The 922,746-nt window shown below is 65.8% G+C and carries 802 protein-coding genes, 12 tRNA genes, 2 other RNA genes, 16 pseudogenes and 3 riboswitches (2 of these 835 only partly in view); of the genes and pseudogenes, 373 read left to right on the forward strand and 459 right to left on the reverse strand.

The features are described from left to right. The 7 genes from D3877_RS05005 to D3877_RS05035 all read left to right on the forward strand — a co-directional run. On the forward strand, window positions 1-989 hold the 3' portion of the coding sequence (locus tag D3877_RS05005; RefSeq protein ID WP_119829618.1) for a S1C family serine protease. 55 nt of this gene lie to the left of the window's left edge; only the last 989 of its 1,044 coding nucleotides appear in the window; its start codon lies off the left edge, out of view; the stop codon is at window positions 987-989. Window positions 990-1,076: 87 nt separating this feature from the next. After that, on the forward strand, window positions 1,077-1,697 hold the full coding sequence (locus D3877_RS05010) for an NUDIX domain-containing protein (protein ID WP_119829619.1): 621 nt from the start codon (window positions 1,077-1,079) through the stop codon (window positions 1,695-1,697). A gap of 108 nt (window positions 1,698-1,805) precedes the next feature. Then, on the forward strand, window positions 1,806-2,807 hold the full coding sequence (locus D3877_RS05015) for a cysteine synthase A (protein ID WP_119829620.1): 1,002 nt from the start codon (window positions 1,806-1,808) through the stop codon (window positions 2,805-2,807). A 19-nt stretch (window positions 2,808-2,826) separates the two neighbouring features. Then, window positions 2,827-3,534 carry an alanyl-tRNA editing protein gene (locus D3877_RS05020; protein WP_119829621.1) on the forward strand — a complete coding sequence of 236 codons (708 nt, stop codon included), beginning with the start codon at window positions 2,827-2,829 and terminating at the stop codon, window positions 3,532-3,534. A gap of 59 nt (window positions 3,535-3,593) precedes the next feature. Further along, window positions 3,594-4,493: a sulfurtransferase gene (locus D3877_RS05025; protein WP_119829622.1), complete on the forward strand. Its 900-nt coding sequence runs from the start codon at window positions 3,594-3,596 to the stop codon at window positions 4,491-4,493. Between the two features lie 4 nt (window positions 4,494-4,497). Further along, window positions 4,498-4,947 carry a GNAT family acetyltransferase gene (locus D3877_RS05030; protein ID WP_119829623.1) on the forward strand — a complete coding sequence of 150 codons (450 nt, stop codon included), beginning with the start codon at window positions 4,498-4,500 and terminating at the stop codon, window positions 4,945-4,947. Next, the gene (locus D3877_RS05035) at window positions 4,923-5,540 is read left to right on the forward strand and encodes a GNAT family N-acetyltransferase (RefSeq protein WP_119829624.1); all 618 of its coding nucleotides are present in this window, start codon (window positions 4,923-4,925) and stop codon (window positions 5,538-5,540) included. The genes D3877_RS05030 and D3877_RS05035 overlap by 25 nt, the downstream gene beginning before the upstream one ends. A gap of 428 nt (window positions 5,541-5,968) precedes the next feature. Here D3877_RS05035 and D3877_RS05040 read toward each other — a convergent pair whose 3' ends face one another. The 5 genes from D3877_RS05040 to D3877_RS05060 form a co-directional block, all read right to left on the reverse strand. Beyond that, window positions 5,969-7,054, reverse strand: a complete 1,086-nt coding sequence (locus tag D3877_RS05040) for a pyridoxal phosphate-dependent aminotransferase (protein WP_119829625.1) — start codon at window positions 7,052-7,054, stop codon at window positions 5,969-5,971. 126 nt (window positions 7,055-7,180) lie between these two features. Continuing rightward, window positions 7,181-7,957: an amino acid ABC transporter ATP-binding protein gene (locus D3877_RS05045; protein WP_119829626.1), complete on the reverse strand. Its 777-nt coding sequence runs from the start codon at window positions 7,955-7,957 to the stop codon at window positions 7,181-7,183. A 14-nt stretch (window positions 7,958-7,971) separates the two neighbouring features. Next, window positions 7,972-9,078 (reverse strand): amino acid ABC transporter permease, encoded by a 1,107-nt coding sequence (locus D3877_RS05050; RefSeq protein WP_119829627.1) that lies wholly within the window; start codon window positions 9,076-9,078, stop codon window positions 7,972-7,974. Window positions 9,079-9,083: 5 nt separating this feature from the next. Continuing rightward, a complete protein-coding gene (locus D3877_RS05055; RefSeq protein WP_119829628.1) occupies window positions 9,084-10,283 on the reverse strand; it encodes an amino acid ABC transporter permease in 1,200 nt (399 codons plus the stop codon). 209 nt (window positions 10,284-10,492) lie between these two features. Beyond that, entirely contained in the window at window positions 10,493-11,512 is a 1,020-nt protein-coding gene (locus D3877_RS05060) for a transporter substrate-binding domain-containing protein (RefSeq protein WP_119829629.1), read from the reverse strand. Between the two features lie 292 nt (window positions 11,513-11,804). On the opposite strand from D3877_RS05060, the gene metC reads away from it, so the two are divergent. The 3 genes from metC to D3877_RS05075 all read left to right on the forward strand — a co-directional run bounded on the left by metC (window position 11,805) and on the right by D3877_RS05075 (window position 14,629). Then, window positions 11,805-12,983, forward strand: a complete 1,179-nt coding sequence (gene metC, locus D3877_RS05065; protein ID WP_119829630.1) for a cystathionine beta-lyase — start codon at window positions 11,805-11,807, stop codon at window positions 12,981-12,983. Window positions 12,984-13,009: 26 nt separating this feature from the next. Further along, window positions 13,010-13,429 carry a phosphoribosyl-AMP cyclohydrolase gene (gene hisI, locus D3877_RS05070; RefSeq protein WP_119829631.1) on the forward strand — a complete coding sequence of 140 codons (420 nt, stop codon included), beginning with the start codon at window positions 13,010-13,012 and terminating at the stop codon, window positions 13,427-13,429. A 393-nt stretch (window positions 13,430-13,822) separates the two neighbouring features. Further along, complete coding sequence (locus tag D3877_RS05075; RefSeq protein WP_119829632.1) at window positions 13,823-14,629, forward strand: DUF2268 domain-containing putative Zn-dependent protease; 807 nt, start codon at window positions 13,823-13,825, stop codon at window positions 14,627-14,629. Here D3877_RS05075 and D3877_RS05080 read toward each other — a convergent pair. Beyond that, a complete protein-coding gene (locus D3877_RS05080) occupies window positions 14,607-15,281 on the reverse strand; it encodes a TetR/AcrR family transcriptional regulator (RefSeq protein ID WP_119829633.1) in 675 nt (224 codons plus the stop codon). The two genes, D3877_RS05075 and D3877_RS05080, sit on opposite strands and share 23 nt — an antisense overlap. Before the next feature lie 97 nt (window positions 15,282-15,378). On the opposite strand from D3877_RS05080, the gene D3877_RS05085 reads away from it, so the two are divergent. Continuing rightward, window positions 15,379-16,365 (forward strand): aldo/keto reductase, encoded by a 987-nt coding sequence (locus D3877_RS05085; RefSeq protein ID WP_119829634.1) that lies wholly within the window; start codon window positions 15,379-15,381, stop codon window positions 16,363-16,365. Between the two features lie 33 nt (window positions 16,366-16,398). Here D3877_RS05085 and D3877_RS05090 read toward each other — a convergent pair whose 3' ends face one another. From D3877_RS05090 to dapA, 3 genes are all read right to left on the reverse strand, one after another. Beyond that, window positions 16,399-17,427, reverse strand: a complete 1,029-nt coding sequence (locus D3877_RS05090) for a class I SAM-dependent methyltransferase (protein ID WP_119829635.1) — start codon at window positions 17,425-17,427, stop codon at window positions 16,399-16,401. Window positions 17,428-17,678: 251 nt separating this feature from the next. Then, complete coding sequence (gene smpB / locus D3877_RS05095; RefSeq protein ID WP_119829636.1) at window positions 17,679-18,152, reverse strand: SsrA-binding protein SmpB; 474 nt, start codon at window positions 18,150-18,152, stop codon at window positions 17,679-17,681. Window positions 18,153-18,181: 29 nt separating this feature from the next. Next, window positions 18,182-19,057 (reverse strand): 4-hydroxy-tetrahydrodipicolinate synthase, encoded by an 876-nt coding sequence (dapA, locus tag D3877_RS05100; protein WP_119830794.1) that lies wholly within the window; start codon window positions 19,055-19,057, stop codon window positions 18,182-18,184. Window positions 19,058-19,093: 36 nt separating this feature from the next. Between dapA and D3877_RS05105 the strand changes: the two genes are divergently transcribed. After that, the gene (locus D3877_RS05105; RefSeq protein ID WP_238474734.1) at window positions 19,094-21,079 is read left to right on the forward strand and encodes a lytic transglycosylase domain-containing protein; all 1,986 of its coding nucleotides are present in this window, start codon (window positions 19,094-19,096) and stop codon (window positions 21,077-21,079) included. Window positions 21,080-21,125: 46 nt separating this feature from the next. Here D3877_RS05105 and D3877_RS05110 read toward each other — a convergent pair whose 3' ends face one another. From D3877_RS05110 to ndk, 6 genes are all read right to left on the reverse strand, one after another. Further along, window positions 21,126-21,683, reverse strand: coding sequence for a hypothetical protein (locus D3877_RS05110; RefSeq protein ID WP_119829638.1), 558 nt, complete (start codon window positions 21,681-21,683; stop codon window positions 21,126-21,128). 275 nt (window positions 21,684-21,958) lie between these two features. Beyond that, window positions 21,959-22,129, reverse strand: a complete 171-nt coding sequence (locus tag D3877_RS05115; RefSeq protein WP_119829639.1) for a DUF1289 domain-containing protein — start codon at window positions 22,127-22,129, stop codon at window positions 21,959-21,961. Window positions 22,130-22,176: 47 nt separating this feature from the next. Continuing rightward, the gene (locus D3877_RS05120; protein WP_119829640.1) at window positions 22,177-24,069 is read right to left on the reverse strand and encodes a response regulator; all 1,893 of its coding nucleotides are present in this window, start codon (window positions 24,067-24,069) and stop codon (window positions 22,177-22,179) included. A gap of 38 nt (window positions 24,070-24,107) precedes the next feature. Then, on the reverse strand, window positions 24,108-26,672 hold the full coding sequence (locus tag D3877_RS05125) for a hybrid sensor histidine kinase/response regulator (RefSeq protein WP_238474735.1): 2,565 nt from the start codon (window positions 26,670-26,672) through the stop codon (window positions 24,108-24,110). A 185-nt stretch (window positions 26,673-26,857) separates the two neighbouring features. Further along, complete coding sequence (locus tag D3877_RS05130; RefSeq protein ID WP_119829641.1) at window positions 26,858-27,364, reverse strand: hypothetical protein; 507 nt, start codon at window positions 27,362-27,364, stop codon at window positions 26,858-26,860. 153 nt (window positions 27,365-27,517) lie between these two features. Then, window positions 27,518-27,940: a nucleoside-diphosphate kinase gene (gene ndk, locus D3877_RS05135; protein ID WP_119829642.1), complete on the reverse strand. Its 423-nt coding sequence runs from the start codon at window positions 27,938-27,940 to the stop codon at window positions 27,518-27,520. Window positions 27,941-28,154: 214 nt separating this feature from the next. Here ndk and D3877_RS05140 point away from each other — a divergent pair, with 214 nt between their 5' ends. From D3877_RS05140 to D3877_RS05150, 3 genes are all read left to right on the forward strand, one after another. Continuing rightward, window positions 28,155-30,056 (forward strand): ABC-F family ATP-binding cassette domain-containing protein, encoded by a 1,902-nt coding sequence (locus tag D3877_RS05140; protein ID WP_119829643.1) that lies wholly within the window; start codon window positions 28,155-28,157, stop codon window positions 30,054-30,056. Beyond that, complete coding sequence (locus D3877_RS05145) at window positions 30,053-30,709, forward strand: exopolysaccharide biosynthesis protein (protein WP_119829644.1); 657 nt, start codon at window positions 30,053-30,055, stop codon at window positions 30,707-30,709. The genes D3877_RS05140 and D3877_RS05145 overlap by 4 nt, the downstream gene beginning before the upstream one ends. Window positions 30,710-30,786: 77 nt before the next feature. Continuing rightward, window positions 30,787-31,404 (forward strand): class I SAM-dependent methyltransferase, encoded by a 618-nt coding sequence (locus D3877_RS05150; RefSeq protein ID WP_238474736.1) that lies wholly within the window; start codon window positions 30,787-30,789, stop codon window positions 31,402-31,404. A gap of 48 nt (window positions 31,405-31,452) precedes the next feature. Here D3877_RS05150 and D3877_RS05155 read toward each other — a convergent pair whose 3' ends face one another. The 4 genes from D3877_RS05155 to D3877_RS05170 form a co-directional block, all read right to left on the reverse strand. Beyond that, entirely contained in the window at window positions 31,453-31,896 is a 444-nt protein-coding gene (locus D3877_RS05155; RefSeq protein WP_119829645.1) for a lysozyme inhibitor LprI family protein, read from the reverse strand. A 59-nt stretch (window positions 31,897-31,955) separates the two neighbouring features. Beyond that, complete coding sequence (locus tag D3877_RS05160; RefSeq protein WP_119829646.1) at window positions 31,956-32,186, reverse strand: FmdB family zinc ribbon protein; 231 nt, start codon at window positions 32,184-32,186, stop codon at window positions 31,956-31,958. 131 nt (window positions 32,187-32,317) lie between these two features. Continuing rightward, window positions 32,318-32,521 (reverse strand): heavy-metal-associated domain-containing protein, encoded by a 204-nt coding sequence (locus D3877_RS05165; RefSeq protein ID WP_119829647.1) that lies wholly within the window; start codon window positions 32,519-32,521, stop codon window positions 32,318-32,320. Window positions 32,522-32,557: 36 nt separating this feature from the next. Beyond that, the gene (locus D3877_RS05170; RefSeq protein ID WP_119829648.1) at window positions 32,558-33,697 is read right to left on the reverse strand and encodes a divergent polysaccharide deacetylase family protein; all 1,140 of its coding nucleotides are present in this window, start codon (window positions 33,695-33,697) and stop codon (window positions 32,558-32,560) included. 108 nt (window positions 33,698-33,805) lie between these two features. Between D3877_RS05170 and D3877_RS05175 the strand changes: the two genes are divergently transcribed. The 8 genes from D3877_RS05175 (at window position 33,806) to lexA (ending at window position 40,017) form a co-directional block, all read left to right on the forward strand. Continuing rightward, on the forward strand, window positions 33,806-34,261 hold the full coding sequence (locus tag D3877_RS05175; RefSeq protein WP_119829649.1) for an STY0301 family protein: 456 nt from the start codon (window positions 33,806-33,808) through the stop codon (window positions 34,259-34,261). 252 nt (window positions 34,262-34,513) lie between these two features. Then, entirely contained in the window at window positions 34,514-35,107 is a 594-nt protein-coding gene (locus tag D3877_RS05180) for an anthranilate synthase component II (RefSeq protein ID WP_119829650.1), read from the forward strand. Beyond that, a complete protein-coding gene (gene trpD / locus D3877_RS05185; protein WP_119829651.1) occupies window positions 35,104-36,159 on the forward strand; it encodes an anthranilate phosphoribosyltransferase in 1,056 nt (351 codons plus the stop codon). Before D3877_RS05180 ends, trpD begins: the two co-directional genes overlap by 4 nt. Continuing rightward, window positions 36,156-36,950, forward strand: coding sequence for an indole-3-glycerol phosphate synthase TrpC (trpC, locus tag D3877_RS05190; protein ID WP_119829652.1), 795 nt, complete (start codon window positions 36,156-36,158; stop codon window positions 36,948-36,950). The genes trpD and trpC overlap by 4 nt, the downstream gene beginning before the upstream one ends. Before the next feature lie 4 nt (window positions 36,951-36,954). Further along, window positions 36,955-37,458 (forward strand): GNAT family N-acetyltransferase, encoded by a 504-nt coding sequence (locus D3877_RS05195; RefSeq protein WP_119829653.1) that lies wholly within the window; start codon window positions 36,955-36,957, stop codon window positions 37,456-37,458. Beyond that, entirely contained in the window at window positions 37,455-37,964 is a 510-nt protein-coding gene (gene moaC, locus D3877_RS05200) for a cyclic pyranopterin monophosphate synthase MoaC (protein ID WP_119829654.1), read from the forward strand. The genes D3877_RS05195 and moaC overlap by 4 nt, the downstream gene beginning before the upstream one ends. Next, on the forward strand, window positions 37,948-39,177 hold the full coding sequence (locus D3877_RS05205; protein ID WP_119830797.1) for a molybdopterin molybdotransferase MoeA: 1,230 nt from the start codon (window positions 37,948-37,950) through the stop codon (window positions 39,175-39,177). Before moaC ends, D3877_RS05205 begins: the two co-directional genes overlap by 17 nt. 132 nt (window positions 39,178-39,309) lie before the next feature. Then, on the forward strand, window positions 39,310-40,017 hold the full coding sequence (lexA, locus tag D3877_RS05210) for a transcriptional repressor LexA (protein ID WP_119830798.1): 708 nt from the start codon (window positions 39,310-39,312) through the stop codon (window positions 40,015-40,017). A gap of 4 nt (window positions 40,018-40,021) precedes the next feature. Here the strand turns inward: lexA and D3877_RS05215 are convergent, their stop codons facing one another. Then, the gene (locus tag D3877_RS05215) at window positions 40,022-42,241 is read right to left on the reverse strand and encodes a ComEC/Rec2 family competence protein (RefSeq protein ID WP_238474737.1); all 2,220 of its coding nucleotides are present in this window, start codon (window positions 42,239-42,241) and stop codon (window positions 40,022-40,024) included. A 136-nt stretch (window positions 42,242-42,377) separates the two neighbouring features. Between D3877_RS05215 and gltX the strand changes: the two genes are divergently transcribed. The 3 genes from gltX (at window position 42,378) to D3877_RS29295 (ending at window position 45,391) form a co-directional block, all read left to right on the forward strand. After that, window positions 42,378-43,784: a glutamate--tRNA ligase gene (gltX, locus tag D3877_RS05220; protein WP_119829656.1), complete on the forward strand. Its 1,407-nt coding sequence runs from the start codon at window positions 42,378-42,380 to the stop codon at window positions 43,782-43,784. Between the two features lie 100 nt (window positions 43,785-43,884). Continuing rightward, a complete protein-coding gene (gene gltA, locus D3877_RS05225) occupies window positions 43,885-45,198 on the forward strand; it encodes a citrate synthase (RefSeq protein WP_119829657.1) in 1,314 nt (437 codons plus the stop codon). Beyond that, on the forward strand, window positions 45,191-45,391 hold the full coding sequence (locus D3877_RS29295; RefSeq protein WP_147395085.1) for a hypothetical protein: 201 nt from the start codon (window positions 45,191-45,193) through the stop codon (window positions 45,389-45,391). The genes gltA and D3877_RS29295 overlap by 8 nt, the downstream gene beginning before the upstream one ends. Window positions 45,392-45,433: 42 nt before the next feature. Here D3877_RS29295 and D3877_RS05230 read toward each other — a convergent pair whose 3' ends face one another. Next, window positions 45,434-46,060: a glutathione S-transferase family protein gene (locus D3877_RS05230; protein WP_238474738.1), complete on the reverse strand. Its 627-nt coding sequence runs from the start codon at window positions 46,058-46,060 to the stop codon at window positions 45,434-45,436. 91 nt (window positions 46,061-46,151) lie between these two features. Here D3877_RS05230 and ftrA point away from each other — a divergent pair, with 91 nt between their 5' ends. Beyond that, the gene (gene ftrA, locus D3877_RS05235; protein ID WP_119829658.1) at window positions 46,152-47,126 is read left to right on the forward strand and encodes a transcriptional regulator FtrA; all 975 of its coding nucleotides are present in this window, start codon (window positions 46,152-46,154) and stop codon (window positions 47,124-47,126) included. Window positions 47,127-47,187: 61 nt separating this feature from the next. On the opposite strand, the gene D3877_RS05240 is transcribed toward ftrA, so the two are convergent. After that, a complete protein-coding gene (locus D3877_RS05240; RefSeq protein WP_119829659.1) occupies window positions 47,188-47,577 on the reverse strand; it encodes an alpha/beta fold hydrolase in 390 nt (129 codons plus the stop codon). A gap of 250 nt (window positions 47,578-47,827) precedes the next feature. Continuing rightward, window positions 47,828-48,745, reverse strand: coding sequence for a LysR family transcriptional regulator (locus D3877_RS05245; RefSeq protein WP_119829660.1), 918 nt, complete (start codon window positions 48,743-48,745; stop codon window positions 47,828-47,830). Between the two features lie 94 nt (window positions 48,746-48,839). Between D3877_RS05245 and D3877_RS05250 the strand changes: the two genes are divergently transcribed. Then, complete coding sequence (locus D3877_RS05250; RefSeq protein ID WP_158599784.1) at window positions 48,840-49,379, forward strand: GNAT family N-acetyltransferase; 540 nt, start codon at window positions 48,840-48,842, stop codon at window positions 49,377-49,379. A gap of 6 nt (window positions 49,380-49,385) precedes the next feature. On the opposite strand, the gene gloA is transcribed toward D3877_RS05250, so the two are convergent. The 17 genes from gloA to aspS all read right to left on the reverse strand — a co-directional run bounded on the left by gloA (window position 49,386) and on the right by aspS (window position 66,223). Beyond that, the gene (gloA, locus tag D3877_RS05255; protein ID WP_119829662.1) at window positions 49,386-49,781 is read right to left on the reverse strand and encodes a lactoylglutathione lyase; all 396 of its coding nucleotides are present in this window, start codon (window positions 49,779-49,781) and stop codon (window positions 49,386-49,388) included. Next, window positions 49,778-50,962, reverse strand: a complete 1,185-nt coding sequence (gene lpxB / locus D3877_RS05260; RefSeq protein ID WP_274379605.1) for a lipid-A-disaccharide synthase — start codon at window positions 50,960-50,962, stop codon at window positions 49,778-49,780. Before lpxB ends, gloA begins: the two co-directional genes overlap by 4 nt. After that, window positions 50,959-51,795: an LpxI family protein gene (locus D3877_RS05265; RefSeq protein ID WP_119829663.1), complete on the reverse strand. Its 837-nt coding sequence runs from the start codon at window positions 51,793-51,795 to the stop codon at window positions 50,959-50,961. The genes lpxB and D3877_RS05265 overlap by 4 nt, the downstream gene beginning before the upstream one ends. 19 nt (window positions 51,796-51,814) lie before the next feature. Next, the gene (gene lpxA, locus D3877_RS05270) at window positions 51,815-52,609 is read right to left on the reverse strand and encodes an acyl-ACP--UDP-N-acetylglucosamine O-acyltransferase (RefSeq protein WP_119829664.1); all 795 of its coding nucleotides are present in this window, start codon (window positions 52,607-52,609) and stop codon (window positions 51,815-51,817) included. After that, window positions 52,606-53,088 carry a 3-hydroxyacyl-ACP dehydratase FabZ gene (fabZ, locus tag D3877_RS05275; protein ID WP_119829665.1) on the reverse strand — a complete coding sequence of 161 codons (483 nt, stop codon included), beginning with the start codon at window positions 53,086-53,088 and terminating at the stop codon, window positions 52,606-52,608. Before fabZ ends, lpxA begins: the two co-directional genes overlap by 4 nt. A gap of 197 nt (window positions 53,089-53,285) precedes the next feature. Beyond that, complete coding sequence (locus D3877_RS05280; RefSeq protein WP_119829666.1) at window positions 53,286-53,936, reverse strand: OmpH/Skp family outer membrane protein; 651 nt, start codon at window positions 53,934-53,936, stop codon at window positions 53,286-53,288. A gap of 1 nt (window position 53,937) precedes the next feature. Then, window positions 53,938-56,229, reverse strand: a complete 2,292-nt coding sequence (bamA, locus tag D3877_RS05285) for an outer membrane protein assembly factor BamA (protein WP_420796890.1) — start codon at window positions 56,227-56,229, stop codon at window positions 53,938-53,940. A 62-nt stretch (window positions 56,230-56,291) separates the two neighbouring features. Beyond that, on the reverse strand, window positions 56,292-57,425 hold the full coding sequence (gene rseP, locus D3877_RS05290; protein ID WP_119829668.1) for an RIP metalloprotease RseP: 1,134 nt from the start codon (window positions 57,423-57,425) through the stop codon (window positions 56,292-56,294). A 36-nt stretch (window positions 57,426-57,461) separates the two neighbouring features. Then, window positions 57,462-58,679, reverse strand: a complete 1,218-nt coding sequence (locus tag D3877_RS05295; RefSeq protein ID WP_119829669.1) for a 1-deoxy-D-xylulose-5-phosphate reductoisomerase — start codon at window positions 58,677-58,679, stop codon at window positions 57,462-57,464. Then, window positions 58,670-59,539 carry a phosphatidate cytidylyltransferase gene (locus D3877_RS05300; protein ID WP_119829670.1) on the reverse strand — a complete coding sequence of 290 codons (870 nt, stop codon included), beginning with the start codon at window positions 59,537-59,539 and terminating at the stop codon, window positions 58,670-58,672. Before D3877_RS05300 ends, D3877_RS05295 begins: the two co-directional genes overlap by 10 nt. Further along, a complete protein-coding gene (locus D3877_RS05305; protein ID WP_119829671.1) occupies window positions 59,481-60,248 on the reverse strand; it encodes an isoprenyl transferase in 768 nt (255 codons plus the stop codon). Before D3877_RS05305 ends, D3877_RS05300 begins: the two co-directional genes overlap by 59 nt. Before the next feature lie 6 nt (window positions 60,249-60,254). Beyond that, complete coding sequence (gene frr / locus D3877_RS05310; protein WP_211100285.1) at window positions 60,255-60,776, reverse strand: ribosome recycling factor; 522 nt, start codon at window positions 60,774-60,776, stop codon at window positions 60,255-60,257. A gap of 40 nt (window positions 60,777-60,816) precedes the next feature. Further along, a complete protein-coding gene (gene pyrH, locus D3877_RS05315; RefSeq protein WP_119829673.1) occupies window positions 60,817-61,572 on the reverse strand; it encodes a UMP kinase in 756 nt (251 codons plus the stop codon). A 48-nt stretch (window positions 61,573-61,620) separates the two neighbouring features. Then, window positions 61,621-62,553: a translation elongation factor Ts gene (gene tsf, locus D3877_RS05320; protein ID WP_119829674.1), complete on the reverse strand. Its 933-nt coding sequence runs from the start codon at window positions 62,551-62,553 to the stop codon at window positions 61,621-61,623. 136 nt (window positions 62,554-62,689) lie between these two features. Next, complete coding sequence (gene rpsB, locus D3877_RS05325; protein WP_119829675.1) at window positions 62,690-63,472, reverse strand: 30S ribosomal protein S2; 783 nt, start codon at window positions 63,470-63,472, stop codon at window positions 62,690-62,692. Between the two features lie 404 nt (window positions 63,473-63,876). Continuing rightward, on the reverse strand, window positions 63,877-64,392 hold the full coding sequence (locus D3877_RS29300) for a hypothetical protein (RefSeq protein ID WP_147395086.1): 516 nt from the start codon (window positions 64,390-64,392) through the stop codon (window positions 63,877-63,879). Between the two features lie 13 nt (window positions 64,393-64,405). Further along, complete coding sequence (gene aspS / locus D3877_RS05330; protein ID WP_119829676.1) at window positions 64,406-66,223, reverse strand: aspartate--tRNA ligase; 1,818 nt, start codon at window positions 66,221-66,223, stop codon at window positions 64,406-64,408. A 219-nt stretch (window positions 66,224-66,442) separates the two neighbouring features. On the opposite strand from aspS, the gene rnd reads away from it, so the two are divergent. After that, entirely contained in the window at window positions 66,443-67,633 is a 1,191-nt protein-coding gene (gene rnd, locus D3877_RS05335) for a ribonuclease D (RefSeq protein WP_119829677.1), read from the forward strand. Between the two features lie 262 nt (window positions 67,634-67,895). Then, window positions 67,896-69,185 (forward strand): EAL domain-containing protein, encoded by a 1,290-nt coding sequence (locus tag D3877_RS05340; RefSeq protein ID WP_119829678.1) that lies wholly within the window; start codon window positions 67,896-67,898, stop codon window positions 69,183-69,185. A gap of 21 nt (window positions 69,186-69,206) precedes the next feature. On the opposite strand, the gene D3877_RS05345 is transcribed toward D3877_RS05340, so the two are convergent. Continuing rightward, window positions 69,207-69,968, reverse strand: coding sequence for an SDR family NAD(P)-dependent oxidoreductase (locus D3877_RS05345; protein ID WP_119829679.1), 762 nt, complete (start codon window positions 69,966-69,968; stop codon window positions 69,207-69,209). A gap of 124 nt (window positions 69,969-70,092) precedes the next feature. Here D3877_RS05345 and D3877_RS05350 point away from each other — a divergent pair, with 124 nt between their 5' ends. Further along, window positions 70,093-70,959: a YicC/YloC family endoribonuclease gene (locus D3877_RS05350; protein WP_119829680.1), complete on the forward strand. Its 867-nt coding sequence runs from the start codon at window positions 70,093-70,095 to the stop codon at window positions 70,957-70,959. A 6-nt stretch (window positions 70,960-70,965) separates the two neighbouring features. Then, window positions 70,966-71,643 carry a guanylate kinase gene (gene gmk / locus D3877_RS05355; protein WP_119829681.1) on the forward strand — a complete coding sequence of 226 codons (678 nt, stop codon included), beginning with the start codon at window positions 70,966-70,968 and terminating at the stop codon, window positions 71,641-71,643. A gap of 73 nt (window positions 71,644-71,716) precedes the next feature. Here the strand turns inward: gmk and kdsA are convergent, their stop codons facing one another. From kdsA to D3877_RS05430, 15 genes are all read right to left on the reverse strand, one after another. Continuing rightward, window positions 71,717-72,544, reverse strand: coding sequence for a 3-deoxy-8-phosphooctulonate synthase (kdsA, locus tag D3877_RS05360; RefSeq protein ID WP_119829682.1), 828 nt, complete (start codon window positions 72,542-72,544; stop codon window positions 71,717-71,719). A gap of 290 nt (window positions 72,545-72,834) precedes the next feature. Then, window positions 72,835-74,661, reverse strand: a complete 1,827-nt coding sequence (locus tag D3877_RS05365; protein ID WP_119829683.1) for an autotransporter domain-containing protein — start codon at window positions 74,659-74,661, stop codon at window positions 72,835-72,837. Window positions 74,662-74,852: 191 nt separating this feature from the next. Continuing rightward, window positions 74,853-76,484, reverse strand: coding sequence for a CTP synthase (locus D3877_RS05370; RefSeq protein WP_119829684.1), 1,632 nt, complete (start codon window positions 76,482-76,484; stop codon window positions 74,853-74,855). Window positions 76,485-76,630: 146 nt separating this feature from the next. Then, window positions 76,631-76,948: a preprotein translocase subunit SecG gene (gene secG, locus D3877_RS05375; protein WP_119829685.1), complete on the reverse strand. Its 318-nt coding sequence runs from the start codon at window positions 76,946-76,948 to the stop codon at window positions 76,631-76,633. A gap of 107 nt (window positions 76,949-77,055) precedes the next feature. After that, entirely contained in the window at window positions 77,056-77,811 is a 756-nt protein-coding gene (gene tpiA, locus D3877_RS05380) for a triose-phosphate isomerase (protein WP_119829686.1), read from the reverse strand. A 148-nt stretch (window positions 77,812-77,959) separates the two neighbouring features. Next, window positions 77,960-78,034: transfer RNA gene (locus D3877_RS05385), tRNA-Val, on the reverse strand. Between the two features lie 68 nt (window positions 78,035-78,102). Further along, on the reverse strand, window positions 78,103-78,393 hold the full coding sequence (locus D3877_RS05390; protein ID WP_158599878.1) for an HU family DNA-binding protein: 291 nt from the start codon (window positions 78,391-78,393) through the stop codon (window positions 78,103-78,105). A 143-nt stretch (window positions 78,394-78,536) separates the two neighbouring features. Continuing rightward, window positions 78,537-80,963, reverse strand: coding sequence for an endopeptidase La (lon, locus tag D3877_RS05395; protein WP_119829688.1), 2,427 nt, complete (start codon window positions 80,961-80,963; stop codon window positions 78,537-78,539). Between the two features lie 472 nt (window positions 80,964-81,435). Next, complete coding sequence (locus tag D3877_RS05400) at window positions 81,436-83,451, reverse strand: methyl-accepting chemotaxis protein (RefSeq protein WP_158599785.1); 2,016 nt, start codon at window positions 83,449-83,451, stop codon at window positions 81,436-81,438. Between the two features lie 351 nt (window positions 83,452-83,802). Continuing rightward, the gene (gene clpX / locus D3877_RS05405) at window positions 83,803-85,065 is read right to left on the reverse strand and encodes an ATP-dependent Clp protease ATP-binding subunit ClpX (RefSeq protein WP_119829690.1); all 1,263 of its coding nucleotides are present in this window, start codon (window positions 85,063-85,065) and stop codon (window positions 83,803-83,805) included. Between the two features lie 216 nt (window positions 85,066-85,281). After that, complete coding sequence (clpP, locus tag D3877_RS05410) at window positions 85,282-85,911, reverse strand: ATP-dependent Clp endopeptidase proteolytic subunit ClpP (RefSeq protein WP_119829691.1); 630 nt, start codon at window positions 85,909-85,911, stop codon at window positions 85,282-85,284. Between the two features lie 111 nt (window positions 85,912-86,022). Beyond that, window positions 86,023-87,357, reverse strand: coding sequence for a trigger factor (tig, locus tag D3877_RS05415; protein WP_119829692.1), 1,335 nt, complete (start codon window positions 87,355-87,357; stop codon window positions 86,023-86,025). Between the two features lie 91 nt (window positions 87,358-87,448). Continuing rightward, window positions 87,449-87,533 (reverse strand) — tRNA-Leu (locus D3877_RS05420). Window positions 87,534-87,862: 329 nt separating this feature from the next. Continuing rightward, complete coding sequence (locus D3877_RS05425; protein WP_119829693.1) at window positions 87,863-89,320, reverse strand: NAD(P)H-hydrate dehydratase; 1,458 nt, start codon at window positions 89,318-89,320, stop codon at window positions 87,863-87,865. Between the two features lie 128 nt (window positions 89,321-89,448). Beyond that, window positions 89,449-89,524: transfer RNA gene (locus tag D3877_RS05430), tRNA-His, on the reverse strand. Between the two features lie 341 nt (window positions 89,525-89,865). Here D3877_RS05430 and D3877_RS05435 point away from each other — a divergent pair. Together D3877_RS05435 and glnA are read left to right on the forward strand one after the other, a co-directional pair. Continuing rightward, window positions 89,866-90,204, forward strand: a complete 339-nt coding sequence (locus D3877_RS05435) for a P-II family nitrogen regulator (RefSeq protein ID WP_119829694.1) — start codon at window positions 89,866-89,868, stop codon at window positions 90,202-90,204. Between the two features lie 263 nt (window positions 90,205-90,467). After that, a complete protein-coding gene (glnA, locus tag D3877_RS05440; protein ID WP_119829695.1) occupies window positions 90,468-91,877 on the forward strand; it encodes a type I glutamate--ammonia ligase in 1,410 nt (469 codons plus the stop codon). Between the two features lie 252 nt (window positions 91,878-92,129). Here the strand turns inward: glnA and D3877_RS05445 are convergent, their stop codons facing one another. Continuing rightward, entirely contained in the window at window positions 92,130-93,239 is a 1,110-nt protein-coding gene (locus D3877_RS05445) for a response regulator transcription factor (protein WP_119829696.1), read from the reverse strand. A 398-nt stretch (window positions 93,240-93,637) separates the two neighbouring features. Between D3877_RS05445 and D3877_RS05450 the strand changes: the two genes are divergently transcribed. From D3877_RS05450 to D3877_RS05480, 7 genes are all read left to right on the forward strand, one after another. Beyond that, the gene (locus tag D3877_RS05450; RefSeq protein ID WP_119830801.1) at window positions 93,638-98,323 is read left to right on the forward strand and encodes a chemotaxis protein CheB; all 4,686 of its coding nucleotides are present in this window, start codon (window positions 93,638-93,640) and stop codon (window positions 98,321-98,323) included. Window positions 98,324-98,486: 163 nt separating this feature from the next. Next, complete coding sequence (locus D3877_RS05455; protein ID WP_119829697.1) at window positions 98,487-99,044, forward strand: general stress protein; 558 nt, start codon at window positions 98,487-98,489, stop codon at window positions 99,042-99,044. 56 nt (window positions 99,045-99,100) lie between these two features. Further along, entirely contained in the window at window positions 99,101-99,580 is a 480-nt protein-coding gene (gene dps, locus D3877_RS05460; RefSeq protein ID WP_119830802.1) for a DNA starvation/stationary phase protection protein Dps, read from the forward strand. Beyond that, complete coding sequence (locus tag D3877_RS05465; RefSeq protein ID WP_119829698.1) at window positions 99,577-99,768, forward strand: hypothetical protein; 192 nt, start codon at window positions 99,577-99,579, stop codon at window positions 99,766-99,768. The genes dps and D3877_RS05465 overlap by 4 nt, the downstream gene beginning before the upstream one ends. 35 nt (window positions 99,769-99,803) lie before the next feature. Continuing rightward, window positions 99,804-100,775, forward strand: coding sequence for a DnaJ C-terminal domain-containing protein (locus D3877_RS05470; protein ID WP_119829699.1), 972 nt, complete (start codon window positions 99,804-99,806; stop codon window positions 100,773-100,775). Further along, window positions 100,772-101,065: a chaperone modulator CbpM gene (locus tag D3877_RS05475; RefSeq protein WP_119829700.1), complete on the forward strand. Its 294-nt coding sequence runs from the start codon at window positions 100,772-100,774 to the stop codon at window positions 101,063-101,065. Before D3877_RS05470 ends, D3877_RS05475 begins: the two co-directional genes overlap by 4 nt. Window positions 101,066-101,321: 256 nt before the next feature. Further along, window positions 101,322-102,236, forward strand: a complete 915-nt coding sequence (locus D3877_RS05480; RefSeq protein ID WP_119829701.1) for a glycosyltransferase — start codon at window positions 101,322-101,324, stop codon at window positions 102,234-102,236. A 10-nt stretch (window positions 102,237-102,246) separates the two neighbouring features. On the opposite strand, the gene pdxR is transcribed toward D3877_RS05480, so the two are convergent. Continuing rightward, a complete protein-coding gene (gene pdxR, locus D3877_RS05485) occupies window positions 102,247-103,728 on the reverse strand; it encodes a MocR-like pyridoxine biosynthesis transcription factor PdxR (protein ID WP_119829702.1) in 1,482 nt (493 codons plus the stop codon). 127 nt (window positions 103,729-103,855) lie between these two features. On the opposite strand from pdxR, the gene D3877_RS05490 reads away from it, so the two are divergent. Next, the gene (locus tag D3877_RS05490; RefSeq protein ID WP_119829703.1) at window positions 103,856-104,518 is read left to right on the forward strand and encodes a pyridoxamine 5'-phosphate oxidase family protein; all 663 of its coding nucleotides are present in this window, start codon (window positions 103,856-103,858) and stop codon (window positions 104,516-104,518) included. A gap of 116 nt (window positions 104,519-104,634) precedes the next feature. Here D3877_RS05490 and D3877_RS05495 read toward each other — a convergent pair whose 3' ends face one another. The 9 genes from D3877_RS05495 to D3877_RS05535 all read right to left on the reverse strand — a co-directional run bounded on the left by D3877_RS05495 (window position 104,635) and on the right by D3877_RS05535 (window position 111,525). Continuing rightward, complete coding sequence (locus tag D3877_RS05495; RefSeq protein ID WP_119829704.1) at window positions 104,635-105,225, reverse strand: OmpA family protein; 591 nt, start codon at window positions 105,223-105,225, stop codon at window positions 104,635-104,637. Between the two features lie 186 nt (window positions 105,226-105,411). Continuing rightward, the gene (locus D3877_RS05500; RefSeq protein ID WP_119829705.1) at window positions 105,412-105,930 is read right to left on the reverse strand and encodes a gamma carbonic anhydrase family protein; all 519 of its coding nucleotides are present in this window, start codon (window positions 105,928-105,930) and stop codon (window positions 105,412-105,414) included. Window positions 105,931-106,099: 169 nt separating this feature from the next. Further along, window positions 106,100-107,164: an N-acetyl-gamma-glutamyl-phosphate reductase gene (gene argC, locus D3877_RS05505; protein WP_119829706.1), complete on the reverse strand. Its 1,065-nt coding sequence runs from the start codon at window positions 107,162-107,164 to the stop codon at window positions 106,100-106,102. Between the two features lie 113 nt (window positions 107,165-107,277). Then, window positions 107,278-107,766, reverse strand: coding sequence for a 30S ribosomal protein S9 (gene rpsI / locus D3877_RS05510; protein WP_119829707.1), 489 nt, complete (start codon window positions 107,764-107,766; stop codon window positions 107,278-107,280). A 5-nt stretch (window positions 107,767-107,771) separates the two neighbouring features. Next, window positions 107,772-108,236, reverse strand: coding sequence for a 50S ribosomal protein L13 (gene rplM, locus D3877_RS05515; RefSeq protein WP_119829708.1), 465 nt, complete (start codon window positions 108,234-108,236; stop codon window positions 107,772-107,774). 183 nt (window positions 108,237-108,419) lie between these two features. Then, window positions 108,420-108,920: a PaaI family thioesterase gene (locus tag D3877_RS05520; RefSeq protein WP_119829709.1), complete on the reverse strand. Its 501-nt coding sequence runs from the start codon at window positions 108,918-108,920 to the stop codon at window positions 108,420-108,422. An 82-nt stretch (window positions 108,921-109,002) separates the two neighbouring features. After that, window positions 109,003-109,788, reverse strand: a complete 786-nt coding sequence (locus D3877_RS05525) for an outer membrane lipoprotein (RefSeq protein WP_238474740.1) — start codon at window positions 109,786-109,788, stop codon at window positions 109,003-109,005. A gap of 146 nt (window positions 109,789-109,934) precedes the next feature. After that, window positions 109,935-110,849, reverse strand: a complete 915-nt coding sequence (locus D3877_RS05530; RefSeq protein ID WP_238474741.1) for an MBL fold metallo-hydrolase — start codon at window positions 110,847-110,849, stop codon at window positions 109,935-109,937. A 13-nt stretch (window positions 110,850-110,862) separates the two neighbouring features. Next, window positions 110,863-111,525: a DsbA family protein gene (locus D3877_RS05535; protein ID WP_119829710.1), complete on the reverse strand. Its 663-nt coding sequence runs from the start codon at window positions 111,523-111,525 to the stop codon at window positions 110,863-110,865. Between the two features lie 140 nt (window positions 111,526-111,665). Between D3877_RS05535 and D3877_RS05540 the strand changes: the two genes are divergently transcribed. Further along, window positions 111,666-112,586, forward strand: a complete 921-nt coding sequence (locus D3877_RS05540) for a LysR family transcriptional regulator (RefSeq protein ID WP_119829711.1) — start codon at window positions 111,666-111,668, stop codon at window positions 112,584-112,586. A gap of 18 nt (window positions 112,587-112,604) precedes the next feature. On the opposite strand, the gene D3877_RS05545 is transcribed toward D3877_RS05540, so the two are convergent. Both D3877_RS05545 and D3877_RS05550 read right to left on the reverse strand, forming a co-directional pair. Then, window positions 112,605-113,057 carry a DUF2000 family protein gene (locus D3877_RS05545; protein ID WP_238474742.1) on the reverse strand — a complete coding sequence of 151 codons (453 nt, stop codon included), beginning with the start codon at window positions 113,055-113,057 and terminating at the stop codon, window positions 112,605-112,607. A gap of 45 nt (window positions 113,058-113,102) precedes the next feature. Further along, a complete protein-coding gene (locus D3877_RS05550; RefSeq protein WP_119829712.1) occupies window positions 113,103-113,969 on the reverse strand; it encodes an AraC family transcriptional regulator in 867 nt (288 codons plus the stop codon). A gap of 124 nt (window positions 113,970-114,093) precedes the next feature. Here D3877_RS05550 and serB point away from each other — a divergent pair, with 124 nt between their 5' ends. Together serB and D3877_RS05560 are read left to right on the forward strand one after the other, a co-directional pair. Continuing rightward, window positions 114,094-114,996, forward strand: coding sequence for a phosphoserine phosphatase SerB (gene serB, locus D3877_RS05555; RefSeq protein ID WP_119829713.1), 903 nt, complete (start codon window positions 114,094-114,096; stop codon window positions 114,994-114,996). Between the two features lie 22 nt (window positions 114,997-115,018). Beyond that, complete coding sequence (locus D3877_RS05560; RefSeq protein WP_119829714.1) at window positions 115,019-116,215, forward strand: low temperature requirement protein A; 1,197 nt, start codon at window positions 115,019-115,021, stop codon at window positions 116,213-116,215. 101 nt (window positions 116,216-116,316) lie between these two features. Here the strand turns inward: D3877_RS05560 and D3877_RS05565 are convergent, their stop codons facing one another. From D3877_RS05565 to D3877_RS05625, 13 genes are all read right to left on the reverse strand, one after another. Beyond that, window positions 116,317-116,727, reverse strand: coding sequence for a bacteriohemerythrin (locus tag D3877_RS05565; RefSeq protein WP_119829715.1), 411 nt, complete (start codon window positions 116,725-116,727; stop codon window positions 116,317-116,319). A 224-nt stretch (window positions 116,728-116,951) separates the two neighbouring features. Beyond that, complete coding sequence (gene fabI, locus D3877_RS05570) at window positions 116,952-117,737, reverse strand: enoyl-ACP reductase FabI (protein ID WP_119829716.1); 786 nt, start codon at window positions 117,735-117,737, stop codon at window positions 116,952-116,954. Between the two features lie 350 nt (window positions 117,738-118,087). Beyond that, window positions 118,088-118,846 carry a PRC-barrel domain-containing protein gene (locus tag D3877_RS05575; RefSeq protein WP_119829717.1) on the reverse strand — a complete coding sequence of 253 codons (759 nt, stop codon included), beginning with the start codon at window positions 118,844-118,846 and terminating at the stop codon, window positions 118,088-118,090. A 107-nt stretch (window positions 118,847-118,953) separates the two neighbouring features. Continuing rightward, on the reverse strand, window positions 118,954-119,598 hold the full coding sequence (gene ureG, locus D3877_RS05580) for an urease accessory protein UreG (RefSeq protein WP_119829718.1): 645 nt from the start codon (window positions 119,596-119,598) through the stop codon (window positions 118,954-118,956). Then, window positions 119,595-120,311, reverse strand: coding sequence for an urease accessory protein UreF (locus tag D3877_RS05585; protein ID WP_119829719.1), 717 nt, complete (start codon window positions 120,309-120,311; stop codon window positions 119,595-119,597). The genes ureG and D3877_RS05585 overlap by 4 nt, the downstream gene beginning before the upstream one ends. Window positions 120,312-120,450: 139 nt before the next feature. Beyond that, entirely contained in the window at window positions 120,451-120,915 is a 465-nt protein-coding gene (locus D3877_RS05590; RefSeq protein WP_119829720.1) for an urease accessory protein UreE, read from the reverse strand. After that, window positions 120,912-121,757 carry a glutamate racemase gene (gene murI, locus D3877_RS05595; RefSeq protein ID WP_119829721.1) on the reverse strand — a complete coding sequence of 282 codons (846 nt, stop codon included), beginning with the start codon at window positions 121,755-121,757 and terminating at the stop codon, window positions 120,912-120,914. Before murI ends, D3877_RS05590 begins: the two co-directional genes overlap by 4 nt. 146 nt (window positions 121,758-121,903) lie before the next feature. Beyond that, a complete protein-coding gene (ureC, locus tag D3877_RS05600; protein WP_119829722.1) occupies window positions 121,904-123,613 on the reverse strand; it encodes an urease subunit alpha in 1,710 nt (569 codons plus the stop codon). Between the two features lie 30 nt (window positions 123,614-123,643). Continuing rightward, the gene (locus tag D3877_RS05605; protein ID WP_119829723.1) at window positions 123,644-123,949 is read right to left on the reverse strand and encodes an urease subunit beta; all 306 of its coding nucleotides are present in this window, start codon (window positions 123,947-123,949) and stop codon (window positions 123,644-123,646) included. Window positions 123,950-123,963: 14 nt separating this feature from the next. Continuing rightward, window positions 123,964-124,266, reverse strand: coding sequence for an urease subunit gamma (locus D3877_RS05610; protein WP_119829724.1), 303 nt, complete (start codon window positions 124,264-124,266; stop codon window positions 123,964-123,966). Between the two features lie 160 nt (window positions 124,267-124,426). After that, entirely contained in the window at window positions 124,427-125,722 is a 1,296-nt protein-coding gene (locus tag D3877_RS05615; RefSeq protein ID WP_119829725.1) for an O-acetylhomoserine aminocarboxypropyltransferase, read from the reverse strand. A gap of 10 nt (window positions 125,723-125,732) precedes the next feature. After that, window positions 125,733-126,254 carry a CoA-binding protein gene (locus D3877_RS05620; RefSeq protein WP_119829726.1) on the reverse strand — a complete coding sequence of 174 codons (522 nt, stop codon included), beginning with the start codon at window positions 126,252-126,254 and terminating at the stop codon, window positions 125,733-125,735. Next, window positions 126,251-127,057, reverse strand: coding sequence for an enoyl-CoA hydratase (locus D3877_RS05625; RefSeq protein WP_119830805.1), 807 nt, complete (start codon window positions 127,055-127,057; stop codon window positions 126,251-126,253). Before D3877_RS05625 ends, D3877_RS05620 begins: the two co-directional genes overlap by 4 nt. A 289-nt stretch (window positions 127,058-127,346) precedes the next feature. Between D3877_RS05625 and D3877_RS05630 the strand changes: the two genes are divergently transcribed. Continuing rightward, window positions 127,347-129,590 (forward strand): PAS domain-containing protein, encoded by a 2,244-nt coding sequence (locus D3877_RS05630; RefSeq protein ID WP_119829727.1) that lies wholly within the window; start codon window positions 127,347-127,349, stop codon window positions 129,588-129,590. Window positions 129,591-129,669: 79 nt separating this feature from the next. Here the strand turns inward: D3877_RS05630 and D3877_RS05635 are convergent. Next, a tRNA-Ser gene (locus tag D3877_RS05635) sits at window positions 129,670-129,761 on the reverse strand. A 231-nt stretch (window positions 129,762-129,992) separates the two neighbouring features. Between D3877_RS05635 and D3877_RS05640 the strand changes: the two genes are divergently transcribed. Further along, window positions 129,993-130,229 carry a hypothetical protein gene (locus D3877_RS05640; protein ID WP_119829728.1) on the forward strand — a complete coding sequence of 79 codons (237 nt, stop codon included), beginning with the start codon at window positions 129,993-129,995 and terminating at the stop codon, window positions 130,227-130,229. A gap of 41 nt (window positions 130,230-130,270) precedes the next feature. On the opposite strand, the gene D3877_RS05645 is transcribed toward D3877_RS05640, so the two are convergent. The 4 genes from D3877_RS05645 to fliN form a co-directional block, all read right to left on the reverse strand. Beyond that, a complete protein-coding gene (locus D3877_RS05645; RefSeq protein WP_119829729.1) occupies window positions 130,271-132,004 on the reverse strand; it encodes a PAS domain-containing sensor histidine kinase in 1,734 nt (577 codons plus the stop codon). 153 nt (window positions 132,005-132,157) lie between these two features. Beyond that, entirely contained in the window at window positions 132,158-133,609 is a 1,452-nt protein-coding gene (gene gatB, locus D3877_RS05650; protein WP_119829730.1) for an Asp-tRNA(Asn)/Glu-tRNA(Gln) amidotransferase subunit GatB, read from the reverse strand. Window positions 133,610-133,731: 122 nt separating this feature from the next. Then, window positions 133,732-134,961 carry a diaminopropionate ammonia-lyase gene (locus D3877_RS05655; RefSeq protein ID WP_119830806.1) on the reverse strand — a complete coding sequence of 410 codons (1,230 nt, stop codon included), beginning with the start codon at window positions 134,959-134,961 and terminating at the stop codon, window positions 133,732-133,734. Window positions 134,962-135,111: 150 nt separating this feature from the next. Then, window positions 135,112-135,414, reverse strand: coding sequence for a flagellar motor switch protein FliN (gene fliN, locus D3877_RS05660; RefSeq protein ID WP_119829731.1), 303 nt, complete (start codon window positions 135,412-135,414; stop codon window positions 135,112-135,114). 272 nt (window positions 135,415-135,686) lie between these two features. Here fliN and D3877_RS05665 point away from each other — a divergent pair, with 272 nt between their 5' ends. Beyond that, complete coding sequence (locus D3877_RS05665) at window positions 135,687-136,529, forward strand: sulfurtransferase (RefSeq protein WP_119829732.1); 843 nt, start codon at window positions 135,687-135,689, stop codon at window positions 136,527-136,529. A 3-nt stretch (window positions 136,530-136,532) separates the two neighbouring features. Here D3877_RS05665 and murJ (D3877_RS05670) read toward each other — a convergent pair whose 3' ends face one another. Continuing rightward, complete coding sequence (murJ, locus tag D3877_RS05670; protein WP_199720700.1) at window positions 136,533-138,080, reverse strand: murein biosynthesis integral membrane protein MurJ; 1,548 nt, start codon at window positions 138,078-138,080, stop codon at window positions 136,533-136,535. A 121-nt stretch (window positions 138,081-138,201) separates the two neighbouring features. Between murJ (D3877_RS05670) and D3877_RS05675 the strand changes: the two genes are divergently transcribed. Together D3877_RS05675 and eno are read left to right on the forward strand one after the other, a co-directional pair. Then, a complete protein-coding gene (locus D3877_RS05675; RefSeq protein ID WP_119829734.1) occupies window positions 138,202-138,981 on the forward strand; it encodes an alpha/beta fold hydrolase in 780 nt (259 codons plus the stop codon). A gap of 135 nt (window positions 138,982-139,116) precedes the next feature. Next, complete coding sequence (gene eno, locus D3877_RS05680) at window positions 139,117-140,394, forward strand: phosphopyruvate hydratase (protein WP_119829735.1); 1,278 nt, start codon at window positions 139,117-139,119, stop codon at window positions 140,392-140,394. A gap of 84 nt (window positions 140,395-140,478) precedes the next feature. Here the strand turns inward: eno and D3877_RS05685 are convergent, their stop codons facing one another. From D3877_RS05685 to D3877_RS05705, 5 genes are all read right to left on the reverse strand, one after another. Continuing rightward, the gene (locus tag D3877_RS05685; protein WP_119829736.1) at window positions 140,479-142,170 is read right to left on the reverse strand and encodes a methyl-accepting chemotaxis protein; all 1,692 of its coding nucleotides are present in this window, start codon (window positions 142,168-142,170) and stop codon (window positions 140,479-140,481) included. Window positions 142,171-142,211: 41 nt separating this feature from the next. Next, window positions 142,212-142,595, reverse strand: coding sequence for a rhodanese-like domain-containing protein (locus D3877_RS05690; RefSeq protein WP_158599786.1), 384 nt, complete (start codon window positions 142,593-142,595; stop codon window positions 142,212-142,214). Between the two features lie 381 nt (window positions 142,596-142,976). Further along, window positions 142,977-144,026: an extracellular catalytic domain type 2 short-chain-length polyhydroxyalkanoate depolymerase gene (locus tag D3877_RS05695; protein ID WP_119829738.1), complete on the reverse strand. Its 1,050-nt coding sequence runs from the start codon at window positions 144,024-144,026 to the stop codon at window positions 142,977-142,979. A 258-nt stretch (window positions 144,027-144,284) separates the two neighbouring features. Further along, entirely contained in the window at window positions 144,285-144,812 is a 528-nt protein-coding gene (locus tag D3877_RS05700; RefSeq protein ID WP_119829739.1) for a peroxiredoxin, read from the reverse strand. Between the two features lie 146 nt (window positions 144,813-144,958). Continuing rightward, a complete protein-coding gene (locus tag D3877_RS05705) occupies window positions 144,959-145,282 on the reverse strand; it encodes a hypothetical protein (protein WP_119829740.1) in 324 nt (107 codons plus the stop codon). Between the two features lie 299 nt (window positions 145,283-145,581). Between D3877_RS05705 and D3877_RS05710 the strand changes: the two genes are divergently transcribed. Both D3877_RS05710 and D3877_RS05715 read left to right on the forward strand, forming a co-directional pair. Continuing rightward, complete coding sequence (locus tag D3877_RS05710) at window positions 145,582-147,381, forward strand: PHA/PHB synthase family protein (RefSeq protein ID WP_119829741.1); 1,800 nt, start codon at window positions 145,582-145,584, stop codon at window positions 147,379-147,381. Between the two features lie 189 nt (window positions 147,382-147,570). Continuing rightward, window positions 147,571-148,398: a polyphosphate kinase 2 family protein gene (locus tag D3877_RS05715; protein ID WP_119829742.1), complete on the forward strand. Its 828-nt coding sequence runs from the start codon at window positions 147,571-147,573 to the stop codon at window positions 148,396-148,398. Between the two features lie 49 nt (window positions 148,399-148,447). Here D3877_RS05715 and D3877_RS05720 read toward each other — a convergent pair whose 3' ends face one another. The 14 genes from D3877_RS05720 to gcvA form a co-directional block, all read right to left on the reverse strand. Next, on the reverse strand, window positions 148,448-149,860 hold the full coding sequence (locus D3877_RS05720; RefSeq protein ID WP_119829743.1) for a hypothetical protein: 1,413 nt from the start codon (window positions 149,858-149,860) through the stop codon (window positions 148,448-148,450). An 88-nt stretch (window positions 149,861-149,948) separates the two neighbouring features. Further along, on the reverse strand, window positions 149,949-150,650 hold the full coding sequence (locus tag D3877_RS05725) for an ABC transporter ATP-binding protein (RefSeq protein WP_119829744.1): 702 nt from the start codon (window positions 150,648-150,650) through the stop codon (window positions 149,949-149,951). Next, window positions 150,647-152,377 (reverse strand): branched-chain amino acid ABC transporter ATP-binding protein/permease, encoded by a 1,731-nt coding sequence (locus D3877_RS05730; RefSeq protein ID WP_119829745.1) that lies wholly within the window; start codon window positions 152,375-152,377, stop codon window positions 150,647-150,649. Before D3877_RS05730 ends, D3877_RS05725 begins: the two co-directional genes overlap by 4 nt. Continuing rightward, window positions 152,370-153,245, reverse strand: a complete 876-nt coding sequence (locus D3877_RS05735) for a branched-chain amino acid ABC transporter permease (RefSeq protein ID WP_119829746.1) — start codon at window positions 153,243-153,245, stop codon at window positions 152,370-152,372. The genes D3877_RS05730 and D3877_RS05735 overlap by 8 nt, the downstream gene beginning before the upstream one ends. 1 nt (window position 153,246) lies before the next feature. Then, window positions 153,247-154,368 carry an ABC transporter substrate-binding protein gene (locus D3877_RS05740; RefSeq protein WP_119829747.1) on the reverse strand — a complete coding sequence of 374 codons (1,122 nt, stop codon included), beginning with the start codon at window positions 154,366-154,368 and terminating at the stop codon, window positions 153,247-153,249. A 64-nt stretch (window positions 154,369-154,432) separates the two neighbouring features. Beyond that, a riboswitch (TPP riboswitch) is annotated at window positions 154,433-154,529 on the reverse strand. 45 nt (window positions 154,530-154,574) lie between these two features. Beyond that, window positions 154,575-155,507 carry a DMT family transporter gene (locus D3877_RS05745; RefSeq protein WP_119829748.1) on the reverse strand — a complete coding sequence of 311 codons (933 nt, stop codon included), beginning with the start codon at window positions 155,505-155,507 and terminating at the stop codon, window positions 154,575-154,577. Window positions 155,508-155,637: 130 nt separating this feature from the next. Further along, complete coding sequence (locus tag D3877_RS05750) at window positions 155,638-156,528, reverse strand: DMT family transporter (RefSeq protein ID WP_119829749.1); 891 nt, start codon at window positions 156,526-156,528, stop codon at window positions 155,638-155,640. A gap of 5 nt (window positions 156,529-156,533) precedes the next feature. Next, complete coding sequence (deoA, locus tag D3877_RS05755; protein ID WP_119829750.1) at window positions 156,534-157,850, reverse strand: thymidine phosphorylase; 1,317 nt, start codon at window positions 157,848-157,850, stop codon at window positions 156,534-156,536. Between the two features lie 20 nt (window positions 157,851-157,870). Then, complete coding sequence (gene deoC / locus D3877_RS05760) at window positions 157,871-158,686, reverse strand: deoxyribose-phosphate aldolase (RefSeq protein ID WP_119829751.1); 816 nt, start codon at window positions 158,684-158,686, stop codon at window positions 157,871-157,873. Next, window positions 158,683-159,516, reverse strand: coding sequence for a purine-nucleoside phosphorylase (locus tag D3877_RS05765; protein ID WP_119829752.1), 834 nt, complete (start codon window positions 159,514-159,516; stop codon window positions 158,683-158,685). The genes deoC and D3877_RS05765 overlap by 4 nt, the downstream gene beginning before the upstream one ends. A 17-nt stretch (window positions 159,517-159,533) precedes the next feature. After that, entirely contained in the window at window positions 159,534-159,953 is a 420-nt protein-coding gene (gene cdd, locus D3877_RS05770) for a cytidine deaminase (protein ID WP_238474743.1), read from the reverse strand. 4 nt (window positions 159,954-159,957) lie between these two features. Then, window positions 159,958-160,932 (reverse strand): ABC transporter permease, encoded by a 975-nt coding sequence (locus D3877_RS05775; protein WP_199720701.1) that lies wholly within the window; start codon window positions 160,930-160,932, stop codon window positions 159,958-159,960. Between the two features lie 4 nt (window positions 160,933-160,936). Beyond that, window positions 160,937-162,097: an ABC transporter permease gene (locus tag D3877_RS05780; RefSeq protein ID WP_119829754.1), complete on the reverse strand. Its 1,161-nt coding sequence runs from the start codon at window positions 162,095-162,097 to the stop codon at window positions 160,937-160,939. An 81-nt stretch (window positions 162,098-162,178) separates the two neighbouring features. Then, window positions 162,179-163,063 carry a transcriptional regulator GcvA gene (gene gcvA, locus D3877_RS05785; RefSeq protein ID WP_119829755.1) on the reverse strand — a complete coding sequence of 295 codons (885 nt, stop codon included), beginning with the start codon at window positions 163,061-163,063 and terminating at the stop codon, window positions 162,179-162,181. 122 nt (window positions 163,064-163,185) lie between these two features. On the opposite strand from gcvA, the gene D3877_RS05790 reads away from it, so the two are divergent. Beyond that, window positions 163,186-163,614: a VOC family protein gene (locus D3877_RS05790; protein WP_119829756.1), complete on the forward strand. Its 429-nt coding sequence runs from the start codon at window positions 163,186-163,188 to the stop codon at window positions 163,612-163,614. A 140-nt stretch (window positions 163,615-163,754) separates the two neighbouring features. On the opposite strand, the gene D3877_RS05795 is transcribed toward D3877_RS05790, so the two are convergent. Further along, a complete protein-coding gene (locus tag D3877_RS05795) occupies window positions 163,755-165,296 on the reverse strand; it encodes an ABC transporter ATP-binding protein (protein WP_119829757.1) in 1,542 nt (513 codons plus the stop codon). Between the two features lie 13 nt (window positions 165,297-165,309). Then, entirely contained in the window at window positions 165,310-166,308 is a 999-nt protein-coding gene (locus tag D3877_RS05800) for a BMP family lipoprotein (protein ID WP_119829758.1), read from the reverse strand. A gap of 224 nt (window positions 166,309-166,532) precedes the next feature. Between D3877_RS05800 and D3877_RS05805 the strand changes: the two genes are divergently transcribed. Then, the gene (locus D3877_RS05805; RefSeq protein ID WP_238474744.1) at window positions 166,533-167,159 is read left to right on the forward strand and encodes a LysE family translocator; all 627 of its coding nucleotides are present in this window, start codon (window positions 166,533-166,535) and stop codon (window positions 167,157-167,159) included. 18 nt (window positions 167,160-167,177) lie between these two features. On the opposite strand, the gene D3877_RS05810 is transcribed toward D3877_RS05805, so the two are convergent. Beyond that, window positions 167,178-168,530, reverse strand: coding sequence for an exonuclease domain-containing protein (locus tag D3877_RS05810; RefSeq protein WP_119829760.1), 1,353 nt, complete (start codon window positions 168,528-168,530; stop codon window positions 167,178-167,180). A 365-nt stretch (window positions 168,531-168,895) separates the two neighbouring features. Between D3877_RS05810 and D3877_RS05815 the strand changes: the two genes are divergently transcribed. Further along, window positions 168,896-169,345 carry a Tad domain-containing protein gene (locus D3877_RS05815; protein WP_119829761.1) on the forward strand — a complete coding sequence of 150 codons (450 nt, stop codon included), beginning with the start codon at window positions 168,896-168,898 and terminating at the stop codon, window positions 169,343-169,345. A 117-nt stretch (window positions 169,346-169,462) separates the two neighbouring features. On the opposite strand, the gene D3877_RS05820 is transcribed toward D3877_RS05815, so the two are convergent. From D3877_RS05820 to D3877_RS29735, 6 genes are all read right to left on the reverse strand, one after another. Beyond that, window positions 169,463-170,497 carry an SH3 domain-containing protein gene (locus D3877_RS05820; RefSeq protein WP_119829762.1) on the reverse strand — a complete coding sequence of 345 codons (1,035 nt, stop codon included), beginning with the start codon at window positions 170,495-170,497 and terminating at the stop codon, window positions 169,463-169,465. Continuing rightward, the gene (locus D3877_RS05825; protein WP_119829763.1) at window positions 170,494-170,730 is read right to left on the reverse strand and encodes a hypothetical protein; all 237 of its coding nucleotides are present in this window, start codon (window positions 170,728-170,730) and stop codon (window positions 170,494-170,496) included. Before D3877_RS05825 ends, D3877_RS05820 begins: the two co-directional genes overlap by 4 nt. A 26-nt stretch (window positions 170,731-170,756) precedes the next feature. Further along, window positions 170,757-173,867, reverse strand: coding sequence for an efflux RND transporter permease subunit (locus tag D3877_RS05830; protein ID WP_119829764.1), 3,111 nt, complete (start codon window positions 173,865-173,867; stop codon window positions 170,757-170,759). Window positions 173,868-173,879: 12 nt separating this feature from the next. Beyond that, on the reverse strand, window positions 173,880-174,440 hold the full coding sequence (locus tag D3877_RS05835; protein ID WP_119829765.1) for a hypothetical protein: 561 nt from the start codon (window positions 174,438-174,440) through the stop codon (window positions 173,880-173,882). A 28-nt stretch (window positions 174,441-174,468) separates the two neighbouring features. Beyond that, entirely contained in the window at window positions 174,469-176,196 is a 1,728-nt protein-coding gene (locus D3877_RS05840; RefSeq protein WP_199720702.1) for an efflux RND transporter periplasmic adaptor subunit, read from the reverse strand. Window positions 176,197-176,403: 207 nt separating this feature from the next. Then, the gene (locus tag D3877_RS29735) at window positions 176,404-177,123 is read right to left on the reverse strand and encodes an MlaA family lipoprotein (protein ID WP_158599787.1); all 720 of its coding nucleotides are present in this window, start codon (window positions 177,121-177,123) and stop codon (window positions 176,404-176,406) included. A gap of 189 nt (window positions 177,124-177,312) precedes the next feature. Between D3877_RS29735 and D3877_RS29740 the strand changes: the two genes are divergently transcribed. Together D3877_RS29740 and D3877_RS05850 are read left to right on the forward strand one after the other, a co-directional pair. After that, a complete protein-coding gene (locus D3877_RS29740; protein ID WP_158599788.1) occupies window positions 177,313-177,717 on the forward strand; it encodes a DUF6524 family protein in 405 nt (134 codons plus the stop codon). Between the two features lie 61 nt (window positions 177,718-177,778). Beyond that, window positions 177,779-178,183, forward strand: coding sequence for a DUF6524 family protein (locus D3877_RS05850; RefSeq protein ID WP_119829767.1), 405 nt, complete (start codon window positions 177,779-177,781; stop codon window positions 178,181-178,183). Window positions 178,184-178,221: 38 nt separating this feature from the next. Here D3877_RS05850 and D3877_RS05855 read toward each other — a convergent pair whose 3' ends face one another. The 17 genes from D3877_RS05855 to D3877_RS05935 form a co-directional block, all read right to left on the reverse strand. Then, the gene (locus tag D3877_RS05855; RefSeq protein WP_158599789.1) at window positions 178,222-179,268 is read right to left on the reverse strand and encodes a tetratricopeptide repeat protein; all 1,047 of its coding nucleotides are present in this window, start codon (window positions 179,266-179,268) and stop codon (window positions 178,222-178,224) included. 191 nt (window positions 179,269-179,459) lie between these two features. Next, window positions 179,460-180,131 (reverse strand): hypothetical protein, encoded by a 672-nt coding sequence (locus tag D3877_RS05860; protein WP_119829769.1) that lies wholly within the window; start codon window positions 180,129-180,131, stop codon window positions 179,460-179,462. Window positions 180,132-180,210: 79 nt separating this feature from the next. Beyond that, window positions 180,211-180,639 carry a hypothetical protein gene (locus D3877_RS05865; RefSeq protein ID WP_119829770.1) on the reverse strand — a complete coding sequence of 143 codons (429 nt, stop codon included), beginning with the start codon at window positions 180,637-180,639 and terminating at the stop codon, window positions 180,211-180,213. A gap of 200 nt (window positions 180,640-180,839) precedes the next feature. Continuing rightward, window positions 180,840-181,205 carry a hypothetical protein gene (locus D3877_RS05870; RefSeq protein WP_119829771.1) on the reverse strand — a complete coding sequence of 122 codons (366 nt, stop codon included), beginning with the start codon at window positions 181,203-181,205 and terminating at the stop codon, window positions 180,840-180,842. A 47-nt stretch (window positions 181,206-181,252) separates the two neighbouring features. Further along, the gene (locus D3877_RS05875) at window positions 181,253-182,431 is read right to left on the reverse strand and encodes a type II secretion system F family protein (protein WP_119829772.1); all 1,179 of its coding nucleotides are present in this window, start codon (window positions 182,429-182,431) and stop codon (window positions 181,253-181,255) included. 31 nt (window positions 182,432-182,462) lie between these two features. Beyond that, window positions 182,463-183,998: a hypothetical protein gene (locus D3877_RS05880; protein WP_119829773.1), complete on the reverse strand. Its 1,536-nt coding sequence runs from the start codon at window positions 183,996-183,998 to the stop codon at window positions 182,463-182,465. Continuing rightward, a complete protein-coding gene (locus D3877_RS05885) occupies window positions 183,995-184,537 on the reverse strand; it encodes a hypothetical protein (RefSeq protein ID WP_238474745.1) in 543 nt (180 codons plus the stop codon). Before D3877_RS05885 ends, D3877_RS05880 begins: the two co-directional genes overlap by 4 nt. Window positions 184,538-184,730: 193 nt before the next feature. Next, on the reverse strand, window positions 184,731-185,246 hold the full coding sequence (locus tag D3877_RS05890; protein WP_119829775.1) for a phasin family protein: 516 nt from the start codon (window positions 185,244-185,246) through the stop codon (window positions 184,731-184,733). A 73-nt stretch (window positions 185,247-185,319) separates the two neighbouring features. Next, window positions 185,320-186,528: an O-succinylhomoserine sulfhydrylase gene (gene metZ / locus D3877_RS05895; RefSeq protein ID WP_119829776.1), complete on the reverse strand. Its 1,209-nt coding sequence runs from the start codon at window positions 186,526-186,528 to the stop codon at window positions 185,320-185,322. An 80-nt stretch (window positions 186,529-186,608) separates the two neighbouring features. Further along, window positions 186,609-186,688: riboswitch (SAM riboswitch) on the reverse strand. Window positions 186,689-186,737: 49 nt separating this feature from the next. After that, window positions 186,738-188,306 carry a murein biosynthesis integral membrane protein MurJ gene (gene murJ / locus D3877_RS05900; RefSeq protein ID WP_119829777.1) on the reverse strand — a complete coding sequence of 523 codons (1,569 nt, stop codon included), beginning with the start codon at window positions 188,304-188,306 and terminating at the stop codon, window positions 186,738-186,740. A gap of 53 nt (window positions 188,307-188,359) precedes the next feature. Then, window positions 188,360-190,255, reverse strand: coding sequence for a PAS domain-containing sensor histidine kinase (locus tag D3877_RS05905; RefSeq protein WP_238474746.1), 1,896 nt, complete (start codon window positions 190,253-190,255; stop codon window positions 188,360-188,362). Between the two features lie 135 nt (window positions 190,256-190,390). Then, the gene (locus D3877_RS05910; protein ID WP_119829778.1) at window positions 190,391-191,275 is read right to left on the reverse strand and encodes a VOC family protein; all 885 of its coding nucleotides are present in this window, start codon (window positions 191,273-191,275) and stop codon (window positions 190,391-190,393) included. Between the two features lie 182 nt (window positions 191,276-191,457). Then, a complete protein-coding gene (locus tag D3877_RS05915) occupies window positions 191,458-192,396 on the reverse strand; it encodes an electron transfer flavoprotein subunit alpha/FixB family protein (protein ID WP_119829779.1) in 939 nt (312 codons plus the stop codon). 2 nt (window positions 192,397-192,398) lie between these two features. Continuing rightward, window positions 192,399-193,148, reverse strand: a complete 750-nt coding sequence (locus D3877_RS05920; RefSeq protein WP_119830810.1) for an electron transfer flavoprotein subunit beta/FixA family protein — start codon at window positions 193,146-193,148, stop codon at window positions 192,399-192,401. A 68-nt stretch (window positions 193,149-193,216) separates the two neighbouring features. Next, window positions 193,217-193,750: a thioesterase family protein gene (locus D3877_RS05925; RefSeq protein WP_119829780.1), complete on the reverse strand. Its 534-nt coding sequence runs from the start codon at window positions 193,748-193,750 to the stop codon at window positions 193,217-193,219. A 122-nt stretch (window positions 193,751-193,872) separates the two neighbouring features. Further along, window positions 193,873-194,262 carry a MerR family transcriptional regulator gene (locus D3877_RS05930; protein ID WP_119829781.1) on the reverse strand — a complete coding sequence of 130 codons (390 nt, stop codon included), beginning with the start codon at window positions 194,260-194,262 and terminating at the stop codon, window positions 193,873-193,875. A 126-nt stretch (window positions 194,263-194,388) separates the two neighbouring features. Next, window positions 194,389-196,128, reverse strand: coding sequence for a long-chain-fatty-acid--CoA ligase (locus D3877_RS05935; RefSeq protein ID WP_119829782.1), 1,740 nt, complete (start codon window positions 196,126-196,128; stop codon window positions 194,389-194,391). A gap of 160 nt (window positions 196,129-196,288) precedes the next feature. Between D3877_RS05935 and D3877_RS05940 the strand changes: the two genes are divergently transcribed. From D3877_RS05940 to D3877_RS05950, 3 genes are all read left to right on the forward strand, one after another. After that, window positions 196,289-196,591 carry an SCP2 sterol-binding domain-containing protein gene (locus D3877_RS05940; RefSeq protein WP_119829783.1) on the forward strand — a complete coding sequence of 101 codons (303 nt, stop codon included), beginning with the start codon at window positions 196,289-196,291 and terminating at the stop codon, window positions 196,589-196,591. A 97-nt stretch (window positions 196,592-196,688) separates the two neighbouring features. Beyond that, window positions 196,689-197,336 carry a DUF6134 family protein gene (locus D3877_RS05945; protein ID WP_119829784.1) on the forward strand — a complete coding sequence of 216 codons (648 nt, stop codon included), beginning with the start codon at window positions 196,689-196,691 and terminating at the stop codon, window positions 197,334-197,336. A 19-nt stretch (window positions 197,337-197,355) separates the two neighbouring features. Continuing rightward, entirely contained in the window at window positions 197,356-197,640 is a 285-nt protein-coding gene (locus D3877_RS05950) for a DUF1488 family protein (RefSeq protein WP_119829785.1), read from the forward strand. Here D3877_RS05950 and D3877_RS05955 read toward each other — a convergent pair. Beyond that, complete coding sequence (locus tag D3877_RS05955; RefSeq protein ID WP_158599790.1) at window positions 197,621-198,010, reverse strand: GerW family sporulation protein; 390 nt, start codon at window positions 198,008-198,010, stop codon at window positions 197,621-197,623. The two genes, D3877_RS05950 and D3877_RS05955, sit on opposite strands and share 20 nt — an antisense overlap. 87 nt (window positions 198,011-198,097) lie before the next feature. Then, on the reverse strand, window positions 198,098-198,589 hold the full coding sequence (locus D3877_RS05960) for a flavin reductase family protein (protein ID WP_119829787.1): 492 nt from the start codon (window positions 198,587-198,589) through the stop codon (window positions 198,098-198,100). 227 nt (window positions 198,590-198,816) lie between these two features. Between D3877_RS05960 and D3877_RS05965 the strand changes: the two genes are divergently transcribed. The 4 genes from D3877_RS05965 (at window position 198,817) to D3877_RS05980 (ending at window position 203,406) form a co-directional block, all read left to right on the forward strand. Next, window positions 198,817-199,974: a flagellar motor protein MotB gene (locus D3877_RS05965; protein WP_119830811.1), complete on the forward strand. Its 1,158-nt coding sequence runs from the start codon at window positions 198,817-198,819 to the stop codon at window positions 199,972-199,974. A gap of 259 nt (window positions 199,975-200,233) precedes the next feature. Continuing rightward, entirely contained in the window at window positions 200,234-201,622 is a 1,389-nt protein-coding gene (locus D3877_RS05970) for a circularly permuted type 2 ATP-grasp protein (RefSeq protein WP_238474747.1), read from the forward strand. After that, on the forward strand, window positions 201,619-202,596 hold the full coding sequence (locus tag D3877_RS05975) for an alpha-E domain-containing protein (protein ID WP_119829789.1): 978 nt from the start codon (window positions 201,619-201,621) through the stop codon (window positions 202,594-202,596). Before D3877_RS05970 ends, D3877_RS05975 begins: the two co-directional genes overlap by 4 nt. Before the next feature lie 60 nt (window positions 202,597-202,656). Further along, entirely contained in the window at window positions 202,657-203,406 is a 750-nt protein-coding gene (locus D3877_RS05980) for an arginyltransferase (protein ID WP_119829790.1), read from the forward strand. Here D3877_RS05980 and D3877_RS05985 read toward each other — a convergent pair. Continuing rightward, the gene (locus D3877_RS05985) at window positions 203,403-205,154 is read right to left on the reverse strand and encodes a methyl-accepting chemotaxis protein (RefSeq protein ID WP_338014572.1); all 1,752 of its coding nucleotides are present in this window, start codon (window positions 205,152-205,154) and stop codon (window positions 203,403-203,405) included. The two genes, D3877_RS05980 and D3877_RS05985, sit on opposite strands and share 4 nt — an antisense overlap. Window positions 205,155-205,322: 168 nt before the next feature. After that, a complete protein-coding gene (locus D3877_RS29745) occupies window positions 205,323-205,475 on the reverse strand; it encodes a hypothetical protein (protein ID WP_158599791.1) in 153 nt (50 codons plus the stop codon). A 533-nt stretch (window positions 205,476-206,008) separates the two neighbouring features. Between D3877_RS29745 and D3877_RS05990 the strand changes: the two genes are divergently transcribed. Together D3877_RS05990 and D3877_RS05995 are read left to right on the forward strand one after the other, a co-directional pair. Further along, on the forward strand, window positions 206,009-206,539 hold the full coding sequence (locus D3877_RS05990; RefSeq protein WP_420796880.1) for a TRAP transporter small permease subunit: 531 nt from the start codon (window positions 206,009-206,011) through the stop codon (window positions 206,537-206,539). A 19-nt stretch (window positions 206,540-206,558) separates the two neighbouring features. Beyond that, entirely contained in the window at window positions 206,559-208,058 is a 1,500-nt protein-coding gene (locus tag D3877_RS05995) for a TRAP transporter large permease (RefSeq protein WP_119830813.1), read from the forward strand. 138 nt (window positions 208,059-208,196) lie between these two features. Here D3877_RS05995 and D3877_RS06000 read toward each other — a convergent pair whose 3' ends face one another. From D3877_RS06000 to recO, 3 genes are all read right to left on the reverse strand, one after another. Further along, window positions 208,197-209,294 (reverse strand): TRAP transporter substrate-binding protein, encoded by a 1,098-nt coding sequence (locus D3877_RS06000; RefSeq protein WP_119829792.1) that lies wholly within the window; start codon window positions 209,292-209,294, stop codon window positions 208,197-208,199. 412 nt (window positions 209,295-209,706) lie between these two features. Continuing rightward, the gene (gene parC / locus D3877_RS06005; RefSeq protein WP_119829793.1) at window positions 209,707-211,932 is read right to left on the reverse strand and encodes a DNA topoisomerase IV subunit A; all 2,226 of its coding nucleotides are present in this window, start codon (window positions 211,930-211,932) and stop codon (window positions 209,707-209,709) included. Window positions 211,933-211,942: 10 nt separating this feature from the next. After that, window positions 211,943-212,674, reverse strand: a complete 732-nt coding sequence (recO, locus tag D3877_RS06010; protein ID WP_119829794.1) for a DNA repair protein RecO — start codon at window positions 212,672-212,674, stop codon at window positions 211,943-211,945. Between the two features lie 215 nt (window positions 212,675-212,889). Between recO and D3877_RS06015 the strand changes: the two genes are divergently transcribed. Both D3877_RS06015 and D3877_RS06020 read left to right on the forward strand, forming a co-directional pair. Beyond that, complete coding sequence (locus tag D3877_RS06015) at window positions 212,890-215,397, forward strand: sensor domain-containing protein (protein WP_119829795.1); 2,508 nt, start codon at window positions 212,890-212,892, stop codon at window positions 215,395-215,397. A gap of 34 nt (window positions 215,398-215,431) precedes the next feature. Then, entirely contained in the window at window positions 215,432-215,815 is a 384-nt protein-coding gene (locus D3877_RS06020) for a hypothetical protein (protein WP_119829796.1), read from the forward strand. 38 nt (window positions 215,816-215,853) lie between these two features. On the opposite strand, the gene D3877_RS06025 is transcribed toward D3877_RS06020, so the two are convergent. From D3877_RS06025 to D3877_RS06050, 6 genes are all read right to left on the reverse strand, one after another. Further along, a complete protein-coding gene (locus tag D3877_RS06025; RefSeq protein WP_238474748.1) occupies window positions 215,854-217,500 on the reverse strand; it encodes a cyclic peptide export ABC transporter in 1,647 nt (548 codons plus the stop codon). Further along, on the reverse strand, window positions 217,497-219,002 hold the full coding sequence (locus D3877_RS06030) for a PepSY-associated TM helix domain-containing protein (RefSeq protein ID WP_119829798.1): 1,506 nt from the start codon (window positions 219,000-219,002) through the stop codon (window positions 217,497-217,499). The genes D3877_RS06025 and D3877_RS06030 overlap by 4 nt, the downstream gene beginning before the upstream one ends. 22 nt (window positions 219,003-219,024) lie before the next feature. Beyond that, window positions 219,025-219,252 (reverse strand): hypothetical protein, encoded by a 228-nt coding sequence (locus D3877_RS06035; protein WP_119829799.1) that lies wholly within the window; start codon window positions 219,250-219,252, stop codon window positions 219,025-219,027. Then, window positions 219,249-219,458, reverse strand: a complete 210-nt coding sequence (locus D3877_RS06040) for a hypothetical protein (RefSeq protein ID WP_147395088.1) — start codon at window positions 219,456-219,458, stop codon at window positions 219,249-219,251. The genes D3877_RS06035 and D3877_RS06040 overlap by 4 nt, the downstream gene beginning before the upstream one ends. Beyond that, entirely contained in the window at window positions 219,448-221,631 is a 2,184-nt protein-coding gene (locus D3877_RS06045) for a TonB-dependent receptor (protein ID WP_119829801.1), read from the reverse strand. Before D3877_RS06045 ends, D3877_RS06040 begins: the two co-directional genes overlap by 11 nt. 156 nt (window positions 221,632-221,787) lie before the next feature. Further along, window positions 221,788-221,997 carry an MbtH family protein gene (locus D3877_RS06050; protein ID WP_119829802.1) on the reverse strand — a complete coding sequence of 70 codons (210 nt, stop codon included), beginning with the start codon at window positions 221,995-221,997 and terminating at the stop codon, window positions 221,788-221,790. A gap of 202 nt (window positions 221,998-222,199) precedes the next feature. Between D3877_RS06050 and D3877_RS06055 the strand changes: the two genes are divergently transcribed. The 4 genes from D3877_RS06055 to D3877_RS06070 are packed head-to-tail and all read left to right on the forward strand — an operon-like array spanning window position 222,200 to window position 252,560. After that, entirely contained in the window at window positions 222,200-223,198 is a 999-nt protein-coding gene (locus D3877_RS06055) for a TauD/TfdA family dioxygenase (protein ID WP_238474749.1), read from the forward strand. Further along, window positions 223,195-231,075: a non-ribosomal peptide synthetase gene (locus D3877_RS06060; protein WP_238474750.1), complete on the forward strand. Its 7,881-nt coding sequence runs from the start codon at window positions 223,195-223,197 to the stop codon at window positions 231,073-231,075. The genes D3877_RS06055 and D3877_RS06060 overlap by 4 nt, the downstream gene beginning before the upstream one ends. Window positions 231,076-231,078: 3 nt before the next feature. Next, window positions 231,079-239,133 carry a non-ribosomal peptide synthetase gene (locus tag D3877_RS06065; protein WP_119829803.1) on the forward strand — a complete coding sequence of 2,685 codons (8,055 nt, stop codon included), beginning with the start codon at window positions 231,079-231,081 and terminating at the stop codon, window positions 239,131-239,133. Continuing rightward, entirely contained in the window at window positions 239,130-252,560 is a 13,431-nt protein-coding gene (locus D3877_RS06070; RefSeq protein WP_119829804.1) for a non-ribosomal peptide synthetase, read from the forward strand. The genes D3877_RS06065 and D3877_RS06070 overlap by 4 nt, the downstream gene beginning before the upstream one ends. Window positions 252,561-252,599: 39 nt before the next feature. Here D3877_RS06070 and D3877_RS06075 read toward each other — a convergent pair whose 3' ends face one another. The 6 genes from D3877_RS06075 to D3877_RS06100 form a co-directional block, all read right to left on the reverse strand. Next, complete coding sequence (locus D3877_RS06075; protein ID WP_119829805.1) at window positions 252,600-257,105, reverse strand: CHASE domain-containing hybrid sensor histidine kinase/response regulator; 4,506 nt, start codon at window positions 257,103-257,105, stop codon at window positions 252,600-252,602. A 606-nt stretch (window positions 257,106-257,711) separates the two neighbouring features. Further along, window positions 257,712-258,617 carry a GTPase Era gene (gene era / locus D3877_RS06080; RefSeq protein ID WP_119830816.1) on the reverse strand — a complete coding sequence of 302 codons (906 nt, stop codon included), beginning with the start codon at window positions 258,615-258,617 and terminating at the stop codon, window positions 257,712-257,714. A gap of 145 nt (window positions 258,618-258,762) precedes the next feature. Next, window positions 258,763-259,506, reverse strand: coding sequence for a ribonuclease III (rnc, locus tag D3877_RS06085; protein WP_119830817.1), 744 nt, complete (start codon window positions 259,504-259,506; stop codon window positions 258,763-258,765). A gap of 15 nt (window positions 259,507-259,521) precedes the next feature. After that, window positions 259,522-260,289 carry a signal peptidase I gene (gene lepB, locus D3877_RS06090; protein WP_119829806.1) on the reverse strand — a complete coding sequence of 256 codons (768 nt, stop codon included), beginning with the start codon at window positions 260,287-260,289 and terminating at the stop codon, window positions 259,522-259,524. Further along, window positions 260,286-260,771, reverse strand: coding sequence for a holo-ACP synthase (gene acpS, locus D3877_RS06095; RefSeq protein ID WP_119829807.1), 486 nt, complete (start codon window positions 260,769-260,771; stop codon window positions 260,286-260,288). The genes lepB and acpS overlap by 4 nt, the downstream gene beginning before the upstream one ends. After that, window positions 260,768-261,502, reverse strand: a complete 735-nt coding sequence (locus tag D3877_RS06100) for a pyridoxine 5'-phosphate synthase (RefSeq protein WP_119829808.1) — start codon at window positions 261,500-261,502, stop codon at window positions 260,768-260,770. The genes acpS and D3877_RS06100 overlap by 4 nt, the downstream gene beginning before the upstream one ends. Window positions 261,503-261,755: 253 nt before the next feature. On the opposite strand from D3877_RS06100, the gene D3877_RS29305 reads away from it, so the two are divergent. Continuing rightward, on the forward strand, window positions 261,756-262,229 hold the full coding sequence (locus D3877_RS29305; RefSeq protein WP_147395089.1) for a hypothetical protein: 474 nt from the start codon (window positions 261,756-261,758) through the stop codon (window positions 262,227-262,229). 343 nt (window positions 262,230-262,572) lie between these two features. Here D3877_RS29305 and D3877_RS06105 read toward each other — a convergent pair whose 3' ends face one another. Continuing rightward, window positions 262,573-264,747, reverse strand: a complete 2,175-nt coding sequence (locus D3877_RS06105; protein ID WP_119829809.1) for a RelA/SpoT family protein — start codon at window positions 264,745-264,747, stop codon at window positions 262,573-262,575. Between the two features lie 100 nt (window positions 264,748-264,847). Next, on the reverse strand, window positions 264,848-265,267 hold the full coding sequence (gene rpoZ, locus D3877_RS06110) for a DNA-directed RNA polymerase subunit omega (RefSeq protein ID WP_119829810.1): 420 nt from the start codon (window positions 265,265-265,267) through the stop codon (window positions 264,848-264,850). Between the two features lie 271 nt (window positions 265,268-265,538). Between rpoZ and D3877_RS06115 the strand changes: the two genes are divergently transcribed. Next, entirely contained in the window at window positions 265,539-266,150 is a 612-nt protein-coding gene (locus tag D3877_RS06115; RefSeq protein ID WP_119830818.1) for a LabA-like NYN domain-containing protein, read from the forward strand. A gap of 83 nt (window positions 266,151-266,233) precedes the next feature. On the opposite strand, the gene pdxA is transcribed toward D3877_RS06115, so the two are convergent. The 3 genes from pdxA to lptG all read right to left on the reverse strand — a co-directional run bounded on the left by pdxA (window position 266,234) and on the right by lptG (window position 270,037). Next, window positions 266,234-267,253 carry a 4-hydroxythreonine-4-phosphate dehydrogenase PdxA gene (gene pdxA, locus D3877_RS06120; protein WP_119829811.1) on the reverse strand — a complete coding sequence of 340 codons (1,020 nt, stop codon included), beginning with the start codon at window positions 267,251-267,253 and terminating at the stop codon, window positions 266,234-266,236. Continuing rightward, window positions 267,253-268,716, reverse strand: a complete 1,464-nt coding sequence (locus tag D3877_RS06125; protein WP_119829812.1) for a peptidylprolyl isomerase — start codon at window positions 268,714-268,716, stop codon at window positions 267,253-267,255. The genes pdxA and D3877_RS06125 overlap by 1 nt, the downstream gene beginning before the upstream one ends. 103 nt (window positions 268,717-268,819) lie before the next feature. Next, a complete protein-coding gene (gene lptG / locus D3877_RS06130; RefSeq protein ID WP_238474751.1) occupies window positions 268,820-270,037 on the reverse strand; it encodes an LPS export ABC transporter permease LptG in 1,218 nt (405 codons plus the stop codon). Window positions 270,038-270,140: 103 nt separating this feature from the next. On the opposite strand from lptG, the gene D3877_RS06135 reads away from it, so the two are divergent. The 3 genes from D3877_RS06135 (at window position 270,141) to D3877_RS06145 (ending at window position 273,194) form a co-directional block, all read left to right on the forward strand. After that, a complete protein-coding gene (locus D3877_RS06135; protein ID WP_119829814.1) occupies window positions 270,141-270,728 on the forward strand; it encodes a GNAT family N-acetyltransferase in 588 nt (195 codons plus the stop codon). Between the two features lie 36 nt (window positions 270,729-270,764). Further along, complete coding sequence (gene guaA, locus D3877_RS06140; protein WP_119829815.1) at window positions 270,765-272,351, forward strand: glutamine-hydrolyzing GMP synthase; 1,587 nt, start codon at window positions 270,765-270,767, stop codon at window positions 272,349-272,351. Window positions 272,352-272,699: 348 nt separating this feature from the next. Continuing rightward, the gene (locus D3877_RS06145; RefSeq protein WP_238474752.1) at window positions 272,700-273,194 is read left to right on the forward strand and encodes an Arm DNA-binding domain-containing protein; all 495 of its coding nucleotides are present in this window, start codon (window positions 272,700-272,702) and stop codon (window positions 273,192-273,194) included. Window positions 273,195-273,311: 117 nt separating this feature from the next. Here D3877_RS06145 and D3877_RS30965 read toward each other — a convergent pair whose 3' ends face one another. Beyond that, entirely contained in the window at window positions 273,312-273,572 is a 261-nt protein-coding gene (locus tag D3877_RS30965) for an ATP-binding protein (RefSeq protein ID WP_476561131.1), read from the reverse strand. Window positions 273,573-273,647: 75 nt separating this feature from the next. Continuing rightward, window positions 273,648-273,857: pseudogene (locus tag D3877_RS30970) on the reverse strand (helix-turn-helix domain-containing protein); the annotation flags it as partial. Between the two features lie 163 nt (window positions 273,858-274,020). Here D3877_RS30970 and D3877_RS06155 point away from each other — a divergent pair. After that, window positions 274,021-275,176: pseudogene (locus tag D3877_RS06155) on the forward strand (ISAs1 family transposase). On the opposite strand, the gene D3877_RS06160 reads toward D3877_RS06155, so the two are convergent. Continuing rightward, window positions 275,151-275,738 (reverse strand): transposase, encoded by a 588-nt coding sequence (locus D3877_RS06160; RefSeq protein ID WP_119829816.1) that lies wholly within the window; start codon window positions 275,736-275,738, stop codon window positions 275,151-275,153. The pseudogene D3877_RS06155 and the gene D3877_RS06160 overlap by 26 nt on opposite strands. 216 nt (window positions 275,739-275,954) lie before the next feature. Here D3877_RS06160 and D3877_RS06165 point away from each other — a divergent pair, with 216 nt between their 5' ends. The 3 genes from D3877_RS06165 to pglX (D3877_RS30795) are packed head-to-tail and all read left to right on the forward strand — an operon-like array spanning window position 275,955 to window position 281,330. Further along, complete coding sequence (locus D3877_RS06165; protein WP_147395090.1) at window positions 275,955-276,743, forward strand: hypothetical protein; 789 nt, start codon at window positions 275,955-275,957, stop codon at window positions 276,741-276,743. Continuing rightward, window positions 276,733-278,889, forward strand: a complete 2,157-nt coding sequence (gene pglX / locus D3877_RS30790) for a BREX-2 system adenine-specific DNA-methyltransferase PglX (RefSeq protein ID WP_147395091.1) — start codon at window positions 276,733-276,735, stop codon at window positions 278,887-278,889. Before D3877_RS06165 ends, pglX (D3877_RS30790) begins: the two co-directional genes overlap by 11 nt. Next, window positions 278,772-281,330 (forward strand): BREX-2 system adenine-specific DNA-methyltransferase PglX, encoded by a 2,559-nt coding sequence (pglX, locus tag D3877_RS30795; protein ID WP_119829819.1) that lies wholly within the window; start codon window positions 278,772-278,774, stop codon window positions 281,328-281,330. Before pglX (D3877_RS30790) ends, pglX (D3877_RS30795) begins: the two co-directional genes overlap by 118 nt. Before the next feature lie 16 nt (window positions 281,331-281,346). Here pglX (D3877_RS30795) and D3877_RS06180 read toward each other — a convergent pair whose 3' ends face one another. The 3 genes from D3877_RS06180 to D3877_RS06190 form a co-directional block, all read right to left on the reverse strand. Further along, complete coding sequence (locus D3877_RS06180) at window positions 281,347-281,526, reverse strand: hypothetical protein (RefSeq protein WP_119829820.1); 180 nt, start codon at window positions 281,524-281,526, stop codon at window positions 281,347-281,349. Between the two features lie 48 nt (window positions 281,527-281,574). Further along, window positions 281,575-282,093 (reverse strand): DUF2442 domain-containing protein, encoded by a 519-nt coding sequence (locus D3877_RS06185; protein ID WP_119829821.1) that lies wholly within the window; start codon window positions 282,091-282,093, stop codon window positions 281,575-281,577. A 260-nt stretch (window positions 282,094-282,353) separates the two neighbouring features. After that, entirely contained in the window at window positions 282,354-283,265 is a 912-nt protein-coding gene (locus tag D3877_RS06190; RefSeq protein WP_119829822.1) for a LysR family transcriptional regulator, read from the reverse strand. A 437-nt stretch (window positions 283,266-283,702) separates the two neighbouring features. On the opposite strand from D3877_RS06190, the gene D3877_RS06195 reads away from it, so the two are divergent. From D3877_RS06195 to D3877_RS06270, 16 genes are all read left to right on the forward strand, one after another. Next, window positions 283,703-285,364, forward strand: coding sequence for a DUF1302 domain-containing protein (locus D3877_RS06195; protein ID WP_199720706.1), 1,662 nt, complete (start codon window positions 283,703-283,705; stop codon window positions 285,362-285,364). 12 nt (window positions 285,365-285,376) lie between these two features. Next, window positions 285,377-286,735 carry a DUF1329 domain-containing protein gene (locus D3877_RS06200; protein WP_119829824.1) on the forward strand — a complete coding sequence of 453 codons (1,359 nt, stop codon included), beginning with the start codon at window positions 285,377-285,379 and terminating at the stop codon, window positions 286,733-286,735. A 68-nt stretch (window positions 286,736-286,803) separates the two neighbouring features. Then, window positions 286,804-287,964: an alpha/beta hydrolase family protein gene (locus D3877_RS06205; protein WP_119829825.1), complete on the forward strand. Its 1,161-nt coding sequence runs from the start codon at window positions 286,804-286,806 to the stop codon at window positions 287,962-287,964. 16 nt (window positions 287,965-287,980) lie between these two features. Continuing rightward, window positions 287,981-288,928, forward strand: coding sequence for a VOC family protein (locus D3877_RS06210; protein ID WP_119829826.1), 948 nt, complete (start codon window positions 287,981-287,983; stop codon window positions 288,926-288,928). An 8-nt stretch (window positions 288,929-288,936) separates the two neighbouring features. Next, window positions 288,937-289,302 (forward strand): Rieske (2Fe-2S) protein, encoded by a 366-nt coding sequence (locus D3877_RS06215; RefSeq protein ID WP_119829827.1) that lies wholly within the window; start codon window positions 288,937-288,939, stop codon window positions 289,300-289,302. Then, entirely contained in the window at window positions 289,299-290,429 is a 1,131-nt protein-coding gene (locus D3877_RS06220) for an FAD-dependent oxidoreductase (RefSeq protein ID WP_119829828.1), read from the forward strand. Before D3877_RS06215 ends, D3877_RS06220 begins: the two co-directional genes overlap by 4 nt. 90 nt (window positions 290,430-290,519) lie before the next feature. Beyond that, window positions 290,520-291,560 (forward strand): SMP-30/gluconolactonase/LRE family protein, encoded by a 1,041-nt coding sequence (locus tag D3877_RS06225; protein WP_119829829.1) that lies wholly within the window; start codon window positions 290,520-290,522, stop codon window positions 291,558-291,560. Between the two features lie 12 nt (window positions 291,561-291,572). Beyond that, a complete protein-coding gene (locus D3877_RS06230; RefSeq protein ID WP_119829830.1) occupies window positions 291,573-292,376 on the forward strand; it encodes a cyclase family protein in 804 nt (267 codons plus the stop codon). A gap of 4 nt (window positions 292,377-292,380) precedes the next feature. After that, window positions 292,381-293,382, forward strand: coding sequence for a fumarylacetoacetate hydrolase family protein (locus tag D3877_RS06235; protein ID WP_119829831.1), 1,002 nt, complete (start codon window positions 292,381-292,383; stop codon window positions 293,380-293,382). A gap of 79 nt (window positions 293,383-293,461) precedes the next feature. Beyond that, on the forward strand, window positions 293,462-294,487 hold the full coding sequence (locus D3877_RS06240) for a WD40/YVTN/BNR-like repeat-containing protein (protein WP_238474753.1): 1,026 nt from the start codon (window positions 293,462-293,464) through the stop codon (window positions 294,485-294,487). Between the two features lie 73 nt (window positions 294,488-294,560). Further along, window positions 294,561-297,017, forward strand: coding sequence for an efflux RND transporter permease subunit (locus D3877_RS06245; RefSeq protein ID WP_119829833.1), 2,457 nt, complete (start codon window positions 294,561-294,563; stop codon window positions 297,015-297,017). A gap of 47 nt (window positions 297,018-297,064) precedes the next feature. After that, window positions 297,065-298,141 carry an aromatic ring-hydroxylating dioxygenase subunit alpha gene (locus tag D3877_RS06250; RefSeq protein WP_119829834.1) on the forward strand — a complete coding sequence of 359 codons (1,077 nt, stop codon included), beginning with the start codon at window positions 297,065-297,067 and terminating at the stop codon, window positions 298,139-298,141. Then, the gene (locus D3877_RS06255; RefSeq protein WP_119829835.1) at window positions 298,138-299,094 is read left to right on the forward strand and encodes a PDR/VanB family oxidoreductase; all 957 of its coding nucleotides are present in this window, start codon (window positions 298,138-298,140) and stop codon (window positions 299,092-299,094) included. Before D3877_RS06250 ends, D3877_RS06255 begins: the two co-directional genes overlap by 4 nt. A 90-nt stretch (window positions 299,095-299,184) precedes the next feature. Then, window positions 299,185-300,135: an NAD-dependent epimerase/dehydratase family protein gene (locus D3877_RS06260; protein WP_119830820.1), complete on the forward strand. Its 951-nt coding sequence runs from the start codon at window positions 299,185-299,187 to the stop codon at window positions 300,133-300,135. A gap of 32 nt (window positions 300,136-300,167) precedes the next feature. After that, window positions 300,168-301,919, forward strand: a complete 1,752-nt coding sequence (locus D3877_RS06265) for a methyl-accepting chemotaxis protein (protein ID WP_119829836.1) — start codon at window positions 300,168-300,170, stop codon at window positions 301,917-301,919. A gap of 48 nt (window positions 301,920-301,967) precedes the next feature. Beyond that, a complete protein-coding gene (locus tag D3877_RS06270) occupies window positions 301,968-302,480 on the forward strand; it encodes a hypothetical protein (RefSeq protein WP_147395092.1) in 513 nt (170 codons plus the stop codon). 728 nt (window positions 302,481-303,208) lie between these two features. Here the strand turns inward: D3877_RS06270 and D3877_RS06275 are convergent. From D3877_RS06275 to D3877_RS06300, 5 genes are all read right to left on the reverse strand, one after another. After that, window positions 303,209-303,284, reverse strand: a tRNA-Glu gene (locus tag D3877_RS06275). A gap of 79 nt (window positions 303,285-303,363) precedes the next feature. Continuing rightward, a tRNA-Glu gene (locus tag D3877_RS06280) sits at window positions 303,364-303,439 on the reverse strand. A 78-nt stretch (window positions 303,440-303,517) separates the two neighbouring features. Then, window positions 303,518-305,317 (reverse strand): single-stranded-DNA-specific exonuclease RecJ, encoded by a 1,800-nt coding sequence (gene recJ / locus D3877_RS06285; RefSeq protein WP_119829838.1) that lies wholly within the window; start codon window positions 305,315-305,317, stop codon window positions 303,518-303,520. Between the two features lie 84 nt (window positions 305,318-305,401). After that, window positions 305,402-306,694 carry a DUF5666 domain-containing protein gene (locus tag D3877_RS29750; RefSeq protein WP_158599792.1) on the reverse strand — a complete coding sequence of 431 codons (1,293 nt, stop codon included), beginning with the start codon at window positions 306,692-306,694 and terminating at the stop codon, window positions 305,402-305,404. After that, complete coding sequence (locus D3877_RS06300; protein WP_199720707.1) at window positions 306,691-307,611, reverse strand: DUF6502 family protein; 921 nt, start codon at window positions 307,609-307,611, stop codon at window positions 306,691-306,693. The genes D3877_RS29750 and D3877_RS06300 overlap by 4 nt, the downstream gene beginning before the upstream one ends. A 213-nt stretch (window positions 307,612-307,824) precedes the next feature. Between D3877_RS06300 and D3877_RS06305 the strand changes: the two genes are divergently transcribed. Further along, window positions 307,825-308,715: a 6TM ABC transporter family protein gene (locus D3877_RS06305; protein WP_119829840.1), complete on the forward strand. Its 891-nt coding sequence runs from the start codon at window positions 307,825-307,827 to the stop codon at window positions 308,713-308,715. A gap of 27 nt (window positions 308,716-308,742) precedes the next feature. Here the strand turns inward: D3877_RS06305 and D3877_RS06310 are convergent, their stop codons facing one another. The 9 genes from D3877_RS06310 to D3877_RS06350 all read right to left on the reverse strand — a co-directional run bounded on the left by D3877_RS06310 (window position 308,743) and on the right by D3877_RS06350 (window position 317,448). Then, on the reverse strand, window positions 308,743-309,456 hold the full coding sequence (locus D3877_RS06310) for an invasion associated locus B family protein (RefSeq protein WP_199720708.1): 714 nt from the start codon (window positions 309,454-309,456) through the stop codon (window positions 308,743-308,745). A 322-nt stretch (window positions 309,457-309,778) separates the two neighbouring features. After that, the gene (gene aroC, locus D3877_RS06315; protein WP_119830821.1) at window positions 309,779-310,855 is read right to left on the reverse strand and encodes a chorismate synthase; all 1,077 of its coding nucleotides are present in this window, start codon (window positions 310,853-310,855) and stop codon (window positions 309,779-309,781) included. Window positions 310,856-310,979: 124 nt separating this feature from the next. Then, a tRNA-Thr gene (locus D3877_RS06320) sits at window positions 310,980-311,054 on the reverse strand. A 32-nt stretch (window positions 311,055-311,086) separates the two neighbouring features. Next, window positions 311,087-311,161 (reverse strand) — tRNA-Thr (locus D3877_RS06325). 133 nt (window positions 311,162-311,294) lie between these two features. Further along, a complete protein-coding gene (locus D3877_RS06330; protein ID WP_119829841.1) occupies window positions 311,295-313,256 on the reverse strand; it encodes a polysaccharide biosynthesis protein in 1,962 nt (653 codons plus the stop codon). A gap of 50 nt (window positions 313,257-313,306) precedes the next feature. Then, complete coding sequence (locus tag D3877_RS06335) at window positions 313,307-314,260, reverse strand: NAD-dependent epimerase/dehydratase family protein (RefSeq protein WP_119829842.1); 954 nt, start codon at window positions 314,258-314,260, stop codon at window positions 313,307-313,309. Then, entirely contained in the window at window positions 314,260-315,264 is a 1,005-nt protein-coding gene (locus tag D3877_RS06340) for an MraY family glycosyltransferase (RefSeq protein WP_119829843.1), read from the reverse strand. Before D3877_RS06340 ends, D3877_RS06335 begins: the two co-directional genes overlap by 1 nt. After that, window positions 315,261-316,451, reverse strand: a complete 1,191-nt coding sequence (locus D3877_RS06345; protein WP_119829844.1) for a glycosyltransferase family 4 protein — start codon at window positions 316,449-316,451, stop codon at window positions 315,261-315,263. Before D3877_RS06345 ends, D3877_RS06340 begins: the two co-directional genes overlap by 4 nt. Before the next feature lie 10 nt (window positions 316,452-316,461). Next, entirely contained in the window at window positions 316,462-317,448 is a 987-nt protein-coding gene (locus D3877_RS06350; RefSeq protein ID WP_119829845.1) for an NAD-dependent epimerase/dehydratase family protein, read from the reverse strand. 171 nt (window positions 317,449-317,619) lie between these two features. Between D3877_RS06350 and D3877_RS06355 the strand changes: the two genes are divergently transcribed. The 4 genes from D3877_RS06355 (at window position 317,620) to D3877_RS06365 (ending at window position 319,552) form a co-directional block, all read left to right on the forward strand. After that, window positions 317,620-317,955: a hypothetical protein gene (locus D3877_RS06355; RefSeq protein ID WP_119830822.1), complete on the forward strand. Its 336-nt coding sequence runs from the start codon at window positions 317,620-317,622 to the stop codon at window positions 317,953-317,955. Between the two features lie 36 nt (window positions 317,956-317,991). After that, a complete protein-coding gene (locus D3877_RS30120; RefSeq protein WP_199720709.1) occupies window positions 317,992-318,159 on the forward strand; it encodes a hypothetical protein in 168 nt (55 codons plus the stop codon). A gap of 40 nt (window positions 318,160-318,199) precedes the next feature. After that, on the forward strand, window positions 318,200-318,505 hold the full coding sequence (locus D3877_RS30125; RefSeq protein WP_199720710.1) for a cupin domain-containing protein: 306 nt from the start codon (window positions 318,200-318,202) through the stop codon (window positions 318,503-318,505). Between the two features lie 279 nt (window positions 318,506-318,784). Further along, window positions 318,785-319,552, forward strand: a complete 768-nt coding sequence (locus D3877_RS06365; RefSeq protein WP_147395093.1) for an FkbM family methyltransferase — start codon at window positions 318,785-318,787, stop codon at window positions 319,550-319,552. A gap of 117 nt (window positions 319,553-319,669) precedes the next feature. Here the strand turns inward: D3877_RS06365 and D3877_RS06370 are convergent, their stop codons facing one another. Further along, entirely contained in the window at window positions 319,670-320,104 is a 435-nt protein-coding gene (locus tag D3877_RS06370; protein WP_238474754.1) for a GNAT family N-acetyltransferase, read from the reverse strand. Between the two features lie 158 nt (window positions 320,105-320,262). On the opposite strand from D3877_RS06370, the gene dcd reads away from it, so the two are divergent. From dcd to D3877_RS06395, 5 genes are all read left to right on the forward strand, one after another. Further along, on the forward strand, window positions 320,263-320,817 hold the full coding sequence (gene dcd / locus D3877_RS06375) for a dCTP deaminase (RefSeq protein ID WP_119829848.1): 555 nt from the start codon (window positions 320,263-320,265) through the stop codon (window positions 320,815-320,817). A 42-nt stretch (window positions 320,818-320,859) separates the two neighbouring features. After that, a complete protein-coding gene (gene murA, locus D3877_RS06380) occupies window positions 320,860-322,152 on the forward strand; it encodes a UDP-N-acetylglucosamine 1-carboxyvinyltransferase (RefSeq protein WP_119829849.1) in 1,293 nt (430 codons plus the stop codon). A 31-nt stretch (window positions 322,153-322,183) separates the two neighbouring features. Continuing rightward, on the forward strand, window positions 322,184-322,645 hold the full coding sequence (locus D3877_RS06385) for a DUF2948 family protein (protein ID WP_119829850.1): 462 nt from the start codon (window positions 322,184-322,186) through the stop codon (window positions 322,643-322,645). Between the two features lie 224 nt (window positions 322,646-322,869). Then, a complete protein-coding gene (locus tag D3877_RS06390) occupies window positions 322,870-323,304 on the forward strand; it encodes a CBS domain-containing protein (RefSeq protein WP_119829851.1) in 435 nt (144 codons plus the stop codon). An 86-nt stretch (window positions 323,305-323,390) separates the two neighbouring features. Beyond that, complete coding sequence (locus D3877_RS06395) at window positions 323,391-324,272, forward strand: urease accessory protein UreD (RefSeq protein WP_119830824.1); 882 nt, start codon at window positions 323,391-323,393, stop codon at window positions 324,270-324,272. A gap of 12 nt (window positions 324,273-324,284) precedes the next feature. Here D3877_RS06395 and D3877_RS06400 read toward each other — a convergent pair whose 3' ends face one another. Further along, the gene (locus D3877_RS06400) at window positions 324,285-325,508 is read right to left on the reverse strand and encodes an MFS transporter (protein WP_119829852.1); all 1,224 of its coding nucleotides are present in this window, start codon (window positions 325,506-325,508) and stop codon (window positions 324,285-324,287) included. A gap of 240 nt (window positions 325,509-325,748) precedes the next feature. Here D3877_RS06400 and D3877_RS06405 point away from each other — a divergent pair, with 240 nt between their 5' ends. Then, a complete protein-coding gene (locus tag D3877_RS06405) occupies window positions 325,749-326,054 on the forward strand; it encodes a hypothetical protein (RefSeq protein WP_119829853.1) in 306 nt (101 codons plus the stop codon). Window positions 326,055-326,227: 173 nt separating this feature from the next. On the opposite strand, the gene D3877_RS06410 is transcribed toward D3877_RS06405, so the two are convergent. From D3877_RS06410 to D3877_RS06425, 4 genes are all read right to left on the reverse strand, one after another. Continuing rightward, window positions 326,228-326,446 carry a DUF1127 domain-containing protein gene (locus tag D3877_RS06410; RefSeq protein ID WP_158599793.1) on the reverse strand — a complete coding sequence of 73 codons (219 nt, stop codon included), beginning with the start codon at window positions 326,444-326,446 and terminating at the stop codon, window positions 326,228-326,230. A gap of 234 nt (window positions 326,447-326,680) precedes the next feature. After that, the gene (gene glpX, locus D3877_RS06415; RefSeq protein ID WP_119829855.1) at window positions 326,681-327,646 is read right to left on the reverse strand and encodes a class II fructose-bisphosphatase; all 966 of its coding nucleotides are present in this window, start codon (window positions 327,644-327,646) and stop codon (window positions 326,681-326,683) included. Between the two features lie 76 nt (window positions 327,647-327,722). After that, a complete protein-coding gene (locus D3877_RS06420; RefSeq protein ID WP_119829856.1) occupies window positions 327,723-329,030 on the reverse strand; it encodes a homoserine dehydrogenase in 1,308 nt (435 codons plus the stop codon). Next, on the reverse strand, window positions 329,030-330,301 hold the full coding sequence (locus tag D3877_RS06425) for an LL-diaminopimelate aminotransferase (RefSeq protein ID WP_119829857.1): 1,272 nt from the start codon (window positions 330,299-330,301) through the stop codon (window positions 329,030-329,032). The genes D3877_RS06420 and D3877_RS06425 overlap by 1 nt, the downstream gene beginning before the upstream one ends. Window positions 330,302-330,565: 264 nt before the next feature. On the opposite strand from D3877_RS06425, the gene D3877_RS06430 reads away from it, so the two are divergent. Together D3877_RS06430 and D3877_RS29310 are read left to right on the forward strand one after the other, a co-directional pair. Beyond that, a complete protein-coding gene (locus D3877_RS06430) occupies window positions 330,566-332,671 on the forward strand; it encodes a methyl-accepting chemotaxis protein (RefSeq protein WP_119830825.1) in 2,106 nt (701 codons plus the stop codon). A 401-nt stretch (window positions 332,672-333,072) separates the two neighbouring features. Continuing rightward, complete coding sequence (locus D3877_RS29310) at window positions 333,073-333,393, forward strand: hypothetical protein (protein WP_147395094.1); 321 nt, start codon at window positions 333,073-333,075, stop codon at window positions 333,391-333,393. A gap of 128 nt (window positions 333,394-333,521) precedes the next feature. Here D3877_RS29310 and D3877_RS06435 read toward each other — a convergent pair. Together D3877_RS06435 and D3877_RS06440 are read right to left on the reverse strand one after the other, a co-directional pair. Then, window positions 333,522-333,682 (reverse strand): annotated as a pseudogene (locus D3877_RS06435) (IS5/IS1182 family transposase); the annotation flags it as partial. Between the two features lie 560 nt (window positions 333,683-334,242). Then, window positions 334,243-335,922, reverse strand: a complete 1,680-nt coding sequence (locus D3877_RS06440; RefSeq protein ID WP_119829858.1) for a hypothetical protein — start codon at window positions 335,920-335,922, stop codon at window positions 334,243-334,245. A gap of 127 nt (window positions 335,923-336,049) precedes the next feature. On the opposite strand from D3877_RS06440, the gene D3877_RS06445 reads away from it, so the two are divergent. From D3877_RS06445 to D3877_RS06470, 7 genes are all read left to right on the forward strand, one after another. Next, window positions 336,050-336,622, forward strand: coding sequence for a peroxidase-related enzyme (locus tag D3877_RS06445; RefSeq protein WP_119829859.1), 573 nt, complete (start codon window positions 336,050-336,052; stop codon window positions 336,620-336,622). Window positions 336,623-336,673: 51 nt separating this feature from the next. Then, window positions 336,674-338,341 carry a signal peptide peptidase SppA gene (gene sppA / locus D3877_RS06450; protein WP_238474755.1) on the forward strand — a complete coding sequence of 556 codons (1,668 nt, stop codon included), beginning with the start codon at window positions 336,674-336,676 and terminating at the stop codon, window positions 338,339-338,341. Window positions 338,342-338,571: 230 nt separating this feature from the next. Continuing rightward, window positions 338,572-338,973 (forward strand): hypothetical protein, encoded by a 402-nt coding sequence (locus D3877_RS29755; protein WP_158599794.1) that lies wholly within the window; start codon window positions 338,572-338,574, stop codon window positions 338,971-338,973. Window positions 338,974-339,110: 137 nt separating this feature from the next. After that, complete coding sequence (locus D3877_RS06455; RefSeq protein ID WP_158599795.1) at window positions 339,111-341,099, forward strand: tetratricopeptide repeat protein; 1,989 nt, start codon at window positions 339,111-339,113, stop codon at window positions 341,097-341,099. A gap of 427 nt (window positions 341,100-341,526) precedes the next feature. After that, complete coding sequence (locus tag D3877_RS06460; protein ID WP_119828928.1) at window positions 341,527-341,955, forward strand: helix-turn-helix domain-containing protein; 429 nt, start codon at window positions 341,527-341,529, stop codon at window positions 341,953-341,955. Next, window positions 341,952-342,818 carry an IS3 family transposase gene (locus D3877_RS06465; RefSeq protein ID WP_119829861.1) on the forward strand — a complete coding sequence of 289 codons (867 nt, stop codon included), beginning with the start codon at window positions 341,952-341,954 and terminating at the stop codon, window positions 342,816-342,818. The genes D3877_RS06460 and D3877_RS06465 overlap by 4 nt, the downstream gene beginning before the upstream one ends. A gap of 322 nt (window positions 342,819-343,140) precedes the next feature. Further along, window positions 343,141-344,685 carry an MDR family MFS transporter gene (locus D3877_RS06470; protein ID WP_119830826.1) on the forward strand — a complete coding sequence of 515 codons (1,545 nt, stop codon included), beginning with the start codon at window positions 343,141-343,143 and terminating at the stop codon, window positions 344,683-344,685. A gap of 149 nt (window positions 344,686-344,834) precedes the next feature. Here D3877_RS06470 and D3877_RS06475 read toward each other — a convergent pair whose 3' ends face one another. The 4 genes from D3877_RS06475 to D3877_RS06490 form a co-directional block, all read right to left on the reverse strand. After that, window positions 344,835-346,298 (reverse strand): HAMP domain-containing sensor histidine kinase, encoded by a 1,464-nt coding sequence (locus tag D3877_RS06475; RefSeq protein ID WP_238474756.1) that lies wholly within the window; start codon window positions 346,296-346,298, stop codon window positions 344,835-344,837. After that, window positions 346,295-346,972 carry a winged helix-turn-helix domain-containing protein gene (locus D3877_RS06480; protein ID WP_119830828.1) on the reverse strand — a complete coding sequence of 226 codons (678 nt, stop codon included), beginning with the start codon at window positions 346,970-346,972 and terminating at the stop codon, window positions 346,295-346,297. The genes D3877_RS06475 and D3877_RS06480 overlap by 4 nt, the downstream gene beginning before the upstream one ends. Before the next feature lie 55 nt (window positions 346,973-347,027). After that, window positions 347,028-348,608, reverse strand: a complete 1,581-nt coding sequence (locus D3877_RS06485; protein ID WP_119830829.1) for a DegQ family serine endoprotease — start codon at window positions 348,606-348,608, stop codon at window positions 347,028-347,030. A 163-nt stretch (window positions 348,609-348,771) separates the two neighbouring features. Then, complete coding sequence (locus D3877_RS06490; RefSeq protein WP_119829862.1) at window positions 348,772-349,653, reverse strand: MORN repeat-containing protein; 882 nt, start codon at window positions 349,651-349,653, stop codon at window positions 348,772-348,774. A 309-nt stretch (window positions 349,654-349,962) separates the two neighbouring features. Here D3877_RS06490 and D3877_RS06495 point away from each other — a divergent pair, with 309 nt between their 5' ends. Continuing rightward, window positions 349,963-350,553, forward strand: coding sequence for a nitrogen fixation protein NifQ (locus tag D3877_RS06495; protein WP_119830830.1), 591 nt, complete (start codon window positions 349,963-349,965; stop codon window positions 350,551-350,553). Window positions 350,554-350,566: 13 nt separating this feature from the next. Here the strand turns inward: D3877_RS06495 and D3877_RS06500 are convergent, their stop codons facing one another. The 12 genes from D3877_RS06500 to D3877_RS06555 all read right to left on the reverse strand — a co-directional run bounded on the left by D3877_RS06500 (window position 350,567) and on the right by D3877_RS06555 (window position 365,023). Next, window positions 350,567-350,896, reverse strand: coding sequence for a hypothetical protein (locus D3877_RS06500; RefSeq protein WP_119830831.1), 330 nt, complete (start codon window positions 350,894-350,896; stop codon window positions 350,567-350,569). A 32-nt stretch (window positions 350,897-350,928) separates the two neighbouring features. Continuing rightward, window positions 350,929-351,333 carry a response regulator gene (locus tag D3877_RS06505; RefSeq protein ID WP_119829863.1) on the reverse strand — a complete coding sequence of 135 codons (405 nt, stop codon included), beginning with the start codon at window positions 351,331-351,333 and terminating at the stop codon, window positions 350,929-350,931. 201 nt (window positions 351,334-351,534) lie between these two features. Further along, the gene (locus D3877_RS06510) at window positions 351,535-352,905 is read right to left on the reverse strand and encodes a diguanylate cyclase (RefSeq protein WP_119829864.1); all 1,371 of its coding nucleotides are present in this window, start codon (window positions 352,903-352,905) and stop codon (window positions 351,535-351,537) included. A 12-nt stretch (window positions 352,906-352,917) separates the two neighbouring features. Then, entirely contained in the window at window positions 352,918-353,358 is a 441-nt protein-coding gene (locus D3877_RS06515) for a response regulator (protein ID WP_119829865.1), read from the reverse strand. After that, window positions 353,355-355,013, reverse strand: a complete 1,659-nt coding sequence (locus tag D3877_RS06520; RefSeq protein ID WP_119829866.1) for a sensor histidine kinase — start codon at window positions 355,011-355,013, stop codon at window positions 353,355-353,357. Before D3877_RS06520 ends, D3877_RS06515 begins: the two co-directional genes overlap by 4 nt. Continuing rightward, the gene (locus D3877_RS06525) at window positions 355,010-357,355 is read right to left on the reverse strand and encodes a PAS domain-containing sensor histidine kinase (RefSeq protein ID WP_119829867.1); all 2,346 of its coding nucleotides are present in this window, start codon (window positions 357,353-357,355) and stop codon (window positions 355,010-355,012) included. Before D3877_RS06525 ends, D3877_RS06520 begins: the two co-directional genes overlap by 4 nt. A 194-nt stretch (window positions 357,356-357,549) precedes the next feature. Further along, entirely contained in the window at window positions 357,550-360,030 is a 2,481-nt protein-coding gene (locus tag D3877_RS06530; protein WP_119829868.1) for a methyl-accepting chemotaxis protein, read from the reverse strand. 246 nt (window positions 360,031-360,276) lie between these two features. Next, complete coding sequence (accC, locus tag D3877_RS06535; RefSeq protein WP_119829869.1) at window positions 360,277-361,620, reverse strand: acetyl-CoA carboxylase biotin carboxylase subunit; 1,344 nt, start codon at window positions 361,618-361,620, stop codon at window positions 360,277-360,279. Window positions 361,621-361,639: 19 nt separating this feature from the next. After that, window positions 361,640-362,086, reverse strand: coding sequence for an acetyl-CoA carboxylase biotin carboxyl carrier protein (accB, locus tag D3877_RS06540; RefSeq protein ID WP_119829870.1), 447 nt, complete (start codon window positions 362,084-362,086; stop codon window positions 361,640-361,642). Window positions 362,087-362,108: 22 nt separating this feature from the next. Beyond that, the gene (gene aroQ / locus D3877_RS06545) at window positions 362,109-362,558 is read right to left on the reverse strand and encodes a type II 3-dehydroquinate dehydratase (protein ID WP_119829871.1); all 450 of its coding nucleotides are present in this window, start codon (window positions 362,556-362,558) and stop codon (window positions 362,109-362,111) included. A gap of 94 nt (window positions 362,559-362,652) precedes the next feature. Continuing rightward, the gene (locus D3877_RS06550; RefSeq protein WP_119829872.1) at window positions 362,653-363,438 is read right to left on the reverse strand and encodes a substrate-binding periplasmic protein; all 786 of its coding nucleotides are present in this window, start codon (window positions 363,436-363,438) and stop codon (window positions 362,653-362,655) included. Between the two features lie 121 nt (window positions 363,439-363,559). Continuing rightward, window positions 363,560-365,023, reverse strand: coding sequence for a dynamin family protein (locus D3877_RS06555; protein WP_119829873.1), 1,464 nt, complete (start codon window positions 365,021-365,023; stop codon window positions 363,560-363,562). Window positions 365,024-365,582: 559 nt separating this feature from the next. On the opposite strand from D3877_RS06555, the gene D3877_RS30975 reads away from it, so the two are divergent. Beyond that, window positions 365,583-366,425 carry a helix-turn-helix domain-containing protein gene (locus tag D3877_RS30975; RefSeq protein WP_420796881.1) on the forward strand — a complete coding sequence of 281 codons (843 nt, stop codon included), beginning with the start codon at window positions 365,583-365,585 and terminating at the stop codon, window positions 366,423-366,425. 164 nt (window positions 366,426-366,589) lie between these two features. On the opposite strand, the gene mepK is transcribed toward D3877_RS30975, so the two are convergent. Continuing rightward, a complete protein-coding gene (gene mepK, locus D3877_RS06565; protein WP_119829874.1) occupies window positions 366,590-367,201 on the reverse strand; it encodes a peptidoglycan L,D-endopeptidase MepK in 612 nt (203 codons plus the stop codon). A gap of 360 nt (window positions 367,202-367,561) precedes the next feature. On the opposite strand from mepK, the gene D3877_RS06570 reads away from it, so the two are divergent. Both D3877_RS06570 and D3877_RS30800 read left to right on the forward strand, forming a co-directional pair. After that, the gene (locus tag D3877_RS06570) at window positions 367,562-368,755 is read left to right on the forward strand and encodes a L,D-transpeptidase family protein (protein ID WP_119829875.1); all 1,194 of its coding nucleotides are present in this window, start codon (window positions 367,562-367,564) and stop codon (window positions 368,753-368,755) included. 204 nt (window positions 368,756-368,959) lie between these two features. Continuing rightward, on the forward strand, window positions 368,960-370,711 hold the full coding sequence (locus tag D3877_RS30800) for a polysaccharide deacetylase family protein (RefSeq protein WP_274379608.1): 1,752 nt from the start codon (window positions 368,960-368,962) through the stop codon (window positions 370,709-370,711). A 74-nt stretch (window positions 370,712-370,785) separates the two neighbouring features. Here D3877_RS30800 and D3877_RS06580 read toward each other — a convergent pair whose 3' ends face one another. Then, complete coding sequence (locus D3877_RS06580) at window positions 370,786-371,139, reverse strand: hypothetical protein (RefSeq protein WP_119829876.1); 354 nt, start codon at window positions 371,137-371,139, stop codon at window positions 370,786-370,788. Between the two features lie 540 nt (window positions 371,140-371,679). On the opposite strand from D3877_RS06580, the gene D3877_RS06585 reads away from it, so the two are divergent. The 3 genes from D3877_RS06585 (at window position 371,680) to leuA (ending at window position 374,881) form a co-directional block, all read left to right on the forward strand. Continuing rightward, window positions 371,680-372,060 (forward strand): CidA/LrgA family protein, encoded by a 381-nt coding sequence (locus tag D3877_RS06585; protein ID WP_119829877.1) that lies wholly within the window; start codon window positions 371,680-371,682, stop codon window positions 372,058-372,060. Continuing rightward, entirely contained in the window at window positions 372,057-372,788 is a 732-nt protein-coding gene (locus tag D3877_RS06590) for an LrgB family protein (RefSeq protein WP_420796882.1), read from the forward strand. Before D3877_RS06585 ends, D3877_RS06590 begins: the two co-directional genes overlap by 4 nt. 377 nt (window positions 372,789-373,165) lie before the next feature. Next, window positions 373,166-374,881 carry a 2-isopropylmalate synthase gene (gene leuA / locus D3877_RS06595; protein WP_119829878.1) on the forward strand — a complete coding sequence of 572 codons (1,716 nt, stop codon included), beginning with the start codon at window positions 373,166-373,168 and terminating at the stop codon, window positions 374,879-374,881. A gap of 119 nt (window positions 374,882-375,000) precedes the next feature. Here the strand turns inward: leuA and D3877_RS06600 are convergent, their stop codons facing one another. After that, on the reverse strand, window positions 375,001-376,707 hold the full coding sequence (locus D3877_RS06600; protein WP_119829879.1) for a methyl-accepting chemotaxis protein: 1,707 nt from the start codon (window positions 376,705-376,707) through the stop codon (window positions 375,001-375,003). After that, on the reverse strand, window positions 376,707-377,147 hold the full coding sequence (locus tag D3877_RS06605) for a cache domain-containing protein (RefSeq protein WP_199720712.1): 441 nt from the start codon (window positions 377,145-377,147) through the stop codon (window positions 376,707-376,709). The genes D3877_RS06600 and D3877_RS06605 overlap by 1 nt, the downstream gene beginning before the upstream one ends. Window positions 377,148-377,368: 221 nt before the next feature. Between D3877_RS06605 and rfaD the strand changes: the two genes are divergently transcribed. The 25 genes from rfaD (at window position 377,369) to lpxC (ending at window position 405,161) form a co-directional block, all read left to right on the forward strand. Continuing rightward, entirely contained in the window at window positions 377,369-378,355 is a 987-nt protein-coding gene (gene rfaD, locus D3877_RS06610; protein ID WP_119829881.1) for an ADP-glyceromanno-heptose 6-epimerase, read from the forward strand. 15 nt (window positions 378,356-378,370) lie between these two features. Further along, complete coding sequence (gene lgt, locus D3877_RS06615) at window positions 378,371-379,177, forward strand: prolipoprotein diacylglyceryl transferase (RefSeq protein WP_119829882.1); 807 nt, start codon at window positions 378,371-378,373, stop codon at window positions 379,175-379,177. A gap of 16 nt (window positions 379,178-379,193) precedes the next feature. Next, window positions 379,194-380,345 carry a class I SAM-dependent methyltransferase gene (locus D3877_RS06620; RefSeq protein WP_119829883.1) on the forward strand — a complete coding sequence of 384 codons (1,152 nt, stop codon included), beginning with the start codon at window positions 379,194-379,196 and terminating at the stop codon, window positions 380,343-380,345. Between the two features lie 91 nt (window positions 380,346-380,436). Further along, window positions 380,437-381,204 (forward strand): peptidoglycan editing factor PgeF, encoded by a 768-nt coding sequence (gene pgeF, locus D3877_RS06625; RefSeq protein WP_119830834.1) that lies wholly within the window; start codon window positions 380,437-380,439, stop codon window positions 381,202-381,204. 181 nt (window positions 381,205-381,385) lie between these two features. Continuing rightward, complete coding sequence (locus D3877_RS06630) at window positions 381,386-381,820, forward strand: bacteriohemerythrin (protein WP_119829884.1); 435 nt, start codon at window positions 381,386-381,388, stop codon at window positions 381,818-381,820. Window positions 381,821-382,013: 193 nt separating this feature from the next. Next, window positions 382,014-382,949 (forward strand): ribose-phosphate pyrophosphokinase, encoded by a 936-nt coding sequence (locus tag D3877_RS06635; RefSeq protein ID WP_119829885.1) that lies wholly within the window; start codon window positions 382,014-382,016, stop codon window positions 382,947-382,949. A gap of 125 nt (window positions 382,950-383,074) precedes the next feature. Next, window positions 383,075-383,478, forward strand: an RNA gene (gene rnpB, locus D3877_RS06640) — RNase P RNA component class A. A 750-nt stretch (window positions 383,479-384,228) separates the two neighbouring features. Beyond that, a complete protein-coding gene (locus D3877_RS06645; protein WP_338014575.1) occupies window positions 384,229-384,675 on the forward strand; it encodes a division/cell wall cluster transcriptional repressor MraZ in 447 nt (148 codons plus the stop codon). Further along, window positions 384,672-385,670: a 16S rRNA (cytosine(1402)-N(4))-methyltransferase RsmH gene (gene rsmH / locus D3877_RS06650; RefSeq protein ID WP_119829887.1), complete on the forward strand. Its 999-nt coding sequence runs from the start codon at window positions 384,672-384,674 to the stop codon at window positions 385,668-385,670. Before D3877_RS06645 ends, rsmH begins: the two co-directional genes overlap by 4 nt. Further along, window positions 385,667-386,437, forward strand: a complete 771-nt coding sequence (ftsL, locus tag D3877_RS06655; protein ID WP_119829888.1) for a cell division protein FtsL — start codon at window positions 385,667-385,669, stop codon at window positions 386,435-386,437. The genes rsmH and ftsL overlap by 4 nt, the downstream gene beginning before the upstream one ends. Next, complete coding sequence (locus D3877_RS06660; RefSeq protein ID WP_119829889.1) at window positions 386,434-388,248, forward strand: peptidoglycan D,D-transpeptidase FtsI family protein; 1,815 nt, start codon at window positions 386,434-386,436, stop codon at window positions 388,246-388,248. The genes ftsL and D3877_RS06660 overlap by 4 nt, the downstream gene beginning before the upstream one ends. Next, window positions 388,214-389,689 carry a UDP-N-acetylmuramoyl-L-alanyl-D-glutamate--2,6-diaminopimelate ligase gene (locus D3877_RS06665; RefSeq protein WP_119829890.1) on the forward strand — a complete coding sequence of 492 codons (1,476 nt, stop codon included), beginning with the start codon at window positions 388,214-388,216 and terminating at the stop codon, window positions 389,687-389,689. The genes D3877_RS06660 and D3877_RS06665 overlap by 35 nt, the downstream gene beginning before the upstream one ends. Further along, window positions 389,686-391,170 (forward strand): UDP-N-acetylmuramoylalanyl-D-glutamyl-2,6-diaminopimelate--D-alanyl-D-alanine ligase, encoded by a 1,485-nt coding sequence (locus D3877_RS06670; RefSeq protein WP_119829891.1) that lies wholly within the window; start codon window positions 389,686-389,688, stop codon window positions 391,168-391,170. Before D3877_RS06665 ends, D3877_RS06670 begins: the two co-directional genes overlap by 4 nt. A gap of 9 nt (window positions 391,171-391,179) precedes the next feature. Further along, entirely contained in the window at window positions 391,180-392,265 is a 1,086-nt protein-coding gene (gene mraY / locus D3877_RS06675) for a phospho-N-acetylmuramoyl-pentapeptide-transferase (protein ID WP_119829892.1), read from the forward strand. A 7-nt stretch (window positions 392,266-392,272) separates the two neighbouring features. Continuing rightward, a complete protein-coding gene (gene murD / locus D3877_RS06680; protein ID WP_119829893.1) occupies window positions 392,273-393,682 on the forward strand; it encodes a UDP-N-acetylmuramoyl-L-alanine--D-glutamate ligase in 1,410 nt (469 codons plus the stop codon). Next, window positions 393,679-394,800 (forward strand): FtsW/RodA/SpoVE family cell cycle protein, encoded by a 1,122-nt coding sequence (locus D3877_RS06685; RefSeq protein ID WP_119829894.1) that lies wholly within the window; start codon window positions 393,679-393,681, stop codon window positions 394,798-394,800. Before murD ends, D3877_RS06685 begins: the two co-directional genes overlap by 4 nt. An 8-nt stretch (window positions 394,801-394,808) precedes the next feature. Beyond that, complete coding sequence (murG, locus tag D3877_RS06690) at window positions 394,809-395,951, forward strand: undecaprenyldiphospho-muramoylpentapeptide beta-N-acetylglucosaminyltransferase (protein ID WP_119829895.1); 1,143 nt, start codon at window positions 394,809-394,811, stop codon at window positions 395,949-395,951. Between the two features lie 68 nt (window positions 395,952-396,019). Beyond that, window positions 396,020-396,205: a hypothetical protein gene (locus D3877_RS06695; protein WP_238474758.1), complete on the forward strand. Its 186-nt coding sequence runs from the start codon at window positions 396,020-396,022 to the stop codon at window positions 396,203-396,205. A gap of 6 nt (window positions 396,206-396,211) precedes the next feature. Beyond that, window positions 396,212-397,630, forward strand: a complete 1,419-nt coding sequence (murC, locus tag D3877_RS06700) for a UDP-N-acetylmuramate--L-alanine ligase (protein ID WP_119829897.1) — start codon at window positions 396,212-396,214, stop codon at window positions 397,628-397,630. Beyond that, window positions 397,627-398,565: a UDP-N-acetylmuramate dehydrogenase gene (gene murB / locus D3877_RS06705; protein ID WP_119829898.1), complete on the forward strand. Its 939-nt coding sequence runs from the start codon at window positions 397,627-397,629 to the stop codon at window positions 398,563-398,565. Before murC ends, murB begins: the two co-directional genes overlap by 4 nt. Continuing rightward, complete coding sequence (locus D3877_RS06710; RefSeq protein ID WP_119829899.1) at window positions 398,562-399,509, forward strand: D-alanine--D-alanine ligase; 948 nt, start codon at window positions 398,562-398,564, stop codon at window positions 399,507-399,509. Before murB ends, D3877_RS06710 begins: the two co-directional genes overlap by 4 nt. Further along, window positions 399,494-400,453 carry a cell division protein FtsQ/DivIB gene (locus tag D3877_RS06715; RefSeq protein ID WP_119829900.1) on the forward strand — a complete coding sequence of 320 codons (960 nt, stop codon included), beginning with the start codon at window positions 399,494-399,496 and terminating at the stop codon, window positions 400,451-400,453. The genes D3877_RS06710 and D3877_RS06715 overlap by 16 nt, the downstream gene beginning before the upstream one ends. Before the next feature lie 52 nt (window positions 400,454-400,505). Further along, window positions 400,506-401,783, forward strand: a complete 1,278-nt coding sequence (gene ftsA / locus D3877_RS06720; protein ID WP_119829901.1) for a cell division protein FtsA — start codon at window positions 400,506-400,508, stop codon at window positions 401,781-401,783. A 124-nt stretch (window positions 401,784-401,907) separates the two neighbouring features. Next, window positions 401,908-403,899, forward strand: coding sequence for a cell division protein FtsZ (gene ftsZ, locus D3877_RS06725; protein ID WP_199720713.1), 1,992 nt, complete (start codon window positions 401,908-401,910; stop codon window positions 403,897-403,899). 353 nt (window positions 403,900-404,252) lie between these two features. Further along, the gene (gene lpxC / locus D3877_RS06730) at window positions 404,253-405,161 is read left to right on the forward strand and encodes a UDP-3-O-acyl-N-acetylglucosamine deacetylase (protein ID WP_238474759.1); all 909 of its coding nucleotides are present in this window, start codon (window positions 404,253-404,255) and stop codon (window positions 405,159-405,161) included. 259 nt (window positions 405,162-405,420) lie between these two features. Here the strand turns inward: lpxC and D3877_RS06735 are convergent, their stop codons facing one another. Together D3877_RS06735 and ligA are read right to left on the reverse strand one after the other, a co-directional pair. Then, a complete protein-coding gene (locus D3877_RS06735; protein ID WP_119829902.1) occupies window positions 405,421-405,849 on the reverse strand; it encodes a bacteriohemerythrin in 429 nt (142 codons plus the stop codon). A 187-nt stretch (window positions 405,850-406,036) separates the two neighbouring features. After that, window positions 406,037-408,403, reverse strand: a complete 2,367-nt coding sequence (ligA, locus tag D3877_RS06740; RefSeq protein WP_119829903.1) for an NAD-dependent DNA ligase LigA — start codon at window positions 408,401-408,403, stop codon at window positions 406,037-406,039. A 151-nt stretch (window positions 408,404-408,554) separates the two neighbouring features. Between ligA and D3877_RS06745 the strand changes: the two genes are divergently transcribed. The 3 genes from D3877_RS06745 (at window position 408,555) to D3877_RS06755 (ending at window position 409,763) form a co-directional block, all read left to right on the forward strand. After that, entirely contained in the window at window positions 408,555-409,079 is a 525-nt protein-coding gene (locus tag D3877_RS06745; protein ID WP_119829904.1) for a hypothetical protein, read from the forward strand. Window positions 409,080-409,194: 115 nt separating this feature from the next. Next, window positions 409,195-409,461 carry a hypothetical protein gene (locus tag D3877_RS06750; RefSeq protein ID WP_119829905.1) on the forward strand — a complete coding sequence of 89 codons (267 nt, stop codon included), beginning with the start codon at window positions 409,195-409,197 and terminating at the stop codon, window positions 409,459-409,461. Continuing rightward, complete coding sequence (locus D3877_RS06755; RefSeq protein ID WP_119829906.1) at window positions 409,458-409,763, forward strand: type II toxin-antitoxin system RelE/ParE family toxin; 306 nt, start codon at window positions 409,458-409,460, stop codon at window positions 409,761-409,763. Before D3877_RS06750 ends, D3877_RS06755 begins: the two co-directional genes overlap by 4 nt. An 11-nt stretch (window positions 409,764-409,774) precedes the next feature. On the opposite strand, the gene recN is transcribed toward D3877_RS06755, so the two are convergent. The 10 genes from recN to D3877_RS06805 all read right to left on the reverse strand — a co-directional run bounded on the left by recN (window position 409,775) and on the right by D3877_RS06805 (window position 423,093). Then, window positions 409,775-411,442, reverse strand: a complete 1,668-nt coding sequence (gene recN / locus D3877_RS06760; protein ID WP_119829907.1) for a DNA repair protein RecN — start codon at window positions 411,440-411,442, stop codon at window positions 409,775-409,777. An 8-nt stretch (window positions 411,443-411,450) separates the two neighbouring features. Then, window positions 411,451-412,266, reverse strand: coding sequence for an outer membrane protein assembly factor BamD (locus D3877_RS06765; protein WP_119830836.1), 816 nt, complete (start codon window positions 412,264-412,266; stop codon window positions 411,451-411,453). Between the two features lie 113 nt (window positions 412,267-412,379). Beyond that, a complete protein-coding gene (locus tag D3877_RS06770) occupies window positions 412,380-413,123 on the reverse strand; it encodes a hypothetical protein (RefSeq protein WP_119829908.1) in 744 nt (247 codons plus the stop codon). 188 nt (window positions 413,124-413,311) lie between these two features. After that, window positions 413,312-414,226, reverse strand: coding sequence for a protein phosphatase CheZ (locus D3877_RS06775; RefSeq protein WP_238474760.1), 915 nt, complete (start codon window positions 414,224-414,226; stop codon window positions 413,312-413,314). 164 nt (window positions 414,227-414,390) lie between these two features. Then, complete coding sequence (locus tag D3877_RS06780) at window positions 414,391-414,756, reverse strand: chemotaxis response regulator CheY (RefSeq protein WP_119829909.1); 366 nt, start codon at window positions 414,754-414,756, stop codon at window positions 414,391-414,393. 272 nt (window positions 414,757-415,028) lie between these two features. Then, complete coding sequence (locus D3877_RS06785) at window positions 415,029-417,047, reverse strand: M24 family metallopeptidase (protein WP_119829910.1); 2,019 nt, start codon at window positions 417,045-417,047, stop codon at window positions 415,029-415,031. A 268-nt stretch (window positions 417,048-417,315) separates the two neighbouring features. After that, the gene (locus D3877_RS06790; protein WP_119829911.1) at window positions 417,316-418,206 is read right to left on the reverse strand and encodes a 50S ribosomal protein L11 methyltransferase; all 891 of its coding nucleotides are present in this window, start codon (window positions 418,204-418,206) and stop codon (window positions 417,316-417,318) included. Between the two features lie 108 nt (window positions 418,207-418,314). Beyond that, window positions 418,315-419,352: a hypothetical protein gene (locus tag D3877_RS06795; protein WP_119829912.1), complete on the reverse strand. Its 1,038-nt coding sequence runs from the start codon at window positions 419,350-419,352 to the stop codon at window positions 418,315-418,317. Window positions 419,353-419,486: 134 nt separating this feature from the next. Further along, the gene (locus D3877_RS06800) at window positions 419,487-420,683 is read right to left on the reverse strand and encodes a hypothetical protein (protein WP_119829913.1); all 1,197 of its coding nucleotides are present in this window, start codon (window positions 420,681-420,683) and stop codon (window positions 419,487-419,489) included. Between the two features lie 100 nt (window positions 420,684-420,783). After that, window positions 420,784-423,093, reverse strand: a complete 2,310-nt coding sequence (locus D3877_RS06805) for an ATP-dependent helicase (RefSeq protein WP_119829914.1) — start codon at window positions 423,091-423,093, stop codon at window positions 420,784-420,786. Between the two features lie 185 nt (window positions 423,094-423,278). Between D3877_RS06805 and D3877_RS06810 the strand changes: the two genes are divergently transcribed. Both D3877_RS06810 and D3877_RS29760 read left to right on the forward strand, forming a co-directional pair. Then, window positions 423,279-423,719, forward strand: coding sequence for a YccF domain-containing protein (locus tag D3877_RS06810; protein ID WP_119829915.1), 441 nt, complete (start codon window positions 423,279-423,281; stop codon window positions 423,717-423,719). Between the two features lie 108 nt (window positions 423,720-423,827). After that, window positions 423,828-424,601 carry a hypothetical protein gene (locus D3877_RS29760; protein ID WP_158599797.1) on the forward strand — a complete coding sequence of 258 codons (774 nt, stop codon included), beginning with the start codon at window positions 423,828-423,830 and terminating at the stop codon, window positions 424,599-424,601. Window positions 424,602-424,795: 194 nt separating this feature from the next. On the opposite strand, the gene D3877_RS06820 is transcribed toward D3877_RS29760, so the two are convergent. The 3 genes from D3877_RS06820 to D3877_RS06830 form a co-directional block, all read right to left on the reverse strand. After that, entirely contained in the window at window positions 424,796-425,974 is a 1,179-nt protein-coding gene (locus tag D3877_RS06820) for a DUF3095 family protein (RefSeq protein WP_119829917.1), read from the reverse strand. Window positions 425,975-426,134: 160 nt separating this feature from the next. Continuing rightward, the gene (locus tag D3877_RS06825; RefSeq protein ID WP_119829918.1) at window positions 426,135-427,298 is read right to left on the reverse strand and encodes a DUF3095 family protein; all 1,164 of its coding nucleotides are present in this window, start codon (window positions 427,296-427,298) and stop codon (window positions 426,135-426,137) included. Window positions 427,299-427,401: 103 nt separating this feature from the next. Then, entirely contained in the window at window positions 427,402-427,836 is a 435-nt protein-coding gene (locus D3877_RS06830) for a CBS domain-containing protein (protein ID WP_158599798.1), read from the reverse strand. A 388-nt stretch (window positions 427,837-428,224) separates the two neighbouring features. On the opposite strand from D3877_RS06830, the gene D3877_RS06835 reads away from it, so the two are divergent. Further along, the gene (locus D3877_RS06835; RefSeq protein ID WP_119829920.1) at window positions 428,225-428,581 is read left to right on the forward strand and encodes a hypothetical protein; all 357 of its coding nucleotides are present in this window, start codon (window positions 428,225-428,227) and stop codon (window positions 428,579-428,581) included. Between the two features lie 72 nt (window positions 428,582-428,653). Then, on the forward strand, window positions 428,654-430,576 hold the full coding sequence (mutL, locus tag D3877_RS06840; RefSeq protein ID WP_119829921.1) for a DNA mismatch repair endonuclease MutL: 1,923 nt from the start codon (window positions 428,654-428,656) through the stop codon (window positions 430,574-430,576). A 110-nt stretch (window positions 430,577-430,686) separates the two neighbouring features. Here the strand turns inward: mutL and ilvC are convergent, their stop codons facing one another. From ilvC to miaA, 5 genes are all read right to left on the reverse strand, one after another. Beyond that, window positions 430,687-431,706: a ketol-acid reductoisomerase gene (gene ilvC, locus D3877_RS06845; RefSeq protein WP_119829922.1), complete on the reverse strand. Its 1,020-nt coding sequence runs from the start codon at window positions 431,704-431,706 to the stop codon at window positions 430,687-430,689. Window positions 431,707-431,878: 172 nt separating this feature from the next. After that, window positions 431,879-432,388, reverse strand: coding sequence for an acetolactate synthase small subunit (gene ilvN, locus D3877_RS06850; protein ID WP_119829923.1), 510 nt, complete (start codon window positions 432,386-432,388; stop codon window positions 431,879-431,881). Window positions 432,389-432,429: 41 nt separating this feature from the next. Next, entirely contained in the window at window positions 432,430-434,193 is a 1,764-nt protein-coding gene (locus D3877_RS06855; RefSeq protein WP_119829924.1) for an acetolactate synthase 3 large subunit, read from the reverse strand. 344 nt (window positions 434,194-434,537) lie between these two features. Continuing rightward, window positions 434,538-435,749: an aminotransferase-like domain-containing protein gene (locus tag D3877_RS06860; protein ID WP_119829925.1), complete on the reverse strand. Its 1,212-nt coding sequence runs from the start codon at window positions 435,747-435,749 to the stop codon at window positions 434,538-434,540. A gap of 33 nt (window positions 435,750-435,782) precedes the next feature. Further along, window positions 435,783-436,760, reverse strand: a complete 978-nt coding sequence (gene miaA / locus D3877_RS06865) for a tRNA (adenosine(37)-N6)-dimethylallyltransferase MiaA (RefSeq protein ID WP_119829926.1) — start codon at window positions 436,758-436,760, stop codon at window positions 435,783-435,785. Between the two features lie 527 nt (window positions 436,761-437,287). Between miaA and queA the strand changes: the two genes are divergently transcribed. The 6 genes from queA to D3877_RS06895 all read left to right on the forward strand — a co-directional run bounded on the left by queA (window position 437,288) and on the right by D3877_RS06895 (window position 444,915). Continuing rightward, window positions 437,288-438,316, forward strand: a complete 1,029-nt coding sequence (queA, locus tag D3877_RS06870; protein ID WP_119829927.1) for a tRNA preQ1(34) S-adenosylmethionine ribosyltransferase-isomerase QueA — start codon at window positions 437,288-437,290, stop codon at window positions 438,314-438,316. Further along, on the forward strand, window positions 438,313-439,545 hold the full coding sequence (gene tgt, locus D3877_RS06875) for a tRNA guanosine(34) transglycosylase Tgt (protein ID WP_119829928.1): 1,233 nt from the start codon (window positions 438,313-438,315) through the stop codon (window positions 439,543-439,545). The genes queA and tgt overlap by 4 nt, the downstream gene beginning before the upstream one ends. Continuing rightward, complete coding sequence (gene queF, locus D3877_RS06880) at window positions 439,538-440,002, forward strand: preQ(1) synthase (protein ID WP_119829929.1); 465 nt, start codon at window positions 439,538-439,540, stop codon at window positions 440,000-440,002. Before tgt ends, queF begins: the two co-directional genes overlap by 8 nt. Then, window positions 439,989-441,050 carry a tRNA epoxyqueuosine(34) reductase QueG gene (gene queG / locus D3877_RS06885; protein WP_119829930.1) on the forward strand — a complete coding sequence of 354 codons (1,062 nt, stop codon included), beginning with the start codon at window positions 439,989-439,991 and terminating at the stop codon, window positions 441,048-441,050. The genes queF and queG overlap by 14 nt, the downstream gene beginning before the upstream one ends. A 121-nt stretch (window positions 441,051-441,171) precedes the next feature. Then, on the forward strand, window positions 441,172-442,407 hold the full coding sequence (locus tag D3877_RS06890) for a GNAT family N-acetyltransferase (RefSeq protein ID WP_274379622.1): 1,236 nt from the start codon (window positions 441,172-441,174) through the stop codon (window positions 442,405-442,407). 108 nt (window positions 442,408-442,515) lie between these two features. Next, entirely contained in the window at window positions 442,516-444,915 is a 2,400-nt protein-coding gene (locus tag D3877_RS06895) for a methyl-accepting chemotaxis protein (protein ID WP_119829931.1), read from the forward strand. A gap of 81 nt (window positions 444,916-444,996) precedes the next feature. Here D3877_RS06895 and D3877_RS06900 read toward each other — a convergent pair whose 3' ends face one another. Then, complete coding sequence (locus D3877_RS06900) at window positions 444,997-445,473, reverse strand: CYTH domain-containing protein (RefSeq protein WP_119829932.1); 477 nt, start codon at window positions 445,471-445,473, stop codon at window positions 444,997-444,999. A 162-nt stretch (window positions 445,474-445,635) separates the two neighbouring features. On the opposite strand from D3877_RS06900, the gene D3877_RS06905 reads away from it, so the two are divergent. Beyond that, a complete protein-coding gene (locus D3877_RS06905) occupies window positions 445,636-445,875 on the forward strand; it encodes a hypothetical protein (protein WP_119829933.1) in 240 nt (79 codons plus the stop codon). Here D3877_RS06905 and D3877_RS06910 read toward each other — a convergent pair. Next, window positions 445,872-446,027 carry a DUF3309 family protein gene (locus D3877_RS06910; RefSeq protein WP_119829934.1) on the reverse strand — a complete coding sequence of 52 codons (156 nt, stop codon included), beginning with the start codon at window positions 446,025-446,027 and terminating at the stop codon, window positions 445,872-445,874. The two genes, D3877_RS06905 and D3877_RS06910, sit on opposite strands and share 4 nt — an antisense overlap. Before the next feature lie 195 nt (window positions 446,028-446,222). Between D3877_RS06910 and D3877_RS06915 the strand changes: the two genes are divergently transcribed. Together D3877_RS06915 and D3877_RS06920 are read left to right on the forward strand one after the other, a co-directional pair. Then, window positions 446,223-448,169, forward strand: coding sequence for an acetoacetate--CoA ligase (locus D3877_RS06915; RefSeq protein ID WP_119829935.1), 1,947 nt, complete (start codon window positions 446,223-446,225; stop codon window positions 448,167-448,169). Between the two features lie 13 nt (window positions 448,170-448,182). Next, window positions 448,183-448,644: an HAD family hydrolase gene (locus D3877_RS06920; RefSeq protein WP_119829936.1), complete on the forward strand. Its 462-nt coding sequence runs from the start codon at window positions 448,183-448,185 to the stop codon at window positions 448,642-448,644. A 37-nt stretch (window positions 448,645-448,681) separates the two neighbouring features. Here D3877_RS06920 and D3877_RS06925 read toward each other — a convergent pair whose 3' ends face one another. After that, a complete protein-coding gene (locus tag D3877_RS06925; RefSeq protein WP_119829937.1) occupies window positions 448,682-449,677 on the reverse strand; it encodes a TerC family protein in 996 nt (331 codons plus the stop codon). A gap of 366 nt (window positions 449,678-450,043) precedes the next feature. On the opposite strand from D3877_RS06925, the gene D3877_RS06930 reads away from it, so the two are divergent. The 4 genes from D3877_RS06930 (at window position 450,044) to D3877_RS06945 (ending at window position 453,822) form a co-directional block, all read left to right on the forward strand. Further along, window positions 450,044-450,319: an HU family DNA-binding protein gene (locus D3877_RS06930; protein ID WP_085556605.1), complete on the forward strand. Its 276-nt coding sequence runs from the start codon at window positions 450,044-450,046 to the stop codon at window positions 450,317-450,319. A gap of 32 nt (window positions 450,320-450,351) precedes the next feature. After that, window positions 450,352-450,762 carry a Ros/MucR family transcriptional regulator gene (locus D3877_RS06935; protein WP_119829938.1) on the forward strand — a complete coding sequence of 137 codons (411 nt, stop codon included), beginning with the start codon at window positions 450,352-450,354 and terminating at the stop codon, window positions 450,760-450,762. Window positions 450,763-451,311: 549 nt separating this feature from the next. After that, window positions 451,312-452,205 (forward strand): RNA polymerase sigma factor RpoH, encoded by an 894-nt coding sequence (gene rpoH, locus D3877_RS06940; protein WP_119829939.1) that lies wholly within the window; start codon window positions 451,312-451,314, stop codon window positions 452,203-452,205. A gap of 270 nt (window positions 452,206-452,475) precedes the next feature. After that, complete coding sequence (locus D3877_RS06945; protein WP_119829940.1) at window positions 452,476-453,822, forward strand: globin-coupled sensor protein; 1,347 nt, start codon at window positions 452,476-452,478, stop codon at window positions 453,820-453,822. Window positions 453,823-453,934: 112 nt separating this feature from the next. Here D3877_RS06945 and D3877_RS30130 read toward each other — a convergent pair whose 3' ends face one another. The 6 genes from D3877_RS30130 to gcvT form a co-directional block, all read right to left on the reverse strand. Beyond that, entirely contained in the window at window positions 453,935-454,105 is a 171-nt protein-coding gene (locus D3877_RS30130; RefSeq protein ID WP_199720714.1) for a hypothetical protein, read from the reverse strand. Window positions 454,106-454,389: 284 nt separating this feature from the next. Then, window positions 454,390-454,866 carry a hypothetical protein gene (locus tag D3877_RS06950; protein WP_119829941.1) on the reverse strand — a complete coding sequence of 159 codons (477 nt, stop codon included), beginning with the start codon at window positions 454,864-454,866 and terminating at the stop codon, window positions 454,390-454,392. Between the two features lie 148 nt (window positions 454,867-455,014). Continuing rightward, window positions 455,015-456,583, reverse strand: a complete 1,569-nt coding sequence (gene gcvPB / locus D3877_RS06955) for an aminomethyl-transferring glycine dehydrogenase subunit GcvPB (protein WP_119829942.1) — start codon at window positions 456,581-456,583, stop codon at window positions 455,015-455,017. Beyond that, complete coding sequence (gene gcvPA / locus D3877_RS06960) at window positions 456,580-457,923, reverse strand: aminomethyl-transferring glycine dehydrogenase subunit GcvPA (protein ID WP_119829943.1); 1,344 nt, start codon at window positions 457,921-457,923, stop codon at window positions 456,580-456,582. Before gcvPA ends, gcvPB begins: the two co-directional genes overlap by 4 nt. 1 nt (window position 457,924) lies before the next feature. After that, entirely contained in the window at window positions 457,925-458,299 is a 375-nt protein-coding gene (gcvH, locus tag D3877_RS06965; RefSeq protein WP_119829944.1) for a glycine cleavage system protein GcvH, read from the reverse strand. A 62-nt stretch (window positions 458,300-458,361) separates the two neighbouring features. Beyond that, window positions 458,362-459,489 (reverse strand): glycine cleavage system aminomethyltransferase GcvT, encoded by a 1,128-nt coding sequence (gene gcvT, locus D3877_RS06970; RefSeq protein WP_119830838.1) that lies wholly within the window; start codon window positions 459,487-459,489, stop codon window positions 458,362-458,364. A gap of 187 nt (window positions 459,490-459,676) precedes the next feature. Beyond that, window positions 459,677-459,793: riboswitch (glycine riboswitch) on the reverse strand. A gap of 215 nt (window positions 459,794-460,008) precedes the next feature. On the opposite strand from gcvT, the gene D3877_RS06975 reads away from it, so the two are divergent. Continuing rightward, window positions 460,009-460,842: a hypothetical protein gene (locus D3877_RS06975; RefSeq protein WP_119829945.1), complete on the forward strand. Its 834-nt coding sequence runs from the start codon at window positions 460,009-460,011 to the stop codon at window positions 460,840-460,842. Window positions 460,843-460,958: 116 nt separating this feature from the next. Here the strand turns inward: D3877_RS06975 and D3877_RS29315 are convergent, their stop codons facing one another. The 3 genes from D3877_RS29315 to D3877_RS06985 form a co-directional block, all read right to left on the reverse strand. Then, complete coding sequence (locus D3877_RS29315; RefSeq protein ID WP_147395096.1) at window positions 460,959-461,501, reverse strand: SHOCT domain-containing protein; 543 nt, start codon at window positions 461,499-461,501, stop codon at window positions 460,959-460,961. A 197-nt stretch (window positions 461,502-461,698) separates the two neighbouring features. Further along, window positions 461,699-461,941: a CDGSH iron-sulfur domain-containing protein gene (locus tag D3877_RS06980; protein ID WP_119829946.1), complete on the reverse strand. Its 243-nt coding sequence runs from the start codon at window positions 461,939-461,941 to the stop codon at window positions 461,699-461,701. A gap of 56 nt (window positions 461,942-461,997) precedes the next feature. Continuing rightward, window positions 461,998-462,609 carry a hypothetical protein gene (locus D3877_RS06985; protein ID WP_238474761.1) on the reverse strand — a complete coding sequence of 204 codons (612 nt, stop codon included), beginning with the start codon at window positions 462,607-462,609 and terminating at the stop codon, window positions 461,998-462,000. Between the two features lie 129 nt (window positions 462,610-462,738). On the opposite strand from D3877_RS06985, the gene ispH reads away from it, so the two are divergent. Next, entirely contained in the window at window positions 462,739-463,704 is a 966-nt protein-coding gene (gene ispH / locus D3877_RS06990) for a 4-hydroxy-3-methylbut-2-enyl diphosphate reductase (protein ID WP_119829947.1), read from the forward strand. A 149-nt stretch (window positions 463,705-463,853) separates the two neighbouring features. Here the strand turns inward: ispH and uvrB are convergent, their stop codons facing one another. Next, window positions 463,854-465,995, reverse strand: coding sequence for an excinuclease ABC subunit UvrB (gene uvrB, locus D3877_RS06995; protein WP_119829948.1), 2,142 nt, complete (start codon window positions 465,993-465,995; stop codon window positions 463,854-463,856). A 323-nt stretch (window positions 465,996-466,318) separates the two neighbouring features. On the opposite strand from uvrB, the gene D3877_RS07000 reads away from it, so the two are divergent. Beyond that, window positions 466,319-469,312 (forward strand): ATP-binding protein, encoded by a 2,994-nt coding sequence (locus tag D3877_RS07000; RefSeq protein WP_274379623.1) that lies wholly within the window; start codon window positions 466,319-466,321, stop codon window positions 469,310-469,312. Window positions 469,313-469,328: 16 nt separating this feature from the next. Beyond that, entirely contained in the window at window positions 469,329-469,757 is a 429-nt protein-coding gene (locus D3877_RS07005; RefSeq protein ID WP_119829950.1) for a response regulator, read from the forward strand. 125 nt (window positions 469,758-469,882) lie between these two features. On the opposite strand, the gene D3877_RS07010 is transcribed toward D3877_RS07005, so the two are convergent. The 6 genes from D3877_RS07010 to D3877_RS30805 all read right to left on the reverse strand — a co-directional run bounded on the left by D3877_RS07010 (window position 469,883) and on the right by D3877_RS30805 (window position 477,201). Further along, complete coding sequence (locus D3877_RS07010; RefSeq protein ID WP_158599799.1) at window positions 469,883-471,598, reverse strand: uracil-xanthine permease family protein; 1,716 nt, start codon at window positions 471,596-471,598, stop codon at window positions 469,883-469,885. Between the two features lie 221 nt (window positions 471,599-471,819). After that, on the reverse strand, window positions 471,820-474,465 hold the full coding sequence (locus D3877_RS07015) for a glycosyltransferase (RefSeq protein WP_119829952.1): 2,646 nt from the start codon (window positions 474,463-474,465) through the stop codon (window positions 471,820-471,822). Between the two features lie 124 nt (window positions 474,466-474,589). Then, window positions 474,590-474,895, reverse strand: coding sequence for an AzlD domain-containing protein (locus tag D3877_RS07020; protein WP_238474763.1), 306 nt, complete (start codon window positions 474,893-474,895; stop codon window positions 474,590-474,592). Then, the gene (locus D3877_RS07025) at window positions 474,895-475,602 is read right to left on the reverse strand and encodes an AzlC family ABC transporter permease (protein WP_119829954.1); all 708 of its coding nucleotides are present in this window, start codon (window positions 475,600-475,602) and stop codon (window positions 474,895-474,897) included. Before D3877_RS07025 ends, D3877_RS07020 begins: the two co-directional genes overlap by 1 nt. Before the next feature lie 10 nt (window positions 475,603-475,612). After that, window positions 475,613-476,497 (reverse strand): AraC family transcriptional regulator, encoded by an 885-nt coding sequence (locus D3877_RS07030; RefSeq protein ID WP_119829955.1) that lies wholly within the window; start codon window positions 476,495-476,497, stop codon window positions 475,613-475,615. Between the two features lie 326 nt (window positions 476,498-476,823). Next, entirely contained in the window at window positions 476,824-477,201 is a 378-nt protein-coding gene (locus D3877_RS30805) for a tyrosine-type recombinase/integrase (protein WP_199720715.1), read from the reverse strand. Between the two features lie 117 nt (window positions 477,202-477,318). On the opposite strand from D3877_RS30805, the pseudogene D3877_RS31120 reads away from it, so the two are divergent. The 5 genes and pseudogenes from D3877_RS31120 to D3877_RS07055 form a co-directional block, all read left to right on the forward strand. After that, window positions 477,319-477,429, forward strand: a pseudogene (locus D3877_RS31120) (DUF2493 domain-containing protein); the annotation flags it as partial. 7 nt (window positions 477,430-477,436) lie between these two features. Further along, entirely contained in the window at window positions 477,437-477,937 is a 501-nt protein-coding gene (locus D3877_RS30470; RefSeq protein WP_476561129.1) for a replication initiator protein A, read from the forward strand. A gap of 252 nt (window positions 477,938-478,189) precedes the next feature. Then, window positions 478,190-479,614, forward strand: a complete 1,425-nt coding sequence (locus D3877_RS07045; protein WP_119829956.1) for a glycosyltransferase — start codon at window positions 478,190-478,192, stop codon at window positions 479,612-479,614. 85 nt (window positions 479,615-479,699) lie between these two features. Next, on the forward strand, window positions 479,700-481,115 hold the full coding sequence (locus D3877_RS07050) for an oligosaccharide flippase family protein (protein WP_158599800.1): 1,416 nt from the start codon (window positions 479,700-479,702) through the stop codon (window positions 481,113-481,115). A gap of 161 nt (window positions 481,116-481,276) precedes the next feature. Then, entirely contained in the window at window positions 481,277-485,965 is a 4,689-nt protein-coding gene (locus tag D3877_RS07055) for a chemotaxis protein CheB (RefSeq protein WP_119830840.1), read from the forward strand. A gap of 100 nt (window positions 485,966-486,065) precedes the next feature. On the opposite strand, the gene D3877_RS07060 is transcribed toward D3877_RS07055, so the two are convergent. Together D3877_RS07060 and xrtA are read right to left on the reverse strand one after the other, a co-directional pair. Beyond that, the gene (locus D3877_RS07060; RefSeq protein ID WP_119829958.1) at window positions 486,066-487,967 is read right to left on the reverse strand and encodes an XrtA/PEP-CTERM system amidotransferase; all 1,902 of its coding nucleotides are present in this window, start codon (window positions 487,965-487,967) and stop codon (window positions 486,066-486,068) included. A 6-nt stretch (window positions 487,968-487,973) separates the two neighbouring features. Further along, window positions 487,974-489,527 (reverse strand): exosortase A, encoded by a 1,554-nt coding sequence (xrtA, locus tag D3877_RS07065; RefSeq protein WP_119829959.1) that lies wholly within the window; start codon window positions 489,525-489,527, stop codon window positions 487,974-487,976. Window positions 489,528-489,660: 133 nt separating this feature from the next. Here xrtA and D3877_RS07070 point away from each other — a divergent pair, with 133 nt between their 5' ends. Further along, complete coding sequence (locus D3877_RS07070) at window positions 489,661-490,884, forward strand: TIGR03087 family PEP-CTERM/XrtA system glycosyltransferase (protein WP_119829960.1); 1,224 nt, start codon at window positions 489,661-489,663, stop codon at window positions 490,882-490,884. A 19-nt stretch (window positions 490,885-490,903) separates the two neighbouring features. Here D3877_RS07070 and D3877_RS07075 read toward each other — a convergent pair whose 3' ends face one another. The 11 genes from D3877_RS07075 to prsK are packed head-to-tail and all read right to left on the reverse strand — an operon-like array spanning window position 490,904 to window position 506,400. Continuing rightward, window positions 490,904-491,947 carry a FemAB family XrtA/PEP-CTERM system-associated protein gene (locus D3877_RS07075; protein ID WP_199720716.1) on the reverse strand — a complete coding sequence of 348 codons (1,044 nt, stop codon included), beginning with the start codon at window positions 491,945-491,947 and terminating at the stop codon, window positions 490,904-490,906. 13 nt (window positions 491,948-491,960) lie between these two features. Continuing rightward, the gene (locus tag D3877_RS07080; protein WP_199720717.1) at window positions 491,961-492,857 is read right to left on the reverse strand and encodes an XrtA system polysaccharide deacetylase; all 897 of its coding nucleotides are present in this window, start codon (window positions 492,855-492,857) and stop codon (window positions 491,961-491,963) included. After that, entirely contained in the window at window positions 492,854-493,894 is a 1,041-nt protein-coding gene (locus tag D3877_RS07085) for an XrtA/PEP-CTERM system-associated ATPase (RefSeq protein ID WP_119829962.1), read from the reverse strand. Before D3877_RS07085 ends, D3877_RS07080 begins: the two co-directional genes overlap by 4 nt. A 55-nt stretch (window positions 493,895-493,949) precedes the next feature. Further along, entirely contained in the window at window positions 493,950-495,617 is a 1,668-nt protein-coding gene (locus tag D3877_RS07090) for a TIGR03016 family PEP-CTERM system-associated outer membrane protein (RefSeq protein WP_158599801.1), read from the reverse strand. Window positions 495,618-495,655: 38 nt separating this feature from the next. Then, window positions 495,656-496,585 carry an AAA family ATPase gene (locus tag D3877_RS07095; protein ID WP_119829964.1) on the reverse strand — a complete coding sequence of 310 codons (930 nt, stop codon included), beginning with the start codon at window positions 496,583-496,585 and terminating at the stop codon, window positions 495,656-495,658. Continuing rightward, entirely contained in the window at window positions 496,575-498,203 is a 1,629-nt protein-coding gene (locus D3877_RS07100; protein WP_119829965.1) for an XrtA system polysaccharide chain length determinant, read from the reverse strand. Before D3877_RS07100 ends, D3877_RS07095 begins: the two co-directional genes overlap by 11 nt. A 43-nt stretch (window positions 498,204-498,246) precedes the next feature. Beyond that, a complete protein-coding gene (locus tag D3877_RS07105; RefSeq protein WP_119829966.1) occupies window positions 498,247-498,897 on the reverse strand; it encodes an XrtA/PEP-CTERM system exopolysaccharide export protein in 651 nt (216 codons plus the stop codon). Further along, window positions 498,894-500,093, reverse strand: a complete 1,200-nt coding sequence (locus D3877_RS07110) for a glycosyltransferase family 4 protein (RefSeq protein WP_119829967.1) — start codon at window positions 500,091-500,093, stop codon at window positions 498,894-498,896. The genes D3877_RS07105 and D3877_RS07110 overlap by 4 nt, the downstream gene beginning before the upstream one ends. 3 nt (window positions 500,094-500,096) lie before the next feature. After that, window positions 500,097-502,883, reverse strand: a complete 2,787-nt coding sequence (gene prsT, locus D3877_RS07115) for an XrtA/PEP-CTERM system TPR-repeat protein PrsT (RefSeq protein WP_119829968.1) — start codon at window positions 502,881-502,883, stop codon at window positions 500,097-500,099. Further along, window positions 502,880-504,244, reverse strand: a complete 1,365-nt coding sequence (gene prsR / locus D3877_RS07120; RefSeq protein WP_119829969.1) for a PEP-CTERM-box response regulator transcription factor — start codon at window positions 504,242-504,244, stop codon at window positions 502,880-502,882. The genes prsT and prsR overlap by 4 nt, the downstream gene beginning before the upstream one ends. Continuing rightward, complete coding sequence (gene prsK, locus D3877_RS07125; RefSeq protein ID WP_119829970.1) at window positions 504,241-506,400, reverse strand: XrtA/PEP-CTERM system histidine kinase PrsK; 2,160 nt, start codon at window positions 506,398-506,400, stop codon at window positions 504,241-504,243. The genes prsR and prsK overlap by 4 nt, the downstream gene beginning before the upstream one ends. Window positions 506,401-506,651: 251 nt before the next feature. Here prsK and D3877_RS07130 point away from each other — a divergent pair, with 251 nt between their 5' ends. Beyond that, the gene (locus D3877_RS07130; RefSeq protein ID WP_119829971.1) at window positions 506,652-508,754 is read left to right on the forward strand and encodes a Gfo/Idh/MocA family oxidoreductase; all 2,103 of its coding nucleotides are present in this window, start codon (window positions 506,652-506,654) and stop codon (window positions 508,752-508,754) included. A 7-nt stretch (window positions 508,755-508,761) separates the two neighbouring features. Further along, window positions 508,762-509,940, forward strand: a complete 1,179-nt coding sequence (locus D3877_RS07135; protein WP_119829972.1) for a glycosyltransferase family 4 protein — start codon at window positions 508,762-508,764, stop codon at window positions 509,938-509,940. On the opposite strand, the gene D3877_RS07140 is transcribed toward D3877_RS07135, so the two are convergent. Then, window positions 509,891-510,946, reverse strand: a complete 1,056-nt coding sequence (locus D3877_RS07140) for a polysaccharide deacetylase family protein (RefSeq protein ID WP_119829973.1) — start codon at window positions 510,944-510,946, stop codon at window positions 509,891-509,893. The genes D3877_RS07135 and D3877_RS07140 overlap by 50 nt on opposite strands. Before the next feature lie 154 nt (window positions 510,947-511,100). On the opposite strand from D3877_RS07140, the gene D3877_RS07145 reads away from it, so the two are divergent. Beyond that, on the forward strand, window positions 511,101-513,299 hold the full coding sequence (locus D3877_RS07145) for a hypothetical protein (protein WP_119829974.1): 2,199 nt from the start codon (window positions 511,101-511,103) through the stop codon (window positions 513,297-513,299). Next, entirely contained in the window at window positions 513,296-514,381 is a 1,086-nt protein-coding gene (locus D3877_RS07150; protein ID WP_119829975.1) for a GNAT family N-acetyltransferase, read from the forward strand. The genes D3877_RS07145 and D3877_RS07150 overlap by 4 nt, the downstream gene beginning before the upstream one ends. Before the next feature lie 36 nt (window positions 514,382-514,417). On the opposite strand, the gene D3877_RS07155 is transcribed toward D3877_RS07150, so the two are convergent. The 9 genes from D3877_RS07155 to D3877_RS29765 all read right to left on the reverse strand — a co-directional run bounded on the left by D3877_RS07155 (window position 514,418) and on the right by D3877_RS29765 (window position 528,775). Further along, window positions 514,418-515,809, reverse strand: coding sequence for a TIGR03013 family XrtA/PEP-CTERM system glycosyltransferase (locus tag D3877_RS07155; RefSeq protein ID WP_158599802.1), 1,392 nt, complete (start codon window positions 515,807-515,809; stop codon window positions 514,418-514,420). A gap of 380 nt (window positions 515,810-516,189) precedes the next feature. Then, entirely contained in the window at window positions 516,190-517,350 is a 1,161-nt protein-coding gene (locus D3877_RS07160) for a right-handed parallel beta-helix repeat-containing protein (protein WP_119829977.1), read from the reverse strand. 212 nt (window positions 517,351-517,562) lie between these two features. Beyond that, the gene (locus D3877_RS07165) at window positions 517,563-520,499 is read right to left on the reverse strand and encodes an NHLP bacteriocin export ABC transporter permease/ATPase subunit (RefSeq protein WP_147395098.1); all 2,937 of its coding nucleotides are present in this window, start codon (window positions 520,497-520,499) and stop codon (window positions 517,563-517,565) included. A gap of 11 nt (window positions 520,500-520,510) precedes the next feature. Beyond that, window positions 520,511-522,718: an NHLP family bacteriocin export ABC transporter peptidase/permease/ATPase subunit gene (locus D3877_RS07170; protein ID WP_119829979.1), complete on the reverse strand. Its 2,208-nt coding sequence runs from the start codon at window positions 522,716-522,718 to the stop codon at window positions 520,511-520,513. 9 nt (window positions 522,719-522,727) lie between these two features. Further along, entirely contained in the window at window positions 522,728-524,053 is a 1,326-nt protein-coding gene (locus D3877_RS07175) for an NHLP bacteriocin system secretion protein (RefSeq protein ID WP_158599803.1), read from the reverse strand. A 16-nt stretch (window positions 524,054-524,069) separates the two neighbouring features. Beyond that, window positions 524,070-524,729, reverse strand: coding sequence for a class I SAM-dependent methyltransferase (locus D3877_RS07180; RefSeq protein ID WP_119829981.1), 660 nt, complete (start codon window positions 524,727-524,729; stop codon window positions 524,070-524,072). A gap of 1 nt (window position 524,730) precedes the next feature. Beyond that, window positions 524,731-525,708, reverse strand: coding sequence for a diguanylate cyclase (locus tag D3877_RS07185; protein ID WP_238474764.1), 978 nt, complete (start codon window positions 525,706-525,708; stop codon window positions 524,731-524,733). After that, a complete protein-coding gene (locus D3877_RS07190) occupies window positions 525,705-528,380 on the reverse strand; it encodes a response regulator (protein WP_158599804.1) in 2,676 nt (891 codons plus the stop codon). Before D3877_RS07190 ends, D3877_RS07185 begins: the two co-directional genes overlap by 4 nt. A gap of 230 nt (window positions 528,381-528,610) precedes the next feature. Further along, window positions 528,611-528,775 (reverse strand): hypothetical protein, encoded by a 165-nt coding sequence (locus tag D3877_RS29765; protein WP_158599805.1) that lies wholly within the window; start codon window positions 528,773-528,775, stop codon window positions 528,611-528,613. 112 nt (window positions 528,776-528,887) lie between these two features. Between D3877_RS29765 and D3877_RS07195 the strand changes: the two genes are divergently transcribed. From D3877_RS07195 to D3877_RS07215, 5 genes are all read left to right on the forward strand, one after another. Next, window positions 528,888-530,228, forward strand: a complete 1,341-nt coding sequence (locus D3877_RS07195) for a putative O-glycosylation ligase, exosortase A system-associated (protein ID WP_119829984.1) — start codon at window positions 528,888-528,890, stop codon at window positions 530,226-530,228. Then, window positions 530,225-531,364, forward strand: a complete 1,140-nt coding sequence (locus tag D3877_RS07200; RefSeq protein WP_119829985.1) for a glycosyltransferase family 4 protein — start codon at window positions 530,225-530,227, stop codon at window positions 531,362-531,364. Before D3877_RS07195 ends, D3877_RS07200 begins: the two co-directional genes overlap by 4 nt. A gap of 179 nt (window positions 531,365-531,543) precedes the next feature. Further along, entirely contained in the window at window positions 531,544-532,326 is a 783-nt protein-coding gene (locus D3877_RS07205; RefSeq protein ID WP_158599806.1) for a PEP-CTERM sorting domain-containing protein, read from the forward strand. A gap of 125 nt (window positions 532,327-532,451) precedes the next feature. After that, window positions 532,452-532,625, forward strand: a complete 174-nt coding sequence (locus tag D3877_RS29770) for a hypothetical protein (RefSeq protein WP_158599807.1) — start codon at window positions 532,452-532,454, stop codon at window positions 532,623-532,625. Between the two features lie 194 nt (window positions 532,626-532,819). Continuing rightward, complete coding sequence (locus tag D3877_RS07215) at window positions 532,820-533,230, forward strand: hypothetical protein (protein ID WP_147395099.1); 411 nt, start codon at window positions 532,820-532,822, stop codon at window positions 533,228-533,230. Between the two features lie 184 nt (window positions 533,231-533,414). On the opposite strand, the gene D3877_RS31125 is transcribed toward D3877_RS07215, so the two are convergent. Then, window positions 533,415-533,780 carry an MT-A70 family methyltransferase gene (locus D3877_RS31125; RefSeq protein WP_158599808.1) on the reverse strand — a complete coding sequence of 122 codons (366 nt, stop codon included), beginning with the start codon at window positions 533,778-533,780 and terminating at the stop codon, window positions 533,415-533,417. Window positions 533,781-534,234: 454 nt separating this feature from the next. Between D3877_RS31125 and dusA the strand changes: the two genes are divergently transcribed. Further along, a complete protein-coding gene (gene dusA / locus D3877_RS07230; RefSeq protein WP_119829989.1) occupies window positions 534,235-535,239 on the forward strand; it encodes a tRNA dihydrouridine(20/20a) synthase DusA in 1,005 nt (334 codons plus the stop codon). A 74-nt stretch (window positions 535,240-535,313) separates the two neighbouring features. Beyond that, window positions 535,314-536,108, forward strand: a complete 795-nt coding sequence (locus D3877_RS07235; protein WP_119829990.1) for an AbiJ-NTD4 domain-containing protein — start codon at window positions 535,314-535,316, stop codon at window positions 536,106-536,108. Window positions 536,109-536,210: 102 nt separating this feature from the next. Here D3877_RS07235 and D3877_RS07240 read toward each other — a convergent pair whose 3' ends face one another. The 5 genes from D3877_RS07240 to D3877_RS07260 form a co-directional block, all read right to left on the reverse strand. Beyond that, window positions 536,211-539,687 carry a DEAD/DEAH box helicase gene (locus tag D3877_RS07240; RefSeq protein ID WP_119829991.1) on the reverse strand — a complete coding sequence of 1,159 codons (3,477 nt, stop codon included), beginning with the start codon at window positions 539,685-539,687 and terminating at the stop codon, window positions 536,211-536,213. Between the two features lie 207 nt (window positions 539,688-539,894). Continuing rightward, on the reverse strand, window positions 539,895-541,289 hold the full coding sequence (locus tag D3877_RS07245) for a PleD family two-component system response regulator (RefSeq protein WP_119829992.1): 1,395 nt from the start codon (window positions 541,287-541,289) through the stop codon (window positions 539,895-539,897). Between the two features lie 39 nt (window positions 541,290-541,328). Further along, window positions 541,329-541,736, reverse strand: coding sequence for a response regulator (locus D3877_RS07250; RefSeq protein WP_274379610.1), 408 nt, complete (start codon window positions 541,734-541,736; stop codon window positions 541,329-541,331). A 287-nt stretch (window positions 541,737-542,023) separates the two neighbouring features. Beyond that, window positions 542,024-542,758: a GGDEF domain-containing protein gene (locus D3877_RS07255; protein ID WP_119829994.1), complete on the reverse strand. Its 735-nt coding sequence runs from the start codon at window positions 542,756-542,758 to the stop codon at window positions 542,024-542,026. A 184-nt stretch (window positions 542,759-542,942) separates the two neighbouring features. Then, window positions 542,943-543,980, reverse strand: a complete 1,038-nt coding sequence (locus tag D3877_RS07260) for a 2-hydroxyacid dehydrogenase (protein WP_119829995.1) — start codon at window positions 543,978-543,980, stop codon at window positions 542,943-542,945. Window positions 543,981-544,088: 108 nt separating this feature from the next. Between D3877_RS07260 and D3877_RS07265 the strand changes: the two genes are divergently transcribed. The 3 genes from D3877_RS07265 (at window position 544,089) to D3877_RS07275 (ending at window position 546,786) form a co-directional block, all read left to right on the forward strand. Next, window positions 544,089-544,985, forward strand: coding sequence for a cell envelope integrity EipB family protein (locus D3877_RS07265; protein ID WP_238474765.1), 897 nt, complete (start codon window positions 544,089-544,091; stop codon window positions 544,983-544,985). A 149-nt stretch (window positions 544,986-545,134) separates the two neighbouring features. Continuing rightward, window positions 545,135-545,362, forward strand: a complete 228-nt coding sequence (locus tag D3877_RS07270; RefSeq protein ID WP_119829997.1) for a hypothetical protein — start codon at window positions 545,135-545,137, stop codon at window positions 545,360-545,362. 134 nt (window positions 545,363-545,496) lie between these two features. Continuing rightward, window positions 545,497-546,786 carry a replication-associated recombination protein A gene (locus tag D3877_RS07275; RefSeq protein ID WP_119829998.1) on the forward strand — a complete coding sequence of 430 codons (1,290 nt, stop codon included), beginning with the start codon at window positions 545,497-545,499 and terminating at the stop codon, window positions 546,784-546,786. A 44-nt stretch (window positions 546,787-546,830) separates the two neighbouring features. Here the strand turns inward: D3877_RS07275 and D3877_RS30150 are convergent, their stop codons facing one another. Continuing rightward, entirely contained in the window at window positions 546,831-547,229 is a 399-nt protein-coding gene (locus tag D3877_RS30150; RefSeq protein WP_199720718.1) for a hypothetical protein, read from the reverse strand. 127 nt (window positions 547,230-547,356) lie between these two features. On the opposite strand from D3877_RS30150, the gene D3877_RS07285 reads away from it, so the two are divergent. Continuing rightward, a complete protein-coding gene (locus tag D3877_RS07285; RefSeq protein ID WP_147395100.1) occupies window positions 547,357-547,617 on the forward strand; it encodes a hypothetical protein in 261 nt (86 codons plus the stop codon). Window positions 547,618-547,672: 55 nt separating this feature from the next. Here the strand turns inward: D3877_RS07285 and D3877_RS07290 are convergent, their stop codons facing one another. The 5 genes from D3877_RS07290 to rpsM form a co-directional block, all read right to left on the reverse strand. Then, window positions 547,673-548,188 (reverse strand): YqaA family protein, encoded by a 516-nt coding sequence (locus tag D3877_RS07290; RefSeq protein WP_238474766.1) that lies wholly within the window; start codon window positions 548,186-548,188, stop codon window positions 547,673-547,675. A gap of 175 nt (window positions 548,189-548,363) precedes the next feature. After that, window positions 548,364-548,795 carry a 50S ribosomal protein L17 gene (gene rplQ, locus D3877_RS07295; RefSeq protein WP_119830001.1) on the reverse strand — a complete coding sequence of 144 codons (432 nt, stop codon included), beginning with the start codon at window positions 548,793-548,795 and terminating at the stop codon, window positions 548,364-548,366. Between the two features lie 213 nt (window positions 548,796-549,008). After that, window positions 549,009-550,025, reverse strand: coding sequence for a DNA-directed RNA polymerase subunit alpha (locus D3877_RS07300; RefSeq protein ID WP_119830002.1), 1,017 nt, complete (start codon window positions 550,023-550,025; stop codon window positions 549,009-549,011). 131 nt (window positions 550,026-550,156) lie between these two features. Then, a complete protein-coding gene (rpsK, locus tag D3877_RS07305) occupies window positions 550,157-550,555 on the reverse strand; it encodes a 30S ribosomal protein S11 (protein ID WP_119830003.1) in 399 nt (132 codons plus the stop codon). Between the two features lie 18 nt (window positions 550,556-550,573). Further along, a complete protein-coding gene (gene rpsM, locus D3877_RS07310; RefSeq protein WP_119830004.1) occupies window positions 550,574-550,942 on the reverse strand; it encodes a 30S ribosomal protein S13 in 369 nt (122 codons plus the stop codon). 393 nt (window positions 550,943-551,335) lie between these two features. Here rpsM and pyk point away from each other — a divergent pair, with 393 nt between their 5' ends. Next, a complete protein-coding gene (pyk, locus tag D3877_RS07315) occupies window positions 551,336-552,838 on the forward strand; it encodes a pyruvate kinase (protein ID WP_119830005.1) in 1,503 nt (500 codons plus the stop codon). A 75-nt stretch (window positions 552,839-552,913) separates the two neighbouring features. On the opposite strand, the gene D3877_RS07320 is transcribed toward pyk, so the two are convergent. The 6 genes from D3877_RS07320 to D3877_RS07340 form a co-directional block, all read right to left on the reverse strand. After that, window positions 552,914-554,296 carry a hypothetical protein gene (locus D3877_RS07320; RefSeq protein WP_119830006.1) on the reverse strand — a complete coding sequence of 461 codons (1,383 nt, stop codon included), beginning with the start codon at window positions 554,294-554,296 and terminating at the stop codon, window positions 552,914-552,916. A gap of 151 nt (window positions 554,297-554,447) precedes the next feature. After that, entirely contained in the window at window positions 554,448-555,005 is a 558-nt protein-coding gene (locus tag D3877_RS07325) for a tetratricopeptide repeat protein (protein ID WP_119830007.1), read from the reverse strand. 220 nt (window positions 555,006-555,225) lie between these two features. After that, window positions 555,226-557,367, reverse strand: coding sequence for an elongation factor G (gene fusA, locus D3877_RS07330; RefSeq protein WP_119830008.1), 2,142 nt, complete (start codon window positions 557,365-557,367; stop codon window positions 555,226-555,228). A 233-nt stretch (window positions 557,368-557,600) separates the two neighbouring features. Further along, entirely contained in the window at window positions 557,601-557,948 is a 348-nt protein-coding gene (locus tag D3877_RS07335) for a RidA family protein (RefSeq protein ID WP_119830009.1), read from the reverse strand. Between the two features lie 91 nt (window positions 557,949-558,039). Next, complete coding sequence (locus tag D3877_RS30480; protein WP_238474767.1) at window positions 558,040-558,234, reverse strand: trypsin-like serine peptidase; 195 nt, start codon at window positions 558,232-558,234, stop codon at window positions 558,040-558,042. Beyond that, window positions 558,231-558,785 (reverse strand): trypsin-like serine peptidase, encoded by a 555-nt coding sequence (locus D3877_RS07340; RefSeq protein ID WP_238474768.1) that lies wholly within the window; start codon window positions 558,783-558,785, stop codon window positions 558,231-558,233. Before D3877_RS07340 ends, D3877_RS30480 begins: the two co-directional genes overlap by 4 nt. Before the next feature lie 58 nt (window positions 558,786-558,843). Between D3877_RS07340 and D3877_RS07345 the strand changes: the two genes are divergently transcribed. After that, the gene (locus D3877_RS07345; protein ID WP_119830010.1) at window positions 558,844-561,084 is read left to right on the forward strand and encodes a DNA topoisomerase; all 2,241 of its coding nucleotides are present in this window, start codon (window positions 558,844-558,846) and stop codon (window positions 561,082-561,084) included. A gap of 27 nt (window positions 561,085-561,111) precedes the next feature. On the opposite strand, the gene zapE is transcribed toward D3877_RS07345, so the two are convergent. After that, window positions 561,112-562,281, reverse strand: a complete 1,170-nt coding sequence (gene zapE / locus D3877_RS07350) for a cell division protein ZapE (RefSeq protein WP_119830011.1) — start codon at window positions 562,279-562,281, stop codon at window positions 561,112-561,114. Window positions 562,282-562,487: 206 nt separating this feature from the next. Between zapE and D3877_RS07355 the strand changes: the two genes are divergently transcribed. Then, window positions 562,488-564,668, forward strand: coding sequence for an ATP-binding protein (locus tag D3877_RS07355; RefSeq protein ID WP_119830012.1), 2,181 nt, complete (start codon window positions 562,488-562,490; stop codon window positions 564,666-564,668). A 16-nt stretch (window positions 564,669-564,684) separates the two neighbouring features. On the opposite strand, the gene pdxY is transcribed toward D3877_RS07355, so the two are convergent. Further along, on the reverse strand, window positions 564,685-565,545 hold the full coding sequence (gene pdxY / locus D3877_RS07360) for a pyridoxal kinase PdxY (protein WP_119830013.1): 861 nt from the start codon (window positions 565,543-565,545) through the stop codon (window positions 564,685-564,687). A 296-nt stretch (window positions 565,546-565,841) separates the two neighbouring features. Between pdxY and D3877_RS07365 the strand changes: the two genes are divergently transcribed. Further along, window positions 565,842-566,300, forward strand: a complete 459-nt coding sequence (locus tag D3877_RS07365) for a hypothetical protein (protein WP_119830014.1) — start codon at window positions 565,842-565,844, stop codon at window positions 566,298-566,300. A gap of 101 nt (window positions 566,301-566,401) precedes the next feature. After that, window positions 566,402-567,280, forward strand: coding sequence for an HpcH/HpaI aldolase/citrate lyase family protein (locus D3877_RS07370; RefSeq protein WP_119830015.1), 879 nt, complete (start codon window positions 566,402-566,404; stop codon window positions 567,278-567,280). 31 nt (window positions 567,281-567,311) lie between these two features. Here the strand turns inward: D3877_RS07370 and ftsY are convergent, their stop codons facing one another. Genes ftsY through dapF form a run of 4 tightly spaced genes read right to left on the reverse strand, consistent with a single transcriptional unit; the run spans window position 567,312 to window position 570,850 of the window. Further along, on the reverse strand, window positions 567,312-568,466 hold the full coding sequence (gene ftsY, locus D3877_RS07375) for a signal recognition particle-docking protein FtsY (RefSeq protein ID WP_119830016.1): 1,155 nt from the start codon (window positions 568,464-568,466) through the stop codon (window positions 567,312-567,314). Between the two features lie 12 nt (window positions 568,467-568,478). Continuing rightward, the gene (gene mtaB, locus D3877_RS07380) at window positions 568,479-569,747 is read right to left on the reverse strand and encodes a tRNA (N(6)-L-threonylcarbamoyladenosine(37)-C(2))-methylthiotransferase MtaB (protein WP_119830017.1); all 1,269 of its coding nucleotides are present in this window, start codon (window positions 569,745-569,747) and stop codon (window positions 568,479-568,481) included. After that, window positions 569,737-570,018 carry a DUF2442 domain-containing protein gene (locus tag D3877_RS07385; RefSeq protein WP_119830018.1) on the reverse strand — a complete coding sequence of 94 codons (282 nt, stop codon included), beginning with the start codon at window positions 570,016-570,018 and terminating at the stop codon, window positions 569,737-569,739. The genes mtaB and D3877_RS07385 overlap by 11 nt, the downstream gene beginning before the upstream one ends. A 4-nt stretch (window positions 570,019-570,022) precedes the next feature. Further along, complete coding sequence (dapF, locus tag D3877_RS07390) at window positions 570,023-570,850, reverse strand: diaminopimelate epimerase (protein ID WP_119830019.1); 828 nt, start codon at window positions 570,848-570,850, stop codon at window positions 570,023-570,025. A gap of 205 nt (window positions 570,851-571,055) precedes the next feature. Here dapF and D3877_RS07395 point away from each other — a divergent pair, with 205 nt between their 5' ends. The 3 genes from D3877_RS07395 (at window position 571,056) to D3877_RS07405 (ending at window position 573,039) form a co-directional block, all read left to right on the forward strand. Continuing rightward, the gene (locus D3877_RS07395) at window positions 571,056-572,045 is read left to right on the forward strand and encodes a CorA family divalent cation transporter (RefSeq protein ID WP_119830020.1); all 990 of its coding nucleotides are present in this window, start codon (window positions 571,056-571,058) and stop codon (window positions 572,043-572,045) included. Window positions 572,046-572,144: 99 nt separating this feature from the next. After that, a complete protein-coding gene (locus D3877_RS07400) occupies window positions 572,145-572,747 on the forward strand; it encodes a hypothetical protein (protein WP_147395101.1) in 603 nt (200 codons plus the stop codon). 4 nt (window positions 572,748-572,751) lie between these two features. Continuing rightward, a complete protein-coding gene (locus D3877_RS07405) occupies window positions 572,752-573,039 on the forward strand; it encodes a hypothetical protein (RefSeq protein ID WP_119830022.1) in 288 nt (95 codons plus the stop codon). Between the two features lie 39 nt (window positions 573,040-573,078). On the opposite strand, the gene D3877_RS07410 is transcribed toward D3877_RS07405, so the two are convergent. The 6 genes from D3877_RS07410 to D3877_RS07435 form a co-directional block, all read right to left on the reverse strand. Beyond that, window positions 573,079-573,501: a GtrA family protein gene (locus tag D3877_RS07410; protein ID WP_119830023.1), complete on the reverse strand. Its 423-nt coding sequence runs from the start codon at window positions 573,499-573,501 to the stop codon at window positions 573,079-573,081. Then, window positions 573,498-574,499 carry a glycosyltransferase family 2 protein gene (locus D3877_RS07415; RefSeq protein ID WP_119830024.1) on the reverse strand — a complete coding sequence of 334 codons (1,002 nt, stop codon included), beginning with the start codon at window positions 574,497-574,499 and terminating at the stop codon, window positions 573,498-573,500. The genes D3877_RS07410 and D3877_RS07415 overlap by 4 nt, the downstream gene beginning before the upstream one ends. Before the next feature lie 56 nt (window positions 574,500-574,555). Beyond that, window positions 574,556-576,196 (reverse strand): hypothetical protein, encoded by a 1,641-nt coding sequence (locus D3877_RS07420; RefSeq protein WP_238474769.1) that lies wholly within the window; start codon window positions 576,194-576,196, stop codon window positions 574,556-574,558. Window positions 576,197-576,305: 109 nt separating this feature from the next. Next, complete coding sequence (locus tag D3877_RS07425) at window positions 576,306-577,991, reverse strand: methyl-accepting chemotaxis protein (RefSeq protein ID WP_119830025.1); 1,686 nt, start codon at window positions 577,989-577,991, stop codon at window positions 576,306-576,308. 168 nt (window positions 577,992-578,159) lie between these two features. Continuing rightward, window positions 578,160-578,375, reverse strand: coding sequence for a hypothetical protein (locus D3877_RS07430; protein ID WP_119830026.1), 216 nt, complete (start codon window positions 578,373-578,375; stop codon window positions 578,160-578,162). Window positions 578,376-578,416: 41 nt separating this feature from the next. Next, entirely contained in the window at window positions 578,417-579,316 is a 900-nt protein-coding gene (locus tag D3877_RS07435; RefSeq protein ID WP_119830027.1) for a LysR substrate-binding domain-containing protein, read from the reverse strand. A gap of 109 nt (window positions 579,317-579,425) precedes the next feature. Between D3877_RS07435 and D3877_RS07440 the strand changes: the two genes are divergently transcribed. The 4 genes from D3877_RS07440 (at window position 579,426) to D3877_RS07455 (ending at window position 584,326) form a co-directional block, all read left to right on the forward strand. Next, window positions 579,426-580,598 (forward strand): MFS transporter, encoded by a 1,173-nt coding sequence (locus D3877_RS07440; protein ID WP_119830028.1) that lies wholly within the window; start codon window positions 579,426-579,428, stop codon window positions 580,596-580,598. Between the two features lie 177 nt (window positions 580,599-580,775). Then, window positions 580,776-581,387, forward strand: coding sequence for a 3-isopropylmalate dehydratase small subunit (leuD, locus tag D3877_RS07445; protein WP_119830029.1), 612 nt, complete (start codon window positions 580,776-580,778; stop codon window positions 581,385-581,387). Between the two features lie 86 nt (window positions 581,388-581,473). Continuing rightward, window positions 581,474-582,589, forward strand: coding sequence for a 3-isopropylmalate dehydrogenase (leuB, locus tag D3877_RS07450; RefSeq protein WP_119830030.1), 1,116 nt, complete (start codon window positions 581,474-581,476; stop codon window positions 582,587-582,589). Between the two features lie 216 nt (window positions 582,590-582,805). After that, window positions 582,806-584,326 (forward strand): AMP nucleosidase, encoded by a 1,521-nt coding sequence (locus D3877_RS07455; RefSeq protein ID WP_119830844.1) that lies wholly within the window; start codon window positions 582,806-582,808, stop codon window positions 584,324-584,326. 123 nt (window positions 584,327-584,449) lie between these two features. Here D3877_RS07455 and D3877_RS07460 read toward each other — a convergent pair whose 3' ends face one another. Next, complete coding sequence (locus D3877_RS07460) at window positions 584,450-585,067, reverse strand: DUF4337 domain-containing protein (protein WP_119830031.1); 618 nt, start codon at window positions 585,065-585,067, stop codon at window positions 584,450-584,452. Window positions 585,068-585,217: 150 nt separating this feature from the next. Here D3877_RS07460 and D3877_RS07465 point away from each other — a divergent pair, with 150 nt between their 5' ends. The 10 genes from D3877_RS07465 (at window position 585,218) to D3877_RS07510 (ending at window position 597,625) form a co-directional block, all read left to right on the forward strand. Further along, window positions 585,218-585,781 (forward strand): septation protein A, encoded by a 564-nt coding sequence (locus D3877_RS07465; RefSeq protein WP_119830032.1) that lies wholly within the window; start codon window positions 585,218-585,220, stop codon window positions 585,779-585,781. A 102-nt stretch (window positions 585,782-585,883) separates the two neighbouring features. After that, a complete protein-coding gene (locus tag D3877_RS07470; RefSeq protein WP_119830033.1) occupies window positions 585,884-586,180 on the forward strand; it encodes a twin-arginine translocase TatA/TatE family subunit in 297 nt (98 codons plus the stop codon). A gap of 142 nt (window positions 586,181-586,322) precedes the next feature. Then, window positions 586,323-587,516, forward strand: a complete 1,194-nt coding sequence (locus tag D3877_RS07475) for an SPOR domain-containing protein (protein WP_147395102.1) — start codon at window positions 586,323-586,325, stop codon at window positions 587,514-587,516. A 258-nt stretch (window positions 587,517-587,774) separates the two neighbouring features. Next, window positions 587,775-588,185, forward strand: a complete 411-nt coding sequence (locus tag D3877_RS07480; protein ID WP_119830035.1) for a response regulator transcription factor — start codon at window positions 587,775-587,777, stop codon at window positions 588,183-588,185. Then, the gene (locus D3877_RS07485) at window positions 588,182-590,386 is read left to right on the forward strand and encodes a 3'-5' exonuclease (RefSeq protein WP_119830036.1); all 2,205 of its coding nucleotides are present in this window, start codon (window positions 588,182-588,184) and stop codon (window positions 590,384-590,386) included. Before D3877_RS07480 ends, D3877_RS07485 begins: the two co-directional genes overlap by 4 nt. After that, entirely contained in the window at window positions 590,383-590,592 is a 210-nt protein-coding gene (locus D3877_RS07490; protein WP_119830037.1) for a hypothetical protein, read from the forward strand. The genes D3877_RS07485 and D3877_RS07490 overlap by 4 nt, the downstream gene beginning before the upstream one ends. A gap of 29 nt (window positions 590,593-590,621) precedes the next feature. Beyond that, window positions 590,622-593,315, forward strand: a complete 2,694-nt coding sequence (locus D3877_RS07495; protein WP_119830038.1) for a sensor histidine kinase — start codon at window positions 590,622-590,624, stop codon at window positions 593,313-593,315. Between the two features lie 331 nt (window positions 593,316-593,646). Next, entirely contained in the window at window positions 593,647-595,263 is a 1,617-nt protein-coding gene (locus D3877_RS07500; protein WP_119830039.1) for a hybrid sensor histidine kinase/response regulator, read from the forward strand. A 47-nt stretch (window positions 595,264-595,310) separates the two neighbouring features. Next, complete coding sequence (locus D3877_RS07505; protein WP_238474770.1) at window positions 595,311-597,233, forward strand: PAS-domain containing protein; 1,923 nt, start codon at window positions 595,311-595,313, stop codon at window positions 597,231-597,233. Continuing rightward, window positions 597,230-597,625 carry a response regulator gene (locus D3877_RS07510; RefSeq protein ID WP_119830041.1) on the forward strand — a complete coding sequence of 132 codons (396 nt, stop codon included), beginning with the start codon at window positions 597,230-597,232 and terminating at the stop codon, window positions 597,623-597,625. Before D3877_RS07505 ends, D3877_RS07510 begins: the two co-directional genes overlap by 4 nt. Before the next feature lie 41 nt (window positions 597,626-597,666). Here the strand turns inward: D3877_RS07510 and moeB are convergent, their stop codons facing one another. Genes moeB through D3877_RS07530 form a run of 4 tightly spaced genes read right to left on the reverse strand, consistent with a single transcriptional unit; the run spans window position 597,667 to window position 601,884 of the window. Continuing rightward, a complete protein-coding gene (gene moeB / locus D3877_RS07515) occupies window positions 597,667-598,824 on the reverse strand; it encodes a molybdopterin-synthase adenylyltransferase MoeB (RefSeq protein ID WP_119830042.1) in 1,158 nt (385 codons plus the stop codon). Between the two features lie 44 nt (window positions 598,825-598,868). After that, window positions 598,869-599,147 carry a MoaD/ThiS family protein gene (locus D3877_RS07520; protein ID WP_119830043.1) on the reverse strand — a complete coding sequence of 93 codons (279 nt, stop codon included), beginning with the start codon at window positions 599,145-599,147 and terminating at the stop codon, window positions 598,869-598,871. Beyond that, window positions 599,144-600,526, reverse strand: coding sequence for a TfuA-like protein (locus tag D3877_RS07525; RefSeq protein WP_119830044.1), 1,383 nt, complete (start codon window positions 600,524-600,526; stop codon window positions 599,144-599,146). The genes D3877_RS07520 and D3877_RS07525 overlap by 4 nt, the downstream gene beginning before the upstream one ends. Beyond that, window positions 600,523-601,884, reverse strand: coding sequence for a YcaO-like family protein (locus D3877_RS07530; RefSeq protein ID WP_238474771.1), 1,362 nt, complete (start codon window positions 601,882-601,884; stop codon window positions 600,523-600,525). Before D3877_RS07530 ends, D3877_RS07525 begins: the two co-directional genes overlap by 4 nt. Before the next feature lie 377 nt (window positions 601,885-602,261). Between D3877_RS07530 and D3877_RS07535 the strand changes: the two genes are divergently transcribed. Both D3877_RS07535 and D3877_RS29320 read left to right on the forward strand, forming a co-directional pair. After that, window positions 602,262-603,812 (forward strand): hypothetical protein, encoded by a 1,551-nt coding sequence (locus D3877_RS07535; RefSeq protein ID WP_119830046.1) that lies wholly within the window; start codon window positions 602,262-602,264, stop codon window positions 603,810-603,812. Window positions 603,813-605,276: 1,464 nt separating this feature from the next. Beyond that, window positions 605,277-605,834 carry a hypothetical protein gene (locus tag D3877_RS29320; protein WP_147395103.1) on the forward strand — a complete coding sequence of 186 codons (558 nt, stop codon included), beginning with the start codon at window positions 605,277-605,279 and terminating at the stop codon, window positions 605,832-605,834. Window positions 605,835-606,042: 208 nt separating this feature from the next. Here the strand turns inward: D3877_RS29320 and D3877_RS07545 are convergent, their stop codons facing one another. Continuing rightward, on the reverse strand, window positions 606,043-606,597 hold the full coding sequence (locus D3877_RS07545) for a GNAT family N-acetyltransferase (RefSeq protein ID WP_119830048.1): 555 nt from the start codon (window positions 606,595-606,597) through the stop codon (window positions 606,043-606,045). Window positions 606,598-606,875: 278 nt separating this feature from the next. Here D3877_RS07545 and D3877_RS07550 point away from each other — a divergent pair, with 278 nt between their 5' ends. From D3877_RS07550 to glyS, 4 genes are all read left to right on the forward strand, one after another. Continuing rightward, complete coding sequence (locus tag D3877_RS07550; RefSeq protein ID WP_238474772.1) at window positions 606,876-607,325, forward strand: hypothetical protein; 450 nt, start codon at window positions 606,876-606,878, stop codon at window positions 607,323-607,325. 116 nt (window positions 607,326-607,441) lie between these two features. Beyond that, window positions 607,442-607,714: a hypothetical protein gene (locus D3877_RS07555; protein ID WP_119830049.1), complete on the forward strand. Its 273-nt coding sequence runs from the start codon at window positions 607,442-607,444 to the stop codon at window positions 607,712-607,714. A 98-nt stretch (window positions 607,715-607,812) separates the two neighbouring features. Further along, window positions 607,813-608,694, forward strand: coding sequence for a glycine--tRNA ligase subunit alpha (locus D3877_RS07560; RefSeq protein ID WP_119830050.1), 882 nt, complete (start codon window positions 607,813-607,815; stop codon window positions 608,692-608,694). Next, window positions 608,695-610,782, forward strand: coding sequence for a glycine--tRNA ligase subunit beta (gene glyS, locus D3877_RS07565; protein WP_119830051.1), 2,088 nt, complete (start codon window positions 608,695-608,697; stop codon window positions 610,780-610,782). A gap of 71 nt (window positions 610,783-610,853) precedes the next feature. Here glyS and D3877_RS07570 read toward each other — a convergent pair whose 3' ends face one another. Together D3877_RS07570 and D3877_RS07575 are read right to left on the reverse strand one after the other, a co-directional pair. Further along, window positions 610,854-612,896, reverse strand: a complete 2,043-nt coding sequence (locus D3877_RS07570; protein WP_119830052.1) for a sulfatase-like hydrolase/transferase — start codon at window positions 612,894-612,896, stop codon at window positions 610,854-610,856. Between the two features lie 504 nt (window positions 612,897-613,400). Further along, window positions 613,401-614,018 (reverse strand): uracil-DNA glycosylase, encoded by a 618-nt coding sequence (locus D3877_RS07575; protein ID WP_119830053.1) that lies wholly within the window; start codon window positions 614,016-614,018, stop codon window positions 613,401-613,403. A gap of 135 nt (window positions 614,019-614,153) precedes the next feature. On the opposite strand from D3877_RS07575, the gene D3877_RS07580 reads away from it, so the two are divergent. Then, on the forward strand, window positions 614,154-614,525 hold the full coding sequence (locus tag D3877_RS07580) for a 4a-hydroxytetrahydrobiopterin dehydratase (protein WP_119830054.1): 372 nt from the start codon (window positions 614,154-614,156) through the stop codon (window positions 614,523-614,525). 122 nt (window positions 614,526-614,647) lie between these two features. Here the strand turns inward: D3877_RS07580 and dgcA are convergent, their stop codons facing one another. The 8 genes from dgcA to minC form a co-directional block, all read right to left on the reverse strand. After that, the gene (dgcA, locus tag D3877_RS07585; protein WP_119830055.1) at window positions 614,648-615,655 is read right to left on the reverse strand and encodes an N-acetyl-D-Glu racemase DgcA; all 1,008 of its coding nucleotides are present in this window, start codon (window positions 615,653-615,655) and stop codon (window positions 614,648-614,650) included. Window positions 615,656-615,746: 91 nt separating this feature from the next. After that, a complete protein-coding gene (locus D3877_RS07590) occupies window positions 615,747-616,790 on the reverse strand; it encodes a methyl-accepting chemotaxis protein (RefSeq protein ID WP_238474773.1) in 1,044 nt (347 codons plus the stop codon). Window positions 616,791-617,136: 346 nt separating this feature from the next. Next, window positions 617,137-618,447: a methyl-accepting chemotaxis protein gene (locus D3877_RS30810; protein ID WP_119830056.1), complete on the reverse strand. Its 1,311-nt coding sequence runs from the start codon at window positions 618,445-618,447 to the stop codon at window positions 617,137-617,139. Continuing rightward, a complete protein-coding gene (locus D3877_RS07600; protein ID WP_119830057.1) occupies window positions 618,422-618,946 on the reverse strand; it encodes a PAS domain-containing protein in 525 nt (174 codons plus the stop codon). The genes D3877_RS30810 and D3877_RS07600 overlap by 26 nt, the downstream gene beginning before the upstream one ends. Window positions 618,947-619,190: 244 nt before the next feature. Further along, window positions 619,191-620,558 (reverse strand): CRTAC1 family protein, encoded by a 1,368-nt coding sequence (locus tag D3877_RS07605; RefSeq protein ID WP_119830058.1) that lies wholly within the window; start codon window positions 620,556-620,558, stop codon window positions 619,191-619,193. A 279-nt stretch (window positions 620,559-620,837) separates the two neighbouring features. Further along, window positions 620,838-621,224 carry a cell division topological specificity factor MinE gene (gene minE, locus D3877_RS31130; RefSeq protein WP_119830059.1) on the reverse strand — a complete coding sequence of 129 codons (387 nt, stop codon included), beginning with the start codon at window positions 621,222-621,224 and terminating at the stop codon, window positions 620,838-620,840. Next, on the reverse strand, window positions 621,221-622,036 hold the full coding sequence (gene minD / locus D3877_RS07615) for a septum site-determining protein MinD (protein WP_119830847.1): 816 nt from the start codon (window positions 622,034-622,036) through the stop codon (window positions 621,221-621,223). The genes minE and minD overlap by 4 nt, the downstream gene beginning before the upstream one ends. A 49-nt stretch (window positions 622,037-622,085) precedes the next feature. Next, window positions 622,086-622,835 (reverse strand): septum site-determining protein MinC, encoded by a 750-nt coding sequence (gene minC / locus D3877_RS07620; RefSeq protein ID WP_119830060.1) that lies wholly within the window; start codon window positions 622,833-622,835, stop codon window positions 622,086-622,088. A 648-nt stretch (window positions 622,836-623,483) separates the two neighbouring features. Here minC and D3877_RS07625 point away from each other — a divergent pair. Continuing rightward, window positions 623,484-624,236, forward strand: a complete 753-nt coding sequence (locus tag D3877_RS07625) for a PhoH family protein (protein ID WP_119830061.1) — start codon at window positions 623,484-623,486, stop codon at window positions 624,234-624,236. A gap of 200 nt (window positions 624,237-624,436) precedes the next feature. Next, on the forward strand, window positions 624,437-626,581 hold the full coding sequence (locus D3877_RS07630) for a bacteriohemerythrin (RefSeq protein ID WP_119830848.1): 2,145 nt from the start codon (window positions 624,437-624,439) through the stop codon (window positions 626,579-626,581). A 31-nt stretch (window positions 626,582-626,612) separates the two neighbouring features. Here D3877_RS07630 and D3877_RS07635 read toward each other — a convergent pair whose 3' ends face one another. Next, window positions 626,613-627,659 carry an alpha/beta hydrolase family protein gene (locus tag D3877_RS07635; RefSeq protein ID WP_119830062.1) on the reverse strand — a complete coding sequence of 349 codons (1,047 nt, stop codon included), beginning with the start codon at window positions 627,657-627,659 and terminating at the stop codon, window positions 626,613-626,615. A 174-nt stretch (window positions 627,660-627,833) separates the two neighbouring features. Between D3877_RS07635 and D3877_RS07640 the strand changes: the two genes are divergently transcribed. From D3877_RS07640 to D3877_RS07675, 8 genes are all read left to right on the forward strand, one after another. Further along, entirely contained in the window at window positions 627,834-628,448 is a 615-nt protein-coding gene (locus D3877_RS07640) for an SCO family protein (RefSeq protein ID WP_119830849.1), read from the forward strand. A 251-nt stretch (window positions 628,449-628,699) separates the two neighbouring features. Further along, entirely contained in the window at window positions 628,700-629,068 is a 369-nt protein-coding gene (locus D3877_RS07645) for an AtpZ/AtpI family protein (protein WP_119830063.1), read from the forward strand. A gap of 12 nt (window positions 629,069-629,080) precedes the next feature. After that, entirely contained in the window at window positions 629,081-629,824 is a 744-nt protein-coding gene (locus D3877_RS07650; protein WP_119830064.1) for a F0F1 ATP synthase subunit A, read from the forward strand. A gap of 69 nt (window positions 629,825-629,893) precedes the next feature. Continuing rightward, window positions 629,894-630,118 (forward strand): ATP synthase subunit C family protein, encoded by a 225-nt coding sequence (locus tag D3877_RS07655; RefSeq protein ID WP_119830065.1) that lies wholly within the window; start codon window positions 629,894-629,896, stop codon window positions 630,116-630,118. 95 nt (window positions 630,119-630,213) lie between these two features. After that, the gene (locus tag D3877_RS07660) at window positions 630,214-630,861 is read left to right on the forward strand and encodes a F0F1 ATP synthase subunit B family protein (RefSeq protein ID WP_119830066.1); all 648 of its coding nucleotides are present in this window, start codon (window positions 630,214-630,216) and stop codon (window positions 630,859-630,861) included. Continuing rightward, window positions 630,861-631,343, forward strand: a complete 483-nt coding sequence (locus D3877_RS07665; protein WP_199720720.1) for a F0F1 ATP synthase subunit B family protein — start codon at window positions 630,861-630,863, stop codon at window positions 631,341-631,343. The genes D3877_RS07660 and D3877_RS07665 overlap by 1 nt, the downstream gene beginning before the upstream one ends. A gap of 170 nt (window positions 631,344-631,513) precedes the next feature. Next, window positions 631,514-632,293, forward strand: coding sequence for a DODA-type extradiol aromatic ring-opening family dioxygenase (locus D3877_RS07670; RefSeq protein ID WP_119830067.1), 780 nt, complete (start codon window positions 631,514-631,516; stop codon window positions 632,291-632,293). Window positions 632,294-632,455: 162 nt separating this feature from the next. After that, window positions 632,456-634,417 (forward strand): sensor histidine kinase, encoded by a 1,962-nt coding sequence (locus D3877_RS07675; protein ID WP_119830851.1) that lies wholly within the window; start codon window positions 632,456-632,458, stop codon window positions 634,415-634,417. 6 nt (window positions 634,418-634,423) lie between these two features. Here the strand turns inward: D3877_RS07675 and D3877_RS07680 are convergent, their stop codons facing one another. The 11 genes from D3877_RS07680 to fdhD all read right to left on the reverse strand — a co-directional run bounded on the left by D3877_RS07680 (window position 634,424) and on the right by fdhD (window position 643,878). After that, the gene (locus D3877_RS07680) at window positions 634,424-635,119 is read right to left on the reverse strand and encodes a class II aldolase/adducin family protein (protein WP_119830068.1); all 696 of its coding nucleotides are present in this window, start codon (window positions 635,117-635,119) and stop codon (window positions 634,424-634,426) included. Between the two features lie 154 nt (window positions 635,120-635,273). After that, window positions 635,274-636,284, reverse strand: coding sequence for a formate dehydrogenase subunit gamma (locus D3877_RS07685; RefSeq protein WP_119830069.1), 1,011 nt, complete (start codon window positions 636,282-636,284; stop codon window positions 635,274-635,276). Between the two features lie 14 nt (window positions 636,285-636,298). Continuing rightward, on the reverse strand, window positions 636,299-636,478 hold the full coding sequence (locus D3877_RS07690) for a hypothetical protein (protein WP_147395104.1): 180 nt from the start codon (window positions 636,476-636,478) through the stop codon (window positions 636,299-636,301). Window positions 636,479-636,480: 2 nt separating this feature from the next. Then, window positions 636,481-637,113 (reverse strand): formate dehydrogenase FDH3 subunit beta, encoded by a 633-nt coding sequence (gene fdh3B / locus D3877_RS07695; RefSeq protein WP_119830071.1) that lies wholly within the window; start codon window positions 637,111-637,113, stop codon window positions 636,481-636,483. 18 nt (window positions 637,114-637,131) lie between these two features. Continuing rightward, window positions 637,132-640,035: a formate dehydrogenase subunit alpha gene (locus D3877_RS07700; protein WP_119830072.1), complete on the reverse strand. Its 2,904-nt coding sequence runs from the start codon at window positions 640,033-640,035 to the stop codon at window positions 637,132-637,134. Window positions 640,036-640,048: 13 nt separating this feature from the next. After that, the gene (locus D3877_RS07705) at window positions 640,049-640,267 is read right to left on the reverse strand and encodes a formate dehydrogenase (protein WP_119830852.1); all 219 of its coding nucleotides are present in this window, start codon (window positions 640,265-640,267) and stop codon (window positions 640,049-640,051) included. Between the two features lie 25 nt (window positions 640,268-640,292). Next, on the reverse strand, window positions 640,293-641,021 hold the full coding sequence (locus D3877_RS07710; RefSeq protein WP_119830073.1) for a TorD/DmsD family molecular chaperone: 729 nt from the start codon (window positions 641,019-641,021) through the stop codon (window positions 640,293-640,295). A 56-nt stretch (window positions 641,022-641,077) separates the two neighbouring features. After that, window positions 641,078-641,869, reverse strand: a complete 792-nt coding sequence (locus D3877_RS07715) for a DUF3306 domain-containing protein (RefSeq protein WP_119830074.1) — start codon at window positions 641,867-641,869, stop codon at window positions 641,078-641,080. Beyond that, the gene (locus D3877_RS07720) at window positions 641,866-642,387 is read right to left on the reverse strand and encodes a DUF3305 domain-containing protein (protein ID WP_119830853.1); all 522 of its coding nucleotides are present in this window, start codon (window positions 642,385-642,387) and stop codon (window positions 641,866-641,868) included. Before D3877_RS07720 ends, D3877_RS07715 begins: the two co-directional genes overlap by 4 nt. Continuing rightward, a complete protein-coding gene (mobA, locus tag D3877_RS07725; protein ID WP_119830075.1) occupies window positions 642,384-643,004 on the reverse strand; it encodes a molybdenum cofactor guanylyltransferase MobA in 621 nt (206 codons plus the stop codon). Before mobA ends, D3877_RS07720 begins: the two co-directional genes overlap by 4 nt. Continuing rightward, a complete protein-coding gene (gene fdhD / locus D3877_RS07730) occupies window positions 642,997-643,878 on the reverse strand; it encodes a formate dehydrogenase accessory sulfurtransferase FdhD (protein ID WP_119830854.1) in 882 nt (293 codons plus the stop codon). Before fdhD ends, mobA begins: the two co-directional genes overlap by 8 nt. Before the next feature lie 82 nt (window positions 643,879-643,960). Between fdhD and D3877_RS07735 the strand changes: the two genes are divergently transcribed. Continuing rightward, window positions 643,961-644,656 (forward strand): ABC transporter permease, encoded by a 696-nt coding sequence (locus D3877_RS07735; RefSeq protein ID WP_119830076.1) that lies wholly within the window; start codon window positions 643,961-643,963, stop codon window positions 644,654-644,656. An 82-nt stretch (window positions 644,657-644,738) separates the two neighbouring features. Further along, on the forward strand, window positions 644,739-645,593 hold the full coding sequence (locus D3877_RS07740) for an ABC transporter substrate-binding protein (protein WP_119830077.1): 855 nt from the start codon (window positions 644,739-644,741) through the stop codon (window positions 645,591-645,593). Between the two features lie 10 nt (window positions 645,594-645,603). Here the strand turns inward: D3877_RS07740 and D3877_RS07745 are convergent, their stop codons facing one another. Then, entirely contained in the window at window positions 645,604-647,142 is a 1,539-nt protein-coding gene (locus D3877_RS07745) for a prolipoprotein diacylglyceryl transferase (RefSeq protein WP_147395105.1), read from the reverse strand. 384 nt (window positions 647,143-647,526) lie between these two features. Here D3877_RS07745 and D3877_RS07750 point away from each other — a divergent pair, with 384 nt between their 5' ends. The 4 genes from D3877_RS07750 to D3877_RS07765 all read left to right on the forward strand — a co-directional run bounded on the left by D3877_RS07750 (window position 647,527) and on the right by D3877_RS07765 (window position 653,886). Next, window positions 647,527-649,299, forward strand: a complete 1,773-nt coding sequence (locus D3877_RS07750; RefSeq protein WP_119830079.1) for a hypothetical protein — start codon at window positions 647,527-647,529, stop codon at window positions 649,297-649,299. A gap of 81 nt (window positions 649,300-649,380) precedes the next feature. After that, the gene (locus D3877_RS07755; protein ID WP_119830080.1) at window positions 649,381-651,432 is read left to right on the forward strand and encodes a 4Fe-4S dicluster domain-containing protein; all 2,052 of its coding nucleotides are present in this window, start codon (window positions 649,381-649,383) and stop codon (window positions 651,430-651,432) included. 136 nt (window positions 651,433-651,568) lie between these two features. After that, window positions 651,569-652,585: a GTP 3',8-cyclase MoaA gene (gene moaA, locus D3877_RS07760; RefSeq protein WP_119830081.1), complete on the forward strand. Its 1,017-nt coding sequence runs from the start codon at window positions 651,569-651,571 to the stop codon at window positions 652,583-652,585. A gap of 173 nt (window positions 652,586-652,758) precedes the next feature. After that, window positions 652,759-653,886, forward strand: a complete 1,128-nt coding sequence (locus D3877_RS07765; RefSeq protein WP_119830082.1) for a CaiB/BaiF CoA transferase family protein — start codon at window positions 652,759-652,761, stop codon at window positions 653,884-653,886. On the opposite strand, the gene D3877_RS07770 is transcribed toward D3877_RS07765, so the two are convergent. From D3877_RS07770 to D3877_RS07780, 3 genes are all read right to left on the reverse strand, one after another. Continuing rightward, window positions 653,883-655,184: a pentapeptide repeat-containing protein gene (locus tag D3877_RS07770; RefSeq protein WP_119830083.1), complete on the reverse strand. Its 1,302-nt coding sequence runs from the start codon at window positions 655,182-655,184 to the stop codon at window positions 653,883-653,885. The genes D3877_RS07765 and D3877_RS07770 overlap by 4 nt on opposite strands. A 145-nt stretch (window positions 655,185-655,329) precedes the next feature. Next, window positions 655,330-656,487, reverse strand: coding sequence for a GNAT family N-acetyltransferase (locus D3877_RS07775; RefSeq protein ID WP_119830084.1), 1,158 nt, complete (start codon window positions 656,485-656,487; stop codon window positions 655,330-655,332). A gap of 78 nt (window positions 656,488-656,565) precedes the next feature. Further along, the gene (locus D3877_RS07780) at window positions 656,566-657,033 is read right to left on the reverse strand and encodes a RidA family protein (protein ID WP_119830085.1); all 468 of its coding nucleotides are present in this window, start codon (window positions 657,031-657,033) and stop codon (window positions 656,566-656,568) included. 378 nt (window positions 657,034-657,411) lie between these two features. On the opposite strand from D3877_RS07780, the pseudogene D3877_RS30980 reads away from it, so the two are divergent. Both D3877_RS30980 and D3877_RS30985 read left to right on the forward strand, forming a co-directional pair. Then, window positions 657,412-657,801, forward strand: a pseudogene (locus D3877_RS30980) (flagellin); the annotation flags it as partial. A gap of 948 nt (window positions 657,802-658,749) precedes the next feature. Then, window positions 658,750-659,244: a flagellin gene (locus tag D3877_RS30985; RefSeq protein WP_420796891.1), complete on the forward strand. Its 495-nt coding sequence runs from the start codon at window positions 658,750-658,752 to the stop codon at window positions 659,242-659,244. Window positions 659,245-659,343: 99 nt separating this feature from the next. Here the strand turns inward: D3877_RS30985 and D3877_RS07790 are convergent, their stop codons facing one another. After that, complete coding sequence (locus D3877_RS07790; RefSeq protein ID WP_119830087.1) at window positions 659,344-660,918, reverse strand: S10 family peptidase; 1,575 nt, start codon at window positions 660,916-660,918, stop codon at window positions 659,344-659,346. A gap of 181 nt (window positions 660,919-661,099) precedes the next feature. Here D3877_RS07790 and D3877_RS07795 point away from each other — a divergent pair, with 181 nt between their 5' ends. Further along, window positions 661,100-662,806 carry a methyl-accepting chemotaxis protein gene (locus tag D3877_RS07795; RefSeq protein ID WP_119830088.1) on the forward strand — a complete coding sequence of 569 codons (1,707 nt, stop codon included), beginning with the start codon at window positions 661,100-661,102 and terminating at the stop codon, window positions 662,804-662,806. Window positions 662,807-662,968: 162 nt separating this feature from the next. After that, window positions 662,969-663,478 (forward strand): bacteriohemerythrin, encoded by a 510-nt coding sequence (locus tag D3877_RS07800; protein ID WP_119830089.1) that lies wholly within the window; start codon window positions 662,969-662,971, stop codon window positions 663,476-663,478. Between the two features lie 64 nt (window positions 663,479-663,542). On the opposite strand, the gene pgi is transcribed toward D3877_RS07800, so the two are convergent. The 6 genes from pgi to ileS all read right to left on the reverse strand — a co-directional run bounded on the left by pgi (window position 663,543) and on the right by ileS (window position 672,496). Beyond that, window positions 663,543-665,195, reverse strand: a complete 1,653-nt coding sequence (gene pgi, locus D3877_RS07805; RefSeq protein ID WP_119830090.1) for a glucose-6-phosphate isomerase — start codon at window positions 665,193-665,195, stop codon at window positions 663,543-663,545. A 147-nt stretch (window positions 665,196-665,342) separates the two neighbouring features. Next, complete coding sequence (locus tag D3877_RS07810; protein ID WP_238474774.1) at window positions 665,343-666,806, reverse strand: M16 family metallopeptidase; 1,464 nt, start codon at window positions 666,804-666,806, stop codon at window positions 665,343-665,345. A gap of 11 nt (window positions 666,807-666,817) precedes the next feature. Further along, complete coding sequence (locus tag D3877_RS07815) at window positions 666,818-668,224, reverse strand: M16 family metallopeptidase (protein WP_119830091.1); 1,407 nt, start codon at window positions 668,222-668,224, stop codon at window positions 666,818-666,820. A 92-nt stretch (window positions 668,225-668,316) separates the two neighbouring features. Then, complete coding sequence (locus D3877_RS07820) at window positions 668,317-668,904, reverse strand: DUF3035 domain-containing protein (RefSeq protein WP_119830092.1); 588 nt, start codon at window positions 668,902-668,904, stop codon at window positions 668,317-668,319. A gap of 76 nt (window positions 668,905-668,980) precedes the next feature. Beyond that, complete coding sequence (gene lspA / locus D3877_RS07825; RefSeq protein WP_119830093.1) at window positions 668,981-669,484, reverse strand: signal peptidase II; 504 nt, start codon at window positions 669,482-669,484, stop codon at window positions 668,981-668,983. 168 nt (window positions 669,485-669,652) lie between these two features. Further along, window positions 669,653-672,496, reverse strand: coding sequence for an isoleucine--tRNA ligase (gene ileS / locus D3877_RS07830; RefSeq protein ID WP_119830094.1), 2,844 nt, complete (start codon window positions 672,494-672,496; stop codon window positions 669,653-669,655). Between the two features lie 557 nt (window positions 672,497-673,053). Here ileS and D3877_RS07835 point away from each other — a divergent pair. Beyond that, a complete protein-coding gene (locus D3877_RS07835) occupies window positions 673,054-673,842 on the forward strand; it encodes a hypothetical protein (protein ID WP_147395106.1) in 789 nt (262 codons plus the stop codon). Between the two features lie 89 nt (window positions 673,843-673,931). On the opposite strand, the gene D3877_RS07840 is transcribed toward D3877_RS07835, so the two are convergent. Both D3877_RS07840 and D3877_RS07845 read right to left on the reverse strand, forming a co-directional pair. Continuing rightward, complete coding sequence (locus D3877_RS07840; RefSeq protein ID WP_119830096.1) at window positions 673,932-674,111, reverse strand: antitoxin; 180 nt, start codon at window positions 674,109-674,111, stop codon at window positions 673,932-673,934. A 249-nt stretch (window positions 674,112-674,360) separates the two neighbouring features. Beyond that, window positions 674,361-674,789 carry a winged helix-turn-helix transcriptional regulator gene (locus D3877_RS07845; RefSeq protein ID WP_238474775.1) on the reverse strand — a complete coding sequence of 143 codons (429 nt, stop codon included), beginning with the start codon at window positions 674,787-674,789 and terminating at the stop codon, window positions 674,361-674,363. Window positions 674,790-674,871: 82 nt separating this feature from the next. On the opposite strand from D3877_RS07845, the gene D3877_RS07850 reads away from it, so the two are divergent. Continuing rightward, window positions 674,872-675,744 carry an SDR family oxidoreductase gene (locus tag D3877_RS07850; RefSeq protein WP_119830097.1) on the forward strand — a complete coding sequence of 291 codons (873 nt, stop codon included), beginning with the start codon at window positions 674,872-674,874 and terminating at the stop codon, window positions 675,742-675,744. Between the two features lie 81 nt (window positions 675,745-675,825). Here D3877_RS07850 and D3877_RS07855 read toward each other — a convergent pair whose 3' ends face one another. From D3877_RS07855 to D3877_RS07875, 5 genes are all read right to left on the reverse strand, one after another. Beyond that, on the reverse strand, window positions 675,826-676,512 hold the full coding sequence (locus D3877_RS07855) for an orotate phosphoribosyltransferase (protein ID WP_119830098.1): 687 nt from the start codon (window positions 676,510-676,512) through the stop codon (window positions 675,826-675,828). Window positions 676,513-676,620: 108 nt separating this feature from the next. Further along, a complete protein-coding gene (locus D3877_RS07860) occupies window positions 676,621-678,297 on the reverse strand; it encodes a methyl-accepting chemotaxis protein (protein WP_119830099.1) in 1,677 nt (558 codons plus the stop codon). Between the two features lie 193 nt (window positions 678,298-678,490). Continuing rightward, window positions 678,491-679,543: an ABC transporter ATP-binding protein gene (locus D3877_RS07865; RefSeq protein ID WP_119830100.1), complete on the reverse strand. Its 1,053-nt coding sequence runs from the start codon at window positions 679,541-679,543 to the stop codon at window positions 678,491-678,493. Then, window positions 679,536-681,203, reverse strand: a complete 1,668-nt coding sequence (locus D3877_RS07870; RefSeq protein WP_119830101.1) for an ABC transporter permease — start codon at window positions 681,201-681,203, stop codon at window positions 679,536-679,538. The genes D3877_RS07865 and D3877_RS07870 overlap by 8 nt, the downstream gene beginning before the upstream one ends. A 199-nt stretch (window positions 681,204-681,402) precedes the next feature. Beyond that, window positions 681,403-682,506 carry an ABC transporter substrate-binding protein gene (locus tag D3877_RS07875; RefSeq protein WP_119830102.1) on the reverse strand — a complete coding sequence of 368 codons (1,104 nt, stop codon included), beginning with the start codon at window positions 682,504-682,506 and terminating at the stop codon, window positions 681,403-681,405. Between the two features lie 230 nt (window positions 682,507-682,736). Here D3877_RS07875 and D3877_RS07880 point away from each other — a divergent pair, with 230 nt between their 5' ends. Together D3877_RS07880 and D3877_RS07885 are read left to right on the forward strand one after the other, a co-directional pair. Further along, complete coding sequence (locus D3877_RS07880; RefSeq protein ID WP_119830103.1) at window positions 682,737-683,405, forward strand: response regulator; 669 nt, start codon at window positions 682,737-682,739, stop codon at window positions 683,403-683,405. Next, window positions 683,402-684,838, forward strand: coding sequence for a sensor histidine kinase (locus D3877_RS07885; protein WP_119830104.1), 1,437 nt, complete (start codon window positions 683,402-683,404; stop codon window positions 684,836-684,838). Before D3877_RS07880 ends, D3877_RS07885 begins: the two co-directional genes overlap by 4 nt. 136 nt (window positions 684,839-684,974) lie before the next feature. Here D3877_RS07885 and D3877_RS07890 read toward each other — a convergent pair whose 3' ends face one another. The 3 genes from D3877_RS07890 to D3877_RS07900 form a co-directional block, all read right to left on the reverse strand. Further along, complete coding sequence (locus D3877_RS07890; protein WP_119830105.1) at window positions 684,975-686,177, reverse strand: acetate/propionate family kinase; 1,203 nt, start codon at window positions 686,175-686,177, stop codon at window positions 684,975-684,977. A gap of 12 nt (window positions 686,178-686,189) precedes the next feature. Next, window positions 686,190-687,578 carry a bifunctional enoyl-CoA hydratase/phosphate acetyltransferase gene (locus D3877_RS07895; RefSeq protein ID WP_119830857.1) on the reverse strand — a complete coding sequence of 463 codons (1,389 nt, stop codon included), beginning with the start codon at window positions 687,576-687,578 and terminating at the stop codon, window positions 686,190-686,192. Between the two features lie 312 nt (window positions 687,579-687,890). Next, the gene (locus D3877_RS07900) at window positions 687,891-689,912 is read right to left on the reverse strand and encodes a glycosyltransferase family 61 protein (RefSeq protein WP_158599809.1); all 2,022 of its coding nucleotides are present in this window, start codon (window positions 689,910-689,912) and stop codon (window positions 687,891-687,893) included. Window positions 689,913-690,274: 362 nt separating this feature from the next. On the opposite strand from D3877_RS07900, the gene D3877_RS07905 reads away from it, so the two are divergent. The 3 genes from D3877_RS07905 to D3877_RS07915 all read left to right on the forward strand — a co-directional run bounded on the left by D3877_RS07905 (window position 690,275) and on the right by D3877_RS07915 (window position 693,469). Then, complete coding sequence (locus D3877_RS07905) at window positions 690,275-691,915, forward strand: sensor histidine kinase (RefSeq protein WP_238474776.1); 1,641 nt, start codon at window positions 690,275-690,277, stop codon at window positions 691,913-691,915. Between the two features lie 85 nt (window positions 691,916-692,000). After that, entirely contained in the window at window positions 692,001-692,516 is a 516-nt protein-coding gene (locus D3877_RS07910; RefSeq protein ID WP_119830107.1) for an MmcB family DNA repair protein, read from the forward strand. 152 nt (window positions 692,517-692,668) lie between these two features. Beyond that, complete coding sequence (locus tag D3877_RS07915) at window positions 692,669-693,469, forward strand: response regulator (RefSeq protein ID WP_238474777.1); 801 nt, start codon at window positions 692,669-692,671, stop codon at window positions 693,467-693,469. A gap of 29 nt (window positions 693,470-693,498) precedes the next feature. Here D3877_RS07915 and D3877_RS07920 read toward each other — a convergent pair whose 3' ends face one another. Then, complete coding sequence (locus tag D3877_RS07920; protein ID WP_238474778.1) at window positions 693,499-694,770, reverse strand: D-alanyl-D-alanine carboxypeptidase; 1,272 nt, start codon at window positions 694,768-694,770, stop codon at window positions 693,499-693,501. A gap of 347 nt (window positions 694,771-695,117) precedes the next feature. Between D3877_RS07920 and D3877_RS07925 the strand changes: the two genes are divergently transcribed. Beyond that, on the forward strand, window positions 695,118-695,894 hold the full coding sequence (locus D3877_RS07925) for a hypothetical protein (protein ID WP_238474779.1): 777 nt from the start codon (window positions 695,118-695,120) through the stop codon (window positions 695,892-695,894). 36 nt (window positions 695,895-695,930) lie between these two features. Here the strand turns inward: D3877_RS07925 and D3877_RS07930 are convergent, their stop codons facing one another. Continuing rightward, window positions 695,931-696,686 carry a proteasome-type protease gene (locus D3877_RS07930; RefSeq protein ID WP_119830109.1) on the reverse strand — a complete coding sequence of 252 codons (756 nt, stop codon included), beginning with the start codon at window positions 696,684-696,686 and terminating at the stop codon, window positions 695,931-695,933. 457 nt (window positions 696,687-697,143) lie between these two features. Here D3877_RS07930 and D3877_RS07935 point away from each other — a divergent pair, with 457 nt between their 5' ends. Together D3877_RS07935 and D3877_RS07940 are read left to right on the forward strand one after the other, a co-directional pair. Then, window positions 697,144-697,656, forward strand: a complete 513-nt coding sequence (locus D3877_RS07935; RefSeq protein ID WP_119830110.1) for a phasin family protein — start codon at window positions 697,144-697,146, stop codon at window positions 697,654-697,656. Window positions 697,657-697,975: 319 nt separating this feature from the next. Continuing rightward, on the forward strand, window positions 697,976-698,452 hold the full coding sequence (locus D3877_RS07940; protein WP_119830111.1) for a phasin family protein: 477 nt from the start codon (window positions 697,976-697,978) through the stop codon (window positions 698,450-698,452). 91 nt (window positions 698,453-698,543) lie between these two features. On the opposite strand, the gene D3877_RS07945 is transcribed toward D3877_RS07940, so the two are convergent. The 6 genes from D3877_RS07945 to D3877_RS07970 all read right to left on the reverse strand — a co-directional run bounded on the left by D3877_RS07945 (window position 698,544) and on the right by D3877_RS07970 (window position 703,748). After that, a complete protein-coding gene (locus D3877_RS07945; RefSeq protein ID WP_119830112.1) occupies window positions 698,544-699,710 on the reverse strand; it encodes a glutathionylspermidine synthase family protein in 1,167 nt (388 codons plus the stop codon). 382 nt (window positions 699,711-700,092) lie between these two features. After that, window positions 700,093-700,168 (reverse strand) — tRNA-Ala (locus tag D3877_RS07950). 3 nt (window positions 700,169-700,171) lie between these two features. Beyond that, window positions 700,172-700,258 (reverse strand) — tRNA-Leu (locus tag D3877_RS07955). A 148-nt stretch (window positions 700,259-700,406) separates the two neighbouring features. Next, a complete protein-coding gene (locus D3877_RS07960) occupies window positions 700,407-701,339 on the reverse strand; it encodes an SAM-dependent methyltransferase (protein ID WP_119830113.1) in 933 nt (310 codons plus the stop codon). A gap of 195 nt (window positions 701,340-701,534) precedes the next feature. Then, window positions 701,535-702,497: a penicillin-insensitive murein endopeptidase gene (mepA, locus tag D3877_RS07965; protein WP_119830114.1), complete on the reverse strand. Its 963-nt coding sequence runs from the start codon at window positions 702,495-702,497 to the stop codon at window positions 701,535-701,537. A 117-nt stretch (window positions 702,498-702,614) separates the two neighbouring features. Continuing rightward, entirely contained in the window at window positions 702,615-703,748 is a 1,134-nt protein-coding gene (locus tag D3877_RS07970) for an ABC transporter permease (protein ID WP_119830115.1), read from the reverse strand. Between the two features lie 158 nt (window positions 703,749-703,906). Between D3877_RS07970 and D3877_RS07975 the strand changes: the two genes are divergently transcribed. Further along, on the forward strand, window positions 703,907-704,275 hold the full coding sequence (locus tag D3877_RS07975; protein WP_238474780.1) for a hypothetical protein: 369 nt from the start codon (window positions 703,907-703,909) through the stop codon (window positions 704,273-704,275). A gap of 71 nt (window positions 704,276-704,346) precedes the next feature. On the opposite strand, the gene D3877_RS07980 is transcribed toward D3877_RS07975, so the two are convergent. From D3877_RS07980 to D3877_RS07990, 3 genes are read right to left on the reverse strand one after another with little or no spacing between them, the layout of a single operon-like run. Next, window positions 704,347-705,291 (reverse strand): ABC transporter ATP-binding protein, encoded by a 945-nt coding sequence (locus tag D3877_RS07980; protein ID WP_119830117.1) that lies wholly within the window; start codon window positions 705,289-705,291, stop codon window positions 704,347-704,349. Continuing rightward, window positions 705,288-706,262, reverse strand: a complete 975-nt coding sequence (locus D3877_RS07985) for an HlyD family secretion protein (RefSeq protein WP_119830118.1) — start codon at window positions 706,260-706,262, stop codon at window positions 705,288-705,290. The genes D3877_RS07980 and D3877_RS07985 overlap by 4 nt, the downstream gene beginning before the upstream one ends. Then, on the reverse strand, window positions 706,259-706,918 hold the full coding sequence (locus D3877_RS07990) for a TetR/AcrR family transcriptional regulator (RefSeq protein ID WP_119830119.1): 660 nt from the start codon (window positions 706,916-706,918) through the stop codon (window positions 706,259-706,261). Before D3877_RS07990 ends, D3877_RS07985 begins: the two co-directional genes overlap by 4 nt. Window positions 706,919-707,263: 345 nt before the next feature. Here D3877_RS07990 and nifA point away from each other — a divergent pair, with 345 nt between their 5' ends. From nifA to D3877_RS08055, 14 genes are all read left to right on the forward strand, one after another. Further along, entirely contained in the window at window positions 707,264-709,132 is a 1,869-nt protein-coding gene (gene nifA / locus D3877_RS07995) for a nif-specific transcriptional activator NifA (RefSeq protein ID WP_238474781.1), read from the forward strand. Beyond that, window positions 709,081-709,191, forward strand: coding sequence for a helix-turn-helix domain-containing protein (locus tag D3877_RS30490; protein ID WP_238474782.1), 111 nt, complete (start codon window positions 709,081-709,083; stop codon window positions 709,189-709,191). The genes nifA and D3877_RS30490 overlap by 52 nt, the downstream gene beginning before the upstream one ends. A gap of 127 nt (window positions 709,192-709,318) precedes the next feature. After that, complete coding sequence (locus D3877_RS08000; protein ID WP_238474783.1) at window positions 709,319-710,215, forward strand: adenylate/guanylate cyclase domain-containing protein; 897 nt, start codon at window positions 709,319-709,321, stop codon at window positions 710,213-710,215. A 218-nt stretch (window positions 710,216-710,433) separates the two neighbouring features. Further along, window positions 710,434-711,993 (forward strand): nitrogenase cofactor biosynthesis protein NifB, encoded by a 1,560-nt coding sequence (nifB, locus tag D3877_RS08005; protein WP_420796884.1) that lies wholly within the window; start codon window positions 710,434-710,436, stop codon window positions 711,991-711,993. Window positions 711,994-712,060: 67 nt separating this feature from the next. Next, on the forward strand, window positions 712,061-712,252 hold the full coding sequence (locus D3877_RS08010) for a 4Fe-4S dicluster domain-containing protein (protein ID WP_119830120.1): 192 nt from the start codon (window positions 712,061-712,063) through the stop codon (window positions 712,250-712,252). Window positions 712,253-712,321: 69 nt separating this feature from the next. Further along, window positions 712,322-712,849: a hypothetical protein gene (locus D3877_RS08015; protein ID WP_119830121.1), complete on the forward strand. Its 528-nt coding sequence runs from the start codon at window positions 712,322-712,324 to the stop codon at window positions 712,847-712,849. Continuing rightward, window positions 712,846-713,697 carry a 4Fe4S-binding leucine-rich repeat protein gene (locus D3877_RS08020; protein ID WP_119830122.1) on the forward strand — a complete coding sequence of 284 codons (852 nt, stop codon included), beginning with the start codon at window positions 712,846-712,848 and terminating at the stop codon, window positions 713,695-713,697. The genes D3877_RS08015 and D3877_RS08020 overlap by 4 nt, the downstream gene beginning before the upstream one ends. A 26-nt stretch (window positions 713,698-713,723) precedes the next feature. Next, entirely contained in the window at window positions 713,724-714,035 is a 312-nt protein-coding gene (locus D3877_RS08025; RefSeq protein WP_119830863.1) for a nitrogen fixation protein NifZ, read from the forward strand. A gap of 42 nt (window positions 714,036-714,077) precedes the next feature. Then, entirely contained in the window at window positions 714,078-714,386 is a 309-nt protein-coding gene (locus D3877_RS08030) for a nitrogen fixation protein NifZ (protein ID WP_119830123.1), read from the forward strand. Continuing rightward, window positions 714,383-715,549, forward strand: coding sequence for a cysteine desulfurase family protein (locus D3877_RS08035; RefSeq protein WP_119830124.1), 1,167 nt, complete (start codon window positions 714,383-714,385; stop codon window positions 715,547-715,549). The genes D3877_RS08030 and D3877_RS08035 overlap by 4 nt, the downstream gene beginning before the upstream one ends. A 49-nt stretch (window positions 715,550-715,598) precedes the next feature. After that, window positions 715,599-715,808 carry a putative nitrogen fixation protein NifT gene (nifT, locus tag D3877_RS08040; protein WP_119830125.1) on the forward strand — a complete coding sequence of 70 codons (210 nt, stop codon included), beginning with the start codon at window positions 715,599-715,601 and terminating at the stop codon, window positions 715,806-715,808. Between the two features lie 5 nt (window positions 715,809-715,813). Beyond that, window positions 715,814-716,098 (forward strand): hypothetical protein, encoded by a 285-nt coding sequence (locus D3877_RS08045; RefSeq protein ID WP_119830864.1) that lies wholly within the window; start codon window positions 715,814-715,816, stop codon window positions 716,096-716,098. Then, a complete protein-coding gene (locus tag D3877_RS08050) occupies window positions 716,099-717,310 on the forward strand; it encodes a DegT/DnrJ/EryC1/StrS family aminotransferase (RefSeq protein WP_119830126.1) in 1,212 nt (403 codons plus the stop codon). A gap of 12 nt (window positions 717,311-717,322) precedes the next feature. After that, window positions 717,323-718,213 carry an SIR2 family protein gene (locus tag D3877_RS08055; protein ID WP_119830127.1) on the forward strand — a complete coding sequence of 297 codons (891 nt, stop codon included), beginning with the start codon at window positions 717,323-717,325 and terminating at the stop codon, window positions 718,211-718,213. A 136-nt stretch (window positions 718,214-718,349) separates the two neighbouring features. Here D3877_RS08055 and D3877_RS08060 read toward each other — a convergent pair whose 3' ends face one another. The 6 genes from D3877_RS08060 to D3877_RS08085 all read right to left on the reverse strand — a co-directional run bounded on the left by D3877_RS08060 (window position 718,350) and on the right by D3877_RS08085 (window position 722,996). Next, a complete protein-coding gene (locus tag D3877_RS08060; RefSeq protein ID WP_119830128.1) occupies window positions 718,350-719,030 on the reverse strand; it encodes a glutathione S-transferase family protein in 681 nt (226 codons plus the stop codon). An 86-nt stretch (window positions 719,031-719,116) separates the two neighbouring features. After that, window positions 719,117-719,740 carry an FMN-dependent NADH-azoreductase gene (locus D3877_RS08065; RefSeq protein WP_119830129.1) on the reverse strand — a complete coding sequence of 208 codons (624 nt, stop codon included), beginning with the start codon at window positions 719,738-719,740 and terminating at the stop codon, window positions 719,117-719,119. Window positions 719,741-719,874: 134 nt separating this feature from the next. After that, window positions 719,875-720,645 carry a class II glutamine amidotransferase gene (locus D3877_RS08070; RefSeq protein WP_119830130.1) on the reverse strand — a complete coding sequence of 257 codons (771 nt, stop codon included), beginning with the start codon at window positions 720,643-720,645 and terminating at the stop codon, window positions 719,875-719,877. A gap of 74 nt (window positions 720,646-720,719) precedes the next feature. Beyond that, on the reverse strand, window positions 720,720-721,148 hold the full coding sequence (locus D3877_RS08075) for an ArsC/Spx/MgsR family protein (RefSeq protein ID WP_119830131.1): 429 nt from the start codon (window positions 721,146-721,148) through the stop codon (window positions 720,720-720,722). A 4-nt stretch (window positions 721,149-721,152) separates the two neighbouring features. Further along, window positions 721,153-722,046: an ADP-ribosyl-[dinitrogen reductase] hydrolase gene (draG, locus tag D3877_RS08080; RefSeq protein ID WP_119830132.1), complete on the reverse strand. Its 894-nt coding sequence runs from the start codon at window positions 722,044-722,046 to the stop codon at window positions 721,153-721,155. A gap of 71 nt (window positions 722,047-722,117) precedes the next feature. Next, window positions 722,118-722,996, reverse strand: a complete 879-nt coding sequence (locus D3877_RS08085) for an NAD(+)--dinitrogen-reductase ADP-D-ribosyltransferase (RefSeq protein WP_119830865.1) — start codon at window positions 722,994-722,996, stop codon at window positions 722,118-722,120. Between the two features lie 236 nt (window positions 722,997-723,232). Here D3877_RS08085 and D3877_RS30385 point away from each other — a divergent pair, with 236 nt between their 5' ends. From D3877_RS30385 to nifK, 7 genes are all read left to right on the forward strand, one after another. Next, window positions 723,233-724,135, forward strand: a complete 903-nt coding sequence (locus tag D3877_RS30385) for a peptidoglycan-binding protein (protein ID WP_119830133.1) — start codon at window positions 723,233-723,235, stop codon at window positions 724,133-724,135. A 153-nt stretch (window positions 724,136-724,288) separates the two neighbouring features. After that, the gene (locus tag D3877_RS08095) at window positions 724,289-724,567 is read left to right on the forward strand and encodes a type II toxin-antitoxin system RelE/ParE family toxin (RefSeq protein ID WP_119830134.1); all 279 of its coding nucleotides are present in this window, start codon (window positions 724,289-724,291) and stop codon (window positions 724,565-724,567) included. After that, the gene (locus D3877_RS08100) at window positions 724,567-724,905 is read left to right on the forward strand and encodes a HigA family addiction module antitoxin (protein WP_119830135.1); all 339 of its coding nucleotides are present in this window, start codon (window positions 724,567-724,569) and stop codon (window positions 724,903-724,905) included. The genes D3877_RS08095 and D3877_RS08100 overlap by 1 nt, the downstream gene beginning before the upstream one ends. A gap of 139 nt (window positions 724,906-725,044) precedes the next feature. Beyond that, window positions 725,045-726,430 carry a hypothetical protein gene (locus tag D3877_RS08105; protein WP_238474784.1) on the forward strand — a complete coding sequence of 462 codons (1,386 nt, stop codon included), beginning with the start codon at window positions 725,045-725,047 and terminating at the stop codon, window positions 726,428-726,430. 135 nt (window positions 726,431-726,565) lie between these two features. After that, window positions 726,566-727,465, forward strand: coding sequence for a nitrogenase iron protein (nifH, locus tag D3877_RS08110; RefSeq protein ID WP_119830136.1), 900 nt, complete (start codon window positions 726,566-726,568; stop codon window positions 727,463-727,465). 191 nt (window positions 727,466-727,656) lie between these two features. Continuing rightward, the gene (nifD, locus tag D3877_RS08115; RefSeq protein WP_119830137.1) at window positions 727,657-729,096 is read left to right on the forward strand and encodes a nitrogenase molybdenum-iron protein alpha chain; all 1,440 of its coding nucleotides are present in this window, start codon (window positions 727,657-727,659) and stop codon (window positions 729,094-729,096) included. 31 nt (window positions 729,097-729,127) lie between these two features. Further along, window positions 729,128-730,687 carry a nitrogenase molybdenum-iron protein subunit beta gene (gene nifK, locus D3877_RS08120; RefSeq protein ID WP_119830138.1) on the forward strand — a complete coding sequence of 520 codons (1,560 nt, stop codon included), beginning with the start codon at window positions 729,128-729,130 and terminating at the stop codon, window positions 730,685-730,687. A 130-nt stretch (window positions 730,688-730,817) separates the two neighbouring features. Here nifK and D3877_RS08125 read toward each other — a convergent pair whose 3' ends face one another. After that, the gene (locus tag D3877_RS08125) at window positions 730,818-731,309 is read right to left on the reverse strand and encodes a hypothetical protein (protein ID WP_119830139.1); all 492 of its coding nucleotides are present in this window, start codon (window positions 731,307-731,309) and stop codon (window positions 730,818-730,820) included. Window positions 731,310-731,676: 367 nt separating this feature from the next. On the opposite strand from D3877_RS08125, the gene D3877_RS08130 reads away from it, so the two are divergent. Beyond that, window positions 731,677-733,167 carry a methyl-accepting chemotaxis protein gene (locus D3877_RS08130; protein ID WP_119830866.1) on the forward strand — a complete coding sequence of 497 codons (1,491 nt, stop codon included), beginning with the start codon at window positions 731,677-731,679 and terminating at the stop codon, window positions 733,165-733,167. A 19-nt stretch (window positions 733,168-733,186) separates the two neighbouring features. Here the strand turns inward: D3877_RS08130 and D3877_RS08135 are convergent, their stop codons facing one another. The 5 genes from D3877_RS08135 to D3877_RS08155 form a co-directional block, all read right to left on the reverse strand. Beyond that, the gene (locus tag D3877_RS08135; protein WP_158599810.1) at window positions 733,187-733,906 is read right to left on the reverse strand and encodes a trimeric intracellular cation channel family protein; all 720 of its coding nucleotides are present in this window, start codon (window positions 733,904-733,906) and stop codon (window positions 733,187-733,189) included. 96 nt (window positions 733,907-734,002) lie between these two features. After that, a complete protein-coding gene (locus tag D3877_RS08140) occupies window positions 734,003-735,556 on the reverse strand; it encodes a SpoVR family protein (RefSeq protein ID WP_119830141.1) in 1,554 nt (517 codons plus the stop codon). An 89-nt stretch (window positions 735,557-735,645) separates the two neighbouring features. After that, window positions 735,646-736,938 (reverse strand): YeaH/YhbH family protein, encoded by a 1,293-nt coding sequence (locus tag D3877_RS08145; protein WP_119830142.1) that lies wholly within the window; start codon window positions 736,936-736,938, stop codon window positions 735,646-735,648. A 100-nt stretch (window positions 736,939-737,038) separates the two neighbouring features. After that, complete coding sequence (locus D3877_RS08150) at window positions 737,039-738,985, reverse strand: PrkA family serine protein kinase (RefSeq protein ID WP_119830143.1); 1,947 nt, start codon at window positions 738,983-738,985, stop codon at window positions 737,039-737,041. Between the two features lie 781 nt (window positions 738,986-739,766). Further along, window positions 739,767-740,171, reverse strand: coding sequence for a response regulator (locus D3877_RS08155; protein WP_119830144.1), 405 nt, complete (start codon window positions 740,169-740,171; stop codon window positions 739,767-739,769). Between the two features lie 150 nt (window positions 740,172-740,321). Here D3877_RS08155 and D3877_RS08160 point away from each other — a divergent pair, with 150 nt between their 5' ends. Beyond that, window positions 740,322-741,185: an NUDIX hydrolase gene (locus D3877_RS08160; protein ID WP_119830145.1), complete on the forward strand. Its 864-nt coding sequence runs from the start codon at window positions 740,322-740,324 to the stop codon at window positions 741,183-741,185. A gap of 15 nt (window positions 741,186-741,200) precedes the next feature. Here D3877_RS08160 and gluQRS read toward each other — a convergent pair whose 3' ends face one another. Next, window positions 741,201-742,046, reverse strand: a complete 846-nt coding sequence (gluQRS, locus tag D3877_RS08165) for a tRNA glutamyl-Q(34) synthetase GluQRS (RefSeq protein ID WP_119830146.1) — start codon at window positions 742,044-742,046, stop codon at window positions 741,201-741,203. A 213-nt stretch (window positions 742,047-742,259) separates the two neighbouring features. On the opposite strand from gluQRS, the gene D3877_RS08170 reads away from it, so the two are divergent. Further along, entirely contained in the window at window positions 742,260-742,823 is a 564-nt protein-coding gene (locus tag D3877_RS08170) for an HNH endonuclease (RefSeq protein ID WP_119830147.1), read from the forward strand. Between the two features lie 27 nt (window positions 742,824-742,850). Here D3877_RS08170 and D3877_RS08175 read toward each other — a convergent pair whose 3' ends face one another. Both D3877_RS08175 and D3877_RS08180 read right to left on the reverse strand, forming a co-directional pair. Next, entirely contained in the window at window positions 742,851-743,390 is a 540-nt protein-coding gene (locus D3877_RS08175; RefSeq protein ID WP_119830148.1) for a demethoxyubiquinone hydroxylase family protein, read from the reverse strand. 35 nt (window positions 743,391-743,425) lie between these two features. After that, window positions 743,426-743,956 (reverse strand): disulfide bond formation protein B, encoded by a 531-nt coding sequence (locus D3877_RS08180; RefSeq protein ID WP_119830149.1) that lies wholly within the window; start codon window positions 743,954-743,956, stop codon window positions 743,426-743,428. A 194-nt stretch (window positions 743,957-744,150) separates the two neighbouring features. Between D3877_RS08180 and D3877_RS08185 the strand changes: the two genes are divergently transcribed. Together D3877_RS08185 and D3877_RS08190 are read left to right on the forward strand one after the other, a co-directional pair. Further along, a tRNA-Leu gene (locus D3877_RS08185) sits at window positions 744,151-744,235 on the forward strand. A 249-nt stretch (window positions 744,236-744,484) separates the two neighbouring features. Beyond that, window positions 744,485-744,844 (forward strand): carboxymuconolactone decarboxylase family protein, encoded by a 360-nt coding sequence (locus D3877_RS08190; RefSeq protein ID WP_119830150.1) that lies wholly within the window; start codon window positions 744,485-744,487, stop codon window positions 744,842-744,844. 16 nt (window positions 744,845-744,860) lie between these two features. On the opposite strand, the gene D3877_RS08195 is transcribed toward D3877_RS08190, so the two are convergent. Beyond that, window positions 744,861-744,945, reverse strand: a tRNA-Leu gene (locus D3877_RS08195). A gap of 174 nt (window positions 744,946-745,119) precedes the next feature. Here D3877_RS08195 and D3877_RS30160 point away from each other — a divergent pair. Further along, a complete protein-coding gene (locus D3877_RS30160) occupies window positions 745,120-745,293 on the forward strand; it encodes a hypothetical protein (protein ID WP_199720721.1) in 174 nt (57 codons plus the stop codon). A 17-nt stretch (window positions 745,294-745,310) separates the two neighbouring features. Here D3877_RS30160 and D3877_RS08200 read toward each other — a convergent pair whose 3' ends face one another. Both D3877_RS08200 and D3877_RS08205 read right to left on the reverse strand, forming a co-directional pair. After that, window positions 745,311-745,556: a hypothetical protein gene (locus D3877_RS08200; RefSeq protein WP_119830151.1), complete on the reverse strand. Its 246-nt coding sequence runs from the start codon at window positions 745,554-745,556 to the stop codon at window positions 745,311-745,313. Between the two features lie 82 nt (window positions 745,557-745,638). Further along, complete coding sequence (locus D3877_RS08205; protein WP_119830152.1) at window positions 745,639-746,391, reverse strand: competence/damage-inducible protein A; 753 nt, start codon at window positions 746,389-746,391, stop codon at window positions 745,639-745,641. Window positions 746,392-746,522: 131 nt separating this feature from the next. On the opposite strand from D3877_RS08205, the gene sfsA reads away from it, so the two are divergent. The 11 genes from sfsA (at window position 746,523) to D3877_RS08260 (ending at window position 757,127) form a co-directional block, all read left to right on the forward strand. Next, the gene (sfsA, locus tag D3877_RS08210) at window positions 746,523-747,245 is read left to right on the forward strand and encodes a DNA/RNA nuclease SfsA (protein ID WP_119830153.1); all 723 of its coding nucleotides are present in this window, start codon (window positions 746,523-746,525) and stop codon (window positions 747,243-747,245) included. A gap of 56 nt (window positions 747,246-747,301) precedes the next feature. After that, entirely contained in the window at window positions 747,302-748,117 is an 816-nt protein-coding gene (gene map / locus D3877_RS08215) for a type I methionyl aminopeptidase (protein WP_119830154.1), read from the forward strand. Window positions 748,118-748,303: 186 nt separating this feature from the next. Next, window positions 748,304-748,975: a JAB domain-containing protein gene (locus tag D3877_RS08220; protein WP_119830867.1), complete on the forward strand. Its 672-nt coding sequence runs from the start codon at window positions 748,304-748,306 to the stop codon at window positions 748,973-748,975. Between the two features lie 119 nt (window positions 748,976-749,094). Then, a complete protein-coding gene (locus D3877_RS08225; RefSeq protein ID WP_119830155.1) occupies window positions 749,095-750,336 on the forward strand; it encodes a tyrosine-type recombinase/integrase in 1,242 nt (413 codons plus the stop codon). Between the two features lie 59 nt (window positions 750,337-750,395). After that, entirely contained in the window at window positions 750,396-750,536 is a 141-nt protein-coding gene (locus tag D3877_RS08230) for a hypothetical protein (protein WP_199720722.1), read from the forward strand. 123 nt (window positions 750,537-750,659) lie between these two features. Further along, window positions 750,660-751,604 (forward strand): ArdC family protein, encoded by a 945-nt coding sequence (locus D3877_RS08235; RefSeq protein WP_119830156.1) that lies wholly within the window; start codon window positions 750,660-750,662, stop codon window positions 751,602-751,604. Beyond that, entirely contained in the window at window positions 751,601-751,978 is a 378-nt protein-coding gene (locus tag D3877_RS08240) for a DUF2958 domain-containing protein (RefSeq protein ID WP_119830157.1), read from the forward strand. The genes D3877_RS08235 and D3877_RS08240 overlap by 4 nt, the downstream gene beginning before the upstream one ends. 109 nt (window positions 751,979-752,087) lie before the next feature. Continuing rightward, complete coding sequence (locus tag D3877_RS08245; RefSeq protein WP_119830158.1) at window positions 752,088-752,624, forward strand: hypothetical protein; 537 nt, start codon at window positions 752,088-752,090, stop codon at window positions 752,622-752,624. 240 nt (window positions 752,625-752,864) lie between these two features. Continuing rightward, window positions 752,865-754,979 carry a ParB/RepB/Spo0J family partition protein gene (locus tag D3877_RS08250; RefSeq protein WP_119830159.1) on the forward strand — a complete coding sequence of 705 codons (2,115 nt, stop codon included), beginning with the start codon at window positions 752,865-752,867 and terminating at the stop codon, window positions 754,977-754,979. A gap of 67 nt (window positions 754,980-755,046) precedes the next feature. Beyond that, on the forward strand, window positions 755,047-755,475 hold the full coding sequence (locus tag D3877_RS08255) for a hypothetical protein (protein WP_147395107.1): 429 nt from the start codon (window positions 755,047-755,049) through the stop codon (window positions 755,473-755,475). A gap of 41 nt (window positions 755,476-755,516) precedes the next feature. Then, window positions 755,517-757,127: an ISL3 family transposase gene (locus D3877_RS08260; protein WP_119830161.1), complete on the forward strand. Its 1,611-nt coding sequence runs from the start codon at window positions 755,517-755,519 to the stop codon at window positions 757,125-757,127. 593 nt (window positions 757,128-757,720) lie between these two features. On the opposite strand, the gene D3877_RS29325 is transcribed toward D3877_RS08260, so the two are convergent. The 8 genes and pseudogenes from D3877_RS29325 to D3877_RS08290 form a co-directional block, all read right to left on the reverse strand. Next, a complete protein-coding gene (locus D3877_RS29325; protein ID WP_147395108.1) occupies window positions 757,721-758,968 on the reverse strand; it encodes a glycosyltransferase in 1,248 nt (415 codons plus the stop codon). Window positions 758,969-758,980: 12 nt separating this feature from the next. Continuing rightward, entirely contained in the window at window positions 758,981-760,123 is a 1,143-nt protein-coding gene (locus tag D3877_RS08265; RefSeq protein ID WP_119830162.1) for a pyridoxal phosphate-dependent aminotransferase, read from the reverse strand. Between the two features lie 15 nt (window positions 760,124-760,138). Continuing rightward, window positions 760,139-761,314: a hypothetical protein gene (locus D3877_RS29330; RefSeq protein ID WP_147395109.1), complete on the reverse strand. Its 1,176-nt coding sequence runs from the start codon at window positions 761,312-761,314 to the stop codon at window positions 760,139-760,141. Window positions 761,315-761,317: 3 nt separating this feature from the next. Further along, window positions 761,318-761,926 carry a hypothetical protein gene (locus D3877_RS08270; protein ID WP_158599811.1) on the reverse strand — a complete coding sequence of 203 codons (609 nt, stop codon included), beginning with the start codon at window positions 761,924-761,926 and terminating at the stop codon, window positions 761,318-761,320. 15 nt (window positions 761,927-761,941) lie between these two features. Next, window positions 761,942-762,763: an alpha/beta hydrolase gene (locus tag D3877_RS08275; RefSeq protein WP_119830164.1), complete on the reverse strand. Its 822-nt coding sequence runs from the start codon at window positions 762,761-762,763 to the stop codon at window positions 761,942-761,944. Further along, window positions 762,750-763,004, reverse strand: a complete 255-nt coding sequence (locus tag D3877_RS30990; protein WP_119830165.1) for an acyl carrier protein — start codon at window positions 763,002-763,004, stop codon at window positions 762,750-762,752. Before D3877_RS30990 ends, D3877_RS08275 begins: the two co-directional genes overlap by 14 nt. Next, window positions 763,001-764,422, reverse strand: coding sequence for an AMP-binding protein (locus D3877_RS08285; RefSeq protein ID WP_158599812.1), 1,422 nt, complete (start codon window positions 764,420-764,422; stop codon window positions 763,001-763,003). Before D3877_RS08285 ends, D3877_RS30990 begins: the two co-directional genes overlap by 4 nt. Window positions 764,423-765,172: 750 nt before the next feature. Then, window positions 765,173-766,103 (reverse strand): annotated as a pseudogene (locus D3877_RS08290) (IS110 family RNA-guided transposase); the annotation flags it as partial. A 191-nt stretch (window positions 766,104-766,294) separates the two neighbouring features. Here D3877_RS08290 and D3877_RS08295 point away from each other — a divergent pair. Together D3877_RS08295 and D3877_RS08300 are read left to right on the forward strand one after the other, a co-directional pair. Then, window positions 766,295-767,503 (forward strand): annotated as a pseudogene (locus D3877_RS08295) (IS256 family transposase). A 54-nt stretch (window positions 767,504-767,557) separates the two neighbouring features. Further along, window positions 767,558-768,070, forward strand: a pseudogene (locus tag D3877_RS08300) (ISAs1 family transposase); the annotation flags it as partial. A 314-nt stretch (window positions 768,071-768,384) separates the two neighbouring features. On the opposite strand, the gene D3877_RS08305 reads toward D3877_RS08300, so the two are convergent. Both D3877_RS08305 and D3877_RS30495 read right to left on the reverse strand, forming a co-directional pair. Then, complete coding sequence (locus tag D3877_RS08305) at window positions 768,385-768,771, reverse strand: type II toxin-antitoxin system VapC family toxin (RefSeq protein WP_119830167.1); 387 nt, start codon at window positions 768,769-768,771, stop codon at window positions 768,385-768,387. Further along, window positions 768,758-769,201 (reverse strand): AbrB/MazE/SpoVT family DNA-binding domain-containing protein, encoded by a 444-nt coding sequence (locus D3877_RS30495; RefSeq protein ID WP_238474785.1) that lies wholly within the window; start codon window positions 769,199-769,201, stop codon window positions 768,758-768,760. Before D3877_RS30495 ends, D3877_RS08305 begins: the two co-directional genes overlap by 14 nt. A gap of 114 nt (window positions 769,202-769,315) precedes the next feature. Between D3877_RS30495 and D3877_RS08315 the strand changes: the two genes are divergently transcribed. From D3877_RS08315 to D3877_RS30165, 7 genes are all read left to right on the forward strand, one after another. After that, window positions 769,316-773,644 carry a strawberry notch-like NTP hydrolase domain-containing protein gene (locus D3877_RS08315; protein ID WP_119830168.1) on the forward strand — a complete coding sequence of 1,443 codons (4,329 nt, stop codon included), beginning with the start codon at window positions 769,316-769,318 and terminating at the stop codon, window positions 773,642-773,644. After that, complete coding sequence (locus D3877_RS08320; RefSeq protein ID WP_119830169.1) at window positions 773,641-774,702, forward strand: DUF7146 domain-containing protein; 1,062 nt, start codon at window positions 773,641-773,643, stop codon at window positions 774,700-774,702. Before D3877_RS08315 ends, D3877_RS08320 begins: the two co-directional genes overlap by 4 nt. A 308-nt stretch (window positions 774,703-775,010) precedes the next feature. Beyond that, complete coding sequence (locus D3877_RS08325; RefSeq protein ID WP_119830869.1) at window positions 775,011-775,940, forward strand: DUF2493 domain-containing protein; 930 nt, start codon at window positions 775,011-775,013, stop codon at window positions 775,938-775,940. 164 nt (window positions 775,941-776,104) lie between these two features. Continuing rightward, window positions 776,105-776,533: a hypothetical protein gene (locus D3877_RS08330; RefSeq protein WP_119830870.1), complete on the forward strand. Its 429-nt coding sequence runs from the start codon at window positions 776,105-776,107 to the stop codon at window positions 776,531-776,533. A 604-nt stretch (window positions 776,534-777,137) separates the two neighbouring features. Next, entirely contained in the window at window positions 777,138-777,467 is a 330-nt protein-coding gene (locus D3877_RS08335) for a DUF736 domain-containing protein (RefSeq protein WP_119830170.1), read from the forward strand. A gap of 67 nt (window positions 777,468-777,534) precedes the next feature. Continuing rightward, on the forward strand, window positions 777,535-777,807 hold the full coding sequence (locus tag D3877_RS08340; RefSeq protein ID WP_119830171.1) for a hypothetical protein: 273 nt from the start codon (window positions 777,535-777,537) through the stop codon (window positions 777,805-777,807). Window positions 777,808-778,115: 308 nt separating this feature from the next. Further along, window positions 778,116-778,253 (forward strand): hypothetical protein, encoded by a 138-nt coding sequence (locus D3877_RS30165; protein ID WP_199720777.1) that lies wholly within the window; start codon window positions 778,116-778,118, stop codon window positions 778,251-778,253. Between the two features lie 53 nt (window positions 778,254-778,306). Here the strand turns inward: D3877_RS30165 and D3877_RS08345 are convergent, their stop codons facing one another. Together D3877_RS08345 and D3877_RS08350 are read right to left on the reverse strand one after the other, a co-directional pair. Further along, entirely contained in the window at window positions 778,307-778,741 is a 435-nt protein-coding gene (locus D3877_RS08345; RefSeq protein WP_119830172.1) for a type II toxin-antitoxin system VapC family toxin, read from the reverse strand. Window positions 778,742-778,751: 10 nt separating this feature from the next. Further along, entirely contained in the window at window positions 778,752-778,994 is a 243-nt protein-coding gene (locus D3877_RS08350) for a type II toxin-antitoxin system Phd/YefM family antitoxin (protein ID WP_119830173.1), read from the reverse strand. Window positions 778,995-779,318: 324 nt separating this feature from the next. Here D3877_RS08350 and D3877_RS08355 point away from each other — a divergent pair, with 324 nt between their 5' ends. The 10 genes from D3877_RS08355 to D3877_RS08395 all read left to right on the forward strand — a co-directional run bounded on the left by D3877_RS08355 (window position 779,319) and on the right by D3877_RS08395 (window position 786,461). Next, window positions 779,319-779,567: a DNA -binding domain-containing protein gene (locus D3877_RS08355; RefSeq protein WP_119830174.1), complete on the forward strand. Its 249-nt coding sequence runs from the start codon at window positions 779,319-779,321 to the stop codon at window positions 779,565-779,567. Window positions 779,568-779,698: 131 nt separating this feature from the next. After that, window positions 779,699-780,007: a transcriptional regulator domain-containing protein gene (locus D3877_RS30995; protein ID WP_420796885.1), complete on the forward strand. Its 309-nt coding sequence runs from the start codon at window positions 779,699-779,701 to the stop codon at window positions 780,005-780,007. A gap of 28 nt (window positions 780,008-780,035) precedes the next feature. Further along, on the forward strand, window positions 780,036-780,485 hold the full coding sequence (locus D3877_RS30170) for a DUF2285 domain-containing protein (protein WP_238474786.1): 450 nt from the start codon (window positions 780,036-780,038) through the stop codon (window positions 780,483-780,485). Between the two features lie 138 nt (window positions 780,486-780,623). Then, window positions 780,624-780,935, forward strand: coding sequence for a helix-turn-helix transcriptional regulator (locus D3877_RS08365; protein WP_119830176.1), 312 nt, complete (start codon window positions 780,624-780,626; stop codon window positions 780,933-780,935). An 11-nt stretch (window positions 780,936-780,946) separates the two neighbouring features. Continuing rightward, complete coding sequence (locus D3877_RS08370) at window positions 780,947-782,062, forward strand: replication initiator protein A (RefSeq protein WP_119830177.1); 1,116 nt, start codon at window positions 780,947-780,949, stop codon at window positions 782,060-782,062. 106 nt (window positions 782,063-782,168) lie between these two features. Next, window positions 782,169-782,678 (forward strand): DUF2840 domain-containing protein, encoded by a 510-nt coding sequence (locus D3877_RS08375; protein WP_119830178.1) that lies wholly within the window; start codon window positions 782,169-782,171, stop codon window positions 782,676-782,678. Further along, a complete protein-coding gene (locus D3877_RS08380; RefSeq protein WP_119830179.1) occupies window positions 782,675-783,217 on the forward strand; it encodes a S26 family signal peptidase in 543 nt (180 codons plus the stop codon). Before D3877_RS08375 ends, D3877_RS08380 begins: the two co-directional genes overlap by 4 nt. Before the next feature lie 70 nt (window positions 783,218-783,287). Continuing rightward, window positions 783,288-783,623 carry a DUF736 domain-containing protein gene (locus tag D3877_RS08385; protein ID WP_119830180.1) on the forward strand — a complete coding sequence of 112 codons (336 nt, stop codon included), beginning with the start codon at window positions 783,288-783,290 and terminating at the stop codon, window positions 783,621-783,623. A 4-nt stretch (window positions 783,624-783,627) separates the two neighbouring features. Next, window positions 783,628-784,551, forward strand: coding sequence for a lytic transglycosylase domain-containing protein (locus tag D3877_RS08390; RefSeq protein WP_119830181.1), 924 nt, complete (start codon window positions 783,628-783,630; stop codon window positions 784,549-784,551). Between the two features lie 152 nt (window positions 784,552-784,703). Further along, a complete protein-coding gene (locus tag D3877_RS08395) occupies window positions 784,704-786,461 on the forward strand; it encodes a relaxase/mobilization nuclease domain-containing protein (RefSeq protein ID WP_119830182.1) in 1,758 nt (585 codons plus the stop codon). Between the two features lie 3 nt (window positions 786,462-786,464). Here the strand turns inward: D3877_RS08395 and D3877_RS08400 are convergent, their stop codons facing one another. After that, window positions 786,465-787,064, reverse strand: a complete 600-nt coding sequence (locus tag D3877_RS08400; protein WP_119830183.1) for an RES family NAD+ phosphorylase — start codon at window positions 787,062-787,064, stop codon at window positions 786,465-786,467. 4 nt (window positions 787,065-787,068) lie between these two features. Beyond that, on the reverse strand, window positions 787,069-787,752 hold the full coding sequence (locus D3877_RS08405) for a hypothetical protein (RefSeq protein WP_238474787.1): 684 nt from the start codon (window positions 787,750-787,752) through the stop codon (window positions 787,069-787,071). 254 nt (window positions 787,753-788,006) lie between these two features. On the opposite strand from D3877_RS08405, the gene D3877_RS08410 reads away from it, so the two are divergent. The 12 genes from D3877_RS08410 (at window position 788,007) to D3877_RS08465 (ending at window position 799,865) form a co-directional block, all read left to right on the forward strand. Further along, complete coding sequence (locus D3877_RS08410) at window positions 788,007-790,004, forward strand: conjugal transfer protein TraG (protein WP_119830872.1); 1,998 nt, start codon at window positions 788,007-788,009, stop codon at window positions 790,002-790,004. A 14-nt stretch (window positions 790,005-790,018) separates the two neighbouring features. Beyond that, the gene (locus D3877_RS08415; RefSeq protein ID WP_119830184.1) at window positions 790,019-790,465 is read left to right on the forward strand and encodes a ribbon-helix-helix protein, CopG family; all 447 of its coding nucleotides are present in this window, start codon (window positions 790,019-790,021) and stop codon (window positions 790,463-790,465) included. A gap of 193 nt (window positions 790,466-790,658) precedes the next feature. After that, window positions 790,659-791,639, forward strand: coding sequence for a P-type conjugative transfer ATPase TrbB (gene trbB / locus D3877_RS08420; protein WP_119830873.1), 981 nt, complete (start codon window positions 790,659-790,661; stop codon window positions 791,637-791,639). Next, window positions 791,636-791,971: a TrbC/VirB2 family type IV secretion system protein gene (locus tag D3877_RS08425; protein WP_119830185.1), complete on the forward strand. Its 336-nt coding sequence runs from the start codon at window positions 791,636-791,638 to the stop codon at window positions 791,969-791,971. Before trbB ends, D3877_RS08425 begins: the two co-directional genes overlap by 4 nt. Then, window positions 791,968-792,237: a VirB3 family type IV secretion system protein gene (locus D3877_RS08430; RefSeq protein WP_119830186.1), complete on the forward strand. Its 270-nt coding sequence runs from the start codon at window positions 791,968-791,970 to the stop codon at window positions 792,235-792,237. The genes D3877_RS08425 and D3877_RS08430 overlap by 4 nt, the downstream gene beginning before the upstream one ends. A gap of 3 nt (window positions 792,238-792,240) precedes the next feature. Then, window positions 792,241-794,661 (forward strand): conjugal transfer protein TrbE, encoded by a 2,421-nt coding sequence (trbE, locus tag D3877_RS08435; RefSeq protein WP_119830187.1) that lies wholly within the window; start codon window positions 792,241-792,243, stop codon window positions 794,659-794,661. Further along, window positions 794,658-795,383 (forward strand): P-type conjugative transfer protein TrbJ, encoded by a 726-nt coding sequence (gene trbJ, locus D3877_RS08440; protein ID WP_119830188.1) that lies wholly within the window; start codon window positions 794,658-794,660, stop codon window positions 795,381-795,383. Before trbE ends, trbJ begins: the two co-directional genes overlap by 4 nt. Window positions 795,384-795,389: 6 nt before the next feature. Beyond that, window positions 795,390-796,748 carry a P-type conjugative transfer protein TrbL gene (gene trbL, locus D3877_RS08445; protein WP_119830189.1) on the forward strand — a complete coding sequence of 453 codons (1,359 nt, stop codon included), beginning with the start codon at window positions 795,390-795,392 and terminating at the stop codon, window positions 796,746-796,748. Then, window positions 796,748-797,437: a conjugal transfer protein TrbF gene (trbF, locus tag D3877_RS08450; protein WP_119830190.1), complete on the forward strand. Its 690-nt coding sequence runs from the start codon at window positions 796,748-796,750 to the stop codon at window positions 797,435-797,437. The genes trbL and trbF overlap by 1 nt, the downstream gene beginning before the upstream one ends. Next, complete coding sequence (gene trbG, locus D3877_RS08455) at window positions 797,434-798,426, forward strand: P-type conjugative transfer protein TrbG (RefSeq protein ID WP_119830191.1); 993 nt, start codon at window positions 797,434-797,436, stop codon at window positions 798,424-798,426. The genes trbF and trbG overlap by 4 nt, the downstream gene beginning before the upstream one ends. Continuing rightward, a complete protein-coding gene (locus tag D3877_RS08460; protein ID WP_119830192.1) occupies window positions 798,423-799,610 on the forward strand; it encodes a TraB/TrbI/VirB10 family type IV secretion system protein in 1,188 nt (395 codons plus the stop codon). The genes trbG and D3877_RS08460 overlap by 4 nt, the downstream gene beginning before the upstream one ends. A 3-nt stretch (window positions 799,611-799,613) precedes the next feature. After that, entirely contained in the window at window positions 799,614-799,865 is a 252-nt protein-coding gene (locus tag D3877_RS08465; protein ID WP_119830193.1) for a DUF2274 domain-containing protein, read from the forward strand. Window positions 799,866-799,874: 9 nt separating this feature from the next. Here the strand turns inward: D3877_RS08465 and D3877_RS08470 are convergent, their stop codons facing one another. Further along, a complete protein-coding gene (locus tag D3877_RS08470; protein ID WP_119830194.1) occupies window positions 799,875-800,930 on the reverse strand; it encodes a LysR family transcriptional regulator in 1,056 nt (351 codons plus the stop codon). Between the two features lie 651 nt (window positions 800,931-801,581). Between D3877_RS08470 and D3877_RS08475 the strand changes: the two genes are divergently transcribed. Together D3877_RS08475 and D3877_RS08480 are read left to right on the forward strand one after the other, a co-directional pair. Further along, window positions 801,582-801,953 carry a hypothetical protein gene (locus D3877_RS08475; RefSeq protein ID WP_199720723.1) on the forward strand — a complete coding sequence of 124 codons (372 nt, stop codon included), beginning with the start codon at window positions 801,582-801,584 and terminating at the stop codon, window positions 801,951-801,953. A gap of 47 nt (window positions 801,954-802,000) precedes the next feature. Continuing rightward, entirely contained in the window at window positions 802,001-802,438 is a 438-nt protein-coding gene (locus tag D3877_RS08480) for a hypothetical protein (RefSeq protein WP_147395111.1), read from the forward strand. Window positions 802,439-802,573: 135 nt separating this feature from the next. On the opposite strand, the gene D3877_RS08485 is transcribed toward D3877_RS08480, so the two are convergent. The 4 genes from D3877_RS08485 to D3877_RS08500 all read right to left on the reverse strand — a co-directional run bounded on the left by D3877_RS08485 (window position 802,574) and on the right by D3877_RS08500 (window position 806,077). Continuing rightward, window positions 802,574-802,954, reverse strand: a complete 381-nt coding sequence (locus D3877_RS08485; protein ID WP_158599813.1) for a ribbon-helix-helix domain-containing protein — start codon at window positions 802,952-802,954, stop codon at window positions 802,574-802,576. Window positions 802,955-803,038: 84 nt separating this feature from the next. Beyond that, window positions 803,039-804,346 (reverse strand): APC family permease, encoded by a 1,308-nt coding sequence (locus D3877_RS08490; protein WP_119830197.1) that lies wholly within the window; start codon window positions 804,344-804,346, stop codon window positions 803,039-803,041. Further along, on the reverse strand, window positions 804,333-804,668 hold the full coding sequence (locus tag D3877_RS08495) for a Rieske 2Fe-2S domain-containing protein (RefSeq protein WP_119830198.1): 336 nt from the start codon (window positions 804,666-804,668) through the stop codon (window positions 804,333-804,335). The genes D3877_RS08490 and D3877_RS08495 overlap by 14 nt, the downstream gene beginning before the upstream one ends. After that, on the reverse strand, window positions 804,665-806,077 hold the full coding sequence (locus D3877_RS08500; protein WP_119830199.1) for an iron-containing redox enzyme family protein: 1,413 nt from the start codon (window positions 806,075-806,077) through the stop codon (window positions 804,665-804,667). Before D3877_RS08500 ends, D3877_RS08495 begins: the two co-directional genes overlap by 4 nt. A gap of 158 nt (window positions 806,078-806,235) precedes the next feature. Here D3877_RS08500 and D3877_RS08505 point away from each other — a divergent pair, with 158 nt between their 5' ends. Beyond that, window positions 806,236-806,661 (forward strand): Lrp/AsnC family transcriptional regulator, encoded by a 426-nt coding sequence (locus tag D3877_RS08505; RefSeq protein WP_158599814.1) that lies wholly within the window; start codon window positions 806,236-806,238, stop codon window positions 806,659-806,661. Window positions 806,662-806,671: 10 nt separating this feature from the next. Here the strand turns inward: D3877_RS08505 and D3877_RS08510 are convergent, their stop codons facing one another. The 17 genes from D3877_RS08510 to D3877_RS08595 all read right to left on the reverse strand — a co-directional run bounded on the left by D3877_RS08510 (window position 806,672) and on the right by D3877_RS08595 (window position 823,153). Continuing rightward, window positions 806,672-807,091 (reverse strand): hypothetical protein, encoded by a 420-nt coding sequence (locus D3877_RS08510; RefSeq protein WP_147395112.1) that lies wholly within the window; start codon window positions 807,089-807,091, stop codon window positions 806,672-806,674. Between the two features lie 177 nt (window positions 807,092-807,268). Beyond that, entirely contained in the window at window positions 807,269-807,415 is a 147-nt protein-coding gene (locus D3877_RS31000; protein WP_199720724.1) for a hypothetical protein, read from the reverse strand. 65 nt (window positions 807,416-807,480) lie between these two features. Next, window positions 807,481-807,735, reverse strand: a complete 255-nt coding sequence (locus D3877_RS08520; RefSeq protein ID WP_119830202.1) for a hypothetical protein — start codon at window positions 807,733-807,735, stop codon at window positions 807,481-807,483. Between the two features lie 12 nt (window positions 807,736-807,747). Further along, on the reverse strand, window positions 807,748-808,596 hold the full coding sequence (locus D3877_RS08525; protein ID WP_119830203.1) for a DNA/RNA non-specific endonuclease: 849 nt from the start codon (window positions 808,594-808,596) through the stop codon (window positions 807,748-807,750). Window positions 808,597-808,766: 170 nt separating this feature from the next. Beyond that, a complete protein-coding gene (locus D3877_RS08530) occupies window positions 808,767-809,132 on the reverse strand; it encodes a hypothetical protein (RefSeq protein WP_119830204.1) in 366 nt (121 codons plus the stop codon). Window positions 809,133-809,141: 9 nt separating this feature from the next. Further along, a complete protein-coding gene (locus D3877_RS08535; protein ID WP_119830205.1) occupies window positions 809,142-809,387 on the reverse strand; it encodes a DUF4167 domain-containing protein in 246 nt (81 codons plus the stop codon). A 52-nt stretch (window positions 809,388-809,439) separates the two neighbouring features. Beyond that, window positions 809,440-809,733: an XRE family transcriptional regulator gene (locus tag D3877_RS08540; RefSeq protein WP_119830206.1), complete on the reverse strand. Its 294-nt coding sequence runs from the start codon at window positions 809,731-809,733 to the stop codon at window positions 809,440-809,442. Further along, on the reverse strand, window positions 809,720-810,091 hold the full coding sequence (locus tag D3877_RS08545; protein ID WP_147395114.1) for a hypothetical protein: 372 nt from the start codon (window positions 810,089-810,091) through the stop codon (window positions 809,720-809,722). The genes D3877_RS08540 and D3877_RS08545 overlap by 14 nt, the downstream gene beginning before the upstream one ends. A gap of 337 nt (window positions 810,092-810,428) precedes the next feature. Then, window positions 810,429-812,363 (reverse strand): UvrD-helicase domain-containing protein, encoded by a 1,935-nt coding sequence (locus D3877_RS08550; protein ID WP_238474788.1) that lies wholly within the window; start codon window positions 812,361-812,363, stop codon window positions 810,429-810,431. Beyond that, window positions 812,356-814,263 carry an ATP-dependent nuclease gene (locus tag D3877_RS08555; protein ID WP_199720725.1) on the reverse strand — a complete coding sequence of 636 codons (1,908 nt, stop codon included), beginning with the start codon at window positions 814,261-814,263 and terminating at the stop codon, window positions 812,356-812,358. The genes D3877_RS08550 and D3877_RS08555 overlap by 8 nt, the downstream gene beginning before the upstream one ends. A 26-nt stretch (window positions 814,264-814,289) precedes the next feature. Beyond that, a complete protein-coding gene (locus tag D3877_RS31005; protein WP_119830208.1) occupies window positions 814,290-814,652 on the reverse strand; it encodes an AAA family ATPase in 363 nt (120 codons plus the stop codon). 489 nt (window positions 814,653-815,141) lie between these two features. After that, the gene (locus D3877_RS08565; protein WP_119830209.1) at window positions 815,142-815,993 is read right to left on the reverse strand and encodes an FRG domain-containing protein; all 852 of its coding nucleotides are present in this window, start codon (window positions 815,991-815,993) and stop codon (window positions 815,142-815,144) included. 38 nt (window positions 815,994-816,031) lie between these two features. Next, entirely contained in the window at window positions 816,032-816,613 is a 582-nt protein-coding gene (locus D3877_RS08570; RefSeq protein ID WP_119830210.1) for a recombinase family protein, read from the reverse strand. A 366-nt stretch (window positions 816,614-816,979) separates the two neighbouring features. After that, complete coding sequence (locus D3877_RS30175) at window positions 816,980-820,432, reverse strand: formylglycine-generating enzyme family protein (RefSeq protein WP_199720726.1); 3,453 nt, start codon at window positions 820,430-820,432, stop codon at window positions 816,980-816,982. A 3-nt stretch (window positions 820,433-820,435) separates the two neighbouring features. After that, window positions 820,436-821,398, reverse strand: a complete 963-nt coding sequence (locus D3877_RS08585; protein ID WP_119830211.1) for an AAA family ATPase — start codon at window positions 821,396-821,398, stop codon at window positions 820,436-820,438. After that, on the reverse strand, window positions 821,395-822,825 hold the full coding sequence (locus D3877_RS29340) for a trypsin-like serine peptidase (RefSeq protein WP_147395115.1): 1,431 nt from the start codon (window positions 822,823-822,825) through the stop codon (window positions 821,395-821,397). The genes D3877_RS08585 and D3877_RS29340 overlap by 4 nt, the downstream gene beginning before the upstream one ends. Before the next feature lie 19 nt (window positions 822,826-822,844). Beyond that, the gene (locus tag D3877_RS08595; protein WP_119830213.1) at window positions 822,845-823,153 is read right to left on the reverse strand and encodes a trypco2 family protein; all 309 of its coding nucleotides are present in this window, start codon (window positions 823,151-823,153) and stop codon (window positions 822,845-822,847) included. A gap of 550 nt (window positions 823,154-823,703) precedes the next feature. Between D3877_RS08595 and D3877_RS08600 the strand changes: the two genes are divergently transcribed. From D3877_RS08600 to D3877_RS08610, 3 genes are all read left to right on the forward strand, one after another. After that, window positions 823,704-827,081, forward strand: a complete 3,378-nt coding sequence (locus D3877_RS08600; RefSeq protein ID WP_158599816.1) for a CHAT domain-containing protein — start codon at window positions 823,704-823,706, stop codon at window positions 827,079-827,081. Between the two features lie 41 nt (window positions 827,082-827,122). Next, window positions 827,123-828,034, forward strand: coding sequence for a hypothetical protein (locus D3877_RS08605; RefSeq protein ID WP_147395117.1), 912 nt, complete (start codon window positions 827,123-827,125; stop codon window positions 828,032-828,034). A gap of 116 nt (window positions 828,035-828,150) precedes the next feature. Then, complete coding sequence (locus tag D3877_RS08610) at window positions 828,151-828,333, forward strand: hypothetical protein (protein ID WP_147395119.1); 183 nt, start codon at window positions 828,151-828,153, stop codon at window positions 828,331-828,333. Window positions 828,334-828,662: 329 nt separating this feature from the next. Here the strand turns inward: D3877_RS08610 and D3877_RS08615 are convergent, their stop codons facing one another. The 10 genes and pseudogenes from D3877_RS08615 to D3877_RS08655 all read right to left on the reverse strand — a co-directional run. Beyond that, the gene (locus D3877_RS08615) at window positions 828,663-829,550 is read right to left on the reverse strand and encodes a formylglycine-generating enzyme family protein (RefSeq protein ID WP_119830217.1); all 888 of its coding nucleotides are present in this window, start codon (window positions 829,548-829,550) and stop codon (window positions 828,663-828,665) included. Then, window positions 829,547-829,708, reverse strand: coding sequence for a hypothetical protein (locus tag D3877_RS29780; protein ID WP_158599818.1), 162 nt, complete (start codon window positions 829,706-829,708; stop codon window positions 829,547-829,549). The genes D3877_RS08615 and D3877_RS29780 overlap by 4 nt, the downstream gene beginning before the upstream one ends. Window positions 829,709-829,810: 102 nt before the next feature. Continuing rightward, on the reverse strand, window positions 829,811-833,257 hold the full coding sequence (locus tag D3877_RS30180; protein WP_199720727.1) for a formylglycine-generating enzyme family protein: 3,447 nt from the start codon (window positions 833,255-833,257) through the stop codon (window positions 829,811-829,813). Between the two features lie 33 nt (window positions 833,258-833,290). Next, entirely contained in the window at window positions 833,291-834,274 is a 984-nt protein-coding gene (locus D3877_RS08630) for an AAA family ATPase (RefSeq protein WP_199720728.1), read from the reverse strand. Next, window positions 834,271-836,265: a metallophosphoesterase family protein gene (locus tag D3877_RS08635; protein ID WP_119830218.1), complete on the reverse strand. Its 1,995-nt coding sequence runs from the start codon at window positions 836,263-836,265 to the stop codon at window positions 834,271-834,273. The genes D3877_RS08630 and D3877_RS08635 overlap by 4 nt, the downstream gene beginning before the upstream one ends. A 428-nt stretch (window positions 836,266-836,693) precedes the next feature. Continuing rightward, entirely contained in the window at window positions 836,694-837,581 is an 888-nt protein-coding gene (locus D3877_RS08640; RefSeq protein WP_119830219.1) for a formylglycine-generating enzyme family protein, read from the reverse strand. Next, the gene (locus D3877_RS29785) at window positions 837,578-837,739 is read right to left on the reverse strand and encodes a hypothetical protein (RefSeq protein ID WP_158599820.1); all 162 of its coding nucleotides are present in this window, start codon (window positions 837,737-837,739) and stop codon (window positions 837,578-837,580) included. The genes D3877_RS08640 and D3877_RS29785 overlap by 4 nt, the downstream gene beginning before the upstream one ends. Window positions 837,740-837,908: 169 nt before the next feature. Beyond that, entirely contained in the window at window positions 837,909-838,142 is a 234-nt protein-coding gene (locus D3877_RS31010; RefSeq protein WP_420796892.1) for a formylglycine-generating enzyme family protein, read from the reverse strand. 46 nt (window positions 838,143-838,188) lie between these two features. Further along, a pseudogene (locus D3877_RS08650) lies at window positions 838,189-838,380 on the reverse strand (IS3 family transposase); the annotation flags it as partial. Window positions 838,381-838,419: 39 nt separating this feature from the next. Beyond that, window positions 838,420-838,725: pseudogene (locus D3877_RS08655) on the reverse strand (integrase core domain-containing protein); the annotation flags it as partial. A 100-nt stretch (window positions 838,726-838,825) separates the two neighbouring features. Here D3877_RS08655 and D3877_RS08660 point away from each other — a divergent pair. Beyond that, a complete protein-coding gene (locus D3877_RS08660; RefSeq protein ID WP_119830221.1) occupies window positions 838,826-839,152 on the forward strand; it encodes a hypothetical protein in 327 nt (108 codons plus the stop codon). On the opposite strand, the gene D3877_RS08665 is transcribed toward D3877_RS08660, so the two are convergent. The 4 genes from D3877_RS08665 to tnpA all read right to left on the reverse strand — a co-directional run bounded on the left by D3877_RS08665 (window position 839,147) and on the right by tnpA (window position 842,053). Then, a complete protein-coding gene (locus D3877_RS08665) occupies window positions 839,147-839,530 on the reverse strand; it encodes a DUF3024 domain-containing protein (protein WP_119830222.1) in 384 nt (127 codons plus the stop codon). The two genes, D3877_RS08660 and D3877_RS08665, sit on opposite strands and share 6 nt — an antisense overlap. Then, a complete protein-coding gene (tnpC, locus tag D3877_RS08670; protein WP_420796886.1) occupies window positions 839,527-841,155 on the reverse strand; it encodes an IS66 family transposase in 1,629 nt (542 codons plus the stop codon). The genes D3877_RS08665 and tnpC overlap by 4 nt, the downstream gene beginning before the upstream one ends. Before the next feature lie 80 nt (window positions 841,156-841,235). Beyond that, window positions 841,236-841,583: an IS66 family insertion sequence element accessory protein TnpB gene (gene tnpB, locus D3877_RS08675; RefSeq protein ID WP_119830224.1), complete on the reverse strand. Its 348-nt coding sequence runs from the start codon at window positions 841,581-841,583 to the stop codon at window positions 841,236-841,238. Then, window positions 841,583-842,053: an IS66-like element accessory protein TnpA gene (gene tnpA / locus D3877_RS08680; RefSeq protein WP_119830225.1), complete on the reverse strand. Its 471-nt coding sequence runs from the start codon at window positions 842,051-842,053 to the stop codon at window positions 841,583-841,585. The genes tnpB and tnpA overlap by 1 nt, the downstream gene beginning before the upstream one ends. A gap of 97 nt (window positions 842,054-842,150) precedes the next feature. On the opposite strand from tnpA, the gene D3877_RS08685 reads away from it, so the two are divergent. Continuing rightward, a complete protein-coding gene (locus D3877_RS08685) occupies window positions 842,151-842,594 on the forward strand; it encodes a transposase (RefSeq protein WP_338014597.1) in 444 nt (147 codons plus the stop codon). A 131-nt stretch (window positions 842,595-842,725) separates the two neighbouring features. Here the strand turns inward: D3877_RS08685 and D3877_RS30500 are convergent. From D3877_RS30500 to D3877_RS31015, 4 genes and pseudogenes are all read right to left on the reverse strand, one after another. Continuing rightward, a pseudogene (locus tag D3877_RS30500) lies at window positions 842,726-843,564 on the reverse strand (IS3 family transposase); the annotation flags it as partial. A gap of 159 nt (window positions 843,565-843,723) precedes the next feature. Beyond that, entirely contained in the window at window positions 843,724-844,212 is a 489-nt protein-coding gene (locus D3877_RS08700) for a toll/interleukin-1 receptor domain-containing protein (protein ID WP_119830229.1), read from the reverse strand. A gap of 18 nt (window positions 844,213-844,230) precedes the next feature. Continuing rightward, a complete protein-coding gene (locus D3877_RS08705) occupies window positions 844,231-845,184 on the reverse strand; it encodes a caspase family protein (protein WP_119830230.1) in 954 nt (317 codons plus the stop codon). Between the two features lie 3 nt (window positions 845,185-845,187). Continuing rightward, the gene (locus D3877_RS31015) at window positions 845,188-845,622 is read right to left on the reverse strand and encodes a TIR domain-containing protein (protein WP_119830231.1); all 435 of its coding nucleotides are present in this window, start codon (window positions 845,620-845,622) and stop codon (window positions 845,188-845,190) included. Window positions 845,623-845,909: 287 nt separating this feature from the next. On the opposite strand from D3877_RS31015, the gene D3877_RS08715 reads away from it, so the two are divergent. Together D3877_RS08715 and D3877_RS08720 are read left to right on the forward strand one after the other, a co-directional pair. Further along, window positions 845,910-847,133, forward strand: a complete 1,224-nt coding sequence (locus D3877_RS08715) for an ISAzo13 family transposase (protein ID WP_119830232.1) — start codon at window positions 845,910-845,912, stop codon at window positions 847,131-847,133. 19 nt (window positions 847,134-847,152) lie between these two features. Further along, a pseudogene (locus D3877_RS08720) lies at window positions 847,153-847,326 on the forward strand (IS630 family transposase); the annotation flags it as partial. Here D3877_RS08720 and D3877_RS08725 read toward each other — a convergent pair. From D3877_RS08725 to D3877_RS08735, 3 genes and pseudogenes are all read right to left on the reverse strand, one after another. Then, a pseudogene (locus D3877_RS08725) lies at window positions 847,307-847,780 on the reverse strand (IS3 family transposase); the annotation flags it as partial. The pseudogenes D3877_RS08720 and D3877_RS08725 sit on opposite strands and share 20 nt — an antisense overlap. Before the next feature lie 11 nt (window positions 847,781-847,791). Next, window positions 847,792-849,168: an IS110 family RNA-guided transposase gene (locus tag D3877_RS08730; RefSeq protein ID WP_119830233.1), complete on the reverse strand. Its 1,377-nt coding sequence runs from the start codon at window positions 849,166-849,168 to the stop codon at window positions 847,792-847,794. A 232-nt stretch (window positions 849,169-849,400) separates the two neighbouring features. Beyond that, window positions 849,401-849,820: pseudogene (locus D3877_RS08735) on the reverse strand (helix-turn-helix domain-containing protein); the annotation flags it as partial. A 152-nt stretch (window positions 849,821-849,972) separates the two neighbouring features. On the opposite strand from D3877_RS08735, the gene D3877_RS08740 reads away from it, so the two are divergent. Continuing rightward, on the forward strand, window positions 849,973-851,583 hold the full coding sequence (locus tag D3877_RS08740) for an ISL3 family transposase (RefSeq protein ID WP_119830161.1): 1,611 nt from the start codon (window positions 849,973-849,975) through the stop codon (window positions 851,581-851,583). A 423-nt stretch (window positions 851,584-852,006) separates the two neighbouring features. Here D3877_RS08740 and D3877_RS08745 read toward each other — a convergent pair. Continuing rightward, window positions 852,007-852,249, reverse strand: a pseudogene (locus D3877_RS08745) (IS110 family transposase); the annotation flags it as partial. Between the two features lie 714 nt (window positions 852,250-852,963). Here D3877_RS08745 and D3877_RS08755 point away from each other — a divergent pair. Then, a pseudogene (locus D3877_RS08755) lies at window positions 852,964-853,131 on the forward strand (JAB domain-containing protein); the annotation flags it as partial. A gap of 250 nt (window positions 853,132-853,381) precedes the next feature. Here the strand turns inward: D3877_RS08755 and D3877_RS08760 are convergent. Further along, on the reverse strand, window positions 853,382-855,223 hold the full coding sequence (locus tag D3877_RS08760; RefSeq protein ID WP_147395120.1) for a hypothetical protein: 1,842 nt from the start codon (window positions 855,221-855,223) through the stop codon (window positions 853,382-853,384). A gap of 643 nt (window positions 855,224-855,866) precedes the next feature. Further along, a complete protein-coding gene (locus D3877_RS08765) occupies window positions 855,867-859,109 on the reverse strand; it encodes a bifunctional diguanylate cyclase/phosphodiesterase (protein ID WP_119830237.1) in 3,243 nt (1,080 codons plus the stop codon). Window positions 859,110-859,562: 453 nt separating this feature from the next. Here D3877_RS08765 and purB point away from each other — a divergent pair, with 453 nt between their 5' ends. Further along, window positions 859,563-860,858 carry an adenylosuccinate lyase gene (purB, locus tag D3877_RS08770; protein WP_119830238.1) on the forward strand — a complete coding sequence of 432 codons (1,296 nt, stop codon included), beginning with the start codon at window positions 859,563-859,565 and terminating at the stop codon, window positions 860,856-860,858. Between the two features lie 54 nt (window positions 860,859-860,912). Here the strand turns inward: purB and D3877_RS08775 are convergent, their stop codons facing one another. Next, window positions 860,913-861,410 (reverse strand): hypothetical protein, encoded by a 498-nt coding sequence (locus D3877_RS08775; RefSeq protein ID WP_119830239.1) that lies wholly within the window; start codon window positions 861,408-861,410, stop codon window positions 860,913-860,915. A 293-nt stretch (window positions 861,411-861,703) separates the two neighbouring features. On the opposite strand from D3877_RS08775, the gene D3877_RS08780 reads away from it, so the two are divergent. From D3877_RS08780 to nifW, 6 genes are all read left to right on the forward strand, one after another. Continuing rightward, on the forward strand, window positions 861,704-862,105 hold the full coding sequence (locus D3877_RS08780) for a HesB/IscA family protein (RefSeq protein ID WP_119830240.1): 402 nt from the start codon (window positions 861,704-861,706) through the stop codon (window positions 862,103-862,105). Window positions 862,106-862,146: 41 nt separating this feature from the next. Beyond that, window positions 862,147-863,070 carry a Fe-S cluster assembly protein NifU gene (gene nifU, locus D3877_RS08785; RefSeq protein ID WP_119830241.1) on the forward strand — a complete coding sequence of 308 codons (924 nt, stop codon included), beginning with the start codon at window positions 862,147-862,149 and terminating at the stop codon, window positions 863,068-863,070. A gap of 4 nt (window positions 863,071-863,074) precedes the next feature. Continuing rightward, window positions 863,075-864,289 (forward strand): cysteine desulfurase NifS, encoded by a 1,215-nt coding sequence (gene nifS, locus D3877_RS08790; protein WP_119830242.1) that lies wholly within the window; start codon window positions 863,075-863,077, stop codon window positions 864,287-864,289. Between the two features lie 275 nt (window positions 864,290-864,564). Beyond that, the gene (nifV, locus tag D3877_RS08795; protein ID WP_119830243.1) at window positions 864,565-865,683 is read left to right on the forward strand and encodes a homocitrate synthase; all 1,119 of its coding nucleotides are present in this window, start codon (window positions 864,565-864,567) and stop codon (window positions 865,681-865,683) included. A 29-nt stretch (window positions 865,684-865,712) separates the two neighbouring features. Further along, window positions 865,713-866,543, forward strand: a complete 831-nt coding sequence (gene cysE / locus D3877_RS08800; RefSeq protein WP_119830244.1) for a serine O-acetyltransferase — start codon at window positions 865,713-865,715, stop codon at window positions 866,541-866,543. A gap of 14 nt (window positions 866,544-866,557) precedes the next feature. Next, window positions 866,558-866,890: a nitrogenase-stabilizing/protective protein NifW gene (gene nifW, locus D3877_RS08805; RefSeq protein ID WP_119830245.1), complete on the forward strand. Its 333-nt coding sequence runs from the start codon at window positions 866,558-866,560 to the stop codon at window positions 866,888-866,890. A 57-nt stretch (window positions 866,891-866,947) separates the two neighbouring features. Here nifW and D3877_RS08810 read toward each other — a convergent pair whose 3' ends face one another. Then, window positions 866,948-867,595, reverse strand: coding sequence for a TetR/AcrR family transcriptional regulator (locus tag D3877_RS08810; protein WP_238474789.1), 648 nt, complete (start codon window positions 867,593-867,595; stop codon window positions 866,948-866,950). Between the two features lie 139 nt (window positions 867,596-867,734). Here D3877_RS08810 and D3877_RS08815 point away from each other — a divergent pair, with 139 nt between their 5' ends. After that, window positions 867,735-868,856, forward strand: a complete 1,122-nt coding sequence (locus D3877_RS08815) for an alkene reductase (RefSeq protein WP_119830247.1) — start codon at window positions 867,735-867,737, stop codon at window positions 868,854-868,856. Window positions 868,857-869,005: 149 nt separating this feature from the next. Here the strand turns inward: D3877_RS08815 and D3877_RS08820 are convergent, their stop codons facing one another. Both D3877_RS08820 and D3877_RS08825 read right to left on the reverse strand, forming a co-directional pair. Next, complete coding sequence (locus D3877_RS08820; RefSeq protein WP_119830880.1) at window positions 869,006-869,617, reverse strand: chemotaxis protein CheX; 612 nt, start codon at window positions 869,615-869,617, stop codon at window positions 869,006-869,008. Between the two features lie 5 nt (window positions 869,618-869,622). Then, on the reverse strand, window positions 869,623-869,982 hold the full coding sequence (locus D3877_RS08825; protein WP_119830248.1) for a response regulator transcription factor: 360 nt from the start codon (window positions 869,980-869,982) through the stop codon (window positions 869,623-869,625). 153 nt (window positions 869,983-870,135) lie between these two features. Here D3877_RS08825 and D3877_RS08830 point away from each other — a divergent pair, with 153 nt between their 5' ends. The 3 genes from D3877_RS08830 (at window position 870,136) to D3877_RS08840 (ending at window position 871,878) form a co-directional block, all read left to right on the forward strand. Further along, the gene (locus tag D3877_RS08830; RefSeq protein WP_119830249.1) at window positions 870,136-870,573 is read left to right on the forward strand and encodes a putative toxin-antitoxin system toxin component, PIN family; all 438 of its coding nucleotides are present in this window, start codon (window positions 870,136-870,138) and stop codon (window positions 870,571-870,573) included. A gap of 108 nt (window positions 870,574-870,681) precedes the next feature. Next, window positions 870,682-871,107 (forward strand): hypothetical protein, encoded by a 426-nt coding sequence (locus tag D3877_RS08835; protein WP_119830250.1) that lies wholly within the window; start codon window positions 870,682-870,684, stop codon window positions 871,105-871,107. Between the two features lie 183 nt (window positions 871,108-871,290). After that, window positions 871,291-871,878 (forward strand): DedA family protein, encoded by a 588-nt coding sequence (locus D3877_RS08840; protein ID WP_238474790.1) that lies wholly within the window; start codon window positions 871,291-871,293, stop codon window positions 871,876-871,878. 41 nt (window positions 871,879-871,919) lie between these two features. Here D3877_RS08840 and D3877_RS08845 read toward each other — a convergent pair whose 3' ends face one another. From D3877_RS08845 to D3877_RS08855, 3 genes are read right to left on the reverse strand one after another with little or no spacing between them, the layout of a single operon-like run. After that, window positions 871,920-873,077 (reverse strand): PP2C family protein-serine/threonine phosphatase, encoded by a 1,158-nt coding sequence (locus D3877_RS08845; RefSeq protein WP_119830252.1) that lies wholly within the window; start codon window positions 873,075-873,077, stop codon window positions 871,920-871,922. Window positions 873,078-873,089: 12 nt separating this feature from the next. Then, entirely contained in the window at window positions 873,090-873,845 is a 756-nt protein-coding gene (locus D3877_RS08850; RefSeq protein WP_119830253.1) for an ATP-binding protein, read from the reverse strand. Between the two features lie 10 nt (window positions 873,846-873,855). After that, on the reverse strand, window positions 873,856-874,164 hold the full coding sequence (locus tag D3877_RS08855) for an STAS domain-containing protein (protein WP_238474791.1): 309 nt from the start codon (window positions 874,162-874,164) through the stop codon (window positions 873,856-873,858). A 280-nt stretch (window positions 874,165-874,444) separates the two neighbouring features. On the opposite strand from D3877_RS08855, the gene D3877_RS08860 reads away from it, so the two are divergent. The 5 genes from D3877_RS08860 to D3877_RS08880 all read left to right on the forward strand — a co-directional run bounded on the left by D3877_RS08860 (window position 874,445) and on the right by D3877_RS08880 (window position 882,195). After that, a complete protein-coding gene (locus D3877_RS08860; RefSeq protein ID WP_119830254.1) occupies window positions 874,445-876,802 on the forward strand; it encodes an ATP-binding protein in 2,358 nt (785 codons plus the stop codon). Then, window positions 876,799-879,828 (forward strand): hybrid sensor histidine kinase/response regulator, encoded by a 3,030-nt coding sequence (locus D3877_RS08865; RefSeq protein WP_119830255.1) that lies wholly within the window; start codon window positions 876,799-876,801, stop codon window positions 879,826-879,828. The genes D3877_RS08860 and D3877_RS08865 overlap by 4 nt, the downstream gene beginning before the upstream one ends. Then, window positions 879,825-881,195 carry a DUF1329 domain-containing protein gene (locus D3877_RS08870; RefSeq protein ID WP_119830256.1) on the forward strand — a complete coding sequence of 457 codons (1,371 nt, stop codon included), beginning with the start codon at window positions 879,825-879,827 and terminating at the stop codon, window positions 881,193-881,195. The genes D3877_RS08865 and D3877_RS08870 overlap by 4 nt, the downstream gene beginning before the upstream one ends. A gap of 125 nt (window positions 881,196-881,320) precedes the next feature. Then, window positions 881,321-881,650 carry a metalloregulator ArsR/SmtB family transcription factor gene (locus tag D3877_RS08875; protein WP_238474849.1) on the forward strand — a complete coding sequence of 110 codons (330 nt, stop codon included), beginning with the start codon at window positions 881,321-881,323 and terminating at the stop codon, window positions 881,648-881,650. Next, entirely contained in the window at window positions 881,647-882,195 is a 549-nt protein-coding gene (locus D3877_RS08880; RefSeq protein ID WP_119830258.1) for an SRPBCC family protein, read from the forward strand. Before D3877_RS08875 ends, D3877_RS08880 begins: the two co-directional genes overlap by 4 nt. Window positions 882,196-882,211: 16 nt before the next feature. On the opposite strand, the gene D3877_RS08885 is transcribed toward D3877_RS08880, so the two are convergent. The 8 genes from D3877_RS08885 to D3877_RS08920 all read right to left on the reverse strand — a co-directional run bounded on the left by D3877_RS08885 (window position 882,212) and on the right by D3877_RS08920 (window position 891,667). Then, a complete protein-coding gene (locus tag D3877_RS08885; protein WP_119830882.1) occupies window positions 882,212-883,036 on the reverse strand; it encodes an acyl-ACP desaturase in 825 nt (274 codons plus the stop codon). Between the two features lie 187 nt (window positions 883,037-883,223). Further along, window positions 883,224-883,643 (reverse strand): F0F1 ATP synthase subunit epsilon, encoded by a 420-nt coding sequence (locus D3877_RS08890; RefSeq protein WP_119830259.1) that lies wholly within the window; start codon window positions 883,641-883,643, stop codon window positions 883,224-883,226. Window positions 883,644-883,754: 111 nt separating this feature from the next. Next, window positions 883,755-885,173, reverse strand: a complete 1,419-nt coding sequence (atpD, locus tag D3877_RS08895; RefSeq protein ID WP_119830260.1) for a F0F1 ATP synthase subunit beta — start codon at window positions 885,171-885,173, stop codon at window positions 883,755-883,757. Window positions 885,174-885,258: 85 nt separating this feature from the next. After that, window positions 885,259-886,146, reverse strand: coding sequence for a F0F1 ATP synthase subunit gamma (locus D3877_RS08900; protein WP_119830261.1), 888 nt, complete (start codon window positions 886,144-886,146; stop codon window positions 885,259-885,261). A gap of 83 nt (window positions 886,147-886,229) precedes the next feature. Further along, window positions 886,230-887,759 carry a F0F1 ATP synthase subunit alpha gene (atpA, locus tag D3877_RS08905; RefSeq protein WP_119830262.1) on the reverse strand — a complete coding sequence of 510 codons (1,530 nt, stop codon included), beginning with the start codon at window positions 887,757-887,759 and terminating at the stop codon, window positions 886,230-886,232. Further along, the gene (locus tag D3877_RS08910) at window positions 887,759-888,328 is read right to left on the reverse strand and encodes a F0F1 ATP synthase subunit delta (RefSeq protein WP_119830263.1); all 570 of its coding nucleotides are present in this window, start codon (window positions 888,326-888,328) and stop codon (window positions 887,759-887,761) included. Before D3877_RS08910 ends, atpA begins: the two co-directional genes overlap by 1 nt. A 444-nt stretch (window positions 888,329-888,772) precedes the next feature. Continuing rightward, entirely contained in the window at window positions 888,773-889,276 is a 504-nt protein-coding gene (locus tag D3877_RS08915; protein ID WP_119830883.1) for a cache domain-containing protein, read from the reverse strand. Window positions 889,277-889,426: 150 nt separating this feature from the next. Continuing rightward, window positions 889,427-891,667: a primosomal protein N' gene (locus D3877_RS08920; protein WP_238474792.1), complete on the reverse strand. Its 2,241-nt coding sequence runs from the start codon at window positions 891,665-891,667 to the stop codon at window positions 889,427-889,429. Window positions 891,668-891,770: 103 nt separating this feature from the next. Here D3877_RS08920 and fsa point away from each other — a divergent pair, with 103 nt between their 5' ends. The 4 genes from fsa (at window position 891,771) to D3877_RS08940 (ending at window position 895,392) form a co-directional block, all read left to right on the forward strand. Continuing rightward, window positions 891,771-892,427 carry a fructose-6-phosphate aldolase gene (gene fsa / locus D3877_RS08925; RefSeq protein WP_119830264.1) on the forward strand — a complete coding sequence of 219 codons (657 nt, stop codon included), beginning with the start codon at window positions 891,771-891,773 and terminating at the stop codon, window positions 892,425-892,427. Between the two features lie 25 nt (window positions 892,428-892,452). Then, window positions 892,453-893,166 (forward strand): DUF484 family protein, encoded by a 714-nt coding sequence (locus D3877_RS08930; RefSeq protein WP_119830265.1) that lies wholly within the window; start codon window positions 892,453-892,455, stop codon window positions 893,164-893,166. After that, window positions 893,163-894,143 (forward strand): tyrosine recombinase XerC, encoded by a 981-nt coding sequence (locus D3877_RS08935; RefSeq protein ID WP_119830266.1) that lies wholly within the window; start codon window positions 893,163-893,165, stop codon window positions 894,141-894,143. The genes D3877_RS08930 and D3877_RS08935 overlap by 4 nt, the downstream gene beginning before the upstream one ends. A gap of 184 nt (window positions 894,144-894,327) precedes the next feature. After that, entirely contained in the window at window positions 894,328-895,392 is a 1,065-nt protein-coding gene (locus D3877_RS08940; RefSeq protein WP_119830267.1) for a type II asparaginase, read from the forward strand. A gap of 378 nt (window positions 895,393-895,770) precedes the next feature. Here D3877_RS08940 and lpdA read toward each other — a convergent pair whose 3' ends face one another. Further along, complete coding sequence (lpdA, locus tag D3877_RS08945; protein ID WP_119830268.1) at window positions 895,771-897,171, reverse strand: dihydrolipoyl dehydrogenase; 1,401 nt, start codon at window positions 897,169-897,171, stop codon at window positions 895,771-895,773. Window positions 897,172-897,478: 307 nt separating this feature from the next. On the opposite strand from lpdA, the gene D3877_RS08950 reads away from it, so the two are divergent. Continuing rightward, on the forward strand, window positions 897,479-899,083 hold the full coding sequence (locus D3877_RS08950) for a CYTH and CHAD domain-containing protein (RefSeq protein ID WP_119830269.1): 1,605 nt from the start codon (window positions 897,479-897,481) through the stop codon (window positions 899,081-899,083). A gap of 9 nt (window positions 899,084-899,092) precedes the next feature. Then, complete coding sequence (locus D3877_RS08955) at window positions 899,093-899,716, forward strand: ParA family protein (protein ID WP_119830270.1); 624 nt, start codon at window positions 899,093-899,095, stop codon at window positions 899,714-899,716. A 27-nt stretch (window positions 899,717-899,743) separates the two neighbouring features. Here D3877_RS08955 and D3877_RS08960 read toward each other — a convergent pair whose 3' ends face one another. The 3 genes from D3877_RS08960 to D3877_RS08970 all read right to left on the reverse strand — a co-directional run bounded on the left by D3877_RS08960 (window position 899,744) and on the right by D3877_RS08970 (window position 902,375). Further along, complete coding sequence (locus tag D3877_RS08960; RefSeq protein WP_119830271.1) at window positions 899,744-900,514, reverse strand: methyltransferase domain-containing protein; 771 nt, start codon at window positions 900,512-900,514, stop codon at window positions 899,744-899,746. Between the two features lie 96 nt (window positions 900,515-900,610). Continuing rightward, the gene (locus D3877_RS08965) at window positions 900,611-900,799 is read right to left on the reverse strand and encodes a hypothetical protein (RefSeq protein ID WP_119830272.1); all 189 of its coding nucleotides are present in this window, start codon (window positions 900,797-900,799) and stop codon (window positions 900,611-900,613) included. 127 nt (window positions 900,800-900,926) lie between these two features. Next, on the reverse strand, window positions 900,927-902,375 hold the full coding sequence (locus D3877_RS08970) for a sensor histidine kinase (RefSeq protein WP_119830273.1): 1,449 nt from the start codon (window positions 902,373-902,375) through the stop codon (window positions 900,927-900,929). 98 nt (window positions 902,376-902,473) lie between these two features. Here D3877_RS08970 and D3877_RS08975 point away from each other — a divergent pair, with 98 nt between their 5' ends. Both D3877_RS08975 and rfaE1 read left to right on the forward strand, forming a co-directional pair. Beyond that, on the forward strand, window positions 902,474-902,791 hold the full coding sequence (locus D3877_RS08975; protein ID WP_119830274.1) for a hypothetical protein: 318 nt from the start codon (window positions 902,474-902,476) through the stop codon (window positions 902,789-902,791). A 67-nt stretch (window positions 902,792-902,858) separates the two neighbouring features. Continuing rightward, on the forward strand, window positions 902,859-904,307 hold the full coding sequence (gene rfaE1, locus D3877_RS08980; protein WP_119830275.1) for a D-glycero-beta-D-manno-heptose-7-phosphate kinase: 1,449 nt from the start codon (window positions 902,859-902,861) through the stop codon (window positions 904,305-904,307). Here rfaE1 and D3877_RS08985 read toward each other — a convergent pair. After that, window positions 904,304-904,489, reverse strand: coding sequence for an entericidin A/B family lipoprotein (locus D3877_RS08985; protein WP_119830276.1), 186 nt, complete (start codon window positions 904,487-904,489; stop codon window positions 904,304-904,306). The genes rfaE1 and D3877_RS08985 overlap by 4 nt on opposite strands. Before the next feature lie 209 nt (window positions 904,490-904,698). Here D3877_RS08985 and D3877_RS08990 point away from each other — a divergent pair, with 209 nt between their 5' ends. Continuing rightward, a complete protein-coding gene (locus tag D3877_RS08990) occupies window positions 904,699-905,892 on the forward strand; it encodes a phosphoglycerate kinase (protein ID WP_119830277.1) in 1,194 nt (397 codons plus the stop codon). A 56-nt stretch (window positions 905,893-905,948) separates the two neighbouring features. Here the strand turns inward: D3877_RS08990 and D3877_RS08995 are convergent, their stop codons facing one another. Further along, window positions 905,949-906,764: an SDR family NAD(P)-dependent oxidoreductase gene (locus D3877_RS08995; RefSeq protein WP_199720729.1), complete on the reverse strand. Its 816-nt coding sequence runs from the start codon at window positions 906,762-906,764 to the stop codon at window positions 905,949-905,951. A 107-nt stretch (window positions 906,765-906,871) separates the two neighbouring features. Here D3877_RS08995 and D3877_RS09000 point away from each other — a divergent pair, with 107 nt between their 5' ends. Further along, window positions 906,872-907,753, forward strand: coding sequence for a LysR family transcriptional regulator (locus tag D3877_RS09000; RefSeq protein WP_119830279.1), 882 nt, complete (start codon window positions 906,872-906,874; stop codon window positions 907,751-907,753). An 18-nt stretch (window positions 907,754-907,771) separates the two neighbouring features. On the opposite strand, the gene D3877_RS09005 is transcribed toward D3877_RS09000, so the two are convergent. After that, window positions 907,772-909,031, reverse strand: coding sequence for an MFS transporter (locus D3877_RS09005; protein WP_119830280.1), 1,260 nt, complete (start codon window positions 909,029-909,031; stop codon window positions 907,772-907,774). Between the two features lie 111 nt (window positions 909,032-909,142). Between D3877_RS09005 and D3877_RS09010 the strand changes: the two genes are divergently transcribed. The 6 genes from D3877_RS09010 (at window position 909,143) to D3877_RS09035 (ending at window position 915,785) form a co-directional block, all read left to right on the forward strand. Beyond that, entirely contained in the window at window positions 909,143-909,982 is an 840-nt protein-coding gene (locus tag D3877_RS09010; RefSeq protein ID WP_119830885.1) for an AraC family transcriptional regulator, read from the forward strand. Between the two features lie 8 nt (window positions 909,983-909,990). Then, window positions 909,991-910,088, forward strand: an RNA gene (ffs, locus tag D3877_RS09015) — signal recognition particle sRNA small type. Between the two features lie 135 nt (window positions 910,089-910,223). Further along, complete coding sequence (locus D3877_RS09020) at window positions 910,224-912,116, forward strand: DNA polymerase III subunit gamma/tau (RefSeq protein WP_119830281.1); 1,893 nt, start codon at window positions 910,224-910,226, stop codon at window positions 912,114-912,116. Further along, window positions 912,113-912,436 carry a YbaB/EbfC family nucleoid-associated protein gene (locus tag D3877_RS09025; protein ID WP_119830282.1) on the forward strand — a complete coding sequence of 108 codons (324 nt, stop codon included), beginning with the start codon at window positions 912,113-912,115 and terminating at the stop codon, window positions 912,434-912,436. The genes D3877_RS09020 and D3877_RS09025 overlap by 4 nt, the downstream gene beginning before the upstream one ends. Window positions 912,437-912,641: 205 nt before the next feature. Continuing rightward, window positions 912,642-913,235, forward strand: coding sequence for a recombination mediator RecR (gene recR, locus D3877_RS09030; protein ID WP_119830886.1), 594 nt, complete (start codon window positions 912,642-912,644; stop codon window positions 913,233-913,235). A gap of 312 nt (window positions 913,236-913,547) precedes the next feature. Beyond that, entirely contained in the window at window positions 913,548-915,785 is a 2,238-nt protein-coding gene (locus D3877_RS09035) for a phytoene desaturase family protein (protein ID WP_119830283.1), read from the forward strand. 79 nt (window positions 915,786-915,864) lie between these two features. On the opposite strand, the gene D3877_RS09040 is transcribed toward D3877_RS09035, so the two are convergent. Continuing rightward, on the reverse strand, window positions 915,865-916,404 hold the full coding sequence (locus D3877_RS09040; protein WP_119830284.1) for a c-type cytochrome: 540 nt from the start codon (window positions 916,402-916,404) through the stop codon (window positions 915,865-915,867). A gap of 269 nt (window positions 916,405-916,673) precedes the next feature. Between D3877_RS09040 and D3877_RS09045 the strand changes: the two genes are divergently transcribed. From D3877_RS09045 to D3877_RS09055, 3 genes are all read left to right on the forward strand, one after another. After that, the gene (locus tag D3877_RS09045) at window positions 916,674-917,444 is read left to right on the forward strand and encodes a 3-deoxy-manno-octulosonate cytidylyltransferase (RefSeq protein WP_119830285.1); all 771 of its coding nucleotides are present in this window, start codon (window positions 916,674-916,676) and stop codon (window positions 917,442-917,444) included. A 22-nt stretch (window positions 917,445-917,466) separates the two neighbouring features. After that, on the forward strand, window positions 917,467-918,333 hold the full coding sequence (locus D3877_RS09050; protein ID WP_119830286.1) for a prephenate dehydratase: 867 nt from the start codon (window positions 917,467-917,469) through the stop codon (window positions 918,331-918,333). A gap of 233 nt (window positions 918,334-918,566) precedes the next feature. Then, window positions 918,567-918,872 (forward strand): hypothetical protein, encoded by a 306-nt coding sequence (locus tag D3877_RS09055; protein ID WP_119830887.1) that lies wholly within the window; start codon window positions 918,567-918,569, stop codon window positions 918,870-918,872. 147 nt (window positions 918,873-919,019) lie between these two features. On the opposite strand, the gene nudC is transcribed toward D3877_RS09055, so the two are convergent. Then, window positions 919,020-919,943 (reverse strand): NAD(+) diphosphatase, encoded by a 924-nt coding sequence (gene nudC / locus D3877_RS09060; RefSeq protein WP_119830888.1) that lies wholly within the window; start codon window positions 919,941-919,943, stop codon window positions 919,020-919,022. A gap of 126 nt (window positions 919,944-920,069) precedes the next feature. On the opposite strand from nudC, the gene hisN reads away from it, so the two are divergent. From hisN to D3877_RS09075, 3 genes are all read left to right on the forward strand, one after another. After that, window positions 920,070-920,852, forward strand: coding sequence for a histidinol-phosphatase (gene hisN, locus D3877_RS09065; RefSeq protein ID WP_119830287.1), 783 nt, complete (start codon window positions 920,070-920,072; stop codon window positions 920,850-920,852). A gap of 33 nt (window positions 920,853-920,885) precedes the next feature. Further along, window positions 920,886-921,392 carry a hypothetical protein gene (locus D3877_RS09070; RefSeq protein ID WP_119830288.1) on the forward strand — a complete coding sequence of 169 codons (507 nt, stop codon included), beginning with the start codon at window positions 920,886-920,888 and terminating at the stop codon, window positions 921,390-921,392. 98 nt (window positions 921,393-921,490) lie between these two features. Further along, window positions 921,491-922,746: the 5' portion of an extracellular solute-binding protein gene (locus D3877_RS09075; protein WP_119830289.1), read on the forward strand. Its footprint extends 574 nt past the window's final position; 1,256 of the gene's 1,830 nt are visible here — the first part of the coding sequence; its start codon is at window positions 921,491-921,493; its stop codon lies beyond the right edge, outside the window.

Genomic DNA, 922,746 nt, shown 5'->3' on the forward strand with positions numbered 1-922,746 from the left:
GCGCCGCGCGCCCGCTCCTGCCGCTGTTGGCGGCGCTGGCGCTGTGGCTCGCCCCGCCAGCGGCCCGCGCCGAGGGGTTGGACGCGGAACGGCTGGTTCAGGCCATCGTCGGCGTGTCCGCCGTCGCCCCGCCCGACGTGCAAAGCTCCCGCAATCTGGGGGCCAAACGCGAAGGCAGCGGAATCGTCATCGACGGGTCCGGGCTGATCCTGACCATTGGCTACACGGTGATGGAGGCCTCCGACATCCAGGTGACGACGGCGGATGGAAAACGCTATCCGGCGACTCTGGTGGCTTATGACACGGTCAGCGGTTTCGGGCTGTTGCGCGGGGAACAGGGGTTTGCGGCGCCGTGGCTGCGGCTGGGCGGCTCCGCCACGCTGACCGAGGGCGACACGCTGCTCGCCCTGACCGGCGGCGAGCGGCGCGGCGCGACGGCGGTGCAACTGGTCAGCAAGCGCGAGTTCGCGGGCTATTGGGAGTATCTGCTGGACGACGCGCTGTTCACCTTCCCGCCGATCCGCGCCTTCAACGGGGCGGCTTTGGTCAACCGCGACGGGGCGCTGGTCGGCGTCGGCTCCCTGCTGGTCGCCCAGGCGTTGGAGGGGCGCGGCCTGCCCGGCAACATGTTCGTTCCGGTGTCGGCGCTGGAACCGATCCTGGGCGATCTGCTGGCCTATGGACAAAGGCAGGAACCCGCCCGCCCCTGGCTGGGCGTGACCCTGCGCGAGGACAACGGGCGCCTGCTGGTCGAACGGGTGTCGCCACGCGGACCCGCCGAAACGGCCGGGCTGCGGGCGGGGGACTGGATCGTCGGAGTCGCGGGCGGTCGTTTCGCCGGGCTGGCCGATTTCTACCGCAAGCTCTGGGGCGTCGGCCCGGCGGGGGTGGTCATCCCGCTGGAGATCATGCGCGGCGCGACGCTGGAGCCGGTGGCCGTGCCGTCCGCCGACCGCGCGCGCTTCCTGCGCCTGAACCCGACCTTGTGAGGGCGGAACGCGTCCAAGCCTGTGACGCGGGGCGGCGGATGGGGTAGAGATCCGCCATTCCCGCCCCACCGCGACCGGACCCGCCCGATGAACCACCCCGACATCGAGATCCTCGACAAGAAGACCGTGTATCAGGGCTTCCTGCGGATCGATTCCTACCGCCTGCGCCACAAGAAGTTTGACGGGACTTGGACCGACGTCCTGCCGCCACGCGAGGTGTGTGATCGGGGACCGGCGGTCGGCGTCATGCTGTATGACCCCGAGCGGGACGCGCTGGTGATGATCGAACAGTTCCGCGTCGCCGCCGCCACCGTTCCCGGCGGCCCGGCCTGGATGACCGAAATCGTCGCCGGGATGGTCGACCCCGGCGAATCGCTGGAGGAGGTCGCCCGGCGCGAGGCGATGGAGGAGGCCGGTTGCGCCATCCAGGAGATCGAGCTGATCGGCGATTATTTCGTCAGCCCCGGCGCCTTCACCGAACAGGTCTTCGTCTATTGCGGGCGGGTGGACAGCCGGGGCCTCGCCGCCACCGGCGGGCTGGCGGAGGAGCATGAGGACATCCGCATCATGGTCATGCCGGTGGACGAGGTCATCGCCCTGATGGACGCCAACCGTCTGCGCAACTCGCTCGCCATCATCGCCGTCGGTTGGCTGGCCCGCCATCGCGAGGCGCTGCGTCGGCGCTGGTTGGGCGAGGCGCATAAATAACGATTATTTTTCGTTCAATGCAGGGTTTCACAGCGCGGCCTTGAATCACGCATTCCAAACACCGATAGTGAATCGATCAAACACCACATTGTCTCAGGAGAGTTTGCCGTGGATATTCGCAACGGCTTTATCGGCGCCATCGGCAACACCCCGCTGATCCGCCTGGAAGGCCCGTCGCAGGCGACGGGGTGCGAGATTCTCGGCAAGGCGGAATTCCTCAACCCCGGCGGGTCAGTGAAGGACCGCGCGGCGCTGGCCATCGTGCAGGACGCGGTCGCGCGCGGGGCGCTGCGCCCCGGCGGCACCATCGTCGAAGGCACGGCGGGCAACACCGGCATCGGTCTGGCGCTGGTCGGCAACGCGCTGGGCTATCGCACCGTCATCGTCATGCCGGAAACCCAGAGCCAGGAGAAAAAGGACATGCTGCGCCTCGTCGGCGCTGATCTCCGTCTGGTTCCGGCGGTTCCCTATTCCAACCCGGACAATTACGTCCGCTTCTCCGGCCGTCTGGCCGAGGAGTTGGCGAAGACCGAGCCGAACGGCGTCGTCTGGGCCAACCAGTTCGACAACACCGCCAACCGCGAGGGCCATCGCCTGACCACCGGCCCGGAGATTTGGGAACAGACCGGCGGGCGGATCGACGCCTTCACCTGCGCCGTCGGCAGCGGCGGCACGCTGGCCGGAATCGGGCTGGCCTTGAAAGAGCGCAACCCCAACATCCGCATCGCGCTGGCCGACCCGATGGGCGCGTCGCTGTTCCATTACTACGCCTTCGGTGAATTGAAGGCCGAGGGCAGCTCGATCACCGAGGGCATCGGCCAGGGCCGCATCACCGCCAATCTGGAAGGCGCGCCCATCGACCAGGCCCTGCAAATCACCGACGACGAAGCGCTGCCGATCATCTTCGACCTCATCAAGACGCAAGGTCTGGTGCTGGGCGGCTCGTCGGGGATCAACATCGCCGCCGCCATGCGGGTGGCCCGCGATCTTGGCCCCGGCCACACCGTCGTGACGATTTTGTGCGATGGCGGGCAGCGTTACCAATCGAAACTCTTCAATCCGGCCTTCCTCCGTGAGAAGAATCTCCCTGTGCCGGATTGGCTCGACTGATTCATTGTCGCGAGGGTTCATGGACGCGCTGTTTCGCGAGGACGCCTACACCCAACGCTGCGCCGCCACCGTGCTTTCGGTGGACGAGCGCGGCGTCCGGCTCGACCGCACGGTCTTCTACCCGACCGGCGGCGGCCAGCCCGGCGACACCGGCTTTCTGCGCTTTGACGGCGGCGAAATCCGCGTCGCCGACACGGTGAAGGGCGAGGGCGGCGCCGACGACGTCATCCATGTTCTCGACCCCGCCGCCACGCCGCCCGCCGTCGGCGCTGTCGTGGAAGCGGTGATCGATTGGGACCGCCGCCACCGCCACATGCGGATGCACACCGCCCTGCACCTGCTGTGCGCGGTGGTGCCGGGGTCCGTCACCGGCGGGCAGATCGGCGCGGACAAGAGCCGCCTGGATTTCAACGTCCCCGCCGAAAGCCTGGACAAGGACGCCATCGCCGCCGCCGTCAACGCGCGGATCGCGGCGGACACCCCCGTCACCACCCGCTGGATCACCGACGCGGAGATGGCGGCGGCGCCGGAGCTGGTGCGCACCATGTCGGTGAAGCCGCCGACCGGATCGGGCCGCGTCCGCCTGCTGAACATCGAGGCCGTCGATCTGCAACCCTGCGGCGGCACCCACGTCGCCCGCACCGGGGAAATCGGCGCCATCGAGGTGGTGAAAATCGAAAACAAGGGCAAGCAGAACCGCCGCGTCGTCATAGCGCTGGTGGACTGACCAGTTTGGACTGACCGCTGCGGACTGACCGCGCCCACTCACAGCAAGGAACCGCCGCCATGACCGATTCGGTCGACACCCTGCCCGTCGACACCCTGCCCGGCCCCGTCGTTTCCACCGACTGGCTGGCCCGCAATCTGGGCCGCCCCGGCCTGCGCGTCCTTGATTGCTCCTGGTATTTCCCGTCGCAGAACCGCGACACCCACGGCGAATTCACCGCCACCCGGATTCCCGGCGCGCAATTCTGCGACGTGGACGACGTGTCCGCCCCCGACACCCACCCCCTGCCCCACATGGTCCCCGACGCCGCGACCTTCGCCGCCAAGATCGGCGCGTTGGGCGTTGGCGACGGCGACACCATCGTCACCTACGACAGCGCCGGAATCGCCACGGCGGCGGCGCGGGTGTGGTGGATGGTCCGGCTGTTCGGTTCTGACCGGGTGGCCGTGCTGGACGGCGGTTTGCCGAAATGGCTGGCGGAGGGTCGCCCGACCGAGTCCGGCCCGGCCCCGGCCCCGGAGGCGCGGGTCTTCACCGCCACCCTGCGCCCGGCTTTGGTCCGCAGCGTGGACGACGTGTTGGCCAACATCGACCGCTCCGCCGATCAAGTGACCGACGCCCGCGCCCAAGCCCGTTTCGAAGGGGCCGCCGCCGAACCCTGGCCGGGCCGCCGCAGCGGGCGCATTCCGGGAAGCTTCAACCTGCCCCACACCGACCTGATCGACGGCGACAGCAAAACCCTGCTGCCGCCGGACGTCATCGCGGCCAGGGCCAAGGCCGCCGGGTTGGATCTCGACCGTCCGGTGGTGGCCTCCTGCGGCAGCGGCATCACCGCCTGCGTCATCGCGCTGGCCTTGGCGACGGCGGGCAAGACCGACGTGGCGATTTATGACGGGTCCTGGGCGGAATGGGGCTTGCGCGCCGATCTGCCGATGGATGTCGGTCCCCGGGTCGGATGAGCGGATGAGCGGCGGCAAACCCACGCCCCTGCTGGCCATCCGCGTCTGCGATCCGCGTGATCGCGACGCGGTGGCGGCGCTGTGGGCGGCCTGCGGGCTGGTGGTTCCCTGGAACGACCCGCTGGCCGACATTGCGCTGGCCCTGTCCAAGCCGAACGCCACCATTTTGCTCGGCACGCTCGACGGTTTGATCCTGTCGAGCGTCATGGTTGGCCATGACGGTCATCGCGGCTGGATTTACTATCTGGCGGTCGATCCGGCCTTTCAGGGCCAGGGACATGGCCGCCGGATGGTCGAAGCCGCCGAGGCGTGGCTGATCGAGGCCGGAATGCCCAAGCTTCAGCTTTTGGTGCGCGAATCCAACCTAGGGGCGCTGGCCTTCTACGAGCGGTTGGGCTATGCCAAATCACCGGCAACGATGATGCAAAAATGGCTGACGAAACCTTCTCGCTGATGCGCCCCGCTTTGCCGACCGCCGTGAAACCCGGTCATCTGTCCGTCATCGTCACCTATCTGGAGATGACGGCCCCGCCCGCTCACGCGCCGCTGGAGCGCCCCAAGGGCGATCTGGCTCTGGTCCGCGCCAACCCGCCGAGCTGGTCCTTCTACCGCTATCTCTACGACACGGTGGGCGAGCCGTGGCTGTGGCACGAGCGTCGCCGCATGGCCCGCAAGGAGCTGGAGCGCAGCCTGAACGATCCGCTGGTCGAGGTCTGGGTGCTGTATGTGAACGGAACCCCGGCGGGCTACGCCGAAATCGACCGGCGCGAGGCGGCGACCGATCTGGCCTATTTCGGCATGCTGCCCGACTTCATCGGCTACAAGCTTGGCCCCTGGCTGCTCGACACGGCGATCCGGCTGGCGTGGCAGGGCGGCGCCAAGAAGCTGGTGGTCAACACATGCAGCTTCGACCACCCGCGCGCCTTGCCGCTGTACCAACGCATGGGCTTCGTCCCGGTGCGCCATGTGGTGCGGGAGATCAAGGATCCACGGATCGGCGGACCGCTGCCAAAAAGCGCGGGGCCGCACATTCCGATTGTGGAGTGAGAATGAGGGATTTTTTGACACCGATGAACACAGATAAACACAGATGGACTAAGAATTAGGCGAATCCGCTTTCTGCTGGAGACAATCAAATCTTTGACGATCCAGCAATGCACCGACGCGGATCGCCCAATAAAATCATCATTCTTATCTGTGTTTATCTGTGTTCATCGGTGTCAAAAATCCTGCCCACGATTGACGCCGCCCAAGAACCTCCGAGTGTGGAGTGAAGAACGGAAAATTTTTTTGACACCGATGAACACAGATAAACATAGATGGACTAAGAATTAGGCCAATCCGCTTTCTGCGGAAGGCAATCAAATCTTTGACGATCCAGCAATGCACCGGCGCGGATCACCCAACAAATCACATCATTTTTATCTGTGTTCATCTGTGTTCATCGGTGTCAAAAATCCTGCCCACGATTGGCGCTACCCCAACACCTCCGCAAGCGCCACGACCAGCGCCTTGTTTTCTTCTTCGCGCCCCACCGTGATGCGCAGGCAGTCGAGCAGGCCATAGTCGCTGACCGGCTTCACCAGAATCCCGCGATGGGCGAGGTGATCGACCACGGCCTGGACGCCGAGAGACGGGTCGGTCGGCACGCGGGCCAGGACGAAGTTGCAGACGCTGGGATAGACCCGCAGGCCCACCCGCTCCAACTCACGCGACAGCCAGGGCAGCCATTCGGCGTTGTGGGCGTAGGTCGCTTCCTCATGCTCGGCGTCGGTCAGGGCGGCGGCGGCGGCGGCCTGGGCTGGGCTGGAGACGTTGAAGGCGCCGCGAATGGCGTTCACCGCCTCGATCACCGGCTGCGGCCCATAGCCCCAACCGACCCGCAAACCGGCCAAGCCGTGCATCTTGGAAAAGGTGCGAATCATCAGGACGTTGTCGGAATTCTCGACGATCTCCGTCCCGTCGCTGTAGTTCGAGCGGCGGCAATAATCGGCGTAGGCCGAATCGAGCACCAACAGCGTGTGCGGCGGCAGGCCGGAGCGCAGGCGCTGCACCAGATCAACCGGAATGTAGGTGCCGGTCGGGTTGTTCGGGTTGGCGAGGAAACAAATCTTGGTGCGGTCGTTGGCGCGGTCGATCATCGCCTGGACATCGACCACCAGATCCCGTTCCGCCGCGATCGTCGCCGTGGCCCCCGCCGCGCGGATCGCCTTCAGGAAGCCGCGATAGCCATGCTCGTGGCACAGCACCTCATCCCCCGGCCCGGCGAAGGCCTGGGTCACGAGATGGATCAGCTCTTCCGATCCGCTGGTGCAAACAATGTGATCGACGTCGATGGAATGGCGGCGCGCGATGGCGTGGCGCAGCGCGTCCTGGCTCCAATCGGGGTAGCGGTGAATCTGCCCGGCGGCCTCGCGGTAGGCGGCCAGGGCCAAGCGGCTGGGTCCCAACGGGTTTTGCGTCAGCGACAAATCAATCCAGCGCCGCCCATCCTTGGGCGGGCGCTGCGACCGATAGGGCTTGATCTGGCCGACACCGGGGCGCGGGCTGAGCAAATCCATGGAACCATCTCCGTTTGCGTTGCAACGAACAGCGCGTCACGGGCAATGATTGAACCCCAATCCGGTGTGCGACGCCATTGGTTATTGCGTCGCACACCGAAAAAAAATTGGGTTTGTTACAAGTTGTCAGTGATTCAGGATCTGGCTGAGGAACAAACGCGTCCGTTCCGACTTCGGGTTGGTGAAGAAGGAATCGGGCGTGTCCTGCTCGACGATCTCGCCACGGTCCATGAAGATCACCCGGTCGGCGACCGACTTGGCGAAGCCCATTTCGTGGGTGACGCACAGCATGGTCATGCCGTCTTCGGCCAACCCGATCATGACGTCCAACACCTCCTTGACCATTTCCGGGTCAAGGGCGGAGGTCGGCTCGTCGAACAGCATCACCTTCGGATTCATGCAGAGCGAGCGGGCGATGGCGACGCGCTGCTGCTGACCGCCCGACAATTGGCCGGGGTATTTGTTGGCCTGTTCGGCGATGCGCACGCGCTTGAGATAGCGCATGGCCATCTCCTCGGCCTCGGCCTTGGGCTTTTTGCGGACCCAGATCGGGGCGAGCGTGCAGTTTTCCAGCACGGTCAGATGCGGGAACAGGTTGAAATGCTGGAACACCATGCCGACCTCGCGGCGCACCAGCTCGATGTTCTTCAGATTGTTGGTCAGCTCGATGCCGTCAACGACGATGGTCCCCTTCTGGTGCTCTTCCAGCCGGTTCAGGCAGCGGATCATCGTCGATTTGCCCGACCCGGACGGGCCGCAGACGACGATGCGCTCGCCCTTTTGGACGCTCAGCTCGATGTTCTTCAGAACGTGGAACTCGCCGTACCACTTGTTGACGCCCGTGCAGCGGATGATCTCTTCGCCGCTCGGGATGTGACGGGCCTGTTGGGCGGCCTGGGACATGATGGTGCGCTCCCTTAGCGACGATGGCTGCGATTCAGGTCACGTTCCAGCTTTTGGCTGTACTTGGACATGCTGAAACAGAAAATCCAATAGATCACGCCGACGAACAGATAGGCTTCGCGGTAAAAACCGCGCCAGGACGGGTCGGACAGCGCCGCCTTGCCCGCGCCAAGCAGATCATACAGGCCGATGATGATGACCAGCGAGGTGTCCTTGAAAAAGCTGATGAAGGTGTTCACCAGCGGCGGAATGGCGATGGCCAGCGCCTGCGGCAGAATGATCTTCAGCATCTTCTGCCAATAGCTGAGGCCCAAGCCGTCGGCGGCCTCATACTGCCCCTTGGGAATCGCCTGCAACCCACCACGGATCGCTTCGGCCATGTAGGCGGCGGCGAACATGATGAAGGCGATCTGGGCGCGCAGCAGCTTGTCGATCGACACGCCGTTCGGCAGGAACAGCGGCAGCATGACCGAGGCCATGAACAGCAGGCTGATGAGCGGCACGCCGCGAATAAGCTCGATGTAGGTGACGCACAGAACCTTGACGGCGGGCATGTTCGACCGCCGCCCCAACGCCAGCAGAATGGCGGCGGGAAAGGCCACGGCCAAACCGATCACCGACAGGATGAGGGTCAGCGGCAGACCACCCCACAGGGTGTTTTCCACCGGCGTCAGACCCAGCACGCCGCCCCACATCAGAACCGCGACGGACAGGAAACCCGCGATCCAGACCAGACCCAGCCAGGGCTTCCAGAAACGACGGTCGCAACTGGCCACCAGCAAGGTGATGAAAATGACAATGGTCAGCAGAGGGCGCCATTGCTGCTCATAGGGGAAGGTGCCGAACAGGATGAAGCGCAGCTTTTCGCCGATGAACCCCCAGCAAGCCCCGCTGTTGTCCTTGCGGCACACCGCCGAAGAGGCGTCCAACCCGTGGGCGTTGATGAACAGCCAATCGACGAAGGGCGGGATCGCCGACCCCAACAGGGCCAGAACCAGCACCGTCAAGATGGCGTTGTACCAGGTGTTGAACAGATTGTTCCGCAGCCACGCGATGGGGCCGACGGTGTTGGCCGGCGGACGTTCGTCCGGCAGGCCGACGCTTTGCACGTTGTCGGTCATGGCCGTTACCGCTCCACCAGCGCGATGCGCTTGTTGTACCAGTTCATGAAGATCGAGATGCTGAGGCTGATCGACAGGTAGGTGCCCATAATCATCGTCACGCCCTCGATCGCCTGCCCGGTCTGATTCAAGGTGGTGTTGGCGATCGACACCAGATCGGGATAGCCGATGGCCAAGGCCAGCGAGCTGTTCTTGGTCAGGTTCAGATACTGGCTGGTCAGCGGCGGCACGATCACCCGCAGCGCCTGGGGCAGAATCACCAGCCGCAGGGTCGGGCCGCTGGGGATGCCGAGCGCGCGCGCCGCCTCGGTCTGGCCCCAATTGACGGCGATGATGCCGCTGCGCACCACCTCGGCGATGAAGGCGGCGGTGTAGATGGTCAAGCCCATCAGGATCGCGAAGAACTCGGGCGACAGAACCATGCCGCCGACAAAGTTGAAGCCCTTCAGCGTCGGCATGTCGAGCGCCGTCGGCGCGCCGCCCGCGACATAGGCGATCAGCGGCAGACCGATCATCAGCCCCAGCGCCGTCCAGCCGACCGGAAAGATCTGGCCGGTGCGCGCCTGCCGGGCCTTGGCCCAGCGCCGCAGGACATAGGCCGCGACGACCGCGACCAGAAAGGCGATCCCCATCATCGTCCAGACGGGATCGGCCGAGGGCGCCGGCACGAACAGGCCGCGCTGCGACAGGAACACGCCGGGAATCGGGTTGAGCGCCGAGCGGACCGGCGGCAAGCCGTCCGACACCAGCGCGTACCAGAAGAAGAGTTGCAGCAGCGGCGGGATGTTGCGGACGATCTCGACATAGGTTGAGGCCAGCTTGGCGATCAGCCAATTGCTGGACAGACGCGCCACGCCGATCAGCGTGCCGATGATCGTCGCCAGAATGACGCCGATGATCGACACCTTCAGCGTGTTCAAGACGCCGACCAGGAAGGCCCGCCCATAGCTGTCCTTGGGCGAGTAATCGATCACATGCTCGCCGATGCCAAAGGCCGCTTCACGCTCCAGGAAACTGTATCCGGTGGCGATGGACCGCCGCGCGAGATTGTCGAGCGTGTTGGAAATCAAAAACCAGCCGACCAAAACAACCGCGCCGACCACCAAGACCTGGTAGACGACGGCGCGGACTGTCGGGTCGCTGAGGGAAAACGATGAGCCACCGGGCGCCGGGGCGCCGCCAGTGGTCCGGGTCTGTGTCGCCACGGATACTCTCCCCCAAACCATCGCGATCCGTTCGGTGTCCTCGCGATCCCGGATTTTTTTCCGGGCCAAATTCCCACACCGACGGATGCGACCATGTCTCCCAATGCGGTCTGTTGCGCGGGCGCTTCACTGGCGCCCTTCGCGACCGCTCTCGTCATCGGCGGGCCGCCCAGCCCCTGTTTGCGGAAGGCGGCCCACAAGCGACTGGCTTACCGGAACGGCGCGGAATATTGCAGGCCGCCCTTGGTCCACAGCGCGTTCAGACCGCGTTCCAGCTTCAGCGGGGTGCCGGGGCCGACGTTGCGGTCAAAAACCTCGCCGTAGTTGCCGACCTTCTTGACGACGTTGTAGGCGTATTTCTCGTCCAGGCCCAACGCCTTGCCCATGCCCGGCGTGGTGCCGAGGAAGCGCAGGATGTCCGGGTTCTTGGAGTTCACGAACTCGTCGACGTTCTTCGAGGTGATGCCGAACTCTTCGGCCTGGATCGCCACGTTGATCGTCCACTTGACGATGTCGAACCATTGGTCGTCGCCATGACGGACGGCGGGGGCCAGCGGCTCCTTGGAGATGACTTCCGGCAGAATGACATGGTCATCCGGCACCGGGGCCACACCGGCGCGGGTTCCGGCCAGACCGGAGACGTCGGTGGTCAGCACGTCGCAACGGCCCGCGAAGTAGGCGGCGTTGACCTCGTCGTTCGACTCGATGACGACGGGGTTGTAGCTCATGTTGTTGGAACGGAAGAAGTCGGCGAGGTTCAGTTCGGTGGTGGTGCCGGACTGGACGCAGACCGTGGCGCCGTTCAGCTCCTTGGCGCTTTTGACGCCGAGCTTCTTGTTCACCATGAAGCCCTGGCCGTCGTAATAGGTGACGGGCGCAAAGTTCAAGCCGACCGAGGTGTCGCGGGTCAGCGTGACGGTGGTGTTGCGCGACAGCAGATCAACTTCGCCCGACTGGATGGCCGGGAAGCGTTGCTGGGCCGACAGCGGGGTGAATTTGACCTTGTTGGGGTCGTTGAAGATCGCCACGGCGACGGCGCGGCAATAATCGACGTCCAACCCGGTCCAGTTGCCCGCGCTGTCCGGGCTGCCGAAGCCCGGCAGGCCGGCGTTGACGCCGCACTGCACGAAGCCGCGCGATTTGACGGTGTCAAGCGTCGCCGCCTGAGCACCGGCGGTAGCGGTAACAACCACGGCCGCAGCGGCGGCGGCCAGGATTCCCGATTTCATAATCTGTAACTCCACCCTGTTCTTGCGTTATCCGCGTTGGAGCGGTCTGACGACGGGCGTGGCCACGGGCGCTTTCATCAGGAATCCCTCAGCAAGCGCGACGCAGCCATGCACGCAGGACAAGAGTGCATCAACTTGATCCGCCTTGTCGAATCCTCTGTGCGTCGCTGGTGTTACCAGAAGAAGCCAATGGCCTCAGACCCTTCCCGCAGAATCGCCTATGGCCGTTCCCGCCGGGGAGTGCGAAGATGTTCGCCCGATCACGAACAGTATCCAGCGAAACGGACAGTCGATGAAGGACGTTGCCAAGGACACCACTCTGGTCCATGCCGGACGCGACCCGCGCGCCAACCACGGCATCGTGAATCCGCCGGTCTATCATTGCTCGACCGTGCTGTTTCCGACTCTGGACGCGCTGGAGGACAGCGACCGCCGGTCGTTTGAGATCATCAATTACGGGCGCGTCGGCACCCCGACCACCTTCGCCTTTGAACAGGCGGCGGCGGAGTTGGAGGGCGGTTTCCGCGCGGTCAACACCGGATCGGGCCTGTCCGCCATCGCCACCGCGCTGTCCGCCTTCACCAAGGCGGGCGACCATGTGCTGATCACCGACACCGCTTATGGGCCGACCCGCCGATTCGCCAATGAGACGCTGATTCCCTATGGCGTCGAGGTCGAATTCTTCGATCCCTGCGTCGGGGCCGGGATTTCGGCGCTGCTGCGCCCCAACACCCGCGTCGTCTTCCTCGAATCGCCCGGCTCGCTGACCTTCGAGATTCAGGATGTTCCGGCCATCGCCAAAGCGGCCAAGGCGGTTGGCGCCGTCGTGATGATCGACAACACTTGGGCGACGCCGCTGTTCTTCCGCCCGTTCGAGCATGGGGTGGACGTGTCGATCCACGCGGCGACCAAATACATGGTGGGCCATGCCGACGCGATGCTGGGAATCATCGTCTGCCGCGACGAAGCGACGTGGACCACAGTGAAAAAGACCGCCACCCGCTTTGGCGTCTGCGCTGGGCCGGACGATCTGTTCCTGGGCCTGCGCGGCCTGCGCACCCTGTCGGTTCGCCTGAAGCAGCATCAGGAAAGCGCGCTGATTCTGGCCGATTGGCTGGCCGCCCGCCCGGAAGTCAGCCGCGTTCTGCACCCGGCCCGCGCCGATTTCCCCGGCCACGCCCTGTGGAAGCGGGATTTCACCGGCTCCAGCGGCCTGTTCTCCGCCCTTCTCAACCCGGTGCCGCGCGCGGCGCTGGCGGCGATGCTGGATGGTTTGGAGCTGTTCGGGCTTGGCTATTCCTGGGGCGGCTTTGAAAGCCTGATCCTGCCCGCCCGCCCGGCGGGGGTGCGCACCGCCACGCGCTGGACGGAGCCGGGGCCGTTGCTGCGCCTGCACGCCGGGTTGGAGCATCCCGACGATTTGATCCGCGATCTGGACAACGCGTTCCGCCGTCTCAACGCCGCGCTTTGACCGGCTGTGTTTGAAAGGATTTTGTCATGACGGACGCCACCGCGTTCGCGGACGTGTTGGACGCCATCCTGTTCAACGCCGACGGGCTGGTTCCGGCCATCGCCCAGGCCGAGGGCGGCGGCGAGATTCTGATGATGGCCTGGATGAACCGGGACTCGGTCATCGAAACGCTGACCACGGGCCGCGTCTGCTATTGGTCGCGCTCGCGCGGCGGGCTGTGGCGCAAGGGCGAGACCTCCGGGCAGGTCCAGCGGTTGAAGGATTTCCGGGTCGATTGCGACGGCGACACCCTGCTGTTGATCGTCGAACAGGACGGCGTCGCCTGCCACACCGGGCGGCGCAGTTGCTTCTACCGCGCCTGGCGCGACGGCAAACTGGAGATCATCCAAGAGGTCCAGACCGATCCGAGCGAGTTGTACGGCCATCACGGCCACAGCCACGGCTGAACCTGCTTTTTGGGGAATCCCGAGGATCGGTCAGTTTGCCGCAGCGCGGCGGCCCGACAATCCCAAGCTTGCTTGATCCATGTCAAAGGATGGTTCGGCCAAAAGGGATAGAGATTGTCTTGTCTCAAAACCCTCCCTGTATTCGACTGCGCCGGGCATTCCTATGGATGCCCGGCTCATTTTTTGTCCGCTCCGTTTCACGCGAAAAACTTGAATACAAATTCGTCTTATTTGATGTGGATCAACGCCGCCTTTATGACCTTCGGATAGGGTCTGTTCGTCTCTAAACCTCCCTGTATTCCCTTAAGCCGGACATCCTTTCAGGATGATCCGGCTTTTTTCTGTCCTGGTTCTGCGCTCCCCCTCCCCCTTCGGAAGGCGTCCGGCGGGCCAATGGGGCGTTGTGAAAATCCGGTTGCATACCGCCCGAAGGTTGGTGGACCCTCACGGTCATTCCACGCTGTGGGCGGAGGAGACAGGCGGCGGAGCCTGCTGTTTCAACGTCGCCCCGTGAAGGAACAGGAGGGAGATCGGATGTCACGCTGGGCGGTTCATTTTCTCGAATCTCAAGGCGACCTGTCGCCATGGAAAGAAGGGATTCTGGAGCAGACCAGTCAGGCCATGGAGCGGATCGAACGGGCTTTGTCCGCCCCGCCCGTCGATGTTCTGTATCAACGCCTGTCGGGCTATGTGATTCCAGAATTCGGTCATGCTGGTTATGTGCACGGAATTGGCTTGATTTTCATCACCTTGGATCCCGAAAATCCGAATTTTTCACAGCATCTGGGCCAGACCTTGCAAGAAACCCTTGCTCACGAAGTTCATCACTGCACCCGTTCCGCCAGCTTCGGCTACAACACGGTGTTTGCCGACGCCCTCATTTCCGAAGGGCTTGCCGACCATTTCACCGATGAGATCTTTGACGGCAAGGGCCAATATTGGGATCACGCGCTGTCGGAAGACCAGCTTCAGGTTTTCCTGCGTCGGGTCAAACCGATCCTCGATCATCAACGCTATGATTACGACGCTTGGTTTTTTGGGAAGGAGGAGGACGGCATCCCCCGTTGGACGGGCTACAGCCTTGGCTACCGAATCGTCCAGGAATATCTGAGGCGAAACCCGGACGCCCGCGCCAGCGCTTTGCACGGCGCGCCAACCGCCGACATCCTTGGTCCCGTCATGGATTTGTTTGACGCGTAACGCCATAGGCCCGCATCAACTGGCCCACCGCGTCGGCGATCACCGTTTCGTCGTCCGCCGTCACCGGCAGGCCGAGCATGGTCGGCCAGAACATCACCTCTTTGACGCCGCCGAGATACTGGCTGGCGACCGTCGCTGGGTTGGGCGCGTTCAGGCGTCCGCGCGCGTGTTGGCTGGCGATGTAGGTTTCCAGCAGGGCGACGGCACGGCTCTTGCCTTCCTTCAGATAATCCTCGGCCAGATCGGGGAAGCGCTGGTGTTCGGCGATGACCAGACGCAGCAGCCCTTTCACCTCTGGGCGGCGCATGTGGGTCAGCAATTCGCGGGTGAAGGCGGGCAGCACGGTTTCCGGCGGTTGATCGGGCGCCAATCGGTCGGATTCGGCGACGTTCAAGCCCTCATACAGACCGGCGACCACGGCGCGGAACAGGTCGCGCTTGCCGGGAAAATGGTTGTAGACGGTGCGTTTGGACACCCCGGCGTCGGCGGCGATGGCGTCCATCGAAGTCGCCTCGTAGCCCTGGGTGACGAAGGCGCGGGTGGCCGCCTGGACCACGGCGCGGCGTTTGGCGTCGCCGCGCGCCTTGCTCGGAACCCCTGTGGCTGGAACTCCTGCTGTCGGAATCCCTGTTGTGTCGCGCCCGGTTGACATGGCTCTCCCTTTGAAAGTACACTGCACAGTGTAGTGTACTTATCTGACATCCCGCATCACTGTAATCCGCCCTGGATCGGGGCGGGAGAGGAAAACCATGGACACGCGCACCCTGGGTGGTTCTTCGCTGACCGTTTCGGCCCTTGGTCTGGGCTGCATGGGCATGTCGGAATTTTACGGCCCAACCGACGAAACCCAATCGCTCTCCACGCTGGAACGGGCCTTGGAACTGGGCGTCACCCATTTCGACACGGCGGACATGTATGGCTCCGGCCACAACGAGACGCTGCTGGGCCGCTTTCTGGCGGGCAAGCGCGACCGCGTGGTGGTGGCGACCAAATTCGGCATCGTCCGCCAGCCCGGCGTCTATGACCGCAGCATCGACAGCAGCCCGGCCTATCTGCGCCAAGCCTGCGAGGAGTCGCTGAAGCGTTTGGGCGTCGAGGTCATCGACCTCTATTACGCCCACCGCCTGAACCCCGATGTGCCGGTGGAGGACACCGTCGGCGCCATGGCCGATCTGGCGCGGGCGGGCAAGATTCGGGCGCTGGGCCTGTGCGAGGTGTCCGCCGCCACCCTGCGCCGCGCCCACGCCATCCACCCCATCGCCGCCGTGCAAAGCGAATATTCGCTGTGGACCCGCGACATGGAGGCGGACGTGCTGCCGACCTGCCGGGATCTCGGCGTGTCGTTGGTGGCCTACGCGCCGTTGGGGCGCGGCCTGCTGACGGCGACGATCAGCGATCAAAAGCAGTTGGCGGACAATGATTTCCGCCGTCTGTCGCCGCGTTTTCAGGACGGCAATCTGGACGCCAACCTGCGCTTGGTCGATGCGGTGACGGCGCTGGCCGAGGCCAAGGGCTGCAAGCCGGGACAGGTGGCCTTGGCCTGGCTGCTGGCCCAGGGGCCGGACATCCTGCCGATCCCCGGCACCAAGCGGATCCCCTATCTGGAGGAGAATGTCGGCGCGGCCTCCGTCGTCCTGTCGCCCGAAGAGGTCGCGGCCTTGTCGGCGGCGATCCCGCCGGGGGCGGCCAGCGGCGACCGTTACCCGGCGGCGGGAATGCGCGGCCTGAACGCCTGACGGGTTTTCGGGCTTCCGGGCGGGAGGCGCCGGTTACTTCGGCGTCCCCGACCAGACCTGAAATTGCGGGGTTTCCAGCAGCATCTCGGCGTGGCCGAAGGCGGTCTTGAACAGCTTGCCGACGCCCGCCGTGCGCTGCGTCACCGCGATCAGCGTGCCGCGCAGCTTGAGATACTGCTTGGTCCCGGCGACCAGGGCCTCCAGCATGCTGAAATCCTCGTCCTTGCCGCGATGGAGCGGCGGGTTCGACAGGATCAGGCCAAAACGCTCGCGGGTTCCCAGACCGGCCAGACCGTCGCTCAACACCATTTCGGCGTCGGGCACATTCTGGCGGGCGGCGTGCAGGGCCACCGCGTCGATGTCCAGCAGGGTCAACAGCGCCTCGGGCTGGCGTTCGCGCACCGCCCGCGCGATGACGCCCGCGCCACAACCGAAATCCAGCACCCGCACGCCCGCCGCGATCTCTGGCAGCACGCGCAACAGGCATTCGGTCCCGGCGTCGAGATGACCATGGGCGAACAGGCCGGGGTAGGAGGTCAGTTCCAAGGCCGCCGCCGGTTCCGGCAAGGGCAGGCTGACCGTTTGCCGCCAATCCTCCAGCGCGCCATGGGCGGGTTCGGCGGTGCGGTGGGTTTCCAGAACCCGCGCGCGGCGCTTGATGATGAGGGTTTCCACCCCCTCGACCAGCCCGTCAAAATGCTTGACCGCCGAGGTCACGCCCTCGTCGTTGCTGCCGACGATCCACAGCGGCGCGCCGACCGGCAGGCGGGCGGCCAGCGCGTGCAAGGCCATCTCGAACGAGGCCCAACCGCGCGGCAGGCGCAGAACCGCGCCGTCAAAGCCCCCGTCGGGCGGCCACGCCGTCGCCGTCTTGCCGTCCTGCGCCAAACGCAGCCAGGGAACGACCTGCGCCCCGCCCTCCGTCAACGCCTGGGCGATGCCGCCGTCGGAATCGAAGGCGACGAGAATCCGGCCCTGCGGCTTGCGCTCGCTCAACGCCTCCGCCGCGACGGCGGCGATGGTGGAATCGCGATCCGTCGCGCGGTTGTCCAATCGGCTCACAGGCTTCAACTCTTCTCTGGCTTGGGAAAATCTGGTCCGACGCCAAGGGCGTCAGCCGCAAAGGCGTCAGGAGACGCTAAACGCGCAATTGGCGAACACCGTCAACACGGCGAAAAGCCCCTCTCCCTTGACGGGAGAGGGGTTGGGGTGAGGGTGGAAAAGCGACCTTCCCGGCCCTTGGCCGGGCACCCCTCATCCCAACCCTTCTCCCGCAAGGGGAGAAGGGCTTCTCGCCGCATTCGGCTTTTGCTTCAATTCTTGTCCCGCATCAGCCGCGCCTTGTCGCGCTGCCAACTGCGTTCTTTTTCGGTTTCGCGCTTGTCGTGCTTCTTCTTGCCGGTGGCGACGCCGATCTCGACCTTGGCCATGCCACGGTCGTTGAAATAGATCGACATCGGAATCAGCGTCATGCCCTTTTGCTTGACGCCAGCGGCGAGCTTGTCCAGCTCGCGGCGGCGGATCAGCAGCTTGCGCGGGCGTTTCGGCTCGTGCTGAAGCCAGCGCCCGGCCTGAAGATATTCGGGGATGTAGGCGTTGAACAGAAACAGCTCCCCACCCTTCAGACCGGCGTAAGACTCGTTCACGCTGGCGCGGCCGCCGCGCAACGACTTCACCTCGGTGCCGGTCAGCATGATGCCGGCCTCCAAGGTGTCGTCGATGAAGAAGTCGAAGCGCGCACGGCGGTTTTGCGCCGCGTATTTTTTTACTTCTGTGTCGCGCGACAAAGGCTTTCTCCTTGCGGCCTACCGTCCGATCAGGACAGCAGACCGGCTTTGGTCATGGCCGCGCGCACGGCGGCGCGGGCGCTTTCAGTCGCCGGAACCAGCGGCAGGCGCACCTCGTCGGTGGCGAGACCCAGCAGGCTGGCGGCGAACTTCACCGGGGCCGGGCTGGTTTCCACGAACATGGCGTCGTGCAGCGGCGACAGCACGTCGCGCAGGCGGAAGGCTTCCTTCAGATCGCCCTTGGCCCACGCCGTCTGCATGGCCGAGCACAGCGCCGGAGCGATGTTCGCCGTGACCGAGATGCAGCCGACGCCGCCCTGGGCGTTGAAGGCCATCGCGGTGGCGTCCTCGCCCGACAGTTGGATGAAGTCGGGGCCGACCTCCGTCAACAGGCGGGACGGGCGGGACAGATCGGCGGTGGCGTCCTTCACGCCGACGATGTTGGGCAGCTTGGCCAGCCGCGCCATCGTCGTCACCGACATATCCACGACACTGCGGCCCGGAATGTTGTAAATGAAGATCGGAAAATCCGCCGCGTCATGGATCGCCTTGAAATGCTGGTACAGACCCTCTTGAGACGGCTTGTTGTAATAGGGCGTGACCACGAGCGCCGCCTGCGCGCCCGCCTTCTTGGCGTGACGGGTCAGCGCGATGGCCTCGTCGGTCGCGTTGGAGCCGCTGCCCGCCATGACGGGAACCTTGCCGCCCGCCGCCTCGATGCACAGCTCGACGACGCGGTTGTGTTCCTCATGGCTGAGCGTGGGCGATTCGCCGGTGGTGCCGCAGGGGACGAGGCCGTGGGTGCCTTGCGCGACATGCCATTCCACGAAGGACTGGAACGCAGCCTCATCCACTTTCCCGCCCTTGAACGGAGTCAAGAGAGCGACGATGGAACCGTGGAACATGGCTGCCTCCTCAGACGGACTGCTGGAAAAAAAGAGTTGCGCACATTAGACCTCCCCGCCGCTGTGGGCAAGAGCGCCCGGATTGCTCTGGCCGCCGCCCTGCTCTGCCTTCCGCTCAGCCTTCCCGCCAACGCCGCCGCGCTCAGCGCGTCCGACGCGGCGCTCTACCGGCAAGCCTTCAAGGCCGCCGACAATGAGCGACTCGACGAGGCGCAACGGCTCGCCGCCCAGGCGTCCGAACGGCTGCCCGCCAAGGTCATCCGCTGGCTGGCCCTGACCGCGCCGACCGGCGGGGCCAGCTTCGCCGAGATCGCCGCCTTCGTCCGCGACAACCCGTCCTGGCCCAATCTGGCGCAATTGCGCCGTCAGGCGGAAAAGACGCTGCCGATCGACAGCGACCCCGCGATGGTTCTGGAGTGGTTCCGGCAATACCCGCCGCTGTCCAACGACGGCTTCCTGCTCTACGCCGACAGCCTGATCGGCACGGGCAGCGCCGAGCGCGCCACGCCGCTCATTCGCACGCGCTGGACCGACGCGACCTTCACCGCCGAGGAGGAGGCCGCCTTCCTCGCCCGCTACCGCTCCTATCTGCGTCCGCAGGATCACAAGACGCGCATCGACCGGCTGCTGTGGGACCGGCAGGGAGCGGCGGCCCGCCGGATGCTGCCGCTGTTCGACGACGCGTATGACACGTTGATCGAGGCGCGCGTCGCGCTGGACAGCGACACCAGTGGGGCCGACGCGGCGGTGGCGCGGGTGGCCCCCAACCTCGCCAACGACCCCGGCCTGCTGTTCGACCGCGCCCGCTACAGCCGCCGCAAGGGCGACGACGCGACGGCGCTGGCGATCATCGCCCAGGCCCCGACCGACATGGGCCGCCCGCAAGCCTGGTGGAGCGAGCGCCAATTGCTGGCCCGCCGCGCCATCGAACGCGGCGATTTCAATCTGGCCTATCGGTTGGTCAAGGCCCACGGGCAAAAGGACGGGGCGGGTTTGGCCGAGGCCGAATTCCTCGCCGGGTTCGTGGCCTTGCGCTTTCTGGACCAGCCGTCGGACGCCTTTGGTCATTTCCACAAGCTCTACCGCTCCGTCACCGCGCCCATCAGCAAGGCGCGCGGGGCCTATTGGTGCGGGCGGGCGGCGGAAGCGTTGGGCCAGACCACCCAAGCCAACGAGTGGTACGCCAAGGCCGCGCCCTACGGCACCACCTTTTACGGGCAATTGTCCGCCCGCCATCTGGCCAACGGAACCGTCACCCTGCCCGCCCCGCCATCGGTGTCCAACGCCGACGCCACCGCGTTCGAGCGGCGGGAGTTGGTGCAGGTCGCCCGGATGCTGTCCGACATTCTGGGGCGCGACGATGACCGGCTGGCGGCCTTCCTGCGGCGGATCAGCCTGGAATCCAAAACGCCCGCCGATTACACGCTGGCCGCCCGGTTGGCGAGCGAGATCGGACGGCGCGATCTGGCGGTCGCCGCCGCCAAGGACGCGGCGCAGAACGAGGTGTTCCTGGTCGACGCCGGTTATCCGGTCATCAACGAGCGGCCCAGCGCCCCGGAACCGGCGCTGATTCATGGCGTCATCCGCCAGGAAAGCACCTTCAACACGCAAATCGTCTCGTCGGCGGGGGCGCGCGGATTGATGCAGTTGATGCCCAGCACGGCGCAGTTGGTGGCGGGAAAGCTGGGGCTGAAGCACACGACGCCCCGGCTGACCGCCGATCCGGCCTACAACATGACGCTGGGATCGGCCTATCTCAGCGAGTTGATCGACCGTTTCAACGGGTCCTACATTCTGGCCATCGCCGGGTACAACGCCGGGCCGGGCCGGGTGCGGCAATGGATCCAGGCCTATGGCGACCCGCGCAGCGGCAACATCGACCCGGTCGATTGGATCGAGCTGATTCCGATCTATGAGACGCGCAACTATGTCCAGCGGGTGATGGAGGCGGTTTTGGTCTACCGCGCCCGCTTGCAGGGGCCGAACGCCGACCTGAACCTCGACCGCGATTTGCGGCGCTGAGCGTTGGCGGACGCCGAGGGGACGGTTCCCATCGGCGTCCGCGTCGTCAGAACGCGCATTCCGGCGGGATCGTCGTGTCGTTCCAGTCGGCCAACGGCAGCGGCGTGGTCGGCACGGTGAAGGGCTTGCCGTTGCGTTGGCCCTTGCCCGACAACAGATTGACGTCGCAGGTGAAGCCGTTCTTGGGGTCGAGCGTGTCGCGCGCCGTGTAGGTGTAGCCCGCGACCACCAAAGCGTTGTTGCGGACGGCGACGGTCAATTGCTGACGCCAGCGGTCCCGACCGACGGAATCATTCTGGAACACCAGAATCAGCGACCCACGCGGCGTCGCCGACATGCTGGGTTCGGTTCCCGCCATCGCGCCCTTCCAACCAACCGCCTGTTTGTGGAGCGTCGGTTTGTCCGGCAAGCGGCCGCCCTCGCTCAGATAGACGGTCACATCAACCTCGTCGTCTTCGCCGGACATGACCACGCGGTCGGGCACTCCGTCGCCGTTCAGATCCGCCGACAGTTCGGCGACCGGCGGACGCGTGCGGGTGGCGGCCTCCGCCGTCGGAGCCGCGATAAGTCCGGCCAGCGCGGCGGCGAGGCACACGCGGTTCATCCTGTTGGTTCGCATTCGCGTTCCCACCATCAAAGACTGATTCAACGCTGCGCTACCAGCGACGCCGGGGCAATCGCATATGGATTTCGTTCGCAAACAAAGCCCCTCTCCCCTTGCGGGAGAGGGGTTGGGGTGAGGGGGCGCAAGTCTGGTTTCCAACGGTCCACGGTTGCCGCCCCCCTCATCCCAACCCTTCTCCCGCAAGGGGAGAAGGGCATTCGTAGCGGAAAATCGTCGATCAAATCCCAAATGCGATCACCCTGCGGGCTGGGCCATCAGCGCCCGCCAGCCGCCTGACCGCCAGCCGTCTGTCCATCCTCTTGGCCGTCAGAATCCTCGTCATCGCCGCCCAGCGCGGCGTTGATCTGGTCCAGCGTTCGCCCGCAACCCGTGCAGACGTCGCCGTCCATCGCGCACATGCCCAGGCAATCCGGATCGACGCTCATTCGCAAGGTCCAACTCGTTTGACCGTCGCCAGACGCGACGGCTTCCCTTACTCCACCATGCCGCTCTGCGCCAGAACCAGGAAGATCTTTTCCTCCAACTGGTCGGGGGTGAAGGGCTTGGCGATGTAGCCGCTGACATGGTGGGCCAGCGCGTGCTTGACCGCCTCCAGCGTCGCCAGCGCCGTCACCATCAGAAACGGCACGTCGGCGCGAATGGCGCGGACGCGCTTCAGCACGTCCAGGCCGCTCCGCTTGGGCATCATCCAATCGCAGATGATGAGGTTGTAATCGCCGCCGCCCGGCCCGGTCAGACGGTCCAGCGCCTCCTGCCCGTCGCACGCCGTGTCGATGTGGCCGACGCCGAGATCGCGCAGGACGGAGGTGACGAAGTTGCGCGGCCCCTCTTCATCATCCACCGCCAGCACCCGTTGGTTGGCCAGATCGAGGAAGGGAACGCCGACGACCGCCAGCGATTTGCGCAGCCACTCCGCCCGCGCCAACCGCTCTTTGGAACTGGACGCGTTCAACAAAAAGCCACGGACGAAGCGCACCCGGTGGGTTTGCCGGTACAGGACGCGGGCGACCGCCATCCGGCTCTTTCCCTTGCAAAAGGCCCCCTCGCCCGCCAGCCGGACGATCTCCAGAACCGCGTCGGGGTGCGGATCCTCCTTGGCCTGGACCAGCGGGGCGAGAACGCGCTGGGTGCGCAGATAGGCGTTTTGGATGTCGTCCACCTGCCCGGCGATCCACTCGCGATCCTCGGCGGAAAAGGCGCTGGTCAAAACCATGCCCTGCACCTCGGCCAGCCCCTTCAGCTTCTCCGCCCGTTCTTTCCAGCAATCCAGGATGCGGCCAGGGAAATCGCGGCTGTCGAAGAAGCTTTTCAGATAATCGTTCACCGCCCGCGCGGCGCTGGGCGACAGCGGCATCTTTTGCAGAATGAACAGGATCCGCAGCTTCTGCGCCAGATTGCGGCCCTTGGTGATTTCCGGGACGGTGTCCTCGTTCACCAGAATGGCGGTGCGCCGTTGCAGCGCGTTTTCCGTTTTGGCCCCGCCGTGATAGGCGCCGTTGGCCCCGGGTTCGGACAGGCGCAGACGAGCGGACAGGTCGCTCAACGCCAGGATCTCGCGTTGAACGGCGTCGATGCCGTGCATGTCCCCGGCGCTGGCGATGGTGAAGAAGGACGGCTTGCTCATCTCCCGCCGGAAGGCCGCCGTCAACGCGTCGCGCAGGCCCGGCATAGCGCTGCGCCCCATCAACGCGGCCAGACGGCGGAAGATCGGCGGCGCGGTGTCCGGCATCGGACGGTCAACGGCCACCAGCGTGACGATCAAGTCGATCAAGACGGCAAAAGCCGAATCCTGGGCGCAGGACGCGGTTCCGGCGTCGCTGGCGAAAATTTCCCCCAACAGCCGCTCGATGGGGGCCAGCGCCTCGGAATCCTCGGTCGCTTCGGCCAGAGCCAGCAGGGCCTTGGCCTTGTCGGCGAAGCCGCGCTCCGCGATCACATGCTGGGCGAGCGCCGCGTCGAGCAGGAAGCGGCCAAGAAAGCCGCCCTTGGTCAGCAGCGTCGCCGCCGTCGCCGCGTAGCTGTTCGGCGTCAGTTCGGGCGGCGGGGTGTCCTTGGCCCGTTCGCGCGTCAGCCGGGCCAGTTCGTTGACCAGCGGGGTCAGCGCGCCTTTGCGCTCCAACGCCCGTTCGGCCTGGGCCAGAATCGCGACGAAGGTGGCGGTGTTCGACAACGCGTTCTGATGACGGTTGTTGTGCAGCAGCTCCGTCGCCGTCAGCGCGTTTTCATCCAGAAAACGCCGACAGAATCGCCCGACGCTGTCGCGCGCCGCCGGGGCGTAGAAATCCGCCGGCTCGCGGCACTCCACCGTCTCCGTCGCGCCGTCAAGGTCAAGATCGTCAAGGGGTTTGCTGGTGTCCGACGCCATGGGCGCCCGCTCCTCACATCAAACAGAAATGGCGCCGGTCAATCGGCCAGAAGATCGCTCAAGGCTTGGAGCAACCGTTCCGGCGGCACCGGCTTCATGACGATCCGCCGCCCGGCCTGCGCGGTCAGCCCGGCGGCGGTTTCCTTCGAGGCGTAGCCGGTCAGGAAGAGAATGCGCAGGCCGGGGTTGCGCTCTTCCAGGGCGCGGGCCAGATCGGGGCCGTTCATGCGCGGCATCGACACGTCCGACACCACGGCGTCGAACAGGCCGCCCGCCTCGTCGTAACGCTCCAAAGCCTCCACCCCGTCGGCGGCCTCCGTCACCACGCAGCCCGCCTCTTCCAGGGCCAGCCGCAGATAGGTGCGGACCGACGCCTCATCGTCCACCAACAGGATGGACGCGCTGTCGCCGTCGGCGATCAGGCGGGTTTCGGGACCGCTGGCGACGGCGGGCGGCGCGACGATGGGCAGATAGACGGCAAAGCACGTCCCCTGCCCCGGCGCGCTTTCCAACTCCACGACCCCGCCCGCCTGTTGGGCCGCGCCATAGACCATCCACAGGCCAAGGCCGGTGCCTTTGCCCGGCTCCTTGGTGGTGAAGAAGGGTTCCCAAATCCGATCACGGATGGCGTCTGGCACGCCGGTTCCCTGGTCGGCGACGCGCACCACCGCGTAACGCCCGTGCGCCAGACCGCCGTGACGGGCGAAAAAGGCGCGGTCGGGGGTTTCCACCGACACGGCGATGGTCAGGGCGCCGCCGGTCGGCATGGCGTCGCGCGCGTTCAAGGCCAGATTCAGCAAAGCCTGATTGAGCGTGACCGGGTTGATGAGCGTGTGGGCGGGTTCGTCCGTCAGGTTTATGACCACCTCGATCCCGGCGCTGATGAGCGGCTTCAGGAACACGCGCAGATCGCGGACCAGCGGGGCGATGGCGACGATTTCCCGCTCCTCCGACACCCGGCGGTGGGAGAAATCCAACAATTGGCTGGTCAACGCCGCCGCCCGCTCCGACGCCTTGGCGATCTCCTGCACGCAGGTCAGCACGCGCGGCGCGTCGCCGGGGTTGCGTTCGGCCAGACGGGCGAAGCCGCCGATGGCGGTCAGCATGTTGTTGAACTCATGCGCGATGCCGCCCGCCATGCGGCCGACCGCCTCCATCTTCTGGGCGCGCTGCAACTCGCCTTCGACCCGGCGATGGTCGGTGACGTCGTTCAGCACCAGCAGCACCGCCGGCTTGCCACGGTAGGCGGCGGGCGAGGCGCGGACCTCCAGAAAGCGGCTTTCGCCCGATGGCCGGACGGCTTCGCACTCCACCCGCAAACCGGCGCCCTCGGCGGCGGCGGCGAGTCGCGCCTCCAGCGCCGGGCCGTCGTCGAGGAAACGGGCCAGCGGCGCGCCCTCCAACCCATCGGCGCCGACGCCCAGAATCGACGCGGCGGCGGTGTTGGCGAAGCGGATGGCCGCGCGGTCCCAGATGACGATGCCATAGGGGGCCAGCTCGACCAGTTGGCGGTAACGCCGCTCGCTCTCGCGCAGGGCCGACACGGTGACTTCCAGGCGGTTGGTCTGCCCGGCCAGCTCCTCTTCGCGCCTCTTCAGTTCGGTGATGTCCATCAACAGCTTGACCACGCCGCCCGCCCCGGTCGCGTGCTCGCTGATGCGATACCAACGGCCATCGGACAGCAGGCCATCGACCGGGGCGGAATGGCGCAAATGGCGCTTCAAGCGCTGCTCCACCCAGGCGCCGACGTCGCCCTCCCCCTCATAACCGCCGCGCTCCGCCGCCGTGCGGAGGATGTCGGCGAAGCTGGCGCCCGGCGTCAACAGATCGGCGATGTTGGGGTAGGCCTGCCGGTAACGCTCGTTGCAGATCAACAATTGCCCATCGGCGTTGAACAGCACGAAGCCTTCGGAAATGCTGTCGAGCGCGTCATGGACCACCGTCTGCATGAAGCGCGCCTCGACCAGCGCCAGCGTTTCCGCCGTGCAATCGATGCCGCAGCCGCGATAGCCCAGAAAGCGCCCCTGCGGGTCGCGCACCGCCGTGGCGTTGAGCCGCAGAATCAGCGCGCGCCCGTCGGCGTCGGCGACGGAAATCTCCAAATCCTGAAAGGGCCGACCGGCGACGATGTCGGCGCGGTATTCCATCCAGGTGTGGGCGTCTTCGACCAGAGGCTCAAGATCCAGCAGAGTGTCGCCGAACAGCGCGCGCGGATCGGCGTTCAGGATCTCGCCCAGCCGGTCCGAGATGAAGAGATAGCGATGGTTGGCGTCGGTTTCCCAAAACCAATCGGTGGACGCCTCGGTGAAATCGCGGGCGCGGCGGCGGCTGTCGCGCAGATCCTCGGCAGCGTTCAGCAGAGCGTCGTTGGCGCGGCGCAGTGTCGCCGACGCGCTCAAGGACTGGCGCAGCCCCCAGCCCGCCAGCGCGGTCATCGCCGTCAAGGCGCCGAGGGCAAGCCCGGACGTTTCGCCCGACGCCGTCAGCCCGGCGATGGCGCCAAGCCCCGCCAACCCTGCCAAAAGCGAGGGAAGCGCCGCCGTCAGCCCAGACGGAGCGCCAATCCGATTGCGCGTGGAACTTGAATCGTCGGCAACGTCCACGGAACCTCCGTCGAGCAAAGAGGGCGTTTGTCGGCGTTCATCCGCCAAACGTCCTCTGTCTTAAGAGATAAGCCGTTAACGCGACGTTTCGTGATGGTGATTAAATCTTTCAACCATCGGGAAATTTCAATCAACTTGACGCGAAAAAGATGACGCTCGTTCGCGCCAAGTCGATAAATGTTATCTTACATGCTGATATCAATGTCGATTTCGTCATCGTCCTGCGGCGCGCGGCCCAACAGCAGGTCGGCGGCGTCCAGCGTCAGCGCCTCGACCTCCTCGTTTCGGTCCTCGTCGGGCAGGCGCAGGGCGTGCATGAGCTGGGTCGCCAGATGAATCAGCATGGCGCGGACGCAATCATCCTCGGGAAAATCCAGCGCGACGGTGTCCTTCAGAAAGGCGCCAAGCTGTTCCGGGCTGTTCCACGGATGGGTGACGACGTTGCTGATGCCGCTGGTTCCGAAGAACACGGAATTCAGCGCCGTGGCCTGCCGGTTGATGCCGTCGATGGCGTCATCCTCCGCCAGCCCCTTGTGCAGCACCTCCTGAAAGGCGGCGAGGCTGAGGTCGATGAAGCCGCGCACCAGCAGACGGACGACGCCCTCGTCGGCCAAATCATTCTGGCCCTGGGTGAGGACGGGCAACGGCTCCAGAAGCGCCGCGATGATGGGTTTCGAGGGTTTGCTGTCCATCGCGTCGCTGCTCCTGAAAACTCCACCAAGGATGGCGGATAAGGGAATTTCCGAATACGCGACTTTGCCCATTCTGTCCACCAACGCAAAAGGCCGCCCCCTTTCGGGAGCGGCCTTCCGCAAAACGCCGGGCCGAAGCCCGAGCCGTTTTTATCAGCCGACGATCTCGGAACCCGCGAAGAAATAGGCGATTTCCTGAGCGGCGGTTTCCGGGGCGTCCGAACCATGGACCGAGTTCGCTTCGATGGACTCGGCGAACTCCTTGCGGATGGTGCCCTCGGCGGCGTTCGCCGGGTTGGTGGCGCCCATGATCTCGCGGTTGCGGGCGATGGCGTTCTCGCCTTCCAGAACCTGCAAGACCACCGGGCCGGAGATCATGAAGGAGACCAGATCGTTGAAGAAGCCACGCTCGCGATGGACGCCGTAGAAGGACTCGGCCTGAGCCTGCGAGAGCTGAACGCGCTTCTGGGCGACGATGCGCAGACCGCCGTCTTCAAACTTGGCGTTGATCTTGCCGGTCAGGTTGCGGCGGGTGGCGTCGGGCTTGATGATCGAGAGGGTGCGTTCAACGGCCATGGCGGTGGACTCCTACGGATGCAGAGCTTGGATGAAAAACATTTGGGCGCCGCCGTTGTCCGGGGCGCCGATTGCGCGGCTTTATAGAGGCGACGGCGCGGCGCGGCAACCCTGTTCCGCGCGGCGAACCGCCCGGCGGCGACAATGTCAAGAAACCGCCATGCGGTTGCGCCGCTTCTCTTCGCGGGGGCCGCGTGCTACATCCACCGGCGTCATGCTGCACATCAATGATCTGACCTTTCGCTTCGGCGGGCGCGTGTTGTTCGATCACGCCACGGCGGTTGTCTCCAAGGGGCACCGGGTGGCGCTGGTTGGGCGCAACGGCACCGGAAAATCCACTCTGTTGAAGCTGATTTCCGGTCAGCTCCAGACCGACGACGGCGCGGTGACGCTGCCCAGCGGCATGCGGATGGGCATGGTGGCGCAGGAGGCGCCCGCCGGGCCGACCACCCTGATCGACGCCGTGCTGGCCGCCGACAAGGAGCGCACCGCCCTGTTGGCGGAGGCCGAAACGGCGACCGACCCGATGCGCATCGGCGAGGTTCACAACCGGCTGGCCGACATCGAGGCGCATTCCGCCCCGGCCCGCGCCGCGCAGGTGCTGTCCGGTCTGGGCTTCGACGCCGAATCGCAGCAACGGCCCTGTTCGGATTTCTCCGGCGGCTGGCGGATGCGCGTGGCGCTGGCGGGCGTGCTGTTCTCCCGCCCCGACCTGCTGCTGCTGGACGAGCCGACCAACCATCTGGATTTGGAAGCGACGATCTGGCTGGAAGGCTATCTGAAGAATTACCCGCACACGATCCTGCTGGTCAGCCATGACCGCGAATTGTTGAACGCGGTGCCGACGACGACGATCCACATCGACAATGGAAAGCTCGTCACCTACAGCGGCAATTACGATTCCTTCCTGCGCCAGCGCCGGGCCAACCAGGAACGCTTGCAGTCGATGGCGACCAAGCAGGACGCCCGGCGCAAGCACATGATGGCCTATGTCGATCGGTTCCGTTTCAAGGCCAGCAAGGCCCGTCAGGCGCAAAGCCGCCTGAAGCTGCTGGAAAAGATGGAAACCATCACGCTGATGGAGGACGACGCCGAGGTCGTCTTCAACTTCCCGGCGCCCGACGAGATGGCCCCGCCGCTGATCGCGTTGGAAGGCGTGACCATCGGCTATGGCGACAAGCCGATCCTGCGCCGGGTCGATCTGCGCATCGACATGGAAGACCGCATCGCCCTGCTGGGCGCCAACGGCAACGGCAAATCGACTCTGGTCAAGCTGCTGGCCGGGCGCTTGCAGCCGATGGCGGGCGAAATGCGCCGCCCGTCGAAGCTGCGCATCGGCTATTTCGCCCAGCACCAATCCGAAGAGCTGGATTTGTCGCTAACCCCGATCCAGCAAACCCAGCGCATCATGCCGCTGGCGCTGGAGGAAAAGGTCCGCGCCCATCTCGGGCGTTTCGGCTTCCAGCAGAGCAAGGCGGAAACCAAGATCGCCGACCTGTCGGGCGGTGAAAAGGCGCGCCTGCTGCTGGCCCTGATGAGCCGCGAAGTCCCGCACATCCTGATGCTGGACGAACCGACCAACCATCTGGACATCGACAGCCGCGAGGCCTTGATCGAGGCGATCAATGATTTCCCCGGCGCGGTCATCCTCATCAGCCACGATCCCCATTTGATCGAGCTGACCGCCGACCGGCTGCTGTTGGTCGCCAACGGCACGGTTCAGCCCTATGACGGCGATCTTGAGGATTACCGGCGCTTCCTGCTCGACCGCGCCAAGGCCGAGCGGGCGGTGGCGAAGGCCGCCAGCCAGGGCGACCGCGACGTCGGCCCCAACAAGAAGGACCAGCGCCGCGCCGCCGCCGAATCGCGCGCCGCACTGGCCCCGCTGAAACGCAAGGCGACCGACGCCGAGGCGCTGGTCAACAAGCTGACCGAGGAAAAGCGCAAGATCGAAGGCAAGATGGCCGATCCGGCGCTCTACACCGGCCCGGCGGACAAGCTGACCAAGCTGCAAATCGACCTGGGCGTTGTCGACAAGAAGCTCGCCAGCGCTGAGGAAACGTGGCTGGACGCGCTGGAGGCTTACGAAACGGCGGCGGCGGAGGTCGGCGCGTGACCCGCCCCGCGCCCAACGACTCAACCGATCTGACGGTTCAGGAGAACGCGGAGGAGGAACGGACCTCCGACGTTCTGGCCCATTTCCGCGCCAATCTTCCGCCGGACCGCGTGTCGCTGGGCGATTTGATCCAGGCGCTGGGCGACCGTTCGCTCGGCACCATCCTGTTGGCGGTGGCCCTGCCGACCATCGCCCCGGTGCCGCTGGGCGTGTCCTGCCTGTTCGATCTGCCGATCCTGCTCTACACCGCGCAGCTCGCCTTTGGGACGCGCGGCGCGCGGCTGCCCGAATGGCTGCTGCGCCGCTCGGTCAGCCGGTCGATGGCGGCCAAGACGCTCGACGTCGCCATGCCGCGTCTCGTCGGCATTGAGAAGATGCTGAAACCCCGTCATCACCGGCTGGCCTCCATCGACCGCGAACGCTGGTTCGGGTTGCTGCTGTTCATCCTGACTCTCACTTGCATCGTGCCGCTGCCGCTGACCGGCTGGCTGCCCGGCTTCGCCCTGGTGTTGATCGCGCTGGGGCTGATTGAGCGCGACGGCGCGGCGATTGGCGTTGGTTTGGGCCTGACCGTGGCGGCGTTGGTGTTTTTCGCCCTGGTGGCGAGCGGGCTGTCATACGCAGGTCATCAACTTCTGGCAGCTACTGGGTAAGGGCGCGCCGCCGGTTGTCCGCGATTGGGCGGGGCGGCCCGCCCCCGCGACCCAACCGCCGGAACGGAGCACCCGCCTTGACCGTCTCGCCATCCTCCGCCGCCCGCCCCTCCCGCTCTGCGCAATCCGGTGACTCGCCCGCCGCCGCTTGGCTGTTCTTCAAGCGCTGGCTGGCCGATCCCTGGGCGATGGGGTCGATCGCCCCGTCTTCGGCGTCGCTGCGCCGGGTCATCGGCAAAAACATCATCCGCAACCCTGACCAACTGGTCGTCGAGTTCGGCGGCGGCACCGGCGCCGTCACCCGCGCCATTCTGGAAGCGGGCGTGCCCGCCGACAAGCTGGTCAGCTTTGAGATCGACGGCGAACTCGCTGGCTATCTGGGCGAACGCTATCCCGACATCACGGTTTACAAAGAGGATTGCCGCAAGGCGGCGGCACTGCTGGGGGCCGAACAGACCGGCAAGGTCGGCACCGTGGTGATCGGCATCCCGATGATCACCTTCCCGCTGGATTTCCAGCGCGAGGTGATCGAGGCCACCTTCAGCATCCTGCAACCGGGCGGCCGTTTCCTGCTCTACACCTTCATGCCGCATTCGCCGCTGAACCGCGCGGCGCTGGGCCTGCAAGGCAAGCGTTTGGGCTTCACCCCGCTGAATCTGCCGCCCGCCTCCGTCTGGGGCTATTGGCGCGGCTGACAAACCGGGGGACGGGCTGGCGGGACGCCCTCGCCAGCCCGTTTTCCATCAGGGTTTGATCGCCTCGTCCAACGCTTTGGCTTGATCGGTGGTGACGCGGGTCAAGCAGTTCAGGATGACCAGCCCGCTCATGCTGCCGCCCCGGTAATTGCCGTCGCCTTCCCACTCGCACATCGTGTCACGGTATTTCAGCCACGCCCGTTGCCCGTCCAGCAGCAGCGCGCGGGCCTTGTCGTCGGGGGCCTCCTTGCGCGCCGCCTGATAGGCGGCGTTGAGCGCCTTGTCGGCGGCCCGAAACTCGGCGGCGGCGCAGATCTTCAGGCCGATCATGTCGGCGTTCGAGCAATCCCTCGGGCGCGGCTCCACCGGCTGGGCCAGAACCCGTTGAGCCAACCCCGGCGGATCGGCGGCCAGCGCCGAACCGGCAAAACCGCCCGCCAACACGACCAGCACGCCGCACAGGACGCGGCGCGCTCCCTTCCCCGCCATCATGCGATGCCCCCTCCCAGAATGTTTGAACCGGGAAAGGGTAGCACGCCCACCCTGCTTTTTCAGCGTTTCGGGCGTTCGGAGCGGCTGTAATTGCTGAAATGCCCCTCGCGCGCCGCCATCTGGCGGGCGCCCTGCACCAGAGACGCGGATTTGCCCGCCGCGACCGTGCCCGACAATTGCCGGGTCAAGGCGACGGAGCCGCAGGACGGGCACACCGGCGTGTCCGATCCCCGGACCAGAGTTTCAAACAGAGTCTGGCAAGCGTCGCAACGGTAGGAATAGAACGGCATGGCGGGGCCTCCTGAACGGGCGCGGTGTGATCCGAACCCGCCGAGGATGCCCCGATATCCGTAAAAATAAAATGGTTTTGTTGCGGCGCAGCGTCAGCAAAAGGGCGTCGGCGGGCGCCCGCCGCTGACGCTCAGGCCGCGCCGCCGAAATCGAAGCCCGCCGCCTCGACCGCCTGACGGACCGTGTCCGCCGGAACGTCGCCCTCGACCATCACCCGGCCCGCCGCCAGATCGACGGTGACGGCGGCGTTCGGGGCCGCCTTGACGATGGCGTTCGACACCGACCGGGCGCAGCCGCCGCAGGTCATTCCATCCACCTTGTATGAATCCGCCATGCCCTGCTCTCCTGTTGAGGTTCCAAACGACCGCCGTCACCCGCCCGCGTGATGGGCGCGAACCACGGCGCTGACCGGAACCAGAATGAAGCCACGCTTTTGCACGTCCGGCAGCCAGGACGCCAGCGCTTCAAACGTCGCATCATGGGGATGGCCGATGGCGATGGCGAAGCCCTGCTTCTTGGCGACCTGCTCCAGCTTGGACAATTGCGCGCGGATCGCGCCGACCGCCGGGAAATTGTCGAGGAAGATGTCGCGCCCGGCGAAGGGCATTTTCAGCTCCTCCGCGATGCCAAGCCCGGCGCTGTGCGGCGTCGTCCTGCTGTCCAGCCACAGCAGGCCCCGGCGGTGCAACTCGGCCAGCACGGGGGCCAGCGCCGCCCGGTCGGCGGTGAAGCGGCTGCCCATGTGGTTGTTGACGCCGACATAGCCGTCGAAGCTGTCCAGCGCGGCGCGGAAACGCCGGATGATTTCGCCCTTGTCGAGCCGGACCAGCAGCGCGTCGGGTCCGGGGTCGGCGTCCACGCTCGGCTCCATCGGCATGTGGAGCATCAGCTCATGCCCGTTGGCGCGGGCGGCGTGGGTCTGGCCGGGCAGATCGCGGGCGTAGGGCAGCCAGGACAGGGTGAGCGGCCCCGGCAAACCCGCCATTTTGGTGGAGCGTTTGCGGTCCAGCCCCATGTCGTCGATGACCACGGCGATCACCGGCTTGCCCGGCGGCGTCGCCTTGCTGGGCAGCGCGTTGCGGCGCCACAGCGCGGCGTTGCCCGCCGGGGGCTGCACCGGCGGCAAGGGCGCGACGACGCCGGGCGGCATCGGCGGCGGCAGCAGGGCGACGGCGCCCTTGCCCGGTTCCTCCATCGCCTCCGTCGCCATGCCGGGTTCCGGTTCGGTCGTGGGGTATGGCGGCTCCTCGGGCGACGCGGCGGCTGCTTGGACCGGAACCGGCGGTTTGACGGATGGCGCCACCGACGGCGGCGTCGGGTTGGGCGACGCGGCGGCGGTTGTCGGCTTGGCGGCCGGAACCGGCCTTGGCTCCGGCTGGCCCATCAGCCAGGACACGCCAAGGCCGATGGCGAACACCACCGCGACGGCGGCCAACGCCAGCAGAACCGGATTGGCGGTGGACAACGACCATCCGGTCTTGGCAGTTTTGCGCGGCGCCTTGCGGGCCATGAGGGCGGAGTCCATCGCTGGTCGGAACGTCGCGGCAGAGTGGCGCCCGGTTGGCTTCGCCGCAATCGCCCATTCGCCGGAAACCCACGCTTCCCGGAGTCCATAGGAATGCGCCTGCTTTTTGTCACCGCCGCGCTGGCTCTTGCGCTTGCCAGCCAGACCGCGACGGCGGCCACGGAAATCCACTGCCCGCCCAGCCTGCTGGTCCAGTCGCAGCCCGACGCGCCGACGGGCTGGTCGCCCTACCCCGGCAAGGACAGCCATGTCCTGAGCGGAATCACCCTGACCGAAGGCGACCGCGCCACCCAAATGGCCGCCGCCGCGCCCGCCACCCTGGCCCCGGATCGCGAGGTGCGGCGGGGCCGCTCGCTGATTCAGGTTTGGGAGTTTTCCGGGCCGCGCCGCGAGAACGTCTTCCTGCTCTGCCGCTACCGAAACACCCAGGCGACTCTGGCCGTCGATCTGCCGCGCAGCGTGCGCCGCTGCACCGTGACCCTGGAGTTGGACGCGCGCGGCGAACGGGTGGAGGAGCCGAAAGCCCCGCTGCAAACCGACTGCCGTTGATCGAAGAGGCATTTTTCAACACGGATGAACACGGATCATATCGGATGAACACGGATCAAAATTTCTCTTCATCCGTGTTCATCCGTGGGCCGACGCCGTCGGCATCCGTGTTCATCCGTGTCAAAATCCTGTCTGCGAAACGCGGCCAACCGGATCGCAGCGCCCGCCAAGGCTGGAAATCCGTTTGTTCAGCCGTTAGGGTGGCGCAAGGTTGGAACGGGGCCGGAACGGCGAAGGCATAAGGCGACGCGCATGCTGCTGCTCATCGACAATTACGACAGCTTTACCTACAACCTCGTCCATTATCTGGGCGAGTTGGGCGCCGACGTGCAGGTTCGCCGCAACGACGCGCTGAGCGTGGACGACGCGCTGGCCCTGCGCCCGTCCGGCATCGTGCTGTCGCCCGGCCCCTGCGACCCCGATCAGGCTGGCATCTGCCTGCCCTTGATCGACGCGGCGGCCAAGGCCCGCATTCCGCTGATGGGCGTGTGTCTGGGCCATCAATCCATCGGGCAGGCCTTTGGCGGGCGGGTGATCCGCGCGCCGGTTCCGATGCATGGCAAGGTGGACAACATCCTTCACCAGGGGCGCGGCGTTCTGGCCGGTCTGCCCAGCCCGTTCCGCGCCACCCGGTATCACTCGTTGATCGTCGAGCGGTCAAGCCTGCCCGATTGCCTGGAGGTGACGGGGGAAACGGCGGACGGCCTCATCATGGCGCTGGCCCACCGCGATTTGCCGATCCACGGCGTGCAGTTCCACCCGGAAAGCATCGAGAGCGAGCACGGCCATAAGATCCTCGGCAATTTCCTGGATCTGACCCGCCCCCGTCTGGAGAACGCGGCATGAGCGCGCCCAGCGGCCACGGCGGCGACATCGCCGACATGAAATCTATCCTGGCCCGCGTCGCCTCCGGCGCGACGCTGACCGAGGAGCAGGCGGGGTTGGCCTTCGACATCATCATGTCGGGCAACGCCACGCCGTCGCAGATGGGCGGTTTCCTGATGGCGCTGCGCGTGCGCGGCGAAACGGTGGACGAGATCACCGGCGCCGCCCGCGTCATGCGCGGCAAGGCCATCGCGGTGGACGCGCCGCCCGGCGCCATCGACACCTGCGGCACCGGCGGCGACGGGGCCAGCACCTACAACATCTCCACCGCCGCCGCCATCGTGGTGTCGGCCTGCGGAATCCCGGTGGCCAAGCACGGCAACCGCGCCATCTCCTCCAAATCCGGCGCGGCGGACGTGCTGAGCGCGCTGGGCGTCAATCTGGATTGCGACCTGTCGCTGGTCCGCAAGGCGCTGTGGGAGGCGGGGATCGCCTTTCTGATGGCCCCGCGCCATCATCTGGCGATGCGCAACGTCGGGCCGACGCGGGTCGAGCTTGGCACCCGCACCATCTTCAACCTGATGGGTCCGCTGTCCAACCCGGCGACCGCCAAGCGCCAGTTGCTCGGCGTCTTCGCCAAGCAATGGGTGGAGCCGCTGGCCCAGGTGCTCAAGCGTTTGGGGTCGGACGCCGCCTGGGTCGTCCATGGCTCCGACGGGTTGGACGAGATCACCACCACCGGCCCCAGCACGGTCGCCCAGTTGATGGACGGGATCGTCACCGTGTTCGAGGTCACGCCGGAGGACGCCGGGCTTCCCCGCGCCAGCCTGGACGATCTGCGCGGCGGCGACGCCCAGACCAACGCGGCGGCGATCCACGCTTTGTTCGACGGCGTGCGCAGCCCCTACCGCGACATCGTTCTGCTGAACGCCGCCGCCTCCCTGCTGGTGGCGGGCAAGGCGGCGACGCTGACGGACGGCGTCGCGCTGGCCGCCGAGGCCATCGACAGCGGCGGCGCGCGCGACCGGCTGCGCCGCCTGATCGCCATCACCAACGAGGCTGTTTCGGCATGAGCGACGTTCTCGACCGCATCAACGCTGACAAGCGCGCCCTGGTCGCCGCCCGCAAGGCCGCCCGCCCGCTGGCGCAGGTGGAAGAGGCGGCGCGCGCCGCCGATCCGACGCGCGGCTTCATCAACGCCCTGCGCGGCGCGGTGGCGAGCGGGCGGTACGGCCTGATCGCCGAAATCAAGAAGGCCAGCCCGTCCAAGGGCTTGATCCGCGCCGATTTCGATCCGCCCGCGCTGGCGCAAGCCTACCGCGACGGCGGGGCGACCTGCCTGTCGGTGCTGACCGACGAACCCTATTTCCAGGGCAAGGACGATTATCTCGTCGCCGCCCGCGCCGCCGTCGATCTGCCGGTGCTGCGCAAGGATTTCATGGTCGATCCCTATCAGATCGTCGAGGCCCGCGCGCTGGGCGCCGACGCCATCCTCATCATCATGGCCTCGCTGTCCGACGCGCAGGCCGCCGAGATCGAGGATTCCGCCATAGGCCAAGGGTTGGACGTGCTGGTCGAGGTTCACAACCGCGCGGAGCTGGACCGCGCGCTGGCGCTGAAAACCCCGCTGCTGGGCGTCAACAACCGGAATCTGAAGACGTTGGCGGTGGACATCGCGACGACGGAGGAGTTGGCCGCCAACGTCCCCGCCGACCGCATTCTGGTGGCGGAAAGCGGCCTCTACAGCCCGGCGGATCTGGCGCGGATGGCGGCGGTCGGCGCGCGCTGTTTCCTGGTCGGCGAATCGCTGATGCGGCAGGCCGACGTCGCCGCCGCGACCCGCGCCCTGCTGGCCCAGGAGTAAGCCGATGCCGGACCGCGCCGCCACCCTCAGCGCCGCCCCATCCGCCGCCGCCCCCGTCCTCGTCATCGAACGGGAAAGCCCCCGGCAGCTTGAGGCGGTGGCTCTTGTCGCGGCGCTGGACGCCTATCTCAAGGAACGCTACGCCGACGAGGCGTGCCATCTGCTCGACATTGAGTCGCTGGCGGCGGACGACGTTCGCTTTTTCCTGGCCCGCCGGGATGGGGCGGCGGTCGGCTGCGCCGCCCTGCGCGTCGATCCGTCGGGCTATGGCGAGGTCAAGCGCATGTTCGTGACGCCGCAGGCGCGCGGCGGGCGGATCGGCAAAGCTTTGCTCGACCGTGTGGCCGAACAGGCCCGCGCCGAGGGGGTGAGCGCGCTTCTTCTGGAAACCGGCGTCCATCAGCCCGAAGCCGTGGCGCTCTACCGCAAGGCCGGTTTCGTCACGCGCGGCCCCTACGCCAATTACCCCGACCTCCCCGAAAGCCTGTTCATGGAGCGCCCGCTGTGAGCGGCTTCACCCATTTCGACGCCGAGGGGCGGGCCGTGATGGTCGACGTCTCCGACAAGGCGGACACCGAACGGACGGCGACCGCCGCCGCTGTCGTGCGGATGCGGCCGGAGACGCTGCGGCTGATACTGGACGGCGGCGTCAAGAAGGGCGACGTCCTGTCGGTCGCCCGGCTGGCGGGCATCATGGGGGCGAAGCGCACGCCGGACCTGATCCCGCTGTGCCACCCGCTGGCCCTGACCTCCGTCAAGGTCGATCTGCGTTGCGACCCCGAGCGCGACGCGGTGGACGTCACCGCGACCTGCAAGCTGAAGGGGCAAACCGGCGTGGAGATGGAGGCGTTGACCGCCGTCACCATCGCCGCCCTGACCGTCTATGACATGTGCAAGGCGGTGGATCGCGGCATGACCATCACGGACGTCCGTCTGCTCCACAAGGCGGGCGGCAAGAGCGGCGTCTGGAGCGCCCACAATGACGCTGTCGGTCGCGATGCTGTCGGTCGCTGAGGCGCGCGCCCGCATCCTGTCCGCCTTTTCCGCCCTTCCGGCGGAAACCATCGCTCTGCCCGACGCGCTGGGCCGCGTGCTGGCCGAACCCGTCGTCGCCCGGCTGACCCAACCACCCTTCGACGCCGCCGCGATGGATGGCTGGGCGGTGCGCGCCGCCGACGTCGCCAAGGCCGATCCCGCCCACCCGGTGCCCTTGCGCCGCATCGGCGAATCCGCTGCCGGACACGCCTTTTCCGGCATTGTCCGCGCGGGGGAGGCCGTGCGCATCTTCACCGGCGCGCCGCTGCCCGGCGGGGCCAACGCCGTGGTGATGCAGGAGGATTGCGAGGCCGACGAGACGATTGTCCGGGTTGGCCGGGCCGTCGCCGCCGGGCGCCACATCCGTCCGGCTGGATTCGATTTCGCCGAACGGCAGGAGCTGCTGCCCGCCGGGCGGCGGCTGACCGCGCGCGACGTCGCGCTCGCCGCCGGGGCCAACGTGCCGTGGCTCAGCGTGCGGCGGCGTCCGCGCGTCGCCGTGCTGGCGACCGGCGATGAAATCGCCCTGCCCGGCGATCCCTTGGGGCCGAGCCAGATCGTCAGCACCAACGCGCTGGGCCTCTGCGCCCTGGTCGCCACGCAGGGCGGCGTCGCCCACAATCTGGGCATCGCCCGCGACACCGCCGACAGCGTCGCCGCCATGGCCGCCGGAGCGGTCGGCTGCGATCTTCTGGTGACGACCGGCGGCGCGGCGCAGGGCGATTATGACCTTGTGCGCGACGTGCTGACCGACAATGGCGTGGCGCTGGACGTCCACACCATCGCCATGCGGCCCGGCAAGGCGCTGATGTTCGGGCGGGCCGGAGCCGTGCCGCTGCTGGGCTTGCCCGGCAACCCGGTCTCCACCGGCGTGACCGCCGTGCTGTTCCTGCGGCCCATTTTGCGGGTTCTGCAAGGGCTGCCGCCGGACGAGACGCAGGGACCGCAGCGCGCCCGCCTCGCCACCGCCTTGAAGGCCAACGACCGGCGCGAGGATTATCTGCGCGCCGCCCTGTCCACCGACGCCGACGGCGCGCTGGTCGCCACGCCCTTTTCCCGGCAGGACAGCGCCATCACCTCGCTCTACGCCCAGGCCGATTGCCTGATCGTCCGCCCGGCCCACGCCCCGGCGGCGGCGGCGGGGGAGATGGTGGGGATCGTTCCGCTGTCGGGCGGCGCGCTCAACCTGTAGCCGGTAAAACTCTCCCAACGTTCGGTTATACGGCGTTGAGACCTCTTGACGTTCTGCGGGAACCAAACTAGAACATAAGCTAACGTTTTGCTTTTGTTCTATCAATGGTTTGGCGACCGCCGGGAGGCACCAATGCTCACGCGCAAGCAGCATGAATTGCTGCTGTTCATCCACGAGCGTCTCGGCCAGGGCGGGGTGTCGCCCTCTTTCGATGAAATGAAGGACGCGCTTGGGCTGAAATCGAAATCAGGCATCCACCGTCTGATCACCGGCCTGGAAGAACGCGGATTCATCCGCCGCCTGCCCCACCGCGCCCGCGCGCTGGAAGTTCTGCGGATGCCCGAAGGGGCGGAAGCCGCGCGGGCCAAACAGGCGGCGCGCGCCAAGTTCCAACCCAACGTCATCCGGGCCGATTTCGCCTTCAGCGGGCGCGAGGTCGCCTCGGCTCCGGCGGCGGAAACCGTTCAGTTGCCGCTCTATGGCCGGATCGCCGCCGGAACGCCGATCGAGGCGTTGCACGGCCATTCCGCCTTCGTCGACATTCCGGCGACCATGCTCAGCCCCGGCGATCATTACGCGCTGGAAGTCTCCGGCGATTCGATGGTCGAGGCGGGCATTCTCGACCATGACACCGTGGTCATCCAACGCTGCGACACGGCGGAAAACGGAACCATCGTCGTCGCGCTGGTCGATGACGGCGAGGTGACGTTGAAGCGCCTGCGCCGCAAGGGCAACACCATCGCCCTGGAACCCGCCAACGCCGCCTATGAAACCCGCATCTTCGGCGCGGATCGCGTGCGCGTTCAGGGCAAGCTGGTCGGTCTGGTCCGCAAATACTGAACGGTCAGTCGCGCGGCGCCCCAGACGGCAAAACTGGACGGGGAGGAACGCTTCCCGTCCAGGGACGATCCCCGCGCCGGTCGCGCACGCTGTCCACCCGAACGCCGCCCGCCTCCAGATAGAGCGCGTGGGCGCCCTCCCGCCGCAAGCGCCAACGGTCAATGACCAAGGGCGCCCGGCAGGCCCGCGCCGACACCGGACCAATCAGCGCGTCAACCGCCCCGCAATCCTCGTCCAGCGCGTCGGGCAGGCGGATGAAGGAGACGGTGCGACCATGGGCGCGGTAGAGGCAGCCCAGCGCGTCGCAGGCCAGCCGGTCATCCACCCCGCGCCCGCTGAGCGGCCAGGGCGCCGCCGCTTGCGGCTCGCCATCGCGCTGCAACCAGCTTTCGCCGGTGCGCCCCTCCGCCTTCGCCGACAGGCTAAGACGGCCCGACGCCGCGCGCACGCCCATCAGCTTGCCATCGCCCGACACCAGAATGTCGGGGCGTTGGACCAAGGCCGGAGTCGCCAAGCCGCCGATCACGGCGATCAACCCCACCCAGCGCCAGGGCCGCGTCCAGGCGCACAGCCAAATCCCCCCCAACACCACCGCCATGAAGCCGCCCGCCGACATCGCCGGAACGGTGATGGACGACCAGGGCAAGCCCGCGAAAAACACGGCGGTCGCGATCACCGCGCGGTCGCCCCAATTCATCGCGATCAACGCCGGGGCTTCCAGCCCAAAGGGCAACAGCGCGTAGGCGATCAGGCTCCACGGCATCACCCAGAAGGAGGTGATGGGGATGGCGATCATGTTGGACAGCACGCCGTAAAAAGCGATCTGCTGAAAATGGAACAGCGAAAAGGGCAAGGTCGCCAGCGTGGCGATGACGCTGGTCAGCACGATGCCGCCAACGTAGAGAACCGATCTGCCGAACCAGCCGAAGCCGCGCCGCCAGACCGCCAGCGGCTCGCTGATTCGCTCGAACGCCGCGATCAACGCGACGACCGCCGCGAAGGACATCTGAAAGCTGGGGCCGAGCATCCCTTCGGGATCCATCGCCGTGGTGGCGATTCCGGCGAAGGCGACCAGACGCATGCTCAACGGGTCGCGGTCCAGCATCACCGCGCCCATAATCATGCCGGTCATCAGAACCGAGCGCACCGTCGGCAGCGGCGCGCCGACCAACAGGGTGTAGGCCAGCGCCGACAGGATGCCGAACAGCGCGGCGATCTTCTTGATCGGCCAGCGCAGCGCGATCCAGGGCGACAGCGCCAGCAGGGCGCGCACCACGTAAAAGAGAATCCCCGCCGCGATGCCGACATGCAGGCCGGAAATCGACAGCAGATGGGCCAGACCGCTGAAGCGGAAAGCGTCCATCGTCGCGTCGGGAATGGCGAACTCCTCGCCGTTCAGCAGGGCGGCGGTGACGCTGGCCTCGACCGGATCGGCGATGGTCGCCGCCACCCGCTGCGCGATGTAGCCGCGCGCCTGCTCGAACCAGATCGATGTTTGCGACCAGCCGGTGACGGGCGGCGCGTCGAGAATCTCCGGCGAGCCGACCGAAAAGCCGGTGGCCCCCAGCCCCATGAAATAGGCGCGGCGCTGGAAGTCGAAGGCTCCCGGCTCGGCAGGCGGCGGCGGCGGCGACAGGGTGGCGCGCAGCCGGACCATCGCGCCGGGCGCAGGCGGCGCGTGTTTGTCCGAAATGCGGATGCGGACGGCCTTCGGCGTTTCCTCCGGCTTCAGCTTGCTGACCACCGGATCGCGCAGGGTCAGGCGCAAGGCGCCGGGCCGCCGCTCCACCGCCATCACCCGGCCCGTGACCACCGCCGATCCCAATTCCCGCGACAGGATCGGCGCGGCGACCCGCGCCGCTTCGCCCTGCGCCACCAGAAAACCGGCGGCGACGACCAACAGCCCAAGCCCGACCAGCAGCCCGGCCAACCAGCGGCGCAGCCCCAGCATCAGAAGCGCCGCCGCGCCGACCGCCGCCAGCCCAACCCACCAGGGCGGCTCAAATCGCAGACCGAAATACAGCGCCGCGCCGCCGCCAAAGCCGACCGGGATCCACAAGACCCAGCGTTCCCGCTCCGCCGCCAACTCGCCGACCAGCCACGCCCAGCCCCACAGGACGGGCGACAGCCAGCGCCACCAGCCCGACGACCCAAAGGCCGCCGCCGCCCCCTCCTCCCAATCCTCGTTGAACGCGCCGTCGCGTTCCGCCGGGCGCTCCGTCACCGCCGCCACAATCCTTTTGACGCCCATGCGCTCATGGCATTGCCCCGGAACCGGATGGCTGTGTTACACAACGCGGACGCGCCCCGCGCGCTTCCCGTTGCATTGTAGCAGCGCCGAACCCGGAATTGAGACACCGATGACCGTCGTCACCCGTTTCGCCCCCTCGCCCACCGGCTTTCTTCACATCGGCGGTGGCCGCACCGCTCTGTTCAACTGGCTGTACGCTCGTCGGATGGGTGGCACATTCCTGCTACGGATCGAGGACACCGACCGGCAACGCTCGACCGACGCGGCGGTGGACGCCATCCTCGACGGTCTGAAATGGCTTGGTCTGGATTGGGACGGCGAGGCGGTCAGCCAGTTCGGCCGCAAGGACCGGCACGCCGAGGTGGCGCACCAGATGCTGGCCGCCGGCAAGGCCTACCGCTGTTATTGCAGCCCGGAGGAATTGACGGCGATGCGCGACGCGCAGAAGGCCAGCGGGCAGCCGATGCGCTATGATGGCCGCTGGCGCGACCGCCCCGACTCCGACGCTCCCGAGGGCGTGGCCCCCGTCATCCGCCTGAAGGCCCCGCAGGAGGGCGAGACGGTTCTGAAGGATCTCGTCCAGGGCGAGGTGACGGTGCAGAACGCCCAGCTCGACGATTTGATCCTGCTGCGCGCCGACGGCACGCCGACCTATCTGCTGGCCGTCGTCGTGGACGATCATGACATGGGCGTGACCCATGTGGTGCGCGGCGACGATCATCTGACCAACACCTTCCGCCAGATCCAGATCTTCAACGCCATGGGCTGGGATCTGCCGCAGTTCGGCCACATCCCGCTGATCCACGGGGCCGACGGGGCCAAGCTGTCCAAGCGGCACGGCGCGCTGGGCGTCGACGCCTACCGCGATCTGGGATATCTGCCTGAAGCGGTGCGCAACTACCTGCTGCGTCTGGGCTGGTCGCACGGCGACGACGAGATCATTTCGACCGAGCAAGCCATCGAATGGTTCAATCTGGAGGGCATCGGCCGCTCCGCCTCGCGATTCGATTTCGCCAAGCTCGACAGCCTGAACGCCCATTACATGCGCCAAGCCGACGATTCCCGTCTGGTCGGGCTGATCGCCCCGCGTTTGGAAGCCGATCTGGGCCGCAGCCTGACCGACGCCGACCGCGACCTTCTGACGCGGGCGATGAACGGGCTGAAGCAGCGCGCCCGCACGGTGGTCGATTTGGCGCAAAGCGCGCGCTTCTATTTGGCCCCTCGACCTTTGGCCTATGACGACAAGGCCGCCGCGCTGCTGGACGACAAGGGCCGCGCCACGCTGGCGGAATTGGCCGTTCGCTTCGCCAACGAGGTGGATTTCACCGCTGCGGCCCTGGAAGCGCAGGTCCGCGCCTTCGCCGAAGAACGTGGGGAAAAGCTGGGCAAGCTGGCGCAGCCGCTGCGCGCCGCGCTGACCGGATCGACCGTGTCGCCGCCCATTTTCGAAGTCGCGGAATTGCTGGGCCGCGACGAGACCCTTGCTCGCATCCGCGACACAGCAGTTGCAGCATAAAGGTCATTTCCGTGCGTTGCCATCGGTGCGGCATGGAACTATGCTGCGCCGACGAAAAAAGGGCGCCAAGCCCGAAGCTCAACGATAAGGACGTGCCGAGATGACCCAGACTAAGGATGGTACGAATACGGTTACACTGACGGACAATCGCACTGGCAAGCAAGTGACCATGCCGATCCTCGACGGCAAGGTCGGGCCGAGCGTGATCGACATCCGCAAGCTCTACGCCGAAACCGGCTGTTTCACCTATGACCCGGGCTTCACCTCGACGGGAAGCTGCGAGTCGCAGATCACCTACATCGACGGCGACGAAGGCGTGCTGCTGCATCGCGGCTATTCCATCGACGAATTGGCCGCGCAATCGACCTTCCCGGAAGTCTGCTTCCTGCTGCTGAACGGCCATCTGCCGACCGCCGCCGAAAGCACCGAATTCGACAGCATCCTGCGCCGCCATTCGATGGTGCACGAGCAGTTGACGAAGTTCTACACCGGCTTCCGCCGCGACGCCCACCCGATGGCGATCATGTGCGGCGTCGTCGGCGCCCTGTCGGCCTTCTACCATGACTCGACCGACATCAACGATCCGGTGGAGCGCAAGATCGCCGCTCACCGCCTGATCGCCAAGATGCCGACGATCGCGGCGATGGCCTACAAATACTCGGTCGGCCAGCCCTTCATGTACCCGCGCAACGATTTGTCGTACGCGGAAAACTTCCTGTACATGACCTTCGGCACGCCGTGCGAGCCGTACAAGGTCAACCCGGTCCTGGCCAAGGCCATGGACAAGATCTTCATCCTGCACGCCGATCACGAGCAAAACGCTTCGACCTCGACCGTCCGTCTGGCCGGTTCGTCGGGCGCCAACCCGTTCGCCTGCATCGCCGCCGGCATCGCCTCGCTGTGGGGTCCGGCCCATGGCGGCGCGAACGAGGCCGTGCTGAAGATGCTGGAAGAGATCGGCTCCGTCGACCGCATTCCCGAATGCGTCCGCCGCGCCAAGGACAAGAACGACAACTTCCGTCTGATGGGCTTCGGCCACCGGGTCTACAAGAATTACGACCCGCGCGCCCAGGTGATGCGTCAGGCCTGCCACGAAGTGTTGGGCGAGCTGGGCATCAAGGACGAGCCGCTGCTCGACATCGCGATGGAGTTGGAGCGCATCGCGCTCACCGATGAGTATTTCATCGAGAAGAAGCTGTACCCGAACGTCGATTTCTACTCGGGCATCATCCTGAAGGCGATGGGCTTCCCGACCAGCATGTTCACCGTGCTGTTCGCGCTGGCCCGCACCGTCGGCTGGATCAGCCAGTGGAAGGAAATGATCGAGGATCCGGTCCAGAAGATCGGTCGTCCGCGTCAGCTCTACACCGGCGAAACCAAGCGGACCTTCGTTCCGCTGGCCGAGCGTGGCTAAGCCGACAACCAGCAAGGGAATGGGCGGCTCCAACGGGGCCGCCCAAGACCCCACGGACTACATCGTTCCGGCGCGGCGCGTGCGCCTGCACGCGCCCGCCAACGACAACAAGGCCCCGCTGGGCTGGCGCGTTCGCCGCCTGCTCGTCTATGTCGTCATCCTGGCCTTGATCGCCGGGATCATACTGGTCTGAGCGTCCTTCGCGCTCTCGCCCGTCACGCCCCCGTTACGCCCATCACGCTTGGGTGATCGGAATGTGCGGATCCTGCGCCGCGACCCGATCCAACCACGCCAGAACCGCCGGATAGCCGCTCAGATCAAACCCGCCCTCATCGGCCACATGGCTGTAGGCGTAGAGCGCGATGTCGGCGATGGAAAGGCGATCCCCCACGAAAAAGCGCCGCTCGCGAAGATGGCCGTCCATGACAGCGAGCGCGTCGTAACCAAGCGCGCGCTTGGCGACGATGCTCGGCTCCTGCGTTGTTGCCCCGTGATGCAGCGCCCAATGCCGCACAACGGCGATGTTCGGTTCGTGGCTGTACTGCTCGAAAAACATCCATTGCAGCGCCTGCGCGCGCTCCAGCCGATCCTCCGGCAGATAAGGCGTGCCTTCGGCCAGATACCACAGAATGGCGTTTGATTCGGGCAGGACGACGCCGTTCTCCAACTCCAGAGCGGGAACGCGGCCGTTTGGATTCTTGGCGAGGAAGTCCGGCGTCCGGGTCTCTTTCCGGTCGATGTCCAACTCCACACGCTCGCACGGAACGCCCAGCTTGTGCAGAATCAGGCGGCATTTGTAGGCGTTGCCGGAAATCAGGCTGTCATAGAGGCGAACCGGCGCCAACACAGGGGACGGCATCATCACAACTCCCACATCAAGCGATTGCAGGACGCAGGATGTCGGACCCTGTGCGGTCTTGAAAGTGGCGCGGACGCCAGTTAGCGTTCAGATCATGCCAAACGAAGCCTCCTCCGCCCCCTTGGTCGTCGCGCTGGCCTATGACGGTCTGTGCATCTTTGAATTCGGCGTCGCCGTCGAGGTGTTCGGCCTGCCGCGCCCGGAGTTGGGGCCGGGCTGGTATCGTTTCGCCGTCGCCGCCCTGGATCCCGGACCACTGCGCGCCACCGGCGGCGTGCGCCTGATGGTCGATGGCGGGTTGGAGCTTTTGGACGCCGCGCAGACCATCATCATTCCGGGCTGGCGCGGCGCTCGCACCCCGGTTCCCGCCGCGCTGACCGACGCGCTGAAACGCGCCGACGCGCGCGGCGCCCGCATCCTGTCGATCTGTTCGGGCGCCTTCGTGCTGGCCGCCGCCGGGCTGCTGAACGGGCGACGCGCCACCACCCATTGGCGCCACGCCGGGGCGCTGGCCGATCTTCACCCCAACATCCGCATCGTTCCCGACGTGCTGTATGTGGACGAGGGCAACATCCTGACCTCGGCGGGCAGCGCCGCCGGGATTGATCTGTGCCTGCATCTGGTCCGCCGCGATTTCGGCCATGAGGCCGCCAACAGCGTCGCCCGCCGTCTGGTCGTCCAACCCCACCGCGAGGGCGGGCAAGCGCAATTCATCGAAAGCCCGGTGCCGACGGCGCGCGAAGGGGCGCGGCTTGGCCCGCTGCTCGACCATCTGCGCGAACGGTTGGAGGAGGAGCACAGCCTCGCCGCCATGGCCGACCGGGCGGGGATGAGCCTGCGCACCTTCCTGCGCCGTTTTTCCGCGCTGACCGGCAAGACGCCCGGCGAATGGTTGCTGACCGAACGGCTGGCCCGCGCCCGCGCCCTGCTGGAAGACGGCGACCAGCCCATGGAGGATGTGGCGACGCGCGCCGGTTTCGGCTCCGCCGCCACCCTGCGCCACCATTTCCGCCAGCGGATCGGCCTCAGCCCAGCGACCTACCGGGCGCGCTTCCGGCGCTCTCCTTAACCGTCTCCTTAACCGGATTGTTCGGCAACATTTGCCCGGTAAAATTGTCCCATCGGCACAATCACGCCATTTGTTGGGCCAGGAACAGAAGGCGGGCTTTTTTGGTTTCTTGAAGGCTCTGATACATCGGATCCTGCCGCATCGCCTCATAATCCACCGTTGGCGTCAGCGTCGGCAAGGAGTCGTAGCGGGCTTGCGTGATCGCTGTTTTCGCCATCACCACGGAACCGCCAAGCGCGCGGGCGATGGTCTCGGCGCGCGTCTTCGCCAAGGCCGGACCGTTGCCGCCATATTGTGATTCGTTGGGAAGAATCCCGTCCAGCTTGGCGGCAAGACTGTTGGACATTTCCACCATGCCGCTGTTGCCCAACCGGGCGACCTCTTTGCCGTTGACCATCACCCGCGCGTAATCCTGAAAGGCCGGGCTGCTGGTCGTGTCCGGCATTTTCATGTGGCTGCTCCTCAACATTCCCTCGGTTGCCTTTACGAAGTCCTGAAATATCGCCTCCGGCGCTTCGGAGAGCTTGATCGCTTTGACCTTCGACATGTCAATCGGTCGTAAGTTGGCGACGGAGTAGCGCGTGGACAGAGTTTGATCGGACATCATGGCCCCCCAATGAACGCGGACGGCCCCCGCCGTCGCAGCGTTTCATTGCAAAGACCGCGCCATAAAATTACGTCCTGTGAGGAACAGCAGGCGTTCAACGCCGCGCGTCGCTGTGGAACGGCATGGCGCTCGGACGGCGGCGGTCCTCCTCCGCCTCCGCCAACAGCCAGGAACGAAAGGCCAAGGGCAAACGGCGCGCCTGCCCCGCCCCCGGCGCGGACAGCACATAGCGGTCGCCGCAGGGTGCCGCCGGGCCAAAGGGGCAAACCAGCCGCCCAGCGTTCAACGCGCTCAACACCAGGGATGGCCGCGCCAAGGCCACCCCCAACCCGGCTTCGGCGGCCTGCATCGCCATCACCGAATCGGAAAAGCTGACTCCGCCGGAGACGTCCAGAGCGTCCAGCCCCGCCGCCGCCTTCCACACGCTCCAATCCGGCCATTCATGGACGTGCAGCAGGGTGACGCCGTCCAACAGATCGCTTGGCTGACGCAAACGCTCGGCCATGTCGGGGGCGCACACGGGCAGGAGCGGTTCTTCCGACAGGGTGATTCCATCGGGGGTATGATCGCCGCCCCGGACGTAGCGGACCACCACCCAACCGGCTTCCGCCTCCGCCGGGCGGTCGTGGTTGCTTCCATCCAGATCGACGCGCAGCCCCGGCCAATCCGCCAGAAAGCGCGGCAGACGCGGGACCAGCCACAAGGCGGCCCAGGCGCGCGGCGCGGCGACGCGCAGGCGTTGCGGGCCGCCGCTGGCCACCCGGTCCCAAGCCTCGGTCATTCGGCCCAAGCCGCTGGTGCAGGCCCGCGCCAACTCCCGCCCGGCGTCGGTCAACAGCAGGCCGCGCGGCGTCCGATCGAACAGCCGCACCCCCAGCCGCTTTTCCAGATCGCCGACCTGTCGGCTGACCGCGCCATGGGTCAAGCCCAGATCATCGGCGGCGCGCGTCATGCCGCCATGGCGGGCGGCGGCTTCAAAGGCGGCAAGCGCGGTCAACGGCAGGCGGGGCATGGCGGGAGTCTTTCCGTTCACTGTGAGAAAAACTCACACCCCTGCCCTGCGAAGTCAATGGACCCGACGGGCCGCTGGCGGCAGCATTCCGGGCATGGACACACAATCCCCACCCCATTTTTCCATCACCACCGTGAACCGATTGGACGATCCGTCGCTGCGCGCTGGTCTGGAACATCTGTTGACGGACGCCGTCGCCAGCGGCGCATCGGTCGGCTTTCACGCCCCGCTCGATCCCGCCCGCAATGCAGCCTTTTGGGATGATGTCGCCTCGGCCATCGCCAGCGGCGGGCTGCGCCTGCTGGTCGCCCGCGACGGCGCGGGCCGGGTGATTGGCGCGGTGCAATTGGCCCTCAGCCCGAAACAAAACAGCCCGCACCGGGCCGACGTGCAAAAGCTGCTGGTCTTGACCGACCAGCGCGGGCGCGGCGTCGCCACCGCCCTGATGAACGCTCTCTATGATCTCGCCCGGTCGCTGGGCCGCAACCTGCTGGAATTGGACACCCGCGCCGGTGATTTCGGCGAACCCTTTTACAGCCGCGCCGGCTGGGAACGCGCCGGGGTGCTGCCCGGTCACACGCTGGAGGCCGACGGCAGCTTTCACGACGCCGTGATGTTCTGCCGTCGGCTGTGACCGCGTTTACTTCTTTTCGATCAACTCGATCTTGTAGCCGTCCGGATCCTCGATGAAGGCGATCACGGTGGTCCCGTGCTTCATCGGGCCGGGCGGGCGGGGGATCGACACGCCTTCCGCCGCCAGACCTTCGCAGGTCGCGTAAATGTCCGGCACGCCCAGCGCAATGTGGCCAAAGGCGTTGCCGAGGTTGTACGGCTCGGTCTGGTCCCAATTGTGGGTCAGCTCGATCACCGCCGTGTCGGATTCCTCGCCATAGCCGACGAAGGCCAGGGTGAAGCGCCCGCTTTCAAAATCGGTGCGGCGCAGCAGCTTCATGCCCAGAAGGCGGGTGTAGAAGTCGATGGACTTGTCCAGATCCAGGACGCGCAGCATCGTGTGCAGCAGACGAAACTTGCTCATGCTTTCACCTTTCCCGTTGTCGGGTGTTGGCTGACGATGTCGAGAACGACGCGGGCGGCCCGTTCGCTGGGCGGCACATCCCCCTGCCCCAACCAGCGCGCCACCTCGGCCACCCCGTCGATCTGCGCCTGACGCGCCTGCGGATCGTCCAGCAGCCGCCCAAGCTCGCGCGCCAGATGGTCCGGTCGGCAATCCTCTTGCAGCAGTTCCGGCACCAGCATGCGATCCAGCATCAGATTGACGAGGTTGACGTATTTCACCCGGATCAGACGCCGGTACAGCGCCACCGTGATCGGATTCAGGCGATAGGCGATGACCGAGGGCAGCCGGGCCAACGCCAATTCCAACGCCACGGTGCCCGAGGCGGCGAGCGCCGCCTCCGCCGCCGCGAAGGCGTCGTGTTTGGCCGCCTCGCCCTCCACCAAAATGGTGCGCAGCGGCCAATCGGCAAGCGCCGCCGCCACCCGGTCGCGCACGGTGGCGACAGTCGGCACCACCGCCACCAGCGTCTGGTGGCTGGGCAACAACCGTTCCAGGGTCGCGCGGAAATCCGGCAACAGGCGCGACACCTCGCCCTTGCGGCTACCCGGCAGAACCGCCACCAGCCGGTCGGTCGCGCTCAGGCCATGCTGCGCCCGAAAACGGGCGGCGTCGCCCTGCCCGGCCCCGCTTTCGACCACCGAATGGCCGACGAAGCTGCACGGCAGCCCTTCACGCTCAAAATAGGGCGGCTCGAAGGGCAGGATCGCCAGCAGGTGATCGTAAAGCGCCGCGTATTTGGCGGCGCGCTTGGGCTTCCACGCCCACACCGTCGGGGCGACGTAATGGATCAGCGGGATGCCCGGCTCCGCCGCCCGCACCTTCTTGGCGACCCGCAGGGTGAAGCCCGGCGAATCAACGCCGATCACGGCGTCGGGGCGCTGGCGGACGATCTCCGCCGCCGTCTGATTGATGCGGCGGATCAGGTTCGGCAGATGCGGCAGCAGCTCGAACACGCCGAACAGCGTCAGCTCCCCCATGGGGAACAGGCTGACCAGCCCCTCGGCGATCATTTTTTCGCCGCCGACGCCGATGAAGCGAACCTGACCGCCGGTCAAGCGCTTGGCCGCCGCCATCAACCGGGCGCCGAGCGCGTCGCCCGACGGCTCCCCGGCCATCAGGAACAGCGTCGGGCCGCTCACGCCCCGCCCTCGACGGGCAGCTCGATACCGATGACGAACAGGCCCAGCCGATCCGCCGCGTCGGCCACCGCCTCGCGGTCGATCAGCAGGCTGCCGCCCGCTTCCAGCGCCACGCCGCGCAGGCCCGCCGCCGCCGCCTTTTCAATCGTGGTGACGCCCATGGTCGGCAGGTCGATCCGGCGGTCCTGGTTGGGTTTTTTTACTTTGACCAGCACGCCGCCCGGTCCCGGTCGAGCCAGACCGGCGCAGCGCGCCAGCATGGCGTCGGTGCCCTCGATGGCCTCGACCGCCAGGACCAGCCCCTGCTGCACCACGGCCCCTTGCCCAACGTCCAGCGCGCCCAGCGCGCGGGCGACCTGCGCGGCGCGGGCGATGTCGCGTTCAGCCTCGGCGTCGGGAACAAGCGACCCCACCGGCCCGGCGACGGTCAGCAAATTCTTCAGCAACTCGTGCAGGCCGACAACGCGAAAGCCCTCCTCCTCCAACTCGCGCACCACGGCGCGCAACAGCCCATCGTCGCCCAGCGCCCGCGTGCCGACCCGCGCCAGAAAGCGCGTGGTCCACCAATCGGGAAGCAGTTCGGTGAAGGATGGCCGTTTGACCGGCCCGGCGAAGACCACCTCGTCAACGCCCTCGTCGTGCAGGCGACGGATGATCGTTCCGGCGGCGCCGAAGCGGCTCCACAGATGGGGCAGCCCGGCGACCGTCGCCGGATCGGTGTGGCCGTCAAAGGCGACGACGAACACGTCGCGCCCTTGACCGCGCACCGCCGCCGCGATGCGGGCCGGCAGCGTGCCGCCACCGGCGAGGATGGCGAGTTTGCGCGCGGTCATGCGACGGCGCCCGCCGTCGTCAGGATTCGCGCGGTTGGCAGAGCGAGCGCGCTTCCTTGGCGCGGATGAACGCCAACACATCGGCGATCAAGGCGCGCTCGCCGAAATCACGCTCCACCTCGTCCACCCGTTCGGCGAAGGTGCCTTCCGGGCCGAACAGCATGCGATAGGCGGCGCGCAGCGCGTGGATGTCGTCCTTCTTGAAGCCGCGACGCTCCAGACCGACGAGGTTCAAACCGGCCAGCCGGGCGCGGTCGCCCATCACCGTGCCAAAGGGGATGACGTCGTTCTCCACGCCTGACATGCCGCCGATCATCGCGTGGGCGCCGATGCGCACGAACTGCCGCACCGCCGACAGGCCGCCGATGATGACGTAATCGCCCAAGGTGACATGGCCGCCCAAGGTGGCGTTGTTCGCCATGATGACGTTGCTGCCGACGATGCAATCATGGGCGACGTGCGACCCCATCATGAACAGCCCGTCGTCGCCGACCTTGGTCAGCATACCGCCGCCCTCGGTGCCGGGATTCATCGTCACATGCTCGCGGATCTGGTTGCGGGCGCCGATGACGAGTTCCGACGGCTCGCCATGGAACTTCAGATCCTGCGGGCGATGGCCGATGGAGGCGAAGGGGTAGATCACCGTGTCGGCGCCGATGCGGGTGCGCCCGTCCACCGCGACATGGGACACCAGCCGCACGCCATCGCCCAATTCGACGTTGGGGCCGACCACGCAGAAGGGGCCGATCGAAACGCCCTCGCCCAGCGAGGCCGCAGGATCGATGATGGCGGACGGATGGATGGTGGTGGTCATTTCTCGTCCAGGATCATGGCGGAATAGACGGCTTCAGCGACGAGGACGCCGTTGACCTTGGCCTCGCCCTTGAACTTCCACACGTTGGCGCGCTTGCGCTGTTTGCTGACATGAATGTGGATGGTGTCGCCGGGCGTCACCGGACGGCGGAAGCGCGCCTCGTCCACGGTCATGAAATAGACCAGCTTGCCTTCAGCCTCTTTCCCCAAGGTGCCAACCACCAGCACGGCGGAGGTCTGCGCCATCGCCTCGATGATGAGCACGCCGGGCATGACCGGGCGCGAGGGAAAATGGCCCTGAAAGTAAGGCTCGTTGATCGAGACGTTCTTGACGCCGACCGCGCTTTCGCCCAGCACGATGTCGATGACCCGCTCGATCATCAAAATCGGATAACGATGCGGGATCATTTCCATGATCCGCATGACGTCAATGTCCGCCATCCGGTTGTCTTGCGTGTTGCTCTCTGCCGTTACGTCCATAGTCCGGCCGCCCGCCTTTCCAAACACCGCCAATAATTGCCAAAGAATCCGACCGCGAACAGGACGCGGCGTCGGACATCGTCGCCCGTCTTCTTGCCGTATTTTTGCGGCTGTCGCAATCGCCGCCATCCCTTATGGAAAAAGCCGCCACCATCCCAAACGGACGGTGACGGCTTTCACCCGACGTGAAAAACCGCTTACGGTTTCGGGATGTTCAGGGCGACCTGCGGCAGCTTCTTGTTCACCCGCTCCATGACGGCGTCGGTGACGTCGAGTTGGGTGTCCACCAGAACGAATTGCTGACGGGCCAGCACCAGATTGGCGCCGCGCTCGCGCGAAATGTCGGCGACCACCTCGACCATGGTCTTGTGAACCACGGCCATCGCCTCGTTCAGCGTGGTTTCCAGAACGCGCTTGCGCGTCTGCACCGTCTTCTGAACCTCGGCGACCTGCTTCTCAAAATCGCGGCGCTTGTTGGCCAAAGCCTCGGGAGCCAGAACGGTCTGCTGCTTGCGCAACTCGTCCTCGCCCTTGCGCAGCTTGTCTTCCAGCGTCGAGATTTCTTTCTGGTAGCTGTCGCGCAGGGTCTCAAACGCCTTGGAAACGCTCTTCGAGGCGTTGGATTCCTGCATGATCTTCTGAACGTCGATCACCGCGATGATCGGAGTCTTCAACTCCGACCCTTTCGCAGCCTCCGCCGCCTTGGCCGCGTCAGCCTTGGGGGCCGCGTCAGCCTTGGGAGCGGAATCCTGGGCGAAGACCGCCGGAGCGGCGACCGAAAGACCGGCGGTCACGGCGACCGACAGGGCGGCGGCGCGAAGCGCCGTCTGGAACGTGCTGGATTGCATGTTAGAACCTGGTTCCGAAGCTGAAGCGGATGAGTTCTTTTTTGTCGTAGCTTTCCTTGCGCAGCGGCAGCGCCACATCAAGCCGGATCGGCCCGAACGGCGACTTCCACGACACGCCGGTGCCAACCGACACGCGAATCGACTCGCTTTCCTGAACCACAGGATCGCTGATCCCCGACTTGCTCAGGGTGCCGACGTCGGTGAAGGCGTGGCCAAGCAGACCAAACTCTTCCGGCAAACCAAAGGGGAAGCTCATTTCAACCGACGCGCGGGCGTAGCGGGTGCCGCCCAGCGAGTCGCCCGTGATCTTGTCGCGCGCGCCGATGCCAGCGGTGTTGAAGCCGCGCAGCGTGTCGCCGCCGATGAAGAAGCGGTCGGCCAGCGCCACCTTCTGGCCAATGCCTTTGATGTAACCGATTTCGCCGGTGGTGCTGATCACCCAGTTCTCAGCCCCCAACGGCACGTAATAGCCGCCGCTCAAGCGGTTGCGCAGGAAGCGCACCGACCCGCCCAGACCAGCGACGTCGTTGGTCATGCGGATGAAATAGCCCTCGGTCGGGGTCAGCTTGCTGTTGCGCCGGTCATAGGTCAGTTCCTGACCAATCAACGACGTCAACCGCTCGCCCTTCTGCTCCTGCACCCATTTCGAGGCGGTGGACGGCACCTCTTCGACCAGGGTGTCCTGAAGCTGGTAATAGACGCGCTGGCGCAAATGCTCGCTCAAGGGGAAGCCCAGACGCAGCGCGAAGCCGGTGTTCTTCTCGTTGAAGGAGCTTTCGTTCTGATAGTTGCGGCGCACCCGGAAGATGTCGACGCCCGCCGACATGTCGCGGTCCATGAAATACGGCTCGGTGAACGAGATGTCGTATTCCTGGCGCTTGCCGGAAATCGTCGCGCCCAGCCGCAGATCCTGCCCCCGGCCCAACAGATTGCGCTCGCGGATCGAGAAGTCGCCGAGAGGGCCGTCGGAGGTCGAGAAACCGGCGCCGATCGAGATTTCGCCGGTGGATTGCTCCGCCACCTCGACGTTGATCGCCGAGCGATCCGGCACGCTGGTTTCGACCGTGGTGATGTTCACCCGCTCGAAATAGCCCAGATCCTTGATGCGCTGTTCGGAGCGCTTCAGCTTCGACGCGTTGAAGGGGTCGCCTTCCGACAGCAGCATCTCGCGACGGATGACCTTGTCGAGCGTGCGGACGTTGCCGTTGATGTCGATGCGGTCCACGAAGACGCGCGGTCCCTCGGCCACCTCATAGGTGATGTCGACCGTCTGGGTCTCGCGGTTGCGGGTGATGCGCGGGCGGATGTCGACAAAGGCGTATTGCAGGTCGCCGACCGCGTTGGTCAGCTTGGTGATGGTGTTCTCCACCTCCTGCGCGTTGTACCAGTCACCCTCTTTGGTCGAGAGGATTTCGGCCAACAACGCCGGATCGACCTGCTTCAACTGCGTCTTGACGTCAACCTTGCCAAATTTGTAGCGCTCGCCTTCCTCAACCGTGAAGGTGATGAAGAACGCCTCGCGATCCGGGGTCAGTTCGGCAACCGCCGACGCCACGCGGAAATCGGCGTAGCCTTCCTTCAGATAGAAGCGGCGCAGCAGGTCGCGATCATAGGCCAGACGGTCGGGGTCGTAATTGTCGTCCGAGGTCAGGAAACGCCACCAGGCGGTTTCCTTGGTCTGGATCGACTCGCGCAACGACCCGTCGGAGAATTTTTCGTTGCCGACGAAGGTGATGCCGCGCACGCCGGTGCGCGCGCCCTCGTTGACCTCGAACACCAGATCGACGCGGTTCTGGTCGAGCTGAATGATCTTCGGCTCCACCGTCGCGGCGAATCGGCCCTGGCGGCGGTAGATGTCCTGGATGCGCTGCACATCATTCTGCACGCGGGTGCGCGTGTAGACGACGCGCGGACGAAGCTGGATTTCCTTTTCCAGATTCTCCTTTTCGATCCGCTTGTTGCCCTCGAACGCGATGCGATTGATGATCGGATTCTCGGACACCGACACGACCAGCACGTCGCCCTGGCGCTTCAGATTCACATCGGCGAACAGGCCGGTGTTGAACAGCGCCTTCAAGGATCGGTCGATGCGGTCGGGGTCGAACGGGTCGCCCGGCTGGATCGTCAGATAGGAGCGGACCGTAGAGGCCTCGATTCGCTGGATTCCCTCGACACGGATGTCCCGCACCGTGCCGCCGGAGAACACCTGCGCGACCAGCGTGCCGGGCGCCGTAAGCGGCGCGCCGCTCTGGGCAAGGGCAACAGACACCGTCGTCATGGCGCAGCCGGCCATCAGGCCCGCCACCAGAACTTTGCTCGACACCGGCAAATCACGCTCCCTGGCATAAGGGCTGGTTAAGACACCAGTCCCCGAAAGAAATCGACCACGCGCAGTTGGACCAGATCGTTCCACGTGGCGAAGACCATGAGCGTTAATACCAAAGCCAACCCAATGCGGAAACCGTATTCTTGCGCCCGCGCGCCAAGAGGTCGGCCAAGAGCGCCTTCAATCGCATAAAAAAGCAGATGGCCGCCGTCGAGCATCGGCACCGGGAACAGATTGATGAGGCCGAGATTGACCGACAGGAAGGCCATGAACCACACCAGCGGGTACCAGCCCGATTGCGCCACCTCGCCCGACATCTGGGCGATGCGCAGCGGCCCGCCCAGCTCTTCGGTGCCGCGCGAGCCTTCAATCATCTGCCCCAGCGCGGTGAAGGTGCCGGAAATCATTCCGTAAATCTCACGGGCGGCCTGCCAGACGGCGGTCGCCGGATCGTGGCGTTTCATGTCCGCGCCGCCGCGCGTGATGCCCAGTTGACCGACGCGGTGGCTGTTGCCCATCCGATCCACGATGTCCCGCGCGTCCGGCGTGGCGTCCAGCGCGATCATTTTTCCATCGCGTTCGACGTCCATCCGCAAGGATTCGCCCGGCTTGATCGAGACAATCGAGCGGATTTCCTCGAATCGCTGGATCTCCGTGCCGTCGATGGCGCGAATCAGGTCGCCCGGCTTCAGCCCGGCGCGTTCCGCCGCGCTGCCCGGCTGCACGCCGCCGACGTCGGCGGGCGTGAAGGATTGCCCGGCGGTGGCGAACAGAACCGACAAGACGGTGATGGAAAAGATGAAATTGGCGATGGGTCCGGCGGCGACCACCGCCGCGCGCTGGCCCAACGGCTTGTGATGGAAGGAAACCGCGCGCTCCTCCTCCGTCATGGCGGTCAGATGCGCGCCCGGCGTGCTGGCCGGGTCGGCGTCGCCGAACATCTTGACGTAGCCGCCCAAGGGCAAGGCGCTGATTTTCCAGCGCGTTCCCACCCGGTCGGTGTAACCGAACAGCTCCGGGCCGAAGCCGATGGAAAACACCTCGATCCGCACGCCGTTGCGTCGGGCGACGAGATAGTGACCCAGCTCATGCACGAACACGAGCACGGTGAGAACCAGCAAAAACGCCAGCACCGAGGTCCAGAAACCGCCGAGAACGTCCATGCTACCCTTTGCGCCCCCTGGGGGCTTGATCGCGGATCACCGGCTGCCAACCGCCGTCGCACCGCAGGCCGGAACGCGGGCGGCGGCGTCGCGGCGCGCCTCTGCGTCGGCCTCGCGCACTGCGTCAAGATCACGCAGCGGGCGGTGGGGCAACGCCGTCAATGTGCCCTCGACGATCCGTTCGATGTCGAGGAAGCCGATCTTGCGGTCAAGAAACGCCTGAACGGCCACTTCATTGGCGGCACTGAGAATAGTAGGCGCCCCTCCCCCGCTTTGCAAGGCGGCGCGGGTCAGACGCAAAGCGGGAAAACGGTCGGGATCGGGCGGCTCGAAGGTCAAGGTCGCCGTCTTGGTCAGATCGAGTCGCTCCGCCGGAGTCGCGAGTCGCGCGGGCCAGCCCAGCGCGTAGGCGATGGGCGTGCGCATGTCGGGCGTGCCCAACTGCGCCAAAACCGAACCATCGACATACTCGACCAGCGAATGGATGACCGATTGGGGATGGACCAGAACGTCGATCCGCTCCTCCGGCACGTCGAACAGGAAATGCGCCTCGATCAGCTCCAGGCCCTTGTTCATCAGGGTGGCGCTGTCCACCGAGATTTTCGCGCCCATGTCCCAGGTCGGGTGCGCCACCGCCTGCTCCCGCGTCGCCGTCGCCATGAAGGCGCGGTCCTTGCTGCGGAACGGCCCGCCCGACGCGGTGAGAATCAGTTTGGCGACGCTTTCGGGGCGCGCGAAATCAAAGACCTGATAGATCGCCGAATGCTCGCTGTCGACCGGCAGCAGCGTCGCGCCGTGGGCGCGCACCTCCTCCATCATGAAGGCCCCGGCGCAGACCAGAACCTCCTTGTTGGCGAAGGCGACGATGGCCCCCCGGCGGATGGCGGCGAGCGTCGGCTCCAGACCGGCGAAGCCGACGATGGCGGCCATCACCCAATCGGCGGGGCGCGCCGCCGCCTCGACCACCGCCTGCGGCCCGGCGGCGGTTTCAATGCCGGTTCCGGCCAGACGTTCCTTCAATTCGGCGTGACCAGAGGGATCGGCGACCACCGCCAGACGGGCGTGCAAACGCTTGGCTTGGTCGGCCAACAGGGCGACGTTGCGGTTTGCGGTCAACGCCTCCACCGGAAAGCGCTCCGGGTCGCGGGCGACCAGATCGACGGTCTGGGCGCCGACCGAGCCGGTGGACCCCAAAATCGTCACACGCCGCCGTCCGACGCCGGACGCGGGCGCGCTGTTCGTCGTCACCACCATGAGAGAGCCGTTCCGAGGGTCGCGTGGAACACAGCCAACACCGGGGCGGCGACCAGAAGCCCGTCGATGCGGTCGAGAATGCCGCCATGCCCAGGAATGAGCTGGCCGCTGTCCTTGACGTTGTAGCGGCGCTTGACCGCCGACTCGAAGAGATCGCCGATCTGCCCGACCACCGCCGACAGGGCGCCGACCAGCAGCGCCAGCCCCGGCATCGCCGCGCCAGCGACCAGCGCGACCAGCCAACCGACCAGCGCCGCCGAAACCATGCCGCCGATCAAACCGGCCCAGGTCTTTTTCGGGCTGACGCGCGGGGCCAGCTTCGGCCCGCCAATCGTCCGGCCCGCCGCATAGGCCCCGATGTCGGTCGCCCACACAGCCAGCATGGCGAACAGGAACAGGGCGAGGCCATCGCCCGGCAGATCGCGCAGCCACATCAAACCGGCGATCCCCGCCGCGACATAGACGACGCCAAAGCCAAGCAATTTGCGGTCGGTGCCGCCGCCGCCAAGCGCGGTCAGCCCGGCGAACAGGACGGCCACCCCAAGCCCGGCCAGCGGCCCGACGAGAAGCTGCGCCGACAGCGCGCCCAGCACGCCGCACAGGGAAATGACCCGCGCGGGCAGACGCCGCGCGCTGGGCACCAGATTGATCCATTCGGAAATGGCGATCACCGCGCCCAGCACGATGAGGGCGCGGAACACCCAGCCGCCAAGCCAGACCGCGCCGAGAACCACCGGCGCCAAGACCAGGGCGGAGAGAACCCGCGCCTTCAGGTCACTGGGTTTAGCCGGTGCTGGGGGTTTAGCGGGTGCTGGCGGTGGTGGCGCCGAAGCGGCGTTCCCGTCGGTGGAACTCGTCAATCGCCGCCTCCAGATCGCGCTTGGTGAAATCAGGCCACAGCGTGTCGACGAAGACCAGCTCGGCATAGGCCGCCTGCCACAGCAGGAAATTGCTGATCCGCTTTTCGCCGCTGGTGCGGATGATGAGATCGGGATCGGGAAGGTCGGCGGTGAACAGCCGACCGGACAGGGCCTGTTCGTCAATGGCGTCGGCGCTCAAGCGGCCCGCCGCGACATCCTCCGCCAGCCGTTTGGCCGCCGCGACGATCTCCTGGCGCGAGCCGTAGCTGAGCGCGACCACCAGAGTCATCGTCCGGTTGGCGCCGGTCAGCGTCTCAGCGTCGTCGATCAGCCGGTTGATGTCGTCCGACAGCCGGGCGCGTTCGCCGATCACCCGCAGGCGGATGCCCGCCTTGTGCAGTTCGGCGACCTCGCTGCGCAGATAGAAGCGCAGCAATCCCATCAGATCCGACACCTCCTCTTCCGGGCGGCGCCAGTTTTCCGAGGAAAAGCTGAAAATGGTCAGGGTGCCGACGCCCAACTCGCGCGCCGCTTCCACGGTGCGGCGGACGGCGTCCACGCCCTTCTTGTGACCGGCGGTGCGCGGCAAGCCGCGCGCCTTCGCCCACCGCCCATTGCCATCCATAATGATGGCGACGTGGGCGGGAGCCTGGGCGGACGCCCCCAAGGGCGGCGTCCGGCTGGTCTGGTTGTCGTCTGCGTCGCGCATTCCGAATCAGACCTGCATGATGTCCTTTTCTTTGGACGCTAGCGCTTCATCCACCAGCTTGATCTGCTGGTCGGTCAGCGTCTGCACCTTTTCGGATTGAGCCTTGTGCTCGTCCTGGGTGATTTCGCTGGCCTTCTCGGCCTTCTTCAAGGCGTCCATGCCGTCGCGGCGGATGTTGCGGATCGCGATGCGCGCCTGCTCGGCGTATTTGTGCGCGACCTTCGCCAACTCGGCGCGGCGCTCCTGCGTCAGATCGGGCAAGGGCACGCGGATGACCTGCCCTTCCGTCTGCGGGTTCAGCCCCAGACCGGAATCGCGGATGGCCTTTTCCACGGCCTTGGTCATGCTGCGGTCCCACACCTGCACCGTGATGAGGCGCGGCTCGGGAACCGAGACGGTCGCGACCTCTTTCAGATGCATGCGGTTGCCGTAGGCTTCCACCGAAACCGGCTCCAGCAGGCTGGACGAGGCGCGGCCCGTGCGCAGGCCGGTCAATTCTTTGCGAAACGACTCGAGAGCGCCTTCCATGCGGCGCTTCAGATCCGATATGTCGGGCGCAGCCACGGGCTTACTCCCTTTCTTCCGTTATGATGGTGTATCGGCCACGGCCCTGCATGACTTCGGCGAAGGCGCCGGGCGTGTGGATCGAGAAGACCAAGATGGGGATGTGGTTCTCGCGCGCCAAGGCGATGGCCGACGCGTCCATCACCTGGAGATCCTGGGTCAGGACATCCATGTAAGACAGCCGCTCGTACCGGGTGGCGTCGGGAACTTTCTTGGGGTCGGCGGTGTAGACGCCATCGACCTGCGTCCCCTTCAACAACCCGTCACAGCCCATTTCGGACGCGCGCAGCGCGGCGGCGGTGTCGGTGGTGAAGAAGGGGTTGCCGGTGCCGGCGGCGAAAATCACCACCCGGCCCTTTTCCATGTGACGAATCGCGCGGCGCCGGATGTACGGCTCGCACACCGACGACATGGGAATGGCCGACTGCACGCGGGTGGGCACGCCCATCCGTTCAAGCGCGCTCTGCATCGAGAGCGCGTTCATCACGGTGGCGAGCATCCCGATGTAGTCGGCCGACGCGCGTTCCATGCCGCCCGCCGCGCCCTTGACGCCACGGAAGATGTTTCCCCCGCCGATGACCAGAGAGACCTGGACGCCCAGCGCGATCACCGCCTTCACCTCGTTGGCGATGCGGTTGACCATGTCGGGATCGAGGCCGTAGTCGCGTTGACCCATCAACGCCTCGCCCGACACCTTCAGCAGCACCCGCTTGTAACGGATGCCGTCTTCCGGCGCGGTGGTCCCAGTGGTCTCGACCATGGGGAAAACGCTCCCTTGCTGTTGCGGAATGCGGCTGACGACGCGGAGTTAGGCCTGACCGGCGGCGGTCGCGGCGACTTCGGCGGCGAAGTCGGTCTGGGCCTTTTCGATGCCTTCGCCCAGCGCGAAGCGGGCGAAGGAGGTCACGGCGACCGGAGCGCCAATGTCCTTGGCGGCGTTCTCGACCACCTTGCGGACCTTGGTCTCGCCGTCGATCACGTAGACCTGCTCCAGCAAGCAGACTTCTTCGTAATATTTGCGAATGCGGCCTTCGACCATCTTCTCAATGATGGCTTCCGGCTTGCCCGAGGCGCGGGCCTGGTCGGCCAGCACGCTGCGCTCGCGATCCAGCGCCGAGGTGTCGACGTTGGCGATGTCCAGGGCTTCCGGACGGGCGGCGGCGATGTGCATCGCGACCTGCTTGCCGAGATCGGCCAGCTTGGCGGCGTCGCCCGTCGACTCGAGCGCGACCAGCACGCCGATCTTGCCGAGGCCCGGCGCGATGGCCGAGTGGACGTAGCTGACGACGACGCCCGAATTCACCGACAGGGTGGTCGAACGGCGCAGATTCATGTTCTCGCCGACCGTCGCGATCAGCGTGGTCAGCTCGTCCTGGGCGGTGTGCGCGGAGCCGGGATAGGCGGCGGCCTTCAAGGCCTCCACGTCGCCGTCGCTGCTCAGCGCCAGGGTGGCGCAGGTGGCGGCGAAGCCCTGGAACTTGTCGTTGCGGGCGACGAAATCGGTCTCGGCGTTCACCTCGACGACGGCGCCCTTGGTCCCGGCGGTGGCGACGGCGACCAGACCCTCGGCGGCGATGCGGCCGGACTTCTTGGCGGCGGCGGCGAGGCCCTTCTTGCGCAGCCAATCCACGGCGCCCTCAAGGTCGCCCTGCGTCTCGTTCAGCGCCTTTTTGCAGTCCATCATGCCCGCGCCGGTCTTCTCGCGCAGTTCCTTGACGAGCGAGGCGGTAATCTCGGCCATGTTGCGCCCTCTTCCTTGCTAGCGATCCCTGGCGGACCGCATGTCAGTCATGAATACAAAACGGGTGGCAAGCCACACAAAAAAGGCAGCCAGGCCATGATTGTCTCCGGCCCGGCTGCCCCTTCAACACTCAAGCTCAGGCCTGGGCGGTCTCGGCGGGGGCCTCTTCCTCGGGAAGCTGCTCAGCCGGGGCGTCCTCACGGGCGCCGACGTCGATGCCGGCGGCGCTCATCTCGGCCTGGAGGCCGTCGAGAACCGAGCCGACCACCAGGTCGCAATACATGTCGATGGCGCGCAGCGCGTCGTCGTTGCCCGGAATCGGGAAGGCCACGCCGTCGGGATCGGAGTTGCTGTCGAGCACCGCGATGACCGGAATGCCCAGCTTGTTGGCTTCCTTGACCGCGATCGACTCCTTGTTGGTGTCGATGATGAAGATGACGTCCGGCAGGCCGCCCATCTCCTTGATGCCGCCCAGCGCGCGTTCCAGCTTGTCGCGCTCGCGGGTCAGCTCCAGCACTTCGCGCTTGGTCAGGCCCGAGGTGTCGACGCCCAGACGCTCTTCCATCTCGCGCAGACGCTTGATCGACAGCGAAATCGTCTTCCAGTTGGTCAGCATGCCGCCGAGCCAACGATGGTTCACGTAATACTGGCCGCACTTGGAGGCGGCTTCGGCGACGCGCTCCTGCGCCTGACGCTTCGTGCCGACGAACAGAACGCGGCCGCCACCGGCGACGACGTCACGAACGGCCTGAAGGGCGCGGTGCAGCATCGGAACGGTCTGTTCCAGATCGATGATGTGAACGCCGTTGCGCACACCGAAGATGTACTGGTTCATCTTCGGGTTCCAACGGCGGGTGTGGTGGCCGAAGTGAACACCGGCTTCGAGGAGCTGGCGCATGGTGAACGTGGGCATAGGCATGGAAAAATCCCTTTTTCCGGTTGATCCGCCGCGAGCGTCTGTCCACAGGTGTGGACACCGGATCGGGCCATCGGCGTAAAGCCAAGGGTCCGCCAGCTCGCGTGAGGTTTTGACGACGGCGCTTACATAGCCCGCCGCTCCGGCTTTGGCAACAGCGATGGCAGGGAAAAGCAGTGGGCAAGGTTCCGGTTTTAACGACCCTTGCCTCCCCCTATCCCCCCTCGCTTGCGCCAGGGAGAGGACCGACGCCGCACACCAACAACGCTCCAGTCCCTACCCCCGCCAAGCGGGCAATAGGCTGGAATGAAGGCAGTTAACCGAAACAGCATCCACCAAAACGGAAAAGGTCACACAGAAATCCATCCAATGCGGAGATGATTGTTTATATATGAACAGTAATTATTTTAATTTTTGCAATTTATATTTGTTGTTTTATATCTCATGATGCTTACATCTATTTCTCCTATATTATTTTTAAATTCATCGCATCGGTATTTCGATACTTCTTGGCTATTTTTTAGAAAAATCTTATTCATCTCTTTTTTTACATTCTCATGCAGAATTAGAAGGCGATTTCGTTCCTCCGAGTCTGTTACACACGCTTCAACAATGGATTTAATATTCTGGCGCGAGGCTTCACCCTCTTCAACGTTTCCGCAAAAATCAAAAGCAAAGCTCCAGGCAGTACCATGACCGACGCTGAATTCTTTTAAAAAACCTTTTGATGCTGGCATCGATTCGCTCAGCCGACTCGTAGAATTAAATTCTGCTTCGTTAGAGCATCCGAATAAAGCAACCAAACCAACGATTGCCGCGCATCTTTGAAAGCAGGAGAGCATTTTCCATCCAGACATCACGAGCAAAGCCCCGGAAACGACAAGGGCCGCACCGGATCGACTCCGGCGCGGCCCTTCACTCAACGACTTCCTGCCCTCACGCCTGCGGTGTTGCGACCTTCGGCTTGGGCAGGTCGAGCTTGAGGTGAAGTTCCTTCAGGCGGGCCTGATCGACCTGGGCCGGGGCCTGCATCAGCAGATCTTCCGCCCGCTGGTTCAGCGGGAAGGCGATGACCTCGCGGATGTTCGGCTCGTCGGCTAGCAGCATGACGATGCGGTCGATGCCGGGAGCCGAACCGCCGTGCGGCGGGGCGCCCAGCTTGAACGCGCTCAGCATGCCGCCGAAGCGGGCTTCCAGCTCCTCGGGCGGATAACCGGCGATGTCGAACGCCTTGTACATCACCTCGGGCAGATGGTTGCGGATGGCGCCCGAGGACAGTTCGACGCCGTTGCAGACGATGTCATACTGGTAGGCGTTGATTTCCAACGGGTTCTTTTCCTGCAACGCTTTCAACCCGCCCTGCGGCATGGAGAAGGGGTTGTGGCTGAAGATGATCTTGTTGGTCTCTTCGTCCAGCTCATACATCGGGAAATCGACGATCCAGCAGAAGCGGAACGCGTTCTTCTCGATGAGGTCCAGTTCTTCGCCGATGCGGGTGCGGGCAAAACCGGCCAGCTTGGCCGCCGGACCCGCCTGATCGCAGACGAAGAACACGGCGTCGCCGTCTTCCAGGCCCACCAACTCGCGCAGCGCCGCTTGCGCGGCCTCCGGCACGAACTTGGCGATCGGCCCCTTGCCGCCCGCCGCTTCCATGACGATGTAGCCGAGGCCGGGAGCGCCCAGACCGCGCGCCCAATCATTGAGCTTGTCGAAGAAGCTGCGCGGCTTGTCCGACACCTTCGGCGCGCGGATGGCGCGGACGACGCCGCCCTTTTCGATGGTCTGCTTGAAGGCGCGGAATTCCACGTCGTCGCGCTTGAACACCTCGGTCACGTCGGTGATGACCAGCGGGTTGCGCAGGTCGGGCTTGTCGTTGCCGTATTTCAGCATCGATTCGGCGTAGCTGATCCGACGGAACGGGGCCTGGTCGATGGTCGGCTTGGTCTCGCGACGGAAGCCGCCGAACTCGTCGAAGAGGCCGTGCAGAACCGGCTCGACGGCGGCGAAGACGTCTTCCTGGGTGACGAAGGACATCTCGAAATCAAGCTGGTAAAACTCACCCGGGCTGCGGTCGGCGCGGGCGTCTTCGTCGCGGAAGCAGGGGGCGATCTGGAAGTAACGATCAAACCCGGCGACCATCAGCAACTGCTTAAACTGCTGCGGGGCCTGCGGCAGGGCGTAGAACTTGCCGGGATGGTTGCGGCTGGGCACCAGATAGTCGCGCGCGCCTTCCGGCGAGGACGCCGTGAGAATCGGCGTCTGGAATTCGGTGAAGCCCTGGTCGATCATCCGGCGGCGGGCCGACGCGATGACGCGCGAGCGCAGCAGGATGTTTTCGTGAATGCGCTCGCGGCGCAGATCCAGGAAGCGATAGCGCAGACGCATGTCTTCGCCGGTGTCGGCTTCCTGATTGACCTGGAGCGGGATCTGCTCGGCCTCGCCCTGGATGGTCAGCTCGGCGATCTGCAATTCGATCCGGCCCGTCGGCAGCCGGTCGTTGATCGTCTCCGCCGTGCGCTTGACGATCTTGCCGGTCACGGTGATGACCGACTCCAGCTTCAGCCGGTTGGCGATCTCGAACGCCGGGTTGGAGGTGTCGACCACGCACTGCGTCAGGCCGTAATGGTCGCGCAAATCAATGAACAGCAACTGTCCATGGTCGCGCTTGCGGTTGATCCAGCCCGACAGGCGGACGATCTCACCGGCGTTTTCTTCACGAAGCTGGCCGCAAGTGTGCGTGCGGTAGGGGTGCATGGGTCGAAACACCTTGAAAAGGTCGGATTCCGGCAAGGAAATAGGGTCCGACACACCACACCGGAAGGCCGCGAATGTCAAGCCGCCATCCTGCCGTCGCCATATCGCCCCGGCGGACCATTGGTCGCAAGCCTCGTCCCGTCGGTCCGCCGCCCCTTCGGCGCCCCTGTCAAATTCACCGGACTTTCAAGGGCGGTCCGGGTCGTGTATGAAGCAACCATGACGCTGATTACGACAACCGACGCCCTGGAAGCCTTCTGCCAGTCGCTGGCCGGGGCTGAATACATCACGGTCGACACCGAGTTTCTGCGGGAGAAGACCTATTGGCCGCAACTTTGCCTTGTGCAAATCGCTGGACCCGACGGCGCGGTCGCCATTGACCCGCTGGCCGAAGGCATGGACCTGACCGCGCTCTACGCGGTGATGGACGATCCGGCCATCCTCAAGGTGTTCCACGCCGCCCGCCAGGACGTCGAAATCTTCTGGCATTTGTCAGGCCGCATCCCGACCCCGCTGTTCGACACCCAGGTCGCGGCGATGGTCTGCGGTTTTGGCGAAAGCGTTGGCTATGAAACGCTCGTCACCAAGCTGGCGGGCGCGCGCATCGACAAATCCAGCCGCTTCACCGACTGGTCGCACCGGCCTTTGACCGAACGGCAACTGACCTACGCCTTGTCGGACGTCATCCATCTCCGCCCCGCTTACGAAAAGCTGAAGCGCCGTCTGGCGCGCTCCGACCGTTCGCATTGGCTGGAGGAGGAGATGGCGATCCTCACCGACCCGCGCACCTATCAGGTCGATCCCGAAACCTCGTGGCTGCGCCTGAAGGTCCGCACCAACAAGCCGCGCTTCATGGCCGTGCTGAAGGAGTTGGCGGCGTGGCGGGAGCGCGAGGCGCAACGCCGCGATTTGCCGCGTTCCCGTGTTCTGCGCGACGAGGCCTTGCTGGAAATCGCCGCCCACGCCCCGACCAACATCGACGACCTTGCCCGCACCCGTGGCATGGGCCGAGGCTTCGCCGAGGGGCGCCAGGGCGCCGACGTGATGGCCGCCGTGCAGCTCGGCCTCGACATCCCCGATGGCGACTTGCCGAAGGTGGAGCCGCGCGACGAGCCGCCGCCCGGTCTGCAACCCATCGTGGAGTTGTTGCGCGTGCTGCTGAAGATGAAGTGTGACGAACACAACGTCGCGGCAAAGTTGGTTGCGTCTTCGTCCGATCTGGAAGCGATGGCGGCGGATGATTCCGCTGATGTTCCCGCCCTGCATGGCTGGCGCCGCGAGCTTTTTGGAGACGACGCGCTGGCTTTGAAGCATGGACGCATTGCGCTCGCGGTGATTGAACGTCGCGTTCGTATTGTCCCTGTTGGCGGGACACCCAAAGAATCAGCGTCGGAAGAAACGGAAACTTGACCTTTCAGGATGGCGTCGGTTGGATGAGCCGGTGATTGTCGTAAGAATGCTTCACAGAGTTTTTCCGTTAACCACGCTTTAAGGGCTTCTTAAAGAAAGTTCCATTTACAATAAGGACGGACCGGGCGCGTCACAGAGGGCTGGGGGGCCTGTCCATTGGCGGCCAGCCCAACCGTTCGATCCGTCGCCGTGTTTGTTGTGGTCAGTCAAAAGGGCCGTCCCGCACGGTCTTGCAAAGGGTTTGTTTGGGGGAAAGCAGGTAATGAGCAGGTTCGGCGGCAAACCACCGATGGGACGGGACCGGGTCCGCCTTTCCACGACGGAAAAGCAGGCGGCGGTCGCCGCCGCGAAAGATCAACGTCCCGAGTTCGACAACGACAAGCTTCTGAACCTGCTGCGCTCCGCCAAAAGCGAATTGCAAGGCATGCGGTTGATGCACATGCATCTGTCGCTGTTGAAAGACAAGGATCCGTCTGGTCAGATGATGGTTCGCACCATCATTCAGGAACTGGCGAGCAAGGCGTCCTATCTGCAATCCTTCAACATTTCCAACGGCGACGTCATCGTTCTGTACAAGGGGCTGAAGCTGACCGGCGTCACCGACGTCTGCCAGAAGCTTGAGCAGGTCTTCCTGTCAAAAACCACGCTGACCGGGGCCAACCCCTACAAGGAATATTCGCTCTATTCGATCATGGAACTGGCGTTGAACTTCATCAACGTCATCCGTTTCATTGAAGAATTGCAGGCCAACGAAACCGGCAACGTCGTCACCGAAACCAAGCCGCCGATCACGCTGGAAGAGTTGGGCAAGCTCGAACGCTCGATGCAGATGTTCGATCTCTCGCCCTTCCTGTTCAATCAGGCCATCGCCAACATCGGCAAAGGCTCTGATGAGGATATGGAGTATTTTGAACTCTACATCTCCATCAAGCTTTTGCAGGAACGGCTCTGCCCGGATTACGACATCACGGCCAACAAATGGCTGTTCAATTATTTCACGGCCAACCTCGACCAATCGGTTCTGCGGGCGCTGAATCACGGCCTCAGCTTCATGCGCGGGCGGCGGATCGGCATCAACATCAACCTGTCCACGGTGATCTCGACCGGCTTCGTCAAGTTCGACGAACGCCTGCCGATCGACTTCCGGGGGCAGGTGGTGCTGGAGGTGTCCAAGGGCGATTTGATCGAGAATTTGTCCCTGTTCAACGAAGTCGTCGAGTTCGCGCAAGACCGCCGTTACCAGATCGCCGTCGATGGCCTGAACCCGTTTTGGGTGACGAATTTCGATCTGGAGTATCTGAACGCCGATTACGCCAAGATCTTCTGGTCGAACGACATGCTGGAAATGGAGCCAGCCTTCGAGAAGTTCTTCCGCGAGCGCATCGCCGAACAGGACCGCTGCAAGTTCATCCTGGCCCGCTGCGACAGCGTGTCGAGCCTTGTCTACGCCCACAAGATGGGCATCAATCTGGTCCAGGGCCGCGCGGTGGACAACATCCTGCGCAAGGGCGTCAGCGTCCGCGAGGCCATCGCCCACGCCAAGGTGGACTGAAGCCCCCACGTCGGGGGCATCTCAGCCCTTCTTCGGCGCCCGCGCCAGCAACCCATCGGTCCAGCCGGGCGGCAGCAAGGCCAACAGCCAGACCGCCGCCGCCACCGGCCAGGGAAAGCTGACGCGCGCCGCGTTGCGCGCCAGCCCCCGGCGAATGACCCGCGCCGCCGCGTCGGCTTCCATCAAAAAGGGCATGGAAAAGCCGTTGGCGTCGGTGATTCGGCTTTTGACGAATCCGGGGCAAATCACCGACACGCCGATCCCCTCCCCGGCCAGATCGCCGCGCAACGCCTCGCCAAAGACCCGCACCGCCGCCTTGCTGGCGCAATAGGCTGGCGCGCCGGGAAAGCCGCGAAAACTCGCCTGCGAAGCCATCAGCGCGATCTGCCCGCGCCGCCGGTCCTGCATGCGGGGCAACAGCGGATAAACGCTGTTCAGCACCCCGTCGATGTTGACCGACAGAATCCGCCGGGCCTGTTCCTCGCTTTCCACCCCACCGCCGGTTCCAGCGGAGATTCCGGCGTTGGCGATGAGGAGATCGACCGGCGCGCGGTCGTCCACCCCCCGCAACCACGCCGCCATGCCGTCCCGGTCGGTGGCGTCGATGACGTCCGCCGTCACCTCCGCCCCCGCCGCGCGGCAGCGTTCGGCCACCGCCGCCAACCGCGCGGCGTCGCGCCCGGTCAACGCCAAGCACACGCCGGGTTCGGCGTAACGCAGGGCCAACGCCGCGCCGATGCCGCTCGACGCCCCGGTGATGACCAAAGATCGCGGTCGCCGCATGCTGCCGTCTCCGTTGCGCGCTTGTTTGCGGGATCATCCCATGGGTATAACCGGCCCACACCATCCCGCACAGCCATCATCGGAGGCCACCGCCGTGTCCGCACATCGCCCTGTTGTCGCCAGCATGACCGGATTCGCGCGCGTCGATGGGCATGGTGACGGCTATTCCTGGACCTTCGAGGCGAAAAGCGTGAATGGCCGCAGCCTGGACGTCCGTTGCCGCATGCCGACCGGCTTCGACAGCGTCGAGGCGCTGGCGCGGGCCGAGGCGCCGAAGCGGCTGGCGCGCGGCAACGTCAACCTGACGCTGACCATCACCCGCAGCCAAGCCGTCTCCCAACTCCGCATCAACCGCGCGTTGCTCGCCCAAGTGCTGGAGCTGGCGCGCGAGATCGAAGGCGCCGGGGCCGCCCCGCCGCGTCTGGATTCGCTGCTGGCCGTGCGCGGCATCATCGAGCCGGTGGAAGAGGATGAAACCGACGCCCGCGAGCGGGTCGAGTCGGCGCTCAAAGGCGATCTGGCCAAGCTGTTCGACCAGCTCGTGGTCAACCGGCTGGGCGAAGGCGCTCGTCTGGCCGCGATTCTCAACGGCCATCTCGACGAAATCGCCCGTCTGGTGGGGGGGGCGAGCGCCTGCGCCTCGGCCCAGCCCGAGGCCCTGCGCGAAAAGCTGCGGCTTCAGGTCGCCACCATCCTCGGCTCTTTCCCGGCGCTGTCGGAGGACCGTTTGGCGCAAGAGGCCGCCATCCTGATCGGCAAGGCCGACATCCGCGAAGAGCTGGACCGGCTGCGCGCCCACATCCACGCCGCCCGCGAGATGATGGCGGAAGGCGGGGCCATCGGCCGCCGCTTCGATTTCCTCTGTCAGGAATTCAACCGCGAAGCCAACACCCTGTGCTCCAAGTCCGCCGACGTGGAGCTGACCCGCATCGGCCTGTCGCTGAAAGCCACCATCGAGCAGCTTCGCGAACAGGTTCAAAACATCGAGTAATCCGTCATGGCCCTGCCCTCCCCCCAATCTTCCGCCCCGTCTTCCGCCCCGTCCAAGGACATCTCCCGCCGTGGCCTGATGCTGGTGCTGTCGTCGCCGTCCGGCGCCGGCAAGACCACCATCTCGCGCCGCTTGTTGGAGCGCGATTCCGGCATCACCATGTCGGTGTCGGCGACCACCCGCGCCATGCGCCCCGGCGAAGTCCCCGGCGTCGATTACCATTTCATCGATCTGCCCCGCTTCGACCAGATGGTCGAGGATGGGGAGTTCCTGGAATACGCCCGCGTCTTCGGCAATTGCTACGGCACGCCGCGCGGCGCGGTGGAGGAGGCGTTGGGCGCGGGCCGCGACGTGCTGTTCGACATTGATTGGCAAGGCACCCAGCAGTTGGGGCAGAACGCGCGGGACGATCTGGTCAGCATCTTCGTTCTTCCCCCGTCGGGCGAAGAGCTGGAACGCCGCCTGCACAGCCGCGCCCAGGATTCGGCGGAGGTCATCGCTGGCCGCATGGCCAAGGCGTCCGACGAAATCAGCCATTGGGCGGAATACGACTACGTCATCATCAACCGGGACGTCGAGCAGAGCGTCGCGGCGGTGACGGCCATCCTGCACGCCGAACGTCTGCGCCGCCGCCGCCAGGTCGGCTTGCCGCAATTCGTCAAAACGGTCCAAGCGGCGCTTTGATGATGGGCGGGAGCGAGGCTCCCGCCACAATCACGGAACGCGGTTGGAAAAGGCGAGCCTGCCGGTCGTCCTTTTACGCCTTGGCCAGACGGTCGAACGCCTGAAGGCGGGCCAGCAAAGCGGGCATGTCGGACAGCGGCACCATGTTCGGCCCGTCGCTGGGCGCGCAATCCGGGTTCTCGTGGGTTTCCATGAACACCGCCGCCACGCCAACCGCGATGGCCGCCCGCGCCAGAACCGGCACGAATTCCCGCTGGCCGCCCGATGTGGCGCCCTGCCCGCCTGGCTGCTGCACCGAATGGGTGGCGTCGAACACCACCGGGAAGCCGGTTTCCGCCATGATCGGCAGCGCCCGCATGTCCGACACCAGCGTGTTGTAGCCAAAGCTGGCGCCGCGCTCGCACAGCATCACCCGCTCGTTGCCCGACGCCACCAGCTTGGCCACGACGTTCTTCATGTCCCACGGGGCCAAAAACTGGCCCTTCTTCACATTCACCGCCCGCCCGGTGTTGGCGGCGGCGATCAGAAGATCGGTCTGGCGGCAGAGGAAGGCCGGGATTTGCAGGACGTCGACGGCCTCGGCGACCACCGCGCATTGATCGGCGGCGTGGACGTCGGTGATGACCGGGCAACCGAAACGCTCGCGGATTTCGGCGAAGATCGGCAACGCCTTGTCCATCCCAAGCCCGCGCGCCGTGGTGATCGAGGTGCGGTTGGCCTTGTCAAAGCTCGATTTGTAAATCAGCCCAATACCCAACGCCGAGGTCATCGCGACCAGAGCCGACGCGGTTTCCAGCGCATGATCGCGGCTTTCCATCTGGCAAGGACCGGCGATCAAAACAAAAGGCCGGTCGTTGGCGATGGTCAGGTTGCCGATCTGAACGGCGCGCGGCGTGGTCATGGGACGGAAAACTCCAAGAGGATCGGAACAGAGGGGATCGGAACAGAGGGGATCGGAACAGAGGGGATCGGAACAGATTGGCGTTGGCCCTGTCAGGCACAGATGGGACGCTTGGCGGACTTTGGAAGGTCCGGCCTGCGGCGAATCCGCCCTTTGAATCCCACCAATGGCCCGCTTGGTCAACTCGGATGGCGCCGCGCCGGGCAAAAACGACGGCGGGTCCGCGTCCCCCTTGGAACACGGACCCTCCGCAAGATCGCCCGCAAGATCGGCGGCATTCAGGCGAACCGTCAGAACCCGACGCTGACCCCGGCGAAGGCGCCGAAATCACGGACGCGCTGTTCCCCCAAACGGGCGTCCAGCCCCAGAGTCCCCGTGACCGACTCCGCCAGTTTGACGGACGCCCCCGCCGACGCGTTGATCCAGGTCCGATCGCTCTTCGCCACCGGCATGGAATAGGCCAGCGTGGAGATGCTCTTGCTCTCCACCGTGATGCTGCGGTTGCCGTCGGTGAATTCCCGATTCAGCGTCACCTTGGCGTAGGGGCGAAGCGATCCGGCGTCGTACGCCGCCTGATAGCCGACGCTGCCGACCAGGGCGTTGCGGTTCTGCTCCCGGTAAGAGAAGCCGAACAGGCTGCTGTCCTCGGTGAAGCCTTCCACCGAAACATGCTGATAGCGCAGCCCCAACAACGGCCCGTGAGTCAGACCGCCGGAGGCAAACTCATAGCCGGTTTCCGCCGCGAACGAGGCGTTGACGCCCTCCGTCCCGCCGCCGGTCGAATGGTCGGTGCCGTTGATGGTCACGCCGCGCCGCAGATCGTAATCGGCGAAGCCGAACGACCCGACACCGCTGACATACGCGCCGCCCACCCGATAAACGCCATAGGCGCTGGCGACATACTCACGCTGTTTGTAGTCGCCGCCGGTGGAAAAGCTGCCCTTGTAATTGGAGATCGTTCCCGCCACGCCAACCAGAAGATTCTCGGTGAAGCGCTTGTCGATGCCGACGCTGACGTTCAACGGCGTGCCGCGCGTCCCCGCCTGATCGCCGCGTTGATCGGAACTCAGCCGCCCGACGCCGCCGACGATCCAGGCCCCCGATTCCCCGGTCTTGCGCGTCCACAGATTGGCCGCCGCCTGCGCCTGGATGAGCGAAATCACCCGATCACGGGTGTGCAACGGCGATTCGGCCAGCCGCGCCACATTGCCTGGCGCCGACAACACGTTCAGCACGAAATCGGAAATCGCCCGATGCCCGGCGGTGGTCGGATGGACGCCGTCGGCGAACAGATAGCTTTGCGCCGCCGTCGGCGTCACCAGACTGGCCGAGGTGCAAAGCAGAGAACTCGACGTCGTGCAGGCCGTGCCGACCACGTTGGTCAAGCCGTACGAGGCCGGATTCGCCACCGCGTCGCGCAACAACGCATAGGTGTCGACCGGAATGATCGACACGCCCGCGTTGCCGAGTCCCAAGGTGACGAGTTGGTTGTAGCCGCTGACCAGTTGGGTGATCTGCGCCGCCGCCGTCGCGCCCTGCGACCGACCGAACGGGGTGACGCCGATGTCCGGCAGGGTCGGCACCAGAATGGTTTGCGCCCCCGCCGCCCGCAGCCGCGCCACCTCGCCCACCAGATCGGTGGCCGCCTGGGTGATCGCCGCCTGCGCCGTCGTCGGGCTGGCGAGCGCGGCGAAGATGTCGTTCGCCCCGCCCCAGACCGTGTAGAGCGCGTTCGGATCGGCCCGCCCGCCCGTCGAGGCCAGATAGTTGGTGATCTGGTTGCGCACCGGGGTGGCCGTCGCCGTCGGCGCCGTGGCCGGAACGCCCGGCAATTGCGACACCCGCGCGCCGCCGACCGCGTAGTCGGTCCCCCCCGACACCGCCGGAGTCGCCGTCTTGCCATAGGCCGAGGCGACGTTTTCCGCCCAGACCGGCCCCGGATTGGTGGTGAATTTCCCGCCAACCGGCACGACCGAACGGAAGGTTCCGCTGTCGGTCAGGCTGTCGCCGAAGAAAATGGTGTTGGAATAGTCCCCAGCCGACGCGCCCGCCGCGCTCAAAGCGAGGACGGCGGCAACCGCCGTGGCGGCGGACGCCCTTTTGCAAAACGAACCCATGCGAAAACCTCCCCAAGCCAAATTGTTTGGTTCCCAAGCCAATGGGATGCTCGCACAGGGGTGACGTATACTCAATAGTACTGACGTTTAGGTTATATCTATGACCAACGCGCCGCCTTGGGGAATCGCGCCAACAAAAAGCCCCGCTTCCAGGGGAAGCGGGGCTTTTTGAGCGATCAAAACCGATCCGTTCAGACCAAACGACTTTGCTCCATCGCCGCCTTGATGAAGGCGGTGAACAGCGGATGCGGCTCAAACGGCTTGGACTTCAGTTCCGGGTGGAACTGCACGCCAATGAACCAGGGGTGCCCCGGGATCTCGACGATTTCCGGCAACTCGCCATCGGGGGACAGGCCCGAGAACAGCATGCCGCAATTCTCCAACCGTTCCTTGTAATAGACGTTCACCTCGTAACGGTGACGGTGACGCTCCGAAATCTGCGTCGTGCCATACACCTCGGCCACCTTGCTGCCCTCAAGCAGACGGGCCGGGTAAGCGCCCAGACGCATGGTGCCGCCCAGATCACCGACTTCCGCCCGGCGTTCCAGCGTGTTGCCGCGCATCCATTCGGTCATCAGGCCGACGACCGGGTTGCCCGGCTTGCCGAGTTCGGTCGATCCGGCGTCTTCGATCTTGGCGAGGTTGCGCGCCGCCTCGATCACCGCCATCTGCATGCCAAAGCAAATGCCGAAATAGGGCACATTGCGTTCGCGCGCGAACTGGGCCGCCCGGATCTTGCCTTCGGTCCCGCGTGAACCGAAGCCGCCGGGAACCAGAATGCCGTGAACGTTTTCCAGACGCTTCACCGCCGCGTCGTCGTCCTCGAAGATCTCCGAATCGATCCAGTCGAGGTTGACCTTGACGTTGTTGGCGATGCCGCCATGGGTCAGCGCCTCGGCCAGCGATTTGTAGCTGTCGAGCAGGCTGATGTATTTGCCGACCACCGCGATGGTCACTTCGCCCTGCGGCTTGCGCACGCGCTCAACAATGCGGGTCCAGCGCGACAGATCCGGAGCCTTGTCGGTCGGCAGACCGAAATAAGACAGGACCTGCGTGTCGAAGCCTTCCTCGTGGTAGCTGATCGGCACCTGATAGATCGAATCGACGTCCAGCGCCGCGATCACCCGCTCCGGGCGGATGTTGCAGAACAGCGCGATCTTCTTGCGCTCGTTCTCCGGAATCGCCCGGTCGGCGCGGCACAGCAGGATGTTGGCCTGGATGCCGACGCTGAGCAGTTCCTTCACCGAATGCTGGGTCGGCTTGGTCTTCAGCTCGCCCGCCGTCGGGATGTAGGGCAGCAGGGTCAGGTGGATGAACAGCGCGTTCTCCGGCCCAACCTCGTTGCCGAACTGACGGATCGCTTCCAGGAAGGGCAGCGATTCGATGTCGCCGACCGTGCCGCCGATTTCGATCAGGACGAAATCCTCATCGTCGGAATCGGTACGGATGAAGTCCTTGATTTCGTCGGTGATGTGCGGAATCACCTGGACGGTTCCGCCCAGATAATCGCCGCGCCGTTCCTTGGCGATCACCGTCGAATAGATGCGGCCCGTGGTGATGTTGTCGCCACGCCGCGCCGAAACGCCGGTGAAGCGTTCGTAATGCCCGAGATCGAGATCCGTTTCCGCCCCGTCGTCGGTCACGAAGACCTCGCCGTGCTGGTAGGGACTCATCGTGCCGGGATCGACGTTCAGGTAGGGATCCAGTTTGCGGAGCCGAACCTTATAACCACGCGTCTGGAGGAGTGCCCCGAGCGCCGCTGACGCCAAGCCTTTGCCCAGCGAAGAAACGACGCCACCAGTGATGAAGATGTAGCGAGTCATGTCCGTCCGAAGAGCTTGAGAGCTGTTTCCTGTCCCCAAAGAACCCCGCGCCGAACGATCACGTCCGACCAAGGATCCTCAAAAGAAAGAGGCGGCTTCGGGGAGGCCGCCTCGTCTGTCGCACCCGTGCCTGAAGCGCAGCGTTGTTACTGGCTGACCGGCGGAGCGGGTTGAGCCGGAGCCGCCGGCAGAGCCGGAATGGCGGTCGGCAAGGTGTCGATGATCGAGGTCGGCTTTGAATGCGCGCCAGCCAAGATCGCCAGAACAATGCTGGTGGCGAAGAAGCTGCCCGCCAGGATGCCGGTGGTGCGGGTCAGCAGGTTCGCGGTGCCACGGGTGCTCATCATGCCGCCCATGGTGCCGCCGCCAATGCCAAGGCCGCCACCTTCCGACCGCTGAATCAGGATCACGCCAACCAGCGCGACCGCGATCAGCAGGTGAACAACGAGAATCACCGATTCCATGCGATCCGTTTCCCCACGCCCGTCCTAAAATCGAATAGCGCGCCACAGGCCGTATCAGAGGCCCGTGGCGCGCGCCCACTGTTTCTACCGCGCCATCGCGCGATATGCTAGCGGCAACTGGTCGCGATGGCCCAGAAATCATCCGCCTTCAGCGCCGCGCCGCCGACCAGCGCGCCATCGACGTTCTCGACCGCCATCAATTCAACCGCGTTGCCCGGCTTGACCGAACCGCCATAGAGGATCTTCGCCTTGGCCGGGTCGGCGATCTTGCCGTCCAGTTCGGCGCGGATGTGGGCGTGCATCGCCGCCACATCGTCGGGCGTCGCCGTTTTGCCGGTGCCGATGGCCCAAACGGGTTCATAGGCGATGACCGTGTTGGCCGCGGTGGCCCCCGCCGGAATCGACCCGGCCAACTGGCCCGACACCACGGCGTCGGCCTGGCCCGCGTCGCGTTGGGCTTCCGTCTCGCCAACGCAGACGATGGCGATCAAGCCTTGAGCGTGCGCGGCGGCGGCCTTGGCGGCGATCAACGCGTCGCTCTCGCCATGATCGGCCCGACGCTCCGAATGACCAAGAATGACGTAGCGGCAGCCCGCGTCCACCAGCATGGTCGGGGCGACGTCGCCGGTGTGCGCGCCGGAGTTCTTGGCCGCGCAATCCTGACCGCCCAGCGCCAACGCGCTGCCCGCGATGGCGTCGCCAACCGGAAACAGCAGCGGAAAGGGCGGACAGACCAGCAGATCGAACGAAACCTCCCCCGCGCCGTTCAAGCGCCCGGCGAGATCCGAGGCCAGGGCCAGCCCGTCGGCCTTCAGCCCGTTCATCTTCCAATTTCCAGCGATCAGTTTCCGACGCGCGGTCATGGTGTGTCCTTTTTATGAAGCGTTTGGGGCGCGCCTCTGTCTAGCAAGACCCACCAGGGATTTCCACCGGCCCGACCCGATTGCGCCCCACCAACGACAAAAGGCCCCACCTGGGGGCCTTGCGACAGCATTCATGTCGTGTCTGGGGTGGTGGGCGATGAGGGGATCGAACCCCCGACCCTCTCGGTGTAAACGAGACGCTCTACCGCTGAGCTAATCGCCCGACTGAACCCTAAAACGAAACCGGCCGGGAAAGGCCCGGCCGGCGGCACTATGCCCCGACGGGACCAATCAGTTCAAGGCATCCTTCAGCGTCTTGCCCGCCTTGAACTTCGGCTGCTTGGACGCGGGGATGTCGATCTTTTCGCCCGTGCGCGGGTTGCGGCCCTCGCTGGCGGCGCGTTCGGCGACCGCGAAGGTGCCAAAGCCGACCAGACGAACCTCGTCACCCTTTTTCAGCGAGTCGGCGATGCCATCAAAAACCGCGTCAACCGCCTTGGTCGCATCAGTTTTAGACAATCCCGACGCATCAGCAACGTGCGCCACCAGATCATTCTTGTTCACGCAATCCCCCTTCCGAATTCGGCAAATACTCAATGTCAAAAAGCCGCCCCACGACTTTTCAGGGGCAAAGGATAATCACAGCGTTGCCCGCCCGTCAATTGGCGACGAGCGGGCAAGCCAGTCATTCTCAGCCGTTCAAACCATGATTGTCCATGGTTCGATCAATGGCGCAGCAGATCGCCCGACGCGTCGCCGGTCGCCTTTTCGGTCTGCGCCTTGGCGGCGACGGCGTCCACCTCCGGTTCGGTCCATTCGATCGGCGTCACCGGGCGGGTCAAGGCGTTGCGCAGAACCTCGTCCACCGTGCCGACCGGGATGATCTCCAACCCGCGCTTCACGTTGTCCGGGATGTCCGCCAAGTCCTTTTCGTTGTCCTTGGGGATCAGCACATGCTTGATGCCGCCCCGCAAGGCCGCCAGCAGCTTTTCCTTCAGGCCGCCGATGGGCAGGACCCGGCCGCGCAGGGTGATTTCGCCGGTCATCGCCACGTCCTTGCGCACCGGAATGCCGGTCAGCACCGAGACGATGGAGGTGGCCATGGCGACGCCAGCCGACGGGCCGTCCTTGGGCGTGGCGCCTTCGGGAACATGGACGTGGATGTCCTTCTTCTCGAACAGCGTCGGCTTGATGCCGAACGCCACGGCGCGCGACTTGACGTAGCTCTCGGCCGCCTGGACCGATTCCTTCATCACGTCGCCCAGCTTGCCGGTGGTGGTGACGCGGCCCTTGCCGGGCAGGCCGACGGCCTCGATGGACAGCAACTCGCCGCCCACCTCGGTCCAGGCCAGGCCGGTGGTCACGCCCACCAGATCCTCAAGCTCCGCCTCGCCATAATGGAAGCGGCGGACGCCCGCGTATTTGTCGAGATTCCGACGGGTCACGGCCACCTTGCCGGTGCCGCCCGTCTTCATCATGATTTCCTTGACCGCCTTGCGGCAAAGATTGGCGATCTCACGCTCCAGGCTGCGCACGCCGGCTTCCCGCGTGTAGTAGCGGACCAGATCGCGCACCGCGTCGTCGGAAATCGAGAATTCGCCCTTCTTCAGGCCATTCGCCTCGATCTGCTTTTCGGTCAGATGGCGCTTGGAGATTTCGATCTTTTCGTCTTCGGTGTAACCGGCGACGCGGATGATTTCCATACGGTCCAACAACGGCTGCGGCATGCGCATCGTGTTGGCCGTGCAGACGAACATCACGTCCGACAGATCGTAATCGACCTCCAGATAATGGTCGTTGAAGGTGGCGTTCTGCTCGGGATCCAGAACCTCCAGCAGAGCCGACGACGGATCGCCGCGCCAATCGGCGCCCAGCTTGTCGATTTCGTCGAGCAGGAACAGCGGGTTCGACGATTTAGCCTTCTTCATGCCCTGGATGACCTTGCCGGGCATCGAGCCGATGTAGGTCCGGCGGTGGCCGCGCACCTCGGCCTCGTCGCGCACGCCGCCCAGCGACATGCGGACGAAGTTGCGCCCGGTGGATTTGGCGATCGACTTGCCGAGCGAGGTCTTGCCGACGCCGGGCGGACCGACGAGGCAGAGGATCGGACCCTTGACCTTGTTCATGCGGTTCTGCACGGCAAGATACTCAAGGATGCGCTCCTTGACCTTGTCCAGACCATAATGGTCGGCGTCGAGAACCTTCTGCGCCAGCTTCAGGTCGCGCTTGACCTTGGTGCGCTTCTTCCAGGGAATGGACAGCATCCAATCCAGATAGTTGCGCACCACCGTGGCTTCCGCCGACATCGGACTCATCGAGCGCAGCTTCTTCAGCTCCGCCAGGGCCTTGTCGCGGGCTTCCTTGGGGAAACGGGTCTTGTTGATCTTCTCTTCCAGCTCCGCCGATTCGTCGCGGCCATCCTCGGTCTCGCCGAGTTCCTTCTGAATCGCCTTGAGCTGTTCGTTCAGATAATACTCGCGCTGGGTCTTCTCCATCTGCCGCTTGACGCGGTTGCGGATGCGCTTTTCAACCTGGAGAACGCCGATCTCGCCTTCCATGAAGGCGTAGACCCGCTCCAAGCGCTCCGACACGGTGGCGCATTCCAAAAGCTGCTGCTTTTCGGGAATCTTCAGCGCCAGATGCGAGGCGACGGTGTCGGCCAGCTTGCTGGAATCCTCGATCTGGTTGATCGAGACCAGCACCTCCGGCGGGATCTTCTTGTTCAGCTTGATGTATTGCTCGAACTGCGACACGACGGCGCGGCTCAGAGCTTCAAGCTCCTGATTCTCGCCGATCTTTTCCTCGACCAGCTCGGCTTGCGCCTGGAAGAACTCTTCATTGTCGGAGAATTTGGTGATGGCGGCGCGCTGGCCGCCCTCGACCAACACCTTGACGGTCCCGTCCGGCAGTTTCAGCAACTGCAACACGGTGCCGACGGTGCCGACGCTGTAGATGTCGGCGGGAGTCGGATCATCCTGCGCGGCGTTCTTCTGGGTGACGAGAAGGATCTGTTTGTCGTCCTTCATGACGTCTTCCAGCGCGCGCACGGACTTCTCACGCCCGACGAACAGCGGCACGATCATGTGGGGAAACACCACGATGTCGCGCAGCGGCAGGACCGGGTAGAGGGCACCACGGGAGAGTTCGATCATGGATCAGGCCTCGTGAAAAAGAACGCCGTCCAGCCCGGAATGGGCCTGAGGAACGTCCCGCCTTGGGATAAGCGCGGGGCGCGAGACACCGGCACGGGAACTAACGTGGCATAGCCCCCAGCCCCCTTCAAGGGGTTGAAACCCGCCAAACGGGGGAAAGCTGCCGCGACGCGGCGAATTTCCGCCGCTCACGCCGCCTTCGCGCCCGTCATTGGGCGCGAATCCGCTCCAAGTCGGCTTGAACGGAGCGGTCGAGAGGGGCAGATTGCGCGTGAGCCATGCCAAGCGTCGGCTTCAACGCGTCATGAACCCGTGCTGACCCGGCTCTCCCGGTCGATTCCCCGGGGATCAGCCCCGCCGCCGTCGCCCGGTCTGCGGCGCTGATTCGCCTCACGGCTCCCCACACAAAAAAGGCTGCGCCCCACCCCAACCTGGTGGCGACGCAGCCCTGAACATGGACGGCGGAGGATCGTTACAGCGCGCCCAGCCGCCGCACATACCCATCGACCGTGGTCCGCAAACTCCCCGCCTCTTCCGTCAAGCCGCGCGACGCGGTCAGCAACTCGCCCGACGCCACCCGTGTGCTTTCAGCGGTCGCGGCGACCAACTGGATGTTGCCGGACACCTCGATGGTGCCTTGGGCGGCGGCCTGAATGTTGCGGGTGATTTCCCGAGTCGCCACGTTTTGTTGCTCCACGGCGGCGGCGACGGCGGCGGCGGCCTCGCTGATGGCGGCGACGGTGCGGCTGATCGCGCCGATGGCGATCACCGCGTTGCCGCTGACGTCCCGAATCTCGCCAACCCGCAACTGGATGTCGTCGGTGGCCTTGGCGGTTTGACCAGCCAGACTCTTGACCTCGCTGGCGACGACGGCGAAGCCCTTGCCCGCCTCGCCCGCGCGGGCCGCCTCGATGGTGGCGTTCAGAGCCAACAGGTTGGTTTGGCTGGCGATCGAGTTGATCATGTCGACGACGGAGCCGATTCCCGCCGCGCGGTCGGCCAAAGTCGCCACGATGTCGGCCGTGGTTCCGGCCTCGCGCACGGCCTCCCGCGCGATGCGCGCCGCATCGTCGATCCGCCGCCCGATCTCGCCAATGGAGGATTGAAGCTGGTCCGACGCCGCCGCCACCGTCTGAATGCTCTGATTGGCCTGACTCGACGCCGAGGCGACCGAGGTTGAGCGCCCGGACGCGTCCTCCGCCGACGACGACAACCGTTCGGAATTGCTGCGCACCGTTTGAGCCGTGTTGGACAGGTGATGAACCACCGACTCAAGCTGGGACACGAAGTCTTGCGTCGCCCGCTCCATCTCCAGCCGCCGCGTTTCCCGATTGTCCTGATCGACGCGGCGCTGGGTTTCCGCTTGGTCGGCGTCGCGCGCCCCCGCTTGCAGAATGTCGATGGCCGCCGCCATGGCGCCGATCTCGTCCTGACGCCCGCGATGGGGAACGTCCAGGTCACGGCGGCCAGCGGCGATGGCGGACACGACGTCCGCCAGTTGAACGATGGGCTGAGAGGCCCGGCGCGTCACGGCGACCGCCACGGACACCAGGGCGACCACCCCAACGATGAGAACGCCAATCGCGGCGAACAGTCGGCGCAGCGCCAGCGTGTGGTGCTCTTCCGCCAAGCCGCCGCCCGTTTGAAACCCGGCGTCGCGCAAGGCCAGGAGATTTTGCAGCAGCGGCGACGCCGACCGGCGCCACTCCGCGCCATCAAGGTCATAGGGGCGCCCAGCGCGCGACGCGTCCAGAACACGAAGCTTGAAGGCGCCAAACCCCTCCATGTAGCCCTTGCGCGCGGTTTCCAATCCCTTGCGCATCTCCGGCCCCATGCCGCCGCCGACCACGTCACTTTCAACCGACGCCCAACTTTCCTGAATGCGCCCTTCCAACGTCAGCATGTCGCGTTCGGCCTCAGGCGCGAAAGGCTTCCCCGTGCCAAGCGTGCGCAGATACAGAACCGATTGCTGCCCGGCGCTCTCGCGCAGTTTGGACGCCCGAATGGCGATGTCGGCGTGATCGCCCACCTCGGAATCCAGGTCATTCAGGCGATGGCTGAGACGAGTCATCGTCGTCACGACCCCCGACGTCACCTGAACGACGCTCTCAAAAAAGCGCGCCGAGGAGTCGGCGGGCCGTCCGGAACGATCCACAGCCAGCCAGCCATCGGCCAAGCGACGGGACTCGTCCAACTTGCGGTCGATCTCGCCAACCTCGCGAACGGTCGGCGCGTCGCCCAAGGCGTTGGCCGCCACCTGATACTTCACGCGCGCGGCGTCTGTTTGAGCGCGCGCCTTGGCCAAGGCGTCCCGTGTGGCCGGATCCGCAGGGACCCCGGCGGTCAGCGGCAGATTGACGACGCCACGCTCAAGCGCCAGCGTCTCATTGACCGCCGCCGCTCCGGCCAGAACATCGACCATGGCGCGCGCGCTGGAGGCGCGCTGAGCAGATCCGGTTTCCTGAACCGCCAGCCAGGTTGCGGGCACAGCCGCCACAGCGCCAACGCAGGCCAGGCAAATGTAAAGAAAACTGCGTATCTTCATTGCTCAATCACCAAAATATTGTGACAAGCAAAGGGTCGCAGCGCTGAATCCAGAGAAACAGATCACCGCCCGTCACTCATCATTGTCAGTTCTGCCAGACTAGCACACCGGGATATGCGATAACCACACGGTGCTTTGTGGAATCATGCGTCAAATTGAAACATTGCTCTGTTTGTTTGGATTTTATGCAATTGGCTCTTCAAACAGACCATGCCCGCCCCACAAACCCCAAAAACGGGACACAAAAAAGGGCGCCGAAGCGCCCTTTTCCTCAATCACAGGACAGCGGACGGCTTACGCCCCCGGCGCCTCGCTCCGGCGTTCGGCGTGGACGTAGAGCGGCTTGGCGCGCCCTTCGACCACTTCCTTGTTCACCAGAATGCTCTCGACCCCGGTCAAGCCGGGAAGGTCGAACATCGGGTCGAGGAGGATGGCCTCCATGATCGACCGCAAGCCGCGCGCGCCGGTCTTGCGCGCGATGGCCTTGTGCGAAATCGCCTTCAGCGCGTCCTCGGAGAATTCCAGATGGACGTCCTCCATCTCGAACAGGCGTTGGTACTGCTTGACCAAGGCGTTCTTCGGCTTGCTGAGGATCTCAACCAACGCCGGTTCGTCCAGATCCGACAGGGTGGCGAGCACCGGCAGACGACCGATAAATTCCGGGATCAAGCCGAACTTCAGCAGATCTTCCGGCTCGACGCTGTGCAGGATGTCGCCCGTCGACCGCTCGTCCGGGCCACGAACGTCGGCGCCAAAGCCGATGCTGGTGCCCTTGCCGCGCTGGGCGATGATCTTGTCCAACCCGGCGAACGCGCCGCCGCAGATGAACAGGATGTTGCTGGTGTCGACCTGAAGGAATTCCTGCTGGGGATGCTTGCGCCCGCCCTGCGGCGGCACGGAAGCCACGGTGCCTTCCATGATCTTCAGCAAGGCCTGCTGCACGCCCTCGCCCGACACGTCGCGGGTGATCGACGGGTTGTCGGACTTGCGGCTGATCTTGTCGACCTCGTCGATGTAGACGATGCCGCGCTGCGCCCGCTCGACGTTGTAGTCGGCGGCCTGCAACAGCTTGAGAATGATGTTCTCGACATCCTCGCCGACGTAACCGGCTTCGGTCAGCGTCGTGGCGTCGGCCATCGTGAAGGGTACGTCGATGATCCGCGCCAGAGTCTGGGCCAGCAGCGTCTTGCCGCAGCCGGTCGGACCGATCAGCAGGATGTTCGACTTGGCGAGTTCGACGTCGTTGTGCTTCGTTCCGTGCGCCAGCCGCTTGTAATGATTATGGACCGCCACCGACAACACGCGCTTGGCGTAGATCTGGCCGATCACATAATCATCGAGAACCGCCTGGATGTCGCGCGGGGTCGGAACCCCATCGCGGGACTTCACCAGCGTGGTCTTGTTTTCCTCGCGAATGATGTCCATGCACAGCTCGACGCATTCATCACAGATGAACACCGTCGGACCGGCAATCAGCTTGCGGACCTCGTGCTGGCTCTTGCCGCAGAAGGAGCAGTAGAGCGTATTCTTCGAATCGCCGCTGCTGGACTTGCTCATCGGTACTCCGTCATCTCGCGGGGGACGTGGTCCAAGGACCATGCCCGTTCGTGGCGCCCCCCGACGCCGGTCCATTCCGTGGGCGCCAGGAGGGGACCCCTGACGCGGTATCTTGCGGCCTTTCACCAGCCGCAATCAGATCAGCCCGTGATCGGGACCGCTTCCCAGCCATTCAACAACAGGCAAACGGCCCGATCAACCCTTTGTTGGGCAGGCTCAAGACGCCTGACCGTCCACACCCGGACGCTTCTCCACCACTTCGTCGATCAGACCGAAGGATTTCGCCTCGTCCGGCGACATGAACTTGTCGCGTTCCATGGCGTTTTCGATGGTGTCGAGCGTCTGGCCGGTGTGCTTGACGTAGATGTCGTTCAGACGCGAGCGCAGCTTCAGGATTTCCTGGGCCTGGATCTCGATGTCCGAGGCCTGGCCCTGGGCGCCGCCCGACGGCTGATGGATCATGATGCGGCTGTTGGGCAGCGAGAAACGCTTGCCCGGCGCGCCAGCGGCCAGCAGCAGCGACCCCATCGACGCGGCTTGCCCCATGCACACGGTGGACACCTGCGGACGGATGTACTGCATGGTGTCGTAGATGGCGAGGCCCGCCGAGACGTAGCCGCCCGGCGAATTGATGTAGAGCGCGATGTCCTTCGTCGGGTTTTCCGATTCAAGGAACAAGAGCTGGGAGCAGATCAGGCTGGCGACGGTGTCGTTCACGCCGCCGACCAGGAAGATGATCCGCTCCTTCAGCAAGCGCGAATAGATGTCATACGCGCGTTCGCCCCGGTTGGTCTGTTCGATGACCATCGGGACCAGAGCATTCATCTTCGGCTCGAAGTCGTACATATGTTCTTCCCTGCCCCGGCGGTTGACTGGACCGGCTTTGCATCCGGCACGAAACCACATATAGGTGCGGTTGGGGGCGGTGGGTAGTCCGCCCCCAATCCTTTTGGCAGTTTACGCCGCCTCGGCGTCCTCGTCCTCATCCTTGGTCAGCTCGTCGACCGACACGGTCTTCTCGCTCACCTTGGCCAGTTCGAGGATGTGGTCGACGACCTTGTCCTCGAAAATCGGCGCGCGGAGATTTTCCAGCGCCTGCTGGTTCTGCTTGAAGAACTCGAACACCTGACGCTCTTGACCGGGGAAGCGGCGGGCTTCGTTGATCAGGGCGCGGTTCACTTCGTCCTGCGTGACCTGGATGTTGTTGCGGCGGCCCACTTCGGACAGCAGCAGACCCAGACGCACGCGGCGCTCGGCGATGGCGCGGTATTCGCTCTTCAGATCGTCTTCCGATTTGGCGGCGTCTTCGCCGGCCGTGCCGTTCTTCAGCTCTTCCTGAAGACGCGCCCAGATGCCCTCGAACTCGATGTCGACCATGCCGGCCGGCACCTCGAACGAGTAGGCGTCGGCCAGCTTGTCGAGCAGCTGGCGCTTCACGCGCAGACGCGACAGGTTGGCGTATTCGCCCTTGATGCGGTCGCGCACGGCGTCGCGCATCTTCTCCAGGCTCTCCATGCCGAACTCCTTGGCGAGGTCGTCGTTGACCTCGGCCGGGACGTTCTTGCGGAGTTCCTTGACGTCCACCTCGAACACCGTGGCGGCGCCCTTCAGGCGCTCGTGCGGGTAATCCTCGGGGAAGGTCACGTTGACGGTGCGATGCTCACCGGCCTTGACGCCGACCAACTGCTCCTCAAAGCCCGGCACGAAGCGACCGGCGCCGAGTTCCAGCGGGTAGTCCTTGCCGTCCATGCCCGGCAGAGCCTCGCCGTCCACCGAACCGGCGAAGTCGATGAGGGCGATGTCGCCGTTCTCGGCGCCGCGCTCTTCCGTCACCGGAACCTGGGTCGAATGGGCGCCGGCCAGCTTGGCCAGGGCCTCTTCCACCGACTCGTCGCTCACTTCGGCGACCGGCTTGTCCAGCTCGATGGCGCCGAAATCGCCCGGCTCGACGTCGGGAAGCAGTTCGACGGCCATCTTGTAGGTCAGATCGCCGTTCTCTTCATACTTCTCGACTTCGATCTTCGGCTGCAAGGCGACGCGCAGGCCGCGCTCGCTCAGCGCCTGACGCGAGCTGTCGGAGATGGCCTCTTCCAGCACCTCGGACAGCACGCCGCCGTGGTAACGCTGCTTGATGACGGTGACGGGCACCTTGCCGGGACGGAAGCCCGGCAGTTGGACCGTGCGGCGCAGCTCTTCGAGCTTGCGGTTCACCTTCTCTTCGATGTCCTTGGCGGAGATGACGACCTGAAAGTCGCGCTTGAGGCCGTCGGTGCTGGTCTCGGTGATGTTCATCGGAACGAAAGCCTATCTCGTTGTTCCGGCCCGGCGGCGCCCGTCCGGGCGGCCCGAAACCGTGTTTTCCATGCGGTCCGTGTCTTTGCCATGGTGCGGGCGAAGGGACTTGAACCCATACGACCGAAGTCACTGGAACCTAAATCCAGCGCGTCTACCAATTCCGCCACGCCCGCGTTTTCATGGCAAAAGGCAGCCGCGACGGGTGCCGCACACCCGCCGGACCACCGGCGAAGTTGGGTCTATAGCACAGCGTGTCCGTTGCAAACAGGCAAAATGGGGCATCCGTCATCGGGGCAAACCCACGCGCGCCGGAAGGCGGCCTTCGTCCCTTGGTTTGCCCCGCAAACGGACCACAGACGCGGCGTGGCCCCCGCCCCGCCAGCGCATGATTCGCGCGTGCTGTCGGCCAAACCCAACCAGCGTCAGGACGGGAGCCGCCGCAAACCGCCTTTGTCGTCGCGCGCGAGCATTCATTGGGGCGCCGTCACCACCCCCCTCGTCCTCACCCCTTCAAGGCGCGCAGGACGCCGCACAGCGCGCCCGGCAAATCCTCGGAGATCAGGCCCGGCCCCACCAGCTTGGCCGCTTCGCCATGCATCCAGACGGCGGCGCAGGCCGCCTCGAACGAGTCCATCCCCTGGGCGATCAGCCCGAGAACCACGCCCGCCAACACGTCGCCCGATCCGGCGGTCGCCAAATCCGGCGGGGCGTTGATGTTGACGACGGCCCTGCCATCGGGCGCGGCCACCACCGTGTCGGCTCCTTTCAACAGGACCACCGCGCCGGAGCGCGACGCCGCCGCGCGGGTCCGTGACAGCTTGTCGCTGTCCAGGCCAACCGACGCGCCGAACAGCCGGGTGAACTCCCCCTCATGCGGGGTCAGCACGCAACGGCTGTTCAAGCGATCCAGCAGATCGTCGGGCGAATCGGCGAAGCTGGTCAGCGCGTCGGCGTCGAGCACGCAGGCCTTGCCCGCCGCCAGAGCCGCCAACACCTGCGCGCGGGTCTCCGCCCCCACTCCGGCGCCCGGCCCCAGCAACACGGCGTTTTTGCGCGCGTCGCCTAAAATTTGGGCAAACTCATCGGCGCTTCGCAGCGGCTCGACGATCACGCTGGGCGATCCAGCGGCGTAAATCGGAAAGACATCCGCCGGGCACGCCACCGTGACCAACCCGGCGCCAGCCCGCAGCGCGGCGACCGAGGCCAACCGCGCCGCGCCGGTCATCCGCCCGCCGCCCAAAACCACCGCATGACCGCGCGCGTATTTGTGCCCATCCAAACGCGGCCAAGGAAAATGGCGACGCCACAAGGCCGGACTGTTGACCAGCGTTTGCGGAGCAAGGCCGTCGAGCACACGGTCGGGAATGCCGATGTCGGCCACCACCACCTCGCCGCACAGGCTGCGGCCCGGCAACAGCACATGCCCCGGCTTGCGGCGGAAAAAGGTGACGGTCAGCGCCGCCTGCGGGGCCACGCCCAGCACGCGGCCACTGTCGCCGTGCAGACCGCTGGGCATGTCCACCGCCACCACGGTGCGGCCCGCCATCGCCTCGACGATGGTTTTGGCGACTCCGTCGAGCGGGCGCGACAGCCCCGCGCCGAACAGCGCGTCGATCACCAGCGGGTTGCCTTTGAGAATGTAGGGGTCGGCGGCCTCGATCGGTCCCGGCCAGCGATCCGCCGCAAGCGCCGCGTCGCCGCGCAAGGCCGACCGCGTGCCCAACAGCGCCAGCCGCACCGGCCAACCCGCCTCCAACAGCAAGCGGGCGATGACGAATCCGTCGCCGCCATTGTTGCCCGGCCCGCACAAAACGGCGGTCGGGTGCGGCGCCCAGCGAGCGCACACGGCGCGGACCACGGCGGCCCCCGCCGCCTCCATCAACACCACCCCCGGCACGCCGGACGCGATGGTCTGGGCGTCGGCCCGGTGCATCTCCGCGACGGACAGAAGCTCGTCCATCACCCCTCCTTAGGTTCACGGCGGTTGCGCGCTGGGGATTAGGCGCTCTGACAACACCAGAAAACACAAAAGCCCGCAAACGGCATGACTGCCGTGCGGGCGCTGTGTCAACATTCCACGAGGGAATTTGGGGCGATGGACGGGACTCGAACCCGCGACCACTCGGACCACAACCGAGAGCTCTACCAACTGAGCTACCACCGCCGTCGTTGGGAGCGCTTATTTGCCTCAACGAAATCGTCGGGTCAAGCGGATTCTTGGGCGTGGCGAAAAAACTTCGCCAACCACCGCCAACACCCTCCTTCCGCAAGGCTCCGTGCCCCTGCCCTGCGGATTGCTTGCGCTGTTTGCACAATTAATGTTCACTAAGCCGCATTATTCGGCAGAATGCTGCCCGAACCGATGGCACAAGGCCGTCACAGAGCCAAGCTTGACGCCATTTGAACGGAGGACGTGTTTCTGGCACGCTCCATGCTTATCGACGTTGTGTCGGCAGTGCCGTGGACGGTGCCTGCCGACGTTGGCACCTCGTACACGAGAGACCCATGAAGAAGATCGAAGCCATCATCAAGCCGTTCAAACTCGACGAGGTGAAGGAAGCCCTTCACGAAGTCGGGATCAAGGGCATCACCGTCACCGAAGCCAAGGGCTTTGGCCGCCAAAAGGGACACACCGAGCTGTACCGTGGCGCGGAGTATGTCGTTGACTTCCTGCCCAAGGTGAAGATCGAAGTGGTGATGGAAGACACTCTGGTCGAACGGGCGATCGAGGCGATTCAGCAGGCCGCGCACACCGGCCGGATCGGCGACGGCAAGATCTTCGTCACGCCCGTGGAAGAAGTGGTCCGCATCCGGACCGGCGAAAAGGGAGCCGACGCGATCTGATCGCGTCCGTCCCCGTCCAACCCCAATCAACAGCCGTCGCCAACATGCGCCTTTCCTCCATGCACGCCTCATCCGAACGCGCCACTCTCTCCGCCGAACCGCCGATGGCGTTCGTCGTGGGGCTGCGACTTTTTCGGCTGACGCGTTGTGCGGGCGGGAAAGGCGTGACATAACGTCCGCCGCGAGCCTCGTCGCCCGCCGTCGCGACCCGATGGTGGTTTGACGCAGCGGGATCCAAACCTCTTAAGCGTGGAAAAAGAGATATGTCCGACATCAGCAAGGTCTTCGACCTGATCAAGGAACACGACGTCAAGTACGTGGACCTCCGCTTCACCGACCCGCGCGGCAAGCTGCACCACACCGCCCAGCACGTCTCGACGATCGACGAGGACGTGTTCGAGGACGGCATCATGTTCGACGGTTCGTCGATCGCCGGTTGGAAGGGCATCGAAGAGTCGGACATGATCCTTCAGCTCGACCCGACGACGGCCGTCATGGATCCGTTCGCCGCTCAGCCGACGCTGAACATCCTCTGCGACGTGTTCGACCCGGCCACCGGCCAGGCTTACGAGCGTTGCCCGCGCGGCATCGCCAAGGCCGCCGAGCGCTACACCGCCTCGGCCGGCATCGGCGACACCGTGTTCTTCGGCCCGGAAGCCGAGTTCTTCGTGTTCGACGACGTCAAATACTCCGTCGAGATGAACAAGGTGTCCTACGAGTTCGCCTCGGACGAAGGCTCCTACGCTTCGGGCAAGGATTACGAGGACGGCAACCTGGGCCACCGCCCGGGCACCAAGGGCGGTTATTTCCCGGTCGCCCCGGTGGACAGCGCCAACGACCTGCGCGCCGAGATGCTGAGCGTCTTGGCCGAAATGGGCGTTCCGGTCGAAAAGCACCACCACGAAGTGGCCGCCGCGCAGCATGAGTTGGGCATCAAGTTCGACACGCTGGTCCGCACCGGCGACAACATGCAGTACTACAAGTACGTCGTGCACAACGTCGCCCACGCCTATGGCAAGTCGGCGACCTTCATGCCGAAGCCGGTGTTCGGCGACAATGGTTCGGGCATGCACTGCCACCAGTCGATCTGGAAGGACGGCCAGCCGCTGTTCGCCGGCAACCAGTACGCCGACCTGTCGGAACTGGCGCTGTACTACATCGGCGGCATCATCAAGCACGCCAAGTCGCTGAACGCCTTCACCAACCCGTCGACCAACAGCTACAAGCGTCTGGTCCCGGGCTATGAAGCCCCCGTGCTGCTGGCCTATTCGGCCCGCAACCGTTCGGCCTCTTGCCGCATCCCGTATGTCGCTTCGCCGAAGGGCAAGCGCGTCGAGGTTCGCTTCCCGGATCCGTCGGCCAACCCGTATCTGGCCTTCGCCGCGATGCTGATGGCCGGTCTGGACGGCATCCAGAACAAGATCCACCCCGGCGACGCGATGGACAAGAACCTGTACGATCTTCCCAAGGAAGAGCTGGCCAAGGTTCCGACCGTCTGCGGCTCGCTCCGTGAAGCGCTCACCGCGCTGCGCGAAGACAACGAGTATCTGCGCAAGGGCGACGTCTTCTCGGCCGACATGATCGACGGCTACATCGACCTCCGCACGGAAGAGATGATGGCGTTCGAGACCATGCCGCACCCGATCGAGTACAAGATGTACTACTCGGTCTGATGCACACTGTTGATCCCCTTGAGAGTCGTTAGATTTTTGCTCCGAATTCGGCGCAAAGACACTCAAGGACGATCAACAGCCGCATTTTGGGATGTCCGCATTTTGGGATGTCCAACGTGGAAACGGGTCGGCTTGCCGACCCGTTTTTCGTTTGTTTGCAGACTGACGCCTTCTGCGCGTCCGTGGATCGGGGACGGATTCCGGCGCGCTGGTCGTGACGCCATCATCAGCCGGTTCCGCCGCCCGCGCGCGTCACCGTTGGCTGTCGGCCTCGGCGGCGGCCAAGACCAAGCGGGTCAAGGCGGGCAAGGATTTCGATCCGGTTTTTCGCATGATCGCGGCCCGGTGATTCTCCACGGTGCGTTGGCTGATGCCCAAATCGGCCGCGATGTTTTTGCTGGGATGACCGGCCAGAACCAGGTCCATGATCTGGCGTTGGCGTTGGGTGAGGCCGGTCAGGTGGGTGGCGGCGCTTTCCCGCCAGGCGTGGAGCGTGTTGGATTCGCACGCCTGGTCGACCGCGCGCTGGACGATGACGAGCAGTTGCGCGCCATCGATCGGCTTTTCAATGAAGTCCCAGGCCCCCGCCTTCATCGCGTCCACGGCCATCGTCACATCGCCGTTGCCGGTTATCATGATGACCGGCAAACGGTCGCCGTCCTCGTGCAAACGGCGCAGCAGGGCAAGGCCGCTCATCCCCGGCAGACAGGCGTCGATCAGCAGACAGGCCCCCTGCCCCGGACTGTGGACGGCGAGAAACTCTTCGCCGGAGGGATAGGCTTCGACGATCCGGCCCCAATCCTCCAGCAGACCGCGCAGCGCGTCGCGCACCAGATGGTCGTCGTCGATGACAATGATGGCGGCGGACGCGTCGCCAACACGGAGAAGCTCCATCGGGCTTGGATCAACCGGAGGTAGAGACTGAGGCGACACCGCCACCACCGCCACACAGACAGCGTCGCCATCCAAGCGCCCGCCATCCAAGCGCCCATCGCCCGTCGCCGGGTCGCCTGCGAACAGCGCGTGCAGCCGGGCGGACAGCGCGCTCACCGATTGATCCAACAGGATCATCAGCGTCGCCGCGTCCGTCCCCGCAACGGCCTTGACCAACAGGGGTTGGAGCAGCGCCAAACTCTGCAACGGTTGCCGAAGGTCGTGGTCGGCGACGGCGAGCCGCCGCGCCGTGTCCCGATTGACCTGCTCCCCCCGCTCCAGAATTTGGGTCGCGGCGGTCAAGTCCCGGCGCGCCTCCGCCAGTTCCTGTTCCAGAACAGCGACCCGCGCGCTGTCTTGGGGAATGACCGTGACGTCCGCCGCCGTCGGCGATCCTGTCCGCAATCGGGTCCGCGCCGTGCCGATCATCGTCGTCTTCTTTTCTGGAGCGCGTCATCAGAGGTTATCGGGGATGACGATATCACGCCCATCCCGCGCGCCCCCCTCAGACAAGGGGCCGATGGCCTATGACCGCCGGTTCAACGCGCGGGACGGTGGAACAAAGCGGATCGACCGCCGTTTCGACCGCCACCGTCTGGGGAATCGGCCCTCCCTTGTGGCCGGAACTGCGCCGCCTGGCGCCAAACCACCGCGCGCGAGGCGTGATCCGGCGCACGGCTATGGCTTATTGCCGAGCCTCCTCAATCCGATAGGGATAGGAATCCCCCCATGCCGCGCCCATAATGATTTTTAAAGTCTTGCAAACGAAACGCTTTTGGAATCAAACGCCTGACCTGCGAGCGTTGCGGGATGACGAGGAGCGCGCCATGGTCAAGCCCGGTGAATTCCAGCCCGACAAGCAACCGGCGGCGACGCCGGTCGCCTCCGCCAAGCCTTTGGCGGTGGTCGGCGTCGGCGCGTCGGCGGGCGGGCTGAAGGCGCTCACCAGCCTGTTGAGCGCGGCGGAGGAGGCCAGCGGCCTCGCCTTCGTCGTGATTCAGCACCGGACGCCGAACAACGAGAAGCTGCTGGTCGATCTGCTCGCCAAATCCACCCGCCTGCCGGTTCGCACGGCGGACGACGCTGTCCTGTTGGAGCCGGATCATGTCTACATCGCCCCGGCTGGCCTGCTCTCGACCCTGGAGACTGGTCGGTTGCGCATCGAAAAGCCCGCCATGCCGAGCGAGGCCGCGCTGCCCATCGACCTGTTTTTCCGAAGTCTGGCGACCGATCAACAGGAAAAGGCCATCGGCGTCGTGCTGTCGGGAACCGGGGCCGACGGAACCAACGGCCTGCGCTCGATCAAGGAAAGCGGCGGTCTGGTGGTGGTCCAGGACCCCGCGACCGCCGAGTTCGACGGCATGCCGACCAGCGCCATCGCCACCGGCATGGCCGATTACGTCCTGGCGCCAGAGCGGATTCCCGGCGCCCTGATCGCCTTCGCCCGCCAACCCTATCTTCGCGGCGTGGTGGAGACGGAGGAGAACGGCGACGACGGCGAAACCAACGATCCCGCCCTGGACGGCATCCTCAGCCTGCTGGGCGCCCACACCAACCGCGATCACCACGCCTACAAAACTCGGACGCTGGTTCGCCGCATCGAACGGCGGATGGGGATCCGCCAGATCGCCGACATGGCGGCCTACCGCGCCTTCCTGGACAGCAACCCCGCCGAAATCGAGAATCTGTCCCGCGACATCCTCATCAGCGTCACCCGCTTTTTCCGCGACCCCCCGGCGTTCGAGCTTCTCGCGCAGGAGGTTCTCGCCCCGCTGGTCCGCGACCGGCAGGGCGCGCAGCCAATCCGCGCCTGGGTTCCCGCCTGCGCCACGGGGGAGGAGGCCTATTCCATCGCCATGCTGCTGATGGAGGCCTGCGCCCAGGCTGGCAAGCCCAGCGACATCCGGGTGTTCGGCAGCGACGTGGACAGCCGGGCGTTGACCGCCGCCCGCAACGGCCTGTACCCCGACAGCATTTCCGCCGACGTTTCCGCCGCGCGGCTGGATCGCTTTTTCACCAAGACGGACACCGGCTATCGGGTCGCCAAGCCCTTGCGGGACGCCGTGACCTTCGCCCAGCATGACCTGCTCAAGGATCCGCCCTTCTCCAATCTGGATCTGGTCAGTTGCCGCAACGTGCTGATCTACATCGAGCCGGACGCGCAGAAACGGATCTTCGGCCTGTTCCATTTTGGCCTTGCCCCGGACGGCTGCCTGTTTCTCGGCACCGCCGAGGCGGTGGACCCCCGATCCGATCAATTCGCCCCGCTGTCCAAGAAATGGCGGCTTTACCGCAAGATCGGCGCGGAACGCGGCGGCGGGCGCGCGCAAGCGCCGTCGGCGTCCACCACCATGGCCTCGGCCACGACCGCCGCCACGACCGAGGCGGGGGTGGCGACGCGGGTCAACCGCCCGTCAGAAATCCTGCGGCAGGCCCTGCTGCTGGAATACGCCCCGGCGGCGGTCCTGATCGACCAGCGGAGCCGCATTCAATATCTCTTTGGCCCGACCAGCGATTTTCTCGACCTGCCGACCGGCGAACCGCCGTGGGATCTGACGGCGATGACCCGTGGCGATCTGCGCGCGAAGCTGCGCGGCGGCGTCGCCCAAGCCGTCGCCTCCCACAGCCGGGTGCGGATCGCCGGGGTGCGCCACAAGCGGCACGGCGCGTCCGTGTTCGTGACGATCACCGTCATCCCCGTCCGCTTTCTCAAGGCCGGAAGTGATCTTTTGCTGGTGACGTTCACCAACGACGAAGCGGCCGGCGCCGTTCCGGCCGTTGTCCCGGCGGCCATTGACAGCGCCACCGCCGAACAGATCGACTATGAGCTGCGCGTCACCCGCCAGGAACTGCACGACACGCTGGAAGAGCTTGGAACCGCCAACGAAGCCTTGCGCGTCGCCCAGGAAGAAAACCTGTCGATCAGCGAAGAGTATCAATCCACCAACGAGGAGCTGGAAACCTCGAAGGAAGAGCTGCAATCGCTGAACGAGGAGCTGAACACGCTGAACAGCCAGCTCCACGAAAAGGTCGATGAGCTGGAGGTGTCGACCAACGATCTGACCAACCTGTTGAGCAGCACCAACATCGCCACCGTTTTCCTGTCGCCCGACCTGCGGATCAAACGCTTCACGCCGACGGCGACCCGGCTGTTCACCGTTTTGCCGCAATACATCGGGCGGCCCATCACCGACCTGTCCCGCCGCTTCACCGATCCGGGTCTGGTGGTGGACATCCAATCGGTCCTCGCCTCCCTGACCGCCTCGGAACGGGAGGTGACGGTTGACGGAATTGACCTGGACGTCACCTTCCTGCGCCGCATCCAACCCTACCGAACCCAGGATGGCCGGGTGGAGGGGGTCGTCATCACCTTCAGCGACGTCACCCCGCTGAAGCGCACCAGCACCGCCATGGCCTTGCAAGCCCGGCAAAACAAGCTGATCGCCGATCTTGGCCGCAAGGCCTTGGCCGGAGACGGCGGGCCGGACGCGCTGGCGGAGGCGGCGCGGCTGATCGCCGAGGGGCTGAACGCCGACAGCGTCCTCATCCTTGGCGCGGCGAACGGCGCCACGCGCGGCCCACGCCGCGACGCGCCGGATCAAAATGGACCGGATCAGGATCGCCCGGATCGCGATGCTCAAAGCCGAGCGGCGGACGGCTTGACGCCGCTCGGCGGTTTCCGCTCGCCCGCCTTTTCCAACGACGCCCGAACCTTGGCGGAGCGGGTCTTGCTGACCGCCCAGCCGGTCATCGTCGGCGACATCGCCGCCGACCCAGAGATGGGCGCGCCCTCGCCGGGACGCCGCGCGGTCAGCGGCCTTGGCGTCGCCTTTGGCGGCGACGGCGCGCCCCCCTCCATCCTGCTGGCCTTCAGCCAAACCGCCGATCATTTCGCCGCCAGCGACCTCGCCTTCGTTCAGGCCATCACCGGCGTGCTGGGCCTCGCCATGGAGCGGGCCGACACGCTGGCGCTGTTGCGCGCGGATCGTGATTTCGCCAAGGCCATCGTCAACACCGTGCGCGAACCGTTGCTGGTGCTGGACGAAAGCCTGCGCGTGGTCGAGGCCAGCGCCGCCTTCTACCAAGCCTTCGCCACCACCCCGGCGACCACCCTGGGCCATGCGCTGGACGAGGCCGCCGACGGCCTGTTCGCCGTCCCCGCCCTGCGCGGCGCGCTGCACAGCGTCATCCCCAACGACGCGGCCATCGACGCGTTGGAAATCACCGTCGGCCAGGACGTCGGCGCGCCCCGCCGGTTGTTGCTGAACGCCCGCCAGATGAATCAGGCGGGCCGCCTGATCCTGCTGGCCATGGAGGACATCACCCAGAAAACCCGCGTCCGTGAGAAACTGGCCGCCGCCAAGCTGGTGGTCGAACAGGCCAGCGCCAGCAAAACCCGCTTTCTGGCCGCCGCCAGCCATGATTTGCGCCAGCCGGTCCAGGCCCTGGTCATGTTCCAGTATCTGCTTGGCCTGCAACCGCTTGACGCCGCGTCGGGCAAACTCCTGTCCAACATGGGCAACGCGCTGGGCGCGCTGACCGCCATGCTGGACGACATTCTGGACGTGTCGCGCCTGGACGCGGGAATCATCGAGGTGACGCCCCAGCCCTTCCTGATCGACGGCATGATCGCCGCCCTGTGCGCCGAAATCGCGCCGCTGGCGACGGCGGCGGGGTTGGCGCTGCGGTGGGTTCCGACACGGTTGGCGGCGCGCAGCGACCCGAAACTGCTGGTGCGCATTTTGCGGAACTTCATCGTCAACGCGGTCAAGCACACCGACCAGGGCCGCATTCTGGTCGGCTGTCGGCGGAGGGGGCGGACCGTTCGCATTCAGGTGTGGGACACCGGCCCCGGCATCGCCAAGGATCAATTGACCGCCATCTTCGAAGAGTTTCATCAGGTCGGCAATCTGGAGCGCGACCGTCGCCAGGGGCTGGGGCTGGGGTTGGCCATCGTCGATCGGCTCGCCAAGCTGCTCGGTCATCCGATTCATGTCCGCTCGACCCTGGGCAAAGGCTCCCTCTTCGAGATTCTCGTTCCCTTGGCCCCCGACGGCGCCGCCATTCCAACCGACGAGGAACCGCCGCCGCTCGTCGGGGGCGAGGGGGAACGCGTGCTGGTCATCGACGACGACCCGACCGTTCTGGACGGCGTCACCGGGCTTCTCACCGAACAAGGCTATGAGGTCGTCACCGCGACCGACGGCGACGCCGCGCTGAACAAGCTGGACGACCGTCCGCCGCGCCTGGTCCTGGCCGATTTCCGCCTGAAAGGGGAGGAAACCGGATCGGAAGCCATCCGCCGCTTGGGGCAACGCTTCGGCGTCGCGCTGCCCGGCATTCTCCTGACCGGCGACACCTCCCCCACCCGCATCCGGGAGGCGAGCGACAGCGGGTTCCGGCTGCTCCACAAACCGCTCGGCCCCCAGGCCCTGCTGTCCGCCATGCGCGACGTCCTGACCGCAAGCCGGATCGACGCCGACAACGAACCCGGATACCGCCAAGAACCGTGACAGACACGGCGGCGCATGGTTTGAGTAGTTTCCGGTCCTGCCCGGCTCCCTGGAACCGCGATTACTGTTCTGGCAGGCTCCGGGCGACAGGACCGCGCGTCTCCGCGCGCGCGACGTCCTGCGATCCCGAGCGATCTCCTTGTTTCGACACAGGAATGACGCCATGGACACCACAAGCACCGCCATCGCCGTGTTCGCCAACCACGAGGACGCGGAAAAGGCCGTGAAGAAACTGGCCGAGGCCGGTTTCGACATGAAGCAGTTGAGCGTCGTCGGCCAGGGCTACCACACCGAGGAAAAAGTTGTCGGATTCTACAACATCGGCGACCGGATCAAATTCTGGGGATCGCGCGGCCTGTTCTGGGGCGCCCTGTGGGGGCTGTTTTTTGCCGGCGTGTTCGTCACCACCCCGGTGGTCGGCCCGGTCGTCGTGCTGGGCTATCTGACCGCGTCGGTGATTTCCATGATCGAAAGCGCGGCGTTGGTCGGCGGCGTCAGCGCGCTGGGCGCGGCGCTCTACAGCCTGGGCGTGCCCAAGGACAGCGTCATCGACTATGACACGGCTTTGAAGGCCGATGGCTTTCTGGTGATGGCGCATGGCGAGGCGGACGAGATCACGCGCGCCAAAATTGTGCTTGAAACGGTCAACCCGACCCGGCTCGACCTGCACACGATGGGAACGCCGACGGTCACGGCGCCGATGGCCGAAGCCACCTCGTGACGGCGGACAGGCTGATCGCGCCGCCGACCCCGTCCGATTTTTGGGAGACGTCCATCATGCGCCCGACTCACAACACCTTGTCCGAAAACATTCGGACGCAATCCGTCGCGCTTTTGAACAAGCATCTGGCCGCAGCGGTCGATCTGCACGGGCAGGTCAAACAGGCCCATTGGAACGTGCGGGGGCCGGGCTTCATCGCCCTCCATCAACTGTTCGACAGCGTGGCGGAACAGGTGGAGGCCTATTCCGATCTGATCGCCGAGCGGGCGGGCGGGTTGGGCGGAACCGCCCACGGCACGGTCCAGGTCGCGGCGAGCGATTCCTTTCTGGCGCCCTACACGCTGGGCCTCGCCGACGAGCGTGAGCATGTGTTCGCGGTGTCGGCGACGCTGGCGGCGTTCGGCCAATCGGCGCGCGGCGCGATCACGGAATCGTCGGCCTTTGGCGACGCCGACACGGCGGATCTCTTCACGCAAATCTCACGCGGAATCGACCAGCAACTGTGGTTCGTCGAATCCCATGCGGTGCATTCATGATCGGCTTCCTGCCGTCGCGGGGGCGGATGCCGCGCATCGCCGGACGCTTCAACACCCTGTCGGGAAGCTCGCCGTCCAGCGAGCGCGCGGCGGCGCGGGTCAAGGCGCTGCGGCGTTCGCCGACGGAGCAAACCGCCCCGCTTGACGATGGGGTCAGTGACGGCGGCGGCGACGACGAGCCGCGCTGAACCGCTCACCACCGGAGCCAAGAAGGGAGCGGCGGATGGAGGATCCCTACGTGATCCTGGGCGTGGCGCGCGACGCCAGCCAGGACGACATCCGGCGCGCCTATCTTGCGCTCGCCAAGGCCCACCACCCGGATCTCAACCCCGGCGACGCGAAGGCCGAAGAACGTTTCAAAGCGGTGGCGGCGGCCAACGGCCTGCTGTCCGACGCCGAAAAGCGCGGACGGTTCGACCGGGGCGAGATCGACCCCTCCGGGCAAGAACGGCCCACCCGCCCCTCCTACCGCGACCACGCCGAAACGGCCCGAGGACGCCGCTACAGCCACGCTGGCGACCCGGCGGGCTTCGACGATGGCGAGGGAATGGGCGGGGGCTGGAGCGCCGAGGATTTCAGCGGGCTGTTCGGATCGATCTTCAACACAGACCGCCAAAAGGCCGGACGATCCGGCCAACGGCGCGGGCGCGACGAGCGTTACGCGCTGGAGATCGCCTTTCTTGAGGCGGTGAACGGCGCCACCCGGCGGCTGACCCTGCCCGACGGTCGCACATTGGACGTTCGGATCGCGCCGGGAACCGACGATGGAGCCGTGCTGCGGCTGCGCGGCCAGGGCGGCGAAGGACGCGACGGCGGCGGGGCGGGCGACGCGTTGATCGCCGTCACCGTCGCCCCTCATCCTTTTTTCACCCGCGACGGTCAGACCATCCGGCTGGATGTGCCGGTGACGCTGCGCGAAGCGGCGCTCGGCGCGTCGATTTCAGTTCCGACGCCGGGCGGCCCCGTGCGCATGCGGGTTCCGCCCCATTCCGACAACGGCGCCGAATTCCGCCTGCGCGGGCGCGGCGTGCCCGCCACCGGCGGCGACGGCGCGGAGGGCGTGGCGGGGGATCTCTTCGCGACCCTGCGCCTGACGCTGGGGACGGAGCCGGACGCGGCGCTCGACGCCTTTCTGCGCGACTGGACCCCGGAGCGTCCCGCCAACCCACGGCGCATGATGGAGGAACCGGCATGATCGCCATCGACCTGCTGATCGCGGAGAGTCCAGGGCTGCGCCGCCAGGATCTCGAATCCTGGCTGTCCAACCGCTGGGTGCGCGCCGACGGCCCACCCAGCCGACCGATGTTCCAGGACATCGACGTCGCCCGCATCCGCCTGATCCGCGAGTTGCGCGACGACATGGCGGTCAATGACGAGGCCTTGCCCATCATCCTGTCCCTGCTGGACCAGCTCTATGATTTGCGCCGCCTGCTGCGCGAGCATGACCGTGATCGCAGCCAGAACCAGGGCCAGGGCGCGCGCTGACGCGCCCCGCTGACCATCCCGCTCCGACTCATTGGCGAGGAAGGCGTCGAACATCAGCAGCAGCCACAGCGCCGCCGCATGGTCGTTGCGCCCGGACACAGGCTGCCGCACCAGTTCACGCAGCGTGTCCGGGTTGAACAGGCCGCTGTCGAGCAGCCGGTCGCCCTGCGCCGCGCGTTCGTTGCCCGCTTGACTTGACCGGACGTCCCCCTCAGGCTGCGGTCCCATTCGACACAGGAACGGCGACGCGCGAATCATGGCCCCTCTCGGCTCCTTCATCATCGTCACCGGGGGCGATTCCCGCTATTGCCCGCTGATCCGCGAGCTGGTCGCTTCGCTGCGCGCCCTGAAACCGGCGGCGGAATGCCCGATTGGGATCATCGACGCCGGTCTGACCGAGGAGCAGAAAGAGGAGCTGTCCGCGCAGGGTTTGGCCGTGGTCACGCCGCCCTGGCCGGTGGAAGTTCCGGCGCATCGGCTGCGCAACCGCATCCATCTGAAAGCCAATCTGGCCAAGCTGCATCTGCCGACCTATTTCCCCGGCTATGAGACGGTGATCTGGATCGACGCCGACGCCTGGGTGCAGGATTGGGCGGCGGTCGATCTGCTGCGGCGAGGCGCGGCGCTCGACCGTTTCGCCATCGTCGCCCAGTTCGGGCGTTTCTCGGAAACCGAATTGCGGCTGGATTGGCTGTTCGGGCGCTTCGCCCGAGTCCGCTCCATCCTGTTCAAAAACGCCTCCCGCGCCGGGCTGAGCACGGCGGAGAGCCGGACGCTCGCCACCCGCCCGACCCTGAACGCCGGGGCCTACGCGCTGAAGGCCAACGCCCCGCATTGGGAGGCGTTTCAGCGCTGGCAGGTGCGGGTTCTGAAAAAGGGGCGTCTCTTCACCTCCGACCAGCTCGCCATGGCGGGGGCGATCTATTTGGACGGGCTGCCGGTCGAGCTGTTGCCGGAATGGTGCAACTACATCGGCCCCTGGCGCTTCGATCCCGAAAAGCGCGAGTTGGTCGAATATTACCTGCCCAACCGTCGTTTGGGCATCGTCCACATGGCGGGGGAGGACGCGATGCGCGCCGATCCGTCGGTGCTGCGCCCGGTGCTGGACATGGCCGACCGCCCCCATCAACTCAGCCTGCGCTATCCGGCTTGGGCGGACGCCGCGCCGTAACGGCGCTTCGTCACGCCATGTCCGTCGCCAGATGGGCGAGGTCGCGCACCGCGCGCTCCAACGCCTCCCCGTCATGGGCGGCGAAGCCCAGCATCAGGCCGTTGCCGCCGCGACCATCCTCGTAATAGTCCGACAAAGCGGGAACGGTCAGCCCGATGGCCCTGGCCCGCGCCGACAGGACGCGGTCGGGCAGGTTTTCCGGCAGATGCAGGATGACGTGCAACCCGGCCTCGCCCGCCTCCGCCCGGCCCAACCCGGCGAATTCCCGCTCCAGCGCGTCGAGCATTCCCGCCCGTTTGCCGCCATACAGCGCCCGCATCGCCCGCAGATGCGAGGCGAAATGCCCGTCGGCCAGGAAATGATGCAGGGCGGCTTGCGGCACGACGCTGGTTCCTCCGTCGAAATGGCGGCGAACCGCCCGCACCGCGCCGACCAGATCGGGCGGGACGACGACATAACCAAGCCGCAGCGCCGGAAACATCACCTTGCTGAAGCTGCCGACATAAAGCACCCGCCCGGCCCCATCCAACCCCTGAAGCGCCGCCAGCGGCGGCCCGACATAGCGGAACTCGCTGTCGTAATCATCCTCGATGATCCAGGCGTCGCGCGCCGCCGCCCAGTCGAGCAATTGCAAGCGCCGCCGCAAACTCATGGTGACGCCCAAGGGAAACTGGTGGGACGGCGTGACCAGGGCGACGCGGGCGTCGGCCCCGCGCCGCATCCCTTCGGCGACGTCAATGCCCTCCTGATCGACCGGCACCGAAACCAGCCGGGCGCCCGCCCCCAGCAGCGCCGCCCGATTGCCCGGCCAGCCGGGATTCTCCACCCACGCCACATCGCCGGGATCGAGCAGCAGTTGCGCCACCAGCGACAGACCCTGTTGCGCGCCCGAGACGATGACCACCTGCTCCGCTTCGCAGCGCACCGCGCGCACCGCCCGCAGATAGCTGGCGACCGAGGCCCGCAAGGGAAGATGCCCCAACGGATCGGGTTCGACCGCCAAGGCGCGTCCGCCCACCCGCCAGCTTCGCCCCAACAATTGCGCCCACAGCGCGAAGGGAAAGGCCGCCAGATCGGGGCTTCCCAAGGAAAAGGGCCGTCCCTGAGGATCGCGCGTGTCCTGGCCGACGGCGGCCAAACTCAGCCCCCGGCGTGACAGCCCAACGCCGCGCCGGGTTTCCAAGCGCCCCGGCGCGCCTTGCGGCGGCGCGTCCGGCAGGGCGCTGGCGACAAAGCTGCCCGCCCCAACCTTGCCGGTGATGTAGCCCTCCGCCAACAACGTGTCATAGGCCGTCACCACCGTGTTGCGCGACAGGCCCCACTCCGTCGCCAAGGCGCGGGTTGGCGGCAGCCGTTCCCCCGGTCGTAGGCGCCCATCGACCACCGCTTGCCGCAAAGCGCGGTAAAGCTGGCGGTGCAACGGCTCCTCCCCAGCGCGGTCCAGCGCGACCGGGCCAAGGCTGGCGAGAACCGGGCGGGCGCGACGCCCCATGATGATCCTTCCCTCTGCCGATCCAATTCAAATTGGACCCAACAGAATTCTCAATATGGCTCTTTTTGCTGGACCAATTTGACGGCAAAGCTTGAGTCATCGCAACAACCGGACGCATCGCACGGCCATGAGCAGCAATTCCGATTCGCTTTCCACCCCACCCGCTTCCACCCTGCCCCAAACCCGCCGGACCCGCGCCGTGCGGTTGGGGGATCGCGGCACCCACGAGGTCGCCACCATCAACGCCATCATCGACGAGGCCCCGGTCTGCCACATCGGCTTCCTCGACGCCAACGCCGAGAGCGCCGATGGTCAAGCCGTGCCGGTGGTCATCCCGACCATTCCGTGGCGGGTCGGCGATGAGTTGCTGATTCACGGGGCGTCGTCCAGCCGGATGATTCGCCGTCTGCAAAGCGGCGGCGACGCCTGCATCACCGTGTCGTTGATCGACGGCTGGGTTCTGGCGCGTTCGGCCTTCCACCATTCGGTCAATTACCGCTCGGTGGTGCTGTTCGGGCGCCCGCGTCTGGTCGATGACGAGACGGAAAAGCGCGCCGCGCTCGACGCCTTGGTCGAGAAAATTGAACCGGGTCGAGCCGCCAAAGTGCGCGCGCCCAACGTCCAAGAGCTGAAGGCGACCAGCGTGCTGGCCTTCCCCATCAGCGAAGCGTCGGCCAAGGTTCGGTCCGGCCCGCCAAAGGATGACCCGGAGGATATGGCGCACCCGGTTTGGGCGGGCGTCGTGCCGCTGGAGATCGTCGCCGGAGCGCCCATTGAGGATCGCGGCTGACCCCAGTCATCTCCAATGAGGCAAAACAAGAAAGGCCGCGCTGGGAAAACCCAACGCGGCCTTTCTTGCAGAAAGACGGACCGTTCCGAAACCCCCGGAACGGTCCAAATCCATCCTTACTTCGCGAGCTTCGGCAGAATCTGCGCGCGACGGTTCGACGGCTCACGCACGTTGGCGCCCGTCTGAACCAGCAGCTGGCTCTCGCCCTTGCCTTCGGTCGTGATGTTGGCGGCGACGATGCCCTTGGCGATCAGCGCGTTCTTCACGGCGGTGGCGCGAGCAACCGAGAGCTTCTGGTTGTAGGCCGGCGAACCCGAGCTGTCGGTGTGGCCGACAACGTGGATCTTGGCGCCGCCCGACTTCAGGATCGCGGCGACGGCGTCGCCGACGACGCGGTCAGCGGCCGGGGTGATCGTCGACTTGTTGAAGTCGAAGAACACCAGATATTCGCTCTGCACCGTAGCCGGAGCCACCGGAGCAGCCGCGACCTGGCAGGGAACGCTGCCCTGATGGATGACGTAACCGCCGCTCGCCGTACGGGCGTCAATGCCCGCCGGAACCTGGCTGTTCCAGCCATGGACAGGGTTGCACCAGACGGTGCCCTTACCGACCAGGCTCGCGTCCTGGGCGTTGGCGGCGGCCGACAGACCGAAAGCAACAACAACGGCCGGCACGAACGCCAGACCAGCGCGAACAAGAGTCTTCATGTCTTCACTCCCTTCCAGAACCCTTCCCCATCAGAGTGCCTGCGGGGGATGAACCTTTCAATGCAAGCATCAGACCCTACGCAAGCAAGGCAGCCGTCTTCAAGTCACAGAATGCGCTGTTGGTCACAGACACCCCAGACTTTCGACCATCCGCCCCGCCAACCGGGCCTATGCTCCTCTTCCATATCAGCTTTTCCGGTAGGTTTCCGCCAAATCCGCATAGCGGCGGGCGGATACCGGAAAATAGCTGAGATCGCGTTCGGTAAGCTCACGAACCGGCTTCGCCGGGCTTCCGGCCCACAAAAACCCCTGTTTCACCCGTTTCCCGGGTGTCACAAGCGCCCCTGCGGCGACCATCGCCCCCGACTCGACATAGGCGCCATCCATGATGCAAGCCTTCATGCCGATGAAACAGCCGTCCTCCAGCGTGCAAGCGTGCAGCAGCGCCATATGGCCGACCGTGATGTCATCGCCGATGTAGGTGCCCTGCCCATCCTGGGCGACATGGATGACCGTGCCGTCCTGAATGTTCGTGCGCGTGCCGATTCGGATCTTGTTGACATCTCCGCGCACGGTGCAGCCATACCAAATTCCGCTTTCCGGGCCGATGACGACATCCCCGATCACCACAGCCGTTTCCGCGAGGAAGACGGTTGGGTCGATGGTCGGGATTACGCCGTTGAAGGCACGGATGATCGCGGACATAAGGCTGTTCCTGAGCCATGCGTGACGGGCGGGATTGAACCACCACAAGACGAGAGGCACCACCGGAATCCGCCATTCGCCAACAAAGCGGCGACAGCTGCGGCCCCTTTGCAACAGTGCGCGCCCAGCGACACAGTGATGAACGCCGGGCGCGCGCTGTCTTTGGCGGTTACGGGAACAGCGGCGCCTGGTCGATGCCGGTGGTTTCGCCGAAGCCCATCATGACGTTCATGTTCTGGATGGCCTGCCCCGACGCGCCCTTCACCAGATTGTCGATCACCGACACCAGGATGGCGCAGCCCGGCGCGCGATCCGCCACCACGCCGATCAAGGCGTGATTCGACGCGCGGACATGGCGGGTCGACGGAACCACCCCGGCGGGGGTGACGCCGACGAACGGCTCGTCCGCGTAACGCGCCGCCAACGCCGCGCGCAGATCGTCCACCGTGACGCCGTCGGTCATGCGGACATAGATCGTCGCCATCATGCCGCGATTCATCGGCGCCAGATGCGGGGTGAAGGACACCGTCACCGGACGCCCGGCGGCCCCGCGCAATTCCTGCTCGATCTCCGGCATGTGGCGGTGATGGCCGACGCCGTAGGCGGCGAATCCCTCCGACACCTCGCAGAACAGATTGGCCTGCTTGGCGTCACGCCCCGCGCCCGACACGCCCGACACGGCGTCGATGACGATGCGGTCCGATTCGATCAAGCCCTTGGACAGCAGCGGCAGCAACGGCAGCAGCGACGAGGTCGGGTAGCAGCCGGGGTTGGCCACGACTCGCGCCTGGGCGACGCCCGCGCGGTTGAACTCGGTCAGGCCGTAAACGACCTCTTTCTGAAGATCGGTCGCGCGATGCTCATGCCCATACCAAGTGGCGTATTCCGCCGGATCGGTCAGGCGGAAATCGGCGGACAGATCGACCAGTTTCAAATGGCTGGGCAGCCCGGCGATGACCTCCTGCGTGGTGCCGTGCGGCAAGGCGCAGAAAATGAAGTCCAGGGAATTCCAATCGAGCGCGTCGATCTTCACCAGATCGGGCAGGCCATAGCCGCCCAGATGCGGGAACACCTCGGCCATCGCCTTTCCGGCCTGTCGCTCGGCGGTCAGGGCGGCAATCGTGACGTTCGGGTGGCGCAGCAGCATGCGCACCAGTTCGGCGCCGGTGTAACCGGAAGCGCCCAGGATGCCGACACGAATCGGCGTGCCGCTGGATGTGCTGGTCGGGGCCATGGAACCGATGTCCTTCGCTGGGGAGTCGGATGGAAAATGAGGGCAATAAGAAAGGGGCGCCCCTTTCGGGACGCCCCTGCCTTGTACCGTAACGGCGCGGGTCCGTGTAGGGCTTAACGCTTCGAGAACTGGAAGCTGCGGCGAGCCTTGGCGCGACCGTACTTCTTACGCTCGACCGTGCGGGCGTCGCGGGTCAGGAAGCCAGCGGCCTTCAACGGCGGACGCAGGGTCGGCTCGAAGTAGGTCAGGGCCTTGGAGATGCCATGACGAACCGCGCCGGCCTGACCGGACAGACCGCCACCGGCGACCGTCGCGACCACGTCGAACTGCTGGGCGCGCTCGGTGATGCCGAACGGCTGTTCGATCATCATGCGGAGCACGGGGCGAGCGAAATAGACGCTCTGATCGCGACCGTTGACCGTGACCTTGCCGGAACCCGGCTTGATCCAGACGCGGGCGACCGCGTCCTTGCGCTTGCCGGTGGCGTAGGCGCGGCCCTGGGCGTCGAGCTTCGGCGCGGCCAGTTCTTCGGCGACGGTCGCGGTCGTGGCGGCGCCCGTCAGATCCTTCAGGCCGGAAAGGGTGGTTGTAACCTGAGCCATTTGGATTACGCGCTCCGCTTGTTCTTCGAGTTCATCGAGCCGACGTCGAGGACGACGGGCTGTTGCGCCTCATGCGGATGGGTGGCGCCCTTGTAGACCTTGAGGTGGGTCATCTGCTTACGGCCCAGCGGACCGCGCGGAACCATGCGCTCAACGGCCTTCTCAACGACACGCTCCGGATACTTGCCGTCCAGGATCTGGCCCTTGGAACGGCCCTTGATCCCACCCGGATAGCCGGTGTGCCAATAGAAGATGTCGGCGTCGCGCTTGTTGCCGGTCAGCTTCACCTTTTCCGCATTGATGACGACGATGTGATCGCCGCAATCCATGTGGGGGGTGTAGGTCGGCTTGTTCTTGCCGCGCAGGATATTCGCCAGGATGCTGGCAAGCCGTCCGAGAACGAGGCCGTCGGCGTCAACGACGTACCACTTCTTCTCGATTTCGGTCGGCTTCAGATTGAAGGTCTTCATCGCCACACTCGTTGGGTCTAACACAGATCGGCGGGCCGCCGAATCCGGGGCGCCGAAGCGGACGGTTTCTACGGTTTCGTGACGTCGGTGTCAACATAAAAATTAACCGGGAAAATCAATGATTTGCACATGCGGTATAATAATACCTCAGCGGCAACCCCATTGATTTTCCACGTCTTTTTCTCAGGGCACAGGGGATCGGTATCCCGATACCGCAATCGTCACCGGATCATGCGGCGGAATCGAATAGGTGCCGGTGGCGTGGGCGACCGGGGCCGGATCGCCTTCGGAAAAGATCAAGATCTCGCCATAGGCCAGCCGCTTGCCCAGCTTCAGGATACGCGCCTCGGCGATGATGGCGACGGGCGGCGGACGACGCAGAAAATTGATGGTCATGCTGGTGGTGACGGCCAACTCCACCCGCCCGATCAGGCTGAGCACCGCGCCATACAGCGCCACATCGGCCAGCCCGAACATCGCCGGGCCGGTGACGGTGCCGCCGGGTCGGACGAAATCATCCTTGTAGGGAAGACGCAGCCGGATCGTTCCGGCCCCCAGACTGTCGATGACGATGCCGAAGCTTCCGACCAAGGGAACCCCCTCGCGGATCAGCCGGTCGAGTTCGTCCAGTCCAATGGCGGGCAGTCCAATGGCGGGGACGGCGGGCGTGGTGGTGGCGGTCATGATCCCTCGGCTGACGGTTCGTTTGGTTGACAAACCAAAGAGTGCGTCAGAACCAAGGGGTTGGGCAAGCCGGGATGACCCGTTATTCCGCCAGCTTGGGCGTGTCGCCCGTCGTCGGGGTTGGCGCAACCGGCGGCGAGGCCGCGCCGATGGGCGCGGGCGCGGCGGGCGGCGGCTCCGAAGACGACGCCGGGGCGGACGACGACAATGGCGCCGGGGCGAGACGCACCGGCTCCTCGCTGTTGGCGGACGGGGCGGCGGGCGCCGTCGCCGGGGGCGTGACGGGTGTGGTCGCGGCGGGCGCTTCCAACGGTTCGGTCTTGATCTCGGCCTTCGCCTCGACCTTGGCCTTTTCCGGCGCGGGAACGGGAGTCGGGGCGGCTGACGGCGCAGCCGCCCCGTCGCCAAGCGCCGAATGATCGGGGATGATGCGGGCCTGACCGCCGGTGATGACCAACACCTTCTGGCCGATGGGAATCGGCGTCGGTTCGCGCTGGCTCAAGGACAGCAACTCGCCGTTCGGCTTGCGGACGATGTATTCCCAGCCGGTGGTGTCCCCGGCGATGTGCTCCAGCGTCGTGCCGAGGATCGTGCCGATGGCGCTGCCGCCCACGGTGCCCAGCGCGGAGTTGAAGCCGCCGGTCCCGACCTGCGCGCCAAGAATCCCGCCCGCCGCCCCGCCGGTCACGGCGCCGACCGTGCCGTTGGCGCTGATGGCGATCTGGCGATAGCCGACGACGACGCCCGGCTCGACCTTGTTGGCCTGCTGAACCGCCGAGCTGGAGTAGGTGTTGGGGGAGTAATCGGACGCGCAACCGGCGAGGCCACCGGCCACGACGATGAGGCAGAGCATAAATGAACGCGACAAGGGGATACCATCCGCTTGAGAGGCTTAACCTCCGTCATACGGGATGCCGGCCCGCAAGTCATCCCGCATTTTTTCGAGACCAGCCCCGATTCGCCCTGCCTTGAATCATGGGAATCCAGGCAGGGCGCGGGGATTGAACCGGGCGATCAGCCCCAGCGCATTTCGCCCTTGGCGACCTTGGCCCCGATGTCGAGCGCGATCTCCAGCCCCGCCGTCGGGTAACGGCCCTTCATGGCGGCGATCAGCGCCGCCCCGTTGGCGGCCTTGGGCAGTTCCTCATCGAACGCCCGCAGATAGTCGCGGGTGTGCCGGATCGCTCCGCCGTCGGTTGGCGAGCCGGGGGCCATGTGGGCGGCGACCACCAGGGAGGGGTTGCGCGCGGCGATGGCGTCCAGCGCCCGCAACCACGCCTGCCGCTGCTCCGGCTGCGCCGTGTCGGCGGTCCAAACATGCAGCCCGGCGAACAGCAGAACCCCGCCGAACACGCCGTTGACCGACGGCGCCCAGACGAAGGCGCGGCCCGGCAACCCCGCTTCGGGGGTGACGATCTCCAGCCGCTCGCCATCCAACTCCAGGACGGGGGCGGTCAGGACGACCGGAAGGACGATGGTGGTCGGCGCGTCGGCCCCCATCTTCGGCCCCCAGAATTCGCGCTTTTTCTCCACGGTGCGTTGGATGTGGGCGACCGTCTCCGCCGTGGCGACGATTCGCGCCTCGGGGAAGGCGGCGCGGATCTCTTCCAGGCCAAAATAATAGTCCGGGTCGCCGTGGCTGACGAACACGGTGGTCAGCCGCTTGCCGCTGGCCTTGATCGCCGCGACCTGGGCGCGCCCTTCGGAGCGAGTGAAGGCGCCGTCGATCAAAACGGCCTCCGTCGCCCCGGTCAGCAGGACCGACGCCTTGAAGAAGGAGGTGGCGGCGCCCGGAAGCACGGTCCAGGCCAGCGGCGCGGCGGCGCGCGCCGTCCCGCTCAACGGCAGGCTGGCGACGGAGCCAAGGGCCAGAGTCGCGCCAGCGACGGCGAGCAGACGGCGACGGGAAACGGGAGCGGTCATCATCATGATCTTAAAATCCTCACAGGCTTGACAGAACTGCGCCGTCGGCGATCCGCCGCAGCGTGGAAAACAGGGATTCGGGATTGCGGTAGAGCGGCTCGCTGGACAGCGCCGTCAGACCTTCGGCGGTGCGCAGGGCCAGGGTGGGCACGCCATTGCCGCGCGCCTCGGCCAGCAGCGCCCGCCCTTCGGCGGCGCGGCGCTCCACCAGCGCGTCGAGCGTCGGGTCGGCGGCGAAGCCCGCCGCCTCGCCCAGCCCCAGCGCCGACAGGATGTCGGCCAACACGGCGGGGTCGGTGACGTCGCGGCCATCGACGAAACGGGCGCTCTGGATGGCGGCCAGCGCCTCGGCCTCGCGGGCCGGGGCGACGCGGTGAACGGCGGTCAGGGCGCGGGTGGCGGCGGTCGAATCAAAGGGGCGGTCGAAGGACGCCAGCGGGCCAGACCGATACGCCTCGCTGAAGATCTGGCCGGTCAGGGCGGCGATGCGCTGGTCGTTGCTCCAGGCGTAGGCGGCGAAATGGCGGTCCATCGGACGCGCGCCGCGACCGGCGAACAGGCCGGTCGGGTGCAGCGTCAGCGGCGGCAGCCCTTCGGCCTTGGTCAGCGCGCGCAACCCCGGCGCCGCGCCATAGCACCAGCCGCACAGGGGATCATAGAGATAGTGAAGGGAAGCGGTCATGGCTGTCAGAGCGCCTTGCGTGTCGTGATGGCCGCACTGTGCGCCATCCGAATCGTTTGGCAAAGCCACCCTGTTTTTGACAAACCATCTGTCAAAACCATACAATCATCAACCGCCCCGCCCCCGCCGCCGAGCCGCCAATGTCCAGCAGTCTGAATCTGAACCGGATCGCCCATTTCGTCGCCGTGGTGGACACCGGGTCTTTCACGGCGGCGGCGGAAAAATTGGGAGTCACCAAGGCTGTGGTCAGCCAGCATGTCGCCCGGTTGGAGCAGGAGGTGCAGGCCACCCTGCTGGTCCGCACCACCCGCCGCCTGACCCCGACCGAGGCCGGGATCGCCTTTCACCGCTCCTGCGCCGCCATTTTGGAACAGGCTGAGGCGGCGGTCGCCAAGCTGTCGGAAAGCACCGACACCCCGTTCGGCACGGTGCGGGTGACGGCCCCCTTCGATTACGGAACGGCGATTCTGGCCCCGGCGGCGGCGGAGTTGTGCCGACGTCACCCCGGCTGCCGCGCCGATCTGGTTCTGACCGACCGCAGTTTGGATTTGGTGGCGGAAAAGCTGGATCTGGCCATCCGCGTCGGCTGGTTGGCCGACAGCAGCCATCAGACTCGGCGGATCGGCGGCTTTCGGCAATTGCTGGTCGGCGCGCCGGATTTGGTCGATCACGCACCCTTGCGCCATCCGGGCGAGCTGACGGCCCTGCCCTGGGTCGCGCAATCCACCCTGCGCACCCCGCTGCGTTGGAGTTTCAGCCACGCCGGCGGCGACGCCGCGACCATCGAGGCCAGCGCCGCCGTCACCGTCAACGCCACCCCGGCGGTGCGCGCCTGCGTGCTGGCCGGGGCGGGCGTCGCGGTCATTCCCGATTATCTGGTGACGGCGGACATCGCGGCGGGACGGCTGCGCCATCTCCTGCCCGACTGGAGTTTGCCGGAGGGCGGCATCCATGCGGTCTTTCCATCGGCCCGCTACCGCTCCGGCATCGTCCGCGCCCTGGTCGATCTGCTGATCCGCGCGCCGCACATGGGCCTCAGCGGCGAGGGTGACGCCCCATGATTCCACGCCGCCGCGCGATCAGGCGTGCAGGGCAAGCCCCTTGATCGCCTTGTCCACCGATTTTTTCGGGCCGTGCAAGGCAAGCCCAACGAAATCGAGCGCGTCGGGATCGCCCTCGGCGAAGACCGCCCGGTTGGCCGAGTCATGGCCGGTGGCGAACATCGCCGCGACGTAGGGGACGATGGTCAATCCACGTTCCACCGCCACCCGATGGGCGGACCGCAAGTCTGCGACGTCGGCGGCGAAAACCAGAATGGGCTGTCCCAGCATGGGGCTGTAACGCCGCCCCGCCCCATCGACATAGGGTTCGCCAATGGCGTCAGGGGCGGAGGCGGCGACGCCGGTGGCCAGAAAGGCCGCGACATTCAGCTTTTGCCAGACCGCGAGATCAGACCGGACAATGAGCGCGACTTTGTCGTCGAACACAGGGCGTTCGGACACAAGGCGTTCTGACATGGGAAGATTGGACATGGACGGTGAACTCCTTTCGCCGCCATTCTTCCCGCCCCGCGCGCCTCAGTCTGGAACGTCCGTGCAGATTCGGCGATAAGCGGCGGGCGTCATCCCATAGGCGCGACGGAACCAGCGGCCCAGATGGCTTTGATCGGCGAAGCCAACCTCCGCCGCCGTCGGGGCCGGAGCCAGCCCCGTCGCCAACAGCCGCCGCGCCGCTTTCAACCGCAGCCGCACGAGATAGGCGTGGGGCGATTGTCCGAACGCCTCGCGAAACAGCCGGTTCAGGCGAAAACGGTCCACACCGGCCATCATGGCCAACGCGTCGAGACCGACATCCTCCACCATCCGGGCGTGCAGCGCGTCGCGCGCCCGCAAGGCGGCGGACGCGGGCCGGGTTCGGCACGGCGCGGCGTCGGGCGCCACATGGCTGGTCAGGCGCCGGACCAGATGATCCAGCCCAAGATCGCGGGCCAACCGCCCTTCCCCATCGTGAAAGGACGAAAAGGCGGCGCTGATCGCCCGCGCCAGACCCGGATCATCGCTCAAGGTCGCCCGAAAACTCAAAGACGCGGCGGCGCCCGACTCCCGAACGCCCTCGGCGCGCGCCGCGAGAATGTGGATCGGCAGATAGAGCATGGCGTAGGTGAAGCCCTCGTCCACCGGGCTGCGCCCATCATGCACCTCGCCCGGCTCGATCAAAATCGCCCGACCGGGTGTGCTGATGTTGGTTTGGCGGCGGCATTGGAACTGCTGCACGCCCCGTTCGGTCACGCCAACCAGACATTCGTCGTGATCGTGCGGATCATAGGCGTGCCCGGTGAAGTGGGCGCGGATGGTCTCGATTCCGGTGTCGGCGTCACGCCGAACCGACAGCCAATTCTCCATCCCGTCCCACCCTCGCCCAAGCGCCTGAACGCGCGACGCCATTGTCGCTCCATACGCGCGCAGGCTCCAGCGCTGGCTTCGTTTCCCTGAACCTTCGTTGGACCCTGCCCACCGGCTGTGGTAGGCAGCGGCGAAAGGCCCCTTCGCTTGCCGGGACACCCACGCCATGAACGCCGTCGCCACGCTGATCGCCCCCCGCTCCGTCACGCTTGACGAGAGCGTCGTTCTGTCCGCCCGCGCGGCGCTGGTCGCGCTGGGCGCCGACGCGGGCGCGCCCGACTGGCTGGCGCCGGGAACCGCCTGCGACCTGCCCTTTGGCAATCTGGCGCCCGAACAGGCCGAGGCGGCGATCCGCCACGCGTTGAGCGGCCCGACGTTGGACATTTTCGCCCAGCCCTTCGCCACCCGGCGCAAGCGGCTGCTGATCGCCGACATGGAATCGACCATCATCGAACAGGAGATGCTGGACGAGTTGGGCGATTATGTCGGGCTGAAGGACCACATCGCCGCGATCACCGCCCGCGCCATGAACGGCGAAATCGACTTCAAGGAGGCGGTGCGCGAGCGGGTCGCCCTGTTGAAGGGGCTGAAGGAATCGGTGATCGACGAGGTTTGGCAGCGCGCCACCCTGATGCCGGGCGCGGCGCAACTGATCGCGACGATGCGGGCCAACGGCGCCGCCTGCGTTCTGGTGTCGGGCGGTTTCCGCTGCTTCACCCGCAAGGTGCGCGACTGGGTCGGCTTCAACGACGACCGGGGCAATGGGCTGGAGATCGTCGACGGCGTGATGACCGGGCTGGTCGAGGAGCCGATCCTCGACAAGGACAGCAAGCTTGAGGCTCTGCTCGCCTACGCCGGGGAACATCGGGTGCCGATGGTGGAGACGATGGCGGTCGGCGACGGGGCGAACGATTTGCCGATGCTGCTGGCCGCCGGTCTGGGCGTCGCCTATCATGCCAAACCGTCGGTGGCGGCGGAGGCGCGCGCGCGGGTGGATCACGGCGATCTGACGGCGCTGCTCTACGCCCAAGGCTACCGGATCGACGAGTTCAAGGATCGCGTTTCCTAACCCACCACCCGCGAGGCGAGGCATGACAGGCGAACACCGGCGGCGCGGGCTGTTGCGCCCGCGCGGCGGTCACGAGGCGGGCCGCGTCACCTTTGTCGAGCTGTTCTTCGATCTGGTCTTCGTCTTCGCCGTCACCCAACTGTCCCACACGCTGGCCGCTCATCCGACGGTCGGCGGGGCGCTGGAAACCGGGATGCTGTTCCTGGCGGTCTGGTGGGTGTGGATCTTCACCTCCTGGGTCACGAACTGGCTGGACCCGGAACGCACGCCGGTGCGGCTGTTGTTGCTTGGCCTGATGTTCGCCGGGTTGATCCTGTCCTCCTCCCTGCCCAGCGCGTTCGCCGGAGGGGCGTTGGTCTTCGCGGCGGCCTACAGCGTCATGCAGGTTGGCCGTTGCCTGTTCATGCTGTGGGCGCTGAAGGGCCACGCGCCGGGCAACCACCGCAATTTCCAACGAATCACCGCGTGGCTGTCCACCAGCGCCCTGCTGTGGATCGGCGGGGCGCTGCTCGGCGGGACCGGGCAATTCGCCCTGTGGGGCGCGGCGTTGGTCATTGAATATCTGTCGCCGATCGCCGGTTTCTGGACTCCCGGCCTTGGCCGCTCGACCACCGCCGATTGGGACGTCGAGGGCAGCCACATGGCCGAGCGCTGCGCCCTGTTCATCATCATCGCGCTGGGCGAATCGATCCTCGTCACCGGGGCGACCTTCGCCGAGCACGCCCGCTCATTGGAGGCTTTGTCGGCCTTCGCCGTCGCCTTCGTCGGCAGCGTCGCCCTGTGGTGGATCTATTTCGACAAGGGGGCGGAGCACGCCACCCACCGCATCGCCAGCTCCGCCGATCCCGGACGGTTGGCCCGCATCGCCTACACCTATCTCCATCTGCCCATCGTCGCCGGAATCATCGTCGGCGCGGTGGGGGACGAACGGATGCTCGCCCACCCGCAGGACGCCGCCAACGCGGCCAGCGTCGCCGTGATCGTCGGCGGCCCGGCCTTGTCGGTGCTGGGCATCACCCTGTTCAAATGGATCAATTACGACCGCTGGGCGCCGCCGCTGTCGCATCTGGTCGGGTTGGCGCTGTTCGCCCTGCTGGCCGTGGTCGGCGGCGGCCTGTCGGTTCTGACGCTCGGCGCGGCGGCCACGGCGGTTCTGCTGCTGGTGGCGCTGTGGGAGACCCGCGCGCTGGGGAGTCATACCGGAACGTCAAGGACTTGACGTTCCGTATTGCGTTCAAACGCCACGCAGGCTTTTCCGCGCCCATGGGGGCGCGCCGCCGCCGTCGCGGCGGGCCAGCGGGCGCCAAACGCCCGCTGGCGTCAGCCCCAAACGCCGCGCACGTAGGGCGTCAACTGCGTGTCTTGCAGGATGATGTGGCGGACCAGCCAGTCGGCGGTGAATTTGTAGAGCTTTTCGGCGTTCTCGTGCGTCGGATCCACGGAAAAGCGGTTTGACAGCTCGCTGACCAACCGAACCGCTTCGCGGTGCTGGTGCACATGCTCCTCGTATTTCGGGTAATGCGCCAGTTGCATGATCCGCTCTTCGCGCGCGAAATGCTCCTTGGTGTATTCCAGCAGCTTGACCAGAATCTTGGCGACGCGGATCGGCTGGAACCGCTCGCTGGTCAGCGCCGCGTCGAGTTCGTTGAGATACCCGATCAAGTGCTTGTGATCGTCGTCGATGGCTGGCTGACCAACGCTCAACTGCCGTCGCCACGTGATGACGCCCATGCCCCCCCGGCCTCCTCCATCGCCGGTCCACCCGATGGAAGGGGCGGTTCCCGGCATCATGCCTGCCGGGGATTATGGTGGTGTTACCAGTCCGGCCAAACGGTCAGCGGCGTCACACGGCAATTTGACGCACCCAAAGCGCGAGTTCCCGCCCGCCACGCAAAACGGGCGGAAGCGTCGCCGCTCCCGCCCGTTCATCAGAAGACGCTGTTGCTCGGAAACGATCAGCCGATGATCGAATAACCGCAATCGACGTAGGTGGTGTCGCCGGTGATGCCCTTGGCCCCGTCGGTGGCGAGGAAGGCGGTGGTGTAGCCGACCTCTTCAATCGTCACCAGACGGTGTTCCGGGGTGCGTTCCGCCGCCTTGTTCATCAGATCGTCGAAATGAGCGATGCCCGACGCCGCGCGGGTCTTGATCGGACCCGGCGAGATGGCGTGAACGCGGATGCCCTTCGGCCCCAATTCAGCGGCCAGATAGCGCACGCTGGCTTCCAGCGCCGCCTTGACCGGCCCCATGACGCCGTAATTGTCGATGACGCGGTTGGCGCCGAAATAGGACATGGTGAACAGCGAACCGCCGTTGGTCATCAGCGGCTCGGCGTAGCGGGCCATGCGGATGAAGGAGTGGCAGGAGACGTCCATCGCCTGCTGGAAGCCTTCGCGCGAGCAATCGACGACGCGGCCATGCAGGTCTTCCTTCGGCGCGAAGGCGATGCTGTGCAGGGCGAAATCCAGACGGCCCCACTTTTCGCCGATCTTGTCGAAGATCGCCTTCAACTCGCCCTCGCCGGTGACGTCCACCGGCTCGAAAATTTCGGCCTCAAGCTGCTGGGCCAGCGGCTCGACGTGCTTCTTGGCCTTTTCGTTCAGATAGCTGATCGCCAGATCGGCGCCCATCGCGCGGAAGGCGCGGGCGCAGCCCCAGGCGATCGACTGGTCGTTGGCGATGCCAAGGATGAGACCCTTTTTGCCTTCGAGCGTGGCGATGGCGGGAATGATCGTGGTCATGGGACTATCCTGATGTCAGGGTGACGGATTGGGACACCGAAGGCGGTTCCATCTCTGGGCCGACCAAAGCCGTTGCCCGAAATGCGCGTCGATTTCCTTTTGTGCGTTGCACCATAAACCAAGAAGAACACACAATCAACTTGTTCGTACTGCAACAAAATCGACATGAGCATTGCAAAAGTCGATCACTTCGCCGTCGCAGTATAAAGGTCAGATACTATATGGCGCTTTCTTTCATTGATCCACGTCAAGAACCATCTCTTTTTGAGACGGTTCACAGACGATCTCTTTGCCGCGCCCGCGATCTGGACGTTTGACGGGGCGGAATGGGACGGCCCCATCCCACCCCATCAATGGTCCGCCGCCGGAGCCACGGTCTCCTTCACCCCGCCGCCCGCGCTCGTCACCGCGTCGGGCGCCGGGCACAGGGCGGCCATGGCGGAGGCGTCCTGCAACCAATAGGGCGGCACGCCGTAATAGGTGTGGATGGCCAGCGCCCATTGCCGGTCGCCCATGTCCGGGCGCTGGCTCCCGCTGAAGCGCGGCGCTCCGCTCAAACGCTCCTTCGACAGCGGCAGGCTGTAGGCGCCGTCGGGGCCGGGTTTGATCAGCGCCCACGGCACCGGGGCCTGGCTGTCGCCGACGCCGAGAAAGCCGCCGCCCAACGTCACCACCGCGTAAGCGACGCGTCCCGCCTGCGGGTCGATGACAAGATCGGTGATGCTTCCCACGACCGTCCCATCCTCCCCGCGCAACTCGGCCTTGGCCAGTTGCACGGCGTCGATCACCTGGGGCTTGGCGATGACTTGGCGCAGCCGGTCGGCCTGCCCCAACACCTCAAGACAGGCCGGAACGTCGGTGGGCAGGCCAAGCCGCAGCGCGCTGAACAGAAGGGCGCGGAGCTGCGCGATCTCCTTGGGCGAAATGGAGGTTGGGGCGGCCTTCACCCCCGCCTCCAACCCGGCGATTTGCTCTTTCAGAACAACGATGCCGTCGGCGCAGGCGTCGGCGGCCTGCGCCGCCGTCGCTCCGGTCATCAAACTTCCCAGCGCGCCCAACACAAGAGCGGCGGCGCGCACGCGGCGCGTCGTGATCGGGAACAGAATCATGGTCGGGGAGTCTCCGGCGTTGGAATTTGGACGTCTCACACCAACGCCCCACCCCGCCGAAGGTTCCCGACCCGCCGCCTCAGTCCGCCGCCGTCAGCCCGGCCCCATCAACCCGGCAATGGCAAGCCGCCGCGCTGGACGATGAAGGATTGGATGGCGTCCAGCCCCTCGCCCGCCTTGATGTTGGTGAAGACGAAGGGGCGGTCGCCGCGCATCTTGCGGCTGTCGCGGTCCATCACCTCCAGGCTGGCGCCGACCAGCGGGGCCAGATCGGTCTTGTTGATGACCAGCAGATCCGAGCGGGTGATGCCCGGCCCGCCCTTGCGCGGGATCTTGTCGCCCGCCGACACGTCGATGACGTAGATGGTGATGTCGGCCAGTTCCGGCGAAAAGGTCGCCGCGAGGTTGTCGCCGCCGGATTCGATGAAGATCAAATCCAGATTCGGAAACTTCGCGTTCATCGTCTCGACGGCGGCGAGGTTGATCGAGGCGTCCTCGCGAATCGCCGTGTGCGGGCAACCGCCGGTCTCCACCCCCATGATCCGCTCCGGCTTCAACGCGCCGGATCGGGTGAGGAACTCCGCGTCCTCCTTGGTGTAGATGTCGTTGGTGATCGCCGCGACCTCCCAATCGTCGCGCATGCGCTTGCACAGCGCGTCGGTCAGCGCCGTCTTGCCCGACCCGACGGGGCCGCCGATGCCAACGCGCAACGGGCCGGTGTGGCTCTTTTCGATGGCGGAATGTGCGGTCATGAGCGGAACAGCCTCGTGTATTGGGTTTCGTGAATCATCGACGTCCAATCGACGGCCAGCGCCCGGCCGCCGAGATCCTCCAGCGGGGTGGACAGCGCCGCCACCGCCGCCGCGTGGGTGATGGGGTCGAGCGCGGCCAGCGCCCGTTGCCCGTCGGTCTGCCCCAACGGCACCAGCCGCACCCCCGCCGAAACGAGGTTGGCGGCGAAGGCGTGCAGACAGGCGGTCAAGGCCGGTCCCTCCGCCACGCCGATCAGGGCCGATACCAGGGCGACGGCGACGGAATAGGCGGGCGGGCGTCCGGTCGCGGTCAAAACCTTGTCCCAGCGCGCCAAGCCGTCGAGCGGCCACGCGGCGCGGATCGCCAGCAGAAAGGCGGTTCCCTGCGCGCGGGATTCCAGCGCGGTTTCGCTCGACGCCCGCATCGCGTCGGCCCGCTCCACCGCCCAGGCGAAGGCGGCCTCGTCCCCCGCCCGCACCGCGCGGTGGATGGCGAGGAACAGCGCGCCGTCCGTCCGCCCGGCCCCGTGGCGCAGGATCCCGTCCAGCCAGACGATCAACGTGGCGCGGTCGCGGACCAACCCGCGCTCCACCGCCGCCTCGATGCCATGGCTGTAGGAAAAGCCGCCGACGGGAAAGGATGGCGACAGCCACGCCAACAGCCGGGTCATTGCGTGGGTGGAGAGGCCCGCCGCCTCAAGTCCCTCTCCCATTTTGGGAGAGGGAAGGGACCCATGCGTCGCATGGGAAGGGTGAGGGGTTGGTCGAGGATCGGAAGGCTCCCTGTCTGGACAGCCCCTCACCCTCCCCGCCTCTGGCGGGTCCCCTCCCTCTCCCGAGGCGGGAGAGGGCTTATCCATGCGAATGCCCGCCATAGGCGCCGCCTTCCGGCATGAAGGCGGCGACCACGTCGCGGACCTCCGCGCCCAGCCCGGTCAGCATGTCGGCGATCACATGGTCGCGGCGCAGGCGGATGACGTCGCCGGTGATCTGCACCGGCAAATGCCGGTTGCCGAGATGCCAGGCGACGCGGGCGAAGGATTCCACCGGACCGGACACCCGGACCTCCATCAACTCCTCCGCAGCCGCGATCACGCGCAGAAAGCCGCCATCGGTCATTTCCAGCCCGTCGCCCTCGTCCAGCGCCACGGCGCGCGGCAGGTCGAGCAGAAAGGCGGCGCCGCCATCGTCGGTCATCGCCATGCGGCGGCGGTGGCGGTCGTCGAAGGCCAGCGTCACGGCGCCGACGGCGCGGTCCAACGGCCAATGGCCTCGGGCGTGGACGCGGGTGGCGCGGCGGGTGGGGTCGGTGGTCATGGGGACAGCCGTTCAAAGGGGGTCGGATGGCCGAAAAAGCGCCCGGCCAAGTCGCTGACCAGCGGCGCCGATCCGGTGGTGAAGAAACGCACGCCGCTCTCTCCCGCCGCCGGGCGGTATTCGGGGTGGCGGTCGAGATACTGCTCCAGCGAGCGGGCGCTGAGCAGCGGTTGCGACAGGATGTCGACGCCGGGCGGCAAGGCGGCGCTGAACAGATGCGCGACCAGCGGGTAATGGGTGCAGCCCAACACCACGGCGTCGAGCGGCTCCCCTCCCAGCCGATCCAGCAGCGCGGCGACGTAGCCCGCAACGGCGGGGGCAAGCTCCGCGTCCGACGCGCCGCGTTCGATCAACGGCACCAGATCGGGGCAGGCCTGCTGCACGACGCGGACGGACGGCGCGCGCTTGCCGATTTCGCGCGGGAAGGAGCCGGAGTTGACCGTCGCCAGGGTGGCGAAGACGCCGACCGTGCGCGGTTCGGCCAAATGGTCGGGCGGCACGGTGTCGATCATCCACGGCACCCGCGTGATCGCCTCCACCATCGGCACCAGCACGCCCAGCACGTTGCGCCCCGGATGGGCCGTGGGCAGCCATTCCTGTTGCAAACGGCGCAGCGACACGGCGGCGGCGGTGTTGCAGGCGATGACCACCAGCGTGCAACCCTGATCGAACAGCCGTTCCATCCCCCGCAGGGTCAGGCGGTGGATGTCCTCCTCGTCGCGCGGCCCATAGGGGGCGGCGGCGTGGTCGCCGAGATAAACGAACGGGCGGTCCGGGGCCGCGTCCACCAACGCCCGCAACACCGTCAACCCGCCATGGCCCGAATCAAAAACACCGATCACGAATGGAAACCCTGTTTGTTGCCCCTTCTCCCCCTCAGGCGAGAAGGTTGGGATGAGGGGGTTCGGCACAGCCGAAGAAAGCCACCCTCCGCATCCCCCTCACCCTAAACCCTCTCCCCAGGGGGGAGAGGGAAAAGCGCCGCGTCTTAGAACAGAAAATACCGCTGCGCCATCGGCAGGACCGAAGCCGGTTCGCAGGTCAGCAGCACGCCGTCGGCCCGCACCTCGTAGGTTTCGGGATCGACCTCGATGTGCGGCATGGCGTCGTTGTGGATCATGTCCTTTTTGCCGACGGTCCGGGTTCCTTTCACCGCGATCAATTCCCGGTGCAGGCCCAGATGCCGCCCAACCTCCATCTCCAGCGATTTGGCGCTGACGAAGGTGACGTTGCTGGCTTGGAGCGAGCGGCCGTAGGAGCCGAACATGCGGCGGTAATGCACCGGCTGCGGCGTCGGGATGGAGGCGTTGGGGTCGCCCATCAGCGCCGCCGCGATGGTGCCGCATTTGATGACCATGTCGGGCTTCACGCCAAAGAAGGCGGGCGACCACACCACCAGATCGGCCAGCTTGCCGACGGCGATGGAGCCGACGGCGTGGGCGATGCCGTGCGACAGCGCCGGGTTGATGGTGTATTTGGCGATGTAGCGCTTCACCCGCGCGTTGTCGTTGTCGCCGGTTTCCTGCGGCAAACGCCCACGCTGGGCCTTCATCTTGTGCGCCGTCTGCCAGGTGCGGATGATGACCTCGCCCAGACGGCCCATCGCCTGGCTGTCCGAGCTGATCATCGAGAAAACGCCCAGATCATGCAGGATGTCTTCCGCCGCGATGGTTTCGCGCCGGATGCGGCTTTCGGCGAAGGCGACGTCTTCGGGGATGCGCGGGCTGAGATGATGGCAGACCATCAGCATGTCGAGATGCTCGTCCACCGTGTTGACGGTGAAGGGCCGCGTCGGGTTGGTCGAGCTGGGCAGCACGTTCGGCAGGCCCGCCACCTTGATGATGTCCGGGGCGTGGCCGCCGCCCGCCCCTTCGGTGTGGAAGGCGTGGATGGTGCGCCCGGCGAAGGCCGCGACGGTGTCCTCGACGAAGCCCGATTCGTTCAGCGTGTCGGTGTGGATCGCCACCTGCACGTCGAACTGGTCGGCCACCGACAGACAGGTGTCGATGGCGTCCGGCGTGGTCCCCCAATCCTCGTGCAGCTTCAACCCGCAGGCCCCGGCGGCGATCTGTTCGATCAGCGCGTCGGGGCGGCTGGCGTTGCCCTTGCCGAAGAAACCGAGGTTGATCGGCAGCCCTTCCGCCGCCTGGAGCATCCGCTCCATGTGCCACGGCCCCGGCGTGCAGGTGGTGGCCGAGGTTCCCGCCGCCGGGCCGGTGCCGCCGCCCAGCATGGTGGTGACGCCGCTGTTCAGCGCCTCGTCCACCTGTTGGGGGCAGATGAAATGAATGTGGGCGTCGATGCCGCCCGCCGTGACGATCTTGCCCTCGCCCGCGATCACCTCGGTGCCGGGGCCGATGACGATGGTCACGCCGGGCTGAACGTCGGGGTTGCCCGCCTTGCCGATGGCGGCGATGCGCCCGCCGGTGATGCCGATGTCGGCCTTGACGACGCCCCAATGGTCGATGATGAGGGCGTTGGTGATGACGGTGTCCACCGCGCCCTGGTGGCGCGAGCGTTGCGACTGGCCCATGCCGTCGCGAATCACCTTGCCGCCGCCGAACTTCACCTCGTCGCCGTAAACGGTGTGGTCGTGTTCGACCTCGACGATCAGGTCGGTGTCGGCCAACCGGATGCGGTCGCCGGTGGTCGGGCCGTAGAGGGCCGCGTATTCGGCCCGGTCGATGCGATGCGCCATGCTGGGTTCGCCCTTATGCTGTCCGGCCCGTCACAGGGCGCCGTTGACCTTGCGGTTGAAGCCGATGACCACCCGGTCCCCGGCATAGGCGACCAGCGCCACCCGCCGGGTCTGCCCCGGTTCGAAGCGCACCGCCGTTCCCGCCGGAATGTCGAGCCGGAACCCGCGCGTCGCCTCCCGGTCAAAGGACAGGGCGGCGTTGGTTTCGTAGAAGTGATAGTGCGAGCCGACCTGAATCGGCCGGTCGCCCGCGTTGGCGACGTCCAGTTCCACCGTCGGGCGGCCTTCGTTCAGCACGATTTCGCCGGACGCGGGGAAAATCTCACCGGGTTTCATGACGGGCGCCCCCTTCAACGGATCGGCTGGTGAACGGTGACGAGCTTGGTCCCGTCGGGGAAGGTCGCCTCGACCTGGATGTCGTGGATCATCTCGGCGATGCCGTCCATCACTTGGTCGCGGGTAATCACCGTCGCCCCGTCGCGCATCAGTTCGGCAACCGTGCGGCCATCGCGCGCGCCCTCGACGACGAAATCGGTGATGAGCGCCACCGCTTCGGGATGGTTCAGCTTGACGCCCCGCTCCAGCCGCCGCCGCGCCACCATGGCGGCCATCGCGACGAGCAGCTTGTCCTTCTCGCGCCCTGTCAGATTCATGGAGATGTCGCCCTTCGCGCCCTGTTCGTTGGAACGATTATGCCACGTTGCCGCAGCGCGCCAAGTGCGTCGTATGACGTAGCGGGGCGTCAGGAAACGAAAAGAAAAAGGGGAGCGCCCGCATGGCGGACGCTCCCCTCGTTTCTCAAACGCCGTTGGATTACCCCAGCGTCTTGTTCAGCGCCTGATCCAGGTCGGCGATGATGTCGGCCACGCTTTCCAGGCCGATGGACAGGCGGATGACGTCCGGCCCGGCCCCGGCGATGGCCTGCCCCTCTTCCGACAATTGCCGGTGGGTGGTCGAGGACGGGTGGATGATGAGCGACCGGCTGTCGCCGATGTTGGCCAGATGGCTGAACAACTCCACGCCTTCCACCAGCGCGACGCCCGCCGCGTAACCGCCCTTGACGCCGAAGGTCAGCACGGCGCCCGCGCCCTTGGGCAGGTATTTCTGCGCCAGCCCGTGATACTTCGACGACGGCAACCCGGCGTAGCTGACCCAGCCGACCGCCGGATGGCTTTCCAGGAATTCCGCCACCTTTTGGGCGTTCTCGACATGGCGCTGCATGCGCAGCGGCAGGGTTTCGATGCCGTTCAGGGTGAGGAAGGCGTTCATCGGCGCCTGGCTCGGCCCCAGATCGCGCAGGCCCACGGCGTGGCCGTGGATGGTGAAGGCCAGATGGCCGAAGGTCTCGTGGAAGCGCAGGCCGTGATAACCCGCGTCCGGCTCGCTCAGCGCCGGGTATTTGCCCGATTTCGACCAGTCGAAAGTGCCGCTGTCGATCACGACGCCGCCGACCGAGGTGCCGTTGCCCGACAGGAATTTCGTGGTGGAATGGACGACCAAGGTCGCCCCCCACTGGATCGGGTTGATGAGGTAGGGCGTCGCCAGCGTGTTGTCGACGATCAGCGGGATGCCCGCCGCGTCGGCGATTGTGGCGATGGCCTCGATGTCCGTCACCACGCCGCCGGGGTTGGCGAGGCTTTCCACGAAGATCGCCTTGGTCTTCTCGGTGATGGCGGCGCGGACATTGTCGGGCGTGTCGGTGTCGACGAAGCTCGGCTGCCAGCCGAAGGCGCGCGGGAAGCTGGTGCCGATCTGGTTGATCGACCCGCCATAGAGCTTTTGCGAGGCGATGACGTGATCGCCCGGCGCCATCAGCGGGAACAGCGCCAGCAACTGCGCGGCGTGGCCCGAGGAGGTCGCGGTCGCCCCGGCGCCGCCTTCCAGATTGGCCAGCCGCTCTTCCAGCACCGCGACCGTCGGGTTGGTCAGGCGGGAATAGATGAAGCCGACCTTTTGCAGGTTGAACAGCGACGCCGCGTCGTCCACGTCGTCGAAGACGAAGCTGGTGGTCTGGTAAATCGGCGTCTGCCGCGCGCCGGTCGCCGGGTCGGGGGCGGCCCCGGCGTGGATGGCGCGGGTTTCAAACCCAAAGCTCTTGTTTGCGCTCATGACGGTTCCCTCAGATCAGTTTTTTGAAGAACTTCTTCAACGGTTGCTTCTTGGTGACGATGATGTTGGAGTTCACGCCGATCCGGCCGATCTCTCCATACAGGCGTTGAATTTCCATTTTCGGGCAACGGTTCATCACCACCGTCAACCCGGCGGCCTCGGCCCGCGCGGCGGCCTCGTCGTTCCGCACGGTCAATTGCATCCACACCACCTTGGCGCCGACGGCGACAGCCTCGTCGGTGACGCCCCCGGCGGCGGCGGAGTTGCGGAAAATGTCCACCATGTCCGGCGGTTCGGGCAGATCGGCCAAGCTGCCATAAACCGTTTCGCCGAGGATGGTTTGACCGGCCAGCTTCGGGTTGATCGGGAACACGCGATAGCCGTTGTCCCGCAGATACTTCAACACATAGAAGCTGGCCTTCACCGGGTCGGCGCTGGCCCCGACGATGGCGATGGTTTTGACGCTGTCCAGCACCCCGCGCAGAAAGGCGTCGCTGTAATCGTCATGATTGATCGCGTTGGGCTGGGTCATTGGCCGCACCACACCGGCTCGCGTTTGCCGATGAAGGCGTCGATGCCCTCGGCGGCGTCCTTGGCCATCATGTTTTGCGCCATCACCTGGGCGGCGTAGGCGTAGGCCGCCTCCACATCCAAATCGATCTGGCGGTAGAAGGCTTCCTTGCCGACGGCCAAAGTCAGCGGCGATTTCGCGGCGATCTTGTCGGCGATTCCGGCCACCACCTCGTCCAACTGGTCGGCGGGCATGGTTCGGTTGACCAGACCGATGCTTTCGGCGTCCTCGGCGTCGATCATGTCGCCCAGCAGCAGCATTTCCATCGCCGCCTTGCGCCCCACCGCGCGGGTCAACGCCACCATCGGGGTGGAGCAAAACAGCCCGATGTTCACCCCCGGCGTGGCGAATCGCGCCAGATCGGAGCAATAGGCCAGATCGCAACTCGCCACCAACTGGCAACCGGCGGCGGTGGCGATTCCATGCACCTTGGCGATCACCGGCGGGCGGATCCGCGTGATCGTCAGCATCAATTTCGCGCATTGGGCGAACAGCGCGTCGTAGGCGTCTTTGGTCGGAGTCGCCCGTATTTCCTTCAGATCATGCCCGGCGCAAAAGGCCGGCCCCGCCCCGGTCAGGATCACGACGCGCACGGAGCGATCCTCGTTGATCGCGTCGAGTTCCTGTTGCAGCGCGGTCATCAGCCCGACCGACAGTGCGTTGCGCGCCTTGGGACGGTTCAGCGTCAGCGTGGCGACGCCGTCGCGATCCTCGCGCAGGACCAGCGGCGCGTCGGCGTCATGGCTTGGCGGAGCGGCGCTCATGGTCGTCATCCTCCCGAATTCATTGATTGTGCGACCGGCAAAGCTTAGCGCGCCCACCCCCGTGGCGAATACGGCAACCTGCGGGGGCCAGCCATGAGAGCGTGATTGCCACGTTGTTTTCAACAGAAAAATCCGTTCAAAATTCCATAAACACTACTTTTTTGATAGTGTTATAGCCTGACCAATCGCCATCGGCTTTTCGGTGGAGTCCCTTGGCGATTCGGACCATCATCGCAAGCGTGACGGCCTGTCACTCCGCAGCGGATGACCGCGCATTCAGGGGGTGGGGATGGGGCGTGCCGAAGCGATTGATTGGCGCGCGGTGTTCGCCGCCAGCCCGGCGCCGACCTGCGTGATTGACGTCCACGGCGGAGTGATCGTGGCGAACAACGCCTTCGCCGCTCTGGTCGGCGCAACGGCGGACGCCCTGCTCGACCAGCGGATCGACGCGCTTTTGACCCTCGACGGCGGGCCATGGATCCAGACGGAGGCCCCAGCGGCGGCGATGACCGCGCGCAGCGGCGTCGCCTTTCTCAGCGCGGTCGGTGACGGGCGCGGCCTGCCCTACACCCTGTCGCCCTTGTCGGACGGCGTCGGCATCCTGTCGCTGAGCGACGTCGCCGACGAGCATTGCTTCATCTGCAAGGTCTTCTCCAGCCGTGACAAGTTCCGCACCGCCATCGACGATCAGTCCGAGGTGATCGTCCGCGTCGCCGCCGATCTGACGGTGACGTTGGTCAATCGAGAGTTCGCGGCCCTGTTCGCCGTGCCGCCGCGCGTCTTGATCGACCGCCATCTGCGCGACCTTATGCCGCCCCTGTCCGCCGCCGCCGTCGCCGCCTTCATCGCCCAAGCCACCCCCGACAACCCGGCCTCCTCGGCGGAAGAGCCGTGGCCCTGCCGCGATGGTCACGAGCGCTGGTTCAGTTGGCGACGTTACGCGGTGTTCGACGTCACGGGCCGTCTGATGGCCGTGCAAGCCGTCGGCCGCGACACCACCCAGCGCCGCATGGCCGAACAGGAACGGCGGCGCTTGGCCGCGATGATCGCGCGCAGCCCCGTCCTCGGCCTTGGCTGGCGGGTGGATGGCCGGATGCCCATCGACTACGCGGCGGGCAACCTCGCCCGCCTGGAGTTGGATCGCGAAAGGCTGGCGCAACGCGGCCTGGGCTTGCTCGACCTTGTTCATCCCGACGACGCCCCGGCCTTGCGCGCCTGGGTCATCACCTGCCCGGAAACCGACGACCCCGACGCCAACCCCTCCCAACCGCTCAGCTTCCGTTTGCCAACCGCCGACGGAGAGCGCTGGCTGACGTTGAACGGCTGGCGCAGCGGCGCCGGCCGGATGGAAGGCGTGCTGACCGACGTGACCGAACAGCACGACAACGCGCGGGCCTTGCGCGAGCGTGAACGGCGTTTCCACGCCATCATCAACAGCGCCAGCGACTTCATGGGTCTGCTGACCCCCGACGGCGCGCTGATCGAAGCCAACGACGCGGCGCTCCGCTTCGCCAATGTTGACGCGACGGCGGTGTTCGGTCGGCCCTTTTGGGAGACCCCTTGGTGGACCAACTCCTCCGATCTGGACACGCTGCGCGCGGGCATTCAAAGGGCGGCGGCGGGCGAAGGAGTGCGCTTTGAAACCATTCACCGACCGTCTGGACGACCGTCGATCCACGTCGATTTCAGCCTGCGCCCAATGCGCGACGCCAGCGGCGCCGTCAGCTTCCTGATCGCCGAGGGGCGGGAAATCACCCGCTACAAAAAGACCGAGGCCGAGCTGTTGAGCGCCAAGCAACAGGCCGAGGCCGCCAACCGCTCCAAAACCCAGTTCCTGGCGGTGATGAGCCACGAGCTGCGCACCCCGCTGAACGCCGTTCTTGGCTATTCGGAGGTGATCCAGCGCGGCCTGTTCGGCCCCATCGGCAACGAGCGCTACGCCGGGTACATCGACGCGATCCACAGCTCCGGCCAGCATCTGCTGGACATCACCGACGACATTCTGGAAATTTCCCGCATCGAGCTTGGCGTGGTCGAGCTGTTCGAGGAGGTGGTCGCGGTCGCCGACCTGCTGACCCGCTCCGCCCAAATGCTGGCGACGCGCGCGGAAGAGGCCAGGGTCGATCTGCGGCTCGACGCCGATGACGGACTGCCGCGCCTGCTGTGCGACGCCCGGCGGGTGGTTCAAATTCTGGTCAATGTTGGCGTCAACGCCATCAAATTCACCCCAGCGGGCGGTTGTGTCCGCCTGGAGGCGCGCCGCGCGCCCGACAGCCACCCCTCTGGGCTGCTGTTCGCCATCCACGACACCGGGTCCGGGATTCCCCCGTCCGATCTCACCAAAGTCTGGGAACCCTTCGGTCAAGCGGGCAACGCCCACATCAGCGGCGCGGGCGGCGTCGGCCTTGGTCTGGCCATCACCAAGGCCCTGGTCGAAGCCCATGGCGGCAAAGCGGAGCTGGACAGCGCGCCGGGACGGGGAACGACCGTCACCTTGCGGTTCCCGTCCAATCGCTGTTTGGACGGCGACTGACAGGATCAAAGCATGTTGGAGCTAGGATAAGAGGCTAGAGCGGATTTAACTTTTAAATCAACGCTCTAGCTTGAATTTTTGGCGGAGGGGATGAGATTCGAACTCACGATACGGTTTAACCCGTATGACGGTTTAGCAAACCGTTGCCTTCAGCCACTCGGCCACCCCTCCGTCCAGCGCGGCATTTTGCGGTGCCGCTGGCGTGGGGATGCTTCTAACGATCCACTTCCCCCTTGTCAACGCCTAGAGCGCAAAAAACTTACAAGGCCGCATCAGAGAAAAAAGAGCGCTAAATCTGTATAAAATTTTAGGTACTTTTTAATGGTTTCGCCGTAGGATCACTCCATGAGCATCACACCATCCGGGTGACGTCCTCACCCGCCCCCTGCGGAGGAAGCCATCATGTCCCTGTCACGCCGTTGCGCGGAAACGCTGATCGATCTGGTCGAAATCAAGCTGAGCTGCCTGGAGATCACCGACCGCGAGGACATGCGGGAAAAAGAGCTGTTGATGCGCTGCGTGCAGGAATTGGCGGCGGAATTGCGCGGTGAGAATGGCAGCATGGCCGAATTCGCCACGCCCAAGCGCCGGGGCCGTCGCCCCAAGCATCTGCAATTGCACGAATTGCACGTGGCCTGACCCGCCAATCATCCATCCCAGGGCCATCCACCGCAGGGGCTTTACGACGACGCCGTTTCGGTTTCGACAACCGGAGCGGCAGCGGGGGCCACGCACGGGAGTTTCAGCGTAAAGCGCGTGCCCTGACCCGGCCAGGATTGCACCGAAACGGCGCCCCCCAACGGGCCAGTCACCGTGTTGAACACGATGTGCAAGCCAAGCCCGGAACCGCCCTGCCCGCGCTTGGTGGTGAAAAACGGCTCAAACACCTTGGGCAGATGCTCCGGCGCGATTCCCGCCCCGTCATCCATGAAATCGATTCGCACGCGATCCGCCCCTTCGGGCTGCGCGGTGATTCGGATCACGCCCACCGCGCCGTCGCCATAGGCGTGAACAAGCGCGTTGATGACCAGATTGGTCAGAACCTGCCCAAACGCGCCCGGATAGCTGTCCAGCATCAACCCTTCGGCGCAATCGACGTACACCGTCAGCCGCGTCCGCTTCAGACGCGGGCGCAGGGAAAACAGCACCTCCGCGATGTAGCCCCCAAGCTCAAACACCCGTCGGTCGCCCGAAGACTGATCGACCGCCACCTGTTTGAAGCTCTGCACCAGCGACGCCGCGCGGTCGATGTTGGCCATCAACAGACGCGCGCTTTCCGCCAACTCGCTGAGAAACTCGACAAAATCGGATTTGCGCAATTGGCCGTCGGCGAAACGCGCGCGCAGCCGGTCAGCCTGTTCGCCAATGTGGCTGGCGGCGGTCAGGCCGATGCCGATGGGGGTGTTGATCTCATGCGCGACTCCGGCGACCAACTGCCCCAGCGACGCCATGGTTTCGGCCTGGATCAGGCTTTCCTGCGCCTCGCGCAGTTCGGCCAACGCCTGTTCGGCTTCTTCCCGCGCGCGAATCAGCTCGGATTCGGCGGCTTTGCGGTCGGTGATGTCGTAAAGCCACGTCAACAGCGCGGATTCACCGTCAAAATCAATCATGCTCCAGGATGACAGCGCCCAGACGATGGAGCCGTCCGGCTTGCGGAAGCGGATTTCGGCGTCGCGAAAGGCGCCCTCCCGGTCGTACCGCGCGATCAAGGCCAGACGATCCGCCGGATCGGCGTAGAGGTCCGGCACCCAGGTCTTCATCAGGTCGGTGCGCGGGCGGCCCATCAGGCGGACGGACTGGGCGTTGCAGAACAGCCAGCGGCCATCGCGGGTCGTGACGTTCAACGCGATGGGCGCGGTCTCCATAATCTTGAGCAAACGCTCTTCGCTGGCGCGCAGGCGTTCTTCCTGGCGGCGGGCCTCGGTGATGTCGGTCATGATTCCGGCGTAGCGGACCGGACGCCCATCGGCGTCATGCATCGCCCGTCCCTTGGCCGAGATCCACAGCCAGCCGCCATTCTCATGGCGCATCCGGTATTCATAGACGTAGCTGGTGGTTTCCCCGGACAGATGCGAGGCGATGTGGGCCAGCACCCGCTCCCGATCCTCCGGGTGCAGCCGAACCTCCCAGAAATCCGGCGGCATTTCCGGAATGTCCTGGTAGCCCAGCATGCGGGGGAAGGTGTCGGACCACCAGCAGGCGCCCGCGACCAAATCAGCGTCCCAGACCGCCGCCCCGGTGGCGTCCAGCGCCATTTCCAGCCGTTCGCCAACGTCGTGATGCACGGCGGCGGCCTGCCGCTCCACCACGTCGCTGTCGGGGCACCGCCGCCCCACGCGCAGACCCACCAGCGCGCCCGCCAAACCGGCGACCAGCAAGACCAACAGCGCGACAATCACCAGTTCGACCGACATGGCCCCTCCACAACACAGAGTGTGGCCGCAGTTTCCCTGAAATTCCAAGCGCGCCGTCGCCTCAAACGGGCGAAATTGGCAAGAAAAAAGCCTCTCTCGCGAAGAGAGAGGCTTTCGTTCGTCTCAGCCGTCGATCATTGCTCGACCGATGGTTCAGCCTTTCAACTTGGCGGTCAGAATCTCATTGACCAGAGCCGGATTGGCCTTGCCTTGGGTCGCCTTCATCACCTGCCCGACGAAGAAGCCGAACAGCTTGTCCTTGCCGCTGCGGAACTCCGTCACCTTGTCGCCGTTGGCGGCGATGACGGCGTCGATGGCCGACTCAATGGCGCCGGTGTCGGTGACTTGGCGCAGCCCCTTCTTCTCGACGATGTCGGCGGCCTTTTCGCCGGTCTCGAACATCGCCTCGAACACTTCCTTGGCGATGCGGCCCGAGATGGTGTTGTCGGCGATCAGGTCGATCAAGCCGCCGAGATTTTCGGCGCTGACCGGGCTGTCCTCGATCTCCTTGCCCGCCTTGTTCAGATAGCCGAACAGCTCGCCCGTCACCCAGTTGGAGGCCAGCTTGGGATCGCGGCCCTTGGCGACCGTCTCGAAATAATTGGCCTTGGCCCGTTCCGACACCAGAACGCCCGCGTCATAGACCGACAGCTTGTAGTCGTCGATGAAGCGCGCCTTCTTGTCGTCGGGCAGTTCCGGCAGGGTCTGCTTGATCGCTTCGACCCAATCGGCGTCCAGTTCCAACGGCAACAGGTCGGGATCGGGGAAATAACGGTAGTCGTGCGCCTCTTCCTTCGACCGCATGGAGCGGGTGACGAATTTCGTCGTGTCCCACAGGCGGGTTTCCTGCTTGATCGTGCCGCCCTCCTCGATCACCTCGATCTGGCGGCGCGCCTCATACTCGATGGCGGCCATGACGAAGCGGATGGAGTTGACGTTCTTGATCTCGCAACGGGTGCCGAACGGGTCGCCCGGCTTGCGCACCGACACGTTGACGTCGCAGCGCATGGAGCCTTCCTCCATGTTGCCGTCGCAGGTCTCCAGATAGCGCAGGATGGAGCGCAGCTTGCGCAGGTAGGCGCCCGCCTCTTCCGAGGTCCGCATGTCGGGTTCCGACACGATTTCCATCAGCGCCACGCCCGACCGATTGAGGTCGATGTAGGTCTTGGCCGGGTGCTGGTCGTGCAGCGACTTGCCCGCGTCCTGCTCCAGATGCAGGCGCGTGATGCCGACCGTGCGGCTGGAGCCGTCCGGCAGATCGAGCACGATTTCGCCGACGCCGACGATCGGCTGGAGGAACTGGCTGATCTGATAGCCCTGCGGCAGATCGGCGTAAAAATAGTTTTTCCGGTCGAACACCGAATGCAGGTTGATCTGCGCCTTCAGCCCCAACCCGGTGCGGACGGCCTGTTCGACGCAGCGTTCGTTGATGACCGGCAGCATGCCGGGGAACGCGGCGTCAACGAAGCTGACTTGGCTGTTCGGGGCCGAACCAAAATCGGTGGCCGAACCGGAAAACAGCTTCGCGTTTGAAATCACTTGGGCATGAACCTCAAGCCCGATCACGATTTCCCATTCGCCCGTTTCGCCCTGGATGTACGACATCGTTCCGCTCTTCGACGTTCACGCGACAGACCCGCCGGACGGCCCGGCAGATCCTTGGAATCCCGCTTTCTTCTAACGCCCTTTGGCCGGGCGCGCACGCTTTATCGCGCGAGCGGGGCGCGTCAACCGGCCAAAACGGCCTCGGGCGAGCGCCCGACCAGCTCGGCGTAGACCAGCGGATCCGTCGCCCCTTCGGTGCCGAACACCAACACGCGCGCGTCGGGGGCCAGGCCCAGCGCCTGCCGGGTGTCCTCATGCGCCGCCGCGCAGAGCAGACCGGCCAGCCCGGCGACCCCGGATTCGCCCGCCACGATGGGCCGTCCGCCCTGCCCGCCTTCGGCCAGCTTGCGCATGGTGCGGATCGCCCCCTCGTCGGGGATGGTCAGGAAATCATCGGCCCCGCGTTCCAGAATCGCCCAGGCGAGCAAGGAGACCTCGCCGCAGGCCAGACCGGCCATCACGGTGTCCAGATCGCCCGCCGATTTGGTCGGGCGACCGGCGACGGCGCTTTGATACAGGCAATCGGCCCTGTGCGGTTCGACCACCACCAGACGCGGGCGCTGGCGCCCCCAGCTTTCCCACAAATGGCCGCAGACCACGGCGGGCAACGCGCCGACGCCGCCTTGAATGAAGACGTGGGTTGGCCGCTCGCTGGAGGGAAGCTGGGTGATCGCCTCCTCGACCATCACGCTGTAGCCCTGCATGACGTCGCGCGGGATGTCCATATAACCGCTGTAGGAGGTGTCGGAGACGATGAACCAGCCCCCCGCCGCCGCGTCCGCCGCCGCCCGGCGCACCGCGTCGTCATACAGGCCATCGACCACCACCACCGTCGCGCCATAGGATTCGATGGCGGCCCGGCGGCCCGGCGAACAGGCGGCGGGCACATAGATCACGCAATTGCAGCCGAAGACCTGAGCGCCCCAGGCGACGGAGCGGCCATGGTTGCCGTCGGTCGCCGTCGCCACGGTCAACGTCCGCGTCACCTTGGCGTGGCGCCCGACCACCAGATCCAGCGCCGTCACCGGCACGCCGGGCACCCGCGCCGTCACCTCGCGCGCCAGAAGGCGCAGCACGGCGTAAGCGCCGCCCAGCGCCTTGAAACTGCCCAGAGCGAAACGGGCGCTTTCGTCCTTGTACCAAATCCGGTCGATCCCAGCCTCGCGCGCCAGACCGGGCAGCGAGCGCAGGGGCGTCGGCGCGTAGCCGGGCCACGCGCCGATTTCGGCCATCGCCTCCTCAAAGGCGGCGCGGCTGACGATGGCGCGCTCCGACGGGCCGTAAACGCGGTCCTGGTCGGCGCGCGGGTTGGAGAACAGACGCGGGATGCAGGACGAGTCGGCTTCGGGCATCGGTGTGTTCTCCTGGTCAAAGGGACGCAGACCGATCATCACGAGACCAGAAGCCACCCCATGCCGTCAAGCCGGGTCGCTGCGGATAGCCCCATCTTTCCTGCGGATAAATCGTCGCGCGCACGCGCCGTCAGCGGCGTGAAAAGCCGCTCAGCGCTTCCATTCACGGCTCGACTTGATGAAGTCGGTCAGGGTCACGCCGATTTTGTCGTCGATGATCGCCACCTCGCCACGGGCGACCAGAACGCCTTCGACGTAGATGTCGGTCGGATCCTTCAACTCGCGGTCCAGTTCCACCACGGCGCCGCGACCAAGCTTCAACAGATCGCGGACGCGCAGCATGGCCGTGCCGATGACCACCTTGATCTCCACCGGCGCGTCGCCGATGGCGAAGGTCGAGGGGTCCCCCTCGCTGGGATCCGGCGCGCCGAGCAGATCGTCGATGTTGGCCATGGGTGCTCCTTCGCCGCGCAAAATCAGGCGCGCGGCTGGCGTGAACGCCGGATGAAACGACAGGTTTGAATCTACACCCGTTGCCTGCGGCGGAGCAACGCGTTCCCCAGCCCGACGCGCCGATGATCTTGCGGCGGTCGAACGCTTCGCCCACACTGTCGCCCCCGGCATGACGGACGGACGGCCCCACCCGCCTGGCGCCAGCGCCATTCTCTTTCTGTTTCGTTTTCGGAACGATTGCGACGCCGCAAACGAAAATCAGGTTCACGCCAATGACCAGCACCCCCACCAGCCCGCTTGTCACCCCCGCATGGCTGAGCGAACGGCTTGACCACCCCAACCTCGTCATCCTGGACGTGCGAACCCCGCCCAGCGGCGGCTTCGTTCCGGGAGCGGTTCATTCCGATTACGCAACAAGTGGCTGGCGCGCCACCATCGGCGCCGCCCCCGGCCTGCTGCCGGAACCGGCGGTTCTGGAACGGCTGATCGGCGGCTTGGGCGTCGGCGCCGACGATCACGTCGTGCTGGTCGCCGCCGGGGCCACCGCCGCCGACATGGGCAACGCCACGCGGGTCTATTGGACCTTCAAGAGTTTGGGGCATGACGCCGTGTCGGTGCTCGACGGCGGGTTCGCCGCGTGGGTCGCCGAGGGTCGTCCGGTGACGCCCGCCGCCGCCGTCCGCCCGCCCGTCGCCTTCACAGCCTCGCCGCGCGCCGACCTGCGCGCCACGCTGGCCGAGGTGGAGGCCGCCGTCGCCGCCGGGACCACGCCGCTGCACGACGCCCGGTCCGCCGAACACTTCGCCGGACAGGGCAAAAGCCCGCAGGCCCGCGCCGCCGGAACCCTGCCCGGCGCGCTCCACATCGACAACGGGGCGTTCTACTCCGGTACGCCCAAGCGCTTCGTCGGCGCCGACGCGGTGAAGGCGCTGGCCGACAAGGCTGGATTGCCTCTCGATCCCGCGCCGATCACCTTCTGCAACACCGGCCATCTGGCCAGCGTGTCCTGGTTCGCGTTGAGCGAGATCGCTGGCGTGCCGGGGGTGCGGCTCTATGACGGCTCCATGTCCGAATGGACCGCCGACCCGGCCCGCCCGCTCAAGAACGCGGGCTGATCCTTATCCGGCGCGGCGGCGGCGCAGGCGGGACAGGTCCGACGGACGGACCAGCCCCAGCGCCGCCGCCGCCACGCCATAGACCAGCAGCCCGACCAGACACAGCAGGATCAGCGCGGCCATCCGCTCGAACAGCCCGTTCGCGGTCAGCCAGGGCGACAGCCGTTCCTGCGCCAGCCACAGCGCGCCGCCCATCGCCCCGGCGGCCAGCGCCATGCGCGGCAGGTTGCGCCGCAGCCGGGCGTCGGCGCGGAACAGCCCGCGCCGGGTCAGCAGCCACGCCAGCAGCCCGGCGTTGACCCAGGCCGACACCGACGTCGCCACCGCCAGCCCGACCTGGGCCAGCGGCCCCATCAGCGCCAGCTTCAGCGCGACGTTCACCGCCACCGCCGCCAGCGCCACCCGCACCGGGGTCGCCGTGTCCTGCCGGGCGTAGAAACCATTGACCAGACTGCGGATCACCACGAAGGCGGGCAGCCCCAGCGCGTAGGCCTGCAAGGTCGCCGCCGAGGCCGCCGCGTCGCTTGGCCCGAAGGCCCCGCGTTGGAACAGCACTGCGACGATGGACAGCCCGGCGACCAGAAAGGCGACGGCGGCGGGCAAGGTCAGCACCAGCGAGAATTCGACCGCGCGATTCTGGCTGTCCACCGCCCCGGCCTCGTCACCGCCCTTGATGCGCCTAGACATTTCCGGCAGCAGAACGGTTCCCACGGCGATGCCGATCACCCCCAGCGGCAACTGATTCAGCCGGTCGGCGTAATAAAGGTAGGACACCGCCCCGGTCGGCAGGGCCGAGGCGATCAGCGTGTCGGCGAACAGGCTGATTTGCGTCAGCCCGGCCCCCAGCGCCGCCGGTCCCAGCACGGCGAGAAAACGCTTCACGTCGGCGGTCAGGCGCGGGCGGACCAGCCGCAGCCCCATGCCGATTTTGTTCGCGTCCCAGGCCAGATAGACAAATTGGACCACCCCGGACAGCAGAACGCCCCAAGACAGCGCGTGCCCAGCGGTCGGCATCAGCGGCGTCGCCAGCACCAGCGCGGCGATCAGGCACAGATTCAGCAGGATCGGCGCCGCCGCCGCCGCGCCAAAGCGGCTCATGCTGTTCAGCACGCCGCCATAAAGCGAGACCAGGGCGATGAACAGCAGATAGGGAAAGGTGATGCTGGTGAACAGAACGGCCAGCCGAAACTTCTCCGGCTCGTCGGAAAAGCCCGGCGCGAAGACCGTCATGAATTGCGGCATGATCGCCAGAATGCCCAGCACGAAGACCAGTTGCACCGCCAACAGCAGCGCCATCACCTCTTCGGCGAAGCGCTTGGCGGCGGCCTGCCCGTCCTCCACCAGCTTGCCCGAGAACAGCGGCACGAAGGCGGAGTTGAAGGCCCCCTCGGCGAACAGCGCGCGGAAATGGTTGGGCAGCCGGAAGGCGACGAAAAAGGCGTCGGCCACCGGCCCCGCCCCCAACAGCGCGGCGGTCAGCACGTCGCGGACAAAGCCCAAAACCCGGCTGGCCAGCGTCAGACCGCCGACGGACAGAATGTGACGAAACACGATGCGGTGTGACCCTTCGCAAAAATCCCGCGAAAAAACCTTTGCCCGACATCCTAGCGACGCGGGCGCAATCGTCATAGGATCGCGGCCCTGTCCCGTCCAGCGCCACGGAAACGAAGCGATGCCGAATCCTCTGCCCTTGACCTATCTGGAAGCTGGCGAAGCCAACGGCGGCACGCCGCTGTTGGTGCTGCACGGCCTGTTCGGCTCGGCCCGAAACTGGCAGACGCTGGCCCGCCGCTTCGCCGAAACCCGCCGAGTCTACGCGCTGGATCTGCGCAACCATGGCGGCGCGCCCTGGGCCGACGGCATGAGCTACCCGCAGATGGCCGACGACGTTCTGCGCTTCCTCGATGACCGGGGATTCGCGCGGGCCAACGTGGTCGGCCATTCGATGGGCGGCAAAACGGCGATGACGCTGGCCCTGCGCCACCCCGACCGGGTCGCCCGGCTGGTGGTGGTGGACATCGCCCCGGTCGCCTACACCCACACCCACGCCCCCTACGTCGCCGCCATGAAGGCCGCCGATCTGACCACCTGCACGCGGCGCCAGGAGGTGGAGGCGCAGTTGGTCGCCGCCGTGCCGGAAGCGCCCTTGCGCTCCTTCCTGATGCAGAATCTGGTTCTGGAGAATGGCGTGTTCTCGTGGCGGGTCAATCTCGACGCCATCGGCGCGGCCATGGCTGATTTGATCGGCTTTCCCGATCTGGGCGACGCCCGCTACGACGGCCCGGCCCTGTTCATCGGCGGCACGGCCTCCGACTACATCCGCCCGGAGAACCACGCGGCGATCCGCCAGCGCTTCCCCAAGGCGGAGATCACCATGATGGAGGGGGCCGGGCATTGGCTGCACGCCGAACGGCCCGATGACTTCGCCGCGATGATCGAAAACTTCGCGTAAAGAGTGGTTCCAACCACCAATCATCGCCGAACCAGACCTTGCATCGTCATGACGCCGGGGCTATCAAGCCTCCGCGCCCCAAAACGCGGCCTGCGGGATCAAACGCGGCCGCCTTCTGCGAAGGATCGACCGACCATGAGCGCCATCACCGAGATTCACGCCCGCGAGATTTTGGACAGCCGGGGCAACCCGACCGTCGAAGTCGATGTGTCCCTGGAAAGCGGCGCCTTTGGCCGCGCTGCGGTTCCCTCGGGCGCGTCCACCGGCGCCCATGAGGCGGTCGAGCTGCGCGACGGCGACAAGAGCCGTTACGGCGGCAAGGGCGTTCTGAAGGCCGTCGAGGCGGTCAACGGCGATCTGTACGACGCGCTCGCCGGTCTGGAGGCCTCCGACCAGCGCGCCATCGACCTCGCCATGCTGGAGGTTGACGGCACCGCCAACAAGAGCCGTCTGGGCGCCAACGCCATTCTGGGCGTGTCGCTGGCCGTCGCCAAGGCGTCGGCGGAAGAGGCTGGCCTGCCGCTGTACCGCTACGTCGGCGGCGCCTTCGCCTCGCTGCTGCCGGTGCCGATGATGAACATCATCAACGGCGGCGCGCACGCCGACAACCCCATCGACATCCAAGAATTCATGATTATGCCGGTGGGCGCGGAGAGCTGCGCCGACGCCATCCGCATGGGCGCCGAAATCTTCCAGTCGCTGAAGAAGAAGCTGAAGGACGCCGGCCACAACACCAACGTCGGCGACGAGGGCGGCTTCGCCCCCAACCTCGGCTCGACCGACGACGCGCTGGGCTTCGTCATGAAGGCCATTGAGGCCGCCGGTTACAAGCCGGGCGACGACGTCATGCTGGCGCTCGACGCCGCCTCGACCGAGTTCTTCAAGAACGGCAAGTATGAGCTGGCCGGTGAAGGCAAGTCGCTGACCCCCGACCAGATGGTGTCCTACTGGACCGATCTGGTGGGCCGCTACCCGATCATCTCCATCGAAGACGGCATGTCGGAAGATGATTGGGACGGCTGGAAGGCGCTGACCGAAGCCATCGGCAAGAAGATCCAGTTGGTCGGCGACGATCTGTTCGTCACCAACCCGCTGCGTCTGGCCGACGGCATCAAGAAGGGCACCGCCAACTCCATCCTGGTGAAGGTCAACCAGATCGGCACCCTGTCGGAAACGCTGGAAGCCGTCGACATGGCGCACAAGGCCGGTTACACCGCCGTCCTGTCGCACCGTTCGGGCGAGACCGAAGACAGCACCATCGCCGATCTGGCGGTCGCCACCAACTGCGGCCAGATCAAGACCGGCTCGCTCAGCCGTTCGGATCGTCTGGCCAAATACAACCAGCTCATCCGCATCGAAGAGCAGTTGGGCGTCGCCGCCCGCTTCGCTGGCCGCAGCATCCTGAAGGCGTAATCACCCTACGCCTGCCGGTCATGAAAAAGCCCCGCTCCGGCATCCCGGAGCGGGGCTTTTTCTTTGGCCGATGGGCGCGTCCGATCAAGCCGCGCGAATGCCCTGGAAGAAGGACACCACCTCGTGACGCAGGCGTTCGGCGTGATGGGACAATTCACCCGCCGCGCCAAGAACCTGGGTCGCCGCCGCGCCGGTTTGCCCCGCCGCCGCGCTGACGCCGCCAACCGTGTCGCTGACATTGCCCATGCCCATGGCGGCCGCCTGGACGTTCCGGGAAATCTCGTTGGTCGCCGCCGTCTGCTGATCGACCGACTCGGTCATGTCGCGGGCGATTCCGTGCAGTTCGGTGATGATTCCGGTGATCTCCTGAATCGCGCGCACCGCGTTTCCCGTCACCTTCTGCATCTCGTCGATCTGGCTTGAGATGTCCTCGGTCGCCCGCGCCGTTTGGGTGGCCAACCCCTTCACCTCGCTGGCGACGACGGCGAAACCCTTGCCCGCCTCGCCCGCGCGCGCCGCCTCGATGGTGGCGTTCAGCGCCAGCAGGTTGGTCTGGCTGGCGATCTCGCCGATCAACTGAACCACCTCGCCAATGCGGGTCGCCGCCTCGGTCAGGCTGCGCACCGTCTCGTTGGTGCGACCGGCCTCGGCGACCGCCCGGTCGGCGATGGCGCTCGATTCGACCGCCCGGCGTCCGATTTCCTGAATCGACGACGACAATTGTTCGGTCGCCGCCGCCACCGCCTGAACGTTGTTGGTGGCGCCGGTGACGATCCCCGTCGCGCTGGCCGCCTGCCCCGACGTGCTTTGGGCCGTGATCGTCATGTCGCGGGCCGTGGCGTCCAACTGCGACGCCGCCGAGGCGACCGTGTGGAGCGTTTCGGTGGCGCTGCGGTCAAACCGGGCGATCAACTCCTCAATCCGGGCGGCGCGCTCGATTTGCTGGCGCTGTTCCGCGTCACGGGCGGCCTCCAACCGTTGGCGCTCCATCCCATTGTCGCGGAAAACCTGTAGGGCGCGGGCCATGCCGCTGATTTCGTCACGACGGTCGGCGTAAGGAATTGGCGTGTGCAAATCCCCTTGAGCCAACTCCCCCATCACCGCCGTCATGCGGGTGATTGGCCGCGACACCCCGACAACAAGACTGCGAGTGACGGCGCCCAGCACCAAAAGCCCAACGACGATGGCCGCCAACGACGCCTCGCTTATGAGCGTTCCAAGCGCCAAATCTTCCGAAGCCCGCACATTGACGCGTTGGTCAAGCTGCTTGGAGACTTCCAGAATGGCCTTGCGCAGCGGTGGCGACAGGTCAAGCCAGAGGTCATAATGCCCGCCAAGCGGGGCTGATCCCTTCAGCGCTTGGCTGAGCTTGCTGGTGAAGGCGGGAAACTCCGCCATCGCCTGGGCGGCGGCCTTGGTCGCCGCGCCGCGCTCCGCCTCGGGAATCAGCGCCAGCAGGTCGCTCCAGTTGCGTTGCACGCCGTCGAGCGCCTGAGCGACCCGATCCGCTGATCCAGGCGATGAGTAGATCGTCGCCATCACGCCAAGAACCCGCGAATTCACCGTGTCCATGTCGTTGTAGAGCGCCGTCATCGACGCGCGAACCTTCAGGTCGCGACCGCTCAAATCGTTGAGAAAACCAACGCTGTGCTGGTTCCAAAAGACCGACAGCGCCGTCACCCCGATGAAGAGGAGCGCGACGACCGCCATCAGGGCCGGAACCCGAAAACCAATCTGTCCGATTTTGTCCCGCAACCGTCCCGTCACCACAGTCATGTCACTCCCCCCGTCCTAAAGCGCTGGCTGCAAGGCGCGCGTCACTGTTCGCTCGGCAGCCCGGCCTTGCTCCACTCGCTCCAACCACCGCGCAGCCACTTGACGTTCTTGTAACCGGCTTCCGCCGCCGCCTTGGCCGCGTCAACCGCCGACCAACCATCCGTGCCATGACCGTAAATGAGGATCACGGCGTCCTTGTTGGCGCCGAAGGCAGAGGGATCGATCGCCTTGGTCTGCTCGTTGATGGCCGAGCGGATGGACTTCGCGCCAGGCAAATGGCCTTCGACGTAAGCTGCCTTTTTGCGCACATCCAGCGCGACGCCGCCCTTCTCAATCAGGGTTTTGGCGTCAACCGCCGTCACCGTCGCGACCCCCGGCAACGTCGGGGGCGTTTCCCCGGTCTGCGCGAAGGCGCTGGAAGCCATGAGAAAAACCGCCGCTGCCGCAAGGGAAATCAAAGACTTCATGAGAGCGCCACCCTTTCAAGAATCAGAACGATCAAGTTATTGTGTCGAGAATATAATATTTGATCCATATCATTTCAACTGAAGAAATCCTGTTCTTTTTGTGAAATTTTATAATCAGTTAAAAGTTATAAAACTTCGACAAAGCGAAGAAAAAACAGCGATTCCATTGTTTATTATTAACTTCTAATCTTATATTTCAGCAGAATTATGAATTTTTGCTCAAATCCATAATTTTAATATTGGTAATCAACAAGGCGTGAGAATCCGTGCGGAAGCGCATCGCCCGCTCTGATGTTTGTTTGACTCGAGGCCGAACGCCGGAGACCGAACGCGGACGCGCTATTCCGCCAGCGTCGCGATCATCTTGCGCACGGCCTGCATCTGGAAACCGCCCTTGCGGGCGAAATCATAGCCGGTGTAGCCGAACCAGTCCCAGCAGGCCTTTGGGTTGGAGGTCGGTTTGGCCTTGGCGTCGATCTGCGGGTAAAGCACAATGATGTTGTTCACGTCGGCCCAGCGGTTGTAACCGGCGTGGACGGCGTAATGGTCGCCAATCAGGTTCGACGCCATCCGGCAGCCGTGAAAGGCGACGTGCAGGCGGCAGGTCTGGCCGCCGCTGGAGCAGGAGTCCGGCACATAAATGTAGCCGCTGGTCGCCATGCCGGTGCGGCTGGGGTCGCCCATGTAGGGCGTCTGATCGAACAACACGGGATGCTTGGAGGCCGTCGGCGCGTTCGGCTTGCGGCTGTCGGGATACAGGTGGGACAGGATGTCGCCCGCTTGATCGTACTGGCAGTTGTTGATGAACTCCGCCGGTTGCTCCCCCTTGGGGATGAAGTCGCAGGGCGCGCCGTAACCGTCGGTGATCTGCGCGTGCGCGGCCTCGGGCAGCTTGACGTATTTGACGTTGGCGTCCGGCACGCCCAACGCCTTGTAAAGCAGCGCCGCCGCGTCGGCGACCGGGCGCTTCACGGTCACGTCGTTCCCGCCGTTGAACAGATAGACCCGCGCGACCGCCAGATTGGTCAGCGGGTCGATGTCCTTGGCCTTTTCCCGCGTCCGGGCGTTGGTGGCCAGCGCGGCCACGTCCGGCGCGCCGATCAACACGTCCATGCAGCGCTTCAGCGCCACCATCGCCATCGCCTGCCCGCTCGACACCTCGGCGCAGGCGTAGGGACCACCGGCGACGACGCCAACCCCCTTCACCAGACCGGAGAAGGCGATCTGGAATTGCCCGGCCATGTAGGCGCCCGAGGAAATGCCGGACACCGTCGTTTGCGCCGGATCAATCTTCAAGCTCAGCTTCGCCAGCGACAATTCGGCGCTGATCGCCGGGCCAGCCGCCAAGGACAGAAGAGCGGCGCTCAGAAACAGGCTGCGAAAGCGCATGCGCGTCACCTTATGTCGAAGAAGAGCCTTGACCATCGCCTCGGCGGCGGCGCTCCGCGATCCACGTCCGCCGAGAAAATCTAAGTCCTGTGTAACCTCCCTCGCTTCAGCAACCAAGAGGGTTTTCCCGGCAAGCTTTCTCCACCTGGGGACATGCCGGGCGGACCAACCCGCGCGCGCCGATCTTCCGCCCATGAAAAAGGGCCGCCCCGGATGCTTCCCCGAGGTCGGCCCCATTCCTTCACCCAACTCGGTCAATCAGGCGCGCAGATAGCCCAGAATATTTTCCGGCGAGGATTCGCCGTAGGGATCGCCGTTTTCACCGTCGTCGTTGATGCCCGGCTCCTCGAACCATTTCTCGATCACGCCGTCCTTGACGACCATGGCGTAACGCCAGGAGCGATAGCCGAAACCGACATGATCCTTGTCGATCAGCATACCCATGCGGCGGGTGAAATGGCCCGACCCGTCGGGGATCAGCTTGACCTTGCTCAGGTTCAGGCTCTTGCCCCATTGGAACATCACGAAGGCGTCGTTGACGCTCAGGCAATAGACGTCGTCAACGCCCAGCGCCTTGAACTCGTCGTGCAGCCGCTCGAAGGCGGGGCACTGCTCGTTCGAGCAGGTCGGGGTGAAGGCGCCGGGCAGCGAGAACACCACCACGCGCTTGCCCGCGAACAGGTCGTCGCTCGTCACATCCTGCCAACGGAACGGGTTCGGACCGCCGACGCTTTCATCACGCACGCGGGTCTTGAACACAACCGAGGGGACTTTGCGCCCTTCCATAGACCGTCTCCGAAATTCAAAATTGGACCGGAACGACCGCCCCACAAAGGGGGACGGTCGCGGGGAAAGCGTGCTGCGTGCGAATCATAGCGCGTTCGTCTCAAGGTTCAACCCCAGCCCAGCGAGCCGCGTCGAATCGGCTCAGCTCAGCTCTTGCCGGGCTTGAGGTTGGGCTTGGCCGGAACCTCCAACGGAGTCGGCATCGGAATGGCCTCCGTCTCGGCTTTGCGGCGGCGCGACGTCGCCCGGTCGCCCGCCAGCTTGTCCATTTTGACCTGCCGTTGGGCTTCCGTGCTCAGCCCCGTGGGGCGCGGCGGCACCAAACCGAGGGTTGGGTAGTCGCTGCGATCCTCTTTCATCGCGCGGATGGGCGACGGATTGTCGCTGACCGACCCGGAATTGCCGACCACAGCCCCCAGAAGACCATCGTCAAAACTCCCGACGGCGCAGGCGGAAAGACCAAAAATCATAGGCGTTGCAACGCACAACAGACCAAGTCCCCGCAAGACCGCCCCCGCCCTCTGTCCACCCTTGACCATCGGTCGCCCCTTGTCGCTTGCCGCATCGTCGCTCTTGTGCGGCGCTGCGTGAAATGAAATGTTCACATCTACGGTGTATGAGGAACCCCGGATTTATACCGCACCGCGTCACAAAAGGACTTGCCGTCAGACGCCTTCCACGGCGACCATAGGCCGCCTGCCTGTGTATAGCTGCCCGCAAGCCCCTCCTGAAGCGCAAAACTCGCTTAAGACAAGAAGGACCGCAACTCATGGCCGAGAACCAGGCCCCCGACGTCAAGCTTCCCGATCCGGTCGAAATGTCGCGCGCGATGACCCGCATCGCCGAACAGAGCCAGCGGCTTGTCTCCGAGTTTCTGTCGCGTCAGGCCGCCGACGGCATGGGCGCGAAAAGCCCCGACCCGATGGGCGTCGGCCACGCCTTCCTTGAGATGACCACCCGCATGATGGCCGACCCGGCCAAGCTCATGCAGGCGCAGATGACCTTGTGGCAGGATTACCTGACCCTGTGGCAGCGTACGACCCAGCGGATGTTCGGCCAGGATTCACAGCCGGTGATCGCCCCCAACAAGGACGATCGCCGCTTCAAGGATTCGGCCTGGGACGAGAACACCCTGTTCGACTTCATCAAGCAGTCCTACCTGCTGAGCGCCCGGTGGATGCAATCCACGGTCAATCAGGTCGATGGCCTGGACGACCACACCGCCAAGAAGGTGGATTTCTACACCCGCCAGTTCGTCGACGCGATGGCGCCGTCGAACTTCGTCATGACCAACCCCGAGGTTCTGCGCAAGACCATCGAGAGCGGCGGCGAGAATCTGGTGAAGGGTCTGGAGCATCTGCTGACGGATCTGGAGCGCGGCAAGGGCGAGCTGCGCATCTCGATGACCGACTACGACGCTTTCCAGTTGGGCAAGAACATCGCGGTGACGCCCGGCAAGGTGGTCTTCGAGACCCCGCTGATGCAGTTGCTGCAATACACCCCGACCACGCCGGACGTGAACAAGCGTCCGCTGATGATCGTGCCGCCCTGGATCAACAAATACTACATCCTGGATCTGCGCGAGAAGAACAGCTTCATCAAGTGGGCGGTCGATCAGGGCCACACGGTGTTCGTCCTGTCCTGGGTCAACCCGGACGAGACGCTGGCCGCCAAGGGCTTTGAAGATTACATGTTCGAAGGCCCACTGGCCGCGTTGGACGCCATCGAAAAGGCGACCGGCGAGAAGGACGTGAACGCCATCGGCTATTGCCTGGGCGGCACGCTGCTGGCCTCGACCCTGGCCTATATGGCGGTAAAGAAAGACACCCGCATCAAGTCGGCGACCTTCTTCACCACCATGCTGGACTTCACCGAAGCCGGTGAACTGTCGATCTTCATCGACGAGGAGCAACTGACCTTCATCGAAGGGCAGATGGCCGAACAGGGCTTCCTCGACGGCGCGAAGATGGCGACGACCTTCAACATGCTGCGCGCCAACGATCTGATCTGGTCGTTCGTGGTGAACAACTATCTGCTGGGCAAGGATCCGTTCCCGTTCGATCTGCTCTATTGGAACGGCGACAGCACCCGCATGCCCGCCGCGATGCACAGCTTCTACCTGCGCAGCATGTACCAGAAGAATCTGCTGGTGCAGCCGGGCGCCGTGACGCTGGGCGGCGTGCCGATCGACCTGACCAAGGTGAAGACCCCCACCCTGTTCCTGTCGGCCCGCGAGGATCACATCGCCCCGTGGAAGAGCACCTACATGGGCGCTCAGCAGTTCAGCGGCCCGGTCAAGTTCGTGCTTGGCGCCTCGGGCCACATCGCTGGCGTGGTGAACCCGCCCGCCGCGAACAAATACTGCTACTGGACCAGCGACAAGCTGCCGAAAACGAGCGACGCGTGGCTGGAAGGCGCGACGCAGACCGAAGGCTCCTGGTGGCCGGAATGGAACAAGTGGGTGTCTGAGTTCGCCGACGGCAAGGTTCCGGCCCGCCAGCCCGGCGACCACGCCCTGAAGGTTCTGGACGACGCCCCCGGCTCCTACGCCAAGGTGAAGAACAGCTAACCTTGGCTTGCCTCGGTTGGTGACGAAAGGCGCGCCCTTGTGGCGCGCCTTTTCTTTTTGCCGCAGGCGAAGACCCGGCCATGGCCCGCCCGCGACGGTTTCACCCGTTGACAGTTCGTCCACCCCCGTGTGGGATTCACCGAAGCGTCATTTCCTCCTCATTCACACGTCATCACCAAGGACCAGCGCATGGCCGACAAGACCCAAAAGATCGCGAAAATCCGCCTCAGCAAGCTGGACCATGAGGAATACCGGGTCGATTCGGCGGAGGAGTACGACCGCCGCCTGAGCAAGCTGCAAAAGGAACTGCTGCGAATCCAGCAAACCTATTGGCACGAAAAGCGCCGCGCCATCATCCTGTTTGAAGGCTGGGACGCCAGCGGCAAGGGCGGGGCGATCCGCCGCATGACCGAGCCGCTCGACCCGCGCGGCTTTCACGTTTGGCCGATCTCCGCCCCGACGGCGGAGGAGCAAAGCAAGCATTACCTCTACCGCTTCTGGACCAAACTGCCCGCTGGCGGCACCTTCGCCATTTTCGACCGTTCCTGGTATGGCCGCGTCCTGGTCGAGCGGGTGGAGAAATACACCAGCAAGGACAATTGGAAGCGTTCCTATGACGAAATCGTCGAGTTCGAGCGGCTGTTGACCGACGACGGCGTGCGCATCGTCAAGATCTTCATGCACATCACCCCGGACGAGCAGTTGGAGCGCTTCCGCGAGCGGTTGAACAATCCCTACAAGCGCTGGAAACTGACCGAAGAGGATCTGCGCAACCGCGCCCGCTGGAACGATTACGTCAAGGCGACGGAAGAGATGTTCGACAAGACGTCGACCCCGACCACGCCCTGGCACGCCATCCCATCCAACTCGAAATGGTCCGCCCGCTTGAACGTGCTGGAAACCGTGACCAAGGCGTTGAAGGCTGGCGTCAACATCAGCCCGCCGCCGATCAACGGCAACGTCGCCAAGATGGCCGCCGAAATTCTGGGCGTCATCCCGGAACCCGCTGGCGAATGACGCTTAATCCCGCTGACGGAGCGTCCGTCAGCGGGGCTTGGCCCTATCCTCAGGGCTTCCGACCGGGCAGCGGCGGCGTGGGCTTCGCCGGAGTGGCAGGCGCGGGCGTCGGAGCCGGAACAGGCGTCGGGGCGGCGGGAGCCGGAGCCGGAGCCGGAGCCGGAGCCGGAGTTTGGGCCGGGGCGGTTGGGGCCGCAACCGGATTGGCGGCGCCATCCGTCGGCGTCGCGTTGGCCGCCGGGGCGGCGGCGGGACCGTTCGTAGCGGGACCGTTCGTCGCCGGGGCGGGCGCGGTTCCGGCCTTGCGCAGCACCTGAGTCAGGTTGTCGCGCACCTTGTCGGCCAGCCCGGCGTCGCGTTCCGCCGATTCGTGGAACAGCACGGTGAACAGCCGACCCTGCGACAGCATGAAGGTCAGGCCGACATGCAGCGTCTGCTGCTTCAGCGCGCAATCGACGGCGCCGGTGCGCAGGGTGATCGACCCGGCTTGTTCGCTGTTGTTCAGGGTGATCGTGCCGGTGCCTTCGCAGCGCGCCTTCATCGATTCGGCGAAGCTGTTCGACAGATCGTCCAGCTTGGCCCCTTCCCCGGCCACCCGCTCGCGGATGCCGCCGACCAGCGGGCCGAATCGCCACGCCACATCCGCCGGGCGCTGGTCCGCCGGGATCTTGTCCAGCGGCACCATTTCGGCGTCGCGCACGCCAGCGGCGGCGAGCAGGCTGGCCAACCCCTCCGGCAGGCGGGCGGCGGGCGGCGTTCCCGCCGGGGGCTTGCCGGTGGAGGTCTTGATCGGCGGCACGTTGCCGCCCTTGTCCACGCAGTTCTTCAGATCGTTCAGCACCTTCTTGGTGCCTTTGAGCAGGAAGGTGATGCGGTCGGACGAGGACGTGACCACCAGTTCCTTGCCGGTCATCAGGGCGTTGACGAATTCCTCGTCCTTGCCGCTGGGAATCACCAGCATGTCGGTTTGCGAGGCGACGGCGACCCGCTCGCGCTTGATCTTGCCGTCGATTTCAACCTTGACCGGCCAGCGGTCGCCCTGCGGCAACTCCGCGCCGGGAATGCCGATGCCGAGATTGGTTTCGCCCTTTTGGCTGCGCGCGATCATCAGCACATGGCCGGAGGTGAAATTCCCCTCCACCACGCAATAGGCGAATTTTCCGTCCTTGTCCTTGGCCGCGCCGCCTTCCCAGCCATCGACCAACTCCGCCGGGCCGGTTTTTTCCGGCGCGGCGTCCTTGGCGTCCGGCGCCCCAGCCGGAGCGGCGGGCGTCACGATTTCCGTTCCCGAGGACGGCACGCCATAATAGACGGACGGCGGCAGCTCTGGATCGACCGGCACCAGTTCGGCCACCTGCGCGCCGCCCCACGGCGCCTCCCCCCACTGCGCGGCCAACGCCATGGACGACGCCGTCCCCAACAGAAACAAGGCGGACAACGGGGCGGCGAAGCGGGCGGTCATCGGGCGGAATCCATGGGCAGGTTGTGGCCGCGAAGCTAACGGCGAGCGTCTTTATCCGCAAGAGCAACCGCCGCGCCGGGACCGAAAGTCAAAGCCCAAAGAACGCATCGTGCAACACCGTTGCCGAAAGATCACCAACCGGCCCATCCCGCACCACCCGGCCCAACCGCAACAGCAGCGCGCGCGGCGCGATGGACAGCGCGCGGGCGGCGCTCTGCTCGGCCACCAGCACGGCGGTTCCGGTGTTCGCCACCGCCTGGATCGCCGCGAACAGCTCCGCCGCCAGCTTGGGCGACAGACCAAGCGACGGCTCGTCCAGCAGCAGAAGACGCGGACGGCCCATCAGGGCGCGGCCAAAGCTGAGCATCTGTTGCTGCCCACCCGACAGCCGCCATGCCGCCTCGCCGCTTTTGCGCGCCAGATCAGGAAACAGAGCGAAGATTCGGGCGACGTCCTGGGCGCGGGCGCGGCGGTCGGACAGCCCGGCGACCTCCAGATTGTCGCGCACGCTCATACCGGCGAACACCCGCCGCCCTTCCGGCACATAGCCAAGACCGCGCCCGACCCGCCGTTCGGTCGGCAGGGCGGCGACGTCCTCCCCGGCAAAGCGCACAACGCCGCTGGCCGGGACCAAGCCAAGGATCGCTTTCAGCAGGCTGGATTTGCCGGCGCCGTTGGCCCCCAGCACGGCCATCGTCTCCCCCGCCGCCAGGGTCAACGACACGCCGTCCAACGCCAGCGCCCCGCCATAGACGACGCTCAGCCCCTCCACCGACAGCAACGCGGTCATGCCCCATCCTCGTCGTCGGAATCGTCCCGAACGGCTGGCCCGCCGAGATAGGCGGCGATCACGGCGGCGTCACGGCGCGCGCCGTCGGGCGGCCCGGCGTAGAGCGTCCGCCCACGGTCCAGGCACAACACCCAGCCGACCAGGGGCAGCAGGAAATCCATGTCATGCTCGACCACCAGCAGCGCCATCCCCTCCCACGCCAAGCGGCGCAGATGGGCGGCCAGATCGGCCTTTTCCGCGTCGGTCAGCCCCGCCGCCGGTTCGTCCAGCAGCAGAACCGACGGACGGCGCGCCAGCGCGCGGGCCAACTCCACCCGCCGCCGCAAGGCCGCTGGCAAACCATGGCAGGGCCGCAACGCCAAATCGCCCGCGCCCAGACGGTCCAGCGCCCAACGGGCGTGCGCCTCGGCTTCCGCCACGCTGCGGTCGAACGGCAGCCGGGCGGCGGCCACCGCCTCCAGCACGCTGGCGTGGTTCGGCAGGGTCGCCGCCTGAAAGCTGCGGGCCAGACCGGCGCGCGCGATCTGGTCGGGCGGCGCGCCGGTTCGGTCGCGCCCGCCGATCCACACCGCCCCATCGTCCGGGCGCTCCAGCCCCGACAGCACGTTGATGAGCGTCGTCTTGCCCGACCCGTTCGGGCCGATCAGCCCGACGATGGCGCCCGCTTGCACGCTCAGCGACACGCCGTCGAGCGCGCGCACGCCACCGAAGGATTTGCTGAGATCTTCGACGCGCAAAATTTCCCCCGTCGCGCGCGGTCCGGCGGGCGGCTCCACCGCGTCGGGCAAGGCACGCGGCGGCGGCGGGAACAGCCGCTCCAGCAGGCCCGTCAAACCGTTGGGCGCGACCAGAATCGCCAGCAGCAGCGCCGCGCCATAGACGATCAGATAGCTGCGCTCCAGCCCCCGGAACCATTCCGGCAAATGAATCAGCAGCAGCGCTCCCAGCACCGCGCCGACCATCCGACCACGCCCGCCGACCACGGCGATGGTCAGGATCGTCACCATGACCGGGAATTCCAGCACCTCCGGCGACACCACCCGCTGGGTGTGAACCGCCAGCGCCCCCGCCGCCCCGGCGTAAACCGCCGACAGCGCGAAGGCGGTCAGCCGCAGCCGCCCGACGTCCAGCCCCAGACAGCCCGCCGCCAGCGGATCGTCCCGCACCAACTCCAGGGAGCGGCCCAGCCGCCCGCGCGCCAGCCGCCAGCCGATCAGCCCGCCAACCGCCGCCACCCCCCAGACCAGCGCCGCCATCGGCAGACCGCGCGGCGCGACCCAGCCGAACAACGCGAAGGCGGGAACGCCCGGCAAGCCGTTCGCCCCGCCGGTGAGGTCCGGCAGATTGACCGCCAGAAGATGCAAGACCTGCGCGACGCCCAAGGTCGCCAAGGCGAAGTAATGGGACTCCAGCCGCAACACCGCCAGACCGACCGGCAGCGCCACCAGCAACGGCGCCAGCAAGGACAGCGGAAAGGTGACGGAGGCGTCCAGCCCGTAGCGGCTTCCCAAAATCCCGGTCACATAGGCGCCCAGCCCGAAAAACGCGCCCTGCGCCATGGACAGCGCCCCGCCCAGCCCGAACAGGATCTGAAAACCGAAGGCGGCCAGCGCGTAGACCCCGGCCACCGTCAGCACCCGCAGGCCATAGGGCGAGGCGAAAAACAGCGCGTAGGCCAACCCGGCCAGCGCCGCCGCCAGCAACAGCGCGTTCCGTCGATCACGCACGGCGGCGCACCGCTTCGCCGAACAGCCCTTGCGGTCGGACCATCAGAATCAGCAGCAAGACGCCGTACAGCGCCCCCAGCGCCACCGGATACGAGAAAACCGACGACACCCCCACCTCGAACAGCGCGATCAACAGCGCGCCGACCACCGCGCCGGGAACCGACCCCCAACCGCCAACCGTCACCGCGATGTAGGCCTTGAGGATCAAATCGCCGCCCGCCGTCGGCGTCACGAAATAGCGGTTGGCCAGCAACAGCCCCGCCGCCCCGGCGCAGGCCGTTCCGATGGCGAACGTCACCAGAATCATCCGCGTCACCGGCACGCCGCAGGCCCGCGCCATCTCGGGATCCTGCGCCGTCGCCCGCAAGCGGCGGCCAAGCTGGGTGTGGGCGAAGATCATGTGCTGCGCCCCGATCAACAGCCCCGCCACCAGGATGATGGCGACCGACTGCTCCGGCACGGCCACCCCGCCCAGCCGCAACACGCCGTCGCCCAACAGCGGCGGGGCGACGCGCGGTTCCGGGCCGAACAGAACCGCTGCGCCGTTCTGCAAAATGATGCCGACGGCGATGGTGCTGATGAAGACGGAGACCGGCGGGCGGTTGCGCAGCGGCAAATAAGCGACCAGCGCCAGCAGCAGCCCCAGCCCGGCCATCACCAACAAAATCACAGGCAGCAGAACCAGCCCCGGCAGCGGGATGAGCGGGGCCAGCGCCACCGCCAGCATCCCGCCCGCCATCACCAGATCGCCCTGGGCGAAATTCACCGCCGAGGTGGCGTTCAACACCAGCACAAAGCCCAGCGCCACCAGGGCGTAGGCCGCCCCCAGCGCCAGACCATTCACCAGAAGCTGAAACGCCGTTTCCACCTCACTTCACCACGCCGGTCACGTTGTCGTAGCGTTTGACCAGGGCCGGAATCCGCGTCTTGCCGTCGTAACAGACGATCACGGCGGAATGGGCCATGTTGCCCTTGCCGTCGGAGGCGTAGCTCATCGCCAGCCCGTCGTGACGCCCGGCGGCCAGCGCCTTGCGGACGTCGTCGGCGCTCTTGGCCCCGGCCTGAACCGCCGCCAGAACCATTCGCATGCCGTCATATTGGCCAAGGGCGAAGGCGTCCGGCTCCTTGCCGAAGGCGGCGCGGTAGGATTCGGTGAAGGCCGCCACCGCCGGGCTGCCGCCCGACACCGGCGACGCGGCGGTTTCCGCGCAAACGCCCTTCAACTCGGCGGGATCGAGCAGCGCCGCCGTGCTTGGCTGATGCATCGCCGATCCGGCCACCACCGGGATTTTCAGGCCGCTGGTCGCCGCCTGCCGCAGCAACAGCGCGGTCGGCCCGGCGTGCAGATGCAGAACCAAAACGTCGGGGTTGGCCGACAGCGCCTTGGTCAGCACCGGCAGCAAATCCTTGGCCGCCGGGTCCACCCCCTCCTGAAACACCGGGTTGACGCCCAGCGCGCGGAAGGCGGCCTCCAGATGGGTTTTGCCGCTCTGGCCATAGGCCGTGGTCTGATAGATCACCGCCGGGCGGGTCTTCTTCAACTCCTCCACCACATAGCGGGCGTGGGCGGTTTTGGTCACGGCGTCGCCGGGGAAAAAGCGGAAGACCCAGGGGTTGCCCTGTTCGGTGATCGACGCGGTGCCCGACACCGTGACCAGCGGCAGTTTCAGCTCAGCGGCCAAGGGCAGCATCGCCAACATCTGGGTGCCCAACATGCTGGCGGCCACCGCGCCGACCGGGCCGCCGCCCGCCGCCCGCTCCAGCCCAGTCACGGCGGCCTCCGGCGAGGTGCCGGTGTCGATCACCTCCGACGCCGCGACCAGCCCGGCGGGGGCCTCCTTCAGCGCCAGCAGCGCGCCGTTGCGCTGGCTGGTGCCTTCCAACGACAAAAAGCCGGTCAACGGCACGAGGACGGGAAAGGACAAGCCGTCCGCCCGCGCCGGCCCCGCCGCCGCCAACAGACCAACCAAAAGAGGAATCAAGCGCCGCATCCGAAAAGCCTCCTCCCAACCGGCGGAGAGAGGCCGCGCCGCGCGTCCGCGTCACGGCGGAGGATGGTCGGCGCGGTCGGCTCCCTTCGCTGGCATGACCCAGATCAGGTTCGATGGGTGTGTCTCAGCCCGCGACCCCGCAGGCACCCCAGCCGTAAACGACGGGCGACAATGTGGCCGCCCGCTTGGGCCTGTCAAGCGCGCCGTCAAACGGCGGAGGATCGTTTGGCCGCCGCCGTTTCGCGGTGCAGGATGTACAGGCCGCTGCCGATGATGACCATCGCCCCGGCGATCACCGGCGGCGTCGGCAGATCGCCGAACACCAGATAGCCGAACAGGCTGGCCCAGACCATGCCGGTGTATTCGAACGGCGCGACCACGGCGGGCGGGGCGCGGCGGAACGCCTGGGTAATCAACACCTGCGCCACCGCCCCCAGCGCGCCGACCGCCGCCATCAGGGCGAATTCGGTCGCCGTCGGGGCCAGCCACACCGGAATCGACAGAGCGCCGCTGACCACCGTCGTCGTCAGCAGCAGATAGACGACGATGGAGGTCGCCGTTTCGGTCTTCGACAGCCCGCGCACCGTCAGCAGCGACAGGGCGTAGAACAGCGCCGCGCACAGCCCGACCAGCACCGGAAAGGTCGGCGCGCCGCTGCTGGGCTGCGCCATCACCACCACGCCGCCAAAGCCGATCACCACGGCGCCCCAGCGGCGCCAGCCGACCTTTTCCCCCAACAGCGGGGCCGACAGCGCGGTGATGAACAGCGGCCCGGCAAAATTCAGCACATAGACGTCGGCCAGCGGCAGATGCTTGAAGGCATAAAAGAAACAGCCCATGGAGATCAACCCGGCGAAGGCCCGCCAGACATGGGCCAAGGGTCGCTGGGTCCGCATCGACGCCACCCCGCCGCCCCGCGTCAGGGCGTAGCCGCCGATCAACAGCAACGCCACCGCCGAGCGGACGAACATCAATTGCGGCACCGGAAAGCTCGCCGCCAAAAACTTGATCAGCGTGTCCATCGCCGCGAACAGCACGATGGAGGCGAGGAAGCAACCGACCGCGTAGGGAACCGAATCCGCCTGGATCGGCAGAGCGGCGGCGGATGGACCATCGGCGCATTTGACGGCGTCGGACATGAAACGGCTCGCAGACCTGAACGGGATGTGGCTGCACAGATTATGGGCAAACCAAACCGTTTCCCAATGCCGCCACCGCAGGTCTGCCCGGCGCGCCGTTTGCTCGCCGATCCGTCAACCCGCCAATCCGTCAACCCGTGGCGTCGCGCGCCTCCCGGCGCAGCAGATACAGGCCGCTGCCGATCACCAACGCCAAGCCGACCGCCAGCTTTGGTTCCGGCCAATCGCCGAACAGCAGCGCGCCGAACAGCACGCCCCACAGGATTTGCGAGTATTGGAAGGGCGCGATCACCGGCGACGGGGCGTTGCGGAAGGCGGTCAACAGGCAGGTCAGCGCCACCCCGGACAGCACCCCGCCCACCGCCGTCCAGGCGAAATCCTCAAAAGACGGCGCGACATAAACCGACGGCAGAAAGCCGCCCAGCACCGGCAAGGCCAACAGATTGGCGTAAAAGGGAAAGGTCAGCGCGTGCTCGGTCTGGCCCTTGTGCCGAATGATGAGGGCCGAGGCGGCGTAGCACAGCGCGCACAGCGCCGCGCCGACCGCCCCGACATTGATGATTCCGGCGGCGCTGGGCCGGTTCATCACCAGCACCCCGGCGAAACCCGCCAACACCGCCAACCAACGCCGAAAATCCACCCGCTCGCCGAACAGCAGGGCCGACAGCAGGGTGATGACCAGCGGCGCGGTGAACAAAATCGCGTATACGTCGGCCATCGGCATGCGGGCGAAGGCGAAATACCCGGCGTAGCCGGTGACAAGCCCCAGGGTGGCGCGCAACAGATGCAGCCCGGGCCGCCGCGTCCCCAACTGACGCAGCCCGCCGCTCCACAACGCCATACCGATGATGGGAATCAGGGAGAACAACGCGTTGAAAAACACCGCCTGCGGCAGCGGATAGCCCCCGGCCATGATTTTCATCACGGCGTCGCCCGCCGAAAACAGGCCAAAGCCCAAACTCGCCAAGCCGATGGCCCGCAGATGGCCGCGCCGATGGACGCCCAGGGCGATGTCGGCCATCGCCGTCAGATCCGCTTGGCGATCAACGGCCCGCGCGGCGGCGCCGCGTCCGCCACCGTGAAGGCGGCGCGCAGGCGGCGCTCCGCCTCGTCGGCCATCGCCTCCGTGCGGGCGTGGACGATGGCGAGCGGCTGACGGCCCGGCCCAACCTCCGCCCCCAACCCTGCCACCGTGTCGAAGCCGACGGCGAAGTCGATGGGATCGCTCGTCTTGGTCCGCCCGCCGCCCAGCGCCACGACGGCCATGCCGACGGCGCGGGTGTCGATGGCGGCGACCCGCCCGACCCGCTCGGCCACAACCGGGCGCACCACGGGCGCGACGTCCAGATAACGGTCGGGATTCTCCAACAGGTCCGACGGCCCGCCCAGCGCGTGGACCATGCGGGCGAAACGCTCCGCCGCCTGCCCGCTGGTCATCGCCCGGTCGGCCATCGCCCGGCCCGTCGCCACGTCCGGGGCCAGCTTGCACAGGGCCAGCAACTCCGCCGCCAGCCGCGCCGTGACCTCATACAGCCGTGGCTCGGCGGGTTCCCCGCGCAGGATGGCGAGGCATTCGCGCATTTCCAGCGCGTTGCCCGCGCTGTGGCCCAACACCTCGTTCATGTCGGTCAGCAGGGCGACGGCGGGCAACTCCGCGCCGACCGCGACGGTGACGATGCTCTCAGCCAGCGCCTCCGCGTCCTCAAAACGCTGCATGAAGGCGCCGGAGCCGAACTTGACGTCCATCACCAGCGCGTCCAGCCCGGCGGCCAGCTTCTTCGACAGGATCGACGCGGTGATGAGGTCCAGCGATTCCACCGTCGCCGTCACGTCGCGGATGGCGTAGAGCCGCTTGTCCGCCGGGGCGATGTCGTCGGTGGCGCCGATCACCGCGCAGCCAACCTCCTTCACCACCTTGCGCAACAGGTCATTGTCGGGCTTGGCCTGATAGCCGGGGATCGCCTCGAACTTGTCGAGCGTGCCGCCGGTGTGGCCCAGCCCCCGCCCCGACACCATCGGCACGAAGCCGCCGCAGGCCGCCAGCATCGGCGCCAGCATCAGGCTGACCTTGTCGCCGACGCCGCCGGTGGAATGCTTGTCGATCACCGGGCCGGGTAGGTTCAGGCCGCGCCAATCCATCACCGTGCCGGAATCGCGCATGGCGCGGGTCAGCGCCACCCGTTCGCCCAGATCCATGCCCCGAAAAAACACCGCCATGGCGAAGGCCGACGCCTGGCTTTCCGTCACCGACCCGTCGGTGATGCCGCGCACGAAGGCCTGAATGGTCTCGGCGTCGAGCGCCACACCGTCGCGTTTGGCCCGAACGATTTCTTGAGGAAGCATCCGCCCCGCCCTTTTCTCTCTCAATAGCCCGCAGCGGGCGCCGCCGCCGCGCCGCCAAAACCCGCCGTGTCGAGCAGCGCGTCCAGCAGGCTCGACGCGCCAAAGCGGAAAGTCTGCGGCGTCGCCCAGCCCTCGCCCAGCAGATGGTCGGCCAGCGCCAGAAAAACCGCCGCCTCGGCGGCGTCGCGGATGCCGCCCGCCGCCTTAAAGCCGACCGACTTGCCGGATTCATAAATGCTGTCCAGCATCACCGCCGCCGCGTCCAAGGTCGCCGCCGGTTGCGTCTTGCCGGTGGAGGTCTTCAGGAAATCAGCCCCCGCCGCGATGGCGTCGCGCGACGCCCAGCCCAGCAGATCGGCGTCGGGAAACTGGCCCGATTCCAGGATGACCTTCATCAGCGCCTGGTCGCCGCAGGCCTCGCGGCAGGCTTTCAGCAGCGCCACCGGCTGGGTGCGCGCGCCGTCGATGTAAGCGCGGTAGGGCAACACCACGTCGATCTCATGCGCGCCGTCGGCGATGGCCGCGCGCGTTTCCGCCACGACGCTGGCCGCGTCGGCCTCCCCGGTCGGGAAATTCACCACGGTGGCGACGCGGATCGGCCCGCCGTCCAGCGCCTTGCGCGCGGTGGCGACGAAGCGCGGCCAGACGCAGACCGCCGCGACCGGCCCGGCGGGCGTGTCGGCGCGGGCGCACAACGCCTCAACCGCCGCGTCGGTGTCGTCGTCGTTCAGGCTGGTCAGGTCGAGCATTCCGATGGCCCGGCGCGCGCCAGCGGCGTCGGACGGCGCGTCCGCCACGGCGTCGAGCGCCTGTTGCAACTCGGCGGACAGTTTCATGACCGGGGTCCATCCTGTTCGTGAAGCCGTTCCAGGAAACCGACCAGCAGCCGTTCCAGATCGGCGGCGGCGGCGGACGCGGCGCTGAGCGTCTGGTGGTGATCGACCGGCCCGTCGCTGAGGCCGACCCCGAGGTTGGTGACGACGGCGCAACCGACCACGCGCAACCCGCAATGGCGGGCGATGACGCATTCGGGAACCGTGGACATGCCGACCGCGTCGGCCCCCAGCCGTTGCATCATCCGCACCTCGGCGGGAGTCTCAAAGGACGGCCCGGCGTAGGCGGCGTAAACCCCCTCCGCCAGATCCAGCCCCTGCCCCGCCGCGACGTCCTTCAACAGGGCGCGCAAGGCGGGATCCCAAGCGTCGGTCATGCTGGGGAAACGGTCGCCAAAGGACTCGTCGTTCGGGCCGGTCAGCGGGTTCGCGCCCAGCAGATTGAGATGGTCGGTGATCGCCATCAGACGGCCCGGCCCCACCTCCAAACGCAGGGAGCCGACGGCGGCGGTCAGGATCAGCGTGTCGCAGCCAGCCCGCTTCAGCGCCCGGATCGCCGTGCGCAGCGCGTCGAAGCCGTTGCCCTCATAGGCGTGAACCCGGCCCTGCATGCAGGCGACGTCCACCCCGCCCAGGCCGCCGACCACCAGCCGCCCGGCGTGGCCCGACACGCTGGGAACCGGAAAGCCCGGCAGATCGCCGTAAGGAATGGCGACGGAATCGGCGATGCGGTCGGCGATCCCGCCCAGGCCGGACCCGAGCACAATTCCCACCCGTGGCCGACGGCCCGGAGCGCGGTGGAGAAGTTCCGCAGCGGCGCGGTCAGCGGTCATGGTTCAAGCCTCCGGGGTCAAAACGTCAAGTTGTCAGGGCCGAACGACTGCGGCAACAGAACCTCCAACACAAAACTTTGCCGCAGCCCCGCCGCGTCGCAGACATGGATCGGCGTGTCGGGCGCGGCGAATTCGCGGATGCGCTGGCGGCAACCGCCGCAGGGCGTGCACAGCGGGTCGGCCGGCTCGCCGCCCATCACCACGATCATGCGGATGCGCCGGTCCCCCGCCGCGACCATCGCGCCGATGGCCGAGCTTTCGGCGCATTGCCCCTGCGGGTAGGCGGCGTTTTCAACATTGGCGCCGACGAAAACCCGCCCGGACTCGCCCAGAATCGCCGCCCCGACCTTGAAGCGCGAATAGGGCGCGTGGGCGTTCAGCCGCGCCGCGCGAGCGGCGTCAATCAGGGAGTCCATCAGGGGGGCCAACTCGGCCATCGTCTCACCGCTCCTTGACATAGGGGACGCCGCTCGCCTTCGGGGCGATGGCCTTGCCGACGAAACCGGCCAGCAGCAGCACGGTCAGCAGATAGGGCAGCATCTGGATGAACTGCACCGGGATGACGCCGATTCCGGGCAGCGGCACGCCCTGCAAGCGCACCTGCACCGCGTCGGTGAAGGCGAAGAGCAGGCAGGCGAACAGGGTCGGCCCCGGTCGCCATTTGCCGAAGATCAACGCCGCCAGCGCCAGATAGCCCTTGCCCGCCGTCATGTCCCGCACGAACCCCGCCCCATGGCCGGTGGACAGATAGGCCCCGGCCATGCCGGTCAGCGCCCCCGTCACGATCAAAGCCTGATAGCGCAGCCGTGTGACGGAAATGCCAGCGGTTTCCACCGCCGCCGGATTTTCCCCCACCGCGCGCAGCCGCAGGCCAAAGCGCGAGCGGTACAGCACCCATTGCGTGGCCAGCACGATCAGCAGCGTCACCCAAATCAACACATTGGTGTCGTCGATCAGCTCGCGGTAAATCGACCCCAGCACCGGCACGCCGTTGATCGCCTCGACGCCCGGCATCTGGACGGACGGCAGCCGGGCCGAGGCCGGGAGCAACGGCGTTTGCCCGCCCTGCTTGAACCAGGCGTAGGCCAGCGTCGGGGCCAGACCGGCGACCAAAATATTGATCGCCATGCCCGACACCACCTGATTGCCGTTGTGGGTGACGCAGGCGAAGCCGTGGATCAGCGCCAGCGCGATCCCCGCCGCCATCGCCGCCAGCAGGCCAAGCCACGGGCTGCCCGTGGACGCGGCGGCGGCGGCGGCGAAAAAGGCCCCGGCCAGCATCTTGCCCTCCAGCCCGATGTCGACCACGCCTGCCCGCTCGCAATACATCCCGGCGAAGGCGGCCAGAACCAGCGGCGTCGCCACCCGAATGGTCGCGCCCAGCAATTGCAGGATCAGGAGAAACAGATCCTCCATGGCCTCAGCCCCTCCCCGCTTCCGCCGCCGGTTCGGCGGACGCCGCTCGGCGGCGGAACAGCGCCTCCACCTGCGGCTTGAACAGATTCTCCATGGCGCCGGCGAACAGGATCACCAGCCCCTGGATGACCATCACCAGCTCGCGGTTGATCGTGGGGTATTCAAAGGACACCTGTCCGCCGCCCTGCGCCAGAACGCCGAACAGCAGCGCCGCCAGGATGATGCCAATCGGGTGGTTGCGGCCCATCAGGGCGACGGCGATGCCGACGAAGCCGACGCCGCCAGTAAAGTTCAAAATCACGCGGTGCTGCACGCCGAGAATCTCGTTCACCCCGACGAAGCCGGCCAACGCGCCGGAAATCAGCATGGCGATGATGATGTTGCGCGACGGCGAAATCCCGGCATAGACCGCCGCCCGCTCGTTCCGCCCGACCGTCCGCAGCTCATACCCCCAACGGGTGTGGCGCAGGAAAATCTGGAACAGCGCGCAGCAGGCCAGCGCCCACAAAAAGGACAGGTTGAGCGGGGAGGCCGGGACCGTCACGCCGATCCAGCCCAGGGCGCGCTCCATCGACGGCAACCAGACGCCGGGATCGAACTCGCGGGTTTCCGGCGATTGGCTGCCCGGACGGATCAGCACGTCCACCAGCAGATAGGTCATCACCGACGCGGCGATGAAGTTGAACATGATCGTCGTGATGACGATGTGGCTGCCGCGCTTGGCCTGAAGCCACGCCGGGATGAAGGCCCAGGCCGCGCCCAACAGCGCCGACGCGGCGATGGCCAACACCGCCACAATCGGCCAAGGCCAGCCAGTCAGCGCCAACGCCACCAGACCGGCGCCCAAGCCGCCCAGATAGGCCTGCCCCTCGCCGCCGATGTTGAACAGGCCGCAGTGAAAGGCTATGGCGACCGCCAAGCCGGTGAAGATGTAATCGGTCGTGTAATAGAGCGTGTAGCCGATGGCCTCGGGATAGCCGACGGCCTCCGTCAGCATCAGCGACAGGACGTTGATCGGATTCTCGCCGATGACCAGAATCACCAGCCCCGACAGCGCGAAGGCGGCGACGAGGTTCAACAGCGGCAACAGCGCGTACCCAACCCAGCCCGGCACGGCGCCCGGCTGACCCCCCAGTTGCCTATGCCCTGACCCGCTTTGCACCATGCGCCCCCGACGAAGAATGACCGTCGTGGAGTCTTAACCGTCGATCCGTCAGCGCGCCAACGATTTTACAAGACGCCGCCGTCAGTCGATCTGCGACAGCAGCCACCCCTTGAACTGGCGGATCCGCCGCGCCCGCTCCGCGCCCGGGGCGTGCGCGATGAAGTAGCTGCCGCGCTGGCGCAGCGTTTCGGAAAAGGGTTGGACCAACCGCCCCGACGCCAAATCATCCTGCACCAGAAAGATCGGCAGCAGCGCCACCCCCATCCCCGCCGAGGCCGCCTCGATAATCATGAAAAAATGCTCGAAGCCCAGCGACAGCGCTGAATCCGGCAGCGTCAGGCCGAAGGCCCCCAGATAGCCGCGCCAGGAATCGGGCCGCGTCGTGTGCTGCAACAGCCGGTGCTTGGCCAAGTCCGACGGGTGGCGCAGCGGCGGCCCCTGCTCCAGCAAGGATGGCGCGCAGAACACGCCGATGGTTTCCGCCATCAGCGGCGTCGAAACGGCTCCAGCCCAGCCATCGACGCCGAATCGGATGGCGACGTCCAACGGCTCCTTGGAGAAATCGACGTTGTGCTCGCTGACGCTGACATCGACCAGAATGTCGGGATTTTCGGCCTGAAAGCCCTTCAGGCGCGGCACCAGCCAGCGTTGCGCCAGCGTCGGCAGCGCGCTGACCCGCAGCACCCCGCCATCCTGCTGGCGCACCGCCCGCGCCGCCGCCGCGATGCGGTCGAGCGCCTGCGAGGCTTCGGCGTAAAAGGCCTCGCCCGACGGGGTCAGCTCGATCCCCCGCCCGACGCGGCGGAACAGCTCCACCCCCAAATCGGCGTGCAGGGTCTGCATCATCCGGCTCACCGCGCCCTGCGTGACCGACAGGTCAACGGCGGCCTTGGTGAAGCTGAGATGACGGGCGACCGCGACGAAGCTGCGGACGGCGTTCAGGGACGGCAGGGAGCGGTCGGCCATGGCTGTGGGCAATTCATGAGTTCAACTCATAGACAGCCGCCCAAGAACTCGTTTGTCAACCCCGAACGGATGGGTTTTGCTGACGACCTCAGCCATTCACCAGCCAGAGCGAGACCCCACCCATGAGCAACGTGACGCCCTTTCACATCGCGTTCCCGGTCGATGATCTGGCCGTCGCCCGCCAGTTCTACGGCACCGTTCTGGGTTGCCCGGAAGGGCGCAGCAGCGATCAATGGATCGACTTCAACCTGTACGGCCACCAGATCGTCGCCCATCTGAAGCCGCGCGACGACAACGCGCCGGGCGCGCACCACAACCCGGTGGACGGCCACGATGTGCCGGTGCCGCATTTCGGCGTCGTCCTGTCCCCGGCGGATTGGGACGCGCTGGCCGAACGGCTGCGCGCGGCGGGCGTCACATTCGTCATCGAACCCTACACCCGCTTCAAGGGTCAGGTCGGCGAGCAATCGACGATGTTCTTCCTGGACCCGGCGGGCAACGCCCTGGAGTTCAAGGCCTTCGCCGATCTGGGGCAGTTGTTCGCGAAGTGATTTTGGAAGGGGCGCGCGTTGCCCCCTCCCCAACCCTCCCCCGCTGACGCGGGAGAGGGAGCTTGATTGAAGCGCCTATCAGTCCCCTCTCCCGCGCCCGCGCGGGGGAGGGTTAGGGAGGGGGCCAGGGCGTCCGCCCCCTACCCGCAACCCGCCATCATCATGCCCAACCGCGTCTCGTCCGCTTGGTCGGGCGCGACCTCGCCCACCAGATTTCCGTCGAACATCACCAGGATGCGGTCCGACAGCGCGCGGATTTCGTCCAGTTCGACCGACACCAGCAAAATCGCCTTGCCCTGGTCGCGCAGGGCGACGAGCCGCCGGTGGATGAACTCGATGGCGCCGATGTCCACGCCGCGCGTCGGTTGGCCGACCAGCAGCAGATCGGGGTTCCGCTCGATCTCGCGGGCCAGGACGATCTTTTGCTGGTTGCCGCCGGAGAAGTTGGCGGCGTTCAAAGCGCCGTTGCGCGGGCGGGTGTCGTAGGCCTCCATCTGCGCCGCGCAGTTGGCGGTGACGGCGGAACGGTCCAACAGAACCCGACCGTTCCAGGCCGGATCGTCATGGAAACCGAGGATTGAGCATTCCTCCGCCGAAAAGCTGGTGACAAGCCCGACCTTCTGGCGGTCCTCCGGGATGTGGCCGACGCCCAGACGGCGCAGGGCGTGGGCGTTGAAGCGGTCGGAACGCCCGGCCAACTCCTCCCCCCGCAGCCGCACCGACCCGGCCAGGATCGGGCGCATGCCCGCCAGCGCCTCCAGCAACTCCGACTGGCCGTTGCCCGAAACGCCAGCGATGCCGACGATTTCGCCCGCCCGCACGGTCAGCCCGACGCCCTTGACCCGCTCGACGCCCGACGGATCGCGGACCCGCAAGCCCTCAACGCGCAGAACTTCGGCGCCGGGCCGCGCCGGGGTCTTGTCCACCCGCAGCAGAACCTTGCGCCCGACCATCAGCTCGGCCAGTTGCTCCCGGCTGGTGTCGCGGGTGGCGACGTTGGCGACCACCTGCCCGCGCCGCATCACCGTGACATGGTCGGTCAGGGCCATGATCTCGCGCAGCTTGTGCGTGATGATGATGACCGTCTTGCCCTGCTGGCGCAGCGCTCGCAGGATGGTGAACAGGTGATCGACCTCCTGCGGGGTCAAGACGCCGGTGGGTTCGTCAAGAATCAGGATCTCGGCGCCGCGATAGAGCGCCTTGAGGATCTCGACGCGCTGCTGCGCCCCGACCGGCAGATCGCCGACCGGGCAATCAAGATCGACCTCCAGCCCGTAATCCTTGGCCAGCCGAGTCAGCTCAACCCGCGCCCGCTCCAGCCCGGCGGACAGGGTGACGCCCCCCTCCGCCCCCAGCAGGACGTTTTCCAGCACGCTGAACGGGTCCACCAGCATGAAGTGCTGATGGACCATGCCGATGCCGACGCCCAGCGCGTCGCGCGGGCTGCGGATGGCGACGGATCGTCCGTTCACCCGGATGTCGCCGCCATCGGCGCGGAGATAGCCGTAGACGATGCTCATGATCGTCGACTTGCCAGCCCCGTTCTCGCCGATCACGCCGTGGATGCTGCCCTTGGGAACCGACAGCGACACGTCGCGGTTGGCGTGATTGGCGCCGAACCACTTGTTGACCGCGACCGTCTCCAGCGCGGGCGGCGGCGCCGCCTTATGGGAATCCGACATGGAGCGCCGCGCCTCAGGGCTGGTACGGCTTCACCGCCAGCGTGCCGCCGATGATCTGCGCCTTGGCCTCCTCCAGCTTCTTTTCGATGTCGGCGGAAATCAGCGGGCGGTTGCTGGCGTCGAGCGCGTAGCCGACCCCATCCTCCTTCAGGCCAACCACGCGGTGGCCGGGCTTCCACGAGCCATCCTTGGCCGTCTTCATGCAGTCATAAACGACGACGTCCACCCGCTTGACCATCGAGGTCAGCACCTTGCCGGGGTGGACGTGGTTCTGGTTGCTGTCCACGCCGATGCCGAGCTTGCCCGAATCCGCCGCCGCCTGAAGCACGCCAAGGCCGGTGGCCCCCGCCGCCGCGAACACCACGTCGGCCCCGCGCCCGAACTGGCTCTTGGCCAGCTCCGCGCCGCGAGTCGGATCGTTCCAGGCCGCCGGGGTGGTGCCGGTCATGTTGGTGAACACCTCGTCCGACGCGGCGACATGCTTCACGCCCTGCTCGTAGCCGGTCAGGAAGTTGCGAATCAGCGGAATGTCCATGCCGCCGATGAAGCCGACCTTGCCGCTTTTGGAGACGAGCGCCGCCGCCATGCCGACCAGGAAGGAACCCTCATGCTCCTTGAACGTCACCGACTGGACGTTCGGGGCGTCGAGCTTGTCGTCGATCAGGCAGAATTTCGTGTTGGGCGATTCCTTGGCGACCTTTTCCACGGCGGCGGTCTGCGAGAAGCCGACGGCGACGATCACCGACGCGCCACGGCGCACCAGCGTGCGCATCGCCTGCTCGCGCTGGCCTTCGTTGGTGATCTCGAACTCGCGGTAGGCGGTCCCGGTTTCTTTCTTGAACCGTTCGGCCCCATTGTAGGCGGCCTCGTTGAACGACTTGTCGAACTTGCCGCCCTGATCGAAGACCACCGCCGGAGCGAAATCATCGGCCTGGACCGGCAGCGCCGTCAACGCCGCCGACGCGCCCAAAGCCGAACCGGCCAGCAGCGCCGCAAGAACACGAGTCGTCATGGTTCATTCACTCCGGGATGTCGAAACCTGACCGAAAGGATAACCGCCCCATCAATTCGCACAACAAAGAAACGCGCGGTCATTCCTGTTGAATCGGGACCGCCCCCGGTTGACGGATGAGGCCGGGGCGTTTATGACCGCGCCGAAGGCCGACGCGTCCAATCGTCGCCGCGACGCAAATCTTGGAATGGGGGCGACGCTCGGTGCAAGGCTTGTGGGTGCTGATGCAAGGGATCGTCCTTGGGTTCGCCATCGCCGCGCCCGTCGGGCCGATTGGTCTTCTGTGCATCCGCCGCACGCTTCAGCACGGGCCGCTGATGGGGTTTTTCACCGGGTTTGGCGCGGCCATCGCCGACACCTTTTACGGCGCCATCGCCGCCTTTGGCGTGTCCAACGCGCTCAGCTTTCTGCGCGGGCATGAAATCGCCTTCCAACTGGTCGGCGGCGTTTTTCTGCTGATCGTCGCCGTCCGCACCTTCCACCAGAAGCCCGACGCCGAAGAGCGCGAGGCCGCCGCCGCCCCGGACAGCAAGACCTGGATCGGCGGCTTCATGACCGGCCTGTCGCTGACTCTGACCAACCCGGCCACCATCATGGCCTTCATCGCCATTTTCGCCGGTTTCGGCCTGGGCGGCACGCTGGATCACGTGGAGGCGTCCACCCTGGTGCTGGGCGTGTTCCTGGGATCGTCGCTGTGGTGGTTCACCCTGTCCACCGGGGTGGCGGCGGTGCGGCACCGCATTTCCGACCGGGGCTTGGTGATGCTCAACCATTGCACCGGCGTGGCCCTGGCCGCCTTCGGCCTGTGGGCCTTGGGCATGGCCGCGACGGGCATCGCCGCGAACGTTTGAGCGACGCGTTCCGGCCGCTCACGCGTCCGGCGCTTTCTCCCCTCCCGCAATCAGCTCCCGCGCCTGTCGGTGGGTCAGGACGCCGCGCTCGTCCAGACGGGTCAGCAGCGCGGCGGCCAGCTCGGCCTGAACGCGAACCTGGGCAAAGGGGTCAACGGCCATCGACGCGGCGGGCGGAGCGCCCTTGATCCCGAACCGCGCCGCCATCTGGTCGAGCGACGCGCCCGCCAACGACGGTTCCAGCCCAACCGCCAAGGCCGCCAGATCCAGCGTCGGCGCGGTCACGGGCGGCAAACCCGCTTGGGCGCAGGCCCGCGACAAAGCCGCCAAGGCCGTATCGACGCCAACGCCGACCACCACGCAATGGTGCAACGCTTCCGCAACCGCTGGCCAGACGGCGGCGAAGGGCCGCTCGCCCGCCACCCGCTCCGTGTCGATCCCATGGCGACGGGTGGCTTCTGAGGTGATTGGTTCCACCGGATCGACCAGCAGCGACAGCGACACCGTGCGGAAGACACGAGCGCCAACCAACCGCATCGTGCCAACCGCCACCACCGCGCCGTCCCCCGGTTCGGGACCGGCGGTCGCCACCCACAGGACGACAAAGGGCAAGGCCGCCAGCGGATCATCGTCGCCCAACGGCATCGGATGGCCCGCCGACCGGAAGGTCAGCGTCCGCTTTCCACTGATTCCCGCCGGAACGCCGTGACCACGGAGGGGAAACGCCAAGGCCATACCGGCGTTCAGGCCCAAATCGGCGACTCGTGCCGACAATTCCACGCCATCCAGGCGACGCAGCACCGCCGTGACCGCCTCCCCCGCCCCCCGCGCCCGTTCGATGGCGCGGGTCAGGTCGGCGCGAGTCAGGAACTGGCCGATGTCGCCGCCCGGTTCCGCGCCGCCCGGTTCCGCACCACCGTCAAGCAACCGGGCGGCGGCGGCGTTCAGACGCTCGATGCGCCCGCCCTCGTCCAGCAGCACAAGCGGTTCCTCGGCCAACGCCAAAACCGCCGACAGGCTTTTGTCCGAACGCCCCGGCACGGCCCGATCCGCGCGCGTCCCCGCCCCGCTGACCAGATGGGCCAGACGCCCCACCTCGTCATGCCGCCCGGCAAGCCAAACCTCGTCACTGGACCGCAGCCGCCCGGACGACAAGGCGTCGCGCAGCCGACCCAAATCGCGAAAATGCCGGGACATCTTTGAAAACGTCACCCACAGCGCCAGAAGCCCCAACCCCGCCGCCGTCATGTCCAGCGCATAGGCCGCCCGATCGTCGCCGACCTGCGAAACCCGTTCGACCGCCAGAACGGTCAGCACCGCTGTGGCGACCGCCAGCCCCAGCATCGCAACCCGCCACGCACCGCCCAGCATCGGGCCGTCTCCCCCGCTCCCGTGATCCCGCCCAACCTTAGCCGGGGAAACCGGCGAAGGCACAGCGCAAAGGTCAAATCCCGCATGAACCTGCTTGGACGACCAATCAACCCAGCATGCAGCGGCAAGGGGGAACAAAGACGAACGCGACCCATCCGCCACGATCCGGCGCCCGCCGTCCTCGCCTTGGTTCCATAGGCTGAAAGAGCTATGGGTAAAGCCTAAAATACGACACAATTGGCTGCGAAGCCTGGACCGTCATTTTGTCAAATTTCCGTGTTCCCGCGCTCGAAATCCCATGTTAAGAACATGACACATCACGCGATCATTCCACTCTTCACCCCTGATTCATTTGGGAGGTCGGCATGACCTTGGTCTATCGTCCCCTGCCCTATGGTGGGCACGAGGGTCGGCGGACGGGGCGGCGCGTCGCACTGATTTTGTTTCTGGCGCTGATCGCGCCGATCATTGTCGGGGTTGGCTGCACGGTCGACACACTGCGCGGTTACGCCGTGCAGGCGCGCTTGTCGCAGGCGGTCGACGCGGCGGCGCTGGCCGGTGGGCGCGTCATGTTCGACACCCAACGCGATGGCCACATCCGCAGCTTCTTCGACAAGGCCTTTCCAAACGGCTTTCTGGGCGCGCAGGCGGCGCCCCTGACCATCGCCGACGACGTGGACGCCGGCACCTTGACCGTCAGCGGCAGCGCCTCACTCAACGCCTTGTTTCTTCGGATGTTCGGCAACGGCAACGTGAAAGTTGAGGCGCGCTCCATCGTGCGCCGAACCAGCCTGCACGCCCGCAAGGCTTTGTAAGGCGCCAAAATTCAGAGCGTGCCGGAAGCGAAGGGGACGCGTGCCTTACGGCGCTCGCGCCCCTGTCCAAACTGTCGGCATATCTGCCGCAGAGCCAAACCCGAAAACCCGCCCCACTCACCCCATGATGGTTGAGCGGGCGGGCGGGGGTGAGTCGGGAAGGCGCAGGGGCGAAACCGGCGCCACCGACGTCCCAGTCGCCGCAGGGGCGGCGGGCGGTTGCCACCACCAGCCATTGCTCAGCCACGACCAGGCGGCGGTCGGCCCCGACATCAGCCATTCCATCCAGCCAACAGGCGGACGCATGTCGCTGATTGTCTTGTCGGTCCATTCCTTGACCGGCTTCAGCCATTCCTCGGCCTCGTCCAGACGTTTGGCGAGGCTTTTCAAATCGGCCTTTTGCTCGGCGATTTGCGCTGAAATCTGGTCCTGAAGCCCCATCAGGCGATCCAGGAAACCGCCGGGCTTGTCGCCCTCGCTCGCCGCGCCGCGCAACCCAGTCACATCATTACGCAGCGCGGCGATGGCGCTTTCCAACGCTTGCTGGCGCTCCTCCAGCCCCTTCACCGCCGGGCCAGCGCCGATCTGCTTGCGGATGTCGGCCAGCGCCGAATCCATGCTGTTCAGCCGCTCGTTCAACGCCGCCGCGACCGGATCCGGTTGCGGGGCGACGGCGGGCGCTGGTGGCGGCGTCGGAGCGGCCTCCGGCACGGGAGGAGGCACGGGCGCCATCGGAGCGACCTCCGCGACAGGCGTGGGAGCCGCTGGGGCGGATGGCGCCGGAACCGCTGGCGGATCCACCGGGCGCAACAGGTCAGCGAAGACATAACCGCGCCGACCGTCCTCGCGAGTCACCGCGTACCAGGGCGAATCGACCACCTTGCCGGTGACGACAACCTTGGCGCCGGAATCGATCTGGCCAATCCGCGCGCCCTGTTGGCTCGGCTGCTGGCGCAGATTGATCCGCCCGACCGCGACGTAATCGCCCGTCAACGGCTCCAGCCGGACGGCTTCAGCCGCCGCCGGGGCCGGAGCGGCGGGACGCGTGGTTTGCGCGGCAGCCTGGTTGCAGACGGCGACGCCCAACAGGCCAACCGTTAGGGCGATGACCGCGACGCTGCTGGCGCGGGACAATGACGACGGTCGGCTCATCGGGCGTCCGGTTCCTCGCTGACAAAATTTTCTTCGCGCATCAGCTTGTCGATCTCGGCCTCTTCCTTCTTCAACTGACGGTCAAGCTCGCCATTGACCGGGCGGCTGCTCCACAAGGCGTCAGCGTAGAAGGTGTCGTACCAGTTCTGAAGCGTGTTCATGCCAACGTCAATCACCACTGTGCCCAGCAATGACGCGGCGACCACCGCCGTGGTGAGAGAAAACGGCCCCATGATGCGTAAGCTCCCTCCCGGTTGGGTCAGTAGGTTTGTACGGCGAGATCGCCGGTCTGGTTGAGCAGCCGTTCCAGCGCCGGATGACCGAAGCGATGGAAGAGCACCGGCGTCGTCAGCGTGTCCAGCATGGTCGAGCTGATAAGACCGCCGAAGATGACCAGAGCCACCGGATGGAGAATTTCGCCACCCGGCGCGTCCGACACGATCAACAGCGGGATCAGCGCCAAACCCGCCGACAGCGCCGTCATCATAACCGGCATCAGCCGTTCGTCACAGCCCCGCACCACCAACTCGCGCCCGACAGGCACCTCGTCGTGCAGAGCAAGGTTGATGAAATGGCTGATCTTCAGCACGCCGTTGCGCACCGCGATGCCCGCCACGGCGATGAAGCCGATCATGGCGGCAAGGCTCAGATCTTCACCAAACAGCCACAGGGCGGCGACGCTGCCGATCAAGGCCAACGGGATGTTGCCCATGATGATGATGGTCAACACCGCCGACCGATAACGCTGGTAGAGCACCAGGAACACCATCGCGGCGGAGAGCGCCGCCAGAGCGGCCATCACGCCACGGCTGTCTTCCTCCTGGCGGAAGTTGCCCTCCAGATTGGTGCTGTAGCCCTGGGGCAGCGGCGTCGCGGCGATGGCGGCGCGCATCTTGGCGACGATGGCCGACAGATCGGACCCATCCGTGTTGGCCGTCACCGCGATGCGGCGCATGCCGTTTTCGCGCATGATCTGGTTGGGACCGTCGGTGTTGACCACGGCGGCGATGGAGGACAGCGGCACATAACCCGCCGGTGTTTCCATGCGCAATTGCGCCAGCGCCTCCATCGAACGGTCGGCGTCCGACAGCTTCATCAGCACGTCGAACCGCTTGCCGTCGTCGATCACCTGCGACACCACCCGCCCGTTCGACAGGCTTTCCAACGCCTGCGTCATCGCCGCCGGCGTCACGCCGAACAGCTTGGCGCGGGCGTAATCCATGGTGATGCGAATCTGCGGCACCCGGACCTGCTGTTCGACCAGCAGATCGAGCAGGCCCGGAACCTCCGAGAAACGTTGCTGGAAGTTTTCCGCCAGCACCCGCAGCGTGCCGAGATCGTCGCCGTAAATCTTCAGCACGATGGCGCCGCGCACGCCGTTCTGCGCCACCTGCATGCGCGAGGTCAGGAACTGCGTCACCGTCAGATCGACCGGCAGGATGGACAGGCGATGGCGCAAATCCTCGATCACCTCGGCCCGGCTGCGCTTGCCCAGCGCGATGCGGATCGGGAATTCGCTGGCGCTGACCGGATCGGCGTCCTCGTCATTTTCGTTGCGGCCGGTGCGGCGCGACACGCTGATGACTTCGGGCACCTGAAGGATCAACTGCTCGGCCATCTGGCCGATCCGCACGGAATCCGTCAGCGAAATGCCCGGCTTGTTGAGCACCTGAACATACAGCGTCCCTTCGTTGAAGGGCGGCAGGAAGGAGCGCGGCAGGAAGGGCAGCGTCAGCGCCGCCAGCGTCACCAGCCCGACGGCGGCCAGCAGCAGGCTTTTCTGATGATCCAGCGCCCAATTGAGCGCGCGAAGGTTGGCGGCCTTCATCATCATGACCGGCTTGCTGTGATAGGACGCGCCCAACTCCTTCATCCCCGGCAGGAAGTAGGAGCACAAGACCGGCGTCAGCGTCATCGACACCACAAGACTGGCGAAGATCGAGACGATGTAGGCCAAGCCCAGCGGCCCGAACAACCGCCCCTGCTCGCCCGGCATGAAGAACAGCGGCATGAAGACGAGAAGAATAATCATCGTCGCGTAGACGATGCCCGACCGCACTTCGCCCGAGGCGTCGGCGATCACCGTCAACACCGGGCGCGGCAGGCGCCGCTCGCGATTTTCGGTCAGGCGACGCAGGATGTTTTCGACATTCACCACCGAATCATCGACCAACTGGCCAATGCCGATGGCGATGCCGCCCAGCGTCATCGTGTTGATCGTCGCGCCCATCAGATGGAAGGTGATGATCGTCACCAACAGCGAAATCGGGATCGACAGCATCGCGATCAGCGTCGTCTGCACGTTCATCAGGAAGGCCAGCAGCACGATGACCACGATGATGATCGCGTCGCGCAGCACATGCTTGACCGTGTCGATGGAGTCGCTGATGAGTTCGGCTTGACTGTAAGAGATGTGTTCGGCGTGAACCCCGCGCGGCAGGCTGGGAGCCAACCCTTTCATCATCTCCTCGACCGCCGCCGCCGTGTTGACGGTGTTGGCGTTGGGATGCTTCAGGACCGACAGCAGAACCGCCGGACGCCCGTTGAAGCTGCCGTCGCCGCGCTTGACCTTCGACGCGAAGCCGACCTCGCCAAGTTGGCTCAAGACGACCGGCTTGTCCTCGCGGTAGGTCACGACGAGGTTGCGGATGTCTTCCAGGCTGCGGCTGCGGCTGACGTTGCGGATGATGAATTCGGAATTGTGCAGGTCGTTGAAGCCGCCGCTGCTGTTGGCGCCAAAGGCGCTCAGCGCTTGTTCAACCTTGGCGATGCTGATGTCGAGCGTGCGCAGACGGCCCAGATCCGGGGTGAAGCGGAACTGACGCACGTCGCCGCCGACCGTGTAGACCTGCGACACGCCTTCCACCGCCATCAGGCGCGGGCGGATGGTCCAATCGGCCAGCTCGCGCAGCGCCATCATGTCCGGGCCGTCGGTGGTCAGCGCGATCTGCAAGATGAGGCCCGCCACCGACGACATCGGCGCCAATTGCGGCGTCACCGAATCCGGCATGCGGTCGCGCACCATGCCGATGCGTTCGGTCACGATCTGGCGGTTGCGATAGGGATCGGTGCCCCACTGGAATTCCGCGTAGATCAGCGAGAAGCCGGGGCTGGACACGCTGCGCACCCGCGACACGCCGGGCATGCCGTTCAGCACGGTTTCCAGCGGGAAGGTGACGAGCTGTTCAACCTCTTCCGGGGCCAGACCACCAGCCTCCGTCACCACGGTGACGACCGGCTGGTGCAGCTCCGGCAACAGGGCGATCGGCATGTCGCGACCGATCATCACCCCCCAAATGGTCAGAAGGAGGGTCAGGATCAGAACCGGGATGCGCTGATGCAGGCAGATCCCAACGAGCGCTTGAAACATTCTTTTGTCCCGTCAGGCGGTTCCGGCGCCGGCCAAAGGCGGCAAATGGCGGCGGCGGCTGCGCCACGCCAGGAAGCCCAGCCCGGCGAAGGCGGCCAGACCAAGGCTGTACCACATGGGGCGCAGGCGACGTTCGACGGTCTGGGGCGGCGCGCTCGGCGCGACCACCAAATCGGCGACCATCTGGCCGTTGGCCAGCGTGGTGTTGACCGACACGGTCAGCGCGGTGTGGCCGACCACCGGCTCGAACGGCCCGGCCCGGTAGACGCCCGGCGCCGTTTCCTTCAGAATCAGTTCGGCTTTCGACGTCTTGATCCGCACGCTTCCGCCCGGAACCGGAGCGTTGTCGCTCAGCCGATCAAGAAACGCGTAGATGTTGTTGTTCGCGGCGATGACGACGATCCCAACCGGGCCGACCGCCGCCGCCACGCGCGGCGACTCCCGGTCTTCGTTGGGTTCGGCGAAGGCGCTGGTCGCAAACACGCCGACGCTCAAAACCATCATCACGGCAGCCAGCCCAAGCGCGCGCGGCGCGAAGAAGGCGCTGCCTGAAACGGTACGGATGCAAGCCATGGCGTTCGTCCTCCCTGGTTCTTGGGCGTTATTGCAACTGAATCAACAGCCGCGTTCCTTGCGTGACGATCTGCGCGCCCGGCGTCAGCCCGGCGGTTATCAGCACGCTGCGACCGTCGATCGGTTCGGTTTTGACCGTGCGCGGCACGAAGACCTCTGGGGCCACATGCTCCCACACCTGATCCAACCCGCTGGAGCCGGTGACGACCGCGTCGCGCGGCACCGCGATGCCGCTGCGCGAGGTTTGCTTGCTGCGGATGGCGACCGTCACCGGGCGCCCGACCCGCAAGCCGGGGATCGGCTTGTCGATGCGGAACATCAGCGGCACCGCCTGCTGCTGCAAGGCAAGCCCGCTGCCGACGAAACCGATGTCGAGCGTCTGGCCTTCCGGCGTCATCGCCACGGCGGCGTCCACGGCGGCGGCGGTCTTGGCGACGTCGGGATCGGCGGCGATGGCCTCGACCCACAAGCGGTTCGGGTTGACGATCTCGAAAATCTTCTCGCCCGGATGAACGATCCGGCCATTGATCGCGTTGGAGACCGAAATCACGCCATCGGTGGACGCGCGCAGAACCTCTTGCGTCTGGAGCATCGGCAGCAGGGACGAGCGCTCGCGCCGCAAACCTTCCAGCCGCATTTCAGACTGGATGATTTTGCCGTCGCGGAACGGGACGAACCAGAACTGCTTCATCAGTTCCAGGCTTTCCGCCGTGATGCGGATTTCATTGGTCAGCCGAGCCACCTCGCGCCGCACCTGGGTGCGGTCAACCACGCCGACCGACGGCGTGACGTAACCAAGCACCTGCCCTTCCTTGACCGTGTCGCCCAACACCGGCAAGCCGGTTTTCGGCGCCTCGATCCGGCCGATCAGGCTGGTTTCGACGTCGCCATGGGCGTTGGGATCGGGAATGATCCGGCCCGGAAGCTGAACCGACAGCGCGGTCTTCGCCGTTTCGACCTTTTGCGTGCGCATGTCGAACAGGCGCTGCAACGGCTTGGGCACAAAGAACGACCCGTCGGAGCGGCGGCGCGCCTTGTCGAACACGAAATCGGTGAACAGCTTGGGATCCAGCGGCTCGTTCGCCGTTTCCACCCCGGCGACGGTCGGCGTCGGCTTGAGCACCGGCGTCGTCGATTCCGCCACCGCAGGCGCGGCGACTGCAGGTTCAGCGACCGCAGGCTCAGCGACTGGGGCGACCGGCGGCGCGTCCGTTGCTGGAGCCGCCACGCTCACAGGGGCCGACGGCGCGGCAGGGGCAGCCTCGGTCGTCTTGGCTGGCGCCGCACTCGCTGGCGCAGGCGCAGGCGGGGCGCCCGGCGCCCGGCCATCGGTGATCTGATCGTTCAGGCCGTTGAGTTCCGGTTCGCCGGTGCGGAAGCTGTTGAGCGGGGTGCCGTTGGCGCCGAAGACGTAGGCGACTTCCCAGGCGAATTGCCCAACCATCTGGCTGGCCGATTGCATCGAGGCGCCAACCGCCTTGAAGGGCGTCGCCAGCATGCCGCCCACGCTCATCAACGCCGAAGCGCCCGACGAGGCGATCCCGACGCCGCCATCGACGACGCGGGTGGCGGCCTTTTGCGCGGTGTCCATCACGCCCGGTTCCGGCGGAGGCGGCACGGTGCGGCCACCGGACATGACGGTGAGGTCCGCGTCGTCCGCCGCCGACCGCGACCACCAGGAGGCGCCCGCCGACTGGCCAAAGGTCAGAGCCGTCAAAGCCACGGAGCCAAACAAGACCGCACGATTAAGCCGCATCACGCGGAACCTCCCCCTGACGTCCGCCACAACGGCGCAGCAATCATCGATTGCATTATTTTTCCTGGAGAACACACCTCTTCAGGACTTCATCATGCCCCAATTTTGCACCGCAAGAAAGGCTATTGTCACTGCATGAAAACCCTGAAACCAAGATGTTGCAAATGGTTACAAGCCTGAGACAACAGTCAGACGAAGATGTGGATGTTATTGTTGATCGCCACCATAAGGGGCGCCAGCGGTTGACGCGCCTGCGCATTGGGCGTCGCGAATCCGGGTGTACAAACCACGCTCGAGCGCATAGGCGTCAACCTGCGGTTCACGGACAAAGCTCTCGATGAAGCCATCCTCCAGGTAACGCACCATGCCGTCGCTGGTCCGATAGGTCATATACCCTTGCAACCCCAGAGCGGAATAGGTTCCCACCATCGTCGCCGTCCGACCCAGCAAATCCCGCCCGTTGGTCGGCCCCAGAAACGGCAGAACCATATAAGGACCAGACCCAACCCCCCATTGGCACAACACAAGCCCCAAATCATCCTGCTGGCTCTTCAGGGCGTACTGCGTGGCGGCCACATCGTACCAGCCGCCGACGCCCGCCGTGGTGTTGATGAGAAAACGCCCAAGCGAGGCGCCCGCGTTGGGGAAGTCCGCGCGCAGGCTGCTGCTGACAGCGGTCCAGGGTTCGCGCAAATTGGCGAAGACGTTGGAGATTCCGGCCCGCGTGCTGTTCGACAAACGGCTTCCATAGGCTTGGCGCAGCGGCTCCAAGGCGCTGGAATTGACGCTGTTGTTGAAGGCGAACATCGCCCGGTTGTAGGATTCCCACGGATCAAAAGCCGTCAGATCAAGCGCCTGGGCCGAACGCCCGGCGGTCAGAGACGCCAGCAGCGAAAGCGAGAGCGCCAACACACGGATGCTCTTCATAACTGTGGTTCCTCTGTTCAATCCGAAATCGACGGCGCCAAGACTTTGGCCCGCGCCGTCACTGTACCGAGAACCCAGGACCGGCGAAAGCGGGTCGCGCCCCAAACACGCAGGCTTCATTGGACGCGCGGACCACCGCAGGGGTATCATGGGCCGCTCATCCATCACCACAGCGCTTGAATCCCGGCCATGCTGTCGATCCTCGGATATTCCGTTCGCCTTTTGATTGCGATGCTGGTCATCTTCGGCAGCTTCAACCCGTCCGGCTATTCCTATTATCACTGGTTGCAACTTGATTCGGGCGACTGGGCGGTCAAGCTGTTTGCCGGACTGACGCTGACCGTGGTCCTGTATCTTCAGCTCAACGCGATGTGGCGGTCGATGCGTCTGGTCGGCACATCCATGCTGACGACGATCAATCTGGCCGGGATCTGGTTGGCGTCCGATCTTGGTCTGGTCGATCTGCACGACCGCACCCAACTGACGCTGACCATCCAGGTCGCCCTGACCGTCCTTCTTGGCACCGGATTTTGCTGGTCGCACATCCGCTACCGACTGAGCGGTCAGATGGATTCGGAGAACATCGCGCGATGATCCGCCATCCATCGCCCTCCCCTCTCCATAAACGCCACGCCCGCGCGGGAGCCACGTCGGCATGAAGTTTCCCGGCCTTTTCTCGCGCATCTTGAGCTGCTTTTTTTTGGTGTTCGCCACCTGGAACCCGCTTGGCTATTCCTACCTGGACTGGCTGTTCACCAGCGATGGGTCCTACGCCTCGGCCAAGTTTTTTGTCGGGGCGATTCTGGTCGGCGCCTACATCGTCTATCTGCGGGTGACGTGGCTGGCCTTGCAGGTTTTTCGCAGCGCGATCATGGCCACGCTGGCGATCTCCGGTTATTTCGCCCTGCGGCATGTCGGGTTGCTCGACGCAAACGCGCCCTTTTGGTCGAGCTATTTCCTGCTGTTTCTGGTTTCCACGCTGCTCAGCATCGGCATTTGCTGGGCGCATGTGAAACGGCGCCTGACCGGCCAGTCCCAGGTGCTCAGCCCGCCGCCGTAACGGGCTTGAGCCTCATGGACGCACAGCAAGGATAAAGTTCAGCGCACCGGAGCGGACAGCGCCACCTTCAGGTTTTCACGGAATTCGGCGCGTTCCGGAGCGCGGTCGATCGCCTTCTGGAACATCTCGCGCGCCTCGACAATCTTGTTCTGGTCGCGCAGGAACTTGCCCCAGGCGTTGTAGAGATCGGCGTAATTGGAGTCCGCCTGTTCAGCCCGTTGGAACATCGTCAACGCCTCTTCCGGGCGGCCGGTGGCGGCCAGCGACACCCCCCACTGGGTGTAAGCGTGCGGGTAGCGCGAGCGCTTTTCCGCGTCGATGGTCAACACCTCTTTGTATTTGGCGATGGCGTCCTCATGCTTGCCTTTCGCGGCCATCGCCACGCCGATGTTGTAAACCGGCAGAACAAAATCCGGGCGCATCGTCCGCGCCTCGTTGAACTTCATGATCGCGTCGTCCGGCTTGCCCTGTTGCAAAAACACCAGACCTTGCAGATTGACCGCCCAATAACGCTCGTCCTTGGGCATGACGATCATGCAATTGCGCAACTCACGCAGCGTGTTGCTGTAGTCCTTGCTGCCGGAATCGCGCGTCGTTTCATAATAATAGGACGCCACGATGTAGGGATCGATGAAACGAACCAGATCAATCGCCACCGGACGAATCAACTCCTCCGGACGGGCGCCCCGCGCCGAGATGCTGATTGTGCGGCCAGCTTTGCGATCCTCGCCGCGCACGGCGAACTCATAGTCCTTTTCCAGCTTCACCATCTCGCCGCTGAAGATAAAGGTGACGAGGCCCATGACCTCCTGCGTCGCCTTGATCGGCTTGAGGAACTCGAACTGGTCGGCCACGACCTTGACCGCCGTTTCATCGTCGGTCAGTCCAACCTTTTGTTGCTCTTTGGCGGTGCGGGCGGCGCGGCTGATTCCCCGCACCTCGCTGGCCAAACGCGAGGCCATCACATGCGGGGTAAAGCCGTCTTCCGCCACAACATCGGGAACAGTGATGTCACGGAACAAAACAGAGCTTGAGTCAAAAAAAACCGAATAGCCAAGCAGCGCCGAAAGGGCGAGCGCCGGCACCGTCAAAATCCCAAAATCCATCGCGGTTCCCCCAACCCATCAGCCGTTTCGCGCGGGCATGGGCGGAGCGCGGGCAGGCCTGTCGCGCGCTCGCTCAACCCCCGCATCCTATTGAAAAAACAATACGGTCTTACCAGCCAACTGTCGATACGCCTGCGCCCGGACCAACCCCAGCTTGACCAATCACCCGATCACGAGCTTTTGACGCTCGTGTTGATCCCGTGCTGGATGTTGCCAGCCACACGCACGGGTTTCGGCCGACGCCGGAACAGCCCGAACACATGGTAGCGGTACTCTTGCAACAAGAGCAGAGCAACCGCGATGGACCAGAAATTCAGACGGTTCAGCAGCCAGAGGGCCGAAAGGACCACATGGATCAGCAAACCGGCGGCCAGCAGCGCCATCAAGACGTCCAGCAGAAACGACAACAGCATCGGCCCGCGCACGCCGGACGCCAGCGTCACGCCGACATCGACCGCGAACAGCGTGGCGACCACCATGACGACAACGCCGAAGTTCAAATGGGGATCGTCGTTCAGCAGAACCGCGACCAGATCATGCGGCGCGTCGCCCAACCGCTGCATCAACAACTCCGCGAATTCGGTCAAGGACAGATCCCAGGGACCGCCCGCATCGAAAATGGCCTCAAAGGTGAAGCTTCCCGGCTCCCAAGAGGCGGCGACCATGCAGGCGCCCAGGGCCAAACCGCTGTAGGTGGCCAGCGCCGGACGCCAGGAGCCATAGGGATGATGCAGATGCGCCGCGTCGCTGACCCGATACCAAAGGGCAAAGGGCAGCGCCAGCAGGAGCGGGATCTCCAGCGCGATCAAAAAGCTGGAATGCAAAAAATTCAGGATGTCCATGCGCCCCGGCCCCCGTGTTTCCTGGGCATTGCGACATCAAGGCCGAAACGCCGCCCCGTCCAACGGGGCGGCGACCTCATCAAACCTCGACGTTCTTGTACCAGCGCTTGGAACGCAGAAGACCGGCGCGGCGGGGTTCCCAACCATTGTCGATCATGATCGACTTGATTTGGCGCTTGGCCTCATGCTCGCCAATGGCGTCGTTGGAGAAGTCGCGCAGAATGGCGGAGGTCTGCAAGAACTGGTCCTTGCTGATCTTGCCCTTCTTGCCGGCGTGACGTTCCAGAACCTGACGAATGCGGTGGTTGGTTTCGCTTTCGAACACGAACTCCTCGTCCGCCGCCACCGTGCGCAGCAGACCGCGCGCGTCATCCAGCGACAGCTCGAAGCGAGTCACGCCCTCTTCGAGGATCCGACGCTCCGTCTCCCGGCTGATGAAGGCGCTGGTCAGGCCGTTGAGCTTCACAAGATCGGCAAAACGCTTGCGAGCGTCGTCGTTGGCGGACATGGAGCTTCCTTATCGAAACGGAACAGGATTCAGTGCGGGACGACATGATTTGGAATCCCAAACCATTGGATTCAGACCTGCTACAGCCTTGACCAGCCCCGACGCGGCTCATTTAGGGTCGGCACACATTGCGATGTCAAGGTAGGAGACGCCCGGAACTTGTTAAAATCGATGTCATAATTCGCGGCAATTCACAGTCTTCACCTCGGACGGGCCAAGTCCACAACCATGGCGACGCCTCCGTCGGCGGCGCATCGCTCGCCCATGCAAAAATACGCCATCGACCAGCCCGGACAGGCCCCCAACAGGGATGACGCGTCGCTCAATCGGCCTCGCGGATCATCGATGGTTGGGACAATCAACCGCACCCCGGCGTCGTTGCGGGCCACCTGCCCCAGCCCACGCAGCCGTTCGACACAGGCCAATTCGGCGCGTTGCCGCTCCTCTTCCCCCGACTCGGCCAGACGGGCGGCGCGGACATACAGGCCAACGCCCATGCCCGCGAACACCGCGCCAAGCACAGTCAACAGGATGGTCAGGAAGCGGGCGGTTTTGGTGTCAAACATGAGATTGGGGCGTCAAACCTGAAATCAGAACATTGTCGCAACACGGGTCACAGCGCCTGCCGGGCCAACTGGTCAGCCATTTGCAGCATCGGCAAGATGGTCAAGCCGAACAGCACCATGCCGGACAGGCCAAGAAACACAATGCCGACGCCGCGCATCGCTGGCTGGGCCAGCCCGACGTTCAACAGGTACAGGTCGCGCTGCTGAAGCGCCAGCGCTTGCAGCGTGCGCGCCACCTCGGCCCGGCTGTCCGCCGCCGCCAGCGACGCCCGATCAGTCGGGTGGATCGAGCGCAGGGCGTCGGTCCAGGGTCGTCCGACGACGACCGCCCTTGCCGCTTGCCGCAACTCGCCGCCCAAGGCGCCGCTCCCCGCCGACTCGGCGGTCAGCGTCAGCGCCTTGTCCATGCCCACCCCGGACCCGATCAGCAGGGCCAGCTTGTGAAAGGTGACATACTGCTCCAGCCCCATCGCGATGTGGCGGTAGACCGGCAGCAGCCGGAACAGACGATCCACCGCCACCGGGGCGATCCGCCGCCCGACAATGTTCAAAAAGGCGACGCTGGCCAAGCCGCCGAGAAACAGCAAAACCACCAACGTGCTGAGATTGGACGACAACACGATCCATTCGACGTCCACCTTCGTGCGGGCGTCGCGAAACAAATCGGTGCCCAACAGCCAAGGGGTCAGGACATGGGTGGTCAAAATCATCGTCACCGCCCCCAGCAGGGCGTGGGCCACCGCCACCCACAAACCGCTGCGGAACTCGCGCGTCGGCTTCAGCAAATCGGCCTCGAACCCGGCGGCGTTGCGCAGCGCCTCCGACGTGCCGACGCCATGGCCGCCCGCCCGCACCAGGGCGATCACGGTGAGGGGGAAATCGGCGGGTTGCCGCTCCATCGCCGTCGGCAGATCGTCGCCAATCTCCACCGCGTCGGCCATCCGCTCCGCCACCCGCCGGATGCGCCCGTCGAAGGAGGCGGCGAGACGGCGCAGCCCCTCGGCCAGACCGACGCGGGAATCAAGCATCGACGCCAGCCGGATGAACAGGATGTGCCGTTCGTTGTGGCTCAAGGTGCGCCCAAGGCTCCAGGCCGGGCGGCGGCGCACGGCCAACACCCGCCCGCGCCCGCTGACCTGCGCCCGCGCCGCGTCGGCGTCGCTGGCGTCCACCAGCAGCGTGCGCGCCTTTCCGGCGGCGATCAGGCGGACCTCAAAGCGCGGCATGCGGGGCCTCTCCCTCTCGGTTCCGGCGGAATCAGCCGCCCTGCTCGACAAAGACGGTGACGGTCGGACGGACGACGACGAACAGCGCCTCTTTCGTGATCGTCTGCGCCCGGTGGCCGATCACCGAGGTGGCCCCGCCCGGCGCGAGGCTGGCCGAAGACTCCTCCTCGGGCCGAGCCGCCACCGGGTCGGCGTTGTCGTAGCTGGCGTTGTCCACCTGAAGCCCGCCCAGCACCACCGTGTTTCCGGCCAACACGCGCACGATGTCGTTCAACGCCTGTTCCTGCGTTTGCGGCTGGGTGATGGTGCCGACCTGGTTGCCCGCCGACAATTGGACGAAGCGCACCAGACTGTTGACCAGAATGTTCAGGTCCGCCGTGACGATGCGGGTGTCGGCGTCGTAGAAGGGCGTCAGCTTGATGGTCAGGCCGGTCTTGACCGTGGTGGTCTGCGCCGACCCCAGCAGGGCGCTGGAACCGCTGCTGGAGCTTCCGCCCAGCGTGTTGACGCCAACGCCGCTGACATAGGGGATTTCCTGGCCGCTGCGCAGCGTCACCTGCGCGCCCGACAAGGTGTGGACCTCGACATTCTGTTTGGTGTCGGCGGTGCCGAATTTCGACAGATAATCGATGGCCCCCGCCACGGTGAACGCCCCGCTCACCCCCAACAGCTTCCCCGTGGGCGAGGTCGCCCAAGACAACGGCCCGCCCGCCGTGACGGTGGAGGTGTTGCCGCTGGTCGTCGTGCTGGTGGTGGAGGTGCTGGTGGTGGAGGTCGTCGTCCCGTCGGTGGATGAGCTGCTGTTGAAGCCAAGCGCCAGCTTGCTCCAGTCGAACCCGGTGGCGGAGCTGTCGTTCAGCGTCAGCGACACCACCGCCATTTGCACCTTGACCATCGCCATGTTGCGGTGGATGCGGTCGATGTAGGGGCGGACCACCTCGGCGTAGAGGCTGGGCGGAGCGGAAAACAGGATCTGTCCGCCGCGCAGCGAGGGCGTCAGGTCCGACACCCCCATGCTTTTCAAATCCTCGGTGATCGAGCGGATGACGTCGGGAATCTGCGGCACCGTGAAGGCGTAGCGGTCGCGGTCGGTCAGAAACAGCGTGCCGTCCTGCCACCAGGACACGATGCCCATGCCGCCCTGCAACACGCTGGTCAGTTCCGCCACCGTCCCAGAAAAGGCGCGGAAGGGCAGCGCCCGGCGCAGCATGTCGGCGTCGCTCGCCTGCTCAAACCGGGTGGCGACGCGGACGCCGCTGTAGCTGAGCATCGACACCAGCCGGTCCAGCGTGTTTTCCCCCGACGGGTAGCTGACGGAAATCATCCGCTGCGCCATGACGGCGGGCAGCCGTTCGCGCACCGAATGGACCACCAGCATGCCCCGGTTGACCGGCACCACCGACACGGCGGGCGCGCCGTCGCTTTCCAACCGCTCGGTCTGGGCGCGCAGTATCTCGGTGCGCGGCGGCAGAGCGCCGACGGACGGCAGCGTGCAGGCGGCCAAAGACCAAGCCGCCAGAGCCGCGCCGGTCAGCCGGAAAACGCCGCGAGGAGAAAGGCGCATCATCGTCCGCAAGCTCCGGCCCCGCCCGACGACGGGGGAAAGGCGCGCGGATCGACCAGAAAGGGCGACCCGGCGCGGTCCTGAAAGAAGGCCTGCCCGTCCAGGCAACCGATGAACACGGCCCCCGGCGGCACCGGCTCCGGTCCGGACGACGCCAGACCAACGGACCCGCCGCCGGGCGGCGGCGGCGGCGAGGCAGAAGGGCCGCCCATAAAACTCGGCAAGGCCGGAAGCCCCGGCAGACCGGGCGGCAGGCTGGTGTTGGTCGAGGTCGATGGCGGGGCGGCGGGCGGCGGCGGGCGGCGGGCTACGGCGTCCTGCAACGGTTTGGGCGCGCCGGAAATGTCGCGCCCGCTCAGCGCGTCCACCACGGTCTTGACCAGCCGTTCTTCAGCGGCGGCCACGGCGCGATCAATGCGCTTTTGCAGCCGCGCTTCCATGTCGTCGCCGCGTTCGGTCGGCGGAAGAAAGGGGTTGGCTTCAATGGCCAGAACGGGTTGCGACCCCATCACGGCGGCGGCGACCGCCAGCGCGCGCGACATCCGCCACAGCCTTGCCCTGTCTGTTGCGTTCATCCCCGCCCGACCATGCCCGTGACCGTTCCACCCCACCATCAGCTATACGCCGTCCGGCGTTTCCGGCGCAACCGGCGCGGTGGAGACAGGAACACCCGCCCCCGCCCGCGCTTGACGCGAAGGAGGGTTCGGGTGGCGGCAAGAGCGATCGTTCCGCCGCTTACGCCTGTTCAGCGGCCAGACGGCGGGCGTTCGCGCGGACTTTGCGGTAGGCGGGCTTCACGCTGGCGGCGGTGATCGAGGCCGCCGCTTCGGCGAAGCGCAGGCTGGCGTTGACGCTGGCGTCCACCACCTGGGCGAAGGCTTTGCGCTGGATCTCCGCGAGATCCGTCGGCGACTGGCAACGGGCCAGACCACTGAACACCAGCGCCGCCGCTTGGCTCTGTTTGGTCAGCATGGTCATCCAGGCCGCGCCGAATTCGCCCAACCCATGGGCGACCGCCTGGAAGGCCTCGACCGACGCCTCGACCTTTTCCGATCCCATGCGGAGGAATTCGGGGTTGGCGAAACCCGTGGGCGTCCCCATCGCCGCCGCCATCATCGCCGTGCGGTAGCCAATGGTCTGCGCGGCGGCAATTCCCATCTCGCCACTGCGCATCCCGGTCTTCGCGAACGTGTCGGCCACGGCGCTCAGACGCTCCGCAGGATGTCCGTCGCCGCGCATGTTGTCAGCCATTAGGTTCGCCTCGTTTGTGTGCATCACCCAGAGTATCATGCTGCACTGCAACATGATACTCTGTTACGAAGCATTACGCTTCGGCGAGCGCGCGGTCCAGGTCTTCGATGATGTCCTGGGGATCCTCCAACCCAACCGACAGGCGCAACAGGCCGGGTTGGATCTTGGCCGCGACCTTTTCCTCGTCCGTCAGCTTGGAATGGGTGGTGGTCGCCGGGTGGGTGATGAGGCTCTTGGAATCGCCAAGATTGTTGGAAATCATCACCATGCGCAGGCCGTTCAGCGTGTTGAACGCCTCGGTCTTGCCGCCCTTCAGGAAGACCGACAGCATGTTGCCGCCGCCGGTCATCTGCTGGCGCACCAGATCATGCTGGGGATGGCTGGCGAGCAGCGGGTAGAGCACCCGCTCCACCTTCGCGTGGCTTTCCAGGAATTGCGCGACCTGGAAGGCCGCCGCCGACTGGGCGTGCACCCGCAGTTCCAGCGTCTCCATGCCCTTCAGCAGCAGCCAGGAATTGAAGGGCGCCAGCGTCGGGCCGATGTTGCGCAGGAAGGGGTGAATGACCTCGGTGGCGTATTTCACATCCTTGGCCAGGATGACGCCGCCCAGACAACGGCCCTGCCCGTCGATGTGCTTGGTCGCCGAATAGATGATGATGTCGGCGCCGAATTCGAACGGGCGTTGCAGGACCGGCGTGGCGAAGGCGTTGTCGACGACGACGAAGGCGCCCGCCTTGTGGGCCAGATCGCAAACCGCGCGCAGATCGACGACCTCCAGCCCCGGATTGGACGGGGTTTCCAGGAAGACCGCCTTGGTCGGCTTGGACAGCGCCTCTTCCCACGCCGTCAGGTCGGTGCCATCGACGAACTCAACCTCGATGCCGTAGCGCGGGCAGAGTTCCTTGACGATCCAATAGCAGGAGATGAACAGCGCGCGCGGCGCGACCACCCGGTCGCCCGACCGCAGGCCGCTCATCAACGCGCCATGCACCGCCGCCATGCCGCTGGCCGTGGCGTAGGCCCAGGCCGCGCCCTCATACTCGGCCAGACGGTCTTCAAACATCGCGTTGGTCGGGTTGCGGAAGCGCGAATAGACGTGGCGCGTCCCGTCGTTGGCGAAGGCGTTCTCCGCCTCCTCCGCCGAGCCGTAGACGAAGCCGGAGGTCTGGTACAGCGCCTCGCAGGTCTCGTCAAAGGACGAGCGGCGGATGCCGCCATGGACCAGCTTGGACCGGGGCCGCAGGCCCGTGACGTTCGGAGTGCGATGATCGGTGCGGGACATAAGCCGCGTCTCCCCTCGATGCTGCCGGTGGGGCGAGGCCGGCCACAAACGAAAAACGCCCCGACCGATCGGGTCGAGGCGCGGACGCGGCTCGGACCTTTTTAGCGGATTGTTTTACGTGGCCCGCAAGCCGGTCGACCAAATCACCACGTTGAATCCGCTTGTACGACCGGCGCGGCGGAGCGTCAAGAGCGGTCGCCGCATTTCTGTCACGACTCCGTCGCATCCGCTGGCGGGCGCTTCAGAAAGCCGGTCAGGTCGGCCAGCCGCGCGCCGCCCAACAGATGGGCCAACCCGCCGAACACCGCCATGCCGCCCAGCACCAGAACGCCCAGCGCGGCGAAACGAACCATGGTCGCCGGATGCCCCAGCCACGGCGCCAGCGCCGCGCCGCCAAGCGCCAGCGCCGCGCCCATGCCCACCGCCGCCGCCGCGATGCGCGGCCCGCGCCGCATCAACCGCGCGTCGAGCGACAACAGCCCGCGCTTGCGCAAGGCGACCACCAGCAGGCCGACGTCCAGCCACGCCGCCAGCCCGGTGGCGAGCGCGATCCCGACATGCCCCAGCACCGGCAGCAAGGCCAAAGCCAACGCGACGGTGGAGACCGTGACGATGATGGCGACGCGCACCGGGGTGGCCGTGTCCTGCCGGGCGAAAAAGGCGACGTTCAGCGATTTGGCGATGACATAGGCCGGAACCCCGACGGCGTAGGCCGCCAAGGCCATGGCGGTCGCCTGGGTTTCGGCTGGACCGAAGGCCCCCCGCTCAAACAGCACCGCCACCATCGGCCCGCCCGACACGCCCAACGCCACAGCGGCGGGCAGCCCCAGCAACAGGCTGAACTCCAGCGCCCGGCTCAGATAATGGCGGACCTTCTCCTCGTCCCCCGCCGCCGCGTGGCGGGCCAGCACCGGCAACAGCGCCGTGCCGATGGCGATGCCGATCACACCCAAGGGCATCTGGTTCAAGCGGTCGGCGTAATAGAGGAACGACACCGATCCCGACGGCAACAGTGACGCCAGAACGATGTTGAGGAACAGGTTGATCTGCATGACTCCCGCCCCCAACGCCCCCGGCCCGACCAGCCGGAAGAGCCGCCGCATCCCGTCGGTGACGCGTGGCCGCCGCAGCCGCAGGACAATTCCGGCGCTTCGGCAGGCCCAGGCCAGCCACAGCAGTTGCACGACGCCCGACAGAGTCACCGCCGCCGCCATCGCCCGCCCCGGCTCCCACCCCAGACGCGGCGCGGTCAGCAGCGCCGCCACCAAAGTCAGGTTGAAGGCGATGGGCGCAGCGGCGAACGGGCCGAAGCGGTCCAGCGCGTTGAGGATGCCGCCCAACAGCGCGACCAACGAGACCAGCGTCAGATAGGGAAAGGTCAGGCGGGCCAACTCCACCGCCATGGCGAATTTGGCCGGTTCATCGCTGAAGCCGGGGGCCAGCCCCAACATCAGCCAGGGCATCGCCGCCAGCGCCGCCAGGGTGAAGGGCAGAAGAACGGCCAGCAGCACGGCCAACGCCTCTTCGGCGAAGCGCGCCGCCGCCGCCCGCCCCTTGAGCTGAAGCTCAGCGGCGAACAGCGGCACGAAGGCGACGCCGAAAGCCCCCTCGGCGAACAGCCGCCGAAACAAATTCGGCAGCTTCAGCGCGATGAAAAAGGCGTCGGCCACCGGCCCCGCCCCCAACACGGACGCGGTCAGAATGTCGCGGGCGAAGCCAGCCAACCGGCTGACCAGGGTCAGGCCACCGACCGTGGCGATGGCGCGGGAAAAGCTCATGCCCGGCGGTATAGCCCGAGGATGGCCGCAGGCAAAGCCTTCTGCGCCCGACCCTACTCCCCAAGCGTCCGGGGCAGCCGCAGGGTGAACACCGCGCCGCCATCGGGCGCGTTGCGCGCCGTCAATTGCCCGCCCAAGGTCTGCGTCGCCAGATTGTAGGCGATGTGCAGCCCCAGCCCGACGCAGTTCTCATGCCGGGCTGTGGTGAAAAAGGGGTCGAAGATCTTCGGCAGCACGCTGTCCAAGATCCCCTGCCCGTCGTCGCTGTGCGTCACCTCGATCCACGCGTCATCCACCGCCTGAATGTCGATGGTGATGCGCCCGCTCTGTTCGGGGCGGAAGGCGTGGGTCAGGGCGTTGCGCACCAGATGAGTCAGCACGCGGGCGAAGGCGCCGGGGTAGCTTTCGATCTGCAACGCCTCCGGGCACACCAACATCACCCGATGACCCGACGAGCCGATTTGAGTGTGCAGGCTCAACAGCACGTCTTCGGTGTATTCGCGCAAATAGAAGACGCGCTGTTCGTCGCCCGTCTGGTCCGCCGAGACCTGTTTGAACATATGGACCAGGGCGGCGATGCGTTCGGTGTTGCCGACCAGCAATTGACCAGCCTCTTGCGCCACCTCCAAAAAGCCCGACAGGGCGGAGCGGGTGAGCGCGTTGGCCCCGAACTGGCGCTTCACATCCTCCGTCCGGCTCAACATGTGGGAGGCAGTGGTCAGCACCACGCCGACCGGCCCGTTCACCTCATGCGCCACCCCGGCGACCAACTGGCCGAGCGAGGCCATTTTTTCAGTCTGCACCAGACTGTCCTGCGCCGCCTGCAAGTCGGTGTAGGCCTGTTCGACCCGCTCCTTGGCGGCGCGCAGCGCCTCGGCGGCCTGCGCCCGTTCGGTGGTGTCGAGCATCACCCCGAAGACATGGGTCAACCGCCCGTCAAGATCGAAGCGCGGCGCGCAGGAGGAGGAGACGTAACGGACGTCCCCCGCCCGGTCGATGGCCCGGTATTCGACATAGACTCGCTTGGAATTGCCGATGACGCTTTCCAGCATGTTGCCGAAGGACAGCCGGTCGTCCGGGTGCAGAATGCCCAGCAGATTGTCGAAGGTCGGGGTGAAGTCGCGCGGATCCTGGCCGTAGACCTCGAACGCCTCGTCGTTCCACAGCAAATCGCCGCTGTGGATGCCATATTCCCAATAGCCGAGATGGCCGGTGCGGTAGGCGTCCTCCAACCGCTGCTTGGCCGATTCGAGCTGGGCCGCCGCCTGCGCCCGTTCGGTCGTGTCCATCATCACGCCGAAGACATGGGTCAACCGCCCCTCCCCGTCCAGGCGCGGCGCGCAGGAGGAGGAGACGTAGCGGGTGTGGCCGTCCTCGTCGCGGACGCGGTATTCGACATAGAGCCGGGTCGGGTTGCCGATGACGCTTTCCAGCATGTTGCCCAGCGACAGCCGGTCATCGGGGTGCAGAATGGCGAGCAGATTGTCGAAACTCGGCTCGAACCGCGCCCGGCTGTGGCCATACACGGCGAAAGCGGCGTCGTTCAGCGTCAGAACGCCCGATTGGATGCCATATTCCCAATAACCAAGCTTGGCGGTCTGGCAGGCCTCCTCCAGCTTGGCGGTGACGATCTCCAAACCGCGTTCCGCCCGGCGATGGTCGGTGATGTCCTGAAGCTGCGCGATCCAGGGCGGCCCGCCAACCCGCGCGGTGACGTCGCGCGCGACGCCCGCGCGGTCGGTCAGCCGGAGGTCGAACGACGCCCCCGCCTCGGCCCCGGCCAGTCCGGCGCTCAGGCGGTCGTCCACCGCCGCGCCGAAGGTTTCGACATAGGCGCGGTTGCCGCGCAACGCTCCGGCGGAATCGCGAATCAAGGCGGGCAACGGCAAGGCGTCGAACAGCGGCGCGGCCGCCGCCCCCGTCTCCATCGCTTCCATCGTCGCCGCCATCAGGGTCTCCGCACGCGCCGTCACACTCAATCGGTCATCGCCCCAACCTGTGGGAGATTAAACGAGCGCTGAGCGCCCGCCTATGTCGAAATGATCGGGCTTGAGTCAGGACATAAAGGATCAGGACATAAAGGATCAGGGGATCAAACGGTTCAGATCGAAATCCTGGGCGAAGGCCAGCATCGCCCCCCCGGCGCTGGGGGAGTTCACCCGCAGCACGCCGTTGCCGACCACGGTCGGGAATTTGCTTTTCTGCAAGGCCTGCTGCGTCCGGTCCAGATCGCTGACGCGCATCACCGCGCCAGCGAAAAACGGGCGCGGCGCGGCGAAGGCCGGGTCGCTGGTCCAGGCCCAATGCAGCCGGTCCGGCGTGGCCACCACAATCGGCGTGTCGCCGGTCTCGACCAACCGCGCGGCCCCCCGCTCCGTCACCGAACCGCCGAAGAGGCGGGCGTAGACGGCGGCGGTCGCGGCGGGATCGTCCGAGGCGATGACGAAGGCGGCCAGCCCGGTGGCGCCGTTGGCGTGCGCCAGGCAATCGGGCCGCCACACCACGTCGCGGGTGTGGTGCTGGCACAGGAAGACGCGGCCCCCCGGCGTGGTCGCCGGGTCGATCTGGGTGATGGAGAAACGCGCCTCGCGCGTTCCTTCCGGCAACTCAACCGGGCGACCGAAATCCAGCGTCTCGGCGGCGGTGAAGCCTGCGGCGGTCAGCGGGTCGCGGGCGGCGCGCGCGTCGGCGGTCTTCAGGGCGATGGCGGCCACCCCCTCGCGCTGGCGCAGGAAGGCGGCGTAGTGGGCGTTGATCGGGCGTTGTTCCTCAATGCCCAGCAATTCGATGTAATCGCCGCCCTGGAACATGACCGTGTGGTTGGCCGATTTCAGTTCGGTGTGGCGACCGCGCGGGGTGACGGTGAAGCCAAGCCGGGTGTAGGCGTCCTTCGCGGCGTCCAGATCGCGGACGGCGACAACCAGATGATCCAGTCCGAGGCGTTCCCCGGTGATGTCCTGCGTGCTCATGACGGCCCTGCTGGTTGCCGGTTGAAATGCTCCACGCAGCGATAGAACAGCCGTCGGCGGCGAGCAAGCGCGTCGAACCGTTCCCCCGTCAACAAACCGTCCCAAAACAGAAAGCGGGCCGGGCGCCCCGGACAGGCGGCCCCCGGCCCGTAAAGTTCACCACACCACCTGCGAGGGGCGGGTCACAGAGCCTGCTGGAGTTCCGGCAGGGCTTTGAACAGGTCCGCCACCAGACCGTAATCGGCGACCTGGAAGATCGGCGCCTCTTCGTCCTTGTTGATGGCGACGATGATTTTGCTGTCCTTCATCCCGGCCAGATGCTGGATGGCGCCGGAGATGCCGACGGCGATGTAGAGATCCGGGGCGACGATCTTGCCGGTTTGACCAACCTGATAGTCGTTGGGCACGAAACCGGCGTCCACGGCGGCGCGGCTGGCCCCGACGGCGGCGCCCAGCTTGTCGGCGATGCCCTCCAGCAGCGGGAAATTCTCGCCCGACTGCATGCCGCGACCGCCGGAAATGACGATGCGGGCGGCGGTCAGCTCGGGACGCTCCGACTTTGACAATTCCGCCGACAGGAAGCTGGACAGGCCGGGATCGCCCGCCGAAGCGACGGTTTCGACCGGGGCGGAGCCGCCAGTCGCCGCCGCCTCGAACGCCGTGCCGCGCACGGTGATGATCTTCACCGAATCCTTGCTCTGAACGGTGGCGATGGCGTTGCCCGCGTAGATCGGGCGTTCAAAGCTGTCCGTCGAGACCACGCCGGTGATGTCGGAAATCGCGGCGACGTCGAGCAGAGCGGCGACACGCGGCAGCACATTTTTGCCAACCGAGGTGGCCGGGGCCAAAATGTGGCTGTAACCGCCCGCAAGCCGCACCAGCAGCGCCGCCACCGGCTCGGCCAGCGCGTGCTCATAGGCCGCGTCATCGGCCAACAGCACCTTGGCGACCCCGGCGACCGAGGCGGCGGCGGCGGCGACGCCCTGCGCGCCCTTGCCCGCGACCAGAAGGTGAAGGTCCCCGCCACCCGCCGCAGCGATCTTGGCGGCGGCGGTGACGGCGTTCAGGGTGGCCGACTTCAGCGAGACATTGTCGTGTTCGGCCAGAATCAGGATCGTCATGGTCAGATCACCCGCGCTTCGTTCTTCAACTTGTCAACCAGGGCGGCGACGTCAGCCACCTTCACGCCGGCGCTGCGCTTGGCCGGTTCCACCACCTTCAGCGTGGTCAGTCGCGGCGCCACATCCACGCCCAAGGCGTCCGGCGTGACGGTTTCCAGCGGCTTCTTCTTCGCCTTCATGATGTTGGGCAGCGAGGCGTAACGCGGCTCGTTCAGGCGCAGATCGGCGGTGACGATGGCCGGGAGCTTCAGCTCGACCGTTTCCAGACCCCCGTCGATCTCGCGGGTGACGGCGAGACTGCCCTCGCCGGGAACGATTTTGGAGGCGAAGGTTCCCTGGCCCCAGCCCAGCAGCGCGGCCAGCATCTGGCCGGTCTGGTTGCAATCATCGTCGATGGCCTGCTTGCCCAGGATGACCAGCGTCGGGCCTTCCCGATCCACCAGCGCCTTCAGCACCTTGGCGACGCCCAACGGCTGGGTTTCCGCGTCGGTTTGCACCAGGATGGCGCGGTCGGCGCCCATGGCCAGCGCGGTGCGCAGGGTTTCCTGGGCGGTGGCGGGGCCGACCGACACGGCGATGATTTCGGTCGCCTTGCCCGCTTCCTTCAGACGAACGGCCTCTTCGACGGCGATTTCGTCGAAGGGGTTCATGCTCATCTTCACATTCGCGGTCTCGACGCCGCTGCCGTCCGCCTTGACGCGGATCTTGACGTTGTAATCGACAACCCGCTTCACGGGCACCAGAACCTTCATGGTGACGGCCTCCTTGGCGTTCAGAACTTTGGCGTTCAGGACTTTTTGTTTGCGACAATCGGCGGAATTCAGACGGCGGCGGCGGACAGCGGTTGCCCGCGCCACGCGGCGACCGCGTCGGGCATCGGCGGCGACGGGCAATCGACGCCCAACGCGGCCAGCACCTCCAGCGGCGGCACGACGGCGCCGCGCGTGACGAAGGCCCCCTGCACCACCGCCAGCGCGGCGGTGCCGCTGGCGGTTTCCAGCCGGTGTTCCATGAAAATATATTTCTCGTCCCAGCACAGCACGCGGCTGACCAGGGTGAAAGGCTGGAACGGTTTCAGCGAACGGCGAAAGCGGATGTTCGCCGCGCCCAGCACCGGCTGCCAGCGGTTTTTCAGGATGGCGTTGCCCAACCCCACCCGGATCATCAGATCCGTCCGGCCCAAATCCATCAGGCTGAAATAGCGGGCGTTGGTCATGTGCATGTTCAGGTCGAGATCGGTCGGCCAGACGCGAAAGCGCAGAACCGAATTCTCAAGAAAGCCAATGCCCCGCCCCCGCCACACGGCGGTGAGGGCGCACAGGATCACGCCGAACAGGCGGAAGATCAGGTTCATCCCCGTCCCCCGCCGCTGTTCCGGCGCGCCGCGTGGCGTCGCGCCGTTGTCGTCTGCACCGTCATGCTCTCAATCCTCCCCGGTGTCGGCTGGCGCCGGGGCGGCGTCGGAAGCCGTCCGGCTCAGGCGTCCTTGCCGGGGCTGCGCTCCGACAGGGTGTTGGACACCTGCAACTCGATCTCTTTCAACTCGTAAACCGTCGCTTCCAGATCCTCGCGCTGCTGCTCAAGGTCCTTCAGGCGCTTTTGCACCCGTTTCAACAGGTTGCGCTGCTGCTCCACCCCGCCATCGACGTTGTAGAGGTCGAGATATTCGCGGATTTCCGCCAAGGAAAAGCCCAGACGCTTGCCGCGCAGGATCAGCTTCAGCCGGGCGCGGTCGCGCTTGGTGTAGACCCGGTTGTTGCCGACGCGGTTCGGCGCCAGCAGCCCCTTGACCTCGTAAAAGCGCAGAGCGCGCGGCGTGATGTTCAGCTCTTCCGCAAGCTGATTGACCGTGTAGAGCTGTTCCATCCCTGGGATAACCTTCATTCGCATCCGTCATGCCGGACGCGCCATGCCCGACGGGCGGGACATAGCACAGGGACGGCGCCATGATAAGGCTTCCCTTTACGTCTCCGTCAACGAACTGACTTCGGGTCATCCCGCCGCCTTCTGCGCGGCCACCGCCAACGCCTCCGCGATCAGCTCCTTTTTCGACAGCTTGCCCACGGCGGTTTTCGGCAGTTCGGCGCGGAACTCGATGGCCGAGGGCATTTCGATGCGCGAAATCTTGTCCCGCAGGAAATCCTTCAACCCCTCCGCCGTCAGGGTCGCGCCCGGCGTCAGTTGGACGAAGGCCTTCGGCGTCTGGCCGCGATACTCGTCGGGCAGGCCGATCACGCAGGCGGCGACGACGTCGGGATGCTGGTAGATCGCCTCCTCGATCATGCGCGGATACACGTTGTAACCGCTGCAAATGATGAGATCCTTCAGGCGGTCGAGCAGGAAGACGTAACCATCCTCGTCCATCGTGCCGACGTCGCCGGTGAACAGGAAGCCGTCGACGATGGTCCGCGCGCTTTCCTCTTCCCGGCCCCAATAGCCCGCCATGACGTTGGGTCCAGCGATGGCGACCTGCCCCTTTTCGCCAACGCCCAAGAGCTGCGACGGGTCGTCCAGGCCACGAATCTGGATGGTGATTCCGGGCAGCGGCAAGCCGATGGAGCCTTCCTTGTTCACCCCAACCAGCGGGTTGGCGGCGCAGACCGGGGAGGCTTCCGACAGGCCGTAGCCCTCCACCAGAACGCAGCCGGTCGCCTGTTCCCACTGGCGCTTCAGCTCCATCGGCAGCGGCGCGCCGCCGGAGATGCAATAGCGGATGGAGTTCAGCGGGTAGCGCCCGACCTGCGGGTGCGACAGCAGCGCCTTGTACATGGTCGGCACGCCGGGAACGAGCGTCGGCTTGCGCTTGGCGATGGTCTTCAAGACCTGTTCGGCCTCAAAACGCGGCAACATAATCAGCTCAGCGCCCGAGGCCAAGCCGAGGTTCAACACCACCGTCATGGCGAACACATGGAAGAAGGGCAGCACCGCCAACACCCGTTCCTGGCCCAACGCCATGCCGGGGAACCAAGCCATCACCTGCCGGGCGTTGGCCAGCAGATTGTGATGGGTCAGCATCGCCCCCTTTGGCACGCCGGTGGTGCCGCCGGTGTATTGCAGCACCGCCACGTCGCGCATCGGGTCGATCGTCACCGGGCGCAGCGTGCCGTCGTTGATGAGCAGCGTGTCGAAATCAATGTGCTTGGCGTCCTGCGGGATGGCCGACACCTCGCTGCGCTTGAGCACGCGGAACAGCACGCCCTTCACCTTGGGCAGGATGGTCGGCATCCGGCAGACGACGACGCGCTTCAACCGGGTCCGCTCCAGCATCAGGGCGACGCGCGGGTAAATCTGCTTCAGGTCGAGCGTGACCATGATGTCGGTCAGCGAATCCTCGATCTGGTGCTCCAACTCCCGCTCGACATAGAGCGGGTTGTAGTTCACCACCGTGCCGCCCGCCTTCAGGACGCCGAAATAGGAGATGACGTAGGTCGGCGAGTTGGGCAGGCACAGGCCAACGCGAATCCCCGGCCCCACCCCCATGTCCTGAAAGCCGCGCGCCGCCCGGTTCACCAGAGCCAGCACCTCGGCGTAGCTGTAGCGGAGTCCCATGAAGTCCAGGCACGGCCGGTCGGCGTAGCGCGTCGCCGCGTCCTCGAACAATTGATGCATGGGCATCGGCGCGAAGCTCTGATCCCACGCGATGTTTTCGGGATAATGCGCCAGCCAGGGCCGCTGTTCGGACGGCGACGGAACGCCGGTCAACCGGCCTGTGTGCGCAAGCGTGTCGGACATTCGGTTTCGCTCCCCTTGGCGATTGGCGCGTTCCTGGATCGTCGCCGCGCCGGGTGTTCCCGTGGGCCGCCTGGAACCTATTCGTTATGACGTTGACGTAAACGTAACTCAGGCTTACTGTCAAGAGCCGTTGCACGAACAATCTTTGGAGACTGCATTCATGGTCGAGGACATCTTGAGCGAAATGCGCGCCCGCTCCGCGACGCTGCGCAGCCTGAACGCCTCGGTTCGCTTCGTTCTGGGCAAGGACGGGGAGATCATTCACCTCGACGCCCGCAGCAACCCGATCGCCATCACCCAGGACGATCAAGACGCCGACTGCACCATCCGCATTTCGCCGGAAAATCTGGCCAAGCTCATCAACGGCAAACTCAACCCGATGCTGGCCTTCACCATGGGCAAGCTGAAGGTCGAAGGGTCGATGGGCATCGCCATGAAGCTGGCCCAACTGCTCGACGAATAAGCCAGACCGACCGCAAGACCAAACCGACCGCCCAATCAAACCGACCGCCAGAGTCGAGTCGCTCCGTCATTCATCACATTGGGGAGGAAACCGAATCATGTCCAACACGCTCCGCGCCACGCTGGCGGCCACGCTCCTGCTGTCGCCGCTGGCGGGCCTGCCGTCCGCCGCCAACGCCGCCAGCGCGCCGCGCACCCTGACCTACAACATCCTGATGGGCGACGATCCCATCGGCAGCGAAGAGGTGAAGCTGGAGCCGCAGGGCGACCGCACCAAGGTGACGGTCACGGCCACCACGCGGGTGAAAGTGCTGTTCATCAACTTCCGCTACGACCACAAGCGGGAAGAGCTGTGGAAAGGCTCCACGCTGGAATCGATGAAGGCGACGACCGACGACGACGGCACGCCGCACGCGCTGGAACTGACCAGCAAAAGCGGCGGCTACACCCTGACCGCCGACGGCAAGCCGTCCGACCTGCCCGCCACCGCCCTGCCGCTGACGCTGTGGACCTCGGAAGTGGTCAAGCGCGCGCCGCTGTTCTCGCTGATCGACGGCGCCCGTTACACGGTGACGTCAAAGGCGCTGGGCGCCGAAACCATCGAGGCCGGGGGCCGCAAAATCGAGGCGCAGCATCACCGGATCGAGGGCGATGTGGAGCGCGACCTGTGGTACGCCGCCGACGGCACCTTGTTGAAAACCCGCTTCAAGCGCAGCGGCTATGATATCACCTATGTCCTGAAGTGAGTTTTGCCTTGAGGGTGTGATGCCGATCTTCGTGTTCCCCGACGATCCGATCTGGAACGAGGAGGCCGACGCCGTCGAGTTCGCGGTTGAGGTCGGGGAGTATCAGGGCCGCGTCTTTCTCACCCGCCGCGTCCTGCAAAGCTTTGCCGGCCATCGCCCGCAGCCCGACGAGGCGGTTCAGCAGGTTTGCATGAACCGCCAAGTCTTCGACCGCGCGGCGGAGTTGCGGATTCTCGACCGCGCGCTCGACCCCGACGCCAACATCCACCTGACCGCCCGCGACGTCACGCGGGCTGCGAGCTGACCTCGGTCCCGCTGGTGGGCGCCGTCCGCTTGTAGGTGTTGGTGGCGTCGGACACCATTTGCGCGATGGATTGATGCGCCGGGCCGGTGGTTTCGTGCGGCAGGACTTTCATCTCCACCCCGTCCGGGCCGATGATCAGCACCGCGCAGGGGATCACCCCGCCGCCGCCGCCGCCGCCCAACGATTCGCCGAGAAAGCTGCCGCCGCCGGTTCCGATGCCGAAGCTGGTGATGATCAGGGGAACGATGGTGTAATCGCCGATGGTCAGCGGCTTGCCGACCGCGCCCTTCGACAAAATCTTTTCAAACTCTTCCGAGGTGGCCTTCATCAGATCCACCGTCGGGTCGGTCATGCACAAAAACGGGTTCATCGGCCCCTCCATGCTGCGCTGCAAAATCTTAGCATGGAGGAGCAAACACGGGCAATCCGGCAACCGGAAGCCGAAAGAGCGCGCCGATCAAGCGATTTGCGCGTAGCCGCCCCGGAAATACAGCAACGGCGCGCCATCCTCGCGCGAGGCCAGACGACGGACGCGGCCCAGAACGATGACATGGTCGCCGCCGTCCAACAAATGCTCGCGGTCGCATTCCAGCCTGGCCAGACAGCCGCTCAAGACGGGCACGCCGCTGGCGGACGGCTCCACTGCGACGCCGCTCCAGCGGTCGTCCAAATCCCGGCGCGAGAAACGGCCCGACAACTCTTCCTGATCGGCGGCCAAAATATTGACCACGAAGGACGGCGCGGCGGAAAAAGCGGCGAAGGACGCCGCCGTGCGGCCCAAACAGAACTGCACCAGCGGCGGGTCGAGCGACACCGAGGAGAAGGAGTTCACCGTCACGCCGACCGGCGCGCCATCCGGCGCCAGAGTCGTGATGACGGCGATGCCGGTGGCGAAACAGCCCAGCGCGCTGCGGAAGGCGCGGGGATCAAGCGGCGGTGTGGAGGTCATGACGGCCTGTGAGTGACAGCGAAACGGCGATCCGTTGCCATTAACCCACCGTTGCGGTGGGCGCAAGGGCTTCTCCCCCGGATCGAAAAGCGTTAAAAGGATTTTAAGGAAGCTGGGGCAGCTTTCACCAGCGGCCTTAACACCAGCGGCAAGTGGCCGCGCGCTGGCGCGACGCCGGGCGACCCGCATCGCGCCGCCCCGCGCCACGCCGCCTTGACATGGACAGCATGAGCGCGAACCCAGCCGACGGCGAACGCCCGATCATCATCAAAAAGAAGAAGGCCGGACACGCGGGCGCCCATGGCGGCGCGTGGAAGGTGGCCTACGCCGATTTCGTGACGGCGATGATGGCGTTCTTTTTGTTGCTGTGGCTGCTGAACGTCACCACGTCCGACCAGCGCAAGGGCATCGCCGATTATTTCTCGCCGGTGTCGGTCAGCCGGGAACAATCGGGTTCCGGCGGCATGCTGGGCGGCAAAACCATCACCGTTCCGGGCGCGCAGGTGTCCCCCTCCTCGCCGATGTCCGCCGACGTGCCGGTGTCCGGCCCACCCGGCTACTCCTCGCAAGAAAATGAGGACGCCGCCGACCCGACCGAGGCTGCCGCCGGTCCTGGCGCGGGAACCGGCCCCGGCCGCCCCGGCGCGGACGCCAACGCAAGCCCGAACGCCAGCGCCAGCGCCGCCGATCAAAAGAGCAACGAGTCGCGCGCCGACTATCAACGGCGGATGGAGGAGATGGCCAAGCAATTGGGCGTTCCCGGCCAGAAACCCGGCGAGCGGCTGTCCGATTTCGGCGAGCGGGTGAAGGAAGCCGGAGAAAAGCTTCAGGACGCCCAGAAGGAAGCGCGCCAGTTCCAACAGGCCGCCACCGAAATCCGCCAAGCCATCCAATCGGTGCCGGAACTGGAGCCGCTGGCGCAAAATCTGATGATCGACCAGACGCCCGAAGGGTTGCGCATCCAGATCGTCGATCAGGACCGCGTGTCGATGTTCCCCGGCGGCTCCGGCCAAATGTACCCGCAGACCCGCCAACTGGTGCAGCAGGTGGCCAAGGCGCTGGCGAAGCTGCCCAACAAGCTGTCGATCAGCGGCCACACCGACGGCACGCCGTTCGCCGCCGGATCGGGCCGCGACAATTGGGATCTGTCCAGCGAACGGGCCAACTCCACCCGCCGCGCGTTGATCGCGGGCGGCATCGACGAGAAGCGGATCCAGGACGTCGTCGGCAAGGCCGACCGCGACCCGCTGGCCCCCGACCAGCCGGGCAGCCCGCGCAACCGCCGGGTCAGCATGGTGTTGCTGCGCGAAACCCAAGCGGCGCCTCCTCCTCCCGGCGCCCCACCCGCGACCAAAGCAGCGCCCGCACCGGCGCCAAAGCGCTGAAACACTCCCAACAGCCAATCAAAAATCGCATCCCTGCACCGCGTCACGCCCGGATTTCGCGCGTTTGCCCCTGTTCAAAGCGCGCGACGATGGGTCATACTTCCCAGACAACGTGATGCCGCCGGAACGATGCCGTCCGGTCGGCGATGATCGGTCCGAGATAAGCGCGGGGGAGTCTGTGAGCGTACCCGAGGGCAAACCATCTGACCTTTTGTCATCCTATAATCCTGGCCTGTATTTCGACGAACTGTTCGGAAGCATGGACTTGCCGGCCGAACACACGGCGCTGATACGGCAGAGATTGTCGGGTCTTGATTTCGATGAACTGCGCCGCCGCGCGCAGGATGTGGAAAGGGAGCTTTACAACCTCGGCATCACCTTCATCGTGTATTCCGAAAAGGACGCGGTTGACCGGATTCTTCCGTTCGACATCATCCCGCGCGTGATCTCCGCGAAGGAATGGACGCATCTGGAAGCGGGCGTTACCCAGCGCGTGACGGCGCTGAACCTGTTCCTGCACGACATCTACCACGATCAGAAGATCCTGAAGGACGGAATCATTCCGCGCGATCTGGTGGAGGGGAACCACAATTTCCGCCCCCAGATGATCGGGCTGGACGTTCCGTTCAACACCTACATTCACATCATGGGCACCGATCTGGTGCGCGACCGCTTCGGCACCTTCCGGGTGCTGGAGGACAATGGCCGCGTTCCCTCCGGCGTGTCCTATGTGGTGGAAAACCGCCACATGATGCAGCGGGTGTTCCCCGATCTGGTGCAGGACATCGGCATCCGCCCGGTGGACAATTACGGCCACAAGCTGCTCGACGCGATGATGGAAATCGCGCCGACCGGGGTGGACGATCCGCAGGTCGTGCTGCTGTCGCCCGGGACCTACAACTCCGCCTATTTCGAGCACATCTTCCTGGCGCGCGAAATGGGCGTGCCGCTGGTCGAAGGCCGTGATTTGGTGGTGGAAAACGACCGCGTCTATATGAAGACGACCAACGGTCTGGCCCCGGTCCATTCGATCTACCGCCGTCTCGACGACGCGTTCCTCGACCCGCGCGCCTTCAACCCGGACAGCCTGCTCGGCGTTCCCGGCATCCTCGACGCCTACCGCAAGGGCAACGTCGCGTTGGCCAACGCGATCGGCACCGGCGTGGCCGACGACAAGGCGGTCTATTGCTACGTTCCCCGGATGATTAAGTATTATCTGGATCAGGAAGCGATCATCCCCAACGTCGACACCCGCATCTGCCGCGAACCGGACGCCCTGCAATACACGCTGGACCATCTGGCTGAACTGGTGGTCAAGCCGGTGGGCGAAGCGGGCGGTTACGGCATCACCATCGGCCCGCGCGCGAGCAAGGCCGAACTGGATGATTGCCGGGCCAAGCTGCTGGCCGATCCGTCCAACTACATCAGCCAGCCCGTGGTCGATCTGTCGGTCTGCCCGACCGTGACCGACGACGGCATCGAACCGCGCCACGTCGATTTGCGGCCCTTCGCCATCACCGGCAAAAACACCTGGGTTCTCCCCGGCGGCTTGTCGCGCGTGGCGCTGAAGAAAGGCACGCTGATCGTCAACTCGTCCCAGGGCGGTGGCTCGAAGGACACGTGGGTTCTGGAAGGTGGTGCGGCATGAACCTGCTCGCCCGATACGCCGAGTGTATTTTCTGGATGGCCCGCTACATGGAGCGGGCCGAGAATCTCGCTCGCATCCTGGATGTGCACGAAACCTTCTCGCGCGACACGCGGGGGGCGACCAACTGGTTCTCCATCGTTCAGCTCAACGCGGACGAGAAGGACTTTTTCAGCCGCTACGACCGTCCGACGGCCGAATCGGTGATCCATTACTACATGTTCGACGCCCAAAACTCGAACTCGCTGCTCTCGATGCTGCGGATCGCGCGGGAAAACGCGCGCGCCCTGCGGCCCTGGATCTCGACCGAGATGTGGACGCAGATCAACGTGTTCCACAACAAGCTGTTGGACATGTCGACCAAGGATGTGGCCTCGCAAAACCTGTCCAAGGTCTGCACCTGGATCAAGGAAGAGTGCCAGACCCACACCGGCATCACCGAGGGCACCTTCTACCGCGATCAGGGCTGGTATTTTTACCAGATGGGCAAATACATCGAGCGGGCGGACCAAACCACCCGCCTGCTCGACATCAAGTATCACACCCTGCTGCCCTCCCCGGTGGAGGTCGGTTCGACGCTGGACGTCAGCCAATGGACGACGGTGTTGCGCTCGACCGCTGGCTATCACGCCTTCCGCCGGGTCTACCCGCGCGGCATGTCGCCGACCACGGTGGCCGGTTTCATGCTGTACAACGAAGGCTTCCCGCGTTCGGTGGTCATGTGCGTCCGTCAGATCGACGGCGTGCTGACCCGGCTGCGCTCCCGCTACGAGTTGCGCGGCGGGGCGCAGGCGATGGAACGGGTGGACGAGTTGCTGTCCGCCCTGCTCTCCCGCCCGATCGAGGCGGTGTTGCGCCAAGGGTTGCATGAGTATCTGGACTGGACCCAGCTTCAGCTCAATCTTCTGACCACGGAAATCGCGCAAGCCTTCTTTGGGAAGGAAGCACCTGTGGCTGTTGAAGCCCAGTCGCAGTAAGCTGGATGGCGGGGGCTTCGGCCTCCGCCCACCCTGTCGCTTCCCGGTCCCACGGTTCGCATGTCGGTCATCCAGCCGCAACGCCCTTTGCAGCAGTTCTTTCGGTCGGGGCCAATGCCCTGCCCCTATTTGCCGGGCCGTGTCGAGCGCAAGCTGTTCACCCGTCTGATCGGTCCCTACGCCAGCGAGGTGAACTCCACCCTGTCGCGCGCCGGGTTCCGCCGCAGCCACGACATTGTGTACCGCCCGGTTTGCCCGAATTGTCAGGCTTGCACGCCCGTTCGCGTGCCGGTCAACCAATTCACCCCCAGCCGGTCGCAACGGCGGGTGGTGGCGCTGAATCAGGACGTGACGATGGCCGAGCGCCCGGCCTACGCCACCTCCGAACAATTCCGTCTGTTCAGCCAATATCAAAACTCGCGCCACGGCGAATCCGACATGGCGCGCATGGCGATGGGCGATTTCGTCGCCATGGTGGACGAGGGGCGGGCCGACACCGGCCTGTTGGAGGCGCGCGACGCCGACGGGCGTCTGGTCGGCTGCATGCTGACCGACCAGCTGGCCGACGGCTATTCCGCCGTCTACAGCTTTTACGACGCCGCCCAGGACCGCCGCAGCCTTGGCACCCACATGATTTTGGGCCTGATCGAACGGGCGCGGCAGGTTGGCCTGCCCTATGTCTATCTTGGCTACTACATCGCCGACAGCCGCAAGATGGCCTACAAGGCGCGCTTCCACCCGCTGGAAGCGCTGGGGCCGACCGGGTGGCGCCGCCTGACCGAGACGATGCCCGCCCCTGCCCCGCCTTAAGCCGCCTTGATGCGGTCGAGGAACTGCTCGACGTCCATCCGCAGGGTTTCCGCCTGCCGCGACAACTCGCCCGCCGCGCCCAGCACTTGAGCGGCGGCGGCGCCCGCTTCGCCAGCGGCCTGAGTCACCTGCCCGATGCTGCCCGACACCTCTTGCGTGCCGCCAGCGGCCTGCTGGACGTTGCGGGAAATCTCGCTGGTGGCCGCGCCCTGCTCCTCGATGGCGGCGGCGATGCCGGTGGTGATGTCGTTGATGGCGCCGATGGTGCCACCAATCCCGGTGATGGCCTGAACCACGCCCTGCGTGGTCTGTTGGATCGCGCTGATCTGAGCGGCGATCTCTTCTGTCGCCTTCGCGGTCTGCCCGGCCAGCCCCTTCACCTCGCTGGCGACGACGGCGAATCCCTTGCCCGCCTCGCCCGCGCGCGCCGCCTCGATGGTGGCGTTCAGCGCCAGAAGGTTGGTTTGCGACGCGATGTCGGTGATGAGGCTGACCACGTCGCCGATCTTCTGCGCCGCGTCGGCCAAACTGCGCACGGCGTCGCTGGTCTGCGCCGCCTCACTCACCGCCTGCCCGGCGATGTCGGCGGAGCGTGTGACCTGCCCGCCGATCTCGCGGATCGAGCTGGTCATTTCCTCCGTCGCGCTGGCGACGGTCTGGACGTTGGCGCTGGTCTGTTCGATGGCGGTCGCGACGATGACGGCCTGGGCGTTGGTCTGCTGGGCCATCGCCGACATGCTGCGCGCGGTGGCGTTCAATTCCGTCGCCGAGGAGGACACGGTGCGCAGGGCCGCCATCGCCGACGCCTCGAAATCCGCGACCAGCCGGTCAATGGCCTCGACCCGCCGCTGTTTGGCGGCTTGATCGGCGGCTTGCAGCCCGGCCAGCCGATCCGCCTCGACCAACCCATCCTTGAAGATCTGGACCGCGCGGGCCATCGAGCCGATTTCGTCGCCGCGCTCGCCGCCGTCAATCTCGACCGACAATTCACGGTTGGCCAGACGCCCCATGACCGAGGTCATGCCTTGCAGCGGACGAACCACGCTGACGATGATGATCCAGGCGGCGGCGGTCCCGATGGCGACGGCCACCGCGATCATCGCCGCGATCCACAGCTTGCTCGACGCGTAGATCGCTTCGCCATGGTTGGCCGAGGCCACGCCCTGGCGGACGTTGAAGTCGATCAACTCCTGCAAAATTCCCCGCGCCTTGCGCAGTTCCTTGCGGGATTCACCCAGGAAAATGGCGGTCGCCGCCGCTTTGTCGCCCTTGCGCGACAGCGGCAAGAGCCGATCCACGCTGATCGCCATATAAGCGTCCAACGACGTTGAAAAACGGCGGTAGGCGTCCGCCTCCCAGCCCGGCGTCAGCATTGATTCATAGGTTTTCCGGCTGCCCGCCAGAGCGCGCGTGGTCTCGGTCAACAAACGGTCTTCCTCGGCGATGTCCGCCGCCGTGGCGACCATCAGATGCGCGCCTTCGATGATCCGGTAATATTCCAGCTTTTCGATGATCGCGCCCGCCGCCGCCGTGGCGGGCAACCAATTGTCGCGAACCTCAGCCGCCTCCCCATTCACCACCGACAGGCGCGTGATGGAAAAGAGGCCGAGTCCAGCCGCGCAGGCAAGAATGATGCAGAACGCAGAAATGGTTTTGAATCGAATTGAAAATTGCGCGAGCCAGGACATCCGTTCCCCCCGATAGAATGATCGCCCCGTTTGATCCGAGACTCTGGCCCCAGATAACATGAGTTTAGCGTCAATTTGTATTTATTTTTCGCGTCAAGATGGATCATTAAAATAGTATTACGCGCTTTGTGAGAAATTTATTCACAGCGCCCCGTTATTAAATGTTAATTTTGCACAAAAAACAGGCGCTCGCGTTCCCGCAAGCGCCTGTTTTCAACAACCAACCGTTCAGGCGGCCTTGATGCTCACCAGGAAACTCTCGACATCGTGGCGCAGGGTTTCCGCTTGGCGCGACAACTCCCCGGCGGCGCCCAGAACTTGAGTCGCCGCCTCTCCGGCTTCGCCCGCCGCCTGGGTCACTTGGCCGATGCTGCCCGACACGTCTTGTGTGCCACGAGCGGCTTCCTGAACGCTGCGGGAAATGCGCGGTCGCGTCCAATTCCGACGCCGAAGACGCCACGGTGCGCAGGGGCGACGCCGCCGACGCCTCGAACCCAGCGATCAGGTGATCCACCGTCTCCGCCCGTTTTTGCTTGGCGGCCTGATCGGCGGCCTGCAATTCAGCCAAACGCACCGCCTCGATCAAGCCGTCTTTGAAACTCTGGACCGAGCGCGCCTTGGCGCCGATTTCGTCCTGACGCTCGCCACCGTCGATGTTGACCGACAATTTGCAACGCAGGATGCGAGCCGCAGGAGACGGCGCCCGCGCAAACTACGTGATTCTACGTAGCTCCTTCGTAGCCCTTGCAAGAGGCGGGTTCCGAAGGGAATAGTCCTGCGAAATCAAATGATTTTGTGTATTCTCGGGACGTGGTGGATCGCTGTTCGACGCGTTCCTATGGCATGAACAAAAGCAAAAGGGGCCGGTGAACGCCGCGCCTCTGCAAACAGGGGAGGTTGATCCGTTGAGAGCCATGCTCAAACTCAGCGGGCTGATCGACGCCATGAACGACGGCGTCGGCAAGCTTGTGTATTGGTTGGTGCTGGTCGCTGTTGTCGTCAGTTCCGGCAACGCGGTGGTGCGCTACACCTTCAACAACAGCTCCAACGCTTGGCTGGAATTGCAATGGTACCTGTTCGCGGCGATCTTCATGCTGTGTTCAGGCTACACGTTCCTGCGGAATGAGCACATCCGCATCGACATCGTTCTGGGTCGCTTTTCCAAGCGGGTGCAGGCGATGGTCGATATTTTCGGGATCGTCGCGTTCCTGTTCCCGATGGCGCTCATCATCATGGTGTTGTCCTGGCCGATGGCGAAGGACAGCTTTCTGACGAACGAAATGTCCAGCGACGCCGGTGGTTTGGTCCGCTGGCCCGCCAAGCTCCTGATCCCGGTCGGCTTCTTTCTGCTGACCGCCCAAGGGGTGTCCGAACTCATCAAGCGCATCGCTTTCCTGGCCGGTCTGATCGACGAGCCGGGCGAGAAGATGCACGGCCACTCGTAAGGGAGCGCGATCCATCATGATGGCAGAGTTTGTAGCCGCCAATATGGCGCCGCTGATGTTCGCCGCCTTGGTCGGCTTTCTTCTGATGGGCTTTCCGGTCGCCTTCGCGCTGGCCGCCAACGGGCTGTTCTTTGGCTTCATCGGCATCGAGCTGGGGCTGCTGACCCCGGCGCTGGCGCAGGCCTTGCCTGAACGCGTGTTCGGCATCATGCGCAACGACACGCTGCTGGCCATTCCCTTCTTCACCTTCATGGGCCTGATTCTGGAGCGATCCGGCATGGCCGAGGATCTGCTCGACACCATCGGGCAGTTGTTCGGCCCGCTGCGCGGCGGTCTGGCTTATGCGGTGATTTTCGTCGGCGCGCTGCTGGCGGCGACCACCGGCGTGGTGGCGGCGTCGGTCATCTCCATGGGCCTGATTTCGCTGCCGATCATGCTGCGCTACGGCTATGATCGTCGGGTCGCCACCGGCGTCATCGCCGCATCCGGCACCTTGGCCCAGATCATTCCGCCGTCGCTGGTCCTCATCATTCTTGCCGACCAGTTGGGCAAGTCGGTGGGCGACATGTACGCCGGCGCGATGATCCCCGGCTTGGTGCTGACCGCCCTGTACGCTGGTTACATTCTGCTCATCAGCATCATCCGTCCAGAAACGGTCCCCGCCCTGCCGCTGGAAGCCCGCAGCCTGCGCGGCGCCAAGCTGATAATCCGCGTCGTCACCACTCTGGTGCCGCCGCTGTTCCTGATCTTTTTGGTGCTCGGCACCATCTTTCTGGGCATCGCCACCCCAACCGAAGGCGGCGCCATGGGCGCCATGGGCGCGCTGATTCTGGCTCTGCTCAAGCGGCAATTGAGCTGGTCGCTGATGCGGCAGGCCATGGACACGACGGCCAAGCTGTCCACCTTCGTCGTCTTCATCCTGATCGGCTCCACCGTCTTTGGTCTGGTGTTCCGCGCGGTGAACGGCGATTTGTGGGTCGAGCATCTGTTGACCGGCCTGCCGGGCGGCCAGTTGGGTTTTCTGATCGTCGTCAACATCCTGGTGTTCGTGCTGGCCTTCTTTCTCGATTTCTTCGAGTTGGCCTTCATCATCGTGCCGCTGCTGGGGCCGGTGGCCGACAAGCTGGGCATTGATTTGATCTGGTTTGGCGTGCTGCTGGGCGTCAACATGCAAACCAGCTTCATGCACCCGCCTTTCGGCTTCGCCCTGTTCTATCTGCGCAGCGTGGCGCCACGATCCGATTATCTGGACAAGATCACAGGGAAGCTCATCCCCAAGGTGACGACCGGACAGATCTATTGGGGCGCGGTTCCCTTCGTCATCATCCAGGTCATCATGGTCGGTCTGGTCATCACCTTCCCCAGCCTGATCGAAGCTGGTTTGGACCGTGGGCAGAAATTTGATCTCGACAAGGTGAAGATCGAAATTCCCGCCCTGGAGAACAGCGATGTGGCCCCGCCCTTCGGACAGTCTGATGATTCGGCGAACGACATCATGAAACAGCTTCAGCAGAAGTAACCGCTTCAATCATACAGCAAAAACAAGGGGCCGGATTTTCCGGCCCCTTTTCTTTTCTGTGACATTTTCACGGATGACACGGGCAACAAAAAAGGCCCCGCTTGCGCGGAGCCTTCTTCGTGTCGTGAATTGACGCGCTTACTTCTTGGAGGCCAAGGGCGGTGCGGCGTAGACGAAGCGGTCGAAGCTGTATTCCGCGACGCGGAACCACAGATATTCGTCCTCGCGGAACTTCCGCCACTGGTCATAGACCTTCTTGAACTTCTCGTTCTTCGCGGCTTCCGCCTCGTAGGTCTCGATGGCGGCCTGGTAGCAAGCCTGCATGACTTCGTTCGGGTAGGGGCGCAGTTGCGTGCCCGACGCGACGAGGCTCTTCAGCGCGTTCATGTTCTGAACGTCATACCTGGCGATCATGTCCAGGGTCGCTTCGGCGCAGGCCGTTTCCAGGGCGATCTTGTACTGCTTGGGCAGCGCCTCATACTGAGCCTTGTTGGTCAGGAAGGAGACCTGCGGTCCGCCTTCCCACCAGCCCGGGTAATAGTAATATTTGGCGACCTTGTTGAAGCCCAGCTTTTCATCGTCGTAGGGGCCAACCCACTCGGCGCCGTCGATGGTGCCCTTTTCCAGGGCCGGGTAAATGTCGCCGCCGCCGATCTGCTGCGGAACGACGCCCAGCTTGGCCATGATCGTGCCAGCGTAGCCGCCGATGCGGAACTTCAGGCCCTTCAGATCCTCGACCGTCTTGATTTCCTTGCGGAACCAGCCGCCCATCTGGGTGCCGGTGTTGCCCGCCGAGAATTGGACGATGTTGTAACCGGCGAAGAACTCGCGCATCAGCTCCAAACCGCCGCCATGACGCATCCACGCGTTCTGTTGACGGGCGTTCAGGCCGAAGGGCATCGCCGAATCAAAGGCGAAGGTCGGATCCTTGCCGACGTAATAGTAGGAAACGGTGTGGCCGCACTCGATGGTGTTGTCCTTCACCGCGTCCAGAACCTGGAGCGCCGGAACGATTTCACCACCGGCGAACACGCGAATCTGGAACTTGCCGTCGGTCAATTCGGCGACGCGCTTGGCGACGAACTCGGCGCCCCCATAGATGGTGTCCAGGCTCTTGGGAAAGCTGGACGCGCAGCGCCATTTGATTTCGGGGTTGGTCTGCGCGATGGCCGGGGCCGCCAGCGTGCTGGCGGCGACGCCCACACCGGCGGAGGTCAGAAAAGCGCGGCGTTTCATGAAGAAGCTCCCTTGTTCATTCTCTGTTTCGGGTTCTTGAAGCCTGTCTGAACCCCGTCGCGCCCGCTCCGAAAGCCGGAACGGCGCGTCAGGACGAGCAAGGAAAGCGGGAAAATTTGTGATGCACGCTCGGCAGTCACGGACAGCGCAAGGCCGACAGCCGCAGTTGGCGCGCGCCCAGACACGGCGCTCCACCCTCCACACGGACCATCGGCGGTCATGCGTTCCTCCCTCCGTCCGGGCCTGCCGCCGACCTTGCGGCCGATCCGTCCCAGCTTCCTTTTGCTGAACGGATTATGCAGGAAGCCAACGGTTCGGATCAAGGCCGAAGCGCAATTGCGTGTATTATTTCAGAGGTTTATCGGCGCAGAGCGAAGCTCGCGCCGCTACGTGGAATCACGTAGAAAACCGCTCAGGTGAAGCGGTTCTGTTTGGGGAAGCCGTTGGGCGGCATCTTCCCCACCCCGGCGCGGTCGTCCAACCAGCCGGTCAGATCGGTGACGGTGAAGACCCGCTCGCCATGCTTCCAGGTCAGGCCGTCGGCCAGCGCGAAGCTCTTCACGTCGGCGACGCTGGCGTCCTTGTATTTCTGCAACTGGACGCCCTTGCCGCGCGTCATCAGCGGCACCTGGATCAACGGGAAAATCACCAACTTCCGATTGTTGCCGATCACCGCCAGATGGTCGCCGGTCAGCGGGTGGCAGATGCGGGCGCTGCGACCGTCTTCCAGATTGAGAACCTGCTTGCCGCTGCGGGTCTGGGCCAGAACCTCGACCTCCTCCACCTGGAAGCCGCGCCCGTCGTCGGACGCGACCAGCAGCTTGCGGCCCGGCTGGTGGCGGAACAGATCGACGATGTCGACGTCGTTGCCGAGATCAATCATCAGCCGGATCGGCTCGCCAAAGCCCCGGCCACGCGGCAGCTTGTCCACCCCCAGCGTGAAGAATTTCCCGTTGCTGGCGAAGACCAAAAGCTTGTCGGTGGTTTCGCAGGGAATGACGAAGCCCCGCGAATCGCCGTCCTTGTACTTCACATCCTCTTGATCGGCGTCGGTCAGATGGCCGCGCACGCTGCGGATCCAGCCCATTTTGGAGCAAATCACCGTCACCGGCTCGCGCTCCACCATCGCTTCCAGCGGAACGTCGATCAGGGCGGGGGCGTCGGCAATGTCGGTCCGCCGCTTGCCCAGCGCGCCGCCGCCGAACTTCTTCTTGATCTCGGCCACGCCGTCGGTGATGCGCTTCCAGCGCAGGGCCTCGTCGCCCAACAGCTCGGTCAGGCCGTTCTTTTCCGTGGTCAGCGCGTCATGCTCGCGCCGGATCTCCATCTCCTCCAGCTTGCGCAAATTGCGCAACCGCATGTTGAGGATGGCGTCAGCCTGAACGTCGGTCAGGGCGAAGACCCGCATCAGATCCTGTTTCGGCTCATCCTCTTCGCGGATGATGCGAATCACCTCGTCAAGGTTGAGGTAGGCGATCAGATAGCCGCTGAGGATCTCCAGCCGGTGCTCGATCTGCGCCAAGCGGTAGCGCGAGCGGCGGACCAGAACCTCGTGCCGGTGATCGAGGAAGGCCTGCAACACCTCGCGCAGATTCATCACGCGCGGGACATGATCGGCGCCCAGCACATTCATGTTCAGCGAGAAGCGAATCTCCAGATCCGTGGCCTGGAACAGCGAGGCCATCAAGACCTCGGGATCGACGTTCCGGCTTTTCGGCACCAGGACCAGCCGCACGTCCTCCGCCGATTCGTCGCGGATGTCTTCCAGCAGAATCAGCTTCTTGGCGGTCAGCAGCTCGGCGACCTTTTCGACCAGCCGGGCCTTGGGCACCTGATAGGGCATCTCGGTGACGACGATCTGCCAGGTCCCTTGCGGCAGCTTTTCAACCGTCCACCGGGCGCGCAGCCGGAAGGATCCGCGCCCGGTGCGGTAGGATTCCACCACGCTCTCGCGCGATTCGACCATCACGCCGCCGGTGGGAAAATCCGGGCCGGGCATGAAGCCGACCAACGTGTCGATGGGGGCGTCGCGGTGCTTGATGAGGTGTTTCAGCGCGTCGCAGATTTCGCCGACATTGTGCGGCGGAATGTTGGTGGCCATGCCGACGGCGATGCCGCTCGATCCGTTGGCCAACAGATTGGGAAAATTGGCGGGCAGAACCGTCGGTTCGTCGCCGTCGCCGTCGTAGGTGGCGCGGAAATCGACCGCGTCCTCGTCGATGCCGTCGAGCAGCGCCTTGGCGACCTCGGTCAGGCGGGCCTCGGTGTACCGCATGGCCGCCGCGTTGTCGCCGTCGATGTTGCCGAAATTGCCCTGCCCGTCGATCAACGGGTAACGCACGGCGAAATCCTGCGCCAAGCGGACCAGCGCGTCATAGACCGACGTGTCGCCGTGCGGGTGGAATTTGCCGATCACGTCGCCAACGACGCGGGCGCATTTTTTGGGCGGAGTCGTCGGCTCCAGCCGAAGCTGGCTCATGGCGAACATGAGACGGCGGTGCACCGGCTTCAGCCCGTCGCGCACATCGGGCAGCGAGCGGGACATGATGGTGGACAGCGCGTAGCTGAGATACCGCTCGCCGAGAGCGTCGGCCAGCGGCTTTTCGAGGATGTCGAGAGCAGGGTCTTGCGGCTTCATGGCGCCTTGTCTAACCGATCTGATCGCCGCGCGCCACCGCGTTCGCGTAACGTTCCTGCAAGCGAACGCGAGCGGGCGGCAAGGAGCCGTTCAACAGGCCGCGTTGCAGGAAATGGCCGGTCAGTTTCAGGCCGCTCATCACCTCCGCCGGGCCGCCGCCGCCCCGCCCGGCCAGGAAATCGGGCAAGGGCAACAGCCGGTCGCGGTAGGGTTCGCCGACCGACGCGGTGACGGCCCGCCCGGTGCGCGGGCTGACATAGGCCAGATAGTCGTTCGCCCCCGACACGGCGCAGCGGTCGAGATCCAGGCCGAATCCAAGCTCCGCCAGCAGCCCGACCTCCCACCGCACATAGGCTTCGGCCCAGGCCGGGCCGTCGAGCAGGTCGAACAGCGCCAGCAGCCCATCGAACAGCGCCGGGTGCGGTTCGTGATCGGCCAGCGCCGAATCCACCAAAGCGCAGGCGCTGGACAAGGCGGCCAAGCGCGCCGCCGCGTCAAAGAACAGCGCCGCGTAGCCCTTCACCGGCTCCAATGTGAAATGGCCGAGATGCTCGGCCAGCCGCCCGCGCCAGCGCGCCGCCAGCAGGCTTCCCGGCTCCAGCGCGCCGCGCAGTCGGGGCGACCGCCCCCCCGCGACCAGACCGGAATGCCGCCCATGGTTGCGGGTCAACAGTGTCGCCACCACCGCCCCTTCCCCATGCGGGCGCGTCGCCAAAAGGATTCCTTGGTCATCCCATTCCATGGCTTTAAGCTCTATCAGGACAAAGGCGTTGTCGCCAGACCGCCTTTGTCGGCAGGAACTTGACTTTTCTCGGCGTCGGGTCTACCCGAACCCCCTCTTGATTGCTCGTTCACGACACAAACATTAGACTGACGCGATCGCACCGACGTTGTGTTGATCGCTCGGATCGGGGGAGTTTCCCCCAAACACCAGCACGGAGGTCGAAACAGGGGGTCTTGGGCAGCAACATCGACCGATATCTTCTGGCCGAAAAGGCCGGATCCGAAGGTGTGTGGGATTGGGATCTGCGGACGGACACGCTGTATCTCTCCCCCCGCTTCAAGGGATTTCTTGGCCTCCCCCCCGGCGACGCCAACCGGCCGCGCGATTGGCTGTCGCTGGTGCATGCCGACGACGTCGAGTGGCTGAACGCGTCCTTCGAGGCGCAAATGGTCGGGCTGGCGATCCCCTTCCAGATCGAACACCGCGTCCGCCACGCCGACGCCGCCATCAGCGGTGACGCCATCGAGTGGCGCTGGCTGGTCTGTCGCGGCATGGCCGTGATGGACAGCCTGGGCGAGCCGATCCGGCTGGTCGGCTCCGTCGCCGACATCACCGACCGCAAGATTGCCGAACAGGCCCTGCGCAAAAGCGAGGAGCGTTACGCGCTCGCGGCGGCGGCCAGCAATGACGGGCTGTATGATTGGGATCTGATCGCCAACCGGGTCTATTACGCCCCGCGCTGGGCCTCGCTGCTCGGCCTGTCCGCCAGCGATCTGAGCGACAGCCCGGAGGAATGGCTGGGCCGCGTCCACCCCGCCGACCGCCCGGCTTTGACGACGGCGCTCGCCGCGCTGAACGGCAGCGAGGACGGCGCGTTCCAGGCGGAATACCGGATGCGCGGCGCCGACGGTCAAACCCGCTGGTTCGCCTGCCGGGGCATCGCCGCGCTCGACCCGATGGGGGAGCCGGTTCGGCTGGTCGGCAGCCAATCCGACATCACCGACCGCAAAACCGCCGAACAGCGCCTGCGCCAGAGCGAGGAGCGTTACGCCCTGGCCGCCGCCGGGGCCGCCGATGGGCTGTGGGATTGGAACATCGACAATGGCGAGGTCTATTATTCGCCGCGCTGGAAAGCGATGCTGGGGTTGGACGAGCCGGAGGTCGCCAGCACCATCACCGAATGGTTCAGCCGCGTCGTTCCCGACGATTTGGACGGGCTGCGCACCGCCGTCAACCTGCATCTGACCGGCGAACGCAACCATCTTCAGCATGAATTCCGCATCCGGCGCTCCGACGGCGGCGAGTCCTGGATGCTGGTGCGCGGTCTGGCGGTGCGCGACGACAAGGGGTGCGCCGTCCGCATGGCCGGGTCGATGACCGACATCACCGCCCGCAAAAAGGCCGAACAGCAATTGCTGTTCGACGCCTTCCACGACGCCATGACCGGCCTGCCCAACCGCACCCTGCTGCTCGACCGCATCGGCCAAGCCCTGGACCGCAACCGGCGGGCGGGCGCCCGGCAATTCGCCGCCATCCTGATTGATCTGGACCGTTTCAAGGCGATCAACGACGCGCTGGGCAGCGCCACCGGCGACCGGCTGCTGAAGATCATCGCCAAGCGTCTGGACAACAGCCGCCGCGTCGGCGACACGCTGGCCCGCCTGTCCGCCGACGAGTTCGCCGTCCTGCTCGACGAGATCGACGACGTCGGCGACGCGCTGGGCGCCGCCGAGCGCATGGCACAGGCGATTTCCCGCCCGGTGACTCTGGAAGGGCATGACGTGGTGCTGACCTCCTCCATCGGCGTCGCCTTGAGCGCCACCGGCTATGACCGGGCCGAAGACATGCTGCGCGACGCCAGCCTCGCCATGTACCGGGCCAAGACCGGCGGGCGGGCGCGGATCGACGTGTTCGACAGCCATCTGCGCCGTCAAGCCATGGCGATGATGCGCACCGAGGCCGATTTGCGGACAGCGTTGGAGCAGGACCAGCTTTGTCTTTACTATCAGCCCATCGTCTCGCTGCGCACCGGCCAGATCGCCGGGTTCGAGGCGCTGATGCGCTGGAACCACCCCGACCGTGGCTTGGTGCCGCCCAACGATTTCATCCCGCTGGCCGAGGAAACCGGCCTGATCGTGCCGATGGGCCGTTGGGCCTTGCAGGTGGCGACGCGGCAATTGCAGGTCTGGCAGGAGCGGTTCCCCCGCCCAACCCCGCTGTTCATGAGCGTCAACGTCTCCTCCCGCCAATTCCGCGACGATGATCTGGTTCAGGTGGTCGGCGATCTTCTGGCGGCGATTCCGATTCCGCCCTCCAGCCTGAAGCTGGAGCTGACGGAAAGCCTGCTGATGGCGGATCCCGAAAAATACGAGGCCGTGATGCGGCGAATCCGCGACATGGACGTGCGGCTGTCGATTGACGATTTCGGCACCGGCTATTCGTCGCTGGCCTATCTGCACCGCTTTCCGGTGGACACGCTGAAGATCGACCGCAGCTTCGTCCAGGCCATCGCGTCCGGCCAGGGCAACGCCGCCATCGTCCATGTCATTTCCACGCTGGCCACCATCCTCAACATGGACGCCATCGCCGAAGGGGTGGAAACCGCCGAGGAAGCCGGGTATCTCAGCGACATCATGTGCAAATACGCCCAAGGCTACCATTTCGCCCGCCCCGCCCCGCCCGACGTCGCCGAACGGTTGCTGGCCGCCGAAGCGGCGCCGGGCGTCGCGCTTATTCCTTAAACACGATCCACCATCATCGACCGGAGACTCCGCCATGTCCGACCGCAGTTGCGGCGAATGCACCCTGTGCTGCAAATTGATGGGGGTGCCGGAGCTGAAAAAGCCGTCCGCCAAATGGTGCGCGTCCTGCGACCAGGGCAAGGGCTGCACCGTGTATGAGGAGCGCCCGCCCTCCTGCCGGAATTTTCAGTGTTTCTGGCTGATGGACGAGAATTTCCCCGACGAATTCCGCCCCGACCGCATCCACGCGCTGGCCGCCTTCAACGACGTGAAGAACAGTTGCGTGCTCCACGTCGATCCGGCCAAGCCGCGCGCCATGGGCAGCCCCCAGGTTCAGGCGCTGACCGACGCCTTGCTCAAGACCTACGAGAAGGTGTTTTTCCTGTGCGGCAAGGAAAGCGCCATGATGCAGCGGTGAGGCCGTCGTCTGTTTGAGGCGTGAGTCGCGCCGATGCGTCAAGACAGAAGCGGGCTTTCGACCTTCGGCGCTTTCCTGCGATTTTCGCAGGCGATCAACCCTCCATTCTCCATTTTGTAAAGAGAATCAGCCAAGCTGAAATAATGATCGTCGTGCGTGATCGCGATGATTGTTTTTCCTTGTTTCTTTAGGAGCGGAATGATTTCCGTGTAAAAGATGCGGCGGAACTCCGGGTCTTGATCGGCGGCCCACTCGTCGAGGATTAGGATCGACTTGTCTTCCAAGATGGCCGAAATCAGGGCCAGACGCTTCCGCTGCCCCTGAGACAGCGCGGTGGTGCTCCACGCCCCTTCGCGCAGCGCAACCTTGCCATCCAGCGCCAACAACCGCAGCAGCGGGTTTGCGACAGCCAAGGTCGGCGGCAAGCCTTCGGCGGTCAGCGCCTCGGCGAACAGATGAAAGTCGCTGAGGATCACCGCGACATGCTGGCGATACCACGCCGTTTGATCGGCGGTGATGGCCCGGTCAGCGAAACGGATGGCCCCCGCTTGGGGCGGGTAAAGCCCCGCGACCAGCCGGGCGAAGGTCGATTTTCCCGATCCGTTGCCGCCAATGATGAAGACGATTTCGCCACGTTCGACGGTCAAATCGACCGGCCCGAAGGCGAAACCGGCATCCTCGCCGCGCGGCGGATAATGATAGGACAGCCCGCGCAACTCCAGCCGCGACCAGTCGGCGGCGGGGCGCGGCGGGGCGATGTCCTCCCCCGCTTCGGCCAGGGCCAGCGACCCCACCGTCTGGACGGCGATGTTTCCGGCGATCCAATGCGGCAGGGAGCCAATCAGCCCGGCCAGCGGCGCGCGGATGAACAGCACCATGGTGGTGGCGGCGGTCGCCTGCTCGACCGTGCCGATCCCCAGCCCCTGTTTGAGGATGAGAACCGCAAGGATGGTCAGAAGGACGGCGCTGTTGACGAGGTTGGCGGTCAACACCCCGAACAGGTCGGCGGTCGCTTCTTGCTTGCGGGCCTCGGCGGCGGCGGGGCGCAGACCGTCGCGCAGGAAGGCCAGCCGCCGCGCCCGGCTCAGCCGCAGCTCGTTTCGCCCCCGGATCAAGGCGTCGAACGCCTCATGGATCCGGTCATCGGCCATGCGGGCCAGCCGCTTGTGCCGCTTGGCGCGCCCACCCAGCGCGCGCGCCACGACGACGACCAGCCCCGTCACCAACGCCAGCGCCAGCGCGTAGACCGGCGACAGCCAGACCAGATAGCCATAGCCGCTGACCAGCACGCTGCCGCCGAACATCACGAACGGCAGGCTGTTGAAGGCTTGGCTGATCGCCGCCACATCCTTGGTCAGCGTCGCCAGAATGCGCGGGCCGCCGATCCGGTCGATGGTCTCGACGTCGGTGGCCATCAACCGCTCGACCAAATTGAGACGGAGGTCCCGCACGATGTCGTGGCCTGCGCCAATAATCAGCGATTGCGACGCCAACCCCAGCCCGAACAGCGCGGCGATCAACGCCAGCCCGGCCCCCGCCGTCATCCACAAATGGACCGAAGGCGCGGCAAGGGCGTGGTTGAACAGGGCCACCGCGCTGATTCCGGCGATGGCCGCGCCCAGATTCAAAACGCCGCCCAGCGCCACGCGCCGCCAGCGGCCTTTCAGAATGGACAACAGCGTCACGCGGTTTCTCCCGCCAAGGCCCCGACGACCACCCGGCGCTGGCGCCAAGCGACGGCGAACAGCCAGCCTGCGAACAGCCAGGCGGTGGCGTCCACCACCATCACCGGCGCGCATCCCAACCATGGCGCCGACGGAAACAGCGCCAGACGCAGCAGCGGCAACCCGGCGTAGGCGACCGCCAGCACCGGCAGCGCGACCCGCGACAGGGCGGGCCGCAGCCGGTCCAGCGCGGGCAAAAGATGAAGCAGGATGGCCGCCGCCGCGACCGACCACACCAACCACGGCCGCGTCGCGCCGCTCACCAGATTGTCGGTCAGCAGGACCAGCGGCAGCAGGATGTACAGCGCGTTGTTGGCGGCGAACAGCCGCATCGACCAGGGAATCCGCCCATCCCGCCCCTTCTCGCCGCGCAACCACAGCAGCTTCATCCCGGAATCGACGATCCACAGACACAGAACGCCAAGCAGGCAATAGACCAGCGCCGTCGTGGTGCCGCCAAAGCGGGCGTAGTGCAACGGGCGCAGGGCGCTTTCCACCACCCCGGCCCAACCGCCGTCGCGGGCGTCGCGCGCCGGGCCAAGCGCGCCGTCGGACAGGGAACAATCGGCGCGCAGGCTGCCAGCCCCCTCCCCCGCCCAGGTCAGGCGGCCATGGGGGATGCCCTCGACCATCAGCCGGTCGCCCTGGCGTTGGATGCGCCCGACGCGCGCGTCGGGAAAGCGCTCGGCGAAACGATCCAGGCAGCGGGCGAAACCAGCGGGAACGCCGCCCGCCGCGTCCACCGAGGCTTTGCCCGGTTCGTCGTCGCTCATCAGGGCGCGCAGGGCGGCGGGGTTTCCCCCCGTCTGCAACACGGCGTCCAGCGGCAGGCTGGCCACCTTCAACCCCAGAATTCCGCCGGTCAGCCCCATGACGAACAGATAGGGGATCAACCAGAAGCCAAAACGCTTGTGCGCGTCGCTCAAATCAAGCAGCCGGGACCGGCGGCGCCAGCTCCAGGCCTCGCGGATCAGCTTGCCATGGATGAACAGGCCGGTGCCGACCAGCAGAACGATCAAAATCCCGGCCAACCCCATCAGGAACCGGCCATAGGGTTTGGGCAGCAACAGATCGGTGTGCAGCCGCCGGAACAGCGTGTCGGTCAGCACGCCGTTCCACGGAACCATCACGTCGGCGCCCGGATTGACCACCAGATTGGTCAGCGGCGCCGTCTCGCCAAAACGACCGGAAAAGATGAAGAAGGGGCGCAGCGGGTTGGGCGCCATCATCGTCCATTGCGCGCCCACCGCGTGGCGGGCGGCGACGTGACGCAGGCTGTCCACCGCGTCGGGCGGCGGTTGAATAACCGCCGCCGCCAGCGCGGGCGTCATCCAGGGCCGGACGAAATCGGCGTAGAAGGCGAGGATTCCCGTCCACAGCGACCAGGAAATCAACAGGCAAAACACCAGGCTGATGACCCGATGGATCGACAGCAAACGGTTGGACGCGGCCTGACTCAGCATGGGATTCTCCGCATCGAACCGCTCACCGGCTCGGTTGCTTGGCGCTGGACGGCGCGGCTTTGGCCGGGGTGGCGATCCACAAGGCGACGAACCATTGGACCGTCCACAGGACCGGCCCGGCGACCATGACGCTGTGCAAACGCTCGGTCCCCGTCATGCCCGCCAGAGCGCACAAGCCGGACACCACCGCCAGCGACAGCGGCAGCCCCAGCAGCAGGCTGGCGATGGACACCAGAATCGCGCGCCTCATCGCCGCCCCCGCGCGTCGGGGGATTCCCGCAGCAAAGCGGTCAGCAGGCTGCCGGACAACCCAATCTCCATCAGCGCCAGCGCGATCCCGGCCTCGGTCCCAACGCTGGGCAGCGCGACGGCCAATCCGCCAATCTGAAGCGCCCAAAAGGCGCCCCAGACCAGCAGACGGGTCCGGCGGTCTTGCGGATGCCGTTTAGAAATCAAGGCTGAGGCCGCCATAGACGGTGCGCGGCGCCCCGACCGACACACGGTAGGTGCCGCCCGACGCTGTCAGATACGCCTTGTCGGTCAGATTCTTGACGCCGAAATCGACGCGGACCTGCCGCTTGTCGCCAATCGGGATGTAGTACCAAGCCCCGGCGTCAACCAAGGTGTAGCTGCCCAGCTCGAACGTGTGCTGCGCGTCGCCGTAACGGTTGCCGACCAGCGTCACGCCAGCGCCCAGCCCCAGCCCCTTCAACGGGCTTTGCGGGTCCTTGAACTCATAGCTCGACCACAGGCTGGCGTTGTGCGTCGGCACGTTGGTCGGGCGGTTGCCATCGACGGTTCGGTCGCCGCTGACCAGCTTGGCGTGGACCAGACCCACCGCCGCGCGGATGTTCCAGCCCTCCGTCGGGTTGCCGACCACCGACAACTCGCCGCCGCGCGACCGCTGGCCGCCGGTCAGAACGGCCACGCCGTTGACGGTTTCCACCACATTGTTCTGCTTGATGTCGAACAGCGCGCCGGTCATGAACAGCCGCTCGCCCATCAGGTTGATCTTGGTTCCAACCTCATACTGGCGGCCCTTTTCCGCCGGGAAAACCTGGGTGTCGCCGTTGTAGAAATTGTGCGGCTGGAAAGTGTCGGCGTAGTTGGCGAAGAAGGACACATCCTCCAGCGCCTTCCACATCAGGCCGGCGGTCTTGGTCAGGTTGCGGTCCACCGGGTAAGAGCCGGTGGTGACGCCCGCCCCCAACAGATTTTGCACCGAGGCGCTGCCCTTGGAATATTCATAGCGCGCGCCCAACGTCAGGGTCAGCGCCCTGGTCAGGCTGATGTCGGCCTGGGCGAAGGGGCCGAAATCGGTCTGATCGACCTTGCGGGCGGTCCGCGCCGTCGGTCGGGCGCTGTCATCGACCAAGCGCCAGCTCAACGGGTTGGACGCCGTGCCGCCGGTCTGGTTGGCCCCGACATAGTTGATCCAGCTTTCCCGCTGGTTGCGGTATTCGACGCCGGTGGCGAACTTCACCGGCAGCAGCGCCTCGAACTCGCCCTTCACCTGCACGCGGCTGAAGAAGGTCCGCAGGTCGCGGTCGTCGTTGCCTTCCACGCGCCGAACCAAACTTCCGTTCGTCAGAACGCTGCGGACCTCGGTGTGAATTTCGTCGGTTTTTTCGCGGGCGTAATACAGCTTGCCTTCCAGCTTCCAGGCCTCCGACCCCAGCGGAACCGACACGTCCAGTTCGCCCTGATGCGAGGTGGAATCGCGGTTGGCGAAGGTCGCGTCGTAACGGGTGTTGCGGCCCGGCTCGGTCACGCTGCGCAGGCTTCCGGTGGTCGGCACGGTGATGAAGCCGCGATCCAGCGGGCGGCTGTCCTTGCCATACTCGTAGCCGACCGTCACCGTGGCCCCGTTGGCCCCCGCCCAGCTCAGGGTCGGGGCGAAGAACTGACGTTGCACCAGGGTGGAATCGCGGAAGCTGTTGCTCGCCTCGGCGCTGCCGACGACGCGGTAGGCGAACTCCTCCGACAGCGCGCCGGTGCTGTCGAACATCGTTTGGCGTTCGCCATAGGAGTCGACGTTCACCTCAATGTGGTTGCGCGGGGTCCAACTCGGCTTTTTGGTGGTGATGTTGACCAGACCGCCGGGGGTCATCTGGCCGATGTCGGACACCGGACCCTTGATGATCTGGATGTTTTCCACCGTGCTGGGGTCGATGCGGCTGTTGCTCTTCAACCGAACGCCGTTGCGGTAAACATCGTCGCGGCGGCGGAAGCCCCGGATGATGTAATCCTCACGCGTGCCGCCGTAACCGTCGTTGTTCACCACGTTGGGGAAGTAGCGATAAACCTCCTCCATCTCGCGGGCGTGCTGGTCTTGCAGCAATTGTTCGGGGATGACGTCGATGGTGCGCGGGATGTCGGTGATGTCGTTGGACAGACGCCCGCCGACCTCGGTGACGCGGCTGTCGTAACGCGATTGCGGGGTGCCGCCGACCATCACGGAATCGAGCACAATCGGTTCAGCGCTCGCTTTGTCGCCGGTGGTCTGCGACACGACCGGCGTGGCCATCGCCACCGTCCCGCCCATCGCCACGGCCCCCAACAGAGCCAGACGCGACACCCCCGTCTTCGCCCAACGCCGTCCAACCGCCCCCATCACACCTGTCGTCATCAATCATCCCCCAAGACGTAAAGCCCGTGGCGCGCCGCGCCATTCATTAGCGAATAAGAGTTAATCGCATTTTTGGCGGGCGTTCCGACCCACGCCCCGCTCAAAACACGCCCATGACCGCGCCGTCTTCCCCCGGACGGTCAGCCCGCCCGTCCCTTAGGACGCGGCGTCCAACGCCCGGCGCAAGCTGAGCGGGCGCATGTCGGTCCACACCCGATCAATGTGGGCCATGCATTCGTCCTTCGTGCCTTCAACGCCATCGCGGCGCCATCCCTCTGGGATTGGCTTGTAGCTTGGCCACAGGGAGTATTGCTCCTCATCGTTGACCACGACGAGCAAGCGCTGATCCGCGTCGTCCCACGCCATACTCACACCTCTTATGCGGGATGCGCGCACTGCCGCGCGCTGTTTGCGATGCCCTGGACCATACAGGGGCACGCTCGAATTTCAAGATTGAAAATGATTCGCAGTCGCGCTAATGGTTTTTCCGCAACTGCGAATCATTTGCAAGTTTCTTAAAATTCTACTCATTCGCGCGTTCTGGAATTCCAGAAGGCTGGAGGTTGGCGTGGAAACTCTGGAAAAACTGCCCCTGTCCATCGAAATCCGCAAACTGGGGCCGGGTCCCGGCGACGTGGTGGTGGTCGCCCCGCAGGACGACGCCCCGCAGCCGCTGACGCGGTCCGACGCGATCGCCGCCATCGTCGACCGCCATTTGCTGCGCGAGGGAGCCATCCTGTTTCGGGGGTTCGACATCCTTGGGGAACAGCCGTTCCAGGCCTTCGCGTCGGCGTTCGGCGATCCGCTGCTGGATTACCGCTTCGGCTCCACCCCACGCACCGACCTTGGCGACGGGGTTTACACCAGCACCGAATACCCGGCCCATCAGGTCATCCCCCTGCACAACGAGCAGTCCTACACGCGGTCCTGGCCGCTGCGCTTGTGGTTCCATTGCGTGATCCCAGCGGAGGAGGGCGGCGAGACGCCCATCGCCGACAGCCGCATCGTGTATGACCGGCTGGAACCGGCCCTGCGGCGGCGCTTCGCCGAAAAGCGCCTGTGCTACAGCCGCAATTACGGCGGCGGGTTGGATGTTCCCTGGCAAAAGGTCTTCGGCACGGACGACCGCGCCACCGTCGAGGGCTATTGCCGGGACAACGGCATCACTTGCGAGTGGAAGCCGGACGGCGATTTGCGGACCCGTCAGATCGTGCAGGCGGTGGCCGACCACCCGATCACCGGCGAGACCGTCTGGTTCAACCAGGCCCACCTGTTCCACGTCTCCAACCTCGACCCGGCGGTGCAAGAGGCGCTGCTGAGCATCGCGGGCGATTCCTGGAATTTGCCGCGCAACGTCTTTTACGGCGACGGCTCCCCGCTGGAGGACAGCGCGCTTCAGGAAATTCGCGGCGTTCTCGACGCCTGCACCATCCGCTTTCCGTGGCGGGCGGGGGACGTGCTGATGCTGGACAACATGCTGTTCGCCCACGCCCGTTCGACCTTCCGGGGCAAGCGCAAGGTGCTGGTGGCGATGGCCCAACCCTGCTCGGAAGGAGCGGCCTCGTGACCCCGCCCAACCTGCGGCCCACGGCGCCGCTGGTGTCCGCCAACCAGCGGGCGCTGTGGTTCCTGCACCAGTTGGCCCCCGATGGCGTCGCCTACAACATGGCCTTCACCGGCCCGCTGCGCCCCGACGTTGACCCGCAGCGTCTGGAGCTGGCTTACCGGCGCGTCGTCACCCGTCATCGGGCGCTGCGCACCGGCTATCGTCAAAACGGCGGCGCTGTCGAAGCCCACCTGTTTCCGGCGGAGCATGCCGAATTCCGCCTTGCCGTCAGCGCCCCGGCTTCGACGGAGGCGGCGGAGCGGGAGGCTGAAACCTGGTTCGCCGAATTGGCCGACCAGCCTTTCGCCCTGGACGACGGGCGGGTCTGCCGTCTGGGTCTGCTGCGCCAGACGGGGGCCGCGCCCGGCGCCCATCTGGCGGTGGTGGCGCACCACATCGCGGGTGATCATTACGCCATCGAACGCTTCGTCGAAGCCCTCGCCACCGCCTATGAGCGCGGGGAGACGGACGCCGCCGCCGACGACGACGACGATGGCGGCTATGATTACGCCGATTGGTGCGCGGAGCAGGCCCGGCATCTGGAATCGCCGCGTGGCCGCGAGTCCCTGGCGGTCTGGACCAGCCTGCTGTCGCCGCTGCCGCCGCCGCTTGACCTGCCGACCGACCACCCCCGCCCCGACGCCCCTTCTTTCACCGGGGCGGAGCGGGTGTTTGTCTGGGACGCCGACCGCTCCGACCGGATCGCCACCACCGCCGCCGCGCTGAAAACCACGCCTTACGTCGTTCTGCTCAGCGCCTTCCAACTGTTCCTGGAGCGTTTGAGCGGGCAGAGCCGTTTCGTGGTCGGGTCGCCGGTCATGGGCCGCAGTTCGGCCCAGCACCGCCGCGTCATCGGCTATTGCGCCAACCCGCTGCTGCTGCTCATCGACATGGCGGCGCAGAGTGATTTCGCCGGTCATGTCGCGCACAACCACGCGCTGCGCCGCCGTTTGATCCGGCACGAGCGCGTTCCCGTCGCCGCCGTGCTCGACCGGCTGGATCTGCCGCGCGACCGGGGGCGGATCGCCGTCGCGCCCTGCATGTTCACCTTCACCCGCCACCACGACCGCAAGTTCGCCCAGTCCCTTGGGCTGGGATACCGCGCCGCTGGACAGCGCGGGGCCGCGCACGACCTGAATCTCGTGGTCAACGACCGCGACGGCGCTTACGTCGCCCATTGGCGCTACAGCGACGCGCTGTTCCGACCCGAGACGGTGGACGCTGTCGCCGCCGATTTCGACAGCCTTGTCGACGCGCTGTGCGCGGCGCCCAGCGCGCCCTACACCACCTTGACCGTTCCCGGCTGGACCGCCCGTCTGGTCGCCGGACACGACGGCACGTCCACCACCGCCCCTCCCGACACCGCGTTGGCCCGGCTGTTCCGCCAACCCGACGACGCCCCTGCGATTCTGGACGGCGACGGCGCCCTCACGCACGGCGCCGTGCGCCGCCAAGCGGCGGCGCTCGCCGACCGGATCGGCCCCGCCCAAAACGAAACGGACCGCGCCGAGCGGTGCGTCGGCTTGCTGCTGCCGCGCGACGCGCGGCAGATCGTCGGCATGGTCGCCTGCTGGCTGGCCAAGGCGGCCTTCTTGCCGCTCGACCGTTCGCACCCCGCCGACCGCCTCGCCCGCGCGACCGCCGCCTGCGAGGCCGTCGTCGGGATGGGCGCGCGCCCGGATTGGCTGCCGTCCGGCTGCCGCTGGATCGACGGCGCGGCGCCTGAGGAGTCCGGCGTGCCGGAGACGCCGACCATTCCAACGATCCCGATTCTCCATCCCCATCACACCGCGTATCGGCTCCAAACCTCCGGCTCCACCGGCGCGGCGAAGACCGTGGCGGTTGGTCATGGCGCGCTGGCCGCCTACGCCCGCGCGGTGTGGGACCGGCTGGCCTTGCCGCCGGGGGCGGTCTGCGCCAGCCTCGCCGCGCCATCGACCGACCTTGGATACACCAGCCTGTTCGGCGCGCTGTTGAACGGGGGACGGCTGCGCGTGCTGGACGAGGCGCTGGCCCTCGACGGCGTGGCGCTGGCCGAGCATCTGGCCCGCCATCCGGTGGACGTGTTGAAGATCGTGCCGTCGCATCTGGCCGCCCTGCTGGCCATCGGCGGAGCGGGGTTGCTGCCCCGCCACACGCTGGTTCTGGGCGGTGAAAGCCCATCGCCCGCGCTGCTCGACCGGCTGCGCGACCTCCGCCCCGATCTGCGGATCGTCAACCATTACGGCCCGACCGAAACCACGGTCGGCGTCACCGCCGACGCTCTGCGCCCCGGCGGTCCGGTCGCTCTGGGCCGCGCCCTGAACGGCAACCGGCTGCATGTTCTGGACGAGGCGCTGCGGCCCTGCCCGTCGGGCGCGGTCGGCGTCCTGCATGTGGCGGGCGCGCAGGTCGCCTTGGGCTATCACGCCCGCCCCGCCGACACGGCGGCGTCCTTCCTGCCCGATCCCTTTTCCCCAACGCCGGGCGGGCGGCTCTACCGCACCGGCGACCGGGTGCGGCGGATTGGCGACCAGTTCCAATTTCTGGGACGCGCCGACGGTCAGGTGAAAATTCGCGGCCACCGGGTCGAGCTGGCCGAGGTGGAAAGCCATCTCCAGGCCGCCCCCGGCGTGGTCGAGGCCGCCGCCATCCTGGTCGAGCGCGACGGGCACCGGCAAATCGCCGCCTTCCTGACCGGCGGGGCCGACATGGACGCGGCGCGCGGTTTCCTGCGCGACCGGCTGCCCGCCGCCATGACGCCGGACCATTGGCGGGTGATCGACCGTCTGCCCCGCGCCGCCAACGGCAAGATCGACCGGCAAGCGCTGGCCCGCCGCTTCGCCGAGGCGACCGCCCCGCATCCCGCCTCAGAACCGGCGACCAACCCCGCGCCCGCCCCCGCCGCCTCCCCCGCCGCCGTGATCGAGCCGCTGCGCCGGATCTGGCAAGCCACCCTGCGCCGCGCCGAAATCGGCGATGACCAGGGGTTTTTCACGCTGGGCGGCGATTCCATCCTGGCGTTGCAAACCGTGGCCGCCGCCCGCCGCGCGGGCATTGTTTTCACGGTCCAGGATCTGTTCCGCGCCCCGACCCTGTCGGGCCTCGCCGCGCTGATCGCTGAGGCCGCGCCCGCCCAACCGCCTGAAAACCCGCTGTTGGAAACCCTGCGCGTGGTTTGGTGCGCGGTGCTGCGGCGCGACCGGGTGGCCGACGCCGATCATTTCTTCGCGCTGGGCGGCGATTCCATCCTCGCCCTGCAAATGGTGGCGGAATGCCGCCGTCGCGGCGTGACGGTGACGCCGCAGGATCTGTTCGCGCATCCCCGTCTGGACGCGCTGGCCCGCCTCCTCGCCGAACGGGCGCCGCAGGCCGTGGCGCCGCCAAGCGCGCCGGTCGCGCCGGAGGAGCCGCTCTCCACCCTGCTCGGCCCGATGCAGCGTTGGTTCTTCGCCACCCAACCCGATCATCCCAATCATTGGAACCAGTCGCTGCGGCTGCGCGCCGACCGTTGGCCGCCCCCCGCCGATCTGGAACGCGCGCTGGCCTGGGCGCTGGCCCGCCACCCGATGCTGACCAGCTTGTATCGGCGCGAGGATTCCGGCTGGCGTCTCGCCCCGCCCGCCCCATCCGCCCCGACAGCGCTCCCGATCCTCGACCGTCGCCGTTGCGCCGACGAGGCCGAGGAGATCGCCCTCTGCCGCGCCGCCGAGCGCAGCCTGTCGATCACCCATGGCCCGATCCTGCGCGCGCTGCTCCTGGAGCGCGCCGACGCCCCGGACGGCGGCGCCCTGTTCCTCACCGCCCATCATCTGGCGGTGGATGGCGTGTCGTGGCGCGTCCTGTTGGGCGACGTCCAGCACGCCTGCGCGCGGCTGGCGCGCGGCGAGCCGTTGACCGCCGCCATCCCCGATTCGCGCTACCGGCGCTGGGCGGCGGAGCAGGCCCACGCGTTGGCGCGGGTGGAGGTGTCCAGCGCGCGCGCCCACGCCGACGCCATCCGCGCCCGCCGCCCCGAAGCGATGGAGCGGCGGCCCGACGTCAACAGTCCCGCCCTGATGGAACGACGCGCCGTCGCCCTGGACCCCATCGCCACGGCGGCGTTGCTGCGCGCCTCGACCGACGAACCGCGCGCGACCGTTCATCACCGCGTGCTCGCAGCGTGGCTGGCGGCGTGGCGGGACGTCACCGGGCGCGATTGGGCGCTGGTCGATGTCGAGGAGCATGGGCGCGACGAGCGCGTGGGCGATTGCGTCGGCTGGTTCACCGCCCGTTTCCCGGTTCTGTTCGACCGGCTGCCGCGTGACCCCGGAGGCATCGCCGACGCCGTGCGGCGGACGCTGGACGCCGTCCCCGCCCCGTTGCGCAGCCAGGGCGCGGCGCTGGCCGCCGACGGCGTGCTGCCGACCGCCGAATGCTGCGTCAATTATCTGGGCGTGCTTGATGGTGGTTTGTCGGGGGGCGGTTTGTCCGATGGCGACGACGAGGGGGGCATCGCTGGCCTGCGCCTGGATTCCTGGCCGCTCGAGTCCCTGCGCGCGCCCGGCGGCCGCAGCGTCAACGGCGTGACCGTTGACGCCTGGGTGACGGAGGGGCGGTTGACAGCCTCCCTCGCCTTTCAGGGCGGACGGTATGACGAATCCTTTCAAGAGCGGCTGACCGCAGCCTTCCGCGACGCCCTGCGCCGCCACGACGACGCCGACGGCGCCCGCATCGCCGCCCGGATTCCCGCCGACGAAATCGAGGCCGTCTGGCCGCTGACCGCCGCGCAGCGCGGCATCCTCTTCCAATGCCTGTTGGAAGGACGGCGCGACCTTTACCTCAACGCCACCGTGCTGGAGATCGGCGGGCCGCTGGACGCCGACCGCCTGCGCGCCGCCTGGGACGCCGTCCGCCGCCGCCACGCCATCACCCGCGCCCACGCGGTGTGGGATGGTCTGGATCAACCCCGTCTCGTCATTCGCGCCGAGGCCGCCGACGCCCTGCGCGTGATCGACGTGACGGACGGCGACGCGGCGCTCGACGCGCTGATCGCCGGAGAGAAATCCGCCGGGTTCGATCTGGCCGCCGCGCCGCTGATGCGCTTCACGCTGGCGCGGCGCCCGAACGGACGCGGCTGGTTGATCTGGACGCGGCATCATCTGGTGGTCGATGGCTGGACCTCCGCCCTGCTGCTGGAAGAGCTTCTGGCGACCTACGCCGGGCAAGCGCCGACGCGCGCGGTTCCACCGATGACCCGCTATTTCGAGTGGCTGGAGCGCCGTCCAAGGGACGCGGCGCTGGCGATCTGGCGCGATCATCTCGCCGGTCTGGCCCTGCCGGACGCGCCGCCGCCCGCCCCCTCCGGGGATGGCGAGGCCGTCGCGCTGGAGTGGCGGGCGGGTCCGACCCTGCTCCACGGGCTGCGCGAACGCGCCGGACGCGCCGGGGTGACGCTGGGGACGCTGCTGCAATTCGCCTGGGCCGCAGCGATCGGCGCCCAGCGCGGACGGGACGACGTGGTGATCGGCGTGACCGTCGCCGGTCGTCCGGCGGATCTGCCGGACGCCGAGCGCATGACCGGCGTCTTCATCAACAGCGTGCCGCTGCGCGCCCGCCTGAGAGCGGCCGAACCGATTGAGGATGGGCTGCGGCGGCTTCAGGACGACGCCGCGCCGCTGCGCGCCGCCCCCTTCACCCCGCTGGCCGACATCCAACGGGCGGCGGGCTTCGACGCCACGCGCCCGCTGTTCGACACGCTGCTGGTTCTGGAAAATTACCCGCTGCCCGCCATCGCCGGAACGGCGCTTCCCACCATCGCCCTGCGCCGCGCCGAGGAGCGCAGCCATTTCCCGGTGACGCTGCAACTGACGCCCGGGGATGATTTGATCGCCCTGTGCCGGATCAACCCCGACCGCTGCGACCAACGCGACGCCGCCGCCCTGTTTGAGCGGTTCCAGGCGATGCTGCCCCTGCTGGCCGCTGCGTCGGCGGAGGCCCCGTCAACGCTCGACGCGCTGGCGCGGCGCAGCGCTCCCCGCGCCCTGTGGCGCGGCGCGTCCGGCCCGTCCGTCCCAGCCGATCCCGGTTGGTGGGTTGGCCGGGCGATCCTCGACCAGTCCGCCCACGCGCCCGACGCGCTGGCGTTGGAAACCAGCGTCGGCCCGATGAGCTACGGCGCGCTGACCCGCAGCGCCCTGGCCCTGGCGCGCGGTTTGCGCAAGCGCGGCGTCGGCCCTGAGGACCGCGTCGCCCTGCGTCTGGAGCGCGGCCCCGCCCTTGTCGTCGCCCTGCTTGGCGTTCTGTTCAGCGGGGCCGCCTATGTCCCCCTCGACCCCGCCCAACCCGAAAGCCGACTGGCCGACATTCTCGACCAAGCCAAACCCCGCCTGATCCTCGCGCACGCCAACAGCCCGCAGAGCGGCGGCACTGAAACCGTCTCCCCCGACGCCCTCATTCACGATGGGCGCGAAACCGAGGGCGACGGCTGGTGCCCAGCCGTTCCCCACCCCGAACAGACCGCCTACGTCATCTTCACCTCCGGCTCCACCGGGCGGCCCAAGGGCGTCGCCGTCCGTCACGCCGGTCTGTCCAACCTGCTGCGCGCCATGGCCGGGGTCACGCCGCTGACCCCCGCCGACCGCTGGCTGGCCGTCACCACCATCGGCTTCGACATCGCCGCCCTGGAAATCTTCGCCCCGCTCATCGCCGGCGCCGCCGTGGTGCTGGCCGACGAGACCGCCCAGCGCGACCCCGCCGCCCTGCTCCGGCTGCTCGACCGCCACCGCGTCACCGTTTTGCAAGCCACCCCCGCCAGTTGGGCCATGCTCGCCGAACTCGACAGCCCGGCCTGGACCGGCCTGCGCGCGCTGACCGGCGGCGAGGCTCTGCCCGCCGCCCTCGCCGAGCGCCTGTTGCGGCGCGGCGCGCGGCTGACCAACGTCTATGGCCCCACCGAAACCACCATCTGGTCCAGCGCCACCCCGGTCGAAACCGTGGCGGGCGGGCACAGCGCCGTCCCCATCGGCGGGCCGCTCGACAACACCAGCCTTTATGTCCTCGACGCCGCGCTCAACCCGCTGCCGCCGGGGGCGGAGGGCGAGTTGTGGATCGGCGGCGACGGGCTGGCGCGCGGCTACCACGCCCGACCCGGCCTGACCGCCTCGGCCTTCCTGCCCGATCCCTTCGTCAACGCCAAGCCCGGCGCCCGCATGTACCGCACCGGCGATCTGGTCCGCCGGGGGTGGGACGGGGCGCTGCGCTTCGTCGGGCGCCGGGACTTCCAGGTCAAGCTGCGCGGCCATCGCATCGAGTTGGGCGAGATCGAAGCCGCCCTGCTCGCCCAGCCCGGCGTCGCCGCCGCCGCCGTCCGCCTGTGGGACGCCGGAACCGACGCCGCGTTCCTCGCCGCCTACGCCGCCGGAAGCGGTCTCGACCCCGAGGCGCTGCGCCGTGGGCTGGCCGACCGGCTGCCCGCCGCCATGATCCCCGCCAGCCTGCTGACGTTGGACGCCCTGCCGCTCAACCCCAACGGCAAGATCGACCGCGACGCCCTGCCCCGCCCCGGACGCCCCGCCGCCGCCAACCGGCGGCCGCCCCAGGGCGACGCCGAACACTGGCTCGCCGCGCTCTGGCAAGACCTTCTCGGCGTTCAGGACGTCGCCCGCGACGATGATTTCTTCGCGCTTGGCGGAAACTCCCTCACCGCCACGCGACTCGTCGCCGCCGTGCGGCGGGAGTTCGGCGACGAGCTTCCGCTGGCCGCCTTGTTTGGCAATCCGACCATCGCCGCCCTGGCCGCGCGCCTGCCGTCCGCCGGACGGCGCCAGCGCGGCGACGCTCTGGCCCTGATGGCCGACCTTTTGACGGATCTGGAATAAATCATGACGACGACGGTCGATTCCCACGCCATCGCCGCGCGCCTGCACCGGCTGCCCGCCGAGACGCGCGCCCGCTTCCGCGCCCAGTTGGAGGAGCGCGGCGTTGACAGTTGGTCGCTCCCGCTCGTGCCGTTCTCCGGCGACGCCGTCGCCGACGGCGGCGAAACCGTCGGTCCCTTGTCCTGCGGGCAGGCCCGGCTGTGGGTGATAGACCGGGTCGAGAGCGGCGGCGGTCAACCGGGCACGGCGCTGTACAACCTCGCCACCCAGGTGGAGATCACCGGGGCGTTGGACGTCGCGGCCCTGCGGCGCGCGCTGGATGGGCTGCTCGAACGCCACGACATTCTGCGCACGGTGTATGAGCCGGGCGACGGCGACGGCGCGCCGCCGCGTCAACGGGTTCTGCCCCGCTGGCCCGACGTCTTGGATGTCTTGACGCTGGACGACCCTGCCCCCGCCGCCCGCGACGCCCATCTTCAGGCCCGGTGCGACCGCCCGTTCGATCTGGCGCGCGACCCGCCCCTGCGCGCCCATCTTTTGCCGATGGGCGAGGGGGTTTGGCGTCTGCTTCTGGTGATCCACCACATCGCCTGTGACGCGTGGTCGGAAGCCATCCTGATTCGCGACCTCGCCCAGCTTTACGAGCGTCACGCGCAAGGCGCGCCGCCGCCGGTGACAGCCGCGCCAATCCGCCTGAGCCATCGCGACGTCGCCCGTTGGCAACGCGATTGGCTGGAGGGCGGCGACTGCGCCCGCCAAACCGCCTTCTGGCGCCGCCATCTCGACGGCGCGCCGGAAGAGTTGGCTTTGCCGCTCGACCGCCCGCGCCCGTCCCCCTCGCGGCGCACCCATGAGGGGGCGGAGATCGAGGCGGCGATCCCCGCCGCCCAACTGGCCGGTTTGACCGCGCTGGCGGCCCGGCACGGCGCGACGCTCTACGCCGTCGCCCGCGCCGCCTTCACGCTGCTGCTGGGGCGTTACGGCGACACCGACGATCTGGTGTTGGGAACCACGGTGGCCAACCGCCAGCGGCCCGAATTGGCCGATCAGATCGGCTTCTTCGCCAACACCCTGCCGATCCGCCACCGCTTCGATTGGAACGACCGCTTTTCCGACTTCCTCGATCAAGCGACCGCCGTGCAGATCGAGGCGTTCGACCATCAGGATCTGCCCTTTGACCGGCTGCTCGACGCGCTGGAGATCCGACGCGGCGGCCCGGCGTCGCCCCTGTTTCAGGTCCTGTTCGTCCATCAGAACGTGCCGCGCGAGACTCTCGCGCTCGCCAACGCCGCCTTGCGGCCGCTGCCACTGCCCAAAAGCCGGGCGCGTTTCGACCTGACCTTGCGTCTGCACACCGGCGATCAAGCCCCGCGCGTGGCGCTGGAATACAGCCGCGAGCTGTTCGACGACGCCACGGCGGCCCGGCTGCTCGACGATTACGCCGCGCTGCTGGAGCAGATCGCCGAGGACGCCGATCAACCGCTGTCCACCTATCGTCTGCGCCATGAATCCACGCCGCTGCGCGGCCCGGCGGCGCTTGCGGCCCCCGACGACGCGCTGAGCGCCTTCCTGCGACAAGACGGCGCGCGCGCGGCGTTGCGCTGGACCGACGGGGCGATGAGCTACGCCGCGTTGAACGCGCGCGCCGACCATGTGGCGCGCGCGCTTGGCCGACAAGAGGGGCGGCGGATCGGCGTTTTGCTGCCGCGCGGCCCGGCCCAACCGGCGGCGATGCTCGCCGTGTGGAAGGCCGGAGCCTGCTGGACGCCGCTGGACGGCGCCCTGCCCGCCGAGCGGCTGCGCTGGATCGCCGAAGACGCCGCGCTCGCCGCCGTCATCGGCCAAGGCCCCGCGCCGCATTGGCTCCCGCCCGCCGCCGTCTGGCTTGACCTTGACCCGTCCGCCGAACCGGGTGACGCCGCGACGGCCCAAGCAACGGCCAGCCCCGCTCAACCGGCCCCGAACCGCCCGGCTTATGTGATCTACACCTCCGGCTCCACCGGGCGGCCCAAGGGGGTGGAGGTCAGCCACGGCGCGCTGGTCGCCTACGCGCGCGGCGTCGCCGACGCGCTGAACTGGCCGACGGACGCGGCCTTGGCGGCGCTCTCCTCCGTCGCCGCCGATCTGGGCTTCACCAGCCTGTGGGGGGCGCTGCTGACCGGGCGGACGCTGCGCCTGCTCGACGACGCCGAATGCGCCGACCCGGAAACGCTGGCCCGCGCGCTTGACCACGTCCCCGCCGATGTTTTGAAAATCGTGCCGTCGCATCTCGACGCGCTGCTGGCCCTGCCGTCGCCCCAGCGCTTGCTGCCGCGCCGCGCCCTGATTCTGGGCGGCGAGGCGGCCCCGGCGGGGTTGCTCGACCGGCTGGCCAGCCTCGCCCCCGCCATGGAGATCTGGAACCATTACGGGCCGACCGAGACCACCGTCGGCGTCGCCATCCACCGCCTGACGCCCGGCCAGGAAACCCACCTGAGCCGCGCCTTGGGCGACAGCGTCCTCCACACGCTGGACAGCCGGATGCGCCCGACGCCCGTCGGGGCGGCGGGCGATCTGTGGATCGGCGGCGACCAATTGGCCCTTGGCTATGTCGGCGCGCCGGGCCTGACCGCCGAGCGCTTCGTCGCCACCGCCGAAGGCGGGCGGCTCTACCGCACCGGCGACCGGGCGCGCCGCCTGCCCGCCAACGCGGCGAACCCCCAAGGCGGCGTCGCCTTCCTCGGGCGCGCCGACGGGCAGGTGAAGATCAACGGCTTCCGGGTGGAGCTGGGCGAAATCGAAACCCAGGCGCGCCGCGCGGGCGTCGCCCAGGCGGTCGCGCTGGCCGTCCCCGGCCCGAACGGCGCGCGTCTGGCGCTGGTCGCGACCGACGGCGGCCCGGACGTCGCCACGCTGCGCGCCCGGTTGGCCGAAACCCTGCCCGGCTACATGACGCCGCGCGACATTCGGCTGGTGGAATCGCTGCCGCTGCTGCCCAACGGCAAGATCGACCGCCGCCGCCTGCTCGACGAGGCCGCCGCCCACGCCGCCAATCCACAAGGCGCCGCAGCGCCGGACCGCGCGATCAACGCGCTGACCGTCCGAATTCAGGCGCTGTTCGCGCGGGTGCTGACTCGCGCGGTCGGGCCGGACGACAATTTCTTCGCCGCTGGCGGCGATTCCATCCTTGGGCTGCGGTTGGCGGCTCTGGCCCGCGCCGACGGCCTGCCGCTGACGCCCAAAATGCTGTTCGAGCAGGAAACCCCGGCGGCGGTCGGCGCGGCGCTGGCCCAAATCCTGCCGCCCGAGGACGCGCCCGCCCTCACCCCCACCACCCAAGCGGTGCTGGACCTGTTCCGCGAGGCCCTGCGCCGTCCCGATCTGGGCGCGGACGAGGATTTCTTCGCGGCGGGCGGCGATTCCATCCTGTGCCTTCAGGTCGCCGCCAAGGCGCGACGCGGCGCGCTGGCCTTGACGCCGAAGCTGGTCTTCGACCACCCCACCGCGCGCGCCGCCGCCGACGCCCTGGACCGCACGGCGCCGCCATCCACCGCGAGCGCCATTCTGGACTCCGCCGCGCCCGTGCCGCTGCGGCCGATCCAGCGCTGGTTCCTCGCCCAGCGCCAGCCACGGCCCGGCCATTGGAACCAGTCGATCCTGCTGGAGCTTCACCAGCCGGTCGCGCCCGACACTTTGCAAGCCGCGCTTGACGCGCTGGTCCGCCGTCACCCGGCGCTGTCGATGGCGTTCGCCGCCGACCCGGATGGCGGTTGGACGCAAGTGTGGCGCCCGGCGGCGGGAGCCGTTCCGCTGTCCCGCCACCGCGTCGCCTCGGCGGACGCGCTGGACGCTTTGCTGCCAACGCTGCAACCGGAATTCGACCTCGCCCAGCCGCCCTTGATCCGCGCCGCCTTGATCGACAGCGACGCGGCGCCCCACGCCCATCTGCTGCTCTCCATCCATCATTTGGCGGTGGACGGCGTGTCGTGGCGCGTCCTGCTCGACGATTTGTTCAGCGCGTCGGGTCGGCTTTCCGATCCGGGCGACGGCCCGGTCATGGCGCTCGCCGCGTTCCACGCCGCCGCGACGCCCGACGACGCCCTGCTGGAGCGCGCCCGCGCCCATTGGCGCGACGAAGCTCCGGGGCTGCGCGCCGCGACCGACGCCATCCTCGCCCGCGCCTTCAACGGCGCCTTCAACGGCGACGCCCCGAAAGGCCCGTGGCGAAACCACGAGAGCGTCGAGCGTCGGGACACGCTGGACGCCGCCGGGCTTGGCCCCGCCCCGCGCGACGCGCTGCTCGCCGCGCTCTGCGAGGCTCTGGCGCTCTGGAACGGGCATGACGAGCTGGCGATCGAGATGGAGGCCCATGGGCGCGACGGGCTGGACGGCGCCCAGGCGACGGCGGTGGGTTGGTTCACCAGCCGCTACCCGCTGCGCCTGCGCTGGCGGGCCGACGCCAGCCCCGCCGCCAACCGCGCGGCCATCGCCGCGCAGGTGAACGCTGTGCCGGACGGCGGGCGCGGCTTCGGCCTGCTGCGCCACGGCCCGAACGGGGCGGCGGCGGAGGTCGCCAACCTCCCGGTTCCTCCGGTCGTGTTCAACCATCATGGCCAGATCAACAGGGGCGGTGACGGGGACGGATCGGTCCGCCGGTCGCCGCGCGCCGTGCCGAACCAGCGCCACCCCGACAACCACCGCCTGCACGCGCTGGAACTGGACACGGTCATCGAAGACGGAACCCTGCGCCTGCGTTGGGCGTGGCCCCGCGACGCCGCGTCGATGGCGGCGCTGCCTGATTTGTTCCTTGAGCGGCTGGCCGCTCATCTGTCCCTTGAGCGGCTCGCCGCCGCGTCGGACCCGGCGACCGAAGAACGCTACCCCCTGTCGCCGGTGCAGACCGGCCTGTTGTTCCACGCGCTGACCGACGCCGGGCGTGGCCAGTATCTCAATCAAGTGATCGTCCGGCTGGACGGCGCGCTGGACGCGGAGCGGTTCCGCGCCTGCTGGCAGGCGCTGGTCGATCATCACCCCGCCCTGCGCACCGGCTTCCACTGGCCGCAGGATGGCGACCCGCAGCAAAGCGTCGCCGCCCGCGCTGCCCTGCCCTGGCGTTCGCTGGACTGGAGCGCGACCGATTCCGGGCCGGAGGCGCTGCGCCGGGAGGCCGACCGCGATCTGGCCGCCGGGCTGGATCTGACCCGACCGCCGTTGATGCGGGTCACGCTGTTGCGCTTGGCCGCCGACCGCCACGCGCTGATCTGGACCCGTCACCACCTGATCGCCGACGGCTGGTGCACCGCCCGCCTGATGGGCGAGGTGGCGGAGCGCTACCGCGCGGCGCTCAATGGACAGGCCCCCGTCATCGACAGCCCGCCGCCCTACCGTGACTTCATCGCGTGGCTGAGCCGCCGCGATCCCGCCGCCGGGCGCGCCTATTGGGCCGAACAGGTCGGCGACGTGACCGAACCGGCCCGTTTGCCGCGCGGCGGCGCCCCCGACGGCGGCGCCCATCACCGCGAAACCGCCTTGTCCCCCGCCCGCTTCGCCGCGCTCAAGGCGCGGGCCGCCCGCGCCCGCGTGACCGTCAACACCCTGTGCCAGACGGCGGCGGCGTTGGCCCTGGCCCGCCACACCGGGCGCGACGACGTCATTCTGGGGGTCGTCGGGGCCGGTCGTCCGGTCGATCTGCCCGGCGCCGACCGCATGATCGGTCTGTTCATCACCACCATCCCCTTGCGGGTCCGCATCGACCCGCACCAGCCGCTGGACGCGCTGCTGCGCGCCGTGCAGCGGCGGATGAGCGACGCCCGCGACCACGAACACACGCCGCTGACCGAGATTCAGGCGGCGGCCCCCGTCCGCGACGCGCTGTTCGACACGCTGCTGGTGTTCGAGAATTACCCGCTGCCCGCCGGATCGGGCGAGGGGCCGTTGCGCGCCACGCTGGAACGCGCCATCGAGCGCACCAACTACCCGCTCTCCCTGGTGCTGATCCCGCGCGAGGGGCTGACGCTGCGGACCACCGCCGACCGCGCGGTGATTGACGACGCCATCGCCGACAGCGTGGCCGACACGCTGATGACCATCCTCACCCACATGGCCGACGCGCCAGAGCAAACGGTGGAGTCGCTGCTTTCCCTCCTCCCGCCGGGCGAGCTTGAGCGCCAGCGCGTTTGGAACGCGACGGCGTCGGACCTTGGCGGCTTCGCGCCGCTGGGGACGTTGTTGAGCGAGCAGGCGGCGCGGACCCCCGACGCCGTCGCGCTGGAATGGGAAGCCGATGGCCGGACCGAGCGGCTGAGCTACGCCGCGCTCGACCGCCGGTCCAACCGGCTGGCCCATTGGCTGATCGCCCAGGGCTGCCGCCCCGACGACCGCGTCGCGCTCTGCTTCGACCGCTCGCCCGAGCTGGTCATCGCCATCCACGCCGCCGTCAAGGCGGGGTGCGCCTATCTGCCGCTCGACCCCGAACACCCCGCCGCCCGCCTCGCGACCATGCTGGAGGATGGCGGCGCGGCGTTGGCGCTGACACAAAGCCACCACCGCGACCGGCTGCCCACCCCCCAGATTCCAGACGATCCCGGCCTGACCGTGGCGATCCTCGACGCCGACGCCACGCTCGCCGACGGCCAGCCCGACCACCTCCCCAACCGGCCCGTCGCCCCCGGTCAGTTGGCCTACGCCCTCTTCACCTCCGGCTCGACCGGGCGGCCCAAGGCGGTCGGCGTGCCGCAGGCCGGCCTGCTCAACCGGCTGCGCTGGATGCAGGACCGCTATCGCCTGTCCCCCGCCGACGCCGTGCTGCAAAAGACCCCCTACGGCTTCGACGTGTCGGTTTGGGAGTTCTTCTGGCCGCTGATGACCGGCGCCCGGCTGGTGCTGGCCGGACCCGGCGAGCATCGCGACGCCGCCCGCCTGACCGCCTTGATCGAGACGCACGGCGTCACCACCCTGCATTTCGTCCCGGCGATGCTCCAGGTCTTCCTCGACGCGCTGGAGCCGGGCCGTTGCGCCGGGCTGACCCGCCTGCTGTGCAGCGGCGAGGCGCTGCCCGCCGCCCTGCGCGACCGCTGCCTCGCCGCCCTGCCCGCCGAACTGCACAACCTCTACGGCCCGACCGAGGCCTCCATCGACGTCACCGCCTGGGATTGCCGGGCCGAGCCGCAAGGCTCCGTGCCGATTGGCCGCCCCATCGCCAACATCCAAACCTGGATCCTCGACGGCGCGCTGAACCCGGTTCCGGTCGGCGTCGCGGGCGAACTTTATCTGTCCGGGATCGGGCTGGCGCGCGGCTATCTCGGGCGACCCGGCCTGACGGCGGCGGCCTTTTTGCCGAACCCGCTGGCCGACAGTCCAGACCACCGCCTCCTCTACCGCACCGGCGACCTCGCCCGCCACCGCCCCGACGGCGCCATCGAGTATCTCGGGCGCGCCGACTTCCAGGTGAAGATCCGGGGCCAGCGCGTCGAATTGGGCGAGATCGAAGCCGCCCTGGCCGCCCTGCCCAGCGTGGCCGAGGCCGTCGTCGCCGCCTCCACCAGCGCCAACGGCGAGGCGACTTGGCTCACCGCCTGGATCGTCCCCCCGGCGGGCATTCCCGCCCCCACCCCGGACGAGGCCCGCGCCGCCCTGGCCCACAGCCTGCCCGACCACATGATCCCCGCCGTCCTCCTCACCCTCGACCGCATGCCGGTCAATCAGAACGGCAAGATCGACCGCAAGGCCCTGCCCCAGCCGCAACCGCCCGACAGCGGCGGAGCCGCGCCGCAGGGCGAGACCGAAGCCGCCCTGGCGACCCTGTGGAGCGAGCTTCTCGGCCACCCGATTGACAGCCGGGACGCGCATTTCTTCCTGGCGGGCGGGCATTCGCTGCTGGCCCCGCGTCTGGCGGCGCGCATCCGCGACCGCCTCCACCGCCCGGTCGAGCTGATCGCGGTGATGGCGCACCCCGTCCTGCGCGATCTCGCCGCCCACATCGACGCGCTTCCGGTCGTTTCAAACACGATCGTTTCAAACACGGCCTCCCACGACACCGCGCCCGCCGACGGCGCCAGCTATGAACGGTTTGAGCTATGAGCCTCGAAGAGCTTCTCTCCTCCCTCGACCGGCAGGGAATCCGTCTGTCCGCCCGCGACGGGCGGTTGGTGGTGGACGCGCCGACCGGGACGCTGAGCGCCGATCTGCGGGACCGGCTGGCGGCGCGCAAGGCCGACATCCTGACATGGCTTGAACGCGGCGGCGGGGATGAGGAGCCAATCATTCCCCGCCTGCCGCGCCAGCCCAGCATGGCCGCGTCCCCGGCGCAACGGCGGCTGTGGCTGCTGCAACGGCTCGACCCAGCGGATTCGCGCTACAACGTCAATCTGTTGCTGGAGCTGTCGGGAGTCATCGATTCCGAACGGATCGCCCGCAGCCTCAGCGCCCTGATGAACCGGCACGAGATTCTGCGCAGCCACGCCCGCGAGGAAAACGGCGACCTCGTCATCGACCATCTCGACGAGGCCACGGCGCCGCTTGAGATCCAGGACGCGGCCATGGCCGACGCCGCGCCGCTGATCGAGGCGGCCATGACCCGGCCCTTCGCCATGGACGCGCGGGCGCCGCTGTTCCGCGCCCTGCTGGTCCGCGCGGCCCCAGATCGGGCGGACCCAGATCGGGCGCGGCTGCTGCTGACCTTCCATCACATGATCGTGGACGAGGAATCCCTGAAGATCCTCGCGCAGGATTGGGCGGCGCTCTACGCCGACCACAGCCTTGCCGACCGCCCGCCCGCCGTCCAGCATGTGGACGCCACGGCGTGGCGGCGGCGGCGGTTGGACGCGCGCGGGCAGGACAATCTGCTGGCCTATTGGACCGAAGCGCTGGGAACCGACCAGCCGACGCTGACCCTGCCGCAAGACCCGACCGCGAACGGCGCCAGCGCGGAGAATGACGGCGCGCGCGTCGAACGCCCGCTGCCCCGCGCGACGGTCGAGCGGATCGCGCGCTTCTGTTCGGAACGGCGGATCACCCCCTACATCCTGTTGCTGACCGCCTATCACTGGACGCTGTCGCGCTGGAGCGGGCAGGACGATGTTCGCGTCGCCACGCCGGTGTCCGAACGCCTGCACCCGGCGTTGGAAAGCGTGGTCGGGCCGATGATGAACACGCTGGTGATGCGGGCGCGGATCGCGCCCGGCGTGACCGGGTTGGCGTTGTTGGAGCAGACCCGGCAGACCGTGCTGGACGGCCAGCGCCACAGCGCCTTGCCGTTCGAGATTCTGGTCGAGCGTCTGCGCCCCGCCCGCGACAGCCAGGGCGAGCCGCTGGCCCAGACCATGTTCAATTATCTGCGCGGCGGCGACCGCGCGACGTTGGATCTCGGCGACGTGACGGCGACCGTCCTGCCGATCCCCGAGCACAGCGCGAAATTCGATCTTTCGCTGTTCGTCAGCGCCCCCGCCGGGGCCTTCACCCTGTCCTTTCAGCACCGCACCGCCCGTTTCGGCGCGGCGACCATCGAGCGTTTCGCCGACCATTGCCTGCGCAGCCTGGACGCCCTGCTGACGGCGCCGGAGCGCGCGCTCGACGGGCTGGCGGCTCTCCCGCCGGGTGACCTTGAGCGTCAGCGCGTTTGGAACGCCACGGCGTCGGATCTCGGCGGTTTCGCCCCGCTGGGACGGTTGCTGAGCGAACAGGCGGCGCGGACCCCCGACGCCGTCGCGCTGGAATGGGAGGCCGATGGCCGGACCGAGCGGCTGAGCTACGCCGCGCTCGACCGCCGGTCCAACCGGCTGGCCCATTGGCTGATCGCCCAGGGCTGCCGCCCCGATGACCGCGTCGCGCTCTGCTTCGACCGTTCGCCCGAGCTGGTCATCGCCATCCACGCCGCCGTCAAGGCGGGTTGCGCCTATCTGCCGCTCGACCCCGAACACCCCGCCGCCCGCCTCGCGACCATGCTGGAGGATGGCGGCGCGGCGTTGGCGCTGACTCAAGGCCGCCACCGCGCCCAACTGCCCGATCATCCCGGCCTGACCGTGGCCATCCTCGACGCCAACGCGACGCTCGCCGACGGCCGGCCCGACCACCTCCCCAACCGGCCCGTCGCCCCTGGTCAGTTGGCCTACGCCCTCTTCACCTCCGGTTCGACCGGGCGGCCCAAGGCGGTCGGCGTGCCGCAGGCCGGCCTGCTCAACCGGCTGCGCTGGATGCAGGACCGCTACCGCCTGTCCCCCGCCGACGCCGTGCTGCAAAAGACCCCCTACGGCTTCGACGTGTCGGTTTGGGAGTTCTTCTGGCCGCTGATGACCGGCGCCCGGCTGGTGCTGGCCGGACCCGGCGAGCATCGCGACGCCGCCCGTCTGACCGCCTTGATCGAGACGCACGGCGTCACCACCCTGCATTTCGTCCCGGCGATGCTCCAGGTCTTCCTCGACGCGCTGGAGCCGGGCCGCTGCGCCGGGTTGACCCGCCTGCTGTGCAGCGGCGAGGCGCTGCCCGCCGCCCTGCGCGACCGCTGCCTCGCCGCCCTGCCCGCCGAACTGCACAACCTCTATGGCCCGACCGAGGCGTCCATCGACGTCACCGTCTGGGATTGCCGGGCCGAGCCGCAAGGCCCCGTGCCGATTGGCCGACCCATCGCCAACATCCAAACCTGGATCCTCGACGGCGCGCTGAACCCGGTTCCGGTCGGCGTCGCGGGCGAACTTTATTTGTCCGGGATCGGGCTGGCGCGCGGTTATCTCGGGCGGCCCGGCCTGACGGCGGCGGCCTTTTTGCCGAACCCGCTGGCTGATGGTCCCGACCACCGCCGCCTCTACCGCACCGGCGACCTCGCCCGCCACCGCCCCGACGGCGCCATCGAGTATCTCGGGCGCGCCGACTTCCAGGTGAAGATCCGGGGCCAGCGCGTCGAACTCGGCGAAATCGAAGCCGCCCTGGCCGCCCTGCCCGGCGTCGCCGAGGCCGTCGTCGTCGCCTCCACCAGCGCGAACGGGGAGGCGACTTGGCTCACCGCCTGGATCGTCCCCCCGGCGGGCGTTCCCGCCCCGACGCCGGACGAGGCCCGCGCCGCCCTGGCCCACAGCCTGCCCGACCACATGATCCCCGCCGTCCTCCTCACCCTCGACCGCATGCCGATCAACCAGAACGGCAAGATCGACCGCAAGGCCCTGCCGCAACCACAGCCGCCCGACAGCGGCGGCGACGCGCGCAACGCGGCGGAACAGACCTTGGCGACGCTCTGGCGCGCGCTGCTGCGGGTGGAGCGCGTCGGCGTCAACGACAATTTCTTCATGCTGGGCGGCGATTCCATCATCAGCCTGCAACTGTCGACCCAGGCGCGCGCCCATGGCCTGCTGTTCGAGCCGCGCGCCGTGTTCCGCCATCAGACCATCGCCACGCTGGCCGCCCACGCGACGATTCTCGACACGGCCCTGCCCGAGGCCGCCGACGTCGTCCCCAGCGACGGGCCAACACCGCTGACCGGCATCCAACGCTGGTGGCTGGACAGCCAACCGGCGGTTCCCGACCACAACAACCAGGCGGTTCTGCTGACCGCCGACGCGCGGGTGAACGAAGCCGCCCTGCGCGCCGCGTTGACCGCCCTTCTGGCCCGTCACCCCACGCTGTCGGCCCAATTCCAGCGCGTTGAAGGACGCTGGACGCAAAACATTCCCGCCACGCCGCGCCCGCTGTCGCTGCGCGTCGTCGCCGTGACCGGGGACTCGCAGCCCCGGATCCAGGAGGCCATCGACGCGGAGGTCGCCGACACGCAAACCAGCCTGTCGCTGGCCGAGGGGCGCCTGTTCGCCGCCGCCCTGCTGCGGCTGCCCGACGGCGGCGACCGGCTGCTGCTGGTCGCCCATCACCTCGCCGTGGACGGGGTGTCGTGGCGGATCCTGCTCGACGATCTCGCCAACGCTTACGCCGAGGCCAGCGCCGGGCGCGATCCCGCCGCGCTTGCCCGTCATCCGACCACCTCCTTCCGTCGTTGGGCCTTGGCCGAAGGGGAACGGCGCGCGGCGCTGCCCAACGCCCCGGCGCCGCTGTGGGCCAGCCTGTCGCAGCGCCCGCCCGACGCCCTCCCGCTCGACCATCCGCTTCCCCCCGACGGCTGCAAGGTTGGCCGCCAGATCCGCCACAGCATCACCCTGCCCGCCGAGGCCGCGCGCCGTCTGACCCACGACGCCCCCACCGCCTTCCGCACCGGCCCGGAAGCGCTGTGCCTGACCGCCCTGGCCCGCGCCCTGACCGCGTGGCGCGCGCGCGCGGGGCAGACCTCCACCGGCGTCACCCTGTTCATGGAAGGTCATGGCCGCGACCTGCTGCCGCTCGACAGCGGGCGCACGGTCGGCTGGTTCACCCGCCTGCATCCGGCGCGGCTGGAAACAGGGGGGCAGGACAGCCTAAGCGCCGCCCTGCTGTCCACCCGCGCGGCGCTCGCCGCCTTGCCGGAAAGCGAGGATCCGTACCTGCTGCGCTGGGATCGCGACGGCCTCGCCATCCAATCGCCGATCCTGTTCAACTATCTGGGCCGCTTCGACGAGCAGGCCGGAGCCTTCCGCCGCGCGCCCGAACCGCTGGGCCATTTCCGCGCGCCCGACAACGCCCTGCCCTGGTTGATCGAGGTCAACGCGTCCGTTGGTCCGCGCGGCCTGACCATGAGTTGGCAAGCCGCCGGGGAGGTCCTCGACCCGGCGACGGTGGAGCGTCTGGCCGCCGACACGCTGGCCGAGCTGTCGGCGCTGGCCGCGCTGTGCGCCGAACCCGGCCCCGGCGGGGCCATCGCCGCCGACTTCCCGCTGGCCGATCTCGCCCCCGGCGATTTGGACGCCATCGCCGCCCGCCACCCGCTGGCGCGGGTCGAGGACGTCTATCGCCTGTCGCCGATGCAGCGCGGCATGCTGCTGCACAGCCTGGGCGGCGAGGAGGGCCAGTACGTCAGCCAAACCACCCTGCGCTGCGACGGCGCGCTCGACCCCGATCTGTTGCAGCAGGCCTGCCAGCGGGTGGTTGACCGCCACCCCAGCCTGCGCACCGCCTTCCTCGCCGATGGGCTGTCGGCGCCCTGCCAGATCGTGCTGCGGCGGGCGCGCTTCGCCCTGCGCTGGGAAAGCCTGCTCGACGCCGACGCGACGGAACGGGCCGAAGCGCTCGACCGCATCGCGCGGGAGGACCGCGCCGCCATCGCGCTGGACCGCCCGCCGCTGCTGCGCTGCTCCGTCCTGCGCACCGCCGCCCGCCGCTTCCAACTGGTCTGGACCATCCACCATCTGGTGATGGACGGCTGGAGCCTGCCGCTGCTGACCGCCGACGTTTTGCGTCACTACGCCGCCCTGCGCGCGGGCGCGGACGGCGCGGACGCGCCGCCGCCGGTTCCCTACCGCGACTTCATCGCGTGGCTGGACCAGCGCGACGGCGCGGCCGACGCCCGTTTCTGGCAAGAGGAGTTGGCGGATTTCCCCGGCGCCGCGCCGCTTCCCGGCGCCCGCCTCGCCAGCGGCTTGGGCCACCACACCGAAGAGCATGCCGTGAGCGTGGCGACCAGCGCCGCCCTGCGCGCCCTGTGCCGTGATCGGCGGCTGACGTTGAACAGCGTCATTCAAGGCCTGTGGGCGCTGGTCATGGCCCGCCACGCCGGGGTGGAGGATCTGACGGTCGGCGTCACGCTGGCCGGACGCCCCGCCGATCTGCCCGGCGCCGAGCGTTGCCTGGGAACCTTCATCAACACGGTTCCGCTGCGGATCCGTCCGGCGGCGGCGCAGCCGATGGCCGCCTTCCTCGACGGGGTGCAGCGACGGGCGGCGCGCATCCGCGATCATGGGCACGCGCCGTTGGCCCGAATCCGCGATTGGGCGGGCGCGCCCGACGCGCTGTTCCACAGCATCATCGTGTCCGAAGCCCTGCCCCCCGGCGAGGCGACCGACGCCACCGGCCTGACCTTGACCCGCGAGACGACCGAGGTCCGCAACAGCTACCCGCTGACTCTGCGAATCGTGCCGTCGGAGGCGCTGCGCTTTGACCTGCTGCTCGACCATGACCGCGTCGATCCGTTGACGGCCCGGCGGATGATGGCCGACCTGATCGGCGCCCTGGATGATCTGGCCGGGTTGATCGACCGGCCCTTGTCCGCCCTGTTCCAGCGTCTGGCCCCGCCGCCGTCCGCCGCCGCGCCCACGGCGCCGAACGGCTGCGCCCTGACCCGGCTGTTGGCGCAACCCGCCGACGCCGTGGCGCTGGAGGAGTCCGGCGTCACCACGTCTTACGCCGCGCTGCGCGCGCGGGCGGGCGGGTTGGCCGCAAGATTGAGCGCCAAAAGCTGCGGGGCGGGTGGCATGGTCGCCGTCGTCCTGCCGCGCGTTGGCGCGCACATCGACAGCGTGATCGCCGCCTGGTGGCTGGGCGCGGCCTGGGTCGCGCTGGATCCGGCGCTGCCCGCCGCCCGTTTGGCCTGGATGGCGGCGGACAGCGGGGCGACGGTGGCGGTGGGCGCGGGCGAACGCCCGCTCTGGCTGCCCGAAACGCTGGGCTGGCTCGATTGGACGCACGCCGAAGAGCCATGCGAACCGCCGCCGCCCGTTCTGGGGTCGCCGGACCGGGTCGCCTATCTGCTCTACACCTCCGGCTCGACTGGAACGCCCAAGGGGGTCGCGGTCACGCATGGCAACCTGCTGTCCTACGTCGACGCGGTCATGCCCCATCTGGACCTGCCGCCGGACGCCCGGCTGTCCACCATCGCCACGGTGTCCGCCGATCTCGGCCTGACCAGCGTTTTCGGCGCCCTGCTGACCGGGCGTCGCCTGAGCCTGATTCCGCCGGAGTTGTCCACTGACCCGCCGGGCTTGGCCGACCATCTCGCCCGACACCCGGTTGACGCGCTGAAGATCGTCCCTGGCCATTTGCTGGCCCTGCTGTCGGTCGGCGAACCGGCCCGGCTGCTGCCGCGCCGTTGCTTGATCCTGGGCGGCGAGAGCCTGCCTCCGGCGGGGTTGGCCCGCTTGCGTCGTCTGGCCCCCGGCTTGCGGATCGTCAACCATTACGGACCGACGGAAACCACGATCGGCGCCGCCGCTCAATGGCTGGATCCGGCGCAAGACGGCGCGGAGGCTCTTCCCATCGGCCCCGCCCTGGCGAACGCCCGCGCCTATGTCCTCGATTCGGATCTGGAGCCGGTCGCCGGGGCCGCCGTGGGCGAACTCTTCATTGGCGGGTTGGGGGTGTCGCGCGGCTATCACCGCCGCCCCGGCCAAACGGCGGAACGCTTTTTGCCCGACCCGTGGCTGTCGGGGCGGCGCATGTACCGCACCGGCGACCGGGTCCGGCGCACCCCCGACGGATCGCTGACCCTTCTGGGACGCGCCGACGATCAAGTGAAGATCCGGGGTTTCCGGGTCGAGCCGGGCGAGTTGCGCCACATTCTGGCCGGTCTCGCCGGGGTCGAGGATTCCGCCATCCTGGTTGACCAGGGACCGAACGGCGCGCGCCTTGGCGCGCTGGTGGCCGCGCCCGCGCGGGACGCGGACTCGATCCGCGCCGAATTGGCTGGTCTGGTTCCCGATCCGCTGATGCCGAGCGCGCTGCGCCGGGTTGACCGTCTGCCTTTGACCGCCAACGGCAAGCTGGACAAGGCGGAGGCCGCGCGCCTGCTGGCCGCGCCCGTCAGCGACAGGCCGGAACCGACCGCCACGCCGTCGCCCAAGCCAACGGCCCCCAATCCAACGGACCCCACGCTGGAGCGTCTGCAACGGCTGTGGGCGGAGATCTTGGGACAACCGACCTGCGGACCCGACGATCATTTCTTCCGCATGGGCGGCGATTCCATCCTGTGCCTGCGGTTGATGGCCCGCGCCGCCGCCGACGGGCTGCGCCTGACGACGCGGCTGGTGTTCGAACACCCAACCCCCGCCCTGCTCGCCGCCGCCTTGCGCCCGCCGGCGCCCGAACCGCAAGCCGCCAACGCTCCGGCCAGCGCTCCGGTAAACGGAGACGGCGACAGCGGAGCCGCCGCCGTCCTGCGCCCGCTCTGGGCCACGCTGCTGGGCCGCCCGGTCATCGCCGACGACGATCATTTCTTCCGGTTGGGCGGCGATTCCATCATGGCGCTGCGGCTGATCGCTCTGGCCGCGCGCCAGGGCGTGCGGCTGACCGCCCGCGATCTTTTTGAACAACCGCTGTTCCGCGACCTTGTCCGCGCCGTCGATCCCGCCGCGACCACAGCCGCCCCGCCGCCGCGCGCCGACGACGGCGCGCCCTTCGCCCTGGCGCCGATCCAGCGCTGGTTCCTTGAACAGCCGCAACCTCATCCCGACCACTGGAATCAGGCGGTGATGCTGGCCCTGCCGGAGGGGGTGGACGCGACCGCCCTGCGCGTCGCGGTTCACGCCCTGGTGGCGAGTCAGCCCATGCTGCGCGCCCGGTTGGTTCAAGCCGACGCGGACGAGGAGCCTCGGCTGACCCTTGCGGCGGAGGCGACCGACGCCCGGCTTTTCGCCATCGTCCCCTGTTCCGACGAGGCGGCGGTGGACGCCGCCGTCGCCGCCGCCCACAGCGGTCTGTCCCTGCGCGACGGCCCGCTGTTCCGCGCCGTTTTGATCCCGGCTCTGGAAGCAGCCTTGGAAACGCCCGCGCGCGACGCCCGGCTGTTGCTGGTCGCCCATCACATGGTGGTGGACGGCGTGTCCTGGCGGATCATCGCGGCGGATCTGCGCGCGGCCTATGAGGACGCCCGCCAAGGCCGAACGCCGGTTCCGCCGCCGCCCGCCGATGGTTTCGCCGCCTGGACCGCCGCCCTGTCCGCCATTCCCGACGACCGTCTGGACGCCGCCCGCCGCTATTGGGGCGCGTTGGCCGATCATCCCGGTTGGGGCGAGTTGGCGCGCGGCGCCGATCCCGGCACGCTGTCGGGCCTGCGTCGGGTCGAACTGGCGCTGGACGACCAGCAAACCGCCGTCTTGCTGCGCCAGCCCGACGGGGTGGAGGCGACGTTGCTCGCCGCCCTCGCCCGCGCCTTGGGCGAATGGCAGAATCGCGCCGATCTGGTCATCGAACTGGAAGGCCATGGCCGTGAGCCGGACGCCTTCGGCGACAGCGCGCTGTCCGCCCTGGACCCCAGCCGCAGCGTCGGTTGGTTCACCAGCCGCTACCCGGTGCGTCTGACCAACGATCCGGCGCAACCCGGCGCCATCCGACGGCAACGCGACGCCGCGCCGGGGCGCGGCTTGGGCTATGGCCTGCTGCGTTACTTGCGCGTCGGGGAACGGCTGCCGCCGCACCCGCAATTGGCCTTCAACTATCTGGGACAGGTTCCCGGCGAGGCGGGCGGTTGGCGTCTGATCCCCGACGGGGCCGGGCAGGCCCGCCATCCCGACAGCCGCCGCCGTCAATTGATCGACGTCACCGCGCAATTGCGCGAGGGCCGCTTGTCCGTGGTCTGGGCCTTTCCGAAAAATCTGCCGCAAGGGCCGTTTGTGGACGCGACCGCCCGCCGCTTCCTCGACCATCTGGGCGATCTGCTGGACAGCGCCCCCTCCGAGGACTCCTCCGGCCCGTCCGCCCGGCTGTCGCCATCGCCCGTGCCGCCATCCTCCTTTCCGTTGACCCCGTTGCAACAGGGGATGCTGTGGCACACGCTGGCCGCCCCTGATGAACGGCTGTACGTGAATCAGACCGCCGTTCAGCTTGATGGCGCGCTGGACCCGGCGGCCTTCGCGGCGGCGTGGCAGGAGACGGTGGACGCCGAACCCATCCTGCGCACCGGCTTCACGACGCCAGCGGATGGCCCGCCGGTTCAGACCGTCGCGCCAACCGCCCGCTTCCCCTGGGCGCTGGAGGATTGGTCAGACCGGCCTGCCGACGGACGGAACGCGGATCTGCGCCGCCTGATGGCCGACGACCGCGCGGCGGGCTTCGCCCTGGACGAGCCGCCGTTGATGCGGCTGCGGATCCTGCGGTTGGCCGATGACCGCCATTGGCTGTTGTGGAGCCGCCATCACCTGATCGTGGACGCGTGGTCAACCGCCATGCTGATCGCCGACGTCTTCCACCGCTACCGCAACCGGCTGGGAGCCGGGTTGCCGCCCCCCGTCCCCCGCCCGCCCTTCGCCGCCTATCTCGCGTGGCTGGCGCGACGGGACGCCGCCGCCGATCACGCCTTTTGGGCGGCGGAGCTGGCGGGCGCGTCACCGTTGCCGGACTTTCCGACCGGCCCGCAAGGGGCTGAGTTCCGCTTGACCGACCACGCCTTGCCCGAGAGCGTCGCCGTCGGCGCGCGGGCGCTGGCCCGGCGGGTCGGGGTGACGCTGAACAGCGTCATTCAGGCCGCCTGGGCCATCACGCTGGGCCGCCACACCGGCGCCGACGATGTCCTGTTCGGCATGACCACCGCCGGACGTCCGCCCGGATTGGCCGGGGCCGACCGCATGTTGGGGGCCTTCATCAACACGGTGCCGGTGCGGGTTCGGCTGAATCCCGCCGAAACCGTCGCGGCCCTGCTGGACAGCGCGCAACGTCGGGCGCTGTCGGCGCGCGAGCATGAACACACGCCGCTGGCCGACATCCAGCGCTGCGCTGGTCTGGCGCGCGGGCAAGCCCTGTTCCAATCTCTGCTCGTCTTTGAAAATGAAGGCATGGGCGATGGCGGGGAGATCGGCGCCGGGGTTCGCCTCACGCCGCTGTCCGCCTATGAGCGGACCAACTACCCGCTGACCCTGACCATCATGCCGCGTGGCGGCTTGACCCTGCGGGTTGGCCGCGACGAACGGCGGATCGCGCCCGCCCTGGTGACGGCTCTGCTGGACCGCTTCACCCAGACTCTGACGGCGCTGGCCGAGAACGACGCGCGCCCGGTCGGCGCCCTTCCGGTTCCCGCAGACGGGGTGGAGAAAGGCCCCTCCGTCCCAGCCCACCCCGGTTGGTGGGTCGGCCGGGCGATCCTCGACCAGTCGGCCCGCGCGCGCGACGCGCTGGCCCTGGAAACCAGCGTCGGCCCGATGAGCTACGGCGCGCTGACCCGCAGCGCCCTGGCCCTGGCGCGCGGGTTGCGCAAGCGCGGCGTCGGGCCTGAGGACCGCGTCGCCCTGCGTCTGGAGCGCGGCCCCGCCCTGGTCGTCGCCCTGCTGGGCGTGCTGTTCAGCGGGGCCGCCTATGTCCCCCTCGACCCCGCCCAGCCCGAAAGCCGACTGGCCGACATTCTCGACCAAGCCAAACCCCGTCTGATCCTCGCGCCAGCCAACAGCGGGCAGAGCGGCGGCGTCGAAACCGTCTCCCCCGACGCCCTCATCCGCGACGGGCAGGAAACCGAAGGCGACGGCTGGCTCCCCGCCGTTCCCCACCCCGAACAGACCGCCTACGTCATCTTCACCTCCGGCTCCACCGGGCGGCCCAAGGGCGTCGCCGTCCGTCACGCCGGTCTGTCCAACCTGCTGCGCGCCATGGCCGACGTCACGCCGCTGACCCCCGCCGACCGCTGGCTGGCCGTCACCACCATCGGCTTCGACATCGCCGCCCTGGAGATCTTCGCCCCGCTCATCGCCGGCGCCGCCGTGGTGCTGGCCGACGAGACCGCCCAGCGCGACCCCGCCGCCCTGCTCCGACTGCTCGACCGTCACCGCGTCACCGTCCTGCAAGCCACCCCCGCCAGTTGGGCCATGCTCGCCGAACTCGACAGCCCGGCCTGGGTCGGCCTGCGCGCGCTGACCGGCGGCGAGGCTCTGCCCGCCGCCCTCGCCGAGCGCCTGTTGCGGCGCGGCGCGCGGCTGACCAACGTCTATGGCCCCACCGAAACCACCATCTGGTCCAGCGCCACCCCGGTCGAAAGCGTGGCGGACGGGCAAAGCGCCGTCCCCATCGGCGGGCCGCTCGACAACACCAGCCTTTATGTCCTCGACGCTGCGCTCAACCCGCTGCCGCCGGGGGCGGAGGGCGAGTTGTGGATCGGCGGCGACGGGCTGGCGCGCGGCTACCACGCCCGACCCGGCCTGACCGCCTCGGCCTTCCTGCCCGATCCCTTCGCCGCCGCGCAGCCTGGCGCCCGGCCCGGCGCCCGCATGTACCGCACCGGCGATCTGGTCCGCCGGGGGTGGGACGGCGCGTTGCGCTTCGTCGGGCGCCGGGACTTCCAGGTCAAGCTGCGCGGCCACCGCATCGAGTTGGGCGAGATCGAAGCCGCCCTGCTCGCCCAACCCGGCGTCGCCGCCGCCGCCGTCCGCCTGTGGGACGCCGGAACCGACGCCGCCTTCCTCGCCGCCTACGCCGCCGGAAGCGGTCTCGACCCCGAGGCGCTGCGCCGGGGGCTGGTCGACCGGCTGCCCGCCGCCATGATCCCCGCCAGCCTCCTGACGCTGGACGCCCTGCCGCTCAACCCCAACGGCAAGATCGACCGCGACGCGCTCCCCCGCCCCGGACGCCCCGCCGCCGCCAACCGGCGACCGCCCCAGGGCGACGCCGAACACTGGCTCGCCGCGCTCTGGCAAGACCTTCTCGGCGTTCAGGACGTCGCCCGCGACGATGATTTCTTCGCGCTCGGCGGAAACTCCCTCACCGCCACGCGCCTCGTCGCCGCCGTGCGCGAGCGGTTGGAACTGCCAATTCCCTTCACCTTGCCCTTCCAGCACCCAACCCTGGCGGCGTTGGCGGCGGAACTGCGCGCGGCGGAGCGGCGGGACAGCGCCACGCTGGTCACGCTGCGCGCCGCGCGCGCCGACGCCGATTCGTCGATCCCGCCCCTGTTCCTGTTCCATCCGGCGGGCGGCCATGCCCGCGCCTACACGTCTCTCGCCCAGTCGCTGCCCCCGGAAATCGCCATTCTCGCCCTGCAATCGCCCCAACTGTCCGACCCAAACGCCGAACCGGAGTCCATCGACACGCTGGCCACGCTGTACGCCCGCCTGATCCGCGAGCGGCAGCCCAACGGTCCCTATCGGTTGCTCGGCTGGTCCCTCGGCGCTTGGTTGGCCATGGCGGTGGCGGCCCGACTGGAGGCGGCGGGCGCAACCGTGTCATGGGTTGGCTTGGTTGATTCCCGAACCAATGTTCAGGCGGGCGCGCTGGATTTGCCGGATCTGCCGCTGTCCACCCCCTACATCGCCTGCCTCGACGGCTCGATTCAACGCGTCTTGCTCGACCAACATCGGGAGACCTGCCGAGGGCTGGAGCGTGAGCTGGCGAGCCTGCCCGCCGAAAGCCGCGCCAACCATGCGCTCGACTGGTTCCGCGCCACGCTGCCGGAAGCGCGCGATCGACCCCGCGACCTTCAGGCCTTGCAGATGCGGTTCTTTATGAGCGGCCATCGCCTGATGCGGAATTTCAGCCTGCCGCGCGTGATGGCCCCCTTGCATGTCTGGTGGGCGCGCGACACGCTGAAGGACACCCCCCATCGTCGCGGCGCCGATCCGCAGGATTGGCGCGCTTACGGCGCCGCCAGCATCCGCCTTCTGGACGGGGACCACCAATCCATCCCACGATCCCCCCAACTCGCACGGGATGTTCGGGCGCTTCTGGCGTGCCCGAACATCACGCCGGAATAAGTCGCGGCGCCCGCCCATGGTTATGGGGAGGCGCCTGGATCAATGGCCGACGCGGCGCAGACCACCCGATTGCGCCGCGCCGCCTTCGCTTGTCAGCGCGCTCAACAATCTCTGCGCGGCGTCGGCGAAGTTCAAACCATCGATCTCGTCGCAAAGCTCCGCAAAGGACGGCTTTCCCAAGGATCCCGCCAGGGATGGGCGCATTCGCTCGAACAGGGTCATCGCGTTCATGCTCCGCGCGTTCAGGGTCTCGATCAACTCCATAACCTCGGCAATCACCAAGGGGGGTGCGTCCGCCGCGTCCGGCTCTTCAACAACGACGGACAAGCCGCTTCGCTGAACAGACTGGTCAAGCGCGGAAAGCGCCGCGTCCAACCGCTCCAGCAAAGGCGGGATTTCCGCCGATGGCCCATGGCGAACGGCGTTCTCGGCCCTGTGCGCGCGCTCCATGACGTCAACGGCGGCGATGTTGCCCGCCGCCCCGCGAAGGGTGTGCAGCGTGCGCGCGGCTCCGTCTGGATTTTCCGCCGCAAGATCGCGGCGGATTTGTGGGACGGCGTCGGTGAACTCGCGAACAAAACGGATCAGCAACGACGTGAACAAGGTCCGGTCTCCGCCCAAACGCCGAGAGACTTGGCCCATGTCGATTCCCGGCACGTCGACGTCCAACAGCTCGCCACGGTCGGGCGGGGGGACGAACAATTTTGACGCCGCCCCTTTCGACAGGGGGACCTGACGGCGGATGGACCGCACCATCTGATCGACATCAAAGGGTTTGGCGATGAAATCATTCATGCCGACCTGCTCCGCGCGAAGACGTTCGGACGCAAGCGCGCCCGCCGTCAAGGCGATGATCGGCAGATTGGCAAGCCCCAGATCCTGGCGGATGCTCCGGGTCGCCTCATAGCCGCCCATCACCGGCATGTGCACGTCCATCAGCACAGCGTCGAACGCCGCGTCGTCGGCGATCAATCGGTCCAGCGCCTCCTGGCCGTTGGCGGCGACCGTCACCGCCGCTCCGTTCAGCTCCAGGATGCGCCTTGCCACCTCCTGGTTCACGACATTGTCCTCCACCACCAACAGCCGCAGGCCATCCAACCCAGCGCCGTCGCCCCCACCACAGGGTCCATCCAATCGGGGCAGGTCGTCCGGCGTCGGCTGGGGCACGCTGGACACGCCCAGGGGAACGGTGAACCAGAAACGGCTGCCACGGCCAAGTTGGCTCTCGACGCCGATCTGCCCGCCCATCAGCTCAACCAACCGCTTGGAGATGCTCAACCCCAGACCGGAGCCGCCGAAATGCCGGGTGATGGAGTTGTCCGCCTGACTGAAGGCGTCGAACAGGGTTGGCAAGATGGTCTCGGCAATGCCGATTCCGGTGTCCTGAACGGTGAAACGCAGCATGACCGCCCGACCCTCGACGTCAACCCGCTCCACCCGAAGGGTGACGGCGCCCTTGGTCGTGAACTTGATGGCGTTGCCGGTCAGATTGATGAGCACCTGCTGCAAACGCAGGGCGTCGCCGATCAGCGCGTCCGGCAGGTCGGACGCCGCGTCGATCACCAATTCCAAATCCTTGGCGCTGGCGTTGGCCGACATGATGACGGAGATGGCGTCCAGCAAATCAGAAAGCCGAAAATCCGCTGTTTCCAGTTCCAAACGTCCCGCTTCGATCTTCGAGAAATCAAGGACGTCGTTGATGATGGCCAGCAAACCGCGCCCCGCGACCTGGATCTTGCGCACCAGATCGCTCTGTTCCGACGACAGGGCCGTCCGTTCCAGCAGATATGAGAGGCCAAGCACGGCGTTCATCGGCGTTCGGATCTCGTGGCTCATGTTGGCCAGGAATTGCCCCTTCGCCAGACTGGCCTCTTCCGCCCCCTGTTTGGCCAACCGCAACTGACGTTCAAACGCCTGACGCTTCCCGATGTCTTGAACGACGCCCAGATAGCCGATGATGCCGCCATCGCCATGCCGGATGGCGGTGACGATGAGAGAAACCGGAAATTCGGAGCCGTCCTTGCGGACATAGGTCCACTCGCGGCTTTCGGCTCCGTCGATCTCCGCCTTGTGGACAAAGACGCGGAAGCCGTCGATGGCGACGCCAAACTCGGTCTGCAAGTCCTGGGCGCGTGCGACGACCTCGTCCATCCGGTGAAGCACGGCTGGTGTCTGGACGCCCACCATCTCGCCCGCGCTGTAACCGAGCATGCGTTCGGCGCCCCTGTTGAAAATGGTGATCGTCCCTTGCGGATCGGTGGCGATGATCGCGATTTCCGACGCCGCATCAAGGACGCCGCTGAGCAACCGATTGCTGCGGTTGCGCTCCTCCTCGGCAAGCTTGCGGGCGGTGATGTCGATCCGCAGGGCGACATAACGCTCGATGCGCCCGTCATCGCCCCGAAAGGGCGCGAACACGCTGTCCATCCACAGCGGGCGGCCATCCTTGGCGTGGTTGCAGATCTCGCCGCGCCAGGTGCGGCCCGCCATGATGGTCGACCACATCTCCCGCCAAAACTCCGGCGGATGGACCCTCGAACTGATCGTCCTGTGGGTCCGCCCAACCAACTCCTCCGCGCTATACCCCATGGTCCGGCAGAGATTGTCGTTGATCTCAAGAATCCGGCCTGCGGTGTCCGTGACCGAACACAGCAACTGTTCATTGATCGTCCGCAGCAGCACCTCGTTTTCCCGCAAGGCGGCGGCGAGTTTCAGGCGATGCTCGACGATGTCCGACACGTCATGAACCAGGACGAAAAAGCCTTGCACCGCGCCATCCGCCTGATCGGGCAGAAAATGCACGAGGGAGTGGCGCACCCCGGAACCGTCTGGTTTGGGAACAGTCCGCTCGAACGTCTGCGATTCGCCGCGCAAAGCCGCTTCCGTATGGGGACGATTGCTCTCGAACAGCGCGTCGCCCAAAAGCTCTCTCATCGATCGTCCCGGCAGGGCCGTCGTCTCGATCCCGAACCGACGGGAATAGGCCCGGTTGGCGAAGCGGCAGGTCAAGTTCCGGTCCCAATAGCCGATCATCGATGGAACCGCGTCCAGAACGGTTCGGAGGGTATGACGCGCCGCATCCAATTCAGCCGTCCGTTCCACCACCTGCCGTTCCAAATCGACGTTGAATTGCGCAAGGCGGCGCTCTGCCGCCTTGCGCTCTCCGATGTCGCGCATCAGCTTGGCCACGCCGACGACGCGCCCACGCTCGTCCTGAATGGCGCTGACCGTGACAGACACCTCGACCACGCTTCCGTCACGATGCAGGCGCAAGGTGTCAAACGAGGTCACGTCCGACGCGCCGCTGTTGACACGTTGCAGCAGCGTCAGGTCCTCGTCCCAACGATCCTGGGGCAACAGAAGCGGGGCCAGCGGTTGCCCGACAACCTCGTCCTGTTGATAGCCAAACAGACGCTCCGCCGCCCGGTTCCAGCTTATGACGGTTCCGTCCATCCCCTCGCCGACGATGGCGTCGCCGGAATTTTCAACGATGGCGCCCAAACGGCGCCACGCCAGATCGGTCATGCGTTTGCGGGCGCGGTTCAGCCCCAACGCCGCCGCCAGCCCAGCCGCCAGCAAACTGGCGCCGCCGCCGATGAGCAGAACCAGAGACGGCGTCGCCGGATTCAGGGAAGGACCGAAGGCCGGGCGGGCGGCGACGTCGATCCGCCACCGACGACCGAACACGTCGCGCTCAAGGGCCTGCGTGGCCAAGGGCCGACGATCCGGCGTGTCCTTGACGGACGAAAAGATAACGTCGGCGACGCCCGCATCGGTGATGTCGCTCAATTGAAGATCAAACAGCGCGCCGTCGATGTGAAGCGTGCTGAGCACCTCCAACATGCTCAGTGGCGCGTACGTCCAGCCGACCGCCTCAGCCCGCCGGGCCTCCACCGTCGTCGGCGCGCCCGTTCCTCGATAAACGGGCATCAGGATCAAAAACGACTGCTGCGGCCCGCCCACAGCTTGAACCAGAGTGATCGGGCCGGTCAGCCGGGTTTCTCCGCTGTCCATCGCCGCAACGGCGGCCTTGCGCCGGTTTGTTTCGGACGCGATGTCAAGCCCGACCGCCGGACGGTTGCGCTCGACCGGCTCAATGTAACGGATGACGTAGCGCTCCCCATCATGCGGCGCAAATTGCCGGATGGCGAAATCGGGCCAATCATCCTGTCGCGCCGTTTCAAGAAAGGCGGCCTCGCCCTCCTGGGTCACGCGCTCGATAAAGCCGAAACCGCGCGCCCCGGGAAACTCGGAATCGACGTCGCGCGTCAGGCTGTAACGATGAAACCGCTTCCGACTCAGCCCTACGTCGCTGACCGCGACCACCGCGCCGCGCGCGCCGCGCAGCCCGTACTGGTACAGTGTCACCCGATCCACGATGTCGGAGGCCATCCTTTCGGCGGCGGTGGACAGCGCGTCACGGACGCGCTGATCGTTGAGCCGCTCAATCTCCCAGGCCGCGCCGCCCGTGAGGGCCAGCCCGACCATCAGCGTGATGAGAAACCAGAGGAACGACACCCGACCGGGCTGAAGGCTGGTCAACATTGTCCTCTCCGCCAGGCGGCGACATCCCCGCGATCCAACGTCACCCGCGACCTGCGTCGCCGGTCAACCAATCTCCGGCCCGTCGGCAAAGGGTTGGCTCCCCAAGTTGGACCTTCTCATGGTCCCCCATGGCTGAATCGTCAGCGCGAACGTCAACCAGACCGGATGATGCGGCTGCTGTGACATGGCGACGCCCTCCGCTCGCGACCAACCCACAACACACGCGGGCATCCTCTCCAACCTTTGGAAAGGCGAGGGCTGTCCAGCAAGAATTCAGCCAAAGCGGATTTTCAGGAAAACGCTGTGTTTCAAAGCAGTTCCGCAACGCAGGCTCACGCCGAGGCTCGTTTGCGTCGCAAGAAAACTCTCATATTGAAAATGCGTTTTGCAAAATGGGAGGAGAATCGAATTTTATTGATAAAATTCCATCAACAGCGGCCTCTTCGGCATGTTCGTTGCCGCGCGGCGCCGTCGCCACCTCAAGTTTGCCCGAAGACGCATGACCTTGAATGTGTCTGGGAGCGCCCGAAACGCGCGTCGTCGGGCGACCGTCACAGACACGCCGCAGCGCGTCGGGGGGCGCTCTCAGCCCCCCGAAAACACCCGTTACGACGCCCCGAAATCCAGCCCCCAGGCCGAATAGCGTTCGGGATCGTCCACCCAACCTTCACGCACCTTGACGAACAGGATCAGGTGCACCCGGCGTTCCAGCATCTTCTGCAATTCGCTGCGGGCCGCCTGCCCCAGCGACTTGATGCGCTGACCGCCCTTGCCCAGCACGATGGCCTTCTGGCTTTCACGCTGCACGAAGATGACCTGCGAGATCTTCACCGATCCGTCGTCAAACTCCTCCCACACCTCGGTTTCGACCGTGGCGGAATAGGGAAGCTCCTGGTGAAGCTGAAGGAACAGCTTTTCCCGCGTGATCTCCGCCGCCAGCAGACGCATCGGCATGTCGGAGATTTGATCCTCCGGGAAATGCCACGGACCATCCGGCAGGCCAGCGGACAGAAACGCCTTCAAATGGGCGACGCCGTCCTCGGTCGAGGCCGAAATCATGAAGGTGTCGGTGAAAACGCCCGATTTCTGGAACTCATCGGCGATGCCCAGCAGGACGTCGCGCTTGACCAGATCAATCTTGTTCAGGATCAAGATCGCCTTGCGGCCTTGATCCTTCAGGCGGGCGACGATGCCCAGCGTGTCGTCGTCCACGCCCCGGCGCGAGACGTCATAGAGCACGCCGATCACGTCGGCGTCCTCCGCCCCCTGCCACGCCGCCGCGACCATGGCGCGGTCCAACCGGCGCTTGGGCTTGAAGATGCCCGGCGTGTCGACGAAAATCAGTTGGCTGTCGCCGACGATGGTGATGCCCAGAACGCGGGTGCGGGTGGTCTGCACCTTCGGGCTGACGATCGACACCTTGCTGCCGATCATCGCGTTCAGCAGCGTGGATTTCCCAGCGTTGGGCGCGCCGACCAGCGCGACGAAACCGCAACGCGGATGTTCCGGCATGGCGCCCAGCGGCGGCAGCGCGATCGGCACGCCCGGACGGGCGTCCTCCTCGTCGTCGTCACCCTCTTCGCCGTCCTCGCCTTCGCCCTCGAACGCGTCGTCCTCGAACTCATCATCGAAATCATTGTCGATGTCGTCGCGACCGTCAGTCATCGACCTGCACTCCCACCTGGCTCAGCAACGCGCTGGCCGCCTTCTTTTCCGCGACACGCTTGGAGGAGCCGGATCCGGTGACGGTCTCCATCCCCTCGACGTGGACCGCAACGACGAACACCGGCTCATGCGCCAGGCCGCTTTGTTCAATCAATTCATAGTGCGGCAACGGCTTGCCGCGCCCCTGCGCCCATTCCTGCAACGCCGTCTTGGAATCGAGCGGCGGCGGAGTCGGCTTTTCAATCTGTTCGGCCAGCGACTCGCGCACGAAGCGCGTCACGACGTCCAGCCCGGCGTCGAGATAGAGCGCGCCGATCACCGCCTCGCACGCGTCGCCCAGGATGGTCCGGTTGTTCCGGCCACCACTGTGCACCTCAGCGGGGGACATGCGCAAGTAGCCGCCCAACCCGATGCGGTCGGCGACCCGGCCCAGCGATTCCCGGCGGACCAGCGCGGCGTGCCGCTTGGCCAGCGCCCCTTCCCGCTCGTCCGGGTAGCGTTCCAGCAGCCATTCCGCGACGATCAGGCCGACCACGCGGTCGCCCAAAAACTCCAGCCGTTCATAGGCGATGCCCGGCCCCTTGCCCGGACGGCGCCCGGCGCGCAAGGTCCGTTCCAACCCCATCAGGCTGGGGTGGGTCACGGCGTCCTGCAACAGACTGAAATCATTGAACTCATGCCCCAGCGAACGGGCCAGCGCCGCAACGTCCAAAGCGCCGTTGTGCTCGTCCACCATGTTCGAATCGCTCAATTACCGGACTCCGCTGAACAGGCGGCTGAAGCGCAGATCGACCGGCCAGCGCCAGACCTCGAAGAAGCGGGTGCCTTCGTCGAGCGAGAAGAACAGGAATTCGGCGCGGCCCACCAGATTTTCCACCGGCACGTAACCGACCTGCCCCGGCACCCGGCTGTCCAGCGAGTTGTCGCGGTTGTCGCCCATCATGAACAGATGGCCGTCCGGCACCTTGAAGACCGGGGTGTTGTCGAGCGGGCCGTTGTCCGATTCCTCGATGATGCGGTGAACCCGGCCATTCGGCAGAGTCTCAAGGAATTGGGCCGTCCGGACAGTCCGCCCCAATGCGTCCTGCGAGACGTAATCTTCAATCCGCTCTCGCTTTACCGACTTTCCATTGATGTGCAGAACGCCGCCGATCATCTGGATGGTCTCGCCGGGCAACCCGATGACGCGCTTGATGTAATCGGTCTTGTTGTCGCGCGGCAGCTTGAACACCGCCACGTCGCCGCGCTCCGGCAGGCCGCCCAGCACGCGCCCCTCGAACAGCGGCATGCCGAAGGCCACGGTGTGCTTGCTGTAGCCGTAGGAGAATTTCGAGACGAACAGATAGTCGCCGACCAGCAAGGTCGGGATCATCGACCCCGACGGGATGTTGAACGGCTCGAAGGCGAAGGTGCGGACGCCGAAGGCGATCAGCACGGCGAAGACCACCGTTTTCACCGTTTCGACGAGGCCGGAGTCCTTGGGCTTGGCGTCGGACGCCGTCTGCTTCTGGAAGGTCATGCTGGGGTCGCCGTTTCGGTGGGTGCGGAGGGGGGCAGGCTTTCGGCGCTGATGATGACGAAGGCTTCGGCCATCGGGTATTCGTCGGTCAGCGTGACGTGGATGCGGGGGCGCATGCCGGGCGGGGTCATCGACTCCAACCGGGCCAGAGCGCCGCCGGTCAAGCGCATCGTCGGCTGGCCGGAGGGCAGATTGACCACCCCCAGGTCGCGCCAGAACACGCCGTCGCGAAAGCCGGTGCCAAGCGCCTTGGAGCAGGCTTCCTTCGCGGCGAAACGCTTGGCGTAGCTCGACGCCCGCGCGCTGTGGCGCCCGGCGGAACTGGCGCGGCGTTCGGATTTCGCCTGCTCGATGTCGGTGAACACCCGGTCGATGAAACGCGCGCCGAAACGCTCCAACGATTTTTCAATGCGCCGAATGTCGATCAGATCGTTCCCGATGCCCAAAATCACACCGGACAGGGAGGCGCCAAACGCCGTCATGGGCACGCCGCGTCCATCGCCGCGCGCATGCGGCGGATCGCGTCGGCCAACCCGCCGAAAATCGCCTCGCCCACCAGGAAATGCCCGATGTTCAGCTCAACAATGGTCCCAATGGCGGCGACCGACCCGACCGTCTCGTAGGTCAGCCCATGCCCGGCGTGGCATTCCAGCCCGATCTCTTCGGCGTGCGCGGCGGCGCGGACGATGCGCGACAGCTCGCGCGCGCGCTCCGTCGGATCCTCGGCGTCGCAATAGGCCCCCGTGTGGAGTTCGACCACTGGCGCGCCCAGCGCCTTGGCGGCGTCGAGTTGCGCCGGTTCGGGGTCGATGAACAAGGACACGCGAATCCCGGCGTCGTTCAAGGCGCCAATCGGACGGGTCAAGAAGTCGAACGCGCCAACCGCGTTCAGCCCACCCTCGGTCGTCACTTCGGTGCGTTTTTCCGGGACCAGACAGGCGGCGTGCGGCGTGTGGCGCAGGGCGATGGCGAGCATCTCGTCGGTCGCCGCCATTTCAAAATTCAGCGGACGGTCGATCTCGGCCATCAAGCGTTCAATGTCGCGGTCAATGATGTGGCGCCGGTCTTCGCGCAGATGGGCGGTGATGCCGTCGGCCCCGGCCTGGATGGCGAGCAACGCCGCGCGCACGGGATCGGGATGCGCCCCGCCGCGCGCGTTGCGGACGGTGGCCACATGGTCGATGTTCACGCCAAGGCGCAGAAAACGAGACATCACGGGACTCCAAAGGCTCGCCCGACCGCGCGAAAACGGCGGCGATTCCGTCTATATAGCGATGACGGAGCGTCGCGTCACCCTTCGCGTAAGCGTCACAAATTAATTGAACATTGAACGGAAAAAACGCATTATGACGCGAGAGTATCGAGGCGATGGCGCAAAAAGGGGATACGCTTGATATGATACAATCATAAGGAATAATTTTAAAACTCCAACATTAGATTGGCTTGCGAAATAGGATTTAATGCGCATGGCGAGATTTGCTCAAATCATAATTTTTATTATCGGTCTAGCTATTTGGGGAAATTACATAGGTAATAACTCCAATGGTCCATTTGTACCACCGCCAATGCTTCCTGGAAGCGGCGTCGTTGTCGATTTATTTAAAAGATTTATTGAACTCCTTGCGATTAGCTCAAAAATTCGCGAAGCAAATGCTGCGGAAAAAAGCGTTACGTTTCCAGCAAATACAATTGTACCATTCGACAGCAAGTTTTATCCAGAATCATTTATAAACAAATACAAAATATCAACAAGCTACGATGTTGAGTTTTTTGACAGAAAAGCTGTCGAAAACATAGAGTTATGCACGATAAAAGCGAACAGGATATCAAGTTCAAACATAAATTCCATGAGAGACTATAGATACTCATGCTTAAAAAATGTAGGCTACGACGAAAATGATCTTTCTTATGTCGGAGGAAAACATGGATCGCCAAAGTAATACTTATGAGAATTCGCATAAAATTGGAAGACTTTTAAAGACGCTCATCATCTTTCTACCCCTAGGATTAGCGTCTTGCTCCGGCAACTCAAAATATCCCCAATACCCTCAATACACGCCGCCACAAGTAAGTGGATACTCTCGAGGGCTTGAGTGCCAAAACTGCTTAAGCAAATACACAATCGATTCGAATGAGTGCGCTGATTTCGTAAAGGAAATCAGAAGCATCATGACGAGAGACAAAGAGCAAGCTTACTGCATGCGAAAAAGAAACTGGCCCGACTCTGGGACAGTCTGCCAAAAGACCTGTGGATAACCAAACCTAGAAACGCGCGCGTGCTTCTCACCGCCCGCGCGCGCGTTCCACCGAATGAATCGCCGGAGTCGCCCGCAGGGCCGCCATAATGTTGGTCAGATGCTTGGCGTCCTTGACGTCGATGTCGATCAGCAGATCGAAATAATCGGCGGTGCGGTTGGTGATCTTCTGGTGAATCACGTTGCCCTGATTCTTGCCGATCACGGTGAACAGCGTGCCGAGCGCGCCTTGCTCGTTGCTGATGGACACCATCAGGCGCCCGACATGCTCCTCGGGCGAATCCGGGCCGGTTTCCCACGACACGTCGATCCAGCGTTCCGGTGATTCGTGGAAGCTTTCCAACGTTTCGCAATCGATGGTGTGGATCGTCACGCCCTTGCCGGTGGTGACGATGCCGACGATGCGGTCGCCGGGCAGCGGGTGGCAGCAACGGGCGTAATGCACCGCCATGCCGGGAATCAGCCCCCGGATCGGCATCGGCGGTTGTTTGCCGCTGGGCTTCGGCTTGAGCTTGACGACGTTTGTGGTCTTGTCGTCCAACTCGCGCAACGTCGCCGGGGCGGTTTGCGCCTTGTGGCCGGGGAAAACCGCGTGGAAGACCTCGCGCACCGAATGCAGGCCGGATCCGACTCCGGCCATCAGATCCTCCGCCGTCGGCTGCTGGAAGATCTTGATGACGTTGTCGAGCGCCTTTTCGCTGAACTCGTAGCCTTCCGCCTTGAACTGCCGCATCAGCATGCCGCGCCCAAGCTCGATGTACTGGGACCGCTGCTGGGTGCGCAGGAATTTGCGAATGCGGGCGCGGGCCTTGCCGGTGACGACGAAACGCTCCCAACCGGGAACCGGCGTCTGCGCCTTCGAGGTGACGATGTCGACCTGATCGCCGTTTTGCAGGACGCTGCGCAGCGGCAGCATCCGCCCGTTGATCTTGGCCCCGACGCAATGATCGCCAACCTGGGAATGGACGGCGTAGGCGAAATCGACCGGAGTCGCCCCGCGCGGCAAGGCGATCAAATCGCCCTTCGGCGTGAAGCAGAAGACCTGCTCCTGGAACAGTTCGAGCTTGGTGTGTTCCAGGAACTCTTCGGGTTTTTGCGCATGCTCCAGGATCTCCAGCAGCTCGCGCAGCCAGCGATATTCGCCGCCGGTGGTGCTCGGCTGGTGATCCTGCTTGTAGGCCCAATGGGCGGCGACGCCCAATTCGGCGATCTCGTGCATGTCGCGGGTGCGGATCTGCACCTCGATCCGGTTGCGGCCCGGCCCGATCACCCCGGTGTGCAGGCTGCGGTAGCCGTTGGGCTTCGGCGTCGAGATGTAATCCTTGAAGCGGCCCGGCATCAGCGGGTAATGGGCGTGGACGATGCCCAGCGCCTGATAGCATTCCTGCAAGGTTCCGACGGTGATGCGGAACGCCATGATGTCGGAAAGCTGCTCGAAGCTGACATTCTTGCGTTGCAGCTTGCGCCAGATCGAGTAGGCGGATTTCTCGCGCCCCGTCACCGTCGCCGTGGGAATGCCCTCGCCAACCAGCCGTTCTTGCAACTCGGTGATGATGGTCTGGACGCGGCTTTGCCCCTCGTCCCGCAGACGGGCGAGCTGGGCGAGAATGCTGTCGCGGGCGTCGGGGTTGAGTTCGGCGAAAGCCAGATCGTCCAACTCATCCTTGATCTTGTGCATGCCGATGCGTTCGGCCAAGGGCGAGTAGATTTCGATGGTTTCGCGCGCGATGCGTTTGCGCTTTTCCGGCTTTTTCAGGTGGAACAGCGTGCGCATGTTGTGCAGCCGGTCGGCCAGCTTGACCAGCAGCACGCGGATGTCTTCCGACATCGCCAGCACCAGCTTGCGGAAATTCTCCGCCTGCTTGGCCTGTTCGCTGTGCAATTCCAGGCGGGACAGCTTGGTGACGCCATCGACCAGCCGGGCGATTTCCTTGCCGAAGACCCGTTCGATGTCTTCCAGCGTGGCGACCGTGTCCTCGACCGTGTCGTGAAGAAGCGCGGTGGCGATGGTGCCCGCGTCCAGCTTCATTTGGGTCAGGATGCCCGCGACTTCCAACGGGTGCAGAAAGTAAGGATCGCCGGAGGCGCGAGTCTGCGACCCGTGCGCCTTCATTGAATAGACATAGGCGCGGTTGAGAAGATCCTCGTCCGCCGAGGGATCATACGCCTTGACGCGCTCAACAAGTTCATACTGCCGGATCATGACGCCCGACCCGGCGCGTGTGGCGCCTCGGTGTGGAGTGAACCGAAGGGGGGCAGACCGCCCCCCGCCCTAACGCAAGCCCAATCGTCGTTGGTCAGGATCAGAGATCTCCGTCGCCATCCTCGGCCAGGGACAAACCGGCGTCCGGCTCGGCGTCGAGGTCGGCCGCGCCGTCCTCCTCCTCGCCATCCGTCTCGCTCATGCCGTCTTCGTCGCCCATGTTGGCGCCGCGCGCGGCCCAGTCATTTTCACCGGCCATCAACTCGACGATTTCCTCTTCCGGCTCGTCGGGTTCGACATGCTTCTGGTGGCCCTTGATGAGCGCGTTCTTGAGATACTCAAGCGACACCGTTTCATCGGCGATCTCGCGCAGCGCCACGACCGGATTCTTGTCGTTGTCGCGCTCAATCGACAGAGGGGCGCCGGACGCCACCTCACGGGCGCGTTGAGCGGCCATCATGACCAGCTCAAAACGGTTGGAAACCTTCAGGACGCAATCTTCAACGGTAACGCGGGCCATGCCAAACGAACTCCGGCTCTAAAGGAGGTTCTTGACTATATTGATGCGATCCGGGTGACGCAAGCGCGATCCGAAATTATCCAAAAAACGCGCCGGTCTTTGCCGCTGACTGCCGTATCAGGGTCTCTGCCCCTTGTTTGGCGGCCCCACATACACTAATTTGGAAGTCGGAATACCGAAATTGTCGATATCCGTATCATATACTCGATGCTATCCCGAAAGGATTAAGACATTGGATCGTAGCACGACTTTGCCGCGCGACGTCAGCAAGTTGTTTTATAAAGAGGAGCGTCTCGCTCTTTTCATTGATGGAGCCAATCTGTACGCCGCCGCACGCTCTTTGGGATTCGATATTGACTACAAGAGGTTGCGTGACGGCTTCGCCGGAGAAGGGCGCTTGATGCGCGCTTTCTACTACACGGCGTTGGTGGAAGATCAGGAATACTCGCCGATTCGCCCCTTGGTTGATTGGTTGGACTACAACGGCTACACCATGGTCACGAAGCCGACCAAGGAGTTCACCGACGCGTCCGGTCGCCGAAAGATCAAGGGAAACATGGACATCGAGCTGGCCATCGACGTCATGGAGATGGCCGAACACCTCGATCACATCCTGCTGTTCTCCGGCGATGGCGATTTCCGCCGTCTGGTCGAAGCGGTTCAGCGCAAGGGCGTGCGCGTCAGCGTCATCAGCACCGTGCGCTCGCAGCCGCCCATGGTCGCCGACGAGTTGCGCCGCCAAGCCGACAACTTCATTGAGTTGCAGGATTTGGCCCCCTTCATCGCCCGCGCGCACCATCACCGCGAAACACCCGCCAACTATCACGAGTCTCAAAGCCCGCAGAGCGGCCCGACCCTGTACGACCCGGACGAACGCGGCTAAAAATACGGCGGCGGAGACGTTCAACGCCTCCGCCGCCCTTTTCCTTTGAGATGTTTCTGCGGCTCGCTGTCAGCCCAGCCGAGTCAGCCCAGCCGACGACGATTGCGCGCCATGGCGTCAGCGGTTTTCAGCGCCGCCAACAGGCTGACCGCGCTGGCTTTGCCCGTGCCCGCAATGTCCAGGGCCGTGCCGTGATCGGGCGAGGTCCGCACAAAGGGCAGCCCCAGCGTGATGTTGACGCCGCTGTCGAAATCAATGGTCTTCAACGGAATCAGCGCCTGATCGTGATACATGCACAGCGCGGCGTCGAAGCCCGACCGCGCCGCCGCGTGGAACAGCGTGTCGGACGGGCGCGGCCCGAACGCCGCGATCCCCTCCGCCCGCAGCGCCTCGATGGCGGGGGTGATGATCTCGATCTCCTCCCGCCCCATCGCCCCGCCCTCGCCCGCGTGCGGATTAAGCCCGGCCACCGCCAGACGCGGTTGAGCGATGCCGAAATCACGGGTCAACGCCGCCGCCGCAACCCGCCCGGCGTGGACAATGGCGGCGGTTGACAGTTGATTGACCGCGTCGCGCAACGAAACATGGATGGTGACGGGAATCACCCGCAGGTCCGCCGAGGCCAGCATCATGATCGGCTCGTCCGTCAGACCGGCGAGATGGGCCAGATATTCGGTGTGGCCGGGATGGCGGAATCCAGCGGCGTAGAGCGCGGATTTCTGAATGGGGTTGGTGACGATGGCGGCCGCCTCCCCCGCCTGAACCAGCGCCACCGCCCGGTCGATGCTGGCGATCACCGCCGCCCCATTGGCCGGATCGGGGCGCCCGGCAACCACCGGAGTCGGCAGTTCCAGCGCAAGCACCGGCAAGGCGTCGTCAAAGCAGCCGACCGCGTCCGCCGCTGACGACAGCGCGCGCAGCGGAACGTCCAGCCCCAACCGCGCGGCCAAGGCCGACAGCCGATCCGGTGAATCGATCAGAAAAAAGGGTGGAACCCCGGATGCCCGGCGTTCCACCCAAATTTTCAACGCGATGTCCCCGCCGACCCCCGCCGGCTCGCCCATGGTGACGGCCAGCGGCAGACGATTCGACGGGACCGTCATCAGTTCCGCGCCTCGCCGCGCATCTCGACAAAGGCCGAGCGACGCAGATCGCGCAGGTAGCGGCGGGCCAGAAGATCGGCGCGTTCGCCAACCAGCTCCCGCTCGATCTCGTCCCGACTCGGCATCTTGACCTCCTTGGACGAAGGCGGCGGCGGCGGCGGGGGAGCCGCCACCGGCTTGGGCTGAGCCTCCGCTGGCGGCTGGATCATCGGAACGTCACGTTTGCAGACGATCAGAATCACGGCGGCGGCTTGGCTCATCAAAACCGGGCTGGGTTGCCCCAGCGGAATGCCGACGGCCAATTGTTGCAGTCCTTGCGGCAGATCCCTGACCTTCAAGGTTCCCATGTCGCCCGATTCCGGAACGCCGCCCGCCTTGGCCTTGGCCTCGAAATCGCCGCAGCTCTTGATGGATTTGCGCAGGGCCTCGGCCTGATCCTTGACTCCCTTCGCCGCCTCCTTGGATTCGATGGGAATCACGATCTGCTTCATGTTGACCGTGGCCTTGGCGATGTCCGGGCGCGGCTGCGGGCGCGGAGCCTGCGGCGGCGGCGGCGCGGGCATCTCTTCGCCGCCACTGCTGCCGAAGGCCCGTTGGCCACGCACCAACAGGATGTGATAGCCGGTCGCCGTGCGAATCGGCGCGGAAAGCTGTCCCGTCCGCATGCCCGTCAGCGCCTTGTCCACCTCAGCCGACGATTCGCCGGTGCGGACCCACCCCAGATCGCCGCCGGACGCCGCCCCGGCGGATTGCGAAAATTGCCGGGCCAACGCCGGGAAATTGCCGCCGCGCCGAACCTCATCGACCAGACGATCGGCGGTGCGGCGCACCTCGTCCTCCTGGTCCGGGCTGTCCACAGCCAGGAAGATTTCCGCCACCAGATATTCCGGCTTGCCGATGTTGGCCTTGATCCGCGCCGTCGCCGCGTCGATCTCGTCGTCGCTGATGGTGATTTCCTGACGGATGCGGCGCTGCATCACACGTTGCCACGCCAGCAGGGCGCGCACCTGCTCGACGAGCGCCGATTGCGGAATTCCACGGCTTTTCAGCAACCCGTCAAGTTGGGAGCGCCCCATCCGGTTCTGGTCCGCGATGCGCTTGATCGCGTCGTCGATCTCCGACTGAGGGATGGTGACGCCGTTCCTCTTGGCCTCTTGAAGCTGCAAGCGCTCATCAATGAGCTGGCGCACGACCTGTGGAGCCAGACGCTGCCTGATCTCCTGGCTTTCCTGACTGCCCGAGTTGAGCAAAGCCAGACGAATGCGGGCGTTGACGTCGGACATGGAAATCGCGTCTTCGTTCACGACGGCGGCGATTCGTTCGCTGCCCCCCGCTGCGGGACCGCTCTGGGCCTTGCCAGCAGGACTCGCGCCCTTCGACGTCTGCGCCGTGGCGGGAAGGGCCAAGGCGACACAGGCGGTCGCCACCGCGAAGGCCGACCGGACGGAACGCAAACTCGGCATGGTGCTCCAGCTCCCAAAACAGGTTGCCCGTTCATACGGCGGGCTTAGGTGTCGTGTAAACGGAATCCTACAGCCGTCCGGCGCGGCGAACGGCCCGGCATCATCAGCCATCCTCAAGATGCAACAGCAGCGCCGTGCCAAGCAGCAGACTGATTCCCGCCGGACTCCAGGCCGCCATCAGAACCGGGATGGTTTCCGACATGCCAAAGGTGCGGATGACGTCGGTCATGACGAACAGCACAAACCCCGTCAGAACACCGCCCGTCACCATCGTCATGGTGCCGCCGCGACGCGGCATCCGCAGCGAAAAGACGGCGGCGAACAAGACCATGGCCAGAAACAGGAAGGGTTGCGACAGCAGGGATTGGTAATGCAGGCGATGGCGCACCGCCGGAAATCCGGTGGTTTCCAGCGTGTGGATGAAGCGCGGCAAATCCCAAAAGGAAATGGTTTCCGGCGGCGCGAAGCTTTCCTCGATCGTCGCCATGTCCAGTTCGGTCGGAATGGTGTAGGTCGCGTGTTTCTCTGGATCCTTTTTGGGACGGCTCAACACGGCGTCCTGCAACACCCACTTGCGATCTTTCAAATTTGCGTTCAATGAATCCAGGCGACCCAAATAAGTTTGATCGGAGTCAAAAAAGAAAACAATCACGTTTGTCAGATCGAACGTAATCGGGTTGACCAAATCCGCATGAATGAAAAATTGCTCGCCGTCATTGTTCTGACGCAACCACAGCCCATTGCGCGATATGTTCAGTGAACTTGATTTCATCTTCAGATAGCGATCTTGAAGTTGATCGTATTTGGCGATGAACACGGCGCCAACCGGGTTGATGATCGTCACCTTGACCACACCAATGGCCGCCGCCGCGATCAACACCGGCATCAGAAACTGCCAAGCCGACACCCCGACGGCCCGCGCCACCACCAGCTCGGCGCTGCGGGTCAGCCGCCAGAAGGTGAACATTCCGGCGAAAAGAATGACGAACGGAAAGATTTGCTGCCCAATCTCCGGCAGCTTCAGAAACGCCATCTGCACGACCAGGCCAAAGGTGACGTGCGGCTTGGTTCCGGCGCGCCGCAACAGCTCGACAACGTCGAGCAGCAGCACGATGGACAGCAGAATCACCATCAGCAGGCAAAACCAGATGACGAACTGGCGGCCGATGTAACGGGACAGCGTGGGCGAGGAGTACATGAAAATCCGGCCTCCGGGGCCACCCGGCGCACAGGGCCAGGCAGAACACGAACAGACAGGACGGGCTGGTTGGCCCGCAACGGTCCGTCTGCGCTGTGTACCCGTGTTGCGCCGCCAAAACAACCTTGGTCGATGTCCCACCAGCCCAAGCCTCTTTTCCGGCTGGACTTCCCCGGCCCATGGTTCAGACTGACCAACACCGAAGACACGGTTCGGAGGACGGTCGATGACGGAAACGACGGTCGCGGTCCGGGAGGCTCACGCCACCGACGCGGCGGGCATCGCCCGCGTTCATGTCCAAAGCTGGCGCTCCACCTACCCCGGCCTGATCCCCGATTCCTTTCTGGTCGGCCTGTCGGAACCGGCGGCGGCGGCCCGCTGGCGGGCGTTGGCCGAAGCGCGCGGCCCGGGCCATGGCGCGATGGTCGCCGTGGACGCCACCGGCCATCTCACCCCAGACCGGACGCCGGGAACCATCGTCGGCATCGCCTCCTTCGGCGCGTGGCGGACGGCGATGGAGGATTACGCGGGCGAGTTCCACGCGCTCTATCTGTTGGACGAGGCCAAGGGGCTGGGCATCGGGCGGCGGTTGATGGCGGCGATGGCCGAACGGATGCTGGCCGCCAACGTCGGCTCCGCCGCCGTCTGGTGCCTGAGCGACAACCCGTCGCGCTGGTTCTACGAACGGTTGGGCGGCGTCCGCATCGCCGAGCGGCCAATCCGCTTCGCCGGGGCGTCTTTGCTGGAGGTCGCCTATGGCTGGCGCGACCTTGCCCCGCTTGCGCGCTTGTCCGCAGGGCCGGAGTTGCGGTAGACACAGGCCTTGAGTCCCCCGCATCAGGATTCGTCGATGTCGACCGCCGCAGCTTCTCTTTCCAACGCCCCGCTTTCCAACGAGCGCGTTCTTATTCTCGATTTCGGATCGCAAGTGACCCAGTTGATCGCGCGCCGCGTGCGTGAGACTGGCGTCTATTGCGAGATCCACCCCTTCAGCATGAGCGCGGAGAACATCCACGCCTATGGCCCGAAGGCGGTGATCCTGTCCGGCAGCCCGGCCTCCGTCACCGAGGAGAACGGGCCGCGCGCTCCTCAAGCTGTGTTTGACCTTGGCGTGCCGGTGCTCGGCATTTGCTATGGCCAGCAGACGATGTGCCAGCAGTTGGGCGGCAACGTCTCCGGCTCCGACCATCGCGAGTTTGGGCGCGCCTTCATCGAGATCACCGAAAACTGCGCCCTGTTCGATGGGCTGTGGGCCGTCGGCGCGCGCGAGCAGGTGTGGATGAGCCATGGCGACCGCGTCACCGCGATCCCGCCCGGCTTCCGCGTGGTCGCGGTCAGCGACGGCGCGCCCTACGCCGTCATCGCCGACGACGACCGCCGCCTCTACGGCGTGCAGTTCCACCCGGAGGTCGTCCACACCCCGCACGGCGCGCAGCTTCTGGCGAATTTCGTCCATGGCGTCGCCGGGCTGAAGGGCGATTGGACGATGGCCGCCTTCAAACAGCAGGCCATCGCCAAGATCCGCGCCCAGGTCGGCGACGGCAAGGTGATCTGCGGCCTGTCGGGCGGCGTCGATTCGTCGGTCGCGGCGGTTCTGATTCACGAGGCCATCGGCGCTCAGTTGACCTGCATTTTCGTCGACACCGGCCTGATGCGGGCGGGTGAGGCCGACGAGGTCGTGACCCTGTTCCGCGACCATTACAACATCCCGCTGATCCACCGGAACGCGTCCGAGATGTTCCTGGGCAAGCTGGCGGGCGTCACCGACCCGGAGCAAAAGCGCAAGATCATCGGCGGCCTGTTCATCGACGTGTTCGACGAGGAAAGCCACAAGATCGGCGGGGCGCAGTTCCTGGCCCAGGGCACCCTGTACCCCGACGTGATCGAAAGCGTGTCCTTCACCGGCGGCCCGTCCGTCACCATCAAGTCGCACCACAATGTCGGCGGCCTGCCCGACCGCATGAAGCTGAAGCTGGTCGAGCCGCTGCGCGAGCTGTTCAAGGATGAGGTCAGGGCGCTGGGCCGCGAGCTTGGCCTGCCGCAATCCTTCATCGGCCGCCACCCCTTCCCCGGCCCCGGTCTGGCGATCCGCATCCCCGGCGAGATCACCCCGGAAAAGCTGGAGATCCTGCGCAAGGCCGACACGGTCTATCTGGAGGAAATCCGCAACGCCGGTCTGTACGACGCGATCTGGCAAGCCTTCGCCGTGTTGCTGCCGGTGCGCACAGTCGGCGTGATGGGCGATGGCCGCACCTACGACCATGTGCTGGCGCTGCGCGCGGTGACGTCCACCGACGGCATGACCGCCGATTGGTATCATTTCCCGCACGAGTTCCTGGCCCGCGTGTCCAACCGCATCGTCAACGAGGTGCGCGGCGTCAACCGGGTGGTCTACGACATCACGTCCAAGCCGCCGGGGACGATTGAGTGGGAATGATTCACGCCGGTCCGAGGGTATCTGAAACCACGCCAAAATACACCGTAACCAACTGATAAAGAAAAAAATTTCTGCCATCACCTATCGGTGATTATCGGTGGGCTGCGATCACGTCTGACGGCCCTTGCCCATATTGACGATCGCAAGAATCAAAAGCACCGTCAGGAGCAACACGGCTCCTGACGGTGCTTTTTTTGGCGTAAACTTCTGATTGTGCGCCGCTTTTCCCGATGAGATCCCCCAAAAACCGCCTGACGGCACTTTTTGAGAGGTGACACGGGATGCTGACCGATGCGGCGATCAAGGCACTGAAAACCAAAGAGAAGATCCGACAGGGACGGCATGTATGTGCGCGTGGACCCGTCGGGCACGGTGTCGTTCAGGCTCGACTACCGGCTGAACGGCCGACGCGAAACGGTCTATCTCGGCAAGTATGGTCGGGACGGGATCTCGCTCGCTCGGTCTCGCGAGCTCTGCCTTGACGCGCGGCGGGCGGTCAACGACGGCCGCTCACCCGCCATCGAAAAGCAGAGGGAGAAGCGCCGCCTCAAAGAGGCCAAAAGCTTCGGCGAGTTCGGGGAGAAGTGGCTCACCAGCGCGCCGATGGCCGACAGCACCCGGGCCATGCGCCGCTCCATTTTCGAGCGCGAACTTCTGCCTGTGTGGCGGAACCAACTGCTGACCGAGATCGTCGAACGCGGAGCCCCGGCAACGGCGATCCATGTGCGCGATATTCTGAAGCAGATCTACGGCTTCGCGATCCTCCACGGCGAGAAGGTGGACAATCGGCTTGAGATAGGGACCCTGGATCGGCGTGGAAAAGGGACCCCGCTGAGCTGGTGAGGACTTGTCGCCCAGGTCGTCCATGGAGGAGGGGACCCGCGCGTGCCGCGCAGTGCCCTCATCTGCGACGGAGCGGCACGCGCGGGGAGGCGCTGTGGGCGACCTGGGTGACCCAGGTCAGGCTCGGTTCTTGAAGCGCCAGCTTTCGTTGCCGGTCTCGAGGATCTCGCCGTGGTGGGTGAGCCGGTCAAGCAGGGCGGTGGTCATCTTGGCGTCGCCGAAGACCGACGGCCATTCACCGAACGCCAGGTTGGTGGTGACAATCACGGAGCTGCGCTCGTAAAGTCGGCTGATCAGATGGAACAGCAGCTGACCGCCGGACTGGGCGAATGGCAGGTAAGCGAGTTCGTCGAGGACGATGAAATCCATCCGCAACACCTCCTCGGCGACGGCAACCGCCCATTCGCCCTTGGCCGGAGTGCGCCCCGGCGGCGGTGAGGCCCGCAAGCCATCGACGCCGTCCTTGCTGAACCAGACCCGCCACCGTCGGACGCTGTCCGCGCCCACCCCGAAAACCAGGCTCAGCCGCTCGCTGGTCCAACCGTCCAATGACAACAGGATCGCTCGCGCTCGATCCGCTTCGCCGCGCCGATCCGACCGTGCCAGAACCCGCAGCCCCACAATCTGCTCCGCAGTCACTACCACCTGAGGCCCTGCCACCATGCCAGTATCTCAGCCGATGATGAGTTCTGACGCTGTCTATCATGCGTGGCATGGCCATGGGGATCCTGCTAGATGGAGCTTCAGGGCGCGGAACTCCGGTTAATGCGGTTTACGGCTTGCGTTTGGCGTGATTCTCTGAGTCTTCCCAGCCCGGAGCCGCCCGATGCCGTTTGGAGAGAGAACCCGCCTACGTGCGTTGCTTGAGCATTTTTCGGAGATCGAAGACCCTCGCGAAGCGTGGAAGGTGGCGCATCCATTGCCGGAGGTGTTGTTGCTGGTGGTGTGCGGCACGATCGCCAATTGCGACGACTACGAGCACATCGCGGCCTGGGGCGACGGGCATCTTGGGTTCCTGCGCGAGATTCTGCCCTATCACCACGGCGTTCCCGGCGGTCGTTGGAGTTGCCCTGCTGATGAACCGGATCGATCCCGGCCTGTTTTCGGCCTGCTTCACCGCCTGGGTGCGGGAGACGTGGCCGGATCGACCGGATTTCGTCGCCATCGACGGCAAGACCTCCCGCCGCAGCCATGATCGCAGCGACGGCAAGCCACCGCTTCATCTGGTTTCGGCCTTCGCCACCACCGCCCGTCTGGTTCTGGGGCAAGAGGCGGTTTCCGACAAATCCGACGAAACCAGCGCCATTCCGCTGCTTCTGCAACGCCTTGCCGCCGATGGCGGCATAAAAGGACCGACCGTCTCGATCGACGCCATCGCCTGCAACGCCACCATCGCCACCGCCATCAAGGAGGCGGGGGCCGACTATCTGCTGGCGGTGAAAGCCAACCAACCGACCCTGCGGACCGAAATCGAGGCCTATTTCACCTCCGCCCCAGCCGGGATCGTCGATACCGTCACAGAGTGGGACAAAGGGCACGGCCGCATCGAGGGGCGCGCCGTGACCGTCAGCCACGAGGCCGATTGGCTCGATGGCGACCGCCGCTTTCCCGGTGAACTCCGTCTCCCCGGCGTGGCGACGATCATTGAAGTGCGCTCGAAAACCGAACTCAAGGACCGATGCCGCGCCGACACCCGCTACTACATCTCTTCCGCCAACCTCACCGCTGAAGCCGCAGCCACAGCCGTCCGAGGCCATTGGGGCATCGAAAACCGCCTGCATTGGGTTCTCGACGTCGTCTTCCGCGAGGACCAAGCCCGCCTGCGCACCGGACATGGAGCCAAAAACATGGCCGTCGTCAGGCACTTCGCCATCAACCTCGTCCGCACCGTCGCCGACAAAAAATCTCTCAAACTCAGGCGCAAGGCCGCAGGATGGGACGTCCGATACATGAAGATCATCCTCGGCCTACCTCCCCGTTAACCTGGATTCGTTGCCCTGCATGGAGCTTGCGCCAGGTCTGCAGGCCGCGCACGCTGTGTTTGTCGCGGTGCCACTCGCCAGCGCCAAACACCTTGAGCCCGGTGCTGTCGATCACCAACGTGACCGGCCCGTTCTGCAGGGCCGTGGCCAACACCGGGGTTCGATGCGCCGCCCGCCGGCTGATCGTGGTGTGATCGGGAACCGGTAGGTCCACGCCCAGGATTGCCCGCAACGAGCTGAGCAGCCCTTCGGTCTGGCGCAGCGGTTGACGGAAGACGAGACGGACCATGACGACCGTTTCAATCGCAGTATCCGAAGAGCGCGCCTGACCGCCCGGAGGCGTGCGCGGCGCCGCCCGCCAGGCGGCGATAGCCGCGTCGCTGACCCACAACGTCAGACTACCACGCCTCTCACGCAAGCAAAGCTTGCGCTGACGGCGCCAAGCGAAGAAAGGCTTCACCGAGAGCCGCCGCAGGCTGGCCTCATACGCCGCCCAGTTCGTCACCTGGAACCGCATCTTCGGGATGTGGCGCCGCCGGTCGGCGTTGTGTTTGTTCGGCATACCGGGGGATGACCAATTCAAGGGATGATGCGGAGACGTCCTTCTACAGGACAGCTCCAGACCAGCAAACCCGCTCCTCGCCGCCTCCGTGCACCAACGCCAATGGGCGCGCGTGCCGGAGGCCTGGATGGAAAACCGTCACCGCGTCTGAGAACACCCCCTGGACGAAAAGCGTAGCCCTGATGCACAATTTTACGCATGCAAAGGCAAAGGGGATTGCTCGTGAACGGTTGTTTGGACAAGGCCTTGTTGACGCGCCCGGCGCCGTCGGTTCCCCTCCTGCCCTTGACACACGCCACGCCCGCACGCTGGCTGCCGGGCATTCTGGATCAGGATGGCGGCACGCTGGCGGTTCATCACTGCACGACGCTGGGGGCCGATCTGGTGTATTTCTTCTACGGGCGGCCTGACTATTCCCCCAAGGACGCCGACGAATCCCATGACCGAAACGATCCCGCGCATGCCCCGGTCTACATGGTGCTCAGCCGCGACCTGATCGCCCAGGCCGCCAACATCTACCCCTTTGACACCGGCGGGCACAAACTTTACGAGGACCATGTCGGCGGCGATCCGGCGTGGCGAAACTACACGCTCGACCTCGGTTCCGACAGTGCCCGCCGCGTTGTCGAGTGCTTTTACGAGTCCAACTTCGATTATTTCGATTACAATCCGAAGGACTCCGTCGCCCTGGCGGGTGACCCGCCCGAGATGACCGCTTATCACGCCTTGATCACCAATCATGTCGAGCATGACGACGACGGTCGCCGTTCCGCCATCGAGGTGTCGCTCGCCGCGCCGGTGCGGCTGATGGGAACGTTGCAGGCGATCATCGTCCCGAATACGGTCCTGGCGAATCCGGCGATGAGGGATGCGATCAACGCGCTGAGCTGCAACCAGCTCGTCTACTCTCTGCCGGGGCGCTATTCCTGGCGGGGGTTCCGGGAAAAGATGCGAGACCAGATCCGTGGCTTCCTCGACAGCAAAGGTTGTTTCGATGCTCTATAAGTTGACTGGATTCTTCAATCCAACCGTCACGCATCCAACCTTCCTGACACCCATCTTCCTGTCGGGCAACCAATGGTACGTCCAGGAACTGGACGATGACGGCCGCACCCTGGCCTTTCACCCCACCGAGATCGTGTCGGCCGACCTGATCGGCCTGCCGCAGTCCCCTGCCCCGGACATCATCCAGACCGAAGGGGAGGACGGCTATTGGGCCTTCCAGGCATCCGCGACCGGGACGGTCCTCCACGGTCGTGGCAAGGACATGACGCGGTCGCTGAAAGGTTGCTTGGACGATCCCGCCGTCCTCGCCAGCCCGTTCGTCCATCTGGACATCGTGCGTTTCGTCGGCGACCGCGACCGGGAGGAGGCCGCGTTGCGCCGCGTGTTCGAAGATTTGGCTCTGCACTCGCGAGAGGATGCGGAGTTCTGGCGCGACCTGTCCATTCTGCTGCCCGCCGTGAAGGATGGCTTGCGCGGCATGAAGGACGAGGCGGTTTCCGAGGAACTGTACGAGCGCTTCGTGCGGATCGCATCGGTGCGGGTGGAGGGCAAGACGCCGTTCCTTCTGACGGGACAGGCGCTGTATGATTTCATCCACAATCGGCGCCCAACGTTTCGCACGGCGATGCGTGAGCCCAATCGCCTCGCCCGTATTTTCGATCTGAATGACGTGACGCCCAAGGCGCGCCCCGGCGGTCCCAAGGGCGTGTCACTGGAACCCCAATCTGGTCAGACGCCCGACACCGCCGACACCGCCGACGACGCCTCCGCCCCGGCGCGCCGGGGCACCGGCAAATCGCGGCTGTCTCTGCTGCGCGATCTGGTGAAGACGTTGGAGGTTAACATTCGGGAGCGGCTGGACGACGATCCGACGTTGAACGCGCCGCTGGACCGGGAATGGACCGACGCGCGTGAAGTCGGGCGGACGGCGATCAGCTTCCAGGAGTGGCGCAAGGGGGAGATCACCCAAGCAGCCGTGCATTGGGTGCTGTCGGCGGTGTTCGTCCGCTTCCTGGAGGACAACCGGCTGATCGACGACATCTGGCTGTCCGGCCCCACAGCGGAGCGGCGGGAGGCGGCGCGCGATCACCACCAGGAATTCGTCCGCCGCAACCCGTCCCTGTCGGACCGCGACTATCTGCTGGACGCCTTCCAGACTGTGGCGGGCCTGCCCGGCATGGGGCCGCTGTTCGACCCGCGGCACAACCCGGTCTGGCGGCTCCAGCCCACGGGCGACGGGGCAGAGGCGCTGATCGACTTCTTCCAGAAGCCGGACCCGGCCAGCGCCGCGTTGCTGTTCGACCTGACCCGGCCCGATCTTAACACCCGCTTCCTGGGCGATCTGTATCAGGATCTGTCGGAGGCGACGCGGGCGCGCTACGCGCTGTTGCAGACGCCGGAATTCGTCGAGGAATTCATCCTCGACCGCACGCTGGAACCGGCGGTGCGCGAGTATGGGCTGACGGATTTCCGCATCATCGACCCGACCTGCGGATCCGGGCATTTCCTGCTGGGGGCGTTCCACCGGCTGCTGGATCATTGGCGGACCGAAGATCCCAACGCTCCCCCCCGTGCGTGGGTGCAGCGGGCGTTGGGCAGCGTGCATGGCGTGGATTTGAACCCCTTCGCGGTCGCCATTGCCCGCTTCCGCCTGCTGATCGCGGCGCTGGCCGCCAGCGGCATCCACCGTCTGGAAGACGCGCCAGACTTCCCCCTGAACCTCGCCATCGGGGACAGCTTGCTGCATGGCCGCCATTTCGGGCAGATGGATTTGAGCCTGCAACGGGACAACACCAACCACGCCAAAACCCTGCGCCACGTCTACCACGCCGAGGATCCCGAGGCGCTGGCCCGCATCCTGGGCCAGCAATACCACGCCGTGGTCGGCAACCCGCCCTTCATCACGGTCAAGGACAAGGCGCTCAACCAAGCCTACCGCGAGCGTTTTTCCTCCTGCCACCGCGCCTACGCGCTGTCGGCGCCGTTCATCGAACGGTTCTTCGATCTGGCGATGGACGGGCGGCTTCAATGGATGCGGCTGACCAAGGCGGATGGGACGGAAAGCTTGGTCCGGCCAGGGGATCACTTGAAAAGGGCGACAGTGTGGGGCTGTCTTACCTCTCCTTCACTGGTCACGTCGGCCTGATCGTGTCAAATTCCTTCATGAAGCGGGAGTTCGGCAAGAAGCTGATCGAATCGGTGTTGCCGCAGTTCGACCTGACCGACATCGTGGACACCTCGGGCGCCTACATTCCCGGTCGCACGCCGACCTGCATCCTGTTCGGTCGGAACCGCGCGCCGCAGGGCGAGACCGTCAAGGCCCTGCTCGGCAAGAAGGGCGAACCCGGCAAACCCGCCGACCCCGCCCATGGTCAGGTGTGGACCGCCATCCTCGATCAAATCGACACGATTCCATCGGAATCCGACTTCATCACCGCTGCGGTCTTTCCGCGCGCCGCCTACGCCCGTCATCCGTGGAGCATTGGGGGTGGTGGGGCGATTGAGTTGAAGGAGCATATGGAGCGGGTGGCGAAGATGCGGCTGAAGGATGTTGTTGAGGACATCGGCTTTGGTGCTGTGACCCGCGAAGATGATGCCTATTTTATTGGAAAATCTGCGGCAAGAAGGAAAAAAATAAGCAAAAAATATACGCTTCCAGTAATAAACGGGAGCAACGTGCGTGACTATGCGATCTCGGATTCTGATCTTGGGATTTTCCCATATGACTCTGAGACATTGGATCCATATCTTGAAGATCCCATCTTGAAACATCTCTGGCCTTATAGAAATCATCTATCCAGTCGTTTAGCATATGGAAAAACACAAATTGATCGCGGTTTGTTATGGTACGAATACTCAATATTATTTAAGAAAAGATTTACAGCTATAGAGCCTATTTGTTTTGCACTTGAAACGTCTGGAAATCATTTCTCCACTCAATGGGACAGGGCTGTCTTCAACAGGACGGCCCCAATGATTGTTGTGCGTGAAACCCCTGGAAGTGGAATCAGAAGGGAACTTCTGAGTTTTTTGAACAGTTCTCTTGCATGCTTTTGGCTGAAGCAATCATTTCAGAATCGCGGAAGTGCCATTGATGACCTTGGGGCCAGACAAAGAACAGATCTCTTCGAGGTTTTCTATAATTATACCATAACGGGAATCGGGTCAATTCCTATACCTGACAAACTAGAAAAACACATATCCGGCCTTATTGACTCAAAGATGAAGAATTTTTCGAGATTTATGGAGAAAATTTTAGAATCAGAAAACGCCCCAAGCAGGCTTGATATCGATATTTTGATGCAAGATGCGATGCAAAGCCTAAAAACATCGATATCAATGCAGGAAGAACTTGATTGGTTGATTTACATGTCGTTCGGCATGGCAGATACCCCTGGCCTTATTGAAGTGAAGCGTCCCATCATCAACCTAGGCGAACGCGCCTTTGAAATCGTCCTTGCGCGCAAGATGAAGGCTGGCGACGTGGAAACGACATGGTTTGAACGCCACGGCTCCACGCCCATCACCGAACTGCCGGAGGATTGGCCCGAGGACTACAAGCGCATCGTCGAACGCCGGATCGAACTGATCGAGACCGATCGCTTCATCAACCTCGTCGAACGGCCCGAATACAAGCGGCGCTGGGCGATGGAGCCGTGGAAGGAGATGGAGAAGAAGGCGCTGAAATCCTGGCTGCTCGACCGGCTGGAGGACGCCCGCTATTGGTCGCACGGCGCCATCATCACCCTTGCCCAACTGGCCGACATGGCGATGGCCGACCCGGAGTTCCTGCAAGTCGCGACACTCTATGAACGCCGCGACGACCTCGACATCCCCGCCCTGATCGCCACCCTCGCCACGCCAGAAGCCGTTCCCTACCTCCCCGCTCTGCGCTACACCGACACCGGCCTGTACAAGCGCGAGGAGTGGGAGAAGACGTGGGAAAAGCAACGCCTTGAGGACGAGATTGATGAGGAGTTGGCTGCCAAGGTGAGGCAAATACGCGGAGCGGGCAAGAAGGGTCTCCCGAGCCTCGCCTTGAACCGAGGCCGTCTTTCTGGAGTTTCTGGGCGCTGGGGAAGTGCGGATGAACCCAGAATTCGGAAGGCTTACGACAATATAAAAGCAGAGAAAGTTGGCGACATCCTGCCGCCGCCCAAATACCGCTCCGCCGACTTCCAGCGCGCCGATTACTGGCGGTTGCGCGGCGGACTGGACGTGGCGAAGGAGCGCTTCATCAGCTACCCCGGCGCCGCCAAGGACAGCGACGGCACGCTCGCCATCGCCTGGGCCGGCTGGGACCATCTCCAGCAGGCCCGCGCGCTGTCGGCCCATTACCTGACCCTGAAGGAACAGGAGGGCTGGCCCGCCGACCGCCTCGCCCCGCTGCTGCTCGGCCTGCTCGACCTCGTCCCCTGGCTGCGCCAGTGGCACAACGACGTCGATCCCACCTATGACGCCCGCATGGGCGATCACTTCGACGACTTCGTCACCACCGAAGCCCGCGACCTTAGCCTGACTCTGGAGACTTTGCGCGGATGGACCCCGTCGGCGGCGACGAAGGGACGCGGACGCAAGAAGGGGTGAGCGGGGGGTTGGTGCATCAGGCCCGCGCGAACGCATCCATGCGGCGTTGGTGCACGGAGGCGGCGAGGAGCGGGGTGAGTTGCGCTTCAATCCGGTCGATCCACTCCGTCCGGCTTGCATGCCAATCGATCTTGATCGTCGCGGGGTTGATGTCAGCCTTCTGAGCGTTGCCATCCTCATCGTCGGCCATGGGCATCAGAGAATCCTCCGTGGAAGGGGCTTGTGTTGGCTTTCTGTTCCGCCGCTACTCGGCGGCGACCGGCGGACGGCCGTTGCGGCGGGGGCGGTAGCGGGCGGCGAACAGCACCGGGTCCTTCAGCACCGCGCGGCAGGCGATGCCGAGCATGGGCGGCACGGCGGTGGCGCCGGTGCGGTAGTTCGACCAGGTGTTCACATGCACACCCACCAGGTCGGCGGCTTCCTGGTTGGACAGGTCGAGGCGGTCCTGCCAGTCCACCAGCTCGGGCTGGCCGAAGACGCGCTGCTGCTCGGCGAGCAGGGCGAGGTTGAGGCTGTCAATCGCCAGATCCTCGTCGCCGCCCCACTCCACCGTGCTGTCGTCGGCCAGGGCGGCGGTGGCGAACAGGGCGGGGTCGCGCAGGCGTTGGAAATAGGGGTGCCCGGCCTCGAGCCAGCCGGACAGGTCGACGCGGTCGCTGCGGCCGTCGTCCCAGGTCACCACCAGGACGGCGCCGGGCGCGGGGGCCACCGCGCTCATGTGGGGGATCGGTCGGGGGCCTTGCGGCAGGGTGGGCGGGATCATGGGGCGCCTCCTTTCAGGCGAAGGGGATGGTGGGGTTCCAGGTGTTCCACTCGGTCACCAGGGCGGCGCGGTTGGCGGCGGCCCAGGCGAAGACCTCCTTGCGCAGCGCGGCGGGCAGGTCGCGGCGTCACCATCCTGAATCGCATGATCGATCAAGCACGCCCGAACTCCGTCCGCGCCGCCTGATCGAAGGGCGGGTCGGGCTTCGGTGCGTCCGCACACACCTCGCCGCACCAACACCTCCCGGCGCGGTTCACTTCTTATTGGGCTTGGATCACGCGCGCGGCCTCCTGCAAACGGTTGCGCAGCCATTTCAGGCCGGGATCCTGCGAGCGGTATTTGTGCCACTGCACCGTCTGCACCAGCGTGGGAATCTCCATCGGCGCGGGGAACAGGCGGATCGGCAACGCGCGCGCCGCCTGACGGGCGATGCGGGAATGCACCGTCGCGACGCAGTCGGTTCCAACCACCAGCGGGCAGAGGGTGAGAAAGCTGGGCGTGATCGCCGCAATCCGTCGCTCCATCCCGTACCGTTTGATGAACCAGCCTTCGTAGGAAATGCGGGCCGTGGAAAATTCGGCGATGATGTGCGGAGCCGCCAGAAACGCGTCAACGGTCAGCGTGTCGCCGAACGCCGGACTGTCGCGCCACACCACGCAGGAAAAATCATCCTCGTACAGCGGTTCGGACGGATGGCCGGGCGGGATGAACGCTTCCGGCATGATGAGCAGATCGGCGTCGCCGCTGGTCAGCATCGCTTCGGGCGAGCCGGTCTGGGGCAGGAAGCGGAAGGCGATGTGCTCGGCCTCCCGACGCACCAGCGACAGCAGGGCGGGAATCAACACTGTCGTGGTGTATTCCGACACCAGCAGCGTGAAGGTTCGTTTGGACTCCGCCGGGACAAAATCCGGCTGCACGGCGATGGCGGTGTCGATCCGCAACAGGATGTCGCGCACGGATTCCGCCAGGCTTTCGGCCTGCGGCGTCAATTCCATCTTGCGCCCGACCTGCACCAGCAGATCGTCGTTGAAGTAATCCCGCAGGCGGGCCAGGGCGTTGCTCATCGCCGATTGCGACAGGTTCAGACCGTCGGCGGCCCGGCTGACGTTCCGCTCCCGCAACAGGGCGTCGAGCGCGACGAGAAGATTCAAATCCAGACGCTTGAACCGCATGGCGTTCCTGAACCGCGAAACCGCTGGGTGTCGCGGATTGCTGGGGTTGCCCATCCTCGTTTGAGATGGCTGCCCCATGAGGTATTCACCGCATCAATATGTCAAATGGAAAATAATCATTAGTCTAAGCAATTTTTTGCCCCTATGGTTTTTGAAACAACAATCGAACCCGCAAGTTGCTCCCGGCCTTCCATCCGGTCAAGGCAGCGGCGTCGCAATCAAAACCCACAGGGAAGAGACAAACCATGACAATCCATCAAAGATCGTCACGCCAGACACTCTAAAGAAACCGGACATTCCCAGATCATCCTTGCGGTTTTCCTGCGAGAGTCTGGGGGGCTGATGGTTCCAGAAGCGTAGCGCCGCCAATCACACGGTCGTGATTGATCGATGGCGCGCGGCCGCTGCCTGGACACAATCATTCAATGGGGGGTCTCGTGAAGACTGTTGCAAAGCGGCGCGCGCGATGGGCGCGCCGGTCCATCGCCTGCGCCTTGGCGCTGTGCGCGGGGAGCGTTCTGGCATTGCCTGCGGCGCAGGCTTTTGAAATCGACAGCGGCAACCCCGAGGTCAAAATCCGCTGGGACACGACGGCCAAATACAGCGCCGCCGCCCGCGTCAAGGACGCGTCGTCCACGCTGAAGGGATCGGCGAATTTCGACGACGGCGACCGCAATTTTGATCGCGGGTTGATTTCCAACCGCGTCGATCTGCTGTCGGAACTGGACGTCATTTATCGCGGGTTCGGCGTGCGCGTCAGCGGCGCGGGCTGGTACGACACCGTTTACAACCGCTCCAACGACAACGATTCCCCCCTGACCGCGAACCAGCGGTCGGTGTCGTCGAGCAGCTTCACCAAGGACACGCAGCGCCTGCACGGCCGCAACGCCGAATTGCTGGACGCCTTCGCCTTCGGCAAGGTCAACATCGAGGACACGACCGCCTCCTTCCGCGTCGGGCGCTACGCCCTGCAATGGGGTGAAAGCCTGTTCTTCGGGGCGAACGGCGTGGCCGCCGCCATGGCCCCCATCGACATCGTCAAGGCGCAGTCGGTGCCGAACACCCAGTTCAAGGAGTTGATCCGTCCGGTCGAACAGGTGTCCGGCCAGTGGCAGATCTCCCCGGATCTGTCGATCGGGGCCTATTATCAGTTCCGGTGGGAGGAAAACCGCTTTGCCGGGTCCGGCAGCTATTTTTCCGCGTCGGACAATTTCGGGTCGGGCGCGGAACGGATGAATTTCGGCCCCTTCTGGGCCACCCGCGCCGCCGACATCCGCGCCAAAAACTCCGGCCAGGGCGGCGTTCAGGCGCGGTTCCAGATCGGCGAGACCGATGTCGGCCTCTACGCCATGCAGTATCACGACAAGTCGCCGCAGCCCTACCTGCGCGGCTTGATGACCGGGACCAGTCTGCCCAGCCAATTCCTGTGGGTCTATCCTGAAAACATCCGCACGGTCGGGGCCAGCTTCAGCCACACCATCGGCATTTTCAACATCGCGGGCGAAGCCTCGATGCGGACCAACATGCCGTTGGCCAGCAACGCGCAACTCGATCTGTTCGGCATCGTGCCCAGCCGGTTCGGCGGGCCAACGGCGGCGGGCGACAACGACGCGAACCCGCTCTACGCCGTGGGCCGCACCGCCCACGCGCAACTGTCCTGGCTGGCCAGCCTGCCGCCAAGCTTTGTCGCGGAGGAGGCCTCGTTCCTGGGTGAGTTCGCCTGCAACCGCGTGCTGAAGGTGACGAAGAACGCCGCCGCGCTGAATCCCAACGCCAACCGCGACGCCTGCAACCTGCGCATGGTCTATGAACCGTCCTACCGGCAGGCGCTGCCCGGTTTGGATCTGTCCGTGCCGGTCGGCTTCGGCTTTGGCATGGGCAATTCCGCCGCCCTGGGCACGGCGGTCAACGGCAACCGCGTCGGCGACCTCAGCATCGGCCTGAAGGGCGTCTATGAGAACACCTGGCAGATGGGCCTCAGCTACACCCACTATTTCGGCCCGGAAGGCGCCTTCGTCGACTCGCAGAACCACGTCTCCTTCAAGCAATCGCTGAAGGACCGCGATTTCGTCGCCCTGACGGTCAGCCGGACTTTTTAAGGAACCCCCAGAATGCAGACGCGTTATCCCCTGTGCGCCGCCATGGTCGCGGCGCTCTGCCTGGCTGGTCCGGCCGTCGCGCAGGTTTCGGCGGATCAGGTGGCCAAGCTGAAAACCAGCCTGACCCCGTTCGGCGCGGAAAAGGCGGGCAACAAGGACGGGACCATCCCCGCCTGGACCGGCGGCCACACCACCCCGATCGCGGGCGATGTTCCTGGCGGACGGCGCGGCGACCCGTTCAAGGACGAAAAGCCGCTGTTCTCGATCAGCCAGAAGAACGTCGGCCAATATGCCGACAAGCTGACCGACGGGGTCAAGGGCATGCTGGCCAAATACCCCGACAGCTTTCGGATCGACGTCTACAAGACCCACCGCACCGCCGCCGCGCCGCAATGGGTGTATGACAACACCGCCAAGAACGCCACCCGCGCCCGCCTGAACGGCGATCTGGTCGAAGGGGCCTATGGCGGCGTGCCCTTCCCCATCCCGTCCTCGGGCGCGGAGGTGATGTGGAACCACACCCTGCGGTGGCGCGGGACCGCCGCCCAGTGGCAGGTCACGCAATACCAGTTGACCAGCGCCGGCAACGCCGTGCTGACCACGGTCGGGGCCGCTGACCAGCAGATGCCCTATTACCTGCCCGACGGTTCGCCGGAGGAGTTCGCCAAGCGCGGCGAATATTGGATGGTCCGGTTGGTCAACAACGGCCCGCCGATCCGCGCGGGCGAGGCCATCGTCGGGCGCGAGCAGATCGACGGGTCCAAATCGCAAAGCTGGGTCTATCTGACCGGCCAGCGCCGCGTGCGCAAGCTGCCCAACCCGTGCTGCGACACCCCAACCCCGGCGACGGCGGGGGTGATGACCTTCGACGAGATCGAAAGCTTCACCGGGCGTCTCGACCGCTTCGATTGGAAGCTGTTGGGCAAGCAGGAGATGTACATCCCCTACAACGGCAACCGCCTGCTTCAACCGCAAAAGGACGAAGCGGTGCTGAGCGCGCACCATCTCAACCCCGATCATGTGCGGTGGGAGCTGCACCGGATGTGGGTGGTCGAGGCGACGCTGCGGGCCGGCGCCCGTCACCAGGCGACGCGCAGCCGCTACTACTGCGACGAGGACACCTGGGCCTGCGTGCTGGCCGACCGCTGGGACGCGAACGGCCAGTTGTGGCGCACCTTGTGGACGCAAACCTTCGTCGCCCCCGATCTGCCGGGAACCATCACCGGCGCGTTCGGGATGAACGATCTGCTGGGCGGGTCGGCCTATGTCGCCAACCTCTACAACGCCCAGCCGGTCCATTACGCGGTGAAGCCGCCCTTCCCGGATCGGGTGTTCACGCCGGACGCCATGGCGGGCGAAGGCGTGCGCTGACCCGGTCCAGCGGCCGGGCGGCGTCCAGCCCCCGGCCGCGTCCACCGAAATGACCTTCCGAGGATCCCATGTTTCGATACTTCCCCACCAACTACGGCTGGGACCTGTCCGTCAACCTCGCCTTGGAAATGGGCGCGCGCATCGGCGAGATCGCGGCGATGTGCGGGCCGTTGCAGGACGCCGCCAAACAGCCCGACGCCACCGGAACCCAGGCGTTCCGCGATGTCTGGGAAGCCATGGCGGACAAGCTCTGCGGGTTGGCGGAGGAGGACGAGCAGCAAGGCCGCCTGCTGTCGGCGGGCGAGAAATACAGCCGCGCGGCCACCTACCTCATCACTTGCGAACGGTTGCAGGCCCACGGCACGCCGGGACGGGTGGCGCTGTACCGCCGTCATCTGGAGCTGTTCCAGAAGGGGGTGGCGCTGTCGGGTGAAAACTGCGAGCGCGTCGAGATCCCCTATGGCGACACTCATCTGTCGGCCCTGTATGTGCGGGCGCCGGGTGTTGCCGGTCCGGCCCCGCTGCTGGTCCAGGTGAACGGGCTGGATTCGACCAAGGAGATGAAACACCGGGTCGGGCTGCCCGCTTGGTTGGCCAAGCGCGGCGTCTCCTCCCTCATCGTCGATCAGCCGGGCACGGGCGAAGCGCTGCGCCTCCAGGGGCTGACCGCGCGGTACGACAGCGAGCATTGGGCCAGCCGCGTCGTCGATTGGCTGGAAACCCGGCCCGAGGTCGATCCCACGCGCATCGGCATGGAAGGGGTGTCGCTGGGCGGCTACTACTGCCCGCGCGCCGTCGCCTTCGAGCCGCGCTTCGCCTGCGGCGTGGTGTGGGGGGCCAACCATGACTGGCGCGACGTGCAAAAGCGCCGTCTGGAGCGCGAGGGCAATTTCCCGGTTCCCCATTATTGGGCGCATGTCCAATGGGTGTGGGGGGCCACGGACATCGACGATTTCATGCGCATCGCCGAAAACGTCCATCTTGACGGCGTGCTCGACCGGATCACGGTTCCGTTCCTGGTGACGCACGGCGAAAAGGATTCGCAAATCCCGCTGAAATGGGCGCACCGCACCTACGAGCAGTTGGTCAACAGCCCCAAGCGCGAGCTGAAGATCTTCACCGACCGCGAAGGCGGCGTTCAGCATTCCAGCTTCGACAACAGCATCAACGCTGGCCATTACATCGCCGATTGGGTCGCCGAGACGCTCGGCGGTCGCACGGCACTTTGACGGCAGGGGACACCCGATGAACATTGTGGGACTTGACGCGCTGGTCTTCGGCGTCGACGACGTGGCCGATTGCGCGCGCTACCTGATTGATTACGGCCTGACGCCGGTCGACGTTGGCCCGGAGGGCGGGCGGTTCGAGGGGCTGGACGGAACCGCCATCCTGCTGGCCCGCCGGGACGATCCGTCCCTGCCGCCGCCGCTGCCGACCGCCAGCACCCTGCGCAAAACCATCTATGGCGTCGCCGACGCCGCCACGCTGGACGCCATCGCGGCGGAGCTGGGCCGGGACCGCGCGGTGCGCTGGTTGGCGGACGGATCGCTGGAGACGGTGGACGATCTGGGCTTCGCGCTGGGGTTCCGCGTCACCACGCCCCGCCCGCTGTCCTTCACGGCGGAGGCCGCCAACGCGCCGGGCGTGTCGGCGCAACGGCCGGTCAACGCGCTGGGCGTGGACACGAACGCCCCGCCGCCAAAGCCGCGCTCCCTCTCGCACGTCGTCTATTTTGTGCCCGACGTGGCGAAGGCGGAGGCGTTCTACGCCGACCGTCTGGGCTTCGTCACCACCGACCGTTTCACCAAGGTCGGCCCCTTCATGCGCCCGGCGGGGTGCCGCGACCACCACACGCTGTTCATGATCCAGACCCCGCCCTTCCTTCAGGGGTGCGAGCATTTCACCTTCCACATGGGCGGCCCGACCGAGGTTCTGGCGGCGGGGCGGCGCATGGTGGAGCTGGGCTATCAATCCTTCTGGGGACCGGGCCGCCACATCTTCGGGTCGAACTGGTTCTGGTATTTCAACAGCCCGTTCGGCTGCCACGTCGAATACGACGCCGACATGGACCACCACGACGCCGAGTGGGTGGCGCGCGAGGCGGAGGCCGGGGCCGACAGCTCGCAAGTCTTCCTGTTCCAGGCCCGCGAGCTGTGGTTCCCCAGCGGCCCGCCCCCGGCCAAGACGGCGTGAGGCGGACGATGGACGACGTGCCGCTGTGCCGGATGGACGAACTGCCGCCCAACGGCGCGCGCGGGTTCGATCCGCTGGGCGAGGGGCGCGACGCGCTGTTCATCGTGCGGCGCGGCGACACGCTGCGGGCCTACCGCAACCGTTGCCCGCATTGGCCGGGCGCGCCGATGGCGTGGCGCAAGGACGGGTATCTCAGCCCCGACGGCGGCCACATCGTCTGTTACGCCCACGGCGCGCGGTTTGACATCGACACCGGCGACTGCGTTCAGGGACCCTGTCCGGGCCAGTCGCTGCAATCCCTCCCTCTCATCCGTCGCGCGGACGGTCTGCTGCTGGTCCCGCGCGACGCCCTGGATTTAAGGACAGCATCATGACGTCGGTCGTTCAGAAGGCGCTTGTCACCGGTGGCGGGTTTTCCGGCATGTCGGCGGTCATCGAACTGCGCAAGCGGGGCGTGTCGGTCGATCTGGTCGAGATCGACGCGGGATGGCGCTCCTACGGCGCTGGCATCAGCGTCGGCGGGGCCACCCTGCGCGCCTTCCGCCAGCTTGGCGTTCTCGACCGCTTCCTGGAGGAAGGGGCCGCCAGCGACGGGGTGGACGCCTGCGCCCCCGACGGCGCCCATCTGGCCACCCTTCCCACCCCGCGCGTGGCCGGTCCCGAGGTTCCGGGCGGCGGCGCCATCATGCGCCCGGTCCTGGCCCGCATCCTGGCCGACGCCACCCGCGCGTCGGGCGCGTCGGTGCGGCTGGGGTGCAGCTTCGCGTCGATCAACCAGGACGCCGACGGCGTGACGGTCGCCTTCACCGATGGAACGACGGGCCGCTACGATCTGGTGATCGGGGCCGATGGCCTGTATTCCAAGGTCCGCGCAACGGTGTTCCCCGACGCCCCGGCCCCCGCCTACAGCGGCCAAGGGGTGTGGCGCGCCGTTCTGCCGCGCCCGGCGGAGGTGGAGCGCTGCGTCATGTGGGTTGGCCCGCAGATCAAGGTCGGCGTCAACCCGGTGTCGCGCGAGGCGATGTATCTGTTCGTCACCGAAAACCGCGCCGACAACAGCTTCATCGAACCGGACCGCTTCCTGCCGCTGCTCGACGGGCTGCTGGCCCCGTTTCCGGCCCCGCTGGTGCAGTGGATGCGCGGCCAACTGACGGCGGACTCCCACATCGTCTACCGCCCGTTGGAAGGCCTGCTGGTGTCGCAGCCCTGGCACCGTGGGCGGGTGGCGCTGATCGGCGACGCCGTGCACGCCACCACGCCGCATCTCGCCTCCGGGGCCTGCATCGGCATCGAGGACGCCCTGGTGCTGGCCGAGGAGTTGGAACGCGCCGACGCCCTCGCGGGCGGGCTGGAGGCGTTCCAGGCCCGCCGTTGGGAACGCTGCCGCATGGTGGTCGAAAACTCCCGCCGCCTGGGCGAGATCGAGATCGCCGGGGGCGACAAGGCCGAGCACGCCGCCATCATGCGCGCGTCGATGATGGCGCTGGCGCAGCCGATCTGATCCGAACCACGCCTATCCCCGCCCAATCCCCGCCAGCCTGATCCCCACAGGTCTGATCCAGCGGGGGCCAACCCAGCGGACACCCCCCTGATGACGACGACCCGTTCGTCCGCCGCCAACCCCTTGTCGGGATGGCGGGTGGATCCTGACGCCCTGAGTTACGTCGGTGTCGGCCTGCGCCGCCCGGAATGCATCCTCGCCGAACCCGACGGGTCGCTGTGGACGGCGGACGCGCGCGGCGTCGTCCATCTGCGGCCCGACGGGACCCAGCGCCTGATCGAAGGCCGCCCGGCGACCGCCGACGCCAGCACGGGCGCGGCGGACTCGCTGATCCTGGGCGGCTCCCTGCCGAACGGGCTGGCCTTCGACCGCAACGGCGATCTGCTGATCGCCAATTTCGGCACCGACCTGATCGAACGGATGACGCGCGACGGCGCGCTGTCCACCCTGTGCGACCGCATCGACGGCCAGCCGCTGGGCAAGACGAACTTCGTGCTGACCGACCGCCGTGGCCGGATCTGGTTCACCGTGACGACCCGGCAAATCCCCTGGACCCGCTCGATCAACGAGCGCACGGCGGACGGCTACATCGGCCTGATCGACGAGCGGGGCGCGCGCATCGTCGCCGACGGTTTTTGCGGCACCAACGAAATCCATTTCGACGCCGAAGAAGAGTGGCTCTACGTCGCCGAAACCAACGCCCGCCGCATCTCGCGCCTGCGCGTCGGGGCCGACGGCACGCTGACCGACCGCGAGGTGTACGGCCCCAGCGATCTGGGCGGCTTCCCCGACGGCTTCGCGCTCGACGCCGTCGGCAACCTGTGGATCACCCTGATCCTGACCGAACGGCTGATCGCCCTGACCCCGACGGGCGAGGTTCTGACCCTGCTCGACGATGGCAAGCCGGACGCGCTGGCCGCCTATGAGGCCGCCTATGACCAAGGAACGGTCACGCCCGCCCTGCTGGGGGCCTGCGCCGGAACCATCGCCCCGCTGATGGCCAGCGTCACCTTTGCCGGGCCGGATCTGCGCACCGTCTGCCTGGGCAGCCTGGGCGGCGACCGCCTGCCGGTCTTCCGCTCCCCCGTTCCTGGCCTGCCGCCCACCCATTGGCCCACCCGCGCGCCCTAGGAGTTCCCGTTCATGCTGCTCACCGCGAAACGTCGGCTGGTCGATCTGTCGATCTATCTGGAAAACGACGTGCTGTCGGATCCGCCGCCGCTGGCCCCGAAAATCACCTATCAACAACACGCCGACACGGTGCCGGAGTTTCTCCAGATGCTGCCCGGCGTGAAGGCGGAGGATTTCCCCGACGGCGAGGCGGCGGCGGCGGAATGGGTGACGCTGACCACCCACAACGGCACCCATCTGGACGCGCCCTGGCATTTCCATTCGACCATGGACGCCAAGCTGGGCGAGCGGAAAAAGTCGATCACCATCGACGAGGTGCCGCTGGATTGGTGTTTCCAACCCGGCGTGAAGCTGGATTTCCGGCATTTCCCCGACGGCTACGTCGCCACCGCCGCCGATGTGGAGCAGGAGTTGGACCGGATCGGCCACACGCTGCAACCGCTCGACATCGTGCTGGTCAACACCCGCGCCGGATCCCGCTACGGGAACAACGATTATGTGGGGGCTGGCTGCGGCATGGGGTACGAGGCGACGATGTTCCTGCTGGAGCGCGGCGTTCGCCTGACCGGAACCGACGCCTGGAGCTGGGACGCCCCCTTCTCCTACACCGCGAAGAAGATCGCGGAGACCGGCGACACCGCGCTGATCTGGGAAGGGCACAAGGCCGGGCGCGACATCGGCTATTGCCACCTGGAAAAGCTGCACAACCTCGAAGCGCTGCCGGGCGACGGCTTCCTGGTCAGTTGCTTCCCCCACAAGATTCGCGGCGCGTCCGCCGGTTGGACCCGCGCCGTCGCGATTTTCGAAGAGGTCTGATCCCATGAAGCTCGCCACGCTGAAAAACGGCGCGCCCGATGGCCGTCTGGTCGTCGTGTCGCGCGATCTCAGCCGCGCCGTGGACGCGGCGGTCATCGCGCCGACCCTGCGCGCCGCGCTCGACCATTGGGAGCGCTGCGAACAGGATCTGCGCGCCCTAGCCCACCGGCTGGAGGAGGGAACCGCCCCTGGCGCCTTTCCCTTCGATCCGGCGCAGGCGATGGCCCCCTTGCCGCGCTCCGGCCAGTTCGTGGACGCGTCGGCCTTCCTCAACCACGGCGCCATCATGGAGCGGGCCTACAACCTGACGGTCAAGAAGCAGGAGGGCGTTCCGATCCTGATCCAGCGCCAGAGCGACGATTTTCGCGGCCCCTGCGACGATTACCCGATGCTGAACGAGGAGGAGCAGGGCGATTTCGAAGGGGAGTTCGCCGTCATCGTCGGCGATCTGCCGATGGGCAGTTCCCCAGCGGCGGCGGAGCGGGCCATCCGGCTCGTCACGCTGTTCAACGACATGAGCATGCGCCGCCACCTGTTCGCCGAATTGCAGCTTGGCTTCGGCTTCATCAAGGCCAAACCGGCCACAGTCTTCGCGCCGGTGGCGGTGACGCCGGACGAGTTGGGCGACGCCTGGGTCGATGGCCGCCTCGCGCTGGATCTGCGCATCCACCGCAACGGCGACTGGTTCGGCAACCCCAACGGTCGCGAGATGGATTGGAGTTTTGGCGAGCTTCTGGCCCACCTCGCCCACAACCGCGATCTGCGCAGTGGCGCGATCCTGGGGTCGGGAACCGTGTCCAACCGCGACGCCGCGACGGTGGGGTCCGCCTGTCTGGCCGAACGGCGGGCGCTGGAGGTCATCGCCACGGGCGCGGCGACCACCCCGCCGCTGCGCTTCGGCGACCGGCTGCGGTTCGAGGTGTTGGACGCGGCGGGCCACTCGCTGTTCGGGGCCATCGACCACGCCATCGTCCCGGCGGCCACCCCGTCCACCGATCCCGCCTGACGCCCCCCGCGACGTGACGTCCGATGCCTCAAACCATGGTGAAATGATGCGACGGTGCAATGGAGCGGCGAGGATCGCCTTGGCGGGCGCGCTCGCCCTGGGTGGTTTCGCCTTCGCGGACGCGGCGCGCGCCGCGCCGGTGGCCGAACCGCTGGACCGCCCCGCCACGCTGGTCCGCCAACCCGAACGCGCCGCCTTCCAGGCCGTCGCCGCTGCGGGCGGGCGTCTGGTCGCGGTGGGCGAACGGGGCGTGATCGCCCTGTCCGACGACAAGGGCGCGAGTTGGCGTCAGGCCAAGGTTCCCGTCAGCGTCGCCCTGACCGCCGTGGCCTTCCCCACCCCGACACTGGGCTGGGCGGTTGGGCATTACGGCGTCGTGCTGCACAGCCGCGACGGCGGGGAAAGCTGGGTCAAACAGCTCGACGGCGTTGCGGCGGCCCGCATCGTCGCCGACAGCCTTCCGAAAGACGGTTCCTCCCACCGCATCGGACAACTGGTCGAGGAGGGGCCGGACAAGCCCTTCCTCGACCTCTTCTTCCCGACGGCGGAGACCGGCTTCATCGTCGGGGCGTTCGGCTTGGCGCTGCGCACCGACGACGGCGGCAAAAGCTGGTCGTCCCTGACGCTCGACCTGCCCAACCCGGACGGGCTGCACCTTTACGCCATCCGCGCCGGGGCCGACGCGCTCTACATCGCCGGGGAACAGGGGTTGTTGCTTCGGTCGGACGATGGTGGGCGCGGCTTCAACCGCCTGTCCACCCCCTATCGCGGCAGTTGGTTCACGGCGGTGGTGGACGTGTCCGGCGCCCTCGTGCTGGGCGGGCTGCGCGGCAACGCCTTCCGCTCCACCGACCGGGGGGAAAGCTGGCAACCGATCGACCTGCCCGCCCCGGTGTCGGTGACGGCGGCGAGCGGCGCGTCCGGTCGCCTGCTGCTGGCCAACCAGGCCGGGCAGATTCTGACGGCGCGCCCGGACGGCGGATCCATCGCTCCCCTGCCCACGCCGCCGCTGCCGACGCCGACGGGTCTGCTGGACAGCGGCGACGGCGGGCTGGTCGTCGCCACCCTGCGCGGTCTGTGGCGCGTGCCCCAGCCTAACCGCTGAGTCTGGCCGCTGAGACCGACCGCTGACCGGCGCGCCCGCCACCCCCTGAATCCTCCGACAGTCTGGAACCATCATGGCCGTTTCCCCCACCGTCGACCCAGCCGAGACACCGGACCTTGCGGCCTTCGATCCGCAATCCGGGTCTCGCGTCGAACGGGTCCTGTTCAACAACCGCCTGATCGTCGTGTGCCTGTGCGTGGTGATGACGCTGATTCTGGGGTGGCAGGCGTCCGCCTTGCGCTTGAACGCCAGCTTTGAAAAGACGATCCCCCGGCAGCACCCCTTCATCGCCGCCTACATGGAGCACCAGCAGGATTTGCGCGGGTTGGGCAACGCCGTGCGCATCGTCGTGTCCAACGGCGGGCGGTCGATCTACGAGGCGGCCTATCTCGACACGCTGCGCCAGATCAACGACGCCGTGTTCCTGACCCCCGGCGTGGACCGCAGCTCCATGAAATCGCTGTGGACGCCCAACACCCGCTGGATCGGGGTGACGGAAGACGGCATGGACGGCGGGCCGGTCATCCCCGACGGCTATGACGGTTCTCCCGCCAGCCTGGGGCAGTTGCGGGTCAATGTGGCGCGGTCGGGCGAGATCGGCCAGATCGTGGCGTTGGACGGCACGTCGAGCGCCCTTTATGTGCCGTTGTTGAGCGCGCTGCCCGACGGCGCGCCCTTTGACTACGCCGCCTTTTCCCAAAAGCTGGAGGAGATCCGCCAGCGCTTCGAACGGCCGGGGCTGACGCTGCACGTCACCGGCTTCGCCAAGATCGTCGGCGACCTGATCGACGGCCTGCGCGAGGTGCTGCTGTTCCTGGCCGTCGCCATCGTCATCACCACGGTCTGCGTGCTGTGGTTCACCCGCTGCGTCCGCTCCACCGCGCTGGTGGTGGTCAGCTCGATGACGGCGGTGGTGTGGCAGCTTGGCCTGCTGCCGACGCTGGGCATGGCGCTGGATCCCTATTCGATCCTGGTTCCGTTCCTGGTCTTCGCCATCGGCATGAGCCACGGCGCGCAGAAGATGAACGGCATCATGCAGGACATCGGGCGGGGCGCGCACAAATACATCGCCGCCCGCCTGACCTTCCGCCGCCTGTTCCTGGCCGGTCTGACCGCGCTGCTGGCCGACGCGGTCGGCTTCGCCGTGCTGCTGGTGATCGACATCCAGGTGATCCGCGAGCTGGCCATCGCCGCCAGCCTGGGTGTGGCGGTGCTGATCTTCACCAACCTCATCCTGCTGCCGATCCTGCTGTCCTACACCGGGGTCAGCGCGGCGGCGGCGGCGCGCAGCCTGAAGACCGACAACGCCCGCCAGACCACCGGCGTCAAGCATCCGGTCTGGGCCTTCCTCGACCGTTTCACCCGGCGCGATGGCGCCGTGGCGGCGGTGCTGGGCGGGGCGGCGCTGGCCGTCGTCGGGCTGTGGGGGGCTGAAGGGTTGAAGATCGGCGATCTCGACCCCGGCGCGCCGGAACTGCGCCCGGACTCCCGCTACAACCGCGACGTCGCCTACATCAACGCCCATTACGGGGCCAGCAGCGACGTGTTCGCGGTGATGGTGGAAACCAAGGGAGAGGGAAGCTGCGCCCGTTACGAGGCGCTGCGCCGCCTGGACGCCCTGGAATGGGAGTTGCGGCAACTGGAGGGGGTGGAGACCACCAACTCCCTGGCGCAGTTGAACCGCGACGTGCTGTCGGGCCTGAACGAAGCCAACCCAAAATGGGTGGAGTTGATCAAGAACCAGGCGATGCTGAATTTCGTGACGGCGGGCGCGCCGCGCGGCCTGTACAACGAAGCTTGCACGCTGCTGACCCTGTTCGTCTATCTCAAGGATCACAAGGCTGACACGCTGGACCGCGTCGTCGCCCGCGTCGAACGCTTCGCCGCCGACAACGACACGGCGGACATCCGTTTCCGTCTGGCGGCGGGCAGCGCCGGGATCGAGGCCGCCACCAACATCGTGGTCAAGCAGGCGTGGCGGCAGATGCTGTACCTCGTCTATGGCGCGGTGATGCTGCTGAGCTTCGTCACCTTCCGCTCCTGGCGGGCGGTGCTGGTGGCGGTGCTGCCGCTGATGCTGACCTCCGTCCTGGCCGAAGCGCTGATGGTGTGGCTGGGCATGGGGGTGAAGGTCGCCACGCTGCCGGTCATCGCGTTGGGCGTGGGCATCGGCGTCGATTACGCGCTGTACATCCTGTCGGTGACGCTGGCGATGATGCGGGCCGGGATGGGGCTGTCCGAAGCCTATTACCGGGCGCTGATCTTCACCGGCAAGGTGGTGATCCTGACCGGCGTCACCCTGGCCGCCGCCGTCGCCACCTGGGCCTTTTCCGACATCAAGTTCCAGGCCGACATGGGGATCCTGCTGGCCTTCATGTTCCTGTGGAACATGGTCGGCGCGCTCGTCCTGCTGCCCGCCCTGGCCTATCTGCTGCTGCCCGGCGGCAAGCCAGTGCGCCACGCCGAGGGTCACGCGCCATCGTCGCCTCCCTCGTCGCCGCCCGCCGCCTCCGCCCTGTCGACGCCGTAAGCGGATCAGAAGCCAAAAAACACGCCACCACAGAAGGAAGCCGTTCCATGGCCTATCTGATGAATTGCTGGTACGTCGCCGCCTGGAATCACGAGGTGACAAACGAACGCCCGCTGGCGCGCACCCTGTTGGATCGTCCGGTCGTTCTGTTCCGCGACGCCACCGGAACCGCACAGGCGCTGTTCGACCGCTGCCCGCACCGCTTCGCGCCGCTGTCGCTGGGCACGCTGGATGGCGACACCCTGCGCTGCGCCTATCACGGGCTTGAGTTCAACGGCGCCGGGGCCTGCACCCGCAACCCCCACGGCAACGGAACGATCCCCAAGGCGGCCAAGGTCGCGGCCTTTCCGGTGGTGGAACGGCACAGCCTGATCTGGATTTGGATGGGCGATCCGGCCAAGGCCGACCCGGCGGCGATCCCCGATTTCGCCTGCCTGGACCCGGACAGCCAGCATGTCGGCAAGCGGTATCTGCGGGTGAAGGCCAACTACCTGTTGGAAACCGACAACATCATGGATCTGTCTCACATCCAGTTCCTGCACGCCAGCACGCTGGGGTCCAACGCGGTGGCGCAGGCCACCACCGAGGTGAAGGAGGACGGGAACACGGTGTGGTCGCTGCGCATGACCCACGGTGAAATCATGCCCGCCTTTCTCTATCAGGCGATGGGCATCGAGTCCGGCATCCCGGTGGACCGCTGGATTGATGTGCGGTGGAACGCCCCGGCCAACATGCTCCTTCTCGCCGGGGCGGTGCCGGGCGGCCGCCCACGCGGCGAGGGGCGCGACACCCCGACCTGCCACCTGTTCACCCCGGAAACCGCCCGCACGACCCATTACTGGTTCAGCATCTCCTTCCCCAAGGCGATGGGTCCCTTTGGCGCGCAATTGGCCGAGGAGCAGATCGAGGGCCTGAGCGTGCCCTTCCGCACCGAGGATCTGCCAATGCTGGAAGCCCAGCAAAACGCCATCGGCGACGCCGATTTCTGGTCGCTGAAGCCGATCCTGCTGGCGGGCGACGCGGCGGGGGTCCGCGCGCGCCGTGTTCTGGAACGCCTGATCGCCGCCGAACAGACGGCCCAAGACGCCATCGCCAAGGCCGTGCCGGAGGCCGCCGGAGCATGATGGAGCTTACCGTCACCCGCACACGGATGATCGCCGAGGGAGTCCGCCTGTTCGAGCTGCGGCGCCCCGCCGGGGATCCCCTGCCTCCCTTCACGGCGGGCGCGCATGTGGAGGTGCGCGTGGCCGATGGAATCGTCCGTCATTACTCGCTGTGCAACACCCCGGAGGAGCGGCGCCGCTACGTCATCGCCGTTCTGCGCGAAGCCGCCTCGCGCGGCGGCTCCGCCGCCCTGCACGAACGGGTGCAGGAGGGCGACCGGCTGGCGGTTGGCGCGCCGCGCAACCTGTTTCCGCTGGACGAGACGGCGGGCCGGACGCTGCTGTTCGCGGGCGGCATCGGCATCACCCCGATCCTGTGCATGGCCGAACGGCTGCTGACCTTGGGACGGCCCTTCGCCCTGCATTACGCCGCGCGCAGCCAAAACCGCATGGCGTTCCGCGAACGGTTGACCGCGCCGCCCTTCGCCGGACGGGCGTGGCTGTGGTGCGACGACGCGCCGCCGGAGGAACGGCTGGACGCCCGGCGGATCCTGGCCGATCCGGCGGCGGACGCCCACCTGTATGTCTGCGGCCCGGCCCCCTTCATCGCCCACATCCTGGACACGGCCACCGCCCAGGGCTGGGCGGCGGACCGGCTGCACCGCGAGTATTTCGCCGCCCCGCCGCAGGCCGCCCCCGCGCAGGATGGCTCGTTCGAGGTGGAAATCGCCAGCAGCGGCCTTGTCTGCCGGGTTGGTCCCGAACAACGGGTGATCGACGCGCTGGCGGCCCATGGCGTCGAGGTGCCGGTGTCGTGCGAACAGGGGGTGTGCGGCACTTGCGTGACCCCGATCCGCTCGGGCATCCCCGACCACCGCGACCTGTTCCTGACCGACGCCGAACGGGCGGCGAACGACCGCTTCACCCCCTGCTGTTCGCGGGCGTTGAGCGGGCGTCTCGTGCTCGATCTCTGATCTTTTCCTTTTTTGCCCTTTGACCTGAACACGCCGCGCCGCGCGGTGGGCCGGACCATGGCCTGCGCGCGGGCGGCGGGGGTGGACCGCATGAAACACATCCTTGTCACCGGCGCGAACGGCTTCGTCGGCCAAGCGCTGACCCGTCGACTGCTCGCCGATGGCGCGTGCGAACGCCTGACCCTGGTGGATCTGACGCTCGATGACGCGCCGGACGACCCGCGCGTGCGCCGGGTGGCCGGATCCATCGCCGAGGACGGCGTTCTCGCCGCCGCGCTGGAGCCGGGCTGCGACGGCGTGTTTCATCTGGCCAGCCTTCCCGGCGGGGCGGCGGAACGCCAGCACGCGCTGGGGTTGGACGTCAATCTGCGGGCGACGCTGACGCTGTTGGAGCTGCTGCGCCAGCGCGCCGTCGAAAACCCTGGTCAACCAGCGACGCGGCTGGTCTTCACCAGCACCATCGCCGTCTATGGCTCCCCCCTGCCCGACCGGGTGGACGACGCCACGCCGACGCGCCCGACGCTGAGCTACGGCGCGCAGAAGCTGGCCGCCGAAATCCTGTTGAGCGATTACGGGCGGCGCGGTTGGGTCGATGGCTGCGCCCTGCGCCTGCCCGGCATCGTCGCCCGCCCCCCGGCCCCGAACGGCCTGTTGTCGGCCTTCATGAGCGAGATTTTCTGGGCGCTGGCGGCGGGGCGGCCCTTCGTCTGCCCGGTGTCGGCGCAGGCGGTCGCCTGGTGGATGTCGGTCGGGACGTGCGTGGACAATCTTCTGCACGCCGCCGGGCTGCCGCCCGCCACGCTGGCGGAGCGGCGCGTCTTCACCCTGCCGGTGCTGCGCCTGACCATCGCCGATCTGGTGGACGGGTTGGCCGCGCGGTTCGGCGAGGACCGCCGCCGCCTCGTCACCCACGCGCCCGATCCGGCGCTGGAGGCCGGGTTCGGGGCCTTCCCGCCCCTCGACGCGACGGCGGCGGCGGCGGTCGGCTTTCGCCATGACGGGGATGTCGGCGCGTTGATCCGCCGCGCCCTGGCCGCATGACCCCACAGGCTTGGAACAGGGAGGACCGCATCATGCGCGCGCTGCTCTCCGGTGGTCGGCGGTTGGCCGGTGCGGCGGCGGTGGCCGCCCGCCGTCTGGTCGCCCCGTGGAACCATCTGCCGATCGTGGTGAAGATCGTGGTTCCGCTGGTGGTGATGATGGGGGTGTCGCTGGCGATGTCGTGGTACGGCATCGCGCAAACCGGCCTCATCAAGGACGATTACCAGCGGGTGGTCGATCTGTCGGAACGCGGCAAGGCGGCGTATGTCGCCTCCGGGGCCGTCCGCTCGATCAGCGGGCTGGTGCGCGAGATGGTCGTCGAAGAGGATCCCGAGAATCTCGATTTCCTCGCACGCGATTTGGACGCGCTGAAGGCGACCTTCGCCAGCAGCGCCGACAGCCTCAAACGCATCCTGCCCCAGCGCGACCAGGACATCGAGTCCGGCGTCAGCCAATTCACCAACCTGATGGCGATCGTGGAGGAGGTGCGGCGGGAGGTGGCGGCGGGCAACCGCAGCGCCGCCGCCGACATTCTCAGCAGCGGGCGTCTCGACCTCACCGTCGCCATCTCCCAGTTCGAAGGCTTGAGCGCGGACGTGCACAAGGCCATCGACGCCGCCGATCAGGCCGCCCAGGCCCGCTACGACGACACGGTGCGCGTGACCGTCGCCAGCGGCGCCGCCGGGGCGCTGCTGACGCTGGGGGTGGCCCTGCTGCTGGCGCTGCATTCGGTGTCGCGGCCGTTGGAACGCACGGTGCGGGCGATGACGCGGTTGGCCGATGGCGAACTGGGCATCCCCATCCATGGGGTGGAACGCCGGGACGAGATCGGCGCGACCGCCCGCGCCGTGATGGTGTTCCAACGGGCGATGCGGGACGCCGAACGGTTGCGCGACGAACAGGAGCGTTTGCAGGCCCAGGCCGAAACCGACAAGCGCCGGACGCTGGAGCGGCTGGCCGACAGCCTGAAGGCCGAGGTGGCCGAGGTGGTCCAGTCCGTCGGCGCGGCGGCCTCGCGGATGCGTCAGACGGCGGACGAGCTGGCGGCGGTGGCGGGCAACGCCAACCGCTGCTCGACCTCCGCCGCCGGCAGCGCCGGGCAGGCGGCCAAAAGCGTGGATGTGGTGGCCGAGGTGGCCGAACAGCTTTCGGCCAGCATCCGCGACATCGGCGAACGGGTGGTGGCCTCCGAACGGATCGCCGAACACGCCGTGGCCGGGGCGCGCCGCTGCGAGGCGGCGATGGACGAGCTGTTGACGGCGGCGGAACGGGTTGGCGAGGTGGTCCGCCTGATCGACGCCATCGCCGGACGCACCAACCTGCTGGCGCTCAACGCCACCATCGAGGCCGCCCGCGCGGGCGAGGCCGGGCGCGGTTTCGCCATCGTCGCGCAGGAGGTGAAGGCGCTGGCGCGCCAGACCTCCGACGCGATCCTGGGGGTGGAGCGGCAGATCGACGGCATCCGCGCCGCCGCCGCCAAGGCCGCCGAGGCCATTCACGGCGTCGGCGGCGTCATCACCCGCATGTCGGAAATCTCCGGGGCGATCAGCGCGGCGGTGACGGAACAAAGCCAAGCCACCCAGGACATCGCCCACAGCGCCAGCCGGGCGGCCAACGGCGCGGACGACGTCCGCGTCATCATCGACGAGGTGATGCAGGGGGCCAGCGACACCGGCGCCATCGCGGATCGGGTGCTGGCGGCGGCGGACGGGCTGGTCGGTGAATCCACCCGGCTGGGCGTGGCGGTGGACTCCTTCGCCGTGAAGGTCCGCTCCGCCCACTGAGGGTCCCTGGTCGCGTCCATCATTGGTTTGAACAGAAAGGACAGTGGAATGCTCACCTCTATGGCGGCGCGGCGCGCCGACCTGCGTCGGTTCCTGCGCGTGGAAATGGCCGTCGGCGCGACGATCAACGGCGCGATCACGGCGGGCATCGCTTGGTTGGTGTTCTCCGGGGTTGACCCGGTTCCGGTCTGGGGGCTGGGCGGCCTGGTCTTTGATTTGCTGCCCAGCACGGTCTTGCCGGTGCTGGCCATGGGCCTGCTTCTGCCCGTTGTCCTGCGCAAACGGCGGGCCAGCGGCAGGCTGCCCGCGTGTGGTTGGAGCGATCTGACGGGGTGGAGCCACCTTGTCCCGCGCGGAGTGGTCACGCGCGCGGTTGCTCTGGCCCTTGTCTGGTTCACGCTGTTGGCGCCGGTGGCCGCCGCCCTGCTGTGGGGCGGCGGCTGGAACGACGCCCCGTTGAGCGTCGTCCTGCTGGGCAAGGCACTTTATGGCGCGCTGGTCGGCGCCAGCGTCACCCCGGCCATCCTGCTGCCCGCCTTGTGCGGCATAAACGAGCGTTAGCAGGACGCGGAAAAACGGGCCGATGCAGTGCCCTTGGGTGTTGGTGCAGCGAGGCGATGACCGGGTTGCTGAGAACAGCGCTCAGGGGGCTGGTCGTCATCGATAGATGCCGAAACCCACAAAAATATTTTCAAGGGAATTTTCCTTTAAAATCAACACCGTAACTTTTTGACGACCTAACAGTCGGCTCCCCGTTCGTCAGACAAGAAAAAACGCATATAGATCAACAGCCTAGCTTGGTTTAGAGCAATCGAGTGGGAGTGATTTTGCCCATCCAAGCGGATCCAAAACCACGCTAGGAGTTTGGCTCTGGCGGCCTGCCTGACGAACCTCCGGCATGCCGCTTGGGCACAGTTTTTAAAAGCACCGTCACGGTCAATGAGACTCGTGACGGTGCTTTTTCTTTGCGTCATTGAAGAGAAAACAAACGAGACCATCTGCTCGATAAATCAAAACTCAGAGCGCGGTGTTGTTTCATATTTAAGGCACGGTGCCCTTGATGAGGTCGTCACCATTCGCTGGGCAAAGCGCACGCTCACGCCGAACCGGCGGGCCGCAGCCCGACGAGAAAAGACTTGCTTGATGTGTTGGCGATTCCGCACGCGAAGGTCCGGCGAACAAACGTGATTCCAATTTCACGCACGGCGCTACGCTGCGTAACTCTCGAAATGGCTTGGAAAGTCGTGGCAGCGCAACGGCTGCAAATCTTCAACCCTCTGCTGTGAGGGTGGCGTCCCCGACGGGATTCGAACCCGTGTCGCCGCCGTGAAAGGGCGGTGTCCTAGGCCTCTAGACGACGGGGACCTCTATGTTTTCGCAGGCGTGGACACGCTTGCTCACCCAAACGCTGCTTCCACCAGACAACCCTCAATCTGTGAGGGGGTGGCGTCCCCGACGGGATTCGAACCCGTGTCGCCGCCGTGAAAGGGCGGTGTCCTAGGCCTCTAGACGACGGGGACGTCGTTCGCGGTGACGCGCTTTCTAATGATCGCGCCCGAAACGCGCAAGCGTTTTTTTCGCCCCCTGCCCGCTTTCTTTCAGGCCGAACGCGCGGGCGCGGCGTCGTCGATCAAAAGCTGCACGCCTTCCGCGCCGTTCCAGCGGTCGATGCGCAGGATGCCCGCCAGATGGAAGGGCGTCCCCTTTCCCGTCAGCAGGGCTTGGCCCAGATCGCTGTCCAGCGCCCGGAAGGCGATGGCCTTCAGCCGCCCGCCGTCATTGCCTTGCAGGATGCAGCGGACGTGATTGGCCCCCACCACGTCGGCGCGGACCACCCGCGCGTCGGTGATGGCGAAGCGCGGCTCGGCGTTGCCGGTGCCGTAGGGGCCAAGCGTGTTCAGCGTGTTGACCAGGGCGGTCGTCGCCGCCCCCACCGACAGCGCCCCGTCCAGCTCCAGCGTCGGCACCAGCGGCATCGCCGCCATCTGTTCGGCCACCCGCGAGGCCAGGAAGGCGCGCAGCGCGTCCAGCTTGTCGCCCGCCACGGTGAAGCCCGCCGCCATGCGGTGGCCGCCGCCGCCGATCAGCAAGCCGTCCTGCCGGGCGGCGATCACCGCCGCGCCCAGATCGACCCCGCGCACCGACCGGCCCGAGGCCTTGCCGATCACCGTGCCGTCGGGCTGCTCCTCCAGCGCCACGACGCAGGCCGGGCGGCTGTAGCGCTCCTTCAGGCGGGCGGCGACGATGCCGATGACGCCGGGGTGCCAGCCCTCGCCCGCGACGAAGACCAGATCGGTCTCCCGCCCGGCTTCGGCGGCCACCCGCTCCAGCGCGTCCTCCAGCACCGCCGCTTCGACGGCGCGGCGTTCGGCGTTGTGCAGCTCCAGCTTTTGCGCCAGCTCCATGGCTTCGATGGGATCGTCGGTGGACAGCAGGCGCGCGCCCAGATCGGACGCGCCGACCCGCCCGCCCGCGTTGACGCGCGGTCCCAGCACGAAACCGGCGTGGTAGGCGTCGGGAGTCTCCTTCACCCCGGCCACGTCGGCCAGCGCCGCCAGCCCCGGATTGCCGCGCCGGGCCATCACCTTCAGCCCCTGGGCGACCAGCGCGCGGTTCAGGCCGGTCAGCGGCACCACGTCGCACACGGTGCCCAGCGCGACCAGATCGAGCCATTCCATCAGATTGGGTTCGGGACGGTCCTTATAGTGTCCGCCCTGCCGCAGCAGCCGGTTCACCGCCACCACGGTGATGAAGGTGACGCCCGCCGCGCACAGGGTGCGATAGGCGCCATCCTCGTCCAGCCGGTTGGGGTTGACCAGCGCCACCGCCGGGGGCAGGCGCGGTTCCGCCGCGTGATGGTCCAGCACCACCACGTCCAACCCAACGTCCGCCGCCGCCTCCAGCGCGGCGAAGGCGGAGACGCCGCAATCGACCGTCACCACCAGCCCCACCCCCTCGGCCTTCAGCCGCAGCAGGGCGGGGGCGTTGGGGCCGTAGCCCTCCTTCACCCGATCCGGGACATAGACGCGCAGCTCCGCCCCGACGGCGTGGAAAAAGCGGCGCAGAACGGCGGCGGAGGTCGCGCCGTCCACGTCGTAATCACCGAAGACCGTCACGCTTTCGCCGTCGCGGATGGCGCGCGCGATGCGCTCCGCCGCCACGTCCATGTCGCGGAAGCGCGACGGCTCCGGCAGCAGGGTTTTCAAACGGGGGCTGAGGAAGCTGTCGCACGCCTCTTCGGTCACGCCACGGGCGGCCAGCACGCGGCCAATGATTTCCGGCAGGCCGCGCGCCTGCGACAGGGCCAGCGCCTGCCGCTCCTCACAGGGGCGCGCCTGCCATCGCTTGCCCGACAGGGAGTGCGCAACGTTCAGGAAAGCGGCGGCGGCGTCGGTCATGATCGGCAACGGCGTTGTGATGGGGCGAGAGGGGCCAAGCCATAGCAGAGAAACGCCCCCCGCGCACGGCGAGACCCAGAAACGTCAACGGACGCCGCGCCCCTCAAGGCCAGCGCCACCCACTGACGTTCCACCCGGCGAACGCCCACCCCTTGGATCACCGCCGAATCCAGGGGGGCCGCGCCCCGGCCCGCCCCGCCCCGGCGGTCCGCCGCCGGGTGGCCCTGCTCCGGGTGGCCCTGCTCCGGGAGGTCCCGCTCCGGGGGGGCTTCCCGCGCCGGGGGGCGCGCCGTTCGGCGCCTCCCGCTCTCCATAGGCGCCGCCCACCCCGACGGCCCCGCTCGGCCCCAGCCCGACGCCCGGATCACCGGCGCCCGGCGGCCCTGAATCGCGGCCTCGGCCCAGACCAGCGGCGCGGGCCGCCGGGTCGCCGTCCGGCGCCTCCCGTCCGCCAAGCCCCGGAGCGCCAAAGGCGCGGGCGTCGCCGCCTCCGGAGCCGCCCCGGCGCACGACGCTGTCGATGACGATGCGGCTGCTGGGCGCGAACGGCCCCAGGCTGGTCGAATCCTCCAGCAGCCCGTCAGCCACCGCGCCGGTCGCGTCGGTGAAGGTTTCGACCGACAGCGCGCCAACGGCCGCGCCAAAGGGGTTGATCGGGTCGGCGGTCACGCTCGACGCCTGCCCCAAACGCGCGCCCGCGATTCGCACCGTGCCGCCATCCGCCGCCAGCAGCGCGTCAACGTCGGCCCCGGTCAGCGCCGCCCGGCCCACGGCAAGGCCGGACACCCGGATCATCTCGGGCGTCACCGCTTCCAAACGACCACGCAACAGCCAACCGCGCGCCGACGACCAAGGATCAATTCGCCCGGCGACGATCACCCCGTCAGGGCGCCGCAAACCGGACACCGCGACCCAGGCCCCCGGCGCCAGCGCGTCGCGGCCCAACGCGGACCCGATCTCGATTTTTTGTCCAAGGATGATGGCGGCCTCACCCGCGACCCGTTCGACCGGCCCGGCGACGGCGTAACGCACGTCGAGCACGCGGGCCGTCAAGCCGGTCGGCCCGCCCGCCGCCGCCGTCACGGCGATGACCTGACCGATGCGGACGTCGTCCACGGTCGCCGGTTGGCCTTCGATCCGCAACTGGGCGCTGGTCGGCAACTCGACGCGCAGGCCGTTGACCCAAACACTGCCGAAGGCCGTGACCGTGCCGACGATGCCGGTGCCACCGATGCCTCGATCCGCGACGCCGATCCCGGTGCCGCCGATGCCTCGGTCGGCTTGACCGGGCGCGAAAACCCCGCCCCCGCAGGCCGCGATCAGCAGGACCAGCGACAGAACCAGGGGCGTGAAGAAAGCGGAGCGGCGGCGGCTCACGAGCCACCCCCCTCGCCACCAGAGGCGGACTCGTCCGGCTGGGCTGGCCGCTGCCCGTCCGGCGCGCTGTACGAATAGAGTCCGGCGGTGAAACGGTGGGTCGCCTCGGCCTTGCCCTCGTCGCGGGCGGCCAGATCGGTGGCGAGACGGTTCAGGTGAACCAGCATCGCCATGCCGGTCTCCTCCATCTCCCGCCGCAGAGCCGCCACCGATTCGGCGGTCAACCCATCGTGAAACATCGCCCGCTCCAAAAAGGGCGGCGCGCCCCCCGCCAAATTGTGTCCAGCCGCCGCCAGATGGTCGGCCAGATTGCGCCCGTAATAATACGCCAATTTGTCGATGTCGCCACGCGGCACATGGGCGGCGACCACCAGATCAAGCAGCCCGTCGGCCCGCTCGCGCACCAAACCGGCGTGCAGCAGCTCGTCCAACAGGGCGCGGGGGCGGATGTCCTTGCTGATTCCCGTGACCAGGGACTCGAACGACGCCTCCCCCGCCGCGCGGCTGGCGCGGGGAAGCGGGCGCGGCCCGCCGTCGGCGTCCCGGTAATCGTCATGCCCCAGCCACAGGCCAAGCGCCTGCGCTCCCCGCGACGGGGCCGCCGCCGCGACCGCCTCCACCGACGGCGCGCCCGCCCGCAACTGGCTGACGTCCTTGCGGTGAACCCCGGTCAGCAGGGTGACGCGGCTGTCGGTCATCACCTTGCCGGGCAACGCGAAATCGCGCTCCGCCACCTCGACATACACCGCCTTCACCAGACCGGACAGCATCGGCCAGGGCATGCCGAAGCCGATCAGCACCCGCACCAGAGGCGCCAAAACCCGACGCACCGCCGCCACCACCGCCGAGGGCGGGGCGGCGTGCGGGGCCGCTCCTGCGCCGGGCGGCGAACGATGATCGGGGGGCGAGGTCGACAAGGATTCAGCGCTCGGGCGTTGGCGTCGCGTCCAGCGCGACCGTGGGAGATTTACCCACAATAGCGCGGCGCGCCGGAAAGGGAATGGTGATTTCGCTTGCTGTGGGATTTTTTCCCACGCATGATGACGGCGGCTGGTGGGAAAAACGCCCACGCTCATTCCCGCCACGCCGCCGTCTCTTCATCGCCCCCCTTTCGACGACGAGCACCGCCCATGGCGCCGCATCATCCGACCGAACCCGCCACCGTGTGGCAGGCCTTCCGCAAGCCGCTGACGACCGCCGCGCTGTTCGGCGTCGCCGCCAACCTCGTGGCGTTGGCGTCGCCTCTTGGGGGTGTTCTGGCTTATGACCGCCTGATGACGAGTGACGGAGCGGCCATCGCCTTTCTGGTCGCGCTGATCGCGCTGGCGCTGTTCGCCGCCCACACGCTGCTGACCTTCACCCGCGCCCGCTTGCTGGCCCGGGTGGGTCGGCGGGTTGGCGCGGCGCTGACGGATCGCTTCGGCGATTCCGAACTCATCGGACGGCCGCTCACGCGTGATCCAGCGACCGGCGCCCTGCAAAACCGCTATCGGGATTTGGCGTCGGTCCGTGAATTTCTGGCCGGTCCGATGACGGGCCCCATGCTCGATCTGCCTTGGTTGCCGGTCTATGCGCTGAGTCTGGCGCTGGTGCATCCGGGGCTGGGCGCCATGGCGCTGGTCGGCCTGTCGGCGCTGCTCGCCCTTGGCGCGGCGGAGGCGATTTCCAGCGAGGACGACGACGCGGCGCCCGCCACCCTGCCCGACTCCTCGCTTTGGGGAATCGCCGATGATGTCAGCGATCTGGCGGCGGTTGGCCTGCAATTCTGCTGCATCGTCTATCAGGCGCTGTTGCTGGGCGTCGCCCTTGTGCTGGTTCAGCGTGGCGAACTGTCGCCGGGGATCCTGCCCGGCGTGTTCATCATCGGCGGCGTCACCATGCGCACCGCCCATCGAACCCTCGCCCTGCGCGCGGAAAGCTTGGCCGCCTGGGCGGCTTACCGGCGGCTGACCGGACGGGCGTCGAACCGATCGGATTTGGCGGGGGGGAGCGTGATTTCCCTCAACCACACCGTCGGTTGAGGCTGGAACGCTTCCACCCCTGCCGGATCACCCGCCGCCCGGCCCCGGCTGAGTCACCCCCTGCGTCATCCCCTGCATCATCCAAGGCGCGCCGAGCGTGGCGCGAAGCTGGTCGGTGCGCTCCACCGCCGCCTTGAAACCGGCCAGGGCAAAACGAACCTCCGCCTTGGCCCCCGCCGCCGTCTGGCCAACCGCCGACACCTCCTGCGCGGTGAACAGCTTTTCAACCAGCTTGCGGTTGATCTCCGGGTCGGTGACGGCGCAGGTGTTGCTTTCAAACGCGAAGGGCTTGCAGGGGAATTCCGGGCGGAACACCGTCTTGTCGGTCCAGATCCGCACCGGCTTGTCGATCTCCAGCGTGCCAACCTCAAACCGGAAACGCAGGCCGTCCAACCAGCGTTCGGTGGAGCGCAGCCAGACCAGACGGGCGTTGCGGTCGTTCACGCCGCGCGTCGAAAGCTCGCATTCCGTCCGGCGGGTGGCGGGCCAGAGCTGGCAGTAAAGCTTCCAGCCCTTGATCGTCTCGTCATACTCGACGAACGGACGCCCGTCCGATGGCGTGGGCGAAGCGGCGGCGGGCGGCGGCGGGGCGCTGGGTTCAGCCGTCTGTGCCTGCGCCGGATGCGTTCCTAAGGTCAAGGCGCCCGCCAAGCCGCCAACCAAGACGCTCGCCATCATCCGCCGTCGCGCCGCACCCGTCATCGCCGCCAAGCCCCGCAATTGTCTCCGCAACAGGCTCACGCTACGGGAATCCCCCAAAACGGGCAATCACGCGCAGCGTCGCACAAGGCAACAAAGTCAGGTTAACGAAACGTTACCAACTTGGGAGATGAATTTTAAACACGGATGAACACGGATATCCACGGATGAACACGGATATCCACGGATGAACACGGATAAAAATTTTTACTTGATCCGTGTTCATCCGTGGGCCGACGCAGTCGGCATCCGTGTTTATCCGTGTTCCATGTCATTTTCCGGTCTTGCAAGACGGCCACGTCAACCTGACTTCGTTGCCCTGCGGCGTCGCAGACGCTCCATCACGCCCCTTGGCGTTGTCAGCTCAATCCCGCCGTTCGGCTCGGCGGCGCAGCAGATGGTCGGCCAGCACGCAGGCCATCATCGCCTCGCCGACCGGAACCGCGCGGATGCCGACGCAGGGGTCGTGACGGCCCTTGGTGAGGATGTCGGTTTCCTGGCCGTGGATGTCCACCGTCTGGCGCGGCGTCAGAATGGAGCTGGTCGGCTTGACGGCGAAGCGCACCACCACGTCCTGCCCGGTGGAAATGCCGCCCAGGATGCCGCCCGCGTTGTTGGATTGGAAAACCGGCTTGCCGTCATGGCCGACGCGCATTTCGTCGGCGTTGGTCTCGCCGGTCAGTTCCGCCGCCTCAAAGCCGTTGCCGATCTCCACGGCCTTGACGGCGTTGATGGTCATCATGGCGCGGGCCAGATCGCTGTCGAGCTTGTCATAGAGCGGGTCGCCCAGCCCCACCGGCACGCCGGACGCCACCACCTCGACCACCGCGCCGACCGACGAGCCGCTTTTGCGGATTCCGTCGAGATAATCGGCCCAGTGAAGCGCCGCCACCGGGTCGGGGCAGAAAAACGGGTTGTTGTCGATCTCAGCCCAATCCCAGCGGCTGCGGTCGACCCTGTGCGGGCCGATCTGCACCAGCGCGCCGCGCACGGTGATTCCGGCCCCCAGCACCTTGCGCGCCACCGCGCCCGCCGCCACCCGGCAGGCGGTTTCCCGCGCCGACGAGCGTCCGCCGCCGCGATAATCGCGGATGCCGTATTTTTCCCAATAGGTGAAGTCGGCGTGGCCGGGGCGGAACTTCGCCGCGATCTCGCTGTAATCCTTGGAGCGCTGGTCGGTGTTCTCGATCACCAGCGAAATCGGCGTGCCGGTGGTCTTGCCCTCGAACACGCCGGACTGGATTTTGACCAGATCGGGTTCCTGGCGCTGGGTGGTGTAGCGCGATTGGCCGGGGCGGCGCTTCTCCATCCAGGGCTGGATGTCGGCCTCGCTCAGGTCGAGCAGCGACGGGCAGCCGTCCACGACGACGCCGATGGCCGGGCCGTGGCTCTCGCCCCAGGTGGTGAAGCGGAAAAGCGTGCCAAAGCTGTTGCCGGCCATGATGAAATCCTCCCCGAAGCGACCGCCGCGTTTTGCGGCCTTTCGCACCCGCCGTCAAGCCGACGATGCGGGCCGCAGCCATTCGGCTGTTGGTTCCGAGAGAGATTTTAAGAAGGAGGAAGGATGGTGCTGCCAGAGAGGATTGAACTCTCGACCTCTCCCTTACCAAGGGAGTGCTCTACCACTGAGCTACGGCAGCGCCGGGCGACATGCGCGGTTCGGATCGGAGAATGGTGCTGCCAGAGAGGATTGAACTCTCGACCTCTCCCTTACCAAGGGAGTGCTCTACCACTGAGCTACGGCAGCGCCGGAAACCGAAGAAAACTGAACCGACACACTCGCGAGGGGCGTCCAGGCTGGCCGCCCCCTGAAGTGGCGCGGGTTATGCCACAGGCTTTTCGGGGATGCAAGCGGGGAAAACGCATCTTCCGATCTTTTCTCAGCCCTCCCGCGATCCGTTCAGCGGGGCGGCCATGGCGTCGGCGGGCGGCAGCACCGCTTCGGCGCGGAAATCGGGCACGATGTTGGCCAGAATGGTCAAAACCCGCTCGTCATCCCCCGCCCGCGCCGCCGTTTCCAGCTCGCCCAGCGCGCGATTGACCAGCGCGTAGTCGATCAACCGGGGCGAGGCGAGGAACACGCCGTCCGCCGCCGTGTGGGTCGGCGTCTCGGTGGCGGTTAGAATCTCCTCGAACAGCTTTTCTCCAGGGCGCAGGCCGGTGAAGGCGATCTGGATGTCCACGCCGGGGCGGTAGCCCGCCAGCCGGATCATCTGGCGGGCCAGATCGGCGATCTTCACCGGGTCGCCCATGTCCAACACCAGAACCTTGCCGCGATCCTCGCCCCGCGTCACCCCATGGGCCGACGCCTGGAGCACCAGCTCCACCGCCTCGCGCACCGTCATGAAGTAGCGGCGCATGTCGGGGTGGGTGACGGTCAGCGGCCCGCCCTTGGCCAGTTGCCGGGTGAACAGCGGCACCACCGACCCCGACGACCCCAGCACATTGCCGAAGCGCACGGTCATGTAGCGGGTCGCCGCATCCGTCCCCTCGCGCGGCGGCAGCACGTCCAGCGCCTGGCAATAGGTTTCGGCGAAGCGCTTGGCCGCGCCCATGATGCTGGTCGGGCGGATCGCCTTGTCGGTGGAGATCAGCACCATCGCCAGACAGCCCGCCGCCCGCGCCGCGTCGGCGACGTTGCGGGTGCCGATGACGTTGGTCAGCGCGCCCTCGCACGGGTTGGCCTCGACCAGCGGCACATGCTTCAGCGCGGCGGCGTGGAAGACCAGGGCCGGTTTGACCTCGTGGAAAAAACGGAACACCCGGTCGCGGTCGCGCACGTCGGCGATCACCGCGCGGGTGTCGAGGGTGGGGAAACGCTCCCGCACCTCCATCTCGATGCTGTAGAGGTTGAACTCCCCGGCATCGACCAGAGTCAGGCTTTCCGGGGTCAGCGCGGCGATCTGGCGGACCAGCTCGCTGCCGATGGTGCCGCCCGCCCCCGTCACCACCACACGCCGCCCGGCGATCAACCCGGCGATGGCGGTGCGGTCCAGCACGGCCTGCGGACGGCCCAGCAGATCCTCCAGCGCGATGGGCCGCACCTCGATGCCCTTGCCCTCGCCCAGCGCCGATTTGAACTCGGTCAGGCTGGGCAGGCGCGAGAGAATCAGGCCCAGCGCTTCGGCTTGATCGAGCAGAGCGCGCAGGGTCGCGCCGGCGATCTCGTTCGATCCCTTGGTGACGATCAACCGCTGCGGACGGTCGCCCTTGCGGTCCAGCGTCGCGACCACCGACTCCAGATCGTCGGGACCGCCCAGCACCGGCACGCCGCGCACGGCGTGGCCGACGCGACGGCCCTTGTCGTCGAGGATGCCGACCACGCGGTAGACCGCCTGCCCCGACTGGTCGAGCGAGCGGATGAACAGCTCCGCCGCGTCGCCAACGCCCAGCAGCAGCACCGGAATGCGCGGCGCGGCCCCGCCATCCTCGCGCAGATTGAGGCGACGGTCCTTGAACAAGCGGTAGGCGAAGCGCGGCCCGCCCAGCAGGACGATCTGCACCAGCCACAATATCAGCGGCAGCGAGCGCGGCAGCGATTCCAGCCGGTTCAGCAGGAACATCGCCAACACGAAACACAGCACCGCCACCGTGACGGCGCGGATCAACTGCACCAGATCGGGAACCGAGGCGTAGCGCCAGATGCCGCGATACAGGCCGAACAGCACGAAGACGGCGGCGGAAATCCCGACCATCATCGGCAACGCCGTCGTCAGCGCGTCGGTGTAGAAGCCGAAAGCCGTGGCCCCGACCCGAAGATACAGCGCCGCCGCGACGGCCACGCCGGTCATGGTCAGATCGTGGAGATAGACGAGAAACGCCCGTGGAGACGGGATTCGCATGCCGCTTGCCCTGCTGTCGTTCAGCCGCCGGAGGTTGGTCGCCCCAGGATTCAGCCGCGTGAAGCTTTGAACCATTCCGCCGTGCGGCGCAACCCGAACGCAAAGTCATGCGGCGGGCGCCAATCCAGCGCTTGGCGGATCGCTTGGTCGTCCACCGTCAGCGACCCGGCGACGCGGTCGAACACCGCCTGTTTGCCGGTCAGCCGCGCGCCCAAGGCCAGCAGCCCGAGCGGCAGCGGAATCAGCCGCGCCGGTTTGCCCAGCGCCGCGCCGATGGCGCGGATCAGCGCGCTGGTGGAGACCGGCGCGCCGTCCTGCACCAGAAAGCATCCGCCGGGCGCGTTGGGGTGGGTCAATCCCGTGACAATGGCGTCGGCCAGATTGCCGACGAAGATCAAACTGCGCTGGTTGTCCAGCCCGCCCAGCGGCAAGGGCAGGCCCATCGCCGCCAGTTTCAGCAGGCTGCGAAAATTCCCGGCGACGCCGGGGCCATAGACCAGCGGCGGGCGGATGACCACCACCTCCAACCCGGCGCGGGCGGCGATCTCGGCCAAGGCGCGTTCGGCCTCCAGCTTTGACACGCCATAGGGCGAATGCGGGTTCGGCGTGGTGGCGGCGCTGAGCGGCTCCGGCTGGCTTTCATCGACCAGCGCCTTGACGCTGCTGAGAAACAGCAGGCGCGTGACGCCCAGCCGGGCCGCCTCTTCGCCCAAGCGCCGGGTTCCGGCGCTGTTGACCTCCCGGAAGGCGGCGAGCGGGTCGGACGCCGTGTCCTTCATCACATGAACGCGGGCGGCGAGATGGGCCACCGCGTCGATTCCCTCAAGCGCTTGGCGCCAATCGGTGTCCGGCCCGATTTCGCCGACGGCGACCGTCTCGGCGGCGTCGGGCACGTTCGTTCCGGCGTTGCGCACGGCGGCGCGCACCCAATGGCCGCGCGCGACCAGCAGCGGGACCAGCGCGCGACCAACGAAGCCGTTGGCTCCTGTGACCAGAACCCGCATCAGACCGCCACCCGCGCCGGACGGGCCAACGCCGCCAACAGCAACGCCACCGCCGCCGCGCCCGGCAGCAACACCGGCCAACCCAACCACAGCGACAAGGCCGCCAGCGCCACCAGCACGGCGTTCAGACCCAGAACCAGCCGGACCACCTGCGCGTGGTTGCGCCCACGTTGGGTGGCCTTTTGATAGAAATGCTCGCGGTGGGCCTGCCAGACCTTCTTGCCCTCGATCAACCGGCGCAACAGCGTAAAGGTCGCGTCGGTCAGAAAATAGGCGGGGATCAGCAGCGCGGCGGGCCAATGCCCCAACGCCGCCAGACTCAGCAACAGCCAGCCCAAGGCGAAGCCCAACGGCACGCTGCCGACGTCGCCCATGAACAGCTTGGCCGGATGCCAGTTCCAGACCAGAAAGCCCAGCGCCGCCCCCGCCGCCGCCAGCCCATAGAGGCCCAGCGCCGGATCCAGACCGGCCAGCGCGCCGACCAGGGCGAGGCCGCCGCCGATGGTCGCGGCCTCCGACCCGGCCAGACCGTCGATGCCGTCCATGAAGTTGAAGAGGTTGACGAACCACAGCCAGCCGACCGCCGCGACCAGCCGGTCCGCCCAGAAGGGCAGCAGCCCCTGGAACACCAGCCCGTCGGCGGGCAAGGCGCTGAGGCCAAGGGCGACCACGGCGATTTGCGACAGGAAGCGGGGAGCCGGGGGCAAGGTCCGGCGGTCGTCGATCCAGGACACCGCCATCAAGGCCGCCGCCCCGCCCAGAATCATCCACACGCCCATGTCGGCCTTGAGCAGCAGGGCGATGGCGGCCCAGCCCGGCAGGAGAGTCAGCATGATCCCCCAGCCGCCGCCGCGCGGGGTCGGCGCCGAATGACTCGACCGCTCGTTCGGGTGGTCGAGGATGGCCTTGCGCCGCAGCCACGCGCCGACCCAGCCGGTCAGCCCGGCGGCCACCGCCGTGGCGACCACCAGCGTCGCCAGAGAAAGAAGAAGCGTCGGCGTCATGACGTCACCGGACTTGCGGAACGGGAGGGAGCGGATCGGGCGATCAAGGCGCGGTAATGCCCCACCACGATGGCGCCGACCCGGTCAGACGCCAGATCGGACAGCACCATGGCGCGGCTGCGGGCGCCGCAACGATGGCGGAAATCAGCGTCGGTCGCCATACGCTCCAACGCGTCGGCCAGCGCCGCCGGATCGTCGGGCGGGACCAACAGCCCGTTGTCGCCATCGGCCACGATCTCCCGGCAGCCCGGCACGTCGGTGGCGATCAAGGGCCGCCCGCAGGCCGCCGCCTCCATCAGGCTGACCGGCAAGCCTTCGCGGCGGGAGGCCAGCGCCGCGACGTGGCAGCGCGCCCAGACCGTGCGCACGTCCGCGACCTTGCCCAGCCATTCGACCATCGGCAGGGCCGCCCAACGCTCAAGCTGCTCCACCGACAGGCTGGTCTGGTTGCCCGGATCGGGCGCGCCCGCCAGCAGCAGACGCAGCGGCGCCCCGCGCGCGACCACCCGTTGATGCGCCTCGACCAGCGTGGCCACCCCCTTGTTGGCGGTCATGCGTCCGGCGAAGGCCACCGTCACCGGGCCGTCGGCGGGTTCCGGCAGCGGCGCGTAATGATCGACGTCCACCCCCGACCCGCGCACCACCACCACCCCGTCGCGCGGGGCAAGGCCGCTGTCGGTCAGAAACCGGCAATCATCACCATTCTCGACCGTCAGCAGGGAGTTGGCGCGGCGGGTGACGAGGCGCAACGCCAACCCGACCACCGCCCGCAACAGCTTGCGGTCGCCGTCGATGAACAGGTCGCCCAGCCCGGTCAGCGTGTTCAAGACGCAGGGAACCCCGGCGACCCGCGCCGCCAGACCGCCGAAAACCACCGGCTTCAAGGCGACGTGATGGACCAGATCGGGCTTTTCGCGCCGGTACAGCCGGACCAGCGCGGCGATGGCGGCCACGGCGGCGAAGGGGTTGGCGCTGCGCCGATCCCAAGCGAGCGGCAGCAGCGTGAAGCCTTCGGCCTGGATGCGCGCGCCATGCTGATCGACGCGGGTGGCGACGCTGACCTCAAAGCCCGCGTCGCGCGCGGCGCGCGCCATCGGCAAACGGTGCGCCCAGAAAAACCAGTCCTCGGTGACGAGGAACAGGATGCGGCGGCGCGGGGCGGCGATGGGCGTTTCAGACAGGGGCATGGCGGTCGCGTCAGGCAATCTTGTGATAATCCCGATACCAGGCGGCGAAGCGGGGCAAGCCAACCTCAATGGGTGTGGTCGGCTCGAATCCCAAATCGCGGCGGCTGATCTCGATGTCGGCGGCGGTTTCCGGGATGTCCCCGGCCTGGAGCGGCTCCATCCGCATGACCGCTTTCCGCCCCAACGCCTCTTCCAGCACCGCGATGAACCGCATCAGATCTTCGGATCGGTTGTTGCCCAGATTGTAGACCCGGTGCGGCGCGCCGGTCTCATCGTCCGGCGGCGCCGGGTGATCCAGGCTCGCCAGCACGCCAGCGGTGATGTCGTCGATGTAGGTGAAGTCGCGCTTCATCTTGCCGCCGTTGAACACCCGGATCGGACGCCCCGCCATGATCGCGTCGGTGAACTGGTAGGTGGCCATGTCCGGGCGGCACCAGGGGCCGTAAACGGTGAAGAAGCGCAGGCCCGTCGCCGAGATTTTGTAAAGATGGCTGTAGGAGAACGTCATCATCTCCGCCGCCTTCTTGGTCGCGGCGTAGATCGACACCGGGCTGTCCACCCGGTCCTCGACCGAAAAGGGCGTCTTCCGGTTGCCGCCATAGACGGACGAGGAGGAGGCGTAGACGAAATGCGCCAGCTTCGGCATCCGCCGCGCCGCCTCCAGCATCGCCACTTGGCCCGTCACATTGGCGTCGACATAGGCGTAGGGGTTTTCCAGCGAATAGCGCACCCCCGGCTGCGCGGCCAGATGAACCACGCCGGTGACGTCCTGAAACTCCGGCCACAGCCCTTCCACCGTCGCCCGGTCGGCGATGTCGGCCTTGACGAAGCGGAAGCCGGGCCGCCCCAGCAGCCGGGCCAAGCGCGCCTCTTTCAAGGCGACCGAATAATAATCGTTCAGATTGTCGAGGCCAAGAACCTCCTGCCCGCGATTCAGCAAGGCGTCGGCGACGTGTGAACCGATGAAACCGGCGACGCCGGTGACGAGAACAGTCATGGTCGGTGGCCCTTGTGCGAAACAGCCGCGCGCGTGATCCGGCGCCCGTCTTATGCCCGAGCGGTCGGCGCCGCGCCAGCCTTCAAAGCGGGTTTGCGCGGCTTGACAGGCGCGCCGTCCTGCCGGTCTACTGCGCCGACGCGCGATATTTTACCAATGATGGTCTGCACGATGCCCCCCAAGAAGAACCCGTTGAACCTGAACCCGCTGCAACTCCGCACCCTGACCCTGCTTCAGGAAGTGGCGCGGTTGGAAAACAAACCGGCGGAAGAGGTCGGCGCTTTTCTCGTCACCGGCCTGCCCAACGCGCACGGCAACCATTTCCACCTCGGCCACGCCGTCGTCGCGTCCAAGGACGCCACAGGCCTGCGCAACCCGGCGGTCTGGACCATCCTGGAGCGCAAGGGCCTGCTGAAGCAGGAACCCGATCAAGCCACCGTCACCGCGCTTGGCATGGGCTATGACACGGGCCTGCGCGACGAAATCCTCCACCATTCCGATCATTGATCGGCGCGGCCTGATCCTGCGCGGCGACCGCCCCCGATGACGGACACCCCCAAGCCAACAGCCCCAACGGCGAAACCCAAAGCTGGCAACAGCCGCGACGACCGTTTGGCCGCACGCCTGCGTGAAAATTTGCGCAAACGCAAGGATCAGGCCCGCCAGCGCGAGCAAAACGACCCGGCGGACGGGGGGCCGGACAAGACCTGACCGACTCCGCCCGCCCTTTTTGCCTTATGGACGCCGCCCCGTGACCAACCGCGTCATCAACCTGCCCATCGACGCCGCCGCTTTGCCCGACGCGTGGCGCTCCCGCGTCGTCGGCCGGGTCGGTCCCTGCGCCATCAAGATCATCCGCATGGACGAGGCCGGGATCGATTGGGAAGATCACCCGGAGTACGAGGAAGCTCTTTACGTCCTTGATGGCCGGATGGAGCTGGAAATTCCGGGCGAACGCATCGTCTGCGGCCCCGGCGACCTCTATGTCGTGCCCGCCGGGGTGCCGCACCGCGTTTTGCCCGGCAGTCACGGGCTGTTGCTGCTGATCGACCGCTGAGACGGTCGTTCCAACTCAGAGGCTGACCGGAAATAAAGTTGCGCGATTTCAGGAGGCCGTGCTTTGGTTGAGTTGCGACACAAAACCGGAAGCCACTGATGACCTGGACTGAAATCACGCGCCCGAAGCATCGCCGGGACGGGCTGCGCTAAGCAGGTTCGCAGCCAGAACGATTCCGCGTCAGACCCTCAGGATAACGGTGGGGCTGCTAGAAACGCACAGTCTCTTGATGCAGACCGCGACATAACAATCTATGTCCCAAGCAAATGAGGCCATCACGTGAACACCACGCCGTCGTTCAGCATTGTCGTTCCAACAGCCTATGGCCAGATGATAGTAAATCGAAATGACATTAATCAAACAAATGCATTGGTGAAGACGGGAAGAGCAATCGATCACCACGAAATAGGTATGTTACAAATAATTGCAAGGGCGATGGGAGACAATATCGAATTTCTGGATATTGGAGCAAATTTCGGCGTGTATGCCCTTGGCTTGGCTGCGCATGTCGGCCCGAAAGGGAAAGTGCATGCCTTTGAGGCGCAAAGAATCATTTTTAATATGCTGGCTGGTAGCGTGGCGCTGAACGCCATCACCAATGTGCATTGCCATAATGTGGCTGTTGGCAAAGGCGATGGGAAAATTGAAGTTCCTCAGTACGACTATTCAAAGCCGTTGAATTTTGGAAGCATCGAGTTCAGTGCGCAACAAAATGAAGCGCTCACTCAAAAACGCTCATATGACATGGATAAGGTGGAATTTGTCAAGTTGGTGAATATTGACAGTTATGGCTTTGAAATGGCCTCATTGATTAAAATAGATGCGGAAGGCATGGAGATAGATATATTGGATGGGGCAGCAGAAACAATAAAGCGATGCCGTCCCGTTATGTTCATTGAGTTTCTAAAAGTTGATCGATATAGGCTTCGCCATCAGATCGAAAATTTCGGCTATGCTGTTCATGAGAGCGGAGTTAACTATCTGTGCATTCCTCATGAACTTGGGGCACGGATTAAGGTGAGCACGGCTCTTCGTCCTCCCACTTAGAGTCCGTCCGTCGCATCGCTTTGTTGGTCCAGACCATCACAGGGTTCCTTCCTGTGTCGCAACGCGACGGAATCACGGGTCGCCAAAATGACGCAACTTTGTTTCAAGCTCAGCCTCTCAGGCCAGCGCCTTGCGGAACCAGATTTGCGTGTGGCCCTCGGGGTAGCCTTCCATCCGGCTCCACTCCTCATAGCCGCATTTCGGGTAGAAGCCCGGCGCCTGGAAGTCATAGGTGTAAAGCCGCGACCACCGGCAGCCGCGCGCCCGCGCCTCAGCCTCCGCCGCGTCAAGCAGGCGCCCGCCCAAACCGCCGCTGCGCCCGCCATCGGCCACCCACAGCAGATCGACATACAGCCAATCCCAATTGGTGTAACCGACCAGCCCGCCGCGCAGTTCTCCGGCGGCGTCGCGGGCGACCACCACAAGGTCGCGGCGGTCATAGGCGCGACCGGAGGCCGCTTCGTTGTAAGCCTTCAGCCCGGCGAACACCCGTTCGGCGTCGGGAAGATCGGCGGCGTCCGCAACGGACAGGATCAGGGAATCGTCAGTCATGCCGACGATCATGCCAAAGCGGCGGGGGAATGACCGCAAGAAACGCCCTTCCGTCAGGGCATGGCACGTTTGCTGTCCTTGAGCCTGCGGGCCGGGTCCGCTACAAACCGAACGCACACGCAATCCCCCAGATCGTCACGCCAAGGAGTACCCCGCCGATGGGCATCATGCCGGACACATGGATCCGCGAGATGGCCGAGACCAAGGGCATGATCGAGCCTTTCGTCGAGACCCAAAAGCGCGAGGGGGTGATCTCCTACGGCGTGTCGTCCTATGGCTACGACGCGCGGGTGGCCGACGAGTTCAAGATCTTCACCAACGTCAACAACGCCATCGTCGATCCCAAACAGTTCGACGGCAGCAGCTTCGTCGACCGCAAGACCGACGTCTGCATCATCCCGCCCAACAGCTTCGCGCTGGCCCGCACGGTGGAGTATTTCCGCATCCCGCGCGACGTGCTGGTGATCTGCCTGGGCAAAAGCACCTACGCGCGCTGCGGCCTGATCGTCAACGTGACGCCGCTGGAACCGGAATGGGAAGGCCATGTGACGTTGGAGATCTCCAACACCACGCCGCTGCCCGCCAAGGTCTACGCCAACGAAGGACTCTGCCAGTTCCTGTTCTTGAAGGGCGACAGCGTCTGTGAAGTCTCCTACGCCGACAAGGCGGGCAAATATATGGGGCAAAAGGGCGTCACCCTGCCCCGCCTCTAACGCCGTCCCGTCTTCACCCTCATCGCAGAGATCACCGATCCCATGGACAAGATCCGCATTCGCGGCGGCCGCCCGCTGAACGGCTCCATCACCGTTGGCGGCGCCAAGAACGCCGCGCTGCCGCTGATGACGGCGGCGCTGCTCTGCGACGAGACGCTGACGTTGACCAACCTGCCGATTCTGGCGGACATCAACACCCTGTGCAATCTGCTGCTGCAACATGGCGTGGCGATCCACATGGAGGGGGCGGGCGGCGATTGCGCCGGGCGGGCGGTGTCCTTCACCGCGCGCGACATCACCAACACCACCGCCCCCTATGATCTGGTCCGCAAGATGCGCGCCAGCGTGCTGGTGCTGGGTCCGCTGCTCGCCCGTTGCGGCGAGGCCAAGGTGTCGCTGCCCGGCGGTTGCGCCATCGGCGCGCGGCCCGTGGACCTGCACATCAAGGGTCTGGAGGCGATGGGCGCCGACATCCGCATCGAAGGCGGCTACATCGTCGCCAAGGCCCCCAAGGGCGGCCTGCGCGGGGCGGAGTATGTCTTCCCCAAGGTGTCGGTCGGGGCCACCGAAAATCTGCTGATGGCGGCGACTCTGGCCAAGGGCGTGACCATCCTGGTCAACGCCGCGCGGGAGCCGGAGGTCAGCGATCTGGCCGAATGCCTGGTGAAGATGGGCGCCAAAATCACCGGCATCGGCAGCGACCGTCTGGTGATCGAAGGGGTGGACCGCCTGCACGGCGCCCGTCACATGGTGGTGGCCGACCGCATCGAAACCGGCACCTACGCCATGGCGGCGGCGATGACCGGCGGCCGTCTTGACATCCTGAACACCCGTCTCGATTTGATAAAGGCGGCGGTCAAGGCCCTGGCCCCCGCCGGCGTCGCTTTTGAGGAGATCGAGAACGGAATCCGCGTGTCGCGCGCCAACGGCGAACTGCACGGCGTCGATGTGATGACCGAGCCGTACCCCGGTTTTCCCACCGACCTTCAGGCCCAGATGATGGCCCTGATGTGCACGGCGTCGGGCGCGGCGATGATTACGGAAACCATTTTCGAGAACCGCTTCATGCACGCGCCGGAACTGACCCGGATGGGCGCGCGGATCACCGTGCACGGCTCTTCGGCGCTGGTGCGCGGGGTCGGGCGGCTGACCGGCGCGCCGGTGATGGCGACGGATTTGCGCGCGTCGGTGTCGCTGATCCTCGCCGGGCTGGCGGCGGAGGGGGAGACGATGGTCAACCGCGTCTACCACCTCGACCGTGGCTATGAGCGGGTGGAAGAGAAGCTGGCCGCTTGCGGGGCCGACATCGAACGCATTCACGGCGGCGAGGACTGATCCCAGCCTCCCGCCCCCAACGAGAGGCGCCATGACTGTGACCCCGATTCGCCTGCGCGCGGAAGACGCCGAGGATCTCAAGATCGTTTCGGCCTGTCTTCAGGACGCCATTCTGCCAATCGGCGACATGGATTTCCTGCCGGACGACCGGCGTTTCGTCATGGTGGTCAGCCGTTTCCGCTGGGAGGCGGCGGACCGTCCCCGCCCCGGCCCGGCGGCGGACGACGACGACCTCGCCCCTTACGAGCGGGTCCAGTGCGGGTTGCGGGTCGAGGGAGTCACCAGCGTCAAGCGGCGCGGCTTCGACGTGAAAAACCGCGCGCAAATCCTGGAGTTGCTGGCCATCGCCCCCGACGGGACGGACGGCTTGTTGCTGACCTTCGCCGGGGGCGGTTGCCTGCGCCTGGAGTCGCCCTCCTGGCGCGTGTTGGTGGAGGATTTGGGCGAACCCTGGCCGACCGGCAACCGGCCCAGCCATCCGTTGGATTCGTAACGTTCCTTGAAATGTTGGTCGCCACGAATTGCGGCCAACCCTGATGTTGCGCATCCAGGGTCTATCGCGTAACTTTTGCAAGGAATGGCGGGGTTTGCGGCAACAAGCAAACCGCCCGGTCGCCAGCCGCCGGACGCAACCGCCCAGCGCCGACGCCAGCCCCCAGGGGAGAGCGGCGGCGCAATCCTTGCCAACGCGCAAAAACCCAAGGGAGAGCGACGTCCATGCCCAACCGGCCCATCCGCGCCGTCGTGCGCAACCAACAAATCTACAGCGTCCCCACCAGCGCCACCGTGCGCACCGCCGCCCACATGATGAAGGAATACCGGATCGGCGCCTTGATGGTGGTGGAGGACGACCGGCTGATCGGCATCTTCACCGAACGCGACGCGCTGTTCCGGGTTCTCGCGGGCAACCTCGACCCCGACCGCACGACGGTTGGCGAGGTCATGACCGCCGATCCCACCACCATCGCGCCCGACCGCCCGATGGTCCACGCCCTGCATCTGATGCATGAGGGCGGCTTCCGTCATCTGCCGGTGGCCGATGGAAGCAAAGCCGTCGGCATGCTGTCGATCCGCGACGCACTGGGCGTCGAACTCGCCCGCTTCGAAGAAGAGGTGGATGAACGCGAAGCCATCGCGGAGATCCTTGGGTAAAGCCTGGGGGTAAAGTCTCCCGCGTTGCGCCGCGCCCTCTCCTTCCGGCACAGTGGTTTGGTGACGGAACGCAAACGGGGGGCGTGGTGCTGGACTTGACGGTGGCCGAGCGGCAAAAGGCCGAACGCGGCGTTGAGGAGAAAAAGGTCGCGGTGCATGGCGCCGCGACCGTCCGCTTTGAGCATCGCCACGGCGAAACCCGGCTCGCCACCCTGTACCACCATGACCCGTTGCGGGTGCTGCTGCCGACGCCGCGCCGCGACGATCTGCCCATCGCCGTTCTGGCGACGACCTCCGGCGGCATGGTCGGCGGCGACCGCATGGACATTGATCTGTCGGTCGGGCCTGGCGCGCGGGCGCTGGTGACGACGCAGGCGGCGGAAAAGGTCTACCGCTCCACCGGGGCGGATTGCCGGATCGACACGCGGGTCGCCGTCGAACCCGGCGGCTGGTTGGAATGGCTGCCGCAAGAGGCCATCGTCTTTGAAGGCTCCCGCCTGCGCCGCCTGACCCGGTTGGAGCTGTCCGGCGACGCCCGCTTGATCGCCGGGGAAATGCTGGTGTTCGGGCGCGCCGCCTTCGGCGAAACCGTCACGCGCGGCCTGATCCGCGACGCCTGGGAGGTCACGCGCGACGGGCGGCTGGTCTGGGCCGACGCCCTCCATCTCGACGAGGACGTCGGCGAGGCGCTGAACCACCCCGCCGGTTTCGCGGGCGCGGGCGCCTGCGCCACCCTGCTGCACGCCGCCCCCGACGCCGCCGCCCGGTTGGACGCCGTGCGCGCTCTGGCGGACAGCCTGGATCAACAGGCCCGCGTCGGGGCCACCGCCTTCGACGGCTTGCTGGTCATCCGCATTCTGGGCGGCGACGCCCGCGCCGTGCGCCGCGCCTACGCCGCCCTGTGGTCGGGCCTGCGCGCCGAGGCGGCGGAGCTGCCGACCCGCCTGCCGCGCCTGTGGGAGGTGTAAACCCCTCCCCGCTCACTCCGCCGCCGGAACCGGCGCGGCGGCCAGCGGGCGGCTCTTGCGGTCGTCGGGCAGCAGCAGCCCGGCGGCGAAGGCGACGGCGGCCAGCGCCGACAGCATCAGATACAGATCGGTGAAGTCGTTGGTCCGCTCATAGACATAGGCGACCAACTGCACCGCCAGCGGCCCGGCGCCAAAGGACAGGATGTATTTCGCGCCGAAGGCCAGCCCGCGATGCTTGTCCGGGGTGTATTGGGCCAGCAGCATGTTTTCCGCCGGGATCTGGGTTTGCGAGGCGATGACCGTCAAGGCGGCGGCTGCCACCAGCGGCAGGCCGCTCAACGCCGCCACCGCCGCCATCATCGGCACCTGGACCAGTTGGCACAGGATGTAGACGCGCTTCAGCGAATGACGGTCGGCCAACGCCCCGCCGATCATCTGCGGCAAGGCCGCCACCAGATAGACCAACGTCACCAGACCGCCGACCCCCAGCGTGCCGTCGCCCAGCAGATGGTTCAGCCGCGCCTCGAACAGTTTGGGCAGCACCACCTGCATGGCGTTGAAGATCAACCCGGCGCACACCATGGTCAGCGACAGCACGAAAAAGGCGCGCACCACGTCGCCGCGCGTCGGCTTGGGCTGCGGCTTCACGTCGGCGTGGCGGTCCTCGACGACGCCAAGGGCGATCAAGGCCGCCAGGGCGACGCCCAGAACCACGCAGATCGTTCCCGGCACCAGGAAGGCGTAACGCCAGCCGAACCACTGCGTCAGGCTGCCCGCCACCACGGCGGCGGTGGCGACGCCGAAGGTGCCGAACAGGCCGAGATAGCCCATGGATTTGCCGCGATTGGCCGCGTTGGCCATCATCCAGGCCATGCCGACCGGGTGGTAGATCGACGCCCCCAGCCCCAGCAGCGCCAGCGACCACATCAGCGACGTCGGCCCGTCCGACAGGCCGCAGGCCACCGCCCCGCCGCCGGTCATCAGGAAAAAGACCGCCATCATCCCCGCCGAACTCCAGCGGTCGCCCAGCCATCCGGCCAATGGCGCGCCCAACCCGATCAACAAGGCCCCGAAGGTCCACAGCCGGATCAGATCGTCGTAGGAAATCTTCCACTCCCCTTCCAACGCCAGCACGATGGTGAGGTACAGGGCGGCGGTGATGTGCATCAGCGAATGGCCGACCCAAGCGAAGCCGATGGACAGCCGCGCCGACGTCGGGCTGGGTGGTGCGCTCATCAAACGTCTCCGACCTGGGAAGTGTTGCGGGTGTCAGCAATTCCGCCAAACGCTCGCACGGGTCGAAGGGTCGGTCCAATGCCCGGCGAACATGGCCGACATGCGGGAGAAACTCCCTGGATCGTCGCCTTCCCTTTTCGATGCGCGGGGACCCTGTTTCGCGTAGGATGCCCCCGATTTCGTCACCGGCAAGCCCGCGCGGCGCGATCCTGCCCCTTTTCCCTTCTGCTTGAGGCGATCATGGCCGTGTCGCGCCGTTCCGGTTCCCGCCGCACCCCCAGCGATGTTCAGGCGGCGTGGCTGCGTCGCGGTTTGGATCAAGCGGGCGGCAAGCTGCCCCTGTTCGACGAGCGCGGCCAGCGCGTGAAAAAGCCGACCGTGGACGCCTGCCTGAAGGCCGGGTGGGCGGAGCGCTGGTTCCACAACCCGCTGAAACCCGATTGGCTGGTCTGCCGCCTGACCGACGCCGGGCGCGACGCCCTGACCACGCCGGAGCCGGACAACGCCGAGGTCGATGACGACGCCCGCCAAGGCGCCTTGATCTAACCGACCCCCAACAAATCTGAGACCAGACACACGAAAGCCCCGGCGATCCGTCGCCGGGGCTTTCGTGTGTCCGCGTGAAAACGCAGGCGATCCTATAAAACGGCGTCGCTGGCGTCATCCGGTCGGGGCGCGGAGGCGCCCGAACCGGATGACGGCGCGGTCACAGCCCCGCATCAGACAATGCGGCCATGACGGACGGCGTTGTGGATCTCGCCACGGGACAGGCCAACGTCGGCCAGCTCGACATCCGACATGTGATTCAGTTCGTATTCCGCACGATAAAGATCAGCGCGCTCCTTGAACCAAACAACGATCCGCTGAACGAGCGAATTACGGTTTGTTTCCGCGCCGAACAATGCGCTGGACGTCGGCTGAAGGGAAGAATAGCTCATCGTCATCTCCTAAGGCTTGGCCTTGTTGCTGACGAATACTTTATATGCTGCACATGCGAAATCAATGGCACGGGTGATGCGCTCTTGCGGCGGCTGACCTGCGCCGATTCGATGGAAGGATCGTGAACGAACGAATCCACTCCGCCACGCCCGAATTTTGGACACAAAAAAAGGCGCGCGGTCGAAACCGCGCGCCTCTTGTCGTTCCGTCCCGGCGAAGAGCCGGAAAACGGCTTACTTCACCGTCGATTTGCGGTGCAGATTGTGGTGCGCCTCAATGTACCGGACGGTGCCGGACTTGGAGCGCATGATGACCGAGTGGGTGTAGGCCCCGCCGGGGAAGCGACGGACGCCCTTCAGCATGGCGCCATCGGTCACGCCGGTGGCGGCGAACATGACGTTGCCGCGCGCCAGTTCGGTCAGGCTGTATTTCTTGTTCAAGTCAGTGACGCCCCACTTGGCGGCGCGGGCCTTTTCATCGTCGTTGCGGAACAACAGACGGCCCTGGAACTGACCGCCGATGCAACGCAGCGCGGCGGCGGCCAGCACGCCTTCCGGCGCGCCGCCGGAGCCGACATACATGTCCACGCCGGTGCCGGCCTGGCTGGTGGCGATGACGCCCGAGACGTCGCCGTCGTTGATCAGCATGATGCGGGCGCCGGCCTCGCGCACGCGGGCGATCAGCTCGGCGTGGCGCGGACGGTTCAGGATGCAGACCAGCAGCTCTTCAACCTCGGCGCCCTTGGCCTTGGCCAGAGCCTTCAGGTTGTTGGCGGGCGTCTCGTCCAGATCGACGACGTTGTCCGGCAGACCGGCGCCGACGGCGATCTTGTCCATGTAGACGTCGGGGGCGTTCAGGAAGCCGCCCTCTTCGGCCATGGCGATGACGGCCAGCGAGTTCGGGCCGCCGGTGGCGCAAATGGTCGTGCCTTCCAGCGGATCGAGCGCGATGTCCACCTTCGGGCCGCGACCGATGCCGGCGCCGACCTTTTCACCGATGTAGAGCATCGGGGCTTCGTCGCGCTCGCCTTCGCCGATCACCACGGTGCCGTCGATGTAGAGCGTGTTCAGCGCCTGACGCATCGCGTCGACGGCGGCCTGATCGGCGAGCTTCTCGTCGCCACGGCCCATCAGCAGCGAGGCGGACAGCGCCGCCGCCTCGGTGACGCGGACGGCCTCAAGCGCCAGGTTCCGGTCCATGTTGGACAGGTCGACTTGCGTAGACATGGTGTGCTCCCCCCGACTCTGCGGTCGTATTAGGCGGTCATAAAGAAGGTCAGAACTGCTCGATGCGGATCATGCGCGGCGGTTCGACCACGCTGTCCTGCGCCGCGATGGTCGCCAGCGCCTTCTGCATCGCCGCTTCGTCGGTGTCGTGGGTGGTCAGCACCACCGGCACGGCCTCGCCGGGCGAACGGCCCCGCTGAAGGAACTGTTCCATCGACACATTTTGGTCGCGCATCGCCGCCGCGATGTCGGCGATGACGCCGGGGCGGTCCACGACCATCAGGCGGACATAATAGGATCCGCGCCGCGTTTCCATCGGCGACGGTGTCGCAGCCCCCAATTGATCGGCGGGAACGCCGAAGGTCGGGGTGGAGCGGCCTCGCGCGATGTCGATCAGATCGGCCACCACCGCCGAGGCGGTCGGCCCGGCCCCGGCCCCGCGCCCGACGAACAGCACGCGGTCGGCGAAATCGGCCTGCGCCACCACGGCGTTGAACACCCCGTCCACCGCCGCGATGGGGGCCGTCTTCGGCACCATGCAGGGATGGACGCGCTGCTCGACGCCCGCCTCGGTGCGGCGCGCGATGCCCAACAGCTTGATGCGGAAGCCCAACTGGTCGGCGTAGTCGAAATCGACCGCGCCCACCTGACGGATGCCCTCGATGTGGACCGAGGCGAAATCGACCGGCGTGCCGAAGGCGACGGAGGCCAGCACCGCCAGCTTGTGCGCCGCGTCGATGCCGTCCACGTCAAAGGTCGGATCGGCCTCGGCGTAGCCCAACGCCTGGGCGTCGGCCAGCACGTCGGCGAAATCACGGCCCGTCGTCCGCATTTCGGTCAGGATGTAGTTGCAGGTGCCGTTGAGGATGCCGTGGATTTCCGACACGCGGTTGCCCGCCAGCCCTTCGCGCAGCCCCTTGATGATCGGGATGCCGCCCGCCACCGCCGCCTCGAACGCCACGGTCAGGCCCTTGGCTTCGGCCTTCAGGGCGATCTCGGTCCCGTGAATGGCCAACAGCGCCTTGTTGGCGGTGACGACATGCTTGCCGGTTTCAATCGCGGTGGCGACGGTGTCGCGCGCCGGGCCTTCCGACCCGCCGATCAGCTCGACCACCAGATCGACGTCGGGATCGGCGGCCAGAGCTGCCGGATCATCGTACCAGCGCATCGCCGACAGATCGACGCCGCGATCCTTGCCCTTCGAGCGGGCGCTGACCGCGACCACCTCGATCCGGCGGCCGCAGCGCTGCTCGATCAAGTCGGCTTGCGTTTCCAACAGTTTCAGAACCCCGGCGCCGACCGTTCCCAGACCGGCGACCGCGATTTTCAGAGGGGCGGCTTTGTGGTCTTTGGACATCAGACTTTCGCTTTCTCGGCTTCCAGAAGGGCGGCGCGCGCCGCCGGGTCTTTGCTGGCGGCGATGGCCCCCGCGTTGGAGCGGAAAAACTCCTTGATGTTGCGGGTGGCCTGCCGGATGCGGTGGACGTTCTCGACCATCGCCAAGCGCACATGGCCGTCGCCATACTCGCCAAAGCCGATGCCGGGCGCGACCGCGACCTCGGCCTCCTGCAACAGCAGCTTGGAGAATTCCAGCGAGCCGAGATGGGCGAATTGCGGCGGAATCGGCGCCCAGGCGAACATCGAGGCGGCGGGAACCGGCACCTCCCACCCAGCGGCGGCCAGCCCTTCGATCATCACGTCGCGGCGCTGCTTGTACATCTCGCGGACCTGCTGCACGCAATCCTGCGGCCCGTTCAGCGCGGCGGTCGCCGCCACCTGAATCGGCGTGAAGGCGCCGTAATCCAGATAGGACTTGATGCGGGCCAGCGCGGTGATGAGCTTTTTGTTGCCCGACGCGAAACCGATGCGCCAGCCCGCCATCGAATAGGTCTTCGACATCGAGGTGAATTCCACCGCGATTTCCCGCGCCTCCGGGATTTCCAGAATCGAGGGCGGCGGGTTGCCGTCAAAGAAGATCTCGGCGTAGGCCAGATCGGACAGGATGTAGATGCCGTGCTTGCGGCAGAACTCGACGATTGGGCGGTAGAAATCCAGCCCCACCACCTCCGCCGTCGGGTTCGACGGGTAGTTCAGCACCAGCGCCAACGGCTTGGGCACGCTGTGGCGCACCGCGCGCTCCAGCGTGTTCATGAAGCTGTCGATGTCGGTCAGCGCGCCATTCTGCCCAACCGGCAGATGGCAGACCGAGGCGCCGGCCAGGATGAAGCCGAAGGGGTGGATCGGGTAGCTGGGGTTCGGCACCAGAATGATGTCGCCCGGGCTGGTGATCGCCTGCGCCAGATTGGCCAAGCCCTCTTTCGACCCGATGGTGACGATGGTCTCCGTCTCGGGGTCGATGTCCACATTGAAGCGGCGCTTGTAATAGGCGGCGTGCGCCTTGCGCAGACCGGGGATGCCGCGCGAGTTCGAATAGCGGTGCGTCTTAGGGTCGCGCACGGCTTCGATCAGCTTGTCGACGATGTGCTGCGGGGTCGCCTGGTCGGGGTTGCCCATGCCGAGGTCGATGATGTCGGCGCCATTGGCTCGGGCGCGTGCCTTCATTGCGTTCACTTCGGCGAACACGTAAGGGGGCAGGCGCTTGATGCGATGGAATTCAGTGTTGGACATGGGACGCTCCGGAAAACCAGGCCGGTCACGCCACGAACCCTATGAATCCTGCGGACCGGGACCCATCTTCTACCGCCCCATCGCGACGGATGCGAGGCAAATTTCGCCCGTCCGGATTTGGCATCCCGAAACAGGACGCGCCTTTCGGATGATGAAGAAGGCCCCTTAGGCTGGAATGCAGGATGATCCTTATTGCCAAAGAACTAGTTCCAGGTTCCAATCCCGCCCGGCCATCGTTCAAAAAATGCTGGGGGAGTGAAAAAAATGACCGCGTTGGCGTCCTGGATGGAAGGGCTTCTTGGCAACATTCGCGTCACCCGCAAGCTGGCGCTGGCGCTGTCCATCCCGTTGATCGGCGTGATCCTTTTGTCGTCCTTCGCCATCTGGCAGCAGGGGGCGATCAGCCGCGACGCCCAGAATCTGGAAAGCGTGGCCCGCCTCTCCATCGCCATGACCGACCTTGTGCATGAGTTGCAAAAGGAACGCGGCTCCTCCTCCATTTTCCTGGGCGGCGCGAAGACCGACCAGGACCGCGCCCGGATGGACGCCATCCGCACCGGGTCGGACGCCAAACTCGAAAGCTTGCGCCCGCAATTCGCCAGCGTCTCGATCGACAACCCGCGCCTGCGCGCGGCGATGGACGGGGCCAAGGCCGCCCTGCCCCGCCTGACCGAGTTGCGGACGGCGGTCAACGCCCAATCGCTGACCTCGCTGGAGGTGGTGCGCGGTTACACCGGCCTGATCCGCGCGCTGCTCGACGCCGCCGCGCTCGCCCCGATCATCGCCAGCCACCCCGACCAAATCCTGACCGCCAACGCGCTCTTTGCCGTGTCGGAGGCCAAGGAGCGTTTGGGCCAGCAACGCGCCGTCGGCGGCGGCGCCTTCCGCAAGGACCGCTTCCCCGCCGACGCGCACGAACGCTTCGTCGAGTTGACCGGCGAATACCGGGCGCTGCTCAGCGGCCTGAAAACCAAGCTGACGCCCGAACAGGCCCGCTTCTTCGACGACACCGTGACCGGCAAGGCGGTGGAGGAGGTGGAGCGGATGCGCAAGATCGGCACCGCGTCGGCCTATGGCGCCGGAAACCAGGGTGTGGGAAGCCAGGGGGTGGGAAACCAGGGCGTGGATGCCGGAATCTGGTTCGACACCATCACCGTCAACATCGACCTGCTGAAAACCGTGGAAAACCGGCTGGCCGGGGATCTGCTGCGTCTGGCCCGGCAGGACGCCGACGCCGCCGCCAGCCGTCTCGCCGCCGTCGGGGCTGGCTTGGCGCTGCTGGTCGCCATCATGCTGACGGTCGCCTTGATCGTCGCCCGCAACATCACCGCGCCGATCCACCGCTTGAGCGACGCCATGGCCCGAATGCAGGCCGGGGAGCGCGACTTCGCCATCGTCGGCGCCCAGCGCCGCGACGAGTTGGGGATCATGGCCGCCAGCCTGGATTCCTTCCGCCTCAGCCTGGCCGAAGGCGACCGGCTGGCCGCCGAACAGGCCCGCGTCAACGCGGAACGGCTGCGCCACGCCGAACGGGTCGAGGCTCTCGTCACCCGCTTCGACACGACCATCGACAGCGTCACCGCGCAGTTGGCGACGGCGGCGGGCGGCATGCGCGGCAACGCCGACCGCATGAACCGGATCGCCCAGGACACCGAACAGCATGTGCTCTCGGTCGCCCAGGCGTCGGAACATGCGTCCAGCAACGTCCAGGCGGTGGCGGCGGCGTCGGAGGAGTTGACCGCCTCCATCTCCGAAATCGGGCGGCAGATGACCGGATCGACCGCCATGGCCGAACAGGCGGTGGCCGACGTGCGCAAGGCGTCGGGCATCATCGCCCATCTGAACGACGCCGCCCGTCAGGTCGGCGAGATCGTCGGCCTGATCCAATCCATCGCCGGGCAAACCAATCTGCTGGCCCTGAACGCCACCATCGAAGCCGCCCGCGCGGGCGAGGCCGGCAAGGGATTCGCCGTGGTGGCGAGCGAGGTCAAGGCGCTGGCCAACCAGACCGCCAAAGCGACGGAGGAGATCACCGGCAAGGTCGCCGAAATCCAAACCGCCACCAACGACACCGTGGCGGCGATCACCGACATCGGTCAGGTGGTGGGCCGGATCGAGGAAAACATCGCCGCCGTCGCCGCCGCCGTGGAGGAACAAAACGCCGCCACCGCCGAAATCGGCCGCAACGCCCAACAGGCGGCCCAAGGCACCGACGCCGTGTCCCACAGCTCCAGCGCCGTCGGCGCCCAAGCCATCCAAACCGGCGACATGGCCCGCGAGGTCCTGACCATGGCCGACGGGCTGAAGCAACACGCGGATGGGCTGCGGCAGGACGTGACGCGGTTCATTGCGGATATTCGGGGGGCGTGAAGCTAGGGGGGCTGGGCAATCGGGTAAGGGATTATAGACATAATTAGAGCAGATCGCGTTAAATCGGGATCAATGTGACGCGCGAATCGGCTCGATCAATCAAAGCTTAGAAGAGCGCCGTGCTGTTTCACATTTTAGGCACGGCGCTCTAATGGTATTTTCCATCATCCTCGCGAAGGCTGAAATCCAGGGTTCTCTAATATTCTGAGCCGAAAAGAATTTAGGAGCCGTATCATAACCCCCACTTATCAGACCATAAGGAATCCCGAATCGAAGAGGTGAAGTCCCTGAAATAACAGAACGACATACAATAGTATGCGCAGCACCAAGCAAACAAAAAGATTTGTGGACTCTTGAGTTGATTTTCTGGAAACTATATTTTCAAATTATGGAGCAGTCTTATGACAAACAATGAAGGCGGTACATATGATGCCAACCCAAGAACAAAATCTCTGCGTCCAGAAATAGATCTCACCGACCCTCAAATAGATTTGGTCAGAAGAATGAGGAGAGAGGGGACTAGCCCAGATCAAATTGCGGCTCTTACCGGATTTCCAATCGATGAAATAACTAAAGCCCTTTATAACTTAAGAACAAGCGTTAACAATCCTACAAGAATGACGATTAATGCGGATATAGAGACATACAATTTCGTCATATCTCACCAAAGGAATGACGAGACGATTGGCGAAACTTTAAGGAGATTGCTTATTGGTGAATAAATAACGATCGAAAATGATGGTATATTGCCCAATTCATCTATCTGCAAGAGTCAAACCCAGAATCGGTATGGCTGTAATTACGCCTGATCCACCAGCCTTGAGGGTATTTTGATACTGGCCACGAAAATCTAAGCGCCGGCATTTTCGATGGTTGCCTCAAAGCCCTTGTCGAGGCGGCGATTGCGGTTGAGCCAAGCAATGGTGCGCTCGATCTGCATGAGCCACGTCCCGATCTGCGCCAAGGCGGTTTCCAGCTTGGGTCAAGTGTAGTCCCGTCCGCAAAGACGTGGCCCCAACAACCGGGTCAGGAAAAAGGCGTCCAGGCGGCGGTACAGCGGTTCCCGCGCCTCCTCGCTGGGGACAAAGCGTTGGATCGCCGCGCGGTAGAATCCCACGTCGCGCGCCAGCACGGTGATTTTGCGCACCAGATACAGGTGAAACACCAAAAACAGCGGCGGCCCGGACCAGAAAAACGCCTGCAAACCCAACTCCACCCCGATCAACGGCAGCTTGATCGGGGTCAGCAGGATCAGGGCGCGGTCGGTGATCGACAGGGTGGTGAAGAACAGATAGGCCCACAGCGACAGATAGGCCAACCACTGCGTCACCGCCCGCTGGCTGGTGGAGTTGACCGACGCCTCCAGCTTCGCCAGATCCCACACGTCCGGCAGCGCCGGTTTCAGAGTCTTCAACTCAGGCGGCGATGGCTTGGCGATGTCGGCCATAAGAACGCTCGAACGGCTGGAGGATGACGCGCGGGGTTGATCTGCGCCGCTTGCCCCCCCGATCATAGAACAACGAACGCGCCGCACAACCCAATCACGCGCCCATCCGCCCCCACATCACCCCCTACGGAATCGGCGCAAAGGCCAGACAACGGCTTTCTTTCATCCGCCAGGAAATCCGAAAAACAACCCCCTCCCCGATCCGTTCAAAGGTCTGGGGCGGTTCGGCAGGGCAAGGCGTCAGCGCCATATGATAGGCTTTGATTCGCCGTGACGGCGATTGCGAACAAATACGATAAGGGGTGACGTAAAAATCCATCACCGGGTTTCGATAGCAACTGGACATGGAGAAATGATCGAGGCCCAGCAGAATGCCGGAAAGAAGCGACGCAATCCTGCCACTCTCGTCCCCAGCCCGCCATAGCGTTGGATCTGGCGGCTCCGCATCCAATTGCACCTGCGTTTCAGGTGGGGTTTCGGCGGCGATGGCCTGGGTGAGCAACCAACTCACAACCTGCATTTCGCTGCGCATCCTGTAGGGGTTGTGCAGACTTGCTGTTCCGGCCAGAATCAACAGCCCCAAACCGGCGGCGACCCAATCCAACCCCCGACGGCGACGTCCCAGTTCAACGGTCAGCAAAAGCCCGCCAACGCTGATCGGCAGGAGGGCTGCCGCGATGAAATACTTCGCCGTGTAATCGGAAGGCGGCCCCACCGTCGCCAAAAACGTCAGCGCCGAGGTGGCGCTGGCAAAAAACACAGTCAAAAAAACCGCCGCCCAAATCGACCGGCCACGCCCCGCCGCCAGACTGCCGAGCAACCCGACGAGCATCACCAACCACAGCCAGGAATTGACTCGCGCCCACTGCGCCTTCAACAGTCTGACGACCTCGAACACAGACAACAGCGGCGCCTCTTCGCGGCTTTTGGCGGCGGCGGCGAGAATCCGAAACAGATTCCCCGGCGGATAAAGCCAGAGATCCAGGACCGGCGGCAGCGCGAACACCAGCCCGACGACGCCAACGCCGATCCACACCGGGCGGGGAAAGCCCCCCACACCCTGCCGACGCCGATTCCACGCGCCCAGCAGAACCGCCAAAAGCCAGATTGGCCCGGCGATCATCGGCATCGGAATGTAACCATGAACCAACGCCGCCAAACAAAAGCTCGCCACCATCAAACCGGCGCCGGAGCCAAGAAGCGTCATCGCCACGGCGATGAGAAAGGCTAGAAACGGCGCCACCAGAACGTGAGGCATCCAAAAGACGGCAAGCAGAGATTCACCACCGCCCGACTGGACGGAAAGCTGCGCGAGAATCAGCAAAAGACTGACGCTCACCGCCGCCGCCGCCCGCCAATTGTCCGCCCCGACCCGCCGGGCCAAACCATGCGCAAGCCCGACAAACAGGCCAAGGAACAGCGCGTTGCCCGCCATCACGCCGATCAACTGCGCGCCGAACACGGATCCGGTCCACCCACCAACCAGCCACTGGCCCAGCAGGCGCACATACAAAAAGAATGGCCCCGGGTGATTGCACCAATAGGTGTTGTAATGCCCAACCAACAGCCACCCATGTTCGGCGCGCTGGGTTTGCAAAAGGTCGGAGGCGTAATCGCCAACCAGCACAACCTCGCCAACCAACGTCGCCCGATTGGCCAACACAAGCGCCACGAACAGGGCGAGCGCCGCGATGATTCCGGTCAGCGCGGCGGACGGGCCGGAGTTCCGCAATCGACGGAACAGTCCAAGCGCGGCCCAGCCGCCGCTGCGGGGTTCAGCAATCAAACGGGATGGCGCGATCATCGGCGACGATTAACACGGCGGAACGACCGGCGCCATGATCCTGGCCCCCCGCGCCAACCACGCTTTGCCTTCCCCGCCCGTCGGCGCTACCGTCCTCCGCAACCAACCAAACCAAAGGAAACGCCCGATGCCGCAGCCCGATCACGTCATGGCCCTGCCCGTTCCCGATCCCGCCACGCTGGACGAGGACCTGCGCGCGCTGTTCGACAAATGCACGGAAAAGCTGGGATTCGTGCCGAACGTCCTGCAAGCCTACAGCCTGCGCCAAAAGAAACTGCGGACCTTCGCCCAGTTCTACAACGAGCTGATGCTGGGCGAGAGCGGCCTGTCGAAGCTGGAACGCGAGATGATCGCCGTCGTCGTCTCGTCGGCCAACCATTGCTATTACTGTCTGGTCGCCCATGGGCAGGCGGTGCGCAAGCTGTCGGGCGATCCCGAATTGGGCGAGATGCTGGCGGCCAATTACCGCGTCGCCCCGCTGCCGCCGCGCCAGCGCGCCATGCTGGATTTCGCCTGGACAATGACGAAGGAGCCGTGGAGCGTCGGGGAGGATGACCGCGCCGCGCTCCGCGCCGTCGGCCTCACGGCGGAGGAGATCTTCGACGTCGCCGACACGGCGGCCTTTTACAACATGTCCAACCGGATGGCGACGGCGGTGGACATGCTGCCCAACCACGAGTACCACAAGCTGGACCGTTGACGCCACGCCACCCGCGCGACCGATCCCGCGCAACCGACCGGAGCCGCCTGGATGTTGAGGTTCTTCACCCGCCTGTTCGCCACCATCGGCCTGCTGGTTGTGGCCGCCCTGGTCGGCGGCGCGTTTCTGGCGATTCGCCACCAACCCAGCCTGCCGCGCGGCGTCGTGCTGGATCTGGACCTCACCCACAGCCTGGGCGAGGGCGGCGAGGATCGGTTGGGCGGGCTGCTGGGCCACGACGCCAGCTTGCGCGACGTGCTCGACGCGCTGGAGCGCGGGCGCAAGGATCCTCGGGTCAAGGGGGTGCTGGCCCGTCTGGGCGGCGACCAGATCGGCTTCGCCCAAACCCAAGAGCTGCGGGCCGCCATCGACCGTTTCCGCGCGTCGGGCCGCTTCGCCGTCGCCTACGCCGAAAGCTACGGCGACGGCGGGTCGGGCAACCGCGCCTTTCTGCTGGCCAGCGCCTTTGACGACGTCTGGCTGCAACCGCTGGGCATGGTCGGGCTGACCGGCCTGTCGGCGGAGGTTCCCTTCGCGCGCGGCGCGCTCGACCTGCTGGGCGTCCAGCCGCAGTTGATGCACCGGGAGGAGTACAAAAGCTTCTCCGAAACCTTCACCCAGACCAGCATGACTCCGGCCAACCGCGAGATGCTGCAAGGGTTGATCGGCGACCTGACCAACCAATTGGTGGACGGCGTCGCCAAGGGCCGCCGCCTGCCCCCCGCCGGGGTCCGCGCGGCGATGGAGCGCGCGCCGCTGCTCGACCGCGAGGCGCTGGACCTCAAGCTGATCGACCGCATCGGCTACGCCGACGAGGCGCGCGACGCCGCCCTGCAACGCGCCGGGCAAGACGCCGAACTGGTGGATCTCGCCGATTACCTGACCGTGGCGGGCGGCCCGCACGACAACGGCCCCACCGTGGCGCTGATCCACGTCGTCGGCACCATCACCGGCGGCAAGAGCGAGCGCCCGACCCTCGGCGAGATGAACGCCGGGTCCGACACCGTGGTGCGCGCCATCGAGGACGCCGCCGACGATCCCGACGTGCGCGCCATCCTGTTCCGCATCGACAGCGGCGGCGGATCGGTGTCGGCGTCGGAGGCGATTCGCCGCGCCCTGCTGAAGGCGCGCCAGCGCGGCAAGCCGGTGATCGCCAGCATGGGCGACGCCGCCGCGTCGGGCGGCTATTGGATCGCGCTGGCCGCCGACCGCATCGTCGCCTCCCCCGCCAGCCTCACCGGCTCCATCGGCGTGGTGGCGGGCAAGATGAGCTTCGGCGGCCTGTCGGAAAAGCTGGGCGTCCGCTGGGACCGGGTTCCGGCGGCGCGCAACGCCGGCATGTGGTCCACCATGCACCCCTTCTCGCCCAGCGAAGAAGACCGGATGACCGCCATCATCGACTCCACCTACGCCAGCTTCCTGGAACGGGTGGCCGAGGCCCGGCGCCTGACCCCCGACCAGACCCGCGCCGCCGCCAAGGGCCGCGTGTGGACCGGCGCGCAAGCCCGCGAGCTTGGCCTGATCGACGATCTCGGCGGCCAGGAAGAGGCGCTGACCCTGGCCCGCGCCGCCGCCGGTCTGGAAGCCGACGCCGAGGTGACGCTCGCCCCCTACCCGCCGCCGAAATCCGTCGCCGACGAGCTGCTGGATCTGCTGTCCGGCGGCAAGGGCGAACTGATCGGCGCCCTGTCCGCCGCCGCCCCCTCCGCCCGCTGCTGAGCGCGCTGTTCCCCTTGCGCGACCAAACCGGCGTCCGCGCGGCGATGCCGCCGGTCGGGCTGCGCTAGTCGGCGCGCGGCAGAAATCCACAGGCCCCCTCCCCATCTCTCCCGCGTCAGCGGGGGAGGGTTAGGGAGGGGGAACCGCGCGACGCCCTTTCCTCTCCAATCCGCAGCCTCCCCCTGCTACGATGCCACCCACACGGGAACATCGCGCCAGGGGAAAACCGCATGGACGTCATCCAAGCCGCCGCCGAAGCCGCCGCGCTGCTCCCCCCGCTGTTGCCCGCCATTCTGGATGGCGGAGCGAAGGACATCGGCAAAACCGCCGTCGCCGCCACCCTTGCCAAGGGCAAAACAATCTGGGGCCTGTTGAGCGGCGCGCCCGCCAGCGGCCCGATGATCGCCGCCGCCCAAGCCGTGGCGACCAACCCCGACGACGCGGCCCTGCACGACGCGCTGAAGGGCCAAATCATCGCCCTGCTCGCCACCAACGCCACCCTGCTGCAACAGGTCGCCCACACGCTGAACGACGGCAAAGCGGGGAACACAGTCACAGCGTCGGGGGCCGGATCGGTGGCGGTTGGCGGGAGCCTGTCCGGCTCGACCATCACCACCAACGTCGGGCGCTGACCATGACGGGGGAAACGACGGCGTCGGGTCATGGCTCGGTCGCGGCCCAAACCGTCCGTGATTCAACCATCACCACCAACGTCAACCTCCCTCCCCCACCCGCCCCGCCCAGCGCGCTCCGCCAATTGCCGGGAGACTTGCCGGAATTCACCGGACGGGCGGCGGAGTTGCTGGCGTTGACGACGGCGTTGGACCGCGACAGCGGCGCGACCGTGGCCATCACGGCGTTGCGCGGCATGGGCGGCGTGGGCAAGACCACGCTGGCCCAGCACGCCGCCCGGCGCTTGACCCACCGTTACCCCGATGGGCAGATCGTCGTCGATCTCAACGGCCACGGCGTCGGCGCGCCCACAACGCCAATTGACGCGATGCAGCGGGTGATCCGCGCCTTCACCCCCACCTTGCCGCCACTGGACGACGTGGCGCAGGCCCGCGCCATCTACCGCGACACGCTGACCGGCAAACGGGTGTTGATCTTGCTGGACAACGCCGCCGACACCGACCAGATCCGCGACCTGATTCCGCCGCCCCACTGCGGCGCGCTCATCACCGCGCGGGAGCTGGTAAAACCTGAGGGTTGCACAGAACTGCGGCTCGACCTGTTGCCGTTGGACGAGTCGGTGGAACTGCTGCGCGCCCTGGCCCCGACGGCGGCGGGGAAGGACGCCGACTGGCGCCGCTTGGCGGACCGCTGCGGACTCCTGCCGCTGGCCCTGCGCGTCGCCGGGTCGGTGCTGGCCACCGCCGAGGATCTGACCCTGCCCGGCTACCTCGCCGAATTGGCGGACGAGGCCACCCGCCCCCACCGTCTGACCCTGGACGGCGACGCCAGCGCCAACGTCGCCGCCGTGTTGAGCCACAGCCTGCGCCGTCTGGTCGCCCAAGACCCCGTCCTAGCCGCCCGCTGGCAAATCTTGAGCGTCTTCCCCGCCGATTTCGACCGCGCGGCGGCGGCGGCGCTGTGGGAGGAGTCCGCCGACAGCGCCGCGCGAGTCCTGCGCGGCCTGCTCGCCCGCTCCCTGCTGCTGTTCGATGAGACGACGCGCCGCTACCGCCTGCACGATTTGATGCGCCCGCTGGCCCGCAGCCTGTTCGAGCGCGATCCCGCCACCGACCCGTCACCGGGAGCCACCAACCGCCTCACGGCGGCGGAGGGGCGGTTTGCGATGCATTTCATGGGGGTGTTGGCGAAAGCCGACGACCTGTATCGGCGTGGCCATGACGGGGTTTCCGCCGGGTTGGCCCGTTACGACGCTGAGGCCCGCAACATCGCCACCGCCGCCGCCTGGGCCATCAACCGTGCGGAAAGCAACTCAACGGCGCAACAGGTCGCCGCGCAGCTCCCCAGCGTCGGCAATTTCATCCTTGATATTCGCCTTCATCCACGAGTGAGGATCGTTTGGTTTACCGCCGCCAATGCTGCTGCTCACCAGATGGGCAACCTACGCCTTGCTGCCAGAAATATCGAAAGTCTTGGTGACGCCTACGCCGATGTGGGCAAGACGCAGCGTGCCATTGAACTCCACCGATGCGCACTGGATATGTTCCATAGAATTGGTGATCCGCATGGTGAAGCAATTTGCCTTGGCAGCCTCGGAAAACGCTACGCAAGCTTGGGCGATTCACAAAGCGCCATCAAGCACTATCAACAAGCTCTCAAGCTATATCAGCAGATCACGGATACCACACACAATATTAGCTGCCAGCTTGGAAAGGCAATCCAACTGGCCAATATTGGCCGATCCTTTGCAGATATCGGCGACACGTTTCTTGCACTCAATTATTACAGAGAATCTCAAGATATCGCGCGGGAGATCGGCTACAGGCGTGGCGAAAGCATCCTGCTTAGCAATTTCGGCGACACCCACTCCGCTTTGGGTGAGACAGAGCACGCCACCAAACTTTATCAGCAGGCGCTCGAAATTGCGCGCGAGATCGGGGAGCAGCGCGTGGAGGGAGGCATCCTCCTCAGACTCGCAAACGCTCACGCCCAAATCGGCGATGTTGCCACCGCCATCACCTTGACCGAACAGGCGTTGGCGATCTTCGTCGCCATCGAAAGCCCACACGCCGATACCGCGCGTCAGCAACTCGCCCGACTGCGCGAAGAAGCGCCGCAAAGCTGACCGTCGGCGCGTCTCCCTCTCCCCCCGGGAGAGGGAAGGGGCCTATGCGGAGCATGGGAAGGGTGAGGGGGTTGGCGAGGAGCCATGCGGTTCGGGACGCTTGAGCGACCCCTCACCCTCCCCGCCTGCGGCGGGTCCCCTCCCTCTCCCGCGTGGCGGGCGAGGGCGATGGCGATGGCGATGGCGATGGCGGCGCGGGGATGTTCCGCGCGTCGTTGTCGAGGGCTTCGGGGCGCGTTAGGAATGATGACCTGTTTCCACGCGGAGTTCCCGCCATGCCCGCCGCTCCCAACCCGCCATCCGATCCTGTCCGCGCCCCGGTCGCCCCGTCGATGGCCGGGCCAATGGAACAAGTTGAACAGGGTTGGAATGCCCCCCAATTTTGAGACTCTGCTAAAGTGTTCCGGCTCTCTTTGGGAGAGGACGGATGGGAGAGAAGCGAAGTGTTGAGTTCAAGGTTTCTCTGGTTCGTCGGCTTGAGGCTGGCGAGCGGGTGACGGACCTCGAACGAGAAAGTGGTGTGTTCCGTTCGCAAATTTACCGCTGGCGGGCGTCTTTTGCTCGCGATGGGGAGGCTGGGTTGGAGCGCGCTCCCGGTCGTCAGCGTGGCTATCGGCGGTCAGGGGCGGTTGAGGGAACGGCGCCGGAGGTTCCTGCTCCCGGCGCGCCGTCGGAAGCTGCTTTGGCTCAGCTTGGGCCGGAGGCGCGCGCCTGGGTGTCGGCGCTTGAGCGGACGGTCGCGCGTCAACAACTGGAATTGGATTTTTTCAGCGAAGCCTTGCAGCGGGTCGAGGAGTCGCGCCGGTCGATGAACGCGGCTGGCGAGAGGGCGTCTACGCCGCCATCCAGGCGATGACGCAGCGGCAAGGCAGGCTTTCGGTGGAGCGGATGTGCGGCTTGGCCCAGGTGAGCCGGGCCGGTTTCTACCGGCATTGGCGGGAGCGCGCTCCGAGGGCGGAGGAGACGGACCTGCGCGACGCGATCCAGCGCTTGGCGTTGGCGCATCGGCATTACGGTTATCGGCGGATCACGGCGCTGCTGCGCCGTGAGGGGCGGCTGGCGAACCACAAGCGGGTGCTGAGGCTGATGCGGGAGGACAATCTGCTGAGCCTGCGGCGGGCGGCGTTCGCGCCGACGACGACGGACAGCCGTCATGACTTTCCGGTTTGGCCCAACCTGGCGCGCCGCCTGGCGTTGAGCGGGCCGAACCAGCTGTGGGTGGCCGACATCACCTATGTCCGGCTGGGCGGGGAGTTCGCCTATCTGGCGGTGGTGCTGGACGCTTGGTCCCGCCGGGTGATCGGTTGGGCGTTGGCCGACCATCTGCGCGCGGAACTGGCGCTGGAGGCGCTGGACGGCGCCTTGGCCGCGCGGGGAACGGGACCGATGGTTCACCACTCCGATCGTGGCGTCCAGTACGCCTGCCGGGCCTACATCGAGCGTCTGGAGGCCCACGGCGTCCAGCCAAGCATGAGCCGCGTGGGCTGCCCTTACGACAACGCCATGGCTGAAAGCTTCATGAAGACGCTCAAGACCGAAGAAGTCGATGGCCGCAGCTACGCCGACATCGCCCAAGCGCGCGCTTGCATCGACCGTTTCATCGACGAGGCGTACAATCGACAACGTCTCCACTCGGCCCTCGCTTACAGCCCGCCGGTCGAGTTCGAGGAAAAATCGCCGCCACCAGGGCCGGGCGGCCGCCCGGCCCTGGTGGCATGACCATGCCGGAACATTTTATCGACGTCTCAAAGATGGGGGGCGGTCCAGGGTTGGGAAAACTGTTGCACGGTGTTTCAAACGTTCCATTCGCCCGCCCCAAAGCCTCGGTCGCCCCAGCAAACCGGCCGTCGCGCGTTCCACGACGCCCCCCGTTTGGAACAGGACCGGCCCGGCGGCGGCGGACTCCGAGCGTTCCGGCGGGAGGACGTCCCCCTCCCCCATCGGCCTTTCCGGCGCGGCGGGCGCGATCGGCTGTTGCGTGGAATCGTTCCAGGCGTATGGTGTGGCCGCCTGCGGATTGCCAGAGCTTGAGACGCCGATCATGCCCGCCACCCCGACCACCACGCCAGCCGACGCCGCCCCGCCGGTTTTCTCCCACAAGGAGATCGTCAACGTCTTCAGCGGCGTGGCCTTGGCCATGCTGATGGCGGCGATGGATCAGACCATCGTGGCGACGGCCTTGCCGACCATGGCCGGCCAGTTGGGCGGGTTGGACATGCTGCCCTGGGTGGTCACGGCCTATCTGCTGGCCTCGACGACGACCACGCCGATTTATGGCAAGCTGTCGGACCTTTATGGCCGCAAGCGGGTGCTGGACGTCGCGATTTTGCTGTTTCTCGCCGGGTCGGTGCTGTGCGCGGCGGCGCAGAGCATGACTCAGCTCATCCTGTTCCGCGCGGTGCAGGGGTTGGGCGGCGGCGGCTTGATGTCGTTGGCCTTCACCATCATCGGCGACGTCGTCGCCCCGCGCGAACGCGGGCGTTATCAGGGGATGATCGGCGGCGTCTTCGCGCTGGCCAGCGTCGCCGGGCCGCTGTTGGGCGGGATCTTCACCGAAACCATCGGCTGGCATTGGATCTTCCTCATCAACCTGCCCATCGGGGCGGCGGCGCTGGTGATGACGCGGCGGGCGCTGGGCCGTCTGGCGGTTGGCCGGTCGAAGCCGACCATCGACCTGGTGGGGGCGCTGCTGCTGACCGGCGCGGTCACGGGCCTGCTGGTGGTGGCGACGCGCGGCGGCTCGCCCGGTTTGGAATGGACCTCGCCGCTGTGTCTGGGGCTGGCCGGGTTGGGCGTCGTCCTGCTCGCCGCCTTCCTGTGGCACGAGGGGCGGACGGCGGAGCCGATTTTGCCGCTGCATCTGTTCCGCCTGCCGGTGGTCGCCGTCGCCAACCCGGTGGTGGCGGTGTCGGCGATGGTGCTGTTCGCCGGGATCGTCTTTCTGCCGCTGCATCTGCAACTGGTGCAGGGGACCAGCGCCACGGCGTCGGGCCTGCTGCTGCTGCCGATGGTGCTGGGCATGACCTTTGGCGCGGTCGGCGGCGGGCGGTTGATCGCCAAGACCGGGCGTTACAAGATTTACCCGCTGGTCGGGCTGGCCCTGTCCGCCGCCATGTATCTGGCGCTGGGGCTGCTGCCGCAGGTGGCGGGCGATGGGCTGTGGTCCACCGTGATCCTGGTGCCGCTGGGCTTTGGGCTGGGGCTGGTCATGCCGGTGATGACGGTGGCCGTGCAGAACGCGGTTCCGCACCGCGATCTGGGGGCGGCGACCGCCTCGGTCGGGTTTTTCCGCTCGCTGGGCGGGTCGGTCGGCGTCGCGGTGTTCGGCGCGGTCTTCAACGCCGCCGTGTCGGATCGGCTGAGCGGGGCCGGACTGTCGGGCCGCGCGGTGCTGGAGCATGGCGCCTCGGCCCTGGTCGGGCTGCCCGACGCGGTGAAAGCCGGGGTGCTGGCGACGCTGGAGCATGGCTTCGCCACGCTGTTCCTGCTGGCCGCCGGGTTGGCGGCCCTGTCCTTTGTGATGACGCTGTTCCTGGTCGAGCTGCCCTTGCGCTCCGCCACTTCGCCAAAGGTCAAGACGGCGTAAAGGCGCATAGGCGAAGCGGCCAGTTGGCGCGGACGGGATTCATCCCCATATGGGTTTCGAGTGACGCAAGGATTTGCGGTCATCTCGCTGATGACTTGACGGCCCGCCGGAAACGGCGGGCCTTCTTTCTGTCATCAGTTTTTGGCCCCTCAGCTTTTGGCGTCGGCGGGAAAGACCAGGGCGACGCGCAAGCCCGGCTGATTGTCCGACAGCTCCAGCCGCGCCCCGTGCAGCGAGGCCACCGCGTCCACCAGACTGAGGCCCAGACCGTTGCCGGGCGACGCGCGCGCCGCGTCCAGCCGCACGAAGCGTTGCAGCACCTTGGGCCGCTCCTCCGCCGGAACGCCGGGGCCGTTGTCGGCGACCGTCACCCGCGCCGCCTGCCCGGCGGCGGCCCCGTCCAGCCGCAGGGTGATGGTTCCCCCCTCCGGCGTGTATTTGATGGCGTTGTCGAGCAGGTTGGACACCGCCTGCGCCAGCAACTGGCCATTGCCGCGCACGACGACCGTCTGGGGCGCCACCCCCTCGGCGATCTCCATCGCCAGACGCTGGCCGCGCTCCTCGGCCACCGGCTCATACAAATCGGCGGCGAGTTGGACCACATCGACCAGATCGATCGCCGTAAAGTCGCTGCGCTTGGCCCCGGATTCCGCCTCGGCGATGGACAGCAGGGCGGTGAAGGTGGCGATCAGCCGGTCGGCCTCGCCAATGCTGTCCTGCAAGACGCCGCGATAGACCTCGGCGTCGTCGGTGTCGTGGATCAGCGCCAGTTCGATGCGGGAGCGCAGGCGGGTCAAGGGCGTGCGCAGGTCATGGGCGACGCTGTCCGTCACCTGCCGCATGCCGGTCATCAGCCGTTCGAGGCGGTCCAGCATGGCGTTGAGGTTGCCCGCCAGACGGTCGATCTCGTCGCCGCCGCCAAAGCGCGGCACCCGGTCGCTGAGGTCGCCCGCCATGATCTGGCGGGTGGTGCGGTTGATCGCCTCGATCCGCCGCATGGCCCCCCGGCTGACCAACAGCCCGCCGCCCAAGCCCAGCATCGCCGTGGCGGCGATGATCCAGCCCAGCGAACGCACCATGCGGTCGCTCAACTGGTCCAACTCGCTCATGTCGCGCCCGACCAGCAAACGGAAATGCCCCGGCAGGGTGAAGGTCATCGCCTGCGCGGTGGACGGGCGGTTGCTGACGCCGCTGGTGTCGGCCACCTTGAAATGGATCCAGCCGGTGTCGCTCAGCGCCACGTCGGGCCAGCGCGACAGGTTGCCCGCCAGAACCGCGCCGGTCGGCGTGGTCAGCAGATAAATCGCGTTGTTGTTGACCACCGCGCTGCGCCCGCGCACCAGATCGACCAGACCGGGCAAGCCGTATTTGGTGTAATGGTCCTGGAACGCCCCGACCTCCAGCGCCACCGTTTCGCCGATCTCCTCGGTGAGGAAACCGGCGGTGGTGCGGTAGACGACGACCAGGATCAGCACGACCGAGCCGACGAACAGCGCAAGATACAGGGCCGACAGGCGGACGGCGGTCGTGCGCAGCATCCGCGCCGCCGCCGCCACGCATTGCTTGATCCGCCCCGGCTTGACCGCGCAATCCCCCGGGGCCGCCGCCGTCACGAAGCCGCCCGCAGGCTGTACCCCGCCCCGCGCACGGTGTGGATCAAGGGCGTCGGAAAGTCCTTGTCGATCTTCTGACGCAGCCGGGCGATGTGGACGTCGATGACGTTGGTTTGCGGGTCGAAATGATAATCCCAGACATTTTCCAGCATCATGGTGCGCGTCACCACGCTGCCCGCGTTGCGCATCATGTATTCCAACAGGGCGAACTCGCGCGGCAACAGCTCGATGGGTTTGCCCGCGCGCTTGACCCCGCGCGCCAGCAAATCCAGCTCCAGATCGGCGACGGCCAGCTTGGTTTGCGGTTGCGCCGCGCCGCGACGGCGGACCAGAACCTCGATCCGCGCCAGCAGTTCGGAAAAGGCGAAGGGCTTGGTCAGGTAATCGTCGCCCCCCGCCTTCAGCCCCTTCACCCGATCCTCGACGCTGCCCAGCGCCGACAGGAACAGCACCGGCGTGTCGTTGCCCGCCGCCCGCAGCACCTGGACCAGCGACAGCCCGTCGCGCCCCGGCAGCATGCGGTCGACGACCATCACGTCGTAATGCTCGCCCCCGGCCAGATAGAGACCCTCTTTGCCGTCGTTGGCGACGTCGACCACATGCCCGGCCTCCTTCAACCCCTTGGCGAGGTAGCTGGCGGCCTGCTGGTCGTCTTCAATGACAAGGACTTTCATGTCCATCAGTGTAGCCTCCCCAAACCGCCGGGCCAAGCGCGGGCGCGTCGGTTGGTCACGCCTTCAGCTTCAAAGCGACGAAGGTTTCGTTGCCCTGGCGGTTGATGAGGACCAGCACGGCCTTTTGCCCGGCCTTTTCCGCCTCCGCCACCTTGCGGGAGACGTCGGCGGGAGTCTTCACCGCCTCGTCGCCAACGCGAACGATGACGTCGCCGGTGCGGATCGGGGTTTCCGTCTTGGGGGCCAGCCCGGTGACGATCACGCCCTTGACCGCCTCATCAACGCCCAGCTTCTTGCGGGTGGCCGCGTCGAGCGTCGCCAGCTTCAGCCCCTGCACCGCCTCGCTCGCGGGGGCGGAGCGGTCGCCCTTGCCCTCCTCGGCGGAGGCGACTTGGGTGTCGGCCAAACGGTCGATGTGGACAGCCACGGTCTTTTCCCGGCCCTGGCGAATGATCTTGAGGTCAACCGTTCCACCGGCCTTGGTTTCCGCCACCCGGCGGGTCAGATCGCGCAGCGCGTCCACCGGCTTGCCGTCGTAGGACAGGATCACGTCGCCCTGGTGCAGACCGGCGCGGGCGGCGGGGCTGTCCGCCGTCACCTCGGCCACCAGCGCGCCCTTGGCGCTGGGCAGGCCGACGCTGTCGGCGATTTCCGGCGTCACCTCTTGGATCTTCACGCCCAGCCAGCCGCGTTCGACCTTGCCGTTTTCCTTCAACTGGGCGACCACGTCCTTGGCCAGATTGGACGGGATGGCGAAGCCGATGCCGACCGAGCCGCCGTTGGGCGAGTAGATCGCCGTGTTGATGCCGATCACCCGGCCCGACAGGTCAAAGGTCGGCCCGCCGGAATTGCCCCGGTTGATCGCGGCGTCGAGCTGGAAATAATCGTCATAGGGGCCGCTGTGGATGTCGCGGCCACGGGCCGAGACAATGCCCTTGGTCACGGTGCCGCCCAAACCGAACGGGTTGCCGACCGCCATCACCCAATCGCCAACGCGGGTTTTGGCGCTGTCGGCCCAATCGACCGACGGCAAGGGCTTGTCGGATTTGACCTTCAACAAGGCGAGGTCGGTCTTGGCGTCGCGGCCCACCAGCGTCGCGGGCAGCGCCGTGCCGTCCTGAAGCGTCACGGTGATCTCGCTGGCCCCGTCGATGACGTGGTTGTTCGTCACCACATAGCCCGCCGGGTCGATGATGAAGCCGGAACCGAGCGCGCCGGTCTTGCCGCGCGGGCCGCCGCCGGGGGGAGTCGCCGGACCGCCATCCTCCTCCTCGTCCGGGGCGTTTTGGCTCTGCTGGTCCTGGAAGCGACGGAAAAACTCCTCGAACGGCGAACCGGGCGGGAAGGCGGGCATGCGCGGCTGGGCGCGGGCGGCGGGCTTGGCCTCTTGCGTGGCGGCGATGTTGACGACGGCGGGGCTAACCGCCGCCGCCAGATCGGCGAAGCTTTTGGGCGCGACATCCATTTGCACAGCGGCGGGCGGCGAGACCTGGGCGTGGGACGCGGCCCATCCGGCCAGCGCCGGGCCGGTCAACACCGTCGTGCCGAGCAGCAAAGCGACAACCGCCCGGCGCAAGCGCTGCGGGCGCGACGGGGTGGCGGCGGCAAAGCGGGCGGTGGAAACGGTGGTCGTCATGCGACTGCACTCCATAGCGGGCGTCTGGGGGCCGAAAGACCGAAGCCTTTCGGCGATGGAAGCCACACTACAGCGCGCCCGCTCACCAGCGCCTTGCCGGTGGATGAAATGTTTTTCAGGCAGCGTGTCGGAATTAAGGCGCCGCCGCCTTGGCCCTGCGCGACTATGGCTTCAACGACAGCGGTTTGCCGACCGGCTCCAACACCGGCTCGGGCAAGGGCGGCGGCAGAGTGCGGGGATCGACCGAGGCGGAAACTGGCGCCGCCGTTGACGGAGCCGCCGGGACAGCGGGCGGAGCAACGGTTGCAGTGGGCAGTGGCGCGACGACCGGAGCCGGGGCCAGCGCCGTTGGCCGCTGAACCGGAGCCTTGGGCGCGGCCATTGGTTTGGAAACCACAGGCGCGGCGGACGGAGGGGCCGGAACAGGCGGCTGAGGCAGCGGAGCCAAAGCCGCCGCGCCGTCCAACGGCGCGCCCGCCGTGATCCGCCAATCCTTGTCCACCAGCGGCGCGTAACGTTTGCCATCGGCGGCGCTGAGATACGCGCCATCGCCCGTGGGACGGTTGCGCTCGAACCGACCGACGTAGCGGTCGCCGTTCGGCAAGGTCAGCGTGCCTTCTCCGGTGCGGTGGTCAGCCTTCCAATCGCCGTCATAGCGGCGGCCATCGGTCCAGACGAAGCGGCCCGGCCCATCGGCCAGACCATCTTTGAAGGTTCCGGTGAAGCGGCGGCCATTCTCCCACAGGATTTCACCCGCCCCCTGGGCGCGTCCGGCGACGAAGGTGGCCGTTTGCCGCCCCTCCAGGCGGGCGCCGCTGTACCAGGACAAAACCCCCACCCCATCGGCGTAACCGTCCTTGCACGGGCCTTCCCACGCCACCGTCTTGCGCGCGTCGGCGTAGGAATCCCAGACTTGGCAGCCCTGGCGGGTGTCCGCGACCAAACGCTCCGCCGCTACGGCGTCCGCCGTCACCCCTGCCGACATCAGCCCGGCGACAAAAACCACGACCAACGTCGAAATGCCCCGCCCCGTCACGCGCGCCATGCGCCGTACTCCCTTCCGCCTGCAATCCTGTGATGTTGGGCGGTCAGGATAGGAACCCCCACGCGTCGCACCAACCGTCGATGCTGCATTGCAGCGATGTTGCGTCGCCCCATCCTAGCCTCAGCCTCCGACCGTCAAGCCTTAAATGGTGATGATCCTTTGTTCAAACAGCCCAGAAATTCAGCACTCTCCCGCCATCGCCCCAGAGATGAGGCGAAATGCCGCAGATCGTGGATGTTGGGGAGATCTTCGCACACGCAGCATTGTGCGCCACCATGCCTCCACCGACCATCTCCGGTGGAGCGCGCCATGCCCAAATCAGCCACGGCCAGCCCCCTCGACAACGCGACCGGGACCGACCGGATGATCTTCGGGCGCGTCCTCGATCTGGCGATCAGCGATCCGCTGCGCAGCTTGCCCGCAGCCCTGGCCCTGAGCCGAGAGGATTTGCGCGCGCTGGCCGCCCGCCACGCCCCCCAGCATGAAACAACCATCGCCGCCCTGCCCGACACCGGCCTCGACGCCAGCGACGACGCCATTGAAGAGGCTGATTTGCGCGCCTTCCTGGTCGACCATGGCGCGCGCGGAGCCGAGGAGGAGCGCTGGCTCGCCGCCATCCTCGCCCGCCGCTCGCTGGAGCCGAACCATCTCTGGCAGGACATGGGGTTTCATGACCGGGGAGAGCTGAACGCCATGTTCCAGCGTCATTTCCCGGCCTTGGTCGCGGCGAACGCCAACGACATGAAATGGAAAAAATTCTTCTACCGGCAGCTTTGCGAACGCGAAGGGCTGCTGCTGTGCAAATCCCCCAACTGCGAGGTTTGCGAGGATGTCGATGTCTGTTTCGGCGAGGAATCCGGCGATCCGTTGACCAGTCTGGCCCGCTTGGCGCGCGGCTGACGCGTTTGGATCGTCAGCGCGGCTGCGCGCCCAGATCCTCGAACACCAGGCCCTTGGCGCCCGTGTAAAAGCGCCCCTTGCCGTTCACCGTCATTTGCGGTTGGCCGGGTTGCGGCGAAAAGCTGGCGGCGTAATAGCAATCAAGCTGATCGGGCTTGTCCTTGGCCGCGACGCACCCCTGCTTGCGAAAGACGTCGAACGCCCGGAAGACCACACCCTGGCGTTCCAGAGCGCGGCGGGTGTGTCCCTCCACCAGAGCGCGCATCTCGGCTTCGGACGGTTCACCCGAACATCCGGACAAGGCGGGCAGGCACAGCGCCAGCGCGGCCAACGCGCGTTTCATCGCCGAACTCAGCACCCGTCCCTCGCGGACCGTCACCGACCGCCGAGCAGGCGGTCCACCCGCTCCTTCAGCGCGGCGAAGGAAGGTGGCTTGACGACAAAGCCGTTCACCCCCAGCGCCATCGCCTGCTTCACGATTTCGGATTCGGTGTGGTTGGTCAGGAACACCACCGGGGCGTTCGGGTTGGCGACCTGGCCGCTGGCGCGGAGTTGCGCCAAAAATTGCAAACCCGACACCGGCCTCATGTCGATGTCGCACACGATCAAATCAGGGTTGGTGCGGATGCATTCCTGCATGCCGGTTTCGCCATTGTCGGCTTCCGTCATGCCCTGGAAACCAATCTGCGTCAGGATCTGCACGATGGTCCGGCGGACGAAGGGCTGGTCTTCGATCACGAGGATGCGGAACTGTTCGTAACTGACCGGCTGCTTGTCCATACACCGCTTCTCCGCCAAGCCCACCCGCGCGAATATTTTCCTGCGGGTTGAGCGCGTTGTCTCTTTCGTAACCACTCGCAGCATCACTGATACTGTCTGACGCGGCAATCGGCAACCGCTGTACGGTTACAAACCTTGCAATATGGTTTTTCGCTTGAAAGCGTCCTTCCATGAAAAGCACGGTCGCTCACCCCGATGCGGTCAGCCCGCCAGAGAGGGTGACGCGCTGGTCTCGTCAAAGATCTCCACCCGATTGCGTCCATGGGATTTGGCGACGTAGAGCGCCCGATCCGCCCGGCTCAACACCCGCTCAATGGACATGTCGTCCTCGCCGCACACGGCGATGCCGATGCTCACGGTCATGTGCAGCACGCCGTTCAGACAGGGAATGTCGGTGGCCGCCAGTTGTTCGCGCAGGCGTTCGGCCACATCCCGCGCGGCGGCCAGCCCGGTTTCGGGCAGGAGCACAGCGAACTCCTCGCCACCCAACCGCCCGATATGGTCCGTGTCACGCAATTCCGCCCGGCAAACGGACGCCAGTCGGACCAGAGCCTGATCGCCAACCGCATGCCCATACTGATCGTTGATCGATTTGAAACGGTCGATGTCCAGCATCAGCACCGACACGGGATGACCATAGCGCCGCAAGCGCGCGATCTCGACATCCGCCAACTCCCAAAAGCGGCGGCGGTTGCACAGGCCGGTCAACGGATCGGTGGTGGCCATGCGGCGCAACTCCGTTTCCACCCGCTTGCGCTCCGACACATCGCGGATGACGGCGGTGTAAAGCAGCCCTCGGGCATGGTGCAGTTTGGCGATCGACACCTCGGCGGGAAACTCCCGCCCGTCACGAGTCAGCCCGACAACCTCGCGACGCGTGGCCATCAAGCGGGACTGCACCGGCCCGGCGCCGAACTCGGCGATGCTGGCCTCATGCGCGGCGCGCAGATGTTCCGGAATCAATAGGGACAGCGGGCGTCCGACAATGTCGATGGCCTCATAACCGAACAGCCGCTCCGCCGCCTGATTGAACAGGGTGATGGTCAGCGCTTCATCAGCGGTCAAAATCGCGTCCTGGGCCATCCCGATGATGCCCTGCAACCGCTCTTCCGACAGGCGCAGCTCTTCCTCAAGCCGTTTGCGGGCGATGGCGTGTTGGATGGCCCGCCACATCAGCGGTCCGTCCGTCTGCCCCTTGACCAGATAATCCTGGGCGCCGGTCTCCAGGATTTGCAGGGCGAAATCCTCGTCGTCAAAGCCGGTCAACACCACCAAGGGCAACGACGGAACATCCGCGTGCAGACGACTGACGGTTTCCAGACCAAAACTGTCGGGCAGCGACAGATCGAGCAACACCACATCGCCAACGTTGCGGTGCAACCATGCCTGCGCCTCGCGCAAGGACGTGACCCGCGTCACCGTGGAGCGCCGCGCGTAGGGGCGCAACGCCCGCACGACCAGCGTCGCGTCGGCGTCGTCATCCTCAACCAGCAAAATGGCGGTCAGTCGGTCAACCGCTGTATGCGCGTTCGCGCCACCCGGATGAGAGGGCGGATTCTCGGGTTTGGTCATGGACGCTCCCCGTCAGCGCGGCAACCGAACAACGCGGAACCAATATTCCTCCACGCTTTTGATTGCATCGAAGAAAGCGTCCATGTCCATTGGTTTGGTGATGAAACTGTTGGCGCCAAGCAAATAACTGGCGTTCACGTCGCGGTCAACATCCGAGGTGGTGAGGATCACCACGGGAATCGTTTTCAGATCGGAATCGGCCTTCAACTCCTGCAACACCGCCCGCCCATCCATGCGGGGCATGTTGAGATCCAGCAGGATCAAGTCGGGCCGGGGCGCGCCGGCAAACTGGTCCTTGCGGCGCAGAAAATCCATCGCCTCCACCCCGTCGCGGACATGGCTGACGCGGCACAGGATGCGCCCTTCGCGCAGCGCCCGCTTCGCCAAGCCCGCGTCGGCGGGGTCATCCTCGACCAGAAGAATATCAAACGGCGCGCTGTCGTCCTGAGTCACGAAAGACCTCGAAAGGGGTGATGCGGTAAGTACACGGAAAACACACTGCCGACGCCAGGGGTCGAATCCACGGTGATGCGCCCTCCCAGCCGTTCGACCATCTTGCGCGCGATGGCCAGCCCCATGCCGGTGCCGGGATGCTCATCGCGCCCGTGCAAGCGGCGGAACACTTCAAAAATCTGATCGCGAAACCGTGGGTCGATGCCGATGCCGTTGTCCCGCACGTCAATCACATCATACGCCTCTTTGCGACGATGGCTTATGCGGATTTCAGCCGCCCGATAGCTGTGCCGATACTCCACGGCGTTGCCAATCAGCACAACGAAGATCTCCCGCAAGCGCCGTTCGTCGGCCAGCACCATCGGCAGGTCGCTGGCGATCACCGTCGCCCCGGCTTCCGCGATGCGTTTTTTCAGCAACGCCAAGGCGTTGTGCAACGCTTCCTCCGCCAGGACTGGCGTGTTGGACAGCGGAACCCGGTCTTCGGCGAGGAAAAGCTGCACATCCCGCAACAGCATTTTCAACCGGCCAGCGCCATCGACGATTTCGCGGATGAAGCCTTCGCTTTCCTCATCCAACCGACCTTTTTGCTGCTTGTCCAACAGTTGAGCGTAGCTGGCGATGATGCGCAGCGGTTCTTGCAAATCATGGGCGGCGGCGTAGGCGAACTGCTCCATCTCGTTCTTCGCCCGACCAAGCTCGGCGGTGCGGCGTTCCACCAAGCTTTCCAGCGTTTGCCGACGGCTGAAGGCGAGAAAGGCCACCGTCTCGATCAGCAACGCCAAAACCAGATAGGCGGCCTGGAACGCCTGATAGGATTGGTCGCCGTGCGCCAACGTCAACCAACCCGCGCGCGCCGCGATGGCCAACTCCCAATGGCTGTCCGGCAAGATGATCCGCTCAGCCAGCGGATCACGCTGAAGCACGGCGGCGTCGCCCGCCACCTGTTGCCCGGCGTCGGTGCGAAGCACAAAGCCCAGATGGGACGGCACACGGTCAAAACGCACCTCGTCCAACACGGCGCGCAGATCAAAGACGATGCCCACCGCCCCCCAATGCCGCCCGCCCACGCCACCGTTCGCCACCACCTGCCGGGCGATCAACCCCTGCCCGCCCTGAATCAGCGTCACCGGGCCATGCATGGTGACGTCCAAGCTGACAATGGCCCGCTGCACCGTTTCGGCGAAGCCTGGGCGCGGATCCTGAAGCAGGTTGTTGCCCAGAACCTTTTCGTTCCCTTCCAACGGATGCACATAGCGGACAATGAAATCCGGCGCGGCGGAAATGTTGCGGACGCCGGGAACCGCCCGCCGCAACCCCTCCGCGAAACGGGGAAACTCCCTGGGCAATTGCCCGGATTCAGAGCCAACCTCGACAAAGGTGGTCAGACCACGGACCAAAGCCAGCCGTTCGTTCAGCGCGCTGGTCAAGGAACTCGCCAACGAGGCCGCCGTCAGCGCCGCCGCCGTCCGGTGCTCCGCCACCAGAAAGCGGGCGTAAACATTGGACACCCACAGATAAGCCACCAGCAGAAGCGCCGTCACCGCCGCCTGCGCCGCGATCACGGCGCCGACCCGCCGCACGCCCGATCCCATGACCCGAAATTTGCGCGCCGCCGCCGTTTCCAAAAACCAGCGCACCGCCACCGCAATCATGCCCCGTCCGCCGGTTGAGCATCCACCACCAGGGTTGGAAGCGTCAGGCGGAACAGGCTGCCGCCCGGCAGGTCATCCCTTGGCGGCTCCTCCACCCAGATATGCCCGCCATGATGCTCGACGATCTTCTTGCACACCGCCAGACCAACCCCGGTGCCTTCATACTCGTCGCGCCGATGCAGCCGTTGGAAAATGCCGAACACGCGCTCCCGATCATCGAAACTGATGCCGATGCCGTTGTCACGGACGTCGATCCGCCACCCGTCGGCGTGAGGAATCGCCGTCACCCGCACCACGGGCGCGCGATCCGGCGCACGGTATTTGACCGCGTTGCCAATCAGATTCTGGAACAACCGCATCAACTCGTTGTCGTCGCCGGACACGGTCGGCAGATCCTTCGCCACCACCACCACCGCGCCTGCGTCCTGGATCGCCACCTCCAGATTGAACAAGGCAAGATCGACAACCTCGTTCAGCGGCACCGGGCGGAAGGGTTTGGCTTTGCGGCCAACCCGCGAATATTCAAGGAGATCGACGATCAACCGATCCATGCGCTGGGCGCCGTCGCGGGCGAAATCGACGCACTCCCGCGCCTCCGCGTCCAGATCGTCGCCCATCGACCGTTCCAACAGCGTCAAATAGCTGTTGATGACGCGCAAGGGCTGCCGCAAATCATGCGACGCGACGTAGGCGAAGGCTTCCAACTCGGCGTTCGAGCGCTCCAACTCGCGGGTTTTCCGCTGCAATTTCTGCTCAGCCAGACACCGCTCCGTGATGTCGTGAACCAGAGACAGCAGCAGAAGGCGGCCATGCACCATGACCTTGCTGCTGTAGACCTCGACGTCGCGCACAGCGCCGGACGCCAAACGGTGGCGGAACTGAAAATGCTTGCGCCGTTCGGTCTTGGCGTTGCGCATTTCCTCGGCGATCTCTTGCTCACTCAGCGTGTTGATGTCGCAGATCCGCAGATCGCGCAACCGATCCAACGGATAGCCATAGAAGGCCGCCGCCGCCGGATTGGCGTCCACGATCCGCCCGCTTTCCGGATCCACAAGCAGCTTGATCGCGCAACTCGCCACAAAGATTTGCTCAAAAAGCTGTTGCCGTTCCAACAGGGCTTGCTCGGCGTGTTTGCGTTCGCTGATGTCCATCAACGCGCCGACGATTCCCGCCGGTTTGCCGCCAACCCGGCAATAGACCGCCTTGGAGAACAGCACGTCGCGCAGGGTTCCATCGGCGCAGCGCAATTGCGTTTCGTAGCTTTGCGGCTGTTGATCGGCCAACAGGGCGCGGTCGGCGGCCTCGTCGATTTCCGCCAGATCGGGCGGAGCGAGATCGAACACCGTCTTGCCGAACAGCGATTGCCGGTCGATCCCCATCCAGCGCTCAAACGCGCTGTTGGCGTCCACGTAATGGCCCAGCACGTCCTGCACGAAGATCGGCACCGGCACCGTGTCCAGCAGCACCCGCTGAAAGCCCGCGCGGTCGCTCAGCGCCTGTTCGGCCCGGCGGCGCACCGTCACATCCTCGATCACCCAGATGAAGCCCAGGGCCGGATCCCCGCCGCGCACCGAACGGCCAATCAGCCGACACCGGATGTTGGCGCCGTCGCTGCGCCGCATCATCGATTCCTCGTCGAAAATTCCCCCGGCCTCCAGAATCGGATAGGCCCGTCGCCCGACATCCTCATAAATCGCGTCATCGCCGTAGATCAGCCGGGAACTGGCGCCAATCAGCCCGTCCAACGGACGCAGAAAGATTTTGGCGATCGCGTCGTTGGCCCGCAGGATCCGCCGTTGAGCGTCCACCAGCACGACGCCAACCGGCGCGTTGTCGAGAATCGCGTTCAGTTGCAGACGGCTTTCCCGCAACTCCGCCTCAGCCTGCTTGCGGGCGGTGGTGTCGGTGTGGGTTCCGATCATCCGCAGCGGTTTGCCCGCCGCGTCCCATTCGACCACCCGGCCACGATCAAGCATCCACAGCCAATCGCCGTTCTTCGCCCGCACCCGGTGTTCGCATTGATAGGCCGGGGTCAACCCGTCGAGATGCGCCTGCACCACCGCCTGGACCATCGCCTGATCGTCGGGGTGAACACGGGTTTCCCAAAAACGGACATGCGGCTCGACCTCGCCAGGGGCGAAACCCAGCATGCTCTGCCAACGCGGACTGAACCAGACCGCCCCGGTCTGGATGTTCCAGTCCCACAGGCCATCGCCAACGGCGTCGATCACCAATTGCAGATGCGGCGTCGGTGGACGGCGCCGCGACGCCCCACTCTTAAAACGCAACGGACGAGTCTTGGGGAGGTTGGGCCGGAATCGAACCGGACAGGAGATCGCCATGATCCGAGCCTAGCTGTGCACCATCATCACGAACGGAAAGAAGCACGCGAACCGTGCCTCCTTCCGCTCTCGCAACCGCCACTGTAATCACCGCCGATCACCACCGCAGTCTGCAAAATGTCACAGGCATTATGGTAGTCGGTTGTTCAAGCCACGAGCAAGGGTTCACCGCAGTCAGCCGTGACGGGAAAGCGTCATGCGGCGACATCAATCGGGGCAAGCCCCTTCGTCGCCGTCGCCACCGCTTGAGCGAAATCCTGCGCGCACTCCTGGTCGAACGCAAGATGGACGCGGTTCCGCTCCACCGCCTTGACGAACACGGCGGTTTCCGCACCAAAACGGTCCAACCGCAGAATCCCACGCATCCCCACCGTCAACCCACCTTCAACCCCAGTCACGGGATCGATCATGGCGCCGCCCGACGACAGATTGTGAATGGCGACAGGGTGACGCCCGCCGCCGATCAGCAGCGCGCCCGCCTCGTCCACCCGGAAACGCGGTTTGCGGCGGCGATCCGCGTCGCCGGTCGAGGTGCGGACCACGCGGACCAGGACCTGACGCAGATCTTCGATGGCGCGGGCGACGTCGCTGGAGCCATGCTTCACTTGGCTGGCCTGTTCGCCGGTGTGGTCCGCCTCCTCCGACACTGAGGCGATGCGGCGTGACACCTCCTGCGCGGCGGTCGAGGTTTCCACTACGTTGCGGCTGATTTCCTGCGTCGCCGCCGTCTGCTCCTCCATCGCGGCGGCGATGGAACCGGCGATGTGGTCGATTTCGGCGATGGTCGCGCCGATTTCCTCAACCGCCCGGACCGCCTCCGACGTCACCGTTTGAATCGCGGCGATCTGCCGGGTGATCTCTTCGGTCGAGGCCGCCGTCTGATTGGCGAGATTCTTGACCTCGCTGGCGACCACGGCGAAGCCCTTGCCCGCCTCGCCCGCCCGCGCCGCTTCGATGGTGGCGTTCAAAGCCAACAGATTGGTCTGCCCCGCGATGGATTGAATCAGATTGACCACGTCGCCAACCTTGGCCACCGTTTCCGACAGCGAACGGATGGTGATCTGGGTCGCGTGCCCGTTTTCCACCGCCCGCCGGGTCACGGCGCTGGAATGGGCGACCTGGGCGGAAATCTCCCGGATCGAAGCCGCGAGCTGCTCGCTGGCCGCCGCCACCGTTTGCGCGTTGGCCAACGCCTGCCCGGCGGCGGACGCCACCGTCTGGGCGTTCAGGCTGACCCGCTCCGCCGAACCGGACATCCCCTCCGCGTCGGTCGCCATCGCGCCCGTGCGCGCCGCGACCTCCTCCACCGCCCGCCCGGCTTCGCGCTCAACGGTCGAGGCCATGGTTTCCAACGCGCGGCGGCGGTCCTCATCCGCCTGCCGGGCGCGCTCGACCCTCTCCTGCACCGAATAGCCGAGCCGGGCTTTCAAACCACGCAACTGGCCGGTCAATGGGTGGAATTCAACGGCGGTCGGCAAGTCGATGATGTGCGCCTGATCGTTGCGGGCGATGGCGTCGAAATCAGCGGTGAAGCGCTCCAGCGGCTTGCGCACCGAACGCAGCAACAACAGGCCGCACAGGATCGCCGCCAGCAGCACGCCAATTCCGGCCACCACGCTGAAGCTCAGATGCCAGCGGAAATCCGCCGCCGCCGCCTCGTAATCGGCCTTGGCCACCCGGATTTGCAGATCCAGCAGCGCGCGGTTGGTGGCATGCGCCGCGTCAAACAGCGTCGCCGCCTTGTCGCGCACCAGCACTTCCAACCGCAGCGAATCGCCGCCCTTGGCCAACTCCAGCGCCGGGGTCAGAAGATCGCGCTGGAAGGCGGCGCGCTGCGCGGCGAAGCGCTCAGCCAAAACTCGGCCTTCCGCCGTCAGGTCGCTTTTCAGGCACTCCGCCCACAGGCTGTCGATGGTCGCGGTGTTGCTGGCGATTCGCGCCGCGCGGCTCTCCAGCACCTTGGCGTCGGCCCCGTCACGGGTGTCGATCACCAATTGCTGAAGCGTCTGAATCTGGTCGCGCATGTGGTCAAGGATGTCGCCGATCCGCACCGCCGGAACCGTGCGGTCCTCGTAAACCGCCTTCAAGGATCCGTTGGAATCGGCCATGCCGGTCAAGGTCACGCCGCCAACCGCCAGCATCGCCAGGATCATGAAAGCGAAAATGATGGTCAGCCGCCCGGCGACACTGCCCGCCCAGCGCCCCAACGCGGCGACCGGACCACGGTGGATCGCCTGCCCGTCACGCACCAACAGATGGGGCGCCCGCCCCTGGCGGATGTCGGCGTAGAGCGCTTCCGCCGCTGCGATCTGCTCACGCGACGGTTTGGTGCGGATGGAGATGTAGCCTGTGACTTGCCCCGCCTCGACCACCGGAGTCACATTCGCCCGCACCCAATAGAAATCGCCGGTCTTGGTTCGGTTCTTGACCAGCCCCTCCCACGGACGCCCGTCCTTCACCGTCGCCCACAAATCGGCGAAGGCCGCCGACGGCATGTGCGGGTGACGGATCAGATTGTGCGGCGCGCCGATCAACTCGCCTTCCGCATAGCCGCTGATTTCGACAAACGCCTTGTTCACGAAGGTGATCCGCCCGGCGGTGTCGGTGCGGGACACCAGCAGCACGCCGTCCGCCATCTCGACTTCACGGGTGGTGATCGGTTCGTTCAGGCGCATGGTCGTGAACTCGCTGAGTTGAGAGTGCAAGGGTGGCGCAAGCCGGGCGTGTGGACGAATGGTTGGCTGTCTAAGTTTCCCCCTCTCCCCCCGCACTGACGCAGATCAAATCCGCGCAACATGCATATCAAATTAGATATTTCATATGAATGCATTGACATATTAGATTAGAGACCAAACAAAAAGCCCTCCGTCCGGGTTGGACGAAGGGCTTTTTACTTTGAAGCCGAACTGTTTAGGCTGAGGTCATTGCCCCTTGGCCATCAACTGTTCCAGCCAATGGATGTCGTAATTGCCGTCCTTGAACGCCTGTTCGGCGATGATCCGGCTGTGCAGCGGCAAGGTGGTCTGGATGCCGCCGATCACATACTCTTCAATCGAGCGGCGCAGACGCATCAGGCACTCGTTGCGCGTCGTGCCATGGACGACCAGCTTGGCGATCAAGCTGTCGTAATGGGACGGCACGCGGTAGCCGTCATAAAGCGCCGAATCGACGCGCACGCCCAAACCGCCGGGCGCGTGGTAGCCGTCGATCTTGCCCGGCGACGGGAGGAAGGTTTCCGGATTTTCCGCGTTCACCCGGCATTCGATGGCGTGGCCTTCAAAGCGGATGTCGGATTGCCCATAGCCCAGCGGTTCCCCGGCGGCGACGCGGATCTGCTCGCGCACCAGATCGACGCCGGTGATCATCTCGCTGATTGTGTGTTCGACCTGAAGGCGGGTGTTCATTTCGATGAAATAGAACTGTCCGTCTTCGTAGAGAAACTCCATCGTGCCGACGCCGCGATAGCCGATGGCCGCCGTGGTCTTGGACGCCAGCGCGCCGATGAAGGCCCGCTGCTCAACCGTCAAGGCCGGGCTGGGCGCCTCTTCGATCACCTTCTGGTGACGGCGCTGCACCGAACAGTCGCGCTCGCCGAAATGCACGCAATGGCCGTGCATGTCGGCCAGAAGCTGAATTTCGATGTGGCGGGGCCGACCCAGGTATTTTTCCAGATAGACTTCGTCGTTGCCGAAGGCGGCGCGCGCCTCGCCACGGGCCAACTGGTAGGCTTCCTTGATCTGGTCGGGGTTGCGGGCGACCTTCATGCCCTTGCCGCCGCCGCCCGCCGCCGCCTTGATGAGCACCGGATAGCCGACGCTGTGGGCGACCGCCTCGGCCTCCTCCAGCGTCGTGACCGGGCCATCGGAGCCGGGCACCACGGGAAGCCCCTGCTCCATCACCGTCTTCTTGGCCGTCACCTTGTCGCCCATGATCCGGATATGCTCCGGGGTGGGGCCGATGAAGGTGAAGCCATGCTCCTCCACCATTTCGGCGAAGGTGGCGTTTTCCGACAGGAAACCGATGCCGGGATGGATGGCGTCGGCGTTGGTGATCGACGCCGCCGACAGGATCGCCGGAATGTTCAGGTAGCTTTCCCGCGCCGAGGCCGGGCCGATGCACACGCTTTCATCCGCAAGCCGGACATGCATGGCGTCGGCGTCGGCGGTGGAGTGCACCGCGACGGTCTGGATACCCATTTCGCGGCAAGCGCGGTGAATGCGCAGAGCAATTTCACCACGGTTCGCGATCAGAACCTTTTCAAACATCGCCAAGGGATGGCTCCGCTTATTCGATGATGAGGAGGACTTCGCCGAACTCGACCGGCTGGGCGTCGCCGACCAGAACCTCGACCACCGTGCCGCCGCGCGGCGCCTTGATCGGGTTCATGACCTTCATCGCCTCGATGATGAGAACCGTTTGACCGGCCTTCACCACGTCGCCGGGACGAACGAAGGGGGTCGCGCCCGGTTCCGCCGCCGTGTAGGCGGTGCCGACCATCGGCGAGGTGACGGCGCCCGGATGGTTGCCCGGCTTGACCGCAGCCACAACCGGCGCCGCAGCGACCGGAGCCGCCGCGACCGGCGCGTGGGCGACCGTAACCTGGGGGGCCGTCGGGCGGGTGACGCGGATGCGCTTTTCGCCTTCGGCGAACTCGATCTCGCTCAAGCCCGTCTCACGCAAGAGTTCCGCCAGCTTGCGGACCAGATCGCCGTCGATGTCGAAGCTCGCCATGATGTCAGTCGTTCCCGTTTCCTTAATCGCGGTCGATGATGTTCGCGATGGCGTCGAGCGCCAGAAGATAGCCATGCGGCCCAAACCCGCAGATCATGCCCTTCGCCACCGGCGAAATATAGGAATGATGACGGATCGGTTCACGCTTGAAGATGTTGGACAGATGCACCTCGATCACCGGCAGCTCTGACAGGATCAGCGCGTCCATGATGGCGACCGAGGTGTGGGTGTAGGCGCCGGCGTTGATGACGATGCCGTCATGTTCCGTGCGGGCCTGCTGGATCCATGTGACCAGCTCGCCCTCATGGTTCGACTGCCGGAAGTCGATGGTCAATCCGGCCTGCTCCGCCCGCTCATGGCAGGCGGCCTCCAGGTCGTCAAGCGTCATCGAGCCGTAGATTTGCGGCTCGCGAACTCCCAGCATGTTCAGATTGGGTCCGTTGAGGACCAGAACCGACGCGTCGATGGCCACGGCCCGCGCCCCCTTCCAAGATCGAAACCGCGCGTTTATAGCACGCCGCGCCGCGCTGTCCATGGCGACCGCGCGCTTTGCCCCCGGAAATCGTTCAGCGTGGGGCGACGGCGGTGTGTCGGGCCAGCATTTCCTGGTAAACGTCGCTGCTTTTCAGCGCCCGCAGCCCCTCATTGAAACCCGCCAGGATCGCCGGAGCGTCCGGCGTCACCCGCCCGACGATCAGATGCAGCGACACCGTGGCGTACGGTCGTTCCGCCACCCGAATGTCGTTGATGACTCCGGCGTGAATCACCGCCGTGCTGCCGGTGTATTCGTCCAGCACAAAGGCGTCGGCCCGCCCGGTGGCCACCATCCGCACACAGGCCGTCAGGTCCGACGGCGATTCCCGAGTCAGTTCGCCTTGACGAACCATGGCGTCCAGTTCAATCGGCAGGGCGAAGCCGATGGGCGCGCAGACCACCCGCCCCCGGAAATCCTCCGGCCCGCTGAAGCTCATCCGCGTGTGGGTGGACATATAGACAAACTGCCGCACCTCGATCAGCGGATCGGAGAACAGGGCGTCGCGTTCACGCTCCGGAGTCCGGACGAAGGGAAAGCTGGCCAGAAAGCGCCCGGAGACCACCCCGTCATAGCCCCGTTTCCAGGGCACAAAACGCACCCCATAGCTCCGGCCCGCCGCCTTGAAGGCCCGCTGAACCAATTCGGTCATCAGCCCGCCTTGCGGCAGGTCGTCGCCGGTGAAGGGGGCGAAGTTGGGTCCGGTGACAAGCTCCGGCATCACGGTGGAAAGCTCAGCCCTGACCGGCCCAGCCACCACCGTCAACAGCCCGACCGCGACCAGCGCGCCGCGCAGGGCGCTGGTCCAATGATGGCTCATCCCCCTCGCTCCCCAACACAGGCGCCGAGCGCTGATCCGAAAAAGAATACCCGAGTATCGTTAGGTGTAGGCGGTTCGTGGCGGCCCTGTAAAGTCTCTTCTCTGGCCCGCCAACTCCCCTTTAGGCTGTCGGGCCGGGCTTGTCGCGTCGTCCGGCGGGATCGGTGTAGAGATCGTTGATGCGTTGAACATGCACCGCCGTCGCCTCGCCGATGGCGAAAATCCGCTTCTTGGCCCTGGCGTTCCACCCCGCCGGGCGCTTGGCGAAAATCGAACGGAAAAAGCGCGTGTTCTTCAAAAAAGCCTGCCGCAAATTGAGATCCACATCGCCAAACCGCTCGGGCAAGGACAGGGCCACCCGGCGGCCCAGGAGGGAACGCAGCCAGAAATGACCGGACAGGAACAGCGCGCCGCACAGCGCCGCCGCTCCGGCCAGTCGGACCGGCAACTCCCAGAACCACAACGGGTTGATCTCCATCAGCCAATCGGCAAAGCCGGACACGCCGCCGCCAACCAGTTGCGCCACGCCAATGAGCAGACCGGCCAACAGCGCGAGCCACACGGCGTCCGCCACCAGCACCCGACGACGCCAGCGGGCGATGGCGTCGCTCAGCGTCGGCGCCACCTCCCCTTCCAGCTCTTTGACGAGGCTGTCGATCGAGCCGACGATGCGGTAGGCGCGCGCCACCTCCACCTCGGCGATGCGCGCGTGTATATCCGCCAGATCGGCGTCGCGCCGGGCCTCGTACCGCAAGCGCCGGGCCTCGTCCTCGATCACCACCGCCGATTGGGAATCATAAATGGCGTAGAAGCGACCCGACACCAGACCCGCCTGAGCGATGGCCCGCTGCCAGGCGCCGAACACCGCCTCCAGATTGTCTTCCTTCGCGGTCGTGTCCACCTGATTTAGGATGTAGCAAACCTTTCGCGCGTCGGCCCGGTTGACCGTCTTGGCCACCAGATGACGCAGCGTGTCCTGCATGGCCCCGGGTTCAGGGTGGCGAGCGTCAAAGAAGACCAGCACGAGATCGGACAGATCGACGATGTGATCGACCAGACGCAACACCGAGCGTCGCTGGTCGTCGGCGTCAAAGCCCGGCGAATCGACGAAGATCTTGCCCTTGGTCCGCGCGCCGCTGACGGCTTTCAGTTGCAGGTAATTGTCGATGCGTTTGCCTTCGCCCGAAGCCACCTTCTCGATCTCGTCGGAGATGCGGTAGAAGGGAAAGCGTGGGTCGGCGTTCAACGCGGTGCCGGGCAACGCCTCCTTCCGGGTTTGCTGGCCATGGCAAATCACCGTGAACTTGTCGTCCACCGCCTGATTGCCGGTGCTTTGCAGCGCCTCGCCCAAATAGCCGTTGATGAAGGTCGATTTGCCCGCTGAAAAGGTGCCGAGCACCGCCACCATCGGCCACCAGGGGATCCGCGTGGTCAGCGATTCATACGGACCGATCAGCCCCAACCCGGCGAGCAGCCGATCAAAGGCGCGGAAGGTTGGAAGAACCGGCAGCAGGTTCGGATTTTCCGCGCGCAGATGAGCGTCCAACGCGGCGAGTCGCTGTTGAAGGGCTTGCCTGGGAGTCATGGCCGAGGGTCGTCCCACATGGTTTGGGCCAAAATCTATTGGCGCACTGTCTAGCACGAGGCAGGCATGCGCCGGGCAGGAAAACGCGCGAACCCATCTGGGCATCTCCGCCCCCCGCGCGCCCTCTTCGATGTCATGGGCCTGGGCAAACGCGGTTGATGTTGGTTATCAATATATTAACGACTGCGAACCAAATGTTTGCGTTGCGCGGACGGATGGACGGCTTTCATTGCGATGCGCGAATTTCCGACCAAAGAAAATTTGGTTGAAAAACAGAATTTTCTCTTCAATTATTTAAAACAAATTCACCGCGAACAGATTTTCTGTATTTTTTTCTTGTAACAGGACAATTTTCGCCGGGAACCATTCGCCCCCAAACAAAATGAGGAGCAACAATAGGCTCCAAGCCAACCGCAGACACAACACAAAACGGGCGTCGTTCATTTGCGCCACTCACATATCGGCATATTGCTCGTGACATCGCAGAATAATTCAATTTTGCAACAGACTTTCGACCACCGAATGTTGCCGTCCCGCCGCAGCCCTATCGGAATATGACATGGAGAATCGAATATTAAAAAGTTTCCTCTTGAAACAGGACAAAGGACGTGCAAACAATCTCTTCGTTCTCGCAAAGAGCAAGCTTCGTTTCAAAGCCATTTTAAAGCATTGGAGACCATTGGAAATGACGGGACCGACGGCGCGCAAGAGAGGGCGACGCGGATCGCCAGAATCCTGGTCTGTTGACGCCCATGTTGGTCAACGGGTGCGGATGCGCCGAACCTTATTGGGCATGAGCCAGGAAAAATTGGGTGAGGCCATTGGCCTGACATTTCAACAGGTTCAAAAATACGAACGCGGATCAAACCGCATTTCTGCCGGAACGTTGTATCGGCTGGGCCAAGTCCTTGACGTTCCCGTCAGTTTCTTTTTTGATTGCTACGACGATCCCGACCACCCCAGAGCCTCCTCCGGTAGGGAAGACGCGTCGTCGATCAACGACAGCCAGATCAGCCGTCGGGAAGCCCGCCTGTTGCGTCTGTGGCGCGCCGCGCCCAGTCACGTGTCGGACGAGTTGCTGTCCCTCTTGTCATCTCTGTCGCCCGGGATTCGTGAACAGCAGGACAGCGGCGATTCCGTCACCAGTCGCCCCGACCTGAGCGCGCCGTCGAATGACGCGACCTTCAAATCCGTGAATTCCTCAGAAGATGGCCGTTCAACCGGCAAGGACGCGACCGCTCGCGCGACGTCTCGGCACGCACGCATCGACACGCCGCCCCGTCTGAAACCAGCGGCGGACGGCGCCAACGGAAAAGATGGAGCCAAACCTCGGCGGCGCCATGGCGCAGTCTGGGATCCGACAGACATCATGCGCGCCAGCAAAATTCCGCCGCGAGAATAGAGCAGCGGGGTCAGCCTCCGCCCGCGCGGCGCCCAACTCACCAAACGCCCAAAAAGAAAAACCCGGCGAACCATGCGGTCGCCGGGTTTTCTTTTGAAACATCGAAGGCGCCCTTTATGGCCCCAAAGAGTCCATAAACGGGCGCAAAGTCGTCTCGACCGCGCTCACCAGGTGCGAACCGGCCCCACATCCAGATGAACGAAGCCACTGCGCGGGTAGTAACCGACACCACCAACCTGCATGGACTTCGCCACCTCCGAAATGCCGCGCAACTGGGCGTCGGGCAGACGGATGTCGATGGCCATGCCACGGGTGTGGTAGCTTTCCTTGGCCACGCCACGCGACCGGCGCCGGGCCATCGCGTTGGTGCGACGCGAGCGGAAGCCGCAAATCACCTCGAACGGCGCGTCGGAATCGACGGTGGCGTGAACACGCGCCAACAGATCGAACAGGCGCGGATCGTAATGGCACACCTGCTTGGCGCGATGGTCGCGCAGCAAGACGTCCAGCTTTTTCAGCGCATCGGGCTTGTAATTGCCGTCGGCCCAATAGACGCCCTCGAAACTCTCGCGGGTGTTCACATTGTGCAGAGCGATGCGGCGAACCGATCCGACCAAGGGAGCCGCTTCAACCGGCGACGCCCCAAGAACAACCGGGGCGACCGTGGCCGTGACGACCGAAGGAACCGCCGCCGCCGAAAGAGCCGCTGCGGCAAAGCTCAGGAAACCGCGCCGCCCCATGATTGGAGCTGCACGCTCATCATCCCCCAAAAGCATCCCGAAACCTCTTTGGCTGTGCGTGACTGGCGAGTCGCATGGCGCCCGCAACCGGCCCACGACCGACCACCAGCGCCGATCCGGGACGTTCCAATTTCTGGTAATCTTCCCCGGACGGTTATCCGTATAGGGAACCCCTGAGGCCCACGCAATCGAAAAATTCCGCAACTGTGTTTAAAATGCACGGGTGTTTTCGACCCACTTTGGCACGGAGTTGGCAGGAAGGTCACAGTTCGAAACCATATCGTGCCTTTGCCGCCCCACGCCTCGCCTTCTGCGCTTCCCATGCATAGATTGCTTCTGCACCGTCAGAACAGGGTTCCACGCACAGGACGCCCGCCTGGATAAAGGATCGTTCGCATGTCCGCAGTCACCGCAGCCCGCAAATCCTGGACGTTGTCTAACGCCCGGCCACTTGCCGTCTTCGCTGGGATTGCCGGGATCGTCTTTGGGCTGCTGATGATTGCTCCCACCGTCAAGGCCGCTCCGTATCGGGACACCTTGACCCAATGGGCCGACCGGCTGGACGCGGTCGCCCTGGAGACGGACAGCAAGCCGGATCTGAAAAGCGCGCGCATCGGCGACGGCGCTCTGTTGAAAAAAGGCAGTTCGGGGGAACGAGTCGCCCGCCTCTCCTTGCGCCTGATCGAACTGGGCCATCTGCCCGCCGACCAAGCGACCGACCAGTTCACCCGCGTGATCGACGACGCCGTTCGCGCCTTCCAGCTTGCCCAGAATATGCGCCCCGATGGGCTGGTCGGCGGCGGCACCCGCGCCGCGCTCGACCGCAGCCCGGCGGAGGCCGCCGCGCAAATGCGCCAAAGCGCCACGGCGATGCGCGCTTTCCGTGACACGGCCCCCGACACGATTCTGCTGGTCAATCTGCCCGACCAGACCACGACGCTGGTCCGTGGTGGTGAAACGACGCTGACCATGCGCGCCATTGTTGGCCGCCCATCGCGCTCCACCCCGCTTCTCCAGGACCAAATCACCCATGTGATCGTCAACCCGACTTGGACCGTTCCGCCCACCCTGCTGAAGGAAGACAAGCTTCCCATGCTGCGGTCCAAGGGCACGCCGGGGATCCAGCACGCCACCATTTACCTGGATGGGGTCGAAGTCGCGCCGGAAACCGTCGATTGGAACACGGTGACGCCGGGCCGTGTCCGCATCGTCCAGCAGCCGGGCAATCACAACGCGCTGGGCCGTTTTCGCTTCAACCTGACCAATCCGTACAGCATCTATCTGCACGGCACCAACGAACCACATCTGTTCGACCGTGAGGTGCGGACGATCAGTTCCGGCTGCGTCCGGCTGGAAGACGCCCGCAAAATGGCGGAAATCCTGCTGGCCGACGTCAACGTGACCCCCGACCGCATCAACCGCATGCTGGACAAGCCTGAACCGCAATGGGTCAAGCTGGCGCAGCCGATTCCGGTGCAGTTCGTCTATTGGACAGCCACGGTGGATGAGAGTGGGGCCGTGCATCTTCACCCCGATGTCTATGATCGGGCTGACGAAACTGCGTCCACGTCTCCCGCCTCGCGCGCGTGAGCAACCAATCCGGACCGGGACACCCTCCCGGTCCGCAACCTTTCATAGCTTACGGCGTTTCACAATGGCAACGCCTGCCCGGAAATTGCCACAAATCCACTTCTTTTCCTGCTTGTCATTTGAAATAAGACCTTCGTGATGTTATTCACCCGGACCTATGAGCGGTCCTGCGGCTAGTGGCTGGGCCAACAGACGGAACACGACATGTTGAGCTTGCCCGGACCAGCCGCCTTCCAGCCCAACCGCCGCTCCCGGCGGCGCTCCATGGGGCAAGTGGTTGCGTTGACTTTGCTGGGGTCGTTGCTTGCCCTGCCCGCCTTTGGCCAGACTCGCGGCGACAGCAAGCCCCCGTCGGCCAGCAGCGCGTCGTCCGCAAAATCCGGAAAATCCACCGTCGCGAAGGCGTCGGCATCCAAAACCTCCACCGCCGACCGCAAAGCCGTCACCAAGGTCGGCGACGGCAAAGCCACGCTCGCCAAGGGCGCGGCCTCCGTCGCCCTGCCCGCCGCCGCCACCGCGCCCGCGACAACCGCTCCCATCGGCAAGACGTCGTCTGGCCGTTCGCTGCAACTTGGCTTGTTCTCCCGCGAAAGCGACGCTTGGTACGCCTGGGAAAGCTTGCAACGCCGACAGCCCGAACTGACACGGGATTTGAAGGCTGGCGTTTCCTTTCTCGACGGCAAGACCGAAGCCAGCGGCGCCGTTCTGCGCGCGGCGACGGTTGGCGACGTTGACGCGCAACGGCTGTGCCGCCGCATCGTCGGCGCTGGGTTTGGTTGCCTGATCGTCGACGCGCCCGCCGTGTCCACCGTCGCCACGACCGGCATGGAACCGGCCAAAGCCGCCACGCCGCAGCCGCCCGCCGCGACGGCTCCGGTCACGGCGACAGCTCCGGTCAGCACCATCACCGTCCCCGTGGCGAAGATTCCCCCCTCCGTTCCGGTTCCGGCCTCGGCCCCAGCCGTCTCCCTCCCCCCGGCGGCGGTCCCGGCGACCGCAACCCCACCCGCCGCGCCGCCATCGCCTGCAACGCCGATCCCGCCAAGCGCCATCGCCCAAGCCCCAGCGACCGGCTCGCTCACCCCGTCGGCGCTCGCCCCGATCAGCGCGGCGCAGGCCGCGCCGCTGGCGCCGCCGCCCGGCATGATCGCCGCCACGCCGCCCCCCGAAGGCACGGTGATTTACACCGAAGAAGACGCTCGGACGATGGCCGACATTGAGCAGCACAGCCGCAGCAAAGGCCGCTTGCGCTCGGTGATGCCGGATTCGCGTCTGGATGTCATGCCCGCGACCTTGAAGCGGGAGGGCTGGAATCTCTGCGCTCTGACTTTCGACGACGGCCCCCACCGCACCGTCACCCGGCAGGTTCTCGACGTTCTCAACCGCGAGAAGGTCCCCGCCACCTATTTCCCGGTGGGGCGCGTCGCCCAGCACCAGGGCGACCTGATCCGCGACTTCATCGCCAGCGGTCACGAGATCGGCAACCATAGCCTGACCCACTCTGATCTGCGCCCAATGGGGGTTGAGGCCCAACGCTACGAGATCGCCGAAACCAACCGCATTCTACGCAGCTTTGGCGCCAACCCAGTGCTGTTCCGCCCGCCCTATGGCCGTTATTCCAACGAGTTGTTGGGCGTCGCCCGCGCCGAACAGATGAGTTCGGTGCTGTGGACGGTGGACACCCGCGATTGGAAGGTGCGCAACGCGGACAAGATCGTCGAGCACATCAGGACCGCCGCCGGAATCGGCAGCGTTTTCCTGATGCACTCCACCTACGCCAGCACGGCGGAGGCCCTGCCGCGCGTCATCGCCGAATTGCGCAACAAGGGCTGCGAGTTCGTCACCCTGTCGGAATGGCTGGAGCGCATGCGCACGCTGGCCCTGCCAAAGATCGTCAACGCCGGAATGCCGTCACCGGCCCCAACCGCCAGCACGCCGCCCGCCGCGCGCAACTGAGCGCGGGCGCGCCTCGCCGGACAATGCTGACTGAACAAAGGCCCCGACGCCTTCCAAGCGTCGGGGCCTTTGTGTTACTTCCCGCCCTGCTGCTTGCTGCGGATCTGCGCGTATTTGCGGATGACGTCCTCGACCTCGGTCGGCAGCATGGTCCAGACGCCGACCAGCTTGCCACCCTGGGTGTCGGTCACGGCGATGGTCGCCGCGAAGCTGAATTTGCCGGCAGGATCATCGACCCTGACCGTCACGCGGGCGTTCTGCCCCTGGATCAGCGATCCGTCGAAGGCCTTGGTGGCGAAGCCCTTGGTGGTTAGGGCGGCGATCGGAAAGCTGCGGCCATCAAACTCGATGACGCTGACCGCCATACGGGCAGGTTTGGCCGGTTTCTTGTCCTTCACCGCAACTTTCAAAAAATCAAACAAGCCCATGGCTGTCCGCTCCACCCGTCAAGCTCTCTGGCGGGGTCCGCCAAACGCCGGATCATTAAACGCAGAGCGGCCAGAACGGGCAACCGTTTCGTCGTGCGACCATCCGCAGCGTCCCGCCCACTCTCTCCACAGAGTCTGTGGATAAGTGTGTTGAGAAGTCCAGGGCATCCCCGATTCGGCGCAGCGCTTTCAAGGGTTGCGGTAGGTTTGCCTAAAAAATAGGCATTTTTGGTAAGCCGTTGATATTGCTTTAAAATTACATTTTCCTGCTGCACCGCCCCGCTCAGGCGTGTCAAATGGAATCTGCACATCATCGGCGCTTGCGACAAAAACACTGCCCCATGTGCCCTGTTGACAACTGAACGGGGCATTGACCGTCCATCCCATTGTTCAAACCTGCGCGCTATGACCTTCGGATAGGTTCCACCCCCACACCGCCATTCCCGCACAGCCGACCGGCGAAGCTGCGGCGTGTCGGGCGCGCCGCGCTGCGGTATTGTTTTCCCCGCCGCCATCACCCTTTTCGCCGGAGATCGCCCGATGCTTGGAACCCTCACCATCCTGCTGCTCTGCCAGTTGGCGGGGGAGTTGATCGCCCGGTTGCTGCATCTGCCGATACCGGGGCCGGTGCTGGGGATGCTGTTCCTCTTCGCCGGGCTGCTGCTGCGCGGCGGCGTCCCGCGTGCGATTCAGGACACGGCGGGCGGCATCCTGCGGCATCTGTCGCTGCTGTTCATTCCAGCGGGCGTCGGGGTGATGACCCACGCCGGCCGGCTGAGCGCCGAGGCGCTGCCCATCATTCTGGCGCTGTTCGGCAGCACGCTGTTCGGCGTCGCCGTCACCGCCAAGGTGATGGCCGCCTTGCTGCGCCCCACCAGCGCCAGCGCCGACGAGGCCGCCAATCCGGGAGCCAAGCCATGAACGGCGCGCTGAACAATGATCTGCGGGAAATCTGGGTCTATCTGTCGGCCAGCCCGCTCGCCGGTTTGACCATGACGCTGGTCGCCTACCAGATCGGCTTGTGGGTGTTCGAGCGATTCGGGCGCCGCCCGGTGTTGAACCCGGTGTTGATCGCCGTTCTGCTGCTGGCGGGGGTTCTCACCGCCTCAGGCATCGAATACCGCACCTATTTCGCGGGCGCGCAGTTCGTTCATTTCCTGTTGGGTCCGGCGACGGTCGCCTTGGCGGTGCCGCTCTACAACCAGTTCCGGCAAGTCCGCCAATCGGCCTTGGCCATGCTGGTGGCGCTGCTGGTCGGCTCCGCCGCGTCCTCTTTGAGCGCGGTGGCGCTCGCCTGGATCTTCGGCGGGTCGTCGGCGACCCTGCGGTCGATGGCGCCGAAATCCGTCACCTCCCCCATCGCCATGGGCGTGTCGGAGCAGATCGGCGGCCTGCCCTCGCTGACCGCCGTTTTCGTCATCCTGACCGGCATCATCGCCGCCACCTTTGGAACCTGGGCGCTCAATCTGGTTCGGGTCACGGATTGGCGGGCGCGCGGCTTTGGCATGGGGGTCGCCGCCCACGGCATCGGCACCGCCCGCGCCTTGCAGGTCAACGAGGTGGCGGGGGCCTTCGCCGGGTTGGGGATGGGGCTGAACGGGCTGGCCACGGCGCTGCTGCTGCCGACGCTCTATCACCTCTTCTGGTGATTGTTGAGCAAGACCGCAATCGGGCGCTTGACAGCGGCGCCGCGCCTGCGCACAGTGCGCGCCATGACTATCATCGACCGTCCGAACGCCCTTCTTCGACTTGCCAGCCCGGCGCTCTAAAGCGTCCGGGTCGCCGCGTTCGCCTTGCCTTCTCCATCGGTCGAAGTGTCTGTTCCAATGAGTGATGTTTGCATCGGCGCCGCCCGCGCCGTCTCCCGGCTGAGGCCGGGGCTGCGACTTAGCAGCGGTCGTTGAGCCACATCCGGCGGCTCTGCGACCGTAGCATCGCCGGTCCCAACCTTTTCCCCGTTTGAGAGACCAAGCCCCCCGTTCGATCCGCCAAGACGCGATCCGGGGCGCCACAGGAGCCAGCACCGATGACCGCCACCGCCGCCACGAAGCAAGCCGCCACGAAAACCGCCGCCGTCACCAACCCCGCCGACAAATACACACCCTTCCCGCCGGTCAAGCTGACCGACCGTCAATGGCCGTCGCGCGTGCTGGACAAGGCCCCGATCTGGTGTTCGGTCGATCTGCGCGACGGCAACCAGGCCTTGATCGAGCCGATGGGTCCGGACCGCAAGCGCGCCATGTTCGATCTGCTGCTGCGCATGGGCTTTCAGGAAATCGAGGTCGGCTTCCCCGCCGCCTCGCAGACCGATTTCGATTTCTGCCGCGAGATCATCGACGGCGGCAAGATCCCCGACGGCGTGACCATCCAGGTGCTGACCCAGGCGCGCGAGGAGCTGATCCGCCGCACTTTTGAGGGCATCAAGGGGTCCAAGCGCGCCATCGTCCATCTGTACAACTCGACCTCGGAGTTGCAGCGCCGCGTCGTCTTCGGCATGGACCGCCAGGGCATCATCGACATCGCCGTCGCCGGGACCAAGCTGATCAAACAGTTGGCCGACGAGACGCCGGACACCGAGATCGTCCTGCAATACTCCCCGGAAAGCTTCACCGGCACCGAGTTGGATTTCGCGGTCGAGATTTGCGAAGCGGTGATGGAAATCTGGCAGCCGACGCCGGAGCGCAAGATCATCCTGAACCTGCCCTCCACCGTCGAAATGTCGATGCCGAACGTCCACGCCGACCAGATCGAGTGGTTCTGCAAGACGATGAAGAACCGCGAAAGCGCCATCATCTCCCTGCACCCGCACAACGACCGTGGCACCGGCGTCGCGGCGGCGGAGTTGGGCTTGCTGGCCGGGGCCGACCGCGTCGAAGGCACCCTGTTCGGCAACGGCGAGCGCACCGGCAATGTGGACGTCGTGACGCTGGCGTTGAACATGTTCACCCAGGGCGTCGATCCCGGCCTGTCCGTCAACGACATCGCCGAAATCGTCCGCGTGTCCGAATATTGCACCCAATTGCCGGTCCACCCGCGCCACCCCTACGCTGGAGAGTTGGTCTTCACCGCCTTCTCCGGCTCGCATCAGGACGCGATCAACAAGGGGCTGAAGGCGCTGTCCAAGTCGAACAGCGGCAAGTGGGAGGTTCCCTATCTGCCCATCGACCCGCAGGATCTGGGCCGCAGCTACGAGGCGGTGATCCGCATCAACAGCCAGTCGGGCAAGGGCGGCATCGCCTATGTTCTGGAAAAGGATTACGGCCTGCAAATCCCGCGCAAGCTGCAAATCGAATTTTCCAAGATCGTCCAGCGCGTCGCCGACGAAACCGGCAAGGAGCTGTCGCCAACCGACATCTACGAGACCTTCAAGGCCGAGTATCTGGACGCCGAAAGCCCGCTGGCCCTGATCGAGCACGCGACCGAGGCGCGCGGCCCGAACTCCGGCGCCCGCGTGGTCAACGCCGTGGTGACGCGCGACGGCAAGACCCAAACGATCAAGGGCAGCGGCAAGGGTCCGATCGACGCCTTCGTCGACGCGCTGCGTCAGGGTTGCGGGGTTGACCTGCATGTCCTGGATTACCGCGAACACGCCATCGGCGAGGGCGAGGACGCCCAGGCCTGTTCCTACTTCGAGGTGAAGACCAGCGACGGCCGCACCCTGTTCGGCGTCGGCATGGACGCCGACATCGTGACCGCGTCCTTGCGCGCCCTGGTCAGCGCGGCGAACCGCGCGGCGCGCTGACAAGAGCAGTCGTAAAAACGGATCGCGCATCATGAAAACCCTCCCGCGCCTATCCAGCGCGGGAGGGTTTTTTCACGGCGCGATCATCAATATGGATGGCTTCAGTCCCCGCCACGCGCTTAAGCGGCGCGCACCCCATCAAGAAAGCCGTTGATTTCGCGATCCAACTCGTCAGCCCGCTCCTGAAGGCTGACGGCGGCGCTGTTGACCGTGCGCGACGCGCGCTCCGTTTCGTTCGCCCCTTCCATCACGCCATTGACCTGATTGGCGATTTCCCCGGTCCCTTCCTGCAATTGACGGATGTTTCGCAGGATGTCGCCGGTCATGTTCGTCTGCAATTCAATCGCCGAAGCAATCTCGCTTGAACTCCGGCTCATGTCATCGATGGTGGCGGCGATGTTGCGCAACGCGGCTGCGGCCTCGCCGGTCGCGTCTTGAATGGCGCCGATGTGCCCGGTGATTTCATCGGCGGCCTTGGCGGTTTGGCCCGCCAGGGATTTCACTTCGCTGGCGACCACGGCGAACCCCTTGCCGGCCTCTCCGGCCCTCGCCGCCTCGATGGTGGCGTTCAAAGCCAACAGATTCGTTTGACCGGCGACCTCGCCAATCAACTGGATCACCGCGCCAATCCGATCCGCCGCCTGCGTCAATCCGGCGACAAGTTCATCCGTCCGCCGCGCGTCCGATGCGGCTCGATGGGCGACGTCCGCCGACGCCGTCACCCGCTCCCCGATGGCTTGGGTGGTTTTCGCCAGATGCTCGGCCGCCCCGGTCACCCCCCGCGCGTTGGCGACCGCCTGATCGATGGCGGTCGCCATACCCGAGGTTTGACCCGTGGTGCGGTCGGCGATCACCAACATCGTCCGTGACGTTTCCTCAAGATTTTGGACGGCGGCGATGGTCTGCCCAATGACCGTTTTGGACGTCGCGTCGAACCGCTGGGACAGAACCGCGATTTGATCGGAGCGTTCTTGTTGGATGCGGGCGTTGATCGCGCCATCCTGCGCCAAGCGCAGACGCTCCATCTCATGAGTCACGAGAATGTCGATGGCCGACGCGATCCCGCCAATCTCATCGCTGCGATTCCGCAATCGGCCATCAATCGCCACATCAACGCGCCCGGTGGACAGATCACGAATCACCACGGCCAATCCGGCCAACGGATGAGCGACCTCCCGCCGGACAAAGCGCAGCATCAAGAGCACGACGGCCACAGCCGCTCCGATCTCGATCAGCACCGCCATATACGTGACCTGGATCGATTTCGCCGTCTCGTCCTCTGCAACCACCACCATGCCCGCGTAGCGATTCTTCACATCGCCAATCGTCGCCGCCAGGGTCGTCGCCTGCTTTTCCAAACTTCCCATAAACGCCAACGTCGTCGAGGCGTCACCGTCGAGAATGTCGATCAGATCACCGCTTTTCGCCATGTATTTGCGGGTTGCCTCGGTTATCGCCCGATCAAGCGCCGCCGCATCCTCGCCGGGCAAATCATCGGCCACGGCGGCTCCCCCCTTCGCAACAATTTCACCCACAACGCGCACCCGCTGCTTCACCGCGTCGGTGCGCGCTGGGGAAACATCCGTGGAGACCAGCGCCACAAGTTCGTACATCAGCTTGCGGTGATCAGCCAGAGCCTGGGAAACATCACTGGAGCGAGCCGAACCGGCAACAGCCCGGGCAAGAATGGTTGAAACCTGCCCATCAACGGTCGAAATCGCATAGATTTGCACACCACCAAGAATCACTATGACGGAAGCGAGAATGGCAAAATAAGAAATAAGTTTTTTCGATAACATCATAGCCCTCCCTCCCGTGCCAATCATTATTGTTTATAAACACCGCCACAAACAATCAAACCACCAGCCTGTTCACAATACATCTGTTTTGGCTCAACTTTTTTTGTCGTCGGGTTTGTAAATTTGTAATCTTGCCAGAAACTTGGCTTTGTTTTGACCAACTCAACCCGTTCTTTCACATAGAGCTTTCCGTCGATGTCTTCCGCATCAATCAAATCCTTGCCAATCAATTTTGGGTTGGCTCCATGGGCAAGGCATCGTCCTGTGCCGTCATAAACGACGACATACAGATCACGATCCACAAACCCGCCATTCTTGTCGTTGAAGGTCGAAAAGGCTTTTTCCGGCCCTGCCGTTTTCAAAAACGCCGCAGCCTTGCCGACCATGGCGATCGCCTCATCCTTTGTGGCGTTTCCATCAGCCGCCACGGGGAGAGCAAAAAGCGAGGCCGCGACAAGAAACACCATTGGCGCCGTATTCTTGAACATGTTCAGTCCTCTCGTGTTTTGTAAAAGATAAGCTCCAATTTTTTTAAAAACCGATGATCGCTTTGGTAGGGCCAACCCTGACAGTTTGACACCCGAACAGTTTTCGCCAATGGGAGCGAACGCCCCGCCACGCCTTGCCCCAAAGCCCCGCCCCGGCCTATAAGGGCCGGACCAGTCAAGCAGAGCAGCGGGCAGTGGCAATGATCGTCGTCACCGGAGGGGCCGGGTTCATCGGGTCCAACCTTGTCGCGGCGCTGGCCGCGCGCGGACTGACCAACGTGGCGGTGATCGACCGTTTCCGCGACGGCGACAAATGGCAGAATCTCGCCAAGCGCGAGGTCGCCACTCTGGTGCGCCCAGAAGACACGCTGGCCTTTCTCGACCAGCACGCCGCCGAGATCGACACCATCTTCCACCTCGGCGCCGTCTCGGCCACCACCGAGCGCGACGTGGACAAGATCGTCGCCAACAATGTGGCGCTGACGCTCGACCTGTGGCGCTGGTGCGCGTGGCGCGGCTGCCGGCTGATCTACGCCTCTTCCGCCGCCACCTACGGCGACGGATCGGCGGGCTTTGACGATGACGGATCCTGCGAGGGGCTGGCGCGGCTCCGCCCGCTCAACGCCTATGGCTGGTCCAAGCATCTGATCGACCGCCGCGTCGCCCGCGCCGTGGCCGAGGCCGATCTGCTGCCGCCGCAATGGGCCGGGTTGAAATTCTTCAACGTCTTCGGCCCGAACGAGACGCACAAGGGCGACATGATGAGCGTCGTCGCCAAGCTGCACCCCCAATTGGTCGCCGGTCAGCCCGCCCGCCTGTTCAAATCCCACAAGGACGGTTACGAGGATGGCGGGCAATTGCGCGACTTCATCCATGTGGATGACTGCGTCGCCGTGATGCTGTGGCTGTACGACCACGCCGAGGTCAGCGGCCTGTTCAACGTCGGCACCGGCGTCGCCCGCAGCTTCAAGGATTTGGCGCTGGCGACCTTCGCCGCGCTGGGCCAGGAGCCGCGCGTCGAGTATTTCGACATGCCGGAGCAACTGCGCGGCAAATACCAGTATTTCACCCAGGCCAAGACCGACCGCCTGCGCGCCGCCGGGTTCGACCAGCCCTTCACCAGTCTGGAAGAGGGCGTGCGGCGCTATGTGCAGGATTTCCTGTCGCAACCCGACCCTTACCGCTGAGCGGAGCCTGCAACGATGGCCATGCCCTTTCCCGCGATTGATCCGGTGGCCTTCGCCATCGGGCCGCTCGTCGTCCGCTGGTACGCGCTGGCCTATCTGGCGGGCTTCGTGCTGGGCTGGCGCTATTGCCTGCGTCTGGCGCGGCAGAGCGGGCAACGCCCGTCGGCGGAGGATTTCGACGATTTCCTGACCTGGGCGGTGATCGGCACCATTCTGGGCGGGCGGTTGGGCTATGTTCTGTTCTACAATTTGCCCTATTACGCTGAAAACCCGTTGGACGCCCTGCAAGTCTGGCACGGCGGGATGTCGTTCCATGGCGGGATGGCCGGCGTCCTGCTCGCCATCACCCTGTTTTGCTGGCGGCGCGGCCTGTCGGTCTTCGTCTTTGGCGACCTCATCGCCGCCTGCGCCCCCATCGGCCTGTTCTTTGGCCGCATCGCCAACTTCATCAACGGCGAGCTGTATGGCCGCCCGGCGACCGACGTCGCTTGGGCCATGGTGTTTCCGCGCGACCCGCTCCAGACGCCGCGCCACCCCAGCCAGCTTTACGAAGCGGCGCTGGAGGGGGCGGTTCTGTTTCTGCTGCTGGCCGTCGCGGTGCGCAGCCCGGCGGTGCGTCGCCGTCCCGGCCTGGTCAGCGGCCTGTTCTTCGTCGGCTATGGGCTGGCCCGCATCACCGTGGAGTTCTTCCGCGAACCCGACCCGCAATTGGGTTTCCTCTTCGCCGGGGCGACGATGGGGCAATTGCTGTCCCTGCCGATGCTGCTGATCGGCGGCTGGTTGATGCTGCGCGGCCAGCGCGCCGCCGCCCAAACCGCCTGACCCGGAGCCGCCATTCATGAGCGCCGCCCCAATGAGCGAGGAGACGCTCGCCCGCCTGCTGGCCCGCCGCATCATTCTGGACGGCCCGCTCACCGTCAGCGCCTTCATGGCGGAGGCGCTGGGACATCCGCGTTTGGGCTATTACAGCCGCCAGGATCCCTTCGGCGCGGGCGGCGATTTCACCACCGCGCCGGAAATCAGCCAGATGTTCGGCGAGTTGGTCGGGCTGTGGTGCGTGGACAGTTGGGCGCGGCTGGGCGGCCCTGCCCCCTTTCATCTGGTGGAGCTTGGCCCCGGACGCGGCACCCTGATGCGCGACGCCCTGCGCGCCGCCGCCGTGGTTCCCGAATTTCGCGCCGCCGCCACCCTGCATCTGGTGGAAACCAGCCCGACCCTGCGCGCGCGCCAACGCGACACGCTGGCCCCCCTTTTGGGCGATGGCGCAATCCACTGGCACGACCATCTGGCGCAGGTTCCCGAAGGCCCCACCCTGCTGGTCGCCAACGAGTTTTTCGACGCGCTGCCGATCCGTCAGGTGCAGAAGACCAACCATGGCTGGTTCGAGCGTCTGGTCGATCTCGACCCGGCGGGGACGGAGGAGGCGCCGCGCTTCCGCTTTGTGCTGGAAGCCTTTGGCAGTTCCGGCAACCGGCTGGTTCCCGACGCGCTGCGCGACGGCGCCGCCGAAGGCGCGGTGGTGGAGGTCTCCCCCGCCTCGCTCGCCGTCGCCCGGGTGATCGGCGAACGGCTCGCCGCCCATCCCGGCGCGGCGCTGCTCATTGATTACGGCTATGGTCATGGCCCGGCGGTTGGCGACACGCTCCAGGCGCTGCGCCGCCACGCCTACGCCCCGGTTCTTGAGGAGCCGGGCGAGGCCGACCTGACGGCGCATGTCGATTTCGCCGCGCTGGCCGCCGCCGCCCGCGCCGCCGGGGCCGAGGCGTTCGGAACCGTCGATCAGGGCGATTGGCTGACCGCGCTGGGCATCCGCCAGCGCGCCGCCATCCTGTCGGCGAAGGCCACCCCGGCGCAGGCCGCCGACATCCGGTCGGCGCTGGCCCGTTTGGTGGAGCCGGAGCAAATGGGCCGCCTGTTCAAGCTGCTGGCGCTCGCCTCCCCCGGCGCCTTTCCCAACGGCGCGGCCCCGGCGGGGTTCGAGCGGTTCTGAACGCGCCGCTTTGTCGAACGGAAGCCCTTGACCCGCCGGGCGCAAGCCGCAAGGTTAAGGGGCCGGAAGCGACCCACACAGGATGGCGTTTGTGATTACTCTTGGCGCGCTGAACGACATCACCCACATCCGCCACGCCTTTTTCACGCGGACGGGCGGCGTGTCCACCGGGCTTTACGCCTCGCTGAATTGCGGGCTGGGATCGTCCGACGCTCCGGCGGCGGTGCATGAGAACCGCGCCCGCGCCGCCGCGCGGATGGAGGTGAAGCCCAGCCACCTCGTCACCTGCCACCAGATTCACAGCCCGACCTGCGTCGTCATCGACGCGCCCTGGACACCCGACCGCGCGCCGCAGGCCGACGCCATGGCGACGAACCAGCCGGGAATCGCCCTGGGCATCCTGACCGCCGATTGCGCGCCGGTGCTGTTCGCCGACACCAAGGCGCGGGTCATCGGCGCCGCCCACGCCGGGTGGAAGGGGGCCAAGGGCGGCGTTCTGGAGGCGACCATCGCCCGCATGGTCGATCTGGGCGCGACGCCGGGACGGATCGTCGCCTGCATCGGCCCCTGCATCGCCCAACGCTCCTATGAAGTCGGCCCGGAATTCCCCGCGCCCTTCCTGGAGGAGGACGAGCGCAACCGCGATTATTTCGCCCCGGCCCGCCGGGCCGGTCATTTCCTGTTCGATCTGCCCGCCTACATCACCCGTCGGCTGGGCGATGCCGGGGTCGCCATGATCCAGCGCTGCCCCAACGACACGGTGGCCGAAGAGGACCGCTTTTTCAGCTACCGCCGCTCCTGCCTGCGCGGCGAGGCTGATTACGGGCGGGGGCTGTCCTCCATCGTCCTGCAAAGCTGACGAATCCGCCCGCCGGTTGGCCGGGGCGATATCGTTCGGATTTGAAGCAATTGCCACCCAGACGGATTCGCGCGATGATGCGGCCTTGCGCATCGGCGCGCGGCTTCCCGGTGCGGCGACCCACCCCTTGGGTTCGATCAGCGACGCCGCACACCATCCTTGGTCGAGGAGGGGAAGGCCGATGCTGGATTGGCGCGCGGAAATGGTCATCGACCATGGGGTGTTGGACGACGATCACCGCCAAACCCACGAACTGATTCGCCGTTTTCTGGCCCTGCCCGGCGACGATGACCAGCGCGCCCGCGCCACCGCCCTGCTGGAGCGACTGCGCGATCTGTCCTTGCAGCATTTCGCTCGGGAAGAAAAGGTGCAGATGGCGATCCGCTATCCGTTGCTGGACGAGCATCGCGCTCAGCATCGCCGGATGATCGTCCTGCTGAGCGAAATCATCGAACAGGTGGAGGCGCGGGAATCGGCCTTTTCCTTTGGCTACGCCAAAAGCAAGGCCGATCAGCTTCTACCCTTTTGGTTCATGGAGCATCTGGCCAAGGCCGATCTTGCTTTGAAACTCCACATCGCCAAAACGCCGACCGTGATGCGGGCGCTCGCCCGATGAGCGGACGTCACCCTGGCCAAACCGGCTATGTCCCCAGCGCAGGGGGGCATTCCCGATCCGGCACGGCGCCATCGTCATGGAACGTTTACATAGGCACGACCCTTTGTTATGGTCCGCCCCGTTTTCAAGGGGCGACGGCGCGCAAGCGGCGAGCGCATCTTGAGCCGTTTCCCTGTAAAGAGAGCCGACTCCGATGAAGGTGCTTGCCGGCAACAGCAACCGTCCGCTGGCCGAGGCGATCTCCACATGTCTGAGCGTTCCGCTGACCAAGGCCAGCGTTCGCCGTTTCTCAGACATGGAGGTGTTCGTCGAAATCCTCGAGAACGTGCGCGGCGAGGACGTGTTTGTCGTCCAGTCGACCTCGTTCCCGGCCAACGACAACCTGATGGAACTGCTGGTGACGATCGACGCGCTGCGTCGTGGATCCGCCCGGCGCATCACGGCGGTCATTCCCTATTATGGCTACGCCCGCCAGGATCGCAAGACCGGCCCGCGCACGCCCATTTCGGCCAAGCTGGTCGCCAACCTAATCACCCAGGCCGGCGCCAACCGGGTGCTGACGATGGATTTGCACGCCGGTCAGATCCAGGGCTTCTTCGACATCCCCACCGACAATCTGATGGGCGCCCCGGTTTTCGAGAAAGACATCCGTCATTCTTTTGAAAACATGGACGAAGTGACCATCGTGTCGCCGGACGTCGGCGGCGTGGTGCGCGCCCGCGCGCTGGCCAAGCGCCTGGACGCCGATCTCGCCATCATCGACAAGCGGCGCGAACGCGCCGGCGTGTCGGAGGTGATGAACATCATCGGCGACGCCAACGGTCGCCGCTGCATTCTGGTCGACGACATCGTCGATTCGGGCGGAACACTGTGCAACGCCGCCGTCGCCCTGATGGACGCCGGGGCTAAGTCGGTCCACGCCTATTGCACCCATGGCGTTTTGTCCGGCGGCGCCGTCGCTCGCGTCGCCGTGTCGCCGCTGGAGCAGTTGGTCACGACCGACAGCATCCAGGCGACCGAGGCGGTGCGCGTGTCGCGCAACACCCGCCAACTGACCATCGCCCCGCTGATCGCCGAAGCGATCATGCGCATCAGCGAAGAGCGTTCGGTGTCGAGTCTGTTCTCGTAAAACAGCTCTCCCATCGTTTGCGTTCCAGCAACGCCCGTCTTTCTTCGCGAAAGGCGGGCGTTTTGCTGTCCGCGCCGCCATTTGGGATTTGCCCCCACCAGCGCAACTCTATAAGAACAGCGTCGCCAGATGGCTGGATGACCGCCTTCGGTTTCGACCGGGGGAGGAAAGTCCGGGCTCCACGGAAACACGGTGCCGGTTAACGACCGGCGGGGGCGACCCTAGGGACAGTGCCACAGAAAGCAAACCGCCGACGGTTCGCCGTCGGTAAGGGTGAAAGGGTGCGGTAAGAGCGCACCGCGACCCCGGCAACGGGGGCGGCACGGTAAACCCCACCGGGAGCAAGACCGAATAGGAGCGGCCCGACCAACCGTCCCGCTTGGGATGGAATGGGGTCAAGCGCGTTTCCGCGCCGTCGCTCGGGTTGGTCGCGCGAGGCGTCCGGGCAACCGGCGTCCCAGACGAATGGTCATCGCCTGGACCGTCATGGTCCGGGGCACAAAACCCGGCTTATAGGCCATCTGGCATTTACCATTCCACGCATCCCAAAGCTGGACGAATGACGCTCCGGCCCGCCCACGCCATCCCATGGAATGGCCGGTTTTGGTCCGATTTGGGACGCCATGGACCAACGCCCCGACAGTCCTGAGCGGGACATAGGACAGACATCCAGAAAGCCCGATTCGGAATCGCCGCGCGGACGGTCTGAAGCCGCCATTTCTTAACCTATCCCCTGTGTTTCCGCCGTTTTTCCCGGCTTACCCCCAGAACGATCCACAGGCGGTGGATAAGTTTTGGCGTTTTCCCATGCCATCCCATGATTCCCCCTGATTTGGCCACCCAAAGATTAGGCCAAGTGGCTAAGCCGATTCGAGGCTTTGAACTGTTATAACTCGTATGAATTTCATAAAATGCGCGGAACATTCGCCGAACCTCTGTGGACAACGTTATCCACACCCAGGCATGACCTTGAATTACTGCGTCGATACCCCGAGTCCCTTTCACAATTGACCGGAAAGCCACAGGCGATTCACAAACTCTTGACACCCCCCCATGAATACTGGAGCGCCCGTTGACGCCCATACAGTCCCATGCTATCCCATGATTGCCCATTCAGAGGGGAATTCGGGTCCGATTTGGTTAACGCCAGAGAGGCCGAATTGAAGGGCAAATGGGGCTGGCGCGGGGCGGGATCCGCGCGAGGGATAGCTGGGGGATCACCGGGCCAATGGCCGTTTTCCTGTCCACATACGTCAACAAGGTTGACAGGAAAGGGCGTGTGTCGATCCCGGCACAGTTCCGGCAGTCGCTTGCCAAGACCTCGGCGGCGAGCATCGTGTATCTCTGGCCCTCTCTGAACCACCAAGCCTTGGAAGGCGCCGATCAGGACTATCTCGACGTCCTGTCGGAAAGCCTGGAGTCGCCCGATCTTGACGCCGATGAACGCGACATGATCGAGACCTTCATTTTCGGAAAGCTCATCCCGGTTCCTCTCGACGCCGAAGGGCGCATCGTCCTGCCAAAGGAATTGGCTGAATTCGCCGGAATCGGCGAGGAAGCCTCCTTCATCGGTCGCCGCAAGACCTTCCAGATTTGGGAACCGACCGCCCTGAAAGCCCATGAAGCCATCCTGCGCGAGCAGGTCGTCCGCAAGGACATCTCGCTCAGCCAAATCGTCGCCAAGGCCGCGCGCGGCGCCGCCAGCCGAAACGGGGAGGGCGCATGACCGACCACCCCACCAGTCCCGCCGCCGCCAGCCCGCACATCCCCGTGCTGCTGCGTGAGGTGATCGACGCCCTGGCCCCGCAAGACGGCGGCGTCTATGTCGATGGCACCTTTGGCGCCGGGGGCTACACCCGCGCCATTCTGGAGGCCGCCAATTGCCGCGTCTGGGGCATCGACCGCGACCCCGCCGCCATTGAGCGCGGGCGGTTGTTGGCCAAACAATTCCCCGGTCGTCTGGAAATCGTCGAAGGCTGCTTCGGCGACATGGACCAGTTGCTGGCTGAACGCGGCGTCGCCGGGGTGGACGGCGTGGCGCTCGACATCGGCGTCTCCTCACCGCAGATCGACGAGCCGGAGCGCGGCTTCTCCTTCCGATTCGACGGTCCGCTCGACATGCGCATGGGCCGCAGCGGCCCAACCGCCGCCGACGTGGTCAACCACGCCAGCGAAGCCGAGTTGGCCGACATCTTCTATCATTACGGCGAAGAGCGCATGGCCCGGCGGGTCGCCCGCGTCATCGTCGCCGCCCGCCTGACCGCGCCGATCGAGCGCACCCGTCAACTGGCCGAATTGATCCGCTCGGTGGTGCCGAAGGGCAAGGGCGACGCCATCGACTCGGCCACCCGCAGCTTCCAGGGGCTGCGCATCCATGTGAACGACGAGTTGGGCGAGTTGCGGCGCGGGCTGGCCGCCGCCGAATCGTTGTTGAAAGCGCCCGGCGGGCGTCTGGCCGTGGTCTCCTTCCATTCGCTGGAAGACCGCGAGGTCAAGACGTTCCTCAAGGACCGTTCGTCCCCGCCCGCCGCGCCGTCCCGTCACACGCCGGTGGCCGCCGCCACGGCGCACATCCCATCCTTCCGCCTGTTGGGCCGCAAGCCGGTCGGACCCAGCGAGGCCGAAGCCCGTCAAAACCCGCGCGCCCGGTCCGCCCGGCTGCGCGCGGCGGAACGCACAGCGGCGCCGGTGTTCCCGGCGTCCGGCAAGGAGGCTGCATGAAAGGCAAGACCTGGCTGTTCTGGGGTGGTCTGATCGCCGCCGCCGGGGCCGTGTTGTTCCAAACCAGCTACGACGTCCAGGATCTGGAAGAAAAGCTGGCCGGGTTGAACCGCAAGATCGTGACGGAGCAGGAATCCATCCAGGTGCTGCGCGCCGAATGGAGCTACCTGAACGATCCGACCAAGCTGGAAGAGCTGGCCCGCGCCCATCTGGCTTTGCAACCGACCGAGGCCCGGCAGTTCCTGGCGCTCGACGCCATACCGATGCGCCCGGCTCCGACGCCCGACGCCGCGCCGCAAGCCCCCTTGCCCGGTCGTGGCGTGAACCCGGCCCTGCCCGCCAGCGTCGTTCCGGTCGCCGCCACGCCAGCCCCGCAGATCGCCAGCGCCCGCATCCCGTCGCCAAAGCTGTCGATGGACAAGGCGTTGGAGCGGACCCCGGTCATCGTGCCCGCCGCCCTGCCCGCCATCCCGACGGTCAAGACCGCGCCGATCAAGCCGTCGGCCCTGATCCCCGCCGCCGCCAAGCCGCCCGCCATGCCGCCCGCCGCCGCCCCGGCCCCGCAGCCCACCCCCGCCGCTACCCCCGCCGCCGTCGGCAAGCTGGCCCCCAACGCGCCGCTGCCCGCGCTGAACCGCCCGACCGACGTCGCGTCGCGTCCGGTCGCGCCCTCACCGACGACCAAGGTCATCGCCGCCGGCATGCAACAGCCCAAGCCGACCGACAGCCTGGGCATGCTGGTGGCGCGGTTGGGAGCCAATCGATGAAATTTCCGCCGTTCGGCCTGCCCTTCCGCAGCCAGTCCGCGTCCACGGCCCCCGCGCCGAGGACGACGCTGGCGGCTGCGATGGAGCAAAGCCGCTATCGGCTCATGGTTACGGCGGCGGTCGTGACGACCGTGTTCGCCACCATCGGCGTCAAGCTGGTGGCCGCCACCCTGTTCAGCCAAGGCGGCGAGCCGCGCCAGCACCACGCGCTGGAACTGGACAGCACCACGACCAACCGCGCCGACATCGTGGACCGCAACGGCAATCTGCTGGCGACCTCGCTGGTCACGCAATCGCTCTACGCCGATCCCAAGCTGATTTCGCGCCCCGAAGAGGCGGCGCGCAAGCTGGTCTCGGCCCTGCCCGAGCTTGATTACAAAGAGGTGTATGGCAAGCTCAGCGGCGACAAGCGTTTCGTCTGGCTCAAGCGCAATTTGACGCCCAAGCAGCAATACGCCGTCCACCGCTTGGGCGTCCCCGGCATCTCGTTCGAGCGGGAGGAGCGGCGCTTCTACCCGGCGGGCAACCTGACCTCGCACGTCGTCGGCTTCACCGGGGTGGACAACAACGGTCTGGCCGGGTTGGAGCAGGGCTTCAGCAAGCGGCTGAACGAGGACCCGGCGACGCCGCTGCAACTGTCCATCGACCTGCGGCTTCAGCATGTCCTACGCAAAGAGCTGACGGCGACGATCCAGGAGTTCAGCGCCATCGGCGCCGCCGGGATCGTCTACGACGTCCGCACCGGCGAGGTCATGGCCATGACCTCCCTGCCCGACTTCGACCCGCAGGATCCGACCGGCCTCAACCCCGACACGCTGTTCAACCGGGCGACGCTCGGCGTCTATGAAATGGGATCGACCTTCAAGATCTTCAATTCGGCGCTGGCGCTGGATTCGGGCAAGATCCGGGTGTCGGACACCTTCGACGCCGTCCATCCGATCAAAATCGGTCGTTTCACCATCAACGATTACCACAGCCTGCACCGCGCCCTGACGGTGGCCGAAGTGTTCCAGCACTCCTCAAATCTGGGGTCGGTGCGGATGGTCCAGTTGATCGGCATCGCCGCGCAGCGCGCCTTCATGGCCAAGATGGGCTTCATGCGCCCGACGGCGCTGGAGTTGCCGGAAAATGGCTGGCCGCTGGCGCCCAACCCGTGGCGGGAGGTCAACAGCATGACGATCTCCTTCGGCCACGGCATTTCGGTCAGCCCGATGCACACGGTGGCGGCGGCGGCCTCGGTCATCAACGGCGGCGTCTTCCATCCCCCGACCATCCTGCGCCGCCAGCCCGGCGCGGAGATTCCGGGCGAACAGGTGGTGTCGCGCCAGACCTCCGACATGATGCGCCGGATGTTTCGCTTCGTGGTGGCCGACGGCACCGGCAAGTCGGCGGGCGTCAAGGGCTACGTCGTCGGCGGCAAGACCGGCACCGCCGACAAGCAGAAGGGCCGCCACTACCAAAAGAACTCGCGCATGTCGTCCTTCCTGGGCGCCTTCCCGATGCACGACCCGCGCTACATCGTCTATGTGCTGGTGGACGAGCCGAAGGCGACGGCCAAGACCTACGGCTACGCCACCGGCGGCTGGGTCGCCGCGCCCGCCGTTGGTCGCATCATCAAGCAGATCGGCCCGTTGCTGGACGTGCCGACGGTGGACGAGAACGCGCCGGAGATCCTCAACGCCACCTTCCTGAACGCCGCTGGCTCCACCAACTGGGCGCAGCAAGCGCCGAACGCCCCATCCTCCGCCGCTCCACCCCCGCCGAAGGGAAGCACTGTTGCGTCTTTCCCAACTCCTGCCAAGCCACGCTAGCGCCCACGCGGCGCAGCCTGACCCGGACGTGACCGGGCTGACCGCCGACAGCCGCGCGGTCAGGCCCGGTTTTGTCTTTGCGGCCCTGGCCGGGGCCAAGGCCGACGGGCGCGCCTTCATCCAGGACGCGCTGGACAAGGGCGCCGTCGCCGTCCTGGCGGCGGAGGGAACCGATCTGCCCGCCGGGTCCGCCGCCCGTCTGGTGACGGACGCCCAACCGCGTCTGGCCTTCGCCCGCATGGCCGCCGCCTTCCATGGCGAACGCCAGCCCGAGACGGTGATCGCCGTCACCGGCACCAACGGAAAGACCTCCACCGTTCAATTCGCCGCGCAGATTTGGGACAAGCTGGGCCACAAGGCCGCCAGCCTGGGCACGCTTGGGCTGATCGCGCCGGGCCTGGGCGGCTATGGCGCGATGACCACCCCCGACCCGGTGGCGCTGCACCGCCAGCTCGCCGCCGTCAAGGACGCCGGAATCGACCATCTGGCGATGGAAGCGTCGAGCCACGGGCTGGACCAGTTCCGCCTGGACGGCGTGCGGCTGACGGCGGGCGGCTTCACCAACCTGACGCGCGACCATCTCGACTATCACGGCTCGATGGAGGCCTACCGCGACGCCAAGGCGCTGCTGTTCAGCCGCGTCCTGCCGCCCGGCGCCGCCGCCGTCCTGAACGCCGACGCCGAGGATTACCCCCATTTCGCCGCCGTCAGCCGCGCGCGCGGCCTGCGCCTGCTGTCCTACGGGCTGGCCGGGACCGAACTGCGCGTCCGCAGTGTCGCGCCGCTGGCCAACGGCCAACGGCTGGAGCTGACCGTGCTGGGCCGCGACGCCACGGTCGACCTGCCGCTCGCCGGACAATTCCAGGCGTGGAACGTGCTGTGCGCGCTGGGGCTGGTGATCGGGGCGGGCAGCGACGCCGACGCCGCCATCGCCGCGCTGTCCACGCTGGACGGCGTGCCGGGCCGCTTGCAACATGTCGCGACATGCCCGAACGGCGCGGCGGTCTATGTCGATTTCGCCCACACGCCCGACGCGCTGGAAACCGTGCTCGCCGCCCTGCGCGGCCACGCCCGCCGCCATCTGGTCGCGGTGTTCGGCTGCGGCGGCGACCGCGACCGGGGCAAGCGCCCGGTGATGGGCGCGCTCGCCGCCCGTCTGGCCGACCGCGCCATCGTCACCGACGACAACCCGCGCACCGAGGATCCCGCCTTCGTGCGCGGCGAGGTGCTGGCGGGCGCGACCGGCCCCTTGGCGGGCCGTCTTGAGGAGATTGGCGACCGCGCCGAGGCGATCCGCGCGGCGGTGCGCGGCCTTCAGCCGGGCGACGTGCTCGTCATCGCCGGAAAGGGCCACGAGCAGGGCCAGACCGTCGGGACCGAGGTGCGCCCCTTCGACGACGCCGACGAGGCCCGCAAGGCCGTTGCGGAGATTGGATCATGAGCGTCAAACCCATCCTGTGGACCGCCGCCAGCGCCGCCGTCGCCACCGGGGGGCGGACCAACGGCGCGTGGAGCGCCTCCGGCCTGTCCATCGACAGCCGCAACATCGCCGACGGCGACCTGTTCATCGCCATTCAGGGGCCGAATTTCGACGGGCACGCCTTCGCCGCCGCCGCCCTGGCGGCGGGCGCGGTCGCGGCCCTGGTCTCGCGCGTTCCCGACGGGGTGAGCGCCGACGCGCCGCTCCTGCTGGTGGAGGGCGACACGCTGGACGCCATGGCGGCGCTGGGGCAGGCGTCGCGGGCCAACTGCGGCGCGCGCATGGTCGGCGTCACCGGCTCGGTCGGCAAGACCAGCACGAAGGAAACGCTGCGCCATGTGTTGGCGGCGCAGGGACCGACCTACGCCACCGAAGGCAGCTTGAACAACCATTGGGGCGTGCCGCTGTCGCTGGCCCGCCTGCCCGCCGACAGCCGGTTCGGCGTGTTCGAGCTGGGCATGAACCACGCGGGCGAATTGGGGCCGCTGTCCCGGCAGGTCCGCCCCCATGTGGCGCTCATCACCAACATCGAAGCGGTCCATCTGGAGTTCTTCGATTCGGTCGAGGCCATCGCCGACGCCAAGGCGGAAATCTTTGAAGGCATGAGCGCCGACGGAATCGCTATTCTGAACCGCGACAACAACCAGTTCGACCGTCTGGCCGCCGCCGCGCGGGCGCAGGGGCTGGGAACGATCTGGAGTTTTGGAACGCAGGACGGAACCGACGCCCGCCTGCTCGACGTCGCGCTCGGCGCGACCAGCAGCGCCGTCACCGCGTTGATCCAGGGCGAGAGGCTCGCTTTCACCATCGCCATGCCGGGCAAACATTGGGTGATGAACAGCCTGGGCGTTCTGCTGTCCGTCAAGGCGCTGGGGGCCGACCCGGCGGAGGCCGCGCGCGCCCTGTCCACCCTGCAACCCGTCAAGGGGCGGGGCGTGCGCAAGACCATCACGCGGGCCAACGGCGACGTCTTCACGCTGGTGGATGAAAGCTACAACGCCAGCCCCGCCGCCATGGCCGCGACCTTGGGCGTTCTGGGCAAGCTGGACGTTCCCGCCGGGGGACGGCGCGTCGCCGTTCTGGGCGACATGCGCGAGTTGGGCGCGACCGCCGACGCGCTGCACGCCGGATTGGCCGAGCCGCTGCTCGCCGCCGGGGTGGATCTCGTCTACGCCTGCGGCCCGCACATGCGGGTTTTGTTCGACCGCCTGCCCGCCGACCGGCGCGGCGCCTGGACCGAAACCAGCCGCGACCTTGCCCCTATCGTCGCCGACGCGGCGCGCGGCGGCGACGTCGTGATGGTCAAGGGATCGCTGGGAAGCCGCACCGGATTGATCGTCGAGGCGCTCGTCGCGCTCGACACGGCGCAAAACGCTGCTACAACGCCCGCCTCGACCAACACCACGACTCCGCCCGACGCCGCCAACGGTTCGCGAGGCTGATGGAATCCGATGCTCTACAACCTGCTTTTCCCCCTGGCGGATGTGTTCTCGCCCTTCAACCTGTTCCGTTACCTGACCTTTCGGACGGGCGGCGCGATGATGACGTCTCTGGTCATCAGCTTCGTGTTTTTCCCCCGCCTGATCGCGTGGTTGAAGAGCAAACAGGGCGAAGGCCAGCCGATCCGCGCCGACGGGCCGGAAAGCCATTTCAAGAAGAAAGGCACGCCCACCATGGGCGGCCTGATGATTCTGATCGCCATGACGGTCAGCACCATCCTGTGGGCCGACGTCACCAACGCCTATCTGTGGATCGTGTTGATGGTGACGATCGGCTACGGCCTGATCGGCTTTGGCGACGATTACCTGAAGCTGACCAAGCGCAACACCAAGGGGCTGTCGGGCCGCTTCCGGCTGGGCTGGGAAATCGGCATCGGCGTCGCCGCCTCGGCGCTCATCATGTGGGTGTCGGCGCCGCCGCTGTCGGGCGGCGTGGCCGTGCCCTTCGTCAAGGATTACCTGATCCAACTGTCGTGGTTTTTCGTCCCGTTCGGCGCCTTCATCATGGTCGGCGCGTCCAACTCGGTGAATTTGACCGACGGGCTGGACGGGCTGGCCATCGTGCCGACGATGATCGCGGCCGGCTGTTTCGGCCTGATCGCCTACCTGACCGGCAACGCCATTTTCGCCAACTATCTGCAAATCCACCATGTTCCGGGATCGGGCGAATTGGCGGTGTTTTGCGGCGCGCTTGTTGGTGCGGGACTGGGATTCCTCTGGTACAACGCGCCGCCCGCCATGGTGTTCATGGGCGACACCGGCTCTTTGTCGCTGGGCGGGGCGTTGGGGGCCGTCAGCGTGGTGACGAAGCACGAAATCGTGCTGGGCATCATCGGCGGCCTGTTCGTGTTGGAGACGGTTTCGGTCATCGTGCAGGTCCTGTCGTTCAAGCTTACGGGCAAGCGGGTTTTCCGCATGGCGCCGCTGCATCATCACTTCGAGAAGAAGGGATGGGCCGAGCCGACCGTGGTCATCCGCTTCTGGATCATCGCCTCGATCCTGGCGCTGGTCGGCCTGTCCACCTTGAAACTGCGGTGAGGCCGGGATGATCGACCTGTTTTACATGGAAGGCATGCCGGTCGCGGTCATGGGTCTGGGGAAATCCGGGCTGACGACCGCCGCCGCGTTGCGCCGCAGCGGGGCCGAGGTCTGGGTGTGGGACGACAACCCCGCCAGCCGCGCCACGGCTGAGGCCGACGGCTTCCGTGTGGTCGATCTGTCCACCGCCGACCTGTCGGAGCTGACCACCATCGTCTGGTCGCCCGGCATCCCGCACACCCACCCCGCCCCGCACCCGGTCGCCCTGCGCGCGCGCGCCGCCGGGATCGAACTGGTCTGCGACGTCGAGTTGCTGGGCCGGGCGGAGCGTGACGCCGCCTTCATCGGCATCACCGGCACGAACGGCAAATCGACCACCACCACGCTGATCGGCCACATCATGGCCGCCGCCAAACGGCCCATCAGCGTTGGCGGCAATCTCGGCACGCCGGTTTTGACCTTCGCCCCGCTGGGCAGCGGCGGCACGCACATTCTGGAGATGTCGAGCTATCAGCTTGAGCTGACCTTCTCCATCACCTTCGACGTCGCCGTCCTGCTGAACGTCACGCCCGACCATCTGGCCCGCCATGGCGGCATGGATGGCTATGTCGCGGCGAAAAAGCTGATTTTCCACCGCCAGACCGCGCCGCGCACGGCGGTGATCGGCGTGGACGACGATCATTGCCGCGCGATCTTCGCCGCTCTGACCGCCGCCGCCGATCAGCGGATTTGGCCGATCTCGGCGCGCGGCCCGGTCGCCGGGGGCGTCTACGCCGCCGACGGCGGCCTGATCGACGACACCGAGGGCCGGGCCGAGCGGGTGGCCGAGCTGGCCGATTTCCCCAACCTGCTGGGCGCCCACAATTGGCAGAACGCCGCCGCCGCCTTCGCCGCCTGCAAGGCCGCCGGGGTGCCGACCGCCATCATCGTCACGGCGATGAGGAGCTTCCCCGGCCTCGCCCACCGTCAGCAACTGGTCGCCAGCGTCCAGGGCGTGCGCTTCGTCAACGACAGCAAGGCGACCAACGCCGACGCGACGGAAAAGGCGCTGGCCACCTTCAACCCGATCTATTGGATCCTCGGCGGGCAAGCCAAGGACACCGGGCTGGCCGGGCTGGAGGGTTATATGGGCCGCGTCCGCCACGCCTTCCTGATCGGCGAGGCGGAAGACCAATTCGCCGCATGGCTGGATGGCCAGGGCGTGGCCCACACCCGTTGCGGGACGCTCGACGTCGCCACCGCCAAGGCCGCCGGTCTGGCGCTGGCGGAGGGGCTGTCCGACGCCTGCGTGCTGCTGTCGCCCGCCTGCGCCTCCTGGGACCAGTTCGCCAATTTCGAGAAGCGCGGCGAGGCCTTCGCCGCCTACGCCGACGCCATCGCCAAGGCCCAGCAACCGGACGGGAGCGTCGACGCATGATTACCTTCGACCGCACCGACCAATCCATCTTCGGGCGCTGGTGGTGGACGGTGGACCGCTGGCAGCTTGGCGCCGTGGCGCTGCTGATGTTCCTGGGCACTGTGCTCATCACCGCCGCCAGCCCGCCGGTGGCCGAGCGCATCGGCATCCAGGACATGTTCTATTTCGTCGAACGCCACCTGATGATGCTGGTTCCGGCCATCGCCATCATGTGCGGCGTCTCGCTGCTCAGCCCGCGCGGCGTGCGGCGGGCGGCGCTGGGCATGTTCGTGATCGCGCTGCTGCTGGTTTACGCCACCCTGGTGGTTGGGGTGGAGATCAAGGGCGCGCGCCGCTGGATCCACATTCCCGGCCTGTCGATCCAGCCGTCGGAGTTCATCAAGCCCGCCTTCGCCGTGGTCGCCGCGTGGCTGTTCTCGCTGTCGCGCACCTCGCCCGGTTTTCCCGGCGCGCTGGTGTCCATCGCGCTGTACGGCGTGACCATGGCCGGGCTGATTCTGCAACCCGATCTGGGCATGACCTTCGTCGTCTCGGCGGTATGGTTCACCCAATTCTTCCTGGCGGGCCTGAACATCATGCTGGTGATGGGGCTGGGCGGCCTGGGAATCGCCGGGCTGTTCGGCGCCTACCTCTTCCTGCCGCACGTCACCAGCCGCATCAACCGCTTTCTGGATCCGCACGCGGGCGACAATTACCAGGTCAACCGTTCGATGGAGGCCTTCGCCAACGGCGGTTTGCTTGGCACCGGCCCCGGTCAGGGCACGGTGAAATTCTCTCTGCCCGACAGCCATGCCGACTTCATCTTCGCCGTCGCCGGGGAAGAGCTGGGGCTGATCTTCTGCCTGTTCCTGGTGGCGCTGTTCGCCTTCGTCGTGCTGCGCGGCTTCGCCCGCGTGTTCAACGACACCAATTACTTCGTGCTGCTGGCCACCGCCGGGCTGTTGATCCAGTTCGGTCTTCAGGCCGCCATCAACATGGGGTCGGCGCTGCATCTGATGCCGACCAAGGGCATGACCCTGCCCTTCATCTCCTACGGCGGCTCGTCGCTGCTGGCGCTGGGCTTCGGCATGGGCATGGTGCTGGCGCTGACGCGCAAGCGCTTCGGCCCGACGGAGTGAGGCCCGGCATGGCGAATCCAACCACCCCCGGCGCCGTCGGAACCATCATGCTCGCCGCTGGCGGCACCGGCGGGCACATGTTCCCCGCCGAGGCGCTGGCCCGCGCCCTGCTGGCCCGTGGCCGGTCGGTGACGCTGGTGACGGACCGGCGCGGCCACGCCTTTGGCGATTCGCTGGCCGAGGTGCCGGTCCACCGCATCCGCGCCGCGTCCCCCGGCGCCGGGCTGATCGGCAAGCTGAAAGCGGCGGTCGAAATGGCGTTGGGGCTGTTGGAGGCCCGCGCGCTGCTGCGCCGCCTGCGCCCGGCGGCGGTCGTCGGCTTCGGCGGCTACCCGTCGGTTCCCACGGTGTACGCCGCCATCCAGGCGCGCGTGCCGTCGCTGCTGCACGAACAGAACGCGGTCTTGGGCCGCGCCAACCGGATGCTGATCGCCGGGGCCAAGCGGCTGGCCGTGGCCTTCACCGGCGTGACCCGCGTCAGCGAGGCCGACCGCGCCAAGATCATCCGCACCGGCAACCCGGTGCGCCCGGCCATCGCCGCCCAGCGCGACGCCGATTATCAAGCGCCCGAGGGCGAGTCCCCCGTCCGCCTGCTGGTGATGGGCGGCAGCCAGGGCGCCCGCGTCTTTTCCGACATCGTCCCGCAGGCGCTGGCACTGCTGCCCGCGCCGATCCGCGCCCGCATCCATCTGTCGCAGCAATGCCGACCGGAGGATCTGGAGGCCGCGCGCGCCGCCCTGTCCGGCCTGGGGCTGGGCGGGCTGACGTTGGAGAGCTTTTTCCGCGACGTGCCGGATCGTCTGGCCGCCTGCCATCTGGCGATCACGCGCGCGGGCGCCTCGACCATCGCCGAACTGACCTGCGTCGGCCGCCCGGCGATCCTGGTGCCCTATCCGCACGCCACCGACGACCACCAGACCGCCAACGCCCGCCAATTGGCCGAGGTTGGGGCGGCGTGGCTGGTCCCGCAACCCGATTTCACCGCGCAGGCGCTGGCCGACCGGCTGAGCGCCCTGCTGACTGATCCCGCCGCCTTGCGCGCCGCCGCCGAGGCCGCGCGCGCGTGGGGAACCGCACTGGCCGCCGACGCGCTGGCCGACGCGGTGCTGGCGATGCTTGCGACACCACAGGCTGAGAGGGCTGCGCCATGATGAAGGGCCGGACGACAAGCCGATCACAGACCCGACCCGCGCCCATCGCGCTGGAGGATTGGCCGCACTTGACCCGGACCGAGGGAGGATGGTTCAACCGTCCCTATTGCCCGCTGGTCCCCCGGTCGATCATCGGCGCAAGCTTCCTTCGCAACCGTCTGCATGTCATTCATGGGGCGCAGCCCCTTCCCCCCGACCTCACCGACGACGCGGTGGACGCCACCCTTCGCCTGATGCTTCGACGCGGAAAGTAAGTCCAGATGCGCGCCCTTCCCCTCTCCATCGGCACCATTCACTTCGTCGGCATCGGCGGCATCGGCATGAGCGGCATCGCCGAGGTGCTGCGCAACCTGGGCTACGCGGTCCAAGGCTCCGACCTGTCGGAAAGCGCCAACGTCAAGCGGCTGCGCGACCTTGGCGTTTCGGTCTTCATCGGCCACCGGGCGGAAAACATCGCCGGGGCCGCCGTGCTGGTCGTCTCGTCGGCGGTCAAGCGCGACAACCCGGAGGTGGTCGCCGCCCGCGCCGCCCTGATCCCGGTGGTGCGCCGCGCCGAAATGCTGGGCGAGCTGATGCGGCTGAAATGGGCCATCGCCATCGGCGGCACCCACGGCAAGACCACGACCACCTCGATGGTCGGCCACATGCTGGAGCACGCCAACCTTGATCCGACCGTCATCAACGGCGGCATCATCAACGCCTATGGCTCCAACACCCGGCTTGGCACCGGCGATTGGATGGTGGTCGAGGCGGACGAGAGCGACGGCACCTTTGTGAAGCTGCCCGCCTGCATCGCCGTCGTCACCAACATGGACCCGGAGCATCTGGATTTCTACGGCACCTTCGACAACGCCCGGAACGCCTTCGACAGCTTCGTCCAGAACATCCCCTTCTACGGCTTCGCCGCGCTGTGCATCGACCACCCGGAAGTCCAGGCGATGATCCCGCGCGTGTCGGATCGCCGCATCATCACCTACGGCTTCTCGCCGCAGGCCGACATCCGTGCGGTGAACGTCGAACACAGCCCGGCGGGCGCCAAATACGACGTGCTGGTCTATGACCGCCACACCGGCGAGACCCGCGCCATCACCGGCGTGCGCCTGCCGATGTACGGCCCGCACAACGTCCAGAACTCGCTGGCCTGCTTCGCCGTCGGCAACGAAATGGGCCTGCCCGACGTCGTCATGCGCGACAGCATGGCGAAGTTCCAGGGCGTCAAGCGCCGCTTCACCAAGACCGGCGAGGTCAACGGCGTCACCGTGATCGACGATTACGGCCATCACCCGGTGGAAATCGCCGCCGTGCTGCGCGCCGCCCGCACCGCCGGGACGGGCCGCACCATCGCCGTGGTCCAGCCCCACCGCTATTCGCGCCTGGCCAATCTGTTCGAGGATTTTTGCACCTGCTTCAACGACGCCGACGCCGTGGTGGTCGCCGACGTCTACGCCGCCGGTGAAACCCCGATTGAGGGCGTGAACCGCGACTCGCTGGTCGAAGGGCTGCGGATGCACGGGCACCGCCACGTCGTCGCCCTGCACGGCCCGCACGAGCTGCCGCAAATCATCCGCGAGATGGCCAAGCCCGGCGACCTCGTGGTGTGCCTGGGCGCCGGCAACATCACCCAATGGGCGAACAGCCTGCCCGGCGACCTCGCCGCCCTGTACGGCGTCAAGCCATGATGGCGGCGCGCTCCATGACCCAACGCCACCTGATCGAGCTGATGCCGAAATGCCGGGGTCGTTTGACCGCCGACGCGCCGCTCGCTCAGGTGACGTGGTTCCGCGTCGGCGGCCCGGCGGAGGTGCTGTTCCGCCCCGCCGACGCCGACGATCTGGCGGAATTCCTGGAGCGCCTGCCGAACGACGTGCCGGTGACGCTGATCGGCGTCGCCTCCAACCTGCTGGTCCGCGACGGCGGCGTTCCCGGCGTGACCATCCGGCTGGGCCGGGGCTTCGCCGACATCGCCTGCGCGGGCGACACGCTGACCGTCGGGGCCGCCGCGCTGGATCTGAACGTCGCCGTGGTCGCGCGCGACGCGGGCGTCGCCGGGTTGGAGTTTCTGTCCGGCATCCCCGGCACCATCGGCGGCGCGCTGCGGATGAACGGCGGGGCCTATGGCCGCGAGATGGCCGACCTGCTGGTCGCCGCCCAGGCGGTGGGCCGGGACGGCGCCCGCCTGACCTTCTCCAACGAGCAGATGGGCTTCACCTACCGCCACGCCGACGCGCCGACCGACTGCGTCTTCACCGGCGCGGTGCTGCGCGGCGTCCCCGGCGACCGGCTGGAGATCGCCCGGCGCATGGCCGAAATCGCGGAAAAGCGCGCCGATAGCCAGCCGGTTCGGTCGCGCACCGGCGGCTCCACCTTCAAGAACCCCGACGGCCACAAGGCGTGGGAGCTGATTGACAAGGCCGGGTGCCGTGGCCTGTCCATCGGCGACGCCCAGGTGTCGGAGATGCATTGCAACTTCCTCATCAACCAGGGGAACGCCCGCGCCGCCGATCTCGAAGCCTTGGGCGAAGAGGTGCGGCGCCGGGTGTTCGACAGCTCCGGCGTGACGCTGGAGTGGGAAATCAAGCGCGTCGGCGTGCCCGGCGAAGGAACCGCCCAATGACCGAAGCCCTGCTGCACGCCCACAAAAAGCATGTCGCCGTCCTGATGGGCGGCTGGTCGGCGGAGCGCGAGGTGTCGCTGGTCAGCGGCGCTGGCGTCGCCAAGGCGTTGGAAGAGGAAGGCTACCGCGTCACCGCCGTGGACGTTCAGCGCGATCTGGCCGGGCTGATGCAGGCGCTGACCAGCCCGCGCCCCGACGTGGTGTTCAACGCCCTGCACGGGCGCGGCGGCGAGGATGGGACGATCCAGGGCATTCTGGAGTTCCTCGGCCTGCCCTACACCCATTCCGGCGTCCAGGCGTCGGCCATCGCCATGGACAAGGCGATGACCAAGCGGGTGCTGGAGACCGCTGGGGTTCGCTCCCCCAAGGGTTTGGTGCTGACGCGCGGGGAGATCACCGGCGGCGCCCACCCGATGCCCGCCCCCTACATCGTCAAGCCGGTGGACGAAGGCTCGACCGTCGGCGTCACCCTGGTGCGCGAGGGACAGAACAGCCCGGTCGGCGACGCCTGGACCTTCGGCGAACGCGCGCTGGTGGAGGAGTTCATCCGGGGCCGCGAACTGACCGTCGGCGTCATGGGCGACCGCGCGCTGGCGGTGACGGAGATCGTCTTCGAGGCGCAGGTTTACGACTACACCGCCAAATACAGCGCCGGTCACGCCGTCCACACCGTCCCCGCCGCCATCCCCGACGCTGTGGCCGAGGAGGCCAAGCGGCTGGCGGTTGTGGCGCATCAAACCCTGGGCTGCCGGGGCGTTTCGCGCAGCGACTTCCGTTGGGACGACAGCCGGCCGGGAACGGACGGGTTGTATTTCCTGGAGATCAACAACCAGCCGGGCATGACGCCCCTGTCGCTGGTGCCCGAACAGGCCGCGCATGTGGGAATTTCCTACGGCGCGCTGGTCGGCTGGCTCGTGGAGAACGCTTCATGTCAGCTCGCCTGATGGCCAACCCGCAGCTCCGCCCGACCCTGGCGGGACGCCCGCGCGACGAGATGCCGACGCCGCCGCGCGCCATGGCGGCCTCGGCCCAGCGCGGCAACCGCCGCCGCGCCATGCCGCGCTGGGCCAAGCCCGCAATCAAAACCGCGCTGATCGTCGCGCCGATTCTGTTCCTGCTCGGCGCCGCCGGAGCCGCCTGGAAGCGCCCCAGCCTCGCCGAAACGGTGGCGGCGGCGCATGACGGCCTGTTGCGGAGCACCAGTTCGCTGGGCTTCACGCTGAGCGAGATTCTGGTCGTCGGGCGCAACGAAACCGAACGCGACACGGTGATGGACGCGCTGGGCGTGCGCCGGGGCGAGCCGATCCTGTCGATTGATCTGGCCGAAGCCAAAGCCCGGTTGGAGGAACTGCCCTGGGTGTCCGCCGCATCGATTGAACGCCGCCTGCCCGGCATCCTGTACATCCGTCTGGCGGAACGCCAGCCGATGGCGATCTGGCAGCATGACCGGCAATTCACCGTGATCGACCGCGCGGGCCGCCCGTTGGCCGACGCGATGGAGTTGGCCCGGCGTGGCAACCAGCGCATCGACACGCTGCCGCAGGTGATCGGCGCCAACGCCCCGCAACAGGTGCAATCGCTGCTGACCGCCCTGGAACAGGCGCCGACGATCAAGCCACGCGTGTTGTCGGCAAGCTGGATCAGCGACCGCCGCTGGAACCTGCAACTCGACAATGGCGTGACCGTCAAGCTGCCCGAAGGGGCCGGAATGCCGATGGCGCTCCGCCAACTGGCCGAGATGGACAGCAAGGGCAAGGCGCTGGACCGCGACATCGTCGCCATCGACCTGCGCCAGCCTGAACGCGCCATTCTGCAAACCTCCGCCACCGCGCAACTGCCGGGGTGGGAGGAGGAGACCAAGAAGAAGCCACCCGGCAAAAAGATCTGACGCAAGGCGTGGGAAAACGGTCGAAAGCGGCGATGAGGTTGGACTGAGGGCAATGTTCGGTATCGGATTCAACGGGGCCAAAAAGTCGAAACGACCTGTGCGCGGCGCCATCGTCGCGGCGCTGGACGTTGGCTCCAGCAAGGTGTGCTGCATCATCGCGCGGCTGGACGAACCGGGTTCGTTCCGCGTGATCGGCGTCGGCCACCAGATCGCCACGGGAATCCGCGCCGGGACCATCATCGACATGGAGGCGGCGGAAACCTCCATCGGCGCCGCCGTTCACGCCGCCGAACAGATGGCGGGCGAGACGATTCGTGATGTGGTGGTCAACCTGTCGATGGGCCACCCCCGTTCGCACAGCTTCAACGCCCAAGTCCCGGTGTCGGGTCAGGAGGTGACGGACGGCGACATCCGCCGCGCCCTGTCGCACGCCCGCACCCTTCAGGCCGGTCCCGACCAGACGTTGGTCCACACCATCCCGCTGGGTTTCTCGCTGGACGACAGCCCCGGCATCCGCGATCCCAAGGGCATGTACGGCAACCAGTTGGGGGCCGAACTTCACGTCGTCACCGCCGCGTCCGGGGCGATTCGCACCTTGCAGACCTGCATCGCCCGCTGCCATCTGAACATCGAAAGCATGGTGGTCAGCCCCTTCGCCTCCGGCCTGTCCTGTCTGGTCGAGGATGAGATGGAGATGGGCGCGGCCTGCGTCGACATCGGCGGCGGCGGCACGACGATATCCATCTTCACCGAAGGCAATCTGGTGTGGACGGGCGCGGTGCCGCTGGGCGGCCGCCACGTCACCAGCGACATCGCCCATGGTCTGGCCACATCCCTGGTCCACGCCGAACGGCTGAAGGTCCTGCATGGCAGCGCGCGCGGCAACCCCGCCGACGAACGCGAGATGATCGAGGTTCCCCAGGTTGGCGAGGACGAGCGCAGCGGCAGCGTCAGCATGACTCGCGCCTTCCTGGTCAGCATCATTCAGGCGCGGATGGAAGAGATCTTCGAGGAGATCCGCGCCGCCATCGACCGTTCGGGCTACGCCCGCCGGGTGGGCCGCCGCGTCGTCTTGACCGGCGGCGGCTGCCAACTGCCCAACACGCGGGAGTTGGCCCAGCTTATTCTCGACAAACAGGTCCGCATCGCCCGCCCGACGCGGATCGCCGGTCTCAACGAGGCCCATGGCGGACCCGCCTTTTCGACGGCGGCGGGCCTTCTTTTGCACGCCGTGCGCACCCCGACCGATCTGATGGTGACAGGCCGCGAGGTTGTCTTCACCACCGGGTTGCTGGGCCGCGTCGGCCTGTGGCTGCGGGAGAATCTGTGATGAGATTTTCCCCGCAGCGCATCAAACCGGATCCCGATCCGGCACGCCCTGGACACAACCGGGGACCGATCGTGACCCGTCGTAGAAAACGCAAATCAAAACAGGTTGTGGAGGCCTAAAAACAATGATCAACGTGACCATTCCTCAGATTGAGCCAGAGCTGAAGCCGCGCATCACGGTCTTCGGCGTCGGTGGCGCCGGCGGCAACGCCGTCAACAACATGATCAAGTCGAACCTGGAAGGCGTGGACTTCGTCGTCGGCAACACCGACGCGCAGGCGCTGAAGGGTTCCTTGTGCGAAAAGCGCCTGCAATTGGGCACCGCCACCACGCGCGGCCTGGGCGCAGGGTCAAAGCCCGACATCGGCCGCGCCTCGGCGGAAGAGCAGATGGACGACATCGTCCAGTTCCTCGAAGGCGCCAACATGGTGTTCATCACCGCCGGCATGGGCGGCGGCACCGGCACGGGCGCCGCGCCCGTCATCGCGCGCGCGGCGCGCGAACGCGGCCTGTTGACCGTCGGCGTCGTCACCAAGCCCTTCCATTTCGAGGGCGCGCACCGCATGCGGCTGGCCGAGGGCGGCATCGCCGAGCTTCAGCAATATGTCGACACCCTCATCATCATCCCCAATCAGAATCTGTTCCGCATCGCCAATGAGAAGACGACCTTCGCGGACGCCTTCAAGATGGCCGACGACGTTCTGCATTCGGGCGTGCGCGGCGTCACCGACCTGATGGTGATGCCCGGCCTCATCAACCTGGATTTCGCCGACATCCGGTCGGTGATGACGGAGATGGGCAAGGCGATGATGGGCACCGGCGAGGCCAGCGGCGAACGCCGCGCCATCGAAGCCGCCGAGGCCGCCATCTCCAACCCGCTGCTGGATGATGTGTCGATGAAGGGCGCGCGCGGCGTGCTCATCAACATCACCGGCGGTTACGACATGACCCTGTTCGAGGTGGACGAGGCGGCCAACCGCGTCCGCGACGAGGTCGATCCCGACGCCAACATCATTTTCGGCTCGACCTTCGACGCCTCGCTGGACGGCACGATGCGCGTGTCGGTCGTCGCCACCGGCATCGACGCCGCCGCGATGAGCAACCCGCGCGCCCTGCACCCGGTCAACCTGTCGCTGGGCAACAAGAAGCCCGGCGCCCCCGCCGGCCTGACCAGCGCGTCCCCGGCGATGCCCGGCTCCGCCACCCCCGGCATCCCGACCGGCAACTCGGTGCTGCGTCAGCCCCAGCCGGTGACGGCGGGCGCCACGGCCCAGCAGCATGACCCGGCCCAGCACCACGCCCCGCAGGCGTATGAGCAGCAGCTGACGGAAACCGCCCAGCCGCACCGCCCGACCAACGGGCCGCTGCATGGCGAGAATCAGGGCGGCCATTTCTACGCGCCCAAGCCCGCCGACGCCGGTCAACGTCAGCCGACGACCGTCGGCCAGCCGCCGCAATACCAGATGGCGCCCCAGGCTCCGCAGCAGCACGCCCACCAGCCGCAACAGCCGCCGATGCCGCCGCAGCAACAGCCGCAGCACCACCAGCAGCACGCGCCGCAGCAGCACCCTGCCGGTCTGTCGCTGGGTCATGCCCCGGCCCCGGCGCCAGAACCGGCCCAACCCGCGCGCAAACCGAATTTCCTGTTCGGTCTGGTGACGGGTCTTGGTCGCGGCAAGGCCGAACCGGCGCCCCAACCAGCCCCGCAGCCGGCGCCACAGGTTCAGCAACCGCAATACGCGCCCGCGCCCAGCTACCAGCCGCAACAGGCCGCCTATCCGCAGCAGCAACCGGCGCCGCAACCCCAACCGGCTCCGCAACAGCCGCAATACGCGCCCGCGCCCAGCTATCCGCCGCAGCAGGCCGCCTATCCGCAGCAGCAACCGATGCCGCAGCAGCAGCCGGTTTATCCGCAACAACCGCAGCAGCAACAGCCGCAGCAGCCCACCTATCCGGTCGCTCCGCAGCCGCAACCGCAGCAGGCGTATCAACCGGCGCCGCCGATGGCTCCGGCCCCGCGTCCGTCGGGTCTGAATGTTGAAGGCGCTCAAGCGAAAACTGGCCACGAGCAGGAAGAGCTGGATATTCCCGCCTTTCTGCGTCGTCAGGCCAACTGATCCCGGCGGAAGCCGGAGATAACCGCCGGTCGCCGCCTCCAACCGCGACGACCGGCGGCTCCACAACCTGACCGAAAATTTCGGCCCCTGGGCGGACGTTCGCGTCAGCCTGGGGGTTTTTTTGTTTGCCTCATCAATGGTTTGCGCGACCCCAAACGCCTTTTGCCCTGCAACAAACGGTAACAAAGAGTGATTTGTCCTGGCCCAACGCCGATGTTACCAAACAGCATAGTCAAGGGGATCATGATCGGCAGACCCGCTCCTGAAGAGCAGCGCCGGACATGGTCGCCAAGACCCAAGCGTGGCGAAGATGGACAAACATCGTGGCAAACAATCGCGGTAATGCGGACGGCATGTTCCAGCAGACCCTGAAGAAATCGGCGACCATCGCCGGTGTTGGGCTGCATTCGGGCGCCATCGTCACGCTGACGATTTCCCCCGCCGACGCCAATTCTGGAATCACCTTCATCCGCACGGATCGGCATGGGGCCGCCGCCGTGGTCCCGGCGCGCTGGGACAGCGTGGTCGACACCCGGATGTGCACCGTGATCGGCAACGAGCACGGGACGACCATCGGCACCATCGAACATCTGATGTCGGCGCTGGCCGGTTGCGGGATCGACAACGCCGTCGTCTCCCTCGACGGCGTCGAGGTTCCGATCATGGACGGCAGCGCCGCCGCCTTCGTCGCCGCCATCGAGCAGGCGGGCGTGGCGGTCCTGAGCGCGCCGCGCCGCATCATCCGCATTCTGAAGCCGGTCAGCGTCGGCGACGGCGTCAAAAGCGCGTCCTTCGCGCCGGACGACGCGACGACCTACAGCTTCGAGATTGATTTCGAGAGCGCCGCCATCTCGCGCCAATCCCGCGCGGTCGAGTTGGACGGCGACGTTTTCAAGGACGAAATCAGCCGCGCCCGCACCTTCGGTTTCCTGCACGAGGTCGAGGGGCTGCGCAAGATGGGTCTGGCCCGTGGCGGTTCGCTCGACAACGCGGTGGTCATCTCCGGCGACACGGTGATGAACGCCGACGGTCTGCGCTTCACCGACGAATTCGTCCGTCACAAGATCCTCGACGCCGTTGGCGATCTGTATCTGGCGGGCGCGATGGTCATCGGCCATTTCCACGGCATCCGCGCCGGTCACGCCCTGAACAACCAGTTGCTGCGCGCCCTGTTCGCCGACCGCAGCGCGTGGCGGTATGAGATCCAGGCTCCGGCGCTGCCGGTTGGCCGTCCGGCCTACGCCCGCTTGGCGGTCGCCTGATCGGTCTTCCGTTTCCTCTCTTTCCTCCAGGCACACCCTGCCCTCCCCCACCGGGGAGGGCATTTTCTTTTCCCACGCGCCCTCCCCTCCCGTCTGAAGAGCGCGCAAACGAAAAACGCCCGTCCCGATGGGAACAGGCGCTTGAAGCGGTGAAAACGGAGCGGGCCGCGCTCTATTGATTCAATTTTATCAATATTTTATTGGACAGCCTTAACCCACATCCTGAAGAATGTAGACCGACTCGGATTCACGCCGCGCCCTACCCCGCCATGTTGGCCGACACCAACGCCGCCCCGTTCCCGGCATACTCGCCAAAGCGGGTGTCTTCTTTCAGGATGTGCCGACCCAGCCACTCCGCGCAAAAGTCGAACACTTCTTCGCCGGTGGTGGCGTCGCGGTTGGCGACGAAGCCGTCGCGATAGGCTTCCACCTGTCGGGTCAGCGCGTCGTGCAACGCCTTGTGCGCGGTGAAGGTCGGGTAGTTTGACCGCATCATGCACGCCTCTTCAGCGGCGAAGTGATGGCGGGTGTAAGCGATCAGTTCGTCGAGAATGGCTTCGATCACGGCGGGATCATGGCGGTTGGCGTCATCGGAGAGTTTGTTGACGATGGCGATCAAGACGCGATGATCCTCGTCAAGATCGTCGATGCCGACGCTCATCCAGCGCGACCATTGAATGGGTTCCATGGCGTTTCCTTGTCCCTTGCCGTTGCTTCACGTCTGCCGATCCACAAGACTGGCGAACCAATCCGTGGCGCGCGGGCGTTGACCGCCCATCGTCCTGTCCAGCAGCGTTTTCTTATGTCAGCGCGTTCTTGACCCGACGTCAACCAGGGTCCGTCCTCATGCGACATTTTGGCGACGGCGGGAACCGTCAGCCCGCAATTTTCGCCAACCACTCGTCTTCGCTGAGAATCTCCACGCCCAAATCGCGCGCCTTCGCCGCCTTGCCGCCCGCGTCGGCCCCGGCGACCAGATAGTCGGTCTTGCCCGACACCGCCCCGGCCACCTTGGCCCCCAACGACTCGGCGCGCGCCTTGGCCTCCGACCGGGTCATCTTTTCCAGCGTGCCGGTGAAGACCACCGTCTTGCCCGCCACCGGGGAGTTTCCAACCTTCGGCGCTTCCGCCGCCAGAACGGTCAGCCGCTCCGCCAGCGCCTGCACGACGGCGCGGTTGCGGTCCTCCTGGAAGAAGGAGGCGACCTCTTCCGCCGCGACCTCCCCCACGTCGGGGATGGAGACCAGTTCATTCCAATCAGCTTTTGGCGCATGGTCCACCGCGTCGCGCATCGCCGCGCTCCAGGCGTCGAGCGCGCCGTAACGCTCGGCCAGAGCCTGCGCGGCGCGGCTGTTCAACGGCTTGATCCCCAGCGACGTGATGATGGTTTCCAGCCGCAGCGCTTCGTTTCCGGCGTAGAAGGCCAGCTTGGCTGCGCTGTCGGGGTCGGCGAACCACGCCAGAATGGCGTTGACCGTGGTCGGCCCCACCCCGTTGATCGCGTGCAGATCGCGCCACGCCGCGCCCGGCATCGCCCGGCCCGCCCGCTCCATCCCCGCGATCCACTCCGCCATCGCGCCGTAATGGCGGGCCAGAGACTTCGCCGTCACCTCGCCGATGTGGCGGATGCCGAGAGCGAAGATGACGCGGTGCAACTCGATGCCGTTGCGGCGCTGGTTGATGGCGGCGAACAGGTTTTCGACCGATTTCTCTTTCCAGCCCGGCCGCCCGATCAGTTCCACCCGGCCTTCCAGCGTGAAGATGTCCGCCGGGGATTTGATGAAACCGGCGTCCCAGAACTCCTCAATGATCTTTTCGCCCAGCCCTTCGATATCGAAGGCGTTGCGCGAGACGAAATGGCGCAGCCGCTCCTTGGCCTGGGCGTCGCAGATCAGGCCGCCGGTGCAGCGGCGCACCACCTCCCCCGCCTCGCGCATCGCCAGACTGCCGCAGACCGGGCAATGGGTCAGCGGTTCATAGGGTTGGCTGTCCGCCGGGCGCTGGTCCAGCACCACCCCGACGATCTGCGGGATGACGTCGCCCGCCCGCTGGACGATGACCAGATCGCCCGCGCGGATGTCCTTGCGGGCGATTTCATCCTCGTTGTGCAGGGTGGCGCGGCTGACGACGACGCCGCCGACGGTGATGTCCTCCAACTCCGCCACCGGGGTCAGCGCGCCGGTGCGGCCCACCTGGATGGTGATCGCCTTCAGCCGGGTTTGCGCCTGCTCCGCCGGGAATTTGTGGGCGATGGCCCAGCGCGGGGCGCGGCTGACGAAGCCCAAACGCTGCTGCAAATCCAGGCTGTCCACCTTGTAGACGACGCCGTCGATGTCGAAGGGCAGTTCCGCCCGCCGCCGCCCGATCAACTCGTAATGCGCCATCAGCGCGTCCGGCCCATCGCACAGCGCCGTCGGGTGGTTCAGCGCGAACCCCCAGCCTTCCAACCGCGCCCGCACGCCCGATTGGGTGTCGGCGATGGGTTCGGACAGTTCGCCCAGGGCGTAGCCGAAGAAGCGCAGGGGTCTCGCGGCGGTGACGGCGGCGTCCTTCTGGCGCAGCGACCCGGCGGCGGCGTTGCGCGGGTTGGCGAAGGGTTCCTCCCCCGCCTCCACCAGCGCGGCGTTCATCGCCTTGAAATCCTCGCGCGCCATGTAGATTTCGCCGCGCACCTCCAGCACCTCGGGGAAGGGCGCGGGCAGACGGTGCGGCACGTCGCGAATGGTGCGGACGTTGGCGGTCACATTCTCCCCCTCCGCCCCATCGCCGCGCGTCGCCGCCATCACCAGTTCGCCGCGTTCGTAGCGCAGGGAACAGGACAGCCCGTCGATCTTCGGTTCGGCGACGAAGCGCAGCTCCGCGCCATCCTCCAACCCGAGAAAACGGCGGACCCGCGCGACGAAATCGCCGACATCCTCGGCGGAGAAGGCGTTGCCGAGCGACAGCATCGGCACGGCGTGGCGCACCTTGCCGAACCCGGCGGCGGGGGCCGCCCCCACCCGCAGCGACGGCGAATCGGCGCGGCGCAGATCGGGAAAGCGCGCCTCGATGGCGGCGTTGCGGCGGACCAGCGCGTCATAGTCGGCGTCGCTGATCTCCGGCTTGTCCTGCTGGTGATAAAGCTGGTCGTGGCGGGCGATCTCGGCGGCAAGATCGGCAAGGTCGGCCCGCGCCTGCTCCGGCGTCAGCGCCTCGACGGCCACGGCGCGGGGGTTGGGAGGCGTGTCGAACAGGTCCATCATCGCGCGTCTCGTCGGGTGCCGGAGAATTGGGCCGCGCAGCATAACGCCAACCCGTCGCCGGTGGGAGTCTCTCCCCGACTTGCGACGAACGCCGTCCGGCGGTGTATAATCAGGAAGCGATCATCATTGGCGATCATCATCGGAAAGCCCCATGGCCCAACCGCCCGCCTCCGGCCTGAGCATCGACGACCGGCTGGTCATCGCCGCCACGCTGGACCGCATTTTCTACGACGATCCCGACCAGTTCAGCCGGGAGGACGCGGCGACGGTGCGTCGGCTTATTCCGCACAGCCGATCCGCTTGGCTGCGCCTGGGCTTCCGCGCCGAATCGCAGGGACCGTCCATGAAGGGCGAGGCCGCCGGAGTCGGCGACGTCCGCATGGAGGGCGACAAGAAAGTTGTCGAGGGCAATGTCGGCGAATCGGCGGTCTGGCGTTGCGGCCAATACAAGATCACCAACCATGACGGCGATCTGGAGATCTGGCAGGTGATGAGCGACGAGTTCGCCCAGGATCCCAAGGGCGCGCGGCTGGAATTCGGCCCGACCGGCGAACCCGAACGGCTGACCTTCTTTCAGCCCCGCGACATCGAACTGCGCATCCCCTTCACCAGCTTCGCCGTCGGCCTGCGGTTAGGCGGCTGGAATTACTGGAAACAGGCGGCGCCAAGCGCGTAGGGCGGAGCGGGACATGGGCCGGGTGATGGCGTGGCTTGACGCGTCGTCGGCGTGTCTGGCGTGTCGAATCGGATGAGGGTAGACTTCGTCCATGCGCAAAAGGAACACCCGAACTATGCCGGACAGCGCCACCACAACCATGCGCGCCGACGCGCTTCCGGCGGAGCTTGTCGCCCTTCTCCCCCATGGCCTGCTTCCCACGGCGCGGGTTCGGATCACGTTGGAGGTGCAGGAGCCAACTCAAGAAGAGTGGATGGAAGCCGTCCGGGCCGGAGTTGACCGCGGGCGGGCCGACGCCGCCGCTGGTCGGATCGTGGACGGCGACGACATGTTCGCCCGTTTAAAATCCAAACATTTTCCAAAGCTCGAAAAGCAGCCATGAAGGCTCTTGTCTATTCCACAGCAGCCGAAGACGACATCGACACCATCATTGATTTGATAAAAGCGGACAACCCCGCCGCCGCCCAAAACTGGCTTGTGAACCTTGACGTCAAATGCCGCCAGCTCTCCCGCTTCCCGCATATGGGAAAGCGGCGCGACGACGTCCGAGACGGCGTTCATTGCTTCCCACACGGCAACTATCTGATTTTCTATGACATTAGCGACACAAGCGTTGTCGTGCTGCATGTCGTGCACGGCGCGCGAAACCTTCCAGAGATCTTTCGCGGTGAAGAGGGCCAATAGAGCGCCCTCTCTTACCCTCGCCCAGCGATCAGGCTGTCCGCCGCCGCGCGGGCTTCCGCCGTCACCGTCGCGCCGGACAGCATGCGGGCGATTTCCTCGCGGCGTTCGTCGCCGTCCAATTCGGCGACGCCCGTCGTCACCTGCTCCCCGCTTTGGGTTTTCTGCACCTTCAGATGAACGGCGCCGCGCGCCGCCACCTGCGGGCTGTGTGTGACCACCAGAACCTGAAGCCCGTGACCCAGCGTCGCCAGACGGTCGCCGACGGCGGCGGCCACGGCGCCGCCAATGCCAGTGTCCACCTCGTCAAACACCAGCGTGCCGACGGTGGAGGTCTGGGCCAGAACCACCTTCAAGGCCAGCATGAAGCGGGCCAGTTCGCCACCAGACGCGATCTTGTTCAAGGCGCCGGACGGCGCGCCGGGATTGGTCGAGACCTGGAAGGCCACGCGATCAACGCCCGCCGCCGCCCATTCGGATTCGTCCAGCGATTCGACCAGCGTGCGGAATTTCGCCTTGTCCATCTTCAGCGGCGTCAGTTCCACCGCCACCGCCGCGTCCAAACGGCCCGACGCCTCACGACGCGCGGCGCTCAAGGCTTCGGCGGCGCTGTGGTAGGCGCCGCGCGCCACGGCGGCTTCCTTGGCCAACCGGGTCAGCAGATCGCCTTGATCCTCGATCAACAGCAAGCGTCCGGCCATTTCCTCGCGCAGGGCGGCCAACGCGTCCACCGCCACGCCATGTTTGCGGGCGGCGGCGCGCAGGGCGAACAGGCGGTCTTCCAGCTTTTCCAGGGCGCGCGGATCCATGTCTACGCCGCTGGACACCGCTTGCAGCCCGGCGATGCCGTCCGCCGCCTCGGTCGCGGCGCGGTCCAGCGCGGCGATCACCGGATCCAGAGCGCCTCCGGCCTTGTCGGCCAGACGCGACAGCGTGCGGATGGCCGACGCCAAGGCCCGTTCGACGCCGCGATCCCCCGACAACTCGCCATAGGCGGCGTTCAAGCCGTCCATCAGCTTTTCGCGGTGCATCAGCACGGCGCGCGATTCGGCGAGTTCGGCCTCTTCCCCCGGCTTGGGCGACAGGGCGTCCAACTCGGCCACCGCGTGGCGGAGATACTCCTCCTCCGAGCGGGCGCGGGCGATGTCGGCGGCGGCGGAATGGCGGGCGTCTTCAACCTGCCGCCACGCCCGATGGGCGGCGGCGACCTGGGCCGCCTGGGTCGACAGCCCGGCGTAAGCGTCCAGCACACCGCGATGGGTCTGCGGATTCAGCAGGCCGTGGGTGTCGAACTGGCCGTGAACCTCGACCAGTTCCTCCCCCAATTTTTTCAGCAGAGCGACGCCGACCGCCTGATCGTTCACCCATGCGCGGCTGCGCCCGTCGGCGCTGACGGTGCGGCGCACCACCAGACGCTCTTCGGCGTCCAACCCCTGCTCTTTCAGGATGGCGAAAGCGGGATGGTCGCCCGACAGTTCGAACTCGGCGGTGACGGAGGCTTGATCAGCCCCATGGCGCACCAGCCCGGATTCGGCCCGCGCGCCCAGCGCCAAGCCCAGCGCGTCAAGCAGGATGGATTTTCCCGCTCCGGTCTCGCCGGTCAGGGCGCACAGGCCCCGCCGGAACGACAGAGTCAGCTTTTCGATCAGGACGACGTCCCGGATCGTCAAGGACGCCAGCATCGAGCGTCCTAGAACAGAGAGTTCCAGGCTTTGCTGAGCCACGATTTCTCGTTTCGCTCGGGGGTGAGCTTGGCGTCCACCAGAAGAGCGTAGCTGTCCGTGTACCATTCGCTACCGGGGAAGTTGTGGCCGAGCACGGCTGCGGCGGTCTTGGCTTCGTCGGTCACGCCCAGCGCCAGATAGCATTCCACCAAGCGGTGCAGCGCCTCGGCGACGTGGGACGTCGTCTGGTAATTCTCCACCACCACGCGGAAGCGCCCGATGGCCGAGGTGTATTGCTGCTGGCGCAGGTAGAAGCGTCCGACCTCCATCTCCTTGCCGGCCAGATGGTCGTTGGTCAGGTCGATCTTCAGCTTGGCGTCGCGGGCGTATTGGCTGTCGGGGAAGCGGCGGACCACTTCGGACAGCGAATCGAGCGCCAACCGGGTGATCCGCTGATCGCGGCGCACGTCGGTGATCTGCTCGTAATAGGACAGCGCCCGCATGTAATAGGCGTAGGCGATGTCCGGGCTGCCCGGATGAAGCTGGATGAAGCGGTCGAGCGCCAGAATGGCGTCGTCATACTTCAAATCCTGGTAATGGGCGTAGGCGGCGAGAAGCTGCGCCTTGCTGGCCGATTCCGAATAGGGGTGCTGGCGCTCCACCTCGTCGTAGAGCTTGGCCGCCTTCTTGAAGGCGTCCTCCTTCATCGCCAGATCGGCTTCGGAGAGAAGCTGATCGGCGGGACGCTCGACATAGGCGTCCTCCTTGGTGGAGGAGCAGGCGGCGAGCGTGGCGGACAGGAGAATGGCCGTCAGCGGCAGGCGATAGGAGCGAGGCAGCATCGTCGTCATAAGCTCTTTCAGCGTTGCCCCTGTATAGCACGCCAAGGTGCGGGCGCAGCAAGTGGTTCTCGGGGATCCAGGGGGCGCGGGCTGTGATGAAACGCGGATGGACGTCAGCCGAACAGCGCGTCGATGTCGGCCTGGCTGATGTTTCCGCTGTCCGGGGTGGCTTCGGCGGGGCCGTGCAGGTCGAGATTCTCGTCCCGCTTCGTGACGGACGGCGGCAGCGGCATCGCTTCGAATTCGCGCTTGTTCCACAGCCCCATCATCGCGTCCACGCGCTCTTCGATGAAGGACATGGCGCGAACCACCTTGGTGATGCGCTGGCCGGTCAAATCCTGGAAGTTGCAGGCCTCATAGATGCGGACGATGACGTCGGTCATGTCGTTGACGCGGTCGCGCTGATAGCCTTCGGGCAGCGACGCTTTCAGCTCCGACACCACCTCGTCCAACTCTTCGGCGCAGGCCATGATGGTGTTGGTCGCGGCCTCGGTCGCGGAGACGACGGCGCTCAACTCCTGGCTGGCCTGCTGGAACTTGTCTTCGCCACCCGACAGCGGATGGCGGATGGCCGCCATTTCAACCTTGGTGGCCTTGATCTTGCCGGAAATGTCGGCGATTTCGACCTGAATTTGGTCGATCTGCGCCGCGTCCATCGTCAAGAAGCGGTCAAGCTTTTCGCCCAGCGTGCTGATGGCGCGCAAAACTTCGGTGTTGTCCAACTCAACGGCCTGGACCGGGGCGGCCAGCGCCGGAGCCGACGCAGCCACCGAATCATCGGACAGCGCCTTGAAGGGATTTCCCGTCTTGCGGGCCTTCTGAAGCTCGGCCATGAAGGGCTTGGACATCTGCTTCATTCTCGGTCCCGCCTTTGTCGAATGGCCGCGCTCGGCCTTGAGTGGTCGAATGAGACGGGCGGAAAGACCGCGCGCCGTCGCTTGGTTGTCGCGCACACACCGCTAACGTGAACGTGCGCCGGATCCCCGCCTGCCCCGCTCCGCGTGTTCCACCCTTGACCGACTCCGCCCGAAGCCCCGCGAGCGGGTCATCCAAACAGAGCGTCGATCGCCGCCTGATCGAGAGGGGTTGGCGGCTCATCCGCCGCCGGAGGCGGAGGTGGAGCCGGTTTTGGCGCGGGCTTGGCCTTGATCGACGGGCCAGGCGGCTTGGGAACCGGCTTTTTCGCCGCCGGTTCCGCCGGTTTGGGGGCCGGAGCCGGGCTGTCGAACATGCTGTCGATGTCCGACTGGCTGGACTTCACCGGAGCGGCGGGGGCCGGACTGTCGAACATGTTGTCAATGTCCGACTGGCTGGACTTCACCGGACTGGTCGCCACCGGATCGGGCGGCGGCGGCGGGGGGGGAGGAGGTGGCGGCGCCATCGCGGGGCTGTCGAACATGCTGTCGACATCCGCCTGACTGACGCCATGCCCTTCCAACTGCGGACCGTTCAGCAGATGCGCGTCGGGCCGTTTGTCGGTGTTCTCTTCGGCGATGGCCATCCCGGCCATGCCATCCTCGCCCCAGATGTTGATCATGGCGATGACGCGCTGTTCGATGTAGCGAAGCGCGTTCACCACCTTGCTGGTGCGTTGGCCGGTCAGATCCTGGAACGAGCAGGCGGTGAAGATGTTGTTCACCTCCCCGTCGATCTCGCCGCACAGGTCCGAATCGGCTCCCGCCGCCCGCAGCTTGCTGGACAAATCCATCAGCCGCTCGGCCGCGTTCAGGATCTCGAACGAGGCGCGCTCGGTCGAGATCACGATGGCGTCCAGCTCGTTGGTGGCGGAGAGGATCTTGTCGCCAGCCCCGTCGGCTGGCCGCAACGCTGCGACCTCCCGCCGGGCCTGTTCGATGGACGCCGCCATTTCCATCAGCTCGCGCCGCAAAACGCCGACATGCTTGCCAGCTTCCACGGCCTCGCTCTGGCGGCTCCAGGACGTGCGGAACTCCTGGAGCATGGCGCGTACCTCTTCCGTCGCGGCCCCCAGGGACCGGCGATGGAGACGACGCAAGAAAGCCCGCCCCTTGGTCGATCGAGCGATCGCTTCTTCGATCTGCTCGAACTCTTCCTCGGACAGCTGTGGAAGCTGCTCCAACCCGTCCACTCCCCCAACCCTCTGCGTCAGCCGCCGATAACCGCCTGGATTTTCATCTTCAGGGTGTCCGCGTTGAACGGCTTGACGATGTAATTGTTCACGCCCGCCTGCTTGGCGGCGATCACGTTCTCGGTCTTGCTTTCGGCCGTGACCATGATGAACGGAGTCGGCGCCAGCTTCGCATCGGCGCGGATTTCCTTGAGGAGCTGGAGGCCGGTCATCGGCTCCATGTTCCAGTCGGAGATGATGAGGCCGAACTTGCTCTCACGCAGCTTCGCCAACGCCGACACGCCGTCGCCGGCCTCGTCGATGTCGGTGTAGCCGATCTGGGTCAACAGGTTCCGCACGATGCGCCGCATGGTGGCGTAATCATCGACGACGAGGATCTTCATCTAGACGTCTCCGCATAAGTCCGTTGCCGGTGGATGGTCCGGCGTTACGCTCACCCGGCGCAGGGCCGCGCCGTAATCCGGGAAGTGTGTGCCAACTGTGATGCCCTAACTTTTCTGAAAAGTCATCCCTTTGAGACACAGTGAAGCAGGCTGGTAAAGAAGGGGTTACCGAACAGGTCGGGACCTTGCCAGATTCCCCCGACGAACGCACGGGCTGTTTTCACCGCAGCCACGCGTTCCGCCAAATCCGCTTCATTCGCCCAAATTCTCATTTACGACGCGGCGATCAGCGGCGCGGTTGCGGCGGCCAACCAGACCGCAACCTCCGCATCCAACAGCGGCGTCAACGACTCACACACACGCGCATGATAGGCGTCGATCCAGGCGATTTCGTCCGGATCGAGAAGCGCCGTGTCGATCACCGCGCGGTCAATCGGGGCCAGGGTCAGCGGCTCAAACCCCAGCGTCGGGCGCTCGGCCCCCTCGACCTCGACCGGCTGGACGACGACGAGGTTTTCGATGCGGATGCCGTAAGCGCCGGTCTTGTAGTAGCCCGGCTCGTTGGACAGGATCATGCCGGGTTGCAGGGCGACCGTGTTGCCGACCTTGGAGATCCGCTGCGGCCCCTCATGCACCGACAGGAAGCTGCCGACGCCATGGCCGGTGCCGTGGTCGTAATCCAACCCGGCCCGCCACAAGGGCAGGCGCGCCAGCGCGTCGAGCTGCGATCCGGTGGTGCCGCGCGGGAACCGGGCGGTGGAGAGCGCGATGTGGCCCTTCAGCACGCGGGTGAAGCGGTCCTTCATCTCGGGGCTGGGGGTTCCGACCGCCAGCGTCCGGGTGACGTCGGTGGTGCCGTCGCGGTATTGCGCGCCGCTGTCCAGCAGGAACAAACTGTTCGGCTCGATCCGCCGGTCGCTGTCGGGGGTGACGCGGTAATGAACGATGGCCCCGTTCGGCCCGGCCCCGGCGATGGTGTCAAAGCTCAAGCCGGAAAACAGCGCGTTGCTCTGGCGGAAGGCCAGCAGCCGGTCCACCACCGCCAATTCGGTCAGCTCCCCCTTCGGCGCCTCTCCGGCGAACCAGTGGAGGAAGCGGACCAGGGCGGCGCCGTCGCGGGCGTGGGCGGCGCGGGTTCCCGCCAATTCCGCCGCGTTCTTGCACGCCTTCGGCAAGGCGCAGGGGTCGGCGTCGCGCTCCACCGTCGCGCCCGCCAGATGCAGCCGGTCGAACACCCAGGCCGAGGTGCAGGACGGATCGGCCAGCACCCGCGCGCCGCGCCCGACCGCGTCCAGCGCCGGACCGAACTCCGCCACCGGACGCACGCGGACCTGATTGCCCAGATGGACGCGGGTTTGCGGCGCCAGCTTGCGCGGATCGAGGAACAGATCGACCGCGCCGTCCTGGTTCAGAATGGCGAAGGACAGCGGGAACGGCGTGCAGGGCACATCCGCGCCCCGGATGTTGAGCAGCCACGCGACGCTGTCGGGTTGGGTCAGCACAACGGCGGCCAGCCCCTTGTCGGCCAGCCCCTTGGCCAGACGGGCGCGCTTGTCGGCGGCGCTGTCGCCGGTGAAGGCGATGTCCTGCGGCGTCACCGGCGACAGGGGGGCCGGGGGCTGGTCCGGCCACACCTGATCCAGCGGGTTGTCCTCGCAGGCGATCAACTGGATTCCGTCGCGCTCCAGCGCCGCGCGGGTCTTTTCGACCCAACCGACGGTGTGCAGCCACGGATCATAGCCCAGCCGCCCGCCCATCGGCAGCGCGCCCGCCACCCAGTCGGTCAGCGGATCTTCGACCAGATGCTTGCGCTCATACTGGGTCGGAACCTCGGTCTGCGCCTGAAGCGTGTAGCGGCCATCGACGAAGATCGCGGCGCGTTCCGCCATCACCACCGCGTTGCCCGCCGATCCGGTGAAGCCGGTCAGCCAAGCCAGACGCTGGGCGCGCGGCGGCACATACTCGCCCTGATGCTCGTCGCCGCGCGGCACGACGAAGCCGTCCAACTCACGCCGTTTCAGCACGGCGCGCAGGTCGGCCAAACGTTGGGCGGCGTCGGACGGCGCAGACGCCGGGGCGTCGGCCAAAGCGGCCTTCAACGCCTGAAGCTGTTCGATCAGGTCGGCGGGCAGCCCCTGCCCCACCAGAAGCAGCCAATCGGCGGGATCGTGGCTGGCCGGAGCGGCCAGCACGCCCGCCAACAGCGCCCGGATGTCGGCGGGAGTCTGTGAAACATTGGCGGCGGTCAGCAGGGAGGCCAGGGCGTCATCGCCACGATAGGGGCTGGACACGGCGGGAGATTCCTTGAAACGGTGGCGACCGGAATCGGTCAGACCGCGTCAGGCTAGGCACCTCCGCGCGCGCGCGCAAGCGGCTGGCGTGGTGTTTTTTGGCGGAGCCGACGGGTTGGGCCGCCCCCTCCCCATCCCTCCCCCGCTGACGCGGGAGAGGGGGCAGGAGCTTTGTCCGCGCGCGGCGGTTTTCCCTCTCCCGCGCAAGCGGGGGAGGGTTAGGGAGGGGGCATCGAAGGCTGAACCCGCCCGATCTCAGCGCCAGTTTTCAGCGCTTGACCACCAGCGTGGTCCATTCGCCGACCGGGATGCGGGCGACCAGACGCAGGCCCTGATTCCGGTGGGCCTGGATGACGTGGCGTTCCTGCCGGTTCAACAGACCGGCCAACACCGCGTAACCGCCCTTCTTCAGATGACGACGCAGTTGCGGGGCCATGCGGGCCAGCGGGCGGGCCAGAATGTTCGCGGTGATGAGGGTGTAGGGCTTGTGTCGGCCGACCAGACGGGTGTGATAGCCGTCGCCGCCTTGCGAGCGGATCCGGCCCTGCAAACCATTGATCGCAGTGTTGATGCGGGTGACGCGCACCGCCTCCGGGTCGATGTCCACCGCCGTCACCGGCACGCGCCAACGCTTGGCCACCGCCAGCGCCAGAATGCCGGAGCCGCAACCCATGTCGAGCGCCCCGCCCCGCCCGCCGCGCGGCAGCTTCAGATGACGCGACAAGCGGTCAAGCGCCTGAAGGCATCCGTTGGTCGAGCCATGCTCCCCCGTGCCAAACGCGGTCGCGGCGTCCACCAGCAGCGAGACGCTGCCCGCCGGGACGCCGCCCTCATGATGCGAGCCATGGACGAAGAAGCGCCCGGCGCGGATCGGCGGAAAGCCCTGGTAGCTGTGCGACACCCAATCAATCATCGGCAGGCTTTCGATGATGACCTTGGGTTCGTCGATGCCGACCGCCTGGGCCAGAACGGCGACGCGGGAGACCAGCCGGGGTTCGTCCGGCTGGCCATGGATGGTCGCCTCGACCAGCCAGTTGCCGCCCTCTTCCAGCTCGAAGGTGGACACCGCGTCGGCGTGATCGCCCACCGCTTCGGCGAAGGCCGGGGCATGGGCTTCGGGAACGACGAGCGCGATGCGCCAGAGCAAATTCGGGGACATGAGCGGGGGCTTTCCAGGACGACCACAGACAACCGCTGCTTTTTAACCGCCCACTCTTCCCGAAACCAAGAGAATTGCGCGCCCCGCCCGGTTCTCAGCCGCGCCCAGTCAGTTGCCGGGAACAATCATCGGATGAACGATGAACAATTCGCGCGCCGTCGGATCGACGTCCACCTTCACCCAATGGGCGTTGGGGCTGCCGAAGGTTTCCACACGGGTGACGTTGGGGATCAGGTTCGCTTGGTTGATGAACGGCTTGTCCACCTTGAAGAAATGGGTGTCGCCATGAACGACCAGGATTTGCCCGTCATAGCTCTTGGCCTCGACCAGCAGAGCGTCGATGAAACGGTCATACCCGTCGACGTTGGAATTTTTGCGCTCGTCCTTGTCCTCGGTTTCCGGCAGATCAAAGCCCAGATCGGCCTGAAAGGTCAGCGCCACGCCCGGCGCCTTCAGCGCCTTGGCCTTGACGAACGCCTCCTTCATCCAGGCGATGTTGGCGGCGTCGCGCTCCTCATACTCGGCGTTGTCAGCGGCGCATTGGTCGGCCTTGCGGGCGCTCTTCTTGGTGCAATCCTTGTCGTCCAGCACCTTGTTGTTGTTGCTGCCGGGGATGTTCAGTCCAACGAAGACGATTCCGTTGTGAATCAAACGGGTGTTTTCGGAAAATTTCTCGCCGGGCTTGCCCTGCTGCTCCAACGTCAGCTTCGATTGGCCAAAGCTCTGGTTGGTGGCGAACATGGTTTTGCGGATGTGGTCCAACCGTTCCAAATTGTCATAGCCCCCGTTGTTCAAACGGTGGCAATCGGTCCATTCATTGTCGCCGGGAACATAAATCATCGGGCGCTTCAGCGAATCGAACAGCGCCACCGCATCGGCGTAGCTGGCGTTCGCGCATTCGGAGCTGCCGTCCTTGGTGTCGCCGTCAAACACCGAAAAGGCGATGTCGGCGGCGTTCATGTTGTCGATCAACCGCCGCATCTTCGGCCCGTCGCCGTTCTTGGCGTAGGGCAGATCGCCCCACAGGCCGAAGGAAAAGGGCGTCACGCCCTGGGCGGAGGCGCCACCGGCGACCATCACCATGGAGACAGCCAAAGCGACGGCGGTCCGGCGCGCGGAGCGGGCGGAGAAGACGGACGACAGCATGATGAATCCTCGGGGCTGGCAAGCGGACTTGCGGGCAGGATGCGACGCTCCCTGTTTAGGAGCGCCCCCGAGGCCGGTCATGTGAATTTCCCATGACGGGCGCGATCCGTCCGACGCCCCGCGAAACCTAACGTTCAGCCCGCCGACAGGCGGTCGGCGATGTCATGCATGCCCTGATCGCGCAAAACGGTCTGGCGATGACGGACCATGCGGCGGTCCAGCGCCTTGGCGACCACCGACCCGCCCAACAGTTCGCCCTGCGGTCCCTTCAGCCGTTGGGTCAGGCTTTGGATCAAGACCCCTTCCGACTTCACGTCGCGACGATCAAGCGGTTGGTCGCTGAGCAACGCTTGCCGTATCCGATCAATCAGCACGATCTGGCACAGCGGCGCCCGTCCGCGCAGGGCCATGTCGCACACCTGCGACAGGGCGACCGTCGGCTGCGGGATCATCGGATCGGGGTTGCGGCCATAGAGCGAATCGACCAGCGCGCACAAACCCATGACCAGACTGGGCTGCGGCCCCAGCAACTCCTTCAAGGTGTCGGCGGATCCCAGCACATCGGCCATCACGCCGTCGATCAGTTCCAGATGGCGCGGCCCGGTGTCCTCGTCAATCAGGTCCAGCAGCACGTCCAGCTTGCCGCCCAGAGTGCCCCCTTCAACCATATGCAGGGTCAGCAGGCTGAGGAACACAGCGTCGTGCCCCTCAACCCCCACCTCCGCGTCGATTCGGCGGCTGGTGTCGTCCAGGTCACGGGCGTTGAAGCTGGGCAACCGCTTGCGCTCGGCCAGAAAATCGCGGGCCTGCGCGGCGGCGGCGTCCACCAAGCGCCGGATCTCCTTCACCCGCGTCGGAACAACCATGCCATGCAGGTCGGCGTGATGCCGGGCCGTGGCGTGGATGGCGGCGCTGAGCAGCGCGCCCTGCTCGTCCAATTTGCGGAAATGCGGCCAGGAATGCAGCAGTTCGGTCGGCGTGATGCGTTGACGATCCAGGAAGGGGCGCAGCAACCGACCGATCACCACCCGGCTTTCAAAGCCGCGCAAATCATCCAGGGTCCGGCAGACCGGCGCGCCTTCCGCCGTGCCGCCCAGCATCAGCGGCTTGCCTTTGTTCTCCGGCGCCTTCTTGTGCAGGATCACCGTTTCCAGGCCAAGACCAGCCAGGGTGCGGAATTTGATGACCTTGACCTCTTCGACCCCACCGGCCATGAGCTGCGAGCGGGCGCAGGACAGCGACGCCTCTTGATCGGTGAAAGCGCCTTCGATGCGCCAACGCCCGTCCCGACGGCTTTGAACCTCGTAGCTGGTGCTGCCCTTGCCAAACACGAAACGCGCCCTCCATGCACCGACCGCAGGGAGACTGCCCCGGACGGCGGTCACAACGCTGTGACGGCCATCACAGGAAGCTCGCCCAACGGTTGGGCGGTCAACCCGCTTTTTCAGCCGGGACGACGAAGCTGTCCATCACCTTCTTGGCGCCAGACTGATCGAAGGCGATCTCCAGCTTGTCCTGCTCCACGCCAACCACGGTGCCATAGCCGAATTTCTGGTGGAATACGCGGGAACCCTTATCAAAGGCCGCTTCGGGCCGGGCGCGAGGGGCGACGGCGTAGGCGCCCTGGTCCAGCGTGATGGTTTTTGGCGCGGGGGGCTGGCGGGTCTGTCCACGGAATTGGAAGCCGCCGCCGCCAAAGCCGCCCATCGCGTCGCGGAACGCCGCCCCGGCGCCGCCAGGATGCAGACCGGGCGCGGCCTCCGTCTCGACGTCGCTCTGCGGCAATTCGTCCACGAAGCGCGACGGCAGCGCGCTGACCCAATTGCCGTACAGCCGCCGGTTGGCGGCGTGGCTGACATAGGCCCGCTTGCGCGCGCGGGTCAGCCCGACATAGGCGAGCCGCCGCTCCTCCTCCAACCCGGCGACGCCGGTTTCGTCCAGCGCGCGCTGGTTGGGGAACACACCCTCCTCCCAGCCGGGCAGAAAGACGCGGTCGAACTCCAGCCCCTTGGCCCCGTGCAGGGTCATCACCGTGACCTGATCAACCCCGGCGGCCTCGGCGTTTTCCATCACCAAGGCGACATGCTCCAGGAAGCCCGCCAGCGTCTCGAAATCGCCCATCGCGGTGACGAGTTCCTTCAGATTTTCCAGGCGGCCCGGCGCTTCGGCGGTTTTGTCCTCCTGCCACATCTTGGTGTAGCCGGATTCGTCCAGGATGATCCGCGCCATTTCCGTGTGCGGCACGGTTTCCAGCATGGTCCGCCAACGGAAAAAATCCTGCAACAGGCCGCGCAGAGTGCTGCGCAGCTTGGGCTTCAACTCGTCGGTGTCGGTCAGCAGCCACGCCGCTTCGGTCAGCGGCGCGCCGCGCGCGCGGGCGGCTGTGTAGAGCGTCTGCATGGCGGCGGGGCCGACGCCGCGCTTGGGCAGATTGACGATGCGCTCAAAGGCCAGATCGTCGTCGGGCGAATTGACCACCCGGAAATAAGCCATCGCGTCGCGGATTTCCTGCCGCTCGTAAAAGCGCGGCCCGCCAAGCACCTTGTAGGGCATCCCCAGCGTGATGAAACGCTCTTCAAACTCGCGGGTCTGGAATCCGGCGCGCACCAGAATGGCGACCTGCGACAGCGGCGTTCCCTTGCGCTGGAGCGCTTCGATCTCCTCGCCGACCCAACGGGCCTCCTCCTCGCCGTCCCACAGCGCCTTGACCCGCACCGGCTCGCCGCCGTCGGCCTCGGTCCACAGCGTCTTGCCAAGCCGCCCCTGGTTGTGGGCGATCAAGCCCGACGCGGCTGCCAGAATATGCCCGGTCGAACGGTAATTTTGCTCCAGCTTGACAATGGTGGCGCCGGGGAAATCGGTCTCGAAACGCAGGATGTTGCCGATTTCGGCGCCGCGCCACGCGTAAATCGACTGATCTTCATCGCCCACGCAGCAGATGTTCTTGTGAGACTGAGACAATATACGAAGCCACAAATATTGTGCGACGTTGGTGTCTTGATACTCATCGACCAGAAGATATTTGAACTTACGGTGATACTCGGCCAGCACATCCGGGTGCTTCTGGAAGATCACCAGCGTGTGCAGCAGCAGATCGCCAAAGTCGCAGGCGTTCAGCGTGCGCAGCCGCTCCTGATAGGCGCGGTAGATCGCCACCACCCGGCCGTCGGCGACGTCGCCGCCGTCGCTGTCGTTCAGCCGGTCGGGCGTCAGGCCGCGATCCTTCCAACGTTCGATGGCGCCCAGCACTTGGCGCGGCGGCCATTTCTTGGCGTCGATGTTCTCGGCCTCCAGCAATTGCTTGATGAGGCGGATCTGATCGTCGGTGTCCAGAATGGTGAAGTTCGATTTCAGCCCGACCAGTTCGGCGTGACGGCGCAGGATGCGCGCGGCCAGCGCGTGGAAGGTGCCAAGCCACCAGCCTTCCGGCTCGATCCCGACCAGGGCGGCGACGCGCTCGCGCATTTCCCGCGCCGCCTTGTTGGTGAAGGTCACGGCCAGAATTTGGAAGGCCGCCGCCCGCCGCGTCATCAACAGATGGGCCAGCCGGGTGGTCAGCACCCTTGTCTTGCCGGTCCCCGCCCCGGCCAGCACCAGCACCGGCCCGTCCAACGCCTCCACCGCCGCGCGCTGCGACGGATTCAGCCCGTCGAGATAGGCGAAGCGTTGGGCCGGAGTCGGAACGGCGCTCCGCTCAAAAGCGGCGCTGCTCAGCGGGTCATCGTCGAAATGGTCGGACATGGGATCACGGCTTTCCTGTGCGGCGGCGTCTTGTATAGCACGCGGCGCGACTCGCTGAAGCCCGTCTGCACACCTTTCGTTCTTTTTTGACGGCGCCCGCCGCGCCCGCGCATTTCCCGCTTGTCCCCTCTCGACGGGCCGAAAGACCATCCCCACATGAGGGTTCCAGAAGGAGTACCCCCGCCATGCCCGTGTTCAGCTTCCTCCTCAATGTTTTGTGGGTCGTCACCGGCGGCGTCTGGATGGCGCTGGGCTGGTTGATCGCCGCGCTGCTGATGGCGGTGTCGATCATCGGCCTGCCTTGGGCGCGCTCCGCCCTGACCATCGCCCATTACACGCTGCTGCCCTTCGGCCAGACCGCCGTGCGGCGCGACGAAATTCGGGGGCGCGGCGACCTTGGCACCGGCGGCCTGGGCTTCATCGGCAACATTCTTTGGTTCGTGTTCGCCGGTTGGTGGCTGGCGCTGGGCCATCTGTTCGCCGCCGTCGGTCTGGCGATCACCATCATCGGCCTGCCCTTCGCCTGGGCGCATCTGAAGCTGGCCATGCTGGCGCTGTGGCCCATCGGCACCGAAATCGTCCCCGTCGACGCGCTGGAGCGCCGCCGCGTCTGGGGTCGGGTGTGACCGCGCGCCGGGAAGATGGACAAAATTTGAGATAAATATTTTTCTGCGCAGGAGCGCCGCCCTCTCCGCCGTCAAACTGACTGTGAGGCAGTCCGTCAGGAGAGAGCCATGTCCGTATCCTTGGTAAGTTCGTCCTCCTCCACCCAATACGCCCAGCGTCCGCAAGGGCCGGGCAAGGAAGTTCGGGAGGGAATGAGCGCGCTGAAAAAGGCGGTCGAGTCCGGTGACTTGTCGTCGGTCCAGACCGCCTATGATTCCCTGTCCAAGCTGCAATCGAGCAAGGACAGCAGCGGTTCGTCGTCCACCTCGTCCACCAGCAGCGCCAACGACAGCAAAAACCCGCTGAACAAGCTGTTGAGCAGCGTCGGCGACGCCCTGAAATCCGGCGACATCAGCGCCGTGCAGGAAGCCTTCAGCAAGAACGGCCCGCCCAGCGGCGGTCCCGGCGGCGCGGGCGGTCCTGGCGGCGCCGGTGGCCCGCCGCCCAACGGCCCGCCCCCCGGCGGTGGCGGTGGCGGTGGCGGATCAAGCGATGTGCGCGACGCCGTTGGCAGCCTCGCCCAATCGCTGCAATCGGGCGACGTGTCGGGCGCGCAGGATTCGCTGACCTCGCTGACCAAGCTTCTGTCGGCCCAGAGCGAGGACGACGACAGCGACGGCGAGACCGACAGCGACAGTTCGTCGTCGTCCAGCAGTTCGTCGTCCAGCAGTTCGTCGAGCGGCAGCACGTCGAAGACGACGGGCAACGCCTTCCTCGACAAGCTGACCAGCAGCCTGAGCGACATCAGCTCCGCACTGAAGTCGGGCGACACCGCCAGCGCGCAAAAGCTGTTCGCCAGCATCGCGCCGCGCGGTTCGCAAGGCGTCAACGTCGTCGCCTGATTGGAACGCCGGGGGCGCGTCGCCTCAGCGACGCTTCGCCCCCTCCCCAACCCTCCCCCGCCGCTGGCGGGAGAGGGAGTCTTGCGCCTTGTCGGCCTTCGGCGGAGTTCCCTCTCCCGCGCAAGCGGGGGAGGGGTAGGGAGGGGGCCGACGCGGCCATCCCCTCACATCTCCTCAGTCAAACACTCTTTTGCTCACAAACTCTGCGGCGCCGCCACGCCGGTCTTGCCCGCCTTCATCGCCTTCAGCATCACCGACGCCCGCCAGAATCCCAGCCCATCGCCGTCCAGAAAATGCACATGCCGGTCAGCGGCGAGATCGCCGACCAGACAGGTGATGGTCGTCGCGTCGGCCCGCGCCGTGCCGTAACAGATCGCGCCCGCCGCCGCTTCCTCGGCCAGACGGCGCTCGATGGCGGCGGCCTCGTCTTCGGTGACGTCCAGCACCATGCGCGGCCCGCCCGCCTCCTTGCGGAAATCCGACCGCTCCGCCGTCGTCCGCCGGTAATGCTCGGGATCAAAGCTCGGCAGCTTCCAGCCCATGCGCAGCAAAAAGCTCAAGGTGGCGGAGGCGAGCAGCGCCTTGCCCACCCGACGCGCCGCCGCAAGACGTGACCGGCTCGCCCGCGCCTCCATCAGCAACGAGCGCCAGGACGGCGGCCAGCGCGTGACGATGCGCTCCCCACCGCCCAGCGGGGCGGCGGTTTCCGTCGGCACGATCCGTTCGATCTCCGCCTGGACGCGCGCCAGCGTCGCCATGCCCGCCGCGCCATCCTCCACCGCGTCGATGATGACGCACAGGACCGTGCCGCGACGCTGCGGCACCGGACGCCAGCGGCAGGACACGGTTTCCAGCCCCGGCAACGGCCCCGGCGCCGGATCGAGCCGCCAGCGCGCGTCCTCCTTCACCCAGGAATCCGCCGCGACGACGCCGCTGCCCAGAAACAGGCCAAAGCTGTTGCCGTTGCCAAAATCATGCAGCGCCGCCATCACCTCCAACCCCTGGTCGAGCAAGGCGCGAACCGGGACGATGCCGATGCGCAGAGGAACGTCCATCACCTCTCCCGCCCAATGGGCCAGCGCGGTCAGCGCCGCCCGCGCCTCCCCTTCCCGCCCCGGCGGGACGGCGGCGATGGCGCCGTCGCCGCCAAACTGGCAGGCCACCGGGCTGTTTCCCATCTGAACCGCCTTGGACAGCACGGCGACGACGGCGGCGGCGACGAAATTGACGTCGCGATGCCGCCCCTCGGCGGCCAAGCGGGTGCTGCCGATCACGTCGGCGATGGCGAGCGACCAATCGCCGCCCAACGCCGCATAATGGCTGGGGTCAGACGCCTCCGCCGCGAAATCATGAATCGCTGGCAATTGCGGCATGACAGTCCCCTTGGTCGCCCGGAATCTCGTGTTCGGGGGCAGACTAGAGCAGATCGTGTCAAATCGGAATCGATTTGGCGCGTGAATCTGCTCGACAAATCAAAGCATAGAGCGCCGCGATGTTTCGCATTTTGGACGCGGCGCTCCAACACAGAGACGATCACGTCGGTTGCGCGACCGCGCCCGGCTTCATCGCTTTCAGCATGATCGAAGCGCGCCAGAATCCCAGCTCGGCCCCATCGACGAAATGAACATGCTGGTCGGCGGACAGATCGCCGACCAGACAGGTGATGGTCGTCGCCTTGGCCCGCGCCGTCCCATAACGGATCAACCCGGCGGCGGCGGCCTGGGCCAGCCGACGTTCAATCGCGACGGCCTCATCTTCGGTGACGTCCAGCACCATGCGCGGCCCGCCCGCCGCTTTGCGGAAGTCCGACCGTTCGGCCATCGTTCGCTTGTACTGCTCTGGATCAAAGCCGGGCAGCGTGATCTTGAACAGCAGCAGCAAACGCATGATGGCCGATTGCAGCAAGGCCGCCGCCACCCGGCGAACACCTTCGCCCGGTTTGCCGCCGCGCGCCTCCATCCGCAAGGCGCGCCAAGACGGCGGCCAACGCGCCCGCAGCCGTTCGCCGGAGCCAAGCGGCGCGGCGACTTCGGTGGGAACGACGCTTTCAATCGCGGCCTGCATGCGCGCCAGAGTCGCCAACCCCGCCGGGCCATCCTCCAGCGCGTCAATGATGACGCACAGAACCGTGCCGCGACGCTGCGGCACCGGACTCCAGCGGCAGGACACCGCCTCCAACCCCGGCAACGGCCCCGGCGCGGGATCAAGCCGCCAGCGCGCGTCCTCCTTCACCCATGAATCCGCCGCGACGACGCCGCTGCCCAGAAACAGGCCAAAGCAATTGCCCTTGCCAAAATCATGCAGCGCCGCCATCACCTCCAACCCCTGCTCCAACAAAGCGTGAACCGGAACGACGCCAATGCGCAGGGGGACGTCCATCACCTCGTCCGCCCAATGGGCCAGGGCGGTCAGCGCGGCTCGCGCCTCCCCCTCCCGCCCCGGCGGGACGGCGGCGATAGCCCCGTCGCCACCGAACTGGCAGGCCACCGGATCGTCGCCGACCTGCACCGCCTTCGACAGGACGGCGACGACGGCGGCGGCGACGAAATTCACGTCGCGGTGCCGACCCTCGGCGGCCAAACGGGTGCTGCCGATCACGTCGGCGATGGCGAGCGACCAATCGCCGCCCAACGCCGCGTAGCGGCTGGGGTCCGACGCCTCCGCCGCAAAATCATGGATCGCTGGCAAACGCCGCATGGGCGCGACTCCGCAGGTTTGGGCGTGTTCGGTCCAACGTTGTTACGTAAGCCCGAACGCCGCGCCGTCAACCGCTGCGGCGGTCCCCGTCATCGCGTGCCGATCACAAAACCTCGGTCAACGTGTCCATGATCGCCTTTTCCCGGTCAATCACCGCCAACTCGTCACCGACAAAGTCCCGCATGGAGATCAGGCCGACCACCTTCCCATCCTCGACCACCGGCAGGTGACGCAGGGTGTTGGTCGCCATGCAGCGCAGCGCCTCGCCAACCGTGGTGGCGAGGCCGGTGGTGACGGGGCAACGGGTCATCACGCTGCTCAACAGGGTGGCGTCGGGGTCCAGCCCGTCGGCCACGACCCGGTCGGTCAGGTCACGTTCGGTGAAGATGCCGATGGCGTGATCGCCCGGATCGGTGACGACGACGGACGCCACACGCTCGTCCCGCATCCGCTGGGCCGCGTCGCGCGCGCTGGCGGTCGGCGGCAGCGCCACGACCCGATGATTGTGGACGAGATCCCCAACGGTGCGATTCATCATGATGATCCTCCCGAAGCTTGTGAACCCGCAATGGGATTCCCTGCCCGCCGGTTCACGCCAGCAAGTTTTCGCATTGCAAAAAACTGGGTCTTTGAGTATTTGGCCGTGGAAAAGCAAAACACGCGCCGATGAAATCCTAATCCCGCGCGCTGTCTGTGACGAGTGCGTGACGACCAAGACCAACGCATGTTCGCCATGCTCGCCCAACATGCGACAGATCCGCACGATTCCACCGTTCGGAAGAAGAGTTGGCACGGGAAATTAAAGGTCACAGCCCACGCCACAATCCATTAACCGTTGCTAAACCAAATGCTGCGAAAAATGACAAATTCATTCACGCCGGGTTAACCCGTCCGAAAACGCGTCAAGAATAGGGACATCGCGCTTCATGTCGTGGCTGTCAAAATTCAGTGGTGGCGGCAAGGCCGCAGCCGCCGCCGCAGCGGCGAAGGGCGCGCAACCGACCACTCCGCCAACCATCGTCATCGACCACACCGAATATGTGCCGGAGGAGTTTGCGATTGGCTCCTTTCGGCTCCGTCCCTATGAAGGCGACCTGATCGCCCGTCAGCAGTTCGATTTCCGCATGGTTTTCGATCTGGGCGAGGATCCGGTGGACGTCGCCTGCCATGGCCTGGTGGTGAAGATGACTCCAGAGACCGGCCTGGTCGCCCGTTACAAAAGCCCGCAGCCCTTTTATGAAAAGAAGCTGATGGACTACATCCGGGCCTGGAAGGGTCTGTAACCCGCCCGCCATTGCAACGTCTCGCCACTGAATGGAGTGGCCCCGCCACCGCAGAACCCCTATATCTGTGGCATGACGATCCGCCTGCTCCCTGAGATCCTGGTCAACCGCATCGCCGCCGGCGAGGTGGTCGAACGTCCCGCCGCCGCCGTGAAGGAGCTGGTGGAAAACGCCATCGACGCCGGGGCCACCCGCATCGACATCGTGGTGCGCGACGGCGGCAAGACGCTGATTTCGATCACCGACGACGGCTGCGGCATGACGCCGGACGAGCTGTCGCTCGCGGTCGAACGCCACGCCACCTCCAAACTGCCCGGCGACGATCTGCTCGACATCCGGTCCCTGGGCTTCCGGGGGGAGGCGCTGCCGTCGATTGGCGCGGTCAGCCATCTGACCATCACCAGCCGCCCGCGCGGGGCCGACAGCGCCTGGAGCCTGACCGTCAACGCCGGGGCCAAGGGAACCCCGCAACCCGCAGCCCTGGCCCACGGCACGCGGATCGAGGCGCGCGACCTGTTCGCCGCCGTTCCCGCCCGGCTGAAATTCCTGAAGGCGCCGCGCACCGAATACGACCACATCGCCGATTGCGTCGAACGTCTGGCGATGGCCCATCCCGGCGTCGCCTTCACCCTGTCCGACGGCGGCGGCGGCAGCCGGTCGGGCCTGCGGCTGACGGCGGCGCAGGGCGAGTTGCTCGACGCCCGTTTGACTCGTCTCGGCGCGCTGATGGGCCGCGATTTCCAGGAAAACGCCATTCCGGTGGAGGCGATGCGGGAGGCCGTGACCCTGTTCGGCTGGATCGGCCTGCCCACCCTGCACCGCCCGACCGCGCGCCACCAGCATCTGTTCGTCAATGGCCGTCCGGTGCGCGACAAGCTGATGGTCGGCGCGGTGCGCGCCGCCTACGCCGATTTCCTGCCGCGCGACCGCCACCCGCTGCTCGCCCTTTTCCTGGAGATCGACCCGCAGGAGGTGGACGTCAACGTCCACCCGGCCAAGGCCGAGGTGCGCTTTCGCGACCAAGGTTTGGTGCGCGGGCTGATCGTCGGTTCGCTGAAACGGGCGCTGGCCGACGCCGGGCATCGCGCCTCGACCACGGTCGGGCTGGCGACTCTGGGCGCGTTGCGCCCGCAGGGCGACGGGGCGGAATCGGGGAGCGGCGCGGCTTTCACCCCCTCCCCCCTGCCCTATGGGCGCGGCGGCGGCGGATCCGGTTGGGGCGGCTCCTCCTGGGGCGGCAATCCGCCGGTCACGCCGGGAATGGCCGAACGGGTCAACGCCTTCCAAGCGCCCTACCCCATGCCGACCCAACCACCCGGCCTGCCCCCCTTGCAAGGCCGCCTGTCCGGCTTCGCCCCGGCGGCCCGCCCGCCCGAATACGCCCCCGCCAGCGCCAACGCGCCCGCCCCCGACAGCCACCCGCTGGGCGCGGCGCGGGCGCAGTTGCACAACACCTACATCGTCGCCCAGACGCGCGAGGGCATCGTCATCGTCGATCAGCACGCCGCGCACGAACGGCTGGTCTATGAACGGATGAAAAGCGCCCTGCTCGACGGCGGGGTGAAGCGCCAAGCCCTGCTGATTCCCGAACTGGTTGAGTTGGACGAGCCGTCGGCCAACCGCCTGCTGGGCCGCGCCGCCGAACTGGCCGAGTTGGGGTTGCTGGTGGAGGGCTTCGGCCCCGGCTGCGTCCTGGTCCGCGAGGTTCCCGCCCTGCTGGGCCAATCCGACGTCAAGGGCCTCGTCGCCGATCTGGCCGAGGAACTGGCCGAGTTGGGCGACGCCCTGTCCCTGAAAGAGCGCCTGGAAGCGGTGTGCGGCACCATGGCCTGCCACGGCTCCGTCCGCGCCGGTCGGGCGCTGGGCATTGAAGAGATGAACGCCCTGCTCCGCCAGATGGAAGCCACCCCCCACAGCGGCCAATGCAACCACGGCCGCCCCACCTATGTGGAGTTGAAGCTCGCCGACATCGAACGGCTGTTCGGGCGGCGGTGACGTGTCGGGTTGCCGCGCCACCGCCTGAGTGATGGCGGCGGTCATCGCACGAAAAAAGCGCGCCCCTTGCGGAGCGCGCTTTTCCGTTCACCAACGCGGCTTTGAACCGATCAGTTCTTCGACTTGTCGACCAGACGACGCTCGGCGATCCACGGCATCATGGCGCGCAGCTTCTCGCCGACCTTTTCGATCTCATGCTCGGCGTTGCGGCGGCGGATGGCCTTGAAGGACGGCTGGCCGACCTTGCATTCCTGCATCCAGTCGCGGACGAAACGGCCTTCCTGAATGTCGGTCAGGACGCGCTTCATCTCGGCCTTGGTTTCGGCGGTGATGATGCGCGGGCCGGTGCGGTAATCGCCATACTCGGCGGTGTTGGAGATCGAGTAGCGCATGTTGGCCATGCCGCCCTCATAGATGAGGTCGACGATCAGCTTCACTTCGTGCAGGCACTCGAAATAGGCCATTTCGGGGGCGTAGCCGCCCTCGACCAGCGTCTCGTAGCCAGCCTTGATGAGTTCGGTCAGACCGCCGCACAGGACGACCTGCTCGCCGAACAGATCGGTCTCGCACTCTTCCTTGAAGCTGGTCTCGATGATGCCCGCGCGGCCGCCGCCGTTGGCCGAGGCGTAGGACAGGGCGATGTCCAGCGCGTTGCCCGAGGCGTTCTGGTGCACGGCGACCAGCGACGGCACCCCGCCGCCACGCTGATATTCGCTGCGCACGGTGTGGCCGGGACCCTTCGGCGCGATCATGAACACGTCGAGGTCGGCGCGCGGCTCAATCAGGCTGAAATGGATGTTCAGGCCATGGGCGAAGGCGAGCGCGGCGCCCTGCTTCATGTTCTTGGCCAGATCGTCCTTGTACAGGTCGGCCTGGAGTTCGTCGGGGGTGAGAACCATCACGACGTCGGCCCACGCGGCGGCTTCGCCGGGCGCCATCACGGTGAAGCCGGCGGTCTCGGCCTTCTTGATGGTGGCCGAGCCGGGACGCAGAGCGATCCGCACGTCCTTGACGCCGCTGTCACGCAAATTGTGGGCGTGAGCGTGCCCCTGGCTGCCGTAGCCAACGATGACGACCTTCTTGCCCTTGATCAGGTTGACGTCGGCATCACGATCGTAATAGACGCGCATGGTGATGGTTCCTTGAATTCACAGCAAATGAAGAGGGTGTGCGTCCTCTTGCGGGCGGATTACTCCATTGAGCAAAGCCGTCCGTCAAGCGAAACAATCGCATGGTTGTGCGGCGAACGCGGGAAGCTTCCTTGCGTTTTCGCCGCTGCAACCGTTCCAACAAACCACGGCGTCAGAAGCCGCTGGCGCCCTTGGACATGGCGACGACGCCGGTGCGGCTGGCTTCGACCAGCCCCAACTGGGCCATCAACCCAACAAAATCATCGACCTGTTCGGTGGTCCCGGTCAGCTCGAAGACAAAGGAGGTCAGCGTCGCGTCCAGCACGGTGGCCTTGAAGATGTCGGCCAGACGCAGCGCCTCGATGCGCTTTTCGCCGGTTCCCGCCACCTTGACCAGCGCCAATTCGCGTTCCACCGACGGGCCTTCGTCGGTCAGGTCATGAACCCGATGGACCGGCACAAGACGGCTGAGCTGCGCCTTGATCTGCTCAATGATCATCCGGGTGCCAGACGTCACCAGCGTGATGCGCGACACATGGTCGGCGTTGTTGACCTCCGCCACCGTCAGGCTTTCGATGTTGTAGCCACGCCCGGAAAACAGGCCGATGACGCGCGCCAACACGCCCGGCTCATTGTCCACCAGCACGGCGATGGTGTGCTTTTCGATCTTGCTCTCGTCCATAATACCCAAACTCCCCCGAAAATCGCGCCGTCAGCCGTTTTTTAGACCAGGACCATGCCGTCTTCCGGCGTCGCCGACGACGGGGTGTCTTCCGGGCCGAGCAGGATCTCGTTGTGAGCCTTGCCGCCGGGGATCATCGGGAAGCAGTTTTCCTTGGGATCGACCGCGATGTCGACGATGCAGGGGCGGTCGGTGACGGCCAGCATCTTTTCGATGACCTCGTCCACCTCGGCCACCGTGGTGGCGCGCAGGCCGACGCAGCCCCAGGCCTCCGCCAGCTTGACGAAGTCGGGCAGCGCTTCCGAATAGCTTTGCGAGAAGCGCGAACCGTGCAGCAGCTCCTGCCACTGGCGCACCATGCCCATATATTGGTTGTTCAGAATGAACACCTTGACCGGGGCGCGGTACTGAACGGCGGTGCCGATTTCCTGCATGTTCATCAGGAAGCTGGCCTCGCCCGACACGTCCACCACGATGGCCTCGGGGTGGGCGATCTGCGCGCCGATGGCGGCGGGCAGGCCGTACCCCATGGTGCCAAGCCCGCCCGAGGTCATCCAGCGGTTGGGCTGGTCGAAGGGCAGGAATTGAGCGGCCCACATCTGGTGCTGGCCGACTTCCGTCGTGATGTAATGATCCTTGCCGCGCAGCGCCTCGCGCAGACGCTCCAGCGCGTATTGCGGCTTGATGACCGATTCGGTGCGGTTGTAGTTCAGGCAATTGCGGGCGCGCCAGCCCTCAATCTGCTTCCACCAATCCTTCAGCGCCGCCTGATCGGCGCGCTTCTGGCGGGCCTTCCACATGGTCAGCATGGCTTCGAGAACGGCGCCGCAGTCACCAACGATGGGAATGTCGACCACGACGTTCTTGTTGATCGAGCTGGGATCGATGTCGACGTGGATCTTCTTCGAGCCGGGCGCGAATTCCGACAGCTTGCCGGTCACGCGGTCGTCGAAGCGGGCGCCGATGTTGATCATCACATCGCAATTGTACATGGCGAGATTCGCCTCGTACGTGCCATGCATGCCCAACATGCCGAGCCACTGAGCGTCGGACGCCGGGAAGGCGCCCAGACCCATCAGGGTCGAGGTGATCGGAAAGCCGGTGGTCTTGACGAACTGGGTCAACAGCTTGGCCGCCATCGGCCCGGCGTTGATGACGCCACCACCGGTGTAGAAGACCGGGCGCTTGGCGCTGGCGATCAGTTCGATCGCCTCCTCGACGCGGGCGATCTCCGGCTTGACCTGAGGACGGTAGGTCTTGTGCTTGACCTCGGTCGGGGGGACATAGATCCCGTCGGCGAACTGGACGTCCTTCGGCACGTCGATCAACACGGGGCCGGGGCGGCCGCTGCGGGCGACGTAGAAGGCCTCGTGCATGATGCGGGCGAGGTTGTTGACGTCCTTCACCAGATAATTGTGCTTGGTGCAAGGCCGGGTGATGCCGGTGGTGTCGGCCTCTTGGAAGGCGTCGTTGCCGATCAAATGGGTCGGCACCTGACCCGACACGCAGACCAGCGGAATGCTGTCGCAGAGCGCGTCCAGCAGGCCGGTCACGGCGTTGGTCGCGCCCGGACCCGACGTCACCAGCACGCAGCCGACCTTGCCGGTCGAACGCGCGTAGCCTTCCGCCGCGTGGACCGCCGCCTGTTCGTGCCGCACCAGGATGTGGCGAAGATCGTTCTGCTGGAACAGCGCGTCGTAAATGGGAAGTACGGCGCCGCCGGGATAGCCGAAGATGGTGTCAACGCCCTGATCCTTCAGAGCCTTGATGATGATCTGGGCGCCGGTCAGCTTCTGTTCAGGCATAGCTCACGACCTTCTCAAAGGGGCGCCTCTCCTTCGGGCGCCCGTATCCCCGGGACTGCCACGCCCCCAACAAGGCTATGCCGCGAAAACAACGGCTTAGCCCCAAAGACCAGGGGCGGGAGCGGCAAATTAGCCAAAAGAACGCGCGGCGGTCAACTCATTTTGCGAATGATCGACAAGTTTTTTTGCCGCAGTTTTTCCGATTGTTGCGCATTGGCGTCACGAATGGAAACCGCGCCCGTCGGGCCGATGCGCCAACGGCGGCCACCCGTAGAGGGATGACCGCCGTTGTCTCAAGGATGGACCGGGAAAAGGCGCGGAGCGGCGAACCGCCCCGCCCCGTTTCAGGTGTATTCTTTCAGCAACCCGCACAGGCGGCGAACGCCTTCGCGGATGCGCTCCGGCTTGGTGACGGAGAAGGCCAGACGCAGCGTGTTGTGCCCCGAACGGTCGGCGTGGAAGGCCGATCCGGGAACGAAGGCGACGTTGGATTCCTTGATCGCGCGCGCCAACAAAGCGGTGCCGTTGACGCTGTCCGGCGCTTCGACCCAGACGAACAGGCCGCCTTCGGGCTTGGTCCAGGTGACGCCGGGGGGCGCGAACTCCTCCAGCGCCGCCAGCATGGCGTCGCGGCGCTCCTTGTAATGACTCTTCAGCACCTTGATGTGGCTGTCGAAAAGCTGCGACACCACGTCGTGCATGACCATCTGGTTGATCGTGCTGGCGTGCAGATCGGCGGCCTGCTTCATCAGAACCAAGCGGTTGATGACCTCGGGCGCGGCGTTGACCCAGCCGATGCGCAGGGCCGGAACCATCGTCTTGGAGAAGGTGCCGCAATAGATGACGTTGGTCAGCACGCCGCCGTTGCGGGCGCAATCCAACGCCGAAATCAGGGGCAATTGCTCGCCGTCATAGCGCAGTTCGGAATAGGCGGTGTCCTCGATCACCGGCACGCCAGCGGCGGTGCAAAGATCCAGAATGGCTTCGCGGCGGGCCAGCGAAATGGTGGTGCCGTTGGGATTCTGGAAATCGGGGACGAGGTAGAAGAATTTCGGCTTCTGCGCCAGGGCCGCTTCCAGCGCCGCCAGTTCCGGGCCTTCCTCTTCCATCGGGATGGAGAGATAGACCGGCTCATAGGGCGAAAAGGCCTGAAGCGCGCCGAGATAGGTCGGGCGCGTCACCACGATCTTGTCGCCAGGGCCGATCAGCAGCTTGCCGACGAACTCCAACACCTGCTGCGACCCGTTGGTGACGAGCACGCCGTCCAGCCCGACATTGACGCCGTTGCGACCCATATACTCCGAAATCCACTCACGCAGCGGCGTGTAGCCTTCGGTGATCGAATATTGCAGGGCGCCGCCGGCGCCGCCGTTGGACTGGAAAATCTTCTCATAGGCCCGCGCCAGGGCCGAGGTCGGAAACAGGTCCGGGTCGGGAATGCCGCCCGCGAAGGAAATGATCTCCGGCCGGTCGATCAGCTTCAACAGCTCACGGATTTCCGACGCCGTCATGCCGCCCACGCGGCTTGCGAACACATGACCCCAATCAACCGACACGACGATTCTCCTGGACTGGTAGGGACGCCACATTCAACGGCGCAAACGCGTTTTTAGAAGGCGGAGAATTGCACTCCGTTGGTCCAATGAACAGAGCGAATCGACCGTATGGCAGCCATGCGGCGCCGTATGGGGCGGTCGCTCCGCCAGTTGATGACGGAACCACGTCACCTGACGCTTGGCATAACGCCGGGTTGATTGTTGGGCAAGGGCGACGGCGTCGGCCAAAGCAATTTCGCCGCGCAGATGACGGCGCAGCTCCGGCACGCCCAGCGCCTTCAGGGCGGGCAGATCGGCGGGCAGGTCGCGGGCTTGGGCCAACTCGTCCAACCGCCGGACCTCCTCCAACCCACCCTGCTCCATCATCAGGACGAACCGGCGGTCGCACAGCGCGTAGAGATCGGCGCGCGGCGGGTCGAGCAGCAGAATGGAAAAACGCAGATCCTCCGGCGCGCCCTGCGCCGTGTGGCTTTGCCAGTGCGACAGCGGACGGCCGGTGGCCTCCAGCACCTCCCAGGCGCGGGTCAGCCGGGTGGTGTCGCCGGGGTTGAGCTTGGCCGAATCCGGGTCGCGGGCGATCAGGTCGGCGCGGAAGGCTTCGCCGCCCTGTTCGCTCAAACGGGCGTGGGCGGCGGCGCGCACCGCGTCCGGGATGGCGGGAACTTCGCTCAGGCCCTGCATCAGCGCCCGCAGATACAGGCCGGTGCCTCCGACGACGACCGGCAGCCGCCCGGCGGCCTTGGCCTCGGCGATTTCCGCCAGCGCCAGATCGCGCCAGCGCGCCGCCGATCCGCGTTCGGCCACCGGCAACACGCCATAGAGCCGATGGGGGGCGCGCGCCAGATCCTCGGCGGGCGGGCGGGCGGTGATGACGTCCAACTCGGCGTAAAGCTGCATGCTGTCGGCGTTGATGACGGTTCCGTCAAACGCCTCGGCCACCGCCAGCGCCAAACCCGATTTGCCCGACGCCGTCGGCCCGCCAATGACGACGACGTCCGTAAGCTCGCTCATGTCCCGCCCCTCGTTCCCATCGCCGTGATTCACCATCATCGGCGCAAGGAGCCAAGAGAAAACGCGCCAGAGAACGCGGCCAGCCGCGCGGCGGCGCGCGATGGACCGCTCGCGCCAAAAATGAAAAGCCCCGCAAGACTTGCGGGGCTTTCCTGTGCGGGCATCAACAGCCCACAATCAAATTGCCATCAGGCAGACACTGGGGGAGATGAAAAAGCTGAGGAATTCGATATCATCAAGTAAGCGCCGGTGGAGTCATGATCTTACTCACCCTCCCTTGCTTCGGTTTCAACCAACTTGCTCAAGACGGAGCGTCTGAGAAACGCCAGGAACGCGGAAGCCGTTTTGTTCACCTCAGCGCCATTGCTGTAAGAGGAAGCCTGCTCTTCTTGCCCAAGCCTGTCAAGCGTCCGTCACATCACCGAAACACGAATTTTTCGACGCCCGCCCCCGACGCGCTGGACGCCCGTCCGCCCCACGCGCCGCCTTCCCAAAGGCGGGCGGTTCGGTCTATAGCTGCGACCTCCATGAAGACCGCCGATTTCGATTTCGACCTGCCGCCCGACCGGATCGCCGAGCATCCCGTCCGGCCCCGCGACGCCGCCCGTTTGCTTGAGGTGGGCGCGCGTTTGCACGACCGCGTCGTGCGCGACCTGCCCACCCTGCTGGAGCCGGGCGACCTGATGGTCGTCAACGACACCCGCGTCATTCCGGCCCGGCTGGACGGTCGGCGCGGCGAGGTCGCGGTGGAGATCACCCTGCACAAGCGGCTGGGCGACCGGGAATGGGCCAGCTTCGCCCGCCCCGGCAAACGGCTGAAGCCCGGCGACGTCATCGCCATCGCCGATGATTTCAGCGCCGAGGTCGTCGCCAAGGACGGGATGGAGGTGCGCCTGCGCTTCTCCGTCGGCGGCCCGGCCCTGATGGCGGCGCTCCACCAGCATGGCCGCATGCCCCTGCCCCCTTACATCCGCCGGACAGCGGACGAGGGCGACAACGCCGATTACCAGACCGTTTTCGCCGCGCGCGAGGGGGCCGTCGCCGCCCCCACGGCTGGCCTGCACTTCACGCCGGAGCTGCTGGCGGCGCTCGACGCGCGCGGGGTTGGCCGCGTGCCGGTGACGCTGCATGTCGGGGCGGGCACCTTCCTGCCGGTGAAGGTGGACGACATCGCCGAGCATAAAATGCACAGCGAATGGGGCGAGATTTCCCCGGACGCCGCAGAAGCGGTGAACGCCGCGCGCCGGGCGGGCGGGCGGATCGTCTCGGTCGGCACCACGGCCCTGCGCATCCTGGAAACGGCGGGGCGGGAGGATGGGACGTTGCTTCCCTTCAGCGGCGACACCAGCATCTTCATCACGCCGGGCTATCGGTTCCGCATCGTCGATTTGCTGTGGACCAACTTCCACCTGCCCAAATCGACCCTGTTCATGCTGGTCAGCGCCTTCGCCGGGTTCGCGCGGATGCGCGACGCCTACGCCTACGCCATCGACCAGAATTATCGCTTTTTCAGCTATGGCGACGCCTCGCTGCTGCACAGGACGGATCACCAATGACCGGCATCGGCTTTGAGCTTCTCGCGACCGATGGACGGGCGCGGCGCGGACGGGTGACGACCGCCCACGGCTCCATCGAAACCCCCGCCTTCATGCCGGTCGGCACCGCCGCCACGGTCAAGGCGATGACCACCGACGCGGTGGCCGCCACCGGGGCGGAAATCCTGCTGGGCAACACCTATCATCTGATGCTGCGCCCAACGGCGGAGCGGGTGGCGCAGTTGGGCGGCCTGCACCGCTTCATGAATTGGAACAAGCCGATCCTGACCGACAGCGGCGGGTTCCAGGTGATGAGCCTGTCGGATCTGCGCACCATGTCGGAAGAGGGCGTGACCTTCAAATCCCACCTGGACGGCAGCCGTCATCACTTGACGCCGGAACGCTCCATCCAGATCCAGCACATGCTGGACAGCAACATCACCATGTGCCTGGACGAGTGCACCCCCTTCCCCGCCACGCCCGCGCAGGCCGAATCCTCGATGAAGCTGTCGATGCGCTGGGCCAAGCGCAGCAAGGACGCCTTCGTCGAACGCCCCGGCTACGGCCTGTTCGGCATCGTTCAGGGCAGCGTCTATCCCGAGTTGCGGGCCGAAAGCGTCGCCGCCCTGTCCGACATCGGCTTTGACGGCTACGCCATCGGCGGGCTGGCGGTCGGCGAGGGGCAGGAGACGATGTTCACCGTGCTGGACTTCACCGAACCGGCGATGCTGAAACAGCGCCCGCGCTATCTGATGGGGGTTGGCCGCCCCAGCGATTTGATCGGCGCAGTGCGGCGCGGCGTGGACATGTTCGATTGCGTCATGCCGACCCGCTCGGGCCGCACGGGGCAGGCCTTTGTCCGGCGCGGGACCATCAACATCCGCAACGCCCGTCACGCCCACGACGAGCGTCCGCTCGACGCCGAATGCGGCTGCCCGGCTTGCCAGAAATACAGCCGGGGCTATCTCCATCATCTGTTCAAGGCGAACGAGATGCTGGGGCCGATGCTGCTGACCTGGCACAACCTGCATTATTACCAGGATCTGATGCGGGAGCTGCGGCAGGCCATCGCCGACGGTCGGTTCGAAACGGTCGCCAGCGCGCTGGAAGCCCGCTTGGCCGAAGGCGATGTGGAGGCGACCACCGACCCGCTCGGCAAACCGCCCAAGCCGCAAAAGCAGAACCGCCCGCCGAAAGCGGAAAAGCCCGCCACCCCAAACACCGCCGACCAGGACACGACCGATGAGTGAGAGCATCTATTCCGGCCTGACCATGCTGGGCGGGGCCACCGTTCAGCCGAAATCCCCGGAAGAGGCGGTGTTGGAGCGGGTGCCGAACCCCAACCCAGGCGATGGCTACGTCGTGCGCTTCACCGCGCCGGAATTCACCTCGCTCTGCCCGATCACCGGCCAGCCCGACTTCGCCCATCTGGTGATTGATTATGTGCCGGGCGATTGGCTGGTCGAAAGCAAGTCGCTGAAGCTCTATCTGACCAGCTTCCGCAACCATGGCGCCTTTCACGAGGCCTGCACCGTCGGCATCGCCAAGCGGTTGGTCGCCGAACTGGCTCCGGTCTGGCTGCGCATCGGCGGCTATTGGTACCCGCGCGGCGGCATGCCCATCGACGTCTTTTACCAGACCGGCGAGGCCCCGAAGGGCGTCTGGATTCCGCCGCAGGACGTCCAAGGCTACCGTGGCCGGGGCTGAGCCGAAACCGCTCGACCCGGCGGCGCTGCGCGCCCGCATCCGCGACAAGGCGCTGTCGCTTGGCTTTGACGCGGTGGGCTTCGCCCCTGCCGCGCTGGGGCCGGAGGCGCGCGAGCGCCTCGCCGCCTTTCTGGCCGAGGGACGGCACGGCGACATGGGCTGGATGGCCGACCGCGCCGACCAGCGCAGCCACCCGCAAGCCCTGTGGCCCGAGGCGCGGAGCGTCATCGCGCTTGGGACGAGCTACGCCCCCCACGACGATCCGCGCCGCCTGCTGGATCACCCCGATCGGGGGATCGTCTCCGTCTACGCCCGCAACCGCGATTACCATGACCTCATCAAAGGGCGGCTGAAGACGCTCGGCCATTGGCTGCACCACCAGACCAAGGCGGGCGTCAAGGTCTTCGTCGACACCGCCCCGGTCCTGGAAAAGCCGCTGGCCGAACGCGCCGGGCTGGGCTGGCAGGGCAAGCACACCAATCTGGTCTCACGCGATCATGGCTCCTGGCTGTTCCTGTCGGAGATTTACACGACGCTGGAGCTTCCCGCCGACGAGGCCGGGCGCGACCGTTGCGGCTCCTGCGCCCGCTGTCAGACCGCCTGCCCGACCGACGCCTTCCCCGCGCCCTACCAGTTGGACGCCCGGCGTTGCGTCTCCTATCTAACCATCGAGCACAAGGGGCCGATCCCCGACGATCTGAAGCCACTGATGGGCAACCGGATTTATGGCTGCGACGATTGTCTGGCCGCCTGCCCCTGGAACAAATTCGCCAAACCCACCCGCGAGGCGGCCTTTCTGCCGCGCGCCGAGTTGACCGCGCCCCGGCTGGCCGATCTGGCGCAATTGGACGATTCCGGGTTCCGGCAGGTGTTCAGCGGCTCCCCCATCAAACGCATCGGGCGCGACCGCTTCGTGCGCAACGCGCTGGTCGGTCTGGGCAATTCCGGGATGCCGCGCCTGCGTCCGGTCGCCGACGCGCTGGTGGAGGATCCCAGCGATCTGGTGCGCGACTCCGCCCGTTGGGCGTCGGACAGGTTGCGCGGCTGAGCGCAGAGAGCGTGTTGGGGTTGGGGTTGCTTTTGCCTTCGCCGATGATTCGGTTTAGACTTTTGGCCGTTCTGTTCCCCGCCCGCATAGCGGCGATTTCATCAAGCCGCCGAACACACCGCTGAACACACGGGAGCCAACCGTCACGCCCCCCTTCCAAGGATACGGCCCGGCGCGGGCCGAAGAGCTGGATGAGATCGCCCGGCTGGCCCGGCATGGCTTTGGCCTGCCGCGCGAGGTGTTTGACCGTTACGCCGCCCTGTTCGGCGTCGAGACGATCCGCCGCCTGCATGTCCAAAAGCGCCCCGGCGTCACCACGCTGGCCGCCTGCGCAGCGCTGTGGCGCATGGATCAATGGTATGGCGGGCAGCCGGTGCCGACTCAGGCCATCGCCATGGTCGCCGTGGAGCCAACCCTGCGCGGACAGGGCGTCGGATCGGCTCTGATGCGCGCGGCGCTCGACGAAGGTCGGTCCAGCGGCGCGGCTCTGGCGGTTCTCTGCCCGTCCACCCTGCCGCTCTACCATCGTTTGGGCTTTGGCCGGGGCGGCGTAAGCTGCGATTGGAGCGCCCCACCCGCCGCGCTGGGCGACGGTTCCGACATCGGCGCGGCGGACGGCGCTACAGACGGCTGGATCAGCCCCGCCGATCCGCTCGACGCGACGCCGCTGGCGCGCATCCGCCGCAGCCTGCTGGCCGTCAACAATGGTTTGGGCGAGCGCAACGAAGCCCTGTGGACTCTGGCCCTCTGCCCCGACGGCGAACCGGCTGAATTGTTTCTGCTGAACGGTCCCGATGGACCGGAGGGTTACATCGCCTTGCTGCCGCCCAAAGATCGGCGGCTGGTGGTGGCGGATTTCTGCGCGCCGACCGGGCGGGCGATTCGTCTGGCGACGCGGCTGCTGACCAGCTACCGCGCCCAGACCGACCGCGTCGTCTGGCGCGGCGGACCCGACGATCCGCTGGCCCTGATGGCCCGCGACATCGGCGTTCAGATGGACGCACGGGACGAGTGGTTGCTGCGCGTGCTGGATGTCCGACAGGCTCTGACCAGCCGCGCCTATCCGGACGGCGTAACCGCGTCACTGACGTTGGTTATAGACGACCCTCTGTTTCCTGAAAATTGCGGAAATTTCCATCTTCAGGTTGCTGGCGGCGGCGGTGTAATCGCAATTTGCGAGAAAGACGAGACGCCCTCCGCAACTCTCGGAATCGCCGCCTTCTCCAGCCTGTTCACCGGGCACGCCAGCGCCCGGACACTTTCACAAACGGGTCTGCTTTACGGTAAAGAAAAGATTATCAACATTCTGGACGCCTTATATTGCGGCGCACGCCCCTGGATGGTTGATCGTTTCTGAAATAGGGACTGGTCCTGACCTGCATCAAAGCGAAAATTAACCTACTGTGGTCGAATAAGGGCGTACAGAAAAGAAAACCAACATTCGCCAGCGGGGAGTCCACAATCCATGACGATCGGAACACGGATTGCGCTCGGTTTCGCCACCGTGCTGCTTCTGACGGTTGCCGTGGCGTTCGTCGGCTGGAACAGCCTGCGCACCTATGCCGAGCGCGTCGATCTCGCCGCTCACACGGCGGAGTTGGACGCACGCCTGAAGTCGGTCCGCATTGAGGAGGCGCGTTTCGTCACCGAACGCGACGCCAAGGCGGCGGCCAACGTCCCCGGCATGCTCGACAACCTGCGGCACGAAGCCCAGGAGACCAAGGCGGCCTTGATCGACGGCGGCAGCCTGCGTCTGGTGGACGACGTCCTGGCGGGCATCGACGGCTACCGCGCCGCCTTTTCCAATTTCGTGACCCTGGATGGCGAGGCGCACGCGCGCACCGCCAGCATGGAAACCCGCGCCCGCGCCTTGAAGGACATCGCCGAAAAGATCGGCAAGCAGCAGTCGGACCGCTATGACCAAAACATGGTCAGCCAGAAAGAGGCCGACACCGCCGCCCATCACAGCCTGGAAACGACCGAGCGCACCAACAAGGTGATCGAGCGCGTGCAAGAGGCCCGGCGCCAGCAAAGCGAATATCGGCGCACCAGCGACGCCAGCCTGCCCGACCTGATCGCCGCCGCCATCGACCAGTTGGTGGAGACCGCCGAAGCGGTTGAAAAGGACGTCAGCGGCACCAACGACGAAGATCTGGCCAAGCGGATCGCCGAGAACGCGCGCGCCTACAAGGCCGCCTTCCAGGAAACGCGCGGCGTCAGCGGCTCAATCCCCGCCGATCGCGCCGCCGCCGCCGATCAGGCCGCCCATGATGTCCAAGCCAACGCTTTGGAGCTTCAGGAAAATCAGACGATGGTGTCGGCGGCCCTGCGCGAAGCCTCGACCTACGCCCAAAGCGAGGTGAACGAGGCGGTGCTGCTGCGCGGCATGGCGATGCGGCTGGTCCAGGGCGCTCAAGCGGCGATGCTGGGCCAGCGTGATTTCCTGCTCAGCGGATCGCCCGATTCGCGGACCATAGTCGCCAACGCCGTCAAGGACATCCTGGACGTCGCGGGCAAAGCCGGCGCCCTGCTGTTGGACAAAGAGGGGCGCGCGCTGATCGCCGCCACCACCGAAGCCGCCAAGGCCTTCGACGCTGAATTCAACGCTTTGGTGACGACCAGCCAGAAGCAGCGGGACTCCCTGTCGGCGATGGCCAAGGCCGCCGGATCGGTCAGCGATCTGGTCGGTCGTCTGGTCACGCTTCAACGAAACGACCGCGAGGCCGGGCGGGCCGATTCGGGCATGGTCATCACCATCGGCTCCATCGTCGCCCTGGTGCTGGGCGGGTTGATGGCCTGGGTGATCGACCGCGCCATCACCCACCCGCTGCACGCCATGACCGGGGCGATGAGCCGTCTGGCCGAAGGCGATCTGTCCTTTGAGATCCCCGGCGCCGACCGCAAGGACGAATTGCGGGCGATGTCGCGCGCCCTGTCCATCTTCAAGGACAACGCGCTGGAGATGCAGCGGATGGAGCGCGAGCGGGAGGAGATGCGTCAGCAGATCGACGCCGACCGCCGCCGGGCGATGAATGAGTTCGCCAACGGCTTTGAACAGGCGGTGTCCGGCGTCGTCGTGTCGCTGACCGAATCGGCCTCCACCTTGGGGCGCGACGCGCAGGAAATGTCGTCCGACGCGCAGTTGACCACGAAGAAATCGACCGCCGTCGCCACCGCGTCGGAACAGGCGACGACCAACGTGCAAACCGTCGCGGCGGCGGCGGAAGAACTCTCCTCCTCCATCGCCGAAATCTCCCGCCAACTGAACGCCAGTTCGGAAGCGGCGGTGGGCGCGGCGGAAAAGGCCGTGCAGACCAACAGCATCGTCGAAGGACTGTCGCACGCCGCCGAACGGATCGGTCAGGTCGTCGGCCTGATCGGCGAGATCGCCGAACAGACCAACCTGCTGGCGCTGAACGCCACCATCGAAGCCGCCCGCGCGGGCGAGGCTGGCAAGGGCTTCGCCGTCGTCGCGACGGAGGTGAAGAACCTCGCCGGTCAGACCGCCAAAGCGACGGAGGAAATCTCCGCCCAGGTCGCCGACATGCAAACGGCCACCGGCGGCGCGGTGGACGCGATCCGCAACATTTCCAGCGCCGTCACCACCATCAGCCGCACCGTCACCGACATCGCCCAGGCGATGGAGCAACAAGGCATGGCGACGCGGGAGATCGCCCAGAACGTCCAGCAAGCCGCCGAAGGCACCCAGCAAGTCATGCAGAACATCGCCGAAGTGACCACCGCCGCCAACAAGACCGGCGGGGCCGCCGACGCCGTGCTGCAAGCCAGCCGCACCCTGGCCAATCAGGCCGACCGCCTGCGCGGCGAGGTGCAGGGCTTCTTGAACAAGGTGCGGACGGCGTAAGCCGATCCGCCGCCAGCGCGCAAAAGAAAGCCCTTCCGCTCCATCGCGCGAAGGGCTTTTTTGTTTGGACCGCGTCGCCCGTCAGGCGGCGCTGACCCAACGGCGGATTGGTTGGCGCGACAGGGCGGAGTTGCCATAGGCGCGCAGGCTCGTGACCTCGGCGCCGATCCAGTCGGGGAGCGGAACAAGCTGCTCAGGATCGCTCAACTCGACCTCGGCGATGACCAGACCGGCGTTTTCGCCCTCAAACACGTCGATTTCCCAGCACAAGCCGTCTTGCCGATGGCGGTAGCGGGTCTTTTCGATCACCCGACCTTCGCAGGAATGCTCCAGAAGCTTGCGGGCGAAATCGGGCAGCAAGGGAAACTCAAGCTCTTCCCGGCTGGCGCCCTTTTTGGCGGTCTTCATGGTCAGGGTCGCCTTGTCCCCCGCCAACCGGACCCGCACCGTGTTCTGCCCATCGCGCGGCAGGTAGCCTTGGGTGATGCGGACGCCGTCCCGGCAGAGATGCCGGATGTCCTTGCGGACAAGAAAGCGTCGCTCGATCTCCAGCGCCATGACCAAGCCTTTCGGACCGTCTGGAACAAGACCCTAGATAATCCAGGCGGGGACGGCAAGCGGCAAAGCCGCGTGTTTCCAACGCGGCAACCATGATCGCCGCTCTCGCTTTCGCGACGAAAGGCCGCAACGCGTGGCCCCGCCCATGATAGCCTGCCGCCCATGACGACCGATTCCACCGACGCCGCCCTGTGGCTGGCTTGGCTGATCCCGCTGCTGTTTTACGGCGCGCCGTTGCTGCACGTCGCCCTGGCCCCACCCGGCGGCGGTTGGCGCGCTCCGCCGGGATCCCGCTGCCCCTTTGGGCCGCGACTCGGCTGGTTGGTGATGGTGCTGCTTCTGGGGCCGGTCGGCTGGTTGCTGTTCGTCCTGCGCCGCCGCCCCACGGCCAAACCCCGCTAAATGCGTCCCATCAGCAGCAGAACGACCAGCACCACCAGGACAAGCCCAAGCCCGCCGGTCGGCCCATAACCCCACCCCCGGCTGTGCGGCCAAGCCGGAAAGGCCCCCAACAGCATCACCACCAGAACAATCAACAGCACGGTGCCAAGCATGGCCGCCTCCTTGGTTCACGAACGTCTCGTGATGGAAACGCGTGTCCCGCCCCGCTTGTTCCGTCCTGATTGCGCCGCTGCGCCGCCGCAAGCCGGGGACAGACAAAAGGCCAAGGCTTGCGCTATGCTGCCCCGCAATCCGATGCACCAAGCAAATCGGACAGGACCAAATCAACACACCCGAGGGATACGAGAATGGACACTCCGCTGTGGCGCCCGAGCGAGGAGCGCGTCGCCAACGCCAACCTGACCGCCTTCCGGGCGGCGGCCAACGCGCGTTTTGGCTTGCGGCTGGATGACTACGAGGCGCTCTACAATTGGACCATCGCCGAGAAGGAGCAATTCTGGCGCTTCCTGTGGGACTGGGCCGGGTTGACCGGCGATCTGGGCGCGGTCGATCTGCTCGACGGCGACAAGATGCCGGGCGCCCGCTGGTTCCCTGACGCCAGCCTCAGCTACGCCGAAAACATGCTGGCCGCCCTGCCCGCTGGCGACGCCGTCGTTTTTTGGGGCGAGGACAAGGTGAAGACCCGCTGGTCGGGCGCCGAGTTGACGGCGACCGTCTCGCGCTTGCAGCAGGCGTTGAAGGCGCAAGGGGTCGGCAAGGGCGACCGCGTCGCCGCCATCATGCCGAACATGCCGGAAACGCTGGCCGCCATGCTCGCCGCCGCCAGCCTGGGCGCGGTCTGGTCCTCCTGCTCGCCCGATTTCGGCGTGCAGGGCATCGTCGACCGCTTCGGCCAGATCGAGCCGAAGGTGGTCTTCGCCCCCGACGCCTATTGGTACAACGGCAAAAGCCACGACATCCGCGCCAAGCTGGCCGAGGTTCTGGCCGATCTGCCCAGCGTCCGCGCCACCGTGGTCGTTCCCTATGTGGACGCCGCCCCGGATTTGTCCAGCGTGCCCAACGCCGTCGGCTTTCACGCGTTCATGGCTCCGCACCCGGCGGGCGAACCGACCTTTGAGCGGGTCGCTTTCGACCACCCGCTGTTCATCCTCTATTCGTCCGGCACCACCGGAAAGCCGAAATGCATCGTGCATGGAACCGGCGGCACCCTGCTTCAGCACGTCAAGGAGCACCGGCTCCATTGCGATCTGAAGCCGGGCGATCGGCTGTTTTACTTCACCACCTGCGGCTGGATGATGTGGAACTGGCTGGTCACGGGGCTGGCCAGCGGCACGACGCTGATCCTGTATGACGGCTCGCCCTTCGCCCCGACCGGCGAGATCCTGTTCGATTACGCCGACGCGGAGCGGGTCACGCTGTTCGGCACCTCGGCGAAATTCATCCAGTCGTTGGAAAAATCCGGGCTGGAGCCGATCAAGACCCATTCGCTGGCCAGCGTGCGGACGCTGACCTCGACCGGCTCGCCGCTGATGCCGGAGAATTTCGAGTTCGTCTATCGCTCGATCAAGGCGGACGTCCATCTCGCCTCGATCAGCGGCGGCACCGACATCATGTCCTGCTTCGTGCTGGGCAACCCGGTCGCCCCGGTGTGGGTCGGCGAGATCCAGACGCGCGGCCTGGGCATGGCGGTGGAGGCGTTCGACGACAACGGCCACGCCGTGCGCGGCGACAAGGGCGAGTTGGTCTGCACCCGCCCCTTCCCCAGCATGCCCATCGGTTTTTGGGCCGACCCCGACGGGGCGAAATACCGCGCCGCCTATTTCGACCGTTTCCCCAACATCTGGGTGCATGGCGATTTCATCGGCCAGACCGAACATGGCGGCTGGGTCATCTATGGCCGCTCCGACGCGGTGCTGAATCCCGGCGGCGTGCGCATCGGCACGGCGGAGATTTACCGGCAGGTCGAACAATTGCCAGAGATCATGGAGGCCGTCTGCATCGGCCAGGAGTGGGACGGCGACGTCCGCGTCGTGCTGTTCGTCGTGCTGCGCGAGGGCATGGCGTTGGACGAGGCGTTGGAAAAGGCCATCCGCAAGCGGATCAAGGACAATTGCTCGCCCCGCCACGTCCCGGCGAAGATCATCCAGGTGAAGGACATCCCGCGCACCCGCTCCGGCAAGATCACCGAACTGGCGGTGCGCGACGCCGTGCATGGCCGCCCGATCAAGAACACGGAGGCGCTGGCGAACCCGATGGCGCTCGACGAGTTCCGCGAGCGGGCGGAATTGGGCTGAGGCGAGGCCGCCCATGACTCGTCCGGTTCTGTTTCTGGATCTCGACGGCGTTCTGGCCGATTTCGACCGGGGCGTCGTCGCGGTGACGGGCAAACGCCCGGACGAGTTGCCCTTGGCGGCGATGTGGCGGGCGCTGGCCCGCCACCCAGACTTTTTCGGCTCGCTGGATTTCACCCCGGATGGCCGGGCGCTGTGGGCCTTCTGCGCGCCACACCGCCCCACCATCCTGACCGGCCTGCCGCAAGGCGGCTGGGCCGCCCCGCAAAAGACCCGCTGGGTGGCCGAGCGGCTGGGGCCGGAGGTTCCGGTCATCACCTGCATGGCCCGCGACAAGCCGCTGCATGGCGGCCCCGGCGCCCTGCTGGTCGATGACCGCGAAAAAGCCCGCGCGCCGTGGGAAGCGGCGGGCGGGCGTTTCATCCTGCACCGGAACGCGGCGGACAGCGTCGCGGAGTTGCGGGCGTTGGGGTTCTGATCGGCCCCAACGCGCCGCCCTTCCCGGTTCCCCGACCTCAGCCCGGCTGCGCTTGCCGTTCCTCATGGCGGGTCTTCAACAGCGACACCACCACGCCGCCGCCGATCAACCCCAGCGTGACGCCCAGCGACAGCAGCGGATCAAGTTTGCCAAAAAACTCCGTGTAGAAAATTTTGGCCCCGATGAAAACCAGGACCAGGGCCAGCGCGACCTTCAGATAGCGGAAGCGGTGGACCATCGCCGCCAGCGCGAAATAGAGCGCCCGCAGCCCCAGAACCGCAAAAATATTGCTGGTGTAGACCAGATAGGGATCCGTGGTGATGGCGAAGACCGCCGGAACGCTGTCCACGGCAAAGACCAGATCGGCCAGTTCGACCATCACCAGCGCCAGAAGCAGCGGCGTCGCCATCCAGCGCGCGCCGCCTCGGCCCCTCGCGTCGGGCTGCTTGACGAAGAAGTGATGCCCGTGGAAGCCGTCCGTCACCGGCAAACGCCGCTTGAGAAAGGTCAGAACCGGGTTGTGGGCGATGTCCGGCTCGCTGTCCGCCGACACCAGCATCTTGACCCCGGACAGCAACAGGAACGCGCCGAAGAGATAGAGGATCCAGTGGAATTCCGCGATCAGGGCGGCGCCGGCGCCGATCATCAGACCGCGCAGGACGACCACCCCCAGAATGCCCCAGAACAACACCCGGTGCTGCACGGCGCGTGGCACGGCGAAATAGGTGAAGATGAGGGAAATGACGAACACATTGTCGAGCGACAGGCTCTTTTCAACGAAATAGCCGGTGTAATACAGCAAAGCCGCCTCGTCGCCCAACGACCACCAGATCCAGCCGCCGAACAGCAGGGCGATGGCGATGTAAAAGGCCGACAACTTCAGGCTTTCCACCACGCCGATGTCATGGTCGCGGCGGTTGAGAACCCCCAGGTCAAGGGCCAGCAGCCCAACAACGACGCCGATGAAGGCAAACCAGACCCACAGGGGTTTTCCGAGAAAATCCACGAGAAAGGATGCGTAGAGAGTGTCCATAGAGACAACCCGCTTGATGGCGCTGCGTGAGCGGTGAAATCAAGAGGTTCCGACATCACGACCGACGCCTCGGTCGCCAGAGGGGCCCGGACCCGAACCCCTGGCAGATGGGGAGGTTTGTCCTCACGTCAAGCCTCCCCAACCTCAAGCGCGAGTCGTCTTGTTTCACGCTGGTAACACGCAACTTTGAATCCGCGACCCGCGCCTCGGCACGTTCCGTCGCCGCTCCGCTGGCCCATCCGAAGCGAAGAAAGGCCGGGAATGGGCGCCATGGGTTGCCTTTGTGGTGTTCGCCCTTGTGCGAATGCGGCCGTTCTGCCAATAACTCCGAAAAACCGAAACCAAACCGACCCAATGGAGTTTTGCATGAACCAGGCCGAACTGATCGAAACCGTCGCCACCAACGCCGGCATTAAGAAGGCCGACGCGGCCAAGGTCGTTCAGGCGGTGTTCGAGGGCATCAGCTCCGCGCTGGGCCGTGGCGAGGACGTGCGTCTGGCCGGCTTCGGCATCTTCGAGGTGGCCGAGCGCGCCGCCCGTGAAGGCCGCAACCCCCGCACCGGCGAAGTGGTCGCCATCGCCGCCTCCAAGGCGCCGAAGTTCAAGCCCGCCAAGCAGCTGCGCGATTCGGTCAACGGCTGATCCGCTCCACACACCGCACACGGGGTGACGCCATGACCATCGAATTCGCCGATCTGCAATCGCTGACCGCCAAGGTTGTCGCCGCCTATGTCGGCAACAACACGGTGTCGGTCCATGATTTGCCGTCGCTGATCCACAACGTTCAGGCGGCGTTCCGCAACCTGGGCGACGACAAGCCCGCCGCCGCCAAGCAGGAGCTGGTTCCCGCCGTCTCGATCAAGAAGTCGGTGACGCCGGAATACATCGTCTGCCTGGAAGACGGGAAGAAGCTGAAGATGCTCAAGCGGCATCTGAAGACCGTCTACGACCTGTCGCCGGACGAATATCGCGCCAAATGGTCGCTGCCGCCGGAATACCCGATGGTGGCCCCGAACTACGCCAAGGCCCGTTCGGAAATGGCGACCAAGCTCGGTCTGGGGCGCAAGCGCACCGTCATCGACTGAAGACGGCGTCGCATCGTTGGTCTTGAAAAGGGCGCGTTCCAACCGGAAACGCGCCTTTTTCGCGCCACCCTCGCCCGCCCCATCGTCATAGATCGAAAATCCGGTCACAAACGTCACAACGCCGCCCTATTTTTAATCCTTTGTCCGTTCCCACCACACCCCGTGGGAGGAGATTGAGGCCCGAAAACGGCCCGCGAGCTGCGCTCTTGACGCGTCTCGTCGCCGCCAAGGCTTCAAAAACATCCCGACGAATGGCCGATGGCCAAAAAGCCTAAGGTCATAGCGCCGCGCCAAAGTAATCCTCATCACCGGCGCAAGGAAAACGCCCAGACATACGCCGAAAATCCTCACCGCCTTTACCGATCAAACACTTGATCGCGCTCAATGGCCCCGCCATCATTGGTCCTGCACGTCGGGTTTTGACCAGATCTCCCCCTGTTCACAATAAAAATACAGAATAAATTTTAGAGACTGGTCGATTCCCCTCCGGCCACTGTTCAAAGGATAGGTCCCCACAAACCGTGGAGCTTTCAAAGAGGAGGCAATCGGGTGCTGAAAAAATTTCTGAACAGCGAAAGCTCCAGCTTCACCCGCTATATTGAGGAGTCCAGGCGTTATCCGATCCTGGCCCCCGATGAAGAGCGTGAGTTGGCCGTCAACTGGCGCGAACGGGGCAGCCCCCAGGCGCTTGATCGGCTGGTCGGCAGCCACCTGCGCCTTGTCATCAAGATCGCCCGTGGCTTTGGCGGCTATGGCCTGTCCATGGTCGATCTGGTGGCCGAGGGCAATGTCGGGCTGATGCAGGCCGCTCAGAAATTCGATCCCCAGCGCGGCTTCCGCTTTGCCACCTACGCCACCTGGTGGATTCGCGCCGCCATTCAGGAATACATCCTGCACACATGGTCGTTGGTGAAAATGGGAACGACCGCCGCGCAGAAGAAGCTGTTCTTCAATCTGCGTCGTCTGAAAAGTCAGATGGCCGAACTGGAACAGGGTGATTTGTCCGCCCACACCGTGACCGCCATCGCCACCGAACTCTCTGTGTCGGAAAACGAGGTGGTGGAGATGAACCGCCGCCTGTCCGCCAGCGACAGTTCGCTCGACGCCGCTCTCCCCGGCGATGGCGATTCCAACTGGCTGGAGATGTTGGCCGACGTCCGACCGACGCAGGACGCCGTCCTGGCCGACGCGAACGAGTTGACGGTGCGCCGCCGTCTCGTCGCCCAGGCGTTGGATCGGCTGGATCCCCGCGAACGCCGCATCCTGTTTGAACGCCGCCTGAAGGAAGACCCTTCGACGTTGGAGGCGCTCAGCCAGCAATTTTCCGTCTCGCGCGAGCGTGTGCGGCAGATTGAGGTGCGCGCGTTCGAGAAGCTGCAACGAGCGGTTCTGGTCGCCGCCCAGGCGTTGCGCCGATCGACACGGGGTGCGATCCCCGCCTGATCGCCGCGCCCCATTCAGCGTTCCAACGTCACCCCACCAAAAAAAGCCCGGCCAGCGCCGGGTTTTTTTGCGCCAATAAGCTGCATTTTTCAGCAATGATCGGATCATGTGGACATCCACCTCGACCCGTTCGAGCAAAAAGCAGTCTGCGACAAAGTGACGTATTTAAAATTGCGTTAAGAATCGCATCATGGCCGCCCCGGTGGAACCTGTAGAATTTTTGACAAATTCTTTGTACGCTGCCGATATCGCCCTTTGGAGAATGCGTCCATGTCGAACGCCGCCCAGACTCAAACCGTCGCTGAACGCATTGCCTTTTTGCGCATTGATGAACCGACAAAAGCGGTTCTTCGCGAATTTCAGCCTTATCTGGCGCAACGGATCGACCAAATTCTTGATGAGTTTTACTCGTACCTGCGCAACGTTCCGCAGGTTGCTGTTTTGTTGTCCAGCCCGACGACTGTCAGCCGGGCGCGCGACCTTCAGAAGCAACATTGGCTGCGCAACGTGTTCACCGGCACCTTTGACGACGCCTATGTCAATCAGGTGTTGAAGATCGGTCAAACCCATCAACGAATCGGTCTTGAGCCGCGTTGGTACACCGGGGCTTATTGCTTCACGCTGAACAAGCTGATTGATCTGGCGGCGCAAGTGTACCGCAAGAAGCCGGAGAAGCTCGCCCTGCTGCTCCAGTCGATCAACAAGGCCGTGTTCCTCGACATGGATCTGGCGACGTCGGTCTACATCGACCTCAACACCGCCGCGATCATCACCCGCGAGCTTGGCTCGACCGCCGACAGCTTCGAGCGCGAGGTCAAGGGCGTGGTTCAGGCCGTGGCCGCCGCCGCCAGCCAGTTGCAAGGCACGGCGCAGAGCATGAGCCGCACCGCTGAAACGACGAGCGAGCAATCGACCCAGGTCGCCGCCGCCGCCGAGGAGGCTTCCGTCAACATCCAGACCGTCGCGGCGGCGGCGGAGGAGTTGACGGCGTCGATCAGCGAGATCAGCCATCAGGTGACGCAATCCGCCGCCATCGCCGGGGCGGCGATGACGGAAGCGGAACGAACCAACGCCACCGTGCAGGGGTTGGCCGACGCCGCCAGCAAGATCGGTCAGGTGGTCAAGCTCATCCACGACATCGCCAGCCAAACCAATCTGTTGGCGCTGAACGCCACCATCGAGGCCGCCCGCGCCGGTGAAGCGGGCAAGGGTTTCGCCGTCGTCGCCAGCGAGGTCAAGTCTCTGGCCAACCAGACCGCCAAGGCGACCGAGGAAATCAACACCCAGATCGGCGCCGTGCAAGGGGCCACGCAGGAGGCCGTTGGAGCCATCCGCTCCATCTCCGGCACGATTTCCCGCATCAACGAGATCTCGACCTCCATCGCCACCGCCATGGAAGAACAGGGCGCCGCCACCACGGAAATCGCCCGCAACGTTCAGCAAGCGTCCATCGGCACCCGCGAGGTCAGCGAGACCATCCTGCGCGTCAACAGTTCGGCCAGCAACGCCGGGGTCGAAGCCCGCAATGTTCTGGACGCCACCAAGGATTTGTCACGTCAAGCCCAGACGTTGGGCGCCGAGGTTGATCGCTTCCTGGTCCGCGTGCGCGCCGGATAAACCACTCACAACGCCGTTTCTGACTTGGCCGTTTTTGACTTGCCAAAAAAAGGGGCGCGCCCAGCCGGACGCGCCCCTTTTCCATTCCGGTTCGCTGTCGCTCAACAGGACGTCACGGGGTGGTCCGCGTGATGAAATCGCTGACCAGGGTGCTTTCCGCCTGCGCGCAACGGCGAGCCTCGTCCGCGCTGGCCCAATGGCTGCGCTCGCCAATGTTGGTCAGCGCGCCACCACGCATCACGACATACAGACCCGTGCGACCCAGATTGACGATTCTCAGCATGCTTCACCCCTGAATGATAAACATTTTAAGTAAATTCTCTTGTCAATCAAATCACCGATGTTGATCGTCTTTGACGAGAAGAAATTATCAAGGAGCAAAATAGGCGTCAATGCCGCTTTCGTTATAGGTGTGCTGGATTATTCCGATCAACTCAAAATCGTTTCGTCTCAATATTCATAGCAAGACGCTAAAATGCCGGAATGTTGTATTTTATTCACATTCTCAGAGACTGTGTTTCAACCTTCCGGCACTTCAGAGCACCCCGTTCACGACCGGCTCCAGGATCACTCCGCCGCCAGCGCCATGGCGACCAGACGGGCCGGGCGGCGACGCGGCAGATAGATGCGGGCGGCGTCGAGGATTCCCGCCAACTCCCGCAGCGCGTCGGTGGCCATGCACAGGGCGACCACCGGCAGCCAGCGGTCGAACAGTTGCGCCGCCGTTTCCGAATCCCCCCCCTGAATCGCCGCCAGCGCGTCGAGCATAGCCGCCTCATCCGCGCTGACCCGCGCGCAGGCGGGGCAGCGCACCTCAGGCTTGGCGGCGTTGGCGACGGCGAAGGTTCCCAGCAGCGCGAACAATGGCAGCAACGCCGTGTTCGGCACCCCGGCGATGTTCAGGCCGATGCGCATCGACGCCATCGCCCCCGCCGTCCCGGCGCGGAACCATTGGCGGACGCCGGTCAGCAGGGCGCGTTCCGCCGCCGTCAGGTCCATCACCGTCCAGGGCGACGGACGCCCTTCCCCAACCGTTTCGCACATCGTCCACGCTCCTTCGCTTGGTTGCGAAGCGCATTCTACAACACCACCTCCATTATTGCGAGTCATTCTTAATTGCGAAATTGCCGCAGGCACAAAAAAGGCCCGCCCTCCGTGTGGGAGGAGCGGGCCTCGTTTCAACCGCCGTCCGTTACTCGGCGGCCAGCGCCTCAGCCCCAACCGGCGGAGTCCAGCGCAGGATCGGTTTGCGGGCCGCCGCCGTTTCGTCCAGGCGGCGGCGCGGCGTCAGACGCGGCGCGCCCTGGAAATAGGCGACGTCGCCGCCCTTGGCCCGTTCCGCCAACGCGCGCAGCGCGTCGATGAACTGGTCCAGGCTGGCCTTGCTTTCGGTTTCCGTCGGCTCGATCAACAGAGCGCCATGGACGACCAGCGGGAAATACATGGTCATCGGGTGGAAGCCCTCGTCGATCAACGCCTTGGCGATGTCGAGCGTGGTGACGCCGGTGCCCTTCAGGAAACGGTCGTCGAACAGGCATTCGTGCATGCACGGCCCCTCGAACGACGCGGTCATCACGTCTTCCAGGCGGGCCATCACATAGTTGGCGTTCAGCACCGCGTCGCCCGACGCCTGCCACAGCCCATCGGCGCCGTGGCTGAGCATGTAGGACAGGGCGCGGGTGAACATGCCCATCTGGCCATGGAACGCCTTCATCCGGCCAAAGGCCGGGCCGTCCTCGGCGTTTTCAACCAGATCGAAACCGTCAACCCCATGGGTGACGTAGGGAACCGGCACATAGGGGGCCAGCGCCTCGGAAAACACCACCGGACCCGACCCCGGACCACCGCCGCCATGCGGGGTGGAGAAGGTCTTGTGCAGGTTGATGTGCATGGCGTCGACGCCAAGATCGGCCGGGCGAACCCGCCCGACGATGGCGTTGAAGTTGGCGCCGTCGCAGTAGAAATAGGCGCCCGCCGCGTGCACCGCCTCGCCAATCGCGATGATGTCGCGCTCGAACAGGCCGCAGGTGTTCGGGTTGGTCAGCATCAGACCGGCGACGTCCGGCCCCAGCTTCGCCTTCAAGGCGTCGAGATCGACGCGGCCATCGGCGGTCGCCGGGATCGATTCCACCGCGTAGCCGCAGGCGGCGGCGGTCGCCGGGTTGGTGCCATGGGCGCTTTCCGGCACCAGGATCTTGGTGCGGGCCGTGTCGCCCTTGGCCTCATGCGCGGAGCGGATCGCCATGATGCCGCACATCTCGCCATGGGCGCCCGCCGCCGGGGCCAGCGTCACCGCCGCCATGCCGGTCAGGGTCTTCAGCCAATGGGCCAGCGAATCCATCAGCTCCAGCGCGCCCTGCACGGTGCTGAGCGGCTGGAGCGGGTGAACGTCGGCGAAGCCGGGCAGCCGCGCCATCTTCTCGTTCAGGCGCGGGTTGTGCTTCATCGTGCAAGAGCCGAGCGGGTACAGGCCGCTGTCGATGGCGTAGTTCTTTTGCGACAGGCGGGTGTAGTGGCGGACCACCTGCGGCTCGGCCAGACCGGGCAGACCAACCTTGGCGCGCGGCTTCACCCCGCCCAGGCGCGCGGCCACCTTGGGAACGTCCGGCAGATCGACGCCGCAGCGTCCGGCGGCGTCCTGTTCAAAAATCAGCGGCTCTTCGATCTGAAGGCCACGGTTGCCGGTGAAAGTGCCGGTCACGGCGTCGGCGACGCCCGCCGCCGGAATGGCCGAGGGGCGGCCCTGGGAATTCATGCTCATGACAGAACCTCAGCAAGCGCCGTGGCGAAGGCGTCCATGTCGGACTCGGTGTTGGTCTCGGTGACGGCGACCAGCAGCAAATCATCCATCGCGCCCGGATACAGGCGCGACACCGGCACGCCGCCCAGAATGCGGCGTTCGGCCAGCGCTTCCACCACCGCCGTGGCGGATTTCGGCAGCTTGACGGTGAATTCGTTGAAAAAGCCGTCGTTGACGATTTCGACGCCGGGCACCGCCGCCAGCTTGTCGGCCAGTTGCACCGCCTTGGCGTGGTTCAGTTGCGCCAACTGGGTGATCCCGGCCTCGCCCAACAGGCTGACATGGATCGAGAAGGCCAGCGCGCACAGACCGGCGTTGGTGCAGATGTTCGAGGTCGCCTTTTCGCGGCGGATGTGCTGCTCGCGGGTCGAGAGGGTCAGCACGAAGCCGCGACGACCATCGGCGTCCAATGTCTCGCCGCACAAGCGGCCCGGCATCTGGCGGACATATTTGTCCTTCACCGCGAACAGCCCGACATAGGGGCCGCCGAAATTCAGCGCGTTGCCGAAGGACTGGCCTTCCGCCGCGACGATGTCGGCCCCCATCTCGCCCGGCGGGGTGAGCAGGCCGAGCGAAAGCGCCTCCGTCACCACGACGATCAGCAGCGCGCCCTTGGCCTGGCAGACCTTGGCCAGATCGGAATAATCGCGGATTTGACCGAAGACGCTGGGATTCTGCACCACGACGCAAGAGGTCTTGTCATCGACCTGCGCGGCCAGATCCTCGACTCCGGTCGGATCGGCGGGCAGCGCCACGGCGTCGAAGCCGATGAAACGGGCGTCGGTCGTCGTGGTGTCGCGGTAATGCGGGTGCAGGCCACCCGACAGAACGGCCTTTTTCCGCCGCGTCACCCGGTTGGCCATGATGACGGCCTCGGCGCAGGCGGTCGCGCCGTCATACATCGAGGCGTTGGCGACATCCATGCCGGTCAGCAGGGAGACTTGCGTCTGGAACTCGAAAAGAACCTGCAAGGTGCCCTGGCTCACCTCCGGCTGATAGGGGGTGTAGGCGGTCAGGAACTCGCCGCGCTGGACCATGTGGTCCACCGTCGCCGGGACATGGTGGCGGTAGGCGCCGGCGCCCAGAAAGCTGGGGACCGATCCTGCGGCGAGATTCTTCGCCGCCATCGCGCCCAAATGACGCTCGACCTCAAGCTCGCCCATATGGTTGGACAGGCCCCCGATCGGGCCGGACAGGCGGGCCGCTTCGGGAACATCGCGGAACAGATCGTTCACCGACGCCGCGCGGGTGGCCGCCAGCATGGACTGCCGGTCGGCCTCGGTCAGGGGCAAGTACCGCATGTTAGTGGGATTCCTCCACGAAGGCCGCGTAGGCGGCTTCGTCCATCAGCGCGTCAAGCTGCGACGGATCGCTGAGCGTGACCTTGAAAAACCAGCCGTCACTTTCCGGCGCGTTGTTGGCGAGCGACGGGTCATCGACCAGCGCCTGGTTGGCCTCGATCACCGTGCCGGAGACCGGGCAATAGACGTCGCTGGCGGCCTTGACCGACTCGACGACGGCGGCTTCCTTGCCCTGCTCCAGAACGCGGCCCGCCTCGGGCAGTTCGACGAACACGACGTCGCCCAACTGGCTCTGGGCGAAGTTGCTGATGCCGATGGTGCCGACGTCACCCTCGACGCGCACCCATTCATGATCCTTGGTGTATTTCACGGTCATGCTGATCCCCTGTTCAAAGCGGAATTTTTGAATGGCGAAACTTGGACGGAAACCGGAAGCGGTCAGCCCCGGTAATAGCGCTGGGCCACGAAGGGCAGCGCGGCGACGCGGGCGGGCAGCGGCTTGCCGCGCACCATCAGGGTGACGGGCGTGCCGATGGCCGAATGCGCGCGGTCGACATAGCCCATGGCGACCGGCGTCCCGGCGGTCGGGCCGAATCCGCCGCTGGTGATCTCGCCGATCTTGGCGCCGTTGGCGTCGAGAATGTCGGTGTGCTCGCGGGCCGGTTGACGACCGTCCGGCTGAATGCCGACGCGGCGGCGCGACGCGCCGTCGGCCAATTGCTGGACGATGACGGCGTGACCGGGGAAACCACCCTCGGCGCGGCGGCGCTTCGGCAAGGTCCATTCCAGCGCGCCATCGACCGGCGTCGTGGTGGTGTCGATGTCGTGGCCGTAGAGGCAGAGGCCCGCCTCCAGCCGCAGCGAGTCGCGGGCGCCAAGGCCAATCGCCTCGACCTCCGATTCCGCCAGCAGGGCGCGGGCGATGGCCTCGGCGTCGGCGTTGGCGCAAGAGATCTCGTAGCCGTCCTCGCCGGTGTAGCCCGAACGGGTCAGCGTCACCGGCAGGCCGTTGAAGACGCCGGTCAGGCAGCTCATGAACTTCATGGTCGCGGCCTCAGGCACGAAACGGGCCATCACCTCGGCGGCCAGCGGCCCTTGCAGGGCGAGCAGGGCCAGATCATCGAGATGTTCGACCTCGACCAAACCGGCCAGCTTGGCGCGCATGTGGGCGATGTCCTGCTCCTTGCAGGCGGCGTTGACCACCAGGAACAGGTGATCGCCCGCGTTTGTCACCATCAGATCGTCGAGGATGCCGCCCTGCTCGTTCAGGAACAGCGTGTAGCGGGTGCGGCCCAGCGCCAACCCCGTGATGTCGCCGGGAACCAGAGTCTCCAGCGCCGCCGCCGGATCGGTCCCAGTCGAACCCATCGGCTTCAAGCGCACCTGCCCCATGTGGGAGACGTCGAACAGACCGGCCTTTTCGCGGGTGTGCTGGTGCTCCTTCAGGATGCCCAGCGGGTATTGCACCGGCATGTCATACCCGGCGAACGGCACCATGCGGGCGCCCAGTTCGACGTGCAGCGCGTGCAACGGGGTGGTTTTGACGGTCTCGGCGGCTTCGGTCACGCTGTCTTGGCTCACGCTGGCTCTCCGGCATAGGGAACGCGCCCGCGCCGAGAGTTCGGCGCGAGAGTTTGCCCCCTCTGTCTTGGACCTGAGAGATTCACCAGCCGACGGCGGAGCCTGTCGGACTGGTTTACTCCTTCGGTGAGCCGCCGCGCCTGCGCGCCGCGTCTGCTTTCCAGAGTTGCCTTATCCCCTTGCGGTCCTTGCTGCCTGAGAGTTTCCGGGGGCGGTTGCTCCTTCGGCGCCACCGTCGGCCCGCCTTGGTGAAAGCGGCATCAACGGCGATCTCTCCCGCGAGGGATCATCAGCGTGTCGCCCGCACACTGTCGCGGACAGGCATGTTTGTCAATCGGGGGATCAGAGGCGCGTAGAAAACGCACAGGCCTTCACATTCCTATTTTTAGGAATTTTATCTTTACAATGGGACCAGGAGGGCTAATCCTTCGACCGCGCGCTTCAAACGGCTGGCCAGCCACCTCCTCCACGCGCATCGACCAATTTTTTGAACGGAGCGTCTCCATGGCTGTCCAGACTTTCAACCCGACCGACCTGTCGCAATCCGCCACGAATTGGGCCGTGGCCCAGCGCATCGTCGGCCCCTTCGCCCCGCACGCCCAGGTCACGCCGAATCTGACGCTGGCGCTCGATCCCGGCTTTCTGCTGAGCGGCACGACCCTGACCGAAGTCAACGCGCAGAATGTCGGCCCCTTCGCCCCGCCCTCGTCGGGCTTCCGCATCGACCGTGTGGTGATCGACCGTTCGACCGGCGCCGCGTCCATCGTCACCGGCGCCGCCAACAGCCTGACGCCGCCCGCCATTCCCTCGGGCAAACTGCCGGTCGCCCGCGTCCTGCTTCAGGCAACGACCGACGCGATCACCAACGCGGTGATCGTGGATGAGCGGGCGTTGAGCGATCTGACGCCACCACTCACCAACCCTGTGATCTGCCGAGCCTATTTGGGAGCCAATCAGACGATACCCGTGTCCTCGGGCTGGACCAAGATCAACATCGCCAACATCGACTTCAACATCGGCAATGGCTACGACACGGTCAACAAATGGTTTTTGCCCAACCTTGCGGGCTACTACCAAATCAACGCCAGCTTGGCCTATGCGTCGGTCCCCGCCGGGGGCATCATCCAGACCGAAATCTTCAAAAACGGCAACCGGAACTCGGCAGCGGTTTCGCAAGCCGCAACCACCGGAACTCTCGCCTCGGGTCTGTCCGACATTGTCTATCTCAATGGCACTAGCGACTACGTCGATGTCCGCACGCTTCAAACCACGAACCAAGCCCTAACGCTTTTCGGCCAAAGCCTCGCTTCCTGGTTCTCGGCGAGCAAGGTCGGCTGACAATCGAAAAGGGGCGTCCCGACCCGGACGCCCCTTTTCACATCACAAATCCAAATGGCTGCCGTCGCAAAAGGGCGGCTTCTTGGTCGCCTTGCAGCCATAAAAGCCCGTCAAGATCACATCTGCCCTAAGATCTCTTGTGACTTCGTCCGATAATCCGCCTCCGTGATAAGCTTTTTTGCCTTCAATGACGCCAAATCCTTCAAGCGGGCTTCTGCCTCATCGCGACCAAGACGATTCGCCTGTGGCGGAACCGCAACGATTGGTCCCGGTTGAGACGGTGGCGACAAAGAAACCACGACCGTTGACGGATAGGTGTAGGCCGCCCCTGACCCCATATCGACCGCCGCCCCAATAATGCCGCCAGCAATAATATTGCCGAACGCCGCGCCCGCCGTGGCCGATTGAACGGATGCCGCGCCCTTTGATCCATCCGCATGCTCACAAGACACGGCCAAATCGCCATAGGCCTTGGTGACAGTGGTTGAACCGGGAGTTTTTGGAATGGACCAACTCCCTTTCTCATTGATGAGCTTGCACTCGGCGCCGTCCTTTGGCGGAGTGTTCACAGCCACGGCCTGTGTTGTGCCAGCGGTTATCGACGCGCATCCGCCCAACGACAGCCCAGACACAACCAAAGCTGCGAAAATTCCCTTCATGAATCCCACTCCCGTCAATGAAAAAGATTGAATTGCACGAAAAGGCGACGGCCTAATACGCTCAACACAACCCAGCATAACAGGATGTGAAGCACCCAGAATATGGATAACCTTAAATTTTAAGAGTGATTTAGTCGCAGGCCAGCGCACGGGCTGGCTAAGAAAGGGGCGTCCCGACCCGGACGCCCCCCTTCACATCACTTCAAATCCAAATGGCTGCCGTCGCAAAAGGGCGGCTTCTTGGTCGCCTTGCAGCCGCAGAAGCGCGCCTTCATCGTCGTGGCCGGGGCGAACTTCATCGGTTCGAAGCCGGTTCCGGCGTGGCTGCCGTCGCAAAAGGGCTGCTTGGCGCTCTTGCCGCAGCGGCACCAGTAATAGGTTTTGCCAGCCTCCATCTCGACGGTGAAGGGTTCCTTGGCGGCGACGACGGGCTGGACCATTCAACACTCCCTTGGCGGTTGGCTACGGGTGGTTGGCGAAAAGCGAAAAACGGCGGTCAGCGTTTCAACTGGGCGCGGTTGAAGGCCAATTGTTCGGGCGTCAACTGGAAACCCAGATAGACCTTCCAATCCTTGGCGTTGGCGTCCTTGGGCAGAGGAATCTTCGGCGCCAGCTCTTCCTTGCTGCCCGCGCGCGGCTGACCGGCGGGGAAGGTCACGTCGGTGTCGAAATACACCTTGGAGACGATGCTGTCGTCCGGCTTGGCCAGGGCGACGAAATACTGGTACTTGGCGATGTCGCTCTTCATCGCCGGGCCGCGCTCGGCGATCAGGAAGACGTTGACGTTCACCGTCACGCCGGTGCTGGTGTATTCGCAGTTGCCCGAAAAATCGGCCAGCGCCGCGCGCGATTCCAGATCGGTCAGGTCGCGCCCGCCGGGGCGCAGCACCGTCACCTCCGACAAATCGCGGATGATGGAGACCTTCGGGCAGGCGAGCAGCGCCTCCGCCGGGTCTTTCGGCCCCAACCCCATGCCGGAGCAGGCGGACAGGCCAACGGCGGCGGTCGCCAAAACGACCAACGCGCGCAGGCTTTTCCGGGCCGGGCTTTTCAGGGCCAGGCTTTTCAGGGAGGGGGTCGCTGTATTAGGGTCGCGGCGGCGGTCCATCGGTTCGGCCTGATCGGTTGGATCGAAAGAGTGTGGTTTTGACTTTAGAGATCCCGCGCAACCGGCACAAGGCCATGCGACGGCTTTGTTTCTTGTGACAGTTTTTGCAACGGCGGCCCCGAGAGCGACATGACCAACCCAGCATCCCTGACGATCCTTCTCGCCGCCCCGCGCGGCTTCTGCGCCGGCGTGGACCGGGCGATCCAGATCGTCGAAACGGCGCTGGACCGTTACGGCCCGCCCGTCTATGTGCGGCACGAGATCGTGCACAACCGCTTCGTCGTCGAAAGCCTGGAAGCCAAGGGCGCCGTGTTCGTCGATGAATTGTCGGAGGTGCCGGACGGCGTGCCGGTGGTGTTTTCCGCCCATGGCGTGCCGAAATCGGTGCCGCAGGCGGCGGAGGCGCGCGGCCTGTTCTATCTCGACGCCACCTGTCCGCTGGTCAGCAAGGTCCACCGCGAGGCCGAACGCCATTTCAACGACGGCCGCCAGATCGTGCTGATCGGCCACGCCGGACACCCGGAGGTGATCGGCACCATGGGGCAATTGCCCGACGGCGCGGTGGTCCTGGTGGAAACCGTCGCCGACGTGGCGACGCTGACGGTGGCCGACCCGGACAATCTGGCCTTCGCCACGCAAACCACCCTGTCGGTGGACGAAACAGCGGACATTCTGGCCGCGCTCCAGGCCCGCTTTCCGGCCATCGCCGGGCCGAAGAAGGAAGACATCTGTTACGCCACCACCAACCGCCAAGCGGCGGTGAAGGCCATCGCGCCCAAGGTGGACGCGCTGCTGGTGCTGGGCGCGCCGAACTCGTCCAACTCCAAACGGCTGGTCGAGGTGGCGAAGACCCACGGCTGCCCGGCGGCGCAACTGGTGCAGCGGGCCAGCGACATTGATTGGGCGGCGTTGGACGGCATCCGCCGCCTGGGCATCACGGCGGGCGCCTCAGCCCCGGAAATCCTGGTCGAGGAGGTCATCGACGCCGCCCGCGCGCGGTTCGACGTGACGGTGGAAGAGCTGCGCACGGCGACGGAAAACGTCGTCTTCAAGCTGCCCAAGGCGTTGATCGAGGACATGTCCGGGCAGGAGTGAGCGGCGGCTCTCTTAAAACCGGCCCCCTCCCCAACCCTCCCCCGCGCGGGCGCGGGAGAGGGAGCCAGCGCCTGATTGCCCTCCACCGCCGCAGGCGGGGGAGGGAGGGACCCGCGAAGCGGGAGGGAGGGGGCCACGCCCCTGCAATCTCACGGCCCCTTGCGCCGACGGCCCTGCTTTTTCGGCGCGCCTTCGGGAATGCCCCGGCCCTGGCGGGCGCTGCTGATGCCGATGCTGCCGGGGGCTTCCAGGCCGAGATCCATCGCTTCCAACCGGCGCAGCTCGTCGCGCAGGCGGGCCGCTTCCTCGAATTCCAGATCGGCGGCGGCGGCGCGCATGCGCTTTTCCAGATCGGCGATGACGCTTTTCAGATTGTGGCCAACCAGTTCGGTCGCGTTCAGCCCGGTCTTCACCGTCACATGGTCGCCGCGCTCATAGACGCTTTCCATGATGTCGCCGATGGCCTTCTTCACCGATTCCGGCGTGATGCCATGTTCGAGATTGTAGGCGGTCTGCTTCTCGCGCCGCCGCGCCGTCTCGTCGATGGCGTATTTCATGCTGTCGGTGATCTTGTCGGCGTAGAGGATCGCCCGGCCTTCGATGTTGCGCGCCGCCCGCCCGATGGTCTGGATCAGCGAGGTTTTTGAGCGCAGATAACCTTCCTTGTCGGCGTCGAGGATCGCCACCAGCGCGCATTCCGGGATGTCCAGCCCCTCGCGCAACAGGTTGATGCCGACCAGCACGTCATACGCGCCCAACCGCAGATCGCGGATGATCTCGATCCGCTCCAGCGTTTCGACGTCGGAATGGATGTAGCGGACGCGCAAGCCGGATTCATGCATGTATTCGGTCAGCGCCTCCGCCATCTTCTTGGTGAGCGTGGTGACGAGGATGCGGTAGCCCTTGGCCACCACCTCCTTGCACTCGCCGATCAAATCATCGACCTGGGTTTCGGTGGGGCGGATGATGACCGGCGGGTCGATCAGGCCGGTCGGGCGGACCAACTGCTCGCTGAACACGCCGCCGGTGCGTTCCAACTCCCACGGGCCGGGGGTGGCGGAGACGAAGACCGTCTGCGGGCGCATCGCCTCCCACTCCTCGAACTTCAGTGGGCGGTTGTCCTTGGCGCTGGGTAGGCGAAAACCGTATTCGGCCAGCGTTTCCTTGCGCACGCGGTCGCCCCGGTACATGCCGCCGATCTGCGGCACCATGACGTGGCTTTCATCGACGATCAGCAGGGCGTTGTCGGGCAGATACTCGAACAGGGTCGGCGGCGGCTCGCCCGGCGCGCGGCCGGTCAGAAAGCGCGAGTAGTTTTCGATGCCCGCGCAAGCCCCGGTCGCCGCCATCATTTCGATGTCGAAAATGGTGCGCTGCTCCAGCCGCTGCGCCTCCAGCAGCTTGCCTTGGGCGTTGAACTCCTCCAGCCGGAATTTCAGCTCTTTCTTGATTTCGCCGATGGCCTGATTGAGCGTCGGTTTCGGCGTGACGTGGTGGCTGTTGGGGTAGACGCGCACGGCCTCCAGCGCCGCCAGCTTTTCGCCGGTCAGCGGGTCGATTTCATGGATCGACTCGATCTCCTCGCCGAACAGGGAGATACGCCAGGCGCGATCCTCCATGTGGGCCGGGAAGATCTCCACCGTGTCGCCGCGCACGCGGAACAGGCCACGGCCAAAGGAGGCGTCGTTGCGCTTGTATTGAAGCTCGGTCAGCTTGCGCAGCAGGTCATGCTGGGGAATCACCTCGCCCTTGCGCAGGTCGAAGGTCATTTCCGAATAGGTTTCGACCGAACCGATGCCGTAGATGCAGGACACCGAGGCGACGATGATGACGTCGTCGCGCTCCAACAGCGACCGGGTGGCGGCGTGGCGCATCCGGTCGATCTGCTCGTTGATCGAGGATTCCTTCTCGATGTAGGTGTCGGTGCGGGCGACGTAGGCTTCCGGCTGGTAATAGTCGTAATAGGAGACGAAATACTCCACCGCGTTGTCGGGGAAGAAGCTCTTCATCTCGCCGTAAAGCTGGGCGGCCAACGTCTTGTTGGGCGCCAGCACCAGGGTTGGCCGCTGCACCGTCTGGATGACGTGCGCGATGGTGAAGGTCTTGCCCGACCCGGTGACGCCCAACAGCACCTGATCCCGCTCGCCGTTGCCCAACCCCTCGGTCAATTCGCCGATGGCGCGCGGCTGGTCGCCCGCTGGGACGTAATCCGAGACAATGACGAACTGTTTTCCGGCCTCCAGCTTGGCGAAGGACTTGGCGGGGATGGCGGACAGGACGGGGCTGGCCATGGCGCGGATCGGTCCAAGATGGTGGGTACGGAACAAGAACTGATTATATGGCCGCGATGGGGGGAGGACGCCAGTGGAGAATTATGATCGGTGGAGCCGCTCATTCGGTTCGGTCAAACCACCCATGCCGGTTCACAGGATATGAATGCGGTTGAAAATGTATAATTTTATCGCCATTCTTAAAATTGCGCGAAACCCGAATGATTCACGGACAACAGTGCAAATTATGAGGCGGGGGCGCCCCATGGTTCCTTAGACAAAGCCGTTGAAATTGCTGCTGATTTAACGTTAATTTTTATTTTACAGGACATCCAATGACCACAATGGAACGCCCAACCTTATTTTCTTTCTTTATTGTGTTTTCTCTTGTTGGCCTTCTCACAAAATTCTGCGTTATAGCCACCGCCATGCCCGACGGAACCGCCATCGTCTGGGCGCCCAACGCCGTCCTGCTGAGCGCGCTTCTGCGCTATCGCGGACAGCGCGGGTGGCTGTTCGCCCTGCTGGCGTTGATCGCCGAAACCATCGGCGTTTTGCCGGAAAACTCATTCTCCGTCGCGGTTTATGGCGGGTTCGTCAACATCGCCGAGCCAATCATCGCCTATTGGCTGTGCCGTCGCCTTGGCGTCTCGGAAACGCTTTCCACCACCCGTGACATTGTCCGCTTCATCCTGTCGGCTCCTTTGGGAGGGGCCGTGGTCGCCGGGTTGCTCGGGGCCGTGGTCATCATGCTGGACAGCGGGGAAAGCGCAAACTTCCTGGAGGTCGCGCGCCTGTGGTGGTTTGCCGACGCTCTCGGCCTGCTGATTTTCACCCCCCTGTTTCTGGCGTTGGGACAGGCGCGCGGATGGAGAATTGGCGCGCTCCGGCGTGGCGACTGGCTCATGGCCATCCTCACCCTGGCCCTGGTTGTTCTGGTCTTTTCGGCCCGGCAAGGCGACGTCTTCGGCGCGACCATCACGCCGACTCTGCTGTTGCCGTCGCTGCTTTACATCGCCACCCGCTGCCATCCGCGTTGGACCGCCTTGGCGGTGGCCCTTCTGTCGATGGCGGTCGCCACCGCCGTTGGTCTTGGCCGCGAGCCGTTCGGTGGTTTGCCCACCGGGCTGACGATGGTTCATGCCCAGGAATACATCCTAATCACGGGCATCCTCGGCATGGGTTTTTCCGTGCTGATGGCGCAAATCCGCGCGCACAACCGCACACTGGAAACACGGGTCGAGGAACGAACCCATCAGTTGCACGCCCAGGCCGAGGATCTGCGGGTCGCCCGCGATCAAGCCGAAGAGGCGACGCGAGCGAAATCCTCTTTCCTGGCCGTGATGAGCCACGAGATCCGCACGCCGATGAACGGCGTCACCGCAATGGCCGAGATGCTGGACCAGACCGATCTGACCGACGACCAGCACGGCATGATCGAGGTCATCAACGCGTCCGCGCAATCCTTGCTGACGATCATCAACGACATCCTCGACTTCTCCAAAATCGAAGCCGGGAAGCTGGAGATCGAAGCGATCCCGCTGTCGCTGACCGATCTGGTCGAGGAGGCCGCCGAACTGGTCGCCGGACGGGCCGAGGAAAAGGCCCTTCACCTGATCGTCGACATCGGGGAACAGACGCCCGACCGACTGCTGGGCGATCCGACGCGGCTGCGGCAAGTGTTGGTCAACCTTGTCAGCAACGCGATCAAATTCACCGAAACTGGCGGCGTTTCGCTGCGCGTCCGGGCGTTGTCCAGCGCCGCTGACCACACGCGGTTGCGGTTTGAGATCGCCGACACCGGCATCGGCTTGACGGCGGAGCAGAGCGCCAGACTGTTTCAGCCATTCCAGCAAGCGGACAGTTCGACATCGCGCCGCTTCGGCGGCACCGGACTGGGGCTGACCATCTGTCACCGGCTGTGCGACATGATGGGCGGCGCCATCGGCGTCAACTCCGTCCATGGCGAAGGATCAACCTTCTGGTTCGAGGTTCCCTTCACCATGGTGGCGCCGGAGCCGTTGGTTCCCGCCATCGCCATAGACGACGCCGTCGTGGTGGCGGTCGGCTTCACCGGAGACGGGCGCGCCGCGCTGGCCGGCATTCTGCGCAGCGCCGGCGTCAACGCCGTCACCTGGATCGGGTACGAAGACGATCCGGTGGCCGCGCTGACCGCCGCCAATCGCCAAGACAGCCCGTCGCACGGGCCTGTGGTCATCCTGCACGCGGAAGAAAACAGCGAGACCGCTTTGGCCTATGGCCAAAGCCTCATCACCGCCAAGCTGGCCGCAAAACCATCGGTGATGCTGGCGACCTCCCGGTCGCTCGCCTCGACCCTGGACGAAGCCAACCGCATCGGCCTGTTCTGCACCCTAACCCTGCCGTTGCGCCGCCGCCGGTTGTGGCAGGCGGTGGCCGCCGCGTTGGGTCGGGCCGATCTGGAGCGGCGCGCCGCGCGCCGCGACCTTGATTCAACAGGCTGGGAGCCGCCATCCATCGACGCGGCCATGGCGGCGGGCGCGCTGATCCTGGTGGCCGAAGACAACCCGATCAACCAGACCGTGATTCGCCGGATGCTGAATCAGCGTGGCTACGCCATCGAAATCGCCGACAACGGCGCCCAGGCGCTGGCGCTCCACCAGCCGGGCCGTTACGGCTTGCTGCTCACCGATTTTCACATGCCGGAGATGGACGGCTTCGCCTTGACCCACGCGATTCGGGAACGGGAACTGCACCTCCCCCCGGACGGCGGCGGGCGTCTGCCCATCGTGGCGCTCACCGCCGACGCTTTGTCGGGCACCGCCCAGCGGTGCATGGACGCGGGAATGGACGGCTACCTGACCAAACCCATTGATTCCAGGCTGCTGGCCGACACGCTCGACCGTTTCCTGCCCCACGCCAAGAGCTTGCGTCGCCATGCCGAAACGACGACGACGGCTCCCACCGCGACCCCGCGATGGAGCGACGCCGACATTGATCCGGCGATTTTCGATCTGGCTCAACTGGCGCAGAATTTTGCGCCCGACGATCCGGCGGCAATGCGCTTCCTGAATGATTTCCTGGCGCTGACGCCGGGATTGATCCAGAAGACGACAACCGCGTTGGAGACGAAGGACGCGGACGCCGCGCGCGACGCCATCCACACCTTGAAAGGCTCCTCGCTGTCAATCGGGGCCGCGCGGCTTGGCCAACTGGCGTCCGATGCCCAGGATGCCCTGGACGCGGGCGATTTCGACACCGCCGCCCTGCTCGCCAGCCTGCTGACGCCAACCCATGATGAATTGACCGAAGCGACCGCCTCAATCCGAGGTTTTTTCCTCCCACCCTTGCCGTTGTGAAGCCGGATTCTGAAGCATGACCACCGTTGATTTCGCCAAACTCCGCATTCTGGTGGTCGAAGACGACGCCTTCACCCGCCAACTCATCCGCAAGGTGTTGAAGGACATCGGCGTCCGCTCGATTTCGGAAAGCGCCAACGGCAAGGATGGGCTGATGGAGTTGGTGCGGACGCGACCGGACATCGTGTTCTGCGACATCCACATGGCGCCAATGGACGGGCGCATGTTCCTGCGCGGGGTGCGCAACATCCCGGTGAAGGGCATTGATGAAACGCCGGTGATCTTTCTGACCGCCGACGCCGACATCGCCAACGTTCGCTTTGCCAAGGAGCACAGCGTCAACGGCTATGTCGTCAAACCAATCAGCCTGAGCAAGCTCCGCGACAGCATTCACGCGGTCTTCGTCAACGACCAGGAACGCAGCCGACGCTTCGGGTTCGACTGACGCCCCTACCCCGCCGCTTTCGGGTTGGCGATGGCCAGACGCGCGTGGGCGATGGCCTCCAGCGATTCCATAAGCTTGCCGCCAACCACAAAACGGCGCTTCACCCGATCAAACCATTCACCCGATCAATGAGCGAAGTGCAGCAAAAGCTGGCTCTCCGCCCCCTTGGACGATGGAACGACGCGATCCGCCGACCGGGCGATCAGCCGCGCCGCAACCAGCCGCATATGGTGGTTCACGCTGCCGTCATCGCCGTCAAGCAGAGCGGCGACGTCGACCGCTTCATTCGGCACCACCAGCGCCGCCCCGCGATAGCGCAACAGAATGTCAAGATTCAACTCGTCAAAGCTGGCCTCGATCTGCACCGGCCCCTGCGCCACCCCCTCGAAGCTCATGATTTCAATGGCCTCCAACGTCGCCAGGACCGCGCGCGCCATCACCTCGCGGCGGGCGCCCCAGGCCCGGCCCTGCCGGTCGAAGAAATCATGCAGGTCCGACGAACGCATGGTCCGCGCGTCGTAAGTCAGCGACGCCCGCACTGTGAGGCCAATGCGGAACAGCACATTGAACAGCAGCGCCGCCAAGGCCGACACCGTCACCTCGGAGTGGAACAACGGCGCGATCCAACCCGGCGCGCCATCATACAGGCTGGGCAACGCGGTCACGCTGACGCCCAGGATCACCGACAGCCCAACCACCATGGCGCGGCGGTCGTTCAGCAGGCGGGACATGATGAGATCCATGCCCGCCGTAATCAGACAGGCCGAGGTGTAGATCAGCACGGCCCCAATCACCGGGGCGGGCATCAGAATCAGCGCGGCGGTGATTTTCGGCACGAAGGCGGCGGCGACCAACGCGCCCCCCGCCGCGAAGCCGACCACCCGCGAGGTTACGCCGCTGGCGAACTCCAAACCGATGTTGGCCGATGAAAAACCAACGCTGACGCCACCCGACAGGGCGCTGGTCAGGCTGGCCACGCCCTCGACGAAGACCCCCCGGCTGACCTTCGGCATATCGGTGCGCGACCAATGCGCCCGGTTCATCTTGTCCAACGTGATGATGCAACCAACCCCATCCATCACCGAAATCAGCATCACCACAATCATTGGCAACAGCGCTTCGACGTTGATTGACAGGCTGGGAAAGCTGGGAACCGGCAGCGCCAGAAGCGGCGCTTCGGCCACCCTGGCCAACCCATGATCGTCGACCAAACCCACCCCCATGGCCAGCCCATAGCCCGCCGCGCAACCAAGCAGCATGGCGTACAGCCGCGTCCTTCCCTTGCCCCAGATCGACAGCCCGACAATGACCGCCAGCGTCACCCCAGCCACGGCCATCGCCCGGGCATCCACCGTTTGGGTTGCCGGGGAATAGCCGACCACCCGCTCCCCAGCCCCTCGGACCATCGAAACGCCAAGCATCAGGACGGAGACGCCGCACACCTCGGGCGGCAGATAGGACCGCAAACGGGGCAACAGCTTCGCCAGACCAAGCTGCATCGCCGCGCTGACCGCCACCGTGCCGCAAGCCGCCCCCACCCCGCCCGACCGCGCGGCGGCGATGAAGACAGGCACCAGAAGCGGATTCGGCAAGGACACCGCCAAGAAGCCGCTGCCAAAGGACGAGGCTTGCAGAATCGTTCCCAACCCAACCGCCAAAATCGCCGTGGTGATGAAGCCGCTGGCGGCGGCGCCGTCCATGCCAATCTCTGCGGCGATGATGACCGGGTACATAATCATCATCAGCCCCAGCACCATGTGCTGCATCGCCAAAACGGCGGTGACGCGCGCCGGCGGGCGCTCGTCCAGAGCATAGAGCAGATTTTGCGGACGGTCATGCATAGCGAAGGACATCCTGGTTGGAAGGGCCGGCCGCCGTATGGCTCGACGGATGGTGGGAGAGCGCGGCGGCGACAAAAACCTTCGCTCGCCACGCAATCTTATAACCCACACCTTGTGTTGGAAAACAGCAGAGACCCGGCAAAGCCCCCTTTCCCATGAGTGGAATCAACAAACCCCCGCCCTTGCGGACGGGGGTGTCGAACAATTCGATGATGATCCGATCAAGCCGCCAGCGCCTGCGACCCGGCCCTCGCCGGTTCCGCCTGAGGAGCCGGAGCCGACACGGCGCGCGGCTTGCGGTCCGGCAGCGTGTCGTGGATGGCGAAACCAACCGCCATCAGGTTGGGAACCGCCATCGCGGCGAGCAGGATGGCCCAGAGTTGCAGCGACAGCGTGCCCAGCGGGTTGACCAGCGCGGCGGTCAGCGACGCGGCGACCAGCGCCGCCGACAGGATGGCTTCGGGACGGGCGCAGAAGCGGCTTTGCCCGCGCTTGCCCCCCTTGGCGGTGACGCGGAAGGCGTCCTTGCGCCGCACCGCGCCGCGCAGCGCGGCCAGCGCCACCGTGGTGGACAGCGCCATGCCGACGGCGCAGGCCCCGACGCTCTCCCCCCAACGGTTGCCCGAAGCGTAGCGGGCGGCCAGCAGGCTCGACCCGGCGCGCAGGACCAGCGCGCCCAGCACGGCGGCGGTCGCGGCCACCGGCGGCAGATGCAGCGGCAGAACCAGCGCGGCGAAGGTCCAGGTCACGGCGGCGACGGCGGCGATCACGCCGACCGCGTCCGACCACCAGCGGATCCAGTTGCCGACATAGCCCAGCTTTTGTCCCGCCGACAGCCCGGCTTCGCCGCCGACGGCCTGCGGCAGGAACTTCCGCCAATGCGCCCGGACGATCTGGGTGGAGCCAAAGACCCAACGGTCGCGCTGCTTGCGGAATTGCGTGAAATTGTCGGGGGCCAGCCCCTCGCCCAGCCGTTCGTCGGTGTAGGCGGCGCGGTAGCCCGCCGACAGGATGCGCAGGCCAAGCTCCGTGTCCTCGCAGATGCCCGCTTCCGACCAGCCGCCCACCCGCTCCATCGCCGCGCGGCGCAGCATAATCATGGTGCCGTGGCAGATGAAGGCCTGGCTGGCCAAACCATCCTGCATTCCGACGTCGAAGAAGGGCCGGTATTCGGCGGTCATCGCCGCTTTCAGCGCGGTTTCATGGCCGTCGCGGTGTTCTTGCGGAGCCTGGACGATGCCGACCGACGGATCGGCGAAGACCGGAACCAGCTTCGACAGCCAGTCGCGCGACACGGTGTAATCGGCGTCCAGCACGGCGATGACCGAGGCCGCCGGGTCGGTGTGGCGCAGCGCCGCGTTCAGCGCGCCCGCCTTGAAGCCGGAGATTTTTTTGTACCAATGAAACTTGAAGGTCGGGCCAAGCGCCGCGCACAGCTCCTCCACCGGGCGGACCAGACGCTCCTCGTCGGTGTTGTTGACCAGGACGACGACCTCGTAATTCGGGTAGTCGAGATGGGCGAGCGAGGTGAGCGTCGCGGCCAGAACGTCGGGCTGCTCGCGGCAGGCGGCGACGTGGATGGAGACCATCGGCGCGTAACCGCTGGCGCGCGGGGCGCGGGGCAGCAGTTCCGGCGCCCGCCCGGTCAGCAGACGACGGGCGACGTCGGCCAGATCGGCGAAGGCCACGCCCATCATCAGCGCGCCCAGCGCGAAGGCCGATCCCCAAGTGGTGAGCGCGCCAAAGGTCAGATACTCGCCATAGGCCGCCGCCACCGCGCCGCCGACGGCGAAACCGATGACGTTGCCGCCCAGCGCCGCCGCCAGCGCGAAGGCCCCGTTGCTGCGCCGCCGGAAGACGGCGAGAGCCGACAAAACCAACCCAACCGCCAGCGCCACGCCCGCGCCGACCCGATCGCCATAAGACGGGCCGACCGGCCCCGACATCGCCCATTTCGGCGCGCGGTCGGCGTCGAGCACGCCCCAGCTTGGGCCGGGCGAGCCTTCGATGGTGGATTTCCACACGCCGTCAAACGCCTCGACCACGTTGTAATCAATCCCCAGCGCCCCGGCTTCCGCCGCGAAGCCGCGCACGACGGCGGCCTGGGCCTGCGGCGTCGGGTAGGCGTCGTGAAAATTCTCCCCGCCCGACGGCCAACCAACCTCGCCGACGAACAGCTTCTTGCCGGGATGAGCCTTGCGCACGCTGTCCAGACGGTCGCGGATCCAGGTCAGCGCCTTGTCGGCGGGCACGCCCTCCCAATAAGGCAGGACATGGACGCCCATGAAGTCCGACGCGGCGACGGTGGCGTTCGCCTTGACCATCTCCGACCAGACGTCGGCGGTGCCGACCTTGATCGAACGCGGCACGGCGGCGCGCACCCGCGTGATGAACCCGGCAAGCTCGGCGTCGGTCAGATCGGCGCGCAGCAGGGTTTCGTTGCCGACGACGATCCGCCGGACGCCGCGCACGCTCTTCGCCAGGGTGATGGCGCGGGCGACCTCCTGCTCGTTGCGGGCGGCGTCGCGGCTCAGCCAGACGCCGAGCGTCACATCCAGCCCCTTGGCCGCCGCGATCTCCGCCGCTTGCCCTTGCGAGCCGAGCGTGGAGTAGGTGCGCACCCCGTCGGCGAAACCGGCGATGGCGCTCATGTCCTTTTCCAGATCGGCCCGCGCGACGACAGGGGAATGGGTCGGGTCGTAATCGCGGCCCGAGGGGGAGTAGGACACCGATTCGATGCGGCCTGGTTCGGCCTCCACCGCCGTCGGCGCGTTGCGCCAGGACCAGACGCCGGCATGGCCAGCGGTCACAGCCAACAGGGCGGCGGCGATGGCGGCGCGCCGCACCGGATTCTTCGGGGTGTTCATGGGAGTTTGCGATGCCCTGAGGTATGGGCGGCCTTAGCGGTCGCCGGACATCGACATCAACGCGGGGCGCCCCGTCGCTATTCCCGCATCATCCCGATTTTTTCTGGGGCGAGGCTGCGAAGCGCTACATCACCCGCCGCAAGACCACCACCGCCGCCACCCCCAGCGCCACCGCGACGGCCATCGGCACGCGGCGGGCGATCAGACAGACGAACAAGGTCGCCAGCGCGTCGGACGGGCGCGACAGCGCCGCCGGGGCGACCAAGGCGACCAACACCGCGCCGGGCGTGGCCTCCAACGCCGCGTTCGCCGCAGGGCCAAGCCGGATTCGGGCGATCAGCCACGGCCCGCCGACCCGCGTCAACCACGTCAGCAACCCCGCCGCGACGATCACCGCCAGCAGCGCCCCATCAACCATCATCCCATCCATCACGAGACCGCCTTTCCACGCCACGCGGCGACCGCGCCGCCAGCGACCGCGCCCGCCAGAATGTGCCAGGGACCGCCCGGCGTCAGGGCGTTGACCGCCAGCGCCGCGCCCGCGCTCGCCAACCAGGGCGGCAGGGAGCCGACGCCGGTCCACAGCCCGGCCAGCAGGCAGAGGAAGACGGCGATGAAGGTGAAATCCAAGCCCCAGGCGGCGGGATCGGCCACCAACGCCCCGGCCAGCGTCCCCGCCACCGTGGCGCTCAGCCAGCCGACATAGAGCGTCAGCCCGACGCCGAACCAATAGCCGAAGGTCAAGCCCTGCCCGCGCCGCAGGGCCAGCGCCCACACCTCGTCCGTCATGAAGAACAGCGCCAGACCGGCGCGCAACGGCGGCACGCCGTGGAAGCGCGGGGCCAGCGTCGCCCCCATCAGCAGATGGCGCAGATTGACCAGCAGCACGCTGGCGACCACCGCCAGACCGGGCGCGCCATGGCCCCACAGCTCCACCGCGACGAATTGCGAGCTGCCCGCGAAGACGATGCCGCTCATCAGCCCCATGTCGAGCGGCGTCAATCCGGCCTTGGCGGCGAGGCTGCCCAGCAGCAGCCCGAAGGGAACGGCCCCCGCCAAAATCGGCAGGGCGTGAACGGCGCCGAGCGCGACTTCGCGCGGGACGGACGCCGGGGATGGAAGGGAGATCGTGCTCATGCCCGGCACGCTACGCCGCTTGGCCAACCCCGTCTTGCACAGGATTGCTGCCACGTCGGTAGTGGCCGGGGGAAACGCCGATCTGCGCCTTGAACACCCGACTGAAATGCGCCTGATCGCAAAAGCCGCAAGCCATGGCGATGTCGGCCAACGGCAACGGCCCGGCCAGCAACTCTTTCGCCCGCCGCACCCGCCGCCCCGTCAGATAGCCGTGCGGCGTGGTTCCCACGGCGGCGCGGAAGACGCGCAGCAGATGAAAACGGCTCAGCCCCACCGCGTCGGCCAGATCGCTGAGTTCGACCGGGGCGTCGAGGTGGCTGTCCAGGAAATCGCGGGCGCGCCGCACCGCCAGCGGCTCCCGCCCGACCGGGCGCAGGCCGCCGGTCAGGTTGCCATGGCGCAGCGCCACGGCGGTCAAGGCGCGCAGGGCGTCGGTGTCGATCCGCAGCGTCTCGCGCGCCGAATCCTCCAGCCCCAGATGCAGGGAGCGGATGGCGTCGAACAGCGCCGGGTCGTCCAACTCAGCGTCGGTGAAGGTCGGTTGGACGGCGCGGCCCAGCGCGTCTGACGCCGCCTGTCCCAACAGCCCGACCGAGGGGTAGAACATGCGGTAGGCGTAACCGCTGTCCGCCGGGCGACCGTCGTGCAGAACGTCGGGGTTGAGCACCACCACCTGACCGGCCCGCGCCACCCGCTCCACGCCCCGACAGCGGTACAGCTCAGTCCCGGCGGTGATGACGCCGATCACATAGGTGTCGTGGGTGTGCGGGGCGTAGCTGTGATGGTGAAAGCGCGCGTTCAGGCACTCCATGCCGTCAAAGCGCCGCTCGCGCCAGAGCCGGGCGAAATCCCGCCCCCTCAGCGGGGCGCGTGTCAGGGCGTCGTGCTGGTCCATGCCCGTCAGTCTATCAGCGCGCCGCGCGCGCCGTCTTGAACAGGATTGCGGTGGGGACAGGATTGCGGCGGGCGCGCTGGACTTCGCGCGCCGGATCGTCCAGATGAAGGCGCTTCTTTCCGTCTTCACGCCCTTGGACCGACCGCCAGCATGACCGCCATTCCGCTTTCCGTCGCCCCGATGATGGATTGGCGATTTTCTATAGATAAATCATAGATTTAGACATAAGCATGTGCAAAAATCGCACAGGGATGTTCCTCTTTTTTTCGTTTTCGTTCATGCGAATAGGCCACCCATCAGACTTGGACATACGACGTACCCCTCCATCACGCGCAGCAAGCTGAAGATTTTTCGCTGCCCTTGTCACGGTACGCCCGAACTGGTCGCCTCCCCTTTGAGATGACGCGGATAGCGTCCGTCACGGTGGTGTACAGTTCCGTCGTCGAAATGCTTTGATGCCCCAGCAGGCGCTGCACAAAGCGGATATCACCCCCGTTTTCCAGCAAACGGGTTGCTGCTGTGCGCCGCAGCATGTGGGGAGTGATGCGGCGCGGCAAATAGGCTCCCGTCGCCGCGTCGCGCACGAGATTGCGTATATGCTGGATCGAAGCCTGACCGCCGAGGGGATGACCCTGCTCGAACGCCGCGACGCCATGGAGATCTTCCGCGACGCCGCCGCCGCCGCCGAACGGTTCGAGCGCCACACCGACTCAAGCTGGCGGCCACACGCCGGTTCGATGGTCAGCCACCGCGCCCTGACCGCCGCGATGATCGACAGCCGCGATCACCTCGCCGCCCGCAGACGGGCCGAGGCCGAGGTCATGCTGCCCCCCGGCCCCAAGATCGCCGTCACCGGCGGCCCCGACTTCAACGACCACCGGCTGATCTGGGACACGCTGGACCGCGTCCACGCCAAGCACCCCGACATGGCGCTGCTGCATGGCGGCGGTCCGAAGGGGGCCGAGCGCATCGCCGCCGCCTGGGCCGGCCACCATCTGGGACGTCGGCCTGCTGATCTGGGCCGCCAGCCAGATCGTCGCGGCGGAGACGGCGGGGTTAAGAACCTCCCGTTTCCTGCGCTTCGTCCCCTACCAACTCCTCACCGCCGTCGGTCGCCAGACCGGCGCCCGCGACTACAGGCTGCTCAAGAACGCCCTGGTCCGGCTGCAATCCACCGTGATCCGCACCACCATCCGCCAGGGCGAGCACTGGCGTCGGCGCCAATTCTCCTGGATCAACGAATGGGAGGAGATGACCCGGCGCGACGGTCGGGCCGAGGGCATGGAGATCGTCCTGCCCGACTGGTTCTATCGCGGCGTCATCGACCGCTCCCTGATTCTGAGCATCGATCCGGCCTATTTCCGCCTCACCGGCGGCATCGAACGCTGGCTCTACCGCGTCGCCCGCAAGCACGCCGGCCACCAGGCGCTCACCGCTTGATCCAACAGCGTCATCAGCGCCGCCGAATCCGTTCCGGCAACGGCTTTGGCCAACAAGGGGGACCAGCGCCAAACTCTGCAACGGTTGGCGCTGGTCATCCCACGCTCCCCCCTCAGACAAGGGCCAATGGCCTATGACCGTCGGCTCGACGGGCGGAGCGATGGAACAGAATGGGCCGCCAGCCGTTTCAACGAGACCAGCCCGTTCGCCCTCAAGCGGACGGTCGGCCCTTGAAGGAAGTTTGCCGCACCCATGACCGCCGGACCCACCCCAGCGCAGGCCGAAGACGCCATGGAAGCCGCCGAGGCGGAAACGGCGCCCAAAACGCCGCGCCGGGCGCTGATCGTGTCGTTTTATTTCCCGCCCTATCAAACCATCGGCGCGATCCGGGTTGGCAAGCTGGCGAAATTCCTGATCGCGCAAGGCTGGGAGATCCGGGTTCTGTCCGCCCAACACACGACCGCGCCCGACCTGCCGCTTGAAATTCCCGAAGAATTGATCGTCCGAACGCCCTGGACCAACATCGACCGGATGTTCAGCCGCCGCGCGCTGTTTTCCCTGTTCCGGTCATCCGCCCCCAATCCCACCGCCCCCCAGCCGACCGAAGCGCCGCATGATTTCGACGCCGGGTTTTCCGGACGCCTTCGCCGTCGGCTGCACAAGCTGTTCTTCACCCTGGTCCATTGGCCCGACCGTCAGATCGGTTGGCTGCCCCACGCCGTCCAGGCCGGGGATCGGCTGCTGGCCGGTTGGCGGCCCGACGTGATCGTCGCCAGTTCCCCGCCGCCAACCACCCTGTTGGCGGCGGATCTTCTGGCCCGCCGCCATGATCTGCCCTGGATCGCCGATTTCCGCGATCCTTGGGTCGACAACCCCTATTACGAGCATCCCCGCTGGCGGCTCTGGTTGGAACGGGCTTGGGAGAAATCCGTGGTCGGGCGTTGTTCCGGGATCGTCAGCGTGTCTCCGGTGGTGCGCGACCAGTTCGCCGCAAAATTCAACACGCCCAGCGTCCTGGCGATGAACGGCTTCGACCCCGCCGATTACCCGGACGCCGATGGCCCAGATGGCGCCGCCCGCCCGTCCACCGCCGACGACCGGCTGAGGTTGGTCTTCACCGGGCACATCTACAGCGGTTACAGCGACCCGACGATCCTGTTCCAAGCCCTGCGCGACATGGGAGAGGAGGGGAAGCGGATTCAGGTGGAGTTTTACGGAACTTGCGGCGACGCCGTGACGCCGCTGGCGCTGGCCCTTGGCGTCGCGTCCTCCGTCACCGTTCATCCGCCGGTCAGCCATCGTGACGCGCTGGCGATCCAGAGGGGGGCCGACGTTCTGCTCAGCCTGCAATGGATCAACGCCAAGGAAATCAGCCGCATCGCCGCCAAGCTGTTTGAATATCTGGGCGCGCGTCGGCCCATTCTCGCCATCGGTTGCACAACCGGACCGGCGGTTGACCTGTTGACCAGCCGGAACGCCGGTTTCGTCTGCGACAACGCCGCCGACATCGCCCGGCGCCTGCAAGCTTGGCTGGCGCAAAAGCGCGACGGCGGGATCCCCCCCCTGCCCGCCAGCGCGACCGCCGGATTGACAAGGGTGGAGCAATTCTCCCACATCGAACGCCTGATGGAGCGAGTCGTTCAAGCCCGCCAGGAGGCGTTGATTGAGCGAGGCTGAAACGCCCGGCGGGACATCGCCCAGCACCGACGGCATGCGACGCTCGTTGCTTTACTCCTTTGTTGAAAAAAACGCGTCGCTTCTCGTGACCATCGCCTCAACCGTTGTTTTGGCGCGTTTGCTGACCCCGGCGGAAACCGGAGCCTTCTCGGTGGCCGCCGCCTTCATCAACATCTCCCAATTCCTCCGGGATTTCGGCGTCGCCAGCTACATTCTCCAGGAACGAGACCTGACGGCGCAGCGCCTGCGCGCGGCCATGGGCCTGTCCTTGTCGATGGGCGTCGTCTTTTTCGCCCTGTTCTTTGTCCTGTCCGGCCCCGTCGCGGCGTTTTTCAACGAACCGCCGCTGGAAACCGTCATCACGGTGTTGAGCCTGAATTTTCTGGTGGTCGCCGTGGCGTCCATCGGCACCGCGCGGCTCAGCCGGGCGATGAATTACCGGACGGTGAGTCTCATCAACTTCGCCTCGACCGTGACCTTTTCGGTCGTGTCGATCACCTTGGCCACAAGCGGCTATGGGGCGCTGTCCATCGCCTGGGCGTCGGTTCTGGGCGTCGTCACCATCCTTCTGGGGCAGATCATCGCGCTGAGAGGAAACGCCCTCATCCGGCCGTCTCTGCGCGGCTGGCGACCGCTGATCCATTTCGGGTCCTTCGCCAGCGGCAACGGCATGCTGACAACCCTGACGCAGCGTTGCCCCGACCTTTTGATCGGCCGCCTGATGGGGTTTGCCGACGCTGGGTTGTTCAGCCGGGGCAACAGCCTCATCACGCTGTTTGAAAGCGCCCTGCTCGCCTCCGTCCGGCCGGTGGTCGCCAATGGCCTTGCCGCGCTGCGCCGCCGGGGCGGCGACCTCGACGCCTCGCTGCTGCAATGCTATGGCAATCTGACGGTCGTCGCTTGGCCCTTTTTGACGGTGCTTGGCCTTTTGGCGCACCCGATCATCCTCATCATGTTCGGCGACCAGTGGTTGCCCTCGGTTCCGCCCGCCCGCTGGCTGTGCGTGGCGGCGCTGTTTGGAACCATCACCACCATCGGCGCGATGGCCTTCACCTCGGTCGGGGCCATGCGGACTCTGTTCTCTCTGCAATGCGTGAACGTCGTTCTTGTGGTGTCGCTGGTGACGGTGGGGTGCTTCATCGGCCTTCGGGCGGTGGCCATGGGCGTCGTCGTCAGCAGCGCTCTGGCCGCTCTGCTGTCCCTTCATCGGATCCGCGCGACCTTCGGCGTCTCCATCACGGCGCTGGCCAAGGCGATGGGCCGCAGCCTGGTCGTGACGGCGGCGGCCAGCCTGCCGCCCCTGATCGTTCTGACGTCCTGGGGGTTCAACGGCCCTCACCCCTGGTCGCCGACCCTGATCGCCGGGCTGGGGGCCGCCGCCGTCTGGACCGCCGCCGTCTGGGGAATCGGCCATCCCTTGTGGCCGGAACTGCGCCGCCTGGCGCCGAACCGTCGCTCAAGCGCGGGCGTCAAAGCGGAACAGGCCGCGCGTGAGGCGTGATCCGGCGCACGGCTATGGCTTATTGCCGAGCCTCCTCAATCCGATAGGGATAGGAATCCCCCCATGCCGCCCCCATAATGATCTTTAAAGCATCGCACACGAAACGCTTTTAGAATCAAACGCCTGACCTGCGAGCGTTGCGGGATGACGAGGAGCGCGCCATGGTCAAGCCCGGTGAATCCCAGCCCGACAAGCAACCGGCGGCGACGCCGAACGGCTCCGCCAAGCCTTTGGCGGTGGTCGGCGTCGGCGCGTCGGCGGGCGGGCTGAAGGCGCTCACCAGCTTGCTGGGCGCGGCGGAGGAGACCAGCGGCCTCGCCTTCGTCGTGATTCAGCACCGGACGCCGAACAACGAGCAGTTGCTGGTCGATCTCCTGGCCAAAGCCACCCGCCTGCCGGTTCGCACGGCGGACGACGGCGTCCTGTTGGAGCCGGATCATGTCTACATCGCCCCGGCTGGCCTGATCTCGACCCTGGAGAATGGTCGGCTGCACATCGAAAAGCCCGCCATGCCGAGCGAGGCCGCGCTGCCCATCGACCTGTTTTTCCGAAGTCTGGCGACCGATCAACAGGAAAAGGCCATCGGCGTCGTGCTGTCGGGAACCGGGGCCGACGGAACCAACGGCCTGCGCTCGATCAAGGAAAGCGGCGGGCTGGTGGTGGCCCAGGATCCCCCGACCGCCGAGTTCGACGGCATGCCGACCAGCGCCATCGCCACCGGCATGGCCGATTACGTCCTGGCCCCGGAGCGGATTCCCGGCGCCCTGATTGACTTCGCCCGCCAACCCTATCTTCGCGGCGTGGTGGAGACGGGGGAGAGCGGCCCCGACGGCGAAAGCGCCGACCCCGCCCTGGACGGCATCATCGGCCTGCTGGGCGCCCACACCAACCGCGATCACCACGCCTACAAAACCCGGACGCTGGTTCGCCGCATCGAACGGCGGATGGGGATCCGCCAGATCGCCGACATGACGGCCTACCGCGCCTTCCTGGACGGCAACCCCGCCGAAATCGAGAATCTGTCCCGCGACATCCTCATCAGCGTCACCCGCTTTTTCCGCGATCCCCCGGCGTTCGAGCTTCTCGCGCAGGAGGTTCTCGCCCCGCTGGTCCGCGACCGGCAGGGCGCGCAGCCAATCCGCGCCTGGGTTCCCGCCTGCGCCACGGGGGAGGAGGCTTACTCCATCGCCATGCTGCTGATGGAGGCCTGCGCCCAGGCTGACAAGCCCTGCGACATCCGGGTGTTCGGCAGCGACGTGGACAGCCGGGCTTTGACCGCCGCCCGCAACGGCCTTTACCCCGACACCATTTCCGCCGACGTCTCCGACGCGCGGCTGGAGCGCTTTTTCACCAAGACGGACACCGGCTATCGGGTCATCAAACCGTTGCGGGACGCCGTGACCTTCGCCCAGCATGACCTGCTCAAGGATCCGCCCTTCTCCAATCTGGATCTGGTCAGTTGCCGCAACGTGCTGATCTACATCGAGCCGGACGCGCAGAAACGGATCTTCGGCCTGTTCCATTTCGGCCTTGCCCCGGACGGCTGCCTGTTTCTCGGCACCGCCGAGGCGGTGGACCCCCGATCCGATCAATTCGCCCCGCTGTCCAAGAAATGGCGGCTCTACCGCAGGGTCGGGGCGGAGCGCGGCGGTCGGCGCGCGCAGACGCCGTCGGCGTCCACCGCCGTGGCCTCGACCGCGACCGCCGCCCCGACCGAGGCGGGGGTGGCGACGCGGGTCAACCGCCCCTCGGAAATCCTGCGGCAGGCCCTGCTGCTGGAATACGCCCCGGCGGCGGTCCTGATCGACCAGCGGAGCCGCATCCAATATCTCTTTGGCCCGACCAGCGATTTTCTCGACCTGCCGACCGGCGAACCGCCGTGGGATCTGACGGCGATGACGCGGGGCGATCTGCGCGCGAAGCTGCGCGGCGGCGTCGCCCAAGCCGTCGCGTCGCACAGCCGGGTGCGGATCGCCGGGGTGCGCCACAAGCGGCACGGCGCGTCCGTGTTCGTGACGATCACCGTCATCCCCGTCCGCTTTCTCAAGGCCGGAAGTGATCTTTTGCTGGTGACGTTCACCAACGACGAAGCGGCCGGCGCCGTTCCGGCCGTTGTCCCGGCGGCCATTGACAGCGCCACCGCCGAACAGATCGACTATGAGCTGCGCGTCACCCGCCAGGAACTGCACGACACGCTGGAAGAACTCGGTTCCGCCAACGAAGCCTTGCGCGTCGCCCAGGAAGAAAACCTGTCGATCAGCGAAGAATCCCAATCGACCAACGAGGAGCTGGAAACCTCGAAGGAAGAGCTGCAATCGCTGAACGAGGAGCTGAACACGCTGAACAGCCAGCTCCACGAAAAGGTCGATGAGCTGGAGGTGTCGACCAACGATCTGACCAACCTGTTGAGCAGCACCGACATCGCCACCGTCTTCCTGTCGCCCGACCTGCGGATCAAACGCTTCACGCCGACGACGACCCGGCTGTTCACCGTTCTGCCGCAGGACATCGGGCGGCCCATCACCGACCTGTCCCGCCGCTTCACCGATCCGGGTCTGGTGGTGGACATCCAATCGGTCCTCGCCTCCCTGACCGCCTCGGAACGGGAGGTGACGGTGGAGGGAGCCGACCGGGACGTCACCTTCCTGCGCCGCATCCAGCCCTACCGAACCCAGGATGGCCGGGTGGAGGGCGTCGTCATCACCTTCAGCGACGTCACCCCGCTGAAGCGCACCAGCACCGCCTTGGCCCTGCAAGCCCGGCAAAACAAGCTGATCGCCGATCTTGGCCGAAAGGCGCTGGCCGGAGACGGCGGGCCGGACGCGCTGGCGGAGGCGGCGCGGTTGATCGCCGATGGGCTGAACGCCGACAGCGTCCTCATCCTTGGCGCGGCGAACGGCTCCACGCGCGGCCCGCGCCGCGACGCGCCGGATCAAAATGGGCCGGATCAGGATCGCCCGGATCATGATGGCCCGGATCGCGATTCTCCAAACCGGGCGGCGGACGGCTTGACGCCGCTCGGCGGTTTCCGTTCGCCCGCCTTTTCCAACGACGCCCGAACCTTGGCGGAGCGGGTCTTGCTGACCGCCCAGCCGGTCATCGTCGGCGACATCGCCGCCGACCCGCAGATGGGCGCGCCCTCGCCGGGACGCCGCGCGGTCAGCGGCCTTGGCGTCGCCTTTGGCGGCGACGGCAAGCCCCCCTCCATCCTGCTGGCCTTCAGCCAAACCGCCGATCATTTCGCCGCCAGCGACCTCGCCTTCGTTCAGGCCATCACCGGCGTGCTGGGCCTCGCCATGGAGCGGGCCGACACGCTGGCGCTGTTGCGCGCGGATCGCGATTTCGCCAAGGCCATCGTCAACACCGTGCGCGAACCGTTGCTGGTGCTCGACGAAAGCCTGCGTGTGGTCGAGGCCAGCGCCGCCTTCTACCAAGCCTTCGCCACCACCCCGGCGACCACCCTGGGCCATGCGCTGGACGAGGCCGCCGACGGCCTGTTCGCCGTCCCCGCCCTGCGCGGCGCGCTGCGCAGCGTCATCCCCAACGACGCGGCCATCGACGCGTTGGAAATCACCGTCGGCCAGGACGCCGGCGCGCCCCGCCGGTTGTTGCTGAACGCCCGCCAGATGAATCAGGCGGGCCGCCTGATCCTGCTGGCCATGGAGGACATCACCCAGAAAACCCGCGTCCGCGAGAAACTGGCCGCCGCCAAGCTGGTGGTCGAACAGGCCAGCGCCAGCAAAACCCGCTTTCTGGCCGCCGCCAGCCATGATTTGCGCCAGCCGGTCCAGGCCCTGGTCATGTTCCAGTATCTGCTTGGCCTGCAACCGCTTGACGCCGCGTCGGGCAAACTCCTGTCCAACATGGGCAACGCGCTGGGCGCGCTGACCGCCATGCTGGACGACATTCTGGACGTGTCGCGCCTGGACGCGGGCATCATCGAGGTGACGCCCCAGCCCTTTCTGATCGACGGCATGATCGCCGCTCTGTGCGCCGAAATCGCGCCGCTGGCGACGGCGGCGGGGTTGACGCTGCGGTGGGTTCCGACACGGCTGGCGGCGCGCAGCGACCCGAAGCTGCTGGTGCGCATTTTGCGGAACTTCATCGTCAACGCGGTCAAGCACACCGACCAGGGCCGCATTCTGGTCGGCTGTCGGCGGAGGGGTCGGACCGTTCGCATTCAGGTGTGGGACACCGGCCCCGGCATCGCCAAGGATCAACTGACCGCCATCTTCGAGGAGTTTCATCAGGTCGGCAATCTGGAGCGCGACCGTCGCCAGGGGCTGGGGCTGGGGTTGGCCATCGTCGATCGGCTCGCCAAGCTGCTCGGTCATCCGATTCATGTCCGCTCGACCCTGGGCAAAGGCTCCCTCTTCGAGATTCTCGTTCCCTTGGCCCCCGACGGCGCCGCCATTCCAACCGACGAGGAACCGCCGCCGCTCGTCGGGGGCGAGGGGGAACGCGTGCTGGTCATCGACGACGACCCGACCGTTCTGGACGGCGTCGCCGGGCTTCTCACCGAACAAGGCTATGAGGTCGTCACCGCGACCGACGGCGACGCCGCGCTGAACAAGCTGGACGACCGTCCGCCGCGCCTGGTCCTGGCCGATTTCCGCCTGAAAGGGGAGGAAACCGGATCGGAAGCCATCCGCCGCTTGGGGCAACGCTTCGGCGTCGCGCTGCCCGGCATTCTCCTGACCGGCGACACCTCCCCCACCCGCATCCGGGAGGCGAGCGACAGCGGGTTCCGGCTGCTCCACAAACCGCTCGGCCCCCAGGCCCTGCTGTCCGCCATGCGCGACGTCCTGACCGCCAGCCGGATCGACGCCGACGCCATGACACGGCTTTGAAGGCCGTCGGCTTTCTGGTGATGGCGCATGGCTCGACCGACGTGCGACGGGGAAACGCGCCCTGATCGCCGCTGACGCCCCCTGATCGCCGCTGTTGGCGTCACGCGCCATCCCGCTCCGACTCGTGGGTGAGGAAGGCGTCGAACATCAGCAGCAGCCACAGCGCCGCCGCATGGTCGTTGCGCCCGGACACATGCTGTCGCACCAGTTCACACAGCGTGTCCGGGTTGAACAGGCCGCTGTCGAGCAGCCGGGGGCTGGACGCCATCGCCTCCAGCCGGGGCCGCAAAGCCTCCCGAAACCAGCGGCGCAGCGGCATGGAAAAGCCGCGCTTGGGCCGATAGAGCAGATCATGGTCCACCAGCGGCTCCATCGCCCGCTTCAGCACCCGTTTGCCATTGCCGCCTTTCAGCTTCAGATCTGCCGGCAAACCGGCGCTCCACTCCGCCAAGCTGTGGTCGAGCAGGGGCGCGCGCACCTCCAGGGACTTGGCCATGCTGGCGCGGTCAACCTTCACCAGCACGCCGCCCGCCAGCCAAGTTTTCAGGTCGGCGTATTGGGTTTTCAACAGAATGTCGTCGGTCGCCGCCCGGTTCCAATGGCCGCGCAGCACGGCGACGGCGTTGTAGCCCTGCAAATCGCGTTTGAAGGCCGGGCTGAACAGCCGCGCGCGCAAAGCGTCGCTCATCACCGACACCGCTTGGAAATAGGCCCCGCAACTGTCCAGGGCCAGTTCCTGAAAGGTGGTTTTCGCCCGCAACCATTGCGGCGCCTGGTCCGCCTTGGGGTAAAGCCGCCCAAGCGCGCCGAACAGCGGGGCGCGGATCGTGCGCGGAATCAAGCGGCGGACAGCCTCCGCCTTGCTGTTCAGGGCGTAGCGGCGATAACCGCCGAACATCTCGTCGCCGCCGTCGCCGGTCAGGGCCACGGTCACGCGCTCCCGCGCCAGCGCGCACACCTGAAGGGTCGGCATCGCCGAACTGTCGCCGAACGGCTCGTCATAGACTCCGGCCAGATGGTCGAGCAGTTGGACGTCGCCCGGATTGACGTCGCGGCTGTGATGGTCGGTGTGATAACGCTCGGCCAGACGCCGGGCGTAGGCGGTTTCATCATGCTCAGGGTCGCCAAAGCCGATGGAGAAGGTCTTGACCGGCGCGTCGGACAGACCGGCCATCAGGGCGACGACGGCGCTGGAATCAACGCCGCCCGACAGGAAGGCCCCCAACGGCACGTCGGCGACCATGCGCAACCGCGTCGCCTCGCGCAGCCGGTCGCGCAGCTCCTCCTGGGCCTGTTCCAAACTCCCCCGCCAGGGACGGTCAAACGGCAAGTCCCAATATGGTTCCGGCAGCGGGGCCGCCTCCCCCCGCCGCCACATCAGGCGATGGGCGGGCGGCAGCTTGCACACCGCGTTGTAGATCGAGCGCGGATCGGGGACATAGCCATAGGCGAAATACTCCTCGATGGCGCAGGGATCGAGCGCGCGCGGCACCTCGGGGCAGGCCATGACCGCCTTCAACTCGGACCCGAACAGCAAAAGCCCGTCGAGCAGCGTGTAATACAGCGGCTTTTTGCCAAGCGGATCGCGGGCCAGAAACAGGGTTTGCCGGGTTTCGTCCCACAGGGCGAAGGCGAACATGCCGCGAAACCGCGTGACCGACTCCGCGCCCCACTCCTCCCACGCGTGGACGATCACCTCGGTGTCGCTGTGGGTGCGGAAGACGTGACCGGCGACGGTCAACTCCGCCACCAGCTCAGGGAAGTTGTAAATCTCGCCGTTGAAGACGACGGCGACGGTCCCATCCTCATTGAACAGCGGTTGATGGCCCCCCGCGATGTCGATGATCGCCAAGCGGCGATGGCCAAGCCCGATCCCCGGCCCGACATGCTCGCCGGAACCGTCCGGGCCACGATGGCGCAGCGCGCCGCTCATCCGGCCCAACAGGTCGCGATCCACCGTTCGTTGTCCGCGCGTGTCGAAAATCCCGACCAGACCACACATGGTTTCTCACCGTCCTTCAGCGTTGTCAGAAGTTTGCGGAAACCCGCCATCCAGCGGGCCGCCAAGCAGCGCGCGAAGCGGCGATCCGGCCAGGAAATCGCGCAGCAGCGCCGACGCGTCGCCGCCGCCCGGATTGGCGCCCCCCGGCTTGACGGCGTCCTCGGTGGCGTCCTCATCCGCGCCGACCAGCAGCGCCACCGCCCGGCGACGGCCGGTCAAGTCGCTGGCGACGTCAGCCAACAGCGTGTCCAACCCAGGGCGACGCCACGCGCCGCCGGTCCAAAACAGCGACCAGAGCAGACGGCGGGAACCGCCCTGCCCGATCCGCTCCGCCAAAACGGGTTCGTCGCGACCGTCGATCCGGGCGGTCGCCGGGGCGATCTCCAACCGGGTCCACAGATCGCGGTCGATCAGCCAGCGCTCGACCCCCGCCAGCTTGCCCCAACGGACGGGCCGCTCCAGCACCGCCAGCACGACATGCACGACGCGCCCATCCCGCTCGCACTCAAGGACGGTCAGGCCGTCAACCCCCGGCAAGGCGGCGGGCGTCCGCCAGAGCGACGGGCGGGCGCTGGGCGTGAAGCCTCCGCAAGACAGCGGCGGCATGACGACCGCGCGCGCCGTCCCCGCGTCGGGCGGCGCCCGCCCCAAAGCCAGCGGGCCGACCACGACCGCGACGAGCGCCAGCGCCAGACTCCAGAGGGTGCGGGACAGCGTGATCCGGGTTCCGAGAATCTCCGGCATGCCCGGCGGTTGGGACGGCGGGTCGTCGCGAAAGCGATAACCGACCGCCAGCGCCCCCAGCAGCAGCAGCGAGAAGAACGCCCAGCCATAGAGCAAATGATCCTCGGCGATGTCGGCGACGTTGCCGGTCGCGTGCGCCACGGCGATGATGAGGAACACCCGCAGCGCGTTGGCCGCCACCGACATCGCCAGCGTCGCCAGCACGAACAGGATTTGCTTGGCCCAGCGCGCAAAAAACAGGTCGGCGAAGGTCAGCGCGACGACCAGCGCCGACAGCAGGAAGGACAGCCCCGAACAGCCCGGCGCCACCACGTAGGACCCGCTGGGAACCAGGATGGTCAAGCCGTCGCGGTAGATCGGAATCCCCGACAAACCCAACAGACCCCCGGCTCCGACGGCGGTCGCCGATTGCAGGGCCGGGACCAGAAACTCCCCCGTCGGCACCAGCAGCCACAGCAGGCTGAAGGGCAGCCACAAACGGCGGTAGATCCGACGCCCCAACAGAGTCGCCAGCAGCCCTTGCACCACGCCGACGACGGCGAATTGTCCGGCCTCGGCGATCCCGGCGACGGCGGCCAGCCCCCAGACCACCGCGAACAGCGCGACCACCCCCAGGCCCCAAGGCCAGACGTCCGGGGCCAGATCGCGCAGACCGGCCCGCTTTGACCACAGGATGTACAGCGTCAGCGGTGGAATCAGCAGACAATAACCATAACTGCTGACCGTGACCCATTGATGCGCCGCCGCCGCGACGTCTCCCCAAAATGAAAAGACAACAACTTGAAGACCAAAAACAATCAAAAAGCCGGACAGCATCCATTGATGACGCCAGTATTCCGCATCTGGTTTGGTTGATTGTTTTTCTTTGCTGTCATTGAATATGGATATAGCGCCACCTTGATGTATTCATGTTATTTTTAAAAATGAAAATAGGGGACAGGATCGGATCATGAGCAAACGCAGAGCGCTTCTTTTCCTTGCCCAACGAATCCCCTACCCGCCCAACAAGGGCGACAAGCTGCGCTCCTTCGCCGTGTTGCGTCACCTCTCCCAATTTTGGGACATTCATCTCGGGTGTTTCATCGACGACCCGGACGATTGGCGGCATGTGGAGGCTCTGCGGTCCTATTGCGCCGATCTGCGCTGCGTCGGCCTGAACAAGCGCTGGGCCACCCTGCGCAGCCTGCGCGGCCTCCTCACTGGACAGGCGCTCAGCGCGCCGTATTTCCACGACGTGGCGCTGGCCCGCTGGGTCGGCGCGACGTTGCGCGACGTTCAGCCATCGGCGGCCTTCCTCTATTCCTCGGTCATGGCCCAGTATCTTCCGCCGATCCGCGACAACCCGGCGCTGCGCGTCGTGATGGATTTCGTCGACGTCGATTCCGACAAATGGAGCCAATACAGCCGCGCTCAGCCCTGGCCGATGAGTTGGCTCTACGCCCGCGAAAGCCGCCGCTTGTTGACCTATGATCGGGCGGTCGCCGCGCGGGCCGACGCCAGCGTCTTCGTTTCGCCCGCCGAAGCGGCCCTGTTTCAACGTTTGGCCCCGGAAGCCGCCCCGAAAATCCACGCCATTTCCAACGGCGTTGATTTTGACCAGTTCACCCCGGACGCCACCAACGCTCCCTCGCCCGATCCCTTTCCGCCCGGCAGCCGCCGCATCGTCTTCACCGGCGCGATGGATTATTGGCCCAACATCGACGCGGTGATCTGGTTCGCCGAGGCGATGCTGCCCGCCATCCAGGCCGTGCTGCCGCAGGCCGTCTTTTGCGTCGTCGGCGGCAACCCCAGCCCGGCGGTGGTCGCGCTGGCGCGACGGCCCGGCGTCATCGTCACCGGGCGGGTTCCCGACATCCGGCCCTATCTGACCCACGCCGAGGCGGTGGTCGCCCCCCTGCGCGTCGCGCGTGGCATTCAAAACAAGGTGCTGGAGGGCATGGCGATGGCCAAAATCGTCGTCACCACCGCCCAAGGGCTGGAGGGGATCGACGCGGTCGCGGGCCGTGATCTGCTGATGGCCGACGACGCGCCCGCCTTCATCGCCGCCACCATCCGGGCGCTGACCGACGCGACGCTGTCCCCCATGGGCGCGGCGGCCCGGCGGCAAGCCATCGCCGCCTACCGCTGGGACGACAAGCTGGCCGCCTATCAAGCGTTGTTGGAAACGCCATGAGGCGCGCGCGCGCCGCGCGCTATCCGATCTGGCGTGCGACATGCGGCCCCAACAGGTTGGCGAGGCCAAGCGGCAGGCGTTTCCACGCGGCGATGAACAGGCGGTATTTGGGGTTGAGCGGGTTGATCTCCGGCACGCCGCCGCCGCCGGGGACATGGTATTCGTGCCGGATGGCCTCCGGCTCGAACCCCCAATTCTTTTTGAAATTGAACGGCCCGGTATCAAATTTGGACCGCCCGAAATCGAACACGCCAAGCCCGCGCGCCACCGCCCGCCGCATCAGCCGCCAATACATGAAGTCGTTGGCCCCCAAATCTCGCGCCTGGGGCAGACAGCCGGTGTAATAGGGCATCACCCGATCCCGGAAATAGAAACTCATGACGCTCGACACCGGCGTCCCTTGGTCGAGGATGGTCAGACAGTCGCAATCCGGGCCGAAGCTGCGCATCACGCTGGCGAAAAAGCGGGCGCCGAACACCGGCGTTCCCATGTTGCGCATGCTGAAGGCGTAGAGCGGGAAGAAGCGCGCGGGATCGGAATCGACCTCGTCCACCAACGCCCCGGCGGTGATCGCCTTGCGCACGACGGCGCGCTGTTTGCGCGGAATCTCCTTCAGACAAGAATCCTCGTCCGCCGCGATGGGGCGGGAGAAGTTGGCGTAGACCGCCTCTTTCGCGACCCAGCCCCCGCCATCCTGGGGACGCGGCGATCCGCGCCGCTCAAAGCAGGCGACGCCCAGCCGATCCATCAACCCCAGCGCCTCGGTGTCGAGCACGGTGCGGGCCTCGTCATCCAACGCCGCCGTGCCGCCGCCGATGGTGAAGGCGGTGGAAATCAGCCGGTCGCCGAACACCGGGCTGCGGACATGGACCAGCGGCAGCACGCCGACGATCTCCCCGCCCCGCTCGGCGTACAGATAATGGCAGCGCTGGCGGTACACCCCCTCGATCACGTCGCGCCAACCGGCGCGGTGAAAAAAGCTGGCCTCGGGACAGCGGTCAACGACGAAGCGGTCCCAGGCCGCCCGCCCGTCCGTCTCCAGGGTTTTGATCCGCAACGCCATTCCTCGCATCCTCTCAACAGACAACGCCCGGACGGAACACACGGTCCATCCGATCCCAGCAGAAATCCCCGGCCAGCCGAGTCAACCGATCCAAGGTCTTGTTCAAATTGAGGTAGTGGCGGAAACGCGATTTCAGCGGCAGCCGCTTGAACCTCGGTTGGTCGCCGTCGATTTCCCAGGGGTGAATGTAGAAGACCGCCGCCTGACGGTCGGCGGCATTGACGCGGGCGATGGCGGCGCGGCTGAGCGCGTAGGGCAGCAGGCGGAAAAACCCGCCGCCGCCCGCCGGCAAATTGCGCCCCAGAAGCGGTACCGTGGTGATCGGGTATTCCTCGATCCCGCAATCGGAACGCGGCAGAAAGGCGAAGCGCGGAGCCGACGGCATGCCGTAATAATCGTGCCGCACCGGATAGACGCTCGACGAATAGGCGTAGCCTTCCTCGGCCAGCACGTCGAAGGCCCACAGATTCGCCGCGCCGATGGAGAAGATGGGCGCGCGATAGCCAAGAACCTCCACCCCGCCAATGTCCTCAAGCCGTCGCTTCGCGCCGCCGACGTCGCGCCGGAAGGCTTCGGGGGATTGCACGTCGGCCCGCCGGTGTTGGCTGCCGTGGCTGGCCAACTCGTGGCCATCGCCAACGATGCGCCGCACCAGATCAATGTGGCGGCTGGCGATCCAGCTCAAGGTAAAGAAGGTCGCCTTGACGCCCTGGTCGGCGAACAAATCGAGGATCGCGTGGGTGTTGCTGGCGACCCGGCTTGGCTGCGCGTCCCAATCGGTGCGGTCCACCACCCCGGCCAACGCCTGGGCCTGGAAATAATCCTCCACATCGACGGACATGGCGTTGACGATGCGCCCGTCGCGCCGCATCGGCGGCAGGTTTTTGGCGCGGAAGGACAGATCCGTCATGGGCGCTTTCTCCAGGCCAAATCGGCCCGGCCACGTTTGAGAAGAAGATGCAGGCTCGACAGCAGGCCGAGATCCTGGCCGTGCGCGCGAACCATCCGTTCCAGCCGCGCCAGCCGGGGTTCGAGGACGGCGGCGCTTTCCTCGGCGTCCGTCGCCGCTTCCGTCTCCACAGGTGCGCGGCTCCCCCCGTTGGCCAGCGGCGGGCCGACCGCCTCGCCGCCCTGGCGGAACTCGTGGACGATGTCCTCGACCACCGCGCGCACGGTGTCGCGGTCGATGCGGTGCAAGCCGTCGAGAAAGCTGAACAGCAGCAGGCGGTTGCAAAAGCTGTTGATCTTGCGGGGAACGCCGCCCGTGGCGGCGAAAATGTCGGCGTACGCCTCGTCGGAAATCGCCGGATCACTGTTCCAGCCGACCATGCTCAAGCGATAACGGATGTAGTCCCGCGTCTCCTCCGCGCCAATCGGCCCCAGATGGTGGGACGCGATGATGCGCTGGCGGAATTGCTCCAGATCGGGGTTGGCCAACATCCGTCGGAACTGCGGTTGGGCGATCAGGATGCCTTGCAACGGCGCGTGCGGGCCGACCTGGAAATTCGACAGCATCCGCAGCTCTTCCAACGCCTCCAGCGGCATGTTCTGGGCCTCGTCCACCAGCAGCAGAACCCGCAGGCCGCGATTGAAGGTGGAGACCAGAAAATGCTCCACGCGGTTCAACAGGGTGGCCTTGTCCAGCCCCTGGAACGGCAGGGCGAAGGCCGCCGCGATGGCGCGCAGCATGTCGTCGCTTTGCAAATGGGTGCTGACGATCTTGGCCGTGATGTAGGTTTTCGGATCGAGACGCTTGAGCATGTGGGCCAGCATGGTGGTTTTGCCCGCCCCGACATCCCCGGTCAGAACGATGAAGCCCTCCCCCTGCTCAAGCCCGAACAGCAGATAGGCCATGGCGCGGCGATGGACCCCGCTTTCAAAATAAAAGCGGGCGTCCGGCGTCATTTGGAATGGATTGGCGGTCAATCCGTAAAAGGACGTGTACATCAAGAAAACCTCGACCGTGTCACAGGGGAAACGCCGCGTCGAAAGGCGGGGGCGCTCAAAAGCGTTTTTTGATGCCGACCATCAGCATGTTTTCCCGCGCCCTGGTTCCAATCTCCGGTCTCCAATCGACAAAGCGGTAGGACGCGTAGGCGTTCAGTTGCGGATTCATTTGGTAATTCAGGCTCACCCCGGCCCGGTAGCGTTGCGATTTGCCGCCGGGCGCGTTGCTGGCGATCACGTCGTCCTTGCTGGCGTTCAGCGTCAGGGCCGTCAGCGGGCTGATCTGGCGCGTCCACTCCAGACCCAACGACAGAGTGGTGCTGATGGTTCCCTGCCCCGTCGCCGGAAGACCGCTGCGGCTGGGCGTCAGCCCGCCGACGATGGTCTGTTTGGCCAGCGACAGGATGGCCGACAGGGTGTCGCGGGCGTTGGCGTGGCTGAGCACCGCCGAATGGACGATCTGCCGGTACACCGCGTTGGACCGGGTGAACAGCGACGCGCCGGGGTTGGCCGACCGCCCGCTGAACGGATCGACATAGACCCCGTTGGGATCGCGCTGAACCGCGCTCAACGCCTCGATGGCGGCCATGGCGTCGGTGGTGATGCCGGCCTTGCTCGACACGCGCAGAACCGTCATCGGGCTGAATTTGTGCTCGCCCAGGACATACAGGGTTTGGTCGCCGTTGCGCCGCCCCACCCCCACCCGCAGGTCGGTGTCGGGCGACGGCGTCCAATGCAGCCCGACGCTGTAAAACACCCCGCTCAACGCGGCGCTGTCGATCCGGTCGCCCCGGATGGAGTCATGACCGATTTCGCCCAGCAGCCCGACCGCGTCGTCGAGGCGATACTCGACGCCGACATCATGGGTGTCTTGCTTGAGAATTTGGCCGCCCTGCGACTGGCGCGAGGCTTGGGCGCTGTAATCCCACAGCAGGCGCGAGAACGCCTCGCCGCTGCGCAGTTCCACCTTTGCGCTGTCGGTGCGGCTGTCGTTGACGCCGCCCAACCCAAGGCCATTCAGCGCCGCCGCCGCGTCCGCCGACGTCCGCGAATCCCCCGACATGTCATAGCGGACTTCGTCATGGCGGTAGGACAATTGCCCGACCATCCAGGAACCGAAACGCTGTTCAAACCGGGGCGTGACGCTGAAGGTCGCGACGCGGGTCCGGTTGCCCGGCGTCGTTTGGCCGTCCGCCGTGGCCGGGCCGGTCGGGTTGATCGCCTGTTCGGTGACGCTGAAACGGGACGCAAGAAACAGGACGCGCTCGATCAAGGCGGCGTCGAGCACGCCCAAACCATTGTGACGAACGCCGTCGAGATCCCGGTTCACGGCGTAGCGGTCAAAGCCCAGTTCATAGGCCAGATCGAGATCGAGCGCCCTGGTTTTGTACCGCGCGCCAACCGAGGGCGTGATGGTGGTGATGAGATCCGATTTGCCGCCGCCGCTGGCGGCGTGCGCGTTGTCGGTCGCCTTTTCTTCAGCGGCGACGCCAAGACGAAGCTGGAAGGGCGGCGGCGGCGCCTCGGCGGTCGGCGGCGGCGTGTCGGGGCGCTGAAGCCTGGGCGCGCCCAAGACCGACGAGGTTGGAAAGGGCTTGAACGCGCGCGCCACGGTCGGGGTTTGTTCGCCCCCTTGCTCCAACGCCACTGGCTCCTCCGCCAGCGCCTCTTGCGCGACGGCTTTGCCGCCCATCGTCAGCAGCGCCGCCAATACCGCCGCCAACCGTCGGATCCTGTGGCGATCGCCCCGCGCCATCCCGCTCAATACCCGCCATCGGCGAAGCTGTGCTCGTCCGTCACCCGATTGAAGACGCAAGAGAGGTTCCGCCCGCCCTTCAGCTTGGCCAAAGCCTCGCGGAGATTGCGTTTCGTGGTCGCGTCCTTTTCAACCACCAGCACGGTCTGACCGACATGGGCGGACAGGGCCACCCCCTCGTTGGTCGCCAGCACCGGCGCGGTGTCGATGATGATGATGCGGTCGGCGTAGCGGGCGCCGACGTCACGCATCAGCGCGCCCATCTGCTTGCTGGACAACAGCTCGGTGCCATGGGCGTGCGGGCGGCCCGCCGGCATGACGCTGAGATTCGGCACGCTGGTGCGCCGGATGATGTCGCCGACGTCGTGGGCGTCCCCCGCCAGCAGATCGACCAACCCCGGTTCCGTCTCCGCGCCCAGCCAGGAACCAAGGCTGCGGCGGTGGCTGTCGCCGTCGATCAACAACACGAAAAGATCGCGCTCCAGACAGAAGCTCATCGCCAGATTCAGGGCGACGAAGGTCTTGCCCTCCCCCGCCACCGCGCTCGTCACCATGATGACGTTGCTGTTGGTTTCCCGTTCCGCCGTCCCTTCGGGGAAGGCGATCCGCCGCAAGGCGCGCTTGATGGCGCGAAAACATTCGATCTGTTGGCTGCGGGGCGAGGTCGGCGTGATGAATCCCGCCGCCTGCAAACGGTCAAAATCAATCGGAAGCGGCGGCCGCGCCGGGTCGGCGGGTTTGGCGACCGGAACGCTGAGCGGCGGCGGGTCGGGTTGGAGCGGCGGCGGCGGCTCTGGCGCGGCGAAGACCGGAGACGCCTGGATCGGGGCCAGGATCGGGGCCGAAACCGGCATCGGCCCGCTCGCCAGCCGTCGGGCCGCCAGCCGTTCCACCATCGACAGCCGGTCGTCGCGCTGAAGGGGATCATCCGGCATAGTCGCGGATCCTTTGAAGAAACGCTGGCAGGTTCACAAGCGGCAGCAGATCGCTGAAGCGGACGAAGTGATTCACGACCAGCACCCCGAGATAGGCCAGGACAAGCAACGCCAGAACGGCCAGGACGTTCCGCAGCCGGTGATCCTTCAGGTCCAGGGTCTTCGCCACCTGAGGCACCACGCCGATGACGCGCAGGCCGAACAGGTCGGTCAGCGTGTCGGTGGACGTCACCGTGTCGTCGGTCTTCTGCAACAGCATCATCACCCCGCCGCCCGACATCAGGGCGGCCAGCAGAACGCCGGTGAAGAACAAGGGCCGGTTGGGAAAGCTGGGCCGCATCGGCACCTGGGGGGGTTCGATGATGCGGAAATGGAGCTTGTCGTCGCTGGCCTCCAACGCCGCGCTGACCCGTGCCGATTCACGCCGCCCCAGCAGCTCCTCGAACTTTCCTTTGACCACGCCGTAATCGCGGTTGAGGTCGGCCAGTTCGGCTTCGATCCTTGGCGCGGTTTCCGCCAACAGCTTCAGCCGGGCCTGCTCCTCGGTCAGGGGTTGCAAGCGGCTTTCGGCCTGGGCGATCTCCCCCTCGACCTGGATCAACCGCAGCTTGACCTGCTCATAGACCGGGTTCGACACGCGGCCACGCCCGCCGCCGCCGCCCGCCGGTTTCTGCGTGCGGGCCTCCTGGTCGGCGTCGATCCGCGCCTGTTCCAGCGCCCGTTTCGTCGCCGCCACGTCGGGGTGAAGGCTGGTGAAGCGCGCCTCCAACTGCGCGAGTTCGGCCTGAAGCTGAAGCACCCGCCCGCGCGCCGAGGTGGCGGGGGCCGCCGCGCGCCCGGTGTTCACCGTCACCTGCGACCCGCTGTCGATGTCGAGGAATTGCGGGGTGGCGTCCAGGCTGATCTGCAACTGTTTGCGCGCGACCACCGCGTCGTCGTAGCGGCTCTTGGCTGCGAACAGGCTCTGTTTGACCGCGTCGTAACGGTTGGAGAAGTTGGATCCGGTGGCGGACAGGATGTCCGCGTGTTTGGATTTGTAATCGGCCAGTTGCTCGTCGGCGCGTTTGAGCGTCTGTTCATACTCGGCGATCTGGTTTTCAATGAAGTTGCGCGCGCTTTCCATGCCCGCGCGGTTCAGGCCAAGGTTGGTTTCAACGAACAGGCTGAGCAGCGTTTCGACCACCTTGCGCGCCCGCCGGGGGTCGGGGTTGGCGTAGGTCACGGTGAACAGATTGTGCCCTTCGGCCTTGATGACGATCCGCCGCGCCAACCACTCGTAAAGCTGCTCCTTGCCGATGTCGGTGGTGACGTTCAGATCCAGATCGGCGGCGTGGGCGACCTGCACCAGATTTTTTCGGTTCAGCAGCGTCCGCTGCATGACGTTGATCTGCTTTTCGACATCGGCCTGGATCGCGATGTTGCGCAACAGCGGCGTCAGCAGATTTTCAGTTTCGACATAGATGCGGGTCATCGCCTCGAAACGGTCGGGCAGCGTGAACACCACGAGCCAGCCGACCAGGGCCAGCACCCAGGCGACCCACAGCCCAACCCGCCGCCAGCGCCAATAGGGGCGCAAAACGATCCTGACCTTCGTGCCGACCTGTCCGGCGAGTGTCACGCGCGTTCATCCTTCCATTCCGGCCATTCCGGCGAGCGCCGGATCAAAACCAGCTCTGCGGAACCGTGACGATGTCGCCCGGCGCCACCTCGACGTTGGCGGTCACGTCGCCGTCCTTCAGCAGATCGGCCAGACGAACCCGGTAGAGCGTCGGCTCGCCGTTCGTCGTCCGGCTGATGGTCGCCCGGTTCCCGGCGGCGAACGGGGTCAGACCGCCCGCCGCGATCATCACGTCCAGAACGGTCATGCCCTTGCGATAGCTGAGCGATTGCGGCTTGGCGGCTTGCCCGACCACACGGATTTGACGCCCCATCGGGCCAATCGCGTCGATCATGATGATCGCCACTTTGACGCCCATCACATACTCGGACAGCTTTTCCTCCAGATCGCGGGACACCGCGACCGGCGTCCGACCGGCAACGGACACATCGTCGAGCAGCGGCACCGAAATCCGCCCGTCGGGCCGCACCCGCATGACGGAGGACAGCTCGGGATTGCCCCAGACCAGCAGTTGGAACTGGTCGCCGGGGCCGATCAGATAATCCTTGCCAACGTCGTCCTTGACGTTGACCAGGCTGGGCGCGAAGGCCGTCTGCGGGTCCATCGCCGCGCAGCCCGACAGGGCGACGCTCAGCAGCAGCAAGACGGCCAGCCCTTGCGGGATTGACGATGGGTGAGGGTTGACGCCGTTCATGGGTGAACCGCCTTTCGCGTGGTCAGAAGGGCGCCGAACAGGGAACGCTGGCCACGGGTCGTTTCGTCCCAACTGAACCGTTCGGCGTGACGTCGGGTCGCGGCGCGATCCGGCAGGCTGGAAAACAGGCGGCGCACCCCCTCGGCGATCCCGGCGGCGGACCGCGCGCCGATCAACGTCCCGGCCTCGGGCGTCGTCACCGCCTCCTTCGCGCCCCACACGTCGGTGGCGATCACCGGGGTGCCGCAGGCCATCGCCTCCAGCAGCACGTTGGCCCAACCCTCGCGGCTGGACGCCAGAACCAGGGCGTCGGCGGCGGCGTAGATGGGCGGCAGACGGGCGTGCGGCGTCTCGCCCAGCAAACGCACCCGGTCGGCCACCCCCGCCGCCAGCGCCCGCGCCTCCAGGGCCGCGCCGTCCGGCCCGCCGCCGACGATGAGCAGCGTGAAGCCCGGCAACTCCCGAAGCGCGTCGATGACCAGCCCATGCCCCTTGCGCTCGATCAACAGGCCGACCGACAGCAGAACGCGGCCCGACACGCCCAGCGCGGCGCGGGCGGCGTTGCGATCCTGCGGTCGGAACAGATCCAGATCGACGCCGTTGCGCAGCACCTGCACCTTGTCGTCGGCCACCCCCAGATCGACCAGCGCCCGCTTCAGCGCCTCGCACACGGTGATGAGACCGGCGGCGTGGCGGGCGGCCCATTGGATTTGTTTGCGCGGCAGCGCGTGGGCCGGGATCAGATTGACGTCGGTTCCCCGCGCGGTGATGACCAGCGGCTTGCCCAACTCCCGCGCGATCAGGGCGGCGGCGACGCCGTCGGGGTAGAAATAATGGGCGTCGATCAGGTCGAAATCAGCCTCTTCGGCCAAACGCCGGACCAAGCGCCGCGTCCAGGCGTAGAGAAGCAGCGGCGCCGGAACCATGCCGACCTTGGGAATCGCCGGAAAGCGCGGGTGCCAGACGCGCAGGCCATAACGCTCCTCGCAAGCGGGCGCCTGGGCGTAGCGCGCCCACGCGCCAAAGCCGGACATCCCCGGCGGAATCCAGGGCACCGGGGCGACGACGCGCAGATCGACCCCGCCCGACGCCGCCAGATGGCGCAGGCGGTTTTCCACAAACACGCCGTGAACCGGCTGGCCGGGATTCGGGTACAGGGTCGAAAAGCTCAGGATGCGCAGCGGGGCGGCGGCCATGGCTCAGACCCCGCCGAGCCGGTCATACAGGGCGCGGGCGTCGTCCGCCTCGCCAAAGGCCAGCTTGGCGTCCAAAATCGGCTTCAGCAGGCCGCGCGCCGCGTCGAACTCCTTGGCGTCGGCCTTCATCCGGGCCAGATGATAGGCGATCTGCGGGTTTCGCGGAGCCATCGCGTGGGCGCGCAGCATCAGGACCGCCCCCTGCGCGGCGTCGCCCTTGCGGTAGAGCAGATCGGCATACGTGTCGATGATGTCCGGCGAGGTCGGTTGCAGGCGAAAGGCGGTCTGCGCCGTCTGAGTCGCGCGCGGGTCGTCCACCGCGTCATAGGCGTAGGCGAGGTTGTTGAGCAGCAGGGCGTTCTGCGGAAAGCGCGCGGACAGCGCCTCGTACCGCTGGATGGCCGCCGGGTAATTCTTCGTCACCAGATCATCTTCGGCCAGCGCCGTCAGCGCGCCGGGATCCTCCGGCTCCACCGTGAGCCACGCGACCAGCGCGGCGCGGGCGCGCGGGCGGTCGCCCTGCTGGATCAAAACGCGGTAAAGCCGCCCCGCCGCGACGGCGGACGGGTGGGCGGCCAGCGCCGCCGCGTAACGCGCCTCGGCGTCCGGCAGGCGGTTGGCGGCGGTCAGCACGTCCCCCTCCAACACGCGCGCCTCGTCGCTGTCGGGGTTTTGGGCGAGCGCCCTGGTGACGACGGCCAGCGCCGCCGCGTCCCCCTTCATGGCGAACTCAAGCTGGGCGCGGCTGCGCCACGCCGGGATGGAGGCGCGATCCGCCGACAGCGCCCGGTCAAAGGCCGTGCGCGCCTCCTCCAGCCGGTTCAACCCGACCAGCGCCTGCCCCAGCCGCAGGTGGATGGCGGAGGATTCCGGGTGGCTGGCCTGAAGCCGCCGGTACAGATCGACACCCTTCGCCGGCTCCTTCAGCGCCAGATAGAGTTGCGCCGCTTGATCCAGGGCCGCCAGGTTGCGCGGTTGGGTCCGCGCCAGATCGTCCGCCGCCTGAACCGCCTCCGCCGTCTGCCCCAACCCGGCCAGGGTCCGCATCAACTGGATCCGGGGATCGGCCTCGTCGGGATGGGCGGCGATGGCGGTTTGCAGAAAACCGACCATGCGGTCGGGCTGACCGGCGCGCGCCTCGATGCGGGCGCGGATCATCAAGGCCCGCAGATCGGCGGGCTTCCGGCTCAACAGCCCGTCGATGGTTTGGCGCGCGCGGTCGAACGCCTCGTTCCGCAAATCCAGCTCGACGGCGTAGCTTGCCGCCGGGATGAAATCCGGGTCCTTGGCCAGCGCCGCCTGGAAATCGGCGGCGGCGGCGGCCTCATTGTCCTTCGCCAGCCAAACCGCGCCCCGGATGGTCAAAGGCAGGGGGGATTCGGGTTGGGTTTTCACCATCGCCGTCGCCGCGTCGATGGCGCGGTCCGGATCGCCCTGCGCCAGATAGGAGAACAGCAGCGCCATGCCGACCTGCGCGTTTCCGGCGTCGGCGGCCAGCAGATTTTCCAACTCGCGAACGCCCGCGTCGCGGGTGGATGGCTGCTGCGTCTGGACCACCGCCAGACGGGCCTGTCGGGCGGCGTCGTTCGGGGCCAGCGCCGCGACCTTGGCCAGAACCTCGTTGGCCTCCTTCACCCAGCCTTCGGCCATGTAGGCCGACCCCAACAGATCCAGCGCGCGCGGGTCGTCGCTCAGCCGGTCTTGAATCGGCCCCAGCAGGGCGATGATTTTGTCGTAGGACCGCATGCGGTAGTGGATGCCCGCCAAAAGCTTGGTTCCGGCCAGATTGTCGGGATCGTCGCTGTGGAAGCGGGTGGCGAAGCTCAGCGCCTGCTCCAGATGGCCGTTGGCGGCGTGGATGACGGCGAGCAGGAAGGCGCCGCGCGGGATCCGTTCAATCGCCGCTTCGACCGGGCGCACGCTGTCCATCGCGTCGGCAACCTTGCCCGCGCGGATCTCCAGCATGGCTTTCAGATAGCGGGCGATGGGCGCGTTGGGGGCTTGATCCAGAACGGTTTTGACCTCGGTCGCCGCCTCGTCGTCGCGGTTCAAAGCGGCGAGCGCCAGCGCCAGCCGTTGCCGCACCGTGACGTCGCGGGGGTTGACCGCCAGAGACGCCTTGAAACGATCAACCGCGCCGATCAGATCGCCCGCCTGACGCCGCAAATCGCCCTTGAGCGCCAGCGCCTCCGGCGCTTTCGGATCGGTGGAGAGAAGGCTGTCAATCACCTCCTCCGCCGTCCGATAATCGCCCTGAACCATCAGCACCAGGGCATGGACGATCCGCGCCGACGGGTTGGCGGGAACCGCCTCCAGCGCCGCTTTGGACGCGGCGTCCGCGCCGGGAAGATCGCGCAGCGCCAAGCGCGCCCGCGCGTGGATGGCCAACACGTCGCTGCGGCACTGGGCGTCGTCGGGACAGGGCGGCACGTTGGCCAGCAGCTTTTCGTTCTCTCCCAACGCCAGCAGCGCGAAGGCCAGCAACGGGTTGACCTGGGCGGCGGGATGCCCGTTGGCGCGCGCCAAGGTCAAATCCTTTTCAGCGGCGACCAGGTCGCCCAAGCGGATCTCCAGCGCGCCCAACTCGAACCGCGCCTCGCCGCTGGTCGGGTTTTCCCGCACGGCCTTTTTGAGCTGGAACAGGGCGGCGTTGGCGTTGCCCTGGGCCAGCGACGCGCGCGCGTCGTCAATCAGCGCGGTGGACGCGAAGGCCGCCGGGGCCGTCAGGACGACTCCGATCAGCCCGCCGACCAAACAGCGCCCAATTAGCCAACGATGAATCGGCTTCATTCCAGCTCCCTGTTCTTGACGTTCAGAACGCGCATCAGGCCGTAGAGGGTCGGACGGGACACCTCCAGCATCTGCGCCGCGCTCGATATGTTGTTGTCGGCCAGGCTGAGCGCGCGGCTGACCGCGACGAACTCCGCTTGGTCGCGGGCCTGCCGCAGGGTCAGCGGCGCGGGGGCGTCCCCGTCGGTCGCCAGATCGAGATCCAGGCTGGAGATCATCCGGCCATCGGCCATCAGAACCGCCCGCTTGACCCGGTTCTCGACCTCCCGCACATTTCCCGGCCAGGGATGGTTGGTGACGGCGGCCAGCGCGTCGCCGCTCAATCCCTTGATCGGGCGCGCGAACTCCTTGGCGTAGCGGGCCAGGAAATATTTCGTCAGCAACACGGCGTCGCCGGGGCGCTCGCGCAACGGCGGGATGTGGATCGCCACCTCGTTGAGGCGGTAGAACAGATCCTCGCGAAAGCTCCCGTCTTTTATCATCGCCGCCAGATCGCGGTTGGTGGCGGACACCACCCGGACATTCACCTCGATCGGCTTGCGCCCGCCAACCCGTTCGATGCTGCGGGTTTGCAGAAAGCGCAGAAGCTTGACCTGAAGGTTGAGCGGCATGTCGCCGATCTCATCGAGGAACAGCGTGCCCTGATGGGCCTGTTCGACCTTGCCGATGGTCTGCTTGACCGCGCCGGTGAAGGAGCCTTTTTCGTGGCCGAACAGCTCGCTTTCCAGCAGATTTTCCGGGATGGCGGCGCTGTTGATGGCGACGAAGGCCTTTCCGGCGCGCGGGCTGCAATCATGGACGCCGCGCGCGAACATCTCCTTGCCGGTCCCGCTTTCGCCGGTTATCAGCACGGCGACGTTGGCCCCCGCCACCCGTTCGACCATCCGGCAATTCTGGAACAGCTTGGGCGAGGCGGTGATGATTCCGGCCAGGGGGGAGGAGCGCTCGCCGACGATCTGCGCGTTTTCCCGTTCCAAATCATAGAGATAGAAGGCGCGCTGAACAATCAGCCGCAGCGTGTCGGGGTCCACTGGCTTGGGGTGGAAATCATAGGCGCCCAAACCAACCGCCGTCAGGGCGCTCGTCCGCTCCTCGTTGCCGCTGGCGACCACCACCTTGGTCAAGGGCTGGCGTTTCAAGACGGTTTCCAGCAGGGCCAGCCCCTCGCCAACGCCGTTGGGGTCGGGCGGCAAGCCGAGATCCAGCACCAGAACCGGCGGCTGTTCCTTGTCGAAAAGACGCAGCGCGCTGTCGCGGTCGCCAGCGGTCAGCACCTCGTAATCGGCCAGCGCCCATTTCATTTGGGTGCGCAACCCGTCGTCATCCTCGACGATCAACAGCGTCCGTTTGCTCCCGGTCATCGCGCCAGCCCTCCAACGCGGGCCAGCGTCGCCGAGGCTGGAATCTCTGGGGCCGAAACCGCCGCGTCGGCGACCAGCGGAAGCAGGACGCGCATCGTCGTTCCCCGACCGGGCGCGCTGTCCACCTCCAACCGTCCGCCCATGTCCTGGATCACATGGCGGGTCTGGTAAGCGCCGATGCCGAAACCGTCGGGCTTGGTGGAGCGCAAGGGCCGGAACAGCTCCGCGCTCAGGAAATCGCGGTCCATGCCGGGGCCGTTGTCCTCCACCTCGACCACCGCCTGGGAACCGCTGCGGCTCAGGCGCAACAGCACCGCCGCGCCGGGACCGGCGGCGGCGAACGCGTTGTCGATCAGCAAATCCAGCGCGCCGATCAATGCGTCCGCGTTGGCGACGGCGCGCAGGGCGATGGCCGAGGGAGCGAGCGACAGCCCCCCCGGTCGGACGCTCGACCAGCGTTCGGCGACGCCCGCCAGCAGGGCCGACACATCGACCGCCGCCAGTCCAGCCGCCGCCCCATGTTCCGGCGGACGCCGTTTCTCGGCCAATTGCGCCAACAGCGCCGTCATGCGCGCCACCGAATTCCGCACGGTGTCGGCCATGTCCTTTTGAAAATCCGGGTTGTCGCCAAAGCGGCGGCTGTTCTCCAGCATCAGCGACATCTGGCCGACCACCGTCTTGATGTCGTGGGCGACGAAGGCGAAGCGCCGGTTGAACTCCTCAAACCGCTGGGCCTCGCTCAGCGCGTCGGCGGCCAGCTCCTGCGCCAGATAGCTGGCGGCGTGGGTCGCCGTGGTCGTCAACAGATCGCGATCCTCCCAATCCAGCCGACGCCGCCGTCGGGCGTGGTCCAGCGCCAGAAAGCCCAGAATCTCGCCGCCGAAAATCAGCGGAATCACCAGCCAGACCTGGGGATGGCCGGTGATCCAGTCCGGCAACGCCGCTTCCGAACCACGCGGGGACGGCGGGCGGTCCGCGTCGATTTCAATGATCGCGCCGGTTTTTTCCAGAAAGCCGATCAACGCGGACTCCCGCCCAACCGACGGGCAAACCCCGCGATAGTTCCATGCCGCGCCCAGCACAAAGGCGTGGTCGCCCCGCTGACGCACCCACAAAGCGCCGCCGGGGCTGTCGATCATCTCGGCCAAGGTGCGGGCCAGCCGCTCGCTCAGCTTCAGCGGCATGGTGGAGGACAGGACGCGGACGAAGCGCAGCCACTCGTTCCGGTAATCATATTTGACGGTGAAGAAGTGGCGCTGGACCAGGGCGGTGAAATGGGATTTCAGGGTTCCCGACCCCAGCGCGGCGGCCAGCAGCGCCAAGCCGCCGACCACGAAGACGATTTGCAGGGTCAGCCCCCAGCGCCCACCGATTTCGCGGATGTAGAAACCCGCCGCCGCCATCGCCAGCAGATAGACGCCGCAGACCGTCAGGGCGGCGGTGAAAAACACCCCCCCGCGCGAGGCGTTGATGTCGATGTCGCGCTTGCGGGTCCAACTGGCCGTGCGCGTCAGCGACACCGCCACCGGCAGCGCCGTCAACGCCGTCACCAGCCCACGGGCGGCCAGAAAATCGGGCGTGACCCGCGACAGCAGCAGCGCGTCGGCGGAAAGGATGAAGTCAAAGGCGAAGATCGTGCCCAGCCCCAGACAGGCGTGCTTCAGCCCCCAACGCCCGGAGGGTCCGCTGTTGCGGAACAGATTTTCCAGGATCAACAACCCCAGCACCGGAATGACCAGCGCCACCAGTTGATCCAGCGGGATCAACAGCCAGCCCAGCCCGGCAAAGACCGGGGCCGCCGCCAGCGTGACGACGTCCAGCACGACGGCCAGCACGACCAGCGGCGTCAGCAGCCGTTGCGCCGACAACCGCCGCGCTCCAACCGCGCCCAGTCGGTCGATGCCGCCCAAAAGCGCCAGCAACAGAAAAATCCAGCAGGCGTTGCGGACGGACTCGGCCAGTTGCGGAAGCAGCGGCGGCGCGAACCCCGTCAACCAACCCAACACCGCCGCCGCCCACAGCCCAGTGGCCAGACAGGCGGCCAAAACCGGCCAGCGCCAGGGAACCGCGCCCCGCCGCGCCCCAATCAAAAGGGCGAGGGAGGCGTAGGCGATGGCGCACAGCCCGTAACTGACGTTGGAAATCGCGTCGAACAAATCGGCTTGCCCTTTCCATCAGGGATGCGCGGCGGGCGTTTTGTCAGTCCCGCTCGTCAAACCGCTCATCAAATCACAGGGACAATAGCCGGATGACCACTTCACCGATCAGCTTCGGAAAGTACTCAAAGCCGGAAAACTCAGGCTTTATTTGTGGTTATCGAGCGAAGACGGGCTTGAACCCTTTCCCCCGCCCGCCGATCTCCTGCCCCGGCGTCGTGCCGGAATGGAAACAGGGAGGCTGAGCGGTCATGCGGAAGGTATGTCTTGTGGGGGCCGGTTTCATTTCGCACGTCCACGCCGAAGCGGTGCGCGCCCTTCCAACCCTGACGCTGTGCGGCGTCGTCGATCCCGACCAGGCCGCCGCCCAGTCGCTGGCGCGGCGCTGGGGCATCGACCATGTGTTCGCGTCGGCGGAGGAGGCGTTGGCCACGGGCGAGGTCGAGTGCGTCCACGTTCTGACCCCGCCCAACCTGCACGCCGCGACCGCCCTGCCCTTTCTGCGGGCGGGCGTTCCGGTTCTGCTGGAAAAACCGCTGGCCGCGACCTTGGCCGAATGCGCGGCGCTGGAACAGGCGGCGCAGGACCACGGCGCGGTGTTGGGCGTGAACCAGAATTTCGTCCACCATCCGGCCTTCGTCCGGCTGCGCGCGGCCGTCGCCGCCCGCGCGCTTGGCCGTCCCCGCTCCGTCTCCTGCGTCTGCAATCTTCCCCTGCGCCAGTTGACGACGCGGGCCTTCGGCCATTGGATGTTCGCCGAACCGGGCAACATCCTGCTGGAGCAGGCCGTCCATCCGCTCTCCCAAATCGTTGCGCTGGCGGGTCGGGTGGAGGAAATGCAGGCGATGGCCGGGCCGCCGGTGGAGATCGCGCCGGGCATGCCCTTTTACCCGACCATCGCGCTGTCCCTGCGCGGCGCCCGGCTGCCCGCGACCTTGCGCATGGCGCTTGGTGAGAGCTTTCCGTTCTGGGAAATCACGGTGACGTGCGACGACGGGGTGGCGGTCGCCGACATTCTCAACAACCGCTTCGTCACCCACAAGCGGACGCGCTGGCTCGACATGGCCGATTCCTTCCTGTCGGGCTGCGCCACCGGCGGCGGCCTGCTGCGCGAGGGGGGCCGCAATCTCGCCGACGCCCTGCTGTCCACCGCCAAGCTGAGGAGCCGTTCCGACGGTTTTTACCGCAGCGTCCAGGGCAGCGTCGCCGCCTTCCATCAGGCGCTCGACGATGGGAAAAAACCGGAACTCGACGGCGCGTTCGGCGCCCATCTGGTCGGGCTGTGCGCTCAGGCGTCCACCGCCGCCTTCACGGTCAAGCCCGCGCCCGCGACGCTGCGCACGGAGGGGGATTATGACGTGATGGTGCTGGGCGGCACCGGCTTCATCGGCGCCCATGTCGTCCGCCGCCTGCTGGCCGGGGACGTTCAGGGTGGGGAAATGAGGATCGGCGTGATGGCGCGCAACACCCGCAATCTGGCCGCCGTTTTTTCCGACCCGCGCGTGGTGGTCATCCAGGGCGACATGCGCCATCAGGAGGATGTCGAACGGGGCGTCGGCGGGGCGCGGTTGGTCGTCAATCTGGCCCATGGCGGCGGCGGCGCGACCTTCGCGGCGGTGCGCGCCGCGATGGTCGGCGGGGCCGAAATGGTGGCCCGCGTCTGCCTGGAGCGCAAAGTCGAACGCCTGATCCACATCGGTTCGATCGCCAGCCTGTATCTCGGGCCGCAGAGCGCGGCGATCACCGGGGCCACCCCGCCGGACCCGCAGCGCGACCAGCGCGGCGACTACGCCCGCGCCAAGGCCGATTGCGACGAGGCGCTGCTGGAGATGCACGCCCGCCAGGGGCTGCCGCTGTGCGTCCTGCGGCCCGGCGTGGTGGTTGGGGCGGGCGGCGTCGCCAACCACAGCGCCCTTGGCTTTTTCAACAACGATCAGCATTGCGTCGGCTGGAACCGGGGCCGCAACCCCCTGCCCTTCGTGCTGGTCGAGGATGTCGCCGACGCGGTGTGGCAGGCCTGCCGGGCGGCGGGGGTGGTGGGCCGCTGTTACAATCTGGTCGGCGACGTCCGGCTGTCCGCCCGCGAGTATGTGGCGGAGCTGGCCAAGGCGCAGGAGCGCCCCTTGCGCTTCCACCCCAAAATCCCAACCGAATTGTGGCTTGAGGACATGGTCAAATGGCTGGTCAAGCGGGCCACCGGACGGATGGTCGCCCGCCCCGCCCGCCACGACATCCTGTCGCGCGGGCTGAACGCCCGCTTCGACTGCGACGACGTCAAACGCGCCCTGGATTGGCGCCCGGTGGCCGACCGCGACCGCTTCATCGAACGCGGCATCCGCGTTCACGCCGGTTGAGACGGGAATGCCCACCCCCATGCCCCGCGCCAAGCGGACTCTGCTGCACGTCTACGCCACCTTCGCAATCGGCGGGCCGCAGACGCGCTTCGCCCAACTGGCCAACCATTTTGGCGACGCCTACCGCCATGTCGTCATCGCCATGGACGGGCGGACCGACGCGGCGTCGCGTCTGAACCCCGGCCTGGATGTCGAACTGATGGCCCAACCGCCCCGCCAAGGGCGCGGCGGTTGGGCGCTGTGGCGGGTCCTTCGCGCGCGGTTGGACGCCCTGCGGCCCGATCTGCTGATAACCTCGAACTGGGGGTCGATGGATTGGGCGCTGGCCAATCTCGACGGGCGGACTCCCCATTTGCACATGGAGGATGGTTTCGGTCCCGAAGAGGCTGAACGGCAATTGGCCCGCCGGGTGTGGGTCCGGCGTCTGGCCCTGCGGCGGTCGTTGGTGCTGCTGCCCTCCCTCACCCTCGACCGCATCGCGCGCAAGGTTTGGCGCCTGCCCGAAACGCGCTTGATTCACGCGCCGAACGGCGTCGATTGCGCCCGCTTCGCCGCCGCCCCCGACCGGGCCTTCGCCACGGCCTGCGGCCTTCCCGACGACGGCCTGCCGGTGGTGGGAACGGTCGCCGCCTTGCGGGCGGAAAAGAACCTGCGCCGCCTGCTCGACGCCTTCGCCCAAGCCACCGCCAACCGGCCCGCGCGGTTGGTGATCGTCGGCGAGGGCGGCGAGCGCGCCGCTTTGACCGCCCACGCCGCCGCGTTGGGGCTGGGCGAACGGGTGGTCTTCACCGGGGCCTGCCCAACGCCGGAACGGCTGTTGCCGTCCTTCTCCCTGTTCGCCCTGTCGTCCGACACCGAACAGATGCCGATCAGCGTGCTGGAGGCGATGGCGGCGGGCCTGCCGCTGGCGGCGACCTCGGTCGGCGACGTCGCCGCCATGGTCGCGCCGGAAAACCGGCCCTTCATCGTCGCCAAAAGCGCCGACGGCTTGGGCCGGGCCATCGCCGCGCTTCTCGACGATCCGGCGCGCGGCAAAACCATCGGACAGGCCAACGCCGCCCACGCGCGCGACCGCTTCGATCAGAGCCGGATGTTCTCGACCTACCGCCGCCTGTTCGATGGCGACCTGCGCGCGGTTATGGAGAATCCAGGCGCTGGACCTGCCGGTGGATCTCCGTCGGGGTGACGGTTCGCCCGCCGACCACGGTCAGGAAGAATTCCAGATACTCGGCCAGCCAGCCGATCAGCCGATCCACCTCCCGCCCGGTCGGGACATAGGGGTTGCCGCCCGGCAGCAGCGACGAGGAATGGTAGCTGACCGAAAACAGGCGCACGCCGCGCGCCAGCAGCGCCAGGGTCAACGCCATCGCCTCGCGGCAGCTTTGCCCCTCGGGCGACAGACGGACGCGGTTGAGCAAACCCGTCCGCGCCAGCACCGCCGGGATGCGGACGGCCCGCCCCAGGCGGGAATCGGCCAGCGCGTAAAGGGAATCGCCGCAACGGCTCAGCCCCCCGACATAGTCGCTGGTCAAGGGGATCTCCAACAACTCCCGATCCGCATCAAGCCAATAAGGCGCGACGCCGAAGCCCCGGAAGCACGGCCCGCCGCCCCGGCGGAAATCCGCCCCGGCCAACACGCTGACGTCAAGCCGGTATCCCAGGGACCGCAACAGCCCCGCCGTGTTGGGGCCGAAACCATAGCGCCCGGCCCGATAGGCGAAGGGCTTGACGCCGAACCCCTCGTCGATCATCGCCGTCAAATTGGCCAGCTTGGCCCGCTCCAGCTCAGGCGCGAGGTTGCCCGCGAAGGTCTGCGACAGCGTAATGTTCGGGTGGACGAAGGGCGGCGTCACCCAGGGGTGAAGCTGCGCCCCGATCTGGCAACGCCCATCCGCCAGCAGGCCGCGCAGCGGCCCGCGCCCCTCGGGCTGGGCGGCCACCGGGTAATCAACCAGATAGGTCGGGACGCAGCCAAAGCGTTCGAGCACCCGTTGCGCCCGATGCTGTTCGGCGATGTTGCGCACGCTGGTCTGGTCCGGGGCGAATTTCGACCAGTCGAATTCCTCCTCGGCGTCGATGAAAACCAGCAATTGCGGCGGGCTGTCCGCCGGAAAGACGATCCGCGCGTTGGACGGCGGCGGCCCGATTCCCCCCCCCGCGTTCGGCGTCGCGGCGCTGGCGTGGGGCGGCATGGTCCGATCTCCTCATTCCCGAGAAAACTCAGGATGACCAAACGTTATCACTCGCACGCCCCCCTGTCGCGCCCATATCACCAAGGGACAGCGACGCCGATCACCGGGCGTTGACCAGCCAAACAAGGGGGGACGTGACGTTGCGGACATTGCATTGACGACAGGACGCCGGTGGAACTGGACCGGAGCCGCATCGCTGGCGGTTCTCATCCTCACCATCGCGCCAATCTCCAGCCGGGCGGACGACCGTCTGGCGGACGGCGAGGAGCAAGCGCCGCTTCAACTGGTCGCCGAGGCGGCGGTCGCCGCCACCAACACAGTTTTGCGGGCGCCGGCCATGACCAAGCCAGCGCTTCCAGGCGATCTGGTCGGCATGATGCTGGTGAACCGCGCGGGCCAACCATCCCGGTCGCAGGCCGTCACCTTCGGTCAAGTGTTCGCCGCCGGAGCGGCGCCGCGCGGCGATGGAATCGAGGCGCGGATCGGCACACGGCAAACCCCGGCGCAAGCCGACGTCAAAACCCGTTACGCCGATGGCTCGATCAAGCACGCCATCCTGACCCTGACCGCTCCGGCCCTGGCCGCCGGGCGCGCCGTCGATGTGATGCTCGTCGCCGTCAAGGCCGCGCCGTCCGCTCCGCCTGTGACGGCCAACGCCCTGTTGGCCCAGGGCTACGCCCTGACGTTGCGCGTGACCTTCGCCGACGGGATCGCGCGCGACCTTGACGCCGCCGATCTGCTGCGGCAGGCGAGTGCGGCGGGACGGCTTGACACCTGGTTGAGCGGACCGCTGGTCAGCGAGTTCCGGGTTGAGGCGCGGATCGATCCGCTTCTGCGCGCCAGCTTTGACATTCGCGCCTACGCCGATGGGCGGGTGCGCACCGGGGTGATGGTCGCCAACGACAATCTTTGGACGGCGAACAGCCGAACCGTCGCCTACCGGGCCGACATCCGCGCGGCGGGGCAATCCGTCTTCACCGCCGGGTTGAGCCATCATCGGGCCGCCAACTGGCGGCGGGCGGTGTGGAGCGGCGGTAGCGAGACGGGGGGCGACACGGTCGCCGTCCTGCGCGACGTCGATTACCTGACCCGAACCGGCGCCATTCCGGCGTTCGACACCGACCTCGGCGTCAACACGTCCGCCGTTGCGGACACGGCGACGGCGCTGGCCAAGGCCGACACCGGCCCGCTTGGGGCCGCCTTGATCCAAAAATACATGCCGACCACCGGCGGGCGGTCGGACATCGGCATCCTGCCCTCCTGGACGTCCTCCTATCTGATAAGCCAGGACGCGCGCGCCGAACGGGCGATGTACGCCAACGCCGACGCGTCGGGCAGCGCGCCCTGGCATTTCCATGACGCGATCTCCGGCCAGTATGTGCGGATCGACCAGCACCCCAAGCTCTGGCTCGATTACCGCGCCAAGGTGACGGCCAACGAGGTTTCCGCCACCACCCTGGCCACGTTGGCGAAGGAAACCGGCTGGACCACCGACGACGCTCACACGCCGTCGCTGGCCTTCGTGCCCTATCTGCTGTCCGGCGACCGCTATTATCTGGACGAGTTGCAGGCGGTGTCCGCGTGGCGGCTTGGGGCCTTCAACCCGGCCTATCGCAGCAACATCATGGCCAAGCAGGTTCGCGCCCTGGCGTGGGAACTGCGCGATCTGGGCGACGCCGCTTACGCCACGCCGGACGCCCATCCGCTGAAAGGCTACTTCGTCGGCCAGATCACCCAGGAACTTGCCCTGTTGCGCGACGCCTATGTCGGGCGCCGGGTGATGCGGGCGGCGGGAGAGGTCGAGGGTTGGTTCATGGGCGATGATTCGCGGGTTCCCGGCGGGCTGGGTCCATGGCAGATCGACTTCATGGCCCTGGCGCTGGCCGGACTGGACGGGCATGGTTTCGCCGGCGCCCGCGACCTGCTGGATTGGAGCGCCAATTTCATCGCCGGGCGCTTCATCAGCGCCAACCAGGGCTTCAACCCCTACTATGGCCCGGCTTATGTCCTGAAGCTGTTCGATCCCGTCACCAAGGCGCCGACGCCAAGCTGGCGGCGCGTGTTGGCCGACAGCTTTACCGACGGCGGCACGCGAACCAGCTTTGTGCCGGAAAGCTACCCGTCTTGCGCCTATTGCTATGTGGCGGTCGCCAAAGCGGCGCTGGCCGCCACCATCACCGTCACCCAATCGTCGCGCGCCATCCAGGCCTATAATTTTCTGGTGACGCACACGCCCGCCGACGCGATGAAGCAATACCGGACGGTGACGAATTGGGCGATCCGCCCCCGTTTGCCCGATGGCCGCCTTGCCCGCGTGGGCGAGACGATTCCATCCGTCGGGCGGACGCCGTGACGGCGCGCGGCGACCAAAGCGTCTGCGTCGCCGCGATCGTCCCCTGCCCGCCCGCCCGCTCTTTGGAAGCGGAATGGCGGGCGTTGGAGGCGCGCGCGGCGCCATCCTTGTTTCTGTCCTGGGCGTGGATCGGCGCCCAGGTCGCCGCGTTCGGGACGCCCGGCTGGTTGGCGCGGGTGACGCGCGGGGGGGCTGTGGTCGGCTTGGCCCTGCTCGGCCATCGGAAGGGCGGTTGGACGCGCGACGGTTGGAAAAGCGGTTGGCGCGGCGCGTCGCTCCACCTCAACGAAACCGGCGACCCGGATCATGATGGGGTGATGATCGAGTACAACGGTCTGCTGGTTCACGAAAGCGACGATGAGGCGGCGACGGCGGCGTTGATCGGCGCGCTGCTGTCCCACAAGAGACCACGTTGGCGAAGCCTTCACCTCAGCGGCGTGCCGGAGGAATGGGCCGAGCGGTGCCGGGCGCAGGGGCTGGCGACGCGTCTGCTCCGCGTGCCGCAAGCCGCGCCCTTCACGGACTTCGCCGCGCTGCCGCCCGGCGACATCTTGGACGCCCTGTCCAGCAACAGCCGCCAGCGCATCCGGCGGTCGCTGCGCTGGTTTGAACGGCGCGGGCCATTGACCCTCGACCGGGCCGCCAATGTCGGCGAGGCGTTGGACTGGCTGGCGGCGCTGGAGCGGTTGCACAGCGCGTCCTGGCAGGCCAAAAACAAGCCCGGCGCCTTCGCCAACCCCAGTTTCGGACTCTTCCACCGCCGCCTGATTGAGCAAAGCTTCGCGGATGGAATTCCCGATCTGCTGCGCGTCCGCGCCGGATCGCAGACGGTCGGCTATCTGTACAATTTGCTGTGGCGCGGCTGGGCCTGCGCCTATCAAAGCGGCTTGGTCTATGAAGAGGACGCCGATTGCCGCCCCGGTCTGGTCGCGCATCTGTTGGCGATGCGCCGCTGTCGCGCTGAGGGCATGGCGGGCTATCGCTTTCTGGCGGGCGATTCCCGCTACAAGGCGAGTTTCGCCACCGGGCAAGACACGCTGCTGTGGATGACCGCGCGCCGTCCCGGCTGGTTCACCATCTGAAAAGCGGGGCGTCTCCGCCCCATCCAAGCCGGACGCTCACCGCGCCCCGCCATTCCACAGCAGGACTTTGCCGGTTTGGATCATGGTCATGATGTCGAGAAAGATGTTGCCGTTCTTGATGTAGTAGAGATCCAGAGCCAGCTTCCGCTTCGCGTCCTCGACCGACGCCCCATAGGGGTAGTTGATCTGCGCCCATCCGGTGATGCCGGGTTTGGCGGCGTGGCGGACCTCGTAATAGGGGATTTTCTCGGCCAGCACGGACACGAAGACCGGGCGTTCGGGGCGTGGCCCGACAAACGCCATGTCGCCCCGCAGAACGTTGAAAACCTGGGGAATTTCGTCGATCCGAACCTTGCGGATGAAGGAGCCGACCCGCGTCGCTCTGCTGTCGTCCTTCGAGGCCCAGCGCGGCCCATGGCGTTCCGCGTCAACCCGCATGCTGCGGAATTTCACGACGTCAAAGGGTTTTCCGTGCAAGCCGACCCGGGTTTGCCGGTAGAAAATCGGCCCTTCGCTTTCCAGCTTTATCAACAGCGCGGTGAGCAACGTCACCGGCAAGGACAGGATCAAAAGCAGGCTGGCGATGACGATGTCCAGCGCGCGCTGAACGACGATCCGTCCCTTGCTCATTTGAAAACCGTCGGAGAACAGCAGCCAACTGGGGGACATGTCGTCCAGGAAAATCTGGCCGCTTTCCCGTTCCCAAAAGGTGCTGAATTCCAACGTGTTGAAGCCGTGGAGCTTGCAGTCCAACAATTCATGCACCGGCATGCCGCGCCGTTCAGTGCTGGCGATGACGATCTCGTCGATCCGCCGTTCCCGGCAGAAATTCAGCAGGTTCTTGGGGTCGATCACGAAATCGGGCCGCCGGTCATCCCCCCGCCGATCCGGTTGAGCGTCGTCTTTCACGATGGTGGAACCGCTGTCGGGGGCCAATTGGGCGTAACCGACAATGGCGAAAGACCGATGCCGGAGATCCCGGCTTAGATTTTGAAGGCTTCCGGCCCGCGCGCCGTTGCCGATCACCAGAACTCGCGTTTTGAAAAGATCGGAGCGATCCAGCGCGTTCAAGCCGAATTTGCGGATCAGCAACAGCGCGGGCAGAAAGGTGACGATGGCGGCGGCGCACAGCAAAGAGTTTGCGGGCAGCCACGCGCCCTGAAGGGCGTAATCCCGCGCCGCGAACAGCGCCAGAAAAGCCACGAGAATCAGCGGAAACACGACCGTGGCCCGCGAGGCCGATTCACGGAAGTAAAAGAAGCACTTCCTGTTGTAAAGACCAACGGAATACATCCCCACGATGACGCCAAGGCTGATGAGCGTCGCCGCCGCGCCGTGGGTGAGGTTGGGTGGGTTTCCGTTTGATTCGATGATTCCGTAATAAGAATAGGCCAAAAAATACAAAATCGAAAATTCAAGGACCATCATTGTGGCGCACATTCGACTGACGTAAAGACCGGCAAAACGAAACATAACGATTCCTCTCTGGCGCGTTTTCGCTGATTTTGGGCAGCGCGGCTCTGAAGCGAATCGCGCTTTGTCAACGAATGGGTTTTTGCAAAACACAGTCGCGCCGGTGGCTGTGGCTCCGATCCGTTCTTGTGGCGGACCTGAACCTCAGACAGAGTGTCTGTGATGGAGGGTGGGGACGGCAGGTCTTTCATGCGGTTCCGATGCGCGCGACCGCAGGCGCAAAACCCGCCCGCCGTCGGCCCAAGCAGAGACCTGCGCAAATTGATCCTAGACCGCCCGCAAGGGGCGGCGCCAGCATCAGGAAATACTCATGCTTGACCGGAGGGGTGGCGGCGTCACGCCGTCGCGGGTTTCGGAACCGTCCGTCGAACACCCAGCAGGGCGCAGCCCATCAGGCCGACCAGCAGCAACAGCGCGCCGTTCGGCTCTGGAACCGCATGGTCGATGAAGACAGCGCAGCGCGCCGGGTTCACCGGGGTCGCCACGCCTTGAAAGCTGTTGCCCTGCAACTGGGCTGGCACACAAGGGGCGTCGCTGATCCCGATGGCGTTGGCGACGCCCGCGCTGACAAAGCTGTTGTTCGAGACCAGCAGGGCGTTGGCGGCGTAGCGCAGGCCTTCGGCGCCATAGGCGATCATCGTCCGGTTTTCGCTGCCGGCGCCCTGGATGATTCTGTTGCCGGAGATGGTGGCGACGCCGCCATTGGCCACGTCGACGGCGTAGCTGGTCGATCCGGCTGCGCAGCCGATGGCGCTGTCCGCCGCGCCGTCGTAAAGCCGGTTGTTGGTGATCGTCGTCACCGCCGCGCGGCTTTTGACGTCATGACCGAGAATCGTGCCGCAAAACAGGCTGTCCGTCACCAGCAGGCTGTTCACCGCGCCGACATAGACGGCGTGGTCGCAGCCGGTGCTGGGGCAGGCGCCGCCGCCCGCGTCGAACCCGTTGCCAAAAAAGCGGGAACCGCTGATGGAAATGTTTCCGGCGGCGTCAGCGTCCGCCAAAACGCCGTCCTGGTTGTTGGTGAAGACGCTGTTTTCCACGATGAGCCACGCGGTTCCAGCCTGAGCGCGAATGCCCGCGCCGTTCGATCCCAGAGCGGAACTGACGGCGGCGCCCTGGAAGGTCAGGCCGATGATCGTCGCGCTGGCGCTGGTCGTGATGATCGCCTTGCCGTTCGTCGGCGCAATGGTGGCGTCGAGCACCACCGGCCCGCCCGCCGCCGCCTTGATCGTCATCGGCGCGGTGACGACGGAGAAGTCATTCACGTAAATTCCAGGCGCGATCTCGATGGTGTAATAAACGTCGGCGTGGTTGTCAGCGAATTGAACGGCGGCGCTGATCGTCGTGTAATCGGCGCCGCTGGCCCCCACGGTCAGGATGGCCCCGGCGGTCGCACCGGAGAGGGGAACAGCGAACAGGGGAACGGCGGCCAAAAGCGCGACCAGGATCGCGGCGAAACGCGCGCCGAACGGACCTGATTGAAACGCGTCGCGCATGGCCATCCTTCCAGGATCAAAAAGCAAAACCTGCGCACGTCCGCCGCGCCCCTTCATCGGGCTGCAACATTGACGCCACCGGGACGCAAGGCGGCGTTCGGCAGAGCCGGGCGGCGAAATCATCCGGTGGTTTCCGCCGGTTGCGGCCTTTGATCGGGCGCCCGTCGCCGCCGGACCGCCAAGGACGCCGCGCGGTGGGTGTAAGGCTGGCTTTACAGGGTTTGGCGCTGGTGGAAGTCATGGAACAGGCCCCCCTGGCGGATCAAGTCGTCGTAACCGCCGGACTCGACGATTTGCCCGGCGCTCAAGACGTGGATGCGGTCGGATCGGATGATCGTGCTCAAGCGATGGGCGATCACCAGCCGGGTCATCGACAGGCGGTCCAGGCTTTCGATCACCACCGCCTGGGTCAGATTGTCCAGCGCGCTGGTCGCCTCGTCGAGCAGGAGGAGCCGGGGCTTGCCGACGATGGCGCGGGCCAGCAGGACGCGTTGGATCTGGCCGCCGGACAGGGTCGCGGTTCCCTCCGTCAGCATGGTGTGCATGGCCATCGGCATCGCCTGGATGTCGTGATCCAGGCCAGTCATCGCGGCGGCCTCCCAGCAATCCTCCAGGGTCGCCCGCGTCGCCCCCTTGATGTTGTCGTAGAGGCTGCCCGGCGTCAGGCGGCTGTTTTGAAGAACCACGCCGATCTGCCGCCGGACGCTTTGCAGATTGAGGCCGCGCAAATCCTTGCCGTCGAAATACACGCCCCCCGCTTCCGGCCGGACCAGACCGAGCAGCAGGCGCATCAACGTGGATTTGCCGCAGCCCGACGCGCCGACCAGGGCGACGAACTCCCCCGCCTTGACCGTGATCGACAGGCCGTTGAGAACGCGCGGCCCGTTCGGGCTGTAGCGAAAGGCCACGCTGTTGACCTCGAACGCGCCGGACAGCGGCCCCGGTTCGGTCTTGCCAGCGGCGGTCTCCGGCAAGGCGCGCAGGATCGGCGCCGCCCGGCGGTATTTCGGGGCGACGGAAAAGACGGACAGGACCGATTGCGCCATGGCGTGGGCGGCGGTGAAAAAGCCGGAGAAGGCGGCGACGAAGGCCAGCAGCGCGCCGGTGGACAGGCCGCTCCCGCCCAACCCGGCGATGGCGGCGAACACCGCCGCCAGCCCGAGAATCTCGAACCCCGACCAGAAGGCGGCGAAACCGTTCAAGGCGCGGCGCGCGGTCAATTGGGCGACGCGCTGCGCGGCGACGTCCCGCCCCCACACGGCGAAGGCGCGATCCTGCGCGCCCGCCAGCCGCAATTTGACGATGCCGGTGATGATTTCCAGAACCAGGCTGTTGATCGTCCCGGCCAATTCCTCGCTGCGCAGGGTGGCGTCGAGCAGGCGCAGTCCGGTGACGGCGGTGACGGCGGCCAGACTCAGGGCCAGCCCCGCCGCGACGGCGGCCACCGAAGGCGAATAGTAAAACAGCAAGCCAAGGCTGAACACCGAGAACACCCCCGTCACCAGAGCGCCCAAAACAACGCCGGTGACGGTTCGGCGGATGACCTCGATCACCAGGGTCCGTTGCGCCAGATCGCCGGTGGCGTAATCGGCGAAAAAACTGTTGGGCAGGCGCAACAGCCGGTCCATCACCGCCGCCTGAAGCGCCCCGGCGATCTTGCCCTCCACCCGCAATTGGGCGATGTCGCGGGTGACGTGGAAGGCTGCCGCTGAAAAGGCGGCGACGACCAGAGCCAGCCCGACTTGCAGCAGTTGCGCCGACTGGTGGCCGGGCGCCACCGTGTCGAACACATAAGCCGCCGCCATTGGCGTGCCGGTGGCGATCAACCCGCCAAGCGCGCCGGTGGCCAGAATGGCGGCCAGATCGCGGCGGCAGCGCTTGGCGACGAAGGACACAAGGTCATAGGGCGTCAGGGCGTGATCGGGAAAGGACGGGTAGACGACAAAGGCGCCGGGCCACAACCCGCCCGCCACCGCCGCCGTCACCGGCAGTTCCCGGCCCGAGGTTGGATCATGCAGACGGTAGGCGGTCGCCGAGCGAGGCAGCAGCGCGACCGGATGATCGCCGTCTTTGAGAAAGCCGATCATCGCGCCGCCATCCTCCCGCCACCAGCGCGGGCGCAGCAGCACCCGGCGCGCCCGCAAATTGGAGGCGAGGGCGATCGCGTCGATGTCAAGCGGCGGCTCCCCCGCCCGCCGTCGCCGCGCCGACAGCGGGGTGACGATGGCGAGACCGGCGGCCCGTCCGACCAGGGCGCAGCTCGCCAACAGCGCGTCGTCGCCGACGCTGTCCAGGGGGATCGCTCCAGGCCGGTTGACGAGGCCGACGAAGCCCGCCAGCGTCCGGTCCACGCCAAGGGCGGTTTGGCGGGCGCGCCGCTCCAACCGCCCACGCTCCGCCGCCAAGCCGTTGCGGAAGCCATAGGCGAGGAGATGGACGACCAGGCCATGGACCGCCGCCATCCGTCCCGCCGGATCCTCCATCGACAGCATGGCCGCGCTGCCATGGCCGCGCAGCGCCCGGCCTTCCGTCGCGTGCAGCCAGCTTTGCGGCGTCAGCGGAAGCAGCCGGTCGGCGTCGCCGGTTCCCACCTCCGCGATGTCGAACCAGCGGGCGGTTCCGTCGCGCGGTTCCACCCAGACCACCCCCTTGTGGCTGGTCACGCGCTCATCGGCCTCCAGCGTCACCTCCTCCCCGGCGGCGATGGCGCGTTCGGGCGGGCGGCGCGGCGTGACGCCGTCGGCCACCCCTTGCAGCAGAATGGACAGCCACGCGTTGAGCGCGTCGGCCAGCGGGCGGGCCGTCAAGGCGGCCCGGCCCAGTTGGATGACCGCCGCGACCGGAAGGCGGGACAGGCGCACAGCCCCGGACGTCGTCGCCAGCGTGTGAACGCCGTTGGCGCTGGTCGCGGGCGCGACGCCCCAGATCAAAGCGCCGATTCCCAGCGCGCCCAGATGGTCGCGCGGCCCGGTCTGGCGGTTGTTCCGACGCTGGACGGCGTAGAGGTCGAGCAGACCGTCGCGGATGAACCAGACGCCGCCGGGATCGTCGAACCGATGGCAAGCGCCCGCGTCGAGCGCGACGGTTTCCCCCTGCGCGTCCAGGGCGTCGGCCAGCGCGGTGGGCAAGGAGTCCTTCGGCGGCGCCACGCGCGGGGCCTTCACCGCGTGACGAGGCGGCGGTAAAGGCCGTCCCTTTCCAGCAGGGCGTGATGGGGGCCGCGTTCGACGATCCGGCCCTGGTCGAGGACGATGATGTCGTCGCAATCGCGGATCGTGCTCAGCCGATGGGCGATGATGATGGTGGTGCAGCCGCGTTTGCGGATGTTGTCCACCACCTGTTTTTCCGTGACGGAATCAAGCGCGCTGGTCGCCTCGTCCAAAATCAACAGGGTCGGGTTGATCGCCAGCGCGCGGGCGATTTCGATCCGCTGGCGCTGGCCGCCGCTGAAATTGCGCCCGGCCTCGCGGACGTGAAAATCATAGGTGTTGGGCAGGGCGGCGATGTCGTCATGGACCATGGCGTCGCGCGCCGCCCGCAGGATCTGGGTTTCCGGCATCGTCGCGTCCCACAGGCTGATGTTGTCCGACACCGTGCCCTCGAACAGGGCGACGTCTTGATCGACCAGGGCGACCGAATTGCGGAACAGCGCGGCGTCGATGTCGGGCAGGCGCGCGCCGTCAAAGCGGATGTCGCCGCTCCAGGGCTGATGCAGACCGGCGATCAGCTTGCCGATGGTCGATTTGCCGCTGCCCGACCCGCCGACCAGCGCCACGCGGGTTCCAGGCTCCAGATCCAACGTCAACCCGACAATCAGCGGCGGGGCGGTCGGGATGAAGCCGAAGGACAGGTCGGCGAGTTGCACGCGCCCGGTCAGCTTCACCGGGGGCGCGTCGTCTGACGGGAGCGTTATGGATTGCGCGGGGACGCTTGCGGGCGGGCAGAATTCCCGGTCAAGGTCGTGCGCCAGAATATCGTCCAGACGCCAGAGGCTGGCTTCGGCCTCTTGAATCCGACCGCCCAGATGGACCAGCCCGATCAACGGGGCGTTGAAGCTGACCATCAGGGTTTGAAAGGCGACCAGCGCGCCGATGCTGATGTCCCCCGCCATCACCTGAAAGCCGCCGACCACCAGAACGGCGGCGCCGCCGAGAAGCGACAGCAGGACCGGCGACGACGACAACATCACCCGCTGGCGCTCCAACGCCTGTTCGGCGTTGACCACCTTGGCGTGATGCCCGGCCCAGCGGTTGAAGAACAGATCCTCGCCGCCGCTGGCCTTGACGCTTTCGATCATCTGAAGCCCGCTCATCGTCACCCCGGTCAGGGTGCTCTGGTCCAGCAGCAGCTTGCGCGAGGCGTCGGTCAGGCGACGCGACACCAGGGCGAAGGCCAACAGGTTGAGCGCGGCGAAGGCCACCGCCAGAAGACCCAACGGCGCGTCGTAAACCACCATGATGACGGCGTAGACCGCCATGGCCAGCAGATCGACCAGAATCGTCGCGACGTCGCCCGCGATCAATTCGGCGACCCGCTCGTTGAGCGCGAGGCGCGCGCCGATTTCGCCGCCGTGGCGTTGGGCGAAAAAACCGATGGGCAGACGCAGGACGCGCCAGAAAAAGGCCCCCGCCCCATGCAAAGCCAGCTTGGTTTGCAGCCGCAACAGGCAGCTTTGCTGAAGTCCGGTCAGGCAAACGCGCAACAGCGCCGCGCCGACCATCGCCGCCAGCAGCGGGACCAGCCAATCCTTGAACCCTTGAATCAAATAGTAATCGACGAAGACGCGGACGAAGGCCGGGACCAGCAGGCCGGGAATCACCAGCCCGACCCCGGCCAGAACCACGAACAGAACCGCCGCCCGCGACCGCCGCAGCCGCCGGACCACCCCGTCGATGGCCCGCTGGCGCTTGCCGCCCCGGACGAAGGAGGGGCCGGGCGTGAAGGTCAGGACGATTCCGGTGAAGGACTGGCTGAACTCCTCCTCCGTCACGCGGCGCGGGCCGACCGCCGGATCGTTGAGATGGACCACGCCCGGCCCGAAACCATCGACCACGACGAAATGGTTGAAGTTCCAGAAAATGATTTGCGGCAGCGGCAAGGCGCGCAAGGACTCCGGCTCGGCGGAATAGCCGTCGGCCAGCAGCCCGAAGCGTTGGGCCGCCCGCACCACATGGCTGGCCTTGGTCCCGTCCCGCGACACCCCGCATTCATAGCGCAGAAGCTCCAACGGCACGATCCGGCCATGATGGGCGAGCACCATGGCGAGGCAGGCCGCCCCGCACTCCACCGCCGTCATTTGCAGGATCGTCGGGGTGCGGACGCGGAATCTTCGGGATCGGTGAATGATCGCCCAGGCGAGGATGCCCATCGCCCGGCCCTACAGGGGGGAAGGCTGAAGCGCGGGCCGCTCCAACGACGGCTCAAACAACGGCTCCAACGCCGGAACCAGCAGGCTGACGATGTGAAGCTTGCGGATGGTGATCGTCGCCTCGGCCAGCGTGCCGGGGTTAATCTCGACCCAGGGACCGGCGGAGGACGACCATTTGTAGCCGTCGCGCGACGCCGGATCGAGGGCGAGGCGCACCGACACCTCAAACGGCGCGCCGCCCCCGGTCAACTCCTGCACCAGTTGCCGGTTCTTCAGCATCCGCTGGATCCCCTCTTCGGTCGATGGGATCGGGGCGACGCCGGTGACGCTTCCCTCCAGAAAACCGAACTCCTCGCGCTTGACCGTCGATGGCGACACCTGGACCGCCATGCCGACGGCGATCTTCTTGCCGTCGGCGGGCTTCACATAGAGCTTCACCACCAGATCGTCCGGCCCCCGCCCGCCTTGCCGATTCTGATCGGGCGCGCTTTGCGGCAGCATGGAGAAGAGAACCCGACCATGATCGACCACCTCGCCGGGATTGACCTTGAATTCAGCGATGTAGCCCGAATAGGGGCTGGTCAGATTGGCGTTGCGGTTCAACCGCTCGCTGATTTTCTCGACCTTGCGGGCGAGCGCGGCGATGGCCTCGCGTTGATCGCTCGCGTTTTGGTCGCGGGTCAGCAGCAGCTTGTCTTCGTCAAGGCCGAGTTTCCGGGTCAGCGTTTGGGTGTTGGCGTAGGCCTCCTTGGTCGCGTTGATGGCGATCCGGCTGTCGATGACGCGGCGGGTCTCGGTCAGTCCCCTTTTCAAAAGCGCGACCTCGACCTCCTCGCGCTCCGTCTGCCAGCGCAGGCGGTCGGCCAGAAACAACGTCTGCTGCGCCAATTGCCCGCGCGCCGATTCCATCGCGTCGCGTTGAATGGCGAAATCCCGCGCCTGGAAGCGGGCGAAGCTGTCGGCCTGGGTCCGCGCCTGGGTCAAGGCGGCGTCGGCCTCCTTCAACTCCGCCTCGATCTCGGGTTGGGCGATGGTGGCGATTCCCTGCCCGCTGGCGACCCAATCGCCCGGCCCCATCAGGAAGGCCAGCACCAGCCCTTGGGTGGGCGACGCCACGTCCACCACGCCGCCGGGGCTGATGATGATGCCCTTGGCCGCCACCTTTTCCGGCACCGTGCCGACCACGCTGAGACCGGCGGCGGTCATGACCAGAACCCCCAGGGCCGACAGCGCCAGCCAGCCGACCGGCGTGGTCGCGCGCATCACCTCGTCAAGCTGTTCGGGCGAGGACAGGCGACTCAGCGCGGCGTCCCGGAAGATCGTGGGGCGTTTCATCGCGACGCGGGCGGGATCACCGCGCGCCCTGCGCCTGGGCGAACAGGACCGGCGCGCCCTCGTCGTCGATCGGGGAGACGGCGACATCGGTGAAATGGCGGCGCAGAAAGCGGGTCAGCGTCTTGGCCGTGTAGACCGCGACATGTTCGGGTTCCGACAGCGGGTTCAGGCGGTTGTTCGGCACGAACAGCAGAACCCGACCGGCCGGGCCAAGCACGGCCTTGATTTCCCGCAGGAAGCGGTCGCGGCGGATGACATGCTCCAACACTTGGGAGGCGATCACCACCTCGAACGGCTCGCCCCCCGTCGCCGTGTTTTGGCTCGCCATGTCGAGAAGGGAGCCGTTGGTCATGGCGAGGCCCTCGGCGGACAAACGGCGGCAGGCGTAGGCCGAATGCTCCAACCCGTGGAGCTTGCCGTAACCACGCTCTTTCAAATGGCGCAACAGGCCGCCATTGCCGCAACCGACGTCGAGAATGCGGTCGTCCGGGCTGGTCAGGGATTCGACCAGACGGTTCTTGCCGGGCCGGTTGCGCACCGGGCTGTCCCAACTGGCGGCCAGCCGCTCGTCCCAATAATCCGCCGAATGGACCCGGCGGGGCGCGACGGCGAGGTGATAGGCCAGCGGGAAATTCTGGGCGAGAAAATTGCGGACCCGCCAGGGGACAAGCGACATGTCAGCGTTCCTTTCGGGCGTCGTCGGGCGACGGAACCATCACGCGGTTCCGGCCCGCGCCCTTGGCGCGGTACAGCAGGGCGTCGGCGACGGCGACCAGGGAGGTTGGCGGCTTGCCGCTGTTGGGAACCAGGGCGGCGGCCCCAAGGCTCACCGTCACGACGTCGGCGACCGACGAGCGTCCATGCGGGATCGCCAGAGCGGACACGTTCGACCGCAACCGTTCGGCCACCTTGCGGGCACCCTCGCCGTCGGTGTCGACCAGCAAGACGGCGAACTCCTCGCCGCCATAGCGGGCGATCAGGTCGCCGATCCGCCGGGGAACGGCGGCCTGCAACGCCTGCGCGACCTGCCGCAAACACGCGTCGCCGCCCAGATGGCCGTGCGCGTCGTTGAACCCCTTGAAAAAATCAATGTCGATCATGACCAGCGACAGCGGCAAGCCGGATCGGACGCCGCGCGACCATTCCCGCGTCAACGCCTCGTCAAAGGCGCGGCGGTTGGCCAACCCGGTCAGCTCGTCGGTGACGGATTGGCGGCGCAGTTGATCGCGCAGCCGTTTCAGTTCGATGTGGATGCGGACGCGCGCCTTGACGATGGCCGGGATGAACGGCTTGGTGACGTAATCCACCGCCCCGGCGGACAGCCCTTTTTCCTCGTCGCCGCCGTCGCCCTGGGCCGTCACGAAAATGATCGGGATGTCCCGCGTCTCCGGGTCCGCCTTCAGCGCGGCGCACACCGCGTAGCCGTCCATGGTCGGCATCATGACGTCGAGCAGCACGATGTCGGGGTTCTGGCTGCGCACGATCTCAAGGCCGGTCGGGCCGGAGGTGGCGAAGCGAACCGCGTACTCCTCGACAAGGCAGGCGTTCAACAGGCGGATGTTCGCGGGGGCGTCGTCGATGATCATCACCATGGATCGTTTGGGCGCGTCCCCCTGCCCGTCCGCCTCTTCCGTCGTTGGCGCGGGCGGGGTCACGGCGACGCGCCTTGCCCCGGCTCCAGCCGTCCCAGCTCGACGAGCGCCTGCTCGAAATCCAGGGCCTGGATGGCGGCCTCCAGTGGTTCGAGGCTTGGCGCGCGGCTTCCCATCAGCGGCGTCAGCCGTTCGAGCGTCAGCAAGGCGTTGGTGTCGTTGCATGTCAGCTCCTCCGTCAGGCTGCGGATGACGGCGGATGCGGCGTCCCGGTCGCCGGTCGCGCTGACCGGCGGCGGCGTCTTGGCGGCCATCCGTTCAAACAGGCGGATGCTCTCGACCGCTTCGCGCAATCGGGCCGACAGATCGCCGACCCGCCCATCATACTGGCTGGAGTCCTCCAGGCGAATGGCGCTTTCCAGGGCGGCGGCGGCGTCCGACACCCGGTTGACGCCAAGGTTGCCCGCCAGCCCCTTCAGGGCGTGAACGTGATCCAGCCCGCCTTTGAGATCGCCCGCCGCCAGCAGCGCGCCGATCCGTTCGGCGTCGCGCCCGTGGGTGGACGCGACGTCCTGCAACAGACGCCGGTACAGCTCCGGTTGGCCGACGGCGCGGGCGACGCCGTGGCGGACGTCCAGTCCCGGCAGGGCGTCGGGCAGGCCGATGAGGGGGGGATCGACCGGCTCGTCGTCCAGGTCGGTGTCCTGCGCGCCGCCGACCCAGTGGTGGAGAACCGCAAACATCTCTTCGACGTTGATCGGCTTGGTCAGATGGTCGTTCATGCCCGCCCGCCGGGAGTTCTCGCGGTCCGACGTCATGACGTTCGCCGTCATGGCGATGATCGGCAGCGCGCTCAGGCCGGGAACGCAGCGGATCAGGCGGGTGGCCTCATAGCCGCTCATGCCCGGCATCTGCACGTCCATCAGCACGGCGTCGAAGGCCGTCGGGGTTTCGCGCAGCCGGTTGACCGCCGCCTCTCCGTTGCTGACGGCGACGACCTCGGCGTTGGCGCGCTCAAGAATGGCGAGCGCCACCTGTTGGTTGATCGCGTTGTCTTCGACCAGCAGCAACCGAATCCCGCGCAACCGCCCGCACATGCCCGGCGGCTTGGGAAGCTGCGGCAGCGCGTTTCCCCCGGCGCGCAACTGGGCGACGGCGTCGAAGACCGTCGATGGCGTGGCGGGCTTCGCCAAAACCCGGTCGATGCGGATGCCGCCCGCCTGCCGCCGAACCTCCCCGGTGTCGCTGATCGTCACCATGAGGATGACGAGCGGCAACGGAATGGCCGGATCGGCCTTCGCCTGCCGCAGCATGTCCAGCCCGTCCATCTCCGGCATCCGCCAGTCGAGCAGCAGCACGTCCAACGGGGCGGGCTGGGTCGCGGCGTGGCGGAGCGCCTCCAGCCCCGCCTTTCCCGACGCGGCGGTGGACACGCGCCAGCCAAAGCCCTCGCAGGTCCGCACCAGAATCTGCCGGGCGGTGTCGTTGTCGTCGATCACCAGCACGTTCAGACCCTCCAACCCGGCGAAGGCGCGGCGCGGCTTCACCGCGTCGGGCGCTTCGCCGAAGGAGGCGGTGAAGCGGAACTCGCTGCCCCGGCCAAGAACGCTGGCGACGGTGATCGTGCCGCCCATCAGGGCCACCAGTTTGGAGCAGATCGCCAGCCCCAGCCCGGTGCCGCCGAACTTGCGGGTGGTGGACGCGTCGGCCTGGGAAAAGGCGTGGAACAGCCGGTCCCGCGCCTGGGGATCAATGCCGATGCCGGTGTCGCGGATCAGGAATTCCAACGTGATCTGGCCAGGGGCGGCGCTCGCCACCTTGCGGACGGCCAGCACCACTTCGCCCGTCGTGGTGAATTTGACGGCGTTTCCGGCAAGGTTGAGCAGGATTTGTTGCAGCCGGAGCGGATCGCCGGTCAACCCGTCGGGAACGTCGGGCGCCATGTCGTAGACGACTTCCAGATTTTTCAAGGCGGCGTTGGCGCCGACGATGACCGCGATGCTGCGCATCACGTCCTGAAGCGAAAAGGCGGTCTGCTCCAGCTCCAGACGCCCGGCCTCGATCTTGGAAAAATCGAGAACGTCGTTCAGGATGCCCAACAGCGACGCCGCCGACGTCTTGATCTTCGCCACATAATCGCGTTCGCGGCTTTCCAGCGGCGCTTCTTCCAGCAGGCTGGTGAAGCCCATGATGGCGGTCATCGGCGTGCGGATCTCGTGGCTCATGTTGGCCAGGAATTCGCTTTTCACCTGACTGGCCAACTCGGCCTCATGCTTGGCCTCGACCAGTTCGATTTCCGCCAGGCGCCGCGCGGTGACGTCCACCATGATGTAGAGAAGCCGCGCGTTCCCTTCGCTGCTGAAGGGCACGAGGTCGCAATCCAGCCACAGATCCTGGCCTTCGGCGGTGACGACGTGAACGCTTTCGTTCCGGGTGGTTCCGGTGGCGAGCGCGTCGCGCGCCGATTGGAGCAGGCCGGTTTCCCGCCAAAACCGCAATTCGGTGTAGGGGTGACGCATCACGTCCTCCACCGTTCCGCCGACGATGGCGGCGCTTCCGGGGTTGGCGAGCACGCATTCCCCCGTCGCCGCGTAGACGATGATGCCGACCGGCGCCCGCGCGACGATCTTGGCGTTCAGGTCCAGCAACTCCAGGATCCGGCGTTTGGTCGGATATCCGACCTCAACGTCCGGGGCGGCGTCTTTGCAAGCGCCATCGGAACGATCATGCGGCACGGGCGCGGTCTCTCTCGACAGGGATGGCCGACCAGCAAAAGATAAGGGCGCGCCGCCCCGAACAGAAACATCGGAAAACACTCACGCATTTTATAAAAATCAGAGGCGCGAGGAAGAAATCCAGGCGCAATGGTCTAAGCGCTTTGGCGCGTTCGTCTTGATCTGTGACCTATGTCGGATGACAAGCGCGCAAGCTTTGCTGGACTGCGGCGGCAAGAGCGCCAATATGCTCACGGTTGGAAGGGCTTGGGCGCGGTCTTGCCATTCGGCTCATCGTCACGCATCGCCAGAAGGCCGCTGGTCGGGCCGGTCGGCTCCGCGCGGTCGTTGGCCATGGCCCAAAACAGCACCAGACCGATCATGAGATTGCCCAGCGCGAAGTAAAGCCCATCCATTGCGTTGATCGTCCCTGGTTGCCGCGTTCGCCGGTCTGGCGGCGTGATCGCGCGTTTTGGTGAAACTGTGTCGCCACATCAACACAGGCGGTTCAAACCGAATGGTTGAGACATGCGTGATCTTGTTCTTGTGGCGTGTTTTCTGGCCTGCCTCGGGCTGACGATCCGCTACCCGTTCGCCGGAATTCTGACCTGGGCCTGGTTGAGCTTCATGGCCCCGCACCAGAGCGTCTATTCCTTCGCTCAAAGCATCCCGCTCAACATGATCGCCAGCGTCGTCGCCGTGACGATGCTGGTCATCAAGGGGGAGCTTCGTTGGCCGCCGTCGAACATCGTCACGGCGATGGCCGGGTTTCTGGTGGTCTGGACCAGCCTGACGACGGTGACGGCCTTCAACGTCGCGTGGTCATATGTTTACTGGCTCATCGCGTTCAAGACGTTTGTTTTGCTCTTCCTGATTTTGGCCACGGCGACGACCAAGGCGCGCCTGCACGCCCTGATCTGGGTGATCGTGATCTCGCTGGGCTTTTACGGCGTGAAGGGCGGCGTCTTCTCCATTCTGCATGGCGGCAATTACAAGGTCTGGGGACCGCCGAACACCATCATCTACGACAACAACCAACTGGCGCTGGCGCTGGTTCTGGTATTGCCGCTGATGAATTATCTGCGCCTGCATTCCGCAAACCGGCTCCTGCGCCTTGGCCTGTCCGCCGCCATGCTGTTGCAGCTTTTGGCCGTCATCGGCTCCTACTCGCGCGGCAGCATTCTGGCGCTGGCGGTGATGCTGGCGCTGCTCTGGTGGTCGTCGCGCAACAAGATCACGCTGGCCGTGCTGGGCGCGCTGGTGATCGGAACGGCGCTCGCCATGATGCCGGATGGGTTTTGGGAGCGGATGAACTCCGTCAACAGCGCGGTGGCGGGCGAAGACGTCTCCTTTCAGGGCCGGGTGGACGCGTGGTATGTGGCGACCGCTTACGCCATCGACCATTTCCCGGTCGGGGCGGGGTTCTACGGCCCGCAGCTTCCGGCGATTTTCAACCAATATCTCCCCGACCATGAACCCCACGCCGCCCACAGCATCTATTTCCAGGTGTTGGGCGAGCATGGCTTTCCGGCGTTGCTGGCCTATCTGGCGATGCTGGCGGGTGGCTTGCTCAATTTCCGCCACGCCGCCCGCGCGGCGCGCGCGTGGCCCGGCTGGGGCTGGCTGATCGATCTGTCGCGCATGGGCGGCGTCGGGCTGCTGTCCTTCTACCTTGGCGCCGCCGCGCTCAGCATGGCCTATTACGACGTCCTGTTCACGCTGCTGGCCATCAGCGTCGCGGCGCGCCGGATGGTGGACCTCCACAAGGCCGAGATCGCCGCCGCCCTTCGACACGCGAGCCGACCGGCAAGCGATGCGGTCGCTCCCCCCTCCCTTCCCTTTCCAGACAGGACGAGCAACGCCGCATGAAGATTCTTTATCACCACCGCGTCGCCTCCAAGGATGGCCAGGACGTCCACATCGAGGAAATGATCGCCGCCATGCGCCGCCAGGGTCACGAGGTGGTGGTGGTCGCGCCGGGGGCGGCCCGCTCCGCCGAATTCGGCTATGACGGCGGGCTGGCGGCGCGCGTCAAGCGGCTGTTGCCCGGCGCGCTCTATGAGCTGTTGGAGTTGGGCTATTCCCTGCACGCCTACCGCCGGTTGGCGCGGGCCTGCGCCGTCCATCGGCCCGACGCGCTGTACGAACGCAGCAACCTGTTTTTTTTGCCCGGCCTGTGGCTGAAGCGGCGCACCGGCATTCCCTACATCCTGGAGGTCAACGCGCCGCTGGCCAGCGAACGGGCCATCCATGGCGGGTTGCGGTTGCGGGCGCTGGCGCGGTGGAGCGAACGGCTGGTCTGGCGCGGCGCCGATTTGGTTCTGCCGGTCACAGAGGTTCTGGCTGATGTCCTGCGCCAAGCCGGGGTGCCGGACGCGCGGATCCTGGTGGTTCCCAACGGCGTGAACCGGGAGCGCTTTCCGCCCCAAACCGACAGCGCGGCGATCCGGCGGGAGCTTGGCCTCGACAACAAGCTGGTGCTGGGCTTCACCGGCTTCATCCGGGATTGGCACGGCTTGCCCCAGGTGGTGGACGCGATGAAGGCGATGCCGGATCGCGAGCGGCTGCATTTGCTGGTGGTCGGCGACGGACCCGCCCGCGCCGAGTTGGAGCGCCACGCCGAGCGCGCGGGCATGGCCGGGCACGTCACCTGTCTGGGGTTGGTGGGACGGGACCGGGTGGCGGCCTGCATCGCCGCCTTCGACATCGCGCTTCAGCCCAAGGTGGTTGATTACGCCTCCCCCCTCAAGCTGTTCGAGTATATGGCGCTGGGCCGGGCCATCGTCGCGCCCGATCAGCCCAACATCCGCGAGGTTCTGGCCGACGGCGAAACGGCGCTGCTGTTCCGGCCCGACGATTCCCAACATCTGTGCGCGCAGATCGCCCGCCTGTGCGGCGACCCGGCCTTGCGCCAGCGGTTGGGAGACGCCGCCTCCCGCCGGATCGACGAGGGCGGCTATGTCTGGGACGACAACGCCCGCCGGGTGCTGGCCCGAATCCCGTGATTTCGGCGGATGCGGAGCGGCGCTCTCATCGGGATTCTTTACAGAGCGCTTCTCGGGAGACGGCATAAATCATTCAACAACAACAGCTTATAATGTTGGCCTGATCCTTGCTTTGTTGGGGTTATCGGGAAGACGGGCCAAGTGGCCTCGCCCCCTTGGACCTCCGGGAGCATCGAGCAATGTCAGCATTCTCCAACACCAAGATCGCCGCCGCCGTCGCCGCGAGCCTGCTCGCCACCACGGTCGGCCTTGTTCCCCTCAGCGCCGAGGCCGGGGAAATCCTGGCGACCTTCGGGGCCAAATCGCCGCTGGGAAATGGCGGCTCCTACCTGGACCTCAATTTCACCCTGCGGACGACCGATTACATCGCCGACACGGTGAGCGAGCCGGTTGGGACCAACCCGGACGGCAGCAGCATCATGCAGAATTTCGGGGCCTATCGGATCCTCGGAATCACCGGCACCCTGACCAAGAAGGACTCGGCCACGGACGCGGTTCTGTTGTCGGCGTCCATCGCCAATCTGAAACCGATCGGAACCTCAGTTGGCAGCAATTATGACACCAACAACAATCTGTTCCCGGTTCTCGTCGATCCCGTCACCCATTTCATCACCGGCAGCGATTTCGGCCCCGCCTCGCTGGTGAATTTCTTCGCCTTTGACGCGTCGGGCTTCGCCTTTGACCTCATTGGGTCGAACACCGTGCTGGCCCAGTTGACCGCCGACGTCAGCAATTACAGCCTCTACATCCTCAGCCCGGCGAGCTACCTCGACGCTGCTGGCGGCTCGATCGTCCTGCTTGGCTCGAACCCCACGCCGGGGCATCCGGCGGGTCAGGCTGGACCGACCAACTTCGTCTTTTCCGGCGTGACGATCACGGAAGTTCCCGCTCCGGCCCCGCTGGCCCTGCTGGGGGTTGGCTTGCTGGGGATCGGCGTCCTGCGTCGGCGTCATCAATCCTGATCCGACACGCCCAAACACACCGTTGAGCCGCCAAACGATCCAGCGCGGCGGCCGCGCAGCCCACGGCGTAGCGATTGTGGGATGGAACAGGCGAGACATCGCCGTTCAAACCTTTGGAGAATGTGATGAACAAGCCGACCGACAAAGCCCCCCAGGGTGGCAAGAACATTCACGGCGACACGCCCAAGAACCCCCAGATGCCGGAAAAGGCCAAGCCCGCGAAGCTTGACGACGGCGACCTTGACAAGGTCGCGGGTGGCATCGGCGGGCTGGGCGCGCCAATCCCCGTGAAGCGCTAACCGCAAGGAGCGTCGGCCCGCCAACGACCGACGCCCCCTTGTGAAGAAAGCCTCGCGTCGCGGTTGCGGCGCGGGGTTTTCCCGTGCACGCCGCGTGGCCGTGAGTGGATTCCGAGGCTGGTCCCGCCGCCCGCCCTTGCTCTTCATGGATAGCCGCTGACGATTCAGATCGCGGGCTGTGCGAGGAGGGGCGCGTGCTTTACCGACAGACACCCGTTAAGACGTCGATTGACGCGGTTGGGTTGGAGCGCGTCGGCGACGAGGTGGACGCGCTGCTTTTGTTTTGGGAGGCGGCCTTCCTGCCATTGACTTGGCCGGATCGCCTGCAACTGCTTGAGCAGATCGACGAGGAGCTTCATCGGGGCTGGCGCCACGCTCCAACCTCCGAAGCCATTTCCCAGGCGTTGACCGAACGGTTGATCGACGGCTTTGGCCGCCCGGCAATCCAGTGCCGGGATCAGGCGGATGTCTATGGGAACTCACGCCACCCCTCAGATCGCGAGGCGGCGTCCCTTTGGCGCAAACAGGGCGACCGCTCCACCAGCGTCACCGTCGACGGCACGAAGGGCGTCTATGCGCCCTCAGACGGGCCACTGGAAACTTAGAGTAGATCGCGTTGAATCGGGATCGATTTGACGCGTGAATCTGCTCGTGAGGTGATGTGGTGGACGGCCCTTTCACCGGGAAACGGTGTCAAGTTGAGGTCGTTGAAGAAACCACCTTATAGGAGCGGCTGATGACCACGCTGGTGACGATCAGTCTGGATCTGGCAAAGAATGTCTCCCAGGTTCATGGCGTCACCGCAGAGGGAAAGGTTCTGGTTCGCCGACAACTGCGTCGTGGCGAGGTGATGACGCTCTTCCAGGGTGTGCCGTCGTGCCTAAGCAGGTTTGCCCAGGCCGGGCCATAGGGCGGGTCGCCAATGGCCCACAAGGTGACGTGTTCGGTGGAGACCCGAACCACATAGCCCGGCCCGAACGCCAGCTTGTCGTTGACCGTCCGCTTCACCCACGGGAATCCGGTGACGTAGCGGAACCCCCAGGCCAAGCCGGACTCGATGGCTTGGGGCAGCATTGGCCATGTCCCCCACAGCCACAGCAGGCACCCGCGCTTGTCGGCGAGTTGCCCAACCGGCAGGGCCTTGAGGTCGGCCATCCACCACCACATCAGCACAGAGGACGCCCAGCTTGGCGGCTGCTTCCTTCCCAAAGCGCGCCTGAAGCTGGCCGACGACGCGGCGAACGCGCAGGCTGGACGATGACACCACCGCACGCCATCAAAACGAACAAGCTCCCGCTGAACTCGAAGCGCTGCAACCGCCTGGACGACGAACTGGAATCCGCCGCAAACGGCTTTTACCAGCATGGCCATCGCGACCTTGCCGAAGCCATTGACCGCGTCCGCAGTGAGTTGAAGGCGGCTTTTCCCCCATCCTTTTTCCGGCGCTCCGTGATCGCTCCCAAAACCGCTCCTTGCCTGACAACACGGGGCAGAGGCGACAAGATTGTTGGCACAGCGTCAACGGAATGTTGGAGAATGCTTGAAAATGTTGGATAAAATTCACCGGCAAAAGCGCGGCTGACAGACGCGAAAGAGTGGTAAGTGGTTGATGAAAAACGTTAATATTCTCTCCGTCGCCCCGATGATGGACTGGACCGACCGCCATTGCCGGTCTTTCCATCGCTTGCTGTCGCGCAACACGCTGCTCTACACCGAAATGGTGACGACCGGCGCGGTGCTGCACGGCGACCGGGAACGGCTGCTTGGCTTCGACGCGGCGGAGCATCCGGTCGCCTTGCAGCTTGGCGGGTCGGACCCGGCGGATCTGGCCGCCTGCGCCCGCATCGCCGAGGACTGGGGCTATGACGAGGTGAACCTGAACGTCGGATGTCCCAGCGACCGCGTGCAGTCGGGCCGCTTCGGCGCCTGTCTGATGGCCGAACCGGATCTGGTCGCCCGCCTGATCGGCGCGATGCGCGAGGCCGTCGCCATCCCCGTCACCGTCAAATCCCGCATCGCGATTGACGAGATGGAGGAATGGCCGACGCTGGAGCGCTTCGTCCGCACGGTGTCGGCGACCGGCTGCGACCATTTCATCGTCCACGCCCGCAAGGCCTGGCTGAAGGGCCTCAGCCCCAAGGAAAACCGCGACGTGCCGCCGCTGCGTTACGATCTGGTCCACCGGGTGAAGCAGGAATTCCCGCATCTGACCATCGCCATCAACGGCGGCATCCGCAATCTGGACGAGGCGGCGGCGCATCTGCCCGCGCTGGACAGCGTGATGATCGGGCGGGCGGCCTATGAAACGCCCTATCTGCTGGCCGACGCCGACCGCCGCCTGTTTGACGGCCTGCCCGGCCCCGACCGTCACGCCGTGGTCGCGGCGATGGCCGACTACGCCGAGGAGGCGCGGCGGACGCGCGGAACCCCGCTGGCCGCCATCAGCCGCCACATGCTGGGCCTGTTCCAGGGTCTGCCGGGCGCGCGGGCGTGGCGCCGCCACATCAGCGAAAACGCCCATCTGCCCGGCGCCGGGCCGGAGGTGCTGATCCAAGCGGCGGCGCTGGTGCGGCGCGGGCGTGAAACGGAGACACCAATGCCGCGAATCATTTGATAATTTTCGCGCCTCACATGCATGTATTGCGGTAGAATTCCCCGAAAGGTCGGCATCTGTCGAAGGAGCAAGATGTGGCGAGTTCGTTCTCTAGGCGTTTCGGTTATCAAGGTGTTCCCGCTGAGATCACAGTACGTGAAGATGCGCCAGAGGTCCTGCGGGAGGGAATTGTCATGCTTGCTGACCACCTCGGTCTGTCACCTCATAGCGCTCGTTCAAAAGTCTGCGGAATTCTTCTCAGACGTCCGGATCCTGGTAATTGGAGCGCATACCCAAATGTTGCCGATGAAGTCCAAGAACTCGTTTGGCAGGCTCCGTGGTACCGGGTCTATGATATCGCAGAAGGCTTTTATGAGTCCTTGTCCGAGAACGATCCAGAAAGTGGTAGGCAGTTTGAAAATCGCCTTAATGAGTTTTTCCGCGAAAACGGAATTGGCTGGGCAATGGAAAACGGTCTGATCATTGCCCGAGGATCCGAGATATTTGCTGAGTCATCGAAATCGGCTTCCATGCTGATGGCCAGCACGGGGCGCCAAACTGCTGCACAGGAAATGCACGAAGCACTTGCCGATCTCTCCCGCCGACCGGAAGCGGACATCACAGGAGCCGTACAGCACTCTATGGCGGCGCTTGAGTGCGTAGCAAGAGACGTATTAAACCAGCCTACTAAAACACTCGGCCAACTCGTTTCTTCGTTGAACCTTCCCAAACCACTTGACGCGGGATTAGAGAAGCTATGGGGCTTTGCGTCTGAACAAGGGCGACACCTTCGGGAAGGCCGTACTCCACGCTTTGAGGATGCCGAACTGGTTGTAACGGTAGCCTCCGCCATTAGCGTTTACTTAATGCGTGGCGCTAGCGATCAGTAAGATGCACTGCTCAGATATCAAACAAGGAAATCCTAGGACAAATTACCTCCTCTTCCTACAGTTCCATTCTCCCTACTCCACTCCCCGCCCCTCTGTTTCGCCCTACTCCGCCTCGGCCCCCAGCAGGTAATCGATGTCGCCGCCGTCCAGCGCGCTGACCAGCCCGGTGCCTTCGATGGTGGCGGCGGACAGGCTGCCCTTGCGGCGTTGCAGCTCGATGATGCGCTCCTCCACTGAATTGGCGGCGATCAGCTTGTAGACGAAGACCGGCTTGTCCTGGCCGATGCGGTAAGCGCGGTCGGTCGCTTGATCCTCGGCGGCGGGGTTCCACCAGGGATCGTAATGGATCACCGTGTCGGCGGCGGTCAGGTTCAGGCCGCGCCCGCCCGCCTTCAGGCTGATGAGGAAGACGGGAACCTCGCGGTTCTGGAAACGGTTGACCGGCGCGGCGCGGTCCAGCGTGCGCCCGGTCAACTCGACATAGGGGATGGCCGCCTTCTCAAGCTCCACCTTGATGAGATCCAGCATGGTGGTGAATTGCGAGAAGATCAGGATGCGGCGGCCTTCCGGCACCATTTCCCGCACCATCTCGGTCAGCGCCTCCAGCTTGGCGCTTTCCTTCACCTTGGCGGCGGTGGGCATCTTCAACAGGCGCGGGTCGCAGCAGACCTGACGCAGCTTCAACAGCGCGTCGATCACCGTGATGGCGTTGCGGCCCATGCCGCCGCCCTGCCCGCCAACCGCCAGCGCGGCGCGCACCGTCTCGTTCACCGACAGGCGGATCGTCTCGTACAGATCGCGCTGGTCGCGGTCCAGGTCGATGCGGACCACCACCTCCGTCTTGGGCGGCAGCTCCTTGGCCACCGCCTCCTTGGTGCGGCGCAGCAGGAAGGGGCGGATGCGGCGCATCAGCAGATTGGCGCGCGTGTTGTCGCCGCGCTTTTCGATGGGCACGCGGTAACGCTTGCCGAACTCCTTGCGGTCGCCCAGCAGGCCCGGCATCAGGAAAGCGAACTGGCTCCACAGCTCGCCCAGATTGTTTTCCACCGGCGTGCCGGACAGGCAGAGCCGATGCCGCGCCTGCAAGGCCGTGACGGCGCGGGTCGCCTTGCCGTCGGGATTCTTGATCGCCTGCGCCTCGTCCAGCACCAGCATGTGCCAGCTCAGCCGTTTCAGCAGATCGACGTCGCGCGCCACCACGCCGTAGGTCGTCACCACGATGTGGGCGCGGTCGAGGTCCGACAGCTTTTCGTGACGGTCCAACCCATGCAGCACCACCACCCGCAAATCGGGGGTGAAACGCGCGGCTTCCGCCACCCAGTTCGGCACAAGGCTGGTCGGCACCACCACCAGACACGGGTCGGTCAAGCGCCCCTCATGCTCTTCCATGGCGATGTGGGCCAGCGTTTGGGCGGTTTTGCCCAGCCCCATGTCGTCGGCCAGAATCCCGGCGACGCTGTTGGCCCGCAGGCTCTGCATCCAGGCCAGACCGGCGCGCTGGTAATCGCGCAACTCGCCATGGAAACCCGGCGAGGGTTCCATGTCGCCCGGCACCTCGCTGTCGCGCAGGCGCTTGAGGTAGCCGTCAATCTGCGCGGTTTCCTCGACCCGGCGGGCGATCAGATCGTCGATGTCGAGCAGCGAGTCGGCTTCCGCCAACGGCACCTTCAGCCGGTCGCCGACGGGCCGCCCTGCCCCCAGCATGGCTTCCAGCACGCTCATCAAGCGCTCGACCCGCTCGGCGGGCAGCGACAGGACGTTGCCGTCGTCCAGAACGATGTGCGCCCGACCGTCGATGACACGGGTGGCCGACAAGCCGCCGCGCTCGACCAGTTGAGCCAGGATCGGCAGCAGCGGGCGACGCTCCCCGTCGATCTCCACCCCGACGTCCAGATCGAACCAGCCGTCGCCGGCGTCGCGGACGGCGACGTCCACGTCAGATCCCGGCTCGATCACCTTGGCGCCGAAATCGCTGCCGACCTCCACCACCCAACCGGCCTTGGTCAAGGCGGGGATTTCGGTGGTCAGGAAGGCTTTCCAACGCTCCTCGATGTCGCGCCCGGTCAGCCAGTGAACCCGCGTGCCGCGCCCGTTCAGCGTGCCCTTCGGCGGCTCGATGCGCGCCTGGGCGAAGCCAAGGCCGGACAGCCGGTCCAACGCCGCCTGTTCGGTCCGCTTGTCGCGGCGGACGAAGGTGACGTTGCCGAACTCATCCTCGAACCGGGCGAACTGGCGCTGATCGTCCGGTTCGATTTCCGCCGGTTCGCCGGGTTCGCCGTAATCGAAGGACAGCCGCAGCACATCGACCAACCCGTCATGCGGCGTGACCACCCGACCCAGCAGGGCCAGCACGCGCGGCGACCGTTCGACGATGTCCGCCGCCTCGGCTGCGCCGCTGCGGATGCCGGGAATGGCGTTGTCGCGGAAGGACGGCGATTGGTTGGGCGCGGTGCGCAACGGAGCGAACAGCCGCGAGGGCGGCGGCGCGGCAGCGGGAGCGGCGGGCGCCGCGATGGGCGGAACCGGCTTGCTCTTCGGCACCTCCACCACCTGGAGATCAACGGCGAAGACGCTGCCGCTGGCCGAATCCACGCACCAATAGGATTGCCCCTTGAACAGCGTGCAGCGTTCCGGCAACCCGGTTGGCCGCAGCTTGCGCGTCGCCGGATCGCGGAAGGCGCGCACGACGCGGCCCGGCGCCTCGGTCAAGGGGGTGCCGTCGCGCCAGAACAGCCGCCCGGTTCCCAGCAAACGGCGCAGCAAACGATCCACCGCCTCGCCCCGGCTCTTGGCGACCGGGGTGCGCAAGGTGCCGCCGCCGCCCAACAGCCGGGCGATGGCGCGGTCGGCGTCGCCGCTGATGTCGCGTGGGGCCTTGGCCAGCACGTCGCGCGGGGTGGCGGGTTCGGTCTCGGTCTGCCCGTCCGTCACGAAATCGGCGGAGATGCAGCAAGCGACCTCGCCCTGTCCCGGCTCCAGCGTCCAACGCAGGCTGCGCTCGCCCTCGGCCTTCGGGCCGGGTTTGGGCGTCGGCTGGCTGGGAGTGGTCGCCGCCATGGGAATCGTCGGAACCAACGGCAGGGGAGCCAACGGCAGACTTGGGGGGGCGGTCTTCGACGGGGTGGTTGGGTGGACGAGCGACAAGGTCGGCGTCGCCGCTTTCGCCGCAGAGGCTGGGGCCGCCGCAGGGGCCGCCGTGTTCGCGGGAGCGGGCGGCGCCCGATCCGCCAGATCAAAGAGGGAGGCTTTGCGCCATTCCGGGCAGGTGTCCAGCGCCATCATCGCCGCCGCCGCCATATGGGCGCAGGCGTTGCGGCCGCAGGTGCAGGTGCGTTCCAGCACCACGCCGCGCTTGCCCTGGATCGGCGTGACCACCACCGCCAGACGGCGGCCCAGATCATTGACCTCGGCCTTGATGCGGTTGGCGCCCGCGTCGGACAAGGTGACGGCGCCCGTCATAATCAGGGTGCGTCCGCGCTGCAAGGTTTTCGCCTCGAAGACGCGCGTCAGATCCTCCTGAGCGAAGGGTACGGCGACGCCAGCTTGGGAGCCGAGCGGCAAAGCATCAAAAAAGGACATGCGACAGGGACGCCGTTCAGTCGGAACACAACAAAACGGGCTGTCGGAACAACGCCTTCCGCCCGTCCTCGCAAGCCGTCACGGCCTGACGGCCCGCGTGCGAAAGACCGTGATAGCACAGGAACGGCGCTGCGGCATCATTCGGGTTGGGAAATCAGCGCCAGCGGGTGAGAAAGGGGGGAACCGAGCCGACATCAGACCTCGACATCAGCCTTCGATATCGACCCGCGCGTCACCGATGACGCAGTTGCGGCCCGCTCGCTTGGCCTCATACAGCGCCTCGTCCGACCGGCGGATCAACGTTTCCGCCGTATCGCCCAGGCGACCGCCGACCGAAATGCCAATCGACACCGTCACCGAAATTTCTTCGGCCCCGGTGGCGGACACCGCAAAGGGAACGTCGGCGATGCGCTGGCGCAGCCGTTCGGCGACGATCAGCGCCGCTTCGCCGTCGGTGTCGGGCAGGATGACGATGAACTCCTCGCCGCCCAAGCGCGCCACCAGATCGAAGGTGCGCAGATTGCGGCTGGCCCGCGCCGACACCTCGCGCAGCACCTCGTCGCCGATGGTGTGGCCGTGGCTGTCGTTGACCGCCTTGAAATGGTCGATGTCGAACATCAGCACAGCGACCGGCTTTTGGCTGTCGATGGCGCGTTCCAGCAGGCGCGGCAGATGGGCGTTGACGTAACGGCGGTTGAAGACGCCGGTCAGGCTGTCGGTCAGCGCCATCGACAGGCTTTGCTCGTAATTCGAGCGCAGCCGCTCCTGGTAGCGTTTGCGCCGGATCTGGGTGCGGGCGCGGGCCAGCAGCTCGTTCCGGTCAATCGGCTTGATGACGTAATCGTTGGCCCCGAGTTCCAGCCCCTTGGCGACGTGGTTCAAATCCCCCTCGTCCACCATCAGCAGGACCGGCACCTGCCGCGTCCGCTCGTGCGAGCGCAGTTGCGAGCACAGGCGCAAGCCGTCCTCATTCACCAAGGTCAGGCTGATGACGACCAGATCCAACTCGTTGCTCAGCGCCCGTTCCAGCGCCTTGGCCCCGGTGTCGGTCGCCATCACGCTGTTGTGGTCGCGTTGCAGGGTTTCCGTGACCTTGTCGAGGTCGAGCGCGGAATCCTCCAAGACCAGGATGCGGGCGCGCTCAAAGGATTCGTTCAGCAGCGTGCCGCTGCGCTCGATCACCCCGAACTGGCCCGAGGTGTTTTCGCGCAAGCGCCATTCGTCCATCATCATCTTGAGACGAACGAGCGAGCGAACCCGCGCGAACAGGGCGATGTCGTTGACCGGCTTGGTCAGAAAATCGTCGGCCCCAGCCTCCAGCCCGCGCACCCGGTCGGCGACGTCGGACAGGGCCGTGACCATCACCACGGGAATGTGCATGGTCGCGGGGTCGGAGCGAATGCGCTCGCACACCTCGAACCCGTCCATCCCCGGCATCATGACGTCGAGCAGAACGATGTCCGGCGATTCCTTGTGAACCATCTCCAGCGCGTCCGGCCCGTTGAAGGCCGTGATGACGTTGAAATACTCGCGGGTCAGCTTGGCCGCGAGCAGCTTCACATTGGGCAGAACATCATCGACGACGAGCACGCGCGCAGACATGGAGCGATGCGATCCTGTGAAGCTTCGGTTCAACAAACGTTAGGCTAGAAACCTTCTAACCGTCTCAAGAAACTTAACGACGGAGATCGGTTTTGCAATGTAATCCTCACAGCCGCCCTGGCGAATTTTTTCCTCATCCCCCTTCATGGCGAAGGCGGTGACGGCGATGATCGGGATGCTTTTCAACTCCGCGTCGTCCTTGATCCAACGCGTCACCTCAAGCCCCGACACCTCGGGCAACTGGATGTCCATCAGGATCAAATCGGGACGATGCTGGCGGGCCAACCGCATCGCCTCCATCCCATCGCGGGTTTGCAGAGTGCCGTAACCATGCGCTTCGAGCAGATCATGGAACAGCTTCATGTTCAGCTCATTGTCCTCAACGATGAGGACCGTCTTGGCTGACGCGCCGTCGACCATGGTTGACCCACCCGGTTCCACCGACATGCACTCTCCACTCAAAGCTTGGCGCCCTGGCTGACCGCCGAATGTGGCGTTGACCGGCGCCGCAAGGCGCGATCACGGCGACCACACCCCGGTATACCCCTTTTCCCAACAGGTCGCGACGGTTAAATTGCCGTTGACTCGCCGTTGACTCGCCGTTGACTCAAGGACGCCGACGGCGCCGCCAAAGCGAACACAGCCGCTTGATTGGACAAAACAAAACCGCCCGCAAAAGCGCGGGCGGCCTGTGTTGGCTCCAAGCCTGGTCCCAAGCGGCGACCGACAGCCGGTTACGCGCCGACGCCGGGTTGCGCGGGGGATTTCGTCTTGCGCTTGGCGTCCCGACGGCGGGCGCTTTTGGCCCCGTACATCATGCTGTCGGCCCGCCGCATCACCTCGTCCTCTTGGTCTTCCGCGCCATAGGGCTGGGTCCCGACCGAGAAGCGAACCGGCAGGGAAACCCCGCCCCATTCCGCGTGGCAGGCGTCGGCAAGCGCCGCCAGTTCGCTGGCGCGGGCCAGACCGCTGGCCACGTCGGTGTTGGTCAGCAGCACGGCGAATTCGTCGCCGCCCAGCCGGGCCACCACATCCTCTTGCCGGACGCTGGACACGATCATCAGCGCGACCTGCCGCAGATAGCTGTCTCCGGCGACATGGCCATGGGTGTCGTTGATCGCCTTGAAGCCGTCGAGGTCGATCATCACCAACAGACCGCCCGCCGCCCCGCTGCGCCGGGCCGAGGCCAGTTCGCGCCGGAAGTGACTGTAGAAGCCCCGCCGATTCAACAAGCCGGTCAGCTCGTCGGTCATCGTCAGGCTTTCCAGATAGGCGATGCGCTCCTGCTGCTGGGCGATGGTTTCCCGCGCCTCTGCCAGCAGGGCGATGGTCTCATCAAGCGCCTGCCGCTCGGTTCCCCGCAGCAACCCAACCCGCGAGGCCAACGCGACCGGATTCCAGGCCATCGCGCCGTCGAAACGATCGCAGGAGTGGGACGTCAGGTCCAGGGCGGCAACGATGGCGTTCATGGGGCGGCTCCTCACTGGAGGTCGATACTCTTGCCATCCCCTATGCAGACGGCGTGCCAACTTGCCGCCCCAGACGATTCCGCGAGTCGCCCTTTTCGCGGGGCTGCCAATTTTTCCGACCGTCCTTTGCCGCCCGGCAGCTTCTGCCGCCGCCGGGCAATTTTGTCCCACTTGGCGCTGAAACTCACACCACCCGGTCGGGCGGCTCCCGCCCGGACAACGCCGCGTCGATGTTGTCCAACGCCTTGAAACCCATGGCGTTTCTGGTTTCGACCGTGGCGCTTCCCAAATGCGGCAACAAAAAACTGTTCGGCAGGTCACGATAGTCCGCGAACAGGTTCGGTTCGTTCTCGAACACGTCCAGACCGGCGGCGGCGAGCCGTCCGCTGCGCAAGGCGGCAACAATGGCCTGGTCATCCACCACCGTTCCACGCGCGGTGTTGATGAGGATGGCCCCCGGCGGCAGGCGCTCGATCCGTTCGGCGTTCAGCCAATGCCGGGTTTCCGCCGTGGCGGGGAAATGCAGCGACAGCACGTCGCTGACCGCCAACAGCGCGTCGGGATCGGAATGATAGACCGCGCCCTCCTCCAACTCCCGGGGCAGGCGCTTGCGGTTGCTGTAATGGATGGTCATGCCGAAGGCCCGCGCCCGCCGCGCCACCGCCTGGCCGATGCGGCCCATGCCGATGATGCCCAGACGCTTGCCGCCGATGTGGGTTCCCATCAATTGGGTGGGGGTCCAGCCGGTCCAGGCGTCGGCGCGGATCAACCGCTCGCCTTCCGACGCGCGCCGGGCCGCTCCCAAAATCAAAAGAAGGGCGATGTCGGCGGTGGCGTCGGTCAGCACGTCGGGCGTGTTGGTCACGGTCAGGCCGCGCGCCTTGGCGGCGGCGAGGTCGATGTGGTCGGTGCCGACGGAAAAGGTCGCCAGCAGCCGCACCCGTTCCGGCAGGGCGGCGATGGCGGCGGCGTCCAGCCGGTCCCCGGCGCAGCACAGCACGGCGTCGGCCTTCACCGCCGCCGCCCGCTCGGCGATGGCCAAGCCGGACAGCGCCTCGTCCGTCGGGTTCAGGATCGCCGTGTAATCGCGCGACGCGCGCGCCTCCACCGCCTCGGGCAGGCGGCGGGTCAGCAGAACCACCGGGCGGGGATCCGCCGAAGGCGGCTCGGCCAAATGGTCGTCAGCCGAACGGGGAATGGCGGAATCGGCGGAGCCTGTCATGCTGGGAATTCCTTTCCAATGATAGGAATTGCGGGTGGCAGCCCTTTCGGTCTGCGTTAAAAACACCCATAATCCAACCAGCGCCGACAATCACCTGTGGATCCCGCCTTGTCCAACCGCCGCACCGCCCCCCGTTCCGCTGGTCGCCTGTTTCTGGGCAAGCTTCTGGGCGCGGCCATGGGCGCGGCCCTTGGCGTCGCCGCCACGCTGGTCGCGGGCGCGCCCGCGCTGGCCGCCACCCTGCCCTCCGCCCTGCCCAGCTCCAGCGAGGTGGCCGCCGCCATCCAACCGCACCGGGCGATCTACACCATGTCGCTGCTGTCGGCCCGCAACAGCTCCAAGGTCAGCGACGTGCGCGGGCGCATGATGTTCGAATGGGCCGACGCCTGCGACGGCTGGACCACCGAACAGCGCTTTCAATTGCGCTTCGTCTACAGCGAAGGCGACGAGATGGCGATGAACACCAATTACACGACGTGGGAGGCCAAGGACGGCCTGCGCTACCGCTTCAACGTCCGCAAGACCATCAACGGCGAGGTGGACGACGACGTGCGCGGCGAGGCCAACCTGACGCCCAACGGCGGCGTCGGCACGGCCCAATTCTCCAAGCCGGAACCGCAAGAGATTGATTTGCCCGCCGGGGCGATGTTCCCGACCGCCCACACGCTGGCGATCCTCGACCACGCCCGCCGGGGGGAGCATTTCTTCAGCCGCACCATTTTCGACGGCGCCGACGCCGAGGGCGCGACCGAAGTCTCCACCGTGATCGGCCAACCCGGCCCGGCCAAGGACGCCGCCAAGGACGCCCTGTTGCGCGACGCCCAGACCTGGCCGGTGCGCATGGCCTTCTTCCCCACCCACAGCGACTCGGCGCAACCCGAATATGAAATGAGCCTGCGCCTGCTGCAAAACGGCATCGCCGAATCCATGCAGATTGATTACGGCGATTTCATCGTCAACGCCATTCTGGAAAAGATCGAGGCTCTGCCCCGCTCCGGCTGCTGACCCGCATTTTGTGAAAATACTTAGGGGTTGATCGCGACTCGTTGCTGCGCTTAACTGTTCAGCAGACACTGGCACAATGGACGAAAAAGCCCCACGCTCAACGCCATCAGACGTTGCGGGTGCGTTTTCGTCGTTAAGAGGGTTCCGCCATGAGCAAGAAACACGTCCAGATCGGACAAGTCTTCCAGCCGGTCGGCGCGGCCAAGGGGCGCGCGTGGCGGGTGATGGGGACCGTCAATCTGCTCGGGATCCCGCACGCCCGCATCGTCAGCACCGAGGATGAAGGCGTGTCGAAGACGCTGAGCTGTTCGGTTCTCGTCGACACCGACCATTATCGGTTGATCGCCTCCGCGCCCATCGACGGCATGGCGGCGTAAACACCCCCCGACCAACCCTGGGTTTCGGCCTTGGGTTGATGTCGGCACAACCGGCAACGCCGCTGGGAGCATCGCTCCGGCGGCTTTTTGTGTTTCCAGAGACCGATGGTTTAGCCTCACCAGGAATTCCGCCGATGTCCTCCAGCCTTTTCGCCAACCAGGCGCCGCGACCGCTGGCCGACCGGCTGCGCCCCATACGTCTGGCCGACGTGGTGGGGCAGGATCATCTGCTGAAGCCCGACGCCCCCATCGGGCGGATGGTCGCCGCGCGCAACCTGTCCTCCATGGTGCTGTGGGGCACGCCGGGCTGTGGCAAGACCACCATCGCCCGCCTGTTGGCCGAGGCCACCGATCTGCATTTCGAAGCCATCTCGGCCCTGCAAAGCGGCGTCGCCGATCTGCGCAAAATGTTCGAGGCGGCGCGGGGGCGGCGCGCGGGCGGGCAAGGCACCCTGCTGTTTTGCGACGAGGTCCACCACTTCAACAAATCGGTTCAGGACATCTTCCTGCCCTATCTGGAAGACGGCACCATCACCCTGGTCGGCGCCACCACGGAAAACCCCAGCTTCGAGCTGAACGCCGCCATCCTGTCCCGCGTCCAGGTCTTCGTTCTGCACCGCTTGGATGAGGCCGCGCTGGCCGCCATGCTGGAGCGCGCCGAGTCCCATCTCGGCCATCCCCTGCCGCTGACGCCCGACGCGCGAACCGCCTTGCTCGCCATGGCCGACGGCGATGGGCGTTTCCTGCTGAACATGCTGGAGCAGATCAACGCTCTGTCCGATGGGGAGGCGCTGGACGCGGCGGGGTTGGGCCGGGTGTTGCAACGGCGGATGCCGTCCTACGACAAGGCCGGGGATGGTCATTACAACCTGCTCTCGGCCTTCCACAAAAGCCTGCGCGGGTCCGACGCCGACGCCGCGCTCTATTGGATGTGCCGGATGCTGGCGGCGGGGGAGGATCCGCGCGTCATCGCCCGGCGGATGCTGTGCGTCGCCAACGAAGACGTTGGGCTGGCCGACCCCAACGCGATTGTCCAGGCGCTGACCGCCTGGGAGACCTACGAGCGGCTTGGCCCGGCGGAAGGGGAACGGGCGCTGGCTCAGGCCTGCCTGTATCTGGCCACGGCGCCGAAATCGAACGCGGTCGAGGTCGCGTTGGGCGAAGCCCGCGCGCTGGCGCGCAAGACCGGCAGCGTCATGCCGCCGATGCACGCGGTGAACGCGCCCACTCGGGTGATGAAGGATCTCGGCTACAAGCAGGGCTACATCTACGACCACGACACGCCGGAAGGCTTTTCCGGCCTGAATTATTTCCCGCCAGGCGTGGAGCGCCACAGCTTCTACCGCCCGGTGGAACGCGGATTCGAGCGCGACATCAAGAAACGCCTGACCTATTGGGAGAATTTGCGGGGGCGGCGCTCCTGACCGGACGCGCCGCCAACCCGCGAAAAGACCTCAGCGCCCCACTGTCAGCGCACGGTGGTGCAGCGCTGGAAGCATTGCTTGAGCTGATAGCTGCAATTGTCCGACGGGGTGAAAGGACCACCGGCGTCCGGGCGCTCCAGGCCGCTCTGGGTGCGGGCGGCGACCGAATCCATGCACACATTGTGGCCACGCTCGCACTGCGTCCGGCAGGTGCCGCCGCCGCTGGTGTCGCCGTTCAGACGCAGAGATTGATCGTCGGGGCTGCTGGCGGGGGCCGGGGTGGCGCGCGCGGCGGCGGGCTTTGCCGGAGCCTGCGGCTGGGTGACGGCGGCGGCGGGGGCGGCCACCGTGGCGGCGCGCGGCGCGGGCTGATCGGCGCAGGCCGTCAGACCGAGCAGCGCGACGGCAACCAGCGGAGCAAAAAGGCGGATCGGACGGAACATGGCCACACGGCTCCTGTTTTTCTTGGTACGAAGATGGTATGCGGCTGGGCGGAATGCCACGGCCACTGGTCCATCCCCGGATCGGTCCCAATATGCCGGGAACCAGCCTCAGAAGGGAATGACCCAAATGACACCCAACACCGGGAGCAAGCGCTCCCACCGCGCGCCACGGCTGCTGTTCGCCGGGCTGCTGTTCGCCGGATTGCTGATGCTGGTCGCCCGCACCGCGTCCCGGCCCGACGTCAGCCTCGGCGAAATGCTGTTTCCCGCCATCGGCGGGCTGGTGGTGCTCGCCGCCATCGCCGTCATCGTCCGCCAGGACCGCCGGGAGCGCGACGCTTTGCCACCCGCCCAGCGTGACCGCCAGGACCACGGCACGCCGAACTGACGCCCTCAAGCGCCTCATCGCCGCCCCGGCGCGTCGCCGGGGCAGGCGGCGGGCGTCAGATGAATTTGAAGCTCAACAAACCGCCGACCACGACGATCAGCAGCACGGTCGTCACCAGCATCAGGCGCTTTTCGATGATCGCCTGCACCTGCGCGCCGTAGAAATGCATGAGAATCGCGATCATGTAGAATCGCGAGAAGCGAGCGACGATGGAGCAGAGGATGAACACCGTCAGATCCAGATGGGCGAATCCGGCGGTGATGGTCAGCAGCTTGTAGGGAATCGGCGTGACGCCCTTCAAAATCAGGAACCAGGGGCCGAATTCGGCGAACATGTCCTGAAAGCGCTGGAAGGACTCCTGCGCGTTGTAAAGGTCGATGATCAGCCGCCCGACGCTCTCGAACAGATAATAGCCCAGCGCGTAGCCGACCATTCCGCCCAGCAACGACGCCAGCGCGCAGATGTTGGTGTAAAACCACAGCTTTTTCGGCTGGGCCAGACACATCGGGATGAGCATCACGTCGGGCGGCAACGGAAAGAACGAACTTTCCGAAAAAGACACGGCGGACATCCACCAAACCGCGTCCTTGCGAGCCGACAGGCGCTGAATACGGTTGTAAAGGGATCGTAACATTCCGCCTGCCACATATGAGAAGACCCTCCCCCCGGAAGACTCCGGAGGAAGGGTCGATCAACACCCGATGTCGGTCGGCGCCTGGGGATAGGCGCCGAGTCGATGGACGGTCTTACTCTTCGCTGGCGCCGTCGACGTCGTCGGCGACATCCTGCGACGGGCCGGAATTCTGGCCCTTCGCGGCGACGTCACGATCAACCAGCTCGATGACGGCCATGTCGGCGGCGTCGCCGTAGCGGAAGCCAGCCTTCAGAACGCGGCTGTAACCACCCTGGCGATCCTTGTAGCGGTCGGCCAGAACGTCGAACAGCTTCGTAACCATCTCGTTGTCGCGCAGCTGCGCGTAAGCGAGACGGCGGTTGGCCAGGCCACCCTTCTTGCCGAGCGTGATGAGCTTGTCCACGATGGGACGCAGTTCTTTCGCCTTCGGCAGGGTGGTGGTGATCTGCTCGTGCTTGATGACCGCGTTCGCCATGTTCGAGAACATGGCCTTGCGGTGGCTCGTGGTCTTGTTGAGCTTACGTCCTGAAACGCCGTGACGCATGGCGGTCCTCCTTCATGGCTTGGCCCCCCTCGGGGAGCCGGTCGTGAACCCCGCCGCCCAGTCATAGCGCTGGTACGGCAACGGGGACGGGCGATTGCCCTTTGGTCGAAAACATTGCCCCCTCCCCAGCCCTCCCCCGCCGTCGGCGGTGGAGGGAACCAACCCCCTCTCCCGCGAAGCGGGGGAGGGTTGGGGAGGGGGAAAAGACGATGCTTAGTACGGCTCTTCCAAACGCTTGGCCAATTCCTCGATGTTCTCAGGCGGCCAGTTCGGAATTTCCATACCCAAATGCAGGCCCATCTGGGACAGCACTTCCTTGATCTCGTTCAGCGACTTGCGGCCGAAATTCGGCGTGCGCAGCATTTCCGCTTCGGTCTTCTGAACCAGATCGCCGATGTAGACGATGTTGTCGTTCTTGAGGCAGTTGGCCGAACGGACCGACAGCTCCAACTCGTCCACCTTGCGGAGCAGGTTCTTGTTGAACGGAACCTCCTCGTGCTTCTCCTCGGAGACGGCGTGCGTCGGCTCCTCGAAGTTGATGAAGAGCTGCAACTGGTCCTGCATGATGCGGGCGGCGAGCGCCAACGCGTCATCCGGCTTCACCGAACCGTTCGTCTCGATGTTCATCGTCAGACGGTCGTAATCGGTGACTTGGCCGACGCGGGCGTTGTCGACCTTGTAGGACACCTTGCGGACCGGCGAGAACAGGGCGTCGACCGGGATCAGACCGATCGGCGCGTCCTCGGGACGGTTCTGGCTGGCCGGGACATAGCCCTTGCCGGTCTCGACCGTCAGTTCCATGTTCAGGCGCGCGGCGTTGTCCAGCGTGCAGATGACCAGATCGGGATCCATGATCTGGATGTCCGGGCCGGTTTCGATCATGCCGGCCGTCACCTCGCCCGGGCCGTCGGCGCGCAGGCGCATGCGCTTCGGCCCATCGCCGCCCATGCGCAGACCCATCGTCTTGATGTTCAGGACGATGTCGGTCACGTCTTCGCGGACGCCGGGAATCGACGAGAACTCGTGCAGAACGCCGTCGATGTGGATCGCCGTGACCGCAGCGCCCTGCAAGGAGGAGAGCAGGATGCGGCGCAGCGCGTTGCCAAGGGTCAGACCGAAACCGCGTTCCAGCGGCTCGGCGACCACGGTCGCGGTGCGGTCGGCGTCATCGCCGGGCTGGATGTCCAGCTTGTTCGGCTTAATCAGCTCTTGCCAGTTCTTCTGAAGCACGGGGCAACCTCAACAGCCATCAAGTGAAAACGAACCCGCAGGAATTCTCCGCTCCCATGCTGAGGAGACCGCGATGGCTGCGGCCTCCTGTCCCGGAGCGGAGGATTCCTGCGGATGCGAAAACCAACAGATCAGACGCGACGCTTTTTCGGCGGGCGAACACCGTTGTGGGGGATCGGCGTGACGTCGCGAATCGAGGTGATCTGGAAGCCGACCGACTGGAGGGCGCGCAGGGCGGACTCACGCCCCGAACCCGGACCCTTCACTTCGACTTCCAGGGTCTTCATGCCGTGTTCCTGGGCCTTGCGGCCAGCATCCTCGGCAGCCACCTGGGCGGCGTAGGGCGTCGACTTGCGCGAACCCTTGAAGCCCATGGTGCCCGACGACGACCAGGCGATGGTGTTGCCCTGCGCGTCGGTGATGGTGATCATCGTGTTGTTGAACGAGGCGTTCACATGCGCGACGCCAGCGGTGATGTTCTTACGCTCACGACGACGCAGACGCTGCGAGGCGGCGGACGGCTTGGCCATGGAAGGTAATCCTCTGTCTTACTTCTTCTTGCCGGCGATCGGCTTCGCCGGACCCTTGCGGGTGCGGGCATTGGTGTGGGTGCGCTGACCGTGGACCGGCAGGCCCTTACGGTGACGCAGACCGCGATAGCAACCCAGATCCATCAAACGCTTGATGTTCATCGCGACTTCACGGCGGAGGTCGCCTTCGACGCGATAGTCGGCGTCGATGGTTTCGCGAATCTTCAGGATTTCGTCGTCGGTCAACTGATTGACACGGCGTTCAGCCGGGATGTCCAGCTTCGCGCAGAGTTCCTTGGCCTTGAAGGGGCCGATACCATGGATGTAGGTCAACCCGATCTCCACACGCTTTTGCGCGGGGATGTTGACGCCAGCAATACGCGCCACGCCTGCTCTCCTCGATTCCCGTCGGCCTCCCGCATGGGCGACCGATGATTCAAGCGTCCCGAATTCAGATCCCCCTGAAACCCGGCACGCAAAACGTCGTTCGTACCCGGATAGGGCACGAGAGGGTGCGACTATAGAAAAAGCCCCGAACTTGTCAAGACCAAATCCCGACCGCCGGACCTCATTCGCCGCGACGCACAGCCGTAAACGACCACGCCGACGAACGCAAGCCCGACTCCGCAACCAATCGACGCCCTTTCATCAAGCAGACCCTTGATCGCCGCATAATGATGGGCAACAACCACCTCAACGGATTGTTCGACCCAACGAACGGCCACGGCGCACCAGTCTCTGCCCCATCACCACACGATCAACCTGCGAAGGCTTGCATTCATGACAACGACTGGCACGACGCCGACCGGCGCATCCCCGACTCCGACCGCCGCCGCGCACGGCGGCCCGGCCCACCCCCCGATCCGCCGCTCCCGCCTGACCAAAATCGTGGCGACCCTCGGCCCGGCATCGACCTCGCCGGAGATGATCCGCAAGCTGTTTGAGACCGGCGTCGACGTGTTCCGCCTGAATTTCAGCCATGGCAGCCACGCCGACCACGGCGCCCGCCTGAAGACTCTGCGCGAGTTGGAGGCCGACACCGGCCGCCCCATCGCCATCATGGCCGACCTGCAAGGGCCGAAGCTGCGCGTCGCCACCTTCGCCAACGGCCCGATCACGCTGACCGCCGGGCAAAGCTTTCGCCTGGATTTGTCCAAGGAACCCGGCGACTCGACGCGGGTCGGCATGTTCCACCCGGAGATCTTCGCGGCGCTGACGCCCGACACCGATTTGCTGCTGGATGATGGCCGCGTGCGCCTGCGCGTCGTCTCCTGCGGCCCCGACCACGCCGAGACGGTGGTGATCTCCGGCACCAAGCTGTCCGACCGCAAGGGCGTCAACGTCCCCGGAGTCGTCCTGCCGCTGTCGCCGCTGACCAAGAAGGACCGCGAGGATCTGGCCTTCGCGCTGGAGATCGGCGTCGATTGGGTGGCGCTGAGCTTCGTCCAACGGCCTGAGGACGTCGCCGAGGCCCGCCGCTTGATCGGCGGGCGCGCCTCTCTGCTGTCGAAGCTGGAGAAGCCGCAGGCGATCACCCATCTGGCCGAAATCATCGAGCTGTCGGACGGCATCATGGTCGCCCGTGGCGATCTGGGCGTCGAGCTGCCCGCCGAAGACGTGCCGACCCTGCAAAAGCGCATCGTCCGCGAGTCGCGCCGGGCGGGCAAGCCGGTGATCGTCGCCACCCAGATGCTCGAATCGATGGTCAGCGCCCCGGCCCCGACCCGCGCCGAGGCGTCGGACGTGGCGACCGCCGTTTATGACGGGGCTGACGCGGTGATGCTGTCGGCGGAAACCGCCTCGGGCGATTACCCGCTGGAAGCGGTGTCGATCATGGACCGCATCACCCGCCGGGTGGAGCATGATCCGCTGTACCGCACCATCATGGACGCCCAGCACCCCGACCCGCAGCAGACCGCCGCCGACGCCATCACAGCGGCGGCCCGGCAGGTCGCCCACACGATCCAGGCGGCGGCCATCGTCACCTACACGACGTCGGGGTCCACCACGCTGCGCGCCGCCCGTGAGCGCCCAGAGCAGCCCATCCTCTGCCTGACCTCGGCGTTGGAGACGGCGCGGCGGCTGCAACTGGTGTTCGGCGTCCACGCCGTCCACACCTCCGACGTCGCCAACTTCTCCGAGATGGTGCAGAAGGCGACCCGCGCCGCCCACAAGGACGGCATCGCGCTGGAAGGCCAACGTCTGGTCATCACCGCCGGCGTGCCCTTCGGCACCCCCGGCAACACCAACATCCTGCGCATCGCCTGGGTCGAGGCGGAGTGATCCGCCCTCCCCCACCCGCCGACTGAGAGACCAGCCCCGCCCGCCGCGCCTTCCCGCCCGGCGGGCGGTTCTGCGTCAGGCTGGTTCCGGCACGCGCGCCGTCTCGGTGGCGGGCGTCGGTTCCAGGGGCGCGGTTGCCGCCGCCGCCGGTTGGGAGCGCGCCGCTTCAGGCTCCAACGGCTGATCGGACAGCAGCAACGCCCGCTCGCGGCGGACATGGGGCAGATCGAAGCTCAGCTTCAGTTCAATGTTGCGCCAGACCTGACGCAGCCGTTGGACATGCAAATCCTCGCCAATCGCGCGGACCACCGACTCGAGATTGTCCAGCGTGATGCCGCGATCCTGTTGGACGATGCTTTTGCCGTCGGTTTTCGGCGTGTTCAGCGCCGCCAGCAGCAACGGGCGCGACTCCGGGCGCTCCATGAAGCGTTCAATGTCGAAGATCGTGCGGATGTTGATGGTCCGCAGCGCCTCGATCTGGTCGAGATCCAGCGCCAGAATCAGTTGCGCCTGGGCCACCCAATCCATCGTCTCATAGATGCCGTAGGGGGTTTCAACAAACAGCAGGATTGGATTCGCCGTCGCCAAATTCTGGACATCCTCGATTTCAAACTCGGCCAAACGAAATTTGATCGCCGAGTCGATGCCCATAATCATGTCGATGGGGTATTCGCGGACGAAACCTTGGGCGCGCGGGTCGATCCGCCGGATTTGCAACTGCGGAACCCGGCTCAGCAGCGTTTGCAGCCCCAATTTGGGGAAGAAGCCAACCAGAAAGGCGACGATCAGCTCCGGCATCCGGTCGCTGACCGCGCTGGCCGGAGTCGCCTGCGCCATGTCCATGTAGCCGTGATGCAGCGTGACCGAGGTGATGCAGGCCAAAATGATGTGCGCCGTCACCCGCAGAAAGGAAATCGGCGACAGATCATAGTTGGAGATTCGCCGCACCAGATAATCAATGGACCAGACGTAAGCGCCAAAGAAGGTGAAGGTCAGAACCGCGATGGTCTGCAACTGGTAATCCAGCATGGCCCGCAAACTGGCCGGGTTCTCGGTGACGAGCGTCATGCCGCTGAACAGCGGTTGGAAATGCTCCAGCCGCTCCTTGGTCAACAGCGCGCCGCTGGCGGTGATGAAACCGCTGAACGTCACCATGATGAACACCAGAACCGGCAGGATGTAGGCCCGCCATTCCGACGGCTGTCGTCCCTCGATGTAATGCGGCAGGGCGCGGTATTTGTAAGCGGCGAATTCAAAGGATGGGATCAGCTTGTCCGTGTCGCTGTCGTTGATGCGGAACACGGTTTCCAGATCGGCGATGATCTTCTGGCGCACCGTCTTGATGTTGCTGCGCCCGATGAAGATCGTCAGCGGCAGCAAAAACGACAGGCACAGCAAACCCATCATGCTGATGACCCGGAGTTCCCCGGCCAGCTCAAAAAAATCGTGCGCCGTCATCCCACACCTTGCGTCCGAACGAAAGAAACCGCGCGAAAATAGCGCGAAAAAACGCCATTCACGACGCTTCTTTTATCGTTCTACGCCCATTGCGGGATTTCCAGAAGGGATTTGCTAAAAATAACACCCCCTGGATCGCAGCAAAAAGACCCTACAAAGCAACCCCAACTTTGGTCCGGCGGATCACGTCCGCCTGCTGGCGCACCTTGTCGAGATGGGGGTTGATGGCCAAGGCCGCCTCAAAAGCGCGCAGGGCGGCGGCGGGCTGATCCACCGCCAGATACACCAGACCAAGCTCGGTCAAGGCCCCGAAATGGCGCGGCTCCAGGCTCAGGGCGCGCCGCAGATCCTCCGCCGCCGCCCGGTGATGGCCCAGCATGTAATGCGCGCTCGCCCGCTTGTTCCACCCCTCGGCGTAAGTCGGATCCAACGCGACCACCGCGTCGAAGGCCGCCAAAGCCGCGACATAATCATCGCTGTTGAAGCTGAGCACGCCCGCCCGCATCACCCGGATCGTCTCGGCGTTGGGGTTGTCGAGCCACAGGTCCCAAATATGCTCTTCCACCGATTCCGCATAGGCGGCGTCGGTCGTGGCCCGCAGCGCCTGGAACAAGGGATCCAGACGCAAACTGCCCTGCCCGGCCCCGGCGGGGGCGCCGACGGTCAGCAGGACCAGGGTCATCAGGGAAAGGAAGTGTCGGATCGCCATCGCATAAATTTGCGCCCGGATCCGATGGTTCGCCAACGCCTATTTGGTTACTGACTCTGTCTATTTTCGACAAAAACAATGAAAAGCCGTCACAACAGCCAATTTTGATGACAAAACAGACACGATCACGCGATTCCAGGAGTCGCGGAAACGACAATGGCCAGCGGATTGCTCCGCTGGCCATCGCCAATCACACGATCAACCGACCAAGAACGCCTTATCAGCCGTTCTTGCTGCGACCGGCCACGATTTCGTCGGTGACGTTGCGCGGCACCGGCTCGTAGTGGCTGAACTCCATGGTGTAGGACGCGCGGCCCGAGGTCATGCCACGGAGCTGGCCGATGTAGCCGAACATTTCGTTCAGCGGCACGGTCGCTTCGACGGCGATGTTCGACCCACGCTCGACCTGACCGACGATGGTGCCGCGACGACGGTTCACGTCGCCGATGACGTCACCCAGATAATTGTCGGGGGTGACGACCTCGACCTTCATGACCGGCTCCAGCAGGATCGGGCCAGCCTTGGGCAGGGCCTCGCGGAAGCAAGCCTTGGCGGCGATTTCGAAGGTCAGAGCGTTCGAGTCGACGTCGTGGTACTTGCCGTCCACCAGACGAGCGCGGAAATCGACCGTCGGGTAGCCGGCGAGGACGCCGTCTTCCTTCTGGAGTTCCAGGCCCTTCTTGACCGACGGGACATATTCGCGGGGAACCGTGCCGCCGACCGTCTCGTCGACGAACTCGAAGCCCTCGCCACGCTCGCGCGGCTCGAACACGATCTTCACTTCGGCGAACTGGCCCGAACCGCCGGTCTGCTTCTTGTGGGTGTAGGTGTATTCGATCGGCTTGGTGATCGCTTCGCGGTAGGCGACCTGGGGCTTGCCCATGTTGCCTTCCACGCCGAACTCCGTGCGCATGCGGTCGAGCGTCACTTCCAGGTGCAGCTCGCCCATGCCGCGCAGGATGGTCTGGCCGGTTTCACGGTCGGTTTCCAGACGGAGCGACGGATCGGCGCGAACCATCTTGCCCAGCGCGATGGAGAACTTCTCCTGCTCGGCCTTCGACTTCGGCTCGACCGAGACGCTGATGACCGGCTCGGGGAAGCGCATGCGCTCCAGGATCACCGGCGACGAGGATTCGCAGAGCGTGTCGCCCGTCTCGGTTTCCTGCAAGGAGACCAGCGCCACGATGTCGCCCGCGCGGGCTTCATCCAGCGGGTTGGCTTCCTTGGCGAACATTTCGACCATGCGGCCGATCTTTTCGCGCTTGCCGCGAGTCGAGTTCAGGATCGACATGCCCTTCGTCAGCACGCCCGAATAGACGCGGATGAAGGTCATCGAGCCGTAGGTGTCGTTCAGCACCTTGAAGGCCAGCGCCGAGAAGGGCGCCTCGTCGGAGCTGTCACGCTCGCCGTTCGGGTTGCCGTCTTCGTCCACCGTCTTGATGGCGGGCACGTCGGTCGGGGCCGGCAGCAGATCGACGACGGCGTCGAGAACCTGCTGGACGCCCTTGTTCTTGTAGGACGAACCGCACAGAACCGGCGTGAAGGAGCTGTTCAGCGTGCCCTTGCGCAGACAGGCGCGCAGAACCTCCGGCGAGGGATCCTCACCCGAATCGAGGTAGGCTTCCATCGCCACCTCGTCCTGCTCCAGCGCGGTGTCGACGAGGTCGGCGCGCAGCGCCTTGATGCTCTCGATGTTGTCGAGGTCTTCCTTGACGGTCAGGTTGAGCTTCTGGGCGAGATCGTCCGTGACCTCCCAGATCTCCCACTTGGCGTCCTTGTCGTCCGAGAACCAGACATAGGCCTTCATCTCGATCAGATCGACCATGCCACGGAAGTTGTCTTCCGAGCCGAGCGGAACCTGGATGCAGACCGGACGGGCGTTCAGACGGGCGCGAATCATGTCGACGCAACGACGGAAGTTCGCGCCCGAACGGTCCATCTTGTTGACGTAGCAGATGCGCGGAACGTCGTAATTGTCGGCCAGACGCCAGTTGGTCTCCGACTGCGGCTCCACACCGGCGACGCCGTCGAACACCACGACCGCGCCGTCGAGCACGCGGAGCGAACGGTTCACCTCGATGGTGAAATCGACGTGGCCCGGGGTGTCGATGACGTTGATCTTCTTGTCGCGCCAGAACACGGAAACAGCGGCGGACTGAATGGTGATGCCGCGCTTCTGCTCCTGCTCCATGTAATCGGTCGTCGTCGAGGTCTTGAGATCCTTCGTCTCATGGACGTCGATGATCGTGTGCTTACGACCCGAGTAATACAGGATGCGCTCGGTCGTCGTCGTCTTGCCGGCGTCGACGTGGGCGATGATGCCGATGTTGCGGATGTCAGAAAGTGGCGTTTGGCGCGGCATGTTGCAGTTCCATTGCAGGTACGCGGCGACCGAGGCGCGCCCCGTCAGGGGGCACACGCCTCGGCGGCAGAGGTTGGTCGGGGTTTTACGGGCGATCCGTTAAGGCGTCATTAACATTCCGTAAACCGACGGGCATTCCCATCGGTTTATTGAAGCGCGAGGCCCTCACGAGCGTTTGGGCCACGCCGGCACACCCCAACCGAGGCTGCCGGGTTGCCCCGTTTCCCACCGCCTTACTTGGCGGCAGTGACCTGAATTTCCACGAGATATTCGGGCGCGGCGAGCTTGGCCTCGACCGTGGCGCGGGCCGGCGGGTTGGCCGCGTCGACCCAGGCCTCCCAGGCCTTGTTCATCGCGCCAAAGGTCGCGATGTCCACGAGGTAGATGGTGGCCGACAGAAGCTTGCTCTTGTCGGAACCGGCCTCGGCCAGCAGGGCATCGATCTGGGCCAGGATCTGGCTGGTCTGATTCTCGACATCGGGCGTCGGTTGATCGGCAACCTGACCAGCGAGATAGACCGTGTCCTTGTGGACGACCATCTGGCTCATGCGCGGTCCGGTGTGGAAGCGCTGAATCGACATGACGAAAGGACTCCAGGTTCCGAGGCTAAAGACGCGGCTACCTCTATGCCATTCCCGGCCCGGCGCGAAGCAAAAAATGTGGGAAATCGGTTCAACGCCGCTCGTCACCGCCATTCTGGGGGACAAGCGCCGCAAAACTCGCCACCGGAATCGCACAGTTGCGCGCTTGGCCCCCGGCTGGCCCCGCCGCGACGCCAAGGCCGACAACCCGCCACCCGCCGCCCTCGCGAACCAGCAGGGGGCCGCCGCTGGTTCCCCGCGTCGCGTCGCAATCATGCAGGATCATCCCCCCGCCACGCCCAGCGTCCGGCACTCCCGGTCAGCCGTCAGGATTTGCGCGTGGTCTTGGTTGTAACCGCCGAGCATGACCGGGGTTCCGGCGGGCGGCAGGGGCGTCCAAAGGCCCAACGGCGGGGCGCTGGGCGGGGCGGCCTCCGTCAAAGTCAAGATCGCCCAATCGCTGGCGACGTCCGGAGGAACCGCCAGAGGATCCCGATTTTTGTCCGTCGCGATCGCCGCCACCGACAGGTGCCGGGCGTACGCTCCCCGGTCATAACCGAACAGCGCGTGCAGGGAGGAGGCGGGGAACAGCCGTCGGGTCCGGGGGTTGAGCAGGCAATGGGCTGCCGTCAGCACCCGCGTCGGCGCCACCACCACCCCGGCGCAGCGTCCGCCAAGATTTGTTTGGATGCGCACAATGCTGCGCCAGGGCGCTTCGTCGATCGACACAGGCGCCCGCCGGTCGTCGGCGCCGACACCCGGCAACAGGGGGCGCTCCGCCGCCCTTGCCCACGCCGAACCCAGGGTCGCTGTGGCCAGCGCGACCAAAAGCGCCAACGTCGCGCGCCGTAAATGTTCTTTCTTTGTTTCCATCAGTCCGGTACAATCGCCCACCATGGCCACCCTGATAATCACCGAAAAATCCAGCCAAGCCAAGGATCTGCGCGCCGCGCTCGGTGAGCGGTTCGGTCGCATCCTACCCGCCGAAGGGCATCTGTTGCGGCTGGCCGAACCGGACGAGGTCGATCCGGCGTGGAAGCGCTGGTCTTCCACCCTGCTGAAGCCCGACGGGCTGTACCCGACCAAGCCGGACAGCGGCGGCAACAAGGCGGCCAAGCTCCAGGCCATCCAAGCGGCGCTGAAGGCCTGCGACCATGTGATTCTCGCCACCGACTGCGACCGCGAGGGGCAGTTGATCGGCCAGGAGATTCTGGAGCATGTCGGCTATCGCGGGCGGGTCCAGCGCGCCATCTTCACCGCGCAGGATCCCAAGACCTTGCGCGACGCCTTCGCCAAGCTAAAGCCGAACGCCGAACTGCGCCCGGTGTATGAGGCGGCGGTGGCGCGCCAGCAAGCCGACCAGATTTTCAACCTGTCGCTGACCCGCACGGCCACGAAAACCCTGCTCGCCCCCGGCGCGCGCGGCGTCATCGGCGTTGGCCGGGTGAAGACGCCGACGCTCGCCATCGTCTGCCTGCGCGAGTTGGAAATCCGCAATTTCAAGCCGGAGGATTATTTCGAGGTGGTGGCGACGGCGACCGTCGCCGCCGGCGCCTTCCAGATGCGCCACGCCCCCGCGCCGAAGGACCGGATCAAGGACCGCGCGCGGGCCGAGGCCATCGCCAAGGCCGCCGACCAGCATCGCGGCCCGCTGGCGGTGACGGTGGAGGAGAAGCGGCAGGCCCCGCCCAAGCTCTATGATCTCCCCGCCCTGCAAAAAACCTGCGGCCAGCGTTGGGGCTGGACCGCCGACCGCACGCTGTCGGTGGCGCAGGAACTCTATGACGGCGAGGGGAAGAAGCTCATCACCTACCCGCGCGCTGAGGCCCGCTATCTGGCGGAAAACCAGATCGCCGACGTTCCGGCGGTGGTCGGGGCGCTGACCCGGCTGCGCGGCTTCGCCCATCTTGGCGAGCATATGGACGTCGCCCGCCCGGTGATCCGCAAGGGCAAATCCGGCCATTTCTGCGACCGCGCGCTGGAAGGCGTCTCGCACCACGCGGTCATTCCCAACGTCAATGTGCTGGACGATCTGGACTCGCGGCTGGTTCGGCTGAGCGACGATGAAAAGCGGCTGTTCGCCCTGATCTGCCGCTCCTACCTCGCCGCCGTCATGCCGGATTACGAGTATCGGCAAACCAGCGTCGGCATGGCGGTTCCGCTCGACGGCAAGCCGGTTCCTTTCCGCGCGGTTGGCCGCATTCCGCTGAAACTCGGTTGGAAAGCCGCCTTCGCCTCCGCCGAATCCGACGGCAAGCCGGAGGAGGAGACCGAACAGACCCTGCCGCCCCTGACCGACGGGGAGGCCGCCACCCTGTCCGACCCGAAGGTGGAGGCCAAACGCACCCAGGCCCCGCCACGCTACAACGAAGGCACCCTGGTGGACGCCATGCAAAACGCCTGGCGCTTCGTCGAGGATCCCGCCCTGCGCGACCGGCTGAAGGAGGCCAAGGGCATCGGCACGCCCGCGACTCGCGCCGAGGTCATCAAGGGGCTGCGCAAACAGAATCTCATGGGGGCCGACGGCAAATGGCTGACGCCGACTCCCGCCGGGCTGCAATTGTTTGAGACGCTGCGCGCCGCCGCCCCGGCGCTGGTCGATCCCGGCACCACCGCCCTATGGGAAATGAAACTCGACGCGGTGGTGACGGGCCACGCCGATTTCCGCGCGGTGATCGACGCCATCGCCGGAGAGGCCGGCCGCCTGATCGGCGCTCTGGTCGGCCAACGCGGCCCGACGGTCGATTTGGGCGTCCCTGCCGCGACGGGACGCTTCGGGGCCAAACGCCGCAGCGCCGGGTTCGCCAGCCCGCGCGCCGCCACAACCGCCGGGCCGCGCAAACGCAGCCGAAAAGCCGCCAGCGCGACGGCGACGGATGAAGCGACCACCACGACCGCCAAACCGCGCCGCGCCCGCAAAGCCAAGGCGGACACCGCCGCCAGCGCGCCGGACATCGCGCCGGTCGCTCCCATCTCTGCCGTCCCCGCCTCAGCGGCCCCGCGCCGCAAGGAGCCGACCGACAAGATGCTGGCCTTCGCCCGCAGCCTCGCCGACCGCAAGAAGATTGAGCTTCCGGCCGCCTGTCTGGGCGACTTCGACCAATGCCGCCAGTTCCTCGACCAGCACGCGCGGTGACGCGGCGGGCGGCGAACCGCCCCGCCCTCACGCCAGATGCGGGTTCTTCAGATAATCCTCGGCTTGCATTTCCATCAGGCGGCTGACGGTGCGCTCAAACTCGAAGGCGTGCGTGCCTTCGGGGTAGAGCCGTTCCGGCGGCCCTTCGGCGGCGATCATCACATTGACCCGGTGCTCGTACAGCGCGTCGATCAGCGTCATGAAGCGCTTGGCCTCGTTGCGCAGCTCGTCCTTCATCGTCGGCACGCCGTTAATCAGCACCGTGTGGAAATGGGTGGCGATGGCCAGATAGTCGGCGGCGCCGAAGGGCTTGCCGCACAAATCCCAAAAACCGACCCAGGCGACGCCCTTCGCGGCCCGCTCAATCTCCACCCGGCGGCCTTGCACCAGCAGATGATCCGCTTCGGCCTTCGCCCCGCCGGTCAGCGCGGCGAAGGCGTCGGCCATCGCCCGATCCGCCGTCGGCCCCAGCGGGTGATGATAGATCGGCACGCCCTTCAGCCGGTCCAGCCGGTAATCGGTCGGGCCGTCCAGCGACAGGACGTCCAGCTTCTCTTTCAGCAGGGCGATGAAGGGCAGGAACAGGTTCCGCTGCAAACCATCCTTGTAGAGCATGTCCGGCGGCCAGTTCGACGTCGCCACCACCACCACGCCCAGCTCAAACAGATGGGTGAACAGCCGTCCCAAAATCATCGCGTCGACGACGTTGGTGACGTGGAACTCGTCAAAACACAGCAGCCACGCTTCCCCCGCCAGGGCGCGGGCCAGTTCGGGCAGGCTGTCGTCGGCCCCGCCCGCCTTCACCTTGCCGGATTGGCGGTGGTCGTGGATGCGCTGGTGAACCTCCAGCATGAATTCATGGAAATGGACGCGGCGCTTGCGCTCCACCGGCGCGGTGTCGAAGAACAGATCCATCAGCATGGATTTGCCCCGCCCGACCCCGCCATACAGATACAACCCCTGCGGCGCGTCGGCGGCGACGTCGGGCGGCGGAGCCGCGCGCAGGCGCCCCAACCCGAAGCGGTCCAGCCAACCGCCAACCGCCGTCTTGGCCTCCCCGTTCGCCTGCGGCTGGTAGCCTTTCAGCGCGTGATACAGGCTCTGGAACTTTTCAGCGGCCAGTTCCTGGTCGGGGTCGGGGCGGAGGGTGCCGGTGCCGCGCCGGGCGCGGTACAGCGAAAGCGGACCTTCGGTCATGGGAACTCGCGCGCCTTGGCTGACAGGGGTCTCTTACCTAACCGATGCCATGCTGCGGAGCAACGACAGCATGGCTGGCCAGCGGCGCCCCTGTCGGGCGCGACGTCACCCTGCGACAAGGTTAAGCTTTCTTTACAGAATTCGCTCCTTTAATCAGTGCAGCGCTCATTCCCTGTTTCCCGTTGCCCGCAGGACTCCGCGCCCTTATGGACGATCCCGGATCGACCGACACTCAGCCGCCCCACCGGACCGCGCGCCGGTTGCCGGTGTTGGGCGGGGCCTTGGGGTCCGTGCGCTTTCTGATGATGGCCTCGGGCTTCGCCTTCATCCTGGTCGTCAACAGCCTAATTGGTTACGGCATCCTCCAGCGCCATGGCGAATCCCTGGACGCGGGCGAACGCGCCACCCGCGATCTCGCCCGCATGCTGGAGGCGCAGACCCTGCGCACCGTGTTCGCGGTGGATCAGCTTCTCGCCGATCTGACCTTCGCGCTGAACGCTCACCCGCAGGGCCACAACCGCGACGATCCGGCGATTCAAGCGCATCTGCGCCAGCGGCGCGACGGCTTTCCACAGTTGGCCGATCTGGTGGTGATCGACGCGGCGGGCCGTGTGCTGAATCATTCCGCCGACGCGCCGACGCCGCCCTTCCCCCTGACCGACCGCGCTTATTTCACCGCGCACCAAGCGCCGGGGGCCACCCTCTCGGACAGCGGGCTGTACGCTGGGGCGCCGCTGGCCAGCCGGGTGATGACGGGAAGCAGCGTCATCCCCCTCAGCCGCCGCTGGCCGCTTCCCGACGGGGGCTTTGGCGGGGTGCTGGTCGCCATGATCGACCCGTCGCGTTTGGCCGCGACCCTGGAATCGATGCGGATCGACCGGATGGGCAGCGTCACCCTGGCGCTGACGGACGGCTCCGTCCTGTTGGAGCGCCACAGCCCCGACCAACGCGCCAGCCTCGCCCGGCTGTCGGAATGGCCCGGCGTGGAAGCGGCGCTGGCGGGCAAGGACGACGCCACCATCCGCGCCCTCGCCCCCGACCGGCAGGACAGCATCATCAGCCTGCGGCGGGTGCCCGGATACCCCTTCATCGTCGCCGCGACGCTGCCGCGCAGCGACGCGCTGGCCGACTGGCGCCGCGACACCGCCGCCTGGACCGCCATCGGCGCGGCGATGACCATCGCCATCGCCCTGCTGACCGCCTTCGTCGTCCGCCAGCACGCCCGGCTGGAGGAGGATCAAGCCCAATTGGCCGCCGCCTCACGCCGCATCCGGGGCATTCTTGATTCCATGCTGGACGCCGTCGTCACCTTTGACGCCAACGGTCGGATTCTGACCTTCAACCGCGCCGCCGAGCGGATGTTCGGCGCCAGCGAACGCGCGATGATCGGCCAGCCGATTGAGGCTCTGATTCCCGACGGCCAGTCCAGCGCCAACGACCGCGATCTGACGGCGCTGCGCCGCGACGGCCACGCTTTCCCCATCGGCTTCATGGTCAGCGACCTGCAAGAGGGCGAAGGAGCGATGGACGGCGCGGCGCCGCGCCGCGCCCCCCATGTCTTCGTCGGCGTCATCCGCGACATGACCCGGCGCAAGCGGCAGGAGGCCGAACTCATGGCCTCCAAAACCCAAGCCGAACTGGCCAACCGGGCGAAAAGCGAATTTCTGGCGAACATGAGCCACGAGTTGCGCACCCCGCTCAACGCCATCATCGGCTTCGCCGAAATTCTGACCAGCGAGTTCTTCGGCACGCTGGGCGCCCGGCAGAAAAGCTGCGTGCAGGACATCCAGGACAGCGGCGAGCATCTGCTGTCCATCGTCAACGCCGTGCTCGACATGTCAAAGATCGATTCTGGCCATTACGAGTTGCATGAGGAAGCGGTCGAGGCGCATGACGCGGTGGCGCAATGCCTGATGATGGTCCGCGACCGCGCCGCCGCCAACGGGGTGGAGCTTCACAACGAGGCGACCGCCGCCATCGCCACCCTGTGGGTGGACCGCCGCGCCTTCAAACAGGTGATTTTGAATCTGCTGTCCAACGCGGTGAAATTCACCCCGCGCGGCGGCAGCGTCCGGGTCGCCGCCGCACGGGACGAGGAGGGCGGGTTGAGCTTGATTGTGTCCGACACCGGCATCGGCATTCCCGCCGATTTCATGGCCGATCTGTTCCAGGCCTTCCGCCAAGCGGAAAACAGCGCCAGCCGCCGTTACGAGGGCACCGGGCTTGGCCTGTCGATCTCCAAGAATCTGCTGGACCTGCATGGCGGGTCGCTGGCCTGCGAGAGCGTGGTGGGCAGCGGCACGACGATGACCGTGCGCCTGCCCGCCGCCCGCGTCCTTCCCCTTGGCGCGACCAGCCACGGACACAGCCGCGCGGCGGCGTCCTAACCACCGCTTCGCCGCCTCAGCGCAGACGGGTGGCGGCGAAGCGGCGGGGCGGGTTGACGAAGTCGTCCTGCGCGGCGATCAGTTGCAGCTCGCGCGTGCCCATCCGTCGGGTCGTCTCGAAGATGGCGTAGATCGCCGCCGCCGCCTGCTCCAAGGCCTCCGCCGGGTCGAAGCCCTTCAGATAATGGGCGAGGAACAGCGCCGCCACCGCGTCGCCCGAGCCGTTGGGCGAGGGTTCCAACGCCAGACGCGGCGTCGAGACCAGCCACGCGCCATCCGTGTCATCCACCAGCATTTCGATCCTGTCGGCGGCGGCGTCCTGCCGGGTCAGGCTTGTCACCAACACCAGACGCGGGCCGCGCGCCCGTAGGGCCGCCGTGGCGGCCAGCGCGTCGTCCAACGTGTGGATCGGGTGATCGGCCAGATATTCCAACTCAAACTGGTTCGGCGTCAGCAGATCGGCGGCGGGGACCGCGTGGGTTTTGATGAAGTCCGGCAAGCCGGGCCGCACGAAGAATCCGCGCCCGACGTCGCCCATCACCGGGTCGCAGCAGTAAATCGCTTGCGGGTTGGCGGCCTTGACCCGCGCCGCCGTTTCGACGATCACCTGCCCCAGCCCGACGTCGCCCATATAGCCGGACAGCACGGCGTCGCAGCGGGGCAACACGCCGCGCGCGGCGACGCCATCGACCACGTCGGCGATGTGTTCGGCGGTGAAGACCTGCCCGGTCCAGGCGCCGTAGCCGGTGTGGTTGGAGAATTGGACGGTGTTCACCGCGACGGCGTCGATTCCCAACCGTTGCAGCGGAAACACCGCAGCCCGGTTGCCGACATAGCCATAAGCGACGTGCGATTGGATCGAGAGGACGGTTTTCATGGGCGAAAGCCTATGCGACCCGCCGCCGCCGGTAAACCCATGGAGCGGGCGGGGAGATGGGCGGAAAGGCGCATGGCTGCCATGCCGTTGGCGCGCAACGCCATGCGCCGAAAATCATTCTGATACAGAAACACACTATCATTCTGAATGATTGTTCCGGCATCCGATCAAATCAGGCGTTCCGATGGTGACGAAACCGTCATAGAAAATTGTGCGCTGCAACAAATCATCGCTGGCTCACCGCCGCGCCCCGACTTACCGTTTTCATCATTCAATCACGGCAAAGGGGCGCGGCCATGGCGATCGAGTTCCTGCGGATGAAGCTGCGGCACGCGTCGGGCGCTCTCACCCTGCTGTCCGGCGGGGCGACGCTCCACCCCGACGGCATGATCGATGTGCACGGCGACGCCGTGGATCACGCCGACCGGATCGTTTCGATCCTGGAATCAATCACTTTTCACAAAGCCTCTGATCCCCTGCCCCACGCCCGTGTTCTCGCCGACGACTGCGCGGGCTGCCCGTTGCTGGCCCGCGTCGGCGCGTCCTGCGCCTGCCTGCAAGTGGACCGTTTCCGCGTTGGCGACGCCGAATCGCTGACGCCGATGCAACTCCGCCCCGGACGACCGCCCGCCGAACTGCGCGGGGCCGAGCGCGACCGCCCGCCGTCGCTGTGGCCGGACTTCGCCCGCTTCCGCATGGCCCGCGCGCGCGGCGCCGCCGCCACCCTGCTGCGCGAGTCGGCCTGCGCGGCGTAAACGCCGCCGCGCAGACGTGAGACCCTTCACCCCATGGACAGCGCCGGGCGGCGCGGCTAATCCTGCCGCACCGCCGCTCATCCGCTTTCCGGGGAACAACCATGGCCATGACCGTCCGCCCGCGCCGCAGCGTCCTTTACATGCCCGGCTCGAACGCCCGCGCGCTGGAGAAGGGGCGCGCCCTGCCCGCCGACGGTCTGATTTTGGATCTGGAGGACGCCGTCGCTCCGGACGCCAAGGCGCTGGCGCGCGACACCATCGCCCAGGCCATCGCCGGGGGCGGTTACGGCGGGCGGGAGTTGATCATCCGCAGCAACGGCCTCAACACCCCCTGGGGGTTTGACGATTTGCGGATGGCCGCGACCAGCGGGGCCGACGCCGTGCTGTTGCCCAAGGTGGAAAGCGCCGACGCGGTGCGCCAAGCCGAAGCCGTGCTGCGCGCCGCCGGAGCGCCGGATTCCCTGCGCATCTGGTGCATGATGGAAACGCCGCTCGGCATCCTAAACGCCAAGGAGATCGCCGGGGCCTCCCCCGCCTTGGGCGCGCTGGTGCTTGGCACCTCCGACCTCGCCAAGGATCTGCACGCCGCCCACACCCGCGACCGGCTGCCGATGCTGACCAGCCTTGGTCTGTGCCTGCTGGCGGCGCGCGCCTATGGGTTGGCGGCGCTGGACGGGGTGCATCTGGATTTGAACGACGACGAGGGCTTCGCCTTTTCCTGCGATCAGGGCCGCGCGCTGGGGTTTGACGGCAAGACCTTGATCCACCCGAAGACCATCGCCGCCTGCAACGCCGTCTTCGGCCCGGACGCGGACGAGATCGCCCAGGCCCGCCGCATCATCGCCGCCCACGCCGAAGCCGTCGCGCAGGGCAAGGGCGTGATTCTGGTCGATGGCAAGCTGGTGGAAAACCTGCACGTCGAAAACGCCCGCCGTCTGCTGGCGCTGAACGAGGCCATCGCCGCGTTGGCAGCGGCGTGACCCCCACGCGGACGAGCGCTGAGCGCCGCCGTCAGTCGGCGTTCAACCCCATCAGGGATTTGGCGAAGGCGTCGGCGTCGAACGGGCGCAGGTCATAAACCCCTTCGCCAACGCCGATGGCATGGACCGGCAGCTTGAATTTTTCGGCCAGCGAGACGAGAACGCCGCCGCGCGCCGAACCGTCCAGCTTGGTCAGGATCAGGCCGTTGACGTTGACCATGTCGCGGAAAATCTCGACCTGGCTGTGGGCGTTCTGGCCGGTGGTGGCGTCCAGCGTCAACAGCGTGGTGTGCGGCGCCGTCTCGTCCACCTTCTTGATGACGCGGACGATCTTGCGCAGCTCGTCCATCAGCCCGGCCTTGTTCTGCAAGCGCCCGGCGGTGTCGATCAGCAGCACGTCCACCCCCTCGGCCCGCGCGCGCTCCACCGCGTCATAGGCCAGACCGGCGGCGTCGGCCCCGGTGTCGCGCGCCACGACCTCGCAGCCGGTGCGCTCGCCCCAAATCTTCAACTGGCTGACGGCGGCGGCGCGGAAGGTGTCGCCGGCGGCCAGCATGACGCTTTTGCCCTCCGCGCGGAACTGGCGGGCGAGCTTGCCGATGGTCGTCGTCTTGCCGGTGCCGTTGACGCCGACCAGCAGGATGACGTGCGGCTTGCGCGCCGGGTCAATCACCAGCGGCTGGGCCACCGGGCTGATGATCTTGGCGATCTCCGCCGCCAGGATGCCCTTGACCTCCTCGGGCGTGATCTCCTTGCCGAAGCGGGTGCGCGCCAGCTCCGCCGTCACCTTGGCCGCCGTGACCGGGCCAAGATCGGCGGTGATGAGCAGTTCCTCCAACTCCTCCAGCGCCTCGTCGTCCAGCTTGCGCTTGGTGAAGATGCCGGTGATGCCCTCCGTCAGCTTGGACGAGGATTTCGCCAAGCCTTCCTTCAGGCGGGAGAACCAGCCCTTCTTGGTCGGCGGCGGCTCGTCGATTTCCGTCTCAGGCTCCGGCGCGGCGACGGGTTCCGGTTCGACGAAGGCCGCGATCACGGATTCGGGCGGTGGCGCTTCGACGGCGGATTCAACGGGGAGAGGCGCCGCCTCATCCAGACGCTCATCGTCGAACGGCGGGACATCCGCCGGAGCGTCGGGCTTGCGGGCGTCGTCTTCGGGCTTCTTGCGGCCGAACCAGCGCAAAATCATGGGATGTCCGCTTTACAAAGGGGTGCCGGTGAGCGCGCCGTTCGCCACGCCGGTGATGGTGGCGCGCACCAGCGATCCGGGGGGAAGGGCGACGCCCAGGCGGATTTCCGCGAAATGTTCGGTGCGGCCCAGATCGTCCTTTTCGACCAGAACCGACGCGCTGCGGCCAACCAGGGTCGCCAGCATCCGCGCCTCGGCCTCGGCCCCAACGGCGCGCAGACGGGCGGCGCGCTCCTTGCGGACGGCCCCGTCCACCTGGGGCATCCGCGCGGCGGGCGTGCCGGGGCGCGGGCTGTAGGGGAAGACGTGCAGCCAGGTCAGGCCGCAATCCTCGACCATCTTCAGGGTGTTGGCGAACATCTCCTCGGTCTCCGTCGGGAAACCGGCGATGAAGTCGGCGCCGAACACGGCGTCGGGCCGCAGGCGGCGCACCCGCTGGCAAAAGGCGACGGCGTCGGCGCGGCTGTGGCGGCGCTTCATCCGCTTCAAGATCATGTCGTCGCCCGCCTGGAGCGACAGATGCAGATGCGGCATCAGGCGCGGCTCATGCTCGATCAACCGCCAGAGATCCTCGTCCATCTCGATGCAGTCGAGCGAGGACAGGCGCAGACGTGGCAATTCCGGCACGCAGGCCAGCAGGCGGCGGACCATCTGCCCCAGCGTCGGCGATCCCGGCAAATCGGGGCCGTAGCTGGTGATGTCCACGCCGGACAGCACCACCTCGTTGTAGCCCGCCTTGACCAGAGCCTGAACCTGCTCCACCACCGCGCCGATGGGAACCGAGCGCGACGGCCCGCGCCCGAAGGGGATGATGCAGAAGGTGCAGCGATGGTCGCAGCCCTGCTGCACCTGAACGAAGGCGCGGGCGCGGTCCTCAAAGCCGCCGATCAAATGACCGGCGGTTTCCTTGACCGACATGATGTCGTTGACCAGAATTTTTTCGGTCGGCGGCAGCCCCCAGCTTTCGGCCTGAAGCTTTTCCTGGTTGCCGATCACCTGATCGACCTCCGGCATCGCCGCGAAGCGCTGCGGGTCGATCTGGGCGGCGCAGCCGGTGACGACGATGCGGGCGTCAGGCCGCTCCCGCCGCAGCTTGCGGATGGTCTGCCGAGCCTGCCGCTCCGCCTCCGACGTCACCGCGCAGGTGTTGACGATGACGACGTCCTCCAACCCGGCGTTGCGGGCGTGGGCGCGCATCACCTCGGACTCGTAGCTGTTCAAGCGGCAGCCGAAGGTGACGATTTCCGGGTCGCCCGTCTTCACACGGCCATCATCGGGCATGACGCGCTCCCTCCCCGCTCAAAAGCGGCGTTGCCGTCGCGGCGGCGTAGAGCACAGCCGGATCCAGATCGGCCCCATTGGGCCAAACGACGGTTCCCAGATCGGAATCGACCCGCACGGCGGCGAAGATCGTCCGATCTTGCAACGGAGCGAACACGCCCGTGAAGGCGACCATGGCCGCGACATCGACCGCGCCCTCGGCGCCATCCTCAAAGCGGAGGCGCAAGCGATAGCCGTCCAACGGCTGCACAGCGATGACGTCCTTCAGCATCGGCTCATAGACCTGCCGACAGCCGTCCGCTGAAGCTCACGGCCACCGGGCCGGTCATCAGAACGCGGTTGTCCTCGGTCCATTCGATGGTCAGCGTGCCGCCGTCCAGGATCACGTCGGCCTTGCGTTCGGTCAGGCCCCGGCGCACCGCCGCGACCTGGGTCGCGCAGGATCCGCTGCCGCAAGCCTGGGTGATTCCCGCCCCGCGCTCCCACACCCGCATGCGGATGCTGGTCGGCGACAGGATTTGCGCGAATTCGATGTTGGCGCGTTCGGGGAAGAAGGGGTGATGTTCCAACGCCGCGCCGATGTCGTCCAGCGGCACCGCGTCCACGTCGTCCACGAAGAAGACGGCGTGCGGGTTGCCCATGCTGACGGCGACCGGCCCGGCGTATCCGGCGTGCGCCACAGCCTCGACGCGCAGCGTGTCGGCGGGACCGGCGAGCGGCACCTCCGACCAATCGAGCCGCGCCGGTCCCATGTCCACGGTGATGCGGCCGTTGTCGGCGCGGCTGGCGTGGAGAAGCCCGGCGGCGGTCTGGAAGGTCACACGGTCGCCGCCGCTTTCCTCCATCAACAGCCAGCCGACGCAGCGCGAGGCGTTGCCGCAGGCCCCAACCTCGCCGCCGTCGGCGTTGCGGATGCGCATGAAGCCGCTGGCGCCGGGCGCGTCGGAGGGTTCCAGAACGATGAACTGGTCACAGCCCACCCCGGTTCGCCGATTGGCGATCGCCCGAACCTCGGCCTCGCTGGGCTGATAGGGCGTGTTGCGGGCGTCGATCACGACAAAGTCGTTGCCAAGCCCGTGCATCTTCAGGAATTCGCGCGTCATGGTAGCCGTTATATGGCGAGCGGCGGGCAAGAGTCCATATCGGGAAGCCCGTTCACCGATCCCGCGCCGGAGCGTCTCCCATGCCAAAACGCAGGGACGCCGCCCGTCCGCTTCCCCCAGCCGACCGCCGCGACAGCAAATCCGTCACAAAGCCAGCCTATAAACGGCGCGCCTTTCCCATCACGCCGTCCATGGAGCCGCCGTCATGTCGTCGTTCGAGTCCAACGATGTCGATCTGATTTGCGGCTACCACATCCCCCTGAACGGTCGGGCGACGCCCATCCGCATGGAAGACGTGCCGGAGATGCTGGCCCGACCGGACGGGCTGCTGTGGCTGCATTTCAACCTCGCCAGCCAACGGGCGCGCCATTGGCTGGCGGCGCAGGACTGGCTGGACGAGTTCGTCCGCGAGGTGTTGTTGGAGGGCAAGGACACCCGCACGCGGGTGGAAAGCGTCGATGATGGGCTGCTGACCGTGCTCAGCGACATTCATTATGATCTGAAATACGAGCCGACCGACATCGGCACCCTGCGGCTGTTCGTCAACGCCCGTCACATCATCAGTTGCCGCCGCCACCCGCTGAAGGCGACCGACCGCTTGCGCCGGGCGCTGGACGACGGTCAAAAATTCGACAGCACCGCCGAGCTGCTGGCCGATCTGGTCGAGTATCTGGCCGACACGCTGAACAACGTGTCCGACAAGCTGGCCGAAGAGGTGGACCGCACCGAAGACGCCATCCTCGCCGAACGCTTCCACACCGGGCGCAGCAGCTTGGGGCAGGTCCGCCGCATGGTGGTGCATCTGCGCCGCCACGTCGCCCCGCAACGGCAAGCGCTGGGCCGCGTCACCCAAGCCCAAATTCCGTGGGCGGGGGAGGACGGCATGGCCCGCATGCTGAACGCCACCGGCAAGCTGGGCGACGTGCTGTACGACATCGAAGCCTTGCAGGACCGCACGAAGGTGTTGCAGGACGAATTGTCCGCCCGCATGGCGGAGGAACAGAACCGCAGCCTGTTCGTCTTGTCCTGGGTGACGGTGGTTTTCGCGCCGATGACGCTGATTTCCGGCGTCTTCGGCATGAACGTCGCCGGACTTCCCGGCGTCAGCGGTCATGAATCGGCGTTTTGGTGGGTGATGGCGTTGATCGTCGTGTCGGGGATCGGCATGTGGTTTCTGGTCAAGCCGCGCCGGTGAGTGGTGATGAGATGCAAGTGGAAGGGAGATGTTGACCGAGACGCGCTCGATGCTTAGAACTCTGAAGAAATTCTCTCAGAGCGCGAGATTTAAACAAATATGCTTCATATCGCGGCCCTAAGTCCGCGCGACACACGCGAACGTTCAAAAATTCTTGATTTGGGAATGCTCTCAGGCTGCGAGCACCTGCGGGCCTATGATTGGCAGGATGGTTGGGTTGTCGAAGGGATTGGCGCGTTGCGGTCGGCGGTCTCCATCCCCAGCCAGTTGGAAGAACGTCTGCTTGATCCGTGCGCAGAGTTGTACATTCACCACAACCACCCTGATGGGGGCGCCTTTAGCCGGAATGATCTTGTCCTAGCGCTTGATCTCATGAGTCGGGCGCGCGGAAAGCTTTATGCTCACGGGCATGACGGTTCAACCTACAGTGTGATGTTTGCCAACCGCCGATACACGGATCTTCTGTATCGGTTTCTTGCGGATCGGATCCGTGAGGTGTTGAGTGATGCAATCAAGGCGGGGCAGTTGTCGAGAGCCGTCGCTCACGCGCATTTTGCCCATGCCGTCTGTTTGGTCTTCGATCAGGCTGGCATCATGCATTACGAGTTCGTTTTGTCGCAAGGCAGGCTTGACGGTTGGCTTGAACACGCCGACTGTTTTGATGAAGCCATTCAGGTGGCCGTCCGCGCCATCGGGAGGTGATGCGATGCCAATGCTTTTGATCGACGAGCCGAGTCCCTTCGCATCGTTGGAGGAGTGGCGGGCGTTTCGTGATGAAATTCTGACATTGCCGATAGAAGAGGCCACCGTCGTTGCGGCGCTTGCGTTGGCCGATCAGATGATTGCCGCCTTGGTCGACGGGATTGCAGAGGGCGAGGCCGACTGTGGGCAAGGCGCCTTATCAGTGTCTGAGCCGTTGGTTGCCGAGGAGGGGCAGGCAGGGCTGGTTCGGCGCAGCGGAACAAGGAACGCCGTCACTTCCTTGCTGGGTTGAACAGGATGTTTTCATCCTGCCCAGCAGGTTGATAATCGCTCACGCCCCTTTGAACACCAGATGCTTGGACGCCGCGAAGTTGAAGAACATGCCCGCGATGGACCCGGCGGCCACCGCCAGGAAGGGGTGCGCGGCGACCACATCCACCCCGGCCTCCAACCCGACCGACACGCCGTAATTGACCACGCCGCCAAAGGCGTTGGCGGCGATGAATTTGGCCCATTGCCGGTGCAACGGCTCGGCCGCCGCGCCTTTGAAGGTGAAGGCGCGGTTCAGAATCCACGTGACCGTGGCGGCGGCGAAAAAGGACGGGATGCGGGCGGCGAAGAACTCCAACCCAACCGCCAGCCCGGCGTACAGCGCCGCCGTGTCCACCAGCAGACCGACGACGCCGACGACGCCGAACTTGCCGAACTGAACCGCGAGCCGCCCGAGACGGCTGTCGAGAAGCCCCGCGATCACGGCGCGCGGCCCGCCCCGTTCGCAACCAGCGCCGGATGGTTCCCCGGCGCCGGGATCGACAGATAGCGCATGCGCTTGGCCTCGCGCCGCCCCAACGTGACGGTGTCGAGGATCAGGCCGCAGGTCAGGCTGAGGAAGGCCAACAGCATCAGGCCCGTGGACAGAACGGCGGTGGGCAGACGCGGCACCAGCCCGGTGTGGGCGTAGGTCATCATCAAGGGCCACGCCAGAACCAGCGCCAGAAGGGCGAACAGCCCGGAAATGCCGACGAAGAAGGGGATCGGCCGCTCCTCCTTCACCAGAATGATGATGGTCTTGAGAATGCGGATGCCGTCGCGGATGGTGTTCAGCTTGCTGTGCGAGCCGGGCGGACGATCCTTGTAGGGGGTCTTCACCTCGGCGATGGGCATGCGCAGTTCCAGCGCGTGGACGGTCAACTCGGTTTCCGTCTCAAAGCCGCTGGCCAGCGCCGGGAAGGATTTGATGAAGCGGCGCGAGAACACCCGGTAGCCCGACAGCATGTCGCCGATGCGGTTGCCAAAGATGTTGGCGACCATGCCGGTCAGCACCAGATTGCCCAGCCGGTGGCCGGGGCGGTAAGCGGCGACGATCTCCGTCACGCGGGCGCCGTTGACCATGTCGAGCTGGTCGTCCCACAGCCGCTTGACCATCTCCGGGGCCGAGGCGGCGTGGTAGGTGTCGTCGCCATCGACCAGCACATAGACGTCGGCCTCGATGTCCGAGAACATCCGGCGCATCACGTTGCCCTTGCCCTGCAACGGCTCGCTGCGGACCACGGCGCCGGCGGCGCGCGCCACCGCGATGGTCCGGTCGGACGAGTTGTTGTCATAGACATAAACCGTCGCGTCGGGCAGCGCCGCGCGGAAATCGCGCACCACCGACGCGATGGCCGCCTCTTCGTTGTAGCAGGGAATCAGAACGGCGACGGTCGGCGACGGCAGGGCGGAACGGTCGGTGTCGGTCAAGGCGAGGCTCATGGTGCGGGACGCTTCGGACGATGTCGGTGACGGGATAAACAGCACAAAGCGAAGGCTTATTCCACCGCAACCCGCGCAATCGCGCAAAGGTTCAGCGTTTCGCCCAGATTGTTCGGGACCGGGCGGCAGCTTTGCGGGTCCAGGCGCAGGCCAAGCCGCAAGGCCGCTTTGGCCGCGCCCGGCGTGTCGGGAATCGTGCTCAGCATCAGGAAGGCGCCGCGATGGGAGGCGATCTTGTCCTTCAGGATGGCGAGATAGCCGTTGCCGACCGAATCCGGCTGCAAGAAGTTCGATTGGATGCGGACGAAGCTCAGCCGGGCGGGGAAAGACGGGATGACGTGGGAAATCGCCCAATAGCCGCCCATCAGCACCATGGTGGTTTCCGGGTCTTCGATGGGCGGAACCTCCGCCGTCACCCAACGTCCGGGGCCGTCCGGGTCGGGCCACGCCACGCGGCCCCAATCCGCCGGTCGCGCCGTGACCTGCACCGCCAGAAGCAACAGGATGGCGAGGCGGACCGCCCAGCGGCGGGACAAAGGCAGCAGGCCGACCGCCATCACCAACGCCAACGGCGCCAGCATCTCCACCGGCACGAGGTAGCGGTAGATGCAAAACATCGCCACCCACAGACCATAGGTGACGGCCAACGCGGTCAGCAGGAAGCGGGTCGCGGGCGCTTCGGTCAGCCACGCGCTCGCCGGGCGGATGCGGCGGATCGCCAGCGCGGCGACGGTCCCCAGCGGGATCAACACAAACAGCGCCAGAACCCGCAGATCGAACCACGGCACCTCGCCCACCGTCAGCGGGGCAAAGGTGAAGGTGAAGGGAAAGAACAACCGATCCCAGCGCGACGACGGGAAGAAGCTGACATTCACATAATCGGAGATCGCGGCGAAGGGCGAACGGAAGAGCTGGTTCATGTGCGGGAACACCGGATTCCCGTAATCATGCCACAGATGCGCCATCCAAAAGCCGCCGCCCAGCCCCAGCCCGGCCAGCACGCCGACGCCAAAAAAGAAGGCCAACCACAGGCGGCGCCAGGGATGGGCGGGCAGCGCCAGAAAGGCCAGACACAGGCCGACCGCGTAGATCACCGTCGGATTCTTCAAGCCCATCGCCACCCCGGCGAACAGCCCGGCCAGCGCCACCCGGCCAAAGCTTGGGGCAAACCGCCCGGTCAACAGCCCCGGCAAACCGCGCGCCACGATGACCAGCGCCGCCAACACGCCCAGACTGACCAGATTGTCGTGAAAGGTCGTGCCGATCAGCCCCAGCGTGCCGCCGCCCAAGCCCCCCATCGCCGCCAACAGCATCGCGGCGACCGTGCGGCGGAGCGGCGAGTCCCCGCGCAGGCAGGCCAGCGACAGCAGGAACAGCAAGGATAGGTTCACGCCCTGGATCGCGCCCCAGACGAACCCGGCGACACGCGCGGGCAGGCCGTTGGCCAGCGTGAAGAACAGCGCGTCCAGCGCCGGGTTGTAAAAGGTCGGCATTTGCGCGGGCAGCAGATCGCCGTCGATCCGCCCGGTCAGCAACGCGTAGCCGTTGTACCAATGGTAATTCCGCAAATCCCAATTGGCGTCCATGCCGAACGCCAGGGTCAACCCGCTATAGGCCAGCGGGGCGAGAAGCAAAAACAGCCTCCCGATCAGGCGGGCGCGGCGGGCGTCGTCGTCGGGCGGAATCAAGGGCTGCATGATGGCGCGGACGCGGGCTGTTGCGGCTGCTCCCTTGGTAGGCCACGGACCATCCCGCCGCAAGCCCGCCGTTTTTTTACGACAGGCTTGCGGGGGCTTGCGGGAAAGGTCAGGCCGCATTCACGTCGTTGAGGAAGCTTTCGACCTCGCGCCGCAACTGGGTCGATTGGCTGGTCAGATGGACGGCGACCTCGCCGACCTCGTCCGCCGCCTTGCCGGTGTCGCCAGCGGCGCGCGTCACGCCGACGATGTTGCTGGTGACGCTCTGGGTGCCCTGCGCGGCCTCCTGAACGTTGCGGCTGATTTCCTGCGTCGCCGCGCTCTGCTCCTCCACCGCCGAGGCGATGGTGGCGGAGATTTGGCTGATTTCCGTGATGATGCGGCTGATCTCCTCAATGGCGTTCACCGCGTCGCGCGTGGCCCCCTGGATCGAGCCGATCTGCCCGGTGATGTCCTCCGTCGCCTTGGCGGTCTGGTTGGCCAAGCTCTTGACCTCGTTGGCGACCACGGCGAATCCCTTGCCGGCCTCTCCGGCGCGGGCCGCTTCGATGGTGGCGTTCAGCGCCAACAGATTGGTTTGACCGGCGATGGAGTTGATGAGGTTCACCACATCGCCGATTTTCTGCGCGCCTTCGGCCAGCCCGGCGACCACGCCGTTCGCCCGGTTGGCCCCGGCCACCGCCTGCTCCGACACGCGGGTCGATTGCGCCACCTGACGACCGATTTCGGAAATCGACAAGGACAGCTCTTCCGCCGCCGCCGCGACGGTCTGCACGTTGGCCGAAGCCTGCTCCGCCGCCGAGGCGACGTTGGCGCCTTGTCGATTGGTTTCCGAGGCGGATTGCGTCAACACCCCGGCGGATTGCTGCATTTGGGTCGCGGCCCCGGACAAACTCCCGACCACCGTGGTGATGCTGTCCTCGAAACCACGCATCAGCGTGTCCAAGCGGGCGGCGCGGCGCGCCTTGCCCTCCTCCTCAGTCCGTTGGGCGGCGGCGAGGCGCTCGGCTTCGATGGCGTTGCGCTTGAAGACGTCCACGGCCTCCGCCATGGCGCCAACCTCGTCCTTGCGCCCAACGCCCGGGATCTCCACCTTGCGGTCGTTCGCGGCCAGCCGTCCCATCGCGGCGGTCATCTGAACAATCGGCCCCGTGATGGAGCGGTTGAGGATCATGCCGACCATCGCCGCGATCAGCGTCGACAGCAGCGCCCCGCCAATGGCGGCGGCGTATCCCGTGGAAAAAGCGTCGCTCTGCTCGACGCGGCGATGGTCCAGCAAGGCGCCCTCGGCCTCTTCGACCTCAGCCACCAGCTTGCGGATGCCGTCCATAGCGCCTTTCCCCACGCCCTTGGCCTCCATGGCGCGGGCGCTTTCGCGGCTGTCCGGCTTGGCCATCAGAGCGATTTCCGGCTCGGCCACCGATTGGCGCCAGGACAGTCCAAGACGTTTGATCTCGTCCAGACGGCGCTGCTGTTGGGGATTGTCGGCGGTCAGGCGTTTAACCTCGGCCAACGTCTCGTCATAGGTCCTCTGTCCTGAGCGATAAGGTTCCAGAAAGGCTTGGTCGCCGCTGACCAGATAGCCGCGCACGCCGGTTTCCTGATCGACCATCGCCGCCATCACGGCGTTGACGGTCTGGATCACCTTGTAGGTGTGGGTCGTCCGCCCGTTGGAGGTTTGGATGGTGGACAGGGCGCCATAGGTGGTCGCGTTGATGGCGCCGATCACCAGAATCAGCGCGGCGAAGGACACCAGGAGCTTCCGCCCGATCTGAAGGTTTGAAAACCAGGACATTGCGAGTTCCCCATGGCTGAATCATCCGCCAACCGGCGGTGGAGCCGATCACAGATCCGCTGTTTCCAGCGCTGTACGCAGAGGAACGCGACCATATCACTTGAGTGTTTCAGTTTTTTCACAGAACCGCGCCCACTCGGGCGTGGAGACGGCGGAGCGCGGCGGCGGTCACGGCGCGCGGCGCGGTCGCCCCGCCCACAGCAGCAGCGCCCCCAGCACCAGCGCCGGAAGACCGAACACAACAAACAGCATCACGAAGGCCTCGCCGCCCTTGCCGCCGCCAAGCCCCAGATGGCCGACGCCCGTCAAAGCGCTGAACGCCAGCAGAAGCCACCCCAGAACGGTCGCGAACCGCGCGCCGCCGGATCGACCCGATTGAGACACGCTTCCCCTCCTCCCCGCCAAGGCCATCGGCGCGGGCGGGGTTACGCCCACCCGGCGGGGGCATTGTCCGTCTGCGCCCGCAGCCAATCCAGAAATTCCGGCGCCTCTGTGCGATCCGGTTGACGACTTTCCAACAGGACATAGCGCCCCGACACCACCGCTGGACAATCGGGCAGAACGACCAGACGTCCGTTCGCCAGCGACCGTTCAATGAACAGCAGCGGGACCAGGGCGACCCCCAACCCATCCTCCGCCGCCTGGATGGCGAAATAGGTGTGATCCACCTCCAGCCGGTTGCTCAACCCATCGACGCCCACGCCGTTCGCCGCGCACCAGCAGGGCCACAGGTCGGGCCGCGAGCGGATGGCGATGATCGGCAAAGACGCCAGCCCGGCGGGAAAGCCGCGCGCCCCTGCTTCGGCCAACAGGCGCGGGCTGCACACCGGGGCGCTGCGCTCCGCCATCAGCGGGTGTGGGGTCAGCCCGGCGAAATGGTCGGGATCGCGGCGGATCGCGCAATCAAAGCGGCGCGACTGGTCGATGCGGTCGGGCGCGGTGAACAGCGACAGCTCCAGATCGGGGCAGCGCGCCTTGAAATCCGGCAGGCGCGGCAACAGCCAATGCATGGCGAAGGTTGGGATGCAATCCAGATGCAGGACCCGCCGCCCGCCCTCCTCGGCCAAGGCGTCGGTCGCGGTCGCCAACCGCTCGAACAGGTCGGCCACCCGCGCGAAATAGCGCGCGCCCACCGGCGTCAAGCGGACCTGCCGTTGCGAGCGGTCGAACAGGGTGTGGCCGATCCGCTCCTCCAACAGCTTGATCTGACGGCTGACCGCGCCCGGCGTGACGCACAGCTCCTCGGCGGCCAAGCGAAAATTGCTGTGGCGGGCGGCGGCGACGAAGGCGCGCAGCGCGTTGAGGGGCGGAAGCGGCGAGGACATCCGTTGATTTTTTCTCAACAGACGCCGCAAAACAAGTCGTTTTGCCGCACCCCGGTCGTGGGTCTAGCCTTGCCTCCTCATTGCGCGGGCGGGAACGGCGTTGGATCACATGTCGCGGCGGTTGGTGGTGGCCTTGGGCCTGTCGCAGCTTTTGTGCTGGGGCATCTCTTATTATCTGGTCGGGGTGTTCGGCACGGCGATGGCCGCCGATCTGGGGCATGGGCTGACCGCGATTCACGGTGGCTTCACCGTGGCGCTGATCGTCCAGGGGCTGACGTCGAGCCGGATCGGACGGGCGATCGACCAGCATGGCGGGCGCCCGGTGATGGTGGCGGGATCCTTGGTGATGGCGGTCAGCCTGTTGGGTCTGGCCGCCGCCCGCGAGTTGATCGGCTATTACGTCGCCTGGATCGGCTTGGGGTTGGCCATGCGGATGACGCTGTACGACGCCGCCTTCGCCGCGTTGGCCCGCATCGGCGGGCGGGAGGCGCGGCGGCCCATCGCCCAGATCACCCTGCTCGGCGGCTTGGCCTCGTCGGTCCTCTGGCCGGTCGGGCAGGCGTTGGCCGATGGTTTGGGCTGGCGCGGGGCGCTGTGCGTCTACGCCGGAATCGCGCTGTCCACCATCCCGCTGCACCGGATGATTCCCGACCATCGCCACATCGCCGCGCCTGCGCCGGAAAGCAACATGGACGACGGTCCGGCTCCGCGCCCGGCGGGGGCCTCCCCCGCCGTCGCGGGCGTTCTGTACGCCGTGATGGTCGCCTTGACCGGCCTGCTGAATTCGGGACTGTCGGCCCACATGATCGGGTTGATGGCCGGGCTGGGGTTGGCCCCCGCGCTGGCGGTGTGGGTGTCCACCCTGCGCGGCGTCGGCCAGTCGGCGGCCCGGCTGGCGGAGGTGCTGTTCGGCGCGCGGCTGTCGCCCTTTGGGCTGGCGGCGTTCGCCAGCGCCCTGCTGGCCTCCTGCTTCCTGGCGCCGCTGCTGTTCGGCATGGCTCCGTTGGTGGGCGTTCTGTTCGCCCTGCTGTTCGGCGCGGGCAACGGGCTGCTGACCATCGTGCGTGGAACCTTGCCGCTGGCGCTGTTCGACCCGACCAGCTATGGGCGCACGGTCGGGCGGCTCATCACGCCGGGCTTCTACGTCGCCGCTCTGGCCCCGATGCTGTACGCGTTTGTGATCGAGCGGCACGGCGAAACGGCGGCGCTGTGGCTGTCGCTGGCCTGCGCGGTTCCCGTGTTGTTGGCGGCCCTGCTGCTGAAAGGCCTGTTTCATCGTTGATCGGCGGAAGCGAAGCGCGCAAGATTGCTGCGTCGTTCGCGGTCAACGCATGCCTGTTCGCTCGCCGCCGGGCGGCATGACGGCAAGCTTCCGCTGGCAATGGCCGGTCTGGTCTGCTATTCAGCGACACTCCGCATGCGCACGCTTGCGCCTTCTTGCGCGACAGGATTTTTGGCGATGGAAAAGTTTACGGTTCTCTCCGGCGTCGCGGCGCCGTTGCCGATGATCAACATCGACACCGACATGATTATCCCCAAGCAGTTCCTGAAGACCATCAAGCGGACGGGACTGGGCAAGCATCTGTTCGACGAGATGCGCTACACGCCCGAAGGCGGGGAAATCGCCGAGTTCGTGCTGAACAAGCCGGCCTACCGTCAATCCAAGATCCTGGTGGCGGGCGACAATTTCGGCTGCGGCTCCTCGCGCGAACACGCGCCGTGGGCGCTGGCCGATTTCGGCATCCGCTGCATCATCGCCCCCAGCTTCGCCGACATCTTCTACAACAACTGCTTCAAGAACGGCATCCTGCCGATCAAGCTGCCCAAGGAGCAGGTGGACCTGCTGCTCGACGACGCGTCGCGCGGGTCCAACGCCGTGGTCACGGTCGATCTGGAAAACCAGACCATCACCGGCCCGGACGGCGGCTCCATCAGCTTTGAGTTGGAACCCTTCCGCAAGCATTGCCTGCTGAACGGTCTGGACGACATCGGCCTGACGCTTCAGGAAGTGTCGCGGATCGACAGCTTTGAAGGCAAGCGCCGGGCCGAACAGCCCTGGTTGGCGATCTAACCTCCATCGGATCGCGGGGGTTGGCTTGACCGCCCCCCGTCCCGTTTCCTCTGTTTTCGACGTCAGTGTTTGGGAGTGCGCGCGCCATGCCCGCCAATAAGAAGCTTCTGTTCCTCCCCGGCGATGGTATCGGTCCGGAAGTCATGCGCCAGGTCCGTCGGGTCATCGATTGGATGGACCGCAAGCGCGGCATGACCTTCGACGTGTCGGAAGGTCTGGTTGGCGGCGCGGCCATCGACGCCTATGGCGTGCCGCTGAACGACGCCACGCTGGCCGAGGCGCTGGCCGTGGACGCCGTGATGCTGGGCGCCGTCGGCGGTCCGAAATGGGACAACCCGACCGACTACACCAAGCGCCCGGAAGCCGGCCTGCTGGCCCTGCGCAAGGAACTCGGCCTGTTCGCCAACCTGCGCCCGGCGGTGGTGTTCGACGCGCTGGTTGACGCCTCGACCCTGAAGGCCGACGTCATTCGCGGCCTGGACATCATGATCGTCCGTGAATTGACCGGCGGCGTCTATTTCGGCGAGCCGCGCGGCATCACCGACATCGGCAACGGCGAACGTCGCGGCGTGAACACCCAGGTCTACACGACCTCGGAAATCCGCCGCGTCGCCCGCGTGGCCTTCGAGTTGGCGCGCAAGCGCAACAACAAGGTCCACTCGATGGAGAAGGCCAACGTCATGGAATCCGGCCTGCTGTGGCGGCAGGAAGTGACCAAGCTGCACCAGGAGGAATACTCCGACGTGACGCTGGAGCACATGTACGCCGACAACGGCGCCATGCAGTTGCTGAAGAACCCCAAGCAGTTCGACGTCATCGTCACCGACAATCTGTTCGGCGACATCCTGTCGGACGAAGCGTCGATGATGACCGGCTCGCTCGGCATGCTGCCCTCGGCCTCGTTGGGCGCGCCCGACGCCGACGGCAAGCGCAAGGCGATGTATGAGCCGGTGCATGGCTCGGCCCCGGACATCGCCGGTCGCGATCTGGCGAACCCCTGCGCCACGCTGCTGTCCTTCGCGATGGCCCTGCGCTACTCGTTCGACCTGGACGAGGACGCCAAGCTGATCGAAAAGGCCATCCAGAACGTGCTGGGCGGCGGCATGCGCACCGCCGACATCATGGCGCCGGGCATGGCCCGCTGCTCCACCACCGTCATGGGCGACTCGATCCTGCGCGAGCTGGACAAGGTCGCTTCCTGATCGGTTGATCGGTTTTTAAGAAACAAAGGCCCGTCCTCCGCACGAGGGCGGGCCTTTTTTCTTGGGACGAAGCGCGCGCGTCAAGACGACGCGAAAGAAACCACTGTTTCTGTGGTCATTGCCGATTGCGGAAGCGCCGGGCTTTTGCTGTTGCGGCGCTGCGGGCGGGTGTCCAAGATCACGGACCTTCGCGACGCCGTGAGCCGATCAAACGCCATGACCCTGCCCCCGCTTCCCCCCGGCCCGGTTGGCCAATTCACCGACGCCAAAGACGCGCTCGCCTGCCTGCGCGACATCTACGACCGCAACACCGGCTTTCTGCGCGACCGCTTCACCGCCTACACCAAGGGCGACGAGGAGGGCGGCCCCAACCGCGCCCATTATCCCTATGTGCGGCTGACCACCCGCTCCAGCGCGGCGGTGGACACCCGGCTGGCCTATGGCTTCGTCGGCGGTCCCGGCGCCCACGCCACCACGGTGACGCGGCCCGACCTGTATGAGCGCTATCTGTCCGAACAATTGACGCTGCTGCTGCGCAACCACGGCGTTCCGCTGGAAATCGGCGTCAGCGACGAACCGATTCCCATCCATTTCGCCTTCCCCCAAGGGCTGTATGTCGAAGGCGATTTGCCGCCCGACCGTTTGACCCGCCTGCCCGACCTGTTCGACCTGCCCGATCTGGCGCGGATGGACGACACCATCGTCAACGGCGTGGAGGATCTGGGGCCGGACGCGGTCAAGCCGCTGGCGCTGTTCACCGCGCCGCGCGTCGATTTCTCGCTGCACCGGCTTCGTCACTACACGGCGACGGCGCCCGAGCATTTCCAGAATTTCGTCCTGTTCACCAACTACCAATTTTATGTGGACGAGTTCATCCGCCTGTCGCGCGAGGTGATGGAGCCGACCGACGACCCGGCGCTCGCCGCCTACCGCGCGCAGTATGACCGCTTCGTCGAGCCGGGCGAGGGCGTCACCCACAGCCGCAACCGGGGCGCCGCGCAGAACGACGGGGCGCCGGACGACGTGGCGCCGAAGCTGGCGCGGATGCCGCAGATGCCCGCCTATCACCTGACGCGGCCCGACGGCAACGGCGTCACCCTGGTGAACATCGGCGTCGGCCCGTCCAACGCCAAGACCATCACCGACCACATCGCCGTGCTGCGCCCGCACGCCTGGATCATGCTGGGCCATTGCGCGGGCCTGCGCCACACCCAGCGGCTGGGCGATTACGTGCTGGCCCATGGCTATGTCCGCGAGGACCATGTGCTGGACGCCGATCTGCCGCTGTGGGTGCCGGTGCCGCCGCTGGCCGAGGTGCAGCGCGCCCTGGAAACGGCGGTGGAGCGCGTCACCGGCCTGTCGGGCTATGATTTGAAAAGCATCATGCGCACCGGCACGGTGGCGACCATCGACAACCGGAACTGGGAGCTGCGCGACCACCGCGAACCGCTGATGCGCTTCAGCCAGAGCCGCGCCATCGGCCTGGACATGGAAAGCGCCACCATCGCCGCCAACGGCTTCCGCTTCCGCGTGCCCTACGGCACCTTGCTGTGCGTGTCGGACAAGCCGATGCACGGCCAGTTGAAATTGCCCGGCATGGCCGACCGCTTTTACCGCGAGCGGGTGGACCAGCATCTGAAAATCGGCGTGCTGGCGATGGAGCTGCTGCGCGAATACGGGATGGAGACCCTGCATTCCCGCAAGCTGCGCAGCTTGGCGGAAGCGGCGTTTCAGTAAGTTTCTTTTCCCCCTCCCCAACCCTCCCCCGCTTCGCGGGAGAGGGAGGATTGGGCGACACCACGCTCGTTCCCTCTCCCGCGTGAGCGGGGGAGGGTTAGGGAGGGGGCAACGCGCGCGCCCTTACAGGAACGGCAGCGGATAGACCAGCGTGAAGCCGTCAACCGCCAGCGCCAAGCCGACCACCGCCAGAACGCGGCTGACCCACAGGATGAAGCCCATGTTGGTGATGGCGAAGACCGAGGCCAGCACGATGGCCAACTGCAACAGCCCCTCGGCGAAGTCGAAATAAGGATCCTGAGTCGCCGCGTGGTCGCGCTTGGCCTCCGCCGCCTTGGCCTTGGCCAGCAAATCCTTGCGGCTGTTTTTGCCGTCGTCGGCTTCCATCTTGTCGGCGTTGACGCGGTATTCGGCGGATTTCTTCAACGCGCGCGCCTGCCCTTCGGCGGGCATGCCAGCGCTCAGCAATTCCAACTCGTCCGCCGCCAGCCGCAGGCTGATCTGCCGTTGGGTCTTGGCCTGATAATAGGCGAAGCTGTCCGACGCCTCGATGGCGCTGGCCATCATGTCCTTGCCCGCGTTCGACCCGGCGACGCTGACGATGGCGAGAACCGCCGCCAACATCGAAATATAAACGGCGGTCGAAATCTTCAACCCGCCCTCGCCGTCGTCATGCCCGCGCTTGCGGTGCTCATGCTCGTGAGCCTCGTCGATCAGCTCTTTGACTTCCGCCGCGTCCATGGTCGTTCACCTGTGCTGGTCCAACGTGTCGCCGCACAGTTAGACGAGCAACGCCGGAAAGGAAAGGCTTCGCAAAAACGTCACGCGATCACGCGCCGATGATTGCTTTCGCCCCTTTCACGGCGGGCCGGTTCGGGCTATGTCAGAGGAATGAATCCGCTCGTTCGCCTGCTGACGGAGGCCGGCCCGCTCGCCGCCTTCTTCATCGCCAATTCCCAAGCCGGCATCATGACCGGCACCGCCGTTTTCATGGTCGCGATCACCATCGCGCTGGCCGTCTCCTGGCATCTGGAGCGCCGGGTGCCGATCATGCCGGTGGTCGGCGCCGGATTCGTCCTGATCTTCGGCGGGCTGACCTTGTGGCTGCAAAATGATCTGTTCATCAAGATCAAGCCGACGCTGGTCAATCTGATGTTCGCCGCCGTGCTGTTCATCGCCCACGTCACCCGCCGCAACGTGATGAAACGGCTGCTGGGGACCGTGCTGGCCTTGAGCGATCAAGGGTGGCGAACCCTGAGCATCCGCTGGGCGTGGTTCTTCCTGCTGCTGGCCGTCGTCAACGAGGTTGTTTGGCGCAGCATGGACACCGACGCCTGGGTGAATTTCAAGGTGTTCGGCATCATGCCGCTGACCTTGCTGTTCAGCGCGCTGCAAACCCCGCTCATCATGCGCCATCAAATCCCGGAAACGGCGCCGAACCGCCCGTCTCCCTGACCTTAGCCCCTTGTCGGCGGTCGGGCGCGCCCTCACATCCGGGGCGCATCCCCTCGACCCCGCACCCACCACAGACCGATCGACCACAGAGGTTTCACGCTCATGGGCAGTTTCAGCATCTGGCATTGGATCATCGTTCTGCTGATCGTCCTCCTCCTGTTCGGCGCGGGCAAGCTGCCCGCCGTGATGGGCGACATCGCCAAGGGCGTGAAGGCCTTCAAGGCCGGTCTGAAGGACGGGGAGGAGGACACCGCCGCCGCCCCGCCCGCCACCACCGCCCAGACGGCGGCCCAGACGGCGGCCCCGGCGCAAACCGCCGCCCAAGCCCCGGCGCAACCGCAGGCCCAGCCGCAGCCGGTCGCCGCGCCGACCGAACCGGCGAAGCCGCATCAGGGCTGAGGTCCCGTCTTTCTCACGGGCTGCGACCGCATAGCGGTTTGATCGCCCGAGGAAATACGATAGAAAGATGGGGCTGTCCCGCAGCTTGCGTTTGCGCAAGGCTGGGGACAGCCCCTGTTCCTTTCGGGATGCGTTGCCCGCCGTGACGTTCAAAGATCAAATGAAGGCCGCCGGCAAGTCCTCGGACGCGCCCACCCCGGAGAGCGAGGACATCGCCAAGCTGCTCCGCGCGCTGAACGACGATCTGAAGGCCGACCCCATCGACGACGTCGCCGATCTTGAAGACGATGACGACGAGCCAAAGGCCGCGCGCGGCGGCTTGCCGTTGGGCAAGATCGCCGCCGCCCTGCTCGCCGCCGCTGGAATCGGCTTCGCCGTGGTGATGCTCGATCCAGGCGGCAGTCCGCCCAGCGACCCATCCGCCGCCGCGACCACGTCCCTGGTTTCGCCCGCCCCGGCCATCACCCGCGCGCCCGCCGCCAACACGGCCAACCCCGCGCCGGAATCGCTGATCGCCCGCGCGCCCGCCGCCGCAACCCCGGCTTTGCCCGTTCCGCCGCCCACAGCGCCCGCGCCGACGCCGCCCGCTGGCGCTGCGCCGATGGCGCCGCCGCCCGCGTTGAAGGCGCCCGAACCGCCCGCCCTGCCGCCGACCGCCGCCCCGGCCTCCACCGCGAGGCCCGCCCCGGTCGCCAAACCGGCGGAACCGCCGCACGCCGCCCCGCCCCCCACGCAAACCGCCGCCGCGCCTGCGCCAGCGGCCCCGCCGCCGCCCGCAGCGCCCGCGCCCAAGGCCGTCGAGCCAGCCCCGGCCAAGCCCGCCGAACCGCCCGCCGCGAAGGCGACGGAAACCGGCGCCCTGCAAGCCATGCTGGCCCCGCCCAAGGATCCGCGCGAGCCGGTCAAACGCCCGCCGCCGCCCGCCAAACCGGCGGAGGCCAAAGCCGCCGAGCCGAAAGCGCCGGAACCGAAGCCCGCCGCCGCCAAGCCGCTGGCCCCGGCCACCGGCACCTTGACGGTGCCGATCCAATCCACGCCCGCCGCCCCAGCCCCAGCCCCAGCCGCCGCGTCGGGGGCTTCCGACGACGCCGTTCCCAGCGGTCGCTATTCGGTGCAGGTCGGCTCCTATCAGGTCGCCGAAAACGCGGCGATTCAGGTGCAGAAGCTGAAAAAATCCGGCTACGCCGCCTTTGGGCTGGACTGGACCGACAGCGCCAACAAGACGTGGCATGTCGTGCGCGTCGGCGGTTACGCCGACAAGGCCGCCGCCCAGCGCGCCGCCGACGATCTGAAAGCCAAGATGGGCCTGCCCGCCTACCCGGTATCGGCGCGCTGACGACAAAACGGACGGTCGTCGGATCGCTGGTCCCGACCGTCCGCCCCCGGTTGTCGCCGCTGCGGCATACTGTCATCCCCCGCGCGGATTTTTGCGGAAACGGCGCTTTTCCTTGGCCGTTTCACCCCCCTGACTTTGGTCGCCCCTCCCGGCGCGCCGCTTGATCCGTGCTTCTGCTTGCTCGTACCATGGACATTCCAGGGCGCACGCAAAACAGACAAGTCGGCACCAGACCGACGAGCCGGAGGAAGCCCCACCATGAAGCCGACCATCCTGGTCGTCGACGACGAGCCAAGCATCGTCCTGTCGCTCCAGGTCCTGCTGCAACGCGCCGGATTCGACGTGCGCGTCGCCCGCAATGGGGAGGAAGCGATCCAATCGGTCGAATCCTTCACCCCCGATCTGATCCTGCTCGACGCCATGATGCCCAAGCGCGACGGCTTCGACGTCTGCCAGACCTTGCGCGCCAATTCCGATTGGAAAAGCCTGCCGATCATCATGCTGACGGCGAAAAGCCGCGACGTGGAGCGGCAAAAGGGCATGGCGCTGGGCGCCACCGACTACATCACCAAACCCTTTTCCACCCGCGACCTGCTGGCCACCGTGCGCCGCCATCTGGGAATCCCGGCGGACGCCGCCCCGGAAACCACGCTGGGGGGCGGTCGATGACCCTGCCCGCCTCCAGCGCCGACGCGCCGACGCAGGCCGCCCCGTCCGCCGTCCGGCCGCCACCGGCCCCGCGCCGGATGGTGCCGCTGATCTTCCGCGCCGTCGGCGTCGGGCTGGTGGTTCTGTCCGTCGGGCTGGCCGTGGCCGTGCGCGATTCCGCCGCCGCCGATCCGCTGCTGACCTACGCCGTGGTGATGACCGGGGCGCTGGCCGCCGGGGTGTGGGGGCTGTGGCTGGCGGTGGACCGCTTCCTGCTGCGCGCCGCCGAAACCTTGAGCCGCGAAGCCGGGCTGATCGCCCATGGCAACGCCGAGGGGGCGGTCGGCGGGCGGGTGCCGCTGGCCCGTTACGGCGATCTCGCCCCCATCGCCCGCGCGGTCAATGATCTGTCCGACAAGCTGGCGCTGGTCCGCCGCGACATCGCCCGCACCGTCGCCGAATCGACCGCCAAAGCGGAAGAACAAAAGACCCGCCTCGCCGCCGTGCTGCGCGACCTGCATGAGGGCGTCATCGTCTGCAACACGAAGCATCAGATCCTGCTCTACAACCAGACCGCCCTGGACATCCTGCATCTGACCGGCGATCTGGGGCTTGGCCGCTCCCTGCTGCATTTCGTGGTGGCGGAGCCGGTGACGCACACGCTGGAACGGTTGACCCTGCGCGTGCGCGAGGGGCGGCACGTCGATCACGAGCACGGGACCACCGCGCAATTCATCGGCTCCACCACCGACGGGCGCATCCTGCTGGAAGGCCGGATGAGCGCCGTCCTGCAAGAGACGGAGGACACGGGCGACGAGCCGCCGACCATCACCGGCTACGTCGTCACCCTGTCCGACGCCACCCGCGAGCTGGCGGCGCTGGGCCAGCGCGACGCCCTGCTGCGCGAAGCGACGGAGGGGTTCCGCGCGCCCATCGCCAATCTGCGCGCGGCGGTGGAGACGCTCTACGACAACCCCGATCTGGGGCCGGGCGACCGCGCGGCGTTCGAAAGCGCCATGATGGAGTCGACCGGCGCCCTGTCGCAGCGGCTGGAACGCGTGACCACCGCCTACCGCGACGTCGTCACCGGCAGTTGGCCGATGAGCGACATCCATTCCAACAACCTCATCAATCTGGTCCGCCACCGCGTCGGCGGCGAAGCGGCGACGGTCGTCACCCTGACCGGCCTGCCACAATGGGTGCATGGCGACAGCTACACGCTGGTCGTGCTGTTCGGCCATCTGATCGGCTCGGTCCACGCCCTGACCGGGGTCACGGCCTTCGATCTGGCGGCCGACGCCGGGGACCGCTGGGTCTATCTGGATCTGGTCTGGCGCGGCGCGACCGTGCCAAGCGCGACGCTGGACGGCTGGCTCGACCAGCCGCTGCCCGGCGGCTTGGGCGGCTTGACCGTCGGCGACGTGATGCAGCACCACCGCAGCACCGTCTGGTGCGAGCCGGTGCCGGAGCGCGAGGGCTTCGTCCGTCTGCGCATGCCGCTGCCGCCCGCCTTGTCGCCGCCCTCGGCCCACACCCTCATCAAACCCAGCGCCCGCCCGGAGTTCTTCGATTTCGGCCTGCTGCACCAACCGCTGGCGACCAGCGAGTTGGGGCGGACGCCGCTCGACCGGCTGCATTACGTGGTGTTCGACACCGAAACCACCGGCCTGTCGCCCAGCACCGGCGATGAAATCATCCAGATCGCCGCCGTCCGCGTCGTCGGCGGGCGCATTCTGACCGGCGAGACATTCAACACGTTGGTCAACCCGAAGCGGTCGATTCCCGCCGAATCGATCCCCTTCCACGGCGTCACCGACAGCATGGTCGCCGACAAGCCGACGGTGGACAAGGTGCTGCCGCAATTCCGCAGCTTCGTGTCCGGCGCGGTCATGGTGGCGCACAACGCCGCCTTCGACCTGAAATTCCTGAAAATGAAGGAACGGGCCAGCGGCGTGGTGTTTGACGGGCCGGTTCTGGACACCATGCTGCTGTCGCGGATGCTGCTGGGCAACGACGGCGACCACACGCTGGACGGCATCGCCGAACGGCTGGGCATCGCCGTGGTGGACCGCCACACCGCGCTGGGCGACAGTCTGGTGACGGCGGCGGTGTTCCTGCGCATGGTCGAGATGCTGCGCGAACAGGGCGTGACCACGCTGGACGACGCCATTCGTGGCGCGAACATCCTGGTCGAGCTGGCGGCGCGGGAGCGGGCCTTTTGACCGCCGGGCCGGAGGCCGCCAAGCCGCCGCGCCGCGACCGCATGGTCGGGCTGTTCCTGCTCGCCCTGGTTCTGTTCAACCCGCCGCTGCTCCGCCTGTTCGGGGTGGAGGGCGCTCTGTTCGGCCTGCCGCCGCTTTACGCCTACATCCTGATCGCCTGGGCGGCGGTGATCGGCTTGGCGGCGCTGGTGGCGGAGCGGCGATGATGAGTTCTTCGCGCTTGGGAGGCTGAGCGATGGCCTGGACCAGCGTCCTGTTCGTTTCGCTGGCCTATTTGTCGGCGCTGTTCGCCATCGCCCATTGGGCGGACCGGCGGGCGGCGGCGGGGCGCAGCGTCATCGCGTCGCCCACCATCTACGCGCTGTCGCTGGGGGTTTATTGCACGACCTGGACCTTTTACGGGTCGGTCGGGCGGGCGGCGTCGCTGGGCATCGGCTTTTTGCCGATCTATCTCGGCCCCACCCTGCTGATGCTGCTGGCCCCGCTGCCGCTGCGGAAAATCCTGCGGATCGCCAAGAACCAGCGCATCACCTCCATCGCCGATTTCCTGGGAAGCCGCTATGGCCGCAGCCCCCTGCTGGGCGGGCTGGTCGCGCTGACCGCCGTGGTCGGCGTCACCCCCTACATCGCCTTGCAGTTGAAGGCGGTGGCGGTCAGCTTCGACGCGCTGACGGGGACCGGCGCGGGGGAGCGCCTGCCCTTTCTCGACAATGGGTTCCTGATCGCCGCGACCATGGCGCTGTTCGCCATCGTCTTCGGCGCCCGCCAGATCGACGCCGCCGAGCATCACCCCGGCATGGTCGCCGCCGTCGCCTTTGAATCGCTGGTCAAGCTGGCGGCCTTTCTCGCCGTCGGCGGCTTCGTCGTCTGGGGGCTGCATGACGGGCTGGAGGATCTGTTCCGCGCCGCCGCCGCCCGCCCCGACGTGCAGCGCCTGTTTTCCGCCGATCTGGCGTTGGGCGGCGGGGCATGGACCACCAGCCTGGTGTTGGCGGCGGCGGCGGCGCTGTGCCTGCCCCGGCAATTCCAGGTCATGGTGATCGAGAATGTCGATGAGCGGCACCTGAACCGCGCCCTCTGGCTGTTTCCGCTCTACATGCTGCTCATCAACCTGTTCGTTCTGCCGGTGGCGGTGGCTGGGCTGCTGCGCTTTGGCGGAACCACCGACCCGGACCTGTTCGTGCTGGCCCTGCCGATGGCGGGCGGGGCGGAGGGGTTGGCGCTGCTGGCCTTCCTCGGCGGGCTGTCCGCCGCCGCCGGGATGATCGTCGTCGAGTCGGTCGCCCTGTCCACTATGGTGTGCAACGATCTGGTCATGCCCGCGCTGCTGCGGCTGCGCCACCCGGCGCTGGAACGCTCGACCGACCTGTCGCCGCTGCTGCTGACCATCCGCCGGGCGGCCATCGCCATCATTCTGCTGCTCGGCTACGTCTATTTCCGGGTGGCGGGGTCGGCTTACGCCCTGGTCTCCATCGGGCTGATTTCCTTCGCGGCGGTGGCGCAATTCGCCCCGGCGCTGATCGGCGGGCTGTATTGGAAGGGGGCCACCCGGCGCGGCGCGCTGGCCGGGGTCGCCGCCGGGACGCTGGTGTGGGCCTACACGCTGCTGTTGCCCAGCTTCGCCCGGTCGGGCTGGCTGCCCGCCTCCTTCATCGAGCTTGGCCCGTGGGGCGTCGCCGCCCTGCGGCCCTACGCCCTGTTCGGGCTGGAGGGGTTCGATCCGCTGACTCACGCCCTGTTCTGGAGCGCGTTGGCCAACATCGGCCTGTATGTCGGTCTGTCGCTGTTCGACCGCCCCGATTCGGCGGAGCTGGCCCAGGCCGCCGCCTTCGTCGATGTGTTCGAGCGCGCCGATTCGGCGGAACCGATCGCCGATTGGCGCGGAGCGGTGCGCGTCGGCGACCTGTCCCGCGTCGTCGCCCGTTTTCTCGGACCGCAACGCGCCGAACGGGCCTTCGCCGGGGATGACCCGGAGTCGCTGGCCGGGCCGAAGCGGCTGCGGCTGGCCGAACGGCTGCTGGCCGGGGCCATCGGCGGCGCGTCCGCCCGCGTCGCCTTGGCCTCAATCGCGCCGGGCGGGGCGGTCGGCACGGCGGAACTGCTGCGGATGCTCGACGAAACCAGCCACGTCATCGCCCACAGCCGGGCGTTGGAACTCAAAACCGCCGAGTTGGAGCGCGCCACCGACGCGCTGCGCGCCGCCAACGAACGGCTGACCGCGCTGGACCGGCTGAAGGACGAGTTTCTGTCCACCGTGACGCACGAGCTGCGCACGCCGCTGACCTCGATTCGCGCGCTCAGCGAGATCCTGCACGACGATCCCGGCATCGAGGCCGACCAGCGCCGCGAGTTTCTGGCCATCGTCATCGCCGAAAGCGAGCGGCTGACCCGCCTCATCAACCAAGTGCTCGACATGGCGAAGATCGAGGCCGGGGAAATGGATTGGACCATCGGCCCGCTCGACCCGGCGGCGGCGCTGGAGCAGGCGGCGGCGGCGACCGCCGGGCTGTTCCAGGAACGCGGGGTGACGCTGGACACGGCGATTCCCCCCGATCTGCCGCCGGTTTTGGCCGATCAGGATCGGTTGGTTCAGGTCGTCGTCAATCTGCTGTCCAACGCCGCGAAATTCACGCCCCCCGGCGGGCGGGTGACGCTGTCCGCCGAAAAGCGGGACGATGCCCTGCGCGTGGCCGTGACCGACACCGGCCCCGGCCTCGCCCCCGAACATCATGAGGTCGTCTTCGACCGATTCCGCCAAGTGGGCGACCCGATGACCGACAAGCCCGCCGGAACCGGTTTGGGGCTGGCCATCTGCAAACGCATCGTCGAGCATCTGGGCGGGCGAATCGGCGTGGTCAGCGCCCCCGGCGCGGGCGCCTCCTTTTGGTTCACCCTCCCCCTGGTGAACGCGCAAGACCGCCGCACTTAAGCAATCAAGACGCGTCAATGGGCAAACACCCCACTCCACAGGCCAGAAACGCGTGTTACTATAACGCGCACGTCATGCCGCGCGATGCTGGTGGAAGGGATAAGTCTTGCGGTTTTCCGGCCTTGACCGACGATTGGCGCCCACAACCCCGACAGGGCAAAGCGGCTCACCTCTTCCCGTTGGCGCAATCCGCGCTTATGGTGTGACCGACGGTTCCGGCTTCGGGCGGCGAACGGCACGGGGTGTTCGCGCTCTGTCGGCTGGCCGCGTTCGGGGAACGGTCCCGCAAAAACGATTCGCTGATTCAGCGGGTTGGCGTTAGGGAAGCGGGATGGGCAAGATTCTGGTGGTCGATGACGAGCGGGATGTGGAGGCGCTGATTATGCAGCGCTTCCGCCGCGCCGTCCGTGCGGGAGAGTTGGAGTTCCTCTTCGCCCACAACGGGCAGGAGGCGTTGGCGACGTTGCGCGCCGAACCCGACATCGACATGGTGTTGAGCGACATCAACATGCCCGGCATGGATGGCCTGACCCTGCTGGACCATTTGCCGCAGGTGAACGCCGACATCCGCGCCGTGATGGTCTCGGCCTATGGCGATTTGGGCAATGTTCGGGCCGCGATGAATCGCGGCGCCTTCGACTTCATCATCAAGCCCATTGATTTCGCCGACCTCGAAGCCACCATCCACAAGACGCTGGACGCCTGCAAGACGGTGCGCAAACTGCGCGACGCCTTGCAGGAAACCCGCACGGCGGAAGCCGCGTCGCGCGCGCAAGCCGCCCGGTTGCGCCGCGTGCTCGACACCAGCCCAATCGGCGTGTCGATCCTGACCGAAGCCGGGGAGCTTCTCTACAGCAACCAGCGCTGCGTCGAACTGTTCGGCGCCACGCCCGACTCCATGCGCCAGCGCGGGGCCGACGCCCTGTTCCGCCATGTCGAGGACCGCGACCGCCCGGCCAATCGGACCCGCGACGGCGAGGCGATCCGCAACGACGAAATTCATTTCGTCCGCGACGACGGCCGCACGGTCTGGATGATTATGTCCTTCGACCACACCGTCTATGAAGGGCGCGCCGTTTACATCGTCTGGCTCTACGACATCACCGAACGCAAGGTCCAGGCCGAGGCGCTGCGCAGCGCCAAGGAAGCGGCGGAAAAGGCGTTGAGCGATCTGGAACGCATGCAAAGCGACCTGATCCGCGCGGAAAAGATGGCCGTGATCGGTGAATTGATCGCCGCCGTGGCGCACGAGATCAACACGCCGGTCGGCATCGCGCTGACCGCCGCCACCCATCTGCAAAATGTTTCCGAGGCGATCATCCTGACCTTCAACGGCGGGCTGCTCCGCAAAAGCGACTTTCAGGAGTATGTCGGCACCGCCAGCGAGGTGTCGGGCCTGCTGGTGTCCAACATCGAACGCGCGGCGGCCCTGGTGCAAAGCCTGAAGCTGGTGACGGAGGGCAAAGCGTCGTCGCCGCGCAGCCGCTTCGACCTGCGCGAATATCTGTCCGACATCATCCTGGCGGTGCGCGTTCAACCCGCCGCCATCGGTCATGATCTGCGGCTGGAATGCCCGGACGGTCTGGTTCTGGACACCTACCCCGGCGCGCTGACCGAGGTGTTGATCGCCCTGTTGACCAACGCCTTCGCCCACGCCTTCGACCCCGACCATCATCCAGGCGGTCACGTGGCCGTGACCGCCCGCCTGTTGAGCGATGAGCGGGTGGAGTTGCGGGTGTCCGACAATGGGCGCGGCATCCCAACGGAAATCCTGCCGCGCTTGTTCCAGCCCTTCGCCACGACCCGGCGCGGCGCGGGCAGCATGGGGTTGGGCTTGTACGCCGTGTTCAATCTGGTGACGGGCAAGCTGGCGGGGGAAATCAACATCGACAGCGCGTCTGATTGTGGGACGTCCGTCATCCTCCGCCTGCCGCTCGACGCGCCTTAGAGCCGATTCATCAAAGCCTAAGCAGGTTTCTCCAGATCGGGCCACACATGGCCCGGCCTGGAGAAACCTGCGGACTCTCTGTTTTGCAGGTTTTCCGAGCCTGCCCATGTGTGGGCAGAGTTCGGAAAACCTGCTTGCGGATCGCACAGGCTTTTCACCCGCTTGCTCGAACGCGCCTCGCCGTCCTGATTGCATCGCCGCCGTCCCTGCACAACAATGACCGAACACAAACGGCATCGGGACACAGCACGGCCATGAACGCTCCTGACCACAGCGGCGAGCACCTTCTGGACGGCACCATCGATCCCCCCGTCACGGTGGAGGGCACGCTCGACAGCGCCCGACTCTACCGCGATCAGGTCATGTCGATCATGCCCGGCCTGCTGGTCCATCGCGGCGAGGACATCCTCCATTGCAACGAGGGGCTGGCCCATCTGCTGGGCTATCTTGCCCCCGACGATGTGCTGGTTCTGCCCAGCGTGATGCGGCTTGTGCCCGACGACGCCCTCTTCTCCGAGCGTCAGGCCTATGACCAATGCCTGTCCGGCCTGACGCGCGCCGACGTCCGACGCACCAAGCGGCGGCGCGCCGACAACAGCGTCCAGTGGTTCGATCAGGTGCTGGAGCCGATTGATTGGGGCGGAAAGCCGGCGGTGATGGAGATGCTGGCGCAAGTGCGCCCCCACATCGGCTTCACCGAATTGCCGCATCAATGGCAACGGCTCCAGGCCGCCATCGACGCGATGCCGAACGGCGTCCTGATGCTCGACCGTGAAGGCCGGATGGAAGGGTTGAACAGCGAGTTGCTGCGTCTGTGGGACTATCCCCCCGGCCTGTTCCCACCCGGCACGCCGATGGACGTCATGCTGCGCTACAACCACCAGCGCGGCGATTACGGCGATTGCACCGAGGATGATAAAATCTCGGAAATCCGCAAGTTGTTCCAGGTCAAGGGCGTCATCAATTCAGAGCGCCGGGTTCCCAGCGGACGCGTTTTGGACATCCGCACCGCGCCGCGCGCCGACGGCGGCATCGTCGTCACCCATGTTGACATCACCGAACGCAAACGAATCGAAGACGAGCTGCGCGAAGCCAAGGAGCGCGCCGAATCCATTCTGGAAGAGCTGCGCGACACGCAGCAGCAACTGATTGTTCAGGAAAAAATGGCCTCCCTGGGCCAGCTCACCGCCGGGATCGCCCATGAACTGAAAAACCCCCTGAACTTCGTCAACAATTTCGCTGAACTGACCAGCGAATTGCTGGATGAACTGCTGAGTTTGCTCGGCCCATTGGACAATCGGCTCGACCAGGACGCCCAGGCCGAGGCCAAGGATCTGGTGTCGAGTCTGCACAGCAACTTGCGCAAGATCGCCGACCATGGCCGTCGCGCCGACAACATCGTCAAAAGCATGCTGGCCCATTCACGCGGCGGCGGCGGCGAATGGCAGCGCACCGACGTGAATCCACTGGTCGAAGAGGCTCTGGCCCTGGCCTATCACGCGGTGCGCGCCCAGGATCGCGAGTTCAACACCAGTTTTATCCGCCATTACGATCCAAACGTCGGCGAGGTGAAAATCGTTCCCCCGGACATTTCCCGCGTTCTGGTCAATCTGTTCACCAACTCCTTCTATGCGGTGCGCAAACGTCAGCAAGCCGAAGCAGACCCCAACTATCACCCCACGCTCACCATAGCGACGTCTGATTGCGGCGACAAAATAGAAATTCGCGTTCGTGATAATGGCGTCGGGATGTCACAGGCGGTAATTGCGAAACTCTTCACGCCATTCTTCACAACCAAGCCAACAGGAGAAGGAACAGGCTTAGGACTTTCGCTCAGCTATGACATCGTGGTACATCAACATAGGGGTCGCTTTGACGTTGCCAGCGTTGAGAACGACCACGCAGAGTTCACGATCACGCTGCCACGCGCCATTCCGGCGGTGTCGCTAGGGGAGCGCCGCAAGCCATGACCCTGGGTATTCTTGTCGTTGACGACGAACCCGACATCGAAGATTTGTTCCGGCAACGTTTCCGTGCGGAGCTGCGCAGCGGGCAGGTGGCCTTCCATTTCGCCGCATCCGCCGAGCAGGCCTTGGAAGCGTTGGACGTCGGTCTGACCCCGGAAACCTTCCTGGTGCTCAGCGACATCAACATGCCCGGCATGAGCGGGCTGGATCTGCTCCAACGGCTGCGCGCGCAGACGCCAGAGGTTCCGGTCATCATGGTGACGGCCTATGGCGACATCGAAAACCGCCGCCGCGCGCTTGACAACGGCGCCACCAATCTGGTGACGAAGCCGGTGGATTTCACCGAATTGAAAAAGCTGGTGAACTCGATCATCGCTGACAAGCAGGCCGCGTAACCGGAGAGCGCCCTTTCCCTGCCGGAAAAGGGCGCCCATCGTCACACCCCGCAGACCGCCGCCAGATCGGTCAAAGCGACCGACGCGCCCGGCCCGCAAGACGGGCATTCGGGATCGACCGGAACGGCGATCTCGTTGAATTCGCCGCGCAGACCGTCATACAGCAGCAGACGCCCGGCCAGCGGTTCGCCCAGCCCCAGCAACAGCTTGATCGTTTCCGCCGCCATGATCGTGCCGATCACGCCCGGCAACACCCCCAACACGCCCGCTTCCGCGCAGGATGGCGCGTATTCCGCCGGGGGCGGTTCGGGAAACAGGCAGCGGTAGCAAGGGCGCGCGCCCGGCGTCGCGCCGCCGAACACCGACACCTGCCCCTCAAAGCGGAAAATCGCCCCATAGACATTGGGAACGCCCAACGTCACGCAAGCGTCGTTGACCAGATAGCGCGTCGGCAGATTGTCCGACCCATCCACCACCACGTCGTGACCGCCCAGCAAATCGAGGACGTTGCCAGCCTCCAGCCGGGTGTCGTGCGCCACCACCTCGATGGTCGGGTTGAGGTCGAGCAGAGCCGCCCGCCCGCTGTCCACCTTGCGTTGGCCCAGACGGCTTTCGGCGTGCAGGATCTGCCGTTGCAGATTGCTGCGCTCCACCTTGTCGTCGTCAATCAGGGTCAGACGACCGACCCCGGCCGCCGCCAAATACAAGGCGATGGGCGACCCCAGCCCGCCAGCGCCAATCAGGGCGACGCGGCTGCGCAACAGACGGTGCTGACCGGCTTCACCGACCTCCGGCATGGTCAAATGGCGGCGGTAGCGCTCGCGCTGGGCCGCGTCGAGTTGCGGCGGCGTCTCCACCGGCAGGCCCGCCGCCTTCCAGGCGGAAAAGCCCCCGGCGAGCGACCGGACATCGCCGTAGCCCAACCGCGTCAAATCCTCCGCCGCGAACAGCGACCGCGCGCCACCGGCGCACATCAGCACCAAGGTCCGGCTGGCGTCGGGCGCTTTCTCCTCGATCCGCAATTCCAGGAAGCCGCGCGGCAGGCGCACCGCCGCCACCGGACTGCCCGTCGCCGTCTCCTCATCCTCGCGGACGTCGATCAGCAGGGCGCCCGCCTGTTGCAAGGCCAAAGCCTCAGCCGGGCCAACCTCTGGAACACGGGCGCGCAGCTCCGCAAGCCGCCGATCCTTCAAGCTCATGCAACCCTCCTCACGCGCCACTGGGCCGCGTCGCCGTCACCCGATCAACCGCCCGCCAGAGCGACCATCACCGTCAAGGTGGCTCCCGCTGGCAGCGGCGCGTCCAGCCCGCCCAAACGGCGCACATCCTCCCGCCCGAGATAGACATTGACGAAGCGGCGCAAATCGCCCTCCGCCGTGAACAGCCGGTCCTGGAACGTCGCTTGCCCAGCGGTCAGCGCCGACAGGGCCTCGCGCACGGTCGCGCCCGGCACCGCCACCTGGTCGCGCCCGCCGACAAAGCCGCGCAGCGGCGTCGGAATGCGGATCGTCACGTCACTCATGCCTCGACCTCCTCCTTGCTCAACGCCGCTTCGGCTTCCTTGGCCAATTGGCGGAACAGATCACGGACCTGCTTGGCGCGCATCAAATCAATGCGCAGATCATGGCCGTCCTTAAAGCCATACTCCTGCGCCCAAACCTCCGCCGGGGCGTCGATCCGGCATTGGGTGTTGGCCAGATGATCGGCCAGCAGATCCTCCAGCGCGCCCGGCGGCTGGCGGCTGGCGTCGCCGAAATGCAACTGCGTCACCCGGTCGATCAAGGCCGCCTCGCTGGCGGTCTGTTCATACAAACCGCGCAGGCGCAACTCGTTCAGCACGGGTTTGGTGGTGCGGGCGAGGTAGCGGCGGGACACCAACCAGCGCCGCATCGCCCGCTCAACCGCCAACTCCGCAATCAGCGCCGAGAATTCCGGGTCGCTCAGATCGTTGCGGCGGCACCAGTCGGCCAGCCCGACCGGGTCGACAATCCCGCGCGAGGCGCAGAAACGCTGCACCTCTTCGGTGATCTCCGCCGGTCCGGCGGCGACGCCGACGACATCGGCCAGTTGGGCGATCAACAGCCGCCCCAGAGCCGCCGCGTTGATCTCGGCGAAGTCGGGGCGGTGCAACGCCGCGTGGCTGGCGATTTCCGACAAGGGCGCGCTGTGGCCGCCATGGGCGACGCGCCGATCCCGCTCGTACAGCACCTCGAAATAATGGGACGCGTTGAAGCTGAAGGGGGCCGGACGCGGCGCCTGATCCAACCCGCGCAGATGGGCGAGCAGCCCCTCGGCGTCCAGCCGCTTCTGGTCCACCGATCCGCTGGCGAGGAAGTCGTCCAGCCGCGCCGCCTCTTCAACCGTCAGACCGGCGTCGGCCCAAATGCGGTCGCGGGTGCGCTCCGGGAAAAAGCGCGCCTTGGCCGCCACCAGCAACCGCTCGTGCAGCGCCGCGTCGATCACCCCGGCGGCCTTCGCCGCCGCCAGACTGGCGCGCAGATTGACCAGCGGCTCCGACAGCGGAAAATAGCCGTCTTCCGCCCCAGCGTGGGCCAGCGCGACCTCGTCATCGCCCGTCAAGCGGCCCTCGACATAGTCGCGCGCCACAACGCCGAAGCCGATCATGCCAAAGGGCAAGCATTCCGCCGCCCGCAGCGCGCCCATGCTCGACGCGCCATACACCGCGACGCCGCTGTGCAGCGCGAAGAGGATTTCCTTGTGCCACACCGACAGAGACTGCCCGAACACCCCGTCGATCAGCGCGATCGCGTCGGGCCGGTGAATCGTCATGGCGCTGAGCAGATCGGCCTGCGAGGCGGGCGGCAGATAGACCGCGTCCGGCAGAATCGCCCGCGCGTCCTCAACCGGCATGGTCGGCCCAAGAAAGACGCAAATCTTCATGACGCGGCTCCCGCCTGGGTCGCGGCGTGGGTGGCGAGCGCGTTGGCGAACGCCACCGGACGGGCGCCCGGCGTGTAGAAGTCGAAACCATAGCCCTCCAGGCCGGGGACCACAACGCGGACCACGGGGATGCCCATCTCCTCCTGCGTCAGGTCAAACACCAGAACCTGCTCCACCCCACCCCGTCGCAACGCCGCCAGCAGCCGGGTGATGTCGCCCTCGAAGGTTGGGGTCGATTGGTTGGTGAAGCGCCGGGCGTCCGCCGTCGCCGGTTGGCTTTCCATCGCCGCCACCTCCGCCGCGCCGTCGGCGTTCTGGTTGCGTTGCAGATCGCGGCGAAAGAAGTCGTCGCGCGATCCGGCGATCAGCACCAGACGCGACTGCACCGATTCGGTCAGCGCCCGCGACATCGCCACCGCTGGCTCCAGATGCGTGCCATAGCCCCGATGCATGCCACTTTTGCGCACATCGCGGTCATAGACGATGGAGAGGTAGGTGGGAACGCCCATGTCGGCGGTCAGGTCGAACAGCAACGGGCAAATGCCAGCCTCGTCAAAGCGGCGCAGCAGGTCCTGCACCACCGGGCTGTCCACCGTGCTCAAATCCACGCGCGGCGTCGGCCAACCCAGCGCCTGGGCGGCGTAGCGCCAACAGGCGGCGGAGTCGCGCTCGATCACTTCATAGAGAGCCGAGGCGATGGCCTCCAAAACATGGTTGCCGCTGGCCAGCCCGTTGGTTCCCATGGCGTAGAAACTGCGCAGCCCCGGTCGCGCCACCGGATTGCCGAGCAGCGCCACCGACGCCCACGGCGCCGCCACCATCCGGTTGTTCATGAGATCCCAACCCCACGCCCAGAATTCCGGACGGTCGGCGCGGAAAGAACCGTTCTTGGTGCCGGGCAAACGTTCCACCGGGATTCGCGCGTCGGCGGGCAGATCGTTCCAACTCGCCTCGACATAAGGCAGGCGGATGGTTTCCGCATGATGGAACTCAATGGCCTCCATCGCGGCGGACACCGTGGCGGCGGCCAAGCTGAAGCCCTTTCCCGCGCTGCCGGACAGCGTCGGGCTGTTGGGACGGTGGCCCAACACGGTGTGAATCCCCAGCCGGTCCAGGCCGGTCACGTCGGCCAGCCGGGTGATGCCGCAGCGGCCCAAATGGGGCGCGATGCGCGCAAGCGTCTCTTCCGGCGTCGCCGTGCGGTGGGTGCCCAGAAAGAAGCGCTTGGCGGCGCGGTGAACGGCATCGCCCAACCGGATCCCCGGCTCGGCTTGCGGCGACGTTGGGCTGTCGGTCATCGGGTAAGGCAGGATCAACGACTCCGGTCGGTCGGGGATGGGGACGCGACGCCCCGGCACGATTCATGGCGTTGGCGGACGCGACGAACGGAACAGGATGTGAGACAGGCCTATCCGCAACACCCTGTCTTATCAGGCGGTCTGGAAAAGCTCAAACAGCGCCAGAGCGTTCGGACGGATGTGAGCGAGGGCGCGGCGCCCCGCCGGATTGGGCCGCCAGTTCCCTGGAGCCAACCCGGCGGAGCGCCGCAACACCGTCAGTCGACCTTCGTCGGATCGACCGCGCCAACCGGCGCAGCGCCCGCATCCGGCGCCGGAGTCGCCGCCGCGATGCCTCCGCCCGCGATGGCTCCCGCCGCAATGGCGCCGGAAGCGATCGCGCCCGCCGCAATCGAACCAGCGGCAATCGCGCCGCCTGCGATTGAACCGGCGGCGATTTGGCCTGCCGCAATCGTGCCGCCAGCGATCTGACCCGCCGCGATCATGCCACCAGCGATCTGACCAGCCGCAATCGAACCAGCCGCAATCGGACCACCAGCAGGCTGACCCGCCGCAATCATGCCGCCAGCGATCTGGCCCGCCGCAATCGAACCAGCGGCAATCGGACCACCAGCAGGCTGGCCCGCCGCAATCATGCCGCCAGCGATCTGGCCCGCCGCAATCGAACCAGCGGCAATCGGACCACCAGCAGGCTGACCCGCCGCAATCATGCCTCCGGCGATCTGACCAGCCGCAATCGAACCAGCGGCAATCGGACCACCAGCAGGCTGACCCGCTGCAATCATGCCACCGGCGATCTGACCAGCCGCAATCGAACCAGCGGCAATCGGACCACCAGCAGGCTGACCCGCTGCAATCATGCCACCGGCGATCTGGCCTGCCGCAATCGAACCAGCGGCAATCGGACCACCAGCAGGCTGACCCGCTGCAATCATGCCACCGGCGATCTGGCCTGCCGCAATCGAACCAGCGGCAATCGGACCACCAGCAGGCTGACCCGCCGCAATCGTGCCGCCAGCGATCTGACCCGCCGCAATCGAACCAGCGGCAATCGGACCACCAGCAGGCTGACCCGCTGCAATCGTGCCACCAGCGATCTGGCCAGCCGCAATCGAACCAGCGGCAATCGGACCACCAGCAGGCTGACCCGCTGCAATCGTGCCACCGGCGATCTGACCAGCCGCAATCGAACCAGCGGCAATCGGACCACCAGCAGGCTGACCCGCCGCAATCGTGCCTCCGGCGATCTGGCCTGCCGCAATCGAACCAGCGGCAATCGGACCACCAGCAGGCTGACCCGCCGCAATCGTGCCGCCAGCGATCTGACCAGCCGCAATCGTGCCGCCAGCGATCTGGCCCGCCGCAATCGTGCCACCGGCGATCTGACCAGCCGCAATCGTGCCGCCAGCGATCTGGCCTGCCGCAATCGTGCCACCGGCGATCTGACCAGCCGCAATCGTGCCACCGGCGATCTGGCCAGCCGCAATCGTGCCGCCAGCGATCTGACCAGCCGCAATCGTGCCGCCAGCGATCTGACCAGCCGCAATCGTGCCGCCAGCGATCTGACCCGCCGCAATCGTGCCGCCAGCGATCTGACCAGCCGCAATCGTGCCGCCAGCGATCTGACCCGCCGCAATCGTGCCGCCAGCGATCTGGCCCGCCGCAATCGTGCCGCCAGCGATCTGGCCCGCCGCAATCGTGCCGCCAGCGATCTGACCAGCCGCAATCGTGCCACCGGCGATCTGGCCAGCCGCAATCGTGCCACCGGCGATCTGACCAGCCGCAATCGTGCCACCGGCGATCTGGACCAGCCGCCAATCGTGCCGCCAGCGATCTGGCCCGCCGCAATCGTGCCGCCAGCGATCTGGCCCGCCGCAATCGTGCCGCCCGGCCAGCGATCTGGCCGCCGCTCGTGCGCCAGCGATCTGGCCGCCCGCAATCGTGCCGCAGCGATCTGGCCTGCCGCAATCGTGCCACCGGCGATCTGACCAGCCGCAATCGTGGCCGCCGTGGCGATCGATTCGGCGGCGACGCCGACGTCCACCCCACCGCTTCCATCCGTCAGGCTGCGGAACGCGTCAGCCGCCGCCGAGCGCACATCCTCCGCCCCGACCCCTTCAAAGCCGCTCTGCTCAAGCAGCGCACGCTTGCCATTGGCGTCCTGAGCGTTCAACCGATCACGGAAATCGCTGTCGGTCGCGAGTCGCTTAATAAGATCGAGTGCCCGTTCGTTCGCCATTCCTGCCCTCTTATTTTGCTTTGCCGGTGGGATAGCGGCAATCGCGGACACTATATAAATTAAAAACAAGGCATCCTAGGAAAATTTCATCCTTAGCGCGTATATCCCTCCACCAATATCCTTGACGATAACATAAAATCCATTATTGAGACTTGTCCGCCCTCATCACCGTCACCTCTTTATTACAAAAAGACTGCAATGCATACAGCATGAAATCAACAACATCAGACTGAACCTTGAGCGCTTCATTGAGGGTGTTTGGAAAAACAAAAGAGTGCATTAGAAGGCGATTGCAATATTTCCGCAGAGTTCCAAAGACACAAAAAATCACGAACCCCTTGATTAATTGCAAGCAGCGAGGCTGCACGCAGCCCCGCCACCGCCATCACAAGCAAAAAACACTCGAAGATTTGGTGAATTTTCAATTCAGAATTGGCGACTTCATGCCTTTTGACAGGCCCTCCGACGCCACCACCGCAAACGCAGCGCTGTGGTCCAGACAGTCCATCGCCTCCGGGAAACGCTCAGCCTGCTTGAGGTTCAGACGAGCGGCCAAAGCAACGCGCCGACGCGAAACGGCTTTACGCGAACCCGCCGCAGCCGAAAGCCACCGATTCGACAAGGCGCCGATCCGCGCCGCTCGCGCTTTGACCCGTTGAACCGGCGTCTGCTCTGCCGTATGGCGGCTCGCTCCAGCGACTGGCTGACCAAACGCAGCGGCGGAGGACGCAGGCTGACCAAACGCAGCGGCGGAAGACGCAGGCTGACCAAACGCTGCGGCGGAGGACGCAGGCTGACCAAACGCAGCGGCGGAGGACGCAGGTTGACCAAACGCTGCGGCGGAGGACGCGGGCTGACCAAACGCTGCGGCGGAGGACGCGGGCTGACCAAACGCTGCGGCGGAGGACGCGGGCTGACCAAACGCGGCGGCGGAAGACGCGGGCTGACCAAACGCAGCGGCGGAGGACGCAGGCTGACCAAACGCAGCGGCGGAAGACGCAGGCTGACCAAACGCTGCGGCGGAGGACGCAGGCTGACCAAACGCAGCGGCGGAGGACGCGGGCTGACCAAACGCTGCGGCGGAGGACGCGGGCTGACCAAACCAAGCGGCGGAGGACGCGGGCTGACCAAACCAAGCGGCGGAGGAAGCGGGCTGACCAAACGCAGCGGCGGAGGACGCAGGCTGACCAAACGCGGCGGCGGAGGACGCAGGTTGACCAAACGCAGCGGCGGAAGACGCAGGCTGACCAAACGCGGCGGCGGAAGACGCAGGCTGACCAAACCAAGCGGCGGAGGACGCGGGCTGACCAAACGCAGCGGCGGAGGACGCGGGCTGACCAAACCAAGCGGCGGAAGACGCGGGCTGACCAAACCAAGCGGCGGAGGACGCAGGTTGACCAAACGCAGCGGCGGAGGACGCAGGTTGACCAAACGCAGCGGCGGAGGACGCGGCGGATTGCGGCGCCGTCTCACTCTGAAACTCGATTTGAGAGGTGGTCACGCCACGCTCATCGCTTGCGCCGCGAAACAGGCCCGCAGCGGCGGGAGCAATGTCGGCAGCCGTCACGCCATCAAAGCCGCTCTGCTCAAGCAGTTCACGCTTGTCTGTCAAACCGTTCAACCGATCCCGAAATTCGAGATCCGTCGCCATCCGCTTTACAAGCTCCAGCGCAGTGAGAACCATATTATCAACTCCTGGTCATTCGATTTTCATCGCGAGATGCGCAATGCGATACAAAAGCATCCAACGATTCCATCGTTTCTCCAATAAGCAATGTTTCCTCGGGAGATTATTTCAATTTTTAAAACCACGCGAACACGCGTTGCCACTGGAAATATGCGGTTGTTTCGGATTCGGTTCCATTTTGGGAAATCAGAACCCTCGATCACGGCGCCCCGCACAGCCGACGCATCGACCAATCAACGAGAAGAACGCTCACAACCGCCGCCGCGAATCGGGGCGGGGCGGGGCGCGCGCCTTACGACCGCCCCCGACGCGCGCGCCACTCCTCACGGGTCTGCGACCAGATGTCGATTTCAATCATCTCCAACGGAGCTGGCAGTTGCCCAATTCCCCGCAACCGGGATCCCAGCCGGGTTGCGACGGCCTGCGAGGCGATGTTGTCGGGAACGATGGAATGGATGATTTCGTCCCAACCCAGCGTGTCGAACACCCAATCAATGGCGGCGGTCGCGGCCTCGACGGCGTAACCCCGCCCCCATCGGTTGCGCTCTATGGCCCATCCAACCTCGCTGCCGGGCCACCCCTCGGGCATCCACGGCCCAACGCGCCCAATCCAGTCGCCGGACTCTTTCTCGATCACCGAAAACATGCCGAATCCCTGAATGGTCCAGGCCCCCGCCATGGTCAGAAAGCCCCGCCACGCCACCGAGCGCTCTTGCAAACCGCCAATGAATTTCGTGGTTTCATCGTCCGCCATCATCGCGGCCCACCCCTCGAAATCCTCCGCCTCCGTCGGGCGCAGAATCAACCGGGGCGTTTCCAGCACCACATTGCGCAAAACTTTCACCATTCACCCTTCCGGCACATCATGGCCAACACTCCAACGCCGCAACGCGCGATCCGATCGACAAACAGGCGAAAAAACCATCACAGACGCTTGCCACGACCACCTTCCACAAGCAGCGAATGCCCGTCCAGTGCGAAAAACCAGCGAAACCAGCAACCCTCCACACCGCGCGGCAGCCTTAACCCAGCCACATTCGCTCGATAAAATGGGAACAAAACCTCCGCTGGCCTCTTTATAGTGGAGGGACGATGGCGCTTCGGCGCCCTCAACAAGGAGAAACCATGATGATCCGTCTTTGCACGTCCGTCTTGACCCTGGCCGCCATTGGCGGCGCGGCGCTGGCGTTGAGCGGGGGGACGACCCCGGCTTTCGCGCAGACCATGTCGGCGGCCGCACAACCGGAATGGACCGAGCAGGCCAACCAGCGCCCGACCAAGCCGGGGGACGAGGCTCTGACGGCGGGCACACTGTCCATCCGCACGGCGACCACCATGCCGGGCACCGTCAGCGTCTATGTCCGCAACGGCTACCCCTTCGCCATCGTGCTGACGCGGGTGGACGCGGTGGAGTGCATGAACATCGTCACCACCGATTGCGGTCTGATCGGTCAGGATCTTCCCGTCGCCTCGGGCGCCGAAATGCTGGTCCGCACGCTGCGGCAGGCCGATCCAGCCAAGACCTACGGCGTCACCCCGACCTTCACATGGCGGCCCGCCGTCGCCTCGAAGTAACCACGGCGCTTGACTTCACCCGCCCGCCGGGCTGAATGCCAGAACACCGACGCCGCGCCGTTCCGGGATCCCCCGTCGCGACGGGCGGCGTCGGGTCCACACCGGCGGTTTCCGCGATGCTGTCCTTGCCCAAACTTCTTCTTCTCGTGATCGTCGTCGCGCTGGTCTGGTTCGGCTGGCGCTGGGTCGCCCGCGTCCAGACCATTGGCCGCGCCCGCACGGAGGCGCGCCGAAACGGCGCCGCCGCCCCGACCGGCTCCCCCTTCACCCCCCGCGCCGCCAGCCCGACCGACGCGGAGGATATGGAAAAATGCCCGGAATGCGGCGCTTACGTCGCCCCGCGCTCCGCCGTGTCCTGCGGACGATCCGCCTGCCCCTACGGTCGTTGAGCGCCGCGCCGCGTCCTGCGGATTCGGGTCCGGCTTGATTCCGCCGTCGCGCCCGCCTATCTTGCGGCGCTTTCAACCTTCTTTTTTGTGGACCGTCCATGGCCTCCCAGAGCGGGACTTCCGCCGACAGTCGCGGCCTGTCGTTTCAGGCTCTGATCCTCAAGCTTCACCAGTTTTGGTCGGAGCAGGGCTGCGTCATTCTCCAGCCCTACGACATGGAGGTGGGGGCCGGCACCTTCCACCCGGCGACGACGCTGCGCGCGCTCGGCCCCGATCCGTGGAAGGCGGCCTATGTCCAGCCGTCGCGTCGGCCCAAGGATGGCCGCTATGGCGAGAATCCCAACCGGCTTCAGCATTATTACCAGTATCAGGTGATTATGAAGCCGTCGCCCGCCGACCCGCAGGCGCTGTATCTGGACAGCCTGCGCGCCATCGGCATCGACCCGTCGCTGCACGACATCCGTTTCGTCGAGGATGATTGGGAAAGCCCGACGCTCGGCGCCTGGGGCCTGGGCTGGGAAGTCTGGTGCGATGGCATGGAGGTCACGCAATACACCTATTTCCAGCAGGTCGGCGGCATCGAATGCGACCCCGTCGCGGTCGAGCTGACCTATGGGCTGGAGCGTCTGGCCATGTATGTCCAGGGCGTGGAGAACGTCTATGACCTGGATTTCAATGGGCAGGGCGTGAAGTACGGCGACGTTTTCAAGCGCGCCGAAATCGAATACTCGAAGCACAATTTCGAGTACGCCAACACCGACATGCTGCTTCAGCATTTCAAGGACGCCGAGGCCGAGTGTCAGGCGCTGGTCGGCCAGAATTTGGCCCTGCCCGCCTATGACCAATGCATCAAGGCGTCCCATCTGTTCAACCTGCTGGACGCGCGCGGCGTCATCAGCGTGGTGGAGCGCGCCGCCTACATCGGCCGCGTCCGCACGCTGGCCAAGGCCTGCTGCGAAGTCTGGACGGGGGCCAAGTAAATGACCGAATTTCTGCTCGAATTCTTCTCCGAAGAAATCCCCGCCCGCATGCAGGCGCGGGCCGCCGACGATCTGAAGCGCCTCGTCACCGACGCGCTGACCGCCAACGGCCTGAGCTTCACCGCCGCCGCCGCCCATTCCACCCCGCGCCGTCTGGCGTTGGTGGTCGATGGCCTGCCCGACCGCACCGCCGACGTGCGCGAGGAAAAGAAGGGGCCGCGCGTCGGTTCGCCCGAACAGGCGGTCGTCGGCTTCCTGAAATCCGCCGGGTTGGCCAGCCTCGACCAGTGCGAGCAGCGCGACACCGGGAAGGGTGTGTTCTATTTCGCCGTCACCGAAAAGGCTGGCCGCGCCACCGCCGAGGTGTTGGCCGAGATCATCCCGACCGTGATGGCCGCCCTGCCCTGGCCGAAATCCATGCGTTGGGGCACCGGCACGGTGCGCTGGGTCCGTCCGCTGCACTCGATCATCGCCCTGTTTGGCGGCAAAATCCTGGACGGCGGTTTCGAGATTGGTGGAACGCAGCCGCGCGTCGTCTTTGGAAACAGCACGCGCGGCCATCGTTTCCTCGCCCCCGACGCCTTCACGGTGGACAGCTTCGCCGACTATCAGGCGAAGCTGCTGGCCGCCAAGGTCGTGCTGGACCGCGACGCCCGCAAGGCCAAGATCAAGGCCGACGCCGAGGCGCTGGCCGCCCGCGAAGGTCTGACCCTGTCGCCGGACGAGGCGCTGTTGGACGAGGTCGCCGGGCTGGTCGAATGGCCGGTCACGCTGATCGGCTCCATCGACGAAAGCTTCATGGACGTGCCGTCGGAGGTGCTCATCACCTCGATGCGGACGCACCAGAAATATTTCGCGGCGCTGGATGCGGCGGGCAAGATGGCCCCGCGCTTCATCGTCGTCGCCAACACCGAAACGGTGGATGGCGGCAAGGCCATCGTCGCCGGAAACGAGCGCGTGCTGCGCGCCCGCCTGTCCGACGCCAAATTCTTCTGGGACCAGGACCGCAAGACCAAGCTGGAAGCCCGCGTCCCGGCGCTGGAAAAAATCACCTTCCACGCCAAGCTCGGCACGGTGGCCGAGAAGGTCACGCGCGTCCAGTTGCTGGCCGCCGAAATCGCCCGGACCATCGGTGCCGACGTGGACGCCGCCAGCCGCGCCGCCTTGCTTTGCAAAGCCGATCTGGTGACGGAAGTCGTCGGCGAGTTCCCCGAAGTTCAGGGGATCATGGGCCGCTATTACGCGCTGGGCCAGGGCGAGAGCGCCGAGGTGGCCGACGCCATCGCCGCCCATTACAAGCCGCTCGGCCCGTCCGACAACTGCCCGACCGCCCCAGTCTCCGTCGCCGTGGCGCTGGCCGACAAGATCGACACGCTGGTCGGCTTCTTCGCCATCGACGACAAGCCGACGGGGTCCAAGGACCCCTACGCGCTGCGCCGCGCCGCGCTGGGCGTGATCCGGCTGGTTCTGGAGAATGGCTTGCGCCTGCCGCTGTCGGCGGTGTTCACCGCCGCGCACGGCGCTTACACCGTCGGCGGTTTCGCCGCGTCGAACAGCGTCAGCGGCGACCTCATCGCCTTCTTCGCCGACCGCCTGAAGGTGGTGTTGCGCGAGCAGGGCGTGCGGCATGATCTGGTGGACGCCGTGTTCGCTCTGGGCGGCGGCGACGATCTGGTGCGGCTGCTGGCGCGGGTCAAGGCGTTGCAGGCCTTCGTCGGTTCCGACGAGGGGGCGAATCTGTTGGCCGCCTACAAGCGCGCCTCCAACATCGTCCGCATCGAAGAGAAGAAGGACGGCGCGTCGTTCGACCAGCCGGTCGAGGCCGCCCGTCTCGATCTCGCCGAAGAACAGGCGCTGTTCGCCGCCCTGAACGCCGCGTCGGCGACCGCCGCCCCGCTGCTGGCGGCGGAGGATTTCACCGGCGCCATGGCGGCGCTCGCCAACCTGCGCGGCCCGGTGGATGATTTCTTCACCAAGGTGACGGTCAACGCCGACGATTCGGGTCTGCGCGCCAACCGCCTGCGCCTGCTGACGCAAATCCGCGCGACGTTGAACGCGGTGGCCGATTTCTCGAAGATCGAAGGCTGACGTCCCGCATCGACCTAGGGGCGGCAGCCCCTAGGTCGATGAAATCACGCCGCTTTATTCCGCTCAGACCCTTAGGCCGGGACGGCCGGTTGAACGTCCAGCCCCGCCCGCCGCTCCACATCCACCAGCAGGGCGGCGAGGCGGTCGGCTTCGGCCTGAACCGCCGCCGCGTCGTACCAGTTGGGCAGATTCTCCAGGTCGGCGCGCGCCGTCGGGGCTTGCCCGATCACCTGCACGAGGTTGGTTTCCTCGTTCGGATCCCGGTTCAGATCATACATCTCCCATTCCAGCAGAAGCGGGTTCGACGGGTCGAAATAGCGGGCCAGCTTGGCGTTGTCGGCGCGCACGCACCGGATGTGGTTGGGCTGGCGCACCGGGCCGGGGGACAGTTCCGGCACCTCCTTGACGTTGAAGGCGCCGGTGCGGACGGCCTCGACGGTCTGGCAGTACACCTCATACGCGCCATAATAGTCGGGCTGGGTGATCCGCCCCTTGTCGGCTGGCTGCGTCACCTCGTCGTCGGTCATGAACAGCACGCCTTCGCGCGGCTGACCGTTGGGGTACGTCACCGGCGTGCCGGGGGTCTTCAGCACCGGGGTCAGGTCGACGCCGGGCAACGGCGCCATGGTGTGGCGCTTGGCCAGTTCGGCCTCCGCCTTGTCCAGAGCCTTCCGACCGACGCCGGTCAGGCCCAGAACGGTGGGCACGAGGTCGGCGTGGCTGGTCACGGCATCCACATGCCGCAGCGTGGTCCCGTCGCCGCCCATCGAGGCCGGGAACCGGACGACCATCGGCACATGCACGGCCTCCTCATAGGCGACGTGCCACTTCTCCAGCATCATGTTGTGGGCCGCCCCCAGCTCGCCATGGTCGGCCACGAAGAGCACGATGGTGTTCTCGGCCTGCCCGGAATCCTCCAGGGCCTGGAGCACGCGGTTGATCTGGGGATCGACCTGGGAATGCAGCCAGGCATAGAATTGCAGGAGCTGGATGCTGTACCCCTCCGGATCCTCGGAGAGCTGGAACGGAATGGTGAATTTCAGGGCCAACGCCACCGCAGCTTCCCAGTCGGCGGTCCCGGCCACGTTCCCGGCGGCGCTGACGGCGCCGTGGCTCGCCTTGGCGGACAGGGCCAGCCCGATCTTGTAGGCGGCGTCGAACTGGCATGACGGCTTGGTCGACAGATCCTCATTCCAGGTGGGAATCTGGCCAGCGCAATCCTGCGGGAATCCCTGCGGGTTGAGCGGCATCGACATGGTGCCCCCGGTCGGCGGGAGCGACGACTGCCCCTGAAGGGGCACGTCGAGCGGGCCGAACACCGACTGGGTCTTTGCCGTGCTTCCATCGGTCGGCGGCAGGGCCTGGGAAATCACCGTGGGATATGTGGCGATGTCGTGGGGGTTGGTGAAGGACACCACCGCGAACCACGGGCGCTGGGCGGCGTCAGTCGCGGGGGTGTTGGGGCCGGGCCGGGCCTCGTCCGCCGAAACCCCGTAATTGTAGGGCAGCGCCAGCCCACGGCGGTGCAGGAACAGGCAAGCGTTGTCGGCGAAACCGGCGTCGCGGTAGATGCCCAGATTGTTGATGGCCGCCCCATGGGGTTCGGGATAGGACAGCTCCCAATCGGAAAAGCCATAACGGATCAGCGAATGGCCCGCCGGGTTGCTGACATGCCATTTGCCGAAATAATGGGAGGAATAGCCGATGGCCTGCATCCAATGACCCAGGGTGGGATGGCCGTCGGCCTCCAACCACGGGAATTGGGCCGCGTTTCCATCCTTGAACATGCCGTCGGTCTGGGTCACGCCGGTGCGGTTGCCGTACTGGCCGGTGAACATCACCGCACGGCTGGGGGTGCAGGCGCTGGACGCGATGGTGTGGTTGTGCAGCGCCACCGCGTTCCTGCGCAACCGGGTCAGGCCGGGAAAGAAGCGGGCGTATTCGTTCTCGCCCACATCCGCCTCGCCCCGGAATCCCAGGATCCGCTTCAGCGGTTCCGCCAGTCCGCCATTGGGACCATAGGAAAAGCGCGGATAGCGGTATTGATCGACGGAGATCAGCAGAATGTTGGGCTGCGCGCCGTTGCTCTGCGGTCGGTTGGTGTTTTCAGTCATGACAATATTATCCTTCGCGATCCACATCGGGGAAGAGCGACGTCAATGGGTAATCGGCCTTCGGAAAAGGAATGAATTTCCGTTGCGGAAGGTGTCCTGTGACTGCTTCTCTCCGCTCACCATGAAAGGATAATTTGATAATATTCAGTGCGTCAAATGATACTGTCGTTAAATCTCAATCAATCATCGAAAATCAATGCCATTACTATGTATGTATTTTCATTCTAAGAATTTGATGGTCGTCGGCTCTCACTGTTTCAGCGCCGAAATTGGCTTTTGTCGAGCGTGCCGCTTCCAAATCCTTGGGGGAGCCTTCTTCAGCATCCGGGATGGCGGTTCCCTGCGTCAAAATCGCCGTGCCATGGACACCGGAGCGGCAACCTGCCCGAGGAGCGAATGGCGAGCAGCGTCGCCCCTGGACAGAGAGCGATGAAACCTATGCGGAGTTCGCAGGGGTCAAGGGAAAGCTTTCCCTACCGAGTCCGCAAAGGCTCACTCAAGCGTTCATCCCGCCCGCGACCGCGCCAGCCGCAAATCATCGTGGAACACCGGGACCTCCGGCCAGTTGCCCCGCATCAGATAGCTGGGGTGGAAGGTCGGGACCACCTCGACCCCATCAAGAACACCGTCCAGCAGACGGCAGGGCAGCGGCGTTCCGCGCAGGCTGAGAATGCCGTTCCGCCCGGTCAAGGCCCAGGTCGGCGTGCGCCCGACCGCGATGATGACTCGTGGCGCGAAAGCGGCCAGCGCGTCGCGCAAATGCACGATCTCCCCGGCGTAGTCGGCCAGCAGGCGATCCGAGGTTCCGAACACCCCCCACCGCTCATCCAACGCCCGCCCCTCACGCTTGGCGCGGGCGCGGGAGGCGAAGAAATGGCCGACCTTGTTGCCGGGCGGCTGGCGGCGGAAGACGTTGGCGACCAGACACTCGCCCCGCGCGATCCCCGCCGCCGCCAACCCCTCGTCCAGCATCCGCCCGCTGCGCCCGACGAAGGGCATGCCCAACCGCGCCTCTTCCGCGCCGGGGGCCTCGCCGACGATGGCGACGCGGGGGCCGTCCACGTGTCGGGTCGGAAACTGGTAATCGGCGAAAGGCAGGTCTTGCAAAGCGGGGTTGGTCATCGGTGGTCCGGCGGAAAGAACGGAGCGGAACGGAACAGGTCGGGCGGGCTTGCCGAGGGGGCGCGGCGTCCCCACTCTTCAGAACCGTCTGTCTACCCCACTCCGCCCCGAGCCGCCACCACAGGAGCGCTCCCCATGACCACGCAAGAATCCGATCTGGCCGCCCAACGCTGCGAACCCTGCCGGGGCGGCGTTCCGGCGCTGGACCGCGACGCCGCCGAAGCCCTGTTGCCGCGCGTGCCGGGCTGGAGCCTGAAGAGCAGCCCCGACCGCGTCGAGCGGGAGTTCCGCTTCCCCGACTTCGCCCAGGCGCAGAGCTTCGCCGTCCAGGTCGGCGGCGTCTGCGAAGCGGAGGGCCATCACGCCGACCTCCGTTACGGCTGGGGCTATTGCGGCGTGTCCTTTTGGTCGCACAAGATCAACGGCCTGCACGAGAACGACTTCATCATGGCGGCGAAGGTCAACGCGCTGGCGGGAGAGGTCGACGCCGGATTGCCCCCTCCCTAACCCTCCCCCGCTGACGCGGGAGAGGGGACTGCCGCTGAGCGCTGACAAAGGTCCGGCCCCCTCTCCCGCGCAGCGGGGGAGGGATGGGGAGGGGGAAAACCCCGACGCAGCAACGCGTCTCCCTACCCCCACAGCTCCGGCGCCGGGGGCTGCACAACGGCCCCGTTATAACTCAGACCCGGCGCGCGATCCTCGGCCAGCAGCAACGGGCCGTCGAGATCGACATAGCGGGCGCCCTGCCCGACCAGCATCGCCGGGGCCATGGCGAGCGACGTCGCGACCATGCAGCCGACCATCACGTCAAAGCCCAGCGCGTCCGCCGCCCGGCGCATCGCCAACGCCTCCGTCAGCCCGCCGGTCTTGTCCAGCTTGATGTTGACCACTTGGTACAGCCCCCTCAGCCCTTCCAGCGACTCAACGCCGTGGCAGGATTCGTCCGCGCCCAGCGGCACCGGACAGCGCACGCCGCGCAGCGCCTCGTCCTGCCCGGCGGGAAGCGGCTGTTCGATCATCTCCACCCCCAGCGCGGCCAGCGCCGGGCCGAACTGGTGGAGTTGCTCCAGCGTCCAGCCCTCGTTGGCGTCCACCACCAGCCGCGCCGCCGGGGCCGCCGCCCGCACCGCCGCCACCCGTTCCAGATCGCCCGCGCCGGTCAGCTTCATCTTGAACAGGGGATGGCGCGCCGCCCGCTCGCGCGCCGCCGCCGCCATCGCCGCCGGTTCATCGACGCTCAGCGTGTAGCAGGTGGTCAGCGGGCCGGGCGCAACGGCCAACCCCGCCGCCCGCCAGACCGGCGCGCCCGATTGTTTGGCCTCCAGATCCCACAGGGCGCAATCCAGCGCGTTGCGCGCCGCCCCCGGCGGCAAGGCGGCGGCCAGCCCGGCGCGGTCCATCCCCAAGGCCACGGCCTCGGCCAGTCCCTCCAGCGCCGAAATCACCCCCTCGACGCTCTCGCCGTAACGGGCGTAGGGCACGCACTCGCCCCAGCCGCGATGGGGGCCGTCCGTCACCTCGGCCACCACCACGGCGGCCTCGGTCTTGGCCCCGCGTGAAATCCGAAAGGCGCCGCGAATCAGAAAGCGTTCGCAACGAACCGTCAAACGGCGCACGGAGGAAACAGGGGTGGGCATGAGACGACGCTCCAGGCCAAAACGCGACAGGGGCCGGGAGTGTATCCCGGCCCCTGTCGATGATCGACCCATCCGTGAGCCGGAAAGCGCGTCACCGCTCCTGAACGATGACCCCGTACCAGCCCAACCCCTTGTAAGTCTCATAGCCCGGCGTCAGGGCGTAACCAAGAACCCGGTTGCCGTCCACATAATGGCCCATCACCCCGCCGCCCCGGCGCAGGGGCAGGCTTTCCGTCAGGATGCCGCGCCCGTCCGAGGAGGCGATCACCCGATGGCGGGCGTCGAGCAGCAGGCAGCGCGAGCGTTCCCGCTCATGCTCCTCCAACCGCACGCCTTGAACCACGGCGGCGGCCTGCGGCTCCCAATCAAAGAAGATGCCGAGCACGCCGAGAACCTCGCCGTTCGCCTCGCCGTCGCGACGGATGGCGGTGGCGTAGGTGGCGACGACGCGGTCGTCCAGCGAGCCGTTGCGGGCGACGTCGCCGACGATGAACTCCCCGCCGTTGCTGGTCGCCATCGCCTGGCGGAACCACGCCTCGTTGGCGACGTTGGCGCCGCGCGCCTGCCGGTAACGGTCGGGGCGGCCGTTGGCGATGACCTCGCCGTTCCGGTCGGCGATCCACAGATCCAGATACACCGTGTAGGATTCAAGGATCACGCCCAGCCGGTGCGCGGCGTGGCGGCGCGCGTCCTCCGTCGGGTCGGCGGCGCAATCGACAACGGCGCTGTCGGTCGCCCACCAACGGACGTCGCAGGAGCGTTCGTACAGATTGCGGTCGATGATCTCGATCATGTTCAAAGACAGGTCGGCCAGCCGCTTGCCGTGCATCTCCTGCACCATGGCGCTGCCGGTGGTGGTCAGATGATCGACGCGGGCGACGATCTCCGAGCGCAATTCCTTGGTGATGCTGTTGACCTGGGTCGAGATCTCCGAGACCTCGTTCGCCACCACGGCGAAGCCGCGCCCGGCGTCGCCCGCCCGCGCCGCCTCGATCAGCGCGTTCATCGCCAGCATTTTGGTGCGGCGGGTGATGTCCTCGATCAGCGTCACTTTCTTCGACGCCACATCCAGCACGCCGCGTGACAGCTCGAACAGATCGGTGCCCGCCATGCTCATTTTTTCGTCCCCCGCCATGACCGTCTCGTTCATTCCCTATCTAATCAAAAGCCGTGCCAAGCGTCACGGCGCCGCCACACTGACCCAAAATCCGGCCATTCCTGCGGAGTCGCCCCCTCCGCACCAGCCCCGATCATTCGTTCACAAAGGTTCTCTCCTGCGATGACTTGCCTTCTTTTCGGGCATTCCGGCATCACAAAAGACAACAGCCTGTGAACAGGGTCCATATGTTGCGGCGATGTAACATATTTTTGGGATCGACACGAAACAAAAAACCCGTGCCGCCCGTCAATTCGTTGCTTTCATATCGCAACGCACCGACACGCAACACGGGTGTGCTCAATCCATGGGCAGAGGCCGCCAATCAGGCGGCGCGGCCCATCTCATCCAGGAAGGTCTGAACATCGCGGGTCAGGCCATCCGCCTCGACCGCCATCCGTTCGGACGCGGCGAACACCGCGTGCGCGGCGCCGCTGGTGCGGCTGGCCGCTTCGGTGACGTCGCGGATGTCGTTGGACACCGTCCGGGTGCCCGCCGCCGCCTGTTCCATGTTGGCGACGATCTCGTGAACCGCCGCGCCTTGTTGCTCGATCCCGGCGCTGATGCCGCCCGCGATGCCGTTGATCGTGTGAATGGTGCGGCCAATGCCAAGAATGGAGCCGACCGCTTGATCGGTGGAGTTTTGAATCCCGGCGATCTGGCTGGCGATGTCGCCGGTCGCCTTGGCCGTCTGGTCGGCCAGCCGTTTGACCTCGTTCGCCACCACGGCGAAGCCCTTGCCGGCGTCGCCCGCGCGGGCCGCCTCGATGGTGGCGTTCAGCGCCAACAGGTTGGTCTGGCTGGCGATGTCGTTGATGAGGGTGACGACCTCGCCCACCGTGCGCGCGGCACCGGACAGTTGCGCCACCAGCGCGTTGGAGCGTTCCGCCTCGCCCGCCGCGCCTTCGGCCACCTTGGCGATTTCCTCGACCTGCCGGGCGATTTCACCGATGGAGGCCGACAATTGTTCCGTCGCCGCCGCGACGCTGCCGACGTTGGAGCCGGTCTGCGCCGCTGTGGACGCGACGGAGGAGGCCTTGGCGCAGGCCTGATCGGCGTCCTGCTCCATGGTCCGCGCCGACAGCTCCAACTGGTGGGCGGTGTCCGCCACCTCGGTGCAGACGCGCTTGATCTGCCCCTCGAACCGGGCGGCGACCCCGGCGAAGCCCGCCACCTTTTTGGAAATGCTGTCGGTCGCCGCGTTGATGGTGCGGCTGGCGTGCAGGAAGCCGCCCTGCATGCCGCGCTCAACAATGCGGCGGAAGTATTTGTGTTCCGAAACGCACTTCATCGAGGCGGTCGCCTCGCGCACGAAGGCGTCGGTGCGGTCGATGGCGTCGTTGGTGGCGTGCATCAACTCGCCCAACGGGCCGCCTTCGCGGATGCCGATGACGCGGGCCTCGAAATCGCCCCGCGCCACCGCGCGGTTGACCTCGACCAATTGCGCCACCGCCGCGCCGCTGCGGTTCAGAAACAGCCCAGCCCCGGCCAGCGCCGCCAAAGCCCCGACGCCGAAGCCAAGACGCAGCGCGCCGCCGCCAAAGCCGATGGCGTCGGCCAGAAGCGGGACGACCAGAAGAGCGGCGGCCAGAGCGGTGCAGGCGGCGGCCTTAAAGAGAGAAGACGAATTCGTCATACCCGATCCCCTTCTCGGTCAGCAGCCCGACCACCGTGGCGAAGCCCGCCGCCATGCCCTGTTTGCGGTCGGCGTGGCTGTTTTCAATGTCCAGCAGCGTGCGGTACAGCGGCACGACCTTGTCCACCGCCGAACGGTCCGGAACCCGGCGGGAGGAATGGTAGCCGATCACACGCCCGCCCGCGTCAAAGCTGGGCGTCACATGGGCGAAGACCCAGTAATGATCGCCGTTGCGCGCCCGATTGATGACGTAAGCGAAGATTTCCTGCTTGGCTTCCAGCGTGTCCCACAACAGCTTGAAGACACAGCGCGGCATGGCCGGGTGACGCACGATGGAGTGCGGCGCGCCCATCAACTCCGCCTCGCCATACCCGGCGACGCGCTGGAACACCCGGTTGGCGTAGGTGATCCGCCCTTTCAAATCGGTTTTGGAAACGATGACCTCATCGGCGTCGAAAAACCGCTCCACCCCCGTCAGGGGAACATCCTGTCGTGCCATCGTCCCTGCCGATTCCTAGGCCCCCCAAAGGGGTCCGTCTGGTGAAATCCGTCCAGCAGCCTGCAAAAACCGAACGAAAGGTTGTGCAAAGAATGCAGTTCTTCGAGCGTCCAACCGCGTGGACACCGAAACAAATGCCAATCTAAAGAGACGGGAGGTTTCAGAAAAGATGAAACTTGTTGCTGCGCTGAAATATCCAGGGAGCGAATCTGTCGCGGATTTTACACAATAACCTTTTGTAAGGTCATTCCGGCGGATATGGCACCGTCAAAACCCGGCCAATCGGCGGATTTTCAACCTCAACCACGCTGCCGTCGGGCCAGCGCACTTCGATCCGCTCAACCTCATGGCACGGCCCCAAACCGAAATGGGCGACCGGCTCGCCCTGGCACAGATAGCCCGATCCGGCGCAAACGATCCGGCGTTGCCGCCGCCCCTGCGCGACACAACTCACCATGGCGCCGCGCGCCGGGGCGCCATAGGGGGTCAAGGGCATGACGCGCAACCACCCATGATGATTCGCTTCCGGCCGGAAAATGGACAGCGGTTGCGCCGTTCCGTCGCCATGCGCCAGAACCAGCTCCAGGCGGCCATCGCCGTCGATGTCCACCGCCACCGCGCCGGTTCCCGACCCCTTCGGTTCGGCGGCGTCGCCCAACGGCAGTTCCTGCCATGATTCCTCGCGCCAGCCAAACAGGCGGTTCGGCTCACCCTGGGTGTGGAAGAACAGCTCCTCATAGCCGTCATTGTCGAAATCGGCGACCACCACCGTCGTCACCCGCCCCGGCATCGACAGATCGCCTTCGGCCAGATCGACGAAGCCGCCACCCGAGCGCTGCTGAAACAAGCGCTGCGCGCCGTCCCAACCGCCGATCAACAGACCGAACAGCCCGTCGCCATCGGCGTCGATCGCCGCCACCGCCCGGTTGGGGGCGCGGGAATCGGCGATTCCCCGCTCCTCGGCGATTTCCTCGAAATTGCCGTCGCCCAGATTGCGGAAAAGCTGATTGGGGCCGCCGTCGTTCAGAACCACCAGATCCATGCGGTCGGAGACGATGGGCAGCCCCGCCACCCCGCGCGCGGCGACGATGACGTCCAACCCAGCCTCTTCCGCCCCATCCTCCAGACGGCCCCGGCGGCTCAGCTCCAGCAGACGCAGCGGCCCGCCGTCGGTCGCCACCACAAAGCCGTAACGACCATGGCCGAAGCGGTCGAGCGCCGCCACCGCGCGCGCCGCCGTCCGATTGCCCGCCGCCGCGTTTTCCGGTTGCCCCAACAGGTCGAGCCAATGTTTGCCAAAGCAGGCGAACAGCCGATCCGCCACGTCCTTTGGCCCGCTGGCCTGATCGGAATTGACGACATACAGCTCTTCCCGGCCATCGCCGTCGATGTCGGCGGCGGCCAGCCCGATGGCGCAGCCGGTCGGGTCGGCCAGCAGCGGCCCGGCGACGTCCACCAGACGGGCGCCGTCCCATTTCAAAACCAGATTGTGGGTGCGGTATCCGGCCACCACCAGCTCGAACACGCCATCCCCGTCAAGATCGACCACCGCGACGCCGTTCGACAGACGCGGCGGGTTGACGGGCAGCAGCGACGAGCAGTCGATGAACATCGGAACCCTCATTGTCCGATGACGCCATCCAAGATGGCGTCATCCCGTTGACCGCGCGCCGCGATGCAGAGCCTTGTCCCGATTGGTCTTTCACAGCGCGTCGTTCGTAAATACCGCGTCCGGCGTCCCCCGTAAACCCAGACGGAGGGCGTGGTCCGGCGACGCCGCGTCCCGCGCCCGTTTCCAGGCATGAAAAAACCCTGCGTCCGGTCCACGCGGCGCGCGGCGGAACGCAGGGTTGCAAACACCCAACCGAGTTCGGCTCAGCGGCGCTTCTGGTCAGTGGCGCTTCTTGACGCCGCCATTGGTCAGCGGGCCGTTGGCGGCCAGCTTGTCATCCTCGTCATCCTGGTCCGCGCTGGCCGACGGCTTCAGATCGGGCTTCTTGACGGCGGCCATCGCCGACTTCAGTTGCTCGCGCGCCGGAAGCTCGATGTTGAGTTCCAGGGTGGAGCAATCGCCGCCACGGTCCAGCTTCACCTCGACCTTGTTCTGGTCGATGTCGATGTATTTGGCGATCACCGCCAACAGCTCTTGCTGGAGCATCGGCAGGTAATCCGGCCCGGTCCGCCCGGCGCGCTCATGCGCCATGACGATCTGCAAGCGCTCCTTGGCCTGCACCGCCGACGGCCGGGGGGCCGAGCGGAAAAAGCTGAAGATGCTCATGCGCTCCTCCGCAGGAGACGGCTGAACAGGCCCTTCTTCTGGGGGCTGACGAAGCGATGTTCGATCTCGTCGCCCAGGAAACGGCCAACCGCGTCGGTGTAAGCCTGACCGGCGTTCGACGCCTCGTCCAAAATCACCGGCATGCCGACGTTCGACGCGCGCAGCACCGCCTGGCTTTCCGGGATCACGCCGAGCAGCGGAATGGCGAGGATCTCCAGCACGTCGTCGACCTTCAGCATCTCGCCGCGCTCCACCCGTTCCGGGTCGTAGCGGGTCAGCAAAAGCTGCTGCGTCACCGGCTCCAACCCCTGCTCCGCCCGGCGCGAGCGCGAGGCCAGCACGCCGAGGATGCGGTCGCTGTCGCGCACCGACGACACTTCCGGGTTGGTGACGATGATGGCGTGATCGGCGAAATAGAGCGACATCAACGCCCCGCGCTCGATGCCCGCCGGGCTGTCGCACAGGATGTAGTCGAACTCCTTCGACAGATCGTTCAGGACGCGCTCCACGCCGGCGGGGGTCAGCGCGTCCTTGTCGCGGGTCTGCGAGGTCGGCAGGATGTACAGATTGTCGATCCGCTTGTCCTTGATCAGCGCCTGGCTCAGCTTGGCTTCGCCGTTGATGACGTTGATGAAGTCGAAGACGACCCGGCGTTCGCAGCCCATGACGAGATCGAGGTTGCGCAGACCAACGTCGAAATCGATGACGACCGTCTTGAAACCGCGCAAGGCCAACCCGGTTGCGAACGCGGCGGACGAGGTCGTCTTGCCGACACCGCCCTTGCCGGAGGTCATGACGATGATCTTGCTCAACGGAGCCTCTCCCATAATCCCAAAGTTGCCAACACCAAAACCCTGTCGCTCAGACCGTCTTCAGCAGGTCCATGCGCAAAACCCCTTCACGCAGGAAAACCTGCACCGGCTTCTTGAAAAAGTCACTGCCGATGTCTTCGCTGACGCGGTAAATCCCTGCGACAGAGACGACCTCGGCCTCCAGGCTGTGGCAGAACACGCGGGCGTTGATGTCGCCCGACACCCCGGCCAGCGCCCGACCGCGCAGCGCGCCATACACGTGAATGTTGCCGTCGGCCAGCAGCTCCGCCCCCGGCGACACCGACGCCGTGATGATGAGGTCGGTCTTTTCGGCGTAAACCTGCATGCCGGAGCGCACCGGCTCCGTCACCACGACGGCCGGACGGTGCACCACCTCGATCGTGACCGTCGCCGCCGGGTTGGCGGCGCGCGGGTCCGGTCCCTTGGCGACCTCCAGCTTGGCGGCGCGCCCGGTCGGCATCGGCGTCAGACCGGCGGCGAGCGCGGCCTCCTGCACCGGACGAGGGCCACCTTGGAAGCCGACCGGCAGCAGATGATGCGCCCGCACCTGCGCCACAAAGGCGGCGAGATCGAAGACCACCGTGTCCGGCAGCTCATCGAAATCCAGCACGACGGGGGCGTTGCGGAAGAAATTCGGCGCCTGCCGAACCTTCACGTTCAACTGCGGGAAAAAATCTTGGGAATTCGGAGCGTTGACCTTCAACACCATCATGGTGAAGGAATTGCCCCGCAACTGGAACGGCGCGTCCCGTTCGGCAACCTGATTGGCGCTGCTCACCGCTGCCTTCCCGTCTGTTCCTGCCGACCCGACCCGCTCATGCCACCCCACCCGACCCGCCACCCGAACGGGTGATCTTCGGTCTTCAATCTTTTGCACATCGTTGGTGACGGCGACGACGCGTCGGCGTCCCGACTTCTAGCCGTCCGCCCGGCCTTGGTTCAAGCGAATCCCACCGCAAGGACGGCATCGCCCAGAATCAACGCCGAAAATCCCCATTGCGCCGAATAGTAGCCAATGCCGCCGCTTGCGGCAAAGCCTTTCGCCCGCCGCCGCCGCGCCCAACCGCCCAGCCTGTGGCGTGTCCGCCACACCACATATGGTGTGAATATTTCGAGTCATGCGCAATTCCATCTGGCGCGCCGCCCGCTCCGCGCTCATCCTGCGCCTCAGTGGGTCGCCACGACGACGAGGGTCATTTGCGCCTGTGTCCGCTCAAACGAGACCGCAAGTCTCTTCCGCCCGCAGGGGCCAGCGCAACGGCGGCCCTTCGCCGTCACCGCGCGACGGCAGAGTTCCCCCGTCCCTCAAAACTCCTTCGTCCCGCAGCGCCCGCCATCCAGCATCGTCGATCAACGAACCTCCCACCGTCGGGAGGTTTTTTTGTGCCCGGAATCAGCGCCACCCCCACTGTCGAGGAGACGCGTCATGGCCAAACGTTCGAGCAAAGCGATCGCCAGCACACCGGCGTCCACACGGGATGAATCGACCGTCCTCCCCCTGTTCCCCAGCCGGTCCGGCTGGGATCCGCTGGCCGGAGAGGAGCGGCGCGACCAAAGCTATCTGCGCACGGTCAAGCCGCAGAACGCGAATCAGAAGGCGCTGATGGACGCCATCGCCACCCACAATCTGGTGGTCGCCCTGGGTCCGGCGGGGACCGGCAAGACCTATTTGGCGATCTCGGCGGCGGTCGAGGCGTTGGAGGAGGGCAGCGTCGACCGCATCGTCCTCTCCCGCCCGGCGCTGGAAGCGGGCGAGAGCATCGGCTATCTGCCCGGCGACATGCACGAAAAGATGGCGCCCTTCCTGCGCCCGCTGACCGACGCGCTGTCCGACCGGATGGGAGCCAAGCGCCTGCGCGCCCTGATGGCCGAGGGAACCATCGAGGTCGCCCCGATTGGCTACATGCGCGGACGGACGCTGAACAACGCCTTCGTCGTGATCGACGAGGCCCAGAACTGCACCTATTCCCAAATCAAGATGCTGCTGACCCGGTTGGGCTGGCATTCCACCATGGTTTTGACCGGCGACCCCGACCAGACCGACCTGCTCGACAATTTGTCCGGTCTGGCCGACATCGCCCGGCGGCTGGAAGCGGTGGAGGGAATCGCGGTCGCTCGCCTGACGGAAAAGGACATCGTCCGTCACCCCTTGGTCGCCAGCATGCTGACCGTTTTGTAACAAAAAATTGAATCGGCGCGCGGGTTTGGAATGAAGCCATCGCCGCGCGCCAACAAACGCACGTCGCCGTGTGTTTTTGATGCGTGACTCCGGAAAAAATCAGTCCAGCAAACGATACGTCTTGACGAGCATAGGGGTGACGGCAAAAGTCACAAAAATTTTATGCAAATGACAGATTTGTGACCGGAGGACCGTTGGCCGTGTTTGAGCGCATCAGCATCAAGGGCAAAATCGGGGTGATTCTGGCGGCCGCCGGCGTCGGGCTTCTCCTGGTCGCCATCGTCAGCCTGCTCGGGCTGCGAAGCGAAATGATGGCCGACCGTCAGGACAAGACCCGCAACGTGGTGGAGGTCGCTCACACCCTGATCGCCCATTACGAAGCGCAAGAGCGCGCCGGAAGCCTTAGTCGAGACGCTGCCCAGGCGGCGGCCAAAGCGGCTTTGCGGGCGCTGCGTCACGACGGGTCTGAATATTTCTTCCTAACCGACCTGTCGCCCCGGATGATGATGCACCCGATCAAGCCGGAACTCGACGGCAAGGATCTGTCGCAAGACGCTGACCCGACCGGGAAAAAGCTGTTCGTCGAGTTCGTCCGCGTGGTCAAGGCCAGTGGGGCCGGATTCGTCGATTACCAATGGCCCAAACCGGGTTTCGCCAAGCCGGCGCCCAAGCTGTCCTACGTGATGGGCTTCACCCCATGGGGCTGGCTGGTCGGATCGGGCATCTACATCGACGATGTCGACGCCGCGTTCCACGACGCCGCCCTGCGCTTGGGCGCCATTGGTCTGCTGATCGCTCTGGCGGCGACCCTCGTCGCCCTTCTGGTCAGCCGCGCCATCATCCGCCCGCTGGACGCGATGGGCCGCGTGATGCAGGCGCTGGCCGATGGCGACAGCGCGGTGACGGTCCCCGACACCGAACGCCGCGACGAAATCGGCGCCATGGCCCGCACGGTCGAGGTGTTCCGCGTCCAGCAGATCGACCTTGCCCGCCATTGGGAACGGCAACAGATCGACCTGCGCGTCACCGAACAGCGCGCCCGCGCGCTCAAGCGGTTGACGGACCGATTCGACGCCACCGTGGCCGACACCATCCGCTCCGTTGGCGCCGCCGTCGGCACGCTGGAAGCCACCGCCCGCAGCCTGTCGTCAACCGCCGACCGCAACCGGCAGGAGGCGACGTCCGTCGCCACCGCCTCGCAACAGGCGTCCAACAGCGTGCAGACCGTCGCGGCGGCGGCGGAGGAGTTGACCGGCGCCATCGCCGTGATTGGCGAGCAGGTCGTCACCTCCTCGACCATCTCCAGCCAAGCCGTCGCCGCGTCGCAACGCGCGGGCGCGCAGATTGACGGGTTGGGCAGCGCGGCCCAGAAAATCGGCGAGGTCGCCGACTTGATCGCCGGAATCGCCAGCCAGACCAACCTGTTGGCGCTCAACGCCACCATTGAAGCGGCCCGCGCCGGGGAGATGGGCAAGGGCTTCGCCGTCGTCGCCGGAGAGGTCAAGAATCTCGCCGGGCAGACGGCCAAGGCCACCGAGGAAATCGGCCTCCACATCGCCCAGGTTCAGGACGCGACGCGCACCGCCGTGGACGCCATCCGCGACATCGGCGGCATCGTCGCCCGCAACGACGAGATCGGCGCCTCCATCGCCTCCGCCGTCCAGCAGCAGGGCGCGGCCACCGACGAGATCGCCCGCAGCGCGTCGGACGCCGCCCATGGCGCCCGTCAAGTGTCGGACAGCATCGAAGCGGTGTCCGCCGCCGCGCTGGACACCGAACGGTCGGCGGAGGAGTTGTTGAACGCGGCGGGCGGTTTGTCGCAACAGGCCGACGCCCTGCGCGGCATGGTCGACGCCTTTCTGGTCAACGTCGAGGCGATCAACGCCGCCCCGCTGGTGACGCTGCATGACGGAAAATCCGCCGACGGCGCGGCGGTGTTCATGGCCTGGAGCGACGAGCTGACCGTCGGCGACGAGGGCATCGACACCGATCACATGATTCTGATCGCTCTGCTGAACGAGGCCGCGTCCCGCATCGCCGAACGGGCCGACCGCGCCGTCCTGACCGCCGCCATCGAGCGTCTGCTGGCCTACACTGTGCTCCATTTCGAGCAGGAAGAGCGGGTCATGGAGCGCAGCGGCTACCCCGACCAGATCGCCCACAAGGCCCAGCACGACGCGCTGCGCCAACGCGCCGCCGCCCTGAAGCAGCGGTTGGAAGCTGGGGAGGCTTCGGTCGGCGACGATCTGCTGGCTCTGGTTCGGGAATGGCTGTTCGAGCACATCCAACGCTCCGACAAGCGCATCGGCGCGCATCTGGCCCGACAGTCCCGCGCGGCGGCCTAACCGCCCGTCGCCCAGTCAGGGAAGCCCCAAGTCAGGGAAGCGTCGAGAACCCGCGCAGCAACGCCGCCGCGATCATCGCGGCGAGTTGCGCGTGCTGGTCTTCCCGCGAGACGGCGCCCTCCTTGCACAGCGCCTCATCCTCGCCCTCGGCCCGCAGGATGGCGGCTCCGCGTGGCGTGCAGACGCCGAACAGGCTGAAGGCGTTGGCGCCCGGCAACCGGATGTAGCGCGCGGTCGGCGCCGCCGCCCCCAACTCCGCCGCCTCCAGCCAGGGGGGAGTCTCGCCCCGCGCGCCCAGATTGATGATGGTCGTCGGCGCCGCGATCTCGGCCAGACCATCCCAGGAAAAGCTTCCGCTCAGTTCCGGGTCGATGACCACGGCGGTGCGAAGGCGAGGATCACGGTGAGGCCGGGTCAACGGCGCGACGTCAACCTGATGCAGATCGACGCCCGCCTTGGCGAACCACGCGCAATCCGGCCCCCCGTTGGGGCCGTCGCACAGGCGCCGGTAGCGTTCGGGGTCGAGCCGCGCGCCCACCAAAGCCAAGGACGAGGCGCCGCCGAGGAAGAACCCCACAGCCGCCACTTTTTCCATATCGGCGTGCGGCCGCACCGACGGATCGCCCTCCACCGCCGACAAGGCCGCCGACAGATCGGCTGGGCGAAGGCCAACCTCGGCGACGGCCCGCGCCGCCTCGCTTGCTTCCAGAACCGGCGGCTGAACCGCCGCGACGATGTAGCCGCGTTCGGCCAGACGGGCGCTGATCCAGCCGCTTTGATGCGGCGCGGCGCGCAAGCCGCCATGCGCGACCACCACCACCGGAAACACGCCATCGGCCATCGCCGCGTCCCGCAAGGCGGAGACCCCTGCGAACACGCTGTTCGCCCCGACGCGCTCGGGCTTGCCCCCGCTTCCGGCCGGATACCACACGGTCAGAGCGAGCGTCGCCCCGCGCTCGGGCGCTGAGACGCTCATCATCCGCACCCCGATCGCGTCGGACGCGCGCGCCGACAGGCTCCCCCCGGTGGCGCAGAGCGCCAGAAGAGCCAACGTGCGAAGTGACGACAGCGAACGCATGAGACCTCAAGACAGGAAGGACCGATCACGGCGGCGCGCCAAACTTAAGACAGCGCGCCTGCGCCCGACAAGTCCAGCTTCAACCCGATTCTGGAACGCGCCGATCTTTTGCAACCCGACGCCCGCTTTCACCCTCTTGACCTTCACGGCGGACAGGCCCATTCCTGGCGCATGATGAAGGCCCGCCTCCTCCGTATCGCCGCCGCCTCCGCTCTGGCCCTCGCCGTGTCCGCCGGCATCGCCTGGTGGCAGGTCAACAACGTCTCCTCAATGGTGCAAAGCGCGACCAAAAGCGCCGTGCCCATCGGCGGCCCCTTCACCATGACGGACCAGACCGGCAAAGCCGTCACCGACGCCGATTATCGCGGGAAATACCTGCTGATCTATTTCGGCTACACCTATTGCCCGGACGTCTGCCCCACTGAGTTGGGCGTGATGGCCAAGGCGCTTGATCTGCTGGGTCGGCAGTCGGACAAGGTCCAACCCCTGTTCATTTCGGTGGATCCCGAGCGCGACACTGTGGCGCACCTGAAGGATTACGTCGCCCTGTTCCACCCCAACCTGGTCGGCCTGACCGGCACGGCGGAGCAGGTGCGCGACACCGCGCGGGCCTACCGCGTCTATTACGCCAAGGCCCCGCAAAAGGATGGAAAGCCGGAGGATTACCTGATGGATCACTCCAGCTTCATCTATCTGATGGGGCCGGATGGCGGATTCGTCGGAGTCTACCCGGCGGGGACCACCGCCGACCGCATCGCCCAAGACCTTGGCACGCGAATCGCGGGTTGACCGATGAATCCCCCCGTCAACAGGCCCTGGAATGGCGAAAAAGCCCGGTTTTCCGGTCATACCACTTGGTTTTTTCACGCCGCGAAGCGAGACAACACGCCGCAGCGCGGCATAAACCACGCCCATTTCGATTTTATTGTTATGTTTCAACAGGTTATGCAGAGGGTTTTGCGACTTGACAGGGTTGCGCCCCGACCGTATGGTCTCGCCGCTTTCGTATGGCTGCGGGCCAACGGGAATGGCGGGGCGCTGTGACCAACAACACCCCTCCGAACCCGTTGGAAGACCTCGACGCCCGTTTGCGCAAAGCGCGAGAAGGACAGCGTGGCTGGTCGGGCGGACCTGGTAGCAAATACCACCGCCCTCCCCAGGGAGCGATGGCCACCGCGTGGCGCATAGGGACGGAGTTGGTGGCGGCCATGATCGTCGGCGTCGGCGGCGGACTTTTGTTCGACCGTTGGCTCGGCACCGCGCCCTGGGGACTGATCGTCATGTTCTTCTTCGGGGCGGCGGCGGGAGTGCTGAATGTCTACCGGGCCGTCACTGGTCTCGGCATCGCCGCCGGCTATGGCCGGCCCACTGGGGACGACAACGAGCGCCAAGACGGCGACGCACACTGAGCGAGGACGACCTTGGATCCGCTTCACCAGTTCCAAATCAACCCGTTGTTCCAGATCGTGCTCGGCGGTTACGACGTGTCGTTCACGAACTCCGCCTTGTTCATGGTCGTGGCCGTGGCGCTGATCTACGCGCTGCTGGTCGTCGGCATGGCGAACAAGTCGATGGTTCCCGGCCGTTTGCAGTCGCTGGCCGAAGTGTCCTACGAATTTGTCGCCGGTCTGGTCCGCGACAACGCCGGGCACGACGCCAAGCCCTACTTCCCCTTCGTGTTCTCGATCTTCATGTTCGTGTTGATCGGCAACATGATCGGCATGATCCCCTACACCTTCACCTTCACCAGCCACATCATCGTGACCTTCGCGCTGGCGGCGACGGTGTTCGTGTTCGTCACGATCCTGGCCCTCCTCAAGCACGGCCTGCATTTCTTCTCCTTCTTCATGCCGCACGGCGCTCCGGTGGCGCTCGCTCCGATCCTCATCCCGATCGAGGTGATCTCCTACGTGATGCGCCCCGTCAGCCTCTCGATCCGACTGTTCGCCAACATGATGGCCGGTCACACGATGCTGAAGGTGTTTGCCGGCTTTACGGTTCTGATGATCAGCGGCCTTGGCGCGCTGGGCTTCGTCACCGGCCTCGTCCCGCTGGCCATCAACGTCGCGTTGACCGGCTTCGAGTTCCTGGTGGCGTTCCTGCAAGCCTACGTCTTCTCGATCCTGACCTGCCTGTACATCCGCGACGCGCTGGAACTGCACTAACCAAACCGCAAGCCAGCCTGTCTTCTCCCTGTTCCATTGAGTTCACACTTACCTAGAGGAATGAGTACCATGGAAGCTGAAGCCGCCAAGTTCATCGGTGCCGGTCTGGCCGTTATCGCCCTCGCCGGCGTCGGCCTGGGTATCGGCAACATCTTCTCGACGCTCATCAGCTCGATCGCCCGCAACCCGGCCGTCCAGCCGAAGGTTTTCCCGATCGGCATTCTGGGCTTCGCTTTGACGGAAGCCGTCGCGCTGTTCGCCCTGCTGATCGCCTTCTTGATCCTGTTCGCCTAAGGCCAGAGCGGCTCTTTACAAAACAACGCTCTGACGCGGCGCCGAGCTTCCTTCGGGACGTTGCGGCGCCGCTCCTTTGCCTAGGGGGACCGATCATGCCGAACCTGTTGGCCAAAGGCCGGCTGGCCCGCTGGTCGGGTGTGGCGGGCGTTTCGCTCGTCACCCTCACCACGATGGCTGGCACTGTCCTGGCGGCTGCGGCGGAGCACGCTCCGGACGCGGCGCACGGCGGCGAGCACGCTTCCGGCGGCCTGCCGCAGCTCAATCCCGCCAATTTCCCGACCCAGATCTTCTGGTTGGCGCTGACCTTCGGCGTTCTCTATTACCTCATGTCCAAAAAAGCGCTCCCGCGCGTGGCCGAGGTTCTGGAGGCGCGGCAAGAGCGCATTTCGCGCGACCTCGCCAAGGCCGCCCAGTTGAAGGAAGAGGCCGAAGCCGTTCTGGCCCAGGTCGAGAAGTCCCTCGCCGGCGCCCGCGCCGAGGCGTTGACCCTCATCGGTCAGGCCAGCGCGGAGATCGAGGCGAACAATCAGGCCCGTCAGGCCGCGCTCAACGCCGACCTTTCCGCCCGTCTGACCGCCGCCGAAGCGTCCATCGCATCGGCCAAGGAACAGGCCATCGCCAACGTCCGCATCGCATCGGCCGACATCGCCCGCGACATCGCCAGCCGTCTGGCTGGAATCGACGTCGACTCGGCGCAGGCCGAAGCCGCTGTGGCCGCTGTGATTGAGGAGCGCCGGTGATGATCCAAAAGCCTGAATTCTGGGTCGCCGTCTCCTTCGTCATTTTCATGGCCCTGGTGTGGAAGAAGGCTTCGGCGGCGATCACCGCCCTGCTCGACGCCCGCGCCGCCAAGATCCGCGCCGAACTGGACGAGGCCGAGCGTCTGCACAAGGACGCTCTCGCCCTGCTCAGCGGCTATCAGCGCCGTCAGGCCGACGCGCTGAAGGAAGCGGACGCCATCCTGTCCCACGCCCGCGAAGAAGCGGCCCGTCTGCGCGCGCAGGCCGGCGCCGATCTCGAGGCGGCGTTGAAGCGTCGCGAGGCGCAGGCCTTGACCCGCATCGCCCAGGCGGAAGCCGCTGCGGTGTTGGAAGTGCGCAACCTGACCGTCGATGTCGCCATCGACGCCAGCCGTCGTCTTCTGGCTGGCGGTCTCCAGGCCGCCCAGGCGGATCTGTTGATCGAGCAGTCGATCGGCGAACTGCCCAAGCACCTGCATTGATCGCAGATACATAACTCTCTTCGGGTCCGCCGCCCTGTTTGTTGCGGAACTGAGAACAGAGTTTCGGAAAACCCCAGCCTAGCCGCTGGGGTTTTTCTTTGGTCCAATGGTCGCCAGCCCCCCATCTATCGCTTGCCCCGCCCCACGGCCCGGCTGGAGTCCGACCCAACATGACCGTCTTTCCCTCCGTCTTCGTTTCCCACGGCGCCCCCACCCTGATTCTGGAAAACAGCCCTGGTCGGGATTTTCTCGCCGGGCTGGGAACCCGACTCGGACGCCCCAGCGCGGTTCTCGCCGTCTCGGCCCATTGGACCACCCGGCGACCAGCGGTCAGCGGCGCCGTCGCGCCGGAAACCGTCCATGATTTCTATGGCTTTCCCGACGCGCTCTATCAACGGCGCTACCCGGCTCCCGGCGCGCCCGCGCTGGCCGAGCGGGTCGCCGGACTGACCGACGCCGTGGTGGACCCCACACAAGGGCTGGATCACGGCGCTTGGGTGCCAATGATGCTGATGTACCCCGAGGCCGATATTCCGGTGGCGCAGGTCGCGGTTCAACCGGGGCGCAGCGCCGCCGACCACATCGCGATGGGTCGGCAACTGGCCGCGCTGCGCCGCGAAGGCGTGTTGATTCTGGGCAGCGGCGGCGCGGTTCACAATCTGCGGGAGTTCCAGTTCGGCGGCGGCGCGGTGGCCCGTTGGGCTGGCGACTTCGCCAACTGGCTCGACGCCACGCTCACCGCTGGCGACTCCGAGGCGCTGGCCAACTGGCAGACCGGCAGCCCCGACGCCCGCCGCGCCCACCCCAGCGACGAGCATTTCCTGCCCCTGCCGGTCGCCTTCGGCGCGGCGGGCGAAGGCGCGCGGGCCGAACGACTGCACGCCGGGTTCGAGCATGGCAGCCTCGGCATGCAGGCCTACGCCTTTTCAAACCCGACGGACGACGCGTAACCTCCACTTGCCTGTTTGCGAGACGAGCGCGCCAAGCTACAATCCCGCCCGCGCGGCGGCCCTTCGCCCCGCGCCTTTTTGGATTGGACATCGCGTGCGGGAGTTGGCGTGAAGCGGAGCGGCATTCTGTCCCGGAGCGGCGGCCTGCCCCGATTCCGCGCGATGACCGTGGCCTCCCGGATCTCGGTCGGCTTTGGCGTGGCGTTGGCTTTGGTGCTGGCGCTGACCATCGTTGGCCTTGGCTGGTTCTACGCGGTGAGCCGCGACGTCGGCGCCTTTTCCAACAGCGCCGACATCTCGCAAACAGCGGCCGACGCCGACATCGCCTTGCGCGATCTTGAGGTGTCGGTCCGCGATCATCTGACCTATGGCGACGACCAAAGCCTGCTCGACGCCACGTTGCGCCATGACAGCATCAGCGAGCGACTCGCAACGCTGACCAAGGCCGCCACCGACCCCGCCGACCAGACGGCGCTGGCCAAGGCCAACGCCTCGCTCAGCGATTACTGGACGGCGGTGCAGCGCATCATCGCCCTGCGCAACGACCGCAACACCCGCATCATCACCGCGTTGGAACCGCTGGTCAGCCAGACCCGCGAAAAGCTTGGGCAGTTGAAGAACGCCGGCGGCGTCGATTCGAGCGCGCTGGCCGGCGACGCCACCGTCGCCGTCCTGCTGATGCAAGAGCATCTGTCCCGCTACGTCGAGCGCCGCGATCCGCTGGACGCCGAGGCGATGCGGACGGAGTTGGCCAACGCCCGCAACAAGCTGGCGGAGATGAACCGTTATCTGTGGGTGTCCGGCACCCGCCAGATCATCGGCGAGGTCGGCGATCTTCTGGCCAAGGCCGACGACAACATAACCCGCGTCGAAGCGACGGTGGTGGAGGAGGACGGGCTGCGCGCCGACGCGATGGCCCCCAACGCCGCCGGAATCGCCGCCAACATCGGCGAGGTGCGCCGCCGCGCCGACGGCGGGGCCGATGGGTTGCGCAGCGCCCTCACGAGCAGCATGAGCGGCTACACCACGATCGCCCTGTCCGTCGGCGGCGTGATTCTGCTGCTCGGTCTGCTGGCGGTGTGGCTGGTCCAGCGCAGCGTTGGGCGGCCCGTTCACAGCATGGCCGACGCGGTGACGGCGCTGGCCGCTGGACAGACGAATTTCCCATTGCCCGCCATCCGGGGCGACGACGAAATCGCCGCCATGGCGCGCGCCGTTCACCGCCTGCGCGCCACCGCCGAGGCCACCGAACGCGAGCGGCAGGAAAGCGACATTCAGACGAGCGCGTTGCTGCGCGACAAGGCCCGCGCCGAAAACGCCAACGAGGCCAAGACCAATTTTCTGGTCAACATGGGCCAGCAACTGCACAGCCCGCTGACCGACATCATCCAATCCAGCCAAACCCTGATGAGCGAGTTGCACCGGCTGGGCGTGACCGAGTTGGCGACCGACGTCGAACACATCCAATGGACCAGCGAACAGCTCGTCGGGCTGGTCGATTCGCTGCTCGATTACGCCAAAATCGAGGCTGGGGCGATGGACGTCTGCCTTCAGGATTTCGACGTCAACCGCCTGTTGGTCGAGGTCCGCGAACGCAGCCTGCCCAACGCCGATCTGCACGACAACAGCCTGGACATCGCCGCCGCCGCCGGGCTGGGCGCGATGCATTCCGATTTCACCAAGGTGCGGCAGGCCCTGCTCAACCTGCTGGATAACGCCTGCAAATTCACCCAGAGCGGCTCGATTGTCCTAGGGGCCGAAAAGACCGAGCGCGACGGCGTGTCCTGGTTCCGTTTCACCGTGACCGACACCGGGCGCGGCTTCCCCAGCGCGCAAACCGGACGGCTGTTCCAGCCCTTCGTCCAGGGCGGCGCGGTGCCGACCAGCGGCAAGCGGCGCGGCGCCGGTCTGGGGCTGACTCTGGTCGGCCATTACACCGCCATGCTGGGCGGCGACATCGAGGTGACGAGCGAACCGGGCCAAGGCGCCCGCATCACCCTGACCCTGCCCGCCATTTACCAGCCCCCGGCGGAAGAGCGTTCCCTGCAACTCGACGCCATTGGCGGCGCGCGCCCGCTGCTGCGCGTCGCCTCGCACAAGCCGATGGCGCAACTGACGCCGTAACAGCGGTCACGCGCGCGGGCGAGCCGTGTCCTCTGGGGCGTCGTTGTCGTCGATGGGTTGACCGTACTTCATCCGGCGCATCTTTTCGGCCACCCGCGCGATTTCGGCGGGCGGCAGGATCACCGGCTCGCCAAGCTGTTGGGCGTAAAGATACTGGCGGGCCAGCGTTTCGACCTCCACCGCCAAGGCCAACGCCGCTTTGACGCTTTTGCCCAGAACGATCATGCCGTGGTTCGCCAGCAGGCAGGCCAACCGCCCGTCCAGCGCGGCAAGCGCGTGGTCGGACAGTTCTTGCGTCCCGAAGGTGGCGTAGGGCGCGCAGCGGATCGAATCGCCGCCAGCCAGCGCCACCATGTAATGAAAGCTGGGGATGCCGTGACCATGCACGGCCAGCGCCGTGGCGAAGGTCGGGTGCGCGTGCAGCACGACGTCCACGTCGGCGCGCGCGCGCAGAATGTCGCGGTGAAACCGCCATTCCGACGAGGGGCGGCGCGCGCCGACGTACGTGCCGTCGAAGCCCATTGCGACGATGTCCTCCGGCGTCATCTCGTCATAAGGCAGGCTCGTCGGGGTGACGAGAAAGCCGTCGGCGATCCGCATCGACAGATTGCCCGACGCGCCTTGATTGACGCCCAGCCGGTTCATGGCGAGGCAGGCGTCGATGATCGCCCGGCGTTCGGTCAGATTGGCAAGCTGTGTCATCGGGGGTTGGCTCCGTCAGGATCGGAGCGCAGCGAGCCAGATCGGCGGAGCGGCGTCAAGAGCGTCGGAACGGTTCGCTTTTTCCCCCTCCCCGGCCCTCCCCCGCTTCGCGGGAGAGGGAGAAGCGCTGCGAAGTCCCCGCGCAAATCAAGCTCTACTCCGCCGGAGTCCCGTGGCTGTGGTGATGGCCGGGCTTCTCGCCAGTCACTTCCTCGACCCACAGGGAATGATGCTCGCGCGCCCATTGCAGTTCGACTTGCCCGTCGCCCATGGCGGCGAAGGCGCCCTCCATGCCGACCGAGCCGATGTAGATGTGGGCGACGATGATCGCGATCATGACGATGGCGATGGCCGCGTGGCCCAACTGGAACAGTTGCAATTCGGCCAGGGTGGCGAAGCTGAAGGGGAAGATCAGTTGCACGCCGGTGAAGGCCAGCATCCCGCCGCCAACCACGGTGGACCAGAAAATCACCTTCTGGCCACCGTTGAACTTGCGGGCCGGAGGGTGAACGCCCTTGGAAAACAGGCCGCCCGCCTTCAGGAACCACACCAGATCATGACGTTCGGGAATGTTGTGGCGCACCCACAGCAGGAAGATCAACAGCAGCCCAAGGATGAAGGCGAAGCCGAGGAAATTGTGGGCGAGCTTGCCGTAATGCGTCAGCGTCGCGAAAGGCTGCGGCCCCAACAGCGGCAACAGGGTGAAACGCCCATACAGCAGATTGAGGCCCGACACGGCGAGCACGACGAAGCTGCCCGCCGTCAACCAATGGGCGGCGCGTTCAAAGGCGTTGAAGCGCTGGATGGTTTTTCCGGTCTTGGCCCCGTCGATGCGAATCCGCCCGCGCAGCAGGAAAAACAGCGCCAAAACCGCGAAAATCCCGCCCAACACCCAGGAGCCGTATTGGCTGAGCGGCCCGTTGCGCAGGGCGCGCCACGCCTCCCCCTCCGACTGGATCAGCACAGCGGCTTTTTTGTCGGGGATCGAGACGACGCCCACCGTCTGGCCGGTCCGCACGGCCTGCCAGACGTCGCCCCGATTCACCCCTTCGATCTGGGTCGGCACCGGCGGCGCGTCGCTGGGAGCGGCCAGCGCCGGAGCGGCGATGGTCAACCCGCCGACAAGAGCCAGAGCCATCATGCAAAGGGGCAGGCGCCGCGTCATCGTGTCTCTCCCGCTCAGAATCGTTGAGTCGCGGCGCGCTGCTGGAGCGCCCGCAGCTCGTCTTCGGTGCGCGGCGTGTCGGGGGCGCCCTGGTAGACGCCCTTCTCAATGTGGATCGGGCGCGGCGCCGAATCCTCCTGGCACCCGGCCAGCAGGGCGACGGACGCCGCCGCGATCAGGCAAAGACCGCGCATGGTCATTGCCCCTGCTTGCGCTCGCGAAGCTGGTCGCGCTCCTGCCCGTTCTTGGTCTGGTAGGCCGTGCCCCAACCCCAGGCGCCGGAACCGAAACCACGGGCGACGACACGCTCGCGGTAGATGTCCGACACCTTGTCGGCGTCACCGGCCAACAGCGCCTTGGTCGAGCACATTTCGGCGCACAGCGGCAGCTTGCCTTCGGCCAGACGGTTGCGCCCGTATTTCTTGAATTCGGCTTCGGACATGTCCTCTTCCGGGCCGCCGGAGCAGAAGGTGCATTTGTCCATCTTGCCGCGCGTGCCGAAATTGCCCGCCTGCGGGTATTGCGGCGCGCCAAACGGGCAGGCGTAGAAGCAATAGCCGCAGCCGATGCACAGATCCTTGTTGTGCAGCACCACGCCCTGGTCGGTCTGATAGAAACAATCGACCGGGCAGACCGCCTTGCAAGGCGCGTCGGAGCAATGCATGCAGGCGACGGAGATCGTCCGTTCGCCCGGCTTGCCGTCGTTGATGGTCACGACCCGGCGGCGGTTGACGCCCCAGGGAACCTCATTCTCGTTCTTGCAGGCGGTGACGCAGGCGTTGCATTCGATGCAGCGTTCCGCGTCGCACAGGAATTTCATGCGGGCCATGGTTCAGCGCTCCCGTGCTCAAACCGCCGCGATGCGGCAAAGGGTGGTTTTGGTTTCCTGCATCTGCGTCACCGAATCATAGCCATAGGTCGTGGCGGTGTTCGCCGCCTCGCCCAGCACGATCGGGTCGGCCCCCTTGGGGTATTTCGACCGCAGATCCTGCCCCTGATACCAGCCGCCGAAATGGAAGGGCATGAAGGCGACGCCGCGCCCCACCCGTTCCGTCACCATCGCCTTGACCTTGACGCGGCCCTTCTCGGCCCCTTCGACCCACACCATTTGGCCGTCCTTGATTCCGGCGTTGTTGGCGTCGAACGGGTTCATCTCCACGAACATGTCCTGCTGCAACTCGGCCAGCCAGGGGTTGGACCGGGTTTCGTCGCCGCCGCCCTCATACTCGACCAAACGGCCCGAGGTGAGGATGATCGGGTATTCCTTGGACACGTCGCGGTCCTGAATCGACTTGTAGAGAGTCGGCAGGCGCCAGGACTTGGTGTCCTTGTAGGTCGGGTAGCTGGCGACCAGATCACGGCGCGGGGTGTAGAGCGGTTCGCGATGGATCGGCACCGGATCGGGGAAGTTCCAGGCGACGCAACGCGCCTTGGCGTTGCCCGGCGGGTTCAGGCCGTTCTTGACCGCGACGCGCTGGATGCCGCCCGACAGGTCGGTGGTCCAGGACACCGCGCCGATCTTCTCGCCGCCGATCTTCTGGATGACCGCCAGTTCCTCCGCCGTCAGATCCTTGTCGAAGCCCAGCTTTTGCAGCATCGCCATGGTGACTTCCGGATAGCCGTCCTTGATCGGCGAGCCTTCCGGGTAGGAGCCTTCGGCCAGCAGGGTCACGCCGTTGCGCTCCACCCCAAAACGGGCGCGGAAGGCGCCGCCGCCCTCGGCCACCGGCAGCGAGGTGTCGTAGAGGTTGGCGCTGCCCGGATGCTTCATCTCCGGCGTGCCCCAGCAGGGCCAGGGCAGGCCGAAGAATTCGCCATCGCAGGGACCGCCGACGGCGCGCAGCGTCGTCTTGTCGAAGGTCGCCTGATGCTGCATGTGCAGCTTCATGCGCTCCGGCGACTGGCCGGTGTAACCGACCGACCACATGCCGCGATTCCACTCGCGCGTGATGTCCTCGATCAGCGGCTCATTCCCGTTGACCTTGATGTTCTTGAACAGATCCTTGTCGATCCCGAATTTCTTGGCGAACAGATACATGATCTCATGATCGGTCTTCGCCTCGAACAGCGGTTCGATGATCTTCTCGCCCCACTGCACCGAACGGTTCGACGCCGTCCGCGACCCGTAGGTCTCGAACTGGGTGGCGGCGGGCAGCAGATAGAAATTGTCCTTCCGATCCGACAGCACCGCCGTCATCGTCGGGTAGGGATCGACGACGACGAGAAGCTCCAGCTTCTCCATCGCCTTCTTCATTTCCGGCAAACGCACCTGGCTGTTCGGCGCGTGGCCCCAGAAGACCATCGCCTTCAAGGATTCCGGCTGGTCGATGTTCTCCTTGGCTTCCAGCACGCCGTCGTACCAACGCGACACCGGAATGCCGGTCTTCTCCATCAACTCTTTGGAGGCGAAGCGGGCGAGGACGCTCTCATAGGGCAGTTCCCACACGCGCGCCCAATGCTTCCACGCTCCGTCGGCCAAACCGTAATAGCCGGGCAAGCTGTCCGACGTCACGCCGAAGTCGGTCGCGCCCTGGACGTTGTCGTGGCCACGGAAAATGTTGGTGCCGCCACCCGACACGCCGATGTTGCCCAGCGCCAATTGCAGGACGCAATAGGCCCGCGTGTTGTTGTTGCCGATGTGGTGCTGGGTGCCGCCCATGCACCAGACCAGCGTGCCGGGCCGGTTCGACGCCAGCGTGCGGGCCACGCGCTTGAGCTGCGAGCCGGGAACGCCGGTCACGCGCTCCACCTCCGCCGGGGTCCATTTGGCGACCTCGGCGCGGATGTCGTCAAAGCCGTAGACGCGCTTGGCGATGTAGTCCTTGTCCTCCCAGCCATTCTCCAGAATGTGCCAGAGGATGCCCCAGATCAGGCCGACGTCGGTGCCGGGGCGGAAGCGGATGTATTCGTCGGCCTTGGCGGCGGTGCGGGTGAAGCGCGGATCGGCGACGATCAGCGGCGCGTTGTTCTGCTCCTTGGCCTTCAGGATGTGGAGCATCGACACCGGGTGCGCCTCGGCGGCGTTGGAGCCGATGAAGAACAGCGCCTTCGACTTCTGGATGTCGTTGTAGCTGTTCGTCATGGCGCCGTAGCCCCAGACGTTGGCCACGCCCGCCACCGTCGTCGAGTGGCAGATGCGCGCCTGATGATCGACGTTGTTGGTGCCCCAGAGAGCGGCGAATTTGCGGAACAGATAGGCCTGTTCGTTGCTGTGCTTGGCCGACCCCAGCCAGAACACCGCGTCGGGGCCGGATTTCTGCCGGATCTCCAACAGCTTGTCGCCGACCTCCTGGATCGCCTGATCCCAGGACAGGCGGGTCCAGACGCCGTTGACCATCTTCATCGGATAGCGCAGGCGGCGTTCGCCATGCGCGTGTTCGCGCACAGCCGCGCCCTTGGCGCAATGGGCGCCCAGATTGATCGGGCTGTCGAAACCGGGTTCCTGGCCGATCCACACGCCGTTCTGAACCTCTGCCACCACGGTGCAGCCGACCGAACAATGGGTGCAGATGGTCTTAAGCTGCTTGATCGGCGCGCCAGCGGCGGCGGTCGCCGGACCGGCGGCGTCCGCCTTCTTCACCATGCCAAAGGGCATCGTCGCGGCGAGCGCCGCGCCGCCAGCGGCAAGGCCGGAGCCGCGCAGGAAGGCGCGGCGATCCACCGTGGCCCCGGTGACGGCGCCGACGGTCTGCGACAGGCTGCGGGACAGATGACGGCCACCGGCGGCGACCGCGCTTTTCTTGATGAGCATCGGGGCGATCCTCTTAGAAGCGGCTCAGCTCGTAGACCTTCCGAACATGGTCGGTCTCGCGGTAGCCCGTGGTGGTGGTGGAATCGGCAGGCGCGGCTTCGGCGGGTCCGGTGACGGCGACCGCCCCGACGGCGACGGCGCCCAGCGCGCCGACGCCAAGACCGGCGACGCGGAACAGGTCACGCCGCGCCAGGGCGCTGTTGGGCTTATCCGTCTTCGTCCGATCGGTCATGGTCTCGCTCCCGTCCATCCGTCCATCACGCCGCAAGATCGAAGGCCCGGCCCTCGACCGCCAAAAACTGTTCGCCGACCGCCCCGACCGCCCGATAAAAGCGCGCCGAGGGCGAGGTCTGGAGATCCGCGAAGAACCGCCCGGCCCAAGAGCCGATGTGACGGTCGTAAAAGCGCCGCTGCTCGACCAAACCGACCGGCCCACCATCAGACAGACCAAAGGCGCCGCCGATCAGCCCGGCCATCATCTCGAACAGCGCGGCCAGATGGTCTTCCGGCTCGCTCACCCCGTCGGCCCGCGCGATGCCCAACCGGGCCATGTCGTCGCGCAGTTCGGCCAGCGGCTTTTCGTTCATGAAGCCGGTCAAATAGTAAGAGGCGTAAGGCAGGCGTTCGCTGCCGCCGACGCCGATGAAGAGAATGGTGTGCTCCGCCGCCACCGCCGCCGCGCCGTCATCGCGCGCCGCGCTGGCCAAGCGATCGAGCGCGTCGCCGAACGGGCCGCCGTCGCCCTGGATCGCCGACAAACCAGCCAGCAGATCGGCGTCGGGCGGGGCGCGCAGCAGGCGGGCGAGCAGGCCGTAAAGACGCGCGCGCAACAACTCCTCCTCCGCCAAGGGGACGGAGTCCGTGTCGTCAACCGCGTGATCGGCGCTTATGGCCACAGGCCGAAACCCTCCCCAACCCACATGGCACAGGCTTTGCGGCGCGGCGTTCAGCGCCTCGCCAAATGGTCCAAGCGGACCCTCGCCCATTTTGATGCATCTGCGAAAAGCCTTTGCCAGACAGAGGCTTAACACGGCAGATGTCGTTAATAAGAAAGCCCGGCCAGACGCTTTGTCAACAAAGGACAGGGCGGAAATGTGGTCCAAACCACTCTTTCTGAAAGCGCTATGCTCGCGCTGTCAGAGCGCCCCTTGCGTTGTAAGGGGCGCGATGGGATGCGACGTTTTGCCTCAGGATTGGGGCGGCGGCGCGTCCTCCCTCTCCCCAAGATTATCCCCAGGGCGGAGAGGGGCGGGGTAAGGGGGATCGGCGGCGAGGACAGAGTCGGAGAGCGGAGTCTCGACCGGCGAAGGCAACGCGTCGGTCGGCGAAGGCAAGCTGTCAGCTTCCGTAGAAACATCCGGCAACGCCTCCCCCTCACCCCGACCCTCTCCCCGGGGGGAGAGGGAGATTCTGGGTCATCGGTCAGGAAGCCGCGCCCGACGCGGTAGAGCGTTTTGACCGGCTCGCTCAGGTTGAACAGGCCGGTGTAATCGTCGGCGTAGTCCTTCAACCCATCGTCGTTGGCGTAGACCGGGTCGGAGGTCCACAGCTTGCGCAGCGCCTGCCGGTGAAGATCCTCCGGCACGTCGGCGCGCAGGAAGGGGGTGAAGTCGGACTCGGCGGTCAAATCCTCAACCGAGGGCAGATCGGCCAGAGGATCGGCGGCCTCGTCCACCGAAGGCGGCGGCGCGTCCCCATCCGTCTCCACGAACGCCGCCCCTTCGGGCGCCGCCGCCGCGACCGGCGGCTCGGTGGTTGGCGGCGCGGGATCCGGCGGCGTCGCCGACGCGCGCTTCAACCGCGACCAGCGCGACAGGAACGCTTCGTCGCTCATCGCGGCCCACCGCCCCGTTTGCCGTCCTTGTCGAAATGGCGTTTGCGCTCGCGCTTCTCGAACGGGACGTCGACATGATGTTGATCGACGAAATCCCGGACCAGAGCGGCGATTTCCGGCGGCATCGGCACGGTTTCCACCACATCCATGCCGACCTGATAGCCCTCCCCCTCATGGGCGGACGCGGTGACGACGACGGGGACCATCCCGTCGCCCTCCGCGTCGGGGCGCAGCACCACCCACAGGCGGGGCGGATCCTGCGACAGATTCAGGCGGTAGCCTTCGGTGTCGGTGCGGAACAGCTCCAGTTCCAGCGTCGCCGCGTGGGTGTGGGTCCAGCCCTCGCCCGCGCGCAGCACGCGGCCCGGCGGCTCGACCGGCCCGGCGCCGGGGATTACCGCCGCCACCCGCCAGAACCATTCGGCCCATGGGCTGGTCGAGGCGCGACGCTCCACCACGATTCCCAGCGGCAGGGTTTCAATGCGGTTCAACGGTTCCGAGGCCGGATCGTCGCTCACCGCGAGGCCCCCCACACCATCAGCCGTTCGGCCTCTTCGATGTCCTCGGGCCGGTTGGCGTTGAAGAAGGGATCGACTGGATCAATGGAGAAATCGGCCACCGCCAGCCGGTAGCGCCCGGTCCAGGCATCCACCTTGCGCACCCCCTCCTCCTCCACGGCGCGGCGCAGATCGGCGGCCAGCGCCACCGGCCACAGCCCGAAGACCGGATGGGTCTGCCCGTCGGAGCGGGCGCAGGCGAGATCCGCCCCCTCGCGCTCCACCGCCGCCGCCAAGCGCGTCACCAGATCGCCCGGCAGAAAGGGCGCGTCGGTGGCGAAGGTGACGACCCAACGGGCGCCCGGCGCGTGGTCGCGCGCCCATTCCAGCCCGGTCAGCACCCCAGCCAACGGCCCCGGATAGCCGCCGACGACGTCCGCCGCCACCGGCAGGCCGAATTGGGCGAAGCGCGCCGGGTCGCCATTGGCGTTCAGCACCAGCGCGCCGACCTGCGGGCGGGCGGCGTCGATGACGCGCTCCAGAATCGTCCGACCGGCCAACCGCTGCAAATTCTTGTCGCCGCCGCCCATCCGGCGCGACAACCCGCCGGCCAGCAGCAACCCCACCACCTCACTCATCCGCGCGGCCCCCCTTGCGCCCGTGCCTTTGGTCTTCCTCGCCCGCTGCGGCGGGGTCGGCGTCGAAGATCAGACGGTCGGTTCCGGCCAGCGCCAGAAAGCGCCGCCCCTTGGCCCGCCCCACCAGGGTCACGTTGGCCTGACGCGCCAACTGCACCCCCCAAGCGGTGAAGCCAGAGCGGGAGATCAGGATCGGAATCCCCATCTGCACCGTCTTGATAACCATTTCGGAGGTCAAACGACCCGTCGTGTAAAAGATTTTGTCCGCAGCCGAAACATGGTTCAGATGCATCCACCCGGCCACCTTGTCCACCGCGTTGTGCCGCCCGACATCCTCCATATAGACCAGCGGGCGGTCCTCCTGGCACAGCACGCAGCCATGGATGGCCCCAGCCTCCAGATACAGACTCGGCGTCAGGTTGATCGCCTTGGAGAGCGCGTAGATCCAGGAGGTGCGCAGGCGGGCGTCGGGCGGCAGCCGCACCGTCTCGAACACCTCCATCACGTCGCCAAAGGCGGTGCCTTGGGCGCAGCCCGAGGTGAGGGTCTTTTTCTTCAGCTTGGCTTCGTAATCGGTGGCGCGTTCGGTGCGGACGACCACCGTGTCGGTCTCCTCGTCCACGTCGATGGCGGTGATGCGGTCGTCGCGCCGCAGCATGTTCTGGTTCAGCAGATAGCCGACCGCCAGACAATCCGGGTAATCGCCGATCGTCATCATGGTGACGATCTCCTGCCCGTTCAGATAGAGCGTCAAGGGACGCTCGACGGTGACTGAGGTTTCGACCGGGCGTCCGTCCTGGTCCAGGCCGGACACGCGTTCGGTCAGCTTGGGGTTCGCCGGATCCGGCTGTATGGTGAGGGGCGTGTTGCTCATGCGGCCAAGCATGGGCGACCGCCGTCGCGGCGGCAAGCCCAACCATCGCCCCGCGCCCCAGGGCTGACCCCAACCGGACCCGATGCAGGACTTCACCCAGGCTCTGACCACCGCCCTTCAGATGATCGTGACGCTGGACGACGGGTTGACGCGCATCGTCGGCCTGTCGCTGCGGGTCAGCCTGACCGCCGTTCTGGCCGCCACGCTCATCGGCCTGCCGCTGGGGGCCGCCGTCGCCGCCCTGCGCTTTCCCGGACGGCGCGGGCTGTCGGTGCTGCTGAACACCCTGATGGGGCTGCCGCCGGTGGTGGTCGGGCTGGTGGTGTTTTTGCTGCTGTCGCGCTCCGGCCCCTTTGGCGTTCTGGGGCTGCTGTTCACGCCGACCGCGATGATCGTGGCGCAGACGGTGTTGATCGTTCCCATCGTCGCCTCGCTGGCCCGCCAGACGGTGGAGGATCTGCTGGTCGAGTATGACGATTTGCTGCGCGTCACCGGAGCCGGGCCGTTCCACACGTTGACGACACTGCTGTCGGAAGCGCGCTGGAGCCTGTTGACCACCGTGCTGGCCGGGTTCGGTCGGGCTTCGGCGGAGGTTGGCGCGGTGATGATCGTCGGCGGCAACATCGAACACGCCACCCGCGTGATGACCACCGCCATCGCGCTGGAAACCAGCAAGGGCGATCTGCCCACCGCGCTGGGGTTGGGGATGGTGCTGATGACCCTGTCGCTGCTGGTCAATTTTGCCGCGTCCCTGCTGCGCGAGGCGGCGAAGCGTTAGCTTTTGACAGGCGGGGACTGGTCGAGGACCGGGCGATGCGTTACGTCTTGTCGATCACAACGCGTTTGGGGAGGATCACGGAATGTTGCGCCGTTCATTCATCAGCCGGGCCGCGCTGGGTTGCGCCGCCGCCGTCGCCCTGTTCGGGCTGGGTTTGGGCGCGACCGCGCGGGCGGAGGAGCGTTTCATCACCGTGGCCTCCACCACCTCGACCGAGGATTCCGGGCTGTTCAAGGCGCTGCTGCCGACCTTCACGGCGAAGACGGGGATCGCGGTGCGCGTCGTCGCCAAGGGCACCGGGCAGGCCATCGATCTGGCCAAGCGCGGCGACGCCGACGTGCTGTTCGTCCACCACAAGCCATCCGAAGACAAATTCGTCGCCGAGGGCTTCGCCGCCGAACGCAAGCCGGTGATGTACAACGATTTCGTCATCGTCGGCCCGGCCAAGGATCCGGCGGGCGTCAAGGGATCGACGGACGTCGCCGACGCGCTGGGCAAGATCGCCGCCGCCAAGGCCCCCTTCGTGTCGCGCGGCGACGACAGCGGCACCCACAAGGCCGAGCTGTCCCTGTGGAAAACCGCCAACCTCGACCCGGCGAAGGCGGAGGGCGGCTGGTACAAGGCCATCGGCCAAGGCATGGGACCGACGCTGAACACCGCCGCCGCGCTGGAGGGCTATGCGCTGGCCGACCGTGGCACCTGGCTGAACTTCAAGAATCGCGGCGGCCTGGCGGTTCTGGTCGAAGGCGACAAGCGGCTGTTCAACCAGTATGGGGTGATGCTGGTCAGCCCGGCCAAATTCCCCCATGTGAAGGCCAAGGACGGCCAGAGCTTCGTCGATTGGCTGGTCTCGGCGGACGGGCAAAAGGCCATCGCTGATTACCAGATCGACGGCCAATCCCTGTTCTTCCCCAACGCCAACGAACCGGGGGTGTGAGGGGCGGCGGTCAGACGCGCACGTCCACCGGAATGGTCAGATAGCCTTTCACGCTGGGAACGCCCTGACGAAACAGGGGCATGGCGGCCAAATCCTTGACAAAGCCTTTGCCCGCCATGTCCTCGAACGACTGGCCTTTCTTGGCCGCCATCGCCTCTTTGATCATGCGGACGACCGGGCTTTGGCTGTCGGCGACCAGCGACGGCTTGTTCTCGGCGCGCACGGTGTTTTCATAGGCCAGTTGCGACGCCGCCCGCTGCACCGACCAGTTGGCCGACGCCTTTTCCTCCGGGCTGACGCCGTCGAGGAAGGCGATGCCCGCCTTCAACCGGGCGGACGCGTCGTTGCCGGTCGGGTCGGCGCGTTTGGCCGCCTCGTCCTGCTGTTTGCTCATCAGGGATAGCGCGGCCTTCTGTTCGGTTTCCGAGAACAGGCCGCCGCCGTTGCTGGCGACGGCGAACAGCGACCGCCGGTCCAACCCGCTGAACACGGTGTTGATGATCGTCTCGTCGCCCTTGCCGAAATCCGCCGCCTTGCCGTTGGCCGACAGCTTGAGATAGCCGTCGTCCAGCGCGTCGCGCGCGTCCTTCGTCACCTTGCCCATGCCGGCCATGCCCTTGGACGCCGATTCCTTCGACGCCGCCTTGGCCGCCTCATCGAGCATCAACGTGGCGTCGGTGATGACCGCCGCCTCCGGTTCGGGATCGGGGGCGGCGGGTTCATACTCGGCGGATTCGGTGTAGGTTCCCTTGCCGACTTCGGGAATGTCGACGTTGGCGACGAATTTGTTCAGCCCGTTTTTGAACAGTTCGGGCTTGAAACCCAGATCGGTGAAGCGCTCCAGCGCGTCTTTGCCCTTCTTGTCGTCCAGGGCGAGATAGCCGTCCGCCGTGTCGCCAAAATCGGCCCGCTTGAACGCCTCTTCATCCCGTTTCAGGCGCGCGCCGAACAGAGCGCCCATCTTTTTCGACGGATCGCCGCCAGCGCTCTCCCATTCCTCTTTCTGCGCGTCGTCGATTTCCGCCTTCAGGGCGTCCACCTGCTCGGTTCGCGCCGCGTCCGCCGCCGGATCTTGCGGCCCGCCGTCCCGCGACGGCGCGATGAGGGCGATCATCTTGTCCTGCGCCGCGCTGACCCGCGTTTCCCGACGCTGCGCCGCCGCGCTCAAGACTTTGCCCTGCGCGGCGAGGTCGGCGTCGTCGGCGTCCTGCGGCCGTTCCTTGCTGAAGCGCTTGTACAGGCCGTTGGTCGCCAGCGCCCGCAGCCCCAGCGACACCTCTTCCGTGGTCATCTGGTTGGACTTGACCAGCCCCTCCAGCATGCCGCGCGCCTTGGTCCCCAGCGCGGCGAACACATCCCCGGCCACGCCCTTCAACGCCTTGCCCAGCGCGCTGATCTCCACCTTGTCGGTGACGCCCTTGGCTTTGTCCGCCGACACGGCTTTCCACCCGCCTTCAGCGGGCGCGGCGGCGGCGGGCGCGGTCGGAATTTTCACCGCAGCGGCGGCGGACGCGGTGGACCCGAACAAGCTTGCGGCGCTGATGCCCATGGTGAACGCTCCCCCATCAAAGCCGCCCATCCGCCCCAACGCCGGACGCGCCGCCAAAATTGCTTAGATTTCGAATGTTTTCTTGGATGCTCTCAAGCAAGAGTGTGACCGGAGCGATTAACTGGAGGTTAAAAGCGTGATGTCTTCGCAAAATTACGAGGAAATTTTGTTTCTTTTCTATTGCTTTGCTTTCTAAGGATTGACCGTTTCTTTCAGCCCACGCGGTCCTCGAACATGAGAGTTCTGACGAGAGTTGGGCGGGATCCGCAAGAGCGCGCCGCCAAACGCAAGGCGCACAAACCCTTCCAAACCCGTCTATTTCCGTTTCTTTCCAGGACAAAAACTCTGATAGGTTGAGTTTGTTGGATCGGTGGAAGGAATGCGATGAGCGGGATTGCCAACACCAGCGTTGAGGAAATCGCCGACTGCATGCGCGCGCGCAAGCGGGCGAAACAGGCGTGCAGCCTGCTGATCGGGGCGGGTTGTTCGCTGTCCGCCGGGATTCCGTTGGCCAACGGCTTCGTGAACCGCATCCAAGAGGACCACAACGCAGCCTATCGGCGGGCGAAGACGAAGACCTATCCGGCGGTGATGGCGGAGTTGGGCGACGGCTACCGCCGCGATCTGGTGGCCGACGCCATTGACAAGGCCCACATCAATTGGGCGCACATCGCCATCGCCCAATTGATGAAGCACGGCTATGTCAGCCGCGTGCTGACCACCAATTTCGATCCGCTGGTGGTGCGCGCCTGCGCCATGGTTGGGGAATTCCCGGCGGTCTATGATTTCGCCGCCTCCCAGAATTTCCACCCTGAATATCTGCCGGAAAAGGCCGTCTTCTACCTGCACGGCCAGCGCGACGGCTTCATCCTGCTGCACACGGACGAGGATGTGAAACGCCACAGCGCCAACCTCGCCCCCCTGTTCCGCGAGGCCGGGCAAGGGCGGATGTGGCTGGTCGCGGGCTACAGCGGGGAAAACGACCCGGTGTTCGAGCATTTGGAAGCGGTCGAGCGTTTCCACTACAACCTGACCTGGGCGCGCTACGAGGACGAGGATCCGCCGCCCCACCTGACGAGAAACCTGCTGAAACCCGGCAAAGGCACCCTTTATCTGCGCGGCTACGACGCCGACCGCCTGTTCGTCGAACTGGCGCAACGGCTGGACTGCTTCCCACCCGACTTCATCAGCGCCCCGTTCCAGCATCTCCGCGACACGCTCGACCGGGTCGGCCCCTTCCAATTGCCGCACAAGGGCGGGCAACTCGACATCGTGCAGGAGGCCCGGAAACGCATCGACCACGCGGAATCCGTCGTGCGTGACGTGGCCGACACCACGCGGGAACGTGTCCTGCTGGCGATGAGCCGGGGTGACTACGAGGAGGCGGTGAGGGACGTGTCCGACGGAGCCATTGCCCAGGATGACGAACTGCGGGGCATAGTGGCGACCGCGCATTTCATGCTGGGATTCGACGCTCAGAGAAGAGGCAGGGATGTTTCTGGTGATGACCACGCGCACGCGCTCAACACAGCCATCGATCATTACAAGAACAGCATCGCCATCAAACCCGATTCCCACGAGGCGTGGAACAACTGGGGCATCGCCCTCATCGATCAGGCAAAAACCAAAGACGGGGAGGACGCGCAGCGGCTCTTCGACTTGGCCGCGCAAAAATTCGCCGAAGCCAGCGCCATCAAACCCGACCACCACGAGGCCTTCAACAACTGGGGTGCCGTCCTCGCCAATTTGGCAAAAGCCAAAGGCGGGGAGGACGCGCGGCCGCTCTTCGACTTGGCCGCGCAAAAATTCGCCGAAGCCATCACCATCAAACCTGATTACCACTATGCACTGTACAACTGGGGAAACACCCTCGTGAATCTGGCAAGAGCCAAAGGCGGGGAGGACGCGCAGCGGTTCTTCGAGTTGGCCGGGCAGAAATACGCCCAAGCCATCGTCATCAAACCCGACAAACACGAGTCCCTGTTCAATCTCGCCTGCCTGAACGGACTCCAACACGACGAAGCCGCTTGTCGCACATGGTTGACACGCAGCCTGTCCATCCCCCACCCCGACGCCAAACACCTGCTCGCCACCGACACCGACCTCGACTCCATGCGTGACAGGCCCTGGTTCCAGGAGATGTTGGCCGCGCTCTGACACCCCTGCGCCAACTTTCCCATTCCCAAGCCCCCGCCCGCGCCCATATCACTGTCGGCGGAACCTGGGGGGAGCGGCGGCATGATGATCGGTGGCCGGACAGTGCTGGTGTGCGATTGCGCGGGAAGCGTCGCGTTGGATGGGGCGGCGCTGGGGGCGGCCTGTGGGGCCGGGGGGGCGGTCGCCGTTCACAGCCAGTTGTGCCGGTCGCAGCTTGATCGGTTCGAGGCGGCGCTCGCCGCCAGCGGCGGCGCGCCGTTGCTGGTCGCCTGCACGCAGGAAGCGCCGCTGTTCCGCGAAATCGCGGCGGATCGCGCGCCCGACGCGGCGCTGGGCTTCACCAACATCCGCGAACGGGCGGGCTGGTCAGACGAGGGGCCGGACGCCCTGCCGAAGATCGCCGCGCTGCTGGCCGAAGCGGCCCTGCCGATTCCGCCGACCGGGGCCTTGTCGCTGACCTCCAACGGGGTCTGTCTGGTCTATGGGTCGGACGAGCGCGCGGTGGAGGCCGGGCGGACGCTCGCCAAGCATCTTGACGTCACCGTGCTGTTGACCGCGCCGCGCGACGTCGCGCCGCCGCCGGTGATGGACGTCGCCCTGTTCCGGGGCCGCATCCGCGCCGCGCGCGGCTGGGTCGGCGCGTTTGAGATCGTGGTGGATGATTACGCCCCCGCCCTGCCCTCCGCGCGCGGGGCGCTGGCGTTCGAGTCGGCGCGGCACGGCGCCTCGGCCCGCTGCGACCTGATCCTGGATTTGACCGGCGGCGCGCCGCTGTTCCCCGCCCATGGGCGGCGCGACGGCTATTTGCGGGCCGATCCCGGCAACCCGGCGCAGGTGGCGCACGCCCTGCTCGACCTCATCAATCTGGTGGGGGAGTTTGAAAAGCCGCTGTTCGTCGATTACAAGCCCGACCTCTGCGCCCATTCCCGCAGCCGCAAGACCGGCTGTTCGCGCTGTCTGGACGTCTGCCCGACCGGGGCGATCACGCCGAACGGCGACGTCGTCGCCATCGACCCGCATGTCTGCGCCGGTTGCGGATCCTGCGCGTCGGTCTGCCCGACCGGGGCCGCCACCTACGCCCTGCCGCCCGCCGCCACCGTGTATGAGCGGCTGCGCACGCTGCTGACCACCTACGCCAAGGCCGGGGGCGTCGCCCCCGCTTTGCTGATCCACGACCCGCGCCATGGGGAGGAGCTGATCGGCCTGATCGCCCGCCATGGCCGGGGGCTGCCCGCCCGCGTCATTCCCTTCGCCCTGAACGAGGTGACGCAGACCGGATTCGATCTGTTCGCGCTGGCCCTGGCCTATGGCTGCACCCATGTCCGCGTGCTGACCGGGCCGGAGAATGTCGGGGAAACCGCCGGGCTGGCCAGCCAGATCGGCTTGGCGGAGGCGGCCCTCAGCGGGCTTGGCTATGGCTCCGGCCGGGTCGGGGTGATCGAGTCCCGCGACCCCGACGCCGTGGCGGCGGAGCTGTGGAGCCTGCCCGCCGCCGCGCCGCACCGGGCCGGGATGTTCCTGCCGATGGGAAGCAAGCGCAGCGTCACCATGCTGGCCCTGCGCCATCTGCACAGCGCGGCGCCGACTCCCGTTGAAGTTCTGCCGCTGCCGCCGGGCGCGCCCTTTGGCCGGGTGGCGGTGGATGTGGCGGGCTGCACGCTGTGCCTGTCCTGCGTCGGGGCCTGCCCGACCGGGGCGCTGCTCGACAACGCCGACAAGCCGATGCTGTCCTTCGCGCAGGACGCCTGCGTCCAATGCGGGCTGTGCAAGACGACCTGCCCCGAAAAGGTCATCACGCTGGTCCCGGAAATCGACTTCCGCGACCGCGCGCGCGGCGCGTCCGTGGTGAAGGAGGAGGAGCCCTATTGCTGCGTGTCCTGCGGCAAGCCCTTCGCCACCAAATCCTCGATCGAGAAGATCGTCGCGACGCTGGCCGGAAAGCATTGGATGTTCGCCACGCCGGAGGCCGCCAACCGCATCCGCATGTGCGAGGATTGTCGGGTGCAGGACCAGTTCGCCCAGGGCGGCGCGCCCTTCGCGCTGGGCCAGCCCCGGGTGACGCGCACCACCGACGACGATCTGCGCGAACGGGATGAGGCCGAACGCGCGGCGGCGGCGGGGAAACCGCATTGACCCGATCCTCACCAAGACTTGATCGCCGTCAAGGCGACCTTGCCCTACCCTGTGGGACAAAGGGACACCATCTCTGTATGATGCGCAACACCAACAAACGGCGCTCCAACCGGACGCCGCGCAGCGGAGCCTGCCGATGACGAGCGAGTCCCCCGCCCCCCTCATCGACCCGTTCGGTCGGGCCGTGCAGTATCTGCGCGTGTCCGTCACCGACCGTTGCGACCTGCGCTGCGTCTATTGCATGGCCGAAGACATGAGCTTTCTGCCGAAGGCCGACGTTCTGACGCTGGAGGAGATCGACCGGCTGTGCAGCGCCTTCGTCAAGCTCGGCACGCGGAAACTGCGGCTGACCGGCGGCGAACCGCTGGTGCGGCGCGACGTGATGCAATTGATCCGGGCCTTGGGCCGTCACATCGCGTCCGGCGATCTGGACGAGCTGACCCTGACCACCAACGGCACCATGCTGTTCAAGCACGCCGCCGGGCTGTATGAGGCCGGGGTGCGGCGGATCAACGTGTCGATGGACACGCTCGACCCCCACAAATTCCAGGCGATCACCCGCTGGGGCAAGCTCGACAAGATCCTGGGCGGCATCCAGGCGGCCAAGGACGCCGGGCTGAAGATCAAGATCAACTGCGTGGCGCTGAAGGGCGTCAACGACGACGAAATCCACCGCATGGTCGCCTGGTGCGGCGAGCAGGGCTTTGATTTGACCTTCATCGAGGTCATGCCGATGGGCGACGTCGGCGAGGGCGCGCGGCTCGATCAATATTGGCCGCTGACCCAGTTGCGGGCCGAATTGGAAACCCGCTGGACGCTGGACGAGAGCGACCACCGCACCGGCGGCCCCGCCCGCTATGTCCGTGTGCGGGAAACCGGCCAGCGCGTCGGCTTCATCACGCCGCTGACGCACAATTTCTGCGAAAGCTGCAACCGGGTGCGGCTGACCTGCACCGGCACCCTCTACATGTGCCTGGGCCAAGAGGACGCCGCCGACCTGCGCACGCCCTTGCGGATGAGCGACGAGGACGGCCCGCTGATCGACGCCGTGCGCGACGCCATCACCCGCAAGCCCAAGGGCCACGACTTCCTCATCGACCGCCAGCACCAAGGCCCGGCGGTCCCCCGGCACATGAGCGTGACGGGGGGGTGAGGCCGCGCGAATCCGCATTGCCCCCTCCCCAACCCTCCCCCGCTTGTCAGCGGGAGAGGGGGCCTTTCGGACAAGCGCCGGTCATCCCCTCTCCCGCGTGAGCGGGGGAGGGTTAGGGAGGGGGCAAAGCCATCCCTCAAAACAAAAACCCCGACGAAAAACGGAAACGCCCCATGCCCCTGCCCTTTCTGACCGGCCTGCGCGTCATCGACCTTGGCCAGTATCTGCCCGGCCCGCACGCCGCCCAGCTTCTCGGCGATCTGGGGGCGGAGGTGGTGAAGGTGGAGCCGCCGGACGGCGACCCGCTGCGCTTTCTCGGGCCGCAGGACAGCGACGGCGTCACCGCCGCGTATAAGATCTTCACGGCGGGCAAGACCGTCGTCACGCTGGATCTGAAGACGGCGGAGGGCCGCGCGGCGCTGGAATCGCTGATCACACGAGCCGACGCGCTGGTCGAAAGCTACCGCCCCGGCGTGATGGACAAGCTGGGGCTGGGGCGCGAGCGGCTGCGGGCGCTGAATCCGCGCTTGGTTCACGCCAGCCTGTCGGGTTGGGGCTATGGCGGCCCCTACGCCACGCGGGCCGGGCATGATTTGAATTACATGGCGGTCGGCGGCGGGTTGGACGCGTCCGGCCTGCCCGACCGTCCGGTGATTTCCTATCTGCCGGTCGCCGATTTCGCCTCCGCCCAGCAAACCGCGTTGGCGGTGGTCGCGGCGCTGTTCGGGCGGGAGCGGACGGGCGCGGGCTGCTTCCTCGATCTGTCGATCATGGAAACCGTGCTGGGCTGGCAGGGCATCAATTTGACCGCCGCCGCGCGCGGCCAGATGCCGAACCGGGGCGAGGCGCTGCTGTCCGGCGGCGTCGCCTGCTACCGGATTTACCAGACAGCGGACGAGCGTTTCATCACCCTGTCGGCGCTGGAGCCGAAATTCTGGCGCGGCTTCTGCGCGGCGGTGAACCGCCCCGATTGGCTCGCCCGACAGGCGGACGCCCTGCCGCAAAGCGCGCTGACGGCGGAACTGGCCGAGCTTTTCGCCAGCCGGAGTTTGGCGGATTGGCAAGCTTTGCTCGACCCGGTGGATTGCTGTTTCGAGGCGCTGCCGGAAATCGGCGAGATCGCCGCGCACCCGCACATCGCCGCGCGCGGCCAGCTTCAGGTGACGCCGGGAACCGAGCCGCTGGTGGAAACACTGATGGGCCTGCGCGTCGATGGCGGAACCCCGCCCGCCCGCGCGCCCTGGCGGGCCGACGACGCGGCGGCGGTGCTCACCGCGTGGAACAACTCCACGGCTCCCTAAATCGCCAGCAGACCCGCCGTGTCCTGCTCCTCGCGAGCAGGAAGCGGGCCACGGCGCGCGCCAGACAGATAGGCGCGCGACAGGTTCGCCGCGCCTTCATCGCAGCCGCGCAGGTCGGCGGACGACAGATTGGCGTTGTCGAAAATCGCCCCGACGATCCGCGCGCCGCCCAGACGTGCGCCGCGCAGGTCAACGCCGCTCAGCGTCGCGCCGGACAGGTTGGCGGGCCACCAGCGCCCGGTCGGCGTTCCGTCGGGCTTGCGCAGTTCGACCTGGCCAAGATCGGCGTCGCCCGCGTGGGCGCCCGACAGATCGGCCCCCATCAAATTGGCCCCGGTCAGGATGGCCTGATCCAGCTTGGCCCGGCATAGCTTGGTCCCGCCGAAATCCGCCAGCGACAATTGGGCGTTGGCGAGCGACGCCTCGCTCATCTGCGCGTTGCGGAACACCGCGCCGGACAGATCGGCTGCGGTCAGATCGACGCCGCGCAAATCCATGTCGGAGAAATCGGCCCGCGTTCCATGCCGCCCGCCGCTGTTGATCCACAGAATGTGGGAATCCAGCATCTGGCGCACTTCGGGCCGCAGGTTGGCGCCGCCCTTCATGTAAATCGCGCCGTTCAGGTTGGCCCCAACCACGTCAGCCTTGGAAAAATCCACGTTGCGCAACACGGCGTCGCGCAGATCGGCGTTGCGCAGGATGGTCTGATTCAGCGTCGCCCCGTTCAGGATCGCCCGCTTCAGTTTGGCTCCGGTGAAGTTGGCGTCGCTCAGATCGGCCCCGGCCAGATTGGCGGCGAACAGGTTGGCCCCGGCGAAATCGGTGCCCCGCAGGCCGCTGTTGGTCAGATCGGCGTGGCTGAGATCGGCGTTTTTGAAATTCACCCCGTCCAACGAGGCGTCCTGAAGATTCGTGCGCTGCCGCACCTCCTCCCGACCGGACACAAAGGTCAGGATTTGGCCTGGACGCAGGTCGGCCTCTTCAAAATCGGTGCGGCGCAGGTTGGCTTTCAGGAAATTCGCCCCGCGCAGATCGGCGCGGACAAAGCGGGAGCCGACCAGAACAGCGCGGGTGAAGTTCGCGCCGAACAGGTCGGACATGTCAAAGCTGACCTCCTCCAACTCAGCGTCGGAGAAGTTGACCTGGGTCAGAACCGCTGAATTGAGCGTGAAGCCTTTCAGCCGCAGCCCCGACAAATCAGCCGCCTTGGCCTGAAGCCGGACCCCGCCGGGCCGCAGCTTCAGATAGAACAGGTGATCCCTGACCTGTTTCAGGAACTCCATGCCACGGTCAGTCATGGAGGCGTCCCCATCAGTGCCTCAGCGGATCAGGATCATAGGCCGCTCGGCAGAGCTGCAAAAGCACCTATTACATATTGCTAGTTTTCTAAACCATCGCTGGAAAGAGTCCGGTGATGGGTTTGAAAAGACGCCATGTCTGGTTTCAATCGCCCTGCCGGTAGGGCGACATCGTCGCCAAGGCCGCGATGTCGGCGGCGACGGCGGCGCGCTCCTCGGTCAAATGACGATCCAGCGCCCGGCGGAATCCGGGGTCGGCGATCCAATGGGCGCTGTAGGTTTCCACCGGCAGATAGCCGCGCTGGATCTTGTGCTCGCCCTGCGCCCCGGCCTCCACCCGCTTCAACCCGCGTTCGATGGCGAAATCCAGCGCCCGGTAATAGCAGGCCTCGAAATGAAGGTAACGGTAACGCCCGTCCGATCCCCAATTGCGGCCATACAGCGTGTCCGTTCCCAAGAGGTTCAGCGCCCCCGCCACCCATTCCCCATCATCCTCGCACATCACCAGCACGACCCGGTCGGCCATGGTCTGGCCCAACTGGTCGAAGAAGGCGCGGTTGAGATAGGCCCCGCCCCATTTGCGGTCAGCCGTTTCCAGATAGAAATTGTAAAAAGCGTCCCAATGCTCCGGCTTCAGATCATCGCCGGTCAGCGTGTGCAGACGGACGCTGCTGTCGGCCACCTCGCGGCGTTCCTTGCGGATGGCCTTGCGCTTGCGGGAGTTCAGCGCCTCAAGGAAATCATCGAACGAGCCATAGCCGCGATTGTCCCAATGATATTGCACGCCGACCCGTTGCAGCCACCCGGCCGCGCCCAGCCGCGCCCAATCGGCGGCGTGGGGAAAGGTGACGTGGGCGGATGACACGCCGTAACGCTTGGCGACCCGCTCCAACGCGGTGATGAGCGCGGCGGCGACCTCCTCCCCCGCGCCGGGGGCCAACAACAGGCGCGATCCGGGAACCGGGGTGAAGGGCGCCGCCACCTGAAGCTTTGGGTAATAGCTGCCGCCCGCCCGCTCATAGGCGTTGGCCCAGGCGTGGTCGAAGACATATTCGCCGTAAGAGTGACTCTTCAGATAGGCGGGAACCGCGCCGACCATCCGCCCTGCGGCGTCGAAAGCCACCAAATGGCTTGGCTGCCAGCCGGTCTTGCCGGTCGCCGAACCTGATTCCTCCACCGCCGACAGGAAAGCGTGGCACAGGAACGGGTTGTCGGGACCGGCGCAGGCGTCCCACGCGGGCGCGTCCGCCTGGCCGATCCCGGTCAAAATCGTCACGGTGATGGCGTCGTCGCCGTTCGGCATCAAACACTCTCCCTTGGTGCGAGGTGGGAGATGGGTTCTCCGCCACGTCGCGGCAAGACGCGCATCACCGTTGAACGATCAGGCGACTTCCAAGATGGCGTCAACCTCGACCGCGACGTTGCCCGGCAGCGACGACACGCCGACGGCGGCGCGCGCGTGCTTGCCCGCTTCGCCGAACACCGCCTGCATCAGCTCCGACGCCCCGTTGATGACCAGCGGGTGATCGTGGAAGTCGGGACCGGCGTTGACGAAGCCGCCCAGCTTCAGCACGCGGGTGACGCGGTCCAGGTCGCCATCCAGCGCGGCCTTGGCCTGGGCCAGAATGTTCAGAGCGCAGAGCTTGGCGGCTTCCTTGCCCTGCTCCAGCGTGTAGTCCTGGCCAACCTTGCCGACGAACTTGCGCTCGCCGTTCCAGATGGTGATCTGGCCGGAGATATAAAGAGTGTTGCCCGAGCGGGTGTAGCCGACATAGGCCGCCACCGGGGCCGCCGCCTGCGGCAGCTCGATGTTCAGTTCCGCAAGGCGCGCGTCGATCCGACTGGTCATGATGCTTCTCCCGTTCCCGCCTTATAAGGCCGGTTTGGTTGGTTGACGGGGCGACCATACCCGCGCGGATCGGGGGATGGGAAGAATCCTCCGGCGGACTCATCGGCAGTTCCGTCCCTATCGGCAAAGTTTTCCCGGAATCTTTTTCGACTCTCCCATGGCTGGTTTGACGGCTCAACCCGGCGCTTTTTGCCGGTCATTTTTATTATTCAATGAAAACAATGCACTAATACAGAAAAACAGAGTTGGCACGGCTCTTGAAAGGATGGTGTCACGCAAACGCACGTTGCCTCGCTCCGGTCAAAAGACCAGCCGCGAGGAGACAGCCTCAGAAGGAGACTTGGAGCCATGGCCAACGACGTCACTCTCACCGCCGCAATGCGCACCAACCTGCTGCAATTGCAGGGCACCCAGGAAAACATCAACAAGAAGCAGAACATCCTCTCGACCGGCAACAAGATCAATTCGGCTTTGGACGGTCCGACCGCCTTCTTCGCCGCGAAGGGCTTGACCCAGCGCGCGGGCGATCTGACCTCGCTGAAGGACGCGATGGGCCAGTCGATCAGCACCATCAAGGCCGCCGACAAGGGCCTGACCTCCATTGACAGCATGATCGATCAGGCCAAGGGCCTGACGACCGCCGCTTACGCCGCTCTGGGCACCGACGCCGCGTCGGTCGCCACCCGCAAGGCGCTGGCCACCCAGTTCAACAATCTGAAGGACCAGATCGACAAGCTGGCGGGCGACAGCGGGTATCAAGGCAAGAACCTGATCGGCGGCAACGGCCTGCGCATGGACAGCACCAGCTCCTCCCGCCAGGCGGTCAACACCATCCAGGGTGTGGAAAACGCCCGCGTCTCCAACGTGATCTCCGCCGACACCTACTCGATCCGCATCAAGGGCAAGGGCACGATCGAGGGCGCGGTCGGCGACATCGCCACCGCCGAAAACGCCCACGGCCTGACCGGCCTGAAGCTGTCGGGCAAAATGGCGACCACGCTGGGCAGCTTCTCCGACGTGCAGATCGAAGTGCGGGGCGCCAATGGCCGCGAACGCTCCTTCATCGTCACCGATGGCAAGGAAAGCCGCACGATCTCCTACTTCGACAACAACCAGACCATCGACACCAAGCTGACCCAGGCGGCGACCTCCACCACCGCCCAAGCGTCGCAGGTGACGATCGGCGGCACGATCGAAGCGGGCGACATCTTCTCGGTCACGGTCGAAGGTCAGACCTTCAGCTACACCGCGACCTCGTCGGACGTCGCCATCGGCCAGACCTCCAAGGCGAACATCGCCTCGCAGCTCCAGGCCTCAATCAACAGCGCTCTGGCCTCCGGCGGGCGTCTGGCCGGCAAGGATCTGGCGTCCACCTCCGTCGGCACGTCGGGCACCATCACCCTGACCGGCGCGACCACGACGGGCGTCGCCCGTGAAGTGACGCTGGCCGCCACCACGACCAACGCGCTGACCAAGCACATCTCGGAAAGCTTCGCCTCGGGCACCGTGGTCTCCTTCACCGTGGACCGCACCTTGCTGGAAAACTCCAACAACTCGGGCAACGGCATCTCGGTCATCGAGAAGAAGGTCGATCTTCAGGTTCAAATCACCAACCTGAACGGCGCTCAGATGACACGCGACGGCATGAACAACCGTGGCGAAAGCAAGCTGGCCGATGGCGAACAGTCCTTCGCGTTTGACAGCGGCACCGTCCGCATGAAGATCGACCAACAGTCCATCCAACAGGCGGCCTCGGCCAACTGCTCGGCGAACATCATCACCAAACAGGTGACGGACGCCAACACGTCGAACGATCTGACGGTGCAGTTGAACGAACGCAACACCAACACGATCAACGTGGTGGCGGTGAACCTGACCTCCAGCGGTCAAGGGTTGCGGTTGGACGGGGCGCAGAACAACTGGACCGACCGTTCGGACATCGACAACGCGGTCGCCGGTCTGGACTACGCCAAGGCCACGGTCCGCTCGGCTTCGCAGCAGTTGTCGACCAACCTGAACGTCATCACCACCCGTGAAACCTTCACCAAGGAGTTCAGCGACGTCCTGACCGAAGGCGCCAGCAAGCTGACGCTGGCCGACCAGAACGAAGAAGGCGCCAGCCTGCTGATGCTGCAAACCCGCCAGCAGCTTGGCACCATCGCCTTGACCCTGGCCAACCAGTCGCAGCAGTCGATCCTGCGTCTGTTCTAAGACGGGGGTCTCCCCCAGGCCAACGTGCCGCGTCGATGGGCGCCCCGAACGGGGCGCCCACTCGCGTTTGGGAGCAGGCGCGTTTGGGGGGAAGTATTTTCAGCGCGGGGACGCCGCGCGCAAAGCGTCTTCGATCAAGGCGCGGGCGTCGGCGGCCAGAGCGGCCCGACCCGTGGCCCGCGTGTACATCATGTGCCCACCCTCATGCACGCTCACCCGCACGCGGTCGCGCTCCTGCGGCGGCAACTCCAAACGCGCGGCGATCCAGCGCGACGCCATGTAGGGGGTGATCAGATCCGTCCGGCCATGGGCGATCAACACGCGCAGCGACGGCTGCAAGGTCAGCGCGGTCTGCAACGAATCGGTTGCGTTGGGCGCGGACATGCGCGGCCACTCCCACCCCCGGTTTACCCGGTCGCTCAACAGCCGATAGGCAAGATCGCCGCGCACGCCCAAGGACTCCGCCGCGTAACCGGCAAAGGCGGTGGTGTAGGTGGACACCGTCCCCTTCAGAAACGGATCGAACGGCAAACGGGCGGCGCCCGGATCGGGATCCGCCGCCGTGAAGGTTCCGTCATAGATGCTCAACACCCGACCATCGGCGCGCAGCAACTCGCGGGTGAACAGCCCCATCGGCACCCGTCCGCGCTGGCGGACCACCAGATCGACCGGCAGCCCGACCACATCGGCCACTTGGGTGAAAAAGCCCTGCGCTTGGTCGAGGCGTCCATAATCCAGTCCGGCCAATCCGGTCAAATAACCACTCATGGCGAACTCCTCGGCCTTCCGCGCCGCCTGTTCGGGCGTTCCCGGCGCCCGACCAAAGGCCGCCGCCGTCGCCGCCATCGCAGGCAGCTTGAAGGTGGTCGCCAGCAAGCCATCCTCGTCGATGGACGCGAAATCGACCACCGGCGACACCAGGATCAAGCCGTTGACGGCCAGACCGGTGTTCTGAATCAACTCGTCGGCCATCTTGACGATGCGAAAGCCGCCATAGCTCTCCCCCGCCAGGAAGGTTGGCGAGGACCAGCGCTCGTTCCGAGTCAGCCAGAGCCGGACCACCTCCGCCATCGCCTTGGCGTCGCCCTCGACCGACCAGAAGCGCTTTTCCCCATCGCCGTCGGTCTTCGTCGCGCGGCTGTAGCCAGTGCCGACCGGATCGACGAACACCAGATCGGTGAAGGCCAACCAGGTATCGGGGTTGTCGATCAACCGCGCGGGTGGCCCCGCCAACGCGCCGTCCGCCGCGAACGTCACCACCCGTGGCCCCGCCGCGCCCAAATGCATATAAGCTGACGCCGCTCCCGGACCGCCGTTGAAAACAAAGGTCACGGGACGGGGCGGCTGAGACGCCCCGCTTTGCTCCGCCCGATAGGAGACGGTGAAGATCCGCGCCGCCAGCTCCTCTTTCGGGCCGTCGCGCAGCGGCAGAAACTCCGCTGTGGCGCTGTAGGCCAAGGGACCGGCGGCCAATGGCACGATGTGCTGCGTGACCCGACGCTGCGCGTCGAAGGTTGGCTCTCGTTGGGACTCGGTCGTTGGCCCCTCCGCCTTGTCCGGGCGGTCCTGCGCCCATCCGGGATTGGCCATCAGCCCCCCAATCAGAGCCGCCCCCAGCGCCACCGGCAACGGGACGGAGAACAGCGCGAGCGCGCGATGGGAAAGCGGCGGCATGGCGACCCCTTGATTTGAAACACTGCGCCGACATATTGCGACGACAGGGAGCGGGCGCAACGGACGCTCAGCGCCCATCCTCGCCGTTACGCACGAAATTTGGTTGCATCCCATGCGGATAAACAATTCGTAGCACTTTTCCGATACTGTCCCGCCAATCTCTCTTACCGGGAAAGACATCATGGCCTCCCTCCTGCACGCCCCCATCCGCGCGCGCCTGTTTCTGGGTTTCGGCGTCGTTTTGCTGCTTTTGGTGAGCCTGACGGTGGTCGGCGTCAACGAAGTGCGGAAAATCGAGACCGACCTCTCCGTCATCAACGACGTGAACAGCGTCAAACAGCGCCACGCCATCAATTTCCGGGGCAGCGTCCATGACCGCGCCATCGCGCTGCGCGACGTGGTGCTGGTTCCGGATTCGATTCTGCCGACGGTTCTCGGCGACATTGATCGACTGACCAGCTTTTATGCCGATTCGGCGCGGCAGCTCGACGCGCTGGTCGCCACGATGGTCAACACCATCAGCGCCGAAGAGCGGACGATGATCGCGGCGATCAAGGAGACCGAGACCCGGACCTTGCCCCTGGTCAAGAAGGTGATCGACGCCCGCAAGGCCGGCAATGTGCCGCAAGCGCAGGAAACCCTGCTGGTCGACGCCCGCCTGGCGCTCAACGAATGGCTGACCCGCATCAACGCCTTCATTGATTTGCAGGAAAAGAAGAACAACGTCCTGGCGGCTCATGCCAGCAACCTTGCCCACGGCTTCCAAACGCTGATGGTCACGCTGTGCGGCGTCGCCCTGCTGCTGGCCGTCGGCTTCGCTCTGTGGACGCTGGGGGCGCTGCGTCCGCTGCGCCGCCTGACCGACAGCACCTTGAAGCTGGCCAAGGGCGATTTGAGCGCCGAAGTGCCGCAGGCCAACGGCAGCGACGAGATCGCGCAGATCACCGGCGCGGTCGAAATTCTGCGGACCAACGCGGTGGAGGCCGACGCCTACCGCCGCCGTCAGGCCGACAACGAGCACGCCGCCGAAGCCAAGAAACAGGCGGAGATGAACGCGCTGGCCGACCGCTTTGAAAGCCAGGTCAAGGGCGTGGTCAACAGCGTGGCGTCGTCGTCGGACGAGGTGCGGACGCTGGCCCGCGCGCTGAGCACCACGGCGGAGCAGACCGAAAGCAAGGCGACCACCGTCGCCGCCGCGTCGGAACAGGCGTCGGTCAACGTCCAGACCGTAGCCGCCGCCGCCGAGGAACTGGCCGCGTCGATTTCCGAAATCGGTCGCCAGATCGGCGAAAGCACGCGCAAGGCCAAGCAGGCCGCCGATCAGGCCGACGGCACCAACCGCATCGTCGATGGCCTGTCGTCCAAGGCCAACCAGATCGGCGACGTCGTCAATCTGATTTCCAGCATCGCCGGTCAAACCAACCTGTTGGCGCTGAACGCCACCATCGAAGCCGCCCGCGCCGGAGAGGCTGGCAAGGGCTTCGCCGTCGTCGCCAGCGAGGTGAAGTCTCTGGCCAACCAGACCGCCAAGGCGACCGACGACATTTCCCAGCAGATCAACGAAATCCAGGCGGCGACCGCCGACGCGGTGGCGGCGATCAAGAGCATCGCCACCACGATTGGCGAGGTGAACAGCATCGTCGGCACCATCGCCGAGGCGGTGGACGGCCAGAACGCCGCCACCATGGAAATCGCCCGCAACGTTCAACAAGCCTCGGCGGGGACCAACGAGGTGTCCTCCTCGATCAACGGCGTGCTGCACGCGGCGGCGGAAACCGGCAGCGGAGCCAGCCGCCTGCTCACCTCCTCGGGCGAACTGTCCAAGCAGGCCGAACTGCTGCGGACGCAGGTGGACCGCTTCCTGTCCAGCGTGCGCAGCGGAAGCTGAATCAGCAGCGTCTAATAACCGGAGGAGGACGGAACAGTCCTCCTCCGACCTAGCCCGCGTCAAAACGTAGCAAAAACCTCCAACACCACAAGTCGGGCTTGATGCGTTGAGTTCAGCCAACTAGAGGGTGGCCTTCACCCTCGCAAGGAAGCCCAACTCGCCATGACGTGCGACAGCGTTGATTATGGATCTTTGGTGTGGAGCGACGATCTGATCCTGGGCATCGACCAGATCGACGAGCAGCACCGCAAATGGATCGCCCTGGTCCAGGCCTACCAAAGCGCCGTCGTCGATGGCGGCTCCGCCGAGGAAATCCAACGCACGCTGACCGCCGCCGTCGCCTACACCGAAAGCCATTTCGACGATGAGCAGGCGGTGATGGAAGAGGCCGGATACCCCTTCATCGACGACCATCTCGACCAGCACCGGCTGGCCTGGCGGCGGGTCAACGGGTTCACCGCCGGCTCTCCGACAGAGGATGGCGAGGAAACCAACGATCTGCGCGACAGCCTCGCCGATTTCCTGCCGCAATGGCTGATGCTGCACATCAACACCGCCGACCGCCAGTTCGCCCGCTGGTACCGCAGCCGAAGCGACTCGGCGCAAGCCACGGCCCCTTGCGCCCCCGCCGCCATCGACGATGGCCGGGTGTTCGCCGACATTCCGCTGTAAGCGCCAGCCGCAAGCCCCCTCCCCGACCCTCCCCCGCGTTGCGGGAGAGGGGGACATGGGTTGCTTAACGGTTCGCCCGCCACCACGCCATCAGGCCGGTGGTGGACGAATCATGCGCGCCGTCCTGCGGCACGGCCTCCAGTTCCGGCAGGATGCTGCTGGCCAACTGCTTGCCCAACTCGACGCCCCACTGGTCGAAGCTGTTGATGTTCCAGACGACGCCCTGGACGAACACCTTGTGCTCGTACAGCGCGATCAGCGCGCCCAGCGTCGCCGGAGTCAGGCTTTTCACCAGGATGGTGTTGGACGGGCGGTTGCCGGTGAAGACGCGGTGGGGGACCAGCGCTTCGACGGCGTCCGGCGCTTTGCCTGCGCGGGTCATCTCGGCGCGGACCTCGTCGGCGGTCTTGCCGCGCATCAGCGCTTCGGCCTGGGCGAAGACGTTGGACAGCAGGATGCGGTGATGGGCGCCCGCGCTCTCCCCGATGGGGTTGTGGCTGGTCGCCGTCGCGACGAAATCGCAGGGAATCAGCGCGGTTCCCTGATGGATCAACTGGTAGAAAGCGTGCTGGCCGTTGGTGCCCGGCTCGCCGAACACCACCGGGCCGGTGGCGTGGTCCACCGGCTCCCCGTCGCGCGTCACCGATTTGCCGTTGCTCTCCATGTCCAACTGCTGGAGATAGGCGGTGAAGCGGTGGAGATACTGGTCGTAGGGCAGCACCGCCTGGCTCGACGCCCCCCAGAAATTGACGTACCACACGCCCAACAGCGCCAGAAGAACCGGCATGTTGCGCTCCAGCGGCGCTTCCCGGAAATGCTCGTCCATCGCGTGGGCGCCGGTCAGCAGCTCGGCGAAGCGCTCTGGCCCGATGGCGATGGCGATGGGCAGACCGATGGCCCCCCACAGCGAATAGCGCCCGCCGACCCAATCCCAGAAGCCGAACATGTTGGCCGGGTCGATGCCGAACTTCACCACCTCCGCCTCGTTGGTCGAGACGGCGACGAAATGCTTGGCGACGTGGGCGGGATCCTTGGCGCTTTCCAGGAACCAGCGGCGGGCCGAATGGGCGTTGGTCAGGGTTTCCTGGGTGGTGAAGGTCTTTGACGCCACGATGAACAGGGTGGTCTCGGGGTCCAGCCACTTCAGCGTTTCGGCCAGATGCGTGCCGTCGATGTTGGAGACGAAATGCAGCGCGACATGGGGGTGGGCGAAGGGCTTCAGCGCCTCCGTCACCATCACCGGGCCAAGGTCGGAGCCACCGATGCCGATGTTCACCACGTCGGTGATCGGCTGGCCGGTGTAGCCCGTCCACACCCCATCGCGCACGGCGGTGGCGAAGGCGTCCATCCGTTCCAGCACGGCGCGCACGGCGGGCATCACGTCGCGGCCATCGACCGTCACCGGGCGGTCGGAGCGGTTGCGCAGCGCGGTGTGCAGAACCGCCCGCCCTTCCGTCAAATTGATCGGCGCGCCGCTGACCATGCGGTCGCGCCAACCCGCGACGTCCTGTTGCCGGGCGAGGTCGAGCAGGAGGTTCAGCGTCTCAGGCGTGATGCGATTCTTGGAATAATCCAGGAACAGCCCGGCGGCCTCGACCGAAAAGCGGTCAAAGCGGGCGGGATCGGCGGCGAACAGGTCGCGCATGTGGGTGTCGCCAAAATCCTGGCGATGCTGGGCGAGCGCCGCCCAGGCGGGCGAGCGGGTGAGCGCGGTCATGATGCTTGGACTCCTGAAACACGATGGTCCTTTGACGCGGCGTGTGGAGCCTAACACCGTCCGGGGCGAGCGGCCACGCGCCAATGCGCGCGGAAGGCCGCTCACCCGTGACGTTTTCCGCTGAAAAGCGCTCTTTCCCGGATCTCCCTACCGGATGTCCTCAATGGTCCGGGTCGGCGTCACCCCGTCGGGGCGGCCAACCAGCACGGTCAGCAGCCGGGCCGGATCCAGCAGGCGCTTGGCCACCCGCCGCACGTCGTCCGCCGTCACCGCGTTGATGAAGCGGTCGCGCTGGTCGAGATAGTCGATGCCCAGCCGGTCGCGCCGCACCTGCAACAGCGTCTTGGCGATCGACGGCGTCGATCCCAGTTGCAGCGGGAAGGATCCCGTCAGATAGGTCTTGGCGTCGGCCAACTCCTGATCGCTGACGCCGTCGGCGGCCATGCGCGCCCATTCCGCCCGCATGATCTCCAACGCCTGCCCGGCCTTGGCGTTGACGGTGGAGCCGCCCGCGATCACCAGCGCCGTGCGGTCCATCGGCACGAGGTAGCTGTAGACGCCATAGCTGAGGCCCCGTTTCTCCCGCACCTCCTCCATCAGGCGGGAGCCGAAGCCGCTGCCGCCCAGCACGTAATTCATCACGGTGGCGGCGTACCAATCGGGATCGGCCCGCTTCACGCCGGGTTGGCCCATCAGAATGACCGTCTGCGCCGTCGGGCGCGGGGCGAGCAGCGTCTCGCCCAGCCCCTTGGGCGTCACCTCCGGCAAAGCCGTGACGCTGGCCGTGGCGGGCAAGCCGCCGAACAGCCGGTCGAGCGCCCGGCCCAGATCGTCGGGCGCGATGTCGCCCGCCGCCGTCACGACCAAACGGTCGCGCCCGAACTGGCTTTTGACGAAGGCGCGCAGATCGTCGGGGGCGATGCGCGGCAGGCTGTCGAGCGACCCGCGCACCTCGCCGCCATAGGGGTGGTCGGGATAGGCGGTGCTGTAGAAGAGCCGCCGGGCGACGTAATTGGGATCGCCCTGCTCCCGCTTCAGCCCGGCGAGCGTTCCGGCCCGCATCCGCTCCACCGCCTCGGCGTCAAAGCGCGGCTCGCTCATCGCCAACCGGGCAAGGTCAAAAGCCTCGTCGCGATGCTCCGTCAGCGTCCGCAGGGATCCGGTGAAGGCGTCGCGCCCGGCGTTGAAGCTCAAGGAAACGGCGCTGTCCTGCAAGCGGGTCTGGAAGGCTTGCGAATCGTATGGTCCGGCCCCCTCGTCCAGCGCGTGGGCGGCGAGATTCGCCAGCCCCTCCTTGCCCGCCGGGTCGTTGGCCCCCGCCCCCTCGAAGGCCCATTCCACGGCCAGGACGGGAACCTTGTGATCCTCCACCAGCCACGCCTCAATCCCGCCGGGGCTGACCACCTTTTTGATGTCGATGGCGTGGGCGGGGCCGACGAGCAGGTTGAGCGCCAGCGCGGCGGCCAGCAGAGTCCAAGCCCCTCTCCCCCCCGGGGAGAGGGTTCGGGTGAGGGGGACGCGCGGCGAGGAGCGTCCGGCAAACGGAACCCCCTCACCCCGGCCCTCTCCCCGGGGGGGAGAGGGGGACCGCTTTGAAAGCATCGACGTCATCGCGCGCATCCTCAACCGTCCTTTCCAACGGGCGGCAGCAGCACGCCGGTGACATGATTGGTTTTCCCCAACACCGCGCGGGCGGCGGCGTTGACCTGTTCGGCGGTGACGGCGTCGATGCGCACCGGCCAGCTTTCCACATCGTCCAGGCTCTGCCCGGTGGCGAGCGCCGCGCCCAAGGTTTGGGCCGGGCCGGTCAGGCTGTCGCGGGCGTAGGCGGCGGCGGCCAGCATCCGCTTGCGGGCGGTCGCCACCTCGTCGTCCGTCACGCCCTGGTCCAGCAGCTTGCGGATTTCCCCCCACAGGGCATCCTCCAGCCGATCCATCGGCACCCCGGCGGCGGGGGTGGCGCCGGTGTTCAGCGTGCCCATGTCCCAGGCGTTCGGGTTGTAGCCAAGCCACGCCGAAGTGGCGAGCTTCCGCTCCACCACCAGTTCCCGGTACAGGCGGGAGGTGGAGCCGCCGCTCATGATCTCGGCCAGAACCTGCAAAGCGTAGACGTGATGGCCGGGATCGACGCGGTGGGACGGGGCCACCCAACTGCGGTGAATCCAGGGCTGCCGCACCTCGGGATCGCGCAGGGTGACGCGGCGTTCGGCGGCCATCGGCGGTTCGCTCACGCGGCGGCGCTCCGGCACCGGACGGGCGGCGACCGCGCCATAGGTGCGCTCGGCCAGCGGTTTCAGCTCAGCGGCGGACACGTCGCCCGACACCACCAGGATGGCGTTGTTCGGCGCGTACCAGGTCTTGTAAAAGCGTTCGGCGTCGGCGCGGGTCAGCGTCGCCATCTCCTGCGGCCAACCGATCACCGGCGTGCCGTAGGGGTGGTGAACGAACAGGGTGGCGTTGACAAGCTCGCTCATCCGGTCGGTCGGCTTGTTTTCCACCCGCTGGCGGCGTTCCTCAATGATGACGTCGCGCTCGGGATCGACCAGCGCGTCGGTCAACCGCAGATTCGCCATGCGGTCGGCCTCCATCGTCATCACCAGCTCCAGCCGGTCGCGCGCCACATTCTGGTGATAGGCGGTGTAGTCGTAGGAGGTGAAGGCGTTGTCGCGCCCGCCATTCTTGGCGACGATCCGGCTGAAGGCGCCGGGCGCCACCTGATCGGTGCCCTTGAACATCAGATGTTCCAGAAAATGGGCGATGCCCGACACCCCGCGCTCTTCGTCGGCGGCCCCCACCTTGTACCACACCATGTGGGTGACGACGGGCACCCGGCGGTTGGGAATGACCACCACCTGCATGCCGTTGGCCAGCGTGAAGCTTTCCGGGAAAAACACCCCCTTCTCAGCGGCCAGGGCGGGCGATGGAGTCAACAGCGTCAAAGGCGCCGACAGGGCGAGCGCCGCAGCGGCGAACAGGCTCGCTGCGGCAAAACGCCGAATCGGGCGACGGAGCGAAACGACGGCGGGCATGAAGGCTCCCGAACAGAGAGGCGTAAGCCAAAAATGAAAAGGGCGCCTTTCCGTATGGAAAGACGCCCTCCGAAACTGGTGCGGCGAACCGCTTAGAACAAGCCTTCCAGCGGGGCCTTCTTCTTGCGCTCCACGGTCGGGGCGCCCGCGCCGTCAACCGGCTTGCCCTGGGCCTGGGCTTCGCGCAAGCGCTGCTGCTCCTTGGCCGGGTCGACGACCGAGAAGGGCTGCTCCTGCTTCTGCCAGAACAGCAAACCGTCGATCCAGCTCTTGTCGGCGACGATGAGCTGGGTGGTTTCCTGATCGACCTTGGTGCGGATGTCGGGATCGAGGCCCTTGGCGGCGACCTGACCAACCAGCGCCGATTCGCCCGCGCTCTTGCCGGTGGCGGCGGCGCGCGCGGCGGCGGCCTTGCCCCCCAACACGGCGCTGGCGGCGGTTTGGGTCGGGCTGGCGTCCTGCGGGCGGGCCACGCCGGGGCGCGGCTTGGGCAGGTTGGCCGGTTGCAGGCTCGGCGGCAGGGTCAACGGCGCGCGCGACACGACGGTGAATTCGTCCGGGCTGCGCCGGTCAAGGCCGATGGTTTGGCGCACTTCGCTGCACCCGCCCAGCGCCAGCGCCGCCAGCGCCAGCGTGACGAGGGTCCGGGAAGAGGAGAGAGAGGTCTTGAGGCTGGTCACGTTCGGATTCCGTCGTCAGTCACTTGGCGTCCGTCCCGTGGCGTTCATCACGCGGATGGTCGGCGCAGGAACTCTCTTACGACTTTTCGCGGCCCGCGAACAGCCCGTCGAGCAACAGAAACGCCACGCCCACGCTGATTCCGGCGTCGGCCACGTTGAAGGCCCAAAAATGCCACGAGTCAATGTGGAAATCGAGGAAGTCGGCGACCGCGCCAAAGCGCAGCCGGTCGATCACGTTGCCCGCCGCCCCGCCGATGATGAAGCCGATGGCCAGCGCCATCAGACGGCGGTCGGCCTGTCGCAGCCACGCCACCAGACTGACGGCGATGACGGCGGCGATGCCGCTCAGCACATAGGGCATATAGGCCGCGCCGCTGGCGAAGGCGCCAAAGCTGACGCCGTAATTCCACACCAGCACAAGGTTGAAGAAGGGCGTCACCTCGACGACGTGCGGGATGGGCTGCATCACCGTCTCAAGGATCCACCATTTCGACAATTGGTCGAGCGCGACGACAAGCGCCGCGACGATCAAGCCGAACCGGGTGTAGGACGGGCCATGGCGGGTGGGAAAGCTGGTCATGGATGCTCCGGTGGAGGCGAACCCCACGCCGTTCCCCCTCCCCAACCCTCCCCCGCGTTGCGGGAGAGGGGGCCTTGCGGGAGGGCGGCGGCAGTTCCCTCCACCGCTGAAAGCGGGGGAGGGTTAGGGAGGGGGCAACGGTACCACAGTCTCAAGGCAGGCGAGCGCTTACCCCACCGCCTCGGCGCACCGGACGCACAGCGTCGGATGGTCGGCGACGGTCGAAACCTCCGGCAGCACCTTCCAGCAGCGCTCGCACTTCTCGCCTTCGGCCAGACCAGAGGCCACGGCGATTCCGGCGACGTCGGCCAGGGTGAAGGCCCCGTCGGGCGCCGTCCCCTCAACCACCGCAATGGCCGAGGTGATGCACACGTCCTGGAAATCGACGTCGGCCAACAGCGCCTTGGTCGCCGAATCGACATAGACCGTCGGGTTGGCTTGCAGGGAGGAGCCGATGGTCTTGTTGGCGCGCTCCAGTTCCAGCGCGCCGGTGACGACGCGGCGGACGCCGCGCACCACCGACCATTTGGCGGCCAGATCGTCGTTGCGCCAATCGGCCGGGATGGTCGGGAAGTCGCGCAGATGCACGCTTTCCGCCGTCCAGCCCTCGCCGCTGGTCAGCCCCTCGGGTCGGGCAAGCCACGCCTCTTCCGCCGTGAAGCAGAGCACCGGGGCCAGCCACGCGGTCAGCGCGGAGAACAGATGCTCCATCACCGTGCGCACCGACCGGCGGCGAACCGAATCGACGGCGTCGCAATAGAGGCTGTCCTTGCGGACGTCGAAATAGAAGGCCGACAGCTCCACCGCGCAGAAATTGTGCAGGGCGACGAACAGGGCGTGGAAGTCGTAGGCCTCGATCTTCTCGCGCACAAGCTCGTCCAACTCGGCCAGACGGTGCAGGACCCAGCGCTCCAGCTCCGGCATCTGCGCCGCGTCGATCCGCTCGGCGGGGGTGTAGTCGGCCAGCGCGCCCAGCAGGTAACGCAGGGTGTTGCGCAGGCGGCGGTACAGGTCGGCCTGGGTCTTGATGATCTCCTTGCCGATCCGCAGATCCTCCGAATAGTCGGAGTTGATGATCCACAGGCGCAGGATGTCGGCGCCATACTGGTCGCAGATTTCCTGCGGGGCGACGACGTTGCCGAGCGACTTGGACATCTTGCGGCCCTGCTCGTCCAGCACGAAGCCGTGGGTCAGCACCGCGTTGTAGGGCGCGCGGCCCCGCGTGCCGCAGCTTTCCAGCAGGGAGGAATGGAACCAGCCGCGATGCTGGTCCGACCCTTCCAGATAGAGGTCGGCGGGCCAGGCCAGCTCTTCCAACCGCTGTTCCAGCACGAAGGCGTGCGAAGAACCCGACTCGAACCAGACGTCGACGATGTCGCGCACCTGCTCGAACTCGCCAGCGTCGTAGCCGTCGCCCAGGAAATCCTGCGGGTCGCGGGCGAACCAGGCGTCGGCGCCCTCCGTCTCGAACACATCGGCGATGCGGGCGAAGACGTCGTGATCGCGCAGGATGGAGCCGTCGGACTTGCGGACGAACAGCGCGATGGGCACGCCCCAGGCGCGCTGGCGGCTGATGCACCAGTCCGGGCGGCTTTCGATCATCGAGCGGATGCGGTTCTCGCCCTGCTCCGGCACCCAGCGGGTGTTGGCGATCGCCTGCAAGGCCGTCTTGCGCAGATCGTTCGTCTCCATCGAGATGAACCATTGCGGCGTCGTCCGGTAGATCAGCGGGGCCTTCGACCGCCAGGAATGCGGGTAGCTGTGCTTGAGCTTGTTGCTGGCCAGCAGCGACCCGGCCTCCTCGAACGCCGCCAGCACGGCCTTGTTGGCCGGGCCGGGCTTGCCCTGGTCGGTGTAGACGGCCAGACCGGCGAAGAGCGGAACATGGGCGTAGTAACGGCCATCCTCGCCAACCGTCTGCGGCACCTCGACGCCGTTGGCTTGGCCGAGATGGAAATCATCCTCGCCATGGCCGGGCGCGATGTGGACGAAGCCGGTTCCGGCGTCGGTGGTGACGAAGCCGCCCGCCAGCATCGGCACCTTGAAATCATAGCCGCTGCGGGTCAGCGGGTGATGGCAGAAGGTTCCGGCCAGCCGCGCGCCGGGGAAGCGGTGAAGCTGCTTCCACTCGGTGATCCCGGCCTCCTTGAACACGCTGTCCGCCAGCGCGGTGGCGATGACCAGACGTTCGCCGACCACGGCCTTGCTGCCGTCGGCCACGGCGGTGACTTTGAAGGTCGCGTATTCGATTTCGTCGCCATAGGCGATGGCCCGGTTGGCGGGCAGCGTCCAGGGCGTCGTCGTCCAGATGACGATGCTGGAATCGTCGATTTCCGGGGTCGAGGATCCCCACACGGCGAAGCGGGCGAAGACGGTGGTCGAGGTGTGATCGTGGTATTCGATCTCGGCGTCGGCCAGCGCGGTCTTTTCGACCACCGACCACATCACCGGCTTGGCGCCCTTGTACAAACCGCCGTTGGCGGCGAATTTGTGGATTTCGCGGACGATCTGCGCTTCCGCCGGGAAGGTCATGGTGGCGTAGGGCTGCTTCCAATCGCCCTCGACGCCCAGACGGCGGAACTCGTCGGCCTGGATGCCGACCCATTCCTGAGCGAACTCGCGGCATTCGGCGCGGAACTGGATGATCGGCACGTCATCCTTGTTCTTGCCCGCCTTGCGGTATTTCTCCTCGATCTTCCATTCGATGGGCAGGCCGTGGCAATCCCAGCCCGGCACGTAATCGGCGTCGAAGCCCTGCATCTGGCGGGTGCGGACGATCACGTCCTTCAGGATCTTGTTGACCGCGTGGCCGATGTGGATGTTGCCGTTGGCGTAGGGGGGGCCATCGTGCAGCACGAACTTCTTCTTGCCCTTGGCCCCGGCGCGCAGCTTGCCGAACAGGTCCATGTCGGCCCAGCGCTTCAGCAGCTCCGGCTCTTTGGTCGGCAGGCCGCCGCGCATCGGGAAATCGGTGCGGGGAAGAAAGACGGTCGATTTGTAATCGCGGGTCATGGTCGGATCCCTGGAAAAAGCATCAGCGCCGCGCGGTTGCCTGATGTGAACACGCGGCCATACAGAGTCGTCTCCCGGCTCTCCTCAGAGAACCGGGCCGGTAATTCGCGCGCCAAACGCAAGGATCCAGAATGAGACGGTCATGGCGCGCGATATTAGCGGCGTGCGCGGCGCGGTCAAGGATGCGGGTGGGCGGCGACCGGATGGGGGCGCTTTGCAACCATCGCTCCGGGCCGAAGGCGGGGCGCCGTTCCGCCCGGAGCCAAACTCAGCCGTCATTTTCAATCTCGATCATCGGGAAATCACAACGCGATAATTGACAAGACCCCATGGATATTCCGCAGCAACCACACTCCATCACCATCGAAACGATTAGATTTCTAAGCAAAACAACGCCACAAATTGTTTAAGAACGCCGCGTATTTGTTTGACAGACGCGCTTTTCTGTCAAATTCTTGCTTTTGACATTCTCTGCAACGGGCGGCAGCCAAATGGACGTGTCGAAACTCGCGAATGGCGGATCCACGATTCAGGGGGGCGCCGCCGCTCGGCAACTCATGGGCGCTACCGCTTCCTCGCCATTGACCAAGGCGACGACCAACGCCAGCCGTTCAGCCAATCCGGTTGACACCGTCGTCCTGTCGGACCAGGCCAGCCGGGCCTTGAGCGTCGATCTCAGTCCAACGGCCTTCGCGACGGGGGCGCCGACAAACCCCAGCACCGCCGCCGCCGTCAAAGACATGGATAAAATCATTCCCGCCATGCAGCGCTACACCGAAGAGAGCAGCCGCTACGCGGAAAAGCTCAGCGGCTTGGTTCGGGAAAAATTTGGCTTGCCGGACAACATGAGCCTGACGACCGGCGGGGCCGCGAACGCCATGATGGACTCGCTGGCCAAAGAAAACGGGCTGGTGAAGCCGGAGATTCCACAAATTCTAAAGGATCACGGCCTGTTGAGCGACGACACGCAGGAGGTGGACAGCCAATCGCAAACCGGCCTCTTCGGTTTGAGCGTCACCACGGTCGGCGATCCCGATTTTGGCAAGCGCATGGACCTTGCGTTCGACCGCAGCGCGGCCATTCCGTCCGACAAACAGACCCTGGTCGCCCTGAAATCCGGCGACCCGGCGACGGCGGGAACCTTGAACCGCGTCAAGACGGGCGCGCTGGGCGGCCTGACCGACACAGCGTCGCAGGACGGCGCCCATCTGTTCGCCATCACCGACGGCGCCGCCGACGGCAAGGCGAAGGTCGCCGCATCGGTGCGATCCGTCGGGATGGATGATCGGGTCAACAGCTCGGCGCTCACCCTTCTGGCGACGATCAAGCGCTATCTGCCGGGCTGATGAGGGATCCCCCGCTGGCGCCGCTTACGCCAACAGCTTGCCATGCCAAACACGAAGGATCGTCACAGTCGGGGCTGACCACAAAACCTTCACGAGCGAGGGGCCGTCGCCTTTTTGCCTTGCGCCAGATCCAGCAGCCATTCCCGGACCCGATCATGCGGGATGACGTCCCCGCGCTGGACCTCCGCGCGCGCCTCAGCCACCGCAGCGCGAAGCTGTTCCGTTTCCAGGTCGTCGCCGTTATCGGCTGTGCGCAGGGCTTGGCTCATGGAACCATGAATGGCATTGGTTGGCGGGGCTGTCGAGCGGTTGACGGTGGACGCCCAGTGGTGTCGCTTTTGGCGATTTTCGCCCTCTCCCGCTCCGGGAGAGGGAGGGGACCCACAAAGTGGGGAGGGTGAGGGGTGGCCCGAGAGGCCGGAACCGCATGGCTCCTTGGATCACCCCTCACCCTTCCCACCGCTTCGCGGCAGGCCCCTTCCCTCTCCCGAAACGGGAGAGGGAGACTCGACGCCCAATCACCCCTCGTCGTTCGCCGCCTCGAAACGCAGGCGCGCTTCGCGGACCGCCGGGTGGTTTTCTTCCGCCCAGGCCACGAGACTTTCCAGATGGCGCAAAAAGGATTGGCCCATCGGGGTCAGACGGTATTCGACGGCGGGCGGTTTGGTTGGGAAGACGTGGCGGGACAGCAGCCCGTCGCGCTCCAGATTGCGCAGGGATTGCGTCAACATCCGCTTGGAAATGTCCGGCACCGCCCGGTGCAGCGCGCTGAAACGGCTGGGGCTGGATTTCAGCGTCAGGACGATCAGCGCGGTCCATTTGTCGCCGATGTGATCCAGCACATCGCGGACGGGGCATTGCCCCTGGTTGATCGAGGCCGGTCCCAGAGTGGCCCAGGGGGTTGGCGCTGTCTGCGGCAGGAGGTTCCCTTTTGATAACCTGGACACGAAAAGTTGCCTCCTTCTGCCGACGCGAAACAGTCTCTATCTTAGACCAATCATCGGATTGAGACCAGATTGGAGCGTTCCCATGTCACACAGCCCCCGCCTTCTCGTCACCGGCGCCAGCGGCGCGCTTGGCCGTCTTGTCGTTGAGGCGCTGCTGGAGCGCGTCGAGCCGTCGCGCGTCGTCGCGGCGGTGCGCGATCCCGCCAAGCTGGCCGACCTCGCCGCCCGTGGGGTGGAGGTCCGGGCCGCCGATTACGAGCAGCCCGCCACGCTGGCCGCCGCCTTCGCCGGAATCGACCGTCTGCTGCTGATTTCGTCCAACGCGGTGGGGCAACGCCTGCCCCAGCACGCCAACGTCATCGCGGCGGCGAAGGATGCGGGCGTCGGCCTGATCGCCTACACCAGCATTCTGCACGCCGACCGCTCCCCCCTGGGGCTGGCCGTCGAGCATGTGCAGACCGAGGCGTCGTTGGCGGATTCGGGCGTCCCCTTCGCGCTTTTGCGCAATTCCTGGTATCTGGAAAATTACTTCGGGGTGATCGCCCCGGCCCTGGAGCATGGCCTTGTTTTCGGCAGCGCCGGGGAGGGTCGGATCGCGGCGGCGAGCCGCGCCGATTACGCGGCGGCGGCGGCGGCGGTCCTGACCGCGACCGAGGATCAAGGCGGCAAGATTTACGAATTGGCGGGCGACGACGCCTTCACCATGGCGGAATGGGCGGCGACCCTGGCCGAGGTCGGCGGCAAGCCCGTCGCCTACCGCGATTTGCCGCAGGCCGACTATGCGGCGCTGCTCGTCCAGCACGGGCTGCCGGAGGGCTTCGCCGGGCTGCTGGCCGATTCGGATGTCGGGGCGTCGAAGGGTGGCCTGTTCGACGACGGCGGCGCGCTCGCCCGGCTGATCGGCCGCCCGACCACCACGCTGAAAGCCGCGCTGGCGGCGGCGTTGAAGGGCTGACCGCTTAGCCCGGAGACAGATTTTTCAAAACGCTGCGGGCGGTTGGGGATGGCGCCGCCACCCCCAACCGCCCGCAAGCCCTCAGCTCATGCTCGACTTGCCGCCATGGGCGGCCGACCAGCCGACCGGGTCGTTCAGGAACTTCTCGACCTCGTTCAGGGTGTTCTCGTCAAAATACTGGTTCTCGCGGGCGACCTTCAGAACGTCCCACCAGGTGCACAGCGCGTGCAGGCGGACGCCGATGGCGTCCATGTTGATTTTCGATTGCGGGAAGATGCCGTAATGGAAGATCACGAAGGTGTCCGTCACCTGGGCGCCGCCGTTGCGCAGGGCGGTGACAAAGTTTTCCTTGCTCTTTCCGTCGGTCGCCAGATCCTCGACCAGCAGAACGCGCTGGCCCTCGGTCAACAGCCCTTCGATCTGGGCGTTCCGGCCAAAGCCCTTGGGCTTCTTGCGGACATACTGCATCGGCAGTTCGAGTTTGTCGGCGATCCAGGCGGCGAACGGGATGCCCGCCGTCTCGCCGCCCGCCACCGCGTCGATGGCCTCATAGCCGATCTCGCGCTCGATGGTCGCCACGGCGAAGTCCATCAGCGCCTTGCGGGCGCGCGGGAAGGACACGATGCGGCGGCAATCGGTGTAGACCGGGCTGGCCCAACCCGAGGTGAAGATGAAGGGCGTCTCGGCGTTGAAATGCAGCGCCTTGATTTCCAGCAGGATCTTGGCGGCGGTGGCGGCGATGGTCGCCTGATCGGGAAGGCTTGACATGCTGGGATGGCTCCGGGCAGCGGGGAATGCGGGTTGGCCCGCAGGTCTGGCCCCTTGTGTAACGGCGCGACCGGCGATTCGCAATCACGCCCATAGAGGTTTGTCCGCTTATCCCGCCTTGACCGCGTGGGTGTAGCCATCGACCTCCGCGCGCAGCGCCGTCATCTGGGTGTTCAATTGCGCCGCCGCGACCGCCAGATCGGCGGCGGCGCGATCCGTCGCGACCACCGTGTCGTGAACGCCGCCCAGATGCTCGACCACGATGGTGACGGACGCCGCGCCCTCGGTCATGGCGCTGACGATGCCATGAGTCGCGTCGGTCTGGCGGCTGACCGCGTCGGCGATGGTGGCGCCGGTTCCACGCACCGACTCCACCGTGCTGGCGACGCTGCCCATCGCCTGGACGGTGCGCTGGACGATGTCCTGGATCCCGGCGATCTGGGCCTGGATGTCCTCCGTCGCGCGCGTCGTTTGGTTGGCCAGGCTCTTGACCTCGTTGGCGACCACGGCGAAGCCCTTGCCCGCCTCCCCCGCCCGCGCCGCTTCAATGGTGGCGTTCAGCGCCAGCAGGTTGGTTTGGCTGGCGATGCTGGTGATAAGCCCCACCACGTCGCCGATCCGCAGCGACGCCTGAGACAATTCATGGATCCGCTGGGTCGCCTCATCGGCTCGGCTGACGGCCTCGGCGCTCATCCGCGCAGCGTCGCCGGTGTGCCGTCCGACCTCGCCAATGGACGCGCCCAGACTGTCGGCGGCGGCGGCTCCGCCGCGCACCGTGGTCGCCGCACGCTCCGCATGGCTGCGCACGTCGTTGATTTCGGCGCTGGCGTGCGCGGCGCTGCGGGCCATGGAATCGGCGGTGGCGTGCAATTGACCGCCGGTCGCGCCAAGGGTCTGCACAATGGTTTCAACCTGCCGGGTGAAGGCGTTGGTCGCCTCCTCCAGCGCCGCCATCTTCCGGCGTTCCTCATCGCGATTGGTCTTGGAACGGTCGCGCGCGGCGTCCAAGGCCATCGCCTGCTCTTGCAAGGTCATCACCGCGCCGACCACCCGGCCAATCGTGTCATCCACCGGATAGGACAGGGCGATGTCGCGCCGTCCGGCGCCAATCGCCTCAATGCCCTGGATGGCGGCGTTGAGCGGACGGCTGATGGATCGGCCAACATGACGAGTCAACAGCGTGGCCCCAATCAGCGCCAACAGAGTGACCGCGCCGACCAACTCAATCGTCTCGCCGCCAAAGGCCGAGGCCCGCGCCGCGCGGTTGCGGTTTTCGGCCAGAATCAGCGTGGACACCGCCTCGTTGCGGTCCTCCAACGCGGTGAAAATCTCAACAAAGCGTGGAAGCTCGGCGTTGGCCTTGGCCGTGTCGGTCAGCGCCAAAACCACCATGCCTTCTGCGGCGCGGATGTAGTCATCCAACGCCGGCACAACGCCGGACACCGCCTCTTGAACCGTTTTGGGCAGGGAAAGCGCGCTGTTGGCGCGCAAGGTAGCCCGGAAACTGTCGGTGTGCTCCGACAACTCCCGCTGCAACTCGGCCCGCGTGTCGGGGGAGGCTTGCGGCCCGGCGAGCAAGGCGGCCAACACATCGGCCCGCAAGGCGTCGTGCATCATGTCGCCTTGCTGGTGATTCGACAGCGCCTCGCCAATCACGATCACCTCGTCGGTCGCCCGCGCGGCGAAGAACAGGCTGCCTGCGGCCCCTCCGCCCACCAGAAGCAGCGCGAGCGCAAAGGATATCGGAAGAACCGCCAACCTCTGGCGGAGCGTGAGCGTGACCATGAACGCCTCCCCTGATTTCCAAGCCTTTGCCTGCGCGCAAACAGTGAACTGATTGCCGTCGCATACAGCTTAGTAGGGAAACAATCACGCTCCGTAAATTGGGGCGACTCCTAAAACGTCGCAGCCCGCGACCGCAGCCCCGTGATGGGGATGCGGATCGCGGGCTGCGGCGATCAGACACAGGTGTGACGGATCAAAACACCCAGAGCTGTTCCGGCGGCAGATGCAGCCAGTGCGACCCCGGCGCCAGCGCCCGCCCAAAGGTGCGCAGGGTCAGGTCGCCGCAGCGGAAGACATGCTCCCACTGGCTGCCGAGATAGAGGGAGGTTTCCAACTCGACCTTCACGCAATTCTCGCCTTCGCCGTCCACCACGGAAACCTGCTCCAGCCGGATGACGCCGGTGGCGTCCTCCGACACCGCCTTGCCGCCGCGATCCTTGCCCCACAGCGGGAAGCCCGACAGGTCGATCAGGGCGTAGCCGCCGCGCTTGTCCTGCACCCGGCTCTTGATCTGGTTGTTGGTGCCCATGAATTCGGACGCGAACAGGCTGACCGGCTCGGTGTAGAGCTGTTCGGGCGTGCCCGCCTGCACGATGCGCCCGCCGTCGAGCAGAACGATGCGGTCGGCGATGGCCATCGCCTCCACCTGATCGTGGGTGACGAAGACGGCGGTCAGGTTCATCCGCTTGATGAGGCTGCGGATCCAGATCCGCGCCTCTTCGCGCAGCTTGGCGTCCAGGTTGGACAGCGGCTCGTCCAGCAGGATGACCGGCGGGTTGTAGACCAGGGCGCGGGCCAGGGCGACGCGCTGCTGCTGGCCGCCCGACATCTGGTGCGGGTAACGGTCGCCGAGATGGCCAAGGCCGACGCCTTCCAACACGGCGGCGACGCGCTGGGCGATGTCCGCGCTGGGCACGTTGCGCAGACGCAGGCCATAGGCGACGTTCTCGAACACCGTCTTGTGCGGCCACAGCGCGTAGGACTGGAAGACCAGCCCCAGGCCGCGTTTTTCCGACGGCACGTTCAGACCGGCGGCGCCGTCGAAGACGGGGGAGTTGCCGATGGTGATGGCGCCCTTGGACGGCTCTTCCAGCCCGGCGATGGAGCGCAGCAGCGTGGTCTTGCCGCTGCCCGACCGCCCCAGCAGGGCGACGATCTCGCCCTGGGCGAAGGTCGCGGTGATGCCCTTCAGGATGTGGTTGCTGCCGTAGGACAGGTGCAGATCGTCGATGGTGAGCTTAGCCATGGGAGCGTTTCCCGAAGAGCGACATCAGCAGCAACCCGCAGCCGATCATCGCGATGTTGACGGTGGAGAGCGCGGTCACGAGGTCCACGGCGCCCGATCCCCAGAGCGAGACCAGCAACGAGCCGATGACTTCGGTGCCGGGGCTGAGCAGATAAACGCCGGTGGAGTATTCGCGCATGAAGGTGATGAAAATCAGCAGCCAGCTTGAAATCAGGCCAACCTTGATGAGCGGCAGGGTGAGGTCGCGGCTGACCCGACCCGCCGAGGCGCCGACGACGCGGCCCGCCTCCTCCAACTCCGGCCCGATCTGCAACAGGGCGCCGCTGACCAGCCGCATGCCATAGGCCAGCCACACCAGCGTGTAGGCGACCCAGATGGCGACCATGGTCTGACGCATCGGCGACAGGAAGGGGGTGAACAGGAAGACCCAGAAGATCGCCAGACCCGCCACCAGACCCGGCATGGCGCGCGGCAGCAGCACCAGATAATCCATCAACCGCGTCCAGCCCGATTGCCAGCGGTGCGCCGCCAGATTGAGCGCGGTGTAGACGCCGACCGACAGCGCGCCGCCGACCGACGCGATCAACAGAGTGTTGACGATGCCGCGCACCAGATTGGGGAAATGCGTCAGCTCGCGGAAATGGTCGAGCGTCAGGACTTCGCTCAGATGGACTCCCTCGCCCCAGCTCGACACGAAGGAGCGCAGAACCAGACCGCTGATCGGGATCACCACGGTGAAGGCCAGCCAACCGACGATCACCGCCACGGCGGGCCAACGCCAGAAACCGATCGTCACCGGGCGCTGCGCCGAGGCCTTGCCCTTGACCGAGACGTAGCGATTGGCCGTGCGCAGCAGGTAACGCTGCATGGCGACCAGCGGCAGGGCGATGCAGATGATCGCCACGACGACCACGGCCATCAACTGGTAAGACGGCGTGCCCAGCTTGTTGGTCAGCTTGTAGAGATAGGTCGCCAACACCAGGATGCCTTCGGGATCGCCCAGCACCAGCGGCAGGCCGAACAGCTCAAAGCCCAGGAAGAACACGAGCACGGCGGCGTAGAGGATGTTCGGCGTCACCATCGGCAGGCTGACGGTCAGGGCGACGCGCAGCGGCCCGGCTCCGGTCATCCGCGCCGCCTCCTCCACATCCGACCCCAGACTGCGCAGCGCCGAGGAGGTGTAGAGGAAGACGTGCGGAACGTGCGTCAACCCGGCGATGACGATCAACGTCCATTTGGAATAGAGATACCAGGGGACGAAGCCCAGCCAGCCCTTGACCCACAGCGAGACGAATCCCGCCGGGCCGAGGCTGACGACGAAGCCGAAGGCAAGCACGACCGACGACACGAACATCGGCACCAGGATCACCGGCTCGATCCAGCGGCGGCCCGGCAGATCGGTGCGCGTCATCAAAAAGGCCAGAATGGCCCCGACCGGCACGGCGATGGCGGTCATGCCAAAGGCGATGACGACCGAATTGGAGAGGGCTTCGTAAAAGTCCTCATCGTCCAGAACGAATTCATAGGCCGAAAAGGTGAAGGCGGTTTTCGGCTGGAAGAACGGCCCGTCCAGAAAGCTCTGGTAAACAACCAGCCCGATGGGGGCCAGCACGGCGATCGCCATGGCGACGATGACCGCGATGCGCGTGGCGCGGTTCATGGGGGATTTCCTTAGAGTCTGGGCGCCGAGAGGCCCTCTCCCGTCTCGGGAGAGGGAGGGGGCCCATGCGCGGCATGGGGAGGGTGAGGGGTGAGCCAAGGATCAACGGTCTTCCGACCAATCACCCCTCACCCTTCCCGTCGCGTCGCGGCGGGTCCCTTCCCTCTCCCGGAGCGGGAGAGGGCGCGGTGGGGCAATCTCACTTCCCTTGCAGGGACTTCTGCCAATCCTTCAGGAACTTCAGGCGCTTGACCTGATCCAGATAGGTCAACAGCTCCGGCCCGACATGGATCGGGCGCAGCATGGCTTCCGGCATGTCGGCGGTCGGGTTGATGTGGGCCAGATCGGTGCGGATCGACCCCATGTAGCGCGCGACCATCGCCTCCTGCCCCGGCTTGGACAGCAGATAATCCAAGAACAGCTTGGCGGCGTTCGGGTGCTTGGCGGCCTTGGGGATGAAGGCGATGCGCGACATGATGATGGTGTAGTCGCTGGGCAGGACCACGCCGATGGAGGCCGGATCCTTCTTCTGCCGCTCCAGCACATAGGAGCCGATCATGTTGTAGCCGATGGTGTGCTCGCCCGAGGTCAGACGCTCGATCATCGCGCCGGAGGAGGTGTAGAGCTTCACGCCGGTCTGGCCCATCGCCTTGACCAGATCCCAGGTGCTCTTGCTCGCCTGCGCGTCCTGGGTGATGTAGAGGAAACCGACGCCGCTGCGCTCCGGATCATAAGACGTGACCTTGCCCTTGAAGGCGTCGGCCTTGTCGGTCAGCAGCTTGGTGAGGTCGGCGTGGGTCTTCGGCACGTCGGCTTCGGCGACCAAGCGCTTGTTGTAGGCGAAAACGATGGGTTCGGCGGTGGTGCCGTAGGCCTCGTTCTTCCAGTTGGCCCAAGCGGGCAGCGTCTTGACCTCCGGCGAGGCGTAGGGCTGGGCGTAGCCGTCATTCACCAGCTTGATCTGGAGATCCATCGCCGAGGACCACATCAGATCGGCGGTGCCGCTGTTGGCGGCGGCCTCGCTGATGAAGCGGTTGTACATCTCGGTCGAATTCTGGTCGGCGTATTCCAGCTTGATCTTGGGATAGAGCGCCTCGAATCCCTTCAGCAGCTCTGACACGGCGGCGGCGTCGGTCGCCGAATAGATGCTGAGCGCGCCTTCCTGATTGGCCGCCTCAATGATCTTGGCGTAGGCGGGATCGTATCCGGCGGGAACGCTCTGCGCCTGCACGGCGGCGGCGGTCAGCAGCGGGCTGGCGATGGTCAGGGCGGTGGCGACCAGAAGGGCGAACTTGCGGCTCATCTCTTTTTCCTCTCCACGAACGCTTCGTTGTCCGGCGCGCGGGCGGCCCCTGTGACCGGGGCGATTGTTCCGTTGCGGGCGGGGTTGGTTGGACTTACAAGCGACTATAGGCGGTCAACCTGTCGCCAATCTGTCGCGGGTAAAAATTGTTTGGCGAACGGATGACCCGGCACAAAAACCGGGCGCAAAAACCGGGACGCGCAATAAGGGGGGGGGAGGCTCGCCGCAGCATGAGAATCCTGATTGTCGAGGACGACGCGGCGCTGGCGCGCGGGTTGGTCGGCTCGCTGAAGCTGGCCGGTTACGCGGTGGATCATGAGGCCTCCGGCGAAGAGGCGGTGCGTTCGGAACAGAGCGAACCCTATGGGCTGGTCATTCTGGATCTCGGCCTGCCCGATTTGTCGGGGTTCGAGGTGCTGAGCCGCATCCGGCGGCGCGGCTCCACCGTGCCGGTGATGATCCTGACCGCGCGCGAGGCGGTGGCCGACCGGGTGAAGGGGCTGGATCTCGGCGCCGACGATTATCTGCTGAAACCCTTTGAACCCGCCGAGTTCGAGGCCCGCGTCCGCGCCCTGATGCGCCGGGGCCAGGGATTACCGACGCCGGAGCTGGTCTGCGGCGGCCTGCGCTACGACCGCTCGACCGCCAGCGCGTCGGTGAACGGGCGGGCGCTCGATCTGCGCAAGCGGGAGTTGGCGGTTCTGGAAGGGCTGATAATCCGCGCCGGGAAGGTGGTGCCAAAGGATCGGCTGTCCGGCGAGGTGTTCGGCTTTGACGAGCCGGTGGCCCCCAACGCCATCGAGCTGTATGTCGCCCGCTTGCGCAAAAAGCTGGAACCGGACGGCCCGCAAATCCGCACGATTCGCGGTCTGGGCTATCTGATGGAAATCCCTGGATGAGCGACCCGACCAGCCGGGAGCGCCGCGCGCCCTCGCTGCGCCGCCGCCTGCTGACCCGGCTGTTGGCGCCGCTGGTGGCGCTGGCGGTCGGCTTGGGGGTGGGCGGGGCGGCGTTGATCCATGGCTTCGTCCAATCCACCCACGACCGGGTGCTCGCCGGATCGGTGCTGGCCATCGCCGAGCGGTTGGCGGTGGGCGACGACGACGGCGCGGTGACGGTGGATCTGCCGGCGGTCGCCTTCGGCATGTTGGAGAGTCAGGCGCGCGACAACATCTATTACAACGTCGCCCATCGCGGCGGCATCGTCACCGGCTATCTCGATTTGCCGACGCTGGACCCCGACGCCCTGCCCTTGAGCGTCACCCAATTCCGCGACGACCAGTATCACGGCCATCCGGTGCGCATCGCCGCCCAAGCCCGGCGGCTCTACGGCGAAAGCCAGCCGGTTCTGGTGCAGGTGGCGGAAACCACCGAAGGCCGCCGGGCGCTGGAAATCAATCTGCTGCTGTGGCTGACCCTGCTGGAGCTGGCCCTGGTCGGCGGCAGCGGCCTGTTGGTGTGGGGCGCGGTCGGTCGGGGCTTGGCCCCGCTGTTGCGGCTGCGCCGGGTGATCGACGCGCGGTCGGCCAGCGGCGCCATGGCGCTGGTTCCCCTGCCGCTGGCCGTCGTCCCGCGTGAGGCGCTGCCGCTGGTGGTCGCCATCAACGGGCTGTTGGAGCGGCTTGACCAATCCATCGGCGCGATGCGCCGCTTCACCGCCGACGCCTCCCACCAATTGCGCACGCCGCTGGCCGTGCTGCGCACCCATCTGGCGCTCGTCCGCCGCCATGGCTCCGACACGCCGGAGGGGCGCGCGGCGCTGGACGACGTGGACGGCGCGGTGCGGCGGTTGGAGCGGCTGTTGACGCAGCTTCTGGCCCTCGCCCGCGCCGACGAGGACAGCCCGATTCCCGCCCCCGCCGAAGCGACCCATCTGGCGCAAACGGCGGCGGAAATCACCGCCGAACAGGTGCCCGCCGCGCTGGCCAACGGCGTGGAGGTGCTGTTCGACGCCGCGCCCGACAGCGACGCCCTGCGGGTTCAGGGCAACCCGGTGCTGGTGGGGGAATTGCTGGCCAACCTGATCGACAACGCCATCCGCTACAACCGGCCCGGCGGGTCGGTGACGGTGCGGGTGTCCGGCCCCGCCGACGGGCCGCGTCTGGAGGTGGAGGACGACGGCCCCGGCATTCCCGCCGAGCAACGCGACCGCGTGTTCGAGCGCTTCTTCCGCCTGCCGCAAACGGCGGACACGGCGCGGAGCGGCAGCGGGCTGGGTCTGGCGATTGTTCGGGCGCTGGCCGACCGTCTGGGGGCCGAGATCGCCTTGCAAGACCGGGCGAATGGCGGGCCGGGCCTGCGGGTGGTGGTCACGTTCCGCGCGGCGGTGTGAGCGGCGGCGGTCACGCGGAAGCGTCGCTTACGGTCTTGCCCCCTCCCCGGCCCTCCCCCGCTTTGCAGCGGGAGAGGGGGCCAGGAACCTTGCCAAAGCGCGGCGTGGTTCCCTCTCCCGCTCAAGCGGGGGAGGGTTAGGGAGGGGGAAAAGCGTTGCCAGCCAGCGCGTTGCGGGTGTGCAGCGCGATCATCCGTTCCTCGTCGGTCGGGATGACGTAGACCGGGATGCGGCTGTCGGGGGTGGAGATCAGCGTCGCGTTGGCGGCGTTCGCCGCCTCGTCGATGCGCACGCCCAGCCACGCCAGCTTGTCGCCGACCCGCGTCCGCACGGGGGACGAGCGTTCACCGATGCCCGCCGTGAAGACCAGCGCGTCGATTCCACCCATTGAGGAGGCCAGCGCGCCGGTTTCCTTGGCGATGCGGAAGCAAAACAGCTCCACGGCCTCTTCCGCGTGGGGATCGGCGCTGTCCAGCAGAACGCGCATGTCGTTCGACACGCCCGACACGCCCAGCAGGCCCGACTTGTTGTAGAGCAGCTTTTCCAGGGCGCCGGCGTCCATGCCCTTCTGACGCATCAGATAGATCAGAACGCCGGGGTCGATGTTGCCGCAACGGGTGCCCATCGGCAGGCCGTCCAGCGCGGTGAAGCCCATCGTGCTGTCCATGCTGCGCCCGCCATGGATGGCGCACATGCTGGCGCCGCTGCCCAGATGGGCGACGACGACGCGGGAATCGCCCAGTTCCGGCGCGATTTCCGGCAAGCGCCGGGCGATGTACTCATAGCTCAGGCCGTGGAAGCCATAGCGGCGCACGCCCTCGTCCATCAGCTCGCGCGGGATGGCGAACATGCCCGCCTGCCAGGGCTGGCCCCGGTGGAACGCGGTGTCGAAGCAAGCGACCTGCGGCAAGTCCGGGTGCGATTCGGCGAGCGCCCGGATGGCGGCGAGGTTGTGCGGCTGGTGCAGCGGGGCCAGCGGCACCAACCCCTCCAAGGCGTCGAGCACCGCCGGGGTCAACAGCACCGGAGCCGAATACAGCAAGCCGCCATGCACGACGCGGTGGCCGGCGGCGACCAACGTCGCCCCCTCCAACCGCTCCGTGATCCAATCCAGCAGAAAGCTCAACAGGGATTTGCGGTCGGTCGGCTCGCCGAAGGCCCAACTTTTGGAGGCCAGCGGCCGACGCTGGGCGTCCTTGGCCTCGAACACCGGCTCGGTGCCGATGCCGGAGATCTGGCCGGTGATGATCATCGCCGGATCGCCCTGCCCGCTGTCGCGGAAGACCGAGAATTTCGAGCTGGAGGAGCCAGCGTTGATGACAAGAATCGCCTTCGGCATCGCGTCCCCTCCTTATTCCGCCGCCAGCGCGGCGGTGGCCCGGCGCGAGGCCGCCACCAGAACCGCGACCGCGCAGGACGCCAGACGGGTCCGCACATTGTCGGCCCGGCTGGTCAGGATGATCGGCACGCGCGCGCCCAGCACGATGCCCGCCGCGTCAGCGTGGGCCAGGAACGACAACTGCTTGGCCAGCATGTTGCCCGCTTCCAGATCGGGAACCAGCAGGATGTCGGCCTTGCCCGACACGTCCGAGGTGATGCCCTTGGTGATCGCCGCCTCGCGGCTGATGGCGTTGTCGAAGGCCAGCGGGCCGTCGAGGATGCCGCCCTTGATCTGGCCCCGGTCGGCCATCTTGCACAGCGCCGCCGCTTCGATGGTCGAAGCGATCTTGGGATTGACGGTTTCCACCGCCGACAGGATGGCGACGCGCGGCACCGGAACGCCCAGAACAATGGCCAGATCAATGGCGTTCTGGACGATGTGAACCTTGTCTTCCAGCGTCGGATAAATGTTGATCGCCGCGTCGGTGATGAGCAGCGGACGCGGATAGGTTGGGACGTTCATCACGAACACATGGCTCAACCGCCGCCCGGTGCGCAGGCCGGTTTCCTTGCGGACCACCTCGCCCATCAGCTCGTCGGTGTGCAGGGAGCCTTTCATCACCGCTTCGCATTCGCCGGTGCGGGCCAGCCGAACGCCGGTTTCCGCCGACGCGTGGCTGTGCGGGACGTCAATGATGCGGTAACGGGAAATGTCCAACCCGTTGGCCAACGCCACCGAACGGATCTTCGACTCCGGCCCGACCAGAACCGGGTCGATCAAACCGGCTTCCGCCGCCTCGACCGCGCCGCGCAGCGAGCTTTCATCGCACGGGTGCACCACGGCGGTCGGGACCGGCGGCAGCTCCTCGCACTTCTTCAGCATCAGCTCATGACCATCGTGGCGGATGACCTGAACTTGCGGCAGTTCGGCGGCGGCGCGGCACACCTTCTCGGTGGGCGCGATCACCTCGGCGACGCCGGTCACGACGGGCTTGCCGTCCTGGTTGGCGGCGAGGCAGTCGAACACCACCGTCTTGCGCCCGCTGTCCTTGGATTTGGCGGTGACGGTCACGGAAATGACGTCGCCCAGCATCACCGGGCGATGAAACTTCAAATCCTGGCCGAGATAGACCGTTCCCGGCCCCGGCAGCAGCGTGCCGAGCACGGCGGAGATCAGGGACGCCGACCACATGCCATGGCCGACCACCCGCCCGTCCGCCGCATACCCCTCGTCGATGTGCGACGGGTTGAGGTCGCCGGACACCGTGGCGAACAGCTCGATGTCGGACATGGTCAGGCGCCGCGACAGGCTGGCCTGCTGGCCGACGTGGATTTCCTCGAACGTGACGTTTTCGATCATGGTGCTGCCGTTGTTGCCGTTCTGCTCGATGCCGCTGCGGCCATAGAGATCGGTCGCGAGGTCGGCGGGGGCGGTGTCCATCTCAAACTCCTAAAAGGATCGCGACCGTGTGTTGGCCGTATCCTCCCGATCCCGGTTCCTGGTTTGGCCGAGACCCTCATTCTTGGATTCCGGAAAGCCGGAACCGGCAGCGTCCGAAGACTGGCGCTGATCGCAAAGCGGCGCTTGGCGACGCGCCACAGATACCGCACCGCACACCACCGCCCAATGACCTATGTCAATAGAGATGACTAAGCTCTTGTTACGAAACGGTTACTGATTTTGTTTCGAACTATTGAGCAGACGCAGCATAACGGAAATCTGATGAACGGGAACGGAAAAATCCCAGTCAAAGAGCAGACCGCCGCGATTGCGCGCCGCCGTGCCGATGATTTGCTCGTAGGGCTGTTTCAGCAGGGCGCAGAGAATGGCGTATTGCGGCAGAACGCAGCGTTCGTGCGTCAGTTCCAGCACCCGCGTTCCCGGCGGCGCGAAGGCCACCGCCGCCGTGCCGCCACCGATGGGGGCGACGATGGCCTCGGCCTGCGCGAAGACGGCGATCTGCTCAGCCATCGACCGTCCGTCGGGGACATAGGCCTCAAAGCCTTCGGCGGCGAGAAGCGCCGCGACCTCCTCCTCGTTCACCAGCCCGCGATAGCCCGCCGAGGCGCGGGTCAGGTACAGGCGGCGACCGCGTCCCAACGCGCGCGGGGTTGATGGAATCCCCAGCCGCCCGCGCAGGAAGGCCAGATGCTCCGGCGCCATGTATTGGAATTGGTGGGTCAGCGACGGAAGCCACAGCCGACGGCAGGACAGAACCGCGCCCGGCGTCACCCGGATCAGGCGCTCCGCCGACAGGCCCAGCAAGCCGAACAGTTCGACCACCGCCGGCCGCAAGGCGGCGGAGACCAGGACCGGCAAGCCGGACAAATGGGAAAATTGGTCCAAGACGCACAGCTTCGAGGCCCAATCGAGCGCGCCATGGGCGAAATTGCCGTCGCCGCCCAGCAAAATCGCCTCCTCCTCCACCCGCTCCACGGCTGACGGCAGATCGACCAACAGCCGGTCATCGCCGCTGTGATCGACGACGTGCGGCAGCATGGTCAGGCTGCTGCGGGAATAGGCGTGCAACCCGTCGAGCAGAAGGGCGCCGTCCGGCGTCTCCACCGTGAAATTGTGGGGGTGGACCAGCGCTTCATCGACGCGGGTCAGGAAGCTTTCGGGCAGGCGATAGGTGATCTCGCCCCAGCGCGCCGTGCCGGTGTCCACAACCATCTCCCGCAGCGGAGACACGCGCTGGTGCGCCGCCCCGGTCGCCTGGTGGGAGGGTTGAATCCGCAAGACCGCCACCCGGCTCGACGGCGCCCCGTCCAGCGCCGCGCCGCGCCGACGCCACAAGGCCGCCCCGGCGTCGTCACCGTCGTCGAACAGCCGACCACCGAACACCCGCAGGCTGCGCGAGTCGGCGGGGCGCAAGGCCAGCGCCCGTCTCAGCGTCGCTTGCGCGTCGGCGGCCCCGGCGCGGGCCAACGCCTCGCCCAAGGCCAGACGCCCCACCGCGTCGTCCGGGCGCAAACGAGTCAGACGACGCAACGGGGGAACGCCGCCCTCCCGCCCGTCATCGACCAGCAACGCGCCAAGATTGGTCAAGCCCTCCGGCGACTCCGGGCGCAGGGCCAGAACCGTTCGGCACAAGGCCAACGCCCCATCAATCCGTCCCAACGCCCGCAAGGCGTCGATCAACCCAAGCCGCGCTGGAAGCGATTCCGGGGCGAGCCGCAGGGCCTGCGTGAACAGCTCCAGCGACTCGGCGGGTTCGCCCAGCGCCAACCGCAATTCGGCCAAACGGCGGCAGGGGTCGGGATGGTGGGGCAGCAAACGCGCCGCCCGCGCGTAGGACGCCGCAGCGTCGCGGCTTGGCCCATCGCTTGGCCCAGCGCCGCCGTCGCTCTGCGTGTTGCCCAGATTGAACCACGCCACGGGGAAGGCCGGGTCAAGCGCCAGCGCCCGCCGTTGCGCCGCCAGCGCCCGGCGCGCCGAACCGGCCCGGCGCAGCAGCGACGCCAGATTGGCGAAGAACGGCGCGTCGGCCCCGGCATGGGCCACCGCGCGCGCCAGGAAAGAAAGCGCCTCGCCCTCATCCCCTCGACGCAAGCGCAAGGCCGCCAGCAGGGCCAACGCGTCGGAATGGTTTGGGACCGCGCCGACAATGGTCGTCGCCAGCGCTTCCGCCGGATGCAGACGTCCGTCACGCTCATGCTCCAGGGCCAACCGCAGAGCCTCGCCCACGGTCATATCACCCCCGGAGGAGGCCGAGGATGGCGGAGGCGTCGAGGAGGAAGCCGTTCGTGTCATGCTGGTCCTACTCTACAACAGCGCCGCCCCATCCAACAATCGGCCTCACATTTTCTTCCTTTGGTCGCGAAACACACCACAACGCACAACATTACACAGCGCCTGCCACCATCCGGAGTCTCGATGTCAGGACATGACGCAGTGACCACGCAGAGCTGGAAAAGAAAGTGATGAATTTTGTTAAAGTTTTATCATAACGTCGAAAATCTTCCTTGCCGCCTCCGAAATTTTTCAAACACTCATCTAATATTTCGTTCCAATCTTTATGGATTGTTAGGGTTGGCTCGGCAAGAATTGCCCCCATGGATACCCGTGCGCAAGAAGGACTGAACAATCGGAGGCTCGATGATCGAGGCGCCGACGGCTGTCTTGCGTCCGAAGAGACGCCCCCCACTACGCGCGCGCCGCCCAATGGTCTGTCGGCGGCGGCCATCGCCTTGCTGCCCGACGCCGTCGGCGTGTTCGCCGCCGTGTATGACGGCGCGGGCGCGCTCGTCGATTTTGAGTGGATGCTGGCCAACCACGCCGCCGAGACGCTGATCGGGCGCTCCGCTTTGGTTGGTTTGCGGCTGCGCGGCGACGGCGGCGACAACCGCTGTTCCGGGTTGTTCGCCGGGCTGGCGGCGGCGCTGGACGGCCCCGTCACGCGGACGCTCAGCGCGAACATGGGCGGCGGCAACCGGGCGCGCTGGCGCTTGTCGGCCACGCCCTTCCCTGGCGGGGTCTGCGCCACCCTGGTGGATCTTGGCCCCGACGCGCCATCGATGGCGGAAACGCTGGCCACCGCGTTGGAGCACAGCGCCGAGAGCTTCGCTCTGTTCGACGCCGACGACCGGCTGGTTCACGCCACCGGGCGCTTGAAGCAGTTCCTGCCTGAATTGGCTGATCTTCTGGTCCCCGGCGTTCCGTTTGAAGCCCTGGTTCGCCGCGCCGCCCAGATGGACGGCGGTCTGCCAACCGACCCCGAACGGGAACGCTGGGTCAAAGCCCGCCTCGCCCATCACCGGCAACCCGACAAGCCCTTCACCTTGCGGGCGCAGGATGGCCGCTGGCTGCTGGTCAGCGAGCATCCCGCCGCCGACCACGGCGTGCTGGTGATCTACGCCGACGTCACGCCAATCAAGCGCAACGAGGAGCGCCTGCGCGCGCGTGAGGCCGAGGCCCGCGCCGCTCGTCGCGACGCCGAACGCGCCAGCCGCGCCAAGAGCGAGTTTCTGGCGCTGATGAGCCACGAGCTGCGCACCCCGTTGAACGCTGTGCTGGGCTTTTCTGAATTGCTGATGTCGGAGGCTTTTGGGCCGCTCGGCAACCCGCGTTACCGCGACTACGCAGCCGACATTCGCGACAGCGGAGCGCATCTGCTGGCGCTGATCGACGACATCCTCGACCTGTCCCGCATTGAAGCCGGGCGGTTGCCGATGGCCAACGAGGGCGTCGATCTGACCGCCTTGTCCGCGCAAGCGATCGGCATGGTCCGCGACAAGGCGGTTGAGGGTGGGGTGACTCTGCGCGCCGACATCGCCCGCGATCTGCCGATGCTGCTGGGCGATCCCCGCGCCATCCGTCAGATGCTGCTGAATCTTCTGGCCAACGCGGTGAAGTTCACCCTGTCGGGCGGAACGGCGATGCTGACGGCGACGGTGACGCCCGACGGCGGCATCGGAATCATGGTGGCCGACACCGGCGTCGGTATTCCCGCCAGCGACCTGTTCCGCATCCAGGAACCGTTCGAGCGCGCCGACGTCACCATCGCCCGCGACACCGACGGGGCCGGATTGGGCCTGCCCATCGTCAAGCGGCTGGTCGAGTTGCATGGCGGGCGGTTGGAGTTGACCAGCGAAATCGCAGTCGGCACCTCGGCTGTGCTGATTTTCCCAGCCAGCCGCAGCCTGCCGCGCGGTCTGTGCCCACCCCTGCCGATCACTCCGCGCGGCAACCGCTGAAGGCCAAGCCCGTTTTCCGCTTGGCGGTCGGTCGTGAATTGGTCATTCTGCGGTTTGTTCGCCAACTGTTCTGGCCGCCGCCGCCATGTCCGACCCTTCCAGCGCCGCCGCCGGAGCCGCCAACGACGCGTCCGACGACGACATCGACGCGTTCGCTCTGGTCAGCGGCGCGCCGCCGATTTTCCGTGGGGTGCGGCGAGCCTTGGCGTTCCGTGGCTTTTCCAGCCTGATGGAGTTCCGACTGGCCTCTGGGCGGCGCGCCGACGTGCTGGCGCTGGACGCGAACGGAACGATCATCATCGTCGAGGTGAAAAGCGGCGTGGTTGATTTCCGCACCGATCAAAAATGGCCCGACTATGCGGAATGGTGCGACGCCTTCTATTTCGCGGTGGACGAGGCGTTTCCCACCGAATTGATCCCGGAAGAGTGTGGCCTGATGGTCGCCGACGCCTATGGCGCGGAGGTGGTGCGCGAAGCCCCGTTGCGCAAGCTGGCCCCCGCCCGCCGCAAAACCCTGCTGCTGCGCGCCGCCCTGGCCGGAGCCGGACGCCTGCATCGGATTGAGGATCCGACCTTCCGTCAGGCCCCGCCCATCGTCTGATTGGGGCCTCGGACCCTTGCCGCCCTGCAACCTTGCAGCGCTGTGATGTTCCTGTGGCACAGCTTTTCAGCCCGTGCGCCTCAGATGGAATGCCGCTACACTGACCGCTCATGGTCATCACGCACCGCATCACAGAGGGCAGGCGTCACGTCATGAAATTTTCAGCCGACACGCCGCCAGCAGACCAGACCATCCCGCGCCCGCTGCGCGTCCTCGTGGCCGAAGACGAGACGGTCAACCGCATGGCCGCGCTGGCCTTGCTGCGCCGGGCCGGTCACAGCGTGGTCGCGGTGGAGGATGGCCCTTCCGCCGTCGCCGCCGCCACCGACCCGAACGGCGACGGGTTCGATTTGCTTTTGATGGATCTCGGTCTGCCCGGCTTTGACGGCGACGAGGCGGTGCGGCGCATCCGCAGCCACCCAACCACGACCAACGCCGCCCCCCGCATCCTGATGCTGACCGCCACCGCCACGCCCGATGGCTTGGAGCGCTGCCGCGCTTGCGGCGCCGATGGCCTGCTGACGAAACCCTTGCGGCTTGACGCCCTGGAGACCGCCTTGAGCAACAACGTGAGCAACAACGCCACGTCCGGCGCGCCGTCCGAGGACAGCGCCGCTTTCGCCCCCAACGCCATCGCCCAGATGCGCGACCTGCTGCCCGCTGACCGCGCCAATGCGCTGATCGCCAAGACGGCGGACACCCTGCGGCAATACCGAACCATCTTGGCCGACGCCTGGACCAACGGCGATCCACGCGCGGCGGGAGCGATGGCGCACAAAATTGCGGGCGTGTCGGGGCAATATGGCTGCATCGCCCTGCGCCGCGCCGCTCAAGGGTTGGAAACCGCCCTGGAACGCGGTGGAATCGTTGACGGCGCCAGAACGGCGCTCGCCCTTCTTGACGACGCCTATGGCCCGGCCCTGTCCTACCTCGACCGCCAAACGCAGGGATAAGAACGGGAGAGGCGCACGCGCCCCTTCCCTTACAACTTCTCGCCGGGAGGAACTGCGACGCAGCGCTGACCGTGTCGGCTCAGTTCCGAACAGACCTTGCGCGCCGTCTTCTCGTCCAGCCCGACCATGCGGGCGCGGAACACGATGTCCTTGCCGTTCTTCGTCTCCAGGACCGCGTTCTTGGCCCCACGCAACAGAAAGGGAGCCTGTTTGGTGGCCTGGGTCAACGCCTTCTGACCGGCGGCGCGGCTGGCGAAAGCGCCCACCTGAATGCCCCATTTGTCCGATGATTTGACCGCTGCCGTCGCCGCCTTCGCGGCCCCCGGCGTGGCCAGCGACGCCAATTGCACGGTCGCCCTCTTCGGCGTCGGCTTGACGTTCGTCTCGGGTTCGTCCTCTTCGTCGTCATCGCCCTCGGCGTCGGGCGCTTCCTTGGCGAGCCGTTCGGCGCTGGCCACCAAGGCGGCGTCGTCGCGGCCCCGGTTGGGCTTGCCGAACGCCTGATCGAGCAGCGCCGCCATGCGGTTGTCGCGCGACACCGGCGATTTTCCGCCCATCACCACGCCGACCAGACGACGCCCCTCGCGCACCGCCGACGCCGCCAGATTGAAGCCCGAGGCGACGGTGTAGCCGGTTTTGATGCCGTCCATGCCCTCATACCGGGACATCAGGCGGTTGTGGTTGGGCAACTGACGACCGCCATAAGCGAAGCTGCGGCGGCTGAAATAGGGGTAATATTTCGGGTGATCGGACAGCATGGCCCGCGACAGAATCGAATAGTCGCGCGCCGTCGTCACCTGCTCCATGTTCGGCAGGCCGGACGCGTTGCGGAACACCGTATGGCGCATGCCAAGCTCGCGCGCCTTGCGGGTCATCATCTCGGCGAAGCGGGACTCGCTGCCGCCCAACGCCTCGGCCAGCACGACGGCGGCGTCGTTGGCCGATTTCGTCACCAGCCCAAGAATGGCGGTCTCAACCCGCAGCGACGATCCGGCGCGCAGGCCAAGCTTGGTCGGCGACATGCTTTCCGCCCAGGACGACACCGGCATCGACTGGTCCAGCGACAGGCGGCCATCATCCAGCGCGTCAAAGGTCAGATAGAGCGTCATCATCTTGGTCAGCGACGCCGGGTGCGTCAGGGCGTCGGCGTCCTGTTCGTGGAGCACCTCGCCCGTGCGGGCGTCGACGATGATCGACGCCGATTTCGCGGCCTCCGCCTCCGCCGAGGTCAAGCCCGCCCCGCCCAAACCGGCGGCGGCCAGCGCGGCCACGGCGAACAGGGTCCGGGCCAAGCGCCTCACGCTCCGCTCCCCCGCCGTCTCCGACGCCTGAAAAGCGAACGGAAACAGGCCGTTGTGAACGGACTTGCGCGTTACGGTCATGATGGCCCCGCCAAAGGCTGATATTTGCTGCTCGGCGTGATCGTAAATATGTGGCAAATCAGTGTCTAGCAGGAATTCGTTAATTTCTTGCTTTGGCTTTTTTCGCCGCCTGAAGTCACAGGGACGCACGGGAATTTTGCGGGCGCGGTCCCGCTGAACAGGCTGGTTTGACAGCGCCGCCTGAGCCACCATATCCCCTATCAGAACCGCACAGGATCAGGCGGGTCGATCTCGTATCAGACCCCGTGGACGCAAGGCAAGAGACGATGAGCCGCACCACCCCCCGCCCCGCTTTCCGCCCCGTCTCCCGCGCCGCCCTGGCGGTGGCGCTCGCGACGCTGACCGGCTGCGCCGCCTTCGGCCCGACCGACAACCCGGTCGCCCGCAAGCTGACCTGGTTCAGCTATCTCAGCGGCGACGATTTGCGCGACCGTTGCGGAGCGGACGGCGGCGACCGTTACCGGGTGGTCTTCAACGCCGATTACAACCGCCATGTCCGCACTTATGACATCAGCTTGGATCCGGCGGACGGCGGCGGCGCCCTGGTGGAGGCCCGCGTGATCGAGGCGACGGACCTCGCCCGGTTGACGCCCATGGATCCCTTGTCCGCCGCGCGTGGGCGGACGGCGACGCTGCGCCTGACCGCGCCGCAATTCGCCAGCGTCATTGGAAGCCTGAGCGCCAACGGCGCGTTCGAGCCGCCCGCGACCACGACGCGGCTGCCGTCGAACGGCGTCTATTGGCTCATCAACGGCTGCCGGAACGGGCGTTGGTTTTTCGCCGTCCACCCCTATCCGGCCTCGCCCTTCACCGACGCGACCTTCCTGGAGCCGACGCGGGCGCTCGATCCGAATCCGGTCGCCTTCCCCGCCCTGCCGCCGCCCGAATCCGCGCCGCGCGCCGGAATGCTGACCGGCAACCAACGGGCGGACGCCGGGGTGTATTTCGAGATTGAGGCGAATCGCGACGGCGTGGTCGGCCCCACCGCGCCCTTCGGGCGTTGGTTGCCCGAAGGAGCGCTGGCGGCGCTGCTCAACCGCTGACGCGGCTCACGCGCTGGCGGCTCACTCGCTGGCGGCTCACTCGCTGATTGGGTTGCGGGTGCGCAGGCTTTCAGGAACCAGGGTTTCGACCCACGGGCCATCCGGCATGCGGCGGGCCAGCTCGGTCAAATTGCGGTTCCACCACTGACGCTGTTCGCCCAGATCGTCGTAATCATAGTGCGACTCGCGCCAAGTCCGCTTCTCGGCGTGGTAGGACACCATGTCGATGGGGAAACCGACGTCGTTGGTGGAAAAGCGGGTGCTGTCGAACGACAGGTAGGCCAGCTTCAGCGCCGTCTGCATGTCGGTCTGATAGGTCAACGCGCGATCCAGGATCGGCTTGCCATAGGCGGTGGCGCCGATCGACAGGTAGGGCGTGCGCTCGTCCACCTCGATCCAATTGCCTTCGGGATAGACCAGGAACATGTAGGGTTCCCGGTCTTCCGCCAACTGCCCGCCGATGATGGCGTGCAGATTGAAGTGCAGCTTGGACGCCTCCAGCGACTCGCGGTCCTCGGTGGCGACCTGACGCAGGCAGGCGGTGAAGGCCGACACCGCGTCCAGCATGGTCGAGTAGCTTTCGCCCCGACGCTTGCTCATGTCGCGGCGCAGATAGGCCAGCGTCTTGTCGCGCACGCTGCGCAGACCGGAATTCATGATGAAAAAACGGTCGCCGTCGCTGCCGACCATAGTCACTTTACGGGCGGATGACAGTTGGGAACCGCTGGTGATGCGTCCATCCGACAGACCAATCAGGCCGTCACGGGTCTTGATGCCAAGGCAATAGGTCATGCTTGAAACGTCCTGTCTGGGCGGCCCCACGAAATTGATAGGACAAAGGTCCGATGCGACGCTTCGACACGCTGCTTCTTACTTTTGTCTGAAGCGCGCGGCACGCGGCTTCACGCTACACTTGTCGCACATCCGGTAAAGCCTTGGTTAAGGAATAACGGCAGGGGTGGTCGGCGGCGCTGTCGGGATCATGCCAAACACGAAGGTCAGAAAATGACGCGCCGCACAAAACCGCCTGTTGACTCCCAACCCGCGCACGCATAGTTTCCTTATATTGCAGTGCAGCATTTGGCCGGACGCTCAAGCGGGCGTCGGGTCTGGACCCGCAACGTAACATCGTCACGGAAACCGCTGTCGGCAGGCTTCGCGCCCCGCAAACCTTGCGGCCGGAGCCAAACATTCGCCCGGCAAACCTTGCACGGGCGGGACCGGCATCAGCCAGGAAGGAACGCGCGTTATGACCAAGTTCACCCCGAAGTCGCTCGAAATCGTCACCACCCAGGCCAAGGAACAGTATGAAGGTCTGGTGAAGGCTGGTCAGGAGCAATCCATCAAGCAGTTCGAGCAGACCGCTTCGGTCGCCAAGGAGCAGTTCGAGAAGACCACCGCCCAGCTTCTGAAGGGCTATGAAGACCTCCAGGCCACCAGCAAGGCCAATGTCGAGGCGCTGGTCGAGAGCAGCACCATCGCCGCCAAGGGCGCCGAGGATCTGAGCCGCGAGGTCGTCGCCTTCAGCCAGTCGGTGCTCGACAAGACGATCACCACCGGCAAGGCCCTGCTGACCGCCAAGAGCTTGCAGGAAGTCGTCGAGTTGCAGAACAGCTTCCTGAAGTCCAGCTTCGACGCCTTCGTCGCCGAAGCCACCCGCATTCAGGAACTGTCCGTGAAGGTCACGAACGACGCTCTGGCCCCCCTGAGCACCCGCGTGAGCGCCACCGTCGAAACCTTGAAGAAGCCGCTCGCCGCCTAACGTCCTGGCAGACCATCGGCAGCCGATGAGCGGCCGAACGCACGGCCCGGCAACCCCAGAGGTTGCCGGGCCGTGTTTGTTTGAGCCGCAGCTTTTGCGTGTTTTCAAGCGCTTGGTTTGCGTCTTATGATTTTTGTGCGGCGCACAAAATTCTCTTTGACAGCCCCGGCTTTTCCCCGTATACCAAGATCATGTTGCGGTGCAGCATAACTCGGGCGCCTGCCCTGCCGGGGTCCGGGGAACTCAAACCACATCGCGCCGATTGCCGCTGTCGCGGGATCGCACGGTTGCCCCATCCGAGGGCAGAAGGAGCATAATCATGTCCGATAAGTTCGCCGCCGCCAGCAAGTCCATCGAAGACGCCGTTTCCACCGCCAAGCAGAACCTCGAAGGCCTGGTCAAGGCCCAGCAGGAGCAGGTGGAGAAGGCCTCGGCCAAGATTCTCAAGAGCTACGACGATCTGTCGAGCCTGACCAAGGGCAACGTCGACGCCGTCGTCAAGTCCTCGACCATCGTCGCCAAGGGCGCCGAAGAGGCTGGCAAGCAGGTCGCCGCCTTCACCCAGTCCTCGCTGGAAAAGGGCGTGTCGAACGGCAAGGCCCTGCTGGCCGTCAAGACCATCCAGGAACTGATCGCGTTGCAGAACGCCTACGCCAAGGCCAGCTTCGACGCCTTCGTCGCCGAAAGCGCCAAGCTTCAGGAACTGTCGGTCAAGATCGCCAACGAGGCGCTGGCCCCCCTGAGCGAGCGCGTCAACCTGACGGTCGAAACGCTGGGCAAGCCCGCCGCCGTCTGATCGACGTCGCCAATCGCTTGTAAAAAAGCGCCCCGCCTTCCACAAGGCGGGGCGCTTTTTTCATGGCCCGCGCCTGTTCTGTCGCGCGCCGTCACCCACGATACAAATGCGGCGTCATCGCGGAATCCGGGCCGACGCGCGGATCGGTCGATTCCCGCACCGCCATGCCCAGGCATTTGTCGGCGACGATCCAGGCGTGCAGCACCGCGTGAACGTCGTCGCTCTGAAAGCCCGGCGGGGTTTCCAGCCATACGGCGCCCTGCGCGTCCACATCCGGGCCGTCGTCCAGAAGCACCGCGCCGCGCTCGTAGAGCCGTTGCGGCGCCGAATCCAGCCCGCGCAGCGCCCGCGCCGTCACCGCCTCGCACGGCCCCAGCACGCTGGCGTCCAGCGCCGCCCGGCACAGGTTGGGATGGCGCGGGTAAAGGTGCGAGAGCACCGCCAGCAGCCCATGGTTCGACCACAGCCAGCACCACAGCGGCGACAGCACGCTCATGCCGCCAACCCGCAGCCGTTGCAGAAAGGCGTCCTCGGCCAGCCCATCCCAGGGAAAAAGCTTGCCCAGCCACGCCATCGCCTGCCCCTCGTCGTCGAGGAAGCGGCGACCGTCCCAGCCGATGCTGTGCAGCGGCAACAGGCGGGTGTCCAGACCAGCTTCCGCCGCCGTCGCCGCCAGATAGACCAATTCGCCCTCGCGCGCCGGATCGGGGGTGGCGCAGGTCAGGTGAACCCGCCCCCGCCCCGGCAAGCCGGTCGCCAACTCTTCCCACCGCTCGACCAACGCCTCGTGCAGACCGTTGAACTGGCTGGCGTCGGGGGCCATCGCTTCGCGCCAGTTGCGCTGAACGATGGACGCGGCGAACAGCCCCTCGCTGGTGTCGTAGTTGCAGGCCAGCAGCTTCACGCTGTCCCGCCCGTCATAGGCCAGCGTCAGACGCCCGACCAATCCCCCCGCCCGCTCGTTGACACGGCCCCCCGCCCAATAGTCGACCCAGGAGGCTTCCACCATCCGCGCCGCCTCGCCACGGATGCCCAGCGGTCCGAACAGCTTGTTCTCGATGACGTAGCGGACGGCGGCGCCGATCATGGTGTGGAGTTCGTCCGTCACGCTTTCGATCAGGTCGATTTGCGAGGCGCTGAACTCATACCCGACATCCTCGCGCCACCCGGCGCCGGCGGACATGGCGCGGACGCCGTAGGGGTATTTGCGAAGGCCGGGGCGCCAATCGGCGCGCGGTTTCAAAGGAACGCGACGCATGGTGGAACCGGGTCCGTCCGTATCAGGAAAGCGCAAGCGCGCGGAGCGCGACGGGCAACGGGTTGGGCGACGGGCAACGGGTTGGGCGACGGGCTGGTCAAGGATCCTCTCCGAACGGCTCCGATCAGCGGCGCGCGGACGTGCCGACGTCCATCAGCCGAACACGCGCCTTGCGTCGGCCTGTGTAGCGCGCGACGGCGCGGCGCGCCACAACGGATCACGGCTGACGTTGGGTCAACCCGACAAAAAATTTGAGGAGATTGGGAAGGACACAGCGCGGGGGTCCGGCGTTGCCGGACACACCCTGCACGGTGATCGTCTTGAAGATGTCTGAAGTCTTTTTCAAGACCTCCGACGTCCCGTCCAGGCTGACGGGAAGAAATGGTGGAGCCGAGGGGGATCGAACCCCTGACCTCCGCAATGCCATTGCGGCGCTCTCCCAGCTGAGCTACGGCCCCATTTGGTGCGCTCGAAGGGAGTCGAACCCCCACGACCTTTCGATCACTAGGACCTGAACCTAGCGCGTCTACCAGTTCCGCCACGAGCGCGTCCCGCGTTACTTGGGGTCACGCGGGGCGCTCTATGTACCCAGCCACGCCGTTTGGCTCAAGAGAAAAATGACGTCGTGTGAAAGATTTTTTGAGAGGGCCGCTTGGAGGGGGGCGGCGGGACGCCCGGCGCGCCCGCCGCCCAGCCTCATTCCGCCGGTTTGATCGCGTAGAAGCGGAAGACCCGCATGCCAGCCTCGATGGCGGCGACCCGGCGGACCCACATCTCGACCTCTTCCATCACCGCCATCTTGGTGCTGGCGTCCATCTGATGCTTTTCCAGATGCTCCACCAAGCCCTGAATGGCGCTCAGGATCAGATGGCGATGGGTGTCGGAAATGTCTTCGGAAATGCGCAGGTCCAGGTTCCGTTGGGCGAAGGCGTTCGCCATCTGGTCCTTGTTCCACAGATGCGGCTGCATCGGCTCCTTGTCGCACCAGTTCTGAATCGCCTTGGCCCCGATCTTGTCGGGTTCGGCGATGTAGTCGGTCATGAGCAGATGGCCGCGCGGCTTCAGGACGATTTCCATCCCGTCGAACATCTGGTCCTTGTCGCGAACGGCGAACAAACCTTCCTTGTAGACGATGGCGTCCACCCGTTTGGGGTAGCCGAAATGCTCCGGGTTGAAGGTTTCAATCGGCGCCTTCTTCTCCAGCCCCATTTTGAAGGAGCGGACCATGCCTTCCTTCGCCAACAGCTCCGACGCCTCCAGCCCCGTGACCCAGCAGCCGAACTTGCCCGCCATGGTGCGGCTGGTGCCGCCCAGACCGGCGGCCAAATCCAGCACGCTCATCGCCGGATTCAGCCCCAGCGGCTTGACCAGATAGGGGATGTGCTCCGCGCCGCCCGGCGTGTTGAAGCCCTCACCCCACAGCTTTTCCGCCACCTCGATCCGGGTCGCCGTCCACAGGGGCTTGCCCCAGCGGTTGATGCCCGGCCCTTGCGCCTCGGTCGGCGGCGGCGGCGGCGGGGCTTCCGCCTTTTTGCCCTTCATACCGGACAGGTCGTAGCCTTCCCACCACGCGTAGAGGCGAGTTTTCAGATTCGGCCCATGTCCGCCGTTGTCGTCCTTGTCCGTCATCGCCGCCGCTCACCCCTTTGGCCGATCAACCCCGCAACCACAACCAACGCCCCCGCATCGGCTGCACACGCTGGAACAAACATGCGACGGATGACGCTCATTTTCGCTCACCCTCCGCAAAAACCCTTAAGAAGACAGGTTAATCAGACATTAACATCGCGCAAGAGGAAAGTGACCGCTCCCGCGCTCCCGCCATCATTCGGACGGGCTTGCCCCAGGCTTGGACGCTTTATCGACGGCCAGCGCCGCCATCCGCGTTCCTCCGGCCCGCAGCACCGGCTCACAGGCGGCGGGCACGTTGGCGACGCGCGGCGGCGGGCGCGTGGTCGGCGCGGGCATGGATGGCCGCTCCACCACCGGAACCGGACGGTTGAGCCAGGACTCCAACTCCTCGCCGCAGCCGTCGCCCTCGGGTTGGGCAGCCTGATCCTCGCATTGCGGGCTGCCGGGCGGGCAGCTCAGCCGGATGTGCATGTGGCCGTCATGACCGAACCAGGGGCGCAGCTTGCCCAGAAAGCGGCTGTCGTCCCAGGAGCGCGCGCACATCGCCTGTTTGATCGCCGGGTTGACGAAGATGCGGACGACGCGCGGGTCGCTGGCGGCGATCTGGATCAAGCGGGCCTGACGCTCCGACCAGCCTTCGCTCACCCGCATGCGGTCGTGATCGACGAACTTGACCTCCTCCAGATTTTCACGCCCGCCCCGTCCCATCGGCGGCAGGTCGAGCCGCAGCCAGACGTCGGCGTCCAGCCCGATCTGGTGGCTGGCGTGGCCCATCGGCATGGGTCCGCCGCGCGCCTGCCCCATGTCGCCGATCAACGCCGTGCCCAGCCCGGCGGCGGCGACCTTGCGCCCGAATTCTTTCAGGGTTTCGACCAGTTGCGGATGACCGAAATTGCGCTGGCGCGACAGGCGGATCACCTGATAGCCGGTCCCCTCCCCGGCCAAGGGCTGCGCCCCGGCGATGCACCCCGCCGCGTAGCCGCCAATCGAGCGGGCTGGCCCCAGCGACGGGCCGGACACCCCCGCCCAGGCGACGCTGGAGGCGTAGGCGGGCAACTTGCGCGGCGTCTTCTTGCGTGTTTTGGCGTCGGCGTCACCCGCCAGCGCGGCAAGCATCCCGACGCACGCGACCAGACCCACCGCAAGACGCAGCATGACGCCCCCATTCCACAGCTCTGGACGGACGCTATAACACACTGACCGTTAAGGAATGATGGAAAGGTAAGACCAGTTCGCGACGCAAACCCCGCTCGCCTCAATCCCCCGCCCGCCTCAATCCAGCGTCTGACGATAGCGCTTCAACGCCACGACCGTGACCACCAGCAGAAAGGCCAGCAGCGGCGCCAACTCCCCCACAATGTCGGCGAAGCCGTTGCCCTTCAGCAGGATGCCGCGCACGATCCGCAAAAAATGGGTCAGCGGCAGAATCTCCCCCACCGCCTGCGCCCAGCCCGGCATCCCCCGGAAGGGGAACATGAAGCCCGACAGCAGCATCGACGGCAGGAAAAAGAAAAACGACATCTGCATCGCCTGCAACTGGTTCTTGGCCAGCGTCGAAAAGGTGAAGCCAACCGCCAGATTGGCGGCGATGAACACCACCAGCACCGCCGACAGCAACAGCAGACTGCCGACGATGGGAACCCCGAACAGCAGACGCGCCGCGCCGACGATCAACAGCACCTGGACATAGCCGACGCCGATGAAGGGCACGATCTTGCCCAGCATCACCTCGAACGGGCGCACCGGCATGGCCAGCAGATTTTCCATGGTGCCGCGCTCCCGCTCGCGGGTCACGGCCAGGGCGGTCATCATCACCATGGTCATGGTCAGCACCACCCCCATCAGGCCGGGCACCACGTTGTATTGGGTGATGCCCTCCGGGTTGTAGCGGCGGTGGACGCGCAGTTCGATCGGATCGGGCGTTGACCGCAGCGCCGCCAGCGGCCCAACCAGATCGGGATCCAGCGCCTGCCGGGCGATCACCGACAGGGCCGACAACGCGTTGCTGGTCGCCGCCGGGTCGGTCGCGTCGGCCTCCACCAGCAGGACCGGGCGTTCGCCCCGTTGCAGGTCGCGGGAAAAACCGGCGGGAATGGTGATGGCGAATTGCACCTGTCCGGTCGCCAACAACCTGTCCAACTCAGCCTCGCCCGACACCGCGCGCCCAATGTCGAAATAGCCGGAGTTGCCAAGCGCGGCCACCAGCGACCGGGCGAAGGGGCTGACGTCGGCGGTCAGCACGGCGGTTGGCAAGCGTTTCGGATCGGCGTTGATGGCGAAGCCGAACAGGATCAATTGCAGGATCGGCACCCCGACCATCATGGCGAAGGTCAGCCGATCCCGCCGCATCTGGATCAACTCTTTCACCATCACCGCGAGCAAACGGCTGAAGGACAAACCACCCATCACGCCTGCCTCGCCGCCCGGTTGCGGCTGTATTTCAGAACAGAAAGATTGCAACCGATTGACGCAGCAATATTTTTTATCGAACCACCCCTTGACAACAAGAGAGTTCTTATGAAGAAAGTAGTGTGGACATTTACTCTTATCCTTGGAGATACGTCGTGAAGGCTTTTGTTGCCAAGAGCACCGCATTTGCCGCCGCTCTGTTCCTGATGCACGGCGCCGCTCTGGCCGGAGACCAGGATTTCAGCATCGTCAACAAGACGGGCTATCCGCTGAAGCACATCTACGTGTCGGAATCCCACAGCGGAAGCTGGGACGAGGACATTCTGGGCCGCGACGTCCTGAACGACGGCGAGGCGTTCGACGTGGCGTTCGGCAAGGCCGAAAAGACCTGCAAGTGGGACATGAAGGTCGCTTATGACGACGGTGAGACCGCCGTTTGGGAAAATCTGGACCTCTGCAAGATTTCCAAGCTGACCCTGAAGTGGAACAAGAGCACCGGCGTCACCAGCGCCATCAAGGAATAAGGACGGCAGGGGCGCCGCCACAAACGGCGCCCCTCTGTTTCCCCATTGGTCACAGCCCGCCATCGCCGCGCTCATTGAAAATTGTCCGTGCTGCGGTTCATCAAATGGATGAAGACGTCCTCCAGCGTCGGATCCGCCGCCGTCACCCGAAGATCAGTCCGCCCCGCCCAGGGCTTCAGCGCCGCGTCCAAAGCCGCCCCGTTCATGCCGCTGACGTGCAGGCGACTGCCGAACACGGCGACCATCTCGACGCCCGGCTGCCCGGTCAAAGCCGTCGCCACCGGCCCCAAATCGGCCCCGGCCACCACCCGCGTGCGCAATCCTGATTCAGCGATGACCCGCTCCACCGGGCCATGCGTCATCAGCGTGCCATAGGCGATGTAAGCGATTTCGTGGCAGCGCTCCGCCTCGTCCATGTAATGGGTGCTGACCAGCACGGTCAGGCCATCAGCGGCCAGCCGGTGAATTTCGTCCCAAAACTCCCGCCGCGCCTTGGGATCGACGCCCGCTGTCGGTTCGTCGAGCAGCAGCAGTTTCGGTTCGTGCAGGATGCAGGCGGCCAACGCCAGCCGCTGTTTCCAGCCGCCGGACAATTCCCCCGCCAACTGGCGCCGCCGATTCGCCAATCCCAGCCGCTCCAGCGCGCCATCGACGCGGCGGCGACGATCCGACAGCCCATACATGCGGGCGACGAAATCCAGATTCTCGGCGATGCTCAGATCCTCCCAGAAGCTGAATTTCTGGGTCATGTAGCCGACTTGCCGTTTGATCGCCGCGCTTTGCGTGCGGATGTCCAGGCCAAGGCAGGTTCCCTCCCCGGAATCAGGGGTCAGCAGCCCGCACAACAGGCGAATCGTCGTCGTCTTGCCCGACCCGTTGGGGCCGAGAAAACCGTAGATCGTCCCCGCCGCAACGCGAATCGACACGTCGTTGACGACCAGCTTGTCGCCAAAGCGCTTGACCAGCCCGCGCACGTCAATCACCGGCGGCGGAGTCGCCAACGCGGCGGCGGTCATGGCGCCAACTCCACATCCACCGGCAATCCGGGATGCAAGGCGCCGCCGCCCGACGCGGCGTCGGGCGCCGCCTCGACCCGGAACACCAGCTTTTCCCGACTGCCGACGCTGTAGATCACTGGCGGGGTGTATTCCGCCTTCGACGCCACATGGGTCACGCGCGCGACCAACCCCGGCGGGCAGGAATCGCAACGCACCCGCAGCGCCGTTCCCGGCGGCGTCCGCGCCACCAGCGTTTCAGGCACGAAGACCACCAGCTTGACCCGTTCGGGCGGCAGCAGCGTCACCACCGGCGATCCGGCGGGAACCCACTCCCCTGGATTGTACAGCGTATCCTCGACCAAAGCCGCGACCGGCGCGACCGGAGCCAGATCGACCAGCCGCCGGTCGGCCTGGACCAGCGCCGCGTCGGCCTGCGCCATCGCCTGTTCCGCCGCGCGGATCTGGTCGGGCCGCGCGCCAAGGCCTCCAACGGTCAATTGCGCCTGGGTTTCCGCCAGTCGGCCCTGATCGCGCTCAAACGCCGCCCGCGCGCTGTCGAGCTTGTCCACGGAGCTGACCTTGCGCGCCACCAGCGCCGCCTGCCGCTCCCATTCAGCGGCGGACAGGCGCAGGGCCGCTTCGGCCTGGGTCTTCTGCGCGGCCAGCACGGCGATTTCCTCAGGCCGCTTGCCGGTCGCCAGATCGGCGCGCTGCGCCTTGGCCTGGGCCAGCGCCGCCGCCAGCCGGTCACGCTCGGCCAACGCGGTGGAACGGTCGATGGTGAAGAGCGGCGCGCCCGCCGCGACCGTCCGCCCCCGCGCCACCGACAATTGTTCCAAAACGCCCGCCGCCGGAGCGGCGATCCGCAGATATTCGCCCTCGACATAGCCATGGGCCAACGGACGGGTGTCGGCGGCGCCAAACGGCAGCCCGACCGCTTGAATCACCGCCAGAGCCATCCCCCACACCGCATCCAGCCAACCGCTCATGATCGGTCTCCGTTGGGCGTTTCGCCGTCCACCAGCAACGCGCGGCGCAAATGATCGCGGTGGGTGGCGATCAGGGCCGGAACGTCCATGGGGGCCACCGCGTCAAAGGCGCTGCGCCACACCGCGCTCATCAGCAAGGGCGCGGCGATCAGACAAACCGCGTGGTCGATGTTCATCGGGCGGAACTCGCCGCGCGCCACCCCACGCGCCAGCAGATTCGCCAGCAGCCCAAAGCCGCGTTGAATGACCTCGCGGTGGTAGAAAGCCGCCAGTTCGGGGAAGTTCCCGGCCTCGGCGATCACCAGCTTGGGAATGATGGCCGCGCGGGTCGTCGCGATCAACTCCGCCACCATCGCCAGCAGCCGTTCCAGCAGGGCGAAGGACGGCCCCGGAACCTCGGCGATCATTCGTTCGGCCCGTTCCAGATTGGGCAGGATGGCGGCGCGGATCACCGCCTTGAACAGATCCTCTTTGCTGGGAAAATAGAGATAGAGCGTGCCTTTGCTGACCCCGGCCCGCGCCGCGACGTCGTCGAGCCGAGCGGCGGCGAAGCCCCGTTCCGCGAAGACGTCCAGCGCGGCGGCGACGATTTCCTGCGGACGATCCTCCTTGCGGCGGCGCCAACGCGGGGCGGCGGCGGGATCCAGGGGCGGCATCGGCGATTTTCCATTTACTGACTGGTCAGTTATTAACATGATCTCCCGCCGCGCGCCACCATCTTTGCCTGCAACCCACAACCGCAACCGGAAGCCATTGTGCGTCGCAACAATACCCCTGCGAAAACTCTTGCCTTTCGGCGCGTCGTGCCCGAGACTTTCCATCGGCAGTCAGGAGCGCGACCACGCGCCGCAGCCGCGATCAACCGGAAAACGGCAGCCGAAACAACGGCTTCCACGCCTTCAGGGGGAAAAGCGTCACGGCCCGTTGCCGGGTCTGGAATCAGCGCGCCGCGTCGCGGCGTCGTGGATTCGCAGGCTCATCAACCGAGCGAGGGGATGACCATGCCGAGTGCCGCGCGTTCGTCGCAATCCGCGTCCTCATCCAATTTGGAACTGCTGACAATTTACGAGGTCAGCAAGATTCTGGGTTCGTCGCTCGATCTGGAACAGACCCTGCGCGAGGTGCTGCGCGCGCTGGCCTATCAGCTTCAGATGCACCGGGGCCGCGTGTACCTTCAGGGCGACGACAACACCCTGCGGCTGGTCGCCGCCCATGGCCTGTCGAAAGAGGCGCTGGCGCAGGAAATCGACTTTCGCGAGGGCGAGGGGATTTCCGGGCGCATCCTGAAAACCGGCATGCCGGTGGTGGTTCCCAATCTGGCGGACGAGCCGCTGTTCCTCAACCGCTCCGGCGGGCGGGACGATCTGGACGAACAGGTGGCCTCGCTGGTCGGCGTGCCGATCAAGGCGGCGGGCGCCGTCGTCGGCGTGCTGACCATCGACCGGATTTCCGACGAGGGGCCAAACGGCCATTTCGGCGCCGACGTCCGCTTTTTGACCATGGTCGCCAACCTGATCGGCCAGACCGTGCGCCTGCACCGCACCGTGGCGGAAGAGCGCCGCTTCATGATGCGCGAGACCTTCCGCGTGCAGAAGGAACTGCGGCCCGTCGCCATCCCGGTCAACGACGTGGTGTGCACCAGTTCCAACATGGTGGACGTGCTGTCGCAGGTTCACCGCGTCGCCCCCTTCAAATCGACCGTGCTGATTCGCGGCGAGAGCGGCACCGGCAAGGAGCTGATCGCGCGCGCCATCCACAACATGTCGCCGCGCAAGGACGCGCCCTTCATCCGGGTGAACTGCGCCGCCCTGCCCGAATCCCTGCTGGAATCGGAGCTGTTCGGCCATGAAAAAGGCTCCTTCACCGGGGCGCAGAAGGACCACAAGGGCCGGTTTGAGTTGGCGTCCGGCGGCACCCTGTTCCTCGACGAAATCGGCGACATCTCGTCCAACTTCCAAGCCAAGCTGCTGCGCGTGTTGCAGGAGCAGGAGTTCGAGCGGGTCGGCGGATCCAAGACGATCAAGACCGACGTGCGGCTGATCTGCGCCACCAACCTCAATCTGGAAGAAGCCGTCGGCCACGGGAAATTCCGCGCCGACCTCTATTTCCGCATCAACGTCGTCACCATCCATCTGCCGCCGCTGCGCGAACGGCGCGGCGACATCGCCCTGTTGGCCAAGCATTTCGTCGCCAAATTCGGCAAGGACAACGGCCTGAATCTGGACATCGACGGCGAGGCGCTGGAGGTGCTGAACCGCTGCACCTGGCCCGGCAACGTGCGCGAGCTGGAAAACTGCATCGAGCGGGCCGCGACACAATGCCGCGACGGCAAAATCCGCCTGCCCGATCTGTCGTGCAGCATGAATCTCTGCAACTCGTCGGTGCTGTTCCAATACCGCACCATGGGCGCGGCGGTCGGCGGTCTGGCCCCGACGACCAGCGCCGCGCCGACCAACCCGAACATCCCGCGCGCGCCGCAGCCCGGCGTTGGCCCGGCGGCCATGCCCAGCGCGGTTCCGGCCCCGGTCGGCGCCAACGGCGCGGCGTGGCCCGCCTGCGCGTCCGGCTGCGCCGCCGGCCCGACGCCGGGCTGCGGCGCGGCGAAACCCATGGCCCCCACCGCCATTCTGCCGCTGCCCACCCCGAACGCGGCGCGCCCAGCGCGCCCGCCGCCCTCGCCCCTTCGGCCCCCGCGCCGGTCGCCGCGCGGAACGGCCATGGTCAGCCCGCCGCCAACCCGCCGACGGCGGCGGACAACCCCGACCTGCCGTTGGACGAGCCGGATTCCGGCCCGCTGCGCGACCGTCTGCTGTGGGCAATGGAGCGCACCGGCTGGGTCCAGGCCAAGGCCGCCCGCCTGTTGGGCATGACCACCCGTCAGGTGAGCTACGCCCTGCGCAAATACAGCATCGAAATCAAGAAGTTCTAAACGGGTTGGGCGGCAGGATCGGCAACGGCGGCGGCGCGGAAGCGGCGACGCCGTCGCGCTTTTGGTCGTGCGTGTGCTACAGTTTCCGGCGACCGCCGCCTCTACCCGTCCGAACGGATCTCCGGCCTTGCCCGCTCTGGAAAAGCCTCTCGCCCTGCTCTTTGTCGACATCGCCGACAGCACCATGCTGTATGAGCGGATCGGCGACGTCACAGCCGCGACCCTGACCCAGCGCGTCCTCGCCCATCTGCGGCGGTTGGTGGACGCCAACGGCGGGGCGGTCATCAAAAGCCTGGGCGACGGGCTGCTCGGCGCCTTTCCCTCCCCCGACGACAGCGTGCGCGGGGCGCTGACCATGATGGCGGCGCAGGAGGATTACGGGCTGCGGCTGCGCATCGGCATCCACCATGGCCCGGTGATCGAGGGGATCGGCGATCTGTACGGCGACGCCTGCAACGTCGCGGCGCGCGTCCAGCAGATCGCCCGCCCCGGCGAAATTTTGGCGACCGAGGCGCTGATCGGCGGTCTTTCCCCCGATCTGCGGGCCAAATCCAAGCTGTTGAGCAACGTCGCGATGAAGGGCAAGGCCATCCCCATCCGCGTCCACCAGATCCGCACGGTGGAGGAGGTGGACGAGGCGCAGGACAGCACGACGCTTGGCTTCTCCACCGTCAACACTAGCGGCAACGCCATGGTGACGTTGCATCTGTCCTATCGCGGCCAGGACATTCTGATGAGCCGCGCCCTGCCCCGCGTCACCATTGGGCGGGAGGAGAGCAGCGGCCTGCGCATCGCCTCGCGCCAGACCTCGCGCCAGCACGCGGTGATCGACTTCAGCCGCGAAAGCTTCATCCTGACCGACCATTCGACCAACGGCAGCTACATCCGCAGCGGCGGCGCCCCGCCGGTGGTGCTGCGCCGCGATTCCACCAAGCTGGTCGGCAGCGGCCTGATCGGTTTCGGCGCCGAGGTGCGCGACGAGGCCCAAGACCATGTCATCGCCTTTCGCGGCGAGCTGGCCTGAGCGCTCGCTTAAAACACCACAACGCCGTGTCGCATCCCTGACAGCCCCCCGGCTTTGTCGCAATGACGACAGGGTCAGCAAAGCTGACAAACCACTCCAACCCATTGCGATTCCTCACACTCCTCCGTTGGCCCCGAACTTGCTTTTCTCTGGTTTGACCGTTGGTGTCGTCAGGCACGGCAGGCCATGCGCCACCCGGCGCGGCAGGGAAGGAGTGGATGATGGGCAACGTGATTTCGCTCGACAGCATTCTTGGGGTGGGAGAGCTGAAGGCTCCCGCCGAATCCACGCCGGTGGAATCGTCCGGCTGCTCGTCGTCGTCCTGCGGCTCGTCCGATGGACCGGCGGACATGGATCCGGCGGTGTGGGACAAGGTGAAAAACCACCCCTGCTATTCGGAAGAGGCCCACCATTATTTCGCCCGCATGCATGTGGCGGTGGCTCCGGCCTGCAACATCCAATGCAACTACTGCAACCGCAAATATGATTGCTCGAACGAGAGCCGTCCGGGCGTGGTCTCTGAAAAGCTGACCCCCGATCAGGCGATCAAGAAGATTTTGGCGGTGGCCCAGGACATCCCGCAATTGTCGGTGATCGGCATCGCCGGTCCCGGCGACAGCCTGGCCGCCGGGGCGAAGAACACCTTCGCCACCTTCGAGCATCTGCAAAAGAAGGCCCCGGACCTGAAGCTGTGCCTGTCCACCAACGGGCTGGCCCTGCCGGACAATGTGGACCGCATCGCCCAATACAACATCGACCATGTGACGATCACCATCAACATGGTCGATCCAGAGGTCGGCGCGCAGATTTACCCCTGGATCTTCCACAAGCACAAGCGTTGGACCGGGCTGGACGCCGCCAAGATCCTGCACGAGCACCAGATGCTGGGGCTGGAGATGCTGACCGCGCGCGGCATCCTGGTGAAGGTCAATTCGGTGATGATCCCCGGCGTGAACGACGAGCATCTGCTGGCGGTCAACAAGGCGGTGAAGGCGCGCGGCGCGTTCCTGCACAACATCATGCCGTTGATCTCCGATCCCGCCCACGGCACCCATTTCGGCCTGACCGGCCAGCGCGGCCCGACCGCGCAGGAGCTTAAGGTGGTGCAGGACGCCTGCGAGGGCGGGGCCAAGCTGATGCGCCATTGCCGCCAGTGCCGCGCCGACGCCGTCGGCCTGTTGGGCGAGGATCGCGGCGACGAGTTCACCGCCGACAAGATCGAAGCGATGGGCGAGATCGGTTACGACGACGAGGCCCGCCGGACCTACCGCGAGCATGTCGAGGCCGAACGCTCCGGGCGCCACGCCTCCAAGGCCGCCGCCCAGGCCGATGTGCAGGAGGCCGTTGGCAGCGCCGTCGATCCCATCCTGATCGCCGTCGCCACCAAGGGCGGCGAGCGCATCAACGAGCATTTCGGCCACGCCAAGGAATTCCAGATCTACGAGGTTGGGCCGCAGGGCGCGAAATTCGTCGGCCATCGCCGCGTCGATCAATATTGCGAAGGCGGCTCCGGCGACGACGACACGCTCGACACCGTGCTGTCGGCGATCAACGACTGCACCGCCGTCTTTGTCGCCAAGATCGGCGGTTGCCCGTCCAAATCGTTGGAATCGGCGGGCATCGAGCCGGTGGACCGCTTCGCCTTCGAGTACATCGAGGAATCGGCCCTGGCCTATTTCAAGGATTACGCCGAACGCCTGGGCCAAGGGTCGATCCAGGCCCGCGCCGGGCAGGACGCGGTGATCCGCACCGGCGCGCTGACCGCCAAGCGCGCCTGACCTCACCCACCACAGCCATCCCCCACACGCATCGCCCCCACGCATTGCCAAGCAAGGAGAGAAAGCCATGGCCTACAAGATCAAATCCGCCGAATGCACCGTCTGCGGCGCCTGCGACGCCGAATGCCCGAACATGGCGATCAGCCTGAAAAAGGGCACCTACGTCATCGACCCGGCCAAATGCACCGAATGCAAGGGCCAGTTCGACAGCCCGCAATGCGCCGCCGTCTGCCCCGCCGACTGCTGCGTTCCAGCTTGATGCCCCATGCCCTCCCTCTCCCGAAAGGGAAGAGGGAGGGAAACCGACGGTTCCAATCGGAGCGCCGCCATGTTGGACGAGGTGGATGAAGACTGGCTCGCCCGCCGCTATTACGGCGGGGATCTGCCGCCCGAGGCGGAACGCTGCCTGCATCTGGCCGCCGCCAACTACGCCGATTCCGCCCGCGCGCTGCGCCACCTCGCCGACGCCGAGGCCGCCGCCCCCGGCCACCGTCTGGTCGATCTCGGCCATTACAAATTCCATTTCTACAAGGCCAACCTCGACGACGCCCTGGTCTATGGCGAGCGGATGCTTGGCCACGCCATGGCCGCCATCGGCCTGAACCATTGCGATTGGCGCGCCGTCACCCCGGCCACCGCTGATTTTTCCGGGCTGGAGGCGCCGCCCCGCCTGTTCCTCTTCGCGCTGCTCGCCATCGGCTATCTCAACCTGCGCCGGGGCCGGATGGCCGAGGGGCGGGAGGTTCTGGCCAAGGTTTGCGCGCTCGACCCCGATGATCGGTTCGGCGCCGCCCGTCTTCTGGCCGTCGCCGACCAACGCGAACGGGCCAACGCCGGGGAGGAGGTGGACGCATGACCGACGACGACGCCCCCCGCTCGCCGCTTAGCCCCACTGCGCTCAGCGACGACATCGACGAGACGCTCGACTGGACCGGCGCGCCGGTGGATTGCGCCGCCTGCGCCCACGCCGACCGCCGGGTCGAACCGGGCGTCGCCCTGCTGGGCGGTCGCGACTGTCATCGGTGCCAGCCGGGCCGCGCCTGCGTCCATGACCGCTACGCCAAGCGCATCCAGCGCTTTTTCGAGTGGAACGCCGATCTGGCGGGAACCCATCTGACCCACCCCTATTTCGAGGTCCGCGCCAACGCCGCCCGCGTCGCGCCGATTTTCCTGCTGCCGCGCCTGATCGACGATCCCGACGAGACCGTGCGCGCCACGCTGGCCCGCCGTCTGCCGCGCCGCCTGCTGCTGAAGCTGCGCGACGATCCCGACCGCGAGGTGCGCATCGCCGTCGCCGTCCGGTTGGAGGACGCCGACCTCGCCCCGCTGATGCGCGACCCCGATTGTTCGGTGCGGCTGCGCGTCGTCCGCCGGATTCCCGACGGCATGTTGCCCGCGATGATGCACGACGAAGATCCCGAAATCCGCGTCGAGGTCGCCCGCCGCATCGCCGCCGATTGGCTGCCCAGCCTGATTTGGGACGACAGCCCGCGCGTCCGGCTGGTGGTGGTCCAACGCCTGCCCGCGTCCAAGCTGCATGTTTTGATTCAGGACGCCGACTGGATGGTGCGGCTGGCGGTGGCCGGGCGGATCGACAGCGACCAGCTCGGCCCCCTGCTCGACGACCCGGAGGAGGAGGTGCGCACGCTGGCCCGCCAGCGCCGCGACGGCGTCGCCATCGCCAACGACCTGCCCCCGCTTTGACCGCCCCGCCCGAAGGAGCCGCCGCCATGACCCAGACCATACGCCGTGAACGCGCCCGCGACCCCAACGACACCAACGAGCTGGTCAGCCCGGCGGTGTTCGAGCAGGGCCACAAGGTTCGCGCACGGAAGGACGTCCGCAACGACGGCACCTATCCCGGCTGCCCGGTCGGCGAGTTCCTGATCCGGGAGGGCGACATTGGTTACGTCATCTCCATCGGCACCTATCTTCAGATGTATTACATCTACGCCGTTGATTTTTATGAGAAACGCGTCGTCGTCGGCATGCGCGCGAAAGAGCTTGAGATGGTCGACGCCCATTGCAACGACCCGCAGTGACCCCCTCCCCCCTCTTGTGAACAGCCCGGAAGGAGCCTCGCGATGACCGAAGCCGCCACCCCCGCCAAGTCGGGTTTCATCCCGCCGCGCGAACCGCTGTACGACTGGGGCCTGTCGGTCACGGCGCAGGAGGATCTGTTCAACGACGGCAGCCACCCGCAAGTCCAACCCGGCGCGATCCTCGCCCCGCAAGGTACGCCCGGCATCATCGTCCGCGTCGGTCGGTCGGAGGAAGGCAATCTGCCGGTCTATCTGGTCGAATTCCCCGGCGGCACCGTGGTCGGCTGCCTGGAGGAGGAGATCGCCCCCGCCGATGGGTCGCGCCGTGGCGTGCCGGGGGTGCTGGCATGACGATCTATCTCGACAACAACGCCACCACGGCGCTGGCGCCGGAGGTGCGGGAAGCGATGCTGCCCTGCCTGTTCGGCGATTACGCCAACCCGTCCAGCCCGCACAGCGCCGGGATGGCCGCCCGGCGTCTGGTCAGCGACGCCCGCGCCCAGGTCGCCGCCCTGATCGGGGCCAAACCCGCCGATGTGATGTTCACCGGCAGCGCGACGGAGGCGACGCACGCCGCCATCCTCGGCGCGCTGCGCAGCCTGGAGGAAACCGACCACACCCGCGACCACATCCTCACCACGGCGGTGGAGCATCCGGCGACTCTGGCCCTGTTCGACGATCTGCGGAACCAGGGCTGGCGCGTCAGCGTCCTGCCGGTGAACGCCGATGGCCTGCCCTCGCTGGTCGATCTGGGCGCGCTGGTGTCGGAACGCACGGCGCTGGTCTCCATGATGTGGGCCAACAACGAAACCGGCGTGCTGATGCCGGTGGCCGGGGCCTCGGCCATCGCCCACGCCCATGGCGCGTTGTTTCACACCGACGCGGTGCAGGCGGCGGGCCGGGTGGCGGTGGAGTGCGGCATCGCCGATTACCTCACTTTGTCCGCCCACAAGATGCACGGGCCGAAGGGCGTCGGCGCGCTTTACCTCCGCAAGGGCGCGCCCTTCCGCCCGCTGGTCCACGGCCATCAGGAACGGCGGCGGCACGGCGGCACCGAGAATGTGCCGGGGATCGTCGGCTTCGGGGCCGCCGCCTCGCTCGCCGCGCTGTGGCTGGACGAGGCCGGGTTGCTGGGCTTTCTGCGCGACCGGCTGGAAAGCGGCGTGCTGGCCCGTTGGCCGGGGGCGCTGGTCAATGGCGGCGGCGCGGCGCGGCTGCCCAACACCAGCAACATCCGCTTCGCCGACGGCCAAGGCCGCCCGGCTGATGGCGAGGAGCTGTTGACGCGGTTGGACCGCGCCGGAATCGCCGTGTCGATGGGGGCCGCCTGCTCCTCAGGGGCGAATGGAGGGGGCGGCAACGAGCCAAGCCATGTGCTGACCGCCATGGGGCTGAGCGGCGCGGCGGCGGCCAGCAGTTTGCGCTTTTCGCTCAGCCGCTACAGCACGGCGGCGGAAATCGACGCGGTGCTGTCGGAGTTGCCCGCCCTGCACGCCCGTCTGGTCGCGGCGTGATCCCGACCGCCGCCAACAACCAACAACAACAAACTTTGGAGCCGTGATTATGAAGGTGATGATCCGCAAGGTGGCCGAGGGCTACACGATCTACGTCGCCAAGAAGGATCTGGAGGAACCCATCACCGAGATGGAAAACCCCGGCCTGTGGGGCGGTTGGGTCAAGGTCGCCAACGGCTGGACTCTGGACCTGCCGGAGATGCCCGCCGACACCCGCCTGCCGATCACCGTCGAAGCCAAAAAACGCGGCGCGGAGTGACCATCATGGCCCTGTCCCTTGAGCGCATCGACACCATCGCCACGCTGGCCAACCAGCTTTTTTCCGCCGGAAACCGGATCGACGACGTCGCCCGCGCCGTCCGCGCGGCCAACCCGGATCTGAAGACCGTCACCACCGCCCACGCCTCGGTGATGGCCGAGGATCCGTTCCGCGAGGAAAACGGCTTCGATCTGCATCTGGTGGACGGCAACAACCACTGCTGGCTCATCACCGACAAGCCGGAGCTTGCCACCGGCCTGGTGATCGCCCAACGGGACGAGGATGAATGAATGACCGCTTCCCCCGCGACGTTGGCCACGCAAAACGACACAATCGATCCTGCCGAGGATGACGGCGACGGTTTCATCGCCCTGACCGCCCCCGACATGTCCGGGGCGGAGGTGGAGATGCTCAGCCGCGTCCTGACCTCTGGCGAGTTGGGCGACGGGCGGATGGCGCGGGCGTTCGAGACCGCCTTCGCCGCCTATGTCGGGCGCGCCCACGCCGTCGCGGTGTCCAGCGGCACCATCGCCGCCCTGCTGGTGATGAAAGCCTATGGGATCGGGCCGGGGGACGAGGTTCTGTGCAGCCCCTTCGGCTGGCATCAGGCGCAACACGCGGTGGCGTTGAGCGGGGCGACGCCGGTGCTGGTCGACATTGATTACTGGCAGCACAGCATCAACCCGGAAAAGGCCGCGACCCTCATCACCCCGGCGACCAAGGCCATTCTGGCCGCCAACCCCAACGGCCACCCCGCCCATTGGGACGAGCTGACCGCGCTGGCCAAGGATCACGGCTTGATCCTGATCGAGGATTCGACCGAGGCCATCGGCTCCACCTACAAGGGGCGGATGGTCGGCGGGTTCGGCGACGCGTCGTTCTTTGATTTTTCCGAGCCGGGGGTTCTGCTGGCCGGGGATGGCGGCATGATCGTCACCGACGACCGCGATCTGGCCCACCGCCTGCGCTATCTGCGCCGCCGCGAGGTGGAGCATCGCAACACCGTCGTCATCACCCGCACCCTGCCCTGGCAGGTGGGCTTGAGCAACCTCAACGCCGCGCTGGGGCTGGTGCAGTTGAAACGGCTGCCGGAGATTCTGGCCCGCCGGAATAGGGTTATCGGCTGGTACGACGCGGCAATGGCGAGCTTTGAAGGCATCAAGCCGCCCTATCGCGGCGCGGGCGCGGAAATCGTCAACCCGATGCTCTATTGCGTGCATCTCGGCACCCGCTTCACCGCGTCGGGCCGCAAGGCGATCATCGAGGATCTCGACGGGCAGGACATCGACGCGTCAGATTTCGGCCAGCCGCTGCACACCCAGCAATATTACCAGGAGCGCGGGGCCAGCCGTTCGGCCTGCCCGGTCTGCACCAAAACCGCCGACCGCGTGCTGGCGCTGCCGCTGCACCACGCGATCACCGAGGATCAGGTCGCCTTCATCGTCGAAACGCTGAAGGACGCCACCATCAACACCGGCGCCGGGGCGGCGATTTACCTTTAAAGGGGATTCTTCATGACCGACACCGCGCTTGCGCCGGACGCCGATTCCGTCACGGTCGCCGACACCGCCGCCGCCATCGCCAGCATCGCCGCCGCGTTGAAGGCCCGGCAGGTGGTCCCCTTTCTCGGGCCGGGGGCCTTCGCGCTGCTGTCCCCGGACGACTGCCCAATCCCGCGCAATTCGGCGGAGCTGACCCAGCGGCTGAACGCCAAGGTGACGGCGCCGGGGCGCTTCCGCACCAATTTGACGGCGGTCGCCCAATTCATCGAAACCCGCCGCCACCGCAAAACGCTGGAAGCCATCCTCAACGAGATTTTCAGCCAGACGGTTCCGCCGACGCTCGCCCACCGCTTCCTCAGCGCCATCCCGACGCCGCCGTTGATCGTGGACGTCTGGTACGACAACGCGCTCGACGCGCTGCTGACCGCCGCCGCCGACCGGAGTTGGGGGCAGATTCAGGGGCTGTCGCACCCGCAATCAACCGGCGAATGGGTGAAATATTACGCCGCCGACGGGTCTGAAACGACCGCCGCCGCCGCTGAGGCCTGGGACACCGTGCTCTACAAACCGTCCGGCGCGGTGACGCCCGCCGGCAATTATCTGATTTCCGACAGCGATTTCGTCGAGCTGTTGACCGAGATCGACATCCAGACGCCGATTCCCCCGGTGGTCAAGGACCGGCGCGCCGGGCGGCATTTCCTCTATCTCGGCTGCCGCTTCGACCATGAAATCCAGCGCACCTTCGGCCGCCAAATCTCCAAACGCTCGACCGACCAGCATTGGGCGGTGATCCAGGGCGAGTTGTCGAAGAACGAGGAACGCTTTCTGTCCCAAATGGGCATCCAGCGCCTGGATCTGCCGCTCGACGTCGCGGTGGAGATGTTGCAGGAGGCGTTGGGGTAAGGCGCCGCTTTCCCCCTCCCCGGCCCTCCCCCGCTTCGCGGGAGAGGGAGCATACGCTTTGCCAAGATACGGCGGAGTTCCCTCTCCCGCGTCAGCGGGGGAGGGTTAGGGAGGGGGCAAGCGATCAAGCGCTTGATCAAGCCCCCGGCAAGCGGTGGCTGATGACGCTGTCGCGGTTGCGCAGGAAGGTCAAAAGCCGGGCCGGGTAATCCGGGGTGACGGCGGTTTGCACCGAGGGGCGGGCCGCCAGCGCCGCGCGCCACGAGGCCACCCGCGCGCGCCCGTCGATCAGCCGCAAATCGGCGTCGGCCTCGAACAGGTCCAAATAGCGGAAGATCGGCCCGAACACGGCGTCGACAAGGCTGAAGCTTGCCCCGGCGAAATAGGGGCCGTCCGCCAACTCCGCCTCGACCCGGTCGAACAGCGCGCCGATCTCGACGGATTCCTTGGCGAAAGCCGCCTCGTCCTTGGCGTTGTACAGCCGACCGATGGCGTTGAGGATGGCGGAGCCGAACTCGATCCAACTGCGGTGCCGCGCCCGTTCCAGCGGATCGGCGGGGTGCAGGGCCGGGGCCTGGGTGTCTTCCAGATATTCCAGAATCACCGCCGATTCAAAGATCACCCCGTCTGGCTTGCCCGCTTCCGACACGCGGAGCAGCGGCACCTTGCCGAGCGGCGACAACGCTTTGAACCAATCGGGCTTGTCGGCGAGATCAATCGTGATCCGCTCGAACGGCACGCCCTTCTCGCTGAGCGCGATCGCCGCGCGCTGCACATAGGGGCAGAGATGATGGCTGATGAGCGTCAAGGTCGGCATGGCGCGGCCCCCAGAACAAGGCGTGTGTCCGAAAACCAACGCGCCTCGGCCCCGCGACACGCGCAGGACCGGGGCGCGCCACCTCTTTACGCGGCCACGAGCAGATCGGCGATGGCCTCATCGGCCTTGGCGAAGGCCGCCGCCTTGGCGTCCGGCCCCATGCCGACGCCTTCGACGCGGATGAAGGTCACGTCGGTGATGCCGAAGAAGCCGAACACCGTGCGCAGATAGGCTTCCTGGTGATCCAGACCGGACAGCGCCGGGTTGGTCGAATAGACGCCGCCACGGCCCGAAGCGACGATGACGCGCTTGCCGCCCGCCAGACCTTCCGGCCCCTTTTCGGTGTAGCGGAAGGTGCGGCCCGCCTGGGCCAGACGGTCGATCCACGCCTTCAACTGGGTGGGGACCGAAAAATTGTACATCGGCGCGCCGATGACGACGGTGTCGGCGGCCAGGAACTCGTCCACCAGCTCGTCGGTCAGGGCCAACTCGGAACGCTGACGCTCGTTCAAGCCGTCCAGGTTGCGGAACTTGACGACCTGGAGGAGTTCGCCCGACAGGTGGTCCGGCGGGTTGGCGGCGACGTCGCGATAGGCCACGGTCGCGCCGGGTTCCGCCTTGCGCAGCGTCTCGACGATGGAGGCGGTCAACTGGCGCGTGACCGAGGCGGCGCCGAGCGGGCTGGAGTCGATGTGCAGGATCGTCGTCATGGCGTGTGGCCTTCTGTTCGGTGGCGACCGGCGGTTCCGCCGGTCAATCTCTGGAACCGAACATGCCCGACGAACAATGATCTGAGAAGCCAGCGGCTTAGCGACAGATCGTTGTTGAAATCACAACAATGAGGTCAACGCCCCACCGGCTCCCCGGCGCGGAACACCACCATTTCGCCGGGTTTCATCACCGTCCACGCCTCGTTCACCGTCAAGGGGCGGGTGGCGACGACGGTGACGATGTCCTTCGGCGTGGTTTCCTGGGCGAAATCGACGCTCATGTCGGCGTCGAGCAGGGTGGCGGCGCCAAAGGGGGCCTTGCGCGTCAGCCAGGCCAGATTGGTGGCGCAATGGCACCACAGGTTCCGCCCGTCGCTGAGCAGCATGTTGAAGACGCCCAGCGTGCCGAGATCGGCGGCCAGATGGCGGATCAACCGCATCAGACCGGCGGTCTTCTTCGGCGGTTCCGGGTACTGCATGCGGATCTGGTCGAGCAGCCAGCAAAAGGCGTGCTCGCTGTCGGTGGTCCCCACCGGCTCGTAAAAGGTCAGGATGCGGTCCTTGATGCCTTTGAGCTGGCCGTTGTGGGCGAAGGTCCACACCCGCCCCCACAATTCGCGGGTGAAGGGGTGGGTGTTCTCCAGCCCCACGCGTCCCCGGTTGGCGCGGCGGATGTGGGAGATCACCGTGCGGGACTTGATCGAATAGCGGCTGACCAGCTCGGCGATTTCGGACTCGCAGCTCGGCGCCGGATCATGAAAGGTCCGGCAGCCCTTCCCCTCGTAAAAGGCGATGCCCCAGCCGTCGCGGTGCGGGCCGGTCTGGCCGCCACGCCGCATCAGGCCGCGAAAGCTGAAACAGATGTCCGTGGGCACGTTGGCGCTCATGCCCAGGAGTTCGCACATGGTGTCCTCGTGACCGCTCGTCGTCGTCGGGAATCGTGTCGGATTCCCAACCTACGACAGACAACGCCGCCGCGTCACCCCTTTGCGGGCGCAGGACAGGGCGGCATGTGCGGACGCACGCAACCTTCCGTCACACCATCCGCTCCGCCATCCGCCAAACCAATCCAAGCGGCGATCAACGCCGTGTCGAATCCGCACTCGCGCCGCGCGCCCACCTGCAACAGCGGGCGGCGGATCAACAGCGGGTTGGCGATCATCGCCGCCAGCGCCGACTCCTCGTCCATCGCCTCCGGCGTGACCTCCCCCGCTTTCACGGCGGGGGCGGCGCGGTTGAACCAATCGGCCACCGGGCGGGCGCCGAAGAAGGGGCGCAAATCCTCCGCCGTCCAGGGCGCGCTCAACAGGTCGCGGGCCTCCACGCGATGGCCGGACTCCTCCAACCGCTTTTTCTGGCGGGCGTTGCCGCCGCAACCGGGCTTTTCATAGAACACGACGTCGGCCATCGGATCACTCCTGTCGGAAGAGCGGCGCGCGGGCGAGCAGCGCGTCGGTTTGCTGACAAATCTCGTCGTACACTTTGCTGTCCAGCTTGCGCAGCCAGCGGCCTGGGATGTCCTCCACCCCATAGGTCGCCCCGGCCAGCATCCCGGCGATGGCCCCGGTGGTGTCGGCGTCGCCGCCCTGGTTGACGGTCTCGACCACGCAATTTTCCACCGAATCGGTCTGGAAATAATGGTGGAAGACCGTCTGCACCGTGTCGACGATGTAGGCGGTGGCCAAGCCCCGGTAGGGTTGGAATTTGAATTGCCGGTGCTGGGCGATCAGGGCGTTGGCCTCCTCCCGCGCGGCGACGATCCCGCCGCCCTGGATCAAGCGGTGGACCATGCGCCCCAGCGCCAGAACGGCGGCGTCAGACATCAGGTTGCTGTGGGTGATGCGCGACTGCTCACGCGACCACAGGGCCAGCGCCGCATCGTCGCCCAAGGTCGCCAGCGCGACCGGCAGATTGCGCATCGCCGCGCCGTTGCCCGCGTGGTATTCGGACTCCGGCTCCTCCAACGTGCCGTTCATGATGTAACGGCGGATGCCGCGCCGCGTCGTGTCGCCGACATCGACCGGAACCGATTTCAGCCAGACGGCGAACTCGTCCGCCGCGCGGCGGGCGTCCCACTCCGGCCCGGCCAGGATGGCGCGGCCCAGATGCAGCGACATTTCGGTGTCGTCGGTGACTTGGCCCGGTTGCAGCTTCAGCCAGCCGCCGCCCTTGATGTGCCGGTGCACGCCATACTGATGGGCGATCTCGCCCTTGGTGAGGAACTCCACGGTCGCGCCCAGCGCGTCGCCGCAGGCCAAACCCAGATAGGCGCCAAGCGCGCGGGATCGGATCGTCGGATCGGTCATGTGCGGAGCGGGAACTTCCCGCCCTTTCCTGCTGAGCTTGAACGGGCACGCGCCGCCAAGCCGTGTGGTTGTCAAAGAAGCGACACGCCCACCCGATAATCCCCGCCGATGACCAGATACTCCCCTTCGCCCTGAAAGGGGTAGCGGGGCAAAATGTCGCGGAAGAAGACCACCTTGGGCAACGGCACCCAGGCGTCGAGGATGTAGTCGCCAAACTGGCCGGCGATGTCGCGTTGGATGGAAAAGGAACACAAATTGTTCAGCCGCAGCACCGCCGTGCGTTTGTCGGGCCGCGCGACGATGTGGTGTTCCTCGAAATCATTGACGCCGCGATAGAGCCGGATGTGCGAGGCCCAATTGGGCATCGGCGCGTCCGGCCAGCCCCGGCGAATCGTCCATTGGCAATACTCATACAAGAGGTCGAGTTGCTGGTGGATGTTGTTGTTGTGAAAGCGGGTTGACAGTTTTTCCTCGCCATAGACCACCCAGGCGTCGGAGGCGAAGCGGCGGATCGGTTCCTTGTGATAGGTCGGCAACAGGCCAAAACGGCTTTCCACCCAGCCCTTCAGCACCGCCCCCTCCGCCCGGTTGCTGTCAAACATCCAGCCCTTCAACAGACGCAGATAGCTGGCGCGGAAACGCCGCTTGCCGTCGGCCCCCTCCGCCCCGGAAAAGTCCGGGTTCACCCCGAACCGCTCGGCCATATGCTGTTGGAAGATGTCCGAGGCGCTGAGCGCGTTGGGGGATTCGTCCAGCGCCTCGAACAGGGCGGCGTGTTCGCTGCGGGTGGCGCCGATGCGCAGGCGGCGCGGTTCGTCGTTGTAGGATTCCGCACACAGCGCGTCGGCTGGGACATTGACCAGATTGGTGCGCAGCGCGCGCAAGGCCAGCGGCGATTCAGGATCGACCGCCCGCCCGTTCGCATCCCGCAGCGCCGCGCCATCCGCCATGCCCGCTTCCTTCATCTGAAACCCACTATTTTTTTATGGATAAAGCGAATCCACAATTCCGCCAAGAGGCCATGCACGCCACGCGCCATCCTTGCCCGTTTTTCATCGACCGCTTGCCTTGCCGCGATTGCCAGCGGACAAAGGGGAGAACATCGCGGCGGCGAATCCCGTTTTGCGGGCTGTTTGACGCCCACGATCCAACAACGCCATCTGGCAACGCCATCAGGAAGAGCGCCATGACCGACATCGCCGCCGTGCTCCTCAAAGTCGCGCCAAGCATCAAGCCGAACTATCTGCAAGCCTTCCAGCAGAGCGGCGACCTGTTCGCGCAATTCGGCATCACCACGCCGCTGCGCATCACCCATTTCCTCGCGCAGATGATGCACGAGACCGGCGGCGGGCGGGTGCTGTACGAAAGCCTCTACTACACCACCGCCGACCGGCTGCTGGCGATCTTCGGCGTTGGCAACCATTCCGCCGCCATTCGGCCCGACGAGGTCGATGGTCTGTTGAAAAACGAACAGGCTCTGGCCGAGCGTGTCTATGGCCTGGGCAACCCGCCCAAGGCGAAGGAGTTGGGCAACAGCCGCCCGGGCGACGGCTATCTGTTCCGGGGCAGCGGGCTGCTGCAAACCACTGGCGGGTCGAATTTCCAGCGGATGGGCGCCAAGGCTGGCGTCGATTTCTACAACCACCCCGACCTGATCGTCGCCCCCGAACACGCCCTGAAACCGGCCCTGCATGAGTGGGACGAGGGCAACCTGAACGCCGCCGCCGACGCCAACGACATCCGCGCCATCACCCGCCGGATCAACGGCGGCTACAACGGGTTGGACGACCGGCAAGCGTGGTTCGACAAGATTTGGCCGGAAATCAACGGCGACGCCGCTCCCGCCGCCCCCGCGACCGGCGGCTCGACCGCGTTGGGGACTGACGACAGCTCCACCAAATGGCTGCAAGCGGCGCTGAACGCCGCCGGGGCCAAGCCGCCCTTGACCGTCGACGGCGTGAGCGGCCCGGCCACCACCGCCGCCATCCGCGCCTTCCAGCAAAGCGCCGGTCTGAGCGTGGACGGCATCGCCGGTCCCAAAACCCGCGCCGCCCTGCAAAGCCATGTGACCGCGCCGCCGTCGGCCTGACCGCACGGCGGTTGTTGGTCGGTTGACGTCAAACCGTCACGGCGCCTTCGGGCCGTGACGGTTTGACAGAGGGATGCGGCGATACCTATTAGGTAACAACGCTCTTGCGCGCGCCCGCGCATTTCGTTACTATCCTGGTAACGGAGAAATGCGATGGCCATAGTGGCGATCAAGCACAAAGGGTTGCGGGAGCTGTTTGAAGACGGACGTTCCGGCAAGGTCGCCAAGAACCTGCAATCCAACGCCATCCTCATTCTGGACCACCTGGACGCCATCACAAGCCTGGAAGACTGTGAGGGCGTAAAGGATTTCCACGCGCTCAAAGGCGACCGAAAGGGCGACTACAGCATGCACGTCTCAGGCAACTGGTGCATAACCTTCGCCTTCGATGGCGCTGACGTCATCATCCTGGATCTGGAGGATTATCACTGATGGCCGAGCTTCGTCGAAACCGCCGCCCCACCGCGCCCGGACTGATTCTCAAGGCCCATTATATGGAGCCGCGCGCCATCAGCGTGACCGCCATGGCCGCCGCCCTGGGAATGAGCCGCAAGCATGTCAGCCAGATCGTCAATGGTCACAAGAGAGTCGAACCGACCACGGCCGCCCGTTTGGCGCTGGTGCTCGGCACGACGCCGCGTTTTTGGATGAATCTGCAAGCCGCCGTCGATGAGTGGGACGCTTCCATCGAAATCGCGGACTGGACTCCCAGCGCCATCTTCGCGCCCCCCGCGCCAACGGGAAATGACACGGCGGTTCCCGGAGCATAAGCAGGCCCGCGACATCCAGACCACACCAACCCAAAACCCAACGTCAGACTCTCAACAGGTCACAAAAATATCCGTTTGAACCGGAGCGGGTCGCTGCCCATAGTTGATGGCGCGACTCTGTCTTTCCGGTGAAACGCTCATGGCCTTTTGGCCCACCAAATACGATGAGTCCCAGAAACGGCGCGGGACTGCCCGGCCCGTCAGCCCCGCCCTTGCGCCCGCAGCCCCCCCGCCCGCTCCGCCCCAATCCGACCAGCCGCCGCGCGCCATCGCCGAGGCCCGCGTCATCCTGCGCCTGAACACCCTGTTGCGCGGCGTCATCACCCCGCTGCGAGCGGACGACGTGTTGGCTTTGCTGGAGCCGCACCGCCCCCGGCTGACGCCAAAGCCGTTGAACCCGCTGGCGGGCATGATCGGCCAGCCGCAGGGGCGGATGCACGACGCCCTGTTGCGCCCCATCGGTCAAATCATCACCGACGTGCTGCTGCCCGGCGTGCGCGACCATCTGATCGACCGGCTGGTCAAGAACCACACCCTGCGCGAAGACAGCCTGCCCAGCGCCGTTGATCTGGCCGAAGCGATGCGGTCGCTGGTCGGGCGGATGCGCGGCGGCGGGCGCGGTCATCTGATGGCCGTCGTCGCGGCGGTGGAGGCCGACGCGCGGGCCACCGCCGACCGCGTGACCCGCGAAACCGCGCCGATCGACGTCGGTGGCATCGACCGGCTCGCCCGCGCGCTGCTGCGCTTTGAGGTGCGGCGCATGGTGCTGGACGCGCTGGGAGCCACCAACGCCTTGAACGAGTCCGTCTACCAGGCGCGCCGCCTCGCCCGTTTCGCGCTGCGCCGGGCGACGGAGGCCATCGACGGCTTTTCCGCCGACCGGGGTTTGCGGGCGCTGCACGCCAGCCTCGCCACGCTGGCCCAGGCCGACGGGTTGATCGTCATCGCCCTGCGCAATCTGGACGACCAGAGCGAAACCAAAGAGGAAAGCGGCCCCTTCGTCGAACCCGCCGACCGCAAGGCGATGAATGATTGGCTGACGGCGGCGTGGCGGCTTTCCGACACATTGTTCGATCTTGTCGAAAAGGCGGCGGCGGGCGGCGACCTCGACGATCTGCTGTTCGCCGCAATGCTGCGCCAATTGCGCAGCCTTCATCATTTCTGCGCCGATCTGGCCCATGACGGGCGTCCGGCCACGGTGGACACGCTGAAAGGCCGCTTGATCGCCCGCAGCGCCGACGCCGCCCAAAGCGTCGGCGATCATCTGATCGCCACCCTGCTGGCCCGCCCGCCCGACCGGGACAAGGCCCGCCGCCTGCTGACGCGCGGGCGCATGGTCGCGCAACTGCTCTACGACATGGAGCAGGACGACGTGGTCGAGGATTTGGCCCTGCGCCTGCTGCTCGCCGAACAGGCGTTGGAGCAGGATGGACAGGCTTCGGGTGAAAGACCGGACAAAATGTCGGGCTTTGTCGGGGCTGTGACATACCCGACAAAGGGGCCTGACCCGGCCCATTCTCAATAACATCAACAATATCAATGATTTAAAATTTTTCTTCGCTCTGGCACGGCGCGTGCAGTCCTGGATATCCGAAGCGGTCACGAGACAGACCGCCCCGAAATCCCAGAACCCACGACCCCAGCACAGGAGCGACATTCCATGAGCAAAGCGCCTCTGCGTCAGATCGCCTTTTACGGCAAGGGCGGTATCGGCAAGTCCACCACCTCGCAGAACACCTTGGCCGCCCTGGTCGATCTCGGTCAGAAGATCCTGATCGTCGGCTGCGACCCGAAGGCGGACTCGACCCGCCTGATCCTGCACGCAAAGGCCCAGGACACCGTCCTGCATCTGGCCGCCGAAGCGGGTTCGGTCGAGGATCTGGAACTCGAAGACGTTCTGAAGACCGGCTACAAGAACATCAAGTGCGTTGAGTCGGGCGGCCCGGAGCCGGGGGTTGGCTGCGCCGGTCGCGGCGTCATCACCTCGATCAACTTCCTGGAAGAAAACGGCGCCTACGACGACGTGGATTATGTGTCCTACGACGTGCTGGGCGACGTGGTGTGCGGCGGTTTCGCCATGCCCATCCGTGAAAACAAGGCCCAGGAAATCTACATCGTCATGTCCGGCGAGATGATGGCGCTCTACGCCGCCAACAACATCGCCAAGGGCATTCTGAAGTACGCCCACAGCGGCGGCGTCCGCCTCGGCGGCCTGATCTGCAACGAGCGTCAGACGGACAAGGAATGGGATCTGGCCGACGCGCTGGCCAAGCGTCTCGGTTCCAAGCTGATCCACTTCGTGCCGCGCGACAACATCGTCCAGCACGCCGAGCTGCGCCGCATGACGGTCATCGAGTACGCCCCGGAAAGCAAGCAGGCCGAGGAATACCGGCAGCTCGCCAGCAAGATCCACAACAACTCGGGCCAGGGCAACATCCCGACCCCGATCACGATGGAAGAGCTGGAAGAGATGCTGATGGACTTCGGCATCATGAAGTCCGAAGAGCAGCAGTTGGCCGAACTGGCCGCCAAGGCCGCCGCCGCTGGCGCCAGCGCCTGATCTCAGGGCTGTTTCTTGAGTGCTTGAGTACCGGCAGCCCCGCCTTCGGGCGGGGCGCCACCTGAACACTGACCCTGCTCCCCAGCCCCGCCACGACATCGCCCCTTTTCCCTAAAAGGGCGTCCGCGAGGGAGGGACAGGTCGGTCCCGCGCTGTAGGGCGCGCTGAATCAATGCAGGAGGCTGGGCGCTATGAGCCTGTCCGAGAACACCACTGTCGACGTCAAGGCGCTGGTCAACGACGTCCTCGAGGCCTATCCCGAAAAGACCCGCAAGCGTCGCGCCAAGCACATCAACGTGCTGGAAGCCGAAGCCAAGGATTGCGGCGTCAAGTCGAACGTCAAGTCGATCCCCGGCGTCATGACCATCCGTGGTTGCGCCTACGCCGGTTCCAAGGGCGTGGTGTGGGGTCCGATCAAGGACATGATCCACATCTCCCACGGCCCGGTCGGCTGCGGCTATTACTCGTGGTCGGGCCGCCGCAACTACTACATCGGCGACACCGGCATCGACAGCTGGGGCACGATGCACTTCACCTCGGATTTCCAGGAGAAGGACATTGTGTTCGGCGGCGACAAGAAGCTGCACAAGGTCATCGAGGAAATCAACGACCTGTTCCCGCTGGTCAACGGCATCTCGATCCAGTCGGAATGCCCGATCGGTCTGATCGGCGACGACATCGAGGCGGTCGCCCGCGTCAAGTCGGCGGAAATCGGCAAGCCGGTCATCCCGGTGCGCTGCGAAGGCTTCCGTGGCGTGTCCCAGTCGCTGGGCCACCACATCGCCAACGACACGATCCGCGACTGGGTGTTTGAAAAGACGACTCCGAAGGCCGATTTCGTCTCCACCCCGTATGACGTCACCATCATCGGCGACTACAACATCGGTGGCGACGCCTGGTCCTCGCGCATTCTGCTGGAAGAGATGGGCCTGCGGGTGATCTCGCAATGGTCGGGCGACGGCACGCTGGCCGAGCTGGAGAACACCCCCAAGGCCAAGGTCAACCTCATCCACTGCTACCGCTCGATGAACTACATCGCGCGCCACATGGAAGAGAAGTACAACATTCCTTGGATGGAATATAATTTCTTCGGGCCGAGCCAGATCGCCGAATCCCTGCGCAAAATCGCCGCTCTGTTCGACGACAGCATCAAGGAAAAGGCCGAGGCGGTCATCGCCCGCTACCAGCCGATGGTCGACGCCGTCATCGCCAAGTACAAGACCCGCCTGGAAGGCAAGAAGGTCATGCTGTATGTCGGCGGTCTGCGTCCGCGCCACGTCGTCGACTCCTATCACGATCTCGGCATGGAAGTCGTCGGCACGGGTTACGAATTCGCCCACAACGACGATTACCAGCGCACCCAACATTACGTCAAAGAAGGCACGCTGATTTACGACGACGTGACCGCGTTCGAGCTGGAGAAGTTCGTCGAGGCGCTGCGTCCCGATCTCGTCGCTTCGGGCATCAAGGAAAAATACGTTTTCCAGAAGATGGGCCTGCCGTTCCGCCAGATGCACTCCTGGGACTATTCGGGTCCGTATCACGGCTATGACGGCTTCGCGATTTTCGCGCGCGACATGGATCTGGCCATCAACAACCCCGTCTGGGGCGTGATGAAGGCCCCGTTCTGACCAACGGCCTCTGGAAAAGGAAACATTGACGATGACCGATAAAGTTTCGCAGAGCGCCGACAAGGTTCTCGATCACTACACGCTCTTCCGTCAGCCTGAATACAAGGCGATGTTCGAGCGCAAGAAGGCCGAGTTTGAATACGGCCATTCCGACGCCGAGGTCGCCCGGGTGTCCGAATGGACCAAGACGGAAGAGTACAAGGCCAAGAACTTCGCCCGTGAAGCCGTCGTCATCAACCCGACGAAGGCCTGCCAGCCGATCGGCGCGATGTTCGCCGCTCAAGGTTTTGAAGGCACCTTGCCGCTGGTCCATGGCTCGCAAGGCTGCGTCGCTTATTACCGCACCCATCTGACCCGCCATTTCAAGGAGCCGAATTCGGCGGTCTCCTCGTCGATGACGGAAGACGCGGCGGTGTTCGGCGGTCTGAACAACATGATCGACGGCCTGGCCAACGCCTATTCGCTGTACAAGCCGAAGATGATCGCCGTGCTGACCACCTGCATGGCCGAAGTCATCGGCGACGATCTCCAGGGCTTCATCGCCAACGCGAAGAAGAAGGAAAGCGTCCCGGAAGATTTCCCGGTGCCGTTCGCCCACACCCCGGCCTTCGTCGGCAGCCACATCGTCGGCTACGACAACATGATCAAGGGCGTCCTCACCTATTTCTGGGGCGCCGCCGAAAAATACGACACGCCGAAGAACGAGACGATCAACCTGATCCCCGGCTTTGACGGCTTCGCGGTCGGCAACAACCGCGAACTGAAGAAGATCGCCGGTCAGTTCGGCATCAACCTGCAAATCTTGTCGGACGTCTCCGACAACTTCGACACGCCGATGGACGGCGAGTACCGCATGTATGACGGCGGGACGAAGATCGAGGACGTGAAGGCGGCGGTCCATTCCAAGGCCACGCTCTCGATGCAGGAATACAACACGCCCCAGACCTTGCAGTTCATCAAGGAAAAGGGCCAGGACGTCGCCAAGTTCAACTACCCGATGGGCGTCACCGCCACCGACGAGCTGCTGATGAAGCTCGCCGAACTGTCGGGCAAGCCGGTGCCGGACTCCCTGCGGCTTGAGCGTGGCCGTCTGGTCGACGCCATCGCCGACAGCCACACCCACATGCACGGCAAGCGCTTCGCGGTCTATGGCGACCCGGATTTCTGCATCGGCATGTCCCGCTTCCTGCTGGAGCTGGGCGCCGAGCCGGTGCACATCCTGTCCACGTCAGGCTCGAAGAAGTGGGAGAAGCAGGTTCAGAAAATCCTGGACGCCTCGCCCTTCGGCGCGTCGGGCGCCGCCCATGGCGGCAAGGATCTGTGGCACCTGCGGTCGCTGATCTTCACCGACAAGGTCGATTACATCATCGGCAACAGCTACGGCAAATATCTGGAGCGTGACACCAAGATCCCGCTCATCCGCCTGACCTACCCGATCTTCGACCGTCACCACCACCACCGCTACCCGACCTGGGGCTATCAGGGCGCGCTGAACGTCCTGGTCCGCATCCTGGATCGGATTTTCGAGGACATCGACGCCAACACCAACATCGTTGGCGAGACCGATTACTCGTTCGACTTGATCCGCTGATCCGGTCGCCGTTCACCCGGCGGGACGGGGCGTCCATCCCCTTGATCCCGCCGGTTCCCTGCTGAAAACCGGGGGGCGCCTGTTGAAAAGGCGCTCCCCGGTCTTTTTGCGTGGAAACGCCCCATTGGCGCTACCGCACCAGAAAGCCGATCATCCGGTCGAGCGAGGCGTGCGCCTGATCGGCCCAATCCTGGCTGGTCAGATGAACCGGCATCGGCGGCAATTGGGTTGACACCACCCCACGCCCGCCCAGAACGGGCGCGACGCGCAGCAGCAGGCGCGGATTTCGCCCCCCCGGATCCGCGCGCATCTCCATGCTGACCAGCAGCACCGGATAGGTTGGCGGCTCCATCGCTTCGTCGCGAAAATCAAGACGCGCCACGCTTCGCCCAGCCCCGGCCCAACGCTCGACCAGCGCCACCGCATCGGCGCAGATGCCCTCCGTCGGAACCGGAACGTCGAGTTCCTCTGGATTTACCAGGTGGCAAGCAACCCCGACACGCGGCGTCTCATCGCTCAGCAAGGGGGCCGACGCCGCCGGAGCGGTGCAGCCCAGCATCAACAGCCACGCCGCCCCGCGCAGCGCGTGAACGGCCCAAGCCGTCCGCTTGGGGCCAGTCATCCATCCACCCGTCATCATTCCACGTCCTGGTCACGGCGCGCACGCCCTCTCGCTCTGATACGCAAGAGCCGCTTCCGTCCAGCGCGTCGCGCATTTTGCGGTGCAGAATCAATTTTCTCGAATATCTGCAATGGACGCCCTCAATCAAAACACCATTGATGAAAAACAAACTTCGGATACAATAATGACTTCACCAACAAACGGCTCTTACTTTGCTTCTCACTTTGCAATTTGCCTCTCAAAATGAGAATCTTGAGTTCCTTCAATGTTGGTATTTATCCTTATTGCATCAAGTCATGCCTCGTGCTTTTATAAGCGGACATTAAGGACACAAACCATGCTTTGGGGAAGAGGAGTGATCAGCGCCATGTTCGGATTCACCAAATCAGTGACGGGCGCCCCATCCGACGCCCTTGCCACCCTGTCCGCATTGGATCGTTCGCAAGCGGTGATCGAGTTCAAGCCGGACGGCACAATCCTGACCGCCAACCAGAATTTCCTCAGCGCCATGGGTTACGCGTTGACGGAGATTCAGGGCAAGCACCACAGCCTGTTCATGGAGCCGAGCGCCCGCGACAGCCAGGATTACCGCGATTTTTGGAACCGGCTGAAGCGCGGCGAGTTTCAGGCCGGGCTGTTCAAGCGCATCGACAAGAACGGCAAAGAAATCTGGCTTGAAGCCTCCTACAACCCGATCCTCGACAAAGCGGGTCAGGTCATCAAGGTCGTCAAATTCGCCTCCGACGTTACCAAACGGCAAACCGAACACGCCGATCTGCTGGGCAAGGTGAACGCCATTCAAAATTCCCAGGCGGTCATCGAATTCAAGCTGGACGGCACCGTCATCACGGCGAACGAGAATTTCCTGAGCGTGCTTGGCTACAGCCTCGGCGAGATTCAGGGGCGCCATCACAGCATGTTCGTCGAACCGGCGGAGCGTGACGCCGTGGCCTACCGCCAGTTCTGGGAAAAACTCAATCGCGGCGAGTTCCAGGCCGCCCAGTACAAGCGGATCGGCAAGAACGGCAAAATCGTCTGGATCCAGGCGTCCTACAACCCGATCCTCGATTTGAACGGCAAGCCCTGCAAGGTCATCAAATTCGCCACCGACATCACCGCCCAGGTCGCTCTACTCGATCAGTTGAAGCGGATGATCGACACCAACTTCGCTGAAATCGAAGGGGCGCTCGACTCCGCCCGCCATCAGGCCAACGAGGCGTCCAACGCGTCGGGCCTCACCCAATCCACCGTGCAGACGGTGGCCGCCAGTTCCGAGGAATTGGCGGCGTCGGCCAAGGAAATCGCCGACAGCATGGCGCGCTCCCAGCAGGCCGCCGACACCGCCTATCGCGAAACCGAAAACGCCGACCGGGCCGCCGGGCGGCTGACCGAAGTGGCCAAGGCGATGGGCGGCATCGTCGATCTGATCCGCTCCATCGCCGGGCAGATCAACCTGCTGGCGCTGAACGCCACCATCGAAGCCGCGCGCGCCGGTGAAGCGGGCCGGGGATTCGCCGTGGTCGCCACCGAGGTGAAAAACCTCGCCAACCAATCGGCCAACGCCACCGCCCAGATCTCCAAGGAAATCGACGGCATGCAAAGCGTGTCGACCGACGTGGTGGCGTCGCTGGGCACGATCCGGCAGGCCATGACCAATCTGCGGGAGTTCGTCACCGTCACCGCCGGCGCGGTGGAGGAGCAAAGCGCCGTCACCGGCGACATGTCCCTCAACATGCAAAGCGCCTCGGCCTCCGTCGGCGCCGTCGATCAAAGCATCGGCGCGATCAGTTCGGCGATCACCCAGGTCTCCAACGCGGTCGCCCAAACCAAAGAGGCCGCCCACGTCCTGGCCCGCTGAGCGTCCGAGAAAGGATCGCTCAGAACATCGGCGCGCGAAGGTCCCGGCTGTAGCACCACAAACGCGCGGTCGGGACCGCGACCATCACCGCCGCCACGCCATAACCGACCATCCAACCCGGCGCGTAAAGCACCAGCAACGACAAGGCCAAGCCCGCCGCCATGGCGATTTCTGCGTAGAGACTGCCTTTCAGGATGGGGTTGTGGGCGTCCGCCCGGACCACGTCGCGCAGGATGGCCCCCAAACTGGCGTTCATCATGGCGAAGGTCGGTCCCCACAGCTCCAGCGGGTGGCAGTTGAACTGCACGGCGGTGAAGACGCCGGTCACGGTGAAGCTGGCCAAGCCGACCGCGTCGAACAGCACCAGCAAGGTGCTTGGCTTCAGCCGCCGCGTCGCGTGCAGATACCAGCGCACAATGTCAAAAAAGAACAGCCAACGTCCGCGCGCCAGATCAATCAGCCACAGGACCGCGCGCGCGGCGAGCACCGTCAGGATGATGGCCTGCATGTAGGCCGGTTGTTCCAAAATGCCCGGCGGGTTGCGCCCGGCGATCACATCCATCACCAGCCCGCCGCCCAGCGCGGGCAGCCACGCCAGCATCAGGGCGCCGAAGATTGAATAGCGCTCCGCCCGCGCGATGGTGATGCCCGACAGGGCGAAGGCCACGGTTCCCATCAGGTCGAGGAACAGAAACCATGGCGCGTTGACCAATTCGCCGAACGACGCTGACGCCCCCATCGCGGCACACTCTCCCCCAGACCGAATGTCCATGGGAGTTGCCGGGTTTTTCGACGGCGCGTCAAGCTGTTGTGATGATTGGCCTCCTCGGCGCCCCTACCCCGCCACCCCGCTGGGCGCCGTCACCGCGTGTTCCTTCAATATGGCTTCGGACACCGACGAGACTTCGACCAACTGGACCTCGTAGCCCCAGAGGTTGGCGATGTGGCGCAGCACCGCCTTGGCGTCGCTTTCGTCCAGCAACACGCCGTTGGTGACGCGGTGGTGCAGGATCAGCTTGCGGTCGCCCGCCAGATCGACGTCCACAATCTGGATGTCCGGTTCCAGGAAACCCAAATCATACTGCCGCGCCAGCATCTTGCGGATGGAGCGGTAGCCGCGTTCGTTGTGGATGTGATCGACCAGCAGATAGGGATCTTCGGCGTCGTCATGCACGCTGAACAGCTTCAGCTTCCGCATCAGATGCGGGCTGAGATATTGCAGGATGAAGCTCTCGTCACGGAAATTGGCCCAGGCCTCGCGCACCGCCGCCATGCCGTCGCCCTTCCCGGCCAGATCGGGGAACCATTGCCGGTCCTCCGCCGTCGGTTTTTCGGCGATGCGGACGATGTCCTGCATCATGGCGAAGCCCAGCGCGTAGGGGTTCAGACCAGAGAACCGCTTGTCGTCAAACTCCGGCTGGAACACCACGGAGGTGTGGGAGTGCAGGAACTCCAGAAACGCCCCTTCGCTGATCTGCCCGGTTTCGTGCAAACGGGTCATGATCTGGTAATGGACGAAGGTGGCGCAGCCCTCGTTCATCACCTTGGTCTGTTTCTGCGGGTAGAAATATTGCGCGATGTGACGGACGATGCGCAGCAGCTCGCGCTGCCAATGCTCCAGACGCGGCGCCTTTTTTTCCAGGAAATAGAGGATGTTCTCCTCCGGCAGACCCAGCATTTTCTTGCGCTCCGACACCGATTTGGGCGCGCGCTGACCGGCGACGGGCTTGGGCACCGTGCGCCAGAGGTCGTTGAAGGTCTGCTCCTGATACTCCTGCCGCTCGCGCTCGCGCTTCTGCTCCAACCGCAGATCCAACGTGCGCTTCTTCGGGTATTTGTGGACACCCTGGCTCATCAGCGCGTGGGCGGCGTCCAGCACCCGCTCCACCGCCGCGTGGCCGTGGCGCTCCTCGCACTGGTTGATGTAAGCCTTGGCGAATTCCAGATAGTCGAGGATGCCCTCGGCGTCCGTCCATTGCTGGAACAGTTGGTTGTTCTTGAAAAAATGATTGTGGCCGAAGGCGGCGTGGGCGATCACCAGCGTCTGCATCGTCATGGTGTTTTCTTCCATGATGTAGCTGATGCAGGGGCTGGAGTTGATGACGATCTCATAGGCCAGACCGCGATAGCCCTTGCGGTAGAGCATCTCATCGCGGGCGAAATGCTTGCCGAAGGACCAATGCTTGTACATCAGCGGCATGCCGATGGACGAATAGGCGTCCAGCATCTGTTCGGCGGTGATGACCTCGATCTGATTGGGGTAGACGTCAAGCCCCATCTCGCTCAGCGCGATGTGTTCGATGGCGTCGTAGACGCGCTTGACCTTGTCGTAATCCCAATCGACGCCGTCATAGAGCAGCGTGTCCGGTTTGGTGATGACAGCCGTCATTCTCGACCCTCCTCCGTGTTCGTCGCGGCCCGCGCGTTCGTCACGGATCCTGTTCAGGCGATGATGCTCCAGGCGGATGGCGCCGCGCGTCAGGCGCCGACCTTGTCGCGGGCGAAGAGGTCGCGGAAGACCGGGAAGATCTCCCGGCGCGAGCGCACCCGCCGCATGGCCAGCGGGCGATCCGGCCCCTGCGCCTGCTTGTAGGTCCGCCACAGCTCCGTCTCGCGGCCCAGCGCCGACAGGCCCATGTTGTGCTCCGCCGCCACCTCGATGTAGGCGAAATACTGGCAGAGCGGCAAAATGGCGTCGCGCAGCAGGCCCACCGATTTGGCGTTGTCCGACGACATGTTGTCGCCGTCCGAGGCTTGCGCGGCGTAGATGTTCCAGTCGGCGGCCGGGTAACGGTCCTCGATCACCTTGCGCATTTCCTCCAGCGCGGTGGACACCACCGTGCCGCCGGTTTCCGCCGAATAGAAGAAGGTTTCCTCGTCCACCTCCTTGGCCTCGTGGGTGTGGCGGATGAACACGATGTCCACCGCCCCATAACGACGCTTCAGGAACAGGAACAGCAGCATGAAAAAGCGCTTGGCCAGATCCTTCATATGCTCGGTCATCGACCCGGACACGTCCATCAGGCAGAACATCACCGCCTGGGCGATGGGCTTCGGCACCGAATCGAAGCGGTTGTAACGGACGTCGATGGGGTCGATGAAGGGGATGCGTTTGGAGCGCAGGATCTGCCGTTCCAACTGCTCGCGCAACGCCTGGATCTGCTCCAGATCCTCGCCGGCCTCTTCGGCCTCCTTCAGCAGCGCCTGAAGCTCTTGAATTTCGGCGGGTTTCGGGCGACGCAGGGCGATGCGGCGGGACAGGCTGTTCCGCATGGTCCGCACAAGGCTGAGATTGGCGGGCGATCCCGACACCGAATAACCGGCCCGCGTCAGCGTGTGCGATTCGCTCTGTTTGACCTTTTGCTTCACCAGATCGGGAAGCTCCAAATCCTCCAAGAAGATGTCGAGAAACTCGTCGCGCGACAGGACGAAGCGGAAATCATCCTCGCCCTCGCCGTCGGCGCTGCCCTCGGCGCCGCGCCCGCCGCCGCCGCCGTCCGGGCGCTGGATGGTGTCGCCCTCGACATACTCCTTGTTGCCGGGAACGACGTAATCGCGCACGCCGCCGGAGCCGGATCGGTGGAAGGAGGGTTCGCGCACGCCGCCGGCGGCGATCGTCACCTTCTCGCCATTTTCGATGTCCGTGATGCCGCGCTTGCCCGAAGCGTCGCGCACCGCCTTAATCACTTGCTCCTTCGCACGCCGCAAGAAACGCTGGCGGTTGGCCAGACTCTTGCCCTGCGGGTTCAGGCGACGGTCGATGATGTTCATCAAGGGACTGGCCCTCCCACCCGTTGCTTCACGCACCCTTGTTCATGTGGGGGGCGGCGGGGGAGGCGCAACCATTCCCCCGCCGCGATCCCGCAACCGCTCAGCCCGCCTGCTTGACCCGCATGTACCATTCGACCAGACGGCGCACCTGCCGTTCGGTGTAGCCGCGCGAGGTCATGCGGGAGACGAACTCGGTGTGCTTCTTCTCCGTCTCGCCGTCTTTCTTCGAGCCGAAGCTGATGACCGGCAGCAGATCCTCGACCTGGCTGAACATCCGCTTTTCGATCACCTCGCGGATCTTCTCATAGGACGTCCAGGACGGGTTGCGCCCGGAATTGGCCGCCCGCGCCCGCAGGGCGAATTTGACCACCTCGTTGCGGAAATCCTTCGGGTTGGCGATCCCGGCGGGCTTCTCGATCTTGGTCAATTCCTGATTCAACAGCTCGCGGTTCATCAACTGGCCGGTGTCGGGATCCTTGAAATCCTGATCCTCGATCCAGGCGTCGGCGTAATCGACGTAGCGGTCGAACAGATTCTGGCCGTAATCCGAATAGCTTTCCAGATAGGCTTTCTGGATTTCATTGCCGATGAATTCGGCGTAGCGCGGCGCCAGTTCAGCCTTGATGAACTCGACGTATTTCTTCTCCATCTCCTCCGGGAACTGTTCGCGCTTGATCGACTGCTCCAGCACATACATCAGATGCACGGGGTCGGCGGAAATTTCGGTGGAATCATAGTTGAAGGTGGATGCGAGAACCTTGAAGGCGAAGCGGGTGGAAATCCCGCCCATGCCTTCGTCCACCCCGGCCTGATCCTTGTACTCCTGCATGGATTTGGCTTTGGGGTCGGTTTCCTTGACGCTTTCGCCGTCATAGACCCGCATCTTGGAATAATAGCTGGAGTTCGGATGCTCGCGCAGCCGCGACAGAACCGAGAAGCGGGCCAGCATCTCCAAGGTCGAGGGCGCGCAGGGCGCCGTCGCCAGATCGGACCCCTGCACCAGCTTGTCGTAAATCTTCAACTCTTCCTGCACGCGCAGGCAGTAAGGCACCTTGATGACGCAAATGCGGTCGATGAAGGCTTCGTTGTTCTTGTTGTTCTTGAAGGCCTGCCACTCCGACTCGTTGGAGTGGGCGAGGATGACGCCCTGATAGGGGATGGCGCCGATGTTTTCCGACCCGACATAGTTGCTTTCCTGCGTCGCCGTCAGCAACGGGTGCAGCATCTTGATCGGCGCCTTGAACATCTCGACGAACTCCAGCAACCCCTGGGTCGCCCGGTTCAGGCCGCCGGAGAAGCTGTAGGCGTCAGGGTCGTTCTGGCTGAAAATCTCCAGCTTGCGGATGTCCACCTTGCCGACCAGCGAGGAGATATCCTGGTTGTTCTCGTCGCCCGGCTCGGTCTTGGTCACGCCGATCTGGCGCAGCTTGCTGGGGTGCAGCTTGACCACCTTGAAGCGGGAGATGTCGCCGCCGAACTCGTCCAGCCGCTTGACCGCCCACGGACTCATCAACCCGGTCAGGCGGCGGCGCGGAATGTTGAAGCGGTCTTCCAGCGCCTCGCCCATGTCCTCGGGGCTGAACAGGCCAAGCGGGCTTTCAAAGATCGGGCTGATCTCCTTCCCGGCCTTCAGGACATAGATCGGGCATTTCTCCATCAGCGTCTTCAAACGCTCGGCCAGAGAGGATTTGCCGCCGCCGACCGGACCCAGCAGATACAGGATCTGCTTGCGCTCCTCCAAACCCTGGGCGGCGTGGCGGAAGAAACCGACGATGCGTTCGATCGTCTCCTCCATGCCGTAGAATTCGGAGAAGGCCGGGTAGACCTTGATGGTTCGGTTCATGAAGATCTTGCCAAACCGGGGGTCACGGGCGGTGTCGACCACCTCCGGTTCGCCAATCGCCGACAGCAGCCGCTCGGCCGCCGTCGCGTAGGCCATCGGATCGTCGCGGCAGATCTGGAGATAATCCGTCAGGGACATCTCGGTCTCGCGGCGACCTTCATAGGATTGCGCGTAGCGCGTGAACAGTTCGTCAGCCGGGAACATTGGTCGCTCCGTCTTATCTGATCCGATGCGTCAAGCCGTCGGCGGACCCGAACGGCCATGGCGGCTTTCGCCGCAGTCCATGGAACAAGCCAAGAGGCAACACGGGGCGCTGTGGGCCATGCCCCGCTCACCGGAAAAAGTCGGCGCCGAGATCCGATGGGAAACCATCCCGGCCCGGCGATGCCCCGAGTCAGCGGAGGTTGCCCAGAATCTTAAACTGTGGGGACGCCCGCCCGATTCCAAGAGGCGGGCCGCAAAACGGCAAGAGATCCCGCGCGCTACAGTTTTTGGTTGAAAAACAACAAGATCGGCAGGGTTTTGGTGTGTGTCACGGAGTTGACCGGCGGCGGCGTCAAACGCCCGTCCAGTCAGAACATGTTGCCCGGCGCGGATCGACTGGGCGTCCGTGTTCACGCCATAGCCCCCCTCAAGGTTGTTGTCCCGCAAAACCGACTGTGTCGCTGTGGTTACACCTGACTCTGCGCTGCAATGATTAACAAAAACTCGTTTTCTCGCTGCGGCTTGCCCCGATCACCACGCTGTCGCCATGACGACGCAAGAGCTTGCCCAAGACGAGTGGGCCTGCGCGACGCCTGCCCTTGTGGTCGATGGTGCGGCCCAATTCCCAACCCGCCAAGCTGGAAATTGCGACACGGCAAGGCGCGGACACCGAAAAGCGGCCTCCATCAACCATCAAAAATGTGATAAATCAACAACTTGGCAGTCTTGCCACAGGGCGGCAAAAAAAATGCAACAGCCCTGCCCTAAAAGGCTCCAGCGCTCAAGCGATGGCGGACAACCGCTCGTTCAGCACGCGGCGCAATGTGTCCGGCGTGGCTGGCTTCGCCAGAATCGCATCGGCGCCGCTGGCCTCCGCCTCGGCCAGACGATCCTGATCGGCGCGGTTGGTCATGAAGACAACGGGAAGAACGCGGCGACGCGGGTCCGAACTGCCTCGCAGGCTGCGGACGAAACCAAAGCCGTCCATCGGCTGCATCTCAACGTCGCACAAGATCAAGTCCGGCGCGTGGGCGTCCACGGCGGCCAGTCCGCTTTCGCCATCGGCCGCCTGATGAACCGCCGCGACGCCCAAGCCGGTCAACATGCGGACCAGGACCATGCGGGTGAAGGATTCATCCTCGATCACCAGCACCGACACACCGTTCAACGCATCACCCGCCGCCATGACGTCGCCCTTTCCACAGCGGATCGTTTGCGCACCGCCCGCGTTTTTTCTGTGTACGATGGCACTTTTGTTCATGCAAGCGATTCGCAAGAAAAGATCGCTTGATCGTCGAACCGTTGCGCTTGGGCAGCGGACGGGGTTAGATCCGTTATGAGCTTTCTTGACCACATCCGCGCCTGCAACGCGCATGACCTGTCCGGGTTCCGCCGCTTTGAACTGGACGGGCAGCCTGTCGGCTGGATCCGCCACACGCTGGCCGACGATCTGGCCGCCGCCCTGCCCGGTTTCGTCATCACCCCACACCGCTTGACCATGGCCCCGGAGATCACGGGTTTCGCCGCGCGCTCCGCCCTGCTCGACCGCGCCGCCCGGCGATTGGTGGAACAGGGCGTCATTTCCCCGCTGCGCGGCGAGCATTATCCGGTGGGAACCGGCTGGGGCGTTCCGCCGCTGGCCCAGTTGGACCGGGCGGCGGTGGCGGTCTTTGGCACGGAATCCTATGGGCTGCACGTCAACGGCTTCGTGCGCGGCGATGACGGCGGCCTGTCGCTGTGGATCGCCACCCGCGCCCGCGACCGCGCCATCGCGCCCGGCGAATACGACAACATGGTGGCGGGTGGTCAGCCCATCGGCCTGTCGTTGGCCGACAATCTGCTGAAAGAGGCGCAGGAGGAGGCTGGGCTGGACGCCGCGCTGGTCCGCCGCGCCACGCCGGTCGGCGCCCTGCGCTATTGCCTGGAAACCCCCGAAGGTCTGAAGCGCGACCGCCTGTTCCTCTATGATCTGGAGCTTCCCCGCGACGTCGTCCCGGTCAACACCGATGGCGAGGTTGAATCCTTCGCCCTGTGGCCGGTGGAGCGGGTGGCCGAATCGGTGCGGACCACGCAGAGCTGGAAGTTCAACGTCACTCTAGTAATCGTCGATTTCCTGATCCGCCATGGTTGTTTGACCCCGGACAACGAACCCGACTATCTGGCGATCATCGACGCTCTGCACCCGCCGCCGCCCGCCTGATTCAGCTGGGAAGCATTACGCGGGAAAGCCCGCCATCGCCCGCACCGCCGCCGGGCTGTGGCCCTCCTCGCGCAGGGAGCGCAGGGATTGCGCGCGGTCGCGCTTGGCCAACCGCTCGCCCGCCGCGTTGCGCAGCAGCGGGTGATGGTGGTGGTCGGGCGGATCGAAGCCGAACAGCGCCTGCAACAGCCGATGCAGGTGGGTGGCAAAAAACAGATCGGCGCCCCGCGTCACCAGCGTCACCCCCTGCCGATGGTCGTCCAGCGTGACGCTGAGATGGTAGCTGGTCGGCGTGTCCTTGCGCGCCAGCACCACATCGCCCAACAGCGCCGGAGTCGCCTCCTGCCAACCTTCGGCGCGGTCGTGCCAGCGCAACGGCCCGGTGAGCTTTTGCGCCGCCGCCACGTCGAGTCGCCACGCCCAGCCTTCCCCCGCCGCCATCCGCGCCGCTCGTTGGTCGTCGGACAGCGCCCGGCAGGTTCCGGGATAGAGCGGCCCATCGGGGCCGTGCGGGGCTGCCCCCGCCCGCGCGATCTCGGCGGCGATGTCCTTGCGGGTGCAGAAACAGGGGTAAACCACGCCCATCGCCTGCAACCGCGCCAGCCCGGCGCGGTACTCCTCCAGATGCTCGGACTGGCGGCGCGGCGGCCCATCCCAATCCAGGCCAAGCCACGCCAGATCCTCGATCAGGTCGCGCTCAAAGGCCGGGCGGCAGCGGTTGGGGTCGATGTCCTCAATGCGCAGCAGGAACCGCCCGCCCGCCGACCGCGCCGCCGTCCAACCGAACAGGGCGGAATGGGCGTGGCCCAGATGCAGATGCCCGGTGGGGCTGGGGGCGAAGCGGGTGACGAGAGCGCTCATGCCCGGCTTTATACCCAGCCGCCGCCGCGATGCCCATAGGGACAAAAAGGTTACACGACCGTGAAGTTTGTCGCCAACAACACCCCAGCGTGTTGTGCCGCCCCGTTCAATCCACTATATCTGTGATGGTCCTGACGCGGCGATTCGGCGGCGGCGGGGCAGAGCAGATTTAAGATCCCGCAAGACTGGGATCCTGTGACGAGGGAGTGGCCGTTGGTTCCACCACCCAATCATTGTCCGGCTCTGGTGCTGAACGCGGATTTCCGTCCGCTCAGCTACTTTCCCTTGTCGCTGTGGTCCTGGCAGGAAACGGTCAAGGCGGTGTTTCTGGAGCGGGTGAACATCGTCTCGCACTATGACCGCGTGGTGCGCTCCCCCAACTCCGAATTCCGCCTGCCCAGCGTCATTTCCTTAAAAGAATTCGTTCCGGCGAGCCGTCGTCCCGCCTTCACCCGCTTCAACGTGTTCCTGCGCGACCGTTTCACCTGCCAATATTGCGGGCGACCTTTCCCGACTCACGAATTGACCTTTGACCATGTGATCCCGCGTTCGCGCGGCGGGCGGACGACCTGGCAGAACGTCATCACCTCCTGCTCCGCCTGCAATCTGGCCAAGGGCAACCAGATGCCGCAGGTTTGCGGCATGGTTCCGCTCAGTCCGCCCTTCCAGCCCAGCGCGCACGAATTGCAAGAAAACGGACGAGCCTTCCCGCCAAACTTCCTTCACGAAAGTTGGCGGGATTTTCTTTATTGGGACACCGAACTGGATCCGTTGTGAGTGGTCGGGCTGGGCGCGCGCGCCGCGTCACACCCGCTCGGCCACCCAGATGACGGCCTTGGTTCCGGCCTTGATCGCGGCGGACAGGACCGGATAGGCCGGGGCCTGTTCAGCCTCGTTGGCGAGACCGATGTCGCGGTGCTCGACCTCTTCGGCCTGGAACACGCGGATGCTGTCGGCCAGTTCCGCTTCGTCGGGGCCGAGATGCTTCAACTGCTCTTCGTAATGGCCCTCGATCACCTCTTCGACGGCGACGGTGCAGGCCATCGCCGCGCGCTCGCCCAACAGCGCCGTGCCGGCGCCCAGCAAAAAGCCGGTGAGATGCCACAGCGGTTGCAGCAGCGTCGGGCGCACCTTGCGGGCGTTGAGCTGCTTTTCAAAATATTGCAGATGGACCAGCTCCTGGTCGGCCATGTGGCGCAGCGTCTTGCCGTGCCGCCCCTTGCCCAGAACGGAAATCTGCCCTTCGTAAATGCGCTTGGCCCCATATTCTCCGGCGTGGTCGACACGGACCATACGGGCCAGACGTTGGCGCGGCGTCGGATCGCCGGGAAGCGACCCAACCATACGGGGCGCGGGGGAGTTCAGCGTGGTGGATTCGGTCACAATGCGGTCCTCGACACCGGGGTGCGGGTGTAAGCGACGCGGGCCGCGACAAAGGCGAACACGGCCAGCCCCAACGAGATGACCACGTTGTAACCCGCCATGGAAACCCCGAAGAGCGACCACGCCACTTCGTCGCAGCGGGTGACGGGCGCGGCCATCACCTGGGCGCGCAACGCTTCCAGCGAGTTCGCCACCACCGTTCCGCCACCGCAGGACGAGGTTCCGGCCCACCAATGCTGTTCCACCCCGACGTGATAGGCGGCGATGCCCGATCCGGCCAGCAGGGCCAGCCCGCTCGCCACCAGCAGCGCGTCGCCCAGCCCCTTCCATTGGCGGAAGACCAGCGCGGCGATGGAGAAGACCACCACCGCCACATAGGGCCAGCGTTGCAGGATGCACAGCACGCAAGGCTGGTAATCCAGCACGAACTGAAAGAACAGCGCCGAGGCCAACACGCCGACGCTGGCCAGCGCCAGCAGAATCGTCGGAAGGCGCGGATCGTCAAGGGAATGAGGGATCGTCTTCATGCCCGACAGAGTAGCGCGCAGCGGCGCGTTCGACCAGCGGTCCGCAACGCGCGCGCCCCACTTGCTGCGGCATGGCTGGGACGCCGCCGACGTCAGGGAATAGATGGGCGCGTTTCATCGTCGCCGCCTTTGGTGTTTGAGACGCAAATTTACCCTTTGCGTTTTCCCGCGAGTGCGCTAGAAGGAGCGCCGTTGCGGGCGTGGTGGAACTGGTAGACGCGCCGGACTCAAAATCCGGTTCCGAAAGGAGTGTCGGTTCGATTCCGACCGCCCGCACCACCTTCTTCTGAATGATCGTTTGATCGAAACGGCTTCGCCGACTGGCCCCAACGGGTTGGTCGATGGCGGGCCGTTTGGCGTTTTGAGCCTTTTCCAATCACCCTTCATCGCATCACCGCGCAAAACCGGCGAGACCCCGTGTCGGGCAAGGCGCACTCTGCCCTTGACCTATTCATTAGAAAATACTAATTTGTAGACCAACGAGACCGCAAGGCGGCCTCTCCGCCGATCACAGAAGGATGAAGGTTCATGCACAAGAATTGGCCGCAAATGGCGGGTGAGTTGTCCGGCGCCATCCGCGATCTGCGCGGCGGCGCGCCCGAGGTGATGAAGGCCTTTTCCGGCATGGCGCAAGCCGCGCTGAAGGCCAACGCGCTCGACACCAAAACCAAGGAATTGCTCGCGCTGGGCATCGCCGTCGCCATCCGCTGCGACGGCTGCGTCGCCTTCCACGCCGAAGCCGCCCTGAAGCAAGGGGCCAGCCGCGACGAGGTGATGGAAACGATGGGCATGGCCATCTACATGGGCGCCGGCCCGTCGGTGATGTACGCCGCCCAAGCGGTCGAGGCCTTCGACCAATACGCGGCCAAGGCCAAGGATGCGACCTGACGCCAAATCCTGAAGTTGGTGCGGGCGGCGGGACTCGAACCCGCATGCCTAACGGCGAGGGATTTTAAGTCCCTAGCGTCTACCTGTTTCGCCACGCCCGCGCCTGTCGACGGATCACCGGGCGCTTGCCCGCCGGGGTTGAACACAGACGTGTGCAACGCGCCGTCCCGTCGCCATGACTTAGACAATCGCAGGGGGGCCGGTCAAGCCCCCTGCGCATCCCGCCGATCATTCCCATATGGGTGGGGTTGCAACCCTGGGCATGGGCATTTCGTATGGAAACGGTTGATTGGCTGTCGTTGACCGCGTTGGCGATGGTCGCCGTCCTGGTCGTTCCGGGCGCGCTGCGCCACAACCGGGGCGTCGTTCTGCGCAACGCCGCCCTGTGGTTGGCGGTGATCGTCGCGCTGGTTTGGGGGTATGAGCGGTTCGGACCCTTCGGCTTCTGAAACGACGCCCGTCCCGCTCAGGGCCGGGTGTCCTCGTTCAACGTCATGATGCCGATTCCCATGGCGACGCTGCCGAAGGTCAGCATCAGGCTGGCGTACAGCATGACGACCGCCTCCACCGCGTAATCGCTGCTGCCGATCAACGTCGCCAAATGGGCGACGTCGAACCACAGCAAACCGCTGCCCAGAACCACGGCCCCGGCGAGGCCCGCGACCAGATGGCGCAGCAGGAACAGGATGGCGGCTTTTTCAAACGGTTTCATGGCGTGGTTCGTCACGGCGGCGGCCTTTGCATCAGCAACAACATAGAGGGAGAGTCGGGGCGGGCAAGCCGCCCCGCGCGAATCATCCCTTGGTTCCGACGGTGACGTTCGGGGTTCCGCCCAGGCGGCGGACGATCTCCGCCAACTCATCGGCGGCGGCGATCACCTCCGCCTCGTCGGCGCCGCGCAGCACCAGACTGACGCCGAAATAGCCGGAGCGGAAATAGGGGTAGCTGCCGATCTCCAGGTTCGGATGACGGTCTTGCAGGGCGCTGAGATCGGCGGCGATGACGCCCTCCCCTAACTCGCAGGCCACGGTGCGGGCGTGCAGCTCCGGCCCGCCGACCAGACGCGGCAGCACGCCGTCCAACATGGCCCGCATGATGTTCGGCACCCCGGCCATGACGAAGACGTTGCCGATTTGGAAGCCCGGCGCCTGGCTGATCGGGTTGTCGATCAGGATTCCGCCCGCTGGGATGTTGGCCATGCGCAAGCGCGCCTCGTTCAACTGACCGGCGGCGTAATGGCGCTCCAGCCGGGCCACGGCCTCCGGGTTGCGTTCGAGTTCCACGCCAAACGCCTTGGCGACGCAGGCCGACGTGATGTCGTCGTGGGTCGGCCCGATGCCGCCGGTGGTGAAGACGTAATCATACCGGGCGCGCAGCGCGTTCACCGCCGCGATGACCTCCTCCTCGATGTCCGGCACGACGCGGGCTTCGCGCAGGCGGACGCCGATTCCCGACAGGGTTTCGGCGATGTGGCCAAGGTTGGCGTCCTTGGTTCGGCCCGACAGGATTTCATTGCCGATGACGAGGACGGCGGCGGTGGGGTTCATCGAAACTCTCTCCGGGCTATGTGGGGGCCGGGCTGTGACATGGGGCCGGGCTGTGTGGCGCGGGGCCGGGCTGCGGCGCGGGGATGGGGCTTGCGCAAGGCGGTCGGCTGCGGTTAGCGTCGCGCGACACGATGCGCTTTCCGACCCCTCTTCTTCAAGGCCGACTGATCCGGCGTTACAAGCGTTTCCTCGCCGACGTCGATGTCGGCGGCGAGACGATGACGGTTCACGTCCCCAACTCCGGCAGCATGATCGGGTTGGACGAGCCGGGATCGCGGGTCTGGCTGTCGCGCTCCGACAATCCCAAGCGCAAGCTGGCCTGCACGCTGGAGCTGATCGAACCCAGCCCCGCCTGGGGCGCCGGGCTGGTCGGCGTCAACACCGGCCATCCCAACGCGCTGGCCGCCGCCGCCATCGCCGCCGGGACCATCCCGGAATTGGCGGGCTACGCCCGGCTGCGGCGCGAGGTAAAATACGGCGTCAACTCCCGCATCGACCTGCTGCTGGAGGACGAGTCCCGCCCGCCCTGTTACGTCGAGATCAAGAACGTCCATCTGCGCCGCCCGGATCGCGGCGACGGGCTGGCCGCCGAATTTCCCGATTGCGTCACCACGCGCGGGGCCAAGCATCTGGCCGAGCTGTCGGCGATGGTGGCGCAGGGCTGCCGCGCCGTGATGCTCTATCTGGTCCAGCGCACGGATTGCGCCCATTTCAGCACGGCGCGGGATCTGGACCCCGCCTATGATGCGGGCCTGCGCCGGGCGTTGGATTCCGGGGTCGAGGCGCTGTGTTGGTCTTGCGCAATCACGCCGGACGCGATTGAATTGGATCGCCCGTTGCCGCTGCGGCTATAGGCCGCATATCTCTTCATCACTTGCGATCGCTTGGTCTTGCTTGGGGGCTTACCGTCTTGGAACACAACAACGTCGAACCCAACCGCGTGCGGCTGCATGGCCCGGAAGGCTTCGAGGGCATGCGCAAGGCCGGTCGTCTGGCCGCTTTGACGCTGGATTTCATTGGCCCCTATGTCCAGCCGGGCGTGACCACCGGCGAGCTTGACCGGATTCTCGAACAGTTCATCCGCGACCATGGCGCGATCCCGGCCCCGCTGGGCTATCGCGGCTTCCCGCGCGCCAACTGCATTTCGGTCAACCACGTCGTCTGTCACGGCATCCCCGGCGACAAGCGGTTGGTCGATGGCGACGTGCTGAACATCGACGTCACCCCCATCGTCGATGGCTGGTACGGCGATTCCAGCCGGATGTATCTGTGCGGAAACGTCGGGGTGAAGGCGCGCAAGCTGATCGACGTCACGTATGAATCGCTGATGCTGGGCATCGCCGTCGTCAAGCCCGGCGCGACGCTGGGCGACGTCGGCCATGCCATCCAAAGCCACGCCGAGGCAAACCGCTTTTCCATCGTGCGCGATTTTTGCGGCCATGGTCTGGGCCGCGTCTTCCACGAGCCGCCCTCCGTCCTGCATTTCGGCAAGCCGGGCGAAGGCGTCGTGCTGCGCGAGGGCATGATCTTCACCATCGAGCCGATGCTGAACGCCGGTCGGCCCGACGTGAAGATCCTCAGCGACGGCTGGACCGCCGTGACCAAGGACAAATCCCTGTCCGCCCAGTTCGAGCATTCCATCGGCGTGACCGCTGCCGGGGCGGAGATCTTCACTCTCTCCCCCGCCGGTCACACCAAACCGCCCTACCCCGAGGCGGACGCCTGAGCCACCACTCTTTTTGCGAGCGCGCCATCTGGGCGCGCTCGCATCAAAGCCGTATAGTGGTCGCCACACGAACCTATGGCGATTGGGGCGATGGCGGCGGGCAAGGCGAACAAGAGCGGAGCGGGAAAGCGCGCGACCGGCGGCGGTCTGGACGACGCCGGAATCGTGCCGGATCTGTTGTCGGACATGGACGCGCGGGCGTCAGCCACCGCCACAGTCCAACCAACGCCCACAGACACCGACGACGAACCCCACCACACCGGCCACCGCGAGCGTCTGCGCAGCCGTTTCCTGGATCGGGGCGCCGACGCGTTGGCGGATTATGAACTGCTGGAAATGGCCCTGTTCGCCGCCATACCACGCTGTGACGTCAAGCCATTGGCCAAGACGCTGATTCAGGCCTTTGGCGATTTGTGGGGCGTGGTCAACGCCCCGCCCGAACGGTTGCGTGGGTTTAAGGTCGGCAAGGCGTCGATGAACAGCGACAACGCGGTCGCCACGGTGCGGGTGATCGGCGCGGCGGCCTTGCGGGCGATGCAGCAGCGGGTGATCGACCGCCCGGTGTTGGCCTCGTGGCAGGCTCTGTTGGATTACTGCGCGGCGGCGATGGCGCATGAGCCGACCGAACAATTCCGCCTGCTGTTCCTCGACCGCAAAAACATCCTGATCGCCGACGAGGTGCAGCAGCGCGGCACCGTGGACCACACCCCGGTTTACCCGCGCGAGGTGGTCAAACGCGGGCTGGAGCTGTCGGCCAGTTCGGTGATTTTGGTCCACAACCATCCCACTTTGCCTTTTCGATCACGTTCAATCACGCCACATCACCTTGAAACACAAGATCTTTTAGGCTTGTCGTAGAGTCGGTCATTATGGCATATTGGGGTCGGTTTTAAGGGGATTGAGGCCCTTTTTAACCCCAGTCGCCGACCCCACGAACCCGTCGAGCGACCCCAGTTGGAAGCCGATGGAGAACTCCAGTGCCAAGCCTTACAGATGGAGAAATTCGCCGAGCCCTGAAGCAGGTGGAAACGACCGGCAAGCAGCTCAGCCTTGTCGATGGCGAGGGTCACGGAACCGGTCGGCTGGTCCTCGTGATGAAGCCCATGCCTACGCGCGTGACCGCAGACTGGATGGCGCAGCAATGGCGCGATGAGAAGCGCCTCAAGAAGAAGCTCGGCTCGTATCCCTCGATGCCCCTCAGCAAGGCCCGCGAGATATTCAACCGCGACTTCGCGGATCTGATCCAGAAAGGCCGTAGCATCAAGATTGCCGGCGACACGCGACCGGGAACCATCGCCGACCTCTTCGAGGCGTATGTCGCCTACCTCAAGGAGGGTGGGAAGTCGTCTTGGAAGGAGGCGGAAAAGGGCCTCAACAAGATCGCCGATACGCTCGGACGCAACCGCCCGGCCCGCGATATCGAACCGGATGAGATCACAGCGATCATTCGCCCCATCTATGAGCGCGGCAAGCGTTCAATGGCCGATCATGTGCGCAGCTACATTCGATCCGCGTTTAGCTGGGGCCTGAAATCCGAGCACGACTACCGCTCCACCGCCGCGCGTCGCTTCCGGCTGACCTACAACCCCGCCGCCGGCATACCGACCGAACCCAAGACCATCGGAACACGCTGGTTGAGCGAGGAAGAGTTCGTTCGGCTCTATCGTTGGCTCGAATGCCCCGACACCCCGATTCATCCCTCCTATGCCCGCGCTGTCCAAATCATCATGCTGACCGGCCAACGGGTCGAGGAAATCGCTCGTCTGCATGTCGATCAATGGGACGCTAAGGAACGAATCATCGACTGGACCAAGACCAAAAACCTTCAGCCGCACGCTGTTCCAGTGCCCTCGTTGGCTGCCGAACTGATCGAGTCGATTATACCGAACGAACATGGCTGGTTCTTCCCCTCCGCCAAAGACCCGTCGAAGCCCGTCAGCCACGGCACCCTCTACAGCTTCATCTGGCGCCAACGGGATCGCGGGGTGATCCCCCATGCGACCAACCGCGACCTCCGTCGCACCTTCAAGACCCTGGCCGGCAAGGCGGGCGTCCCGAAAGAGATCCGCGACCGCCTCCAGAACCACGCCTTGCAGGACGTCAGCTCCAAGCACTACGATCGCTGGAACTACATGGTGGAAAAGCGCGCCGGCATGGCGAAATGGGACAAGCTCGTCCGCGCCATGCTCGCAAAGAAGCGCCTGAAAACGGCGGCATGAGCCTCCGCCATACCATAGGGCAATCTGGAGTTGCCCTGGAAAGTGGAGAGGGGTTGCCAATGATCGGCAAGCTGCTGGGACACACCCAGATCCAGACGACCGCCCGCTATACCCATTTGGCGGACGATCCGATCAAAGCCGCCGCGACCCGCATTTCCGGCAGGCTCGCCGCCGCGTTGGGAAACCCAGAAGGGTCATGAGCGTGGCCGCACCCTTCGCGCCGGATCCGTGTGACCGAAGGGAGTGAGAGGACGGATGGGATTCCCGTGACGGGTTGAGAGCCGGGGGAGAGGCTTCCGGCGCCTGTCGCGGAGGTTCCCGCCATGTCCAGACCATCCGCCCCGCCCGGCGCCGACCGGGCGAGCCTGTACGATGACATCACCAGCACGATCATCGCCCAGTTGGAGGGCGGCTGCGTGCCCTGGGTTCAGCCCTGGGGGACGGCGGCGGCGAAAGCGCCGCTCGCCATGCCGAAGAACGCCAGCACCGGACGCTGTTATTCCGGGATCAACGTGCTGATCCTGTGGGGCGCGGTCATCCAGCACGGCTTTCCGGCCCAGACTTGGTTGACCTTCCGCCAAGCCTTGTCGTTGGGCGGCGCCGTCCGCAAGGGCGAACGCGGCGTCACCGTCGTCTACGCCGACCGCTTCATTCCCGACGACGAGAAAAAGCGGGCGCGCGACACCGGGGACGATCCCCAGACGATCCCGTTTCTGAAACGCTTCACCGTCTTCAACACCGCCCAGTGCGATGGGCTGCCGAACGGCCTCGCCGCCATCGTTCCGCCTCCCCCGCCGGGCCTGATCGAACCCACCATGGACGCCCTGATCCGGGCTGCCGGCATCGAGGTTCGCATCGGCGGCGACCGCGCCTTTTATGCCCCTGCTGGCGACTATGTGCAGGTCCCGCCGCCGCAAGCGTATTTTGAGCCGATCAACTGGAGCCGAACGGCGCTCCATGAATTGGGCCATGCGTCCGGCGCGCGACACCGCCTGAACCGCGATCTCTCCGGGTCGTTTGGCTCGAAAAAATATGCTTTCGAGGAGCTGGTCGCGGAGATCAACGCCGCCTTCTGTTGCGCCGCGCTGGGCATCGTGCCGACCGTGCGTCACGCCGACTACATCGGGGCGTGGCTGGATGTGCTGCGCGAGGACAGCCGGGCGATCATCCGCGCCGCCTCCCAGGCCAGCAAGGCGGCGGACTATCTGCTCGGCTTCTTGCCGGAAACCGGCGTCGGGGTCCCGCTGGAACATGGGAGGGCGGCATGATCCTCATCACCGATGATCTGCGCGACCGGCTCCTGGCCAACGGCCTTCAGCCCGACACCGACCATGTCCCGGTGGTGAAGCTCTTCAACCCGATGGGAGCGGCGACCTGGCTGGCGACCGAACTCGACCAGGACGGCGACACCCTGTTTGGCCTCGCCGACCTCGGGATCGGTTGCCCGGAACTCGGCGTCTTCCGCCTGTCGGAACTGGCGGCGCTCCGCCTGCCCTTCGGGCTGGGGATCGAACGCGACATCCTGTTCGAGGCGACCCACCCGCTGTCCGTCTATGCCGACGCCGCCCATCAGGTCGGCAGCATCATGGGCGGCATAGGCCTGCTCACCAAAGCGGACGGCTTCCGTCGAGGAGATCGATGATGCGCTTTCCCCGTTGGTCCGCAGCATTCGCCGAAGACGACACGGCGCGCAAACGCGCCGCCTTTCCCACCCAACCCTCGATCCCCGCTCCGCTCAAGGAGACATCACGATGACCGACGCAAAGCGCTACGCCGTCGAATGTTATGGCGGTGGCGAGGGGCTTGGCGCTCCGGCCCTGGCGGTGTTCGACCTTGATCGGGAAACCGCCGCCTTCATCGTCACGATGGCCCGCCTGATTAGGCAACACCAGATCCACAAAATCGAACGGTACGATTTCCGGGTCTGGTACTTCGAGACCGACCCCCGCGACCATCTCGACGATCCACAGCGGACGGCGGCGGACGCTGATCCGAACCTGATCGACCTGCGGAACGACGACCAAACCCTGATGCGGTCGGAGGCTGACCGGCTTTGCGTCACGGCGGATCGTTTCCGCTTCCTGACCTATCGAAAGCACTGCGGCGAAGAAATCGAAACGGCGGGACAGTCAATCGCCACCTTGGCCGCCCATTTCGACATCCCCTGGGAGTTCGGCAACCCGGATGGCCACCTTCATCCCAAGCACGGCGACGAGGGGCTTGCCGCTCAGGACGGCGGCGTGCTGGAGACCAACGCCCAGGACTCGCTTCACACCCTGCGGAGCTGACGGAGGGCGGAGCCGATCACCAGGTTCCTTTTCCGTGCTTCCGTCCATCCGCCGTTCCGGCTTTCCACGCCCTCACATCTCCGGTCCTGCGGTTTTCCGGTTCCATAGAAAGCCGCCGCCCCGCCTTCCTGCCGATCAGGGTGTGCGAACCGGAGGAGAGGGCGAGGAAGGCCGGGATTGTCGTGACGGGTTGAAGGCCGGAGGAGAGTCTTCCGTCCGCCCGTCGCGGAGTTCCACCCGATGGCTGCCGTCCAGAAGATCACCCTGTCGCCCTCCCGCGACATCCCCTTCAACAAGCTGGTCCTTTCCCAGGCCAATGTCCGCCGGTTCCAGGCGGGCGTCTCGATTGAGGAGCTGGCCGAGGACATCGCGCGGCGCACCCTGCTGCAAGGGTTGAGCGTCCGGTCGATCCTCGACGCCGACGGCGCGGAAACCGGCATGTACGAGGTTCCGGCGGGTGGTCGCCGCTACCGGGCGCTGGAACTGCTGGTCAAGCAGAAACGCCTGCTGAAGACCGCGCCCATCCCCTGCGTCGTCCGCGACCGTGGCGTCGCCGAGGAGGATTCCCTCGCCGAGAATATCCAGCGCGCGCCGCTCCACCCCCTCGACCAGTTCCGCGCCTTCTTCGCCCTGCGCCAGAAGGGCCTGTCGGAGGAGGAGATCGCCGCCGCCTTTTTCGTTTCGGTCGCCGTCGTCAAGCAGCGGTTGCGTCTGGTGTCGGTGTCCGAAACCCTCCTCGACGTCTATGCCGCCGACGGCCTGTCGCTCGACCAGTTGATGGCCTTCACCATCTCCTCGGACCATGCCCGCCAAGAACAGGTGTGGGAGGCGATCCAGCGCGCCTACAGCCGGGAACCCTATCAAATCCGCCGGATGCTGACCGAGAACACCGTGCGCGCCGCCGACAAGCGGGTGCAATTCATCGGCATGGCGGCTTACGAAGCGGCGGGCGGCGCCGTGCTGCGCGATCTCTTCCAGTCCGACGATGGCGGCTGGATCGAGGATGTGGCCCGGCTCGACCGCCTGGTCGCGGAGAAACTGAAGGCTCTGGCCGATCAGGTCGCAGCGGAAGGCTGGAAATGGATCGCCGCCGACATGAGCTTTCCCTATGGGCACAGCCAGGGTCTGCGGAAGCTGACCGGCACAGTGATCGACCTGACCGCCGAGGAGCAGGCGGCCATCGACGCCCTCGAATCCGAACGCGCCCGGATCGAGAATGAACACGCCAAGGCCGAGGAACTGCCCGACGAAATCGACCGTCGGCTCGGCGAAATCGAAACGGCGTTGGACAGTTTCGCCAACCGAACGATCCGCTTCGATCCGAGCGAAATCGGTCGCGCCGGGGCCTTCGTCAGCGTCGGCGCCGACGGCATCCCGGTGATTGATCGCGGCTATGTCCGCCCCGACGATGAACCGCCGGTCGCCGCCGACCCCAGCCGGGAGGACGATCAGCCGACCGCCGTCCCGACTGGAGCCGCTCCCCCATCACCCCCCATCACCGTGGTCACGGTCGGCGGTCAGCCCGCCTCGGTCGAAGAGGAGGATGACAGCGTCCTCAAACCCCTGCCCGACCGGCTGGTGATGGAGCTGACCGCCTACCGCACCCTGGCTCTGCGCGACGCCGTCGCCGAACATCCCCAGGTCGCGATGACCCTGCTGCTGCACAGGCTGGTCAGCGACCTGTATCGCCATGCCGGATCGGGAGCCTGCCTGGACGCCTGTGTCCGCACGGTTTCCTTTCCAGCCCAGCCTGGGGATCTCGCCGACAGCCCGTCGGCCAAATCCGTCGCCGAACGGCACGCGGCCTGGAAGAGCGATCTGCCGGAGGACGATGACGCCCTGTGGACTTGGCTCGCCGCTTTCGACGACGCCAGCCGTCTCGCCCTGCTCGCCCATTGCGTCAGCTTCGGAGTCAACGCCCTGTACGAGAAGGTGGATCGCTTCGGTGGGGCGGGCCTGTCGCAACATGGTCTTGACCGCCGCCTCCAGCAGGCGGAACGGCTGGCGACCGCCGTCGATCTCGATCTGGTGGACGTCGGCTGGCGCCCCACCGCCGACAATTACCTGGGCCGCGTCACCAAACCGCGCATCCTGGACGCGGTGCGGGAAGGCGTCGGTGACCGCGCGGCCCAGCTCATCGAGCATCTGAAGAAGAACGACATGGCCAAGGAGGCCGAACGGCTGCTCGCCGACAGCGGCTGGCTGCCCGAACCGCTGCGGCGGACGGATGACGACGCGCCGACGCCGGAAGCCGAAGGAGAGGCCGTCACCCTGCCCGATTTTCTCACCGGCAGCGGCGAGGCGTCGAACCCGCCAGCCGCGTCCGACGACGCCCACAGCATCGCCGCCGAGTAACCCACCCCTCCACCGGCCCGGCCTCCCCCAAGGAAGCCGGGCCTTATTCATGTCCAAGGGTCCGATCATGCCCACGACCATCCAGACCAACGTCTACACCTTCGATGAGTTGTCCGAGCCTGCGAAGGAAGCCGCCCGCGCCCGGCATCGTGAAACCGGCCTCGACCACGCGTGGCACGAGTTCGTGTACGCGGATTTCGAGGCGGTTTGCTCCATCCTCGGCGTCAGCCTCCGAACCAGCCCCGTCCGTCTGATGGGCGACGGGTCACGACCAGAACCGCATATTTTCTTTCGCGGCTTCTGGAGCCAAGACGACGGCGCTTGCTTCGAGGGCACTTACGCTTACGAACGGCGCGCGCCCACCCGAATCAAACAGCATGCGCCCCAGGATCCCGAGCTTCACCGAATCGCCGACATCTTGCAGACCATCCAGCGGCGGAATTTCGGCCCATCCGCATTTCCGGTGCAGGCCGGATGCAGATGGGAAGCGGAATGAGCACATAAAGGGAAGCATTTCCTGCATGAGCACCCGCTTCCTTGTCCAAATCGCTGCTTTCCTTGCTGCCGGCCGGGCTTGTCGTTGATCAGGTCACGGTCGACGCCGATCGTGTCGTGGTGGCGGCCCATGTGCGTGCTGTCACGGCCGCCTGCCCGCTGTGCCGCCGACCATCGCGCCGCGTCCACAGTCGTTACAGTCGCCGCCTGGGCGATCTGCCCTGGCAGGGCCGTATGGGTGAACTGCGTCTGCAAGTCCGCCGATTCCGGTGTCCGGCCGCGGACTGCCCGCGCCGTGTCTTCGCCGAACGCCTGCCCACGGTCGCGGCGCCGCGGGTCCGGCGCACCCGCCGGCTTGCCGAGGCGCAGCGCACCATCGCCTTGAGCGCGGACGGCGATCCCGGCGCCCGGCTGGCCACCCGCCTTGCGATGCCGGTCAGTGGCGACACGCTGCTGCGCCTGATCCGGGCGGAGCCGATGGCGCCGATCCCGACGCCGCGCGTCATCGGCATCGATGACTGGGCGTGGCGCCGCGGCAAACGCTACAGCACCATCGTCGTCGACCTCGAACACCGCCGCCCGATCAACCTGCTGCCCGACCGCCAAGCCGACACCGTCGCCGCGTGGCTGAAGGCGCATCCCGGCGTCGAGATCGTTGCCCACGATCGCGCGGGCGCCTATGCCGACGGCATCCGCCGAGGCGTGCCGACCGCCGTTCAGGTCGCCGATCGCTGGCACCTCCTGCACAATCTCACCGATGCGCTGCGTGAGATTCTCACCGGTCATCATCGGGATCTGCGGGCGGCGGCCAAACTGGCCGCCGCTCCCGTCGATGGAACCGGACAAGAGGCACACGTGCCGCAGCCTGATCAGGGTGGCAAACCACCGACCCGTCGCGAGCAGAGGAGCGCCGTCATCCAGGCCGCCCGCCAAGCCCGTTTCGAGAAGGTCGTCGCGCTGAACGCTCGCGGCTGGTCGCAAACCCGCATCGCCCAGACGCTCGGCCTCGACCGCAAGACGGTGCGGGTGTGGCTACGGTCCGGGCAGCCACCACCCTGGCGCCAGCCGGCCAAGGGCAGCCAGCTCGATCCGTTCCTCGACCATCTGCATCGGCGCTGGGACGAAGGGTGCCACAACGCCGCACGGCTCTGGCGGGAGATCAAGTCCCTCGGCTTCACCGGTCAACGGACCACGGTTCGGGACTGGGCACGGCCTCTGCGGCAGACCATCCCAGGCACGACCTGTGCAGTCTCGGCCTCATGGCGGGCGCCATCGCGGCGACGGGCGGCATGGTTGGTGGTCGCCGACGCGACCGAGATCGACGCGACCGAACAGGCCTTCGTCACCGCCCTGCTTTCCCGTTCCCCGAAGCTGGCGCAGACCGTCGCGTTGGCTCGGGCCTTCCGGACGATGGTTCGCGAACAGCGGGCCGGAGAACTGGATGAGTGGCTGCTGGCGACCGACGGCACGGCTTTGGCGAGATTCGCCGGCGGCCTGAAGCGTGATCTGGCGGCGGTGCGCGCGGCCTTGTCGCTGCCGTGGAGCACCGGGCCGGTAGAGGGCCAGATCAGCCGGCTGAAGACGATCAAGCGCACGATGAACGGTCGTGGTAGCTTCGACTTGCTGCGCCACCGTGTCCTCGAAGCCGCCTGAATGGCCCCGCTCGTGTTGGTTCTCTGCACCGGGAATGCGGATGGACCAGTATCCAATCGGCACTGACACCGCTGGATCTTCAGCCGAAGCCGCTCCAGTCCGGACAGCGTCAACACCGCCCGCCGGTTCTCATAGCGGATCCGCATCCGTAGGCCGCAGGCGGGACAATCCCGACGTTCCGGCACCAGAAGCCGCTCCAAACCTTGGCGAACCCGACAAAACCGACGTGGCATGACAGCCTCCCATTCAGGCCCTTTCCAGAACCTCAACAGACAGCTCAGCTTGCCGCCCTAGAAAAAAACAACGCGCAAAGAACCCCGGCCATGGTCCGCTGGTCGATGCAGGAGATCCGTCGTGTCGCCAACCGTCTGGCCCAGCGTCACATCGAGCCGGCCTTCGTGATTGCGTGATCCGCCTGGAGGCGATGCCACCAAGCCGTCGCCAAGGAGGTTCACCTTAGGCGAAGGGCACAACTGTAATGCTAAGGTCGTCGATATGAGACGGCTGTTGAAGATTTCCGGTATCCTCTGACGATGCCAAAGCGTGGCTGGGCCATTGTGGGCATACCACTTTAAAGTGATTAATAATACATTCTAATCCCTATAAATCGCATCTACTGCAACCTGGAACGCTGAACCAAATGCCTTCCAACTTGTTGCCTCCCTAAGTCGGGAAGATGACTCATATCGAATTTCGGCGGCGTCGGTGCTTGAGAAGGCCCAATTAAGTCGCTCTGATATCCCTTCGGGTGTTTCCTCAAATAATTGGCAATCAAATAGCCATTCAACGGCGCCAACATTCTTCGAATTACACGCCAAAACCAAAATTCCAGCCCGTGCTGCCTCCAAAATCGTATAGGGAACTAAATCAAACCGCGATGTACAGACGAAAACGCTATTACACAATAATGAAACATATAAGTTATTATTTATCCAATTATTTGCTTGCCTAGGTACAAAATATACGCTCTCCCTCATTTCATTCGGAACTCGCGTTTTTAATGTATGGCGCTCGCAATCGACATCCTCCCCACCTATAATTATTGCAAAATCTATTACTTTATCGCGGAGTGCTTCACATGCTCCATCGACGAACAATTCCACTCTTTTGAAATAGTCCAATCTCGATACAACCGTTAGAGCGATTTTTTTCTTTGTTTTGCATCGATCTAATATTTGAGATTGCAGATGATTCAGTTCAGAGCGCGGAATTATTGTATTTCTCTCTAGAGGTGGGGGCAGACGTCCAATACGATTCTTCTCAAACCCACTGCCTCGTACATAAGCGAGCTGAAGTGGAGATATTTCGGCGCAGTACGAGCGGTGATTCCTTCTAATCCATTCAAGCCCTTCACTCTGCACTTGTTTCAAATGATCGAACTTCTCATGCTCCCAGTTAAACGCCTTGCGAGCTGCATCAGCGCCGATTCTTAGTTCGACGTCACATACAAATGGGCCATGGTTGGTTACTATTATTGGAATACCATCAGGTATGAACATACTAAGTGTTGGTGTCTGCGTATAAATATAGATTAAATCCTCAAATGGGTAGGCAGCTTGAAGTAAGCGTATTGCTTCAGCCATGCGGTCAATAACCAGTTTACGACTCATGGAGTAGTTAAAGCAAAAGCGGTATCCAATACTATCATCCCAATTTGCTTCAGTTATATTAGGCGTTAACGCGTCTTCGTCGCGCCTATAGCGAATAAGAGCCACGCTGTGCCCCATCAATCTGATGGCATTTTTACAACCTATAACATGCTGTGTTACTCCATAGGGAAATGGTACAGCTGCCGATATCGGCAAAAACCTATCGTTGACCAATATACAGCAAAGCGCCATGAGATCACCTCATTATCCAGTTACGCGATGAATCCGGTCCAATGCTTCTTTCAAAACTAGCTGATTGCAGGCAATATTCATCCGTACAAAACTTCTATAAGGTTGGCCGTACATCGTCCCACCAACCAAGGCCACCTTGGCTTTGCGAAGAAAATGAAGCTCAGGATATGACATCGTCAAAGGTGGATGCAGCCAAAGATAAGGTGTCGCATGATGACTATAGTGAGCCGTCCACCCTCCGGGCTCCAACACACTGCGTACTAATTCTTTATTTTCAGCCACTTTGTTGCGACACTCTTGAAGCCACGCTAATCCTAGAGTAACCGCTGTTTCACATACCGCTTCACCTAATGCAGCTCTAGGTGACAGAATCCATCTAAATTCGCGCTCTACTCTGGAGGCGGACAATTGATTGTTAAAAATCATATAACTAACTCTAATTGATGGTATCGCCCAAGCCTTGCTTGGTCCGCCAAATATTACAACTTGATCTACACAATGCCTCAATATATCAAGTAACCCCAGATCCTTAGGAGTGGGGAAGGTATGCGCATAAATAGCATCAATAAATATGCTCAGATTTTTAGCTACAGCTATCTCAGCTAGCCATTCCATATCCTTTTGGCTCAGCAAAGCACCAGTTGGGCTGTTTGGGATTGCTAGGACGATGGACCAGGCCCCAGCATATATTTCTTTTATAATCATATCACGATCAATTTCCAATGTCCCGTCATTGTTATGAACCGATGAAATTCGTATAGGATTACAGCCAGAAGCATTTATTGCTTGGTCTAACCCGCTGTAAGCCGGCTCAATAAGCAGTGTATTCCCAGTTCTTTTTAGTATCCTAAGGCATTCAGAGAGCGCGAACAGCAAACCACCAGCTGGGATCACGTATGCTTCTTCGCAGCTTATCCCAAAATAATCCTCAAGATGCGCGGAAAGAACTTTTGGCAGAGTTGATCGAGATGCTATCGGACCATAACCAAATTGTCCCGAGGTGGAGGCACTAGATATAACTTTTCGTATTTCTGACGATGTTTCACAATCCATCTCTCCAACATCCAAAGGCAGCACCTCTGGAGGATATCTTTTCCACTTTAAGTTACCACTTTTCCGTGCTTCGAATTCCGAAAGCCAGCGAAACGTGCTCATCTCAGGCTATCCCATTCATTTTGGCTCAAGTGGGAATATCAAATTTGCAGAAAGTCTTGGCACTAATACTTCTCCTGCCATTCTCTCTACCTCAAACAACGCCTCAAATGCGGGAGCTTCGCTAGACGCTCTACCCAACGCATGCTTAATCACGCGAAAATTCTGCGCCGCCTGGGGCCGATCTGAAAGAACAAGTGCTGACCCAAGGACTCCTGCAGTATGCAGACCATTTACCAATATAACGACTGCCTTCGGTTCAAATGGATTTGGGAAACGCGCGAAATATCCATAGTCTATTTTCAATTGCCCATCGCCGGAGTACACAGGCCTCCTCTCAATATCGCCCTCAGGAGTGCGATAAATTAATGATTCTCCATTTAATGCATAAGTTAATCTAGTAGAAATTCTTCGCATCATTTCACGACAAATGATGTTTCCTTCTCCAATACCTTTAATTCCCGGCCCACCAATCACAACAATATTATCCCTTAACAGTTGCCGTTGCGGAAATTCCATGGCCGTATACTTATGCACTCGCGCTGAATACGTCCGAGAAAGAAAAACCATAATCTCCAATAGAGCATCTTTATCACTAAATTGTTCTAAATACACGTAGTTTGGATGATTCATGTCTGCTGTGAATAAATTATCAGGTGAATGCGGACACACGACATGGATGCCCTGAATATCATGAGGGAACCACACGAAATCACGATCGCTAGGAATAATCCGAGTACCTCGCAGACTTGATTCTATCACACTGGCTAATGATGACGAAAGAATCGTAGGCAAGTTACTCTCATTTTGGTATTCCGCGAATAGTCGTCCAGCCACATCGACAGGGATCTGTGCAGTACTATGTGCCGATCGCGTCAGCAGACATGGAATCGATAGCGCATCAATATAACCTAATTCATACATGACGTTTGCAGAAACATTAGTAAGATCGACTATCGCGCACGAACTAGATTGAATGGAAGAAATAATCTGTTGATTGAGTGGGCTTCCAAATATATTGCTTTCAAAAATTGGGGTTATCCTTACATTAATCTTCTTTCCCTTTAATATTTCTGACGCTAGTTCCATTGCCTTTTTGACAGATTCCCTAAATGCTTCAAGATTGTACGATTTACTCCTCGGCTCGAAACTATGTGAAACAAAGATATTCAGAGGTAACTCATGCGTATGCATTGATCACTGTCCTTCACAATACACGCCGTCAATCCATCCGCCGCGTGCCCTTATGAGTCCTCGCCAACGAGAAAGTGGTTCCATCCTGCCATTGACGACGAACGTGTTCGGTGGAACGTCTGTTTTTACGATCTGTCCCGCACTTATGTATGAGTTTCTATAAACTCTGATACCACCAATAATTATTGCCCCCTGAGCGATTACGCAGCCCTCCTCGATCACGGGCGACACTTCCTGTGTCACTCCCCACTGTATCGTTGCATCAGTGTGACTATGGGCCATTTCTCCCATAAAGGTTACACGATCGCCGATTAATACCCGTTCCGAAACATTTCCTCCAATGATACAATCTCGCCCCACGATGGCGTCAGCTGCAACCCGGACTCGATCTACAAATTTAGTTCCTTTCCCAATCTTTGCGCGGCGGCCAACAACACAGTGGTGATATATTACCACATCTTCGTCTATTAGCGCGCCGGGTTCTATGATGCAGAATGCTTCCACACGCGCTCGAGCCATGATCGTTATCATTGGGTCTTCCGGCACCTTTCCATACCCAATGAGGCTGGTTGGATGGACGAAGGCTGACGGATCAATTTTTGCGATGCACATTCTCATGCCTCATAGTCAGGAAACAGAACGTTCCAACTTTTCCAGAATTACCTCATATAAATCGGCGTGCCGCCTTAGTGTCTCAGCGGTTTCCATTCTCCAATCGCCAGGCTCGACAAAACCATGTTCAGCACCAGCAATTTCACACAATTCTATATTTTCATATATGCGGGAAAAAATCCTTGAAGTCTTAATATCAACACCTGTATCTTTATCACCATGGAATATCCAATGAGGTATGTTCTGCTTTGGAATAACCTCATAATCTCTAAACTCGTTAATCGCTGGTCTCCCGAATCCCTTTCTTTGAGACGTGACTGTACCTAGAGCTTCGAGTTCGTCAATACTACCTTTGTTAAGCGAGCTCGCGTCGCCTTTTTGGGGGCCGATAATGTATTCGTCGAGATAATCAAGCACAGGGTTTAAGAGAACAACACTTGCGGCAGCTGTATGACGAAATGCCCAACGTACTGCAACCCCTCCGGAAAAACTCGCTGCAACGATAACAGCCGGGCATCGCATACCACGAACCATAGAAGCCGCATCGTACGCAGCCGTAATGTCATTCCGGACAGAGGTCAACGTAAGCGTGCTTATTGGACGCTCACTGTCCACGCCATGGCAGCGCCAATCAAATCTGAACGAGTCCAGGCCTGCTTCAGCGAACCTATAAGCCATTCTGGAATAAAACCCCGTTTCATGTCGATCCGTCTGGACTCCATGAACAAGCAAAACAATCATACCTTTCCTCGCAGACTGCTTAGAGTGGCAGAATGTTCCTTGTAGGTGGACTCCATCGAAGCTATCGAAATCGATCACAGTCTCAAGATATTCCATTTTTCACTCCCATTTTCGCTAACACGTTTAGTATACCAGAAAGGCTCGTGCACTGACCCACATCTTCATCAGTAATTTGTACTCCAAAATGAATCTCGATCGCTTCTATTATTTGTAATGTAGACAAGCTATCCCAACCAATCGTCCTGTAAATTTCTGGTTGGGCCCCAAGCATGGCACGATTAACTCCGAGAGACGATGCTATGACGGACAAAATTTGAGATGTATCTAGTATTGTCATATCGCGCTCTCCGCAATGATTTTGCACTGGTTAATATCGATTTTGCCCGATCTGTTGACCGGAAGCTGTTTTTCAAAAATTACTTTGTCAGGCACCAGATAATATGGCATCATACTGGACAGTATTGTCTTGACATCAACATCGGGAGGGGCTTCAACAAGCAGAATAAGTCTCTCTTTAATTAACACTGCGGCGCTACGTTCTTTCAATAGTTCGGACACTATGGTACCTAATTTGTCAAGGTTGACTTGATATCCATGCCTTGTGACTTCACGGTCCACTCGGCCAACAACGTATAAAAATTCATCATATTTTCTGACGAGATCGCCAGTAGCCATGGCCGATTTCGTTTTTCTTTCTGTTTGAATAATTTCTCCGCTTAGTAAATTTTTAATTAAAATTGCATTTCTACGCGATTGAACAACTAACTCACTTGAATCACAAAAAGAAACGCCTGACTCTGCCTCTACGCCTGGAACAAATTGCCCAACAGACACACAACCATCATATTGTGCGAATTTGGCCCCACGCTCCCAACAGTATATAGATAATATACCAGCTATTTCTGCCTTACCATAGGTATTTATAAAAGTGATATCCCCAGATAATTCATTCATCATACGAAAAACTGTATTGGATGTCAGCTGATCTCCACCAAATCCGATAAGGCGGAGCGCCGTAGTTTTGAGTTGTCTACGACGGTTTGATGCAAGAAGTATCTCGGCTGCACGAGGGGTGGAGCGTACTATCGACACTCTATTTTCAGCAAAGTGAGATGAAAGCCTTGGAAAATCTTCTGTGGACACATCAATGAATGCAGCACCGCAAAAAAAACGAAGAATAGTATTCGTTATCGCGAGGTCTGATGTAATATTTCCTGGTTCCGCCCATCGATCATTCGAGGAAAGAGGAATATAGTGGCAAAACCAATCACAGAATTCCAGGACAGCATCAGCGCTAACATGTATTATCCGAGGGTGTCCAAGAGTTCCAGAAGTAAAACTAATATGCGATACGGACCGATCCTGGACGATCATCGTGCCAGAGCTAGATCTTTTTGCATCAGTTGGCGTCCACTGGGGGATTGATGACGCCTCCGTCACTTCGGAAATTAGCATTTTGGCGTCTATAGAAAAAAGAAAGGTGTCCAAAAATGGTGATCCTGAACTGATTGGGAGGAGCGCTGGAATATATGCTCCTAGAAGCCCGCCAAGAAAAAATGCTAAGCGATCCCTGCTGTTAGATCCACAGTACGCAATAACATCGTTACTCGATAAACCTTGCTGCTGAGCAAATTCTTGAAAACATATTGATAAGTATTTTAACTGAAAATAGTTTATCGTGCCATCTTTTGACACTACGGCGTCGGACTTGGCGTGCCGTTGGATTGCATGCGCAATTTCGGAAGCCAGACTCAAAATTCTTATCCTCCTTGATTAAGAGCAAGACATTAGCGACGGCGCGTGCCGGAATACATTTGGGCTGATAGAGTGTTATGATACATCCTCATATGTCAAGAGAGTGGTGCGCTGTCGGAGTGAAATTCCTTATGAGGGCTTCTGACGATGTGGATACGCGTGTAGGCATAGTGTATTGGGGTATTTTCAGGCTATGTGTTGCGTTGCGCAGCCGAACGTGCGTCAACGTGAGAGGTGGCTGATCTTGTCCGCGATCGACGCCTCCCATAACCGACTACAATCGGGGAAGGATCGGCGAGATGGCGAAGGCGATACGGGCGCGTTACGCGCTTGAATTCAAGGAAGAGGCTGTTCGCCTGGTCACCGGCGGCCAGCTGACAGCGGCGGTTCACGGAGGTCGTTCGGATGCTCGCGACGCTCATGCAATCCACTCACGGTCCTGGCTTGAAGTGCATACACAAACGTTTGCAGGAGGCAGGAGGCCATGTGTGGACGGCCCTTCCGGTGCAAGAGTGAAATCCGTAGTGACGGCCGATAGGATGCATCCATGTGTCCGGCCTGTTTTCGCAGCCGTGGCCGCTGGCCTTGATGAATTCCGCGGATCGAAGCCCAAATCACCTCAACGCGCTCGAAGGCGCTTGGTCCCCGTGGGTTTGATCGATCCCCGGCCCAGCCGGTTCGTCATCACGTCTCACCACCCTGGCACATCCACCCGCCGAGCAATCTCTCGCTTTGCCGGGTGAACAACGACTACGCGGCGACCGGCGCCTCGTAGGTTTTTCCGCGTGTCATCACCGCCCAGGCGATGCGGGCAGTTTTGTTGGCCAAGGCTACGGCGGCCAGCTTCGCCGGCTTGCGCTCCAACAGCTTCGTCGCCCAGCTTCGGCTGGCGTTGTCTTTGCGGGCCAACCGCATTGACCGCTGTGGCGCCGACGACGAGCAGGCGCCGGAGGTAACCGTCGCCCTGCTTGCTGATGCCAACCTGCCGCTCCTTGCCGCCGCTGCTGTGCGCCTTCGGCGTCAGGCCAAGCCACGCGGCGAACTGGCGGCCGGATCGGAACAAGGTTCCGTCCGGCACAGCCGCCGCGATCGCACTGGCGGTGATCGGACCGATCCCGGGAATGGTCGCCAAGCGTCGGCTGACATCGCTGGCCCGATGCTAAGCCAGGATGCGCTCCTCCAGCCGTTCGATCTCGGTGCCGAGGTGGCGAAGTTGCTCAACGATCCCATGCAGCGCCAACCGCGCCAGTTCCAGCAATTGATCCTGGGCATCATGCAGGGCCTCGATGATCGTCTTCACCCCGCCAAGCCCTTTCGCCGCGATGATGCCGAATTCCGCGAGGTGCCCGCGCAACCCGTTGACCAGCATCGTCCGTTGCCGGACCAGCAGATCGCGGGTCTTGTGCAGCATCAAAGCCGCCTGCTGGTCGATCGTCTTGATGGCGACGAACCGCATCGTCGGTCGGGTTACCGCTTCGCAGATCGCCTCGGCGTCCGCCGCATCCGTCTTGCCGCGTTTCACATAGGGCTTGACATAGGCGGGCGGCATCAACTTCACCGTATGCCCCAAGGCCGCAATCTCCCGGGCCCAATGGTGCGCCGTGCCGCAAGCTTCGATCCCGACCAGGCACGACGGTACACCCTGGAAGAACTTCAGCACCTCGCCACGACGCAGTTGTCGGTAACGTCCAGAGGCGTGGTGGAAATTCGCCCATGAAGGATCGGGCTGGGGCCGGGCGAAGCCCTCCCCAGCGCAGTCCGGCCCCAGCCCGATCCTCCGCCCCGTAGGCGGTGATCTGGCGAAGGGAGGTGGTCATCGCGCGTTTCCGGTAAGGTTGCGTTGCGACACCCACCCCCAACCGAGCCCCCACGATGACCGACGACAGAATGGCACTTCTCGAACAGATCCAGAAGAGCACCGACGGCGACTTCCTGCGCGCCATCGCCGAGCACACGCTGCACCGGCTGATGGCCTTCGAGGTCGATGGGCTGATCGGGGCTTCGCGTCATGAACGCAGCGATGAGCGCTCGACCTACCGCAACGGCTCGCGGTCGCGCCAACTGGAAACCCGGCTCGGCACGCTCGACCTGAAGATCCCCAAGTTGCGGCAGGGCTCCTACTTCCCGGCTTTCCTGGAGCCGCGCAAGACGGCCGAGAAGGCGCTGACCGCCGTCATCCAGGAAGCCTGGATCCAGGGCGTCTCGACCCGCAAGGTCGATGACCTCGTTCAGGCGCTCGGCATGACGGGGATCTCCAAGTCCCAGGTTTCGGCGCTGTGTCAGGAGATCGACACCCGCGTGCTGTCTTTCCTGGAACGCCCGCTGGACGGCGACTGGCCCTATCTCTGGCTGGACGCCACCTACATCAAGGTCCGCCAGGACGGGCGCATCGTCTCAATCGCCGCGATAATCGCCACCGGCGTCAACCAGGACGGCCGCCGCGAAATCCTCAGCCTGGGGCTTGGCCAGTCGGAGGCCGCCACCTTCTGAATCGAGTTCCTGCGCTCCTTGGCCCGGCGCGGCCTGAAGGGCGTCAAGTTGGTGGTCTCCGATGCCCACGAGGGGCTGAAGGCCGCCATCGCCCAAGTCCTGAGCGCGACCTGGCAGAGGTGCCGCGTTCATTTCATGCGTTCGCTGCTCTGTCATGTCCCCAAGGACCAGCAGTCGGTGGTGTCGGCCGCCGTGCGCCAAGTCTTCGTTCAGCCCGACCGGAAAACCGCCGGCGATGTCTGGCGCCATGTGGCCGACCAACTCCGACCGCGCTTTCGCAAGGTCGCCGCTCTGCTCGACGACGCCGAACACGATGTGCTCGCCTACATGGACTATCCCGATGCCCATCGCACCAAGATACACTCGACCAATCCCATCGAGCGCTTGAACCGCGAAGTGAAACGTCGAACCGACGTCGTCGGCATCTTTCCCAATGAAAACAGCGCCCAAAGACTCGTCGGCGCGATCCTCCTGGAACAGAACGACGATTGGCAACTCCAGCACCGCTACCTGACACTGGAAACCATGGCGGAGGTGGCTGCCCCGCCCGAGACCAAGATCAACACTTTACCTCAAGCAAAGGACACCTAACCGAAGACGCTCACGACCATCTCCGAATTTACACCACCTTGACGGACGCTATCAATCGAGGCCTATTTCACCGCTGCCCCAGCCGGGATCGTCGATACCGTCACAGAGTGGGACAAAGGGCACGGTCGCATCGAAGAGCGCACCGTGACCGTCAGCCATGAGGCCGATTGGCTCGATGGCGACCGCCGCTTTCCCGGTGAACTCCGTCTCCCCGGCGTGGCGACGATCATTGAAGTGCGCTCCAAAACCGAACTCAAAGACCGATGCCGCGCGGACACCCGTTACTACATCTCCTCCGCCAACCTCACCGCTGAAGCCGCAGCCACAGCCGTCCGAGGCCATTGGGGCATCGAAAACAGCCTCCATTGGGTTCTCGACGTGGTCTTCAGCGAAGACCAAGCCCGCCTGCGCACCGGACATGGAGCCAAAAACATGGCCGTCGTCAGGCACTTCGCCATCAACCTCGTCCGCGCCGTCGCCGACAAAAAATCCCTCAAACTCAGGCGAAAGGTCGCAGGATGGGACACCCGATACATGAAGGCCATCCTCGACCTACCGCCCCGTTAACCTGGATTCGTTGCCCTGGTCTGGGAGTTGGCTGCGCTGGTCACGCGCTACGACCGATGCCTAAACGACGGTGACGCTTTCGCGGACAGCGATCCAGTCGCAGCTGTGGAAAGCTGCCGGCGCGCGCTTAACCTCAAAGAACAGATCTACGAAGTTGCGGCGTACTTGAGCATTCCTCTGCCATACACCGGACGTTTGCAGGATGACATGCAAACCGTGCGCGCGTTCATCGCCGGAGGCGGCTGGCATTAACAAACGCATCACCGGATGCCATGACTGACAGTTGCTATACGATCCGTATGGGAAAACGAATGCTACGGCTCCTCAACCTTGAGCAAGCCTTTCGCTCCCGCCTTGATGAATTTGCGGTCAAAGGTCAGCATCACCTCACAATGGCCGACCGCGCCCAGATGCAGGGCATCAGCAAAATCCATCCCTGCCTCAGCCTGATCGAGAGCTCCCGCCAGCATCGGCGGGTTCTCAACCGAAACACCAGGCAGTCCGGCGAAAGCCCGGAAAGCCCGGCACACGTCCTTCCGCGAAAAGCCATAGACACCCCGCAGCACCCATTCACCCTCCAGGAATACGGTGGTGGCGACGAACACCTCCCGCCCGTCAATGGCGGCACGGGCGCGAGCGGATTGCTCGGGGTCATCGCCGGTCAGGTAACGGACCAGGACATTGGTGTCAATCGCCCGCATACCGCCTCGCCTCGGCCAGAATGCCAGCTTCCATCTCCTCCAATGACCGCGCTTCCCCTTTATAAGCCAGGACGGCAAACACCTCGTCAGGACGGGTTTCCGGGAACATCGGCGCCGGACGCAGCAGGACGCCCTCCGCCGTGTTCTCCACAACCAAGCGCGTACCGGCGGTCCAGTGACGCTGTTGGCGAATGGCCTTGGGCAGAATGACCTGCCCCTTGGTCGAGACAACGGTTGTCGTGTGCTCCGCAGCGGGCATAAGACGGCTCCATCGGTAAGACAAAAGTAAGATAATGCCCTTCCCAACATCCGACAAGGGGGCGGAGACCAACGGCCTCATCATTTCCGTGTTGATCGCCTTCACCACCTCGTAAAGCCACAGACGCACCGTCCCAGACATCGCAAAAAGGACCGGGAAGCCGACAGGCATCAGGGTAGCCGCCGCAAGTGGAGAGTCAGAGGGGTGCCCGAACGGGATTGAGCCGGAGCGGTCGAGAGAGCGCCGGATCGGCTCGCCCCGTTTCCGCTCTCCCGAGGCGTTTCCATGTCCGCGTCATTGTTTGCCGCCGCCGTTTCGGCCGCGCCGCCCGCTCGTTCCGTCATCGCCGATCCGGTCGAGGCCATCCATCGGGCGGCGCGCCACCTCCTGCCCCATCTCGAGCAGGGCCGACGGATCGACGCCGCCCTGTTGCGCGACGCCCTGTCCCGCGCCTTCGATGGTTCCGACGCCGAAGGCGCCTGGGACTGGAAGACCGCTTACGAGGCTGGCGAAGCGGCGACGGTTCTGTTTCTGCGCAAGTACGGCGCGGCGCTGTTCCGCACAGCCGGTTCTCCGGCGGCGGCCCTGCCACTGTTGGCCCGGATCGCCGCGCTGCTGCCCACCCACACCCGCCGCTCCGAGGGCAGCCAGAGTTATCAGCAATTTTCGACGCCGATCCCCTTGGGGCTGGCGGTGGCCACGTCGGCGGCGCTCACCCCCGCCGACCGGGTGCTGGAACCCTCCGCCGGAACCGGCCTGCTCGCCATCTTCGCCGAGATCTCCGGGGCCGCCCTTGCCCTGAACGAATTGGCCGAGACCCGCGCCGGGCTGCTCGCCCGCCTGTTTCCGGCGGTCGCCGTCACCCGCTTCGACGCCGCCCAGATCGACGATCATCTGGCCACCGACATCGCTCCCTCGGTCGTGCTGATGAACCCGCCCTTCTCGGCAACCGTCCATGTCGCCGGACGGAAGGCCGACACCACGCTCCGCCACATCACGTCGGCGCTCGCCCGGCTGGCCGATGGCGGGCGGGTGGTGGCGATCACCGGCGCGGGATTCGCACCGGACGCGCCCGCTTGGCGCGACGCCTTCGTCGGCTTGCAGGAACGCGGGCGGGTGGTGTTCACCGCCGCCATCGACGGCGCGGTCTATGCCCGGCACGGCTCCAGCGTCGACACCCGCCTGCTGGTCATCGACAAGCGGCCCGCCGACGACCCGACCACCTTTCCGCCCCCCCTCGGCGTCGCCCCCAACGTCGCCACCCTGCTGGGCTGGATCGCGGCCCAGTTGCCGCCGCGCCTGACGCTGCCCGGCGGCGGTTCCATCCTCAAACCGGAGGCCCTGTCCCCATCCCGCCGCCCCATCAGCTTTCGGCCCGCCAGAGCGGCCCGCCACCCCGCCGCCGATGAGCCGAAAGCGGTCGATCTCGCTTACGAAACCATCGACTGGTCCCCGCCCGAGGGCGTGCGCCTCACCGACGCCCTCTATGAGGAATACGGCTTGCAGTCGATCCGCATTCCCGGCGCCCAGCCCCACCCCACCAAGCTGGTGCAGTCGGCGGCGATGGCTTCGGTGGCGCCGCCCAAGCCCACCCATCGGCCACGCCTGCCGCCCCGCCTGATCGACGACGGTCGGCTGTCCGACGCCCAGCTCGAAACCGTGATCTATGCCGGCGAGGCCCATGCCGACCATCTCGCCGGGGCATGGACGGTGGACGCGACCTTCGACATGGTGTCGGCGGCTCCCGACGATGCTCCCAACGCGGTGCGTTTCCGCAAGGGCTTCATGCTGGGCGACGGCACCGGGGCCGGGAAAGGCCGCCAGTCGGCGGCCATCATCCTCGACAACTGGCTGCGCGGTCGCCGCAAGGCGCTGTGGATCAGCAAGTCCGACAAGCTGATCGAGGACGCCCAGCGCGATTGGTCGGCGCTGGGGATGGAACGGCTGCTGGTCACGCCGCTGTCGCGCTTCGCCCAGGGGCGGCCGATCACGCTGTCGGAAGGCATCCTTTTTCTAACCTACGCCACGCTGCGCTCCGACGACCGGGGCGACAAGGTTTCGCGGGTGCGCCAGATCGTGGAATGGTTGGGCGCCGACTTTGACGGCGTCATCATCTTCGACGAAAGCCACGCCATGCAGAACGCCGCAGGCGTCGCGTCCGACCGGGGCGATCCGGCGCCCTCGCAGCAAGGCCGCGCCGGGCTGCGCCTTCAGCACGCCCTGCCGGACGCCCGCGTGGTCTATGTCTCGGCCACCGGCGCCACCACCGTCCACAACCTCGCCTACGTCCAGCGCCTTGGCCTGTGGGGTGGCGAGGATTTTCCCTTCGCCACCCGCGCGGAGTTCGTCCAGGCGATCGAAGCGGGCGGCGTGGCGGCGATGGAGGTGCTGGCCCGCGACCTGCGCGCGCTCGGCCTCTACACCGCTCGCTCGCTGTCCTACGACGGCGTCGAGTATGAGTTGGTCGAGCACGCCCTGACGCCGGAACAAGCGGCGATCTACGACGCCTATGCCGGGGCCTTCGCCATCATCCACAGCCATCTCGACGCGGCGCTGCGGGCCGCCAACGTCACCGGCGACAGCGGAACCTTGAACCGACAGGCCAAGTCCGCCGCCCGCTCGGCCTTCGAGAGCGCCAAGCAGCGCTTCTTCGGTCATCTGCTGACCGGCATGAAGACGCCGACCCTGATCCGTTCCATCGAGCGCGACCTTGAGCAGGGTCACGCCGCCGTGGTGCAGATCGTCTCGACCGGGGAGGCGTTGATGGAACGCCGGTTGGCCGAGATTCCCACCGAGGAATGGGCCGACATCCAGGTGGACATCACCCCCAGGGAATATGTCCTTGACTATCTCGCCCATTCCTTCCCGGTGCAGCTTTATGAGCCCTTCACCGATGGCGACGGCAATCTCTCGTCGCGGCCGATGTGCCGTGACGGCCAACCGGTGAACAGCCGTGAGGCGCTGGCCCGCCGCCAGGATCTGATCGAACGGCTGGCCGCGTTGCCGCCAGTTCCCGGCGCCCTCGACCAGATCGTCCAGCGCTTCGGCGTCGATCTGGTGGCCGAGGTGACGGGGCGGTCGCGCCGGATCATCCGCAACGGCCACCGTTTTCAGGTCGAAAGCCGGGCCGACGCCGCCAACCTCGCCGAAACCCTGGCCTTCATGGACGACCGGAAACGCATCCTGGTGTTCTCCGACGCGGGCGGCACCGGACGGAGCTATCACGCCGACCTGACGGCGAAGAACCAACGGCTGCGGGTGCATTACCTGCTGGAACCGGGTTGGAAGGCGGACGCCGCCATCCAGGGGCTGGGGCGCACCAACCGCACCAACCAGGCCCAACCCCCGCTGTTCCGCCCCATCGCCACCAACGTCAAGGCGGAGAAGCGCTTCCTGTCCACCATCGCCCGCCGCCTCGACACGCTGGGCGCCATCACGCGCGGCCAGCGGCAGACCGGCGGGCAAGGCCTGTTCCGGCCCGAAGACAATCTGGAATCCTCCTACGCCCGCGACGCCCTGCGCCAGCTCTACCAGTTGCTGGTCCTCGGCAAGATCGACGGCTGCCCCTTGTCGGTGTTTGAGGCGGCGACGGGCTTGACGCTGACGGACGAGGGCGGCCTCAAGGATGTTTTGCCGCCGATCACCACCTTCCTCAACCGGCTGCTCGCCCTCACCCTCGATTTGCAAGGCGTGCTGTTCACCGCCTTCGAGCGGCTGCTCGACGCCCGCATCCAGGGAGCCATCGCCAGCGGCGCCCATGATGTCGGGTTGGAAACGCTGCGGGCGGAAAGCTTCACCGTCACCGAACGCCACAGCATCCACGTCCATCCCAGGACCGGGGCGGAAACCCGCCTGCTGACCATTCGCCAACGGCAGCGCAATCACCCGCGCCGCCTGGAGGACGCGCTGGAGGCGTTGAGCGATCTCCGCGCCCGCTTGCTGGTCAACCAACGGTCGGACCGCGCCGCCGTGCAGGTTCCGGCCCGCAGCGTCATGCTCGACGACGGCGAAATCGAACGCCGCGTCCGCCTGCTGCGCCCGATGGAGGTCGCCACCCTGCCGCTGAAGGCGATGGCGGAGACCCATTGGGTCGAGGCCGACCAGGAGACTTTCGCCGCCGCCTGGACCGCCGAGGTGGCGGAGGTTCCAGAGTTCACCGACAGCCTGCTGCGCATGGTCACTGGCCTGCTGCTGCCGGTCTGGAAACGCCTGCCCGCCGGTTCGACACGGGTCTACCGGCTCCAAACCGACGACGGCGAACGGATCATCGGACGCGCCGTTCCTCCCGCCTGGGTGGCGGGCATCGAGGCCGCCAACACAGTCGCGCTTCCCCCGCCGGACGCCTTCGCCGCTCTGATGGAAGGGCGAACCATCCTCGACCTCGCCGAGGGCCTCCAGCTTCGTCGGGTTCGGGTGATGGCCGCCCACCGTCTTGAACTGTCCGGCTTCACCGACGCCATGCGCAAACGGCTTTCCGCTTATGGCCTGTTCCACGAGATCATCGCCTGGAAGCTGCGCCTGTTCATTCCCACCGATGCGAATGGTCCGGTGGTGTTGGCCCGGGTGCTGAAGCGCTTCCCGATCCAGCGCGTCGGCGAACGGGGGGCGGCGTGACGACGCGCGGCGACGCCGCCGACCTCTCCCGCCGCCTTGGCGGTCAGGCGGAAGCGGTGTGCCGTCGCTATCTTTCCGCCGGTCGCCGCGAAGGGCGCTACTGGCTGGTCGGCGACATCCTCAACAGCCCCGGACGCTCGCTGTTCGTCCGCCTGACCGGGCCGGAGAGCGGCAAGGGAGCGGTCGGCAAATGGACCGACGCCGCCACCGGCGAACACGGCGATCTGCTGGACCTCATTCGCCGATCCTGCGGTCTGTCGAACTTCAAGGACGTCGCCGACGAGGCCCGCGCCTTCCTCAGCCTGCCCCGAGAGGCCCCAGACCCACCCTCCGCTTCCCGCTCCCCTCCGGCGCCGTCAGGGTCGCGTGAGGCGGCCCGGCGGCTGTTCGCCATGTCCCTCCCGATTCATGGCGCCGTCGTGGAGACCTATTTGCGGAATCGCGGCATCACGGCTCTGCACGACGCCGACAGCTTGCGCTTCCACCCCCGCTGCCACTGCCGCCCGGACGACGCCAGCCCGCCCGAGGCGCGACCGGCGATGATCGCCGCCGTCACCGATGTGAGCGGTCGTTTGACGGGCGCGCACCGCACCTGGCTGACGCCCGACGGCGCGGGCAAAGCGCCCATCGCCACCCCGCGCCGGGCGATGGGCGACCTGCTGGGCCACGCCGTCCGCTTCGGCGCGGTTCGTGACGTCCTGGCGGCGGGCGAAGGGATCGAGACCATGCTGGCGCTGCGCATGGCCCTGCCCCGCCTGCCGATGGCGGCGGCCTTGTCCGCCGCCCATCTCGCCGCCCTGCGGTTCAGCGCCGGGCTGCGTCGCCTCTACATCGCCCTCGACGCCGACCCGGCGGGCGAGGCGGCCCAGAGCGTCCTGACCGCAAGGGCCGTCGAGGCGGGGATCGAGGCGATCCCCCTGTCGCCGACGCTGGGGGACTTCAACGACGATCTGCGCCGCCTTGGCCTTGACGCCCTCCGCGCCGCCGTTCGGATTCAGATCGCGCCGGAGGATGTCGACCGTTTCATGCGCGGATCGGTCTTGCCGGAGACGGGTTGACCGGAACCCGGTGACGGCGCGCGGTCATCGCTTCGGCGCGACGCTGTCCTGTCCCGCCAAGGAAGCCGCTCCTCGGCCTTCAAGAGGGCGATCGGGCCGCAGGCGTCCCGGCTCCCGCAACGGCTCCGGGCGGCTATTTTCCGGCGGCGCTGCGCGCCGTTCCATCGCGACACAAAATAGCCGCCCTCCGCCGTCCTCCGCTGACGCTCCGGCCCCACCGGGATGGGGTGCGGGACCGTCCCTGCCTGCGGCTGTCCGTCGCCATGAAGGCCGCGAGGGGCGCGGCCAACCCGGCAAAGGACAGCGCCATGACCACCGATTGTGACCACGAACCGCCGCACGCGGCCAGTTCCACCGCCCACCTTCTCGACGAACTCCAGCTCTATGGCTGGCGTCCTTTCCAGGACGACCCCGATCCCCGACCGCTGCCCGACAGCGCCCTGATCGTCGGAGCCGTCTCCGACATCTTCGACGCCCTGGCCGGAACCCTGGGCGACACCCGACTGGAACCCGACCTCGAAAACCTGCTGTGGTCCGCCGTCAACCTGTTCCACCGCGCCGTCGCCCGGATCGAACGGGAACTGGACGACAACGAGCAGGCCCAACGGCGCTCACAGCGGGAGCAGGATGGTTCGGAGGTGAAATCGGTGGATTTGGAGCGCCTGACCGCCGAGGGGATGACCCTGCTCGAACGCCGCGACGCCATGGAGATCTTCCGCGACGCCGCCGCCGAACGGTTCGAGCGCCACACCGGCTCAAGCTGGCGGCCACACGCCGGTTCGATGGTCAGCCACCGCGCCCTGACCGCCGCGATGATCGACAGCCGCGATCACCTCGCCGCCCGCAGGCGGGCCGAGGCCGAGGTCATGCTGCCCCCCGGCCCCAAGATCGCCGTCACCGGCGGCCTCGACTTCAACGACCACCGGCTGATCTGGGACACGCTGGACCGCGTCCGCGCCAAGCACCCGGACATGGCGCTGCTGCATGGCGGCGGTCCGAAGGGGGCCGAGCGCATCGCCGCCGCCTGGGCCGACAACCGCAAGGTTCCTCAGATCGCCTTCCGCCCGGAATGGAACAAACACGCCAAGGCCGCCCCCTTCAAGCGCAACGACGCGCTGCTGGCGGTTCTGCCGGTGGGCGTCATCGTCTTCCCCGGCAACGGCATCCAGGAGAATCTCGCCGACAAGGCCAAGGCCCTCGGCATCCCGGTGATGCGGTTCGGCAAGGGCGGCGTGTGAACGCCATCACACCGCCCTGTGACAAGAGGCGGACGCCGACGACCGAAGCGGGAGCCTTCCGGGTTCCCGCTCGCGCCGCGCCGTCCGCGTTGGTAAACTCTGTCACGCGCCGTGGAGGTGGTGGAAGGCGCGATCCGTTGGAACCCTTTCACGGAGACGCCTCCATGTTTGTCCTCGGCCCCGTCATCGTCCTGAGCGCCATCGGCTTTTTCTGCTGGCTGCTGTTCACCCTTGCCGTTTACGCGCTCCCCGCCGTCGTCGGCGTCCATGTCGGAGTCTGGGCCTGTCAGACCGGGGCCGGACTGTTGGGCGGCGTCATCGTCGGTCTGCTGTCCGGCGGAGCGACCTTCGGCGTTGGGCAATGGTTGCTGATCGCCGTGCCCTGGAACTGGGCGCGGCTGCTGATCGTCGCCATCTACACCGTCCCGGCGGTCGTGGCCGGCTACAGCGCCACCCACGGCGTCACCCAGATGGCCATGCCGTCCCCCGTCTGGCAGACGGTCTTCTCCGTCGTCGGGGCCATCGCAGTCGGCGTCACCGCCCTGCTGCGGATCAGCGGCATGACCGCCGACACGGCGCAGCCGGGGACATGACCAGGGCCTGCATTCCACCCTGCCCGCCCGGATAGCGGAACCAACGGACGACCGCACGCTGCCTCACCCGTCAAGCCGTCCGGCGGCACGGGCGCGCCAAAACGGTTCATCGCCCGCCCCGGATTTGTCCTCATCCGCCGGACCCGTTCTGGCGGACGCCCTCATCCCGCACCGTCCAACGCTCACGGTGGAACCTGGGGTTTCACGGCAGGGCGGACGGATGGGCGGGCATACGGTTCTCGCAGTCCTGGGCGGGAGAAGGACCGCGTCGGAGGGGTGCGCCGTCGGTCTTGCTGGCCCCGGCGGTGATCGCCATCGTCTCCCTGACCATGACCGTCCAGTCCGGTCTCCCCAAACGGCCTCTCCGATGGGCTGATCTGGCCCAAGAGCGGCTGACGCCTCGACCGCCTATGGCGCAACGGCGGCGTTGAAACTTTCTTCCCCTGGGCTGCGCCCATTCCTCGCGCCTCAAGAAAGTTCCCCCGCCGCCGTCCTCCGCTGCGCTGCGGCCCGCAAGGGGTGCGCCGCCGGTCGTCTTGGGCCGGGCGATCACCATCGAGGCCGCATGGGGCGGACCCGAAGACAGACATCACGGAGACGGATCATGGCGACCATCGGCACCTTCAAGAAGACCGGCAACAACGACTACACCGGCGAGATCGTCACCCTCAGCGTCCAGGCCAAGAACGTCCGCGTCGTCCCCGACGCCCGCGCCACCGGCGAAAACGCCCCCAGCCACCGCGTCTTCATCGGCCGCGTCGAGATCGGCGCCGCTTGGTCCAAACGCTCCGGCGAAGGCCGCGACTATCTGGGCCTCAAGCTGGACGATCCGAGCTTCACCGCGCCGATCTACGCCAACCTGGTCGGCGACGAGGATGGCGAGGGCTTCAGCCTCATCTGGTCCCGCCCCCAGGGCCGCCGCAACGGCGAGTGACCGCCCGGACGACGCCCCGCCCGGTCCATCCGGGCGGGGTCGGCCATTCCCTCACGCAGGAGCGCAGATGATGAGCCGCTACGACATCGAAGCGGACGACGCCGTCCACAGCCACCTTGACATCGCCATCGGTTGGGATCGCCCTCTCGGCACTTACTTCGTCCAGGTCCTCGACCCGACCCGCGACGAGGGGGAGGACGGGCACGAGATCCTTTGGCGCGGCGCCAGTTTCAGCGACATCCTCGCGGTGGACGACGCCATCGCGCTGATCGCGCCCTGGGCCACCATCCCGCCCGATCTGCGGGCGTTGCTGATCCTCGACCGCATCCGGTTTGTCTGACCGCCGCCGCCTAACGCGCCCTCCGGGGTGCGTCAGGTTTTATGCGGACAACACGGCCAAGACGCACCGCCGTAGCCGCCACAAAACAACACCGTCTGCTCAGATCGCCCCAGTGTGCCCGGCGTCAGCCGGACGCCTCAAGGCCGCGCGGCCCCTCCCATTTTGTTGGGGATCGTCGAAAGCGACGCCCACCAGCAAAATCGGCTCCTCCGCGCGCCGGCTGCGCCGGTCGCGGGCGCGAGCCTTGACCCGTCCCCCTCCCGCCCGGACGCGGGCGTCGTCTTTCACACCCGCCGAGGGAGATGACGATGACGCTCGAACAGCACATCGAGGAACTGCGCGCCGAACTCCGACACGGCTCCCGCAAGGAACACCGCCGGATCGAACGTGAGTTGAAGACGGCCTGCGAGGAACTCGCCCGCCGTCTGGCCAGGGAGCGGCAATAGCGCCTCCCAAACCGACCGCTCCACCCACCCTGGAGCGGCCCGACCTGTCTGACCTACCGGGGCAGAGCCGAAAAAGGATCGATCACGTCGACGCCCAACGGCGCGAAATGCCGAAGATTGCGGGTCAGGATGGTCAATCCGTGATGCCGCGCCGTCGCCGCGATGGCGATGTCGGCGAATCCCGGGGCTTGGCCTTGACCCCGCGCCTGATCGGAAAGCCGCCCCGCCACCCGGGCCACCGCCAGATCGAATGGCAGGATGCGGCGGCTGTAGAGATGCAACAGCGCCTCCAGCCACGCTTCCAGATCGGCCGCCTTGCGCGTCGCCCCCTCCCGCCGCAGCTTGGCGACGCCGTCCTCGACCTCCGCCACCGTCACCGCCGACAGGTAAAGCCGCGCCGACCGCTCGTCCATCCAGGCCAACAGGTCGGTCGACGCGACCTTGGAGGGGGCGCCGGCGGACAGGACGTTGGTGTCGACCAGATACACGGCGGCGGCCTCAGAAGCCAGAGTCGCGCATGGGCGCGGCGTCGCGCGTCGGCACGTCGTCGGGCGCCAGCGGCGCGCTCATCAGCAAGCGGCCAAAGGACGGCGCCTGGGACAGACGCTCCCATTCGGCAAAGCTGAGAACCACCGCTTCCCGCTTGCCATGCCGGGTGATGATGGCGGGTTCGCCGCGCACCGCGTCATCGATCACGGCCGACAGGCTGGCCTTGGCCTCCCGAAGCTGAATTTCACGCATGAGCGCCCCCCCGCAAGATGTGACCACTGTGGTCATATGGGGTCCCGCGCGCCCCGAGATCAAGCCGGATCGCCGTCGGTCGAACCGAAAGACGGGCGCATCCGGCCAAGGCCGGACCAGGCTCTATTCCGCTGGTTGTACAGCTCCACGAAGCCCCGTGCCGGGTCTTCGCGCCCGGGGCGTGACGATCCCTTGCGCGAGGCGCCCGAACGTCCCTGCGGATCAGCGCCGCATCACCGAGGCGGGCCGAACCGGCACGACGCCTCGAACCGGATGGCCTTGAACGCGCAATCGACTAGAATACCCCATAGGAAGGATACTCTTATGCCTCAAAGCTATCTGGACGAACCGCCGCAAAGCGCAACACTCACACCGTATGACCGTGAGCATATGACGTTGTATCTGCGCCTGCTGGACGCCGCCACCGACGGCGCGCCGTGGGAGGAAGCCGTTTCTGTCCTGTTCGGCCTTGATCCCCGTCGTGAACCGGAGCGCGCCAAGCGTGTTCACGACTCCCATCTCGCCCGCGCCCGTTGGATGAGCGAGAGCGGCTATCGTCTTCTGCTCCGTTAAGGCTCCCCCAAACGATCTTGTTGCCGCGCTGGCAACGCCTGTTCACGCCGCGCCCTCTTCAACGCGCGGTTTTTCCCGCCAAACTGTCCTTGCGGGCACCGAGATGTGCGGTGTGGGATGCGGAGATGACAATGACTCCAGACACCTCACAATGGCGGGTTGCGGAACGCTATGATTACATTGGCGCCATCTCCGCAGCCGAACTCGCCTGGGAATGGCTGCGGCGCAACGCGCGCTACCAGATTGACCACCGTGACCATGCCCGGACGCTGGCGTCCCAGCAACGCCACAGTCCCGACACAGTGACGTGGCCGACCTGTTGGGGGTTGCGATTTCCCGATCAGACCCAGCGCGCGCGCCATCGACACGCCAATCTTCTGGACGCCGTCCGACCACACAGCCGTCGTCCTGCTGGTCCCCACCCCGTCCGTCCTGCTTGACCGGGCCAGCCATTTCCAGGCGCTGACGGTGGACGAAGGGCGAACGGACGAACTCGGCCTGCATCTCCATGTCGACCTTGGCGACGGCGACCGGCTTCAACTGCTCCGGCTTGCCCCAGCCACCGCCAATCAACCGCTCGCCGCCCTGGTTCCTCTCGACAAGGATGGCCCGGATCGGCTGGACTCCATCGCCCGGCTGCTGCGCGCCCGGCTCGGTCGCCCGATTCCCTCCGACACCCGCCTGACCGCCCAGCAACGCCGCCGCGCCCGCCACATGCTGCAAGCGGTTGACGGGCGGATGAACGGCGCTGGCTACCGCGACATCGCCAAAGCCATCTTCGGCGTCGAGCGGGTGAACGACCATCCATGGAAGACGTCGCCGTTGCGCGACCTCACCATGGATTTGGTCAAGGACGCGTTCGCCATGATCGCCGGGGGCTACCGCGCGCTTCTTCGCCGCCGACACCGGGGATCATAGCCCCATGGACCACCGGCCAGGGGGTGGGAGTTAGGCCCGGCTTTCTTCCCCCTCCCCCTTCCCGGCCCTTGTTCGCCACCGTGGCCCCTGCCCGCCGCTGACCACCAGCGGCAACGCCGACAGCACGGAGGCACGATCATGAAGCCCGATTTCGCCAGTCTCCCGCCGCGCTTCCTGCGCACCCCCGAAGCCGCGCAATTCCTCGGCCTGTCCGGTCGCACCCTGGAAAAGCACCGCACCTACGGCACCGGCCCCGCCTACCGCAAGCTGGGTGGCCGCGTCGTCTACGCCCTGGAGGACCTCCAGTCCTGGGCCAGCCGTGGCGCCGTCACCTCGACCTCCGACCCCAACGGCGCGCTCAGCGCCGCCAAGCCCCGGCCCGCCACCAGCCTTCCCGCCATCGGCCTTCCAACCCGACCGCCGGTCGCCACCGGCCAGCGGCCCCGCTGAGGAGCGTCGCCATGGTTGGCAGTCTCGTCGCTTCCAGCGAACGTTCCCGCCTCGACCCGTTCGTCGTGGCCACGGGCGACGCCGCGCCGCGCGACCAGCGCGACCTGATGGAGCGCCCCTTCTTCTCGCTGGCCAAGGCCAAACGGGTGGCGCCGATTCTCTACGAGGCTGGCGCCGTGCGCGTCGAGGTCTTCGCCGTCGCCGAGCACGGAATGGCCACCATCTGGGACGCCGACCTGCTGATCTGGGCCGCCAGCCAGATCGTCGCGGCGGAGACGGCGGGGCTGAAAACCTCCCGTTTCCTGCGCTTCATCCCCTACCAACTCCTCACCGCCGTCGGTCGCCAGACCGGTGCCCGCGACTACAGGCTGCTCAAGAACGCCCTGGTCCGGCTGCAATCCACCGTGATCCGCACCACCATCCGCCAGGGCGAGCACTGGCGTCGGCGCCAATTCTCCTGGATCAACGAATGGGAGGAGATGACCCGGCGCGACGGTCGGGCCGAAGGCATGGAAATCGTCCTGCCCGACTGGTTCTATCGCGGGGTCATCGACCGCTCCCTGATCCTGAGCATCGACCCGGCCTATTTCCGCCTCACCGGCGGCATCGAACGCTGGCTCTACCGCGTCGCCCGCAAGCACGCCGGCCACCAAGCGCAGGGCTGGCGGTTTGACATCGCTCATCTGCACCAGAAATCCGGCAGCCTCGCCCGTTTGGCGGACTTCGCCTGCGACATCCGCCGCATCGTCTTGCGGCAGGCTCTGCCCGGCTATCGGCTCGGTCTGAAGCGCGATGGCCAACGTGACGTGCTGCGCATCCTGCCGACCGATTTATCCACAGGATCTGTGGATAAATCGGTGGGCAAGTTTCGCGACCCTGTGGACGGCATCGGGACTTCGGGCGTCGCGGGCATCGGGACTTCAGGCGTTGGGCTATCGGGACTTCGGGCGTGCAAACACCAGTTAACCCTCTGGCCTGACATGGGAATTCGCCCTCGTAATAAAGACTCTAATACAGAATCTAATAAGAGTCTTTGTTGTTGTCCGGGCGAACGCAATCCCGACCCCACCCTGAAACCCGGCACGCAAACGCGTTCGCCTCCCCGCAAACCGGGAGAGCGGCCATGATCGCCGCCCTGCTCAACCAGACGGGTGGAGCCGGCAAAACAACGCTGACCAAGCGCGCGTTCACCACCCGCCTTAGCGACGCCGAACGCACGCCCGGAGATACGGCATGACCGGCCCAGCCCTCTCCCATCCGCAGAACGCGACCACGCCACTGGACCGTCTGACGCATGTCAACCTGATCTGGATCGAACAGCGGGTCGAACACTGGATCCGATTTGGCGACGAGGCCGAGGAACGGATCATCGACCGCCGCCGCCGCGTCCTGTCCTTCTCCCCAGACAGCGTCTTCGCCTTCGTCCGCTGGGTCGCCAACGAGCATGGCTCCGTCCTGTCCCGCGTCACCATCCTGCGCGCCGTCACGCCCGGACAGCCCTATCAGACCGTGCCCTCGGTGCGGCCCGGCGGCGAAATCCTGCTCGCCATCGGCGGCTGGCCGAAGGTCGAGCGGGTGTTGCAAGCGATCGACGCCATCGAAGCCATCGGCATCGATCCGACCGAGGTTTCCCCCGATCATTGGCGGCATCTCAACAACCGCCTGACCGCTGGTCAGGAGCCGCACCCCTACAGCCCCCTCCAGCACCGGGCCTTCCTCCTGCGCCGGAGGGCGGCGCCATGACCCGTTTCGGTTATGCCGTCACCACGTGTCTTTCCGTCCTCGCCATCGGCGGCCTGTCTCCGCTGTCGGTGACGCCCCGGCTGCTGTGGAACGCCACGGCCAGCGCGCCGGTCGGTCTCTACGCCTTGCGGCCGGACGCCGCTCCGGCGCTCGGCGATCTGGTCGCCGTCCAACCGACCGAGCCGCTGGCCTCTTTCCTCGACCAGGGCGGTTATCTGCCCCAGGGCGTGCCGCTGCTGAAGCGGGTGGCGGCGTTGCCGGGACAGACCGTCTGCCGCACCGGCGTCACCGTCACCATCGACGGAACCACCGCCGCCACGGCGCGGCGCCACGACCATCTCGGGCGTCCGCTGCCGACCTGGAGCGGCTGCCTGACGCTGCGGCCCGGCGACGTTTTCCTGCTCAACCGTCATCCCGACAGCCTCGATGGCCGCTATTTCGGGCCTGTCCCGGCGGCCACGCTGCTCGGTCGCGCGCAACCGCTGCTCACCGACGAGGCTGGAGACGGCGCCTTCCACGGACGGGCGGCGGCGCGCTGAACGCCGCCCCTGTGGCGTCCGCCCATCCCCACATCCCCCCGTCATCACTGTCGCATCAGGAGCACGCGTCATGTCCCAGATCGGTCACTTCACCCGCAGCCCATCCGGCTTCGACGGTCGTCTGCGCACGCTCACCCTCGACGTCTCCTTAGTCCTGGTTCCGGCGACGGCGTCGGACGCCGAGAATGCGCCCGACTACCGCGTCCATCTCGACACGGAAGACGGGCCGGAGGTTGGAGCGGGCTGGAAGCGCAGCAGCGAAAAGGCCGGACACTTCGTCTCGCTGCTGCTCGACGACCCGGCCTTCAGCCAGCCGATGCGCGCCAATCTGTTCCAGTCGCCCAACGACAAAACGCTCTGGACGCTGCACTGGAACCGTCCGTCCAAACGCGACGACCGGGGGTGACGTCATGCCATCGCCATCCCATCTCCTCACCGCCAAGCGGGCCGCCGTCAACCGTGCCGTGACGTGGTCGCGCACCGCCCGGCGCTCCCTCCCCTTTCTCCTGTCCGGCCTGACCTGCCTGCTCGGCCAGCCCGCCTTCGCCCAGGCGGGCGACGCCGCGCAAACGGCGTCCATGGCGCCGCTGGACCGCCATCCGCCGGACGATCCGGTGGCCGCCGCCATCGCCGAGGCGTCGCGACGGTTCGGTCTTCCCACCACCTGGATACGCGCCGTGATGCGGGTGGAAAGCGGCGGCGATCCGCGCGCCGTCTCGCCCACGGGGGCCATGGGCCTGATGCAGATCATGCCCGCCACTTGGGAGGAACTGCGCGTCCGCCATGCCCTGGGCGACGACCCGTTCGATCCGCGCGACAACATCCTGGGCGGGACCGGCTATCTGCGCGACCTGCTGGACCGCTACGGATCACCGGGCTTCCTCGCCGCCTACAACGCCGGTCCCGGACGTTACGAGGAGCGTCGCAGCGGACGTCCCTTGCCGGACGAGACGCGCGCCTATCTGGCGACGCTTGCCCCCCTGCTTGACGGTGCCGGGCAGCACAGCGCCGGACAGCCGGTCCTGGTGGGAACAGAAGGCGCGACGCATCCCCCGACCTGGACCGCCGCGCCGCTGTTCGTCGCGCTGACGGACCGCAGACCGACCGTCAATCCGGCGCGGTTTGGCCAACCGTCCAACGGCCTGCCGGCGGTCTCCGCCACGCGCGATCCGTCCGCCATCCCGCCGCAACCGGAGGGGCTGTTCGTCGTTCCGTCCCGTGCCGATCTGTCCGCAAGCCGTCCCCGCGCCCTGGCGAACCCTGGCGCGCCACCGGATGGGACGGACGGTCAGGCGGGAGGATCGGACGACCACGACCAACGGACGGCAAGATAAAAGCCGGTCGCCGCGATCATTTCAAGCCCTTGACAGGGCTTGCAATTTCGCGAGCCGGTCGGTCGGAGCAGGGCCGCTTCCGCCAAATTTCCCCATGATGTCAACGGCCCAACCGGCTCCCGGCGAGCAAACCGAAGCGAAAGCCGCCCCCGATGAGCAAAGACGATGGTGACTTCAATGTCCGCCCAGGGCGCAGCCGCTCCACCCGCTCGCCGCAAGCCAAGAGCTTTCTCAATCAGGTGCTGCGCGCCGCCAAAACGGCGGGGCATGTCTCCGGCCAGACGGGCGGCGGCAAAGGCTCCGCTGGGCGTTCGGGCTTCGGGCGCGGACGGATCCGCTTCAGCCGATCCCGCCTGTTCACCCCAACCCGGCGCGTCATCGTCAAGGCGCGCGTCGTTCGCCACCAGGGCAAAGCCTTCCGCTCGGCCCCGCTCACCGCGCATCTGTCCTATCTCAAGCGTGAGGGCGTCACCCGGGACGGCGAAAAGGGCTTGATGTTCGACGCCGGGTCGGAGCGCGCCGAGGACGCTGCCTTCGCCGAGCGCTGCCAGGACGACCGCCACCATTTCCGCTTCACCGTCTCGCCCGAAGACGCCGGCGAGATGGTCGACCTCAAGGCCTTCACCCGCGATCTGGCGCGGCAGATGGAGGCCGATCTGGGAACCACGCTGGATTGGGTCGCCGTCGACCACTGGAACACCGACAACCCGCATGTCCACCTGCTGGTGCGCGGCGTCGATGACACCGGGGCCGATCTGGTCATCGCCCGCGACTACATCAGCCACGGCCTGCGCTCGCGCGCCGAGGATCTGGTGTCGATTGAACTCGGCCCACGCCCCGAACACGCCATCCGCCACGCCCTGGAACGGGAGGTCGGCGCCGAACGCTGGACCCGCCTCGACGCCGAGATCCGCTTCGCCGCCGACGAGCTGGGCGGCATCGACCTGCGGCCCGACGCCTCCGGCGAATCCGATTCCGACATCCGCCGCCTGATGGTCGGTCGGCTTCAGCGCCTGGAACGGATGGGGCTGGCCGCGCAAAGCCGCCCCGGCGAATGGGTTGTGGCGCTGGAGGCCGAGCAAAAGCTCCGCGACCTCGGCCTGCGTGGCGACATCATCAAGACCATGCACCGCGCCTTCACCGGACGGGGCCAGGACCGTGGCGTCGCCGATTGCGCCATCGACTGGATCGGCGGCGACGCGCCGATCATCGGTCGGCTGGTGGACCGGGGGCTGCACGACGAACTGACCGGCGAAGCCTACGCCGTGATCGACGGCATCGACGGTCGCGCCCACCATGTCCGCTTCCCCAGCGTCGCGGCCTTCGCGCACGCCCCACCGCCGGGCGGCATTGTGGAGGTGCGCCGCTTCGGCGACCCGGAAGAGGAACGCCCCACCCTGGTCCTGGCCCACCGCTCCGATTTCGATCTGGACCGCCAGATCGCCGCGCCCGGCGCCACCTGGCTCGACCACCGTCTGGTCGAGCGCGCGGCGACGCCGCTGGCCATGGGCGGTTTCGGCGCCGAGACGCGCGCGGCGCTGGATGCCCGCGCCGAGCATCTGATCGCCGAGGGGTTGGCCCGGCGCCAAAAGGACCGGATCGTCTTCCAGCCCAACCTGCTGGCCACCCTGCGGCGACGAGACCTGGACGCGGCGGGCGCCGAACTGGCCGCCAAGACCGGACTCCCCCACCAGAGCGCCGACGCTGGCGACCCCGTTTCAGGCGTCTACCGCCAACGCCTGACTCTGTCGTCCGGGCGCTTCGCGATGATCGATACTGGACTGGGCTTCCAACTCGTCCCCTGGTCGCGCGCGATCGAAACCAAGCTCGGCCAGCGCGTCTCCGGCGTCGCCAAAGCCGGTGGCGGCATCGAATGGAGCATCGGGCGGAAACGCGACCTGGGACTTTGAGGCTCAGAGAATGGCGATGCGGCAGCGATCAAGAACCGGCGCCAGTTCGGGACAGGCGGACAGCTTGCGCCGTGACCCGGCGGCGAGCTTGAACAGAGCGCGGTCATAGACCGCGATGTTGTCATCGCCATTGAGCCGGGACGGATAGCGCAGCCCATCCGGCTTGGCCGAATGGTCATGCAGGACGCGGCTGATCCGTTGGCCCTGGCGATGGGATCGCGCCCGCACGGCGTCGGTGGGAATGCCCATGGCGACCGGATGGCCCGCCCGCAAATCGACCAGATCGAGAGGGGCCTGCACCGTGATCGCGACATGGACATAAGCGTCGAGATCAGCGGCCGACACCATGAGCACACCGGGATTCATGTTCTTGGCGTCACGGACCAGCGTCTCCAGGAAGGCCGCCTCGAAGCTGCCTGCGACGTAATAGACGCCGAAGCGCGTTTTCAGACTCGTCCACGGATCGGAAAACCGGCTTGGCGCATAGCCGAAGCCCAGCGGATCGGGATGCCGGTCCTGAAAGATATGATGCCAGACGCTGCCCGGCGCGGCGGTCGTCGTGACCAGCCGCGCCGTGGAAAGGAAATGGGAAGACCGCGCCACGGTGTCAGGCGAACGCGCCGGCTGCGATGGCTTCCGCGACGGCCAGCACCTCGTCGGTCCGTCCGCGCTTCAGCGCATCAAGGGCGCGGCGACCGCCCAGCTCGGGATGGCTTTGCAACAGGAAGCGGTAAACGCCCCAGGGATCCTCCCCGAGGATGGAAAACAGGCGCGGCAGCCCCGGGAGAAGCTGTCGGTTCTCCAGCAGTTGCCAACTCGGGTAGCGGATGCCCCGTTTGGCGAAATCGACCCCCAGCACCTCATGGCGCTTGCGCTTCAGCCGAACCCCCTCGCTGGACATGCCCAGCCGTTCGGCCATGCCGTCGGTGTTCAGCATGCCCGGGTCGGTCAGCAACTCCTGTTTGACGGCGTCGCCGCGCGCGCGCGCGTCGCTGAGGGCGCGCTCCAGCGCTTGCTCGGGGGTTTCGTCGGCGGAGGGCCGCTCTTCCGAGACAAGGGTCGCCTGAACCGACGCGGCGCCGCCCTCGGCGACCCGTCTGGCATCGGCTCGGCTCAGACGGACCTTGGCCAGCCGGACGCCCGTGATCCCTTCGGTTTCCAGGACCTTGACCATCCGCCTCATCTCGCTGGCGGTCATGCTGCGCAGCGCGACCAGCACCATTCCCTCGACCTCGGTCGAGCGGGTTGGCGCCAGCGGATGGCGCGATGACTTCCGAACGGCTTGGGTCATGGACGCCTCCTGTTGTTGGCAATCTAGCCCATTTCGCCAAGTTCACCAAGTCTTCTCCAACCCAAGAGCCGGCAATGGCGGCATGCCCCGCCTCCGCTTGGCGCCCACCGCCGAACATCGCGTTGCGCAGCCCGTCCTCGTCCTTCTCCTGTATCTGCGCCCTCCTGCATCCGGTTCCACGACAGGCGACCGTCACGTCTTGAAATCACGGTTTCTTTCGGTCGATGTCATGGTCTGTCGTGATGGAGGCGATCATGTCCGCCACCAAGATCCTTTGGGGTCAGATCATCGCCGTCCTGCTGATCGTGCTGGCCGCCACCTGGGGCGCCACCGAATGGACGGCGTGGCGGCTCGGCTTTCAGCCTGAACTCGGTTCCCCCTGGTTCACCCTGCTCGGCTGGCCAGTCTATCACCCGCCGATCTTCTATTGGTGGTGGTACGCCTACGACGCCTACGCGCCCGATGTCTTCACCGAGGGGGGCTGCATCGCCGCTTCCGGCGGCATCCTGGCGGTCATCGTCGCGATCACCATGTCGGTCTGGCGGGCGCGTGAGATCAAAAAGGCCGAAACCTACGGCTCCGCCCGTTGGGCCGACCGGAAGGAGGTGAAAGCCGCCGGTCTTCTCGGCCGAGACGGTTTGGTTCTGGGAAGGCTGGAGCGCGCTTATCTGCGCCATGACGGGCCGGAGCATGTGCTGTGCTTCGCGCCCACACGCTCCGGCAAAGGCGTCGGCTTGGTGGTGCCCTCCCTGCTGACCTGGCCCGGCTCCGCCATCGTCCATGACATCAAGGGCGAGAATTGGCAGATCACCGCCGGTTTCCGCGCCCGCCACGGTCGGGTGCTGCTGTTCGATCCGACCAACCCGCGCTCCGCCGCCTACAACCCGTTGCTGGAGGTGCGGCGCGGCGCTGGGGAAGTCCGCGACGTGCAGAACGTCGCCGACGTCCTGGTCGATCCCGAGGGATCGCTCGACAAGCGGAACCACTGGGAGAAGACCAGCCATTCCCTGCTGGTCGGCGCCATCCTGCATGTCCTTTACGCCGAGGCGGACAAGACTCTGGCCGGTGTCGCCGCCTTCCTGTCCGACCCCAAACGCCCCATCGAGAAAACCCTGCGGGCGATGATGACCACCCGCCATCTCGGCGAAGCCGGGCCGCACCCGGTGGTCGCCTCGACGGCGCGGGAATTGCTCAACAAATCGGACAACGAACGCTCCGGCGTGCTGTCCACCGCCATGTCGTTCCTCGGCCTCTACCGTGACCCGGTGGTGGCCGACGTCACCCGGCGGTGCGACTGGCGGATCGCCGATCTGGTCGCTGACCGCGCCCCGGCCACCCTCTATCTGGTGGTGCCGCCGTCCGACATCAGCCGCACCAAGCCGCTGATCCGTCTGGTGCTCAACCAGATTGGCCGCCGTCTGACCGAAGACCTGCACGCCAAGGACCATCGCCACCGCCTGCTGATGATGCTGGACGAGTTCCCCGCCCTGGGCCGTCTCGATTTCTTCGAAAGCGCTCTGGCCTTCATGGCGGGCTACGGGATCAAGGCGTTCCTGATCGCCCAGTCGCTCAACCAGATCGAGCGGGCCTATGGCCCGAACAACGCGATCCTCGACAACTGCCACGTCCGGGTCAGCTTCGCCACCAACGACGAGCGCACCGCCAAGCGGGTCTCCGACGCGCTGGGCGCCGCCACCGAGATGAAGGCGATGAAGAACTACGCTGGCAGCCGCCTGTCGCCCTGGCTGGGCCATCTGATGGTGTCGCGCTCCGAAACCGCGCGGCCCTTGCTCACCCCCGGCGAGGTCATGCAATTGCCCCCCACCGACGAGATCGTCATGGTGGCCGGCGCTCCGCCGGTGCGGGCGAAGAAAGCCCGCTATTACGAAGACCGACGATTCGCCGAGCGCGTTCTGCCTCCGCCCGATCCCCGATCTTGCGGAGTCTCGTCACGGGGCGATGGTTGGTCGCCCCTGCCGCCGCGCAACCCCGATCCAGGCTTGTTGGCCGAAATCGAGAAAGCCGAGGAAGACGGCGCCAACGGCGGCCTGCGCCGCGAACCCGACCTTCCCGATCCTATCGACATCGCCGCGAAACCGCGTGACACAAAGCCCGTGAACGAGTTCGCCCTGGTCCAGGACGACGCCCCGGAAGACGCCGCCCGACAGCGCCAAGCCCTGCGCCGACGCATGCAAGGGGTGGTTCGCCAAGCCGCCCTCGATCCCGCCGATGATCTTGGCCCAACGATCTAGGACTGTGAGGCCCCATGCGCAGCCGACTGAACGTCTCTTTCCCCCCGGCCATGCTGCGCGAGATCGGCGAACTGGCCGACCGCCGCAAGCTCTCCCGCTCGGCCATCGTCGAGGCCGCCGTCGCCTCTTTCCTCTCCCCCGACGGCGCCGACCGGCGGGAGGCGGCCTTCACCCGCCGCCTCGACCGGCTGTCGCGTCAAGCCCAGCGGCTGGAACGCGATCTCGGCATCACCGCCGAAACCCTGGCGCTGTTCGTCCGCTTCTGGCTGACCGTCACCCCACCCTTGCCCGAGGACGCCCAGGCCAGCGCCCAGACCAAGGGCCGGGCGCGTTTCGAGAATTTCATTGAGACCTTGGGGCGGCGGCTCCAGAAGGGCCAAAGCTTCCTGCGGGAGATTCCCGAGGATGCTGACGGGTGGGGGTCGGAACTGAATGAGCAAGGGGGCGAGGGTGAAGCTTAACGTTCGTTCCTGGCTTCACCGTTGCCCACCCTCGCTCTCCCTCCACCGTCAGCAATTCCGCCAATCCCCTGTCTTTGCGCGCCAAAGCCCTACTACGCCCAAGCCCTTGTTGCGCCTGACTGAATCCTGGTTCTTCTAATCATCCTCGTCACCGATCCCACCCTCACGGGATCGGCCCAGACCGGGGATGATCATGACCCCTGCCGCCACCCAGTCCGAAGCCTTCGCCCGCAGCACCCGCATGCTGCGCACCGCGCTGGGATCAGCCATCGCGGCCTTCCTCGAAGACCCGGCGGTCGTCGAGGTGATGCTCAACCCCGACGGCAAGCTGTGGGTGGATCGGTTGACGGACGGGCTGGCCGACACCGGGGCCACCCTGCCGCCGACCGATGGCGAGCGCATCGTCCGGCTGGTGGCGCATCATGTCGGCGCCGAGGTTCACCCCGGCGCCCCCCGCGTCTCCGCCGAACTGCCAGAAAGTGGGGAGCGCTTCGAGGGACTGCTGCCGCCGGTGGTCGCGGCCCCCTGCTTCGCCATCCGCAAACCGGCGGTGGCGGTGTTCACCCTGGACGACTATGTCGCCACCGGCGTCATGACCGCCGGGCAGGCCGAAACCCTGCGCCGGGCGGTCGCCGCCCGCAAGAACATCCTGGTGGCGGGCGGCACATCGACCGGCAAGACCACCCTGACCAACGCGCTTCTGGCCGAAATCGCCAAGACCGCCGACCGGGTGGTGCTGATCGAGGACACCCGCGAGCTGCAATGCCGGTCGCCCAATCTGGTGGCGCTCAGGACCAAGGACGGCGTCGTTTCGTTGTCCGATCTGGTCCGTTCCGCCCTTCGTCTGCGCCCCGACCGCATCCCCATCGGCGAGGTGCGCGGGGCCGAGGCGCTCGACCTGTTGAAGGCCTGGGGCACCGGCCATCCCGGCGGCGTCGGCACCATCCATGCCGGGTCCGCCCTCGGCGCGTTGCGTCGTCTTGAGCAGCTCATTCAAGAGGCGGTGGTCGTCGTGCCCCGCGCCCTGATCGCCGACACCATCGACCTCATCGCCGTTCTGGCCGGTCGGGGACGGAACCGCCGCCTGGTCGAACTGGCCGAGGTCTCCGGTCTCGATCCCCTCACCGGCGACTACCGTGTCCTGTCCCTCACCGCCACCGGAGACTCCCCATGAGCCGATTCGCCCTGCGCGTCCGCCGCCATCTGGCGACCGCCGCCGCCGTCTCTTTTGTTGCCCTGGCCTGGACTCCCGCCGCCCACGCCTCGGGATCGTCGATGCCGTGGGAGACGCCGCTGCAACAGATCCTCGAATCCGTCCAGGGGCCGGTCGCCAAGATCATCTCGGTCATCATCATCACCGTCACCGGCCTGACGCTCGCCTTTGGCGACACGTCGGGCGGCTTTCGGCGGTTGATCCAAATCGTCTTCGGCCTGTCCATCGCCTTTGCCGCCTCCAGCTTCTTCCTGTCCTTCTTCTCCTTCAGCGGCGGGGCGCTGGTCCGATGACCGGCGCCGATCCCGTTCCCGGCTTCCACGTTCCGGTCCACCGAGCGCTGACCGAACCGATCCTGCTGGGCGGCGCGCCGCGCGCCGTGGCCATCGCCAACGGGACCCTGGCCGCCGCCATCGCGCTCGGCCTGCGGCTGTGGATCCCTGGCCTGATCCTCTGGGTCGTCGGGCACGCCGCCGCCGTCTGGGCGGCCAAACACGACCCGCAATTCGTCGAGGTGGCCCGCCGCCACCTCCGTCACCCGGCCCATCTCGGGGTGTAGGCGATGCTGAACCTCAGCGAATACCGCCATCGTCCGGCCAGTCTCGCCGATGTCCTGCCCTGGGCGGCGCTGGTGGCGCCGGGCGTGGTGCTCAACAAGGACGGCAGCTTTCAGCGCACCGCGCGCTTTCGCGGGCCGGACCTGGACAGCGCCACCCCGTCCGAACTGGTCGGCGTCACCGCCCGCCTCAACAACGCCCTGCGCCGCCTTGGCTCTGGTTGGGCCTTGTTCGTCGAGGCCGACCGCCGGACGGCGACGGACTACCCGGACAGCCGGTTCCCCGATCCCGCCTCGGCCCTGGTCGATCTGGAGCGGCGGGACGGTTTCGAGCAGGACGGGCTGCATTTCGAGAGCCGCTGTTTCCTCACCATCCTGTGGTTGCCGCCAAGCGACGAGGCCGGACGGGCTGAAGGCTGGCTCTTTGAGGGCAAAGCGGCGCGCGGCGTCGATCCGTGGGACTGGCTGCGCGGCTTCATCGACCGCACCGACCGGATGCTGCGCCTGATCGACGGTTTCGTGCCGGAGGTGGCCTGGCTCGACGACGGCGAAACCCTGACCCACCTGCATTCGACCATCTCCACCAAGACACAGCGTGTCCGGGCGCCGGAGATCCCGATGCATCTCGACGCGCTGCTGGCCGACCAGCCCTTGACCGGCGGGTTGGAACCCAGGCTCGGCGCCGCCCATCTGCGCACCCTGACGGTGACGGGTTTTCCCACCGCCACCCATCCGGGGATTCTCGACGACCTCAACCGGCTCGCCTTTCCCTACCGCTGGTCCACCCGCGCCATCCTGCTCGACAAGACCGAGGCGGCAGCGCTGTTGACCCGCATCCGCCGCCAATGGTTCGCCAAACGGAAATCCATCGCCGCCATCCTGAAGGAGGTGATGACCAACGAGGCCGCCGTCCTGGTCGATTCCGACGCCGCCAACAAGGCCGCCGACGCCGACGCGGCCTTGCAGGAGTTGGGCGCCGACGATGTCGGGCAGGCCTACGTCACCGCCACCGTGACGGTCTGGGACGAGGATTCCGGTCTCGCCGCCGAAAAGCTGCGGTTGGTCGAGAAGGTCATCCAGGGCCGCGACTTCACGTGCATGCCCGAATCCCTGAACGCGGTGGAGGCCTGGTTGGGATCGCTGCCCGGCCATGTCTACGCCAACGTCCGCCAGCCGCCGGTCAGCACCCTGAACCTCGCCCACATGATCCCGTTGTCGGCGGTGTGGGCTGGGCCGGAACGGGATGAGCATGCCCAAGCCCCGCCGCTGTTCTTCGCCAAGACGGAAGGTTCGACGCCGTTCCGCTTCGTCCTGCATGTCGGCGATGTCGGCCACACGCTGGTGGTCGGCCCGACCGGGGCCGGAAAGTCGGTGCTGCTGGCCTTGATGGCGTTGCAGTTCCGGCGTTACCCCGGATCGCAGGTCTTCGCCTTCGATTTCGGCGGGTCGATCCGCGCCGCCGCGCTTGGGATGGGCGGCGACTGGCATGATTTGGGCGGCGACGGCGGCGTCGCCCTCCAGCCGCTCGCCCGCATCGACGATCCGACCGAACGGGCGTGGGCCGCCGCGTGGGTGGCCGGGATTCTCAGCCGGGAAGGGGTGACGGTGGACGCCGCCGTCAAGGAGCGTCTGTGGTCGGCGCTGGGATCCCTGGCCTCCTCCCCAGAGCAAGAGCGCACCCTCACCGGCCTCGCCGTGCTGCTGCAATCCACCACCCTGAAACAGGCCCTTCAGCCCTATTGCGTCGGCGGCCCCTTCGGGCGGCTGCTCGACGCCGAAAGCGAACGGCTGGGCGACGCCGCCGTGCTGGCGTTCGAGACCGAAGGGCTGATCGGCGGCGGCGCGGCCCCCGCCGTGTTGACCCATCTGTTCCACCGCATCGAGGGGCGGCTCGACGGTCGCCCCACCCTGCTGATCATCGACGAGGGCTGGCTGGTCCTCGATGATCCCGCCTTCGCCCAGCAGCTCCGCGAATGGCTGAAGACGCTGCGCAAGAAGAACGCCAGCGTCGTCTTCGCCACCCAGTCGCTCTCCGACATCGCCGACAACCCCATCGCCCCGGCCATCGTCGAAAGCTGCCCGACCCGCGTCTTCCTGCCCAACGACCGCGCCATCGAGCCGCAAATCACCGCCATCTACCGCCGCTTCGGCCTCAACGACCGCCAAATCGCCATCATCGCCCGCGCGACGCCGAAGCGCGACTATTACGGACAATCGCGCCAGGGCAACCGGCTGTTCGAGCTGGGTCTGGGGCCGGTGGCCCTCGCCTTCTGCGCCGCCTCCGGCAAGGCCGACCACGCCGCCATCGAGCGGGTGATCGCCGAGCATGGGCGCGACGGTTTCGCCGCCGCCTGGCTGCGCGAGCGCCGCCTCGGCTGGGCCGCCGACCTCATCTCTGACCTGACCAATCTGGAGGCCGCGCCATGACCAAGCGCCGTTCCCATCCGTGCGTCCTGCTGCTGACCGCCGGACTGACGCTGTCGTCCGCCCAGGCCCTGACGGTCTTCGACCCGAGCAACTACGCCCAGAACGTCATCCAGGCCGCCCGCGCCCTGGAGCAGATCAACAACCAGATCACCTCCCTGACCAACGAGGCCCAGATGCTGGCCAATCAGGCCAGGAATCTGGAACGCCTGCCGACCTCGACGCTGTCCGGCCTGCTGACTTCGGTCCAGCGCACCCAGCGCCTGATCGCCCAGGCCCAGACCATCGCCTACGACGTCGAGCGGATCGAAACGGCGTTCTCCGGCCCCTACGGCCCCGCCGCTCCGTCTTCCTCCGACGCCGCCCTGATCGCCGACGCCCAGACCCGCTGGAAGACCTCCGTCGGCGCTTTCGAGGATTCCCTGAAGACCCAGGCCGTCGTGGTCGGCAACATCGACGACGCCACCGACGCCATGACCGCGCTGGTCTCAGCCAGCCAGTCGGCCAGCGGCGCGCTCCAGGCCGCCCAGGCCGGAAACCAGCTCCTCGCCCTGCAATCCCAGCAGCTCTCCGACCTGACCGCCCTGCTGGCGGCCAAGGCGCGCGCCGACGCTCTGGAACAGGCGCGGACCGCCAGCGCCGAATCCCAGGGCCAAGTCCAGTACCGGCGATTCTCCACCCGCAGCGGCTACGTCCCCCACGCCGTGACCATGTTCGGGGAGTGACCCGCGATGAACAACGTCGGCGTCATCGACCTCTTCCTCGCCACCTTCACCACCCACATCGACAGCGGCTTCGGTTTGCTGAAGGGGGAGATGGCCTCTCTGTCGTCGACGCTGATCGCTCTCGACATCACGCTGGCGGCGCTGTTCTGGGCCTGGGGCGCCGACGAGGACATCGTTCAACGCCTCGTCAGGAAAACCCTCTCCATCGGCTTCTTCGCCTATCTCATCAGCAACTTCAACGGCCTCGCCAAGCTGCTGTTCAACAGCTTCGCCGGTCTCGGCCTGCTGGCTGGCGGCTCCTCGATCGGCGCCGCCGAGTTTCTTCGGCCCGGCCGCCTCGCCCAGGTCGGGCTGGACGCCGCCCAGCCGCTGCTGGACGCGGCCAGCACCATGATGGGCGTCACCGCCTTTTTCGCCAACTTCGTCCAGATCGCCGTCTTGATGGTGTCCTGGCTGATCGTTCTGGTCGCCTTTTTCTTCCTCGCCGTCCAGCTCTTCGTCACCCTGATCGAATTCAAGCTGACCACGCTGGCCGGCTTCGTGCTGATCCCCTTCGCCCTGTTCGGCAAGACGGCGTTCCTCGCCGAGAAAGTGCTGGGCAACATCGTCGCCTCGGGCGTCAAGGTGATGGTGCTGGCGGTGATCGTCGGCATCGGAACCGGCCTGTTCGGCCAATTCACCGCGGGCTATGGCTCCAGCCAGCCGACCATCGAACAGGCGCTGTCCGTGGTTCTGGCCGCCCTGGCCATGCTGGGTTTGGGGATCTTCGGCCCCGGCATCGCCACCGGCCTGGTCTCCGGCGCGCCGCAGCTTGGGGCCGGGGCGGCTGTCGGCGCTGGCCTCGCCGTGGCCGGGGTCGCCGCCGGAGCCACCGCCACCGTCGCGGGAGGGGGAGCCGCCCTGGCTGGCGCCGGTCGCGCCACCGCCGCCGCCGCGCAAGGCGCCGCCCGAACGGTGGGCGCGGCCTCCAGCGCTTACGCTCTCGGGTCCGCCGGACAATCGGGCGTGGCCGGGGTGGCCTCCGGTCTGGCCGGGGTTGGCAAGGCCGCTGGACAGGCCGCCGCCGCTCCGATCAAACACGCGGTGAAGAGCGCCGCCGACAGCCTGAAAGAGCAGCATCAGGCGGGCGCCCGTTCCGCCGTCGCCACCACCGGCGGCGGTTCGACCATGGGCGCCGTCGCCGACGCTGACGGCGCCAACGCCACGTCCGCCCCCGACACGGCCACATCCCCGCCGGACTGGGCCAAACGCCTGCGACGCAGCCAGACCATGAGCCATGGCGCTTCCGCCGTCGCGCACGCCATCCGCTCCGGCGACAGCGGCGGCGGTGGTCATTCCGTCGATCTCTCCGAAAGGGACCGCTGATGACGCCCTTCCATCGCGCCTCGGCGCGCTACGGTCGCACCCCCGAACCTGAAACCCCCTACCAGAAGGCCGCCCAGGCCTGGGACGAGCGCATCGGCTCGGCCCGGGTCCAGGCCCGGAACTGGCGGCTGATGGCCTTCGGCTGCCTGTCGCTTGCCGCCGGGTTGGCCGGTGGGCTGATCTGGCAGTCCGCGCGCGGCAGCGTGGTTCCCTGGGTGGTCCAGGTCGACACGCTGGGGGAGGCTCAGGCGGTCGCTCCCGCCGAGGCCGATTACCACCCCACCGATCCGCAGATCGCCTGGCATCTGGCCCGTTTCATCGACGAGGTGCGCAGCATCCCGGCGGACCCCGTGATCGTCCGCCAGAACTGGCTGCGCGCCTATGATTTCACCAACGCCGCCGGCGCCGCCGCCTTGAACGAATACGCCCGCGCCGAGGACCCCTTCGCCAAGGTCGGCCGCCAGCAGATCGCCGTCGACGTCTCCAGCGTCATCCGCGCCTCCCCCACCAGCTTTCGCGTCGCCTGGACGCAGCGCCGCTATCAGGACGGGGCCTTGGCCGACACCACCCGCTGGTCGGCGATCCTGTCGGTGCTGATCCAACCCCCGCAAGACGCCGACCGGCTGCGCAAGAATCCGCTCGGCGTCTTTGTCACCGCCATCAACTGGTCGAAGGAGTTGGGACCATGATCCCTGTCCGCGCTGTCGGCTTGCCTGTCCTGCTGCTGCCCGGCCTGCTGCTCGCCGCGTGCGCCGGAACGGCGCCGCCGCCGGACATCCGTTACGACGACGCCACCCCAGCGGCAGCGATCCTGGATCCGCCGCCGCCCGTCACCCTGGTTCCAATCCCGGAACACCTGCCCTTGCCCGGCCAACTGAAGCGGGTTCCCAGCGGCGCAGCCCCACCGGAACCCGGAACCCCAGCCATCCGCGTCGAGCAGGCCAACGCCGCCGCCCGTGTTCAGCCGGTCCGCGACGGCTTCATCAACGCGATCCAGGTCTACCCCTATTCCAGCGGCGCCCTCTACCAAGTCTACGCCGCCCCCGGCCGGATCACCGACATCGCCTTGCAGGAGGGAGAGCGGTTGGCGGGGGCCGGGCCTGTCGCCGCCGGCGACACCGTGCGCTGGATCATCGGCGACACCGAGAGCGGCGCCGGGGCCGCGACAAGACTCCACATCCTGGTCAAGCCGACACGGCCCGACATCCAGACCAACCTCGTCATCAACACCGACCGCCGCACCTACCATCTGGAGCTGCGCGCCACCGCCGCCACCTACATGGCCTCGGTGTCCTGGCAGTATCCCGAGGATCAACTCATCGCCCTGCGCCGCCCGAACAAGGAGGCGGACGCCCGACAACCGATCGCGTCGGGCGTCGACATCGCCTCGCTCAATTTCCGCTACGTGATCGATGGCGACGACGCGCCATGGAAGCCGCTGCGCGCCTTCGACGACGGAGCGAAGGTCTACATCGAGTTCCCCTCCGGCGTCGCCCAGGGCGAGATGCCGCCCCTGTTCGTGGTCGGTCCGGCTGGCGGCCCGGAGCTGGTGAATTACCGGGTCCGGGGCCACCACATGATCGTCGACCGCCTGTTCGCTGCCGCCGAACTGCGCATGGGCGACGAAAACAGCCAGCGCCGCGTCCGCATCCGCCGCATTGATGGAAGGCGGCCATGACCACGCCAACCGCCGATCCGGCTCCCCCCGCGCCGCAAGCGCCGACGGCGGAACCAAACCTGCGCCTGCGCGCCGAACATCCCCGCGTGACCCGGCTGTCGCGCCGTGCGCTGGTCGTGCTGGGCGGGATCTCCGCCCTGGCGGTCGCCGCCACGCTGGGGTACGGCCTGCAAAGCCGAAAGAACGCCGGACCATCGCCGGACCTGCTGGGAGCGCAGGGCCGACCTGCGGCGGAAGGCTTGGCCGGGCTGCCGCAGGATTACGCCACCGTGCCGAGGTTGGGACCGGCCCTGCCCGGCGATCTCGGCAAGCCGATCCTGAACGCTCAGAACCAGGGCAAGCTGGTGAGCGTTCCAACGCAAGGCCTCTCCCCAATCGAGCAACGCCTGGCCCAAGAGACCGAGGCGGCCCGCGTCAGCCGCCTGTTCGCCCAGACCGGCCAGAGACGGGAAAACGCCGCCACCCCGCCACGAGCCGTCGACACGGAAACCGTCAAGACAAACGGCACGCCTCCCGTCGAGGCGGACATCTCCCAGACCATGCAGGACCGCAAGCTGGCTTTCGTCACTGGCGGCGTCGACCGCCGCGCCGTCGCGCCCGACCGCCTCGCCGATCCGGCGTCACCCTATGCGCTGCAAGCCGGGGCCGTCATTCCAGCCGCCCTGATCACCGGCATCCGCTCCGATCTGCCCGGCCCGATCATCGCCCAGGTGACCGAAGCGGTCTATGACAGCCCAACCGGTCGACATCTTTTGATTCCCCAAGGCGCGCGGCTGATCGGCCAATACGACAGCTCCGTGGACGTCGGCCAAAGCCGAATTCTGCTGGTGTGGACCCGCCTCATCCTGCCAAACGGCAAATCCATCGTGCTGGAGCGCCAGCCCGGCGCCGACCCGCAGGGCTATGCCGGGCTGGAGGACGGTGTCGATCACCATTGGGGGGCGCTGCTCAACGGCGCGTTGCTCTCCACCCTGCTGAGCGTTGGCGCCGAAGCCGGATCCTCCGGCCAGGACGACGCCATCGTCCGCGCCTTGCGCCAGGGGGCCTCCAACAGCGTCAGCCAGACCGGCCAACAGATCGTGCGGCGCCAGCTCAACATCCAACCGACCCTGACCATCCGACCGGGCTTCCCCGTTCGCGTCATCGTCACCCGCGATCTCGTTTTGGAACCCTATGGAGGCTGACCCATGGACAGGCTGAAGCTGACCGTCATCCCCGACGACAAGCCGGTGAAACTGACCATCGCGATGCCAGCGGCGGTGTTCCGCGACCTCGCCGCTTACGCCGAGGCGATCCGCCGGGAGGGCGGACAAGCGGCAGGGCCGGAACCGGCGACGCTGATCGTCCCGATGATCCAGCGCTTCATGGCGACAGACCGGGCGTTCGCCAAGGCCCGCCGCAAAAAGGTTGGCCCGCTCGATTCTCCGGGTGGGTCGTAGACCGCAACCTCAATCCATCGGGACATTGCGCAACAGGCAATCGACGCAGCGTTTCGACAGGATCCGGCCCAAGCGTTCCCTCAGCGAGGCATCCCGATCATGGCTTGCAGCACCCGCTTCAAGTATTTCATTTCCTTGGATTTCCAGGCGATCCATCCGGGCCACGCAGTCTGCGCAAGGTTTCGCCAGCACCCTGGCCAGACTGAGGAAACGCCGCAAGGCGGGATTGTCGTTCTCGGGCAGCCACACGGCATGAAAGAACAGGCTTTCACCACGGATCGGTCGGTACACCACCCCACGAAACGGCTCGGTCGCCCGCGCCTCGCCCACCACCGTCACATCCGCGCCGCCCGCCACCACATGCATCACCGTGTCCCGGTAAACCGCCAACAGAGCGACGTTCGCCTGGACGCCAAGACCCATGAGCCGCTTCGTCACAAACTGTTGAAGCTCCGGCCCTGGAGGCGTCGCGCTGAAGATCAGACGCCGCCCGTCGAGATCCCCCCATTCAACGCTCTCCCGGTGGCAAAGAGGATTGTTCGCCGCCATGGCGACGAAGACCCGCTCGCTCCATAAGCGAGCGCTGTCACACCCCTCGCCCTCAACGGCGTGAGCCAGAAAAGCGATGTCGAGCCGATTCTGGCGGATGGCGAGAATATGGTCGACCGTGCTCGCCTCGGCATAAACGGTTTCCACATCGGCATAAATCGCCCGATGGACATTGATCAGCATCGCCGGAAACGCGCAGGTCAGCGACGACAGCACCCCAATGCGCAGGATTCCCTCCCGCCCGGCACCCGCAACCTCGGCTTCGTGCAACGCCTCATTGAGGTCGGTCATCAACCGACTTGCCCGCTGGATGAATCTCTTTCCCGCGAAGGTGAGCTGCACACCATGGGAACGCCGATTGAACAGGGAGGCGCCGATCCTGTCCTCCAAATCACGGATGCAACGGCTCAGGGCCGAAACCTGGATTCCCAGGATCGCTGCCGCGCGGCGGAAGCTCCCTTGTTCCGCCGCCGCGATGGCGTACCGGAGATGGCGCAATTCGATCCCGCTGTCCATCGCCCCCTCTCGACAGAACGTTCACGCTGACGCTCCCTTTGGTAGCGATGGGAGAGCGCAGATTAACCCCCCCTCGATTATCGACAGAGTTTTCTCATGAGCTGCGACTGTTGGAGAGACTTGCCAATTGGCATAATAAAGTGGTTCCACCTCAGCCGTTGGGACAATTTTGATGAATCTGAACAGGTAGGTGTTGTTAAAATAGGCGGCGTTCACGAGTCTGAGAAAAATTTGTCAGACTACCTGGGCGGCATGGTGCCTTTCGAGGCGGTTCTCCGACAAAGGGAAACTCCAGTACGCACCACAGGAATGAACGGGACATTCGCCGCCGATCACGCCGCCGCCGAGCCATACGCCTACCGACCCTTCCGCCTTGCAGCGTGAAGGCCCCCCAGGTTTGCGACGGTCTCGTTGGAAGAAGCTATCGCTATTTTTAAACAATGGAGCTCTGCGAATCGGTCCGCCAGTCCAACGGGTCATCCCACAAACCAAGAGCTCCGGCTGATCCTTCTCCTATCAGCTCCGGCACCACAGGATATCCGTTCCGCTGCCGGATCCTCCATTTCCCAACCATTGTCGCCCGCTTCGCCAAACAGGGCCATGACACGTCGCCACCGGTAACGAGGTCGATGAAGGCGGAGTCAAAAGATTGTGCATGATATTGACCGTCTCTCCATTTGCGCGCAATTTTGGGAGCGTGGCAGAGGGGAAGCCGAGATGCGGGCGATTGGGTACAGTTTTCTAGCTGCGATTCTCGGGCTCGGGGTGGCGGGTGTGGCCGGTGCCCGAGATCTCTCGCTGTCTAACGACGACATCCGCTCCCGCATGATCGCGGAATCCATCAGGGGCTATGCCGGCAACTGCCCATGCCCCTTCAGCACCATGCGAAATGGACGGCGTTGCGGCGGCAACAGCGCCTACAGCCGACCGGGTGGCCAGAAACCGCTCTGCTTTGCGGACGATGTCTCCCCAGCGATGATCGAGCATTACCGCAAGACTCACGCCCAGCCAACCGCGGGCTGATCGGCATGTTGAACCCCTCACGAATCAGCCTCGGAATCGCTCTCGGGTTGCTCGCCACCCTGGCGATTACACCGGCGTCGGCGGACGGCATGCCGAACTGGATGCGGGACGCCGGTAACGGTCCGCATCCGTTTCGGGCCTTCCTAGTGCAGGAGAACGGCCAAATCGCCGCCACCGCCATCATCGGAGGCACGGCGTGGCCGCTGCGCTGGAAGCTCCGGGGGATTGAGACACCGAAGCCGGGTGGGCGGGCAGAATGCTCCGACGAACGTGAGCGCGCCGCCGCGATGGCGCGCGGCGTCCGCTTCCTGATCCAGTTCAAGTCGGCCTCGATCACCGACATTGCTCCGGACCACGAGCCCGGTGTGCTGGCAGGCCGTGTCCTCCTGGACGACGGTCGCGACCTTGGCGACCTGTTGGTCGGCTTCGGCTTCGCGCGCCGCGAAACTGTGGCCCCCTGGCAAGAGCCTTGGTGCGGCTGGTAGGGGGGCTTGTCCCCGTCTCTCACGATCATCGCCAACCGCCGCCTCTGGCCAGCAGCGTCGGCACCCCGCTGGCCCAATAGTTGGCGTGCCCCCGCGTTTCGCCAGCGGTGTCGGGAATGCGGATGGACCAAAACGTCATTCGGTCTTTACAGAACCGGCGGCCTCGCGGAAATAGCGCGTGATGAACAGCCGAACCGCGCCGCTGACTGTCAAACCCTTCGGACGCATTCGGGCGACCTCGGTGCACAGGCTGTCGATGCCACGTCCCTCCCGCTTGGAAATGTCCTTCAGCGCATCCCAGAGCGGATCCTGGAGACGAATCGAGGTGCGCCGACCGTCGATCTTTATACAGCGCCCTGGGGTGATATCGAAATCCTGGCGCACCTGTCCAAGCGCCGCCTCCATCATCGGCGACAGAGGCTTTCCGGCTGGGAGGGATAATTTGCTCTCCCGACCGCGCGTTTTCCGTCCAGCTCCTTCGCCATCGCCGGATGCGGTTGACATCTTTTCGTTCATGGTTCGACCCATTCGGTTGGCGAGAAGGCCGCTGGTTGGCGCCGTGGCGGTTTGTGACCGCCTCGGTGACGATCCAGCGCGCCGTCAGGTGCCGGTTGGAGTGTCGGCGCTGATAGATTGGGCGCGGCGGATGATCCCTTTCGCGAGATAGGGGATGCTGAACACGATCACCGCGTAGGCAAGCCCCCAGCCATATGCCTTGGCGAACACCAAGCATCCGACGACGGCCAAACCACCAAAAATCCGGCTTACGGCATCGCGCCCGAGAGCCACATAGACGGCGACACTGGCGAGATACAGCAGGAAGAAGTTCTGCCCCGCCGTCATCAGCAGCGTCTCCAGCGAGACGATACCCATGGCTTGCGCGATCAACACCACCCCGAACATCAGCGTTATCCCGCCGACCGCAGCCCGCGGTGTGCCACTTCCATTTACGGCGCCAAGACGGAGGGATGCCGGCGCCCACCCGCGACGGCCGATGTCGAACAGCAGGCGCGACGCCGCCCAACACGCCCCGTTCAGGTTCACCACGATGATGCCCGTCACCAGAACCGCGACGGCCGCACCCGGCGCACGGCCACCGGCCAAACTCTCCACCACCGCGAGGAATGGCGCACCCGCGAGCCTCGGGCTGTCGAGCGGCACCAGGGCCTGCACCGCCGCCGAAATGCCGAGGTAAAGCCCGGTCACGATCAGGAAGCTGAGGATCACGGCGATCGGAAAGTCGCGCTTGGGGTTCTTGAATTCCTCGGCCGTGAAGGCCAACATCTCCCAACCCGTGAAGGCGAAGAAAGCCAGAGCCGCACCGCTCCACACACCAGACAGCGAGGGCGAGCCCGCGCCGAAGTTGATCGCTTCCCAACGCGGCGCCGCTCCCAAAGCCACCAAAACCAGACAGCCGACCAGCACCATGACCACGATGTCCTGGAGCCGGCCAGCGACCTTCGCGCCAGCCCAGGTGGCGAGGAGGCCTGTGGCGAGAAGGAGCGCGCCCACTGCGGCGGTCAGCATCGGCGCGGTGACGGAGTCGATCCCGAAACCCTGGACGATGTAGGTGGCCCCGGTCAGCGCGATGGCCGGGATGCCCAGCGCAAAGGTGCCCAGCAGCAGGTAGGAGGTGCCGATGGCCGCCCCAGGGAAGGCCTCCGCCACGAAACCCGACACGCCGCCAGCGGACGGAAAACGCCGGCCCAGACTGGCGAAGACCACCAGGAGCGGGGCGACGATCACCGCGTCCAGGCACCACGACCAGAGCGCCCACCCTCCAGCCTGCTGGTAGACCAGCCCGGGAAGCGCCAGCATCCCGGCGCCGACGACGATGCCGATTGCCAGCGTCACCGCGCCGAAAAGGCCGATGGTCGGTCGCAGGGCGTTCGAATTAGGAGCGCTCATTGGCGATGATCCTCTCGTGATGGTAGGGAGCCAGAACAGCGTCGTCGGGGAGGTCGAACACGGCGGTCACACGGTCGCCGATCATCACGGCGGGAACGCTTTGCTTTTCGAGGGTCGCTCGCGGGAAGGTCGTCTCGTGCCACGGACACTTGACCGACCCGGTCTTATGGTTGCCGGCGCCCAGGAACAGCGGACCACCGCGGTGCGGACATTTGCCACCGCACAGCAACGGCTTGTGCCCCTCATGGGCGAGCAGGAAGTAGTGGACTTCGCCCGCCAGCACGCCGTTGTGCTGCGTCCGATCAAATTCAACGACTCTCATGCCACCAGCCCCAGGCCGGCGGCTTTGCGGATGCGGTAGGTGCAGGTGTCGGACAGCACCCTGGTGCCGTGCAGACGACCGCCGGGGATGACGATGGCTTGTCCCGCCACGAGTTCGATCGAATGCCGTGGGCCGACGGTGAACTCGACGGCGCCTTCGGTGATCTCGAACAACTCAGGCTCGTCGTGGATGTGCGGCACCGAGATTTCACCCTTCGGCTCGGTGAACGTCAGAATGTTCGGGCCAGTCCAGACGTCTGGATGCGCGGCGCAGTAATCGCCGGCCATGGGCGCCTTGAACAGCCGGTCGGCGAAGGTGAGTTGCTCGATCAGGTCCCGGTCGGCGAGCGTCTGCAGCAGTTTGAACTCCTCGAAGCCACGCACGATGTCCGGCAGAATCCACTCCCCGCACCGCTCGACCAGCGGTACGATGACGCGTTCCATCGCCATGCGTCCGTGGTGGACGTCGATTTGCTGGTGCTCGTCAAAATAGCGGGTGTCCACGTCGTCGCCGAAGATATGACGCAGCATTTCGGACTGCTGACGATTTGCCTCGGCAAGCGTCGCCTCGGTGTAGAGCAGCGCGCCGACATAGCGACCGATATGCTTGTGATTGCGCGAGACGAGGTGAAAGTAGTTCACCAGCGCCAGCGACGAGGGCAGGAAATATTGCCAGTAGGCGTGCGCCCGATGATCGAGGCCACGGCTCTTCAATGTGGTTTCGAAGATCGTGGAGTGCTTCGACGCCGGCACCCCATAGCCGTATTCGTCGATCAGAATCGTGAACAGCCCTGATTGCGCCGGTCCGTAGTTGCCCAGGACGTTGCGCGCCATGGCCGACGCCTCTGTGATGAAATCGGACGCCAGTTGCACCAGGAACTCATCAGCGAGCGCCGCCGGATTGCGCGCGTTGAGAATGGCGCGTACGACCGCGCTCTCACCGATGTTGGCCTGGGCCAAGGCGTGTTCCGCGTATGCGCGGAACGTCCCCAGGCTCCAGTTGCCGGTGATGTCGATTTCGGCGTCGAGAAAGCCGAACAACTGGCGCTCCAGGCCCGGACGCATCTGTTCGCCGAGACATTTCAGATCGTCGTCATAGAAGCTCGCGAACGCGTCGCGCCGGTGCCGGTCCATGGTTTCCGGCAGGAACAGCAATTCCGCCTCATAGACCGTGGTGAGCAGACGCTGCCCGAACAGGGCCGCGTTGCAGGCGACCCGCGACCGGTCGAGCTTGGCCGTCAAGTCAATGGTCGGGGCGTCCTGCGGGCGGAGCGGCCGGTGGAACGGGTTGTCGTCGCTGTGAAACGACAGCGGCTGGCCGAACAGGGGGTGGGCGGAAAACGAAGCCGCCAGACCATTCAGATCGGTGTACGGATCCGAATTGCGTCGGCGGACGGCATGACCAGACATCGCGGACTATCCTCGTCTTGGTGGTGGTGACGAGGACAGTACAAATCTGATCGTCCAGTTTGACCGATCAATGCGTCCAGCGGTAACGTCATTTCGTCGGGATGACGCATACAAAGGGGTGCAAATTGGTGGTTAAACATCCTTTAGACGTGGATGCAATGGATGAGCTGATTCTGTGCCATCTGGAGGCGGACGGTCGGCAATCCGTCCAGGAATTGGCCCGCAAGGCCCAGCTTTCCCGCAGCGCGGTCTACGCCCGAATGCAACGTCTGATCAGTACCGGGGTGATTGCCGGGTTCACGATCCGCCGTGGCGGCGCGATGCTGAAACCAATTGTATCAGCTTATATGTTTCTCTACCTGACAGGACCCATCTGCGAAAAGGTCGCGAAGGATGTCGAGAAGATTCCGCAGGTTAAACTCAGCCAGTCCATTGGTGGAGAGATCGACATGATCTTGACCGTGGAGACAGGAAGTCTTGAGGAATTGAACGATGTCCGAAACCAGATCGAAATCATCAAGGGTGTGCTCAGGGTTCATACGAGCGTCATTCTCAAGGAGCGCTTCAATCGGCTCCGGCGCTGATCCCGCTCGGTCAGTTCATGTTTGGAGGCGCTGGGGTGATGGACGTCGGCTCCGCCTTCGCCTCGTCTTGAATGTTCTCGACACGTTCGGGAGGCGCGACGGCCAGCCGGTTGTAGGAGACGATGAACACCTCGGCGGCTCTACCCAGGGCCTTGGCGCGGGTGGACCGGCAGCGATCCGCGAGCGCTTCGAACATCTCATCCAGGCTCAGGCTCTCCTGCCGACAAATTTCCTCCAGAATCACCCATACAGTGCTGTACAACTTAATATTCCGAATGGATTTTCCGAGGTCGATCCGACGGATCTCATGTTCGCCTTCCAACCAGGACGAGGCGTTCGTTGGATCCAATTCCAAGGCGGGGGCTGGTTTCGCAGTCATGCTGATACTTTCCATTCCTCTCAGCGGAATCGGCGAAGTCAATGGCGTCATCCCTCGCGTCGCCGCCCCGGGAAAATTGCCTTGATCGCGGCCACCAAATCAACCTGTCTGGCTTTACTCCCGACATTGCACTCCCAGATCACCACGGCCGTCCACCCAGAGGCGGTCATAGCGGAACGCACTTCAACGTCACGCTCTTTGATACGGTTGATCTTCGCCGTTCACCATTCAACCCAGACTTTTGGGGAGGCGATGCCTCGGACAGCCTTGGTCGCCGTGCCAGACGCAGCCGTGGACGAGGACGGCGATCCGTTTGGACGGGAAAACGATGTCCGGACGACCGGGAAGCGTTTTGTTATGCAGAAGATAGCGCAAGCCCGCAGCCAGAGCGCCCGTCGAACAGTCATTTCCGGGTGGTTATCCTTGCGTTTTCTGGCCGGTTAGCGGAAGGGGTTTTCAACCTGATCCGGCGGCTTGGGAGGCGCGATGTGGTCGGGAAGATCCTTCGCCGCTTCCAGCGCCGTCACGACCTTGTCCAGCACCGCCTTGAGCGCCTTGGCCTGGGCAAGGCCGTGCCGGTCGCGCGTCAGGTTCACAGACCCGTAGACCGCCACCGTGTCGGCGCCGTTCTCGATCTTCAGCTCACCGATCTCAAGGACATCGGCATCGTTGCGGTAGGGGTCGATCGTTGCCATGTCGTGGGCCTCTCAGCGAAGGAACTGCTTCAGGAAATCAAGAACAGACTTTTCTTGGAAGGGTTCGGTCTCGGCCGCCTTCTTGCTGCCCTTTCCGTGGGGCCGTGGTTGGGGAAGCTCCATCGCCGTCGTCTTCACGGAAGCCGACAGATTGGGAAACGGGTCGATCCCAGACACGGCCACAAGGTCGGCGATGGCGATGCGCTGATACGCGTTGCCTTCGGCGTTGGTTACCAGGAAGGCGGCGGCCTTCCGCTGCCGAGCGTCGTAAATCGCCTTGAACAGATGCGTGGGCACCAGCACCCGACCGCCAACCCGCTGGAGGTTCTGCCCCTGGAAAATGGATCCGGTGACGACGTAGACCTCGCCCTCCTTGCGCGTCAGGTCGCGCACCGCTGACTCGATCCCTTCCCAGAGGTTCCGGTTGTTGTTGGAGTTTTGCGGCACCATGTTCGCGAGGCTGAAGCTCTCGTTCTGGGACACCGGGTCCGCCATGTCGCCGCTGGGCGCCATGTGACCACGGTCATAACCGGAGCGGGCATAGTCCGCCAACTCGGCCCGCTCATCCGCAGACAGCCGTGGCTCGGCATGGAAGGTGTTCTTTCGCTCAAGGCCGCGCTGCTGGTCCAGGCGCTCTCGCGTCAGGTGCTCGGCCGACCACAGCCCGGTGCGGGTGACGCCGGAGTGAAGGACGGCGTAACCGGCGTTGCACAGCTCACGGGTCTTCGCCGCCAATTTCTCGTTGACGAACTTTGGCGGCGCTCCGTCGAGGAAATGTTGTGGGCAAGCCGTGTCCGCCGCCTGCGCGGAAACGGCGGACACGGCAAGCGCCATCGCGACGACCATGGACTTGAGCATCATCGCTTGATTCCCCTGCGCTTGGCCGTCTGCTGATCGGCGGAACTCATCCGACAGCATAAGCACTTGGGACAGAAAGGGGAACGACCGAGGTTGGTGCATCGAGGGCGGCACGGACATTATCTTCGGATATTTTTTCCTTCATAGGTCTCCTTTTCTGGATTCCCGTTCGGTCACACGGCAACCGATGAGCCGCCAATCTTATCGGTTGGCGCCTGGATTCCGAGTTCGTCGAGGATATGTCGATACTCCGCCGGTGAAAGAGCCCGCCGATCCTCGGCCATAAGACGCAGAGCGGCAAGCCCGGCGCTGGTAAAGCGCGCCCTCAGCCAATGGCCACCGTTGTCGGGCAACTCCATCAGGCCGCGGTCAATCATTCCCTGGATGGTCGCGCCTGGCTTCGGCTTGCCCTTCTCCGGCCCCGTGGCCCAGCGCTTTACCAGGATCCCATCGGCCAAGCGTGGTGGAGCCGAGAAGCGCGCCATAAACTCGTGGCGGATTAGCGCCCGCTCCTTTGTCGTCAAGGTCATCTCGCCCATCGCCGACCCTCAATCCTGTCCCCGCGAGACGCGGAACCAGTGCTCGGCATACTGCCGACACCGCTCGGCCTCCACTCCATCACCTACGCGTTCGGCGTCGGCCGCCCGTGTGAGCCATTGGCCCTGCTTCTGCAATGCGGATCCATTGGCCTGGGGTGGCGGCCGGGCTGCGGCTGGGTTTGATTCGCTGTACGACCGTGGCTTGGTAAAATTCGGCTTGGGCGGTCGGCCCCTGTTGGGAAACGGGGGCGCCATTCAGGCTGCGCCGTTCATGGCGATCGGCATCCCCGGCGTCTCTCGGTCCGGATCACGCTTCGGTCGCATCGCAATCCGCCAGTTCATAGTGGATCCTGACTTGCTTCCCGAAAGGCTTCAAAGCCTGATTGATGCGGTTCCAGCTGAACAGGTCCAGTTCGCCCCGCACGAGGGAGGACACCACCGGCTGCTTCCACCCGATCCGTCGACCGAATTCGGCCTGCGACAGGCCCTGGTCGTGCAGCCCCTTGCTCACCACCAGCACGGCCTGGGTCTTGACCGCCAGTTCCTCGGCGTCGGCCAAACCGACCTCCTCGAAGAACCCTTGCACGTCAACCTTCGACATCGACACGCCTCCTCAGTTCCTCTTCGTACGCCGCCCGGATGTCGTTGCGGTCGCGCAGCGAGAGATTGCGGCCTTCCTTGATGAACAGCACGACGGTGACGCCATCGTTGAACTCGACGACGAACGCCGCAGTGATACCGATGGCCCGGACGCCTCTGCGCACCACCACCTTGGTGCAGGGGAAGCCGAGATCGGACAGATCGCTGAACTCGGCCTCGCCGGTGGAGATGTCAGGCCGGTCCCCGTGAAGCGCAACCGCGACCACGACAGCCTGCAAATCCGTCCGCGACAGAGCGGCGAGTTGGTTGCGGACCAGCCAGGATGCGGGACGGATGCGAGGTGCGCGGGTATCGCTCATGACGGTAACTATAACAGTAACTGTTATATGGCGCAACCTTTCTCCCGACCGTGCGCGGACCCGCCTTGCTCGCCTGAGAAAGCCGGGGCTGAGATCACCCCACCGCCGACCGGGCAGATGCGGTCCAAAAGAAAGGGGCCGGTCGATGGAGTGCGCATATCAGCGCTCCTTTTCGCGACATCCTCAAGCGGCAGCTTTTAACCCTTAGGCGAAGTTCGGAGCATCCGGTTTTGGGCATTTCGCCCGCTTGGTTGGAACGTTGAGGATGGGACCGACAACGGACAGGCTCCTTTCGGACGGTGGGATTAGGAAGCGGCTGATCGAGCCGCGACGGCAGCTAAGAGAGCGCATCTTGCGAGAGGATATTCGCTTCCGGGAAGAGCCCGAGCCCACGAATATGCGCTATCGCCGCTGCGGGATCGGCTACGAAAAGAACGACTAACAGGTCTTGCCGAGCGCGTGTGCAGCAAACGTAGAAGAGCCGTCTTGTTCGCTCGATGCCGGTTTCACCGCCTGCTTCTAACGTCTTCTTGTCCTTCGCGGAAGGCTGTTTCAGCCCAAAGTATTTTTCGTAGGAGAATTGAACATGCGTACCTTCGTCGTCGTCGAGCACAACAAGCACGCGATCAAACTCAGCCCCCTTCACGCCTTGCTGGGTAGAGAAAGGCGACCCCTCATTGACGTAGGCCTGATAAGGCCGGAGCTGATTGGCCGGGCACGCGAAGAACGCGGACATCGAATTGATCTCGTTTGAAGGATCTTCCTCCTCCTCCGCTTCGCCGTTTTCGTTCTCTTCGGTCTCGGGCTCGTTCTCCGCGATATCTTCAAGGTAAGCGGACAGCCGGGGGTCAAACGCCACCAAGAGGCTCTTTTTGGCAAGCATCAGCACGTCACGGATGGTCGCCTGAGATTCCGGTCCCATCAACTCGCTGATCTGATTGCTCACAGCCTGAAGTTGATTTAGGCGCTCGGCGACGTTCACCCCTTGCAGGTTAGCCTTCACGAGCAACGGTGAATGGAGGCGAAGCAGTCGCATCGCATCGAAGTCCCGTCCGTCGCGGACGGCCTCCGCAAGTGGCAGGAGAAACGAAACCAACGACCGCAGAGGCCAAGCCGTCGCGTCGAGAAATCCATTTTTGAAGGCATCCGGCGCCTTGTCGTTGAGCGCGCCGTAGAGGTCTCCAAAACCCAATCGCTTCGCCGCCATGCGGTGCACGATCACCAGCATTTTCACCGGATCGTTCTTGGCGGCGGGCTGCCACATTTCGTCATCGTTTGCTTTGGCAACCCAAGCGCGAACTTGTGCCACGCGTTCGTCGCGATGGGCGTCGGTCGGCAGGACGAACAGTCGCGCAGTACCTACGACCGGCACTGCCTCCTCGCCCTCTTTCTTCTTCCGGCCACCGACCTGAACCAGATTGTCGCCGTCACGCCGGATGGCGTTTGCGAGGCTCAATACGGCGGTAGGCGAACGAAAGTTTTCCGGTTTGGGGATCGCCCTCCAACCGTTGGGTTTGGGAATCGTGCCAATGCCGGTGGGGTAAATGCGCTGCATCGGGTCGCCGAAGAACCCGAGGCAAAAGCGGGCCTGCTCCTGCTGCTGGACCGCCATCAACGCTTCGACGATGACGGGAAAGGTATCCTGGCTTTCGTCCACGAAAACGAACGGAAATTGCTGCGCGACGAGAGTTCGGAAAAGCGGACGATGGATCATCAACTGCGAAGCCATCTTGATGATGTCGTCGTGGCCGAGGATGCCCTTGGCGTAATCACTTCCGGTTCCATAAGTGAAAGTACGAACCCGAGTAATAGCCTCGCATTGCTGCTCGTAGCGCACGATATCTCGGGCGTTCTTGTCTCGCGTTTTCTGTTGAACGCGAGGGCCAAAATTGGTGGCGGCGTGCCGCAATTCTCCGATCCGCTCATCGATCCTGTTTGCGACCCAAGCGGCGATGTCTTGCTGGAACCCACGCGCAATCGACCAAAGGAAACTATGAATCGTGGAGACGTGAACGAGGGGGTTATTCCCCACGTCCGTCCAGATCTCCCCGGCGGCGATCTCGGTATAGGTGATGCAAGCTACACGCTGCCTCCGCAGCCGCAAACGCTCACCGTGGATGGCAAGGATCGCGGCGAGCCCTTTTATCAGCGACGTTGTTTTTCCTGAACCCGCCCCGGCAACCATGCTGAAGCTGGTCGGCGGCTGCACTTCCAGGCAGTGCCGAAGATCTACGTCGGCTTGCGTATCAGGCTGTTGCGCGCGTCTACCCATCGACCCCGGCCCCTTCCATTTCGGCCTCTACTTCGAGATCGACCTGCGCCTTGAGCCAAATGAGACCGTCGCGAATATAGGCCGGAACCTGCCACTCTTCCGGTCGTGCCGTAAGCACCCCAAGGGCGAACTTGGTCTTGTCGAACTTGTCTCCACTGACCCGCTTGTGAAGCCCCGCCGCTAGTGCCGCAGGATCAACCAGTGCACCGCGTAAGCGCAGACCCAATTTCCTCTGTTCTGCGCTCTGGCACCATTCAGTATTCTCGAGCCCGAAGGCTTCTTCCAAAGTCCGCCCGGCCAGTTCAGCGTTATGACCATTCCACACGACTGGCACAGGCGTCTGATAGGCGACACGGACGCGGGTCGTGCCATCCACTGGGGTTTCCTTCTCCTGCTCCGTCGCAGCGAAAAGATCATCGATCGATTGCTTCGCCGGAAGCCATTTCAGGAGGGTCTGGTTGGAAGTGACCGCCCCGGCCACCGGCAGGCATTTCTTACCGAAGCGACGGGTGGGCACAGGATCGGCGGCTTCGCCAGCCGGTGCGGGCGGAGCATCACCGCCCAACAACGCCTCGAAGCCATCAACGGCTTCCGCTTCTGGGGCCTCGACTTCGACCTCAAGCTCGTCATCGTCGTCGTCATCGCCGTCATGGTCGGCAGGCAACAGGGTAACGCTGTCCACATCGGTGATAATAAGCGTGACGATCCCGAGGAATTCAATCAGCGATTTGAATTTATGACCGAAGGCGCCACCAACCTCCAGAATGCAGATGCAAGAAGATCGCAGCGATATCGCCGCTTTCGATATCATGATCGGGAGTAGCAATCGCTCGACGTTGCCTTCCACGAGCACGGCGGCGTCCGAGAAAAACAAATCGCAGTGGGTGAGCTTCAGATACCGTTTCAGAAAATCGCGATGTTCAGTTTCCTGCGCGTAGAACGCGGAGAGGTTGAGTACTTTGGTAATCTGATCGTTTCCAACCAAATCGCGCCGAAAGTAGCGGATCGGCTGAAAGCCGCCCTCGTACAGGATATGCGGTGAGTGCGTCGTAATGACCGCTTGGCTGGCGAATGATCCCCCAGCCTCACCCGGTATGACCAGCAAGCCGAGAATGTTGCGAATGAACACCTGTTGAAGCTGCGCGTGAAGGTGCGCCTCCGGTTCTTCGATAAAAATGAGATGGAGGGGAGCGCGCTTCTCTTCTTCGGCCTTCCAGCGCTCCTGAAGGTCGAGCACTTCGACCACCATATAAATTAGGTTTTTGAAGCCGAGCCCGTTGTAGGTGTCGGGCAGCATGATCGTCTGCGCGCCTTCGCCCACGATGTAGTGGACGCGCGCGTCCTGCGTCATGATGGATGCGGGGTTCAGGGCCGATTTGATTTCGAGCCGTGGGTTATTGAGGCCAGGGTAACCCAAGTGCTTCAATCGTTCCAATGTGTCCTTGAAAACTTCCGCGAGATGCTTGTCGAGGCCTACCTCAGACTCGAACAGCGCCTTTAGCGCCTGATGGTCGTCCTGACGCTGATCGAGATGGCGCTGGTAGAAGCGGCTTAGACGCTTCGACAAATCCTCCGAACGACCGCCGCCAGACACTGTTGATGGGTCCGCGAGATGCCGTTGCGCATTCAGGAAATCGACCTTGATGAGCGATTTCAGCACGGCAGCGCCGCCCGGTTCGTCGCCCAGCGGCAGCGGTTGATATCCTGTCAGCTCCTGAAATTTCGGATCAAACCGCCTGTGATCGAGGACGAAGTAGCGCAGCTCGTACTCGCGTCTCAACTCCTTAAGCAGGTAAGCTGACAGCGATTTCGGCCAAGGCACATAATCGCCTGCGCCATCGGCAAGCGCCGCCGCCTTCGCCCGGCCATCATCACGAGCAGCGTGGTAACGCTGGATCAATTCGGCGATGCTCTTCGGCGCGAGTTCTACGCGGACGCCAACGAGCGTTCCGGCCCAAGCGGTCGAAGGCAGGATGGGGATAACGAGATAAAGATCTTCCGCTTCAACCTCGAACCAAAGGTCGAGCGAGACAGTAGGAAACTCGGCCTCTGTGATCTCGACCTCTCGTTCGCCAAAAGTCCATAGCAGCCGGCCAGACAGACATGCGAGCTGAAATCATACAGAGAGAAGGCATCTTTGCCACCGGAGAGAAACATCTGCATCGCCTGCGTGGCAGATGTTTTTCCGCTGTTGTTCGCTCCAACGAAAATGGAGATGTTGGCTGCAAGCTCAACATGCACGTCCCGAAGTCGGCGGAAATTCCGCAGTCGATATGAATGTAGGTGCATCGCGTCCCCCCGGGATGGAGACTACCGTCTGACAACCCACCTGGGAATCTAAATCACACGCCGTTCTGGTGATTGAACCTTATGATAGGGTATGTCCATAACTTAGTGTCATTGGCTTCCAATACAGCTTAAGAGCAGTCCTCGTTCAGGATCCGCACCGCCGCGCCCTAATGTTCGAGAGGGGAAGCGATCAGCCGGGAGCCTGTCCAGCCTGACCGACGCCGGCCAGCCCGATCTGGATGGCCGCAGCAACTGGTAAAGCTGATCGACCAGGGTGGCGCCGACGGTGCCCAGTCATCACCATGACCATCATGCTCATGGTGATGGCGCCTCCTTTTCACGACACTTCGATGGTGACACCGCGATCCGATACAGAGTGCCGCCATCGGCAACGTCGATCACACGCTGAAGAAGGTGGGGCCGGTTTACCGCCAGCCACGCGATCAACGAGAACGGCGAAACTGCAATTTATTTGAATGAAGGAAGCATTCATCTTATCGGCCTATATTTCGCTGCAATGTATTTTGCTGAGTTTTCGATATAAGGAAAAATTGTACTTTCATTAATAGCAAGAGCATCTAGCTCTCTCAACATTTTACCCTTTTCCATTCCATTGATCGTCATTCGTTCGACTTTTATGTCGGCATTGCCACCTTCGGGCAATTCAGCGTTCATACCAAAAAGAAAGAATGCTCCCGACTGTGATACAATGCGGGTATTATTCAATTTTCCTCTAATGCAAACTATACGCTTTAAATCTTCAGCAACAATTGCATCTTTAAAATAAGGCTTTTCTTCCTTAATAAAATGCAGTAATTTCTTTATTGATGTCTGACTATTAAAATAGTTCATCCTTTCTGAGTGCGTATCAAAATGATCTAATTCGAAGTCGATATCTTGTTTATCAGACTCTGAAAGCTGAGCGAGGCTTGCAATGCAACTGGCCGTATCGCTATCAAAAAATTTGATAGCATCTCTTTTCACGGTAAACCTTATTACTTCTCCTTCAACATTGCTGTTAGATTTGCAAGCAAAATATAATGCTATAAGAGGATTTGAGGAAATGTCTAAAAGCCTTGTCGGCAAAGAATAATGCTGCATTCTAACTAATTTCTCAAACGTAGAAAAGTCATCACGAAAATCTGCCGCACTTGCAACAAGCATTTCGCGAAACATGATTGGTTCTGCTGCTTTTTCCTCTGGGGTTCGGAAAATTGCTGGTTCAAGTTTATATTTTTTTCTGTTTGAGTGCCCTCTATAATAATAGACATCTTTGTCATCACGACTCATATCAAATACTTTCCTGACAAAACCCTGAACGCTAATGATGCCCTTCGCCATAATATTTATATCCTTATTATAATCAATTTGCGTTGACTTTAAATTTGCTCTTTTTCTGAAACAGTCCGTACTCCTAATTCACGGAACAGCGTTCGCCTCGACACTTTCATCTGCTTGGCAATGTCTTCGGCTGCAAATTCAGGGCTGTTCCAAAGTGTCCGCGCAAGGTCAAGGGTCTTACCCTCCAGTTTTTTCTTGCGGCCGCCGCGCCTACCCCGCTCCCGAGCTGCCCGTAGTCCGGCTTGTGTACGCTCGCGGATAAGCGCAAGCTCAAATTCGGCCAAGGTGCCAATAATGTGGAATGTAAGCCGGCCGACTGGCGTTCCCGTGTCAATGCCGGCGTCCAGCACGCGCAGTGCGGCCCCCTTTCCTTGGATTGCCTCCCCCAATTCGATCAGGTGTTTCATCGACCGGGCCAAACGATCCAGCTTGACCACAACCAGCGTGTCACCGTCGCGCAGGGCCTTCAACACAGCAATCAAACCCGGCCGGTCTGAATTTGCGCCCGTTGCCTTGTCCGTATAGATCCGTTCCCCATCCACCCCATCGGCTTTCAAGGCGTCAAGCTGCGGTTCAAGGTGTTGATCTTGTGTGGATACGCGCGCGTAGCCTAGCAGCATGGATGCCCCAGAGTGCCAAAACTCAACCTCGGCACCATCACATGGCACACCCATTTTGTCACTTCATTTGTCACCATCGAGAGCGCAGCCGGGCATCCTGGCTCCCCATCCATCCCCAGCAGTGCCAAAAACGACCGTTTTTGGCACTGTCCTGACGAACCCATGTTGCGTTTTACGCCCTCATGTCTCGGGCAAAGGACGCCATGCAGCTGAGCGTCCCCGGAAGATCGAGTCTCGTGACCCTTGCGGGCGGCCTTGATGGTCCTGTCCCCCTCCCGCGTCGGCGCTCTTACCCGATGGCGCCCGGCCGCTCCGCTGGGGGCGGCCAAGGGGCAGACCCGCCAACGCCTCCCCCTGGCTGGCCGGTCACGCCTGAACGCGGGCGCAGCGAAAGCCCAGGTCTTTGTAACGACCATGCAAGACGCTCTGATTGCGGGACGCGGCGCGGGCGCTCCTCCCGTAGCCGGCCCAGGACCCGCCGCGAATGATGCGTCTGCCGAAGTCGCTCTCCGGGCCGCGCGGATCGGATTCCGCCTTCGCCGTGTATGTCCGTTGCCCATCGGCGCACCATTCCCACACATTGCCGTGCATCTCGTACAACCCCCACGCGTTCGGCGGCAGGCTCCCCACCGGAACCGCTTCTTCCCGGTGAAGCCCCTTGGCGCCGTTGGCATACGGAACATTGCCGTTATAATTGACCTGCTCCGGCGTGATGGTGGCGCCGAAGCTGAAGGGCGTCGTCGTTCCCGCCCGGCAGGCGTGCTCCCATTGCGCCTCCGTCGGCAGACACAGATCAAGCCCTGGAACCCGCGCGTTGAGCCACATCAGGAAACCCTGAACGTCGTTCCAACTGACTCTCTCCACCGGACGCATATCATCGCCCTTGAGATGGCTTGGGTTCCCGCCCATCACCGCTTGCCACAGCGCTTGCGTGCAGGCCGTGTCAAACAGCCAATAGCCCCGGCTGAGCGTCACCTCATGCTGCCGACCTTCATTGCCTCCACGCTCCGGCTCATCGTCGGGCGACCCCATCAGAAATCGCCCCGGCGGGATCCAGCGCAGGCGCTGGGTCACGGACTCCCCGCCGCCCTTCGGCTTCACCACGATCTCCGTCCACAGGCCAAAACGGTCGATGCCCAGCGCGTCGGCCCATGCGGGCCGGGTGATCCGTTCGACGCGCAGTTCCTCCCGATCCGTGCGGATGTGGAAGGCCGGAGCCTGGGGCAGCGGACAGCGGGCGTCGTCGATCCCAGACTCCACGCGCAGGACCGCTCCGCCCGCCGTCCCCGGCTTTCCCCGGCGCTCCGCCAGCCGGGGCAACGCCGGGGCCGTCGGCTCCGCTGCGTCCTCCGGACTGGCTTGATTCCCCGCCTGAACTCGAGCGCACCGAAAGCCAAAGGTGTAGTCGCGGTCAACCGGGTGGAGCCAAATGCGGCACGCGGCGCGGGCGATCTGCGCGCCGTCGCCCCAGGCCCCGCCGCGAAGGACGCGCTTGGCACCGGCGCTCTCCGGGCCGCGCGGGTCGGTTGCCGCCTCTGCCCTGTAGGTCCGGCGCCCATCAGCGCACCATTCGAGCACATTGCCGTGCATCTCGTACAAACCCCACGCGTTCGGCGGCAGGCTCCCGACTGGAATTGTGCTTTTCCGGTAACGCCCCTTGGGGCCGTCGGCATACGGATGGTTTCCGTCATAATTCACCTGGTCCGGCGTGATGGTGGCGCCGAAGCTGAAGGGCGTCGTCGTTCCCGCCCGGCAGGCGTGTTCCCATTGCGCCTCCGTCGGCAGACACAGATCAAGCCCTGGAACCCGCGCGTTGAGCCGCATCAGGAAACCCTGAACGTCGTTCCAACTGACACTCTCCACCGGACGCATATCATCGCCCTTGAAATGGCTTGGGTTCCCGCCCATCACCGTTTGCCACAGCGCTTGCGTGCAGGCGGTGTCGAACAACCAATAGCCCCGGCTGAGCGTCACCATATGCCGCGGGACTTCATCGCCATCACGCCCCTCTTCATTCCCTGGAGAACCCATCAGGAACCGGCCCGGCGGGATCCAGCGCAGACGCTGGGTCACGGTTCCCACCGTGAAGGTCGCCCACGCCCCGAACTCATCCCACCCCCACTCACGCGCCCAAGACGGCGGTTTCCCGCTCTTCCAGAAGGCGTCGCGGGCGGCGGCCAGCTCTTGGCTGACGGCAATCCGGCCGTCGGCGGTCCAGACCTGGGCCAGCAGGCTGCCGGTGGGGCCAGCCTCCTCCCCGGCGACCGCCAGCAGGTCGGCGCCGATCTGGCGGAGTTGGACGGGGCGCGGCTGCCCGGCTTCCGGTTCGGTCATCCGGCGCAGCCGCCCCATGGCGGCCCCGACCCGGCCGTCCGCCTCGATGGCGGACGGCCGCCGGTCGAACAGGCGGCGCAGGCCGTGGACCATCTCCGCCCGCATCAGCGGATCGGCGATGGTCGGCGCCCAGCGGCTGAGCTGATCGAAACGGTCCGCCGCCTCCGTCAGTTCGGTTTCGGGCAGCAGGGCGCGGCTGTCCGCCCCGAGGCTGACCACCTCCTCGAACCAGACATCGGCCGACAGCCCGAACCGCCAGCCCCGCAGGAGGTCCAACACCAGACGGCGAACCCCCGCGTCTTCCGCCTCGAACGCCTGACGCAGAGGGGCAGCGGCGTCCGGGTCGAGGGTGGCGGCGACGCTGGAGTGGCTGGCCAGCGCCTTGTCCTGCCAAAAATCGGCTTCCACGCCCGCGTCGGCGTCGGGAAGAAGGGCGCGGCGGACGCTGCGCAAAAGGCCGGGTTCCACCCGGATGGCCGGCGACAGCAGGCGCAGCAGCCGTTCCGTCATCGCCCGTTCCGCCGGGATGTCGCGCGCGCCGTCCGCCGCCCTCGCCGTCCGCCGTTCCCATTCCACCATGCGCCAGACACGCCGCAGCGGTTTCGGCCATCGTGCCGACGGGCAGGGCGTCAAGGCGACCGGCACGCAGCCCGCCGCGCGCAGGCGACGACCGAATTCCAGCCAAAGGCGGACGCAGCGCTGGTCCGGCGCCAGGGCGCCGAGATCGCCCAGCACCAGGACCGCCGCGCCGGGCGGCGGCGGACGATAGTCGGCGTCGATGTCCAGACCGGCCTGACGGATCGGGGCGCGGGCGCCGTCAAACCAGCGCGCCTGGTCGAAACGGTCCCGTGGATACAGGGTGGCGAGCCAGGCGCAAACCTGATCCTGATCGCGCCAAAAGGGCGTCAACCGGCGGCTGCGGTCGTCGATCACCTGAATGGCCGGTCCCCAGCGGCGCCGTTTCCGCCGTGGCGGCCGCTTCAGCTCCTGCGCTTTCGCGATGGCGAGGATCGCCGCGTCGATGTCCAGATCCCCGCCATCGCCCCATTCCGCGACATGGCCGCGCAGGCGGGGCAGCAGACGGCGCCACGGCTCCAGCGACGGCCAGGACGGCGGCGCGGTCGGGCGGCCGCTCCACGCCACCGGCGCGCGCCGCGCCGACGCCCCGGCGGGCATGGCGGGCGTGGCGGGCGTGGCTGCGTCCTCGCTCGGCTCCTCGCCCGCCGTCTCGTCCAGAAACCATCGCGCGATCGGTTGCCAGAAGGAATCCTCCGGCTCCTCCGACGGCGCGGACGGCGCGGGCGGCGCCGGATCAAGGGGGGGCGGCGGCTCGGCAGGGGGGCGCTGGTCCAGCCGCATGTCCTGGCGATCGTTTGGCGCGGGCGTCGGCTGGTAGCCCAGCAACCGGGCGGCGGCCTCCAACCCCGCCGGGCCGCCGACGGCCAAGGCCCGGACCAGATCGGCGCGTCCACAGGCGGCGGACATCGGTCAGACGGCTCCCACATGCTTTTTCAGGACATAACCGGCGATGCGGTCCATGACCGCCTCCTGCCGCTCCGGGTCGTCCCGCGCCAGTTCCAGCACGGCGCGGATCAGATCGAGATATTCCGCCTGCCCCGGCAACGGCGACCAATGGTTGGCGACGGCGCGCGCGCGATCGGCGGCCAACTGCTCGGCGGCCTTGAGCAGCAGGCCGTCCGCCGCCGCCGGGAAATGCGCCCGGCCCCGTTCGACCAGATGGGCGATCAAGGCCGCCGTCTCCGTCGGCAACTCAAGGCACAGCACCAGGCAGCGGCGCAGGAAGGCGTCGGGAAGCGCGCGTTCCTCGTTGCTGGTGATGATGACCAGGGGCGCCACGCCGGACACCGTCACCGGCGCGTCAAGCCCGGGCGGGGCGAAGACGCTGGACCCCAAGGCTTCGAGCAGGCCGTTGGGAAATTCCGGCTCCGCCTTGTCGATCTCGTCGATCAGCACCACGCAGCCGTTCGCCGGATCGTCGCCGTTCTGGCGATGCGGCGGCGGCGTTCCACTGCCCGCCGCCCTTGCCATCGCGTCGTCCCAGTTGAACGCCCACCACAAGGGGCCGGGACGAAGATGGTTGGCGATCGCCAGACGATTGCGAACCGTCTGGACGTCTTCCCGCAGGGCGCCGGCCAGTTGGGCTTCGGCCAGACGTTCGACGGCGTCGAGCCGCCACAGCAGATCGCGCGCTTCGCTTCGGGCGTCGACCACATGCTGGACATAGACGCGGCCCAATTCCTTGGCGGCGGCGCGGGCGAGCTGGCTCTTGCCGATCCCCGGCTCCCCCCGCACCAGCAAAGGCCGCCGGGCCGCCATCGCGGCGTTGATCGCGTCGATGCTGGGCTGGTCGAACACATGCACCTGTTCGGGCAGGCCGGGCGGCGTGGTCAGGGAAACGGCGTGTTTTGGCGCGATGGTCAGGAATTTCATGGCGTCCCCCCGGCTTCGATGGACATAAAATAAAGGATGCCATCGGAAATCGCTGTTTGTACTGCAAAATGATCGGGATCGGCGCTCAATCGAATCAGACGAAGGTGGTCATATCGATTGGAAATCACTTTCATCAAATTTCGAGCGAATTCATCGTCGCCAATTTCATTTGATCTGATGCAGTAATAATGGGAACTCTTTAGTCTCGCTCTTCTGGCCAACACCGCATTGATGGATTTTCTTATTGTTTCCTCATCCCGCCCCGTTGTGTTGGAAATTTTCAGCATTGCGATCAGATCTTTCTCGAACGCAGCGATGAATTCTCCGCCAATGTCTTCAAACCCGGCTGGCGGAGGCGTGGGAATGGAATTTCCCCCGATTGCTTCCTCGCCCAACAAAATGAATTTGGGATCCCGTTCTTCGAAGCTGGCTATGGCGATTTCAGCGCTTGTCCGTGTTGCGATCGCCGTCGGATCGCCGTCGATCATCCGACCAAATTGTTGCGTCAGGAGGCTGACGACCGATGGCTCTATGAGCAGCGGGATGGTTCGGAACACGATTCCGCACATTGCCTTGGGATCGACGGTCGAATTCCACTTCCGCGCGTTTCTCAGATTGACGCAAACAAGCTGGAGCAGATCCAGGAAATCGACCAAACTTTTATCAAAAAACCGGCCCGCCAGTTCCGTGGCGGTGGCGTCAATCCTCTCGACGGCGAGAATGGCCTGATGAATCTTTGGATGAAGGCTGAGCGCTTCGGCATTTTCCTTGTGGACGGCAGCGCGGCGGGCATCGTCCTCAGGCCATAAAATCGCGCCTCGAAACCCCGGAGCATCAAAAAACTTCCGGGCGGAAACTGCCAGAAGTCGGCTTTGGTCAAAATTTATCGGGCATTGCACGACAACGCCGATAATACTCCCTTGAACAAAAACCGGACATCCGGAAATTCCTTTCCATCCATCCGGCAGAGTCGTCGCATCATCAACACCAACATCAAAATTTCCAGTCGTTTCATTCAGGGGATAGCACCCACCCTTGAGGCCAACAGACTTTGTATATATTTTATCGTCTTTTTTCTCAGACACGCATTTTGCAAAGCCTGCGCTGTGCCATCTCGCATCGACTTTGTGGGGGATGTTTGAAACAGGGGCGTATGTCTTCTGAAACCCATCAGGAAAGTCGCAGATCAGGACCGCGACATCCATCCCCTCGTCGTCCCACGCGACGGTCGCCTGCCGCCACGTTCGCGCCGCGTCATCCGCGTGGTTCTTCCATCTGACTTTAATCGTTGAATCCGTTCCCGGACAAAGGACATGACGGGCTGTCAGGATGCGCCCCGGTCCAACCGGATAGCCGGTTCCAGTTTTCAGGCTTGAATCATACGTGTTGGCCTGAGCGAAGATCTCGACCAGGAGCGTCACGTCCATCGGCGCGTCTCCACCACGCTTATTCCGGGCAACGGTCAACGTCGTTGCTGACGAAGGTGTCGGACAGCGCGCCCGCGCGGTCCGCGACCTTCAGCGACAGTTTCACCCGATGGGTTGTCGTTCCTCCCACTTTCCCCCCCAGCTTGCCGCCAAGGCCGAGAACCTGGAAGCTGAGATCGCCGTTGCTGCCAACCTCGCAAGCCACCGCAAGCTCAAGGTCGATGGCTTCAACCTTGAAGCGGAGATCTTCCCCATCCCCCTGCGTGATCGCTTCGGCGAGTTCGGCCCGCAGGGATTTGATCGCATGAGCCAAACCGATTTTCGCCATGGTGCATTGCCCGCCATAAAAATCCGAAAGCGGTAATCATCTATCATGATTCTCGGGATTTTTACAGGTTGACACTCCCTTAAGTAGATTTTTTTATGGAAACATTCTGCAAAAGGCTCGCGTATTATTGGAATACCGCCTTGGATGCGGCGCCGCAAACGGAATCAACATTTTTTAAGGCCACGCCAAGGATGGGTTGCGCCCCGTCCGTAAAGTGCGGACTTGGTATTGCGGACACCGGTCGTAGCGCCACAATCCGCACCCTTCTGCGACATCAAGGCCGTTGGCGCTCAGCCAGCGGCCTTTGTCGTTTCCAGGCCATGGGCAGACCGTTTTTGGCACAGTTTGGGCGGATTGCCTTCGTGCGCGCCCCCCCCCCCAGCCGCCGGGTGTTCCGTGTCCTTCTGCGGCAAGTCCGCGAACCTGTCTCTGATAATTCTTGAGATCGTGCGACCGGCCCGCGCCGCGCTATACTCGATGGAGTTACCGGGCGGTCATTCCTCTTATAAGAGTTGGAATGCCCATAAACGACGGCACGGAGGCTTGCGCGATGCGGGACGCTACTCTTGATGATGCTCTGGCCGAACTGCTCGCCGCCGATGGGCTGGCCGCCAAACAGTCGATCCTGGCGCGCCATGCCCAATTGCTGGTGACGGCGGCGGCCGACGCGCGGTTGTCCGACCGGGAACAAGACGGCTCTGTAGCGGCGGACGGACCGGAGATTCATCGGGCCTTGATCGCACAGTGCCGGGAACAGGGGGTTGACGCGGGGGTTGGCGCCTTCGCCCTGCTTCTGGTCAATCTTTGGCTCGACCAGCCGACGTTGGAGGCGAAGGCGGCCCTGCTGGCCGTCTGGTCGGACCCGTTGCTGTCCGGCCCGGTGCAGGACGCGCTCGTCTCGGCGGCGGAAAGCGCGGACGATCCCGATCAGGCTGCCGGGCTGCACTGGCATGTCCGGCTGGCGGAGCACTGCCGCGACCAGGGGCTGGCGGCGGGGCTGGCGGCACACCGCACCCTGGACGGCGACCAACCCGGCGAGTCCGCCGCCAATGCCACCGCGCCGATCGATCCGGCGTCCCTGCTCGCCGAGTTGGAGACGCTTGCAGCGGAGAATCGCCCCGAAGGCTGGTCGCGGATGACGATGATCCTGGAGACGCTGCTGGCGCATCTCCCCCGTTCCGGATCGTCCGAACTGGACGAAGTCCGCGCGGCGCTGGGCTCCCAACTGGCCGCCATCTTGTCGGAAAGGATGCAAGCCGGGCTGTTTGCGACGGCATCGGCGGCATCCGCAGCCCAACGGCGCGCCCACGCCCTCTACGACGAGGCCCTGGCGATCCTGCGTCGGCACGAGCGCTGGGTCGAGGTGGCGGCCACGGCGCAGAACCAAGCCATCCTGCTGCGAAGCCAGTTCAAGGCCGGGGACGAGGCGGCGGCGGGGCGCGCCCACGCCCTCTACGACGAGGCCCTGGCGATCCGGCGCCGGGACGAGCGCTGGGTCGAGGTGGCGGCCACGGCGCAGAACCAGGCCAACCTGCTGGCCAGCCAGTTCGAGGCCGGGGACGCGGCGGCGGCGGGGCGCGCCCACGCCCTCTACGACGAGGCCCTGGCGATCCAGCGCCGGGACAAGCGCTGGGTCGAGGTGGCGACCACGGCGCAGAACCAGGCCAATCTGCTGCAAAGGCAGTTCGATGCCGGGGACGCGGCGGCGGCGGGGCGCGCCCACGCCCTCTACGACGAGGCCCTGGCGATCCTGCGCCGGCACGAGCGCTGGGTCGAGGTGGCGACCACGGCGCAGAACCAGGCCAGCCTGCTGACCAGTCAGTTCGAAGCCGGGGACGCGGCGGCGACGGGGCGCGCCCACGCCCTCTACGACGAGGCCCTGGCGATCCGGCGCCGGCACAAGCGCTGGGTCGAGGTGGCGACCACGGCGCAGAACCAGGCCAGCCTGCTGCGAAGCCAGTTCGAGGCCGGGGACGCGGCGGCGGCGGGGCACGCCCACGCCCTCTACGGCGAGGCCCTGGCGATCCTGCGTCGGCACGAGCGCTGGGTCGAGGTGGCGGGCACGGCGCAGAACCAGGCCAACCTGCTGACCAGCCAGTTCGAGGCCGGGGACGCGGCGGCGGCGGGGCGCGCCCACGCCCTCTTCGACGAGGCCCTGGCATGGTTGCCCTTCGACGCCGTGCCGATCCGGAACCTGACGGCGCGCCGCAATCGGCTTCGCCTGCTCGAGGCCGAGCGAGATCATCGTCGGGTGGTCGATCTGGCATCGGTGCTGCTCGCCGACGTGCGCCTCCGGCTTCCCGGCATCGCGGCGCCGCGCAACCGGCGGCGTCTGCTCCAGGAAATCGACGGTCTCGGCCAACGGGCGGCCAATTCGGCCCTGGCGCTGGGGGAGATCGAGCAAGGGCTGGCTTTGATGGAAGCGGGGCGCACGGTCGAGTTGGGACACCGGCTGCGCGACGCCGAAGCACTCCTGACCGCTGATCAGCGAGCGCTTCTCGACGACGCTCGCGCCGACCTGGACGCGGTCGGCGCGGTCTTTGCGCAGAGCCTGCACGCCCTGGGCGAGCCACGCGGGCCGAGCGGGGCCGACCCGCATCGCGCGGTCACACAGGCCGAGGCGCTGTTGAACGAGCGGGCCGCCGCCTTCGCCGCCCTGCGCACCCGGTTGGGCCTCAATCTCGATCAGCCCCCGCCCGACGCCGTGGCTCTGCGCGCGGCGCTCGGTCCCAACACCGTGCTGGCGGCGCCGTGGTTTGCTGAGACGGGCGGCGGCCTGCTGCTTCTGGCGCCGGGGCGCGACGGCTGGCAGCGTGTGGACCGGCCGGACATGACGCGCGATGCCCTTCAGACGCTGTTGGAGGCGTGGTTCGCCCGGTATCATCACTTCCACCAGAGTGATGCGGGTGCCGCCGGTGTCGCGACGTCGGCGGTCGATGAGGGGCGCCAGGCCCTGTGGCGGCTGCTGATGGGGCCGCTGCACCAGGCCATGGCCGCGCTGGGTCTGCTGCCGGCCAGGGGAGCGGCCATGGCGACGGAGATCGTGTTGTGCCCGCCGCCCGCCCTGTCGGTGCTGCCGCTGGCGGCGGCGACCGACCCGGAGACGGGGCGGGCCTTCCTCGACGACTACGCCCTGCGTGTGGCGCCCAGCCTGCAAGCCTGCCTGACCGCCGCCGAGCGCGCGGCGCGGCCAAGCCCGCGCACGCTGGTCGCAGTGACCAACCCGCAGGATGATCTCGGCGTCCACGCCAATCCGGCCCTGGCCTTCTTCGAGGACGCCGCCCGCATCGATCTGACCGGCTATCACGGCGACCCGCAGCGTGCCGCCGCCACGGCGGACAGGCTGCGGGCCACCGTCTCGGCCCGCCGGCCCGGATGCTTCAGCTTTTACGGCCATGGCGGCTGGGACCCGGCCGATCCCGACAACAGCGCCCTCTATCTCGCCGCCCCGCTCGACGTGGACGGCGCCATCCCGCAGGAGGACACGAACCGGGGGGACCGGCGAACCATCGGCGAGCCGTTCGGCGCCGCCGCGTTGCAGGGGCTGGACCTCGGCGCCTGCCGGATCGCGGTGCTGGCCGGCTGTGAAACCGGCATGATCGACTTGGCGAGGAACCCGGACGAACATCTCGGTCTGCCGGCGGCGCTGCTGCAAGCCGGCGCGGCGGCGGTTCTGGCGACGCTGTGGCCGGTCGAGCCCGAATCGACCTACGCCGTCGTCACCCAAACGCTGCGGGCCGTGCTTAACGACGAATCAAGCCCGGCCCAGGCGCTGCGGCGGGCGCAGATGCGTCTGCGCGACGATCCCGGCGCCGTCGATCCGACCGGCGCCCACCTCGGCCCGAAACCGGTCCGGTCGGACAGCGGCAACAATCCCTGCCCTCGGCCCTCCCCGCTCTGGGCCGCCTTCACCCTGGTCGGCGCCTGAACGGCGCCCCGATTCCGCACACCCCACCCATGGAGCACCCCATGTCGGATCGACGCGGCAGCGGCCGCCCCCCTCTTGATCGCATTCCCGGCTCCCTGATGCCGGTCTACAAGCTGTTGCAGGAGCTGATGCCCCACATCCAGGCCAGCCGCAGCCAGAGCGATCTGGCCTTCGCCCTCGGCAAACGGCTGAACAAGCCCACTCTCAGCGTCCCCAACATGCTGCGCGAGCTGAGCGGGACCGCCGAACAGCCGGACAGCATCCACCCGAAATACCTCCGCGCCTTCAAGGAGCTTTACGAGCTGGAGGCGCAGGGCATCACCGACGATGTCCTGCTCCATCCCGACGCCACGGCGCGCGAGGCGATCATCCGCGCCCTGATGGGGCAGCGCTGCTTCGACTGGCTGTGGGCGCAACGAACGGACGAACCGCGCCTGGCCTTCGCGGATCCCCCCGCCAAGGCTCCCGCCGCGCGGCTCGGCCCCAACGGAAACCGTTTCCAGCGTCTCCCCCTGACGGTTGCCGACAATGTTCCAGCGGGCGCCGAGTTCCGCTTCGCCATCGACATGCCCTGGCCGGGTTACGCCACGATCCTGAGCCAGGATCCGACGGAACAGAAGGTCGAGTTGATGATGGCGCCGGGGCGAAGCACCATCCAGCGGCCGACCTTCAGCCTCGACGCCTTTGCCGGCGTTCCCGACGGCCCGCTGCCCCAGGGCCGGAGCGTTCTTCCCGGACGCCTGACCATGGATCCGCCCCTGGGTCTGACCCGAACGATCTTGTTGGCCGCGCGACAGCCCTTCGCCTGTCCCTGGACCCGGCAGCCCCCCAGCGAACTGACCCCGGAACAACTGGCGGCCTTCATGCGCAGCCTGATCCATACGCCCATCATCGTGTCCTGCCTGGAATACCACGTCGTCGACTCCTCGGCCCAAGCGCCGGATGAGTATTGATGCTTGAGAATAATTGACAGTTCGGTTCTATTATTTTCTCCAAAACAACAATCGCGTATTCGCGTATCGGGTTGAGATCTACACTCCATTCAAACCATTTCCCAATGGAGGATGTCATGATCTCAATTCTTCTTTCCATCCTGTCTTCCCCGATCCTTCTTTTGTATTGGGCGCAGGCAGGAACCTATCTCGCGGTGGCGCGGATCGCCTGGCAGGCCGGGCATGTGAGCATGGCCGCTCTCCACGCCATCAGCGCGCTGCTCTACGCGCTGTTTGGCATCGTGGACGCGACAAAATAGTGCCCGCGATCACTGACGACACAATCCGCACCCTTCCGCGACAGCGAGGCCGTCGGCAGTCAACCGGCGGCCTTCGCCGTTTCCAGGGCATGGATCGACCGTTTTTGGCACTGTCTCGGCGAACCCATGTTGCTCTTTACGCCCTCATGTCTCGGGCAGAAGACGCTGTGTCGTGGAGAGCCCCAGGAACACCGATTTCCGCGCGCTCTGCGGGGGCCTTAATGGTTTTGCCCCCCTCCCGCGTCGGCGCTCTCGCCCCTTGGCGCCCCGCCGCTCTGCTTGGAGCGACCATGGATCAAGCCCGTTGCCGCTTCTCACTGGCTGGCCGGTCATGTCTGAAGTCGGGCACACCGAAAGCCAAAGGGGCCATCGCGTACATCTGGAAGGTACCAAACGCGGTTCGCGGCGCGTGCAAAACTTGCTTTGCCCTTCCAGGCCCCGCCGCGAAGGACACGTTTAGCGTCGGGGTTGACCAGGCCACGCGGATTGGTTTCCGACTGCGTCGTGTAGTCACGCCGTCCATCGGCGCACCATTCCAAGACGTTCCCCAGCGTGTCGTGCAGGCCCCAGGGATTCGGGCGCTTGCGGGCGACGGGACGAGTCCCGGCTGTCTCATGCGGGTGCTGCTTCTCCGGCCAGCCCGTGCTGTCCTCGCCATTGTCCAGATCGAAGCCAACCCCGCTGTTCCCGCCATACCACGCGATCGGGTCCAGCGCCGGAGCATTCCGTTCGCCCAGGATTGCGATGTCGCCGCTGTAGAGCGCTGTCGTGGTACCGGCCCGGCAGGCGTGTTCCCATTGCGCCTCCGTCGGCAGCGTCAGATCAAGCCCCGGAACCCGCCCGTTGATCCGGGTCAGAAAATTCTGGGCGTCGTTCCAACTCACCGTTTCCACCGGTCGGTCGGGCGACTTGAAACGACTTGGGTTCTCGCCCATCACCGCTTGCCACAGCGCCTGCGTGCAGGGCGTGTCGAACAGCCAATAGCCACGGCTGAGCGTCACCGCGTGCTGCGGACCTTCATTGTCAAAGCGTCCCGGTTCATCCTCCGGCGATCCCATCAGGAACCGGCCGGGCGGGATCCAGCGCAGACGCTGGGTCACGTCCGCCACCGTTACGGCGACGAACACGCCGTAACGGTCCTGGCCCCATTCGCTCGCCCAATCCGGCGGGTTGCCATCGGCCAGGGGATGCCAGCCCTTGTCGATGACGGCGCTCATGACGCGACGCCCGACAACAGAGGCGACCAACCGGCGAGCCGTCGCCAGGGTTCCACCCAGGCCACCCGCGCACCGAAAGCCAATGGTGGAGTTGTGGCCATCCGGGTGGCGGCCTCGTCGCCGCCATGGACCGGGATGGTGAAGAAACGCAGTTGCATGATCCGTCACCTCACATCCGACAGCCCGGCACATGTTCCGCGACCCCTGCGGGGGGCGTTGATGATCCTCTTGCCCGCCGCCGCTTCCCCCTGGCTAGCCGGTCACGCCTGAACTCGGACGCACCGAAAGCCAAAGTTGCCGAAGCGGTCAACCGGGAGGTTCCAATAGCGGCACGCAGCGCGGGCGATCCGCGCGCGGTCCTTCCAGGACCCGCCGCGAAGGACCCGCTTGGCGCCGACGCTCTCCGGGCCTCGTGGGTCGGTTTCCGCCTCCGCACTGTAGTCCCGTTGCCCATCGGCACACCATTCCCACACATTGCCGTGCATCTCGTACAGCCCCCACGCGTTGGGCGGCAGGCTCGCCACCGGGACCGTTTCTTTGCGGAAAAGCCCCTTGGCGTCGTCGGTATACGGATAATGGCCGTTATAATTGACCTGCTCCGGCGTGATGGCGACGCCGAAGCTGAAGGGCGTCGTCGTCCCGGCCCGACAGGCGTGTTCCCATTGCGCCTCCGTCGGCAGGCTCAACTCAAGCCCCGGTCGGCCCGCGTTGAGCCGCGTCAGGAAGCCCTGAACGTCGTTCCAACTGACGCTGTCCACCGGACGCCGGTCGTCGCCCGTGAGACGGCTGGGATTTTCGCCCATCACCGCCTGCCACAGCGCTTGGGTGCAGGCCGTGTCAAACAGCCAATAGCCCCGGCTGAGCGTCACCGCGTGCTGTGGGCCTTCATTGTCATTGCGCAACGGTTCATCCTCCGGCGATCCCATGAGGAACCGACACGGCGGGATCCAGCGCAGGCGCTGGGTGACGGAATCGCCACCGCCCTCCGGCTCCACCACGATTTCCGTCCACAGGCCGAAACGGTCGCGGCCCAGAGCGTCGGCCCAAGCGGGCCGGGTGATCCGTTCGACGCGCAGCTCCTCGCGATCCGTGCGGATGCGGACAACCGGAGCCTGGGGCCATGGGCAGCGGGCGCCCCCGCCGGTCCCGGACTCAACGCGCAGGACCGCTCTACCCACCGCCCCCCGCGTTCCCCGGCGCTCCGCCAGCCGAGGCAACGCCGGGGCCGTCGGCTCCGCTGCGCCTTCCGGGCTGGCTTGGCTCCCGGCCTGAACTCGGGCGCACCGAAAGCCAATGCGACTGTTGCGGAACCACGGTAGGAGATGATCGCGGCAGGCGACGCGGACGAGCACCGCACCGTTAAACCAAGATCCGCCGCGAAGGATGCGTTTGGCGTCGTAGCTGTTCGGGCCGCGTGGGTCGGTTTCAGGCCGGGCCGCGTAGTCCCGCACCCCATCGGCGCACCATTCCCATAAGTTGCCCTGCATCTCATACAGTCCCCACGGGTTGGGCGGCAGGCTCCCCACTGGAACCGTTCGGGCGCGGTAAAGCCCCTTGGCGCCGTCAGCATACGGGAAATTGCCGTTATAATTGACCTGCTCCGGCGTGATGGTGGTCCCGAATCTGAAGGGCGTCGTCGTTCCGGCCCGGCAGGCGTACTCCCATTGCGCCTCCGTCGGCAAACCCAGAGCAAGCCCCGGAACTTGGTCGTTCAGCCGCGTCAGGAAGCCCTGTACGTCATTCCAACTGACGCTGTCCATCGGATGCCGGTCGTCGCCCGTGAAACGGCTGGGGTTCTTGCCCATCACCGCCCGCCACAGCGCTTGCGTGCAGGCCGTGTCAAACAGCCAATAGCCCCGGCTGAGCGTCACCTCATGCTGCGGGCCTTCGTCGGCCTTGCGCTCCGGCTCATCCTCCGGCGATCCCATCAGGAAGCGGCCCGGTGGAATCCAGCGCAGACGCTGGGTGACGCTTCCGACCGTGAACGTCACCCACGCCCCGAATTCGTCCCACCCCCAGTCCTGCGCCCAGGAGGGCGGTTTCCCGCTCTTCCAGAAGGCGTTGCGGTCGTCTTCGTCCTCCTCGACGAGTTGGATTTCGCCGTTGGCGGTGCGCAGGGTGGTCAGCGGGCTGCCTGGACCGTCACCGGGCGCCTGAAGGACCAGATCGTCGCCGATCTGGCGCAATTCGACACTGCGTTCCGGTTGTCCACCGTCTCCAAGCAGCCTTGGGTGGAAACCCGGCGGCGGCGGCGGGCGGTCGGCGGGGTCGGGGAATGCCTCGGCATACATACGGGACAGGGCGACGCACAGCGCCGTGTCCTCCCGACCTTGGACATCGGCCAGACCGCGCCGACCAAACCGTCGGCCATAGGCAAGGCCGCCGGCATGGTCCGCCAGCGTCGGCAACACATCGATCGCGTGGCGGCGCGCCCAAGGCAGATCATGGTCGCGGATGGCGGCGGGCAGAATCGCCGGGTCGAGCCGCAGCAGTTCCTCCATCCAGATTTCCCGCGCGAGACCGGCGCGGTGGCGGCGCAGCGCCTCGGCCACCGCCGGCGCCAGTTCCCGTTCCTGCTGATGGAAGACCGCGCGCCGCTTGGCGGCGATGTCGGGATCGAGGGCGCCAGCCACGCTCGACCGTCCGGTCAGCGCGCGGTGCTGCCACAGATCGGCCTCCGTCCCGGCGTCCGCCGCCGGGCCAAGCAGCCGACGGATGTCGCGCAGCAACGTCGGCTCCAGCCGGATGGCGGGCGACACCAGGGTCAGCAGCCGTTCGCTCCGCCCGGTCAAGGCGGCGGGATCGGACGGCGACGCCGCTCGACGGTCCCACTCCACCATCGTCCACCAGCGCGCCAGACCGGGCCGCCAGCGCGCCCGTGGGCAGGGGGTGACGGCAACCGCCCGGCAACCCGCCGCCGCCAGCCGCCGACCAAAGGCGATCCAGCGCGCGACCAGCCGCTCTGGATTGCCCGCCAGACAGCCAAGGTCGCCCAGCACCACCACCAGCGTTCCCGACGGCGGCGGACGGTAGGACGCCGGATCGCCGCGCCGGTCGGTGAGCACCGGGTCGTCGAAACCGTCGAAGGCTGTCCCGCGCTCCACCCCATGGCCGGGAAACAGGCCGACCAGCCTGCTCTCCAGCCGGGCCTGATCCTCGTAGAAGGGGACCAGACGCTCGCCGCGATCGGTGATGATCTGCACGCCCGCGCCCCAGCGCCGCCGCAACCGCCGAGGCAGATGATCGAGCAACGCGCCCTTGCCGACGCGGCGGAGCAGCACCGCGATGTCCGGCGCCTTGCCCGCCGTCCTGGCGGCGGCGGCGGCGCGCATCCAGGGCAGCAGCGCGTTCCACGGGGCCAGATCGGTGTGGGCGGCGGGTTTGTCCCAGTCCGGCGGCGGCGGCGGCGGTGGGGGCGGCGGCGGCTCCGCCAAGCTGTTCAGGAACACCCGTTCCGTCGGTTGCCAGACCGGAAGTTCGGCCCGTGGCCTTTCGATGAACTCCAGGGGCGCCGCCGCCGGGGACGCCGCCGCCGGGGGGGGCGGTTGGGCGGTGGGGCGATCCTCCGGGACCCGGCGTGGCCCCGGCTGATAGCCGGTCAGCGCCGCGATCGCCGCCAAGCCCTGCTGTCCGCCGGTGGCATAACCGAGAAGGAGGTCGGCGTAGCCGCAAGCGCCCCGAGGCTGAGGCCGGGTCGGCGCTTTCATGGTGTGGCGGGAATCCGTCATGGGCGCCCGGCGTCAAGCGGTCGTCACGGAATCGGCCTGCTTGCGCAGGGTGTAATCCCGGATGACCGCCAGCATCTTGATGTGGTTGCGGGTCCCCCGCGCCATGCCGAGGACGGCGCGCAGCAGATCAAGATACTCCGCCTGTCCGGGATATGGCCGGATTTGCTCGTGGATCGCCGCCGCCCGATCCGTGTGCAGCAGTTCGGCCGCTTTGCGCAGCAAGGCGACGCTCGCCTGCGGAAAATGCGCCCGTCCGCGCGCGACGAGGAAGGCGGTCAAATCCTCCTTCGTCTCCGGTAGGCTGAGACGCAGAACCAGACAGCGGCGCAGGAAAGCGTCGGGCAGCACCCGCTCCTCGTTGGTGGTGATGACCACCAGGGGAGGGATCCCGGTGGCGCGCACCGGGCCGCGATGCCCGACCGGGGTGAATTCCCGCGCGCCCAAGGCTTCCAACAGCCCGTTGGGAACCTCGGCCTCCGCCTTGTCGATCTCGTCGAGCAGCAGGACGCAACCCTGCCGCCAATCCCCGTCGTCGGGCTGGGAGGGGCGCTCGGCCTGCGCCAACGCCGCCTGCGCCTCAGCGTTCGTCCAATCGAAGGCCCACCACAGCGGGCCGGGGTGCAGGAAACGTTCAACCGCCAGGTCAGACCGCGCCTTGGCGATGTCGTCGCGGAGCGCGCCGGCGAGTTGCGCCTCGGCCAGCCGTTTCACGGCGTCAAAGCTCCACATCAGATCGCGGGATTCGGTGTGGGAGTCGATCACGTGCTTGACGAAGGCGCGCCCCAGCGCCGTAGCGGCGGCGCGCGCCAACTGGCTTTTGCCGACGCCGGGTTCGCCCCGCACCAGAAGGGGCCGCCCGGCGGTGATCGCCGCGTTGATCGCGTGGATCTCGCGCGCCCGGAGCAAATGGACCCGATCATCCTGGCCGCTCTGGCCGACGAGTTCGACCCGACGGACGGCGGTCGGAGATGCGGGGGCGGGGATGAGGTCGGTCACGCGTCGTTGTCCTGGAAATCAAGAAGATGGCGGATGTTGTCAAACCGATCCTGATCACGAACCACGTCGCCAGCCAGTTTGATGACGCCCAATCCGGGATACGCGGTGGCGATCCGCTCCAGGAACTCTTCATCGTGGCCATCGCTGGCGTTGCAGATCATGAAGATTCTTGTTCCTTGCTTTTCAAGGAAGTACGCGATGCGTTTGCGGATCGACCCATCCTTTTCCGCATCGGATTTGTCGAAAATCTCCGAAGAAACGCCAAGGCGTTTCATCAGATCGTGACGAACCGTATCGAGGTTCTTTTGACAAAAACCTTGCTCCGGCAAGTTGGATTCGGCGGCGTAGGAGGAGGATGGCCAGGCCAATGGATCCTTGACCGGGTGGAATTTGGGTTTGCGAACGTCAATTCCAGCCATGACAATCTCGGCAAAGCATTTCAACCCGGCGGGCAGCGGCAGAACGGCACCGATGTCGTTGTTTTCCCAGGGGCCGCAATCAACCGCATCGCTCACAACATGCAGCCAGGGCAACAGCCACGCACTGGTTTGCACAATGGCCCGGCGGGCGGAGGAGTCGCCACGGTGGCTTTTTTGGATGTTTTTGTAGGCCCGCGTCAGCCCATTCACCGCCTCGTCAAACGGAAGATTGTTCAGCAGATGATCGCGCAAACGCGCCGCCCGGTCGTCGGGCGCCCCCGTCGGCCCAGCAGGACCGGCGCTCGCCAAACCAATCGCGGTCTCCAGCGCGCTCATGGCGGGGGGAGAGACCGCCAGAATGTCGGCCATCTCCTCCTTCATGTCTTGAAAGCGCTGCTCCCGCGACGGGGATCGCGCATCGGCGGCGCCTTGAGCGCCCGCGCCGTCACCCTTGCGGGCCGGACCGACGTCGCCGCTCGGCGTGTCCCCTCCCCCAGGGTCGCCCGTCCCCTCGGTTGCGGTCGGCGACCGCGTCAGCCCCGCAGGCAAGGCGACGTCAAACCGCCCGTCCTCGCAACTGTCCGTGTCCTTGGCCCAGCGGGTCTTGCTGTCGTTCCAGCGACGCAGATGGACAACGCCGCGCCCGGCATCCAGATCGAGCGCCACGAAATTATAGGCGTTGGTGTAGCGCGGATTGTTGGCGACCCGCCCGTCGAAGGCCGCTCCCGCCGGCACGATGAGGCACTGCCCATCGGTGCCCATCTCGTGCCGAACCTGGGGGCGATGCTCATGGCCCCAGAGGATGATGTCGGCCTCGTCCTTGAGGCGCGATTCCACGCGGGCACGATCAAACTCCGCCAACCATTCAAACGCGTGATGCAGGACGACGATGCGCAGATCGCTGTCGGCGGTCGCGGCCAAGGCGTCATGAATCTGCGGTTCGCCGACCACAAGATGGCCATGGTCGCGCACTTGGCCATCCACCTTGTTGCGGGCGCACATCCAGGCCGAATTGAAGCCCAGCAATGCCACCGACCGACCGGCGAGAGTCAGGCGCTTCACGCTGGCGTAAGCCGGGCTTAGTTGGCCGGTGTATTGGGTGACGAAGTCCGCATACGCGCGAAACGGCCGTAGCACGTGCCCGAGGCGTTCCGCATCGCCTAGCCATTTTTGGACGTCCGCGTCCTTGGTCAACGGCGCTTGGAGTTCCGCAGACAAGAAATCCTTGATCGCTCCCCGATCCAGGTCATGATTGCCGGGCACCAGAAACAGCCGGTCCGGCGACAAATTCAGAAGGTTCAGAAGCGGTTTGAACAGCTGGTCGCGGATCGCCGCCAATTCCGCTTCCGCGCCGTTGTGAGCGGCGTCGCCGCTGAACACGACGAAGTCAATCGACTCAAGGCGCGGATCAATGCCGCTGCGGCTCTCGATATCCGCAAGCAGCTTGTCCCGCAAAACCTTCCGGTCGAAATTTACTCCACTCTGATGCCAATCGGACAAGTGCAGCCAGGAAATGTGGTTCATGGTCAGAAATGCGCCCAATTGGTACGTGGTGGACTCGATGATACTCATTTTTCCAGTTTATTTTATATATTTTTCTAAGTTATGAACTGCCGGCGAGTGAATGACGGAGCAACAAAAACGTCACATCGATGGGCTGTGGAAAAGATTTTTGGTGAGAGAAAATCTGCGCCAGAATCTCACCTTTCCGCGACAGCGAGGCCGTCGGCGCCCAGCCGACGGCCTTCGCCGTTTCCAGGGCATGGGCAGACCGTTTTTGTCACTGTCCCGACGAACCCATGTTGCGTTTTACGCCCTCATGTCTCGGGCAAAAGACGCCGTGTCGCTGAACGTCCCGGGGGCACCGGCTTCAGCGGCCCCTGCGGGGGGCCTTGATGGTCCTATCCCCTTGCCGCGCCGACGCTCTCGCCCCATGGCGCCCCGCCGCTCCGCTTGGAGCGACCAAGGGGCAAGCCCGCCGCCGCTTCCCCCTGGCTTGCTCACGGTTGAACTCGGGCGCACCGAAAGCCGATGAAGTCGTAGCGGTCATCCGGGTGGTACCGATTGCGGCACGCGGCGCGGGCGTACCGCGCGCTGTAGAACCAGGACCCACCGCGAAGGACGCGCACGGCGACGGCGCTCTCCGGGCCGCGCGGGTCAGTTTCCGGCTGGGCCGTGTAGGTCCGTCGCCCTTCGGCGCACCATTCCCAGACGTTCCCCAGCGTGTCGTGCAGGCCCCAGGGGTTCGGACGCTTGCGACCGACCGGACGCGTCCCCGCTGTCTCATGCGGGTGCTGCTTCTCCGGCCAGTCCGTGCTGTCCACGCCATTGTCCAGATCGAAGCCGACTCCGCTGTTCCCGCAATACCATGCGATCGGATCCAGCGCCGGGGCGTTGTTTTCGCCCAGGATTGCGATGGCGCCGCTGTGCAGCGCCGTGGCGGTTCCCGCGCGGCAGGCGTGTTCCCATTGCGCCTCCGTCGGCAGCGCCAGATCAAGACCCGGAAGCCGACCGTTGATCCGAGCCAGAAAATCCTGGACGTCGTTCCAACTCACCGTCTCCACCGGGCGGTCGGGCGACTTGAACTCGCTCGGGTTGGCGCCCATCACCGCCTGCCACAGCGCTTGCGTGCAAGGCGTGTCAAACAGCCAATAGCCCCGGCTGAGCGTCACCGCGTGCTGTGGGCCTTCATCGTCGTAGCGTCCCGGCTCATCCTCCGGCGATCCCATCAGGAACCGGCCCGGCGGGATCCAGCGCAGACGCTGGGTGACGTCCGCGACCGTGAAGGCGACGAAGACGCCGTAGCGGTCCTGGCCCCATTCGCTGGCCCAATCCGGCGGGTTGCCGTCGGCCAGGGGATGCCAGCCCTTGTCGATGATGGGGGTCATGGTGCGACGCCCGGAAACAGAGGCGACCAACCGGCCGGCCGTCGCCAGGATTCCACCCCGGCCACCCGCGCGCCGAAAGCCAATGGTGGAGTTGCGGCCATCCGGGTGGCGGCCTCGTCGCCGCCATGAACCGGGATGGTGAAGAAACGCAGTTGCATGATCCATCACCTCACATCCGACAGCCCGGCAAATCTTCCGCGCCCCTTGCTGGGGGCCTTGATAATCCTCGTCCCCGACCGCGTCGGCGCTCTCGCCTCATGGCGCCCCGCCGCTCCGCTTGGGGCGACCAAGGGGCAAGCCCGCCGACGCCTCCCCCTGGCTTGCCTGTCACGCCTGAACTCGGGCGCACCGAAAGCCGACGTAGTCGCTGCGGCCAACCGGGGGGAACCGAAGGCGGCACGCGGCGCGGGCGCTCCGCGCGAAGTTGATCCAGGACCCGCCGCGAAGGACGCGCTCGGCGAAGACGCTCTCCTGGCCGCGCGGGTCGGTTTCCGGCTCCGCACTGTAGGTTCTTTTCCAATCGGCGCACCATTCCCACACATTGCCGTGCATCTCGTACAGCCCCCACGGAACGTGTCAACGATTATGAGACGGGCCGATTTGCGATTTAGGCTTGGATGATTTCCGGCTTTTGGGGTGGATTGATCCAGGCTTCGATTGGCTTGGCGGGCGGTTCGGGCCTTTTGCGGACGAACCGTTCTGGATTGCTGCGAAAGACGCGGTCGAGGGTTTCCTGCCGGGCGGCATACACGGCGTCAGCTTGCCCGTAATGGACCTGATCGGGGGTCATCAAGCGGATGGAGTTGCCCTGGAAAAGAGGAGAGCCTTCGGCTTTTGGCTATGCGGCAGCCTCGAAATCGCATGGGCTTTTGTAGCCAAGCGCCGAATGTCGCCGCACAGGATTATAGAACCCGTCGATGTAGCGTCCAATGGAGATTTTAGCGGCTGATCTGGACAGGAAAATTGTTCTCCAGATAAGTTCAGCCTTCAGCGTCTTGAACACAGTTTCAACCATGGCGTTGTCGTAGCAATTCCCCTTTCCGCTCATTGATATGACAAAGCCGCCATCTTTCAGTATTTTCTGATAATCCGCAGAGCAATATTGGCTCCCACGATCCGAGTGATGAACAACGTCCTTCGGGGGACGGTGCCTCACCATCCATCAGTTTACGAAAGAAAGCTATTGACGGCAGGAATCGGCGTGTGATTCGAAGAGTCCGCTTTGATTTTTGCGGACGGCGACGATGGACGGGGTCACAGGTATCGCGGCTGGCATCGCCGTGGAGTTGCAGCGGCTTCTTCCCGATCAGCGCAAGACGCAGCGGGCGAATCTGGCGCTTCTGGTGGCGACGATGCTGGATGTCCGCAGCGCCAATCTGATGGCTCTGGCGGCCGGGCTTCTCCGCGATGTCGCGCGGATCGACATGCGTTATCAATGGATTACACGGGTTCTGATGAACCGGCTGATCAATCCGGACGCAGTGATGGCCCCGTTCGCCCGCGAGGTTCTGTGCCGACTGAGCGATGACGGTCGTATCGCTCCGGTGAGCGCCGCGAGGATGGTGCTATAGGGGATGCAAGATCCCATCGGTTTCCAAGATTTTCAAGGCTTCGGTCAGCGACACGTCGCGATAGAGGCAGTGCCACGTTCCGGTATGGCGGAACCATTGGATATCGAAGCGGTCGCGGCCCCTCCAGTCGAGGCGGGCGAACGGGCTGTCGAACTCGTCCCCGAGGTTCTCTGGAAAGCCGGATCGATAGCGTTGCAGGAAGCGATAGCGGTTCCCGTGCCATTTGCCCGAGATGTCGATGGGATAGTTGAACGCGGTCGGGCGGATGATTGGCAGGAACCGGGGCTTCAGCACCTCGTCGATGAAGTTCTGGCAGGCCGCAACGATGGCGGCCTTTTCGGAGTCCGATGGTCCGGCGGAGCGACGCGGAGACGTCATGCGACAGCCTCCTTCAGCCCCGCCGCCGGCCGCCAGTTCCAGGGCAACAGGTCGTGGAGCCGGGTCTGTGGGATGTCGGCGATGCGGGCGAGAACATCGGCGAGCCAGGCCTGGGGATCGACGTCGTTCATCTTGGCCGTGGCAATCAAGCCGTAGAGGATCGCCGCCCGCTGGCCGCCGTGATCGGAGCCGCAGAACAACCAGGCTTTCCGGCCCAGAGCGATGCCGCGCAGGGCGCGTTCGGCGGCGTTGTTGGTGAGGCACAGGCGGCCGTCGTGCAGGAAGCGGGTGAAGCCGTCCCACCGCTTGAGCATGTAGTCCATCGCCTTGGCGACGGGGGCATGGCGGGAAAGCCGGGTGCGTTCGGCCCGCATCCAGGCTTCCAGTTCGGCCACCAGCGGGGCGCTCAGTTCAGTGCGCACGGCCAGCCGCCGGTCGGCCGGCAGCCCGTTGATCGCGCGCTCGATGTCGAACAGCCGGTCGATCCGGGTCACCGCCTCCAGCGCCATCGGGGAGATGGGCGGGGCGTCCTTGCCGCGCCGGGCGGTGGCGGCGATGTCGGCCAGCACGAAGAATTTCCGACGCGCATGCGCCCAGCAGAGGACGTCGCGCACCGGGCTGGGGGTGCGTCCAGGATCGTAGAGCCGGTTGTACCCGGCATAGGCGTCGGCCTGGAGGAGGCCGGTGAAGCCTTCCAGATGGCGTTCGGGATGCTCGCCCCGGCGATCCCGGGAATAATAGAACACCGCCGCCGGCGGGGCGGGGCCGCCGAACGGCCGGTCGTCGCGGACGTAGACCCAGGCGCGCGCGGTGTCGGCCTTTCCCTTGGCCAGCACCGGCACGGTGGTGTCGTCGCCGTGCAGGCGTTCGGCCGCCAGGACATGCGCTTCCATCAGGTCATGCAACGGCTTCAGCGCCGCGCAGCCGGTTCCAACCTGGTCGGCCAGCGTCGACAGGCTCAGCGGGACGCCCTCACGGGCGAAGCGCTCGGCCTGCCGGTTCAGCGGCTGATGTTGGCCGAATTTCTCGAACAAAATCATGGCCAGCAGGCTGGGACCGATCCAGCCGCGCGGAGTGACGTGGAACGGCGCCGGCGGCTGGCTGATCGTCGCGCAGGACCGGCAGGAGAACTCTTCCCGCACGGTCTGGATCACCTTCCACTGACGCGGGATGCTCTCCAGCGTTTCGGTGACGGTCTCGCCCAGCTTGCACAGTTTGTCCGAGCCGCAGCACGGACAGGTGGCGGGAGCCGGCACCACGACGCGCTCGCGCGGCAGATGCGCGGAGAACGGCTGGCGCGCGGGTTTCTTGCGGGGCAAGGCCGCCAGGGTGCGGGCCTTGGCCGCCGCCCGTTCGGCCGCCGCCTCGTCCTCGCTCGCCGTCGCCTCGAGCTCTTCGAGCTGAAGTTCCAGTTGGTCGAGCAGCCGGGTCTTGCGCTCGGAACGCTGCCCGTAAAGGTCCCGGCGCAGCTTTTCGATCTCCAGCTTCAGATGCGCGATCAGGGCGTCGGCGCCGGACGCTTTGGCCACCGCCCAGGCGGCTTCGGCTTCCGCCACGCAGGCCCGGGCCTCGGCCGCGGCCAAGGCGGTGCGCAGAGCGGCGATGTCGTCCGGGATGGCGTCCATGGCCGCCATTTTACGATGAAACGGCCCAGAGTTGATGGCTTTCCGGCCTTGGACCCGCCGCCTGATTCATCGTGCCGCAGTCATCCGGCGGCTTCGGGACGCCAGGTCTTCTGGGGCAGGCGCCAGTCGATTCCTTCCAGGAGATAGCCCATCTGTCCCAGGCTGATCGCCACCACCCCGTCGGTCGGCGAGGGCCAGAGGAACCGGCCACGCTCCAGCCTCTTGGAAAACAGGCACATGCCTTGGCCGTCGTGCCAGATCACTTTGATCAGGTCACTGCGGTGCCCCCGGAAAATGAACAGATGCCCGCTGTGCGGATCGTGCCCGAGGACCTCCTGGACCTGGAGCGCCAGACCGGCCCAACCCCGGCGCATGTCCGAAAAGCCCGCCGCCAGCCACACCCGCGTTCCGGGCGCCGTCGGCGCCATCACGCCCCCAACACCAACAGAACCCGCCGGAGCGCCTCGGCGTCGACATGGCGATCGACCCGCAGACGGTGCCCGCCCGACAGTTCGATCTCGATCACGCCCTCCGCCGGCACCGGCCCGCCCTCCACCGCGGCCGCCGGGGCCGGGATGGAGGGCGGAGCGATGGAAGCCTGCGTTGGCGGCGACAGCGCGACCGCCGCCACCTCTTCCTCCGTCCGGACGACCACCGCTAGGAAGCTAGCCGGCGCCGCTTTGGACGTTCGCGTCCGGCCGCGCGTGACCAGCCCCTGCGATTGTCGACGCCACGTGTAGAGCAGGCCGGTGGAAATCCCGTAGCGCCGCGCCACCGCGCTGCCCGAGGATCCCGCCCGCTCCATCTCCGCCACGATCGCCAGCTTCTGGTCGACGCTCCAGCGCCGACGCCGCTCCGGCCCCGGCAAAATCTCAGCCTTCGATACCGATCCCGTCATAAGTGCGCTCGTAAGAGGTGGTTCGCAAAAACACCCCAGACAAGACAGCGAACCGCGATGCCTTCAAGGCGGCCCTCGCCGGATAGATACGGACCTTATCTCTTTGTGTCAGGAGCAAAATTGGGACTATCGCCTGCGGCTGAAAGGCAATCTCGTTGTTCGCGACGGCGCTGAGCGGCACACCACCGGCGAACTGGCGGCTGCCCGCGTCTTCACTCTAGAGAACGTGCAATTGACGGCGAAGAAGGCGACAACCAATATCGGCATCATCCACGACCCGGATCATGACGAGCCTTGGATCGTCGCCATACCGAGCGTGCCGGGCTATCTGAAAACACTGGATTATTCGAACCGGTGGGCTATCGAGCCGATGTTCTCCGATTTCAAGTCGCGCGGCTTTGGCGTCGAAGACACCCAGATCCAGCGTCCCGACCGTCTCGCCCGCCTGTTGCTGGTGATGACGCTGGCGCTCTACACCGCCGTGTCGACCGGCCAATGGGACACAGAAACCAATCCGACACCCGCCGAAAAAAAGACCTGAAGCACCGCCCGAAGAAGGTTGCACGCTCCAAAATGTCGCTCTTTACCAGAGGCTTGCGCTGCATCACACGCCTCATCCTCAACGCGCTGCCGTTGCCACCGCTCTGGAAACAAAAAACTGATGGATGGTGAGGGACGGCGCAAAGCGATGGCTCTTCGCAGCGCGCTTATCGCCAAATCTTTCTTCATTCGGTCGCTCGTGGCCTAACCGATGATCCGGCGGGAATGCAGATCCACCACGATGGCGAGATACAGCCAGCCTTCGGCGGTCCAGATGTAGGAGATGTCGGCTCCCCACTTTTAATTTGGCGAGGCAGCGCTGAAATCCTGATCCAGAACATTCGGCGCGACCGGGCCGCCATGGTCGCTGTCGGTCGTCTTCTTGTATCGTCTTTTTTGCAGCGCTTTCATGCCGTTGTCCCGCATCAGGCGGGCGATGCGATGGCGACCGCCGCTCACACCGTCAGCCTTCAACTCAGCATGCATTCGAGGAGAGCCGTAGGTTTCATGCGATAGAGCAAAATGGTTTCGGATGTGAGCGAGCACGATCATGTCGTCGTATTGACGACGACTGGGTTGGCGACGTTTCCAGGCATAATATCCGCTCATGCTGACCCCAAAAAGACAGCAGCCGCGATGCACCGGTATTTCAGCTTTCTTCGCGTCGATGGCTTCATAAATCATCGACTTGTTTCCTTGGCGAAGAAGGCCGCCGCGTTTTTTAAGAGGTCCCGTTCCTGACGGAGAATTTTATTTTCAAGCCGAAGCCGTGTCAGTTCCTTTTGCACGTCGTCGTGAGGACCAGACAGAACATCGGCCTCTTTGAATTGGGTTTTCCACCGCGTCAGCGTCGACTTGCCGATCCCCAGATCACCGGCGACCTGCGCCACAGTCCGACCGCTCGTCTCGGTCAGCCGCACCACTTCACGCTTGAACTCTTCCGTAACTTTCCGCTGTTTGGTTGGGCTCATGGAGGCCTCCTGATCCGCGTTGTTGTCTCAGAAGGCTCTCCACTTTTCCAGGGCAACTCCACTTCGGGGATAAGGCGCTGGGGTGGAAAGCTACTGGCCTGCCTGTGTGAATATAATGGTTGCGAACAGCGTGCTCTCCAATCAGCTTTTAGAGTATTCTTATTGCCCCAGTTGCCTCTTCAGAGTTCTATGAAAATCGGCGACGTCCCGTGGAGCGCTTTTGTTGAAGATTTCCATGCTTTCTGTTAGTTTTTCCACTCGGCGCCTACTATCAAATGTTTTGATGTGCCTAGCATATAGGTCGATATCTTCCGCAGTTCGCAGAAAAGGCCACTTTTTTAGGTAGCTGGGAATTGTCGGAACAGTCTGCGTAACGAAGGAGGTGATTGTGAAGTCCTTCTCCATTGCGACACCGATTTCCCATGGCACCCACCATGAGTTTTGCGTCGCAGAAGAGACGACGGCCATCAGCTGAGTGCATTCCGTCATACGGCTACGAATATAATTGCTGAGATCCGGGCCATCCTTAACCTCAACAGGATCGATGACATCCAGGTAGCAGTCCACCGCGTTGGTTCGCAGACGTTCGGCAATTTTCCCAGCAGCTAGAGAGTCTTCGCTTTTGTGCGATATGAATACCTTTGGCATGGTGAAATTCTCCTTAAACTAGATGCATTCGCCCTCAACAAGTCGCCGGTAGTGCTCCCCAAGGACGGTGAGCTTGCATGACTTGCTTTCCATTGCCGCGTGATACATATGCGGAGCGCCAACAGGTACCAGGAGATTTACCCTGTTGTATTTCTGGAGTACCGCAAACTTTTCCGTGTTGCTAGGGTTCGGGCAATCGCTTTCAGGCTCGTAGGTGGGGTCAAGTGGGAACTCAAAACCAGGCGTGGGAAAGAGTTCGGTAAAGCGGTGGAGGTCGGCCAAGCTGATCGGCGCTTGGACCTTACGAAGGGAAACGAAGCTTTTGACGTTAGTCTTGAAAACGGGGCGCTGTTGCCAGGGTCCTAGAGACTGGTCGATGTGAGCATAAACGGAACCTGGAGTAACGTCGCCGACCAAATTCCCTGCCGCTCCGCTAAGGGCATCCACGAACAAGTTTGTGAATACGCCTGCGCCATTCTTCTCGCTGGCATATTGCTCCGCTGTCGAAGCAGTAAGAATGGTTATACCCTCGGACAAATCGGCGTGCTTCTGATTACTCAGGTCGTTACCAGCGCATCCCGAGTGGCAACTGTCTAAGACGACAATCCGGTTGCGCGCGGGCGATCTGTTTGCTAGCGTCATCACTTCGGCCAATGCCAAACCATCATCGCCAGCTTTGCAATCACTCGCGCATAGGTAGCCACCCGTGGTCTCTATGTAACCATGGCCAGCAAAATACAGTAGCGCGGTTTCTATTTGGTCTGCAAAGAGTTCGCGCACGGCTTCCTTCAGCTGTGTTCTTGTGATCGCGTCATCAGAGCCGGTTCCCGTGAGGATCTTCACCCCGAAATTGACCGTGCCGTCACTGTTTCGTTCAAGCACGCTCTTAACGCTGTGAGCATCGTTCACACACCCGTGGAGGCCGGAAATGTACTGATAATAGTCAACTCCGATAATGAGTGCTTTACGCATACGTCAAATTCCCCTGTAAAGGTCCCAGATTCCCTGAGCGACCGATTTTGAATTCCATCCAACTGTCAATCGGGCCGCGCGTTGGACCACGGAAGCAGTGCGTATCTGGCTCCAAGGATCAACACCTAGGATGGGTTTATTGTACGCATTCGAGCCGTCAATTTCTTTTTGAATCCATTTACTGTAATTGGCGTACATGCCCGTTGGAATCATGACGACGTGGCTACGAGCGATCTTTGCATAAATCGCGTCCTTTAAAGCCCTATCTGTTGGAGCATTGTAGATTGGGTCGCTCTTAGGCACCGAGAAGTCCAAGAAATTTACTGAAGCTTGCCCAAAGCTCCAATTAGTCTCAAAGATCCACTCCGCGAGCTTTTCGTAGTGACCTGAGTATGACCATGAGTGGCTAATGAAAATGTGAAGTTGGTATGTGCTCATACGACTTGCCCCAGAAGTGGATAAACACAAGCACGACACAAGGCAAATACCACACCGCTGAGCAATCGTCCATTTAGCATCGAGGGTCTTTGAGGAAAAAACAACCGAGCCGCGTAGGCTGAGCGGAATCGGCGCACAAACAAGTCAGTTGGAGTGACACCAGCCGTTTGTGTGCATAGATGGTCAAAGCTACGCCCTAAGGGCTTTGGCCAAAACAACAGAATCGGATGGTCACAACTGCGGGTAGGCGATTCTCAGGCGTGGGCTGAGCGGTTAGACTCTGCGGCATGATTGATGAAGCTGAGATCCGCCGCCATTACCAGCTGCTGCGCCCGGATCTGGACGAACGCGGGCGGCGGCTGTTCGCGGCCACGCAAGTGCGTGCGCTGGGCCATGGCGGGCTGGCCGCGGTGGCGCGGGCCACCGGCATAGCCCGCAGCACCATCGGCCGGGGGCTGAAGGAGCTTGATGCGGGCACCGCGCGTGACCAGCGGGTCCGGCGGCCGGGCGGCGGGCGCAAGAGGCTGAGCGACACCGATGCCACGCTGGCGCAGGATCTGCTGCGTCTGGTCGAACCGGCGACGCTCGGCGACCCGATACGGCCGCTGCTCTGGGTCTCGAAGAGCGTCGCGAAGCTGGCGGCGGCGCTGCGTGACCTGGGCCACCGGGTGTCGGCCAACACGGTTCGCCGTCTGTTGCGCACGCTCGGCTTCAGCCGACAAGGCAATTTCAAGGCCAATGAAGGGCGCAGCCATCCCGACCGCGACGGCCAGTTCGAGCACATCAACGCCCAGGTCCTCGCCTTCCAGGCCGCCGAGCAGCCGGTGATCTCGGTCGATACCAAGAAGAAGGAGTTGATCGGCAACTTCAAGAACCCCGGCACCGACTGGCGCGCCAAAGGGCGTCCGCGCCGGGTCAACGGCCACGACTTCGCTGACAAGACGCTGGGCAAGGCGATCCCGTACGGCGTCTACGACGTCACCGACAACAGCGGCTGGGTCAGCGTCGGCATCACCCACGACACCGCCCAGTTCGCCGTCAATGCCATCCGGCTGTGGCTGGAGAAAATGGGCCGCGCGCGCTATCCCAGCGCCAAGCGACTGCTGATCACCGCCGACTGCGGAGGCTCCAATGGGGCGCGGGTGCGGCTGTGGAAGCGCGAACTCCAGGCATTGGCCGATGAAACCGGCTTGAGCATCCAGGTCAGCCACTATCCGCCGGGCACCTCGAAGTGGAACAAGATCGAGCACCGGCTCTTCTGCCAGATTTCCCAGACATGGCGAGCCCGCCCGTTGACAAGTCGCCTCGCCGTCGTCGAACTGATCGCCGCGACCACCACCAAAACCGGCCTGACGGTCGCCTGCGAACTCGACACCACCGACTATCCCAAAGGGCTGAAGGTGAGCGACGCCGAAATGGATGCCATCGCCCTCACCGGCGATGACTTCCACCCAGAGTGGAATTACACCATCTCGCCTCGACAGCCAAAGGGAGCGGTTGTTTTGGCGTAAGCCCTAATGAATTATAGTGCGCTTCAAATCGGCCTATCTCTTCGGGGCGGTCTGCCCGGCCCGAGACACCGGAGCCGCCATCGTCATGACGCGCGCCAACACCGAGGCGATGACCCTCATGCTGGAGGAAATCAGCCGCACCGTCGCTCCCGGCGCCCATGCCGCCGTCGTCATCGACGGGGCAGGATGGCACTGGTGATGTCCCAGGACCAGACCTGGTTGGGAGCCTGCGCCAGCAGCTCAGGTTTCTTGTAGACCGGATGGCGGAGTTGATCCCGCCGTTCTCGGATCTCGCCATGGTCGGCCAGCAGACGGTACATGGTTCGGATGGAGCAGTGATAGACGCCTTCGTCGAGCAAGGTGGCGTAGACTTCCGCCGGAGCCAAATCGACAAAGCGCGGTTCGCGCAGAAGGTCGAGCACCGCTTGGCGCTCTTGGGGATCAAGAGCGCGCGGTGGACGGGGACGCCGCCGGGCGACCGTGGCCGGAGCGTCGCGGCGGGTCCGATGGCGATGGACGCAGGACCGTGACACGCCAAGCGCGGCGCAGACGGCGGTGGTGAGACCGCCGGACGGCGCCATCGCCACGACCGTTTCCCTCATGGCGTTTCGTCGCCGTCGGACGTCGCCAGGGTTATCCCCAGCAGGGAAGCCACTTCCTAAGAAACCCCCACAGCTTCCGGAATGGCGGCGGCGGGGGAAAGAACCAAACCCAACGACTTGGCGCGTCGCTGCAGGTTGTCGAGGACACGCTGACGATACCGCTCTTCATAGTAGGAAGCGCCGGGGTCAACATAGTCCATGCCATGACGCATCGCGTTGTAGAACAGCACGGCGATTTTGCGGGCGGTGGCGGTGACGGCCTTGGCTTTGCCGACACGGCTCGACAAACGGCGGAAGAAGGCCCCCAGCGCCGTCTCGGTCCGTCCGACGGTGATGGCGGCCAGCCGCAGCAGCGAGGCCGCCCGGTTCCCGGATCGGCGTGTTCGTGAGGACAGCACTTTGCCGCCGGAGATTTTATTATGGGGCGCCAACGACAGCCAGGATGTGAAATGCTTGGCGTCCGGCCACATGGAAAGATCAGTTCCGCATTCCCCGATCAACTTGAGGACAATATACGGACCAAGTCCGTGAATTTGCGTCAGATCGACGCCAAGAATGGCGTGGAGGGATTTCCGCACATCGAAGGCCGGAGCATTGGCGCCCCGCGTCTTGTGTCGTGGGGGAGACAGTTCTTTGGTTGGTTTGGAGGCCGCCGCCGCCAACCGATCCAAGACGCCCTTGATCCGTTGATCGCAGTCCGCCACTTTGGCTTGGTAGACATCATACAATTCCACGGACTGAGCGAGTGCAAAAACATGCTCGTCGCGGGCATTGCCGACCAAGGCTTGGCGGATGGTTTCGCTCGAAGCGTGGCAGCCGCGTTCGCGGTAGGATGCCAGGACGTCCGGGTCACGCTCACCGGCGATGATGGCGCGGATGATGCGCATGCCGGTGACCCCGGTAATGTCGGAGACGACGTGGTGGATTTGCAGGTTCATCTGCGTCAGCGCCTTCTGCATGTGCTGAATGTGCGCGGCGGCGTAATCCAGCAACCGTTCACGTTGGCGCAGATAGGCCCGTAAGGTCGCGATCGCGCCATGGGGTTGAAAGCTGGGCCGCAGCAAGCCGTACTCGTGCAGACGTTGGAGCCATTGCGCATCGCTGACATCGGTCTTGCGACCGGGAACGTGCTTGGCGTCCCGAGCGTTGACCACCGACACCGCGAACCCTCGTTGCTCCAAGATCTCGTAAACGGGAATCCAATAGACCCCGGTGGATTCCATGACCACCGTCTTGACCCCGCATTGAACGAACCAGTCGGCAAGACGGTGCAGATCGCCGGTGAACGTACCGAAGCGGCGCACCGGCTCCGGGTCGCGGTCCAGGCCGACCGCCGCCATATGCATCGTCGCCCCGATATCGATCGCGGCCGCGTTGGGGTGGACGCAGGGCATGGTTCCCTGGCGACGGGCTGGCCTTTTTGTTTCAGACATGGCGCGCTCCTTGGAACATGAGCCAAACGAGGAGGGCCGGGCTGCGGAAACCATCAATTTCCTAATCAGGATCGCTTGGGGCGTCACCACTCTCAAGCCCGCAACAACCCGGGGGCCATGTTTTTTTACGGGGTATCACTCCACCAAAAAGTAGACGGCCGCTTCCCTCCGGCGATCAAGGTAGTCCCGCCCGTTTCTGCGCCCACAGGCGGAATCACAATCCGCGATGGTTTTTTTGGATCTCGATGATGGTTTCGGCCTGTTCGAGCCGACGCTGAAGCTGCGCCTTCTCCCGATTGGTCTGAGCCAACGCGGCGGACAAAGGGTTGGTCGGCGCGGCTTTCGGCCCACGCTTGAGCGGCTTCAGCGCCTCAAACGCCCCGGCGTCCCGCTGGCGACGCCAGTCCGTCAGCGCCGACGAGTACAGACCTTCCCGGCGCAGAATGGCCGCGATCCCGCCGGTGTCCGCCGCCCGATCCGTCTCGCTCAGAATCCGCAGCTTCTCAGCCGCCGTGAAGGTTCGGCGCTTCGGACGGGGCGACAGTTCCGGGGAGGCTGCAGCGGGCGCGGCGACAACCCGCGGCGGCTCACCGCTGGCAGGGGCGGCGCCAGCTTCAACGGCTGGCAGGGGCGTCTTGTTGGGCATGACCACGAAATGAGTGTCCTACGCCCTCAAGCTTAAACTTCCGGCGGGCTGATGTCTCACCGTCATTGGCACAGAGGGTTTCCGGTGCAGGCCGGATGCAGATGGGAAGCGGAATGAGCACATAAAGGGAAGCATTTCCTGCATGAGCACCCGCTTCCTTGTCCAAATCGCTGCTTTCCTTGCTGCCGGCCGGGCTTGTCGTTGATCAGGTCACGGTCGACGCCGATCGTGTCGTGGTGGCGGCCCATGTGCGTGCTGTCACGGCCGCCTGCCCGCTGTGCCGCCGACCATCGCGCCGCGTCCACAGTCGTTACAGTCGCCGCCTGGGCGATCTGCCCTGGCAGGGCCGTATGGGTGAACTGCGTCTGCAAGTCCGCCGATTCCGGTGTCCGGCCGCGGACTGCCCGCGCCGTGTCTTCGCCGAACGCCTGCCCACGGTCGCGGCGCCGCGGGTCCGGCGCACCCGCCGGCTTGCCGAGGCGCAGCGCACCATCGCCTTGAGCGCGGACGGCGATCCCGGCGCCCGGCTGGCCACCCGCCTTGCGATGCCGGTCAGTGGCGACACGCTGCTGCGCCTGATCCGGGCGGAGCCGATGGCGCCGATCCCGACGCCGCGCGTCATCGGCATCGATGACTGGGCGTGGCGCCGCGGCAAACGCTACAGCACCATCGTCGTCGACCTCGAACACCGCCGCCCGATCAACCTGCTGCCCGACCGCCAAGCCGACACCGTCGCCGCGTGGCTGAAGGCGCATCCCGGCGTCGAGATCGTTGCCCACGATCGCGCGGGCGCCTATGCCGACGGCATCCGCCGAGGCGTGCCGACCGCCGTTCAGGTCGCCGATCGCTGGCACCTCCTGCACAATCTCACCGATGCGCTGCGTGAGATTCTCACCGGTCATCATCGGGATCTGCGGGCGGCGGCCAAACTGGCCGCCGCTCCCGTCGATGGAACCGGACAAGAGGCACACGTGCCGCAGCCTGATCAGGGTGGCAAACCACCGACCCGTCGCGAGCAGAGGAGCGCCGTCATCCAGGCCGCCCGCCAAGCCCGTTTCGAGAAGGTCGTCGCGCTGAACGCTCGCGGCTGGTCGCAAACCCGCATCGCCCAGACGCTCGGCCTCGACCGCAAGACGGTGCGGGTGTGGCTACGGTCCGGGCAGCCACCACCCTGGCGCCAGCCGGCCAAGGGCAGCCAGCTCGATCCGTTCCTCGACCATCTGCATCGGCGCTGGGACGAAGGGTGCCACAACGCCGCACGGCTCTGGCGGGAGATCAAGTCCCTCGGCTTCACCGGTCAACGGACCACGGTTCGGGACTGGGCACGGCCTCTGCGGCAGACCATCCCAGGCACGACCTGTGCAGTCTCGGCCTCATGGCGGGCGCCATCGCGGCGACGGGCGGCATGGTTGGTGGTCGCCGACGCGACCGAGATCGACGCGACCGAACAGGCCTTCGTCACCGCCCTGCTTTCCCGTTCCCCGAAGCTGGCGCAGACCGTCGCGTTGGCTCGGGCCTTCCGGACGATGGTTCGCGAACAGCGGGCCGGAGAACTGGATGAGTGGCTGCTGGCGACCGACGGCACGGCTTTGGCGAGATTCGCCGGCGGCCTGAAGCGTGATCTGGCGGCGGTGCGCGCGGCCTTGTCGCTGCCGTGGAGCACCGGGCCGGTAGAGGGCCAGATCAGCCGGCTGAAGACGATCAAGCGCACGATGAACGGTCGTGGTAGCTTCGACTTGCTGCGCCACCGTGTCCTCGAAGCCGCCTGAATGGCCCCGCTCGTGTTGGTTCTCTGCACCGGGAATGCGGATGGACCTCAAGGGTACCCGCCGGGGGGGGGGAGTTCCAGGGAGATGGGCGATGCCACAACACGCACCTATTCGCGACAGCGAGGCCGTCGGCAGCCAACCGGCGGCCTTCGCCGTTTCCGGGGCATGGGCCGACCTGTTTTCCGACGCTTGCCGAAGCAACCCGCTCGACCGTCCAAAACACTCGGAATCGTGCGCGGAAAGCCCTGTCGGATTGATCGGCTGCGCGAAAATCATGGCATAGGGGTTTTCCGTACAGTCATCTCATCCCAATCGGAGTTTTTGTTCCGATGATCCCCAGGCCCCGACTTCGGCGAGGACGGCGAGGGGCCTGCCTGACCTGACCCTGCAGCTCCGGCCCGGTTTGAGTGTGCCAGAACCTTAGGGTTTCACATACCGCAGCGGCATCAGGCGCACCGTGTGGCCGAGCTTGGTGATTTCACGGCCCCAGTAACGCGCGGTGGCGCACGCCTCCATGCCGACGACGCAGGCCGACAGGTTGGCGAAAAAGCTCAGAACGCCATCGCGGCGCAGACGCCTAGTGAGGACAATTTTGCCCGCCGCGTCAACGCAGTGAACCTGAAAAATCATCTTGGCCAAATCAAGGCCGATGATCGTGGGCTGCATGGAAGGTCTCCGCTTCCAGAGGGCCGATCCCCTTCAGGTGGGGTTTTTCACCAAAAGCGGGGAGCGCCCATCTCATCAACACCCCGTCCACAACATCAGCTCACACACCGCAGTCTCGCGCACATGAAATCGTGTATCCTGTGCGCGCGAACCGACCGATTTTTAGCCGTAGGCAACCTCTTTCCCTACGCCCTCAAACGGGACTTCCCTCCCGCGTGCTCATGTCGCATCCATTTCCGTGCAGCAGCGTGAGCCACGACGAATCGGCGAGCCCGGAGGTGAATCCGGGTGATCGCCCCACTTAAAGGAACAACCAAGCGCTCGACCATTACTCATGATCGGCGGAACAACGTCGAAGCGCCGCCGGTAGCAGGAGGAAGTATGTCAGAGACCAAGTTTCTAACCCCCGAAGAGGTCAGTGATCGCTATCGTGGAGGTGTGTCCGTGGGGACGCTTCGCAATTGGCGAGCCATGAGAATTGGACCATCGTTCGTGAAGATCGGAAAGGCCGTTCTCTATCCGATCGAGGAGCTTGAAGCCTGGGACGAAAGGAATAGAGTGCACTGCCGTGCATTCAAGCGACTCAATGAACGTGTCGGGGATCAGACGTGACGATCACGATCAAGCATCCTGGACATACCCCACTCCCCGGCACCAGCTACTGACGAAATCGAAAAAATCACACGATTTCAGAACATTATAAAATCATCTAGAGTGGTCCACAACCACCCGTCGGGCGACCCAACCCCCAGCCGCGCCGACATCGAGATGACCAAGGAGATCGTGCGCGCCGCCAACGCCGTTGGCTTGATGGTGCACGATCACCTCATCATCGGCAAAGGCGGCAAGCACACCAGCTTCAAGGCGCAACGTCTGCTGTAGCGAGGCGAAACCATCGCCGCCGGTCAGCCGGCGTCATGCATTGGCAATGCCATGGTTCTCAATGTGAATGAATCCCATTCGCGGTCAAGAGAGGCCGTTGGCTGGGGTTACGGCCTCTCTCGGACAATGTTGCCCCTGCGCGCCACCGCTTTTTGCTCGCTCGCACCACCTCAACGTATAAAAGTGACCAGACAATGGCTCCCGTCACACGCGATGGAACAGGATGCACAGCCTGGTCACACCTTGATTTTCAGCTCTGGCCAGGGCGCACGTTCCAGTAATAGGAAGAATCATCGATACGAGCCACGTTGCCCTTCCCCGATTGGTTCTCGGTGGGGGAGCCAAGGGTCAGGATCAGGGTCTCACTCTCCACTTTCAAGTAAAGGCCCTGGTCGTTTCCAGACAGCATGAACAACACTGCGCTCCAATTGTAGACTTTCGGCACAGGATCGCTTCCGTAGTCACCCGCAACATCGGCGGGATTTACGAGTGTCCAATGGCTGTGTGTGACGTTCCCAGACTCTCCGAACACCAACTGCCCGTTGCTGCTCCCCAACAAAACCTGAGGTGAGCCGACTTGTGTGATGGTAACTTTATCGCCGTACTGAGGCGGATGGGAGAGGCCCGACAACTGGAAGCTTTGGTTGCTTCCAAATGCGCCAGAATTGATGGCTGGCGCTCCATTGTTGTTTTCCAAATAACCGCGTTTGGCCGGGCTATACAACGCCACTTGGTCGCCGGCGTCGATCAACACGGGGCCAAAGGCGTTTTGATGGATGGAGGTTTGCAGCCGAATGGCCAGTTGGTTGCCGAACACGGTGTAACCGAATCCGGTGATCGGCGTGGAGGCGCCGCGAGAGGGGAGTGATGAATACTGACCCAGGGCCACACGCTGGACCTCTGCTTTTTTGACGGCCGCTACGTCCAGATTTAGGGTGTAGGTTTGGTCGGAATCGAGCGAAAGATCCGGCTTAACCTTGTTGTAGGTAATGACGGCGCCAAAGGCGTCGTTGTATTCAGCAGAGTGCTCCCAGCTTTGCGTGTGATCCACAACCAGCTTCACCCCGGTGATCACCTCGCCGTGGCTCAGAACACAGCTGTCCATTGTATAATTTATAAACGCTCCCCCGTTTCCCAATCCGGTCGGCGCCAAGTTGAGGTTTTTTCCAAAAGGAACGTCACCCCACGACGAACTGGAGAGCTTGATGCTTCCGTCTTTTAGCATCATCCCAGAAGCAATCTCAGGTCCCCACTGGTTCTGACCCGAAACCGTTCCAAACTGGATCCCGACGGATACGCACCCGCTGATAACCTTGCTATCCTCGATGCTGACAAATTGGTTGTTAACATCGCTGACTTCGAGAACGCAGGCCGCCGACCAGTCTGGACCACCAGTCCCCACCCAGGTAAAGTCATCATTGCTAAGGTTTTGATTGACCAAATTTTGGCACTCTATCCCCTGCGCTATAATATTGTCGCGCACAACACAGATATATTGCCCAAGCTGGTCGCTGTTAATAGCCCTTAAGCAGGCTATTCCCTTCATCTGAATATGTATTAATTTCAACCAGCATTTGTATGAAATTTCAACATAAGAATCCACTTGGTTAGCCGCCCTCGTTGCGGCGCTCGCCCCCAAGCATTGATCAATAACCAACTGAAGCCACTTACTGTTGTTCTCGCCAAGTTTTCCAAGAATAGCCGAATTAATATCATCCAACATCATGGTACAATTTTGTAAAATATCAGCGCCAGCAGAGCCAGTTTCGGTGCTAAGATATTTTCCATCCATTTCATTGGATGTATTATTCCTCTTGAGCCAGGGTCCGACATGGTTGTAATACCAATTATCAATATTTGAATCCGCTTGATTTTCCTCCGCGTAGAGTTCGCTCATTTTTATAGACAAACCCAATTGTCTTATTTGATTTTCTATATCCTTTAAAGTGAATTCGATATTATCAAGCTGCTTCACCAAAGTTTCATTGAATTCATCCGGCTCCACGATGTTAAAAATACCGGAGAGAAACGACCCGACTTCGGGCACCTGCCCCAGAGTTACACTGAGAAAGGCTTGCGTTTGTGAGTCCATGGCCATTTTCCTTTGTTTCGTGAGTGCTTTTCGATATAAATTAACTTATCTGATGTCAAAATCCTCCAAAAGCCTGGAGGTTGCTCGCGCTGTAAATTTCACCAACAGAAATAATTTCTTATAATGTTGCAAAAATGCTATTAATAATTGGGAGATTTGGTGAACACTTTATAGTCATTGTTTTATTTCAATTTGCATCTCTAATATATTTGCAAAGCAAACAACATTATTCATAGATAAAATACCTTAGCAAGGCTAAATTTTTATTTTTCTTATAGGCGCCGCCTTATTTTATGACCTTTTATAAATCATTATCTCCATTAATATTGTTATCAATAGCCTTTTGACATATCACTTAAGATTATATCTTCTTGCCCCACCTTCCTCTTTTTTGAAAATCAATCTGGGATAGGGTTGTGGCAAATATTGGTTTTTACCCGCGTCAGGCCGTCCGCGACCTGTGCTCAAGCGGCGCAGCTTCATCGTCAGCGGATTTCGACGATGGGAAAAGTTGCGGCATAGGCGGCGCCCTCAACGCCTGTGGCGTCGGACGATGGCGAGCGACCCCGCCAGCCACCGGATGCGACGCCGGTTAAGCAACGCCATGGCGCCCGGCCCGGCGTGATGGCAAAGGACGCCAGCCCTATTCCGCCACTTCCGGGACCAGCGCCTGATTTTTCAGGAAAGTGACGAAATCGTCGTAGGGCATCGGGCGGCCCAGCAGATAACCCTGAATTTGCTCACAGCCCAGATTGGCCAGACAGGTGAACTGCTCCTCCGTCTCCACCCCTTCGGCGAGAGTCTGCATGCGCAGAGACCGGGCCATACCGATGATCGCCTCGGCGATGGCGCCGCTGTCGGGGTCGTCGCTCTTCAATTCGCAGACGAAGGAACGGTCGATCTTCAGCTTGTCGACGCGGAAGCGCTTGAGGTAGCTGAGGCTGGAGTAGCCGGTGCCGAAATCGTCGATGGCCAGCGGCACCCCCATTTCGCGCAGTTGCGCGAAGGTTTCGGCGACCACGTCGGAATCATCCATCAGGACGCTTTCCGTCACCTCCAACTCCAGCGCCTCCGGCGGCACGTTGTAGGCCGACAGCCAGCCCGCCACGCGATCCGCCAAACCCGGCCGACGCATCTGCACCGCCGACAGATTGACGGCGATCAGCAGATCCTGATGCTTCAGCAACTCCGACGCCCGGCGGCAGGCCTCGCCCAGCACCCAATCGCCCAAGGGCAGAATGAGGCCGGTGTCCTCGGCCACCGGGATGAACTGGCCGGGCATAATCAGCGAGCCGTCGGGCTGGCGCCAGCGCACCAGCGCCTCCGCCCCGACCAGACGGCGGCTGCCGACGGCGAATTGCGGCTGGAAGAACAGCTCCAACTCGTTGTTGGCCAGCGCCCGGCGCAGGTTGTTTTCCGTCCACATGCGGTCGGACGCCCGGCGATTCAGCTCCGGCGTGAAGAAATGATAGGTGGCCCGCCCGCCATCCTTGGCCGCGTACATCGCCATGTCGGCGTTTTTCAGCAGCGCGTCGATGGTCGAGCCGTCTTCGGGGTAGATGGCGACGCCGATGGACGGCGTGACCTGCAACTCATGCCCATCGATGACGAAGGGATCAGACAGGTTTTTCAGCACCTTGCGCGCCACGGTTCCCGCCGCGTCGGCGGTTTCCATGTCGCTGATGAGGATGACGAACTCATCCCCGCCCTGGCGGCTGACCGTGTCGCTGGCCCGCACCGTCGCCAGCAGACGGGAACCAACCTCGCGCAGCAGCTTGTCGCCGATCTGGTGGCCCAAACTGTCGTTGATCGTCTTGAAACGATCAAGATCGACGAACAGCAGCCCGACCTTGTTGCCGTGACGCCCCGCCGCCAGCATCGCCCGCTCCAGACGGTCGCGCAGCAGGAAGCGGTTGGGCAGGTCGGTCAGGAAATCATACTGGGCGAGATGGCGGATGCGCTCTTCCTGGGCGCGGGTTTCGGTGGTGTCGGTGAAGGCGGCGATGTAGTTGACGACCGCCCCCGCCTCGTTCACCACGGCCTTCAGGCTGAGCCATTCCGGGAACACCTCGCCATTCTTGCGGGTGTTCCAGAGTTCACCCGCCCAATGGCCGTTTTTGCGCAGTTGCGCCCACAAATCCTCGAAGAACTGCGCGTCCTGGCGATCCGACCGCAGGAATTTCGGATCCTGCCCCACCGCTTCCTCCCGGCTGTAGCCGGTGATGCGGGTGAAAGCGTCGTTGGCGGCGACGATCAGGTTTCGTTCGTTGGTGACGAACATGCCCTCGGCGGCGTTGTCGAACACCTTGGCCGACAGGCGCAACTCCCACTCGGCGCGCTTGCGTTCGGAAATGTCGCGGGCAATGGCGGAGTAGTATGTTTCCCCCTCATAGGCGATGCGGCTGGCCGTGACCTCCAGATCCAGCGTGCGGCCATCGGGGGTGAGGTAGGTTGTTTCGTAATGGCTGGACGTGTCGTCCTGGTCGTCGGCGAAGCGCTTGAGCAGATCGGCCTGCCCCATCACCAGATCTTCCAGCGTCCCGCCCAGCGCTGTGCAGCCAAACGGGTTGATGTAGGCGATGCGCAGTTGCGCGTCGGCCAAGACGACGATTTCCGACACATGATCGACAAAGAAATTCGCCAGATAGAGCTGACGGGCGCGTTCGCGCAGCATGGTGTCGCTGCGCCGCATGCTGCTCTGGTATTTGCGGACGATCCGCCGAATCCACCCCGTGACCAGCCAGGACACGCCGACCGATGCGGCCAGCGCCACGCCCAGCACCGCCACCGTGGTCAACACCCGTTGATCGACCCCCCGACCGATTTCGGCCCGCCGGACCTCCATCTCATGCGCCACATCGTCGATGTAGAATCCGGCGATCAACGACCAGCCCCAGACGCCCGGAGCCGAAACAAAGGCCATTTTCGGAGTCGGGCGCGCCGTGACCGGATGCACCCAATCATACCGCAGCTCGCCGCCGCCCTTGCGGGCGACCTCCAGGAACTGCAAGACCAGATCGCGTTCGACCTGCCAGGGCAAATCGCGGGCGTTCATCCCCTCCGACGTTGGCGAGGTCAGGGACAGCAGGACTTTGCCGTCGTCGCGCAGCACCCCGACATAGCCGCTCTCGCCAAACCGGAAGGAGCGCAGACGGTCGAGCGATTCCTTTTGCAGCTTGGCTTCCACCGCCGCCAACGAATCGCTGGCGCCGATGATCCAATCATACGGCTCCAGTTTCCGGACAAAGGCGATCTTGTCCACCATCTGGTCCGGGGCGTCGGGCATGCCCCAGCGGTAGCGGGCGAATCCCCGCGTCTGCGGATCATGGGCGGCGCGCAGCAGCTCCTGCATCACCTTGCCCGCCTTCGGATCGGACGCGGCGATGGGCGACCACCCTTCACGGGCTGGCTCAATCGGCATCAGCACCGTCATGCCGACCGAATCATTGATGAAGTAATAGCCGCGCCCGTTGGAAAAACGCAGCGGGCGCAGGGTTTCCTTGATTGATTCCTTGATCGCCTCTTCGGGCAGAATGCCCTTTTGCCGCTCGTAGATGGATCGGGCGATGGCGTAAGCCTCGTCCACCTGGGAGCGAAGCTGCTCCTTCAGCAGAGGTTCGGTGCGCGAGCGCATGTAAGCCAGATAGGACCGGGCGTTCTCGACCTCCTGCTCCAACGCCTGCCGCTGTTCCTGGAGCGCGCGCGCCTCCGACTGGCGCAGGTCGGTTTCGAAATCCGCCCAATGCTGCCAAACGAAATAGAAGCCCAGGCCAAGGACAAGCACCGTCACCAGCGACAGCGACGCCAGGAATTGCAAGCGATAGAGTCGGGCCTCGTCGGAGGAGCGAGACGGCTCGCGCACCAACTCGGCGACAGGATCAGACAACGAACACCCCCCTGACAGGCGAAACGGCGGCTCGCCCCATCCCCGCGCGGCAATTCTTGCTGAATGCCCGCAAGACTGCAACCGCAAGCGCGTCGAAGCGATTGATGCGCGACTCTTTGACAGAAGTCCTCGCGAACGAGAGTTGCGCGCGCCGCACAACGCCACCAAATCGCACAACAACAACCTGTTTTTCTATCGCGTCGCTTGCTGCAACCTAGGCGCACATTCCCTTAAGGTTGATAAGATTTCTCTGATTGCTGTTGTCTCTGATCGAACGTTCAAAAACCCGCCTGCATGTTTGCGCCGCTCCTCAGACCTTCGCAAGGCTTTGCAACGGACGCCGTCGCGGCTATGGTCGCGCGCGCGTGGTGGAACGATCCTCACGCGGCGCGCAAGCCCCCTTTGAACCGCTCAACAGCCGTCGTTCAGGACCGCTTCCTTCGGAGAGTGCCGATGATCCCCCGTTACACCCGCCCCGACATGGCCCGCATCTGGGAGCCGGAAAACCGCTTCCGCATTTGGTTCGAGATCGAGGCGCACGCCTGCGACGCGCAGGCCGAACTGGGCGTCATCCCCAAGGAAGCCGCCGCCGCCGTCTGGGAGCGCGGCAAGTGGGAGATCGACCGCATCGACGAGATCGAGCGGGAGACCCGGCACGACGTCATCGCCTTCCTGACCAATCTGGCCGAACATGTCGGGCCGGAGGCGCGCTTCGTCCACCAGGGCATGACGTCAAGCGACGTGCTGGACACCTGCCTGGCCGTGCAGATGACGCAGGCCGCCGACCTGCTGCTCGACGGCATGGACAAGCTGCTCGACGCGCTGAAACGCCGGGCTTACGAGCACAAGAACACCGTCACCATCGGCCGCAGCCACGGCATCCACGCCGAGCCGACGACCTTCGGCCTGAAGCTGGCCGGTCACTACGCCGCCTTCGCCCGTGGGCGCGAGCGTCTGGTTCAGGCCCGCAAGGACATCGCCACCTGCGCGATTTCCGGCGCGGTCGGCACCTTCGCCAACATCGACCCGCGCGTTGAGGAGCATGTCGCCGCCAAGCTTGGTCTGACGGTGGAGCCGGTCTCGACCCAGGTCATCCCGCGCGACCGTCACGCCTTCTATTTCTCGGTTCTCGGCGTCATCGCGTCGAGCATCGAAAATCTGGCCACCGAGATTCGCCATCTGCAACGCACCGAAGTGCGCGAGGCGGAGGAGTATTTCCACCCCGGTCAGAAGGGGTCGTCGGCGATGCCGCACAAGCGCAACCCCGTCCTGTCGGAAAATCTGACGGGTCTGGCCCGCATCGTCCGCGCCGCCGTCACCCCGGCGCTGGAGAATGTGACGCTGTGGCACGAGCGCGACATCTCCCACAGCTCGGTCGAGCGCATGTTCGGCCCGGACGCCACGGTGACGCTGGACTTCGCGCTCGCCCGCCTGACCGGCATGATCGACAAGCTGGTGGTCTACCCGGAGCGCATGCAGAAGAACCTGGACGACCTCGGCGGTCTGGTCTTCTCGCAGCGCGTGCTGCTGGCGCTGACCCAGGCGGGGATGAGCCGCGAGGACAGCTACAAGGCGGTGCAGCGCAACGCCATGCAGGTCTGGCAGCATGGCGGCAACTTCCTGGAGCTGCTGGCCGCCGACGCCGACGTCGCCAAGCACATCGCCCGCGACACGCTGGAGCCGATGTTCGACATGACCTATCACACCAAGCATGTCGACACGGTGTTCAAGCGCGTGTTCGGGGCGTAACTCTCTGACGTTGCGTGCGCCCGGCGATGAACCGCCGGGCGCACGCAAAGGGTTTCACCCCTCGCCCAACCCGCGCGCCAGCGCGGCGACGGTGCCGTAGCCGACCTGATCGACGGGGTCGAGTTCGGCCATCTTCGCCAGGATCGCCAGCGCCTTGTCGCGGTTGTGACGGCGCAGTTCGATGAAGGCCAGCGCCTTCATGGTGAACAGGAAAAAGCGCGGCGCGCCCAACGCCGTCCAGTCGGCGGTCGTCGCCGTCAACTGGCCCCAATCCGCCGTGAAACCACCTTCGCGCGCCGCCGCGTCCAGGCCGATGCGCGCCACCCGCTCGGCGTCGGCCAAGCGCTTGCGGTTGAAATAGAATTTGTACAGGGCGTAATAGACCGGCAGCACGCGGGGGGCCGCCTTGTGCGCCTGCCACAAAATCGCCTCGCACTGGTCGGGAAGGTCGCGCGCCTGCACCGCCTCTTGCAGCAACAGGTCGATGTGCTCCGGCACGTCGCCGAACGCCATGCGTCCGTTCGACATGCGCAGTTCGATCGGTTGGTCCATGCTTGTCCCTTCTGTTCTGTGATCTAACCATCCGATGCGCCGACGACGCCCCAGCATGGACCGGCGGCGGGCGCGACGAAAGACCACATTATTTTTGCGCGTCAAAAGGTCGCGGCTGTCGCAAATCCGACACGCCCAAAACCCGACAAAGCCGTACGTATCACCAACATTGTCGGACTTGCGCCAGCCTGACAATTGTTGAAATTCAATGATTTATAAGTTGGCCCGCCTCTTGCTTTACTCAAACCCAGATTGGCCGGCATCCCCGGCGGCGCGTTTTGAGGAGGCGGGACATGGTGACTCTGACCGATGCGGCGGTGTCTTCCCTGGAACGGGTCTTGGCGAAATCGGGCGGCGCCGCCGCCGGTTTGCGCATCGCGGTGACGGACGGCGGTTGCGCCGGGATGAAATACCAGATGGGGCTGGAAGCCGGGGCGGGCGACGACGACGCCGTGTTCCGTTTCGGCCCGGTGACGATCTTCGTTGACGCCAACAGCCAGCCCTTTCTGAGCGGCGTGGTCGTCGATTTCGTCGAGGGGATCGAGGGTGCCGGGTTCAAGTTCGACAACCCGAACGCGACCAGCAGTTGCGGTTGCGGCAAATCCTTTTCGGCGGGCGGGGCGGGCGGCTCCTGCTCCTCAAGCGGTCCATCCGGCGGCCCGTCCTCGGGCTGCGGCTCGTCCTCCACGCACTGAACGCTCCTCACGGCGCGCACCCACGGAAAGGCAGCAGCGACATGTGGAACTACACCGACAAGGTCAAGGAACATTTCTTCAACCCGAAGAATTCCGGCGTGCTGGAAACCGCCAACGCGGTGGGCGAGGTCGGCTCGATCACCTGCGGCGACGCGCTGCGCCTGATGCTGAAGGTCGATCCCGACACACAGATCATCCAGGACGCGAAGTTCCAGACCTTCGGCTGCGGCTCGGCCATCGCCTCAAGCTCGGCGCTGACGGAAATGATCATCGGCAAGACGGTGGACGAGGCGTTGGTCCTGACCAACCGCGACATCGCCGACTATCTGGGCGGCCTGCCGCCGGAAAAGATGCACTGCTCCGTCATGGGGGCCGAGGCGCTGCGCGCCGCCATCGCCAACTACAAGGGCGAGGAATGGGTCGACGACCATGAGGAAGGCGAGCTGGTCTGCAAATGCTTTGGCGTCGACGCCGCGATGATCGAACGCGCGGTGACGGTCAACGGCCTGACCTCGCTGGAGGAAGTGACCCACTACACCAAGGCCGGCGGCTCCTGCCAGACCTGCCACGAGAAGATCGAAGAGGTTCTCGAAGCGGTCATGGCCAAGACCGGCGCGCTGAAGCCCGCGACCAAGCATTCGCCCAAGGGCGTGGTCGGGCTGGACGCGATCCAGCCGCTGGCCGCCAAGGCCGAACCCGCCGCCGCGCCCAAGCTGACCAACGTCCAGCGCATGCAGGCGATCCTCAGCGCCATCGAGGAGATGCGCCCGCAAATCCAGCGCGACGGCGGCGACGTCGAACTGGTCGATATCGACGGCAAGGACATTTATGTCCGGCTGACCGGGGCCTGTTCGGGCTGTTCGCAGTCGGCGGGAACCATGATGGGCGTGCAGATGAAGCTGGTCGAAAAGCTCGGCGAGTTCGTCCGCGTCAAGCCCGCCTCTCTGATGCCAGCGGGAGCGTGACGCCATGACCATCCCCAACAGCGGAATCTACCTCGACAACAACGCGACGACCCGCGTCGATCCCGAGGTTCTGGCGGAAATGCTGCCGCTCTTCACCGAGCATTTCGGCAACCCGTCCTCCATGCACGGCTTCGGCGCGGCGGTGGGCGGCAAGATCGAATGGGCGCGCAAGCAGGTTCAGGCGCTGCTCGGCGCGGCGCATGACAGCGAGATCGTCTTCACCTCCGGCGGGACGGAAAGCGACAACACCGCCATCCTGTCGATCATCGAGGCCTATCCGAAAAAGCGCGAGATCGTCACCAGCGTGGTCGAACACCCCGCCGTGCTGGCGCTCTGCGACTATCTGGAAAAGAAGCGCGACTACAAAATCCACCGCATCGGCGTGGACGGCAAAGGCAATCTGGACATGGACGCCTACAAGGCGGCCCTGTCCGATCAGGTCGCCATCGTCTCCATCATGTGGGCGAACAACGAAACCGGCACGATCTTCCCGATCGAGGAGCTGGCCCAACTGGCCAAGGCGGTCGGCGCGGTGTTCCACACCGACGCGGTGCAGGCGGTCGGCAAGATCCCGATGAAGCTCGCCGACAGCGCCGTGGACATGCTGTCGCTGTCCGGCCACAAGCTGCACGCGCCCAAGGGCATCGGCGCGCTCTACGTCAAGCGCGGCCTGCGCTTCCGCCCGATGCTGCGCGGCGGCCATCAGGAGCGCTCGCGCCGCGCCGGGACCGAAAACGCCCCGGCCATCGTCGGCTTGGGCGCCGCCGCCCATCTGGCCCTGACCCACATGGCGGAGGAAAACACGCGGGTGAAGGCCCAGCGCGACCGGCTGGAACAGGCGATTTTGGCCGCCGTCCCCGCCTGCTTCGTCACCGGCAACCCGGACAACCGCCTGCCCAACACCTGCAACGTCGCCTTTGAATACATCGAGGGCGAGGCCATCCTGCTCCTGCTGAACGAACAGGGCATCGCCGCGTCCTCGGGATCGGCCTGCACGTCCGGTTCGCTGGAGCCGAGCCATGTGATGCGGGCGATGGGGGTTCCCTACACCGCCGCGCACGGGGCGACCCGCTTCTCCCTGTCACGCGACACCACCGACGCCGAAATCGACCATGTCATCAAGGTGGTCCCCGGCATCATCGCCAAGCTGCGCAGCCTGTCGCCCTATTGGGAACAGGGCGCGGCCAAGCCCAAGGAGTTCGCGCCGGTCTATTCGTGAACATCCGGTTCTGAACACAGGGATCGCAGTCCGGGTCGGGGATCCGCCCCGACACCCCGCCCGACGACACCCCGTCGGGTCGGGTTCCCGGCCCGGTCTGCGACACGAAAGGCGTTTAGCCACGTCCCCTCAAGCCATCGCCCCCTCCCCATCCCTCCCCCGCTGACGCGGGAGAGGGGGCCGGAGCTTTGCAAAGGGCGGCGGCAGTCCCCTCTCCCGCGAAGCGGGGGAGGGTTAGGGAGGGGGCCATCCGCCCAACACAGGGAAGCTCCGCCATGCCCACCGTGACCATCAACGACACGACGCTGCGCGACGGCGAGCAGACCGCCGGGGTGGCTTTCACGCTGGATGAGAAAATCGCCATCGCCCGCGCGCTCGACGCCGCCGGGGTGCCCGAACAGGAAATCGGCATCCCCGCCATGGGCGAGGAAGAGCGCGAGGGCATCCGCGCCGTCGCCGGGCTGGGGCTGAAGGGCCGTTTGATGGTGTGGTGCCGGATGCACGACGCCGATCTGAAAGCGGCGCTGTCCTGCGGCGTCAGCTTCGTCAATCTGTCGATGCCGGTGTCGGACATCCACATCACCAAAAAGCTCAAACGCAGCCGCGCTTGGGCGCTGGGCGAGATCGAACGCATGGTCAAGACCGCCCGCGACCATGGGTTGGAGGTCAGTTTGGGCGGCGAGGATTCCTCCCGCGCCGACATGGATTTCCTGGTCGCCGCCGCCACCGTGGCCCAACAGGCGGGCGCCCGCCGCTTCCGCTTCGCCGACACGCTGGGCGTGCTTGATCCCTTCCAGACGCGCGCCTGCATCGAACGGCTGCGCCGGGCCACCGACCTGGAGATCGAGATCCACGCCCACGACGATCTCGGCCTCGCCAACGCCAACTCGCTGGCCGCTCTGCTGGGCGGGGCCACCCACGTCAACACCACGGTGAACGGGCTGGGCGAGCGCGCCGGAAACGCGCCGTTGGAAGAGGTCGTGGTGTCGCTCAAGCATCTCTACGGCATCGACAGCGGCGTGGACACCCGCGCGCTGGGGGTGATTTCCGATCTGGTCGAGCGCGCGTCCAACCGCCCGGTGGCCGTCAACAAATCCATCGTCGGCGCGGCGGTCTTCACGCATGAGGCCGGGATTCATGTGGACGGCCTGCTGCGCGACCGCGCCACCTACCAGAATTTCGACCCCGCCGAGGTTGGCCGCGAGCACCGCATCGTGCTGGGCAAGCATTCCGGCACGGCGGCGGTGAAGATGGCCTTCGACCGGCTGGGCCTGCCCTGCGACGACGCCACGGCGCACGCGGTGTTGCCCCAGGTGCGCGCGCTCGCCAGCCGCGCCAAACGCGCGCCCACCCCGGACGAGCTGCGCGCCTTCCACGCCGCCGCCCGGCATTGAGCGGGTTTCGCACCGATGAGGGATCACGCATGGCCGCCATCGACGCCGATCTGGACAAGAGGATGACCGCCCCCGGCATCATCGATCTGCTGCGCGAGGACGTCGCCTGCGTCTTCGACCGCGATCCGGCGGCGCGCAACCTGTTCGACGTGCTGACCTGCTATCCGGGAATCCACGCGCTGGCCACCCACCGGATCGCCAACGCGGCGTGGCGGCGCGGCCTGCGCTGGCCCGCCCGCTTCCTGTCCTATCTGGGCCGGGCCTTGACCAACATCGACATCCACCCCGGCGCGACCATCGGGCGGCGCTTTTTCATCGACCATGGCGCGGGCGTGGTGATCGGCGAAACGGCGGAGGTCGGCAACGACGTCACGCTCTACCACGGCGTCACGCTGGGCGGCACCTCCTGGACCAAGGGCAAGCGTCACCCGACGCTGAAGGACGGCGTGCTGGTCGGGGCGGGGGCCAAGATACTCGGCCCGATCACCATTGGCGTCAACGCGCGGGTCGGGGCCAATTCGGTCGTCACCAAGAACGTGCCGGGCGGCATGACCGTGGTCGGCATTCCCGGGCGAATCGTCCGCCCCGACACCCAAGCCCATCTGAGCGCCCACGGGATTGATCTGGAGCATCACCTGATGCCCGACCCGGTCGGCAAGGCCATCGCCTGCCTGATCGACCACATCAACCGGATCGAAGCCCGGTTGGAAGCCCACACCGCCGCTGAGATGGCGCGCGCGCCGCTGTCCTCGCTGAACCTGTCAGAAATCCGGCTGGACGGCGTCGCCTGCGAATCCTGCGGCAATCTCTGCGATCAGGAGGGCTGTTCGCCCACCCCCTCCACCCAACAGCACGCGTAAGGAGTTCCCCGGAGATGAGCGATTTCACCGACGATCTGGACGATCTGGAAACGGCGGAAGACTTCCTGCGCTTCTTTCAGGTCGGCTACGACCAGCGCGTGGTCAACGTGAACCGCCTGCACATCCTGCAACGCTTCCACGATTATCTCGGCGCCGACAGCGGCCTGGAAGGTCTGGACGATTCCGGGATGGCCGACCGTTACCGCGTCCATCTGGAACGCGCGTACCAGGATTTCGTCGTCTCCACCGCCATCGCGGAAAAGACCTTCAAGGTCCACAAGGAAGAGGCGCGCAAGATGGCCGACCGCTTCGTACCGTTGGACAGCCTGCTGGGATCGCCGGTCTAACGCAACGTCCAGGGGAGCGCGCGGGGCGGGAACCAAGCCGGCCCCCCCTTTCTCGTTCTACCCGCGCGGCGTCAGGCCGTGGGCGATGGTGTGGGCCAGAGTCGCGACCACCGCCGCCACCCGACCGTTGTCGCGCCCGAACACCACCTGATCGAGAAAGCCCAGGCCAAAGCTCAGCGTCGCGATTCCCGCCGCCACATTGGCCAGATCCGCGTCGGCGGCGATGTCGCCCCGGTCGCGGAAGACCTCCAGCCGCTTCATCAAGCAGGGGATCCGGCTCTCCGACAGGGTGCGGCTCATTTCATCGGCGATCGCCGGATCGACCAGCGCGCGGGCCAGCACCACGCGCGTGAAGTCGCGGCACTGCCAACTGTGCGCCAGTTGCGCCGTCAGAAAATGGGCCAGATCGGTTTCCAGATCGTCGGCGGGCGGCGGCAGGGCGCAGCCGCCGGTTTCCTGCCGCCAATAATGCTCGACCACCGCCAGCAGCAGGCCGCTTTTGCCGGAAAAATAGCGCTGGATGAGCTGTTCGTTGACGCCCGCCCGCCCGGCGATCTCGCGCGTCGTCGCGGCGTCGAATCCCCGCTCGGCAAACACCATCTTGGCGGCGTCGAGCAGCGCGCCCTTGGTCGCTTCGCGGTCGCGTTTGCGCCCGGCGCCCTCGCCGCCGCAACAGCCGTCCACCGGCGCTGAACCCTCATCCACAGAACGATCCTCCTCCGGGGGAACCACGGCGCTCCCCACCCGTTGATAATAAGTATGTCGATGCATACTTGACAAGGGGCAGTGCTTCGATCAAGTATGTACTTACATACATACACCAGCCAGCGAGCGAGACGCCCCGATGAGCCAGTCCCCGCAGACCCAGACGCCCGACCTGTTCACGCCCCTGCAACTGGGCGCGATCCAGTTGCCCAACCGCATCATCATGGCGCCGCTGACCCGCAGCCGCGCCGGTGAAGGCAACGCCCCGACCCCGCTGAACGCCGAATATTACGCCCAGCGCGCCAGCGCCGGTCTCATCATCACCGAAGCGACGCAGGTCTGCGACACCGCCCAGGGCTATCCCAACACGCCGGGCATCCACACCGACGCGCAGACCGTGGGTTGGCGCGCCGTGGCCGAAGCGGTGCACGCCGCCGGTGGCCGCATCGTCACCCAACTCTGGCACACCGGCCGCATCTCGCACCCGCTGTTCCAGCCCAACGGCGCGCTGCCCATGGCCCCGTCGGCCATCGCCGCGCAAGGGCAGCTCTACACCGGCCAGGGGATGGAGCCGTTCCCGACGCCGCGCGCGCTGGAAACCGCCGAGATCCCGGCGCTGGTTCGCCATTTCGCCGACGCCGCCAAGCGCGCGGTGTTCGACGCCGGTCTGGACGGGGTGGAGATTCACGGCGCCAACGGCTATCTGATTGACCAGTTCCTGCGTGACGGCGCCAACCACCGCACCGACCAATATGGCGGCAACGTCGAAAACCGCGCCCGCTTCTTGCTGGAGATTCTGGAGGCGACCACCCACGCCATCGGCGCCGACCGCGTCGGGCTGCGGCTGTCGCCGACCGGCGGCTTCAACGACATGAGCGACAGCGACCCGCTGGGCCACTTCACCACCATCGCCAAGACGCTGAACAGCTTCAATCTGGCCTATCTGCATGTGATCGAAGGGTTGCCCGGCAACGCCATGGCTCCGGCGCCGGGGCTGCCGCACGTCGCCGCCGCTCTGCGCGCGGTCTACAAGGGCGCGATCATTCTGAACGGCGGTTACAGCCACGCCACCGCCGACGCGGCGCTGGCCAAGGGCGAGGCTGACGCCATCAGCTTTGGCGAACAATTCCTCGCCAACCCGGATCTGCCGACGCGCTTCGCCCGCAAGGCCGCGCTGAACGAGCCGGACCGCGCCAGCTATTACGGCGGCGGGGCCAAGGGCTACACCGATTATCCGGCGCTGGAAAGCGTCGCCGCGTAAGGCGTTTGTGAGAGGGGCAGGCACGAGCGGTTGCCCCAGCGGGGAATCACGCCCCCGATTCCCCGCAACTGAAGGCCGGACGCCGCCCCATGCGTCCGGCCTTTTTTCCAACCAAGGGCAAAGCGCGTCCGGTCAGGAGTCGCCTGCGATCAGAGATTCGCCATGCTGCGGCGGATCGCTTCGCGGAAGGCGTCCAGGGACGCGATGTCGAGCAGGAACAGCGCGTGGCCTCGGGCGTCGCCCGCCGCCAGCGCCATGTCGATGCGCACGAACAACACTGGATCCTCGGCGGAGCCGATGACCTCCTCAGCCTTCCCGGCGCCATAGCCCGGAACGGTTCCGGCGATTTCGCCGCCGATCAGGTTCGACAGGCTGGCCAGACAGCCGTTCAGGATGATGTTGCCGATCTCGGTCAGCGCGTCCTGCTCCATCTCCCCCGGCCCGTTGGCCTCGGGGTCGATGGGCATCAGCCGACCGACCAGCGCCAGCGTGCCTTCCTCCGGGAAAATCAGCATGGCTTCGCCGGTGAAGGGGCCGACGAACTCGCCACGCACCGCGCAGACCGGCGGCTTCATGTCCGGGGCCAGATCGCGGGTGATGCGGGCGCGGGTCGACACCGCGAAGGACGGCACCGAAAGCTGAACCTCTTCCCCCAGCATGGAACTCAGCGCCGCCGCCGGTTCCCCCATGCCGATGTTGAAGAGTTCGGCGATGGCGTCGGCCTCGTCGCTGTCCAAAAGGAACGGGTCGTCGGCGGCCATCGGCGTCACTGCCCGCCAGCGGCGAGAAACTCGCGAATCTTGTCCGACGTGATCGGCTTGGCGATGAAGCGCACGCCCAGCGCCTCCGCCTTCATCTTCAGCGAGTCCTGAACGTTGGCGGTCAAAAGGCCGATGTGCAGGCCGAGGAACCGTTCCTTCAGCCGTTCGCACAGCGTCAGCCCGTCCATGCCAGGCATGTTGTAATCGACGATGGCGGCCACCGGGACCGTCTCGCCAATGACATCAAGCGCCTCGTCCCCGCTCGCGGCGGCGACGATGGTCCAGTCCGGCCGCAACGACGTGATGACGCTGGCGACCATGTTGCGCGCCAGCCGACTGTCGTCGACGATGAGGATCGTGGTCATGCCGAAGAATCCGCCCTTAATGATCTGTTGACACAATTCAGCGTTCTTAGCGCAAACTTTACGGACTCACAAGAAAAGGCGCAGGTTTGGGCAATGGCTGGTGGCGAAAAATCAACGGAGACTGCTCCTTCGATTAGGAGTGATTCGCATCCAATGGAAACGAAGCCAGTGCGCGCGGTTCTCGACACCAACATCCTTGTCGCCTATGCCCTGCTGAACGGATCGACCGCGCGCCGTCATGACGCGCTGCGTCGCTGCGTCGAACGCGTGCGCGCCGACCGGGGATTGCTGGGCAGCGCCGCGACGTTGGCGGAGTTGCAAGCCGTCCTGACGCGGTCCACCTTCGAGCGTTACCAGCCGCTGGCGGATCGCCGACGCTTTTTCGACGCCATCGCCGCCGAAACCACCCTGGTGACGCCGGTTCCCGACGTCCGGCTGTGCCGCGACCCCGAAGACGACATGTTCCTCGCCGCCGCGCTGGCCAGCGACGCCGATTGGCTGGTCACGGTGGACCGACAGCTCCTGTCCGTGCGCCGCATTGGCCGAACCCCCATCCTGCGCCCCGAGCGCGCCGTCGAACGGATGGGGTGACGGGCCGCCCGCGTCAAAAAATCACGCGGGGGGCGCCGATTTCGCTCGACAGTCGGGGGGCTGTTCATAGAATAAAAGGGGAACACTTCGCAAACTGCGGGTGAACGGATGACCGCCCAGCCCCTGCTTTTCACCGATCTGCCGACGACCGACCGGGTTCGCAAAAACGCCCGCCGCAGCCGCCCCACCAGCATCGCCGCCCCCGTCGCGGTCGATCTGGTGAGGGAGCCTGCGCGCACGCCGCCGCCCGCCGCGCTGACCGCCAGCTTCGACCTCGTTCCGCCGGGACCGCCGCCGCCCTTCGATCCGGCGGCTCTGTCCAACCCGGAGCTGCGCGCCCTGGTCCAAGCCCTGCCCGACCAGAAGCTGAGCCATCTGTTGATCGAGGCCGCCCGCGAGTTGAAACGCCGCGCCTTGCCCGACCGCGACCCGACCGACTCCGATGACCCGGAGGCGGAAGCGGTGGAGCCGAACCCGGTGCTGCTGCGCGCCGCCCGCCAGGTGGTGGGCGAATTGTCGGGCGAGGATTCCTGAGCGCGGCCCCGCCCGCCATCCGATGCCCACCGTCTCATGAAAGAAAGTTTACGGGACAAGCCATCCGATCCTATGCCATGATGCGCAATCTTCCGTTTTTCCTGCTCTGCACCGCACAATAATGCGCGCCGCGAGCGTCGAGGACGGCAACAGAGCGTCGCGTATCGTCTCCCGGAGGGGGCTTTGGACTGGATCAACTGGTTGCAGGAATGGGGCAACGCTTTCTACCCGCTGGCGTTCTTCTGGGCGTTTTTTGAGGGTGAGACGTTCGTTATCTTTGGCGGCATGGGCGCGCAGCTCGGCATCATCAACCTATATTGGTTGATCGGCACCGTCTGGATCGGCAGTTTTCTGGGCGATCAGGTCTGGTTCTGGTTGGGGCGCCGCTGGGGGACCAAGGCGCTCGCCCGCTTTCCGGCGGCCGAGATCCACGCCAACCGCGCCCTGCGCTGGGTGGAACTCTACGGCGTCGCCTTCATCCTGATGTTCCGTTTCCTGTATGGCGTGCGCAACATCGCCTCGGTCGCCATCGGCACGTCGCGGATGCGCTGGAGCAAGTTCCTGTTCTGGAACTTTTTGGCCGCTGGAATCTGGGCCTGCGCGTTTGCCGGGGCCGGTTACATGTTTGGCGAAGCCGCCGCGAGCATCGGCGAGAACGGCCCGAAAATCCTGCTGCTGAGCGCCGCCGCCATCGGTGGCCTGTGGATCGCCTTCAAAAGCATCCGCTGGGTGGTTCGCCGTCGCGCCACGTCGTTAACCACCACGTCGTAACCACCTCAACTCGCAACCACAACCGTCCACCGCGCCGGGCGCTACGCCCGGCGCGCGATCCACACCGCCGTCAGATCATCGCGCAACGGCTGACGGGTGCGCGCGTAGAAGCGCTCCATCATCGGCTCCAACGGGTGCGTCCGGTTGACCACCAGCGCGTCGCGGACGAAATCGGGCACGGCGGACTGGCCGATGGGGCCATGCTCGTCGCCCCAGCATTCAATCAGCGCGTCGCTGTAGAGGAACAGGAAACCGCCGCGCGGCAGGCGGAAACTCTGATCGACATACTGCGCCCGGCGCGACGCCCCCAGCACCAGCCCCGCCGAATCGAGAAGGCGGATGTCGCCCCCCACCCCCAGAACCGGGTTGGGCGACCCCGCCGCCGAAAAGGTCAGCGTGTCGGTGGTCAGATCCAAAATGCCGAAGAAAGCGGTGGCGAACTGCCCGGTGGGCAACACGTCCTTGAGCGCGCTGTTCAACTGCATCAGCCACTGCGACGGGGCGCAATCCTGCATGGGAAAACGGTCGATCAGCGTGTGCAGCCGGAAGGTGTTGATCGCCGCCGTGATGCCGTGACCGGCGAAATCAATGATGAGGAAGCCGACACGCCGATTGTCCAGCGGGTAGACCCCCCAGAAATCGCCGCCCAACTCCGACGATGTTTCAAAATGCGCGTCGAGCGTCAGCCCGTAACGTTCGGCCACCGCCGTCAAACGGCGCTTTTCCGGCAACAGCGAATGCTGCATCTCCCGCGCGTGCGCCAGCTCACGCTGGACCCGCGCGCGGAACGCGGCCAGATCGTTGAACAGCTTGCGCTTTTCCAACTGGTGGCGGACCCGCGCCACGCATTCGCCGGGCTTGATCGGCTTGGAAATGAAATCGCTGCCCCCCGCCTCGAAACAGCGGACCTGCTCCTGGTCGCTGTCGAAGGCGGTTTGGAACAGCACGGGCAATTCCTCGTGCGTCGCGTTGCGGCGCAGCGCCTCGCACATCTCCAGCCCGTTCATCACCGGCATGTCGACGTCGAGCAGCACAAGATCGGGGCGAAAACTGTCCACCGCCTTCAACCCCTCCGCCCCATTTTCGGCGAAGGCGATCTGGGTGATTCCAGCCCGCCGGATCACCAGAGCCAGGGATTTTCGGTTGAACTCGTTGTCGTCAACGATGAGAACGCGGCAGTCGGAAAGCGAAATGGCCATACAGCAGGCTCGTCAGACGTCAAAATGCAAAACGGTGCAGCGTCCGCCGTCCGTCACCGCCACGCGGCTGGCCAGCGCGCGCATGAACACGAACCCCCGGCCCGAACGCGCCTTGCCATCGGTGGCCGACGCGGTTGTCGCGCTGTCGAAACCGCTGCCCTGATCGACCACCGCGACGGCGATGGTCGAGGCGTTCCAGCGGCAGAAGATGTCGATTCGCCGACGCTTGATGTCGGGATCGCCCAAACGGTCGCGCAGCATCTGGCCGAACACGCGGTAGCCGTCGGGCTGATTCTTGGCCGCGCTGGAAATCCCCAGATTGCCATGCACGATGGCGTTGGCGATGGCCTCGTGCAGGCACATTTCGACGTTGGGGCGATGCTCCGCCGTCAGCGCGCCGCGCCGCGTCAACTCGTCACAGACCAGAACGGCGCATTGCAAGCCATAGGCGGTGCCGGTGGTCAGCGACAGATAAAAGCCCGGCTCCACCGCTGGCGCGCCCGACCAATCTTCCATCAGGGCGGCGGGTTCGTCCCCGCCCTCCCCCAACTCGACGGTCAGGAACGGGTTGCGGTGAAACGCCTCGCGCAGCCGGTCGCGGTCAGCCCGCTCCACCAGCAAGGCTTCGGCCCAGGCCGCCGCGCTTCCGTCATCGACGGCGTCAAAACCGCTGACGTCGAATCGGGCGGCGACCCGCGCCGTCATGTCGGCCGGAATACGATCCCGCATCACACAAAAGGGACGCAACGGTGAAGGGATCGTGTCCATGCCAAACGCCTCACGGCTCGATGGTGACGATCTCGCCGATTTTGGCGAGGTCTATGGACCGTTTTACGTCGCCTTGCGGGCCGCTGACAATCATCTTGACGTTCCGTTGCTCCGCCTCTTCCTGCAAGATCAGCAGCATGCCGAGACCAGCGGAATCGATGAACTCCAGCGTCGAAAGATCCAGCACGAAGCGGCGCGGCTTCGCGCCCTCCAACGCGTCAATGATGTCCCGCAGCCGGTCATGATCGGTGAACTCAAGACGACCAGCCAGCCGCACCTCAAGCGCGTCCGGGGTGCTGCGCGATTGAAATTCCATCATCCCCTCATCTGTCCTGGATTGCGCGCTCCGGTGCGGCAACGCGCGTTTCTCACCCTATCCGCCTATGCACAGTAGTGCAACGCGGCAAAGCTTCTCAAGCATCGTCGCGCCAAAACAGCGGATTTTCAGCCAAAGCGCGACCGTTTTTCTCAACCGCTCTCGCACCGGATCCGTCATGGACGACCACCGCCGGAAAAGAGTAGAAGATGGTCATCTGGCGCTCGCCCACGCTGTCGGCCGCCCCAGTCATTGCGCAAGCCATTGCCCGGAACACCATGGCATGAACAGGATCGCACAGGGGTGGCGGCGGGTGCCGACGGTGTCGGCGAAATTTCTGCTGATCCTGATTCCCAGCCTTGTTCTTGCCGTTTCGCTGTTTTCCTCGGTTTTTTTCTACAACCGCTACTATGACTTGCGGACGGCGCTGCGCGACAAGGTGTCCACCATCGCCGACATCAACGCGGCGGCCCTGTCCGCCAGCCTGTGGTCGTTCGACGTCACCGCCATCCGCAACGTCGTCCAGGCCATCGCCGCCAACCGCGAGTTGGTTTGCGTCGAGGTGTCGGACGATCTGGCCGACGGGCTGTTCGTGTGGCCGGGGGTGGATTGCCCGGTCAACAGCCCCAACATCGAACGACGCTCCATCAAGGTGCAGAATCTCCAGGTCGGCACCATCACGCTGCATTTCAGCCACGACGCGGTGCGCGAGCAGTTGCGGCAGGAGATTCTGAACACCGCCTTTCTGCTGCTGATGATGCTGGCGGGCACCATAGCGGCGGCGTTGGCCGCCCTGCGGCTGACCATCGGCAAGCCTCTGCGTCGGCTGATCGCCTCGATCCTGAATTCCGAACAGGGCAAGGGCCACCGCCCGATCGATTGGAGCGCCGCCGACGAGCTGGGGCGGGTGATTCACGCCTACAACGGCATGCTGGCCCGTTTGGGGGAGGAGGAAGCCGCCCTGCGCAAGAGCGAGCAGCGGCTGGCTCTGGCCATCACCGCGACGCGCTCCTCGGTCTGGGATTACGACCCGGGCGGCGGCCAATATTGGTGGTCGAAGGAGTTTCCCGCCCTGCTCGGCTACGGCCCGAACGAGCTGGCGATGACGACCAAGACCTGGGTCTCCCTGCTCCACCCGGACGAGGCCGAGGACATCGTCGCCGATTCCCGTCGTCGGAAACGCGACAAGGCGCTGGCCTACACCGCCGTGTACCGGATGCGCCGCCGCGATGGCCAATGGGCCTGGATCGAGGACCGCGCCACCGCCCTGCGCGACGCCAAAGGCACCGCGCTGCGCATCACCGGCACCATGTCCGACGTCACCGAACGGGTTCAGGCCGAGTTGGATTTGGCGCGCGAACGCAACATCCTGCAAATCACCTTGGACAACACCGACCAGGGCATCATCAAGGTGGACCATGATCTGCGGGTGGTGATGTCCAACCGCCGCGCCGCCGAATTCCTGAACATCCCGCCGGAATTCCTCGCCGCCTGCCCGGTCTTCCCCGACATCGTCAGCCTGCAACGCAGCCGGGGCGAGTTCGACGAGTTGAGCGACGACCCCGACCTCTATCTGGCCTATGGCGGCCGCGCCGACGACGATGAGTTCGGCGGCGGCGTGTGGGAGCAGCCGCTCACCTTCAAACGCCGCCGCCCCGACGGGCGCATCATCGAGGTGCGAACCAACCCGCTGCCCGAAGGCGGCTTCGTCCGCACCTTCACCGACGTGACGGTGGAGGCCCGCTCCGCCGAGGAGATCTTCAACGCCATGCAGGCGCTGGGCGCCGCCTACGCCGATTTGAAGGAAACCCAGGCCAGTCTGGTGCAGGCCGAAAAAATGGCCTCGCTCGCCCTGCTGGTGGCGGGCGTCGCGCACGAGATCAACACGCCCATCGGCATCGCCTATGGCTGCTCCACCCATCTGTCCGGCCGCACCCAGGCGTTGAGCGCCGCGTTCGAGGGCGGGACGATGAAAAAGTCGGATCTGGCGGCCTATGTGGCGACCGCTGACGATTCCTCCCGCTTGATCCAGCAGAATCTGACCCGCGCCGCCGAACTGATCCAGAGCTTCAAGCGCGTCGCCGTCGATCAAACCAGCGAGGAGCGGCGCGCCTTCGATCTGCTCGCCTATCTGGAGGAAATCGTCACCTCCCTCGGCCCGACCTTGCGCAAGGGGCCGCACCGGGTCGCCATCGCCTGTTCGACCGGCATCGTCATCGACAGCTTCCCCGGCGCGCTCAGCCAAGTCGTCACCAATCTGGTGATGAACGCGCTGACCCACGCCTTCCCCCCCGACACCAAGGGCCATATGGTGATCGACGTCACCGACCTGAGCGATGGAGAGATCGAGATCCGTTTCGCCGATGACGGCGTCGGCATCCCGACCGACCATCTGCCCAAGGTGTTCGAGCCGTTTTTCACGACCAAGCGCGGCGCGGGCGGCAGCGGGCTTGGCCTGCACATCGTCTTCAACCTCGTCACCCAGACCTTGGGCGGGCGGATCTCGGTTGACAGCGCGCCCGGCGATGGAACTACGTTCATTCTTCGCATTCCGAAATCCGTTCTGGCGGCCCAAACCGTGAGCGTGGACAACGCCCTGACCACCGTCAGCGCCAGCAGCCTGGAGACCGCAGCAGCATGAGCATGGGCGCGCTCGCCGACCGTTCGTTCGACGACGACGACATCCTGTTCGCGGATGAGGATGAGTCCGGCCATGGCGGCGCCGGTCCGGCGGCGGACGCGCCGCCGCCATGGACCATTCTGGTGGTGGACGACGAGACCGACGTCCATCTGATGACCAGCCTGCTGCTGGCCGACGTCGCCTTTCAGAAGCGCTCGCTTGACCTCATCAGCGCCCACACCGCCGCCGACGCCCGCCTGATCCTGGAAAACCGGCCCGACGTCGCCGTCATCCTGCTGGACGTGGTGATGGAGGAGGATGATTCCGGCCTGAAGCTGGTGCGCTGGATCCGCGACGATCTGGGCAACCGCGACGTCCGCATCATCCTGCGCACCGGCCAGCCCGGACAGGCGCCGCAGCGCGACGTGATCGTCGATTACGACATCAACGATTACAAGCCCAAGGCCGACCTGTCGGCGGAAAGCCTGTTCACCGCCGTCATCGCCGCGCTGCGCGCCTTCGATCAAATCCAATCCATCGAGACCCGCGTCGCCGAGCGCACCCGCGAACTGCACGAAAGCCGCGAGCAGATCAGCGCCGTGCTGGAGGCCAGCCCAATCGGCGTCTGCGCCTATGACGAAAGCGGCATCATCGTTCTGACCAACCACCGGCTGGTCACGCTGCTCGGCATCGCCAAGGAACGCTTGATCGGCGCCAGCATCGGCGAGTTGTTCGCCCCGATGGACGACCGCCAGGACGAACAGCGCTGGCTGTTCTACCGCCGCCAGATCCGCGACGCCGAGGTGAAGCTGTGCCGGGCCGACGGCTCCACCTTCTGGGCCTTGATGACGGTCGATCCGGCCATCGTCGATGGGCAGGAGGTCTTCCTGTCCTGGATCTACGACATCACCCGCCGCAAGCTGGCCGAACGCCAGATGGAAAACGCCAAGGAACAGGCCGAACAGGCGACCAAGGCGAAATCCGCCTTCCTCGCCACCATGAGCCACGAGATTCGCACGCCGATGAACGGCGTTCTCGGCATGCTGGGGCTGTTGGAGCGCACCGATCTGGACGCGCATCAACTCGACACCGTGGCGACGATGCGCGAATCGGCCACCTCGCTGTTGCGCATCATCGACGACATCCTCGATTTCTCGAAGATCGAGGCTGGCAAGATGGACGTCGAGCGGGTGGTGGTCTCCATCCCCGCCCTGGTCGAAGGGGTGGCGGAAACGCTGGCCCCCTCGGCCCGCGCCAAGGGGCTGGCGCTGCTGACCTACGTCGATCCCACCATCCCCGCCGCCCTGCTGGGCGATCCGGTGCGGCTGCGGCAAATCCTGTTCAATCTGGGCGGCAACGCCATCAAATTCACCGAAAGCGGGCGGATCGTCGTGCGCGTGGCGTTGAGCGGGTTGAGCCAGGACAGCGCCGCCCTGCGGATCGAGGTGATCGACACCGGCATCGGCATTCCCGACGCGGCGCGGCGGCGGCTGTTCCAACCCTTCACCCAGGCCGAAAGCTCGACCACCCGGCGCTTCGGCGGCACTGGCCTTGGCCTGTCGATCAGCCGCCGTCTGGCCGCCCTGATGGACGGCGAAATCGGCGTGGACAGCGCGCCCGGCAGCGGCTCCACCTTCTGGCTGACGCTGACGCTGGACCGGGCGGAGGCTTCGCCGCTCCCCGGAGAGCCGCTGGCGTCGCTGGGGAGCGTCTCGGCGGCGGAGGTCGATCTCCGTGGCCTCACCGTTCTGCTGGGGGTTCCCGACGACACCGAACGCAGCTTTCTGTCCTGCTATCTGGAAGCGGAAGGCGCGCGGGTTCTGCCGGCGGGCAACCCGCAGGAACTCGCCACACAAGCCCGCATCGCGCGCGAGGCGGGTTGCCCGACCAGCGTCGTCGCGGTGGATGAGGCGTTGCACGTCCCCGCCGCCGCCTGCGCGCCCGAAGAGTTTGGGCGGCGCAGCGGCGAAGCCTGCCCGCCCATCGTCCTGTTGCTCCATGGAGCCGGAGGCGACCGCCGCAGCGACAACGCCGTGCCGCTGGGCCGTCCCATCCGCCGCTTGCCCCTGTTGCGGGCAGTCGCCGCCGCCGCAGGCCGCGCCCCGGCCCCGGCGTTGGACACGCCTCTCCCGCCAGTGGGCAACCCATCACCCGAAGACTCCCTCCCTCGTCCGCAACCCGCGCCCGCACGCGCCTCCTCCGCTCCCCAGCCCCCGGATCTGGACCAAGCGCTCGCCCAGGGGCGTCTCATTCTGGTGGCGGAAGACAACCCGGTGAACCGAAAGGTTCTGCTGATGCAGTTGCACGCGCTGGGCTACGCCGCCGAAATGACCGCTGGCGGCGCCGAGGCGCTGGCGGCGTGGCACGGACCGCGCCGTTACGCCCTGTTGCTGACCGACGTCCAGATGCCGGAGATTGACGGCTTCGAGCTGACCCGCCGCATCCGCAGCGCCGAGCAGGAGGGGCGTGGCCCCGCCGACGCCGGGCGTCTGCCGATCATCGCCATCACCGCCAACGCCGCGCCGGGCGAGGTGGCGAGCTATCGCGCCGCCAACATGGACGATGTTCTGAGCAAGCCGCTGGACCTGTCCCAACTGGCCGCCACGCTGGCCCGCTGGATGCCGTCGGCCGAGCAGGGGGAGGAGGCGAAGCTCCCCGCTCTCCGTTCCCCCGCCCGCGACGAATCGACCGCGCCCACCCCCACGCCCGAGCCGGACGCCCCCATCGATTTGACCTCGCTGCGCGACCTGTGCGGCGGCGACGCGGCGATGCTGGCCGAGTTGCTGAATGATTTCCTGTCCATCAGCCGGACCATCGTGACCGCGCTGGACGCCGCCGTGGCGGGCCAGGATCTGGCCGGGGTGCGCGCCTGCGCCCACAATCTGAAAGGCTCCTCGCGCAACGCCGGAGCCAAAGCTCTGGCCGCCGCCGCCCTGCGGTTGGAGCAGGCGGCGACCGACAGCGCCGATTGGTCGAACCTGTGCGCGCTGGCCGACCAGTTGCGCGCCGCCTTCACCTCTCTTGAGCAGCATCTGGCGCAATCATGAGCGACCGCACCCTCATCAACCGCCGCGACGCCCTGGCGCTGCTGGGGGGGGCCGCCGCGTCCGCCGCGACGCCAAGCTGGGCGCAAGACGCGGCGGCGCCGCTGCCGATTCCCCGTCTGGGCGAGGAGTTGACCCCCTTCGGGGCGATCCGGGCGGGCAACCGCACCCGCGTCATTCCGGCCTGGAAAGGCGGCTTGACCACGCCACCCAAGGGCTACGCGCCGGGCCGCCACAGCCCGGATCCCTACATTGAGGATGGCCGCTGGATCACCGTTGGACCGGCTGACGTCGAGCGTTACAAGATTCGCCTGTCCGCCGGGCTGCAAGCCCTGTTGGCGAAATACCCGACCACGTTTGAGATTCCGGTTTTCCCCTGCCGCCGCAGCGCCGCAGCGCCGCAGCGCGTCTATGACGCGTGCTTGGAAAACGCCGGACGCGCCGCGCTGGGCGAAAACGGGCTGGTGCTGTCCGGCGCGCGGGTTGGCGTGCCCTTCCCCATTCCCGCCAACGGCGTGCAAGCGATGTGGAACCATCTGCTGCGCTGGCGCGGCACGGCGATGACCCACACCAGCCAAACCGTTCTGCCCAGCGGCGATGGACGCCTGACCGACCGGCTGTACCGCGAGGATTTCGCCTTCCCCTACGCGGCGGGAGAAGACGGCAAACCGCTGCTCTACCGCCGCACCAGCCTGACCCCGGCGGATCAAGCCGGCACCACCCTGCTAACCCAGGCGACGCTGAATCCCATCCAGTCCGGCTTTCGCGCCTGGCTGCGCATGGGGGAGCGCGGGCGCGTGGTCGCCGCCCCCGATTTCCTCTATGACGTGGCCGACCCCGCCACCGACGGCGTGTGCACCGCCGACATGTTCGACATGTTCAGCGGGCCGCTCGACCGATTCGATTTCACGCTGATTTCGCGGCGGGAAATGTATGTCCCCTACAACGCGTATCGCCTGAACACGCCCAGCCTCGCCCCCCATGAGTTTCTGTGGTACGGCCACCCGAACCCGCAATTTCTGCGTTATGAGATGCACCGGGTGTGGATCGTCGACGCCCGCCTGAAGCCGAACTTCCAGCACAAGCTGCCCGACCGCACCTATTACCTGGACGAGGATTCCTGGCAAATCGTCATGGCCGAGCATTACAACGGCAAGGGCGAGTTGCAGCGCTACGCCGAGGCGCACAACGTCGCCCATTGGCAAGTTCCCGCCTTCGTCCCCGCCGCCGAGTTCATCTATGATCTGACCGGCGAGCGTTACGTCGCGCGCGGCATCGACAATCTGCAACGCCCGCCGGTCTTCGACAAGCCGCTCAAGCCCGAAGAGTTCACCCCGGAATCGCTGGTCCGCCGGGGACGGCGGGACTGAGCGGCAATCCTCCCGCGCGTCGATCCGCGTGAGCGATTAAACGCTCAACCATATGGTTGACTGTTCATCGGCTTGCGCCTACATTAAACCACATGGTTGAATATAATCCCTCCCCATTGGACAGCGTGTTTCAGGCGCTCAGCGACTCCACCCGGCGACAAATGTTGCGGGAGTTGGCGGATGGCGAACGCACGGTCGGGCAACTGGCCGAACCCTTCGCCATGTCGCTGGCGGCGGCCTCGAAACACATCAAGGTTTTGGAAAGCGCCGGGCTGATCCGGCGCGAGGTTCGCGGGCGCACCCATCTGTGCCGTCTCGACCCTTCCCCCCTGTCCAACGCCCAGCGCTGGTTGGCCTCTTACGAGGCGTTCTGGACCGACCGCCTGTCCGTCCTCGACCGGCTGCTGCGCGACGCCCCCGCCACTCCAACAACCGACAAGGATGCCGACCCATGACCGAAGCCACGACGCTCGACGCTCCCGCCGAATCCTTCGCCCGGTGGAGCGAGCCTCTGACCTTGACCATTCAACGGCTTTTGCCCGGCCCCATCGAACGCTGTTGGGCGTATTTGACCGACAGCGATCTGCGTCGGCAATGGCTGGCGGCGGGCGACATGCCCGACCAGACCGGCGTGCCATTCGAACTGGTCTGGCGCAACGACGAGCTGACCAATCCACCCGGCCAGCGGCCCGACGGTTTCGCCGCCGAACACCGGATGGAAAGCCGCGTTCTGGCGCTGGACCCGCCCCACCGGCTGGTCATCGCCTGGGGAACCGCCAGCGAGGTGGATTTCACGTTGGAATCGAAGGGCGACCGGGTGCTGTTGACCCTGGTCCACCGCCGGGCGCCGGATTCCGCCATGCTGCTGAAGGTCAGCGCCGGGTGGCACATCCACCTTGATCTGCTTGCCGACCGTTTGGCGGGCGCCGCTTCCCTGCCCTTCTGGAACCGCTGGGCTGATCTGAACGCCGCGTATCAGAAACGCCGGACCGCCGACTGAACGCGGTCGCCGCTCCTCAGGCTGTCCGCCGCTCCAGCTTGCGGGCGCGGCGCTCCACCAGCCACCAGGCCCCGCGCGAGGCGACGCTGGACAGCGCGGAGTGCGGCTTCAGCCCGCAGGCCTTGAACACCATGGCGACCGCCCGATCAATGTGCTTGGGCCGGTAGCGGCCATAAGCGCGGCGCATGTAGGCGGCGTTGCAGCGGGCGTGATCGTAGGCGGAGTCCACCGCCTCGTTCGCGGCGAAATAGGCGTAGGCGAGTTCGTCATCCTCGGACTCGCCGATGCGCGACAGGGCGACCTTCAGGCGCTGAAACTTGGTCAGCCCCTCCAACTCCAGATACTTCTTCGAGTAATCGTAGAAAATCTTGTAGTGGCGCAACTCGTCCGCCGCGATCCGGCGGCAAATCTCCTGCAACAGCGGTTCGTCGGTCGAATCGCCGATGGCGGCGTAATAGGAGCTGGTGCCGGTTTCGACGATGCAGCGCGCGATCATTTCGCCGGTGCGCGACCCGCGCACCGAAGCGTCGAGATCAATCGGCACCCGATAGCCCGCGCGGAACCGCTCCACCGCCGCGTCAAAGTCAAAGGACGGATCGACCAGAGCCGCCCAACGGCCCAGCGCCAACCCATGCTGGACCTCTTCCGCCGCCCAGCCGCGCGCGACCTCCTGGAAAACAGGGTCGTCCTTGAAGACGTTGCACAGATAGGCCGTGTAGTCGTTGGCGTTGACCTCCACCAGGGCCGCCGCCTTAATCAGGGGAACCAGATCAGGGTCCACCTTGCTGCGGTCAAACTGCTCCCAGGGAAGGTCGTCGAGTCGCCAATGCCCCCGCGCCATGCTCCGCTTCTCCTCCGCCGCCCGTTCCGGCAACATCATCGCACGCTCCGAAGATGAAGCAGAGGCATGCCCGCGTCATCGTTCTTATTCGACTGTTGAATGTAGTCAGAGTTTACCGCGTTGCAACAGAAACGGGCGGTTCGGATGACCGAACCGCCCGCTCTTCTCAATCCCTCGACGCCGATGCTCAGTGAGCGGCGGCGGACGCTCCCAGCGCCTCAAGCTTGGCGCGGGCGACGCCCAGCTTTGCTTCGACGGCGGCCTTGTCGCTGTCCGACGCGGCGTCGTCCAGATCCTCAGACAAATCCTTGATCGCCTTTTCCACAGCCGCGCGGTCGATGCCCGACAGCGCTTCCGCTTCTTCGGCCAGGACGGTGCAGCGGGTCTCGGTCACTTCGGCGAAGCCGCCCGCGACAAAGACGCGATCCACAACGCGGTCGCCTTCATAAACGTCGATGACGCCCGGACGAACCGTCGCGATCATCGGCGCATGACCGGCAAGCACGCCGAAATCACCTTCCGTACCCGGCACCACGACCATGTCCACCGGAAGCGACTTCAGCAGCTTTTCCGGCGAGACCAGCTCGAATTCGACTTTGTCGGCCATGGATTTCCTGGTGCCTCTTCGTAAGTGCCCTCCCCCGCCATGACGGCGCGGGAGGGAGAACCCTGTTCAAACCCGATTGAGTCCCGCCCCGTCGCCGGAGCGGGATCAGGATCAGGCCGCCAGCTTCTTCGCCTTGGCGATCGCTTCGTCGATGGTGCCGACCATGTAGAAGGCGGCCTCCGGCAGGTGATCGTAATCACCGTTCACGATGCCCTTGAAGCCCTTGATGGTGTCTTCCAGGCTGACCAGCACGCCCGGCGTGCCGGTGAACACTTCGGCGACGTGGAAGGGCTGCGACAGGAAGCGTTGGATTTTGCGGGCGCGGGCGACCGTCAGCTTGTCTTCTTCCGACAACTCGTCCATGCCCAGAATGGCGATGATGTCCTGGAGCGACTTGTAGGTCTGGAGGACCTTCTGGACCGAACGGGCCACCGCGTAGTGGTCTTCACCAACGACGCGCGGATCGAGGATGCGGCTGGTCGAGTCGAGCGGATCGACGGCCGGGAAAATGGCCATTTCCGCGATCGAACGCGACAGCACGGTGGTGGCGTCCAAGTGGGCGAAGGAGGCGGCCGGCGCCGGATCGGTCAAATCGTCGGCGGGCACGTAAATGGCCTGCACCGAGGTGATCGAACCCTTCTTGGTCGAAGTGATGCGCTCTTGCAGGGCGCCCATGTCGGTGCCCAGCGTCGGCTGATAGCCCACCGCCGACGGGATGCGGCCCAGCAGCGCCGACACTTCCGAACCGGCCTGGGTGAAGCGGAAAATGTTGTCCACGAAGAACAGCACGTCCTGGCCTTCTTCGTCGCGGAAATACTCCGCGAGAGTCAGACCGCTCAGCGCGACGCGGGCGCGGGCGCCCGGCGGCTCGTTCATCTGACCATAGACCAGCGCCACCTTGGAGCCGGGGCCGTCGAGCTTGATGACGCCCGACTCGATCATTTCGTGGTACAGATCGTTGCCTTCACGGGTGCGCTCACCGACGCCCGCGAACACCGACACGCCGCCGTGCGCCTTCGCGACGTTGTTGATGAGTTCCATGATGGTCACGGTCTTGCCGACGCCCGCGCCGCCGAACAGGCCGATCTTGCCGCCCTTGGCGTAGGGGGCCAACAGATCGATGACCTTGATGCCGGTGATGAGCACTTCGGCGTCCGTCGATTGATCGACGAAATCCGGGGCCGAACGGTGGATCGGCAGGCTGCGCTCGGCGTTGACGTCGCCGCGCTCGTCGATCGGCTCGCCGATGACGTTGATGATGCGGCCCAGCGTCGCCGGACCAACCGGAACGGTGATCGGGCTGCCGGTGTCGAGAACCTCGGAGCCGCGCACCAGACCGTCGGTGCTGTCCATGGCGATGGTACGAACCGTGCTCTCGCCCAGATGCTGCGCCACTTCCAGGACGAGGGTCTTGCCGTCGTTCTTGGTGTGCAGCGCGTTCAGGATCGCCGGCAGTTCGCCGTCGAACTGCACGTCGACGACGGCGCCCGTAACCTGCGTGATCTTGCCGACAGAAGTGGTGGTGGCCATGGAGTAAAGCTCCCTAGGAACTCGGTAAGTGTCGGTGTGCCGTCGCCGGCGCAAAGGATGTCAACCCTACAGGGCGGATGCCGCCTTAGAGAGCCTCGGCACCGGAGATGATCTCGATCAGCTCCTTGGTGATGTAGGCTTGGCGCGTCCGGTTGTAGGTGATCGTCAGCTTGTTGATCATGTCGCCGGCGTTGCGCGTCGCGTTGTCCATCGCGGTCATCCGCGCGCCCTGTTCGGACGCGGCGCTCTCCAGGAGAGCGCGATAGACCTGGACCGACAGGTTGCGCGGCAGCAGTTCGGCGAGGATCTGCTCTTCGTCCGGCTCGAACTCGTACACCGCCTTCACCTCGTCCACCGGAGCGGCGGCGCCCGTGTCCGAGACCGCGAAGGGGATGAGCTGCTGGACGGTGACGATCTGCGAGATCGCCGACTTGAACTTGTTGAAGATGATCGAGCAAACGTCGAACTCGACGCCGTCGAACATCGCCAGAACCTTCTGCGTCACCATGTCGGCGTCGGCGAAGGACAGGCGACGACGGCCCACATCCTCATAGCTCTGGACGATCAGCGACGCGTATTCGCGGCGCAGTTGATCGCGGGCCTTGCGGCCGACGGTCAACAGCTTGACGGTCTTGCCTTCGCTTTGCAGACGGATGATCTGGCGCTTGGCCTCACGGACGATGGAGCCGTTGAAGGCGCCGCACAGACCACGATCCGAGCTGACGATGACCAGCAGATGCACCTTGTCGGCGCCGGTCCCGGTCATCAGCTTCGGCCCGTTGCCGCTGCCCTGCACGTTGGCCGCCAGAGAGGCGAGCATCCGGCCCATACGCTCGGCGTAGGGACCGCTGGCTTGCGCCTGCTCCTGCGCGCGGCGCAGCTTGGAGGCCGCGACCATCTTCATGGCCGAGGTGATCTTGCGCGTCGATTGGACGCTCGCGATCCGGTTCTTTAGGTCCTTGAGGTTAGGCATGCCGGCCCTTCATTCCGCTCGAGGTCGTTCCGTGCCCGTCTTGTGTGACGGTAGGGGGCGGTTTCCCGCCCCCACGCGGTCGGTCAGGCGAAGACCTTGGAGAAGCCGTCGAGGAACGCCTTCAGCTTCTCTTCGGTCGCCGACGTGATCTGCTTGTCCGTGCGGACCGCCGCCAGGATGTCCGCGCCCTTGGCGCGGATCTCGCTGAGGAACTTGGCCTCGAAGCGGTTCACGTCCTCGACGCGGATCGCGTCCAGATAGCCCTTCACGCCGGAGAAGATCGACACGACCTGCTCTTCGACGGGCAGCGGCTGGAACTGGCCCTGCTTCAGCAGCTCGGTCAGACGGGCGCCGCGAGCCAGCAGGCGCTGGGTCGAGGCGTCGAGGTCCGACGCGAACTGCGCGAAGGCGGCCATTTCACGGTACTGGGCGAGTTCCATCTTGATGGTGCCCGCGACCTGCTTCATCGCCTTGATCTGGGCGGCGGAGCCGACGCGGCTCACCGACAGACCGACGTTGATGGCGGGGCGGATGCCGCGATAGAACAGGCCGGTTTCCAGGAAGATCTGACCGTCGGTGATCGAAATCACGTTGGTCGGGATGTAGGCCGACACGTCGCCCGCCTGGGTCTCAATGACCGGCAGAGCGGTCAGCGAGCCGTTGCCATGCGCGTCGCCCATCTTGGCGGCGCGCTCCAGCAGGCGCGAGTGGATGTAGAACACGTCGCCGGGGTAGGCTTCGCGGCCGGGCGGACGACGGAGCAGCAGCGACATCTGACGGTAGGCGACGGCCTGCTTGGACAGATCATCGTACACGATCAGGGCGTGCATGCCGTTGTCGCGGAAATACTCGCCCATCGTGCAGCCGGTGTAGGGCGCGAGGAACTGGAGCGGAGCCGCTTCCGACGCCGTGGCGGCGACGACGATGGAGTATTCCAGCGCGCCGGCGTCTTCCAGGGTCTTGACGATCTGGGCGACGGTCGAACGCTTCTGACCGATGGCGACGTAGATGCAATAGAGCTTCTTGCTCTCGTCATCGCCCTGGTTGATCGGCTTCTGGTTCAGGAAGGTGTCGATGGCGATGGCGGTCTTGCCGGTCTGACGGTCGCCAATGATCAGCTCGCGCTGACCGCGCCCAATCGGAACCAAGCTGTCCACGGCCTTCAGGCCGGTCTGCATCGGCTCATGCACCGACTTGCGCGGGATGATGCCCGGCGCCTTGACTTCCACGCGCTTGCGCTCGACGTCGACCAGCGGACCCTTGCCGTCGATCGGGTTGCCCAAGCCGTCAACCACGCGGCCCAGCAGGCCACGGCCCACCGGAACTTCGACGATGGTGCCGGTGCGCTTGACGGTGTCGCCTTCCTTGATGCCACGGTCGTCGCCGAAAATCACGATGCCGACATTGTCGGTTTCGAGGTTCAGCGCCATGCCCTGAAGGCCACCGGGGAACTCGACCATTTCACCGGCGCGGACGTTGTCCAGGCCGTGAACGCGGGCGACGCCGTCACCCACCGAGAGAACCTGACCAACTTCGGCGACATCCGCCTCGGTTCCGAAATTCGCGATCTGCTGCTTGAGGATCGCAGAGATTTCTGCGGCGCGGATATCCATCAGACTGATCCCCCTGAGGCCTTCATGGCGAGTTGCAATTTGTTCAGCTTCGTGCGCACCGAGGTATCGACCATGCGCGAGCCGAACTTAACGATCATGCCCCCGATCAACTCAGGATCGACGGCGGTGTTGACCAACACCTTGGACCCGATGGACGCCTTGAGCGCGTCGATCACGGCCTGGCGCTGAGCGTCGCTCAACGGCTGAGCCGAAGTGACCTGAGCGGTCACTTCGCCACGGCGCTTCGCCAGCTTGGCCAGATAGCCTTCGATCATGCCATCGATCGAGAAGAGGCGACGGTTCGCCGCCACCAGCCCGATGAAGCGCTTGGTCAGATCGGACAAGCCGACGCTGTCCAGCACGGCGCCCATCGCCCGCGCCTGATCGGCGCGGCTGATGACCGGGCTGCGGACGAGGCGACGCAGGTCAGCGCTCTCGGCCAGGATCTGCTTCAGCGTGGACAGATCGCTCGCGACCGTGTCCAACGCTTGATTTTCGTCCGCAAGCTCGAACAGCGCGGTGGAGTAACGCGCGGCGAGTTCGGAAACGCCTGTTCCTTCGGATGCCACCTGATCCCTCGAATTGAGTTCGGTAGACGGTGAATTCAGCGGCCCTAGAGGGTGTCAACCCGAGGCACAAACACCCCAGCCGCGAAAGCGAGCGGTCCAATATCACAGGTTCCGCCACCACGCAACCGGGTCTGGACAATTTGACTGCGGCGTTTTGAGCAACTGCGGAATCATTGGTCCAATCAGGGCAAATCCGGGGGGAGTGGTCATACCGGATCCCCGAGAACGCCGACGCAAAACTGCGCTTTGCCGCCATTCCCGATCCTGCGGTCTTTGCCGGGAGACTGATGGAGGCGCCGCCGCGACTGTGGCCGACGGGCCTTGCTTCATTGCGTCGCACCATCACGGACGCGCCGCCTGCGCCCCGGCCATGAACCCGGCCAAACCCAGCGCGCCTACGAACCCGTCGGGATCGACCGCGAGTCGCGCCGCTCCGCCCCTGTTTCAGCGATAAACGCCGACCGCCAGCGTGTAGGACGCGCCGTTCAACGCCAGCCGCCGGGCGTGCAGGGTCTTGCGGGCGATCTGCCCCGACAACGGGTCGAGCCATTGATAGGTGACGTCGGCGGCGCCCTGCTTGTCCACCGTCTCCAACGCCTCGCGCATGAAGGGCTTGCCCTCGACGTCGCGCAGATCGACCAGATTCGTCCCGTTCAGCGCCGGGGTCCAGCCATGGGCCAGCATCACCCCGTCATGGTCCAACAGCATCGGGTACAGGTCGCGGTCGATGAATTGGCCGTCGCGGCTGGCGAAGGCCCCCACCGCCGCGTCCACGCCATCGCGCCGCAGGAACTCTTCGGCCCGGTCCATCATCGCCGTTGCCTCCGCGTCCGTGCCACGGGTGCGCGCCGGGGCGCCCGCCGCCAGCGCGATGACCAGCAACAGCAGCAGGACGGGCAAAACCGTCAGCAGCGTTTGGCGATGAAACCGGCGGGCGAAACTGTCCATCAGACAACTCAAATGAAGCGGCGAGGCTGGTAAGGCCAAAATGTGGTAATACCATGCGGGGACATCGCGCAACGGATCAATCGTCACGGGTGCCATGCTTGCGCGGAGCGGACAATTCGCCGCAGGGCCATCCGACCTTTTGTTTCATCCCTACAGGAAACTGTAAGGATCCACGTCGATCTGCACACGGATGGCGGGCGGTATTTCAACCCGTCCCAACCATTCCGCGATCAAGGGCTGCACCTGAGTCGCGCGCGGGGCCTTCAGCAACAGGCGGCGGCGGTGCCGCCCACGCAACAGCGCCAGCGGAGCCGGGGCCGGTCCCAACACATGAACCGTCTCGCTGCGCGGCGCGGCGCGGCCCAGCGCCATCGCCACCCGGTCCACCAGGGTCGGATCCTCGCCCGACACGATCAGCGCCGCCAACCGGCCAAAGGGCGGCATCCCAGCGTCCTGCCGCATCTCCGCCTCCAACTGATAGAAGCCGTCGCGGTCTCCGGCGGCCAGCGCCTGCATCACCGGATGTTCCGGCATGAAGGTTTGCAGCATCACCGTGCCGGGCCGCTCGCCGCGCCCGGCACGCCCCGCCACTTGGTGGAGCAGTTGATAGGTCCGCTCCGCCGCGCGCAAATCGCCGCCGTTCAGGCCCAAATCGGCGTCCACCACCCCAACCAGCGTCAGCATGGGGAAATGGTGGCCCTTGGCCATCACCTGGGTGCCGATGATGATGTCGAGTTCGTGATCGGTGATCTTGCGGACCATCTCCTGAATGGCGCGCGGGCCGGACAGGGTGTCCGACGCCATGATGGCGGCGCGGGCGTCGGGAAACAGCGCCGCCACCTCCTCGGCGATGCGCTCGACGCCGGGGCCGCAGGCGGCCATCGTCCCTTCCTCGCCGCATTCCGGGCAGGCGGGCGGCAAGGGCTGTTGCAGGCCGCAATGATGGCATTGAAGCTTGCGGGCCAGCCGGTGTTCGACCAGCCACGCCGTGCAGTTCGGGCATTGCATGCGGTGGCCGCAGGCCCGGCACAGGGTCAATGGGGCGTAGCCGCGCCGGTTCAGGAACAGCATCGCCTGCTCGCCACCCGCCAGCGTTTCGGTCAACGCCTTGCGCAGGCTGGGGGCCAGCCAATGGCGGGCGGGCGGGCGGTCGCGCCGCAGATCGACCAAGGCGACCTCCGGCAACTGCGCGCCGCCATGGCGGGAGGGCAGCTCGATCCGGGCGTAGCGCCCGCTGTCGGCGTTGACCTTGGTTTCCAACGACGGGGTGGCCGACACCAGCACGATGGGCAGCCCGCCCAGATGCGCCCGCGCCACCGCCATGTCGCGGGCGTGGTAGATCGCCCCCTCCTCCTGCTTGTAGGCGGAATCATGCTCCTCATCGACGATGATCACGCCCAGATCGGGATAGGGCAGGAACAGCGCCGACCGCGCCCCGACCACCACCGGAACCTCGCCCTTGGCGACCGCCCGCCAGGTGTCGCGGCGCTGCGAGCCGGTCAGCTCCGAATGCCATTCGGCGGGCGCGGCGCCGAAACGCCGGGCGAAGCGGTCAAGCCACTGCGCCGACAGGGCGATTTCCGGCAGCAGGATCAAGGCCTGCTTGCCCTGCTTCAGCGCGGCGGCGATCGCCTCGTAATAGACCTCCGTCTTGCCCGATCCGGTGACGCCGTCCAGCAGCACGCTGGAATAGCCGCCCGCCTGAACCCGACCCCGCAGATCATCCGCCGCCGCCTCTTGATGGGCCGACAACGCCGGGCCGGGCCGCGCCCAGTCGGGACGGCCCAAGGGCGGCGCGGGCGGCAACAGCAGCGGCTCCAGCAACCCGGCCTCGGCCAAGCCGCGCACCACGGTGGCGCCGCACCCGGCCTCTTCGGCCAGTTCGCCCGGCATGCGCGGCGGTCCATCCTCCAACAGCGCCAGCACGCGGCGGCGCGCGTCGGTCATCTTGAAGCCGGGCGGGGCCAGCGCGTCGGGCCGTTTGAGATAGGCCAGGATCGGTTTAGGCGGTTCCAGCGCCGCCGGGACGCTGACCGCCATCCGCAGCACGAAGCCCGGCAGAGTCATGGTGTAGGCGGCGACCCATTCGACGAAGCGGCGGGCCACGGCGGTCATCGGCGGCACGTCGAACCGGCGGACCACCGGCTTCAGGCGCCGCGCCTCCACCACCCCGGCCCCCGACCCCCAGACGACGCCGATCACCCGGCGCGGCCCCAACGGCACCTCGACAAAATCGCCATGGTTGAGCGTCATCCCATCGGGCACGCGGTAGTCGTAGGCCTCGCGCAACGGCAGCGGCAGCAGCACGGCGACGCGCGTCTCCGCCCCCAGAAGATCCCCTTGGGGATCCCCGGATTCGGGCGGGCGGGAACTGGCGGAAGCCTCACGCATGGGCTAGAGTGAGGCCATATCCCGGGCGCCGGGCGGGACGGATCATCGGCGCGCCGCCGATGAGGCCGACCCGGTCATCTTCTGCAAGCATGGACCCTTCGTCATGAAGTTCTTCGTCGACACCGCCGACATTGCCGAAATCCGCGATCTGGCCGATTCCGGTCTGCTCGACGGTGTTACCACCAACCCCTCCCTGATCGCCAAGAGCGGCCGCCAGTTTCTCGACCTCGTGGCGGAAATTTGCGAGGTGGTCAACGGCCCGGTGAGCGCCGAGGTGGCCTCGACCGATTTCGAGACCATGTTGAAGGAAGCGGAGAAGATCGCCAAGATCTCCCACCGCGTCGCGGTGAAGGTGCCGCTGACCCCCGCCGGTCTGAAGGTCTGCAAGATCATGTCGTCGCAGGGGACGATGGTCAACGTGACGCTGTGCTTCTCCCCGGCTCAGGCGATTTTGGCCGCCAAGGCGGGCGCGAGCTTCGTGTCGCCCTTCGTCGGGCGTCTGGACGACGTCGGCCAGGACGGCATGGGCATCATCACCGACATCTGTGAGATCTATAACAACTACGATCATTTCAAGACCGAGGTGCTGGTCGCCTCGATCCGCAACCCGATCCACATCGTCAAGGCCGCTCGTCTCGGCGCCCATGTGGTGACGGCCCCGGCCTCGGTGCTCAAGCAGCTTTTCAACCATCCGCTGACCGACAAGGGCCTCGCCCAGTTCGTCGAGGATTGGAAGAAGACCGGCCAGTCGATCCTCTAAGATCCACGGCGACGGAACGACGCCCATGGGCCGGGAACCGGGACACACCCAACGACCGACGCACCCCGTCTCCTCCGAAGACGTGCGCGCCTATCTGCGGAACCACCCGGATTTCCTGGTCCAGAACGCCGATCTGGTCCTCCACCTGACCCCGCCGTCCGCCGATCACGGGCGCGGGGTGGTGGATTTTCAGATGTTCATGGTGGAGCGGCTGCGCGGCGAGATGCGGCGGCTGAAAGAGCAGCACCACGAATTGGTCGGCACCAGCCGCGCCAATTTGAACAGCCAGAACCGCATCCACGCCGCCGTCCTCTATCTGCTCGACGCCCAGAGCTTTGAGCAGTTGATCCAGACCATCACCAGCGATCTGGCCGTGCTGCTCGACCTCGACATCGCCTGTCTGGTCGTCGAATCGAACGGCTCTGACATCCCGCATGTCCAGACGTCGGGCGTGCGCGTGGTGGAGCCGGGGACCATCGACGATCTTCTGGGCCGAGCCGACGTCGTGCTGAACGCCGACATCATCGGCGATCCCGAACTGTACGGCCACGCCGCCGCCCTGGTGCGGTCGGAGGCGCTGATCCGCATCCAGGTGTCGAGCGAAACGCCGGACGGCCTGCTCGCCTTCGGCAGCCACGAGCCGGACACCTTCCATGGCGCTCAAGGCACCGAGTTGGTCGGCTTCCTCGCCCGCGTGATCGAGCGCGTCATCCGGGGTTGGCTGGAGCTGCCCGCGTGACCGCTCGCAATGGCGCGGCGTCCGAATCGCCTGCCCCGACTCTCGGCTTCTCCGCGCAAGCGGACGTTCAGGACGCGCTGGTCCACTGGTTGCGTTGGATGGAGAGCGAGCGCACGCTGTCGCCGCACACCCGCGCCGCCTACAGCGCCGATTTGGGCGAATTCCTGACCTTCCTCACCGATTATCGCGGCGGTCAACCGCCGTCGCTGAACGATCTGAGCGATTTGAAGGCCGGGGATTTCCGGGCGTGGCTGTCGCGCCTGTCGATGGATGGGCTGATCGGGGCCAGCCGGGCGCGCAAGCTGGCCTCGCTGCGCAATCTGTTCCGTTGGCTGGACCGCAGCGGGCGGCTGCACAACCCGGCCATCGCCAGCCTGTCCACCCCGAAGGTCAAGCGCCCCCTGCCCCGCCCGTTGACCGAGATCGACGCCGACCGCTTCCTGAACGAAAGCGAGTTGGACCGCGACGACCATTGGATCGGCAAGCGCGACCGCGCCCTCTACACCCTGCTCTATGGTTGCGGCCTGCGCATTTCCGAGGCGCTGGGGTTGGCCCGCAAGGACGCGCCGCTGACCGACACGCTGCGCGTCACCGGCAAGGGTCGCAAGGAACGGATGATCCCGGTGCTTCCGGCGGTCAGCGAGGCGATCCGCGCCTATCTCGACGTCTGCCCCTTCACGCTGGCCCCGGACGGCCCGCTCTTCGTCGGCGCGCGCGGCGGACGGCTGCACGCCAGCATCGCCCAGCACCAGATGCAAAAGCTGCGCGGCCTGATGGGCCTGCCCGACAGCGCCACCCCACACGCGCTGCGCCACAGCTTCGCCACCCATCTGCTGGCCGACGGCGGCGATCTGCGGTCGATCCAGGATTTGTTGGGCCACGCCTCGCTCTCCACGACCGCGCGTTACACGGATCTGGAGAACGAGCAGTTGATGAACGTCTACCGTTCGGCCCATCCACGGGCGCGCAAGGGGTAGGCGCACCTATGGGTTAAGCGGCGTTTTCCGCAACGCTGATCCCCGTTCAGCGCACGCGCCATTGACGCGCCATTCACCAACGCGCCCATCGCCATTCACCCGAAAAACGGACTGTTCCCCTCGCCAACAATAACGAGCGGCGCCGCCAACCCGCGCCGCAGGGCTTGGAGAACACCACGTGACGATGACCAAATTCGCCAGCGCGCTCGCCGTCTGCACCGCCTTGCTGACCAGCGCCGTCGCCTTCGCCCAGGACAAGCTGCCCAACGTCACCATCCTGGCCACCGGCGGCACCATCGCCGGGACGGGCGCCACCAGCACGACGACCATCGGCTACACCGCCGCCAAGGTCGGCGTCGAGCGGTTGATCGAAGCGGTGCCGGAGCTGAAGAAGGTCGCCAACGTCAAGGGCGAGCAGGTCTTCCAGATCGCCAGCGAGAACATGACCAACGACCATTGGCTGAAGCTGGCCAAGCGGGTCAACGAGCTGTTGGCGCAATCGGACGTGGACGGCATCGTCATCACCCACGGCACCGACACCATCGAGGAAACCGCCTATTTCCTCAACCTGACGGTCAAGAGCGCGAAGCCGGTGGTCATCGTCGGCGCCATGCGCCCGTCCACCGCCATCAGCGCCGACGGCCCGGTCAACCTCTACAACGCCGTGACTCTGGCGGGCAGCAAGGACGCCGTCGGCAAGGGCGTTCTGGTTTCGCTGAACGACCAGATCAACGCCGGTCGCGACGTGACCAAGACCAACACCTCGACCGCCGACACCTTCCGCACGCCGGAACTGGGCTTCCTCGGCTACATGCAGGACAACAAGGCGCATTTCTACCGCCAGGTCATCCGCAAGCACACCGCCGAGACGGAGTTCGACGTCAGCAAGCTCGACAGCCTGCCGCAGGTTGACATCGTCTATGGCTACGCCAACAACAACCGCGTCGCGCTCGACGCCTTCGTGAAGGCCGGGGCCAAGGGCATCATCCACGCCGGCGTCGGCGACGGCAGCCTGTCCAACGCGATGAAGCCCGGTCTGGTCGAGGCCCGCAAGGCGGGCGTCCTGATCGTCCGCTCGTCGCGCGTCGGCAACGGCATCGTCGCCCGCAACGGCGAAGCCAACGACGACGAGCTGGATTTCGTGGTCAGCGACACGCTGAACGCCCAAAAGGCCCGCATCCTGCTGATGCTCGCCCTGACCAAGACCACCGACAGCAAGGCGATCCAGAAGCTGTTCTACACGTATTGATCGGTTTGCCGACGGATCGGTTGATCCTCGGATAATGCCGGGCGGGCGCGGTGGGAAACCACTCGCCTGCCCGTTGTCGTTTTGGAGTGTTTGGGTGGGGATTTGACACCGATGAACACAGATGGACACAGATTTTTAAGATGAACTGGAATGCTGCGCTTGTTTTCAGATATTAGAAATAGGCCGTGACCTAATACTTTGATTTTAAAGATCATCAAAACAACACCTATCGAATCACAGAAAATATTCGACGTTCATCTTTTAAATCTGTGTTTATCTGTGTTCATCGGTGTCAAAAAACAAAACGCCCGCCCTCCCCGCCATATCGGCAAGGAAGAGCGGGCGTTGTTCACCTCAGCCCTCTGACCGGATGCCCGATCAGATGTGCAGCGGCCGACCGTCCACCGCCAGCGCGGCTTCCTTCACCGCTTCCGACAGGGTCGGGTGGGCGTGGCAAGTGCGGGCGATGTCTTCGGACGACGCGCTGAACTCCATGGCCAGCACCAGCTCGCCGATCAATTCCGACGCGTTCGGACCCAGCAGATGGACGCCCAGCACCTTGTCGGTCGTGGCGTCGGCCAGGATCTTCACGAAGCCGTCGGTGTTGCCGCCCGCGCGGGCGCGGCCGTTGGCGGTGAAGGGGAATTTGCCGGTGCGGTAGGCGATTCCCGCCGCCTTCAGCTCCTCTTCCGTCTTGCCGACGGAGGCGATCTCCGGCCAGGTGTAGACGACGCCGGGGACGAGGTCGTGGTTGACGTGGCTCTTCTGCCCGGCCAACTGCTCGGCCAGCGCGACGCCTTCCTCTTCGGCCTTGTGGGCCAGCATCGGGCCTTCCACCACGTCGCCGATGGCGTAGATGCCCGGCACGTTGGTTTCAAAATGCTTGCCGATCTTGACGCGGCCCCGGTTGTCCAGCTCGACGCCGATTTTGTCCAGACCCAGACCCTGGGTGAAGGCACGGCGACCGATGGCGACCAGCACCACGTCGGCCTCGACCGTTTCCGCCGCGCCGCCCGCCGCCGGTTCGACCGTCAACGACACGCCCGCGTCGCTGACCGTCGCGCCCGTGACCTTGGCCCCCAGCTTGAAGGTCATGCCCTGCTTGGCGAAGATGCGCTGCGACTGCTTGGAAAGCTCGCCGTCCATCGTCGGCAGGATGCGGTCGAGATACTCGATGACCGTGACCTTCGCGCCCAGACGGCCCCAGACCGAACCCAGTTCCAACCCGATCACACCGCCGCCGATGACGACCAGACGCTTGGGCACCTCCGGCAGCTCCAGGGCGCCGGTGGAGGAGACGATTTTCTTCTCGTCGATGGCGATGCCGGGCAGCGGGGTGACTTCCGAGCCGGTGGCGATGACGATGGCCTTCGACGCGGTGATCGCGCCGACGCCCTCAACCTCGACCGTCGTGCCGGACGTGATGGTCCCGGCGCCCTTCAGCCACGTCACCTTGTTCTTCTTGAACAGGAATTCGATGCCGCCGGTGTTGTCCTTAACGACCTTGTCCTTGTGCGCCAGCATGCCGGGCAGGTCGAGTTCGACGCCGCCGATCTTGATGCCGAACTTGGCCAACCCGTGGGCCGCTTCCTCGAACTTCTCCGACGCCGCCAGCAGCGCCTTGGAGGGGATGCAGCCGACGTTCAGGCAGGTGCCGCCCAACGCGGACCGCTTTTCCACGCAGGCGACCTTGAACCCAAGTTGGGCCGCGCGGATCGCGCAGACATACCCGCCGGGACCGCCGCCAACGACGACGACATCAAAAGTGCTTTCAGCCATGAGAGGCTTCCTTCCGCCAGTCTTGCTCGTTGCCAAAAGCCGTCCCGTCCAGCGGGGAGGGCCGCGCGGCGATATATGCCCGCCCGCGCGCCGACTGGCAACGGGACACTTCGTCCCGCCCCCCGCCAAGCGGATTCAGACACCCCCCGACCATCGGCCTAGCCGCAAAGATCCAAGCTGCGCCACTTGTGGTTTTTACAACCATGGTTATTGTATTATTTCCGTAACTTGACCCTGTTCAGAGCCTGTGCAAACACGGCATCATAGGCCGTATACGGTCGCTGATCGGGGGTTCGAGGCGCAAGCCATGGCTGAAGCGGACATCAACCGCGAGACGGAACTCAAGCTCGCCGCGCGGCCGGAGGATCTGGCGATCCTGCGCGCCGCCCCCGCCATCACCGGGCGGGCGGTTGGGCCGGAATCGGTCCGAACGCTCGAAAGCACCTATTACGACACGCCAGACCGGCGGTTGGCGGAGCGGCTGGCCACCTTGCGGGTCCGCAAGACCGGCGACGGTTTCGTGCAAACCGTCAAATCCGCGCCGGAGGCCGACGGGCTGGCGCGCGGCGAATGGGAATGCGCGCTTCCCTCCGCCCAACCCGACCTGACCCTGATCGCCGATTCCGAGGCGCTGGCTCTGCTTGGCCCGCTCAGCGACTCGGAGCTGGAGCCGGTCTTCACCTCGTACATTGAGCGCGTCACGGTCGAGGTTCGACTCGGCGGCGGGGCGACCGCCTCGCTGATCGAAATCGCCTTCGACCAGGGCGAGGTGCGCCTGCCCGATGGCCGCGCCACCCCGGTGTGCGAGATTGAGCTGGAGCTGAAAAGCGGCTCCCCGGCGGCCCTGTTCGATCTGGGGCTGGAGTTGGCGGCGCTCGCGCCGCTGCGGCTGGAGGTGCGGACCAAGGCGGCGCGCGGCTACGCGCTGGCGGCGGGCGAAAGCGACCTGTCGGCCAAGGCGGAAAAGCTGACGCTGGATCCCGACATCACGGTCGAAGGGGCGGTGGCCCGCATCGTTCGCGCCTGCGTCACCCATCTGGCGGCGAACGAGGCGGTGACGCTGACCGGCGACGATCCCGAAGGCGTGCATCAGATGCGGGTGGCGCTGCGCCGCCTGCGCTCGGCCATCGCGCTGTTCCGGCCCTTTGTGCCGACTCCGCAATATCTCTGGTTGGTCGGCGAAATCAAATGGCTGGCGGGCAGCCTTGGCCCGGCGCGCGATTGGGACGTGTTCGCCACCGAACTGCTGGCCCCGGTGCGCGACGCCTTCCACCGCGCCGACGGCCACGGCCACGCGGTGGTCGAGGACATCGACGCGTTGGCCGCCGCCGCCGAGGCCCGGCGGTTGCGCGCCTATGTGACGGCGCGCGAGGCCGTCGGCTCCCCCCGCTACACCGCTTTCCTGCTCGGCCTGGGCGCTTGGGTGGAAAAGCGCGGCTGGCGTGACCAGCCGGTCAGCGAGGAATCGGTGCGCCTGTTCGAGCCGGTGGTCGGGCTGGCCGATCATCTTCTGGAAAAGCTCAACCGCAAGTCCAAGCGCGCCGGACAGGGCTTCGCCCATCTGCCGGTCGCCCAGCGCCACCAACTGCGCATCGCCTTGAAAAAGCTGCGCTACGCGGCGGAGTTCTTCCGCAGCCTGTATGACGACAAGCCGGTGCGCCGTTATCTGCAAGATCTGGCCGCCATGCAGGACGCGCTGGGCCATCTGAACGACGTGGCGACCGCGACGCGGCTGCTGCATGAGTTGCACGAGGACGGCAGCCATTCCCTGCCCGGCGAGCCGCGCGCGGCGGGCATCGTCATCGGCTGGCACGCGCGCGGGGTGTCCGACACCGAAGCGCCGCTGGTCGCCCTGTGGCATGAGTTCCTCGACGCCAAGCGCTTCTGGTCGAAGCCCGATCCGGTGGTGTAGGCTCCCGCGATGCTCACGATCCTCGTCGCCAACATCAAGGGTGGTTGCGGCAAGACCACCCTTGCCACCCACCTCGCCGCCGCGTCAGCGGTCGCGGGCCTGTCCACCGTGCTGGCCGACGTGGACCGCCAGCACTCTTCGCTCGGCTGGCTGGAGCGGCGCCCGGACACGGCGCCGCGCGTGGTCGGCGTCGATTGGGCGAAGGACATCACCGACATTCCGCGCGGCTACCGCCGTCTGGTGATCGACGCCCCCGCCGCGCTGAAAACCAAGCAGATCGAGGATCTGGTCAAGATGGCCGACCTCGTCGTTCTGCCCGTCCTGCCCGGCGCCTTTGACGAGCAGGCCACGCAACGCTTCCTCGGCAAGCTGGACGAGTTGAAATCCATCGCCAAGCACAAGAAGGCGGTGGCGGTGGTCGGCAACCGGGTGCGCGCCCGCACCAAGGCCGCCGACCGGCTCGACCAGTTTCTCGGCGGCATCGGCCATCAGGTGGTGGCGCGTCTGCGCGACAGCCAGATTTACGCCGACGCGGCGGCGACCGGCCTCAGCCTGTTCGACATGCCGGGCAAGCGCGCCGCCGAACACCGCAGCGATTGGGCGCCGTTGTTGGGCTGCATCGACGGGGTTTGAGCGAGTCCGCCGGGCGCCCGGCGGCGATCATCCGGCCACACGCGCCACGATGAACAGATGCCGGGTCGGCACCAGCGTGTTGCCATAGGGATGTTCTGGATAGGCCGCCTCCAACCGCCCGCGATAGGCGGCGAGGAATTGATCGAGATCCGGCCCGTCCAGGCGATCCATCACCGGCGTCAGCGCCGCCGCACGCAACCATTGCAGGATCGGCGTGTCGCCGCTCAGGACGTGGTGATACTCGGTTTCCCACAAATCAACCGACACCGCCAACGGGCTGAGCCAGTCGTAGTAATCCTGCGCGCCATGCTGCGCCATTGGCTTCAGGGCGTCGGTCAGACGCTCCGCCCACGGGCCGTCGGCGGCGGTGTCGAGCAGCAGACGGTGGGCCGCCTGCTCTTGCGGGCGCGGCAGGGCCACCGCCAGCACGCCGCCGGGGGCCAGACATTGCAGAAACTCCGGGAAGATCCGTTCGTGATTCTCGACCCGCTGCAACCCGCTGTCGGAGATCAGCAACTCCACCGGCCAATGCGGGCGCCAGTCGGTCAAGTCGGCGTCCAGGTAACGGACCCGCGATGGAACGCTCTGCGCCCAGCGCAGCATGCCGGGGGAATTGTCCACCCCCAGAACGTCGGCCTGCGGCCAATGCGCCGCCAGCAGACGGGACAGATGCCCACCGCCACAGCCCAAATCAATGATCGCGGTCGGAGTGGCGACCGGAAGCGCCGAGACCAAATCGAACACCGGACGGCGGCGCATCGCGTCCAACGCGTTGAAAGACGAGCGATCCCATGACATGGCGGCCCCCCCTTTTGGGGTCGGGCCGCCGGGGCGGCGGCCCGATGCGCCGATTTTCAACCGCCCACGGCCAAAGGCCGTGGTTGCGGCCAACCGTCAGTGAGCGGCGTCCAAACGGTCGTAGTGACGGCTGATGGCGGAGAAGATGTAGGCCACGCAGCCCAGGAAAATCAGAATGCCGCCGACGGCGAACGCGTCATCCGAAGCGCGCGAGGAGGCCAGAAGCCCGACAAACGCCATGATGCCCGCGATCACGGGCGACACCCAACCACCGATAGCCTTCACGTCCCTGCTTCCTTCCAAATGAGCGGCCCGAGGGCCGTTGCGTGACGCGTTTTCCGCGCACCTCGGTCGGAGGAGATCGGCGAACGCTTTCGATCTGAACCAATTTTGCGGAAGAATGCCCACAAACTCAATGCGACACAAACGACTTTTGCGTTGCAGCAGGCGCAAGTCTGGCTCCCCCCGGCGGCGGGGCCAACGGCAGGTCGATGGCGAAGACGCTGCCCTCCCCGGTGCTGGCGAACAGCCGCAGGTCGCCGCCATGGGCGCGCGCCACCTCGCGCGCGATGGCCAGCCCCAAACCGACGCCGCCCGCCCGCGCCGACCCGGCGAAGGGTTGGAACAGATGATCCCGCGCGCGCGGCGGCAGGCCGGGGCCGTTGTCGGCGACGGTCAGGATCAGCCGGTCGCCGCGCCGTTCGGCGGCGACGCGCACCCGCTCGGCCCCCGCCTGCACCGCGTTGCGGCCCAGATTGACCAGGGCGCGCGACAATTGCCCGGCGTCGCCCCGGATGGTCAGCCCCTCCGGCACAGCGTTGCTCCAGACGGCTTCAACGCGGGCGCCGTCGGGCCGCACCGTGGCGAGCACCTGCGCGCCCACCTCCTCGGTCAACGCCCGCAAATCGAAGGGGGCCACGCGCAACGGCAGGGCGCCGTCGCGGGTGAAGGACAGGGTTTGCCCGCACAACTCCACCGCGCGGTCCAGCGACGCCATCAGCCGGGGCGTCACCCGCCGCGCCTCCGGGTCGCTGCTCTCGCTCAAACGTTCGGACAGCAGGGAGGCGGTGGACAAAATCCCGCGCAGATCATGGTTGATCTTGGCCACGGCGGTGCCCAATGCCGCCAAGCGTTCGCGCTGGCGCAGCGCCGTGCGGACGGCGCCCTGCATCGCCGCCAATTCGTTCCCGGCCACGCCGATTTCGTCGCGCCGCCGCTCCGGCTCCACCGCTGGCGCGCCGTCGGGGTCGCGGCGGAAGGCGACCATGCTTTCGGTCAGCCGCCGCATCGGGCGAACCAGCAGGGCGTTCAGCGTGACGAACAGCAACCCCGCCGCGATCAGCGAAATGGCGACCGACACCTCCAGGATGCTGCGCGAAAAGGCCAGCATCGCGTCGATCATCGGGCGCTCGTCCATGGTGATTTCGACTTGTTGAGCTTTGTCCTTGGGCGAACGGTCGATCACCCGGATCACCCGGTCACGCCGCTCCACCAGCGCGCAAAAAGCGTCGACAATCAGCGACCAATTGCCGCCGCCGCGCAGGTCGAACGTCTCGTCCACCTCCGGCGGCATCGGACGCGACAGCATGTAGACGCGCGCGTCGGGCTGGATCAGGTCGATGACGTGGGCGCCCGCGTAAGCCAGCAGCTTGGCCTGCAACGCCTTCGTCACCATAAAGTCCGGGGCGGCCTCCACCGACAGCGCGGCGATGTGGGCGGCGGCCAGCCGCTCTTCCAGATAGGTCATGCGAAAACGCGCGATGGAGGGCGTGTAGATCAGCACCTCGGCCAGCAGCACGAACAGAATCGTGAGCGCCAGAAGCTTGGCCGACAGGCTGTTCGCGACGGAGGGAAAACGCATGGGGGACCATTGTGGACGACGCGGCGGAGTGGACGCGGCCCATGCTACCATCCCGCCGCCGCTCCCGCCTTATGTCCTGACGACGAGGTCATGAACCGATGCGACCGATCCTGAGATTCGATGTCGTGGTGACGATGGACCGCAACGCCGCGCTGACGGCGGCAGCCGACGCGCTGGGCGGCGCGGGCGGGTGGATCGTCGATCACAGCCTGTTTTCCGACGTCATGGCGGTGATCCGCTTCGCCCTGCCCGGCGACCGGGTCGGCGATTTCGGGCGGCGGCTGGACGCCAGCGGCCTGACCCTGGATCCGGTCGCCACAGACGGCCCTTCATCCGACGAGGTCGCCGGTCTTCTCACCCTGACCTTCGCCCGGGGAACCGGCGATCTGAAACGCGAGGTTCCCGCCTTTCAATGAGCCGCCCCCCGCGCCCGCCGCCTTTGTTCGCTGGCGCCCTTCCGCGCGGGTTGGTAAGAGAGACCCCATGAGCGATCTTGCCCGTCACATCGACACCCTGTCCCGCGCCAACGTGCTGTGCCTTGGCGACGTGATGCTCGACCGTTTCGTCTATGGCTCGGTGGATCGGGTGTCGCCCGAAGCGCCGATTCCGGTGCTGCGGATCACCCGCGACGTGCCGAAGCTGGGCGGGGCGGGCAACGTCGCCGCCAATCTGGTGGCGCTGGACGCCGCCTGCCGCTTCCTGTCGGTGGTCGGCCAAGACGCGGCGGGCGGCGATCTGCTGGCCCTGCTGGCGCGCGAAGGAATCAGCGACGGCGACGCCGTCACCGTCGAGGCCGGGCGCCAGACCACGGTGAAAACCCGCTTCATCGCCGGGCAGCAGCAGTTGCTGCGCGCCGACATCGAAACCGTCGCGCCGATCACGGTGGCCGCCCAGGTTCTGGATCGGGTGAAACAGGCCCTGCCCGACGTCGGCGGCGTCATCCTGTCCGATTACGGCAAGGGCGTGCTGACCGACGGTCTGGTGGCCGACGTCATCGCCGCCGCGCGGGCGGCGGGCAAGACGGTGGTGGTCGATCCCAAGGGCCGCGACTACCGCCGTTATCGCGGGGCCGACATCCTCACGCCCAACCGCAAGGAATTGATGGAGGCCACCGGCCTGCCCGCCCACAGCGACGAGGAGGTGGTGATCGCCGCCCGCCGCTTGATTGAAACCTGCGGCGTCGGCGCGGTCGTCGCCACCCGCAGCGAACAGGGCATGTCGGTGGTGACGGCGGACAGCGTGACCCATCTGCCCGCCGAAGCGCGCGAGGTGTTCGACGTGTCGGGCGCCGGGGACACCGTGGTGGCGACCTTGACCGCCGCCTTGTCGGTCGGCGTTGGTTTGACCGACGCGGCGCGTCTGGCCAACCTCGCCGCCGGTCTGGTCGTCGGCAAGGTCGGCACCGCCGTCGTCCGCACGCACGAGCTTCTGGCCGCCCTGCACGAGCAGGAATGGCGCCATGGCGAGGAAAAAGTCGCCGCACGGGACGAGGCGGCGGAACGGGCCGAACGCTGGCGGCTGCGCGGCAAGCGCGTCGGCTTCACCAACGGCTGCTTTGACCTGCTGCACCCCGGCCACATCTCATTGCTGAAGCAGGCTCGCGCCGCCTGCGACATTCTGGTGGTCGGGCTGAACAGCGACGAGTCGGTCAAGCGTTTGAAGGGTGAAAGCCGCCCGGTGCAGAACGAGACGGCGCGCGCCACCGTGCTGGCCTCGCTCGGCTGCGTCGATCTGGTGGTGATTTTTGGCGAGGACACGCCGGAAACACTGATCCACGCCATCCGCCCGGATGTGCTGGTCAAGGGGGCCGATTACACCATCGCCACGGTGGTCGGGGCGGCGTTCGTCCAAAGCTATGGCGGCGCGGTGGTGCTGGCCGACCTGGTCGAAGGCCAAAGCACCACCAACACCATCAAGCGGCTGAAGGGTTAAAGCTTCTTCTGCACATTGTCGGCGGACCGCTCGATGGCGCGGCCCCCGGCCTGGACGTCCTGCCCGGCGCCCTCGAAGGTGTTGCAGGCGGTCAGCGCGCCGCCCAACAGCGTGCCGGTCAGCAGGATCATGGCGGCGGTTTTCAGGCCGCGCGTGCGGGTGTGGGTCGTGTTGCAGGTCATAGGCTGTCTCCCGGTTGCGTTGCTGTGTCGCCTCAACAACGCCGCCGCCGGGCGATTGTTCCCACGCAACCCGCGCCACTGACTTTTCACCCCCGGCTGCGGCGAATTCCGCCGCTGCGGGCGGTTGCAAAGCGTGGTCCGCTGTGCTTGGCTGCGCCGAAATTTTCACGCCCGGCCATACCCTGGCCACAAATTGGGAACGCACGGCAATGACCGATTTCAACACGATCGACGACATCGAGGTCAACGGCAAGACGGTGCTGGTGCGCGCCGATCTGAACGTGCCGATGCAGGACGGCAAGGTGTCGGACACCACCCGCATCGACCGTCTGGCCCCGACCCTGAAAGAGCTGTCGCTGAAGGGCGCCAAGGTCGTCGTTCTGTCGCATTTCGGTCGCCCGAAGAACGGCCCGGACGCCAAGAACTCGCTGCGCCATGTGCTGGACGCGCTGAGCGCCGCCGTCGGCCAGAAAGTCGCCTTCGCCGAGGATTGCGTCGGCCAGCCCGCCAAGGACGCCATCGCCAAGGTGCATGAGGGCGCCATCGTTCTGCTGGAAAACACCCGCTTCCACGCCGAAGAGGAAAAGAACGATCCGGCCTTCGCCGCGCAACTGGCCGAACTGGGCGACGTCTACGTCAACGACGCCTTTTCCGCCGCCCACCGCGCCCACGCCTCGACCGAGGGCGTCGCCCGCCTGCTGCCCAACGCCGCCGGGCGTCTGATGGAGGCTGAACTCAAGGCGCTGACCCTGGCGTTGGAAAAGCCGGAGCGTCCGGTCGCCGCCGTCGTCGGCGGGGCGAAGATTTCGACCAAGCTCGACCTGCTCGGCAACATGGTCCGCAAGGTGGACATGCTGGCGCTGGGCGGCGGCATGGCCAACACCTTCCTGTTCGCGCAGGGCGTCGATGTCGGGGCCAGCCTGTGCGAAAAGGAGATGGCCGACCAAGCCCGCGCCATCATGGCGACGGCCAAAGAGGCCAATTGCGACATCCTGCTGCCGACCGATTTCGTCGTCGCCAAGGAATTCAAGGCGGGCGCCGCCAACCACGTGGTTCCGGCCAACGGCATCGGCGCCGATGAAATGGCCCTGGACGTCGGCCCGGCGACCGTCGCCTTCCTGGCGGACAAGCTGAAGGCCGCCAAGACCATCGTGTGGAACGGCCCGCTCGGCGCCTTTGAAATCGCCCCGTTCGACGCCGGAACCAACGCCGTCGCCAAGATCGTCGCCGACCGCACCGAAGCGGGCGGCCTGCTGTCGGTGGCGGGCGGCGGCGACACCGTCGCCGCGCTGGCCCACGCCGGGGCCGAGGACAAATTCACCTATGTGTCCGCCGCCGGCGGCGCCTTCCTGGAATGGCTGGAAGGCAAGGAACTGCCGGGCGTCGCCGCTCTGGCGAAGTAAAAGCGTCCACACGCTTGCGCGGTGGCGGGAAACACCCCGCCACCGCGCAAGTCCGCTCAACGGGCGGTGTAAGCGCCATCCACCAGCATTGGCTGGCCGTTGACGAAGCTGGACGCGTCGCTCAACAGGAAACACGTCATCGCGGCGATTTCGTCCGGGGTTCCCCACCGTCCAGCGGGTGAATCGGCGACGTAAGCCAGTTTGTCCTCCCGCGTCGCGAAAAGTTGATCCGACATCGCGGTGTCGACAAACCCGGGGCACACCGCGTTGACGCGAATTCCGTCCTTGCCCAACTCCAGGGCGGCGCTGCGCGTCAACCCGACCACCGCGTGTTTGCTGGCTGTGTAGGCCGCGACGTTGGCGAAGCCGACCACCCCGGCCATCGAGGCGTTGAAGACCAGCGCGCCGCCACCGCTCGCCCGAATCGCTGGAACCTGATGGCGCAAGCAATGGAAAGCGCCCCGCACATTCACATCGAAAATCGCGTCGTAAACGTCATCGCCCATTTGATCGACCGGCCCGGCGGCGCCCAAGGCGCCCGCGTTGTTGAAGGCTCCATCCAGCCGACCGAAGGCGTCAAGCGTCGCCGCGACCAACCGCGCCACGTCACGATCCTGCGCGACATCGGTCGCAACCACCATTCCCTCTCCACCCGTCGTCTGAATGTCCGCGAGCAACGCCGCGCAGGCGTCGGCGCGCCGCGCCGCCAGCGCGACGCGGGCGCCCTGAGCGGCCAGAAGACGGGCGGTCGCCGCGCCGATTCCGGAGGACGCGCCGGTGACAATGAAGACCTTGCCCGCCAGATCGGGATAACGCGCGCCGCTCGTCGCCATCCTGTTCGTCGTCCTGTTCGCCATCGTGTTCGTCGTCATGATGCGGATCGCCCTTGCTGAAGCCGTGAAGATGGGGCCAGCATGATTGCCAATTATTTTTGCTGAAACGGTCGTCTGATTGCTTCACTCCAAAGCCAGAGTGTGGAATGAGCCAGTTTGAGAGCATGACGGTGTTCACCCGCGTGGTGGAGGCGGGAAGCTTCGCCGCCGCCGCCAAAACGCTGACCCTGTCGCCAACGATGATCGCGAACCACATCCGCAAGCTGGAGGAGGAGCTTGGCGTCCGGTTGCTGAACCGCACCACCCGGCGGCAGAGCCTGACCGAAGCCGGAATCCTCTACCTCGCCCATTGCCAGAGCATCCTGTCGCAGGTGGCCGAGGTTCGCGCGGAATTGCTGGCCCAACGCTCCGAACCGCGCGGCCGCCTGCGGGTGTCGGCGCCGGTGTCCTTCGGGGTTGAACGGTTGATCCCCGCGATGGCCGATTTTCTCGCCGCGTTTCCCGGCGTCGATCTGGCTTTGGATCTCAACGATCGGGCGGTCGATTTGGTGGATGACGGGTATGAGGCGCTGATCCGCATCGGCCCCTTGAGCGACTCCCGCCTGATCGCCCGCCCGCTTGCGCCCTACCGGATGATGGTCGCGGCCTCTCCGGCCTATCTGGCGCGGATGGGAAGCCCGTCGGCGCCCGACGACCTCGCCCACCACACCTGTCTGGCCTTTCGTTATTCGGCGAAGTCCAAATGGCGTTTCACGGGCGAGGACGGCCCGGTCAGCGTCGCCATTCATCCCCGGCTTGAGGTCAACAGCGGCCCTGGCCTGCGCGCCGCCGCCCTGGCTGGAATCGGCGTCGTCCTTCAACCCGAAGCGCTGTTGGCCAACGACGTCGCCGCCGGGCGTTTGATCGCTTTGTTCCCCGACCATGAACTGCCAAGCCGTCCGATGAATCTCTTGTTCCAGAAGGACCGCCGCATGTCGGCCAAGCTGCGCAGCTTCATCGACTTCACCGTGGAGCGGTTTGGCCCGTGAGCGTGCGTGTCCGCGCGCTCACTCCGCCGCGACCGGCGACGCGCCCGCCACCTCGTCGGGCCGGTGCGGGAAGGCCAGAGACGACAGGAAGATCGCGCCGCCCAAGCCCGCCAGCGCCAGCATCACCGTGGTGAAGCCGCCCGGCGCCGCGCCGACGCCCTGGTCGTGCAGCACCGCCACCAACGGCACCGCCACCGCGCTCGCCGCGAAGGAAATCAGATAGCGGATGGCGTAGGCCCGCGAGCGCCAGGCGTCGTCGGTGTATTTGGCGACCATGGTGTCGTTGATCGTCACTTGACCGAAGATCGCGAACATCATCACCGTCGCCACCGCCACCAACTCCCAGCCGGTGGCGAAGCCCGCCAAAATCAGGCAGGGCGCCTGCAAAAAGGACAGCGGCATGAAGATCGCGCGCAGCGTGCAGCGGTCCAGCAGCCGCCCGACGATCAATTGCGAGGTCGCGCCGATCACGTAAACCGCGCTGACCAGCGCGCCAATTCCCAGCGGGGTTTGCGCCAACAGGCTCAAGCGCTCGTCAAACAGCTTGGGCAGGGCCAGCGTCGCCGCGTTGAACACCACGCCACCCGCCACCGTCGTCACCGCCAGAACGGCGAAGGCTCGCAGCACCACCGCGCGCGGCAAGCGCCCAGCGCCGCGCGACGCCGCCTTGACCGGGGCCGGGCTGTCGGGAACCAGCGCCAGAAAGGCGACGCCCAGCGCCATGGTCAGCGCCCCCGGCACAATGAAGGCGGCGCGCCAGCCAAACCATTGCGTCAAGCCGCCGGTGGCCAGCGCCGCGACGGCGATGCCCAGATTGCCCCAGACCCCGTTGACGCCAATCGCCCGCCCCATCTGTCCGCCAAGCGCGTTGGCGTGGGCGGTCAGCATCGCCGTGCCGACCGGGTGATAAATCGCCCCGAACAGCCCCGTCACCGCCAGCCCGACCGCCAACAGCGCGGGCGACGGAGCCAAGCCGGTCAACGCCGCCGACGCGCCCATGCCAAGGAAAAAGACCGCCATCATGTTGCGGCGGCTCCAGCGGTCGCCCAGCCAACCCGCTGGAATCGACCCCGCGCCAAAGGCGATGAAGCCGCCGAGCGACAGGCCGAGAAGCTCGCCAAAGCCCAAACCGAAACGGTCCCCGATGCCCAACACAGCGGTGGGAAAAACCAGCATCAGCAGATGATCGACGAAATGCCCGGCGTTGATGAAGGCGATGACCCGGCGGGACTCCGCCGGGCTTGGCGATTGGGCCGGGCTTGGCGATGGAGACGGCATGATCCTTGTTCCTGACCATTGATGGAAGGTCTGGACAGGTTAGCCGCGTCCTCTACGATGCGTCCGGTCAAGTTTCATCGCAAAACGGACACGCCGCTCAACGGATTTTCCATGCGCATCACCAGCCCCGGCCTTCCCCGCTTCGATCCCTACCCGCAACCGATTTTGGCCCTGTCGCGCGACTACCCGCCGGGATCGGTGGTCGATCCGCACCGGCACAGCCGGGCGCAATTGCTGTTCGCCACCAGCGGCGCCATGCGGGTGACGACCGGCGGCGGGGCCTGGATCGTGCCGCCGCTGCGCGCGGTGTGGATCCCGGCGGGGGTGGAGCATGGTTGGCTGGTGACGGGGTTGGTGCGGCTGCGCACCCTGTTCATCGACCCCGCCGCCGCCCCCTTCATGCCCGCCGCCGATTGCCGGGTGGTCGAGGTGTCGGACCTGCTGCGCGCCCTGATTTTGGCGGCGATGGAGATCCCGGCGGACGCCCCGCCCGCCCCACGGGCCGGGCTGATCGGCGCGCTGGCGCTCGACGAGTTGGCCCGCGCGCCCGAGGCGCCCTTGCGCCTGCCGATGCCCCAGGATCCGCGCCTGCGCCGCTTGTGCCAATCCCTGCTTGACCAGCCCGCCCGCGCCGACACGCTGGAATCCTGGGCCGATCAAGCCGGGGCCAGCGGCAAAACCATCGCCCGGCTGTTCCTGAAGGAAACCGGCCTGACCTTTGGCGCGTGGCGGCAACAGGCCCGGCTGGCCGAAGCCGTCGCCCAACTGGCGCTGGGCCGCCCGATTTCCGAGGTGGCCCGCGCGGCGGGCTATGACAGCGCCAGCGCCTTCACCGCCATGTTCCGCCGCGCGCTCGGGGCCAGCCCGCGCGCCTATCTGGGGGGTGGAGCCGCGCCCGTGGAAACCGCGCCAACGAAATCACCTTGCATCCCGGCAACAGAATCGCCATAAAAGCGGCGGGAGACTGGCGTCGGACGAGTCCCTCGCCAACCCGGTCAGGTCCGGAAGGAAGCAGCCGCAACGAGTTACGGCTCGGGTCGTTCGTCCAGTCTCCCACCTCATACCCAAAAAGACCGTTTGCAAACGCGAACGACGACGCACAGAAACGGCGACAGCGCGGCGCCGGGACGCTATTCTGCGGCCCGTTGATGAAAAGCCGATCCACCCCCTGCCGCCGAAACGGGCCTGCCGCGTGACCGACACCGCCGCCGCAACCACCGCCGCTTCCCCGCACCCGCCCGCGTCCGCCGGGCTGGCCTATCGGGTGCTGGCGCGCAAATACCGCCCGAAAAACTTCGACGAGCTGATCGGCCAGGACGCGCTGGTCCGCACCCTGACCAACGCCATCCATTCCGGGCGCATCGCCCAGGCCTTCATGCTGACCGGGGTGCGCGGCGTCGGCAAGACCACCACCGCCCGCATCATCGCCCGCGCGTTGAACTGCACCGGCCCGGACGGGACCGGCGGGCCGACGGTCAACCCCTGCGGCGTTTGCGACAATTGCCGCGCCATCGCCGAAGACCGCCATGTCGATGTGATGGAGATGGACGCCGCCAGCCACACCGGCGTGGACGACATCCGCGAGATCATCGACGGCGTGCGCTATTCCCCGGTGTCGGCGCGCTACAAGCTCTACATCATCGACGAAGTGCACATGCTGTCGAAGAACGCGTTCAACGCGCTTCTGAAGACGCTGGAAGAGCCGCCCAGCCATGTGAAGTTCGTCTTCGCCACCACCGAAATCCGCAAGGTTCCGGTGACGGTGCTGTCGCGCTGCCAGCGTTTCGACCTGCGCCGCGTCGACGCCCAGGTGTTGAAGGATCATTTCACCCGCATCACCGCCCAGGAAGGCGCGGAGATCGAGGCGGACGCCGCCGCCCTGGTGGCGCGCGCCGCCGACGGGTCGGTGCGCGACGGGCTGTCGCTGCTCGATCAGGCCATCGCGCTCGCCAACGGGCTGGTCACGGCGCAGCAGGTCCGCGACATGCTGGGGTTGGCCGACCGCACTCGCGTCATCGACCTGTTCGACGCCGCCGTCTCCGCCCGGCCCGCCGAGGCGATGGACATCCTGTCCGACCTGCACCGCGTCGGGGCCGATCCGCTGGTGATCCTTCAGGATCTGCTCGACCTCGTCCACAATCTGACGCGGTTGAAGGTGGTGCCGGACACCGCCAACGACCCGTCCCTGCCGGAGGCCGAACGGACGCGCGGCGGCGCGTTGTCGGCCAAGCTCGGCATGCCCGCCTTGACCCGCGCCTGGCAGCTTCTGCTGAAGGGCTTGGGCGAGGTGCAGATCGCCCCGTCGCCGCAGCAGGCGTTGGAGATGGTCATCGTCCGCCTGTCCTACGCCGCCGACCTGCCGACGCCGGGCGAGTTGATCCGCCAGTTCCAGGCCCAGCAAAACGCCAACGGCGGCGCGCCCACGCGCGGCCCCGGCGGCGGGGGCGGCCCGGTCGCCGTCCTGACCAGCGCGATGAGCGGCGGCGGCTCCGCCCACGCCGTCGCCCGCAGCGTCGAACAGCCGCAAGCCCAAAGCCTGCCCGCGCAAGCCGCCCCGGCGGCGCTCGCCCCGGTTCCGGTTCCGGCGGGTGAAGAGCTGTCGCCAATGCCGCGCGATTTCCGCGCGCTGGCCCAGCTTTTCTCCGAACGGCGCGAGGGCGCGCTCTATGGCTATCTGGTCAACGCCGTTCAACTGGTGCGGCTGGAGCCGGGGCGGCTGGAGCTGAAGCTCAAGCCGTCGGCCCCGACCAACCTGCCCTTCAAGGTCGGGCAGTTCCTGACCGAATGGACCGGCCAGCGCTGGATCGTCGCCCTGTCCGACGGCCCGGCCCAGCCAAGCCTGAGCGACCAGGACGAAGCCGACAAACGCCGCGCCCGCGCCGACGCCGAGGCCAACCCGGTGGTGCGCGCCATTCTCGACGCCTTCCAGGGGGCCGAGATCATCGACATCCGCGACCTCGCCGCCATCGCCGCCGCCGAAAGCGGCGCGCTTGCCGACGACGGCGAATCGCCCGATTTCATGGTTCAGCAGCAAGACGACGGGGTCTATTACCCGCTCGATGACGAAGGAGAGTATGACCGATGAAAAATATCGGCAACATGATGAAGCAGGCCCAGCAGATGCAGGCCAAGATGCAGGAAATGCAGGCCGGTCTGGACGACGTCGAAAAGACCGGGCAGAGCGGGGCCGGCATGGTCACGGTCACGGTGAACGGCAAGGGCGAGATGAAAAAGATCAAGCTCGACAAGTCCATCGTCGATCCCGAAGAGACCGAGGTCTTGGAGGATCTGATCCAGGCCGCCTTCAACGACGCCAAGAAGAAGGTGGAGGCGCACGTCGCCGAAGAAACCGCCAAGCTGATGGGCGGCCTGAAGCTGCCCCCCGGCATCAAGCTGCCGTTCTGAGTCGCAAATCCGCACCATCCCCTCTCCCCCCTGGGGAGAGGGTTAGGGTGAGGGGGATCCAACCCGACCCGCGTCGGGATTGGCGACGTCCCTCACCCGGCGCCTGTGGCGCCACCCTCTCCCCGAGGGAGAGGGTCTGCCCCCTCACCCGACCGGCGCAGCCGGTCGACCTCTCCCCAGGGGGGAGAGGCGGATGCGCGCCCCCATGATCGGATCTGAAATCGAACGTCTGATTCAGTTGCTGTCGAAGCTGCCGGGGCTGGGGCCACGGTCGGCGCGGCGGGCGGCGCTGCATCTGATAAAGCGGCGGGACAGCCTGCTGGTTCCCCTGTCCGAAGCGATGGCGCTGGCGGGCGAATCGGTGCGCGCCTGTTCGGTCTGCGGCAACCTCGACAGCCGCGACCCCTGCGCCGTCTGCGCCGACCACAGCCGCGACCGCAGCATCATCTGCGTGGTCGAAGACGCCGGGGATCTGTGGGCGCTGGAGCGCACCCGCGCCTTTCGCGGCACCTATCATGTGTTGGGCGGCTTGCTGTCGGCCTTGCAGGGCGTCGGCCCCGACGATCTGAATCTCGACAGTCTGGCGACCCGCGCCGCCGACCCGGCGGTGCGCGAGGTGATCCTCGCCCTCAACGCCACGGTGGACGGCCAGACCACCGCCCATGTCGTCACCGACCGGCTGGCCGAGGCCGACGTGTCGGTGTCGCGTCTGGCCCACGGCGTGCCCATCGGCGGCGAGTTGGACTATCTGGACGACGGCACCCTGACCGCCGCCCTGCGCGCGCGCCGTCCGCTGTAGGCGATACGAGAAACGCTTTTTCCCCCTCCCTAACCCTCCCCCGCGTTGCGGGAGAGGGAACTCCGCCGAACGCCGCCAAAGCTCCGGCCCCCTCTCCCGCAACGCGGGGGAGGGATGGGGTGGGGGCAAGCGCCGCCGCCACATCCCAGGCAAACCAAGGCGTTCCGCCCTGTCCGACCGTTCACGCTTCGCGAATGACCGGCCCCAACCATTCACGAAGAGCGGCGGCGCGTTCGCGGAACTTGGCTCGCGTCGGCGCTTTCGCCTCGGCACCGTCGCCTCGCGATCCCAACCCGCGATGGTGTCTGTCCGATGCGTTCGTCCCGATCCTTCCTGAAAATCTCCTCCTGGAAAATTCCGCTGGCCCTGCGGCTGGTTCTGGGCTTCTCCCCTTGGATGCTGTTCGGCGCCGTCTTGCCGCTGGCCGGGCCGATGGCGGCCAGCCTCGTCGGTCTGTTCGCCAGTCTGACGCTCTGCGGAATTGACCGGCTGCGCGGCTCCTACAAGGCCCCGGAACTGGTCGCCGCCGCCTATTTCCTGACGCTGCTGGCAGCCGCCCCGTTGGGTTGGGGGTGGCCGCAGGCGCACATCGGCCTCAGCCTGCATCTGGCGCTCGCCGCCATGGCCTTCGGCAGTTTGGCGTTGGGAACGCCCTTCACCCTGCAATACGCCCGCGACGACTGGCCGCGCGCGCTGTGGGACCGTCCCGAATTCGTCGCCGTCAACCGGGCGATGACCGCGCTGTGGGGCGTTTTGTTCCTGATCGGGGCCGCCGGGTTCGGGCTGTTTCCCGATGGAGCGGCGACGTTGTCCATCAGCTCCACCCTGCTGGGCGTCCTGGCCAACCGCCATGGCCCGGGCTGGCTGATTGAACGTGGCTTGCGCCAACGGCTGGCCGAGCGGGATCCCCACCCCTGGGAACCGCCCGCGTTTCCCCCCCCGGCGGTTCACGCCAACCGCCCGACCACGGACTCAGCGGGCGACGCAGCCGACGACTCCGACGTCGTGGTGGTCGGTTCCGGCATCGGCGGGTTGACGGCGGCGGCGCTGCTGGCCAAGGCCGGCGCCCGCGTCACGGTGCTGGAGGCGCATGACCGGCCCGGCGGCTTCTGCACCTCGTGGCTGGTCAAGGCGCGCAACCGCAAGGAGCCGGGGGCGCCGCCCTTCCGCTACGTCTTCGACGCCGGGGTTCACGACGTCAGCGGCGCCCACCGCGACGGGCCGCTCGGCCATCTGCTGCGCGCGCTGGAGATTGAGGACCGCGTCGCCTGGCGCCCGGTGACGCGCGGGGCGTGGCTTGACGGTCGTTTCCGCGCCCTGCCGGACGACGCCGACGGGCTGGTCGCCATGATCGCCGCCGACCATCCCGGCAGCGCCGCCGGTCTTGCCGCCTTCATGGCCGAAATGCGGGCGATCCACGCCGATCTGTACCGGGGTTGCGGCGAACGCGGCCTGCCCAACATCCCCGACAGCGTCGCCGCCCTGCGCGCCTACGCCACCGAATCGCCGCACGCCTTCCGCTGGCAGGGCCGCCGCTTTCACGCGATGCTCGACCAGTTCATCCCCGACGCGGGCGCGCGGCGGACGCTGTCGATTCTGACCGGCTATCTCAGCGACCAACCGGACCTGCTGACCGTCACCCAGATGGCCCCAATCTTCGGCTATTGGTTCGAGGGCGGGCGCTACCCGGCGGGCGGCTCGCAAGCGCTGGCCGACGCGCTGGCCCAGTCGATCCGCGCCAACGGCGGCGAGGTGCGCCGGCGCGCGCCCGTCGCCCGCATTCTGATCGACGGGGGCCGCGCCGCCGGGGTGGAGACCGCCGATGGCCGCCGTATCCGCGCCCGCGCGGTGGTGTCCAACGCCGATGTGCGCCGCACCATGCTGGAACTGGTCGGGGCCAAGAATCTGCCCGCCGCCTACGCCGCGCGCTGCGCGGCGCTGCGCCCGTCCACCTCGGCCTTCATGGTCACGCTGGGGCTGGACATGGTTCCCGACCTGCCCGCCCTGACCTTTCTGGACGGGGAGGCGCCGCTGGCGATCGCCATTCCCTCGATCCACGACCCCAGCCTCGCGCCGGAGGGGCACGCCGCCGTCACCTTGATCCGGCTGGCTCCCGCCAACAGCCCGGACGGCACGCCGCTGTGGGACCGCTCCGCCCCCGATTACGCGGCGCGCAAGGCCGCCGAAGGCGACGCGATGATCGCCGCCGCCGCCCGCCTGATTCCCGATCTGCAACGTCGCGTCACCGTGCGCCAGGACGCCAGCGCCGCCACCTTCGCCCGCTACGCCCGCAGCAGCGGCGGAGCGATCTATGGCGTCGATCCGACGCAGGAGAGTTTCACCCGGCGCGCGCCAATCCCCGGCCTGTGTCTGGCGGGCGGCGGCGTCTTCCCCGGCCCAGGCGTGGAGGCCTGCGTCATCTCGGGCCGACTCGCGGCGGAGGCGCTGATGGGCGCCGACCGGCTGAGCCTCGCCGCCCTGGCCCGCGCACCGACGCCCACGCCGACCCGCCGCACCCCGACGCCCCAGCCCGTCGCCGCCTCGGCCTGACGCGACACGAAAAGCCCCAATGAAAAAGGCCCCGCCGTCCCATCGGACGCCGGGGCCTGTTCCGTCGCGCGGAAAGCGCTTACTTGGGCAGCGGAACCGGGCTGTCCGACAGCGAGCGCAGATAGGCGATGACGTTGGCCCGCTCCGCGTCCTTCTTCAGACCGGCGAAGGTCATCTTGGTGCCGGGGGCGTAGGCCTTCGGGTCATAGATGAACTTGTTCAGCTCATCAAAGCTCCAGGTCCCGCCGGTCTTGACCAGCGCGTCGGAATAGCCGAAGCCCGCCACGTGGCCCTTCGGACCGCCGACGACGCCGAACAGATTCGGGCCGACCTTGTTGGCGCCGCCCTTGTCGAAGCTGTGGCAGGCGGCGCAGGCCTTGGCCACGCCCTGACCGGCGGCGGCGTCCGCCGAGGCCAGCAACGGGCCGATGGCCGCCGGGCCGGCGGGCGCAGCGGCCCCCTTGTCGGCGACGGCGGCGCCCTGCGGCACGACGACGGCGTAGGCGTTCTTCTCCGACTTTTTCGGATGGACGAGCACCTCGGACGCGAAGCCGGACAACATGGCGATCAAGCCAGCCAGCAGGACGGCGCCGAAAATCTTGTTCAACTCCATGCTCATGTGAGTCTCTTAGTCCCTTGTCTCGGTTCGCTGGCCCTCGTGCCGCCGGGGGCGTTGCCGCCGCCTTCGCGTGAGGCGATTGACCGCACCATACCGTGCGCGGGCGGGCTTGTCACCGGGCGGCGCGGCCAAATCGCCACAAGCCTTGACGCCGCTCTTGGATCCATGTTTCACCCGCCCCAGATGCGCAAGCGTCGCCCCATCCCGGCATCGCGCCCCACGGTCCCCGAACCGCGCCGCCCGATGCGTTTGCCCGAAGCGAGCCGCCGATGACCGCACCCGTCTCCCCGCCGCCCAGCAACCCCATCGTGGTGATTCCGGCGCGCATGGCGTCCACCCGGCTGCCCGGAAAGCCGCTGGCCGACATTCTGGGCGTTCCGATGATCGTCCATGTCCTGCGCCGGGCGATGGAGGCGGAGATTGGCCCGGTCATCGTCGCCTGCGCGGAAAAGGAAATCGCCAAAGCGGTGGAGGCGGCGGGCGGAACCGCCGTGCTGACCCGGCCTGACCACCCATCGGGTTCCGACCGGATTTTCGAGGCGGTGAGCCTGATCGACCCCGACGGCCAATATGACGCGGTGGTGAACGTCCAGGGCGATTTGCCGACCATCGAACCCGCCGTCGTGCGCGCCGCCTTCGCCCCGCTGTCCGACCCGGCGGTGGACATCGCCACCCTGGTGGTGCCAATCACCCGGGAGGAGGAGCGGACCGACCCCAACGTGGTCAAGGCGGTGCTGGAGCTTGCCCCCTCGGCCAAGCGGGGCCGCGCGCTGTATTTCACCCGCGCCACCGCGCCGTGGGGCGAGGGGGACCTCTACCACCACATCGGGCTGTACGCGTACCGCCGGGCGGCGCTGGAACGCTACGTCCGCCTGCCGCCGTCGGTGCTGGAGCAGCGCGAGCGGTTGGAGCAGCTTCGCGCGCTGGCCTTCGGCCTGCGGATCGACGCGGCGGTCGTTGACGCGGTGCCACTTGGCGTTGATACTCCCGCCGACCTGGAGCGCGCCCGCACGTTGCTGGCCCGCCGCTTCTCCCTGTAACACCCGCCAGCGAGCCGGTTCCATGTCGAACGCCAACGTCATCGCCTTTCAGGGATACCCTGGGGCCTATTCCGATCTGGCTTGCCGCAACGCCCGCCCGACCATGGCGACGCTGCCCTGCCCGACGTTCGACGCCGCTTTCGCCGCCGTGCGCGACGGCCAGGCCTCGCTGGCGATGATCCCGGTGGAAAACTCCATCGCCGGACGGGTCGCCGACAACCATCATCTGCTGCCCGAAGGCGGCCTGCACATCATTGGCGAGCATTTCCAGCGCGTGAACCACATGCTGCTGGCGCCCAAGGGGGCGACGCTCGACAGCATCAAGACGGTGCGCAGCCACATCCAGGCGCTGTCACAATGCCAAATGATGACGCGCGCGCTGGGGCTGGAGGCGATCAACCACGCCGACACCGCCGGGGCCGCGCGGGAAATCGCCGAGTTGAACGACCCGCGACACGCCGCCATCGCATCCTCGCTCGCCGCCGAGATCTACCACCTCGACATCCTGAAAAGCGGGATCGAGGACGCCGACCACAACACCACCCGCTTCCTGATTCTGGCGCGAGAGCCGAAACAGCCCGCTCTGGGGTCCTGCAAGACAATCACCACCTTCGTCTTCAGCGTGCGCAGCGTTCCGGCGGCGCTGTACAAGGCGCTGGGCGGCTTCGCCACCAACGGCGTCAACATGACCAAGCTGGAAAGCTACATGGTCGGCGGCCGCTTCACCCAGACCCAGTTCTACGCCGACGTCGAGGGCCATCCCGACGAGCGGCCCCTGAAGCTGGCCCTGGAGGAGCTGGATTTCTTCGCGCGCGAGGTGAAGATCCTCGGCGTCTATCCGGCCAACCCGTTCCGCTATCAGGAAAGCCAGTTGATCGGCGAGGATTGAGGCAGGCCCCCTGCTGCAACGCAACAGAACCGTGCGCGGACGCCGTGATCTTCGCGGCATTCCGTCGCATGGCTGTGACTTAGCAACCGGGATCCCGCCCACCCCATGGGCAAGACCGGCAAAAATTGCTATATGAAAGAGACAAGAAAAAAGTTGGACGTTGACCGACACCACGGCGGCTGACGGGTGAAGCACCCCGCCGACGGCCATGGCGCCCTAGGATGGAGGTTGCCATGCTCACCATGCTCGATTGTCTGGGAATCGCGAATCTCGACGCGGAAGAAGTGACCCAGATCGCCAAACACGAACATCTGCCCTTCATGACCGCGCTGGAAAAAGGCGCGAGCCTGTTGGACCACCCCTGGGGCGACGCCGCCGTGCGTCAGATGGTGTGGGACAATCTGTGCGACGCCAACCAGCATCGCCCGGCCAAGGTGCAGGATCTGATGATGCTGTATCACGAGGCCTGCGAGCGTCACCCCAACAGCTTCGACCGCCGCGCGCCCGCCCGCGCCGCGCCGTTGCAGAATGGGCGCTGACGATGCGCAATGACGACGACGTCAGCAGCCTGAAATCCGACATGAATCTCATGAAATGGATGCTCGGCTTCGTGCTGGCCTTTCAGATCGGCATCTTCGCAAAGCTGTTCATTCACTGAAAACCCAAACGGAAGGGCGATGCGGTCCTCACCCTTCCGCGATCCACTCGCGGATCAAGCGGTGCGCGATGGAATCGCGGCGGGCCAGACGGAAATCGTCGCTGGGCGTGTGATCGCGCAGGTACGCGCGGTCGAACCAGCGGGCGCTTTCCAACTCGTCCTGGTCCGTCGCAATGTCGAAGCTGGTCGCCCGCGCGGTGAAGCCCAGCATCAGCGATGACGGGAAGGGCCAGGGCTGCGCCGAACGGTAACGGACGTCGGTGACGGTCAAGCCCACCTCTTCCAGCACCTCGCGCGCGACCGCCTCCTCCAGGCTTTCGCCCGGCTCGACGAATCCGGCGAGCACCGAATGAACGCCGGGCGGAAATTGCTTTTGCCGCCCCAACACCATCCGATCAGCCCCGTCATGCACCAGCATGATGACCGCCGGATCGGTGCGCGGAAAATGGTGGGTGGCGCAAGCCGGATCGGTGCAGACGCGAACATGCCCGGCCTCGGCGCTCGCCGCCGGGGCGCCGCAGACGCCGCAAAAGCGGTGCCGGGCGTTCCACCACGCCATGCCACGGGCGTAGGCGCAGAACGCGGCCTCCCCCTCCGGCATCAGCGGGCCGACGGCGCGCAAATCCTCAAACCGGCCCAATCCGGCGAGCGGCGGCAGCGATTCCGGCGATTCCTCGCCGGGAAGATCGATGGCGAAGATCGCCGCGCCCGCCTGCTCCCCCTCAGTCAACAAGCCCAGGAAAATCGGCACGGCATCCAACCCGGGATCAACCGGAACAAGCACCGCGCGGACCGCGTCCGCCGGGCCGGTGACGAAGCTGCGGGATCGCCAGACCGGCAACAGGCGCGTCGATGGAGCGCGCCAAGCCTCCTTCAGCCAGTCTTCGTTCTTGCGGCGGTGCGCGGCGCGGTCGAGCGGCACGCCCGCATAGACATTGGGTCGGTCGGACATGCCGCGCAGGCTGCCACAACCCCGCCGCGCCGGAAAGGGGGCGCGACGCGCTTTCGGGTTTGCGCCCGTCATCGACACCGTTAGGATGCCGCCAACCCCGCATTCGCCGACCAGAAGGACCCCCCGATGACCGAGACCTGCCCCGCCCATCTGGTGGCGCTTGCCCAACGGTTGGCCGACTCCAGCGCCAGCGTGATCCGCCGTTACTTCCGCACCGCCGTGGCGGTGGACGACAAGGCCGATCACTCCCCCGTCACCATCGCCGACCGCGAGGCCGAGCGCATCATCCGCACGATCATCGAATCGCAGCGCCCCGACGACGGCATTTTCGGCGAGGAGTTCGGCACGAAGAATCTCGACGCCGAATGGGTGTGGGTGATCGACCCCATCGACGGCACCAAATCCTTCATCGCCGGGCGCCCGATCTTCGGCACCCTGATCGCCCTGCTGCACAAGGGAACCCCCGTCCTGGGCGTCATCGACCAGCCGATCATCGGCGACCGTTGGGTCGGCGTGACGGGCCGCCCGACCACCCACAACGGCCAGCCCGCCCGCGTCCGCCCCTGCCCCGGCGGCGTCAAGGCGGCGATGTTCGGCACCACCTCCCCCGATCTGTTCCCCGGCAGCGATTACGACGCTTACCGGCGAGTCGTTTCGCAGGTGAAGGTGTCGGCCTATGGCGGCGATTGTTACACCTACGGTCTGCTCGCCTCGGGCTATTACGATCTGGTCGTGGAATCGGGGTTGAAGCTGTACGACTTCGCCGCCCTGGTCCCCGTCGTCATCGGGGCGGGTGGGCTGATGACCGATTGGGAGGGCGCGCCGCTGAACGCCAACTCGACCGGCCGGGTGATCGCCGCTGGCGACGCCGTCACCCACCGCGAGGCGCTGGCCGCGCTGGCCGGTTGACCGGCTCAATCTCTGGATTGTTTGGAAATCGTTATGACCGCAATCGAAACCCCATCCCGTTCCGTCTTCGAAACATCCCCTGAAAAGCTGCGCCCCTTTCTGGAGGGGTTGGCCGCGCGGGTGGCGGGCGGGGCCAACTGGATGGTGCGCAAGAAGACGGTCTGCGACCTGCTGCTGGGCCTCGACGCCTTTTTCGCCTTGCCGGAGGCCGAGCGGCAAGCCCTGTTGGCCGACGGCGCGGCGGCGACGGATGGCGAGGACGGCGGCGGCGGTCCCGCCGATTTCCGCAATGTCCTGCCGCTTTATGTCGGCGCGATCCTGGAAGGGCTGAACGAGAAAGTCATTTCGGAAGCCGAACAAGCCGCCATTTATCTCCTGTCCATCCATCCCGAACACCAGAAGGCGGCGGAGGGGTGGATGCTGAGCGACCCGCGCCACGGCAAGGCGGTGCGCAAGCTGATGCGGTCCGACCGCCGTTACCGTCAACTGATGGACCGCATGAACGACCATTGGCGCACGACCAACCAGCAGACGGCCTGACCAAACGCCCACCCGCCCCCGGTCAACGGATTACCCCTTGACCGGAACCGATGGCTGACGGTCAATCACAGGCGTTCTGACCAACGACGGTTCCGCCGATGCGCCGTGTTCTTGCCGTTGCCGCCACGCTCCTCGCTCTCGCCATGCCCGCCTTTGCTGGAACAAATGTCGTTCCGGCTCTGAAACAATTTGGCGAACCACTGTTCAAGCCGGATTTCCAGCATTTCCCGCACAGCGACCCCGACGCGCCCAAGGGCGGCGCGGTGACGCTGGCCGCGCCCGGCAGCTTCGACAGTTTGAACGGGCTGATCCTGCGCGGCGTCCCCCCGCGCACGCTGGGGCTGATCTCCGACACGCTGATGGTCCCCTCAGGTTGGGAACTGGACGCCGCCTATGGCGCGCTGGCCGAGAGCGTCGAACTGCCTGATGATCGGTCCTGGGCGATCTTCACCCTGCGGGCGGGCGCGCACTGGCACGACGGCGAGCCGGTGACGGCGCGGGACGTCGTGTTCACCTGGGACCAGTTGCAGGCGCACGGCGCGCCCTTCCTGAAATCCTTCCTCGACCGCGTCAAAACGGTGGAGGCGCTGGACGACCGGCGGGTCAAGATCACCGTCAATGGAGTCGGCGACATCAAGCCGATCATTGATTTCGCCGTCACCCTCACGCCCCAGCCGCAGCATTGGTGGACCGCCAACGGGCGCGACATCTCCAAGACGACGCTGGAACCGCCGCTCGGCAGCGGCCCCTACCGGATCAAAAGCGTCGATGCCGGGCGCAGCGTCGTTTATGAGCGGGTCGCCGATTATTGGGGCCGGGATTTGCCGGTGAATCGGGGCCTCTACAATTTCGACAGCGTCAAGATCGACTATTACCGCGACGACGACGTGATGTTCGAGGCGTTCAAGGCGGGCGCCTATGATTTCCGCCCCGAATACCGGGCGCAACGCTGGTCCACCGGCTATGATTTCCCCGCCATGCAGGATGGCCGAATCGTCAAACTCGCCGTGCCCAGCGACTTGCCGCTTGGCGCGCAGGGCTTTCGGCTGAACACCCGCCGCGCCGCCTTCGCCGACCCCAAGGTGCGGGAGGCGCTGGGCCTGCTGTTCGATTTCGACTGGATCCGCAAAAACATCCTGTCCGGCCAATACCGCCGCACCCGCTCCAACTTCCCCAATTCGGAGTTTGGGGCCAGCGGCCTGCCCTCCCCCGCCGAGTTGGCCTTGCTGGACCCCTTCCGCGCCAGCCTGCCGGAGCGGCTCTTCACCCAACCCTATGAACCGCCGACCACCGACGGCAGCGGCAACAACCGCGCCCAACAGCGCGAGGCGACGCGGCTGTTCAAGGAAGCGGG

The sequence above is a fragment of the Azospirillum cavernae genome (genome assembly GCF_003590795.1).
GTDB classification, from domain to species: Bacteria; Pseudomonadota; Alphaproteobacteria; order Azospirillales; family Azospirillaceae; genus Azospirillum; species Azospirillum cavernae.

Excerpts from the sequence above, each read along its gene's own strand:
- D3877_RS06030 (WP_119829798.1), bottom strand. The coding sequence starts at position 219,002 with ATGCTGAGTCAGGCCGCGTCCAACCGTTTGCTGTCGATCCATCGGGTC.
- D3877_RS07010 (WP_158599799.1), bottom strand. The coding sequence starts at position 471,598 with ATGCATGACCGTCCGCAAAATCTGCTCTATGCTCTGGACGAGCGCCCG.
- D3877_RS07740 (WP_119830077.1), top strand. The coding sequence starts at position 644,739 with ATGTTGCGCCGTTCATTCATCAGCCGGGCCGCGCTGGGTTGCGCCGCC.
- D3877_RS08020 (WP_119830122.1), top strand. The coding sequence starts at position 712,846 with ATGACCGACGACGACGCCCCCCGCTCGCCGCTTAGCCCCACTGCGCTC.
- D3877_RS05295 (WP_119829669.1), bottom strand. The coding sequence starts at position 58,679 with ATGGTGGTGACGACGAACAGCGCGCCCGCGTCCGGCGTCGGACGGCGG.
- D3877_RS06620 (WP_119829883.1), top strand. The coding sequence starts at position 379,194 with ATGAGCGCCGCCCCAATGAGCGAGGAGACGCTCGCCCGCCTGCTGGCC.
- D3877_RS07880 (WP_119830103.1), top strand. The coding sequence starts at position 682,737 with ATGAGAATCCTGATTGTCGAGGACGACGCGGCGCTGGCGCGCGGGTTG.
- D3877_RS08825 (WP_119830248.1), bottom strand. The coding sequence starts at position 869,982 with ATGACCACGATCCTCATCGTCGACGACAGTCGGCTGGCGCGCAACATG.
- D3877_RS06270 (WP_147395092.1), top strand. The coding sequence starts at position 301,968 with ATGCTCACCTCTATGGCGGCGCGGCGCGCCGACCTGCGTCGGTTCCTG.
- D3877_RS07800 (WP_119830089.1), top strand. The coding sequence starts at position 662,969 with ATGACGTGCGACAGCGTTGATTATGGATCTTTGGTGTGGAGCGACGAT.
- D3877_RS07715 (WP_119830074.1), bottom strand. The coding sequence starts at position 641,869 with ATGAGCGACGAAGCGTTCCTGTCGCGCTGGTCGCGGTTGAAGCGCGCG.
- rpsB (WP_119829675.1), bottom strand. The coding sequence starts at position 63,472 with ATGCCTATGCCCACGTTCACCATGCGCCAGCTCCTCGAAGCCGGTGTT.
- D3877_RS05435 (WP_119829694.1), top strand. The coding sequence starts at position 89,866 with ATGAAGAAGATCGAAGCCATCATCAAGCCGTTCAAACTCGACGAGGTG.
- D3877_RS07765 (WP_119830082.1), top strand. The coding sequence starts at position 652,759 with ATGCCCCTGCCCTTTCTGACCGGCCTGCGCGTCATCGACCTTGGCCAG.
- D3877_RS08250 (WP_119830159.1), top strand. The coding sequence starts at position 752,865 with ATGGCTGCCGTCCAGAAGATCACCCTGTCGCCCTCCCGCGACATCCCC.
- D3877_RS07170 (WP_119829979.1), bottom strand. The coding sequence starts at position 522,718 with ATGGGCATCCTCGCCTGGGCGATCATTCACCGATCCCGAAGATTCCGC.
- D3877_RS06550 (WP_119829872.1), bottom strand. The coding sequence starts at position 363,438 with ATGAGCCATCATTGGACCAGCGCCCTGCGCGGCGCGCTGGTCGCGGTC.
- D3877_RS30150 (WP_199720718.1), bottom strand. The coding sequence starts at position 547,229 with ATGTTCCGTCCGATCCGCCTTTTTGCTCCGCTGGTTGCCGTCGCGCTG.
- D3877_RS08010 (WP_119830120.1), top strand. The coding sequence starts at position 712,061 with ATGGCCTACAAGATCAAATCCGCCGAATGCACCGTCTGCGGCGCCTGC.
- parC (WP_119829793.1), bottom strand. The coding sequence starts at position 211,932 with ATGAAGCCGCAAGACCCTGCTCTCGACATCCTCGAAAAGCCGCTGGCC.
- D3877_RS06980 (WP_119829946.1), bottom strand. The coding sequence starts at position 461,941 with ATGGTCCAGCCCGTCGTCGCCGCCAAGGAACCCTTCACCGTCGAGATG.
- D3877_RS08915 (WP_119830883.1), bottom strand. The coding sequence starts at position 889,276 with ATGGACAGTTTCGCCCGCCGGTTTCATCGCCAAACGCTGCTGACGGTT.
- D3877_RS08985 (WP_119830276.1), bottom strand. The coding sequence starts at position 904,489 with ATGACCTGCAACACGACCCACACCCGCACGCGCGGCCTGAAAACCGCC.
- D3877_RS05955 (WP_158599790.1), bottom strand. The coding sequence starts at position 198,010 with ATGAACCCGTTTTTGTGCATGACCGACCCGACGGTGGATCTGATGAAG.
- D3877_RS30490 (WP_238474782.1), top strand. The coding sequence starts at position 709,081 with ATGGAGCGCACCGGCTGGGTCCAGGCCAAGGCCGCCCGCCTGTTGGGC.
- D3877_RS07420 (WP_238474769.1), bottom strand. The coding sequence starts at position 576,196 with ATGCAGCCCTTGATTCCGCCCGACGACGACGCCCGCCGCGCCCGCCTG.
- D3877_RS08045 (WP_119830864.1), top strand. The coding sequence starts at position 715,814 with ATGGCCCTGTCCCTTGAGCGCATCGACACCATCGCCACGCTGGCCAAC.
- D3877_RS08160 (WP_119830145.1), top strand. The coding sequence starts at position 740,322 with ATGAGCTTTCTTGACCACATCCGCGCCTGCAACGCGCATGACCTGTCC.
- trpC (WP_119829652.1), top strand. The coding sequence starts at position 36,156 with ATGAGCGACGTTCTCGACCGCATCAACGCTGACAAGCGCGCCCTGGTC.
- ilvC (WP_119829922.1), bottom strand. The coding sequence starts at position 431,706 with ATGCGCGTCTATTACGATCGTGATGCCGACGTCAACCTGATCAAGGGC.
- tnpA (WP_119830225.1), bottom strand. The coding sequence starts at position 842,053 with ATGACGGGATCGGTATCGAAGGCTGAGATTTTGCCGGGGCCGGAGCGG.
- D3877_RS08860 (WP_119830254.1), top strand. The coding sequence starts at position 874,445 with ATGAACAGGATCGCACAGGGGTGGCGGCGGGTGCCGACGGTGTCGGCG.
- D3877_RS08470 (WP_119830194.1), bottom strand. The coding sequence starts at position 800,930 with ATGGACAGCGGGATCGAATTGCGCCATCTCCGGTACGCCATCGCGGCG.
- D3877_RS07195 (WP_119829984.1), top strand. The coding sequence starts at position 528,888 with ATGCGTGATCTTGTTCTTGTGGCGTGTTTTCTGGCCTGCCTCGGGCTG.
- D3877_RS08135 (WP_158599810.1), bottom strand. The coding sequence starts at position 733,906 with ATGGGGGCGTCAGCGTCGTTCGGCGAATTGGTCAACGCGCCATGGTTT.
- trbE (WP_119830187.1), top strand. The coding sequence starts at position 792,241 with ATGCTGAACCTCAGCGAATACCGCCATCGTCCGGCCAGTCTCGCCGAT.
- D3877_RS05940 (WP_119829783.1), top strand. The coding sequence starts at position 196,289 with ATGGTCGAGGACATCTTGAGCGAAATGCGCGCCCGCTCCGCGACGCTG.
- D3877_RS06425 (WP_119829857.1), bottom strand. The coding sequence starts at position 330,301 with ATGTCCAACACTGAATTCCATCGCATCAAGCGCCTGCCCCCTTACGTG.
- D3877_RS07500 (WP_119830039.1), top strand. The coding sequence starts at position 593,647 with ATGGGCAAGATTCTGGTGGTCGATGACGAGCGGGATGTGGAGGCGCTG.
- D3877_RS07510 (WP_119830041.1), top strand. The coding sequence starts at position 597,230 with ATGACCCTGGGTATTCTTGTCGTTGACGACGAACCCGACATCGAAGAT.
- D3877_RS07580 (WP_119830054.1), top strand. The coding sequence starts at position 614,154 with ATGACCACGCAAGAATCCGATCTGGCCGCCCAACGCTGCGAACCCTGC.
- D3877_RS08205 (WP_119830152.1), bottom strand. The coding sequence starts at position 746,391 with ATGAACCCCACCGCCGCCGTCCTCGTCATCGGCAATGAAATCCTGTCG.
- D3877_RS05035 (WP_119829624.1), top strand. The coding sequence starts at position 4,923 with ATGGCTGACGAAACCTTCTCGCTGATGCGCCCCGCTTTGCCGACCGCC.
- D3877_RS06555 (WP_119829873.1), bottom strand. The coding sequence starts at position 365,023 with ATGACTCCCAGGCAAGCCCTTCAACAGCGACTCGCCGCGTTGGACGCT.
- D3877_RS29780 (WP_158599818.1), bottom strand. The coding sequence starts at position 829,708 with ATGCAACTGCGTTTCTTCACCATCCCGGTCCATGGCGGCGACGAGGCC.
- D3877_RS06020 (WP_119829796.1), top strand. The coding sequence starts at position 215,432 with ATGTCCGACCGCAGTTGCGGCGAATGCACCCTGTGCTGCAAATTGATG.
- D3877_RS06635 (WP_119829885.1), top strand. The coding sequence starts at position 382,014 with ATGAAGGTGCTTGCCGGCAACAGCAACCGTCCGCTGGCCGAGGCGATC.
- D3877_RS05160 (WP_119829646.1), bottom strand. The coding sequence starts at position 32,186 with ATGCCGTTCTATTCCTACCGTTGCGACGCTTGCCAGACTCTGTTTGAA.
- D3877_RS08730 (WP_119830233.1), bottom strand. The coding sequence starts at position 849,168 with ATGTCTGAAACAAAAAGGCCAGCCCGTCGCCAGGGAACCATGCCCTGC.
- D3877_RS08415 (WP_119830184.1), top strand. The coding sequence starts at position 790,019 with ATGCGCAGCCGACTGAACGTCTCTTTCCCCCCGGCCATGCTGCGCGAG.
- D3877_RS05250 (WP_158599784.1), top strand. The coding sequence starts at position 48,840 with ATGGACACACAATCCCCACCCCATTTTTCCATCACCACCGTGAACCGA.
- trbF (WP_119830190.1), top strand. The coding sequence starts at position 796,748 with ATGACGCCCTTCCATCGCGCCTCGGCGCGCTACGGTCGCACCCCCGAA.
- D3877_RS05930 (WP_119829781.1), bottom strand. The coding sequence starts at position 194,262 with ATGGAACAGCTCTACACGGTCAATCAGCTTGCGGAAGAGCTGAACATC.
- D3877_RS08375 (WP_119830178.1), top strand. The coding sequence starts at position 782,169 with ATGACCGGCCCAGCCCTCTCCCATCCGCAGAACGCGACCACGCCACTG.
- D3877_RS07625 (WP_119830061.1), top strand. The coding sequence starts at position 623,484 with ATGGCCAAACGTTCGAGCAAAGCGATCGCCAGCACACCGGCGTCCACA.
- D3877_RS06975 (WP_119829945.1), top strand. The coding sequence starts at position 460,009 with ATGGCTGTCCAGACTTTCAACCCGACCGACCTGTCGCAATCCGCCACG.
- D3877_RS05720 (WP_119829743.1), bottom strand. The coding sequence starts at position 149,860 with ATGACCGCCCGCTTCGCCGCCCCGTTGTCCGCCTTGTTTCTGTTGGGG.
- accB (WP_119829870.1), bottom strand. The coding sequence starts at position 362,086 with ATGGCGAGCTTCGACATCGACGGCGATCTGGTCCGCAAGCTGGCGGAA.
- rfaE1 (WP_119830275.1), top strand. The coding sequence starts at position 902,859 with ATGAGCGATCTTGCCCGTCACATCGACACCCTGTCCCGCGCCAACGTG.
- D3877_RS06805 (WP_119829914.1), bottom strand. The coding sequence starts at position 423,093 with ATGTCCGACCATTTCGACGATGACCCGCTGAGCAGCGCCGCTTTTGAG.
- D3877_RS06830 (WP_158599798.1), bottom strand. The coding sequence starts at position 427,836 with ATGATGAATCGCACCGTTGGGGATCTCGTCCACAATCATCGGGTCGTG.
- D3877_RS08615 (WP_119830217.1), bottom strand. The coding sequence starts at position 829,550 with ATGAGCGCCGTCATCGACAAGGGCTGGCATCCCCTGGCCGATGGCAAC.
- clpP (WP_119829691.1), bottom strand. The coding sequence starts at position 85,911 with ATGTACGACTTCGAGCCGAAGATGAATGCTCTGGTCCCGATGGTCATC.
- D3877_RS05675 (WP_119829734.1), top strand. The coding sequence starts at position 138,202 with ATGCCGAATCCTCTGCCCTTGACCTATCTGGAAGCTGGCGAAGCCAAC.
- purB (WP_119830238.1), top strand. The coding sequence starts at position 859,563 with ATGATCCCCCGTTACACCCGCCCCGACATGGCCCGCATCTGGGAGCCG.
- D3877_RS09050 (WP_119830286.1), top strand. The coding sequence starts at position 917,467 with ATGTCGAACGCCAACGTCATCGCCTTTCAGGGATACCCTGGGGCCTAT.
- D3877_RS08065 (WP_119830129.1), bottom strand. The coding sequence starts at position 719,740 with ATGACGACGATCCTGCACATCGACTCCAGCCCGCTCGGCGCCGCCTCG.
- rplM (WP_119829708.1), bottom strand. The coding sequence starts at position 108,236 with ATGAAGACCTTCAATCTGAAGCCGACCGAAATCGAGAAGAAGTGGTAC.
- D3877_RS06855 (WP_119829924.1), bottom strand. The coding sequence starts at position 434,193 with ATGCCTGAACAGAAGCTGACCGGCGCCCAGATCATCATCAAGGCTCTG.
- mepK (WP_119829874.1), bottom strand. The coding sequence starts at position 367,201 with ATGCTTTTGGGGGATGATGAGCGTGCAGCTCCAATCATGGGGCGGCGC.
- D3877_RS06065 (WP_119829803.1), top strand. The coding sequence starts at position 231,079 with ATGACGACGACGGTCGATTCCCACGCCATCGCCGCGCGCCTGCACCGG.
- D3877_RS07095 (WP_119829964.1), bottom strand. The coding sequence starts at position 496,585 with ATGCCGGATGATCCCCTTCAGCGCGACGACCGGCTGTCGATGGTGGAA.
- murA (WP_119829849.1), top strand. The coding sequence starts at position 320,860 with ATGGACAAGATCCGCATTCGCGGCGGCCGCCCGCTGAACGGCTCCATC.
- D3877_RS06930 (WP_085556605.1), top strand. The coding sequence starts at position 450,044 with ATGAACCAGGCCGAACTGATCGAAACCGTCGCCACCAACGCCGGCATT.
- D3877_RS09055 (WP_119830887.1), top strand. The coding sequence starts at position 918,567 with ATGCTCACCATGCTCGATTGTCTGGGAATCGCGAATCTCGACGCGGAA.
- gloA (WP_119829662.1), bottom strand. The coding sequence starts at position 49,781 with ATGAGCAAGTTTCGTCTGCTGCACACGATGCTGCGCGTCCTGGATCTG.
- D3877_RS06430 (WP_119830825.1), top strand. The coding sequence starts at position 330,566 with ATGACCGCGTTGGCGTCCTGGATGGAAGGGCTTCTTGGCAACATTCGC.
- D3877_RS07070 (WP_119829960.1), top strand. The coding sequence starts at position 489,661 with ATGAGCAAACGCAGAGCGCTTCTTTTCCTTGCCCAACGAATCCCCTAC.
- D3877_RS05835 (WP_119829765.1), bottom strand. The coding sequence starts at position 174,440 with ATGGCTTGCATCCGTACCGTTTCAGGCAGCGCCTTCTTCGCGCCGCGC.
- gluQRS (WP_119830146.1), bottom strand. The coding sequence starts at position 742,046 with ATGAGCGCTCTCGTCACCCGCTTCGCCCCCAGCCCCACCGGGCATCTG.
- D3877_RS07755 (WP_119830080.1), top strand. The coding sequence starts at position 649,381 with ATGATGATCGGTGGCCGGACAGTGCTGGTGTGCGATTGCGCGGGAAGC.
- D3877_RS05280 (WP_119829666.1), bottom strand. The coding sequence starts at position 53,936 with ATGCAATCCAGCACGTTCCAGACGGCGCTTCGCGCCGCCGCCCTGTCG.
- D3877_RS06685 (WP_119829894.1), top strand. The coding sequence starts at position 393,679 with ATGATTACCTTCGACCGCACCGACCAATCCATCTTCGGGCGCTGGTGG.
- D3877_RS05175 (WP_119829649.1), top strand. The coding sequence starts at position 33,806 with ATGCGCCTGCTTTTTGTCACCGCCGCGCTGGCTCTTGCGCTTGCCAGC.
- D3877_RS07335 (WP_119830009.1), bottom strand. The coding sequence starts at position 557,948 with ATGTCGATTCAGCGCTTCCACACCGGACCGCGCATGAGCCAGATGGTC.
- D3877_RS09040 (WP_119830284.1), bottom strand. The coding sequence starts at position 916,404 with ATGAGCATGGAGTTGAACAAGATTTTCGGCGCCGTCCTGCTGGCTGGC.
- D3877_RS07635 (WP_119830062.1), bottom strand. The coding sequence starts at position 627,659 with ATGCGTTCGCTGTCGTCACTTCGCACGTTGGCTCTTCTGGCGCTCTGC.
- D3877_RS07240 (WP_119829991.1), bottom strand. The coding sequence starts at position 539,687 with ATGTCCTTTTTTGATGCTTTGCCGCTCGGCTCCCAAGCTGGCGTCGCC.
- D3877_RS08390 (WP_119830181.1), top strand. The coding sequence starts at position 783,628 with ATGCCATCGCCATCCCATCTCCTCACCGCCAAGCGGGCCGCCGTCAAC.
- D3877_RS29330 (WP_147395109.1), bottom strand. The coding sequence starts at position 761,314 with ATGCATACGCATGAGTTACCTCTGAATATCTTTGTTTCACATAGTTTC.
- kdsA (WP_119829682.1), bottom strand. The coding sequence starts at position 72,544 with ATGACCACGCCGCGCGCCGTTCAGATCGGCAACCTGACCATCGCCAAC.
- ftrA (WP_119829658.1), top strand. The coding sequence starts at position 46,152 with ATGCCAAACGAAGCCTCCTCCGCCCCCTTGGTCGTCGCGCTGGCCTAT.
- D3877_RS07245 (WP_119829992.1), bottom strand. The coding sequence starts at position 541,289 with ATGTCTGCGCGCGTGCTCGTCGTCGATGATGTTCTGCCCAATGTGAAG.
- D3877_RS05870 (WP_119829771.1), bottom strand. The coding sequence starts at position 181,205 with ATGTTTGACACCAAAACCGCCCGCTTCCTGACCATCCTGTTGACTGTG.
- D3877_RS08520 (WP_119830202.1), bottom strand. The coding sequence starts at position 807,735 with ATGGCAACGATCGACCCCTACCGCAACGATGCCGATGTCCTTGAGATC.
- D3877_RS09045 (WP_119830285.1), top strand. The coding sequence starts at position 916,674 with ATGACCGCACCCGTCTCCCCGCCGCCCAGCAACCCCATCGTGGTGATT.
- D3877_RS07960 (WP_119830113.1), bottom strand. The coding sequence starts at position 701,339 with ATGACGGACAAGGACGACAACGGCGGACATGGGCCGAATCTGAAAACT.
- D3877_RS08220 (WP_119830867.1), top strand. The coding sequence starts at position 748,304 with ATGGACGCGCGGGCGTCAGCCACCGCCACAGTCCAACCAACGCCCACA.
- D3877_RS06810 (WP_119829915.1), top strand. The coding sequence starts at position 423,279 with ATGCCCGTGTTCAGCTTCCTCCTCAATGTTTTGTGGGTCGTCACCGGC.
- D3877_RS08535 (WP_119830205.1), bottom strand. The coding sequence starts at position 809,387 with ATGGCGCCCCCGTTTCCCAACAGGGGCCGACCGCCCAAGCCGAATTTT.
- D3877_RS06945 (WP_119829940.1), top strand. The coding sequence starts at position 452,476 with ATGTCGAACGCCGCCCAGACTCAAACCGTCGCTGAACGCATTGCCTTT.
- D3877_RS08235 (WP_119830156.1), top strand. The coding sequence starts at position 750,660 with ATGTCCAGACCATCCGCCCCGCCCGGCGCCGACCGGGCGAGCCTGTAC.
- glnA (WP_119829695.1), top strand. The coding sequence starts at position 90,468 with ATGTCCGACATCAGCAAGGTCTTCGACCTGATCAAGGAACACGACGTC.
- xrtA (WP_119829959.1), bottom strand. The coding sequence starts at position 489,527 with ATGCTGTCCGGCTTTTTGATTGTTTTTGGTCTTCAAGTTGTTGTCTTT.
- ureG (WP_119829718.1), bottom strand. The coding sequence starts at position 119,598 with ATGACCGCACATTCCGCCATCGAAAAGAGCCACACCGGCCCGTTGCGC.
- D3877_RS05790 (WP_119829756.1), top strand. The coding sequence starts at position 163,186 with ATGAGCAACGTGACGCCCTTTCACATCGCGTTCCCGGTCGATGATCTG.
- D3877_RS05575 (WP_119829717.1), bottom strand. The coding sequence starts at position 118,846 with ATGATTCTGTTCCCGATCACGACGCGCCGCGTGCGCGCCGCCGCTCTT.
- D3877_RS07075 (WP_199720716.1), bottom strand. The coding sequence starts at position 491,947 with ATGGCGTTGCGGATCAAAACCCTGGAGACGGACGGGCGGGCGGCCTGG.
- D3877_RS05705 (WP_119829740.1), bottom strand. The coding sequence starts at position 145,282 with ATGATTTTTGGTCTTTCCGCCTGCGCCGTCGGGAGTTTTGACGATGGT.
- D3877_RS08505 (WP_158599814.1), top strand. The coding sequence starts at position 806,236 with ATGGATGAGCTGATTCTGTGCCATCTGGAGGCGGACGGTCGGCAATCC.
- D3877_RS06470 (WP_119830826.1), top strand. The coding sequence starts at position 343,141 with ATGCCCGCCACCCCGACCACCACGCCAGCCGACGCCGCCCCGCCGGTT.
- D3877_RS30985 (WP_420796891.1), top strand. The coding sequence starts at position 658,750 with ATGAAGATCGACCAACAGTCCATCCAACAGGCGGCCTCGGCCAACTGC.
- trbL (WP_119830189.1), top strand. The coding sequence starts at position 795,390 with ATGAACAACGTCGGCGTCATCGACCTCTTCCTCGCCACCTTCACCACC.
- D3877_RS05820 (WP_119829762.1), bottom strand. The coding sequence starts at position 170,497 with ATGAGCCGACCGTCGTCATTGTCCCGCGCCAGCAGCGTCGCGGTCATC.
- D3877_RS08495 (WP_119830198.1), bottom strand. The coding sequence starts at position 804,668 with ATGAGAGTCGTTGAATTTGATCGGACGCAGCACAACGGCGTGCTGGCG.
- D3877_RS09035 (WP_119830283.1), top strand. The coding sequence starts at position 913,548 with ATGCGTTCGTCCCGATCCTTCCTGAAAATCTCCTCCTGGAAAATTCCG.
- D3877_RS05115 (WP_119829639.1), bottom strand. The coding sequence starts at position 22,129 with ATGAGCGTCGATCCGGATTGCCTGGGCATGTGCGCGATGGACGGCGAC.
- D3877_RS08025 (WP_119830863.1), top strand. The coding sequence starts at position 713,724 with ATGACCCAGACCATACGCCGTGAACGCGCCCGCGACCCCAACGACACC.
- D3877_RS07030 (WP_119829955.1), bottom strand. The coding sequence starts at position 476,497 with ATGGACCAGCACGACGCCCTGACACGCGCCCCGCTGAGGGGGCGGGAT.
- D3877_RS08155 (WP_119830144.1), bottom strand. The coding sequence starts at position 740,171 with ATGGCGGCGGGTGATGCGTTGAACGGTGTGTCGGTGCTGGTGATCGAG.
- D3877_RS07345 (WP_119830010.1), top strand. The coding sequence starts at position 558,844 with ATGGCCACCCTGATAATCACCGAAAAATCCAGCCAAGCCAAGGATCTG.
- D3877_RS07520 (WP_119830043.1), bottom strand. The coding sequence starts at position 599,147 with ATGAGTGACGTGACGATCCGCATTCCGACGCCGCTGCGCGGCTTTGTC.
- D3877_RS07970 (WP_119830115.1), bottom strand. The coding sequence starts at position 703,748 with ATGGGTGGTTTGTCCTTCAGCCGTTTGCTCGCGGTGATGGTGAAAGAG.
- ftsY (WP_119830016.1), bottom strand. The coding sequence starts at position 568,466 with ATGATTTTGCGCTGGTTCGGCCGCAAGAAGCCCGAAGACGACGCCCGC.
- ilvN (WP_119829923.1), bottom strand. The coding sequence starts at position 432,388 with ATGGACGAGAGCAAGATCGAAAAGCACACCATCGCCGTGCTGGTGGAC.
- prsR (WP_119829969.1), bottom strand. The coding sequence starts at position 504,244 with ATGACCGGGAGCAAACGGACGCTGTTGATCGTCGAGGATGACGACGGG.
- draG (WP_119830132.1), bottom strand. The coding sequence starts at position 722,046 with ATGACCGATCCGACGATCCGATCCCGCGCGCTTGGCGCCTATCTGGGT.
- D3877_RS08510 (WP_147395112.1), bottom strand. The coding sequence starts at position 807,091 with ATGACGCCATTGACTTCGCCGATTCCGCTGAGAGGAATGGAAAGTATC.
- D3877_RS06825 (WP_119829918.1), bottom strand. The coding sequence starts at position 427,298 with ATGCGGCGTTTGCCAGCGATCCATGATTTTGCGGCGGAGGCGTCGGAC.
- D3877_RS05305 (WP_119829671.1), bottom strand. The coding sequence starts at position 60,248 with ATGCGCGACGCAGACGACAACCAGACCAGCCGGACGCCGCCCTTGGGG.
- D3877_RS05530 (WP_238474741.1), bottom strand. The coding sequence starts at position 110,849 with ATGATGATGACCGCTCCCGTTTCCCGTCGCCGTCTGCTCGCCGTCGCT.
- leuD (WP_119830029.1), top strand. The coding sequence starts at position 580,776 with ATGGAAAAGTTTACGGTTCTCTCCGGCGTCGCGGCGCCGTTGCCGATG.
- atpA (WP_119830262.1), bottom strand. The coding sequence starts at position 887,759 with ATGGATATCCGCGCCGCAGAAATCTCTGCGATCCTCAAGCAGCAGATC.
- D3877_RS05765 (WP_119829752.1), bottom strand. The coding sequence starts at position 159,516 with ATGACCGCTGACCGCGCCGCTGCGGAACTTCTCCACCGCGCTCCGGGC.
- D3877_RS05645 (WP_119829729.1), bottom strand. The coding sequence starts at position 132,004 with ATGTCGGTCGAACTGGTGATTGTCGCGCTGTTGGTCTTGCTGGTCGCC.
- D3877_RS05370 (WP_119829684.1), bottom strand. The coding sequence starts at position 76,484 with ATGACTCGCTACATCTTCATCACTGGTGGCGTCGTTTCTTCGCTGGGC.
- D3877_RS08255 (WP_147395107.1), top strand. The coding sequence starts at position 755,047 with ATGCCCACGACCATCCAGACCAACGTCTACACCTTCGATGAGTTGTCC.
- D3877_RS08015 (WP_119830121.1), top strand. The coding sequence starts at position 712,322 with ATGTTGGACGAGGTGGATGAAGACTGGCTCGCCCGCCGCTATTACGGC.
- D3877_RS06790 (WP_119829911.1), bottom strand. The coding sequence starts at position 418,206 with ATGTCCCCGAATTTGCTCTGGCGCATCGCGCTCGTCGTTCCCGAAGCC.
- D3877_RS05880 (WP_119829773.1), bottom strand. The coding sequence starts at position 183,998 with ATGATGCGCCTTTCTCCTCGCGGCGTTTTCCGGCTGACCGGCGCGGCT.
- mobA (WP_119830075.1), bottom strand. The coding sequence starts at position 643,004 with ATGAGTGAGGTGGTGGGGTTGCTGCTGGCCGGCGGGTTGTCGCGCCGG.
- D3877_RS06335 (WP_119829842.1), bottom strand. The coding sequence starts at position 314,260 with ATGCGGGTTCTGGTCACAGGAGCCAACGGCTTCGTTGGTCGCGCGCTG.
- D3877_RS06495 (WP_119830830.1), top strand. The coding sequence starts at position 349,963 with ATGCCCAAATCAGCCACGGCCAGCCCCCTCGACAACGCGACCGGGACC.
- D3877_RS06340 (WP_119829843.1), bottom strand. The coding sequence starts at position 315,264 with ATGACGCCGACGCTTCTTCTTTCTCTGGCGACGCTGGTGGTCGCCACG.
- D3877_RS05945 (WP_119829784.1), top strand. The coding sequence starts at position 196,689 with ATGTCCAACACGCTCCGCGCCACGCTGGCGGCCACGCTCCTGCTGTCG.
- D3877_RS07770 (WP_119830083.1), bottom strand. The coding sequence starts at position 655,184 with ATGACTGACCGTGGCATGGAGTTCCTGAAACAGGTCAGGGATCACCTG.
- rsmH (WP_119829887.1), top strand. The coding sequence starts at position 384,672 with ATGACCGACCACCCCACCAGTCCCGCCGCCGCCAGCCCGCACATCCCC.
- nifW (WP_119830245.1), top strand. The coding sequence starts at position 866,558 with ATGAGCGATTTCACCGACGATCTGGACGATCTGGAAACGGCGGAAGAC.
- D3877_RS31015 (WP_119830231.1), bottom strand. The coding sequence starts at position 845,622 with ATGAGCACATACCAACTTCACATTTTCATTAGCCACTCATGGTCATAC.
- D3877_RS08430 (WP_119830186.1), top strand. The coding sequence starts at position 791,968 with ATGACCGGCGCCGATCCCGTTCCCGGCTTCCACGTTCCGGTCCACCGA.
- D3877_RS08500 (WP_119830199.1), bottom strand. The coding sequence starts at position 806,077 with ATGTCTGGTCATGCCGTCCGCCGACGCAATTCGGATCCGTACACCGAT.
- D3877_RS08085 (WP_119830865.1), bottom strand. The coding sequence starts at position 722,996 with ATGGCGGATGGCGCGGCGCTGCGGGATGCGAACGGGCGGGCGGTCGAT.
- metZ (WP_119829776.1), bottom strand. The coding sequence starts at position 186,528 with ATGTCCCGCACCGATCATCGCACTCCGAACGTCACGGGCCTGCGGCCC.
- eno (WP_119829735.1), top strand. The coding sequence starts at position 139,117 with ATGAGCGCCATCACCGAGATTCACGCCCGCGAGATTTTGGACAGCCGG.
- D3877_RS05050 (WP_119829627.1), bottom strand. The coding sequence starts at position 9,078 with ATGACCGACAACGTGCAAAGCGTCGGCCTGCCGGACGAACGTCCGCCG.
- D3877_RS05620 (WP_119829726.1), bottom strand. The coding sequence starts at position 126,254 with ATGACCCAGCCCAACGCGATCAATCATGACGATTACAGCGACGCCTTT.
- D3877_RS06570 (WP_119829875.1), top strand. The coding sequence starts at position 367,562 with ATGTCCGCAGTCACCGCAGCCCGCAAATCCTGGACGTTGTCTAACGCC.
- D3877_RS05775 (WP_199720701.1), bottom strand. The coding sequence starts at position 160,932 with ATGGAGGATCTGTTTCTCCTGATCCTGCAATTGCTGGGCGCGACCATT.
- D3877_RS08275 (WP_119830164.1), bottom strand. The coding sequence starts at position 762,763 with ATGGAATATCTTGAGACTGTGATCGATTTCGATAGCTTCGATGGAGTC.
- D3877_RS05715 (WP_119829742.1), top strand. The coding sequence starts at position 147,571 with ATGGCCGACAAGACCCAAAAGATCGCGAAAATCCGCCTCAGCAAGCTG.
- D3877_RS06135 (WP_119829814.1), top strand. The coding sequence starts at position 270,141 with ATGACGGAAACGACGGTCGCGGTCCGGGAGGCTCACGCCACCGACGCG.
- D3877_RS08850 (WP_119830253.1), bottom strand. The coding sequence starts at position 873,845 with ATGGACACGATCCCTTCACCGTTGCGTCCCTTTTGTGTGATGCGGGAT.
- D3877_RS06585 (WP_119829877.1), top strand. The coding sequence starts at position 371,680 with ATGCTTGGAACCCTCACCATCCTGCTGCTCTGCCAGTTGGCGGGGGAG.
- D3877_RS06185 (WP_119829821.1), bottom strand. The coding sequence starts at position 282,093 with ATGATCCCGCCCACCCTGCCGCAAGGCCCCCGACCGATCCCCCACATG.
- D3877_RS07640 (WP_119830849.1), top strand. The coding sequence starts at position 627,834 with ATGAAGGCCCGCCTCCTCCGTATCGCCGCCGCCTCCGCTCTGGCCCTC.
- mutL (WP_119829921.1), top strand. The coding sequence starts at position 428,654 with ATGACGATCCGCCTGCTCCCTGAGATCCTGGTCAACCGCATCGCCGCC.
- D3877_RS08760 (WP_147395120.1), bottom strand. The coding sequence starts at position 855,223 with ATGGACTCACAAACGCAAGCCTTTCTCAGTGTAACTCTGGGGCAGGTG.
- D3877_RS05130 (WP_119829641.1), bottom strand. The coding sequence starts at position 27,364 with ATGGACAGCAAACCCTCGAAACCCATCATCGCGGCGCTTCTGGAGCCG.
- D3877_RS08325 (WP_119830869.1), top strand. The coding sequence starts at position 775,011 with ATGACCACCGATTGTGACCACGAACCGCCGCACGCGGCCAGTTCCACC.
- D3877_RS06100 (WP_119829808.1), bottom strand. The coding sequence starts at position 261,502 with ATGTCTCGTTTTCTGCGCCTTGGCGTGAACATCGACCATGTGGCCACC.
- D3877_RS06000 (WP_119829792.1), bottom strand. The coding sequence starts at position 209,294 with ATGAAACGCCGCGCTTTTCTGACCTCCGCCGGTGTGGGCGTCGCCGCC.
- D3877_RS30130 (WP_199720714.1), bottom strand. The coding sequence starts at position 454,105 with ATGCTGAGAATCGTCAATCTGGGTCGCACGGGTCTGTATGTCGTGATG.
- D3877_RS07470 (WP_119830033.1), top strand. The coding sequence starts at position 585,884 with ATGGGCAGTTTCAGCATCTGGCATTGGATCATCGTTCTGCTGATCGTC.
- D3877_RS05030 (WP_119829623.1), top strand. The coding sequence starts at position 4,498 with ATGAGCGGCGGCAAACCCACGCCCCTGCTGGCCATCCGCGTCTGCGAT.
- D3877_RS09010 (WP_119830885.1), top strand. The coding sequence starts at position 909,143 with ATGCGCATCACCAGCCCCGGCCTTCCCCGCTTCGATCCCTACCCGCAA.
- dgcA (WP_119830055.1), bottom strand. The coding sequence starts at position 615,655 with ATGCCCACCCCTGTTTCCTCCGTGCGCCGTTTGACGGTTCGTTGCGAA.
- dapF (WP_119830019.1), bottom strand. The coding sequence starts at position 570,850 with ATGACGCGCGAATTCCTGAAGATGCACGGGCTTGGCAACGACTTTGTC.
- D3877_RS07505 (WP_238474770.1), top strand. The coding sequence starts at position 595,311 with ATGGCCCGGCCTGGAGAAACCTGCGGACTCTCTGTTTTGCAGGTTTTC.
- D3877_RS07275 (WP_119829998.1), top strand. The coding sequence starts at position 545,497 with ATGTCCTCCAGCCTTTTCGCCAACCAGGCGCCGCGACCGCTGGCCGAC.
- D3877_RS07205 (WP_158599806.1), top strand. The coding sequence starts at position 531,544 with ATGTCAGCATTCTCCAACACCAAGATCGCCGCCGCCGTCGCCGCGAGC.
- ftsZ (WP_199720713.1), top strand. The coding sequence starts at position 401,908 with ATGATCAACGTGACCATTCCTCAGATTGAGCCAGAGCTGAAGCCGCGC.
- D3877_RS05865 (WP_119829770.1), bottom strand. The coding sequence starts at position 180,639 with ATGTCCGCCAACGACGACGCTCGCAAGCGTTTTGCCGATCTTGTGAAG.
- D3877_RS30495 (WP_238474785.1), bottom strand. The coding sequence starts at position 769,201 with ATGCCTGTCGGCTTCCCGGTCCTTTTTGCGATGTCTGGGACGGTGCGT.
- D3877_RS06050 (WP_119829802.1), bottom strand. The coding sequence starts at position 221,997 with ATGGCGTGGGACGACGCGGATCAGCGCTTGCTCGTCGTGGTCAACGAT.
- D3877_RS08095 (WP_119830134.1), top strand. The coding sequence starts at position 724,289 with ATGGCCATAGTGGCGATCAAGCACAAAGGGTTGCGGGAGCTGTTTGAA.
- secG (WP_119829685.1), bottom strand. The coding sequence starts at position 76,948 with ATGGAATCGGTGATTCTCGTTGTTCACCTGCTGATCGCGGTCGCGCTG.
- D3877_RS06765 (WP_119830836.1), bottom strand. The coding sequence starts at position 412,266 with ATGCTGCCTCGCTCCTATCGCCTGCCGCTGACGGCCATTCTCCTGTCC.
- D3877_RS08970 (WP_119830273.1), bottom strand. The coding sequence starts at position 902,375 with ATGCGTTTTCCCTCCGTCGCGAACAGCCTGTCGGCCAAGCTTCTGGCG.
- D3877_RS30990 (WP_119830165.1), bottom strand. The coding sequence starts at position 763,004 with ATGACAATACTAGATACATCTCAAATTTTGTCCGTCATAGCATCGTCT.
- D3877_RS08410 (WP_119830872.1), top strand. The coding sequence starts at position 788,007 with ATGTCCGCCACCAAGATCCTTTGGGGTCAGATCATCGCCGTCCTGCTG.
- D3877_RS07395 (WP_119830020.1), top strand. The coding sequence starts at position 571,056 with ATGTCGTCGTTCGAGTCCAACGATGTCGATCTGATTTGCGGCTACCAC.
- D3877_RS08060 (WP_119830128.1), bottom strand. The coding sequence starts at position 719,030 with ATGCCGACCTTGACGCTCATCAGCCATCATCTCTGCCCCTATGTGCAG.
- D3877_RS08940 (WP_119830267.1), top strand. The coding sequence starts at position 894,328 with ATGACCAAATTCGCCAGCGCGCTCGCCGTCTGCACCGCCTTGCTGACC.
- nifA (WP_238474781.1), top strand. The coding sequence starts at position 707,264 with ATGCCGAGTGCCGCGCGTTCGTCGCAATCCGCGTCCTCATCCAATTTG.
- rnd (WP_119829677.1), top strand. The coding sequence starts at position 66,443 with ATGACGCTGATTACGACAACCGACGCCCTGGAAGCCTTCTGCCAGTCG.
- D3877_RS08050 (WP_119830126.1), top strand. The coding sequence starts at position 716,099 with ATGACCGCTTCCCCCGCGACGTTGGCCACGCAAAACGACACAATCGAT.
- deoA (WP_119829750.1), bottom strand. The coding sequence starts at position 157,850 with ATGCTTCCTCAAGAAATCGTTCGGGCCAAACGCGACGGTGTGGCGCTC.
- D3877_RS07910 (WP_119830107.1), top strand. The coding sequence starts at position 692,001 with ATGTCCGACCCTTCCAGCGCCGCCGCCGGAGCCGCCAACGACGCGTCC.
- D3877_RS06350 (WP_119829845.1), bottom strand. The coding sequence starts at position 317,448 with ATGACTGTTCTCGTCACCGGCGTCGCCGGTTTCATCGGTTCACACGTC.
- D3877_RS30480 (WP_238474767.1), bottom strand. The coding sequence starts at position 558,234 with ATGATCCTGCATGATTGCGACGCGACGCGGGGAACCAGCGGCGGCCCC.
- D3877_RS06035 (WP_119829799.1), bottom strand. The coding sequence starts at position 219,252 with ATGAGGCGCGCGATTCTGGTGTCCATCGCCAGCCTGCTGCTGGGGCTG.
- D3877_RS05470 (WP_119829699.1), top strand. The coding sequence starts at position 99,804 with ATGGAGGATCCCTACGTGATCCTGGGCGTGGCGCGCGACGCCAGCCAG.
- D3877_RS06775 (WP_238474760.1), bottom strand. The coding sequence starts at position 414,226 with ATGCTCCAGGAGTTCCGCACGTCCTGGAGCCGCCAGAGCGAGGCCGTG.
- D3877_RS06260 (WP_119830820.1), top strand. The coding sequence starts at position 299,185 with ATGAAACACATCCTTGTCACCGGCGCGAACGGCTTCGTCGGCCAAGCG.
- lpdA (WP_119830268.1), bottom strand. The coding sequence starts at position 897,171 with ATGGCTGAAAGCACTTTTGATGTCGTCGTCGTTGGCGGCGGTCCCGGC.
- D3877_RS05425 (WP_119829693.1), bottom strand. The coding sequence starts at position 89,320 with ATGGACGAGCTTCTGTCCGTCGCGGAGATGCACCGGGCCGACGCCCAG.
- D3877_RS07085 (WP_119829962.1), bottom strand. The coding sequence starts at position 493,894 with ATGTACACGTCCTTTTACGGATTGACCGCCAATCCATTCCAAATGACG.
- D3877_RS07015 (WP_119829952.1), bottom strand. The coding sequence starts at position 474,465 with ATGAACACCCCGAAGAATCCGGTGCGGCGCGCCGCCATCGCCGCCGCC.
- D3877_RS06235 (WP_119829831.1), top strand. The coding sequence starts at position 292,381 with ATGAAGCTCGCCACGCTGAAAAACGGCGCGCCCGATGGCCGTCTGGTC.
- D3877_RS05935 (WP_119829782.1), bottom strand. The coding sequence starts at position 196,128 with ATGTCCGACACGCTTGCGCACACAGGCCGGTTGACCGGCGTTCCGTCG.
- D3877_RS05365 (WP_119829683.1), bottom strand. The coding sequence starts at position 74,661 with ATGGGTTCGTTTTGCAAAAGGGCGTCCGCCGCCACGGCGGTTGCCGCC.
- lspA (WP_119830093.1), bottom strand. The coding sequence starts at position 669,484 with ATGACCAGCTTTCCCACCCGCCATGGCCCGTCCTACACCCGGTTCGGC.
- nifB (WP_420796884.1), top strand. The coding sequence starts at position 710,434 with ATGATGGGCAACGTGATTTCGCTCGACAGCATTCTTGGGGTGGGAGAG.
- D3877_RS30180 (WP_199720727.1), bottom strand. The coding sequence starts at position 833,257 with ATGAAAGCGCCGACCCGGCCTCAGCCTCGGGGCGCTTGCGGCTACGCC.
- D3877_RS09025 (WP_119830282.1), top strand. The coding sequence starts at position 912,113 with ATGAAAAATATCGGCAACATGATGAAGCAGGCCCAGCAGATGCAGGCC.
- D3877_RS08855 (WP_238474791.1), bottom strand. The coding sequence starts at position 874,164 with ATGATGGAATTTCAATCGCGCAGCACCCCGGACGCGCTTGAGGTGCGG.
- D3877_RS07255 (WP_119829994.1), bottom strand. The coding sequence starts at position 542,758 with ATGAACGCCATCGTTGCCGCCCTGGACCTGACGTCCCACTCCTGCGAT.
- D3877_RS05110 (WP_119829638.1), bottom strand. The coding sequence starts at position 21,683 with ATGAACCGCGTGTGCCTCGCCGCCGCGCTGGCCGGACTTATCGCGGCT.
- D3877_RS06105 (WP_119829809.1), bottom strand. The coding sequence starts at position 264,747 with ATGATCCGGCAGTATGAACTTGTTGAGCGCGTCAAGGCGTATGATCCC.
- rseP (WP_119829668.1), bottom strand. The coding sequence starts at position 57,425 with ATGGACGTTCTCGGCGGTTTCTGGACCTCGGTGCTGGCGTTTTTGCTG.
- D3877_RS06400 (WP_119829852.1), bottom strand. The coding sequence starts at position 325,508 with ATGAGCGCACCACCCAGCCCGACGTCGGCGCGGCTGTCCATCGGCTTC.
- D3877_RS06205 (WP_119829825.1), top strand. The coding sequence starts at position 286,804 with ATGTTTCGATACTTCCCCACCAACTACGGCTGGGACCTGTCCGTCAAC.
- D3877_RS05700 (WP_119829739.1), bottom strand. The coding sequence starts at position 144,812 with ATGGAAGGGCGCAAAGTCCCCTCGGTTGTGTTCAAGACCCGCGTGCGT.
- D3877_RS30470 (WP_476561129.1), top strand. The coding sequence starts at position 477,437 with ATGGCGGCGGTCCGAAGGGGGCCGAGCGCATCGCCGCCGCCTGGGCCG.
- D3877_RS07670 (WP_119830067.1), top strand. The coding sequence starts at position 631,514 with ATGACCGTCTTTCCCTCCGTCTTCGTTTCCCACGGCGCCCCCACCCTG.
- D3877_RS05020 (WP_119829621.1), top strand. The coding sequence starts at position 2,827 with ATGGACGCGCTGTTTCGCGAGGACGCCTACACCCAACGCTGCGCCGCC.
- D3877_RS06510 (WP_119829864.1), bottom strand. The coding sequence starts at position 352,905 with ATGACCAAACCCGAGAATCCGCCCTCTCATCCGGGTGGCGCGAACGCG.
- queF (WP_119829929.1), top strand. The coding sequence starts at position 439,538 with ATGAGTGAGAGCATCTATTCCGGCCTGACCATGCTGGGCGGGGCCACC.
- D3877_RS05565 (WP_119829715.1), bottom strand. The coding sequence starts at position 116,727 with ATGGGCGTCATCACGTGGCGACGGCAGTTGAGCGTTGGTCAGCCAGCC.
- era (WP_119830816.1), bottom strand. The coding sequence starts at position 258,617 with ATGCCGGAACATCCGCGTTGCGGTTTCGTCGCGCTGGTCGGCGCGCCC.
- D3877_RS08315 (WP_119830168.1), top strand. The coding sequence starts at position 769,316 with ATGTCCGCGTCATTGTTTGCCGCCGCCGTTTCGGCCGCGCCGCCCGCT.
- D3877_RS07685 (WP_119830069.1), bottom strand. The coding sequence starts at position 636,284 with ATGACGCGGCGCCTGCCCCTTTGCATGATGGCTCTGGCTCTTGTCGGC.
- D3877_RS06370 (WP_238474754.1), bottom strand. The coding sequence starts at position 320,104 with ATGACTGACGATTCCCTGATCCTGTCCGTTGCGGACGCCGCCGATCTT.
- D3877_RS05665 (WP_119829732.1), top strand. The coding sequence starts at position 135,687 with ATGACCAGCACCCCCACCAGCCCGCTTGTCACCCCCGCATGGCTGAGC.
- D3877_RS06910 (WP_119829934.1), bottom strand. The coding sequence starts at position 446,027 with ATGCTTGGCACCGTGCTGTTGATTGTTCTGGTGGTGATGCTGTTGGGG.
- lepB (WP_119829806.1), bottom strand. The coding sequence starts at position 260,289 with ATGACCTTCCAGAAGCAGACGGCGTCCGACGCCAAGCCCAAGGACTCC.
- D3877_RS08240 (WP_119830157.1), top strand. The coding sequence starts at position 751,601 with ATGATCCTCATCACCGATGATCTGCGCGACCGGCTCCTGGCCAACGGC.
- pdxY (WP_119830013.1), bottom strand. The coding sequence starts at position 565,545 with ATGAAAACCGTCCTCTCGATCCAATCGCACGTCGCTTATGGCTATGTC.
- D3877_RS07270 (WP_119829997.1), top strand. The coding sequence starts at position 545,135 with ATGAGCAAGAAACACGTCCAGATCGGACAAGTCTTCCAGCCGGTCGGC.
- D3877_RS30800 (WP_274379608.1), top strand. The coding sequence starts at position 368,960 with ATGTTGAGCTTGCCCGGACCAGCCGCCTTCCAGCCCAACCGCCGCTCC.
- argC (WP_119829706.1), bottom strand. The coding sequence starts at position 107,164 with ATGGCCCCGACCAGCACATCCAGCGGCACGCCGATTCGTGTCGGCATC.
- gltX (WP_119829656.1), top strand. The coding sequence starts at position 42,378 with ATGACCGTCGTCACCCGTTTCGCCCCCTCGCCCACCGGCTTTCTTCAC.
- D3877_RS07545 (WP_119830048.1), bottom strand. The coding sequence starts at position 606,597 with ATGGTGAAAGTTTTGCGCAATGTGGTGCTGGAAACGCCCCGGTTGATT.
- D3877_RS07600 (WP_119830057.1), bottom strand. The coding sequence starts at position 618,946 with ATGGCACGACAGGATGTTCCCCTGACGGGGGTGGAGCGGTTTTTCGAC.
- D3877_RS05625 (WP_119830805.1), bottom strand. The coding sequence starts at position 127,057 with ATGAGCGCCGCTCCGCCAAGCCATGACGCCGACGCGCCGCTGGTCCTG.
- D3877_RS08995 (WP_199720729.1), bottom strand. The coding sequence starts at position 906,764 with ATGACGACGAACACGATGGCGAACAGGACGACGAACAGGATGGCGACG.
- sfsA (WP_119830153.1), top strand. The coding sequence starts at position 746,523 with ATGCGCTTTCCGACCCCTCTTCTTCAAGGCCGACTGATCCGGCGTTAC.
- D3877_RS06900 (WP_119829932.1), bottom strand. The coding sequence starts at position 445,473 with ATGGCGCTGGAGATCGAGCGACGCTTTCTTGTCCGCAAGGACATCCGG.
- D3877_RS07105 (WP_119829966.1), bottom strand. The coding sequence starts at position 498,897 with ATGAACGGCGTCAACCCTCACCCATCGTCAATCCCGCAAGGGCTGGCC.
- murJ (WP_119829777.1), bottom strand. The coding sequence starts at position 188,306 with ATGAGCTTTTCCCGCGCCATCGCCACGGTCGGTGGCCTGACCCTGGTC.
- mraY (WP_119829892.1), top strand. The coding sequence starts at position 391,180 with ATGCTCTACAACCTGCTTTTCCCCCTGGCGGATGTGTTCTCGCCCTTC.
- D3877_RS05490 (WP_119829703.1), top strand. The coding sequence starts at position 103,856 with ATGAGCAGCAATTCCGATTCGCTTTCCACCCCACCCGCTTCCACCCTG.
- D3877_RS09070 (WP_119830288.1), top strand. The coding sequence starts at position 920,886 with ATGACCGCAATCGAAACCCCATCCCGTTCCGTCTTCGAAACATCCCCT.
- D3877_RS07700 (WP_119830072.1), bottom strand. The coding sequence starts at position 640,035 with ATGCTCATCAAGAAAAGCGCGGTCGCCGCCGGTGGCCGTCATCTGTCC.
- minE (WP_119830059.1), bottom strand. The coding sequence starts at position 621,224 with ATGAGCATCTTCAGCTTTTTCCGCTCGGCCCCCCGGCCGTCGGCGGTG.
- D3877_RS30160 (WP_199720721.1), top strand. The coding sequence starts at position 745,120 with ATGGAAACGGTTGATTGGCTGTCGTTGACCGCGTTGGCGATGGTCGCC.
- D3877_RS30120 (WP_199720709.1), top strand. The coding sequence starts at position 317,992 with ATGACGGACACCCCCAAGCCAACAGCCCCAACGGCGAAACCCAAAGCT.
- D3877_RS05725 (WP_119829744.1), bottom strand. The coding sequence starts at position 150,650 with ATGACCGCGTTGCTGTCGGTGGAGGGGCTGAGCGTCGTCTATGGCGGG.
- D3877_RS05990 (WP_420796880.1), top strand. The coding sequence starts at position 206,009 with ATGCTCAAACTCAGCGGGCTGATCGACGCCATGAACGACGGCGTCGGC.
- D3877_RS05465 (WP_119829698.1), top strand. The coding sequence starts at position 99,577 with ATGATCGGCTTCCTGCCGTCGCGGGGGCGGATGCCGCGCATCGCCGGA.
- fusA (WP_119830008.1), bottom strand. The coding sequence starts at position 557,367 with ATGCCGCGCCAAACGCCACTTTCTGACATCCGCAACATCGGCATCATC.
- D3877_RS06715 (WP_119829900.1), top strand. The coding sequence starts at position 399,494 with ATGTCAGCTCGCCTGATGGCCAACCCGCAGCTCCGCCCGACCCTGGCG.
- D3877_RS06160 (WP_119829816.1), bottom strand. The coding sequence starts at position 275,738 with ATGCCGAACAAACACAACGCCGACCGGCGGCGCCACATCCCGAAGATG.
- D3877_RS08180 (WP_119830149.1), bottom strand. The coding sequence starts at position 743,956 with ATGAAGACGATCCCTCATTCCCTTGACGATCCGCGCCTTCCGACGATT.
- D3877_RS05630 (WP_119829727.1), top strand. The coding sequence starts at position 127,347 with ATGGGGCGTGCCGAAGCGATTGATTGGCGCGCGGTGTTCGCCGCCAGC.
- D3877_RS08885 (WP_119830882.1), bottom strand. The coding sequence starts at position 883,036 with ATGGCGCGGGGGCATTGGCGACTCGACGACCTTCCCTGGGAGCAGTTT.
- D3877_RS31125 (WP_158599808.1), bottom strand. The coding sequence starts at position 533,780 with ATGGCCGACCTCAAGGCCCTGCCGGTTGGGCAACTCGCCGACAAGCGC.
- lpxC (WP_238474759.1), top strand. The coding sequence starts at position 404,253 with ATGTTCCAGCAGACCCTGAAGAAATCGGCGACCATCGCCGGTGTTGGG.
- D3877_RS05810 (WP_119829760.1), bottom strand. The coding sequence starts at position 168,530 with ATGCTGGGCGGTGCGTGGCGGGTTGCGATGCTGGGGCTGGCGGTCGCC.
- D3877_RS07665 (WP_199720720.1), top strand. The coding sequence starts at position 630,861 with ATGATCCAAAAGCCTGAATTCTGGGTCGCCGTCTCCTTCGTCATTTTC.
- D3877_RS08700 (WP_119830229.1), bottom strand. The coding sequence starts at position 844,212 with ATGCCAAAGGTATTCATATCGCACAAAAGCGAAGACTCTCTAGCTGCT.
- D3877_RS08545 (WP_147395114.1), bottom strand. The coding sequence starts at position 810,091 with ATGAGCGATACCCGCGCACCTCGCATCCGTCCCGCATCCTGGCTGGTC.
- D3877_RS05995 (WP_119830813.1), top strand. The coding sequence starts at position 206,559 with ATGGCAGAGTTTGTAGCCGCCAATATGGCGCCGCTGATGTTCGCCGCC.
- D3877_RS07020 (WP_238474763.1), bottom strand. The coding sequence starts at position 474,895 with ATGGATGGGATGATGGTTGATGGGGCGCTGCTGGCGGTGATCGTCGCG.
- D3877_RS06210 (WP_119829826.1), top strand. The coding sequence starts at position 287,981 with ATGAACATTGTGGGACTTGACGCGCTGGTCTTCGGCGTCGACGACGTG.
- gcvPB (WP_119829942.1), bottom strand. The coding sequence starts at position 456,583 with ATGAGCATGAATTCCCAGGGCCGCCCCTCGGCCATTCCGGCGGCGGGC.
- ileS (WP_119830094.1), bottom strand. The coding sequence starts at position 672,496 with ATGACCCGCGATTACAAATCGACCGTCTTTCTTCCCCGCACCGATTTC.
- fabI (WP_119829716.1), bottom strand. The coding sequence starts at position 117,737 with ATGACCACGATCATTCCCGCCATCGCCACGCTCGAAGGCAAAAAGGGT.
- D3877_RS08920 (WP_238474792.1), bottom strand. The coding sequence starts at position 891,667 with ATGCGTGAGGCTTCCGCCAGTTCCCGCCCGCCCGAATCCGGGGATCCC.
- D3877_RS08780 (WP_119830240.1), top strand. The coding sequence starts at position 861,704 with ATGGTGACTCTGACCGATGCGGCGGTGTCTTCCCTGGAACGGGTCTTG.
- D3877_RS06520 (WP_119829866.1), bottom strand. The coding sequence starts at position 355,013 with ATGATTGCGGTGGCGGTGCGCTGGTTTTTGGAAACGGCGGCGGCGCGC.
- rpoZ (WP_119829810.1), bottom strand. The coding sequence starts at position 265,267 with ATGGCCCGCGTTACCGTTGAAGATTGCGTCCTGAAGGTTTCCAACCGT.
- D3877_RS06780 (WP_119829909.1), bottom strand. The coding sequence starts at position 414,756 with ATGAAGATCCTCGTCGTCGATGATTACGCCACCATGCGGCGCATCGTG.
- D3877_RS07080 (WP_199720717.1), bottom strand. The coding sequence starts at position 492,857 with ATGACGGATCTGTCCTTCCGCGCCAAAAACCTGCCGCCGATGCGGCGC.
- D3877_RS08640 (WP_119830219.1), bottom strand. The coding sequence starts at position 837,581 with ATGACCCCCATCATCGACAAGGGCTGGCATCCCCTGGCCGACGGCAAC.
- prsT (WP_119829968.1), bottom strand. The coding sequence starts at position 502,883 with ATGAAGCCGATTCATCGTTGGCTAATTGGGCGCTGTTTGGTCGGCGGG.
- D3877_RS08950 (WP_119830269.1), top strand. The coding sequence starts at position 897,479 with ATGGCTGAAGCGGACATCAACCGCGAGACGGAACTCAAGCTCGCCGCG.
- D3877_RS07400 (WP_147395101.1), top strand. The coding sequence starts at position 572,145 with ATGCTTCATATCGCGGCCCTAAGTCCGCGCGACACACGCGAACGTTCA.
- D3877_RS30175 (WP_199720726.1), bottom strand. The coding sequence starts at position 820,432 with ATGTCCGCCGCCTGTGGACGCGCCGATCTGGTCCGGGCCTTGGCCGTC.
- D3877_RS06895 (WP_119829931.1), top strand. The coding sequence starts at position 442,516 with ATGACGATCGGAACACGGATTGCGCTCGGTTTCGCCACCGTGCTGCTT.
- D3877_RS07980 (WP_119830117.1), bottom strand. The coding sequence starts at position 705,291 with ATGACCGCCGCCGCGTTGGCGACTCCGCCGCCGGTGATTGACGTGCGC.
- D3877_RS05905 (WP_238474746.1), bottom strand. The coding sequence starts at position 190,255 with ATGGCGGCGACGATGGAAGCGATGGAGACGGGGGCGGCGGCCGCGCCG.
- dps (WP_119830802.1), top strand. The coding sequence starts at position 99,101 with ATGCGCCCGACTCACAACACCTTGTCCGAAAACATTCGGACGCAATCC.
- metC (WP_119829630.1), top strand. The coding sequence starts at position 11,805 with ATGAAGGACGTTGCCAAGGACACCACTCTGGTCCATGCCGGACGCGAC.
- D3877_RS08845 (WP_119830252.1), bottom strand. The coding sequence starts at position 873,077 with ATGGCCATTTCGCTTTCCGACTGCCGCGTTCTCATCGTTGACGACAAC.
- D3877_RS07200 (WP_119829985.1), top strand. The coding sequence starts at position 530,225 with ATGAAGATTCTTTATCACCACCGCGTCGCCTCCAAGGATGGCCAGGAC.
- ndk (WP_119829642.1), bottom strand. The coding sequence starts at position 27,940 with ATGGCCGTTGAACGCACCCTCTCGATCATCAAGCCCGACGCCACCCGC.
- lon (WP_119829688.1), bottom strand. The coding sequence starts at position 80,963 with ATGATCGAACTCTCCCGTGGTGCCCTCTACCCGGTCCTGCCGCTGCGC.
- D3877_RS05980 (WP_119829790.1), top strand. The coding sequence starts at position 202,657 with ATGTCGGTCATCCAGCCGCAACGCCCTTTGCAGCAGTTCTTTCGGTCG.
- recO (WP_119829794.1), bottom strand. The coding sequence starts at position 212,674 with ATGGAATGGGATGACCAAGGAATCCTTTTGGCGACGCGCCCGCATGGG.
- acpS (WP_119829807.1), bottom strand. The coding sequence starts at position 260,771 with ATGACGGCGTTTGGCGCCTCCCTGTCCGGTGTGATTTTGGGCATCGGG.
- D3877_RS08490 (WP_119830197.1), bottom strand. The coding sequence starts at position 804,346 with ATGAGCGCTCCTAATTCGAACGCCCTGCGACCGACCATCGGCCTTTTC.
- D3877_RS07005 (WP_119829950.1), top strand. The coding sequence starts at position 469,329 with ATGACCACCGTTGATTTCGCCAAACTCCGCATTCTGGTGGTCGAAGAC.
- guaA (WP_119829815.1), top strand. The coding sequence starts at position 270,765 with ATGTCGACCGCCGCAGCTTCTCTTTCCAACGCCCCGCTTTCCAACGAG.
- D3877_RS06770 (WP_119829908.1), bottom strand. The coding sequence starts at position 413,123 with ATGAAGCAGATGTCCAAGCCCTTCATGGCCGAGCTTCAGAAGGCCCGC.
- D3877_RS07455 (WP_119830844.1), top strand. The coding sequence starts at position 582,806 with ATGACCCTGCCCCCGCTTCCCCCCGGCCCGGTTGGCCAATTCACCGAC.
- D3877_RS07045 (WP_119829956.1), top strand. The coding sequence starts at position 478,190 with ATGACCGCCGGACCCACCCCAGCGCAGGCCGAAGACGCCATGGAAGCC.
- gcvH (WP_119829944.1), bottom strand. The coding sequence starts at position 458,299 with ATGACCGTGAAATACACCAAGGATCATGAATGGGTGCGCGTCGAGGGT.
- D3877_RS05920 (WP_119830810.1), bottom strand. The coding sequence starts at position 193,148 with ATGAAGGTTCTGGTGCCCGTGAAGCGGGTTGTCGATTACAACGTCAAG.
- D3877_RS08365 (WP_119830176.1), top strand. The coding sequence starts at position 780,624 with ATGAAGCCCGATTTCGCCAGTCTCCCGCCGCGCTTCCTGCGCACCCCC.
- leuA (WP_119829878.1), top strand. The coding sequence starts at position 373,166 with ATGACCGCCACCGCCGCCACGAAGCAAGCCGCCACGAAAACCGCCGCC.
- D3877_RS08550 (WP_238474788.1), bottom strand. The coding sequence starts at position 812,363 with ATGGGTAGACGCGCGCAACAGCCTGATACGCAAGCCGACGTAGATCTT.
- D3877_RS06985 (WP_238474761.1), bottom strand. The coding sequence starts at position 462,609 with ATGGACCGCCGCCGCGACCCTAATACAGCGACCCCCTCCCTGAAAAGC.
- D3877_RS05075 (WP_119829632.1), top strand. The coding sequence starts at position 13,823 with ATGGGGCGTTGTGAAAATCCGGTTGCATACCGCCCGAAGGTTGGTGGA.
- bamA (WP_420796890.1), bottom strand. The coding sequence starts at position 56,229 with ATGGCCGGCTGCGCCATGACGACGGTGTCTGTTGCCCTTGCCCAGAGC.
- frr (WP_211100285.1), bottom strand. The coding sequence starts at position 60,776 with ATGGAAGGCGCTCTCGAGTCGTTTCGCAAAGAATTGACCGGCCTGCGC.
- D3877_RS07655 (WP_119830065.1), top strand. The coding sequence starts at position 629,894 with ATGGAAGCTGAAGCCGCCAAGTTCATCGGTGCCGGTCTGGCCGTTATC.
- D3877_RS08425 (WP_119830185.1), top strand. The coding sequence starts at position 791,636 with ATGAGCCGATTCGCCCTGCGCGTCCGCCGCCATCTGGCGACCGCCGCC.
- ispH (WP_119829947.1), top strand. The coding sequence starts at position 462,739 with ATGACCAACCCAGCATCCCTGACGATCCTTCTCGCCGCCCCGCGCGGC.
- fabZ (WP_119829665.1), bottom strand. The coding sequence starts at position 53,088 with ATGGACGTAACGGCAGAGAGCAACACGCAAGACAACCGGATGGCGGAC.
- murB (WP_119829898.1), top strand. The coding sequence starts at position 397,627 with ATGATGGCGGCGCGCTCCATGACCCAACGCCACCTGATCGAGCTGATG.
- D3877_RS07480 (WP_119830035.1), top strand. The coding sequence starts at position 587,775 with ATGAAGCCGACCATCCTGGTCGTCGACGACGAGCCAAGCATCGTCCTG.
- D3877_RS06345 (WP_119829844.1), bottom strand. The coding sequence starts at position 316,451 with ATGCCCCTGTCTGAAACGCCCATCGCCGCCCCGCGCCGCCGCATCCTG.
- pdxR (WP_119829702.1), bottom strand. The coding sequence starts at position 103,728 with ATGGGGCGTCGCGCCCGCCCGGTTCTCGCCAGCCTTGGCCCGGTCGCG.
- D3877_RS08540 (WP_119830206.1), bottom strand. The coding sequence starts at position 809,733 with ATGTCGAAGGTTGACGTGCAAGGGTTCTTCGAGGAGGTCGGTTTGGCC.
- D3877_RS06735 (WP_119829902.1), bottom strand. The coding sequence starts at position 405,849 with ATGGAACCCATTCAATGGTCGCGCTGGATGAGCGTCGGCATCGACGAT.
- fsa (WP_119830264.1), top strand. The coding sequence starts at position 891,771 with ATGAAGTTCTTCGTCGACACCGCCGACATTGCCGAAATCCGCGATCTG.
- D3877_RS07460 (WP_119830031.1), bottom strand. The coding sequence starts at position 585,067 with ATGGACGCGGCGGAAGTCAAAGAGCTGATCGACGAGGCTCACGAGCAT.
- D3877_RS06745 (WP_119829904.1), top strand. The coding sequence starts at position 408,555 with ATGGCCCAACCGCCCGCCTCCGGCCTGAGCATCGACGACCGGCTGGTC.
- D3877_RS05740 (WP_119829747.1), bottom strand. The coding sequence starts at position 154,368 with ATGCGGCGCTTGATTCCTCTTTTGGTTGGTCTGTTGGCGGCGGCGGGG.
- D3877_RS07160 (WP_119829977.1), bottom strand. The coding sequence starts at position 517,350 with ATGCGCGACGCGTTTCAATCAGGTCCGTTCGGCGCGCGTTTCGCCGCG.
- D3877_RS08835 (WP_119830250.1), top strand. The coding sequence starts at position 870,682 with ATGACCGCCCAGCCCCTGCTTTTCACCGATCTGCCGACGACCGACCGG.
- D3877_RS06250 (WP_119829834.1), top strand. The coding sequence starts at position 297,065 with ATGGCCTATCTGATGAATTGCTGGTACGTCGCCGCCTGGAATCACGAG.
- D3877_RS07370 (WP_119830015.1), top strand. The coding sequence starts at position 566,402 with ATGGCCATGACCGTCCGCCCGCGCCGCAGCGTCCTTTACATGCCCGGC.
- D3877_RS08465 (WP_119830193.1), top strand. The coding sequence starts at position 799,614 with ATGGACAGGCTGAAGCTGACCGTCATCCCCGACGACAAGCCGGTGAAA.
- D3877_RS05850 (WP_119829767.1), top strand. The coding sequence starts at position 177,779 with ATGAAGTTTCCCGGCCTTTTCTCGCGCATCTTGAGCTGCTTTTTTTTG.
- D3877_RS07435 (WP_119830027.1), bottom strand. The coding sequence starts at position 579,316 with ATGTCCTCGCCGCTTCCGCCCCTCAACGCGCTGCGCGCCTTCGTCGCC.
- D3877_RS06920 (WP_119829936.1), top strand. The coding sequence starts at position 448,183 with ATGACTCGTCCGGTTCTGTTTCTGGATCTCGACGGCGTTCTGGCCGAT.
- deoC (WP_119829751.1), bottom strand. The coding sequence starts at position 158,686 with ATGAAACTGTCCGCCGAGTTGCAACAGGCGCTCGACGCCGTGGCGGAC.
- D3877_RS07495 (WP_119830038.1), top strand. The coding sequence starts at position 590,622 with ATGGCCTGGACCAGCGTCCTGTTCGTTTCGCTGGCCTATTTGTCGGCG.
- accC (WP_119829869.1), bottom strand. The coding sequence starts at position 361,620 with ATGTTTGAAAAGGTTCTGATCGCGAACCGTGGTGAAATTGCTCTGCGC.
- D3877_RS29305 (WP_147395089.1), top strand. The coding sequence starts at position 261,756 with ATGGCGAGATTTGCTCAAATCATAATTTTTATTATCGGTCTAGCTATT.
- D3877_RS07575 (WP_119830053.1), bottom strand. The coding sequence starts at position 614,018 with ATGACCAACCCCGCTTTGCAAGACCTGCCTTTCGCCGATTACCAGTTT.
- dapA (WP_119830794.1), bottom strand. The coding sequence starts at position 19,057 with ATGTTCCACGGTTCCATCGTCGCTCTCTTGACTCCGTTCAAGGGCGGG.
- D3877_RS05690 (WP_158599786.1), bottom strand. The coding sequence starts at position 142,595 with ATGGCTTCCAGCGCCTTCGCGCAGACCGGGGAAACGCCCCCGACGTTG.
- D3877_RS30810 (WP_119830056.1), bottom strand. The coding sequence starts at position 618,447 with ATGACGAATTCGTCTTCTCTCTTTAAGGCCGCCGCCTGCACCGCTCTG.
- D3877_RS06460 (WP_119828928.1), top strand. The coding sequence starts at position 341,527 with ATGGGAGAGAAGCGAAGTGTTGAGTTCAAGGTTTCTCTGGTTCGTCGG.
- D3877_RS06465 (WP_119829861.1), top strand. The coding sequence starts at position 341,952 with ATGACGCAGCGGCAAGGCAGGCTTTCGGTGGAGCGGATGTGCGGCTTG.
- pgi (WP_119830090.1), bottom strand. The coding sequence starts at position 665,195 with ATGACCGCGCTCACCCGCTCGCCCGCCTGGGCGGCGCTCGCCCAGCAT.
- D3877_RS06795 (WP_119829912.1), bottom strand. The coding sequence starts at position 419,352 with ATGCTGTCGTCCGTCTTCTCCGCCCGCTCCGCGCGCCGGACCGCCGTC.
- D3877_RS05475 (WP_119829700.1), top strand. The coding sequence starts at position 100,772 with ATGATCGCCATCGACCTGCTGATCGCGGAGAGTCCAGGGCTGCGCCGC.
- D3877_RS08265 (WP_119830162.1), bottom strand. The coding sequence starts at position 760,123 with ATGAGCACGTTTCGCTGGCTTTCGGAATTCGAAGCACGGAAAAGTGGT.
- D3877_RS08820 (WP_119830880.1), bottom strand. The coding sequence starts at position 869,617 with ATGGCCGCCGACGACCCGTTCCTTTTGGACAGCGACGAGGCCGACGCC.
- D3877_RS07055 (WP_119830840.1), top strand. The coding sequence starts at position 481,277 with ATGGTCAAGCCCGGTGAATCCCAGCCCGACAAGCAACCGGCGGCGACG.
- D3877_RS07860 (WP_119830099.1), bottom strand. The coding sequence starts at position 678,297 with ATGGTCACGCTCACGCTCCGCCAGAGGTTGGCGGTTCTTCCGATATCC.
- D3877_RS30165 (WP_199720777.1), top strand. The coding sequence starts at position 778,116 with ATGACGCTCGAACAGCACATCGAGGAACTGCGCGCCGAACTCCGACAC.
- D3877_RS29785 (WP_158599820.1), bottom strand. The coding sequence starts at position 837,739 with ATGCAACTGCGTTTCTTCACCATCCCGGTTCATGGCGGCGACGAGGCC.
- pdxA (WP_119829811.1), bottom strand. The coding sequence starts at position 267,253 with ATGACGGTCCCGTCGAATCGTCTGCCGCTGGCCGTCACCATGGGCGAG.
- D3877_RS07890 (WP_119830105.1), bottom strand. The coding sequence starts at position 686,177 with ATGCCGAAGGCGATTCTTGTCATCAACGCTGGCTCCTCCAGCTCGAAA.
- D3877_RS08880 (WP_119830258.1), top strand. The coding sequence starts at position 881,647 with ATGACCGAAGCCACGACGCTCGACGCTCCCGCCGAATCCTTCGCCCGG.
- pyrH (WP_119829673.1), bottom strand. The coding sequence starts at position 61,572 with ATGGTCGAGACCACTGGGACCACCGCGCCGGAAGACGGCATCCGTTAC.
- D3877_RS08610 (WP_147395119.1), top strand. The coding sequence starts at position 828,151 with ATGATCTCAATTCTTCTTTCCATCCTGTCTTCCCCGATCCTTCTTTTG.
- D3877_RS05495 (WP_119829704.1), bottom strand. The coding sequence starts at position 105,225 with ATGAAGACTCTTGTTCGCGCTGGTCTGGCGTTCGTGCCGGCCGTTGTT.
- D3877_RS07815 (WP_119830091.1), bottom strand. The coding sequence starts at position 668,224 with ATGCCCGCCGTCGTTTCGCTCCGTCGCCCGATTCGGCGTTTTGCCGCA.
- D3877_RS07485 (WP_119830036.1), top strand. The coding sequence starts at position 588,182 with ATGACCCTGCCCGCCTCCAGCGCCGACGCGCCGACGCAGGCCGCCCCG.
- D3877_RS07365 (WP_119830014.1), top strand. The coding sequence starts at position 565,842 with ATGGCGATCGAGTTCCTGCGGATGAAGCTGCGGCACGCGTCGGGCGCT.
- D3877_RS06390 (WP_119829851.1), top strand. The coding sequence starts at position 322,870 with ATGCCCAACCGGCCCATCCGCGCCGTCGTGCGCAACCAACAAATCTAC.
- D3877_RS05950 (WP_119829785.1), top strand. The coding sequence starts at position 197,356 with ATGCCGATCTTCGTGTTCCCCGACGATCCGATCTGGAACGAGGAGGCC.
- dcd (WP_119829848.1), top strand. The coding sequence starts at position 320,263 with ATGGGCATCATGCCGGACACATGGATCCGCGAGATGGCCGAGACCAAG.
- D3877_RS05910 (WP_119829778.1), bottom strand. The coding sequence starts at position 191,275 with ATGAGCACGCAGGACATCACCGGGGAACGCCTCGGACTGGATCATCTG.
- D3877_RS07935 (WP_119830110.1), top strand. The coding sequence starts at position 697,144 with ATGACCAAGTTCACCCCGAAGTCGCTCGAAATCGTCACCACCCAGGCC.
- D3877_RS05445 (WP_119829696.1), bottom strand. The coding sequence starts at position 93,239 with ATGATCGGCACGGCGCGGACCCGATTGCGGACAGGATCGCCGACGGCG.
- zapE (WP_119830011.1), bottom strand. The coding sequence starts at position 562,281 with ATGACCGAAGGTCCGCTTTCGCTGTACCGCGCCCGGCGCGGCACCGGC.
- D3877_RS06480 (WP_119830828.1), bottom strand. The coding sequence starts at position 346,972 with ATGAAAGTCCTTGTCATTGAAGACGACCAGCAGGCCGCCAGCTACCTC.
- D3877_RS07990 (WP_119830119.1), bottom strand. The coding sequence starts at position 706,918 with ATGCCGCCCCTGGATCCCGCCGCCGCCCCGCGTTGGCGCCGCCGCAAG.
- D3877_RS07405 (WP_119830022.1), top strand. The coding sequence starts at position 572,752 with ATGCCAATGCTTTTGATCGACGAGCCGAGTCCCTTCGCATCGTTGGAG.
- D3877_RS07795 (WP_119830088.1), top strand. The coding sequence starts at position 661,100 with ATGGCCTCCCTCCTGCACGCCCCCATCCGCGCGCGCCTGTTTCTGGGT.
- aroC (WP_119830821.1), bottom strand. The coding sequence starts at position 310,855 with ATGGCCGGCAACAGCTTTGGCACGCTTTTCCGCTTCACCACCTGGGGC.
- D3877_RS07250 (WP_274379610.1), bottom strand. The coding sequence starts at position 541,736 with ATGTCGGTGGAACCGGGTGGGTCAACCATGGTCGACGGCGCGTCAGCC.
- mepA (WP_119830114.1), bottom strand. The coding sequence starts at position 702,497 with ATGCTGCGTCTTGCGGTGGGTCTGGTCGCGTGCGTCGGGATGCTTGCC.
- D3877_RS07570 (WP_119830052.1), bottom strand. The coding sequence starts at position 612,896 with ATGACTGAAAACACCAACCGACCGCAGAGCAACGGCGCGCAGCCCAAC.
- D3877_RS08125 (WP_119830139.1), bottom strand. The coding sequence starts at position 731,309 with ATGACTGGCCCCAAGCGGACGGCTTGGGCCGTTCACGCGCTGCGCGGG.
- D3877_RS05795 (WP_119829757.1), bottom strand. The coding sequence starts at position 165,296 with ATGTCGGATTCCCATAAGGCGGCGCCGCCGCCCGCGCTGGAGACGGTC.
- D3877_RS09000 (WP_119830279.1), top strand. The coding sequence starts at position 906,872 with ATGAGCCAGTTTGAGAGCATGACGGTGTTCACCCGCGTGGTGGAGGCG.
- D3877_RS07550 (WP_238474772.1), top strand. The coding sequence starts at position 606,876 with ATGATGATCCGTCTTTGCACGTCCGTCTTGACCCTGGCCGCCATTGGC.
- D3877_RS05165 (WP_119829647.1), bottom strand. The coding sequence starts at position 32,521 with ATGGCGGATTCATACAAGGTGGATGGAATGACCTGCGGCGGCTGCGCC.
- D3877_RS07605 (WP_119830058.1), bottom strand. The coding sequence starts at position 620,558 with ATGTTCATCGACTGCTCGTCGCTGCTGCCCGTCAACCCGCCGCGTCTG.
- D3877_RS08525 (WP_119830203.1), bottom strand. The coding sequence starts at position 808,596 with ATGATGCTCAAGTCCATGGTCGTCGCGATGGCGCTTGCCGTGTCCGCC.
- D3877_RS08305 (WP_119830167.1), bottom strand. The coding sequence starts at position 768,771 with ATGCGGGCGATTGACACCAATGTCCTGGTCCGTTACCTGACCGGCGAT.
- D3877_RS05825 (WP_119829763.1), bottom strand. The coding sequence starts at position 170,730 with ATGGGGCCGTTTTCTCTCACCACGGCGGTGGTCGCCGCGTCATTGCTG.
- D3877_RS07175 (WP_158599803.1), bottom strand. The coding sequence starts at position 524,053 with ATGAAACGCCCCACGATCTTCCGGGACGCCGCGCTGAGTCGCCTGTCC.
- D3877_RS08460 (WP_119830192.1), top strand. The coding sequence starts at position 798,423 with ATGACCACGCCAACCGCCGATCCGGCTCCCCCCGCGCCGCAAGCGCCG.
- D3877_RS08955 (WP_119830270.1), top strand. The coding sequence starts at position 899,093 with ATGCTCACGATCCTCGTCGCCAACATCAAGGGTGGTTGCGGCAAGACC.
- trpD (WP_119829651.1), top strand. The coding sequence starts at position 35,104 with ATGAGCGCGCCCAGCGGCCACGGCGGCGACATCGCCGACATGAAATCT.
- ftsA (WP_119829901.1), top strand. The coding sequence starts at position 400,506 with ATGTTCGGTATCGGATTCAACGGGGCCAAAAAGTCGAAACGACCTGTG.
- nifT (WP_119830125.1), top strand. The coding sequence starts at position 715,599 with ATGAAGGTGATGATCCGCAAGGTGGCCGAGGGCTACACGATCTACGTC.
- D3877_RS07325 (WP_119830007.1), bottom strand. The coding sequence starts at position 555,005 with ATGGCGATCCGACACTTCCTTTCCCTGATGACCCTGGTCCTGCTGACC.
- D3877_RS07660 (WP_119830066.1), top strand. The coding sequence starts at position 630,214 with ATGCCGAACCTGTTGGCCAAAGGCCGGCTGGCCCGCTGGTCGGGTGTG.
- D3877_RS08230 (WP_199720722.1), top strand. The coding sequence starts at position 750,396 with ATGATCGGCAAGCTGCTGGGACACACCCAGATCCAGACGACCGCCCGC.
- D3877_RS05545 (WP_238474742.1), bottom strand. The coding sequence starts at position 113,057 with ATGTCCAATCTTCCCATGTCAGAACGCCTTGTGTCCGAACGCCCTGTG.
- D3877_RS06385 (WP_119829850.1), top strand. The coding sequence starts at position 322,184 with ATGACTGTGACCCCGATTCGCCTGCGCGCGGAAGACGCCGAGGATCTC.
- D3877_RS05860 (WP_119829769.1), bottom strand. The coding sequence starts at position 180,131 with ATGGACATCCTGAATTTTTTGCATTCCAGCTTTTTGATCGCGCTGGAG.
- D3877_RS08055 (WP_119830127.1), top strand. The coding sequence starts at position 717,323 with ATGACCGACACCGCGCTTGCGCCGGACGCCGATTCCGTCACGGTCGCC.
- D3877_RS06670 (WP_119829891.1), top strand. The coding sequence starts at position 389,686 with ATGAGCGTCAAACCCATCCTGTGGACCGCCGCCAGCGCCGCCGTCGCC.
- sppA (WP_238474755.1), top strand. The coding sequence starts at position 336,674 with ATGTTGAGGTTCTTCACCCGCCTGTTCGCCACCATCGGCCTGCTGGTT.
- D3877_RS07945 (WP_119830112.1), bottom strand. The coding sequence starts at position 699,710 with ATGCGTCGCGTTCCTTTGAAACCGCGCGCCGATTGGCGCCCCGGCCTT.
- D3877_RS08960 (WP_119830271.1), bottom strand. The coding sequence starts at position 900,514 with ATGTCATGGGATCGCTCGTCTTTCAACGCGTTGGACGCGATGCGCCGC.
- D3877_RS08975 (WP_119830274.1), top strand. The coding sequence starts at position 902,474 with ATGCGACCGATCCTGAGATTCGATGTCGTGGTGACGATGGACCGCAAC.
- D3877_RS05695 (WP_119829738.1), bottom strand. The coding sequence starts at position 144,026 with ATGCGCTTTCGCAGCCTGTTTCTGAGCGCCGCTCTTCTGTCCTTGGCG.
- D3877_RS07415 (WP_119830024.1), bottom strand. The coding sequence starts at position 574,499 with ATGAGCCTCGCCTTGACCGACACCGACCGTTCCGCCCTGCCGTCGCCG.
- lexA (WP_119830798.1), top strand. The coding sequence starts at position 39,310 with ATGCTCACGCGCAAGCAGCATGAATTGCTGCTGTTCATCCACGAGCGT.
- D3877_RS08570 (WP_119830210.1), bottom strand. The coding sequence starts at position 816,613 with ATGCTGCTAGGCTACGCGCGCGTATCCACACAAGATCAACACCTTGAA.
- trbB (WP_119830873.1), top strand. The coding sequence starts at position 790,659 with ATGACCCCTGCCGCCACCCAGTCCGAAGCCTTCGCCCGCAGCACCCGC.
- D3877_RS05965 (WP_119830811.1), top strand. The coding sequence starts at position 198,817 with ATGAGCGCGAACCCAGCCGACGGCGAACGCCCGATCATCATCAAAAAG.
- D3877_RS29340 (WP_147395115.1), bottom strand. The coding sequence starts at position 822,825 with ATGGACGTGACGCTCCTGGTCGAGATCTTCGCTCAGGCCAACACGTAT.
- tgt (WP_119829928.1), top strand. The coding sequence starts at position 438,313 with ATGACCGGCATCGGCTTTGAGCTTCTCGCGACCGATGGACGGGCGCGG.
- D3877_RS06820 (WP_119829917.1), bottom strand. The coding sequence starts at position 425,974 with ATGCCGCAATTGCCAGCGATTCATGATTTCGCGGCGGAGGCGTCTGAC.
- D3877_RS06045 (WP_119829801.1), bottom strand. The coding sequence starts at position 221,631 with ATGACGACAGGTGTGATGGGGGCGGTTGGACGGCGTTGGGCGAAGACG.
- gatB (WP_119829730.1), bottom strand. The coding sequence starts at position 133,609 with ATGTCGTACATCCAGGGCGAAACGGGCGAATGGGAAATCGTGATCGGG.
- D3877_RS31005 (WP_119830208.1), bottom strand. The coding sequence starts at position 814,652 with ATGCACCTACATTCATATCGACTGCGGAATTTCCGCCGACTTCGGGAC.
- D3877_RS08705 (WP_119830230.1), bottom strand. The coding sequence starts at position 845,184 with ATGCGTAAAGCACTCATTATCGGAGTTGACTATTATCAGTACATTTCC.
- D3877_RS07710 (WP_119830073.1), bottom strand. The coding sequence starts at position 641,021 with ATGGGCGAGGGTCCGCTTGGACCATTTGGCGAGGCGCTGAACGCCGCG.
- D3877_RS07440 (WP_119830028.1), top strand. The coding sequence starts at position 579,426 with ATGTCGCGGCGGTTGGTGGTGGCCTTGGGCCTGTCGCAGCTTTTGTGC.
- D3877_RS05830 (WP_119829764.1), bottom strand. The coding sequence starts at position 173,867 with ATGTTTCAAGCGCTCGTTGGGATCTGCCTGCATCAGCGCATCCCGGTT.
- D3877_RS05345 (WP_119829679.1), bottom strand. The coding sequence starts at position 69,968 with ATGCGGCGACCGCGATCTTTGGTCATCACCGGGGCGTCGAGCGGCATC.
- D3877_RS06915 (WP_119829935.1), top strand. The coding sequence starts at position 446,223 with ATGGACACTCCGCTGTGGCGCCCGAGCGAGGAGCGCGTCGCCAACGCC.
- D3877_RS06405 (WP_119829853.1), top strand. The coding sequence starts at position 325,749 with ATGGCCGTGTCGCGCCGTTCCGGTTCCCGCCGCACCCCCAGCGATGTT.
- gcvPA (WP_119829943.1), bottom strand. The coding sequence starts at position 457,923 with ATGCGGTACTTGCCCCTGACCGAGGCCGACCGGCAGTCCATGCTGGCG.
- D3877_RS05010 (WP_119829619.1), top strand. The coding sequence starts at position 1,077 with ATGAACCACCCCGACATCGAGATCCTCGACAAGAAGACCGTGTATCAG.
- D3877_RS07385 (WP_119830018.1), bottom strand. The coding sequence starts at position 570,018 with ATGCTGAAGGACGTCATCGCTGTGCAGCCGTTGGACGGCTATCGCTTG.
- D3877_RS06485 (WP_119830829.1), bottom strand. The coding sequence starts at position 348,608 with ATGACGACCACCGTTTCCACCGCCCGCTTTGCCGCCGCCACCCCGTCG.
- D3877_RS06525 (WP_119829867.1), bottom strand. The coding sequence starts at position 357,355 with ATGGCGATCTCCTGTCCGGTTCGATTCCGGCCCAACCTCCCCAAGACT.
- mtaB (WP_119830017.1), bottom strand. The coding sequence starts at position 569,747 with ATGCCCGATGATGGCCGTGTGAAGACGGGCGACCCGGAAATCGTCACC.
- D3877_RS07290 (WP_238474766.1), bottom strand. The coding sequence starts at position 548,188 with ATGTCCGCCGTGTCTTTTTCGGAAAGTTCGTTCTTTCCGTTGCCGCCC.
- D3877_RS07465 (WP_119830032.1), top strand. The coding sequence starts at position 585,218 with ATGAATCCGCTCGTTCGCCTGCTGACGGAGGCCGGCCCGCTCGCCGCC.
- D3877_RS06505 (WP_119829863.1), bottom strand. The coding sequence starts at position 351,333 with ATGGACAAGCAGCCGGTCAGTTACGAACAGTTCCGCATCCTCGTGATC.
- cdd (WP_238474743.1), bottom strand. The coding sequence starts at position 159,953 with ATGGCCGAGTTGGCCCCCCTGATGGACTCCCTGATTGACGCCGCTCGC.
- D3877_RS06230 (WP_119829830.1), top strand. The coding sequence starts at position 291,573 with ATGCTGCTCACCGCGAAACGTCGGCTGGTCGATCTGTCGATCTATCTG.
- D3877_RS05745 (WP_119829748.1), bottom strand. The coding sequence starts at position 155,507 with ATGTCCGACGCCGTCAAATGCGCCGATGGTCCATCCGCCGCCGCTCTG.
- D3877_RS08355 (WP_119830174.1), top strand. The coding sequence starts at position 779,319 with ATGCCTCAAAGCTATCTGGACGAACCGCCGCAAAGCGCAACACTCACA.
- D3877_RS07940 (WP_119830111.1), top strand. The coding sequence starts at position 697,976 with ATGTCCGATAAGTTCGCCGCCGCCAGCAAGTCCATCGAAGACGCCGTT.
- D3877_RS05960 (WP_119829787.1), bottom strand. The coding sequence starts at position 198,589 with ATGACCTCCACACCGCCGCTTGATCCCCGCGCCTTCCGCAGCGCGCTG.
- D3877_RS06835 (WP_119829920.1), top strand. The coding sequence starts at position 428,225 with ATGTCGTGGCTGTCAAAATTCAGTGGTGGCGGCAAGGCCGCAGCCGCC.
- D3877_RS07560 (WP_119830050.1), top strand. The coding sequence starts at position 607,813 with ATGGCCTCCCAGAGCGGGACTTCCGCCGACAGTCGCGGCCTGTCGTTT.
- D3877_RS08715 (WP_119830232.1), top strand. The coding sequence starts at position 845,910 with ATGATTGATGAAGCTGAGATCCGCCGCCATTACCAGCTGCTGCGCCCG.
- D3877_RS06215 (WP_119829827.1), top strand. The coding sequence starts at position 288,937 with ATGGACGACGTGCCGCTGTGCCGGATGGACGAACTGCCGCCCAACGGC.
- D3877_RS06355 (WP_119830822.1), top strand. The coding sequence starts at position 317,620 with ATGCCCCCCAAGAAGAACCCGTTGAACCTGAACCCGCTGCAACTCCGC.
- D3877_RS08990 (WP_119830277.1), top strand. The coding sequence starts at position 904,699 with ATGACCGATTTCAACACGATCGACGACATCGAGGTCAACGGCAAGACG.
- D3877_RS06125 (WP_119829812.1), bottom strand. The coding sequence starts at position 268,716 with ATGCCGAGTTTGCGTTCCGTCCGGTCGGCCTTCGCGGTGGCGACCGCC.
- D3877_RS08100 (WP_119830135.1), top strand. The coding sequence starts at position 724,567 with ATGGCCGAGCTTCGTCGAAACCGCCGCCCCACCGCGCCCGGACTGATT.
- D3877_RS06075 (WP_119829805.1), bottom strand. The coding sequence starts at position 257,105 with ATGTTGACCAGCCTTCAGCCCGGTCGGGTGTCGTTCCTCTGGTTTCTC.
- rpsI (WP_119829707.1), bottom strand. The coding sequence starts at position 107,766 with ATGGCTCAGGTTACAACCACCCTTTCCGGCCTGAAGGATCTGACGGGC.
- D3877_RS06330 (WP_119829841.1), bottom strand. The coding sequence starts at position 313,256 with ATGCGAATCCCGTCTCCACGGGCGTTTCTCGTCTATCTCCACGATCTG.
- D3877_RS29770 (WP_158599807.1), top strand. The coding sequence starts at position 532,452 with ATGAACAAGCCGACCGACAAAGCCCCCCAGGGTGGCAAGAACATTCAC.
- D3877_RS07985 (WP_119830118.1), bottom strand. The coding sequence starts at position 706,262 with ATGAGCGGTTGGCTGGATGCGGTGTGGGGGATGGCTCTGGCGGTGATT.
- D3877_RS05265 (WP_119829663.1), bottom strand. The coding sequence starts at position 51,795 with ATGACCGCGCGCAAACTCGCCATCCTCGCCGGTGGCGGCACGCTGCCG.
- D3877_RS06220 (WP_119829828.1), top strand. The coding sequence starts at position 289,299 with ATGACGTCGGTCGTTCAGAAGGCGCTTGTCACCGGTGGCGGGTTTTCC.
- D3877_RS07355 (WP_119830012.1), top strand. The coding sequence starts at position 562,488 with ATGGACGATCCCGGATCGACCGACACTCAGCCGCCCCACCGGACCGCG.
- D3877_RS06190 (WP_119829822.1), bottom strand. The coding sequence starts at position 283,265 with ATGCGGTTCAAGCGTCTGGATTTGAATCTTCTCGTCGCGCTCGACGCC.
- gcvA (WP_119829755.1), bottom strand. The coding sequence starts at position 163,063 with ATGGCCGACCGCTCCCTGCCGTCCCTGAACGCCGTCCGCAGCTTCGTC.
- nifS (WP_119830242.1), top strand. The coding sequence starts at position 863,075 with ATGACCATCCCCAACAGCGGAATCTACCTCGACAACAACGCGACGACC.
- D3877_RS29760 (WP_158599797.1), top strand. The coding sequence starts at position 423,828 with ATGTCCGTATCCTTGGTAAGTTCGTCCTCCTCCACCCAATACGCCCAG.
- ligA (WP_119829903.1), bottom strand. The coding sequence starts at position 408,403 with ATGATGGACCTGTTCGACACGCCTCCCAACCCCCGCGCCGTGGCCGTC.
- D3877_RS05350 (WP_119829680.1), top strand. The coding sequence starts at position 70,093 with ATGACCGGATTCGCGCGCGTCGATGGGCATGGTGACGGCTATTCCTGG.
- pglX (WP_147395091.1), top strand. The coding sequence starts at position 276,733 with ATGCTCTATAAGTTGACTGGATTCTTCAATCCAACCGTCACGCATCCA.
- D3877_RS08370 (WP_119830177.1), top strand. The coding sequence starts at position 780,947 with ATGGTTGGCAGTCTCGTCGCTTCCAGCGAACGTTCCCGCCTCGACCCG.
- D3877_RS05085 (WP_119829634.1), top strand. The coding sequence starts at position 15,379 with ATGGACACGCGCACCCTGGGTGGTTCTTCGCTGACCGTTTCGGCCCTT.
- D3877_RS05925 (WP_119829780.1), bottom strand. The coding sequence starts at position 193,750 with ATGAACCTGATCTTCCGCCTGTTCGGCGTGATCCTGTGCGCCCTCACC.
- moeB (WP_119830042.1), bottom strand. The coding sequence starts at position 598,824 with ATGAGCTTGAAGGATCGGCGGCTTGCGGAGCTGCGCGCCCGTGTTCCA.
- D3877_RS30995 (WP_420796885.1), top strand. The coding sequence starts at position 779,699 with ATGACTCCAGACACCTCACAATGGCGGGTTGCGGAACGCTATGATTAC.
- D3877_RS05970 (WP_238474747.1), top strand. The coding sequence starts at position 200,234 with ATGGACTTGCCGGCCGAACACACGGCGCTGATACGGCAGAGATTGTCG.
- D3877_RS05170 (WP_119829648.1), bottom strand. The coding sequence starts at position 33,697 with ATGGCCCGCAAGGCGCCGCGCAAAACTGCCAAGACCGGATGGTCGTTG.
- tnpC (WP_420796886.1), bottom strand. The coding sequence starts at position 841,155 with ATGGACGCCATCCCGGACGACATCGCCGCTCTGCGCACCGCCTTGGCC.
- fdhD (WP_119830854.1), bottom strand. The coding sequence starts at position 643,878 with ATGAGCAACACGCCCCTCACCATACAGCCGGATCCGGCGAACCCCAAG.
- D3877_RS06905 (WP_119829933.1), top strand. The coding sequence starts at position 445,636 with ATGACGACCGATTCCACCGACGCCGCCCTGTGGCTGGCTTGGCTGATC.
- D3877_RS05340 (WP_119829678.1), top strand. The coding sequence starts at position 67,896 with ATGAGCAGGTTCGGCGGCAAACCACCGATGGGACGGGACCGGGTCCGC.
- D3877_RS08660 (WP_119830221.1), top strand. The coding sequence starts at position 838,826 with ATGGACGGGGTCACAGGTATCGCGGCTGGCATCGCCGTGGAGTTGCAG.
- nifH (WP_119830136.1), top strand. The coding sequence starts at position 726,566 with ATGAGCAAAGCGCCTCTGCGTCAGATCGCCTTTTACGGCAAGGGCGGT.
- aspS (WP_119829676.1), bottom strand. The coding sequence starts at position 66,223 with ATGCACCCCTACCGCACGCACACTTGCGGCCAGCTTCGTGAAGAAAAC.
- D3877_RS06255 (WP_119829835.1), top strand. The coding sequence starts at position 298,138 with ATGATGGAGCTTACCGTCACCCGCACACGGATGATCGCCGAGGGAGTC.
- D3877_RS08865 (WP_119830255.1), top strand. The coding sequence starts at position 876,799 with ATGAGCATGGGCGCGCTCGCCGACCGTTCGTTCGACGACGACGACATC.
- D3877_RS06600 (WP_119829879.1), bottom strand. The coding sequence starts at position 376,707 with ATGATTGGCACGGGAGGGAGGGCTATGATGTTATCGAAAAAACTTATT.
- leuB (WP_119830030.1), top strand. The coding sequence starts at position 581,474 with ATGCCCGCCAATAAGAAGCTTCTGTTCCTCCCCGGCGATGGTATCGGT.
- murG (WP_119829895.1), top strand. The coding sequence starts at position 394,809 with ATGGCGAATCCAACCACCCCCGGCGCCGTCGGAACCATCATGCTCGCC.
- D3877_RS07855 (WP_119830098.1), bottom strand. The coding sequence starts at position 676,512 with ATGTCAAGCCTTCCCGATCAGGCGACCATCGCCGCCACCGCCGCCAAG.
- D3877_RS05750 (WP_119829749.1), bottom strand. The coding sequence starts at position 156,528 with ATGGCCGACATCGCCCTGGGCGTCCATCGGCGCGGCCATCTGCGGGCC.
- D3877_RS05240 (WP_119829659.1), bottom strand. The coding sequence starts at position 47,577 with ATGAAAATGCCGGACACGACCAGCAGCCCGGCCTTTCAGGATTACGCG.
- nifD (WP_119830137.1), top strand. The coding sequence starts at position 727,657 with ATGAGCCTGTCCGAGAACACCACTGTCGACGTCAAGGCGCTGGTCAAC.
- D3877_RS05480 (WP_119829701.1), top strand. The coding sequence starts at position 101,322 with ATGGCCCCTCTCGGCTCCTTCATCATCGTCACCGGGGGCGATTCCCGC.
- D3877_RS29740 (WP_158599788.1), top strand. The coding sequence starts at position 177,313 with ATGCTGTCGATCCTCGGATATTCCGTTCGCCTTTTGATTGCGATGCTG.
- trbG (WP_119830191.1), top strand. The coding sequence starts at position 797,434 with ATGATCCCTGTCCGCGCTGTCGGCTTGCCTGTCCTGCTGCTGCCCGGC.
- D3877_RS08035 (WP_119830124.1), top strand. The coding sequence starts at position 714,383 with ATGACGATCTATCTCGACAACAACGCCACCACGGCGCTGGCGCCGGAG.
- D3877_RS05455 (WP_119829697.1), top strand. The coding sequence starts at position 98,487 with ATGGACACCACAAGCACCGCCATCGCCGTGTTCGCCAACCACGAGGAC.
- atpD (WP_119830260.1), bottom strand. The coding sequence starts at position 885,173 with ATGGCCACCACCACTTCTGTCGGCAAGATCACGCAGGTTACGGGCGCC.
- D3877_RS06660 (WP_119829889.1), top strand. The coding sequence starts at position 386,434 with ATGAAATTTCCGCCGTTCGGCCTGCCCTTCCGCAGCCAGTCCGCGTCC.
- D3877_RS07285 (WP_147395100.1), top strand. The coding sequence starts at position 547,357 with ATGACACCCAACACCGGGAGCAAGCGCTCCCACCGCGCGCCACGGCTG.
- D3877_RS05840 (WP_199720702.1), bottom strand. The coding sequence starts at position 176,196 with ATGCGGCTTAATCGTGCGGTCTTGTTTGGCTCCGTGGCTTTGACGGCT.
- D3877_RS06410 (WP_158599793.1), bottom strand. The coding sequence starts at position 326,446 with ATGAGCTATTCTTCCCTTCAGCCGACGTCCAGCGCATTGTTCGGCGCG.
- D3877_RS06070 (WP_119829804.1), top strand. The coding sequence starts at position 239,130 with ATGAGCCTCGAAGAGCTTCTCTCCTCCCTCGACCGGCAGGGAATCCGT.
- clpX (WP_119829690.1), bottom strand. The coding sequence starts at position 85,065 with ATGAGCAAGTCCAGCAGCGGCGATTCGAAGAATACGCTCTACTGCTCC.
- D3877_RS08665 (WP_119830222.1), bottom strand. The coding sequence starts at position 839,530 with ATGACGTCTCCGCGTCGCTCCGCCGGACCATCGGACTCCGAAAAGGCC.
- D3877_RS08405 (WP_238474787.1), bottom strand. The coding sequence starts at position 787,752 with ATGACCCAAGCCGTTCGGAAGTCATCGCGCCATCCGCTGGCGCCAACC.
- D3877_RS06445 (WP_119829859.1), top strand. The coding sequence starts at position 336,050 with ATGCCGCAGCCCGATCACGTCATGGCCCTGCCCGTTCCCGATCCCGCC.
- D3877_RS07885 (WP_119830104.1), top strand. The coding sequence starts at position 683,402 with ATGAGCGACCCGACCAGCCGGGAGCGCCGCGCGCCCTCGCTGCGCCGC.
- D3877_RS06200 (WP_119829824.1), top strand. The coding sequence starts at position 285,377 with ATGCAGACGCGTTATCCCCTGTGCGCCGCCATGGTCGCGGCGCTCTGC.
- D3877_RS05975 (WP_119829789.1), top strand. The coding sequence starts at position 201,619 with ATGAACCTGCTCGCCCGATACGCCGAGTGTATTTTCTGGATGGCCCGC.
- glyS (WP_119830051.1), top strand. The coding sequence starts at position 608,695 with ATGACCGAATTTCTGCTCGAATTCTTCTCCGAAGAAATCCCCGCCCGC.
- D3877_RS08530 (WP_119830204.1), bottom strand. The coding sequence starts at position 809,132 with ATGGGCGAGATGACCTTGACGACAAAGGAGCGGGCGCTAATCCGCCAC.
- pyk (WP_119830005.1), top strand. The coding sequence starts at position 551,336 with ATGACAACGACTGGCACGACGCCGACCGGCGCATCCCCGACTCCGACC.
- gmk (WP_119829681.1), top strand. The coding sequence starts at position 70,966 with ATGGCCCTGCCCTCCCCCCAATCTTCCGCCCCGTCTTCCGCCCCGTCC.
- D3877_RS07675 (WP_119830851.1), top strand. The coding sequence starts at position 632,456 with ATGACCGTGGCCTCCCGGATCTCGGTCGGCTTTGGCGTGGCGTTGGCT.
- D3877_RS06305 (WP_119829840.1), top strand. The coding sequence starts at position 307,825 with ATGGCGCCGCATCATCCGACCGAACCCGCCACCGTGTGGCAGGCCTTC.
- D3877_RS07140 (WP_119829973.1), bottom strand. The coding sequence starts at position 510,946 with ATGCCGCCCCACGCCAGCGCCGCGACGCCGAACGCGGGGGGGGGAATC.
- D3877_RS08130 (WP_119830866.1), top strand. The coding sequence starts at position 731,677 with ATGTTCGGATTCACCAAATCAGTGACGGGCGCCCCATCCGACGCCCTT.
- D3877_RS05985 (WP_338014572.1), bottom strand. The coding sequence starts at position 205,154 with ATGTTATCTGGGGCCAGAGTCTCGGATCAAACGGGGCGATCATTCTAT.
- rplQ (WP_119830001.1), bottom strand. The coding sequence starts at position 548,795 with ATGCGTCACGGCGTTTCAGGACGTAAGCTCAACAAGACCACGAGCCAC.
- D3877_RS07840 (WP_119830096.1), bottom strand. The coding sequence starts at position 674,111 with ATGAGCCAAGCCCTGCGCACAGCCGATAACGGCGACGACCTGGAAACG.
- D3877_RS05180 (WP_119829650.1), top strand. The coding sequence starts at position 34,514 with ATGCTGCTGCTCATCGACAATTACGACAGCTTTACCTACAACCTCGTC.
- D3877_RS05815 (WP_119829761.1), top strand. The coding sequence starts at position 168,896 with ATGACCTTGGTCTATCGTCCCCTGCCCTATGGTGGGCACGAGGGTCGG.
- D3877_RS29325 (WP_147395108.1), bottom strand. The coding sequence starts at position 758,968 with ATGGCGCTTTGCTGTATATTGGTCAACGATAGGTTTTTGCCGATATCG.
- D3877_RS30385 (WP_119830133.1), top strand. The coding sequence starts at position 723,233 with ATGACCGACATCGCCGCCGTGCTCCTCAAAGTCGCGCCAAGCATCAAG.
- D3877_RS08595 (WP_119830213.1), bottom strand. The coding sequence starts at position 823,153 with ATGGCGAAAATCGGTTTGGCTCATGCGATCAAATCCCTGCGGGCCGAA.
- D3877_RS05540 (WP_119829711.1), top strand. The coding sequence starts at position 111,666 with ATGTCCAGCAGTCTGAATCTGAACCGGATCGCCCATTTCGTCGCCGTG.
- fdh3B (WP_119830071.1), bottom strand. The coding sequence starts at position 637,113 with ATGGCCCGCATGAAATTCCTGTGCGACGCGGAACGCTGCATCGAATGC.
- lgt (WP_119829882.1), top strand. The coding sequence starts at position 378,371 with ATGGCCATGCCCTTTCCCGCGATTGATCCGGTGGCCTTCGCCATCGGG.
- D3877_RS06530 (WP_119829868.1), bottom strand. The coding sequence starts at position 360,030 with ATGCGCCTGAACGAACCGATCACCACCCGTGAAGTCGAGATGGCGGAC.
- D3877_RS08075 (WP_119830131.1), bottom strand. The coding sequence starts at position 721,148 with ATGGCCGACGTCGTGTTCTATGAAAAGCCCGGTTGCGGCGGCAACGCC.
- D3877_RS08585 (WP_119830211.1), bottom strand. The coding sequence starts at position 821,398 with ATGAAATTCCTGACCATCGCGCCAAAACACGCCGTTTCCCTGACCACG.
- D3877_RS08815 (WP_119830247.1), top strand. The coding sequence starts at position 867,735 with ATGAGCCAGTCCCCGCAGACCCAGACGCCCGACCTGTTCACGCCCCTG.
- D3877_RS08340 (WP_119830171.1), top strand. The coding sequence starts at position 777,535 with ATGATGAGCCGCTACGACATCGAAGCGGACGACGCCGTCCACAGCCAC.
- D3877_RS08565 (WP_119830209.1), bottom strand. The coding sequence starts at position 815,993 with ATGGCGAAGGGCATCATTAGCGTTCAGGGTTTTGTCAGGAAAGTATTT.
- D3877_RS05140 (WP_119829643.1), top strand. The coding sequence starts at position 28,155 with ATGCTGCACATCAATGATCTGACCTTTCGCTTCGGCGGGCGCGTGTTG.
- D3877_RS29755 (WP_158599794.1), top strand. The coding sequence starts at position 338,572 with ATGGACGTCATCCAAGCCGCCGCCGAAGCCGCCGCGCTGCTCCCCCCG.
- D3877_RS07260 (WP_119829995.1), bottom strand. The coding sequence starts at position 543,980 with ATGACAGGCTCCGCCGATTCCGCCATTCCCCGTTCGGCTGACGACCAT.
- D3877_RS07895 (WP_119830857.1), bottom strand. The coding sequence starts at position 687,578 with ATGATCGAAAACGTCACGTTCGAGGAAATCCACGTCGGCCAGCAGGCC.
- D3877_RS08830 (WP_119830249.1), top strand. The coding sequence starts at position 870,136 with ATGGAAACGAAGCCAGTGCGCGCGGTTCTCGACACCAACATCCTTGTC.
- D3877_RS08605 (WP_147395117.1), top strand. The coding sequence starts at position 827,123 with ATGTCGGATCGACGCGGCAGCGGCCGCCCCCCTCTTGATCGCATTCCC.
- D3877_RS06750 (WP_119829905.1), top strand. The coding sequence starts at position 409,195 with ATGCCGGACAGCGCCACCACAACCATGCGCGCCGACGCGCTTCCGGCG.
- D3877_RS07130 (WP_119829971.1), top strand. The coding sequence starts at position 506,652 with ATGCGGAAGGTATGTCTTGTGGGGGCCGGTTTCATTTCGCACGTCCAC.
- tsf (WP_119829674.1), bottom strand. The coding sequence starts at position 62,553 with ATGGCCGAGATTACCGCCTCGCTCGTCAAGGAACTGCGCGAGAAGACC.
- D3877_RS05500 (WP_119829705.1), bottom strand. The coding sequence starts at position 105,930 with ATGTCCGCGATCATCCGTGCCTTCAACGGCGTAATCCCGACCATCGAC.
- tnpB (WP_119830224.1), bottom strand. The coding sequence starts at position 841,583 with ATGGCGCCGACGGCGCCCGGAACGCGGGTGTGGCTGGCGGCGGGCTTT.
- D3877_RS07110 (WP_119829967.1), bottom strand. The coding sequence starts at position 500,093 with ATGGCCGCCGCCCCGCTGCGCATCCTGAGCTTTTCGACCCTGTACCCG.
- D3877_RS07835 (WP_147395106.1), top strand. The coding sequence starts at position 673,054 with ATGGGCGCTACCGCTTCCTCGCCATTGACCAAGGCGACGACCAACGCC.
- D3877_RS07735 (WP_119830076.1), top strand. The coding sequence starts at position 643,961 with ATGCAGGACTTCACCCAGGCTCTGACCACCGCCCTTCAGATGATCGTG.
- D3877_RS05155 (WP_119829645.1), bottom strand. The coding sequence starts at position 31,896 with ATGATGGCGGGGAAGGGAGCGCGCCGCGTCCTGTGCGGCGTGCTGGTC.
- D3877_RS06180 (WP_119829820.1), bottom strand. The coding sequence starts at position 281,526 with ATGCCCATGGCCGACGATGAGGATGGCAACGCTCAGAAGGCTGACATC.
- D3877_RS07680 (WP_119830068.1), bottom strand. The coding sequence starts at position 635,119 with ATGACACAGCTTGCCAATCTGACCGAACGCCGGGCGATCATCGACGCC.
- gltA (WP_119829657.1), top strand. The coding sequence starts at position 43,885 with ATGACCCAGACTAAGGATGGTACGAATACGGTTACACTGACGGACAAT.
- D3877_RS07915 (WP_238474777.1), top strand. The coding sequence starts at position 692,669 with ATGAAATTTTCAGCCGACACGCCGCCAGCAGACCAGACCATCCCGCGC.
- D3877_RS05585 (WP_119829719.1), bottom strand. The coding sequence starts at position 120,311 with ATGGGAGAGGGACTTGAGGCGGCGGGCCTCTCCACCCACGCAATGACC.
- D3877_RS06500 (WP_119830831.1), bottom strand. The coding sequence starts at position 350,896 with ATGAAACGCGCGTTGGCCGCGCTGGCGCTGTGCCTGCCCGCCTTGTCC.
- D3877_RS07000 (WP_274379623.1), top strand. The coding sequence starts at position 466,319 with ATGGAACGCCCAACCTTATTTTCTTTCTTTATTGTGTTTTCTCTTGTT.
- D3877_RS05550 (WP_119829712.1), bottom strand. The coding sequence starts at position 113,969 with ATGGCGTCGCGCGTTCAGGCGCTTGGGCGAGGGTGGGACGGGATGGAG.
- D3877_RS08030 (WP_119830123.1), top strand. The coding sequence starts at position 714,078 with ATGACCGAAGCCGCCACCCCCGCCAAGTCGGGTTTCATCCCGCCGCGC.
- D3877_RS05805 (WP_238474744.1), top strand. The coding sequence starts at position 166,533 with ATGCAAGGGATCGTCCTTGGGTTCGCCATCGCCGCGCCCGTCGGGCCG.
- D3877_RS07930 (WP_119830109.1), bottom strand. The coding sequence starts at position 696,686 with ATGACCTATTGCCTTGGCATCAAGACCCGTGACGGCCTGATTGGTCTG.
- D3877_RS08245 (WP_119830158.1), top strand. The coding sequence starts at position 752,088 with ATGACCGACGCAAAGCGCTACGCCGTCGAATGTTATGGCGGTGGCGAG.
- murD (WP_119829893.1), top strand. The coding sequence starts at position 392,273 with ATGATCGACCTGTTTTACATGGAAGGCATGCCGGTCGCGGTCATGGGT.
- D3877_RS06925 (WP_119829937.1), bottom strand. The coding sequence starts at position 449,677 with ATGGACACTCTCTACGCATCCTTTCTCGTGGATTTTCTCGGAAAACCC.
- D3877_RS06755 (WP_119829906.1), top strand. The coding sequence starts at position 409,458 with ATGAAGGCTCTTGTCTATTCCACAGCAGCCGAAGACGACATCGACACC.
- D3877_RS08380 (WP_119830179.1), top strand. The coding sequence starts at position 782,675 with ATGACCCGTTTCGGTTATGCCGTCACCACGTGTCTTTCCGTCCTCGCC.
- D3877_RS05120 (WP_119829640.1), bottom strand. The coding sequence starts at position 24,069 with ATGGCGTCGGACACCAGCAAACCCCTTGACGATCTTGACCTTGACGGC.
- D3877_RS05780 (WP_119829754.1), bottom strand. The coding sequence starts at position 162,097 with ATGGTGCAAAGCGGGTCAGGGCATAGGCAACTGGGGGGTCAGCCGGGC.
- rpsK (WP_119830003.1), bottom strand. The coding sequence starts at position 550,555 with ATGGCCAAGCCGTCCGCCGCCTCGCAGCGTCTGCGTCGTCGTGAGCGT.
- D3877_RS07850 (WP_119830097.1), top strand. The coding sequence starts at position 674,872 with ATGTCACACAGCCCCCGCCTTCTCGTCACCGGCGCCAGCGGCGCGCTT.
- D3877_RS30975 (WP_420796881.1), top strand. The coding sequence starts at position 365,583 with ATGGAGAATCGAATATTAAAAAGTTTCCTCTTGAAACAGGACAAAGGA.
- D3877_RS05640 (WP_119829728.1), top strand. The coding sequence starts at position 129,993 with ATGTCCCTGTCACGCCGTTGCGCGGAAACGCTGATCGATCTGGTCGAA.
- D3877_RS05890 (WP_119829775.1), bottom strand. The coding sequence starts at position 185,246 with ATGGCTGACAACATGCGCGGCGACGGACATCCTGCGGAGCGTCTGAGC.
- D3877_RS07060 (WP_119829958.1), bottom strand. The coding sequence starts at position 487,967 with ATGTGTGGTCTGGTCGGGATTTTCGACACGCGCGGACAACGAACGGTG.
- rnc (WP_119830817.1), bottom strand. The coding sequence starts at position 259,506 with ATGGTGGACGAGCACAACGGCGCTTTGGACGTTGCGGCGCTGGCCCGT.
- D3877_RS07180 (WP_119829981.1), bottom strand. The coding sequence starts at position 524,729 with ATGTCGCTTGTCCCCTGGCGGGTCCGCAATTTTCTCGCCCAGAATTTC.
- D3877_RS08385 (WP_119830180.1), top strand. The coding sequence starts at position 783,288 with ATGTCCCAGATCGGTCACTTCACCCGCAGCCCATCCGGCTTCGACGGT.
- trbJ (WP_119830188.1), top strand. The coding sequence starts at position 794,658 with ATGACCAAGCGCCGTTCCCATCCGTGCGTCCTGCTGCTGACCGCCGGA.
- D3877_RS06265 (WP_119829836.1), top strand. The coding sequence starts at position 300,168 with ATGCGCGCGCTGCTCTCCGGTGGTCGGCGGTTGGCCGGTGCGGCGGCG.
- D3877_RS08070 (WP_119830130.1), bottom strand. The coding sequence starts at position 720,645 with ATGTGCGAACTCCTGGGCATGAGCGCCAACGTGCCCACGGACATCTGT.
- D3877_RS05800 (WP_119829758.1), bottom strand. The coding sequence starts at position 166,308 with ATGACGACTCGTGTTCTTGCGGCGCTGCTGGCCGGTTCGGCTTTGGGC.
- nifK (WP_119830138.1), top strand. The coding sequence starts at position 729,128 with ATGACCGATAAAGTTTCGCAGAGCGCCGACAAGGTTCTCGATCACTAC.
- D3877_RS07780 (WP_119830085.1), bottom strand. The coding sequence starts at position 657,033 with ATGACCAGTCGGATCGACGCGCGCCTTGCGGAACTGAACATCGAGCTG.
- nudC (WP_119830888.1), bottom strand. The coding sequence starts at position 919,943 with ATGTCCGACCGACCCAATGTCTATGCGGGCGTGCCGCTCGACCGCGCC.
- D3877_RS06580 (WP_119829876.1), bottom strand. The coding sequence starts at position 371,139 with ATGGGCTTGTTTGATTTTTTGAAAGTTGCGGTGAAGGACAAGAAACCG.
- D3877_RS08635 (WP_119830218.1), bottom strand. The coding sequence starts at position 836,265 with ATGAGTATCATCGAGTCCACCACGTACCAATTGGGCGCATTTCTGACC.
- pglX (WP_119829819.1), top strand. The coding sequence starts at position 278,772 with ATGGATGCGGCTGACCAAGGCGGATGGGACGGAAAGCTTGGTCCGGCC.
- D3877_RS05710 (WP_119829741.1), top strand. The coding sequence starts at position 145,582 with ATGGCCGAGAACCAGGCCCCCGACGTCAAGCTTCCCGATCCGGTCGAA.
- D3877_RS05045 (WP_119829626.1), bottom strand. The coding sequence starts at position 7,957 with ATGTCCCAGGCCGCCCAACAGGCCCGTCACATCCCGAGCGGCGAAGAG.
- rfaD (WP_119829881.1), top strand. The coding sequence starts at position 377,369 with ATGATCGTCGTCACCGGAGGGGCCGGGTTCATCGGGTCCAACCTTGTC.
- D3877_RS05205 (WP_119830797.1), top strand. The coding sequence starts at position 37,948 with ATGCTGTCGGTCGCTGAGGCGCGCGCCCGCATCCTGTCCGCCTTTTCC.
- D3877_RS08930 (WP_119830265.1), top strand. The coding sequence starts at position 892,453 with ATGGGCCGGGAACCGGGACACACCCAACGACCGACGCACCCCGTCTCC.
- D3877_RS05245 (WP_119829660.1), bottom strand. The coding sequence starts at position 48,745 with ATGCCCCGCCTGCCGTTGACCGCGCTTGCCGCCTTTGAAGCCGCCGCC.
- D3877_RS08200 (WP_119830151.1), bottom strand. The coding sequence starts at position 745,556 with ATGAAACCGTTTGAAAAAGCCGCCATCCTGTTCCTGCTGCGCCATCTG.
- D3877_RS06710 (WP_119829899.1), top strand. The coding sequence starts at position 398,562 with ATGACCGAAGCCCTGCTGCACGCCCACAAAAAGCATGTCGCCGTCCTG.
- D3877_RS07425 (WP_119830025.1), bottom strand. The coding sequence starts at position 577,991 with ATGTCCTGGTTTTCAAACCTTCAGATCGGGCGGAAGCTCCTGGTGTCC.
- D3877_RS05610 (WP_119829724.1), bottom strand. The coding sequence starts at position 124,266 with ATGAATCTGACAGGGCGCGAGAAGGACAAGCTGCTCGTCGCGATGGCC.
- D3877_RS07790 (WP_119830087.1), bottom strand. The coding sequence starts at position 660,918 with ATGCCGCCGCTTTCCCATCGCGCGCTCGCGCTGTTCTCCGTCCCGTTG.
- nifU (WP_119830241.1), top strand. The coding sequence starts at position 862,147 with ATGTGGAACTACACCGACAAGGTCAAGGAACATTTCTTCAACCCGAAG.
- D3877_RS05080 (WP_119829633.1), bottom strand. The coding sequence starts at position 15,281 with ATGTCAACCGGGCGCGACACAACAGGGATTCCGACAGCAGGAGTTCCA.
- D3877_RS05060 (WP_119829629.1), bottom strand. The coding sequence starts at position 11,512 with ATGAAATCGGGAATCCTGGCCGCCGCCGCTGCGGCCGTGGTTGTTACC.
- D3877_RS07525 (WP_119830044.1), bottom strand. The coding sequence starts at position 600,526 with ATGAAGATTTGCGTCTTTCTTGGGCCGACCATGCCGGTTGAGGACGCG.
- D3877_RS08395 (WP_119830182.1), top strand. The coding sequence starts at position 784,704 with ATGAGCAAAGACGATGGTGACTTCAATGTCCGCCCAGGGCGCAGCCGC.
- D3877_RS07905 (WP_238474776.1), top strand. The coding sequence starts at position 690,275 with ATGGATACCCGTGCGCAAGAAGGACTGAACAATCGGAGGCTCGATGAT.
- D3877_RS06225 (WP_119829829.1), top strand. The coding sequence starts at position 290,520 with ATGACGACGACCCGTTCGTCCGCCGCCAACCCCTTGTCGGGATGGCGG.
- D3877_RS06420 (WP_119829856.1), bottom strand. The coding sequence starts at position 329,030 with ATGTCCAAAGACCACAAAGCCGCCCCTCTGAAAATCGCGGTCGCCGGT.
- D3877_RS08900 (WP_119830261.1), bottom strand. The coding sequence starts at position 886,146 with ATGCCTAACCTCAAGGACCTAAAGAACCGGATCGCGAGCGTCCAATCG.
- hisI (WP_119829631.1), top strand. The coding sequence starts at position 13,010 with ATGACGGACGCCACCGCGTTCGCGGACGTGTTGGACGCCATCCTGTTC.
- D3877_RS07875 (WP_119830102.1), bottom strand. The coding sequence starts at position 682,506 with ATGAGCCGCAAGTTCGCCCTTCTGGTCGCCACCGCCCTGACCATCGCC.
- D3877_RS07590 (WP_238474773.1), bottom strand. The coding sequence starts at position 616,790 with ATGGCGGGGGACGAAAAAATGAGCATGGCGGGCACCGATCTGTTCGAG.
- tpiA (WP_119829686.1), bottom strand. The coding sequence starts at position 77,811 with ATGACCGCGCGTCGGAAACTGATCGCTGGAAATTGGAAGATGAACGGG.
- ftsL (WP_119829888.1), top strand. The coding sequence starts at position 385,667 with ATGAAAGGCAAGACCTGGCTGTTCTGGGGTGGTCTGATCGCCGCCGCC.
- fliN (WP_119829731.1), bottom strand. The coding sequence starts at position 135,414 with ATGGCCAACATCGACGATCTGCTCGGCGCGCCGGATCCCAGCGAGGGG.
- D3877_RS08150 (WP_119830143.1), bottom strand. The coding sequence starts at position 738,985 with ATGTTCCCGGCTGACGAACTGTTCACGCGCTACGCGCAATCCTATGAA.
- D3877_RS07775 (WP_119830084.1), bottom strand. The coding sequence starts at position 656,487 with ATGCCGAACGGCGACGACGCCATCACCGTGACGATTTTGACCGGGATC.
- D3877_RS08775 (WP_119830239.1), bottom strand. The coding sequence starts at position 861,410 with ATGGACCAACCGATCGAACTGCGCATGTCGAACGGACGCATGGCGTTC.
- D3877_RS05040 (WP_119829625.1), bottom strand. The coding sequence starts at position 7,054 with ATGGATTTGCTCAGCCCGCGCCCCGGTGTCGGCCAGATCAAGCCCTAT.
- D3877_RS05590 (WP_119829720.1), bottom strand. The coding sequence starts at position 120,915 with ATGACCACCGACCCCACCCGCCGCGCCACCCGCGTCCACGCCCGAGGC.
- D3877_RS05450 (WP_119830801.1), top strand. The coding sequence starts at position 93,638 with ATGGTCAAGCCCGGTGAATTCCAGCCCGACAAGCAACCGGCGGCGACG.
- D3877_RS07690 (WP_147395104.1), bottom strand. The coding sequence starts at position 636,478 with ATGCGCGGTCTTTGCCTGATCGCGGCGGCGTCCGTCGCCCTGCTGGCC.
- D3877_RS06490 (WP_119829862.1), bottom strand. The coding sequence starts at position 349,653 with ATGGCGCGCGTGACGGGGCGGGGCATTTCGACGTTGGTCGTGGTTTTT.
- hisN (WP_119830287.1), top strand. The coding sequence starts at position 920,070 with ATGACCGAGACCTGCCCCGCCCATCTGGTGGCGCTTGCCCAACGGTTG.
- D3877_RS05605 (WP_119829723.1), bottom strand. The coding sequence starts at position 123,949 with ATGAAACCCGGTGAGATTTTCCCCGCGTCCGGCGAAATCGTGCTGAAC.
- D3877_RS06605 (WP_199720712.1), bottom strand. The coding sequence starts at position 377,147 with ATGGTGTTTCTTGTCGCGGCCTCGCTTTTTGCTCTCCCCGTGGCGGCT.
- D3877_RS05230 (WP_238474738.1), bottom strand. The coding sequence starts at position 46,060 with ATGATGCCGTCCCCTGTGTTGGCGCCGGTTCGCCTCTATGACAGCCTG.
- D3877_RS07745 (WP_147395105.1), bottom strand. The coding sequence starts at position 647,142 with ATGGGCATCAGCGCCGCAAGCTTGTTCGGGTCCACCGCGTCCGCCGCC.
- D3877_RS08175 (WP_119830148.1), bottom strand. The coding sequence starts at position 743,390 with ATGGTTGGGTCGCTTCCCGGCGATCCGACGCCGCGCCAACGTCTGGCC.
- recR (WP_119830886.1), top strand. The coding sequence starts at position 912,642 with ATGATCGGATCTGAAATCGAACGTCTGATTCAGTTGCTGTCGAAGCTG.
- D3877_RS05560 (WP_119829714.1), top strand. The coding sequence starts at position 115,019 with ATGACAGGCGAACACCGGCGGCGCGGGCTGTTGCGCCCGCGCGGCGGT.
- D3877_RS07320 (WP_119830006.1), bottom strand. The coding sequence starts at position 554,296 with ATGACGGCGCACGATTTTTTTGAGCTGGCCGGGGAACTCCGGGTCATC.
- dusA (WP_119829989.1), top strand. The coding sequence starts at position 534,235 with ATGAAAAACGTTAATATTCTCTCCGTCGCCCCGATGATGGACTGGACC.
- D3877_RS08190 (WP_119830150.1), top strand. The coding sequence starts at position 744,485 with ATGCACAAGAATTGGCCGCAAATGGCGGGTGAGTTGTCCGGCGCCATC.
- cysE (WP_119830244.1), top strand. The coding sequence starts at position 865,713 with ATGGCCGCCATCGACGCCGATCTGGACAAGAGGATGACCGCCCCCGGC.
- D3877_RS29310 (WP_147395094.1), top strand. The coding sequence starts at position 333,073 with ATGACAAACAATGAAGGCGGTACATATGATGCCAACCCAAGAACAAAA.
- tig (WP_119829692.1), bottom strand. The coding sequence starts at position 87,357 with ATGAACATCACCGAGACCAGCACCGACGGCCTCAAGCGCGACTTTCAG.
- D3877_RS05655 (WP_119830806.1), bottom strand. The coding sequence starts at position 134,961 with ATGCCCGAAGCCGACTCGTCCTGCATCCCGCGTCTGTTCTCCAACCCG.
- D3877_RS05025 (WP_119829622.1), top strand. The coding sequence starts at position 3,594 with ATGACCGATTCGGTCGACACCCTGCCCGTCGACACCCTGCCCGGCCCC.
- D3877_RS08890 (WP_119830259.1), bottom strand. The coding sequence starts at position 883,643 with ATGGCCGACAAAGTCGAATTCGAGCTGGTCTCGCCGGAAAAGCTGCTG.
- D3877_RS07555 (WP_119830049.1), top strand. The coding sequence starts at position 607,442 with ATGCTGTCCTTGCCCAAACTTCTTCTTCTCGTGATCGTCGTCGCGCTG.
- D3877_RS08600 (WP_158599816.1), top strand. The coding sequence starts at position 823,704 with ATGCGGGACGCTACTCTTGATGATGCTCTGGCCGAACTGCTCGCCGCC.
- D3877_RS06935 (WP_119829938.1), top strand. The coding sequence starts at position 450,352 with ATGACCATCGAATTCGCCGATCTGCAATCGCTGACCGCCAAGGTTGTC.
- D3877_RS06245 (WP_119829833.1), top strand. The coding sequence starts at position 294,561 with ATGGCCGTTTCCCCCACCGTCGACCCAGCCGAGACACCGGACCTTGCG.
- D3877_RS29735 (WP_158599787.1), bottom strand. The coding sequence starts at position 177,123 with ATGAAGAGCATCCGTGTGTTGGCGCTCTCGCTTTCGCTGCTGGCGTCT.
- D3877_RS08330 (WP_119830870.1), top strand. The coding sequence starts at position 776,105 with ATGTTTGTCCTCGGCCCCGTCATCGTCCTGAGCGCCATCGGCTTTTTC.
- murC (WP_119829897.1), top strand. The coding sequence starts at position 396,212 with ATGCGCGCCCTTCCCCTCTCCATCGGCACCATTCACTTCGTCGGCATC.
- D3877_RS05615 (WP_119829725.1), bottom strand. The coding sequence starts at position 125,722 with ATGAGCGCAAACAAGAGCTTTGGGTTTGAAACCCGCGCCATCCACGCC.
- recJ (WP_119829838.1), bottom strand. The coding sequence starts at position 305,317 with ATGACCGACGCCGCCGCCGCTTTCCTGAACGTTGCGCACTCCCTGTCG.
- D3877_RS29765 (WP_158599805.1), bottom strand. The coding sequence starts at position 528,775 with ATGGATGGGCTTTACTTCGCGCTGGGCAATCTCATGATCGGTCTGGTG.
- D3877_RS05915 (WP_119829779.1), bottom strand. The coding sequence starts at position 192,396 with ATGACGATCCTGATTCTGGCCGAACACGACAATGTCTCGCTGAAGTCG.
- D3877_RS05195 (WP_119829653.1), top strand. The coding sequence starts at position 36,955 with ATGCCGGACCGCGCCGCCACCCTCAGCGCCGCCCCATCCGCCGCCGCC.
- D3877_RS05875 (WP_119829772.1), bottom strand. The coding sequence starts at position 182,431 with ATGCCGCGCTTTGAGGTCCGCCTGATCGCCGCCGGAAAGGCGCGCACG.
- D3877_RS07750 (WP_119830079.1), top strand. The coding sequence starts at position 647,527 with ATGAGCGGGATTGCCAACACCAGCGTTGAGGAAATCGCCGACTGCATG.
- D3877_RS05520 (WP_119829709.1), bottom strand. The coding sequence starts at position 108,920 with ATGACCGCCACCACCACGCCCGCCGTCCCCGCCATTGGACTGCCCGCC.
- queA (WP_119829927.1), top strand. The coding sequence starts at position 437,288 with ATGAAGACCGCCGATTTCGATTTCGACCTGCCGCCCGACCGGATCGCC.
- D3877_RS05685 (WP_119829736.1), bottom strand. The coding sequence starts at position 142,170 with ATGACTGTGGTGACGGGACGGTTGCGGGACAAAATCGGACAGATTGGT.
- D3877_RS06590 (WP_420796882.1), top strand. The coding sequence starts at position 372,057 with ATGAACGGCGCGCTGAACAATGATCTGCGGGAAATCTGGGTCTATCTG.
- D3877_RS08335 (WP_119830170.1), top strand. The coding sequence starts at position 777,138 with ATGGCGACCATCGGCACCTTCAAGAAGACCGGCAACAACGACTACACC.
- D3877_RS08105 (WP_238474784.1), top strand. The coding sequence starts at position 725,045 with ATGGCCTTTTGGCCCACCAAATACGATGAGTCCCAGAAACGGCGCGGG.
- glpX (WP_119829855.1), bottom strand. The coding sequence starts at position 327,646 with ATGGACCGGAACCTGGCGCTTGAGGCCGTCCGCGTCACCGAGGCGGCG.
- D3877_RS06630 (WP_119829884.1), top strand. The coding sequence starts at position 381,386 with ATGCTGGATTGGCGCGCGGAAATGGTCATCGACCATGGGGTGTTGGAC.
- D3877_RS08270 (WP_158599811.1), bottom strand. The coding sequence starts at position 761,926 with ATGTGCATCGCAAAAATTGATCCGTCAGCCTTCGTCCATCCAACCAGC.
- D3877_RS09005 (WP_119830280.1), bottom strand. The coding sequence starts at position 909,031 with ATGCCGTCTCCATCGCCAAGCCCGGCCCAATCGCCAAGCCCGGCGGAG.
- D3877_RS08485 (WP_158599813.1), bottom strand. The coding sequence starts at position 802,954 with ATGAACGAAAAGATGTCAACCGCATCCGGCGATGGCGAAGGAGCTGGA.
- D3877_RS29315 (WP_147395096.1), bottom strand. The coding sequence starts at position 461,501 with ATGAAGGGAATTTTCGCAGCTTTGGTTGTGTCTGGGCTGTCGTTGGGC.
- D3877_RS08870 (WP_119830256.1), top strand. The coding sequence starts at position 879,825 with ATGAGCGACCGCACCCTCATCAACCGCCGCGACGCCCTGGCGCTGCTG.
- D3877_RS07900 (WP_158599809.1), bottom strand. The coding sequence starts at position 689,912 with ATGACCGTGGGCGAGGCTCTGCGGTTGGCCCTGGAGCATGAGCGTGAC.
- D3877_RS08350 (WP_119830173.1), bottom strand. The coding sequence starts at position 778,994 with ATGCGTGAAATTCAGCTTCGGGAGGCCAAGGCCAGCCTGTCGGCCGTG.
- ureC (WP_119829722.1), bottom strand. The coding sequence starts at position 123,613 with ATGGCGCATCGCATCGACCGGGCCGAATACGCGGCCCTCTACGGCCCG.
- uvrB (WP_119829948.1), bottom strand. The coding sequence starts at position 465,995 with ATGGCCAGCCCCGTCCTGTCCGCCATCCCCGCCAAGTCCTTCGCCAAG.
- D3877_RS07925 (WP_238474779.1), top strand. The coding sequence starts at position 695,118 with ATGAGCCGCACCACCCCCCGCCCCGCTTTCCGCCCCGTCTCCCGCGCC.
- lpxA (WP_119829664.1), bottom strand. The coding sequence starts at position 52,609 with ATGACCACCACCATCCATCCGTCCGCCATCATCGATCCTGCGGCCTCG.
- D3877_RS07155 (WP_158599802.1), bottom strand. The coding sequence starts at position 515,809 with ATGATGGTCCTTGAATTTTCGATTTTGTATTTTTTGGCCTATTCTTAT.
- D3877_RS08140 (WP_119830141.1), bottom strand. The coding sequence starts at position 735,556 with ATGACGGCTGTCATCACCAAACCGGACACGCTGCTCTATGACGGCGTC.
- D3877_RS07870 (WP_119830101.1), bottom strand. The coding sequence starts at position 681,203 with ATGAACCGCGCCACGCGCATCGCGGTCATCGTCGCCATGGCGATCGCC.
- D3877_RS07865 (WP_119830100.1), bottom strand. The coding sequence starts at position 679,543 with ATGGCTAAGCTCACCATCGACGATCTGCACCTGTCCTACGGCAGCAAC.
- recN (WP_119829907.1), bottom strand. The coding sequence starts at position 411,442 with ATGCTGGCGTCCTTGACGATCCGGGACGTCGTCCTGATCGAAAAGCTG.
- nifV (WP_119830243.1), top strand. The coding sequence starts at position 864,565 with ATGCCCACCGTGACCATCAACGACACGACGCTGCGCGACGGCGAGCAG.
- D3877_RS06950 (WP_119829941.1), bottom strand. The coding sequence starts at position 454,866 with ATGTGCGAAACGGTTGGGGAAGGGCGTCCGTCGCCCTGGACGGTGATG.
- D3877_RS05535 (WP_119829710.1), bottom strand. The coding sequence starts at position 111,525 with ATGACCGCTTCCCTTCACTATCTCTATGATCCCCTGTGCGGCTGGTGC.
- miaA (WP_119829926.1), bottom strand. The coding sequence starts at position 436,760 with ATGAGCGAGCTTACGGACGTCGTCGTCATTGGCGGGCCGACGGCGTCG.
- D3877_RS08145 (WP_119830142.1), bottom strand. The coding sequence starts at position 736,938 with ATGAACATCATCGACCGTCGCCTGAACCCGCAGGGCAAGAGTCTGGCC.
- D3877_RS06440 (WP_119829858.1), bottom strand. The coding sequence starts at position 335,922 with ATGATCGCGCCATCCCGTTTGATTGCTGAACCCCGCAGCGGCGGCTGG.
- serB (WP_119829713.1), top strand. The coding sequence starts at position 114,094 with ATGAACGCCGTCGCCACGCTGATCGCCCCCCGCTCCGTCACGCTTGAC.
- D3877_RS07810 (WP_238474774.1), bottom strand. The coding sequence starts at position 666,806 with ATGACGTCGATGCTTTCAAAGCGGTCCCCCTCTCCCCCCCGGGGAGAG.
- D3877_RS07025 (WP_119829954.1), bottom strand. The coding sequence starts at position 475,602 with ATGAGCACGATCTCCCTTCCATCCCCGGCGTCCGTCCCGCGCGAAGTC.
- D3877_RS07705 (WP_119830852.1), bottom strand. The coding sequence starts at position 640,267 with ATGACCGATCGGACGAAGACGGATAAGCCCAACAGCGCCCTGGCGCGG.
- moaA (WP_119830081.1), top strand. The coding sequence starts at position 651,569 with ATGACGAGCGAGTCCCCCGCCCCCCTCATCGACCCGTTCGGTCGGGCC.
- D3877_RS07135 (WP_119829972.1), top strand. The coding sequence starts at position 508,762 with ATGCCCACCCCCATGCCCCGCGCCAAGCGGACTCTGCTGCACGTCTAC.
- D3877_RS05885 (WP_238474745.1), bottom strand. The coding sequence starts at position 184,537 with ATGTCGCGCGCGCTGGCGGTCGCCGCCGCCGTGATGGGGTCGCAACCC.